Below are 922,746 nucleotides of genomic sequence, written 5' to 3' on the forward strand. Positions count from 1 at the left end.
TGTTTTTAACGGCCAGGGAATCCAGGAGGCATCATCCCTTTCATGCCGCGCATCATCTTCGCCATCCCGCCTTTCTTCATTTTCTTCATCATGCGCTGCATGTCGTCGAATTGTTTCAGAAGACGGTTAACGTCCTGCACCTGCATACCGCAACCTGCAGCGATACGGCGTTTGCGGGAGCCTTTGATGATGTCTGGGTTTGCACGTTCTTTCAGCGTCATCGAGTTAATGATCGCTTCCATACGCACCAGCACTTTGTCATCCATCTGCGCTTTAACGTTATCCGGGATCTGTCCCATACCGGGCAGTTTACCCATCAGACTCGCCATTCCGCCCATATTCTTCATCTGACGCAACTGCTCGAGGAAGTCCGTCAGGTCAAAGCCATCGCCTTTTTTCAGCTTGTTCGCCAGCTTCTCAGCCTGCGCGCGATCGACTTTGCTTTCGATATCTTCGATAAGCGACAGCACATCGCCCATCCCGAGGATACGGGAGGCAATACGATCCGGGTGGAACGGCTCCAGCGCTTCGGTTTTTTCGCCAACACCGAGGAATTTAATCGGCTTGCCGGTGATATGGCGGATAGAAAGTGCCGCACCACCACGAGCATCACCGTCCACTTTGGTCAACACAACACCGGTTAAAGGCAGCGCTTCGTTAAACGCTTTTGCGGTATTCGCCGCATCCTGACCGGTCATTGCATCGACAACAAACAGGGTCTCTACCGGGTTAATGGCAGCATGAACCTGTTTGATTTCATCCATCATCGCTTCGTCGACGTGGAGTCGCCCCGCGGTATCCACCAACAGCACGTCGTAGAATTTCAGCTTCGCTTCTTTCAGCGCAGCATTAACGATATCGACAGGCTTCTGGGCAACATCAGACGGGAAGAAATCCACGCTAACTTGCTGAGCGAGGGTTTCCAACTGTTTGATCGCCGCTGGGCGGTATACGTCAGCAGAAACCACCAGGACTTTCTTCTTGTGCTTTTCACGCAAGAATTTACCCAGTTTACCCACGCTTGTGGTTTTACCTGCCCCCTGCAGGCCAGCCATCAGCACCACGGCAGGTGGCTGTGCCGCCAGGTTAAGTACCTGGTTTTCTTCGCCCATCGCCGCAACGAGTTCGTTACGGACAATTTTGACGAATTCCTGACCTGGCGTCAGGCTTTTGTTTACTTCATGACCAACCGCTTTTTCTTTAACGCGGTTGATGAAATCACGAACAACAGGTAACGCGACATCTGCTTCCAGCAGTGCCATGCGCACTTCGCGCAGCGTTTCCTTGATGTTCTCTTCGGTAAGGCGTCCACGGCCGCTGATGTTGCGCAGCGTGCGCGACAAACGATCGGTTAAATTATCAAACATTGTCTCTCGCCTGAGGTAGAAACGTTGAGCCGCCACAGCGACACATACACAGAATTTTGCCGGAGTATAACATGAAGCCGCCTTTGTTGTTATGCAACGGTTGGAGCAGGCGTCACGTAACGTTATACTGCTTCTCTTTCTTATTAAGACAACTGTCGACACCCCTATGCCTGTTTTCGCACTGATCGCTCTTGTTGCCTACTCTGTCAGCCTTGCGCTGATCATTCCTGGTCTGCTGCAAAAGAACAGCGGCTGGCGGCGAATGGCTATTTTGTCGGCCGTGATTGCCCTTATCAGCCACGCGTTTGCGCTGGAATCGCGCATTATTCCGGGTGACGGGAGTGTGCAAAATTTAAGTGTGCTCAACGTGGGCTCGCTGGTCAGCCTGATGATCTGCACAGTAATGACCATTGTCGCCTCCAAAAATCGGGGCTGGTTGTTACTGCCGATTGTCTATGCGTTTGCACTTATCAATCTGGCGTTTGCCACCTTTGTTCCTAATGAGTTCATCACGCATCTGGAAACGACTCCAGGCATGATGGTGCATATCGGGTTATCACTGTTTTCATACGCGACGCTCATTATTGCCGCTCTGTATGCAATGCAGTTGGCCTGGATTGACTACCAGTTGAAAAACAAAAAACTGGTCTTTAACCATGAAATGCCGCCGCTGATGGTCATCGAGCGCAAAATGTTTCACATCACCCAGATCGGCGTCGTGTTACTGACGCTTACGCTGTGTACTGGCCTGTTTTATATGAAGAACCTTTTCAGTCTGGAGAATATCGATAAAGCCGTACTCTCCATCATTGCATGGTTTGTCTATATTGTTCTTTTATGGGGTCATTACCATAAAGGCTGGCGCGGGCGTCGCGTAGTCTGGTTCAACGTTGCGGGTGCTGGCCTTCTGACACTGGCCTATTTTGGCAGTCGTATCATTCAGCAACTCGCTAGCTAAGCAATAAAGGAGTTCCCCCTGGAACACATCTCTACCACCACACTGATCGTCACGTTGATCGTTATGGTGGTCATCTCTGCTTACTTCTCCGGTTCAGAAACCGGCATGATGACACTGAACCGCTATAGGCTGCGTCATCGTGCGAAGCAAGGTAATCGTGCCGCACGCCGTGTAGAAAAACTGCTGCGAAAACCGGATCGACTGATTAGCTTGGTCCTTATCGGTAACAACCTGGTCAACATTCTCGCCTCTGCTCTGGGGACGATTGTGGGTATGCGCCTTTACGGTAATGCGGGTGTCGCCATTGCCACTGGCGTGCTGACATTTGTCGTGCTGGTCTTTGCCGAAGTATTACCAAAGACCATTGCAGCGCTCTACCCAGAAAAAGTCGCCTACCCCAGCAGTTTCTTGCTGGCCCCTCTTCTGGTCCTGATGATGCCATTGGTTTGGCTGCTTAACATGGTCACACGTCTGTTAATGCGGATGGTTGGTATCAAGACCGATGTCGTCATCAGCGGCGCGCTCAGTAAAGACGAACTGCGCACTATCGTTAATGAATCACGCTCGCAAATTTCCCGCCGCAACCAGGACATGCTGCTGTCAGTGCTGGACCTGGAGAAAGTCAGCGTGGACGACATCATGGTCCCACGTAATGAAATCGTGGGCATCGACATCAACGACGACTGGAAAGCTATCGTCCGCCAACTTACGCACTCCCCTCATGGGCGCATTGTGCTTTATCGGGACACGCTCGACGATGCCATCAGCATGCTACGCGTGCGCGAGGCTTATCGTCTGATGACCGAGAAAAATGAATTCACCAAAGAGGTGATGCTGCGTGCAGCCGATGAAATTTATTACGTTCCGGAAGGAACACCGCTGAGCACTCAGTTGGTCAAATTCCAGCGTAATAAAAAGAAAGTGGGTCTGGTGGTGGATGAATATGGAGATATCCAGGGATTAGTCACGGTTGAAGATATCCTGGAAGAAATTGTTGGTGATTTCACAACCTCTATGTCCCCCTCCCTGGCCGAAGAAGTCACACCGCAAAACGATGGTTCTGTACTCATCGATGGCAGTGCCAATATTCGCGAGCTTAACAAAGCCTTCAACTGGCATCTGCCAGAGGATGAGGCGCGTACCATGAATGGGATGATTCTTGAGGCACTGGAAGAGATACCGGCAGCAGGGACTCGAGTACGTATTGAGCAATACGATATTGATATCCTGGATGTACAGGACAACATGATTAAGCAAGTGAAAGTCTTGCCTGTTAAACCGATTCGGGAAAGTATTTCTGAATAGAATGTAGGCCGGGTAAGGCAAAACCACACCCGGCGCTACAGGGCTAATTACGCTTTCGCTTTCGCCACAGTGACCATTGCAGCACGAATGGTACGGCCGTTCAGGGTATAGCCTTTCTGCATCACACCCAGCACATTACCTGCGGTAACATCTTCAGATTCAACCATAGCAATCGCCTGGTGAACGTTCGGGTCCAATGGAACGTTAGTGTCTGCCACCACATCCACACCAAACTTACGTACCACATCCAGCATGGATTTCAGCGTCAATTGGATGCCTTCAATCATTGGGGCATTGTCCGGATTAGCTTTATCTGCCACTTCCAGCGCACGATCCAGGCTATCAATGACCGGCAACAGTTCATTGATGAACTTCTCCAGTGCAAACTTATGTGCCTTTTCAACGTCCAGTTCGGTACGGCGACGCAGGTTTTCCATTTCGGCTTTGATACGCAAAATGCCATCGCGCTCGCGGTTCTGGGCTTCAACTAACTGAGCTTCCAGATTCGCAATTTTTTCATCGCGCGGGTCCACCTGCTCAGCAGAAACGTCAGGCTCTACAGCCTTAATGTCTTCGTGCTGTTCCGTGATAATTTCTTCCGGGGCTTGCCCCTCAGGCGTTTTCTGTTCTTTACTACTCATGAATTTCTCCGCGTTTTTCTGCATTCATCTCGCTAACTTCGCTTATTATGGGGATCAGTTTCCGGGATTCAAGGGAACAAGACCAATTGTCATCATTCATTAGGCACAAGGACCTCCAGAAAATGAATAATCATTTCAAGTGTATCGGGATCGTCGGCCATCCGCGTCACCCTACTGCGTTGACGACACATGAAATGTTGTATCGCTGGCTGTCCGCCAAAGGCTATGAAGTGATGGTTGAACAACAGATCGCCCAGGAGCTTCAGCTCAAAAGCGTCAAAACCGGCACGCTGGCGGAAATAGGCCAACAAGCCGACCTTGCCGTTGTGGTTGGCGGTGATGGAAACATGCTGGGCGCAGCCCGCACGCTGGCACGCTATGATATCAAAGTGATTGGGATTAACCGTGGCAACCTCGGTTTTCTGACCGACCTTGACCCGGATAACGCACAGCAACAGCTTGCGGATGTGCTGGAAGGCCACTACATCAGCGAAAAACGTTTTTTGCTGGAGGCTCAGGTATGCCAGCAGGATTGCCAGAAGCGCCTCAGCACCGCGATTAACGAAGTGGTTCTACACCCTGGTAAAGTCGCGCACATGATTGAGTTCGAAGTGTACATCGACGAAATCTTCGCCTTCTCGCAACGTTCCGACGGGCTGATCATTTCAACACCGACGGGGTCCACCGCCTACTCTCTTTCTGCGGGAGGTCCTATTCTGACACCTTCTCTTGACGCCATTACGCTGGTCCCGATGTTCCCGCATACGCTCTCTGCACGCCCACTGGTGATCAACAGCAGCAGTACTATTCGGCTGCGCTTTTCGCATCGCCGTAACGATCTCGAAATCAGCTGTGACAGTCAGATTGCCTTGCCCATTCAGGAAGGGGAAGATGTATTAATTCGTCGCTGCGACTATCATCTCAATCTCATCCACCCTAAAGATTACAGCTATTTCAATACGTTAAGCTCAAAACTCGGCTGGTCAAAAAAATTATTCTAATTTTGCATCCAGCACTTTACTGTATAAAAAACCAGTTTATACTGTATTAAAACACAGTTATGGTTTTTCATACAGGAAAAGCAATTATGCTGGCACAACTGACCATCAGCAACTTTGCCATTGTTCGTGAACTTGAGATCGACTTCCATAGCGGTATGACGGCGATCACCGGAGAAACTGGCGCAGGTAAATCTATTGCAATTGACGCTCTTGGCCTGTGTCTTGGTGGTCGGGCTGAAGGTGATATGGTGCGTTCGGGAGCAAACCGTGCCGATCTCTGTGCTCGCTTTTCACTGAAAGATACTCCTGCAGCTCAACGCTGGCTTGAAGAAAACCAACTGGAAGACGGGCGTGAGTGTTTACTTCGCCGCGTCATCAACAGCGATGGGCGCTCTCGTGGCTTCATCAACGGCACTGCCGTACCTCTTTCTCAACTTCGCGAACTCGGCCAACTGCTCATCCAGATCCATGGACAGCATGCCCATCAGCAACTGATTAAACCCGAACAACAAAAGGCATTGCTTGATGGTTACGCAGGTGAGTATGCACTTACTCAACTCATGGCGGGTCACTATCGTCAATGGCATCAGAGCTGTCGTGAGCTTGCCCAGCACCAACAGCAGAGCCAGGAGCGGGCTGCGCGTGCGGAATTATTAGCATATCAACTAAAAGAGCTTAATGAGTTCAACCCGCAAGCGGGTGAGTTTGAACAAATTGATGAAGAATACAAACGCCTGGCAAATAGCGGTCACCTTCTTTCCACCAGTCAACATGCGCTAAATATGCTAGCCGATGGTGAAGACGTTAATCTGCAAAGCCAGCTCTATACCGTCCGTCAGTTAATGACCGAGCTGGCAGGTATGGACACAAAGCTTTCTGGCGTACTGGATATGCTGGAAGAGGCAGCAATTCAGATTTCCGAAGCCAGTGACGAGCTACGTCATTATTGTGAACGACTGGATCTTGATCCTAATCGCCTGTTTGAGCTTGAACAACGTCTTTCCCGTCAAATCTCGCTGGCACGTAAACATCACGTAACCCCAGAAGAGTTACCCAATTTTTATCAGTCTCTTCTGGATGAACAACAGCAGCTTGATGACCAAGCAGACTCGCTGGAAACCCTGTCCCTTGCAGTCAATCTCCATCATCAGCAGGCGCTGGCGACGGCTAAACAACTGCATGATATCCGCCAGCACTATGCCCAGGAGCTAGGCCAGACAATAACAGACAGCATGCGCACGCTGGCAATGCCGCATGGCGTATTTACAATTGATGTCCGTTTTGAAGAGAATCACCTGACGGCAGAAGGTGCTGATCGTATCGAATTCCGCGTAACCGCAAACCCAGGGCAGCCTTTACAGCCTATTTCGAAAGTGGCCTCGGGGGGTGAATTGTCGCGTATCGCCCTGTCTATCCAGGTCATCACAGCCCGTAAAATGGAAACTCCCGCACTCATTTTTGATGAAGTGGATGTGGGGATCAGCGGCCCAACAGCAGCCGTTGTGGGTAAATTATTGCGTCAGTTGGGAGAATCTACACAGGTCATGTGTGTCACCCATTTACCGCAAGTCGCAGGGTGTGGCCATCACCACTTCATCGTCAGCAAAGAAACAGATGGCGAGATGACCGAAACACATATGAAACCATTAGATAAACGCTCACGTTTGCAGGAGCTGGCACGCCTGTTGGGTGGGAGCGAAGTCACTCGCAATACGCTCGCTAACGCCAAAGAACTCTTGGCCGCATAAACTTTTTCGGGAACTCAGGGTCATAGAGAACAACAAAAACGCCGCAAGACCGGTTTCAAAGTGGGGCAAGGTCTATTATCATCGGCATATTACATATGAGCCGCGTACTGCTCGGGCCCGAAAAGGAATCAAATCACTATGCGCTGTAAAACGCTGACCGCTGCCGCAGCGGTTCTTCTGATGTTGACCGCAGGCTGTTCCACTCTGGAGAAAGTGGTTTACCGTCCTGACATCAACCAGGGGAACTACCTTACCCCTAACGATGTGTCTAAAATCCGCGTGGGTATGACACAACAGCAGGTCGCTTATGCACTGGGAACCCCAATGATGTCCGATCCGTTCGGCACAAACACCTGGTTCTATGTATTTCGTCAGCAACCTGGTCATGAAGACGTGACTCAGCAAACTCTGACGCTGACCTTCAATAGCAGCAGTGTGTTGACCAACATCGACAACAAACCTGCACTCACCAAATAATTCAGTGTCAGAAATGCAAAAAGGTGCTCATTGAGCACCTTTTTTGTTTTCCCGCGCGTTTTGATTCCCGGCAGCATAAATTACTTGCCGGATTTCTCCGCACGCTGGCGACGCAGTTCTTTCGGGTCAGCAATCAATGGACGATAAATTTCGACCCGATCTCCCTCTTTCACCACATCAGTAAGTTTTACCGGGCGGCTATAAATACCGACTTTGTTCGTCGCTAAATCAATATCACCGCGAAGTTCCAGCAAGCCAGAAGCACGTATCGCGTCTTCAACGGTTGCGCCCTCATCCAGCTTAACACGCTGCAGATACTGCTTTTCCGGCAATGCGTAAACCACCTCTACAGCAATCTTAAGCGACACTGTAAACCTCTTTCGCGCGGGTGGTGAACGCCTGAACCATGTTCAACGCCAGTTCTTTGAAAATACGACCAAAAGCAAGCTCAATCAGCTTATTGGTAAACTCAAAGTCCAGATGGAATTCGATACGGCACGCGTCCGCACTCAGAGGCGTAAACTTCCAGCCCCCCATCAGGGTTTTAAATGGACCATCCACCAGATGCATCAAAATACTCTGATTATCGGTCAACGTATTACGGGTGGTGAACGTTTTGCTAATCCCCGCTTTGGAGACATCGACAGCCGCAGTCATCTGCGTAGGCCCGGATTCGAGAACCCGGCTACCTGTACATCCCGGTATAAATTGCGGATAAGACTGAACATCGTTCACTAACTGATACATCTGTTCCACGCTGTAAGGAACAAGCGCAGTACGGCTAATCTGTGGCATAGCATTTTCCAGGGTCAAACAACGGACAAATAATAACATTTATCACCTGTTAAAAAAACGCTAAGCCTCATCTCGTGCTAAGATAGCGCGTTAGACCTCACAGGATGCAATGAGGTGACTTTTTGACATCAGATTACCTATGGCTTCACGACACTTATGACGAAGAAAAAAGTACATAAACCTGGCTCTGCGACCATCGCACTTAACAAGCGTGCTCGCCATGAGTATTTCATCGAAGAAGAATTCGAAGCCGGTCTTGCATTGCAGGGCTGGGAAGTAAAATCACTGCGCGCAGGCAAAGCCAACATCGGCGACAGCTACGTGATCCTGAAAGATGGCGAAGCATTCCTCTTCGGTGCAAACTTTACTCCGCTGACAGTGGCGTCTTCTCATTACGTTTGCGATCCAACACGCACCCGTAAACTGCTGCTCAATCAGCGCGAACTGGACTCACTCTACGGACGTATTAACCGTGAAGGTTACACCGTGGTTGCGCTTTCTCTGTACTGGAAAAATGCCTGGTGCAAAGTGAAGATTGGCGTAGCAAAAGGTAAGAAACAGCATGACAAGCGCACCGATCTAAAAGAACGTGAGTGGCAGCTTGATAAAGCACGTATTATGAAAAATGCAGGGCGTTGATTCTGCACGCTTATTGTACAATTCAATAAGTTAGCGTTCCGGACTGGTATACTGTAAGGCAAATCTGGTATACTTGTTTCAACACTATTGGGGCTGATTCTGGATTCGACGGGATTTGCGAAACCCAAGGTGCATGCCGAGGGGCGGTTGGCCTCGTAAAAAGCCGCAAAAAAATAGTCGCAAACGACGAAAACTACGCTTTAGCAGCTTAATAACCTGCTAAGAGCCCTCTCTCCCTAGCCTCCGCTCTTAGGACGGGGATCAAGAGAGGTCAAACCCAAAAGAGATCGCGCGGATGTCCTGCCTGGGGCGGAAGCGTTAAAACTAATCAGGCTAGTTCGTTAGTGGCGTGTTTGTCCGCAGCTGGCGTGCGAATGTAAAGACAAACTAAGCATGTAGTACCGAGGATGTAGGAATTTCGGACGCGGGTTCAACTCCCGCCAGCTCCACCAAAATTCTCCATCGGTGATTACCAGAGTCATCCGATGAAGTCCTAAGAGCCCGCACGGCGCAAGCCCTGCGGGCTTTTTTGTGCCCTCAATTTGTCCCGCGAAGTCTGATGCCAACTAATTAAATCCGAACCTTTTAGGCACCTTGTTAGGCACCTCATAAAGCTTTATTGTTTTTGAGGTGCCTAAAACTATGGAAACCCAGCAATGGCAAGACAAACCAAACCTCTATCCGTTAAAGAAATCGAATCTGCTAAACCCAAGGAAGCGGACTACGTTCTCTATGATGGCGATGGCCTTGAGCTACTGATCAAATCCAGCGGGAGTAAAATCTTCCAGTTTCGCTACATTCGCCCTGTCACCAAGAAACGTGCGAAGAAGAGCATAGGCCCCTACCCTTCAGTTACGCTTGCCGATGCCAGAAACTACCGGGCAGAGTCTCGCTCTCTCCTTGCGAAACAAATCGATCCACAGGAACATCAGCAAGAACAACTTCGCAGTTCGCTTGAAGCTAAAACCAATACTTTCCAACTCGTAGCTGAACGATGGTGGAATGTGAAGAAAGCCAGTGTGACCGAAGACTATGCAGAGGACATTTGGCGCTCTCTTGAGAGAGATGTTTTTCCTGCGATTGGCGACGTCAGCGTTACAGATATTAAAGCTCATACACTGGTTCGGGCCGTTCAACCTGTTCAGGCCAGAGGAGCACTGGAAACCGTCCGTCGCCTTTGCCAGCGCATCAATGAGATCATGATCTATGCCCAAAATACGGGGCTGATTGATGCGGTACCCAGTGTCAACATTGGCAAGGCCTTTGAGAAGCCGCAGAAAAAAAATATGCCAAGCATTCGACCGCATCAGCTACCTCAACTGATGCAGACGATGCGAACAGCCAGCATTAGCCTTTCCACACGCTGCCTGTTCATGTGGCAACTTCTTACTATTACCCGCCCTGCCGAAGCGGCTGAGGCTCGTTGGGATGAGGTAGACATTGAAGCGCGAGAGTGGAAGATCCCTGCAGCACGCATGAAAATGAACCGCGACCATACTGTTCCATTGTCAGATGAAGCAATTGCGATACTGGAGATGATGGAGCCGTTAAGTGGAAATCGAGAATTTATCTTTCCCAGCCGCATCAAGCCAAACCAGCCGATGAACAGTCAGACCGTAAACGCATCGCTAAAACGCGCAGGTTTTGGTGGGGTTCTCGTTTCACACGGCCTGCGATCTATCGCCAGTACAGCCCTTAATGAACAAGGCTTTCCGCCTGATGTCATTGAGGCAGCACTTGCCCATGTAGACAAGAATGAAGTTCGTCGCGCTTATAACCGCAGCGATTACCTGGAGCAGCGTCGTCCAATGATGCAATGGTGGGCTGATTTTGTTAAAGCGGCTGATAATGGAAGTATGGCTGAGGGTAGCATGCAAGGAATGCGATTGGTTAGATGACTTATATTGGGACTAGCTCATTTTTTGATAACTTAGAAGGGAACTTTATATTTAGTGCGGAATGTGCCAGAAGCGGGCTAGCTGGCTATATCTAAAGCTGAGTCGGTTATCAAATATTATAAACACAAAAATTGAAATGTTGCTTGCGAACACAATTTATTGTTTTAAATTTTGATAAACTTAAAATTACCTTTCATTACTCCTAAGGATACTTTCCATATGTCAGATAAAAAAAGAAAACGCCTAACTAAAGTTCAAAAGCAAGAGCGTGCTAATTTGGCAGAGAGAACAGCTAAAACAAAAAAATGGGTAACAAGCCAGGCCTCTCGAGCAGGTCAACTTCGTTCAAAAGATAAAGAGTTTTATGGTCTTGAGCGTGAGTTTATGTACTTACAAAGTAAAATACAGCAATATTTTGAAATTTCTAAAGATATCAAACACCCAAGGGACGTCGGCACAGTTAGAGAAGAACTACTTAGATGCTTATTCACTGACAATAAACTTTTGCCTCTTAGTTATGCCATATCAAAATCAAGCGTACGAGTTGCATCAACTACCGGACATCTTAGTAATGAAATTGATATTCTTTTTTATGATGCTATCAATTCATTCACGCTTATGCAGAGACAAGATATATACGAAGTTTTGCCTGTAGAGTATTGCTATGGTGCGATTCAGGTAAAATCCAAACTAACCGAGAAAGAACTAAAAAGTGCATTTAATAATATAGTATCATTCAAAAAAATTAAAGAGATCTGGAACCAGTCAAGAGCAATTAGTAAATCCGGAAAGAAAAAACCAACTCGATGGGTTTGGAATTATATTTTCTTATGATACAGACATGTATTGGAGTGATATAGTATCAGAGCTAGAAAGACATGCACAGAGTTACGACAGGAGCACACTCCCGAACGCATTGTTCATTCTCTCCAAAGGTTTCTTCATATATGGCGACGAACACTTTGGCAGCACATATAATTCTGATATAATAAATCCCAACAATATAACTGTATATGGAAACCCTGATTACCAAGGATGTTGTCTATATCAACTTTACGACATTATATTTAGTTTACTTAGTGATACAAAAATACAGAAAGCATTTCCACATCAATATTATAGACTTCCATTAACTGCAGGTGAATACTCATATGAGTATAGCTTAGGTCAATTTGCAGAGTATGGCCATTGTGAGAAACACGGAGACTATGCCAGATCATTTACGCCTGAGACACTCGAGAAAATAATTAATTGGTGCAAGACTGCTGAGCCAATTAACTGGATAAAAGCTACAGATATTGCTTACGGCATTACTAGCGACAATGTTGAAGCGTATAAACGACAACCGGGTGACGTGAGAATTTACAACCCAGAAAACCTCCCTCTCAGTGAAATACTAGTTACTGATAGAACAATGACATATGAAGGAAAGGAAATATTTAATAAGGTACTCGCTTTTGACTCCATAAAAAGTTGTGGGATGACTATTTACATCCCTTATTATTATCAATTTACAGAAAATTTAGTTCAAACCTGTCCAAAGTGCGAAAAAGTAAAAATCCAAAAAAAATGATACCACTCAATAAAATAGCAAAACCGTGCATTTACAATCACATCTAAAAAATTAAAAACAACCCATGTTAAAACGGGTTGTTTTTAAATTCTTCACACAAGACAATACATGCTTTTAACAATACACTTGCACAAAATATTCATGAATTGTGCTTTCGAGAAGCTTTGATTTAAACTATAAACCTACCCAATTTAGATATGTTCATTCCAAAAACGGAGACAGGATAATTATGGATAAAAAGAAACTCAAAGCCCTTGCAGCAGAACTGGCTAAAGGTCTCTGACCTTGCCAGCCGAATATCTGCATTGCCTTCTACACTACAAACGTGATTGAGTCACTGAATGGTATGCTCCGAGCCGCATTTAAGCGCAAGTCACTATCTGCGTCTGCAAATATTTTCATCCAGACCCGTTAGTACCCCACTTTGCTAAAAGGAACATTCAACGCTTGAATTCTGTCAACCGCTGATAAAGCATTCAAGTGGAGGAGTATCGGTAAGCAGTCGCCCTGCTCTTTTCCCAGACTGTTTTTTGAACCTCTTACTAAGCAAGTCTTCAGTAGCGTGCCAATAGTTTCTGAAGACATCCCCCTCATCAGTATTATGATATCTAATCACCGAAAACCTTCCATCGACGACCTGCATAAATAAGACTGACGCACACCAATAATCTTCTGGAGCATTTGCTGTCACCATCAGATGGTACCAGTGCAATGTCCATTTATAACGTTGCATGATATCTTTCGCTGCCATGACGGTTTCTTCAAGCAGCCCAGCACTCTGTGAGAAACGATTAAAAATTTCCTCGGCAAACTTAATGTCAGACACAAACGCGGCTGCCATAATCCCTCTCGCTTGGTCAGCAGGCAAGGTACTGGACGTGAGCTGCCCGATCAGCGAGTGAAGCTGTAACGCTTTATCACTCAGCAGGGCTGCCCAAACCTCTTTTGAAATCGCCTCATTATCCAGTGCGCATTTCAACCGGTGTAACCGGATTGCATTGATGTCAGGCTCATCGGCCGCCTCCCAGAGGCAATGCTGATAATGAGGGATGGCTACATCGGTATGCTGAACAGCCACAACACTTTCAATACGTGTAAGTTTATGGAACAACTTCGCAGAGAGCCCGACATCAACATGAGATAGTGCGCAAGCAAGCGACAGCGCAGTATTTCTTATGAGAGGTAATTTTTCGTTCCCTTTAGCAAGGGTCGCATGGACCCATTCCACTGCCATGTCCGGCGCAAGATCCACCAGTCGTGAAAGATCATCAATGTGATGCCAACACAGAACATCCTCAACACCTTCAGCCCTGAGTGACATTTTATAGTTTTCAAATGCGTTGCTAAGCCGCTTCTGGCTGGCATAAAAGGATTTGTCATCTTCCTTTTCATCCGAAAGGTTTTGTTCCAGTGAATTTTCGTAAGCTGCATTTTTCTCGAGCCTGAAAATATGAGACTGTGCCAACGGTGACACGCTATTTTCATAAAAAATCTGCATGTCTGTCGCAATACTCGTACTCAGTGCCCGGTAGTAAAGTGAACTTACGCTCTCAACATGCGCACATATGGCATCCTGATGCTCAAGCCCCAGGAGTTTATGCCGGTGTATGAAAGTCAGATGAGAAAAAACCTGCTCAGGCTTCACCAGCCCCTGTTTAATCGCCAGTAAGCACACCCAGGAACGTTCCGACTGCTCATGCTCCGTCAGCACCACTGAAGTTTTCGTTTGCAACCATTTCATTACAAATGACAAAGCGTCAGGATTGTGTGAACGACCAGCCAACACCAGTGCCATAATACGAACCCACTCACTCCGGCTGTCAAGTATACCGGGGAGAAGAGCAGTAATGTCGTCTGTCAGAGGAGCATTCAGATAAGGAGAAAACAATAAGACAACGGATTGCCTGTGCAAATCGCGGCACGACACCGCATCCGCAAGCACCCGGTCAAACACCTCTGGAGAAAGTGGATTGATTAAGGCCAGAAGCTTGAGATTTATTTTTTGCATCTTGCCCACATGAAGCAGAGACTGATACTGAGACCACGCATCAAGTACAGGAAAAATCATCATCAGCAGGAACTGTTTTACGATAAACATATCCCCTTTGAGGGATTCCCAGATCATTTTGTCAGACGGTGAGGGATTAATAATTTTTTCTGTCAGAACCTCAGCCAGCTGTAAGGTGACAAGGGCTGTATGTTCATACGTTGCAAAAGTTCCTAGTCTCAATGCTTCGCCAGACCGGCTGAGTAGGGAATCAATCAGCCTGCGATGAACACTGATTGCATCTGCGGGATGATAGCGACATACCCCTGCACGCGCTTTTTCGAAGACCCTCTCTGTATTTCGATACTGCCTTATGGAGTACAATTCATTTACATCAGAGTCTTTATATCTTAACGCCGTGGCAGAGACATTGTCTGGCTCAGCATTATCAGGATTGCAGGGATCGGTCTTACAAAATGTTTCTTTAATATTCCAGCTATTGCCAGGGGCACGTCCTGCAGTCAGTCTGTTGATGGTATCGCTCACCCGTTCAGCATCATCCGGAAGGCCCGTTGCCATAAACACAGATACCGCCGCCCACTGCCCGTATTGTGAATTTTCCTGAGTGGTTAAACTCTCTGCATAAAACGTAAGATTCTCCCGTGTTTGACTCCAGTCGATGCGATTGAACCGTATCAAATGCGAAAATTCTTTTGTCGGTGCGTAGTGATCTCTGCGAATCTGAGTGGCAAATCGCCATTGCACCAAATGTTTTGCAAACCCAGCGAGTGGGTATCCCGCCAATATCTGAAACGTCAACAGGCTTAATTTATTGACGTCTCCTGTAGCGAGTATTTCCACATTACTGATAAGCCGGTTTTCTACCTCAGAATAAACCGTATGTTCCTTTGTTGTGAGATCCGTAGACTTTGGTCCTGCCGCTTCAGGAGGAAGATAGCTGAGCCATTGTGTCATTTTCCTGAAGAGTCTCTCCCGGGCTTTTTCATCAGAACGCACGCGTAAGAGCGCCAATGCAATCCAATCAGCATTGACCCCGGACATATCATTCAGTGCTATGCGTTCATAGGCGATGTAATAGGCAGACACCCGCTCCCTTGCCAGTGCGGTAAAAGCGTTGAGGTACTGTGCTTCAGGGTTTTGTAATCCGGCAAATCCGGTCAACACTGCTACCGCAGTTTCTTCAGAATGTGTGTGTTGTAAACAGGCAATGGTAAGTGCGGCAAGAAGAGTTTCACTGGCAATGTCGAGTGCCGCAATAGGCTCGGAAATCTGAGCAATGGTGTCCAGCGGTGAGCGGTTAGCCCGTATTGCTTTGTTCACCTGCTCAATAATGGCAAATCCAAGCGCCAGGCTGAGCCCATCCTCACAAATTGAATACCGGGTTGCATCTTCTGTTAGTGGAATAAAAAACCGTCCGTCTTCGACCGCGCCAGTTCCTCCTTCAAAGACTGAAAAGTCCTCTTTTTGCTCACACGTCAGGCGGTGAAACATTTCACTACCGTGATCCTGAAGCTTACGCGTAAATACCAGCGCGGTGTCTTCATAGCTGTTCTGGTCAATAGCTCTGATATGTTCAAAGAGGAGACGGGGAATACTCAGTTCTTCGAGATTTGCGAGCTGATCCCCATTTGTCAGCCTCAGTGCGATACTCAGCACTCTGGGATTGCATAAACTTGCTGCGACCTGCGTATTCAGGGATTGTGCGTCAATTTTGTGCATTAACAATATGCTATCTCTTTCTGCTACTGACCATTCAGGCACGTCCAACTGGATATGGCTGCTTGCAAGGCTTGGCTTTACTGAGGCATCAAAAAAGCGCTTGCGAGTAGTCACTACCAGCTTTCCCCCTCTGGCAGAGAGTGTTTCGTTAATCTGATCAATTATCCTCGCCCAGCGTTTATCAGGGCGCTGATTAAGCCCATCGAGGATCACAAGCCATCTTTGTGTCGGTCTGACTTCCGGGTTTCGCCAGTCATCAAGAAGTTTCAGACACACATTCGGCTCAGGCCTGTCTGTATCCGGCAGGCAACGACCTGTCGCTCTGGCAAGAATATCGATACTGTCCTCAGCGTTGCCAACATCTTCAGCGCTGATGAAGACTGTAAAAGGAGGGGACGCTAACTCAAGCCATGTCTGGGCCACTAACCACGATTTACCATTGCCCTCGTTTCCGGTAACAACGATGATATCGTCTGGGTTCTTATCGCAGATATACCCGGATAATGCGGAAACCAGCTCATTGCGAGAGAGAAGAGACGCTGATGCGCCAGGACACAGTGGCTGCCCCAGCCTTTTTTTGGCGAGGGTTTTCCCTGAGAATGTTTCGCGTAAAAAGCGCGCATTTAGCTCACGGAGTATATCTGCTTTAAAACGCTGTTCTGGTGAGAGATGAAGCTGTACGCAGTCAAGTTTTTGCAAAATTGATTTATATTGCTCCCTATAAATCATCTGGCCTACAGGATCCTGCAGGCAGGCCATTACCCCCTGCTCAATAGCAGCTACAGCGCGCATAATTACATCTGCGGCAGCACTACGATGTTCACCTGAAATGTCAGAATAACGTTGTGAGAGTGAATGCCAGGCCTGCATAGATGCCTCTTCCCCTTTTAATCGATTCAGAGCAAGCTGCATTAAAAGTGTTTGGGTCTGAGATTCATTCAGCCAGTCCCTGACATGCGGTTTTGAGAAGGGTTCTGTCTGCACAATGGTTCGTTCAAGAATGTTTTTTAATATTTTGAACTGGCCTGAATTGGGTCGGGTATCTCCACCAACATGGATAAGCGTATCTTCCATTATCTTGACGATACTTTCTTCAACAGGACCACGGACGGCGCGCCGTTCTGCACGGATACGTTTAGTTGCAGGCAGTACATTTTTTAATGCCGCGAAAAGGGATTTGATGAGTACTAAAACGTCCAATATTACAGAGTCCTTAAATATTAAGATGCGGGAAATTATAACCTTATTTCGTTATACATCCACTTGATGTGAACCTGTTGGCACAGTCCATTTTGTCGACGGAGGTTGACGAGAAGCGAACTCGGGCTTACGACTCGACGAACAAATACGCCGGGAGGGCCTAAGGCTTTGATAAGCATTGCCGATGATTTTTCAGCTAAGATGCTCCCGCTTATTAAGATGTTTTCACGGATCCGCACAGTATTGAATGTTAAGAATCTTTAAGATCCGTTTTGCCAGGCCAATTAACGATAAACGACTATGACCTGAGGTGAGGACGCACTACTGCGTCTGACTGTGTAAAGGAGAATACATGGCAAGCATTGTTTCGGAGTACCAACGCTTTCTCAATTGTTTAACGCAGCAGGACGTTCCTGATGATGTCCGGCGACTTGCGTATCTGATCTTCGATCATATCCAACCTCTCGCTGAAGTCGGCTCGACTCTCCGGGCGCGTTCAGTTTTGATGGCTAAGAAATTCTTCCCGGACTCATTACTTTCTATCCGGACTTAACTTTTTCACCCGGACCTATACCTCCCCTCCCCCGTTCCGCGCTATAACCGCTCCGACACTCTGTTCCCCTGAGGTGCAATCATGAAAACCAGTACAGACTGTAACGATGCTTTTCCCGAAAGCGGCAATGTGCGTATGCGGCAGGTAGTCCAGTTTCTGGCGATGAGTGAATCGTCGGTTTACCGCCTGCTTAAAGACACCGACTTTCCCCGCCCCGTCCACCTCTCTTCCCGACTGGTGGTCTTCGATGCCGCTGAAATCCGTCAGTGGCAACAGCGCCGCACCGCCATCCGTTAATCCACGCTCAGGGATGAGCCGACTGATACCCCATCATGAAACGCGCGCCCTTTCTCTGTAAGCAGTCTCCGGACCGCACGCACGAAGTGGTAATCCTTGCCGGAAGCCAGGCATGGGAGACCTCACGCGTATGGCGAAAAGATCCCGACCGGGAAGATGATGTTCCCCCGGTGGTACTCGGCCCGGATGAACTGGCCGATCTGGACAACCTGACCATAATCAGGCCCGACACGCTCTACGTCCGGGTATTTCGAACCGGCGATATCCGCGAAGAGGAGTTGCTGAAAATCGCCGTAAAACTGGCGCACGCGGGTGTGCAGATGGCCCGGCTGATGAGCCCTGACGGTGAGTTGCTGGAGAACTGGACCGGACAGCTTGCACGCCTGCGACAGGAAAGGCCTTCTGACATCCTGCCGGATCACTTCCGCCTCGATGAAGAAGCGCTGTGGTTTGACAAGCTCACCGAACGCCGGGACGGTGAAAGCGACGTCCAGCCCCAGCGCATCTGTTCCCCTCTGCGCGTCACCGCCATCACCTGCGACAGCCATGACGGCAGCTATGGCCGCCTGCTGGAATGGCACACGACCACCGGGCAGTCGCGGCGCTGGGCCATGCCGATGGCAATGCTCAGCGGCAACGGCGAGGAGCTGCGGCGCATTCTGCTGGAGAATGGCCTGACCTATATCTCCACCCGCCCCGCCCTGCGCAGCCTGTTATGTGAATATATCTCGCGGTCACTCCCCGGACGCCGGGTCACCTGCGTGGAGAAAACCGGCTGGCATTGCGGGGTGTACGTGCTGCCGGATGAGGTTATCGGTCCCGATGGCAACAATGTCATCCTTCAGGGCAGCCACTACCTGACCGGCGGCTTTGCACAGTCCGGTACGCTGGCGGAATGGCAGGAGCAGGTCGCCGCACTCTGTGCAGGTAACTCACGGCTGGCCTTTGCCGTCTGCTGTGCGCTGGCTGCCCCGTTGCTGTGCCTGACCGGAACGGGTGGCGGAGGCTTTCACCTGCGCGGTGAGTCCACCGACGGCAAAACCAGAGTGATGAAAGTGGCCGCTTCCGTCTGTGGCGGCACAGATTACTGGCACTCCTGGCGAGCCACCGGGAATGCGCTGGAGGGAATTGCCAGCCGACACAATGATGCCCTGCTGCCGCTCGATGAACTGCGCGAAGTGGACCCGCGTGAAGCCGGAATGATTGCCTATATGCTGGCGAACGGCCAGGGCAAGGGCCGCGCCCGCACTGACGGCGAAGTACGTAACCGCAGGCACTGGACACTGCTGCTGTTCTCCACCGGGGAGCTGTCGCTGGCGGAACACACCGAACGCGCCGGGGAGCGTCTCTACGCCGGGATGGACGTGCGCATGGTACAAATCCCCAGCGACACCGGGCAGCATGGCGCGTTTGAGCAGCTACACGGCTTTGCCAGCGGCCAGCAGTTCGCCGATACCCTCTGCGACAGGGTCGCCCGCTTCCACGGCACCGCTTTTCGTGCCTGGCTGATCTTCCTCACCCGCGACATGGACGCCAGCCCATAGGTGATTACCAGAGTCATCCGATGAAGTCCTAAGAGCCCGCACGGCGCAAGCCCTCCGGGCTTTTTTGTGCCCTAAATAATATAGCGACGATGGCTATAACCACCAATGCACACTGAATTCTAATAAGAGGGTAGAGTGTGAAGTATGTCAAATAAGCGATCACGGGCCGTGATAAAGGGTTCATGCCCACTTTCCAGCTCGCGGATATCATCTACTTCGGCACGTTCAGCCATGATTCTCTGTAGCGATGGCGATATAGCCTGATCCAGCGTACAAATCACATAGCTTTTCTTAAGAACCTTGAACGCCTCGCTGACTGCAACCGGTGAAACAACAGGTGCAAGGGGTTGCGGTCTGAATAGCTTAATAAATGGAAGATAGTCCTCCTCCTTTCCATCATTAAAAAATGTGGCGGCAATATGTTCTTCATTGAGGGTTGCTGTCATAGCGGACGCGTCAACACTTGCCACAGGACCAGCAACGCCCATCTGCGCACTCTTTTCCCCCAACTGCATAACCGATTCGCCATGAGCGGGTAGAAATGCGCAGATGTATACCACACGGCTATACAGTTCAGGAGAAACGGATGCTGCATGCGTAACAACAGCGCCTCCCATACTGTGTCCGACCAGGATCACATCACCTGATGTAGATAACGCCTGCGTTTTCTCCAGGACACGCCCTGCACAAGTATCAAGGCTCACCTGCGTCGCTGGAGTCATATCGTCACCACTTCCCGGGAGATCAAAAAACGAAACCTCGTGACCTTCGTCCTGGAGTGCTGTAGCCAGCGCCTTCCAGGCCCATTGCCCTTGCCAGGCGCCATGCACAAGCAGGTATTTACGGGACATAGGTATTTCCTTGCGTTAACAATAAAAGAAAAAGTAGACCCCGTATGCCGGGCGTAAGCCAGATGCAGTATTACACTTAAAAACCATAACACCTCAGGGAAAGAAAAATGAGGTACTGCGTCATACTCTGTTTATAATACTTTTATTCATTGAAATGCGGAGGTGGCATACTTATGGATAATATATCAATTGAAAAATCTATAGCCGCACTTGGTTCAGCCATAATAAATTCAGAAAAATCAGTGTTATTGACCTATGAAAAAAACCAGCGAATCAATACACACAACACAGATGTCATTTATTATGTAGCAAAGGGTAATGTCTCCATACACTCAGAAGATCACCATGGGTTACTATTATTTAACATCTTTGCACCCGAAATCATTGGTCTTGAAAAGATAAGAGGGGTGAACATCATGGGGCATCTTCGCTGCCACACGGATGTTGACATTTATACATTAAAAACAGATGACGCCATTTCTCTTTTTAATGAGCAGAACTTGTGGTCCAATGCATATGATGGTTTATTGCGCTACCTCAACTCACTTTCCCGAAGAGAGCGCAGATTAAACCAACCCAAAATAAGTCACATCATCATTGAGCATATAAAATACATTTGGACATTAAGACCCGATCAAAGGGAAAGAACATCTATTTTTTCTTATATTTTACAAAGAAGTAATATATCACGAAGTGCGGTCCATAAAACTGTCGCAGAACTGGAAAAAGAAGGTCTGATTCTGGTACAGCGGGGGATATTGATTGAATGCCACCTTGGTGCGCCAGATTAATTATCACCCCTACATTCATTTAATGACGAAAAGCCGGTGAATCAATATACTCACCGACTTTTTACTGGATGATGTTATCCGTTAAATGATGGTCATATTACCAGCCGTAACTCACACCACCTCCAATCACAAAATTCTGCTGCGTATCATCTGATACCGATGCTTTGACAATAACGCGTTCTCCGGCACGGGCAGAGAACCCCACAGCCGCAGCACTTTCTCCATCCGTCGAGCCTACGCCAGCACCAATGCTAAACGTCTGCCCCTGAATAACCTGAGGGATATTTGCCATTGCAGCCACGCCTGAGATAGCAGCAGAAGCGCGCTGGCGGTTTTCGTCAATCCGGTTATTCATTTTACTGAAATTCTTGTCCGTATCGGATTTCAGCGTTGTGATCTGCTCTTCCTCAGCGGCAATATTGGCACTGTTTTCTGCTACGCGATGGTTGGTAGCCTGGATAGCGTTCTCATTTTCTTCCGCGTGGGCATACGCAATATCCGCACGTGATTGAGCCTCCTCCCCTTTGGCTTCTGCACGTGTCACACTGGCTGACAGGGTATTCAATGTATTGTTTTTTGTAACGTCTACTGCATTGGCTTTCGAATCGGTAAGTGCTTGCGACTGCGCAAGAGTACGCTGCTGATTGCTCACCACACGGGCATCGCCTTCGGCCTGTTGCAGGGCGGTTACCTGCGGCGCGGTGCGCTGGATATTGCCCTTCACCTGACCGAACTTCTGCTCCAGCATCGCAGCATGCAGGGCCTGCGTCTGGCCTGCGGTGCGGGTCTGGTTGTCCGCCACACGGGCATCACCTTCCGCCTGTTGCAGGGCGATTACCTGCGGCGCGGTGCGCTGGATATTGCCCTTCACCTGACCAAACTTCTGCTCCAGCATCGCCGCATGCAGGGCCTGCGTCTGGCCTGCGGTGCGGGTCTGATTGCCCACCACACGGGCATCACCTTCGGCCTGTTGCAGGGCAGTCACCTGCGGCGCGGTGCGCTGGATATTGCCCTTCACCTGACCAAACTTCTGATCGAGAATCGCCGCATGCAGGGCCTGCGTCTGGCCTGTGGTGCGTGCCTGGTTGTCCGCCACCCGGGCATCACCTTCGGCCTGTTGCAGGGCGGTTACCTGCGGCGCGGTGCGCTGGATATTGCCCTTCACCTGACCAAACTTCTGATCGAGAATCGCCGCATGCAGGGCCTGCGTCTGGCCTGTGGTGCGTGCCTGGTTGTCCGCCACACGGGCATCGCCTTCGGCCTGATCACGCTTTACAGAAAGCGGGACGACCTGGGGATTGGAATGAACGCTATCCAGAGGAGGAAGAGTATGTAATGTTGAATTGCCATACCAGGTGACGCCAGTCATATAGTCGCGTACCGCCTGCAGGTCCTTCATATAATCGGCTTTCATATTATTAATAATATAAGAAGGAACATCTGGATTTGCTTGTTGATAAGCTTTAATTAAATCCTGATCTGCTGCCGTTAAATGTGCCTGTGCAACACCAGAGGAGGCTGACGCGATAATCGCCAACGCAATAAACTTCATTTTCATTAAAATTATCCTGTAAAAATACCTCGTCAATAGCGAGGCACTTTTATCATCAATAAAGCGCACTGCATTGACGCATAGATATACCGTGACTCATCGCCACTGACATTGTGCTTTGGCTATTAACCGTTCCAATATTTATTACCAGAAAAGGCAATACTTTATTTATCACGATAAGAATGATCGCGACACTTACTCGCATACAAAAAAAACAAGCGCATCTAAATGTTTACATTATCAAACTAAAAACATCTCCATGCCAGCCTATACGATGCATTAATCTTTCCTGTAAAATCGGTAAAAACGTTCTCACCACCTCAAAAATCACGTAGCAAAAATACCGTTGAAATTAATTAAACGCAAACACATCAGCCTGGCAATTATGTGCAAAATTACACATTACAAATCCCTCACAAATAACAAACTTTGATTTCACCTCACAATAAAATGAATAAAAATGATAACAGTTATTATTTCAACACAACGATTACACCAATGGCAGAACGCACTGCACTCTTCCCCATATTTATCACGTGAGAAAAAGATAAAAACCTGCATGTTATTTCGTCCACTTTTTAACCAGCACACGTCTTGCTCCACTTACAGTTTTTTCTTAGAGCCATAACGAATTATCCATGCCATCCTTAACCACGCTCATAACACTGAAAACGTTAGTTGAGGAAAAAAGATGAAAACGACAATGATTGCACTCTCAGCCCTTCTGCTGGCTTCTCCTGTTTTTGCGACGACCACACATGCAACCGACGACACTGTTGCCGCGGCAAATGAAAATGCCAATACCGCGAAGCAAAAACTGCATCAGGAACAGCACAAAGGCGAAGAGCTGAAGCTCAAATCTAAACATGCTGCTGAAGGTAAAAGTGAGAGCCTGGGCAGCAAGGTCAGTGAAGACTCCCAAAAGGCCTGGAATAAAACGAAAGAAGGCACAGAGAAAGGTTGGGACGCTACCAAAGAAGGCGCTGAAAAAGGCTGGAATAAGACCAAACAAGGTGCAGCAGACCTGGAAAAAAAAGTCACTGAATAAGCTGCTTACCCTTACCCCTGAAGGCCGCAAATGCGGCCTTTTTCATTTCTCCCCTCCAGTCAGTCACAGAGAACCGAATAAATTCTCTCCTTCGGGCGTTTACGCACTGCCTGAATAACGGAGTGTTTTTTATGACCCGGTTTACTTCCCTGTTGTTTGCGCTGTTCCTTAGCTCACCCTTGTATGCGATACCCCACTCCAGCGATATCGATCGGGATAACACAGCCATCGTACTTTCATGGCACGCCTTCGGAGGACTCCTTTCCCGGGCGTGGCTGAACAATGTCACAGGGAACGTGACCCTCGATCCCGATAACGAGTTTAACGATCATGTTCGCGTGACGATCCCCGTTTCGACGCTGATCGCCTCCAACAGCCTGCTCACCTGGCAACTCAAGAGCGATATGTTCTTTGACGCTCAGCACTACCCAACTATCACCTTTATCAGTAGCAGAGTCGTCCCACTGGATAGCCACCGCTTTCGGATATTTGGTGTGCTGGATGTGAGGGATATCCGCCAGCCAGTGATTCTGGAAGCAGAACAGAGAGAACAGAACGGGTCATTAATCCTTCACGCAACCACCTCGATATCCCGCTCTGCCTTTAACATGACCCGTTTTGCGGTGGTGGTTGACGACCGTATTACGATCAATATTGATATTCAGGCCCATCAGCATTAAGCCCTATACCATCCCCTTTTGTAATCCTTGCGCCATTTCCTGCAACTGCTGCGCCGGGTTACGGCCTATAAGGACGAACTGATAGCCCCGATGATTCCACCAGGCAATGTTCATATTGTGCCGTTTCTCTTGTTGAACGGGTGTCGACTCGCCCTTCCCTCTGGCGGAAATACACAGCGCCATCGGGCCATAATCCGTGTGCAGCCAGGCAATCTGGGCGATAGAGGTACTCTCGTAGCGCAGAATGCGTACCATTTTTAACTCAGCCCCCTGTAGCATCAGTTGCTGTTCGTTCAACTGCAGGCCAACATCCTGCGCTGTTCGGGTTAATCCTTTCTGGATGACAGAAGGAGCACTGTCGGCATCCACCAGCGTTTCCGCACTGTAAAGCGACATGTACTGCGCCTCCAGATCGCGGATATGTTCACTTTCGTCAAACTCAGCAGCACCAGGATGGAGCAGATACCCAAGCCCCGAGCCTATCACCAGACAACTGAGTGAGGCGGCAATCAGTGACCGACGCGTGACACCCACACGTGGCACAGGGTGTTCAGCCAGATGCGCATTCAATGTCTCCTGCATACGTGCAAGCGGCGCATCCTCCAGTAAGGATGCAAAGGCCTGTTTATAATTCTGATGGCTTTCCATCAGTTCTGCAGTGCGTCCGGAAAGTTGCTCGTCATTGCGCAGAGCCTGCTCAAACTGACGCGCATCGGCATCCTCCATTTCACCATCAAGCCACGTCACAATGGCATCATCATGGTAAGGGGGCGTAAAACGTATGGATTTCAAGAGCGTCTCTCCTTTGTCTGAAGGGGGACATCAAACGCTTTTGCCAGCGTAGCGCGTGCAGTGGCTAATCGACTCATAATGGTTCCAACAGGAACCGATAAGGTCTCCGCCGCCTCCTGATAGGTGAACCCTTCGACATAAACTAAAAAAACCGTATTACGCTGCGCTTCCGGCAATACATTCACCCGTTGCATAATTTTCCGGTAACGCAGGCTGTCATCATCACTGTCTCGCGTATCCGGGGCGACCAGATCCTCGCTTTCGACAAAACCTTGCCCCAGACGCACACGTTGCGCCCGTAAGTCAGATATCCATATTGAGTGGAGAATCGAAAACAGCCATCTGTCGATACGCGTTCCAGGCGTAAACTGCGCGCTCTTTTCGAGCGCGCGAACACAGGTAGACTGAACCAACTCTTCGGCAATATCACGATTGCGCGACAGCACCAGACCGTAGCGCCAAAGGCGCGTCAGGTGGGCGGCAAGCTGCTGGCGAATGTCACTGGTGGTGATTTTCAGTTCCTCCGGGAATGGCTCAGGATTCAGGGTGTCCATTAATCGCGGCCTGTAAATCGCGATACTCTTCGCAACCCTGACCGCAAATACTGGCAATCACCTTCAACTGCTCTTTTGCAAGGTCAGGACGACCTTTTACCATCCATGCCTCTCCCAGGTATTCGCGAGCTTTGGCATACCGGGGCGCAATGGCAAGCGAACGTTGGTAGTAACCAATACCCTCATCCGTTCGTCCAAGTTTACGAGTGGCGTAACCCCGATAGTTCCAGGCTTCGGCCGTATTCCCGTTTTTTAGCGTATCCAGCAGATTCAGTGCAGCCTGGTACTCCCCCTTTTTCGCCAGGTGGTAAGCGTAGTGGGTTTTATCTTGATCGCTAAGACTGCTGGTTTTGTCAGGCACGCATTTCCTGGTCACACTGTCATACACCTGCCCGGATGGGCAGTCTGGCGTTTTACTCTCAGTACTATTATCGCCCATAGCCAGCGACGGTGGGATCTGCAGGCAAAATAGCAGTACCGGGATTGTCAGGTAGCGAGCGGTCGTTGGGGTGTTCATGTTCAGCTCCAGGGTAAGTGCACATTAGGTGTACCTGTGGTTAACGCACATCCCTCTCCTTTTATTCATTGCCCAGCCCATTTTTTTTGCTTTTCTACTGAAAATGGACTGCCGTAATATTTAAAAGCAATCTATCAGATCGAAATAATAATCAACTGGCAATTAGCCCATCTAGCAGATAATAATTATTGCGCCAGAAAAAATCTTTAAAATAAAAATAAAAACATAATATATCATGTTCCAGAGTTCATTTAACAAGGCTTAAACAATTATTAAGCGGCCATTAAATTAAACCCTATAAAAACTGAAGAAGCATCACAAAATTATCTCACCCACCCCATTCAATATCAATTCAACGACCTCCAACCCCTTGCAAACTCTGACCGCAGGCATTTCGACACGATTCAGCGTGAACCACTACTCAGACACCAATCTTTTATTAAGAACAACTTAATATTTATTCACCACGACTAAATTTGCGCATTCCTTTATTTATAGCTATATCATTTTCAGAGGCAAAAAATAGTAACTCCATAATTTAAAGGGTCTTACATACAGCAAAAGAACCGGATAAATTCAACCTACAAGAAATAATGTATTTCAGACTGACGTAGCCACTCTTCGTACTGGCGGGCATCGCTCACGCCAAAGAAATCAACGGTAGACGACTATCAGGCATAGCGATTCAACCGGGGGGGCGGGTCACTTTATTACAACTCTGCTGGGAGTCATAACCATATGAGCCAAATCTCTGTCATCTCCAAATTGACTGGCGTGGAAACCACCACGGAAAGTACCCAGATAACCCTGGATCATTCCTCTATTGTTAAACTTCACCTGGAACGCTCAGATATCGAGCACTTCACCCGCAGCAATAACGATCTTGTGATCACCCTGCACTCCGGCGAAACCATTACCATCAAGAACTTCTATCTCGTCGACGGAGAGGGGCTTAGCCAGTTAGTACTTGAAGAGAGCAACGGCGCACTATGGTGGGTTGAAGAGCCCGCAACAGCCCTGCACTACGAATCCATTGAATCAACAGACATGCTACTGGCTGCAGCCGCAACCGGAGCTGACTCCACAACCGGTAGTGCGATTTGGCCATGGGTGCTTGGCGGAATTGCCGCCGCAGGTGGCGTCGCCCTTGCAGCTGGCGGAGGAGGAGGTGGTGGTGGCGGTAGTGGTGGTGGAAGCGATCCCAGCAATCCTGGTCAGCCTTCAACGCCAGATACCACCGCGCCTGCGGCCCCTGTTATTTCCGGAGCGGCAGATAATATCGGTACGATTCAAGGCTCGCTCACCAGTGGGCAAAGCACAGATGATACTCGCCCGACCTTAACCGGCACGGCAGAAGCCGGCTCGACAGTGACGATCTATGATAACGGCGCGATTATCGGCACAGTAGTGGCAGGTAGCGACGGGAAATGGAGCTTCACACCGTCGACCGATTTAAGCGAAGGCACGCACAGTATTACGACCCGAGCCACCGATGCTGCGGGCAACACGGGAGCAACCTCTCCCCCGTTTACGCTGGTGGTGGATACCACACCACCCGCAACACCAACCGTGTTAAATGCTAACGACCACACAGGCTCTTCCGTCGCGCAAATCCTGACGGGGAACTACACGCATGCCAGTAAGCCCGAATTTAACGGGAAAGGCGATCCCGGTGACACCATCACCCTCTATGACAAAGGGGTAAAAATAGGTGAAACCATCGTCGATGCCAACGGTAACTGGAGTTTTACCCCCAAAACCCCCCTCTCTGAAGGGGCGCATTCCCTGACCGTCAGTGAAACAGATCCCGCCGGCAACAGTAGCGGCATGTCCAAACCGCTTAACTTTGTTATCGATACCCAGCCGCCAGCCCAGCCCGTTGCTCAGATCAACGGCACTGGGGATCAGATTACCGGTACAGCCGAAGCGGGAAGCACAATCACCATTAAAAATGCCACAGGAACCGTGATCGGAACCACCACTGTGGATAACACCGGGCACTTTACCGTCACGCTCTCACCTGCCCTTTCAAACGGCGAAAAACTCACTGTTACGGCGGTTGATGAGGCCGGAAACAGCAGCACGCCTGCCAGCCTCACCGCTCCGGATACCACCGCCCCGGCGATGCCGACTAACGTCGTGGTGAATCATGATGGCGACCACGTCACGGGTAAAGCCGAGCCAGGCAGTGATATCAAGATTACAGATGAGAAAGGAGTGCAGATCGGCACAGGCCAGGCGGACAGCAACGGTAATTTCGATGTTCAGATTTCACCGTCACAAAATAATGGCCAGGTCCTGAATGTCACGGCCACCGATGCCGCAACTAATACCAGCCAGCCTGCCCACGCCACAGCGCCCGACACCACCGCGCCGGATGCCCCAACCAATATGGTTGTCTCCGCTGATGGGTTAACCCTGACCGGCAAAGCAGAAGCAGGTAGCACTATTACGGTAAACAACGGGACAAAAAACGTGGGAACGGTGGTAACGGATGATAAGGGGAATTTCACCGTCACACTCAATCCGCCGCAGCGTAATGGCGAGACGCTTTCCGCCACCGCCACCGATCAGGCCGGTAATACCGGGCTACCGGGGACGGCGGCAGCACCTGACACAACCCCCGCGCAAACGCCTGAAATTCTTGGCGTTACCGATAATGTCGCTGACTTTACGGGAAGCGTCTCCAACGGCGGGCTGACTAACGACAACCACCCCACGATTTACGGTAAAGGTGAGGCAGGAACTACGCTCAACCTCTACAGCAATGGTGATTTTATGGGTTCTGTGACCATTCAAAATGACGGCTCGTGGACGTTCCCGGCCACGGTGACGCTCCATGAGGGCGGTAATGTCCTGATAGCACAGGCGGTCGATCCCCATGGGCTGCCCAGCGGGACATCCACCTCCTGGACGGTCAATGTTGATACCGGTAAACCCGATGCACCGACACTGAAGGATGTTATTGACGATACGCCTGCCAATACCGGAGTGATCATCAGCGGCCAGTTGACCAACGATAATACCCCAACCTTCAATGGTACTGGCGAACCAGGGGCCATCATCAACGTGACAGAAGCCGGTAAAGTCATCGGAACTGCACAAATTGATGAGAATGGCGTATGGACCTGGACACCAGGCGCTACGCTGCCAGATGGCGCACACAGCCTGACTTTTGTCGCCGTGGATGCCGCTGGCAACCACAGTGATCCTTCTGCAGTATTTGTACTCAACCTCTCAACCGTTGCGCCGGGCGTACCAACGATCGATGCCGTGACAGATGATGTTGGCAGCATCAAAGGCCCCGTAACCAGCGGCAAGCCAACGGATGACACCCAGCCACTGCTGGAAGGCACAACCACATCGGGCAACACCATTGCCATTTACGATAACGGTAAATTCCTGGGAAATGCCACGGTGAACAGCAGTGGGCACTGGAGTTTTACGCCAACGGTTCCCCTCAGCAACGGAACTCACAGCATCACAGCGGTTGCAATTAACGAAGCGGGCAACACGTCCACTTCCAGCCCATTTGTTGTGGAGGTGGATACTCTGGCCCCGAGTGCGCCCTCAACGCCGGTGGTCACCGTTAACCCGGATGGCATAGACGTTATCTTGCAACCGGGTCAGCCAACGCGCGACACCACGCCAACACTGAGTGGTTCGGGGTCAGTTGGCGATATTATCACCATCTATAACGGCAACAGCGTACTCGGAACCGCCAAAGTCGATGAGAACGGTCATTGGGCGTGGACACCCGATCCAGCGCTTCCCAACGGAACCTACAACATCAGTCTGACCGCAACAGACACAGACGGAGCAGGCAACGAAAGCCCCGCCTCCCATGCTGCGACGATTATTATTGATACCGATGCCCCGCTCGCACCCGCCGCGCCTGTGGTCACGGACAATGTGGATGCGTTCACAGGCCATATCAGTAATAACAGCACGACAAACGACGGGCGTCCTGTATTGAGTGGAACAGGGGAACCAAACTCCATTATCACTGTTTATGACACCTACAATGCGGTAAAAATCTCACTGGGAACGGCCACCGTCGACTCCACAGGACACTGGAGTTTCCAGCCTTCTACGTCACTGGGCCAGGGCAATCACACCTTTAGCACGACCGAAAAGGATGAGGCGGGCAACATCAGTAGCGAAGGGGCAACCATCACTGTCACGGTGGATACCATTGCTCCTAATTCGCCGTCGAACCTGCTCATCAACGCACAAGGCACAATACTTTCTGGTACAGCCGAAGCGGGCTCTACAGTGGAAGTACGGGATGCCACGAACAAAGTTATTGGGACAGGCACTGCTGACGTGAACAATCACTTCACGATCACGCTCTCCTCGCCACAGGGTTCAGGAAATGCGCTGACCATCACGGCTGAAGACAAGGCCGGGAATACCAGTGATGCCGCCAACTGGACGGTGATCGGGACCGTTAAGCCACCGGTTATTGACGCCATCATCGATGATGTCGGCACAATTCAGGGGAACATTAAAGGCGGGATCTCGGACGATACCCTGCCCACGATCAGCGGGACAGCCGAAGCCGGTAGTACGGTCAGGCTTTATCAGGATGGCTCTCTGGTGGCGACCATTGTCTTGAGTCCAGGACAAACCACCTGGAGCTACCAGCTCACGAACCCGCTGACTGAAACCGCACACAGTTTTACCGCCACCGCCACGATAGGAGCCAATACCAGTTCGTTCTCCGAGCTGGCAAATGTCATCATTAATCTCTCGACCGCAGGCACGCCCGTGATCAGCGCCGTGACCGATGACGTACCGCCGTATACTGGAGCGCTGACAAGCGGCCAAACCACCAACGATAAAACACCCACCCTGAGCGGAACGTCTGGTGCAAACGACACCATCTCGATCTACGATGGGCTGACGAAGATTGGCGAGACCACCGCCGGGCCGGATGGGAAATGGAGCTATACCACTGACCCGCTATCTGAGGGCAGCCATAGTCTGACCATCACCGTGAAAGATTCCGGTAACAACGTCAGTGTGCCTTCTGAAGCTTTCGTGGTAATTGTCGATACCACCCCACCGCTTCAGCCAACCATTGATACCGTTACCGATGATGTGCCGCTGATTTTGGGCAACGTCGCTAAAAATGATGCCACCAATGACACCACCCCGACCTTGTCCGGTACGGCCGAAGCGGGAAGTACGGTGTCGATCCGTGATAATGGCGTAGAAATTGGGACCGTTGTTGCGGGAGTTGGCGGAACATGGATCTTCACCCCGACAAAAGGCCTGGCTGACGGTACGCATACTTTCACCGTGGTCGCTACCGATGCCATTGGCAATCAGAGCGTCATCTCAGACGGGTATACCGTTACCATTGCCACAACCCCTCCCGCTCAGCCAACGCTGGACACTCTTCTGGATGATGCGCCATCCGGACTGGGGAATCTGACAAACGGTCAGTTGACCAACGACAACACGCCAACCCTCAACGGGACAGGGACCAGCGGCAATATTATCCACATTATGGATAACGGTACGGAAATTGGCACAGTAACGGTTCTCAATGGCAAATGGAGCTTTACGCCAACCCTGCCGCTGGGCGACGGTGTTCATAATCTGCGTGTTTTCGCCAGTGATGCTGCGGGCAACACCTCTACCACAACACCGGCTTTTGCGATTACGGTTGATGCAACACCGCCAACGAATCCCGTCGTCACAAGCGTAGTCGATGATATCGGGCCGGTGACCGGGCAAATTGCACCGGGAGGGACAACGAACGATAACCGACCGACACTCAGCGGTACGGGGGAAATCGGTTCTACCATCCACATTCAGGAAGGCGGGGTCGATATTGGCACTGCCGTGGTGGGCGCAAATGGGACCTGGACGTTCACGCCAGGTACAAACATGGGCGAAGGACTCCATACTCTGGTGATTGTCGCCACCGATCAGGCAGGAAACACCAGCCCTGGCAGTGCTAACGTCATCTTTACCGTTGATACCCTCGCACCATCGGCTCCTGTTGTGCTGACGGTGAGTGACGATGTAGGCAGTAAACAATTACCCCTCGTCAGTGGGCAATCCACAGATGACACCACGCCCACGTTTACCGGCTCAGCAGATCCAGGGGCGGTGATCACCATTTACGATAACGGTATCCTGCTGACCCAAATCACCGCCGATGGCGCAGGCGTCTGGATCTATACCCCTCCGGCCCTGAGCGAAGGCAGCCACGGATTTACCTTTACCGCCACAGATGCAGCGGGCAACGTTGGCCCGGCATCTGGCGCATTTACCGTTATCGTTGATACGACCAAACCCTCTGTGCCGTTTATTACTCAGGCCATTGACGATGTTGGAACGGTTCAGGGCGTACTCGGAAGTGGACAAGTCACCGACGATATCAATCCACTGCTGAAAGGCACGAGTGAACCCCTGGCTACCGTGAGCATTTATGATGGCTCAACGCTTCTGGGTACGACCCTCTCTGACGCCAATGGTAACTGGTCCTTCCAGGTGATCTCCAGCCTGAGCGAGTCAACCCACAACTTCACGGTTAGGGCGACCGATGCGGCCGGAAACCTCAGCGATTCATCCGCATCGTTTACGCTGACAGTTGATTTAACCCCGCCCGCACCGCCGGTCATCACCTCTGTGGTTGACGATGTTGCGCCGGGCATCGGCAGCCTGACGAATGGCCAGGCAACAAACGATAACCTGCCAACGTTATCTGGTACGGCGGCAATCGGTTCGCTGGTTCGCATCTATGACGGTACAACGCTTATCGGCAGCGTCGTCGCCACCAACGGAACCTGGAGTTTTACCCCCACAGTGGCACTGGCTGACGGCCCACACGCACTAAAAGCCACCGTCAGTGACGCGGCGGGCAATCCAAGTACCGACTCCAACGTGTTTAACATCATTGTGGATGCCACTGCCCCTAACGCCCCGATCATCACCCGTATTCTTGATGATGTGGGGTCCGTCACCGGGCCGATTTCCAGCTCAATTCCGACCAATGACAACACACCAGAGCTCCACGGCACAGCAGAAGCCAATGCCGTCGTGCGCATTTATGATGGCGCACTGCAAATTGGCCAGGTCACGGCAGATATCAACGGTAACTGGACATTCACCACCGCCACACTGCCTGACGGACAACACAACTTCAGCGTGACCGCCAGTGACGCGCTGGGCAATACCAGCACTTCCTCAGCAATTAGCTCTATTGTGGTCGATACACTTGGGCCGCTCGCACCGACGGGGCTTCTGGTGACTAACGTAGGGACACGCGTGACGGGCCTGGCGGAAGCGGGCAGCACGGTGACGATCACCTCCAGTGGTGGCACTGTACTTGGTACAGCAACCGCCGACGGTAATGGCAACTTTACCGTTACGCTCAATCCTCCGCAGACTAACGGTGAGATCCTGCTCGCGTTTGCTACCGACAAAGCCGGTAACCTGGGGATTTCAGCCAACGTCATCGCCCCCTATACCACGCTGCCGAACGCGCCAGTCATTGCCAGCGTGACCGATGATCAAGGTTCAGTGAAAGGGACGCTGACCAATGGACAGAGCACCGACGATACGACACCGACGCTGACAGGTACGGCTCAGCCAGGTTCAACCATCACGCTGTACAATAACGGTTTGCCAATGGGCACAGCCGTTGCCGACATCAACGGCAACTGGACCTTTACCACGCCAACGCTTGGTGAAGGGACACACGCCTTTACCGCGACGGCCACCAACGGTACGGGCACAGGCCCGATCTCAGGAGCAATCGCTGTTGTCGTGGATCTGACAGCACCGAATACGCCAACGGGGGTATTCAATGCAGATGGCAGTGTATTGACTGGCCAGGCTGAAGCAGGCAGCACCGTCAGCATTCGCATGCCTGATGGTACGATCTACACCACAACGGCTAACGGCAGTGGAACCTATACCTTCACTTTTGCGAATAAACAGACTGAAGGCGAAACACTGACCCTTACCGCGACCGATGCCGCCGGGAACACCTCACAACAGGGACAGGCACTTGCACCGACACTGCCGCTCTCAGCAGCGAACAATGTCGATGAACTGAATTTCACAACCACAGCAACCGTCACCAATGCGCAGTACAGCGATTACGGATTCTTGCTGGTCGGTGCGGTCGGAAACGTCCTGTCACTTCTGGGGAACAACAGTGCGCAGGTGACCTTCAATATAGATCCGGGCGCTTCCGCCAATATCACCATCAATGCCTACGGTACTGGTGCCGTTCTCAGCTTGCTTAATACCATGCAGATTGTGGTCCAGCACTGGGATGCGACCAACAACGTCTGGACGACCGTGGTGGATAGCGGGAATGGCAGTGCCCTCAATCTACTAACCCTCGGCGCAAGCGGTGTTTCTCTGAACATGAGTGGTCTGCCGGAAGGACAGTATCGGGTCCTGACATACAACACCAGCCTGCTGGCAACGGGGTCCTATAGCAGCCTGGATGTGGACGTCACGCAAACCAGTGCGGGCACTATAGTCGGAACCAACCATAGTGTTTCGGGTAACGTGATAAGCGATGTCGATGCGAATGCAGGCAGTGACAATGCGCCACTCGGCACGCTGGTGACTCAGGTCACCAACGCTCTGGGGCAAGTCACTGCGGTCAACGCGACCGGGACGACCATTATTCATGGGTTATACGGTGATTTAACCATCAATGCCAACGGGACTTACTCCTACGTACTCACTACCACCAACGCCCAGGCCTACGGACGCACCGAGAACTTCACCTACACCATCGGCCACAACGGCGTAACGGCCAGTGCGCAGTTGGTTATCTCCCTTGGCAGCAGCACCCTCTCCACTGCCAACGCGACAGCCGTAGATGACACGGCGACATTTGCCTTCGATACCAGCGTCCATGCCATCGATAACGGAACCTCCTCACAGGGTGGATTTACCGTGGTCGGCGTCGGTCTGGGGAGTGTCCTGAGTCTCGATGTGTTGAGTAACCTCAGTAACCCGATTATTTATAACGTTGACCAGGGCACAACGCGCACCATGACCTTGCAGGCAAATGTGGGGGGCGTCGCCATTGGTTCGGTATTTGACCTGTACATCTACAAGTTCAACGCCGCAACCCAGACCTATCAGCAGTATCGCTACGAAAAAAGCTGGCTGACCGCCCCGCTGTTGGGTGGTGTATCGTCAAAACTGACCGTGGATCTTCCTCCGGGCGAATACCTGTTCCTGCTGAACACCGCCTCAGGGATCACCGCCCTGACCGGATACACCCTGAACGTACTGGAAGACCACGTCTATACCGTATCCAGTACGACCGGTAGCACAACCGGTAACGTGATGGCCGATGACATCATCCCGACAGGCGTGACAGCAGCGGTAACGGACGTTAACGGCGTGCATGTTAACGCGATGGGCGTCACCACTATCCAGGGGTTGTACGGTAGCCTGACGATCGATGCTCAGGGGAATTACACCTACACTCTGCGTAGCGGCGTCGGGGCGGATAAAATCAGTACGCCGGACACCTTTGTCTATACGATCACCGACTCGAACGGTCACAAAGACAGCGCATCGCTCAACATCACTCCGACACCCCACGCGCTGGATGCAATCAACGATGTCAGTAAACAGGTGGTGTTCGATACCACACAACATATTGCAGCCTGGAGTGATACCACGGTGGGCACAACGACCTGGACAACCGCGCTGTTTAAATCCACCAGCGGAACCGGTAGCGGAACCTTTGTCGTCGACCCGAACACCGCGCTGCACAACATCGTGTTGCATTTTGATATCTCATCCCTGCTGCCGCTTGGCGGGTTGGGGGTTAGCTGGTCTATCACGCTGCTGGGTGCATCAAGCCCGCTGCTGACCGGTTCATTTACCGGCGGCTCCACCTCAATAAACTTAACGGGCCTGGATCTGGATTCAGGAACCTACACCCTCTCCTTTACCGGTACAGCTGGTGCGCTAAGTGTCGGCGGCATAACCATCACGCCATCGGTCACAGGCACGTCAGTGTTCCTCTCGAACTACGAAACGACCGGGGGTCATTCCGTACTGGGGAATATCTACGACGGGAGTGATTCTCAGGGCGCCCTGGATCAACTGGCGTCGGTGAATACCCGCCTGAGTATCACGGGTTTTGACGGCCATGTGAGTACGCTTGATCCCTTTACCTCCAGCAACACCACAGCGACGGTGGTGGGTCATTACGGCATACTTACTATTGGAGTCGACGGCAGCTATACCTACACGCTGAACAGTGGCGTTTCAATTGCGAGCATGAACAGTAAGGAGATCTTTAATTACACCCTGACCGCGGCGAATGGTCAGTCTGACAGCGCCACATTAACCATCAATTTGTCGCCACAAATGACCAGCACCAATCACAATGACATCGTGACGGGGAGCGCCTATGGCGACACGCTGATATATCACGTTCTCGATACCACCGTTGGTGCAGGAACCGGAGGGAATGGTTCTGGCGATCACTGGACCAATTTCTCAGTCTCTCAGGGGGATAAGATCGATATCTCTGACCTGCTGGTGGGCTGGAACGGTCAAGCCTCTACGCTTGGCAACTACCTGCATGTCACCACCAGTGGCAATAACACCGTGATTTCCATCGACCGTGACGGCGCAGGAAGTGCCTATTCCAATACCACCCTTGTCACTCTGGATAACGTTCAGACCACCTACGACGAACTTGTCAACCAGCATCACAACATCATTACCTGATAGCACACACAAAATGACCCGGGCGCATGCCGCCCGGGCAAAAACACAAGAAAGCGGCACGTTTTATTAGGGATATGACATGAGAAAAAGAATGCCTCGCTGGTGGCTCTCGTGCTACCTGATCTCTGTACCCGCACTCGCCACCAATACGGCGGCCGTCATTAATGCCGAACAATTAAGCGCAGAACAGGAATTGCCTTCCCTCGAAGGGCGCGTTGCCTTGCCCGTCAGCAAAACAGCGCCGGGTGTGCTGATGCTGAATGATGCCGTGACGCGCGCAGTGAACTGGCATCCGGCAATCGGTGAAGCGGTAGGTAAACTTTATGAACAATCTGAACAGGTAGATGTCGCCAAATCCAAATATTATCCGCAAGTTAACGCAGGCATGGATAACGGCTATACCCATGACGGCAGTGATGCCGGTTTCACGCCTTCCGTCGTGTTATCTGTCTCACAAATGCTGTACGACTTCGGCAAAGTGGCAAGCCAGGTGCGCGCCGAAAACGCTGGCGTCGCGCAACAACAGGCGAATGTGCTGGTCAGCATTGATACCATTGCGCACGATACCGCTACCGCGATGGTGCAGGTTCAAACCTGGCAACAGATGGTTGATACAGCGCGCGAGCAACTCGATGCCCTCTCCTCCATCGGCAAGCTGGCGCGCCAGCGTAACGATGAAGGGGCCAGCTCCCTCTCCGACGTCGTCCAAACCGATGCGCGTATCGAAGGTGCGCGCGCCCAACTGATGCAGTATCAGGCCAATCTTGATAGCACACGGGCCACACTGATGAGCAACCTCGGCTGGAAGACACTCAATACTGTCAGCAATGATTTTCCGGACAACATGAAACGTAGCTGTGACGTCGCCGAACCGGACGATCGGCTCGTACCGGCGGTCCTGTCCGCATGGGCACAGGCCAATGTGGCACAGGCCAATCTGGATTACGCCAACGCGCAGATGACACCGACCGTCTCACTCGAACCCGAAGTGCGCCATTATCTGAAGGACAACTACCCTGGACATGATTCGCTGGATCGCACCCAGTACTCAGCCTGGGTAAAGGTGCAAATGCCCATCTACCAGGGGGGCGGACTGACGGCGCGTCGTAACGCTGCCGGACATGCCGTTGAGGCCGCCCAGTCCACCATCCAGCGTACGCGGCTCGAGGTGCGGCAAAAACTGCTGGAATCCCGCAGCCAGGTGATGAGCTTACTGAGCACCTTGCAGATCCAGTCCCGGCAGGAAGCGCTCAGCATCCGTACCCGCGAACTCTATCAGCAACAATATCTGGATCTCGGCTCACGTCCACTTCTCGACGTCCTGAACGCCGAACAGGAAGTCTATCAGGCGCGATTCACGCAACAGCAAACCGTCGGGCAGATCCACCAGCTTCAGCTCAACTGTCTGTATAACACCGGCCGCATACGTCACGCATTCAGTCTTGATAATCGCACCATTCAATCGGTGGAGATCCAGCCATGAAGCAAACCGACATTCCACATGATGATCGCATTGCGGATCAGGCGCTGGAGCAGTGGGCACTGGCGTTTGGTTACGTTGCCGGGCGCTATCGCGTCGCCTGTTCTCCCGGAGCGCTGGCCGCAAGCGCCCCCTGGTTAAAAGGCAAGCCGATGATCCCGGCCCTCACCCAGTTAGCCCGTGAGGCAGGACTCTCTTTTCAGTTACTGAGCGCCACACAAGCGTCAATCAACAGCTGGCGCTTGCCCGTGGTGGTCGAGCTTAACGAAGGCAAAATTGGTGTTATCGAACATTTTGATGGTGAAGATACACTGGAGGTCTGTTTCGTTGACAGCACACCACAAACCAACCGTCTCTCCCTGACCGCGCTTTTGCCTGCCATTCGTCATGTTGCCGCCCTGCGTCCGCTCGCGGCGTTAAAAGACAGCCGTGTCGATGCCTACATTTCAAAATATCGTCCGGACTGGCTTTACCGGCTGGTCATGCGCGACCTGCGCCCCTACACCTGGGTCATGCTCGCCGCCCTTTTCATCAACGTGTTGTCGCTGGCGGGCATTGTCTTTTCCATGCAGGTTTATGACCGGGTGATCCCCGCGCAGTCCTATCCCACGCTCTATGTGCTGACAATCGGCGTACTGATCGCCACGCTGTTTGGTTTTGTCCTGCGACTGGCTCGCGGCCACATTATGGATTTACTGGGGAAGCGTGCCGATCTTCGTGTCTCGGATCGGGTGTTCGGCCACGCACTGCGGCTGCGAAACAGCGCCGTCCCACGTTCAACAGGCAGCTTTATTTCGCAATTGCGCGAACTGGAGCAGATCCGCGAAATGGTCACCTCATCAACCATTTCCACCATCGTCGACTTACCGTTTTTTTTGTTGTTTGTGCTGGTACTGGCGATCATTGCGCCGCAACTGGCATGGATTGCTCCGGTTGCAGCTGTGCTCATGGTCTTGCCCGGTTTGCTGTTGCAGAAAAAGCTGGCGGCGCTGGCTAAGCAATCGGCCCATGAATCCACCCTGCGTAATGCCGTGCTGGTAGAGAGCGTGCAGGGCCTGGAAGATATCAAGCTGATGCAAGCGGAAAACCGCTTTTTGCAACAGTGGAACAGCTACATTCAGATCACGGCGGAATCTGGCCTGCGTACCCGAGAGCTCAGCCAGGGGCTGATCAACTGGGGGATGACCGTTCAAAGTCTGGTATACGCCGGGGTGATCGTCGTCGGCGCACCAATGGTTATTGAAGGCACGCTAACCACCGGTTCGGTCGTCGCCGCCTCCATGCTGGCTTCGCGCATGATCGCCCCCATGGCCACGTTGTGTGGCGTGCTGGCCCGCTGGCAGCAGGTGAAAGCAGCGAAAGAGGGTCTGGACAGCATCATGCAGCTTCCGACAGAAAACCAGCGAGAAGAGACGCCCATACGCCAGGACGTACTGCGCGGGCACTACCTTTTTGACCAGGCGCAGTTCCGTTATCACCCGGAAGATCCGCGCATGGCGCTGCGTATTAACCGTCTGGAGATCCAGCCGGGAGAAAGCGTTGCGATCCTGGGGCGTAATGGCGCAGGTAAATCCACGCTTCTTCAGGCGATGGCGGGTGGCATGGAGCTGGCAAGCGGTGAACTGCGGCTCGATAACCTGAGCCTGCCGCATCTGGATGTCGCAGACCTGCGGCGCAATGTCGGTTTTATGACCCAGAACGCGCGGCTGTTCTACGGCACATTGCGCGAGAACATCACCCTGGGTTTGCCCCGGGCCACTGATGAAGAGATCTTCACGGTACTGGAGATGTGCGGTGCGGCAAGCTTTGTGCAGAAACTGCCGAAAGGGCTGGACTATCCCATTATGGAAAATGGCGTGGGGTTATCTGGTGGCCAGCGACAATCCATTTTGCTGGCGCGAATGCTTCTGCGCGATCCCAATATCGTCCTGCTTGACGAACCCACAGCGTCACTGGATGAACACACGGAACGCGAATTTATCCAACGGCTCAGCCAGTGGCTTGGCAAGCGCACGCTCGTTGTGGCAACCCATCGCGTACCAGTACTCGAACTGGTGGAGCGCGTGGTCGTGCTTAAAGAAGGCATGCTGGTGATGGATGCGCCAAAAGCGCAGGCGCTCAACAACAGCCGCATGCACCAGCAGGCAAACGGGCGGGAGTGGAAAAATGAAAACCAGTCAGCGTGACACTGCCATCATGGACGACCTGGATAATTCACTGGATTCAGAAAGCGGCTACACCGGTGCGCGCAGCATCGTCATCTGGACATTGCTGCTGTTTATTGTCACGGGCGTCTGGGCGTGGCATGGCATTCTGGATGAAGTCTCCACTGGAACAGGCAAAGTGATCCCAAGCTCGCGGGAGCAAGTTCTGCAATCGCTCGATGGCGGGATCCTTGCAGAACTTAGCGTACACGAAGGTGATCAGGTTCAGGCGGGACAGGTGCTGGCCCGGCTCGATCCGACACGTTCGGAATCTAATGTGGGTGAAAGCGCCGCGCGTTACCGCGCATCGCTGGCCTCCAGCGTCCGCCTGACGGCGGAAGTTAACGATCGTCCTCTGCTCTTCCCGGATACCCTGAAAGCCTGGCCGGACCTTCTCGCAACGGAAACGCATCTCTACAAATCCCGCCGCGCACAACTCGAAGACACTCAGCGAGAGCTGAATTCTGCCCTGGGGTTAGCCAACAAAGAGCTGGCCATCACCGAGCGACTGGTAAAAACGGGCGCAGCCAGTCACGTTGAAGTGCTCCGGCTGCAACGTCAAAAAAGCGATCTGGAGCTGAAGCTCACCGACGTGCGATCCCAGTACTATGTGCAGGCGCGCGAGGCGCTTTCGAAGGCCAACGCCGAAGTCGATATGCTCTCAGCCATTCTTAAAGGACGCGAAGATTCCGTCACCCGTCTGACCGTCCGTTCCCCCGTGCGCGGAATTGTGAAAAACATCAAAGTGACCACCATCGGCGGAGTGATCCCGCCCAATGGTGAACTGATGGAGATTGTACCGGTGGACGACCACCTGCTGATTGAAACCCGCCTGTCGCCACGCGATATCGCCTTTATTCATCCGGGGCAAAATGCGCTGGTGAAAATCACCGCCTACGACTATGCGATTTACGGTGGATTGCACGGCGTGGTCGAGACGATTTCGCCAGACACTATTCAGGACGAAGCGAAACCAGAAGTGTTCTATTACCGGGTCTTTATTCGCACCAGCCAGGATTACCTGATGAATAAAGCCGGGAGACACTTTTCGATAGTACCGGGGATGATTGCGACGGTGGATATCAAAACCGGCGAGAAAACCGTGCTCGACTATATGATTAAACCATTTAACCGAGCGAAAGAGGCGCTGAGGGAGCGATGATGCTCTGGGTAATGCTTATTCGTAAATTGACCGCCGACATAGCCGCTAAACTGGAGAACGTGTTTAATACCATGGGTGAGTGTTGGATTACAAAACGTCAATATCCGGGGCTTGTGGGTACAGCATAAAGACCGTCACAAAGGTTCGGGCGACGCGAAAGCCTGGCAAAACCGGTGTGGCATAATCACAGTCCATGACTTTACGAAATGCGACCTTTTTTCAGGGAGAAACCATGCGTCAACGAACGATTGTCTGTCCAGTTATCCAGAATAACGGGGCTTATCTGCTGTGCAAAATGGCCGATGACCGTGGCGTATTTCCCGGCCAGTGGGCCCTGTCGGGTGGTGGAATGGAGCCAGGTGAAACGATGGAGCAGGCACTACGTCGTGAAATCCGTGAAGAGTTGGGTGAGGCGCTGGTGATTACTGACGTGAAACCCTGGGCGTTTCGCGATGACATTCGGGTGAAAACCTATGCCGATGGCAGCACAGAAGAAATTTATATGATCTACCTGATCTTCGACTGCATCAGCGCCAACCGGGAGATAACCTTCAACGAAGAGTTTCAGGAGATCGCATGGGTTAAGCCAGAGGCACTGCAAACGCTGGATCTCAACGAGGCAACACGGATAACGCTCGCCCAGAAAGGGTTACTGTAATTCAGACTAAAAAGCCGGGGCAAACTCACTCCGGCTCTGTTTCCACGGCTTATTTCGGTTCAACAGACTGCCAAATCTCAATATCCCAGTTTCCGTCCCGACCATCGCACAGATATTTTTCAAAGCAGACACCGCGCGACAAGACATACTCACTCTCTTCAACCGCGGCGTAAAGATCGTTCCAGGCTTTGGCATAAGCTCCGTCGCTGACAACCGCATGCCAGACAGCGTATAAACCTGCGGGCACAGTCTCCTGGCGTAATGTCGTTCCGTCTGTGGATAACACCGTTTGCGGGTCCATCGTCAGGGCCACATCCGCGCGCAGGGCATCAGCGTCGGTTTCTGCTGGATCGTCCCAGTAAAAGACCAGCGCCTCGTCATAAGAGAGGTTTTGCCCTTTCGCCCATGACAGAATATCGCTGAACCCTTTCGGAACCGTTTCATTCCACGGTCCACCCACCCGCAGGCAAACAACCTGTCGGGGCTGTGCATCTTCAAACCGTAAGCTCATAAAGTCCCCTTCGCTACTCTTTTATTGTCCAGGCTCATCACATCCGGAGCCATTCCGCCGCCAGAGTCGGCATGACACAATAGAAGCAGCGCGGACTGACGAACTTTGTTCTTTATCATTATCGTCGCTTTTTCTTCCCTACCATTTTCAGCAGGAGAATCGTGTTACGTTACCCCTCCTGCTGAGGCAGGCCTGTAAGATACGCCCCCACGTAGCGAACAAATTTCCCCATAAATACGCCCGCAAATAGACCGCCGGAGACAATCGCAAATGCGCTCATAGCAGGTTGCAGCAACGTCTCCGGGGAGAGGGAATTCATCACGCCGAGGACATATTTCACCAGAAACGCCAGCATCATAAACGGCAGTGCCGAATAATCCGCCTGTCGGTAAATACTGCGGGGTTGCGGGGCGCGAACCACCCTTGCATGCTTAATCATCACATAGCCTAATGCCGCGCCAGCCAGTATTCCCGCTATCCATAACGCGCTATTCGTGACGTTCAGTTGGCGATACATCAGCAGATCATAAATATCCCAGATAAGAAATATCGCCGGAATAATCGCGAGTTTCTCCAGCGCAACCGTGGCGGGCTTGCGGGCTTTTATGCCACGAGAAATCAGAAAGACGAATAATACCCACACCCAGACGGGCGTGTGAGTAAGGATGCCGATAATAAGCTCGAACATGACGTTCACCTTGGCGGTGTGAAGAGGAAAGTCGATTCGATAAGTATTACGCGCATTACGGCCCTATAGCCATAATGCGCAATACGGTTTAGAGCGAAATTTTCAGACGCCTTACCGCTTCTTTCAGTTCTTCATCCGTTGGTGTCACAAACGACATCCGCAGCGTCGTGTGATCCGGCTCATTACAGTAGAAGAACTCTCCAGGAACAAATACCACACCATTGCTCAGCGTTTTCTCCAGCCAGCGAGTGGTGTTAATGCCGTTGTTCATTTTAGCCCACAGGAACATCCCCCCCTTAGGCTTATGGAACGACATCACCTCGCCCAGTTCCGCTTCCAGCTCATTAGCGAACGTCTGGTATTTCTGGCGATATGCTTCGCGAATCATCTTAATTTGCCCTGCCAGACGACCGGTTTTCAGGTACTCATATGTCATCAGCTGCGACAAGGTACTGGTGTGTAAATCGGTCGTTTGCTTCAGGTTGACCACTGCCCTTTTCAGCCATTCCGGCACAACCAGCCAGCCGACACGTGTGCCTGGCGCCAGTATTTTGGAAAAGGTTGAGGTATAAACCACATTATCTTCATTACCGATGGCTTTCGCATGGGCGAGTAAAGGGCGGAATACTTCATCGGTATAATTAATTTCGCTGTAGGGGTCGTCTTCAATAATAACGAAGTCATACCTTTTTGATAATTCCACCAGTTGTTTACGACGGATCTCTGAAAGCGTTACGCCACCTGGGTTACCAAATGTCGGGACAATATAAACAGCCTTGATGGTTTTATTCGCCACCAGTCTTTCAAGCTCGTCGACCTTCATCCCATCGCCATCAGTACCGACAGAGACAATATTCGCCTGCGCCAGCCCAAATACCTGCAATGCAGCAAGATACGTTGGCCGTTCGACAACAACGGTATCGCCCGGATTAATGAGTGCGCGAGCCAGCACATCCAGAGATTGTTGAGAACCGGACGTAACAACCACATCATCGGCATGGCAGGTTATTCCACGATCGGCACAAATCTGTTGAATGGCCTCCCGAAGTCCAGGATATCCCTCGGTCAGACCATACTGAAATGCCTCGCCAAAATGCTGAGATAAGACCGCATCTGCGGCTATTTTAAGGCCTTCATGATCGAAAAGCGCCGGGTTTGGTATTCCACCACCCAGCGAAATCACTCCCGCCATTTTACTGTGTTTTAATAATTCACGGATGGCGGATGATTGCAGGCCCTGCGCACTGCTGGCGAGTTTACTCACAGACATTCTCTTGTAACCTTATTTTTTATGGTGTGCCCATCTTTAGTAGCACATGTCTGCAAGTTTGATAATCACTTTTGTCGCCATGACAGGCGACGCCAGGGTTGGCTTTTCTGCGATGTTCAGCGCGTGTTGTTCTGAGATAGCGGACACATTCCCGTCAACGTAATACTTGTCCTATTTCACTCAGGGATATATCGCATTTATTCTTAACTAAACACAAACATTATTCCCGCCCATTCCTGACCTACCAGATTTAAGGATATTCAGGCTCAGAATCCTCTGAGCTTTAGGATTAATCCCCCTTTTATTCCCTCGCTAATATTTAAACAATCTTACACAACTTCACATTGTATCCATTTTCCTTACATCACACGGAAAGTCAGATGATAGCCAGACATAATTTAACGATAATAATATCCACTGCCACGGGTGCGCTTTTAATGTTTTCTGCCCATGCTGCTGAGCCGGATAAACCGGATAATCAATTTATTATTCAGCAGCAACGTCAGAAAGCACTTGAGCAACAGCTGACGCCGCCCGTGCCTGACGTTCGCCTCTCTGAACCGTCTTCCAGTTTTGGCAAAATCGACTTTCCTACGGAAACCCCCTGCTTTGTGATCCAACGTGTCGAACTGAGTGGTCAGGACGCCCTTCCTCACTGGCTGCCATTGCAACGTATTGCTAACCAGGCACAAGGTCGCTGTCTGGGTGGTAAAGGGATCAACCTGCTGATGAGTACAATGCAGAACCGCATTGTCGATCACGGCTGGATCACCACCCGCGTGCTCGCCCCCTCTCAGGATCTGAAAAGTGGCACGTTAAAACTTGCCATCATGCCGGGCAACATTCGCCACGTAAAGCTGACGGAAAAGAGCGACGATTACATTCAGCTTTATAGCGTATTCCCGGCTCATGAGGGAAACCTGCTGGATCTGCGGGACATCGAACAAGGGCTGGAAAACCTGCAACGTCTGCCTACCGTTGAAGCCAATATGGAGATCCTCCCCGGTGAAAAGCCGGGCGAGAGCGACGTGGTAATCACCCGTAAGCAGAAAAAAATGTGGCGTCTTGGTCTGTCGCTGGACGATGCCGGGACCCGAACAACAGGGCGCTATCAGGGTGGCGCGACACTGTCGCTGGATAACCCTTTCTCACTGAGCGATTTGCTCTACGTTTCTGCCAGCCACGACCTGGACGATAAAAAGGGCAAAGGCAGCAAAAACTACACCGCGCACTATTCCGTCCCCTTTGGCTACTGGATGTTTGGCATTACCGCCAGTGATTACGACTATCACCAGACGGTCGCGGGCCTCTACCAGGATTACCGCTACAGCGGCAAAAGTAAAAACCTCAACGCGCAGTTAAGCCGTGTCTTACATCGCAGCGGCACGCAGAAAACCACCTTCACTTACGACGTTATGGCGCGTGAAACCCGTAACTACATCGATGACACCGAAGTGGGCGTTCAGCGCCGTCAGACCGCAGGCTGGCGCGTGGGTCTGGATCACCGTCACTACATTGGCGCCGCCACGCTGGATGCCGGGATCAGCTATCAGCGTGGGACGCGCTGGTTTGGCGCTCAGCCCGCACCGGAAGAGTATACCGGCGACGCCACCGCACTCAGTAAAATCATCCAGCTCAACGCCCAGCTCGACCTGCCGTTTGCCCTGGGTTCGCAAAACTTCCGCTACAACGTGCAGTACCTGCGCCAGATGAGCAACACGCCGCTGACACCGCAGGATCAGTTCTCTATCGGCAACCGCTGGACAGTTCGTGGCTTTGACGGGGAGCGCACCCTTAGCGCCAGCCACGGCTGGTATGTGCGTAACGATCTGGCATGGCGCACGCCGCTGCCTAACCAGGAACTTTATCTCGGCGCGGATTACGGCGAAGTGGGCGGTTACAGCTCGGACTATCTGATTGGTAAACATCTGGCCGGTGGCGTGGCGGGGCTGCGCGGAAGTGCCTTTAACACCGGCTATGACCTGTTCGTCGGAACACCTTTCTCGAAACCGGATGGATTTAGCACCAGCCCGGTCACTCTCGGCTTTAACCTCAACTGGAGCTGGTAATGCGCGTCGGAAATCTGGATATCAAAGCCCCCCTGATCCTGGGCGGTGAAGAGAGTGAAGCAGAAGTGCTGGGGGCAAGCGTCTGGCTGTGGATGCACTCCCCCATGCACCGTGACGCCCCGCTTCATGCCTTGCCGACCCTGCTGCTCCCCATTATCAAGCGCCGCCAGTATGTGCTGGTTGCCGAAAACGACCAGCCGGTGTTTTTCCTCAGTTGGGCATGGCTCAACGAAGAGTCGGAAGCGCGTTACCTCACCCGCCCGTCGATCGAAATGAAAGAGGAAGACTGGGACAGCGGCGACCGGATCTGGTTCTGCGACTGGATTGCCCCGTTCGGCCACACCGCCGCCATGAGCACGCTGGTCCGCAACGATATCTTTCCCGACCACTGCTGGCGCGCCCTGTATCACCGGGGGGAGGAACGCGGCAAGCGTGTCGTCATGTTCCACGGTAAACACACCAGCCGTGATCAGGCCCAGGAATGGCAACAGAAACACCCGCTCACCGTCAACCTGCCGGAAGCGCTGAAAGGAACGCACCATGAATAAGAACCTGTACCGAATTGTCTTCAACAAAGCGCGCGGCATGCTGATGGTCGTGGCGGATATCGCCCGCTCAGGCCGCGCCGGTTCTTCTCACTCTTCCGGGATCGGGCATACGCACAGCCGCCTTATCAGCAAAGTGAGCGCCATCAGCTTCAGCCTGTGGCTGGCAATGGGCGCAATACAGACAGCGCAGGCCGCCATTGTCGCCGATGCTGGCGCGCCGAAAAACCAGCAGCCAACCGTCATGCAAAGCGCCAACGGCACGCCGCAGGTCAATATTCAGACGCCATCCGGCGCTGGGGTATCACGCAACAACTACACCCAGTTCGATGTGGACCAGAAAGGGGCGATCCTCAACAACTCGCACAAAAATGTGCAGACCAACATCGGCGGCATGGTTGCCGGGAACCCGTGGCTCGCCAGAGGTGAAGCCAAAATCATTCTGAATGAAGTCAGTTCGCGCGATCCGAGCAAGCTGAACGGCATGATCGAAGTGGCAGGCAAAAAAGCACAGGTGGTGATTGCCAACCCGGCAGGCATTACCTGTAGTGGCTGCGGCTTTATTAACGCCAACCGCGCAACGCTGACCACTGGTCAGGCGCAAATGAAAGACGGCAACCTCACCGGGTTTAAAGTCGAACGCGGGGAAGTGGCGATTGAGGGCGCCGGGATGGATACCTCAGGCGCGGACTACACCGACATTATCGCCCGTTCTGTGAAGGTGAATGCCGGGCTGTGGGCCAATGACCTGAAAGTGACCACCGGGCGAAACACCGTTGATGCCGCCCACGACGTTATCGAAAAGGGCAGTGATGATGCCACCACGCGCCCACAGCTGGCGGTGGACGTTTCCAGCCTGGGCGGTATGTACGCCGGTAAAATCCGCATGGTCGGTACGGAACGCGGGGTCGGGGTACGGAATGCCGGCGCAATGGGCGCTCAGGCAGGTAACGTTACCCTCACGGCAGATGGTCGCATCGAGAACAGCGGAACCCTTCGCGCCAGCGACAACGCCACTATCCAGACAACCGGCGAGTTCGTGAATAGCGGCATGCTGACCGCGGGCAACACTACGCAAGTCAACGCGACCAGTCTTACCAGCAGCAAGCAGAGCGTGCTGGCAGCCGGGGTGAAAAGTGACGGTAAACTGGCCGATACAGGCGATTTGCAACTGAACACCAGCGGGCAGCTCAGTGCGCAAGGGCAGACACTGGCGGGGGGGAATCTTACCGCCAGCGCTCAGGGTATTGATATCAGCGGCGGCCAGACACAGGCTAAACGTGTTCTCCTTGATGGCGGCGCGGGAGATGTGAACGCGGCAAGCGCGAAAGTGAATGCCCGCGAGCTGAACATCCGTACTCTTAACGCGATTAACAACAACGACGGTTTGTTGAGTGCCGATCACATCAACCTGAATGCGCAAAAGCTGACAAACCAGAAAGGCAAGCTGATCCAGAGTGGTACGGGAACACTGACCGCCAGACTGGCCGGAACCCTTGATAACCAGCAGGGGCTGATTTCCGCCGCAGCGGGTGATAGCGATATTCAGAGCGAACAAGCCATCAATAACACCCAGGGGCGTATTGAAGCGGCAAAATCGCAGCGCCTCACCGCCGCAGGGCTTAACAACCAGCAAGGCGTCGTTGTGGCCAACAACGCCACAATTGCGCTTGGCAATGGCTTACTGGATAACCAGTCAGGCTCCCTGCTCTCTCAAGGTTCACTCCAGGTTGAAAGTGGCAGGCTGAATAACCAGGCAGGTTTCCTGGCAAGCGACGGCGATTTCAGCCTCAGAAGTGACAGCATTAAGAACAACCGTGGCCAGATTGGTGCGAATCATGCCTTAAGGGCGACCTTCTCTTCGCTGGACAATGCCGATGGCGCAGTAAAATCCGTTGGTGCAATGACGCTCAACGGCAGCGAATTTGATAACAGCAACGGGGTGACGTTCTCCGGGGCAAGCCTCGCGTTTAGCGGAGATTCGCTCAATAACACAACCGGACAACTGGCAGCCGTTGAAGGCGTCTCTCTGGAGGCAGTCCGTCAGACAGTTAACGCCTCCGGGGTGATCCAGGGGAACGGCGTTAACATGACCACGGGCACGCTTGATAACGCCTCCGGTACGCTCAACAGCCTGGGCGCACTGAATCTCTCAACAAATAACCTGAATAACCAGGCCGGCACGCTGGCGGCAACCAGCGCGGCAGACATCTCCGCGACGGAGGTTGATAACCGCAGTGGTGGACGCGTGATTGGCGAGTCCGATGCCACATTGCATACCGATAATCTGCAAAACAGTGGCGGGCAGATCCAGACTGTCGGCAATCTCCTGCTCGACAGCGCCAAAGGCCTGGTGGACAACGTATCCGGGCTGATTCGCAGCGGTAAAAATTTGACCGTCAATGCGCTTGATGTCGTTAACCAGAACACGCTCGGTGACAATCAGGGGCTGGAAGGCCAAAGTATCGCCCTCAATACCGATGCCCTCGATAACCAGAGCGGCAGCATCCTCGCCAGTACATCCCTGGATATCCATAACGGCGGCACACTCAACAACCGTACGGGCGCATTAGCCTCTGCGGGCGCGCTGGATATTCACGGCGATAACCTGGAGGTTATCAACGCGGGCGGTACGGTGAAGGCCGGTGAAAAGCTTAACGTGCAGGCAGATACTCTCGACGGCAGCGGCCAGCTTCTCTCTTTGGGGGATATGACGCTGAACAGTCGCAACAGCGTGACCAACAGTGGAAGCACCATCGCCAACGGCAACCTGAGCCTCACAACGCAAGGCGATATCACCAACAGCGGCAAGCTGATGGCGGGCAGTAAACTGGACGTACAGAGCACCAATCTCACCAACCTTGCCAGCGGTGAAATCAATGCTGGAAGCAATACGCTGAACACAACGGACACGGTGCGAAACTCTGGCCTGATTGACGGGATCCAGACCCGGATCAATGCCAACACGCTAACCAACATCGGAACCGGACGTATTTATGGTGATGTGGTGGGCGTTAACGCCGTCACCTTTAATAACCTCGCGGAAAATGGCACAGCGGCGACCCTCGCCGGGCGCGAACGCGTCGATCTGGGCATCCAGACGCTCAACAATGTCGGCCATGGGCTGATTTACAGTGCGGGTGCGATGCAGATTGGCGGCTTACTGGATGAAAATGGCGCGGCAAGCGGACGCGCAACCGCCCTTAACAACCACAGCTCGACCATTGAATCTGCGGGGGACATGACCATTGCCGCCTCGCAAATCAACAATATCAACGATAACTTCTCCACCGAACTGGTGATGATTTCCCAGGATCCCCTGACCGAATATCAGCACTCCGGCTCGACCAGCCGCTGGAAAGCGGGCGACGATGGCGTATGGGTTGATGGCAATTCCGCCGATGGGTTGCGTAACCTCAATACCCCGGAGCGTACCGGTCACGGGAACGATAATTTTAACCAGTACGACTACACTCGCACTGTCGAAGAGACACGTATCAAAGAGACCGACCCGGCGAAGATCCTCTCTGGCGGCAGCATGACGCTGACGGGCGATCGGCTCTTTAACGATAAGAGCCAGGTCATTGCGGGCGGTACGCTTCAGATCGACAAATTAGGAACCGTGAAGAACGAAGACGTGCCTGGTGAACGCCATACCACCGACAGTGGCAGCGTGACGCACTATTACCGTATTCGTCACAAAGGCGACGACGAGCAAGGACGTAGCACCACGGCTTACACACCGCCAACGGCTATCCAAAGTATTGCCCTGAAGCCTGGCCAGGTGGTGAGCAACGGCAGCGTGTCAGGCAGTAACCTCAGTATTACCCCGCGGGTGTTACAGGGCACTAGCGTGACGATTGACCAGGCCGCTGGCGTGAACGCCAAAGCACAACAAACGGTGAATCCGAACGAGCCGGTCACGCCTCCTGCAGGCCAGCAATTTGAAGTAACCCCGGCAGAAGGTGTGATCCGTATTTTTGGCCCCAACACGGCCTTGCCGGACAGCAGCCTGTTTAAGGTTAACCCGTCATCAGATGTCCCTTATCTGGTAGAGACAGACCCGCGCTTTACTAACGAGCGGCAGTGGCTCGGCAGTGATTACATGCAAAATACCTTTACGACGGACGGCGACGGGACGCTCAAACGTCTTGGCGATGGTTACTATGAGCAGCGACTGGTCCGTGAGCAGGTAATTGGCATTACCGGCCAGCGTTATCTTGATGGCTTCAGTAACGATGAAGATCAGTTTAAATCGTTGATGGATACCGGGATCACCTTTGGCAAGCAGTACAACCTCAAGCTTGGCGTGGCGCTCACACCGGAGCAAATGGCGCTACTGACCGGTGACATTGTCTGGCTTGTGAACACGCAGGTCAAAATGCCGGATGGCTCCATGCAGACCGTCCTCGTTCCACAGGTTTATGCCAAAGTGAAACCTGGTGATATCGACGGTTCCGGCGCGCTGATTGCCGGGAACAACGTATCGATGAAGCTCAGCGGCGATCTGTTCAACAGCGGGACCATTGCCGGACGTAAAGTGCTTCAGCTTGATGCGGACAACATCACCAACCAGTCCGGCACTATTCAGGCGGCAGACGTAAACCTCAATGCCCGAACCGATATTAATAACATTGGGGGCGCAATTGTTGGCGCCAACAGCGTTCTGGCAAACGCCGGTCGCGACATAAACGTCACCACCACCACCACCAGCGCCCGGAGCCAGAACGGTGAAAACAGCTTCGCCCGTACCACCATCGACAGCGTTTCCGGTATTTACGTGCAAGGCGACGATGGCAAGCTGGCTCTGCAGTCCGGCCGTGACATTACGCTCACCGGTGCGCAGGTCATTGCCAGCGGCGAGAACGGCAAAGCACAGCTTGTCGCCGGGCGTGATGTGAATCTGGAAACAGTCACGACCGCGCGCAGCGATAACCTGGTCTGGGATGCCGATAACACGCTGAAACAGAGCAGTGTGGATCATACCGGCAGTACCGTCAGCGGAACCGGCGGCGTAACGGTGTTGGCGGGTAATGATATCAACGCCCATAGCGCCTCGATGACATCTGACGGCGCGCTGGCACTGGGGGCGAAGCACGATGTGAACATTGAAGGCGTACTCAACGACAGCCAACTGGACGAGCGACATAAAGTCGTGGGCGGTAACGGCTGGTTGTCGAAAACCACCACAAAAACCCGCGATACCGTGGATAGACAAACCGTTCAGGGCAGTGAACTGAGCGCCGATTCGGTGAATATCGCCGCCGGAAATAATCTTACCGTCGCAGGCAGTAGCGTGGTGGGAACCGGTAACGTGGCGCTGCGTGCCGGTAATGACCTCACGCTCACCAGCATGGGCGGTCGCAACAATGAAACCCATCTGAAGGAGGAGAAAAAATCTGGTCTTCTCAGCTCAGGCGGCATTGGCTTCACCATCGGTTCACACAAAGAGACGACAGAACAGGCAAGCCAGGCACTGGCAGGCCAAGGCACAATGGTGGGAAGCCTGCAAGGTGACACGGTCCTGATGGCAGGCAATGATTACCGCCAGACGGGCAGTACCGTCGCCTCACCAAATGGTAGCGTCGGTATTCAGGGGAAAAACGTCACCATTGAGGCGGCGGAAAATACTTACGCTTCCCAGTACAAACGCACCGTTGAGCAGAAAGGCTTTACCCTCGCGGTAAATATTCCGGTGGTTCAGGCGTTGCAGAGCGTGATGAATTCAACGCAGAAAGTCGGGCAAAGTAACGATGATCGAATCAACATGCTGGCGGCTGCAAACGCCGCATGGGACAGTGCCCGCGCGGCCAGCACAATGATGAATGCCGCCCAGGGCGTGATGGCGAACGGGGCGCAATCCGTGGCCCAGAACGTCAGCGTGTCGTTAACCTATGGCGAAAGTAAGCAAACACACACCCAGACCAATGACAGTACGACGGCCCTGGCGAGTAAAGTCAATGCCGGGAAACAGGCTGTGGTGGTCGCGACGGGTAGCGACCAATCAGATATCAACATCATCGGTTCAGACGTCAGCGGTAAACAGGGAACCACGCTGTTTGCCGATAACGACATCAACATTGTTGCCGCGCAACAGGAGAGCCACGACCGCAGTACAGATAACTCCAGCGGCTGGAACGCCGGTGTGGCAGTCAGTTACGGTCAGGGCGGGGCATCGTTTGGGATCACGGCTGGCGCAAATAAAGGAAAAGGTTATGGCAATGGCGATGAAGTCTCCTGGCGCAACAGCCACGTTGGGGATATGGAAAGCCAGACCCGCATCATCAGTGGCGGCGATACCACCCTGCGCGGCGGCCAGCTACTGGGCAAAGGTGTCGATATCACGGCCGAAAACCTCAACATCGAAAGTCTGCAAGACACCATGACCTATAAAGGCGAGCAGAAAAGCATGGGCGGCCAGGTCACCGTGGGCTATGGGTTTGCGGCTTCCGGCAACTATAGCCAGTCGAAGGTCAACGCCAATTATGCCTCGGTGCAGGAGCAGTCCGGCGTCTTTGCGGGAAGTGATGGCTACAACATCAATGTAAAAGACAATACTGACCTGATCGGCGGGCTTATCACCTCCAGCGAGAGCGCGGAGTTGGCGGGTAAAAACCAGTTCAGCACCGGCACGCTAAGCTGGCGCGATCTGCACAACAGCGCTGAATTTGAAGGCAACGGCTTCGGGATTGGTGGCTCCATGAGCATGAACACTAATATGGGGCTGGGAAAAAATGCCGCACCACAGAGTAGCAAAACCGTGACCGACGAAAATGGCAAAACACAGTTGGCTGACGGCTATGCGTCGCTGGATAAAAATATCACCTTCGGGATTGGCCACGACAGCGGCAGCGACAGCTCCACTACCCGCAGTGGGATCAACACAGGCAATATCACGATCACCCGGCCGGACGGTCAGCAGCAAGCCGTCGAGGGTGTGAAGACCGATATCACCACCGAAACCGCCGCCGCGAACTCCGGCAAGCTTGCGAATAACTTTGACCGGGGAGATGTGTTCAAAGAGCTGAACCTGCAAGTAAGCGTGACGCGCGATTTCAAAGAGAATGCGAATCGCCAGATTGGCGAACTGATCGATGACAAACAGGCTTTAGCACGAAAAGCGCTCCAGGAGGCCATTGTCTCAGGCGATACCGTAAAACGTGATGCCGCCCTTGAAGAGATCTATAAGCTACAGTACCAGCGCCGCTTACTGCAGACGCTGGTCGGCATCGTTGCCGGATCACCGGAAGCCGCGATCACACAAGGCACGCTGGTCATGGCGGCCACAAAGCTGCGTGAAGAGACAGCGAAGAACTCATTCCTCTTCCCCGGAATCAAAGCCGTTGGAACGGATGAAACGTTGCTGAGCAATGTTTCGGCTGTCAGTGGTGCTTACGATGGCCTGAAACTGGGCGGTGTCAGGGTTGGACTGGATATCATCTGCGGAAAATCTAACACGCGCTGCGTAACGCAAGTCGATGCCAACGGCAAAGATATTACAGATGCTCATGGCGTGCCGCTGCTGGCATATGATGCCCAGGGAAGGGTGAGCTATAAAGGCGATAAAGAAAACCCTACCCTGAAGGATATTTTGGGCAGCAAAGATGCCAAAGGTCTGTACGGTTATACCGGTGGGTTGCAGGGGGCTGGGGGACTGTTCGGGGATATCAGCTATAAACCGGGCACGCTGAAAGGTGATTTCTTCGATACAACGGTCGAAAGTTTTGCCGGAACGCATGATTTCATTGGCGGCCAGTTACCGGGCTTTTATGATGATGTAGGCAATACCTCCCGCAGACGTAGCGACTTTACGAACACAGCGGCAGAAGTCTGGACCTATGCTGCGATTCCGCAAGCTGCGCCTTTTGCATTAAGCGAAGTTGTCTCTCCGGAATTGCTGCAATTTATTTTTGCCACTCACTAAAAAGGACATGACACAATGAAAACGCTGAGCGTAATAGCCTGTACCTTTATATTATCGGGCTGTGTGGTCGCCGATATGGATTCATCCAATTACGATTACGTTCCATGGATCCAGGTATTCCAGAAACCTCAGGCCTCGGGCCTGACAAACGTGTCACAGCGTAAAGCTGATCTGTACGCCTGCGGCGTTAACCCGCACGCGGATCTTGATAACGGCTCCTGGAGCCTGAATGGAAAAATGGCACAAGAAACCGAGGAACAATTCAACACCAGACGAGACAATATACTCAGTTGCATGGAAGAGAAAGGCTATAAAGTGTATGGTTTTTCTGAGTGTGGTCCGCGAAAAGCACCAACCGGATTATGTCCTAACTGAGATGCTAAATAAGAGCTTGCTGTTTTTATGTTGCCTGCTGACAGGGTGCGTTGTCGCCGATATGGATTCGTCGAACTACAAATACGTTCCCTGGATTCAGCTTTTCCAAAAAGTGGATGCCACCGGCTGGACCAATATCCGCCAACGTAAGGAAGATCTGTATGATTGTGGCGTGAGTCGCAGTGAAAACCTCGATGATAAAAATTGGGGATTAAATAACCAGCGTGATGATCAAACGCTACAGCAACAATCGCAATGGATGCAGCACATTTTCACCTGTATGAAAAATAAGGGTTACAACGTTTACGGTTTTGATGCATGTGGTCCCCTCAAAAAACCGACTGGACTTTGCCCTAATTAAAACCGCCTCCTCCCCTACCAATATAGGGGAGGAAAATACCAGGAACAATCTGACCTTTAGGATTATTCCCCATTTCATCATCTATCAAAAAAAACAACAATTTAACCGCTTCATTTGCCATGGAATATCCATGACATCTTTGCTGGATATATTCAGCATGATCACTATAAAAATGGCTATAAGGATGACGGAAATGAATAAAATATCTCTGGCGGTATTGATCGCAGCGAGTCTGGCAAGCGGCGCTGCTCTGGCGGATAACCAGACTGTTTCAGTTGGCTATGCGCAGAGCAAAGTTGAAGACTTTAAAAATATTCGCGGCGTTAACGTTCAGTACCGCTACGAGTGGGATTCGCCCTGGAGCGCGGTCGGTTCATTCACCTATATGAGCGGCGATCACGATGAGAATTATTATGTGGATTCCGACTCGGTGAAAAACCATGTCGAAGCAAAATACTATTCTTTGCTGGTTGGCCCGGCATACCGTATTAACGAATATGTTTCTCTGTATGCATTAGGCGGTGTTGCTCGCACCAAAGCGGACGGCGATACCAAATGGGTGAACTCAGGCGATGGCTATACTCAGAAAGACAGTATTTCTGAGAAAGCGACCTCGTTCGCATATGGTGCTGGCGTGCAATTCAACCCAATTCCAGACCTGGCGATTAATGTCGGCTACGAAGGAACGCATGCCGATCTGGATGGCGGTCGCGCAATTAATGGCTTTAACGTCGGCGTGGGCTACCGTTTCTGATGGTATTCCTCTCCCTGCCAGGGAGAGGAATTTATGACGTATGTTTTAAGAGATGGGCAATAAATTGCGTCAACTTCGGCAACGGGCGTAGATCTTGTCGCCACAGCAGATGTACCGGCCTTGGCGCCGGAGTGTAACGCTCCAGCACGCGTACCAGACGACCGTTCTTCAGCTCTTCCGCCACCAGCACTTCAGGTTGTAGCAGCAAACCCGCTCCGGCAATGGCTGCCGTTCTTAAACCATAACCATCGTTACACCGTAAAATAGCGTCACGTTTCCAGCGCACCTCCCCTTCTGTTCCGGGCAATCGCCATTCGTTGCGTGCCGTCCAGACCGTATGCGACAGGCACAGGTGATCCACCAGCTCGGCTGGCGTTTGTGGTGTGCCGTGACGCATTAAATAATCAGGCGAGGCGCAAATCACCATCCGATACGGGCAAAGGTATTTCGCCACCAGATCGTCCTGATGAATATCACCAATACGGATCGCCAGGTCGACACCTTCATCAACCAGATCCACCCGCCGGTTGGTCAGATCCAGCTCAACCCTTACCTCAGGAAAAGACTGCAAAAAGGTGGCGGTGAGCGGGGCAACAACACAGCCGCCAAAAGAGGTTGGCGCACTCACACGAAGCGTGCCCGCAGGTGTCGCGCGGAGCCGTTCCACGGCGCTTTCTGCAACGGCAACCTGCTCCAGTACACGCTTTGCCTCTTCAAAATAGACCCGTCCTGCATCCGTCAGGCTTTGGCGACGGGTATTGCGTTCGAGCAAACGTGTACCAAGCTGCGATTCCAGCAGAGCGATATATTTCCCCACCATCACCGCAGAGATTTCAAGCCGTGACGCTGCACCAGTGAAACTGCCGCTTTCGACGACGGCAATAAACGTCTCCATGCCGCGTAACTTATCCATATTACAAACTCCTGGTTAGCAATCTTCTAACTTTAGGCCAGTTTATCTGACTTTTTATTTATTAAAGAATGAAGGCTCACAACATAAGGAGTCTGCTATGAAAATCGTCATTATTGGGGCCAGCGGTACAGTCGGTCGGGCGGTAACGGAAACGTTGAGCCGTCATCATGAAGTGATCCGCGTGGGTCGTACACAGGGCGATCATCGGGTCGATATTACATCTCAGGAAAGCGTGCTGGCCCTGTTCGACAAAATTGGCAAGGTGGATGCAATTGTTTCGGCAAGTGGTGGTCTGTTCTTCGGCCCGCTCGCCACCATGAAAGACAGCGATTTCAACCAGGGCTTGCAGGATAAACTGCTGGGGCAGGTGCGCCTGGCACTGACCGGACAGCACTACCTGAACGAAGGCGGCTCCATCACCCTGATAAGCGGTATCGTGGCCCATGAACCTATTGCCCAGGGCGTGAATGCCACAACGGTGAATGCTGCGCTCGAAGGGTTTGTACGGGCTGCCGCCTGTGAATTGCCCGGAGGGATCCGTATCAACCTGATAAGCCCAACGGTACTCACCGAATCCGCCGAAGCGTATGACGGCTTCTTCCCCGGTTTTGAAAGTGTACCCGCCTCAGCAGTGGCCCAGGCCTATCGCCGGAGCGTGGAAGGCGTGCAAACCGGGCGGGTGTATAAGGTCGGTTACTGAGCTAACTTAGTCGCGGGTTTGCACCCAGAAGGCGTGGATAAGGCCGGGGATATAGCCCAGTAATGTCAGAAGGATGTTCAGGATAAATGCCCAGCCAAATCCTTTACCGAGCAACACGCCAAGCGGCGGCAAAATAATGGTAAAAACGATACGCCAAAAACCCATAAATACTCCGTGCAAGCTAACCAATTGATTGTAAAAAAGAGAACCATCTCTAAGCGTAGTCAGTTTAGCTGGCTGCGCCATTTCCCCTTCGCCTTTTTACCCTCTTTTACGCTTTTGACACTGGCTTAATACACCCCCTTAGTTTAGCATCACCTTAATTAAGTAAATGCTAAAATAAAATGAACGAACTTGATCAGCTCCAGGCCAGTGCAGAACAGGCCGCAACCCTTCTGAAAGCGATGAGCAACCCGAAACGGTTGCTGATCCTGTGCATGCTGTGCGGTACGCCGGGAACCTCAGCTGGCGATCTGGCACGCGCCACAGGCTTAAGCGCCTCCGCCACGTCCCAGCATCTGGCGAAGATGCGAGATGAAGGGCTTATTGACAGCAGACGTGATGCACAACGCATCCTTTATTTCATCAAAAGCGATGCGGTGAACCAGATAATCAGCACCCTCAAAACCCTTTATTGTCCCTAAGGAGATGTCATGTCACTTCCCGTCATCAGTCCGCAGCAGGCAAAAGTGCTCATCTCTGAAGGTGCAGCGCTTATTGATATCCGTGATACCGATGAATATGCGCGAGAACATATACCCGCTGCGCATTCCGTTCCTCTGGGAACACTGCCTGCCGGGCTGTCGGCTCAGTCAGGCGAAACAGTGATCTTTCACTGCCAGTCTGGCGCTCGCACGTCAGGAAATGCCGCGCTACTGTCCCAGGCAGCCTCCCCGGCGCAGGGATATATCCTGGAAGGCGGTATTCAGGGCTGGAAGCAGGCTGGATTGTTGACCGCAGAAGACCGATCCCAGCCATTGCCGATCATGCGCCAGGTGCAAATTGCCGCCGGGTTGTTAATTTTGTGCGGCGTGGTGCTGGGCTACAGTATTTCAGAGGCTTTTTTCTTACTGAGCGCATTTGTCGGGGCCGGCCTACTCTTTGCCGGTGTAACCGGTTTTTGCGGGATGGCACGCTTGCTTAATGTCATGCCGTGGAACCGGCGTACCCCTTAAGCAGCACGTGGGTTTACGCTTTAGCAGTAATCGGTGGAATGCACTGTACCCCGCAACAAGCGTGGGCTAAGGTGATGAGCACAACAATGATCAGGAGGTAATGATGTTTTCTGTCGGCGATTATGTGCAACCGCGTATGGGCGGCCCAAAACTGAAAGTGCTCGAAGTGAATGGCGATAGCGTGGTGGCGGTACAGGCCAGCAATGAACAAGGTGAGAAATTCACACTGAAAGCAGCAGATGTGGCGCTTTATACCGAAGATGGTGACTTTGGCGTCTGCTAAAAGACAAGCAACCGGGCGGATTTCTCCGCCCGGTATCTTCTGATTAAATCAGAAAATCATCCAGTGATTTACCGTTTGCCAGTGCAGCGGCAATCGGTTTAGGCGTACGGCCCTGACCCGTCCAGGTCTTCTCTTCACCGTTAGTGTCAGTAAAACGGTACTTCGCTTCACGGATTTTGCGTTTTTTCACTTGCTGACCCACGAGGTTCACTTCAGAACCCAGCAGATCGGAAGGTGAAATACCATCGGCTTTCATGCGTTCCAGCAGAGCATTAATTTTATCCTGCTGCTCAGCACGCTGCTGCTCAAATTCCGCCTGTTCATTACGTTTCTCTTCAGTAACGATCCTGACTTTTTCCAGCATTTCTTCAAGAACATCAATAGGGAATTCACGCGCCAGCGCGCGAAGCGTGCGGATATTATTAAGATTCTGTAACGTCAAAGACATATTAATTGAAAACCTTTTCTTTGTGGGAAAGTCGAAAAATCAACGGACAGAATAATTCATTTCCCTTTAAATATCCACCCATCGTTCCTTTTACACATTATTACGTATTCTTAAAAAGATATTTAATTTAAATACCCTTCTCATTTTCTGATAGTGCATCACATTATTACACCTGATGCTATCGTCCCCTCTGAAGCACTGCCAGTGATACGTGTTTCACTCCTGCTAATGGCGTGAATATGCATGCAATGTAAATGAATAAAACAAAACACACCGCTGCAGCATTTTTCACTACTTAATCGAACAAAAAAGAACAATCATCACTAAGAGGCTATTTTTAAATCAACACAAAGAATCACGTGCTGAGTAAGAGCACGCCCCTTCTGAACAGACTATGCAAAATAATGTAATATATTGATTTAAAAGAATATAAGTATCAATAAAACAGAAAATAACGACCTGAGCCGCAAATCATCAATTTTAGAGAATTTTGTGGACAAGACGCCATTAAATAAAAATTAATCACTAATTGTTAGTTTCAATGTAGATAGATACGCTATACACGTCAAATAAGCCAACCTAAAGCACTAAATCACCACGGGCAGAGTAACGATATTATGTTTTTCTCAAGGAGTTCAGACATGTTCTCACCGCAGTCTCGCCTGCGCCATGCAGTAGCGGATACATTCGCGATGGTTGTCTACTGTTCCGTTGTGAACATGCTGATCGAAATATTCCTCTCCGGAATGTCCTTCGAGCAATCACTTTCCTCTCGGCTTGTTGCCATCCCGGTGAACATCCTTATTGCATGGCCTTACGGATTTTACCGCGACGCCATCATGCGCGTTGCCCGTCGTATCAGCCCATCCGGCTGGATGAAGAACCTGGCCGACGTTCTGGCGTACGTCACTTTCCAGTCTCCCGTTTATGTGGCGATTTTACTGACTGTAGGTGCTGACTGGCATCAAATCGCGGCTGCGGTAAGTTCAAATATCGTTGTTTCAATGTTGATGGGGGTGGTTTACGGTTATTTTCTCGACTATTGTCGCCGCCTGTTCAAGGTCAGCCAGTACAACCACGTCAAAGCATGATGCAGTGCGACTGGCTAATGCCAGTCGCAGATTTACTGCGGTTCGCCAAACAATCCCTTCAGAAAACGCTCCAGCGCCATGCGAGAGCTGAAACCGTGCGGAATACCATAATGTTCATGCCTTTCTCCGCCTAAATAGAGCGGGAATTGCTGATAATGATCGCAGGTTTTAATATCCGAGGCAGGTTCAGCAAATGAGAGACTTCTGTCTTTCAGCGTAGGATGAATAATGAGAGCCGTACGCCCCATTCGCGCTTCACGGTTAACGTAAACATAATTCTCACCGCGGCGATAGCCATAGGCTTTTTGTGTCACAGCATCCACGGTAAATCCCGCTTTTTCAAGAACGCGCGCCACCTCATCAGGTCGTAAATACATATTTAATCCTCGTTATCTTTTCCTGCCCGGCAACCTTACAGTATTCAGCATTAGCAGTGCTTTCAGAATATTCCATAAACGCCCGGATAAGTCGTGACTCGCTTCAGATATTAAAATCCTGGGCTAAACTGAATGGGAACGCAAAATTATGGAGGATCGTATGTTTAACAGACCGAACCGAAACGATATTAACGACGACGCCCAGGATATTCGTAATGATGTCAGTCAACTAGCGGATACACTTGAGGATGTACTGAAGTCTCTGGGTTCAGATGCGAAGGACGAAGCAGATGCCGCAAAACGTAAGGCTCAGTCTCTGCTGCGTGAAACCCGGGCACGAATGAATGGACGTTCACGCCCCACTCAGGCCGCTTGCGATGCGATCGGCTGCGCAAATACCTTCGTCCGGGAGAGGCCGCTCTGTGCACTCGGGACGGTCGCGGCTGTAGGTATTGTGGTAGGCGCTCTGCTCAGCCTGAGAAAGTAAGACGTAATAAGACGTAAACAGCAACACGCAAAAAACAACTCCCCGATGCTCACCCGACATCGGGTTTTTTCCGTCTGAATACCTGAAAAACCCGTACAGCCCGCCACGCCCCCCTGTGGATATCACCGTGGCTCAATCACCCTAAATTTCCCATATCTTGTATGGTTGAAACTTATCTCAACTACATCTAGTATTCTCTTTAGCAAGACACACGCTATCTGACGCGAACATTCGCGCCGCTCTCTCATTTTAAATGGAAATACGAATCATGCGCATTACTATTTACACTCGTAACGATTGTGTCCAGTGCCACGCCACCAAACGCGCGATGGAAAGCCGTGGCGTCGAGTTTGAGATGGTGAACGTGGATTTAGCGCCAGATGCCGCAGACACTCTGCGAGCACAAGGGTTTCGTCAGCTCCCGGTGGTTATCGCAGGCGAAACCAGTTGGTCAGGTTTCCGCCCGGATATGATTAACCGCCTCTCCAGCCAGGCCACAAGTGCATGAGTTGCCTGGTCTACTTCTCCAGCAGCTCGGAAAACACGCTTCGGTTTATTGAACGTGTCGGGCTGCCTGCAGTACGGATCCCGCTAAATGAGCGCGAACGTATTCAGGTAGACGAACCTTACATTCTGGTTGTTCCCAGCTATGGCGGTGGTGGAACGGCGGGAGCAGTACCTCGCCAGGTGATCCGCTTTCTTAATAATCCACATAACCGGGCGTTGATCCGCGGCGTTATCGCGGCAGGCAATCGCAACTTTGGCGATGCATTTTGCCGCGCCGGGGATGTGATCTCTCAAAAATGCGGCGTGCCGTATCTCTATCGTTTTGAACTGATGGGGACACAGCAGGACGTAGAGAACGTGCGTAAAGGAGTGAACGAATTTTGGCAACGACAACCGCAGAACGTGTAATTCAGGGAACCGGGGATTACCACGCCCTGAACGCCATGCTTAACCTCTACGATCGTGAGGGGCGTATTCAGTTCGGGAAAGATCATGACGCGGTGGACGCCTTTTTTGCCGCCCATGTTTTGCCTAACAGCATGACATTTGCCAGTCAGGAGCAACGCCTCGACTATCTGGTCGCTGAAGGTTACTACGAAGAACGCGTGCTGACGCGCTATGACCGCGCCTTCGTGGTGAAGCTGTTCGCGCACGCGCATGCCAGTGGTTTTCGTTTCCAGACCTTCCTTGGTGCGTGGAAATATTACACCAGCTACACGCTGAAAACGTTCGACGGGAAACGCTATCTGGAACACTTTGAGGATCGTACCGTGATGGTCGCGCTGACGCTGGCGCAGGGTGACGAACACCTGGCACAACAACTGACGAACGAGATCCTCAGTGGGCGTTTTCAGCCTGCGACACCCACCTTCCTCAACTGCGGTAAAGCCCAGCGCGGCGAGCTGGTATCATGTTTCCTGCTTCGTATTGAAGACAATATGGAATCAATTGGTCGCGCGGTGAACTCGGCGTTGCAGCTTTCTAAACGTGGCGGTGGCGTGGCATTTTTGCTCTCGAATCTGCGTGAAGCGGGTGCGCCGATTAAGCGCATCGAAAACCAGTCCTCTGGGGTGATCCCGGTGATGAAGATGCTGGAAGATGCTTTTTCATATGCCAATCAGCTTGGCGCACGTCAGGGTGCAGGCGCGGTCTATCTGCATGCACATCACCCGGATATCCTTCGTTTTCTGGACACCAAACGCGAAAATGCCGACGAAAAAATCCGCATCAAAACGCTGTCGCTTGGTGTGGTGATCCCGGATATTACGTTTGCGTTGGCGAAAGAAAATGCCGGGATGGCGCTGTTCTCACCTTACGATATTGAGCGCATTTACGGTAAACCGTTCGGCGATGTGGCGATTAGCGAGCTGTATGACGAGCTGGTTGCTGATGATCGTATCCGCAAAAAATATATCAACGCCCGTGATTTCTTCCAGACGCTTGCCGAGATCCAGTTTGAATCTGGCTACCCGTACATCATGTATGAAGATACGGTAAATCGCGCCAACCCGATTGCCGGGCGTATCAATATGAGCAACCTGTGCTCGGAGATTTTGCAGGTCAACAGCGCGTCGACCTTTGACGAGAACCTCGATTACGCGGACATCGGCAAAGATATCTCCTGTAACCTCGGTTCGCTGAACATCGCCCATACAATGGATTCACCCGATTTTGGCCGCACGGTAGAAACAGCCATTCGTGGGCTGACAGCAGTCTCTGACATGAGCCATATCCGCAGCGTGCCGTCGATTGAAGCGGGCAATGCCACCTCACACGCCATCGGACTGGGACAGATGAACCTGCATGGCTATCTGGCCCGCGAAGGTATTGCCTATGGCAGCCCGGAAGGGCTGGATTTCACCAACCTCTATTTTTACACCATTACCTGGCATGCCCTGAATACCTCAATGAAGCTGGCGCGAGAGCGCAACCAGCGTTTTGTCGGTTTTGAGCAGTCACGCTATGCCAGTGGTGAATATTTCAGCCAGTACCTGGAAAATGACTGGCAGCCGAAAACAGAGAAGGTCCGGGCGCTGTTTGCCCATGCAGGAATAACCCTCCCGACCCGCGATATGTGGCAACAACTGCGCGATGACGTGATGCGTTACGGCATTTATAACCAGAACCTGCAAGCCGTACCGCCGACGGGGTCGATCTCGTATATCAACCACGCCACATCAAGCATTCACCCGATAGTGTCGAAAATTGAGATCCGCAAGGAGGGTAAAACCGGCCGCGTTTACTACCCTGCCCCATTTATGACTAACGAGAACCTGGCGCTGTATCAGGATGCCTACGAAATCGGCCCGGAAAAAATCATTGATACCTATGCACAAGCCACAAGACATGTTGATCAGGGGCTGTCGTTGACGCTCTTCTTCCCGGATACCGCCACCACGCGCGATATCAACAAGGCGCAAATCTATGCCTGGAAAAAAGGTATCAAAACGCTGTACTACATTCGCCTGCGCCAGCTTGCGCTGGAAGGTACTGAAATCGAAGGCTGCGTGTCCTGCGCGCTGTAAGGAGAAAGGATGAAACTGTCACGCGTATCTGCCGTTAACTGGAATAAGATCCAGGACGATAAAGACCTGGAGGTCTGGAATCGTCTGACCAGTAATTTCTGGCTGCCGGAAAAAGTCCCGCTGTCCAACGATATTCCAGCCTGGCAAACGTTAAGCGACGCCGAGCAACAGCTAACAATCCGTGTTTTCACCGGGCTGACATTGCTGGACACCATTCAGAATACCGTCGGCGCTCCCGCGCTGATGGCGGATTCGCTCACGCCGCACGAAGAAGCCGTGATGTCGAACATCAGTTTTATGGAAGCGGTGCACGCCCGCTCTTACAGTTCGATTTTCTCCACATTGTGCCAGACCAAAGATGTTGATGCGGCATATAGCTGGAGTGAAGAGTGCGAATCGTTGCAGCGTAAAGCGCAGCTGGTACTGGAGTATTATCAGGCTGACGAGCCGCTGAAAAAGAAAATTGCCAGCGTGTTTCTGGAATCCTTCCTTTTCTATTCTGGCTTCTGGTTGCCAATGTACTGGTCGAGCCGTGGCAAACTGACCAACACGGCCGATTTGATTCGCCTGATCATTCGTGATGAAGCGGTTCACGGCTATTATATTGGCTACAAATATCAGAAAGGGCTGGAGAAAATAAGCGAAGAAAAACGTGAAACGCTAAAAGGTTTTGCACTGGATTTGCTGATGGATCTCTATGATAACGAACTGCGTTATACCGAATCGCTTTATGCCGGAACCAGCTGGGAAGAGGATGTTAAAGCCTTCCTCTGCTACAACGCCAACAAAGCCCTGATGAACCTGGGTTACGAGGCGCTATTCCCGCCGGAAATGGCCGAAGTGAACCCGGCAATACTGGCCGCCCTGTCCCCCAACGCTGACGAAAATCACGATTTCTTCTCCGGTTCAGGTTCATCTTATGTGATGGGAAAAGCGGTGGAGACTGAGGATGAGGATTGGGATTTTTAACCCCCTAGCCCTGTCCTCTCCTCTGCGGGGAGAAGGTTGGGGTGAGAGGTAAAAATATCATCCGTTAATTAAATATATCTCACATAATCCCCGGTCAAATATTTCCACATCAACTACACTGTCATTCTACTATCATATTCACCTGAATCATTGCGATTCAGGTGAAATTTCCTGACCGCGCAACAAAAATCTCAGAAAAATTCAACACCCGCTCAGCCCTTTGCTCATGGGAAATTCAGCAACATGACCTTCGGCAAAATTCATGCCATAAGAGGATTGAGGGTTGTCTCAGATTCTCAGTATGTTAGGGTATTGTCAGGTAATTATTCCGAATGGAAATCATATCGACACAATAAATAACAGGACAGACTCTATTGCATGGCAATTAAATTAGAAGTTAAAAATCTCTATAAAGTATTTGGCGAGCATCCACAGCGAGCGTTCAAATATATTGAAAAAGGACTTTCAAAAGAGCAAATTCTGGAAAAAACAGGGCTATCGCTTGGCGTTAAAGACGCCAGTCTGGCCATTGAAGAAGGCGAGATTTTCGTCATCATGGGGTTATCCGGTTCGGGTAAATCCACTATGGTTCGCCTTCTCAATCGCCTGATTGAACCCACCCGCGGGCAAGTACTGATTGACGGTATTGATATTGCAAAAATATCTGATGCCGAGCTCCGTGAGGTGCGCAGAAAAAAGATTGCGATGGTGTTTCAGTCATTCGCGCTAATGCCACATATGACGGTACTGGAAAATACCGCCTTTGGCATGGAATTAGCGGGCGTTGCGGCACAAGAACGCCATGAAAAAGCCCTGGATGCATTACGTCAGGTTGGGCTGGAGAATTATGCCCACGGATATCCGGATGAACTTTCCGGAGGGATGCGACAGCGCGTCGGTCTGGCTCGTGCATTGGCAATTAATCCCGACATATTATTAATGGATGAGGCGTTCTCGGCGCTCGATCCATTAATTCGTACAGAGATGCAGGATGAACTGGTAAAACTGCAAGCCAAACATCAACGTACTATTGTATTTATTTCCCACGATCTCGATGAAGCGATGCGTATTGGCGACAGAATTGCCATTATGCAAAATGGCGAAGTCGTACAGGTTGGTACACCGGATGAAATTCTGAATAACCCGGCGAATGATTATGTTCGAACCTTCTTCCGTGGCGTGGATATTAGTCAGGTATTTAGTGCCAAAGATATTGCCCGCCGCAGCCCGAACGGCATTATCCGCAAAACCCCTGGCTTTGGCCCGCGATCTGCACTGAAAGTATTGCAGGACGAAGATCGTGAGTTTGGCTATGTCATCGAACGCGGCAACAAATTTGTCGGCATTGTCTCCATCGAGTCCCTGAAAAATGCGCTTAGCGAAAGCCAGGGAATTGATGCGGCGCTTATCGACTCTCCGCTTGCCGTAGACGCCGAAACGCCGCTCAGCGAACTGCTCTCCCATGTAGGCCAGGCGCCTTGTGCCGTTCCGGTTATTGGGGAAGAGCAACAGTACGTTGGCATCATCTCAAAAGGGATGCTGCTGAAAGCTTTAGATCGCGAGGGGGCAAACAATGGCTGATCAATCTAATCCGTGGGGAACCACAGAGGCAGCGGACAGCGCTGCACAATCTGCTGATACATGGGGAAGTTCTGCCCCAGCACCAACCGATGGCGGAGCGGCCGACTGGCTCAATAGCGCACCCGCGCCAGCGCCTGAACATTTCAACATTATGGACCCGTTCCATAAAACGCTGATCCCACTGGATAGCTGGGTCACAGAAGGGATTGACTGGGTAGTGACACACTTCCGCCCGGTGTTCCAGGGTATTCGCGTACCCGTGGATTACATCCTGAACGGTTTCCAGCAGTTGATGCTGGGTATGCCAGCTCCCGTTGCCATCATCCTGTTTGCCCTGATTGCCTGGCAGTTTGGTAGCGCAGGAATGGGTATCGCCACTCTGGTGTCCCTGATTGCGATCGGTGCAATCGGTGCATGGTCGCAGGCGATGATCACGCTGGCGCTGGTACTCACCGCCCTGCTGTTCTGCGTGGTGATCGGCTTGCCGCTGGGTATCTGGCTGGCGAGAAGTCCACGAGCGGCGAAGATCATTCGACCGCTGCTGGACGCCATGCAGACCACCCCGGCGTTTGTCTACCTGGTTCCGATTGTCATGCTATTCGGTATCGGTAACGTACCGGGCGTGGTCGTGACCATTATCTTTGCCCTGCCACCGATTGTTCGTCTGACCATTCTGGGGATCAACCAGGTTCCGGCAGATCTCATTGAAGCTTCACGTTCATTCGGCGCAAGCCCGCGTCAGATGTTGTTTAAAGTTCAGTTACCACTGGCCATGCCCACCATTATGGCGGGCGTTAATCAGACGCTGATGCTTGCCCTCTCCATGGTAGTGATCGCCTCGATGATCGCCGTTGGCGGGCTTGGCCAGATGGTACTGCGCGGTATTGGTCGTCTCGATATGGGGCTGGCCACCGTAGGTGGCGTAGGGATCGTGATCCTCGCCATTATTCTTGACCGCCTGACGCAGGCTGTCGGTCGTGACTCACGCAGTCGCGGCAACCGTCGCTGGTACACCACCGGCCCCGTCGGGTTGATTACCCGCCTCTGCTCTAAATAATTCGGGTTGCAGGAAGGCGGCAAGCGAGCGAATCCCCACAAGCATCGAAAACGGTGTGACTGGGGTGAGCGATTGTCGCCAACACATCTGCAACGTGAACTATGACGGGTACATTCATAAAATAAGGAACAACGATGCGACATAGCGTACTTTTTGCCACAGCGTTTGCCACCCTTGTCTCTACCAGCACATTTGCTGCCGACTTGCCTGGCAAAGGCGTGACCGTTCAACCGGTCCAGAGCACCATTTCCGAAGAGACCTTCCAGACGCTGATCGTCAGCCGCGCACTGGAAAAACTGGGCTATACGGTCAACACGCCAAGTGAAGTGGATTACAACGTGGGCTACACCTCGATTGCTTCCGGTGATGCCACCTTTACCGCCGTGAACTGGCAGCCGCTGCATGATGATATGTATGCAGCAGCCGGTGGCGACAAGAAGTTTTATCGCGAAGGCACTTTCGTGAGCGGCGCTGCACAGGGTTATCTGATCGACAAGAAAACCGCTGACCAGTACCACATCACTAATATTGAGCAGTTGAAAGATCCCAGAATCGCCAAACTGTTCGATACCAATGGTGACGGTAAAGCCGACATGATGGGTTGTTCACCGGGATGGGGCTGTGAAGCGGTGATTAACCACCAGAATAAAGCCTACGACCTGGCAAAAACGGTGGACGTGAGCCACGGTAACTACTCCGCGATGATGGCGGACACTATCGCCCGCTTTAAAGAAGGCAAACCGGTTATCTATTACACCTGGACACCGTACTGGGTGAGTGACGTGCTGAAGCCAGGGAAAGATGTGGTGTGGCTGCAAGTTCCGTTCTCTTCGCTGCCTGGTGAACAGAAAGATATCGACACCAAACTGGCCAATGGCATGAACTATGGTTTCCCGGTCAATACGATGCATATCGTGGCGAACAAAGCCTGGGCAGAGAAAAACCCGGCGGCGGCGAAACTGTTCTCGGTGATGAGACTGCCACTGGCGGATATCAACGCCCAGAACGCCATGATGCATGAAGGTAAATCCTCAGAAGCCGACATCAATGGCCATGTTGACGGCTGGATCAAAGCCCACCAGCAGCAATTTGATGGTTGGGTGAAAGCCGCACTGGACGCACAGAAGTAATCGCCCTTATTCCCTCTCCCACCGGGAGAGGGAATTTAAACCGCACAATCCACCACGTAACAATCCCCCAACATTCACAATCATTCGTTATTATTGATTTCCGGAAAAATAATCACTCAACTAATGATTCCTGAATCTAATGACAAACACTTCTCACGAACTTAGCCCGCCGCTGATCCTGTTAATGTCCGTGGCAACGGGCCTTGCAGTTGCCAGTAACTATTACGCGCAGCCTCTTCTGGACACCATTGCGAACGCCTTTTCGCTGTCAGCCAGTTCAGCCGGTTTTATCGTCACCGCCGCTCAACTGGGGTACGCCGCTGGCCTGCTTTTCCTCGTCCCACTGGGCGATATGTTTGAGCGTCGAATGTTGATTGTCTCTATGACGCTACTGGCTGCTGGCGGCATGCTGATTACCGCCAGCAGTCAGTCCCTGACAATGATGATTATCGGGACTGCGCTGACAGGGCTGTTCTCCGTCGTGGCCCAGATCCTGGTTCCCCTGGCGGCAACGCTCGCCGCACCAGAAAAGCGCGGAAAAGTTGTAGGCACAATCATGAGCGGCCTGCTTCTGGGGATCTTACTGGCTCGTACCGTCGCTGGGTTACTTGCCAGCCTGGGCGGCTGGCGCACCGTCTATTGGGTGGCAAGCGTACTGATGGTCATCATGGCGCTGGCGCTTTGGCGCGGCTTGCCGAAAGTGAAGCAGGAGAACCATCTCAACTACCCTCAGCTTCTCGGCTCCGTGTTCAGCTTATTTACACAAGATAAACTGCTGCGTACACGCGCATTGCTGGGGTGTTTCACCTTCGCCAACTTCAGTATTTTGTGGACATCGATGGCCTTCCTGCTAGCCTCTCCGCCCTTCAACTACTCCGAAGGCGTTATTGGTCTGTTTGGCCTCGCCGGTGCTGCCGGTGCACTGGGTGCGCGCCCGGCGGGCGGGTTCGCCGATAAAGGGAAATCGCACCTGACGACGACCTCGGGTCTGGTTTTACTCCTGCTTTCGTGGGGGGCTATCTGGTATGGGCATACCTCGGTACTGGCACTGATTGTCGGGATCCTGGTACTCGACCTCACCGTGCAGGGCGTGCATATCACCAATCAGACCGTGATTTACCGCGTGAAGCCTGAGGCGAGAAACCGTCTAACGGCCGGGTATATGACCAGCTATTTTATCGGTGGTGCGGCTGGTTCATTGATTTCAGCATCGGCATGGCAACATTCAGGCTGGAGTGGCGTTTGTGCCGCCGGGACGATTGTTGCTGCGTTGAATCTGCTGGTCTGGTGGCGCGGGTATCATCGCCAGGAGGCGATTCAGTAAGCTTTACATCGCTTTGGGGCTTCTTAGGGTGTTAAGGAGCCCCCCAGTCTGTTAAGGTTAGCGTAATCATTTATCCCAGAAATTTTAATGTGGGTGACATATTCACAAACATCATGAATAGCTCAGACCCGTTGGCTGATCCCAGTCCTCGCACCCCGTCTTCTCAGGGCGTCTGCCCTCCCCTTTTTGTGCTCACCGGGTCACGGATTCGCCCGGCGCTTTCTGATCGTGACATACGTTTGGCGGATATAACCGCACAAATAATTCATTTACATTATTTGTCACTATCGTTACTATATCGGCTGTAATTAATGAGGTTATGCCCAAATGGATAGTTCGTTTACGCCCATTGAACAAATGCTTAAATTCCGCGCCAGTCGTCATGAGGAGTTCCCGTATCAGGAAATCCTGTTGACCCGCCTGTGCATGCACATGCAAGGTAAACTGCTGGAAAATCGCAATAAAATGCTGAAAGCTCAAGGGATTAACGAGACGTTGTTTATGGCGTTGATTACGCTGGAGTCTCAGGAAGATCACAGTATTCAGCCTTCTGAACTGAGTTGCGCGCTGGGTTCATCCCGCACCAATGCAACCCGTATCGCTGATGAACTGGAAAAACGCGGCTGGATCGAGCGCCGTGAAAGCGACAACGACCGCCGTTGCTTGCATTTGCAACTGACCGACAAAGGTCACGAATTCCTGCGTGAGGTGCTGCCACCTCAGCACAACTGTCTGCATCAACTCTGGTCCGCGCTTAGCACCACCGAACGCGACCAACTTGAGCACATCACTCGCAAGCTTCTCACCCGTCTGGACCAGATGGATGAAGACGGTGCTATTCTCGAGGCACTGCGCTAACGCGACGACACGCTCGAATATCCAGATTTATAAGAAAACTGACAGGCCAGCACGTCACACTGCTGGCCTTTCTGACAACAGGTCGGCTCAGCCGATGTGAAAATAAGAAGATCGTGGAGAACAACAATGAGCGCAAATGCGGAGAACACAACCCCGCAGCAACCGGCCACCAGGAAGGGTAAACGCAAGAGCATCCTTCTTCTGCTGACCTTGCTCTTTATTATTATTGCTGTGGCATATGGGATCTATTGGTTTTTAGTCTTGCGTCATGCTGAAGAAACAGATGATGCATACGTGGCAGGGAACCAGGTGCAGATTATGGCGCAGGTGTCGGGCAGCGTGACGAAAGTCTGGGCTGACAATACCGACTTTGTGCAAAAAGGGGATGTTCTGGTCACGCTCGATCCGACCGATGCCCAACAGGCGTTTGAAAAAGCGCAGACGGAACTGGCGTCCAGTGTTCGTCAGACCCGTCAGTTAATGATTAACAGCAAACAGCTTCAGGCCAGCATCGATGTGCAGAAAACCGCACTGGCGCAGGCACAAAGCGACCTGAATCGTCGTGTCCCACTCGGAACCGCCAACCTGATTGGTCGTGAAGAGCTGCAACACGCCCGCGATGCTGTCGCCAGCGCACAGGCACAGCTTGATGTGGCGATCCAACAATACAACGCTAACCAGGCGATGGTGTTGGGGACTAATCTGGAAAGCCAGCCTGCCGTAAAACAGGCGGCAACCGAAGTACGTAACGCCTGGCTGGCGCTACAACGTACGAAGATTGTGAGCCCGATGACGGGTTACGTCTCGCGCCGTTCCGTCCAGCCAGGTGCGCAAATTAGCCCAACGACACCACTGATGGCGGTTGTTCCGGCCAACAATTTGTGGGTGGATGCTAACTTCAAAGAGACCCAGCTTGCCCACATGCGTATTGGCCAGAGCGCGACTGTGATCAGCGACATCTATGGTGACGATGTGAAGTACACGGGTAAAGTGGTCGGTCTTGATATGGGCACAGGCAGCGCGTTTTCTCTGTTGCCAGCACAAAACGCCACGGGTAACTGGATCAAAGTGGTTCAGCGTTTACCCGTACGTATTGAGCTGGATCCGAAACAGCTTGCCGACCACCCATTGCGCATCGGCTTATCTACACTGGTCACGGTGGATACCGCCAACCGCGATGGCCAGATCCTGGCAAGCCAGGTACGCAGTAGCCCGGCTTATGAGAGCAACGCCCGTGAAATTAGCCTCGATCCGGTCAATAAACTGATCGATGACATCGTGAAGGCAAACGCCGGTTAATCCGAAGGTGAGCGTTATGCAACCGCAAAAACCGCAAAAAGCGCTGGAGGGCGCGCAACTGGTCATTATGACCATCGCGCTTTCACTGGCGACATTTATGCAGGTGCTGGACTCCACCATCGCAAACGTGGCGATCCCAACCATCGCCGGGAACCTTGGCTCATCACTGAGCCAGGGGACATGGGTAATCACCTCATTCGGCGTGGCGAATGCGATCTCCATTCCGATCACAGGCTGGCTGGCAAAGCGCGTCGGGGAAGTGAAGCTGTTCCTCTGGTCAACCGTGGCGTTTGTGATTGCCTCCTGGGCGTGTGGGATGTCCACCAGCCTGACAATGCTGATTTTCTTCCGCGTCATTCAGGGTATTGTTGCCGGACCGTTGATTCCACTGTCACAGAGTTTGCTGCTGAACAACTATCCACCCGCTAAACGCTCTATCGCGCTGGCGCTGTGGTCAATGACCGTGATTGTCGCGCCGATTTGTGGACCTATCTTAGGCGGCTATATTAGCGATAATTATCACTGGGGCTGGATCTTCTTCATCAACGTACCGATTGGTGCGCTCGTGGTCATGCTGACGTTGCAGTCACTGCGTGGCAGAGAAACGCGAACGGAGCAACGGCGCATTGATGGCGTTGGATTGGCGTTATTGATCCTCGGTATCGGTAGCCTCCAGGTGATGCTCGATCAGGGTAAAGAGCTGGACTGGTTTGCCTCGAAAGAGATCATCGTCCTGACGATAGTCGCGGTGGTATCGCTCAGCTTCCTGATTGTCTGGGAACTGACTGACGATAATCCGATAGTCGACCTGTCGCTGTTTAAGTCGCGAAACTTCACCATAGGCTGCTTGTGTATCAGCCTTGCCTATATGCTCTACTTCGGTGCGATAGTTCTGTTGCCACAGCTGTTGCAGGAGGTATACGGCTACACCGCAACCTGGGCAGGTTTGGCCTCTGCGCCAGTTGGCTTGATTCCAGTCCTGCTGTCGCCGATTATCGGTCGTTTCGCCCATAAACTCGATATGCGTCGGCTGGTGACGTTCAGCTTCATTATGTATGCGGTGTGCTTTTACTGGCGTGCGTATACGTTCGAGCCGGGGATGGACTTTGGTGCTTCAGCGTGGCCACAGTTTATCCAGGGCTTTGCCGTGGCGTGCTTCTTTATGCCTCTGACCACCATCACGCTCTCTGGATTACCGCCAGAGAGAATGGCGGCTGCATCGAGCCTGTCGAACTTCACCCGTACCCTGGCAGGCTCCATCGGGACGTCGATCACCACCACCATGTGGACTAACCGTGAATCGATGCACCATGCGCAGCTCACTGAGGCGGTGAACCCCTTTAACCCGAATGCTCAGCAGATGTATAGCCAGCTTGAAGGGATGGGGATGACAGAACAGCAAGCATCCGGCTGGATTGCCCAGCAGATCACGAACCAGGGACTGATTATCTCCGCTAACGAGATTTTCTGGATGTCGGCAGGGATCTTTATCATCCTGCTGGGCCTGGTATGGTTTGCCAAACCACCGTTTGGTGCTGGCGGTGGCGGCGGTGGTGCGCACTAACCGATAGCATGGACAAGGTTGTCCGTTTTGCGACAGCCTCTGTCAGTTTTGATAAAGCAGCGCTCCTGAAATCGCTTCACGATAGTGAAAAGACAACAGGAGCGCATCATGCTGAACAATCCCGCACAAAAATATCAGCCCTACCCCCCCATTTCTCTGCCCGACCGTCGCTGGCCCGAACAACGGATCGCTCATGCGCCTCGCTGGCTGTCCACCGATTTACGCGATGGCAATCAGGCACAGGCCGAACCGATGGACAGTACCCGCAAGCTGCAATTCTGGGATCTGTTGCTGCGCTGTCAGTTCAAAGAGATCGAGGTGGCTTTCCCTTCCGCCTCACAGACTGATTTTAACTTTGTCCGTCAGTTGATTGACGAAAACCGCATTCCTGACGACGTTACTATCCAGGTATTAACCCAGGCGCGGGAAGACCTGATACTGCGTACCTTTGAATCACTGCAAGGGGCCAAACACGCCACCATCCACCTGTATAACGCGACGGCTCCCCTGTTCCGCCGCCTGGTGTTTGGGATGGAGAAGACAGAAATTATTGCGCTGGCGACAAACGCCACACGTTTTATCCGCAAGCTCTGCGAAGAGAACCCACTGACTCACTGGCAATACGAATACTCCCCGGAAACTTTCTGCTTCACCGAGCCGGAGTTTGCACTGGAGATTTGTGAAGCGGTGGCTGAAATCTGGCAACCCTGTGCCGAACGTCCGATGGTTATCAACTTACCGGCCACGGTGGAAGTGAGTACCCCCAACGTGTATGCCGATCAGATCGAGTATTTTTGCCGCCATTTTAGCCGCCGCAAAGATGTCTGCATCAGCGTGCATCCGCATAACGATCGGGGTACAGGCGTTGCCAGTGCGGAGCTGGCTGTTATGGCAGGAGCCGATCGGGTGGAAGGGTGTCTGTTTGGTAACGGCGAGCGCACGGGTAATGTCTGTCTGATCACGCTGGCAATGAACCTCTACAGCCAGGGCATCAGCCCGGGTCTTGATTTCAGCGATATGAATGCGATTGTCGAAGTGGTAGAGAGCTGTAACCAGCTGCCCGTGCATCCGCGCCATCCGTGGGCAGGCCGTCTGGCTTATACCGCATTTTCCGGTTCGCATCAGGATGCCATCAAAAAAGGTTTTGATGCCCGTAAGCCTGGCGAGCGCTGGGAGATGCCTTATCTGCCCGTGGATCCGCAGGATATCGGCTGCTCCTACGAAGCGGTGATCCGCGTTAATAGCCAGTCAGGGAAAAGCGGTAGCGCGTGGCTCATTGAACAAAATCATGGTCTGAAATTACCCCGCGCCCTGCAACAGGATTTTAGCCAGCATGTTCAGCAGGAAACGGATCGACACGGTAAAGAGATGACCCAAAATGCACTGTGGCAGTTGTTCCGCAGCCGCTATGGCCTGGTTGCCGAACCGCGCTTTGGGTTACAGACCTACCGCAGCGAAAGCCAGCATGACGGCCAGTTACGACTGACGGCAAGCGTTGCCACCCGCGGAGGTACTCGCCACCTTGAAGGTCAGGGGAATGGGCTGTTATCCGCAGCGGCAAATGGCCTGAGCCGATGGCTTGATGCTCCGTTTGTGATTAAGGATTACCACGAACATTCGTTAGGCGAACGTAGCGACAGCCGATCGGTCGCATATATCCGTTGTTTGTTTCAGGATGGGAGCAGCCGCTGGGGGGTCGGAATCGACAGTGACGTGGCGCGCGCCTCCCTTCAGGCACTGTTCAACGCGCTGAGTTAAGTATCTTTAAAATAGTCGCTGGGTGATATTCCCATCACCCGGCGGAACATCGCCGTAAACGCACTATGGCTACCGTAGCCTAAATCCAGCGCGACGCGTAACACAGGCTGGCCCTGTGCCAGCCGGAGTAGCGATTCCATCAACCGCGCGCGTCGCACCCACTCGCCATAGCTCAACCCGGTTTGCTGCTGAAAACGGCGGTTAAGAGTGCGTTCACTCATGCTGGTGAGGCTCGCAGCTTGCGCGCTGTTCCAGCCTTCCCCCGGCGTCTGACGGATCTGCTGGCAAAGAGAGCGCAGTGGCCCACTTTCCGGCTCCGGCAGGTGAAACGGCAACACTGGCATCGTACGAATTTCATCGAGGATCAACTCATACACGCGCTCATCGCGACTGCCTGGCTGATAGGATTCAGGAAGCGTCAGCGAGGCGAGGATCAGTTCACGCAGCAATGGGGAGATCTGAACGATCTGACAAGATGCGGGGAGATCCGCTCGTGCAAGTGGATCGATAAATAACGTACGGGCGGCAACCTGCCCAGTGATACGAAGGGAGTGCAGTGTTCCCGCCGGCAACCAAACACCTCGACCAGGCGGAACCACCCAACATCCCTTGACGGTATCGACCCGAACCACACCGCTAAGGCTGTGCAGCAATTGCGCGCAATCGTGCTGATGCACGGGTTCACTATCGCCATGGAGATAATCATGGGCAAAAGGGATCAGGGGACGGTGGGTAAAGGAGAACGTTGAGGTCGTGGTCATGGGCGTTAAATTACCCTCTCCCTCACGGGAAAGGGTAAGGTTGCACTAGATGTGCAGTTCTTGCAGTTTTTCTTTCGGCAGAGCCAGCTCTTCGTTGCTGTTCACACGAACATCATGCTCAATGATATGACGCGCGATATCCTGCGCTTCTTGCAGAGAGTGCATCTGGTAAGTCCCGCACTGATATACGTTCAGCTCAGGGATCTGATTCTGCTCTTTGACTTTCAGCACGTCGGCCATCGCTGCTTTCCAGGCATCCGCGACGCGCGTCTCATCAGGCTGACCAATCAGGCTCATGTAGAAACCAGTACGGCAGCCCATCGGGGAGATGTCAATAATCTCGACGCCGTTGCCATTCAGGTGGTCGCGCATAAAACCAGCAAACAGGTGTTCCAGAGTGTGGATACCTTTTTCTGGCATCACTTCTTTGTTTGGCACACAGAAGCGCAGGTCAAAAACGGTGATAGTGTCGCCGTGCGGGGTATGCATGGTCTTCGCAACGCGTACAGCAGGTGCTTCCATACGGGTATGGTCGACGGTAAAGCTATCTAATAACGGCATACGTCACCTCCGATAGTGATTTTTTTTAAAATAAACTGAACTCTTCTTCACAATGCGCGTCTGAGTATATGAAAGACGCGCATTTGTTATCATCATCCCTGTTCTTCAGAGATGTATATTTTGGCCACAGCGATGTGGCCTTTTTCTTTTCTGTCAGGCGTGCTTCGCCAGATAGACATCAAACGGCTCGGTATCTGCCGCTTCCACCTCTTTCTGACGCGCCACTGAAGCCTCTCGTTCAGCAATGAAATCCGCTTCACTGAGGATCTCTAATGGCTCTTCACGCAACATGTCACGGTACTCCGCCGCAAGCGAACGCCCTGTGCCGCCAATGCCTTCATCAATCATAGAGCGCAGGATACGTGCTGAAAACGTCAGTTCAGGATTATCAAAGCATGCCACCAGTTGGTCGCACACATTCTGATATTCCTCTCCACCGTACACGCTATCCATTGTCTGAGCGACACGTTTCAGGTCACGGAACAGGTCTTTACCCACTTTTGGCAATGGGAACTGCGCTGTTTCACAGCCAATGCCCAGCGTCAGGCCCGGTTTGCGCCCTTCCAGAATCACGCGATTCCAGTTAGTACGGGTACAAAGCAATTCATCCGCACTCATTTCAGGCGCATCAGCCAGCACGCACCAGACCATAAACAGATCGAGGAAGCGAACTTGCTGCTCATCAACGCCAATCGGTGAGAACGGGTTGATGTCCAGTGAGCGCACTTCAATATACTCAATACCGCCACGCTGCAACGCATCCGACGGTGTTTCACCGCTGCGCGTAACGCGTTTCGGGCGGATTGGCGCATACAGCTCGTTTTCAATCTGCAGCACATTACTGTTGATTTGCAGGCGCTTACCGTCTTTTTCGAGGCCGATTTTTTCGTACTCTTCCGACGGCGTTTTGATCGCGCGCTTCAATCCTGCCACATATTCATGCAATTCGTTAAACGTAATACCGAGATTGCTTTGCGACTTATTGGTATAACCAAGATCGCTCAGACGCAAAGACGTCGCATACGGCAGGTAATACATCCCACCATCGGTTTTCTCAAACGGCAATGTGGTGGGTTTTCCCTGCAAGAACGAGGAACAGATTGCGGGGGAAGCACCAAACAAATAAGGAATAACCCAGCCGAAACGGTAATAGTTGCGGATCAGGCGGAAGTAACCCGCTGAAATCGCCTCTTTATCAGTTTCACCGCATTTCGCTTGCCAGAACGCCATCGGCAACGAGAAGTTGTAATGCACACCTGAAATAGTCTGCATTAACGCCCCATAGCGGTTTTTCAGACCTTCGCGATAGAGCGTTTTCAGACGGCCAACGTTAGATGTACCGTACTGTGCCAGCTCAATATCCTGACCTTGTTCGATATAGCATGGCATGCTGAGCGGCCACATACGCTCATCACCCAAATTACGGGCGGTAAAGCGATGAACATCACGCAACAGCGTCAGCATATGATCGATATCACCATCAACAGGAGTAATGAACTCCAGTAGTGCTTCTGCAAAATCGGTGGTGATCCATTTATGTGTCAACGCCGAGCCTAACGCCTGAGGATGGCCCGTAGTTGCTAAACTGCCATCCGCATTAACACGCAGCGTTTCTCGCTCAAGACCACGCTGAATACCCTTCAGAGCCTGAGGGTGGTTTTCCAGCCAGGCCAGCGCCTGTGATACGTCCGGGATCAAGTTGACCTCCCGCCTGTCAAATTAATGTTACTCAGCATAATTGTAATGGTTGACGATTGAAGGTCGTGAATTCATTCCACCAATTAGTGCCACCACGTCATACCCTGTAGTGTTACCCATGCTACGATCACATAGCGTAACGCCTTGCCAAGGCACAAAAAAAAGAGCACCGGTCCCCACGAGATGCGCATCCATCCCGCCAGCAGACACAGCAAATCACCTATTACAGGTACCCAGCTTAATAACAGCGTGGCAGCGCCATAACGTTTTAGCCAGCCCACCGCTTTTTCCTGCCAGCGCGATTTCTCGCGCAGCGGAAAGAAACGCCCAAGAATAACGTTAGTCAGCCCTCCAAGGCTATTACCCATTGTTGCTATTAATACAAGCAACCACGGTTGACTCACACTGGACAACAGCATCGCCACCAATACGACTTCCGAGTTACCCGGTAAGAGCGTGGCACTTAAGAAACTGCTGGCAAATAATGAAGCAAGTGACAGTGCGTCACTCACAGTAAGCGAACATCCACAGCATCCATCCCGGCATGACGAGCGGCCTGAATACCGAAGTCAGCATCCTCAAACACAACGCATTTTGCCGCAGGTACACCCATTAATTCTGCGCAAAGCAGGAAGGTATCGGGTGCGGGCTTGTGGTTTTTAACATGATCGGCAGCAACGACAGCGGAAAAATAGTGCCGCAGGCCAAGATGGTTGAGCAGCGCTTCTGCGATAGCACTTTCACTGCCCGTTCCGACTGCCATCGGGCGACGCCCATGCCACGCTTTAACGACATCAATTAATGGCAAAGGACGCACAGTGTCCAACAGCATCGCTTTTACTGCATCGGTTTTTTCACGCGCGAGCTGGTGTGGATCGAGATCGGCATGGTTCAGTTCAATTACCGCCTGTGCGATACGCCAGGTTGGCGAACCATTCAGTGCGACCATTGCCTGCAAATCGAAGCGCATCCCATAGCGGCCAAGAACGTCATTCCAGGCTTTACGATGAGTGGGTTCGGTATCCAGGATCGTGCCATCCATATCAAAGATCAGACCGTCATACTGTGCGTACATCGTGCTCTCGCCAAACGATTAACAGAGCGTTACTTTATCGTAAATGGTGGTTTTTGTCGCTGATTGCGAAGTGATAACAATGAGAGTGATTAAGAACTGAACATTGGGAGGAAAAACAAGAAGAGATGGTGCATCCGGGAGGATTCGAACCTCCGACCGCTCGGTTCGTAGCCGAGTACTCTATCCAGCTGAGCTACGGATGCATCAGGATTTGCTACTGTACTGCTCGATACTCATATTACTTCGAACGCAATATGAAGTAATAGATGGTGCATCCGGGAGGATTCGAACCTCCGACCGCTCGGTTCGTAGCCGAGTACTCTATCCAACTGAGCTACGGATGCATCAGGATTTACTACTGTACTGCTCGATACTCATATCACTTCGAACGCAATATGAAGTAATAGATGGTGCATCCGGGAGGATTCGAACCTCCGACCGCTCGGTTCGTAGCCGAGTACTCTATCCAGCTGAGCTACGGATGCATCAGGATTTACCACTGTACTGCTCGATAATCATATCACTTCGAAAGTAATATGAAGTAATAGATGGTGCATCCGGGAGGATTCGAACCTCCGACCGCTCGGTTCGTAGCCGAGTACTCTATCCAGCTGAGCTACGGATGCAAAATGGCGGTGAGGCGGGGATTCGAACCCCGGATGCAGCTTTTGACCGCATACTCCCTTAGCAGGGGAGCGCCTTCAGCCTCTCGGCCACCTCACCACACAACGCCTCTTTCGAGTGCTTCGAGTAACTCGTTAAGAGCTTCTCGTCGCTGCGTGGCGCATATATTACTTTCTGGGACTTATAAGTCAAACAATTTTCCACGTGCTTTTATCGTTTGCACAAATCGCAGGCAATTCGCATGTAAAACCCGCAAAGAGGGTGTTTTATAAACGGATTTTTCGGCCAGTTGTACAGACTTCTGCGGGTGTGACCGTAAATTTTATGCGAGATAAGAGAGCTGAGAAGGTTAAAAACAGAGTGAATGAAATCGAATGGTAACTTTAAGCAGGAAGAATAGCAGGAGGGTTGCGTCTCGCCCGACAGCGAGACGCGATAATATCAGTAACTGGACTGCTGGGATTTTTCAGCCTGGATACGCTGGTAGATCTCTTCACGGTGAACAGATACTTCTTTAGGGGCGTTTACGCCGATGCGTACCTGATTACCCTTCACCCCTAAAACTGTCACAGTGACCTCATCCCCAATCATGAGGGTCTCACCAACTCGACGAGTCAGAATCAGCATTCTTTGCTCCTTGAAAGATTAAAAGAGTCGGGTCTCTTGTATCCCGGCATTATCCATCATATAACGCCAAAAAGTAAGCGATGACAAACACGTAAAGTGTAAGCAGTCACGGCATCACATTCTGTTAAACGTAAGTTTAGCCGATATACACAAACTCAACCTGACTTTATCATTATCGATAGCGCAGTGTACAAGACGCCATAACGTTGCCGCTATGGCGTCTGCTTGTGCTTTGTAGTTATTACAGTTTCGCGCTTACCCAGCTTTCAACGCTGGCCAATGCTGCAGGAAGTGCCGCCGCATCCGTACCACCGGCTTGCGCCATGTCCGGACGACCGCCACCTTTACCCCCCACTTGCTGAGCAACCATGCCGATCAGTTCCCCTGCTTTAACGCGGTCGGTCACATCCTTAGAGACGCCCGCAATCAGAGAAACCTTACCTTCAGCCACAGTGGCCAGAACGATGACCGTTGAACCTAACTGGTTCTTCAGGTCGTCAACCATAGTGCGAAGCATCTTAGGCTCAACCCCGGCCAGATCGCTAACCAGCAGTTTAACACCTTTGATATCTACCGCTTTGCTGGAGAGACTTGCGCTCTCCTGCGCTGCAGCCTGTTCTTTCAGCTGTTGCAGTTCTTTTTCCAACTGACGGGTACGATCGAGCGCAACGCGCACTTTCTCACCCAGGTTATGACTATCGCCTTTCAACAACTGTGCAATATCGTGCAATTGGTCGCTCTGCGCATGCAGGCTGGCAATCGCGCCTTCGCCGGTTACCGCTTCGATACGACGTACACCCGCCGCAGTACCAGACTCGGAAACGATGCGGAACAGACCGATGTCACCAGTGCGGGAAGCATGAGTACCACCGCACAATTCGGTAGAGAAGTCGCCCATGCTCAGTACGCGAACACGTTCGTCATATTTCTCACCAAACAGTGCCATCGCACCTTTCTTCTTCGCCGCCTCAAGCTCCATGATATTGGTTTCGATTGGCAGGTTACGGCGGATCTGCGCGTTCACCAGATCTTCAACCGCACGGATTTCAGATGGTTTCATCGCCTCAAAATGAGAGAAGTCGAAACGCAGAATTTTATCGTTAACCAGAGAGCCTTTCTGTGCGACATGCGTACCCAGAACCTCACGCAGCGCAGCGTGCATCAGGTGCGTTGCCGAGTGGTTCAGACGGATACGTGCACGACGTGCTTCATCGACGTTTGCCTGAACACCTTCGCCCACTTTCAGTGAACCGGAAACCAGTTTGCCCTGGTGACCAATTGCCTGGCCGTATTTCTGAGTGTCGCTTACGCTGAAGCTGAAGCCGTTACCTTTCAGTTCGCCTTTATCGCCAACCTGGCCACCGGATTCCGCATAGAACGGAGTTTTATCAAGAACAACAACGGCTTCCTGACCCGCACTGATACTGTCGACCGCTTTACCGTCAACAAACAGGGCCGTCACTTTGCCATTCAGTTCCAGGCTCTCATAGCCTTTGAATTCGGAGGCACTATCAACACGGATCATCGCGTTGTAATCAGCACCAAAACCGCTGGATTCACGCGCACGACGGCGCTGCTCTTCCATTGCAGCTTCAAAGCCTGCTTCGTCTACTTTAATGTCACGCTCACGGCAAACGTCTGCCGTCAAGTCAACCGGGAAGCCGTAGGTGTCGTACAGGCGGAAAGCAGTTTCGCCATCCAGCGTGTCACCCTTCAGTTTCGACAGTTCTTCATCGAGCAGAGCCAGACCGCGCTCCAGAGTACGCGCAAACTGTTCTTCTTCAGTTTTCAGAACGTGTTCAACCTGCGTCTGCTGGCGTTTCAGTTCATCGCCCGCAGCACCCATTACGCCGATCAATGGGCCAACAAGCTTATAGAAGAAGGTGTCTTTCGCCCCCAGCATGTTGCCGTGACGGATTGCACGACGAATGATACGACGCAGAACATATCCACGGTTTTCATTCGACGGGATCACGCCGTCAGCAATCAGGAATGCGCAAGAGCGAATATGGTCTGCGATAACGCGCAGAGATTTACTGCTGAGATCGGTCGCTCCCGTCACTTCCGCTACTGATTTAATCAGTGTGCTGAACAGGTCGATGTCATAGTTGGAATTAACGTGCTGCAGAACGGCAGCAATACGTTCCAGCCCCATACCGGTATCAACCGATGGCTTCGGCAGAGGTTCCATCGTGCCGTCAACCTGACGGTTGAACTGCATAAAGACGATGTTCCAGATCTCAATGTAGCGATCGCCGTCTTCTTCAGGTGTACCTGGAGGGCCACCCCAGATATGGTCGCCGTGATCATAGAAGATCTCAGTACATGGACCACAAGGACCGGTATCACCCATCTGCCAGAAGTTATCAGACGCATAAGGCGCGCCTTTGTTATCGCCGATGCGAATAATGCGCTCGCGCGGGATACCGACTTCTTTTTCCCAGATTTCGTAGGCTTCATCGTCAGTTTCATAGACGGTAACCCACAGACGCTCTTTCGGCAGATTGAACCAGTTTTCACCGGTCAGCAGTTCCCACGCATATTGAATAGCATCGTGTTTGAAGTAGTCGCCGAAGCTGAAGTTACCCAGCATTTCGAAGAAAGTATGGTGACGTGCAGTGTAACCGACGTTTTCCAGGTCATTGTGTTTACCGCCCGCACGCACGCAACGCTGTGAGGTGGTGGCGCGGGAATAATTACGCTTGTCGAGACCAAGGAAAACATCCTTGAACTGGTTCATCCCGGCGTTGGTAAACAGTAAAGTCGGGTCGTTGTTCGGTACCAGGGAGCTGCTGGCAACAACCTGGTGTCCCTTACTATGGAAAAAATCGAGAAACGCCTGACGGATCTCAGCGGTGCTCTTGCTCATAATTATCCTGAAATCAAGCTAACGAAATGTCGTAGCCAAGCCTGCTCCTGACATCAGTTGGACAGACCTGCTACTGGAAAAAGTGGGAATAAGATAAGTTTTCTTGGGAGGGAAGTAAAATCCCGCATGCGTTCAATCTGCAAAATTACGCCATATATCCTGAATATCTTCCATCAGGTAGCCGCGATAGAGCAAAAAGCGCTGGATTTTAACTTTTTCTGAAAATTCTCGTGGTAGCGGCTCACCATACTTGCGGGCGGCCTGCGCATACGCCAGTTCACACCAGTCGATATCACATTCACGCATCGCTTTTTCGGTGGATTCGCGCGCGATACCCTTCTGATTCAGCTCCTGACGGATACGCGCCGGGCCGTACCCTTTTCGGCTGCGACTGGCAATGAAACGAGAGACAAAACGGTCATCATCCAGATAATGGTATTCGTAGCACCAGGCAATGACGCGATCATAATCTTCTGCAGTGGCATCAATCTCTTCCGGACCATTTTTACTCATGATGGGCGCAGAGAGTTTACGCCGTAGTTCCTGTTCGCTGTGGTCACGAACCGCCAAAATGCGTACAGCGCGATCCAACAAGCGAGCATAGGCAGAACGACGCGATGTGGGTTCACTCATACAAAACCTGCTGTATTACAAATGCAAAAAGGGCCGCATCCGCAGCCCTTCATTTTTAAACGAGAGAATTAAAAATCTTCGTTGGTTTCTTCAACATCAGCGCCATCAACCGCGAAATCGGGTTTGGAATCCTGGTTGTTCAGCAGAAGTTCACGCACTTTCTTTTCAATCTCTTTCGCAGCAGCCGGGTTATCTTTAAGCCAGGAGATAGCATTTGCTTTACCCTGACCAATCTTATCACCGTTGTAGCTATACCATGCGCCAGCTTTCTCGATCAGCTTCTCTTTGACACCCAGATCAACCAGCTCGCCGAAGAAGTTGATACCTTCACCGTAGAGGATCTGGAATTCAGCCTGTTTGAACGGGGCCGCAATTTTATTCTTCACAACCTTCACGCGAGTTTCGCTACCGACAACGTTCTCACCCTCTTTCACCGCACCGATACGGCGGATATCCAGACGGACAGAAGCGTAGAATTTCAGCGCGTTACCACCGGTAGTCGTTTCCGGGTTACCGAACATCACACCAATCTTCATACGGATCTGGTTGATGAAAATCAGCAGCGTGTTGGACTGTTTCAGGTTACCGGCCAGCTTACGCATCGCCTGGCTCATCATTCGTGCCGCAAGGCCCATATGAGAGTCACCGATTTCGCCTTCGATTTCCGCTTTTGGTGTCAGTGCGGCAACGGAGTCAACCACGATGACATCAACAGCACCGGAGCGCGCCAGTGCGTCACAAATTTCCAGTGCTTGCTCACCGGTGTCTGGCTGAGAGCACAGCAGATTGTCGATATCGACACCCAATTTACGAGCATAAACAGGATCAAGTGCGTGTTCAGCATCGATAAAGGCACAGGTTTTGCCTTCACGCTGTGCAGCAGCGATAACCTGTAGCGTCAGCGTGGTTTTACCTGAGGATTCCGGTCCGTAGATTTCTACGATACGGCCCATTGGCAAACCACCTGCGCCCAGTGCGATATCCAGTGAAAGCGAACCGGTGGAGATTGTCTCTACGTCCATGGAACGGTCTTCACCCAGGCGCATGATGGAGCCTTTACCGAATTGCTTTTCGATCTGGCCCAGTGCTGCCGCCAACGCTTTCTGTTTGTTCTCGTCGATAGCCATTATTACTCCTGTCATGCAGTAAATACGCAAGCGTATTTACTGGGGGTGAATTCTGTTCTGTTGATGCGATTATACTGTATGGTCATACAGTATCAAGTGTTTTGTAGAAATTGTTGCCAGAGCGTTTTTAACGCATATTCTGTTGCCTGACGGCGCACGCTTTCGCGATCGCCGCTAAAGCACTCACGGCGAGTGATCCCTTCGCCTTGCGACGTAGCGAAGCCAAACCAGACTGTGCCTACAGGCTTCACATCACTGCCGCCATCTGGTCCAGCAATGCCGCTGATAGAAATCGCATAATCGGCACACGCTTCTTTCAGTGCCCCAATCGCCATTTCAATAACCACCGGTTCACTGACCGCGCCGTGCTGCTCGAGCGTAGATTCACGCACGCCAATCATCTGCGCTTTAGCCTCGTTACTGTAGGTGACAAAGCCACGCTCAAACCAGGCGGAACTGCCCGCAATATCCGTAATCACTTTCGCTACCCAACCGCCCGTGCAGGACTCGGCGGTGGTTAATGTCGCACCTCGCTGCTTCAGCGCCAGCCCTACCACTTCGCTAAGCTGCATCAATTCATGGTCAGTCATTATCGCTCCAGGCCTTAGAAAAACGTGCAGCACAAGATAGCACTTTCTCATCAGATATGGGGATGGTGTTCAGGTTTTACGAGGAGGCTTCAGAAAAAAGCCGATGCAGACGCATCGGCTGGAGAGGCAGTTACTTCATACTATTTGCAAGCGTATCAACATTGTGGCGGAACGCGTTGACGTAGGTATCCGCCACTCCGCCTTTTGCAGACAAGGCCTCAGGGTAAAGTTCTCCCCCCGGTTGTGCGCCTGTGGCACTGGCGATCTGTTTTACAAGACGCGGATCGAGCTGGTTTTCCATAAACCAGGTTTTCACGCCATCCACTTTAATCTGATTGATGATCTCAGCCACCTGGGCCGCACTCGCTTCGCTCTCAGACGAAAGTCCCTGAGGAGCCATAAAAGTCACGCCGTAGGCACGGCTGAAGTACCCGAAGGCGTCATGGCTGGTCAGCACTTTACGTTTATCTTGCGGGATCTGGCTGAAACGCGTTTTTGCCCAGCTATCCAGCTGCGTAAGCTGTGCGATATACGGTTTACCAGAAGCCTCAAGCGCCGTTTTATTTTCCGGATCAGCGTTTACCAGACCCTCCAGAATATTTTGCGCGTACAAAGCCCCATTTGCAGCACTGTTCCATGCATGCGGATCGGTCACGGTTTTACCATCCTCTTCCAGGGTGTGCGTTTTTACCCCTGCTGAGGCCACTACAAGCTGGCCTTTAAAACCGGATGCTTTAACCAGCCTGTCGAGCCAGCCTTCCAGGCCCAGGCCGTTCACTACCACCACATCTGCTTTGCTCAGCGCCGCACTGTCTTTCGGCGATGGTTCAAAGGTATGCGGGTCGCCGTCCGGGCCCACCAGTGTCGTCACCTTCACCTGCGAGCCCCCCACTTCTTGCGTGATATCACCCAGAATTGAAAAGCTAGTCACCACATTCAGCGTTTTTGCCAGCACACTTTGCGACATCAATCCCAGTGCGAGCGCAATTACAACCCCTGTACGTTTCATCGTTTCCCCTTGCGTTAAAAAAGCGCACGCAGACTGCCAGCCAGCCTGCTGCGCGTGCCAAATAAAACAGAGATAAAGAACAGCACGCTGGCGGTCAGCACGATGGCGGGTCCGGCAGGTAAACTCACCGCCCAGGAGAGGCTTAACCCCAGCCACGCACAAAACACACCGCTAATACCCGCCATCAGAAGTAATCCTGGTAATGTACGGACCCAACACCGCGCAGCCACTGCCGGAAGCATCATCAGGCCAACCGCCATCAACGTTCCCAGCACCTGAAATCCCGCCACCAGGTTAAGCACCAGCAGAGCAAGAAACAGGCCATGCAATACTCCCGGCAGCCATCGGGCGTTGACTTGCAGCCATGCGGTATCGAAAGCTTCTGTGACCAGTCCACGATAAAAAATCGCCAGGGTGATCAACGTGAGGATGCAAACACCGGCTACAAACAGTGCGGCATTGTTATCCACTGCGAGAATTGAGCCAAAGAGCAGATGCAGCAGGTCGACATTCGACCCGCGCAGAGACACCAGCGTGACGCCTAGTGCCAGCGAGCCCAGGTAGAACCCTGCAAAACTGGCATCTTCTTTCAGTGGTGTCCGACGGCTCACCAGACCAGCCACCAGCGCAACCGTAATTCCGGCAATAAAACCGCCAATACTCATCGCCAGCAATGACATCCCATTGAGCAGATATCCCACCGCCACTCCGGGCAGAATCGCGTGTGAAAGGGCATCGCCCATCAGGCTCATACGTCGTAGCAGAAGAAATACGCCCAGTGCAGTGGTGCTCACAGAGAGCGCCAGGCATACCACCAGCGCACGACGCATAAAGCCGTATTCAATAAACGGCTGAAAAAAGAGATGCCAGATCATGCCACCCTCACTCGCCCGGTTTTCCAGTGCGGAGTGCCTGAATCCAGCCGTAATGTTTGTGGGAAATGGCGCGACACGCGCTCGCTGTCGTGCAGAACCGCCAGCAATGTTTGACCCTGCAGGTACATCTCCAGCATCAGTTCCATCAACACGTTGCAGGTGGCTTCATCAACGCCGGTGAATGGCTCATCCAGCATAACCAGCGGCGCTTCCTGTACCAGCACCCGGGCAAACAGCATCCGCTGGAACTGACCGCCAGACAGTTCATCAATGGTCGATAACGCCATCGACTCCAGCCCCACCCGTTCCAACGCCCGAATTATGTTAAGGCGCGTTTTACGGCGAAACCCGCCCAGCAGCGAAACCGACGGCCAGCACCCCATACTCACCACATCCTGAACGGTGAGAGGAAATTGTGCTTCCAGTGCGTGACGTTGCGCCAGCCAGCCAATCACCGGGCGTTTCCCCTGCCAGTGAAAACTACCGTTAACCGGAGGAATAAACCCGGCGAGGGTTTTCAATAGCGTGGATTTACCGCATCCATTAGCACCGACAATCGCTGTCATACTTCCACGCTCAATCACGCCCGTCAGCGGCTGGGTAACAGGTTGACGTTCATACCCGGCGACCAGGTGATTCATTACGATCATGGCAATGCCACCGCCCAGCGCACGGCCAGCCCGATGAACAAAACAAGTACCAGCGCGAACAGGAATCGCGACCACGCGGAAAGGGAAAAAAGGGATGTTGACATCACAGCACCATGAAATAATGTTATAACATAACAATAATCAAATGCGATTAAGATGTAAATGCAGGCAGTAATACGGGAGTGTGGCGAAATGTTTCTGTGTCGTTCCCCTCTCCCTGTGGGAGAGGGGAAAATAACGTATTACTGGCTAAACGGAGACGCCGCAGGGGCACGCGCCTGGGAAACCGCCAGGCCCAGTTGCCACACTGCCATAGCGTAATGCGTGCTGTGGTTATAACGGGTAATGGTGTAGAAGTTCGGCAGACCATACCAGTACTGATAGCCCGTACCAACATCAAGACGCAGCAAACTCACCTGCTGAGCATTACCGAGTGGTTGCGTTGGCGTCAAACCCGCAGCTGCAAGCTGTGAAATGCTGTAACTGGTTTTGAAGCCATTCTCCAGCCCAGGCGCCTGGCCATTTGCCTGGACCGCAACCTGGCCGCCTGCGGTCCAGCCGTGCGCTTTGAAGTAGTTCGCCACGCTGCCGATGGCATCTACCGGATCCCACAGGTTGATATGTCCGTCACCATTAAAGTCGACAGCATATTGCTTATAGGACGATGGCATAAACTGACCATAACCCATTGCTCCGGCAAATGAGCCTTTCAGCTCCAGCGGATCATCCTGCTCGTTGCGCGCCATCAGCAGGAAGGTTTCCAGCTCAGAGGAGAAATACTCGGCGCGGCGCGGATAGTTAAAGGAGAGTGTCGCCAGCGCATCCAGAATACGGGTTTTCCCCATCACCCGGCCCCAGCGCGTCTCCACACCGATGATACCGACGATAATTTCCGGCGGCACACCGTACACCTGCCACGCACGGTTAAGCGCATCTTCATACTGATTCCAGAACACCACGCCATTTTGCACGTTGTCCGGGGTAATAAATTGTTTGCGATAACGCAACCACGCACCATTTGGCCCGGTAGGGGCTTGCGCAGTTGGCGCTTGTCTGTCCATCAGGCGCAGCACGTAATCCAGACGTTTCGCCTGAGAAAGAATTTCGTGCAGCTGTTGTTTGTCAAAACCGTGTTTGCTCACCATTTTATCGATGAACTGCTCGGCCGCCGGATTATTCGCGAAGTCACCGCCCATCTGCATTGTGTTGTGCTGAGGCTCCAGCAAAAATCCCCCGGAGGGTGCGCCAGCAGTCGGCTGAACAGCTTCAGTCTTAGGTTTGCTACTACAGGCGGAAAGCAGAATAAGCGCAGGTAACAGCGCTGCATAACGACGCTTGAACATGGGACATCCATTTAACGAGTTCGATAAGAGCCCAGTATGGTAAAACATCCCAGACACCTCAAGGAAGCGGTACTGACCCCCTCCCCCAAATCTTTACGCTCCCCAACGCAAATTTGCGCACTTATTAACCAAAACCCATTCACACCATCAATTAACTTTCAAAATAATCCTTTTTTCTTTCATTGTGAGATCCAATTAACACTTTAAAACCTTTCAAAATGATTATTATTAGTCGCGGTTATACAAAAACAAAAAGCCCCACAGGAGAGAACAATGATAGAAACCATCACCCACAGTGCCGAGTGGTTCATCGGGCTGTTTCAGAAAGGTGGAGAGGTGTTTACCGGCATGGTGACCGGGATCCTGCCCCTGCTGATCAGTCTGCTGGTCATCATGAACGCGCTAATTAACTTTATCGGTCAGCAACGTATTGAGCGCTTCGCTCAGCGCTGCGCCGGTAACCCTCTGTCCCGCTACCTGGTCCTGCCCTGCATCGGTACGTTTGTATTCTGCAATCCGATGACCTTAAGCCTCGGCCGTTTTATGCCAGAAAAGTACAAACCGAGTTATTACGCCGCCGCCTCTTATAGCTGCCATTCGATGAACGGCCTGTTCCCGCACATCAACCCTGGCGAGCTGTTTGTTTACCTCGGTATCGCCAGTGGTTTAACCACGCTTGGCCTGCCGCTCGGCCCACTGGCGGTGAGTTATCTGCTGGTCGGTCTGGTCACCAACTTCTTCCGCGGCTGGGTAACCGATCTCACCACCACCATTTTCGAGAAAAAAATGGGCATTCAGCTTGAACAAAACGTTCACCTTTCAGGAGCGACAGCATGAGCCGTATTCGTATCGAAAAAGGAACCGGCGGCTGGGGCGGCCCACTGGAGCTAGACGCCTCCGCAGATAAAAAAATTGTCTACATTACCGCAGGCACACGCCCGGCGATTGTCGACAAGTTGCGTGAAGTAACCGGCTGGGAAGCGGTAGATGGCTTTAAAGAGGGTGAGCCACCAGAAGCGGAAATTGGCGTGGCCGTAATCGATTGTGGCGGCACGCTGCGCTGCGGGATCTATCCAAAGCGTCGTATCCCGACCGTAAATATCCACGCCACGGGTAAATCCGGACCACTGGCGCAATACATCGTTGAAGACATTTATGTTTCTGGTGTGAAAGAAGAAAACATTTATCTGGTGGATGGACAGCCCGCACCGCAAAAGTCCGAAGCCAAACCCGCACCGCGAGATTACGACACCAGTAAAAAAATAACTGAACAGAGCGATGGTCTGCTGGCGAAAGTTGGGATGGGAATGGGCTCTGCCGTTGCGGTGCTGTTTCAGTCCGGGCGCGACACCATCGACACCGTCCTGAAGACCATTTTGCCGTTTATGGCGTTCGTCTCGGCACTTATCGGCATCATCATGGCTTCCGGCCTGGGCGACTGGATTGCCCACGGCCTCGCCCCACTCGCCAGCCATCCACTCGGGCTGGTGACGCTGGCGTTGATCTGCTCCTTCCCGTTGCTGTCACCTTTCCTCGGCCCAGGCGCGGTGATAGCACAGGTCATCGGGGTACTGATTGGTGTGCAAATTGGGCTAGGTAATATCCCTCCTCACCTTGCCCTGCCCGCGCTGTTTGCCATCAACGCACAGGCCGCGTGTGATTTTATCCCGGTAGGGCTCTCCCTTGCCGAAGCCCGCCAGGACACCGTACGCGTCGGCGTACCTTCAGTACTGGTGAGCCGCTTCCTGACAGGTGCGCCAACCGTGCTGATTGCCTGGTTTGTCTCCGGATTTATTTATCAATAAGAGGTTCCTGCGATGACCGTGATTTACCAAACCACTATTACCCGCGTCGGCCAAAGTGCAGCCGATGCACTCAGCGACCAGATGCTGATTACTTTTCGCGAAGGTGCACCGGCAGATATTGAAGAGTTCTGTTTTATTCACTGCCACGGTGAGCTGAAAGGCGAACTGAAGGCCGGCAGCCAGCTTGAACTGGGTGAAACGCACTATGCGGTGACCGCCGTCGGTGACGTGGCCGAACAAAACCTACGGGAGTTAGGCCATATCACCCTGCGTTTTGACGGCCAGTTGCAGGCGGAATATCCCGGCACAGTGCATGTGGCGGGTCCGGTCCCGCAGGCTGTCACCCCAGGCTGCACATTAAAGTTTGTTGCGTAATTTAAGGAGAAAGATATGAGTCAGGTTGCCGTTGTCATTGGTGGAGGACAGACCTTAGGGGAGTTTCTCTGCCGTGGGCTTGCCGCAGAAGGTTATCGCGTGGCGGTTGTTGATATTCAAAGTGAAAAAGCGGCCCGCGTCGCGAACGTCATTAACCAGGAATTTGGTGAAGGGATGGCGTACGGATTTGGGGCCGATGCCACCAGCGAACAAAGCGTGATGGCGCTCGCCCGTGGCGTAGACGAGATATTTGGCCGCACTGACCTGCTGGTCTACAGCGCTGGTATCGCTAAAGCAGCGTTCATCAGCGACTTTGAACTGGGGGATTTTGACCGTTCACTGCAGGTCAACCTGGTGGGGTATTTCCTCTGCGCCCGCGAGTTTTCACGCCTGATGATCCGTGACGGCGTTCAGGGACGCATCATTCAGATCAACTCGAAATCGGGCAAAGTGGGCAGTAAACATAATTCCGGTTACAGCGCCGCCAAATTTGGCGGCGTAGGGCTGACACAGTCGCTGGCGCTGGATCTCGCGGAATACGGCATTACCGTACACTCTCTGATGCTCGGTAACCTGTTGAAATCGCCGATGTTCCAGTCTCTGTTACCGCAGTACGCCACGAAACTCGGTATCAACGCTGACGAAGTAGAACAGTATTACATCGATAAAGTCCCGCTGAAACGCGGTTGTGATTATCAGGATGTGCTCAACATGCTGCTGTTTTACGCCAGCCCGAAGGCCTCTTACTGCACCGGCCAGTCGATTAACGTGACCGGCGGACAAGTGATGTTCTGATCGGACGGTCTGATGCCCTCACTCTCCCCCTCTCCCTTTGGGAGGGGGAACAAAACAAGGAGCCGAATATGGTCACCGCATTAATCACCGTTGCCGCCATCGCCTGGATTTGTCAGTTGGCGTTTGGTGGCTGGCAAATTCACCAGTTTAACCGCGCCTTTGACGCGCTCTGCCAGAAAGGGCGTGTGGGCGTTGGACGTTCCGGCGGACGCTTCAAGCCGCGTGTGGTCATCGCGATTGCGCTGGATGAGCACAACCGCGTTTGCGATTCGCTCATGATGCGCGGCCTAACCGTTTTCGCCCGCCCGGTGAAAATAGAGGCAATAAATGGCACTTCGTTGCAGGAATTACAGCCTGATGTGATCTTTCCCCATGATTCACTCTGTCAGAATGCACTATCATTAGCGCTTAATCTGAAACATGGATAATTTCGTTGTGAACGCTATAAGCTTGCGAAATTATCATTTTGCAACTTAAGGGATACAGCGCCTATGAAACCACGTCAGCGGCAGGCGGCCATTCTGGAGCATCTGCAAAAGCAGGGAAAATGCTCGGTAGAAGAACTGGCCCACTACTTTGACACCACCGGCACGACAATACGCAAAGACCTGGTATTGCTCGAAAACTCTGGCGCAGTCATTCGCACCTACGGCGGCGTCGTGCTCAACAAAGACGAAACCGATCCCCCCATCGATCACAAAACGCTGATCAATACGAACCAGAAAGCGCTGATTGCCGAAGCCGCCGTGAAATTTATCCACGATGGCGATTCCATCATTCTGGATGCAGGCAGTACGGTTTTGCAGATGATCCCCATGCTCAGCAGGTTTAACAACATCACGGTAATGACCAACAGCCTGCATATTGTGAACGCCCTGTCTGAATTCGACAGCGAACAAACCATCCTGATGCCCGGCGGAACCTTCCGTAAAAAATCTGCGTCGTTTCATGGCCAACTGGCCGAAAACGCCTTCGATCACTTCAGCTTTGATAAACTGTTTATGGGAACCGATGGTATCGACCTGAACGCAGGCGTCACGACCTTTAATGAAGTGTTCAGCGTCAGTAAGGCAATGTGCAATGCCGCACGGGAAGTGATCCTGATGGCGGATTCCTCAAAGTTTGGTCGTAAAAGCCCCAATATCGTCTGTAGTCTTGAAAGCGTCGATAAGCTGATCACTGACGCGGGCATCGATCCGGCGTTCAAAAAAGCGCTGGAAGAGAAAGGAATCGACGTGATCGTAACCGGAGAGAGAGATGAGTGATTTTCTGTTAAACGCAGGCCGCCAGACCTTAATGCTGGAACTGCAGGAAGCAAGCCGTCTGCCTGAACGTCTGGGCGAAGAATTCGTCCGTGCGGCAAACACCATTATCCAGTGTGAAGGGAAAGTGATTGTGGCCGGTATTGGTAAATCCGGTCATATCGGCAAGAAGATTGCCGCAACGCTTGCCAGCACCGGAACCCCGGCCTTCTTTGTCCACCCGGCAGAAGCCCTGCATGGCGATCTGGGGATGATTGAAAGCCGCGACGTCATGCTGTTTATCTCCTACTCCGGTTCAGCAAAAGAGCTGGATTTAATCATCCCGCGTCTGCAGGAAAAATCGGTCGCCCTGCTGGCGATGACCGGCAAATCTCGTTCCCCGCTGGCGCTGGCGGCAAAAGCCACGCTTGATATTTCCGTTGAACGCGAAGCCTGCCCGATGCATCTCGCCCCAACGTCCAGTACCGTCAATACCCTGATGATGGGCGATGCTCTGGCAATGGCTGTCATGCAGGCCCGTGGTTTCAACGAAGAAGATTTCGCACGCTCCCATCCGGCGGGTGCGCTTGGCGCCCGTCTGCTGAATAAAGTGCACCACCTGATGCGCACCGACGAGGCCATCCCTCAGGTAAAACTCGACACCAGCGTGATGGACGCGATGCTCGAATTGAGCCGTACCGGACTGGGTCTGGTCGCGGTATGCGATGAAAACGAATATGTCAAAGGCGTCTTTACTGACGGTGACCTGCGTCGCTGGCTGGTTGGCGGCGGCACACTGGAAACACAGGTCTCTGAGGCAATGACCCAGGGCGGCCTGACGCTGAACGCCGAAAGCCGCGCGATTGAGGCCAAAGAAGTACTGATGAAACGCAAAATCACCGCCGCTCCGGTGGTGGATGAAAGCGGCAAATTGTGTGGCGCGATCAACCTGCAGGATTTCTACCAGGCCGGTATTATTTAGCCTTTCAGCCCCAGACGTTTCGCCAGCCGGTGCAGGTTGGCGACGTCCATCTCCAGTGCCCGCGCACAGGCAGCCCAACTGCGGCCATTCTGCTCAAGCGCGCGGGTGATCCTCTGACGCTGGAATGCTTCCGTTGCCTCACGCAGATTCTCATTCGCGATCTCCGGCATATCCGGCATGATCGTCGGCGTGATGTCGCCGTGAAGCGCAAAATGGTGCGCGTGGATCACCACGTCATCGCCCGATCGCGTAGCCCGGGCCAGCACCACGGCACGGTGAATCGCATGCTCCAGCTCGCGCACGTTGCCTGGCCAGCCGTAACACAAAAGATGGCTGCGTGCTCCAGGGCTTAACACCACGCGGGATAATCCCATCCGCAGCCGACATTGCTCGCAGAAATACCCCGCCAGCAACACCACATCTTCACCCCGCTCACGTAAAGGCGGCACTGAAAGCGGAAACACACTCAACCGGTGGTATAAATCAGCGCGGAAATTCCCGGCCAGCACCTCTTCACGCAGGTCGCGGTTGGTCGCCGCCAGCACACGCACATCCACCCGCAAACTGCGATCGTCACCGACACGCTGAATATCGCCATACTGCAACACGCGCAACAGCTTGGCCTGCAATGACAGCGACAGCTCGCCAATCTCATCGAGGAACAGTGTTCCGTTATCCGCCATCTCAAACTTGCCGCTGCGGTTGCTGATAGCCCCGGTAAACGCCCCTTTCACATGACCAAACAGCTCACTTTCTGCCACGCTTTCGGGAAGCGCCGCACAGTTAAGGTAAACCAGCGGATTCACGGCACGTGGTGATGACTCGTGAATCGACTTCGCCACCAGCTCTTTACCCGTCCCGGTCTCACCCAGAATCAGCACATTAAGATCGGACGCTGCCACGATCTCAATCTCTTTTTTAAGCTGAACCATACCCGGAGACAGACCAATCATGTCGGTGTGTGCCACCTGTTCAAATGCCGCCGGGCTGCCCGGCAGAATATTCTGGCTTTCGAGTTGTTCTATCAGCAACGCGTTGTTGAGCGCCCCCGAGGCCAGAGCCGCAATGAGCCGTAACTCTTCATCGCTAAAGGTATCGAACTGATCCGGAGACAAGCCATCCAGAGTTAATGCGCCAATCAGGTTTTGCCCTGCAAAGAGCGGCAGGCCAATACAGGCGTGCACTTTCAGACTCTCTTGCCCAGGGATCAGCCCATCGTAGGGATCGGGCAAATCACTGTCCGCCGGAAAACGCACAACGTCCCCCGCGCGTGCAATGGTTTCTAAGCGGGGATGGCCTTCCAGGGTAAAACGTCGCCCCAGCACATCCTGCGCCAGCCCGTCGATTGCCAGTGGAATAAATTGCCCCCCTTCATAGCGCAGCAGCGCGGAGGCATCACACGCCAGCACATGACGCAAAGTCGAGATCAATCGCTGAAAACGATCCTGATGACCAATACCGGTTTGCAGTTCAATGGCGATCTTCGCCAGCACCTCTACAGAAAAACTCATGTCTGCCTCGCAGTCATTTTGACAACACATAGTGTCACATTGACAATAATCAGGGTAGTCATATTGACTACCTACTACGAGCAATGGAAATTAAAAACCATAAATATCATATAGATAAAGATTGGCACGCAAGTTGATATAGGTAAATCATCTTAGTTGAAAACGCCGTATTAATTTGAGGTTGCTATGTCTATTCTGGTTAAAAATAACATTCATTGGGTTGGTCAACGTGACTGGGAAGTGCGTGATTTCCACGGGACGGAATATAAAACCCTGCGCGGCAGCAGCTACAACAGCTATCTCATTCGCGAAGGTAAAAATGTTCTGATCGATACCGTCGATCACAAATTCAGCCGTGAGTTCGTGCAAAACCTGCGCAGTGAAATCGATCTGAAGGCTATCGACTACATCATCATCAACCACGCGGAAGAAGACCACGCCGGCGCATTGACCGAGCTAATGTCTTACATTCCGGACACCCCGATTTACTGCACCACCAATGCCATCGACTCCATCAACGGCCATCACCACCATCCGGAGTGGAATTTCCATACCGTGAAAACCGGTGACGCCCTGGACATCGGTAACGGCAAACAGTTGATCTTCGTTGAAACTCCGATGTTGCACTGGCCCGACAGCATGATGACCTACATGACCGGTGATGCGGTACTGTTCAGTAACGACGCCTTCGGCCAGCACTACTGTGACGAACGCCTGTTCAACGATGAAGTGGATCAGACCGAACTCTTCGAACAGTGCCAGCGCTACTACGCCAATATCCTGACCCCGTTCAGCCGTCTGGTCACACCCAAAATCACCGAAATCCTCGGCTTCAACCTGCCTGTCGATATGATTGCGACCTCTCACGGCGTGGTATGGCGTGAAAACCCAGCCCAGATTGTTGAGTTGTACCTGAAATGGGCGGCAGATTATCAGGAAGATCGCATCACCCTTTTCTACGACACCATGTCCAACAACACCCGCATGATGGCCGATGCTATCGCCCAGGGCATTAACGAAGTTGACCCTAACGTGGCCGTGAAAATTTTCAATGTGGCGCGCAGCGATAAAAACGACATCCTGACCAACGTCTTCCGCTCTAAAGGCGTGCTGGTCGGTACATCCACCATGAACAACGTGATGATGCCGAAAATCGCCGGTCTGGTCGAAGAGATGACAGGCCTGCGTTTTCGTAATAAACGTGCCAGTGCCTTTGGATCTCACGGCTGGAGCGGCGGCGCGGTAGACCGCCTCTCCACACGCTTACAGGATGCCGGTTTTGAGATGTCGATGAGCCTGAAAGCCAAATGGCGTCCGGACATTGATGCCCTGGAAATCTGCCGTCAGCATGGCCGCGACATCGCACGTCAGTGGGCGCTCGCTCCCCTGCCTGAATCCACGGTGAAACCTGCGCAACAACAAGCCAGCGCCAGTGTCACCACTGCCGATCTTGGCCCATGCATGCAGTGCAGCGTCTGCCAGTGGATTTACGATCCTGAACTGGGCGAGCCGTTGCAGGACGTTGCACCTGGAACACCGTGGTGCGACGTACCGGACAACTTCCTGTGCCCGGAATGTTCACTCGGTAAGGACGTCTTTGACGAGCTGGCGACGGAGGCAAAATGAGCAACGGAATCGTCATCATCGGCTCGGGTTTTGCCGCCCGCCAACTGGTGAAAAATATTCGCAAACAAGATACGAATATTCCGCTGACGCTGATCGCCGCTGACAGCATGGACGAGTATAACAAGCCCGATTTAAGCCATGTCATCAGCCAGAATCAGCGTGCAGAAGAACTGACCCGCCAGACGGCGGGGGAGTTTGCGGAACTGTTTAACCTGCGGCTGTTCCCCTATACCTGGGTAACGGATATTGATTCCGCCGCACATGTGGTGAAAGCCAAAGACAAGAGCTGGCAGTACGACAAGCTGGTACTGGCGACCGGGGCATCGGCGTTTGTCCCGCCAGTGGAAGGTCGCGAGCTGATGATCACTCTCAACAGCCAGCAAGAGTATCAGGCCAGCGAAACCCGGCTTCGTGATGCTCAGCGCGTGATGATTGTTGGCGGAGGTCTGATTGGGACTGAGCTGGCGATGGATTTTTGCCGGGCGGGTAAATCCGTCACGCTGGTGGATCACGCATCGAGCATTCTGTCAGCCCTGATGCCAGCAGAAGTGAGCAGTCGCTTACAGCATCGTCTGACCGATATGGGTGTGCATCTGCTGCTGAAATCCAGGCTGGAAAGCCTGGCAAAAACAGACTGCGGCATTCGGGCGACCTTCGACCGCCATCGCGGTATTGACGTGGACGTCGTTATCGCGGCGACGGGCCTGCGCCCGGAAACCGCTCTGGCGCATCGCGCCGGAGCTGAAACACACCGTGGTGTGAACGTCGACAGCTATCTGCAAACCTCGCAGCCGGATATTTACGCGCTTGGCGACTGCGCAGAAATTAATGGTCAGGTGCTGCCCTTCCTGCAGCCGATCCAGTTAAGCGCATTGTATCTGGCAAAAAATCTGCTTGGGGCCAGCACGCCACTCAAATTACCGGCCATGCTGGTGAAGGTGAAAACACCGGAGCTGCCGCTGCATCTCGCGGGCGAAACACAGCGGCAGGATTTGAGCTGGCAGATTGCCATTGAGCCGCAGGGAATGGTGGCTCGCGGCGTCGACAGCGACGGTCAGATGCGCGCCTTTGTCGTTAGCGAAGATCGGATGAAGGAGGCTTTCGCTCTGTTGAAATCCCTGCCCGCTTAACTGCCATTTTTTTACCACGCTGACTTAACCTTAGGATTTTATTATCCGCCGCCCCGATGTCCCGGGGCTTTTTTTTTCGCATTCTATTCATTAAATAAATACAAATCAGGTAAATCATCGCTATCAATCCCTTGTCTATTATTTTTATCAATATATAAATACGGAACACCCGAAAAACAGCGGCCTGTTTTATCCGTTTATTCCGGATTACCTTAATGAGGTATTAACACCAACCGGAGAAATGCCATGGCAAACTTTGCGGAAGACCTCAACGCCCTTGCGGTCTATTTCAAGAAAGTGGCGCATGAAGAGAAAATCTTATTTCGCTGGCTATACCTGAGCCCGGAGGCACGAATCGAGCGTTTACGAGAATTAATGATCCCGGTAAGTCATATTAAGCGCTAACAACCGGATAATAACATTAAATGTCGATTATTTAGCGCTTCATTATCAGCCGGGAAAATGAAGCGCGAGGAAAAATATCATTCACTTTCCCTATTCCTGCATTCTCTTTTTAAGAGGAAAAACCTGTTCAGAATGAACTCACCCGACAAAACCGGAACACTTCCGACAACTTAACCTTATTTCTTCCGCAAAAAGATTTACACTCCCAACCTCTCCCTGGCGGCGGATAACACCATGCGACAACTGCAAAAAATTCGACAATATCAACGCCTTTCGCAGCACTACGGTGCAGAGCCCACGCTGACAACAATTGCCGAAGTGGCTGAAGTCGCCCTGTGCAGTGAGCGCCACGCACGCCCCCTGCTGCGCCAGCTTGCGCAGAGTGGATGGTTACTCTGGGACGCGCAACCAGGGCGTGGTCACCGGGCAACTCTGCACTGCAAGGCAAGCACCAGTGAACTCAGTGCGCCGCTCATGCATGCCTGTCTGGAAAAAGGGGATTACCAAAGTGCCCTACAGCTGGCCGATGGCAACCCGGCCAGCCTGCATCACATCATCACGCCGTTTCTCGGCGGGAAATGGCTCAAGCACCAGCCGACATTGCGTATCCCCTGGTATCGTCCGCTCACCTCGCTTCACCCGGCATTGCAGCGCCGTCGCGCCGAGCAACATATTATCTGTGCCGTTCACGCGGGGCTGACGCGTTATGCGCCAGGTCAGACACAGCCTGCGCCTGATCTGGCGCATCACTGGGATATCAGCGACGACACATTGTGCTGGCGGTTTTATCTGCGCAGCGGCGCGCACTGGCATAACGGGCAGGCGATCAGCGATAGCGACATTCTCAGCGCGCTGCAACAGGCACTGGCCGATCCAACGCGAAATACCGGGCTGCGGCATATCAGCCAGGTGACGCTCAGCGCCCCCTGGTGTCTGCAAATCACCCTCAACGCCCCGGATGCATTTCTGGCACATCGTCTTGCGCATCACGCTTGCCGCCTCCCTCACCCACAACTGCCGGATATCGGGGCGGGTCCCTTTGCCATCGCCCACCATCATTCACACTATTTGCGTCTGGAGCGGCAACCCTGGTACTTTGCCGCGCACCCGCTCCTGCATGCCATTGAATTCTGGCGAACTCGCTCCGGGACGCCCACCCCCGCCTGGATAACCGTGGGAAAAGGCCAAAACGCCCAGCAGACAGCCTCTTCCACCAATGGCGGTTTCACCTGGCTCATGATGAACGCCAGGCTGTCCCAGCCGCTCGCGACCTGGCTGCGCCAGGAAATTCTGGACATCAACCAGCAACGCTTCTCTGCGCGGGATGATTTACTGCCCCGCACTGAAATACTTCCGGGACTGGAGACACCCCGGTTCCGGATAGCGCCTGACGCGCCGTTGCCTGAAACATTGACGCTGGTCTTTTATCACACACCCGAGCTTTATGAACTCGCCAAGACGCTCCGCGCTCGCCTGAAAAAACGGCGGTGTGAACTGATGATCTGTGCAAAAGACCGCGATGCATGGCACGCTCAGGACGCACTCGTCGATGCCGATCTCCTGCTCGGTGATTACCTGTCTGGAGAATTACCCGGCTTTGCGCTGGCTGAATGGTTTACGGACGAGCCGGCATGGGCCACGGCGTTGAGTGAGACAGTGTGGCAGGATGAGAAGCAGAAACTGATGGGGTACTGCGTGAGCGAAGCGAGTCTGAGCCGTCATCTCGTCCCCTTCTTTCGCCGTTTGCTGGAAAGCGGCGCATGTACGCCGCTCTTTCACTACCGTTATCGCATCAACACCATGGAAAACGTGCAGGACATTGTGCTGACAGCCGGTGGCTGGCTTGATTTCACCCGCGCCTGGCTGCCGCCTGTTCAGGAATGAACCACCAGCGCGTCATAACCACGCCAGCGGTAGTTGATCATCGAGATCAGCCAGCAGGCGATAAATAGCCCAACGACCACAAACCCGGCATTACCGAGATTGTCATTCACCGCGCCAATGGCATCCCAGATACCGCCGCTAAGCGCGAACTTGTCCATCAGCAGACCAAGCGCTTCCAGTCCACCGATAAACAGCGCAACCACAACGGATGTGCCAGTGATCGTCATGTTGTAGTAGAGCTTGCGCTGCGGTTTGTTGAATGCCCAGCCATAGGCCCCGACCATCAGTAAATTATCGATGGTGTCGATCAGCGCCATTCCGCTGGCAAACAACGCCGGGAAGATCATGATTGACCAGACTGACATTCCGCTCGACGCACTGGCTGCAGAGATCCCTAATACGCCAATTTCAGTGGCGGTATCAAAACCGAGACCAAACAGAAAACCGACCAGGTACATCTGCCAGCTTTTATTGACGAGGCGGAAGGTCGTACCAAACAGCCAGTTCATCACCCCGCCCTGGGCCGTAAACTGCACGTCACTGGTTGCCGTCTGGCCCTTTTTCAGCGCCTGAAAACTCCGCCATACGCCGTGTAAAATCACCATATTGACCAGTGCCATCGCCAGTAAAAACGTGGCCGAAACAGCAGTACCGATCAGACTGCCCGTCTCATGAAACCAGGCCATGTTCTTCTGAAATGCGGTGGCCGTTGCCGCTATTGCAATTGAAGCCAGCACCACGATGGTGGAGTGCCCAAGAGAGAACCACGCCCCCACGCCGGACGGGCGTTTGCCCTGCTGCATCATCTTACGGGTGACAGTATCAATCGCCGCGATATGGTCGGCGTCCACCGCATGACGCAATCCGTAGCACCAGGCCAGCAGGCTTGCGGCCATCAGCGCCGTGCTACCGCTGAAGGTCTGCCATGCAAAGCCCCAGGCCAACAGATTGGCCATCACCAGAGCCAGCAGCAAAAGTGCTGCACGAGGTTCATTGCGTAAGAGTCGTAACATTTGAGATCCTTTGTGAACATGACCGGGCCGCGGCGACAACCGCCTGCCCGAAGGAGATCGCCCCATCACCTGCAGGCAGGCGATAAGGGAAAAGAAGATTAAATTCATGCAGATGATGTTGCAGTCGCGCGCGTAACAGCCGGTTGTGTAATACCCCTCCGCTACAGCACACCGTCCGGATGGTGAAACGTCGGGCATGGTGTGTAACCAGCTCTGCCAGCCCCTTTGCCAGCGCATCATGAAACGCCCATGCGCGCTCGCACGGCTCTGCCTGCCAGTCCAGCCATTGCTGCCAGAAGGTGCGGAGCACAAGGTTGCCATTTTCTACCGCTAGCGTGACCGGGTGTTCAGTGCCCGAACCGTGGGCAGCGAGTGCCTCCAGTTTACAGGCGGCTTCGCCTTCATAGCGCTGTGCCTCTGGCGTGATCCCCAGCGCGCAGGCAACCGCGTCGAACAAGCGCCCACAGGATGAAGCCAGTGGCGCGTTGATCCCGCGCCCGATCGCTGTCGCCAGTAACGGCCAGTTTTGCGCCAATACGGCATGGGCTTCTGCTCGCTGCTGCCAGTCCGGCACAAATGCCAGGCAGTGAGCGAGCAGGTTACGCCACGGTTGCGAAGCAGCCAGATCGCCGCCTGGTAGCGCCACAGCGGGTAAACCGCCAAGATGCTCACATTCGAGATAATTCACCCGCAGGCATTCACCGCCCCACAGTTCGCCATTATCCCCCATGCCAATGCCATCCAGCGTCAGGGCAATCACATCCTCACCTTCCAGTGGCCAGCCGTTCTCCGCCAGGCATGCCGCTGCATGGGCATGGTGATGCAACACGGCCTCGACAGGCAACATCTGGTCTTGCGCCCATTGACGGGCGCGGTATCCAGGGTGAGCATCGCACACCACGCGTTCTGGTGTGAAGGCATACATCTGCTGGATCACCGACAGCGCAGTACGCCACTGTCTTTCGACACCGTCATCACTGAGATCGCCAAAATGCTGGCTCAACACCGCCTGGCCATCACGCACCAGGCAGAAGGTATTTTTCATCTCCGCTCCCAGACACAACATGGCCGGGATTGCGGTGAAGCCTGAAGGCAACGGAATTGCATCCGGTACAAAACCACGTGCGCGGCGCAGCATCGCACCATCCTGATCGAGTACAGAATCATCCATGCGTTGCAGGATGTCGCGGTTGTGCAGCAGCACGCCATCGGCAATATTCCCCAACATCGCCAGCGCGTGTGTGTTGCTGGTTGCCGGCGGCTTACCGCTGAGATTGCCAGATGTCATCACCAGTGGGCGCTGAAGATCCATCATCAACAGATGCTGAAGCGGGTTTGCAGGTAACATGATGCCAATGGTCTCCAGACCCGGTGCGATGTCGTGTGGCAAATCGGGAAGCCATACTTTGGGGGTGAGCACAATGGGAGCTGCGGGAGAGTGCAGGCGCACACTAAGCGTGTCAGGCAGACCATCCGCCTGCGGGATCATCACCGCCAGCGGCTTCGTCGGGCGGTGTTTTCGTGCCCGTAACCGCGCCACCGCCTGTCCATTTTGCGCATCACATGCCAGATGAAAACCGCCCAGGCCTTTGATGGCCACAATCCCGCCATTTTTTAGCATTTCAACCGCGGCATTCAGAGCCGCGTCGCGCGTCGCGTGCACGCCTTCGGCTCGCCATTCAAGCTCAGGCCCGCAATCCGGGCAGGCTACAGGCTGGGCGTGAAAGCGTCGATCGGCAGGATTACGGTACTCCGCATCACATGGCTTACAGAGCGGGAACCGCGCCATGACGGTCGCGGGACGGTCATAAGGCATCGCACGAATGATGGTAAAGCGGGGTCCGCAATGCGTGCAGTTGATAAACGGGTAACGGTAGCGGCGTTCATGGGGATCGCGCATCTCCGCCAGACACGCGGGGCAGGTGGCGGCATCCGGCACAATCTGTGTGTCCATCACCCCACCCGCACTCTGCCGGATGGTGAAACCGGCAGGTTCAGCCAGCCAGGCGTAAGGCTGCGTTTCAACCTCGTCGATACGGGCTAACGGTGGGCACTGCTGGCGCAACCTCGCGGTAAAATCCCCCCCATTACCGAGGAGACGCACCAGCACACCCTCACCGTCATTACACACGTCGCCAGTTAACTGCATCTGATGCGCCAGTTGCCAGACGAAAGGACGAAACCCCACGCCCTGTACTTTGCCGCGCACCCGCAGTTGTACGCCGTTACCGTTCATCGTCACTCAGAACAGCAAAGATGACGACGTGTCGAATGCCGCCCGGCGGCGTTTTTCCGCGCTCATCTGTTCAAGCTTGTCACGATCCACACAAACCAGCGCGTGCGTCGGACAGGCTTCCATACAGGCTGGCCCTGCCTCACGGTGGTAGCACAGGTCACATTTGTTAGCTTCAGCTTTATCTGCTCGCACGCTCAGCCCGACGCCGCTGTTACGGACAACCGGGCGCACCACGACTTCCATCGCGCCGTAAGGACACGCTACTACGCAGGTTTTGCACCCAATGCAACGTTCCTGCATTACATGTACAAAGCCTTTTTCACGGCTGATCGCGCCGTTAGGGCACACATTGGCACAGGGGGCATCTTCACACTGACGACAGATGGCCGCCGTTGAAATATTCACGCCCTTAATGACGTGGATTCGTGGCAGGAAAGATTCCGGGGTCAGGGATGCACAATCCTGCTCCGCCTGATGGGATACTACGCACGCGACTTCACAGGTACGGCAACCAATACACTTACTGGCATCGGCCATCATAAAACGGTTCATCTGCTTCTCCAGCATAACAGTCATGCGCGGAAGCATTCATAAAACGTGCCAATTTTTAATGTATTGATTTAACTGAATTTAGAAAGACTCCCACGCTGTCATCGTCACAAGTGACGATGACAGGTGTCGACGTCAAAGATGAGGGCCCGGCGTAACGGAGTCGCGCAAAATCAACTCACCAGAGAAGGTTTGTTGGGAGATAAACTCACCGCCATCCAGCATGAAGATCAGACGACTAATCGTCTCTTTGATCATCTCCGTTACCGGAATTCGCACGCTGGAGAGAGAGGGGGTGAGATACGGCGCAATCGCCACATCATCAAAGCCAATCACCGACACCGCCGCAGGGGTAGCAATCCCGCTATCGTGAAGCTGTTTCATGGCGCCGATCGCCATGTCGTCATTGCTCGCCACCAGTGCTGTAAAGGTCTCGCCACGGGATAACAGCTCAGATACCGCCGCCGCACCGCTGGCCGGGTTCCATTTTCCCTGGGCAATCAATTCAGGACGAAGCGGGATCTGGTGCTGCGCCAGTGCCTCTTTGTAGCCGGAAAGACGCTCAATGCCGGTTGGGGAGTCCAGAGATCCGGTGATAAAGGCGACATCCCGATGCCCCTGTTCGATGAGTTGCGACACCGCCGCCTGGCAGGAGGCTTTATGATCAGACCAGACGCAATGGCTGCTGTTTTTACGCAAGCGACGGTTAAGCACCATAATCGGCTGCTCGCACTTCTCGATGATGTCGTCCATCTCGTCCACGCTTAAGAAACGCGGGTAGATGATCACCGCATCGCAGCGCATATCGAGCAGATACTGGATCGCCTTACGCTCTTCTTCTGCGCTGTGCTTACCATCCGCCAGAATCAGCTGTCGCCCCTTCTCTTCCGTCATTCGGGCAGCATGGAACAGCAACTCGCTGAAGTAGACCCCGTGATATAGCGTGTTCGTGACGACCAGCCCAAGGGTTTGCGTCCGTTTGGTGGCCAGATTGCGCGCAAGTAAATTGGGACGATAGCCGCTCTCGTCAATCGCCTGAAACACCCGGTCTTTCGTCTCCTGGCTCACGTAGCCATTTCCCGACAGCACCCTGGATACCGTCGCTTTCGAAACGCCCGCCCGCTTCGCCACTTCCAGCATCGTGGTCATGTTTTTATTCCGTTTGAAACTGATGGGGCGCAGTGTACTGCACCACAGAAAAATTGTCCCAGCACGAATATCACGCTTTCAACACCCCATAGTGATCATCATCACGAATATAAAAAATGTACAAAACATGATCTTGTTTCATTCAAAGAAACTCATGATGATTATGTGGAACCGGTTTCCTATCTATTCTCATAACGACAACAGGATCACATCCGATGGCCAAAAATTACGCTGCGCTGGCGAAAGACGTTGTTAGCGCACTCGGCGGCAAAGACAACGTTGTCGCCGTCACCCACTGCATGACGCGCCTGCGTTTCGTCCTGAAAGACGAAAGCCAGCTCGACAGCGCACAGCTCAAAAGCATCAGCGGCGTACTCGGCGTGGTACGTAACGATAACCAGTGTCAGGTAATCATTGGCAATACCGTTTCTCAGGCCTACCGCGAAGTCGTGAATCTGCTGCCGACAGAGATGCAGCCAGCCCTTCCCGAAGGCCCGCAAAAGCTGACTTTCCGCCGCATTGGTGCGGGGATCCTGGATGCGCTGATCGGAACCATGTCACCACTGATCCCGGCGATTATCGGTGGGTCGATGGTCAAACTGCTGGCGATGATCCTGGAAATGACCGGCGTGTTGACCAAAGGTGCGCCAACACTGACCATACTGACGGTGATTGGGGACGGCGCATTTTTCTTCCTGCCACTGATGGTCGCCGCCTCTGCTGCCGTGAAATTCAAAACCAACATGTCACTGGCGATTGCTATTGCAGGCGTACTGGTTCACCCCAGTTTCATTGAGCTGATGGCAAAAGCTGCACAAGGTGAACACGTCGAGTTCGCCTTTATTCCGGTCACTGCGGTGAAATACACTTACACCGTGATCCCGGCGCTGGTGATGACCTGGTGTCTGTCCTACATCGAACGCTGGGTAGATAAAATTACCCCGGCCGTGACCAAAAACTTCCTCAAACCGATGCTGATTGTGCTGATTGCCGCGCCGCTCGCCATCGTACTGATTGGCCCGCTCGGGATCTGGATCGGAAGCGCGATCTCCGCGCTGGTTTACACCATTCATGGTTATCTGGGCTGGCTGTCCGTTGCCATCATGGGCGCACTCTGGCCACTGCTGGTGATGACCGGGATGCACCGCGTATTTACCCCCACCATCATTCAGACCATTGCCGAAACAGGCAAAGAAGGCATGGTAATGCCATCGGAAATTGGCGCTAACCTGTCACTCGGCGGTTCATCGCTGGCGGTCGCCTGGAAAACGAAAAACCCGGAATTGCGTCAAACCGCGCTGGCGGCGGCAGCCTCTGCCATCATGGCGGGGATCTCCGAACCTGCTTTGTACGGCGTGGCGGTTCGTCTGAAGCGTCCGCTGATTGCGAGTCTTATCAGCGGCTTTATCTGCGGCGCAGTTGCCGGGATTGCCGGGCTCGCCAGCCATTCGATGGCCGCACCAGGGTTGTTTACCAGCGTACAGTTCTTCGACCCGGCCAATCCAATGTCCATCGTCTGGGTATTTGGCGTGATGGCGCTGGCAGTGGTGTTATCGTTTGTCCTGACGTTGATTCTCGGCTTTGAAGATATCCCGGTTGAGGATGACGCGGAAAAAACCCGCGCCCTGCACACTGCGCCGGTTCAGGCACAAGCAGCACGAGCATAATTCTATAGCGAGGTAAAAATGTCTGTTTTTCCACAAGGATTTTTATGGGGTGGTGCGCTGGCCGCCAACCAGAGTGAAGGGGCTTACCGTGAAGGCGGAAAAGGACTCACCACAGTCGACATGATCCCCCACGGCGCAAACCGTCTGGCGGTAAAAGTCGGGAAGGAAAAACGTTTTTCGCTGCGTGATGACGAGTTTTATCCAAGCCACGAGGCGATTGATTTTTACCATCGCTATAAAGAAGACATCGCGCTGATGGCGGAGATGGGTTTCACCGTATTCCGCACCTCGATTGCCTGGAGCCGCCTCTACCCAAACGGCGACGAACCGCAGCCAAACCAGGAAGGTATCGCCTTTTACCGCGCCGTGTTTGAAGAGTGCAGAAAATACAACATTGAGCCACTGGTCACACTCTGCCACTTCGATGTGCCTATGCATCTGGTCACGGAGTATGGCTCCTGGCGCAACCGTAAAATGGTCGATTTCTTCGCCCGTTATGCGCGTACCTGCTTTGAAGAATTTGACGGTCTGGTGAAATACTGGCTGACCTTCAATGAAATCAACATCATGTTGCACAGTCCTTTCTCCGGCGCGGGTCTGGTGTTTGAAGCGGGTGAAAACGAAGATCAGGTGAAATACCAGGCCGCGCACCACGAGCTGGTAGCAAGTGCGCTGGCAACCAAAATCGCCCACGAGATCAACCCGGAAAACCAGGTCGGCTGTATGTTGGCGGGCGGTAACTTCTACCCGTACTCCTGCAAACCAGAAGACGTATGGATGGCGCTGGAAAAAGACCGTGAAAACCTGTTCTTTATCGACGTGCAGGCGCGCGGCAGCTACCCGGCCTACTCGGCGCGCGTGTTCCGCGAAAAAGGGGTGGTGATTGTTAAGGATCCGGGCGATGACGACCTGCTGAAACACACGGTCGATTTTGTCTCATTCAGCTATTACGCCTCGCGCTGTGCGTCTGCGGATATGAATGCAAACAATACCAATGCGGCGAATATCGTGAAGTCCCTGCGCAATCCGCATATCGAAGTCAGTGAATGGGGCTGGGGTATTGACCCGCTGGGTCTGCGTATCACCATGAACATGATGTACGACCGCTACCAGAAACCCCTGTTCCTGGTGGAAAATGGCCTCGGTGCGAAAGATGACATTGATGCCAACGGCGAGATTAACGATGACTATCGTATCAGCTACCTGCGCGAACATATCCGCGCAATGGGCGACGCCATCGAAGACGGTATTCCGCTTATCGGTTACACCACATGGGGCTGTATCGACCTGGTGGCTGCCTCCACGGGTGAAATGAGCAAGCGTTACGGGTTTATTTATGTCGATCGCGACGATGCAGGCAACGGAACGCTGGATCGTAAGCGCAAGAAATCGTTCTGGTGGTATAAGAAAGTGATTGCGAGTAACGGGGCGGATCTGGCGTAACATGCGGTTTCCCCTCATCCCGAAGGGAAGAGGGGATTGCCCGGTGCGGTTTTCAGGCCGGAGTGAGAAGGTCAAATCCCCCCTTCCCCACCCACGAACCAAGCCGGGAATAAACCACTTCCACCGCCTCTTTGATCGGGGGCGTCATCGGGTAGTAAAACCCAACGATATCCGGCTGAATGCCCAGAAACAGCACCTCCCCCACGTCATCCTTAATCTGATCGACCAGGTAGTTCAGCGGCATGTTGTGGGTGGTCATCATGAACATTTCCGCGATGTCATCAGGGTCAATCAGGCGGATCTCGCCGGGGTTTAGCCCCATATCGGTGGCATCAACAATCAGCAATCTGTCCGGGTGCAGTTCACGAATGGCGACCACATCGTTTTCCGGTGCGCTGCCGCCGTCAATCACTACCCAGTTCCCCAGGGGATTAGCGGCGCACATCTCCGCCAGCAGTGGACCTGCGCCATCATCACCCATCATGCTGTTGCCGACACACAATAAAACGTCAGTCACGTAATCTCCTCACCATCAGATAGATGGCGCTCTCCTGATGAATATCGTGCAGCATACTGAGGACAATTTTACTCCAGGCCTGCTGCTCGGGGGTTTGCTGGCTGAGTGCTGCATCAAAGGCATTCGCCAGCATCGCAATATGGTTGGCGTCGATAACGATCTCGCCGTACTTCGGTACGCCCTCCATTTTGCGCCGCGCGGTACTGCCCTCTTCCAGTGTGGCGATCCACGCCAGATACTCCGGCCACGGACAACTTAGCGCCGCTTCAAGGCAGTCGATCACCCCCAGGTGATGGCCAATCGCCAGGCTGTAATAGACCACCTGCTGCGCCGCATCCGGCGTGGCATCGTTCTCATCAATAAACTTACGGCTCAGCTGACTGAACACCACCTTTTCACTCATCGGATACGCGCCTCATCCACCACCTGATTCAGGTTTGCCACAATCTCATTCAGCCGCGGATCGTTTTCCGCTTCCAGCCAGCGGGCAACCTGGTGGTCTCCCTGGCCCAGCAAACGCAGATAATCATCCGCAATCTGGCGACCATAGCGGTAGCCTGCCAGTTTGCGCGCCATGCGATCGACCTTCACGCGCAGCGGTTGCACCATGTCCGGATGAAGAATGGTTGCGGGCTGATTGTCGATCTCACCCGGTTCGCGGGCGTGGATTTTTTGCTCCAGCAGGCCGAGCGCCATCGCAAAACCGTACAGCGTGGCCGCAGGTGTTGGCGGGCAACCCGGAATATACACATCCACTGGCACAATTTTGTCCGTCCCGCCCCATACGCAGTAGAGGTCGTGGAAGATACCGCCGCTGTTGCCGCACGCCCCGTAAGAGATACAGATTTTTGGATCGGGCGCAGACTGCCACGCACGTAGCGCAGGCGAACGCATGGCACGGGTTACTGCGCCAGTAAACAACAAAATGTCAGCATGACGCGGTGACGGTACAACTTTGATACCAAAGCGTTCGGCATCAAACAGCGGCGACAGTGTTGCGAAAATCTCAATCTCGCAGCCGTTGCAACCACCGCAGTCCACCCGGTAGACGTAGGCAGAACGTTTGATTTTTTTCAGCAGCGACGCTTTCATGCTGGCGATGGACTCATCCACCGTCATCGGAACAGGGATCCCTCTGTCGTCGCATGGGCCCAGTAAGTTATCCATTAGCTGGCCTCTCTCATATGGCGGGTTAAATCAATACGATCGGATGGCAACAGGCATTTCTGTCGCTTACATTCCGGACAGGTTTCAAAACTCTCCCGGTGATGTTCCGCCCGGATATCCCCGTTGTGTTTCAGCAACGCAATGGCGTAGTCGATCTCTTTTTGGACGGCAAACGGTCTATGGCACTCACGGCAATGACACAGCGCAAATCGCGACTGCTGCAGGAAATCCTCTTTTTTCCAGACCGCCAGTTCGTACGCTTGCGACAATTTAATCGCCGCCGTTGGGCACACCTCTTCGCAGCGACCGCAAAAGATGCAGCGCCCCAGATTGAACTGCCAGGCCAACTCCTGTGTGGCAAGATCCGTTTCGACCGTCAGGGCATTCGACGGACAAGCATTAACGCAGGCCGCGCAGCCGATACACTGCTGCGGGTTGTGTTCAGGTTTGCCGCGAAAGTTTTTATCGACCGGCATCGGTTCCAGCGGGTAACTGCTGGTTACTGCGCCGGTTTTGATCACTTTTTTGATAAAGGTAAACATGACAAATCCCTATTTCAGCGGCGAGTTCTTACGCTCGATGCTGTAGCGTTCAAGCTCTTTATATGGCACGACCTGGCTTTTTTTCTTCCTTACATCCACCACCGTCATACGGTCGGTGCAGGAGTAGCAAGGATCAAGGCTGCCGATAATCAGTGGCGCATCTGAAACCGTGTTGCCACGCAGCATATAGCGCAGCGTCGGCCAGTTGGCGTATGTTGCCGCACGACAACGCCAGCGATACAGCTTCTGGTTGTCACCAGTCATGCTCCAGTGAATGTCGTCTCCGCGTGGCGCTTCGGAAAAACCGAGGGCAAAGCGGCCAGGAATATAGGTAAAGCCTTCCACCATCAGCGGGCCACCAGGCAGATTATCCAGCCCGAAGTCGATCATATTGAGCGCGGTGAAAACTTCGTTAATACGCACTTTCAGACGAGAGATAACATCGCAACCCTGCTCACTATGCACCGTCATCGGCAGCAGGCCGTAACCGACAAACGGGTGATCCGCACGGGTATCACGCGCATGGCCGCTGGCACGCACCATGGGACCAACGTTACTGAAGTCACGGGCGATTTCCGGATCAAGACGGCCAATACCGACGGTACGTTGTTCAATGTTTGGCGTGCTCAGCAGCATATCCACCAAATCCTGCACGTCACGGCGCATCTGTTGTGCCAGCAGGCGAGTCTGGATCATGTCGTCTTTCAGCAGATCGCGGCGAATCCCGCCGATCAGGTTCAGCCCGTAGGTTTTACGCGCCCCGGTCAGGATCTCCGCCATTTTCATGGACGCTTCGCGCACGCGGAAGAACTGCATAAACCCGGAATCAAAACCGACAAAGTGACAGGCCAGCCCCAGATTCAGCAGATGAGAATGCAGACGCTCCACTTCCAGCAGAATCGCGCGGATCATCTGTGCGCGTTCCGGTACGACAATCCCCATCCCGTTTTCCACCGACGTGGTGTAGGCGGTGCTGTGGGCAAAACCACAAATGCCGCATACGCGGTCGGAGAGGAAGGTCACTTCGTTGTAACCCATACGGGTTTCCGCCAGTTTTTCCATACCCCGGTGGACATAGAAAAGACGGTAGTCGGCGTCGATGATGTTTTCACCATCGACAAACAGGCGAAAATGCCCAGGCTCATCAGAGGTCACATGCAGCGGGCCAATCGGCACAACGTTGTTCTTTTTGCTGCCCAGCTCATTGATGAACTCGTAGGTTTCGTTGTCCGTGGTGGGCGCAGGACGTTGACGGTAATCCATACTGTCTTTACGCAGCGGATAAAGTTCGTCCGGCCAGTCATCCGGCAACACCAGGCGACGTTCATCCGGCAGGCCAACCGGAACCAGGCCGTACATATCGCGGACTTCACGTTCCCCCCAGACAGCGGCAGGAACACGTGGCGTGACTGACGGATATTCCGGCTTGTTCGGGTCCACTTCTACGCGTACCGTTACCCAGCACTTCTCGCCCTGCTCCATCGACATGACGTAGTACACCGCGTAATTGCCGCAAAGCTGACGCTCGTCGTTACCAAACAGAACGGACAGCCAGCCACCCTGCTGGTAATAGAGAAACTCTACCACTTCCGGCAGGTAGTTCACTTTCACAGTGAGGGTTATCTGGTCTTTAGTCTGCCAGCTTTCATCCAGCACCACGCCGGGAAAGGCCTGGTGGAGTGCGGCGAGATACTGCTGACCTTTTTTTTCTTCAGACATAAATACTCTCTTAAATCACGCCACCAGCAAGGAGACGAACGCTAAAAATGCAAATCCAAAACCAGCCCAGGTAACCCGTGAGGTGGCCACAAAACGCAGGCGCGCCATGCTGTTTTCAAACAGCGCAATCACCAGCACGCCGATCAGCAGCTTGAGCGCCGCAACCACCACGGCCAGCACCAGACCACTAACGGAGAAATGCGTCATCTGTCCCCACGGGAAGAAAACGCCAACAAACATTTGCAACACCACCAGTTGTTTAAGGCTAATACCCCACTTCAGCACGGCAAAACCGTAGCCGCTGTATTCGGTGAGCGGTCCTTCCTGCAACTCCTGCTCTGCTTCAGCGAGGTCGAACGGTAGTTTTCCCATCTCAATAAAGGTGGCGAAGGCGCAGGCACACAGAGCCAGAATCAGCGGAATGGAACGGGCGACAGGCCAGTGATAAACGGTGTGAGTGATAAAACTGATGTGCGTAGAGCCCGCAACCTGCGCGGCAACCCACAGCCCCAACAGCAGGATTGGCTCAACCAGAACGCCCAACATTGCCTCACGACTGGCTCCGAGCCCGGTAAACGGGCTTCCGGTGTCCAGCCCGGCAATAGCAAAGAAGAAACGGGCGATAGCGAAGAGGTAGATCAGCGTGATCAGATCGCCAAGCACAGGCAACGGAGACCCTACCGTCACCACCGGTAACGCCGTCGCGATGGTTAACATCACGCCAACCATCACAAAAGGGGTCAGGCGGAAGACCCAGCCTGCCGCATCCGGTGCGACGCTCTGACGAGTCAGCAATTTGAAGAGATCGCGATACTCCTGCAGCACACCAGGCCCGCGACGGTTATGCATCCTGGCGCGCGCCACACGGCTCACTCCCGATAGCAATGGCGCAACGGCGAATAACACCAGCGCCTGAAGTAATGCCAGTAACAGACTCATGTCAGGCTCCTCGTGAAATCACAATCACCACCAGTACTGCCAGCTCAATCACGGCCAGACGGCGGAACAACGCAGGTACAGCGGCACTTTGCCAGCCCGGGATCCACCCCACCGGATTAAGCCAGTGACGCAGCTTCAACACAGCGGCAAAGTTCTCTTTAACCGGCATGGCAAAACCATGGGCAGTGATCACCATGGATTGCTCATGTTCGTAACCACAGGCCCAGGCCGCACCGCGCGAACGCGCAGGCAACCGGTCGCGGCGGAAAAAGAGCATCAGCACAAACGGCAGCAACGGGGCAGCAATCAGCAACAGGGCAATCATCGGCTGGGAAACCGTGGTGTGTGCGGTCGTGAGCGGCAGCGGAACCGCCTTGCCAAGCAGCGGGATAAGCCATGGCGCCGCCACGCCGCCAATAATGCAGCACAACGCCAGAGCCACCACACTGGCTGCCATTAGCAACGGTGCGCAGCAGGCATTTTCCGCTTCACGGGTGCGTGGTGCGCCAAGGAACGTCACACCATAGACTTTCGCCATGCACATCACCGCCAGTGCGCCTGTGATCGCCAGGCCAACAGCCAGCAGCGGCCCCAACAGACGCGCGATAAACACGTCACTTTGGCCGAGCGCAAAGAAGGACTGGTAAATCACCCACTCACCGGCAAAGCCATTCAGCGGTGGCAACGCCGCCATCGCCATCAGCCCGACCAGCATACATAAGGCGATCACCGGCATTTTTTTGCCAATACCGCCCAGCTTTTCAATATCGCGATGACCGGTACGGAACCAGACGCTGCCCGCGCCCAGGAACAGGGTGCTTTTAAACAGGCTGTGGTTAATGAGGTGATACAGACCGCCAATAAACCCGGCTGCAATCAGCGCCGGATGATTCAGTGCCAGCCCCGTCACACCCGCCCCGAGACCGAGAAGAATAATGCCGATGTTTTCCAGCGTGTGGTACGCCAGCAGACGCTGGATATTGTGTTCCATTAGCGCGTACAACCCGCCGACAAATGCCGTGACCATTCCCGCCAGCATCAGCACAATACCCCACCACAACGGAGGCTGCCCCCCCACCAGTGAAAACGTCAGGATGCCGAATAACCCAACCTTCATCACTACGGTCGAAAACAGTGCGGCGGCCGGGGCTGAGGCATTGGCATGTGCCTGAGGAACCCAGCCATGGAGCGGGATGATCCCCGCCAGCAGGCCAAAACCGATGACTCCCAACAGCCAGATATCTGCGCCCAATGGCAGCACCTGCGTGCGTTCATGCAGCAGCGTAAATTCAAGCGTGCCATAGCGTTGCCACACCAGCCAGCACGCCAGCGCAAGCAGCAGCGTGCCGAGTCGTCCAAGTGCAAACCACAGCTTGCCGGATACACTACATCCGGTGAGGAACACGCCGCAAAGGGCCATGATCTCCGCCATCACGACCAGCGCGCCCAGGTTACTGGCGGTGACGGCGCAAATCGCGGTCGCCATCAGCAAATTCACCAGCAGGCCGTTCGGTTTGATTTGCGGGTGACGATGCCAGTCAATATTAAACAGGCTGATAAAAAAGCCGCACAGGCCGAAGGTCACCAGCCAGATGGCATTCAGCGGTGAGAGCTGAATCGCATGACGGATCAACGGCAAACTCGCCCCGGTAGATTGCCCCCCCATCAACACAATCGCTCCCGTCGCCGTGGTCATCGCACTGGCGAGTGCGCCACCAATCCCTGCTATCCAGCCGCTCAGGGTTTTACAGAAGGAGAAGACCAGCGCCAAAACAGCCGTCGCAGCAAAGACCATCACCGCGCTACTCATCAAGGTCGTTGCGTTCATTTCGCCCCCTCGTTCTGAGACTGAAACAGCGAAAGATCGCCAAAATCGGAATTGATCGTGAGCTCGCGTTTACGTTTGCTGGTTCGCGCAATATCGCGAATATTGACCAGAATTAGTGCTTTGGTCGGGCAGGTACGCACACAGGCCGGGCCTTGCTCATCGAAGCTGCAGAGATCGCATTTCACTGCGATGGCACGCACGCCGGGAACCCAGTCCAGCAATGTGCTCACACGAGCCGGAGCGGGAGGGGCTGGCGGCGCTTTCGGGGAGTTGGCGTTCGCCGGAATGTGCAGCGGACGGCTGCCGGAAAACTCAATGGCCCCAAACGGACAGGCAATGCCGCACAGTTTGCAGCTTACGCACAGGCTTTCGTTCAGCTGTACAGCACCCTCTACGCGAGTGATCGCATTAACAGGGCAAACACCCGCACACGGGGCATCCTCACAATGGTGGCAGAGCTGCGGGGCAGACTCTTTTTCATTACGCATGACGCGCAGACGCGGCATTGACTGTAACCCGTGCTGACGGTGTGTTTCCGAACACGCCGCCTCACAGGTGTGACAGCCAATACAGACCGTCGAGTCAGCAATTACAAAACGGTTCACCGGGTAATCCTCTGGTGATGGTCATTTTTGACGAAAATCTGTCTTATCGACACTTCTCGACACTCGGAACAAATCAGGCAACGTTGGCTGAAATATTTCCAGCAATCAGCTGTTTCAGGTTTACCGGTAAATCGTGCTCCACCGCGGTATAAAGCCCCTCGTAAACTGGCGCGATTTTCTCCAGATAATGTTCCAGAACCTGCTGACGATCGCGGTTGCTGACGTGACCATCCACCATGCCATCGGCCATCAACTGCGCCTGGGCAATACGTTGTTTTTCACCCTCTTTTGTCTCGACGTAATACTCAATGGTGTGGCTGTTAAAGGTGTCAGCCAGCGAGACATAAACCGTAAAATGCCCGAACAACACAAAGCGCATATCACCTTGTGCGGCACAGCTCATGGCATGATGAAGACGGGCTTTCGACAGGGTGATCCCCTGTACCAGAGAGTTGCAATAGAGATGCCATTGCTCCTGTAACTGCTGATGGCGCTGCGCGATGTAATCCGCTTTCTCGCTAATTTCCCAAATGGTCATACAAGGTGTCCGATTAATGGAGATTGCGGCTATTAAGCAGATTCCATGCCAATTTTTAATATATTGATTTTAAATAATTTTAACCAAATCCAGTCTGTCAAAACAGCGGTGTCGACGTGTCATTTCGACAGCGCCGACACCGTCACGCCTTAACAAAAATCAAGATGGCACTGTTATTGCATTAACGGGGCAATTCATTGAGGAGGCGTCATGCACGAACTCACCCTCTGCCAACGGGCTTTGGAATTAATCGAACAGCAGGCAACCCTGCATAACGCAAAACGTGTTACCGGCGTCTGGCTGAAAGTCGGGGCATTTTCCTGCGTCGAAACCAGTGCCCTGACCTTCTGCTTTGAACTGGTGTGTCGCGACACGCTGGCGGAGGGCTGCCAGCTTCATATTGAAGAACAGCAGGCGGAGTGCTGGTGCGAGCAATGCCAGCAATACGTCACGCTGCTGTCGTCGAAGGTACAACGCTGCCCACAGTGCCAGAGCACCGGGCTTCGCATCGTGGCGGATGACGGGTTGCAGATCCAACGCCTCGAAATCGATCAGGAGTAAATTATGTGTAGCACCTGTGGTTGCGCCGAAGGCAACCTCTATATTGAAGGGGATGAACATCGTCCTCATTCCGCGTTTCGCTCCGCGCCATTTTCTCCCGCCCCCCGCCACTCCGGGGCATTGACGGGCATCACCTTCACACCTAAGCAATCCGATGCCGGCGATCTTCACTACGGTCACGGCGAAGCAGGCACACACGCGCCGGGCATCAGCCAGCGTAAAATGCTGGAAGTTGAAATCAACGTACTTGACAAGAATAACCAGTTGGCGGCCCGTAACCGCGCCCGTTTTGCCACCCGCAAACACCTGGTGCTTAACCTGGTCTCCAGCCCGGGTTCCGGTAAAACCACCCTGTTAACCGAAACACTCAAACGCCTGAACGAGCGTGTTTCCTGCGCGGTGATTGAAGGCGATCAGCAGACGGTAAATGACGCTGCGCGTATTCGCGAGACAGGTACACCTGCCATTCAGGTCAATACCGGGAAAGGCTGCCACCTGGATGCACAGATGATTGCCGACGCCGCCCCGCGTCTGCCGCTGGCAGATAACGGCATTCTGTTTATTGAGAACGTGGGGAACCTGGTGTGTCCGGCCAGCTTTGATCTCGGCGAGCGCCACAAGGTAGCGGTGCTGTCCGTGACTGAAGGAGAAGATAAGCCGCTGAAATACCCGCATATGTTCGCCGCCGCATCGCTGATGCTGCTGAATAAAACCGACCTTCTGCCTTATCTGAATTTCGATGTCGAAAAATGCCTGGCTTACGCCCGCGAAGTGAATCCTGATATTGAGATCCTGCTGGTCTCCGCCACACAGGGTGACGGGATGGACAACTGGCTGAACTGGCTGGAGAACGAACGATGTGCATAGGCGTTCCAGGGCAAATACATTCTATCGACGGTGTTCAGGCCAAAGTGGACGTTTGCGGTGTGCTACGTGATGTCGACCTGACGCTGGTGGGCAGCGACGATGAGACAGGCACACCACGCATCGGCCAGTGGGTGCTGGTGCATGTCGGTTTTGCGATGAGTGTGATAAACGAGGCGGAAGCGCGCGACACGCTGGATGCTCTGCAAAATATGTTCGACGTTGAGCCTGATGTCGGCGCACTTCTCTATGGTGAGGAGCAGTAAGCCATGCGCTACGTCGACGAATATCGCGCACCTGAACAGGTGATGCAGCTCATAGAGCATTTGAAAATACGGGCCACACGGCTGAATTACACTGCCGAAAAACCTCTGCGCATTATGGAAGTGTGCGGCGGACATACCCATGCGATCTTCAAATTTGGCCTTGACCAGTTGCTACCGGAAAACATTGAGTTTATCCACGGGCCTGGCTGCCCGGTGTGCGTCCTGCCCATGGGGCGTATCGACAGTTGTCTGGAGATCGCCAGCCAGCCTGATGTGATTTTCTGCACCTTTGGCGATGCGATGCGCGTCCCGGGAAAAAAGGGATCCCTGCTCCAGGCCAGAGCGCGCGGAGCTGATGTCCGTATTGTCTATTCTCCCGTGGATGCGCTCAGGCTGGCGGTGGAAAATCCTGCCCGAAAAGTGGTGTTTTTCGGCCTGGGTTTTGAAACCACCATGCCCGCAACAGCCATTACGCTGCAACAGGCGAAAGCCCGTAACATTGAAAACTTTTTCTTTTTTTGCCAGCACATTACGCTCATTCCAACACTGCGCAGCCTGCTGGAAGAACCGGGCAATGGCATTGACGCGTTCCTGGCCCCCGGCCATGTCAGTATGGTCATCGGTACAGAGGCCTACGGTTTTATCGCCAAAGACTACAATCGCCCATTAGTCGTTGCTGGTTTCGAACCTCTTGATCTACTGCAAGGCGTAACCATGCTGGTTGAGCAGAAAATAGCAGCCCAGAGTACGGTGGAAAATCAGTACCGCCGTGTTGTTCCCGATGCCGGAAATCGACTCGCGCAACAGGCCATTGCCGACGTCTTTGCCGTTAAAGGCGACAGCGAATGGCGCGGCCTGGGGCTGATTGCCGAATCAGGAGTGCACCTGACGCCTGCGTATCGCTCGTTCGACGCCGAAGCACATTTCCGCCCGCAGCCTCAGCAGGTTTGCGACGATCCTCGCGCCCGCTGTGGCGAAGTGTTAACCGGTAAATGCAAGCCACATCAATGCCCGTTATTTGGCAACACCTGTAACCCGCAAACCGCATTTGGTGCGCTGATGGTCTCTTCAGAAGGCGCATGCGCGGCGTGGTATCAGTATCGTAATCAGGAGTGTGAAGTATGACCACGGTGGAAATGGCGCACGGCAGTGGCGGTCAGGCCATGCAGCAGTTGATTAATCAGCTGTTTATGGAGGCCTTTAATAACCCCTGGCTGGCGGAGCAGGAAGATCAGGCGCGAATTGACCTCGCCTCCCTCACCGCCCAGGGCGACAGACTGGCCTTTTCTACTGACAGTTATGTCATTGATCCGCTGTTTTTCCCTGGCGGTGATATCGGCAAGCTGGCGATCTGCGGTACAGCAAACGATGTGGCCGTCAGCGGCGCGATTCCCCGCTATCTCTCCTGCGGTTTTATCCTGGAAGAGGGACTGCCGATGGAGACACTTACCACGGTTGTCACCAGCATGGCGCGCACCGCCCGTGACGCGGGGATCGCTATTGTGACCGGGGATACCAAGGTGGTACAGCGTGGTGCGGCGGATAAACTGTTTATCAACACTGCCGGGATGGGGGCGATCCCCACAGATATTCACTGGGGCGCTCAGCAACTCTCGGCTGGCGATGTGTTACTGGTCAGCGGAACGCTGGGTTGTCATGGCGCGACGATACTGAACCTGCGTGAAGGGCTTGGGCTTGACGGTGAATTGCGCAGCGACTGTGCGGTACTGACGCCGCTTATCCAGACCTTGCGTACTCTTCCTGGCGTAAAAGCCCTGCGCGATGCCACACGCGGCGGTGTGAATGCCGTGGTGCATGAGTTTGCGGCCAGTTGCGGATACGGTATCGAACTGACCGAACGCGGATTGCCCGTCAAACCTGCCGTTCGTGGATTATGCGAGCTACTTGGACTCGATCCGCTAAACTTTGCTAACGAAGGCAAACTGGTCATCGGTGTGGAACGCCATGCAGCAGAAGCCGTACTGGAACAATTACGGGCTCATCCTTTAGGGAAAGAGGCCGCCATAATCGGTGAGGTGGTTGAGCGCAAAGGGGTGCGCCTGACCGGACTGTACGGCGTAAAACGCACGCTGGATCTCCCACACGCAGAACCGTTACCCCGAATTTGCTAGAACCGCGCCAAAAGCGGTCAGCACACTTTTTTCTCTCTTTTTTGCCAGTTTCTATTGGAATGCACTATGTCGTATACACCCATGAGCGATCTTGGACAGCAGGGTCTGTTTGATATCACGCGCACTCTTTTACAGCAGCCCGATCTGGGCTCGCTGAGCGACGCCCTGACGCGGCTGGTCAGGCAATCTGCGCTGGCCGATAGCGCTGCCATTGTGCTCTGGCATAGCGGAAGCCATCGCGCGAGCTACTTTTCGACGCGTGAAAACGGTAAAGCTTTTGAGTATGAAGACGAAACTATTCTGGCTCATGGCCCGGTGCGTCGCATTCTCTCGCGCCCGGAGGCCCTGCATTGCAACTTCGACGAATTCCGGCAAACCTGGCCTCTGCTGGCAGAGAGCGCGTTGTATCAACCCTTCGGTCACTATTGCCTGCTACCGCTGGCGGCAGAGGGACGTATTTTTGGTGGCTGCGAATTTATCCGCAACGCTAACCAGCCCTGGAGTGAGGCCGAGTACGAACGTCTGCATACCTTTACGCAAATCGTCGGCGTGGTGGCAGAACAAATCCAAAGCCGCGTGACCAATAACGTCGATTACGATCTGTTGAGCCGCGAACGGGATAACTTCCGCATTCTGGTGGCGATCACCAATGCCGTACTTTCGCGGCTTGATATGGATGAACTGGTCAGCGAAGTCTCCAAAGAGATCCACCACTATTTTAAAATTGATGCCATCAGCATTGCCCTCAGGGGTCACCGAAAAGGTAAGCTGAATATCTACTCCACGCACTACCTCGACGAAGCGAACCCCGCGCACGAGCAGAGCGAGGTTGACGAAGCCGGCACGCTTTCTGAGCGGGTATTTAAAAGCAAAGAGATATTGCTGCTTAATCTTAATGAGCGCGATGTGTTAGCCCCCTATGAGCGGATGCTGTTTAACACCTGGGGAAATAAGATCCAGACGCTGTGTCTGCTGCCGCTGATGTCCGGTAATACCATGCTCGGCGTGCTGAAGCTGGCCCAGTGTGATGAAGCCGTATTCACCACAGCCAACCTGAAATTGTTACGCCAGATTGCCGAACGCATCTCTATTGCACTCGATAACGCGCTGGCCTACCAGGAGATCCACCGCCTGAAGGAGAGGCTGGTGGATGAAAACCTGGCCCTGACGGAACAGCTTAACAATGTTGATAGCGAGTTTGGCGAAATCATTGGTCGCAGCGACGCAATGTACAGCGTGCTTAAGCAGGTTGAGATGGTGGCGCAAAGTGACAGTACGGTACTGATCCTGGGAGAAACGGGAACGGGCAAAGAGCTGATTGCCCGCGCGATCCATAATCTGAGTAACCGCAACAGCCGCCGCATGGTGAAAATGAACTGCGCGGCAATGCCCGCAGGCTTGCTGGAAAGCGATCTCTTCGGCCATGAGCGCGGCGCATTTACCGGTGCGAGTAGCCAAAGACTGGGCCGCTTTGAACTGGCAGATAAAAGCTCGCTGTTCCTGGATGAAGTCGGTGATATGCCGCTGGAGCTGCAACCTAAGCTCCTGCGTGTATTGCAGGAGCAAGAGTTCGAACGCCTGGGCAGTAACAAGCTGATTCAGACCGATGTACGGTTAATTGCCGCCACCAACCGTGATCTGAAAAAAATGGTCGCCGACCGTGAGTTCCGCAGCGATCTCTATTATCGCCTGAACGTTTTCCCTATTTACCTGCCGCCACTGCGTGAACGCCCGGAAGACATCCCGCTGCTGGTCAAAGCCTTTACGGCGAAAATTGCACGCCGAATGGGACGCAACATCGACAGTATTCCAGCCGAAACGCTACGGACACTGTCGTTAATGGAGTGGCCAGGCAATGTGCGCGAACTGGAAAACGTGATTGAACGGGCGGTATTGCTGACGCGCGGAAACGTGTTGCAACTCTCGCTCCCCGAAGTCTCCCTGTCTGAAGAGCCAATGATGGCCACCGAAGTGGCTCAGGACGGCGAAGATGAATACCAGTTGATTATGCGCGTCCTTAAAGAGACCAATGGCGTCGTTGCCGGACCGAAAGGGGCCGCGCAGAGACTGGGGCTAAAACGCACCACTCTGCTCTCCCGCATGAAACGTCTGGGGATTGATAAAGAGAGTCTGGTTTAACGCATAATGCCCACTGCGGCTGTGGTATAAACTCTGGTGTACGCCAACATTCATCTGTTCTACAGGAGGTAACATGTCTGTTTCAGCACGTAATCAGCTAACGGGTATCGTGAGCGCAACATCACACGGTGCAGTCAACGACGAAGTTGAATTAACCCTGCAAGGTGGCGCGAAACTGGTCGCAATTGTGACCACCAGCAGCAAAGAAGCTCTGGGTTTAGTCCCGGGAAAAGAGGCCATTGCGCTGATCAAAGCCCCGTGGGTTACGCTGGCAACGGAAGACTGTGGCCTGAAGTTTTCCGCCCGTAACCAGTTCGCAGGTGCTATCGCCAGCGTAACCGAAGGGGCTGTTAATGCGACCGTTCACATTCAGACCGATGCGGGTTTTGAGATTGTCGCCGTCGTGACCAACGAAAGCCGCAAAGAAATGCAGTTAGCCGCCGGAAAACGCATCATCGCCCTCATTAAAGCGTCCGCCATTCTTATCGCCACTCGCGCATAATTTCTCTCTGCCGTGCTCTGCACGGCATTGTCCAAACCACAAAAAAAACAAATAAAACAAAACCTTATCATCAATCATTGACACAAAATATATTGCATTGTATAAAATCCCGCCTCAATAATGAGTTTCATTTGCATTAAATTCACTTCCTGGGTCAGCAAGAATAATTTTAATAATTAAGGTAGCGTTTTATGAAAAAGGTCATCTGCGCATTAGGAATGGTGTTCGCATCCGTCAGTTCTGCTTTAGCCACAACTTATCCTCTCACCATTGAAAACTGTGGATATAAAGAGACGTTCACCAAAGCACCTGAGCGTGTCGTCGCACTGGGGCAAAATACCGTCGAAATTCTGCTGCTTTTAGGTTTGCAGGATAACGTGGCCGCCAGTGCGTTTTGGCCAACCAAAGTGTTGCCACAACTGGCTGAACAGAATGCAAAAATCAAAACACTGACGGTCGAAATCCCGACGCTCGAATCCATTCTTGCCCAGAACCCTGATTTTGTTCCTGCGCAGTTACCTTTGCTGCTCGGCCCTGAAAGTAAAGTGGCCAAACGTGAAGATCTCGCCACCGTTGGCGTGAACAGCTATATGTCCCCGGGTATGTGTGCGACCAAAAAAGACATTGGCGATATGTACGGTAGCCGCCAGAAATTGTGGGACATGACGTTCCTGTATAAAGAGATTGAAGATTTTGCCAAAATCTTCAACGTCGAAGATCGCGGCCAGGCCGTCATTGCTGATTTCAAAAAACGCGAAGCAGACCTGCGCCAGGCGTTCGGAAAAAACAAAAAAGACCTCTCCTTTGTATTCTGGTTCTCCAGTGCCTCCCCTTCTTCTGACGCCTATGTTGGCGGCAAGAACAGCGCATCCGGTTTTATTGCAAACGTGCTAGGTGGACATAACGCCATCACCTCAGAAACCGAGTGGCCAACGGTGGGCTGGGAGAGCATCATTGCCGCGAACCCGGATGTCATTGTCGTTTCAAGCCTTGATCGTAATCGTTGGGCACTGGATAACGCACAAGAAAAAATTAAGTTCCTTAAATCTGATCCTGCCGTCAGCCAGTTAGACGCCGTGAAAAAAGGGCACATCGTCGTCATGGACGGCCAGGCAATGAACCCGACGATCCGCACGATTTACGGTGCTGAGCAGGTTGGCGAACAGCTCAGAAAACTGGGATTAGATAAATGACCGCAGTGGCGCAACCAGTACGACAGCGATTTCTGTTAGGTGCGTCGGGCGTTCTGTCCGTGGTGGTGTTATTCCTGGTGATTGCAATGGGCGTCAGCGTTGGCGAGCTTTCTATCCCGCTGCAAAGCGTGTTCTACGCCATAAGCAACAAACTCGGGCTCACAAACGAGCCCCTGAATCGCATCTATGAAAGTGTGATTTGGGACTTCCGCCTGAGCCGCGCACTGGTTGCCGCCTGCTGCGGCGCAGGGTTAGCCATCTGCGGTGCGGTACTGCAAAGCCTGTTGAAGAATGCGCTCGCTGAACCTTATGTACTGGGTGTTTCTGCGGGGGCATCGACGGGAGCCGTGTCAGTCGTGGTACTGGGTATTGGGACAGGTGCCGTATCACTTTCCGCTGGCGCGTTTGCCGGGGCATTTGCTGCTTTTGCTTTTGTCGCCTTCCTGACGAACGGCGCGCGTGGCGGAAACGAACGTACCATTCTGGCCGGGGTTGCCGCCTCTCAACTCTTTAATGCCATCACCGCGTATACCATCAGTACATCCGCCAGCGCACAACAGGCGCGCGATGTGATGTTCTGGCTGCTCGGCAGTTTCAGTGGCGTGCGATGGCCTGAGTTTCAACTGGTGCTGGTTGTTGTACTGATTGGCCTTGCGGTATGCCTTTACTACTCCAGAGCCCTGGATGCGTTTACGTTTGGTGATGACGCTGCCGCGTCTTTGGGTATTGCCGTTCCCTGGGTTCGGCTGGCCCTGTTCACCACCACTGCATTGATTACTGCCACCATTGTCAGTATGGCGGGTTCGATCGGCTTTGTGGGGTTAGTTGTCCCGCACGTTATGCGTTTCTTCTTTGGGCCATTGCATCGAACTTTGCTTATCGCCAGCGCCCTCGCCGGCGCGATTCTGATGGTACTGGCTGATATTGCGTCACGCTTGTTGATCGCCCCACAAAGTCTCCCCGTTGGGGTCGTGACTGCGCTGGTCGGAGTGCCGTTCTTTGCGATTATTATCTACCGTTCAAGGAATAAGTGATGAGTATCACCGCTGAAAATATTACCTGGAAGGTGGGTAAAAAAGTCATCGTCAACAATGTCTCATTGAGCGTTTCCCGTGGACAAACTGTCGGGCTGCTTGGCCCTAACGGCTGCGGTAAATCGTCACTTCTGCGGGTCCTTGCCGGGTTGCGACGTCCGGATGCGGGCAGTGTTTCCCTGGACGGGCAGAACATCGCCCGGATAGCCAAAAAACAGCTTGCCCGGCGGGTGGCATTTGTTGAACAACATGGCATGACCGATGCCAATATGCGCGTGCGCGATGTGGTAAAGCTGGGACGTATTCCACACCATTCGCCGTTCTCAAACTGGAGTACGCAGGATGACGAAACCGTCACTGCCGCCCTGCGCAGGGTCGACATGCTGGAAAAGAGCGAGCAAGGCTGGCTGAGCCTTTCGGGCGGGGAGCGTCAGCGTGTACACATCGCGCGCGCACTGGCACAGACGCCGACGGAGATCCTGCTCGATGAGCCGACCAACCACCTGGACATTCACCATCAAATGCAGTTAATGCATCTGATCAGTGAGTTACCGGTGACCAGTATTGTGGCCATCCACGATCTCAATCACGCCGCTATGTTTTGTGATGCGTTGATTGTGATGCAAAAAGGCCAAATTGTGGCGACAGGGACACCACAGGACATCTTAACCGAGGAACTTCTCTGGGATGTTTTCCGGGTGAAAACCAAAATTGAGATCTCGCCCTATCATGGTAATAAGCACATCCACTACCTTGTTTAACGCCGGATAACCTGCATGTCTCTGTTTTCCCTGCGCCCCGCGACGCAACTCTGGCCGCCCGTGTTACTGGGCAGCCAGTTTGTTTTTAACATTGGTTTCTATGCCGTCGTCCCCTTTCTGGCTATCTTCCTGCGCGACGATATGCTGCTTTCTGGCGGGCTGATTGGGCTGGTACTGGGGTTACGTACCTTTTCGCAACAAGGGATGTTTATCGTCGGCGGTGCGTTGTCTGACAGATATGGCGCGAAGGTCATTATCCTGTGTGGCTGTGTGATCCGGGTTGTAGGTTATCTGTTACTGGCTTTTGGAACGTCACTCGGGCCAATCATTCTAGGGGCCTGCCTCACGGGAATCGGTGGCGCGCTGTTTTCACCGTCGATTGAAGCGCTGCTGGCAAAAGCAGGAAGCCAAAGTGAAACACAGGGAAAACGCAGTCGTGCAGAGTGGTTTGCTCTGTTTGCGGTGTGCGGTGAGCTTGGTGCGGTGCTCGGCCCTGTCGCGGGAGCGTTGCTCACGGGGCTGGGCTTTCGCCAGGTAGCTCTTGCTGGAGCGGGGGTATTTATCATCGCGCTGGTTGTCCTGTTTTTCTGCCTTCCTTCCAGGCAAAATACCCAACAGACGCTGGCGATCCTCCCCTGGTGGACCACATTTCGCCAGCCACGCTTTGTCGCCTTTATTATTGCCTATAGCTCGTGGCTTCTGAGCTATAACCAGCTTTATCTGGCGTTGCCGGTCGAGATCCAGCGAGCTGGCGGCAGTGAGAAAGATCTTGGCCCGTTATTTATGCTGGCATCGGTGTTGATCATTGCCTTTCAACTTCCGCTGGCGCGTTTTGCCCGTCGGGCAGGCGCAGCCAGAATCATACCGATTGGATTTTTGCTGCTCTCAGCCTCTTTTCTGAGCGTAGCCTGTTTTGCAGCAACCGAACCGGCAGAAGGCTGGATGCGATTGCTGCCATCGGCCTGCTTCGTTTCACTATTAACGCTGGGACAAATGCTGATCGTGCCTGCAGCGAAGGATCTGATCCCGTGGTTTGCCCAGGAATCAACCCTTGGCGCGCACTATGGCGCACTCTCCACAGCGGGTGGTTGTGCCGTTCTGGCGGGGAATTTAGTGTTTGGCAGTCAACTTGATCACGCGCTAACGCCCTCAACCGCCGCCATTTATCCGTGGCTGCTGCTGGCATTTTTCCCGCTCTGTAGCGCAATCGCGTTGGTGATAATCTGCCGTCCTGTACGTGCCTCTTTGGCTCGTCAGCCCTGACTTACTGATTTTTGGGACGGTATTTTTCCGGCAGTTCAGGAACAGGACGACGGTCGTCAATCAGATGACGAATCGTGAGGATCGGATGTCGCCACAACATGCGTGGTCCGGCCCAACGCATAACCTGTTTCATCTCCTCACGTTTGGCAGGCTGGTAGCAGTGCACAGGACACTGCTTGCAGGCGGGCTTTTCCTCACCAAAAATACATTTATCCAGGCGTTTATCGGCATACGCGTTAAGCGCCTGATAATGTCCTTCTTCTTTGGAGGCCTCAGGACACTGCGTTTCATACAGCGCAATCATTTTAGCGATCGTCTCTTTTTCTCGTGAGATACGTTTTCCAGACATAACCAGTACCGAATAATAAGATGTATTTATAATACTATTTTGTGTCAGGTATTTCAGGCTGATTTCATCGTTTGCATTTTGTTTTCTGAAGAGACCTTCCAGTTTTAACTCTGCTTCGCATCAGATTTACTGGTATTTTATACAGGAAAATTAACCACATTTACCCGCGACTCCCGGAGCCTGTATGCCAGACATCACCATTGCTAAACCCTTTCGTCATCTTAAAGTCGGGTATTACCGTAAACGTCACGAAGATCGTAAAACCAAAATCCCGACACGTTATAGCGTACATGCTGCCCTGAGCTTAAAAGGGGACTGGCTTGAAAAAGCAGGATTTACGACTAACTCGCAGGTCAGAGTGGGTGTCGAGCGGGGAAAGTTGGTCATTGAGCTTATGGAAGATGGCCCGGTGTAATGCATCGACATTTTTCTGCGCTACGTCATTTTTTCATGCGACAATAGAGGAAACCTACGGCCACTACGCCGCTCAAAGATCAATATTATCAATGAAATGGATATCATAACTCCATGACCACAATCGACAATTTTGACGCCCATACGCCGATGATGCAGCAGTACCTGAAGCTGAAAGCCCAGCATCCGGAAATTCTGCTGTTCTACCGTATGGGGGATTTTTACGAGCTCTTTTATGACGATGCTAAACGAGCCTCGCAATTGCTCGACATCTCCCTGACCAAACGTGGCGCATCCGCTGGCGAACCTATCCCGATGGCCGGGATACCGCATCACGCCGTCGAAAACTATCTGGCAAAGCTGGTAAACCAGGGCGAATCCGTCGCCATTTGTGAGCAAATTGGTGACCCAGCCACCTCGAAGGGGCCGGTCGAGCGTAAAGTGGTACGCATCGTTACGCCAGGCACAATCAGCGATGAAGCGCTGCTGCAGGAACGTCAGGATAATTTACTGGCAGCCCTCTGGCAGGACGGAAAAGGCTTTGGCTATGCCACGCTGGATATTAGTTCCGGGCGTTTTCGTGTGAGCGAACCGGCTGACCGTGAAACCATGGCGGCAGAGTTGCAACGCACCAACCCGGCAGAACTGCTTTATGCTGAAGACTTCGCCGAGACATCACTTATTGAAGGACGTCGTGGTCTTCGCCGCCGTCCACTGTGGGAATTCGAAATTGACACTGCGCGCCAGCAATTAAATCTGCAGTTTGGCACGCGTGACCTGATTGGCTTTGGCGTTGAAAATGCGCCACGCGGCCTGTGTGCGGCGGGCTGTCTGCTGCAATATGTGAAAGATACCCAGCGTACTGCCCTGCCGCATATCCGCTCGATTACCATGGAGCGCCAGCAGGATAGCATCATTATGGATGCTGCAACTCGCCGTAACCTGGAGATCACCCAAAACCTGGCCGGTGGTATGGAAAACACGCTCGCCTCGGTGCTCGACAGCACGGTCACTCCGATGGGCAGTCGCATGCTGAAACGCTGGTTACATATGCCCATTCGCGATACCAGCACGCTGATCAGCCGCCAGCAAACCATTGCCGCCTTACAGGACCGCTTTACTGAACTGCAACCAGTGTTACGTCAGGTTGGCGATCTGGAGCGCATTTTAGCTCGCCTCGCACTACGTACTGCGCGTCCACGTGACTTAGCCCGTATGCGACATGCCTTCCAGCAACTCCCAGAGCTGCGCTCTCAGCTTGCTGAAGTAGACTGCGCGCCGGTGCAGAAGCTGAGAGACACAATGGGGGAGTTTACAGAACTGCGTGAACTGCTTGAGCGTGCCATCATTGATGCTCCGCCCGTTCTGGTCCGTGATGGCGGCGTGATTGCGCCTGGCTATAACGAAGAGCTGGACGAATGGCGCGCACTGGCAGATGGGGCAACGGATTATCTGGATAAGCTTGAGTTCCGCGAACGCGAACGTCTGGGACTCGATACGCTGAAAGTTGGGTATAACGCGGTCCACGGTTATTACATTCAGATCAGTCGTGGGCAAAGCCACCTGGCACCGATCCACTATGTCCGTCGCCAGACGCTGAAAAATGCCGAACGCTACATTATTCCTGAGCTGAAAGAGTATGAAGACAAGGTTCTCACCTCGAAAGGTAAAGCGTTAGCCCTGGAAAAACAGCTTTATGACGCGCTGTTCGACATGCTGATGCCGCATCTTGCCGATCTGCAACTGAGTGCAAGTGCGCTCGCAGAGCTGGATGTGCTGGTGAATCTGGCAGAGCGCGCAGATGCCCTGAACTACACCTGCCCAACCTTTACCGACAAGCCAGGCATTCGCATTACCGAAGGTCGCCATCCGGTAGTAGAGCAGGTCCTGAACGAGCCCTTTATTGCTAACCCGCTTAATCTGTCTCCCCAGCGGCGAATGCTGATCATCACCGGTCCGAATATGGGCGGTAAAAGTACCTATATGCGCCAGACCGCGTTGATCGCCCTGCTCGCCTATATTGGCAGCTACGTTCCGGCGAACAATGTGGAAATCGGCCCTATAGACCGTATCTTTACTCGCGTGGGGGCTGCGGACGATCTGGCAAGTGGCCGCTCGACATTTATGGTGGAGATGACCGAGACCGCCAATATTCTGCACAATGCAACAGAACACAGCCTGGTATTGATGGATGAAGTGGGTCGCGGAACCTCTACTTATGATGGTCTGTCGCTGGCGTGGGCTTGTGCTGAAAACCTGGCCAACAAGATTAAAGCGATGACTCTGTTCGCCACTCACTATTTTGAACTCACACAGTTGCCAGAGAAGATGGAGGGCGTAGCAAACGTCCACCTGGATGCCCTGGAGCATGGGGACACAATTGCCTTCATGCATACGGTTCAGGACGGTGCAGCAAGTAAGAGTTACGGCCTTGCCGTTGCCGCTCTCGCAGGTGTACCGAAAGAGGTGATCAAACGGGCGCGTCAGAAATTACGCGAGCTGGAAAACCTGTCACCAAATGCCGCAGCCACTCAGGTTGATGGTACGCAGATGTCGCTGCTGATGCCTGCGGAAGAGACATCCCCGGCAATGGATGCGCTGGAAAATCTCGATCCTGACTCACTGACGCCGCGCCAGGCGCTGGAGTGGATTTACCGGCTGAAAAGCTTGGTGTAAACGAGTGAAGTCCGGTGCTGTATGGCACTGGACGTTTCTTTTCGTAGCAGAGATAACGTTCCCCCTTAATGCGCATTTTCCGTCTTAACAACCAGAAGGTGCTGATGCAACTTCAACAGGAGAAATCATGACCCGCTACGAAGCAGAAATTATCGATGCCCACATCGCAATTGAAGACTGGCTCGGCAAAGGTAAAGGCGAAATTGATGCATTGCTCGCACGCTTTCGTCCTGATTTCATGATGATTGCGCCAACGGGTGTTCGCTTTGACTTTTCTGCCCTGAGCCATTTTTTTGAGGGACAGCGCGGAAACCGCTCTGGATTGAAGATCGTTATCGATGAACTAACGATATTGCAAACATGGGATAAAGGTGCGGTTCTTCACTATCGTGAAACACAAACTCGCCCCGATAATCCTGTCAACGTGCGCTGGTCAACTGCGGTGCTTAATCAGGAAGGCGAAAAAATTACGTGGCGTCTGTTACACGAGACGACCCAGCCCTAGCACAAAAGAAAAAGGCCAGTCTCTCGACTGGCCTTTTTGACGAATAGTATATTTACTCGCGGAAAAGCGCTTCGATGTTCAGCCCTTGCCCCTGCAAAATTTCACGCAGGCGACGCAAACCTTCAACCTGAATCTGACGAACACGTTCACGAGTCAGACCAATCTCGCGGCCGACATCTTCCAGTGTCGCAGCTTCATACCCCAATAATCCGAAACGACGCGCCAGCACTTCACGCTGTTTGGCGTTCAACTCGAACAGCCATTTAACGATGCTCTGTTTCATGTCATCGTCCTGCGTGGTGTCTTCCGGGCCGTTATCTTTTTCATCGGCCAGGATGTCCAGCAGCGCTTTTTCAGAATCACCACCCAATGGGGTGTCAACCGAGGTAATGCGCTCGTTGAGACGCAGCATACGGCTCACGTCATCAACCGGTTTATCGAGTTGTTCGGCAATCTCTTCGGCGCTTGGCTCGTGGTCCAGTTTATGGGACAACTCACGCGCAGTACGCAGATAGACGTTCAACTCTTTGACGATGTGAATAGGCAGTCGAATCGTACGGGTTTGGTTCATAATCGCCCGTTCGATAGTCTGGCGGATCCACCATGTCGCGTAAGTGGAGAAACGGAACCCGCGTTCCGGGTCAAACTTCTCAACCGCGCGGATCAAGCCTAAATTGCCCTCTTCAATCAGATCCAGCAAGGCCAGACCACGATTGCCGTAACGACGGGCAATTTTCACAACCAGACGCAAGTTACTTTCAATCATGCGACGGCGTGAGGCAACATCACCACGCAATGCTCGACGCGCGAAGTAAACTTCTTCTTCGGCCGTTAACAATGGAGAATAACCAATCTCCCCAAGGTAAAGCTGAGTCGCGTCCAGCACACGCTGGGTAGCCCCTTGCGATAACAGCTCTTCTTCAGCTAAATCGTTATCACTGGGTTCCTCTTCTACTAAGGCTTTTTCGTCAAAAGCCTCTGCTCCGTTCTCATCAAATTCCGCATCTTCATTTAAATCATGAACTTTCAGCGTATTCTGACTCATAAGGTGGCTCCTACCCGTGATCCCTGAACGAGACACCCTATGTGGTATGTCCCGTCAAATTATCGCTGCGGCAAGTACTGCAGCGGGTTTACGGATTTCCCCTTGTAACGAATTTCAAAATGCAAGCGTGTAGAACTGGTTCCGGTGCTACCCATGGTAGCGATTTTTTGCCCCGCCTTGATTTCTTGTTGTTCCCGGACCAGCATTGTATCGTTATGGGCGTAGGCACTCAGGTAATCATCGTTGTGTTTGATGATAATAAGATTACCGTAACCGCGCAGAGCGTTACCGGCATATACAACGCGTCCGTCTGCAGTCGCGATGATAGCCTGTCCCTTACTTCCTGCGATATCGATCCCTTTATTTCCACCTTCGGTAGAAGAGAAGTTCTCGATAACCTTGCCATCAGTAGGCCAGCGCCATGTAGAAATCGGCGAACTGGACGACATACTGCTGGCAGTCGGCTCGGTAGAGCTAACCACAGGAGCCGTAACAGGTGCTGTGACAACCGTCGCAGTCCCTTTATTATTCGGCAACATTTTGTTAGCACTCTGATCACCTGAATCCTCAGAATACGTAATTACTGGTTGCGAAGCAACCACTGTGCTGGATTTTTGTGCAGGCTTGACATTGTTATTCTGCGCAGTGACATCCGCGGCAGAAACAGTATTGCCTGGAGTGAGTGGCGTACCTGTGGCATTACCCACCTGAAGCGTTTGACCGACTTCCAGTGAATAAGGAGCCTGGACACTGTTACGCTGTGCGAGGTCACGGAAATCGTTCCCGGTGATCCATGCGATATAGAAAAGCGTGTCACCCCGTTTTACGGTGTAGGTACTGCCGCCCGTATAACTGCCTTTTGGAATGTTCCCATATTTACGGTTATACACAATACGACCATTCTCGGTCTGTACTGGCTGAGCCACAGGCTGAATCTGCGTTGGCTGGGTAACTGGGCGTTGAACCGGCTGAATTTGTGGCGTCTGGTTTGTCGTCGCCGTACCCATTTTTGGCGGAGGCGTAATCAGCATTCCACCGGAAGAACTCCCCGAGCCATTGTTTCCGCCTACCGAACTCACAGGTGCAGGCGCGTTAGTCGAACTTGTACAGCCTGCCAGCCAAAGCGAAACCAGTGATAATGCCGCAACACGGCTGATGGTGAATTTTGGGCTTCCCGCGCTCATTTATCCCCCAGGAATGTGTTAACTACCAGTGACTTAAAAACCATGAAGGCTCGAATCTTTCGCGCCACACCATACGCTGAATTTGCCTTAATAACCCTGGATAATTCCGAGTCTCAGGCCAGTTCCCCCTTAACCAGGGGCACGAAGCGTACGGCTTCCACGGTATCGATAATAAATTCGTCGCCACGCCGACGAACGCGCTTCAAAAGTTGCTGCTCGTCTCCCACGGGCAAAACGAGAATGCCCCCTTCATCCAGTTGCGACAAGAGCGCAGCGGGTATTTCAGGCGGTGCAGCCGTCACGATAATGGCGTCAAACGGCGCGCGCGCCTGCCAACCCTGCCATCCATCACCATGACGTGTCGAAACATTATGTAAATCAAGTTGTTTCAGGCGACGTCGTGCCTGCCACTGTAAACCTTTAATACGTTCGACCGAACAAACATGGTGCACAAGATGCGCCAGGATCGCAGTTTGATAGCCTGAACCTGTACCAATTTCCAGCACGCGCGATTCCGGGGTCAGCTCAAGGAGCTCCGTCATTCGCGCCACCATATAAGGCTGTGAAATCGTCTGGCCTTGTCCGATGGGCAGGGCCACGTTTTCCCAGGCTTTGTGTTCAAACGCCTCATCCACAAATTTCTCACGAGGAACCTGAGCGAGTGCATCTAACACATGCTCGTCAGTTATCCCCTGAGTGCGTAATTGTTCCAGAAGAGTTTGTACACGTTTACTTACCATTGCGTGTTCACTCCGGCGCGATCCAGCCAGCCCGATACCACATCATGCGCGCTATAAGCGGTTAAATCCACGTGCAATGGCGTGACAGAAACATACCCTTCATCCACCGCGGCGAAGTCTGTGTCCGGCCCCGCATCACATTTATCGCCAGGAGGGCCAATCCAGTACAAGGTGTTGCCGCGCGGATCCTGCTGCGGAATAACCTGGTCCGCAGGATGCCGGCTACCACAACGTGTCACACGGATACCTTTAATGTCGTCCAGTGGTAAATCAGGGACATTAATGTTGAGGATACGCCCGGTACGCAATGGCTCGCGGTTAAGCGCTCGCAAAATGGAGCAGGTAACGGCCGCCGCAGTTTCGTAATGCTTGTGGCCATTGAGTGACACCGCAAGTGCCGGGAATCCCAGATGACGCCCTTCCATTGCGGCCGCAACCGTACCGGAGTAGATCACGTCATCACCCAGGTTTGGGCCTGCATTAATGCCTGAAACGACAATGTCCGGCCGTGGGCGCATCAGCGCATTGACACCCAAAAATACACAGTCGGTCGGTGTGCCCATCTGGACAGAAATATCACCGTTATCAAACGTAAAAGTACGAAGTGACGATTCCAGCGTCAATGAGTTAGACGCCCCACTGCGGTTACGATCGGGGGCCACAACCTGCACGTCAGCAAACTCACGCAGTGCCTTCGCCAGCGTCTGAATACCTGGGGCATGGATCCCGTCATCGTTACTCAGCAATATTCGCATAATCACCCGAGGTGTTGATAAGTTCCCTGACAACACTGGTGGCAAAGCTACCTGCCGGCAGCCAGAAGCGTAACTCGACGGTTACATCATCCCACCAGTTCCAGCTAAGCTGTTGCGGGTAGAGCAACATCGCACGGCGTGCTGCTTCGACTTTTTCCCGCACCAGTAATGATTGTAATTCCTGCGCATCGGCTATCGCTGATTGCTCAGCGGCCAACGCAGCGCCCTGAGTTCCCCAGTCGCCTGAACCGGGCAAGGCTGCGGTAATCATCAATGCTTTTGCGTCAACGCGCGCTTGTGCATCGGCCATTTCATCTACCGTTGCCACGAACCAGCTTCCGCGTCCCGCTAATTGTAGCGCATCGCCGACAACAACTTGATTCGCGTCTGGTTTTTTCAGTCGCTCGCTCACAATCTGATTAAACAACGCACTGCGGGCAGCCGACAACCAAAAACTGCGTTTATTCCTGTCACGCACGGGTACATCGCTTTGCGCCCAGCGCAAAGCGCCTTGCAGGTTACTGCCAGCAATCCCAAAACGCTGTGCGCCAAAATAGTTTGGCACGCCCTGCTCTGCAATCGCGTTCAGACGTTTCTCGACATCATCACGGCTGGAAACTTCACGCAAAATAATCGTGAAGGCATTACCTTTGAGCGCGCCCAGACGCAGCTTGCGCTTGTGTCTGGCATACTCCAGCACTTTGCAGCCTTCCAGCTCAAACTGGCTTAAATCAGGCATTGCATTGCCCGGAACGCGCGCGCACAGCCACTGTTCGGTGACCGCCTGTTTGTCTTTCTGTCCTGCAAAACTCACTTCACGGGCATGGATCTTCAGGAATTTCGCCAGTGCATCAGCCACAAACCGGGTGTTGCACCCATTTTTCAGGATGCGAACCAGGATATGTTCACCCTCACCATCAGGTTCAAACCCTAAATCTTCGATCACCACAAAATCTTCGGGACTGGCTTTTAGCAGGCCACTCCCTTGCGGTTTACTGTGCAGGTAGGTGAGATTTTCAACGTCTGTCATTTGGCCGCCTTCAGCAGAAGCGCCACGGCTTCACAGGCGATGCCTTCGCCACGCCCCGTAAAACCGAGCTTTTCGGTCGTTGTGGCTTTGACGTTGACGTCATCCATATGACAGCCCAGATCTTCAGCAATAAACACTCGCATCTGCGGGATGTGCGGTAACATTTTGGGAGCCTGGGCAATAATGGTTACGTCGACATTTCCCAGGGTATAGCCTTTGGCCTGAATACGACGCCAGGCCTCGCGCAGCAGCTCACGGCTGTCGGCCCCTTTGAACGCCGGGTCGGTGTCCGGGAAGAGTTTGCCAATATCGCCCAGTGCTGCTGCACCGAGCAGCGCATCGGTTAACGCGTGCAGTGCGACGTCGCCATCAGAATGCGCCAGCAATCCTTTTTCATAAGGGATGCGTACGCCGCCAATGATAATTGGGCCTTCTCCGCCAAAGGCGTGTACATCAAAACCGTGTCCAATTCGCATTATGACTTCTCCTGATGGGTCGAACGGGTAAGATAAAATTCCGCAAGCTGTAAATCTTCGGGACGCGTCACTTTTATATTATCAGCACGTCCTTCTACAAGCTCAGGGTGAAAACCGCAATACTCCAGCGCCGAGGCTTCATCGGTAATGGTCGCGCCCTCTTCCAGGGCCCGGATTAAGCAGTCACGGAGTAATTCGCGGGGGAAAAATTGCGGCGTCAGTGCATGCCATAAATCGACACGTTCAACGGTATGCGCGATGGCGTGTTGCCCCGGTTCCGCGCGCTTCATGGTGTCGCGTACCGGAGAAGCCAGAATACCGCCGACCTTACTGCTTTCACTGATCGCCAGCAGACGCGCAAGATCGCTCTGATGCAGGCACGGGCGAGCAGCATCATGCACCAGCACCCACTGCGCAGACCCCGCGGCCTGAATGCCCGCCAGCACCGAATCAGCACGCTCTGCGCCGCCATCAACAACGGTAATCTGGGGGTGATTTGCCAGCGGCAACTGGGCGAAGCGAGCATCGCCAGGACTGATGGCGATAACGACATGTGTCACCCTGGGGTGCGCCAGCAGCGCCGCCACGGAGTGTTCAAGAATCGTTTTATCACCAATAGAAAGGTATTGCTTGGGACATTCTGTCTGCATGCGTCGACCAAAACCCGCGGCCGGTACAACGGCACAGACGTCCGAAAAAGTTACTGCCATGTCGTAATCCTGGGCCTGATTATCGATTATTTTGTGCTGAGCCCTGGCTGCGTTTAGACGCATCCGGAACCAGACGATAAAAGGTTTCGCCCGGCTTAGTCATACTGAGTTCATTACGTGCGCGTTCCTCGATCGCTTCCTGCCCACCATTGAGGTCATCAATTTCAGCAAAGAGTTGATCGTTTCGCGCCTTAAGTTTGGCGTTTGTTGCCTGCTGAGCCGCAACATCATCGCTCACCCGGCTATAGTCGTGCAGTCCGTTTTTACCGAACCACAGCGAATATTGCAGCCAGACCAGCAAAGCCAGCAACAGCAGCGTTAGTTTACCCATCCTGCCCCCAGAAAAACGGCATCATCATCCCATACCACTCCCCCGGACACCGCGCCGGGGCTACAGAGATGCCGCAACATCGCGGGCAAATGTACCACATTTTTTTCGCAGAATCGCCTTGCTCAATATCGTCACACAGTTGGTTACGGTTTGAATTATGGCTGAAGTTAGCCCATGAGCCACAAAAATAACAGACCAAACATCAGAACCACCGTCACAATCGTGACGACGGCACTGTAAAGCAGTTTGCCATTGAGGAGTGAATGCAGCGCAATGCCGACAACAATCGCGACAGGCATCAGGGCAAGGAAGAATGGCCAGGTGTAGAGAAAGAAGAAAAATGTGTTGCCGCCATAGATCAGGAAAGGGATGCCCAGCGCCAGCAACCACGAAATGAAGCCGACAAAGGCCCCAGAAAGCGACCAGGTCGTCTCGTCATAGGTCGTTAACGGTTCCGACCCGGAGATAATGTAGTTTTCACTGTTACGCATAGCTAATCCTGTGACCATGACTCCTCGTTCGGGAAAACGGCTCCCGAACGATACCGTCTCAGGATCTGATAATATCGTCCTGTCTGAGCAGGTCTAATAATTGGCTTACTAAATTTGTTACCAATTGTTGACCTTCCAGGTGAATCTCTGGGGATTCAGGCGCTTCGTAAACCGAGTCAATTCCCGTGAAGTTTCGCAGCTCACCCGCACGCGCTTTCTTGTAGAGGCCTTTTGGATCGCGCGCTTCGCAAATCTCCAGCGGCGTATCAACAAACACTTCAATGAAGCGGTCATGGCCCACACGTTCGCGCACCATCTGCCGTTCAGCACGATGAGGCGAGATGAAAGCGGTCAGCACCACCAGCCCGGCATCAGCCATCAGACTGGCGACTTCACCAACCCGACGGATGTTCTCTTTGCGGTCTTCATCACTGAACCCCAGGTCACTGCACAAACCGTGACGCACGTTATCCCCATCCAGCAGATACGTACTCACACCTTGTTGATGCAAAGCCTCTTCCAGCGCCCCCGCCACCGTGGACTTACCGGAGCCAGAAAGTCCGGTAAACCACAGCACAACTCCACGGTGACCGTGGAGTTGTTCGCGTGCGCCTACAGTGACCGGATGAGGATGCCAGACGACGTTCTCATCATGTTGGGCCATTACTTGCCTCCCAGCAGATCGCGCGCACCCCAGTGTGGGAAGTGTTTGCGCACCAGAGCATTCAGCTCCAGCTCAAAGGCACTAAACGCGGAGGGTGAAGTGGCAGACTGCTCATGCGGCTCACGCACCATACCCGCACCAACAGTGACATTGGTAAGGCGGTCGATAAAGATCAGCCCGCCCGTAACTGGATTTTGCTGATACTTATCCAGAACCAGAGGCTCATCAAACGTGAGATCCACCAGGCCAATACCGTTCAGCGGCAATTCAGACACGCTATGCTGAGCCAGATTGTTGATATCAACCTGGTACTGAATGCCGTCCACACGGGCACGGGTTTTCTTGCCCGCAATTTTAATGTCGTAACTCTGGCCCGCTGCAAGCGGCTGTTCAGCCATCCACACAACATCCAGAGAGGCACTTTGTACGGCAGGTAAACTTTCCTGCGCATCCAAAAGCAGATCGCCACGGCTAATATCGATTTCGTCTTTCAACACCAGCGTAACCGCTTCACCTGCTCTCGCTTCCTGCAAGTCACCATCAAACGTGACAATCCGCGCAATGGTCGATTCCACGCCAGACGGCAGTGCTTTAACGCGCTGGCCGGCTTTCACGATCCCCGAGGCAATCGTGCCAGAGAAGCCACGAAAATCGAGATTCGGGCGGTTAACATACTGCACCGGGAAGCGCATCGGCTGGCTGTCCACTACGCGCTGAATCTCAACGGTTTCCAGCACTTCCAGCAGCGTTGGACCGCTGTACCACGGCATATTCGCGCTCTGAGACGCGACGTTGTCGCCTTCGAGAGCAGAGAGCGGTACAAAACGGATATCCAGATTGCCTGGCAGTTGTTCTGCAAATGTCAGGTAGCTCTGGCGGATCTCGTCGAATTTCTCTTCGGCAAAATTTACCAGGTCCATCTTGTTAACGGCAACCACCAGATGTTTGATCCCCAGCAGCGTGGAGATAAAACTGTGGCGGCGAGTCTGATCCAGTACGCCTTTACGCGCATCCATCAGCAGGATCGCCAGCTCGCAGGTAGATGCCCCGGTCGCCATATTTCGGGTGTACTGCTCATGCCCGGGGGTATCAGCAATGATAAATTTGCGTTTTTCAGTCGAGAAATAACGGTACGCTACGTCGATAGTGATGCCCTGCTCACGCTCAGCTTGCAGACCGTCGACCAGCAGCGCCAGATCGAGTTTCTCGCCCTGCGTCCCATGACGTTTACTGTCGTTATGCAGCGAAGAGAGCTGATCTTCGTAAATCTGACGAGTGTCATGCAGCAGACGTCCAATCAGTGTACTTTTTCCGTCATCGACGCTGCCGCAGGTCAGAAAGCGCAGCAGGCTTTTGTGCTGTTGTGCGTGCAGGTAGGCTTCTACGCCGCCTTCATCCGCAATTTGTTGGGCAATAGTGGTGTTCATGGCGGCTCCTTAGAAATAACCCTGACGTTTCTTCAGCTCCATCGAGCCTGCCTGGTCGCGGTCAATCACGCGCCCTTGTCGCTCACTGGTGGTCGACACCAGCATCTCTTCAATAATCTCGGGCAATGTCTGCGCACTGGATTCCACAGCACCAGTCAGTGGCCAGCAGCCGAGGGTACGGAAGCGCACCATCTGTTTTTTGATCACTTCGCCTGGCTGCAAATCGATACGATCGTCATCGATCATCATCAACATACCGTCACGCTCCAGCACCGGGCGTTCTGCAGCCAGATACAGGGGAACAATCTCGATATTTTCCAGATAGATATATTGCCAAATATCCAGCTCAGTCCAGTTAGAGAGCGGGAAGACGCGGATGCTTTCGCCCTTGTTAATCTGGCCGTTGTAGTTGTGCCACAGCTCCGGGCGCTGGTTTTTTGGATCCCAGCGATGGAAGCGGTCGCGGAAGGAGTAGATACGCTCTTTGGCACGGGATTTCTCTTCATCACGGCGTGCGCCACCAAAAGCGGCATCAAAACCGTACTTGTTCAGCGCCTGTTTCAACCCTTCGGTTTTCATGATGTCGGTATGTTTTGCACTACCGTGCACGAATGGGTTTATTCCCATCGCCACCCCTTCCGGGTTTTTATGCACCAGCAGCTCGCAGCCGTAGGCCTTCGCAGTACGGTCGCGGAACTCGTACATCTCGCGGAACTTCCATCCGGTGTCAACGTGCAGCAGAGGAAACGGCAGCGTGCCTGGGTAAAACGCTTTACGCGCCAGATGCAGCATTACGCTGGAATCTTTACCGATGGAGTACATCATCACCGGATTAGAAAATTCAGCAGCGACTTCGCGGATAATATGAATACTTTCCGCTTCGAGTTGCCGCAGGTGAGTCAGTCGTTTTTGGTCCATAACCGTTCCTTAAGCCAGATTCACCACAGAAGAGCCAAACCCCTCTGCGTCTGTTGTATATTGAAACCAGGCGAGCGTGCTGTGCAGCTGCACCACTTCACCCACCACAATCAGGGCGGGCATAGGCGCGTCTTGCGCCAACTTTGCAAGGTCTTGCAGTGTGCCGGTCGCGACATGCTGATCGACGCGCGTACCGCGAGAAATCACGGCAACCGGCGTTGTCGCCTCACGACCATGCTGGATAAGTTGTTCACTGATATCTGCCGCTTTCATCGTGCCCATATAGATCGCCAGCGTCTGACGGCTCTGCGCCAAATGTGACCAGTCGAACGGCGTGCTGTCTGCTTTGTAATGGCCTGTCACAAAGGTCACGCACTGAGCGTAATCACGATGGGTGAGTGGAATACCGGCATACGCCGTTACCGCGGATGCCGCCGTAATGCCAGGAACCACCTGGAACGGCACACCCGCAGCAGCAGTCGCCTGCAGTTCTTCTCCGCCACGCCCAAAGATGAATGGGTCGCCCCCTTTCAGACGTACAACGGTTTTGCCTTCTTTTGCCGCCGCCACCAGCATCTGATTAGTTTCATGCTGTGGCACGGAGTGTTCACCTGCACGTTTGCCCACGCAAATCTGCTCCGCATCACGGCGGATCAACTCGCGCACGCCATCACTCACCAGATGGTCATAAAACACTACATCGGCATCCTGCAAAATCTGCAGGCCACGAAGCGTCAGAAGCCCGGCATCACCAGGACCGGCTCCCACCAGAATAATTTCTCCGCCGTTGCCGGGGTTCTCCAGTTCATCTTCCAGAACCTGCTGTGCTGCTGCCTCATTACCAGACTGAATCAAGCTGGCAAAACGCCCACGAAACACCCGCTCCCAGAAGCGGCGACGTTCCGTCACGCTGGTCAGCCGGGCTTTCAGATGGTTGCGCCAGTCACTGGCTTTTTCGGCCACTCGCCCCAGACTTGTTGGCAGTAACGCCTCAATTTTCTCTCGCAGCAGGCGAGCCAAAACAGGCGCAGTGCCTCCGGACGAGATCGCTACAATTAAAGGAGAACGATCGACAATCGAGGGGAAAATAAATGAGCATAACGGCTGATCGTCCACAACATTCACCAGGCGATGGCGGGCATGTGCTGCATCTGAAACACGCTGGTTCAGCGCACGATCTTCCGTTGCCGCAATCACCAGGACCACATGGTCGAGTTGTGATTCCTCGAATTCGGAACCTGTGACGACCTCTACCTTTGCGCCTGCACGCTGTAAAAAAGCAATTTTGCGATCGGCAATTTCGCCCGTACCGACAACCAGAACCGGACGATCTTTTAAGGCAGCAAATAAGGGCAGATAGTCCACAAGCTACAACTCACTAACAACCAGGAATAGTGGGACTATAGGGGGCGGCTTAGACTGAATGAAATTACTAATTGGAATGAGTAGTTACTCAATGGAATAACGCCATGAAAAAGCAAATATCAAAAAGTGCTTAACACGCGAAATTTCGGGCATTTAGGAGCAATTCAAATTGTGTATACAGGATCACAGTTTCATACTAAGCGAGTTAAAATTTTGCTCTGCTTTTAAGGACTCACTATGTTTTCCGCAACGCGCCACCGTATTGCTGCACTGGCGCTCGGCGTTTGCTTTATCCTTCCGGCCCAGGCAAAGAATCAGCCCTACGGCGACATTGCCAATATGCAGGCACGGCATATTGCAACGGTATTTCCTGGTCGAATGACCGGCACACCCGCAGAGATGCTCTCTGCCGACTATATTCGCCAGCAGTTTGCTGACATGGGCTACCAGAGCGATATCCGGGCGTTTCATAGCCGCTATATTTATACCTCGCGCAATAAAACGAAAAACTGGCACAACGTGACCGGCAGTACGGTTATTGCCGCGCATGAAGGTAAAAGCCCCGAACAAATTATTGTTATGGCGCATCTGGATACCTTCGCCCCAATGAGTGATGCCGACACCGATGATAATCTCGGTGGCCTTACGCTACAGGGAATCGATGATAACGCGGCAGGATTAGGCGTAATGCTCGAACTGGCTGAGCGCATGAAAAATATCCCAACAAAATACGGGATTCGCTTTGTCGCAACCAGTGGTGAAGAGGAAGGAAAACTCGGCGCTGAGAATCTCCTCAAGCGAATGAGTACTGAAGAGAAGAAAAATACGCTACTGGTGATTAACCTCGATAATCTTATCGTCGGGGACAAACTCTATTTCAATAGCGGACAAAGCACGCCGAGCACAGTGCGCAAATTAACGCGGGATCGTGCGCTGTCGATTGCCCGTAGTGTAGGGGTTTATGCCACTACAAACCCTGGCGGTAATGCACAATATCCGAGAGGTACGGGCTGCTGTAACGACGGTGAAGTGTTCGATAAAGCCGGCATTCCCGTCCTGTATGTCGAAGCAACTAACTGGACGCTGGGCAAGAAAGATGGCTATCAGCAACGCGCGAAATCCAAAGCCTTCCCGGATGGAACAAGCTGGCATGACGTGAGACTGGATAATCAACAGCACATTGATAGCGCCCTGCCGCAACGGATTGAGCACCGTAGCCGCGATGTGGTGAAAGTGATGTTGCCACTGGTAAAAGAGTTGGCCAAAGCCAATAAAGTGTAGTGATAGATGTCTTCTTTGCCCTCTCCCCAAAGGGAAGAGGGCAAAATCAGATTACCCTTCGTGCAGCCCGCACTCGCGTTTAAGTCCAAAGAAACGCGTCTCTTCTTCGGCCATTCCCGGCTCCCATTTACGGGTGGTATGGGTATCGCCAACCGACAGATATCCCTGGTCCCACAGCGGGTGATATTTCAGCCCGTGTTTTTGCAGGTACTGATAAACCGTTCGGTTATCCCAGTCGATAATCGGCAATACTTTGAACACACCGCGCTGAATGGCCAAAACGGGCAAGTTCGCCCGACTGCCGGACTGATCACGGCGCAGCCCGGCAAACCAGGTTTGCGCCTTTAGCTCTTTCAGCGCACGGTTCATGGGCTCAACTTTGTTGATCTCATTGTATTTCTCAATGCCCTCAACGCCCTGCTCCCACAATTTACCGTAGCGCGCTTCCTGCCACGCCGCACTTTGTCCAGCACGATAGACCTTCAGGTTAAGCTTAAGCTTGTCCGTAAGCTCATCAATAAACTGGTATGTTTCCGGGAACAGGTAGCCGGTATCGGTGAGGATCACCGGAATATCCGGACGGATCTGATTCACCAGATGCAAACTGACGGCAGCCTGAATGCCAAAGCTTGAGGAGAGGACATAGTCGCCTGGCAGGTTTTCCAACGCCCATGCCACGCGCCCTTCGGCATCGAGCTTTTCCAGTTGCGCATTCGTTTCCGAAAGCTGAAGAATGCGTTCAACTTTTGGCAATTCATTCAGCGCGTTTAGATCGAGTACGGACATAATTACCTCTCGTGGTTACTCCCAGAAATCCCGCGCGGGATCGAGTACCGGGCGAATAATGCCCGCACGTACCGTAAAGTCGCCAAAACCTTCATTAACTTCACGCTCTTTCGCCCAGCGCCCGACCAGTTCATCAATCGAGTCAAGGATCTCCGGTTCCGTAATGTTTTCGCGATACATACGCGGAATACGCGTCCCGCTACGATTGCCCCCAAGATGAACGTTGTAGCGACCCGGCGCTTTACCAACCAGGCCCAGTTCCGCCAGCATCGCGCGGCCACAGCCATTCGGGCAGCCCGTCACGCGCATCACAATATGCTCTTCGGGAATACCGTGTTTTTCCAGAATCGACTCAACTTTATCGGTAAACGACGGCAGGAAACGCTCAGCTTCCGCCATCGCCAGTGGACAAGTCGGGAATGACACACAGGCCATGGAGTTTTCACGCTGCGGTTTCACTGCGTTCATCAACCCGTGATCGCGCGCGAGTTTCTCAATCTTCGCTTTCTGGCTTTCAGGAACACCCGCAATGATCAGGTTCTGGTTAGCAGTAATACGGAACTCGCCTTTATGGATCCTGGCAATTTCCAGCAAGCCAGTTTTCAGCGGACGCCCCGGATAATCCAGGATACGACCGTTTTCAATAAACAGCGTCAGATGCCATTTATTGTCGATGCCTTTCACCCAGCCAATGCGGTCGCCGCGCCCCGTGAATTCATAAGGACGAATGGGTTCAAATTTAATGCCTGCGCGACGCTCCACTTCTTCTTTGAACGTCTCTACGCCAACGCGCTCCAGAGTGTATTTGGTCTTCGCATTTTTACGATCAGTACGGTTACCCCAGTCACGCTGAGTTGTGACAACCGCTTCCGCCACGGCCAGTGTGTGCTCCAACGGCAGATAACCGAATTCGCTCGCGGTGCGCGCGTAGGTTTTCTTGTTACCGTGCTCGATAGACAGACCACCGCCCACCAGTAGGTTAAAGCCCACCAGCTTGCCGTTTTCGGCAATCGCCACAAAGTTCATGTCGTTAGCGTGCAGATCGATATCGTTCTGCGGCGGGATCACCACGGTGGTTTTGAACTTACGCGGCAGATAGGTCTGGCCGAGGATCGGTTCTTCATCCGTGGTCGCCACTTTCTCCTGGTCGAGCCAGATCTCCGCATAGGCGCGAGTGCGCGGCAACAGATGCTCGGAGATCTTCTTCGCCCACTCGTATGCGTCAGCGTGAAGCTGAGACTCAAATGGATTAGAGGTACAGAGCACGTTACGGTTCATGTCGTTGGCCGTCGCCAGCGCATCCAGCCCGACGGAGTGCAGCATCTGGTGGACTGGTTTCACGTTCTTCTTCAGAATGCCGTGGAACTGGAAAGTCTGACGGTTGGTCAGACGGATGCTGCCGTAAATCGTGTTGTCTTCAGCAAATTTATCAATCGCCTGCCATTGTTTGGTGGTGATAACACCACCAGGCAAGCGGCAGCGCAACAGCATCGCGTGACGCGGCTCCAGCTTTTGTTCAGCACGCTCCGCGCGGATATCGCGATCGTCTTGCTGATACATGCCGTGGAAGCGGATCAGCAGGAAGTTGTCGCCTTTGAATCCGCCCGTCAGGCCGTCATTCAAATCTTCGGCAATTGTGCCGCGCAGGTAGTTGCTCTCTACCTTCATACGCTCGGCATCGGTCAGTTTGCCTTCGACCACCAGTGGGCCAGGATGTTTTTCGCTCATTAGTAGACATCTCGCTGATAACGGCGCTCAACGCGCAGCTCACTTAAAAATTCATCCGCCGCTTCGGCATCCATACCGCCGAATTCGGCAATCACTTCCAGCAAAGTCCGCTCAACGTCTTTCGCCATGCGATTGGCGTCTCCGCAGACATAAATATGTGCACCGTCATTAATCCAGCGCCACAGCTCTGCACCTTGTTCGCGCAGCTTATCTTGTACGTATATTTTTTCTTTTTGGTCACGAGACCAGGCCAGATCGATACGGCTCAACACGCCCTCTTTCACGTAGCGTTGCCATTCGACCTGGTAAAGGAAATCTTCGGTAAAGTGTGGGTTTCCAAAGAACAGCCAGTTTTTACCCGGCGCTTCATCGGCCGCACGTTGCTGCATAAAGGAACGGAACGGCGCAATGCCTGTGCCTGGCCCAATCATGATCACTGGTGTTTCCGGGTTTGCGGGCAGACGGAAATTGTCGTTGTGCTCGATAAAGACGCGCACTTCACCCTCCTCTTCTACACGATCCGCCAGGAAACCTGACGCGCCACCGGTCCGTGCCCGGCCTTCAATATCGTAGCGCACGACCCCCACGGTGACGTGCACTTCACTTTCCACTTCCGCCTGAGAAGAGGCGATGGAATAGAGGCGCGGCGTCAACGGACGAAGCAAGCCAATCAATTTGTCGGCATCCAGCTGTGCCGGGGAGAAACGAACCATATCGACAATCGGCGTCGTGGCGGCGTAATGCTGCAATTTCGCTTTCTCGCCTACTAACGGCAGCAACGATTCACTCCGGGTCAGCGTGGCATAATTCTCAACGATATTGGCGGTATTCACCGTCAGTTCAACATGCCACTGCAACGCTTCAGTGAGCGCCAGGGTTTTGCCTTCAACCACAACCGGTTCATCGCCCTTCAGCCATAACAGCTCAACCAACTCTTTCACGAGCGCGGGATCGTTCTGATACCACACACCCAGTGCGTCACCTGGCTGATAGCGTAAACCGGAATCCCCGAGGTCGATCTCAATATGGCGAACGTCTTTTTCGGAGTCGCGACCCGTAATTTTTTGATTTACGGACAGGCTGGCCGTCAGCGGGGCTTCTTTGGTATACGGGCTGGTATGGATGTCATTTACGGCGTCTGTCGCAGCAGTCACCACCTGAGTCGCACTCTCTTTCGGTGCACGTGCTTTCAGCACCTCAACCACACGGGCACGCCACTCAGCAGCAGCGGCCTGATATTCCACATCCGCATCAACGCGATCCAGCAGGCGCTCAGCACCCAGTTCCGCCAGCTTACTGTCGAAGTCTTTACCGGACTGGCAGAAGAATTCATAGGAGGTATCGCCCAGGCCGAACACGGCAAACGCAGTCCCTTCCAGTTTTGGCGCTTTTTTCGAGAACAGGAATTTATGCAGGGCAACCGCTTCTTCAGCTGGCTCACCTTCACCCTGTGTGGAAGCCACGACCACCAGCAATTTTTCTGACGCGATTTGTTTGAATTTATAATCCCCGGCGTTCACCAGGTTCACGTTCAGTTTAGCGGCGAGCAAATCATCACGCAGCGCTTCGGCTACCCGGCGGGCATTTCCCGTCTGAGAGGCGGAGATAAGCGTAATGGCCGGGTTTTCAGCGGCGGGTGCAGGAGTCGCCACCGCAGCACCTTGCTGCTGGTTAAGCATTCCCCAGAAATAACCAGACACCCAGGCAAGCTGAGTAGGTGAAAAATCAGTAGTAGCCGCCGTAAGGCGCGCCAGTTGCTCCGCGTTCAGCGGAAGCAAATTTGAAGGTGGGGCCTGTGTTGTCATGCGTCATTACATTCCAGTAGCAAAGCTGAATTTAATAAGAAAAGCCAAACTGAAGATAAGGTTAACGGTGGGGATAATAACAATTAAAGAAGGGATGGAAATAATAAATAACCAAATGGACTAACCTGTTTTAGTTATCGTTCTTAACGATAAAAACGATTACATAACAAATTGAAATATAAAGATAAAAATCACATCCCGAGTCACTTTTCCAACGGACCTCTGGAATGGCCGTTTTAGTTAATGATAAAAAATATGCTTTCCGGTACTATGCGGCGGTTTTTTCCGCATTACTTGAGAGTTCATGATGTCCACCACACTGTTTAAAGATTTCATCTTCGAAGCCGCACACCATCTTCCACATGTACCGCAAGGACATAAATGTGGCCGCCTGCACGGACACTCATTTATGGTGCGTCTTGAAATCACTGGTGAAGTCGATCCCCATACCGGCTGGATCATGGACTTTGCCGAACTGAAAGCCGCGTTTAAGCCAACTTACGATCGCCTGGATCACTACTATCTGAACGAGATCCCTGGTCTTGAAAATCCCACCAGCGAAGTGCTGGCAAAATGGATTTGGGATCAGGTAAAACCGCTGGTTCCACTGCTGAGCGCGGTGATGATTAAAGAGACCTGCACTGCAGGTTGTGTGTATCGCGCAGAGTAATCACGCTCTTTGCGGCAATCGTCAAATTCCTTTTAAATCCGCTATGTTAGGGTTGTGCGTTCTGATAATAAGGAGCGCAGGATGGCGGATGATTTCGATATTATTATCGTGGGAGCAGGGATCGCAGGCACAACCTGTGCCCTCCTCTGCGCCCGAGCCGGGCTATCAGTTTTACTGATTGAGCGTGGCGAGCAGGCCGGCAGTAAAAACCTTTCCGGGGGCCGACTCTACGGCTACGCACTCCGCGAACTGATCCCCGATTTCACCGACCATGCACCTCTTGAACGCCAGGTCATACACGAAAGTTTCTCCCTTCTTACCGATACTGGCGCAACAACGCTTAGCCACCAGCAATTTTCAAGCCCCTCCTGGAGCATTCTGCGCGCCCGGTTTGATCCCTGGTTCGCTGGGCAAGCGCAGGCTGCCGGAGCAGAATGCCTGTTCGGCGTGACCGTCGATACGCTCCACACTGAAGGCGGGCGCGTAGCAGGTGTGATCTGCGAAGGTGAGTTGCTGCGCTCTCACACAGTGGTACTGGCTGAAGGCGCTAACAGCCTGCTGGCGGAACAACGTGGCCTCGTCCCCAAGCCGCCGTTGCACACGGTGGGGCTGGGGATAAAAGAGACGCTGTCCCTTGATCCGGCGTTGATTGAATCGCGTTTTCGACTGAACGAGCACGAAGGCTCGGCATGGCTTTTCAGTGGCCATTTGTGTGGCGACAACCCTGCTGGCGGGTTTCTTTATACTAACCGCCAGTCGCTGTCGTTGGGCATCGTTGCGCCACTGACCTCTGTTCGCGAGGGACCTGTTGCTGCATCCAACCTCCTGTCGCGCTTCAAGCATCATCCCGCGGTACGTCCTTTATTGCAGGGCGCGGAAACCGTTGAATATGGTGCGCATCTGGTTCCGGAAGGAGGATTTCGGAGTATCCCGCGAACCCGGGCGGGTGAAGGATGGATTCTGGTGGGCGATACTCTTCGTACCTGTATCAATACCGGAGCCACCATCCGCGGAATGGACATGGCGATGCTGAGTGGTCAGGCTGCTGCTCGCGCGCTGATTGCCGCCCGGAGCGCGCCAGGCCAACCACTCCTCACGCTTTATAACGAACAGCTACAGCAGAGCATTTTGTGGCAGCAACTCAAACGCTACCAACATCTCCCCTCCCTGCTTCAGCGCCACGGCTGGTATCAGCAATGGCCATCGTTTTGCCAGGCGGTCATGGCAGATCTTAGCCGTGTTGATGCCGGTGTGAATCCCCCACTCTGGCGCACTGTATTTCACCATGCGCGCCAGTTTGGCCTGCGTCGCCTTGGCGCAGATATTTTTCGGAGTCTGCGATGTCTGTAAACGAAAGTCTGGCACGCAACTGCTACCATCCCGCCCAAAGTCCGCATATCGAACTTCGGGAAATCAACGAACAGCAGCAACAGCAACTGGAGAAGATCTGCCCTGCCGGTTTGTTTCAGCGCAGGGATGACGGCCAGATGCTATTTCATTATCAGCACTGTCTTGAGTGTGGCTGCTGTCGGATGATCCTCGGTGATACTGCGTTGAAAATCTGGCGCTACCCACCTTCAGGTTTCGGCATTGTTTTACGTTTCGGTTAACTTCAAGAAAGGATGTTTGTGTGCCATTACTTCACCTGCTAAGACAAAACCCGGTGATCGCCGCGGTAAAAGATAACGCCAGCCTGCAACTTGCCATCGCTTCAGAGTGCCAGTTTGTCTCCGTCTTATACGGAAATATTTGTACCATCAGCGGGATAGTGCAAAAGATCAAACAAGCAGGGAAATACGCATTTGTGCATGTTGACCTGCTGGAGGGAACCTCTAACAAGGAAGTGGTCATTCAGTTTCTGAAGCTGGTGACTCAGGCCGATGGGATCATCAGTACCAAACCCGCCATGCTGAAAGCCGCGCGTGCCGAGGGCTATTTTTGCATCCATCGCCTGTTTATTGTCGATTCGATCTCTTTTCATACTATTGAAAAACAGGTGTCGCAATCGGGTGCGGATTGCATTGAGATCCTGCCCGGCTGTATGCCAAAAGTGTTGGGCTGGGTCACAGAGAAAGTTCGTCAGCCGCTGATTGCCGGTGGCCTGGTTTGCGATGAAGAAGATGCCCGTAATGCGATGGCGGCGGGTGTTGCTGCACTATCAACAACCAACATTGATGTATGGAAACTGGCAAAATCGCTTAACTGATCTTCTCTGCCAGCGCTTCAAGCACCTCGGTAACATCTCCGACAATCCCCACATCTGCTGCGGCAAAAACAGGCGCGGCAGGATCGTGGTTAATCGCGACAATGAAATCACTTCCGGCAATCCCCGCCAGAAAGGCGGATGCTCCCGACGCTCCAGCCACCAGGCAGAGTGCCGGTGCGATCTTCTGGCCGGAAATACCCAGCATACGCTGGCCATCACAGCCACCGGACATGATTCGTTGCCGGGAATACCCCTCTTCAGCCCCGATTTTTTTTGCCAGGCGCGATGTCTCAGCCCCTACGGTTCCTTGTCCACAGGCAAGGACGCGCCGCGCGGTTTCCAATGGATGATGGGTATTTTTTTCCGTCTGAGGTGGGAGAAGCCCTTCTCTTAACGGGTCAGGAACAAGTGTCTGTTGCCTGCTCAACGTTAATGGCGATACACCTTTGTGGTATACACCTTCAGCAAGAGACAAACAAAGTGGTGAGGCTTTTACCTCAAATGTTGCCGTCAGCGCTCCGCCATAAACGGCTTTTACTACTGTGCCTGCTTCAGGACAGAATTCGGTTACCTGACAGACGGCACTCCCACGCAAACGCCAGGCCAGACGCGAGGCCAGTTCATCTGCGATGGCGCCGCCCGGAAAGAGGATTATGTCTGTCTCAGAAGCGTGAAAAGCGTGTTCCAGTGCGGGTAAGAGTTGTTCGGGAAGGAAAAAATCACCTTCAACATTCCAGCCACTCAGCGACGCCGATGCGAGCCCGCTGTCTGCCAGAAAGGCGAACAGCGGGTCTATATCTTTGGGATGTAACAGCACGAGGGCAACCTTCATCACTTCATCCTTTCCGCTAAATAATCTTGCCAGAGTTGCTGAACGTTATCCTGCACACTGCCCCCCTGGATAATCACGCCAGCACGGTGAATAGGTTGTCGTTGAAGCGCCAAACAATGCGACGGAAGAACACCCGACGCCCCCTCTTCAATGCACTCAATCTCCGCATGCGACGCAGACATACGTGCCCGAAGGCCTGGTACTCGCAGTGCCATTTGCCCACGATTTTGTACCATCAGCACCGCCGGATGTTGCAGTTGCCAACGCTGGCGATGCCGGAGACTTTCGCACAGCACGTCAAAACCTGACGCGCCAGGCATAACCTCTGTTACCTGTGTCAGACACGGCCAGTTAAGCATTTCCGCGACCATCCAGCCTGTCTGACCATTCTGCCCCTCACAACTCTGCGTCCCGAGCAAAACCAGATCGATCGCATTTTGTCTGATATACCGGCTGATGCGTTCCGCCACAAACGCAGGTGCAAAGCGGGTGTCGGTCTCACTGTTCAGGCGAACACATCGCTCAAAACCGAGTGCCTTGAGGTGACGTAAAATCGGCATCGCGTGCTCATCACCAAGTGTTATGGCGCTGAGATGCACCCCTGGATGACGATCGCGCGCCCTGAGCATGATTTCCGCCGCCCCCAATTCATCGTTTCCGATCACCCGGCGCATCAATGACGCGTCCGGGCCTTTGTTTCCTTTTCCTGCAACCTGCCAGTCGGTTTCCGCCAGCATCGACAGATCCGGTTCAGCCTTAAACGCCAACAGAATGTTCATCGATCTTCTCCAGTGGTTTTAGCTCCCCGTCTGCGGCCTCCACCAGCGACAGGTTTCGCGTTTCCGGCGCCCAAAGCACCGACACCAGAAAGCCTATTAGCAATACCGCCACCAGAATCAAAAGCATGGCGCGCATTCCCCAGGAGACCAACACAATCGGCAACAAAGCAGTGCTGATAGCCGCACCAAGACGGCTCATCGCCGTTGCGAACCCCACCCCCAGCGAACGGATATCAGTCGGAAAACTTTCTGCCGGAAGAATGCCCACCAGGTTGCTGGCCGCCGAAATTGCCGTGCTGAACAGCACAAACAAAAACAGTATTACCGTTCCGTTGCTGGCTGAAGTGAATGCCAGTACAGACAATGTGAGCGCCAGCAACAGGAAGCTGCTTATCAGGAAGCGACGCCGGGAGAGTGACCATGTTAATACAAGGCCAATCAGTGCACCGACGATCAACAAGACGTTAAGAATAAGGCTGGTTGTCAGGGCATCTTCCAGCCCGATAGTTTGCGCAATAGTCGGCAGCCAGGTGTAGATCACAAACCATGGCACAACGAGGCAGATAAAAAAGACACTATTGAATACCGTCCTCCGCCAGTAGCGGGAAGAAAACAGCGCCCCTATATGGCGGGTAGTGACAGTGGCAATTTCATCTCCGGGCAAAACATGCGCACCAAGAAAACGGTGAATCACGGCATGCGCTTCGCTGATCCGCCCCTGACGCATTAGCCAACGGGGCGATTCGGGTGTGCCTATACGCAGCAGGGTAATCAGCAGGGCCGGAAACGCCGCAGAAGCTAATAACCAGCGCCAGGCATCCGGATCGCTGTTGATCCACGCGTGCCCCATGACACTCGCCAGCACATAACCGATTGTCCATACCACGCTGAACGAGCCGAGCAACATTCCGCGATAACGCCGTGGCGAAAACTCCGCCAGCAAAGTATGTCCAACCGCGTAGTCTCCCCCGAGGCCAAACCCAATCAGGATACGCAAAAAGATCAACTGCTCCGCCGTTGTGACAAAAAACTGCAGAAATGAGGCGAAAGTGATCAGAAGAAAACTGAAAGTGAATATTCGCTGGCGTCCCGTATGGTCAGAGATCCACCCCAGGATCAAACTGCCCAAAAACAGGCCGAACAAGGCAGAACTGCCAATTAAACCTTCCTGCACCACAGTAAGGTGCATTTGAGGCTGTAGCTGGATCATCGCGTACCCAATGACCCCCAGCACATATCCGTCGGTAAGATGAGCGCCAAAGGTTAAACCGGCAATGCGCCAGTGAAAACGGGTAAGCGGCAAGTCGTCCATACGAACAGGTGACGCATTCATAGCTTTCCCCCGTAAAATAAAAAAACGGCCCCCTCACGGAGAGAGCCGTAACAACTGTTATTTTTCAATCGGATAAATAGTACCAGCGTTCATAATACCGTTAGGATCAAACTGACGTTTTAATCCTTCCAGCAGCGTCCAGGCCGTCCCGTGTTCCAGCTTACTCCAGTGCACACGGTGTTTACCGATACCGTGGTGGTGCACCATAGATCCACCAAGACGGATGGTCTCTTCGCAGATAATTTTATTCAGAGGGTTATGATATTTATCGATCTCCTCTTCCGGTTTACAACCCACCACGTTGTAGTCATACACAAAGTACATGTTGGTTCCGTTGATGTAGCTGTGTGAAGAGTGGCCGCCCAGCATGGTGATATCATCCGCATGTGGGAACTCTGTACGAATACGGTGGAGAACGTTCTCATAGATCTGGTTAATACAGCTCCAGTCACCAGATACTTCTGTGGTAAAGCCCATGTTATGCGTTTTCAGGATCTGTACGCGTTCAGCGGCGACTTTATCCGGCCCCCAGTTCAGATGGTTGAACCAGTTCTCGATGAGTTTACTGTCCACGCGCTGACATTGCGGATAACGCGCAACAATCTCCGCAATACCGTCTCCGGTCGCGCGCGCAATTCGTGGGTTGCCCTCGGCCATGAAAATCAGCACACATTTTCCCTCCGCGAAGTGAGTGAAGTGCTGTGTACCATCCTCGGCATCATACAGACGTGCAATGGAAGGACGATAACCTTCAACCATCACTTCACGTAAGATTTCAAAGCCGGTTTTCATGTCATCAAGAATGTAGCCATAGAAGAGGTTATTCTCTGGCGTGAATTTGAAAATTTTCACCGTGACTTCAGTGATATAGCAAAGTGCACCTTCGTTGCCGATGATGATATGACGGATATCAGGCCCGGCGGCACGGCGCGGCACATTTTTAATACGGGTGACAGTCCCATCTGCGAGGACAGCCTCCAGCCCCACCACCATATCTTCGATTGCGCCATACAGCGTTGAAAACTGTCCGATACTGCGGGTTGCAACCAGGCCGCCCATCTGTGCCAGCGGTTTCGACTGTGGCGAATGCCCGGTTGTATAGCCTTTCGCACGCAGCGCGTTTTCCAGCACCTCCAGTGGCACACCACATTGCGCCGTTGCCTGCATGTTTTCGATATCAATATTGATAATCTGGTTCATGCCTGAACCATCCAACACCAGTGAATCCCGGACAACAGTTTCAAGCCCGCCTTCAGTGGCAGAGGCGCCTGTACGAGGAACACCATTGATTTTATGCTGGTTCATAAAGGCGAGTATGCGTGATACCTGCTCAGTGGACCCCAGTTTTACCACCGCAGCAGGCAGTGGAAGTGTAAACACGCCATGGATATCAGCATATTTTCTGAAGCGGTCAACACTATTTTTCTTTAGAACATTCTCATCGGTAATAACGCGCTCAGGACCAACAATCTCTTTTATCTGTTCAACAATGCGTTCGCGGGACAATGACATATTTTTTCCTTTCAGATAATTAAGCAATATAAAAAGAAACCACCTTATTACGGGTTATCGAACCAGGTAACCACCATCAACAACCAATAAATGACCATTAACATAATCAGAAGCACGACTTGCCAGGAATATCATGGCTCCCATTAAATCCTGGGTATCCCCCCAACGATTAGCTGGAATATGGTCAAGAACACGTTGGTTCGTTTCCGGATTACTCCGCGTTGCAAGAGTGATATCTGTCGCGTAATAACCAGGTGCAATACCATTAACCTGAATATTGAATTGCCCCAGTTCATCGCAATATGCTTTAGTAAATCCAGCCAGTGCATGCTTTGTTGCGGAGTAGGCCGGAGACCATTGCCCACCCAAATATGAAAACAGTGAACAAATATTAATTATCTTTCCAGTATTCTGCGGAATCATCACTTTTGCAGCCTCATGGCTGAGTTCAAAAGCCGCCGTCAGGTTAACGCTAATCATCGGGTCCCAGTCATCGCGACCAAAATCCAGCACCTTGTTCAGCTTACAAATTCCGGCGTTGTTGACCAGGATATCCACTGTGCCAAAACGCTTACAACAGGCTTCGATTATCTCGCGCGGCACGCCCTGAGCGGTGATATCGGCATACATAAACTCAACCTGAACGCCCTGCTGCTCAATCAGCTCACGGGTTTCGCCATTATCTTTAATGAAGCTGGGAATGAAAATATTCGCCCCGGCTTTTGCCAGCGCCAAAGCAAAAGCCTGCCCAAGACCACTATTGCCCCCAGTGACAATTGCGGTTTTACCCTTCAGAGAGAAGAAATCCATTGAGAATGCATTCAGTGATTCGACTGACATAATGTGCCTCCATGATCCTTTAAGCAAAAAAAAAGAAAGGTAACTTCCCCCGCGAGAGGGAAGTTACCTTTCTCATGTTCTCTGGTAACTGGCCTAATTTTCTATCATAACCACACATTATCGAATGTGATGAAACTCACAGAGTTCTATTTCATATATCGTTAGCGCAGAATATTTAGAAGCGTGATTACTCTCACACTCAATTTTTCTTCCTCATGGTATTTATTGAGTTATTACTCGAGACCATGAGAAAAGTAATCCACCTGAAAAAGGCGGTTTGCTTTTCTCTTTTTTTTGTCTATTTAAAATGAGATTACGGTATGCAAAAAACCTCATATCGCCGTTGGATAACACTTGCCATTATCAGTTTTAGTGGTGGCGTGAGTTTCGATTTAGCCTATTTACGTTATATTTATCAAATCCCCATGGCTAAATTCATGGGATTTAGCAATACCGAAATCGGGTTAATTATGAGTACCTTCGGGATTACTGCAATTATTCTTTATGCGCCGAGTGGTATCATTGCAGATAAATTTTCGCATCGGAAAATGATTACATCCGCCATGATTATCACCGGATTACTCGGTTTTCTGATGGCCACCTATCCGCCACTGTGGGTCATGCTGCTCATTCAGGTTTGCTTTGCGATAACCACAATTTTAATGCTGTGGTCAGTCTCCATTAAAGCCGCCTCACTCTTAGGGGATCACAGCGAACAGGGGAAAATCATGGGCTGGATGGAGGGACTGCGCGGTGTTGGCGTTATGTCTCTCGCGGTCTTTACCATGTGGGCATTTTCTCAATTCTTACCCGAGGACCCACGTAGCCTGAAAACCGTGATTCTGATTTACAGTACGGTTTATATCCTGCTTGGGATCTTGTGCTGGTTTTTCGTCAACGACGGCCAGTCCACGGCCAGTGACGGCGAACCGGCGAAAAAGGCCTTCCAGCTCAGTGATATTCTGTCAGTACTGCGGATCAGCACCACCTGGTACTGCAGTATGATCATCCTCGGCGTTTATACGATTTACGCCATTTTGAGTTACTCAACCAACTACCTGACCGAGATGTACGGCATGAGTCTGGTTGCTGCCAGCTATATGGGGATTGTGATTAATAAGATTTTCAGAGCCATCTGCGGCCCTTTAGGAGGCATTATTACCACCTACAGCCGCATTAAATCGCCTACACGCGTGATTCAAATCCTCTCTGTTGTCAGCATTATGGCGTTAGTGGCGTTGCTTGCTACCAATAATAACCCGCAATCTGTTGCTATCGGTATTGGGCTGATTTTACTCCTGGCGTTTACCTGTTATGCCTCTCGCGGTCTCTATTTTGCTTGCCCTGGCGAGGCCCGGACACCCGGTTACATCATGGGCACAACAGTAGGTATCTGTTCAGTCATTGGTTTTCTTCCCGACGTATTCGTCTACCCCATTGTCGGATACTGGCAAGACTCGTTACCGGTAACTGAAGCCTATCGCAACATGTGGCTGATGGGGCTTGCCGCCGTTTGCATGGTTGTTGTGTTCACCTTTTTATTGTTCCGAAAAATTCGTGAGACCGACACACAATCCAAAAATAAAACCTCACTCGCCACGGAAGTCTCGGGCAGCGGGTCGTGATCAACACATGGAGAATGATGATGTCTAAGAAATATATCATTGGTATTGATGGCGGAAGTCAAAGCACAAAAGTCGTGATGTACGACCTCGAAGGGAACGTGGTGTGTGAAGGAAAAGGCCTGCTGCAACCAATGCACACGCCTGATGCCAACACGGCAGAACATCCTGACGATGATTTATGGACGTCCCTGTGCGCAGCCGGGCAAGACCTGATGCGCAAGTTCACCGGCAACGTGGGCGATATTGTGGGTATCGGTCTTGGCTCAATCCGCTGCTGTCGGGCATTACTGAAGGCCGACGGGACGCCTGCGGCTCCCCTGATTAGCTGGCAGGATGCTCGTGTCACCAGGCCCTATGAACACACGAATCCTGATGTAGCCTACGTCACCTCGTTCTCAGGCTATTTATCTCATCGTCTCACCGGTGAGTTAAAAGATAATATCGGCAACTACTTTGGCCAGTGGCCGGTGGATTTTAAAACCTGGACGTGGACTGAGGATGATAAGGTTCTCAGCCAGTTTGGTATCCCGCGAGACATGCTGTTCGATGTGCAGATGCCTGGCACAGTATTGGGTTACATCACAAAAGAGGCATGCCGGCTGACGGGTTTCCCTGAAGGACTTCCCGTGGTGTGCAGCACCAGTGATAAAGCAGTTGAAGCGCTGGGAGCAGGGTTGCTTGATGATGACACCGTGGTTATTTCTCTTGGAACCTACATCGCATTGATGACCAGTGGAAAAACACTGCCTAAAGATCCAACCTGGTATTGGCCAATCATGTCTTCCATTCCTGAAACCCTTTTGTATGAGGGATACGGCATTCGAAAAGGCATGTGGACGGTGAGCTGGTTACGAGACATGCTCGGTGAATCCTTAATTCAGGATGCTCAATCTCAGGGGCTTTCTCCTGAAGATTTATTAAACCACAAAGCCGCGGACGTCCCGCCAGGCTGTGAGGGTTTAATGACTATTCTGGACTGGCTAACCAATCCGTGGGAACCCTACAAACGCGGAATTATGATTGGGTTTAATTCCAGCATGAACTACGCCTGGATGTATCGCTCCATTCTGGAAAGCATCGCGCTAACGTTAAAAAACAACTACGACAACATGTGTAGTGAAATGCACCACCAGGCAAAACATCTCATCATCACAGGCGGAGGATCAAACAGCGATTTGTTTATGCAGATCTTCGCTGATGTCTTTAATTTACCCGCAAGACGAAATGTGATTAATGGTTGTGCAAGCCTGGGAGCCGCAATCAATACCGCTGTCGGACTGGGTTTGTATCCGTCCTACAAAGAAGCGGTGGAGAAAATGGTGAGGATGAAAGATCTCTTCGCCCCTGTGGAAGCGCATGCCAAACGCTACGAAACCATGAACAGCGGTATTTTCAGAGATCTGACAAAACAGACGGACCCGATTCTGAAGAAATCCTATGAAGTATTTCAGGGTGATTTGAATAAAATTGATGCAATTCAGAGCTGGTCAAATGCTTAGGTAGAAAGGTAAAGGGCCGGAGACAAGCTCCGGCCCTTTCAATGGATCAGGCAATATTCAGATATTTGTGCGTCTGCATCGACAAGCGCCAGTTGCGGGCAATACAGGTTTCAATGCACAGACGCGTTGCATCGTCTTTCTGGCTAATCGGCTGCAGGGCAATAATGCGCTGTTTATCATCAGATAATGTCGCCAGCAGTTCATCCAGCGCTTCGATATCGCGCATACGACCAACCGGATGCTTAATCTCATCAGCCCGTTCCAGCGCCTGAGATAACACATCATATCCGCCACGCATGTTCACTTTTGGTGATACGGTCACCCAGGTTGTATGGGAGCAGCGTACTTCGTGCGTACCACTGGTTTCAATCTGGCAGCTATACCCGTTCTTTTCGAGCAGTTCGGTCAGCGGCGTCAAATCATGGATGCAGGGTTCACCCCCGGTAATCACCACATGGCGAGCCGTCCAGCCCTGACGACCAATGATAGCCAACAGATCTTCCGCGGTTCCCGCGCCCCATTTATCACTCTCTTTGGTTTTTGCCAGAATGCTAAACAGCGACACTTCCCGATCTGCGAGTTTATCCCACGTATGTTTGGTATCACACCAGGCACAGCCAACCGGGCATCCCTGTAAACGAATAAAAATAGCGGGAACGCCGGTAAAGTAACCCTCGCCTTGCAGGGTCTGGAACATCTCGTTAATCGGGTACTGCATAGTCATCTCAGTTAGGGGGATAAACGATAAGTATCGCAGATCCCCGTCTGAGGATCATGCTCCATCGATGCTTTGGTGGCTGATTGCCGCGATAAAACGCCCGGTGATCTGTTGTGGACGAGTAATTGCGCCGCCAACAACAACCATATGTGCGCCCATTTCAAGGCATCTCGCTGCCCGCTCAGGCGTATCAACGTTCCCTTCAGCCACCACCGGGATCGAGACGGCTGCCAGCACCTCTTGCAGAAAAGCGCCGTCATTTTCTGGCAAGGTGTGCCCCGCCGTCTCTGCGGTATAGCCATAAAGCGTTGTCCCTATGCAATCAAAACCAAGTTTCTGTGCCGTGATGGCCTCTTCAACAGTGGCAATATCAGCCATAAGCAGAATCGAGGGATAACGGTGGCGAATTTGCCCAACCAGCACGTCTAACGTTTGTCCACCTGGCCGCGGACGTGTCGTCGCATCAAGAGCAATGATCTCCGGCGATACGCTCATCAACTCGTCCACCTCTTTCATGGTGGCGGTAATAAACACATCGCTATCCGGATAATCACGTTTGATGATACCGATCACGGGTAGCGAGACCTGCTGTTTAATCGCGTCAATATCCACCACACTATTTGCACGAATCGCGGCGGCTCCCCCCTGCGCCGCCGCCAGTGCCATCCGTGACATGATAAACGGACTGTGAAGCGGTTCGTTTTCCAGCGCCTGACAGGAGACGACCAATTTGCCTTTCAGGTGATTCAGTACTGTTTTCATTACGATAAGATCTCTTCAACTTCGTTTTTGATAATAGTGACGTGCGGACCGTAGATTACCTGAACGCCATTGCCGCGCAGGATGACGCCTCGCGCCCCGGTCGCTTTCAGTGCAGACTCATTCACTTTGCTGCCATCTTTCACCGTCACGCGTAAACGCGTAGCGCAGCAATCCACTTCATCGAGATTGTCTTTCCCGCCAAGCCCAGCAATCACCGCCGCTGCCCGCGCACTTTGTGGAAGTGAGTTTTCCACTGCGACGTCTTTCTCACGCCCCGGGGTCAGGTAGCCAAATCGGTTAATCAGGTAACGGAAAGTAAAGTAGTAGAGGAAGAACCACGGCACGCCGACCAACGGGACATACATCCAGTGAGTTTTTGCTTCACCCTGCAATACGCCAAACAGAATGAAATCGATGAATCCGCCAGAAAACGTCTGACCAATAGTGATGTGCAGAATGTGGGCAAGCATGAACGCCAGGCCATCAAAGAAAGCATGGATGACATACAGCGCCGGAGCGACAAACAGGAACGAGAACTCGATAGGTTCAGTGATCCCCGTCAGGAAAGAGGTCAGCGCCGCGGAGAGAAGAAGCCCGGCCACGCGCTTTTTATTCTCCGGTTTTGCCGTGTGATACATCGCCAGACATGCCCCAAGCAGGCCAAACATCATGGTGATAAAGCGTCCGGACATAAAACGCGATGTGCCGATATAGAACTGCTGAGTATGAGGATCGGCCAGTTGAGCAAAGAAGATCCGCTGGGTCCCTTCAACCAGTTGACCATTCACAAGTTCACTGCCGCCCAGAGCGGTTGTCCAGAATGGGAGATAGAAGATGTGATGTAAGCCGAATGGACCCAGCATACGCAGAATAAAACCGTAGAGTAGCGTACCCAGATAACCGGTTGCATCCACCAGTCCTCCCAGACCAAAAATCAGTTTCTGGAAATGCGGCCAAACTACCGTCATCACCGCACCAACAACGATAGCGGCAAGTGAACAGATAATTGGCACAAAGCGTGAGCCACCGAAGAAACCGAGGAACTGAGGTAACGCAATTTTGTTAAACCGATGATGCAACGCGCAGGTCACAAGGCCTATCACTACACCACCAAACACACCGGTCTCTAACGTCTGAATACCTAGCGTCATCCCCTGCCCCACGGAACCAGGGTTCTCATGGGCCAGTTTCCCCGTCAGGATCAACAAGGCATTAATGGTGGCATTCATCACCAGAAACGCGAGCAATGCCGATAACCCGGCAGTTCCTTTGTCGGTTTTCGCCAGCCCTACCGCCACACCCACAGCGAAGAGCACAGAGAGGTTGGCAAAGACAATCGCCCCCGCACTGCTCATGATCGTGAAAATGGCCTGTAACCAACCCACATCTAAAAACGGATACGCCGTTAACGTATTGGGATTAGATAACGCGCCACCAATCCCCAGCAATAAGCCCGCCGCAGGCAATACCGCGATCGGCAACATAAACGATTTACCAAAACGTTGTGCCTTCTCAAACCATGCCCCCGAAGAGGTTCCACTGAACATGTGCATCATTTTTTCATTCCCCTCGCCAATTGATGAAAATTTTTACCACATTAATATTTAAATATGAAAATTATCACCAACAACCTGGAGGTTGATCATACTTTTTTAAAATGACTGGCATCTCTCCCCCGCTTTCCGCCACACTATCCGGCAGGGAAACGCATTAAGGATCTTGCATGTCAGAAAATGAAAATCTGCTGCTGAGGCTGCGGCAGGGCGTCTCTGGATACAGCCCAACGCAACAAAAGCTGGGAGAGTTTGTGCTAAACGATCCAGCCAGGGTGCTCTACCTGACGATTACTGAGCTGGCGCGCGAAAGCGATACCAGCGAAGCCAGCGTGACACGTCTGTGCCGTGCGCTAGGTTGTAAGGGATATAACGAGTTTAAAATGGCGCTGGCGCTGGATATTCAGCAAGGGCAACCCGCTCGCCAGAATGGTGATGAAATCGATAATGTCGTCGACGAATCGGTACAAGCCCTGCTGGACACCGCAAAGCTGCTCGACAGGGCACTTCTGGCGAACGCCGCTTTGGCTCTGCATCAGGCACAATCCGTTCAGATTTACGGCGTAGCAGCCAGTGCGATCCTGGGCGAATATTTGCACTATAAGCTGCTGCGTCTTGGCAAGCCGGTACAGCTTTTCAGTGATATGCACCGGGCCGCCATGAATGCCGCTACGCTCCCAAAAACCTCTCTGGTCGTGGCCATTTCCAGTTCGGGTTCGACGCGGGATTTACTGCATGTTGTTAAGCTGGCGCGCAAGCGAGGGGTTCCGGTGCTGGCGCTGAGTAATACGCCACGTAGCCCGCTGGCTTCACTGTGCGATATCCAGTTAGTTGCAGCAAAACCGGAAGGACCGCTGAGTGCCGGAGCATTGAATGCGAAAGTGGGGGTGATGTTATTGGTGGAGCTACTCACCACGTCGCTGATCGCGCTTGATAGCCATTACAGCGATATCAATCAGCAAACTGCCAGTGCAACACTGCCATTGTTATTATAATTATAACGTAGCAGGCTATTTTTATAGCCTGCTACGTTATAACCTTATACATGTAAAGCGTTTCACTTTAGGATAATGACGTTATTCATAGTCTGAATTAATGGTGTAACAAGTCATTTTATTTCTTACATTTTGAATCAATTCAACACTACAGTGAGTTTTTATAAAATGCATAAAAAACAACATATTAAATATTAAAAATAATTAAATTGAATTTTACATCGTACTTAACTGTCGAATATCTTCTCCCGATTTTCTTACCTTAAAATAAGCTTAAGATACAGCGCAACGTGCCCTTTCCTTATTTAAACGCCGTTTACTTTTCCCCGCCTACAATCCGCCTAATCTATCATCATGAGACAGTATCCATGAATACGTTATTCATTACGGGTGTGACCGGATTTCTTGGCGGAGCAGTACTAGAAAAAATACTTACCAGCGATCAACCAGTAAATTTGTTACTTCTGGTACGAGCCAGCAACCGAGAGAAAGGGCTTGAGCGCGTCAAAGAAAATATGCGCAAATTCAATGTTAATGAGGATCAGCTGGCGGTACTGAAGCCGGACAATATTATCATCGGCGATCTCGGTAATACCGATGCCTTCCTGAACGATCCGCGCCTGGACCAGGTGACCCACGCACTTAACTGTGCTGCCGTGGCCTCTTTTGGTAATAACCCTCTCATCTGGAAAGTGAACGTGGAAGGCACACTGGCGCTGGCCCGCAGAATGGAGCAGGTTGCAGGTTTACAGCGTTTCCTGCATGTAGGAACCGCGATGTCATGTACACCAGAGCAAGATTCACTGGTGGCGGAAAGTGCTGAATTCAGGGAAAACGCTGAGCACCTGGTGGAGTATACGTACTCTAAATCCACCATCGAGCAACTGATGCGCCAGCATTGTCCGCAGTTACCCCTGCTGATTGCCCGTCCGTCAATCGTGGTCGGCCATACCCGCCACGGATGTGAACCTTCAAGCAGTATTTTCTGGGTCTTCAGTATGGGCCTAATGCTGCAAAAATTTATGTGCTCAATGGAAGATAGAATCGATGTGGTTCCCGTGGACTACTGTGCTGATGCGCTGTTAATGCTGCTGGAAAGCAAAGCAAGCCAGGGTGAAGTGGTACATATTTCTGCCGGTGAAGAGAACAGCGTTCGGTTTGCTGATATTGATAAGGCGATGGCTCAGGCTCTGGAGAAAGCGCCTGTAGGGGATAAATATGCCCAGGTGAGCTATGGAACACTGGTCAAAATGCGTCGCGAATTGAAGGATATCTTCGGTCCTTGCAACGAACGTCTGATGCTGAAGGCAATGCGTTTGTACGGTGCGTTTGCCACGCTGAACGTACGTTTCAGTAATGATAAGCTGCTGAGTATGGGAATGCCAAAACCGCCCCGCTTTACGGACTACATCGCACGCTGTGTGCAGACGACACAGGGTCTGACAATTCCCGAACAGATGGCCGTTGATTTCAAATAGCCAAAAAAATGCCAGTCGAATGACTGGCATTTTCATTTCAAGGGCTTAAGCGATTACGCCTGGCCTTTGATCTCTTTACGACCGTTGTATGGTGCTTTTTCGCCCAGAGCTTCTTCGATACGAATCAGCTGGTTGTATTTAGCAACACGGTCAGAACGGCTCATAGAACCTGTTTTGATCTGGCCTGCAGCAGTACCAACAGCCAGGTCAGCGATGGTAGCGTCTTCAGTTTCGCCAGAACGGTGAGAGATAACGGCAGTATAGCCAGCATCTTTCGCCATTTTGATCGCTGCCAGAGTTTCGGTCAGAGAACCGATCTGGTTGAATTTGATCAGGATGGAGTTAACGATGCCTTTGTCGATACCTTCTTTCAGGATTTTGGTGTTGGTTACGAACAGATCGTCACCAACCAGCTGGATTTTGTCGCCCAGTACTTTGGTCTGGTATGCGAAACCAGCCCAGTCAGATTCGTCCAGACCATCTTCGATGGACACGATCGGATACTGTTTGGTCAGGTCTTCCAGGAAGTGAGTGAATTCTTCAGAGGTGAATGCTTTGTTGCCTTCGCCAGCCAGGACGTATTTACCGTCTTTGTAGAATTCAGATGCTGCACAGTCCATCGCCAGAGTGATGTCTTTGCCCAGCTCATAGCCAGCAGCTTTAACAGCTTCAGCAATTACAGCCAGTGCTTCTGCGTTAGAGCCCAGGTTTGGCGCATAGCCACCTTCGTCACCAACAGCAGTGTTCATACCTTTAGCTTTCAGAACTTTAGCCAGGTTGTGGAACACTTCAGAACCCATACGTACGGCTTCTTTCAGGGATTTCGCGCCAACTGGCTGAATCATGAATTCCTGAATATCGACGTTGTTATCTGCGTGCTCACCACCGTTGATGATGTTCATCATTGGTACTGGCATGGAGTATTTGCCTGGAGTGCCGTTCAGTTCAGCGATGTGCTCGAACAGTGGCTGGCCTTTTGCAGCAGCTGCTGCTTTGGCGTTTGCCAGAGAAACTGCCAGGATTGCGTTCGCACCGAAGTTAGATTTGTTTTCAGTACCGTCCAGATCGATCATGATCTTGTCGATGCCAGCCTGGTCTTTGGCATCTTTGCCAAGGATTGCCTGAGCAATAGGACCGTTTACAGCGCCAACAGCTTTCAGTACGCCTTTGCCCATGAAACGGGATTTGTCGCCATCGCGCAGTTCCAGCGCTTCGCGGGAACCAGTAGAAGCACCTGACGGAGCAGCAGCCATACCAACGAAACCACCTTCCAGGTGAACTTCGGCTTCAACGGTCGGGTTACCACGGGAGTCGATGATTTCACGACCGATGACTTTAACGATTTTGGACATTAGATTTTCCTCAGTACAAGTTAAACTAAAACTCCAGACAAACAACGCGTACCAAAGGTACGCGTTGCCGTTCTAACTTTTTTTACTTCGCCTGACGCTTCTGGTACTCGCTGGCAGCCTTCACAAAGCCTGCAAACAGCGGATGCCCATCACGCGGCGTTGAAGTAAATTCCGGGTGGAATTGACAGGCGACGAACCAAGGGTGGTTTGGCACCTCGATGATCTCGACTAACTGATCATCCCCGGAGCGGCCCGCAATACGCAGACCCGCAGCTTCAATTTGTTTCAACAGCATGTTGTTGACTTCGTAACGATGACGATGGCGTTCAGTGATAACTGGCGCGCCATACATCTTACGAACCAGGCTATCGTCAGATACCTGGCAAGCCTGAGCACCAAGACGCATCGTGCCACCCAGATCGCTTTTCTCAGTACGGACTTCAACATTACCGTCTTCGTCACGCCATTCGGTGATAAGCGCCACAACAGGGTACTTACAGTCTGGCACAAATTCCGTCGAGTTGGCGTTTTCCATCCCGACGACATTGCGCGCAAACTCGATCAGCGCAACCTGCATACCCAGGCAAATACCCAGATATGGAATATTGTTTTCACGCGCATAGCGTGCAGTTGCGATTTTACCTTCTACACCACGGTAGCCAAAGCCGCCAGGGATCAGAATCGCATCCAGATCTTTCAGAATTTCAACGCCACGCGTTTCAACATCCTGCGAGTCAATCAGCTTGATGTTAACGGAGACGCGGTTCTTCAGACCACCGTGTTTCAGCGCTTCAATAACTGACTTATAGGCATCCGGCAGTTCAATGTACTTGCCGACCATACCGATAGTCACTTCGCCTGCCGGGTTCGCTTCTTCGTAGATAACCTGTTCCCATTCGGACAGATTTGCTTCCGGGCAGTTCAAGCTGAATCGTTTACAAATATAATCGTCCAGCCCCTGTGATTTCAACAGGCCTGGAATTTTATAAATGGAATCGACGTCTTTCATTGAAATAACGGCTTTTTCTGGCACGTTACAGAACAATGCAATTTTCGCACGTTCGTTCGCCGGAACCGGGCGATCGGAACGACAAACCAGGATGTCAGGCTGAATACCGATGGAAAGCAGCTCTTTCACAGAGTGCTGAGTCGGTTTGGTTTTCACTTCACCTGCAGCGGCCATGTAAGGCACAAGCGTCAGGTGCATGAACAGGGCATGTTCACGACCAATATCAACAGCCAGTTGGCGAATCGCTTCAAGGAATGGCAGGGATTCGATATCCCCCACAGTACCGCCGATTTCGACCAGGACAACATCATGTCCTTCACCACCCGCAATAATGCGCTCTTTAATCGCATTCGTGATGTGTGGGATAACCTGAACCGTTGCACCCAGATAATCACCACGACGCTCTTTACGCAGAACATCGGAGTAAATACGGCCTGTCGTAAAGTTATTGCGACGGGTCATTTTGGTGCGAATGAAACGCTCGTAGTGGCCAAGATCCAGATCGGTTTCAGCGCCGTCTTCAGTAACGAATACTTCCCCGTGTTGGATTGGACTCATGGTACCAGGATCGACGTTAATATACGGATCCAGTTTCATCATGGTCACATTGAGGCCACGGGCTTCAAGAATGGCTGCGAGGGAGGCTGCGGCAATGCCTTTACCCAGAGAGGATACGACCCCGCCGGTCACAAAAATATAGTTCGTTGTCATGCTGAACCTGAGAAGTTAGGGTGAAACGATGGAATAACCAGGACGGGAAAGTAGTATACCCGAACACGGCGAGCGCCACAAACTTTCATTCTCCGTCTCCATTCCAGGCCATGACAAACATAAGGAGTGAGAAAATAGCCCCTTTTGGGTAAATGTTTTTGACGCAAATCAAGCGCTTGTCATTTAAAAAATCACACAAATTGCGCTTGATCGCAAAAATTCGTTAGAGATCATATTCCTGGCGTTTTACTTCCTGCCAGACTTCTTCCATCACATCAAGGTCTACCCCCGTCATTTCCAGGCCTCTCGAGGCAACAATCCGCTCAACTTCGCGAAAACGACGTTCAAACTTAAGGTTGGCTTTTTGCAGAGCGGTTTCCGCTTTTACACCTAAATGGCGCGAAAGGTTGACCGTCGCAAACAGTAAATCGCCCACCTCTTCTTCAAGCCTGGCTTCATCGATAACCGCCTGCTGTGCTTCGTGCATCACTTCGTCGATCTCTTCATGGACTTTATCCAGCACCGGGCCGAGTGATGTCCAGTCAAAGCCTACCGCAGAGCACCGCTTCTGGATTTTATGCGCACGCATAAGCGCAGGCAGGTTCAGGGGAATATCATCCAGCGCTGAATGCTGAGACTTTTCAGCCCGTTCAGTACTTTTAATTTGTTCCCAGCGCGCCAGTACTTCAGCACTGTTTTCAGCCGTGGCATCACCGAAAATATGCGGATGACGACGCTCCAGCTTGTCGCTAATCGCCGCACAGATGTCATCAAAATTAAAACGCCCCTCTTCCTGAGCCATCTGCGCATAGAACACGACCTGGAACAGCAGGTCGCCCAGTTCACCTCTCAGGTCGTCAAAATCTTCACGCGATATAGCATCCAGCACTTCGTAAGTCTCTTCGAGGGTATAAGGCGCAATGGTAGAGAATGTCTGCTCTTTATCCCACGGACAGCCGTTTTCAGGGTCACGCAGGCGTTTCATAATGCCGAGCAGGCGGTCTATCTGGGTCATGAAAAATCCTTGAGATACATCCCCTCTCCGTTCAGAGAGGGGAAAAAGAGATGTTAATCTTAGCCGCCGTGAAGACGACGCGCATCAATCACATCTGGCACCTGGTTCAGTTTGCCCAGCACACGGCCCAGCACCTGCAGGTTATAGATTTCGATAGTCATGTCGATTGTGGCAAGTTGTTCGCGCGTATCGCTACGGCTGGCGACACCCAGCACATTCACTTTCTCGTTGGCGAGAATGGTCGTGATATCGCGCAGCAAACCGCTGCGGTCGTTGGCCGTGACACGCACTACCAGCGAGTACCCGGCAGAGTAACTTTCGCCCCAAACCGCATCAACCACTCGCTCTGGCGCATGGGATTGCAACTCTGCGAGTTGGTCGCAGTCAGCACGGTGAATCGAGATGCCGCGCCCCTGGGTGATAAAACCAACAATGTCATCGCCAGGGATAGGCTGACAGCAGCGAGCGATATGGTGCATCAGGTTGCCGACCCCTTCCACAACAACACGGCCGTTATCTTTGCTACGTTGTTGCGGAGCATAGGTTTTCTGCTGAAGCTGTTTCAACGCCGCAGCATCTTGCTCTGCCGCACTTGGCTTGTTGAACTGCCCTTGCAGGAAATTGACCATCTGATTGAGGCGGATATCGCCGCCGCCAATTGCCGCCAACAGCTCGTCAAGCTCGTTGAAGTTGTAGCGCGGCAGCAGATGTTTTTCCGCCTCTTTCAGGCTAATACCAATATGCTCCAGCTCATCATCAAGGATCTGACGCCCAGCAAGGATGTTTTTGTCGCGATCCTGTTTGCGGAACCAGGCATGGATTTTTGAGCGTCCGCGACTGGTCGTGACATATCCCAGGTTTGGGTTCAGCCAGTCACGGCTTGGGTTCGGCTGTTTCTGGGTGATGATTTCAATCTGATCGCCCATCTGCAATTGATAGGTGAAAGGTACAATTCGCCCACCAATTTTCGCGCCAATACAACGATGCCCGACATCGCTGTGGATATGATATGCAAAATCGAGCGGCGTCGATCCTGCAGGCAGGTCAACAACATCGCCTTTTGGCGTAAACACGTACACCCTGTCATCAAAGACCTGACTACGGACTTCATCAAGCATCTCGCCAGAGTCAGCCATCTCCTCCTGCCACGCAATCAGCTTACGCAGCCAGGCGATACGATCTTCATGACCAGAGCGCACGCCGCCGGACGTACCTTCTTTGTACTTCCAGTGCGCGGCTACACCCAGCTCAGCATCTTCATGCATTTGTCTGGTGCGGATCTGGATCTCAACGGTCTTGCCGCCAGGGCCCAGTACAACGGTATGGATCGACTGATAGCCGTTAGGTTTGGGGTTTGCAACATAGTCATCAAACTCATCAGGCAGGTGGCGAAAATGAGTATGGACGATACCGAGCGCGGCATAACAGTCCTGCAAACGCTCCGCCACGATACGTACCGCACGTACATCAAACAACTCATCAAAAGTGAGGTGTTTTTTCTGCATTTTGCGCCAGATGCTGTAGATATGCTTTGGACGACCATACACTTCAGCCCGCACATTCTCTTCTTTCATCGACTGACGCAAGCCACCAACAAACTCGTCGATGTAGTGTTCTCTGTCGATACGACGTTCGTGCAGTAATTTGGCTATTCGCTTGTATTCATCCGGATGCAAATAACGGAAGCAGTAATCTTCAAGCTCCCATTTCAGTTGCCCAATCCCTAATCGGTTCGCCAGAGGCGCATAGATATTGGTACATTCTTTGGCAGCCAGAACACGTTCATCTTCTGGGGCATCCTTCACTTCGCGCAAGTGAGCAATACGCTCTGCCAACTTAATGACGACGCAACGGAAATCATCCACCATTGCCAGCAACATGCGACGGACATTATCAACCTGTTCCGATGAAACAGAATCGGTCTGTGCCGCTTTGAGCTGACGAATAGCCGCCATATCCCTCACGCCATGGATCAGGGCGACAACGGATTTACCGACGCTTTCGCGTAAGACATCCTCGCTAACCACTTCGGCATCCGCCAACGGGAATAACAGCGCTGCCTGTAGCGTTTCGAGATCCATGTTCAGCATGGACAAAATTTCGACCATCTCGATGCCGCGCCACAACAGTAAATCAGCATCAGCATGGCCCTGCGTCGTTCGCAGACAATATGCCCAGGTTTCGGTTAAGCGTTCACACGACTGCTGGCTGGAAATTCCCAGACTTGCGATCCATTTTTGTGGGTCAAACTCACCAGCTTTATTAAGATGTGCACTTCTTACCGCAACCATCGTCCTCTCCTTTAGGGACCAGGGCCTGTCGAAGTCGACAAGCCGAACTAATTAGATGTGCTCGAACAACACCATTGATTCCAGATGCCCAGTGTGCGGGAACATGTCCAACATTGCCAGACGCTGAATCTGGTAACCCGCATCGATCAATGCTTCGCTATCTCTGGCAAGAGTCGCTGGATTACAGGAAACATAGACCACACGTTTGGGCGCGAGTTTAATAATATGTTGCATAACACCCGGCGCACCAGCACGCGCCGGATCGAGCAGAATTTTGTCAAAACCCTGTTTTGCCCAGGGCTGTTGCGTGACATCTTCTTCGAGATTCTGATGAAAAAATGTCACATTGCGCAACGCATTCTGTTGTGCGTTCTCCTGCCCTTTAGCCACCAGCGCCTCGACACCTTCGACACCGACGACACTTGATGCTTTCATCGCTAACGGCAGCGTAAAATTCCCCATACCGCAGAACAGATCGAGCACCCGGTCAGTAGGTTGTATATCCAGCCACGCGAGTGCGTTTTCTATCATTTTCTGATTAACGCCATCATTCACCTGGATGAAATCGCGCGGGCTGAACGTTAAGCGTAGCCCGTTTGCTACATACCAGGGAGACTCTCCCGTAACCTGTTCAAGTATCTCGCTTTGTGGCGCAAGGAAAAGCGCAAGCTCGTGGGAATGCGAAAAGCGTTCCAGTTTTTCTCTGTCTTTTGCCGACAGGGGTGCAGTATGGCGAAGCACCATCAGCGGACCATTGTTAGCCAGTACCAGTTCGACATGGCCCAGATGGCGCACACCATCCAGCGCAGACAAACACGCGCGTATCTCCGGGAGCAATGCACCAAGTTGGGGCATCAAAACAGGGCACTGCGTGATATTCACAATATCGCTGGAACTGGTTTTACGAAATCCCATCTCCAGTTGCTGCGTTTTGGGCTGATAGTTAAGGCTCAACCGCGCCCGGCGGCGGTAACCCCAGGGGGTATCACCAATGATGTCGTTAACGTCATGTTTGAGTAAACGCGCCAGCGCACTGCTCTTGCTTTTTTGCTGCAACGCTACACTGGCATGTTGTTGCTGACATCCACCACAAACCCCAAAATGTGGGCAACGCGGCATAACACGTTCAGGGCTATCATTAAGACGTCGTTTAACCTGACCACGTGCATACTGGCGTTTGTCTTCCGTCAGCGTAATTTCTGCTCGTTCGGTTGGCAGCAAACCTGTTATAAACAAGGCTTTACCATTATGACGTGCAACCCCCTGACCAAAGGGATCGAGGTCTGTGGCTTCAACAGTTATGATCTGACGCGTCGTCACGCGTCGCTTTGCAGAGTAGAATTGCGCCATCGCCGAGATTTTTCTCAAATAAACATAATGACCCTAATTGTCCCATAACGGAACTCCATGACCAACTACAGCCTGCGTGCGCGCATGATGATTTTGATTCTCGCCCCCACCGTTCTTATCGGTTTGCTGTTGAGTATCTTCTTTGTGGTGCACCGCTATAACGATTTGCAGAGGCAACTGGAAGATGCCGGAGCCAGCATTATCGAACCGCTGGCAGTCTCCAGTGAGTATGGGATGAATTTGCAGAACCGCGAATCAATTGGTCAGCTAATCAGCGTGTTACACCGCCGCCATTCTGAAATTGTGCGGGCTATTTCCGTCTACGATGAACACAACCGCTTGTTTGTGACCTCGAATTTTCATCTTGATCCAGGCGAGCTGAAAATTCCTGACGGTACACCTTTCCCGCGCCGTCTCAGCGTAGTAAGGCGTGGCGATATTATGATCCTGCGCACCCCGATTATTTCCGAAAGCTATTCACCTGATGAATCAGCCATCTCCGATGCCAAATCCAGTAACAACATGCTGGGGTATGTGGCACTCGAACTGGATCTCAAATCAGTCAGGCTCCAGCAGTACAAAGAGATTTTCATTTCCGGTGTGATGATGCTGTTTTGTATCGGCATTGCCTTAATTTTCGGCTGGCGCTTAATGCGTGACGTAACGGGACCAATCCGCAACATGGTGAACACCGTTGACCGCATTCGTCGGGGGCAGCTCGATAGCCGCGTGGAAGGCTTTATGCTGGGCGAGCTGGATATGCTGAAAAATGGCATTAACTCGATGGCCATGTCGCTGGCAGCCTACCATGAAGAGATGCAGCACAACGTCGATCAGGCCACGTCTGACCTGCGCGAAACGCTGGAGCAGATGGAGATTCAGAACGTCGAGCTGGATCTGGCGAAAAAGCGCGCCCAGGAGGCCGCTCGCATTAAATCTGAGTTTCTGGCAAACATGTCTCACGAACTGCGAACGCCACTGAATGGCGTAATTGGTTTTACCCGTCTGACGCTCAAAAGCGAACTTAACCCAACTCAGCGCGATCACCTGCACACCATTGAACGTTCGGCCAACAACCTGCTGGCGATCATCAACGACGTGCTGGACTTCTCCAAGCTGGAAGCCGGTAAGCTGCTTCTGGAAAGTATTCCTTTCCCACTTCGCAGTACGCTGGATGAAGTGGTAACGCTCCTCGCGCACTCTTCCCATGATAAGGGGCTTGAGCTGACGCTTAATATCAAAAACGACGTTCCTGACAATGTGATCGGCGATCCGTTACGTCTGCAACAGGTCATCACTAACCTGGTTGGTAATGCGATTAAATTCACCGAGAGCGGCAACATTGACGTTCTGGTAGAAAAACGTGCCATCAGTAATAACAACGTGCAGATAGAAGTTCAGATCCGAGACACCGGCATTGGGATCCCGGAACGCGACCAGTCACGCCTTTTCCAGGCTTTCCGTCAGGCCGATGCCAGCATCTCACGCCGCCACGGAGGAACGGGATTAGGGCTGGTGATCACGCAAAAGCTGGTGAAAGAGATGGGGGGAGATATCTCCTTCCATAGCCAGCCAAACCGCGGATCAACATTCTGGTTCCACATTAACCTCGATCTTAACCCGAACGTTCTGACCGATGGCCCAATGACCGATTGCCTCAAAGGTAAGCGTCTGGCCTACGTTGAGCCTAACGCTGCGGCGGCACAAAGTACGCTGGATGTGTTAAGCACCACACCACTGGAAGTTATCTATAGTCCAACTTTCTCTGCCCTGGCTGTCGATCATTACGATATTTTGCTGATGGGGATCCCGGTGACCTTCACCGGAGAACTGAGCATGCAACAGGAGCGGCTTGCAAAAGCGGCTTCAATGACCGATTACCTGCTGTTGGCACTGCCATGCCACGCTCAAATTAACGCAGAAGAGCTGAAAAATGACGGCGCTGCGGCGTGTCTTCTCAAACCACTGACCTCCACGCGACTGTTACCGGCCTTAACTGAATATTGCCGTATAAGCCATTACGCCCTGCCGTTAGCCAATGATGAGCATAAGCTGCCTATGACGGTGATGGCCGTGGATGACAATCCTGCAAATCTTAAACTCATTGGCGTACTCCTCGACGATCAGGTGCAGCATATTGAGTTATGTTCCAGCGGCGCTCAAGCCGTCGAGCAGGCAAAACAGATGCAGTTCGATCTTATCCTGATGGATATTCAAATGCCGGGTATGGACGGTATCCGTGCCTGCGAACTGATCCGCCAGCTTCCCCATCAGCAGCAGACTCCCGTTATTGCCGTAACCGCACATGCGATGGCCGGTCAGAGAGAGAAACTCCTGAGCGCCGGAATGAACGATTATCTGGCAAAACCGATCGACGAAGAGAAACTGCACAACCTGCTGTTACGTTATAAGCCAGGACATATCGGCGGAGCAGTTGTTACACAGCCTGAATCGCCAGAGATCAGCATCAATCCAAACGTTACATTCGACTGGCAACTGGCACTCCGCCAGGCGGCCGGTAAACCTGATTTGGCACGTGATATGCTGCAAATGCTGGTCGCCTTCCTGCCGGAAATCCGTAACAAAGTTGAAGAACAACTGGTGGGAGAAAACCCTGAAGATTTACTGGATGCTATCCACAAACTGCACGGTAGCTGTGGTTACAGTGGCGTACCACGGTTGAAAAACCTCTGTCAGTTGCTGGAACAGCAGCTTCGCGCCGGTACGCCGGAGTCTGAACTGGAACCGGAGTTTCTTGAGTTGCTGGATGAGATGGATAACGTCGCGCGGGAAGCGGCCCGGATCCCTGGCGGCTAAAATCCGGTGGCGTGAGCACTTACCGGGCCTACGAGTGTATGAACGCAGGCCCGGTAAAGCGAAACCGTACCGGCAATTCCAGCTAAGATCCCAGCCCTATTTTCAAGACTGCAGCAATATTCCTCGCAGCCATCTGGACATTTTGCTGTGCGTTATCCAGCGCATCTTCCAGCGAGCAAATGGAATAAATCACGCTAAACACGGCATCGATGCCGTGGTCATGCACAATCCCAACATCTGCCGTCAGGCTACCTGCAATCCCAATAACCGGTTTGTTGTAGCGCTTAGCAATTTTCGCCACGCCCACCGGGACTTTACCGTGGATTGTCTGGCTGTCGATTCGCCCTTCACCAGTAATCACCAGATCAGCATCAACCACCTGTTCATCCAGATGCAGCGCATCCGTCACAATCTCGATGCCTTGACGCAACTGTGCTCCGCAAAACGCATACAGCGCCGCCCCCATACCGCCAGCAGCACCGCCCCCGGCCAGATTCAGCACATCGATATCCAGATCCCGGGCAATAATTCTCGCGTAGTGGGCAAGCCCGTTGTCCAGGGATTCGATCATCTCAGGCGTTGCGCCTTTTTGTGGCCCGAATACCGCCGATGCCCCCTCTTTTCCGACTAACGGATTCGTGACATCGCAAGCAACCTCAATCCGGCAGGCTGTCAGACGCTTATCCAGACCGCTTAAATCAATATGCGCCAGATTTTCCAGCACCTCTCCGCCCTGGCCGATAGCCTGCTCTTTTGCATCCAGCAGTTTCGCCCCCAGCGCTTGTACCATCCCCGCCCCGCCGTCATTGGTTGCACTGCCGCCAATACCAATGATGATATGTTTAACGCCCGCATCCAGCGCATGGCGGATGAGTTCACCGGTTCCCCAGGAGGTTGTTTTTAACGGGTTTCGCTGCGAAGGGGGGACCAGTTCCAGGCCACTCGCGGCGGCCATTTCAATAAAGGCGCTTTGTTCATCGCCAGATAGCCCATAAAAACCATCAACACGCTCACCCAGCGGTCCCGTAACCGGAACATGGATAATTCGCCCATGCGTTGCGGCAACCATCGCTTCCACCGTACCTTCACCACCATCGGCAACCGGCAATTTAACGTAATCCGCCGATGGGAAGACTTCGCGAAACCCCTGCTCTATCGCTGTCGCCACCTCAAGCGCACTCAAACTTTCCTTATATGAGTCCGGTGCGATAACAATTTTCATAAGCCATCCTTACGCATGTTAACTACGTTAAGCATACACCCGCCCAGCTTGCGAAAATGCCGATTCCCGCAGGAACCGGCAATACACTTAACGCACCATGCAAGGGCGTTTGTTATTAAAGGTCCAGTTCGGGATCAAATACTGCATTGCCATTGCATCGTCGCGCGCTCCCAGGCCGTGTTTCTGATACAACTCATGCGCTTTCATGACCTGATCCATATCCAGCTCAACACCCAGTCCTGGAGCGGCCGGAACCTGCACCATGCCGCCTTTGATTTCAAACGGCTGTTTGGTCAGACGCTGGTTGCCCTCCTGCCAGATCCAGTGGGTATCGATAGCGGTAATGTTGCCAGGTGCAGCAGCAGCGACATGGGTGAACATCGCCAGAGAAATATCGAAGTGGTTATTCGAGTGAGAACCCCAGGTCAGGCCAAACTCATGACACATCTGCGCCACGCGAACCGAGCCCTGCATCGTCCAGAAATGTGGGTCAGCCAGCGGAATATCAACAGACTGCAGAGACAACGTATGGCCCATCTGACGCCAGTCGGTAGCAATCATATTAGTGGCCGTTGGCAAGCCAGTCGCGCGACGGAATTCCGCCATCACTTCACGCCCGGAGAACCCTTGCTCCGCCCCACACGGATCTTCCGCATAAGCCAGCACGCCTTTTAGCTGTTTGCCAATTTTAATCGCTTCGTCAAGCGACCACGCTCCGTTTGGATCCAGCGTGACACGCGCCTGCGGGAAACGTTTTGCCAGCGCAGAAATCGCTTCGGCTTCCTCAGCCCCCGCCAGCACTCCCCCCTTCAATTTAAAATCATTAAAGCCGTATTTTTCATAAGCGGCTTCCGCCAGGCGCACAACGGCATCCGGCGTCATCGCCTCTTCATGGCGCAGACGATACCAGTCGCACTGTTCATCAGGCTGGCTTTGATACGACAGCGGCGTCAGTTTGCGGTTGCCCACAAAGAACAGGTATCCCAACATTTCGACTTCGCTACGCTGCTGACCTTCCCCCAGCAGCGACGCCACGTTAACGCCCAGATGTTGGCCTAAGAGATCCAGCATTGCCGCTTCAATGCCTGTCACGACGTGAATCGTGGTGCGCAGGTCAAAAGTCTGCAAGCCACGCCCACCGGCATCGCGGTCAGCGAAGTTACTGCGCACGCTATTCAGGATGTTTTTATATTCACCCAGCGTTTTGCCAACAACGAATGGAATAGCCTCTTCCAGCGTGTTGCGGATCTTCTCGCCGCCCGGGATTTCACCCACACCGGTATGCCCGGAGTTGTCCTTAATAATGACAATATTACGGGTAAAGAAGGGGGCATGTGCGCCACTCAGGTTCATCAACATGCTGTCATAACCTGCAACCGGAATGATCTGCATGGAAGTAACAACAGGTGTAGAAAATGTGTTCATCGTGCAATCCTTTTATCAGTGACGTCCAAAAACAGGGCGTTTACGGTCAAATGTCCAGCCGGGAATGAGATACTGCATCGGGCCTGCGTCATTACGCGCACCACCTGGCAGCTTTTTATATGCCTCATGCGCTTTATGGACCTGATCCCAGTCAAGCTCCACACCCAGCCCAGGTGCATCGGGTACGGCGATTTTGCCGTTTTTTATCTCCAGAGGATTTTTCGTCAGACGGGCTTCCCCTTCCTGCCAGATCCAGTGTGTATCAATGGCGGTCGGTGTTCCTGGCGCAGCGGCCCCAACATGAGTGAACATCGCCAGCGAAATGTCGAAGTGGTTATTGGAGTGGCAACCCCAGGTCAGCCCCCAGTCATCGCAAAGCTGCGCGACACGCACTGCGCCGGAAAGCGTCCAGAAATGCGGGTCGGCCAGCGGGATATCCACAGCGTTGAGCATCACCGCATGACCCATTTCGCGCCAGTTGGTGGCGATCATATTGGTCGCCACTGGCAACCCGGTCGCCCGACGAAATTCCGCCATCACTTCCCGTCCGGAGAAGCCCTGCTCTGCACCACAGGGATCTTCCGCGTAAGTCAGCACATCGCCCAGTCCTTTACACAAGGCAATAGCCTCATCCAGCAACCATGCACCATTGGGATCGACGGTGATGCGCGCATCAGGAAAACGTTTTTTCAACGCGCGCGCACTTTCGATCTCTTGTTCGCCTGGCAACACGCCGCCTTTCAGCTTGAAATCTTTAAAACCGTAGCGATCCTGCGCAGCTTCCGCCAGCCGAACGACCGCCTCGCTGGAGAGCGCCTCCTGATGGCGCAGCTGATACCATTCGTGATGGCCTGGCGAGCGTTCAAGATAAGGCAGATCGGTTTTGTTACGGTCGCCGAGGTAGAACAGATAACCCAGAACCGTTACCGCATCGCGCTGTTTACCGGGCCCCAGCAGTTCGCACACCGGCACATTCAGAGCCTTACCCAGTAAATCGAGTAACGCAGCTTCCAGCGCCGCAACGGCATTCACGCGCAGTTCAAATGTCCAGGCACCTTTGCCAAAAGTATCAAAGTCAGCTGACTGGTTGCCTTTGTGCACCCGCTGAACCACTTTATTCAGGCGAGCCACTTCCTGGCCCACAACCAGTGGAATAGCATCCACCAGCGTCTGGTAAATCACCTCTCCGCCAGGCGCTTCACCTACGCCCGTGTTTCCGGCGTTGTCGGTAAGTACCACAATATTACGGGTGAACCAGGCGTTATGTGCCCCGCCAATGTTGAGTAGCATACTGTCTTGCCCGGCTACCGGGATGACCTGCATCTCAACGATCACGGGACTTGATTGCGTCGTCATCATCAGCGCTCCATCACAGGTTTGAGTTCGATACGTTTAATATCACCCACCAGAACCAGGTAGCTCAGTACTGCCACGAGGGCATGAACTCCCACATAAATCAGTGCGCCGTTAAACGATCCGGTTGTACCCACGATGTAGCCGATGGCTATTGGCGTGACAATGCCGGAGATGTTACCGAACATATTGAACAACCCGCCGCTCAGGCCACTGATCTCTTTTGGCGCGGTATCTGCCATCACCGCCCAGCCCAGTGCGCCAATGCCTTTGCCAAAGAAGGCCATCGCCATAAAGCCGATGATCATCCACTCAGCACTTACGTAGTTACAGAACACCATTGTCATCGAGAGCAACATCCCGAGCACAATCGGTGTTTTACGGGCGATGTTCAATGAGCCCGTGCGACGCATCAGCCAGTCGGAAATCACCCCACCTAACACGCCCCCCACAAAACCGCACACCGCCGGGATAGAAGCAACAAAGCCAGCTTTCAGGATCGACATCCCGCGCGCCTGCACCAGGTAGACCGGGAACCAGGTAATAAAGAAATAGGTTAAGGCGTTAATACAGTATTGGCCCAGATAGATGCCAATCATCATGCGTGAACCCACGAGTTGCCTGATCTGCGCCCATTTCTGGCCGAACGGCACTTTTGCTTTGGTCGATTTCTGATCCATGTTGATCAGCGCTCCACCTTCAGCAATATACTCCAGCTCTTTTTTGTTCACGCCTGGATGTTGGTTCGGTTCGTGGATCACTTTCAGCCAGATAAAACTGATAACGATCCCAAGCCCGCCCATAAAGAAGAAGACATGTGACCAGCCCACTTCATGCGTCAGCCAGCCCATAATGGGTGCGAAGATAACCGTGGCAAAGTACTGTGCAGAGTTAAAAATTGCGACTGCCGTTCCTCTCTCCTGCGCCGGGAACCAGGCGGCAACAATGCGACTATTACCCGGGAAAGAAGGTGCTTCAGCTAACCCCACCAGGAAGCGCAAGGTAAAGAGCGCAATGATGATGCCAAACCCGCTGAAGATATCGACGACCCCCTGTAACAGGGTAAACATCGACCAGATAAAGATGGACCAGAAATAGACGCGTTTGGAGCCGAAGCGGTCAAGCAGCCAGCCGCCGGGAATTTGGCCAATAACATAGGCCCATGAAAATGCGGAGAAAACGTAACCCATGCCAACCGCATCAAGCCCGATATCTTTTGCCATTTCTGAACCGGCAATCGACAGCGTGGCGCGGTCACCATAGTTAAAGGATGTGACGATAAACAACATCACCACTATCCAGTAGCGAGCATTGGTACGCTTTTCAGCGCTACTCGCCGCGTGGCTTAATGTACTCATTGTTGCACTCCTGAATCATAGCTTTCGCCTGGTCCATTCTGTACAGCACCTGTAGGGTAATCAGAATGTGAGGTTAGTGTTTGGCAGTTTTGGTACGGCGTAGTGCCGTTTTATAGTGAAACACTGCCTTTTTTGGTAACTGACGGAAAAAGTATATGAAGGAGTGACTCTTTCGCTCACCGTGCATGAACACAACATTAAAAGAAGTGAGAGAGGTTGTTTGGGGCAAAAGCCCAAAGGAATGGGGGGGACTTCACGGAAATGATGATTTTGAGAGATCTGTCTCACCGGGTGGCAGGCGACGCCATACCCGGCCGACAAAGCCCGTAAGCTCGCGCAAGCGAAGCACCGCCGGGCATTATGTTATTTCAGCAGTGTTGCCCAGTGCTCAACCCAGGGATTGGATTCGCTTTCAGGCTCGGGATGCTCGCCCGCATCGATAAGCAGCATGTCGCCTACGCGCTGCGCGCTTTGCTCCTGAAGGAGTGCATCGAACTGCTTCCCACCGCCGCAGAAGTTGGCGTATGAACTGTCACCCAAAGCAATAATGCCGTAGTGAACATCAGGCTGATAGCCGAGCTGATCTTTGATGCCCTGGAAAAGAGGCACAATGCTGTCCGGCAGATCACCCTGGCCTGTCGTCGAGGTCACGACCAGGATGTATTTATCTTTGTACTTTTCCCAATCTGTCAGTTCCGGGTCCTCGTAAACCGTGGCTTTATGGCCCTGGCTGGCGAGAATGGTTTCGGCTTCTTCCGCTACCAGCAGTGAGTTACCGTACATTGTGCCGACAAAAATTCCGACTTCAGCCATGCTTTGCTCCCTTCCTTTTTGCTATTGCTGTTCATCCTGGACGTTGCCTGACACAAACTCAACCCTTTCATTTTCGGGGAGTTGTCCCAGCCAGCCAAACTGTGACAGCGCCTGCATCCAGACCTCATCCAACCCCGCCCGAATCGTCAGGGGCTCTCCGGTGAAAGGGTGCGTCAGGCTGAGCTGGCTTGCATGCAACATCAGGCGATTGCAGCCAAAATGTTCCGCTGCGCTACGGTTCTGGCGTAAATCACCGTGCTTGCTGTCACCAATAATCGGGTGGCGAAGATGCGCAAGATGGCGTCGCAGCTGGTGTTTGCGCCCGGTTTTCGGCTCCAGCTCAACCAGGCCGTAACGTGTGGTTGGGAATTTACTGGTTGCAACGGGCATCTCTGTGGTTGCCAGACCACGATAATCCGTTACTGCAGGCTGCGGACCTTTATCATCGCGGGCAAATTTATCGGCGATTTTATCCAGCTCTTCAACCAGCGGGTAATCAAGTGTTGCGGCATCCATTAGCCAGCCACGCACAATGGCATGATAGCGTTTTTGGATCTGATGCTGTTCAAACTGTTGGGACAATAAACGCCCCGCTTCGCTTGATAACCCCATAAGGAGCACGCCGGACGTTGGCCTGTCCAGACGGTGGACGGTAAACACATGCTGGCCTATCTGGTCACGCACGGTTTGCATCACAACCACTTTTTCATCGCGATCCAGCCAGCTACGATGTACCAGCCAGCCCGAGGGTTTATTGACCGCAACCAACCACTCATCCTGGTAAAGAATTTCCAGCGTCATGCATTATCACCGGAAACAAGCGTATCCAGACGTTGTAACTCAACCAGGATCACTTCACGGGCAGGATGTGCAGCATCTACTGCCATTTCGTAGTAGGGTGCGATAGCAAAATTCTGGGGAAGTGGATGATGCCCATCAAGCAGGGCGTGCATACGTGGGATCAACACCCACTGTAACCACTCAAAAGGTTCCATGGCGTCCAGGCAGAAAGGCTGTGTACTGGCGAACGCCTCTGGCTGCGGTGAACTCTCTTGCCACACCTGATGCTGGCGCAATACTGCTTCGATGGCGTGCAACTGGGCACGTACGCTATCGTGATGCGTCATGAAAAACCTCGACCGAAAAACACAATGGCGCGCAGCATAACATTGCAGAACGGGAAATAAAAAAAGGGAGCACTGTAAAAACAGTGCTCCCGGTTCGTTTCGCAGCATTCCAGCTACAATTCGTGCTCCCTGCTCATCCATGACAACTTTTCCTGAAGCCCGAGGGCCTGGTCATCCTTAAACCGCTGCATCCTGCTCACATCATCCTGATGTGAATGTTTCATCCCGAAACGTCCTGGCCTTCCTGACCCACCAATCATCCTGACCGGCTCCCATTCTCCTTCCTGGAGGTGTCCCTTACGCGTCCTGCGTTATCCTTTTGCTTCATCCTGAAGCCTTCCTGTCGCGCCATCCCGACGTGTCCTGAGTGAGAAACGCCATCATCCTGATGTTCGTTTCTCGTGCCGGCTTCCTGTCGACAGAGATAGAATCCGCTATTCCGCTTCGTCTTACAACCCACTCCGTAAGCCATGTAAGCGTCTTATTACCACTTCAGGCGGCCAAAAAAAATATAACCAACTGAAAAATAAAAGGATAGAAATATTAATGTGATAAGACGAAGCTTACTAATGCGGCGATCTCTCACAAACCTTGTAAGAGATCTCTCACACGCTTAGTAGCACGATGGATTACAGAAGAGGCTCAAGCCGGGTGAGGAAATCCGCAAGTGAAGGGGCAAGAACATCACGATTGCGGGTTCCGATGGTCTCTTTGATCACTTCACCAGACAGGTTGCAGACGGAAATCACATCCAGTTCACTGTCGAGCGTTGCAATAAAAAGTGTCGGAGATAGTTTAAGACGCTTTTGCGTGACCAGGTGTCCAATCAGATTTTCCTGAACACGCTGCAAATCATCTTCACTCCAGGTTTGCAGCAATGTCAGGGCAGTGCCAGCAAACTGGGCAACCATATCCCCTGCAAACTGAGTGGTATAAAACGCATGAAGGGCTGGTTTTACCACAAGGTCCATTGCGCGTTCAACCGCATTTACATTTTGCTCACCGGTAAAAGGCCGGGGTTGCCAGATCACGCTATCATCCACAGAAGAGATAACACACGGTGAAGGAACACCATATAAGTCAGTGCTTTGCGGCCATGTTCCCTTTGCCTCGTGCCATGCATCGCAGTAGCGTGTTGTGAATGCAGTTAGCGCATTTGCCGTTTCAATATCCACCGATTTCTCTCTTCTCGTAAGACAGGATAAACTCAGCCCCTAAGTGTACCTGTAAAGTGGCAATGAAACATGTCTTACGAAAATCATCAGGCGTTAACGGGCTTAACGCTGGGCAAATCGACTGACTACCGCGACACCTATGATGCAACGTTGCTGCAAGGTGTCCCACGTAGCTTAAACCGCGATCCATTAGGACTGCATGCGGATGCACTCCCTTTTGTTGGCGGCGATATCTGGACGCTGTATGAACTCTCCTGGCTTAACGCCCGTGGCCTGCCACAAGTTGCCGTAGGCCATGTTGAACTGGATTATGCCAGTAGCAATCTGGTGGAATCGAAAAGCTTCAAGCTCTATCTCAACAGTTTTAACCAGACAAAATTCAGCAGTTGGGATGATGTCCAGCGCACCCTGGAACGGGATTTAAGCGCCTGCGCGCAAGGAGACGTGACGGTTTCACTTTATCGTCTGGATGAACTGGAAGGCCAGCCAATTGCCCACTTCCATGGAACCTGTATCGACGATCAAGAGATTGAAATCGAGAGTTATGAATTCAGTGCTGACTATCTCGAAAATGCAACCCGCAGCAACGTGGTGGAAGAGACGCTGGTCAGCCATTTGTTGAAATCCAACTGCCTGATCACGCATCAGCCTGACTGGGGTTCCGTTCAAATCCAGTACCGTGGACCGAAAATCGACCGCGAAAAACTGCTGCGGTATCTGGTGTCGTTCCGTCACCATAACGAGTTCCACGAACAGTGCGTGGAGCGCATCTTCAACGATATTCAACGTTTTTGTCAGCCAGAGAAGCTAAGCGTATATGCACGCTATACCCGTCGTGGTGGGCTGGATATCAACCCATGGCGCACCAACACCGATTTTGTTCCGGCAACCGGTCGTTTGGTTCGTCAGTAACATTTATTTTGAAAATATGCGCGGTTCATTCCGCGCTTTGGGTTGTGAAACGTCATAAGCCAGGGCTATTGTAATCAACAGGGAAAGACGATAATCGTCCCGTAAGGAGCTCACTTGATTACACATATTAGCCCGCTTGGCTCAATGGATATGTTGTCGCAGCTGGAAGTGGACATGCTTAAACGCACGGCCAGTAGCGACCTTTATCAACTGTTTCGTAACTGTTCACTTGCCGTACTGAACTCCGGAAGTCTGACCGATAACAGCAAAGAGCTGCTGTCACGCTTCGAAAGCTTTGATATCAACGTGCTGCGCCGCGAGCGTGGCGTAAAACTGGAAGTGATTAACCCGCCGGAAGACGCCTTTGTCGACGGACGAATTATTCGCTCACTCCAGGCCAATCTGTTTGCCGTACTACGCGATATCCTGTTTGTTAACGGACAGATCCACAACGCAGGCCGCTTCCAGCATCTCGACCTGGAAAGCTCCGTTCATATTACCAACCTGGTGTTCTCTATTCTGCGAAACGCCCGCGCGCTGCATGTCGGTGAAGCGCCAAATATGGTGGTGTGCTGGGGTGGCCATTCGATTAATGAGACCGAATATCTCTACGCCCGCCGGGTGGGGACACAGTTGGGTCTGCGCGAATTAAATATCTGTACAGGGTGTGGCCCTGGCGCAATGGAAGCCCCGATGAAAGGGGCGGCAGTGGGTCATGCTCAACAACGCTATAAAGAAGGGCGTTTTATCGGCATGACTGAGCCGTCCATTATTGCGGCTGAGCCACCTAACCCATTAGTTAACGAGCTGATCATCATGCCGGATATCGAAAAGCGGCTTGAGGCTTTCGTCCGTATCGCTCATGGGATCATCATCTTCCCTGGTGGTGTAGGTACAGCGGAAGAGCTGCTTTACCTGCTCGGTATTCTGATGAACCCGGCCAACAAAGATCAGGTTCTGCCATTGATCCTGACAGGGCCGAAAGAGAGCGCCGATTACTTCCGCGTGCTGGATGAATTTATTGTTCATACGCTAGGCGCAGAGGCTCGTCGTCACTATCGCATTATCATTGATGATGCGGCGGAAGTGGCACGCCAGATGAAAAAAGCGATGCCGTTGGTGAAAGAGAATCGCCGTGATACCGGCGATGCCTACAGCTTCAACTGGTCAATTCGTATTGCTCCAGATCTGCAAGTTCCGTTCGAGCCTTCGCACGAGAATATGGCAAACCTGAAGCTTTACCCGGATCAACCGGTTGAGGTTCTGGCTGCCGACCTGCGCCGAGCCTTCTCTGGTATCGTCGCGGGTAACGTGAAAGAGATGGGTATTCGTGCCATTGAACAGTTTGGCCCGTATAAAATTCATGGCGACCGGGAGATGATGCGTCGTATGGATGACATGCTGCAGGGTTTTGTTGCCCAGCACCGCATGAAGTTACCGGGCTCTGCTTACATCCCTTGTTACGAGATTTGCACGTAACACTCCTGCACTTCTCATCAGGCCGGATATCGCGCAATCGCTATCCGGCTTTTTTTATTCTCTCCTCATACCCCAGGTAACAAATAGATATTACTTATGACTCTTACATAATCGGCCGAACGCAAACGATTACTTCGTTTTATTGACCACAAATTATCAGCCTTAATCTAAATTACCCGCAAGAAAACACTAAAATCGCATCTCTTTACAGCGTAAGACGCCTATCTCACTGGTCAGGCTTTCATGACATATATTGTTAATGGTAGCCTTCGCGCCCGTAAATTCTCTTTGATGTTTTTTTAACAGATAAATGGTCTAAAGATACCCACATCAAAAGTAGATTATTGCATTTGGGATCGCGATCACTGATAGATTCATAACTAGAATGTATCTTTCCGCCCGCCAATAGTTACGGGCAAAAATTATTAAAAAACCGTCACTGAACGAATTTCATATTACCGTCAGGCACTTTTTCATCGGATTTGACTAAAAACCTGACAATTTGCTTCCTCCAGGAGATACAGATGGAAACCACTCAAACCAGCACCGTTGCTTCGATTGAATCCCGAAGTGGATGGCGCAAAACCGATACCATGTGGATGCTTGGCCTTTACGGCACAGCAATCGGCGCTGGTGTATTATTCCTGCCAATCAACGCAGGCGTTGGCGGTCTTATTCCGCTGATTATTATGGCAATCATTGCCTTCCCAATGACCTTCTTTGCACACCGTGGCCTGACCCGCTTTGTGCTTTCCGGTAAAAACCCAGGTGAAGACATCACCGAAGTGGTTGAAGAACATTTTGGCGTTGGCGCGGGTAAACTGATCACCCTGCTCTACTTCTTCGCGATTTACCCGATTCTGTTGGTTTATAGTGTGGCTATCACCAACACCGTTGAAAGTTTCATGACGCACCAGTTGCACATGACACCACCACCACGTGCCATCCTGTCTCTGATTCTGATCGTAGGTATGATGACCATCGTACGCTTCGGCGAGCAGATGATTGTAAAAGCGATGAGCGTGCTGGTATTCCCGTTCGTGATTGCCCTGATGGTACTGGCTTGCTACCTGATTCCTAACTGGAACGGCGCGGCCCTGGAAACGCTGTCACTGAGCAGTGCATCAACAACGGGTAACGGCCTGCTACTGACCCTGTGGCTCGCCATTCCGGTTATGGTCTTCTCCTTCAACCACTCCCCAATCATCTCCTCTTTTGCTGTTGCGAAGCGTGAAGAGTACGGCAATGGCGCAGAGAAAAAGTGCTCCAGCATCCTGGCTCGTGCTCATGTGATGATGGTTCTGACCGTTATGTTCTTCGTCTTTAGCTGCGTACTGAGCCTCTCTCCAGCGGATCTGGCTGCGGCGAAAGAGCAGAACATCTCTATCCTGTCTTACCTGGCAAACCACTTTAATGCACCTGTAATTGCGTGGATGGCACCTATCATCGCGATTATCGCGATCACCAAATCCTTCCTGGGCCACTATCTGGGCGCTCGTGAAGGCTTCAACGGTATGGTGATCAAATCTCTGCGCGGTAAAGGTAAGAGCATTGAAATCAACAAACTGAACAAAATCACTGCATTGTTCATGCTGGTGACCACCTGGGCAGTTGCAACCCTGAACCCTAGCATCCTTGGCATGATCGAAACGCTGGGCGGCCCGATTATTGCGATGATTCTGTTCCTGATGCCGATGTACGCGATTCAGAAAGTACCCGCGATGCGTAAATACAGCGGCCATATCAGCAACGTATTCGTTGTGATTATGGGTCTGATTGCCATCTCTGCGATTTTCTACTCACTGTTCAGCTAATACCTCCTGCGCCGTCTTCGGGCGGCGCACTCCTCCTCTGACTGATAGCAATGGACGCATCATGATTAGCGTATTCGATATCTTTAAAATCGGTATTGGTCCTTCCAGCTCTCACACTGTCGGGCCAATGAAAGCCGGTAAACAATTCACGGATGACTTGATTTCACGCGGCATTTTGCACGACACAACCCGCGTGGTTGTCGATGTTTACGGTTCCCTTTCCCTCACCGGTAAAGGCCACCATACCGATATCGCCATTATCATGGGTCTGGCGGGTAACCTGCCTGATACCGTTGATATTGACGCAATCCCTGGTTTCATCCAGGACGTGAATACTCACGGTCGTTTGCTACTGGCAAACGGCGAACACGAAGTTGAATTCCCGGTTGATCAGTGCATGAATTTCCATGCCGACAACCTGCCGCTGCACGAAAATGGGATGCGTATTACTGCGCTGGCAGGCGATAAAGTGCTTTACAGCCAAACGTACTATTCCATCGGCGGCGGTTTTATCGTCGACGAAGACCATTTTGGTCAGGCGGACAACGCAACGGTTGCTGTGCCTTACCCGTACAAGAATGCTGCAGATTTACAACGTCATTGCCAAGAAACCGGTTTATCGCTTTCTGGCCTGATGATGAAAAATGAGCTGGCGCTGCACAGCAAAGAAGAGCTGGAACAGCACTTTGCCAACGTCTGGGACGTGATGCGCGGCGGTATCGAGCGTGGTATCACCACCGAAGGCGTACTGCCTGGCAAACTACGCGTGCCACGTCGTGCAGCTGCACTTCGTCGTATGCTGGTCAGCACAGACAAAACCACCACCGACCCAATGGCGGTTGTAGACTGGATCAACATGTTTGCACTGGCCGTTAACGAAGAAAATGCCGCCGGTGGACGTGTAGTCACTGCGCCAACAAACGGCGCATGCGGCATCGTTCCGGCAGTTCTGGCCTATTACGACAAATTTATCCGCGAAGTGAACGCAAACTCACTGGCTCGCTACATGTTGGTCACCAGTGCCATTGGTTCGCTGTATAAGATGAACGCCTCTATTTCTGGCGCTGAAGTTGGCTGCCAGGGCGAAGTCGGCGTGGCCTGCTCTATGGCAGCAGCCGGTCTGGCTGAACTGTTGGGGGCAAGCCCGGCACAGGTGTGTATTGCCGCCGAAATCGGTATGGAACACAACCTGGGCCTGACGTGTGACCCGGTAGCAGGACAGGTTCAGGTTCCCTGCATCGAACGTAACGCTATTGCCTCTGTGAAAGCGGTCAATGCCGCGCGCATGGCACTGCGTCGCACCAGCGAACCCCGAGTCTGTCTCGATAAAGTCATCGAAACCATGTACGAAACGGGTAAAGATATGAACGCCAAATACCGAGAAACCTCTCGTGGTGGCCTGGCGATGAAGATCGTGACCTGCGATTAAGTCCAAAAGAAGCCTCGTTTTGCGAGGCTTCTTCCCATTTGCTCCAACGCTATTCGTTTCATCCCACCGACAGTGTTACCCTTTACCCAGTAGATTTAAGGGAGATTATCTGTGGCTGTTCATTTGCTTATCGTCGACGCACTCAACCTCATTCGCCGCATTCATGCGGTACAAGGCACACCCTGTAAAGACACCTGCCTGCATGCGCTGGAACAGCTTATTCGCCATAGCCAGCCAACCCACGTGGTTGCCGTATTCGATGATGAAGCACGTAATACCGGCTGGAGGCATCAGCGCCTGCCTGATTACAAAGCAGGACGAGCCCCGATGCCTGAAGATCTTCATGCTGAAATGCCCATAATCCGCTCGGCCTTTGAGCAATACGGTTTTTCCTGCTGGGGTGCGCAAGGTAATGAAGCCGACGATCTGGCCGCAACACTTGCCGTTAAAGTGGCGGAAGCCGGGCATCAGGCGACGATTGTCTCGACCGATAAAGGTTACTGCCAGTTATTATCTCCCACCATTCGCATCCGCGACTACTTCCAGAAACGCTGGCTCGATGCTCCGTTTATTGCCAGTGAATTTGGGGTATCGCCACAACAACTCCCCGACTACTGGGGGCTGGCAGGCATCAGCAGTTCAAAAGTCCCTGGGGTGGCAGGAATCGGGCCTAAAAGCGCAGCACAGTTGTTAACGGATTTTCAGGATCTGGAGGGAATTTATGCCCATCTGGAAGACATACCGGAGAAATGGCGCAAAAAACTTGAAGTACACAAAGAGATGGCATTCACATGCCGCGAGATTGCCCGCCTGCAGACGGATTTACAACTGGATGGCAACCTACAGCAATTACGCTGGGTAAGAGAATAAATCTCGATGGCACGTGTGGAACCTTTGCGACGGACATCACAGGAGTACTTACGCCGCACGGAAATACGCTTTTAAATGATGAGGTAACGCCGTAATCTCATGCCGGTATGCCCGCGTAACGCGGGTGTTCGTCAGATGATGGGACGATTAATCATGAAAGAGGCCCGCCAGCTAGCCATTCTGGACCTGCTGATAAACCATAAGAGCCTGACAACTGAAGCCTTGTCCGTAGCACTTAGCGTCAGCAAAGAGACGATCCGCCGCGATCTCAGTGAACTGCGGGCGCAGGGGAAAATACTCCGCAATCACGGACGAGCGAAATACATTCATCGGGAAAACCAGGACAGCGGTGACCCCTTCCAAAGTCGCCTGAAAAGCCATTATGCGCACAAAGCGGATATCGCCCGCGAAGCCTTATCCTGGATTGAAGAAGGAATGGTGATAGCGTTGGATGCCAGTTCAACCTGTTGGTATTTAGCCCGGCAATTACCCGATATCGACCTTCACGTTTTCACAAACAGCCAGCCCGTCTGCCAGACGCTCAGTAAACGTAAACACATACAGCTCACTTGTTCAGGTGGCACTCTGCAGCGTAAATATGGATGTTATGTCAATCCCTCGCTCATTTCTCAGCTCCGATCGTTTGAGATCGATCTGTTTGTTTTTTCTTGCGAAGGTATTGATAACAGCGGCATGCTGTGGGATTCAAATACGGTTAATGCTGATTACAAATCACTTTTGCTTAAACGTACTGCACAATCACTATTGCTGATCGACAAAAGCAAATTTAACCGTTCGGGGGAAGCCCGTATCGGGCATCTTGATGACGTGACGCACATCATTTCTGATGCGCAGATTACCGCAAGATAACCTGGGTGGAGGCGTTCACCGCCACCCAGTCAGAGCATAACAACAGATTATCGCTCGTCGCGACGCCCACCCACCGCGGCCCACCAGCGACGCACATGTACAGTCACTTCTTCACGGTCGTGGTAAAGCTGGCGTGCCTGAATTTCAGCATTAATGCCTTGCGCACTCAGTTGCTCTTCAATAAATGCCAGGTTCTGCGAGACTTCCTCGTAGCGCTTTTTCATTGGCAGTTTGAGGTTAAAAATCGTCTCGCGACACCAGCCATTGACCAGCCATGTCGCCATCAGCGCAGCCACTTTGGCGGGCTTTTCAACCATATCACACACCATCCAGGTGATATTGTTGCGGCTTGGGCGATAGCGGAAGCCATCTTCACGCAACCATGTCACCTGTCCGGTATCCATCAGGCTCTGCGCCATTGGACCATTATCAACCGAAGAAACCCACATATTGCGTTTCACCAGTTGATAGGTCCATCCGCCCGGGCATGCCCCCAGATCAACGGCATACATACCGTTTGCCAGGCGCTCATCCCATTCGTCAGCCGGAATAAAGACGTGGAACGCCTCTTCAAGTTTAAGTGTTGAACGGCTCGGAGCATCTGACGGGAACTTAAGACGTGGGATACCCATGTAAAACGGTGAATTGTTATTGGTATACGAATAACCGGTATAACAGCAACCAGGCGCGATAAAGAAAACATGTACAACCGGGCGCTTTGGCGTTTCATAGTTCGTCAACACGCCTGCATCACGTAACGCTGCACGAAGTGGGACGGTGAATTTACGGCAGAACTTCATCAGCTCTTTGCTTTCATTGGTATCCGCCACTTCAACGCGCAGATCGCCCCCCTTTTCTACCACGCCTTGCAACATACCCGTGACAGGCGTAATGCGGTCTTCCGGCGGGAGATCCTTGAGTAACTCACCGGCAACGAACATCTGACGAGCAAAGATCAGTGAGCTAAATGGTAGCTCACGCGCCAGTTTGTCGGCATCGTCTTGCTGATAGCACTCGAACACCACATAGCCCGCATTCTCTTTTACGCGCGCAAACCCGAACACTTCGCGTTTAGCGGCCTTATCCGTAATTTCCGCGGCGCACTCTTTCTCAAACCCTGGGCGACAATATAAAACAACCTTATTCATGGACAACGCCCCTGCGTTTCAGACGGATTGCTCCGATTAACATCAATACCCAACCTGCCAGGAAGCTTACGCCACCGACAGGTGTAACAAACGCCCACAGGCGTAAATGTGAAAGCGCCAGGCAGTATAGGCTGCCGCTAAACAGCACCGTACCCAACGCCAGGAAAACACTGCTCCAGTAAAACCAGATACTGATACGACGCTGCATCGCAACAGCCAGGCCAAAAATAGCCAACGTGTGAAACGCCTGGTATTCAAGGCCGGTCTGGATCCAGCCCATCTCTACAACCCCTAAAGATTTGCTTAACACATGCGCACCAAATGCGCCCAGTGCGACAAAAATAAAGCCACTCACCGCGGCAAAAATCAGCATGAATCGGCTGGTCATGTTTCTGTCCTAAAGTGATGCGTGCTCGGCACACAAAAAGTTATGGTTCATACCTGAAGCGGAATTTTTCTTGCTCGCTCGCCGCTTTCGCCAGAATCCACTGCCGGAAGGCGGCTATTTTACCCAGTTCTGCCTGGCTGTCATGGCAAACCAGATAAAACGCATTCTTGCTGACCAGAACATCATTAAAAGGGCAGACCAGGCGGCCCGCCTCAATTTCGGACTGGGACATCACGTTGTTTGCCAACGCCACGCCCTGCCCGTGTATTGCAGCCTGTAACACCATCGCACTGTGGCTAAAAATGGGGCCTTGCTGCACATTTATATGATTAAGACCCAATTGCCGGGTATAAGTTTGCCAATCACGGCGAGAAGCATCATGTAATAACGTATGTTGCGCTAAATCAGCTGGCGTTTTCAACGCCTTATCGCCGGTCAATAAAACCGGAGAGCAGACTGGCAACAGATATTCTGCGTATAATTTTTCAACACGTAATCCAGGCCAGTTGCCCCGCCCGTAAAAAATCGCCACATCGACATCATCCGCTAGCTTATCTTCCTGACGGTCCACAGCCTGGATCCGCACGTCGATTCCCGGATAAGCTGAGTTAAAGCTTGTGAGTCGGGGAACCAGCCACTGAATGGCAAAACTGGGCAATAAACTGACTGTCAGCGCGCCTTTTGCACTGCGCGCCTGTAGCTTGCGCGTCGCTTCGGTAAGCTGGGAAAAAATCTCTTTAATATCCTGAAAATAACTCTGCCCCTCTTCCGTTAATAGCAACGATCGGTTGCGGCGACGAAACAGCTTGAGGCCCAGAAAATCCTCGAGAGACTTGATTTGATGACTTACTGCGGCCTGTGTCACAAAAAGCTCATCGGCTGCGCGAGTGAAACTCAGATGACGTGCTGCTGCATCAAAAACACGTAATGCATTTAGAGGTGGTAATCGCTTCGACATGGTTATCTGGCTTAGATGTTAACGGCATTTAACATATAGGAAACAACAGTTAACCTATTAGTTTTTTTAATCTGAGCCATTATAATTTGTCCGTTGAGGAACTACCAGCAAATACCTATAGTGGCGGCACTTCCTGAGCCGGAACGAAAAGCTTTTTTTGGAATGCGTGTTCTGAAGGGCTTTTGGCTTACGGTTGTGATGTTGTGTTGTTGTGTTTGCAATTGGTCTGCGATTCAGACCACGGTAGCCAGGCTACCAATTTTTCACTTCCTGTACATTTACCCTGTCTGTCCATAGTGATTAATGTAGCACCGCCAATTTGCGGTGCTTTTTTTTCGCTTATCGATTGTTAATGCTCAATCTCTTGCATCTCTTTCACATCAGTCCGGTTGATCTGCTGCTTGTTACCGTTCGCATCTTTGTATGAGATCATCCCGGTGTCATTATCCGTTCCTGGTTTCCCTTCGGAGACGATAGAACGGCCGTCAGTGGTGTGCATTACATAGTTGTTACCCGAACAGGCACTCAGGACAAAGGTAAACATACAGGCAGAAAGGATGGCGGCTGTCTTTTTCATGATTATTCTCCTTCAGCAATAAATACTATTTAAACCTCGATTTAAAACAGGCTAAAACATTCACCTAACACTATTTAGCATAACCTGCTTTTCCAAAGGGTCAGGGATAAACAGACTATTCCGACAAAGACATCTGTCTTGCCCTGCTGCGTAAATTGCGCGACGATCAACGGATTGAAATGAGGAATACCATGAACGCTTTCAGCCCCGCACACTTTCGCGCGCAGTTTCCCGCGCTGGCCGACGCTGGTGTCTATCTTGATAGCGCCGCGACGGCACTCAAACCGCTGGCCGTCATTGAGGCTACAGCGCAGTTTTATAGCCTGAGCGCAGGCAACGTTCATCGTAGCCAGTTTGCAGCAGCACAACGCTTAACTGAACGCTATGAGGCCGCCCGTGATCAGGTTGCTCGCCTGCTCAATGCAGACAGCGGAAAGAACATCGTCTGGACGCGGGGAACCACTGAGGCCATTAACATGGTTGCCCAGTGTTACGCCCGACCTCTCCTGCAACCCGGTGATGAGATAATCGTGAGCGAGGCAGAACATCACGCCAATCTGGTTCCGTGGCTGATGGTCGCTGAGCAGACCGGCGCGCACATCGTCAAACTCCCGCTTGGCGCTGGTTTACTCCCGGATGTAGCGCGTTTGCCAGAAATCATCACCTCGCGTAGCAAGATTCTGGCACTGGGGCAAATGTCCAACGTGACTGGCGGCTGCCCGGAGCTGGCTCAGGCCATTGATGTCGCGCACGCCAGCGGCATTGTGGTTATGGTCGACGGCGCGCAGGGGGTTGTGCATTTTCCGGCAGATATGCAAAAACTCGATATCGACTTCTATGCTTTCTCAGGACATAAACTGTATGGCCCAACGGGTATCGGGGTGCTGTACGGGAAGCCAGAGCTGCTGGCGCAAATGACACCGTGGCTTGGCGGCGGGAAAATGATTACCGAAGTCACCTTCGAGGGTTTTAAAACTCAGGATGTACCTTATCGTCTGGAAGCAGGTACACCGAATGTAGCTGGCGTGATTGGCCTGAGCGCGGCACTGGAATGGCTCGCCGATCTGGATATCGTCCAGGCTGAAAGCTGGAGCCGTGGTCTGGCAACACTTGCAGAGGAAGAGCTCAAAAAGCGTCCTGGTTTCCGGTCGTTTCGTGCGCAAGACTCAAGCCTGCTGGCGTTCGATTTCGCAGGCGTTCATCATAGCGATATGGTAACGCTGCTCGCTGAATATGGCATCTCCCTGCGTGCCGGACAACATTGCGCGCAACCACTACTGGCAGCCCTCGGCGTCAGTGGTACATTGCGTGCCTCTTTTGCCCCCTATAATACGCAAAACGATGTTGCGGCGCTGATTGCTGCCGTTGATCGTGCCCTTGAACTCCTGGTGGATTAATGACTAACCCTGTATTTGCCGGACATCCCTTCGGCACGACGATCACAGAAGAGACGTTAAAGCAGACTTTCAGCCCGCTGACACAATGGGAAGATAAATACCGTCAACTGATTATGCTGGGCAAGCAGTTGCCCACGCTGTCTGATGAGATGAAAACGCAGGCAGCAGAGATCGCTGGCTGTGAAAACCGCGTCTGGTTGGGATTTAAAGTATCCGATGGCAGGTTGCACTTCTTTGGTGACAGCGAAGGCCGCATCGTGCGCGGCTTGCTGGCTATACTGTTGACGGCGGTCGAAGGGAAAACAGCTGAACAACTGCTGGAGCAACCGCCTCTGGCACTGTTTGATGAACTGGGCTTGCGCGCGCAACTTAGCGCCTCACGCAGCCAGGGATTAACCGCACTCAGCGAAGCGGTTCTGGATGCAGCGCGTCAGGCTCACGCCTGACGTTCCGCTTTCGCCATCATCTTCTTCAGGGCATGAGATACTGCCACAAAGCCAAAGGTAGCAGTCACCATGGTGGCTGCACCAAATCCTGATGCACAGTCCATGCGCTTTGGCCCTTCCGCAGTGCTTTTCATCGCACACACTGAACCGTCTGATTGCGGATAAACCAGTGCCTCAGTTGAAAATACGCAGTCAACGCCGAGTTTACCCTTGCTGTTTTTCACTACATTAAAATCACTTTTCAGGCGCTCACGCAGTTTGGCAGCCAATGGGTCCTGGATCGTTTTTGCCAGATCGGCCACCTGAATCTGTGTTGGGTCAATTTGTCCACCCGCCCCGCCCGTTGTCACCAGTGGAACCTTATAACGACGGCAATAAGCAATCAGTGCGGCTTTCGGACGGATACTGTCGATCGCGTCAATCACGTAGCTGTAACCCTTACTCATGTAGTCAGCAACGTTGTCTGCAGTGACGAAATCATCTATCACCGTGATACGACATTCCGGGTTTATCATACGAATTCGCTCGGCCATCACTTCCGACTTAGCCAGGCCAACGGTGTCACGCAGGGCATGGATCTGTCGGTTTGTGTTGGTTACACAGACATCATCCATATCAATTAGCGTGATAGCACCAATACCGGTTCTGGCCAACGCTTCCGCCACCCAGGAGCCAACCCCGCCAATCCCAACGACGCAAACATGTGCATCTGCAAACAGTTGCAGGGCTTTTTCACCATATAAACGCGCCGTACCGCCAAAACGCTGACGCCAGGCATCGCTGATTACCACAGACATAAAACCTCAGATGTAAAAAGGGTGAGGTTATTCCCTCACCCCTGCTCAGTTATCCGTAGGCCCGAAACGCGAAATGCGACCGGGTAACAAGACGCTCAGAATACCACAATCAACCGCTGAATACGTTGCCTGCACCAGGAGCCGCTTTCAGCACCCACACTCGGCCGTAGTGGTTATACCAGCCTGCACGATGTCCGGCGTCGAAACCGATCCCCTGATAAATATCGAAGTGCTGGCCTTTGATTGCCCCGCCAACATCCAGCGCCACCATCAGGCGCAGCTCGTACTGACCGCTAAACTTGCCTTTATTGTCCAGCACAGGAACTTCCGCGAGCAGCGTTGTGCCTGCCGGGATAATTGAACGATCCGAGGCGACAGACGCACGGCCAATTAACGGCACTGCGCTTGCTCCTTTAACTGGCGCGTAGTTTTGCGGCTTAAAGAAGACGAACGAGGCATTTTGTTCCAGTAGTTCGCGCACTTCCGCTTCGCTGTGTTTTTCGCCCCACTCACGGATCGCCTGCATCGACATATCTTCTTTCTTCACTTCACCACGATCGATCAATACTTTGCCGATACTGCGGTAAGCATGCCCGTTCTTGCCGGAATAGCTGAAGAAGTTAAGCGGAGAACCATCACCAAAATCAATATAACCGCTGCCTTGTACATCCATAATGAAGTTATCCATCAGCGAGTTACTGTATGCCAGGACATAGTTTTCGCTCAATGCACCGGAGTAGATCTCTGCACGAGAAGGCAAACGGCCGCGTTTTGGCGGCATACGATAGATGGGATACTGGAATTCGCCCTGACGGGTATGACGAGCCTGAATAACAGGTGTGTAATAGCCCGTAAACTGGACGTTGCCGTAGTTATCTGCCCCTTCCATCTGCCAGGCATCAATACCGTACTGGCGCATCGTGCGTGTATCACCACCCGCTCTCAACCAGTCCTGCACTGCGTTATAAACCGAATTCTGCGAGCCATACAGACGCGGCGATGCGCTGCGGATCTGATTAACCTGTTCGGCAAAATCCCCTGCGTTGATCGGTGCGCCAACGGCATCGGGTTGATTAACTAAAGAGAAAGGCTGGGTAAATTTCCCGTCTTTATACTGTTGACCGCGATCGGTCGGTTTTGAGGAGCACGCCGCAAGAATGGCTACCATTGTGCCCGTCATCAGATACTTCGCCCAACGTCCTTTCATTATATCTCGTCTTTAAGTTGCCTGTTTCCGCGTGATGAAGATAACAAACCACCCGGGCTAAAGAAATGTCATCACACATCCTTTGGCAAATTTTGCGCAAAAAATAGTCCAAAGAACGCAAAGTCGTTCAATTTACATACTAATGTGACGAATTATGTGAAAAAGGGTTGCATCAGAAAGCCAGCAGAGTATAGTGCGCATCCACGGACGCGGGGTGGAGCAGCCTGGTAGCTCGTCGGGCTCATAACCCGAAGGTCGTCGGTTCAAATCCGGCCCCCGCAACCAATTAAAATTTGATGCAGTAAGTTCTGCAAAGCAGTTTGAATCACAATGAAGCGAAAACGCTGGTGTGATTGGACATTAGTAGCAGAAAGACGGACGCGGGGTGGAGCAGCCTGGTAGCTCGTCGGGCTCATAACCCGAAGGTCGTCGGTTCAAATCCGGCCCCCGCAACCAATCAAATTTTAAGAAGTCAGCAATAAAAAGAATAAAGACGGACGCGGGGTGGAGCAGCCTGGTAGCTCGTCGGGCTCATAACCCGAAGGTCGTCGGTTCAAATCCGGCCCCCGCAACCAATTCTTCAAAAAACAATGGACACCCTGATGGGTGTTTTTTTGTATCTGAAATCTGTGAATTTACCGGGCAATCACCCGGTATTATGACACTACCCTCTTCTGGCGAGCGTAGCCCCGTCCGAGAAATACGCCTTTATCCCCGCCAGAATCGACTCTGCAACTTCCTGCTGGAACTTCGCCGTCTTTAGCTTTCGTTCTTCTTCCACGTTACTGATAAACGCCGTTTCAACCAAAATCGACGGAATATCCGGCGCTTTAAGAACGGCAAACCCCGCCTGTTCGACACTATTTTTATGCAGTTTATTGACGTTGCCAAGCCGTCCTAATACCGCTTTACCAAATTTCAGGCTATCGGTAATCGTTAATGATTGCACCATATCGAACATCGTGTGATCGACATAACGGTCGCCGCTCTTGCCCACACCACCGATAAGGTCGGAGGCGTTCTGGGTATCTGCCAGATATCGTGCTGCGGTACTGGTAGCCCCTTTTGTCGACAACGCAAACACCGAGGAGCCACGCGGCTCACGACTGGTAAAGGCATCAGCATGGATGGAGACAAACAGATCCGCGCGCTGTTTCTGCGCTTTTGCCACACGAACCTTCAGCGGAATAAAGACATCTTCATTACGCGTCATATAGGCCCGCATGTTACCTTCTCTATCGATCAGAGCCTTCAGGCGACGCGCAATTTGCAGCACCACATCTTTCTCACGCGTGCGATATTTCCCCACAGCACCAGAGTCTTCGCCTCCGTGCCCAGGATCAAGCATGATCACAATCGGACGATCGCGTCCGGCTTTACCTGGCTGCGGGCCGCTTTGCGCAGGCGGGACCTGCCGTTCAAGATCGCCTTTGTTGTAATCTTCGAGTAACGCCAGCAAAGGATCCTGAATATCCGTCGCATTGGCAGGATAGAGATCCATCACCAGACGCTCTTTAAAGGCAGCGACCGGCGCTAGCGCAAACAGCTGAGGCTTAACATTCTGTTTTAACTCAAATACCATTCGCACGGTTTGCGGGTCAAACTGCCCCACTCGTGCAGATTTAATGAAGGGATCATCACCACGGATCTGCGCCCCCATCCCTTTCAGGACCGAGTTCAGGTTAACGCCTTCAAGATCCACCACGACACGTTCAGGATTGCTGAGAGCAAACTGCTTATATTTCAGCACCTGGTTGGACTCGACTGTCACGCGCGTATAGGTCGACGACGGCCAGACGCGCACAGCCACCACCTGACTGACAGCGGCAAAGGCGACCTGACTGACGCTAAGCAACCACATCGCCCCGGCCCCTTGTAACAAGCGGCGGCGGCTTATTGTTGTTTTGGATCCCGACATGCTTCTCCCGAGCAAGAAATCAAATTTATAAGTAAAACGTCCAGATTGACCGAAAACTTTAACGAATGACGCATAAGCTGTCATCTATAAAAGGGTAAACAATCATACGCTAACGCAGCCATTACTTATTAATTTCCATGTCTCACTGAAAATTTAGGCTTGCGCGCGCGGCGATAATCGAATAAAAATACAAAAATTACGAATAAACATTCATTAAGGGTTGTGTCATGGTGAAGGAACGTAGAACCGAACTGGTACAGGGATTCCGCCATTCTGTTCCCTATATCAATGCCCATCGGGGAAAGACGTTTGTCATCATGCTTGGCGGAGAAGCCATTGAGCATGAAAATTTCTCCAGTATTGTCAATGATATCGGCTTACTGCACAGCCTCGGGATTCGGCTGGTCGTCGTCTATGGCGCACGTCCACAGATCGATGCCAACCTGTCTGCCCATCACCATGAACCGGTATATCACAAGCATATCCGTGTAACAGACGCCAAATCGCTCGAACTGGTTAAACAGGCAGCCGGACTGCTTCAACTGGAAATCACGGCACGTTTATCCATGAGCCTTAACAACACACCGTTACAGGGCGCACATATTAACGTGGTTAGCGGCAACTTCATCATCTCTCAGCCTCTTGGCGTGGACGATGGTGTTGATTATTGCCACAGCGGTCGTATTCGCCGTATTGATGAAGAGGCCATTCACCGTCAACTGGACAGCGGCGCTATCGTGCTGATGGGTCCTGTCGCCGTCTCCGTCACCGGAGAAAGCTTTAACCTCACCTCGGAAGAGATCGCCACTCAACTGGCTATCAAACTGAAAGCGGAAAAAATGATTGGCTTCTGCTCTTCTCAGGGCGTGGTCAACGATCTGGGTGTCATTGTGCCCGAACTATTCCCGAATGAAGCACAAGCGCGTGTAGAAGAGCTGGAAGCAGCAGGTGACTATCACTCCGGGACAGTACGTTTCCTGCGGGGGGCGGTAAAAGCCTGTCGTAGCGGTGTTCGCCGTAGCCACCTCATCAGTTATCAGGAAGACGGTGCATTACTGCAGGAGCTGTTCTCCCGTGACGGTATTGGCACGCAGATCGTGATGGAAAGTGCTGAGCAGATCCGTCGCGCCACCATCAATGATATTGGCGGTATTCTGGAACTGATTCGCCCGTTAGAACAACAGGGTATTTTGGTTCGTCGCTCCCGCGAACAACTGGAGATGGAGATCGACAAATTCACCATCATCCAGCGTGATAATCTGACCATCGCCTGCGCCGCGCTCTATCCCTTCCCGGAAGAGAAGATCGGTGAAATGGCCTGCGTCGCGGTTCACCCGGACTACCGCAGCTCGTCTCGCGGCGAAATGCTGCTTGAGCGCGTTGCAGCTCAGGCGCGCCAGATTGGTTTAAGTAAACTCTTTGTACTCACGACGCGCAGTATCCACTGGTTCCAGGAACGCGGATTTACGCCAGTCGACATTGATTCGCTGCCAGAGAGTAAGAAAGAGATGTACAACTATCAACGCCGCTCTAAAGTACTGATGGCTGATTTAGGCTGATGTTCATGCCCTCACCGTCCGGTGGGGGCAGATACTTACCTTGCATCGAAAATTGCGCTTAAACCGCTTCGACGCTCAGTACGCGTGACAATCGCCTGCACCAAAACACGCTCATCGGTATACAGCGACAAACGCTGACGTGCACGGGTTATCGCGGTGTAAACCAGCTCACGCGTAATGACCGGTGAGAGTTGCGGAGGCAGGATCAGCGCCGCATGATTAAACTCAGACCCTTGCGATTTATGGACCGTCATTGCCCACGCGGTTTCGTGTTCGGGCAAACGACTGGGTTGTACCGACTTCACGCTACCATCCGGCATCTGGAACCACACGCGTAGTCCCTGGCCACGATCAAGCGCAATGCCAATATCTCCATTAAACAAACCCAGTGCGCTGTCATTGCGGGAGATCATCACCGGACGTCCTTCATACCAGCGTGAATGTGCCGAACGAACAATCTTGCGCTTTTGTGTCAGCACCTGCTCCAGTCGCTCATTCAGACCGGTCACACCAAAAGGCCCCTCTCTCAGAGCACACAGAAGCTGAAATTCACCAAACGCGGCAATGACCTGCCCCGGCATGCTCTGCTGCTGAATATTTTCTAAAAAACGCTGATAACCATGCAAAGCATCATTGAGCATTGCCAGATAATCATCACCACTCTCCAGCGGCTTTTTCTCGATATCCTCGAATGCGCCATTAAACACTGAGCGAGTTGCTTGACGATCACCCCGATTCACCGCTGCAGCAAGTTTCCCAATACCAGAATCACTCCCGAAACGGTAGCTCTTTTGCAGCAAACAGAGGCTGTCGCGCAATGTTCCCGCCAGTGGTTCTTCATTTCCTTCCACCGGGCAGCCGGTTAAACGTGTCAACTCCAGGGCACGTTCAGTGGTGTAGCCCAGGCTGGCATAAGTGCAGATATCCCCCAACACCGCCCCAGCTTCGACCGATGCAAGCTGGTCGCGATCGCCCAGAAAGATAACCCGTGCATGAGGCGGTAGCGCATTAATCAACCGTGACATCATGGTCAGGTCGATCATTGAAGCTTCATCCACCACCAGCACATCCAGATGTAACGGGTTTCCCGCATGGTAGCGTAAACGCTGGCTTCCCGGCTGCGCCCCCAATAAACGGTGCAAAGTGCTGGCCTCACCCGGGAACAGCGCAAGCTGCGCGTCGGTAAGAGGCAGTTTTTGCAGCGCACCTCCCAGGGATTCCGTCAATCTGGCCGCGGCTTTCCCCGTAGGCGCCGCCAGACGAATACGGCATTTTTGTTCGCCCGCTATCTGGATAAGTGCAGCCAGTAGTTTTGCAACAGTGGTCGTTTTCCCCGTACCGGGGCCACCAGAAATCACGGAGATCCGTCGTGTTAGCGCAACAGCGGCGGCCACTTTCTGCCAGTCAAGGGATTCACCGGACGTAAATAACCCCTCCAGCGTCTGCTGAAGCTGGGCTTCATCATAGGAAAGCGGCGTGTTGGCTTCGTTAAAGAAGTGCGCAACGGTGAGTTCATTACGCCAAAGGCGGTTGAGGTATAAACGATCACCCGCCAGGATTAACGGCGTAGGACTTTCTCCTGTACTGACGGCTTCAGAGCTCAATAATAGCGTTTGCCAGTTCACGGACTCACCGAGCAGCGCAAAACAAGATTGGATCGCCGACGGCATTTTTTCATCGAGTACCAGCCGTGAAAGCGGCAAACACACATGCCCCTCCCCCGTATCCCGACTGAGGATAGCAGCAGCAAGCATTACGGCGGGCCGATCACCTGCAATGGCCATAGCGAACTGCACATCAAGCTGACGCAGCAGACGCTGATCTGCCGCCTCAAGCAACAATTCCTGCATTGTCATGCCATCTCCTCCGTGCTGGCTGCAAATAACATGTCCATTTTTTCAATCAATGCTACGTCCGGGCGCGTGCTAAAGATACCTGATTGCGGATCGGCAGCATCAACGCCACGCAAGAACAGGTAGATGACGCCACCAAAATGCGCATCGTAGGTGTAGTCCGCAATGCGGTGACGCAGATAGCGATGCAGCGCCAGGGTATAAAGCTGATACTGCAAATCATAGCGGTGGGACTGCATCGCAGAAGCCATTGCCTCTCGGGTGTATGCATCACTGTTTTCACCCAGCCAGTTTGATTTGTAATCCAGCAGGTAATAGCGCCCTTCATGACGGAAAACCAGGTCGATAAACCCTTTCAGCATACCCTGTACCTGGCGGAAATTCAGCGGCGGACAGCCGGCAGATAAAGGATCGTGCTCGCGGATCAGCGCATCCAGCGCCCCTGCGTTGAGCGGGCTCTCGATGGGGAGATAGAACTCCATCTCGACCTGTTTATCTTTGGATGTTAACTGGCTCAGCGAGAGGCCTCGCGGCGTCAGTTGCACCTCTAAAATAGTGGTGATCCACGACGTCAGTACCGGTTGCCAGCTTGCGTCGTAGCCCCCTTTTTGCAACATCTCCAGTACCCAATCCGCAGAGACGGGCTGAGTAAAATCAAGCTCTTCAAACAGGCTATGGAGGAATGTTCCGGGTGAGGCTCCACGCGGGAATTGATGTGGCGTCAGCGCGGGCTCCGCCAGAATGTCACCCACACCTGCGGCATCCACATCCAGTTTTGGCATCAGATCCTGGGCAATGCTTTGCCCATGCTGCTGCAACCCCGAGTAACTGGTCACACGCCAGTCGTCTGCTATCGTTCGTGTAATCTGCCGCGCGTGTAGATCAGGCTCATGCTGCTCAGGCATCTGCCAGCGACGACTGTCAGACTCTTCAGGGGTCTGTAGCGCAATATTATCCCCACAAAGCGATTCAATACACTGACGAAGCCCTGCAGCATCTTTCGGCTCACCCTGTTGGATAAGCCGCCCCAACGCGCTCAAATGAAAATCAGACTCTCCCGCCTTCTCGCCACGACGCCGGAACAACGGAGCGATACCCAGACTGCAATGCCAAACCGAACGAGTCAGGGCCACATAAAGCAGGCGCAAATCTTCCGCCAGACGTTCAGCTTCGGCAAGCTCGACGCTGCTCTCTGCGTTGCTGAGATCGAGCACCGCTTCATACGAATCACGATCGTGATAAAACGCCTGGTCTTGCGCCCGGTAATTGGCAATAAACGGCAGCCAGACTAACGGATACTCCAGCCCTTTTGACTTGTGAATGGTGACGATTTGCACGAGATGCTTATCACTCTCAAGGCGCATCTGCTGGCTGGAGGCGTTACTGTTGGGATCGGCAATGTGCTGCGACAACCAGCGCACCAGGGCATGTTCACTCTCAAGCTGCGTTCCGGCTTCCTGTAACAACTCACTGATATGCAAAATATCGGTCAGACGGCGCTCACCACCTGCTGTTGCGAGCATATTCTCCGCAATGCGACGCTGGGTCATCAGTTCTCGTAGCATCGCCATAACCCCGCGCTTTTGCCAGCGCTCGCGATAGTGAACAAACTCTTCCACCACGGTATCCCAGGTGGCTTCGTCGTTGTTAAGGACATCAATATCACGTGCGTTTAGCCCCAGCATGGAACTTGCCAACGCGCTGCGAAGCGTGCTCTCTCGTTCCGGGGACAGCACGGCCTGGAGCAACCACAGCATCTCCTGGGCTTCCAGAGTTTCAAAAACGCTATCACGGTTGGAGAGATAAACGGACGGGATATTCAGTAGCGTCAATGCATCGCGAACGAGCGCCGCTTCCTGACGGCTACGCACCAGTACCGTAATATCTGATGCCTTCACTGGGGTCGATTTATTCCCCTTCCACAACACCGCGTCACCACGTGCGCCCGCACTAAGCCAGTCACGGATTTGTGCGGCGCAGTACTGCGCCATCGCATTTTGATAGTCCGCGACGCCACAACCTTCCCCCTGCAGCAGCCAGAAGTTCATGGCTGGCTGAACCTGACCATTGAATTCGAAACGTAATGAGGCATTTTTATCGGCAAACTTTACCGGCTTAAAGGGAATTTCCTTGAACATGAAAGCCGTATCCATACGCCTGAACAGCGTATTCACGCTCTCAACCATACCAGGGGCAGACCGCCAGTTAGTGTCCAGCGTATAGTGCGCTTCAACCTCACTACGGGCTTTCATATAGGTGAAAATATCCGCGCCACGGAAGGCATAAATCGCCTGCTTAGGATCGCCAATCAGCAACAGCGCAGTCTCTGGCTGCTGCCGCCAGATACGACGGAAAATACGATACTGCTGAGGATCGGTATCCTGAAATTCATCAATCATTGCTACCGGAAAGCGGGTACGGATAGCAGAGGCAAGCGCTTCGCCGTTTTCGCTACACAGCGCCGCATCCAGACGGCTTAACATATCGTCAAACCCAAGCTCACCCCGGCGACGTTTTTCACGTGTTACGGTCTCACGAATTTCCGTCATGGCACGGGTGATCATCAGGTCATTAAGGGTTAACGGCTCGGCGAGTAAGGTCTCTATGGCAACAAACAGGGCATGCTCAGGGACAATGCCATCAGCTTTAGTTCGCTCAACCAAAAAACGTTGGGAGAATTTCTCCAGCGCATCCGGGAGCTGGTAGCCTCGTGTCTCTTCCTGCGCCCAAGCGCTGATCTTGTCGATCCATTTACCCTGATTGCCACGGTTAAATTTGCGTCTGTCTATCCCGGAGTTTTCGATGATCGCCTCAATCTCACCGACTGACGCATTCCACTTTCGCTTTAAAGCCGCAATTTGCGAAACGATCTTTTCATGGCGTGAAGCCAGGGTTTCATCGGCTGGCGGCGGGGATTTAATGACCGGGGCCTCGCCCTGGAGATAACGGTCAATGGCGCGAAGAAGCTCTTCCGGGCCTTTCCATAGCGCGTGAACCGCTTCGGCAATATCTCGCGGCAGTGGATAGCAATGACGACGCCAGAAATCTGCACAGGCCTGATAACGCAGTTCAGACTCATCTTCAATAAGCTGCTGCTCAAACAGCATGCCGGACTCAAACGCATTGAGGCTAAGCATTCGCTGGCAGAAACCGTGAATGGTAAATACAGCGGCCTCGTCCATTTGTCGTTCTGCTAACAGCAGCCACTGGGCCGCCTGTTGCTTATCGACAATGTCGTCCAAAAGGCGCGCGTAAAGAGGGTTATCCGTACTCTGACGCAAACAGGCAATACGCAGCTCATGGATATTCGAACGAATACGTCCGCGTAACTCAGCGGTAGCGGCCTCAGTAAAGGTCACTACCAGTAGCTCTTCCACGCTTAGCGGTTTTGGAAATGCCGCATCGCCACCGAGCCCCAGTAACAGGCGAAGATAGAGAGCGGCAATGGTGTAGGTTTTTCCCGTTCCCGCTGAGGCTTCAATCAATCGTTCCCCTTGTAGGGGTAAACGTAAGGGATCAAGGGACTCAGCGGTATCAGTCATTCTTTCTTACTCCAGGGCATAGATTGCTGTAATGCACTGACACTCTTCCACACTTTCCAGCCCTTCGGATTCACGTAGTCCGTTTTCCCATTCTGGCTGCCGGAAACCTGAGACAAGATGGCCATTCCCTGCGGTTTAACCACCGCCTGATGGAAGAAATCGGCAACCTTTTGAGGTGTCAGCTGTTTTATCTCTGCCACTACTTTATCACGCGAATCAAAGCTCAGATTACCGCGATCAAAATCTTTGCTCAGTTGCGAAGCTTCTTCACCCAGCGTCTGCGGCTGTTGTGTGACTTGAGCGATAACAGCCTGCTGGATTTGAGCAAACTCCTCAGGCTTCATGGCACGCAGTTTTTCTTCCGCTTGCGGGAAGAAGGCTTGATATCGCTGCCAAAGGTACGCAGGTTGTTTATCGCTGCTTTGCAGCAGGAAACCCAATCCCCATTGACGCCCAACATTCATTGAAAATGCAAAGACCGCATAGCCAAGTTGCTCTTCTGTGCGTAACTGGTTGTAGAACCACGGTTGAATAATCTGCCCCAACACAGCGCTTTGCGCGGAACTGGCAAATTCGTCGTAGCCTGTTGGCACAAAGACGGCAGCCAGTGCAGAGTCCGTACTGCTTCCCGCCTTCTCAAAAATCACATTCTGTTTTTTCTCAACCAGGACATCCTGGTTACGACACCAGACTTCACCTTTCGAACCCAGTTGTGTCCGTACATTCTGTGCCAGCGTTTTCGCCTGGTCTTCTCCCATGTTCCCGACAATCAGGAACTCAGGACGGGTATTGGTTTTAAGCAAGCCGCGGTAATCCAGCACATCTTTAAGCGAGATAGTGGGCAGCAACGCACGGCGCTCTTCACGCTGGAAGTACGGGATTTGCGACAACATCTGTGCAGGCATTATCGCCTGATCGTAGGCTTTGCCCTTTTCCGCAGAATCCATCATCTGCGCGTACCAGGATTTGGCCTGTTCAAACTGCTCTTCCGTTGGCGTATAGCTGAAATATCCTTCCAGCAATGCCTGGAAAAGTTGCGGTAAACGCTGGGTATAGCCATTAGCATTAACCATCAGGCCGTTATTCGCATTTGTCGAGAAGCTAATCCCGCCCACCGCGGCCTGGTTGCTGAGCTGGTCGAGCGCAATACCGGCCAGATAGTCGTTGAGCGCAAACATAACCTGGTTTTTGGCACTGTCCATCGCTTTCGGGTTACGCAGCACCACGCTGACATCCGCTTTTGGTTCGTTCGCAAAATAGCGGCTTGGGGTATACACCACACGAAGCGTCGGCTCATCAACAATAAGCTCAGGATGCGGATAGGCTTTTGTGGTTTTAATCAGCGAAAAATCATCCGGAATGTAGGGGTTCAGCTCCGGCAATTTGAGCGCAATCTGCCCGGCCTTTTTCTGCCAGTCAGAGAACGTCTGCTCACTGATTTTATCGACCTGATAAGGGGCATCGACAAAATAGGCCGTTTTATTGTGCGGTTCGTTCGGGCTGATGTACCAGATACGGGCGTTTTTCGGCGTCATCATCGCCAGGCGTGCTTTTACCGCATCAGCATCATACTGATCGGCAATATTGACCGCATCCAGCGTATGTTCCACCGGTACGCGAATCATGGTGTCTGCGAGCCATTCAACGTAGTCCATGTCCCGTGTTATAGACGGGTAACGGAAATCGAGATCCAGCACATGGGCCAGTTCATCGAAGTAGCGTTTATCAATACCCTTATCCCGCAGCAGTGAGAGGTAACTGAAAATGGCTGCAACCACTTCATCACGGTTCGCAAGGCCTTTATCCGTAAGGGTGGCAGAGATCGCCAGCACACCACTGTTGCCGTTAACAACAGGATCAGAATCGGCACGAATACCTTCGACAAGCCCTTGCTTTTGCAACCAGTCAGAAAGTGTACCTGGGCTACGGTTACCAATAAGGTAAGTCACAAGCTCATCCGTTTTGCTGCGGAACTGCGCCGTGTTGTTATCGATACGGAACTCAATACGCAACACTTTACGCGGCAATGCTGGGACATAGTGAATCACGATCCCTTTCTGCGCATCCGTCACGACCGGCACATTAATCTGTGGTACGTCGATATTTTTATTTGGAACCCGACCAAAAGTCTGTGCAGCAATGCTCGCCAGTTCAGGTAACGGTTTATTGCTGTAAATAACCGCTTTCATGAGGTTTGCTGAATAGTACTTATCACGAAAGGCATGCAAAGCATCGAGTACAGGGTTGTTGGGTTTATCGCTCAGCGTCTCCAGATTTCCACCAGAGAAGCGTGAGCCAGGGTGAGCCGGGTTGATGGTTTCGGCACTCACCTGCGCCATTCGCATACCATCACGTGTGCGAGCCATGGTCAGTTCGGCATTCACCGCGTTGCGCTCACGGTCGGCATATTTTTTATCTAACAGAGGCGCGGCAATCGCATCCGCAAGACGGTCTACCGCCCCTTCCAGCGCATCATTTTCGACTTCGAGATAAAACGCCGTGCGATAGGGTGCAGTACTGGCATTGTGGCTGCCGCCATGCATTTTCAGAAATTCGGATAAGCTATCCGGCTGAGGGTATTTTTTAGACCCCATCAGCGTCATGTGTTCCAGATAGTGGGCAAGCCCTGGGTGAGCATCAGGGTCTTCAAGCGACCCAACAGGAACAACCAGCGCTGACAGCGATTTCACCGCCTGTGGATCGGAAACCAACAGTACAGTCATGCCGTTATCAAGACGAATCGCCTGATACTGACGGGTATCTTTTTCGCTCTTACGGATAGTTTCCTGAACGGGTTGCCAACCGGAGTCTGCCTGAGTGACGGGAGCCCAAAGGGCGACAAACAAAACAAACGCTTTGAACAAGGTGCTGCCTGGCATTCACGACCTCTTTATCACGGCTACATCATTAACAAACTGCGTGCTGGACACACCAGCATCTCTTTCTTTTGGTACATCGGTCCGTGATAAGAAGTGCATAATAAATGAACACCAAAATCTGTGCAATTTTTATACAGCAATCAGGACTGATTAAATTTAAACAAGGGTAACAGGTAGTGCTGCGCCTCTTTCGTGATGGTCTCGAAGTATTCTGGCTCAAGTGTACGCCACAGGCGTTGATACCAGACATCGTCGCCTTCACCACGCACCATCATGTTTCCTTCGTACGCCTGCAAGAATTTACTACGTGCTTTCTGCAACGTTGCATCGTCCGTTAACATGGCATCATTCTGCACATCGTAACAAGCTTTTATCCACGCCCCTCCACTTTCTGGCAGGAGCAGGAGAGGTTTGTTCATCCCTTGCCGATAGCCTTCAACAAACACTGACAGCAAGGTTAACGCCTGATCTGCAGCCATCGGAGGAAAACGCCACTCGCCCTCTTTACGCACGAACAACCGGCTTTCACCTTCATTACCACCAGCACTATAGACAAGATGTTCGAGCCAGAGTTGCAAGCCTTGCGAAACGCTGAGCATGGATGGACGCCAGCGGAGCAGCCCGTCTGGCTGAACCTGAGAGAGCCAGCCCGTCAATTGCACACCATTGCAATTGAGGTCTATTTCGAGACTTTTCCCCGGTTGGCGACATTCGATAACACGGCCTGCAAGGGCAAGCATCTCCTGGCATTGCGCATCCCAGGCTATTTCCCCGAATGCACCATATGGCAACTGCCCGGCAGCCCGATAACGACGGAACAGACTGTGTGCATCTTCCTGCTCGACGAGCGCGTTCAACAACTGAACATTCAACTGATAGCGCTCAAGCCCTTCAAGGGTAAAGGGTTCAGTATCAGGAATATCGCCCTCTTCAGATCGAAAGTTGACTTGTAATCGCTGCTGAAAGAATGCCCGCACCGGATGTGACCAGAAGCGCAAGAGTTGCTCAAAGGTCAGTGTGTCAAACGGGCGTGGTTCAAGCTCCTGAATAAACTCAGTGTGTGCAGTCCCCTCTTTTTTCGCCGCGGGTAGCCACTCACTGGCGTAGCTTTGATACTCACTTACGACATAGTTCATCGGATCAAAGGGCATTCGGCTATGGCAAAACGTAATGTGCGCCTTCACGTGCTGTTCGCTTTCGTCACAATTACGCGCTTCATCCCCTGGCAGATAGTGACTCTGCCCGATGTAATCCACCAATTCTTGCACCAGAACCGACGGAAAACGCTCACTGTTATCCTGAATTGAGCGCCCGATATAACTGATATACAACTTGCTTTGAGCTGAGATCAGCGCTTCGAGGAAAAGATAGCGGTCATCATCACGCCGACTACGATCGCCCCGTTTCGGTTTCGGACTCATCAGATCAAAACCCAGAGGCGCGAGTGCTCGTGGGTAAATACCGTCATTCATCCCCAGCAGGCAAACCACTTTGAACGGAATAGAACGCATGGGCATCAAGGTACAAATGTTGACAGGCCCGGCAAGGAAGCGCTGGCTGATTCGTTCTTGATCAAGCCTCTGGGTCAGTTCGTCACGCAATAGCGACAGGGGAACCGTCTCCGTATAGTGGGAATCAGCCCCCTCTTCAACGATCGCCTGCCACTGCTTTTCAATGAGTGCCATTGCCGCTTCTGTTTCACTATCCGGCAGGAAGAAATCACTGAGCATCTCACGGCAAACCGGTAGCCACTCTTCAAGGGTGCGAGGCTGTATCAGCTCACGCCGCCAGCGGTTAAGCTGCATCAACAACGAGGCCAGATGGCCAACCAGCTCAGCAATGAGACCGCTGGATTCATCATAAGGCAGAACATCTTTCCACTCGCCCTGGCTGCTCTCCATTGCGTAGCCCAGCAACATACGCGTAAGCCCAAACTGCCAGGTATGTTGACCAGTAGGCGGGAGATCAAATTCCTGAACGTTATCGTCATCAATCCCCCAGCGCACGCCGGATTCATTCACCCACTGGCGCAGGTAGCGTAACCCTTCTTCATCAATTCCAAAGCGGGCTGCCAGTACAGGTACATCAAGTAGCGCCAGCACATCTTCAGAGATAAACCGGCTATCAGGGAGTGACAGCAAACTAACAAATGCCTGCAATGCCGGATGAGACTGCCGCGCTCGTCGGTCAGATATTGCATAAGGCAGATAACGCTCCCCCGTGGCGCTACCAAAAACGGCCTGAATGAAGGGGCTATAGCTATCGATATCAGCCACCATCACCACGATGTCGCGCGGGGTTAAATCAGGATCGTCTTGCAGGAGTGCCAGTAAACGGTCGTGCAGGATCTCCACTTCACGCTGCGGGCTGTGGCAAACATGGATCGATATACTGCGATCGTCAGGATCCAACTTTCTCTTCCGATCGCTACGCGCAAATTCGTCGGCAGTGATCCCCGCAACGGCACGATTTTCAAGATCCAGAATGTCTAACTGGATATTGTGTAGCAAGCTATCCGGGCTGATCTCCGCAAACGCATCAACATCGCCCTCACCTGATGAAGTGATATCAGAGAGCATGTGAATATAATCGCGTCCCAATTTTCCCCAGGAGGCAAGAAGTGGATTTGGAAGGTTCTGAATACCCTCTTCATCGAAGAGCATCGATGCCGTTGCACTGTCCTTAAACAGCGGGATGGTCCGTTCTTCAAAGATGCGCCGTCTTTGCCTTGTCACCAGTCTCGAAAGCCAGCGCGAATCCTGAATATCCCCCCAATAATGGCGGCATGGGTTAGTAAACAGGATATGGATATCAACATGCTTACCCAGTGCTTTTAGCGCATCCAGATAAACTGGCGGTAGTGCCGAAATACCACAAATAAACACCCGTGATGGCAGTCCCGTGGGGCGCTCTGAAGCGGTTTCCAGTATTGAAATGAACCGATCGTATAAATTGGCACGATGCCACAACGGTTGGCCTAGCTTCGCGGTATGTTCTACCAGCGCTTTCCACAATGGTGCTTGCCAGATCTGCGCCTCCGGCAGATCATCAACCAGCTCGCCAGCCTCCCAACGGGTCAGCCATTGCGGGCGATAAACCAGATATTGGTCGTAAAGATCGGCAGTACGCGATGCGAGCTGGAACAGTTTTCGTTTGTCGGTATCGTCATTGAGATAGTGGCGTAGCATAGCGAATTCATCACGCGCCAACATTTCCGGCAGCAGCGCCATCAACTTCCAGCTCATACTTTGTTTGTTGAATGCGCTCTGTTTTGGGATATCTGGCAATACGCGAACAAACATGTCCCAGATAAAACTGGCGGGGAGTGGAAATTCGATGTTCGCCGCAATACCGAATTTTTGCGAAAGTGACATCTGTAGCCACTGCGCCATCCCAGTGCTTTGCACCAGCACCATTTCGGGCTCAAAAGGATCGTCAAGGCGCTCTCGCTCAACAATGAACTCCATCAGCGCTTCCAGCACATCCAGACGATTTGAGTGGTAAACCCTTAACATAGACGCTCCCGACTATTGGCTGACCGGGCAATGCAGGCGAGTCATCTCACCACGCCGCCCCAGAGGAGAAATAAGTGTAACCGTGATGCTGACACATCCCGACTGCGTTGTCTGCCCCCGGTTAACCTGCCAACCTTCCGGCAGCGCTTTGGCTTCCAGTTGAGACTGATTCCAGGCATTGTGCCAGAGTTCGCGATATTGGTTAAAAACCGTAAAGCGAACGGCAAGTTCCCGATGATAACCAGACAGCGCCGTGACAATTAAGACCAGCAGCATCATCGCCAGCAAAACTTCAACCATGCTAAATCCTTTCTGTTTACTCAGGGCAACTGGCATAACGCACTTTCCTTAAGCGGGCAAAAATCACTCCAGCCATGTGGGGAAAAAATGATCTGTCCTTCCAGGACCTTGCCAGTACGCCACGACAGCAGATCATTGTTTCCAGCAATCAGCAAAACACGCTCATCGCTCAGAAGCTTCACACACACGCGTGCTGGCGGCTGTGCCTGTTTGCACTGAATATCGCTTTCTGGCAGCCAGTGCTGCATACGTCCCCATTCCAGTGCAGACTGTACGATGGCCTGAGACTGAAGGGACCGGCTCTCGCCACCAACCAATACACTGAAGGTATTTAGCTGCTGATTTAACCCAGAAAGCACCAGGCTACCAAGAACCAGCAACAGCAGAACCATGGCCAGTGACGACATTCCTCGCTGCCGATTCACAGGTTAAACCCTGTCACGGTATGGCGAGCGCTATAAGGGGAAGCGAGTGAGCCTGTTATTACTGCCGTCAGCTCAATATTCAGTTCTGGAGCGAAACCAGGTCGTTCAGTTTTGGTCACCACAAACTGTTGGATCCGAAGCCTGTCCGGGTCGGTGACTTTCTCCCACCCCTTCCCCTCACAGGATGTTGCACCTCGTAGTGTTTCCAAAGACCCCGATTCCAGACGAAAACCTGTCTGGTCGCTTTCAGATTGAGTGATGTCCCAATTTCCGTTGCTGTTTGCGTCCCACTGCACAATGACACAACGCCCCTGTTTACCGATCACCAGCCCTTGCCCCTGACAATTCCCAGCGCAATACCCTGCCCGCTGAAGCTGCTTTCCAATGGAAAAAAGACGCTGCCAGACCGCCTCTTCAAGCTCCCGTTGCCCAGATTGCAGCGAAATAGCCCGCTGCAGCCCGGGTAAAAAACGCGATGAGCTTAACAACAGGATGCTGCTGATCATCATGGCGATCAGCACCTCGATCAGCGAAAAACCACCTGCTCTTAGTGGCATGAGCTTTCTCCTGCGGTATTGCACATTCTGATACGCCCTCCATTCGAGATGATAATCAACCACTCCCCTGCACTGCTATGTACGCGAACTCTGCCTGCCCAGGCGGTGTCACGTAACCCATAAAACCCCAGCGAAGGCGTTAACTCCGTAATTGTGACTTCGGGCCAGAGCGGCCTTAAGACAAATGGTGTTTTATCCTCGCAATCAGACACCACCGAACTGACAAGGCAGGTGCTTGTTCCATTCAATATCAGACTAAGTTTATGGTCCCGGTTGTGCCTGTTAGCGTCGTTACGCAGGAAAACGAGGTAATCGCGAACCTGACCTGCGGTTTGCCATAACCGATGCTGTTGTTGCCAGTTGTTCCAGCCATAAAGTCCCGTTGCGCTAAGAATAACCACAACAGATATCGCTACCAGGGTTTCAATTAGCGTAAAACCGTTCTCTTTTTTCATGCCAGGAGTGTGGCGAAATGCAGGCATGCTGACGAGCCATGAATTGGAACATTACGAGCCGCCATCCAGTAAATTTTACCTGTTGCAGAGTGTTGCAAAACGGGCGGAAGCAGACTCGGAAAACAAAATAAAGGCGAAAAAAAACCGGCGCTAAAAAGCACCGGTTATGTCAGGATTTGCCGTATCAGATAGCGACAGGCGCTTTGATGCCCGGATGCGGGTCATACCCTTCGATCTCAAAATCATCGAAGCGATAATCAAAGATAGAATCAGGCTTACGCTTGATGACCAGTTTCGGCAGCGCACGTGGTTCTCGGGATAGCTGGAGATGTGTCTGTTCCATATGGTTGCTGTAAAGGTGAGTATCACCACCGGTCCAGACAAAATCACCCACTTCCAGATCGCACTGCTGCGCCATCATATGTACCAGCAACGCATAGCTGGCAATATTAAATGGCAGGCCGAGGAATACGTCGCATGAACGCTGATAAAGCTGGCAGGAGAGCTTTCCATCCGCCACGTAGAACTGAAAGAACGCATGGCAAGGCGCAAGCGCCATTTTATCCAGTTCGCCAACGTTCCAGGCCGATACGATGATGCGGCGCGAATCCGGATCATTTTTCAGCTGGTTGAGAACCGTGGTGATCTGGTCGATATGACGGCCATCTGGCGTTGGCCATGCGCGCCATTGCTTGCCATACACCGGCCCCAGATTCCCGTTTTCGTCCGCCCATTCGTCCCAGATAGACACGTTATTTTCGTGTAGATAGGCAACATTCGTATCACCTTGCAGGAACCAGAGCAGTTCATGAATGATCGAGCGCAAATGGCAGCGCTTCGTCGTCACCAGAGGAAAGCCTTCCTGTAAGTTGAAGCGCATCTGGTGGCCAAAAATAGAGAGCGTACCGGTTCCGGTACGGTCGTTTTTCGGCGTGCCCTCATCGAGCACTTTTTTCATCAATTCAAGATACTGTTTCATGGTTCCTCAGGAAAGTTGTTGCTGTGGACGGCGACGATACGCCCAGACCATCATAATGATGCCCGCGACAATCATCGGAATAGAGAGGATCTGCCCCATACTGATGTACTGTACCCACGCGCCAGTAAACTGCGCATCTGGCTGGCGGAAGAACTCAACGATGATACGGAATGCGCCGTAGCCAATCAGGAACAGACCCGATACGGAGCCCATAGGACGCGGTTTGCGGATAAACAGATTCAGAATGATAAACAGCACCACGCCTTCGAGCGCCAGTTCATAAAGCTGAGACATATGGCGCGGCAAGACACCGTAGGTATCGAAAATCGATTGCCACTCAGGGTGGGATGGCAGTAACGCCACGTCTTCAGCACGAGACCCCGGGAACAGCATCGTAAACGGAACGCTCGGATCAACACGACCCCACAGTTCACCATTGATGAAGTTACCCAGACGCCCAGCGCCCAGACCAAACGGGATCAGAGGCGCAATAAAGTCAGAGACCTGGAAGAAATTGCGTTTGGTGCGTTTGGCAAAAATGACCATCACCAGGATCACGCCAATCAAGCCACCGTGGAAGGACATGCCGCCGTCCCAGACGCGGAACAGATAAAGCGGATCGCTCAGGAATACCGGGAAGTTATAGAACAAAACATAACCGATACGGCCACCAAGGAATACCCCCAGGAAACCTGCGTAAAGCAGATTTTCAACTTCGTTCTTCGTCCAACCGCTACCAGGACGACTGGCGCGACGGCCAGCAAGCCACATAGCAAAGATGAAACCCACCAGATACATCAGGCCGTACCAGTGAAGTGCGACGGGGCCGATTGAGAAAATGACCGGATCAAATTCCGGAAAATGCAGATAACCACTGTTCATCTGTCACCACAAGATGTTGTTATTCCGCTGAAAGTGGACAGCGGTAGAAATGCGCACCAGCCGATGGCAGGGGCTCCAAAGTTGCGAATCATAGCATAAGGCTGGCGCAGAGGATGCGCCTGAGATGTAAAAGATGTGTATATCTGGTGGTATGGCTTGTTGTCCTCTCCCTGTGGGAGAGGATGAAAAAAATGATGTTTTTTCCCCTGCGATAAGGGAACAGAGGACATTATCGACCGCCGCGAATAAGACCGCCCATACCACGTCGCTCCATAAAAGCGGCTACCTGATGTCGAACTTCAGTTGCCAGTTGGGCCTCAAGGCTGCGCGCAGCAAGTTCTTGCGCATCTTCATAGTCGATATGCCGCAGCAGGTACTTCACGCGCGCGACAGAACGACCGTTCATCGATAAGTGGCGGAACCCCAGGCCAATCAGAATGGCGACACACATAGAGTCTCCCGCCATTTCACCGCACAAACGCAGATCGAGTCCGTATTGCTCGGCTTCACGGGCGATCATAGCCAACGCGCGGAGCATGGCGGGATGCAGGCTGTCATAGATGCTGGCAACACGCGTATTGTTACGATCTACCGCCAGGATGTACTGCGTGAGATCGTTAGTGCCGACAGAGATAAAATCAACGCGATTCGCCAGTTGAGGCAGCATGAAAACCATCGAAGGGACTTCAAGCATGACTCCGATACGTGGCTTAGGGATCGCATAACCGATCATCTCCTCCACTTCACGCCCTGCGCGTTCTATCAGGCGACGTGCCTCGTCAATTTCATCAATGCTGGTGACCATCGGCAACAAAATACTGAGGTTGCCCGTCGCCGCATTTGCACGCAGCATGGCCCGCACCTGGATCAAGAAGATCTCTGGCTGATCGAGCGTAATGCGGATCCCACGCCAACCCAGACAAGGATTCTCCTCACTGATCGGCATATAAGGCAGTTGTTTGTCGGCTCCAACGTCCAGGGTGCGTAACGTAACGGGTTTGTCGTTAAACATCTGCAACATCCCCTGATATTGCGCGACCTGCTCCTCTTCTGACGGGAAGCCGCTTTGCAACATAAAGGGAATTTCAGTGCGGTATAAACCGATACCATCAATACGGCTACCGAGCTTTTCTTCGTGCTCAGGGCTCAAACCCGCATTGAGCATCACTTTTACCCGCTCACCACTTTTGAGCTGAGCAGGCAGATTAACGTCATCTTCTGCGAGTTTGCTTAATTCATTCTCTTCGCTGATGAGGCGCTGGTATTCCTGCAGTAACACTGGCTCAGGATCGACCAATAACTCACCACGATAGCCGTCCACAACCAGAGTACGTCGATGGAGTACCGATGGCTGGATATCCGCGCCCATGACGGTTGGAATGCCTAATGCACGCACCATGATGGCCGCATGGGAGTTAGCTGCGCCATCGCGCACCACCACGCCCGCCAGCCTGTCGTGCGGCAGCTCTGCAAGCGTTGTAGCCGAGAGTTCATCAGCCACCAGCACAAATCGTTTTGGCCAAGCATTTGCGCCCTGAATGGTATCGTCGAGATGGAACAGCAGGCGCTGCCCCAGGGTGCGCAAATCACCCGCTCGCTCTTTGAGATAACCGTCCGTCAGCGCCGCGAATTGCTCGGCAAATTTCTCGATGATCTTTTTAACAGCCCATTCAGCCACCGAGCCTTTGTCTACTTCAGCAAACAGCTCCCGGCGCAGCCGCGCATCGGAAAGCAAGTGCGAGTAGAGATCAAAGATGGCGGCAGTCTCTTTCTGCGCACCTGCGGAAAAACGCTTACTGTAGCGACGAAATTCATTCGCCGCTTCTTCCAGAGCAGCGGTAAGGCGTTCGCGCTCCTGCACGGCATCCAGCGTCGAAGCTTCGTACACCTGCTCCATCAACGGCAGCGTTGCGTCCATCCAGCCTTCAGCAATGGCGACCCCCGGTGATGCCGGGAGTGCGCGAATGCGCGTGTGACGATACTGCCCAAACAGCGCCGCAAGCTGAGATTGCGAGAGGATCGCCGCCATCTGTGTCGCCAGCGTAACAAGGAAAGACTCTTCGCTTTCGTCGTACTGGCGCAGTTCGCGTTGCTGTACCACCAGCACACCGAGCAATTGACGTCGCTGGATGATTGGCACACCGAGAAACGCCCTGAAGCGTTCTTCTTTTACGGAAGGAATGTATTTAAAACTGGGGTGTTTTTGCGCATCAGCCAGGTTGATAGGTTCAGCGAGGCGTCCGACAAGGCCTACAATGCCTTCATCAAATGCAAGCGTAACAGTGCGGCCGCGTGGTTTCTTCAAACCACGGGTCGCCATCAGGTAATAACAACGCCGGTCATGGTCGGCCAGATACACCGAACAGACTTCGGTTTCCATCGCAAGACAGATGTCGGTGACCAGAATATTCAGCGCCTCGTTCAGGCGAGGTGCACTGGCCACCTTTTCGACTATTTCTCGCAAGCGGGTGAGCATGATTTGCGTAGCTTAACCTCTTTTACGTCGCCAGGCAGGTGCGCTTTGCGGCTTAGGAGGAACCTCCTGTAGCGACATCACAACACTTGCGAACTCTTTCATCACCCTACGGTAAACATCGCGTTTAAACGACACGACCTGACGAACAGGATACCAGTAACTCACCCAACGCCAGCCATCGAACTCAGGCGTACTGCTGGTTTGCATATTGATATCTGAATCGTTGCCCACCAACTGCAGAAGAAACCACTTCTGTTTCTGGCCGATACATACCGGCTTTGTGTCCCAACGCACCAAACGTTTCGGTAACTTGTAACGCAACCAGTTGCGGGTCGAAGCCAGGATGCGAACATCTTTTCGGCTTAAGCCGACCTCTTCGAACAACTCCCGGTACATCGTTTGTTCTGGGGACTCCCCTGGATTTATCCCACCTTGCGGGAATTGCCAGGAGTGCTGACCATATCGTCTGGCCCACATGACCTGACCCTGACGATTACAAATTACGATACCTACGTTTGGGCGGTAGCCATCGTCATCAATCACCGGACTACCCCAAGCTAAACCTTATATATGAATGATTGTTTCACACTCCAGGGAGGTGGTAAACCTCTCTCTTACAGGCCTGCAATCGAATAACATTTGAATAACTCACAAAAAACAATGGAGTTATAAACAGATGAAGGGCCGCAAGGCCAATTTTATTCACCTTTTCTGTGGATATAGTTGTGAAGAAGTATGGAATTACCGATGGACAACCTAAAACCCTCGACAAATCCACTGCAACACGAATTAATATAATATGTTATTTTTCATTATGTTAATCATTTAACTATGAGAAAATCATTGGATAACGTGATGATCATCACATCAGAGATCTTCGACTTGATGAAAGATCGAACAGCGTCGGTTTTATCCACAGATTGTGCCAATAAGTTAGGCACAATTTGTGTGAAAATTCGATTTTCGTCGCACGTCAAGGCTGTAAATTGAAACAGTAGTATGGGTTATTCCCAGTTATCCCACTTTTCTGTGGATAACCTAGTGTAAGATCCTGTTTATTGTCGGTGACCAGATTTGCACAACCGTGTTTTACGCGAGCCACGATTTGTTTTATTTAACAAAAAAAACCTATAAATCATACACATGTCATATTAGTACAGAAAACGTTAAACTCTATCCACAGAGCACAATTTATTAGTTCATTTTTTAATCAAAGGGTTATCTTCATGCTTCCGCTTTCTCCGCTGCTCTCCCCCCCTTCCAGCGAAGACCAACTTCTGCACCAGGCACAGTGTCTGGCGGGCTATACGCTCGGAGAACTAGCCGCCATAGCAGGCTTACCCATTCCAGCTAATCTCAAACGCGATAAAGGCTGGATCGGCATTTTGCTTGAACAGTGGCTGGGGGCCAGCGCAGGTAGCAAGCCAGAGCAAGATTTCGCGGCGCTGGGGATTGAACTGAAAACCATCCCTGTGGATAGCCAGGGGAAACCTCTGGAAACCACGTTTGTGTGCGTCGCCCCCTTAACTGGAAATACAGGTGTGACCTGGGAAACCAGCCATGTTCGCCACAAACTGAAACGAGTACTGTGGATCCCTGTTGAAGGGGATCGCGCAATCCCACTTGCGGAACGCCATGTCGGTGCACCTCTTCTCTGGAGCCCAGATGCGCATGAAGAGCGGCAACTCTGTCTGGACTGGGAGGAGTTGATGGATATGATCGTGCTTGGACAGGTTGAACGCATTACGGCCCGCCATGGAGACGTTCTCCAGTTGCGCCCTAAAGCAGCGAACAGCAAGGCGCTGACCGAAGCGATTGGTGCTCAGGGTGAAACAATCATGACCTTGCCGCGTGGTTTTTATCTTAAAAAGAACTTTACCGGCGCACTGCTCGCGCGTCATTTCTTACTAAAAAGATAGGTTTTTAACGAAATTTGCGCAGTATCAAACATAATCATCTGCTTTTTAAGATTTTACCGCTTTGCGATCGCGGAATATCAGGTTATTACTACACTATGACTTGATACGAGCCAGGTGAGGATGATAACGATGAAAAAATGGGCAGTGTTAATCTCAGCAGTCGGTTTAGCCTTCGCGGTTTCAGGTTGCAGTAGCGATTATGTGATGGCAACAAAAGATGGTCGTATGATCCTCACTGATGGAAAACCCGAAGTCGACGATGATACCGGCCTGGTCAGTTACCGGGATCAGGAAGGGAATAAAATGCAAATCAATCGTGATGAAGTGTCGCAAATTATCGAGCGATAAACAGATAAAGGTCAGTCGCTTGCTGGCCTTTTTGATTTTTTCCTTCCCCTTTTGCCTCCCCTCTGCCATGTTTATACTCCTTCGTCGGGACGTTCCTGACGCCCATTGTAAAGGAAGCCGGCTATGCATTATCACCGTATCCCCCACAGCTCTCTGGAGATAAGCCAACTGGGGTTGGGCACGATGACTTTCGGTGAACAAAACAGCGAAGCCGATGCCCATGCGCAACTCGATTACGCCATCAGCCAGGGGATTAACCTGATTGATGTCGCAGAGATGTACCCTGTACCTCCCCGTCCGGAAACACAGGGGCTAACTGAAACCTACGTCGGTAACTGGCTGGCAAAACGCGGCAACCGTGAAAAGCTGGTCGTCGCCTCTAAAGTCAGTGGTCCTGCACGCAACAATGACAGCGGGATCCGCCAAAACCAGGTACTGGATCGCAAAAACATTCGCGCCGCACTGGATGCCAGCCTGAAGCGCTTGCAGACTGACTATCTCGACCTGTATCAGGTTCACTGGCCTCAACGTCCAACGAACTGTTTCGGTAAACTCGGCTATAGCTGGAATGAGAGCGCCCCCGTTGTTACCTTGCTTGAAACACTGGAAGCCCTCACGGAATGCCAGCGCGCAGGTAAGATCCGCTATATCGGCGTCTCGAATGAAACCGCGTTTGGTGTGATGCGCTACCTTCACCTGGCTGATAAGCATGATTTACCGCGTATCGTCACCATTCAGAACCCTTATAGCCTGCTAAACCGTAGCTATGAAGTGGGTCTGGCGGAAGTTACACAATATGAGAACGTGGAGCTACTCGCCTATTCCTGTCTGGGCTTTGGAACGCTCACGGGCAAATACCTGAATGGCGCAAAACCTGCCGGGGCGCGCAATACCCTGTTCAGTCGCTTTACGCGTTACAGCGGTGAGCAGACACAGAAAGCCGTTGCGGCCTATGTCGATATTGCGAAACGACACGGGCTTGATCCAGCCCAGATGGCGCTGGCTTTTGTGCGTCGCCAGCCATTCGTTGCCAGTACCCTCCTGGGAGCAACCACCATGGAACAGTTGAAAGCAAACATCGACAGTTTCCATCTGGAACTGAGCGAAGACGTTCTGGCGGAGATAGAAGCGGTGCATCAGATTTATACCTATCCAGCACCGTAACAAAAGCAAAACGGCAACCTCCGGGTTAATGCTGGTCACTTAAGGTGACCAGCAACCTTTTTATCCGGATATTTTCTGGTCTTTACCCTGAGTTCCCGCGGGTAACTTCGCTCCCTTCTCTCCGGTAATATCAGCCATTTCGCTTGTTCATACAGCGTTCTCATTTCGCCCGGCATTTTTCCCGGTGAGGCCCACGGCAGGGTTATCAGTAGCCGGATTATTTCGCTTATCGCTCCACTGAAGCTAAGCTGGTTAGGCAAATCATCTCCCTTCAGATGGAACACCATCTGCACCATCTGATATTGCACCAGCTTATACGCCAGTAGCCCCCCCCACAGCGCCTGCCTCACCAGTTCCGGCAGGCGACTGCGTAACGTCCATCGACTGTCCAGCATACTCTGCCTGGCTTCCCGGTAACCCAGCTCTGTTTCCCGGCGGTGGCGATATAACTCACTGATGTCATTGCCTGGATAACGATTCGGGTCTGTCAGTGATGTCAGCACCTGCCTCTCTTTTCCGTCCACCCTGCGGGTCAGCAGTCTTCCCACTATTTCTTCCGGGACCCCTGGCCAGTGCTTCCGGGCTCGCGGGCTGGTTTTCAGGCAGACCAGTTCATCTCCGCGGCCCAGACGGCGAACCACCCGATACTGTGTATTCTTTTTCAACGGCAACAACCAGTGCCGGTTTTCTCCTGATGTCTGCCAGTGATGGAGCAGGCCCATCGGGTAAAATCCCTTATCGAACAGGGTAATACTGTTATCCGGCGCTTTCTCTGTCAGTTGCTCAGCCAGCCTCATTTCGCTGATATTTTCACTGTCGAAAGCACTGGCTGTGATCAGATGGCTGCTCAGCGCCATCAGACAAACCATACGTACCTGAGGATAACCCCCTTCGCCATACTGACTGGTGTGTTTACTGAAGGCGGCTCTGTTTTCCGGTGTATCTGCGGTACGCCAGACCACGCCATCGACAGCAAAGAGGTTCAGTCCGTGCCATTGTGGATGCACTGCCTGTTGATTCCAGTACTGCCGGGTGATATCAAAAAGCTCCCGCACAGCGTTCTCTCCCAGAGTTTTACGGCGCTGAATGACAGCACTCCGGGCGGTAAAAGGGGGGCAGTACGGTCAGTGATATCCATCAGATTTACGATTTCTGTCATTGGACGGTCGCAGAAAATGGACATCCCTACGACAAGCCAAATCATCGACCCGAGAGGGAGTTTGCGTTTACGCAAAGTGACGGTATCGGTCAGCGTGAGGCCTGCTGAATAAGCGCCGGGGGAATGAGGTCGGCGAGACTACGGGCACGCTCTGGAGTGGTGGCGTTGATAATGCCAGGTGCCTGATAAAGTTCCATTTAAAAAGGGCTCCATCATGAACATGGAACCCTTTTTACACCAGCCACCGGATCGGTCAATCGATCCTTAACTGATCGGCATTAACCTCCTGGTTGCCGTTTTTCATCTTTTTGCGAACTGCAGACCGTGCCATTTAGCGGCGGCGTTGCCAACCCCATAATCCCGCAATCGCCAACGCAAACAGCGCCCCGAAGCCCACACCAATGCCCACCACCGGTATACCCACTTTAACGGCCAGCGAGTAGAGTCCCAGCATCAGCAGCATTGCCGTGTTTTCACCAAGGTTTTGTACCGCAATGGCATTTCCCGCCCCAACAGTATGTTTGCCTCGCTCCTGCAACAATGCATTTAATGGCACAACAAAGAAGCCACCAAGAATGCCGATCAGTATCAATAATGCGTAAGCCGGTAGCAATGCGTGTTGCAGGGAGAAAACCAGCACCACAACACCAATCAAGATCCCGGCAGGCATGCAGCGTGCAACGGTATCGAGCGTCACCAGTTTTGCTGCTGCCCCGGCCCCAACCACAATCCCCACGGCAACCATGGCATTGAGATAGGTCGGCGTCGCGTTGTCAGTAATACCAAGTGCTACAGGAACCCATAACACCAACAGAAAACGCAGCGTTACGCCTGCGCCCCAGAACATGCTGGTTCCCATGAGCGAGAAGCGCGTTTCACCGTTACGCCACAGTACCCGGCAGGCGTTAAAGAAACTGGCTGTCATCGGTTTAACACGCCAGGATTGCCCTGGCCTCGCGACGGGTAGCTTAGGAATAAACAGGTTTGCAATGACCGCGCCGCCATACACCACCGCACAAATCCCGAGTGCAGCCAGTACATGCCAGTCAGCCAGCACGCCCCCGGCAACCGAACCTATCAGGATCGCTGCAATCGTCGATGACTCCATCAAACCATTCGCTTTTACCAGCTTATCACCGGTCGTCAGTTCACCCAGAATTCCGTACTTCGCGGGTGAATAGGCTGCTGCGCCAATCCCTACCAGCGTGTACCCGATAAACGGATTAAAACCAACACAGATACTGGCCGCCCCAAGAAGCTTGAGGCTGTTAGCGAACATCATGACGCGCCCTTTCGGGAAACTGTCTGCCACTTGTCCAACAAATGGCGCAAAGATAATGTAAGCACCCACAAACACCATCTGGAGAACGGGCTGACTCCAGTCAGGGTAAAACTCCGCTTTCAGCAACGCCAGAGTGGCAAACAACAACGCGTTGTCACCAAATGCGGAGAGAAACTGTGCGGCGATGACCGCCATCATGCCTTTTGACCAGATTGACGTGTTAGTGTGTACTGACTCACGCATGTTGCTGTTCCGCCTGTTCAACCATGCCTTTCAGGGTAACAAAATCAGGTTTGCCGCTTCCCAGCACCGGAAGTTGTTTGAGATAACGGATATCACGCGGGACGGCCAGTTCAGGAATGCCATGTTCACGCGCATACTGCAAAAGACGCTCACGTTTAAGCTCGCTATCGGTCGTAAACAACACCAGCGCTTCGCCTTTACTGGCATCACTTTTCACTACCGTGGCATGAAGCTTGTCGGCAGAAACAGCCGTTGCCAGTTGTTCAACCATCTCCAGTGAGACCATCTCCCCTGCGATTTTGGCGAAGCGTTTTGCGCGGCCCTGAATTTGCACGAATCCCTGTTCATCAAACCGCACGATATCGCCGGTGTCATACCAGCCGGTCTCGATCTCACCTTCGACGTTTTCCGCCGTCGGCGCTTCCAGCACGCCAGGGTTCTCAACACGCAGATAGCCGTTCATCACATTCGGCCCTTTCAGTTGCAAACGGCCACCGTCATCAATTCCCGGCACGGCCAACAAACGAGCATCCATTCCCGGCAGAATGCGCCCTACCGTTCCCGGTTTTGCCGCCATTGGCACGTTGATAGAGACCACAGGCGCGCATTCCGTTACCCCGTAGCCTTCCAGAATACGCAGACCAAACTTGTCCTGCCAAATCTGTCGGGTGCTGTCCTGCAGTTTTTCGGCTCCGGCAACCACGTAACGGATACGATAGAAATCATACGGATTTGCAAAACGGGCGTAGTTACCCAGGAATGTCGAGGTTCCAAACAGCACCGTGCAGTTACGGTCATAAACCAGCTCCGGCACGATACGATAGTGCAACGGGCTAGGATAGAGGAACACTTCGGCGCCAGTAAGCAGGGGCGTAAACAACCCGACAGTCAGACCAAAAGAGTGGAACAGGGGCAGCGCCGACATAAAACGATCTTTCGCAGTAAAGTCGGCAATGGTTTTGATCTGCTCAACGTTCGCCAGCAGGCTTTTATGGCTGTGAACCACCCCTTTCGGGTTGCCTTCAGAACCAGAGGTAAAGAGGATAATTGCCGCATCTTCCGGCTGCTGTTTCACCTGCGCCAGGCGCGGCATCAGCAAATGAGCGAAAATCCACAGCTTGTCACCCGTCGTGACGTCTGCTTTCAAATCTTCCAGGAAGACCCAGCGAACCTGAGTGAGCTGTTCCGGCAAATGCCACAGCTTCCCTTTATCCAGGAACTGGCGAGAGGTAAAGACCGTCTGGATCTGTGCCGCCGTAATCGCACTGGTAAGCCCTTTCACACCCGCCGTGTAGTTCATCATCGCCGGAATGCGCCCGCGCGACACCGCGCCAAAAACCACAGCCGCACTGATACCGGCATTGGGCAGCATCAGGCCAATTTTTTCGCCTTTTTTGCTGTATTTCTCAAGAATGCGGCCAACAAACAACGTCTTAGTCAGCAGTTTACGGTAGGTATCTGGCGTGAAGTTAATGTCTTCAACGCAGTTTTTCTTCGCGCCAAAGCGATACTGAGCCGAGAGTAAAGCCTCATATAGCGTTTCGCGTGGGCGAACGGCCATGCGCGCTTCCATCATAATCTGATGCAGCATTTCCCCCGCGATTTTACGGCGATCGCGCGCGCGCGGCGCATCAGGCATCGGCAGCGTTGTTGGCGGCAGAATATGCAGCGTGATTTTGGGGAACATGCGTTGTTTAACCAGCCCTTTCAGGCGGCTGAACGGGGTCAATTCAGCCCCTTCAATACGCAGCGGAACGACGGTCGCCTTTGACTTCGCGGCGACAAAGCCTGCGCCATCATAGATTTTCATCAATGACCCCGTCACCGAAATGCGACCTTCAGGGAAAATAACCACCGGGCGTCCCTGCTCAATCAGGCGCACCAGGTGTTTGATCATCATAGGTTTTGTCGGGTCCAACGGCACAAAATCAATGAGCGGCGCGAGCCAGCGCATAAACCATTTTTGACTGATGGAACTGTACACCGCGAAGACGGGCCGCCCTGGCAGAAAAAGCGCCAGCAAAATGCCATCAATAAAGGAGACATGGTTTGGGGTGATGAGCACGCGCTCGCCCAAAAGCGCCTGGGCATCGCCCGTGACACGAATGCGAAAGAGGATACGAAATAGTGTACGGAAGAACCCAAAAAGCATCTCAACTCCCTTTGCCTGTCAATTTGTGGGGTTACGCTAAATTGTGGCAGATTACACGAGAAGTGCTGAGGGGGCGACAGCTAAAATAGAGGCGAAAAAAAACCTGCGCATCCGCGCAGGCTGGTGCAAGAGATGAGTACGAAACCGTACCAAGAATTCTCACCAATCAATACCTCTGGGATCTTGATTGTGGCTGTTCGCCCTGGGCTTCGCCAGCAAGAAAACGCAAGGGAATGAGCCTAAGTGCAACCAGGTGTGAATATTCTCTTTTGCTGTTACAGGTTGAACTCTGAGGCAAAAAAAAACCTGCGCATAAACGCAGGTTGGTGTAAATCGTGTTAATCAACCGGAGTTGAATTCACCTATCAATACCTCTGGGATCTCGACTTTATCAATCCCGGAACAAATCCGGCTATCAGACAATCGCAACAGCCTGAGGCAAAGTGTAACTAAAGGTTCAGATTGACATTATTTTGACATGCCTTGCTGTGTAACGATTACACCAGTACGGCATGTTCTGCGTCACGTTTGTCGATTGCAAAACCCCTCTCCCCTTGAATGCGTGGCGCTTTTCCGCAACACTAGTTGGTGTGTAAACGCTTACCCCCACTAAGAAGGTACTAAATGGCGACAATTAAGGATGTGGCCCGTCTGGCTGGTGTGTCTGTCGCTACCGTCTCGCGCGTGATCAACGATTCACCGAAAGCCAGTGATGCGTCGCGCCAGGCGGTACAGAGCGCCATGGAGACGCTGAACTACCATCCCAACGCCAATGCCCGCGCACTTGCCCAGCAGTCGACAGAAACGGTGGGACTGGTGGTCGGTGATGTGTCTGACCCCTTTTTCGGCGCGATGGTCAAAGCCGTAGAACAAGTTTCATACCAAACGGGCAATTTTCTGCTGATCGGCAATGGCTACCATAATGAGCAAAAAGAACGTCAGGCCATTGAGCAACTGATTCGCCACCGATGTGCTGCCCTGGTGGTACATGCCAAAATGATCCCCGATGCCGACCTCATTCATCTGATGAAACAGATCCCCGGCATGGTATTAATCAACCGTATTATCCCTGGCTTTGAAAAACGCTGTGTGGCGCTTGATGATCGTTATGGCGCATGGCTTGCCACCCGCCATTTAATTCAGCAGGGTCACACGCGCATCGGCTATCTGTGCTCAAACCACCCGATTTCCGATGCGGACGACCGCCTGCAAGGGTATTACGATGCACTGCGCGAAAATGGTCTGCCGTGCAATGACCGTCTGGTTGCCTACGGCGAGCCGGACGAAAGCGGTGGCGAGCAGGCGATGACGGACCTGTTAGGTCGTGGGCGCAATTTTACTGCCGTAGCCAGCTATAACGACTCTATGGCCGCTGGCGCAATGGGCGTGTTAAATGACAACGGCATTGATGTCCCGGCAGAAATTTCGTTGATTGGTTTCGATGATGTGCTGGTTTCTCGCTACGTGCGACCTCGTCTGACGACCGTGCGTTACCCGATTGTCACCATGGCGACACAAGCCGCTGAGCTGGCATTAGCACTGGCAGATAAACGCCAGCCGCCAGATATTACCCATCTGTTCAGCCCGACGCTGGTCCGCCGTCACTCTGTTGTGCCACCAGCGGACTCGCAAAGCGAGTAGTGATAGAGATGCACCGTTTTATCCGGGTATTCCAGCGCGTCACCGATGTACTGCCAGCCGTAGCGTTCGTAGAAATCACGGCAGGCAGACCAGAGATGCAGCTCGGCGTACCCGGCGCGTCTGGCATAATCAATAACATATGCCTGTAATTGTCCGGCAAGCCCTTTCTCCCTGGCGGCTTCATTAACGTATAACGCCGCCAGCCAGGGGAAAAGATCCTGGCGCGTTATCAAATCACAGCGCCACAACCCTACCGTTCCCAGCAGTTGTTCCCCGTCCAGGGCGACAAAAGTCAGCGGCAGCGCATCGGCCTTCTGGCTATGATCAATCACACTTTTGAAAAACCCACGTGGCACGCCCTCGCCAAACGCCTGCCAGAGCCAGTCAGTAACCTGTTCTGCAAACTGAGGAACGGCGTAAAGCGGCAGAATCGTCACACCAGTTTCCCCTGAAAAATGGGTACGGATTCAAAAAGGTAGCCGTCAAAATCGGGCGCATCTTCGTCAGACAACTCCAGCAGGCTCTTTTTCACGTTTTCCAGATGCTGGAACATGGCCTGCCAGGCCCCCATAACGTCGCGGCGACGCAATGCAGCAAGAATGGTTTGCCTGTCACCAAGCCATTTAAGCCGGTACGCACGACTGGCAATATGCACATTGAACTGCTGCCACAGCGGGCTGCTGTCCATGTGATGCCAGACGCTTTCGACGGTCGCCAGCAGCATCTGATTTTGCGTCGCCCCCGCCAGCACCAGATGGAACATCTTGTTGTTATCCTGGCTATTGTCATCGGCGGCAATTGCACGTTGTTCTTGTTCGATAATCCGGCGCAGATTATCGATATCAGCGCGCGTCGCCATTTTGGCGGCAAACGCAGCAATATTGCTTTCAAGTAACTGGCGCGCCTGCAAAATTTCAAACGGGCCTACATCGCTATTCAGAAAGCGCTCTTCTTCATTTTCATGTTCTTCGGGAATGCGCATCACGTAGACACCCGATCCCTGGCGAATATCGACCGTGCCTTGTAGCTCCAGCATCAGAAGGGCTTCACGCACAATGGTACGGCTCACGCCGTAGGTTTCAGCGATATTACGCTCCGGCGGCAAGCGAGAGCCAACGGGATAATGTCCCTGGATAATTTGCGCACGCAAATCCTCGCCAATTTCCTGGTACTGTTTTTTTTCCAGCGGGACGACTGCCTTATCCACGTGATCACCTGTGCTTATCAGTTAATGCGCAGACCGGGCATCCTCCCGGCCAGTTTGTGCGCTATTTTACCAGAACCTGCCGTGTTTTCGCCTACTTCCATTCATCATCAACACAGAGCGTGAGCACGCGCGCATCGCGCAGTTGCCGGAACCAGGTCGCTGATTTTTTCGGATGACGGGCACGATTATCGGCGAGGTCGATCTCTATCAATCCATACCGGTTTTTGAAAGCATTCATGGGAGAGACGTTGTCAGTAAACGCCCACAGCATGTAACCGCGACAGTTTGCCCCCTCTTCCCTCGCCAGCAGCGTGTAATAGAGGTGTTCACTGATAAAGTCGATACGGTAACTGTCGTCAATCACCCCATCGCGGCGACGAAACTGTGCTTCATTTTCCACCCCCATGCCGCTTTCCGCCACGAACCAGTCGATATTGCGGTAATCGCGTTTAATGCGCATTGCCATGTCATAGATAATGCGCGGGTAAATCTCCCAGCCGCGGGATTTATTCATCCTGCGTCCTGGCAGCTCGAAAGGCTCGTAGTAATACGCCGGATGGAAAGGTGTTTGCGGATGCCAGGCCCGTGAAGGCGCTTTGACCCTGTGCGGGTAATAAAGGTTGATACCCAACTCATCAACGGTGTTTTCAGCGATCAGCAACAGCTCTTCCGGGGTGTAATCCCAGGCGACCTGATGCTGCTCCAGGAGTGTAAAAAGCGCCTGAGGATAGTGCCCATGCACCAGAGGATCGAGAAATACACGGTTGTAGAATAGATCGTAAATCTCCGCCGCGCGTACATCGTGCTCGGCTCGTGAGCGGGGATAAGTCACTTCCGGGTTGAGGATACAGCCCACCGAACCGCGATAACCTTTTTCACGGAAATGCTTCACCACTTTCGCCGTTGCCAGCACTTTATGGTGGTTCCACTGCATCCAGGTTCCCGTGTTCTGTTCGTACGGCCAGCGCAGGGCATCCAGGTAGACGCGCGTTTGCACCACAATCGGTTCGTTGAAGGTAAACCAGCGCGTCACTTTCGCATGATAGCGCGCGAACACTTTTTCGGCGTAACGCACGAACAGCTCAACCACATGCTTTGATGCCCAGCCTCCGTAGGTTTCCAGCAGCACGCCCGGCAATTCGTAATGCTCCAGGCAGATCATTGGCTCAATACCCTGACGGCGCATCTCATCAAACAGGGCATCGTAATACGAGGCGTATGCTTCATCGACCGTCGCATTTTCATAGTCCGTCAAAAAACGCGACCAGTTGATCGAGGTGCGATAATGCGTCAACCCCGCCTGCTTCATCAGCGCGACATCTTCACGGAAGCGGTTGATAAAGTCGGTGGCGACCGCCGGGCCGTAACCGTCATGCCAGACGTGACGATCGTTTTTGTACCAGAGATCGATCCACGAGTCCTGCCCCTCTCTTTTCCCGCTCCAGCCTTCAGTCTGCCAGGCAGAAGCCGCCGCCCCCAGGATGAAATCCTGGGGAATGGTCATGCGTTTTGTACTCATGGCATCCTCATGCATTGTTAGTGGCTTGTTGCAGTGCCGCCTGCTCGGCACGGCGGGAAGCAATCTTCACAAAGGGCAGATAAATAAGCACAGCAGTAATAATACAGATGAGCTGGGTAATCACCGCCCCCATTGAACCTGCCGTTGAAAGCCAGGCGTTTATCAGTGGCGGCGTTGTCCATGGAACCATCACCACGGCTTTCCCGGCAAAACCGGTTACCGTGGCAAAATAACCGATGGAGCCCGTCACCAGCGGCGTGATAATAAACGGGATCGCGAGGATAGGGTTCAGCATGATTGGCATGCCGAAGATAACCGGCTCGTTGATGTTAAACAGGCCGGGGCCAATGGACAGCTTGGCTATCTCTTTCATCTCTTTACGTTTCGTCCCGATCATCACCGCGATCAGCAGACCAATCGTCAGCCCTGATCCGCCGATGCTCATGTACACATCCCAGAAGGGCATGGTGATGATATTGGGGATCTCTTTACCCTGCTCGAAGGCGCTCATGTTGACAGTGATCGCCCCCAACAGCAGCGGTTCGCGGATCGGCTTGATCATCTGATTCCCGTGGATGCCAATCACCCAGAACAGCTGTGCGACAAACATCAGCAGCAAGATCCCTGGCAGGCTTTGTACGACGCGCTCCAGCGGTTGTTGCACCACCTGGTACACCGCGTCATAGAGGTACATGCCGGTAATTTGATGGAAAACAAAACCAAAAGTCGCAATAGCAGTTGTGGTGATAATCGCCGGGATCAGCGCGGAGAACGACGCCGCTACGTTAGGCGGTACGGTATCCGGCATTTTGATTTTCAGGCCCTTGCGGGTTTCCAGCCAGCAGTAAATCTCGACGGACAAAATCGCGATGAACATCCCGAGGAACAGGCTGCGGGTGTCGGAGAACTGACGCAGCAGCACGTCCTTCACCACATGCATCTGCCCATCGACCAGCATTTCCACGGTGGTTGGGGTCACGCAGATAAAGCAGATCACCGCCAGCAGGCCAGGGAAAAGTGACTTGATGCCGTTAATACGCCCCAGTTCAATACCGATTAAAAAGACCGCGCCGATATTCAGAAAGTTGAGAGTGGCGTAGTTGAGCGCACTGGTGATGGGCTTTAAGGTCGCGAGAAATGAGAGCGCCTGAAAGCTGGCTAAACCATTTTTTGGATCCAGCACCATGTTGGAGATCAGCACAGAGAATGCCCCAACAATGATGACCGGCATGAGGGTAATAAAGGCAGATTTGATCGCCATGATATAGCGATAGCTATTGAATTTAGTGGCAAAACTGCCCAGAGCGTCGATCAGTTTTTCCTGCAATGCCATAGGGTAATACCTCAGTAAAAGGGCTTTTATTGGATAAGGTGTACAGCCTGCTTCTATTGGCATACCAAAAATAGCTTCACAGCGCTCATGGTTCTGTGATTAAGCTCTCAACACCACAATAGGTATTCCAAATAATGATTTATGACTACTTTGGCATACCACTTATCCTCATTCATTCTGCTCCGGTTTACCGCGACCGAAAAGCGTGATCATGGTGGGGATTTTGCCCTCCCCATCCCGCGTATGTGCCTGACGGTCTGTGATAAACTGCAGACCATTACGTGGAAGCAGGAATTATTCATGGCAACAATGCTGGATGTCTCATTACGGGCGGGCGTGTCGAAAGCCACGGTATCGCGCGTGTTGAACGGCACAGGTCAGGTTAAAGAGAGTACGCGTCAGCAGGTATTTCGTGCGATGGAAGAACTGGGCTATCGTCCCAATTTTCTGGCGCGATCCCTCGCCAACCGTACCAGCAACAGCATTGGCCTGGTGGTCTCTACTTTTGACGGCTTTTACTTTGGTCGTTTGCTGCAACAGGCGTCACGTCAGACGGAAACCCACGGCAAACAGCTGATTGTGACCGATGGCCATGATGCGCCTGAGCAGGAAGAACTGGCGGTTCAAATGCTGGCCGATCGCAAGTGCGATGCCATTGTGCTTTACACGCGCTACATGAGCGAAAAAGCGATCATGAAGCTTATCCATACCGTACAAACCCCGTTAGTCGTCATCAACCGTGAGGTAAGCCAGGCGGCGGATCGCTGTGTCTTTTTTGAGCAGCAGGATGCTGCATTTAAAGCGGTGGATTATCTGATAAGCCAGGGTCATCGCGAAATCGCCTGTATGACAGTGCCCATTCATACCCCAACCGGTAAAGCGCGTCTGATGGGCTATCGTAAGGCACTGGAGAAACACGGTATTCGCCTGGATGAGCGGCGGGTGAAATACGGTGATGCGGGAATGACACGCGGCTATGAGCTGTGCAAAGAGTTGATCGCTGAAAATGTCCCGTTTAGCGCCCTGTTTGCCTGTAATGATGATATGGCGCTCGGTGCGTCCAAAGCGTTACATCAGGCCGGGTTACGCATTCCGCAGGACATTTCACTGTTTGGTTTTGACGATGCCCCCAGCGCAAAATGGCTGGAACCTGCACTTTCATCGGTCTATCTGCCCATCGACAGTATGATTGTTACCGCTATCGACCAGGCAATCCGGCTGGCAAAAAACCAGCCGGTCGAAACGATCCCGCCTTTCACCGGTACGCTGGTACTGCGTGATTCGGTAACAACGGGACCTTATTTCAGTCAGAAAAGCTCCAGCGCCAGTAACTCCTGAATGGTCTGGCGACGGCGAATCAGCCGCGCCACGCCGTGATCAAACAGCACTTCTGGCAGTAGCGGGCGGCTATTGTAGTTAGAGGACATCGACGCACCATAAGCCCCTGTATCGTGAAGCACCAGGTAATCACCTGGCTTCACTTCCGGCAGCGCGCGGGTTTCCACTTTTCCGCCTTCCTGTTGCGTAAACACGTCGCCCGATTCACACAATGGACCCGCGACAACCGTCTCAACATGCGGGGCTTGCGTTAAATCGCGGCCATCTCCGGCCAGGGCGGTAATGTGGTGATAGCTACCGTACATCGCCGGGCGCATCAGATCGCTAAATCCTGCATCGATAAGCACGAAATGGCGCGACCCCATCTCTTTCACACTGCGAACTTGCGCCACCAGCACGCCAGACTCCGCGACCAGGAAACGCCCCGGCTCAATTTCAAGCTTCACAGGATGACCAAGATGGGCGGCGATTTTATCGCGCGCAGCACTCCACAGGCCATAGTAGTGCTCGGTATCGATCGCCTCTTCCCCTTCGCGGTAGGGAATGGAAAGGCCGCCACCGGCTGAGATCGCCTCCAGATCCTGACCAAAGTCGATCACCTGGCGCACCATTGCGCCGCAGACCTGCTCAAGATGACCATAATCCACGCCGGAGCCGATATGCATATGAATGCCTACCAGCGTCAGGTTGTAGCGCTGCAATACCTCCAGTGCGGCGGGCAGATCGCTGTACCAGATACCGTGCTTGCTGTTTTCCCCGCCGGTATTGGTTTTCTGACTGTGGCCGTGACCAAAGCCTGGGTTAACGCGTAACCAGACACGGTGACCTGGGGACATTTTGCCAAGCTGTTCCAGCATGTCTACAGAACCTGCATTCACCGGAATACGTAATTCATGCACCCGCGCCAGCGTCGCGTCATCAATCAGATCAGCAGTAAAGACTATCGCATCGCTGTCGCCTTTTGGATCGTAACCCGCAGCCAGCGCACGTTCGATTTCTCCCAGTGATACCGAATCCACTTTTACGCCCTGCTCACGCATCAGACGCAGAATATGGATGTTGGAGCAGGCCTTCTGCGCAAAACGCACCACGTCAAACTGATGCAGCGCCGCAATCTTCTCACGGACAATCTGCGCGTCATATACCCAGACAGGGCAGCCGAATTCAGCAGGAAGGCGCAGTAAGTTGTCGGCGTTTAAATCGGTATCAGTCTGGTTGAGTGGGCGTGGCATGGTCTTCTCCGGGTATGTCATTTTTTTTATGATTACGCCACAGCATGAAGAGAATAAAAAATATCGTTTTATCGCGAGTCTATGCAAAAATGATATGGAGTGCATTTTCGCCACCAGGAACCTTATGCCCGCCGTCAACTTACGCCATATCGAGATTTTTCATGCGGTCATGACCACCGGAAATCTCACCGAAGCTGCACAGATGCTGCATACCTCTCAGCCGACAGTCAGCCGCGAACTGGCGCGCTTTGAGAAAGTGCTCGGGCTAAAGCTGTTTGAACGTACCCGCGGTCGTCTTCACCCGACGGTGCAGGGGTTGCGCCTGTTCGAGGAAGTGCAACGCTCCTGGTATGGGCTGGATCGTATCGTTAGCGCAGCAGAGAGCCTGCGGGAATTTCGCCAGGGTGAGCTGTCCATCGTCTGCCTGCCCGTGTTCTCCCAGTCATTCCTTCCCTTGCTGCTACAGCCTTTTCTTGCTCGCTACCCGGAGGTGAATCTCACGATTGTGCCGCAGGAATCCCCCCTTCTTGAAGAGTGGCTCTCCGCTCAGCGCCACGATCTCGGTCTGACGGAAACCCTGGCAACCCCTGCGGGTACTGCCCGCACGGAATTGCTGTCATTAGATGAAGTCTGTGTGTTGCCTACAGGACACCCGCTGACCCACAAACGTGTCCTGACCCCTGCCGATTTTCAGGGCGAAAACTACATTAGCCTGTCGCAGACCGACAGCTACCGGCTGTTGCTGGATTCGCTTTTTGCAGAGCATCAGGTGAAACGGCGTATGGTGGTTGAAACGCACAGTGCGGCGTCAATTTGCGCCATGGTGCGTGCAGGTGTGGGAATTGCGGTTGTGAACCCGTTAACGGCGCTGGATTATGCAGGAAGCGGGATTGTGATCCGCCGATTTAGCGTCTCCGTCCCCTTCACGGTGAGCCTGATCCGCCCGCTGCATCGCCCGGCATCTGCGCTGGTTGATGCTTTCAGCGAGCATTTGCAGGGAGGGTTGAGCACACTGACCACACAGCTGGAAAATGTGCTCAACAGCACGCCCGACTCAACGCCGGGCGTCAGCAAACTCAGTTAAAACGTTTTGCGACAGACGCCACACGCTCGCCGAATTTGACTGCGGTATCCAGATCGCCAGTGGCGATCGCACCTGCGTCTGCATCTGACGGAGACTGTACCAGCAGACCGACTGAGCCACCCAGGTTGTTAATGTCCTGACGCGTAGAAGCCAGTGTGTTTGCCGGAGGAAGGCCCAGGCTCACCCAGATCCCGCCATGTTGAGACGCCAGCGTTTGCAGGTACTGCAGCGAAACCTGTTTGTCACCGTTCAGGCTCGCACTGTTGCTGAAACCGGCAAACACTTTGTCCTGCCAACTGCGAACGAACCAGGCTTTAGAGGTCGCATCAGCGAACTTCTTGAACTGCCACGGCACGCTGCCCATATAGGTTGGCGCACCAAAAATAATGGCCTTCGCATCGTTCAGTTTTTGCCAGTCGCTTTCCTGAATATCACCATTGCTGTCAATCGCGATCAGTTCAGCCTTCGCCCCTTCTGCAACCGTTTCGGCTACGCGTTTAGTATGACCGTAACCAGAATAATAGATAACTACAACGCTCATGGTATATCTCCTGATGCAATATTGCTTTGAAAGTCAGTTAATTAAGCCTTGCGCGATACAGCATATTTTCCCGCGCCGAGGAACATAATGCACAGCCCACCCAGAAAATAGAGCGCTTCACTTTCGAGCGCCCATGCCCCCACATCCGTCAGCGAGAAGAATTTCCCCATTCCCACCAACAGCGTGGCGACAAGAATATTGAAGGCATAGATAAATGCAGCCGGACGTGTCAGCCAGCCGATAATGATCAGCACAGGGGTGATGATTTCACCGATAAAAACGCCATAGGCAATAAAGCCTGGTAATCCCTTTTGTTCGAGTAGCGCAGAAATCCAGCCTACACCGTGGTCAATCTTCGCCACTCCATGAAACAACATCAAAATACCGAATGTCAGACGTAGCAACAGGCGGCCAAAATCCGGGTGGTTGGTATAGCGAGTAAATACGGCATCAATAGTATTCAGCATAGTGAATTTTCTTATTTGTCAGCGTGCTATCAAACATTCAACGAACAGCATCGGTCTCCCGAGTTGCCATTTTCGGTTCCCTGGTATCAAATAGAAACCTTACGTCGTTTTATACACGCAAACATTCACTTGCGTAAGAAGGCACTTTTACCTCACCTGGTTACCTCGAGGGAACCACCATGACCGACACCGAAATCGTAAAAACGGATATGCCGCCTTATAACGTCTTCGATGAACGCTGTCCGACACGCGACGTACTGGCACGCATTGCTGACAAGTGGGCTTTATTAATCCTGGCTCGTCTGGAAAACGGACCGATGCGCTTTAACAACTTACAACGGGATATTCAGCGAATTACCAAGAAAGTGCTGACTCAGGCACTGCGCAAGCTGGAACGTGATGGACTGGTTTCTCGGGCCGTGTTCGCCACCGTTCCGGTCACTGTGGAATACAGCCTGACGCCACTGGGCCAGGCGTTAACCGAAACGGTCACGGTGCTGGCCCACTGGGTGGAAAGTAATATGGATGCAATTGTGGCAGCGCAGTCAGCGTATGACGCGGCCAATGCCTCCGCCTGACATACTGGCCGGGTCATGCCCGGCCAGACGTTGCTCAGGAGAGCATAAACTCGACGGCATCCGCCGCATGAATAGCGGCCGTATCAAAGACCGGGATTGGGCTACGCTCAACCGGGACTAGCAGGCCGATTTCAGTACAGCCGAAAATCACCCCTTCAGCCCCTTGCCGCGCGAGTTTGTCGATCACGTTGACGTAGTATTCGCGAGAAGCCTCGCTGAAGGTTCCCAGGCAGAGTTCATCAAAAATGATCTGATTGATCCGCGCCCGATCTGCATCATCCGGAACCAGGCTTTCAATGCCAAACTGGCTGCTCAGTCGACCGCGATAAAAATCCTGCTCCATGGTGTAACGCGTGCCCAGAAGCGCCACACGTGACAAACCTGCTGCGGTAATCGCACGCCCGGTGGCATCCGCAATATGCAGAAAAGGCAGCGGGCAGGCGTCTTCAATGTGCGACGCCACTTTGTGCATAGTGTTGGTACACAGCAGAATACCCTGCGCTCCGGCACGTTCCAGCCCCAGAGCCGCTTGCGCCAGTATGTCACCCGCTTTGTCCCACTCACCTCGCGACTGGCAGAGTTCGATTTCGTGGAAATCAACACTATGCAGTAACAGGCTGGCCGAATGCAGTCCACCAAGACGCTGCTTCACCCCTTCATTAATCAGGCGATAATAAGGAATGGTTGACTCCCAGCTCATTCCACCTAACAGACCGATCGTTTTCATACTGGCTCCTTTATGTTTCTTCCAGTGAAGCAAACTTGTGATCCTGTTTCCAGTTCTTTGGCTATCCGTTTCTTTTTAACTCATGGTGATATAAATTAAATGAAACATTGTTTCATTAGATAACAGGACCGAGATATGTTTATTTTTCACAAAGAGACGACGCTTGACGATCTGGGCAATGGCGTCACACGCCGAATTTTGGCACACAACGGCAAGATGATGGCGGTAGAGGTGAACTTTGAACAAGGCGCAATTGGCCCGATGCACAACCATCCGCATGAACAGTTGACCTATGTGCTTTCTGGAGAGTTCGAGTTCACCATTGGCGATGAAAAGCATGTGGTGACGGCAGGCGATACCCTCTACAAAGAGCCACATATTATGCACGGCTGCGTCTGCCTCAAACCAGGTACGCTGCTTGATACCTTTACCCCTGTCCGCGAAGATTTCCTCAAATAAGTCAAAAGGGCGATGCTTCCACTCGCCCTCTCCTTCTTTTTCCCGTTCAGCATGCCACTGCACTGACCAGATAAAAAAGCCAGAATTCTCTCAATAGGTATCAGCTTAAATGTGATGCCGAACTATCAACATTAGTAGTTAGCATCCAGCGGTTATCATTGTTATTGATCATCACACTGCCATCAAAACGCACTCTTACTGACTGACCTGGTCATACCCGGCCTGAGTAAAAAGTGCCACCTTCCTCACCTTATTGAAACAGCGTTTCGACCTCGATCACATTTCCATCATTAAGCGAATGACGTAGAAATAAATAGCAATAAAATAAAATAAAACGATGTTTTAGTATTCGAGAACAACAGTTCGAGTGTTTTTAAAACCCTGACAGGGCATGTCAGTAAAAACTCAAGAAATGTTCCGAAAAACAGAAGGTAAAGGGAGTAACCACAACGCGCGTCATACCGAATACATCTCCCCAGGCTTTCCCAAAGGCGTGGGGCAACAGCATCACAATCGGATTCCGTTTTAAACCATTGATTGCCAGGTAGGTATGTATGAATGAAAACAAAATGCTGGGGCTAGCGTGGATATCACCCTATATAATCGGGTTGATAATCTTCACCGCGTTTCCCTTTGTTTCATCTTTCTTTCTCAGTTTTACTGATTACGATTTGATGAGTCCTCCGGTGTTTAACGGCATCGAAAACTATCGCTACATGTTTACTGAAGACACGCTCTTCTGGAAATCCATGGGTGTCACTTTTGCATATGTATTTTTAACGATTCCGTTGAAACTGGCATTTGCACTGGGCATTGCGTTTGTTCTTAACTTTAAATTACGCGGCATCGGTTTCTTCCGTACTGCTTACTATATTCCATCCATTTTGGGTAGCTCCGTTGCGATTGCCGTACTGTGGCGTGCACTGTTTGCTATTGATGGCCTGCTGAACAGCTTCATCGGCGTGTTTGGCTTCGATGCCGTGAACTGGCTCGGCGAACCCTCTCTGGCGCTGATGTCCGTGACCTTACTGCGCGTCTGGCAGTTTGGCTCTGCGATGGTGATCTTCCTCGCGGCACTGCAAAACGTTCCACAGTCTCAGTACGAGGCGGCAATGATCGACGGGGCATCTAAATGGCAGATGTTCATGAAAGTGACCGTTCCGCTGATTACCCCGGTCATCTTCTTTAACTTCATCATGCAGACCACGCAGGCGTTCCAGGAATTTACCGGACCGTATGTAATCACCGGCGGGGGACCCACTTACTCCACTTATCTGTTCTCGCTTTACATCTACGACACCGCGTTCAAGTACTTTGACATGGGTTACGGCGCTGCACTGGCCTGGATCCTGTTCCTGGTAGTCGCTGTCTTTGCCGCTATCGCCTTTAAGTCCTCGAAATACTGGGTGTTCTACTCCGCCGATAAAGGAGGCAAAAATGGCTGATATTCAACAACTCTCCACGGCGCGAAGCATCGCAGAGCGCGAAGTTGCCCGCACGCTGCGCAAGGAGAAAATCAACGCCAGTATCCGCTATGTGATCCTGCTGTTTGTGGGTCTGTTGATGCTCTACCCGCTGGTCTGGATGTTCTCCGCGTCGTTCAAACCGAACCACGAGATATTCACCACATTGAGCCTGTGGCCAGCACACGCAACCTGGGATGGCTTTATTAATGGCTGGAAAACCGGGACCGAGTACAACTTTGGTCATTACATGCTTAACACCTTTAAGTATGTAATTCCTAAAGTCATTCTGACCATTATTTCCTCCACCATCGTGGCGTATGGCTTTGCCCGCTTCGAAATTCCGTGGAAGAAATTCTGGTTCGCCACGCTCATCACCACCATGTTACTGCCGAGCACCGTACTGCTGATCCCACAGTATCTGATGTTCCGCGAAATGGGCATGCTGAACAGCTATATGCCACTGTACCTGCCGCTGGCATTTGCCACTCAGGGGTTCTTCGTCTTCATGCTGATTCAGTTCCTGCGCGGCGTACCGCGTGACATGGAAGAAGCGGCGCAAATCGACGGCTGTAACTCCCTTCAGGTGCTGTGGTATGTGGTCGTGCCGATTCTGAAACCGGCCATTATCTCTGTCGCACTGTTCCAGTTCATGTGGTCAATGAATGACTTTATCGGGCCGCTGATTTATGTCTACAGCGTGGATAAATACCCGATTGCACTGGCTTTGAAAATGTCCATCGACGTCACCGAAGGTGCGCCGTGGAACGAAATTCTGGCAATGGCGAGCATCTCCATTCTGCCATCTATCATTGTCTTCTTCCTGGCACAGCGCTACTTCGTACAGGGCGTAACCAGCAGCGGAATTAAAGGTTAAGAGGGAAATATCATGGCTGAAGTTATCTTCAACAAACTGGAAAAGGTTTACTCCAACGGCTTCAAAGCGGTACATGCTATCGACCTTAAAATCGCTGAAGGGGAGTTTATGGTGATTGTCGGGCCATCCGGCTGCGCCAAATCCACCACCCTGCGTATGCTGGCGGGTCTTGAAACCATCAGCGGCGGCGAAGTTCGCATTGGTGAAAAAATCGTGAACAACCTCGCGCCTAAAGAGCGTGGGATTGCGATGGTGTTCCAGAACTATGCACTTTATCCACACATGACGGTGCGCGAAAACCTGGCCTTTGGTCTTAAGCTGAGCAAGCTGCCAAAAGACCAGATCGAATCTCAGGTTAATGAAGCGGCCAAAATCCTGGAGCTGGAAGAGTTGCTGGACCGCTTACCTCGCCAGCTTTCTGGTGGTCAGGCACAGCGTGTGGCCGTGGGCCGCGCGATTGTGAAAAAACCAGATGTGTTCCTGTTTGACGAACCGCTGTCCAACCTGGATGCCAAACTGCGCGCCTCAATGCGTATCCGTATCTCTGACCTGCACAAGCAGTTGAAGAAATCAGGCAAACCGGCTACCACCGTTTACGTCACTCACGATCAGACGGAAGCGATGACCATGGGCGACCGTATTTGCGTGATGAAACTCGGTCACATCATGCAGGTAGATACCCCGGATAACCTCTACCACAAGCCAAAGAATATGTTCGTTGCGGGCTTTATTGGTGCGCCAGAGATGAACATTCGTGCCAGCAAACTGGTGGAACAAGAAGGTCGTCTGCATATCACTATTGGCAATGAAACCATGCCGTTAAACGAGCAACAGCAGGAAAAAGTTGCTCGCTACAAAGATCAGGATCTGTTCTACGGCATTCGCCCGGAATTTGTCTCCCTGTCCGACGAACCTTTTGCCGAGGGTGGCTGTAGCGGCGAGATGGTACGTGTCGAAAATATGGGTCATGAATTCTTTGTGTACCTGAAAGTCGCAGACTACGAACTGACTGCCCGAATTCCTTCTGATGAAGCTAAACCGATGATTGATAAAGGTCTTCATCGTAAGGTGTATTTCAAGTTTGATATGAATAAGTGTCATATTTTTGACGCAAAAACTGAACAGAACATCTCTCTCTAATGGAGTTATAAAAATGAAAAAAGTGCTTTTAAGCGCCGCTATCTCCGCTACCCTGGGACTTACCGCTCTGCCATCGATGGCGAAAGATGTTGATTTACGTATGTCCTGGTGGGGGGGCAATGGCCGCCATCAGGTGACGCTGAAGGCGTTAGAAGAGTTCCACAAACTGAATCCGGATATTACCGTGAAAGCGGAATACACCGGCTGGGACGGTCACCTTTCCCGTCTGACCACCCAGATTGCGGGCGGTACTGAGCCAGACGTGATGCAAACCAACTGGAACTGGTTGCCGATCTTCTCGAAAAACGGTGACGGCTTCTACGACCTGAACAAAATGAAAGATGTGATCGACCTGACGCAGTTCGATCCCAAAGAACTTCAGTCCACCACCGTTAACGGCAAACTGAACGGGATCCCGATTTCAGTCACCGCACGCGTCTTCTATTTCAACGATGAAACCTGGAAGAAAGCGGGCGTTGAATACCCGAAAACCTGGGATGAGCTGATGGCGGCGGGTAAAGCGTTCGAAAGCAAACTCGGCAAACAGTACTACCCTGTTGTCCTGGAGCACCAGGACACACTGGCGCTGCTGAACTCTTATATGATTCAGAAGTACAACATTCCGGCGGTTGATGAGCAGGCGAAGAAATTCTCGTACAGCAAAGAGCAGTGGGTGGAGTTCTTCCAGACATACAAAAAACTGGTTGATAGCCACGTCATGCCAGACACCAAGTACTATGCGTCGTTTGGTAAGAGCAACATGTACGAAATGAAACCGTGGATCCAGGGTGAATGGGGCGGTACGTACATGTGGAACTCCACCATTAACAAGTACTCCGATAACCTGAAGCCACCAGCCAAACTGGAACTGGGTAACTACCCAATGCTGCCGGGTGCGACGGACGCAGGTCTGTTCTTTAAACCTGCCCAGATGCTCTCGATTGGTAAATCCACCAAAAACCCAGAAGCAGCGGCCAAAGTCATTAACTTCCTGCTGAACAGCAAAGAAGGGGTTGATACGCTGGGCCTTGAGCGTGGTGTTCCACTGAGTAAAGCAGCAGTGCAATTCCTGACGGAAGACGGCACGATCAAAGAGAGCGACCCGTCTGTTGCCGGTCTGCGCCTGGCACAGTCCCTGCCAGCCAAATTGTCCGTATCGCCTTACTTTGATGACCCGCAGATCGTCGCGCAGTTTGGTACTTCTCTGCAGTACATCGACTATGGCCAGAAAACGGTAGAAGAGACCGCAGCAGACTTCCAGCGTCAGGCTGAACGTATCCTGAAACGAGCAATGCGCTAAGTCCTATCCATCATAAATACCCTGCCGCTTTTGCGGCGGGGTATTTTTTTATCTCAAGGAGAGAAAAATGAAAGGCAAAATCATCCCGCTGAATTTTCGCACACGCCTGGACAGTGAAACCGGACACGAAGTGATACGGATGACGCCCCCGCACATTATTTGTCACCGTAACTACTTCTATCAAAAATGTTTTACCCGCGATGGCAGCAAACTGATTTTTGGCGGTGCGTTTGAAGGGCACTGGAATTACTACCTGCTGGATATTGCGCAGCAACAGGCGACCCAACTGACCGACGGTGCAGGCGATAATACCTTTGGCGGTTTTTTATCGGCTGACGACCAGTCCCTGTGGTACGTCAAAAATAACCGTGAACTGAGACTCGTCGATCTTGCCTCGTTCGAAGAACGGATTGTGTACGAGGTCGATGACGAGTGGGTGGCTTACGGAACCTGGGTCGCAAACACCGACTGTACCCGGCTGGTCGGTATCGAAATCAAGAAAAGTGACTGGCAGCCGCTCACCGACTGGAGCAAATTCCGCGCCTTTTACTTTACGCAACCCGAATGCCGCCTCATCAATATTGATTTACGGACAGGTGAAAGACGCGTGATGTTGCAGGAAAAACGCTGGCTCGGACACCCTCTCTATCGCCCGTTTGACGATAATACCGTCGCCTTTTGCCATGAAGGGCCGCGTGATGCGATCGACGCCCGTATGTGGCTGATTAATGAAGATGGCAGCAACGTGCGCAAAGTTCGTCAGCACGCGCCGGGTGAAAGCTTTACCCATGAGTTCTGGGTTCCGGATGGTTCCGCACTTTATTACGTTACCCACAAGGAAAACGATCCACAACGCTATCTGTTCAGTGCCAATCCGCAAACACTGGAGAACCGCCAGTTGATGGCTATTCCGCCTTGCTCTCACCTGATGAGTAACCACGACGGCTCGCTGATTGTTGGCGACGGTGCGCCGCACAACACCGGCGATATTAGCCTGAACGATCCGTTTATCTGGGTATTTGATATTCGTGCGGGAACGCAGAAAGCGATTTGCCAGCACAACACCAGCTGGAAAGTGCTGGATGGCGACCGCCAGGTGACGCATCCCCATCCGTCGTTCTCGCCGGATAACAAATGGGTTCTGTATACATCTGATGAAGAAGGAATGCCTGCACTTTACCTGTGTGCGGTCTGACGTTCTTGTTCTCCCCCTCTCCCGGCCAGAAAGGAGGAGAACTGTATGCCCGGTAAACGTACGCTACCGGGCATTAACCTTACACGCCGATATCACGCAACTTCTCTCCCGCCATCAGCTTGCGTTCAATGTGCTCCAGCGTGACACCTTTAGTTTCAGGAATAAGCCAGAACGTGACGCCAATAAACGCGATATTCAGAACGGTATAGAGCCAGAAGGTTCCCGCTGCGCCAATCGAATCCAGCAAGGTGAGGAACGTCGCGCCAATGATCATGTTCGACACCCAGTTCGTGGTAGTGGAACAGGTGATACCGAAGTCACGGCATTTCAGTGGCTGAATTTCGGAACACAAGATCCACACGACAGGTGCGGCACTCATGGCATAGCCGGCAATACACATCATGGTCATACCAACGGAGAGCCATGAAAGACCGCTCGACGCTGTGCCATTATCGAACTGCATCAGGCAATAGCCCAGGATCAACGTCCCCAGCGCCATTACGCTAAAACCAATTTTCAGCGCGGGTTTACGCCCCGCTTTATCTACCGTGAACACCGCAATAAAGGTGGCGAACATAAAGGTCAGCCCAACCACCAGAGTGGCAATCATCTGCTGCTCCGTCGTGGTGAAACCCGCCATTTTGAAGATGCGCGGCGCGTAATACATGATGATGTTCATCCCGGTAAACTGCTGCATTGCCTGCAACAACATGCCGAGGAACACCGCCCGACGCACGTTGCGGTTCACCTTAAAGAGCGCCCACCCCCCCTGCTTCAGCTTCAGGCTTTCGCGGATTTCATTCAGCTCGTCACGTGCTTTCTCAGAGGTATCACGCAACATCCGCAAGACCTCTTCCGCCTCCACATGACGTCCTTTTTGCGCCAGCCAGCGTGGGCTGTTCGGCAGGAAAACCACCAGAACCATCAGCACCAGGGCGGGAAGTGCCAGCACGCCAAGCATAGCCCGCCAGTTACCGGTGTAGCTAAACCAGGTATCTGACAGAAATGCCAGCACGATACCGAGCGTCACCATCAGCTGATACATACTGATCATTTTGCCGCGTACATTTTCACTGGCCATTTCGGAGAGATACAGCGGCGCAGTGTATGACGCAATCCCCACGGCGACCCCGAGCAGCACGCGGGAAAGCAGTAATAGTTCGATACCCGTGGCGAAAGCGGAGCCCAGTGAGCCCGCAACAAACAAAATCGCCCCGACCATCAGGCTGTATTTACGTCCCAGCCGGAAAGAGAGCCAGCCGTTGAACAGCGCCCCTATGGCGGCCCCCAGCATCATGCTACTGACCACCCACTCCTGCAGGCGGCTACTGAGGGTAAAGTGATCGGTAATAAAGGGTAATGCACCGGCAATCACACCGATATCCAGCCCAAACAACAAGCCTGCCACCGCTGCCGCGATAGAGACGAACTGGTTCATACGTCGGGTGTCGCGCACTGCACCTGGCATAAGGGTAGAGTCATTTATAGATGTCATATTTTCCTGCCTGAACAGCGAAATTCGTTAACTGAAATTACGAGATAGCGAGAAAAAGTGTCAGGCGGGAATTCGCGAAGTTATGGATTATTTGGCTGTGCAATAGCGATCTGTGATGGACATTACAATTTAAACTAATGGTGAATAACAGCTTAATTATGTTAAGTCATTAATTTCAAATAAATAAAACTGTGATGCACGTCATTTATGAATTACTGATATGGATTTTTCATCTTTATCGATATGGATAATGGTAATTTTCAGGCAAAAAAAACCTCCACCCGTGGGCAGAGGGTCTTATTCATGCTGCGGATTAGCGCGCCAGCCAGCCACCATCCACCGCGACGGTATAACCATTGATGTAATCGGATGCTGGTGAGGCGAGGAACACAATCGGCCCCTTCAGATCGTCTGGCAGACCCCAGCGACCTGCCGGGATACGGTCGAGGATCGCCGCACTACGCTCTTCATCCGCACGCAGTTGCTGGGTGTTATTGGTCGCCATGTAACCCGGTGCAATTGCGTTGACGTTGATGCTGTGCTGTGCCCATTCATTCGCCAGCAGACGAGTTACGCCCATCACAGCGCTTTTCGACGCAGTATAAGACGGTACACGGATGCCACCCTGGAAGGAGAGCATGGAAGCGATATTAATGATCTTGCCGCCGTTGCCCTGCGCGATGAAATGCTTCGCCGCCGCCTGAGACATGAAGAACACGCTCTTGATGTTCAGGTTCATGACATCGTCCCAGTCGCGCTCACTGAAGTTGATTGCATCTTCACGGCGGATCAGACCGGCGTTATTCACGAGGATATCAATATGACCAAATTCAGCCACCGCACGATCCAACAGCTCAGGGATCACATCAATTTTACGCAGGTCAGCGGTCAGGCTCAGAAAACGGCGGCCCAGCGCAGTGACACGCTCAATAGTTTCAGTCGGCTCAACAATGTTGATGCCAACAATATCACAGCCCGCTTCCGCCAGACCTAACGCCATACCCTGGCCCAGACCGGTATCACAACCAGAAACGACAGCCACTTTACCTTGCAGAGAGAATGCATCCAGAATCATGTTTTTTCCTTACTCTTTCAGCGCCTGTCACGAACAGGCATGTTTATGCTTAACTGCCCGCGACTAGCGCAGATCTTTAACAGCGACGTGGTCCATGTCATCAAAGACCTGGTTTTCACCGACCATACCCCAGATGAAGGTATAGGCGCGGGTTCCCACGCCTGAGTGAATTGACCAGCTTGGAGAAATCACGGCCTGCTCGTTGTGCATCACGATATGACGCGTTTCCTGCGGCTGCCCCATCATATGGAACACGCAGGCGTCCTCTTCCATGTTGAAGTAGAAATAGACTTCCATGCGACGCTCGTGGGTGTGGCACGGCATGGTGTTCCACAGGTTGCCCGGCTCAAGCTCGGTCAGCCCCATGCTGAGCTGGCAAGTTTCCAGCACATCCGGAACAAAGTATTTGTTGATGGTGCGACGGTTGCTGGTGAGGTTATCGCCCAGCGTGACCGGTGAAACATCCGCTGGAGTCACTTTTTTGGTTGGATAAGCGGTGTGGGCTGGTGCGCAGTTGTAGTAAAACTTAGCGGGCTTACCGCTATCGATACTGGCAAAGATCACCTCTTTTGCCCCTTTACCGACATACAACGCATCGCGATGACCGATTTCATAACAGTGGCCGTCAACGGTGATTGTGCCTGGGCCACCAATGTTTATCACACCCAGTTCACGGCGTTCCAGGAAGTCACTCACGCCCAGCTGTTTGCCCACTTCACCGCCTACAGAGACCATTTTTGCCACCGGCATAATGCCGCCAACGATGATGCGGTCAATGTGGCTATACACCATGGTGTAAGCATCGGCTTCAAACACCTTTTCAACTAAAAACTCATTGCGCAGTGCCTGGGTATCCAGCGTCTTAGCATGCGCGCTGTGGATGCTTTGTCTGACGTCCACATTACCCTCCAGAATTGATCGTGCCCAAAGGTAAAGATAATTAACGAAACAACGTTCCGTTTTCTCGATTGGCACATAGTATCTGCTGAGAAATGGCTTTTCAATTACATTTAAAACAACGTTTCAATTTTTCCGCATCTTAATGCCAAAAGTGTAGTTCCGATCACGATTGTTGGGAGGTTGACGCAGAAGCGCCTAATGAGATGGTCTGGAATGTTTAAATATTTATGATAATTAACAATGCATTATAAAACCTTCAAAATTTGACGGCATAAAAAACATTCGGTGCTAAAAATCAAAGATACGGATCGGTATTTCTCTTTTTCTTATAAATTGAGTCACCAGTCACACATAATGAAACGATGTTTTGATATTTTATCGCTTGGTTTTTAACTTATCTTTCATTCAGGTTCGGCGGTGACTATCCTGCCGCCGATATAAAGGAGTGCATCATGGCTAAAGGTATGCGGGTCAAGCTGAACTATGAGACCAGCCGCGATCCGGATACAGGCGTGGAAATCACACGTCTGACCCCACCCGAAGTAACCTGTCATCGCAACTACTTCTATCAGAAGTGCTTTTTCAATGATGGCAGCCACCTGCTGTTCGCGGGGGAGTTCGACGGCCACTGGAACTACTACCTGCTGGATCTGAATAAAGCAGAAGCCGTACAGTTGACCGAAGGTGCAGGCGATAACACGTTTGGTGGCTTCCTCTCTCCGGACGATAAATCCTTCTACTATGTGAAGAATGACCGCACGCTACTGGAAGTGAATTTGCAGACGCTGGCCGAGCGCGAAGTGTATCGCGTTTCTGACGAATGGGTTGGCTACGGTACCTGGGTGGCAAACAGCGATTGCACTAAGCTGGTCGGTATCGAGATTGCGAAAAGTGACTGGACACCGCTCAACGACTGGAAAATTTTCCACGAATTCTTCCACAAAGGGCCACACTGTCGCCTGCTGCGCGTGGATTTGAAAACCGGTGAAAGTGTCACGATCCACGAAGAGAAAAACTGGCTGGGTCATCCTATTTACCGCCCTTTCCATGACGACACCGTCGCCTTCTGCCACGAAGGACCGCATGATTTAGTTGATGCCCGCATGTGGCTGGTCAATGAAGACGGCAGCAACGTGCGCAAAGTGAAAGAACATGCTGAAGGCGAAAGCTGCACCCACGAATTCTGGGTTCCGAATGGTTCTGCACTGGTCTATGTTTCCTATCTGAAAGGCAAACAGGGCCGTACCATTTACAGTTTTAACCCGGACACTGGCGTTAACGAAGCCGTGATGCAGATGCCAGCCTGTTCTCACCTGATGAGCAACTTCGACGGTACGCTGCTGGTTGGTGATGGTTCAGGTACACCTGTCGATGTGAAGGATACCAGCGGCTACACCATCGATAACGACCCGTATCTTTATGCCTTTGATGTGGCGAAAAAAGCGTACTTCCGTATTGCCCGCCACGACACCTCCTGGGCGACGGTGGCAAACAGCCGCCAGGTTACCCACCCGCATCCATCCTTTACCCCGGATGATAACGCGGTTCTGTTCAGTTCCGATAAAGACGGCAAACCTGCGCTCTATATCGCGAAACTCCCCGAGCAACCTGAAATGTTGCATGCATGATTTGAGTTAGTGTTTCTGTAACTGGCCTTGCCCTCCCGCGCGGAGGGCTTTTTTTGCCTGTTATCACCGTTACCCATGTATCCGATCTAAAGTGTTACTCATGTTTCCGGTTCATATCGCAGCGCCGCCACCCGGCATTTTTCTCCACACAAAAAAACCGGCTCACGTGGAGCCGGCTTTTTCCCGGAGATATTGCTTATTATTTATTAGAACGAATATGCCACGCCTAAACGGAAACGGGTCTGACGTTCATCGGTATCTTTCACACCGACGTTACCCACTTCAACATAAGGGGCCCAGTTTTTATCCAGTTTGTACGCCAGCTTGGCGTTATATTCGTTGGAGTAGTCTTTGTTGTTATTACGAATCATACCTTCTGAGCTCTTCGCGTAGACGTAGTTCAGTTCGGTACGGAAATCGCCCATTACCCAACCTACCCATGCATCACCACGGTTAACTTTGTCATCTTCTTTATTAGAGCTTGATGGGTAGCGGGTATATTCATAACGGTAACGAGCGGCAACGTAGAAGCCATTATCGAAGCTATATTGCAAATGCAAATTTGGTTTATATATTGTTCGGCTGTCATTACTTTCAATTGTGAAAGCCGGAGTCAGCGCAATATTATCGGTCGCTTTCCAGCGCCAACTAATTTGATCTTCGTGACCGTTACCAACGACATCCGCAAATGGCTGATCGGCTTTATCGCCACCTGATTTCCACTTCGCTTCAACAGAGAAACCTAAGCCATTCGCAAAACGGTGTGAAACAGAAACACGGTCGGCGTTAGAGCCGCTGTCAATGTATTCATGACGCAGATCGACGGTAACGGCCTGAGCCGCAAAAGACGCACCAACAAGAGAGGCAAGGACCAGAGATTTCTTAAACATGAAAAACCCTCAATTAAAATAACGTTTCGTTTTTATGGAACTGCAGTTTATTTTTTATATAACGTTATTTTAGTGACCAAGATCGTAATTATTTGTTTCATTTTTTTTGGCAAGGATCGACGTGACACCCATCAACAAAACAGGGTCATTAACGTTAAATTTCAGGAGGAAGATCACACAAAAAAAGTCATCATGATCATTATTCAACGCGCAAGAATTACAGAGGGATTGAGAATTCACTGATGAGTATAAAAATGTCGTTCAGGAGGCAAAAAAAACTCCCTGGCGGGAGGTTTTTCTGAGTACAAAATGGAGAAAAGATGATTATCGCTCGATCGCTAGCGCAACGCCCTGCCCGCCCCCAATACACAACGTGGCAAGCCCTTTGCGGGCATCACGTTTTATCATTTCGTGAACTAATGAAACCAGAATACGGCAACCGGATGCCCCAATCGGGTGACCCAACGCAATTGCCCCACCGTTAACATTGACGCGTTTCGGGTCCCACTCCAGCATTTTACCCACTGAAATGGCCTGCGCCGCAAAGGCCTCGTTGACTTCAATCAGATCCACATCGCCCAGCGCCCATCCGGCACGTTCCAGACAGCGACGGGTCGCATAAACGGGTGCAATGCCCATTAATGCTGGATCAACGCCGACGCTGGCAAAAGCCTTAATACGTGCCAACACGGGTAAATCCAGCTCCAGCGCTTTGCTTTCACTCATCATCATCACCGCCGCTGCACCGTCATTGATGGAGGAGGCGTTACCCGCAGTCACCGATCCCATAGTTTCAAAGGCCGGATTTAACATTGCCAGCCCTTCAGCACTGGCATCGGTGCGCGGTTGTTCATCGGTGTCGACGATCGTGTTTTCACCCGACTGACGGTGAGTATGAACGGGGACGATTTCATCGCGGAATCGCCCGGAATCGATAGCCGCACGGGCTTTTTGCTGTGAACTGAGCGCATAGGCATCCTGAAGCTCACGGCTGATACCATACTCCCGCGCCAGGTTTTCTGCCGTTACGCCCATATGGTAATCATTAAATGCATCCCACAGCCCGTCATGTACCAGGCTGTCAATCAACTGGCTATTGCCCAGTTGCGCGCCGGTACGGCTGTCGGTGAGAACATGGGGCGCGCGGCTCATGTTTTCTTGCCCACCGGCAATCACAACATCCGCCTCACCACACTGGATGGCTTGCGTTGCAAGATGCAGCGCTTTCAGGCCTGAGCCACAGACGTCATTAATCGTGATCGCGGAGACCGTGTTAGGCAACCCGCCTTTGAGCGCTGCCTGACGCGCAGGATTTTGCCCCGCACCAGCCGTCAGCACCTGGCCGAGGATCACCTCATCGATTTCATGTGTCGCGATCCCGCTGCGTTCCACCAGTGCTTTCACCACCACGCTGCCCAAATCAACGGCAGAGTGACGCGCAAGCGCTCCCTGAAAACAGCCGATAGCTGTACGCAACGCACCCACTATAACGACATCTTTCATCACGACCTCTGTATAAAATGACATGACGATAGTAGAGTATTGTTATCAACAATTGACGCAATTGTTTAAAAAAAGTGAGTTTAATCACAAAGGATTAGCGTGCATCCTGCAAATACTGGCGCAACCAGCTTCCGGCAATGCCTGGTGGAGAGCGCTTGTTCCATAAGAGATCGATAGCGATCGAGCGTGGCCAGCCAGGCACATTCAGTTGCACCAGCGATTTCGCCGCGGCGAATTCATCCACCAGCGCACAAGGTAATGCGCACCAGCCAAAGCCCTGTACCGCCATACTCAAGAGTAACAGGTAATTCGGTGCTGACCAGACCGGCCCCCGGGCAACAGCGGGCTCTCGTTCAAGATAGGTGTTTAGCCGCAGCTCACGCCAGCCATGGAGTTCATCGGCTTCTGTTTGCGGTTGCCCTGCCAGTGGATGCGTGGTCGAGACATAAATCGCCATTCGGGTCTGCATGGGAAGCCGTGTCACACCAATTCCGGTAGGATAACTGTCACGTGCTTCCGTCAGGCCAACCTGCGCCCGCTCTTTCTGGAGCAGATCGATAACATCCTCATCCTCACCAATCAGGCATTCAAATTCCGTATGAGGAAAACGCTGGTCGAACTCGCTCATCAGGTTTTCCAGCACATCCGGGTTCAGTGTATCCGACAACACAAATGTCAGGCGCGCCTCCGTTTGCGCTGTCAGTGACACCGCCAGCTCATCGAGCCTCGCACTGGCGGCGAGGATCGACTGCACGTACCCCAACACCTGCTCACCCTGTGCGGTAAGCACAGGCTGGCGTGCCGAGCGATCAAAAAGCTCAAACCCCAGATCGGCTTCAAGATTTGCTATCGAGGTACTGATGGTGGACTGACTCTTACGCAGGCGACGGGCGGCAGCAGAGAAAGAGCCTGCAGCAACCGTTTCAACAAATGCGATTAAGGCTTCAGGGGAATAGCGCATGAAGTATCTACTTTATCGATGGATACTATCTTTTATATATCATCTTTAGCGATAAAAATAGGCCACAACACCGCCCATCCCGGCGAATCAATGAGGTCTACCGCTATGCAACATCAAGATACACTCCAACGTAAATTGCCGGAGCGGATCTTCCATGCCGTCTGCTTTGAAGGAATTGCGACGGCTATTCTCGCCCCGACGGCAGCGTGGTTAATGCAGCGTTCCGTTGTCGAAATGGGCGGACTGACCATTATTCTGGCAACTACGGCGATGCTCTGGAACATCATCTATAACTTCGGATTTGACCGTTTCTGGCCAGTTCAGCGCGTCACGCGGACGGCAAAAGTACGTGCGCTACACGCTCTGGGCTTCGAGTGCGGCTTTATTGTGATCGGCGTGTCCATTGTCTCCGCCGTTCTGGGCGTCACGCTGCTTCAGGCATTCACGCTGGAAATAGGTTTCTTCCTGTTCTTCCTGCCATACACCATGTTCTATAACTGGGCATATGACACTCTGCGTGAGAAATTCATCAAACGACGCCAGCAACGACGCGCCCTCGCAAGCTAATGCCCTCCTGGCCGGAACCCGTGTCCGGCCACTACCTGCCAAGTCAGTTACGCCCTCCAGCCATAATTATGGTAAATTGCACTCCTTTTTGTTCGTTTTATAGTTGATACGTTGCTCTAATGTCGAAAATTTGGTCAAAAGAAGAGACTCTCTGGAGTTTCGCCCTCTATGGCACAGCCGTGGGCGCAGGAACGCTGTTCTTGCCCATCCAGCTTGGCTCCGCAGGCGCAATTGTCCTGTTTATTACCGCCCTTGTGGCCTATCCATTAACCTACTGGCCGCATAAAGCGCTGGCGCAATTTATCCTGTCCTACAAAACAAACGGGAATGAAGGGATCACCGGTGCGGTCACTCACTACTACGGAAAAAAGATTGGGAATCTGATCACCACCCTCTACTTTGTCGCCTTCTTTGTGGTGGTGCTGATCTACGCTGTCGCGATCACCAACTCAATGACTGAACAGCTGGCGAAACATATGACGGTCGACACCGCCGTGCGCATGCTGGTAAGTTTTGGCGTGGTGCTGGTGCTGAATCTGATCTTCCTGATGGGACGTCACATCACCATAAAAGTGATGGGTTTTCTGGTATTCCCGCTGATCGCCTACTTCCTGTTTGTCTCGATCTACCTGACGGGAAGCTGGCAACCATCGTTGCTTACCAGCCAGATGGCGTTTGATCAACACACGCTTCACCAGGTCTGGATTTCGATCCCGGTGATGGTTTTCGCTTTTAGCCATACCCCGATTATCTCGACGTTTGCTGTTGATCGCCGGGAGAAGTACGGTGATTCCGCCATGGGTAAATGCAAAAAAATCATGAAGGTGGCGTACCTGATCATCTGTCTGAGCGTACTGTTCTTCGTGTTCAGTTGCCTGCTCTCTATCCCGCCGTCTTACATTGTGGCGGCAAAAGAGGAAGGGGTAACGATTTTGTCAGCGCTGTCGATGATGCCCTCCTCTCCGGCCTGGCTCGGCATTTCCGGGATTGTGGTTGCCATCGTCGCGATGTCGAAATCGTTCCTGGGAACCTATTTTGGGGTGATTGAAGGGGCGACCGAGATCGTGAAATCATCCCTGAATCAGGTCGGCGTCAAGAAGAGTCGTGCCTTTAATCGCGCGATTTCTATTTTAGGTGTGTCGCTGGTTACGTTCGTGGTTTGCTGCATTAACCCGAATGCAATCTCGATGATTTACGCCATCAGCGGCCCGCTTATCGCCATGATCCTGTTTATCATGCCAACGCTCTCGACGTATCTGATCCCGTCCCTGAAACAGTACCGTTCCATCGGCAATCTGCTGACGCTGATTGTCGGCGTGCTGTGTGTATCCGTGATGTTCGTCGGTTAATGGCCTTCGTGCCCGGCGCTATGCCGGGCGCGTCTTGCCATACAGAACATGCTGCGAAAGCCTGTCCCTCGTCGTCAGGGCCGGGTGAGCAAACTCGCCACGTTTTTCCATGCCCAACCGCTTCATCAGACTCTGTGAGGGCACATTCAATACGGAGGTAAATGACACCACTTCAGCTAACGCTAATTGTACAAACGCGTAATCCAGACACACCTGCGCCGCCTCTGTTGCCAGTCCCTGATGCCAGAATCTCTTATCCAGCCGCCAGCCGATTTCAGTGCAGGGTGAAAACGCGAACCGATCTGGCTGAGGATGCAGGCCAACACAGCCCACAAACTCGCCGTTTTCTCTGGACTCAACGGCCCAGAATCCCCATCCGCGTTCCTCAATTCCGTCACGAAAGCGGGCCGCAAGGCTATCACTCTCATCGCGTGTGAGCGTTGCGGGGAAAAAACGCATCACCTCAGGATCGCCATTCAGCGCCGCAAAAGGGGCAAAATCGTCCTCATGCCACTGACGTAAAATCAGGCGCGGCGTAGTGATAATCGGTTTATCCACGACTCAGTGTCTCCAGCGGAAAAGGCCTGTCCTGCACCACCGTTTTCATTACCAGCGTCGAGCGCAGATGCTGAACACCGGGCATTGCGGACAGCTTCTCGTCATAGAGTTTCTGGAAAGCAGGCAGATCACGCGTCACAACGTGCATCAGATAATCAGGATCGCCAAACAGCCGTTGCGCCAGCACAATTTGCGGGATCGCTTCAACGGCCTCTTCAAACGCACTGACCGCTTTTTTATCGCCCTCTTTAAGCGTCGCGAAGACAATCGCCAGAAAGTTAAACCCCATTTTGGCCGGATCAAGGTTGGCACGGTAGCCGGTAATCGCTCCACTTTGCTCCAGCGCACGTACACGCCGGTGGCATGGCGAGAGACTCAGGTTGACCCGCTCCGCCAGCTCAGTGAGAGATAAGCGGCCATCGGCCTGTAGTTCAGCAAGAATTTTTCTATCAATGCTATCCATCTGGAAGATTTTCTCAATTTCACCGTATTTTCAGCATAACATTGAAAGCTCATTTCATGCGGATATCGATATTCTTTCTCTCCACTGAAGCGGTTTCTAAGGAGAAAGTAAGACGATGGACATGAGCGTTATTGCCGGGTTTTGGATCGTGTCTTTCCTGCTTATCATGACGCCAGGGGCAGACTGGGCCTACACGATCAGTGCCGGAATTAATGGACGCCGCATTGTTCCGGCGGTCATCGGCCTAATGTCCGGGCATCTGCTTGCCACTATCATTGTGGTAGCAGGCGTTGGTGTCATGATTGCCCGTCATCCAGTGGCACTATCGGTACTGACAATCGCAGGTGCGTTCTATCTCCTGTGGCTTGGGATCTCACTTCTGCGTCATCCTGCAACACCTCAGGAAGCGCAGCAGCAGTCCGGAAGCTGGAATCAATGGGCAGTAAAAGGGCTGTGTATTAGCGGCCTGAACCCGAAAGTCTTCCTGCTGTTTCTGGCTTTACTGCCACAGTTTACAGATCCAAAAGGAAGCTGGTCGATAGCACTACAGATGTCTGCGCTTGGTATGATGCATCTCATCACCTGCACGCTGGTCTACCTGCTGGTCGGTTATGGTTCCAGGACGGTGTTAGCTGCGCGTCCACAGGCGGCACGCCTGGTTAGCACCGCATCGGGTGGGATCATGGTGTTGATTGCGGCCATATTACTTCTGGAGCAGATGAGATAAAAAAACACCGGCTATTGCCGGTGCTGTATCACGCGCGGATATCGTCGTATTCCCGCGTGCTATCAAACTCATGTTTGGCAAATGGACAGAGCGGGATGATTTTACGGTTCTCACCGCGCATTTTTGCCACCACTTTCGCCACCAGCTGCTTGCCTACGCCCTGCCCTTTAAGGCTGGGATCAACATCCGTATGTTCGATAATACTCAGATGCTCGCCAGTCGGAACGAAGACAATCTCAGCAACCTGATTTCCCTCGGCATCGTTCACATAAAATTTGTTATGGCCTTCCAGAATATCCATGGTTCCTCGCTTATTTTTGGCGATACGTCAGCGCACCGCTTGGGCAGGTATCAATCACACGTACAACCGTTTCAACATCGACTTCATCCGGCGCGATCCAGGGCTTACGTTTCAGGTTGAACAGCTTCGCACTGCCCCGCACGCAGTTCCCTGAGTGTTTGCAGATCCCGGTATTGAAGTAGACATCAATTTTCTCACCGGTATAGGCCCGAAACCCCGCGTCCAGTAGCTCTTTATCCACGACATTGCCTCTCTATTTTTTATGGTAATACACGAAGCATAGCCTCCCGGAAAACTGATGGCTATGAACTCAAAAAACGAAAAGCCAGCTCACAACTCTGCCTTTGTCATATTACGCCTGGGATAACCTCATGCTAGGCTCCGCGAATGTCTCTCTTTTGTATTACTGCCGCAGGTTGTATGAAACGCAGACTCACTTTTCAGGTGAAACTCTTTTTATCACTGGTTTCCTTTTCCTGCCTGCTATTAGCCCTGCTGGGGGCGATCCTGTTTCATTTTATTGACCGCCAGCTGCATCACGATCTCGGCCAGCGCGCGCGCGTCCAGGCAAGTGAAATTGCGCTCATGCCGGGCCTTGCGGAAAAAGTGGCGGCGAGAGATATCTCCGGGATTGCCCGTTTAATTCAGCCTTTGCGGGATCAGAGCGACGCCAGTTATATTGTGATTGGTGATACAGACGAACAACACCTGTATCACTCTGAATCCCCGGAGCGGCTTAACTTACCCATGATTGGCGGGGACAATGCCGAGGTGTTACAGGGGAAAACCATTATTTCCGTCCGCAAAGGCGGAATTGGCGTGTCATTACGCAGTAAAGCCCCTGTCTTTAATGCGCAGCATCAGGTTATAGGGATTGTTTCGGTCGGCTATCTCACCTCGTATATCGCCAATATTAATGCCCGTATTCTCTGGCAGGCGGGTTTATATGGCCTCGCCCTTTTGCTCCTGTTATTTATCTTTTCCTGGCTATTTACCCGCAATCTCAAAAAACAGATGTTCCGCCTTGAGCCAAAAGATATTGCCCTGCTGGTTCAGCAACAAAAAGCGCTACTTGAGGCCATGTACGAAGGAATATTTGCGGTTAACGATGAGAAACAACTTATTTTAATCAACCGCGCGGCACGGGAATTACTGGATATACAGCAGAATGAAAAAGAGCTTATCGGCAAGCCACTGGCCGATGTTCTGCAAACGCCACCAGGTTTCTTTTCTCAGCCGCATGATGCCGCAGACACTGACCGCCACGACCAGATTGCCGTGTTAAATCAACGCGAGGTCATCGTTAACCGCGTGGCGATAGAACTGGAGCCAGGCGCAGCACGTGGGTGGGTATTCAGTTTTCGTGATAAAAACGATATCAACACGCTCAGCAGTCAGTTAAGCCAGGTCAGGCGCTACGCCGACAATTTACGCATCATGCGCCATGAGCAACTTAACTGGACTGCGACACTCGTGGGGCTGTTGCAGATGCAGCATTATGATGAGGCGATACGCTATATTCAGGCGCAATCGGAAGGTGCGCAGAAGGTACTGGATTTTGTCTCAGCACATTTTACCTCCCCGGCGTTGTGTGGCCTACTGCTGGGAAAATACGTGAGCGCGCGTGAAAAAGGTATCGAACTCCTGTTCGATCCTGCGTGCCAGTTAACCCGCCTTCCGGCAGCGCTCAACGAAACCGAACTCATGTCGGTGATAGGCAACCTGCTGGATAATGCCGTTGATGCCACCCTGAACGCCCTGGTTCCCGCAGCGGTTGAACTCTATATTTCTGACAGAAACCAGGAGCTCCTGATTGAAATCGCCGATCGCGGGTGTGGCGTGGATGACGCCATGAAACCTCATATTTTTGAGCAGGGATTCAGCAGCAAGCCCGCCAGCAGTAACGAAATAGTCGGCTCTGAGCACGGTATCGGCTTATTTCTGGTAGCAGGATATGTCGATAAGGCAGGTGGCAGTATCGAAATCAGCGATAACACCCCACAAGGCACTATTTTTTCTGTGTTTATTCCATACACACGTCCAATTCGACAGGGCTAAAGCATGACCACTACCCGGCCAATTGATGTTGTCATTGTTGAGGATGAACCGCACCTCGCTGAACTGCATCGTGAGTACATCGAACAGAATTTTCATTTACGGATTGTCGGCATCGCCGCTTCGCTGGAGCAGGCCCGCATGCTGATCGCGCAGTACCAGCCGCGCCTCATTCTTCTCGACAACTACCTCCCGGATGGTAAAGGTGTGGAGTTGATCGACAGCCCGCTACTGAAAAGTATTGAGTGCGCCGTGATTTTCATCACCGCCGCCAGTGATATGCAAACCTGCAGCCATGCGATGCGCAGCGGCGCTTTCGACTACCTGATTAAACCCGTTTTTTTCCAGCGCCTGCATGCATCGCTGGAGCGTTTTATGCGCTTTATTCACACTGTGCGGCAGGTCAAAGTGGTTGATCAACATGCCCTGGATCGTCTCTTTAACTTGCCCACAGCGGAATCCTCCCCTTCGCCCTCCACTAAAGGGATCGAGCCGAATACCCTGGAACGGATCAAGCGCTTTTTCGCAGACAACCCAGAGAGAAACCTGTCGGTGGAAGAGGTTGTAGATAACGTGGGCATCAGTAAAACAACGGGCCGCCGTTATCTGGAATATTGTGTGGAGAGCGGTTTGATCAGCATCGAAATGCTGTATGGCAATATTGGCCATCCGAGAAGGCTGTACCGAAAAGTCCCCAACGCGGAATAATGCCCGGCAAGGGGGCTGCATTCGCCCCTTTTTTTGCGGATTTAATGGTGTTAATTGCCGAAACAACGCCGACTATCACACTTCAGACCCGGAGCTTTCTCCCCCCTATTGCCTGCCTTGCGCCATACGCTATGTTGACCATTAGTTCCTCAAATGTAACTAAAAGGTTAATTATAATGTCGAACATATTCCGCATCTCTCTGATTACCGCTGCTGTATTGATCTCTTCCTCTGCAATGTCTGCCTTACCGCAGGGCTACCCTGCTGACTATCAAAAAGTCGTGGATGCTGCGACTAAAGAAGGCAAAGTGGTGGTGTATTCCACTACCGATACCAAAGCTGCGGGTCCGCTGATCGAAGGCTTCGAAAAGACCTACCCAGGCATTAAAGTTGAATACAACGATATGAACAGCACTGAGCTGTACAACCGTTTTATCAGCGAACAAGCTTCCGGTGGCGGAAGTGGTGATGTGGTCTGGAGTTCATCGATGGACACAGGGCTGAAGCTGGCCACCGACTATGCGCAGGAATATCAGTCTCCTGAGCAAGGTCAGTTACCAAAATGGGCCGTCTGGAGTAATAAAGCCTACGGGACAACCTACGAACCCGTGGTCTTCATCTATAACAAACGTCTGATCCCGGCAGGTGACGTTCCTGATTCCCATGCAGCACTGGCGAAGCTTATCGCCAGCCAGCCAGACAAATTCAAGAGCAAAGTCACGACCTACGACATCGAAAAATCAGGTCTTGGATTTATGCTTTCTGTTCAGGATTTCAAAGCCGATCCCAACTACTTCAAAACGCTGACTGACGTTGCCAAAGGCGGCTTAGCGGTACAGTCCTCCACCGGGACGATGATGGAGCGCGTCTCATCCGGGGAGAACCTGATCGGTTTCAACATCCTGGGTTCTTACGCCGAAGCCCGTGCGAAAACCGATCCATCGCTGGGGATCTCTTATCCGAAGGATTACACCCTGGTCCTGTCACGCGTCTCCTTCATCAGCCAGCAGGCGCAAAACAGCAATGCCGCCAAACTGTGGCTGGACTATGTCCTTTCCGAAAAAGGGCAAAGTATTCTGGCGAATCAGGCGGATATTCCCTCTATTCGTAACGATATCGACGGTAAAAATGATATCGACGGCATGACCAAAATGCTGGGTAATGCGCTGAAACCGATTCCGGTTGATGAAAGCCTGCTGGAATACCTGCAGCCGAAAAAACGTCTGGATTACATCAAACAGTGGCGTGAAGCCGCGGCCAAATAGAGCCATGACAACGCGCGACGCGTGCCGCCGCGCTTCTTTTCACTTACCTGATTTCATTTGTCTGGGTTCCAACACCAGGGATACTCTATGAATGCATTACACCGAAAGTGGCAAAGCCTGCCGCGTGGCATCGTAGTGTTGATAACCGCTCTGGTTATCTACATTCCGCTGTCGTTCATCGTGATACAGAGTTTTTTATCTGCGCCGTTTTTTTCGCCAGCAAAAGCGTGGAGCTTCGAATCATTCGAATTTATCTTCACCGACCCGGATTTCTATAAGGCGCTCAAAAGCGGCTTTATCCTCGCCTTTGGCCTGGTGGCCATCGCCATCCCGCTTGGCGGAATACTGGCATTTTTGATGGTACGTACTGATTTACCCGGCAGACGTCTGATTGAACCGCTGATCCTTGTGCCCATCTTTGTGTCTCCTATGGTTCTGGGCTTTGGCTACGTTGTCGCGGCCGGTCCCGTCGGGTTCCTGTCGCTGTGGGCGCAGGCACTGATTGGGTTTGTTCCCTGGAACATTTACGACATGTCGAGCATCGTGGTCATCGCCGGACTGACGCATGTTCCGCATGCCTACCTTTATATCTCTTCGGCGCTGCGCAGCGTGGGCTCAGATGTTGAAGAAGCCGCGCGTATCGCCGGCGCCTCTCCGTTACAGGTGATGACCGCCGTCAGTTTACCGATGGTTCGCCCGTCCATTCTGTATGCCGTTGTACTGCTGTTTTTCCTCGGTCTGGAAGTGTTCGGGCTGATGCTGGTGTTGGGCGATCCGGAAGGCAATATGGTGCTGGCAACCTACCTTTACCAACTCACCAACAAACTCGGTACACCGTCCTATCACCTGATGGCTGCGGTCGCGGTGGTACTGATCTGCATCACCATTCCACTGGTCATGCTTCAACGTCGGCTGATGCGCACCGCCAACCGTTTTGTCACCGTCAAGGGTAAAGCCTCACAGGCTCGCGCCTTACCCCTCGGAAAATGGCGCTGGGTCGCGGGGGCGGTCGTGGCGTTCTGGTTGACCGTGACGATTGGCGTTCCTTTGCTGGGCGTCGTACTGCGTGCGTTTATCTCCAACTGGGGGGTTGGGGTGTCTCTCTGGGATGAACTTTCCCTGAGCACCTTCCGGACCATCTGGGCACAGCCAAACCTGCTGCGCGCCATTGTTAACTCCATGGCTATAGGGGTATTTGGCGGCGCACTGGCGGTCGCCTGCTATCTGTTTGTCGGTATTGCGATGCACCGTAAACCTGACAATACCACCCGTTTTCTCGATTACAGCGTTCTGGTTCCCCGCGCAGTTCCCGGCCTGCTCGCCGGGCTGGCATTTTTATGGGTCTTCCTGTTCCTGCCGATGTGGCTTGATAACGCGCTGAAGTCAGGTTGGTTATCCGGAATGCCCTGGTCTGAATGGCTGCGCGATAACCTGGTCGTCTGGTTGCGCTCGTTACGCAGCACCATTTTCAGCGTCTGGCTGGCCTACACCGTGGTGTGGATGGCATACGGGTTACGGCTTATCTCCTCAACGCTGTTGCAGGTCGGGCCTGAACTTGAAGAGGCGGCACGCAGCACTGGCGCGACACGGGGTCAAATTACCCGCCATGTCACCATTCCGTTATCACGCTATGGGCTTATTGGCTCGTGGTTACTGATGTTCCTGATATTTGAGCGTGAATATTCAACAGGGGTGTACCTGCTTTCCCCTGGAACAGAAACCATTGGGTCAATGCTGGTCTCTCTGTGGGCGGCCGGGGCGATTGATATCGTAGCTGCGCTCTCCTTTATTAACATCCTGCTGGTCGTGGTAGGTCTGGGTATTGCCCTTCGCTTTGGAGTCAAATTACATGATTGAATTATCGGTCGACGATCTGCACTTAACCTACGGCGATAACCCGGTGTTAAAAGGCGTTTCTATGAATCTGAAGCGCGGGGAAGTTGTCTCCTTACTTGGCCCATCAGGCAGCGGTAAAACTACACTGCTGCGCGCCGTGGCCGGTCTGGAAAAACCTACTCAGGGTTCGATTGTTATTGGCAAAAATAAGGTCTACGACGGCACGCCACGCAGTGAGATCCCAGCGGAAGAGCGTAACCTGGGACTGGTGTTCCAGTCTTATGCGCTCTGGCCGCACAAAACCGTGTTTGAGAATGTGGCCTATCCGCTGAAACTGCGAAAAGTCGCCGCGAAAGAAATCGAACAACGGGTTCAGGGGGTGCTGGATCAACTGGGTCTTGGTCATCTTGGCAAACGCCACCCCCACCAGCTTTCTGGGGGGCAGCAACAGCGTGTAGCAATTGGTCGGGCGCTGGTCTATAACCCGCCGGTGATCCTGCTGGATGAGCCGCTGTCTAACCTTGATGCAAAACTGCGTGAAGAAGCCCGCGTGTTCCTGCGCGAGCTGATCATCAAACTGGGGTTGTCCGCACTCATGGTCACACACGACCAAAATGAGGCCATGTCGATTTCTGACCGTATTCTGCTGCTCAACAATGGCAAGATTGAACAGCAAGGTACGCCACAGGAGATGTACGGTTCACCGAAAACCCTGTTTACGGCAGAATTTATGGGGAGCAATAACCGCCTGCACGGTAAAGTCACTGAAGTACGCGATGGCAAAGCGCGCATCGAAGGGCGTGGCTGGGTGCTGAGGGGACAGGCGGGTGAAGGTGTGAAAGCGGGTCAGGACGCAACTGCGGTGATCCGTGTTGAGCGGGTGGAGCTCGTGGGTGAGCCGGGTGAAAACCAGCTTGAATTACCGCTGCTCACCAGCATGTATCTTGGCGATCGCTGGGAATATCTGTTCCGAACGTCAGAAGATGATTTTGTCATTCGGGCCTACGGCAAGGAGATTCGCGATCCACAGCATTGCCGCTTGTCGTTACCTGAAAAGCATGTCTGGATCTTCCCGAAATCCTGATGCCTTAAGGGAGCGGCCTGGCCGCTCCCTTATGTCTGCCGTTAGCGTGCAGTCGTTCGTTTTCGCCAGTCACTGACGACCAGCCCGGCAATCATCAGCATGCTCGCGAAGCCGAAAATCAGGCTGGCCATGCGTGGATAACAACTGAGGCACTGATTTGATCTGAGCCTGGCTCAGGCTGACAAGTGGCACTGCCGCTTTGTGCATCGAGGCAGCATCACAGCTCTGACGAAAAACAACAAAAGCAACGAGAGCAGCACCCAACAGCAGACCAATGGCAATCAACGGCCTTGAGCGTAATAAATTCATCGTCATCCACTTCCGGGCAGAAATGACGCTAGCCTGCGTGCGAGATCCCGACATGAAGGGGTTAGGAAAATAACAATCCTGTCATCTAAGGCTGAAGCAGTTTGTTACCTGGAATGGGCTGTAAGTATCTCATCTTTAGTTCCACGCACTTTGGTTTATCAGCCATCAGCCAGTACGTCCGACTTCGACGGACTTCAGAACGACAATGATCTGGTGTTCGGTGAATCGGGTTTTATGCATGGCGATCGCCTCAGAGGGCGTAATCAGTATGTCGGAAGACCTCTAAAAGTGAATGATTCGGATTGCCGAGAGACTTACGCCACCATGCTCAATGCAACTCATATAGTTACGCGCAAACGCACACCGATTCGCAAAGACCTCCTGATTCATTCCGGTGGCGATGTGCAATGCTTTTATTCATTGTCCAAACAATTTTCGCAGGATCTTTTCATCCCCTGAATTTGTGCAGATGTCCACTAAAGAGCCACACCCCAATAGTGATATTCCGAATTAAAGGTCTATGATGCGATGACTAACACCGCTGGGGTGGATTCGGAGGAATAACAACATGTCAAAAATACGGCTTAATAAGCTCAGCTTTTCAGCCAACTCTTTGCTGGCCATCATGTTAATCACTGCGTCATCTGCATCTTATGCAGCCGAGAACATTGATCAACTGGCAACACGCATTGGAATGGATCACTTCCGGGAGGCAATAAAAAAGGGGGATCGCAACGCCTTTAAAACGCTGCCAGCAAAAGGCTACAAAAACGGCTTTACCGGTCTGCTCATTAAGACGAACGCTTACGTTAACCCCGAAGATAGTTTTGCTGATTGCGACACAGATACTGTCTTTGTTTCAGTTAAAGACCACAAAACCATTCCAGGTTGTCGGGTTTCGTTAAAGTTGGCAAGTAAAGATGCTGACGGGAGCTATCACGACAGTGGCATTCGAGTCGAATACGGTATCGCGACCGATTCGAAGAAGTTCATCGCCAACAATTCTGCCTGGGCGCAACACGCAATTTCCGGTGACAAGGTGCTGGAGAACGAATTAACCAGTGCTAAAAACGAGACTCTTTGTCATTCGTGGGCCACGATGGCCCGAAACATTACAGTAGGCAGAGATAATCAAGACCCGCAATCTATGTTTGATCAGCAAATAGAAGGGCTAAGAGGCAAACCGGGCATTACGGAACAAAACATCGTGTTTGCACACTACATCGCCCACACGGTTTATACTGACTTAGCGGGTAAAACGCCGAAAGAAGCTGAAGCCATTATTTACAATGTTTGCCGGAAAAGCATGTAATCACTTAACCCCCCATGGGCAAGACTGTAGCAATAGTCGCTCTGGCATTTGCAAGGTGGATAGTGCGGATAATCATACGGCCCTGTCGGGGCGAAATAACGAACCGGAACGGTGATCCGCAGAACATAGATACCGCTTGGACGTCGATAGAGATTATCACGCTGCGCCATCGGCTGTATGACCCCTTTGTAGGAGGATCACGAGTGCCGTCACGCATGAATCAGAAAAAAGCTGAGGGATGAATACGTTAGGGGAATTCTGGAGCGGGCGAAGGGAATCGAACCCTCGTATAGAGCTTGGGAAGCTCTCGTTCTACCATTGAACTACGCCCGCGTTGAGGTGCGTAAGGCATTATAGACCTTACGCATTTTCAGGCAAGACTCCAGCTGACTAACCGGCGATTAAATAATCACTTAGCATTTCGGTTTACTGCCCTGCGCGGGAAGATAGCGCTGCGGATCGATAGCCGTAGCGCGATAGCGGATCTGGAAGTGGAGTTTCACCGAGTCCGTCCCCGTATTGCCCATGGTCGCAATCTTCTGCCCTGCCTTCACGTTTTGCCCATTGTTGACCAGCATCGTATCGTTGTGTGCGTAGGCCGTTATGTAATCTTCGCCGTGCTTAATCATGATTAAATTACCGTACCCGCGCAGTTGATCGCCCACATACACCACTTTTCCGGCCCCAGAGGCATAAACAGGAGCACCGCGCGCACCAGCGATATCGATACCTTTATTTCCCCCCTCAGAGGTGGAATACGGCGCAACCACTTTCCCACTGGCAGGCCATATCCAGCAACGTTGTCCAACCGGCGGCCAGGACGATTGCGGAACGGCGTAAGACGGCGTGACTTTGGCTGTTTTGCCTTTAGATGAAGTCGTTTTTTTGGCTGTTGCGGACGAGCTGCCGTTAACCTTCAGCTTTTGTCCCACTTCAATGGTGTAAGGGGGGGAGATATTGTTCAGACGAGCAAGATCCTTCACGCTGGTCCCCGTCACACGCGAAATACGGTACAACGTATCCCCGCGCTTAACGGTATAAACCGCCCCGGAATAGCTGCCCATATTCGATGATTTACTGCCTGAACATCCCGCCAACAGTAGCGTTAGCGTAAGAAGGAAAATGGCAGTGATAGGATTTCTCGTCAGGCTTCCTGCAAACAAAACAGATCCTCGGTCAGCGTGAATGGCGCACCATGATACCAGTCTCAATCCTGATGCCCAATATTTGCCGAAAATGGATAGCCACGCGCAATAATCTCCATCATTTCGGGCATATACGGCATCGCGGGTAACGTCACCAACGCAGGATAAAATATCTGCGGCGAGGCCACATAGCAATGGCTGAGTTTATTGGCGACGCCCTTTGAAGACGGCAGCAGCGTCGCGGCCTGCAAACCGGATTCCAGTCAGTCCAGAATCACGCCCGGCTGGGTAATAAGCATGAGGGGATGACCGGCGCTCCCTCCATTCTCTACATCAAGACCGTACTGGAGCTGTTTACCACCGCCATCTTTGCCACCATGCCTGGTTTCTCGGTGATGACGATCAGCAGCCCGCTACTCGCCGTACAGATTGCTCTGACCACATTAGTCGTATTTATCCGGCATTTGATCACCCCAGATATGATGGCCGGTTTCTCCTGCGCAGGCGAGTTGATTATGATGGCGACCGGGCTTCAGATCTGTAACATCAAGGCCTTTCCGGTGGCGAACATGTTATCCGGCCTGATACTGGTCATGCCTTTTTCCGCTCTGTGGGCCAAACGCTTTGTTTAAGGGTGCGATATAATCCCGCCGCCGGAGAGCCTCAGAGCGGCCCGCCGGCGTTTTTGGCACTGGAGCAAGAATGAGCACTCAAGAACACGTTATTTTACTCAGCGCTCAGGGAGAGATTATCGGCATTCAGGAGAAATATGCCGCGCACACCGCACACACCCCGCTACATCTGGCCTTTTCGTCCTGGCTGTTTAACGCTGAAGGGAAATGTCTGATCACTCGCCGTGCGTTGAGTAAAAAAGCCTGGCCGGGCGTCTGGACGAACGCCGTCTGCGGACACCCGCAAACGGGCGAAACCCTTGAACAGGCGATTATTCGCCGCTGCCGCTTTGAAGTAGGTGCTGAAATTACCACTATCACCCCCGTTGCGCCGGAGTTCCGCTATCGGGAAACCGATCCTTCCGGGATCGTCGAAAACGAGATTTGCCCGGTCTTTGCCGCTCGCGTCACGAATGACATCATCGTAAATGTCGACGAAGTGATGGAATATCAGTGGGTTGATTTGGAATCGCTTTTCCGTTCGCTGGACGCCACGCCATGGGCCTTCAGCCCATGGATGGTCAAGGAGGCAACGACCGCACGCGAAAAACTCAGAAGCTTTTCAGCCCAATAAAAAAGCCCCGGCGATACACGCTCGGGGCTTTTTTTGAGGTCCTGAAAACTTATTTCACTGGACGCATCGCCGGGAACAGGATCACGTCACGGATGGTGTGGCTGTTCGTGAACAACATCACCATACGGTCAATACCAATACCCAGACCAGCCGTTGGTGGCAGGCCGTGTTCCAGCGCTGTCACGTAGTCTTCGTCGAAGAACATCGCTTCGTCATCGCCTGCTGCTTTCGCGTCAACCTGATCCTGGAAGCGCTGCGCCTGATCTTCTGCATCGTTCAGCTCGCTAAAGCCGTTGCCGATTTCTCGGCCACCGATGAAGAATTCAAAGCGGTCAGTGATTTCCGGGTTTTCGTCATTACGACGCGCCAGCGGAGACACTTCAGCCGGATATTCAGTGATGAAGGTTGGCTGAATCAGGTGCGCTTCCGCCACTTCTTCGAAGATCTCGGTCACGATACGGCCCAGACCCCAGCTCTTCTCAACTTTAATACCGATGCTGTCAGCGATTGCCTTCGCAGAATCGAAGTTATCCAGATCAGCCATGTTGGTTTCTGGACGGTATTTCTTGATCGCTTCACGCATGGTCAGCTTGACGAATGGCTTACCAAAGTCGAACACTTCTTCGCCGTAAGGCACTTCAGTTGTACCCAGAATGTTCTGTGCCAACGTGCGGAACAGTGATTCGGTCAGCTCGATCAGGTCTTTGTAATCTGCATACGCCATATAGAGTTCCATCATGGTGAACTCTGGGTTATGACGAACGGAAATGCCTTCGTTACGGAAGTTACGGTTGATTTCAAACACGCGTTCGAAGCCGCCAACCACCAGACGTTTCAGGTACAGTTCCGGCGCGATACGCAGGTACATGTCCAGATCCAGTGCGTTGTGATGGGTGATAAATGGGCGCGCGGACGCACCACCAGGGATCACCTGCATCATTGGAGTTTCCACTTCCATAAAGTCGCGGCCCACCATGAACTGGCGGATACCGGCCATGATCTGGGAACGAATTTTGAAGGTCTTGCGGGATTCATCATTAGAGATGAGATCCAGATAGCGCTGACGATAACGCGCTTCCTGATCCTGCAGTCCGTGGAATTTGTCCGGCAACGGACGCAGCGCTTTCGTCAGCAGGCGCAGTTCAGTGCAGTGGATAGACAATTCACCCGTCTTCGTTTTGAACAGTTTACCTTTCGCGCCCAGGATATCGCCCAGATCCCACTTCTTGAACTGTTCGTTATAGATACCTTCCGGCAGATCGTCACGGGAAACGTAAAGCTGAATACGGCCGCCAACGTCCTGCAGTGTAACGAACGATGCTTTCCCCATGATACGACGCGTCATCATACGGCCAGCAACGGACACTTCTACGTTCAGCGCTTCCAGCTCTTCGTTTTCTTTGCCGTCGAAGTCAGCATGCAGTTGGTCTGAGGTGTGGTCACGACGAAAATCGTTCGGGAACGGCACGCCCTGCTCGCGCAGTGCTGCCAGCTTCTCACGGCGGGTTTTCAGTTCGTTATTAAGATCGACTACCGCATCAGCGCCCTGTGCTTGTTGTTCAGACATGTTGGTTCCTCATAACCCTGCTTTCAAACTTGCTTCGATAAATTGATCCAGGCTGCCATCCAGCACCGCCTGCGTGTTACGGGTTTCAACACCGGTACGCAGATCTTTGATACGGGAGTCATCAAGGACATAAGAACGGATCTGGCTGCCCCAGCCGATGTCAGATTTGTTGTCTTCCATCACCTGCTTCTCAGCATTTTTCTTCTGCATTTCCAGCTCATAAAGCTTCGCTTTCATCTGCTTCATGGCCTGGTCTTTGTTCTTATGCTGGGAACGATCGTTCTGGCACTGTGTCACCAGACCGGTTGGAATGTGGGTAATACGCACCGCAGATTCCGTACGGTTAACGTGCTGACCACCCGCGCCAGAAGCACGGTATACGTCAATACGCAGATCGGCCGGGTTGATTTCGATATCAATATCGTCATCCACTTCCGGATAAACAAAGGCAGAACTAAAGGAGGTATGGCGACGGCCGCCTGAGTCAAACGGACTCTTACGCACCAGGCGATGGACGCCTGTTTCAGTACGTAACCAGCCATATGCATAGTCACCCATAATTTTGATGGTGACGGATTTAATCCCCGCGACTTCGCCTTCGGATTCTTCGATGATTTCAGTCTTAAAGCCGCGTGCTTCTGCCCAACGCAAGTACATACGCGTCAGCATACTTGCCCAGTCCTGAGCTTCTGTACCACCCGAACCGGCCTGAATATCAAGATAGCAATCGGCGCTATCGTACTCGCCGGAGAACATACGGCGGAATTCAAGCTGCGCCAGCTTCTCGTCAAGAACATCGAGTTCAGCGACAGCCTCATTGAAGGTTTCTTCGTCGTCGGCTTCAACAGCCAACTCCAGCAGACCGGAAACATCTTCCAGTCCCTGAGACATCTGATTGAGAGTGTCAACGATGGCTTCGAGAGAGGAACGCTCTTTACCCAGCGCCTGAGCGCGTTCAGGTTCGTTCCAGACGTCTGGCTGTTCCAGCTCAGCGTTTACTTCTTCGAGACGCTCTTTCTTGGCATCGTAGTCAAAGATACCCCCTAAGAACGTCGGAGCGCTCCGTGAGGTCCTGAATGCGGTTTTTTACCGGATTAATTTCAAACATGGTCTGTTTTCTTTTATTGACTTGTCAAAATGCGGTGATAAGAGCGGGATTGTACCGAATCCACGCTCTTTTTTATAGAGATTACTGACGCTAAATTGGCCAGATATTGTCGATGATGATTTGAAGACTACGGTTGCCGCGGAATTCGTTAATATCCAGTTTGTAGGCGAGTTCGACTTCCCGCACGCCGTTATCCGGCCAGATAGCGGTATCAACGTTGAACGCAATCCCGTCAAGCAACGGACCGCCGCCCACGGGTTCAACCATCACTTTCAGGTGGCGTTCTCCCACAATGCGCTGGTTGAGCAAACGAAAACGGCCGTCAAACAGTGGCTCCGGGAACATCTGTCCCCATGGGCCTGCATCACGCAGCATCTGTGCAACGTCCATGGTCATTTCCGCCGGCGATAGCGCACCGTCTGAAACCACCTCCCCCTGTAGCAGGGACGGGTCCAGCCATTCGGTGACAAGCGCGCCAAAGCGCTGCTGAAACTCACCAAACTTCGCCTCTTCAAGCGATAACCCCGCCGCCATGGCATGGCCACCAAACTTAATCATCATGCCGGGATAAAGCGTGTCGAGACGCTCCAGGGCATCACGCATGTGCAGCCCCTGAATCGAGCGACCAGAACCTTTCAGCGTGCCATCACCTGCTGGTGCAAATGCAATGACCGGACGATGAAAACGTTCTTTAATGCGGGAGGCCAGAATTCCCACCACGCCCTGATGCCACTCAGGATGGTACATAGCCAGCCCGCCCGGCAACTGCTCGCCGCTGCGCTCAAGCTTCTCGCACAGGATGAGCGCTTCAGCCTGCATCCCTTGCTCAATCTCTTTACGGGTTTGGTTCAGGGCATCAAGTTCGTTCGCCAGGACGCGGGCTTCACCGATGTTGTCACACAGCAGTAGCGCCACTCCCACGGACATATCGTCCAGACGCCCCGCCGCGTTCAAACGAGGACCAAGCGCAAACCCCAGATCACTGGCCGCAAGTTTAAGTGGATCGCGATTAGCGATTTCCAGCAATGCTTTGATACCCGGACGGCATTTTCCCGCCCGGATACGGCTCAAACCTTGCCACGTCAGAATACGGTTGTTGGCATCCAGCGGGACAACATCCGCCACTGTGCCCAACGCCACCAGATCGAGGTATTCAGCCAGGTTAGGTATCGCCATCCCACGCGCGTCGAACCATCCCTTTTCGCGCAATAACGTCCGTAACGCCAGCATCAGATAAAAGGCCACGCCAACCCCCGCAAGAGATTTCGACGGGAAGCCGCAGTCGCGCAGGTTCGGGTTAATGATCGCTTCCGCGTCGGGTAGCGTCTCGCCCGGTAAATGGTGATCGGTGACCAGCACCGGGATCCCCAACTGGTGTGCACGATCAACCCCCGCATGGGATGAAATCCCGTTATCTACGGTCATGATCATCTGCGCACCAAGAGCGTGCGCTTGCTCAACGACTTCCGGGCTAAGGCCGTAACCATCTTCAAAACGGTTGGGAACAAGGTAGGCAATATTGCTGCAACCAAGCGCTTGCAGGCTTAATACACTCAGGGCAGTGCTGGTTGCGCCGTCAGCATCAAAATCACCGACGACCACAATGCGCGTCCCTTTACAGAAGGCGTCGTAAAGCATTTCGGCGGCTTTCTCGACGCCATTGAGCTGCTGCCAGGGCAGCATACCTTTTACGCCACGTTCAAGATCGGCAAGACTTGATACGCCTCGGCTGGCATAAAGCCTGCGCAAAAGAGGTGACATATCCGCAGGCAAGTCTGCGTTTTCATTCACTTCACGACGGCGGAGTGGGATCGGGGCTTTCACGCGTCTTATTTACCGCCAAACTGTTTCTGGTGTGCATCAAGAAACTCTTTCATCTCTTTCGGCCCTTGATAGCCCGGTACAACATAACCGTTGTTCAGAACAATCGCTGGCGTACCGCTCACACCAAACTGCACACCCAGTGCATAGTGGTTGGCGATATCGATATCACAGGAGGCTGGCTGGATGGTTTTACCGTTCATCGCATCATCAAAGGCTTTGTTGCGATCTTTTGCACACCAGATGGCCTTCATGTCCTGCTCTGGCTGGCTCTGCACACCCGCGCGCGGGAACGCCAGATAGCGAACGGTAATCCCCAGTGCGTTGTAGTCTTTCATCTCTTCGTGCAGCTTGTGGCAGTAGCCACAGGTGATATCAGTAAAGACGGTAATCACATGCTTTTCCTGCGGCGCTTTATAGATGATCATCTCTTTTTCGAGCGCATTCAGGTTTTTCATCAACAACTGGTTGGTGACGTTAATCGGCTGTGCGCCACTCACGTCATACATCGGCCCCTGAATGATATGTTTGCCGTCTTCGGTTACATACAGCACACCGCTGTTCGTCAGCACAGTTTTCATCCCGGCAACCGGAGCAGGCTGGATTTCACTGCTGGTCACGCCGAGCTTCGTCAGTGACTGTTTGATCGCTGCGTCATCAGCATGGGCAACACCGGTAAACGAGGCTGTCAGCAGAGATAACAGCACAAAAGACTTTTTCATATTCAATCCTATTACAATTCATCGGCACTCACGCTCGTGGGTGGTGCTGTTGGTGTAGCTGCCGCAAACGTTCCGTCGCAACATGGGTGTAAATTTGCGTCGTAGAAAGATCGCTGTGTCCAAGCAACATCTGCACGACGCGTAAATCAGCCCCGTGGTTTAACAGATGTGTTGCAAAGGCATGGCGCAGAACGTGCGGCGAAAGTTTTTCACTGTCGATACCGGCCAGTGTGGCGTAATGTTTAATGCGATGCCAGAAGGTTTGTCGCGTCATCTGTTGCGCACGCTGACTGGGGAACAATACATCGATAGAGACGCCATTCAGTAGCCACGGCCGACCATGTTCCAGATACGTCTCCAGCCAGTACACCGCCTCTTCTCCCAGCGGGACAAGTCGTTCTTTATTCCCTTTACCTATCACGCGTACCACACCCTGGCGCAAGCTAATATCGCTCATCGTCAGCCCGACTAATTCGGAGACGCGTAAACCCGTAGCATACAATAGCTCAAGCATGGCTTTATCGCGTAACTCAAGCGGCAGGTCAACTGCGGGCGACTGTAATAATCTCTCAACCTGTGCTTCGCTCAGATCTTTCGGTAAACGTTGAGGGAGTTTGGGTGAGGCCAGTAGCGCACTGGGATCGTCCGCACGCATTTTTTCGCGGTAAAGATGCTGGAATAACCGCCGCATCGCACTCAACAGACGAGCAGAACTGGTGGCTTTGTAGCCACCTTCCATCCGTTCAGCCAGTAATGTCTGAAGGTCGTCATGCTGGGCGTTCTCCAGTGACAGCCCCCGGTGTGCCAGCCATTCCACCAGCATGGTGAGATCGCGTCGATAGGCACTGAGCGTATTTTCAGCCAGATTTTTCTCCAGCCAAAGCGCATCGAGAAACTGTTCGATAAATGCGAGATCCTTTTCCACATCAGCCCCCTGATTCGGCAATCCTTGCATTATGCCTGATTGCTACGGCTTTCTGGTACACTACGCGCAAAGTCAAAGCAAGAATTGAGATATTTACGCGATGAATATTGGTCTGTTTTATGGTTCCAGCACCTGCTACACCGAAATGGCAGCAGAGAAAATTCGCGACATCATTGGTCCGGAACTGGTGACGTTGCATAACCTGAAAGATGACGCGCTCACGCTTATGGAGCAGTACGATGTGCTGATTCTTGGTATCCCGACCTGGGATTTTGGTGAAATACAGGAAGACTGGGAAGCTCTCTGGGATCAACTGGACTCGCTCAACCTTGATGGCAAAATTATTGCGATGTACGGGATGGGTGACCAGCTAGGCTACGGCGAGTGGTTCCTTGATGCCCTCGGCATGTTGCACGATAAACTGGCCCCGAAAGACGTGACGTTTATCGGCTACTGGCCAACCGAAGGCTACGAATTTACCAGCAAAAAACCCATCATCGCTGATGGTCAGTTGTTTGTCGGACTCGCACTGGATGAAACCAACCAATACGATCTGAGTGACGAGCGGCTGCAAAACTGGTGTGAACAAATTCTCGGCGAGATGGCAGAAAAATTCAGCTAACGCGTGCTTACTCCTGCGTCGGTAATTGCAGCATCATCCGGCGAAGATCTCTCCACTCCTGCGCATCCATACTGTCTGCTGCCAGCCACAAGTGCTGGCGGCGACCGCCTCCCGCCTTACGCAACCGTAGCATCATGCCCGAATTGAGCATCCAGGGCGTGCCAATGAGTTCCCACTCTTTCCCCTGCCAGCGCAGACGGGAATCCACCAGCAGTTTGATTTCCCCCTGACGGGCATTGATACGGCGCTGACTGCGCACGCTGTCAAACACCACAAACGACAGCAGCAGTAACCACAAAGGCGTGTAGCTAAGCGGCCACGGCATCAGCAGTACAAATGCCGCGACCAGACCGTGGAGCAATAGAGACATCCACTGTGAGCGCCACGAGACGCGTAGATCAGATTGCCACAGGACCACGTTCCCGATTCCGTGTTTGAATTAATTGCACCATCCGTTGCAACTCGGTGTCGGCGGGCTTGCCGTGATTCATCAGCCAGTTGAACAAATCAGGATCGTCCGCTTCAAGCAGGCGTACAAACAGACGCTTATCGTCATCGCTTAAGCTGTCATATTCGTATTCGAAGAAAGGCATGATGGAAATATCAAGTTCACGCATGCCGCGACGGCACGCCCAGTGAATACGGGGCTTGTTGTTAATATCCATGTTCTGTTTCCTGCATTACATGTGGCACAGTTGGTATCCCTTTTTTTTGCACCTGAGGTGTTCTTAATTTCGGTCAGGGACATTAGCTAGTGTAACGTGTTTTTAGCTGTTTCTTTACTGGAATATTACGGACCCGAAGCATGCTTCCAGAAAAACCCATAAAAAGAAAGTGGATTACTCTATTTTGCGTAGCGCTACGCAAGAGGCAACGATGGCACAAATGGCCTGCTGAAAGCGCTTGCAATGGCGACAGTCTCTTTTACCATTAGGCATTATCAAAGCGTTAAGCAATTCAGGACATCACTATGGCTTTTACTCCATTTTCTCCTCGCCAGCCCGCCGCCTCTGCGCGACTGCCGCTGACGCTGATTACCCTTGATGACTGGGCACTGGCAACGCTCACTGGTGCTGACAGCGAAAAATACCTGCAAGGCCAGGTGACGGCGGATGTCAGCCAGATGACGGAACATCAACATCTGCTGGCGGCACATTGCGATCCAAAAGGCAAAATGTGGAGCAACCTGCGCCTGTTTCGCCGTCAGGATGGTTTTGCGTTTATTGAGCGTCGTAGTCTTCGTGACGCCCAACTGACGGAGCTGAAGAAATATGCGGTCTTTTCGAAAGTCACCATAGCCGCAGACGATGAGCATGTTTTGCTTGGTATAGCTGGCTTCCAGGCGCGTGCTGCGCTGAAAAATCTGTTCAGTGAATTACCGGATGCCGACAAACAGCTAATAAATGATGGCACAACCTCCATCCTGTGGTTTGAACACCCGGCGGAACGTTTCCTGCTGGTAACTGACGTTGCAACGGCAGAGCGTGTTACCGAAGCGCTGCGCGGTGAAGCCCAGTACAATAACAGCCAACAATGGCTGGCACTCAATATTGAGGCCGGTCTGCCAGTAATTGACGCTGCAAATAGCGCGCAATTTATTCCTCAGGCCACCAACCTTCAGGCGCTGGGGGGCATCAGCTTCAAAAAAGGCTGCTATACCGGCCAGGAGATGGTCGCCCGCGCGAAATTCCGTGGCGCGAACAAACGCGCGCTGTGGTATCTGGCGGGCCACGCAGGCAGAGTGCCAGTCGCTGGTGAAGATCTAGAGCTGAAAATGGGTGATAACTGGCGTCGTACCGGCACAGTATTAGCCGCGGTGCAGCTGGATGATGGCCGCCTGTTGGTACAAGCCGTGATGAATAATGATATGGAAGCAGACAGCGTTTTCCGCGTGCGCGACGATGCTCACACGTTAAGCATTGAGCCACTGCCGTATTCGCTCGAAGAGTGATGATTCAGTCCACCCTCTCCCACCGGGAGAGGGCTGGAATCAGGGCATCAGGTAGCTCTATCGCTACGCCTGCCCTACATACAGATAAATTGCCAGGAAGTGACACACGCTACCGCCCAGTACAAAACCGTGCCAGATCGCGTGGTTATAGGGAATGCGCTTACAGACGTAGAAAATCACGCCCAGCGAATAGACAACACCGCCTACCGCCAACAACGTCACGCCACCCGCCGCCAGTTTTATTGCCAGTTGATAAACCACAATCAGTGACAGCCAGCCCATCGTCAGATAGGTCACCAGCGACAGCACCTTAAACCGGTGCGCAATCGTCAGCTTAAACAGGATCCCCAGCAGCGCCAGGCTCCAGATAACAATCATCAGCCCGCGTGACAACGGCGAGTTCAGTCCCACCAGTAAAAACGGGGTATAAGTACCTGCAATTAAGAGATAGATGGCGCAGTGGTCAAACTTCTTGAGCCAGATCTTGGCACGCTGATGCGGAATAGCGTGATACAACGTCGACGCCAGAAAGAGCAAAATCATGCTCCCGCCATACAAACTGTAACTGGTGATCGCCATTACGCTGGCGTTTGTATCCGCCGCCTGCACCAGCAGCATCACCAAACCGACAATTCCAAATACCAGCCCAATGCCGTGGCTAATACTGTTGGCAATTTCCTCTGCCAGTGAATATCCCTGCGCGATTAATGGTTTACTAACCATGGGTAACTCCGGGGGAAAACAAAAGATGATTATTCATCGCCTTACTATGCTAACTGAGAATGATTCCAGTGAACACATGTTAGCTAAAATATAATTAAAAATTCATCTTTCTCTTATTAATCATCACATTGGATTGCATTTTCAACTAACAGCTGTGAGTTTAAGTCAAAGACATTTAAAATCAATCACATAAAACTGAGTCTGGTTTGGGTAGATTTCCGTGATCACCTGCTTGAGCGCGTCCAGAGACATATTCTCCTGCTGAGCATGCTTTTCCGTCAGTGTATCGAGCGTTATCGTCGACGTGCCAAGCACAGCAATCGAACAAAAGTACCCGTCATCTTCATAGCGTCCCACGCGCAAAACGTCCCCGGCTTTGAAATGTGATTCGCTCTCGTCGCGGATCGTGATGGTCTTACGTCCGGCCAGAATGTCGTCCTGAAAGCGCTGAAAAAAAGTGATGTCGTTCGGCTGCATGGTATTATTCCCTGAAGATAACGTCTGATGAGTGAGTTTAACCATTGTGAGTATGTTTTCCCATTCTGCCATTGCCAGCCTCAATAATCTGGAAATGATGGTCTACAACTATGTCATCAAAAACCGTGACAAAGTGACGTACATGACCATTCGTGAACTGGCGGATGCTGCGGGAGTATCGACCACCACTATCCTTCGCTTCTGCCGCAAACTCAACTGCGACGGCTATTCTGAATTTCGTGTACGCTTCAAGTTATATCTGGAGCAAAATGAGCCCCAGCAGGCCAACTTTGGTACGAGTGAAATTATCAGCTTTTTTAAAAGCGTAAATAACGACGAATTTGACGCCCTTTTGAATAATGCTGTCGATATTATCTTATCGTCAGAACGTATTATTTTTGTCGGTGCAGGCACATCAGGATCGCTTGCGAAATATGGTGCAAGGTTCTTTTCCAATATCGGTAAATTCAGTAATCACATTGACGATCCTTATTTCCCGGTCACTAACGACATGGCGAAAAATGCGCTGGCGATTGTACTTTCGGTGTCAGGTGAAACCGAAGAGATCTTGCGCTTTGCCAGCCAGTTCAGCCTTCATCACTGTAAAGTGCTGTCAATTACCAGCCACGAACACTCCCGCCTGGCAAAACTGGCCGATTTTAACCTCTCCTGGCATGTTCCACAGACACGCATTGGCGGCGTTTACGATATTACGACTCAGATCCCTGTCATCTATATTCTGGAATCGTTAGGTCGTAAGCTGGCGAAGAAATTAACAGAATAAAACATCTTGTTTTTTTGATGTGACAAATCACATTTTCCACGAATTGTTATATCGTGACATTTAATTTCGCTTTGCTAGACTCAAAACCAACAAGTAATAATTTGAGAATAGCCGAGATGAAAAAACTTACATTACCAAAAGACTTTTTATGGGGCGGAGCAGTGGCCGCTCACCAGGTTGAAGGTGGCTGGAACAAAGGCGGCAAAGGGCCGAGCATTTGTGATGTGTTAACCGGCGGCGCGCACGGTGTTCCTCGTGAAATCACGCAAGAGGTCATTGAAGGGAAATACTATCCTAACCACGAAGCGATCGATTTCCACGGCCACTACAAAGAGGACATTAAGCTGTTTGCTGAAATGGGCTTCAAGTGCTTCCGTACCTCTATCGCCTGGACCCGAATCTTCCCAAAAGGCGACGAAACTCAGCCAAATGAAGAAGGTTTAAAGTTCTACGATGACATGTTTGATGAACTGCTGAAATACAATATCGAGCCAGTCATCACTCTCTCTCACTTCGAAATGCCGTTGCACCTGGTTCAGGAATACGGCGGCTGGACCAACCGTAAAGTGGTGGATTTCTTTGTACGCTTCGCTGAGGTGGTTTTCGAGCGCTATAAGAGCAAGGTCAAATACTGGATGACCTTCAACGAAATCAACAACCAGCGTAACTGGCGCGCACCGCTGTTCGGTTACTGCTGTTCCGGCGTGGTCTATACCGAACACCAGAATCCTGAAGAGACGATGTACCAGGTGCTGCATCATCAGTTCGTGGCCAGCGCACTGGCGGTGAAAGCGGCGCGTCGCATCAATCCGGAGATGAAAGTCGGCTGCATGCTGGCGATGGTGGCGCTCTATCCCTTCTCCTGTAAACCAGAGGATGTGATGTTTGCTCAGGAATCCATGCGCGAACGTTATGTTTTCACCGATGTACAGTTGCGCGGCTACTACCCCTCTTACGTTCTGAACGAGTGGGAACGTCGTGGCTTTAGCATCAAAATGGAAGCCGGTGACGAACAGATCCTGCGCGAAGGTACGTGCGATTATTTAGGCTTCAGCTACTACATGACCAACGCAGTGAAAGCGGAAGGCGGTACTGGCGATGCTATCTCAGGCTTCGAAGGGAGCGTACCTAACCCGCACGTTAAAGCTTCCGACTGGGGCTGGCAGATTGACCCGGTAGGCCTGCGCTACGCGTTATGCGAACTGTACGAGCGCTATCAGAAGCCACTGTTTATCGTGGAAAACGGGTTTGGCGCCTACGATAAAGTGGAAGACGATGGCAGCATCAATGACGATTACCGCATTGACTACCTGCGCGCTCACGTGGAAGAGATGATAAAAGCCGTCACTTATGATGGTGTGGACCTGATGGGCTATACCCCATGGGGTTGCATCGATTGTGTCTCCTTCACGACCGGCCAGTACAGCAAACGCTACGGGTTTATCTACGTGAACAAGCATGACGATGGAACGGGCGATATGTCCCGCTCCCGTAAGAAAAGCTTCGAGTGGTATAAAGGTGTGATAGCCAGCAACGGCGAGACGCTTTAATTTTCTCCTCTCCCTAAAGGGACAAGAGAGGGAAGATCCCACCAGGCAGCCCTCTCTCCTTTAGGGAGAGGGGGCATTTATTTCCCGCCCGCCAACTCGATAAAGCTTCCCGTCACATACGATGCTTTCTCGCTCAGCAACCAAATGATCGCCTGCGCAACCTCTTCCGGCTGACCACCACGCTGCATCGGTAACGCTGATTTCACCCTGTCGACACGACCAGGCTCCCCACCAGATGCATGAATATCGGTATAAATTAGCCCCGGACGTACACCGTTGACACGGATCCCCTGCGCTGCAACTTCCAGCGCCAGTCCCGTCGTCAGCGAATCCACCGCACCTTTGGAGGCGGCATAATCCACATATTCGCCCGGCGCGCCCAGACGTGACGCTGCAGATGAAACATTCACAATCGCCCCCCCCTTGCCGCCATGTTTGAGCGACATACGCTTTACCGCTTCGCGGCAGCAGAGAAAATAGCCCGTCACATTGGTCGCCAGCACCCGGTTAATGCGCTCAGCGGATAAATGCTCAATGGTACTTTGCTCAAACAGGATACCGGCATTATTTACCAGCGCAGTAAGCGGCTCGCCTCGCTGATCGATAATGCGAAACATCGCCATGACCTGAACTTCATCGCTGATATCTGCCTGAACCGCAAACGCAGTGCCCCCTGCGTCAATGATTTGATTGATCACATCCGTCGCGGCCCTGATGTTATCGCGATAATTCACCGCTACCGTGTAGCCTTCGTTTGCCAGCTGCAGCGCTGTCGCTTTGCCAATCCCCCGGCTCGCGCCGGTCACTAGTGCCATTGCCATTCACGTTCTCCAGATGAAAAAAAACCGGGTGGCGCGAACGCCGACCCGGTTTACATTACCGCAAAACAATTACTGATATTCGCTCATCGGTACGCAGGAGCAGAACAGATTACGGTCGCCGTACACGTCATCAAGACGCTTTACCGTCGGCCAGTATTTGTTCGCGACACCTGCCGGGAAGACTGCCAGTTCGCGGGTGTAACCGTGAGTCCACTCCGCCACCAGCTCATTCTGGGTATGTGGTGCATTCACCAGCGGGTTGTCTTCAAGCGTCCACTCGCCGCCTTTCACGCGATCGATCTCACCGCGAATCGCAAGCATCGCCTCGATAAAGCGGTCCAGCTCAACTTTGCTTTCAGACTCAGTAGGCTCAACCATCAGCGTCCCTGCCACCGGGAATGACATGGTTGGCGCGTGGAAGCCGTAGTCGATCAAACGTTTAGCAATATCCAGCTCGCTGATACCGGTTTCTTCTTTCAGAGGGCGGATATCCAGGATGCACTCGTGCGCCACACGACCATCACGGCCCGTGTACAGCACCGGATAAGCATCTTTCAGGTGAGTCGCAATGTAGTTGGCATTCAGAATCGCCACCTGGCTTGCCTGTTTCAGACCTTCCGCGCCCATCATGCGGATGTACATCCAGCTGATTGGCAGAATGGATGCGCTACCGAATGGTGCCGCAGACACTGCGCCCTGACGGGTCAGCATGCCTTCGATCTGCACAACGCTGTGGCCTGGAACAAACGGAGCCAGGTGCGCTTTCACGCCGATTGGTCCCATACCTGGACCGCCACCGCCATGTGGAATACAGAAGGTTTTATGCAGGTTAAGGTGTGAAACATCAGCACCAATAAAGCCCGGAGAGGTAATGCCGACCTGGGCATTCATGTTCGCGCCATCAAGATAAACCTGGCCGCCGAACTGGTGAACCACTTCACACACTTCACGGATCGTTTCTTCATACACACCGTGGGTGGACGGGTAGGTCACCATAATACAGGAGAGCTTATCGCCCGCCTGCTCTGCTTTTGCACGCAGATCGACAAGATCGATGTTGCCATTTTTATCACAAGCCACGACCACCACTTCCATCCCCGCCATCTGTGCAGAAGCCGGGTTGGTTCCGTGTGCGGAGCTTGGGATCAGACAGATATCGCGGTGGCCTTCGTTGCGGCTTTCGTGGTAATGGCGAATCGCCAGCAGACCCGCGTATTCACCCTGCGCACCTGAGTTTGGCTGCATACACAGCGCGTCATAACCGGTCAGTTTCACCAGCCAGTCGGAAAGCTGGTTAATCATCAGATGATACCCTTCCGCCTGGTCTGCCGGGCAGAACGGGTGCAGTTCGGAGAACTCCGGCCAGGTGATAGGGATCATCTCGGCAGCGGCGTTCAACTTCATGGTGCAGGAGCCCAGCGGGATCATCGCCTGGTTAAGCGCCAGATCTTTGCGCTCCAGAGAGTGCATATAACGCATCATCTCGGTTTCGCTGTGATAGCGATTGAAAACCGGGTGCGCCAGAATCGCGTCATCACGCAGCATGTTTTCCTGGAGAGAACGGCTGTCATACGCCACGTCTTTATCCAGCGCATCAATGTCGAGGCCGTGCGCATCGCCCAGCAACACGTTGAACAGATTTACGATATCTTCGCGAGTGGTGGATTCGTCGAGCGTGATACCTACCGCATTCAGAATGTCACTACGCAGGTTGATTTTAGCCGCGTCGGCACGTGCCAGAACCGCAGCTTTGTCTGCCACTTCGACACACAGAGTGTCAAAGTAGTGAGCATGACGCAGCTTGAGACCTTTCTGCTGTAAACCACAGGCCAGAATATCGGCCAGACGGTGAATGCGGCTGGCAATACGTTTCAGGCCTGCCGGGCCATGGAAGACGGCGTACAGGCTGGCGATGTTCGCCAGCAGTACCTGCGAGGTACAGATATTGGAGTTCGCTTTCTCGCGGCGGATATGCTGCTCGCGAGTCTGCATCGCCATGCGTAGCGCGATGTTACCGGCAGCATCTTTCGATACACCAATAATGCGGCCAGGCATGGAGCGTTTGAATTCATCTTTCGCCGCGAAAAACGCCGCGTGAGGACCGCCGTAGCCCATCGGCACACCGAAGCGCTGTGCAGAGCCGAACACAATGTCCGCGCCCTGTTTGCCCGGCGCCGTCAGCAGGACCAGCGCCATAAAATCGGCCGCGACGCTGACGACCACTTTACGGGCTTTCAGCTCAGCAATCAGTGGGCTGTAATCATGTACTTCACCGGTCGTTCCCACCTGCTGCAACAGCACGCCGAAAACATCCTGGTGATCCAGCACTTTGTCAGCATCATCAACAATGACGTCAAAACCAAAGGTTTCGGCGCGGGTACGAACCACATCCAGCGTTTGCGGATGAACATCAGCCGCCACGAAGAAGCGGTTGGCATTTTTCAGTTTGCTTACGCGTTTCGCCATTGCCATGGCTTCAGCCGCAGCAGTCGCTTCATCCAAAAGGGAAGCTGAAGCGATATCCAGACCAGTAAGATCCAGCGTCACCTGCTGGAAGTTCAGCAGCGCCTCCAGGCGCCCCTGAGACACTTCAGGTTGATACGGCGTGTAGGCGGTATACCAGCCCGGATTTTCCAGCATATTACGCAGGATCACTGGCGGTAACTGCACGTTGGTGTAACCCATGCCAATGTAAGACTTATAACGCTTGTTGAGGCCGGCAATCGCCTTAAGCTCCGCCAGCGCGGCGAATTCAGTGGTGGCTTCACCTACCTGAGGCGGCGTGGCAAGCTGGATGTCTTTTGGCACGATCTGGCCGATCAGTGCAGTTAACGAATCCGCGCCAACCGTGTTCAGCATCTCCTGCTGTTGCTGAGCATCCGGCCCAATGTGACGTTCAATGAAAGCGCCACGGTTTTCAAGCTGGCTTAAAGTCTGTGTCATGAGCGATGGTTCCTGAAACGTGCAGTGAATTTAAGTTCCCTCTCCCTTGAGGGAGAGGGTTAGGGTGGGGGGAGATTGACATCCTCACCCTTGCCCTCTCCCACCGGAGAGGGGGATAAACAATTACTCGTCTTCTAACAGTGCTTCGTACGCGGTAGCATCCAGCAGTGCGACAACTTCCGCTTCATCGCTGGCTTTGATTTTAAAGATCCAGCCATCCGTATACGGATCGCTGTTCACCAGTTCAGGGGAGTCGCTCAGCGCGTCGTTCACCGCCACAATTTCACCGCCCACTGGCGCGTAGATATCAGATGCGGCTTTGACTGATTCTGCCACTGCACAATCATCACCTGCGCTCACGGTCGTGCCCACTTCCGGCAGGTCCACAAACACCATGTCGCCCAACAGCTCTTGCGCATGCTCGGTGATCCCAACAGTGTAAGTACCGTCTGCTTCTTTGCGCAGCCACTCATGTTCTTTGCTGTATTTCAGTTCTGCTGGCACATTGCTCATTGAAGTTCTCCTGATAAAAATGATTAGGCGACCGGCTTACCGGCGCGAACAAAAATCGGTTTGGTCACATGGACCGGCATTTCACGGTTGCGGATCTGCACCACCGCCGTTTCGCCGATGCCAGCCGGGACGCGAGCCAGCGCAATACTGTAGCCCAGCGTCGGTGAGAAGGTTCCGCTGGTGATAATGCCTTCACGGTGATTACCGTCCGCATCGGTGAAACGCACCGGCAATTCACCGCGCAGTACACCTTTTTCCTTCATCACCAGGCCAACCAGTTGTTCAGTACCTTTCGCGCGCTGCTGCTCCAGCGCATCACGGCCGATAAAGTCGCGCTCGGCAGGTTCCCACGCAATGGTCCAGCCCATATTGGCGGCCAGCGGAGAGATACTTTCATCCATCTCCTGACCGTACAGATTCATACCTGCTTCCAGACGCAGCGTATCACGCGCCCCCAGACCTGCAGGCTTCACTCCGGCTTCCACCAGCGCACGCCAGAAATCAGCCGCTTTCTCATTAGGCAACGCAATTTCATAACCGGCTTCACCGGTATATCCCGTTGTCGCAATAAACATGTCACCGGCCTGAACACCGAAGAACGGTTTCATGCCATCGATGACTTTACGCTGTTCATCACTCAGCAGAGACGCGGCTTTCGCCTGCGCGTTTGGTCCTTGTACAGCGATCAGGGACAAATCATCCCGCACGGTAATATCGACAGCGAAGGGTTCAGCGTGTTGGGAAATCCAGGAGAGGTCTTTTTCGCGGGTGGCGGAGTTTACAACAAGGCGGAAGAAATCTTCAGTGAAGTAGTAGACGATAAGGTCATCAATCACGCCGCCCGAGGCATTGAGCATCCCAGTGTAGAGCGCTTTGCCCGGAATCTTGAGCTTAGCGACATCATTCGCCAGCAAATAGCGCAAGAACTCCCTGGTGCGACTGCCGCGCAGATCGACAATGGTCATGTGCGACACGTCGAACATACCGGCATCAGTACGCACCGCATGGTGCTCATCAATTTGTGAGCCGTAATGCAGTGGCATCATCCAGCCATGGAAATCCACCATGCGTGCGCCGCATAACGTATGTTGTTCGTATAAAGGAGTCTGTTGAGCCATCTTTTCCTCGTTGAATAAGCAGGGCTGTCTTGCGTTTCAGTCGCGTAAAAAGCGCCATAAAACCCGACGTCGGCATCACGTATGGATGCCGACGCAAACGTTCTCTTTTACCTGAACTTACCACCGAAATTGGTGATTAACCATAAGCTAAAACGGGTCATCACATTAGCTTATGACTAAAAACGGCCAAAATCACAACAGAGTTATTAACTAGCTAAATGCAATAACAACAGCATAAAGCTAACATCAAATTCACAATATTTAGTTCAGGGTAATATTTAATAGGGAAAAGAAGGCTGATTTTCCATCATTTAAAAATCATAAGATTAGATAAACTAATGCGAAAAATGGCGTGAAATTAGAATATTTCAAATGAGTGAAATGTCCCGGCGCAGTGGCCGGGAGAGGAAAGTGTGACAGGGGTCTAACTTAGCGCAGCCAGTCCGGAAGATCGTTAAGACCCATCGCCTGACGTAAGAGTTGGGGTTTAACACCGGGAAGCGTATCAGCCAGTTTCAGTCCAATATCGCGCAACAGTTTTTTCGCAGGATTTGCTCCTGCAAACAGCTCACGGAATCCCTGCATACCAGCCAGCATCAACGCAGCACTGTGCTTACGGCTGCGTTCATAACGGCGCAGATACAGGTGCTGACCAATATCTTTGCCTTCGCGATGCAAACGGCGTAGCTCATCAACCAGTTCTGCCGCATCCATAAAACCAAGGTTAACCCCCTGCCCGGCCAGCGGATGAATGGTGTGCGCCGCATCCCCCACCAACGCCAGACGGTGCGCCGCAAACTGGCGTGCATATCTGCCGGTTAGAGGGAAAACCTGACGTTCACTTTCAAGTGAGCATAGCCCCAGACGATGATCAAACGCCACGCACAGCGTCTGGTTGAAGGCTTCAGATGTTGCCTCCTGCATCTGCTGTGCCTTCTCAGGGATCAGGGACCAGACAATAGAGCAAAGATGGGGATCGCTCAGCGGTAAAAACGCCAGGATGCCATCATTGTGGAAAATCTGGCGCGCAACGCCGCCATGCGGTTCTTCCGTACGGATTGTGGCAACCAGCGCATGATGGCGATAATCCCAGAACGTCAGCGGAATATCAGCCTTGTTGCGTAACCAGGAGTTTGCCCCGTCAGCCCCGACCACCAGCCGCGCAGTCAGCATTTCGCCGCTTTGCAGGGTGATAAAGGCCTCGTTTTCACCCCACGCAACCTGATTGATATGCGCCGGAGCCATCAGCGTAACATCGCTGCAGCCTTGCGCTTTTTCCCACAATGCATGGTGGATCACCGCATTTTCAATAATGTGCCCCAGATGGCTATAGCCCATGCTTTCATCATCAAAAGCAATGTGGCCAAAGCTGTCTTTGTCCCACACTTCCATGCCGTGATAACAGCTGGCACGGTGCGCCACAATGTCAGACCAGACACCGAGATGCGTCAGCAGCTTTTCACTGGCAGCATTAATAGCCGACACGCGTAGCTCTGGCGGTGCATCAGACGCCACAGGCTGCGGCTGTTTTTGCTCAAGCACGGCCACACGCAGACCACTCCCCTGTAACCCGCAGGCCAGTGCCAGTCCTACCATTCCGCCGCCAACAATAGCGACATCAACATTCAGCACGTAGTTAACTCCTTAACGAGCGACCCAACCAAGAGTCCTCTGCGCCAGCACATCACGTGCCGGAATGAATAATTCCATCGCCATCAATCCGAGATTGCGTCCGGCAACCAGCGGCGTCCAGCGATTGGCAAACAGATGCACCAGACCGTCCGTGACGCCAATGGTCATTTCTTTATCAGACCGGCGTCGTTGCTGGTAATGGCACAAGACAGCGTAAGCACCGTAGTCCTGTTGTGCTCCCCACGCCTGTGCGAGCGTTTCCGCCAGACTCATCACATCCCGCAACCCAAGGTTGAAACCCTGGCCCGCAATAGGATGCAGCGTCTGAGCAGCGTTTCCAACCAGCGCCACGCGATGGGAGACAGGCTGAGACGCCGTCGTCAGGGACAAGGGATAAACCGACCGTTTACCCGCATGCGTAATACGCCCTAGTCGCCAGCCAAACGCTTTTTGCAGCTCAGTGCAGAAACGATCGTCTGACCAGGCCAATACGTCGTCTGCATTCTCTTGCGGGTGACACCAGACCAGCGAGTAGCGTCCTTGCGACATAGGCAACATGGCCAGCGGGCCATGTTGCGTGAAGCGTTCAAACGCGCGGCCATGGTGCTCTCCCGCCGTTGTGACATTGGCAATAACAGCCACCTGCCCGTATGGCTGTTGTTGCCATTCAATGCCGCATTGCGCGCCAAGAGCAGAGCGAGAACCATCTGCCGCGACCAGAAGTTGCCCTTCCAGCGTTGTGCCATTTTCCAGCGTGACGCTAACAGCCCCTTCACTCCGACTAAAATGAGCCACTCGCTCAGGGCAATGTAACGTGACACCCGGTGCATCCTGTAACATGCGGAATAAGCGCAAACCCACGTCATGCAACTCAACCACCTGGCCTAACGCGTCAATACGATAATCCTGCGCATCCAGCGTCACAAACCCGGCATGACCGCGATCGCTGACATGCACCGTGTTAATGGCTGTTGCACAATCCGTAATCGCCTGCCAGATCCCAATACGCGCCAGTTGCTGACAGGTTCCTTGCGCCAGCGCAATCGCGCGGGCATCAAAACCGGGGTGATCCGTTGCCTGCGGTGCAACGGCCTCAACCAGATGAACCGGGAGTTGACCCTGTGTTAAATGGGAAATAGCCAAAGCCAGTGTGGCCCCGGTCATCCCACCACCGACGATGATCACGCTCATACGCGAGCCGCCGCCATCAGCGCCTCAATATCATCGGCGTTTTTCACCACACTGGCGGTCAGATTCTCATTTCCGGTTTCAGTAATTACAATATCGTCTTCAATACGAATGCCGATCCCGCGGTACTCTTCAGGCACATCAGCATCCGGCGCAATATAGAGGCCCGGCTCAACGGTTAACACCATACCCGGCTCCAGCACGCGTGAACGCTCAGGACCGTAACCACCCACATCATGCACATCCAGCCCCAACCAGTGGCTCAGTCCATGCATAAAGAACGCGCGATGCGCATTCGCAGCAATCAGCGCATCGACATCACCTTTCAGAATACCCAGCTTCACCAGCCCGGTAATCATGATACGGACCACTTCCCCGGTGACGTCCTGAATAGACGTCCCAGGTCGGTACAGGGTCAGCGCCGTTTCCAGCGATTCCAGAACAATGTCGTAAATTGCGCGCTGTGCTGGCGTGAACTTACCATTTACCGGGAACGTGCGAGTGATGTCCCCGGCATAGCCCTGATATTCGCAACCGGCGTCAATCAGCACCAGGTCGCCATTGCGCATTTCGCTTTCATTTTCGGTGTAATGCAAAATACAGCCGTTTTCACCGCTACCCACAATGGTATTGTAAGAAGGATAACGCGCGCCATGGCGGTTAAATTCATGATGGATTTCGCCTTCGAGCTGATACTCGAACAGACCAGGGCGACACTTTTCCATCGCCCGGGTATGAGCCAGCGCGCTGATCTCGCCAGCGCGACGCAACACACTCAGCTCTTCCTGAGATTTAAACAGGCGCATTTCATGCACCACAGGACGCCAGTCGGTCAGCGTGGCAGGCGCAGACAAATTCTGACGCGAGCCTTTACGCAGTTTATCCAGCGCGGTAAAAACAATCTCGTCAGCATAGGCATACTCGCCCTGCGCGTGGTAGAGCACATTGAGACCGTTGAGCAACTGATAGAGCTGCTGGTTGATTTCGCTGAAGGCCAGGGCGCGATCAACACCCAGCTTAGCGGGTGCGGCATCCTGGCCTAAGCGGCGACCAAACCAGATTTCGGCAGTCAGATCACGGACGCGATTGAAAAGTACACTGTGGTTATGGGTGTCATTGCTCTTGATCAGTACCAGCACGGCTTCCGGCTCGTTAAACCCGGTGAAATACCAAAAATCGCTGCTCTGACGGTAGGGGTATTCGCTGTCGGCACTGCGTGTCACTTCTGGCGCTGCAAAAATGAGAGCGGCGCTTCCCGGTTCCATTTTTGCCAGCAGCGCCTGGCGACGGCGGGAATACTCAAGCTGTGAAATAACCATGACACCCTCCTGTGCGTTATTTTTCTTAGTGTAAGGTTGGTTTGCGAACTTCTGGAGCCGTTGGCTGCGGACGCGTAAAGGTTTCATGGCACAGCAAGGAAGCCACGCGAACGTATTCGATAATCTCTTCGAGAGACATTTCCAGCTCTTCCTGGTCTTCTTCTTCGTCGTAACCGAGTTGCGCAATATTACGTAAATCGTCGATCGCCTCGCCCGCTTCACCGGTCACTTTATCGAGCTTAGGCTGTGTGACACCCAGTCCCAACAGATAGTGATTTACCCAGCCTGCCAGCGCATCAGCGCGATCGAACACGCTAACATCATCACCCTCAGGCAGATAAAGCTGAAAAAGGAAGCCATCATCTTCGAGAGAATCACTGGTGGCGGAGTGCATTTTTCGCAACGCTTCAGCCAGCTCGTGACCAAACGCCAAACCTTCGTTCGTCAGGTCGTGAACCAGCGGCTGCCATGAGCTGTCGCTGTTTCCGCCGCACAGCATGCCACTGATCAGACCGTGCATTTCAGCAGGGGTTAAACCCACGCCCTGCTGGTTCAGTAACTGGTTTAAATCGTTGTAACCAGGCATTTCGTTCTGTATAGACATGCGCATTCGTCATCGTTGGGAGGAATATTCATGATATGCTACCACTTTGGACCCTGGTGATACCAGAAAAGGGCTTGTATCTTCACATCAGGGTAGCTATAGTGTCGCCCCTTCGCCGCCCCCAGGGCGCTGAGCGAAGGTAGCGCAGTCAATCAGCAGGAAGGTGGCATGTCTGCACAACCCGTCGATCTCCAGATTTTTGGCCGTTCACTGCGAGTGAATTGTCCGCCTGAACAAAGGGATGCTTTGAATCAGGCTGCGGACGATTTGAATCAGCGGTTGCAAGATTTAAAAGAACGCACTAGAGTCACAAATACTGAGCAGCTGGTCTTCATCGCCGCGTTGAACATCAGCTATGAACTGACTCAGGAAAAGGCCAAGACCCGCGATTACGCGGCGAGTATGGAACAACGTATTAAAATGCTCCAGCAAACCATTGAACAAGCATTGCTTGATCAAGGTCGCATAACCGAAAGACCGGGGCAAAAGTTTGAATAACACTTCGCAGTTGACTATGGTAGAGTAACTGCGAAGGAAAAATTTCTCTGAGATGTTCGCAAGCGGGCCAGTCCCCTGAGCCGATATTTCATACCACAAGAATGTGGCGCTCCATGGTCGGTGAGCAAGCTCGGTTCGTCCGAGAAGCCTTAAGACTATGACGACATATTCACCTTGAACCAAGGGTTCAAGGGTTACAGCCTGCGGCGGCATCTCGGAGATTCCCTCCCTTCCTACCGACTACCTACCAGCTCATCATTATGACGCAACCTCCTGCCGTTTCGGCATTACGACAAGAAATCCGACAGCTTATCCGTAAACGTCGCCGTGCGTTATCGTCAGAACAACAAGCCCATTTTGCACAGCAAGCCGCCGCCCGAATGATGGCGTATCCACCTGTCGTAATGGCGCGCACCGTCGCTCTGTTTCTCTCCTTTGATGGTGAGCTGGATACGCAACCGCTGATCGAGCAACTCTGGCGTGCCGGGAAGAAAGTCTATCTGCCCGTCTTGCATCCGTTTAGTGAGGGTAATCTGCTGTTTCTGCATTACCACCCACGCAGTGAGCTGGTCGTGAATCGTCTGAAAATCACCGAGCCGAAACTCGACGTCCGCGATGTGCTGCCGCTGGCAAAACTCGATGTGCTGATCACGCCGCTTGTCGCGTTTGATGAACAAGGTCAGCGTTTGGGTATGGGCGGCGGTTTTTATGACAGAACACTGCAAAACTGGCAGCAATATGGGTTACACCCAGTAGGCTACGCACATGATTGCCAGGGTGTGGAAACGCTGCCAGTGGAAAAGTGGGATATTCCGCTGCCTGCGGTAGTGACACCGTCGAAAGTGTGGGAGTGGGCGTAAAAACAAAACGGTAACACCCGTTACCGTTTTTAATGTTTGCGCCCTCGCCTTGCGGATGAGGGCATCAGGCCCGCGATAAAATCAGTAAAGCAGGCGTGCGCGAATCGTCCCCGGAATCGCTTTCATGCTCAGCAGCGCTTTCTCGGCAACATCTTCGTCCGCTTCAATATCAATAACCACATAGCCCATCTGAGAGTTAGTTTGCAGATACTGCGCGGCGATGTTTACGCCCTGCTCAGCAAAGATCTGGTTAATCGCGGTCAGCACGCCTGGACGGTTTTCATGGATGTGCAACAGACGACGTCCACCATGGAGCGGCAGGGAGACTTCCGGGAAGTTCACTGCAGAAAGCGTAGAACCGTTGTCTGAGTATTTGCTCAGTTTACCCGCCACTTCCAGGCCGATGTTTTCCTGCGCTTCCTGAGTAGAGCCACCGATATGTGGCGTCAGGATCACGTTATCAAACTCGCACAGCGGAGAGGTAAACGGATCACTGTTGGCTGCGGGTTCAGTCGGGAAGACGTCGATAGCCGCCCCCGCCAGATGTTTACGCTTGAGCGCATCACACAGCGCAGGAATATCCACCACCGTGCCGCGTGCTGCGTTGATCAACAGTGAGCCCGGTTTCATCAGTGCCAGCTCTTCCGCGCCCATCATATTCTTCGTGGAAGCATTTTCCGGTACATGCAGGCTCACTACATCGCTCATATTCAACAGATCGGAAAGGTGCTGAACCTGAGTAGCGTTCCCCAGCGGCAGTTTGCTTTCAATATCGTAAAAGAAGACGTGCATACCCAGAGATTCAGCCAGAATACCGAGCTGAGTACCGATATGACCGTAACCGATAATCCCCAGTTTCTTGCCACGCGCTTCAAATGAGCCAGAAGCCAGCTTGTTCCACACACCACGGTGCGCCTTGGCATTCGCTTCAGGGATGCCACGCAACAGCAGAAGCAGTTCGCCGATCACTAACTCCGCCACGGAACGGGTATTGGAGAAAGGAGCGTTGAAAACAGGAACACCGCGTTTTGCCGCTGCATCCAGATCAACCTGGTTAGTACCGATACAGAAGCAACCAATTGCGACAAGTTTTTCAGCACAGGCAATAACGTCAGCAGTCAGGTGAGTACGGGATCGCAGACCAATGAAGTGGGCATCACGGATGGACTCTTTTAACTGCTCGGTGTCCAGTGCACCTTTGTGGAATTCAATGTTGGTATAACCCGCTGCACGAAGGCTATCGAGTGCTTTCTGATGCACGCCTTCGACGAGCAGAAACTTAATCTTGTCTTTTTCCAGTGATACCTTTGCCATTTACCCGACCCTGTTTTATCTGAACTGATGTTGTGCTGGATTTAAATCCGCTCTAGCCAACATATCAAAAAAAACTATTGCAGCAATATGAACGTTTGCGTCAGCACACTGAAGAAAAGTCATGCAAGGCAAAATGACAGAGTAAAATGCTGAAGAGGTTTACTAACGCGGCAGGATCATCAAGAGAGTGGCAAAAACGTGATACAAGTCACCAAATTTAGCTTTTCAAAATTTTTTATCGGGGGGAGGCTTCCCCCCATCAGATCATTTTACGATGGTTTTCACACCGTCAGCCGTACCGATCAGCGCAACATCCGCGCCACGATTGGCGAATAACCCTACAGTGACTACGCCTGGGATCGCATTAATGGCATTTTCCATTGCGACAGCATCCAGAATTTCCAGGCCGTGCACATCGAGGATCACATTACCGTTGTCCGTCACAACACCCTGACGGTATTCCGGGCGACCTCCCAGTTTCACAAGCTGACGAGCGACTGCACTTCGCGCCATCGGGATCACTTCGACCGGTAGCGGGAAGTTACCCAGGATATCCACCTGCTTGGACGCATCAGCAATACAGATAAATTTATCCGCAACAGAGGCAATGATCTTCTCACGCGTAAGCGCTGCACCACCGCCTTTGATCATCTGCATATGGCCGTTGATTTCGTCCGCGCCATCGACGTAAATCCCCAGACGATCCACCTCGTTAAGATCAAAAACAGTAATACCAAGGCTTTTCAGCTTTTCCGTGGATGCATCAGAGCTGGATACCGCCCCTTCAATCTGCCCTTTCATTGTGCCCAGCGCATCGATAAAGTGCGCCGCTGTCGACCCCGTGCCGACACCAACGATGGTTCCTGGCTGCACGTACTGGAGCGCGGCCCATCCTACTGCTTTTTTCAGTTCATCCTGCGTCATGATCGTTTTGCCTGTGGTATGAAAACGTAGGGCGCATTATAGAGCATGGAAGCGGGAAATGTCCCTGTGACCATTGTCACATTACCGCGCAAAGCTCTGACAGATCCGATGTGGGTGCATTTCGTCTGTATCAAACGTAAATTTGTGTCATAGTGCAGAATAAGCACTTTTCAGGAGTCAGCCAGAGCAATGAAACGTCCGGACTACAGAACACTACAGGCACTTGATGCGGTTATTCGTGAACGAGGTTTTGAGCGCGCAGCGCAAAAGCTGTGCATCACTCAATCAGCCGTATCACAGCGTATCAAACAGCTTGAAAATATGTTCGGACAGCCTCTGCTCGTTCGTACTGTTCCACCTCGCCCGACAGAGCAGGGGCAAAAACTCCTCGCCCTTCTGCGCCAGGTAGAACTGCTGGAAGATGAATGGCTCGGTGACGAACAGACAGGTTCCACGCCGCTTCTTCTTTCGCTGGCGGTGAATGCCGACAGTCTGGCAACCTGGTTACTTCCCGCCCTGGCCCCCGTCCTGGCCGACTCCCCCATTCGCCTGAACTTGCAGGTGGAAGATGAAACCCGTACCCAGGAACGCCTGCGTCGCGGTGAGGTTGTGGGAGCCGTCAGTATTCAACCTCAGGCACTGCCAAGCTGTCTGGTGGATCAACTGGGGGCACTGGATTACCTGTTTGTCGGTTCCAAAGCCTTTGCTGACCGTTACTTTCCGAATGGTGTGACCCGTGCAGCCCTCCTTAAAGCGCCGGCCGTGGCATTTGATCATCTGGACGACATGCATCAGGCATTTTTGCAGCAAAACTTTGATCTGCCGCCAGGCAGTGTCCCGTGTCATATCGTGAATTCATCCGAAGCCTTCGTTCAACTGGCACGTCAGGGAACCACCTGCTGTATGATCCCGCACCTGCAAATTGAGAAAGAGTTAAAAAGCGGTGAGCTGATTGATTTGACGCCTGGGCTTTATCAGCGTCGGATGCTGTACTGGCATCGCTTTGCGCCGGAAAGCCGAATGATGCGCAACGTCACCGACGCACTACTGGCTTTTGGGCATAAGGTATTGAGACAGGATTGATGTACCGAATCCCCTCTCCCGGCGGGAGAGGGTCAAGGCGGTGGGCAAATTACTGTGCCTTTGCCGCTTCAGTCTGCGGGTTCTGAGCGGGTTCCAGTTGGAAGACAACATCAACTTGATCGCCAAACTGAATGGTTGGCTGCTCATACGTTTCCTGAGCAGAAACCGGCGCGGCATCTGCCTTCATCATACGAACCATTGGGCTTGGCTGGTAGTTAGAGACGTGGTAACGCACGCTGTACACGGGACCAAGCTTGCTGTTAAAACCTGCAGCCAGTTGCTGAGCCTGATGAACAGCATCATCGATAGCTGCTTTACGTGCTTCGTCTTTGTATTTTTCCGGTTGCGCAACACCCAGTGAGACGGAACGAATTTCGTTCAGACCCGCCTTCAGCGCTCCATCCAGGAGTGCATTCAACTTATCAAGTTGACGCAATGTGACCTCTACCGTTCGCACCGCACGATAACCTTTGAGAATGCTTTTCCCATTCTGGTAGTCATAGTCCGGCTGTGTACGCAGATTTGCGGAATTGATGTCTTTCTTCGCTACACCATTCTGCTCCAGGAAAGAGAGATATTGCGCAACGCGATCATCTGCCTGCTTTTTCGCAGAGGCTGCATCTTTCGCCGCAATATTAACTTCAATGGCCAGTGTCGCGACATCCGGCACAGCATCTACACTCGCCGTCCCTGACGTGACAATGTGGGGACCATCAGGCAATTCATTTGCCTGTACTGACACCGCGCCTAAACTTACTAATGCCGCCAGAGCCATCATCTTTAACTTCACTGTCATTCCTCCATGTTGCGAAGAGTGCCCAAAAACAGGGCGCATGCCAGCAAGCTTAGCGGGTATGGTTCAGTTGTCCATAAGACAACGCTTAGTTGAACAACCCTTGCACATGATGAATCCCCTCTTTCGCCAACTGAAAAGCGATAAACCACATCACCGCGCCGACTAACGTATTAATGATGCGCTGCGCTTTTGCCGTGCGTAAACGTGGAGCAAGCCAGGCTGCCATTAATGCCAGACCAAAGAACCATAAGAAGGATGCACTCACCGTTCCCAGAGCAAACCAGCGTTTTGGCTCAACATCAAGTTGGCCGCCGAGGCTGCCCAGCACCACAAACGTGTCCAGATAAACATGTGGGTTGAGCCACGTTACCGCCAGCATAGTGACGATGATTTTCCAGCGGCCCTGTTTCATCACCTCAGCGTGGGTCAGTTCAAGGTTGCTGCTCATCGCCGTTTTCAACGCACCAAAACCGTACCACAACAGAAACGCCACGCCACCCCAGGTGACGAATGCTAACAGCCAGGGAGACTGCATTAGCAATGCGCTACCACCAAAGATCCCGGCGCAAATCAACAGCAAATCACTCACCGCGCACAGCAAGGCAATCATCAAATGGTACTGACGACGGATCCCCTGGTTCATCACAAACGCATTCTGTGGTCCCAGAGGAAGGATCATCGCCGCACCAAGCGCAAGACCTTGAAAATAATAAGATAACATTCGATACATCTCATGCAGTTTGTCCTGGGTGCTGACTATACTGCGAGAGTGTCATTAGAGGAAATTGATAATATTAATCACAGATTAGTATCACTAATAAAAAGCCCGGTAGCGTTATGCTGACCGGGCCTGAGGAAAAAGGATTACTCGCCTTCTTTCACACGTTTTACATTCACATCCATCTGCGGATACGGGAAGCTGATACCGTTGGCATCAAAATCACGTTTAATGCGCTCCAGCACATCCCAGTAGACGTTCTGCAGATCGCTGCTTTTGCTCCAGATGCGCACGACAAAATTAATGGAAGATGCACCCAGCTCATTCAAACGAACGGTCTGCTCTTTATCTTTCAGAATACGATCGTCAGAAGCGATTATATTTGAAATCAGCGATTTAACCTTATCGATATCCGAATCATACGCCACACTGATAATCAGCTCATTGCGGCGAACCGGCTCACGGGAGAAGTTAATAATATTCCCCGCGATAATTTTCCCATTCGGCACAACAACAATACGCCCATCGGTAGTACGCATCGTGGTAGAGAAAATCTGCACCTGTAATACCGTTCCGGCAACACCGCCCAGATCAACATATTCCCCTGATCGGAATGGACGAAAAGTCACCAGCAATACGCCTGCGGCGAGGTTCGACAATGACCCCTGCAATGCCAGACCAATAGCCAAACCCGCAGCACCAAGTACAGCGATAACCGATGCAGTCTGTACACCTACGCGCCCAAGTGCGGCGATCAAGGTAAATGCAATAATCCCGTAGCGCACCAGTGCGGAGAGAAAATCAGCGACTGTGGCATCAATCTGACGAGCCCGCATCACACGATTCACGGTATTCGATACGATGCGTGCCACGAGCATCCCGACGATAATAATGGCGATTGCCGCGACGATGTTCACGGCATAGCTCAACAGTAATTCCTGATTGCGCACCAGCCAGGAGCCCGCGTTATTGATGCTGTCTACGACGTCGAGTTGTTCCATTCATTCTTCCTTATGCTAAACCAAATCACAAAAATCCATCCCCCATGGAGACAGGCAGGTGAGTAAAGGGTAAACAAAAAGAGAGGGATTTGCCAAACAGATCACAAAAACAGCGAGGACAGGCTGTTGAAAATGCATAAAAAAAGGCCCGCAATTGCGGACCTCTCCGAGGCATTTAGCGACTCAAATTACAGAACGTCAACCGCGTTCAGTTCTTTGAATGCCTGCTCCAGACGCGTGATCATAGAGGTCTGTGCAGCACGCAGCCATACGCGTGGATCGTAGTATTTTTTGTTCGGCTGATCTTCGCCTTTAGGGTTACCCAACTGACCCTGCAGGTAAGCTTCGTTAGCTTTGTAGTAGCCCAGGATGCCGTCCCATGTTGCCCACTGGGTATCGGTATCGATGTTCATTTTCACCACACCGTAGCTTACGGAATCTTTGATTTCCTGAGCAGAAGAACCGGAACCGCCGTGGAATACAAAGTTCAGGCTGTTGTGCGGCAGGTTATGTTTCTTAGAAACATAGTCCTGAGAATCGCGCAGGATAGTTGGAGTCAGAACAACGTTACCTGGTTTGTACACGCCGTGCACGTTACCGAAAGATGCCGCGATGGTGAAACGTGGGCTGATTTTGCTCAGCTCGGTGTACGCGTAATCAACATCTTCTGGCTGGGTGTACAGAGCAGAAGCGTCCATGTGGCTGTTGTCTACGCCGTCTTCTTCACCACCAGTGCAACCCAGTTCGATTTCCAGGGTCATGTCCATTTTGGACATACGTGCCAGGTATTTGGAGCAGATTTCGATGTTTTCGTGCAGGGACTCTTCAGACAGGTCGATCATATGAGAAGAGAACAGCGGTTTACCGGTCGCAGCGAAGTGTTTTTCACCCGCGTCCAGCAGGCCATCGATCCACGGCAGCAGTTTCTTCGCGCAGTGGTCAGTGTGCAGAATAACAGGAACACCGTAGTGCTCAGCCATCTGGTGAACGTGATGTGCACCAGAGATTGCACCCAGGATTGCAGCACCCTGAGGAACGTCAGTTTTCACGCCTTTACCTGCGATGAACGCAGCGCCACCGTTGGAGAACTGAACGATAACCGGTGCTTTAACTTTTGCAGCGGTTTCCAGTACGGCGTTGATGGAGTCGGTCCCCACGCAGTTAACTGCTGGCAGAGCAAAGTTGTTTTCTTTAGCTACCTGGAACACTTTCTGAACGTCATCACCAGTGATCACGCCAGGTTTTACGAAATCAAAAATTTTAGACATGTTACGTAGTCCTGTATCTTCGGCCGTTAGAAAAGGTGCGGGCTCTAAAAAGCACGCTGAAAATTGGGCAGGTTTCCCTGCCCTTGAATGGCTTACTTCTTAGCGCGCTCTTCGAGCATTGCTACTGCTGGCAGGACTTTACCTTCCACGAATTCGAGGAATGCACCGCCACCAGTGGAGATGTAGGAGATTTTGTCGGAAATACCGAACAGGTCGATAGCTGCCAGGGTATCACCGCCGCCAGCGATAGAGAACGCTTCGCTATCTGCGATGGCGTTAGCAACGATTTCAGTCCCTTTACGGAAGTTCGGGAACTCGAACACACCAACCGGGCCATTCCACAGAATGGTTTTGGCGTTTTTCAGGATATCAGCCAGTTTCTGTGCAGAAACGTCACCCAGATCCAGAATCTGCTCTTCATCTTTGATGTCGTTTACAGATTTCAGAGTAGCGGTCGCCGTTTCGGAGAACTCAGTCGCTACGCGAACATCCGTTGGGACTGGGATATCACAGGTCGTCAGCAGGCGTTTCGCTTCATCAACCAGGTCTGCTTCGTACAGGGATTTACCGACGTTGTGGCCTTGAGCAGCAACGAAGGTGTTTGCGATACCGCCACCCACGATCAGCTGATCAGCGATTTTGGACAGAGAATCCAGAACGGTCAGTTTGGTAGACACTTTAGAACCACCAACGATAGCGACCATTGGACGAGCAGGTTCTTTCAGGGCTTTGCCCAGTGCTTCCAGTTCGTCAGCCAGCAGTGGACCTGCGCAAGCGACGTCAGCAAATTTGCCGATACCATGAGTGGAAGCCTGTGCACGGTGAGCCGTACCGAAAGCATCCATTACGAATACGTCGCACAGTGCAGCGTATTTTTTAGACAGCGCTTCGTCGTCTTTCTTTTCGCCTTTGTTGAAGCGAACGTTTTCCAGAACAACCAGTTCACCTGCAGCCACTTCAACACCATCCAGATAATCTTTCACCAGGCGAACCGGGCTGGACAGTTTGTCTTTCAGGTAATTAACAACCGGCAGCAGAGAGAACTCTTCGTTGTACTCGCCTTCAGTCGGACGACCCAGGTGGGAGGTTACCATCACTTTAGCGCCCTGCTTCAGTGCCAGTTCGATGGTTGGCAGAGAAGCACGGATACGCGCATCGCTGGTCACTTTGCCATCTTTAACCGGTACGTTCAGATCAGCACGGATGAAAACGCGTTTACCAGCCAGATCCAGATCGGTCATCTTAATTACAGACATGGTGAATCCTCTCGTTGATTCTTAAAGTTTTGCAGACGCACAATGCGTCTTACCTGAAACCTTGAGCGGCCATTGCTAACGTGGTGTCGAGCATTCGGTTAGCAAAGCCCCATTCGTTATCACACCAGACCAGCGTCTTGATAAGGTGTGCGCCACTGACGCGCGTTTGTGTACCATCAACGATGGCACTGTGCGGATCGTGGTTAAAATCTACTGAGACCAACGGTAATTCCGTATAGTCAACTATACCATGAAATGCACCCTGTGCCGCTTTTTGCAGCAACAGGTTGACTTCACAGGCTTTTACCGGTTTTTTCACCGTTACACTGAGATCAATTGCAGTGACGTTAATCGTCGGAACTCTTACCGCAATCGCTTCAAAACGGTCGTTAAACTGCGGGAAAATACGGGTGATCCCCGCAGCCAGCTTCGTATCCACAGGAATGATCGATTGGCTTGCGGCGCGAGTGCGTCGTAAATCGGGATGATAGGCGTCGATCACCTGCTGATCATGCATGGCGGAGTGGATCGTCGTAACGGTCCCAGACTCGATACCGTAAGCATCATCCAGTAATTTAATGACGGGTATTATGCAGTTTGTTGTGCAAGAGGCGTTAGAAACAATGCGATGCTCCGCACGTAATTGCTCCTGATTAACACCAAATACAACTGTAGCGTCGAGGTCGTTGCTGCCGGGATGTGAAAAGAGCACTTTCTTCGCACCAGCGGCGATATGCGCCTCGCCGTGCTCGCGATTACCGTATACACCGGTACAGTCCAGTACGACATCAATACCCAGTTCCCGCCAGGGAAGTGCATTGAGCGTACGTTCGTGCAGAATGCGAATGACGTCGTCGCCAACCATGAGCTGTTCACGCTCCTGGCGAACATCCCATGCAAAACGTCCATGGCTGGTGTCATATTTCAACAAATGCGCCATGCCTTCGGCATCCGCCAGTTCGTTGATGGCCACCACGGTGATTTCCGCCCGACGTCCGGATTCATATAAAGCACGAACCACGTTACGCCCGATGCGACCAAAACCATTAATCGCTACGCGTACGGTCATAGATCTCCTGCAAGGCTATCCCTGAGTTTGAGGTGGCTGAAAGAGTAATCCAGCTATGCTCAGAGGGGAATCCTCGCCTGTCACAAACTGCGACTGATTGGTCAATTGTCGAACACTTAATCAACTGAAACGCTTCAGCAAGAATAAGCGAAACAAGGAATAAAAGGAATGTCTGTCCAGGTGGATTCGCAATTTATCTGACTTGCGTCACATTTTACTGTTTGATGCCGACAAAAGCAGATGAAGGTACGGAGGAAAATTATGTTGAAGCATTACTCACTCATATGTGCTGGTTTCATACTTATATAGCTCTCCCGCAGCAGATGCTGGCGCTGCGGGAGAGATAAGGTTAGTTCACTTTCAGCGTCGTTGTAATGGTATAGTTCAGCGCCCAGGAGGTATGCCAGTCACGACCATTAAATGTAATGACACCACGATAATTCCCCTTAGGCAGCGAGGCGTTATTTCCATCTTCTGGTATGTAGGTAATCTTCGGTGCATTACCCGGTGTTGTGCACCCTGAAGCATTGTTAAATTCAAAGAAAGTACATCTGTTCGATACCTGTCCTCTGAACGTAACAGTCTGAATGTTGCCTTTTTCATCTGTCAGCTTAGCTGTCAATACTGAATACGCCCCATAATTATGTGTCCATATTAAGGATGCAGGACCCGTAGTGTCTCCGGTTACAACAAAACCAAGGTTGAGAAAGTTATAAATCGTTTCTCCTGTGTAAGCACTGGACTGAGCAGCGCTGGGAATATTCCACGTATCGTCAATCGTCCCCATAAATATGGCAGAGGAGTTTGAAATATTACTACCATTAATACTGGCCGTAACTGTTACCTTGCCAAAGTCAGAACCGGATACTTGTATCGCCGCTTCACCTTTATCATTCGTATTGCTGGTCGTAGCAGAAAGTTTATTTATAGTGGTCGTCCATGAGACCGTTTCCCCTTTCAATGGATTATCGTTAGCATCTGTAATAGTAGCCATATAGATAATAGGTGTGGTGTTAGCCGCTACGTGGTCAGTACTGGCGATCAGTTTGACGACTTTCGCCGTTTTGGCATTACCGATAAAAGTGACGACATTCGCGCTACGCTGGCCCGCTGGCGAGACCAGCGAGGCCATCAGTTTCACACTTCCAGCTTTAACTGACGTGCCGCTGACACTCGCTTTACCGCTATCTGATGTGATGCTATTTACAGAAGACAGTTGTATATTTTGATTATCCGTTGTCCAGTTTACCGTCACCCCTTTCAGCACATTACCGTTGGCATCTGTGATATCCGCGGTCCATATAACTGATGAAGCGCCATCTGCGATGGCCTGTGAATTACCCGCAGTAACAGTATTGATTTGCGCCGTTCCGGTATTCCCAATCACATGCAGTATTTGCGACTGACTGCTTACACCTGCCGTAGCATTTACAGTAATACTCCCTGTTTTCAGACTAGAAAATGCCGTCACCGCCCGCCCATTTTCATCCGTTACGGACGACACGTGGCTGAAACTACTACTGATTTCGCTGCTGCTCCAGTTTACCGTCACGCCCGAAACCGGGTTGTTGTTTGCGTCCATCACACTAGCCGTCAAGGCCACACTATCCTTATCGGCAACAATATCAGTCAACTTATCGGCAACCAATGTCCTCACCTGCGAAGAAGTGCGGTCAGCCGTAAAATTTAGCCCGGACAAACGCTGCGAAGCACCATTAATGCCAGCATCCACGCCATAGCTACCCGCCACTTTCGAGGACACCTGTACCTGAGCGACGCCACTTCTGTTGGTTTTACTCTTCTGTACCGACATTTCTGCGCCAGAAGGTGAGACGCTCCAGTTAACCTCAGCCCCTTCCAGCAAATTACCGTCGGCATCAGTGACAGTTGCGCTGACGATAATAACTTCTTTTCCATTGGCGACAACGCTCTGGCGATCTGTGACAATATTCGCCAGTTTAGCTGTCGTCGCATCGGCGACAAACATCACCCGCTCAGCCTGAAGCGCAGTGCTTTCTTGCGTGCGAGCAGAGATAACCATACTACCAGCGCTGGTTGACATCACCGCTACTTGCGAACGACCATTCTCATCGCTGGTAGTCTCTGTCTCGCTGAACCGGGTATTCTGGGTATCAGATGACCAGAATATCCTCATATTTTTCAGTGTTTCGCCCTTCGCATTTGTCACGATAGCAGTATATGTAATGCCGTCATTACCATTAGCAATAGCCTGCGTTTTACTCGCAGAAATGGCACTAATCTTCTGCGTACTACTGTCAGCAACAAAGGTAATAGACTCTGTTTTCTGCGGCGATTTTCCGTTCACATCCGCAGTTACTGTCACTGTTCCCGCTTTTGCCGACTTCAATGCAAACGTCGCTTTTCCCTGCCTGTCAGTTAATGACGATTGGCTTCCAATACGGGTGTTATCTGTTTTCTCTACAGTCCAGTTAACGGTTACACCTTCCAGAGGATGATTAAAATCATCTATCACCAAGGCCGTGAGCATGCTGGTGTCGTTATTATTCGCAATAATCTGCTGTTTTTCACTGTCAATAGAGACTACTTTGGCCGTCGCAGTGTCCGCCACAAAACTCAACACAGGTGAACTTAATGATGCCCCTTTCTCCAACTGTGCGGTTATGATTGTGTTCAATATGGCATTACTCGTGACCTGAATCTGCGCGTCTCCCTGTTCATTGGTCGAGACCCGGGATGAAGACAGCGTTACCTGCGTGGAATCCGCAACCCAGTTGACGGCAATACCCTTCAATGCCCGGCCGTATTGGTCAGTAACATGCGCCATCAACATTATCGGCGCAGCCCCACTCGCCTGGGCGCTCGTAGCTGAAATATCGAGCCCGGCAAGTTGTGGAAGTGTCTCAACTGCCTCTTCGATCAATTTTGTGCTAGCCAGTCTTTCCGTTCCGTCAATCAGTGGTTGAATAAGCAACGTTTCAGGTTGGTTGCCTGATGTAAGCGTCGCTACGTACTCTCCTGGCGCAGTTTCACTATAATCTGTCATAGTGGCTTTTTTCAGCAGACCCGCAATACCAGGATCAACCGTTGTTGAGGGGGATAGTGAGGTGGTCAAACGCGAAGCCAATCCTGCTGCACTAGCTCCTTGACTGGTTTTAAGGCTCACCGTAACCGTGGCAGTACTCACTCCATCGGCTGGAACCTTACCCGGAGTCACAGCAACAGAAGACTGGAGAACAGTAATATCAATGCCACTGATATTGATCTTCATCTCGCTGGCATTTGATTTATTGCCATTTTTATCCCATGCCGTCCCCATCAACGTGTAACTATTGATACCATTGCCCTGCCACGCGGGTAGGGTCAGGACAAACTGATCCGGAGCACTACCCTGGACAATTTTTCCGCCATTATTCAGAAAGGATGCCGCCTGCCATTCAATATGGTCAAGGCCATATTTAGTTTTAACCTTCGCGCTGATATTCTGTCTGGATTGTTCTTTCCCTTCCAAAGAAGAAGGGAGCGTCAGCGAGATCAGATCCTGTTTGCGATATTCCAGCACAATATTATTGTTTCTCGCGACCAGATCTTGTCGGCTCCCCATAAGCGAGCGACGTTGTGCCACCACAGAGCTATCTAACTGGTTGCTTAACGGCATTCCCATGAGCCAGTTGAACGTCAGATTAAGCTGGGTATCGTTCTCACCATTTTTACCCCATTTCTGATCCATACCAAACGTCAGCAAAGGAAACGGGGTATAGTTCAGTCCAAGCGTAATAGCATGTGGGTTTTTCTGCCGAAAATCGTCATCATCACCAAACAATCCCACGCTGTTACCATAATATTGCTCATAAATAACATTTGCGCCAAGCTGTGGCCAAGCGGGTAAATACCCTTCAGCCCGAATATCGAAACCATTAGCAACACGTTCATTATAATCGGTATAACGGGATGAGGACATCCAGTCACTCAGACGAATATAACCATTAGCAGAAAGCTTAATATAATCCCAACCTAACTCTACCCCATAGCCCAAACGATCATGTTGAACACTTGAGATCTGGCGGTCATAAAAAACATTAGTTCCCAGCATCCATTTGTCAGAGAAATAACGATAACCTATACCAGCATTAATAATATTACGTTCATCATGGCGACGACCACCCAGTTGGGTAAATAGCAGATTTTCCTTATAATCATAAATCGGCAACAATACATCCAGTGCAGAGTCATTTAATGTGAAATGCTCATCTGTGCTGATGTTCACTCGCGCCGTACCAAACTGATTTAACCACTGCTGTAGCTCTTCAGAAGCCATACCTGTCGTGGTAGACACTACTGCCTGACTTAGCTCCCCTGCATTGTCGTTACTTAATAGCGTGCCAGCCTGTATTGTGGCCTTTGCAACACTGTTTTCAGTCTGTTTCTGTGAGGATTCATCAGCACGAACTAACTCCTGTGCACTGACATTCCCGGTTGGTGCTAAATATAATAAAAAGGAAGATGGACATAATTGCAGGACTATCTGAATTGCAGCAAGCAACTTTCCGCCATAAAGTTTCATCTCTACGCTCCATGAAAGAGAATTTCACATTAATCGGCGAAGACTATATTTGTTAGTTCGATTATACAACCCCTAAAGATTTTATTTCTTTCCGAACCCGCATACTCAACACATAATTAATCACCCCATGAATAATCAATCAAACAAATATAACCCCCTTAAATGCATAATCCATTAATATACTCATGTGGCATGATTTAATTCAAAAAACACATCAATAAGACACGGCCTTCTAATTTATTCTTAAATAATCCAATAAAATAATAATGGAGATTTAAAAAAGACACTGAAACGTCTGATGCTTGTCAGTTAAAAATTTGAAAACGAAAGAGAAGAAAGAGAAGAAAACTATTACTTATTGAATTTATGAATAGTATTGAGAACTTAGTTAAGTAGTAAAAAAATCCGTAATCCCTAAAAAGATTACGGATCCTTACACCGTTACTTGTCGGTCGCGACTCCTTAACTAATTGACATTACGCTAAGGAGTCCCTGTTTATGATGCCGAATTACAGCAGTTCTTTCGCTTTCGCGACAACGTTTTCAACAGTGAAACCGAACTCTTCAAACAGCAGTTCTGCTGGCGCTGATTCACCGAAAGTGGTCATCCCGACGATAGCGCCGTTCAGGCCTACATATTTGAACCAGTAGTCTGCAATACCTGCTTCGATTGCGACACGAGCAGAAACGGCTTTCGGCAGTACAGATTCACGGTACGCCGCATCCTGCTTGTCGAACGCATCAGTGGACGGCATGGAAACCACACGCGCTTTAACGCCTTCTGCAGACAGTTTGTCCCAGGCTGCAACAGCCAGTTCAACTTCAGAACCGGTAGCGATGAAGATCAGTTCTGGCTGACCAGCACAATCTTTCAGCACGTAGCCACCGCGAGCAATGTTAGCCAACTGCTCTGGAGTACGTTCCTGCTGAGCCAGGTTCTGGCGAGAGAGGATCAGCGCGGTTGGACCGTCATGACGCTCTACACCGTATTTCCACGCAACTGCAGATTCAACCTGGTCACATGGACGCCATGTGCTCATGTTTGGAGTAACGCGCAGGGAAGCAACCTGCTCTACCGGCTGGTGAGTTGGACCATCTTCACCCAGACCAATAGAGTCATGAGTGTAGACCATCACCTGACGCTGTTTCATCAGCGCAGCCATACGCACGGCATTACGCGCATATTCAACGAACATCAGGAAAGTAGAGGTGTACGGCAGGAAACCGCCGTGCAGGGAGATACCGTTCGCAATCGCAGTCATACCGAATTCACGTACACCGTAATGGATGTAGTTACCGGCAGTATCTTCGTTAATTGCTTTAGAACCAGACCAGATAGTCAGGTTAGATGGAGCGAGGTCGGCAGAACCGCCCAGGAATTCAGGAAGCAAAGGACCAAAGGCTTCGATAGCATTCTGAGACGCTTTACGGCTGGCAATTTTAGATGGATTCGCCTGCAATTTAGCGATGAACTCGTTCGCTTTCGCATCGAAATCAGCTGGCATGTCACCTTTCATACGACGGGTGAATTCAGCCGCTTCCTGCGGGAAGGCTTTTGCATAGGCCGCAAATTTCTCGTTCCATGCGGCTTCTTTCACCTGGCCGGCTTCTTTTGCATCCCATTGAGCATAGATGTCAGACGGGATTTCGAATGCCGGGTGTTTCCAGCCGAGAGCTTCACGGGTCAGCGCGATTTCAGCATCACCCAGTGGTGCACCGTGGGAATCGTGCGTACCTGCTTTGTTCGGTGAACCGAAACCGATGATGGTTTTGCACATCAGCAGGGACGGTTTGTCGGTCACTGCACGAGCTTCTTCAACCGCACGTTTAATCGAGTCAGCATCGTGGCCATCAACACCACGTACAACGTGCCAGCCGTAGGCTTCAAAACGTTTCGCGGTATCGTCAGTGAACCAGCCTTCAACATGACCATCGATGGAGATACCGTTGTCGTCATAGAACGCAACCAGTTTGCCCAGTTTCAAGGTTCCTGCCAGGGAGCACACTTCGTGAGAAATGCCTTCCATCATGCAGCCGTCACCCATGAACGCATAGGTGAAGTGGTCAACGATGTCGTGACCAGGACGGTTGAACTGCGCAGCCAGTGTTTTCTCCGCAATTGCCATACCGACAGCGTTCGCAATACCCTGACCCAGTGGCCCGGTGGTGGTTTCAACGCCAGCGGTGTAACCCACTTCAGGGTGACCTGGCGTTTTAGAGTGCAGCTGACGGAAGTTTTTCAGCTCTTCGATCGGCAGATCGTACCCGGTGAGGTGCAGCAGGCTGTAGATCAGCATGGAGCCATGGCCGTTAGACAGCACGAAACGGTCACGGTCAGCCCAGGATGGGTTCTGCGGGTTATGGTTCAGGAAATCACGCCACAGGACTTCGGCAATGTCAGCCATACCCATAGGGGCGCCCGGGTGGCCGGATTTGGCTTTCTGTACTGCGTCCATGCTCAGCGCACGAATAGCATTAGCAAGCTCTTTACGTGAGGACATTTTAACTCCAGATCGGACTGTTAAAGGCCATGCCCTTGACGACAGCGCGTTTTGGGCTATGCCGGAAAAAAGTGCCAACAATGTAACCCAAGCGAGAAAGCATGTACATGGAGCATTCTTTTGCAGCTTAAGAAATCTCTGGATCATGCTCGCATGTTGCGCAATCTACTCGCCCGCCACTCTCATTCTTCCTTATACTTAGCCCACTCCGGTTTCGCTACCGGTGCATTTTTCAGATTTAATTCAGATTAACAAGTACGGAAGCAACATCATGAAAATGCGTGCAATTGTGCTGGCCTTTGGTACAACGCTCCTGCTGAGCGGCTGTCAGAATATGGACTCTAACGGCTTGATGACCTCAGGCGCAGAAGCTTTTCAGGCGTATTCCCTGAGCGATGCCCAGGTGAAAACGTTAAGCGATCAGGCCTGTAAAGAGATGGACAATAAAGCTACCATCGCACCGGCCAACAGCACTTACACGCAGCGTCTGAATAAGATCGCCTCTGCGTTAGGTGACAATATCAATGGTCAGCCGGTGAACTACAAAGTTTATGTTGCGAAAGATGTAAACGCGTTCGCCATGGCTAACGGCTGTATCCGCGTGTATAGCGGGCTGATGGACATGATGGACGATAACGAAGTCGAAGCGGTGATCGGCCATGAAATGGGTCACGTCGCACTGGGTCATGTGAAGAAAGGCATGCAGGTGGCGCTAGGTACAAACGCCGTCCGCGCAGCAGCAGCCTCCGCGGGCGGAATTGTCGGCAGTTTATCGCAATCTCAGTTGGGTGATTTGGGTGAAAAGCTGGTCAACTCCCAGTTCTCACAGCGCCAGGAATCTGAAGCCGATGACTATTCTTATAACCTGTTGCGCAAGCGTGGCATCAACCCGTCAGGCTTAGCCACCAGCTTTGAGAAACTGGCAAAACTGGAAGAAGGACGTCAAAGCTCCATGTTTGACGATCATCCGGCCTCAGAAGCGCGAGCTCAACATATTCGTGACCGCATGGCGGCAGACGGAATTAAATAAATTAAGTAAGTAAGGAGGCAATATTGCCTCCTTTTCTATAAAGCATCTATTGTTAATTTAAACGCACAGAATGCCAATAACTAACCAACAGACCAGAAGTGTTTTATTCGAAATATAAACTTACCACAGCGTAATATCTCATTCTTTATATTGACCGCCGATGGTATCTCTGCACGGAGGTATATCGCCAAAATAAACCATAGTCTACCCTCTCACCGCTATCCCTTGCGGGCTGAGCGATGGCGTAAAACATGCATTCACATAATGATTGCAATCATTATCTATTCAGGTAACTATTCATTACGCAACAGAACAATTTGATATTATCCAGAAAGAGAAGTTCCCTCCGTGAAAAAAGAATTATCATTAATTGTATTAAGTTTATTCGCATCAATACCTGCTCTGGCAAACCAGCAATCGGATAGCAATGGATTTGTTGATGACAGCCATTTAAATCTATTTTTACGCAATGCCTATATTGGCCGTGATTATCATCAGGGTCAGCAGGATAAAGCCGAATGGGGCCAGGGCATTGTGGCAACATTCGAATCTGGTTATACCGAAGGGCTGATTGGTTTCGGCGTTGATGGTATTGCCCAGTATGGCGTGCGTCTGGACGGTGGCCGCGGCAAGAGCGGCGCTGGCGGTATCGACTTCTTCAAACAAGAAGATGATGGCCGGGCAAAATCAGACCTGGCAAAGTTTGGCGCGACGGCCAAAATGCGCATCTCCAACACCGTACTGAGCTACGGTAATCAGCGCCCGGAACTGCCCATTGTGAATTCAGACAGCTCTCGCCTGCTGTTTGAGAGCTATACCGGCGCAATGCTGACGTCAAAAGAGCTCGACGGGCTGGACATCAACGCCGGTTATTTCACCGATGAACAGCGCAAAAGTGACGATCGTCATGACAGTGGGCTGAAGAGCCTCTCCTTCGGCGGTGCAAGCTACCAGTTCAACGACCAGTTTAGCGGTGCGTTGTATGCTTCTCACGTTGAAGAAGTGCTGAACAAGCAGTACCTGGGCATGAACTTCAAACAACCCTTCAGCACCGGACAGCAACTGGTTCTCGACTTCAACGGCTATAACTCCCGTTTGGATCAAGGTTATGCGAATAGCCTCGACACCGGACGCAGCAACAGTATCTGGAGCCTTGCAGCCAGCTATATCTGGGATATTCATACCTTTAAGGTGGCGTATCAGCAGAGCAGCGGCAGTACCGGTTACCATTACGGCAGTTACCGCGACCAGGGTGGCGTCGGTGATGGTGGCAACACGATCTGGCTGGCGAACTCCTATTGGTCTGATTTTAATGGTGAAGACGAACGTTCCTGGCAAGCCTCTTATGGGCTGGATTTTGCCGGCCTCGGCTTACCTGGCCTGAGCTGGACGACCGCTTATGTTCGTGGCGATAACATCAAAACGTCTGAAACCAGCAACGGTAAAGAACATGAATGGTTTAACCAGGTTCAGTACCAGGTCCAGAATGGCCCGGCGAAAGATCTGAAACTGAAATTACGTTATTCCGTGCTGCGCGTTTCCAGCAATGCCAGCGATTACAACGTCGGCGGGAATGAAATCCGCGCTTACGTGGAATACCCATTTAACGTGTTCTAAGCACATAAAAAAGCCCTCTCCACTGGAGAGGGCTCGCTCTGTTCTGCCTTTAAGCTTATTCGCCCTTTTTCGCAGCCTGGATATAGAGCATTTCCAGCGCCAGGGTCGCTGCAGCCAGGGCGGTAATTTCAGACTGGTCGTAAGCCGGAGCGACTTCCACCACATCCATTCCCACGATGTTCAGATCTTTCAGACCACGAACCAACTTGATCGCGCGATCGGAAGTCAGTCCACCGATCACTGGCGTACCCGTACCCGGTGCAAACGCAGGATCAAGGCAGTCGATGTCGAAGGTCAGGTAAACAGGCATATCGCCAACAATCTGCTTCACCTGAGCAATAATATCGTCCACACCACGATCGTTCACCTGACATGCGTCCAGTACGGTGAAGCCGTTATCTTTGTCAAACTCGGTACGGATCCCAATTTGCACAGAGTGGTTAGGATCGATCAGCCCTTCTTTTGGCGCAGTAAAGAACATCGTACCGTGGTCGAATTCACAGCCATTCGCATAAGTGTCGGTATGTGCATCGAAGTGCACCAGTGCCATTTTACCGAAGTGCTTCGCGTGAGCGCGCAGCAGTGGCAGAGTGACAAAGTGGTCACCACCGAAAGAGAGCATACGCTTGCCGGCGGCCAGCAGTTTCTCAGCGTGCGCCTGCAGTTTTTCACTCATTTCACGCGCATCACCGAAGGCATAAACCAGGTCACCGCAGTCCACCACATTCAGGCGCTCGCGCATGTCGAAGTTCCACGGGAAGCGGTTGTGCTCCCAGGCCAGGTTTGTCGACACCTGACGAATGGCAGCCGGGCCGTGACGCCCACCCGCGCGGCCAGAGGTGGCCATATCAAATGGAACGCCGGTGATCACCCAGTCTGCGTCGCTGTCATACGGCTGGAAGTTCATTGGAAGGCGTAAAAAACCAAACGCGTTAGATACCAGAGAGTTATCGTACTGATGACCTAAAGTGCTCATGTCCTGACCTCGTTTAGAGTCGATGCATTAAAAAATGATGAAAAAAAATCCCCTCCGCGTCGTTAAACCCGACGAGGAAGGGATTGATTCGTTAATCGCTTATTGGGGCGAATTATCGCCGTTAATTCATACGGGTTCAAGAGAGTATAGGGCATTGTGCAGTCTTTGCCCCGCATCCGAATCCTCTCCCCTGAGGGGAGAGGGAAAAGGAATTACTCATCTTCCAGGTAGGTGTACCCGTACAGACCCGCTTCAAACTCTTCCAGGAACTGCTGCTGTAATGCATCGTCCAGACCGGTGTTTTTCACCTGATCGCGGAACTGCGTCAGCAGGGTTTTCGGATCCAACTGCACATATTCCAGCATGTCCGCCACGGTGTCCCCTTCGTCGGACAGCTCCACTTCCACGCTGCCGTCAGGGAAGACAAACACATCAACAGCTTCGGTATCACCGAACAGATTGTGCATGTTACCGAGGATTTCCTGATACGCACCAACCATAAAGAAGCCCAGCATTGGTGGGTTCTCCGGGTCGTACTCCGGCATTGGCATCGTCGTCGCAATCCCATCACCGTCAACGTAATGATCGATAGCGCCATCAGAATCGCAGGTGATATCCAGTAACACTGCACGACGCTCAGGCGCATGATTCAACCCTTCCAGCGGCAATACCGGGAACAGTTGATCAATCCCCCACGCATCCGGCATTGACTGGAACAACGAGAAGTTGACGTAGATTTTATCCGCCATACGTTCTTGCAATTCGTCGATAATCGGACGGTGAGCGCGATTGCTTGGGTCAAGCTGCTTCTGCACCTCGTGGCACATGTTCAGATACAGTTGCTCTGCCCACGCACGTTCCTGCAGGCTGAATGTGCCGGATGAATAGCCGACATGAATATCGTGCAGATCCATCTGGCTGTCATGCAGCCATTCACGCAGTGAACGACGGTTGCCCGGCTCGTGCATCTCCTGCCAGGTTTCCCACATATTTTGCAAGGACCGAGGCGCATCATCCTGCGGCGGCGTAGCTTCGGAAATTTCGCTACGCTCTACGCCGATAATGTTGGAAACCAGTACGGTATGATGCGCGGTCACCGCGCGGCCAGACTCGGTAATCACCGTTGGGTGTGGCAAGCCGTGCTCTTCACACGCATCGCCAATCGCCCAGATAATGTTGTTCGCATATTCGTTCAGGCCGTAGTTCACGGAGCAATCCGACTGCGAACGTGTGCCTTCATAGTCTACGCCCAGGCCACCGCCCACATCGAAGCACTGAATGTTTACACCCAGTTTGTGCAGTTCAACGTAGAAACGGGCTGATTCACGTACACCGGTCGCGATATCGCGGATATTCGCCATCTGAGAGCCCAGATGGAAGTGTAACAACTGAATGCTATCCAGACGGCCGCGCTCACGCAGGATTTCAACCAACTGCAGAACCTGTGCCGCCGCCAGACCAAATTTAGATTTTTCACCGCCAGAGGATTGCCACTTACCGGAACCCTGCGACGCCAGACGCGCTCGCACACCTAGGCGCGGGATCACATTCAGACGCTCAGCCTCTTCCAGTACGATGGCAATCTCAGTCATTTTTTCGATGACCAGATAGACCTTGTGGCCCATCTTCTCGCCAATCAGCGCCAGGCGAATGTACTCGCGGTCTTTATAGCCATTGCAGACAATCACCGAACGGGTCATTCCGGCATGAGCCAGAACCGCCATCAGCTCAGCTTTTGAACCGGCCTCCAGACCTAAAGGCTCACCTGAATGAATCAGCGACTCAATCACACGACGATGCTGGTTAACCTTAATCGGATAAACCAGGAAGTAATCGCCGTTGTAGCCGTAGGATTCACGTGCACGCTTAAACGCTGCATTAATGGAGCGCAAGCGGTGTTGCAGGATCTGCGGGAAGCAGAACAATGCGGGCAGGCGTTGGCCCTGTGCTTCACGCGCTTTCACCAGTTTGGCAAGATCGACGCGAGCTTCGGGTACGTCAGGATCAGGGCAAACGCTGATGTGGCCCAGTTCATTGACGTCGTAGTAGTTATTGCCCCACCAGGCAATATTATAAGTGCGTAGCATCTTGCTGGCTTCCTGGGAGCTCATCGCAACCTCCTGCATGGAACGTAGTACACCCTGTTCGCCCGCTGACGAAGGCGAAACCGAAGACATGTCGTCAGACATAGCGAACCTCAACTCTTTGTATTAAGTGTAAAACAGTTGACTACTATCGCAGCGTTACACCGCGATAACAACCCATAAACGGCCCCATTTTCCAGCAGAGAATGCTGGAATACAGACCGTGCGACCGGTTTCTTATTCATATCATTGTAAAACACGTATCCGAACTCTGTATGACAAGGTTCGGCGAAACCACGAGATAACTCCTGAATTAACAAGAGCGCCCTTGTTCAGTTTTCACCAAGCGGATGACCGGCTCTGGAATCCTGAGAAGCACCGAAATGGGTATAACATCGGCAGGTTTGCAGACTAGATTTGCGGGTTGCGGGAATCAAAGGCGCGCCAGAACGGCTGCGCTGAATTAGCGAAAAACGATGGTTCATTATCTCGTATCACCTCCACGGCCGCTTCTGCTGAAACGGACCACAAGCCAAAGCTAAAAGTTCACTGCTTAACCCGGCTGGAAGTGGCGACACGATGAGATCATCGAGCGCTTTTTTGGTAGTGAGCCGCGCGCCGCGTTTTATACCGAGAAGACAGACAAAATGCAAAAGATTAATGTGCGTGTTGCCAGCACCGTCAGGAAAAATTTCCAGCTGTGATTTCAACACAGTGAGAGCTTAGTCAAAAAAAACTGGAAATCGGGCGAAGAAGTGACCTAAAATAGCCGTCCAGATGTTAATCCATCCATACTGATTAACACTCAGACTGCCAGTGTTATTAACCTGCTTGCCTTGGTATAATTATCTACCATTGCTATCCAACACGGCAGTTTGAGCTAAATAAATTCTTCTTAGGTGAAATAAAACATGGCAAAACACCTGTTTACGTCCGAGTCCGTATCAGAAGGGCATCCTGATAAAATCGCTGACCAAATCTCCGATGCAGTGCTCGATGCGATCCTGACTCAGGATCCGAAAGCGCGCGTGGCGTGCGAAACCTATGTCAAAACCGGCATGGTTCTGGTTGGCGGTGAGATCACCACCAGCGCATGGGTTGATATTGAAGAGATCACCCGTAATACCGTGCGTGAAATTGGTTACGTGCATTCTGATATGGGCTTTGATGCCAACTCTTGTGCCGTCCTGAGCGCTATTGGTAAACAGTCTCCGGACATCAACCAGGGTGTTGACCGTGCTGATCCGCTGGAACAGGGTGCTGGCGACCAGGGCCTGATGTTTGGCTATGCGACCAACGAAACCGACGTGCTGATGCCTGCGCCGGTGACCTACGCACACCGTCTGGTGCAGCGTCAGGCTGAAGTTCGTAAAAATGGTACGCTGCCATGGCTGCGTCCTGATGCGAAAAGCCAGGTCACCTTCCAGTATGACGATGGCAAAATCGTGGGTATCGATGCCGTCGTTCTGTCAACTCAGCACGCCGAAGATATTGATCAGAAATCCCTGCAAGAAGCAGTGATGGAAGAGATCATCAAACCGGTTCTGCCGACGGAATGGCTGAACGCCTCTACCAAATACTTCATTAACCCAACCGGACGCTTTGTTATCGGCGGCCCAATGGGTGACTGTGGCCTGACCGGTCGTAAAATCATCGTTGATACCTACGGCGGCATGGCTCGCCACGGTGGCGGTGCATTCTCCGGTAAAGACCCGTCTAAGGTTGACCGTTCCGCTGCCTACGCTGCACGTTATGTTGCCAAAAACATCGTTGCTGCAGGCCTGGCTGACCGCTGTGAGATTCAGGTTTCCTACGCTATCGGCGTGGCAGAACCAACATCCATCATGGTGGAAACCTTCGGTACTGAAAAAGTGCCTTCTGAGCAACTGACTCTGCTGGTGCGCGAGTTCTTCGACCTGCGTCCATACGGTCTGATTCAGATGTTGGATCTGCTGCACCCAATCTACAAAGAAACCGCAGCATATGGTCACTTTGGTCGCGAACATTTCCCATGGGAAAAAACCGACAAAGCCGCTCTGCTGCGCGAAGCTGCCGGTCTGAAATAATCGACTGACATCTACGTTTTAAAAGGCCAGCCTCGTGCTGGCCTTTTTGCTTTTTAATCGGTTGGTAGTATGACTCCTGCATCATAATGAAACCGCTTACATCTCATCTAAATTACCTTTCTTTCGGATTAATCTCTTTAGTTGATCTCACTTTCCCTGTTGTTACATTTTATTTCAGTTAAGTCTGAAAATAATGCAAACAGGATGCACATCACTTTATTTATCCTTTAATTTTCAAATTGTTAATTTAATTTATGCTTCATTGGCCATGTAAGCGATTACACTAACGTGATGAATATCACATATTTTTACGCCTCACTAACCTACCCTTTACATCGATAAACCTGATAACCCAACTGGAGGGCATAATGCCTGACAATAAAAAACAGGGGCGTACGTCCAACAAAGCGATGACATTTTTTGTCTGCTTCCTCGCAGCCCTGGCAGGATTACTTTTTGGCCTGGATATCGGCGTGATTGCCGGCGCATTACCCTTTATCACCGACGAATTCCAGATTAGCGCGCACACCCAGGAGTGGGTCGTAAGCTCCATGATGTTCGGTGCTGCTGTTGGTGCAGTAGGCAGCGGCTGGCTCTCCTTCAAACTGGGCCGCAAAAAGAGTTTGATGATTGGTGCGATTTTGTTCGTCGCCGGTTCTCTGTTTTCTGCTGCCGCCTCCAATGTTGAAGTACTGCTGGTTTCCCGCGTGCTGCTTGGCCTGGCTGTCGGTGTGGCCTCTTACACTGCCCCACTGTATTTATCCGAAATCGCACCAGAGAAAATCCGTGGCAGCATGATTTCGATGTACCAGTTGATGATCACCATCGGTATTTTGGGGGCTTACCTTTCTGACACCGCCTTCAGCTATAGCGGAGCATGGCGCTGGATGCTGGGTGTGATTATCATCCCGGCGATCCTGCTGCTGGTTGGCGTTTTCTTCCTCCCGGACAGCCCTCGCTGGTTCGCGGCGAAACGTCGCTTTGTCGATGCCGAACGTGTTCTGCTGCGTCTACGTGATACCAGCGCTGAAGCGAAAAATGAGCTGGAAGAGATCCGCGAAAGCCTCAAGGTTAAGCAATCAGGCTGGGCGCTGTTTAAAGAGAACAGCAACTTCCGTCGCGCAGTATTCCTGGGTGTCCTGCTACAGGTGATGCAACAGTTCACCGGGATGAACGTCATTATGTATTACGCGCCAAAAATCTTTGAACTGGCGGGTTATACCAACACCACTGAACAAATGTGGGGGACGGTTATTGTTGGTTTGACCAACGTACTGGCGACCTTTATTGCAATCGGTCTGGTTGATCGCTGGGGACGTAAACCTACGCTGACCCTCGGTTTCATGGTGATGGCCGTCGGGATGGGGGTCCTGGGAACAATGATGCATGTAGGCATTCACTCGCCATCCGCCCAGTACTTTGCCGTCGCGATGCTGTTGATGTTTATCATTGGTTTTGCAATGAGCGCAGGTCCGCTGATCTGGGTATTGTGCTCCGAAATCCAGCCACTGAAAGGGCGCGATTTCGGCATCACCTGCTCAACCGCAACCAACTGGATTGCCAACATGATTGTCGGCGCAACGTTCCTGACCATGCTTAATAGCCTGGGCAATGCAAACACCTTCTGGGTCTATGCTGGTCTGAATCTGTTCTTCATTGTTCTGACTATCTGGCTGGTTCCTGAAACCAAACACGTTTCACTGGAACACATTGAACGTAACCTGATGAAAGGTCGTCCGCTTCGCGAAATCGGCGCACACGACTAACCTTCCGGCGGAGAGGCTGCCTCTTGCACCTCTCCGCTTCGCGTTTTATCCTCTGCCTCTATGAAAACACCCCGCCTTCCCATCGCCATCCAGCAAGCCGTTATGCGCAGCCTGCGAGAGAAACTCGCCCAGGCCAACCTAAAGCTCGGGAGAAACTACCCTGAACCTAAACTTGCATGGTCACAGCGTGGAACGTCAGCAGGAACCGCCTGGCTGGAATCGTACGAAATCCGCCTTAACCCTGTTCTGATGCTGGAAAACCAGCAGGCGTTCATTGATGAAGTTGTTCCACATGAACTGGCGCATCTACTGGTGTGGAAACATTTTGGTCGTGTCGCACCACACGGAAAAGAGTGGAAGTGGATGATGGAAGCCGTGCTTGGCGTTCCGGCACGCCGCACGCACCAGTTCGAACTGGAATCTGTGCGCGCTAATACCTTTCCCTACCGCTGCCAGTGTCAGCAACATCAGTTGACCGTTCGCCGTCATAACCGCGTGGTACGCGGCGAAGCCACTTACCGTTGTGTAAAATGCGGTGAACCACTGGTCGCAGAATAATTATAAGAACAATCAGGAACTTTCCTGATCTGACTGATTGCATACAAGAACAACATTCGTTACGTTGCGGGCTCGTTTTGACACGGAGTTTAAGATGTCCCGTAATTTCTCTCTCGCGGTCGCCTTTCTGACGACGGCGCTCTCAGGCCATGCTCTGGCTGATGGTATCAACAGTTTCTCTCAGGCCAAAACTGCGGGCGTTAAGGTCAATGCCGACGTACCGGGCGATTTCTATTGTGGTTGCAAGATCAACTGGCAAGGTAAAAAAGGGGTCGTAGACCTCACGTCCTGCGGCTATAAAGTGCGTAAAAACGAGAACCGCGCCAGCCGTATTGAGTGGGAACATGTGGTTCCGGCATGGCAGTTCGGCCACCAGCGCCAGTGCTGGCAGGATGGCGGACGTAAAAACTGCGCCAAAGATCCCGTTTATCGTCAGATAGAAAGCGACATGCACAATCTGCAACCCGCCGTGGGCGAGGTTAATGGTGATCGCGGCAACTTCATGTACAGCCAGTGGAACGGTGGCGAAGGCCAGTACGGACAGTGTGCCATGAAGATCGACTTTAAAGAGAAAGTCGCCGAACCACCTGCTCGCGCACGTGGCAGTATTGCCCGCACTTACTTCTACATGCGCGACCGTTACAACCTTACCCTCTCTCGCCAGCAGACACAGCTCTTTAACGCCTGGGACAAACAATACCCGGTGACGGAATGGGAATGTCAGCGCGACGATCGCATCGCCAAAGTACAGGGAAATCATAACCCTTACGTCCAGCGGGCTTGCCAGGCACAAAAGAGCTAACCTACACTAGCGGCAATTGGCATACACCGCATGACACATGGAATTTCTGACTATGCGCACTCCTCGCATCTACCACCCTGAACTGATTAATGTCGGCCGCGAAATCGCCCTGTCTGACGAAGCGGCTAACCACGTTGGCCGCGTTCTGCGTATGGGCGCAGGCCAGGCGATTCAGCTGTTTGACGGCTCTAATCAGGTTTTCAACGCTGAAATTACGCGGGCCGATAAAAAAAGCGTGCACGTTAAGGTGCTGCATGGCGAAGTGGACGATCGTGAATCCCCCCTGCACATTCATTTGGGCCAGGTGATGTCGCGCGGCGAAAAGATGGAATTCACCATTCAGAAATCCATTGAGCTCGGTGTAAGCCTCATTACGCCACTTTTTTCTGAGCGTTGTGGGGTTAAACTGGATGCTGAACGTCTGAATAAAAAGATCCAGCAGTGGCAAAAAATCGCCATTGCCGCTTGTGAACAGAGTGGCCGTAACCGTATTCCAGAGATCCGTCCGGCAATGGCTCTGGAAGACTGGTGCGCTGAAGAGGAGAGTGGGCTTAAGCTCAATCTTCACCCGCGCGCCAGCGCCAGCATCAATACGCTGCCGCTGCCCGTAGAGCGCGTGCGTTTGCTTATTGGCCCGGAAGGCGGCCTGTCAGCTGACGAAATTGCCATGACGGCACGTTATGCGTTTACTGATATTCTGTTGGGACCTCGCGTTCTGCGCACTGAGACCACGGCACTCACGGCCATAACCGCGCTACAGGTACGGTTTGGCGATCTGGGTTGAAGCAAAGCCTGACCCATTAACGGAGAAGAACATGATCAAGCTCGGCATCGTGATGGACCCCATCGCAAACATTAACATCAAGAAAGATTCCAGCTTCGCTATGCTGCTGGAAGCGCAGCGTCGTGGTTATGAACTCCACTATATGGAGATGAACGATCTTTATCTGATCAACGGTGAAGCCCGGGCACGCACCCGCATCGTTAACGTCGAGCAAAACTACGACAAATGGTACGAATTCGGCACAGAGCAAGATATCCAACTGGCCGATCTCGATGTGATCCTGATGCGTAAAGATCCGCCGTTCGATACCGAATTTATCTACTGCACCTATATTCTTGAGCGTGCAGAAGAAAAAGGCACACTTATTGTCAACAAGCCGCAGAGCCTGCGCGATTGTAACGAGAAACTCTACACCGCCTGGTTCTCCGACCTGACGCCAGAAACGCTAGTGACCCGCAGCAAAGCACAGTTGAAAGAATTCTGGCAGAAGCACGGCGATATCATCATGAAACCGCTGGACGGCATGGGTGGCGCGTCTATTTTCCGCGTGAAAGAGAGCGACCCAAACATCGGCGTGATCGCCGAAACGCTGACCGAGTTGGGAACCCGTTACTGTATGGCGCAGAACTATCTGCCGGCCATCGTAGAGGGTGATAAACGTGTTCTGGTGGTGGATGGTGAGCCAGTCCCTTATTGCCTGGCACGTATTCCTCAGGGTGGTGAAACCCGTGGTAACCTGGCAGCCGGTGGCCGTGGCGAACCCCGTCCGTTGACCGAAAGCGACTGGGAGATCGCCCGCCGCGTCGGACCAACGCTCAAAGCCAAAGGTCTGATCTTTGTCGGACTGGACATTATTGGTGATCGTCTGACCGAAGTGAACGTCACCAGCCCAACCTGTATTCGCGAAATCGAAGCCGAATTCCCGATCTCGATCACCGGTATGCTGATGGACGCCATCGAAAAACGTTTACAGAAATAACCTACCAATACTATTAGTGACAGCGTCAGAGTTTGTACGCATACTGGACGCTGTCGCTTTTTAAACCAGGAAACAGAACCTCTGACAATGAATTTACAGCATCACTTTCTTATTGCCATGCCTGCTCTCCAGGATCCCATTTTCCGCCGCTCCGTTGTCTATATTTGCGAATACAGTGAAGACGGTGCTATGGGGATTATCATTAATAAGCCGCTGGAAAACCTGCAGATTGATGGAATTCTGGACAAACTCAAAATCACTACGGAAGAACGTATCCCGGAAGTCCGTCTTGATAAGCCGGTGATGTTAGGTGGGCCTCTTGCAGAAGATCGCGGTTTTATACTGCATACGCCGCCAGGATTTTCTTCCAGTATTCGAATTTCAGATAACACGGTGATCACCACATCTCGCGATGTGCTCGAAACGCTGGGTACTGCGAAGCAGCCTTCTGAAGTGTTGGTTGCCCTGGGTTACTCCTCCTGGGAAAAAGGCCAGTTGGAACAAGAGATCCTCGACAACGCCTGGCTTACCGCACCTGCTGACCTGAATATTCTGTTTAAAACGCCGATCGCCGATCGCTGGCGGGATGCAGCAAAACTCATTGGCATTGATATCCAGACAATGCCTGGCGTTGCGGGACATGCATAATGAGCGGAACACTTCTCGCCTTTGATTTTGGAACGAAAAGTATTGGCGTGGCGATCGGTCAGCGCATCACCGGAACGGCACGTCCACTTACAGCCTTGAAAGCGAACGATGGCACGCCAGACTGGACGTTGATCGAGCGTCTGCTCAAGGAATGGCAACCGGATGACGTGATTGTCGGACTCCCGCTTAATATGGATGGCACTGAGCAACCGCTTACCGCCCGCGCGCGAAAATTCGCCAATAAAATCCATGGCCGTTTTGGTGTTTCGGTGAAACTGCACGATGAACGACTGAGTACCGTTGAAGCGCGTGCTGGCCTGTTTGAGCATGGTGGTTTCAGAGCGCTTAACAAAGGCAGCATCGACTCCGCCTCAGCGGTGATTATTCTTGAAAGCTACTTCGATCAGGGTTACTAGCCTCTACTGATTTGCCCGCGAGTTCGGGCATTTCCAGCAGTTTACCGTTAAGCGTCATCAATTCCTGAAGGCGATCCTTTACGATCGCGTCATCAACCTCCCACATTCCGGCAAAGGCGAGCGCGGCATGATGTGCGCCGACGGGCTGCGCCATTGAGACTTCGCCATCATCATGATGCCAGATAACGTGGCCTGTTTTACGTTGTTGCTCGATATGGGGCGCAAGGTTCAGCCATTGTTCGCTCGTAAAGCGAGGCTTCAATTGTTCATCGCTTTCAGCTGCCAATAACGACATACCAATGACTGACTGCCAGGCCGGTAACATTCGGTAGCCAGCCAGCGCCTGCGTCGTTTGACTGCCAGGCACTGAGTGCCAGATGTAGATAATCTGATCTTCCCACAGCACGCCCAGTGCGACGACGATATCGCGCGGAGCATGACGCTCAAGCATCGGCAGGGCGTGAGAAAAGAGTTCAGATCCGCGAATAGCCTGCGCAGCGAGGGCGTGAATACCCGGTCCAGGCAGATAGCGACGTTGTTCATCCTGCATCGTCAGACCAATCGACGCCATGGTCATCAACAAACGATTCGCGCGGGTGGTATTTATTCCCATCAGGCGGGCCAGCTCACGACAGCCAATAGCACGGCCACTGGACACCAGATACTGCAAGCAGCGAATACCGTCTATCAGGCTTTGATTCGGTTGTGATGACATAGCGGGTTTCGTTTACCTGGAAGAATGAAAGCCAATTCTAACGCCGGAGAAAAAGGATACAAGGCATCTCAGCGAGATACCTTACCTTTACTGAAGGCGTCCCTGCGCCCGGCGTTCTGCCTGGCTTTGGTCAAAATTTTGCATTCCCGCCTGTTGCCCCATCTGAATAACACCGGGAAGTTGCCAGGTTTTACCCTCACGAATCAGGTTTGCTGCCGCTGAGGTGTTCACTAACAATTCGTACAGCGCAACACGCCCTCCCTGAACATCGCGAACCAGCTTCTGCGCCAATACCGCACGTAAACTTCCCGCCAACTGACTGCGCACTGGATCTTTTTCCTGCGCCGGGAAGGTATCGACCAGACGCTCAATGGCCTGAGACGCCCCACGCGTATGCAGCGTTGCCAACACCAGATGCCCTGTCTCCGCCGCCGTGAGTGCCAAACGGATAGTTTCGCTGTCGCGCAGTTCCCCGAGTAAGATCACATCCGGGTCCTCTCGCAACGCACTGCGCAACGCCTCTGCAAACGATGTGCTGTGCTGGCCGATCTCCCGCTGCTGAATCAGGCAACGCTCACTCTGATAAATAAACTCAACGGGATCTTCCAGTGTCAGAATATGCCCATCGGCATGTTTATTGAGGTAGTCCACCATCGCGGCAAGTGTTGTGGATTTACCACTCCCCGTTGCCCCCGTGACCAGAATCAGGCCATTGTCACTGGATAACAGTTCGGGCAGTGCACGTGGTACGCCAAGCGCTGACAATACCGGGCAGGCAAGAGGCAAGAGCCGCAAAGTCATTGAGACACCGTTAATATGCACAAAAGCACTGCCACGCAAACGCTGTTGACTGGCGAGCGTAACCGCAAAATCAACCTGACCATTCGCCCACCAGATGCCCTGCTGCTCGTCGGTTAACCAGGTTTTCAATAGCGCGTCAACGTTCGGTGATGGGAATGGCGCAGGCTCCAGCTTGCCCAATCGCCTCCATCGCGGAGGGGAATCACTGCACAGGTGTAGATCCGACACGTTATGCTTTACACTAAGCGCCACAATTTCTTCCATATCCATACATGACTCCTCGGAATAATGAACGACATTGCGCATAACCTGGCACAGGTCCGGGACAAAATCTCAGCCGCTGCAACACGTTGCGGTCGTGCTTCAGAAGAAGTTACGTTGCTTGCAGTCAGTAAAACCAAGCCTGCGAGCGCCATCGCAGAAGCGATCGATGCAGGTCATCGCGCATTTGGTGAAAACTACGTGCAGGAAGGTGTGGACAAGATTCGCTATTTCCAGGAATTGGGGAATGCGGAACTGCAATGGCACTTTATTGGCCCGTTGCAGTCGAACAAAAGTCGTCTGGTGGCTGAGCATTTCGACTGGTGTCATACCATCGACCGTCTGCGTATTGCCACGCGTCTTAGCGAGCAACGCCCGATGGACAAAAAACCACTTAACGTTCTGATTCAAATTAACATTAGTGATGAAAACAGTAAGTCCGGTATTGCGCTCACTGAGCTGAATGCCCTGGCGGAAGAGGTCGCTAAACTGCCAGGACTTACCCTGCGCGGGTTAATGGCTATCCCTGCACCAGAACCGAATTACGACAGGCAGTTTGCCGTCGCACAGCAAATGGCTGTAGCATTTGAAGCGCTTAAAGCGCGCTATGCAACGGTAGACACGCTTTCACTGGGCATGTCGGATGATATGGAAGCCGCTATTGCGGCAGGCAGCACTATGGTGCGCATTGGCACTGCGATTTTCGGTGCGCGCGATTACTCCCCAAAATAAGGAAAACTGAGGAACGCCATGAAGACGTTGACTTTCCTGCTTTCAACGGTCATTGAACTGTATACGATGGCACTTTTGCTGCGCGTCTGGATGCAGTGGGCTCGTTGTGATTTTTATAATCCCTTCTCGCAGTTTGTCGTGAAGATCACGCAACCTGTTGTGGGGCCGCTGCGTCGCATTATTCCTGCAATGGGCCCGATTGATAGTTCCTCATTACTGGTCGCGTTCATTCTTAGCGTGATCAAAGCCATTACCCTGTTTATGGTCATCACCTTCCAGCCGATTATCTGGATCGCCGCCGTACTGATTTTAGTCAAAACGGTCGGCTTGCTGATTTTCTGGGTACTGCTGGTAATGGCCATTATGAGCTGGGTCAGCCAGGGACGAAGCCCGGTTGAATATGCGCTGATGCAACTCGCCGAGCCGTTGCTGCGCCCAATTCGCAACTTGCTGCCTTCTATGGGCGGAATCGACTTCTCACCGATGATCCTGGTGCTGTTGCTGTATGTCATCAACATGGGGATCGCCGAGCTGTTACAGTCTACGGGTGACATGCTGTTGCCGGGGCTGTGGATGGCATTATGAGTGCAGTAAGCTCCTGCGCTGACGGGCTGGTTTTACGGCTGTATATTCAGCCTAAAGCCAGCCGTGATAGCATTGTTGGACTGCATGGCGACGAGTTAAAAGTCGCCATCACCGCGCCACCGGTTGACGGCCAGGCGAATGCGCATCTGACCAAATACCTCGCCAAACAGTTTCGTGTTGCCAAAAGTCAGGTCATCATTGAAAAGGGTGAACTAGGGCGACATAAACAGGTAAAAATCCTTAACCCGCAATCCATCCCGACAGAAGTCGCGGCTCTGAAAGAACAGGAATAAACAATGCAGAAAGTTGTTCTCGCTACCGGTAATGCCGGTAAAGTGCGCGAGCTGGCCTCGCTGTTAAATGATTTTGGTCTGGATGTGGTTGCGCAGACTGAATTAGGCGTGGATTCCGCCGAAGAAACCGGACTGACGTTTATTGAAAACGCCATCCTGAAAGCGCGTCATGCCGCACAAGTGACCGGCCTGCCCGCAATCGCCGACGACTCAGGTCTGGCCGTCGACGTTCTTGGCGGTGCGCCGGGGATCTACTCCGCGCGTTATTCCGGCGTGGATGCCACGGACCAGCAGAATCTGGAAAAACTGCTTGTTGCACTGAAAGACGTACCTGACGAAAAGCGTCAGGCGCAATTCCATTGCGTACTGGTCTATCTGCGTCACGCTGAAGATCCCACGCCCATCGTCTGCCACGGCAGTTGGCCGGGCGTGATTGCCCGCGAATCAGCAGGCAATGGCGGCTTTGGTTACGATCCTATTTTCTTTGTCCCATCTGAGGGCAAAACCGCTGCGGAACTGACCCGCGAAGAAAAAAGCGCCATCTCCCACCGTGGGCGCGCCTTAAAACTGTTACTGGAAACATTACGTAATGGCTAATTTGCCACCTTTAAGTCTTTACATTCACATTCCCTGGTGCGTGCAGAAATGCCCGTACTGCGATTTCAACTCGCATGCGCTGAAAGGCGAAGTACCGCACGATGACTATGTTCAGCATCTGTTAACCGATCTGGACACTGACGTGCCCTACGCGCAGGGACGCGAAGTTAAGACCATTTTTATTGGTGGTGGTACGCCGAGCCTGCTTTCAGGCCCGGCAATGCAAACGCTGCTGGATGGCGTGCGTGCGCGCCTGAACCTGGCAGACGATGCAGAAATCACGATGGAGGCGAATCCGGGAACCGTTGAAGCTGAGCGTTTCGTGGATTACCAGCGCGCAGGGGTGAACCGCATTTCCATCGGCGTGCAGAGTTTTAGTGAACCGAAGTTAAAACGCCTGGGTCGTATTCACGGCACGGAAGAGGCTAAGCGCGCGGCTCATCTGGCAACCGGACTTGGCCTGCGCAGCTTTAACCTTGATTTGATGCACGGCCTGCCGGACCAGTCACTGGATGAGGCCCTTGACGACCTGCGACAGGCAATTGCGCTCAACCCGCCGCATCTCTCCTGGTATCAGCTAACTATTGAGCCAAACACGCTGTTTGGTTCGCGCCCCCCCGTCCTGCCTGATGACGATGCCCTGTGGGATATTTTCGAGCAAGGTCACCAGTTGCTGACGGAAGCCGGATATCAACAGTACGAAACCTCTGCCTATGCAAAACCGGGCTACCAGTGTCAGCACAATCTGAACTACTGGCGCTTTGGCGATTATTTAGGAATTGGCTGTGGCGCACACGGAAAAGTGACGTTCCCGGATGGGCGCATTCTGCGTACCGCTAAGACGCGTCATCCACGCGGATATATGGAAGGGCGTTATCTGGAACGCAGTCACGATGTCGAAGTGGAAGATAAACCTTTTGAGTTCTTTATGAACCGTTTCCGCCTACTGGAAGCTGCGCCACGTGCAGAATTTACACGCTATACCGGCTTGCCGGAGTCAGTGATTCGCCCACAGATTGACGAAGCGCTGGCAAAAGGGTATCTCACGGAAAGCAATGAATACTGGCAGATCACCGAGCACGGAAAACTGTTCTTAAACGCCCTTCTTGAGCTGTTCCTCGCCGAAGATCCTGAAAGCTGATTCAGGATTTTGCATCCCGTTCTGCTGGCTGAGGGAAAGGCTGGCAGAGTGTTGGAATGGACATATCAAAACAACGCCGAAAACAAATGACGCCCGAAGAATTACGCCTCTGGTATTTACTCTGAGGCCGTCGCTTCTATGGGTACAAGTTTCGCCGCCAGATGCCGGTTGGCGCCTACATCGTGGATTTTCCTGTTTTAAGGCGAAGCTGATTATTGAGCGGGATGGAGGACAACATCAGGATGAAGAAGATTATGATTTGCGAAGAACTGCATTTTTAAAGGCAAACGGCTGGGATGTGATGCGGTTCTGGAATAACGAGTTCAGGGCGAACGAAGAAGAAGTCTTGCTGGTTATTTTGCAAAAATTGCAGAGCCTGATGCCCTGCCCCTCTCCCCATGAGAGAGGGTCAGGGGGCCTGCGCGCAGAGATCTTACTTAAGCGTCCCCACCAGCGCCTTACGGCTGTCTTCCAGCGATACCACGCGTTTGCACACGTCTTTGCCAAACTGCTGGAAATCATCTTCCTGATTCTTCCATTCATTCTGGATAGAGGTCTGTAATCCACCCAGGCTGCCTAATACGCCCTGTAGCGGGTTACCACCACCTTTCAGCACCGCTTTTGCACCCATTTCGTTGATGCTGTCCTGCAAGATACCGCCCATAGCCTGATTCACCAGGGTTTGCCCATCGGCACGAACCTGATCAATCGCTTTGTAGTGGAACGTCAGGCCATCGCTGCGATGCTCAATAATCCGGTTCATCTGTTCTTTCAGCTGTTTGTCCAGCTTGGTCAGGCGAGTGCGCATATTGCTGCTCTCTCCCACCTCTTTGGTGATGATTTTATCCAGCGCAACACGGCTTTTTTCAACCCGGGTCAATGCGCCTTGATCAATCCACGGCAGTGCGGAGCGCAAGTCAGCCTGATAATCTTTTGCCTGCTCACGCTGTGCAGCACTCAGGTTGTACACCTTGCCGTTAAACGTGACGTTGCCATCTGGCGTAATCACCAGATCCCCGTTTTCGCCTTTAACCTGTACGTGCTGCGGATTCAACATCACGTCATCGCGTGGCGTGACGCTACATTTGTACTCCGCATGGGCGGTGAACACGGTTGCCATCAACCCGGCAGCCAGCAACGTTTTGCGCATCATAAAAACTCCCTCAGACAAAATGGGCCAGCTAATGCTGGCCCGGTATTGCTTACTTAGTCCCACCAAATATCGAAAAGTTCGCTGACACGAACATCTTCGACTTTGCGGTTTTCAAGCCACTTGCGCACGGTTGCCTGATGTTCTTCAGTGCATTTACCGATTTCCTGCAGGCAAATCAGACCTTCCCATGCCAGGTAGCCACTGCCGTCAAACGCCAGTTTGTTCGGCTCAATCACTTCATCGATAAAGGCATCAACATCCTGATCGATTTGCTCTACGCTTGTCCCTTCCGGGAAACGCCATGCAATAGAGAACCCAACTTCCTGGAACTCCTCGATGTGCATTTTTTTACGCAGACGACGGCTACGGTTCTTTGCCATTATTTCACCCTCTCGAACATTAAGTCCCATACACCGTGACCAAGACGATGGCCACGCTGTTCAAATTTCGTTACCGGACGTGAATCCGGGCGCGGTACATAGTCGTTGTTCTCTGACTGGTTTTTATAACCATCCAGAGACGACATCACTTCCAGCATATGTTCCGCATACGGTTCCCAGTCGGTCGCCATGTGGAAGACACCGCCCAGTTTTAGCTTACTTTTCACTAACTCAGCAAAAGGCGCCTGAACGATACGGCGTTTATTATGACGTGCTTTGTGCCATGGGTCAGGGAAAAAGAGCTGAACCATGTTCAAAGAATTGTCAGGAATCATTTTGTGCAGAACTTCCACTGCGTCATGACACATCACGCGCAGGTTTTCCACGCCCTCTTCATGTGCCGTCGCGAGGCACGCCCCAACGCCAGGGGAATGCACTTCAATGCCGAGGAAGTTTTGCTCAGGACGGGCTTTCGCCATAGCCACCAGCGACATGCCCATACCAAAACCGATCTCCAGCGTAATCGGCGCATCGCGGCCAAACAGCGCGGAAAAATCAACAGGCTGTTCACTGAACTCAACGCCCATCACCGGCCAGTAGTTGTCCAGCGCGTGTTGCTGCCCTTTTGTCAGGCGGCCCTGACGACGGACAAAGCTGCGAATTCGGCGCAGCGGGCGACCGTTTTCATCAAATTCCGGTGAAATGACGTCGTTTTTCATAAAAGTGTTGTCTGCTTGTGAGAATGTTCGGGAAACGGGCATTATCCAAAGTTAAGGCGTCTATGCAAGCATGGGAAAGATCCGGTTTACAGTCGCAAGGCGCTGTGCTGCAATCTGCGTCCCTGATAATGCGAATCTAAAGACCATGCAAGCCACTCAATTTTCAGCCCAGGTGCTGGACTGGTACGATAAATACGGGCGTAAAACCCTGCCCTGGCAAATTGAAAAAACGCCTTATAAAGTATGGCTCTCTGAAGTGATGTTGCAACAAACGCAAGTCGCTACGGTGATCCCTTACTTTGAGCGCTTTATGGCACGTTTCCCGACGGTGGTCGATCTCGCCCATGCACCTTTAGATGAAGTGCTGCATCTGTGGACCGGCCTGGGTTACTACGCCCGCGCCCGTAATCTTCACAAAGCCGCACAGCAAGTTGTGACCCGCCACAACGGAAAATTCCCCGAAACCTTCGACGAGGTGGCGGATTTGCCCGGCGTTGGTCGCTCAACCGCAGGAGCTATTCTCTCTCTTTCACTGGGCAAACATTTCCCGATCCTCGACGGTAACGTCAAGCGCGTCCTGGCTCGCTGCTACGCCGTGGGCGGCTGGCCGGGTAAAAAAGAGGTGGAAAAAAGACTGTGGGAGATCAGTGAAGATGTGACCCCAGCCAAAGGCGTTGAGCGCTTTAATCAGGCGATGATGGATCTTGGCGCCATGGTCTGTACGCGCTCAAAACCCAAATGCGAACTCTGCCCGGTCAATAACCTTTGTGTGGCTTACGCTAACCAGTCCTGGGCACACTATCCGGGTAAAAAACCTAAACAAACGCTCCCCGAACGAACAGGCTTTATGCTGCTGATGCAGCATGGTAACGACGTCTTTCTCGCCCAGCGCCCCCCCAGTGGTCTGTGGGGAGGATTGTACTGTTTCCCACAGTTTGAAAATGAAGACGACCTCAGGGCATGGCTGGCGCAGCGACAGATAAACGTCGATACTCTGACCCAGCTCACGGCGTTTCGTCACACCTTCAGCCATTTCCATCTGGATATTGTGCCTATGTGGCTTACCGTGTCCTCAGTGGGTTCCTGCATGGATGAAGGCGCGGCTCTCTGGTATAACTTAGCGCAACCCCCGTCTGTCGGGCTGGCAGCTCCCGTCGAGCGCCTGTTACAGCAATTACGTGCCGGTGCAATGGTTTAGCATCGGTAAGAAAAAGAGGAATGAGTATGGCCAGAACCATTTTTTGCACCTTCCTGCAGCGTGACGCTGAAGGCCAGGATTTCCAGCTCTATCCGGGTGACCTGGGTAAGCGCATCTATAATGAGATCTCCAAAGAAGCCTGGGCACAGTGGCAGAAAAAACAAACGATGCTGATTAACGAGAAAAAACTCAGCATGATGAACCCGGAGCATCGCAAACTGCTGGAGCAGGAGATGGTCAATTTCCTGTTTGAAGGTAAAGATGTGCACATTGAAGGCTACACGCCTCCCGCAAAATAAATGAAGGGCCGTACGGCCCTTTTACATAAACACAACACGCACTTCCGGAATGATGAAAAAATTTTTAGCGCTAGCCCTTGTTGCGCCGTTGCTTGTTTCTTGTTCCTCTAAAAATAAAGGCGATAGCTATAACGAAGCCTGGGTAAAGGACACCAACGGTTTTGACATTTTGATGGGGCAATTCGCCCATAACATCGAAAATATTTGGGGATTTAACGAAGTTCTTATTGCCGGACCTAAGGACTACGTTAAGTACACCGATGCCTACCAGACACGTAGCCACATTAACTTTGATGATGGCACGATCACCGTTGAGACGATTGCAGGTACAGAGCCTGCGGCGCGTTTACGTCAGGCGATCGTGAAAACCCTGCTGATGGGCGATGACCCTGGTTCTATAGACCTCTATTCCGATGCTGATGACATCACCATATCCAAAGAGCCGTTCCTCTACGGGCAGGTTGTTGATCAGACCGGGCAAGCCATCCGCTGGGAAGGCCGCGCCAACAAATTTGCCGACTACCTGCTGCAAACGCGTCTCAAGAGCCGCAGCAACGGTCTGCGTATTATCTACAGCGTCACCATCAACCTCGTGCCAAACCACCTCGACAAACGTGCGCATAAATACGTCGGTATGGTGCGTCAAGCCTCGCGTAAATATGGTGTGGATGAGTCTCTGATCCTGGCCATCATGCAGACTGAATCGTCATTCAACCCGTATGCCGTCAGCCGTTCCGATGCACTGGGATTGATGCAGGTTGTCCAGCACAGCGCCGGTAAAGATGTTTTCCGTGCTCAGGGTAAATCAGGAACGCCAAGCCGTAACTTCCTGTTTGACCCGGCCAGCAACATCGATACGGGTACAGCCTATTTGGCCATGCTGAACAACGTTTACCTGAGCGGTATTGATAACCCAACATCACGTCGCTATGCCGTCATCACCGCCTATAACGGTGGGGCAGGCAGCGTACTGCGCGTGTTCTCCAGCGACAAAGTTCAGGCCGCTAACATCATCAACAGCATGGCGCCAGGGGATGTATATTCAACACTGACCTCCCGTCATCCGTCAGCGGAGTCCCGCCGTTACCTTTACAAGGTGAATACGGCGCAGAAAAACTACCGCCGCCGATGATCAACTCACTCTCTCCCACAAGGAGAGAGTGTTCTGCTTCCCCTCTCCCTGTGGGAGAGGGTCAGGGCATCAGGCTGCACCCAACACCCAGCCATACGAAAATGTTATTTGCATCACAATCCAATCTGCAAATTAATGTGGATTGCATTTTTTTGCGGGAGGTAACAAAACATAACGTTGCCTGCTGATAGAATTGCATCAAATTCCAACCCTGAATGTTCCAATAACAACATATCTCCCGCTCAATTGTGAGGAAAGTAACATGAACCTTAAGCTGCAGCTTAAAATATTGTCGTTTCTGCAGTTCTGCCTGTGGGGGAGCTGGTTAACAACGCTCGGCTCCTACATGTTTGTGACGCTCAAGTTCGATGGTGCGTCTATCGGTGCAGTTTATAGCTCGCTGGGTATTGCAGCGGTCTTCATGCCAACGCTGTTGGGGATCGTGGCGGATAAATGGATAAGCGCAAAATGGGTCTACGCGCTTTGTCATCTGGTGGGGGCTGGTACGCTATTTATGGCGGCTAGCGTCACAACGCCGGGTGAAATGTTTATTGTTATCCTGCTTAACTCGCTGGCCTATATGCCAACGCTGGGCTTGATCAATACCATCTCCTACTACCGCATTAAATCTGCCGGGATGGATATCGTTACTGATTTCCCGCCAATCCGTATCTGGGGCACTATCGGCTTTATCATGGCAATGTGGGGAGTAAGCTTCGCAGGCTTTGAACTGAGCCATATGCAGCTCTACATTGGTGCAGCGCTCTCGGTTGTGCTGGCCCTGTTTACCCTGACGTTGCCACACATTCCAGTGTCGAATCAGCAGAAAAATCAAAGCTGGAGCACCATGCTCGGTCTGGATGCGTTTGCTTTGTTCAAAAACAAACGTATGGCGATCTTCTTTATCTTCTCCATGCTGCTGGGAGCTGAACTGCAAATCACCAATATGTTCGGGAATACCTTCCTGCACAGCTTCGATAACAACCCGCTGTTCTCCGGCAGCTTTATCGTTGAACACGCATCCGTCATGATGTCCATCTCTCAGATTTCTGAGACCCTGTTCATCCTGACCATCCCGTTCTTCCTGAGCCGTTACGGCATTAAGAACGTGATGCTTATCAGTATTTTCGCGTGGATGCTGCGTTTCGGTCTGTTCGCCTACGGCGACCCAACCCCATTCGGCACAGTGCTGCTGGTTCTGTCGATGATTGTTTACGGCTGCGCCTTCGACTTCTTCAACATCTCGGGTTCCGTGTTTGTGGAAAAAGAAGTGAAGCCTGAAATTCGCGCCAGTGCACAGGGTATGTTCCTGATGATGACCAACGGCTTCGGCTGTATTCTGGGTGGCGTCGTGAGCGGTAAAGTGGTTGAAATGTACACCACCAACGGCATCACAGACTGGCAGCCAGTGTGGCTTATCTTCGCGGCTTACTCGCTGGTTCTGGCCTTCGCATTCGTGGCCTTGTTCAAATACAAACACGTTCGTGTTCCGGCGGGTGCTCAGCCTGTCGCGCACTAACTCCTCATTATCCCCTCTCCTTTCAGGAGAGGGGTAATTCTGCCAATACCCATCCTACCGACAGCAAATCCGCACTGCCCCCGGGACTTAAATTACGCGCCATCAGCGCCCTGTCCATTTCAGCCAGCGCTTCCCAATCCCAGCCGTTTGACAGCAATCGTTGCGCATAATCCTGCACATAGCGCAGCCCGGCGATCCCACCGCGCGACACCAGATTACTGTCCCGGTTAACCGCCATCAGACGTAACAGCAGGTCGTGAAGCTGACGACCGTTCCAGCTCTCCATCGCGTGACGCACCGTCGCAAAGCCATTTTCTGCCTCGCCGCGCGCACCTGTTAAACCATACTGCTGAAACTGCCGCTCCCCGGCAGTCGCCATGCCGCTACGTCCTGCAAGTTCACGCGCCACAAGCCCCCGACACATGTTGCTCACTTCACAACACAACGTCTGCGCGCTCACATTTTTCACCCGTCCGGCAGCAAAACAGAGCAACCCCAGCGCAAAAATCCCGCCTTTATGGGTGTTCACGCCTCCGGTTGCGCCATACATAGCTTGCTCGCAGGCCATCCCTACAGGGCGGAGCAATCGCAGTTGTTCCGCCACCGGTTTATCTGCATGTTCCTCCCCAAGATCCGAAAACCGGCTAAACCACGGGGAAATTGCCGCAATACTCCGGGCAAACATCGCATGATCCATATCGCGGTGAGAACCGTTGTTAAGCCTGTCGACCAGTCCTGGTTTTGGCGTCAGTTCCAGCTCCAGCCATAGTGCTTCTTCGGCCAGTCGCGGCACATCTGTTGAGCGTATTTTAGTCGCGAGCAAACCAGTCATCGATCATCTTCTCCACCTGGGCGACAACCTGCTCAACGGGGTGATTCCGCGAGCGGGAGCAGGCGTGTGCAGGTTCATCGCAAATCAGGCAACGACGCAAATGCGCCCCTAGAGACAGGCGGCCCACATGGCCGTTTTGCGGGCAGATCACATCTAAATCCCACAGTCTGCCAAGTGGATGTGTCTGTTCCAGATCCGCGCAATGAGCTTTCACTTCCGCCGCCGGATGTGCAACGCACCACAACGCCTCTGGCCCCGTCGGCAGCCACAGTACCTGACGGTCCAGCACCTGCCAGCGATTTTCCCACAATAGCTGGTCACACATTTGCAGCGCTACGCCCATGGTATTGCGATAGCGCAGGCTGTCTTTGATTTCACCCGGAGTGACCAGAGTGAGCGAGATAACGGGTTGTTGATAGTGCGTAAGCCAGTCAGCCTGGCGCGCCGCGCGGCTCTCTTTTGCAGCCAGTAGCGCCTCCAGGCTGACACCCGCACTGACGGGTGTCGCTGTTGTCATGAACGTTATTCCTTCACTTGTCTGACGGTATCAATCACGCTGCCATCACGGTAGCGGATCACTCCGACGATTTTGTCGGTAAATTCAATCGGTTTTGGCTCTCCGGTCAGCGAGATCGCTCGCGCAAACAGCACATCGATATCGACAACTTTCAGCCCCGCATCCACCAGACGCTCGCGGATTTCCGGGCGCGCCGGGTTCACCGCTATACCATGGTCAGTGACCAGAACATCAATGCTCTCCCCCGGCGTTAGACGCGTGGTGACACGCTTCACGACGGTGGGGATACGGCTACGCAGTAAAGGCGCGACCACGATGGTCAGGTTGGCGGCCGCAGCGACGTCGCAGTGCCCGCCGGATGCGCCGCGCATCACGCCGTCAGAGCCGGTAATCACGTTGACGTTAAAATCGACGTCAATTTCCAGCGCACTCAGGATCACCACATCAAGCTGATCGCAGCTCGCAGCCTTACTGCCTGGGTTGGCATAGACATTGGTAGAGATCTCAACGTGATTCGGATTACGCGCCAGAGAAGCCGCCGCCTGACCATCAAAACACTGAGTATCAAGCAGTTTTTCAATCAGCCCTTTTTCATGCAGATCGACCAGCCCCCCGGTAATGCCTCCCAGCGCAAAGCGAGCCTTCACACCGCTGCGTTCCATCTTCTCTTCCATGAAGCGGGTGCAGGCCGTTGCCGCTGCACCGGAGCCGGTTTGCATGGAGAAGCCCGGTTTGAAATAGCCGGAGTGTTCAATCACGTCTGCCGCATAACGGGCAATCATCAATTCGCGCGGGTTACTGGTGACACGCGCCGCACCAACGCTGATTTTTGCCGGGTCACCTACGCTCTCCACTTGTACGATAAAGTCCACCTGGTCCTGCACCAGGCTGGCAGGCATATTGGGGAACGGCACAAGCTCTTCGGTTAACAGCACCACTTTTCGGGCAAAATGGGCATCCACCATCGCATACCCCAGTGAGCCGCAGCAGGATTTACCGTGTGTACCGTTAGCATTGCCGAACTCATCGCTGCACGGCACGCCAAGAAATGCCACGTCAATTTTCAGTTCGCCATCCTGGAGAAGCTTCACGCGCCCACCGTGGGAGTGAATTTGCACAGGCTCATCCATCAGCCCGTGCGAAATGGCGTCCGCCAGTTTGCCGCGCATGCCAGAGGTGTAGATCCGCGTGATAACACCGCTCTGAATATGTTCGATCAGCGCATCATTGCAGGTCATCAGCGAGCTGGAAGCCAGCGTCAGGTTTTTGAACCCCATCTGCGCAAGCTTCGCCACCACGGAGTTGATCACCCGGTCACCTTCACGAAACGCATGGTGAAATGAAATGGTCATGCCATCCTGCAAACCACTGCGTACAACCGCCTGCTCAAGCGATTCACACAGCTTGCGGGTGTGTTTCTCTTCCAGATTATCCAGCCATGGCGTGGCGCTGTGGGCGGTGTCAAAGGGTTTTAAATCCCGCAGATGGGGAAAGTTCACATGGAGAAGTTCTGTCTGATTCATTGTGTCATCCTTAGCGACGCACGCCGGAGGCCGCCGCGCGTTCCAGCACCATCTGCGCGTGGTTAATAATCGGCGCGTCGACCATTTTGCCATTGAGCGATACCACGCCCAGGCCGTTACGTTCGCCCTCTTCTGCTGCTTCTATCACCCGTTTTGCGTGATCCACTTCCTGCTGGGTTGGCGCATAAGCATTGTGCAGCAAGTCGATCTGGCGCGGGTTAATCAGCGATTTGCCGTTAAAGCCCATCTTGCGGATCAGATCGACTTCACGCAGGAATCCGGCTTCGTCATTAACGTCTGACCACACCACGTCAAAGGCATCGATCCCGGCCGCGCGCGCCGCATGCAGCACGGCACAGCGGGCATAAAACAGCTCCGTGCCATCGCCACGTTCGGTTTGCATGTCCATGACGTAGTCAAACGCAGCAAGCGCGATACCAATCAATCGCGGAGAGCTACGGGCAATCGCCACGGCGTTAATGACCCCAATGGCGGATTCGATCGCCGCCATCACACGCGTGGACCCCACTTCGCGTCCGCACTCACGTTCGATGCGTTCCAGGTGACCTTCGAGCTCAAAGATATCGTCCGGAGTATCGGTTTTTGGCAAACGAATCACGTCAACGCCCGCTCGCACCGCCGCTTCCAGATCCAGCAAGCCAAACGGCGTGCTCAGCGGATTAATACGCACCACGGTTTCGATATCCTGATACATAGGGTGCTGCAACGCGTGGAAGACCAGCAGGCGGGCGGTATCTTTTTCACGCAGAGCCACGGCATCTTCAAGGTCGAACATGATGGAGTCAGGACGGTAGATAAAGGCTGTTGAGAGCATGGCGGCGTTTGCGCCGGGCAGAAACAGCATGCTGCGACGGAGTTTGTTCATTTCAGCGCCCTCCAGTCGATCGACTGTTCTTCTGCCGCACGGAGCACCGCGCTTTGCAGACGAGCGCGGATCACACAATCCAGCGCGCCTTTATCTTCAACGATGATTAATCCCTGGTGCACGTTCATGGCGCGTAATGTTTCATCCACCACCTGGCGGATCTGCTCGCCAAACTGCTTAATCACTTCACTGTGGATGACAATCTCCAGCTCGCCGTTAGCGGGGGCGATTTTCACCATCAGGTCGCTGGACTCCTGCGTTCCGGCCAGCGCCTCCCTTACAATTTTCATGATAAATTCCTGATAGTTATGCGACTTCCGCACGCGCACGGTAGTGCGTTTCAAGATGTGCGAAAGTGGACTCCGGGACAATCTCCCGGATCCGGGAAAACTGCTGTGTCTTGAGTAAACGGCGCACTTCCGACGCCGAAATGGCGTTTCCGGTCGCCTTCATGCGTGGCATTTCCACCACGTCAATGTGTGAGGAAAGCAGAGCGTGTAGCGTCTGGTTGTACTGACGGGTGATATCGCAAAACGGCTCCGAGCCGATAAAGCGATGGGTGATCCCAAGCGCTGGCGCGATGTAATCGCGAAATACCAGTACGTCGATCTCACTCCAGGCCTGCTGCACTTTTCCAGTTTCTTTCAGAAAATAGGCCGGGAACGTGGCGCGAGAGATGATGTACTGCGAGCCTTCATGTACGGTCACGTTCGACAGATGCGCCACGCCCGCACGCACCATGTCCAGACGCGCATGGAACGGGAAGAATGAGGCATCTTCGCGAACGACAAACAGATGAAGCGCATCACACTGCCCCGCTGCCTGCTCGACCAGATGACGGTGTCCGAGGGTGAAGGGATTGGCATTCATGACAATCGCGCCAATTTTCGCCCCGCACTTGCGCTTCGCCGCGAGCGAACGGCAGTAACGTTCGATTCCCTGAGGCGTGTTTTCCATCAGTACGGCGTTGTTCCCGCTCTGGGCAATTGGCCAGAAACCACTGCGGGCAAACCGCTCTTTGTTACAGGGACGAGTGCAGAGAAAAAGATGAAAATGCCCGCGCGCCAGCGCCGCATTTTCAACCTCTGCCAACAGGCGGGCGCTTAAGTTCACACCGCGAAGTTGTTCATCCACCGCCACACATTTGATAACGTTAGCCGCCAGCCCTGCGCAACCCACCAACTGTGTTCCGGACCAGGCTTCAACAAACAGCGTGATGTCGTTGTCCAGCCCCAGACCGCTATCCGCCAGCAGATAGCGGATCTGGCTTAAGCGTTCCGGGTGTTTCGTCACCTCGGTAAGACGAAAATCGATTGTGGGTTGCGAGTGCATACTGCCGCCTTACTTAGTGCGCTGCCGTCAGCGTGTTCGCTGGCGCTTCCATGATCACGTTGCTCAGATGACCGATATGCTCGATCTCCACCTCAATGCGATCGCCCTCTTTCATAAACAACGGTGGGTTACGCTTTTTACCCACGCCGCCAGGGGAGCCTGTGATGATCACATCACCAGGGCTTAAGCGGGTGAAGGTGCTGATGTATTCAATCAGCTCGGCAACCTTGTGGATCATGCTGCTGGTGTTGTCTTCCTGCACCATGCGACCATTCAGCCAGGTACGAATAGAAAGCTGATGCGGGTCGGGTATCTCATCGGCAGTCGCCATCCACGGACCAAACGCGCCGGTCTGCCGCCAGTTTTTACCCGCGGTGAACCAGGTGTGCTGCCAGTCGCGGGCTGAGCCATCCATGTAGCAGCTGTAACCCGCTACATGGCGCAGGGCGTCATCACGGCTGATGTTCTCGCCGCCTTTACCGATAATCACCGCCAGCTCACCTTCGTAGTCGAACTCACTTGAATGGCGCGGCTTCAATACCGGTTCGTTATGACCCGTCTGTGAATCCGGGAAACGAACAAACAGCGTTGGCGCCGGGTTATGCTGGTCAAACTCTTTGCGCTTGTCGGCGTAGTTCATGCCCACGCAAAGGATTTTCTCTGGCTGCTCAATCACCGGTAAGAAAGTGATGGCACTCATCGGCACATCAACTGCATCGTTAAGATAACGGGTAGCTTCTGCCAGCCCGTTGCCCTGCAACAGCGCTTTAAGGTCGCTGTAGCGGTCGCCCATGCGGCGGCCTAAATCAATCACACCTTCGGCCTCAACGATGCCGTAGCTGCGTTTACCCTGGTAACGAAAACTTGCGAGTTTCATGGTTCTTTCCTGAAAACTTAAACGAGGAAGTTGCCTAATATCAGCAGAGAGATAGAGACGTTAATCGCGCCGCCAATACGGGTTGCAATCTGGGCGAATGGCATCAGGCTCATACGGTTGCCTGCTGTCAGAATAGCCACATCCCCCGTCCCCCCCTGGCCACTCTGGCAACAGGAAACGATGGCGACATCAATGGGGTGCATGCCAATCTTTTTGCCCACGAAGAAGCCTGTTGCCACCAGTGCAGAGACGGTACTGACAATCACCAGCAGGTTGCTCACAGTGAAGGCATTCACCAGTTCCTGCCACGGAGTGATCGCCACGCCAACGGCAAACAGAATGGGGTAGGTCACTGAAGTCTGGAAGAATTTGTAAACCACCTGCGAACCTTCAAGCAGGCGTGGAGACGCGCCATTACAGAGTTTGACCAGTACAGCCATAAACAGCATGCCAACCGGTGCAGGCAGGCCAATCAGTTTGTGTCCCAGCATCCCCAGCATGTAGAGCAGCACAGCCAACAGCGCGCCGGAGGCAATGGTAGTCACGTCCGCCTTACCCGAGAATGCCGGTTGTGCGGTCGTGGTATCGGCGTTCGCACGGTTTGGCATCAGTTGACCTTCACCGGTCAAATGCGGGTAGCGCTTGCCGAGCTGGTTCAGGCAGCCGGAGATAATGATGGCGGTCAGGCCACCGAGCATCACCATTGGCAGGACACGGCCGAGCGCAACGCCCTGGTCCATATGCAACAATGTGGCATAACCAATAGAGAGCGGAATCGCACCTTCACCTACGCCGCCCGCCATAATCGGCAGAATGATAAAGAAGAAGATCTGGAATGGCTCAAGCCCCAGCGCCAGGCCAACCCCCATGCCCACAATCATGCCGACGATTTCGCCGCACAGCATCGGGAAGAAGATACGCAGGAAGCCCTGAATCAGCACGGTGCGGTTCATACTCATAATGCTGCCAACAATAATGCAGCAGATGTAGAGATAAAGAATGTTGGTGGACTTGTAGAACTTGGTGGTGGACTCCACCACCACATCCGGCAGTAGGCCATAGTAGACCATTGCTGATGGGATGAAGGTGGCGCAAATGGCCGCCGCGCCCAGTTTGCCGACAATCGGCAGTCGTTTACCAAACTCACCGCAGGCAAAGCCAAAAAACGCGAGCGTCGCGACCATCACGACAATATCGCTGGGCAATTTACCACCCAGACAATCAATCGCAATGAGTGCACCTGCTAACACAAACAGTGGCAGAGGAATGATCCCGACTTTCCAGGTATCCATAATGTGCCACCAACGCTCTTTGAGAGATGGCCGCTGAATATCAATCGGGTCGTGGGTAACAGAGAAAGAATCGTCAGTTGTGCTCATAATAAGCCCCTTGGTTATTTTGTACGTTCAGCTTAAAGTCACAAAGGCTTACTTTATGTGAGGAATGACATATTAAAACCGAAGTTTTAATGGCCACTATGGTTTTAATGGTTTCTTTTATTTAATGTGATTAACACCTTATTTATTGCTGTGGTTTTTATGGTTTCTTTTCCTAAATGAACAAACAAATAACATTTAGTAATTGGGTATAAAGGCGGTAACGCTTTCACATAAATCTTTTACAACCCTTGCTGTGCAAGGGATCACAAGTTTTTGGCAAACTCAGCGTCGACACTGAAAAAGATGATATATTGGCAACCTTTATTGATACCTTGCGTGATAGTTATGAAAGTATCTTTTCAAATCAAACTGTTTGTTTCGCTGATGGCTTTTTTCTCAGTGCTGTTTGCGTTATTGGGCGGATATTATTACGCCGAAGTCGGAAAGCAGCTATATCAGGAAATGAGCGGGCGAGCGAAAATACAAGCTGAGGAAATTGCAATTATTCCGACTTTACGCAATGAAGTTGAACAAAAAGATATCAAAGCCATCCATAACTTCATGCAGAAAATAGCAGAACGCAGCGATGCCAGTTTTATTGTGATTGGTGATAATAGAGGACAGCACCTGTTCCACTCCGTGTTTTCTGATCGGGTGGGGACAACGCTGGTCGGTGGCGACAATGCAGAGGTGTTGCAAGGCAAAAGCATTACAACGATCCGCAAGGGAGGGCTCGGTATTTCACTGCGCAGTAAAGCGCCCATTATCAACGATGCCGGTAAAGTGGTGGGCATTGTATCCGTGGGGTATCTCACGAGTTATCTCGATACCATCACCGTGAATAAAGTGGTCAATATCCTGATTGCCGCCGTGCTGTTGCTGATCGCACTCTTTATTTTCTCCTGGTTTTTCACCCGCAGTATTAAGAAGCAGATCTTCTCCCTTGAACCGCGAGAAATCGGCCTGCTGGTCCGCCAGCAAAAAGCGATGATGGAGTCCATTTATGAAGGGGTCATTGCGATCGACGATAACCTGCGGATTGAGGTGATCAACCAGGCAGCCAGAAAACTGTTGGGGCTTAGCCAGCCCGCACGCGAGTTACGCGGGCAGTTGATAAGCCAGGTTATCGCTCCTGTGCCCTTCTTTACGCTCCACACCATGCTGGAAAAAGACACCCACGATGAGATCTGTCATTTCAATGAACTGACGGTCATTGCCAGCCGTGTGCGGATCATGCTTGAAGATTCACTTCAGGGCTGGGTGATCACCTTCCGCGATCGCAACGAAATAGACTCCCTCAGTGCTCAACTGAGCCAGGTGAAGCGTTATGTCGACAACCTGCGCATTATGCGTCACGAGCAGCTTAATCGTATGACCACGCTTTCAGGTTTGCTGCATATGGGCCGTTATGATGAGGCAATTGGCTACATTCAGGCACAATCAGAACATGCACAAGAGCTGCTGGACTTTATCTCCTCGCGCTTCAGTTCACCCACGCTGTGTGGGCTACTGCTGGGTAAATCCGCACGCGCCAGGGAAAAAGGGGTCGAGTTGCGCTTTGACCCCGCCTGCCGGATGGACAAACCTTTTATTCCGCTGCCTGAAGCTGAGTTGATTTCGATTATCGGTAATTTGCTGGATAACGCGATTGAAGCGACCCAGCGCGCACCACTCCCGCATGAGCCTGTAGAGGTACTGATAAAGCTGAACGAACTCGAACTGATCATCGAAGTCGCTGACCAGGGCGTTGGCATTAAGCCGGAGATCCGTGAGCGAATATTTGAACGCGGCATCACGACGAAAACACGCGGCGATCATGGTATTGGTCTGTATTTGATCGAAAGCTATGTCACCCAGACTGGCGGCTCGATAGAAGTTGCCGATAACACGCCCCGTGGCGTTATTTTCTCTCTGTTTATCCCCGCCACAGGAACCGCCCGGCATCCCGCACAGGAACTGGAAGATACCGACTATGCAACATGAACTTATCGACGTATTGATTGTTGAAGACGAGAACGAGCTGGCGCAACTTCACGCTGAACTTATCAGTAAACACCCGCGCCTGAGGCTGGTAGGTATAGCATCATCGCTGGCTGATGCTCATATTCAGCTAGAAAGCAAACACCCGCAGCTCATGCTGTTAGACAACTACCTGCCCGATGGCAAGGGGATTACGCTTATCAGTAATCCCCTGCTGGCGCGCGCAAACTGCTCGGTCATTTTTATTACCGCAGCCAGTGATATGGACACCTGTAGCCAGGCAATTCGCAACGGCGCATTTGACTACATCCTGAAACCCGTCTCCTGGAAACGACTCAGCCAGTCGCTTGAGCGCTTTGTGCAATTTGCAGAGCAGCAACGCGTATGGAAAATTGTTGATCAGCAAAACGTGGACTCGTTGTATCAGCTACAGGCGAAAAACTACCGCCTGGATAATGGCAGTAAGGGGATCGAAGAGAACACGTTGTCACTGGTACAGGCACTGTTCAATGAAAAGTCGGCCCATTGCTTTTCAGTCGACGAAGTGGTCAGCGAGACGGGATTGAGCAAAACCACGACACGCCGCTACCTGGAACATTGCGTGGAGGCGGGTTTTTTGAGCGTAGAGATGTTGTACGGGAAGATTGGGCATCCGCGAAGAATGTATAAGCGCAATGCAGTTTGAGCCACTCACTTTAATCCTCTCCCCTTTGGGGAGAGGATTAAGCCGCACTTATTTCAACACGTACCCATACAGCCGCTTGATTCCATCTGCGTCTTTCTCGCTGTAAACGCCCTGAAGCTCCGGCGAGAAACCGGGCAGCAGGTTCACACCTTCCTCCAGCGCCAGGAAGTAACGCTGTACTGCACCACCCCACACTTCACCCGGTACAACACACAACACACCCGGCGGGTATGGCAGCGCACCTTCCGCAGCAATACGGCCTTCGGCATCCCGGATGCGCACCAGCTCGACATTTCCGCGAATGTATTCCTGATTGGCATCCTGAGGATTCATCACCACTGCCGGCAGACTCTCCTTACGGAACATCGCTTTTTGCAGATCCTTCACGTTAAAGCTGACGTACAGGTCGTGCATCTCCTGGCACAGTTCACGCAACGTGTAATCGCGGTAACGCACCGGGTATTTCTGGTAAATGGTTGGTAGCACGTCAGCAAGCGGCGTGTCATCCTCAATATGCTGTTCGAACTGACCGAGCATAGCCACGAGCTGCGCCAGCTTCTCGGCACTTTCAGCAGGCGTCAGCAGGAAGAGGATCGAATTGAGGTCGCACTTCTCCGGCACGATGCCGTTTTCACGCAGGTAGTGCGCGAGAATGGTCGCCGGAATGCCGAACCCGGTATATTCGCCCGTTTCAGCATCAATACCTGGCGTGGTGAGCAACAGCTTGCAGGGATCCACAAAGTACTGCTCGCTCGCATACCCCTCAAACCCGTGCCATTTCGCACCCGGTTCAAAACTGAAGAAACGGCGCTCGCTGGCGATGGTACGGGTCGCGTGATCCTGCCACGGACGTCCGGCAACCACTGGCGGGATAAAAGGCTTGATCATGTGGCAGTTCGCAATGATCGCCTTGCGCGCTTCAATCCCCAGCTCCACACATTCTGCCCAGAGCCTGCGCCCACTTTCGCCTTCATGGATTTTGGCATTCACATCCAGCGCGGCAAACAGTGGGTAGAACGGGCTCGTTGAGGCATGCAGCATGAACGCGTTGTTGAGCCGTTTATGTGGACAAAAGCGCGCCTGACCACGGATATGGTTATCTTTCTTGTGAATTTGCGAGGTTTGCGAGAACCCGGCCTGCTGCTTATGCACCGATTGCGTCACAAAAATGCCCGGATCGTTCTCGTTCAGTTCCAGCAACAGCGGCGAACTGTCTGCCATCATCGGAATAAACTGCTCATATCCCACCCAGGCGGAGTCAAACAGAATGTAGTCGCAGAGATGACCAATCTTATCGATGACCTGGCGGGCGTTGTAGATCGTACCATCGTAGGTTCCAAGCTGGATCACCGCCAGACGGAACGGGCGTGCATCATTGGCTTTTTCAGGAGCGACTTCGCGGATCAGCCTGCGGAGATAGGCATCATCAAAGCAATGCTCATCAATACCGCCAATAAAGCCAAACGGGTTTCTTGCTGCTTCGAGATAGACCGGTGTAGCCCCGGCCTGAATCAACGCCCCGTGATGGTTCGATTTATGGTTATTACGATCAAAAAGCACCAGGTCGCCACGGGTTAACAAGGCGTTAGTGACAACCTTGTTTGCGGCGGATGTACCGTTAAGGACAAAGTAAGTTTTATCGGCGTTAAACACTTTTGCCGCAAACTTCTGCGCATGCTTGGCAGAGCCTTCGTGGATCAGCAGATCGCCAAGTTTCACATCGGCATTGCACATATCGGCACGAAAGACATTCTCACCAAAGAAATCATAGAACTGGCGTCCTGCCGGGTGCTTTTTAAAAAATGCACCGTGCTGATGACCAGGACAGGCAAAAGTACTGTTATCCATTGCCACATACTGGCTCAGGGTGTCAAAAAAAGGCGGCAGCAGATTCTCTTCGTAGTGACAAGCTGCGGATTCCAGTTCCAGGAACTCCTGGGCTTTGCCCGTAATGATTGCTGTGACCCCATCAGGGATCTCAACCTGCTCTTGTGAGAACATAAAAACAGGCAACTGAAAGCCCGTGCGTTTCAGTAACGCAAGGATGCCGCTACAACTCTCAGCGACCGTAATGACGACTGCCGCCACATCGGTAAAGTCTGTATTGTCCAGAGTCACCTTTTCGCGGTGCGTGGACAGCGTGGATACCAGCTCGCGGCTGACGGCAATTTTCATTGATTTCATAAGCGCAAATACCCGTTTCAGGGGAGAAAAAGCCCCGGACAGCGTTATCACGCTGCCCAACGAATGTGTCTGACCGGAACTCAGCTCCGACCGCCAGACATCAGTAAAATCAGAACGCGTCTGGTTTTACTGTTGTCCTGCAGCAAGCCTGCGTTACCCTCACCGCATGGTGGGACAGGAAGTGAAAATAGTGATACGGAATGGCATTCGCGCAGCGGTAAACAGCGTCATCATTGGGCGGCTCCGTATCTGAAGAGGAGAAAATTCGCGCAATCATGTCACCTTTTATTTTGAGGTGCAAGAAGGAATCATTATGCATTTAATGAGCGAATGTTACCCCCTTAAACCGCGATGCCGTGTCATAATAATGCAATATCAATGATTAAATAACAGGAGTTTACCGTGGTTATCGGGCCCTTTATTAATGCAGGTGCTGTACTATTGGGCGGCGTGCTCGGCGCAGTGTTAAGCCAGCGATTACCGGAACGTATTCGCTTATCCATGCCCTCTATTTTTGGTCTGGCTTCGTTAGGCATTGGTATTTTGTTGGTGATCAAGTGCGCTAACCTGCCAGTCATGGTGCTCGCCACGCTGCTTGGTGCACTGATTGGTGAGTTGTGTTATCTGGAAAAGGGCATCAACGGCGCGGTAAGCAAAGCCAAAAATATGATCTCCCGCCCTGGTAAGACGAAAAACGGTAGCCACGAATCATTTATTCAAAACTATGTCGCGATAATTATTCTTTTCTGTGCCAGTGGAACAGGGATTTTTGGCTCAATGCAGGAAGGCATGACGGGTGATCCAAGCATACTGATTGCTAAGGCATTTCTTGATTTCTTTACGGCAACTATTTTCGCCACAACACTTGGCATCGCCGTTGCCGCTATTTGCGTGCCGATGCTGTTGATCCAACTCGCGCTGGCCACCTGTGCGACACTCATCCTTCCGCTGACAACGCCCGCTATGATGGCAGACTTTACCGCCGTAGGCGGCCTGCTCCTGCTGGCAACAGGACTACGTATCTGCGGAATTAAGATGTTTGCGGTGGTCAACATGCTGCCTGCATTATTGATTGCAATGCCGCTTTCCGCGCTCTGGACGCACTTTTTCGCCTAAGATGGCAGCGAAGTGGCGAGAGAGTGTGCAGTCTGTAACGAAAACGACAAATTTCGTTGACGGCAGAGGGCGAATCGGTTTTAATGCGCCCCGTTGCCCGGATAGCTCAGTCGGTAGAGCAGGGGATTGAAAATCCCCGTGTCCTTGGTTCGATTCCGAGTCCGGGCACCACTTATTCAGAGCCTGTTCGTTAAGAGATGAGATCCTTAACGGGCAAGACAGTAGTCCCCAGACGGCATGATTATGGTACTTGCGTTACCGCATCAGTTGAACACGGGACTTAAATCCAGAGGATGTTTCAGCCATCCTCTGGATTTCTCTCGTCCAAAATTTACTTCACGAACGTATTTACCCTCAGATCTGCCCTGTGTCAATCTTTTGTAAAGCAAACATCCCTTTTTTTTCCATTTTTAATTTCATCAACTTAGATTTAACTTAAGATTAGTCTTATGCCGCATCCAGCTCCTCCAGCATGTCCCGGACCTTATCCAGGTCACTTTCAACATATTCCAGCGTGACCGCCGGTGTTGAATGACCCAGCAGGTCCTGTGCCATCTTCAGGTTACGATCCGGCAAACGCATCAGGTTAGTCGCGATGGTGTGTCGGAACCTGTGCGGACTGACTGTAAAACCGCATTCTCGTGAAAGTCGTCTGAAAAACGCACGCAACGGCGGATAATCCATGTTGCTACTGATTTCATTCTTCCGGCCATCAAAGCGAGAAAGATTAAACAACTGGTCCTGCATCTTCGCGCCACGCTCAAGGGAAAGGTTATAGAGCCTTTCAAGTCTGGGTCGTAGGTTTTCAGTAATCGGAACCCGGTGTTCCTTATGGTTCTTGGAACCCTCAGGCCGGAGATTAATCCATCGGTGCTCAAAATTTACATCCTCCAGGCGAATGTGCAGCAGCTGGTTCTGGCGCATTCCTGTTCTCCGCAATGCATCCAGTACCGTTAACCAGAACCATGCTGGCCGTAAGGCGCTTTTTCTTAACTCCATCATACCAACCCGTTCATCCTCTTCCCTCGCCTGCATGTGCAGATAAATTTTATTCATCTGTACATCAGTCAGTGTTTTTTTGCGTTTGACATCGGGCCGGGTAATTACCCCGTTGAAAGGATTTTCCCTCATCGTTACAAGCCCATTAACGATGGCGTGATTAAATATAGCGCGCATATGAGTCACTTTATTATTCCATGTCGTTCTGCTCAGTCCTTCCTCATGGATAATTTTTCGGCGCCACGTTAAAACCAGCGTTTTATCAACCTGCTCAGGTGAAATACCTTCACCGCTAAAGGAAATGAATGATCTGACTACCTTCCTGTAGCTCCACTCCGTAGCCGGGCGCAAAGATTTACTGAAAAAATAATCATCCAGCACTTGTTCAAATGCATTGTTCATATTCACCTCGTATATTGTTATTCTGACTTAAGCAATAGTATTAATTTCTTCGTGCAAGCCATAAACTGTCCGGTGGACAAGTTCCTTTTCTGTAAATAATGTCAGCGCTCAGCATGTATCCTGACATTTTGGTGTAACGACCGCTTTTGTCCGGCGTGTCGTATTTATGGTAATGCCAGAGACCTTTACCATTTCGTGAATAATGAACGTTCAGAGCTTCAAAGCTTTTTTGCAACTCCGATTTATCCAGTGACTCATTTGTATTCAGCGACAAATATTTAAAAAAACACTCAGGTGAAACAATGAATACAAACTGAGCCAGAATATGTGCAAAACTCTCGCCCTCATTGACACTAACCGTACCGTCAAGGATTGAGGATTTCAGCCAGTCCAGAAACTTTTCTCCTGGAGTGCCAGATTCCATCCCGACCAGCGGAGGCTCTTCAGAAGAAGTAGTTTCAACCTTCGCTTCAACAACAGGAGCACCTGAGCCCGACATCTGGTCAAGCACGCTAAGAAGTGCTGCGGTTGATACCGACTCATCCGGGACAGTTTCATCACCTGTTCGTTCATCGGATGACTGAGTATCATGATTATCAAATGCCGAAAGCAACGTAACCTGACCGGTAACATCCCTGGCAGCATAATCACCTGTCTGGTTAGTATCGTAACCTATTGATACATTGTTAATTGGCTCTGGAACCGGTGTTATATTTTTGTGACTGGACGTTTGATGCATATCGTCGTCTATTAAATTTGGGATATTGTTTGTTCTGGATTCTTCCTCCCCTTCCTCCCCTGTGGTGATCACCTTATCGCTTTCAGAGGGGCTTGCTGTACCAGAAACGGTTCCTGATTTATTGGCAACGCTGGCAAGCGCATCGCTGATGATGCTGTTGAGAATTCCAGACTGAGCTTTTTGTCCGCTGAGGTACAAAAATAGCGCACCTGAAATCGCCGGCCAGCGTTGAAGCCAGATAGCCGCAGCATCCGGGATGAGTTTACTGGCAATGTACATTCCGTTCATTGAAGCCGTTCTCCCCTGCCGGGGACGCACCCGCCAGTTTGCACCGGGTATTTCCATCCCCGGACACCAGGCTTTTCCGTTCGCCAGGCTCCCTTCAATCTGCGACAACCAGTCAAGATGATGAAAAAGCCCAGCCCAGAACACTGCGCATATCCAGGCAGGCCCCTGCTCTGCCTGCTCCTCAGGCGTCGCTCCCGGAGGTAACATCATACCGCGTACCAGCCTCACGGCACTTGCGGCCACGGATAAACTGAGGTCAGTAAAGCCCCCTGGAGTGGCGAACGGCCCCGCCCAGGCTGCCGGTACTTCCTGAACGCGAGCGGCCATTTGCTCTAAGGGTTTTAGCCAGAATTCGTCAAAGGCAGACTGTGACAGTGGGCAATTTTCCCGCAACATCCGGACGAACTTCTGTCGCTCAGCAGTTCCCAGTAACAACTGACCGGACAGTACGTTCCGGAACCCTCCCGCTTGCGCCGGCTGCACGGATGGCCTTACTGAATGTTCCGTTCCGACTGCCAGCCCAAGGCCTGTTAACCATTTCAGTCCTCGCATAACCACCCCATAACCAGATTCTGAATTGACGCTACGCTATGGAGACGGTTGTATTTTGCAAGTCAAAAGCCTTAGTTCCTGATTAAACAAAACGAACTTGCATTAATCCTTAAAGGCCGGTTCACAGTTTTCAGATGAAGAGAATTCATCAGCATGCTTCCTTAAGCGCCATCAGAAATCTGAGGGAAGCGACAGAAATGCAAAGATTAGTAGTCTCTGGAATTATCCTCTGCTGGGGTCTTGTGAGTTACGGGCTTATCGCTCTAATTACGGGGTATCGGGATGGGATGGTGTATCTCTGGGGGCTTGTTTTGATATCCCCTTTTTCTCTGAGAGTGGTGAACTGGATGCAGCGCAGACTCATCAACCAGCCCTGCATCCTGAGCTACCATAAGCGCAGCTCAAGGATATTCGTGCATCTGTCGCCAAACCAGCCAACCGTCAGTATTTCATCCGAACGTGTGGTCTGGTTCTGGAATGGAGTGCTAACCAGTATAGAGGACGCTCTCAGTGGTAGAGAAAACACCATCGTGATTGCCTCCCATCTCCTCACCTCTTATCGAATTAAACGTATCAGAAGGCATCTTCAGATTCAGGCCGGACATTACCGAAGCCATGTCATACATGTCCCCTTCACACCCGCTGCGCGTGCAGTTATGCAACTGGAAATTCTTCTTGCACAGTGGCGCTGGCGTGTACCGTCCAGAACGTTATGGCCCGTTCTTGTCATACGAAAAACTTTCAATCCGGAAAAATAATTTCCCCTGTTTTGATTTTTCACCTGTTGTCACACTGGCTACATCAATGTAGTCGATCTGAACGATCGATTTTCATCGTTATACATCCACTCTGGTGCGCGGTAACGTATCCACAGTGGATACAATAATTAATAACTTAAGTCGAATTAATGTATTAGCCAACACCGGGAAATTATATGAACCGTCTGAACGTCACCTCCATCCTTGCCAGTATCATCACTGAACGGGATGAAAATATGCAGCAGCTGGTAGCCCAGCTTTCGGACGGAAAGAAAACGTCTGGCAGCCCTATTGCAATACGTTTTAAACCAGCTGTCAGGGATTTCGTCACACTGGTATCAGGACGCCTGGGTATTTCATCAGCTGAACTGGTCAATATTCTCGTCGAGGGTATCATGCGCGAGACGCTTATCCCCCGACAGGCTGTGATCACACATATCCACGAACGGTTCTGGCTGCTGATGGATGAGCACCGCCTGTCGGTACTGGACGTGGCTCGCCTGCTCTCGGACTGGAATATCGGTCTGAGCGTTCTGGAAAGCCGTGAAAGAACGATGGATTACTTAACTGCACCTTTGCTGAAACAGCTATCTGACTGGTTCTGTGTAAGTACCAGATGGCTGGAAGGAAGTGATCCCCGGCCAGTGAACCTGACCGCTTTCAGCGAATGGATTCAGGTTGCCATGATAATTAAAAAAAGAATTCAGGAATATACATCTGACGACAACCTGACCCGTCCTGACATATTCCTGGTCAGAGAGAATCAATACACCTCAGGAGATATCAAAGACGAATCCGGACATGTTTTCATTTTTATTCGGCGCTATAAAACCGTTAATAACACAACAATTCGTGTAGTTGAATGTATCGGGCATTGTCCATCTTCAGGTGCTTATAAAACACAACTTAATTCATTCCTGAGCATGAGCAACATTCTCTTCAGGGCGCATATTCTCAACAGTTTCGACACATTTTATGCATCCGGTTATTTACTGGATGCGCTGAGAGAAGGAAAGATACTTCCGGCCGCTGCACTGTGGGAAATTCAGAAACTTCAACGAACAGAGTCAGGTAAGTTTTCTCAAAATATATGGACCGAAGAGGAAAGAGAACCTTTTCTTTTCCCTGAGGAATTTATAACACCAGAATGGAGTAAATTTGTTAGCCAAATAACAGCCCTCAATATTAAGTGAAATAACCAGTCAGACACATTGTTTTATTGGTGCGCCAGCGCCAGGGGATTTTTTTGCCTTAAACACCATAAACAACAAAGGATATAAATGATGAAAGCTTCAATTTCAATGATTACACGCTGCGTTTCCCTTGCTCTTCTGGTTTCCGCAGCGCCGTCGGTTAATGCTGCGACGAACTGGATGGAGGCACGCGGTGATGCTATGGGTGGCACCGGCGTGGCATCCGCGCACTACGGTACAGCTGCTCTGTCTAACCCTGCTCTGTTAACTATGTCCGGACCAACCGATGATTTCAGCCTGGTGCTGCCATCGGTGGGCGCCCAGGTCTCTGACCCGGATAAAACCGTGGATAAAGCGGATGATGTTAAGGACCTCTGGGATCGTTTCGACAGCGCCGTCGCTAATCAGTCCGGTGTCAGCGAAAGCGCCGCGGCACTCAAGAGTAAGCTTCAGGATTTGAAAAACACACATGCGAACGGCCAGGTCGGGGCTTCAGTTATTGCAACTGTGCCGAACCAGACACTACCGTTCGCCGTTGTTGTGAAATCATGGGGTACTGTCTCTGTCGATGGTAAGGTCAGCGATCACGACCTGGAATACCTCGACAAGGTCGCCGATGGCACAATCCCCCCTTCTGCAGTGGATACTGACTCACTTACGTCAAGAGCCTATGGCCGTGCAGCTGTGATCACCGATGTCGGCGTGGCCATGGCGCATGAGTTCGAAACTGCAGGACATGCCTGGTCCTTTGGTATCACACCAAAATACCAGCGCATTGACCTGTTTAACTACAACGTTACCGTGAGTAATTTTGACAAAAACGACATTGACTCCAGTGAGTACCGCAATACCAAAACCGGTTTTAACGCCGATGTCGGTCTGTCCACAAACCTGAACGATAACTGGACTCTCGGTCTGGCCGTACAAAATATCATCCCCCGCTCAATCGATACCAAAGAAGTCAATGGTGAAAAGGGAACGTTCAAGATTAAACCTCAGGCTACTGCCGGCGCCTCATGGCACAACAGCTTCATCACAACCGCGCTCGATGTCGACCTGACTGAAGCGAGTGGTTTCACCAGTGATAATAAGCGCCAGTTTGCAAGTCTGGGTGCCGAGATTAATGCCTGGAACTGGATGCAGGTGCGCGCGGGTTACCGCCAGAACATGGCTTCCGGAGAAGGCAATACTTTCACAGCCGGCCTGGGGTTCTCTCCATTTGATGTGGTTCACCTGGATATCACGGGTATCGCAGGCACTGATCGTACCTACGGGGCGGTTGCACAACTTCAATTCACTTTCTGATCCAGCAAAATGAAGGGGCTGTTTACTGACAGCCCTGGAAGTCCTCAGGAGAACACTATGAAAAAACGTATTCTTTGCTCAGGTATCTCTTTTGTACTTATGGCTCTTGCAGGGTGTAGCCAGAACCAGCTCAATCAGTTTCAGCGGCAACTGTCAGATGTCAGCACGATGATATCACCTGGTGAGCAGCATCCTTCTGACAAACAGGCTGAACGTAATGAGATTGCCCAGGCATTCAGCCTGCCAGTCGGCGTAGACACTGCTGCACTACGCCTGAAGCAGCATTATGGTTTTCCTTCTGATGAAGATGTTTCAGCCGCAAGAAACAATGGTCAGGGAAATGCTGGCTGGTCAGCATCGGCAATTTCAGAAGGTGCCAGTTGGTCAGCCCAACCTGGGTCTTATTATCGCATGAGCCGGAACTGGGCAGCTAATGATCGTCTGACAATAGAAGTCACAGGCGATGCTAAACGCAGCAACGTGACCGCAATTTATCGTTCCTCCAATCCGGAGCATCTTAAACCTGAATGGACCGCGCGCCTGTGGAAACAAATTCCGGAAGTCGCACGCGGTACGAAGGTTAGTCGGGAGGTCGGGCAATGAGCAAGTCACCTTCTCCACGGCCGCAGGAGACTGATATGTCCAGTTTACCAACTGGTGAAAATATCAAAGCCATTGAAAAGCTAATTAGCGATGCCTCAGAGGTTATTGCAAAGCGAGAGCGCTCAGTCAGACGTGCAGAACGAAATCTGGAAATAGCCGAAGACCACCTTGCAGACCTGGAAAATCAGAGAGATGAACTCGTCATAGCGAGCTGGGGAGATGCTCCCAATTGGCATGGAATATTTAGTATGAGTGAGGATGCCTCAACTACCATGCGAGCATACCGTGATAAATGGGTCGGTACGATCGCAGGTCTGCGTCTAACTGCCTTCGGCAATATTTATACCGGACAGTCAGTTTACGGGGTTGGTTTCACAACAAAGTCTGAAGAAGAACTGGAGCAAACAATCCACATGGTGGAGTTTGTTCTACCGTATCTTATTGCTGATGAGCGAAAAGAAAAATCATTAATGATTTATAACTACCCCGCGGTGGACTGCTGCCACAGCTTCGTTTTTAATATTGAAACAGGTACATATGGCATCGCCACAGATCGCTTTATGTCACGTCAGGAAACGATGGAGTTTCCCTCACTGGAATTCGCACTTCGTCATCTCCAGGCAAACACCTTAATAGACGATGTAGATAAACTGAAAAGCCTGAACGATGAGGTGACGGAATGAAAGATGTGTACTGGGTAGTCGAAGCCAACGGGAAGGAAATTGGCGCTATGACACTGGATGAGTTTGAATACATCCACAAGTCCGTGAAGGCAAACTGGATGAACAGGATCGTTGCCGTTATCAGGTTTTTCTTTTTCCCTGCATATAAGAAAACAGGCCTGTACTGGCCTGAAATTGAAGAGGAAGTAAAAGCACTTTTGCAGGTCAGAACTGATGCTCCGCTAACCATTAAATTCGTTCGCGGAGAAATGCCATCTCAGATAAGACTACTATAAACGGCCAGTAGCAAGGTGGTGCCTCATCAACCATTCAATCCCTGTATCCAATGAAAAAGCCCCCGGGAGGGCTGAGGGATCCCCAGAAATATCATCAATACACCATGATGATGTTTCGCCATGATGATGTTTCGATAGGCCCTCGCCATATCGGCGTAAACACTGTCGGGGTTCATCCCCGACAGTATCCCCGGTGACTGGTGTTAAACATAGGTCTAAGACTACCTCTTATTTTAAGAGAGGCGAAGTGTCTGGTGACCTATGAGGCAAGTCTAGCGATTTCCAATTTGTCCATAGGTTACAATTCTATGTGGTGACATTTATGTATTTTTGTCACCACCTCGTTATCCAGCACGTCTATCACTATTGCTGACTTCAGGATGAGACGTTGCCATTAGTTTCCGAGCTGCTTCACCTCATTGTACAAGCTGTAAAGACGATGGGCAGACATATCAAGGATCGGCTCGTACATAAATGAGTTCAAATGTATGTTCTCTGGGGTCATCAGATTAACCTGATCCAATATGCGTATTATCTCCGTCTCGCCAGGAAGTATTTCAACATACTTATCAAACAATTCTCTGGTTTGATTTGATTCGATACCGTCCACAAATGTCTGGTCATTAATCTGAGTAATCATGAACTGCTCCGCTTTAAGTCGGATGGCCATTGCAACAATAACTTTGGATTCAAGCTCTGGTGACTCGCGGGCATCGTTTGATAATTCGTCTGCCTTTTGAAAGATTTTGTTAATCACATTTGATGTACTATCAGGCAGGATCAAGCCAGGTTCATTTACAAGTACAGCACGATATATATCTTGTAAATCCTGCACCGTGATGTTTCGACTATTTGTTTTTAGATGAAGCAATGATGTTAGTGTTAAGTAATGAGCTTCATGCCCACAATATTCAGCAAGATTTCTAACAAATGGAATACTGGCAAGCATATATGACTCATTCTGACGTAACCCATTTTTCCAAGCGACGAATACATCATTCTGATACTTTTCAGGATTAAGCTTTATTTCTGTGGATGTCTTGGTAGCCAGCATTCGCCGCTGACGCGCAACGCGGCTTCTACTACCAATTATTCGGCCACCTACAATTCTATGGAAATCGAAGTTATGCGTAAGAATCAAAAGATAGAAATGCGATACCTGCGCGATATCACGAAGATACTCAACGATTGCGTACTTATTCTTATAGTCGAAGGAGTCGGCAATATCGTCTATCACAATCAATACCGGTGCGCCAGCATTCTTTTTGGCTTCAATTTCAAAAAGAACATTCAGGATGTAAAGTGCACGCTTCTCGCCTTGGCTTAGAGTATCGAGTAAGGTTTCATGCTTAACCTTCTGCTGACCACCGCGCCCATCATCAAAGTCAAACTCAATAGATGGGGCCGCATTATTAAGAATGACATCATCTTGATTATCCACCCTAAGCTTGAATGGAACAGAAAATCGCTTGTTGAATATATCGACAACGCCCTTCCAAATCGTTTCCTGCTGCTTCGCCTGGTCAACGATGTATTTAACTTTCTCCTGATTCGATTTGTAGGTTGATACAAGGTCGTCCCAGGATGATTGATGTGAATGAAGATAGCTTATAATCAGCTTTTTCTTAAAGCTCTTTACATCCTTATACTCTGGCAACAACGCTTGGTGAACTGAAATAAAATCACGAAATGCCTGAGTCTCTTTTGTGGTTAGCTTTTTATCGACCTTGCTAAATTTTTCTTTCAGTTCGGGATTCTGAAAAACCTTATTCTCTTCTTCCTGTAAAATTTCATTCAATCGGTCTTTTGACGTTACTTCTTGCTTTTGACCATTAATTGAAAGATTGACGCTATGAGATGCATCAAAGAAACCTGTATCAGAGAGACTTTTTGAAACAGTTCCCGCTTTCTGGTGATTGAAATTCCTTGATAGAACCGCTGATTCGCTAATGAGCTTTTCATAGGTTTCCACATAATCACTCAGCTCCTGATCGAAACTGTCTGTGGCGGCGAGGTCCAAGACCTTTGGATTGAAAAGGTCTCCATATTTAAACTCGGCAAGGCTAGAATAATCTTGTGTATTCTGAGACTTCAATTCAGCTAAAAGGTCAAGAAACTCCTTTTCCGGTCGATCAAATGCTTCACAGATCAGTTCCGGAATCACTTTGTTCTGCTTTCCGGAGGACTTTGCCAAATCTTTTATTAGTAAGGCTCTTTTATCATCGACTTCTTTTAAGGCTTCGTCATAGTCGCGCTTTAGGGTCTCGTTAACCAATAGTGTGGAGACCTGCTTGGAGCTATAACTTTCGTCGTATGAATTAATGACCATTATCTGATCAGTAGCTGCAGGCAGACCATCCAAAGTGACAAGTCGTTTTGTTTCGCGATCAGGAAAGATAATGTCCTTTGACAGCTTGCCTTCTTCAATGTCCTTTAGTGTCTTGGCTAGGGAGGTTTTCAATGTTCCATTAGGCGCATACAACGAGCAAACGCCGTCAATGCCATCATTTCTGGTGAAGTCTAACTCCTTCACCAGTTTATTGATGCCGTAACAGTTCTGCAAATCCAATCCAAGCTTCATCTTGACTTCCTATTCAGATTATTCGTCCAAAAAACACAAGTAGCGACTCACTACTTCTCAAACATATCCGCTTGCAAACTCATCCATCGAGTTTGAGACAGTAGACTTCACATCGTCAACCAAAGCTTCAAAGTGTGCTTAGCTATTCATTTCCCCCTCCGACTCAATACCGTTCAGGAAGAAATCACTTCTGAGTATGGAGCGGTCTAAATTGTCACCATTGAAGCATGTGTGGTGTGTAATTAAAACATTGTATGTAACGTTTGCCACAGGCTGGCTCCGCCAGGGTAATAAAGGGTTTGTCCGCAAAATTATCAGCAACGTTGCCGAGCTGCATGCGCGCCATCATGATGCCCACATCCCATGGTGTGAAAAACTGACCACGATATTTATCACCCAGTTCAAGCTGCATGAAAACCTGTCCAAGAAAATCCCCCGGTGAATCATCCAGCCCATTGACAACATGGGCCAGCAATTCTGCCATACGGACTACATCCTTCTTTTCATAACGTGCAACTATGCGCAGATATTTCTGCTCCCGCTTTTCGCAGAAACTGAGGGCATTCTGAAGAGCAATAACGCTGCAACTGATGAAGTCTTCGAAAACCTGATGTCGATGGTGATAACGAGCAGTCTGGTTGAAAAGCGAAATGAACGCCTTTTCATGGTTTATAAGATTTTTCATGCATGCCTCCTTTAACGGGAAACACGCCCCTGACAGGGAAACAGTGTTTCCCGTCAGGGTGAAAAAAAGCCACAACAAGTGTTGTGGCCAGTATGTTGAACCGGTTAGCCGGGGTTATCCTGGTCTAGTGTCAGGCCCGAATGCTCCCGTATTGTGCCGCTGGCGCCGCATATGGCGTTACCGCGGTGGTTTCCGTAGAGACAAGGTACATTCTTGTTGTTTCACCGTTGCTCAGTTGCTGCATTTCTTCCGGCCAGGGGCCACTGTCAACGTGATCACCGCGGTCAAAACAGTTATATCCGGAAAAACCTTCATCCACTGATTTCCAGTAATGACGGATCTCACAGTCAAACAGCTCTGACATCTCACCCATAACCTCTCCAGATGGCGGGTACCAGGGGGTATCGAACGTCAGTAATATCGTGCCCAGTGATTCACGGCTCCAGTTGGCTTTATGACCAGCCGGGAACTCCACACCATACAGCTGCGTGTAAAGATCTGCAGTTGTGTTAAGCTCCCGGAACAAACCACTGTTACCGTTCAACTCAGTTGCAAGACGTGACGGCATTATCATCAGCATATCGCAGGGACAACTCGCGGCCGGCATTATACTGAGCCATTCCCAACGCTCCTGCGGATCGAACTGTTCCCCGAAGCTGGCAACACCAAACCAGTCAGCATAGTGAACAGCCATCAACTGGGACATTATCTGGCGCGATGAAACTGGAATACTCTCCCATTTAAGTGTTTCCAGGCCGGACTGAACCCAGATCTTCTCCATACGTGCAATAGTAGCGCTGTCGAGCCACGCATCCTTTTCCATTAATTCCAGGAAATGCTGGAACGCCTGGTTTGCCGAAGTAGAAGCCCCCGTACCGGCGGTCGTAAGCATCGGATAAGCAGTAAACTCTGTCGCTTTTGTTGGCTTAAGTATCCCGGCACATCCAGCAAGAAACAGCTTTATGGCCTGCCGTATGGCATGTCGATAACGCGGAGTTTCAGTGCCGGCAATCCAGGACTGCATCACGTCAATACAAACAGATTTCGCAGTGATTTCCAGACGGTTTTTGCACCATGAAAACATAGTTATTACTCCTCTTTAGTTTAGACAGAGGGCATCCCCTGAGGAGATACCCTCAGGGGATGCTGATGACCAGGGCCATCAAGTTTATTGTTAAGCAGCCTTGTTCTGTTCCGGTTGTCGGTTCAGTGGCTGCAGTAAAAAATCCGACGCTTCCCGGGCAAACCGGCAGGCGCGGAAAAAGGCTTTTTTATCGTCACGGAGTACCTTCAACCAACTGGCCAGATAGCTTTCATGTTGAACATCACCGTAAATACCCAGCTCTGCACAAAGAAAAGCACTGCCGGTTTCGGCAATAAGCTCCTCAAAGGCGTAAACCGGATCACCGAATTTTCGCGAAGAAGATGTTATCCCTTCACGGCTCAGGCGGCGGCTGTGGCCGGTTGCATGAACCAGTTCATGCAGTAGCGTGGACCAGTAATCAGCTTCAGAATTAAACTGTGAAGTCGTAGGCATCACAATTCGATCGGTTGATGGCTGATAATACGCCCGGTTTTGTCGGTACGATGTGCAAACCACACCGGTTGCATTCAGTACTGACAGTACCTGCCCCTGTTGTTGTTCACTGAGTATGGAATGCCGCTCCTCTTCTGCCTCTGTTGGCGGCATGCCGGCAACAGCATCCGGCAGTCCATCACACTGGGCGACATTGAAAAGTTGCAGCGGCTTCAGCATCGCAAGCGACTCCATGACGGGATTACCGTCTTTATCGAACAGCTTGTTATCGTTGCCATCCGTCGCCTGTTTCTCAAACGGTTTGTAGATGATGGCCATCGAGCTGGTTTCACCCTTGCGCACCTGACCACCCACGGCTTTCGCCTGCTGGTATGTCAGCCATCGATCGGATGGAAATCCCCGCTCTTCAGCAGACATCCACAGCAAGGGTATATTCACTCCGCTGTAATGGCGGCCGGTTGTGGCATTCACCGGTAACGCGCTGCCATGTACGTTCTGTGCAGAACGCCACGGCCGGCGCCACGGTGGAACTCCTTTTTCCAGGGCGGCAATGATTTTGTCGGTGACCTGCTGGTAAAGATCGGCTTTCTGAGCCGGCGCGGCCTTACGGCCGCGAATGGATTTGTTCATAAGGATGCAACCTGTAAAAAAGGGCGCATCCTCCCCGGGGCGGAAGAATGCGCCACCGGGAGTGGAAAAAAGTCAGAGATAGTCAGTAATACAACCTAGCGGCGGGTTGCCGCGTAACGGAAAGAGCCATCAGACATCACCTCGCTGACGCTGCTGCGTACGCTGCGAACCGCACTCTCAAACATCGCGCGATCAGCCGGTTTCGCCCGTTTACAGTCGAGACGGATTACCCTGTCAAGCACAGACAGCGCCTGTGAGCGCCAGCTCAGACGTTCCGCATTCCCTACACAGGCAGGTAAATGCCGGAGAGACTGATCGTAGAGCCAGCGAATATTGCTGCGATATTCCTCCACCAGGACATACACCTTTTCTGGCGGACGGGTCTCCTTACGAATTGTCATACCAGTCCCCAGTGGACCGGCCGATGGCATCATAAAAAGATCGTGGTATTCGTTCAGAACGGCGTCGAATTTGCTCTGCTCCATAAAGGTCTGAAAAGCGTATTCCTTCTCGGGAATTAACAGGTCTGCATTTTCCGACCAGTTTGCATCTTTCGAGGGATTACAACCTTCCGCCCATGCCCTGAGCCATTCGCCGGGGTTTCGGTCATCCGGAACCCGGATGTATATACCAAGGTTCTTTTCAAGCAGCAGTGGCCTTTGCATACCGCCCTGCTGTGATAAAAGAGGGCGTAATTCGGTTGAGGTAAAGCGAATCATCAGGACTCCTTAAATTAATAAGGAGGAGACCTCCCCTGGAGGGAAGGTCCCTCCGGGAAGTGTTAATCAGTCAGAACTGATTCAGTCGAAACGGTAACGCAGCCAGGCCATCTGCTGCGCCATCTGCCGTCCCGCCCGTAAAGCCTTACGTGCGGAGGCAAACTGACCGGCGCTGGCCAGTTGCTGATACTGCCAGTCACGCGAACTGTAGCCCGTTCTGCGTGAAATGATGGCGGTAAAACCCCCTTCAGACTGAACGACCTCGGCGCGGAAACTGCTGTGACCGCTACGGTTGGTGAACCATTCGGCCTGCTGCTGCCGCATTGCTTCTGAAATGCGGCTGAGGACGCGCGTGGTATGGGTGATAAACAACAGTATTATACTGCTCATGGTTTTCTCCTTAGTTAATGCGGAGAAAACCATCACCGCAGATGCAGGGAGGTTGTCCCCGCATGGGTTGGTACATCAGTTATAAGCTGGCTTCATTCAGAAAACACAGCCACTTCCGTATGGAGAAAGTCCCCATAGGGTTCAGTGCATCACGTCAAAAATCAGCATCGCTGCGTTCCATAGACAGAAAGGCCTCTTCGTCTTTGACTGCGCTTTTGTAGAAATATGTCCAGGCTTCTTTATCAATACCTTCTGCCATGCGGCAGAGGTCGTTAAAGAATGCCTCCCATGATCCCGGTATAAGTTTTCGAACATACAGTTCAGCCAGTTCCCGGGCAACAGAAGCCATATCCCAGACGTAATACGGAAAGCCGTCTTCATCTGTCCCGGTATTTAGGTCAAGGCGGCGAAGCGCTGCGATACTCAGCAGCTCGCCTTCAGCTTTAGCCAGTGCAACTTTGTGAGCATTACGCTCGCTGGCACGGATGTGAAAATCTTCGGTGAGAATTAACTCGTTCATAAAGGATTCCTTAAAGAGTTGTGGAATCCTGTCCCTGACTGGGACAGAAGTCCCGTTAGGGTGAGAAAATCTTCGACTAATAAGGCCGTCAGGCGATGTCTGAGAAATGGGCGCTCTGATAAAACATTTCGCGCAATTGCTCTGTAGCTTCGTCCAGCTCTTTTTCCTCGCGAGACCTGGTAACGCCCTGAAGAAAAGCTGTACTCCAGTGAAAACTGTGAACATCTGTCCCCAGAAGCGTAAGCTCGCTCACTGCTTCTTCGACAAAGGTATGTTTTATGAAGGCATGCTCAGTTGCAAAACCAACTGTATGCGCGACATGTCTGAGAAAAGTCAGGTAATCAGGAAGGCCGTCAGCAGGAACCTGAGGATCTGCGTCGACCATGAGTTTGTTATCCAGACGGTTAAGCTGAGTTTTTACGTAATCCACAATGATTTTTGCAGAAGCGGGTGAGTCACAACTCAGTAACGCGAGCGGATTGATCATTCTGGTGTAATGCATGGGTACGATTCCTTATGAAAAAAGGGAATCGTCCCAAAGGGAAAGTATCCCTCAGGGTGAGAATCAGGCCAAAAATGCCGGATGAGTAAATCAGGTGTTTGGTAGTGTGAAGTGAAGTAGAATAGGACCTTAACCTGTAATCAGGTTCCTGTTTGCAAAGGTTAAACAGGTTTGAACCGCCCGAAAGCGCCATCTCTCAGGTTATGATGGCATTGGCATGTGATTACCCGAAGGCGCCTGTCTCAAATCACTCAGGCATTGGCAGTTGTCAGAGACAACGTTAGCAAATTAAGCGTACACAATTCCCGCACCTCAGGCAATAGTGTCAACGCAAAGATCTTCCCACATTGTGGATTGAACCAGGACGATGAAGCCCTTAACGGGAAAGTCACTACTGCTGAGAATATCCTGAGAAAATGTGTCATGTTTAAATTGACCAGAAAAAAGGATCATATTTTTACATTTCATGAGCGTTTTCTTTTTCTCTCAGTGATTTCCTGAAAGTTTCAGACAGTGCGCCACGGATGAAATACAGACAGGCATAAGTACGGGTAAATTTGTCGCCGTAATGCGCATGAGCCTCCTGTGAACAGCCCACCTCGTAATGCCCCCTGTCGATAATACGTGAAATCCTTTCCTTCCATCCCAAAAACACACGACCAATAACCAAATCCTCACCAGAAACAAAAATGCTTTTACTCATTACCCTCTACCTTATTATAAACACGAGCCACGTAATGCCCCCTGCCATCGCCATGTCCCAAATCCATTGATGCCAGAGCCTGTGCCTCTTCTTTAGTGAAACCTCTTTTCATATGATAATTTATGACATCAACAGAGTAGGCATAGCGTAAACTATGAGGCGCATATTTTCCTGTTAATCCGGACTCACGGACAACATTGCGATAACGTTCAATAGCCGTATGTAATGATGGCTTATCAATCAACTTTCCATTATTTTCATTCAAGTGTTTAAGGGACGCATTGATTGCAGCCAGGGTTGACTCACGATCTAATACCGTTGTATCTCTTGGTCGTCCTCCTTTTGTCCCAAATACAACACGTATTTTTTCGTCACCATTGAGTAAAGCTTTTTTCCAGGTACGCAACGATTTAGCAGACTGTACTGTTTCTTCTGTTCTTAACCCGAGTAATCTGGATAATCTCATTGCACATGCAACGCCATCATCCTTTTGCTCTACACTCGTCAATACCTGCCGAAAATAAGCATCGGGAATAGCAACCTTAGTTCCATCCCGGCTCGTTTCCGAAATACCCAGAGCCTGATTGCTCAGTTTTTCATGAGAAGGATTTGCCATGAATGTTTTCCCCGCAACACGTAACAAAGCCCGGATAGCTGCCATTTCGTTCTGAAGTGTGCGTCTGGAAATATCTTCGGAAAGGCGGCTCTTCATATACAACTCGATATGCCCCGTCTTGATATTTTTAATATCTCTGACTTGAACATTAAGTTTTAATAAACGTTCGGCAAACCTGTCCGCAATTTTCATTCGGTCAGAAACGGTTTTAAAACTTCCCCCTGCCTGCCTGGCAAGTGTTTTAAGATTTTTATTCAGTTTTGCCATAAACAACCCTCCATTTAAACAGGTGTCAGTGCTTTTCCGTCTGCGTGAACGGAAAAGCACTGACACCGGCTGCGCCACAGCTACAGACGATGAATTTCACCCCGACGGCACGGTTTATGGTTGCGCTTCCTGCGTCTCGACAGATATCTGTGCATCGGGGCGGCGAAATGTTGAGTTATTGCGAAGCTCCCCAGGTCTCTGACCTGTTCGCGGTTTGCACCGGGCTGAAATTAATCAGTCTGCTTCCACACACCAGTATGTTGACTGGCGTCGCCATCGATATCGTGTCGATTTTCTCCTTTCAGAATGAAGTCCTTACCCGTTTTTACGGAAAAGACGTTTGGTTGATAAATGAACAAGCAGTGAATGAAGTACGTTTTTAAGGCCCTTAAAACCTTTAAGTACGTGTTGGTCAGTTGGTAAAAAAGTTGTCGAAATGGCAGTGCGTCAGCTCTGCCAGTTATGCGCTGCGCGCGTCACTTGGTACTCGTTTCACTCGTGCACAAGTGACGCCGCGCTCCTCTGCTCTCAATGCAGTCGTGGAATATGCCCAAATGTTCCAAATGGTCATACCCACACCGCAAAGTTCGCAATGGCCAGCAGCGTCATAAAAAGTGAAAACGATAAGAAAATTGCGACCAGACAACGGCTGCAAGACGTATCTGAAAAACAGATACAGAAGTGAAAGGGACCTTCATCGCCAGATTCAAACTGTATGCGATCTTCGTTTTCAAAGGGTAAACGAAGTTACCGCCCGAAGGCGCCACCTCTCAGGTCACGGTGGCATTGGCATGGCGATCACCCGAAGGCGCCTCTCTCAGATCACCGAGGCATTGGCATGTTGCATACAACGCAACGGTACAACGAGAAAGATATTAGATCGGAGCGTGATCCTTTATCAAGTTTTTATCTGTGACATGGAAGACGAGTCTGCAGGAAACCCTCCAAAATTTGAAGGGTTCCTTTAATGATTTACATGTAATCACTAGTCACCTTTATGAAGGATTCTCGACGATGAACTTATCATAAATATCGTCCAGACCAGTGGCCAGACTGTGGTAAAACTCCGTATGATATTTCCCATTACATGAATACTTTATAATCCATCCATATGAAAAATCTTTCGTTGTATATTCAATATCTAAAATTGTCACAGAACTACCGAATCGAAATAAACGTATAAGTCTGTTAAACCTGTTCAAATACTCAACTGGATTTATCTCTACATCGTAATTACTTTCTATATGCCCTATTCGTTCTGCAATGAACCAAGTTTCTGATAACATCCCTTTAATTGTTGATGGAAATAACCTACCTGCCATCAAACCATCAACAATCTCTTCATTGAATGATACGCCCTGGCAGTTTATTCTCGTCCTGACAGAATCCAAAAAATAAAAAATGAATCTTAAGTAACCACGACATTTATTATAATTCCATCTCTGGAATTCGCAAACTTCGTATTTTGTAAAAGATACACCATTAACCTTAGATGTATAACTTAATATGAATCCGACATACAACCTGGAATATTGTTCTTCAAGTTTCTCAGCTTTCTCAAAAGATACATTATTTGCCTTAACTACAGAAACCTTAAGATCAGAATGTCGGAATGATTTCTCCAACAACAGTAGCGAGAAACCATAGGAATCCTTATACCAGGTGTTATCCCGAGGAGAATATAACTCGTTTGTTTCTCCTATGATCCATTTATAATTAATCGAAAACCAGTTAGCTATCTCCTTAATCATATCCATTGAAAGAATATCAATAAACTTATCCGGATTTCGAATATGCGATAACTTGATCCCATAGCCGGAGAGCATTTTCGCCATATCAACTGTATTGATGTTATGCAATTCAAACAGCGACATAATCCTGTCATATATTCCTTTGATTTTGTTATCAGATGCTGGTTTCATTTCCATTGAAACCACGCCGTCAAGGATCATATTAATCACCTGAGAAAGTGAAACGCCAAGAGTCTCGCTTTGCGACTGCAAGTAGGCCTTTGTTTCGGGACGAAGTCGAACTGTAGTTAATTCCTTAACGGATGTATCTTCAAGTTGTGATATGCGATCTTCAGCAACCATATTCCCCGTTTTGATCAGGCTTTGTAGTAACTGTGTGAATCTGAACATGCCTACCCTCAAGTATGTGATTACATTTAAATAGACATTATCAGATATAAAAACCAAAATAAAGCATCAGAGTGATTACAAATTGATGCATTTTGCCTCTTTCACTGCTCTCCTTCCTACACCACATAGAGCCAGCAGGGGTTGTCAGGCATTTGTTACTCCTTTCTTCCATAGCTAAAATTTCCTGCGCAATAACAGGGCATTACCAATAACTCTGCTGATACAACTTGAAAGCGTCCAAAAAAGATTAATAATACTGTTTATTCATACAGTATTATTTGAGGTTTAGTATGCTTCGTTTTGTCCCAGCAGCGCCCAGCTCCGGGCCCTTTACCGCCCCCTTTTTCACTGAGCGATGCCCTGCCGGATTCCCTTCGCCGGCACAATATTACGTAAAAACGGAACTTGACCTGAATGAATACTGTATTCAGCGGAGGGGCTCGACTTATTTTGTACGAACCATAGGGAACTCAATGACGGACATTGGTCTACATTCAGGCGATTTGATGATTGTGGATAAGGCAGGACGGGTCAGTGAACTGCTGCTGTGGCGAGTAATACTGCGAGCGGAATAACCAACTTCAGTCAATACGGTTCTCGGCGCACGCTTACGTAGAAACTGCAAGTTACACGGGAAAAAAGGTTTATGCGGTTATCTAGCGTTGCGTGACTACGTTGGTCAGATGAATGCCATTCCCTTGACAGTTGAAAATTTATGAGAGAGTTAAAAAAACGCTCCCGGACGGGAGCGTAAGCCAGTGACTTCGGCGTCAAATGAGGGTCTAACAAGTGGAGCTGCGGGTTAATTCTGGGTGATCTGGCTGCGATGCTTTTCAGCCTGCTGCTGATGAATAACGGAAGATTGACCATTATTCGCCTTCTCATGCACAACAGCGGCTTTCTCATGCTCGTTCATTTCGGAAAATGATTTTGCTGTTTCGTTAGAAGCTGCTGGCTTGGATTTCATCATTTTTTTATGCATTTCAGCCATGTCCTGATGGGCAGCAGAATTGCCGTTTTGCATCATTTCATGGGACATTGCGGCCTGATCGTGACCGCTCATATCCATCATTTTCATGCTCTCCCCCTGAACTGCACTTTTTTCAGCGGATGATTGCATCTGATGGGCAGGCGCCTGGGCATTATTTACCTGGTCATGCATGTTCATTGTCTCTGCAGCCCAGGCAGATGAAGCGACAGCCATCATGGCAATAAAGGATACAAGGATCTTTTTCATGGTTGGGTCTCCGGTGTTTTCATACCCGAACAATCAATGCTTATAACAGAGAAAGCATTTGATCTCAGGGCTGGTTGATCATCACGCCAGGAACCGGGCGATTGAATTATCACGCTGTCCTGATTTATGGCTGATTATAAAAAACCGCCTCTGTTTATCGCGTGACTGAACGATGACATTTTTGTCACCTTCCGGGTTTCTCCTGAATAACGGTATTAATCCATTAACAGACGCACACTGAACACAATTTCCCGCCCCTGCTGTTCTGCTGACAGCTCGCCGCCGTGAGCATGAATGATCGACCTTGTAATTGATAATCCCAGCCCCGCGCCTTCCGTGTTGTAGAACCTTGATGAGTCTGCGCGATAGAACCGGTCAAACAAACGTTCCAGATTAGCGGGAACCTGGCCGGACATCGTATTCGTAATCATCACGTTCACACAGTCACTGTCACGCTCAAGGTGTATCGCTGTACAGGTGTTATCGGGAGAATACTTGATTGCATTGGAAAGCAGGTTACTGAAAGCACGTCGGAGCATATCGCTGTCTCCGGCAACAACGCCCTCTCCTTCAACCGTGATTGTCTTTCCTGTTTCGTCTGCCAGGGGCTCGAACAACTCACGTAATTCATTCAGTTCGGCTGCCAGATCCACATCATGTTTATCCAGCCGCAGCAGACCATGCTCTGAACGTGCCAGAAAAAGCATGTCACTGGTCATTCGTGACAACCTTTTCAGTTCTTCCAGGTTAGCGAATAAAATTTCGCGGTAATGCGAAACATCCCTTTCCTTAGCCAGTGCAAACTGCGTCTGCATCATCAGATTACTGACTGGTGTGCGCAGCTCATGCGCGATGTCAGACGAGAAATCTGACAGTTTCCGGAATGCCCCCTCCAGGCGATCAAACATATTATTGAACTCCTGCATGGTCTCAGAGATTTCCGGCGGAGCCAGATCGGGATTTAGACGCTGATCCAGGCTGTGTACAGTCATGGAGGAAGCCAGACTGGTCATTTCCCGTAACGGTTTCAGACCAATACGTGTGGTCAGCCAGCCCAGAAAAACAGAAATAAAGACCAGACCGATATTGAACCAGAACAGCCAGGTACTGAGTTTGTCCATAAACAGGGTGTGATACCCAGTATCCGTGGCAACCGTAATGATGAAATGTTTGCTTTTACCCTGTTCCGGCGTCACGGCAACCCGCCGCGAGATACTGCGGTACACGGTGTTATTTTCTTCCGTCTGGATCATATAGTCGAGAATATCACCCGACTTGTTAAGCAGGACCGCTGGAACAACAGAATTGTTGGCATAGAGTTCAACAATTTTTTCATTTTCCATGTTTTTTATAGAAATGAATAAGCCATTGTGCCCCACCATCGCATCGTTTATTTTTTCTGATAATGACTTAATATCCGTTTTGTTCCTGAACGTCTCTGTTTTAAGAAACTCTTCGGTGAGCTGAAGTTTACCTGTCAGAAAATCGCGGTCCTGATTATCGAAATAGCCATTCAGGGTGCTAATCAGGATAAAACTTGATAACCACCATACCGTAAGCATCACCGCAGAAAAAATCAGGCTCAGGCGTGTGGTCAGGGAAATTTTGAACCTCACTCTTCTCTGATCTCCAGGACATATCCGGCACCGCGAACGGTATGGATCAGTTTTGGCTCAAAGTCATCATCAATTTTACTTCTCAGACGTCTCACGGCGACATCAATCACATTCGTATCACTGTCAAAATTCATGTTCCAGACCAGGGACGAGATAAGACTCCTGGGTAACACTTCTCCGGTGCGTTGCAGCAGCAACTCAAGCAGAACGTATTCTTTACCGGTGAGATGGATCTTCTTCCCCGAACGGATCACGGTCCGGCGCACCATATCAACGGTCATATCGGCGATGGTGCAGACTGTTGCGGCCTGCGAGCGTGCCCGGCGCAGTAGGGTTCTTACACGTGCAACCAGCTCCGTAAAATCAAAGGGCTTAATCAGGTAGTCATCTGCGCCAAGCTCCAGTCCTTTCACTTTGTCCCGCACGTTGTCCTTTGCGGTTAAAAACAGGACCGGTTCTTCGTGCCCGGACTCCCTCAGTGCGCTGATGATTTGCCACCCGTCGAGGAAAGGCAGCATCACGTCCAGTATTATCAAATCATACTGTCCCTTCGACGCGGCCCCGAGACCATCGCGGCCATTATTAAAGAGATCGGCCTGATAGCCTTCCTCAACCAGTCCCTGCTGCAGGTAACGACCTGTTTTTTGTTCGTCTTCAACGATTAAAATACGCTGCATGGTCAACTCGCTGATATGAAAGTAAAAATCTCACGCATGAGCTTTGGCTGTCCCCTAGCTGACCTGAGACGGAGCAAGCATTCCGAGCCACGCTACGGCGCCCAAAATGATAATCGCAACAACGAATTCTGTCAGGATGCTGTTTCGCATCAGGGCAACGCTGCGATCATAATTCCCTTCCCTGACCATAACTTCAAGCCGGGGACCCAGGTGAAACCGGTTTGCTGCAGCCAGAAGAAGCATCAGAACAAACAGAGCCGTCTTGGCAAGCAATATCCTCCCCCAGGAACTGTTGAATAAGGGAGTTAAGTTACCCTCAGCAATATACAGATAGTTGACCAGCGCACTCAGGATCAGGGCTACAACAATCACCGTTCCTGCCGTGGCAAATTTTGCCAGGGAGTCAGATATCACAATGACGCTCTGTGCATTATGCTCGTTTCTGCGCATCAGCAGGATAGCAAATGCAACCAGAGCACCTGTCCAGGCACCTGCAGCGCCGAGATGGGTCAGATCGCTCAGTAAATGGAGATAGTAATGCAGACCGTCATGCATAACGGCGTGTCCTCCCCAGGCAAGTGTAGCCAGCGCCACGCCCCCACTCATCGTCATCAGCAGGCAGGACAATACTCTCTTATTAGTGTAAAGGAACAAAGCACCGAGTGTGGTAAACAGGGCACAGAGCCTGACAATCCAGCTAATACCCACATCAGTTTCTTCTATCACCATCTCGATAACATGGATGGATAATTCTCTGAGGTCAGTTACTCCACTCATGGCATTAGATACCAGGAGCATATTAATGCCAGTAAGAATGATGCCTGTAACAACAGCAAAGGTTATAAACGACCTGAAATTAGTCAGGTTATAGGTTTCATGTCTGACACCGCTTATTCCATATATCTGAAAAAATGGCAATCCAAATATTACCATCAAATCCAGATAAAGAAGAAAACGAATAACAATCATAATCAGGTCGTTCATAATATTACTTCACTGTAAAGGTGTAATTACCGGTAATAGGGTGCGTATCTGAAGAAACCGCGCGCCAGTCAACACGATAAGTGCCAGCGGGTAAAGGCTCTCGCGGAATAATGACCATCGATTTAGGGTCAGCGCCTGGCGCCACTTTTGCCGCGACCGGCATCGGAGAATGTGATGACATGCCTTTCATACCCGTCATCGTTAATTTTGCACCTGAGAATTTCACGGTCAGATTTTCCGAGAAATTAAGCTGAATCTTTTCCGGGGCCGCTACGGCTGAATCAGCCTGTGGCACAGAGCTTTTTAATTCCGGATGGGCCATAGCAGAGAAAGCAACGCCCATAACGAGGCCACCTGTAAGAATGGCTTTATGTAAAATCGACATTTTATTTACCTGTTTAGTTGAGTGTTTTATATCAGTGCGTTAAAACCAGATTCTGGCTCCCGCCAGGAATACTACCTGATGGTCTTTCTCACCTTCTCTTTTCGCCATATCGGATGTTTTCCCGTAAAGTTGATTCCAGGAAACGCCTATATAGGGTGCAAACTCACGGCGTATTTCATAGCGCAGCCGGAGCCCCAGCTCTGTGTCAGTCAGTCCCCTGCCGCGACCCCGCGATTCATCATCCTGACTGTAGAAATTCACCTCATAGGATGGCTGGAGTATGAGCCGGTTAGTCAGTAAAACGTCGTATTCTCCTCCCAGACGAAGGGCTGCTTTTCCGCCATTACTGACAAAACCCGTAATTTCAGACTCAAAATTATAGAGTGCCAGCCCCTGAAAACCGACAGCAGCCCAGGTCCGGGCAGAAGCAGGTCTGAAATCCTGCCTGACACCCGCAACCAAATCCCACCATGGGCCAACCGCATGTCCCCAGAGTAACTGCGCTTCAGCCGCCTCCGTTTCCCCATTGCTTCGTTCACCTTCACTCTTTAGCCAAATCCGATCTGTGTCGCCTCCAATCCAGCTGTTAACACTCCAGCTGAAATTGTTGGTGTTATCCGACCGTTGCCATTCCAGTTGATCCAGCAGAACCAGATAATTAATCGCACTGTCGTGAATCGCATGCCCCTGTAAATTGCCGAATGCAGCCTTCCGGTCGGCATCGGTAACAGGCGGAATTGGCGTTCTGCTCTCAGTTACAATGGGCTCCATTGACGTCATCTCAGTGAAATTCTCATCTGCTGGCATCTGCATGGCAGACATGTCGTGCCCGGCGTGGGGATCTGCAGAGACGGAGCCCGCCGCAATAGAAAGCTGTGAGGTAAACAAACCGGCGACCAGAACAGGTATGGCCTTCAAATTTCTCTTCATTCGCATCATTCCTCCACCCGGACTTCACGAAACATTCCCATTTCCATGTGATAGAGCAAATGGCAGTGATACGCCCAGCGGCCAAGCGCATCTGCTGTCACTCTGTAACTGCGTTTTGTACCAGGGGGAACATCTATTGTGTGTTTACGAACCATGAAATTACCGTTTTCATCTTCCAGATCGCTCCACATACCATGCAGGTGAATGGGGTGAGTCATCATGGTATCGTTGATCAGCGTGATCCTGAGCCGCTCACCGTATTTCAGCAGCACCGGTGCGGCATCTGAAAACTTGATTCCGTTAAATGACCAGGCAAACTTTTCCATGTGGCCGGTTAAATGCAGTTCTATGGTACGGCCAGGTTCACGTCCGTCAGGATCCTCAAAGCGGCTTTTCAAATCCGCGTACGTGAGAACCTTTCTTCCGTTATTTCGAAGACCAATACCCGGATCATTTAATTTCGGAGAGACGCTCATCGCCTGCATATCAACCAGTGGGTTATCCGTTTCTGACGCAGGATGACTTTGCATACCCGGCATTCCGGCCATCCGGGAATGATCCATACCGGCCATGCTGCTGTGATCCATGGGCGCGGAGGATGTCCCGCTATCCGGAAGGTCAGCACCGTCCATAGACATCATCTCTCCGCTGTTATCCATGCCTCCCATCTGGCTGTGGTCCATTCCTGCCATATCATGTCCCATTCCCCCCATACCCATATCTTCCATGGTCAACAGAGGACGGGGATCGAGGGGGGGAACGGCAGCACTTAACCCCTCTCTCGTGGCCAGTGTCCCTCGAGCGTAACCGGTCCTGTCCATGGATTGTGCGAAGATGGTATAGGCCTCACCCTGAGGCTCCACAATGACATCATAGGTTTCGGCAACGGCAATCCTGAATTCGTCAACGGTAACCGGGTTTACATACTGGCCATCTGCAGCCACGACCGTCATTTTCAGCCCGGGGATACGGATATCGAAATAGGTCATTGCCGAGCCGTTGATAAACCGTAAGCGTATCTTTTCACCGGGACGGAACAGTCCGGTCCAGTTTTTCAGCGGGGCCTGCCCGTTCATGAGATAGGTGTAGGTGTAGCCACTGACATCCGCGAGGTCAGTCGGATTCATTTTCATTTCAGCCCACATTTTCCGATCGGCAATGGTGGCTGACAGCCCCCTGGTATTCACGTCGCGGAAAAAAGAGCCAACGGTTGGTTTATTGAAATTGTAGTAATCCGACTGTTTTTTTAATTTTTTCAGCAGGCTGTGAGGATTTTCATCGGTCCAGTCAGACAACATGACCACATGCTCACGATCGTAAGCAAACGGTTCTGGCTCCCTGGCATCGATGATAATGGCACCGTATACCCCCTCCTGTTCCTGCAGACCGGAATGGCTGTGGTACCAGTAAGTCCCGTTCTGCTTAACCTTAAAGGTGTAAACGTAGGTATCATCAGGCTCTATGCCCCTAAAACTCAGCCCCGGAACACCATCCATATTGGCCGGAAGAATAATGCCGTGCCAGTGAATGGACGTCTGTTCATTAAGACGGTTTTTGACCTTCAGGGTAATGGTGTCACCTTCTTTCCAGCGAAGAACGGGCCCCGGCAGGCCTCCATTGATTGTTTTGGCCTGACGCTCACTGCCCGTGATATTGACGGCCGTTTCACCAATGGTCAGGTCAAACTGAGTACCCTGCAGGGATGCGGCAACTGGCAGGCTCAGACTGGAACGCGCATTGAAACTCCATACGCCAAGACTTCCGGCTACGCCAGAGAGGGTTAACCCCTTCAGGAAAGTTCGTCGAGACGTTTTCAACAGCATGCGCGTTCCCTTATTTAAAGTATGGTTACTGACAGAATTCGAGAACCGATTTAAATTAAATTACTGGTTCATCCTCTTACAATGAAATGAAGCTAGCACACCTTAAGAAACAAATTCATTACAATCGTGTAATGTACATAGCTGTATTACATTTACGTCATCTTCCCCACAGGTTGATTATTTTTATATATGATCGTAAGGACAACTTTTATGTACCTCAGAAGGTAATTACACATGAATATATTAATCACGACCACTGCGTTTACAGCTTTATTTTGTGGGGCAGCTTTTGCTCAGTCCAGTGATATTGCCCATGAAGCACATCGTTTTGTTAATAATGCCTCAGCCGTCAGTCATGTGAATTCCTCGACGCATGAAAATTTGCCGGACAGGATTAATAAAAACAGCACACCCTCATTCTCTGAAATGAATGAACATGAAAGGGCCATTGTTGCTCATTCATTTATGAACAACAGCGCGTCCTATGCACATCAGAAAATGATTGAGGAACATAAAAAAATGCTGTCCGACAGTGGTGCAAATTCAAAGACCTCGTCTTCTTCTTTTAACGAACTGAATGCCGGAGAAAAAGCCGCTCTCGTGCATGAGCAGGTCAATAATGCCGGTGCGGAAGCACATCAGACGCAGGCAAGAAAGCTTCGCGGGCTGTATTCGACCAGGTAACTGCAGGCGGGTTAGTGCTTAGCGTCAGGTGCGCAGCAGGGCTTTACTGACGGGTTACGTAGCAGGACATGAGCCCCATATTGCTCTGCCGTAACCTGTTTCAGTCCCGTTAATCATCACCGTCGGGCTGGTCATACAGTTCCCAGAGCTTCAGGAGCAAACGGGAAACAAGATATGTTACAAAAATGACGACCATCAACGGTGCTCCCGATTAACTGACAGATGACACGCCTCCTGAAAACCCCTAGCATACGCCGCAGTGTTCATGCTAACGGCGAATTCCAGTAAATGTATTCTACCGATGTCGTAAAAGAAAATGCCTACCTTTCAGCCACCCGCTCGGGGCTGGAATCGAACGAGATCGCTACTCTTCAGCGCTCCTTGCCTTCCCGGTTTAATCTGCGGCATTTGAAAAAAAATGAATCATTAAAACTCGTACTGCAAAAGAAAGCGGGAAAATCACGTGTCGTGGCCTATAAATTTACGTCCGGTTCATTTAATTACACGGCGTATCGTATATCAGATAAAAAGTTCTATAACCTTTCCGATACTTCCGGGAAAGGCAGTCTCGATTATCCGTTACCGGCCACAGCAAGACTCAGTTCGCCTTTCAATCCTGCAAGACTTAACCCGGTATCGGGAAAAGTAAGTCCCCATAATGGCATTGATTATTCCATGCCCATGAACACGAAAATAGTCAGCGTCATCGACGGAAAAATCACCCGGGCCGAATACAACAGTACCATGGGATATTTTGTTGAAGTAACGGGAAAAGCCGGTGTTAAAACTCGCTATCTCCACCTCAATAAAATACTCGTTACTAAAGGGGCCAGGGTTACACGGGGAGGTGCTATTGCGTTATCCGGTAACAGCGGACGTTCATCCGGTCCTCATCTGCATTACGAGCTGGTCATCAATAACAACCCTGTTAACTCTCTGGCGTTCCGGGCAGCGGCACCCGCTGATAACAAACTCGAACAGCATGCCTTTGCGCATGTCAGAGACTACGAACGATACCTGGACTGATAACGGGACCGCGACGCGGCCCCGTCTGCCGGATTAATTTTTTTTATCGTTTTCACTTCCGTGATGTTGATGATCTCCATGCCCTCCGTGGCCGTGGAAAAGATGCATTAGCGGGCAGACCAGCAATAACAGATATGGCCAGTAACCTGCCACATGTGACCAGTGTTCGCGCAGGAGGGCAAATGCCGCGATCGCGGCGACAGCAATAAGCGCATAGGTGGTACTTTTCATACTGGACTCCTTCTGTTCGTAACTGACCCTTCACTCAGTGTTATTTCCCGAGCCTGACACTTTTCAGACGCAACGCATTCACAATGACGCTGACGGAGGAAAGAGCCATGGCCGCCGCCGCAATAACTGGCGACAGCAGTATTCCATACACAGGATAAAGCAGACCTGCAGCCACAGGCACGCCAAGTGCGTTGTAGATAAATGCAAAAAACAGATTCTGTCGGATATTTTTCATGGTGATCTCTGACAGATGACGGGCCCTGTTCAGTATCATCAGGTCGCCTTTGAGAAGGGTGACTCCGGCACTTTCAATTGCCACATCTGTACCCGTTCCCATGGCTATGCCCACGTCAGCCGCTGCCAGCGCCGGGGCATCATTTACACCGTCCCCCGCCATCGCAACCACATGACCAGACGCTTTCAGTCGGGTTATCACTGCTTTTTTGCCGTCAGGCAGAACCCCGGCTTCAACCTCATCTATTCCCAGTTTCCGTGCGACTGCTTCAGCAGTAAGCTGGTTATCCCCGGTGAGCATAACAATGCGGATCCCCGCCTGACGCAAAGCTTTAAGCGCATCCGGCGTGGTTGCTTTCACGGGATCCGAGATAGCTATCAGGCCTGCAAGGTACCCATCTGTGGCCACATAGATAACGGTAGCGCCTTCCATCCGCAACGTATCCGCAACGGCCTTTTGATTATCAATAACGATACTGTTTTCCTGCATAGCCAGTTCATTACCAATAACAACCCGTTGACCTTCAACATCGCCTGAAACACCTTTCCCCGACGGAGCATTGAAATCACTGACTGCGGGTATCATGATCCCCCTGTGCTGGGCTGCCCGGACTACAGCCATACCCAGCGGATGCTGCGAGCCTTTTTCCACTGCGGCCGCTACACGTAAAAGAGATGCTTCCCCACCCGGATTGAGACTGATAATCCCTGTCACCGTCGGCGAACCTTCCGTGAGCGTGCCTGTTTTGTCGACAACCAGCGTGTCCACTTTTTCAAGACGCTCAAGGGCTTCGGCATTCCTGATTAACACCCCGGCCTGGGCTCCTTTGCCCACCCCCACCATTATCGACATCGGCGTGGCCAGCCCCAGCGCGCAGGGACAGGCAATAATCAGGACCGACACAGCCGCAATGAGACCGTGCGCCATCCTGGGCTCGGGCCCCCAGACAGACCAGATCATGAAAGCAACAACCGCGATAAGTATCACCAGAGGAACAAACCAGCCTGAAACGCTGTCAGCCATTCTCTGGATGGGGGCCCGCGAACGCTGTGCATCAGCGACCATCTGAACAATTCGTGAGAGCATCGTTTCATCACCGACTTTCTCTGCACGGATGATAAGACTACCTGTCTGATTAATGGTCCCCCCGATGACAGGGTCACCCTCCGTTTTGGTAACAGGCATAGATTCCCCGGTCACCATCGATTCATCAACGGTTGTTTTGCCTTCGACCACGATACCGTCGACCGGAATACTCTCTCCAGGTCTGATGCGGAGCTTATCGCCAGGCAGGACATCTTCCGCATTAATATCCGTTTCATGACCGTCTTGATCCAGCCGCCTGGCGGTTTTGGGGGCAAGGTTAAGAAGCGCAGTAATGGCACCTGAGGTTTGTTCCCTTGCCCGCAATTCAAGGACCTGTCCCAGCAGAACAAGCACCGTAATAACAGCTGCGGCTTCAAAATAAATGGCCACCAGGCCATCCATGTTTCTGAACGATGCAGGAAACCAGGAGGGGAAGACGGTTGCAATGACGCTGTAAACCCAGGCTACGCCGGTCCCCATTGCAACAAGGGTAAACATATTCAGGGAGCGGTTACGTAACGACATTCCGGCCCGGGCGAAGAATGGCCAGCCACACCACAAAACGACAGGAGAGGCCAGAAGTAACTGCAGCCATGTGTTGTACTGTGGCGGTACTGTATTCCTCAAAGCGGGAAACAGATGAGAACCCATTTCGAGTATCAGAACCGGAAACGCCAGCAACAACCCCAGCCAGAAGCGTCTTGTCATGTCGCGAAGTTCATCACTCGTCCCCGTGGATGCCGTAGCTACGAGCGGCTCCAGTGCCATTCCACAGACAGGACAGCTTCCGGGACCACTACGGCGTATCTCCGGATGCATCGGACATGTCCACACACCTTCAGAAATCTCTTTCTCCGCCTGGCGGTGAGACTGTTTTATCTTATCAGGGCTGACTTCATGGTGGTCGTGGTGATGGTGATGTTCACTGGCATCTTCGGTAAAATAATGATCGGGATGGGCTTTAAATTTGCTCTCACAGCTGGCGGAGCAGAAATAAAGCTGATGGTCCTGGTATCGAATGCTGCTGTGCGCCTTGTCAGGCAGGATGACCATCCCGCACACGGGATCTCTCACCTTATGCAATGCGTGACTCTCGTCCGGGGATGATGTCTGCTCAGAAGCAGTCTGGTTGTTATGTTCCACTGCATTGTCATTTTTCACAGTAACTCTCCTTATGCATATCTGAAGCATTTTCTGTCTTCAGGATATGTCATGGATGCGATTACCACGAATGCCGCCGGCATAAGAGTGCCTGCTGCCGGCGTCCCGTTATCAGCCGTTCCGCTGACTATTCGATTCGCTGGAAGACTTTTTTACTGCCCTCCGGTGAGAATGCGATAACATCGTAAGCCTCTTTTCGGGCCCCCATCTCCATTCCCGGACTTCCTGCTGGCATACCGGGGGTGGCGAGACCGTATATACCCGAACCAGACTGCATGGCCTTATGTATCGTTGCCGCAGGCACATGGCCTTCAATGATCAAATTACCTACAACCGCGGTATGACAACTTCGTAGTCCAGCAGGAACAGCATGCTTTTCTTTCAGGGCTGACAGCGCCTGATCATTCATGACGTGAGTTCGCACTTCGAACCCGTCTTTTTCCATCGCCTTGCCCCACAGGGAACAACAGCCACAGTTTTCAGATTTGTACATATCAATGACTTTTTCACTCGCCATTGCAGGCAGTGACAGGCCGAGAGCCAGGGCCATTAGAACCACTTTTTTCATACTCACCTCTGTATATTATCGATATAAACCCTGACGTCAGGGTGAATCAGTGCAGAAGGACGCCCACTGGGGGCGCCCTTTCAGGGTTATGACACGCTTTTTTTATGTCTGCGCAGCCAGATTAATTTGTAGGCGGCAGGAATAATGAACAGGGACAGCAGCGGAGCCGTGATCATCCCGCCAATCATTGGCGCAGCAATACGGCTCATGACTTCTGAACCTGCGCCGGTTCCCCAGAGTATTGGCAGCAGACCCGCAATGATCACCGCCACGGTCATGGCTTTCGGCCGGACACGCAGTACGGCACCATGATAGAGGGCTTCATCAAGACCTTCCGGTGTGAACGTCTCTTTACGGGACAATTCCGGGTGCGCTTCAATGGCATGACGCAGATACATCAGCATGACCACGCCAAACTCTGCTGCCACCCCGGCCAGGGCGATAAACCCGGTTCCGGTCGCCACTGACATATGGAAGCCCTGCCAGTACAGGAACCATATTCCGCCAACCAGGGCGAACGGCAGGCTCATCAGGATCAGCAGGGCTTCGTCAACCCGGCGGAATGCCAGATACAACAGGATGAAAATGATCATCACCGTCATCGGCACCATCAGCTTCAGTTTCTTGTTGGCATGCTCAAGCAGTTCAAACTGTCCGGAGAATGCCACACTGGTTCCCGGTCTCAGTTTCACTTTCTCGCTGATGGCCGTCTTAATGTCGTTAACCACCGACACCATGTCCCTGCCGCGGGCATCAACATAAATCCAGCTGGCTGGCCGGGCATTTTCGGTTTTCAGCATGGTTGGTCCAGAAACGACGTTAATATCCGCGACATCGCCCAGCGTGATCTGCTGCTTCATCGGGGTCAGGATCGGCATCTGTTTCAGCGCCTGCGGACTGTTCCGGTAATCCTGCGGGTAGCGAATGTTAATAGGGTACCGGGCCACCCCTTCAACCGTCTCACCCACCATAGCACCTCCGATTGCTGAAGAGACGAACAGCTGGACATCACCTACCGTCATCCCGTAGCGGGAGGCTTTCTCCCGGTTGATATCGATATCGATGTAGCGCCCGCCCTCAAGTCGCTCAGCCAGGACAGACACCACGCCAGGCACGGTTTTGGCTACCGCCTCGATACTCTGCGCCGTCGCGTCGATATCGGACAGAACAGTCCCGGACACTTTGATACCTATCGGGCTTTTGATCCCGGTTGAGAGCATATCAATACGGTTACGGATAGGCGGCACCCAGAGGTTTGCCAGACCCGGTAAACGGACTGTCCTGTCGAGTTCATCAATAATCTTGTCAATTGTCATGCCGGGACGCCACTGATCCTCAGGTTTGAGCTGGATCGTGGTTTCCACCATTTCGAGCGGCGCGGAATCCGTTGCGGTCTCTGCTTTACCGGTCTTGCCAAATACAGAAGCCACTTCAGGAACGCTTTTGATTAACTTGTCTGTTGTCTGCAGGAGCGCTGCAGCTTCTGCCGGAGAGACGCCAGGCAAGGTCGACGGCATATACAGCAGATCGCCCTCGTTAATCTTCGGCAGAAATTCACCGCCCACCTGACTCAGTGGCCAGATAACCGTGAAAATGGACAAGGCCGCAACCAGCAGGGTTGTTTTTGGCCAGTGGAGGACCCGCAGCAGCAAAGGATGATACGCTTTGATCAGCACCCGGTTCAGGGGGTTACTTGTCTCGGCAGGAATTTTTCCCCGGATCCAGAATCCCATCAGAATAGGAATGACGATGATGGCCAGTGCGGCCGCTCCCGCCATGGAGTACGTTTTCGTGAATGCCAGCGGGCCAAACAGACGACCTTCCTGCCCTTCCAGGGTAAAGATAGGAATAAAGGACAGGGTGATGATCAGCAGGCTAATGAACAACGCGGGTCCCACTTCCACGGAGGCGTCGGTAATCACCTTCCAGCGGGTGGCGTTGTCAATCTGCTCACCCGGATGCTGATGATCCCACTCCTCAAGCCGTTTGTGCGCATTTTCAATCATCACAATGGCGGCATCCACCATCGCACCGACGGCAATCGCTATCCCTCCCAGCGACATGATATTGGCGTTCAGTCCCTGGAAGTGCATGACGATAAAGGCGATACACAGGCCAAGCGGCAGAGAGATAATCGCCACCAGGGCAGAACGTACGTGCCACAGGAACAGAGCACAGACGATGGCCACCACGATAAACTCTTCCAGAAGTTTGGAACTGAGGTTATCAATCGCCCGGTCGATTAACTGGCTGCGATCGTAGGTGGTCACGATTTCAACGCCTTCCGGCAGGCTGGCCTTCAGCGTCTCCAGTTTATCCCTCACTGCCGTGATAACGTCGCGCGCATTTTTACCCGACCGCAGGATCACCACGCCGCCAGCGACTTCTCCCTGGCCGTTCAGCTCGGCAATACCACGCCTCATTTCGGGCCCGGTCTGCACGCGGGCAACATCCCGCAGATAAACCGGCACGCCGTTCTCACCTGTTTTCAGGACGATGTTATTAAAATCATCAATGCTCTGAAGATAACCGCTGGCACGGACCATATACTCCGCTTCGGCCATTTCAACGGATGAGCCACCGGCCTCCTGGTTAGACGATTCAAGTGCCTGTTTCACTTCGGGCAGGCTGATACCGTACTGGGACAGTTTTACCGGATTGACCTGAATCTGGTACTGTTTCACCACGCCGCCAACCGAAGCGACCTCAGCCACGTTCGGGATGGTTTTCAGCTCAAATTTCAGGAACCAGTCCTGCAGAGAGCGCAGTTCTGAAAGGTCGTGTTTTCCGTTGCGATCGACCAGGGCATATTCAAAAATCCAGCCCACACCCGTGGCATCAGGACCGATTTCAGAACTCACACCGGCAGGCAGTTTTCCCTGAACCTGATTCAGATATTCCAGCACGCGGGAACGGGCCCAGTACAGATCGGTGCCGTCTTCAAAAATGACATACACATACGAATCCCCGAACTGTGAAAAACCACGCACGGTTTTTGCGCCAGGTACGGACAGCATGGTGGTGGTAAGTGGATAGGTGACCTGGTTTTCTACAATCTGCGGGGCCTGGCCGGGATAGCTGGTTTTGATAATGACCTGCACATCTGACAGGTCAGGCAAGGCATCGACCGGCGTGTTAATAATCGTCCATGTACCCCAGATGCTGAGAAACAGGGCCCCCATCATGACCAGGAAACGGTTGGCGACAGAGCGCCGGATAATCCATTCAATCATCGTCGTCTCCTCAGTGCCCTGAATGCATATTTACAGGCTGGTCAGACATTGCTGGCATACTGCTTTCTGTTTTTTCAGGGTGGCGCATACGTTCCAGCGCGCCCGTAATATTGGCTTCGGAGTCAATGAGGAACAGGCCACTGACCACCACGGTATCGCCTTCATTCAGGCCGGAACCGATGCCGGACTGTTGCTGTGATTCATGCAGAACGTGGATCTGTTTCGGCACAAACTTGCCTTCATCATCAACAGTAATCACGCGCTGTTCTTTGCCGGTATCGATAACGGCCTGGCTTGGTATCAGCAGCATCTCCTGGCTCTTGGTATTCAGTTTCAGATAGGCATTCATGCCCGGCTTGAGAAACTCATCCTTATTAGAAACCTGGAGACGGACCTGAAGCGTACGGGTTGTCTGATCCACGCTGGGAAGAATGTTCCATTTTTCGACATGGAATGTTTTATCCGGATAAGCCGGTACCGAAATTTCAAACTGCGACGTATCTTTCAGCAGATATGCGATAGATTCTGGCACTGCAGCGCTGATCCAGACCGGGTCCATCCCCTGAATCTGAGCCACTACTTTATCTTTCGAAATATTCATTCCGGTGCGCAGGTCAAACGCAGTAATGACACCATCAATAGGTGCTTTAATGGTAAAACGGGTCTGGATTGTGCGGGTTGAACGCAGCCTTTGAATATCCTCTTCCGGCATACCAGCCAGACGAAGTCGCTCCAGAACCCCTTTTATCTGGGTTGACGTACCGCCTGTACCGGATAACAGCAGGAACTCACTTTGTGCCTCAACCCATTCAGGAATGGTGATATCGATAAGCGGAGTGCCTTTCTTCACATGATCGCCAATCGTCAGGGGATACACTTTTTCGACGAAACCGTCAGAGCGCGCCTGCACAATGACAAACTGATACTCGTTGTAACTGACATTAGCCGGGATTGTCTGAGAATAATTCAGCATTCCTCGCGTGACTTTTTGCGTTTTTAATCCCAGATTCTGAACCTGCGTTGGATCGATACGGATCCCGCCACTGCTTTTATCGCCGCTTTCATCAGCATATTTTGGCACCAGGTCCATATCCATAAAGGGAGATTTTCCGGGTTTATCAAATTTGGTATCCGGTTTCATCGGGTCATACCAGAAAAGTACCTTTCGCTCCGGTGCCTTTTGTTCGGTTTGTACTGTTTTTTGTGATGAGTTTACATACTGCCAGGCAGTAACCGATATCAGCCCTCCTGCTATGAGGCTGCTGATAATTATTGCAGCATATTTTATCTTTAAAGAAGCCATACAATTTCTCGCTGAAAAATCAAAACACCTGGCATATGCGCCCGATCATTCATTCACAGTAATCCCATAATGAATGTTCAGGCGCACTGGATGTATTCGCTCCGGAGTGTCAATCAGGATTGCGTAACGTTAATGCTTTTGAGTAAGGAGATATTGCCCTGCTGAATAAACGAGAAATCGACATGGTTGCCGGTTTTCAGGGCATTGATAGCGTCGTCTGCATTAACAAAAGTGAAGCGCATGGTCATTGCAGGCCAGCCCACCGCCGGGATTGCTTCGTGCGAAATGGTGATCTTTTTACTATTCATATCAATTTCTTTAACGATACCGGTGCCCTTGATAACCTGCTGTACCGAAGCATCACTGGCAGCATTCATATCGCCATGCTGATGTGTTTCAGCATGAAGACCGGCAGAAAACATGACAGAGAAGGCACCAAATAAAACGGCTTTAAGTGAATTACGCATTTTTAATTTCCTGATTAATTAAATAAATTTACTCTACCCAACCGCCACCCAGCGCGGTAAACAGATTAATTTCGTTAACCTGTCGGGAATAGGTAAGATCGAGAATGGTTTGCTGCGTAGCGAAGAGGGAACGTTCTGCATCCAGCACTTCGATGTAACTGACAGCACCACTTGCATATAATCCTCTGGCACGCTGGAGAGTTATCTGAAGTGAATCAAGATAACGCTGCTGTGACTCAAGTTGCTGGCTAAGGCTGTCGCGCAGCGCAAGCGTGTCGGAAACATCCTTAAAGGCTGACTGAATTTTTTGTTCGTAATTAACCACCGATTGTTGCTGGCGAATTTCAGCCAGCTTCAGATTGGCTTTATTCCTGCCAGCATTAAAAATAGGAATTTCAATTTTAGGGATAAAATTCCACATTCCACTTCCTGACGTAAACAGGCTTGACAGCTCCGTACTGCTTGCGGAAAGACCACTGGTCAGGGTAATGGAGGGGAAAAAGGCCGCTCGCGCTGCGCCAATATTGGCATCAGCCGCTTTCAGCTGATATTCCGCTTCCATAATATCCGGTCGCTGCAGCAAAATTTGTGACGACAGGTTTGGGGGCAGTTTTACTGGCGCGATTTCACCACCTTTCATCCCTTTTTCTGACGGAACTGCGCGGTACGTTCCCAGCACCAGTTGCAGGGCATTGTTTGCCTGAGCCAGATCGCCTTCTCGTTTGGCTATTTCGGCGCGGGTACTTTCGATTTGCCCCCTGGCCTGTTCAAGCGCCAGAACGTTCGTACTCCCGGTCACCAGTTGTTGCTCAACGAATGCATAAGACTGTTCATAATTTTTCAGCGTTTCCCGCGCAATACGGAGTTGTTCGTACGCCAGTTGCTGGCTGAAATAGCTCTGTGAAACGTTGGAGACCAGCAGGATGTGTACGGCACGACGGGCTTCTTCGCTGGCAAAGTAGTTCTGGCGATCAGCCTCACTCATGTTCTTAAGTTTGCCAAAAAAATCGAGCTCATAGTTGAGCTCCAGACCCGCGTCGTACTCCTGTGTGGTCGGCTTGTCACCTTTCAGACCACCGCTGTATGTGATCCCGGATGAGGCATTCAGTTGGGGATAACGATCTGCATCCGTGACGTTGAACTGGGCCCGGGCCTCTTCAACCTTCAGGGCAGCCATTCTCAAATCACGGTTATTAGTCAGAGCTTCACCGATCAACCGGGTAACCTGGGGATCGACAAAAAAGTTACGCCAGCCCGTATCCTGATAGCCATTTACCGCTGGCGTCAGGCTGTTATGGGACAGTGAAAACTGCTGGGGTACCGGTGCTGCGGGCCGCTGATATTCAGGCGCAAGCGACACGCAGCCTGCCAGGATGAATATCGTGCTAATGCTGAGTAATTTTAATTTGAACATAACGCTTCTCGTCCAGGCAGACCTGGTAAATGGTTCAAATGAAGTCCAGAGTATTGATAGGGGTACTTTACCTAACGCTCTCTGTTTGCCGGGTGACAGGATAATGACAATGTTGTCATTTTTGCTGTAATCCGTTGATAACGATCGTGGGCGCAATAGAATGACATTAGCAGCCAGCCGGGGAGCAAGATGAAAATATTGATCGTCGAAGACGAAATTAAAACAGGTGAATATCTCAGCAAAGGGCTTACAGAGGCAGGGTTCGTAGTGGATCACGCTGATAATGGTCTTACCGGATATCATCTCGCCATGACAGCCGAGTATGATTTAGTCATTCTGGATATCATGCTACCTGATGTGAACGGCTGGGATATCATCCGCATGCTGCGCACTGCCGGAAAGGGTATGCCGGTCTTACTGCTGACAGCCCTCGGCACGATCGAACATAGGGTCAAAGGACTGGAACTGGGTGCGGACGATTATCTGGTTAAACCCTTTGCGTTTGCCGAACTGCTCGCCCGGGTGAGAACCCTTCTGAGGCGGGGAAACACGATGATCACGGAAAGCCAGTTTAGGGTGGCTGACCTCTCGATTGATCTCGTATCCAGAAAAGTCAGTCGCGCCGGAAACCGCATTGTGCTCACCAGTAAAGAGTTCAGCCTGCTGGAATTCTTCATTCGCCATCAGGGAGAGGTTCTTCCCCGCTCCCTGATTGCCTCTCAGGTCTGGGACATGAATTTTGACAGCGACACTAATGCGATCGATGTCGCAGTAAAGCGACTCCGCGCTAAAATAGACAACGATTACGGGACAAAGCTGATCCAGACAGTCCGGGGCGTGGGCTACATGCTGGAGGTCCCGGATGCATAGCAAACCTTCCAGACGCCCTTTCTCACTCGCTCTGCGGCTGACCTTTTTTATCAGCCTGTCCACGATACTGGCTTTTATCGCCTTCACCTGGTTTATGCTGCATTCTGTTGAAAATCATTTTGCCGAGCAGGATGTCAGCGATCTTCAACAAATCAGCACCACACTGAACCGTATACTGCAGTCCCCGGTGGATCCGGATGATAAAAAAATAAGCAAAATAAAGGAATCAATTGCCAGCTACCGCAACGTTGCCCTTTTGCTCCTCAATCCCAGGGGGGAAGTGCTCTTTAGCTCAGCTCAGGGGGCGGCACTACGCCCGGCAGTGAATTCAGCAGATTTTAGCGAGCACAGCCGCGCACGGGATGTCTTTCTCTGGACGGTGGAGGATCCTGCGGGACCGATGGATACCGGGTCCGAAATGAAGATGGAAACATACAGGATTATCGCCTCCTCTGGTCAGGCGATATTTCAGGGCAAACAGCAGAACTATGTCATGCTGACTGGCCTATCCATTAATTTCCATCTCCATTACCTCGATGCGCTGAAAAAGAACCTGATTGCGATTGCCGTCGTGATAAGCCTGTTGATTGTTCTGATCATTCGAATCGCTGTCCGTCAGGGGCACCTGCCCCTTCGTAATGTCAGCAATGCCATTAAAAACATCACCTCCGAGAATCTTGATGCGCGACTGGAACCGACACGCGTTCCCATTGAGCTGGAGCAACTGGTTATCTCGTTCAATCATATGATTGGAAAGATTGAGGATGTCTTTACCCGCCAGGCCAATTTCTCTGCCGATATCGCGCATGAGATCAGAACGCCCATCACCAATCTGGTGACGCAGACTGAAATCGCACTGAGTCAGGATCGAACACAGAGGGAACTTGAGGATGTCCTCTATTCCAGTCTTGAAGAGTATAACCGGATGACCAAAATGGTCAGCGATATGCTGTTCCTGGCACAGGCAGATAATAATCAGCTGATACCTGACAGGGTCATGTTTGACCTCAGAGCGGAAGTCATGAAAGTCTTCGAGTTTTTCGAAGCCTGGGCCGAAGAACGCAATATCACGCTCAAATTTAACGGGATGCCCTGCCTGGTTGAGGGAGATCCACAAATGTTCAGAAGGGCGATCAATAATCTGTTATCCAATGCCCTGCGTTATACCCCGGAGGGACAGGCAATCACCGTCTCAATAAGAGAGCAGGAGAGCTTTTTTGACCTTGTGATTGAAAATCCGGGGAAACCAATCCCTGAAGAGCATTTATCAAGGCTGTTTGACCGTTTTTATCGGGTGGATCCGTCCAGACAACGAAAAGGAGAAGGCAGCGGCATCGGCCTTGCGATTGTGAAGTCCATCGTGGAAGCACATCACGGAAGAGTGCAGGTGGAATCGGACGTACGTTCAACTCGTTTTATCCTATCCGTGCCCAGACTGGAGAAAATGATTCCGGAAACCCAGTACTGAGAATAAAGATTTAAATGACAAAGATGTCATTAGCCTGTCATGCAGCAAACAGAAGCCATTCGATATAATTAGTGCAACTTATCAGGAAGGCATTATTACTTCATCCATACACGGCATCAGCACAAGCCAGGAGTTGTATTAAAGCCTCATCCCGGCGGAATAAGGTCTGTAGAGTTGTCAGTTGTACTACTGAGGACACAGATCGAAATTCACGGACATCACTAATTCAGAAATGGAGAGTTACCATGAAAAATATCGTCTTAGCATCAGTGTTAGGTTTGAGCTTAATTTCTACGGCCTGGGCCACTGAAACTGTAAATATCCATGAGCGTGTCAATAATGCTCAGGCTCCGGCCCATCAGATGCAGTCTTCTTCAACTCCAGCCGCCATCCAGGGGGCAGCTCCACGGATGGCCGGTATGGATCAGCATGAACAGGCTATTATTGTTCATGAAACCATGAACAATGGTTCAGCAGATGCACATAAAAAAATGGCGGAAAGTCATCAGAAGATGATGGGAACTGGCACCGTTAACGCTTCCCGTCCGGCGACTTCGTTTGCGGCGATGAATGAACATGAAAGAGCAGCTGTTGCCCATGAATTTACGAATAACGGTCAGTCCGACCCCCATCAGGCTATGGCTGATGCACACCGCCGCATGATCAATGCGGGCTGATGACAACTGAAGTTTCCGTGCGGTTACCCTTTCCTTGATAGATTGTCCCTTATACGGATATGTTGTTATTTTTTGCCCCCTTCAGGGGGCTTTTTTGTCTGACTCAGCTAAACTTATCCGGTAACCATCTGAAAGGGTTTATTATATGAAAATCACAAATTCGCTTTTTGTTATACTGATGTTATCCCTGCCAGCGATTTCCGCAGAACATTCAGAAATGAAAATGTCAGATATATCCTCATCGGCATCGTCACAGGAATATATGTCCGGCATGAAAGGTATGCATGACAAAATGATGGCCGCTGTAAAAGAGTCCGATCCCGACAAGGCTTTTGCAAAAGGTATGATCGCACACCATGAAGGAGCAATAGCAATGGCTGAGACCGAGCTTAAATACGGAAAAGATCCCGAAATGAGAAAGCTTGCGCAGGACATCATTAAAGCTCAGAAAGGTGAAATCGAGCAGATGAATAAATGGCTTGGCAGTCAAAAATAAAGATTGCAAAAACGCCATGATAAGCGTAATTTTAAATCACTCCCGGGCACGGGATCCTGTTAAACGTTAAATAATTAAAACCCGATTAATTTCGGGTTTTTTATATTCTATACTCCGGTCCTTTGCTGTGGACCGGAATATATGCAGCTGCGATTATTTTAACACATTATCTCGTCATGGAAATAATGTCGCTCAGGATCTCAATCAGTTCAATTCTTTCCTGCGTTCCGTCATGATAGGTTGATCTTGAGATTATTCTTTCCGCTGTCATCTGGGGCCAGAATTTATCAAGCACATTATCGGGTTTCATTCCCACAGCCCGGCCGATTATTTTTTTAGCGTCACAGGTGTCCGTAAACGTGACTGCTACACCGGTAATTTCTTCGATCAGATCCGGGCAGAGATAGTTCTCTATTTCACGTTTGCGCGTGGCGAAGAATACCTTACCGGCTTCCTCCACTTCTTTTTTACGTTTCTGAATGGACAGAACCTGTGCAGGGTCTCCCCCAATATCGGAGTCCAGAAATACGCACCAGGGAAGCCCCAGATCGTTGGCCAGATTTAAGGTAACCCAGTGTTTGACGCTCCCGCATCCTCCTATGAGGACTGGCACAATTTTCACGTCCTCAAGAGAGGCTGGCAGCACACCTGATTGTTTAAATGAACTGGCCGCATGCCTCAGGAAAGTGACATCCGACTTTCCTTCTACCAGAACAATGCCTTTAGCCCTTTCCATACCAGTCTCTGGCAACACCCCCAGGCTTTCAGTTGCTTCCTTCAGCACATCGTCATCCGGCATTTTTACAACGGGTTCACCCGTCTCATTTCTGGTGACATAACGTACGCCTTCGACAGGGATCAATCCGGCCAGCGCCGGGACATGGGTGGTGACGATAATTTGACGGTGCGGCTGGCCTGCCAGTGCCAGTAACGCTTTCATCAGCATCATCTGATAGTTCGGATGCTGTGAAGTTTCAGGCTCCTCTATGGCATAAATCACATTTCTGGGCGTCCCCGCAACATTCTTCTCAGCCTCAGCCCTGAAAAAATTCAGCAAGATAAGCCTTCTTATCCCACTACCTCGCTTATTGATGGGGATACCATTTTCCCCATCAAGGGTGAAATTGAAGGTCCACTTGGGTTTCTCCTTAAATCGTGGAGTTAGTTCACTGGCGAGTTCGGGTGCCATTTCACGTAATTTATCCAGCGTTCTCTGTGCGACATCAAGTACACTGTCCTGAATCTCATTTTCCAGCGCTGTAATTTTGTCCTGCAGCCCAGCCTGAGCGTCTTTTACGGCCTGCTGTAAGGGGTTTTTGGCTTCGGAATCCCCGTCGCTGCTTTCCCTGTCGGCTTTGAAAATCGCATACGTGGGCAGCAAGTCGAGGATCTTACCCCATAATGATTTTGTATCGGTTCCGAACTCTTTATCGACATCCAGCAGAATTTCCGAACAGGTATAGGGGGCTGCGGCTTCCCTGATGGCCTGACGCCATAACGATGCAGTGCGTTTATCTGCCACATTTTTTTCCACATCTTTTCCCGCCGCCCTGAGGTCGGAAATTTTCATGCCCAGTAAATTTCTCAGGGGTTCCTCATCCGGGTGGATGCAGCGGATGCAGGTCTGCTCCGGTTTTCCTGAGGTCGTTGCTTTAAACGATTTGACGATTTCAAAATTGCCGTCTTTATTCAGCAGATGTTCGAAGGCAAGAGTGGTCTGCACCCTGTCATCGATCATGATAAAATCGGGTAATTCATCGAATTCACAGGCTATTTCAAAACGGCCCTCCCCTTCTCTCAGGCTGAAACAGTTCATGTCATTCTTGTCTGCCTTCATTCCTTCTGTTTCAAAAAAAATAGCCAGCGCTTCCAGAAGCGTTGATTTCCCGAAGTCATTTCGGCCGACAATGCCCGTCATGCACTCATCGATAATGATTTCTGTGGTATTTCTGTAGCCTCTGAAGTTTTTCAGTTTTAATTTTCTGAGCCGCATATACAGTCCTGTGTGTAAGAAAGCATTGTTACCGGAACCTGAATACAATGTATATTTTGTTAAGTCCTGCCCACGTGCAGGGCTATATCGTTATTCAGAATATCCTAATGGCATTCCGGGATTATGATCCAGTCGCGCTTACTGAACATTACTGCCCTGTCAATCACCCGAAACTGTCCAGGGCTGGTATAGGTGACGAAGCTGGCGTCCCAGCATCCGACGGCCGGAGGACGCTTTTGGTGACGTTCTTTTATATCCGGAGCGGGCATGAAGGCGTTTATTGCATAAATTGTTAATAATAATCTCTGACTAATGCTTATTCGGCATTGTTAACATTATTTAATATAAATTACATATATATTTGCATTAACAGGAAATATCACGCACTTTGCTGTTCTGGATCCAAAAACTCCATTTTTCGGATCTGGAGTTAAACAACACGAGAACAATCCAGCAGCAACGAGAGCAGGCTGGCCATCCCTGGCGTTTGCACTCTTTATCGAGGCGGAACGCCGCGATCTGGCGACCCTGTTTAAGGTACATCAGGCTTTTTTTCCCTGCAGAAGGAAGAGGATTTCATAGACATGGTCGATCAGGTACGGGAGGCGCTACGCCTGCCCCCCACGGAACGGTCGGTTTTCTAAAAACCTGAAACAAGAATATGCGGCTTAAATAGCGCTAAAAAATTTGCGCGTATAGTGGATATTTAGTAGCTTATTTATTAGACGAAATGAGGAGTCGTTACCATGAGCGAGGACAGTTTCAATAAAGATGACCTGAGCAGCACCTTTGCGCGCTTCACCACAAAACGCCGCAATATCGTTTGTGATGAATCCAAGCTGAAGCGGAAAAAACCTGAGCCAATTGCACTAACAAGCGCAACCAATTCATTGGGGAGTAGTGTACTGAATTTTGTAGCATCTGCAGTTTCTAAAGCGCCGAAAAATTATGATGATACCGAATTCAGAAAAAATAGGCCGTGGCTTTGGTATAGCTGGGAACGCAAAGAAGATTTTAAATAAAACGGTGGTAATAACCACCGTTTTCGTTTTGAAATATAACTTACTTAGGCCTTTTTTATTCCACCTTTGATACCACCTGAAGCTGCATCAATAGCTATTCCTTGTGCTTGTTTTCCTGCTTCAGAACCAGCTTGCATTGGCATTTTTGCAGAGTTACTAATCATGCTTGCCATTGAACCTAATTGGGCTCCAGCCCAACTCAGCATACCAACCCAAAACATCGGAAAGACCAGGTACATCATCCCCAGTACCAGGTTCATAATCCATCCATCAGCCGTTGAACTAAAGAAAGCCGCGAAAGGCACCGAGCTGTTTGCAATCCCCTGCTCAGCCATATTGTCATAGAGGATGGTGATCAATCTGTCATCAAGCCAGCCTGCCAATTCCCACCAGAACGTAATGAACTGAAGAGCGAATAATGCGAACGAGATAGTAAAAATGGTTTTCGGATCGTAGGCGCTGAACATCATTAACGCAGGAATGACCGTGATTATCATCATCAGCAATAATGCCTGGATCATCGGCAGTGCCTGCTTCATTGCATCAAAACCAGGTAACGCCTCGGCCTGTTTCAGTCCTACACCAATAGACGAGGTAAGGCGTGTAAGATTACCAACTACTCCGGTGGTTGTATCGCTACTGCCAACAGCATAAGTGGTACCGCCCCCGGACAGATCTGCGTTACGTGGGCTGACAAGCCAGCGTAGGGCGATTTCTTCCCACTGCTGTCCGGAGAACTGGCGCTGCATCTCCTTACGTGTGTTATCACTAAAGCTGGCCAGAACTCGTTTGCGAAGCCCGGAAGTACCATCGGACCACCACGTCTTACATGTTGGATATCCACCTGCACCAGTATCCGGATAGCCACTGTCCCGGCTGCTGTTGTAAGGCCACTGGCTACGTGGCGTCATAGCCGTGTAGTAGTCATAATATCCGGAAGTATTCAGGAAGTAGCTGCTACCTATCCAGCCCACGGAGTTGATGGTGGCATCACTGAGCTGACTGTTGCTGTTTTTCAGTCTGAAATATGCTCTCGAGTAACATTGATCTGCAAATTCCTGGACCTCCTGCAGCAACACAGGATCACGCAGTTTCGTGTTCTGAACGTCAAAACGCATCTGTCGCAAATTCGTACCGCATGGGATTGACGCAATCATTGCCTGCGTTGTGCCCTTCGACATCATATGCAGGAGATACCACCATACTGGAACCTCGGCCGTGCGACCGTCAAAATCATTAACGAGCCCCTTGTAGCCAGAATTCTGTGGGGTCGGCACACTGACGCCGCACTGTTTAGCGCGCGAACTGTCGAACTTGATCGTGCTGATATCCACCGGCAACAGTGGAATGCAGCAAAAGAGCATCACAAGATAAGACACATACAGTGCATGTTCGATTCGCGGAAGGGCAAGAAGCCCTTTGTTCCCCTCGTCAGCCCCCTCCTCCCTCACTTTCAGCCAGACGCCAAGAACCCTGACCACCAGTGGCAATGCAAAAAGGCCCGTATTGCTGAGAATGCTCCACATGGCATTGTTCATTACCCAGCCAAAGAGAACGAGAAAATATTCCAGAAAACTGTTTGCGGTCATCGTCCTCTCCTTACACAGCGCTTGTCCAGGCCACATATTCCGTGGCTACCAGGAACAACACCCCCATCAGTTCCATACGCACAAGACGCGGACGCCCATCCGGCCAGCGGATTAATGCCTGTGGGCGTACCTTCAATATCCAGGCGGTAATAAGGCAGCCATAAAGAACCAGTCGCCAGGCAAACAGTCCCCATCGGCTGTCATGCAACCAGCGCCGTGTGATGTGGCCATCAGGGTCGTAAGCCATAAATACCGCTGCGATAGCAAACATGCAGGCCGTCATCAACAGAATGAGCAGCACCATAAGGAGAATGCGGCCAATATGGCCGCTGAACGGGTAAAGTCTCATATCAGTTTGCTCCGGAAGACTGAGACTGGCCCATCTGGCTGAAGCCCTGGTCCTCGTTACCGGCTTTCTGCTGCAGACGGTTATCCTGATTCCTTGTCCCCTGCCGCTCCAGTGCCGTCAGCAGGCTGTTATTGCTTATAGATTTGCGTAACTCCATCTCATTACGCAGCGCCGTCAGCTCGCGATCGAGGGCATCGATGCGGCGATCACCCTCAGCAATGGCTTCCGGCTGCTCTGCAGCATTAGGTTCGGATTCACCGGTGGTGAGCATCCTGCGCATTGTTAGCGCGGTTTCAACGGTATCGGACATCGCCAGTTCGCCGGCAAGCCGCTGAACCAGGGCCGCTTTGTCCGGATCGTCACGTAATGCCTGAATTACCCCGCGGGTGACAACCAGACTGCCGGTTTTCAGTGCGGAAAGGTTATCAGTGGTGGGCTGCAGTTCACCACTAATCAGCTTACTAAGCTGCTCCAGATTCTCTTTCGTGGCATCCTCAAGGATGGGAGAAAAGCCAGTACCAGCGACAGCACTGCCCGGCTGGTTATCGGTTCCACCACTGGTACATTCACTGGTTTCCCGGCAAGTCCTGATGGAGCGATCACCAAGCACTTTAACAACGGCCGCTGCGGCCTCTTCAGAAGATTTATAACGTTGGCATGCGGTACCATTGCAGATCGAGGAGCCGACGCTGCTGTTACTGGTCACTGGCAAATTATTCATCATGTTATAACCAGCTTTGGCCAGATCCCGAGTGGGCTGAATTGCGGGCTGCCCCTTGCCGCCTCTTTTCTGCCCACCAACCCACGTCACACCTTCCTCTCCAGTTGCTTTTTGCAGTTTCTGGTCGCTGGAAACCGCATCGCCGCCACTTGTGGCCACAATATCTTTGTACTCTTCAGAGACAGCTACCTGCTGCCATTTATTGCCAATGGTATAATCAGCCAGCTTCTTCGACATGCTCTGACAATTCAACATCGCTTTATCAAAGCTCAAACCGGCCTGCAGAACGCCATTGGTGAGCATTTCATACAGCCCGGGGTTTGCGCGCTGAATAGCCATTGCCGGCATACTCATGACAGCACCGGTCGCCCCCTGAATCACATTCCCCATCAGATCCTTAAACCCGCTGGTAATACCATTCAGCTGGTTGCCAACGGTTGTTTTGATGTCGAAATTGCCACACATCAGATCACTGCTAAGGCCACCATTAATGCCTATCCTGGACATATTGTTACGACTAGGCGGGGGTGAAATAACCGAACCGCCACCAATAGAATAAAAGAGCCCATCGCTGATAGCGTTACCGCTAACTGACGCCCCCGATGAAGACAAAGAGATATCAGCTGCCATTGCCGGCAGCGAGGCAAAAATCAGTAAAAGTCCTGCTTTTTTCATGTTCTGAACCTTTATGAGAAATCGGTGCTGGAAAGGAACGTCTGGCCGCGACGTTTGCAGCAGCTGTACGGTTGCCACAATGCCCAGGCATAGTTACCGTCCTGGGCAATCTGGCCATTGGTGTCGGGAAACACTGCACAGGTCTGGGACAACTGAGGCGAAAGTCGCTGCCATTTGTGGTTTTTCGTGCCGGTATTTTCTTTTACCGGCTCGGGTGGCCAGTAACCCGGGGACTTCTGTCCCGTAAGGGGGTTGTAGACGTGGAGCTGGCCGGAGCGGGTAATGACGTCAGCGACACGCTGAACTACAACCGCTGCTGATTTGTAACTGTCTGTCTGGGTGACAAACCCGCTACGTGGATAAACGTTCCCCCACATATTGCCGGATGTGGTTTCCCCGATTTCTCGTTGCCCGGGGATGAGTGCTTCGGGATAAAGGGTCTCCGGGACACCCGTTCGCCAGACCAGAGCATCCAGTGAGCTGTTGAAATATGGCATGAAAGGAGTGGCAGCACTGTCGCATGAATAGCCCGGCACCATACCGCCAATGACTTTTGTTGCTGGATGGCCATAGGCGTCGCCGTAATAGAAATGCAGGTTCTGCTTACGTTCCCCGGGAGCTTTCATCTCCTGACGACCGCCCCCCGTACTCACGCCCGTCACACTTTCCAGCAGAGAACCTTCAGCACCGCTGGCGGCGTTACTAACTGTGGACATTTCAGTCCAGGGGTTATCTCCGGGGTTGAGGTAAGCCGATACCACAGCCTCCGGAATGAAATGTGTCACTTTCACCGAGGTTTTCACCGTGCAACCAAATGGGGTACACAATAACCAGTAGCAGATACCACTGACACGCCAGCTGATACAGTCTGTACTTGCCGCGCTGGCCAGAAGATTCGCTGTATTGACGCTGGCCATGGTGCCGGAACAAACCAGCAATGTGGCGATCGCCAGTCGACGTGGGCGGAAGGAGAAAGATTTCATCGGTTCTTCTCCTTCCAGGCAGCGAGCTGACGGGTTGCCTCGTTGACATCAGTCGTACCGTAGACAACAAAGACGTCATCAAAAACCACAGCCGGGTATTTTTCCAGGCCGAGGGACCAGGCATGAGTGACACCCGCATAAGCTTCCGCCAGTTGTTGTTGCTGCTGCCGGAAATTCGGGGAAGAGATCACTGCCCGGGCACGTTGTTCTGCAAGAACGGGATCGGCAGATAACTGACCGAAAATGTCCGCCTGTGCACGTTCGGGCGCATCGAGCTCAACAACGGAGACATCCGGACCAGGATTTGCTGCTATGGCATGAGAGGAGTCGGTATATATCACTGTGCCGGCACTGGCACCGACGGAAAGGAACAGTGCTGCCAGGCAGCAAAATGGCATTTTCATGAAAAACACTCCCTGAGTGTGAAAAACCTATTCAGGGTGCGTTCTCTTTAAGGAGGGGTCAGTAATTAATTCTGACGTGAAAAATGATAATTAATCTTGCCCTGGTAATTCATCATCTGTACGTCAGCATAAATCTCAGATCGCTGGAAATGTCATTTTTTAAATGCAGGAACTTTAATACACGCGGGCTCTTTGCCGCCCGCACCCGCAGCCTCCCCCCTTACCAGACAGCGGAAAACACACCGCTGTCTGGCAAGGTCGGAGGGTTATAAGTCACATCCGGTGTCACAGGTCACCCTGTCGATTTCCTTAAGAACCCAGAGCATATCGGTTGCATCGGGTACACAGATATTCCATCGGATACCCGACCGGTACTCCTGTTCTGCTGGCCAGAGTGTATTGCCGGTAACAGTTATCAGGATATCCAGGGTTTTCTCATGCACGTCGCTGAGGTGGACTGCAACGCAGCTGCGCCGGCCAACCCGGTGAGGATAGACCGACAGCAATACAGGCTGCTCCAGTCTCTTAACGATCTCCCCTTGCAGATGCTTAATCGACTCACTGTCAGCCACACCGACTGAGGCAGAACCCTGTGGCGGAACGGTAAAAATAACAGAGGCAATAAAAGCCTTGTCCGGTACAACGATCGGCGTCGCCATAGTCAGTTTTTTCATATTGTCCCCTGAATAGTACCAATGCCACGTTTCTCATCGAGGCGGCGCGCAACGTGAAATGCGGCCTCAAGCTCCGAGCAATTTAATTCATTCATAATGGCCCGTCTTTCGGCTTTTTCCTCTTTTTCAGTCATTCCCAGCGCCAGGTACAAACTGGGGGGGACCGCACGAAACAACGCCTGTACCTTACGGGACAAAATAACTCCCTCTGTGTATTTTCTCGGAAGTTTTGTCGCGGACAACAGCATCGCCTTCTGCTCTTCTGTGAGCGTCTTAAATCGCGCTATTTGTTCAACTTCATCAGGTGGCATAACGAGGCATATCCACCACTCCGCCATATTGAGCATTTTTTTCGCAGTGTCAGGGAAATCCTCCAGGTTCTGTGTGAACAACCATAGCCATGATCCGAGCTTACGCCACATTTTGACAATTTTGGTTGCATACGGGCCCAACAGCGGGTTAGCAGTTACAATATGCGCTTCGTCGATTGGCACAATGATATCCCGATCGCTGAACTGTTCCCTTTCTGCGATATTGTTAATCGTATTAAGCAGCGAGATGACAGCAACGGCCATCTGAGCTTCATAGCCTTCACGCGCCAGCGTACCTAAATCAACAATAGTCACGTCTGCCTCTGGCCATTGCGCGCCCGGACGGTTAAACAACTCCCCTTCAAAACCTTCGGTAAACATGCGTAATGCTTCTGCCATCTCTTCAGCTCGCGCACGTCGCGCTGGCGTGCGTTTCTCGCGGCCGTCTTCTCCCATGCTGACATCGCGGGCAATGTTCTCAAGCGAGAACATTAAATCTTCCGGTAACATCTGGCGGTTTACGTCAAACGCTTTACGAGCCGCAATGAGTATCGCCTCACGAATCATACCGCGGTCGGCGCGTGTCATTCGCTCCTCTTCTGCTGCTTCACCACCGGTGATCATCAACCGCGCTGCAATCTCCATTTCACCCAGAATGTCACGTTCTTCGTCCTTGTCCTCATCATCTTCATCAATGTCAGGGAGGGCCTCTTCGCTTGTCACTAGCGTCTCAGGTTTCGCCTGCATGAGCAGATGTGAATCGCCAAACGGAGCAAGTGAAATAACCTTACCAGGCTTGATACTGACACGGTGCACTGAGAGCCCCAGCGAATTACAGTAATCGCCAAACAGACCGAAGCTGTTACCCGCTTCCAGCAAAAATATACGGGGGCGGTAGATAGCCACCATCTGAGCCAGTTTATCGAGCGCAGTGGCAGATTTACCGGCACCTGTTGGCCCGAACAGCAGCAGGTGTGCATTCTGGGTACGGTCATTTTTATTAAGTGGATCTACGGACAGGGGGCCACCACCACGATTCCAGAACGTAAGCCCCGGGTGACCGGTACCGGTGTCACGACCATAAATAGGGGCGAGACATGCAAAATGCTGTACAAACATAAGGCGCGTGTACCAGTTGTGTTTATCCATTTGAGGGTTAAAGCACATGGGTAACGCACGCATATAACTGCTGAGAGGACCAATATCGTGTTCTGGATTTATCGGTTCCATCCCACAGTTCAGTAATTTACTGCTGAGATCAAGATACCGTTTATCGAGTGTTTCCTTATCCTGAGCCTTGATAAGCAGTGTGATAGCCGCACGGTAAAGTTTGTGTTTGTTTCCCAGGAAATTACGCGCTGTAGCAGCGTCTTCACGAGCACGCAGGGAATCAACATTCTCCCCCATTGAATTGCGGCTCAGGCTCGCAAAACTTTCTTCGAGTTTGTCCTGAGGCTGAACCACCAGGGTCATGGCCAGAACTGTCCCTTCCGGAAGCAGATCCATAATGGCATTCACATTATCACCACGTTTAACCTCCCCCGTCAGATGACCGGTGGAAGGTGCAGTACGCAGGCGGGCAACCGGAACAGCTTTATGTGCCACATCATCAAACCACCACACACCGCTTTCGGCATCACTTCGCGGACGGGTAAACCAGAGGCTTTCGCTGAAATCATTCAGAAGAGGCAGATCACCCGGTGCATGATCGGAGTGTTTTGCGCAACGATACAATGTTTTCTTATCGACCCACGCCGGCGCCGGGTTGAACCAACGCAACAGCCAACTATGGATTTGCTCGCCGTTCTGCTTTTCGCACCGGATACCGGCACCGCTCAGTGCTGCAGTCAGACGATCGCAGACCTGTTTCAGCAGCACCTCCGGTGGCATGGGGTCACGATATGGCGTCTCGACCCAACGGTAAACCACCATGCGCGTTCTGCGAATTTGCCCTCTCCAGGCGGCCCCTGTGACAGCCTCGTCTACAAACAGCCCCTGTTCCACCGCCACATTTTCAAGGTGGCGCTCCTGTTCCGCCAGCCAGGCTTTAGTGAATTCGGTTCCCTGAGCTCTTGGCCTGACATAGCCTCTGATAGTATCCATATAAGTAGAGAGATCAGAGTCATCCTGGCAGAAAAACTGTACCACCCATTGATGATCATCCAGTTCAGGGAGACTGTCCTGTAGGGCGTTCTCAGCAATATTGCAGATCTCGTCCAGACGTGTTTCCGGGCGTCCTTCAGTGCCCACAGGGATAATCTCATACACGGCCCCAACGGATACGCCATCGTCAAGCAGAATACATTCATGCTCTGGCAAATACTCGCCCCAGGGAACATGATCGATAATGGAAGGTGCAGTGGAATACAGACGCGCTTCATCTGAATGAGTCAGCTGCCCTTCCCGGGTAAGCGGTTCATACCCACTGACGGAAAACGGACCGTTACCGTACTGATGAGCATCCTGAGACGCTCGACGTCGGCTAAATAGAGGGAAAGCCATCAGAGATCCTCCGTTCGCTCACCAGGCAACGCATACTGTACCTGGCTGTAGAAAGGAAAGACGGTGCTGTAGCCTGGAACCGGCGTGTTCCCGCCAGCCAGATGCGGGAAAACATACATGACCATGTCAGGATTTGGCAGACGCGGAAACGTCTGCTGAATTTCATTTTCCTGGGTGCGGCTGTAGCTGTTACTGACCTGCTGATTGATCTCACGTTCGCTGTCTGTAACTGGCCGGCGAAGTGTTGTTCTGCTCTCGTTGGTAGCATGAGTTGCCGATGCACCATCGTTCCATAATTCAAGCATGGTGCTGTCGCCAGGCGGCAACATTTCCTCTTTTGACGTACTGCAACCCGAGAGGGCAAGCGGTACAACGACCAACATAATGGTGGCCAGATGATTAAAACTGAGCAACATGCACCTCCGCTTCATCCGAATCACTGATGACAGCTGACAGACGAAACACTCGCCCATCAGGCAGTTGCATCTGCATTCCATTACCCTCGCTCAGAAGCTTCTTTCCGACAGCGAGCAGGGCCTGTTCGGTGACTTCATGCCTGCTACCTTCCCATTTGCCATTATCACACCTGACAAAACCGGCAAAGAGACGGCCACCCAGTGGTATATAGTCCACCCGATATTCGAGGTTTTTATTGTTCTGCATTTTTATCCCCATCAGTCCATGCCCGTGCTGCTACCAGCGAGGCTGAAATCGTCATATTTCACCTTGCGGCCTTTTTCTTCATAATCAATCGCCAGCTGACGAGTGATATGTAAAGCCACTTTTTGTCCAGGCGGTACATAGATCGCGTCAAACGTCTGACCATATCGCGCTTTAACCCAGTCAACGGTCTCACGCATACCGCCGGATAACGCCTTACCCAACACTGCCTGACCGGCATCCCCCGTCAGCGTTGACGTCACACCACCATAGCCATTGGTCTGGCTGGTATTCTGGTTTTCGGCCACGGCATCACCAGCTGCGCTGGCAGCTGCAAGTGCGGCAATGGTTGGCAGATAAGTAGAAGCGTTTGATTTCCGGGTACCCGAAATGCATGGAATGCCGTTGTCATCTGACAACCAGCCAATACTGCTGTTATTCCCGCCCTGGCTGTTCTGATTACCACCATTACTGCCTTGCCCCTCAGGTGAAGGAAGCGTACGAACAGTGCCATCAGTAAAAACAAAAGTGATGCTGGTTATGGCGCCACGCACGCAGGAAAGCGTCCAGTCCCCCGTTGCGGTTCCTGAAACGATCGCCCCCTGTACATCAGGTAATTCAATGCCATTTGCCGTCAGGTTGTCTTTTCCGATCATCACTTTGAACGGGTAAGGGTCAGTCACCTTGCCATCAATGGGAATACGTCCCAACAGAGCGGTCATGGCCCGACTGCCCACAAGCGTGGAGTTTTCCGGAAGGGTATAAACAGGGGCGGCATTTTTTTCAGATCCGGGAATGTTGTTCTGGACCGTTGTACTTACTGCTGACGTTGCCTGCCTGGCTGCATCACCTGCAGCGCCAAAGGAGGTGGCAAAAGAAAAACCAGTCGCGTTATTACTGTTTTTATCTGAGACAGGTCGACCGTTCGCATCCGTGGCAATACCATCTTTCGGCTCAACCCATTGCAACCCGTTGCCATCTGTTTGGGATATATTTCCCGCGCCTCCGGTCAGACCATTGTCATAACCCAGTCCCACAGGAATATCGCTGCCTGCAGCGTTACCTTTATTTCCTGCCGTTAAGCCGGAGGACCCATTTTTGAGTTGATCAAGAAGTTGGTTCACCTGCGAGCTCAGATCAGTGACCTGAGAACTCAGTTGTGCACGTTTTTGGGCCTCTTCGGAACGAACTTGCCCCACAGCCTGGCTGATTTGCTGATCAACATTGGTATTGTTTTTTTTCAGCTCCTTATTTTCATCAGCAAGCGTTTTATTATCGCTTTCAAGGCTGTCAAGCCGCCCCTGAACCTTACGATAACTACCAACCAGGGTACGCAAAGTATCCTGCGCTGTGTCACCTTCCACACCCAGCGCTTTGAGATCTTCTGGTGTCAGATCCTTAAGGGCGACATTAGAGGTTTTCTGGCCTGCTTCATTTTTATCGTTTTTATCTGTACAGGATTTAACCCCAATCATGATGGCGCCCACCACTACGACGGGAACAGCAATTTTCACAAGCAGGTTTGAAGCAGGCTTTTTCATTTATGCGCTCCTCGGTTACTCCGCTTACTCTCCTTTCCTTCAGATTCGGGTAAACGCTGTTCAGCAATAAAGGCACTTTCGGGACGTCCTGTAGTAACCAGATATAGAACTGTCGTGTCTTCCGGTGTACCGGCACGCCCCAGCCAACGGTGCTGGAAAGTCGCAGTAGTAAACTGACCTTGCAGCGAACGAGGGTCGAGGATGACCTTTACTGCTGATCGGTTACGCACCTGCAGCGCAATTACACTGCTGCCCTGCAGACTCCAGGCAGCCATCGGCGTGACGCTGACGGACTCAGAGGGCATAAGTGTGGTGATCCGGGGGGGAAGCTTCAGTGAAACCGGACTTACTCCCGGTACGGGCTCTACCGTTCTCAACGGTCCATACATGTTCTGTGCGGCATAACGAGTCAGGACAACGGGCAGCGGCGCATTGAGTTTTGAGGGCCTCCGGCTTTCTGCCTTTGCCTCTGCCGACGACTGACGGCCGGCACTGTCCCCATCACTGCTGACCGTCTGTTTATCGGTCGCCGAAGCGGTAGCCACTTCTCCGTCGTAGACAATTTTGACAGGTTCCCGCGTGGTTTTACCGGGGGCAGCAGAAACATCAAGTAGAAGTATTTCCCCGTTTTCCTTGTTCTGAAGTTCCAGTCTCGTCACCGGAAAGGCTTCTTTCGCATCGAGATAAACTACACCTCCGGAGCTTTGAATACGCAGCTTGTCGTTGAGTGCGGGCGGAAACCCCACTCGCACGTTTTTGTTTACAAAAACGATTCGCTCCTGCCCTACAGTCAGGGGAATCTGCAAAGGTATCCGTTCCCATTTCATAAGCTCAACAGCACGAGCTCCGGCTGAGACCAGTACCAGGGTCAGCAGGATCACTGAGAATTTTTTCAATTGAATGCTCCCGACTTTTGTTCTGGCTCAGGCAAGGAGATCGCCTCAAGTCTTTGTGGCGCGCTGTCATAGCAATCCAGTGCCAGCCCAAACGGATTTCGCTCTGGGTCACCTTCCCAGCGAACCACTTTCATTGGATAACGCGCCAGGGCACGCTTAACGGGTTCGGTATGGAAATATTCGTCAGCTACCAGGTCCAGCCGTACCACCCAATGATCTTCATCAATGATGGTCACGCTGCGGTTGCTGTAACCACGACGGGGGATTTCGTATACCACGCGTACACGATCGCGCAGCTCGTCATTATTCTTGCGCATCTCGGCGTCCTTATTGAGAAAATCCTGACAGGACGGCGTCAAATACGGGCTCATTTGGGCAATTTTGGCTGTGTAGTCAGCTTCCCCATTTTTCGGCCAGGAATTCAGTTGCTGAAAAATGTAAAAAGCAAAACTGTAAACCGTAGATGGCGGGACCTCCCACCATTTTCGGGTGCTGCCGGAACGCAGGTCGGGTGGGTTGTGAATTGTCAGTTCCGAGGGCGCTCGCATCCATCCCAGACTGGTGACGAACAGTCCCAGAGCCAGCAAAACACAAGCGATACGTAGCGAAATAATATGATTATCGCGGGCGGTTATACCGTTACGAAAACGACTCATACTTTCCCTCCGCGCATCAACGGAACAGGTTTCGTTCGTTTAAGTTCCCACGCCCTGCTATCCAGAATCATGGTTCGGGACATACGTGCACGGCAGCGCAATTCCTCCAGACGTTGCCAGATATAATTTTCTGGCTTACCGCGCTTGTAGCTGGCAATCCAGTTGCCGCCAAAAAAAATGACCAACAGCGGCATCAGCAGCATGCACGTCGGAAAAGCCAGCCATCCGACAAAAGGAACCAGAGCTAACGGTATTGCCAGAGGGATACCGGCAATAACACCGATGACGGCCGCCAGCACAAACTCCCCGGATGTGAACCCTTTCCAGACCACGGGGGGGTTGTTCAGTCTGTCAGGGAGGAAATCAATGACGGCCATATGGGCTCCTTACAGGATATCTGAAGCTTTAGTTGCGAGGTAAATAACCAAAAGGATGAGGATGATGCCGACAACCAGATAGACCAGGAACTGAGTCCATTCCCCCTTACCACGACGGATATCGTGAAATGCGGTAATCACGGCATGCGCTACGGCAAAAAAAGCACCGACACATACGAGAAGCCCTATCGCAAGTGCCCCCATTTTGATGTAGCCCATAACGGTGTTGTAGGTTCCGCCACCGCCTCCAGATGTTGGCTGTTCAACAGCTGGCAAGTCTGCCATAGCCTGACTTGCAGTTAAGAGACCGGTAAACAACAAATATCCCGCACGGGAATAGGCAGAACGAAAATGCCTGAAGAAAGTGAATTTCATTGAGTCATCCTTTCAGTGGAAAAACAGAAACAGGGTCAGCAGATAAAGCACAATCAGTCGAATTAGCAGCTCATTGAACTGCCTGAACGTCACTGATTTACTGACCAGGCCACGGTAGGCCTGCACCAGTGCCCATGCGCTGAAAAGGAGAACGACGATGGCGAGCGTACCGAGGATCAAGAGGTTCAGTTGCCCGGGCGTGAGGCTGCTTCCGGTGCCCGCACTCCATCCATTTAGCTGAGAGCCATTCATCGCCATGAGGGCTCCTCAGCACGGTACTGCCCGGTGACTAAAGTGGATAAAGTGGAGGGTGCTGTTGGCTGCGCGCGCGACGGCTCGAGATAAGTGGATATGCCCTGCCTCATCGTTGAGATGTCACGGGTTGCCTGCTGATAGTCGAAATAAAAGCGAGCGTCCTGATTCTGATTGGCTACGACGCGGGCGCGATCAAGGCCAGCCTGAACCTGATCCAGCTGGCGCATCACGAGTGCCAGCTCATCTTTTTCTGACGCCTGGCAGGTCAGCACCGGCAGAACGGGCAATAACATTGCCAGGATGATTGTGGTGTGACGCATTTGCGACTCTCCCTAATAACTTGTCGTCGGGAGATTGACGCAAACAGGACATGCTGGCAGCAGGAAAATATTTATGAAGGTCAGAAAATTAAATGCCACAAAGTGAGCCGGTTAATACAGATGAACCTTCAAAAAAAAAGCCCGCGACATCAAGCGGGCTCCGGGGAATTCCCGAAACAGCTACTTCCTGGGCTATAGGTATTTTTTAAAGGACGCCGTGACGATGGCCAGAACACCGCCAAGAAATAATGCTGATGGCAGCAACAGGAGATTTGGCCAGACAGCAGTCGGCCAGGCCAGATACAACATGCAGGGGCCGTAAAGTGCGGGTTTAATAAAACGTTTGGCGTGATGGTAGACAAAGCTCGATTCATATCCAGCTCCGTAACGACGCAAATCTCGACGGACCAGCCCTTCAACTATGCCGGTGATAATCACCAGGCCGAACAGCGGCAGACTCAGGAAAAGGATCATCACCCTGATGAAGAAAATCAGAGTTACCCAGAGCGTAGCTTGCAGGTACTCCCCAAGCCAGCCGATTAGTGAGTCACCGAACCGGTTTATCGTTGGGATAACTCCAGTCCCCTTCTGACCAGTTTCCCTGAATGATTGAAGCCAATGGCTGAATCCGCTATCGACAAACAACCAGTTCCAGGCGGTATGTACCCACCGCGAAATCGTCTCAACCGGCGCTGCCATCAGTAAACTCCGCGTGTACCCTTCCGACAACCAGTGGCTTTCTGCAACCATCACCCGGTAGCTGTGTGAAGCACCTTCGTCAGGCCAGAGTAAGGCAATGCAGGCATATTCGATCAGCAGGCTAACCAGAAGCGACCCCAGCAGAATGCCAATTAAACTGACAGGCAAATCCCAGAGCAACATGCCGAATGGTCCGGATTGTTTCTGTCGGGATGGCGAACTGCGATTGGCAGTATCTCTGTCATGCTGAGACATTTTGCCCCCCCGAATATGCCGCATCACCGCCTGTCCACCAGGATTCTCCAGTTCGGTAATTCTGCTCCATGTTGTCAGCCAGCTGCTTCAGGCTCGCGGGCATGTAAGGATCGTCGTTATCAGCCGGCAACGGCATCCTGATTTTCCACAGGCGCCCTCCTTCAAGCAGGGCAAATGCCTGCCCTTTCGGCAGGTTGATAACGTCTGAAGGGTTGAGCATCGGGACTTTAACCAGACTGACCTGGTCCTGAACGTTACTGTTAAAATCAGTACCCTCTCCCGGCCGGGATACGTCAGTGACACCCGATGTAAGGGTTTTCTGGTAGACGTCAACTTCCGGTAATTGGTCGGTCAGGAGCATGGCAGTGTTTTTTTCACGCACACGGAGCATTATCAATGAGTTGAAGTTCCCCACTACCTGATTCGCTTTAGCACTGCTGCCTATACGGGCCTCGATGTCCGAAAGAGTCTGCGTGTATGCAGTCACCTGGAAGCCCGCACCACCCCCTTTGTTGATGAGAGGAATAAACTCATCACCCATTAACTCGTTAAACTCGTCACAGTGAAGATTTATCGCCACTTTCGAACTTTTTCTACCATCCTCATCACCGAGACCGAATTTATAGATGTGTCCACCTTCGGAAACGAGATCAGCGAACATGCTGTTGCCGACTGCTGCTGCGACAACAGGGTCGGATAGTGCATCGAGGCCGATATAAACCACGCCGCGCGATTTTATAATGTTATGCCAGTCCAGGATCGGTCTCGGATCGTTCAGGTCCGTATAGTCAGGTGCCAGCAATGCGGCCGTTTTACCAGTTGTAAGCTTTTCAAGCAGCGGCAGCAGTGACGCAACAATTTTGTCGAAATACGTTCGATCATATTGCACAGCGCTACGTAGCCCATCCAGCACCGGGTCCCACAGTTTTTTTCCTTCTTCGCTGGCCAGTACCTGCTCAATAGCCCAGATATTCATGCCATTAGGCCTGCCCTGCATGTGACGCGGCAGATCCTTCTCGCTTATACCGCTACCTAACAGCGCTTCGACTGTACTCAGCAACTGTGGTGCCTTTTCACTCAGCATATTCTCAACATAGGTTTCGTACAGTTCACCTATGTTTGTCACGTAACGCAGTATGAGACCGTAATCAGGACGCTGGCCAAGTGCGACCAGCGCACGGGTAATAATATTGACAAATCGCCAGGCAAATTCCCGAAATGCAGCAGAATTGCCCTCTCCGGAGAGCTGTCCTGCAACTCGTGATGCTACTTCCGAGATACGGCTGAACCGTCCAACGGCATTGTAGCGAGCGCTTATATCTGGCCATCCGAGGTGGAACACCCAGAAGTTATCCTGACGACCAGCACGGTGTGCCTCGGCATACATTCGCCTCAACAGATCGGCATCTCCTTTCGGGTCAAACACGATGACAACTTCATGCTCGCCTGCAGCGTTTTTACGGCGAATATCCTGTGTGATAATTAACTCAGCAAGCCGGGTTTTACCGACTCGTGTGGTGCCGATAACCAGTGTATGCCCTACACGTTCTCCGAGATCATAGGTGACCGTAGTTTCATCCAGTTCCACACCATGGTAAATGGGGCTTCCTCCTACAGGAGGCAACGGGCGAAACGGGTTGAGCGCCGAATCAGTTCGTGTCAGCCTGCACAACCACGGCAAGCTGTACTCCATCTTTTTTTCCAGATCGCGTGCCAGGCGATAAATAACAGAAGGTTGTACGTAGACCTCACACTCCGGACGCCTCGCTTCCAGAAGACGCTGCGTATGGCGGGGAGACCACTGGAAGCCCTTGCCAAGGAACAAGTGCCGCTGGCTGACGGGGATCTGCTCGCTGGTCAGTACATATCGGGGCAAACGGCGAATGTTTTGGCGGTAACGGAGTATTTTCATCCCCTCAGATGTACGCTTCAGCGCCAGTACACCAAACCCCGCGGCGGTCACCCAACTGACCGATGGTGCGAGCGCGACAGCCCAGGGGGCCGTAAGGCAAATAAAGGTTGCGCTACCCGCCGCCGCAGCGGAATACAGTTCAACCGCCGGGCGAAGGAGGGATTCCATCACGTACTTGTCGCTCATATAAAAGCCCTCCCCTGGAACAGAGCAAAAGTTTTATCATTGAGTTTGAGGAATAAATGAGCAGAATCTGTGGCCTTGTGGAATACGGCTAGAAATAAATAAAAGAAAAGAAATAACCCAAACATCAGCAAAGAAATCATTACAGACCGGAATATGAAAATCCGGAAAGAAACCAAAAGCCACACCGAACCAATAAACGGTAATGTTGATGTGGAAAAATTCATCTGTATTGCCTCTTTTTTAATGGCCGGAGAACATGTTCAACGGATTCACCAGACAGCAGTAGCAAAAGGGAAGACCCGCTTATGAGCAAAATTTCCGGGTAATCACTGAAATACTTAAAACTGATAAAACCTGTTCGTCCTGTGTGTACAAACAGACCTCTGCATTTTTCTTGTCGGACTAACTCACCAAACTGGCGGACATGTTCAGGACGAACAGCACTGGCAAATCGTTTAGCCTGGACAAGCCACCTTTCCTGACCAATCCAGAACTGACCATCAATACCACCATCACCGCTGTAACTCGGATTACGCCTGACCGGTATTCCTCGCCGCTCTATGGCGGTCAGAATCATCTCCTCGAAAACATAGGGATTAAACTTCCGTAAATATAAAACCTGCTGCCCCGCTTTCAGCTCAGGCAGTTTTAGCAACACCCTGTTAGCCGTCTGTCGATTACGCTGATGTCTGCGGACACGGGCACTTCTTGTATTACACCGCAGCCAAAAAGCTGTGAGTGAAATGAAAGCCAATAATATGAAAACCACTGTGGTCATTGCGCTAATCCATCAGCGGTAATCAGGACAGGGTAATGCGTCAGTTTCAATCGCTGTGCCAAATCACCGCCGCGAACAGGGACCATCTCAGTACCTGGCAAGAGTTCTCTAAGCGTATTGAGCGCACTTTCAGTCGTAACATTCACTACCATTCCTGTGGCGCCCATCCCTTTCAGTTCAGCACCACGCTGCCGCAGCCAGGCTCGGGAAATATCATCATCGCCAATCACAAAAACAGGGGGCAAACCGGGTAACTGCAGAGGGCGAGACGTCACCTTTCCGGGTGTCATTTCCGGTGTATTAACGGGCAACATATCGGAAATAGACAGCGATGACGGTGGTTCAGGCAAGGAAGAAACATCGGACAAATGCGACTCCTCACCTGAATTAATCGCCTCGAATAATGGTCTGGTTGACTCCCCGCCCAGATCCCCGACCACTGTCAGCGAAGCAAAACAACTAAACGCTGCTGTAAGCAGTGATACACAAAAGATGCCATTGAAATATTTATCGATATTTTTTTTCATTGAGGTTCAACCCAGGTTAATGAGTGACTGGCCAGAGCAACCGGCCCCCCTTCAGGGACCTTAATATCAGGTGCGATCTGACTTAGCTTGCGGCGTACGATAGCCATATATTTTGCTGCCGGCTTACCACCGGCCGGGTGGTGATAACAGCCAGCAGCTTTAATCCAGCTTCCAGGCTGAGCGTCATAGCAGGCACGGAGAATTCGGGCCGCTGCACGAAGATTTGTGTAGGGATCAAAAGCATCACGAAAGGATGGGAAAAGATGCCCGTTCCACCCAAGATTGACCTGAGCTACACCGACATCGATACGCTTGAGAGGGTAGCGCTGCATAAATCCAAGAAGTGCCGCAAAGGCCTCCTCGCGGGTTTCAAAGTGGTATCCTTTCCCTGCTACATTAATAGTCCAGGGCCATGGTTTAGACCCCCATGCGGTTTTACGGGTGCTTTCGGCCATCGCCAGCGAGTAAAGCGATTCTGCCGGAACGCGCTCGGCAGCAGCAATGACCCGATAAGCCTGCGGAACTACCTGAACACTGCTATTTACATTCACGACCGCCAGGCAACCAGTGCTGACAAACCATAAACAGCAAGCCAGTTTCAGAATGCGGCAATTTGCCATCCCTCTTCTCCCTGCTGCAAAATAACTGGCATCTGACCTTGCCCATAGCGCTGCCACAAACCGCGATCATGATTTAGGGTAATTTGCCGATTACGCACTTTTTCGACTGGTATGCCATGGCTTATTGCCCATGATCTGATTTTTTCGTCGCTCACGTCATTTCCGACAAGGTAAATATCTACCGGTCTGTTGTCGGCGATAACAGCAGCAAGCCGGGCATCACAGCGTGAACATGACTCTTTGACAAATAACGCCAGTCTTCCTTGTGTGTCATGAGCGATACCCGCGGCATTCCCCATATTCACGGCCAATGTTTCAGGATAAAGACGAAGCCAGGCAGCATTTATTTCACGTTGAAATGCGAGTTCTTTCTCGGTACGGGCGTATTCGTGTTTTACCCACAATTCAGCCAGCCGACGGCGATCAGATGAATTGTCTGTCTCGACGCCCAGGGCAGTGAGAGGATCAAGACCAGGGGACATAATTCCTCTGGCTCCTTTCATCAACGACTGATAGCGACTCCAGTCCTCATCTGAAAGCCCCCATTGTTGACCCTGCTGCTGCGTCTGAACCTGGTTTGTTGATGATGCCTGCAGGGATGTCTGCTGACTCCGATTCGATGGGGTGGTAACTGTTGATGCCGCTACACACAGCGGCAAGGAAAGGACACCTGCCATCATAATTCTTCTCATCTGATGCTTCATATGCCTGGTCTCTTATTGAACCTGTAAACTCTGTTGGGCACCGTTCACGCTGAAAACAGCGGTACCACTGTCCTGGATAGAACGAAGCGTCCACCCAAGCATCCCGTCTCCCGGTGAAAGCAACCGCATATCTGATATTTGGGAATTTCCGCGGGGGATGACGACGGCGAACATCTGCCCGCCGCGCCGCTCAATGCCGGTCAGTACAAACGGTGCTTCAACAGCTGCGCGCCTGACTGACCGCTCAGGCTTTTTTACGATCTGGCCTGTCCCGGATTTTGAAGATGTTTTGCTCTTAGTGACTGGTTGCTGGTTCTGCTTCGATTCTTTCTGAGAAGTGTTGCTTTCAGCTTTGCTCAGCCCGGCAACTCGCCCTTCAACCTGTGATAACCGTGAGGTAATGTCATCAATACGTTCAGAATATTCGTCTATCGCGGTACGCCGCGCCTGAGCTTCTGAGGAAAGTTTGTTAATGCTTCCTGTTAATTTTGAATGTTCCCTCTGGAAATCAGCTAACTGGTTTTGTACTGATTCAAGCCCTGATGAGACAGACTCGAGCTGCTTCTCGTGTTTCCGGCTTTGAGCTTCGAGCGAAGTAACCGAACCAGACAACTGGCTCATCTGACCGCTGCGAAAAGCGGCATCCAGGGAGTTCACCCGAATACTCAGGTCAGAGATTTGCTGTGCCATGATCACAATCGTGGCCACAGAACCAACAAGAGAAACAATGAGGAATCCCAGTCCTCCAATCCGGACTATTTTTTTCAGGTTAATGGGAACCAACCGGCGAGTCTCTATCTCAGCAGGTTCAACTTGCGAAGAAGTAACCTCCTGATTTTCTGGTATAACTTCTTCCTGGATGACTTGACTGACTGACATTTCAAAATCCTTATAGCTGCGCAGAACAGCCATAAGGTGCAAAAAACGCCATTCTATGGCGATGATTAACTCATCAGCCATTTCTGAAGTTTTTTTGGAGAGATTACCTGGCAAGGATGGGATTATCTGGAAAAGCCACTTTCATAACAGCGCAGCCAAAAACGTCCTTGTTTATGATGTGTTTGAATCCAGGGGTTCACAGAATTTCAGAGCGGATTAATAAGCACACGAGTTGGGTCATTGGCTTTGATATTGCCTGGTGGGGGGAGTCGTTCTCCAGAACGAGCAGCAAGAGCCTGAATTCTGAGAAGCTCAAATGAGGCTTTCTGGATAACGTCTTCCTTTGTTTGCGCTTCAAGTGAAGGATGTTCAAGATCAGGGAAGCGTAAAACAATACCGTTATTGCTGCTCTCAAGTTCAGCAGGATACGGAACAAAGATCGCCGCCAGTTTCTGCGCCTGTCGTTTACGTATATCGAGTTTACTAACCAGCTGCGTCGCACGAAGGTGGGTATAGCGTTTTAGCATCGTCAGGCTCTTGTGTCCTGATATTGCTGCAATTTCCATAACATTCAGTGTTCCGAGCTCAAAGAGACGGCTTATAGCTTCATGTCGTAGATCATGAAAATGCAAATCGACAATGCCTAAAGCCTGTATAACTTCTCGCCAGGCGCTTTTAAACCCATTTGATGTATAACTGAAAACAGGTCCGGAAAGAGGTCCGGAATACTCTCTTAACACCTTTCTGGCTTTAAACGACAACGGAACATCCCGGACGCTCCCATTTTTAGTGAGAGGCAAATGAGCGATGCCAATGTGCAGGTCGATATTCTCCCAGCGAAGTGAGAGGATCTCCCCCTGACGCATAGCCGTTTCAAGGGCCAAATGAAAAATGGCTGCCAACTCGATATTTCGTTTTGCCAGCGCCCTGCCAATCTTTCGCTCCTCCTGAGATGTCAACCTTCGGGTTCGCCCTTTTGAGGCCGGTGGTTTTCGTACATGCTCAACAGGGTTATGAGTACATGTTCCCCATTCAATTCGAGCAAGGTTATAAAGGGCAGATAGCAACGCAAGTTCAAGTCGGACACTTGCGGGGCTATTAGTTCGCCCCGTTTTACCACTTACCTCAGAAAGTCGCTGATCACGATATTCTGCGATATCAACCGAAGTAATCTCATGCATGTATCGCCTGGCAATAGCTGAACGTTTTATAACATTTATCCGATAAAACTCCTGAAGATGACCACGCTTTTGCACAGATGCACAACCGTAATATTTATCAAGAGCCACTCCCAGCTCCATTTTCTTAATTCGCCGTCTGAGTTGCATCGCATATTCCTAAAAAAATTAGGAATATAACACATGCTACTGTCAATCCGGTGCGTGGAAAGCTCCTGATAAAGGTCAATATATTGATATAGGTGGTTTCTCCACGACATCAACTCGTGGTGTTACTTATTCGATACCTGGTACGCATAAGTTCTGCATGATTTCAGGTTTTCAAAGTGCAGGGGACAATGGTACATGTCGGGTTTATTCCTCTCAATCAGGCAGTGTTAATTGGAAGCTGGATATGGTTGGCTATAACGGGTCAAGTACACAGACATGCTATATAAGCTGCTTGGACTAACTACTGACAAACGGAAGTTCGTAGCTGTGACCGACGACTGTCAATCCAGTGTGTGGAAACAAGGTGGTATCACATGGCGAGTAGGCGCAACCTTTCAGGTATGGCCCGGGCAATCGGCAAATCTTGGAAGATACAAACTTTGCATTAATACATACCGAATCGACGGTAAAGAAATGGCACTCACACAGCTAATTCCAACAGATGAACCTGATTCAAATGGAAACATGAATTGGTACGCTTACAATGCAACGCAATACGCATCTTATTACATGGGAATCCACTGCTTCATTTGACCTTGCCAATCAGGTGTGTGGCAAAGCGCTAGTCTTGGGGAGCTGTGGTTGTTTATGGTAATAGCGCCTTATGCCAGTGGCAGGACTGGCCAAATCATCTTATCCCGATTGCACGCCAACTTACGTTGTTACTGCGACTGGCATCTTTGTTTTTTACGCAGACCCGAAACTGGCTTTGATTGATAACAGTAAAGTAAGCAGAACTTACCCCTGCATTAGACAGTGAACTAAGATCAACAACACTCCCGGTTAGAGATAATACCAGGTTAACACTAACGGGGAACCCCGAATTAACACAGCTATCATCGCCAATACCATATACAGTCCCGTACATTTCAACGTGCGTACCGTAGTCAATGTACCCTGGATAAACTGTTGAACCAGAGGAGCTACGCCACACACCGGATTGACAGGAAAGTATGGCTCCAGTGGCGTCACGGCTTACAAGGCCGTTTGGTGAACAAACTGCGCCAGCAGTATTGACTCCGTCGAGCTGCAAAACTTCTCCTGTAGAAAGTCTTCCATCAGCCCGCACACTTCCGCCTCGAACCTGACCGCTTGTATAAATATTCTTATTATTTATGACTCGTACCCAGTCATTATCTGACATATAAAAACCGCCGCCATACGTTTCATTTAACCATCCCTTACTCCCTCGAGTTATAAACCAGCCATTATTTGAACGTATGTCGTTGTTAGCCGTTATTGTATTTCCTGCGGTGACGTTTGAACCGGCAGTAACATTCTGTCCTGTAACAGTTCCATTCGCAGTTATATTTCCGGTGGCCGCCACATTGCCACTGAAATTACCCGTTACGGCATTAATCGTGCCTGTGTTATTAAGATTGTTACCTCCCATATCAATGCTGGTATGCATCGTGTTGAGGTCTGGCTTGCCGGTTACCGAAAAACGATAAAGACGATCATTTTCACCGCGAGCAGCGTCCAGTTCATCTGTGGTCAGTAAAGCCGCAATATGCCCCTGAGTTGTGCTTATCCCAAACTGAGAAAGAGGTAGAGTCCAGCTGCCCATGGCACCGGTAGCAGTTCCCGACGTCCAGATATAGCCGCCCATACCCGAGGTGATATCCATTGATATCTGGCGCAGTGCGAGAAAAGGCAGTGCCGCACCGTTTTGTGTGTAAACCAGCGCCTGCAGTTGATCTGTATTGGTGGCATTACGAACAACTGCAGCCAGGTAAGCCTGTCCGTCTACGGTCGTCTCGCTGAACCCCTGCTCCAGAAATCCGGTGTTTTTCAGCATAGTGGGAGTAACCGTAACCGGGATCGTGGTGGTGGCAGTTGAAAGCAAAGTATCGTAATAACGGCCCGTGTAGCTCTTCACAGCCTGTGTAAAGCGAGAAACCTGTGACGCAGTATTCAGCCAGGTCCTTTTTTGCATCCAGTCACTGATAAGCGTAAAGCCCCAGACGCTGACAACAAGGAGAATAATCAATGAAGCACCAGTGCTGAGGATAGCCCAGCCCCGGTCAGTCGTTTTATATGTGAACACAGGCATCACCATGTAATAAGCGGTTGATACAATTTAAACAGGGTCACAGAAATCGCGCCGGCGCACAGCCAGGGTCCCATCGGCCCTCCTTCAGTTATGCGACGAACAGATATCTGCCAGAGCACAAAGAGCACCACGCCGATCAGCAGAGCATAAAGCCCCTCTCGCCCTCCCAACCAGGCCGCAATAGCACCGGCCAACCAGACATCGCCCAGCCCCAGACACTCACGGGCATGAATCCTAAAGGTGACGTAACGCCAGACACCAAAAATCACCAGCGCAGTGGTAGCTGTCAGGAGGTGCCCTGTAAAGCCGGGAGCGATAAGAGCGGAAACAAGACCGGCAATAAGGCATCTTATTGTCAATTCCCGGGGCAGAAATCCTGTGAGCGCATCTGTAAGCGTCATCCTGAAAAGAAACAGGCAGAACAACAGAGACATCAGTCGCTCCAGTAGCGGCACAGGGGACAGCATCATGCCTGTTGCCGCTATTGCATAAAGCCAGATGAAGCCGGTGGATGCAGGTGCCAAAAAAGCAGCGGACCATTCCTGATCATCATCCAATATCATCAGGCTGAGACGAACCAGGCTCCTCATAAAACTGAATAAGCTGAGGCATAGAGGAAAAATGATAATGACAGTTGGCCAGGGCATACTCAGCGTCAGCAGTGTCACAGTTTTATTCCCCGTTCATTAAGTAAAAGCCGACGATAAATGGCATAAATCCGGTTGGCGTAGGACTCGCGAGTTTCATGCCGGTCCTTACGAAAACCTGCGTTATAAGAGCCAAGACAGTTCCAGCTTATGCCGCATACCTGAAAATGTTTCGCCAGTATCCATGTCCCAATCTGAACGTTGAGACACGGACGGTTCAGGAGGTCCTGTGAGCTGCGAATGTAACCCTGCGCTATCAGCGAAGGGATATGCGATGAATTGACCTGCATCAGTCCATAATCGGTACTGAGTGCCTGCCCGGTCTTTTTGTCACGATTAATATTTGTGACACCCGGTCGCAGGCTGCTTTCACCTATGGCTATTGCCTTAACCAGTAGCGGGTCAATGTGGTATTTAGCGCCCGCCGATTCAAAGCAGAATGCATCCACCCGTGGGCAAACCAAAATCAGCAGCAGAAAGGCGGACAGGCGCAGCATGTCATCAGCCGTTATGGGTGAAGACCAGTGTATTGTTACCTGTCATTCCGCTGTCTGATGAGCAGGATTTGCCTGCCTCTTCTGCACTGACCAGACCGTCACTGTAATCGGTACTATTAATGGTGATAGCACTGAATGCTCCACCGGAACCGAGTTGAGTAGTGATAGAGATGCAGTCTGCCTGCGGAACTTTCTGCGATGTAACTGAAAATCCATTGTTAAATCCATTCGATGCCACAGGTGCCAGAACGACCTGACCACCATAACCGTTCCACATCGTAGCGGTACCGGAACTGGCTGTTCCCTGGATAGTCCAGCCAGCCTTTGGTGCGCCCCCCTGCTGGATAAGCGTTCCCGTCATAGTTGTACCGCTCGTAAAGTTATATCCCCCCTGCGCCTGCTTAAGCTGCTGCGCGTTTGTCACGACGGTCTGGAGATTTGAAACCTCAACGGCAACGGACTTTTTCCCCCAAAGACTCCAGACCAGAGCACCAACCAGAGCCAGTACGATAATCGTCCCGATCGCAATGGTACCGTGTTCAAGAATGCCCCAGCCCCGGTCAGGCTGATGTTGGCGATGTGGTAATGTCTGAGCTGACATGGCGGTTCCTTAATGTAAGTTGAAAGTGTTCATGTCCTGAATCTGCATCACCATCATCAGGATGAGTAAGAAGAAACTCATAATCAGAACGAGAGAAAAGAGTTTGGTGGCATTCGCCCGACGCGCGACGCGCGCGAGCGCCTGTTCCAGCCAGCGGTCCGCATAATTGGTGATGAGCGAAGCAGCACCATCCCCCTTATCCAGAAGAGAGAGATAGTTCACAGCCTCACGGCTCGGAAAATCATATCCGCTGTTACGCAGAGCTCTGCCAAGTGAATCGCCTTCACTCATGCACTCCATCGCGGCCTCGATGCGTTCCTGCAGCCAGGGCGGTGCAAAACCGTTAAGGATCTGCAAAGCTTTGAGTTCCTGGACACCCGAACCAAGAAGCGCGCCAATATTCATAAGGAATACAGCTCCCTGCAGGTCTTTATAAACAGACCATGGTAGTAACCAGTCAGCACAGCGCCTGAGACGGCCGCGCCAGCGGGGCAGCGACCAGAAAGACAGCAGCACAAGCCCTGCGGCTGTAGCGGCAGAAGCAACACCCCACTCGGAACTCCACTTCGCTACTCCATTCATAAACCCGAGTGCACCGGTCCAGCGAGCTGGATCGGACATTTTGCTCATGGTGGGAACAAGTGCGAGATTGTTGGCCAGAAGTAGCCCCGTACTCAGGATGGCAAGCGCGGCAGGAAATACAGAGGCAAAAATGACCTGCCCAAGAATTCGCCTACGGGCAACAATCAACTTATCAGCCTGCATCAGCGCGGCAGGAATATTACCGGTTTCCATCCCGGCGCTGATAAGCGCGGCCTCTTCATAAGGTGCCCAGGCAGCCAGAACATCCTGCAGCGCGCGGCCAGGACGGTTGTCGTTCACACCCTCGATGCAGTCCTGAACAAGTTCATAATAAGGATGCCAGCGCCTGCCAAAATCAGTATGTACATCGCCGATCATGGTCAGCGCGTCTTTCAGGGCCTTACGGTTTTCAAGAAGAAAGCGCAGCGTTTCGTAAAAGGGCTGGCGGTATTTTCCGGTAAAAGTGGCCCTGACAAGCCGGTAGCGAATCCTTTCAGGGATCGACATTTCCCGGGATGGATAAAAATGGCTGTCACTTTCCATCAGGCACCTCACAATCCATGATGTCATCCTCATCCAGCGGACAGATGAGATCGCCTTCCAGCGGATCAACGAGACCCTCTGCCAGATAACGCAACAGATGCATGCGGCGAGTAATACCCCCCTGGTTTACCCAGTACTGTCTGGCAACTGAAGGCCCATGTGAAAGCCATAGTTGCATCAGGCGAGCATCTGTCCGGACAACTTCGGCAATTGCCGTTCGCCCAGTAACGCCACGACTGATAATGCGTCCGGTCAGTGGTACCGTTTTCCGGCAGTGTTCACATCCCTCATAGTTGCGGAAGAAGAGATTTTTCGGTTCACACAGGCCAGCGACAGAACAATATTTTTCGAGACGCGCGCGGGTTTCTTCATCAAGCTCAGGGGCTTTGACTTCCCACGGTACCCGGCAGTGTTCACACAACAGCGGCACCAGACGCTGGCCAATCAGGCCGGTGATGAGTGCAGCATCCGCCAGAAGGTGGCGATCAATACCGAAATGCTCCATACGACGCAGGGAACCGATAGGGCTCTGGGTGTGCAGGGTCGACAGCACCAGGTGGCCGGTTTCACTGGCGAAAATGGCGGCGAGAAGGGAATACAGGTCACGGATCTCACCGTTCAGGATGGCATCCGGATCGAGACGAAGTGCAGAGGCGTTTCCGTTACTCCAGGCGCGGCTGATGGCCTCCGGTGAATTGTCATCCGGCATAACAGGGGTCTGAATACCACCCGGAATACGCCCTTCGGGCGGGTTTTCCAGCGTGAGCAGGCGCTTTTTACCGCCGGTCAGTTTTAGCCAGATATCACTGAACACGCGCAGCGTGGCGCTCTTCCCTGAACCAGTAGGCCCGGTCAGCAGCGTCATGCCTTCCGGCATACGCAGGATCTGCATGATGAGCTTAATCTGCTCCGGCAGAAAACCCAGTTGCGGTAGCGTCGGTATGTTGTCCCCGTCATCCGGGATCAGACGCATGACCACTATCAGCCCATCCGGAGTAGGACGGTGTTCGTAGCGCGCGCCATAAAGGCCGGCGCGGCGGGCGAACTTTGCATCGATGCGCCCTGACTGCTCACGACCGGCAAAGAATGACTGCTCGCGCACGTCGCACATGGAAAGATAAGATGTGGAGGCCAGCGTCATACCCTCCACATCTTTCACTTCATCCACCACCTCCAGCTCGCCGTGAATTCGCAGCTGAACGATGCAAATCTTGCGGTCACCGCTGATTTCCATATGTATATCAGAAGCATTAAAGTCGTTACCCAGCCTCATATAGCTGATGACCTTATCCTGCGACACACTGACGTCACGGTTACTTAGATCCGCCTCGCTCACGCCCTGGTTAAGCCCTCGGCCCTGACGTTCTGCCACTTCACGCCGCCGGTTCAGTTCGCTGAGAGTAACAAACTCAGTTTTTGCGTCAGACCATGTACGGGTGACATCCATAACCCAGCGTTGTATGCCAGGGTCTTTTCGCCGGTTGCCGTCGATGAGTAGCGTAACCCCACCGGATGGATGCTGCTCGGCAAAGACAAAATCCATGATTTCTTTATCAGGAGACATCATCACCTCAGAATGAAAGTTCAGAATTGTCGCTGAGGCGTACGATCGTGGACGTAACCTCCGTGACCCGCTTTGAGGTTCCGGGAAGCTGATCGCCTTTTGCTACTTCTGTGACTCCGCCATCCGGCAGAACAATGCGTGCACGCAACTGCGAGCCGCGACCGTAAATCTCCTGAAGGCGCACACCACCGGTCCGCTTTTCACTGGCAGCACTGGCAGTCTGTTGTGTAGGAGCTGGCTGCGCCATAAGCGGCATGGCAGGCTGGGCGGCAGTAGACAGATAATTCCTGTCAGTACTCTGTCCGGACTGGCTTTCGCGTAGCTGCTGCTCCAGACGCGCCGTCTGCACTTTCTGCTCCAGAATGAGGTTGCGCGCCTGAGCTGCTTCGAGTTCGCCAAGCGTAACGTTCGGCGGAAGCGCATCACTGGTTACGGTTGCCACTGCCTGCCCACAGAACAGAGCGGACAGCAGCAGGCCCGTTCCCGCGGGATTAATTCTGCGCATAAATGCTCCCCTTCATGGTGTAGTCGAACTGCCCCTGCGGGCTCATAGTGATTGACACGCTGTTCAGGCGGAGCCCGGTCGCATCAAAATCCTGCAGCAGACGTTCAGGCTGCAAACGAGAGCTGACAGTGAAAGTGAATTCGCGCCAGTCCTGTACGGGCATGGCTTTCTCTTGTCCTGGCGCGACCGCTGGCGGTTTCACTTCACTGAACTTGACTTCCAGGTTGCGGCGCTGCAGGTGCGAAATGAAACGCATCAGTTGGGCATCCGCGCCAGGCAAGGCCTCGTCGGTATACTCACTCACGCTGTATTTCCGGAAGGGAATGAATACGTCGCCGTTTTTACCTCCCTCCTGAAGGTTGAAAACAGCAGAATGCCCAAGAAGCACCCTTGCGCGGTGGGAGAAATCCTCCACCGTCGCACCAGGTGTGGCGAGGTAACGCAAGCGCAGGCCTTCAGGGACACATTCACCGTCCGTAAAGCGCCAGCCAGCCACCGAGGCGAAAAGTGGTTCGCGTGTCAGCCAGCAATTACCAAGTAAAAGCGAAACTGGTGGCTGAGAGGCCCACGGATGCGGCGCTCGGGCTGGCGCAGCTGGCTTATCAGCAGACATCGCCATTCGGGCGCGAAACTCTGCCATTGCAGCAGCCTGTTCCGCTTTTTGCTGAACGTCGTCGTACCAGTAAATTCCTGCTGCTGCCACGAGTGTAATAAGCGCAGCAGGCATAATGAGCGACATCGTCGTCAGGCGCTTACCCAGGCGGCAACGCTTCAGTTGAGAACGGTTCAGCCTGTCAGTGAGCGAGGTTGCATCACAATTATCATCTGCGGTTGCAGCACAGCGCAGACCCGGTGTATCAGCATCGTTAAAACGCAGGAAGTTTTCTGCTGCTGATTCTATCTTCGCGCGTGAACCGGTCACATCACCCATGACAGAAAGCTGCCCACCGCTGGCTGCAAAGAAAACCCAGAGATCTTCGTTGCGGCTGAGACGGTATATCCCCCATGTATTTCCCCCTTCAGACAGCAGGAATGCTACTGCAAGAGAGTAAGGGCTCCGTCGCACACGCCCGGGGGAAACGACCCCCATCATTGATGCGTTACGCCTGCCGGCAACTACTACATGCGTGTCAGGTGAGGCTTTTCCCCGGAATCGCGTTAACAGTGCGCTCCGCTGCTGCTCCCAATGAAGTCCTGCCATCCAGTCGCGACGGTGGTGGGTGACACGAATGCCGCTACGGAGTGAAGATTTTTTCTTTGATGACATGGATTACCTCAGCAGAACAGGGGTGATCATAATCACGAGCGTGTTACGACCGCGCGTACCGTTCTGGCCACCGCCCAGGATAAAGTTGTCGGGTGTGAATGTTCCCTGCTTGTTTGCAGAAAGGTTCTGTTGCTCAGATCCGGTTAATACCAGTGTCTGGCCTGAGCGCAGGTTAACTTTACGTGCCAGCCCCTGTGTCGAGGTATTCGGTATATCGTTACGGGTATTCCCGTCCCTACTGATAAATTTCTCTATCTGCGGTGGACTGGTATAGCTAAAAGCGAACTGCAGTTGCACGTCACCGTTTTCCTGGATGAACGGCAGCATGGTCATGAACAAACCGGTGGTTATTGTGGTTACGGTCTGTGAGGAAGTAACCCCGACGTTAGCTGTTGCAGTTGAACTGGAACTTGTCAGAACGCCCTGTTGGTTTGAGAGCTGATAAGCTACCGGCGTCAAATTTGCTGTTGGGTCGGTCTGGTTCAGCGCCATGCTGACGTTGCCCTGCTCGGAAAGCGCTTTAATCAGCAGGCTGGAGCCGGAAAATTTGGCGGCATTGCCTGTTGCCGTGTCGAGAATCGAAATGCCGGCACTGCCTGCTGAAGTCGAAGCATTGGCCATTGAACCGGTCAGAGTGGCGCCAAAATTGTGCAGGGATTTGTATACTAGCCCCCAGTCAAGACCCAGTTGCTCATTACGCGTCTGGTTGACGCTGACAATCTGTATGTTGAGCTGGACCTGCCTGCTTAGAACCTTATTCTGATACTCAATGTAACGACCAATACGCTCCAGAACGTCCGGTGTGTCAGTAACACTCAACGTGCCAGTAGCTGCTGAAAGCCAGAAACGACCAGATTTTGGCGTCAGCATCTGCTCGATGGTTTTACGAATGTCGTCGTACAGGTCGCTGTTCATGCCATAATCGGTCTTCTGATTAGAGCTAATGTCTCCGCTCGTCCCCCCCGATGTGCCGCCACCGCTGCCCAGCTGATTGCCAGAGCCGGAGTTAATTGATGCGCTACTGTTTACTTTCGTATTCAGGATAACGAGCTGAAAAGTGCGGGTATCCTGTCGATAAAAATAAACTCCGTTTCCGTCACTGCGCCATGACAGCCCGTACCCGCTGGCTTCGACATCGAGCAGATCACGAACATCTCCCTGGAATTTAAGGCCACGCATGAGCGCCGGTGATGGCTGAACGGAGACGGGCTGAGCTGACGTAGCCCCCATCTGTGCCAGGGGAACCCGACCATTGTCATCCGGCGCCGGCAGTTGACCACTCATCTGAGAAGTTACCACGCTGCCGGTACTCACGTTGCTCAGCGCAGCAAATGCATCTGGTGTGATGGAGACTCGTATACCACATAGCGCAGTGATGCGCTGTCCCAGCTCAGGCAGTGAAATGCCGTCAGGACGATTAATCGTTATCTGACAGGGAGGCAGATTCTTTTCGTCCGGAGTGGAGACCACCGGCGTGACTGGCTGCAGGTTTACCCAGGGCTTATCCATCCAGACAACAGATGGTTGTGATATGGACTGACGACTCTGCAACACTCGCTGAGCCGTATCGGCCTGCCCAACGGCTTCCTTGTCTATTTTGCTGATTTCATTCAGCGAACATGATGACAGCACAAACGCAGCGGTAAGTACTGTCAGGCAGAAAGGTATACGCGGCATCCGCAGCTCCCTGATTCTGTTAGTTAAGATAAACAATGCTGCCTTCCGACACACCAGACGGCAGAGACAGGTTCATATCAGTGCCATCCGCCATCCGCAGACGACCGCCGCTTACGGTCAGGGCAAGCGCAGAAGTCACTGAGCGGGCGCGCAACGCGGCATAAACACCGTCTGTTTCAGGTACCCAGATCCACAGGCGACCGTTTTGAATAATGCTTTTGATGCGACTGTCTGGTAACGGCACCATTCCAGTCAGTGCGGTTGATACGGGGCCATCTGTTATGGACCGCCCGTGACGCCAGTTATTTACGACATCAGCAGTCCGAAGCATGTCTGCTGCAAGCTGTTCAGGCTGAGTCTGCTGCAGCGCAAGCCGTACATGCTCTGATGAGTGGTGCTGTGCATCACCGGCTATCAAGATGATGACAAGACAAAGCGCGAAAACTGGCAGCGCATATCCCATATCATTTCCCGTCCTGAATCGACTTATCGTCCACGAATACCAGGCACTGAAGACGATTTGGTGCTGCATAGAGGGGTTTTTCTGCAGGGCGATATAACCTAAACAGCTGCACGATAACCGACTCGAAATTACCGCGCAGCGTAAATGGTACATCGATGCGGTAGTTCACAGGAGTTGGCCAGATAACTACCCAGGTAGGACTACTGCCACTCTCACAGCGAACCGATGTAGCCCATTGGATCAGAGTCTCTTTTAACGTAGTGCCTGCCTGCGCGGTCCAGGCCTGTCCGTCTGGTAACGAGGAAAGCATTGCTCCCGGAGTGAAAACAGTTTTTCCGCTGACCGGAGCAGTAGGAGAGATGACAGTGGAAGGTGGATTACTGTTCTGAACCGTTCCACCTGGTTTCACTGCACCAGATGGAGTTAAAGGCACACCAAGAGCAGCTTTATTCAGAGGTGTTGACGCAACTGACAATGCTGACGGCGCAGGCGCAGGAGCCAACTCTGTTGATGGTTTTACCTTGCCAGATGTTAACTTAGCTGCGGGACCTGCCTGTGTTTTCTGCACCGGAACCGTAGATTTTTCCCCAGGCTCGCTGGCAGAGAACGGGTTACGAGGTGTTTTTGCTGTCGTTGCAACAGATAAAGGGGAAACAGCTTGAGAGGTAACTTTTGGTGTCCCTGGTGACAAAATGGAACTTTCTGGCCGAGCCGGAGGCAACGGATAGCTATTATTTCCAGTACCAGAAATTCCCTTAGAACCGTTAAGTAGTGTGCCTGTAGAAGCAGATTTCCCTGTTCCATGACTTGCTACACTCGCCTGCAAGGGACCTGTTGTTGAGAGGGCAAGATGTCGATATTCATCACGCAGAACAAAACAAATTTCTCGATTCAGGTCATCTACGCGCATACGCCAGGCAGGCCCGGCCAGGATTTGTAAAGCATCTCCAAGCTTCACAGGTCCTATTGAACGCTGCACAGCCGGTAATGGTTTAACGAACAATTCAGAGAATACACCCGGTTCGCCTGAACACAGTGAATAACCTGATTCAAGCATCACGTATCGCATACCTTCCCCAATGGTATTCACCATCTGCAAAGGCATCCTGATATCGATAATCTGATTCAGTGGGTCACGCTGAGCATCTACAGGTCGCGTACTGGCAAGTGTGTAACGATCGTAACGAACAACTTCAGGGGAACGGTTTTGATAAAGATCCTGAACACGGGGAGAACCCTGAAGCCTACTTATGGGTTCAGAGCGAGAACTAAAGTCTGTGCAGCCAGCGGCAAGCAGACATAGCGTGATGGCCCCAAGCCGATAACGTGTCTGCAGGTTTATTTTTACCATCAGGAATCCCCAGGAGTTGTCCGAAACAAGTCGGATATTCTGGCGGGGATGCCTTTTCGGACAATGCAAAACTATTACTGCGAACTGAAGAAAATTTCCTCGGTGGGGCAACCGCGAAAGACCAGGATAACCAGTTCCAAGGGCTTTCACCGTTTTCGGACACAGGGAAAGGAGCTACACGAGGCCGATTAATCCAGCCAATTGGCAATACTTTTAAAAGAAAAGCGCCGGAAAATCCGGCGCCTTAGTCTGCAACTTTGTGATTATCAGGCTACGCGATGTGGAACATGGGTCACGTCACCACGGCCAGCGAGCAAGCCATCGACTGAGATATCCTCATCGAGATTATCCCAGTGAATACCACGTTTACTCAGTTCATAGTCATTACGTTCTTTGTCTGTGGCATTCAGCAGACGAGGAAACCAGGCGATTGGTACGCCCATCACCCTGCCATCGTTTAATTCGACCCACATGGTGGTCTCATCAAATCGTACATTTTTAGCTGAAATAGTCATTCCAGGCCTCCACAAACATCGTCTGGTTATGTTGAACCATCTTAGTCAACTCTTTAAGAGTCCGGGCATCGAAGCCATCGTTCCTGCTCAGTTTAACTTCATCTTCAAGCCAGAATTTCGCTTCACCATCAGCGTTACGGACATGAATATGAGCGGGTTCTAGAGGATTTCCCTCGTTCGAGTAAAAGAAAAATTTGAATCCGTTAATTCTCAGTATAACTGGCATTAAAAAAGTACCCCGCTCCTGCCAAGATTATCTTGAATAAAAAAGCGCCAGTCAAACTGGCGCCTCTGTAAAATCCAATCAGGAAATGGCGTAGATCGCTTTTCGGCAGATCCCATAACCATGCCCCAGAAACGGTATGTCATCATCAAAATCCATCGGAGGTTCATTAGCAGGATTGTGTGGCGCAGCTGACTGCTGAGGCTGAGGCTGCTGAGGCTGCCCCCAACCACCTTGAGCTTGCCCAAGCTGCTGAGCATTACCGGTACCTGCTGGAGCATTACGACTACCCAGCATCTGCATCGTACCGTTCACGCCAACCACAACTTCTGTTGTCCAGCGTTCAACCCCGCCGTTATCAGTCCATTTGCGGGTCCGCAGATGGCCTTCAATGTATACCTGTGAACCTTTTTTCAGATATTCACCGGCTATTTCGGCGAGTTTGCCAAACAACACAACGCGATGCCACTCAGTGTTTTCCTTCATTTCACCGCTTTGTTTATCACGCCATGACTCCGACGTTGCAATACTGAACCCTGTAACAGCTGTGCTATTGGGCATATAACGTACTTCGGGGTCCTGACCGAGATGGCCAACGAGAATAACTTTGTTAATTCCGCGACTTGCCATGATGTAATCTCCTGTACCTAATCATATTCACGCTGCGTCCATTCCCCTTTTTCAAGAGCAATATCGGCCTGCAGACTGGTTTTGTAGTATTCGACTGATTCACGGGACACGGGTCCCATTTCGTTCGCGGTTCCGATATAAAAACCGCGCTGACTGGACAGAACCTGGATCTGTAATTGATATCCAGCTTCTGAAGCCAGTAAACCGAATGGATTTCCCATGCGAGAGCTCCGTTACGTTATCGAGAGAGGTAAATCTCCCGAAAGAGATTTACCGGATGTAAGAAAAAAGAATTAAAACGAGTTCGGATCGTAGTCTTTAGGAGCCGCAGAACCTTGTTCCGGGGTTTGAGATGCATTTGGCGCTGTGTAAACGACTTCCTGGCCTTTCTTAATGAACTCGACCTTAATCAGGCGAGCCTTCAGAGAAGGTCTGGATTCACCGGAATGTTCACCCGACTGAAGGGTAAACACGTCAGCTTTCAGGCCGCTCAGCACAAACCCCAGCAATACTTTCTCCTCTTCATCCACGGCCTTCTGGCAGCGGTTGATGAGTTTTGTAGCCTCTGGGCCCGCAACAGTGACATCGAAACGAGTGTATGACGCATTGTCGGTAGGTCCAGTCAGGGCATTAATGACAGCGCAGGTAAATTCACCGTTTTGGCCCTGTACACGACGAATCGAGCTCAGGTAGCCGATACCGCTTACGTTAAGATTGAAATACTCTTTTTTCTGGCTGGCAGAGGAAGAGGTGGTGGAAGAAGATGCAGTTGTAGTAGCAGTCATGATGTTATCTCCAGAGTGAAAACTAAACTGGTAGCGGAGAAACATCTATCCCTTGCGGGATAACGTTTCCCGCAGGGAAGTCAGCAAATTTTTGCCGACTGGGCTGTATTTGTGAAATGGACCTCAACTCGCCAGGAGTACCTGTTCTCAGAGGTTAAACAGGTTTACCACCCGAAGGCGCCACTCTCAGGTTTTATGTGGCATTGGCATGTGATTACCCGAAGGCGCCCTTCTCAAATCACCAGGGCATTGGCAGTTGTCGATGACAACGATTAGCCTCTTTATCATTTATTCAGACGCAGCAGATGTCAACGCCAGTGTGCGTAAAAAATCATCAATGCCAAAAAATAAAAAAAGCGGCACCTTTCGGCACCGCCTGTGAGGTCTGCACCATTAGACCTGATGTTGACCTGCTTACGCAGTTGCTCCGGGGGTGTGTTCAGGACCCGGCACGGTTTCACGGAGTTTTGTGCCTTTTTGACTCACGTTCAGGTGTGGACGCGGCCAACAAGACTGTATCCAGCAAGCACTGCATTTGATGCTCACAGGACCCGCAGTCACGGGGTGCGGCTTCAGAGCCGTCGCAACAATAGCAAAGGCATCCTGTCCCCGCAATGAGTGACAAGGAATTAATTATTCTTTGGTTTTACAGCCTTAGAGCTACGCGCGCTTTTACGTTTCTGGGTGTCGTTGTTTATGATCCCTTTGCAATCAGGATAACGAATACACCCCCAAAACTCTCCTTTCTGTCCTTTTTTTAGGCGAGTTTTCCCCCCACATAAAGGGCACGATGGTGTGGGTGGTATTCTAATGCTTACCCGCTGCTGCCCCCCCAAGCTGACAAGGTTACGGGTCCATCCGACCTGTCGCTGCAAAAAATCATTCAGGGTAAGGCGTCCTTCTGCTACTTCATCCAGAGCCTGTTCCCAAAGTGCAGTCATTCCCGGGTCGGTTAACTGCGAGGGCAGAGCATCAATGACATCAGCACCAAGATCAGTCGCGCGAAGCTGCTTACCTTTGCGCACAATAAATCTGCGGTTCAGCAGTTGCTCAACGATACCTGCACGGGTGGCTTCCGTGCCTAGTCCGGCGTTGTCCTTCAGTACCTTACGAAGAGCAATATCGGTAACAAACGCTGACGCGTTCATCATAGCGCCGATGAGTGTTGCGAAAGTATAGTGAGCCGGCGGACGAGTCATTTGCTGCACGACCTCTGCACCGATTACTCCGCAACGGTCACCCTTCCTGAGAGGAGGAAGTTCAATACTGAGATCATCATCCCCTGCACTATCCTCTTCCTCCTTACTGAAAAGGACCTTCCAGCCCATTACAATCTCCGTCCTTCCTGTTGTGCGGAACAGTTGCCCGCCAATGTCAAACTGCAGACGAGTAATATCAGATTCGTGCAGGGGAAGAAATTGTGCCAGATAATTTCGGCGGATAAGGGTGTATACCCTTCGCTCTGCCTCACTTAACGCAGAAAACTTAAACGCGTTTCGGGTAGGGATAATGCCATGGTGAGCTGTGATTTTTTTGTCGTTCCATATCCGTGAAACAAACGAAGTGTTTAAACCTGAAAGAATAGAACTACACTCTGGATCAGACAGGCCAATAGCGGAAAGAACCGAGGGGATTTCCTCACGCATAGACTCAGGAAGGTATCCACAATCAGTTCGTGGATAAGTGGTTGCCTTGTGTTTCTCATAGAGGCTCTGCGCAGTATCAAGCACCTGCTGGGGGGACATATCCCAGAGCAGGCCACAGGCCTGTTGTAAAGTGCCGAGCGAAAAAGCCAGCGGCGCAGACGCTTTTTCACGCTTCGTCTCACATTCTGTTACTGTCGCTGCGCCAGCCTGCCGGCAAAGATGCGCTACCTGCTGCGCAATGTTTTGGTGTACACAGCGTTTTTCTTCGTCGGTATAAACCTTAGCTGGTACCCATTGCGCCGGAAAAGTTTTTCCTCCCGCACTCAGAAGCGCCTTAACCTGCCAGAAAGGTTTAGGGATGAATGTCGCTATCTCCCGATCACGTCGGACAACCAGTGCCAGGGTGGGAGTCTGCACCCGCCCGACAGAAATCACACCGTCGAATCCTGACTGTACCGCAAGCAATGTATACAAACGGGACAGATTCATTCCAATGAGCCAGTCGGCACGAGCGCGACCAAGTCCCGCATGATACATTCCAAGAGTTTCGGCACCCGGGCGCAGATCCTGGAGAGCTGCACGGATGCTCATTTCATCAAGGGCAGAAAGCCAAAGCCGCTGTACAGGACCGTCCCAGCGGCAGTATTCCAGCAATTCACGGGCAATTACTTCTCCTTCCCGGTCCGCATCAGTGGAGATAACCACATCATCGACCTGGCGCAGCAGCCGCTCAATAACCTTGAACTGAGACTGCGTCTCCTTTTTTACCACTACCTGCCATGGGGAAGGCAGGATCGGCAGAGCAGAGAGCGACCATGGTTTGCCATACTGTTGACCGTATGCTTCAGGCGGTGCGGTCTCCAGCAAATGCCCTACTGCCCAGGTAACAGTGACGCCAGGGCCAGTTAGAAAACCGTCGCCACGTCGGGTGGCACCCAAAACATTCGCAAGATCTCGCCCCTGTGAGGGCTTTTCGCAGATAAACAACCGCATGGTGGTTCCCCGGTCAGGCAGCCCGATATCGCATACGAAGCAGGTTAACGCTCGATTCATTAACCGGCGGTGAGAAAGCTGAACGTTTTTCACCAAGAAGAACAGACAAATCTGGCTCTCCCGCCACCTCGCAGGCTTGTTTCCATGTTTCGTTGTTTTCCACAGCATCAAACCGGGTAGCATCGATACGGCGATAAGATAAAACAGAGCCATAGACCTGACGAATTAATCTGCCGCCTTCGCTAAGATGATGATCACGGCGAGAACGTGTAATTAATCCATAATGCGATGCCTGTAGTGCCTTTTTCGCAAACTGATCGAAACCTACTAACAGAAATACACACCTGTAACCCAGAGGGGTTCGTGTAAATACCTGGATATCGAGTGGCTCAACAGATGCAACTTCTGTCAATGTAATACCTGGCGGCAGCATGGACATTTCAGCATCAAGTTGCTGTATCAAAGCAGTCATAGAATCTGATGCAACCTTGATCTTTTCTTCCAGGTTAAACATAGCAACATCAGCCCATGGATTATTTCGCAGGGAATCCTGGTTAATCAGAGTCGCACGGTGGAAAAACTGAGGCATACCGATAATTCCATGCCTTGCAGGCTTTTCACCGTCCTGTTTTTCAGGCTGACGCCCTTGCCATAGCCCGATTGCGTAATTCGTATGCAGTGCGATCGTCATTTCAGACTGCAGCGCACCAGTTCTTTTCTCATTTTTTTCTGCCATCGTTGTCACCTGTGCTCAGTTAAGATGAGCAGGCATAGTCCTGAAACACCGGTATCTCCAACAACGCGAAACTCATAATTCCAAGAACGAAATTGTAAGTTGGTTAAAATTTGTACTTGCTGCGCCCCGCAGCAAGCTCGTTTTTTAACCAGCAACAATACTTTCCCGCAAGACCCCAACCACAACACCTCGAAACCTGATTCTTTTTTGTACTTGTTGCGCCCCGCAACAAGGTCATTATTTAACCAGTAGTAAAACCATCCCGCGAAACATTAACCACTACACATCAGAATTGATTATTTTTTGTACTTGTTGCGCCCCGCAACAAGCTCACTTTTTAATCAGCTGTGAAACCATCCCGCGAAACATTAACCACTACACATCAGAGTTGATTATTTTTTATACTTGTTGCGCCCCGCAACAAGCTCACTTTTTAATCAGAAAAGATATTTGATGCCATAATCATTTCTGGACCTGTTGCCGAATAGCCGCAATCATCGCCCTTACCTGCCCCTGAGACGGGCGTTTCGCAGGTTGAACAGGGATGTTGGCTGTGGGTACAGTACGTGATTCAACCGGGCGGGAAATTGTTCCACCAGAACTGGCAGTCGCCGTATCCTCTGAAATTTTCAGCTCACCACTTCGCGCCTTGCGAAGCATAGAGAACATCCAGCCCACCGGATTGTTGAGCCTTCCAAGGGCCTGTTGCTCACGCAGCATATCAGCAAGGGCCTTTGCCATTGTCTCCGGAAGCGAAGCCATCTGCGTACTCAGCATCTGCCTGTCTTCACTGTTCAGAGCGTTCAGAAAATCATCTGGCAGGAATTGCTCACCACACGGTACGTACGTTTTTTTATTCACACTGTGTGTGAAAGAACGTACGTTACAGTCCGAATTTCGGACTCCGGTGTAAGTCCTTGATTTTTTACTGAGTCCATTTTCCGGACTCTGTGAATTATCAGGTTTAAGGGAACTGAGTCCGTTTTCCGGACTCAGTGAATTCGGGCTGTTTTTTATGCGTTTTTTACTGAGTCCTGATTTCGGACTCGGTTGCACAGCCTGTCGCTGACGAGCCATTTGTTCTGGTGTGGCAGGTGCACTTAGCCGGCTCTCAATAATGGCCAGGCGGCTGTGACGGTGGCGCATTCCCGGATCATGAAGGATATCATTGACTACAGCCAGCGCCGTCATACGGACGGCTTTATTCCTGCTCAGGCAACTCTCTTCAACAAGGGTCAGCCAGCCTGGATCAAAAGTCTCAGCATCACGGTAGCCCAGCGGCTCATCATGCTGTGCATAGATATTGCCCCGCACACGACCATGGTCGTCGCGAACACGCTTACACAGGCTGAGCCAGCCTGTAAGACGCAGCATCAGCAGAACGCGGCTGACCGTATCTCTGGAGGCCTTCTCTGAATGTGCCGACGCCAGCTGAACCTGGAGCTCATCATAAGTCGGGAAAACAGCACCTTCATTCTGCTGTGCATACAACCGGATCATCACCCAGGCGGTTTTATCCAGTGGCGAAAGGCGGGTATCCAGAAACAGCTGCCGGGGAAACGCATCATGTACATTTCCCATAAAAAGAAGCCCGCTGCGCTCCTGACCGACATCACCAGTGTCTGTACGCCGTTCGAGACTACGCTGCATCCTGGACAGTGTATGAGCAACTATGCTGTCTGCCGGAATGGTCATTTTCTGCTCTCCTCTTCAACCTGAGACAGCACAATGCCGGGACGAACCCGGCACTGTACGGTCAGCAGCGGCATTCCGTTACCGCCGTATTTCACGGTTATAGGTCTCATGATCCATCAGCCACCAGTGTTTACCTCCATCCTTACTGAGGATGCGCCAGAACGGCCCAACATCTATCTTGAGATAGCCGTTCATCGTCAACCGACGGAACACCTTCTCACCGCAGCATACTGCGCTGAACAGCCGTTGCGCCCTGCGACGAACCGAGGGGGAAACGTGCTGACGTGAAGAAAAGTCGGTCATCTGCATCATGCTTCCTTGCGCTGTTGTGATTCACTCTTGCGGGTTGGCGTTGTCTCCCTGCACCACTGGCAGACCCTGCTCCAGACTGCGGTCAGTGACAGGCCATGCTGCTCAGCGGCAAGCATCATCGCTTCCAGAGCCTGATGAGAGTCCGGGGATGATAGCCCGGCAGCCTTCCACTCGATCCATAGTGCCGAATCCTGTGGCTCCGTCAGAGACTGTGTGCGGCCCTGGCGAGACTCTATCCCCATCAGACGACGCCGTGCACTAACCTCTGATGGAGACAGGCCGAAGTATTTATCAATCAGTTCCATTGAACCGCCAAGCTCAAGCGCCCGGTCTATCATCAGCATTCGTTTCTGCTCATTACGTGCCTGGTTGAGCATCAGCCAAAAATTTTCGTGATTCAGGCTAACATCAAGCACAGAAACGTGTGACTGGCTCAAATAGTGCAGCTCATCAAGGCTTAGCTGACTCAGTGCGCGTATCTCCTCGAGAGACATTCCCAGCGACTCACAGCGGCGGATATTGCCGTTTTTGACATCCATCAGCAGTGAAGAAAGGATGGCCGTGGTGGCCTGTGAAAGATTGTGCTGGCTCATAGGCCCCCTCCTGATATCATCTGATCGGCAACAAGCAGAACATCAAAAAGCCAGCCCGACAGGCAGGCACTCCATAAAAAAATGTCACTCATGTGTACAGCCTCCCGCCGTAATCTGCTGTTGAGCCTGCGCACCAGTCAGGCCTTGATGAACTTCGGTATCCCGCCCTGCGAGCCAGCCCGCTACGCGTGCTGCTCTGTCGCCACGGCATTTACCAGCTGCCCTGACGCTTACAGTCCCCAGGGTGTCGCCGGTGTGACGCTGGGCAAGCCAGCGCTGAAGCATGGAATTCTCACATTCTGAAGGCGCAAATGACTGCAGTACCTGCCAGACGCCAGATACCCACCCTTCACGAAACTGATCGGCTCGGCGACGGAGCGTGTTCTTAAGAATACGGCGCTTCCGGTATCCGGCAATCTGACCGTCAGTGTCTGCACGAAGTTGCCGCTGTAAAACGGTATAGATATAGAGCGCAACTTCGGCTCTCCCGCTGAAACCATAAAAGTGCAGAGATCGGCGGACGCTTTTTACACCACTGCAACTTGTGTGGACATGCCAGCCAAACCAGCAGCGGCAGCCCGTAGCCATGCAAACCACCGTTGCAAGAGAACTTAGCCAGGCTGGCACTTTTTCAGCATTACTGGTCAGGTTCTGGCAAACGGACTCCTGGATATCATGAAGAGAAAGCATGTCAGGGGTCAGGCCATGACGCTGCATCAGCCGTTGAGCCAGCGCCACTGCACGGGCCGCCTCGTGTGGATTACTGTTCCGGGTACCCAGCGCCATCAGTCGCCGGATACGTGCAATCACTTTTGTGTTTTCAGACATGGTGTAGCCCCCTGCTGCCGGCAGCACGGTGAACATCCTGCTTCTCCTTCACATCCTGACAAGCAGCACACAACTCCACGCCCGGTACTGCCAGCTGGCGGGCTGCGGGAATGTCCGCGCCGCAGCATTCGCAAATCTCTTTTGACGGGCGTAATGAGTGCACTTTTGCCCTGATAGCATCGATACCGCGTTGGGTGAAAATAGCGGTACTGGCCTGAGCCATTTCATCATTCAGGTCTTCAGACATTTTCTCCTCCCTTCGCAGCCAGACGCTGCAGCTCACGCAGACGACGTATTACACGAATAAGACGCATTGTTTTTACAACAGTGACATCATCGAAAACGGCAGTATCTGCAGGTTCCTGAGAGCCAAAAAAATTTAGGCAGAACATGAACATATTGAACTGTTTGTTAGGCAGTGAACCTGATAGCCCGGCGAGGAAAAGAGTAAACTCGCTGGCGTTCTCTGAAATGGAGAAACCAGCTGAATGATGGTCTTTATCCTCCCGAACACAGTCCGCGCAGCCCATCGCTTCAGCAATTTCGAAAGTAAGCCGATAAGTCATATCCTGCAGGTGCTCGATGTCGTCCTGTAATGCAGGGATGTGCCAGATATCATTGACCGGCTCCAGCCCGGTTGCCGCGAAGGCCACTGAGCTAACTGAAGAGATGGAGGACTCATCCTGTTCGCCAAAAGCAGAAATGAGGGCGCTGGAATTAACATCTGACTTAAATTGCCATTCTCCGGCGCTATCAGGATTCTCTGTCTGACCGGTAACCACAGGATTTCCGCCAAACAGGTCATTCTGTACTTCACGACGCGTCTCACTTCCAACAGACATACCGCCGGGAAGTGCAGTATTGTCCTGAAGTTCTGGTACAGCTTCCGGACGCCCTGGCGTGGTCAGCGTACCGCTACGCAGACCAGTAACAGGGGGCTGGGATGATTTATCTGCAGGCAGGGTCGTAACTGGTGGTGTTGTGCGCTCCCGCCCACCTGACTGTTCAGACGCAGGTGTAGGTGCTGGCAGTGGAGGTGGCTCGCCAAACTGTTCCCGGCGTTTTTGCTCACGAGGATCAAGTTCAATTAACCAGCGGTCATAATTCAGGCTTGGATGGGGAAGAGCCTTAACCAGTTGACCGATAAACTCATCCCTGAAAATATCAAGGGCATAGCTTTCAGGTTCATCAAAACACCGGCAAACTGCACCAAACACATCATCAAGAGAACATTCTGGGTTTACGTCACCGCTGAAAGATTTCCAGACCTTCATAGCAGAAGAACGAAGGCTCAGGAGTGGTGTTGCCTGACCACGACTCATACCACTTTCAAGCAACTGGGGCATATGTGGATACAGGTAATTAAGCGTATCTTCCATTCGGCTTACGCTGGAGTAATCAATAGGATAACCTTCCTTACCCAACAGATCCGAAAGCTCTCGCAAAGTCACACTTCGACCCAGTTGCTCTTCATAAATTACGCGCGCTTTATGAACACCAAATGCCTTTTCTATATAGGTAAGATCTCCCCTGACCTCATTCTCAGCCAGATGACCAACCAGACATTTTAGACGTCCAGGCCAGGGTTTAAAGATTGTATGAACGCGATAAAAACGTTCATCACCAGTCTCCTGCCAGAGTTCGCAGAGGATCTGATACCGGGTATTTCCTCCGTCACTAAAGATATAAACATCATCACCATCCGGATCGCGGGTTACTTTTGGAATCGAATCCAATCCTCGAGCACGGACGGAAGCTTTGATTTCCTCAAAACGAGGGTTGCGCCCTTTGCGCGGGTTATCCGGATTGGGGCGAAGCTGGTCAAGGGTAAGAACCATTGCCATTTCGTTTACTGGCTGTGTTACAGGGGGAGTATTATTATCAGCAGCCTGAGCTGGTGATTTTCCTCGCTGCAACATGGCGTCGCCAAGGTTGAGACCACGGGCATTGCTCATGCAAACCTCCCGGTCTGACCAGGGTTAGCAGAGAAACGCGTATATCGGCCTTCGTATTGCAGTCGGATGGTACCAATTGGTCCCTGACGCTGTTTGCTGACAATAATTTCAGCAACCCCCTTGTCTTCAGTGTTTTCGTGATAGACCTCATCACGATAGATAAAGACAATTACGTCAGCATCCTGTTCCAGTGCACCGGAATCACGAAGATCGCCATTGTTAGGCCGTTTATCAGCACGACTCTCTAGTTGACGATTCAACTGCGAAAGGGCAACAACCGGACAACCCATTTCTTTCGCCAGCGCTTTGAGTGACCGCGAGATTTCAGCAATTTCCTGTGTGCGGTTCTCCTGATCCGGACAACGCATCAGTTGCAGGTAATCAAGACCGATGACTGAAGGGTGACCATAACGGCGGGCGTTACGACGGGCGCGAATTCTGAGCATGGCGGGGGTCAATGAGCCTGTGTCATCTATGATGAGGCGGTCTTTAAGGTCACCCATCAATAGTGAAGACGCGTTTGAAACACGCGCCCAGTCCTCATCATCCATCTGGCCATTTTTTAAATGTGTTAAATCTACACTGCCAAGTGAAGCGACCATACGCATGAGGATCTGCTCGGTGGGCTGCTCAAGGCTGTAAAACTGCGCATGTGTATCGGCTTTTTTCAGAAGTGAATTCAAAATCAGGCTGATCAGAAAGGCAGTTTTCCCCATTGAAGGCCTTGCTGCTATAAGTATCAGATCAGCTGCCTGCAGCCCGCTGGTCATGGCATCAAAATCTTCAAATCCCGTAGGCGTACCAGTAATACCATCAGGCACATTGCAACGACGTTCCAGCTCTGTAAGGAGTTTTTCCATGCCGTCAAGCAGCGTCACGGCCTGCTGTGGTTCTGAACGTTCTGCCAGCCGGGTAATTTTTTGCTCTGCGGTTTCCATCACCGCCCCGATATCAGCACCGGATGCCTTAACAGTTTCGGTTATCTCAGCACCAATGGCGACCAACTGTCGCCCCTGGCTGTATCTGGCAACAATGTCACAGTAAGCGACGATATTGGCCGCACTTGGAGTATTTTTTGAAAGTTCTGCCAGATAGGCGAATCCGCCAAGTTGCTCAAGCGCATCCTTACCACGGTTTTCAATGCTCTCAGCAAGTGTGATCAGGTCAATCGGACGCCCTGCTGCAACCAGACGCGCCATTTCATGAAAGATGACCTGGTGAACCTTGAAATAAAAATCATCGGTATCGAGACGGAGCGCCACTTCATCCCAGCAGTCGTTATCCAGCATCAGGCCACCAATGACGCTCTGCTCAGCATCCTGAGAAAACAGCCCCGAAACATTTCTGCGGTTGTTAGAGGTCATTCCTCGCCCCCCGCATTAGCTAACGCATCAAAATTCGTTTTCCACTCTGGGAAAAGTTCACAAGCCAATTGATACATTGACGTAAACGCTGAGTCGCTTTTACGTCGGGTATTTTTTTCAAGACGATGTACCGGTACGCCCTTAACATGCCCAAGAACATAGACAGTCAGGTCATAGATACATGTCTCCAGCAGGTCGATATGAATTTTGTCTGCATGGGCGCTGTAGCGTTTATCTTCAACGATCGCTTTGACTTCAGCGAGGGTCTCAACAGACAGATTGTCGTATTCCATACAGTTGATAAGCAATTTTGTGACCGGAAGCTGAATGCCAAACGCACAATAAGGCAGCAATTCTTCCATCAGCGCGACTGTACCGCGCATGAACTCCCTGACATCAGGAAGAATTGGTTTGGCAATACCCACCATGGTTCCGGTGGAAGCAAGGATGATTAACTCAGACATCACTGACCGCGAGCCTTGTGAATCGACAATAATCACGCCATATGAATTAAAAAGGGGATGTGAAAGAGCATTTCGGAGACGAACTCGCCCATCAGGCGCATTCAGCATTGCAGTAGGGAGAAAATTACGAGGATCGTTGGAAACGATAATGTCCAGATTATTGATTGACGTACGGGAGATCAGATTATCGGGATCGGATAGATCAACTGTCTGCATCAACAGTTCGTACAAACCACCAGGGGCTTCGTATTCAAGCGGGAATATACTGCTGGCCGTTGGCTGAGCATGATCGCCATCAATCAGAAGTGTTTTGATGCCTGCATCGGCCAGAAATCCTGCAAGATTAGCTGACTGAGTAGACTTACCCTCGCCGCCCTTAGTGGAAACAACAGGTATAATACGAGGCTTAACGCCCAACGTTGGATAATCGATTGATTGTAAATGCATTTTAGCACCTGAAAATTAATCAGGATGCGATTCAACAAATACCGATCATTCTTCTATGGAATTTAACATTTTGTCACAGGGATTGAAAATCCCCGTGTCCTTGGTTCGATTCCGAGTCCGGGCACCACTAATTTAAAGAAACCAGCCTACGGGCTGGTTTTTTGCTTTCCGGGGTTCCGGTAGATTTCTGGTCGTGCTGGCCGCAGATATCAGTGCCCAGTTTCTTCCACCCAGCATGAGCATTTCCCTCAGCAGATACCCTTCTTCCGGTCGCAGCGTATTAATTTACTCATCTTCAGGCTGTCTGTGCATGCTATTACCATCCTGCATAATCTGACGAAGATTTCATCAATACTTAGCCCTGTCCGGTCAGTGTCCGGTCCCGCCACAACGGGAAATGACAAAAACCATTTTAATTCCCCATCGCGTCAATATTCTGATTTTCAGGACATTAATCAAAAATACATTGTCTGCATTGCTCATATAACAGACAATAATCCACATTCATTCTATGTGTTAAGTGGCTACTGGCCGTGGCCTGTTTCTTGCCCTGGAAGGTGTCCCGTTGATGGATTTAACTACGCACGCCCTGAATAACTCTTTATCGCTCTACAGTCTGGACATCAATGACAGCACAGTTATCCCCGATGTGCTGAGATTCAGGGGTCAGGAAGCTCTTAGCCAGCCTTTCTCATGGCGTATCGAATTCACCACACCGCAGACCGTTCGGGGCGAAGATGTTCTGATGAAATATGCCAGTTTCGATATGAACGGACATAAAGCCGTTCACGGTATCATTACCGCCTTCGAATGGCTCTCCACAAACACCGACCAGTCTCATTACGCCATTACTCTTGAATCCCGGCTTGCCCTGCTTTCACGCTCCCGTCGTTGCTCTGTATTTCAGAACCTTTCGGTGCCCGAAGTGGTGGAACAGGTGCTGCGTGCTCACGGGCTGGAGGGACCGGACTTTGAATTCCGTCTCTCCCGTGAATACCCGTGTCGTGAAGTCATTACTCAGTGGCGTGAAACTGACCTCGAATTTATCCAGCGACTTCTGGCAGAGGTGGGAATCTGGTTCCGTTATGAAATGAACGAGACGACAGAACTGGACGTGGTGATTTTTGGCGATACCCAGCTACAGTATGTGTTTGATGTCAGACTGCCCTATAGGGAGCCATCGGGCCTGTCTGCGGAAGAAAGTGTCTGGGGAGTGCGTACCTGGCACAACGTGGTGCCGGGTGGAGTGCATGCGAATACCTATAACTACCGTACCGCCACCACCCCGATGCACGCCAGAGTCTCTATGCACAGCGATGCGGTGACAACGGGTGAGCATTACCGCTATGGTGAAACCTACCTGAAGGACGGGGGCGATACTGACCCGGAGCCCGCCACAGAGAGCGGCGCATTCTATGCGCGAATGCATCATGAACGCGAACTGAACAGCTCAGCTCGCCTGCATCTCTTCAGCAACGCGCCCCACCTGATGCCCGGGCAGGTACTGGAGCCACAGGGCAATATCATTGAAGCGCTGAAAGAAGGCGTGATAATGACGCTGGTGACGTTTATTGGCTCGCGTGATTCCCGCCTGCACGTCTCGGTGTGGGGACAGCCTTATACTGAACGCTACTGTTTCCGTCCGGACTGTCCTGAACGTCCTGAAATTCACGGGACGCTTCCCGCCCGGATAGAGGGCCGTGAGAAACACGATATCTATGCCCATCTTGATGAGCACGGACGTTACCGTGTGAAGCTGGATTTTGACCGCAACGACAGTGAACAGGGCTACGGCTATCTGTGGCTGAGAATGGCTAAACCCTATAGTGGTCCGGATTATGGCTGGCATACACCGCTCACAGACGGGACTGAAGTTGCCATTGCCTTCAGCAACGGTGACATTGACCTGCCCTACATATCCCATGCCATGCATGACTCTGAACATGCCGATGTGGTGACCCGCGATAACCGCAGCCAGAATATTCTGCGCACGGCTGGCAGAAATGAACTGCGGATGGAAGACCTGCGCGGCGAGGAACACATTGCGCTGACCACTTCTTATGGTGCTTCGCAGTTAAATCAGGGTCATATCACTGACGAACAGGGTAAACAGCGCGGTTCCGGCTTTGAGCTGCGTACCGATGAGCACGGTGTTATTCGGGTGGCAAAAGGGCTGTTCGTCACCGCTGAAGGTCAGACTAAAGCGGCAGGTGACGTCCTGGATATGGACACCGCTTTGCGTGAAATTGAAATCTGCCAGAATCAGTTGCAGGCTCTGGCTGCTGCGGCGGAACAGGCTCAGGCGCTGGAAGCCGATATCGCCAGTCAGATAGCCATGTTCGACAAACGCCTGAAACCACTGAACGAGATGATTCACTTTCACGGTCCGGAAGGCGTGGCATTCACCAGCGGGGAGCACATGCAACTGGTTGCGGCGAAGAACATTGCCATGAATGCAGGTGGTGACATCAGTACGGGTTCGATGGGGAACACCACCCTGCTTGCCGGGGAAAAAATCGGCCTGTTTGCGCGGACCGATAAACTGAGCATCATCGCCAGTGAAGGACCGGTGCAGATAGCGGCACAGAACGGCGAGATGCATTTATCTGCCGAACAAAAGCTGAGCCTGCTATCTGCCAGCGACATGCTGTTTGCAGGCAAAAAGAAAGTCACACTGATTGGTGGCGGCAGCTATCTGATTATTGAGGAAGGGAAAATTGAATACGGGACGGACACGACGTATACGCGAAAGATTAAGCGGTCGGTGGTAACAGGAGCCGCAACGATGCCCGTCGATTTGCCGTCTAACAATAAAGTGGCAGACCTGCCTGCGGCTCTGAACACGTTTTCATTTTCATAAGCAAGGAATGCACTGATGCACATTTCACCGCCCATTCTGTTTCCTCGCCAGAATAATGAAGAGTATGCCGCATGGATCATGCGGACAATGCCTGTCGACCCGCGTCGTGGTTTTCCGGTGAACGGGGTGGAGTCATGGCACGGTGGTATTCATATCCCGCATACCGATACCGGCGCGTTAGCCAATCCGTTGAGAGCCGTTGCTGACGGTGTGGTGGTTTATGCCAGCTATCCTGCGCCCACAGAGAAACGTGATACAAAACCGCTGAATTACGATGGCGCAACGGATAACGGCTGTGTGCTTATCCGACATGAAATACTCACGGGTGAAGACCCTGTGTTGTGTGTATTTTACTCGCTGACCATGCACATGAAACAGGTCCGCCCTGAAATTCAGGGTAAACCGGGTGTTACCGTCAGACGGGGTCAGGTCATTGGCACCACCGGTATGGTCAGTGGGCAAAACGCGTACCATTTTCAGCTGTGCTGCTCTTCCGACATGCTGAAGATGCTGTGCGGTCGCGACCACGGTAGTCTGGATGTTAGCGCGCCAGGCAGAGCAAAACCTGTTTATGGCCATCGCTATTTCCGTCTTCCGGAAGGGACCGCCATTTATCAGGGGAGCACGCCTTACGGGCTGTCAGCCTACCCAAACTTCGTTACCACTGAAGCCCTCTATATCATCCATGAAGGCGCGAAAACCCGGACGCTGCATAAGGTCGGTGATGATTATCAGCCGGTCGGGGAAGCGGCTATCGCTGTGGACTATATCTGCGAACCCACAGCGGCAGTCAGCGGACATAAAACCTACAGTGATTGGGTACGTGTGGCATTCCCCGGTGGTGAAGGATGGGTGGATGTTTCATCCCCAGTGGTGAAAACCTGGACAGATGCCGATTTCCCTGACTGGGCGGGCTGGACTCTTGTTGATGACGACACTACGCCAGATGGTCAGTGCAATTCAGCGACCGTGAAGAATGCACAGGAAAAGCAGGATTCTGATTTTACTCGCTTTATCTGTCAGTTTCCGCTGGAATGGGATTTTGCCTCGTTTGATACCCGCTTTTCCTGGCTGAAGGCACCTAATGCGTCGCTGCCAGAGCCAATGAACAATGAAAGTTACGCAGAACTCAAGGAACATGCCCGGGCGCTGTCGTTTTTCGATAAACTCCCCGTGGAAACTCAAAAGGAGTTAGCCGGTCTGATCTGGCATTTCGACCCTCGCGGTCTGATGATCCAGCTCCAGAAAGCAGAGCGTCGGCTCATCTACTCCAGCGCAAACGGCAGTAAGCGCAAAAAAATGAATGATTTCACCGTTGACGATATGCGTTACGGTGATTTAACCAAAGAGCAGATACTGGCACAGGGGAAGCTGAACCGGGTAAATGTGTTTGGTGAAGAGTTTAAGATCAATCTATTCGATTTTAACAAAACGGTGGATCAACACTTTGCCAGCATGGACAACATGGCTTTCTGGACAGCATGGGGTGAATATACCGCTCTCATCCAGATCATGCTTGAAAAATTCAGAAAGAATGAAGGCGGTGTGTTACGTCATGAGCTGTTAAATAAAGCGTTTCTGGAGCATAAAACAACTAAAGAGTGCGTGGATAAGATTAAAAAAATAACCAATGAATTACTTCATAACAATGGTTTTAAATCATTAACGCTTGAAGATTTAGGAGAGTTGAACTTACGGATTAGCAAAGAGGCAAAGCTTCCTAAGTTTGATGATTGGGACTGGTTTAACGGTCTTGGAATCACAATCCATGATACTTACTCAACTAAGGTATATCTTGATGATTTCGAGATTATAGAAACCGGCACGGTCAGTCCTCATAGTAAAAAATTCAAACTTCGATTAACATTTCAAATCCAAGATCATTTCGGCTTAGATACTGATGACGTAAATGGGAAGGGTTTTGAAGACTTAACTTGGTTCTGTTCATGGTTTATTTTGCAACGTTATAAACCATATGGTTTCAAACCATTTATAAACGAAGCAAATTTTAGCACATGGGTAGAATCATGAAATATCCAAAAACAATATCAACATCCCTATTTTTATGCTTTTTGTATATCATATATGCCTTTTATCTAAGACAAGGGCATGTAGTCAACGTTTATGAGCATACTGAGTATATTGAAAATTTTGAAAGAGAATGTAAGTCTACGGTCGTATTAGTTGAAAATGTGCCACTCTCTCGTTATGCGCAAAAAAAAATGTGGGCCAAATATAGTGATACTATATCTGAAAAATCACACCCACTTTCTCATATATGTGATGACATTCTGTTTCTTGAAAACATAACTGAAAGAGCAGATGATCCAGGCGACAATGACTATTGGATGGGAGAAAATCAATATTGTTTGAATGGCATTTTTGGTAAGGACAAATGTATTTCAAAAGAGCATCAATTGTTTACAATACGAATAAAGGGCTGGCCTGAAGATGAAAATGTAGGTGTGATTGATAAAAAACCTATTTACATCCATTTCATCGATTATGGTGAGTAACTTTCCATACATTACATGTGCCAATGTTTTTATTTTTTGGTAAAAGGAAAATGAAAACCATGCTAACTTTCTCGAAAATAGTATTTTTCTTATCGCAACTATATCTTGCAATGGCATCGTTTTTTTTCATAACAGGATATGTACTTAAGGACCCTATGCAAAATTATCTTTACTTAATTTATTCGCTAAGCTTACCCATTGTTTCTGTAATGCTTTTTATTTTATGCTGTTTTATAGCAATGATAAGGAAGCATCTTAAACTAGGCATCTTCAACGCAATAAACTTCATGGCGCTTTTTCTTCTGTTTTTATTTAAAATGGTTGTGCGATGAAAGACACACTCATTAATATAATCGATTATCGTTAAGATCTATTTTTCTCAGAAATGCTATGCCTTGCCAGCAACGATCAGAGTCTCCCGTCGCTCCCCCCGCAACCACTCCCGTCGTTTTCCCGCCCCAGATCACCTCACATTCCTTATGTATCAACACTTTCACTGAAATCCCCCGTTTCCCCGTTCGATTTTCAATGAGTGCCGTTAGCCATTTACCGCTGAACACACTTCTTATCTTTATCCCATCATCTGGATGCGTTAATAAAATGAGATTAAATCCATCTCCAATAAATACCATAAGCTGATTGTTAATGCCAGATTACACTGAGAGAGTATTCTTTTCATATTGCATCCTGAAGGGATTTGATAGTTCATTAGACATAGTCAACATCATTGAAGGAGGTAAACGTGGAGATTTACTGTTAATTATATAATGCTGAAGTTTAATCAATCATAAAAAAAAACAGATCATACCCCCTCACACCAACATCCATTAAAAAAATGAAACCACATACAGATTCACCTATATATTATTCATATAGGTTATTTATTATCTAATAAATTTACCTTCTTCACTGAAAGACCAATAGTAAACAGCACACTGTAAGTATCCCGGCAAAACGGCCCATTCACTTTTAGAGATCTTCCGACATACTGATAATGTCCCCTGAGGAGATCGCTATGCGTAAGATCCGATTCACTGAACACCAGATCATCGCTGTATTGAAGTCCGTCGAAGCCGGACGTACCGTTAAGGATGTGTGCCGTGAGGCCGCTATTTCGGAAGCCAGCTATTACAACTGGAAGGCAAAATATGGCGGGATGGAAGCGGCCGATATTAAAAAAATAAAAGATCTGGAAGACGAGAATCGGAGGCTTAAACAGATGTTTGCTGATCTCAGCCTTGAGTGCCGGGCACTTAAAGACGTCATCGAAAAAAAGCTTTAAAACCAGCGATAAAGCGTGAACTTGTCAGCTATCTGACGGCACAATTTGCCATGAGTTTACGCCAGGCCTGCAGGACGTTATCGCTGAGCAGGACGGTGTATTTTTATCAGCCTGATACCCGGCGTGATGAACCGGTGATCCATGCGCTGACTGAGCTGGCAGAACGCTATCCGCGCTACGGTTTTAAGAAGCTTTTCCAACTGCTACGCAGGCAGGGCAATACCTGGAACCATAAACGTGTTCACCGGATTTATTGCCTGCTGAAACTGAATTTTCGTCGCAAGGGAAAACAGCGGCTGCCAGTGCGTAATCCAGCACCACTGGCGACGCCGCAAGCGCTAAATCAGAGCTGGTCCATCGATTTTATGCACGACGCGCTGGTCTGCGGCAGGCGCTTCCGGACCTTCAATGTGGTGGATGATTTTAACCGTGAGGCACTGGCGATAGAAATCGACCTGAATATCCCGGCTCAGCGAGTCATCCGGGTGCTGGACAGGATCGTGGCAAACCGCGGCTACCCGCTGAAAATGCGGATGGACAACGGGCCAGAACTGGTCTCGCTGGCGCTGGCACAATGGGCCGAAGAAAATGGCGTACAGCTCGAATTTATCAAGCCGGGTAAGCCTACACAAAATGCTTTTATCGAACGGTTCAACCGAACATACCGGACAGAAATCCTGGATTTTTACCTGTTCAGAACACTGAATGAAGCGCGGGAAATTACCGAGCGCTGGCTGATGGAATATAACAACGAGCGGCCTCATGAATCCCTGAATAATCTGACGCCGGAAGAGTACCGGCTGATGGCTGAAAAACCGGAAATCTCAAAAAGTGTGTGGAACTAAAACAGGTGTGCTTACACCAGTCTGGTATGCGCCTCCGGCAGCCAAAGTCGCGCGGGCTGCTGTTCCTACGCCACCCGGCAAGGCCAGCAACGATTCCGTTCCCATTGCCGCCTGACTAGATTGTACAGAGTACATTTTCAGATAACCCAGCGCTTCGTAATAACTGCTGGCATCACCTCCTCCGCCCGGATACACCGGACTTGGTTTTAAGGCCGGTTCACCGCTGAGTAACGAATTCACCAGTTGTTGCGCTCTCTCCGGGCTAAGCCCGTAGCTGGCCTGTAGTTCATAACCATAGACGTTCAGATAGGCCGCAAGCTGTTGACGCTCAGATTCCGTCATCGACTGCGGATCTGTCTGGAATTTACCCAGTAACTCATCGCTGTGACGGTCAATATTGTTTTGCCGAACTATTTCTTTCGAAGCAGCCAGAAGGTCTTTCTCAGCCTGCTGGTTTTCAACGGCTTTATCCAGTTTCTCCCGACTCTCTGGCCCCAAAAAGTTATTCTCAACCGCATTCTTCCCGGTCTGCGCACCTGCCATGGCGTCCGCTGTACTGCCTCTGGCCACGCCACCTGCAAGCCCTGCGGCCAGTGTACCTAATGCGCTGATTGTCTGCTTCTCGGTCTCTGTCAGCTCGCTGGTTTTTTATTCTCAACTACAAATCCAAACACAGATGCCACGATCTTTGCCAGTGCTTGTTGGGATAATCTGGAGCCTCATTCAGTAAGGCAAGCAATATGCCCCATCCAAAGATTCATAGAAAGCAATAGCGTCTTTACCTTCAGCGATATATTCCACATCTATCGGTTCTGGATGTAAAGTAGGGTTTGTATAGTCACTTTCAAGAAAAGTTTTATACTGTTCTAGTACGTACAATGTTTGTTCAATAGTCAAGATGACCTGCTGTTCTTCAACATATTCACAGCCAATGAAGACCTTATTTTGGGTTACCATCACCCAATGGGCATTACCCATTCCAAAATTACCATCAGTGCTTTCTCCAGAAGATAGATTTGTGAGGTTTTTTATCCAAATCTCAACGGAATGAAGAGCATATTGGATATCGTTAGATAGCCATCCAGCAATCTCGCGTGCACCATACCCTAAAGGATTGCCACTGAGAGACTGCCTTATTTTTCCACCTATTGGTGAGAAACATTTGCCTTTGTCATTCCACCAAAAATTTATTTGATCGCTCAGCATTATTTATCCCCCTTATAAACAGGCCATGCAGTCGCACCTGTTCCATCTGGTTTTCCATAATAACCTTGTATTTCCAGGCCACTAGATGACTTACCTGTCCACATTTCTGTATTGGGAATCTTTGTCGAATTTTTAAATGCACTCTCAATTTCCTGCGCTGTCTGCCTTTTCGACCACTGTTCAGGAAAGAATGTTGTCAATGCTTTTTTACTCACCCACTGACCTGTAGCTGGATCTCTTACAGATATATATCCTGTAGCAACACCATTAGTATCAGGAGTTCCGGTCACTTTATCAATTTTAATGTTTGGATCACGAATATAGTGACCACCAGTTCCAACTTTGCTTCCATCCTTAAGCGTTTTTATCTCGCCATTAAGAATATGATCAAAGCGTATATAGGCGGTCGTAGAGCCATTCGCCGCCTGCTGTTGAACTAATTCAACAGGAGTTGGAGAGGGAGTAAAATCCTCCAGATACCCGCCTGCTGTATGAGTAACTTGCCCCTCTTTAGACACTGCAACATTAATAACTTCACCGGTCTTGGCAGATTTAAACGCCAGCGTTGTAGCCCCTCCCAATCCTACGCCAGCATACACCACTTCTGAGTATTCGGCCGGAACGCCCAACGTTTCCAGCAATTCGGCGCCTACGGTTTTGGTAGGTTTGCCAGAAGCTAATGTCTCGGATCCCGCCTGTAAGTTATCAAAACCTGAAGCGGCGACAATCGTACCTACAGCACAAGTCACAACGCCTGCACAACTGGCAGTGCCACCAATAATTTCAACAGCGCCGCCAGCGGCCTGAAGAAGCCCGAGGCCTCGAGTAGTTAGTTGATACTCACCGTTGGCGTAAATGACACCGTCCAGAATAGCGTTAACTTCCGTGTATTGGAATAATTGGACGGCAATCGTGACGTTCTCTCCGGTCAACGGATCCTTATAACTGACAACAAATTTCTCGTTGGCAAGCTGTTCACGCAGGGCTGCGTATTCAGGCTGATTGCCGATTTTTTCCAGTTCTTCATAATAGGCTTTTTCTACCGTTCCTTCGGCAAACTCAGAAGAGCATTTGAGGAGTGCACAAGCTGCTGCATTAAGTTCCTCTTTTTTTGCAATGCCTTCTGTAACTAACCTGTTAATCGCCTCTTTTTCAATAGGATTGGTGAGTGCGTTGAATTCCTGCTCGATCTGCATCCCAGCCGCCGCACTCCCCGCATCCCCACCAGATGCGCCAGCAATGCCAGCGACAAGAGAGGTTATCAAATCCTCCCACGCCTTCTTCTCCTCAGAGGTCATGTCTTCCACGGCTTTGCTTTTATCGTTCAAAATAGCATTGGCAATCACCCCCGCCGCCGTCCCCAGCCCGGCGCTGGCGCAGTCGCCGCCCTGGCCTGCCTGAGCGCCGCAGGCGGCCAGCCCTTGCAGAACGGCGCGGGCCGCTTCAGCTTCAGGCGTGCCTCTTCCGATGCTGTCCGCCAGCTTCTTGATTTCCGCCGCGCCCATGCCCTGCACGTAGTTCAGCACCGCTGCCTGGGCCAGCCCGTCAAAGCCGCCCATCACGTTGCCGCCGGTGGCCGCTGTAATCGCGGTGATGGCCTGACTGTATGCACCGCCGGGGGCCCACCTGAGGGCGTCGAGATAATCGGCGTTGGTCTCCGGGTCGATACCCTGAGCCTCGAGTGTCTTCTTCAACTCATCGGCCTCTTTGGCCTTGTTCACCACAAAGGTCCCGACTTCATTCTGGAACGCGCGGGTAATTTCAAACCCGGCGTCGATTTTGTCCTTGTCGCGCTCGTACAGGTTGTCGACCGCATTCGTTCCGTCACGGTCGCTGGAGACGTCGCGGTTAAGGCTGGCGATGGCTTCCGCCGCCGTCTGGCCAGTGCGGGCCTGCTGGCCCTCTTCGTCGCGAAGGGTGACGCTGCCGCCGCTGATGCCCGCACGAGTGGTGCTGCTGTCACTGTCGGAGGCCGACATGTAAATCGGCGTGGTGGCGCTAAATCCGCCTTCCGTCTTCGGCTGGGTGGTGGACGGGTCAGCGTTAGCGCCGGTGGTGGCGTTGCCCTTTTGGTCCTTGCCGACGCCGCCGCTTGAGGCCGTAGCGCCGCTTCCGCCATCATCGCCGCCGCCCAGCGGTATCATGCCGCCTCCACCGTAGCTATAGCCGCCGCCGATGCTGAAGCCGGAGGCATCATAGCTGGAGCGGTTTTTGATGTCCCTGGTCTCGATAGTTCCTGTGCTGAACTGGTTTTTGCCGTCTTTTGCCGCGTTGTCCGAACTGGCGATGACTGCGCCGGTCAGGTCGGTGTGTTCGCCGACGTAGACGTTGAAGCCGCCGTCGCCGGCGAACAGGCCGCTTTGCTCGGTGACGCTCCTGAAGTCGGCGTCCACCTTGTTCTGGCTGTAGCTGGCGCTGCCGCTAAAACCGTAGCCAACGGTGACGCTGCCGCTGGCGTTCCAGTCGTCGCTCTTGTAGGTGCTGGTATCCTGCAGGCTCTCGATGGTGAGGTTTTTGCCGACGTCAGCAATGATGCTTTTGCCCTTGGCGGTTGCGCCGGAGAGGGTAGTGTCGCCGCCGCTCTGGATAAACAGCGTGTCGCCCGCCGTCAGGTGGCTGTTGGTGCGCCACACGTCGTCACCCTCGGCCTCGCCGCGCCCCAGGCTGCCGTTGGCGGTAAAGCCGACGGACACGCCCTTGCCGATGGCAATGCCGACCCCCGCGCCCCAGCTGTAGCTCTCGCTGTCGCGCCGCAGGCTGTTGGTATTGTCGGAGGCCGTAAGCAGGATGTCGTTCTCGGCGATAAGGCCGAGGTTTTGACCGGCGCTAACGTCGCTGCCGGTGGCGCGAATGTTGCCGGCGCCTTCTCTGCCATCTTTGGTATTGGCGTTAAGGATGACGTTGCCGCCCGCTTGCACGGTGCTGCTGGTTTGGTTAAACAGGCTCGCGTGAGCTAGAATCCTTTAACCTTAAAAAGGCGTGATAAAATAATTCCGATACCTAATATCCCCCCCCCCACGCTCCCGATTTTTATGCCTTGTAGGACATCATTCCATGACAATTCAAATTCACCGCCCAGAGCCCATAGCACTGTAACAAAAAAGAGCTTTATCAATAATCCAGTAATAATTACAGAGAACAAACAGACAAAAAATATACAAAAATTTGCGACCAATTTTCTTTTTAAAAGATCGATTGAACAACTCATTTTTTGATCCTATCGATAATCTCTTGAGTTTCAGAGCTACCGTATTCAGTGCTAAAGGAACCAATTATGTTTCCTGTTGCTCCAGGAACTTTACTCGGCGACATTTCTTTCGATATTCCAATCAGTCCTTTTATCTCCGTATATTGTAACCTAACGGGGTCGAATTTGGGGTCCCATCCGCCAGTAATGCTTTTGCCTGCCGCATTTGTTATGGGCTTCACAATATAATTACCCACGCTGTAACCGAAACCAGCACCAACTCCACTGGTAATTGCTCCGGTAAGCGGGTCATCACCGTTAATTGTGTTGGTTAATGCCCCTCCTGCAGCGTTCCAGGCTACTGTCGCTTTCCAACCCTGACCTGCAGTGGCGACGTTTACCCAGCCAGCTATAATTGAGTTCACTGGATTAATTTCTTCACCACTCGCATATTGCATTCCCGCATTCGCTCCGGCTCCTATAACCCACATCGTTTTATAACTGCCTGGTAGCAGCGTTACGCCATAAATAGCGATAGCCTGTTTGGTAGTTTGTTCTATCTCTTCTATCTGTTGAAGCTCTTTGGCCGCTACAGCGTCGCCTGAAAAAGCTTGCTCTTTTAATTCTTCTTTGTGTTTTTCTGTTAAACGATACAGTGGATCGTCGGTAGTTTTTAGCTCATCTTGATAAGCATCAGGATGTACAGCTATAAGAAAAACATTGTTCTCCTGCTCCACCTGCATCCCCGCCGCCGCACTCCCCGCATCCCCACCAGATGCGCCAGCAATGCCAGCGACAAGAGAGGTTATCAAATCCTCCCGCGCCTTCTTCTCCTCAGAGGTCATGTCCTCCACGGCTTTGCTTCGGTCATTCAAAATGGCATTGGCAATCACCCCCGCCGCCGTTCCTAACCCGGCGCTGGCGCAGTCGCCGCCTTGCCCTGCCTGTGCGCCGCAGGCGGCTAACCCTTGCAGAACGGCGCGGGCGGCTTCGCCCTCCACTGTACCTTCGCCAATCCTGTCCGCCAGCTTCTTGATTTCCGCCGCGCCCATGCCCTGCACGTAGTTCAGCACCGCTGCCTGGGCCAGCCCGTCAAAGCCGCCCATCACGTTGCCGCCGGTGGCCGCTGTAATCGCGGTGATGGCCTGACTGTATGCACCGCCGGGGGCCCACCTGAGGGCGTCGAGATAATCGGCGTTGGTCTCCGGGTCGATACCCTGAGCCTCGAGTGTCTTCTTCAACTCATCGGCCTCTTTGGCCTTGTTCACCACAAAGGTCCCGACTTCATTCTGGAACGCGCGGGTAATTTCAAACCCGGCGTCGATTTTGTCCTTGTCGCGCTCGTACAGGTTGTCGACTGCATTCGTTCCGTCACGGTCGCTGGAGACGTCGCGGTTAAGGCCCGCGATGGCTTCCGCCGCCGTCTGGCCCGCTTCATCCCTAATGGTGATGTCGCCGCCGCTGATGCCCGCACGAGTGGTGCTGCTGTCACTGTCGGAGGCCGACATGTAAATCGGCGTGGTGGCACTAAATCCGCCTTCCGTCTTCGGCTGGGTGGTGGACGGGTCAGCGTTAGCGCCGGTGGTGGCGTTGCCCTTTTGGTCCTTGCCGACGCCGTCTTTGTTGTCTCCGCCTGAACTGTAGCCGCCGCCGATGCTGAAGCCGGAGGCATCATAGCTGGAGCGGTTTTTGATGTCCCTGGTCTCGATAGTTCCTGTGCTGAACTGGTTTTTGCCGTCTTTTGCCGCGTTGTCCGAACTGGCGATGACTGCGCCGGTCAGGTCGGTGTGTTCGCCGACGTAGACGTTGAAGCCGCCGTCGCCGGCGAACAGGCCGCTTTGCTCGGTGACGCTCCTGAAGTCGGCGTCCACCTTGTTCTGGCTGTAGCTGGCGCTGCCGCTAAAACCGTAGCCAACGGTGACGCTGCCGCTGGCGTTCCAGTCGTCGCTCTTGTAGGTGCTGGTATCCTGCAGGCTCTCGATGGTGAGGTTTTTGCCGACGTCAGCAATGATGCTTTTGCCCTTGGCGGTTGCGCCGGAGAGGGTAGTGTCGCCGCCGCTCTGGATAAACAGCGTGTCGCCCGCCGTCAGGTGGCTGTTGGTGCGCCACACGTCGTCACCCTCGGCCTCGCCGCGCCCCAGGCTGCCGTTGGCGGTAAAGCCGACGGACACGCCCTTGCCGATGGCAATGCCGACCCCCGCGCCCCAGCTGTAGCTCTCGCTGTCGCGCCGCAGGCTGTTGGTATTGTCGGAGGCCGTAAGCAGGATATCGTTCTCGGCGATAAGGCCGAGGTTTTGACCTGCGGTAACGTCGCTACCGGTAACGCGGATATTGCCGGCGCCTTCTCTGCCATCTTTGGTATTGGCGTTAAGGATGACGTTGCCGCCCGCCTGCACCTGGCTTCCGGTCTGGTTGACACCCCAGCTTTTGGTGACGTCCTCTGAACGGCTCTGGCCGTAGGTGATGCTGATGTTGATGCCGCCTGCCGACTGCGGGTTCTGCGCTACGGCGCTGCCCGCGTTGTAAGCCGCAAGCCCGGTAGTGGCCCCGGCCAGCGCCTGCATGCGGAAGTCATCGGTATTTTTGCTGGCCTTGTGCATGTCCTGCGCGGTCTGGATGGCGCTGATAACCGGGTTGGAGACGCCAAGGGTCAGGCCGTCCTGCCTGAAGGTGTAGACGCTCTTCTTCTGCCAGGCGTCGGCGGAGGACTCAATGGTGATGTCGCCCGCCGTGATGCCGATATCGCTTTCCAGCGCCTTGACGTGGCTGCCGGTCTGGCGGTAGCTGCCACCGGCGTCGATGATGACGTTGCCGCCCAGGCTACCTATAGTGCTGGATGCGCTCTGGGTGCCGGAAGAGGTGTTGTCGACCTTCTGCTGCTGGGAGCCGAAGGTGACCGTCGCGCCGCTGCTCATCACGCCAGACTTTTTCTCGTCTCGCCAGTGGCGCTCGCTGTAGCTTTCCGTGGCGGCCTGTACGGTGACGTCCCGCCCGGCGGACAGCGTCACGTCACGGTCTGCCACCGCCTGGCTTCCGGTGAAGCGAATGTCCTGCCCGGCGAAGAGGTCAAGGCTGCCCGCCGACAGCAGGCTGTCCTGCGCCTGCGTGGCCTGCCGCTCGTCGTGGGTTTCAATCGACAGTGAGGAAATCCCGCCGCGGGAGGACTGCTTGCTGTGCTCGGTCAGGTGGAAGGCGGACTCGCCGGCAGTCAGGCGGATATCCCGCCCGGCCTCAAGCGTCAGCGCGCCGTCGGTGGTCATCGTTCCCGCCCGGCTGGCGATGTCGCGCCCGGCAGACAGAAGGATATCGCCACCCGCGTCGATACGGCTGCCCACTTCGGCCTGCTGGCTCAGTTCGCGGTAGTTGTTTTTGCCCCAGTCACCGCGCTCGTGGTGGGTGGTGTTGAGCGTGTCGAGGTTGACGTCGCGTCCGGCGATAATGTGAGTGCTGCCTTGCGCGTCGACGTTGCTGACCCGGGACGCGGTCAGGGTGACGTCGCGGTTGGCCTGTAGCGTCAGTTGCCCCTGCGGACCGTCGACCGCTATCTGCGCCGTGCGGTCGATAAAACGCTCGCGGCCCGCTTCGCGCAGGGTGCTCTGGCTCAGGATATCGCGCCCGGCGTACAGCATCAGGCTTTCGCTGGCGCGCAACGTGCCGCCAAGGTTGAAAATGTCGGTTCGGGCGACGACGTCAAGCACGTCCGCGCTGACGGCGCCCAGGTTGCGCAGGTTGTCGCCAACCAGCTGTAATTCGTTGCGGGCGACCAGAGCGCCGCTGTTAACGACGTCGCCGCGGGCGTTTATCGCCACCTGCTGGCCGGACATCACCGCCTCGCCCCGGGGCGCATCGCCGGGTTTGCCGCGCACGTAAAGCTGCGGGACCAGCACTTGCTGCGAACTGCCATCGGCAAGCTGAACGGTCTGACTGACCATCCACACCATGTCGGAGGTCAGGTGCGCCATCTGTTCAGCGCTCAGCGCGATACCCGGCGTCAGCGGGTATTTCTGGGCAAAGGCAATGCCGCTGTCCATCAGGGCGCGGTATTGCGCCTCGTCGCTCTCATACCCGGCCAAAAAGCGCATGCCGGTCAGCGCCGTCACCTGCTCGCGTATCAGCCGCTGCTCGGTGAAACCGTCGCCCAGGCGCTTGTGCAGGGCGTGGGGGTCGATGTTCATCCGTTGCAGCATGTAGTCCGAGCCCAGCCACTGCTTGAAGTGGGTAAAGCGAGGGTCGGTCTCGATGAGATAAGCGCTGCCGGGGGCCGGATTGATGCGGTACAGGCCGGAAGAGGGCAATTGCAGGTTGACGCCGGTGGTGCGCACGACGCTTTGTGGGTCATCCCACGCGGGCAGCGTGACCGTGGCCATCGGAGCCATCGGGGTTACTGACGTCATCGTGGGCAGTACGATACCTTGCCCTGCGTTCGGGCTGTGGCTTTGCCAGGCCATCACGCCGAGGTCGATGGTTTCATCGGGCGGCGCATAGCGGTAGGCGCTGCTTTTTTTGCCCTGCGACGTTTTGGTGGTGCCGCGCCAGGTTTTGGTTTTTTTCTCATACCACCTCACCTGAGTGCCCACGTCGCTGACGATGCGAATGCCGGTGGTGGCCAGATTATTGAGCGCCCCGACCGATGCGCCAAGCTGCCTGCCCGCGATGATGCGGCTGTCCTGATTGTTGACCGTACCGCCTTCGATATGCAGGTTGCCGCCGGCGATGATTTCCCCCGGATTGCTTTGGATAACCTGCGTCTCTTTGACCGTGCGGTCATAGCGGTATTCGTAGAAAGTATCGTGACGAGTGCCGTCCGGCAGGATGGTCCAGTGTACGCCGTACTTGTTTTTCTGGCTGGTATCGACGTCATCCCATTCATAGCGATCGGTCTGGTCTGCAACGACCACTTCATGGTGAGCCGACTGCTCAACGATATTTATCCGGGTCTTTAGCCCGTCGTTAAGGTTGTTGAGCGTATTGACGCCCAGCCACATATCGCCGCCGGACTCAATGGTTGAGCCGGTGTTGTTGATGACGTCGGCCCGTCCGCTGGCCGCAAAGGTGGGCGTCAGCGTACCGCCGATAGCCAGGCTGCCCGCGCTGTAGATCAGGCTGTCGCCGGTGTTGTTGAGCAGGCCTGTGCCGATATCCAGTCGCTCGCGGGCGGCGATGGTCGCCGAACTGTCGCCTTCCTTGCGGTTGTTGAGCGTTTGGGCCTGAATAGCCACGGCGTCGCCGTAAATTCTGCCGCTGCCGATATTGGCAAGCGTTGTCGCCTCCAGGTGGGTCAGGCCGCCGTCTATCACGCCGCGGTTGGTGATCTTTTGCGCCACGTTTGTGTGCAGCACCCCGGCGCTGATGTCGCCGGAGGCGGTATTCTCAAGGTTTTTCGCGCTTAGCTGCATCTCGCCGGCGGCGGCAATGCGTCCGCTGTTGGCGAGCTTTTGCGTCACGCCTGTATGCAATGCCCCGGCGCCGATGTCGCCGGAGGCGGTATTCTCAAGGTTTTTCGCGCTTAGCCGCATCTCGCCGGTGGCGGCAATGCGTCCGCTGTTGGCGAGCTTTTGCGTCACGCCTGTATGCAGCGCCCCGGCGCCGATGTCGCCGGAGGCGGTATTCTCAAGGCTTTCCGCGCTTAGCCGCATCTCGCCGGCGGCGGCAATGTGTCCGCTGTTGGCGAGTTGACTCTCTGTCGCAAGCGTCAGGCCGCCGTTGGCGAGTATTTCCCCGTGATGATCAAAGGCCTGTTTCAGCGACAGGGAGAGGTCGCCTTGCGACAGCAGTTTGCCGTCGCCGCTCAGGCTGTCGGCGGTCGCGCTCAAAAGCTCCCCGGCCCAGAGTTCGCCGGCGGTGTTAGTCAGGCCGTTGCCGACTACCGACAGCGTATGGCTCGCAGCAATCTGTCCCTGGCGGTTGGTTAAGCTGTCGGTCGTGATGTTTAGCCGTTGCGCCGAGGTGACGTGGCCGGAATCGTTGTTGAACTGTGCGGCATGGAGGGTAAAGGTTCCCCCCGTGCCGTGAACGATGCTGCCCTGCTGATTGCCGAGTTGCGACGTGTCGATAGAAAATTGTGCGGCGTTGGTCGCAATCATGCCCTGCGTGTTGTCAATCTGCCGATGGTTCAGGGTCAGCGCCTGCGTGCCGCTGTGGACGATCCGCCCGTCTCGGTTGGAGAGCGTATCGGCGCTGAGCGTCAGCCGGTCAGCGGCCAGCAGGCCGCCGTCGTTGTTCAGTTTGGCGGGGGTGTAGGCATAAAGGGACTGTGTGGCGATAATTTCAGCGCCGCTCAGCGTCAACGCTTCGCGTTGGGCGCTAAGGGTCATACACTCGGCCTGTAGCTGGCTGCCGCTCGCGTCAATGCCGCTGGCTGCGATGGTCATGAATTGCCCGGCCTGCTCTTGTCCGTGCAGCGACAGTGGGCCGTTTGCCCGGAGGGTCATGGATTGCCCGGCCTGCCCTTGTCCGTTCAGCGACAATGGGCCGTCCGTTTGGAGGCTCATGGATTGCCCGGCCAGCCTTTGTCCGTGCAGCGACAGTTGGCCATCTGCCTGGATGGTCAGGTCGCCGGCGCGGCTGGCGTGGCCCTCCTCATCGATGCCCGCCGCCAGCGAACCGTTTTGGCCGCTGGTAACTTTGGCCGCCTTGATGTGGGTATGCCGCCCGGAGGCGATAGCGCCGCTGTTGCCTACCTCGTCGCGGCTCTGGATCCGGTTGTCCTCAGAAGCCCATATGCCGCCGTCGTTTTTCAGCGAACGGCTGTGAACGGTCACGTTGGCTTTACTGTAAACCGATCCGCTGTTGTTGACCTCGCCGCTGACGGTGACGTTAAGATTGCCCGCCGTGTTCAGCGTACCGCTGTTTTCCAGCCTGCCACCAGCGGTAATGACGACTTCGCCGACCGACGCCCCGATATGACCGGCGTTGCGTACGCCGACGCCCTGTTCAGTGCCGGTCAGGGTAATTTTACCGGCGTACATGCCGCCGAGCGAAGAGACGTCCAGCGCAAACTGCGGCTTATCGCCACCGGCGGTGCTGCGCTCGGCCTGTGCGGTATTGGGGGCGTCGATGCGATTTGTGCCGGTGGTGACGGTTAACTCATTGGCCCAAATCCCCGCGTTGACCTCGACGGCGCGGGCCAGCACGTCGGTGTGGTCAACGCGGCTGGCGCCCATACCGCGACCGCCGACGACGATTTTGCCGTTATCCACCTGGTAGCCGGTCAGGTTGCCCGCATTGTCAAACTGCGGCTGGCCGGTGGTAAGCGTAGCGCGGTTGGCATTGATAAAGCCGCAGCCGTCGCAGGTAATGCCAGCCGGGTTGGCGACGATAACCTGGGCTTTTTGCCCGGCTACGTCGATATAGCCACGCAGCTGCGACGGGGCACGGGCGTTGACTTCATTGAGGATGACGCGCGCGCTGCCGCTGGCCAGATTCGGGTTAGCGCCGACGTAACCGGCCAATTGCGACTGGCTGTCCTGATTGGTGCGGGCGTTGTTGAGCACCGCGCCGTCAGGGCCGACGTCGAATCGGCTGTAGGCGTTGCGGCTAACGCCTTTGCCGTTCGGGGTCTGGATGTTAATGACGGGGATGTTCGGGTTACTGCCCGCAGGCAGTACCTGCGCCTGCTGATTTCGCGGTGCGCTGGGGTCAGCGGCGATATGGCTTTGCGCATCGGCTGGCGCAATCCATACCAGATTAAGCGTGCACAGCAGTCTGAAGGCGAGAGGGCGCAGGTTGGCCGCCACGGTATTAACCTGCGGCGCTGACGGCCGTGGCGTACCGCCGTTCTGATGCCCGGTGACGAATTCGGCGACGGCCATCAGTTCGCCGCGCGCTTTGTTGAATACCAGCCGATACATGCCCTTGTTCATGATTGCGTTCCTTCGCTCAAAATCTTTTGCGTACAAAAATTACTGACGAGATGACCGTCAACCGGCTGGCCGGTCAATGCGGGCGCGATGATGTTGACGTCCTGTTTCATGGCAATCTCTCCCTAAAACGACAGGCTGGCGTTAAAGCCATAGGTGACGCTGGAGACCGGCATGCCGTCGGGCTTACTGACCGGCCAGCCGGTAAACAGGTCATAGCTGAATGACTTATAGCCTCCGCGCAGGCCGATGACCGCACCGGCCAGGTGGCGGCCAATAATCCATTCGGTTGACGGGCCGTCCACTTCGCCGTAGTCCATGCCGACGTAAAGCTCCTGGTTGTAGCTTCCCAGCGCCAGACCTAAGTCGTTACGGACAAACCAGCCCCGTTCGCCGGAGAGGGTGTATTCACCGTCAAAGCCGCGCACGGTATAGCGATTGCCGATGGAGAAACGGTCATTGGGGACCAGCGCAGTCTGGTTCCACTGCGCCCGCCACAGGTTGCTGTAACGCAGGTTAAGCGGACCGAGGCTGAACGGCTGGTTATACTGCAAATCGGCGTTGAGGATGCGCGGGCGCGAGGTGCCTTCGCCGAACTCTTCTTCCGGGGCGGGGATGGCGTTAAACGCGCCGGTACCCTGTCGCCACGACACGTTGGCATCTACGATAGCGCTGCCGATAAATTCCCGATGACTCAGGCCGATTTCCCAACCCGCAGTGCGGCGGCGCTGGATCTCAACCTCCGCGTCGTCAATAAAGTTTTTGGACTCCTGCATCCAGCCGCGCACGCTGGCGGTGGTTTTACGCGAACCGTCGCGATACAGAATACGCGACAGGCGCGCATCGGCGTTTTTGCTTTTACCACTGTACTTATAGTCGGCTTGATAGCCGGAAACGGTCTGATGGTAATCGTACTGGCTGGCAGAAAAACTCAGCAGCCAGTAACCGTAGGGGACAGAGTAGTAGGCGCTGTTGTTCTCGGTGCCTTTTTGGCTGTCGCGGGGATTGCTGTCGCCAAACAGGCTGTGGCCGGCGTTGATGTAGAACAGGTCGTTCAGGCGCAGCGGATTGTCGACAGAAAGAGAAAATGCGCCCTGATATCTGCCAGAGCTTTTACTGCCGGAGTCATCCATCGACAATGAGGCGCGTAGCGGCAGCGCCTGTCGGCGTGTAATGACTAAATCGCTTTCTCCTGCGCTGTTCGTAGGCGCTATCTGAATGTCAGCTTCTGCGGTAGGCACGCGCTTTAAGTTTTCCAGCCCCTGCTCAATGTCTCGCAGGTTAAGAATGTCACCTGCGCTGGCCGGAACGGCGGTATTAAGCGTCACCTGCTGCCCGTCACTGCCGTCTGCGTAACGAATTTCACGAATGCGACCGGGGACGATGGTCAGCGTCAACTCACCCTGCATTAAATCCTGCGGTCCGGCGAAAATTCGGGTGGTGACAAAGCCTTTGGCGATAATGGCGTTTTGAATGCGGCGCATGACAAGGTTGATCCCCTGAGCGCCGAGGCAGCGTCCTTCCGCTGAGTCGCCGCCCTGGGCTGCGGCAGATAGCGCCCATTGAAATCTGTCGGCGGCATCGCCAACCAGCGCAACGCTGTCGATGCGAAAGCAGGGGGATTCGTTGACCGGCAGCTTTGCGTTTTGGCCGTCGGCCTCGGGTATTTCGGTTCGAACGTCCGGCTGTTTGTCGAGCTGCTCCCTAAGTAAGCGCTCGCGATCCTGCTGGCGTAGCAATTCCTGAGTATTAGAATCCGTCAACGGCAACGGCGCCGCTATCGCATAAAGAGGAAATACAAAAGATGAAACAGCAAGAATATGCCAACGCTTATCCATAACAGCCCAATATCCTGAGTAAAATGCGAGAATGATCCCTAATCAAAATAGCAACACTCGCGCAACAATATGCACAATCAATTATTCGTTCAATACTTACTCACGTCACTTAATCTGCCAATTCGCCCTGCTTTTCAGAAAATTAAAAGGTTTTTCAGAAAAAATCGACATCAACCTAATAAAGCGCCAGCGGCGGCCTTACGGTAGCAGACTAATTTAATCGAACAGTGACGGATAAACGTTTATCTTATTAACTATTGTCGCCGTCACCACAGATGAAGATGACGTACCCTGTGCTGACATCAAAATAATCCTTTCACGCCCGGCGCTACCGCTTGCTGGGATAGCCTACAGCAAGTAATTTATAAGGGAGCTCGATTTTTCTGTGCTCCGCCCGAATACAGCGATAATTTTAAATTGATACGTGCGGGCGCAACCTTATTCTGAACAACGTTTACTCGTAGTTTATATCCCTTTTCGTCCCCAACGATAGCTCTTATCCTTAGAGCTAATCTTTACTCTTTATTTACAAATAATTCAAGATGTATGTCACTAAATTATGCCGGACATCCTGAAGGTTATTTCAGGATAAACAGAGGGGCCTAACAATTCATTGATATACCGAATATGAATAAACGAAAAATACAAAATCATTATCTAAATAATGCTGGCAGGATGACAGCTTAATCAAGGCATTTTGTATTGAGCAAAAAGGAAACCATTTAATTTTCACCCAGTCATTTCATGCCATTCCCCTCAGAAAATCATTTATAAAAAAACAAAGCATTAACGCAACGACAAACGATTCTGGCACGATGTTCATCTGACAGGTGATGCCTCTAATTGGTTGAATTGATGTATAATCCCCACTTTTGAGGTGCGCTTATGGCCAGCGTTACTGTTCATTGTCCCCGTTGTCAGTCTGCTCAGGTTTACCGTCATAGGCAGAGCCCTAAAGGCCGTGACCGCTTTCACTGTCGTGACTGCCACCGCGTGTTTCTGCTCACCTATACCTATGAAGCACGCAAACCCGGCGTCAAAGAACAAATTACCGAAATGGCATTCAACGGGGCCGGGATACCGCAAGGACGCTCAAAATCGGTATTAACACCGTCATTCGCACCTTAAAAAACTCGCGCCAAAGCGAATAACCTCCTCTCCGGTCGCGCATGCTGATGTTGCACTTATCTGCGAACTCGATGAGCAATGGAGCTTTGTCGGTAGTAAAGCCCGGCAGCACTGGCTCTGGTACGCATACAACACCAAAACGGGTGGCATTCTGGCTTATACGTTCGGAGCACGGACGGATGATACCTGTCGTGAACTTCTGGCCCTGCTTACGCCGTTTAATATCGGCATGATAACAAGCGATGACTGGGGCAGTTATGCCAGAGAAGTGCCGAAGGAGAAGCATCTGACGGGAAAAATATTCACTCAGCGTATTGAGCGTAACAATCTGACGCTCAGAACCCGCATCAAGCGCCTGGCCCGAAAAACAATCTGCTTCTCACGCTCAATTGAGCTACATGAAAAGGTCATCGGAGCCTTCATTGAAAAATACATATTCTACTAATTGGATGCATTACCTCTTGCTTGTTGCTGAAGTAATTCAGAGAAAGCACCCGCCAATCATGACGGGTAAGCTAGTTCGAGTTAATCGTCATACTGCAATTTTATACTAATCTTTTCCTCAGGCACATCGACTGTTATCTCACACTTTGACCAAATGGGTTTCCCATTGGTTAAATTGTTGTCGGTGAAAAAATTCTTATAAGCAACCAAAACATCAGTTAGATCAGCAACAGCTCTCCCATCAGGGTCGAACCAATCTAGTTCACCATTTTCATCGATATAATCAAATTCATAACGCCCACCATCATCCTCAGGAAAAACCTCTGCCCGTGCAATTATTTTTTTCGCATTCTCCGGGCCACAATCAAACAAAATCTGGCCAATTTTTTGTTCAAACTCCGTTGTTTTCACCACTTACCTCCTGGGGAGTTTTTGAAATCAACATTCACGGGGCGACCACCATCAATAGAATATTTAACAATCGCCCGATCAGGACGAACACTAGAACCTGAATATATTGGCTGAATGTTCACATCAATTTTTTACCATCTTTCAATGCATTAGCCCATGTATTTTCCATCTGCTTCCATGCACTTTTATTCAGATTACCATCCATTGGAACAAGATTTAACTTTTCACCTGGCCCGTTAAAAATACTGGCGATTAAATGTCCACCATCATCAGCAGAGTAGCCGCAATTGCCAGCCTTACATTGTTGATACGTATTTCTATCATTTTTTGACAAGCTAAGACTTGCATTAACAACTGTTGTACGGTTCAGCTCATCTGTATGATATGTTTTATTTCCATCGACTTTATATATTGTATTAGGCTCAGGATTATTCAAGGCTTTGTTCCACGTGCCTTTTTTACCTGAGTCCACAACAACAATGTTCTTAGCCCCGGAGCCAGAGAAGCCACCTTTGCTCATTCCTCCAGTTACAGCGCCCAGAACAGCCATTGCCATGATTTCGGATTGCTGCTTATCCATGCCATAGCGACTTTCTAGCTGGCTGGCAAATTCGGTGCTTGTTACAACGCCTTCAGCTTCGATCTGCTGCGCAAGCAATGAAGACATATCATTCTTCATTTTGGATGGCACATCAGCCCCGAGCGTGCGATCTATCGCTTCCCGAACCAACATTCCATTGGCTGGTACATCACCGTACTTTTCTCTTCAGGCATCCGGATTAGAAGAGCAAACAGCGATCATCTGTTTCTGCTGCAACAGGCTCAGATCTTCCATTTCTTTAACTATCTTATCGCAGTCGCTACAAGCTTCGCACCCTTTGGCTTTTGCTGCAAAACCATCTATTTGATCAGCACTGAGCGAGTTATTCTCAACCTCCCCCCTCGCAGTGTTCGATGCCAGGGCCGCCATCGACAGATTCCCGCCACTGACTCCCGCCCCTGCCAGACCACCCGCTATCGTCACCAGGCTGCTGACCAGACGCTTCTCATCCGCAGTCAGTTCACTCGCCGTCCTGTTTCCATACAGCGCACTTATCAGATGCTCCGTCATCCCGGAGCCTGTTATGGCTCCTGCCGCCCCGGCCTTCATTCCCTCTGAACCTCTGCCACCAGACACTTTCGTCAGGGCTGCTGCAACGATACCATGCAGCGCCGCACGGGCCGACGCTTCATCCACCTTCCTTACCAGCGAGGCCAGAAGCGGAGCCGCTCCGGCTGCCGCTCCTGCCTTCAGGTTACCACCCAGCGCACCTGCCAGTAATCCCGCCGCGGCGCTCCCTTTCGTCCAGAACTCACTCCCCGGACCGTAGTCTGTAACCTGATAATCAGGGTCTGCTTTCAGCCTGGCTTCCCGCTCCTCCGCTGTCATGTCACCGGTCAGTTTGCCTTCTGCCGCCAGCTTCTCTTTCAGCGCCGCATTGGATTCTTTTGCCTTCCGTTCTGCATACTTTCCGTACACATCCAGCGCTGACGCTGCAAGGACGCTCCCTTCACTCTGTACCGCCAGATTATCCTTCACCTTCTGCACATCACCCGCAACATCCACACCCCGGTGGATATTCTCCGTATCCCGGCTCAGCCCTGCGATATCCTGTTGCTGGTTTGCCGGGTCCCGGATAATGATGCTGCCGTTACTGATGGCTGATATACCGGAACGCTCAAAAAGTGCGTGGAACTAAAACGGGTGCGCTTACAGACGGGTTTCCGGGGGCGCTGAACGACACCGGCGATATGCCGGTGTACAGGCGTAGGGACGGGCATTGTGGGTGAGACTGACGGTTGACAAAAAGATCCCGGCGCTGGGCTCGAGATCTTACTGCTATTCAGGGATTGAGGCGATTAAGGGCTGACGGGTAAAAAGACGATCCCGGCGCAGGGGCTGGGATCTTTCTCATTTAAGGCTGATAGTCTTCATATTCCCAGGCAAAGACGCGAGAGAGCTTTTGAGCTATCTCCATCCAGTCATTACCTTCGCACTGGTCGATGTAATCGGTGATAGTTTTGGTGATCTCGTCCAGATCATATTTACGCACCAGAAGCGTATGGCGCATCAGTTCCGGCAGCCAGTGATGTTTGCAGAGCCATTCCGGGGTGCAAACATAAACCTCAAAATGATTTATCCCTTTTTCTTCTGCTGGCCCTATACATAGATGGGCTAAAAATTGAAAACAATCATCTTCTTCAGGTTCATAACTTGATAAATCAAGCCAATCACAACCAATACTCCTTAGAGATGCTTTCATTTATTTTTCCCCTGAAATATTTAAGTGACCGTTACCAGTTTTATCCATTTTCCCTGTTTCAATATTTTTTGTATAACTTTCAAAGTTGGCCTGAGTCCCCGTTGGGTTTAATGAATCAGGAGCATTTGGCTTTTCTTTAGGGGATCTATAAATTCTGGTTCCATCAGCACTAACTAATCCTGTGCCATCACTTGTTGGTCTGGCTCCTTCTCCCACCCAAATTTTACCCAGTAGATCAGCTTCCTCTTTGGTGCCAGTCCCAACACCATAGTTCAGCTTTCCATTGTCACCTTTGACAACCGCTGCCAATCTAGGATCTTGCTTCGCGATATTATTCAGATTTTGCTGGATCAGATCGTCTTTCAGTTTTGGATAGGCAGCTGAATTATAAGCCGATATTTCATCGCTGGCTTTATTAATTAACTTCGATGCTTCAGCAACATCCCCATTCTTCAGCGCCGTTTCTGCCGCCTTAATGGTTTTACCCGCCACATCGCCAGCACCCGGTATCAACCCTATCGCCGCAGCAAGATAGTCCAGCGCCGTCTCAGCTTCGTGAAATCCTTTGATATCCCCGATGACTGGCACAAAATCCAGTCCCAGGCTGGCCGCTTCATTCACTGCCTGGCGACACGCTTCCGGGTCCTGCTGACACATCGCTTCTCTGGCGGCCTGGTATTTCGCTATCGTGCCGGGCTTTTCTTTCTCCGCTGCCGCCAGTACATGTGCCAGCGAGTTATTCTCAACAACAACTCTTTCCGACGCGAAGTTGTCCGTCGAAGGCAGATTTTCCCTGTATACTCAGTAAATTACATCCACCTTCTCCGTTGCACTCTATCTGCAGGACGCAGTACCCCGATACGCGGTTTTGCTCTTCGTACTCTACTTCACCCAGTAATGTTAAAGAGCCTGTAACCAGCTATAAGAAGCGACTGTTTTAACTATCTCATTAGTTATTTTAAAATAGAGTCTGCATACTCTCTTACATTGCTCATAATTTCATTTAGATCATTCTTTAATATGGTGATATCTTGCAGTAATGGTTTTTTAATATATTCCCATACATTTTTTTCTTCACTTTCATCTTTCACTAGATGTTGTATTATCCCACCAATAATTCTCAATGATATATCGTTCGAAACGGCAAAAAAACATCCACCACGACTACTAATATTCGAAGACGTAATGCAATAATCAAATATTTGCTCAGGATACTCATCTTGCTCAGAAGGTTCAGGGTAAGTCAGATCAAACAATCTTTTAAAAGCAATTTCTGTAGATAAATAAAAAATCTCATCATTTTGAGGTTGTGATATTAAGGCACAATCGTTATCAGTGATCTCATAGAGATCACTGGATAATGTTGATGTCCTGATATCATCCGGATACAGACTTCCATTTATAACTAAATGGAAAAGGCCATTCTTATATAACTCACTCCACTGAGGGACAAGTTCTGTCCATATAGCAAAATGATACGGATTACCAAATATCATCATTATCTCCACTTTCCAGGCAAGCCAAACTCTTTTTTAACACTATTTGGAATATCGTTTTTTTTCAATGGAACTGTTTTATCTCCTGTACTCCCAGACCAGTGCCATGTTCCATCATTTGTATTTGTAAATTGATGGACATTTCCTTCACTATCAATTGAATACCTTTTTTTGCCACTAGCAACTGACGCGCCAAATAGATCGATAGCGTTTTTAGGTTCTGTCCCAGCATTAAAGCTATAACCTTGCTGACCTGGAGTATGTTTCGGGTTGGACTGATAGTTCAGACCATTCGCTGCCGAAGTGGTTGTAGGTGTAGGTAACGAACTACCTTTTCCTCCTTTCCCAACCCCCGCTGCGATTCCCGCCGCACTGGTCCCGGCCACCTGCGCTAACGAGTTTATCGCAAGCTGCTTCGCTTCAGATGAATCCCCAGACATTAACGCATTGTGGATCGCCGCGTTTCGGTCTGCTTCGAGCTGGATGGTCGTCACCTGAAGAACAGCTAATTCGTCCTGTTCTGCCGGACTTAACCCACCATCAATGCGCGACTTTTCCAGCAACTCACTGGTACGACGGGCATAATCAGCCTGTAACTCACCCACCTCATTGGCTTTGTTAACACAGTCCTGAGCGCCTTTACATCCCACAACACTTTCATGCTGTTCTGCATTGATTTTCTTGTACTTATTAATAACGGCATTTTCACAGGCAGCACCACCCCGGCACTGAGCCATCTCCTGAGCACGAGCTTTGTTATCCGGAACACCCAGCGAGTTATTCTCAACCTCCACCCTCGCTGTGTTCGATGCCAGGGCCGCCATCGACAGATTCCCGCCACTGACTCCCGCCCCTGCCAGACCACCCGCTATCGTCACCAGGCTGCTGACCAGACGCTTCTCATCCGCAGTCAGTTCACTCGCCGTCCTGTTTCCATACAGCGCACTTATCAGATGCTCCGTCATCCCGGAGCCTGTTATGGCTCCTGCCGCCCCGGCCTTCATTCCCTCTGAACCTCTGCCGCCAGACACTTTCGTCAGGGCTGCTGCAACGATACCATGCAGCGCCGCACGGGCCGACGCTTCATCCACCTTCCTTACCAGCGAGGCCAGAAGCGGAGCCGCTCCGGCTGCCGCTCCTGCCTTCAGGTTACCACCCAGCGCACCTGCCAGCAATCCCGCCGCGGCGCTCCCTTTCGTCCAGAACTCACTCCCCGGACCGTAGTCTGTAACCTGATAATCAGGGTCTGCTTTCAGCCTGGCTTCCCGCTCCTCCGCTGTCATGTCACCGGTCAGTTTGCCTTCTGCCGCCAGCTTCTCTTTCAGCGCCGCATTGGATTCTTTTGCCTTCCGTTCTGCATACTTTCCGTACACATCCGGCGCTGACGCTGCAAGGACGCTCCCTTCACTCTGTACCGCCAGAGTATCCTTCACCTTCTGCACATAACCCGCAACATCCACACCCCGGTGGATATTCTCCGTATCCCGGCTCAGCCCTGCGATATCCTGTTGCTGGTTTGCCGGGTCCCGGATAATGATGCTGCCGTTACTGATGGCTGATATACCGGAACGCTCAAAAAGTGCGTGGAACTAAAACGGGTGCGCTTACATGCCGAGGGGCTGAGCGTCGCTTACGTCAACCGGCAGAAGATGAAGCTGTGGCTGGAAGGGTTTCCGGGGGCGCTGAACGACACCGGCGATCTGCCGGTGTACAAGCGCGGGGACGGGCATTGTGGGTGAGACTGACGGCTGACAAAAAGATCCCGGCGCTGAGACCGGGATCTTGCTGATGTTTAGGGGACCAGTTGGATCGGGAAGGTTACTTCCCGGCCTTCGATGTAATCCCATATTATTTTATGTAACTTATTAAAAATTGAAGATTCATAAGGCATAAACTTCATTAAGAATGAATAAAGCTCGTCAGAACTGACTACCTTTATCTCACCAACTTGCTTCACTTCTGCTGAGTAAATTTCTTTACTGTTAATACAGTTAAAATATAAAACAACAGTCCTATCCTCTTTCGAATATAAAATATTCTCTATATATAATGAGTTACTGGTTGAAGACAGCGTTTCCATTCCAGGTTCCCTTAAATTCTTTGTCTGTCATTTTATAACTGGTTCCTTTCCACGGATCATAGATAGATACATTTCCTTTACTATCTGTACCTTTAACAACAACCCAATGCCCAATTTTACTACCCTGATCCCACATCATTGCACTCCATGAACCTGTTTTATTCAGGGCATCATAGGCTTCAAAACCAACAAACCCTCCACTCCAACTACTTCCGCCATTCTTGGTTAAATCTCTGGCTAGCTGTTCAGGGTTTTTCAGACCAGTTCCTATTTGAGTCTGATCAATAAAGATATTTCTGTCTTTCAGCAGCATTTCACCGCATGCACCACCACAACCTGTTGGCGTTGATTGTTTAACTACGTTTGGATCGGCGATCTCATCCAGCACATTCCAGTTCCCACCGGCTCCGGCCTTCGGTGTAACTGGTTTTACTGTTACTTTACTGGCTGTATTACCACCCGGCATAACTTTTGCTGGCATCAAAGCACCAGATAATACCCCTGCAACATTCTCCAGAGCCTTCTGATCGCCATTGGCCGCCTTTACGAACGTGGACTTAATTCCTTCCCACGCATCGCCATTCATGATGCCATTCAGCACCTTCGCAGCAGCAGCGTCTTTTTTGGCTATGTCATTCTGCGCCTGGCTACAGTAACTACCCTCTGTGGCACAGGTCGCCAGCGCCGCTATCACATCAAACGCCGTATCGCCGCCCAGTATCGCCAGATCACCGGTTTCACCCGCTACGTTAACCAGACCATTCGCAATCTGGGAGACGGTATTTTCACCCAGCTTGTCCCTGATCTGTTCTTTCCACCACTCTTTGCTTTCCTTAAGTGACTCACTACCCTTATCCCCGGCCAGAGAGTTATTCTCCACCTCCCCCCTCGCAGTGTTCGATGCCAGGGCCGCCATCGACAGATTCCCGCCACTGACTCCCGCCCCTGCCAGACCACCGCTATCGTCACCAGGCTGCTGACCAGACGCTTCTCATCCGCAGTCAGTTCACTCGCCGTCCTGTTTCCATACAGCGCACTTATCAGATGCTCCGTCATCCCGGAGCCTGTTATGGCTCCTGCCGCCCCGGCCTTCATTCCCTCTGAACCTCTGCCACCAGACACTTTCGTCAGGGCTGCTGCAACGATACCATGCAGCGCCGCACGGGCCGACGCTTCATCCACCTTCCTTACCAGCGAGGCCAGAAGCGGAGCCGCTCCGGCTGCCGCTCCTGCCTTCAGGTTCAGGGACGGGATGCCGATTAAGATCCGGGTGATGCCCGACTGCATCGTTATTACCACCCAGAACACCCGCGAGCTGTACGCCTGCGCCGAGGGGCTGAGCGTCGCTTACGTCAACCGGCAGAAGATGAAGCTGTGGCTGGAAGGGTTTCCGGGGGCGCTGAACGATACCGGCGATCTGCCGGTGTACAGGCGTGGCGACGGGCGCTGTATGTAGCGGCTGACGGATGATAATACGATCCCGGCGCTAATGTCGGGATCTTTGGTTTTTAACGCAACCAGAAGGGAAGCTCTTCCGGGCCAAGGGCATCATATTGATTCAAGGGTCTTCTCTTATCATCAATATAGAAAGGAATATCTGTTATCCCAACTCTAACTGGTTGATAGATATTCCAGCTTTCATAAAATAACTTGGCTGATTCGATACATGTTTCAATACCCGAGATATATTTTGAGTATTTATCTTTTACATCAGGTGATAAATAACCATTAAGCTCTTGAATTATCTTGTTTATTTCATCAAGCTCTTCAAATCTGACATATTTTCTGTACAGTCTGTCCAGAACAGCATGATTTTTATTTCCTTTTAAATTGTTAAAGCAAAATGAAAAAAAATCATCCATTTCAGAGGGGGAACCTAACTCAACCATTGAACTCCCACCTATAAATCCAACATGTTTCATAATGGCTACCTTTTAAACTGAATATCGGTGGGCTTAACTATACCATTGGATTTTTGAACGATACCTCGGACAATTGCATCTTCTTGCGCAAGAGAAAGAACTTGCCCACGAACATCAATGACAATTTCCTGCATCATTCCTTCCGGTAAATGTTTCTGCCGTTCAATTGCCTGCTTTGCTACGTTGTTAATTAATCCGCTCTGATTTGTAGCGATGTTGTAATTTTTTACCTCTAAACTACAAACATCTCCATTGCACCAGTCTGGTCGGGTGCTACCTTTAGTGCCATAAGGAACTTCTTTTCCATCTTTGTAGCTGACCTGTTCCTTCCAGCCATCTCCAAGATCATTCCCAACATCTATTTCTGATTGCCGATGTCCAGGCCGGGTTACTGAAGATATTTGATCACTGGTTTCTTGTAGAAGCTTATTCGCACCATTAAGGTCACCAGCCTTCAACAACTGTTTAGCTTCCTTCAGTGGTTTTGTAACAAAGTCTGCACCAGGAATAAGCCCAACAGTTGCTAACGTATAATCAATCCAGTCTTCGGCTTCAGCGTAGCTCTTAAAATCTCCAACCACGGGCAGAAAATCGGCTGTGGTTGAGGTGATTCCGTTAAGTTCTGTTCTGCGATGTTCATAAAACTTAACGGTACAGGCTTCCGCACTTATCCCGGCGCAGTTCTCCTGACTGAACTTCTCTTCATCTATTTTTAGCTGTTTCTTGAACTTGTCTATCTGCGATTCGCCAGTAACTAACTGCTCATGAAGATCGCTCAAAGAGTTATTCTCAACCTCCACCCTCGCTGTGTTCGATGCCAGGGCCGCCATCGACAGATTCCCGCCACTGACTCCCGCCCCTGCCAGACCACCCGCTATCGTCACCAGGCTGCTGACCAGACGCTTCTCATCCGCAGTCAGTTCACTCGCCGTCCTGTTTCCATACAGCGCACTTATCAGATGCTCCGTCATCCCGGAGCCTGTTATGGCTCCTGCCGCCCCGGCCTTCATTCCCTCTGAACCTCTGCCACCAGACACTTTCGTCAGGGCTGCTGCAACGATACCATGCAGCGCCGCACGGGCCGACGCTTCATCCACCTTCCTTACCAGCGAGGCCAGAAGCGGAGCCGCTCCGGCTGCCGCTCCTGCCTTCAGGTTACCACCCAGCGCACCTGCCAGTAATCCCGCCGCGGCGCTCCCTTTCGTCCAGAACTCACTCCCCGGACCGTAGTCTGTAACCTGATAATCAGGGTCTGCTTTCAGCCTGGCTTCCCGCTCCTCCGCTGTCATGTCACCGGTCAGTTTGCCTTCTGCCGCCAGCTTCTCTTTCAGCGCCGCATTGGATTCTTTTGCCTTCCGTTCTGCATACTTTCCGTACACATCCAGCGCTGACGCTGCAAGGACGCTCCCTTCACTCTGTACCGCCAGATTATCCTTCACCTTCTGCACATCACCCGTAACATCCACACCCCGGTGGATATTCTCCGTATCCCGGCTCAGCCCTGCGATATCCTGTTGCTCGTTTGCCGGGTCCCGGATAATGATGCTGCCGTTACTGATGGCTGATGAGGTCGTGCCACTGATGTTCCTTTCAGCATGACCTGTGCCGATGGCCGGAGACACGTTACGGTTTTCACCACTCCCGCTCCCTCCCGCACTGCCCGAAACCGCCACCGTGTAACTGTCGCCGGAGGTTTTACTTTCGTTATGAATATCCCTCCAGCCAAGCGTTCCGGTCTCCAGCCTGTTTTTGTCACTGTCCGCTTTGGAAGCAATCACCGCACCATCAAGCTGGGTGTGATTACCCACCCGGATATCAAAGCCCCCGTCCCCGGCGCGAATACCGCTCTGGTCTGTGACGCTCCTTCCACTCTGGGTGACATTCTCACCTGAAGCGCTGACTGAACCGGAAGATGCTCCATAGCAAATCGGTGGGATGCACAGGCTGAGGCCTACGCCTGATGAAGATTGCCGACTGTCGTAGGATGCCGTGTCCTGGACGCTGCTGATGGTCAGATCACGCCCGGTATTCATCACCACGCGGTGACCTTCCAGTTCAGCCCCATTCAGCGTGGTGTCACGTCCGCTGCTGATCGTAAGCTGGTCTTCAGCACGGATCACGCTGTTGGTGTTACTCAGTGACTGGCTGTTTTCCTTACCTTTCTGTTGTGATGCCCCCAGTTCAATGCTGATACCGTTCTGCGAGCCAATCAGGCTGACGCCTACGCCTGCGCTGAACTGGCTGCCACTGTTTTTGCTCTGGCTATTCTGCGTGTTCTGTGACGCAGTAAGCAGGATATCCCGTCCCGCATCAAGTACCACCTTTTTACCGCCAATCTGTACGCCCTGGCCGACAATATCGTTGCGGGCGTTAATGACGACGCTCTCTCCAGCGTTCACGGTCGTGCCATGGGTGTTCGTGACGTGGTAGGAATTGTCCTGCGAGGAAGAGCCCACCGTAACGGAGACTTTGCCCTTGACGACAGCAGAGTCCGTCATCATCCCCTGGGCGGCAGTCATGCCTGCCTGGCCTGTTCTGATGGCGGTGAGCCGCGCATCATCACCGTCTTCCACGCTACGAGCTGTGCTCTCTGCCGCTTTTGCAGCATCAACCGCCCAGCCACCGGCAGCGGCGGTCACACCGTACTGCGAACTGTTGCTGTGGGCTTCTCCGTCGCGGGTGTCACGGCTCACATCAAACAGCACGTTCTCGCCACTTAAACTTACCGACTGACCAGCGCGGACATCCGTCCCCGAAAGCGAGAGGTCGCCTCCGGCCTGCGCAATGATGTTGCCGGTCTGGCTCGTTAGCTGGCTACGCTGCCCGAACTCAGTGGTAGCACCCTCCTTGCTGCTATGTTTCTCCCGGCTGTAACCTGCTGTGGCACTGTAGCCATCGCCACCCAGTGTGCCAATCGTTTTGCTGCTGCCTCTCACATCATTTTGCGACGTGTCGCGTCCGGCAGTGACCGTGATGTTGCCTTTCACCGCAGCAAGCATCAGGTCTTCTGTGGCGGTGAGTTGGCTACCACTGATATTCACGCTGCCCTCACGGCTGTTGACGTAAATATCAGAACCCTGAATGACCGACGCGTTCTCTGTCGTGCGGGTCCCGCGGTTGCTATCCTCCGACTGCTTCATCCCCCCCGGCAGAAGCTGGCTACCATGTTTCCCTCCGCCCTGGGTAGCACGGGTAGCACTGCCTGCGGTCGGCATCTCCGAGGTGACGTTCCAGCCGCTGGATTTACTACGGCTACTGTATGCCTCCCGGTCGGTGGAGGTCGTGATATCTACGTCGCGTTTCGCATCCAGAAGCACCGCTTCACCGGCGTTGATCTGGCTGCCTGCAATCAGAATATTGCCGCTGTTGCTGCCCCCCTGTTTACCGGTGGCCGTCATCTGGATATTGCCAGCAGCAGCAAGACTGCTGCCGCTGTTGAACTCACCCTGGTAGTGCGACTCGGCGGAAGACTTACTGCGCCCCGCAGAGACAGCAGCCATCTGCCCAGGACCATCCGAAGCCAGTGCAGCCCCTTCTGCACTGAGTGATTTCACCTTATCAACGGTACTGTTTTTACCACTACCGTCCTTCCCGCGCACGGTGTCACGCACATTACGTACGGTGTCCTCAAAGGGCGCTTTCACACTGACGGTAATACCGGAGGATTTGCTTTCGTGCTTCGCTGATTCAGTAACGGTATCCCGTCCGGGGATAATGACGATGTTGCTGCCCGTAATATCGATATGCCCGGTGGCGCGGGTAGTGTCATCTTTCGCCCGTCCGGCCATCACATCGGCTGCACTCAGCGTGACCTGATTTCCGGCACTGATGATGACGTTACCACCAGAGGTTCCCACCATACTTCGGGCATCGCTCTGGGTCGTTTCTGCCCCCTTACGGGTATTTTTTGACGACTGCGAGCCGATGGTCACACCAAAACCTGAACCACTGCTGAAGACGCCGGATTTCTTCGTCTTCTTCATGTCGTAGAACGTGTCGGTGTTGGTTGCCGCTTCGACCGTCACGTTGTTTCCGGCTGTCAGCGCCACGTCGCGTTCAGCAGCAACGGATGAGCCCTGAAGCATCAGGTCATTACCCGCACTGAGAATCACACTTTCCCCTGAAAGTTGCGTGCCTTTCTCACGGGAGTGGCTTTCCTCGTGGAGGGTGTGGGTGGTCTTCTTGCTGAACATCCCGCCGGAGGTTTTTTTCTTCTCGAGGTATTCGTAATCACTTTCGGTGGAGGTGCTGAGCGTGATATCCCGCCCGGCGACCACCGCGGTTTTGCCCGTGGCATACACATCTGCCGCCTGCGCGGTCACATCACGACCAGCAACCACGGCAAGATGCTCCCCCGCAGTGATCTCGCTGCCCTGCTGGCGAACAGACTCATTAATCTCTTTTTTGTTTTTTGAGCGGTAACTGTTGCCTTCGCTGGCAGACTCTGCCATCAGGTTCACATCTCGTCCTGCCTGAACGGCGACGTTGTTTTCCGCCGCGACGCTGGCAGCCTGGCTGTTCACATCACGCCCTGCTGTCAGCGTGAGGTTTTTTCCGGCGGTTACCGTTGAAACAGCGGCATGGCTTTCATGACTCTCTGATTTACCGTTACGATGACTTTCATTTTCCCGCGCAGCATTCAGGTTAAGGTCATTTCCAGCAGAAAGCAGGGCGTTATCCTGTGCACTGATATCTGATGCAATGATATTCAGGTTGTTATCCGCAGCCATCATCACACTTTTGCCTGCGCTGACGGTACTGCCCTGATGCGAGGTGGCGCTACTGCTGACTTCCCGGTTCTTGCGGTTACGGTGACTGTCGCTTGCGGTGATCTCATTCGCGGCAATACTGATATCGTTACCGGCGAACATGCCGAGCGAACCACCAGAGGTGACCTCCGCCCCGGTGATGTTAATGTTCCTCCCGGCATCCAGTGACAGCGAGTCTGATGCAGTTATGGTCGCGGTTGAGCCAGTATCGGTCCCGCTAAGATGCGTGCGTGCGTCGCTCCCCCCCCACTTCTGCGTCTGCGTGATGTTGTTAATGCTGCCGGTAATACTCTCCAGCGCAACGGCTTTACCGGCAATCGCCGACCCCACATTGTTGATATCCCCGACTGCGCTCAGGTTGAGGCTGCCACCTGCGTTAATAAGCCCCGCATTCAGGTTGTCGATGCTGCTGGCGCTGTCGAGCGCGAGGCCATTCTGTGCAGTGAGAGTCCCTGCGCTGTTGGTGATATTCCCCGCCGCAAGCTGTACGTTATTCCCGCTGATCACGCCGCCATGGTTAAGGGTGATATCTTTCGGAGAAAGGTAGAGTTTCGGCACCATCACGGTCTGCCCGTTGAGGGTCGCAGACTCCCACCACAGAATACTGCCGGAGAGGCTGGCAACCTGTTCAGCGGTCAGTGACACACCAAAGGTGAGTCCGAGACCTTTCTGTTGTGATGCGGCACTGTCCATCAGGTATTGCATCTGCTCAAGGTCTGAACCGAGCCCCTTGATATAACGTGAGCCGGTCTGGTTCAGCAGAGCATTTGACACATAACGGGTATCAAAAACTGCATCGCCGAGGAAACGGTAGTCTTTTTCCGGGCGCAGCCCCAGACGATCGAGGAAGTATGCCGAGCCAAGGAACGTTTTTTCATCACTCCATCGCGCGTCCGCATGCGGAGCCTGACCCGGTGTCATCCCGAGGAGTCCATACAGGCCGTTAAACAAACTGCTGTCTACATTCCCGAGCCCTTCCAGCTTCGGATTCACCGTAATCAGATACGGGCTGTCAGGGTCTGTCGATGGCACAAAGTAACCGTTATTGCCAGACGGAAGCGGGTACAGACTGCTGTTGGCGCCTGAAATGGCCACCAGCCCGTCCGCGATATCGCTCAGTCCACCGGGGCCGCGGATCCCCGTATTGTCGACTGCCGCCAGTGATTCACCACTAAAGCTATTGCCGATACCCTGCGGTGTCAGCGTGTTCAGCGAAGGTGCATTAATCGTGTTGCTGATACCACCCGCATTCGCCGTGACGGTGGTATTGCCGATGTTGTTTGTGAAATTCGCACTGAGATTGCCGCCAGCGCTGATAATGGCGCGATAGATCGCGCCCGTCTGAGACTCAGTATTATGACCTGTCACACTAAACGTCAGACTGTCACTGCCAGGACGAGTGACTTCCACATCAACGCCACCACGGCTGGATAGATTGTCCATATAGCTGACAGAGTCTGTAGCCACCTTTCCATCAAAGGAATAAATTAAATATTCTTTTGTTGTCCCGTCCTGCCAGGATTGATTATTAAAATCGCCCCCTGACAGTTGTATATCCCGATTAGCAAGAATAACGCTGGCTTCATTATTCAATGACGCGGCATTTATGCTGATATCTCGTCCAGAGGCAATTCGTCCCGCCCCCCCCTGACTGGTTACGTGAGTAGCCGATTCAGAGAGGATAAATTTCCGGGATAAATAATCCTCGAATGGAGCATAGTAAAATTTGTAATAGGTTATGCAGAGCCCTTCAGCACAACCGCCTCCACCGTGGAAAGTTCTGGAATCGTAATACACCCCAACACTACCTTCAGGCATATCATCAATATTAACGGCAATCTTTGGTTCCGCTGCTGAAGCCACATTCTCTGTCGTTGTAGCAGTTAACCCTTCCCTGTGATTTAGCAAACTGGCGGTTTTAACCGTAATATCGCCCTTCTGCGTCTCAATATTCCCCGATGTATTTACCACCTGGCGGTTGGCATTCCCGACCGCATCTCTCTGCATCCAGAGATTATTGCCCGCCAGTATGTCGCCATAGATATTGTGAATGCGATCAGCAAACAGCGAGAGGTTATGACCCGCGTAAATCAGGGTGCTGTTGAGCAGGGTCCCAGCCGCACTCATCGTCAGGCTACCCGCCGTCCCGGTAAAACCGTTGACGGTGATATTGCCCCGGCTGGCCAGATACACATCTCCCCCAGCCCGGAGCGAGCCGGGGGTATTTTGCAGGATGTGCTGCGCACTGAACGTACTGTTACCACTGCCGAGGGTCAGTTGCGCATTGTTGACAAACTCGCCCCCGGCATTGAGCACGATGGAATTGCCCTGCATCAGCCTGTTGTTTGTGACGGCATTCTGCGACGTCACGGACAACGTTTTGCCTGCGGCCAGCGTAGCGTTGTTCGAGAGCGCGTTAATCAGTTTCAGTGTGGTATCGCCCAGCGCAACGACCAGACCCCGACCACTGAAATCGCGCACATCAAGCAGCAGGTTGCCCGCGCTGTAAAGTTTACCGCTGTCGGTATGACTGAGAGAGTCCCCTTTTACCGTCAGGGAGGCAGTACCGAGCGCCGTACCGCTGCTGGTGAAGCTCCGATAATTCACCAGCAGATCCGCCCCCTGAAGCGTACCATTGTTGGTCAGCGTCGTGCCTTTCAGCTCTGCACGATCGGACGTTAGTACGCGCCCACCGTTCACCGTATTCACCACATCCAACAGCAGCGTGACGGCCTGCATCAGCCCGTTGCTGTTGTTCATCAGTTCCGGTGCGCCCAGCGTGAGTTTCCCTCCCGAGATGAGTTTCCCGTCGTTCTGTATGCGGGTGCGGGCCTCCACGGAAGATTCACCGCCGCCCTGAATCGTGCCCTGATTGCTCAGCGTTGCTGATGATAGCTTCAGCGTATCCTGGCTCAGCAGCACGGCTCCGGCGGTATTGCCCAGTTCCCCGGAGACATTCATCGTCAGCGATGCCCCCCGAACCTGCCCGGCATTCGTGGTACTGCCTGCACTGAGATTCAGACTGCCACCGCTGAGCAGTTTCCCGCCGGTCTGGTTATTCAGGCTCTGTTTCAGGGTGGCTGACAGTGCATCGACCCCGGTGATCTCTCCGCTGTTTGTCAACGCATTTGCGTTGAGTGCGAGGTTTTTCGCGATCCACTGTCCGCCGTTCGTCAGCGTCAGCGCCGATAAGGCCATTTCGCCGTTTGAGGTGATTTTGCTGCCGGTTACGCCGGTGAGGTTATTGCTGATTTGCGCGTCCAGTAACTCTGCCGCCTGAAGCGCACCGCTGTTCGTCAGTTTCTGCGCATGAACGAGTACCCGTTTCCCCTGCCATTGTCCTGTATTGTTTAGTTCGCCGGCAGTGACGGACAAATCGCCCGCAGTCAGCAGCGATCCCTTTGCGTTATTAACCAGCGACAGAAACGGTGAGGCCATATCCGGACGAGTAGCCAGCGTGAGTGCCGCGACCCCGGTGATCGCCCCGTTGTTGGTGATGCGGTCCTGATAAAGGGCGACATTATTCCCCTGCACCGTACCGCTGTTATGAAGCGTATTACCTGTAACCGCAAGATCACCGGCAGACAACAGGCGGCCGCTGCTGATGATATGTGCCACATTCAGCGTGGCGTTGTTCTGGCTCAGCAGTTCGCCGGTGTTGTTCAGCGTCCCGGTAACCGATGCCAAAAGCGCGCCCGTTGCCAGCAAACTGCCGCCCTGTTGCCAGTCATGAGCATTAACGCTGATACCGTTTCCCTGGATCTGTCCTGCGCTGGTGAGTGTCGTTCCCGAAAGGCTTAATATCCCATTTGTGAGCGTGCGGGAGCCAGCCTGTAGATCAAGAGCACGCCCGGTCAGGTTCAGTGAATCGTCACCCTGTAACAGTCCGTTGTTGTTGATGTGTTCTGCGTTAATGAACAGGACGTTGCCTGCGACAGTGCCGGTATTCGCCACGGATTGCGTAAGTACATGAATATCTCCGGTTGCCAGTAACAGGCCACTGTTACTGAAGCTGTCGTTTTCTGTCTTCAGCGTCTGCGCCTGGGTGATGCCGCCATGTGTCAGACGGCCACGGGTCTTAATGGCAAGACTGTCTCTGGCCGCCTGTGTCCCGTCGAACTGTGCGTTCTGTACCTCCACGCTGACGCTGTTACCCTGCGTCTGTGCCGTGGCAGTGGTTTTCAGTGTGTTGCCTTTCAGGATCAGACTGTCACCCGAAATGGTCTGACCGGACAGCGTGATATCGCGGGCGCTGATATCCAGAGAACGGCCAGCTTTCAGGCCACCGGTACTGGTGAGATCGGTGGCGATGACATTCAGAGTGTTACCCTGGAGAGTGCCGCTGTGGGTCAGCTCACCCGTTCTGACATGAGCATCCGTTCCGGCAGCCAGTATCCCGCTGTTGCTCAGACTCCCGGTATTAACAACGAGGGAGTTTCCGGCAACTGTGTTGCCTTTCATCATCGCATTGCCGGTGGCACTCAGGGTGACATTGCCGCTGGCGTTTGTTTTGCCGCTATTGTCCTGGTTGAGTGCATGGCCGCTGAGCGTGATGTTCTGCCCGGCAGTCAGTTCCCCACCGTTCTGCGCAATCAGCCCGGACGAGGACAGCGTCAGATGTTTATCGGCCACCAGACGGGTCTGATTCAGCATCAGGGCATTTGTCCCGGTGACATTCAGGTTTCCACTGGTTTTGTTATCGCCGGAAAGGGTAACGTCCGTTGCGGTGATGGTCGTGTTACCAGTGGCAAGACTGTCCTTCAGGACCAGTTTACCTGCTGCATTCAGCGTAATATCCCCCTGGCGGGCATTGAGGTTGCCGAGGTTTACCCCAACGCCACGCTCTGTCGAGGCCAGCCGGATACGGTTCGCGTACATTCCACCAAGTGCACTGGTATCAATTGCGACGGTCGGGGCAACACCTTCGCCCTTTATGGGAGTAATGCTTCCGTCTGCGCCAACCCGGTTAGCCCCGGTTGTCACCGTTAAATCTTTCGCATGGAGCTGCGCGTTGATGTCTGTTGCACGGGCGATGATGGACACCGCATCTGACTGGCTGGCATCCAGCCCTGCCCCATTGATGGTAATGCTGCCTTTTGTAACCTCCAGCGCCTGGAGGCTACCGTCGGCGCTCATCACCGGCTTGCCGGTCGTGAGCGTCGCCTGCGGTGTGTTGATAAAGCCACAACCATCACAGGTAATACCGTAAGGGTTGGCGACCATGACGTTTGCGGCTTTACCTGCAACTTCGGTATAACCCTTTAGCTCGGAACGCTTACCTCCTGTCACCTCATTAATAATGCCTCTGGCTTCCTGTCCAGCCTTCAGGTTCGGGTTATTCTGGATAAGACCGCCTAGCTGCGTCTGGTTCAGTTTGCCGGTGGCGTTATTGAGGATCAGCCCTTCTTTCCCGACGTTATAGTCGCCGTACTGGTTATGGGATATTCCCGCCCCGTTGGGCGTAGCAATATTGACCACCGGCACACCGTTACCCGCTTGTTCCATTTGTGCGTTGCCGGAGGGCGTTATCGCTGCGCCGATGGCAGGTAATAACGGCTGCCCCGCGATGACGGCACAGATGGCATAACTCAGGAAACGACGACAGAAAGAGACGGAGTGACGGTTATCCATAACGGTTAATTCCTGAGATTAAAAAACCAGCGCCAGACGGTAATAAAGGACAAAGTGGTCAGGGGCGAGCCAGTCGGGATACTTAAGCGGAACGCCAACGGTCAGTTGTGACGAGTAATAACGGGCAGAAGACAACACTCCCACAGCACTCCCCCACAGAGTCCCGGAGGAGTACCGACCATATTGGTCAGAGTGAAGCCAGCCGCTGTCAATGGCGGCCAGGGTACTGACCTGTCCGATGTACGGAAGTGTAAAAAGGGAATAATTCAGCTCATTGCGCAGATAACCGCCGTTGTTACCGGAAATCATCTGCTCCTTAAAGCCACGCACCGAGCTTTCGCCCCCGATACTGACCTGTTCTGCACCATACAGTCGGTCAGGTGACCACTGACCATACGCACTCGACAGCCACCACAAACCATCCGTAACAGGGCGCTGAAAGCTGGCACTCAGTGACCATTTACGGAACTGGCTCTTCGGCTGGTCCTCTCCTTTGCCGTGATCGGTCTCCGCATCCAGCCACGCCATACCGCGCGTGAAAACGGGGTTCAGCGTACCAACACCGCCCAGGAGTTTATGCGTGTGGCTCAGCCCGAGAGAAAACGAGGTGAGCTTGCGACTGCTGCTCTCAAGCAATACATCATCGAGATAATTTCGGCTAATACGGTGCTGTAATCCGCCCATTAGTGCTGTTTTGATATTACCGTTGCGAAACAATACATATGAGAGACCCAAACGGTGGGTTTGTGTGTCACCCGTGGAACGCCACAGCCAGCCGTTGTTATTAACGGTACTGAGGTAGTTGCTCCACGAATAGCTGTAATCCAGAAGAGAATACCCGTATGGCAGGCTGAATCCTGCGGCCACATTCTGTGCATCATAAGCATTCGAGAAATCGCTGCTACGACCACCGCTGATAAACCACGAATCCGCCAGACCAAGCGGATTATTCACCGACAGGTAACCGCTGACCTGCCCCGTCCCGGTGCTTTTCTGCCCGCTGTTGTCGAAACTGACCGAACCCGCCACCGGGAGTTCGGGCGTAGCCGCCAGATTAACCACTGACCAGCCCTCTTTCTCTCCGGGGAGAATTTCAATCTGCACCGGTTCGCGGCGGGTACGGTTAATCTGTTCCATGCCCTGTTCAATATCGCGCAGATTTAAAATACCGCCTTCCAGCCCAGGAAAGGCCATCTTCAACACCCGCGGCGCTTCACCGTCCATTTTCATCTTTTGCAGACGCCCTTCCATCACAGTGAGATGAAGACTACCGCTGGAGATGTCCTGTTCGGTGAGAAAAGCACGGCTGGTGATATATCCCCGGCTAACGTACCAGTCCGTCACGTTATTGGTCAGCTGCGTCAGTTGTGCCATATCCAGACAGCGGTTCAGCCAGGGGGAAAGCAGTTTTTTCTGAACGGCAGGCTTAATCAGCGTGGCGCCATCAAGAGATATGAGGTGAATATCAAAACAGGGGCCAGCAGAATCGGAGGATGAAGTGAATTCAGATGTCCGTGGCAGGGAAATACTGCGTTCAAGTTCGTCTCGCTGAACCTGTTCGCGGCGCAATAACTCAGACTGCTGCTGTTGAATGGTGTCACGGTCCGACGGGAAAAGCGGCACTGCCTCCACACCTGCACTCAGCATCACCAGAAGTGATACCGTCATTCTGAAAAGCCTATCCCTGCTCATATAACGTCACGTTCCTCTGTATCAACCGACTATTAATTCTTGAGTTTTAAAATCTGCGCGAGACCATTTTGAACACAGGGTTATACAGTATTATTTGCTTACATTTCTACATAAATCGAACATGCTTATTGGTGAAAACGGGTGTAGTCCCTGAGAGAAAAATTAATTACTGGCGTAGTACTTCATTGGTTGAAAATGAGAATAACAAACACGTACTGGCCGATATTACTTGTCACGAAAAAGGGCAGGAGAATATTACAATTAGTTGTTTTATATATAAATTAAGTTAAATGTATTGATGGTAACAATATTTCAACCCAACTCCCCGGTCAAAACAGCGTTCTCCTCAACAGAGGTGAATAGCGCATAAACAGTTTAAAAAAGAGAGACAATCCCGTGTTTCTGATTCAATTCCGAACCCTGCACACCGTTTAAAACATGCCAAAAAGGCAAATATTTGCAATTAGGCAAAATTACAATCTGGTTTTTTCCATGACACCTTCTGTACGTTGAGTATCAAATATCTGATATTCCACTTCCGCGGGTGGCCCCGGGGAACACAACACCCTCAGTTTATCAATGGCCTATTGCTCTTTGCTGGCGATAGAGAGCGGGAAAACGCAATGCCGTTATCCCTTCCCATGCCTTGCCCACATAGCCCGTCAACATACAGGCAACCCTTTCCCCAGTAATCGTGGCCAAATGGCAGCCCAGTCTGAACCGTGTGTCATATCACCCACGACCTCAGCCTGCACACAACGTCCGCCCACGGCCTGTTGAAAACGGCGGGCAACCTCCGGTGAAACCGTCTCATCTCGCTCCCCGCTAAAGTGAATTTGCGGCATCAGGCGCAGTGAAGAGGCTGAATCTATCGCGTTTAACGCACCGGGCATCGGCGTGACGTGGTGCTGCGCATTCACATAAGCCACATCAAGATTGCCGGCGACCGTTCGTAGAGAATGCACATCCTTGCGACGAGCAGCCAGTAATGCCGCAATATTACCGCCACCTGAATATCCCACGAGATCAAGCTGTACGCCGGGATAGCGTTGTACAAACTGATTGAGAACATCGTTCATTGCCTTCACGATCTCTGGCGCAAAGCGATCGCTCGTCCACTCGTTTACGCGGCAACTGGCGGGTAACGGCGTGATGAACTGACACGGACGCGCAAGATAAAGCACGTTCGCATTCGCATCAGCAGCAGCAAGTTTCAACCCTGTTGGATTATTAGGCGTCGGGTCATTTGACGGTTGTGTGCGGCTCTTCCAGGCAAAACCATCCCCCTCGATGTAAACATGCAAGGCAGTAACCGGAGGCGTTATTCGGCTCCAGGTCGCTATTAAAAATGGTGGGGCCTGAATGTTTTCTCTGATCAGACCAGCATGCCGGGCGATCCCTTCCGCTTCCTCGCGACGAGTGTCCGATGCACACCCTGAAAATAAAAAAGATAAGCTAATCAATATAGCGACTAAAAATATATTACGCCGGGTTCGCAAGGCTCTTTCCACCTTAAGTTAAATTAATATCATTACAAAAAACAGGCATTTATTTCTTCAATAAATAATTAATCAAAGCTTATTGTTTTCTGCAACAGAATGTATATTCTGCGCCAGAACGATATCGGATTAATCCGAAGATTATACCACCTGCATTATTACAACATTCGCAACTTTGTGACGGTTAATCATGGAAAAAAAACGTCTTAGCCAGCTGATCTCTCTGCTGGTCGCTACAATGGCAGTACAGGGGCTGCTGTCTACTCAGGCTTTTGCCGTATCTGATTTTATTATCGACGATGCGCAAAACAGCAGAACGATCACCGGTTCGGCTCCACTGGTTCATATCACCGAAACCGGCTCCGTGACCGCGGTTCAGGACTCCGCACTGACTGTGGATTCAGGTGCGACGATCACGACCCTGAACAATGACGGTACAATTACCGGCTACCACGCGATTAATAACCTGGGCACAATCGAGAATTTAACAAACGCAGGCACGATCACCTCAAACATAAATAATATTAACTCGCTCCCGGAGGAATCAGGGGCAATTTATAATAGCGGCACGATTGGTATATTGCACAATATCGGCACACTTAAAACTGAGAACAATAACGGTTTTGGCAATGCAGGTATTCTCAACCGTGGCACAATTCATAGCATTATTAATGATGGACAAATTAACAGCAATGTGTTCGGCATTAATAACCAGGGCGCAATTGATACCATTGAGAACAATGGTCAAATCACGGCTGATGTCTTCGGGATCCTGAACAACAGCAATAATAATGCCGTTATTAGTACCATCACCAATAACGGTGGGATCTCGGCCAGCAACTTTGGTATCTACTTTGTCAGTTTCAACAACCAGAACGCAACAACGACCATCGTTAACAATGGTGAGCTAAGTGGCGGTATATATGCCCTGTATGTCCAGGCCAATAATATCCTTAACCTTAACGCCAATACAGACGTTACCCTGATCAATACCAATCTGATCAAAGGTGATATTTATACGAATAGCAGCACGCCATTAAAAATCAACGGCGGGACACTCACTACCGGGGTTCTGACGGGTCAGAATGGCATTGGCACACTGACCAGCGCCAACGCTGACGTTATCTTCGGAACCGGCTCCCTGCTGTTGAACGACAATGTGGTTGTCCCGAATGGAACTGTGCAAAACAGTGCGGCCTCACTCCAGGTAAACAGCCCGGCCCAGATCACGGGGAATTACCACCAGAACGCTGCCGCAACCCTGGTTTCTGGCGTATCTGACTTAGCAATCTCAAACGGTAGTATCGCCTCTGATGCAGGGTATGGTCGCCTGAATGTCACGGGTAATGCCATTGTGGATGCAGGTTCTCACGTCAATCTGCTGCGCACCGGCACGACATACAAATTCGCCGAAGGTCAGCGTTATGTGGTGATTAGCGCGGCAGGCGCCAGTACCGATTATCACGCCGATAAGCTGAACTATAAAGCCGTTGGCTATCGCGGCGCGGTAAACGGCTCTGTCTACGAAGACGGGGCTAACAAGGCTCTGGTCTTAACGCTTGGCGCAGCACCGTCAACCACTACGCCAATCGTCACTCAGCCTACAGCGCCTGGCATATTGATACCATCACAACCCGCAGAGCCCTCTCAGCCCGCGCCAGTGGCGAGGGCCGGATGGGCAACCACCCCAACCGCTACCGCGGCACTTGGCGGGCTGTCAAACTACTCGGGTATTGCGTCACCGCAACTGTTGAACCTCTTTAACGCGTCGTTAGCGCTCGAAGGTAAACAAGAAGCTAACCGCGTTGGTGAAAGCTTGTCTCCTGCCCAGAATATCAACACCAGCACCGCGGCAACCGTAGCGACATCAACCGCGCAGTCGGTGGTTGGGGCGCACATTGATGCTGTTCGCAACCCCGCCAGCTCTGGCACAAGTGGGGTGGCAACGGGTGATGATTACAGCAGTAACTGGATCGTCTGGGGCCAGCCGTTTGGCGGCTATGCACGCCAGGACAGCAGCAGTGATGTCAGCGGCTATACCGCGAAATTTGGTGGCCTGATCCTCGGTGCTGACCGCTCGCTGAATGACGACTGGCGCATGGGTGCTGCGGTCAACTACAGCAACACCTCGGTACACGGGAAAGACAGCCTGAGCGGCAATACCTCCACTGCGGATAACTACGGCGTCATTGGCTATGCAGGTTACACTGGCAATCCGTGGTATCTGAACCTGTCAGCAGGCCTCAACCGCCAGAACTATGACTCTGTTCGCCGCGCTGATTTCACCGGCTTCTCCGGGACGGCAAAAGGTAAGTTCAATGGGCAGTCAGTGACGTTGCAAACTGAGTTTGGCTATCCATTTACCCTGCCTGCCAGCGTAGTGCTGACGCCACTGGCCAGCCTGACTTATGGCTATCAGCATGTTGATGGTTACAAAGAGTCGGGCGGAAACGGTATGGCGCTGGATGTCGGCAGCACACACTCGCAGTCTGTTGTCAGCGATATGGGGGCTCGCATTGAGAAAACCTTTGTGACCGGAATTGGCAACCTGACACCATTTGCACAAGTGTCCTGGCTCCATCAGTACGATAACCGTCAGGTGAGCAGTCGTGCCTCGTATGCAGCAGACACTGTTGGAGAAACCAGCTTTATCACCAAAGGCGCTTCGCCGGTAAAAGATATGGCGGGTGTGGCTATCGGGAGCACGCTGTATGAAGCGGATGCACTGAGCTTCGACGCGCGTTATGACTTGCAGGCAGGCGATCGCTACCAGGCTCACACCTTCAGCTTACGCTTACGTAAAATGTTCTAAGCGGTATTGATGAAAAACGGGGCCATCGTTGCCCCGTTTTTTATTTACTCTCCGGCCTCCGGCATTCAGGCTTTTAAACTGATCCCTGTCTCTGCCAGTACACCCATCTGGCTGTACATAGCGCATGCCGCACTGACGATGGACATCGCCATTGCGGCCCCACTTCCTTCGCCAAGGCGCAAATCCAGGTAGAGATACGGTGTTAGGCCCAGGTGCTCCAGCGCCCGTTGCGACCCTTTCTCCGCCGAGAAATGCGACGGGATACAATAGTGTTTGGCTTCAGGGGCTATCTGGCACGCCGCTATTGCCGCGGCACAGGAGAGAAAACCGTCCAGCACAACGGGTAAGCCGCACGCTGCAGCGCCTAAGATCACGCCCGTCATCCCCACCAGGTCATACCCTCCCACCTTCGCCAGGACGTCGACCGCATCGGCTGCATCAGGTTGATTGACGCGGATCGCCTGGCGGACGATGCCCTCTTTATGCTGCAATTTATCGTGAGGCAGATTCGCGCCAATCCCGACCACCTCGTGCGGATCACAGCCGCTTAATACGCTGATGATCGCCGATGCTGGAGTAGTGTTCGCCATCCCCAGCTCCCCCGTACCAAAGACAGAAATACCGTCATCCGCACGTTTTTTTACCAGACGGGCCGCCGCCAGCAGCAGGTGTTCAGCCTCTTCGCGCGACATCGCCGGCCCCTGCGCGATATTCCCACTTCCCCTGCTCACTTTCAGGCTCAGCATGTCCTCAATCGGCTCACCGTCGATGCCAATATCCACCGGCAACACCGACGTCTGGTTCGTTTTTGCGAGGGCACATACGCCAGAAATGCCTTTCTGCATATTGAGCGCCTGCAGATAGGTCACCACTTTCGGGCTTACCGTCACACCTTCGTCATACACGCCATGATCGGCACACATCACGATAATCTCTTTATTCAGTGACTCAAGCTGAAACAGCCCCGGCATCCCGGCAAGCTGGATAGCCAGTGTCTCGAGGCGTCCCAGGCTGTTAAGCGGTTTAACCAGCCCATCAATATGTTTCGCCGCGACAGTCTGTTTATGTTCGTCCAGGGGACGGATCGCGGCCACCAGCGTCTGCATTGTTTCCATTATTGTTCTTCTCTCTCTTCAGCCTGAAATACGCTTCTGTCATTAAAACTGCGCAGCACCATAAACCCGCCACGATTGTCGACCCTCGTCCAGGCATCCTGCTTAAACGGAAAATGCCACATAGCTTCGAGCGGCATGTTCAGCCATGTCGCCAGCAGCAGGCTCAGAACCCCCTGATGCGCCACAATCAGGACGTCGCCAGGTTCCTGTAAATTCAGCAGCTCGTGCGCAACCTCTTTTACCCGTTCGGCAAACCGGGGAAACGGCTCACCGTCTCCTGGCGTGGCGTTTTGCCAGTCATCGAGCCAGTCCTGCCACGCTTGCGGCGTGCTTTCAGCGATCGTGCTGTAGTGGCACATTTCCCAGGAACCAAAGTCCAGCTCATTCAACCGCGCATCAGGCTGAAAAACACCCTCAGGAGCAATCAGCCGCGCGGTGTGCTGCGCACGCTGAAGCTGGCTTACCAGAATACGGTTAAACGTAAGCTCAGCCAGATACCCGCCAATCCGCGTACTTTGCTCAATCCCTTTTTCGGTCAACGGCAAATCCGTACTGCCGTAAAACAGGCCGCTTTCATTGGCGGCAGTTTGCCCGTGACGAACCAAAAATAAGCGCATGGTTTACACCCACAGTAAGGCAAGCAAAAACACAATTTCACCGCACTCTTCCAGCGCCCCCAGGGTATCCCCTGTCTGTCCGCCTAACCGGTTGCGCAGGTAACGCACCATGCCAAATATCACCAGGAAACAGACCAGAAATGCCGCCAGTCCATGCAACCCCGCAATCAGCCAGACAGCAGCCACGCCAATCCCGAGCGTCATCGCCGCCTCACGGAAGGTGATTTGACCAATGAATAAATTACCCAACCCCTCAACGTCGCGGGCATAACGCTGGCCATACATCCCCAGCACCAGTACGGAACGTCCCGCTATCGGGGCGCACATCAGCAGTGAAAACAGTGCCGTCGCCGGAAGGTGCGACAGCCCAATCACCGCGAAGGTCTTGATCAGCAAGCAGAAGATTAGCGCCAGCCCACCAAATGTCCCAAGACGACTGTCCTTCATGATCTCAAGCATGCGCTCGCGCGTCCGGGCGGAAAAAATACCGTCACAGGTATCCGCAAGCCCATCCAGATGAAACCCGCCCGTGAGCACAACCAGCGCCAGAACATAACCTATCGCGCCAATATATATTCCCCCGCCCGTCTGGCTCACAACGAGGGAAAGTACTGCCGCCAGTGCCCCCACCACCGCACCGATAACCGGGAAGAAGGTAATACCGCGCCCTAAATGACGAAAATCGACGCCATCGGTCCATTTTGCCGGAATGGGGATCCGGGTCATCAGGCGCATCGTTGCCCATAACATGTTTAAGCGCATTTTATTTTTACTCCAATCCCCGATACCACCAGCCACACGTCCTGTGCCGCTCTCGCCAATTTTTGGTTCACGCGGCCTGAAATATCCACAAAATGGCGTGCCAGGCGATTCTCCGGGGTGATACTCATACCAAGTTCATTGGTTACAATAAAAATCGGCGCAGATGCCTGCTGACAGGCGGCGATTAGCGCATCAACCTGCTCATGCAAAGCGATCTCCAGCGCTGAAAAATCAAGCGTTTCTGGGTCTGCGCCCCCGGAAATATCATAGAGCAGGTTAGCAAGAAGAGTGGTCATACATTCGATCACCACGCCCTCTCCTGGCTGCACCTGATGAAGAATCACGTCGCCGACATCCCGATATCCTTCCCAGGTGCGCCAGTGTGCGGGACGCTGAGCGCGATGCCTGTCGATACGCAGAGCCATCTCTTCGTCCGTCACCGTTGAGGTCGCAATATACAAAACGCGTTCGCACTGCGTGGCGGCCAGCTGTTCTACATGTGCACTTTTTCCGCTGCGCGCACCGCCCGTGACTAAAATCATCCTGTTATCTCCTGATGGTCACGCATGATCTGGTAAATTCTTTCAATATCAATGTGTTCGCGCATGGCGTGAGACAGGAGATCAAACTGACGGTTCTTATAATCCGCATAACTCCCGCCATCGCCGAGGGCGGGCAACCCCTTACGTGTTCGCAGACTGTCGACGAACGCCCGCGTGAACCTGTCATTATCAAACAGCCCGTGCAGATAGGTTCCGAATACCTGCCCATCCTCGCTCATCGCGCCTTCAGCAACCTGTCCACCGTTTTTTTGCAGCACTAACACCGCATGATCGTCACCGCTTAACCACGTTTCACCCATATGGATCTCGTAACCCTGTATGCTCATGCCGGAAAGCGACGCCAGCCATCCGGGCAGCGACGCGGCCATTTCCCCGCGCACCTGTACGGTCGTTTTCACGGGTGCAAAACGTGTCGTGGTCGTGAGTAAGCCAAGCCCCGGCATTCTGCCCAGACCTGACTCAACCTCGTCAGTCAGGCTTTCGCCCAGCATCTGATACCCGCCACAAATGCCCATCACCGGTACGCCACGACGGTGGTGTTCCAGTACGCGTTGGGCGAACGCGGTCTCCCGGAGCCAGATAAGATCGCCAGGGGTATTTTTGCTGCCAGGCAGGATGATCAAGTCCGCATCGTGAAGCTGGTCCGGGTGGCTGACGTAGTGAACGCGCACGTCGGGTTGTGCCGAGAGCGCATTAAAATCGGTGAAATTAGCAATATGAGGAAGTTGCACAACGGCGATGTTGATATCGCGCTTTTGGGTCCGTTTTACGCGTTGTAATACAACTCCGTCCTCTTCTTCGAGGTCAATCTCCAGCCAGGGCATCACCCCCAGCACGGGCACACCAGTGAGGGATTCAATCTGCTCCAGGCCGGAGGAGAGTTGCGCCACGTCACCGCGAAACTTGTTAATGATGACGCCTTTCACCCGCCAGCGCTCATGATCCTGAAGTAACGCCAGCGTGCCGTAGATTGCGGCAAACACGCCACCACGATCGATATCGGCCACCAGAATAACCGGGCATTGCGCCATCCCGGCCATCCCCATGTTTGCGATATCCCGGTCACGCAGGTTGATCTCAGCCGGGCTTCCCGCCCCCTCCAGCACCAGGATGTCATACTCCTGCGCCAGGCTGTGGTAGACCGACGAAATTTGCGCCTGCAAATGCGGCTTGTAATCGTGATAACTGGCGGCATCCATATTGCAGGCCACCTGTCCCATCAGAACAACCTGAGCCTGGCGATCGCCACCCGGCTTCAGCAATACGGGATTCATCCTGACATCGGGCACGATACCTGCGGCTTCAGCCTGGAAAATTTGCGCCCGCCCCATCTCTTTGCCATCCGGAGTGATACCGGAATTCAGCGCCATGTTCTGGGATTTGAACGGCGCAGTCCGCCAGCCATCCTGATGGAAAATACGGCACAGCCCCGCGACAAGAACACTTTTGCCAACATCGGAAGCCGTCCCCTGCAGCATAATTGCCTGCGTCATCACATCTCCTGAGTTCCCTTACGGCAAGGCGCTCAGCTTATCACTACCAGCCTCCAGCCCAACACTATCGTTGCGCTCACGATGGTGATAACAGCGGCGAGATGCAGCAGGAAATCCATCGGATGGATATCAACTGGATGGCAAAAGTAGAGCAGCGTTAACGCCATACAAGCCACGCCCGCCCCCGCGGCAGCAAGCGTCCGCAGCGGGTATAACGCCCTAGTGCGCCGCAAATAACCAATGACCAGCAGCATCATCGGGGTACTGACTGTCATCATGAAAGCGAAGCAGTTGGCCTCATCGGCAGCGTGAGCCTGAACCGGCGTGACGCCGAAACTGGACAATGCTCCCACCAGCCACAGCAGAATCAGCGGGACAAACCAGCGCCAGCCCAACGGCTTACGCCCGGCAATACTCAGCAAAAATGCATTTCTGATCGCCATGACGCCCATCACGAAGGTCAAAGCCAGTTGCAACACGGCATGCCACGCCCCCGACACAGACCAGTCCGTGGCGACTCGCTGCACCAGCAGACTCCCCAGAACGCCGCAAGGCAGCGCCATCAGTATCCATGCCAGTACGCGCCAGCCGTCAGACCAGGGACGTTTGACCGGCCTCGCTTCGCGGCTGAGTTTCTCAATTAACCTGTCATGATCGACCATGATTCGCTCCCATGCGGCGAAGATTCGTTAATGCTCTGTGGAGTAATGATTTCACGGCAGCAATACTCAGATTGTGGCGCGCAGCAGCCTCTGCGAGGCTCATTTCCTGGAGGTGAATATGCTCCACAATTTGCCGCTGACGCGAAGGAAGTTGCGCTAATATCAGCGCCAGTTCTTCTTCCCGGTCCTGATGCTCTGTATTGTCTGGCACGGGCACAGCAAACGCATTCTCATCATCTGTCTCGCGCTGAAGAGAGCGCCCACGACGACGTAATGCATCAACGGTGCGGGCCTGTGCAATCGCCATTAACCACGGCAAAAATGGAAAGGCAGGATCGTAGGTATGGCGTACCCGATGCACCGTCAGCAGAACCTCCTGAATGACATCGTCAACCAGTACGTTATCGGCGATCTGCTTGCGGACAATCACCCGAATGGCGGGAACAATCGCCCGCAACAAACGCGTATAAGCATCACGATCACCCGCCTGAGCCAATGCCATCAGCGCGGGCCAGGCCTCACGCGGCGCGAGGCCGTTATCCATATTTCGCCACGACCCACTCCCTCATGCTTTTTTACCGGACGCCTGATTCAGGGCGTTCACCACAATCGACGGGGTCAGGACCTGGGGCAGCACTTTTGGCGCACTGCCGTCCGCCGGATAGACCACATACAGCGGCAATCCCCCCTGCCCGAACGCATTCATCGCGTCGTCGATATCCGCATTAAACTTCGTCGAATCTGCAATCATATAAACCGTTCCGGTACGGGATATGGCCTGTTTTACCGCCTGCGTGGATAACGACGTTCGGTCGTTGACCTGGCAGGTAATGCACCAGGAGGCGGTAAAATTCACGAAAATAGCTTTGCCATGCCCGCGCATCTCCGCCACGGTCTGCGGCGACCATTTTACCTCTGTGATACTTTCCACACCTGGACTGTCCTGCGTCGACGACTGGGTATGCATTACACCCGGTAACGGGGTGATAGCCGCCAGAAACAGCACCACCGTGACCGCCAGCAGGGCTTTATACGAATGACCTATCAGACGTCTGCGCTGAGCAATGCCATACAGCCAGGCGGTGAAGCTCACCACCACGGCGCAGGCCAGCATCGCCGCCAGCGCCGTGGTTCCCGCCTGCTGCGCCAGTACCCACACCAGCCAGGCAAAGGCGCCGAACATCGGGAATGCCAACCCTCGCTTGAGAATATCCATCCATGCGCCGGGCCGTGGCAGGCGTTGAGCAATAACCGGGAACAGCGAGATCAGCGTAAAGGGAGCGGCAAAACCGAGGGCCAGCGCCAGGAAAATCCCCAGCGACGCAATGGGCGGTTGTACCAGCGCATAGCCCACTGCACCCGCCATAAAGGGGGCGGAGCAAGGGGTGGCAACCACGATAGCCAGCGCCCCGGTTAACGCTGAGCGGAAAAATGCCCCGCGCCCGCCGACGTCAATCTCCCCGGCCCGCTGGAGAGTCAGCCCAACCTCAAACACGCCCAGCAGATTCAGGGCCGCACCTAAAATAATCAGCGCCAGGATGGCAATCACCAGCGGTGACTGAAGCTGGAATCCCCAGCCCACCGCCGTTCCCCCGGCACGCAATGCCAACAGCACAGCGGCCAGCGCCATCATGGTAAAAATGACGCCGAGTAAAAAGCCGCCCCCTTCCGTCCGGGCACTGGTGCTGTTGCCCTGATGGCGCAAGATCCCCAGCGCTTTGAGTGAAATCACCGGGAAGACGCACGGCATAAAGTTGAGAATAATGCCGCCCACAAAGGCGGCAAGAATGGCTGTTAACATAGCGGCGAACCCCGACGGCTAAATTACGAGTGTGATTTCGCGTACTGTTTCACGGCATCCATCGTTTTCTGGATATGCGCATCCGGGTTACGGTCAGTGTAGCTCAGCAGGATTTTGCCATCGGGTGCGATGACAAATGAAGTCCGGTCGGAAACCGTTTTACCATTCATCTGCATCAGCGTTTCGTACTCTGCAGCCACTTTCGCACCAGGGTCGGCAGCCACTGCAAATTTATCCCTGCACTCCAGTTTCGAGAACTCGTCAACCTGGTCAACATTCCCGGCCGTCACGCCCACGACGGTCGCCCCCAGTTTTTTGAAATCATCCGTCGCTTCAGCAAAAGCATGAGCTTCCAGGGTGCAACCTTTGGTAAAGGCCGCCGGGAAAAAGTAGAGCACGACCGGCCCTTTTTGCAGCGCCTGCTGTAAGGAGAAGGTCAACGGCTTGCCGCCAAGCGCGCCCTGCAAACTGAAGTCCGGGGCTTTTGCCCCCGCTTCCAGCGCCGCGTTTGCGCTCATCGCAACTAATGAAAGACTCAATACAACGGCAGTAGACAAGGTTTTCAAACGTTTCATGGTCAGCTCCATCAGGGAAAAAACATGCTCTATGAATAATAGTTCGCACGCTAACCCCCGAAGGTTTCGCTCGCCCATAAAAAAACATCCGCAAGGGTCGCTTGCGGATGTCCGGGAAAGGAAAGGAAGACGAATGTGTATTACTTATCCTTCTCCACCATCAGTGGTTCGATATCGCTCTCTTTCTTCACCACCAGTGAATCATCCCCGCGCAGACAGGTCCCACCGTAGTTCCCACCGACGGTAAAGGTGCAAACCTGAATGTACTTGCCATCCACGTTGGGTAAACACCACAACTGCTGGTAGATATTTTTGCGATCGACAAATTTGCCGCTGGATTTATCCAGTAATTCATCCTGAGGGCTGATCAGATCGATATTACTGCCGCAGCGGCCCGCGATCGGTTTGACGGCGTAACCGGTTTTTTTCAGCAGCTCGTTAACCTCAAAGTCGGTATCCAGCAGATAACGGTGGTTCGGGAAGAGCTGCCACAGTACTGGCAGAATCGCTTTGTTACCGGGAATAACCGTCCACAGCGGTTCAAATACCAGCACTTCAGGGCGCAGCAGGACATCGATCAGCCGCACTTCGTTTTGCGGATGCCCCGTACGGATTGGGACGGCGGCATATTCCGTTTCACTCACCTCACGGATCTGCTCTATCGCGGTTTCCCACGCCCAGGTTTTCCACACGCAGTTCACATGGCGGCCTTCGTCATCAATTAACTGTCCGGCGGCATCCCAGCTTAGCGCCCCCAGGCCATGCAAAATTTTGGTCTCAAATCCGGCCTGCATAAGCGAACGCTGGATAAAGAGCGCGTGATAATCCTCTTCAACATCGTTGTCCTGCATGATGTGTACAAACGGACGGGCATGGCTGTGCTTCCACGCACCGGTCAGTTCTTCCAGCAACCCTTCGGCCGGGTTATGGCCGGTTCCGCGATAGCCGTTTTTCACCCACTCTTCGAGGATCAATCCCCCCTCGGTATGACAGGATGCTGAATCTGCGTTGTACTCATATACCTTCAACCCACGTTCATCCATACAGAAATCCATACGACCGGTGATCATATGGTGGCGACGCCACTGCCAGGAGAGGCGCAGACGCGGCCAGAGGATTTTCGGGATATCGAAAAGCGCCAGTAAGTTATCGTCTTTCAACACCTTGTCCGTCGCATGCAGATACATCAGGTGCAGTTCGTTGGTCGCTTTGATCAGCTCCTGCTCAGCGCTTTCAGTAATGGTGAAATACTGGCAAGGATCTTTATTGATAACATGGCCGTTTGCACGAACATACGCCTGCTGGAGCGCGTCGTTCTCATTTAGCCATTTGCCGTCGAACTGACGTTTATTCTTCAGGCGTGCCCCGCCAATTTTCAGCAGTTCACCGTCGATTTGTGGCTGCGGCAGGCTGTGTTCGGTGTTGTCGGTCTGGATCATCCAGCCCAGAATGCTGGTATCCGGGAAGGTGTCATGGAGCGTATAGCAGCCATCTTCAACGGATAAACGCAGCTCGCGCGTCCACTGCTGACCGACAGGCAGCGGGGAGTGCAGTACGTTCTGCTCGGCAACACGGACTTTATCGCCCATCAGTTGGGTAATAACCGCCACGTGGCCGGTCTCATGAAATTCCCCGCCCTTCTGCCAGATAAGCAAGGCTCCGGCTTCCGGCGCACGTTTTGAACCGTTAGCAAATGCCTGTAATGGCAGAAGGTTATCATTCACCACTTCACGCAGGAAACGGAGCGAGAAGATCTCCCACGCCATGCCGACATCGGTAAAAACGAAACCATAGTTGAGGAACAGGAAGCGGCGTGCGAACTCGACGCACTGCCATTTATGGCCCATGTATTCGTTGCCGATATAGCTACGAAACTCGGCATCTTCCGGGTAGTTCCGCGGATCGAGGCTGCCATAATTTGAAGAGTAAATCGCCACGCCACCCGGCGCATAACCTAACAACGTTCCAAATGGAGCGTCACTGCTTAACTTTGCTTTACGCATGGTTCCAACCCAAAACAGGCAGGCGGCAATATTATGAAGGTTGTCGTCGTCTGCACGTTGTAATTAACCTGACAGAGGTGGATTTATCATACACCTGCGTGGCAAATTATTCGCAGCAACAATAATCAAACGACGATAAATCACACCATCAGGAGTCAACATGAGCTTACAGGCGCAACAGCTTGAGTGGGGCCACGGCCCACATACCTTTGAGGTTTTCCTGGAACCTACCTGCCCTTTCTCGGTTAAGACATTCAATAAGTTAAACGCGTTTCTGGAACAGGCGGGTGAAGAGAACGTTACGGTTAAAATCCGTTTACAGTCCCAGCCCTGGCATCTGTTTTCCGGGGTTATTGTCCGCTGTATTCTGGCGGCATCAACATTACCGGATGGTAAAGCGGCGGCGCACAAGATCATGCAGGCAGTGGCCGATCATCGTGAAGAGTTTGAGTTTACCGACCACTGCAGCGGCCCAAATATGCAGGCAACACCGGAAGAAATTATCGCGCGGATTGAACGTTACAGCGGCGTGCAGGTGGCAGACGCGTTTGCTCGGCCGGCGCTGCAAACCGAGATCAAATGGCACTGCAAATACGCCCGCCAGAATGGTATTCACGTCTCTCCGACGTTTATGGTTAACGGTCTGGTGCAGGCGGATTTAGGCAGCGGTGATGACGTAGGCGTGTGGGTGAAACGGGTTCTGGGTTAGTTCGTTCCCAGAAGGTTCTCCTCATCCCAACCCTCTCCCTTAACAGGAGAGGGCATTGTCTGCTCACACTTTAAAAAGCCAACACGCCGCAAAGTGCCCCGGCGCGATCTCCTGCATTGCGGGCTCCTGCGTCTGGCAAACGGGCATAGCATGCGAGCAGCGACTGCAAAACGTACAACCAGGGATAGCCGACATCGGGCCGGGGATCTCCCCCCGTAGCGTCGCCTGCTCAAGGTGACGAATGCGCGGATCAGGCTGCGGGATTGCCGCTAACAGCGCGCGCGTGTAAGGGTGCGCCGGGTGCTGGTACAACGTGTTCGCCGGGGCAACTTCCACCAGCTTCCCGAGATACATCACCCCGATACGGCTGGAAATATGACGCACCATCGACAGGTCGTGCGCGATAAACAGATAAGTCAGCCCCAGCTCCTGCTGAAGATCCTGCAAGATATTCACAACCTGCGCCTGGACAGACACATCGAGCGCCGAGAGCGGTTCATCGCACAGGACAAATTCAGGACGCACCGACAGCGCACGGGCAATGCTGATACGTTGACGCTGCCCGCCACTGAACTCATGCGGGAAGCGTTGCAAATGCTCTGGTTTTAACCCCACTTTATAGAGCAAGTTTTCCGTGCGTTCCCGCTGGGCCTCTCGGCTGTACCCGTGAATTTGCATCGGCTCAGCCACCAGTTGCTGAACGGTCATACCAGGGTTAAGAGAGGAGTACGGATCCTGGAAAATCGCCTGCATGCGTTTGCGTAGCGGCTTAAGCTGCTTTTCGCTGGCCTGCGCAATTTCCTGCCCATCAAAATGGATTTCGCCAGAGGTGATATCAAACAGCCTGAGCAGCGCGCGTCCGAGGGTAGATTTACCGCACCCCGATTCGCCCACCAGACCAAAGGTTTCACCACGCTGAATATCAAAGCTCACACCATCAACGGCTTTCACGGCCACGCCTTTACGCAGCAACCCACCGTTAACCGGATAATGTTTACGCAACTCCCGTACGCTCACTAATGGAGAGTGTTGCTCGCTCATGCCTGAACCTCCTTATCTGCCCATAACCAGCATGCGGAACGATGCCCTTCTTCCACGCGATAAAACGGAGGTTGCCGCTCACACTGCGGCATTCGTTTTGGGCAACGCTCGGCAAAGGGGCAACCCGGCGGTGGGTTAAGCAAGCCGGGCGGTGTGCCTTCAATCGGCGACAAACGGTGGTTCAGCTCTTCGGGGCGCGGCAATGACGCCAACAGCCCCTGGGTATACGGGTGAGCAGGCTGATAAAAAATATCCTCAACGCTGCCCTCCTCCATGACCAGCCCGCCATACATCACCACGACACGGCTGCACACCTGTGCAACCACACCTAAATCGTGGGTGATCAGCAAAATAGCGGTCTGGGTCTGCTGTTGCAGGCTTTTCAGTAAACGCAGGATCTGCGCCTGAATGGTCACGTCCAGCGCGGTTGTCGGTTCATCGGCGATCAACAGTTTAGGCTGACACGAAAGCGCAATGGCAATCATCACGCGCTGGCGCATCCCACCACTGAACTCATGGGGGTATTGTTCGAATCGACGCGCGGCATCCGAAATCCCAACCTGTTCCAGCATGGCAATGGCCGCTGATCTGGCCTCTTTCTTTGCCAGCCCTTTATTACGCACCAGGATCTCCGTCATCTGCTTGCCGATGGTGAGCACCGGGTTCAGGGCGGTCATTGGATCCTGAAAAATCATCGCAATATCGTTACCACGAATGGCACGCATTTGCTGCGGCGTTTTCTGCGCCAGATCGTCATTCTGAAAACGAATGCTGCCGCCGGTTATCCGTCCGTTGTTGCCAAGCAACTGAATAATGGACTTACAGGTGACACTTTTACCGCACCCGGATTCTCCCACAATGCCGACAAGCTCCCCTGGCTGTACATGAAAGCTCACACCTCGCACGGCATGAACATCGCCATCGCGCGTACGGAACGTGGTTTGCAGGTTCTGAAGTTCTAATAAGTTATTCATCGCGGTTCGCTCCTGGCTCAAAAGCCGTACGGAACACATCGCCCAGCACGTTAAAACTGAACACCGTCAGCAGAATCAAAATACCGGGGAACATCGCCAGCCAGGAGGCTTCGCCAATGTATGACTGTGCATTGTTGAGCATACTTCCCCACGATGCCGCAGGCGCTTGTACGCCAAGACCGAGGAAGCTGAGCGTCGATTCCATCAAAATGGCAGACGCGATATTGAGCGTGGCGGCGACAATAATGGTTGGAAGCACGCCGGGAATGATATGGCGCACAATGATACGCAGCGGGTGTTCACCCGACGCACGGGCGTAAAGCACATACTCACGCTCTTTCACCGACAGGGTTTCAGCCCGCACCAGGCGCGACATATTCATCCACGTCAGCAGACTGATGATCAGGATGATGTTATCCACGCCTGGCTTGAGGTAGGCATTCACCACCAGCAGCAGGAAAAACGCCGGGATCGCCATCAAAATATCAACCGCACGCATCATCAGATTATCGAGCCAGCCGCCGAAATAGCCGCTGACTGTCCCCACGATAGTGCCAATCAGCGTCGAAAAGAGCATCGCCAAAAAACCGACCATCAGGGAGATTTGCCCGCCGTAAAGGGCTCGGGTGAAGTAGTCCCGTCCGTATTCGTCCGTCCCAAACCAGTGCGCGCCGTCAGGCGGTAACGTGCGTGCGACCAGTGACATTTGATCGGGATCGTAAGGACTTAACCCCGCACAAAGCGCGGCAGCGACGAAAATAAAGAGTACCAGCAGGGAAAACTGCGCCGGACGATTGCGGCGCAACTGGTGGCGAACTTGTTGCCAGCGTCTGCTCATCCGGGGTTACCTCAGTGTACGAATGCGGGGATCGGCGAAGCGATAAAGCACGTCGGCGATCAGGTTGCCCACGATCAGCATCATCGATGAAAGCATGATGATCGCCATGATCAGCGGGTAATCCAGCGAGGTGATCGACTGGATCCCCAGCAAACCCATACCTGGCCAGGAGAAGACGCTTTCCGTCACATACGCGCCCACAACCAGTTCACCAAACGACAGTCCAAACAGCGTAATCACCGGTAGCAGCACGTTTTTCAGCACATGGCGGAACAGGATGCTGGAACGCGTTGCGCCATAGGCAAGCTGAGTTTGCACGTAGTCGGCAGAAAGCTGAGAGATCGTATTGGAGCGGATGTAGCGCACGTAGCTGGAGAGGTTATAAAAGGTCAGCGCGATGCACGGCAACACACCGTGACGCACTACATCCAGCCAGTTGTCATCCATGCCGATCGTGCGCATCCCCATACTGGGAAACCAGTTAAGCTGCACAGCAAACACGGTAATCAACAAAATCCCGAACCAGAAGATGGGTACGGAGATCCCGATATAGGCGAACAGATTCAGAATATGATCCAGCCAGCGATGCTTAAATGCGCCCGCCAGCAAGCCCAACGGGATCGCCAGAACGATCGCCATAAGCAGAGATGCGCCCATCAGCCCTAATGTGGCCGGAATGCGCTCACCAATCATCTCCAGTACCGGACGATGGTAAATCAGAGAGTAGCCCAGATCGCCCTGCAACACGTTTTTGAGCCACAGGGCGTATTGTGTCACCAGCGGCTTGTCCAGCCCCATGCTCTGGCGAATGCGCTCGATGTCTTCCGGAGCCATGCGCGGCGTAATGTAGGCCGCCACCGGATCACCTGGCGCGAGTTTGACCAGCAAAAACGCCACCAGCGAAATAAAGAAAAGCATCGGTAGCAGTTGCAGCAACCGACGCGTCAGTAATGTGTTCACGACAAGCCCTTACACGACTTACTCATACAAAAGCCCCGGCCAGATGACCGGGGCAATAGCTTATTTTTGGTAGATTTTTGACAGATCCTGGAACAGGTATACAGGCTTAGGTTCGGCTTCCTGCGTACCGCCAAAGCGTTTATCCACAGCAACAGTCGCGTTGGTATAAGCGATGGGGTAGTAAGTCATCTCATTGGCGACGGTTTGCTGAATTTGCTTATAAATTTCAGCACGTTTCGCGTTGTCAGTTTCAATCGCACCTTTGTCCCACAAGGCGTCGAACTGCGGGTTCTTATAGTGCGCGTAGTTGTAGGCTTCGTTGCTCATAAACAGCGATTTATAGCCGTCTGGCTCAGCGCCCATAATGTAACCCCCGAGATTAAGCTCCCACGCAGTGTTGTTCATATCCAGGCTGCGCTGAGACATGGCGTTGGAATCCAGCGGCATCAGCTCGATGTTGACCCCTATGCCCTTCAGTTGCTGCTGAATATAAAGCGCCATGCTCTCCTGAGTTTTGTTGGTGTTCACATAGGCCAGGCGCAGCTTCAGGTTCGCCGGCGCGCCGGAGGCTTTCAGCAGATCTTTGGCTTTCTGCTGGTTGAAAGCGTACTGCTCAACGTCGTTAGTCTGATACAGGGTATCCGGCGTCAGGAATGACGTTGCCGGTTTAGCGTAATCCAGCGAGGTGAATGCCGTCTGGGTCAGCTCATCTTTATTGATGGCGTAGGCAATCGCCTGACGTAGCTCTTTGCTTTTCATGACCGGAACGTTCTGGTTAAACGTCATGTAAGCCAGACGCCCTTCCGGATAGACCACAAAGTCGAACTTGCCGGTGTTTTTCAGGCGCGTGACGTCCTGCGGGTCAACCATCTTCAGGTTGATCTCGCCGTTTTGCAGCGCCAGGTTTGCCGCATTGCTGTCTTTGGCTAAACGGTAGGTCACGGAATCGAGCTTCGCTTTCCCGTTCCAGTAATCATCAAAGCGGGTCAGCGCATAGTACTGCCCGGCCCGGTACTCTTTAAACCTGAACGGCCCGGAACCCACTGGCGCATCGTTTTTAGTGCTCTTTTCCAGGTCGCTTTCACCGGCAAAGATGTGCTGCGGGATCGGGTAAATTTGTACCAGCGTTCCGGTAAATGCGGCACTCACCTGCGGCAACGTGAATTTCACGGTACGGTCGTCCACTTTACTCACTTCTACCGGTTTTCCACCGTAAGTGAACATACTGCGGAAGAAGCTATGCTGTTTGGCATCGAGCAATTTATTAAAGGTGAAGACCACATCGTCAGCCGTCAGAGGCTGACCATCCTGCCATTTCAGATTCGGTTTTAACGTCAGGGTGTAGCTCAGGTTATCCGCCGAGGGCGTCAGGCTTTCAGCCAGACCCCATTCGATTTTGCCGTCGTTAAAACTGTAGAGAGGAGCATAAAGCGCCTGCATGATCGTCAGGGTTGTGCGGTCACTGGCGTACAGTGGGTTAACCGCTAACGGGTCGCCAGAGGTAATGCCGATGATCAGAGCCCCCCCCTCTTTCGGCGCATCGTTTTTCGCGGCTGGCGCATTTGCCGTCTCTTTATTTTTCGCATCATCACAGCCTGCCAGACCTAACGCGAGCGATACTACAACTGCCGATAACAGAAGCTTACGCATCTCACTAACTCCTTGCCCGATAAAGTTTTATTACTACTACGTTGTCTTTATATCTGAGCATCATATGCAGCTTTGCGTGAATCCGCATTAATAATGAAAATGCGATTTTCGATTAAGCTTATACCGAATTTGATATATATAAGCGCCAGAAGGAATAGCCGCGACGCTATTGCGCTCACAACGTTAAAGGGTTCACAGATCTCCTGCTACACTGCCTCAACACATCACTCAAAAGGCAGACCAACATGTCCGACAACACCTACCAGCCACCAAAAGTGTGGGAATGGAAACAGAACAACGGCGGCGCGTTCGCCAACATCAACCGCCCGGTTTCCGGCGCAACCCATGAGAAAGAGTTGCCTGTTGGCACGCATCCCCTTCAGCTTTATTCCCTGGGGACACCCAACGGTCAGAAAGTCACCATTATGCTGGAAGAGCTTCTGGCACTGGGAGTGACAGGGGCTGAGTACGATGCGTGGTTGATTCGTATCGGTGAAGGCGATCAGTTCTCCAGCGGTTTTGTTGACGTGAACCCGAACTCGAAAATTCCGGCACTGCGCGACCATTCAACAACCCCGCCAACACGCGTATTTGAATCCGGCAACATTCTGCTCTACCTCGCGGAGAAATTTGGTCACTTCCTGCCAAAAGATCCGGCGGGCCGTACCGAAACCCTGAACTGGCTGTTCTGGCTGCAAGGCTCCGCGCCATTCCTCGGCGGAGGTTTTGGTCACTTCTATAACTATGCGCCAGTGAAGATTGAGTATGCGATCGACCGCTTTACGATGGAGTCTAAGCGTCTGCTGGATGTGCTGGATAAACAGCTGGCACGCGGGCGTTATGTCGCAGGTGAAGAGTACACTATTGCGGATATCGCAATTTGGCCATGGTTCGGCAACGTTGTTCTTGGCAACGTGTATAACGCTGCCGAGTTCCTGGACGCAGAGAAGTACACCAACGTCCTGCGTTGGGCGCAGGATGTCGCCCATCGCCCGGCGGTGAAACGCGGTCGTATCGTTAACCGGACCTTCGGTGAGCCGAGCGAGCAGTTACATGAACGCCATGCGGCAAGTGACTTCGATACGCATACCGAGGATAAGCGTCAGGGCTAATGTACAGACAGTGCCCTCTCCTCACGGGAAGGGCCAGGAGTGAGGGGGAACATGCTGCGTCAGTGGTCATTCCGTTCACCTTACGTTCCATGCATCTCTGTCACCACATAAGTCGTGAACGTGCCAGGGTGGCTCAATCGCCATTCTGGCAACCCAGGCTCCCGGCGGAAATCCGCCGCTACGCGGTTCCTTCGGCTTTTCCTTGCACCTCGCCCCGGCCTACAGGAAACGCCTCAGCGATTTTCAGCCGGACCAGGGCATCGCGGTAATGCTTTTGTTCTATTAAGCTTCTGGTAAGAAAATTCGAGAGTCGCACTCAGCAAAATCGCAACGCTTTGCAGGATCACCCTCCAAACCCCGCATCACGTAATATCTTTTTTGCCTTTTCCGACTGTAAAAAATCCGCCAGCCTTTGCGCCCGGGGCGTGATAAGCGCGAATGCATACTCCGCATGCGGGTTAAACGGCGCGGGGATCGGCACGATCGTCAGCCCGTCAATCTGCCGTAGTTTGCCTGCATAACTGGCATAACCAATGAACAGATCCGCCTGGCCACTGTGAATGATCCATTCTGCGGCCAGTTTTCCCGCCGGAACAGGAGCAGATTCTCGCCCACCAACCAGCGCCTGAGCGCGGTTACGGGCAGCGTCCCCCGCGTTACCCATACGATCAAACAACACCTGGGTGTAATCCCCGGAAGGATCGGCCCCAGCCGTGGAGGTGGCGATCCGAATGTCGTCACGGGTGAGGAGCGAAAGCCAGTCGTCACCTGCACGCAACACATCACTGCGCACGGTCAGGCACAATGTATTGCGGGTAAATGGCACAACAGCCAAAGCATCGAGTGCCTGCGGGTGAGCAAGATTAGCTGAGGCAAACAGATCACAAGGTTCACCGGCTTCAATACGTTCTCGTAACAAGCCAGCAGGGCCGAATACGGTTTCAACCGGTTCAGGAAAATTCGCCATGAGCTGCGGCCATACGCCCCGTAAACTGCCTGCCGCCAGCACGCGCATCAGTCAATGCCCTGGTAGTTTGTGCGGTAGAAACGTTGATACCAGTCATTCGCCACTTTATGCATATCAACGTCCTTAAATTTCTCCGGGTAAAGCTTTTTCGCCATCCACAGCTCACCGATACCCATCGCTTCCGGCATTGGGTAGCCCCAGGCTTTAGCGTAATCCGGCATCAGATAAACACGGTGATTTTTTACCGCGTCGATCACCTGCCACTGCGAGCCGGAATTAATCTCCCCGACGACAGAAGGATAACGATCCTGCACAAAGATCACCTGAGGGTTCCAGGCGATCACTTGCTCCATCGCCACGGTTTTGAAACCCTGAATGGTGGCAGCAGCCACGTTCACTGCACCTGCGTGCGCCATCATTAATCCGGTGTATTTACCTGAACCGTAGGTGGTGAGTTCCGGGTTGGCCATGTAGGCGCGAACGCGCTTATCAGCGGGGATATCTTTCAGACGGTCACTGACCATCTTGCGCCCCTTGTCGGTGGCCTCGATCAGCGCTTTGGCTTCAGGTTGTTTATTGACGATCTCACCAATCAGCGTGATCCCCTCGCGCAACCCGAGATCGTATGCCTGCTCTTCGTCGGCCATGGTTGGGTTCAGTTTGGCTTTTTCGCCTGCGGCGTCGTGACGCAGGGAGATGGCGACCACGGGAATGCCGAGGCTGCTGATTTTATCGATCATCTCCTGCGGTGCATAGTTGGTGACAAAGACCACCTGGGGCTTTAGCGCCACCAGTTTTTCCGGGTCGACATGGGTGAGATCGCCCAGCGCCGCTTTCTGATTCAGCTCCGGTGCAAGACGCGCATAGCCGTCACCCAACTGCTGTTTCCAGTTCGCCATCACACCGACGATTTTGTCCGTGGCGTTCATTTGCACCAGCAAGTTCAACGTCTGATGCTGGAGCACAACGACGCGGTCCACTTCATCAGGGATCGTGACGGTGCGACCAATCTGGTCCGTTATCTGGCGAGATGCCTGGGATGATAACGGGAGAAAAATCAGTACGCTAAATGCGACTGCCTGCCAAAAGCGCTGTTTCATAATGTCCTCACATTTTCGTTATGCAAATCATTATACAGCGATGGGTAATTGAAGTCGTGGTGTGCTTTGGGGGTAGGTTTACAGGGCATTATTAGCCTATCGGGTATTCAGATGCACTGGCAGACTGCCCCCCAATGTTTGATTGATCACTACAAGGAACCGTTATGAAATACCTCAAAGTCACCCTTCTTTTCACCGCGCTTATCGTTTCTTCTTCCGGTATGGCGATGGATAAGACCGCTGCCGGGGCAGTTGCGGGAGCGACTATCGGCGCGATTACAGGCAAAGATGTGAAATCCACCGTTGGCGGCGCGGTCGTTGGTGCGGGTGCGGGGGCAATGTTCAAAAATGGCGATAAAGGAAAAGCAGCACGTAAAGGCGGTGCGATTGGCGCTGCCGTTGGTGCAGGTGCTGCCGCGGTTACCGGCAAAAGCGTGTTAAAAGGTGCAGCAGTTGGAGCAGGTTCTGGTGCATTGATTGGTGAAGTGACGCACTAACGCTTCAGGCCGGGTTTTCCCCGGCCAGGAGTATCGGCTAAAAGCCCCGAAAAGACGGCTTTCCCCCGGTAAAAACGCTATTTTCACGCCTTATCGCAAATCACTCTCTTTTTTCAACATCGTATTTACAACGACCCACTAAACTGGCAAGAATCACACTTATTTTCTTAAGAAAATTCTCATGTCAGAACAGGCGCTGAAACAGCAGATCCAGAATCTGAAAAAGCATAATGCCCGGCTTGCCAGGCTGGCGCGTGACGCCCGTAGTAAGCTCAGCGCAGCCCTGGACGGTACGGGCTTGTGCCTGTGGCAGCTCGACGTACCAACGGGAAAGTTGATTATCTATAACCGTCGCTGGGGCTCTATGCTCGGTTATCAGCCGAAAGAGCTGAGCGCACAGTTTGAAGTCTGGCGCGATCATTTGCACCCTGATGACAGGCAGATGGTGCTGAATGCTTTCTACGATCACCTGCATGGTAAAACCCCTTTTTATGAAGCACTGCACCGGATGCAGCATAAAAACGGCAAAATCACCTGGGTACTGGACCGGGGTCGCGTCAGTGAATGGGATGAACACGGAACCCCCCTTAAGGTGACCGGAACCCATATTGATATGACCAAAGAGAAGCAGTACGAAGAGCAACTCGCCATGCTGGCCAACCACGACCCGCTAACCGGGCTTGCCAACCGTCACGCCTTAGTCAAACATTTCGAGGCATTAAAAAATTCAGGGGCGCTCTGCGTGGCATTTATTGACCTGGATGATTTCAAAACGGTGAACGATACTTTTGGGCATCGTAGCGGCGATGAACTGTTAATTCAGCTCAGCCATCGGTTACGCGAAAGCTGCCCGCAAGGGAGTATCGTCGGTCGTCTGGGTGGCGATGAGTTCGTGCTCTTGTTACCTTTCCCGCTCTCCAGTCTGCTGGTGAATAGCGCAGCGCACAGTTGCCTGCGGGCAGCACTGATGCCCTTCGAACTGGATAACGGGCAAGCGCGGGTGGGCGCCTCGATTGGGATTGATGAGGTGCAGTGGCAGGATGATTTTGTCAATGCACTCAGGCGCGCCGATCAGTCGATGTACCAGATTAAACACACCGGGAAAAACGGTGTGGCGATTGGTTCAACGCTGATCTCTATTTCCCGCACCGGAACAGATGACTGAAACTTACCCTTCCAGACGGTAGCCCGCCATAAAATAACGCAGCGCAGCACTAGAGTGACTTTCCCGGAAGAAGTCCATCACCATGTCTCTGTCCAGCCCGTAACGGCGGGTTAAAATACCGGCTTCCCACGCGCTAAGTTGCCGATCGCCGGTCTTCTCAAACATGCGGTGCGAAAAACCCAGCACAAATCCGCGCTTATAATCGGAACAGAAATGCGCCACATTTTTCGCGGTATCAGCCTGCACTGCGTGCATCCCCGCCATCAGTCCTTTACCAAAATGGTTTTCCATCGTTATGCCCCCAATCGCTATATAGTAAATTATATAGCGATATTTTGAGCGGTGGCTAGTGCTATTTAAGGCCGCACAAGGCGGCCTTTAGAGGAGGGAAATTTAGAAGGAGACCCAGTCGTCCGGCGCACCTGCCGTTTTGACACGGGCTGGCGTCTTGAGGGGCGTTGCGGCTACCACACTTTGAGGCTCTTGTGCAGAAAGACGGAATTTTTGCACTGAACGCTGCAACTCCTCCGTCTGACGTTCCAGGGCTGACGCCGCGGCAGAAACCTGCTCCACCAGCGAGGCGTTTTGCTGGGTGACGCCGTCCATCTGGCTAATCGCCACACCGACCTGCGAAATGCCTTTGCTCTGCTCTTCGGATGCCGACGCAATCTGCTTCATGATGGTCGTCACTTCGGTGACAGCCCGCAGAATCGCTTCCATGGTCGTGCCCGTGTCACTCACCAGCTTAGCGCCCTCTTCCACCCGGTTAACAGAATCAGCAATCAGCCCTTCGATCTCTTTTGCCGCATTCGCACTGCGGCTCGCCAGATTCCGGACTTCACCGGCCACCACGGCGAAACCGCGACCCTGTTCACCGGCTCGTGCCGCTTCTACTGCAGCGTTGAGTGCCAGGATGTTGGTCTGGAAAGCAATGCTGTTAATGACGGTGGTGATTTCCGCAATTTTCTTCGAGCTGCCGGAGATACCGCTCATAGTGGTGACAACGTCGTCCACCAGTGAGCCACCACGACTGGCGGTTGTTGAAGCGACATCTGCCAACTGGCTTGCCTGACGGGCGCTTTCAGCATTCAGTTTCACCGTTGCCGTCAGTTGCTCCATGCTGGCGGCGGTCTCTTCCAGCGCTGCGGCCTGCTCTTCGGTTCGCGAAGAGAGATCGTTGTTACCGCTCGAAATCTCCGTCGCACCGCGCCAGATATTTTCGCTACCGGAACGGATCGTGCTAACGGCTTCGCGCAGGCTATCCTGCATCGCACTTAACAGCGGTACGAGCTGTCCCACGCAGTTGCGACCAAAAGGTACAATCGGCTGGCTGAGATCGCCCTGCGCAATATTGCGGAAGTGTTCACGAATACGGTCAAGCGGTTTTACCAGCATTGCGACCAGATAACGGTCGGTGAACAGCAGGATCAGCAGACCAACAATGGTGGCTGTGATAATGACCGTCCGGGTCATGCTGGTCAGGCTGTCAACCACCACGCGGGTGCTGTCGAGCGTATTCCCTGCTGCGGTATTGAAGCTTTCAGCAGCAGCGCCAAACGCACGGCTCAGTGGAGGCGTCACGTTATTAGCTTGCTGGCGATATCCCTCAAGTGAGCCTTGTTGCGCTTGCTGCATCTGAGGTGTAATTCCCTGTTCGAGCAACGCCTGCCAGCTACTAATCACCTGTGCGGACACCTGCTCATCCATAGGACCTGGAGAGATGGACTTCATCTGTTCCAGTTTCTTACTCATGTTATCCAGCGCCTGCTGGGCCGAAGCCAAATCCGGCGTGCCGCCTGCCGCTTTGGCCTCCATCGCGCGACTCAGACGCGTAACAAAACGAAAATACTGATCGTTACCCTGGCTCAATATCGTCATCTGTTGAACCAGTTGTCTGTCAACCTCGTTACCGTCTGTAACCCTGGAAAGTGACCAGGTGCTGTAGAGTCCTACACCTGCCCACATCAAACAAAAGAGACCCAAAATCGTCAACATGACGAACCGAATCGTAAAATTACGAAGCATTTGCATAGTGTGTTCCTTGCCGTTAGGGAGACACGTCCAGAGACGAGTCTTACCCTCGTTATCGGCAGGCGCTGTGGAAAATATAACCTTTTGTGATTCTTTTTGATTACGGAAAACGATCAACTCAGGTATTTTTCAAACCAGCTTAACGTTCGCTGCCAGGCCAGGCCTGCTGCGGCCTCATCGTATCTTGGCGTAGAATCGTTGTGAAATCCGTGGTTTACACCAGGATAGATATACGCCTCGTAAACCTTATTGTTCAATTTAAGAGCTGCTTCATAGGTAGCCCAGCCATCGTTAATATTTTTATCGAGCTCAGCGTAGTGCAGCAATATGGGAGCCTTAATTCTGGGTACGTCTGCCGCCGGAGGTTGTCTGCCATAAAAGGGAACGGCACACGCCAGTTCCGGGTACGCCACCGCTGAAGCGTTAGCCACACCACCGCCATAGCAAAAACCGGTGATCCCGACCTTACCGGTCGCATTCGGATGCGTTTGCATAAACGTAATCGCCGCGAAAAAATCATTCATCAGCTTTGTCGGGTCAACCTTCTGCTGTAACGCTTTCCCCTCCTCATCGTTTCCCGGATAACCCCCAACCGAGCTTAAACCGTCTGGCGCAAGCGCGATGTAACCGGCTTTGGCCACTCGACGCGCCACATCTTCGATATAGGGATTCAGCCCACGGTTTTCGTGTACCACAACCACGGCAGGAACTTTACCTGTGGCTTTGGCTGGTTTCACCAGATAACCCCGGACTTCGCCATGACCCTCGGGTGATGGGTAATGTATGTACTCCGGCAAAATATCCGGATCGGTGAATTTCACCTGCTCCGCCAGGGCATAGTCAGGCTTAAGCATATTGAACAGCGCCAGTGCCGTGACCCCGCCGACTGCATACCGCGCCGCCAGGTTGAGAAATTCACGTTTGGTGATTTTGCCGTGGGCGTAATAATCATAGTAATCAAGCAATTCTTGCGGAAAATCTTTGGCGGTCAGGCGTGTCATCGCTTATCTCCATGAATTGTGTTTTGATAAGCATAGAATGAAAACGCTGTTTCGAAAATTCATCGACAAGAAAGGAGACATCATGTCCTGGAACCCCTACTCCGGCCGCTATGAGAACATGCAGTACCGATACTGTGGAAAAAGTGGTTTGCGCTTGCCCGCTCTGTCACTGGGCTTGTGGCACAGTTTTGGTCATGTTCAGGCACTCGACTCCCAGCGCATATTGCTGCGCAAAGCCTTCGATCTGGGCATGACCCATTTCGATCTCGCCAATAACTATGGCCCACCAGCGGGCAGTGCCGAGGAGAATTTTGGCCGTCTGCTGCGTGAAGATTTCGCCGCCTACCGCGATGAACTGGTGATTTCGACCAAAGCAGGTTACGACATGTGGCCGGGGCCCTATGGGTCTGGCGGATCACGCAAATATCTGCTTGCCAGCCTCGACCAGAGCCTGAAACGTCTGGGTGTGGAATATGTCGACATCTTCTATTCCCATCGCGTGGATGAGAATACGCCGATGGAAGAGACTGCCTCTGCGCTGGCGCAAGCGGTACAAAGCGGCAAAGCATTGTACGTGGGGATCTCGTCCTACTCGACAGAACGCACTCAGAAAATGGCTGACCTGTTGCGTGAGTGGAAAATCCCGCTGCTTATTCATCAGCCATCCTACAACTTGCTGAACCGTTGGGTGGATAAGAGTGGGTTACTGGATACGCTGGAGGCCAACGGCACTGGCTGTATCGCCTTTACGCCGCTGGCGCAGGGGTTGCTGACAGGGAAATACCTGAACGGTATTCCTGATGGTTCCCGGATGCAGCGCGAAGGCAAAAAGGTACGTGGTCTGACAGAGAAAATGCTGACTGAAGCCAACCTGAACAGCCTGCACTTACTCAATGAGATGGCACATGCGCGCGACCAGACAATGGCGCAAATGGCACTTAGCTGGTTGCTGAAAGATGAGCGGGTCACGTCAGTGCTGATTGGCGCGAGCCGTCCTGAACAACTGGAAGAGAACGTTCAGGCATTGAATAACCTGCGTTTCACCGATGATGAGCTGATGAGAATTGACCAGCATGTCGCGGATGGAGAATTGAATTTGTGGCAGGCGTCGTCGGATAAATAGGTGATATTCCCCTCACCCGCCCTCTCCTCACTGGGGAGAGGTTAGGTTGAGGGGCGAGGGCAAATTACTTCTTACTGATCTTATCCAGATACCCCATCACAAACGCCGACAGTACAAACGTCAGGTGGATAATCACGTACCACATCAGTTTGTTATCCGGGATATTCTTCGCATCCATAAACACGCGTAACAGATGAATGGAAGAAATTGCCACGATGGATGCCGCAACTTTGTTCTTCAGCGACGTGGCATCCATTTTACCCAGCCAGCTCAGCTTCTCTTTGTGCTCGGCGATATCCAACTGGGAAACAAAGTTCTCATAACCGGAGAACATCACCATCACCAGTAACCCACCAACCAGCGTCATATCCACCAGCGACAGCAGCACCAAAATCAGATCCGATTCGGCAACAGAGAAAATGTTGGGCAAGACGTGAAAAATTTCCTGGAAAAACTTAATGGTCAGCGCGACCAGAGCCAGTGAGAGGCCAAAATAAACGGGTGCCAAGATCCAACGAGAGGCATACATTGCGTTTTCGAAAAAGCGTTCCATAGAGTCCTGTCAGCAAACGAAACCAGCGCCCAGTATATCTCAACGGCGATAACAGTTTGCAACAACTAACCAACAAAACACCTACACGTCATCAGGGTTAATTTCTGGGCGCGCGTACTCTGGCCACACCAGCACAACCAGTTCCGGATACGCCTCCAGACTAAACTCGCGAAAACATTGACGTAAGTTTAATACGTCTAAATCAGAATACGACACCTTCTCACCGTTAAGGCAGCGCTTTTTGATATTGTCATAATATTTATAGACTGCTGAATTCAGGTCGCTGCAACGACGCTGAGCTTCAAACAACCCCGGCGTGTCATTAATTTCTGACATCTTCATCCGCTTAATAGTGGCGTGAAGGAAGTCGATATATTCGTGATTCACCCTCCAGTACCATACGGGCGTCACCGAGTTCATCAAAACGGAAAAATGATCTTCCCCTTCCTCTTTAGTCATAGGTTCTGGTTGTAGAGGTTCACTGGCGTCTTTCGACACTTTCGTTTTATTGAACTCATGCATCAATAAAAGAACACCAGCGGTCAGTAATAGTAATGTGACGACCGTAAAAAAAATGCTGTTCATGGGTAGGCTCCATTTTTTTTGATTTTAAAATTGCCTCATGTTATTGTCAACGAATCTCACGCCTTTACCAACCCCACCCTGTTGAAATTAAAGGAAATTAAAATGCTGCCCGACAATCTCGTCCCGGCTAAGTACCACATTGCGCCTGTGGCACAGCAGTCGGCGGAAGCAGAAAAAGAGGCTAATTTCACTCAGGGGAAAAGAAAACTCTCCGATTTTGAGTCCGACATATTAATTGGTGTTTCCCGAACGGGGAAATCCCGTAATATGTTGCTGGAAGAACATGATCGTCATATAAAAGACCGTTTATTCCGTGTTGTAAAAATTGAAGCCTTTGTTCACCTTCTTGAGGATCTGCAGGCTGAAGGTGAAATAGATGCCCAGACACTAAGTCAAATAATGGCTGAAAAAACTAAAGAAATAAATGAAGCGGGTAATGAAATTTGGCTTAATCTTATTACTCGTGAAAAAAATAACCCTATATTTTATAACCTAGGGGAAGATTAACGTGAAGGAAGTTGAAGATAACAACGTTTATTTAACTTTAGATGACAAAAAAAGTGACGAGTTTATCTTAAAGCAAAATCTCGACGCGTTGAAAAACGCTAAAAATGTCGAGATGACCCGTATTACGCAAGACCTGGTATCGATACCAGCCACACTGGTACGCCTGAAATGGCAGAATCGCCGTGAAATTTATGCTTTACAGGTGAAAGAAGAGATTTATGGCGCAGTGATTAATGCCATTATGGAACAACGTCCTGATCTAAAAGAAAAGCTGCTGGGACGCCTGGAAACAAATTATCAATACCTGCTGGCCAGAGAAACCGCGACCCTGCGACTGACCCGTAAATTATCAGAGGGCGAGTATCACACCTCTAATGTCACCTTCGTCGCACTGGATGAAGAGGTCAGTGAATCCAAAACCAACCCACAAGGCTAATTAAATCGAAACACGGCTATTGCCTCTTTCAACTGCCCTGTCTGCTGCTGTTGCTCTTCAGCAACCTGCAATGTTTGCGCGACATGCCGCACATTCTCCTGCACACTGGCGTCAATACTGGCGATACTGCCATTCATCTGCGTAATACTTGCCCGCTGCTGTTCACTCATTAACGAAAGCTCTTCCAGCAATGAACGCAACCCTTCGACATTCTCAATAATGGATTTCATCGTCAGACCGGCCTGTTCAACCTGCTCCACACCGTGCTGAGTAGTGTGCTCTGAAGTGGTGAGGAGATGACGAATCTCTTTTGCCGCCCCTTCGCTACGCTGTGCCAGCATGCGAACCTCAGATGCAACCACGGCAAACCCTTTGCCATGCTCTCCGGCACGCGCCGCCTCGACAGAGGCATTCAGAGACAGAATATTAGTCTGAAACGTAATTCCATCGATCAGCTCCAGAATGTCGTAAATACGTCGTGACTCCTCGTGGATCTGCTCCATGGCACGAATCGCCTGACGAACATTCTCACCGCCCTGATCTGCAACCTCACTCACGCTTAATGCCATTTCTCTGACCTGAGCCGCCTTGTCGCTGGTCTGCGTGGCAACCATATTGAGATGCTCCATCGCACTGGCTGCCGTCGCCAGCGACGTCGCCTGGTGATCGGTTCGCTCTGAGAGAGCCCGATTGCGCTGGCGCAACGACCTGGATGCTTCCAGTAACTGACCGATGTTTGTGCTGACCTGCTCCAGGGTATTGCGCATCGTGCCTAACGTCAGGCTGAAAGTCCGGGCAAATGAAGAATGCGTGGGGGGCATATCGGCGGCGAGTGTCAGAAAACCAGGTTCCCGATTAATAATGCCCGCAAGCTTTGCAACTTCACTGGCGGAGCGTGCATCTTGCGCCATACGAACCGCAAGCAAGATCAGAATCGCCGTTTGCACCACCACAAATAACCCGTGAAAAACCACCATATGAAACCCGGCGTGCATAAAGACCACCACACCAAACAGGCCATACTCTTGCAGGTAATTAAACACCAGATGATGAACGGCAATCGCAGCCGCCCCCATCAGTAACGGACGCCAGTCGCGCCAGGCCAGGAGGGCCGAGAGCAACACAAACACCGAAAAATGGTACTCGCTGTCGCCATTACCCAACTGAATGATCAGTGCAGACCAGGCCATCAGTATCACGGCAAAACTCAGACGTAACAGCAATGTACCTGGAAATAGCAGGGCTAGCGCCAGCGAAAGAACAAGTAAGAGAGTGCCCATACTTAAGGCCAGTGACACACCGTCATTCATGTAACCGATCCCCAGTGAAACACCCCACATGCCCCCTATCAGTACCAACATTAACCGGTCAGCACGCTGTCGTATTGCAGCCAGAGAGATGAGTTCGTGTTGAGGTGCATGCGGGTGCAGCCATGTCATCATCGCCATAGAGTTTCTCATGCTGTGCAGGTGAAATACGCCCTTCAGAAGAAGGAATATTATTATTATCTGGCTTAAGCGTAGTGGGTATATTCCGCGATGCCATTCCTGCAGAAGATATATTCTTTCGGGATGAAATTAATTTAATATCAGCTTAACTATCAATGGATTATTTATTTTTTCTACCGTAGGGAAATAACCGTAATGAGAGGGGGCTTAATGCGGGTAATAGAGTGGAAACGGTGACGGATGACAAACAAAAAAGCTGGCTTTCGCCAGCTTTTCTTCGTTATTTTGCGGTCGCTTTCTCTTCGCCAACCAGACCAATCTTCAGGTAGCCCGCCTGATGCAGCGTGTCCATTACCCTCATCATGGTTTCATAATCGACAGTTTTATCCGCCCGGAAGAAGACGGTTGTGTCTTTCTTACCGCCCGTCAGCGTGTCCAGAGCCGGAATAACCGATTCATCTGTTACCGGATCGTTCCCCAGGAACATGGACTTATCGGCTTTCACTGACAAGTAGATTGGTTTTTCCGGACGCGGCTGCGGCTGACTGGATGACGCAGGCAGATTGACCTTCACGTCAACTGTCGCCAGAGGCGCGGCGACCATGAAGATAATCAGCAGAACCAGCATGACATCGATAAACGGCGTCACGTTGATTTCATGCATTTCACCGTTATCGTCCAGATTTTCATTAAGACGCATTGCCATAGAATCAGCCTACACGCAGTTTGGACGCAGAATGCACGGGTTTAACAGAACTGGCATTCAGATCCAGATCACGGCTTTGCAGCAGCAGAACCTGCGCAGCAACGTCACCGAGAGTGGCTTTATAGCTACCGATCATACGCGCGAAGATGTTGTAGATAACTACCGCAGGAATTGCTGCAACCAGGCCAATCGCCGTTGCCAGCAACGCTTCAGCGATACCTGGCGCAACCACCGCGAGGTTGGTGGTTTGAGTCTGAGCAATACCGATAAAGCTGTTCATAATGCCCCAGACCGTACCAAACAAGCCGACAAACGGAGAGATCGCCCCGATAGTCGCCAGATAACCGTTACCGCGTCCCATATGACGGCCTACAGCCGCAACACGACGCTCCAGACGGAAACCGGTACGCTCTTTAATACCTTCGTTATCTTCACTGCCTGCAGAGAGCTCCAGCTCGTTCTGCGCTTCGTTCACTAAAAGGGTTGTAAGGCTTTTCGCGTGGAAGGATGACGTGAAGTCAGACGCCTGATCCAGAGAGCGGGCTTCTGCCAGTTGCTGCTGCTCGCGCTTAAGGCGACGCTTCTGAGAAATAAGCTCTACGCTCTTGCTGAAGAAAATAGCCCAGGTGATCACGGACGCCAGAATCAGGCCGATCATCACAATCTTAACCACGATGTCAGCATGCTGATACATGCCCCAGACGGAGAGATCCGTCTGCATCAAATTATTACCCACTCTGTATCTCCAGGACGCAAATCACAAAATCTGAGCGTAATAATATCAAAACGACGTCGAATTGATAGTAGTTCTCATTAGTATTTACATACTGCCGTAAATTCCGCTCACTTTCCTTGCGCTTACGCAGTAAAAATTTCTTATGCGTATTTTTCATAATATTTTCTGCTTATTCGATAAGCATCCAAGTGCACATTTTTACAATCGTGGTAGTCTGGACGTCCAGACGTATAAAAACAGGGTTGGCAAACATGACAAAAAAGCATCTTGATACCACGCTTGTGCAGGCTGGGCGCAGTAAAAAATATACGCAGGGCTCGGTTAATAGCGTGATCCAGCGCGCCTCTTCGCTGGTGTTTGATACCGTTGAAGACAAAAAAATCGCCACGCGTAACCGCGCCAAAGGCGGTCTGTTTTACGGCCGTCGCGGCACGCTGACCCATTTTTCGCTGCAAGAAGCGATGTGTGAACTGGAAGGCGGTGTGGGCTGCGCGCTGTTCCCCTGCGGTGCAGCGGCCGTTGCCAATACCATTCTGGCTTTTGTGGAACAGGGTGATCACATTCTGATGACCAACACGGCCTATGAACCAAGCCAGGATTTCTGCACCAAAATCCTCAGCAAGCTCGGCGTCACCACCGGCTGGTTTGATCCGCTGATCGGCGAAGGTATCGCAGACCTTATTCAGCCAAACACGCGCATTGTGTTCCTGGAATCGCCTGGCTCTATCACCATGGAAGTTCACGACGTCCCCGCGATCGTGAAAGCTGTGCGCAGCAAAGCGCCAGAAGCCATTATCATGATCGACAACACCTGGGCGGCAGGCGTGCTGTTTAAGGCGCTGGAATTTGATATCGATATCTCCATTCAGGCGGCAACAAAGTACCTGATTGGCCACTCCGATGGCATGATTGGCACTGCGGTTTCCAACGCTCGCTGCTGGGATCAACTGCGTGAGAATGCCTATCTGATGGGACAAATGGTCGATGCCGATACGGCCTATATGACCAGCCGCGGTATCCGTACGCTCGGCGTGCGCCTGCGCCAGCATCATGAAAGCAGTCTGAGCGTTGCTGAGTGGTTAGCCGAGCACCCTCAGGTTGAACGCGTCAATCACCCTGCGCTGCCAGGCAGCAAAGGCCATGAGTTCTGGCAACGCGACTTTACAGGCAGTAGCGGGTTGTTCTCGTTTGTTCTGAAAAAACGCCTCAGCAATGAAGAACTCGCAAGCTATCTGGATAACTTTACGCTCTTCAGCATGGCTTACTCCTGGGGCGGTTTCGAATCACTGATTTTACCTAATCAGCCAGAGCAAATTGCGGCGCTCCGTCCAGGCGGCGAAGTGGACTTCACAGGAACCCTGATCCGTCTGCATATTGGTTTAGAAAATGTTGACGATCTGATTGCGGATTTAGCGGCAGGATTTGAACGTATCGTGTAGAGTGCAGGCTGAAAATGTACTCCCTGGATTCATTTGTGAACACCGCATGCAGAAAAGTCTGCACGAGATGCGCCCGCGATCAAACCAGACGGGCGAAATTGGGAGTACAATAGCTGCATATCTGCTGTTCCACAGGAAAGTCCATGGCTGTTATTCAAGATATTATCACAGCGCTCTGGCAACACGATTTTGCCGCGCTGGCAGACCCACATGTCGTGGGGATTGTCTATTTCGTGATGTTCGCAACCCTGTTTCTGGAAAATGGACTACTGCCAGCCTCATTTTTACCCGGCGACAGCCTGCTTTTGCTCGCGGGAGCGCTCATCGGGAAAGGGGTAATGGACTTCACTCCAACGATGCTGATCCTCACGTCTGCCGCCAGCCTTGGCTGCTGGTTGAGCTATTTGCAGGGCCGCTGGCTCGGCAATACTCGCCTGGTGAAAAGCTGGTTGGCGCAGCTCCCTCATAAATACCATCAACGCGCCACCTGCATGTTTGACAGACATGGTTTGCTTGCGTTGCTGGCGGGCCGTTTTCTGGCATTTATTCGAACCCTTCTGCCAACAATGGCCGGTATTTCCGGGCTGTCTAATCGTCGCTTCCAGTTCTTCAACTGGCTGAGTGCCCTGCTGTGGGTCACCGTGGTGACGTCATTGGGTTACGCGTTGAACATGATCCCGTTTGTGAAGCATCATGAAGATCAGGTCATGACCTTCCTGATGATCCTGCCGATGTTCTTGTTGGTTGCCGGACTGGTTGGAACCATCGCCGTAGTGATCAAAAAGAAATATTGCAGCGCCTGATAACTCCCCTTTCTATCCCCTCTCCCACCAGGAGAGGGGATCACGTTCTTAAGCCCCCTGCATCGCTCTGATCCTTGTTGCATCTTCCCCCGGCGTCACGCCAAAGTAGCGCTTAAACTCCCGGCTAAATTGCGAAGCGCTTTCGTAACCCACCCGCATGGCAGCAGCACTGGCTTTCATCCCGTCATGGACCATCAACATGCGCGCCTTATGCAACCGGTATGTTTTGAGATATTGCAGCGGCGATGTGCTGGTGACTGACTTAAAATTATGATGGAACGCCGATACGCTCATGTTCGCCTCAGAAGCCAGTTGATCAACACTAAGGTTTTCCGTGTACTGGCTTTCAATGCGTTTGAGCACACGACTTATCAGACTGAAGTGTGTCTGACGGCTAACCAGCGCCAACAGCGCGCCACCACCCGGCCCCAGCAGTACATGGAAGAGAATTTCACGGATAATCTGCTTACCCAGAATACGGGCATCCAGCGGCCTGTCCATGACATCCAACAGGCGCTCAATGGCGCAGAGGATCTCATCGGATAACGTCGCGGAGTTAATACCGCTTGCGGCCATCGAGGGCTGGAACAGTTCGTCCTCACCAATTTCCATCAACAGTTCCTGTAACTGGAGAATATCAACGTTTAACCGAATACCCGCCAGGGGAACCGCTTCTGTCGCGAAAGTTTCGCATTCAAAAGGTAAAGGTACTGTCAGAAGCAGATACTCATTGGTGTCGTAGCGAAAGACACGGTCATTGATATAGCCAATTTTATGGCCAGAGAAGAGAAAAACGATGCCAGGCTGGTACATCACCGGCGTACGTGTGCCTGGCTGAGTGCCGTACAGCAGACGAACATCAGGCAATAACTCACTGAGGTTGTTTTCTTTATTTTTCAATCTATTAATTTGTTCTGTGAGCTGCAGGCAAATCTCTTCACGGTTCATCTTCACTGACTCCAGGTACGGTTTCTGACGTTTACAGTGTGCGCAGGTTTTCGTTTTTTCTCCAGTCCTCTGTAGAAATGGGCAAGACATTGGCAGGAATGTGCATTGAGAGGATGGCGTTCAATCGCCACAATGAGCACCATCAGGCAGCCCCGGCTGGCCACGATTTTTCACCCACATAAGGGAACGAGCAATGAACAACTTTAATCTCCACACCCCAACCCGCATTTTGTTTGGTAAAGGTGCAATCTCTGATCTGCGCGATCAAATCCCCGCAGATGCCCGCGTGCTGATCACTTACGGCGGCGGCAGCGTGAAAAAAACCGGCGTACTGGATCAGGTCTACAGCGCTCTGGAAGGTCTGGATGTGCGTGAGTTTGGCGGCATCGAGCCAAACCCGTCTTACGAAACGTTGATGAATGCAGTCAACATTGCCCGTGAAGAGAAGATCACCTTCCTGCTGGCTGTTGGCGGCGGCTCTGTGCTCGACGGGACAAAATTTATCGCTGCAGCAGCACACTACGCTGATGGTGTTGACCCATGGCATATCCTGGAAACCCGCGGTAGCGACATTAAAAGCGCGATCCCAATGGGTTCCGTACTGACCCTGCCAGCCACCGGTTCCGAATCCAACAAAGGCGCGGTGATCTCTCGTAAAACGACGGGCGACAAACAGGCCTTTATGAACGATCACGTCCAGCCAGTCTTCGCGATCCTGGACCCGGTTTACACCTACACCCTGCCTCCACGCCAGGTTGCAAACGGTGTTGTTGATGCCTTTGTTCACACCGTTGAGCAGTACGTGACTTACCCGGTTGACGGTAAAATTCAGGATCGTTTCGCGGAAGGCATTCTGCTGACCCTGGTCGAAGATGGTCCGAAAGCGCTGAAAGAACCTGAAAACTACGATGTACGTGCCAACGTGATGTGGGCGGCAACACAGGCACTGAACGGCCTGATTGGTGCAGGTGTACCCCAGGACTGGGCAACCCATATGCTGGGCCACGAACTGACCGCGATGCATGGTCTGGATCACGCGCAAACGCTGGCGGTAGTTCTGCCTGCATTGTGGAACGAAAAACGTGACACCAAACGCGCCAAACTGCTGCAATATGCTGAACGCGTCTGGAACATCACCGAAGGTTCTGACGATGCACGTATTGATGCCGCTATCGAAGCAACACGTAACTTCTTTGAAGGGCTTGGCGTTCCGACTCGCCTGTCAGGTTATGGTCTGGATGGCAGCTCCATTCCTGCGCTGTTGGCCAAACTGGAAGAGCACGGTATGACCCAGTTGGGCGAACACGGCGACATCACGCTGGACGTGAGCCGTCGTATCTACGAAGCGGCACGATAAGCGTTTTTACACTCCTGCCTTTCGTTTTTTGGCATTTCGTCCAGACTTAATGCACACATGCCATCGGGGGTTCGCCCCCGATGGATGAGCACTTGAAGGAGGAAAAATGGCAAACCAAACCGTAATCAAGCTTCAGGACGGCAATGTGATGCCCCAGTTGGGGCTCGGTGTATGGAAAGCCGGTAACGACGAGGTCGTATCCGCCATTCATAAAGCACTGGAAGTCGGTTATCGCTCCATCGATACCGCCGCCGCATACAAAAATGAAGACGGCGTAGGCAAAGCACTTGCCTCTGCTGATATCCCCCGCGATGAGCTTTTCATCACCACCAAGCTATGGAATGACGATCAGAAACGTCCGCGCGAAGCGTTACAGGAAAGTCTGGATAAGCTTCAGCTTGATTTCGTTGATCTCTATCTCATGCACTGGCCCGTTCCGGCAATCGATCATTACATTGAAGCCTGGGAAGGGATGATTGAGCTGCAAAAAACCGGGCTGGTAAAAAGCATCGGTGTCTGTAATTTCCAGGTTCATCATCTGCAGCGCCTGATTGACGAAACAGGTGTCGCCCCGGTGATTAACCAGATTGAATTGCACCCGCTGATGCAGCAACGCCAGCTTCATGCCTGGAATGCCACACATAAGATCCAGACCGAGTCATGGAGCCCGCTGGCACAAGGCGGTGAAGGGGTTTTCGATCAGCAAATCATTCGTGAACTTGCGGATAAGTACGGTAAGACACCGGCGCAAATTGTCATTCGCTGGCATCTGGACAGCGGCCTTGTGGTAATTCCGAAATCAGTCACACCTGCGCGCATTGCCGAGAACTTCGACGTCTGGGATTTCCGTCTCGATAAAGATGAGCTTGGCGAGATTGCGAAACTGGATCAGGGCAAGCGATTAGGGCCTGACCCGGATCAGTTTGGCGGATAAACAAAAACCCCGGCTCGCCGGGGTTTTTTATTTACGCTTTGCGTTTGACAGGTTTCTTCGCACTTGCAGACCCATTCGAACGCTGGTGCACAATCGGCGTATGTTTGGTCAGTGCCGGACGCGTATTGCGGTTCTGGCGACGAGCTTCGCGCATCTCATCCAGCGTTGGAGCAGGGACAAGACAGTCACGACGTGAACCAATCAGGTGTTTTTTACCCATGTCTTCCAGCGCCAGACGAATCAGCGGCCAGTTTGCCGGATCATGGTAACGCAACAGCGCTTTGTGCAAACGACGCTGCTTGTCACCTCTTGGAACCACCACATCTTCACTCTTATAGCCAATCTTACTGAGCGGGTTTTTACCTGTGTAATACATGGTCGTGGAGTTTGCGAGCGGCGACGGATAGAAGTTTTGCACCTGGTCCAGACGAAAGCGACGCTGTTTCAGCCACAGCGCCAGGTTCACCATATCCTCATCACGCGTACCGGGATGCGCGGAGATGAAGTATGGGATCAGATACTGCTCTTTACCGGCCTGTTTAGAGTAGGTATCGAACAATTCTTTAAAGCGATCGTAACTGCCCATGCCAGGCTTCATCATCTTCGACAATGGGCCTTCTTCGGTGTGTTCCGGCGCAATCTTCAGATAACCACCGACGTGATGCGTCGCCAGCTCTTTGATATAACGCGGATCTTCCACGGCGATGTCGTAACGCACACCGGAGGCAATCAGGATCTTCTTGATACCTTTCAGATCGCGCGCACGACGATAAAGGTTGATCGTCGGCTCGTGGTTGGTGTCCATATGCTGGCAAATATCAGGATAAACGCACGACAGACGGCGGCAGGTTTGCTCAGCGCGCGGTGATTTACAGCGCAGCATGTACATGTTGGCCGTTGGCCCACCCAGATCGGAGATAATGCCGGTAAAGCCTGGAACGGTGTCGCGAATGGCTTCGATCTCGTTAACGATCGAATCTTCAGATCGGCTCTGAATGATGCGCCCTTCGTGCTCGGTAATAGAACAGAACGAACAGCCACCAAAACAACCGCGCATGATGTTGATCGAAAAACGGATCATCTCATACGCCGGAATACGGCTATTACCATACGCGGGATGCGGCACACGCTTGTACGGCAGCGCGAACACGCTGTCCATTTCTTCGGTCGATAGCGGGATCGCAGGCGGGTTAACCCAGATATAACGCTCGCCGTGTTTTTGCATCAACGCACGCGCACAACCAGGATTGGTTTCATGATGCAGAATGCGTGACGCATGAGCATACAGCACTTTATCGCTTTTCACTTTCTCGAAGGAGGGCAGCAACACGTAGGTTTTTTCCCACGGTTTTGGACGCGGAGGTTGAACGATAACGGCTTTCGCTTCGGCCTTTTTCGGTTCGACAGGTTTGTTATCCGCACACGGCAGATCGTCGCCATACGGATGGGGGATCGGGTCGATTTTACCCGGCATATCAATGATGCGGGAATCCACCCCACTCCAGCCCGGTAGTGCTTCTTTGACCATGATTGCCGTGTTGCGTACGTCGCGGATGTTCCCGACTGGCTCACCCTGCGACAGGCGATGGGCGACTTCCACCAGCGGGCGCTCGCCGTTGCCGAAAATCAACATATCGGCCTTGGAATCCACCAGCACCGAACGACGGACAGTATCAGACCAGTAATCGTAATGCGCGGTACGGCGCAGGCTCGCTTCAATACCCCCCAGGATGACCGGCACGTCTTTCCATGCTTCTTTGCATCGCTGGGTGTAAACCAAAGTGGCACGATCGGGACGCTTGCCCGCGACGTTATCCGCGGTATAGGCATCGTCGTGACGCAATTTGCGGTCGGCGGTGTAGCGGTTAATCATGGAGTCCATGTTGCCCGCGGTCACGCCAAAGAACAGGTTCGGTTTGCCGAGCGTCATGAACGCATCTTTGCTGTTCCAGTCTGGCTGAGAGATGATCCCCACGCGGAAACCCTGAGCTTCAAGCATACGGCCGCAAATCGCCATACCAAAGCTCGGATGGTCAACGTAGGCATCACCAGTTACCAGAATAATATCGCAGCTGTCCCAGCCCAGTTGGTCCATCTCTTCACGGGACATCGGCAGGAATGGGGCCGGTCCAAAACAGGCAGCCCAGTACTGCGGCCAGGAGAAGAGGTCTCGATCCGGCTGGATCAAGGATATTGCGCTCATAATGCTTCCGAAGAAAAAATAAACAAAAGGGCCGGGATTATACGCCGGAACAACATGGGAAATGAAGGGGTATTATGCGGGCTGTTATCCCCTCACCCTAACCCTCCCCATGGGGGAGAGAGCCGGGAATAAGGGGGAAAATTTACGGCGCGGGATTCACCAGCAACTGCCCCACAGAGCCACGATCCGCCATTTCCAGTGTCTGGCTATGGAACAAGAACGGGAAGTGCGGCCATGAAGGTTGGCCATAATAAACGAGCAGCTCAACCTGCCCGTCCACCCAAACGGTATCTTTCCAGCCCCTGTCTTCCGGGAACGGCATCGCCCCGTTGACGTTACGGATCAGGAAACTGACCCCTTCGATATGGAATGACTGTGGCATATCTGAACGCACAGTCCAGCGTTCCCAGGTCCCTTGCTGCGCGGTGATATCAATGCGATTAACATCCCACAGCGCACCGTTAATCCCCGGGTCGTCCCCCAGACTGATATCCCGGCTGCGCACAGGTGCACCGCTCATGATCTCCTGTGGCAACAAACGCATAGGCAGGCTATCTGTCACCAGCGGCAACAGGCCCGTTGGGCGCAGCGTCAATACCAGCGTTGAGACCAGTATGCTTGAAGGTTCAAAGAAACCGCGAATGCGGTCGACAATGCTCGCCGCTTCACCACAGGTCACCGATACTTCGTCACCGTTGGTCATATCAACCAGAATTTCACGACGTTCACCCGGCGATAACGCCAGTTGTTTCAAAGAAACGGGAGCCGGTAAAAAACCCTGGTCGCCCGAGATCACGTGCAGTGGTCGACCATCGCTCATTTGTAGCTGATAGCGACGTGAGTTTGAAGCATTCAACAGACGTAAGCGCACCCATCCACGAGAGACTTCGACATACGGACTTTGCACACCATTGACCAACAGTGTATCCCCGACAAATCCACCGCTGCCCGGTTCACTGTATTCCGGCGTACCGAAATTATCCAGACGTTTGTCCTGGATAATGACAGGGAAATCATCCACCCCATAGTGATTCGGAATGGGCAGGGATTTACTCACCTCATCTTCCACCAGCCACATGCCGGCCAGGCCGTTATAAACCTGCTGCGCAGTGCGGTTAGGCGTATTGGCGTGATACCACAAGGTGGCCGCACTCTGACGGATTGGCAACACTGGAGCCCAATCTGCATTGGGGGACATCATACGTGCCGCACCACCAATCAGTGGTCCTGGAACCTGTAAACCGCTGACGGTCATCGCGACATTTTCAGCCGTACGGTTGCTGTAAATCAGCTTAACGTCATCACCGCTCCAGACCCGGATAGTTGGTCCAAGATAGCGGCCATTAACCCCCCAGACCGATGCACGCGTCCCCTGAGTGAACGACCAGTGAGTTCTCTGTAACGTCAGGAACAGCGGCTGTCCGCGACGTGATTCCAGTAGCGGGGGGATAGGCAGCGGCAGTTGCTGCCCGGCGGCGTTGGCAGTCAGCGGAATCGCACCCGCGCAAAGGGCGATCCCTGATGCCTGAATAAACTGACGCCGACTGAGTGACATATGTGCTCCATGTGAAACGACTAACAACGCGGGAATTCGTTTTCCCTTTAACTCCGGCTTAAAGCTTGCCGGAGGCTTCTCTCTCTGCGACTTCTTTGTCGAGCATTTCAATATGGCGAGCCATCAGCTCACGGCAATGCGTCGCGAGTTCACGTACCTGATCTTTACCGTATTTGCTGGTATCGACCGGTGGCAACATTTCGACAATCACCAGTCCGTTTTTCAGGCGGTTAAGATTAATCTTATTCGAAGTATTGGAAACGCACACAGGAATAATCGGTACGCCAGCCGCAATTGCAGCATGAAACGCGCCAGTTTTAAACGGCAGCAAACCTCTGCCACGGCTACGCGTTCCTTCCGGGAACATCCAGATTGAGATCCTGCGTTTTTTAAAGTGATTAACTACTTCGGCAATCGTACCGTGCGCTTTAGCCCGGTTATTACGATCGATCAGCAAGTTGCCGGTAAGCCAATAGAGCAGACCGAAAAACGGAACCCATAGCAGGCTTTTTTTACCCACGGTAACGGTCGGCGGCAGAACGATGTTAGCGGCAGTCACCATATCGTAGTTGTTCTGATGGTTGGCGATAAAAATAGCATTGCCAAAATGCTCTGCACCTTCAGGTAATCGTTTTTCAACCTTCAGACCAAACAGGGGTGCAAGACGGCCAAACATGTGACCAAAGGTAGCAACATGCTTAGGATTACGCGGACTGAACAGGCAATAGATACAGCCGAATACACAGACCAGAATGCAGTAGATAACAGTGAGAATTAAACGAACAATGAATAGCATAGCGACCTCTGAAGCCCCAACAGCTGACAATTATACTTCACCTGTGGCCAGGTAAGGACTTTATTACGAGCGCGTATTGTTAATCGCAACGCACGAATTAACAACGTTTTTACTGGAAATTTTAAAGGAATTCCCCCTCCTGAACGGAGGGGGATGGCAACAGGTTACTCTTCGCTGTCACCCGCTTTGCTGCGACCCGGTGCATCAATCTCCACACGGTCGATACGCTGGAGGCCACGCATCAGCGAACCACGGCGACCACGCTCACCGACAACCTTCTGTAACTCTTCCGGACGAAGTTTGATTTTACGTTTGCCGACATGGATCGTCAGCGTGCTCTGCGGCGGCAGAATGAAGAGATGCGCCAGGCCATCTTCGCCTTTTGCCGCTTCCGCCGACGGGATGTTGATGATCTTGTTGCCTTTGCCTTTCGACAATTGCGGCAGATCGCTCACCGGGAACATCAGCATGCGCCCTGCGGCAGTAATGGCCAGCAGCATATCGCTTTCATCTTCGATGACCAGCGGCGGCATGACGTGTGCGTTATCCGGCAGGCTGATTAGCGCTTTACCGGCGCGGTTGCGCGCAACGAGGTCGTTAAAAGTACAGATAAAGCCATAGCCCGCATCGGACGCCATCAGCAGTTTCTGCTCATCGGCTTCCATCAGCATATGTTCAACCGTTGCACCCGGTGGCAGCGTCAGCTTGCCGGTCAGCGGCTCGCCTTGCCCACGAGCAGAAGGCAGTGTGATCGGATCGATGGCATAGCTGCGCCCGGTGGTATCGATAAACGCCACAGGCTGGTTACTCTTGCCTTTCACGGCTGATTTGAAGCTATCCCCGGCTTTATAACTAAGCCCTGGCGCGTCAATGTCGTGACCTTTGGCGCTACGCACCCAGCCACTCTGAGACAGCACAATGGTGACAGGCTCTGAAGGCTGCATGTCATGCTCGTTCATCGCCTTCGCTTCTTCACGCTCGTGCAGCGGAGAACGACGGTCATCGCCAAAGGCATCCGAATCAGCCTGCAGTTCTTTCTTCAGCAGGTTGTTCATCTTGCGCTCGGACGCCAGAATCGCCTGCAGTTGATCGCGCTCTTTTTCCAGCTCGTTCTGCTCACCACGAATTTTCATCTCTTCCAGTTTGGCGAGATGACGCAGTTTCAGCTCAAGGATCGCTTCGGCCTGAGTTTCGCTGATACCAAAGCGCGACATCAGCGCAGGTTTCGGCTCGTCCTCAGAACGAATAATTTCAATGACTTCATCGATATTGAGAAACGCGACCAGCAAACCTTCAAGGATATGCAGGCGCTTGAGCACTTTCTCCAGACGATAATTCAGACGACGACGCACCGTATCACGACGGAAGGTCAGCCATTCGGTCAGGATCTCAAGCAGGTTTTTCACCGCCGGGCGGCCATCCAGACCAATCATGTTCAGGTTGATGCGGTAGCTTTTTTCCAGATCGGTCGTCGCGAACAGGTGATTCATCACCTGATCCATATCCACGCGATTCGAACGCGGCACAATCACCAGACGCGTCGGGTTTTCGTGATCCGATTCGTCACGAAGATCGTCAACCATCGGCAGCTTTTTATTGCGCATCTGAGCCGCAATTTGCTCCAGCACTTTGGCGCCAGATACCTGGTGTGGCAGCGCGGTGATCACCACAGCGCCATCTTCTTTATTCCACACCGCACGCATACGCACGGACCCGCGGCCATTCTGGTAAATTTTGCGGATTTCTGCCCGTGAGGTGATGATTTCGGCCTCGGTCGGATAGTCTGGCCCCTGCACGATATCCAGCACGTCATCGAGTGTAGTTTTCGGCTGTTCAATCAATGTGATAGCGGCTTTTGCCACTTCACGCAGGTTATGTGGAGGAATATCTGTCGCCATCCCCACGGCAATACCGGTTGTACCGTTCAGGAGGATGTTCGGCAGACGCGCAGGCAGCATTTTCGGCTCCTGCATCGTTCCGTCAAAATTCGGAACCCAGTCAACCGTCCCCTGGCCCAGCTCACCCAGCAGCACTTCGGCATATTTAGACAGACGGGATTCGGTATAACGCATGGCGGCGAAGGACTTCGGATCATCCGGCGCCCCCCAGTTCCCCTGACCATCGACCAGCGGATAGCGGTAAGAGAACGGCTGCGCCATCAGCACCATGGCTTCATAGCAGGCGCTGTCGCCGTGCGGATGGTATTTACCAAGCACGTCACCAACGGTACGGGCGGATTTTTTGAACTTGGCGCTGGCGCTCAGCCCCAGCTCAGACATTGCATAGACGATGCGGCGCTGAACGGGTTTCAGGCCATCACCGATAAACGGCAATGCCCTGTCCATGATGACGTACATGGAGTAGTTCAGGTAGGCATTTTCCGTGAATTCATGTAGCGCGAGGCGCTCTGCCATATCGCTCATTAAATGTGATTCCTCAACTCAGAAACCTGTGGGTTTCAGGCAATATTGCCGCAGATACTACCTTATCTGACGAGTTGAGTCACAAAGAAAAAAGGCCGCACTGGCGGCCCTTTTTTGCTTTATTTATTCAGTTTGATGACCTGTTTAACGTCGATTTCAAACTCATTCCACTCTTTGTCGACTTTGCCCTGAATCTCGACCTTATCCTGTGGGGTAATGGTTTGTCCGTTCCAGCGTTTGTGGTCAATTTCAATATTCACCGTACCGCTTTCATCGCGGAACAGATAGCGATCGTCAGACTGGCGCTCTGTAATGTTGCCACGCAGTTTCACCCAGGCGTCGTCTTTGAGGTCTTTCACCTTTGCCGCCGTGGTGAGATTAGCGTCATTATCTACGAAGCCACCCTGCGCAGGTTGGCTCTGAGTTTGCGTGGCTGATGGGCCATTAAAACCACCCTGGGCGGCGAAAACCGGGGCGGTGGTCATCATCATGATGGCCGCAATTGCAGCGAATTTTTTCATCATTTTCTCTCCCTTTGATGTCGTTTCAGAGTCCATTAAACAGGGTAAACCTTAACAACTTCTTAAGGGGGAAATTTATTTATTATTACTGTACAGCAGGCGCGTACAGAGGGTTTACTGGGCCATCAAGGAGGGAGCAATGCGTATTTTACTGGTAGAAGACGACAAAATGATTGGCGACGGTATTAAGGCCGGACTCACGAAAATGGGGTTTAGCCTTGACTGGTTTACCGACGGTGAAACCGGGCGAGCCGCACTGTATACCGCTCCTTATGATGCGGTGATCCTCGATCTGACCCTGCCAGAAATGGATGGGCTGGCGATCCTGCGTACCTGGCGGGAAAACGGCCGTCGCGAACCGGTACTGATTTTAACCGCGCGGGATGCGCTGGCTCAGCGGGTTGAAGGGTTGCGTCTGGGCGCGGATGACTATCTGTGTAAGCCGTTCGCACTGATCGAAGTGGCCGCCCGACTCGAAGCCCTGGTACGTCGCAGCCATGGTCAGGCACGCAGTGAATTACGCCACGGTAACGTGACACTCGATCCCTCAAGCCTGATAGCCACGCTCAACGGAGAGGCGCTGGCCCTTAAACCGAAAGAATTTGCTCTGCTCGAACTCCTGATGCGCAATGCCGGGCGCGTGCTACCGCGTAAACTCATCGAAGAGAAGCTTTACACCTGGGACGATGACGTTTCCAGCAATGCCATTGAAGTACACGTCCACCATCTGCGCCGCAAACTCGGAACCGATTTTATCCGCACTGTCCACGGCATCGGTTATACCCTGGGTGACGTATGAAACTGACACAGCGCCTGAGCCTGAAACTACGGTTAACCTTACTCTTTTTACTGCTGGCACTGGCGGCATGGTTTGCCGCAAGCGTGGTGGCCTGGCAGCAAACGACCCATAAGCTGGACAAGCTGTTCGACACCCAGCAGATGCTGTTTGCCAAACGCCTGCTCACGATGGAATTCGACGAACACAATGCGCCTGTCCTGATGCGCGATGTGCCCAAAAAGGCAAAACATGGCCACCTGGATGATGATGCGCTGGCCTTCGCCATCTTCTCGACAGACGGCAAAATGTTGCTGAACGATGGTGAAAATGGGCGGGATATTCCGTATCAATTTCGTCGGGATGGGTTCACGAACGGCCATTTACAGGATGATAAAGACGAGTGGCGTTTTCTGTGGCTGACTGCCCCCAACGGTCAATACCGCATTGTGGTCGGTCAGGAGTGGGAATACCGCCAGGAGATGGCGCTGGATATCATTACCTCTCAACTAACCCCCTGGCTGGTGGCGCTGCCGCTGATGCTGCTCGTGCTGATCGTGTTGCTCAGCCGGGAGTTAAAACCACTGAAAAAGCTGGCGCAGACCTTACGCTCTCGCTCGCCTGATGCGACCGATAAACTGCCTACGGATGGCGTCCCGGTGGAAGTTCGCCCTCTGCTCGACGCGCTGAATCACCTTTTCACCCGCACTCAGGAGATGATGGTCCGTGAACGGCGTTTTACCTCGGATGCCGCCCATGAGCTGCGAAGTCCGCTAACGGCGCTAAAAGTGCAGACCGAAGTGGCTCAGCTTTCGGGGGATGATCCCGAGATCCAAAAGAACGCTCTGGCACAACTGCACGCCGGAATTGATCGGGCCTCTCGCCTTGTCGAGCAGCTTCTGACCCTGTCGCGCCTGGATTCTCTCGATAATCTGGACGATGTAGAACCCATTATCATCGCCGAGCTGCTGCAATCCGCCGTGATGGATATCTACCATTCGGCTCAGCTGGCCGGTATCGATATTCGCTTAACCGTCAAGGCTCCGGAAGCAACATGCGCAGGCCAGCCGTTACTGCTGAGCCTGCTGGTGCGTAATCTGCTGGATAACGCCGTACGTTATAGTCCACGCGGCAGCATTGTGGATGTCACGCTTGATGTCCGAGGCTTTACCGTACGCGACAACGGGCCGGGAATTTCACCCGCGGCGCTGACTCGGATTGGCGAACGGTTTTATCGCCCGCCTGGACAAAATGCCACCGGCAGCGGGCTGGGATTATCCATCGTAAAACGGATTGCCGCGTTGCATGGCATGCATGTTTCTCTGGGCAATGCGCAGGAAGGAGGGTTTGAGGTGAAGGTGCGTTGGTAGCGTCATTATTGCTTATCACGCAAAAGACTTTGCACATTTTGCTCATTTTTCCGTTTCGTCCTCGCGCGTAGAATAACCGCCAGACTCTCATCTCCGAGGATAAATAATGAGCAACATACTGATTATCAACGGTGCGAAAGAATTCGCACACTCTAAAGGCCAGTTGAATGACACCCTGACCGAGGTCGCGGACGGTTTCCTGCGCGACGCCGGGCATGATGTTAAAGTCGTTCGCGCAGACAGCGATTACGACACCAAAACCGAAGTGCAGAATTTCCTGTGGGCCGATGTCGTTATCTGGCAGATGCCAGGCTGGTGGATGGGTGCGCCCTGGACGGTGAAAAAATACATGGACGATGTCTTTACCGAAGGTCACGGCTCACTGTATGCCAGCGATGGTCGTACCCGCTCGGACGCATCCAAAAAATACGGTTCCGGCGGCCTGTTACACGGCAAAAAATACATGCTGTCCCTGACGTGGAATGCCCCACTGGATGCCTTCACCGATGAAGATCAGTTTTTCCATGGTGTGGGTGTCGATGGCGCATATCTGCCCTTCCATAAAGCCAATCAGTTCCTTGCCATGGCGCCGCTGCCAACCTTTATCGTAAACGACGTCATTAAAATGCCGGACGTCCCGCGCTATATCGCAGAATATCACAAGCATCTCGGCGAGATTTTTGGTTAACTGGTCGTTCAAAAGTAGACCCGACATCATTCGAGCTAAGGCTTGAGGAACAAAGGGTATAGAAGGAGTTAACCATGCTTACTGTGATTGCTGAAATCCGAACTCGTCCAGGACAACATCACCGCCAGGCGGTACTGGACCAGTTCGAGAAGATTGTTCCAACCGTACTAAAAGAGGAAGGTTGCCACGGTTATGCGCCGATGATCGACGCGGCTGCTGGCGTGAGCTTCCAGACCACCGCTCCTGACTCAATCATTATGGTTGAGCTGTGGGAAACGGTCGCACACCTTGAAGCCCATCTGCAAACGCCACACATGAAAGCGTGGGGCGACGCGGTGAAAGGCGACGTTCTGGAAACGCATATCCGTATTCTGGAACAAGGGGTTTAACCTCTCCCTCTCCCTCTCCTTTTCGGGAGAGGGAACATGATTCCCTTCCGCTTTACATTCCGGCATTACGCCGCAATCAGGTGCTTTTCTTCCCCGGCTTCAGGCCACGGTGAAACTCGTTAATGCGTTTCATCGATTTGATCGTACGTTGCGGAACGGTTGAAGCAACGGACAAAATAATCATTTCCAGACACAGCAGTACCGTGCCATGTAAAGGTATTTTGCCCTTCTCACCACCACGCGGAACATGGATCACCACGCTCGCCTCTTTGCTAAAACGTGAATCGAGGGCGTTGGTCAGCAAGATCGTCGGGATCCCCAGCCGTCGGGCTTCACGTAATGTTGTCTGCCCTTCACGATGCGCTGATTTCTGCGCCATCATCACCAGCACATCCCCCCGCTGTAAGGCGATAAGCTGTTCCGCAAGCCCAATCCCGGTGCGGTTAAGCGGAGTGGCTGGCAAGCCAATACGGCTGAACAACCTTGCGGTGTACTCCGCCAGAATACCTGACGCACCGATACCAAAAATCGCCACCTGCCGCGCCTGCGTCAGCAGTGCGACCGCCTCGGCAATCGCATAACGGTTGCCCGGCTCTGAGAGGATCTCGCAGGTATGCTGGTGTCCCTCCAGCACAAAATCGATACCTGCGTTGACGTCGCTGGTGAGGGTGTTGACCGTGGTAGACATTTTCTCACTGGAGGAAACCACCGGGCCAAACCAGTGTTCAAGCGTCTGTTTAAGGTCGCGCAGCCCGGCAAAACCGAGCGCCTGGATCGCCCGAACCACCGTGGCATCGGAGGTTTTCAACGTGGCGGCGATCTCCATCGCCGTCTGTTCCATTACCGCTTCGCGGTTTTCATTGATATAGCGGGCAACCAGCAGCAGGCGCGGCGTGAGCTGATGTCCACGGGTACGAAACCTGTCGCCATAAACATCAACCCGCGCCTTGTCTTTTCTGATCATTGCGATGCCTCCGGCAACGGACGGCCGGCAATCTGGGACTGCACCTGTGCCGCCATCAGCCCCAGCGAAGCAAAGGAGTTTGAGATCGCCTCTTCACGGGAGATCAGCACGTAGTGCCCGGTTCGACAGGCATTGAGGAACTGACACCAGCCCGGCATCACCGCATCCATTGCTGCCAGTTCATCCTGCGGTTTTCCCCCGGTATCCCCGCGCCAGGTGGCAAAAACAAAATCAGCATCCAGTTCGGGCAGGCGTTCAGCACTGACGTCAATGCGCCCGCCGTCAGGAATGCTCTCAATCAGCGGCGGGAAGGTGAATCCGGCGTCACGCAGCACGCGTCCCAGAGAATGGTAGCTGTGCATGGCATTGATTTTCCCCTGATTCGCCTGAATCACTGACACGGTGATCTTACGGGCGTCGACGGTGGATTTCAGCGCCTTAATTTGTTCCTGATAACGACGTTCAAGGATCTTGAGCCGATCTTGCGTTCCTGTCAGTTGCGCCAGTTTGCGGTAGATCTCCGGCGCACCGCCATCCAGATGATCAATACTTACCGTTGGCGCAATTCTCTCCAGCTGTTCCACCGGCGTATTCCGGGTTGGTTCAGTGATGATCAAATCCGGTTTTGCGGCGGCAATGGCTTCGATATCAATATCCGCAGTGCCGATGAATTTGATGTCGGAATTATCAAAATCGACACCCGTTAACATGCCGCTGGAGCGCAAGAAGTGGCTACCATCGGGGCGGGTACGACCATGGCTGGCAACGGGAGGAACGCCCAGTTCAATCAACGGAATGGTGATGTCCAGGTCATGGAGTGAAACGATCCGTTTCGGATGGGCAGGCACAACCACCTTACGGCCAAGATCGTCGGTAAACGTTTGGGTCGGTTCAGCCGCATTGACGGCACATCCCACCAGCAGCAACAGTGAAAAAAGTAAGCGCATCAGATCCCTCACATTAAAATTTGTCCCGTCGCTGCCACAGCAGCAGCAGGAAAAACGGTCCGCCAATCAATGAAATCACAATGCCCGCAGGCAATTGCAGCGGTAAAAATGCCAGACGACCGATAGTATCGGCCAGCAACACCAGCAACGCCCCCAGCACCGCGCTTCCCGTCAGTAACGCGGTCTGACCACCCCGCAACAGAAGACGTGCCATGTGCGGGGCAATTAATCCCACAAACCCGATACTGCCGACGCAGGAAACGCAGGCTGCGGTGAGTACGACAGGAGCAAGCACGCGAAGCAACGCCAAACGTGAGGTTTGTACGCCAAGCCCGGTTGCCGTTTGATTACCCAGCAGCGCGACATCCGCCGAACGCGCGGTGAACAACAGCAGAGCACATGCCGGAATGGCCCAGCCCAACGCGATGCTGACCAGCGTCCAGTTTGCCGCGTGCAGGCTTCCCGAAAGCCACAGCAAGGCGGTTTGCACGTCACGCACATCTGCCGTCGTCATAAAGACGCCCATACCGGCAGCGAAGGCCCAGGACACGCCGATGCCAATCAAAATGAAACGCGGACGGGAGATATCACGGGCAAGTGCCACCACCAGTAAGGCAGTCAGCAACCCACCGAACATCCCCGTCACCGGACGCCAGAACACGCTCAGCGTCGGGAACTGAAATACCAGCAGCAAGACTGCGACGCTACAGCCCTCTTTGACGCCAATAAGGCCAGGGTCAGCGAGCCCATTGCGGGTGATGGATTGCATTGCCGCTCCCGCCATCCCCAGCATCGCGCCGCACAGTAGCGCCATCAACAAGCGGGGCAACCGTATATCCATCACGATATAGCGCGCATCCGCCTCCAGGCTTTCAGGGCAAAACAGTGCACGCCCAATGGCCGAAGTGGGGATCGCCAGCGAACCGTGAGTCAACCCAAAGCCAAGCAGAATCAGAGCCAGCAATGAAAACAGCGTCAGGCACAGCAAGGCTCTGGGGCGAACCAGTGTGGAAACCTGTCCAATGCGCAATGGCCGTAACCCGGCGCGCAGGATCGCCCTGCTCATTTGAACATCCTCGAGGCCATGAAGATAAAGACTGGCGCACCGACTAGCGCCGTCATGACGCCCGTTGCCAGCTCATAAGGCATAAACAAGGTTCTGGCCGCGATATCCGCCAGCAGCAACAGCAGTGCCCCGCACAAGGCAGAAAGCGGAACGATAACCCGTAAATCCGCCGACACCAGACGGCGGATCACCTGCGGAACAACCAGGCCAATAAAGCCGATCGGCCCGGCGACCGAGACGGCCGCCCCGCAAAGCAGGGCGATTGCCAGCAGTGCCAGAAGACGAGTCTTCAGGAGTGAAACGCCCAATCCTTGCGCCATACGATCGCCCAGCGCCAGCATATTCAGTGACGGTGACAGCCAGACCGCCAGCGCAAAACCGATGGCAGCCACCCAGGAAGCAGCACGCACCATTGCACTGTTTAACCCGGCTAAATCACCGGCCAGCCAGGTTCGCATAGCAAGCAACGTCTGTTCATCAAGGATCAAGACGGCGGCGGTGATGGACGATGCAAAGGCCGACAATGCCACGCCGCACAGGGTGACTTTCATTGGCGTTAAACCGGTTCGTCCGGCCGAGGAAAACATCAGAACCAGCAGAAACAGTGCTGCTGCGCCCATCGCGGCAATCAGCGGGCGCTCAAAAGGCAGTGCCAGCCCCAGTGCACTGGTCAGTACCACCGCCAGCGCCGCGCCGGCATTCAGCCCCAGAATATGGGGCTCACCCAGCGGGTTGCGGATCACCGATTGCAGCAAGACACCCGCGACGCCAAGAGCAGCCCCGGTGATCAGGGCAGCGCCCAGACGCAACAAGCGCAGTCGGACGATAACGTTGTGGTCAAAATTGCGCGGGTCGAAATGGAGGAAGGCCTGGACCACCACCTGAGGTGCAATAAAACGCGCCCCGATCCCCAGATGCACCACGGCTCCGAGCGCCAGCAATGCCGTAAAGAGGATAAACGCCAAAGAGGTACGCATCATGGTTTTCCGGCTGAACGACGAAATGGCATGAAGAACGGTTTACCCGTCAAAGGGTTAATCGACATCTGAACCTCGACATCAAACACCGCTTTGATCAGTTCTGGTGTACAGGTATCCCCTTCGTGAAGAACCCCTTGCACTTTTCCCTGACGTAAAAAGACCAGCGTATCGCCATAGTTCACGGCGAAATTAAGATCGTGTAGTACCACGACCACGGTACGCCCGTGATGGCGAGTCAGATCGTGCAGCAGTTCAAGGATCTCCACCTGATAGCGAAGATCGAGAAATGTCGTCGGCTCATCCAGCAGGATATACGGGGTTTGCTGTGCCAGGGCCATCGCAATCCAGCAACGCTGACGTTGCCCACCCGAAAGGCTCTCCACCGAAAGATGCGCAAAATCCGTCGTGCCCGTTAAACGTAATGCCTCTTCAACCGCCTGTTCATCTTCGTCTGTCCACTGGCGCATGAAATTCTGCCACGGAAAACGTCCGCGTGAGACCAGCTCAAAGACGGTCAACCCTTCCGGCAACAGTGGCGATTGCGGCAAAATACCCAACCTGCGCGCAACCGCTTTGGTCGGTTGCTCATGGATCGCCTTGCCATCAAGGAGCGCCGCACCGCCGAGGGGGGACAACAGACGTGCGATGGTGCTGAGCAAAGTGGATTTTCCACAGCCGTTCGCCCCGACCAGGACAGTCATTTTTTGCCGGGGGATCGTAAGGGAAATATCATCGACGATGATGTTTTTCTGATAGCCAGCAGAGAGGTTCTCCAGAACCAGCCCCTGCTCTGTCGTGTTATGAGCCACGTGAACGCCAACTTAATCAAATAACAGATAAATAAAAATAAAACTCATTCTCTTTTGTGAGTTTGCCGTTGCGCCATGTAGTAGTCAAGCGAAGAAACACCCTGAAAAAACCAGGGGTAATTGTTTGGCACTACATCAACAACATTTCCTTTTAAACCATTATTTTCAACAAGTTAATCAATGTAAATTTTGCCATAAAAGACCGTTATTTCGGTGTAGCAGATTTTTTCTTTTTTCCATTTACTACTACATTTCCGCATGATTGAATGATTCTCAATTACATATTCGGAGCGTGTACTGGCTAACGAATAGACCGTTAAGGGCAATGAAACACACATTCTTCCGCGAGCATTTATTCGCAGAATATTTCGGGAAAACAGATGTAATGGCTAAGTTCACACCTTCTCTCTCTGGGGTAAAAGGGCGCGCGCTCTTTTCATTATTGTTCATCGCACCTTTGGTGCACGCAGCGGAAACCAAAACCGCTAAAGATGGCGAAACGATCACCGTCGTGGCCGATCCTGATGCAAAAACGGATGCCACTAACGGCTATCAGCCACTCAATACTTCTACCGCCACGCTGACCAATATGCCGATGCTGGATATCCCGCAGGTGGTGAATACCGTCAGCGATAAGGTCCTGGAAGATCAGCATGCCACTACCCTCGACGAAGCGCTGTATAACGTCAGCAACGTGGTTCAGACCAACACGCTGGGCGGGACACAGGACGCCTTTGTGCGCCGTGGTTTTGGGGCAAACCGTGACGGTTCGATCATGACCAACGGTTTACGTACCGTGTTGCCACGAAGCTTTAATGCGGCAACCGAACGTGTTGAAGTTCTGAAAGGGCCAGCCTCCACGCTCTACGGGATCCTCGATCCAGGCGGGTTAATTAACGTTGTAACCAAACGTCCGGAAACCCAGTTTGGCGGTTCGATCTCGGCAACCTCGTCCAGCTTTGGCGGCGGAACCGGGCAAATCGATGTCACGGGCCCTGTTGAAGGCACGCGCCTCGCTTATCGCCTGACGGGCGAATATCAGGACGAAGATTACTGGCGTAACTTCGGCACAGAGCGCAGCACGTTTATTGCGCCGTCGCTGACCTGGTTTGGCGATGATGCTACCGTCACCGTGCTCTATTCACATCGTGACTATAAGACACCGTTCGATCGCGGCACGATCTTCGATCTCGATACAAAACAGGCCGTGAACGTCGACAGGAAAACCCGTTTCGACGAGCCTTTCAACGTTACCGATGGGCAATCCGATCTCGCGCAACTTAATGCGGAATACCGCCTGAACAGCCAGTGGACCGCGAAATTCGACTACAGCTACAGCCAGGACAAATACAGCGATAACCAGGCGCGCGTCATGGCCTATGACGCGAAAACGGGCAATCTGACCCGCCGTGTGGATGCCACACAAGGCTCCACCCAGCGTATGCACACGACCCGTGCAGACCTTCAGGGGAACGTGGATATCGCCGGGTTCTACAACGAGATCCTGACAGGGGTATCGTATGAAAACTACGATCTGCTGCGCACGGACATGATCCGCTGTAAGAACGTGAAAGACTTTAATATCTATACTCCGTCCTACGGCAATCTGGACAAATGTACGACCGTATCGGCGTCTGACAGCGACCAGACCATTAAGCAGGAAAGCTACTCTGCCTATGTACAGGATGCGCTGTACCTGACTGATAAGTGGATCGCCGTGACCGGTGTGCGTTACCAGTATTACACCCAGTACGCGGGTAAAGGCCGTCCGTTTAACGTCAATACCGACAGCAGCGACGAACAGTGGACACCGAAGCTGGGCCTGGTCTACAAACTCACGCCGACGGTATCGCTGTTTGCGAACTATTCACAAACCTTTATGCCGCAGTCGTCTATCGCCAGCTACATTGGCGATCTGCCACCAGAAACATCAAATGCCTACGAAGTCGGCGCGAAATTTGACCTGTTCGACGGCATTACAGCGAATATTGCGCTGTTTGATATTCACAAACGTAACGTGCTGTACACCGAAAGCGTCGGAGATGACACCATCGCCAAAACGGCGGGCCGCGTGCGTTCTCAGGGTGTAGAAGTGGACGTTGCTGGTAAGCTCACCGAAAACACCAATATCATTGCCAGCTACGGTTACACCGATGCCAAAGTGCTGGAAGATCCAGACTACGCAGGCAAACCGCTGCCAAACGTGCCGCGTCATACCGGTTCGCTGTTCCTGACGTACGATATTAACAACGTGATCGGCGGGAATACCCTGACGCTTGGCGGCGGTGGGCATGGTGTGAGCCGTCGTTCTGCCACCAACGGCGCGGATTACTACCTGCCAGGCTACTTCGTCGCAGACGCGTTTGCGGCTTACAAAATGAAGTTCCAGTATCCGGTGACACTGCAGGTGAACGTGAAAAACCTGTTTGATAAGACCTACTACACCTCATCAATCGCAACCAATAACCTGGGCAACCAGATTGGCGATCCGCGTGAAGTGCAGTTTACGGTGAAGATGGACTTCTGATAGCAATATGCCCGGTAACATCATATGTACCGGGCATTTTATCATCACTGGTGCAGTGAAAGTCCTTTGATGACTTTATCCACTGATTTCTTTGGTCCGCGTATGGCCAGCCCGACCAGATTCATATTATCGGGATCTTCCGCAAGGAACACTTCACGGTTGGCTGCATCATGGCCGGTCGAAAACATCGCATGCACATAAGGGATAAGCGTCAGCTCTCGCTCAATGCCTTTCTGATGGACTTTTTGCAACCCGTCGATATCCGCGGCAAAGATAAGCATCGGCTGTATGGAGATATTGCCGTAGCGGCGTCCTTTCGCATCTTCATACGTCGCCCCTTTTATTTCTGGAGCCGCAAACGCGACGCCCGTTGCGAGGAAGGCAACAACATTCAATCTTTGCCACACCGGTAAATCATCACGTACAACGAAAGCTATTTTGGTATCAAACATTGGTTAAGGGTCTCCCTGAAACGTATCGAAGCGATATTTTCAGGGAGAGAAACGTCTCAGGATAGAACGTTTGAGCAACGGTTCTGATACATCATCGGTGTCATGCGGTAAGCACGCTGAAACCAGCGGCCAAGATGGCTTTGATCTGAAAAACCTACCTGGCAGGCGACAATTGCCGGGGGAACACCCTGGGCAAGGAGCTTACGGGCGGTGCGCAAACGCAGGCGGACCAGCCAGGCGTGGGGCGACTGACCAAACACTTTCTTGAATTCCCGACTCAGGCGAAAACGATCGATACCACTCCAGGTGGAAAGCTCATCAAGCCCAATATCCTGCGACATCTGGTCATGCAAATAATCCCTCACGCGGTACATCTGGTTGCGTGCGTTGCTGGCAGCAGACTGCCGGGGAGTAACAATATGGCGGGCCAGTACCGTCATCAGCCTGTCCAGGCTCTCATCACGCGCGAGCAATCCTTCTTTGTAGTGAAGGGCAAACCAGGCGTTTTCAATGGCGGCGGAAAGCAGAGGATCATCCGTGAGGGTATGACGAAAGGCAGTACTCAGTGCAGCGATATCGCCTAAATTGCGCTGCTGCATCGCGGAAGCGACCCAGAGCTGCGGCAGATACAGCATGATATAGGTGAAGCCCTCTGTTTGGGCAGAATGACCATCATGCACAGCACCGGGTTCAATCAGAATGGCTTTGCCAGGACTACTGGTATGCACCGAACGATGGCAGCTAAACCGCTGCAATCCCTGCCGGGTTACGCCCAGCAGGAGCTCGTCATGATCGTGAGGATCGTAGGCGTGGCCTTTGAAATGCGCATGTACACTTTCAATACGCGTTTCGTCATTACGCTGAAATTCGAGCCAGTCCTTGCTGAGAGCGTTATCCGTTGATCTCATCATAAAACTGGCTCACCTTTCAGATTTTACAGAAGAAAAATCAGGCTTCGATATCCGCCATATCGCCTTTCTCTTGCAGCCAGTTACGACGGTCTTCCGAGCGCTTTTTGGCCAACAACATATCCATCATGGCGTTGGTTTGCTGCTCATCTTCATCACTGATAATCAGCTGTACCAGACGGCGGGTATTCGGATCGAGTGTCGTCTCACGTAATTGCATCGGGTTCATCTCACCCAGCCCTTTAAAGCGCTGGACGTTCGGTTTGCCCTTTTTACGTTTGAGCTGCTCCAGCACACCAGCTTTCTCTTCTTCCGTCAGCGCGTAGTAAACCTCTTTACCGAGATCGATACGATAAAGCGGCGGCAGTGCGACATGCACATGGCCCTGTTTTACCAGAGTGCGGAAGTGCTTCACAAACAAGGCGCACAGGAGCGTGGCGATATGCAGACCATCGGAGTCCGCATCCGCAAGAATACAGATCTTACCGTAACGCAGTTGGCTAAGATCGTCACTGTCAGGATCGATGCCGATCGCCACCGAAATGTCGTGGACTTCCTGCGAGGCTAACACTTCATCAGAAGAGACTTCCCAGGTATTCAGGATCTTACCTTTCAACGGCATAATCGCCTGATATTCACGATCGCGTGCCTGCTTGGCCGACCCACCCGCCGAATCGCCTTCCACCAGGAACAGTTCAGTACGGTTCAGATCCTGCGCGGTACAGTCTGCCAGTTTACCCGGCAGTGCCGGCCCGCTGGTGAGCTTTTTTCGCACCACTTTTTTGGCTGCACGCAAACGACGTTGCGCACTGGAAATGGCCATTTCAGCCAGCATTTCCGCAGATTGTACGTTCTGGTTCAGCCACAGGCTAAACGCATCCTTCACCACGCCGGAAACAAATGCCGCGCACTGGCGGGAAGACAGACGTTCTTTTGTCTGGCCTGCAAACTGGGGATCCTGCATTTTCACCGAAAGCACATATGCGCAGCGATCCCAGATATCTTCCGCAGACAGCTTCACGCCACGCGGCAGAATATTGCGGTACTCGCAAAACTCACGCATCGCATCCAACAGCCCCTGACGTAAACCGTTAACATGCGTACCGCCAAGCATGGTCGGAATCAGGTTCACGTAGCTTTCGGTCAGTAGCTCTCCGCCTTCCGGCAGCCATAGCAGCGCCCAGTCCACGGCTTCCGTTTCACCGTTAAAATTACCGACAAACGGTTTTTCCGGCAGCGTTGGCAAGCCATTGATCGCTTCACAAAGATAATCGTTCAGACCGTCTTCGTAGCGCCAGGTTTGCTCGGTGTTATTAACGTTATCTTTAAACGTGATTTCTACGCCCGGACAAAGCACTGCCTTTGCTTTCAGCAGATGTGTCAGGCGCGAAACCGAAAAGCGTGGACTATCAAAGAAACTTTCGTCAGGCCAGAAATGGACGCTGGTTCCGGTATTGCGTTTGCCGCATGTCCCAACAACCTGCAAATCCTGTACCTTGTCACCGTTTTCAAACGCGATGTTATACACCTGTCCGTCACGTCTGACGTTCACTTCCACACGTTTTGACAGGGCGTTAACGACGGAGATACCCACACCATGCAAACCACCCGAGAACTGGTAGTTTTTGTTGGAGAATTTCCCGCCTGCGTGCAAACGGCAAAGAATCAGTTCAACAGCCGGGACGCCCTCTTCCGGGTGGATATCCACTGGCATACCACGGCCATCATCGATGACTTCCAGCGACTGGTCAGCATGCAGGATAACGTCTACGCGTTTGGCATGACCTGCCAGCGCTTCGTCCACACTGTTATCAATAACTTCCTGGCCCAGATGGTTTGGGCGCGTCGTATCGGTATACATCCCCGGGCGGCGGCGAACCGGCTCAAGCCCGGTGAGTACCTCAATGGCATCAGCGTTATAGGTTTGCGTCATGATTTAACTAGCAATTCGCAGTGATTGTCAGAGATTGTGCAGTCCAAGAAAATCGACAATCTGGGTGAAATGATTCTCAAAGCCCGTGAAAGCATGGTTTCCGCCCTCTTCTATAGTCTGGCGGCAAGAAGCGTAATACGCCACTGCCTGGCGGTAATCCAGCACTTCATCACCCGTCTGTTGTAGCAACCAAAGAAGATCTGGCGCGTCCAGCGGGTCGACCTGCATAACTTTAAGATCGTAAATATGGCGAGACTCTAGCACATATTGCTGTCCGGTGTAGGGGTTCTCGTTCTGACCAAGAAAGTCCCTTAATAACTCGAATGGCCGCACCGCGGGATTGACCACTACAGCCGGTAACATAAAGCATTGCGACAGCCAGGTGGCGTAGTAGCCACCCAATGACGATCCCACAATGCCAAATGGCTCTCCACCATGTGCAAGCACAATAGATTCCAGCAATTCTGCTGCCTCAGCAGGGTAAGGCGGGAGTTGCGGGACAATCATCTCAATATGGGGATGATGCACTTCCAGCCATTGCCGAAACTGCGTCGCTTTCGCAGAACGCGGAGAACTGTTGAATCCGTGCAGGTAAAGAAGCGTAGACATCAGTAGCCTTCTGAAGCAGTATCTGGACGGAATTTTGCCCCAGACAGGCGGCAGACTTCGGTCTTCAGTGAACCGTCGGCATAAAGCTCCAGCCAACGCCAGCCTGGCGCGATGGTATCCAGCGTGAAATTGGCGCAATGGGGCTTAAACTGGACGCAAGTAGAGGGCGTTGCCAACAGGCGGCGACCGTTCCAGTCAAGATCCTGTTCCTGATGAATATGTCCGCACAGCAGATATTTCACGCGTGGAAACTTCACCAGTACACGGTCCAGCGCAGCAGAATTACGTAAACTGTGCTGATCGAGCCAGCTACAGCCTGCCGGCAGCGGGTGATGATGGAGTAGCAGCAACGTATGACGTTCCGGCTCAGCCATGAGCTTTCTCTCCAGCCATTCGAGCTGAAACTCACTGAGCTCGCCATGTGGAACACCAAAGACCTGGCTATCAAGCAGCAGCACTTGCCACTGCTCGCTTGCAAAAACACACTTTGCTGGAGAGATACCCGCATCCTGGAGAGCACTGTACATCGCAGGCTGGAAATCATGATTACCCGGCAACCAGACGCAAGGCACGCTAAAGCTCGCGATCCCTTCAGCAAAATGCTGATAGGCCGCGGAAGATTGATCCTGCGCCAGATCACCCGTCGCGACAATCAAATCGCATACGCGTTTTTCGGCATGAATCGCGTTGAGTACGGCTTGATAACTCTCCCAGGTGTTCACTCCCAGCAGAGTTTCATGCTTTTCGGCAAACAGGTGAGTATCAGTAATTTGTAATATCCTGACTGGCGCCCCACCAGCAACAGTCAGGTTCAACAGGCTTTCCAAATGGTGTCCTTAGGTAGGTTTATGACGCTAACAAACCGGAATCGCCATTGCTCCATGTGCTAAACAATATCTTAGCCAGTCAGCTAAAAACTGGTTAATTTGATGCTTTTCGTCGCGTTGATGCAACTTTTTATTAGGGTAATCATATCGCGCTTTGAAGCGAAAGATCTGCTGGCTTGAACACACTTCAGCGACCATTGCATCATGATACAGCCGTACCGTCATTGATGGCAGGCTCCAGTAACTAATACTGGGCGCTGTCTGTTCGATTTCCACCAGCGTAGTGTAACGTGTTGATTCAGTTATCGTTATCCGATACTGCGCGTTGCTCACCTGATAGCTTACCGTTTCGCCGGGCGCATCATTTCGCGGCAGCAGGCGGCGCAATTGTGCGAAATTGGTTTCGCACAAGCGCATCATTTCTGGGAAGTCAGGTGTATAACGCTTCATTTTTTCCACTCGTTTCGTAATGTCTGATAATGCAGCTGCAGCCATTGCAGGGCGATGACAGATGCTGCGTTGTCGATTTTCCCCTCTTCTACCCACTGGTAAGCCTGCTCCCGACTTACCACATGAACACGAATATCTTCGTTTTCATCAGCCAGACCGTGAATACCCTCAGCCGTCGTGGCGTCCACTTCCCCAACCAGAATCGACAAGCGCTCGCTCGTCCCGCCTGGGCTCGCAAGATAACTCAGCACCGGCTTAGTACGCCCGACAACCAGTCCAGCTTCTTCGAGCGCCTCGCGTCGGGCAACGTCCTCTACCGATTCGCCTTCTTCAATCATCCCTGCCACCATCTCCAACAGCCAGGGGCTCGGGCTGGTGTCGTAAGCCGCAATACGGATCTGTTCAACCAGTACCACTTCATCACGCACTGGGTCAAAGGGTAGCAAGACTGCGGCGTGCCCGCGCTCAAAAATTTCACGACGAATTTCACCACTCATCTGACCGTTAAACAGCCGATGCCTGAAACGGTAAAGATCCATCGAAAAAAAACCGCTATATAGCGTTTCTCGTGCAATAATTTCTACATCGTTTTTGGCGAATGTCACTGGCAACTGTTCTGGTTTTTTCATTAGGCATGTCCTGATAGCAATAGTGATGAAATCATGAATTTCAAGGCTGTTTGGCTACCGTTTCTGGGGCTATATGATAGATTGGTGCAAAATACCGCCAGATGGCACGTAACGCCAACCTTTTGGTGTGGAAGATTCTGTTAGAATCGGCAATTATTTTTAATTAGATCAGCGCTAATACTGCTTCACAACAAGGAATGCAAATGAAGAAATTGCTCCCCATCCTTATCGGCCTGAGCCTGACGGGCTTCAGCGTAATGAGCCATGCAGAGAATCTGCTACAGGTCTATCAGCAGGCACGTCTGGGTAACCCTGACCTGCGTAAATCGGCGGCCGATCGTGATGCTGCGTTCGAAAAAATTAATGAAGCACGTAGCCCGCTGCTGCCGCAACTGGGATTAGGTGCTGATTATACCTACAGCAATGGTTTCCGCGACTCTAATGGCGTGAACTCCAACGCAACCAGCGCTTCTCTGCAATTAACCCAGACCCTGTTTGATATGTCCAAATGGCGTGCACTGACGTTGCAAGAAAAGAGCGCAGGCATCCAGGATGTAACTTATCAGACCGATCAGCAAACACTGATCCTGAATACCGCGACAGCCTACTTCAATGTGCTGAGTGCGATAGATTCACTCTCTTACACTGAAGCGCAGAAACAGGCTATCTATCGCCAGTTAGACCAGACGACTCAACGTTTCAACGTGGGTCTGGTGGCCATCACTGACGTTCAGAACGCCCGTTCGCAGTACGACAGCGTACTGGCAAACGAAGTGACCGCGCGTAATAACCTCGATAACGCACTGGAATCACTGCGTCAGGTCACCGGGAACTACTATCCGGAACTGGCCTCTCTGAACGTGAGCAGCTTCAAAACCGACAAACCGCAGGCGGTGAATGCCCTGCTGAAAGAAGCTGAAAACCGCAACCTGACGTTGCTGCAAGCACGTCTGAGCCAGGATCTTGCTCGTGAGCAAATTCGCCAGGCACAGGACGGTCACCTGCCAACGCTGAGCCTGAGTGCCTCAACTGGCGTGTCAGATACCAGCTACAGCGGCTCAAAAACGCATGGCGCCAATAGCACCCAATATGACGATAGCAATCTGGGTCAAAACAAAGTCGGCCTGAGCTTCTCCCTGCCGCTGTATCAGGGTGGGATGGTCAATTCACAGGTGAAACAAGCGCAGTACAACTTTGTCGGCGCAAGCGAACAGCTGGAAAGCGCGCATCGCAGCGTAGTACAGACTGTCCGTTCTTCTTTCAACAACGTGAATGCCTCTATCAGCAGCATCAACGCCTATAAACAGGCCGTTGTCTCTGCGCAAAGCTCTTTGGATGCGATGGAAGCAGGTTACTCTGTGGGCACACGTACTATTGTTGATGTGCTGGATGCAACCACCACGTTGTACAACGCGAAACAACAACTTTCCAGCGCGCGCTACACTTACCTGATTAACCAGCTGAATATCAAATCAGCTCTGGGTACGCTTAACGAGAAAGATCTGGAAGCGCTGAACAGCACGCTGGGTAAACCGGTTTCCACTACGCCAGATAGCGTTGCGCCGGAAAACCCACAGCAGGATGCGAATGCTGATGGCTACAATGCGAGCAGCACCGCTCCAGCGGCTCAGCCTGCTGCCGCACGTACAACCAGTACAGCGACCAGCAGCAAAGGCAACAATCCGTTCCGTCATTAAGTATCGCGCTTAAGTTCTTTGTTTATAGGGTCTGCAATCCTGCAGGCCCTATATGTTCGCTCTCTGGTGCAAAATCACATGCGAACGTAAGCCAACGTAAAGATCCCCCGGTTTCTCCCCCTCTTCGCTTCATTTTCGACCACTCATCCTCTATCCTGAGGCTTATTTACTTCGTTCTACCACTGGGTCCTGGAAGACAAAAATGAAACGGACAAAATCCATTAATCACGCATCGTTTCGCAAAAGCTGGAACGCGCGTCACCTTACCCCTGTCGCACTGGCAATAACGGCTGTCTTTATGCTGGCAGGTTGTGAAAAAAGCGATGAAACGGTATCGATGTATCAGAATGCCGATGACTGCTCTGCCGCCACTGGCAAAGCGGCTGAATGTACCACCGCTTACAACACCGCACTGAAAGAAGCCGAGCGTACTGCACCGAAATACGCAACACGCGAAGACTGTATCGCCGAATTCGGTGAAGGCCAATGTCAGCAGACGCCAGCGCAGGCAGGCACTGCACCTGAAAATCAGGCTCAGGCACAATCCAGCGGCAGTTTCTGGATGCCACTGATGGCAGGTTACATGATGGGTCGTATGATGGGCGGCGGTGCAGGCTTCCAGCAACAGCCTCTGTTTAGCTCTAAAAACCCGGCCAGCCCGGCTTATGGTCAATACACTGATGCCAGCGGCAAAGGCTATGGCGCAGCACAGCCTGGCCGCACCACGACCGTACCCAAAACGGCAATGGCTCCAAAACCTGCCACCACCAGCACCATTACCCGTGGCGGGTTTGGCGAATCTGTCGCGAAACAGACCACGATGCAGCGTAGCGCGACCGGCTCCTCCACGCGCTCAATGGGCGGCTGATCATGGAACGAGTCAGTATTGTTGAGCGCCCGGACTGGCGTGAAAAAGCCACTGAATACGGTTTTAACTTTCACACTATGTATGGCGAACCGTACTGGTGTGAAGATGCTTACTACAAGCTGACGCTTGCGCAGGTTGATAAGCTGGAAGAGGTTACCGCAGAGCTACACCAGATGTGCCTGAAAGTGGTCGAGAAGGTCATCGGCAGCGATGACCTAATGGCCAAATTCCGTATTCCAAAGCACACCTGGAGCTTTGTACGTCAGTCATGGCAAACCCATCAGCCCTCACTCTATTCACGCCTTGATTTGGCATGGGATGGCATTGGTGAACCTAAGCTGCTGGAAAATAATGCTGATACGCCGACCTCGCTGTACGAAGCGGCTTTCTTCCAGTGGCTCTGGCTGGAAGATCAGGCCAATGCCGGTAACCTGCCAGCAGGCGCTGACCAGTTTAACAGCCTGCAGGAAAAACTGATTGAGCGTTTTGCTGAGCTGCGCGAACAACACGGTTTTAATCTACTGCACCTTGCCTGCTGCCGCGACACGGTTGAAGATCGCGGTACGGTTCAGTATTTGCAGGACTGTGCCGCCGAAGCGGAAGTTGCGACTGAATTCCTGTATATCGAAGATATTGGTCTGGGCGAAAGAGGCCAGTTCACCGATCTCCAGGACCAGGTGATCAGCAACCTGTTCAAGCTCTACCCCTGGGAATATATGCTCCGCGAAATGTTCTCGACCAAGCTTGAAGATGCTGGCGTTCGCTGGCTGGAACCGGCCTGGAAGAGCATTATTTCCAACAAAGCCTTGCTGCCGCTGTTGTGGGAGATGTTCCCTGACCACCCAAATCTGCTGCCGGCGTACTTTGCCGAAGACGATTACCCGGCAATGGAGAAGTATGTTGTTAAACCGATCTTCTCCCGCGAAGGGGCGAATGTGTCGATTATCGAAAACGGTAAAACGCTGGAGGCGGTTGAAGGGCCATACGGTGAAGAAGGGATGATCGTCCAGGCGTTTTATCAACTGCCGAAATTTGGTGACAGCTATACGCTGATCGGTAGCTGGCTCATTAACGATCAGCCAGCCGGGATCGGTATTCGTGAAGACCGGGCGCTGATCACGCAAGATCTGTCACGTTTTTATCCGCATATTTTTGTGGAGTAATTTGCTGGGCCCGGCGGCACGTCGCCTGCCGGGCCTGTTCGTTTTAGCCGACCTGCACCGACAACATACTCAAACTCCCCATCTCAATCCCATCGACTGGAATAGTTATCGGCTCCTGACCATCCCATGCCCCTAATACATACAGCAGCGGCAGGAAGTGATCCGGTGTCGGGTTAGACAGCGATCCCCCTTCGTGATCCATATAATTCACCAGCGGATGCTGTTCAACCGGGCCCTGCCAGGTCAGATTCGCTTTAACGTAGTCGTTGAATGAGGTCGCCCACGGATAAGGCGTATTTTCCCCATGCCAGCGTGCAGTGCGCAGGTTGTGCACCACGTTCCCGCTCGCAACCAGCATGATGCCTTCATCGCGCAGTGTCGCCAGCTTACGGCCGATTTCCATATGCCACGCGGCCGGTTTTGTGCTGTCGATACTGAGCTGCACCATCGGGATATCCGCATCCGGATACATTTTAATGAGTACGCCCCAGGAACCATGGTCAAAGCCCCAGGCTTCTTTATCCAGTGCGACAGGAACAGGCGACAGTAAATCAACCAGTTGCTGTGCGAGGGCTGGTGAACCAGGAGCCGGATAATGCGTGTCATACAACGCCTGTGGGAATCCGCCGAAATCATGAATAGTTTTCGGCGCTTCCATTGCCGTCACGCCAGTACCACGGGTGAACCAGTGTGCTGAAATCACCACAATCGCTTTCGGACGCGGCAACGTCTCTCCCAGATGACGCCAGGCGCGGGTATAGACGTTATCTTCCAGAACGTTCATAGGGCTACCGTGGCCTAAAAACAGTGCTGGCATACGAGAAGAAGTCATGGTGATATCCTTACATAAGATGTCGTTTTGATGGTTATACATTACGCGCAATCAGGCAAAGATGAACCTGGATAAGCGTGATGATCATCTTCAGGAAATTTGAACGTAAGGAATGTGTAAAGCAGAGATGCCCCTCTCGCTTTGCCTCGAATGAATCATTAATATTAATGAGAATCATTATCATAAGGAGCGGTAAATGTCAGTCCCCTTGATCCTGACCCTACTCGCGGGTGCAGCCACTTTTATTGGCGCTATTCTCGGCGTCATTGGCCAGAAGCCTTCCAACCGGGTGCTGGCATTCTCACTCGGTTTTGCCGCCGGGATTATGCTGTTAATCTCCCTGATGGAAATGCTGCCAGCCGCGTTGGGGGCTGAGGGTATGTCTCCTGTCTTAGGCTATGGCATGTTTGTATTTGGGTTGCTGGGCTACTTTGCGCTTGACCGTATGCTCCCGCATGCGCATCCCCAGGATTTAATGCAAAAAAACGTGACACCACTGCCACGCAACATTAAACGCACGGCTATCCTTCTCACGCTGGGTATCAGCCTGCATAACTTCCCGGAAGGCATTGCCACCTATGTCACGGCCAGCACCAACCTTGAGATGGGCTTTGGCATCGCGCTGGCTGTTGCATTGCACAATATTCCTGAAGGACTCGCCGTAGCCGGGCCGGTTTATGCCGCAACGGGTTCAAAACGGACAGCAATTTTCTGGGCTGGTATCTCAGGCATGGCTGAAATTTTTGGGGGTATACTGGCGTGGTTGATACTCGGAAGCCTGGTATCACCAGTGGTGATGGCAGCGATCATGGCCGCAGTCGCGGGCATTATGGTGGCATTGTCAGTTGATGAGCTGATGCCGCTGGCGAAGGAGATCGATCCCAACAACAACCCCAGCTACGGCGTGTTATGCGGTATGTCGGTAATGGGATTAAGTTTAGTGCTCTTGCAAACAGCAGGTATTGGATAAAAAACGCCGGGCAATCCCGGCGTTTTTCAACAATCAGCTGGCTTTACGTTCGTGCGCCTGGCGGTATTCCACCAGATCTTCAATCGTAACAACGGGCATGTTATGCAGACGCGCAAAGGTGATGCACTCTGGCGCACGAGCCATCGTGCCATCATCGTTAGTCAGTTCACACAACACACCCGCCGGTTTGAAGCCTGCCAGCGTCACCAGATCGATAGTCGCTTCAGTGTGGCCGCCACGCGTCAACACACCACCCGCTTGCGCACGCAGGGGGAACACGTGGCCAGGACGGTGCAGGTCTGAAGGTTTTGCGCCATCAGCGATAGCGGCACGAACAGTGGTCAAACGGTCAGCCGCAGACACACCTGTCGTCACGCCATGCGCGGCTTCAATGGTCACGGTAAAGCCCGTACCAAAGGCACTGGTGTTGTTTTCAACCATCATCGGCAGGTCAAGCTGCTTACGACGATCTTCGGTAATACACAGGCATACGATGCCGCTACCGTGACGAATGGTCAGCGCCATCTGTTCAACGGTCATGTTTTCGGCGGCAAAGATCATGTCGCCTTCGTTTTCACGGTTTTCATCGTCAAGCACCATCACACCGCGGCCTTCGCGCAGTGCATCAAGAGCGTGTTCAACACGTTGAGTTGAAGTGCCAAAAGAGGAAAGTAGCGTCTGATTCATGGTAAAAAAACCTCATTAATATTATGGTTACCAGAATCAGGGCAGTCTTAGGAGCGCCGTATAAGCGGCAAAAAAATAACGTGAGCGGGCCATGCCCGACTGGATCGTTACTCTCTCCCATCCGGACTCTAACCGTCGGCCCCGGAATTACACCGGATCTGCTGACCTTTGAGTTTTCACCCAAAGCGCTCGCGGGCTTTCAGCGTTATGCTGATTTACCGCCGGTGGGGAATTTCGCCCCGCCCTGAGAATAAGCGAGATAACTATAACGCTATTGATTATCCTGGGCAATGCATAAGCTTCAAACAATTCTGGTTTATCCTGGAGCATGACGCGCTACAATGGTTATCAACACCGTTTCATCAAGGGAAGCCACAATGATTGACCCGAAAAAAATTGAGCAAATTGCGCGTCAGGTCCACGAATCCATGCCAAAAGGTATCCGTGAATTTGGTGATGACGTTGAGAAGAAAATCCGCCAGACGTTGCAGGCGCAGTTGGTTCGCCTTGATTTAGTCAGCCGTGAAGAGTTTGACGTGCAGACGCAGGTTTTGCTTCGCACTCGCGAGAAGCTGGCGTTGCTGGAGCAGCGTTTAACCGAGCTGGAAAACCGTAATGTACCGGAAGAGGTGAAGCCAGCACCAGCCATACCACCAGTGGACGAAGCAGAATAATATGCTCATCTCCCCGTCGGAGAAGATGAAAAATAAAACGGGCCAATCGGCCCGTTTTATTTAATGACTGTCTTTCTGGATCTTCTTAATAATATTGGTGGTTGAACATCCATCTTCGAAGTTGAGCACCATCACTTCGCCGCCATTCGCCCAGACCTCTTCGCTGCCCGCGATTTGGTCCGGCTTATAATCACCACCTTTCACCAGAAGATCGGGCAGAATGCCGGCAATCAGGCGCTGCGGGGTATCTTCTTCAAAGGAGACCACCCAATCCACCGCTTCCAGTGCGCCAAGCACAATCATACGCTGCTCCAGCGGATTCACTGGACGCGTTTCGCCTTTCAGGCGTTTTGTGGATGCATCGCTGTTTACCGCTACAATCAGGCGATCGCCCAGCTTGCGTGCATTCGCCAGATAAGAAACATGACCCGCATGCAGAATGTCGAACACGCCGTTGGTCATGACCACTTTCTCGCCGCGTTTACGCGCAGCAGCGACAGCCGCTTTCAACTCATCTTCACTCATCACCCCAAAACCGGTATCGGCACGACCGCGCACCGCATTTTCCAGCTCGATTGGCGAAACGGTAGAGGTTCCGAGTTTACCAACAACAACACCGGCTGCAGCATTAGCGAAGTAACAGGCTTCTTCAAGGGAATTTCCCGCCGCCAGCGTCGCCGCCAGCACGCCGATCACCGTATCGCCCGCCCCCGTAACATCGTAAACTTCCTGTGCCTGGGTTGGCATATGTAGCGGCGCTTTACCTGGCTGCAACAACGTCATCCCCTGCTCTGAGCGGGTTACCAGCAATGCGGATAGGTCGAAATCAGCAATGATTGTCATCCCACGCTCAACCAGTTCTTCCTCGGTTTTGCACTTACCGGCAACGGCTTCAAATTCAGACAGGTTTGGCGTCAGCAGCGTTGCACCGCGATAACGTTCAAAGTCAGTCCCTTTAGGATCGATCAGGACCGGAACATTCGCTTTACGTGCCAGCTGAATCATCTGCTGAACGCTTGCCAGCGCGCCTTTCGCATAATCTGAAAGCACCAGCGCACCAATGTTGCCCAGTGCCTGTGCGATGCGCTCATGCATCGGCTCAGGATCGACACCTTCGAACCCCTCTTCAAAGTCGAGTCGGATCAACTGCTGATTACGCGAGAGCACACGCAATTTGGTGATCGTCGGATGCGTCGGTACAGAAACGAAATCACACTTCACGTTCACATCCGCCAGCGACTTGCTCAGCGCTCGCGCCGCATCATCAATGCCGGTCAACCCCACCAGACGCGAATGTGCGCCGAGAGAAGCAATGTTCATCGCCACGTTTGCCGCGCCGCCAGGACGCTCTTCAATGGTGTCCACTTTGACCACCGGAACAGGGGCTTCCGGGGAAATACGGCTGGTCGGCCCATACCAGTAGCGATCCAGCATCACATCACCGACAACCATAACCCCAGCACGTTCAAACTCTGGCAGTGTTACTTTCATTCCTGACTCCAGAAGGATTCACAATTTGCGCGCGATAATATCACACTTGTTTTGATACGCACGGTTCCACCAGCCACTTCTGCCAGCTTGCCGTTACCTGCGCACGTTCCTGTACAAAGCAGTCCAGCGCGACATGGCCGGGTTGCTCCTGCAATGCCAGATGGTGCAACGCATCGCGAAGCGTCGTATAAGCACGCGTTAACGCCTGTGCTTCCTGCTCATCCATAATGTCGTTTTGCGCAAGCAGTTCCAGAATACGCACGTTATCAGACCAGCGCGTCAGTTTCGGCTTATCGTGCGCATGCAGCAGCACCAGATACTGTGTGATGAACTCAATATCGGTAATCCCCCCTTCATCGGCCTTGATATCAAAGCGATCACGGTGCTTATTGCCTAAATGGGTGCGCATTTTCTCACGCATTTCGCGTACTTCGGTTTGCAGCACGCTGCCTTCACGCAGCGTGGTCATGACATCTTTACGGATAAGGTCAAACTGCGTTTTGAGCTGCGGATCGCCATACACCACGCGGGCACGCACCAGCGCCTGATGTTCCCATGTCCAGGCTTCATTCTTCTGATAATCGGCAAAGGATTCGGTTGAGGTCACCAACATGCCTGCCGCGCCGGATGGGCGTAAACGGGCATCCACTTCATACAAAATGCCCGACGAGGTGCGGGTACTGAACAGGTGCATAATGCGCTGTGCCAGACGCAGATAGAACTGACGCCCGTCGATTTCGCGCTCGCCATCAGTCATGACATCAACCGGGCAGTCATGCAGGAAAATCAAATCGAGATCGGAGCTGTATCCCAACTCCCAGCCACCGAGTTTTCCGTAGCCCACGACAGCAAAGCCACGACCTTCGCGGTCGGCCAGATGTTTGGGTTGCCCAAACCGCGTCACCATCTGCCCCCAGGCTTGCTGCACTACCGCATCGATAATCGCTTCCGCAAGCCAGGTTAAGTGATCGCTCACTTTCATTACCGGCAATGTACCGGCAATATCGGCTGCAGCAATACGCAACAACTGCGCCTGCTTAAACTGCCGCAGTGCTTCAAGCTGTTGCTCTTCGTCCTCTTCCGGCACGCGTAGCAAATACTGGCGAAGTTCATCGCGGTAAGCGTCCGTTGCCGTCGGCTGATACAGCGTATTCGGATCCAGCAACTCGTCCAGCAGCAGGGGATAACGCGCCAGTTGGCTGGCAACCATCGGAGAGGCCGCACACAGCGAAATCAGATGTTTCAGCGCACCTGGGAACTCACTCAGCAGCTCAAGATAGGTTGTACGGGTGATGATCCCGCTTAACAGCGGCATCATACGTGACAACGGTACAGGCGCATCCTCACGCGAGCAGACATCGCTGAGCAGATGCGGCATCAGATGATCCAGCACCTGGCGGCCACGTGGTCCAATGGCGCGCTTGTTCAGCTCCACCCGAAAATCGGCAATCAAGACCACCACGCGGTGACGATCCTCATCACTCAAATGTGCGAGAACAGGTGTTGTGTCATCTTCCTGCAATGCGTCCTGCCACAGTTCTCGCCAGTGTTCTGAGAGCGTATCATCCGGGGATTCACTTTCGTCGTCACCAATCAGGTCATTAAAGATGCGACGCACACCCGCCATGTGGGTTTCCAGTTGATCCGTTAATACCGGCCAGTCATCCGCGCGCATTCCCCATGCCAGACGCGCGCGATTTAGCTCATCACCAGGCAGGGTTTGGGTTTGTTCGTCATTAATGCTTTGCAGGAGATTTTCCAGACGGCGCAGGAAAAGGTATGCATCGCGCAGCGTTTGCGCATCGCCTTCTGGCAATAAATGAAGTTGCTCAATCGCGCTTAACGTTGGCAGTAGCGAACGGGATTGCAGGGACGGTTCGCGCCCGCCCCGAATAAGCTGAAAAACCTGGACAATGAATTCGATTTCACGAATTCCACCAGCACCGAGTTTGATGTTGTCTTTCAGGCCACGGCGGCGGACTTCTCGGGAGATCATCCCTTTCATGTTACGCAGCGACTGGATCACACTGAAGTCGATATAGCGGCGGAAAACGAACGGGCGCAGCATGGCACGCAGTTCATTGGCATAGGCATCGTCGCTGTCGCCCATAATCCGCGCTTTGACCATCGCATAACGCTCCCAGTCACGCCCCTGCTCCTGGTAATAATCTTCCAGTGCCGCAAAACTCAGTACCAGTGGGCCACTGTCACCAAACGGACGCAGACGCATATCTACGCGATAGACAAAACCGTCCTGAGTGGGCTGGTCCAGCGCTTTGATTAACCGCTGACCTAAACGCGTGAAAAACTGCGCGTTGTCCAGTTCACGGCGTCCACCACGCGTAGAGCCCTTTTCTGGCCAGGCAAAGATCAGATCAATATCGGAGGAGAAATTCAGCTCGCAGCCACCCAGCTTGCCCATTCCCAGGATAAGCAATGGCTGAGGAACGCCCTCTTCACTACAGGGCGTTCCCCACTCGCGGCAGCAGACGTCATACAGCCAGTCGCGCGCGGCAACGATCAGTGTCTGCGCCAGCCCACTCAGTTGCTGCAATGTGCTCTCTTCGCTCACCAGTTCCAGCGACTGCGCCCAGGCAATACGCACCATCACCCGACGGCGGAACTGACGCAAAACGCACATTAGCGTCGCCTCATCCGCCACGCCATCAAGTTCGGTTTGTAACCAGCCAGCATACTGCCGCCACTCTTCGGCCTGCGGCGGAGAGTTCTCAAGCTCAGCCAGCCACTCAGGATTAGCCGTTACACTCTCCTGCACAAAATCACTGAACGTGAGCACGCACTTAGCCTGCTCGCTTAATGATGACGCCGGTAATGACTCAGGCAGACGTTCGCAAACGGTCTGCCACTGCTGCTGTAACTGCGAAGAAAGCGGCATTGTAGGGTTCCTTGCCAGAATTAACGTTTTCCGCTGTGCAGCCAGAATGGCTCCTGCGAAATGGCCTCATTACGGAAATGCTCTATCTCAATATGCTGACGGGTTTCGATAGCATGTTTCAGCCCCTGCCAGTTTTCCAGCCAGACCTGTGCTTTACCCTCGTAGGCGCCAGACAGCAGTAGCATGCTGTCGATATTGCGCGTCAGGCGAATAAGCTGATCGCCATACTGGTCGCCCAGCGGATAAGCAAAGGTCGTCTTCAGTTCAGCGGCATGACGGGAAAGCTGGATATCCGCAAAACGTTTGAATGATTCACTGATTTTGGTTTGCGCTTTTGCATCCAGGAATGTGCGCCAGCTACGCGTCACCAGAAATTCGGTGAGCGCCAGTTTTGCAGTCGCGTTTTGCGGACTGTAGATTGCCGTTTTTGCTGAGACATCGGACGCCATCAGCGTTTCCGCCTGGGTCAGAAAATCACGTAAGTGAGCACTTGCTTTACGAGGAACAATGCCGCCAAACAGCGTTAACGCATGGCGAACCAGTCCCATCGCGCCCAATACATGGGCTTTCGATCCTTTCACACCGCGCGCCCACAGCTCTTCGTGGTACTGCCACTGAGAAAGCGCCAGCTCCAGCGAGGCCTCCAGACCTTGCTCCACGCTTGCTTTCGGCACGGTGCGTAAAATCGCCGTCGCCTTAGGCTGACGCGGTGCATTCCCGGCAGCCAGGTGATACCCACGCGCAGCTTTGCTCAGACTGCCCTGACGTAAACCGGATTGACTGACCAGCTTATGCGCCAGCCTGAGGACGTCAGCGGCGTCGCCTTCCAGCAATTCAAGTTCCAGTTCACAAATGGGCTCCTGAAATTCCCCCGCCTTCACCTCACCCAAATCAAGGGCGATTTCAATCCGGCTTTTACCTTCATTCACCAGCCATTTCTCACGCCAGAAATCGGTGCTAAACAGCGGTTGCACCTGAGCGCTAAGGGTTTCCGGTAATTCACCATTTGGCCATACTTCTGCGGGAAGACGATCGAGCTCAAGTTCTGGCTTGCTGATGTCGATATTGTATTCCGGGCGTTGATGCAAACCACCGACCACCCGGCCAGCAATTTTCATCGTCATCTCGTAGCGTCCATTAGCACCACGAATGCGCAACCCCATGTCATGTTGACGCAGCCAGTTATCTGGCGTTTCGTAATAGATATTGAGTAACTGAACGGGTTCGTGATGCTCGCCAGACAATGTATGCAGATGGTTGCGCAGCGCATCAACGCTGTCGTTTTCGACGATAAATTTTAATTCGATTTCTTGTGCCATGGCCTTGTACTTATGTGTGCGTCACAGATGAGTCAATTAAGGCGAACTTACTCGCCACTTTTTTGTCAGTACATAGTATTTTGCGCCAAATTGCCACGCAATGAGCAATTTGCCGAGCTTAAAAGTTTGAAGCCGTGACACAGATGATTCCGATTGCTGACGAATACTTTGCGTAGAGACACTGTTGCCACTACTATCGATCCACTTTTTATGAAAATAACGACGAATGATGCTTAAATTACGCCTGATTGGACTTACTTTACTTGCATTCAGCGCTGCAACCGCGGTGCACGCTGAAGAGAAACGTTATGTTTCTGACGAACTGAACACCTGGGTGCGTAGCGGCCCTGGTGATAATTATCGCCTCCTGGGCACGGTCAATGCCGGGGAAGAAGTCACACTGTTACAGACCAATCCAGACACTAATTACGGCCAGGTTCGTGACAGCACCGGACGTACCTCCTGGATCCCGATGAAGGAACTTAGCACCGTGCCGAGTCTGCGCACCCGCGTGCCAGATCTGGAAAATCAGGTAAAAACGCTGACCGATAAGCTGAACAATATCGACACCACCTGGAACCAGCGTACCGCTGAAATGCAGCAGAAAGTTGCCCAGAGTGACAGCGTGATTAGCGGTCTGAAAGACGAAAACCAGAAACTGAAAAACGAGCTTATTGTCGCCCAGAAAAAAGTGAATGCCGCTAACCTGCAGCTCGACGACAAACAACGAACCATCATCATGCAGTGGTTTATGTATGGCGGTGGCGTGTTGGGCGTAGGTTTGGTGCTGGGTCTGGTTCTGCCGCTGCTGATCCCAAGCCGTAAGCGTAAAGATCGTTGGATGAATTAATTCGTCTTCAATGCCAGACTTACGTACTATCTTGCGAAAAGAAAAGACGGGAGTTGTGGGCGTGAAGAGTTATCTGGTCGGTGGTGCGGTTCGTGATGCGTTGTTAGGCCTGCCGGTCAAAGACAGAGACTGGGTCGTGGTGGGTTCCACGCCTCAGGAGATGCTCGACGCGGGCTACCAGCAGGTAGGCCGCGATTTTCCCGTATTTCTTCACCCAACCAGCCATGAAGAGTACGCCCTGGCTCGCACCGAGCGAAAATCTGGCTCCGGTTATACCGGTTTTACCTGCTATGCCGCACCTGATGTGACTCTGGAGCAAGATTTGTTGCGCCGGGACCTCACCATTAACGCGCTGGCACAGGACGATCAAGGCCGAATTTTTGACGCTTATGGCGGTCTGGACGATCTCCGAGACCGTATTTTGCGTCATGTCTCCCCTGCGTTTTCTGAAGATCCGCTGCGCGTGCTGCGCGTGGCGCGTTTCGCTGCTCGTTATGCTCACCTGAGTTTTTGTATCGCCACTGAGACTATGGCACTGATGACCGCCATGACCCATGCGGGCGAGCTGGAGCACCTTACGCCAGAACGCGTCTGGAAAGAGACAGAAAGCGCGCTATCGACCCGCAACCCGCAGGTCTTTTTCCAGGTACTTCGTGAGTGTGGTGCGCTGAAAGTCCTGTTCCCGGAAATCGATGTACTCTTCGGTGTGCCGGCTCCGGCAAAATGGCATCCGGAAATTGATACCGGCATTCATACCCTGATGACGCTGAGTATGGCTGCCATGCTCAGCCCTGCCATTGATGTACGTTTCGCGACGCTATGCCACGATCTGGGCAAAGGGTTAACACCGAAAGAGTTCTGGCCTCGCCACCACGGACACGGCCCGGCGGGAGTGAAACTGGTTGAGGGATTATGTCAGCGTCTGCGTGTGCCTAACGACATCCGCGATCTGGCAAAACTGGTGGCGGAGTTTCATGACCTGATCCACACGTTCCCGATCCTGAAACCAACCACTATCGTCAAACTTTTCGACAGTATCGACGCCTGGCGCAAGCCACAGCGCGTAGAACAGATCGCTCTGACCAGTGAAGCCGACGTTCGTGGGCGCACCGGGTTTGAAGCCTGCGATTATCCGCAGGGACGGTTGTTGCGTGAGGCATGGATCGTAGCGAGTGCAGTGCCAACAAAAGACGTTGTCGAAGCCGGCTTTAAAGGACCAGAGATCCGCGAAGAGCTGACCAAACGCCGTATTCAGGCAGTAGCTGACTGGAAGGAACAGCGTTGCCCTCAGCCAAAAGACTGAGGGCAATCAATCAGAAGAAGACGACGTACACCGCCGCGGCGACAATAAAGCGATAGATCGCAAACGGAATAAACGAGATACGTTTGATAAGTTGCAGGAAGGTTTTGATCGCAATCAGCGCCACAATAAAGGCGGTGATAAAGCCCACGGCGAACATCGGAATATCTCCCACCGTCAGGAAGCCGATGCTTTTATAGAGATCAAGCGCAGTTGCCCCCATCATCATCGGTACGGCCAGCAGGAATGAAAACTCCGATGCCGCGTAACGGCTAACGCCCATCAGCATCCCACCTGAAATCGTTGCTCCTGAACGCGAAAAACCCGGCCACAACGCCAGACACTGGAAACAGCCAATCATGAATGCCTGACGGTAAGTCATGTCGTCCAGGCCTTCCGCACGCGGTTTTTTCGGTTTCAGCACTTCCGCTACAATCAGCAATACCCCGCCAACCACCAGCGCATACATGACGTTAATCGGGTTAAACAGCGATTTAATCGTGTCGTGAAAAATCAGTCCCAGTACTACAGCAGGAACCATACCTAACAGGATATGGATCAGCGTCAGGCGGCCTTTACCTTCTCCCTCATGTTGCGGCGGACGGCCAAAGTGAATACCAATCAAGCCAAAGAGACGACGCCAGAACATCACAACGACCGCCAGAATCGAACCTAACTGGATAACAACTTCAAACGTCTTTGCCGTATCGCCCTCAAAGCCCAGCAGATGTCCCACGATAATCATGTGACCAGTACTGGAAACCGGCAAAAACTCCGTCAATCCTTCGACCACACCCAGGATTGCCGCCACCAGCAGCGAGTGCATATCGCTCATCAATAAACCCCTAAAAAGATATAAAAACGGTGAACCGTCATGTCCACCGTGAAAGATACATCCTTAAGACCGGTATAACCGAAAATGGTTTAGCTATTATGACGTTAAATGTTTCCTTTCGGATTACTGCCACGCTCGATGATCACACCAACATTGGTCGCGCGTGCCACAGCGCCGGGCTTACTGAGTTTGATACGTACCCAGGGAGAGTTGAAGCGGCTCAACAGCAAATCTGCAACCTCTTCTGCCACGCGTTCAACCAGTGCAAAACGTTGGCCTTCGACGTGGCTAATGACCGTGTCGCTAATATCGGCATAGCTCAGACAGTCATTCACATCATCACTTTTTGCGGCCAGACGGTTGTCCCAGCCCATTTCGATATCGAACACTAATTTCTGTTCGATGGTCTGTTCCCAGTCGTAAACACCAATAGTGGTGATTACCGAAAGTTGCTCTATAAATACAATATCCATCACGACCTGCCTGCTTTTTGGCTAAACCGGATACCACTTCCGGCGAATTATGCGTATTATCCACAGATGTTGAGAACACAGATACATTTTCAAAACGGAACAGCGTTATGAGTGCAATCGCGCCTGGAATGATTCTCCTCGCCTACCTTTGCGGCTCAATCTCCAGCGCCATTCTGGTCTGCCGCATCGCCGGGTTACCTGATCCACGCGAGAGCGGATCCCGGAATCCCGGGGCGACCAATGTACTACGAATTGGCGGCAAGGGAGCAGCCGTAGCGGTTTTGATTTTTGATGTTCTGAAAGGAATGCTACCGGTCTGGGGCGCATATGCTCTGGGCGTTACCCCTTTTTGGCTCGGGCTTATCGCCATCGCAGCCTGTATTGGTCATATCTGGCCTGTTTTCTTTGGTTTTAAAGGCGGTAAAGGCGTTGCCACCGCATTTGGCGCGATTGCGCCCATCGGTTGGGATTTAACGGGCGTGATGGCCGGAACCTGGCTTTTGACCATTTTACTGAGTGGCTATTCATCGCTGGGCGCAATTGTGAGCGCACTTATCGCGCCATTTTATGTCTGGTGGTTTAAGCCCCAGTTTACCTTCCCGGTGTCGATGCTCTCCTGCCTCATTTTGTTGCGCCATCACGATAACATTCAGCGCTTATGGCGTCGTCAGGAGACCAAAATCTGGACGAAACTGAAGCTAAAGAGAAAGAAAAAAGACCCTCAGTAAGCGGTTAGTTATGCCTTATAACCAAATGTGATTTTGGTCACCTTCTGCCTGTGGTAACTGTTAGAGACACAACACAACCACACAAAAAGAAAAATGGCAGAAATCACCAACTCAACCTCTCTTTCAACGGCAGGACATTCCCCTGATGGCGACATCAGATGGGTTCGTAGCGCCTCTGACGTTTCACGTCTGGTCAACGCGGGTTCTCAGGGCCGGGCTAATGCCCGTATCGTGATCGGTATCGCGCTGGGCGGTATTTTCCTCGATGCATACGATCTCGGTGCTCTGGCATTCGGTATCAAAGACATTACCCGCGAGTTTAATCTCACGCCGGCAGGCACGGGCATGGTGGCGTCGGCCATCACCTTCGGGGCAATCGTCGGGGCGCTCCTCGGTGGTTACCTCACGGACAAAATTGGGCGTTACCGCGTCTTTATGGCCGACATGGTGTTCTTCGTGGTGGCCGCCATCGCCTGTGCGCTGGCGCCGAACGAGTATGTTCTGGCGGGGGCACGCTTCGTAATGGGTCTTGGCGTGGGGATCGACCTTCCCGTCGCGATGGCATTTTTAAGCGAATTTGCCAAACTAAAAGGCCCCGGCAACAAAGCCTCCAGCGTCGCCATGTGGTGTCCAACCTGGTACGCCGCCATCAGTATCTCTTATCTGTTGGTTCTCTTCTTCTATGCGGTCCTGCCGGAAAGCCACAGCGACTGGCTCTGGCGTTTGATCCTCGGCTTTGGCGCGGTTCCTGCATTGGTCATTATCGCAATCCGCAGCCGCTATATGAGCGAGTCTCCGGTCTGGGCGGCAAACCAGGGCAACCTGAAACAGGCAGCTTCCATTCTGCGCCAGTCGTATAACATTAACGCCCATGTCCCGCAGGATGCGCTCAACCAGCCAGCGCCGGTGGTCAATAAAGCAAAATGGGCAAATTACCTGAACCTGTTCAAGGGGGTCTATTTACGGCGAACAACGCTGGCGACGTTGCTGTCGGTGGTCTCCTCATTTGCCTATAACGCCGTGGCCTTTGGCCTGCCCGTCATTATCTCCAGCTTCTTTGTTCAGTCGATGTTGACCACCATTTTGATCTCGCTGGCGCTTAACCTGCTGTTTGCGTTCGTCGGCGGACTGCTGGCAGTGCGTTACGTCCCGCGCTTTGGCGCATGGCGAATGTCACTTGCAGGTTATACCTGTCAGCTTATTGCCTTGCTTGGTCTGGCGCTGATTGGTCGCCCGGAAGGCGCCCCGGAAGGTATTATCGCCGTCGCCATGCTGGCGCTGTTCCTGTTCGGCCAGGGTTTTGGACCGGGCGCGCATACCATGGCATTTGCTTCGCTGAGCTATCCAACGTCGTTGCGCGGTGTAGGCGTTGGCCTCAACCAGACGCTGATGCGCAGCAGCTCAACGCTGTCGCTGTTCCTGTTCCCACTGCTGGTTGCCTCTCTGGATACCGCGGTGTTCTGGGTGATTGCCCTGGCGCCGTTTATCGGGCTGGCCTCACTGCTGGCGATCCGCTGGGAACCGTCCGGGTATGATGTGGATGCGGAGGATTATCGGTAATTTCCTCCTTAACTCAATTGTGGAATTGTTCCGTTCACTACAGCACCTCTGCTATCTGAAACACCCACAGCGGCCTGAAAGGGGAACGGGTGTTGAGTCCCCGCTAAAATCGGCGAACCGGAGACCGAATGACAAGGTCTGGACGCCAGGGATAGCGGCCTGAGGCGAATCGAGACAGGATATCGAGTTGAGCCGACCGCAGGCAGAGGGTCGGGAGACGAGCGAAGTGCGAAGCACCGATTTTGTTGCGGGGCCGCGGTGGCCCCCTTTCCCGTTCACAGGCTGCATCATTTTATTTTCTGCCACTCTCAAGGTGAACGGAACAAACCTCAACACTCATCCATAAGCGACTCATATGACAGCCTTCATTTCTGCCAGGGCATACTAAAACGTAACCCGGTAGTGAGCAGATGGATGCAGCATGTTAGCAACTCAGGTCACTGATAACTCTTATAAAGGCTGGCAGGCATCCCTTGATCTGCTGTTTCGCCGCACCCCTGAGAAAACCCTTCTGCAGTCGGCCCGTCACGTAGGCCCCCTCACGGTTCAACGCCCGTTTTACCCCGAAGAGGAAACCTGCCACCTCTACTTACTTCACCCACCCGGTGGAATTGTCGGTGGAGATGTTCTGAATATTTCCGTTCAGTTAGAAGCGGGCTGTCACACGCTGATTACCATGCCGGGAGCAAGCAAGTTTTACCGCAGCAGCGGTAAAGAGGCGCGTCTGGAGCAGCACTTTACCCTCGCAGAAAACGCCACGCTGGAGTGGTTGCCGCAGGACACCATTTTCTTCCCTGGCGCGAATGCCGCACTGCGTTCCGTCTTCCATCTGCAAACCTCCAGCACCCTGCTGGCCTGGGAGCTTTTCTGCCTGGGCCGTCCGGTGATCAACGAAACCTTCAGCCACGGCACAATCGAGAGTCGGCTGGAGGTCTGGATCGAGGGTGAACCGCGGTTAATTGAGCGTCAGCATCTGAAGGACGGAGACCTTTCCTCTGTAGCAAACCATCCGTGGATCGGCACATTGCTGTTCTATCCATCAACGGAACATCACCTTGAAACTGTGCGTGAACAGCTCGCCCCGCTGGAAAATTTTGCCGGAGCGACCCTCACCGATGGTCTGATGTCGGTGCGTTTTCTCTCGCACGATAACCTGATTTGTCAGCGGGTAATGCGCGAAATATGGCAGTCGCTTCGCCCGCTTTTAACCACCAAATCGCCCTGCTCACCCCGCATCTGGCAGACCTAAGAGAAACGTTATGGAACTGACCCCCAGAGAAAAAGACAAGCTGTTGTTGTTCACCGCGGCGCTGGTTGCTGAGCGCCGCCTGGCTCGTGGTGTAAAGCTTAACTATCCGGAATCGGTCGCCTTGATCAGCGCCTTTATTATGGAAGGTGCTCGCGACGGGGAAACCGTGGCGGCTTTAATGGAAGCTGGCCGCCACGTTCTGACGCGCGCTCAGGTGATGGAAGGTGTCCCGGAAATGATCCCCGACATTCAGGTTGAAGCCACGTTTCCAGACGGCTCCAAGCTTGTCACCGTTCACAACCCCATTGTGTAAGGAACATGTGATGATCCCAGGTGAATACCAGATCAAATCAGGGCAGATAGCCCTTAACAGTGGGCGAGAAACACAACGTGTGATCGTGGAAAACCACGGCGACAGGCCGATCCAGGTGGGATCGCATTACCACTTTTACGAGGTCAACCCGGCGCTAAAGTTCGATCGTGAACCTGTAAAAGGCTATCGCCTCAATATTCCAGCCGGCACAGCGGTACGGTTTGAACCCGGCCAGAAACGTGAAGTCACGTTGGTCAAAGTGGCAGGCGCACAGCGCATTTTCGGCTTTCGGGGCGATGTTATGGGCGAACTGGAGGTAAAAAATGGCTGATATTTCACGCCAGGCCTATGCCGATATGTTCGGCCCGACGACGGGAGATAAAGTCAGGCTGGCCGATACCGGGCTGTGGATCGAAGTGGAACACGATCTCACGATCTACGGTGAAGAGGTTAAATTCGGCGGCGGGAAAGTGATCCGCGACGGCATGGGACAAGGGCAGATGACCGCAGAAGAGTGCGTGGATCTGGTCCTGACCAACGCGTTGATCGTCGATCACTGGGGGATCGTGAAAGCAGATATCGGGGTGAAGAACGGGCGGATCTTTGCCGTCGGTAAAGCTGGAAACCCCGATATCCAACCCGGCGTGACGATCCCGATTGGCGCAGCAACGGAGGTGATCGCCGCTGAAGGCAAGATCGTCACCGCTGGTGGGATCGACACCCACATTCACTGGATCTGCCCACAGCAAGCCGAAGAAGCGCTGGTCTCTGGTGTCACCACCATGATTGGGGGAGGAACAGGCCCGGCTGCGGGCACGCACGCAACCACCTGCACACCGGGGCCCTGGTATATCGCCCGCATGCTACAGGCCGCCGACACCCTGCCCGTCAATATTGGATTTCTGGGGAAAGGCAACGGATCGAATCCTGATGCCTTGCGCGAACAAATCGCCGCGGGTGCTATCGGCCTGAAAATCCACGAGGACTGGGGCGCGACGCCTGCGGCAATCAACTGTTCACTGAACGTGGCTGACGAAATGGATATTCAGGTGGCCCTGCACAGCGACACGCTGAATGAATCCGGCTTTGTTGAAGATACGCTGGCGGCGATCGCGGGTCGCACCATTCACACGTTCCATACCGAAGGTGCGGGCGGCGGACATGCACCGGATATCATTACCGCCTGCGCGCACCCCAATATTCTTCCTTCGTCGACGAACCCGACACTGCCGTACACCGTCAACACTATCGATGAACATCTCGACATGTTGATGGTCTGTCACCATCTTGATCCCGATATTGCTGAAGATGTGGCCTTTGCTGAATCCCGTATTCGCCGGGAAACGATCGCCGCCGAAGATGTGTTGCACGATATCGGCGCGTTCTCGCTCACGTCATCAGACTCCCAGGCGATGGGCCGCGTGGGCGAAGTAATTATCCGCACCTGGCAGGTCGCACACCGGATGAAAGTCCAGCGAGGTACGCTACCGGAAGAGTCCGGTGAAAATGATAACGTCCGCGTGAAGCGCTATATCGCCAAATACACCATCAACCCTGCACTCACCCACGGTATTTCACATGAGGTCGGCTCCATTGAAGCGGGAAAACTGGCGGATCTGGTGGTCTGGTCACCCGCATTTTTTGGTGTGAAACCTGCCACCATCGTCAAAGGTGGAATGATCGCCTGCGCGCCAATGGGTGATATCAACGCCTCTATCCCGACGCCGCAACCGGTGCATTATCGCCCGATGTTTGGCTCGCTGGGTGCTGCACGCCACGCCACGCGCCTGACGTTTGTCTCACAGGCTGCGGCAACCAATGGCATCCCCCAGCAACTGAACTTGCAGAGCGCCATTGCCGTGGTGAAAGGCTGTCGAACAGTAAAAAAAGCCGACATGATCCATAACGATCTACAGCCGAATATCACCGTGGATGCACAAACTTATGAGGTCCGTGTTGACGGACATCTGATCACCAGCGAGCCCGCAGATGTTCTGCCGATGGCTCAGCGCTATTTTCTGTTTTAGGAGCAACGATGATCACCTTAACGCAACGCCTTGACCATGCTCACCCCACGACCGCCAGCGTCACGCTGCCGATTGATATCCGGGTAAAAAGTCGTGCCCGAGTGGAACTCAACGATGGCCGCGAAGCTGGGCTAATGCTGCCTCGCGGCTTGCTGCTGCGCGGCGGCGACCTTCTGGCGACGGAAGATGGCAGCGAGGTGATCGAAGTGATTGCTGCGCCGGAATCGGTCTCCGTCGTGCATTGCGCCGATCCCTGGTTGCTCGCCCGTGCCTGTTATCACCTGGGTAACCGCCACGTCCCGTTGCAAATCATGCCCGGTGAACTTCGCTACCACCACGATCACGTACTCGACGACATGCTGCGCCAGTTTGCCCTTGAGGTGACATTTGCCCACCTGCCGTTTGAACCCGAAGCGGGCGCTTACACCAGCGACGCTCATAGCCATTCTCACGCCCACTCACATTAAGGAACTCCTATGCGCACGTATTTACCGCTGTTACTGCTGGCTTTTTCCCTTCCGGCGCTCGCGCATCCTGGGCATGGCACAGACAGCTTTCAGGCTGGATTCCTCCATCCCCTGACCGGTTTTGATCATCTGTTAATGTTGACCGGCGCTGGCGTGCTTTCCGCATTAAGCGGGCGCAAGCTGCTGCTGCCCTTTGCCACCCTCGGCATGATGCTGGTTGGGGCGATTGCCGGCAGTCTGTTCGGTGGTTTTAGCGGCATGGAGATGCTGATCATCGCTTCGCTGGCTGTGTGTGGCGTGATGATGTTTAAGACCGAAAAACGGCTTTTATTGGCGGTCCCCGCACTGGCGATGTTCCACGGCTGGGCGCACGGTGTGGAGATGTCCGGCCACAATTTCTGGCTGTTTACCAGCGGTTTCATGCTCGCCAGTGCCACAGTGTTGTGCGCAAGTTTCGCCGCAGGATTACTGCTTCGCCGCCATGATGGCCTGCGCAAAATCTTCGGCGGTGGGCTGATTGTCTCAGCCTTGCTGGCGCTGATGAGCTAATGGAGCACACACGGCAGTGGCTGCGCTTGATGCAACTCTCCAGTAGCAGTTTGCCTGTCGGGTCTTTCACCTGGTCACAGGGGCTGGAATGGGCAGTAGAGGCTGGCTGGGTCACCAGCAGCGATGCGTTCAAACACTGGCAAATACAGCAGATGGATAACAGCTTTTTCTGCGTTGATCTGCCGCTGTTTATTCGTCTGTATCAGGCCTGTGAGCAAGACGATCTTGCGCGCGCAACACGCTGGACGGCATACGTCCTTGCCTGCCGGGAAACGCGCGAGCTACGCGAAGAAGAACGCAATCGCGCCGCCGCGTTTACACGCCTCATCAAAAGCTGGGAACCAGACTCACCCAAAGAGTGGCTACCGCTGTTTTCCCAAAGCCAGTTGTGCGGTATGGCGTGGCTCGGCGTGCGGTGGGGCATTGGCGCGCGCGAGCTGGCATTAAGCCTGGGCTATAGCTGGATTGAAAGCGCGGTGATGGCAGGCGTTAAACTGGTTCCTTTCGGGCAGCAGGCGGCGCAACAGCTCATTATTGAACTGAGCGACCATTTTTCCGCCGGTCTTGAACAGGCTTTTTTGCGCGAGGATGACGAACTCGGTGCAGCAACACCGCTTTCCGCCATCGCTTCTGCGCGACACGAAACACAATATTCACGGTTATTCCGTTCCTGAGGATGCACTATGGCTGATTACAAACACCCCTTGCGCGTTGGCGTGGGTGGCCCGGTAGGGTCGGGCAAGACCGCACTGCTGGAAGCGCTTTGCAAAGCAATGCGCGACACATATCACCTGGCAGTGGTAACGAACGATATCTACACCAAAGAGGATCAACGCATTCTGACGGAAGCGGGCGCACTGGCGCCAGAGCGTATTGTGGGCGTAGAAACCGGCGGATGCCCTCATACCGCGATCCGCGAAGATGCGTCGATGAACCTCGCAGCGGTCGAAGCACTCAGCGAGAAATTCGGTAATCTGGATCTGATTTTCGTTGAAAGCGGCGGGGACAACCTGAGCGCGACCTTCAGCCCGGAGCTGGCGGATCTGACAATCTACGTTATCGACGTCGCTGAAGGGGAGAAGATCCCACGCAAGGGCGGGCCGGGGATCACCAAATCAGATTTTCTGGTAATCAACAAAACCGATCTGGCCCCTTACGTCGGCGCGTCGCTGGAGGTAATGGAGCGCGACACTAATCGTATGCGCGGTGAACGGCCATGGACGTTTACCAACCTGAAAGTGGGTGATGGCCTCGCGACGATCATTGCGTTTCTGGAAGAGAAAGGGATGTTGCGGGTGTAGCCGAATAGACCCTCTCCCTTGTGGGGAGAGGGTGAGAGATTACGCCTCAGGAAGCTCCGCCAACGGCCAGCGTGGACGCACAGAAACGCTCAAATCAGCTCTCGCCTCTGCGTTCAAACGCACCATGCCTGCGTAAGCGATCATCGCTCCGTTATCGGTGCAAAATTCCGGACGCGCATAGAACACTTCGCCGCGACGTTTTTGCATCATCTCTGCCAGTTTCGCGCGCAACGTGCGGTTAGCACTGACACCACCCGCCATCACCAGGCGTTTAAAACCGGTCTGATCCAGGGCTCGTTTGCACTTGATCATCAGCGTATCCACCACCGCATCTTCAAAGGCGCGAGCGATGTCCGCACGGGTCTGATCGTCGTTATCATTGTTGCGGATAGTATTCGCAGCGAAGGTTTTCAGGCCAGAGAAGCTGAAATCCAGACCTGGACGATCGGTCATCGGACGTGGGAAAACAAAACGCCCTTCTGTTCCTTGTGCCGCTATTTTCGAGAGCATCGGGCCGCCGGGATAATCCAGCCCCAACAATTTGGCCGTTTTATCAAACGCTTCACCGGCCGCATCGTCGATAGACTCGCCCAGCAGCTCATATTTGCCAATCCCTGTCACACTGATCAACTGGGTATGGCCGCCAGAAACCAGCAGCGCGACAAACGGAAACTCAGGCGGATTATCTTCCAGCATCGGAGCCAGCAGATGCCCTTCCATATGGTGAACCGGGATCGCCGGAACATCCCACGCAAACGCCAGCGAACGTCCAACGGTTGCCCCAACCAGCAGAGCGCCCACCAGGCCAGGACCTGCGGTGTAGGCTACTGCATCAATATCTTTCGCCGTTAACCCGGCCTCTTTCAGCGCCGCCTGGATCAGCGGAACCGTTTTGCGCACATGGTCACGGGAGGCCAGTTCAGGCACAACACCGCCGTAGTCAGCATGTAATTTCACCTGACTATACAGTTGGTTGGCTAACAGCCCTTTTTCGTCGTCGTAAATGGCAATGCCGGTTTCATCGCAGGATGTTTCAATACCCAGTACACGCATGACTTATTTTACCTCGCTCTAATACCGCGCAGTGTAGGACCAATGCGGGTTGATGTAAAACTTTCCTCACCCCTGGTGCTCAGTTCGTGTATACTCCCTGTCCTTATAAAAGTCCCTTTCAAAATCACGTCGGTGCTTTACAAAGCAGCAGCAATTGCAGTAAAATTCCGCACCATTTTGAAATAAGCTGGCGTTGATGCCAGCGGCAAACCGAATTTATTAAAGGTGAGAGTTACATGCCGGTAATTAAAGTACGTGAAAACGAGCCGTTCGACGTAGCACTGCGTCGCTTCAAGCGTTCATGCGAGAAAGCAGGTGTTCTGGCTGAAGTTCGTCGTCGTGAGTTCTATGAAAAACCAACGACCGAACGTAAGCGCGCTAAAGCTTCAGCTGTGAAACGTCACGCGAAGAAACTGGCTCGCGAAAACGCACGCCGTACTCGTCTGTACTAATTGATTGAGGGCTTAAGTCCTCAATTACAGACAGAGTAATAGTCGTAAGGCCGTGCTTCCGGAAGGAATGCGCGGCTTATTTTCGTTTAAGAGTTACTAAAAATTCACGGGGCCTATGGCAGGACGAATCCCACGCGTATTCATCAATGACTTGCTGGCAAGAACCGACATCGTCGATCTCATCGACGCGCGGGTAAAGCTAAAAAAGCAGGGCAAGAATTACCATGCGTGCTGTCCATTCCATAACGAAAAAACCCCCTCTTTCACCGTGAATGGTGAAAAACAGTTTTACCATTGCTTCGGCTGTGGCGCACACGGTAATGCCGTCGATTTTTTAATGAACTACGACAAGCTCGAGTTCGTTGAAACCGTCGAAGAACTGGCGGCGATGCACAACCTTGAAGTGCCTTATGAAGCAGGCAGCGGCCCCAGTCAGATAGAGCGCCATCAACGGCAAACGCTGTATCAGTTAATGGATGGCCTGAATTCGTTTTACCAACAGTCTCTTAAGCAATCTGCTGCTGAGCCTGCGCGTCACTATCTGACCAAGCGCGGACTGAGCGACGACGTTATTGCGCGTTTCGCTATTGGATATGCACCACCCGGATGGGACAACGTCTTAAAACGTTTTGGTGGCAATAGCGAAGATCGTAAATCGTTGATCGACGCAGGTATGCTGGTCACCAACGACCAGGGACGAAGCTACGACCGCTTCCGTGAACGGGTGATGTTCCCCATTCGTGACAAGCGAGGCCGGGTGATTGGTTTTGGTGGACGCGTGCTGGGCGATGCCCTGCCGAAGTACCTCAACTCCCCGGAAACCGATATTTTTCATAAAGGCCGCCAGCTTTACGGTCTTTATGAAGCGCAACAGGATAACGCGGAACCTCAGCGTTTGCTGGTCGTCGAAGGGTATATGGATGTTGTTGCCCTGGCGCAATACGGCATTAATTACGCCGTCGCGTCGCTGGGAACCTCCACGACAGCCGATCATATCCAACTGCTGTTCAGGGTGACGAATAACGTTATCTGCTGTTACGACGGCGACCGGGCAGGCCGTGATGCCGCCTGGCGTGCGCTGGAAACGGCGCTTCCTTATATGACCGACGGGCGTCAGTTGCGCTTTATGTTCCTGCCCGATGGTGAAGACCCGGATACGCTGGTGCGTAAAGAGGGCAAAGCGGCGTTTGAAGCGCGGATGGAGCAGGCTCAGCCACTCTCCACGTTTTTGTTTAACAGCCTGATGCCGCAGGTAGATTTGAGTACACCGGATGGTCGCGCGCAGCTCAGTACGCTGGCACTGCCGCTCATCACTCAGGTCCCTGGTGAAACACTGCGTATTTATCTGCGCCAGGAACTCGGCAACAAGCTCGGTATTCTGGATGACAGTCAGCTTGAACGTTTAATGCCAAAACTGGCTGAAACAGGCGTGGTTCGCCCCGCGCCGCAGCTAAAACGCACAACCATGCGTATACTGATAGGGTTACTGGTACAAAACCCTGAGCTGGCACCACAAGTGCCACCGCTGGCAGGATTAAACCATGAAAAGCTGCCGGGACTTGGCTTATTTGCAGAACTGGTCAACACTTGTCTGTCTCAGCCAGGTCTGACCACCGGACAACTTTTAGAGCATTATCGCGGCACAAAAGAGTCCGCCACCCTTGAAAAACTGTCGATGTGGGACGATATAGCAGATAAAGATATCGCAGAAAAAACGTTCACCGACTCACTGAACCATATGTTTGATTCGATGCTTGAATTGCGCCAGGAAGAGTTGATTGCCCGCGAGCGCACACACGGTTTAAGCAGCGAAGAACGTCGGGAACTCTGGATGTTAAACCAGGAACTGGCGAAGAAATAAAAAGACAAAATCATTCACGTTGTACCAGGACAGCAAAAGAACGAATTCCCGGGAGTGTACATTAGCGCATGACCAGGATGACAAATCCGCCGGGACAACGTGAAGAATAAAGTATTTAACGGCTTAAGTGCCGAATATCGATCGGGAAGCCCCCGGCAGCCGCACTGAGAGGCAGCGGCACAAATATAAGTACGCCCTCGCTTTAAAGGTTGGCAGCAACACCGCCGACACCAATCAAACGAATTAAGTGTGGATACCGTCTTATGGAGCAAAACCCGCAGTCACAGCTGAAACTTCTTGTCCAACGCGGTAAGGAGCAAGGCTATCTGACCTATGCCGAGGTCAATGACCATCTGCCGGAAGATATCGTCGATTCAGACCAGATCGAAGACATCATCCAAATGATCAATGACATGGGCATTCAGGTGATGGAAGAAGCACCGGATGCCGATGATCTGTTGCTGGCCGAAAACTCCAACAACACTGACGAAGATGCGGAAGAAGCCGCTGCGCAGGTACTGTCCAGCGTAGAATCCGAAATTGGGCGCACGACTGACCCGGTTCGCATGTACATGCGTGAAATGGGTACGGTTGAACTGTTGACCCGCGAAGGCGAAATCGACATCGCTAAACGCATCGAAGACGGGATCAACCAGGTTCAGTGCTCTGTTGCTGAATACCCGGAAGCGATCACCTATCTTCTGGAGCAGTACGACCGCGTTGAAGCAGAAGAAGCGCGTCTGTCAGACCTGATCACTGGCTTTGTCGACCCGAACGCTGAAGAAGACATGGCGCCTACAGCGACTCACGTTGGTTCTGAACTGTCTCAGGAAGAGATGGATGACGACGAAGACGAAGACGAAGAAGACGGCGACGATGACAGCAGCGATGACGACAACAGCATCGATCCTGAACTGGCACGTGAGAAATTTGGCGAACTGCGTACTCAGTACGAACTCGCTCGCGACACGATTAAAGCCAAAGGCCGTAGCCACGCTGCTGCTCAGGAAGAGATCCTGAAGCTGTCTGAAGTGTTCAAACAGTTCCGTCTGGTTCCAAAACAGTTCGACTACCTGGTTAACAGCATGCGCGTGATGATGGATCGCGTGCGTACCCAGGAACGCATCATCATGAAACTGTGTGTTGAACAGTGCAAGATGCCGAAAAAGAACTTCATCACGCTGTTCACGGGTAACGAAACCAGTGAAACCTGGTTCAACGCTGCTGTCGCAATGAATAAGCCGTGGTCTGAAAAGCTGCTTGACGTTAAAGAAGACGTTCAGCGCGGCCTGATGAAACTGCAACAGATTGAAGAAGAAACCGGCCTGACCATCGAGCAGGTGAAAGACATCAACCGTCGTATGTCCATCGGTGAAGCGAAAGCCCGCCGTGCGAAGAAAGAGATGGTTGAAGCAAACTTACGTCTGGTTATCTCTATCGCCAAGAAATACACCAACCGTGGTCTGCAGTTCCTGGATCTGATTCAGGAAGGCAACATCGGTCTGATGAAAGCGGTAGATAAGTTCGAATACCGTCGTGGTTATAAATTCTCCACCTACGCGACATGGTGGATCCGTCAGGCGATCACCCGTTCTATCGCAGACCAGGCGCGCACCATCCGTATCCCGGTGCATATGATTGAGACCATCAACAAACTCAACCGTATCTCTCGCCAGATGCTGCAAGAGATGGGTCGCGAGCCAACGCCGGAAGAGCTGGCTGAACGTATGCTGATGCCGGAAGACAAGATCCGTAAAGTGCTGAAGATCGCCAAAGAGCCTATCTCCATGGAAACACCAATCGGTGATGATGAAGATTCGCATCTGGGTGATTTTATCGAGGATACGACCCTCGAACTGCCGCTGGACTCTGCCACCACCGAGAGCCTGCGTGCTGCGACGCACGACGTTCTGGCTGGCCTGACCGCGCGTGAAGCGAAAGTTCTGCGTATGCGTTTCGGTATTGATATGAATACCGACCACACGCTGGAAGAAGTGGGTAAACAGTTCGACGTTACCCGTGAGCGTATCCGTCAGATCGAAGCGAAGGCGCTGCGTAAACTGCGCCATCCAAGCCGCTCTGAAGTGCTGCGTAGCTTCCTCGACGACTAAAACTGTTCCGGTTCTGAAAAAGCTCCCTTTCGGGAGCTTTTTTTTTGGCATTTTCAGCCCACAGACAAAAATTGGTAGGGTAAATTATTAATAAATGAAATTGTAAATGATATTTATTTTCATTATCATTTTTCTTTTCGTAAACTACTGTAAAGAAAAATTACATGATCCCCTTAATTTTTAAGAATAAAACCCTCTGCGCACTCGCTATCTCCTTGACGCTTCACGCTGGTGCAACCTTCGCAAAAGAATTCTCAGAGAACCATTTCACGTCCCAGTCACTTGGTCATGGGGTTTACGAGCTGGCTTTTGATAAAAACCAAAAAGCGATCTATGCCGCATCAGCGCCCTCCTTTGATAAAGATAAAACAAGCGGAGAAGTCTTCCTGCTCGCGGCCGACTCTCTCAAGATTAATGAGCGGATCGCAACTCAACGACGTCCCTTTGCAGTCGCGCTGGATGAACCCAATCATATCCTCTATCTGGGCAATGCGCTGGACGGCTCACTTACCCTGGTTGATACCCGCACCAACAAAGAAGTAAAAACAATCCAGTTGAGTAACGACGCCGATCCGAAGAATAAAGCACACGTCCGTGAAGTGGTCCTGGATAAGAAACACCAGCGCCTCTACGTGTCCGGTATTGGCAGTGAAGACAAAGGCATGCTGTGGATTGTCGATACCCAGAAACAGCAGGAAATGCATGCCCTCACGAAGATGGACCCCGTAGGTTTCGCGGTCGATGAGTCAGGTGACAAGGTTTACGCCGTCACCGGAAAAGGCGAGCTGATCACCCTGGATGGCAAAACGTCGCAGCTCCTCTCCCGCGTAAAAGTTGACCCTTCCGAGGCGAACCATTACTTCCTGAACATTGCCCTGAACACGGCCAAGGGCGTGGGCTTTATCGCGGATACCAACACGCCTGACGTGCTGGTTGTGCAACTCGACTCAGGCAAGCTTATCCATCGTATCAAGACACCTAACTCCATTGCCGCCATCTATAACCCTGCGCGCAACGAAGTGTATGTCACCCATCGCAATGCCCGTCAGATTAGTGTTATCGATGCGAACACCTACGGCCTGAAGCACACCATCAAAACAGCAGCTATGCCAAACAGCATGGCACTTTCTCCTGATAGCAAAACGCTTTATGTCAGCGTCAAACAGGATGAAAAAGCCAACCAGGCTGACTACGTGCTCAAACTCGATTTAACTCAATTCTGAGGATTGCTTTGTGATTAACCAGACACGTACGGCACTGGCGATTTCGCTCGCCCTTGCCAGCCTTCCGGCAGCTGTTTTCGCCGAAGACAAAACACCTGCAAATGAAGATCAGCTTGTGGTCACCGCCACCGGTTTCGCACAGGAACGCCGCGAAGCACCTGCCACCATCTCCGTCGTGGGTGAAAAAGAACTCAATACGCGTTCTAACCAGAACGTCACCGAAGCGCTTCGCGAGATGCCAGGCGTATTAGTGGGGAACGGCAACGGAAGCCTTGCCACGGGTGATGTGCAGATGCGTGGCATGGACTCAACCTACACCTCCTACATGGTGAACGGCATCAAACAAGGGACCCGCGAATCTCGCCCTTACGGACACCATATCGGAACCGAAGCGGCCTTTATGCCGCCGCTTGCCGCTATTGAACGCATCGAGGTGATCCGTGGGCCGATGTCCTCACTATATGGCTCTGACTCCATCGGAGGCGTGGTCAACGTCATCACCAAAAAAGCCTACAACCTGGATAATTGGACGGGCGTACTGGAAGATAATTACTTCTTGCAGGAGAAGAGTGAGTACGGCAACACCAACCAGACGAATGCCTTCCTGATGGGACCCATCATTCCAGGCAAGCTTGGGATGAGCGTGGCGGCAGATTACCTTGACCGTCGCGATGATGACAGCCAGAACGATGAACGCTTTGTTAAGCACCAGGCGGGCAACCTGGACGCGACCATTAATATGTCGCCGACTGATACCCAACTGTGGGATGTGAATGTCGTCAAAGGACAGCAGGTAAAATCACACAACGATAAAGCCTGGCAATGGGACTTTGATCGTGATGCCGCATCACTGTCTCAGCACGCGTGGTACGGTGACGGTCTGCTGGAAGCGAAAAACTTCGTCAGCTACGAGAATGCCAAAACCGAATACCGCGTGCCGGGTATGAGCTCGCAGTTTATCAAGCAGCGTAACTACGAGGCCAACAGCGCGAACACCCTTTCGTTGGGCGATCATAAGTTAACGCTTGGGATCAACTTCACCCGTAATGAGCTGGACGACACTTTCGGCATCGAAGACAAAGAAGTTCCGGGTGTGACACCGGTCAGCAAGATCACCCGTAACGGCTGGGCACTGTTTGCCGAAGACGCATGGATGATGGTTCCGGACTTCACCCTCACCACGTCCGCACGTCTGGATCACGACAGCTACTTTGGCTATCACGTCACGCCAAAACTCTACGGTAACTGGACGATTGATGAAAGCTGGGCGCTGAAAGGCGGGGTATCGGCGGGCTATAAGAAGCCCGACCTGCGTGAAAACAACGAAGGCTTTACCAGCGTCTACGGCGCCTATCCTTATTCGTTTATTGGGATCGGTAACGACAACCTGAAGCCGGAACAAAGCGTCAACACCGAGTTGGGCGTCTACTGGCAACAGGACACGCTGGAGCTGGATGCCACCGTGTTCTTCACCAAATTTAAAGACAAGATCAGCGACTACACCATCTGCACCGCATCGGGCACGCAGAAATGTATCTACAACGGGTACGAAGCTGAAGAAGTCTCCCAGTATTTCAACGTCAGCGACGCGGAAATCTACGGTCTGGAGCTGAACGGCGACTGGCAGGTCACGCCATCGCTGAAGGCTAACGCAAACTACACCTATACTCACAGCGAGCAAAAAAGCGGTCAGTACAAGGGCGAGGCGCTGAACGAATTCCCGAGCAGCATGGCCAACCTGTCACTGACGTGGAATGCGCTTAATGACCTGGAGTTGTGGACTAAAGCCAGCTGGCGCAGCAATACGCCGGACACGGGTAAATCGACATCCACAGAGGCTTATGCCCTGGTTGATTTAGGTCTACGCTACCATCTCAATAAAAACATCACACTGATGACGGGTGTCTATAACCTGTTCGACGTGAACCCGATTTACAAAACGTCCTACAACCAGTCCTCGATACTGGAAGGCCGCCGCTACAACATGGGCGCACGCTTCGAGTTCTGATAGTGACGCCGGAGCCTCAGGCTCCGGCAGTTACAGCCCCCGCACGATAAGTGCTTCATCCAGTTCCCGGTAGGATTCGACCAGCTTATCCAGCGTTGCCCTGTTCAGGCCACTCGGATTTGGCAATACCCACACCTGCGTGACGCCGATGGTAATGCTCTGCTTGCCCCATTGCGCACCACGCTGATTAAATGCCTGCTCGTAGGCCTGCTTGCCGAGGATCGCCAGTGCCGCTGGCTGGTAGTCTTCAATCTTTCTAATAAGCTCCTGTCCGCCGCTGCGCAGTTCAAGCAGATTCACTTCACTCGCCTGCACCGTTGGGCGTTCGACCAGCATGGTGATCCCGCAGCGCGTATCGAGCAGATGCTGCTCCTCTTCCGGCTTTAACAACCTGTCAGTAAAACCGGCCTGGTGGATCACTTTCCAGAAGCGATTGCCCGGATGAGCGAAGTGAAAACCGGTGTGTGCTGAAGACTTTCCGGGGTTGATACCGCAGAACACCACCCGCAGGCCAGGGGCCAGAATATCGTTGATCATGTTTACTCCCGATCGATACATCGTTGCGGAAGTATAAAGGATTGATAATGCGTTGTTTATAAAAACAGCAGGCAGGTGTGAATGGCTGGATTGCGACGTAGAGTTACTCTATAATTCACCGCCACGGCCCCTTAGCTCAGTGGTTAGAGCAGGCGACTCATAATCGCTTGGTCGCTGGTTCAAGTCCAGCAGGGGCCACCAGATACAGCAAGGGCTGGAGAGAAATCTCCGGCCCTTTTGCTTTTTACGGGGAGACTTTCAAACGGGAAATATGGTGATGCATGGTTAAATAATGACCGTTCAGCCAAAATATCCGTAATAGACCCGGTAAACAGCCATGAAGATGTCACGGACATCCCGGCCATCGACCAAAAAATAAGAGCTGTTCAGTGAATCTCCGCACTTCATCAGGCCAACTGGGGAGTCGATAATCTCAACAGTCTTATGCTCCCGGTTTCTTTTCGGATCACACGAGTAATGTTTAGTGTGATTGCACAACGACCGAACCACCAGGTAATCAGGCAGCTCCTGCAGTGCTTTATCAAGCGCTTCCTCCCTGCTCAGTTTGCCGCAGGGCTTCCCGTCATAATCGATTTTCTTGCCCTGAAAAATCCACTCACGAAGGTGGTACATGGGAAACAGCGTATCGATCAGCCCCTCTTCGGTCGGGTGCTTATAAAAATTCACCCACTTGCTTTTAAGATGCTCGAACATCGCCCCTGCATCACACTTGTTGAATAAACCTGCCATAACGTTACTTCGCCTCCTGCAAAAAATTATCGCGATTTTATCTGTCCGATGGCTCGGGGTTCGTATTCTTCAACCAGAAACAACAACTCAAACCACAAATAATAAGGTAACAATATGTTTTATAACGTTTTAATTTCTCACATGATAGTGATTTATCCCATTAATTAATCTATGTACAGAACAATATAACCATCTTAAAATTATGGTTTTACTTAACTCAAATGGAAATTGAGGTTTATGGCTATTCCAGCTTATTTATGGCTCAAAGACGATGGCGGCGCAGACATCAAAGGTGGTGTAGACGTGCGAGATCGTGAAGGTAGCATCGAGGTGTTAGGATTCGGGCACGGCCTGTTTCTCCCGACCGACAACAACACGGGCAAAATCACCGGGACGCGCGTACACAGCGCCATCAATTTTGAACAGGAGTTTGATTACTCAAGCCCCTATCTCTACAAAGCTGTTGCCACCGGCCAGACGCTCAAAAGCGCCGAATTTAAGTGGTACAAAATCAACGACGCGGGCCAGGAAGTGGAATACTTCAACATGCTGCTGGAAGGCGTCAAAATCGTGTCTGTTTGCCCTCTGATGCATAACTGTAAAAACGAGAGCACTGAGAAGCACAATCACCTGGAAGCATTGCGATGGCAATATCATCTTCTCTGACTCATGGAACGAAAGATGATCCGGTGTACATTCAGATTGAATGGAAACGGCTTATCAAACCTCAGTTGCCCAGGTATTGGTTTCTTCCCTGCGTATTCCGGATACGAAGGGAAACACAGAAATAATCCTGATTCCGTGAATGTTCCGAATGCTGGCCCGTTGCCACCTGGCAAATATTATATAGTCAGTCGTCCGACTGGAGGCTTAAGAACTATGATTCAGGATTGGGCTGCCAGCGAGTACACTGGTTCAGATCGTTCAATTTGGTTTGCCCTGTATCGAGAAGACGGGAAAATTGATGACTGGACGTTTATAGATAAAGTAGAGCGCGGTCATTTCCGGCTACATCCGGCAGGGTATAAAGGCGTTAGTGAAGGATGCATCACATTGCCCAGTCCGTCTCATTTTGCTGTTTTACGCGAGGCTTTGCTGAGAACGCCAACAATGCATGTCACGTCTATGCTCACCGCTTACGGCACTGTGCAGGTTTACTGATGAAAGCTATTCATATAGCCCTGATGTGGGCCGCGTCATTTGCTGTGTATGCGGTTGTTTTGATCCTGATGTATGCATTCGTGCCCCAAGGAACGTTGTTCGCGTTTTACAACGATATTGCTGGGCCGGTTCCCGGTGCTGAATGGGATAGTATTATCAGCAATGTGATCATTCTGGGAAGCGCGGTAATAACATTCTTGCTGGTCTGGCTCGTTGCATATTTTGCCATGAAAAAACGGCCCAACTAACCACCACCAACCCGGTCATTTCATTCTGGCCAGGTTACTCTTCCCTTCCTCTCCGTAGTTCGCAACAATAACCTTTTTATTGAATGGATAGTTGCACTCCCCCCCCTCAGTTACAGCGAACCGTACCAAACGAGTCGCGGCGGCACGTCGTTGTGCTGCCGTCGCTGTGTGTTGTCCGGCTGGTTCCAAAAGCGTCCGTTCGGGTAACGTCGCCATTGCTGCCACGGGTCGTGCCGAAACTATCCGTGCGCCAGCTGTTCCCATTGTTATCACGGGTCGTACCAAATGAATCAGTGCGGTACGTACTACCATCGCTCCCCCTGGTGGTTCCGAAAGAGTCCGTTCGATACGTTGTGCCGTTGTCACAGCGCGTGGTGTTGAAACTGTCAGTACGACAGGTTGTCGCCTGTACGGTACTGGTTATCAGTGCCAGCGCGATAATCAGATATTTCATTTCATCAGCTCCATGTTTACTGCCTGGATTAGCGTGCAACGTCTTCCACGCGAAGATCTGCCAGACGTTTTTGTGAGGGGGTGAACGAACTGACGTTTGTATGCTCGCTCTACGTCGTAATTCGACCTCGTAAATTCATCCCATTGTGGCTTTCTGTGCCGCAGTCATCACCGCGATAACGTATTTCAAGACTAGCCCTGTCAGTGCATCATCAACGTTTTTATCTAAACCAGGTTACCTGGCTCGTTCGTTTTTCCTGTAAGTACTCAGCAATTATTCACCGACAATACGATTTTTACCGGTCTTTTTAGCCTGATAAAGTCTTGCATCCGCTTTTTTCAAAAGTTGTTCCGCTGATTCATCATTTGTATGTTTCGCAATGCCTGCGCTGAATGTCACATGCAAATCTGCCTCCCGCCATTTCCGAATAGACACCATCTGTAACCATGTATCAATTATTTGATAAAAATAATCATAATCTTCACCAGCATAAATGACACAGAGTTCCTCCCCACCGAACCTGTAGAGGTTATGTTCATTACCTACTACCTGGCATCCTGTTTTACTGACAGTTTGTAAAACAATATCGCCGGTATCATGACCATATGTGTCATTTATAACCTTAAAATTATCTATATCTATTATTGCCAACCAGAAGGTTTCCTCACTTTTAATGAGATGATGAATATCATCCTCAAACTTCCTTCTGTTAAATATTTTCGTCAACCCATCAACAGTAGAATCATAAACAGCCTGCTCAAGATACTCTTTATTTCTCCTGATATCAGCATAGATAGAGCTTATTGTTATCTTATCTTTTTTGGGATCAATCCCGTTTATCCCCATATACAACTTTGATATTATTTGCTCCATATACAGCTTAGCAAGAAAAATTATAATCATGTAAAGCACCAGACAGGATAACGTCACAATCCAGAACGTTTGTTTGGCAACGCTTGTAATATCGTTATAATCACTTTCATTTACAACAGTAAACGCAAACCAGTCGGGATTCATGTATGTCTTATAGAAAACAAAAACCTTCTCTTTGCTATCATAAAACTCGCCCTCAACGTTAGAAGCCCGCTCAACCCAAGAAAGAGGAACCTTTTTTCTTAGAATCTCTACCTTGTTCTCGCTCAGAACCACGTCCCCCGCAGCCGAAGTAATTAAAAACTTTCCATTATAAGGAGGCATTTTATTATTTATGTTTGAGCTTATTGACTTTAAATCCAAATCAAAGGCTATATATCCCGATAAAATCAGAATGTTTGTTAAACAGATTCATGCTCGCCGTGATGGACTTCTTTTTTAACTTCGAGGTTCCACTTATATCATCAAGAATGGATGAATACGGTTCTGAGTAACTAATAAAATCCTTTGTAGCCGTTAAAGGATACCATGGTCTTGAACGAGGAGAAAATCTCTTTAATTCAACGCTTGGGTATATTTTATAATTATCTTTAGAATCTGAAATGATGATATTACTGAAAAAAACAGTTGAGTCTGTTATCGCGGGTATAACCGTATTCAAATCAGTTTGCTCACCTTTTAAGTACTTTGTGATATCCTTTTCATCGATATTAGCCGATAAACTTCTGAACATTAACTTTATTTCATTCAAAGGTGTTTCAATATTGGCCCTTGATGCGTTTGTCGTAAATCGGGACATGGTGCTTTTAAATTCCTTCTTACTACTATAATCAATATAGAGGTATGTATAAACACACATGATGACAAAAGGAATGAGTAATATAAAAACTAAGCTGCCGATTGCTTTGTTCGTGTTATAGGATTTCACGCTGGCCATCTCATCACAAAGTATGTGGTTACTCTATCATGAAGAATTTAGGATAAATATTAATTACGGTGCGCAATCATTCGTTCGTTGTTTTTTTAAACGCCGAATGTCTACACCCTTTTCTTACACCTTGTCCCCTCGCATGATACATATTGGTCCTATCTGTTTTATTCGATGTCCACATGCGAGACACGGTATCAGCAACAGCCCTGCACAGGTTTCGCTTGCTCTTCGAAGTCCCAATTGCCCTTCTGCGAGTCATCTTCCAGAATGAACACAAGCGAATCATCACTCCCCCTCACAAACCACAAAAACTAAAGAAATCCCCCATCGCGCCGATCATCATCCATGTGTATTATTTCCTGTAGCTTTCTCAACAACTAACCTTAACTCAAATACTTAAGCGCCAAAGCGAAAGGCATCATGAGCACACCGATTAAACGGCTAGAAATCATTAAAAATGCCATTGAACTGGAAGATGACGACATCATTCAGAGCCAGCTGACACGGCTAAAAAATGAAGCGTTTGACGATGAGCTACAGGCAATCGTCGTGGCGCTTGAGAAGAAGAATTACACCGCAGCGCTGGCGGCTATCGTCCGTTGGTTACAGAGCCAGCGTGCAATCACCCAATGGCGTGACCCGCAGGTCGCCGCCAGTAAGCTGGAACTGAAAGCACTGGAAGAGCGACTGCGCGATCTCATTGACCGTCGCAATGCCCGAGTGCAGCAGCTTGACGAGTTCAATGACCTCTACTTCTCCCGCCTGGGTCCGCTGATGCAGCAGATCCTCTCCCTGCGCAAAACGCTGGCAGAGCTGAATCTGCGCCGTCAGCAGGCGGAAGCCCGGCGCCGGGAAGAGGACTATCGCCGCTGCCAGCAATATATGGCGCAGGCCGTCGAATTACTGGCGACACTCACGCAGCGATGGCGCGATCTCCCGGCTGATTCCATGCAGGCCGCGGACGCGCGCAAAAATCTTCAGCAGCAAAGCAACCTGATTACCAACCTGCTGGCCGAAGCGCTGGAGCTTGAAAGCGGTTTAACACGCGAAGAAGAACCGGCACGTCAGGCGCGTGACCATGCCAATGAAGAGTACGACAAGTATCGCGAGCAGCATCAGGATGCCGAAGTCAGGCTGCGCAAGGGCAAAGATCTGTCCGAAGAAGATCAAAACGAACTCAAACGGCTCTGGCGTCAGGCGAGTAAGCTCTGCCACCCGGATTTGGTGGCGGACGATCTGAAAGAAGAAGCCAACACCATGATGGTACAGCTAAACCAGGCGAAGCAGCGCGGAGATGTGAAAGCGATTCGTTCCCTGGTAGCCCGTTTACAGCAGGGCTTTGAGCCGCTGATGGCAAGCGACAGGCTGAACGATCTGGAGCGAATTCGCAAAAAAATGGCGCAGGTTCGCGAGCAAATCGACACGCTCGTGAATGAGCTGGCAGAGCTGGAAAAAGAGGAATCCTGGTTGCTCGTCTCATCGCTGAACAATATGGAAGCCTATTTCACCCAGCAAGAGAGGACGTTACACGATGTACGCGCCTCGCTCGAACATCAAGTGAGCGAAGCGCAGCTGGATTCAGCGGCGTAGCTATTTGGCGTGCCAGTATGCACTGGCACGTACCAATTGCTGATCCACCGGGTCGCTTTCAAACTGACGGCTCAGGTTTTTCACCACCTTCCCTTCTCCGGTCAGCCAGATGAAGTAATCCTCAGCAGGAACGGTCAGTTGTGCCAGATTGTCGGCAATCGCCTGTTCATTGTGCCCAACAACCCAGGTGATATTAAAATCACTCAGGTGCGCCAGATAGTCCTTATAAGATTCATCACCGACGGTCACGATCGCATGAATTTCCGGGCAAACCGGCAGTGTTGCAATGCCCTCTAAACGACGACGCAATGCCGGCATCCCGGACTCATCACACACATACAGCTGCCAGGCGTAATCTTCCGGCACAACCAGCGAGCCACGTGGTCCGCCAATGGTGAGCTTGTCGCCCACTTTCGCCTGTACTGCCCAGGTGCTGGCAATACCGCCGTCATGAACAAAGAAATCGAGCATCAGTTCGTGGTGAGCTTCGTCATACAGTGGCGTGTAATCACGCGCCTGCGGGCGCACGCCCTCTCCCCAGTTAATACCTTCATCGGTGACAACAGGCGCTACAAAGGTTGCTCCCGGTTCCGGGAAAAAGACTTTGGTGTGGTCGTCGAATCCGCGGGAGCTAAAGCCCTCCAGCGCTTCTCCGCCCAGGACGATACGCTGGAAACCCGCACTGATGCGTTCAACGCGAAGTACATTCAGCTCGCGAAAGCGCAGGTCATTACGGACACGTTGTGGGTAACGGGTTGATGTCATTTTTATGCCTTCATGAAGTGAATACGATATATCGAAATAAATTTTAAATGATAATGATTGCTAATAAACAAGATTGCAAGTTTTTTTTGATATAGTCATTACATTGAAATGCAATAAAAAATAAATATATAAAAATCAATAAATTAAATAAAATAACAATGTAATTATTGCTAGCAGAATCAATTTAGATATAAATTAGATATATCAATTTATAAGGATGAACTATGCGACACGCACACGAAGGCGGCGGACGCCGTCAGCGCTTTTTTGGTCACGGCGAGTTAAGGCTGGTGATTCTGGAGATCCTGACCCGCAACGCCAGCCACGGCTACGAGCTGATCAAAGCGATCGAGACCATGACGCAGGGGAATTACACCCCAAGCCCTGGTGTGATCTATCCGACCCTCGATTTTTTGCAGGATCAGTCGTTTATCACCATCACGGAAGAAGAGAATGGGCGTAAAAAGATTGCCATCACCGTTGCCGGGCAACACTGGCTGGATGAAAACCAGGAACATCTGGAACACATTCAGGCACGTATTAAAGCCCGCTGCGTAGGCTTTCAGTTACGTAAAAACCCGCAGATGAAGCGGGCTTTGGACAATTTTAAGGCCGTATTGGATCTGAGAGTCAATCAGGGAGAACTCAGCGACGCACAGTTGAAACAGATCATCGGGGTGATTGACCGCGCAGCGCTTGAGATCTCCCAGTTAGATTAAGCCAGCGCGCGGTCACTCACGCGGAAGACACGTACCAGCTCTTTCAGGTGCATCGCCTGTTCATTCAGCGATGCCGCCGCCGCCACCGACTCTTCCACCAGCGCAGAGTTCTGCTGGGTAGTGGCATCTATCAGGCCAATCGCACTATTAATCTGCGAAATACCCTCTGTTTGTTCATGGCTTGCCTGGCGGATCTCACGCAGGATCACGTCCATCTCTTCGACGTTACCGACCATCCCGTTGATCAAGCCGCTGGCTTTCTCAACAAGGTTCATCCCGTCCTGCGTCTGGCTGGACGAGCTTTCAATCAGTTGACGGATCTCACTGGCAGAGGAGGCACTCTTCTGCGCCAGCTGGCGCACTTCACCTGCCACCACCGCAAAGCCACGGCCATGCTCACCGGCACGTGCCGCTTCCACCGCGGCGTTCAGCGCCAGGATGTTGGTCTGGAAGGCAATGGCGTCGATCAGGTCGATAATGTCGGACATCCGGTTTGATGTCTCGTTAATCAGGCGCATTTTACTGGTCACCTGCTTCATCATTTCGCCGTTATTTTTGACCACTGCTGCCGCATCCGCTGACAGGTTAGTGGCTTCGCCGGTATGCGAGGCCGTGTTTTTCACCGTGGCGGTGATCTGCTCCATTGAAGCGGCCGTCTGTTCCACGGAGCTAGCCTGCTCTTCCGTGCGTGCGGCCAGATCCTGGTTGCCTGCCACAATTTGTGCTGCAGCGCTCGAGATATTCTCCGAGCCGGTCTGCACCTGCTGCACAATCTCCAGCAGGCGGGTTTTCATCTCCATCAACGCATGCAACAGCAGGCCTGTTTCATCTTTGCCGTGCGAGGTGATGATCCCGGTGAGATCGCCCTCAGCAATAGCTTCAGCAAACGTCACCGCCTGGCCCAACGGACGCGTAATGGAACGCACGATGTACCAGCCAATAATGCTGCCTACCGCCACGCTGAATAGCGTGATCACAATCAGCAGCAGACGGTTGGTTCTGAAATCACCGTCTACCTGCATACCGGCATTTTGCATCTCGCTGTTTTGAATCGTAATCAGCTCCTGCACTTTCGCCTTGTAAGCCTGCTGCAAATTAATGGTATTGGTCATCATCTCCTGAAGCGCACTCGCACGATCGTTGTTCTGCACCGCCTGCAAAATGCGATAACGCGAGTCAAGGTACTGCTGGCGTACCCCACGGATATCCGTCAGGACTTGCTGTGATTTTTTATCACGCAGAGAGTTGTTCAGGTCACCCAGAATCACAGTGATGTGTTCACTGATCTCTTTCAGATGCTGCTGCGACTGCGCGGTGTACTTGCCCTGTTCATCCAGTAACATGAGCTGTTGAGTGCTTACAAATTCCTGAAACTGATCAATTAACTGGTTGGCTTTTACCGTTGTCGGGTAATCATTTGTAATGATGGATTGCATCCCGTTGTTTGCCCTGTTCAGGCTTAACAGCGATAAACTGGCGCTAAGCACCATCAATACAATAAAGAATCCAAACGCCAGAAATAATTTTGTGCCGATCTTTACGTCATGTAAGAACATATTTACTCCATCGATGTGATTATTTCTCAGACGATCACCGTTATCGGTAACGAAGCCACTAACTTTATGACTTTGATCGTTTTTTTATTTCATAACCATCATAATGGATAGGTGCAGACTATTAATATGACCACATTGATCGTTATACATCCACCAGAGTATAGGTTTGTGAAATAGCATCGGGATAAACTGACTTAGGCACAGATAAATAACCAAAGCGGTTTTTTTAGTTATTTAATATCCAATTAACATTAGATCGTATTAATAATTACAAACCGCCAAATAGCAAAGCCGCTTATCCCTTACGAAATAAGCGGCTTTTCTGGAACTTTACAGACTCAATGAAGCACAGTCACGGCGTCTTCGAGTCGTCCTGCGCGGTGCTTAACCATGGCGGAGATCTGGGCGCTCTCTTCCACCAGGTCCGCGTTTTTCTGGGTGATGCTGTCCAGCTCGGCAACGGCACGAGTTAGCTCCGCAAGGCCGGTAGCCTGTTCAGAGGTCGAATGGCTGATTTGCGCGATCAGCTGCGTCACATTCTTCACCTGCTCAACAATACCATCCATAGTGCGCCCTGCGGCGTGAACCTGATCGGAGCCAGACTGCACCTTGCTGGCGCTGGCATCAATAAGCTTGCGGATGTCGTTGGCTGCATTCGCGCTCCGGCTCGCCAGGTGACGCACTTCTCCTGCAACCACCGCAAAACCTTTCCCCTGCTCGCCTGCTCGTGCCGCTTCTACCGCGGCATTCAGCGCCAGAATATTGGTCTGGAAGGCGATGTCATTAATCAGCGAAGTAATGGAGCCAATACGCTGGGTACTGTCAGCAATATCATCCATGGTTTTTACGACGGTCTGCATGGCATGTCCGCCTTCCGTTGCCGCGCTGCTGGCCGCCATCGAAAGTTTATCCACTTCAGCAGCCGTTTCAGAGTTACTCTGCACAGATGCCGCCATCTGGTTCATTGTGGCGACAGTCTGCTGCACATTTGTAACCGTCTGGCGCGTACGATCATTGAGATCTTCATTGCCTTGCGCCAGCCTGTCACTATCGTCACGCACGCTGACAACCTGGCTTGAGACATCATGGATCAGCCAGCGGCACATCAAACCCAGTTGCCCGACGGCACGTAAAGTCAGCCCCAGCTCATCACTGCGGTTCAGATGCTGAACGGTATTGCGTTCGCCGGTCGCCACGTTTAGCGCCTGACGCGCCACATTTTCAACCGGGCGGACAATCTGCTGCTCAAACAATACGGTTCCCAGAAGCATCACCAGTGCACTGGTTCCCAGCGCAACCAGGCCGCCTTCGGTCATGTAAAGCGCGGCGGCAAGTATCACGAAAAGCGCTGCCATGACACTGCGAACACGCCAGCGTAGCGGCATCGCGGGCAACTTCCCGAGCCAGCCCTTACGTACCACCAGCCCTTTATGAACGCGTTTGTTACAGCGACCTTCATTCAATGCCTTATATAAAGGCTCGACCGCTGCAATCTCTTCGGCCGTCGCTTTTGCGCGAATCGACATGTACCCCGTCACCTGGCCATTACGCACCATTGGTACGGCGTTGGCTCGCACCCAATAGTGGTCACCATTCTTGCGACGGTTCTTCACAATCCCGCTCCAGGGCTCGCCTTGCTGCAACGTGTACCACATGTCGGCAAAGGCGGCTTTTGGCATATCCGGATGACGCACAAGATTGTGCGGTTGGCCCAGCAGTTCATTTAGCTTGTAACCGCTCACTTGCACAAAAGTGTCGTTGGCGTGGGTGATGTAGCTGTGAAGATCGGTGGTGGACATTAAGGTGGTGTCATCGTCCAGAGGATATTCATTCTGGGTGACATAGGATGGAGAGGACATTATGGGCATCCCTTGCAGGTTATTTGAATGTTAATTTTGTGGATTAATCTTTTTTCGGCGGTAAACAATTTATCTTTAGTTGTTAAATTTGATTGAGATCGCAAATTTAAGTTAAACCGCACTTTTTATACGTTTTTATAATTGATTGATTTCAAATACTTTCGTTGAGAAATTACCCACGAAGCATGACCTGTTAACGCCCACTAAAGAAGCAATGACTGCACCACACGAGTGCAATTGACGCTTTCGCGCGCATGACCTACCCGTTTTGGTCTGCCGCTTAATCCCGTTTCGATGGCGTCGGCATGATTAAATTTCGCACAACATAATGTTAACCAGGCGTTTATCCCGATTTTCGTTAAGTCACCGGAAGTGGCGTAATCCCTGCAATACTTACTTCAGTATCATGTGATACGCGATCCCCGGGAGCACATTTTGAACAGGTTACCTTCCAGCGCCTCGGCTCTTGCCTGTACCGCGCACGCATTGAATCTCATTGAGAAGCGAACGCTTGATCATGAGGAGATGAAACAACTTAACCGAGAGGTTATCGACTACTTTAAAGAGCATGTGAATCCTGGGTTTTTGGAGTATCGCAAATCTGTTACCGCCGGCGGGGATTACGGAGCCGTAGAGTGGCAAGCGGGAAGTCTGAATACGCTTGTCGACACCCAGGGACAGGAGTTTATAGATTGCCTGGGTGGTTTTGGTATTTTCAACGTGGGGCACCGTAATCCAGTTGTGGTTTCCGCCGTACAGAATCAACTTGCGAAACAACCGCTTCATAGTCAGGAACTGCTGGATCCGCTTCGCGCGATGCTGGCAAAAACGCTGGCGGCTTTAACGCCCGGCAAACTGAAATACAGCTTCTTTAGCAACAGCGGGACGGAATCGGTCGAAGCGGCACTAAAACTCGCCAAAGCGTACCAGTCACCGCGCGGCAAATTCACCTTCGTCGCAACCAGTGGCGCGTTCCACGGCAAGTCATTAGGCGCACTGTCAGCAACGGCTAAATCAACCTTCCGCAAGCCGTTCATGCCACTTCTGCCTGGCTTCCGCCATGTGCCGTTTGGCGATATTAACGCGATGCGCACCCTGCTCACCGAATGCCGTAAAACCGGTGATGACGTGGCTGCGGTGATCCTGGAGCCAATCCAGGGAGAAGGTGGCGTGATCCTGCCACCGCCAGGGTATTTGCCCGCCGTGCGTAAGTTATGTGACGAGTTTGGTGCACTGCTGATTTTCGACGAAGTGCAAACCGGGATGGGGCGTACAGGTAAAATGTTTGCCTGCGAGCATGAGAACGTTCAGCCGGACATTCTGTGCCTGGCGAAAGCGCTCGGCGGCGGCGTGATGCCTATCGGGGCGACGGTTGCCACTGAAGAGGTGTTTTCAGTTCTGTTCGATAACCCGTTCCTCCACACCACTACCTTCGGTGGAAACCCGCTGGCCTGTGCGGCGGCGCTGGCAACCATCAATGTTCTGCTGGAGCAAAATCTGCCTGCTCAGGCGGAGCAAAAAGGTGACATGTTGCTGGACGGTTTCCGTCAGTTGGGGCGTGAATACCCGGATCTGGTCCAGGATGCACGCGGCAAAGGCATGCTAATGGCGATTGAGTTTGTCGACAATGAAACGGGCTACAGCTTCGCGAGCGAGATGTTCCGCCAGCGAGTGTTGGTTGCCGGTACGCTCAATAACTCCAAAACCATTCGCATTGAACCGCCGCTAACGCTGACCATTGAACAGTGTGAGCTGGTGCTAAAAGCCGCACGTAAAGCGCTGGCCGCCCTGCGGGTAAGCGTAGAAGAAGCGTGATATCACTCCCCCTCCGCCCGGAGGGGGAATTTTAACGGTGAAATTCCGCCACCGTCATCGTAAACCTTAAGAGACCTTCGCCCTCATTGGCATAGCGATGTGCGGCTTCCGTTTTTGCTACAGCAGACGATCCGGCGTTAACCCGCGTAACCGTCTCCTCCACGTTGAGCGTTAACACCCCTTCTTCAACATGCAGAAGTTCGAACGTGCCGGCAGGATGTCCCGATGACGTAAAGCATTCGCCCGGATACATCTCCCAGCGCCAGAGCTCAATCATGTCCGGGCCTGCTGTACCCGCCAACAGCCGGGCACATCCGCCCCGCTCTCCCTGCCACAACACCGGAATCGCCGAACCTTCAATCACATGAACGAAGGGTTCGCTCGCAACATTGACGATCTCCGCAACAGAAACACCTAGCGCCGCCGCCAGCTTACACAGAATGGCAATACTGGGGTTCGCCGCGCCTTTCTCAATCTCCACCAGCATCCCTTTACTGACGCCCGCACGACGCGAAAGCTCATCCAGAGACATCTTTTTTGTTTTGCGCCAGTTGCGGATACGGCTGGCGACCGCCAGGCTTACCTGGGCAATATCTGCACCCGAATCGGTCATTATATTGACTTTATCAGTCATTGGTCACTACCATGGTATAAAACAGTCAATACAGGATTATTTATGTCTCTCGTCACGCCGTCAATAGATCCGCGTCTCACCGGAATTGCGCCTGGGTTTCGGGCACTGAGCATTCTGGTTGAAGCAGCCCCGATTTTGCACCCCGACGTTGCTCCTGCCGCACTGGCAAAGGCCTGTCAGCAGGTGTTGAATGATGATGTGCCCTGGGCCGATGCGCATCTCGCGGCCTGGGATGACGCATTTAAAGCCTTTGGCGCAAAACCTAAACGCACTCCCTGTTCAGCCGCGGCTCTGCGTAAGCGGGTGCTAAAAGAGGGGTCACTGCCCTCGCTCGATCCGGTCGTCGATATCTACAATGCCATCAGTATTCGCTACGCGATCCCCGTCGGCGGGGAGAATCTGGCCGCCTACTGCGGCACGCCACGCCTGACGCTTGCCGATGGCAATGAACCGTTTGATACCCTCAAAGAGGGGCAAACCGTTGTGGAGTATCCGGATGCAGGTGAAGTGATCTGGCGCGCCGCTTCCGCCCTGCGGGCCGGGTTTGACGTGTGGTATTCCGTTCTCGCCGGATTATTCCCGCACACGGCACTGGCGCTTGCACGCTCAAAAGAGGAGGGGCAATCCGAACGTCTGGAACCACTGTGGGCGCTGTTCCGCCGTTACGGCAGTTTGCGGGTCATTGCCGCCGCTGCCGAGATGATGGGGAAAGTCGCGACACCGGCATTACCCTTCCCGTTGCAGGCGATTCATGGCGAGCCACGGGAAGAGCTTTCTGCGATACTTGCTAAACTGGAACTGGTCTGAAAAAAGCCGGGTAGCGCTGTGCTTACCCGGTCGCCCCCCAGCAGCGCCTCATAACCCAGGACCGTTACTCCGGCAACAACCCGACAAAACTGCGTTTTTTGCGCGGCTCCGACATGAGCTCTTCGAGCTTATCGACACACGCCAGATAGTGCGGCATTTTCTTATGCGCCAGCACCGCCTCTTCGTCTTTATAAGCCTCGTAGATAAAGAACCGGGTCTTCACCCTTGGGTCCTGCAATACGTCAAAACGCAGGTTTCCCGGCTCCCGGATCGCGCCTTCGTGGTTGGCGCGAAAGACTTCCAGAAACTCATCCACCCGCTCGGGTTTGATGTTGATCTCCACTAACGTCACATTCATTTTACCTCTCCCTGTTTTTCTTCCTGCCAGAACTGGAATGCATCGCGGGCATTCCAGTTCTCATGTACCACTTTTTTCACTGCTTTCAGCATGGCAAGCGGTGCGCTGGACTGGAAGATGTTACGCCCCATATCCACGCCGGACGCCCCCTGATCGATCGCCCGCCAGCACATCTCCAGCGCCTCGTGCTCCGGCAGTTTTTTGCCGCCCGCAATCACAATCGGTACAGGGCAGCTGGCCGTCACTTTTTCAAAGCCGTCATCGGTGTAGTACGTTTTCACGAACTGCGCCCCTATTTCGGCGGCAATGCGGCTGGCAAGCGAGAAGTAACGTGCATCACGGGCCATCTCTTTGCCCACCCCCGTCACCGCCAGCGTCGGGATGCCGTAGCGGCTACCCGCATCCACCAGTTTGATGATGTTGTTGATCGACTGATGCTCAAATTCACTGCCGATATAAACCTGTGCCGCCACTGCGCAGACATTCAGACGCAGAGCATCTTCCATCGCCACCGCGACACACTCGTTGGACAGCTCACCTAAAATGGAATTGCCGCCTGAGGCACGAAGCACAACAGGTTTGTTGGTCGCTGGCGGAACCTGGCTGCGCAAAATACCGCGCGTACACATCAGCACATCGGTTTCCCCGAACAGTGGCGCAATAGAGAGATCGATACGCTCAAGCCCGGTCGTCGGCCCCTGAAAATAGCCATGGTCAAAGGCCAGCATCACCGTGCGGTTGCTTTTCGGGTTAAAGATGCGCGCCAGCCGCGACTGCATCCCCCAGTCCAGCGCGCCACACCCTTTCAGAGTGAAGGGCACGTTTTGCTGCGGTGTGCCGATGCCAAAATCTTTGCCGTCTTTGATGTCGTCTAAATCAGCCATTTGCTCCCCCGTCAGAAATCGTATTTGTTGATGTTCTCTTTGGTGAACACCACGCGTTCCGGCAGTAACACAATGCCATTGCCTTTCGCCTCATACTGGTAACCCTGAACGCTGTTCGGCTCGACCTTCAGCGTCCCAATGTCTTTTACGTCCACGCTGTCGCCAACGTTAAGATCGCCCTTTTTCAACAAATGATCGGCGACATTGACCGCAATTTTTCCCTGCTGTACGACATCCCACAGGCCGAACGCTTTCACCGTACCGCGCTCAACGTAAGGACGCATCACGTTCGGGGTACTGAATCCCACAATCGCCACACCTTCACGCTTCAGGTTTTCTGCTGCCTGTGCTGCGGCGGGCAAGGCGTTGGCATCCGGGGCGATGATCGCGTCCAGATCCGGGTAGGCTTTTAAGATCCCTTCGGCGGTTTGCAGGGATTTGGTCGCGTCGTTGTAGCCAAACTGGGTGGTAACAATTTGCCACTGAGGATGATCTTTCTCGATTTTAGCTTTCGCCTCTTTCACCCACTGGTTCTGGTCCGTGACGGTGGGGCTTGAGTAGAAGAAAGCCACTTTGGCATTGGGTTTGCTGACTTGTTTACCTGCCATCTCCACCAGCAGGCCGCCGAGCTGTTCCGGGGTCCCCTGGTTGATGTAAATGCTGCGGCATTCCGGTTTGGTATCAGAATCCCAGGTGAGAACTTTCACGCCGCGCTGCATTGCCCTCTTCAGCGCCGGGCAGAGGCCGTCAGGCGACACGGCGGAGACGATAATGGCGTTATAGCCCTGGTTCACAAAGTTATTGATGAGCTGCACCTGACCAGAGACGCTCGGTTCGGTCGGGCCATCGTAGGTCACGTCTGCGCCAAGGGCTTTCCCGGCCTCTTTCGCACCATTACCCCCGCTGGTAAAGAACCCCACCCCCACTAGCTTAGGAATAAAGGCAATGCGGTCTGCCGCCTGCGCCGATGCGAAGCTGAGTGCCATCGCCAGGACTATCAGTTTTGTTTTCATCTTACGCTCCGGGTAGTTTTGAGGAAAAAATTGCGCACCCATTCACGGTGCAAGCTCAGCGACCGTCCCATTACCACGACAACCAACAGCGCCCCTGACAGCGCGCTCGACACCTGGCTGGGGATGCCGACCATCTGTAAACCTTGTTGCAGATACCCCACCAGCAGCGCCGCCAGTGCCGTACCAATAACCGAACCTGAACCGCCATAAATATTCGCTCCGCCCAGCACGGCGGCAGTGAGTGCAGGCATGAGCAAATCACGCCCTAAATCGGAGCGCGCGGAACCGAAATACGAGACCATCACCAGCGCAGCAATCGCGGACGCCACACCCACCAGGCCATACAGCGCGTAAGGCATACCGTTGACCGACAGCGCCGCATAGCGCGCTGCGCGAGGGTTTTGCCCAATCAGAAACAGATGCCGGCCAAAGCGCCCGCGATGGGTGATGAGCCAGAAGAAAAAGGTGATCACCGCAAACAGCACCAGCGGGATCGGCAGACCGAAAACGGTGAGGTTGGCGAATGCCGTGAAGCTGTCCGGGAATCCGCCGATACCCTCATACCCCGTCGCCCCCGCCATGCCGGAGAGCAGCAGCGCGCCGCCGCCATAGAGATAGAGCGTCCCCAGCGTAATCACCAGTGGGCTGATGCCGGTGTAGTGGATAAGAGCCGCGTTGAACAAACCGCACAGCAGACCAAGCAGAAGAGTGAGCGGGATGGCGACAGCCATCGGCCAGCCCGCCTGCATCATCACGCCCAGCGCAATAGCGCACAGACCAATGGTCGAGCCAAGGGAGATATCAATCCCGCCGCTGATGATCACCAACGTCAGAGGCAGTGCCACAATGCCAATGCAGATAAAATCACTGGTGCTAAACAGCAGCATGTTGATATCCAGCATCCTCGGGTTAATCGCCCCGAAAAGCAGGATCTCCACCACCAGCAAAATCAGCAGCGCACTTTCCCAGCTACGTTTCATTTTACGCCACCTCTTTTTTGCGCTTCGGGAACGGTGTGACGTGCTTTCCCCCTTTATGACCCGGCTGGAAACGGCTGTATTTCAGCGCGCGCTGATGCCGTGCCAGCGCCTGTCGCAGGCGTCCATCAAGTACCAGAACCCCCAACAAAACCAGCCCGGCGATAAAGTCATTCCACCAGGCCGGAAGCCGGAACAGCACCAGGACGGTATCGATTTGCGTGAGAAAGAATGCCCCGAGAAAAGCGCCAATTAATGTGCCCGTCCCGCCCAACAACGAAATGCCGCCCAACACGCAGGCAGCAATGGCTTTCATCTCCAGCCCGCTCCCCGTCTGGTTCGGCACAAAGCCAATCTGCGAGGCAAAGACAATCCCGGCGCAGGCTGCCAGAACACCGTTCAGGGTGAAGGCAATCATGCGGGTACGGTTCACTGCCACGCCCAGCTGACGCGCAGCGGCGAGGTTATCGCCCACGGCATAAAAGTCACGGCCAAACACGGTGCGCGACAAGATCCACGCCCCCACCGCAGATAAAATCAGGACACCTGTGCCAATCGGTGAGATCCCCATGAAAAGCGGTTCCGAGAGAGATTTGAGGCTCGACGGTAAACCTTCAATCCACTTACCTCCCGTCCAGAGCAGCATGCCGCCGCGATACAACCCCAGCGTACCCAGCGTGGCAACGATGGCCGGGATCCGCAGCCCCACCACCAGTAAACCGTTAAATGCTCCCGCCAGTGCGCCAATCGCCAGGGCAAAAAGCATTGCAACCGGCAGGCTGTAGCCGCTGTTCAGGGCGACCCCGACGGCAATCGCGCACAGGCCAACGGTAGAGCCTACCGACACGTCGATATTGCGGGTTAACATCACCAGCGCTGCTCCGATCGCCAGCAGGATCAGGATCTGACTGCTGGCGAAAATCATCCCCAGCGTCTGAAAACTCAGATAAGCCGGGTTAAGGGCGACCAGTACCGCAAACAGCGCAATGATCGCCAGCAACGCGCTGAGTTCACGGTTTTTCAGTAACGTCTTCATGATTGCCCTCCGAACGCCAGCGCCATCATGCGGTCGAGGCTGACGGCATGGCGCGGCAACTCGCCGCTGAGTACGCCCTGATGCATCACCAGCACGCGGTCCGCCAGTCCGGGGAACTCGTCGAGATCGCTTGAGATCATCAGTACCGCCACGTTTTGTGCCGCCACGCTTTTGATCAACTGGTAGATATCCGCGCGAGCTGACACATCCACGCCGCGCGTGGGTTCATCGACAATCAGCAACAGTGGATTGGCCTCCAGGCAGCGCGCCAGCAATACCTTCTGCTGGTTGCCTCCCGAAAGCGTGCGTACAGTTTGATCAGGATGATTAAGCTTGATCCCCAGCGCCCGGTGATAACGCTCCACCACTGCGGCTTCGCGCTTACGCTGTTGCCATAGCGACGGCTCATTCAGGGCGACGGTGTTCCATCGAATCGGCGCATCCAGGAACAAGCCGGAAACCTGACGATCTTCGGGCAGATAAACCAGCCCTTTGTCCAGCCGCGAGAGAATGGAGTCTCCCGTAATATCCTGATTTTCCAGCCAGACGCGACCGCCGCGTACCGGACGCAGGCCATAGAGCGTTTCGGCAAACTCGGTGCGCCCGGAGCCCACCAGTCCGGCCAGGCCGACGATCTCACCGGCGTAGATCTCCAGGCTTAAATCAATAAACCCTTCTCCTGTGAGATCGTCCACGCGCAGCACCGGAAAATCCTGCGCCTGCGTGCGCCGGTTTCCCGGCAGCGCCAGCCACAGCTTTTGTGTATCACTCAACCCCTGCTCGCGACTGACTGGCGTCATGGCCGCGATCAGCGCATTGTCATCAAACCGCGCCGTTTCCCCGCTCAGGACCACCGCGCCGTCGCGCATTACCGAAACGTGGCTCGCCAGCTGGCGGATCTCCGGCAGCTTATGCGAGATGAACACGATGCCGACACCCAGATCCTGCAAGGCGCAGATCTGGCGAAACAGCCGTTCGGTTTCCCCTGGTGTCAACGACGCGGTGGGTTCATCCAGGATCAGGATCGTGGCGTTACGCATTAGCCCGCGCAGGATCTCCACCATCTGTTGATCCGCAACTTCCAGCGTACTGGCAGCAGCATCAAGGTTGATCTGGCACTGCAACTGCTGAAGTTTGTCAGCCAGCTTCTGTTCAAGACCCGGTTCACGCGGCAGGCGAAAGAGGATGTTTTCGCGTACGGTCAGGTTGGGAAACAGCATCGGCTCCTGCGGGACAAGGTAAATGCCCAGCTTATGCGCCTGCCCAGGATTGAGCCGCGCAAATGCCTGCCCTGCGACGGAAAGTTCACCGCTATCCGGCGTCTCGACCCCGGCAATAATTTTCATCAGCGTTGATTTTCCGGCCCCGTTCCCGCCCATCAGCGCATGCACCTGGCCCGCCAGCAGTGTGAAATCAATGCCTTTCAATACCGGCACGCCGGAAAACTGCTTGCAGATATCGCGCGCTTCGATCAGTGGTGTCATCATCGCTCCGCCATTGAACAAATGATTTTTAGATTTAATAATGTTCAAAAGCGTAGACGGTGAACTATATTTACAACCGTGCAGGGATCACAGTTTTATCGATTAAGATCCAGATAAACCGGAAACAATCTAAAAGATCTGTTTTGCCGCGTGGCTCACATTTTCCGCCCGCGCCATCACGAACATATGATCTAAATTTTTATAAGAGTTCAAACATGAGCGATAAACGCATTGCGGAAGAAAGCCGGTTTGCCGGGCTGGCACTGGCAGAAGAAGAACTGGTGGCTCGCGTCGCCTGGTGCTACTACCACGACGGGTTGACGCAGAACGACATTGGCGAGCGCCTGGGTCTGCCGCGTCTGAAGATTTCGCGTTTACTGGAAAAAGGGCGTCAGTCTGGCGTCATCCGCGTGCAGATCAACTCCCGTTACGAGGGTTGCCTGGCGCTGGAAACAGAGTTGCAGCAGCACTTTGGGCTGAAACTGGTGCGCGTAATGCCAGCCCTGAATACCCCACCAATGAACGTGCGGCTAGGCATTGGTGCAGCACAGTCATTAATGGGTGTACTGGAACCTGGACAGTTACTGGCAGTGGGATTTGGCGAAACGACCATGAGCTGCCTTCAGCATTTAAGCGGGTTTATTAGCTCACAACAGGTTCGCCTGGTGACGCTCTCCGGTGGCGTGGGGCCGTATATGACCGGTATCGGCCAACTTGATGCCGCCTGTAGCGTCAGCATGATCCCCGCCCCGCTTCGTGTGTCATCCGCCGAAGTCGCGGGGATCTTACGACGAGAAACCAGCGTTCGGGATGTGATCCTCGCGGCTACCGCCGCCGATGTTGCCGTGGTGGGGATTGGCGCAGTGAATCAACGCCGTGATGCCACCATTTTGCGATCCGGCTATATCACTGAAGGTGAACAGCTGATGTATGCCCGCAAAGGCGCAGTGGGCGACATCCTTGGCTACTTCCTCAATGCCGAAGGAGAACGGGTCGACGAGCTTGCGATCCACCGTGAATTACTGGGGGTCACGCTGGACGAACTGGCACAGCTACCCACTATCGTTGGCGTCGCCGGTGGAGAAGAAAAAGCCGATGCGATTTATGCCGCACTGAAAGGTCGCCGTATCAATGGCCTGGTGACGGAAGAGACGACAGCCCGCGCGGTGCTGGCTCTGGCGAAGTAAGAGCTTGCCCTGCGCCTGACACGAGGCATGCCATGAGTTACCTTTTAGCGTTAGATGCAGGGACCGGAAGCGTTCGCGCTGTGATTTTTGATCTGCACGGCAACCAGATAGCCGTCGGCCAGGCAGAGTGGATACACCTGAGTGTGGAAAACGTGCCGGGCTCAATGGAGTTCGACCTTGAGACGAACTGGCGGCTCGCCTGCCAGTGCATTCATCAGGCGCTGGAACGCGCCCATCTGAACGCCGCTGATATTCAGTCCATTGCCTGTTGTTCAATGCGGGAAGGCATCGTCCTGTATGATCGTAACGGTGATGCCATCTGGGCCTGCGCCAACGTTGACGCCCGCGCCAGCCGCGAAGTGGCAGAGCTGAAAGAGATCCACGACTACCGTTTCGAATCCGAAGTGTATGACGTTTCCGGCCAGACGCTGGCGCTGAGTGCCATGCCGCGCCTGCTGTGGCTGGCACACCATCGCCCGGATATTTACCGTAAAGCGGCGACCATCACCATGATCAGCGACTGGCTGGCGGCAAAACTTTCCGGCGAGCTGGCGGTTGACCCCTCTAACGCCGGAACCACCGGCATGCTGGATCTCTTCACCCGCGACTGGCGTCCGGCACTGCTGGACATGGCCGGGCTACGGGCCGATATCCTCTCCCCGGTAAAAGAGACGGGAACATTACTGGGGGCGGTTACGCCTGCAGCAGCACAGCAAAGTGGTCTGCGGGAAGGTACACCTGTCGTGATGGGCGGCGGAGATGTGCAGCTTGGTTGTCTGGGCCTGGGCGTGGTGCGTCCCGGACAAACGGCCGTACTGGGCGGCACGTTCTGGCAGCAGGTGGTGAATCTGCCACAGGTACGTACCGATCCGGAAATGAACATTCGCGTCAATCCACACGTTATTCCCGGCATGGCGCAAGCTGAGTCGATCAGCTTCTTCACCGGGCTGACGATGCGCTGGTTCCGGGACGCCTTTTGTGCAGAAGAAAAACTGATCGCCGGGCGGATGGGGATGGATACTTACTCCCTGCTCGAAGAGATGGCGAGCCGCGTCCCTGCGGGTTCGCACGGCGTGATGCCGATTTTCTCTGATGCGATGCACTTTAAGCAGTGGTATCACGCTGCCCCCTCGTTTATTAACCTCTCCATCGACCCGGAAAAATGCAACAAAGCGACCCTTTTCCGTGCGTTGGAAGAGAACGCAGCAATTGTCTCCGCCTGCAACCTGGCGCAGATTTCCCGCTTCTCCGGTGTCGCGTTTGAAAGCCTGGTGTTTGCGGGCGGAGGGGCTAAAGGCGCGCTATGGAGCCAGATATTAAGCGATGTCACCGGGCTACCGGTGCGTGTGCCTGAAGTGAAGGAAGCCACTGCGCTGGGTTGTGCCATCGCAGCGGGAACCGGGGCTGGACTGTTCAGCGATATGGCCAGTACAGGCGAGCACCTGGTGAAATGGAGCCGGGAGTTTATGCCAAACCCGCAACACCGCGAGCTGTACGACGGCATGATGCAGAAATGGCAGGCGGTTTACGCTGACCAGCTTGGGCTGGTCGACAGCGGGCTAACCACGTCAATGTGGCAGGCCCCGGGGCTGGTGCGTTCCCCCTCACCCCATAGAGCCGAGGGGGAAAATCAGACCAAACCCGCCCTTTAAGAACACACCAGACTGTCCCCTTTCCCCTACAGGGAGAGGGGTTGAGTGAGGAACGCCTTTCTTTGAATCCCATCACAATCATTTGATCCCGCTTTTACCTTTCTTCTGCCGCTGGCTAAATTAATAACTCATCCGACCACATAACAATAATTTTACACTGGAAGAGATTATGAGCCGCTATCCGTCGTTATTCGCCCCGCTTGATCTGGGGTTTACCACCCTCAAAAACCGCGTACTGATGGGGTCCATGCATACCGGTCTTGAAGAGCATCCGGATGGGGCTGAACGTCTGGCCGCCTTTTATGCCGAACGCGCCCGCCACGGTGTCGCACTGATTGTGACCGGCGGCGTCGCCCCTGCCTCATCCGGTGTTGGTATGGAAGGCGGTGCGGTGTTGAGTGACGCCAGCCAGCTAGCGCACCATCGCATTGTGACCGACGCGGTGCACAAGGAAGGCGGTAAAATTGCCCTGCAAATCCTGCATACCGGCCGTTATAGCTATCAGCCAAATCTGGTTGCACCTTCCGCTATCCAGGCGCCGATTAACCGCTTTAAACCACACGCTCTCAGCCATGAGGAGATCCTGACGCTGATTGACGACTTCGCCCGTTGTGCTGCGCTGGCGCGTGAGGCTGGCTATGACGGCGTTGAAGTGATGGGCTCAGAAGGTTATCTGATTAACGAGTTTCTGGCGGCGCGTACAAACCAGCGTGATGACCCGTGGGGCGGAGACTACACACGTCGTATGCGTTTTGCCGTGGAAGTCGTGCGCGCCGTTCGTGAACGTGTCGGAACCGATTTTATTATTGTGTATCGCCTGTCGATGCTCGATCTGGTGGAAGGGGGCGGGACATTCGAAGAGACCCTCCAGTTGGCCCTGGCTATTGAAGCCGCAGGCGCGACCATCATCAATACCGGGATCGGCTGGCATGAAGCGCGTATTCCGACCATCGCAACCCCCGTGCCGCGTGCCGCATTCAGTTGGGTGACACGCAAGCTGAAAGGTAAAGTGTCGATCCCGCTGGTCACTACCAACCGTATTAACGACCCTCAGGTGGCCGATGACCTGCTGGCAAAAGGCGATGCTGATATGGTGTCGATGGCACGCCCGTTCCTCGCTGATGCCGAGCTGCTTTCAAAAGCGCAAAGCGGCCGTGCCGATGAGATCAATACCTGCATCGGTTGTAATCAGGCCTGCCTCGATCAGATCTTCGTTGGAAAAGTCACCTCCTGCCTGGTCAACCCTCGTGCCTGCCACGAAACCAAAATGCCGGTTGTGCCAACGGTGCAGAAAAAGCATCTGGCCGTTGTCGGTGCAGGCCCGGCAGGGCTGGCGTTTGCGGTGAATGCCGCCTCACGCGGGCACAGTGTGACCTTATTTGATGCAGCAGCCGAGATCGGCGGGCAGTTTAATATTGCCAAACAGATCCCCGGCAAAGAGGAGTTCTATGAAACTCTGCGCTACTACCGCCGGATGATCGACCTGACGGGTGTGGATCTGCGTCTGAATCAGTTTGTGAGCGCAGGCGATCTTGCGGCGTTTGACGAGGTGATCCTGGCCTGTGGGATCGCCCCACGCACGCCGGAGATCGACGGCATTACCCATCCGAAGGTACTGAGCTATCTCGACGTGCTGCGCGACAAAGCTCCGGTCGGTGAAAAGGTGGCAATTATCGGCTGCGGCGGGATCGGCTTTGATACGGCGATGTATTTGAGCCAGCCGGGGGAAGCCACCAGTCAGAATATCGCCGAGTTTTGTGTGGAATGGGGGATCGATACCAGCCTGAACCAATCCGGTGGGTTGCGCCCGGAAGGTCCGCATCTGTCAAAAAGCCCGCGCCAGATCGTCATGCTTCAGCGCAAGGCCAGCAAACCGGGTGACGGTCTTGGAAAAACAACGGGCTGGATCCACCGCACCACCCTGCTCTCGCGCGGCGTGAAAATGATCCCGTCGGTAAGCTATCAGAAGATCGACGACGACGGTCTGCACGTGTTGATCGGCGGTGAAGCGCAGCGACTCCACGTGGATCATGTGATTTTGTGCGCCGGACAGGAACCACGTCGTGAACTGGCCGAGCCACTGCGTGAAGCGGGTAAAACGGTGCATTTGATCGGCGGATGTGATGTGGCGATGGAGCTGGATGCCCGCCGCGCAATTGCGCAGGGGACTCACTTGGCCCTGGCGATTTAACGGCATTGCCAGATAATCAGGACAAAAGCAAAACGGCAACCAGGTTGCCGTTTTTAGTGTTTGTGCCCTCTTCCCATGAGAGGATTGGAATGAGGGCATCACGCCTCTGTAGGTTAGCGGCGGCGGCCCAGCTTAACGGCTTTCAGCACCACGAATTTATTGTTGGTCGCAATCGTGGTGCAGTTACCGAAGATCTTCTTCAGCTTGTGGAAGTAATCCAGATGACGGTTCGCCACAATGTACAGCTCGCCGTTAATTTTCAGGCAACGACGCGCATGGTGGAACATCTCCCAGGCGACGTTATCCGTCAGCGCATGCTTCTGGTGGAACGGCGGGTTACACAGCACCGCGTTGAAGCGGAACGGCTCCACGCCAGAAAGTGCGTTGTTAATCATAAACTCGCAGCGGTCCAGCGCCTCTGGCATGTTGGTTTCCACGTTAAGACGGCTGGAAGCCACGGCCATTGGCGATTCATCGCTAAAGACGACGCTGGCTTCTGGATTCTTCGCTAACAGGGTCAGGCCAATAACACCGTTACCACAGCCCAGATCGACGATCTCACCTTCCAGATTTTCCGGCAGATGCTCGATAAAGAAGCGAGCACCAATATCCAGACCGGTACGGGAGAAGACGTTCGCGTGGTTGTGGATCGTCCAGTCTGTGCCATCCAGTTTCCAGCACAGCGTTTCAGGCGCGTCGGCCAGTTCTGGCGCACTGAACGTACAGTTGATCAGACGCGCTTTTTTCCACGCCAGTGTGGTCGTTGTCGGACCGAGCACTTTCTCGAACAATTCCAGCGTGGAGTTATGGATATCACGCGCCTTTGCGCCCGCGATAATACGGGTTTGCGGAGTGACGACTTTACGCAGTGCGCGCAATTGCTGTTCCAGCAATGCCATGGTTTTAGGCACTTTAATCAGCACCACGCCCGGCGCCTGTGGGTATTCCGCCGTGCTGTCGAGGAACTTAACGCTGGCTTCCTCGATGTCGTTGTGGCGCAGGTTTTCACGCGTCGCCAGCTCGCTTAAATAGGAATCACCGATGCTGTAAGGCGTGTGTTCAGCCAGGGCACAGCCCAGCGCGCCAAACGCGTCATTCAGGATCAGAACCGGGCCGCTGATTTCGGTCTCATCCAACTGTTGCAGCAGATATTCATCCGCCGCTTCCCACGCCATAAGCGGGTTCACGTCGTCCGTTTCCGGGAAACGTTTAAGGTTGAGTGAACGGAAACCGTTGTCTAAGTGGCTCATCGGCCCTCCTGAGTGGTAAAATTTCGGCGTTATCCCTGAAAAGGGTGCGTGAGTATATACTCTTTATTGTCGATTTGGGGCTTTGATGAACCAACTAACTTATCTCCAGGGCTACCCGGAGAGCTTACTTTCCCAGGTTCACACGTTAATTTCCGAGCAAAGGCTGGGTGACGTGCTGGAAAAACGCTACCCCGACTCACACGGCATTACGACCGATAAAGCTCTCTGGCAGTATACGCAGGATATGAAAAACCGGTATCTGAAGAGCGCATCCCCCATTAATAAAGTGATGTATGACAACAAGATCCACGTATTGAAGAACGCGCTTGGTCTGCACACGGCCATCTCCCGTGTGCAGGGTGGTAAGCTGAAAGCTAAAGCCGAGATCCGCGTGGCAACCGTATTTCGCAATGCGCCGGAAGCATTCTTGCGCATGATTGTGGTACACGAGCTGGCGCATCTTAAAGAAAAAGAGCATGACAAAGCGTTTTATTCCCTGTGCTGCCACATGGAGCCGCAGTATCACCAGCTGGAGTTCGATACCCGTTTGTGGCTTACGCATTTATCGTTAAAGGCTCTCCCCTAAAGTATTCAGGTTGCCGTAAGGCGGCGACGAAGTGAATCCCCAGGAGATTACATCAGCAAGTGGTTGGGGTGAGCGAGGAAAGCCAACGCAGCGGCAGCCTGAATAATGACGGGGATGCGCAATAGCGCACTCGTTTTGTCATGATGACGTGCTACAGTGGCTAAAGGTTCCCAGCTACGGAGTACGTAAACGTTTATGATACGTTTCGCAGTCATTGGTACGAACTGGATCACGCGCCAGTTCGTCGACGCCGCCCACGAAACCGGCAAATATAAGCTCACCGCAGTCTATTCCCGCAGCCTTGAGCAGGCGCAGACCTTCGCGAATGACTACCTGGTCGAACATCTGTTCACCTCGCTCGACGCGATGGCGCAAAGTGATGCCATTGACGCGGTTTATATCGCCAGCCCAAATTCTCTGCACTTCCCGCAAACAAAGCTGTTCCTCAGCCATAAAAAACATGTGATTTGCGAGAAACCGCTGGCGTCGAATATTCAGGAAGTGGAAGCCGCTATCGCTCTTGCCCGTGAAAATCAGGTGGTGCTGTTCGAAGCCTTCAAAACCGCCTGCCTGCCAAACTTCCTGCTGTTGCAGCAGTCGTTACCGAAACTGGGCAAAGTGCGTAAAGCCTTTATCAACTACTGCCAGTATTCATCGCGTTACCAGCGTTATCTGGATGGCGAAAACCCGAATACCTTTAACCCGGCTTTCTCTAACGGCTCGATTATGGATATCGGTTTTTACTGCCTGGCCTCCGCCGTTGCGCTGTGGGGCGAGCCACACAGCGTCACCGCCACGGCCAGCCTGCTGGAAAGCGGCGTGGATGCACACGGTTTAGTGGTGCTGGATTACGGTGATTTCAGCGTAACGCTGCAACACTCAAAAGTCAGTGATTCCGTGCTGCCAAGCGAAATCCAGGGCGAAGCAGGATCGCTGGTGATCGAGAAAATTTCCGAGTGCCAGAAACTGAGCTTTGTGCCACGTGGCGGTAAAGCGCAGGAGCTAACGCAGCCTCAACATATTAACACTATGCTCTATGAGGCAGAGGTCTTTGCGCGTCTGGTAGAAGACAAAGAAGTGAACCACCCAGGTCTTGCGGTAAGCCGCACCACAGCGAAGCTGCAAACGGAGATCCGCCGCCAGACGGGCGTGGTGTTCCCGGCAGACGGCGTGGGTGCAGAAGTTATCGCGTAAAGCTATGTAATGAAATTGTACAAACCATTGACGAAACCGATGGTCTGACATATTTTGTTACCCGCAAAGGGGAGTAACTTCCTTGCCGGTGGATCGTCATTACGATGCGTGCAATACCGCATCCGGTCGCCGGGCAACCAAAAAGGGATACATTGTGTATTCTTTTTTCGTTGTAAGTGAGACCTTGCCGGAAGGCGAGGTCTATGCATAAAAAGCTAACGGCTATCGTCTTCTGACCATAGCCGTTTTTGTTTTTTTATGTGGAAGGAAAATAGTATGCATTCTGTCGGCACTCCCATGTTGTGGGGCGGATTCGCGGTTGTCGTGCTCATCATGCTGGCAATCGACCTCTTTTTACAGGGGCGTCGCGGTGAGCATGGCATGACAATGAAACAGGCTGCGGTCTGGTCGTTGGTATGGGTCACGCTCTCCCTGCTGTTCTGCGCTGCCTTTTGGTGGTATCTGGCCTCAACTGAGGGCCGCACTGTCGCGGACCCACAGGCGCTGGCATTCCTTACCGGTTACCTGATCGAGAAAGCGCTGGCTGTCGATAACGTCTTCGTCTGGCTGATGCTGTTCAGTTACTTCGCTGTACCGGCTTCGCTGCAACGCCGCGTGCTGGTCTACGGCGTACTGGGCGCGATCATCCTGCGTACCATCATGATCTTTGCGGGAAGCTGGCTGATTACCCAGTTCGAATGGCTGTTGTATGTCTTCGGCGCGTTCTTGCTGTTCACCGGTATTAAGATGGCGCTGGCGAAAGAAGATGACGCAGGCATTGGCGATAAGCCGCTGGTGAAGTGGATCCGTGGTCATCTGCGTATGACCGACAAGATCGAAAACGAGCACTTCTTCGTGCGTAAGAACGGCCTGCTGTTCGCCACGCCGCTGCTGCTGGTGCTGATTCTGGTCGAACTGAGTGATGTCATTTTCGCTGTAGACAGCATCCCGGCGATCTTCGCGGTGACCACTGACCCGTTTATCGTACTGACCTCAAACCTGTTCGCTATTCTCGGCTTGCGTGCGATGTATTTCCTGCTGGCAGGCGCGGCTGAGCGCTTCTCAATGCTGAAATACGGTCTGTCGGTCATTCTGGTATTTATCGGTATCAAGATGCTGATTGTCGATTTCTATCACATCCCAATCGCGATTTCGCTGGGTGTGGTATTTGGCATTCTGATCGTTACGCTAATTATCAACACCTGGGTTAACCGCCAGCACGATAAAAAACAGCAGGTTTAGTCAGTCTGGGGGCAACCTGGCAGGCTTACCCCGGCCCTCTCCCCATGGGAGAGGGCGATATCAAAATGTAATTTAATAGTTAAAAAATATGATGCAACACGTAAAGTTCAGCATTTTACGCTTCCCTCACTCTGTACTTTCCCTATACTCACCCAGGCAAACATTTACTTACATCCGGAAATAAATGTGACTAAGAGCACATCCGGGATGGAACGCAATTTCACTTAAGGAACATTCATGACCATGCAATCCTCTGGTCTGCTGGCGCGCCTGTCGCGTGGCAGCCTTGTTAAGCAAATACTGGTTGGCCTGGTGCTTGGTGTCGCGCTGGCACTGATCTCAAAGCCTGCCGCAGAAGCGACTGGCCTGCTCGGGACGCTGTTCGTCGGTGCACTGAAAGCCGTCGCACCTGTTCTGGTTCTGACCCTGGTGATGGCATCTATTGCCAACCACCAGCAGGGACAAAAAACCAATATCCGCCCTATTTTGTGGATGTACCTGCTCGGGACATTCTCTGCTGCGCTGACAGCGGTGATCGTGAGCTTTTTCTTCCCATCAACCCTGCAACTGACCACCGGTGCGACCGATATCACCCCCCCAGCGGGCATTGTTGAAGTGATGCACGGCCTGCTGATGAGCATTGTCGCCAACCCCATTCATGCGCTGATTAACGCGAACTACATCGGTATTCTGGTGTGGGCAGTCGGTCTGGGTTTTGCTCTGCGCCACAGCAATGACACCACCAAGAACCTGATTAACGATCTCTCAAGCGCGGTCACTTTCATTGTGACGCTGGTGATCCGCTTTGCCCCCATTGGTATTTTCGGCCTGGTGTCATCGACGCTTGCCACCACCGGTTTTGGCGCACTGTGGGGTTACGCACAGTTGCTGCTGGTACTGATTGGCTGTATGGCTGTGGTCGCACTGGTGATCAACCCGCTGCTGGTCTTTATGCAAACCCGCCGTAACCCATATCCGCTGGTGCTGATGTGCCTGCGTGAAAGCGGCGTGACGGCGTTCTTCACCCGCAGTTCGGCTGCGAATATTCCCGTGAATATGTCGCTGTGCGAAAAACTGAATCTGGATCGCGATACCTACTCCGTATCAATCCCACTGGGAGCAACCGTCAACATGGCTGGCGCGGCGATTACCATTACGGTGCTCACGCTGGCGGCAGTACATACGCTGGGTATCCCGGTAGATTTACCAACCGCGCTGCTGCTGAGCGTCGTCGCGGCGCTGTGTGCCTGTGGCGCATCTGGTGTGGCGGGCGGTTCACTGTTGCTGATCCCACTGGCGTGTAACATGTTTGGCATCCCGAACGAAATCGCCATGCAGGTGGTCGCGGTGGGCTTTATCATCGGCGTGCTGCAGGACTCCTGCGAAACCGCCATTAACTCCTCAACCGACGTGATGTTTACCGCCGCCGTGTGCCAGGCGGAAGATGCGCGTCTGGCGAAAAACGCCCTGCGCAATTAATGCCTCTGCCCTTCCGTCAACGGACGGAGGGGCTCTCCTCCTGGACCTGCTTCTCAACTTTAAACGGATCAATTCCGCGCTTCTGCATCCGCCAGAAACGGATAATGTTCAGCCCGTTCATGATAAGAAAACTGCCTTCAATCAACGTTCCGCCAATCGACCCCAGCCAGAAGTTGTGGATCACCCAACAGCAGGTTGAACACCAGATAATGCAACGCATGGTCAGCCCTTTGCTGCGGAACAAGGCCCAGGTGCTGACAATGGTTCCCGCAACAGGCAGTAACTCAATGGGATGATGGTATTTCGCAAGCCCGATACCGCCTGTCAGCGCAATGAACAGCACCATCACCCACAGACTGCGGGTGCGTAAAGTGATGAGCGTACGAACGGTGTTAAGCATGGCGCTCGCCCCGGCAGGAAATGCGCCCATCAAAAAGAAATGGATGCCAATGACGGCACTGTAAACCGAAAGCTGAATTTTAAATTTCCGCTCATCACGGTTGATAAAGGTGGTGATACCAATCAGAAAGGCGATGACGCCAACGCCCTGGGCTAGCCAATACGCGGTCATGAAGGTGTCCTGTGTGCAGGAAAAAGAAACGGCGCTTCATTATATGAAACGCCGTTTCTAATTTAAAGCATAATGGCTTACAAGGTGACGCCGCTTTTGAAAATCGCCAGCTCGCGGAAGTCATTCTTTTCGTTGCAGGTTTGCTTACCGTTAGCGAATTCCACAATGGTATCGACAAATTCATTCAGCAGTTGCGGCATCGCTTTGCCGTGGATCAACTGTCCGGCATCAAAATCGATCCAGTGTTTTTTCTTCGCCGCCAACTCGCTGTTGGTGGCAATTTTCACAGTGGGTACAAAACCGCCATACGGTGTACCACGACCGGTACTGAACAGCACCATGTGGCAACCCGCCCCCGCCAAAGCACTGGTGGCAACCGCATCGTTACCCGGCGCACTCAGCAGGTTCAGACCGTGCGTTTTCAGGCGCTCGCCGTAACGCAGTACGTCCACCACCTGGCTTGCACCCGCTTTCTGCGTACAGCCGAGAGATTTCTCTTCGAGTGTAGTGATCCCGCCCGCTTTGTTACCTGGAGATGGGTTTTCGTAGATCGGCTGATTGTGCGCGATGAAATACTGTTTGAAGTCGTTCACCATGGTCACGGTTTTTTCAAACGTCTCTTCGTCACGACAGTGGCTCATCAGAATACGTTCTGCACCGAACATTTCCGGAACCTCAGTCAGCACAGTCGTCCCGCCGTTGGCAATCACGTAATCCGAGAAACGCCCCAGCATCGGGTTGGCTGTGATACCGGAAAGACCATCAGATCCCCCGCACTCCAGACCAAATTTAAGCTCGCTGAGTTTACCCGGCTCGCGCTTGTCGTGGCGCATCACCTCATACAGCTGATGTAGTTGCTCAATGCCCGCTTCCACTTCATCGTCCTGGTGTTGGCATACCATAAAGTGGACACGCGCGGGATCGAAATCCTCTAAGGTTTCGCGGAAGGCATCCACCTGGTTGTTTTCACATCCCAGACCAATGACCAGCACCGCCCCCGCATTCGGGTGACGTACCATGTTTTGCAGCATGGTACGGGTGTTAATGTGATCGTCGCCGAGCTGAGAACACCCGTAGGTATGGCTGAACAGGTGCACACCGTCAGTGCCTTCAGCTCCGTTTGTCTCTTTCAGAAAACGGCTCTGGATCTGACGGGCGATCCCATTAACGCAACCCACGGTTGGCAGGATCCACAGTTCATTACGGATCCCCACGTCCCCGTTGCCACGACGATAGATCTGTACGTCACGATCCGTTTCTTGCCCAACTTCCGCCTGAAAATCAGGTTGATAGCTATACTCGTCCAGATCGCTGAGATTGGTGCGGGCATTGTGGGAATGAATATGTTCACCCGGCGCAATATCCGCCAGCGCATGACCAATAGGCAAACCGTACTTAACGACGTTTTCCCCTTTAGCGATAGGGTACACGGCAAACTTATGCCCGCGTGCAACCGCCTGGCGCAGCGTGACAGTCTGGTTATCTACTGCCACGACTTCGCCTTCGGCCAGATCCGCCAGCGCTACGGCAACGTTATCCAGCGAATGGATTTTGATGTATTGCATATCAACCTCAAACGGCTTTAGTTCAGTTCAATGGCGAAGTAGTCACGCGCATTGTTAAAGCAGATGTTTCTCACCATTTCGCCCAGCAACTGGATATCCGCTGGTGCTTCACCCGCAGCAACCCAGCGACCAATCATCTGGCACAGAATGCGGCGGAAGTACTCATGGCGTGTGTAAGACAGGAAACTACGGCTGTCGGTCAGCATACCCACAAAGCGGCTTAACAGACCCAGTTGCGCCAGCTGCGTCATCTGACGTTCCATGCCGTCTTTCTGGTCGTTGAACCACCAGCCGGAACCGAACTGCATCTTGCCTGGCATACCTTCGCCCTGGAAGTTACCAATCATTGTGCCCAGCACTTCGTTATCGCGCGGGTTCAGGCAATACAGGATGGTTTTTGGCAGCAGGTTTTGTTCGTTCTGTTTACTCAGCAGTTTCGACAGCTCTTCCGCCAGTGGGCGGTCGTTGATGGAGTCGAAGCCGACATCCGCGCCGAGAAGTTTGAACTGGCGCAGGTTGTTGTTACGCAGCGCGCCAATGTGGTACTGCTGTACCCAGCCGCGACGGGCATATTCAGCGCCCAGCCAGACCAGCACTGCAGTTTTGAACTGTGCGACTTCATGCTCGCTCAGGGTTTCACCCGACAGACGGCGTGCCAGGATGCTGTCCAGCTCGGCGTCATTAGCCTCAGCAAACAGAACAACGTCCAGCGCGTGGTCAGACACCTTACAACCGTGTGCCGCAAAGTGATCCAGGCGTTTAGTCAGCGCAGTTTGCAGGTCAGCAAAGCGACGAATGTCGGTATCAGACACTTCGGCCAGTTTCGCCATGTAGTCAGTAAAGGTGGCCAGTTCGATATTGAACGCCTTATCCGGACGCCAGCTTGGCAGCACTTTGATATCAAACGTGCTGTCTTTAGCCACAACCGCGTGGTGTTCAAGCGAATCAATTGGATCGTCAGTGGTCCCGACCATCTTCACGTTCATCTGCTTCATGATGCCACGAGCAGAGAACGTATCCTGTGCCAGCAGCGCGTTGCATTCATCCCAGATTTCACCCGCAGTGGATGGCGAAAGCAGCTTGCCGGTGATACCAAACGGACGACGCAGCTCAAGATGTGTCCAGTGGTATAACGGGTTGCCGATGGTGTGCGGAACAGTTGCAGCCCACGCATCAAACTTCTCGCGGTCAGTTGCATCGCCGGTACACAGGCGCTCAGGCACACCGTTGGTGCGCATTGCACGCCATTTATAGTGGTCACCCTTCAGCCAGATGTCATACAGGTTTTTGAAACGGTAATTTTCGGCAACCTGCTGCGGAGGCAAATGGCAGTGGTAGTCGAAAATTGGCTGGTCTTTTGCGTAGTCGTGATACAGACGGCGAGCAAATTCAGTATCTAACAGAAAATCTTCGGTCATAAACGGTGTCATTTATCGTCTTCCTCATAACGAGAGCGTCAGAAAGCTTATGTTCAGATGCTGCAAAGTTATCACACCAATTTCCAGAGGCCGAAGTTTTTTTCGTGAGTTAGATCAATAAACGCTGACAAATAAATTACCCTCAAAGTAGTAAACCCTCTCCCAGACCGCGCCAGCACTGGCTTTATCTACAGAACATAATGTCCCTACAAAGAATCACACTTTTGTGATGTCACTCACCTTTTAAAGTTGTATGACAAGTTATCTTTTGGCCGTCGCAAACTATAAGCCGACGGAATGCATTCCCGGTGTTAGATACATCGGATTTAACGGTACGGAAACCGACTTATGCACGATTACTTATGGCAAGGTTCGGGCCGTTCCGGGAAAGTCTCCCGGTTACGCCCCTCCCGTTACACAGCAACTCCCGGAAACGGTTGAGCTGTTGCCGTGCCACAGCACGGAAATAACATAACGATGAGGTTTTACATGCGTAAAATTAAAGGGTTACGTTGGTACATGATTGCACTGGTGACGCTAGGCACAGTGCTGGGCTACCTGACACGTAACACCGTGGCAGCAGCAGCGCCAACGTTAATGGAAGAGTTGCATATTTCCACACAGCAATATTCCTACATCATTGCAGCGTATTCCGCGGCTTATACCATCATGCAGCCTGTTGCTGGCTACGTGCTGGATATTCTGGGAACAAAAATTGGTTACGCCTTCTTCGCGGTAACCTGGGCGATTTTCTGCGGCGCAACAGCGCTGGCAGGTAGCTGGGGCGGACTGGCACTGGCGCGTGGTGCGGTCGGTGCAGCAGAAGCAGCAATGATCCCTGCGGGTCTGAAAGCCAGCTCCGAATGGTTCCCGGCGAAAGAACGTTCTATTGCAGTCGGCTACTTTAACGTGGGCTCTTCTATTGGTGCGATGATTGCTCCGCCACTGGTTGTATGGGCTATCGTGATGCACAGTTGGCAGATGGCGTTCATTATCTCCGGCGTGCTGAGCTTTGCATGGGCAATGGCGTGGCTGATTTTCTACAAACACCCGCGCGATCAGAAAAAACTGTCTGAAGAAGAACGCGAGTACATCATTGGGGGTCAGGAAGCACAGCACCAGACCAACAATGGCAAAAAAATGACGGTATGGCAGATTCTGGGAACCCGTCAATTCTGGGGTATCGCACTGCCACGCTTCCTGGCGGAACCGGCCTGGGGTACGTTTAACGCCTGGATTCCACTGTTCATGTTTAAAGTCTACGGCTTTAACCTGAAAGAAATCGCGATGTTCGCCTGGATGCCAATGCTCTTCGCTGACATGGGTTGCATCATCGGTGGTTACCTGCCACCTCTGTTCCAGCGCTGGTTTGGTGTGAACCTGATTGTCTCCCGTAAAATGGTTGTGACCATGGGCGCACTGCTGATGATTGGCCCAGGTATGATCGGCCTGTTCACCAGCCCATATGTTGCAATTGGCCTGCTGTGCATCGGTGGTTTTGCTCACCAGTCCCTTTCTGGCGCACTGATTACACTCTCTTCTGATGTGTTCGGTCGTAACGAAGTGGCAACCGCAAACGGCCTGACTGGTATGGCTGCCTGGACCGCAAGTACTCTGTTTGCTCTGGTGGTTGGTGCGTTAGCAGATACCATTGGCTTCAGCCCGCTGTTTGCTGTACTGGCTATCTTTGACCTGATGGGGGCAGTCGTTATCTGGACGGTGCTGAAAAGCAAATCAGCCGACGAACTTGAGAAAGAGTCCCTTGGGGGACCGGCAACGCAAAATTAGCGTAAAAATGTGTCCTACCAAAGCCGCCTCTGGGCGGCTTTTTTGATGGTGAAATCTGGAGACTGGCGCGCAAAAGTGGTATAACAGATAATCCGTCGTACCCTGCCTGGAGCGCATATGGAAATCACCGAATCACGTCGTTTATACCAACAACTTGCTGCCGAGCTGAAAGATCGCATCGAGCAAGGTGTCTATCTTGTCGGTGATAAACTGCCTGCTGAACGCTTTATTGCTGATGAAAAAAGCGTGAGCCGCACGGTTGTGCGTGAAGCGATCATCATGCTGGAGGTTGAAGGCTATGTTGAAGTACGCAAAGGCTCCGGCATTCATGTGATTTCCAATCTGCCAAAACACTCTCCTGCACCAGATGAAAGTCTGGAATTTGCAAGCTACGGTCCTTTTGAGCTGCTCCAGGCTCGCCAGTTGATTGAAAGTAACATTGCAGAGTTCGCCGCCACGCAGGTCACCAAGCAAGACATCATGAAGCTGATGGAAATCCAGGAAAATGCGCGCAAGGAAAAATGTTTCCGCGATTCAGAATGGGATCTCCAGTTTCATGTTCAGGTTGCCCTGGCCACACAAAACACGGCACTTGCAGCAATCGTTGAAAAAATGTGGACTCAGCGCGTTCACAACCCTTACTGGAAGAAATTGCACGATCACATCGATTTACGCACCGTGGATAACTGGTGTGATGATCATGATCAGATCCTTAAAGCACTGATTCGCAAAGACCCGCATGCTGCAAAACTGGCGATGTGGCAGCATCTGGAAAACACCAAACTCATGCTGTTCAATGAAACCAGTGACGATTTCGAATTCAATGCTGACCGCTATCTTTTTGCTGATAATCCCGTTGTTCATCTCGATACGGTATCCAATCTGGCAAAATAGTTTTCCTTCCTGTCGGCAGGCGCTCTGGCGCGCCTTCTGACAGGTATGGGTAAGCAAAACATATATAGTGTCAGCCTTTGTAAATCCCCTCGCTCCCCTTCCATGCTTAAGCCAAAATCATCTCAACCCGCGCAAAATCTGTGACGCAGAACGTCGGGCTTTGTTACAATTAGATTCAATTTGTTTTCTTGTAAGTTAGTGCTTGCTTACCTTGCCATTAACAGGGAACAGTTTTGGCCACAACACATGTGTCCGCGAGCGACCATAATGAAATCACTACAATGTCGCCGTACTGTTTTTCCCGGATAACAGGCGTGACGTTAACCGATTTCCAGGAACACTGAATGGAACTTTTGACCCAACTACTGAATGCCTTATGGGCTCAGGACTTCGAAACGCTGGCCAATCCTTCCATGATTGGCATGCTCTATTTCGTCTTGTTTATGATCCTGTTTCTTGAAAACGGATTGCTCCCTGCAGCCTTCCTGCCAGGCGATAGCCTGCTGGTATTGGTTGGCGTGCTTTGTGCAAAAGGAGCGATGGCGTTTCCGCAAACCATTATTCTCTTAACTGTTGCCGCAAGCCTTGGCTGCTGGGTAAGTTATATTCAGGGTCGATGGCTTGGAAACACACGGATTGTGCAAAACTGGCTATCCCATCTTCCGGCACATTATCACCAACGTGCACATCATCTTTTCCATAAACACGGGCTTTCAGCGCTGCTGATTGGCCGCTTCATCGCTTTTGTACGCACATTACTGCCTACCATCGCTGGCCTGTCCGGACTCAACAGCGCACGCTTCCAGTTCTTTAACTGGATGAGCGGCCTGCTGTGGGTGCTGATTCTGACAACACTGGGCTACCTGCTGGGTAAAACCCCCGTCTTCCTCAAGTATGAAGACCAACTCATGTCTTGTCTGATGCTCTTGCCGGTTGTGTTACTGGTGTTTGGGCTTGCCGGATCGCTTTTCGTCTTGTGGAAGAAAAAGTACGGGAGCCGGGGCTAAGTATGGGAATGTCACGACTTTCTCTACGCCGTCTGTCATTTGCCATGGTTGCGCTGATGATTCTCAGCGCCATGGTTTTGGTCTGGACAGCCGTTCAGCACCAGGAGTCTACGCTGGCCATTCGCTCGGTGAATCAGGGCGCAAGCATGCCGGATGGTTTTTCTATCTGGCATCATCTGGATGCAAATGGGATCCGTTTTAAAAGTATTACGCCGCAGGATGATGTGTTGCTGATCAAGTTTGATTCCAGCGCACAAAGTGCCGCAGCAAAAGCCGTGCTCGACAGAACGCTGCCGCAGGGATACATCATTGCCCAACAAGACGACAATAGTCAGGCTGCCGCCTGGTTGTCGCGCTTGCGCGATACGTCGCATCGGTTTGGTTAATTTCCAGGATTCTGAATCTTTTCACTCACTTTGGTGATTACCCCGTTTACTTACTATGCTTAAGTACGCGGAGCACCTCTCATATGTTCTCCGCATGACTTTGGAAATTCGACACCTCTTCGGAAGTGTCGTACACAATGGAAGGTTCCAACAATGAAATACCGCATCGCTCTGGCTTTGACTCTTTTTTCGTTAAGCACCGCCTCTTTCGCATCCTCTCTGTGCATGGAGAAGGAGAAAGATATTCAGCGAGAAATCACTTATGCCGAAAAGCATAACAATCAGAACCGGATTAACGGTCTGAAAAAAGCGCTTAGCGAGGTGAAGGCCAACTGTTCAGACAGTGAATTACGGGCGAATCACCAGAAGAAAATTGCAGCTCAAAAGGCTGAGGTGACGGAACGTCGTCACGATCTTCAGGAAGCGAAAGAGAAAGGGGATGCGGATAAAATAACGAAACGCGAGAAGAAGCTGAAAGAGGCGCAAGAAGAACTGAATGCGCTGGAATCCCGCGATTATTGAGTTAACTGAAGTCCCACAGGAGAAAATCATGTCAAAAGATACTACGTCAGAAAACCTGCGCGCTGAGTTGAAATCCCTGGCGGATACCCTGGAAGAGGTGCTGAACTCCTCAAGCGATAAATCGAAAGAAGAGATCGGCAAACTGCGCAGCAAAGCCGAACAGGCACTGAAAGAGAGCCGTCATCGTCTGGGTGAAACCGGTGATGCGCTGGCGAAACAGACCCGTGAAGCCGCCGCGCGAGCAGACGAATACGTTCGTGATAATCCCTGGACCGGCGTAGGTATCGGTGCTGCCATTGGTGTGGTTCTTGGCGTGCTGCTCACGCGTCGTTGATTATGGACGATCCACGCCACGCAGAAGGGCCTGCAAAAAATATTCTCGGAATCGGACAGCGTATTTTAACCACGCTTGTCGGGATCGCTGAAACGCGGATCCGGCTGGCGGTGGTTGAACTGGAAGAGGAGAAAGCCAATCTCTTCCAGCTGCTGCTGATGCTGGGACTTACCCTGCTCTTTGCCGCTTTTGGCCTGATGAGCCTGTTGGTGTTAATCATCTGGGCTATCGATCCGCAGTATCGCCTTAACGCGATGATCGCCACCACGGCAGTACTGCTGCTGGGGGCACTCATTGGCGGTATCTGGACGATGCGCAAAGCACGCAGATCGACCCTGCTGCGCCACACCCGTCAGGAGCTGGCCGCAGATCGTACATTGCTGGAGGACGATAAGTCGTGAGCAGCAAGACAGAGCGCCAGAAACAGAAAGCGTACCTGTTGAGCCAAATCCAGCAGCAACGGCTGGATTTAGCCGCCAGCCGTCGCGACTGGCTGGAGGTCACCCGCTCCTACGATCGGGGCTGGAATACGCTACTCAACATCCGTGCCTGGGCGCTGGTAGGCAGCAGCGTTGTCGCACTCTGGTCAGTGCGTCATCCCAGCAGGTTGATACGCTGGGCACGACGTGGCTTCGGCGTATGGAGCGCCTGGCGTCTGGTCAAATCAACCCTGCGCCAGCAGCAGTTACGTTCCTGAGTCCCCAGCCGTTGTCGGGTAACATGACGCTTATCCGGCAACGTTTCTCTTCCCTCCTTACTCAATATCTTTGAAGAAGATTGACAGTTTTCCTTGCTAACAATTGTCATTCGTCACGTTTATTATCCTCTCCATCGACAGCAAACACGCGGTATCTACCCGGATTTGCACACAAATAAAGATCAGCCGCCCATGTGGTTCTCTGGAGAGTAAAATGAAAAAATTAGAAGATGTTGGTGTACTGGTAGCGCGTATTCTGATGCCAATTCTGTTTATCACTGCAGGTTGGGGCAAAATCACCGGTTATGCGGGTACTCAGCAGTACATGGAAGCAATGGGCGTCCCAGGGTTCCTGTTACCACTGACCATCCTGCTTGAGTTCGGCGGCGGCCTGGCGGTTCTGTTTGGTTTCCTGACCCGTACCACCGCGCTGTTTACTGCCGGCTTCACGCTGCTGACCGCATTTATCTTCCACAGTAACTTTGCGGAAGGCATGAACTCCCTGATGTTCATGAAAAACCTGACTATCGCTGGCGGTTTCCTGCTGTTGGCTATCACAGGCCCTGGCGCATACAGCATCGACCGTGTACTGAATAAAAAGTGGTAAGCACGCTATACTAGATTGACCACAAAGCGAGGAGATATCTCCTCGCTTTTGCTATCTGAGGGAGACAAAAATGGGACAACTTGTTGATGGCGTCTGGCAGGACATCTGGTATGACACCAAATCCACCGGAGGACGATTCAAGCGTTCTGTGTCGGCCTTCCGTAACTGGCTCACCGCTGATGGTGCTCCCGGCCCTTCTGGCGAGGGTGGCTTTGCGGCCGAAAAAGAGAGATATCACCTCTATGTCTCACTGGCCTGTCCGTGGGCGCATCGCACGCTGATTGTACGTAAGCTCAAAGGCCTTGAATCGCTGATCCCGGTTTCAGTTGTTAACCCGCTGATGCTGGAAAATGGCTGGACCTTTGATAGCGATTTCCCGGCGGCAACCGGGGATGATCTCTACCATCACGAATTCCTCTACCAACTCTATCTGCGCGCTGACCCGCACTACACCGGACGCGTGACCGTGCCTGTGTTGTGGGATAAGAAAAACCAGACCATCGTCAGCAATGAATCTGCCGAAATTATCCGCATGTTCAATACCGCATTTGACGCACATGGCGCGCGGGCCGGAGATTACTACCCAACAGAATTGCGCGATAAGATTGATGAGCTGAACAGCTGGATTTATGACAATGTGAATAACGGCGTCTATAAAGCCGGGTTCGCCACCAGCCAGGAAGCCTATGATGATGCCGTTACGAAGGTGTTCGAATCGCTGGCGCGTCTGGAACAGATCCTGGGGCAACACCGTTATCTGGCAGGCGACCGCCTGACAGAAGCCGATATTCGCCTGTGGACCACGCTGGTTCGTTTCGATCCCGTGTATGTCACCCATTTTAAATGCGACAAACACCGTATTAGCGATTACCCCAACCTGTACGGCTTCCTGCGCGATCTTTACCAAATGCCAGGGATTGCCGAAACGGTCAATTTTGACCACATCCGCACTCACTATTTCCGCAGCCATAAAACCATTAATCCAACGGGCATTATCTCCATTGGCCCGTGGCAAGATCTGGATGAACCACACGGCCGCGACGTCCGTTTCGGATAAATATTCAGGGCATCTATGGATGCCCTTTTTTAATTCACAATCTGCGTCTATCCTTACCTCGATCGCTTAGAAAACAAGTGATTGACTGATTATCGAGGCAAGGAAAATGGACTGGTATCTAAAAGTACTGCGCAATTACGTTGGATTCGGTGGTCGTGCCCGCCGCAAAGAGTACTGGATGTTTGTTCTGGTGAACTTCATCCTCATCGTCGTGCTGGGCGTGGTTGATAAAATTCTCGGCTGGGAGCGGGCGGGCGGTGAAGGGATCCTCACCACGGTTTATGGCCTGTTGATACTGCTGCCATCATGGGCAGTGCTGTTTCGTCGACTCCACGATACCGACCGTTCGGCGTGGTGGTTACTGCTGGTGTTGATCCCGGTTATTGGCTGGATCATCATTTTGATCTTTAACTGCCAGAGCGGAACACCTGGTGAAAACCGCTTCGGTCCCGATCCTAAACTCAATACATAATGTATTGCCCGGCAGCGCGTCGCTTGCCGGGCCTGCTCAACTACTTATTGTGATTGGCAAATAGCTTAGGTATTTCACGCAGACACCAGGATTTAGCTTCTCCCATGCTGTCACGCCGCCACGCCATAATGATATCCACCTCGCTGGTATACTCCGGGCTGACCACGCGTAAACGCCCTTCAGCGATATCTTTCTCCACAAACGGATAAGGCATCGTCGCCATTCCCAGCCCCGCCAGCAGAGCCTGACGCTTATCTTCCAGTGATGTCACGGTAAGACGCGGCTGCTTATCCAGTAATTGTACGGTGAGTACCGGACGTTCACGGGCGGTATCCGCGACGGCCACACCGCGATACTTCACGCGGGTAACCTCGGACAGCGGTTCAGGTTCCTGATGAATGGGGTGATCTGGCGCTGCAACGTAGACGTTCATAACGCTGTAGAGTTTGCGGGAGTTGATCTCTGACGAGGAACGGAAATGCATATCCGGAGCGATGACAATGTCTGCCCTGCCCGTTTCCAGTCGCTCCCACGCCCCGGCCAGCACTTCCGTAATGATCGACAGTTGGGTATTGGCTTTATCGGCCAATCGCCCCACGAGCGGGAACAGGGCCGTCGTCGGGACTAATGCCTCAGTGACCAGCGTCAGGTGTGTTTCCCAGCCACGCGCCAGTGCCTCGGCATCGGTCGTCAGCTTGTCAGCCGCTTCCAGCAAAACGCGCCCACGCTCCAGCAGCATACGTCCCACGTTGGTGAATTTTGTTCGATGACCTGAACGGTCGAACAGCACCACGTCCAGCTCTTCTTCCAGCTTCTGCATCGTGTAGCTCAGCGCAGACGGAACACGCCCCAATTCATCTGCCGCAGCGGCAAAGCTGCCACGCCTGTCAATTGCGTCCATCACACGCAGTGCTTCAAGCGTCAATGCTCTCTCTTTAGCCATCTCGTTCTCATTCAGGAAATTTGAACATACCGGGCAGAATATCTGGCTAACAATGAAGCGTCCATACCTTTACCATTGTTTTAGTGTAAAGAGAGGTCAAGTTTTATGATTACGACAAGAACAGCTAAACAGTGCGGACAAGCCGATTTCGGTTGGCTGCAGGCCCGCTACACCTTTTCCTTTGGACACTACTTTGACCCAAAACTCCTCGGTTACGCCTCACTGCGTGTATTGAACCAGGAAGTGCTCGCCCCTGGCAGCGCCTTCCAGCCGCGTACGTACCCGAAGGTAGATATCCTGAATCTGATACTGGAAGGTGAAGCAGAATATCGCGATAGCGAGGGCAATCATGTCCAGGCGAAGGCGGGTGAAGCGTTGCTGATTTCAACGCAGCCCGGCATTAGCTACAGCGAGCATAACCTCAGCAAAGAGAAGACGCTGACGCGCATGCAACTGTGGCTGGATGCCTGTCCGGAGCGGGAAAACCCGCTGGTACAGAAAATAAATCTGAGCGGCAATAAACAGCAGTTAATTGCAACGCCGGATGGCAGCAACGGTAGCCTGCAACTCCGCCAGCAGGTGTGGCTGCACCATATCGAGCTTAAAAAGGGAGAGCAGGCGAGCTTCCAGCTTCACGGCCCGCGCGCCTATTTGCAGTCGATTCACGGAACGGTTCACGCGCTGACGCATACGGAAGAGAAAGAAGCGCTCACCTGCGGTGACGGTGCGTTTATCCGCGATGAAGCGAATATTACGCTGGTTGCCGATACGCCGCTGCGCGCGCTGTTGATTGATTTGCCTGTGTAACGAAAGGCTCCTCACCCCGCCCCCTTCAGGAGAGTGGGGTGAGGAGAACATCGTTAAACCTTGCTCGCCATAATCTCAATGATCTGTTTGTCCGTAGCCTGCATCGATCGACACGCCAGCGAACAAAGGTTGGCGATGGACTGTTCTACATCGCCCGCCACAATCCCTTCATTTCCTGTAACAGCAGAATCATCCAACGCCATCATCACCGCTTTCCAGGCACTACCAACGCTGGTTGAGACTTTCATGGCACAACTGTTAGACGCGCCATCACAGATCATACCGCTGACATCACCGATCATGCTGCTGATGGCCATCGCTATCGTCTTATAGCGCCCGTCCATTAGCCAGGCCATTCCAGCCGCCGCCCCCATTGCTGCTGTGGTTGCTGCACACAATGCCGACAAACGCGGAAGCTGGTAATGGATATAGATAGCCGTCAGATGTGAGAGCATCAGCGCCCGCGCCAGCTTTTCATCATCTGCCTGAACATGCTCAGCAACTACCACTACAGGCATTGTCGCCGTAATCCCCTGATTGCCGGACCCAGAATTACTCATGGCTGGCAAGGTCGCCCCTCCCATACGGGCGTCCGAGGCCGCACTGGTGCGAATAACAATGTCTGAGCCTAAATCCTGCGCTATCCATCCGCGCACGCGCTGCTTGTTAAGCGTCGCTCCGATGTGTAACCCCCAGCGACCCGTTAACCCTTCACGGGATAGCGCATCGTTCAGATGCCCCGCCTCCAGGATAAAACGAATCGCATCGAACGGAACCTGCTCCACAAACTCCAGGATCTGCAAAAGCGTGGTGCAAGAGAGTATCGCCAGCGGATCGTTACAGGTATTTTGCTGCCGCTCATCAAGGGTAAAACGGATTTCGCCTTGACTGACGATCTGCACAACTCTCGTGTGCCCCCCCGCAATGGTGACGCTGGCTGATGCATCACCAGCATAAACACAGGCCCGCGAATAGAGGATCTCATCACAGGGCTCCTGCAATTTCACCTGAACCTGACCCGCATCCAACAAGGCTTTGGCACGACCCCGAGCATCCGCTGAGACACCTTTTAACACCTCCAGCCCCCCCTGCGCGTTGCCACCAATTGCCCCCAGCGCTGCCGCAATAGGCAGCCCGACCATCCCGGTCCCTGGCACAGTGACCCCCAAGCCGTTCTTCATCAGGTTGGGCGACACCCACGCGTCAATCCGGGTTATCTCGCCACTCAACTGCCCAGCCGCAATTGCACAAGCCAGCGCCAGAGAGACAGGCTCTGTACATCCCAGGGCAGGTTTAACCTCTTCCTGCACCGCTTGAATAAAATGGTTCCATAAAGGATTAGTTTGCTCAGACATCGTTATGACCTTAATTGCGCCTCAGGAGAAGGCGAGGAAAGGAGAAACACAAAGCAGCAGCCCGGTGATGATAATAATCACCAGTGACACGCCTTTATATTTGTGAAGTGCCGGGACTTTGTAGACCAGCCATGCCGGAATTAAGCAACCCACCATCCCGAAAATTGGGCTGCAAATAGAGGTAAAGCTCAGTACCGGGGCATTTAATACAATGGCGCTCCAGGCAAGCAAAATAGCGAAGACCATGATGCCACGCTGCACCGCGCGTTCACTGATCTTCTCGGCCGGGAGTTTGCGTCGCAGGATATTCATGACGATGCCCTGCGTCGCCTCGCGAAAGCCCAAATACACACCAAAGAATGCTGTCATCACGGCAAAAATATTCAGGATCACGCTGACGATTTTGACCCAGCCCGCACCATCACCACTGATAAACTGCGCCGCAATGGCCAGAGCAGATATATTTTGTTCATAGGCTTTAACGGCTTCATCGTGCCCCATTGCCAGAGTGAAGGAGACCGCATAGAAAAAGACTGTCACAAACAGAATGCCAAACGCAATATTCATTGCCCGTAACGCTTTATGGCGCGCCACTTCAACGGACTTTTCTCTTGAACGATAAGAAATAACCATCGGGCTTAACGTCTGAATAAAGAGAATTGAGGTTAAGGTAAATGGCAGCGTAATAATGGCATTTTTAATCAGCAATCCCATCGGCGGCAGCATACCTGCATGACTCAACTGCCAGAGACCGATCATCGATAACCCCAACGCTGCCACGACAAGCAACTTGGTCAGAACCATCAGGCTTGAGACTTTAAACAGCAACTTTTCACCGCGTGATGAAATTGCCACCAGAATACAAATCAGAAATAAGCCATAGAAAGGATTCTCAGATAACAAACTGTCTGTGACGCCAAAGGTATGCAAATACGAAGCGCTATCGTTGGTGATGGCCGTGGAATAGACAAACATCCAGATAACCAGCATCACAAAATAGAGCGCGCCGAGTAAGATGCCCCAGTTTTTACCCAGATACCCGCTGATCACACTTGGGTAGTCTTTGCACTCCGGTGATTCCGCAAGCGTATTAATAAACAGGCGCTGGAAAAGGTACATCGCCGGGTAACCAATAATTGAGGAGAGCAGAAATACCCACAACCCCATCAGACCAACCTGCACAGGAAGAAAAACGATCCCCGCACCAATGGCCATACCAATACTCATAATGACCCAGCCGGTATCGGTACTGTCGAATTTAATTGCCTCTTGCCATTCGCTTTCACTCATTCCAGCCCGTCTTGCCGCGGGGGAATCATTCACAATCACGCTGCTATTTGTTGCCGTATCCATTAGGCACTCGCTTATTTTGTAGGGTAAACAGTTATTTTTATGGGTATCCGCTCACCAGCGATAATGAGTCAGGTTGTTGCAGGTATTTGTTATTTGAATGGAAAGATCATACCGGGGGAGTGAGAGAAAAAAGTCACATAATTAATGTGGGATTATCGAAAGAGAAGAAAAAAATACTCCAAAATCAATTCATGTAGAAAATATTTTCCAACAGTGACGGCGTTCAAAGAAATAAAAAGCCCGCGACACGCGCGGGCTGAAGTTCAGTTAGCCAACGCATTCGCCATGTCAGTTTTGACCTGCTTACGCTGTTCCGGTGTGAGCACCTGGCTGACATCAAAATAGTATTTCACGCGGTAATAGCGGGTTTGTTCTTCAATTTTGCTGAAGGCGGCAAGCTGACTTTTTACTGTGTTTTCATCCCACTTCCCAGCCTGGAACATGTTAATTAATGCCCCATCTTTAACGCCGGTCATGGGGATCTTACTGACGTTTTGTTCCAGTTGCTGATGCAGATCGTCGATCTTCTTAACTTGCTCATGACTCAGCTTCAGGTGTTGTACTAGCGGGTCCTGAGCCGGAGAAGGAGCGGCTTCAACGTCTGCTGCCTGAGCGGTAACACTAAAGCCAACCAGTGAGGCAGCGAACAGAGCAATACGGGTCATTTTCATCATCTTATTGTCCTTAAATACTGTTTCAGGAGAAAACAGGTACATTGTTTTTCAAGACCGGATGACGGGGTGTGAATAATTATATAAACAAATTTGTATGTTCAGCGGGTAAAAAAAAGCCCCCTTGTCGTAAGGGGGCGTGGGGAAAGTGTCGACTTACAGGGCCTGCGTGAAGGTTCGGGAAATCACATCCTGCTGCTGCTCACGGGTGAGCGCATTAAAACGTACCGCGTAGCCCGAAACGCGGATGGTCAGGTTAGGATAATTTTCTGGATGTTCAATCGCATCCATCAACATTTCCCGGTTCATCACGTTAACGTTCAGATGCTGCCCACCCTCAATATTCGCTTCATGGTGGAAATAGCCATCCAGCAAACCGACAAGGTTGGTTTTGCGCACCATCTCGTCTTTACCCAGCGCCTGCGGCACAATTGAGAAGGTGTAGGAAATACCATCCTTCGCGTAGGTAAACGGCAGCTTGGCGACCGACGTTAACGATGCCACAGCCCCTTTGCGATCGCGCCCGTGCATCGGGTTGGCCCCTGGCGCAAATGGCGTTCCGCCGCGACGTCCATCAGGCGTGTTACCGGTTTTCTGGCCATACACCACATTTGAAGTAATCGTCAGAATCGACTGAGTCGGCACAGCGTTACGATAGGTTGGCAACGCCTGAATTTTCTTCATAAAGCGCTCAACCAGGTCGCAGGCAATACTGTCCACACGGTCATCGTTGTTGCCGTATTGTGGATAATCACCCTCAATCACAAAATCGACCGCCAGACCATTATGGTCACGCACTGGTTTCACCGTGGCATATTTGATAGCAGACAAGGAATCCGCCGCAACCGACAGCCCGGCGATCCCACAGGCCATAGTACGATAGACATCCCTGTCGTGCAGCGCCATCAGTGAGGCTTCATAGCTATATTTGTCATGCATATAGTGGATGAGGTTCAGCGCACTGATGTACTGTACCGCCAGCCAGTCCATGAAGTGATCCAGGCTCGCCATCACGGTGTCGTAATCCAGCACATCGTCCAGCAACGGTTCCGTTTTTGGGCCCACCTGAATTTTCAGCTTCTCATCGACGCCACCATTGATTGCATACAGCAGCGTTTTTGCAAGATTGGCGCGGGCGCCAAAGAACTGCATCTGCTTGCCAATGATCATCGGGCTGACGCAGCAGGCGATAGCATAGTCGTCACTGTCAAAATCAACGCGCATCAGATCGTCGTTTTCATATTGCAGGGACGAGGTAATGATCGATACCTGAGCGGCATATTTTTTGAACGCGATCGGTAAATCTTCCGACCAGAGGATCGTCAGATTAGGCTCCGGTGCAGGCCCCATCGTATCCAGCGTATGCAGATAACGGAAACTGTTCTTCGTCACCAGCGTGCGTCCATCCAGCCCCATCCCGCCGATCACTTCCGTCGCCCAGATAGGATCGCCAGAGAAAAGCGTGTCAAACTCCGGAGTACGCAGGAAACGCACCATCCGGATCTTCATGATGAAGTGGTCGATCAACTCCTGAGCCTGGATCTCATTCAGGCGTCCTGCCTGCATGTCACGTTCAATATAGACATCAAGGAACGTCGCCGTCCGCCCCAGCGACATTGCCCCGCCGTTCTGCGATTTAACCGCCGCCAGATAGGCAAAATAGACCCACTGTACCGCCTCCTGGGCATTCATCGCCGGACGGGAAATATCGCAACCGTACTTCGCGGCCATCTGCTGGATTTGCAGCAAGGCACGTTTATGCTCTGCCAGCTCTTCACGCAAACGGATCGTGCCCTCCAGATCGTCCCCCCGCTCCAGCTTCGGTTGCAGGTCGGCAAACTGCAATTCGCGCTCGCGCACCAGATAGCTGATGCCGTACAACGCCACCCGGCGATAATCGCCAATGATGCGCCCGCGCCCATAGCCGTCTGGCAGACCTGTCAGTACACCAGATTTACGGCAGCGCATCATTTCAGGGGAGTAGACGTCGAACACCCCCTGATTGTGTGTTTTCCGCAGGTCGGTAAACAGGTATTCAAACTGCGGATCCATTTCGCGGCCATAGGCTTCGAAAGAGCTGCGGATCATATTGATCCCGCCATACGGATGCAGCGCACGCTTGAGCGGTTTATCGGTTTGCAGACCAACAATGGTCTCAAGATCCTGATCGATATAGCCTGGGCCATGAGCCGTAATGGTTGTCGCAATATTGGTGTCAAAATCCACCGGAGCATGAGTGGCATTCTCCTGGCGGATGCCAACCATCACCTTTTGCCACAGCGCCGTCGTTGCAGGCGTCGCCTGCGCGAGGAAAGCTTCATCGCCTTCATAAGGGGTGTAGTTATGCTGAATAAAATCGCGCACGTTAACGGCGTCTTTCCATTCTTCACCGCGAAACCCGGCCCATGCGTCGCTGTAGGGTGCAACGCTCGTATCGATTGTCACTTTCATGTCATTCTCGCTTTATCAGGCATAAGCCGCAGCCAGAGAAACCTTCCCAAGACGGAGGGCATCCAGCGCGATCATTTTTTCTTCGTTGGTTGGGATCACCGCGCAGGCTACGCGGGATGCATCAGTGGTAATCACCCGTTCTCCGGCGCTACCCGGTAAGGCATTTTTCGCCTCATCCAGCGTGATCCCAAAGACCTTCAGATGCTCTGCGACCAGACCGCGGATCAGTTTTGAGTTTTCACCAATCCCACCGGTAAAGACCACACCATCCAGGCGGTGCAGTGAAGCCGCATGTCCCGCAATATGGCGCGCGATACGGTGGACAAAGGTGCTTATCGCCAGTTGGGCGCGCTGATGCCCCTCGTGCCAGGCCTTTTCCAGCGTGCGCAGATCCGATGACAACCCGGAAATCCCAAGCAAGCCGGACTCTTTATTCACCACACGCTCTAGATCGTCGAACGACTGACCCGTCTGCTGAGCAATCCAGGACATCGCGCCAAAGTCGACATCACCGCAGCGCGTTCCCATCACCAGCCCTTCCAGCGGCGTCATCCCCATCGAAGTGTCCACGCTTTTACCGTTTCGCACCGCACAGACAGATGCCCCATTACCAAGGTGGGCGATGACCAGCCCGCTGTCGTCAGGGGATAACGCCAGTAGCGCCTGCGCCTGCAGGGCAACATAGCGGTGCGATGTGCCGTGGAAGCCGTAACGACGCACACCAAGCTCTTCGAAATAGCGGTACGGTAAGCCGTACAGATAAGCCTCTGGCGACAGCGTCTGGTGGAAGCTGGTGTCAAACACCGCCACCTGCTGCACGCCAGGGAACAGTTGCTGCGCCGCCTCCACGCCGCTTAAGTTGGCGTAGTTGTGCAACGGAGCAAGAGGGGAAACCTGGCGAATCTGTTCGATAACGCGTTCCGTAATCAGGGTCGACTCGCTGAAGAGTTCGCCACCGTGAGCAATACGATGGCCGATTAAGGCTACGCTGCTCATCAGATTACGCTTCTCCAGCTCCAGGGCGATGGCTGCCAACGCCCCTTCATAGTCGTGGTGAGCCAGTCTCGCTGGCTCTCCCCCATTCACGGATATAAAAGCATTTTCAGTGTTGATACCGTCCGCAATGCCCGTCACCAGGGCATCACAGTTGGTGGCATCGAGTACCGAAAACTTAACAGAGGAAGATCCGCAGTTAATAACCAGTACAACCGGAAACTCAATCATGGTTTTACTCCGCTCATCCTGAGCAATGATTTAAAACAGTTTGTAGACGATATTCAGAATGGTCAGCAGACCAATCGCAGTCACGAAGATGTTCTCGGGTCTGCCTTTGAATTTCGCCAGCGCAGGCGTCTTGCGGATGGCATACATCGGCAGCAGACACAGCAGAGAAGCGATAATCGGCGCCCCCATGGCTTCGATAAGGTCAAGAATGTTCGGGTTGGCGTACGCCACAACCCAGGTTGATCCCATGATGAAAATCATGCTGATGGTGTTCAGCTTGCCGATGGAAACCTTGTTCTTGTCACCTTTGTAGCCAAACTTCAGCACCAGACCGTTCAACCCTTCCAGCGTGCCCAGATAGTGACCAAAGAAGGATTTGAAAATGGCAACCAGTGCAATGATGGATGCACCGTATTCCAGTACCGTGGCAAATGTCGATTTCGTTCCTGAGAGCGATGCAAAATGGTTTGCCAGATAGGAGAGCACTGGAATGTTTTGTGCTTTGGCTTCCGCCATGTTTTGCGGAGAAAGCGTGAACAGGCAGCTAAAGGCAAAGAACATCACAACCGCGACCATCAGCATGCTGGCACGACCGATGATTTTGGAACATTTCTGCTCGGTGTACTCTTTACCGAATTCTGGTTCGTACTCTTCACGTTTCGACACCACAAACGAGGAGACGATAGGCGAGAAGTTAAAGGAGAAGACCATGATGGAAATCCCCAGCCAGACGGTCACCAGAATGCCATCATGTCCGGTAAAGGAGAGATCGCTTAGACTGACCTGGTCGATAACTGCCGAGTTCCAGTAAGGGATCAGCGACAGCGAAATCAGCACCAGGCTGGCGATGAATGGAAACACCAGGAAGCTCATGACTTTCACCATCAGGTCTTTACCAAACCAGATAACAAAAGCCATCAGCAGCAGCAGGAACAGCGCCACAAAACCACGGTTCAGAGCAGGTAACTGAAGCTGATTTTCCCAGAAAGTCATAAAGGTGTTGGTAATGGTGACACCGTAAATCCACAACAACGGACAAATCGCAAAAAAGTAGAGGAAGGTAATGACCACGCCGCCAGTCTTGCCGAAATGTTCTTCAACCGTCTCAGTGATGTTGCCGGACACATTGCTCCCGGACAGGCACAAACGCGCCAGCGCGCGGTGGCAGTAAAAAGCGATCGGGAATGCCAGAACCAGCATCAACAGGATAGGGATCAGACCACCAAAACCTGCGCGAATCGGGAAGAACAATACGCCTGCACCGATGGCTGTACCAAACAGCCCTAACGTCCAGGTGGTATCTGATTTGCGCCAGGAGGATGTTTTTGTCTGGCCAACGATAATGCTTTCAGTGTTGCTCATAGGTCATCCTTTATGCGTCAACGAAGCCGGTAATTTGAGAAACGCGGGAGAGGTCGATATTGCCGCCGGAAATAATGCTCACCGTTTTACGCCCCTGAATATAATGGTCCAGCTTGCCGCTTAATAACGCAGCGCATGCCAGTGCTCCAGCCCCTTCGGTCACCACTTTATTTCGCTGAATGAGCGCAATCATGCTGTTACGAATTTCATCTTCACTGACCAGAACAATGTCATCGACTAATTCGCGCACAATCTGGAACGTTAAATTACCTGGGCGAGAAACATCACAACCATCAGCTAATGTCCCCGTAACACGGTGATTCATTATTTCGCCAGCATAATAAGATGCCGCCATGCCATGAACATTTTCGGACTGCACGCCGATAATATTAATGGTTGGGTTAATGGATTTAATTGCCGTGGCAATACCGGCTATTAACCCGCCACCACCGATGGGCACAATCACATTATCAACGTCATACAGATCTTCCAGAATTTCCAGACCGATCGTACCTTGCCCAGCGATTACTTTTGCATCGTCGTAAGGCGGGATAAAAATGCGGCCTTCCATCTCAACGATTTCACTCACTTTAGCGATCGTATCGTTAAAGTTCTCACCATGCAGTACCACTTCCGCAGAATAGTCACGCGTTGCCGCCACTTTCGATTTTGGCGCGCCCATTGGCATCACCACTTTGCCATCAATACCCAGCATGGCGCAGGAGAGCGAGACACCCTGAGCATGGTTACCCGCAGAGCACGCGACAACACCTTTGCGTTTTTCGGCCTCGGTCAGCGAACTTAATTTATTAAATGCACCACGAATTTTAAAAGAACCCGTGCGCTGCATATTCTCAAACTTAAGATATATTTCACCTTTACAACGCTCGCTCAGATAGTTGGATCGCGGCATACCCGTTTTATAAATTTTACCTTCCAGTCGTTTACGTGCAGCCTGTATTTCTTCAATCGTCACCGGGAGATCGTAAGTAATATGCATAATATCCTCGTTATAATAATTCATTGTCTTCAAGCAAAGTCAGGGTGTCAGAGTATTAATAAAACAAGCTCTGGGTGTTTTTTAAAAATAGTTACTGCAATAAGGTTGTTAATTAATCATCGTCGTCTTTCACTGTTCTGTGAAGAATATTGCTTAGCCAGCTCAACTAATACTGAAGCCGATTTTTTAATTCTGTAATTTTTTGACCACACGGCAGCGTAGCGCGCGACAGGTAATTCATCTTCCACAGGTAATACAATAAACTGGTCAGAACCGAACGGCGCAATCATGTCACGAGGAATAACCGTGAGATAATCGGCATTCAGAACAAGGTTATAGATGGTAACAACGGAATCAGTCTGGACGATATTTTCGATATTGATGTGATTATTCTGAAGGGTGGTTAACAGCTCTTTGTAATAGCCCATATCGGTTTGCGGCATCACCCACTGCTCATGCGTGAGCGATGCCAGGGTTGTCGAACCGGTGCACGTTCGTGACTTGCTGGCCACCAGCACAAACTCGGATTCGAACAGAGGCTCTACGTGCAGATCCTGGAGCAGCATTTCATCGCTCAGCGTGCCGATAGCAAAATCCAGCCGCCCATCACGGATGGCGGGCAGGAACGACGAGAGTTGGGCCTCAAACATAGAAACACGCGCTTTTGGGAACACTTCCTTGAATTTCTTGATCATACTGGAGAGGAACGTGAAGCCAATCAGCGACGGGTAGCCAAATGAGACATCCATGACGGTACTGAAACTGAGGCTGTTAATTTCGCTCACCATATTTTTCATTTCGCGGGTGATCGACTCTGAATACGAGAGCAGAACCTGGCCTGCAGCGGTGAGTGTTACGCCGGTGTTTTTGCGAACCATGACTTCAACGCCGAAGTAGGACTCAATATCGCTAATAATTTTGCTGACGGCTGGTTGCGTCAGACCCAGTTGTCTTGCAGCAGAACCTATGGAGCCACTTTTAATGACTTCCTGAAATACCACGAGGTGCTGTGTTTTCGGTAGAATAATAGTATTCATAATATTCTGCGCTTATTTCCCTATGACGGAGAGGATTCTACTCAATATTGTCTTAGGGGGTATGTGCTGTTACTCACAACTTATCTTTTCGCACGATCACCGGCCTCATCAAAATCATATTAATCTCATTTAATTTCAATGCGTTAAATAAAACAAAACATACTGTTTGGCTGATATTGATCAACAAAAACCGCAGTAATAAATTTATTTTATGGCGATAACCATGGTGATTCTCTGTTATTTAAAAATATCAATAAAGACTATCTTTCAGGCAATTAAAGGCTAATAAATAGTCATTATCCACATTAAACATTTTTGTAATTTATCAAATAAGTCGATAATAATTTCTCAGGCAGGATAGAAAGGGCGGCATATATCACACATTCACATGGTAAATGTTTTTAGTTTCAATATCTGTTTATCAAATATGAAAATTATCAGCACCATTAACACAACAACATTAACATACTAACAACACTGGAAAATGGTCATTTTTTAGCGTGTAATTTTGCGATTGCGATCACTCATGGAGTGATGATTTAACCAGGAGACAGTAAAATAGTGAAATGTGCTTACTGTCGCAAAATTGAGAATTGATTTCATTTGCCGCGACAGCGACACCAGACCAACTGACAAAATCGGTAAGCACAAAAGCAAAAACCCCGCCGAAGCGGGGTTTTTTAAGAAGGTGAAGCTGACCGATAAGCCGGGTTCTGTCGTGGACAGTCATTCATCTAGGCCAGCAATCGCTCACTGGCTCAAGCAGCCTACCCGGGTTCAGTACGGGCCGTACCTTATGAACCCCTATTTGGCCTTGCTCCGGGTGGAGTTTACCGTGCCACGGACTGTTGCCAGCCGCGCGGTGCGCTCTTACCGCACCCTTTCACCCTTACCTGATCCCACTTGCGTGGGCCATCGGCGGTTTGCTCTCTGTTGCACTGGTCGTGGGTTTCCCCCCCAGGCGTTACCTGGCACCCTGCCCTATGGAGCCCGGACTTTCCTCCCCTCCGCCCGTCTCCCCCGAAGAGGACGACGACGAAGCGGCGACTGTCTGGTCAGCTTCGGCGCGCAGTATAGTGGGTTTACGCGCCGCTGTCACCCTTGCGTACGCATCCCCATCTGTAAAGTGGCGGCGATATTGCGCGACGCGCGATAAATATTGTCAAACGCTCCCCGGAACGCCTCTTCCAGTGAGCCAATGCTGGTCAACACGCTGAATACGGCATCAATACCATACTGATGCACCACCCCCACATCATTGGTCAGGCTTCCGGCAATACCGATCACCGGTTTATGGTATTTCTTCGCAACATTTGCCACCCCAACAGGCACTTTGCCGTGGATACTCTGGCTATCGAGACGCCCTTCTCCCGTCAGCACCCAGGTGCAGTCATGGATATGTTCTTCCAGGTTGAGCGCCTGCGTCACAATCTCTATGCCACTCCGTAATTCCGCGCCGAGGAATGCCATTAATGCCGCCCCCATTCCTCCTGCCGCTCCTGCACCCGGCACATTCTTCACATCAATGCGCAGTGCGGATTTAATCACGTCGGCATAGTGGCTGAGGTTAGCATCCAGTTCGAGGATCATTCCCTCATCAGCTCCTTTCTGCGGGCCAAAGATACGGGACGCACCTTTATCTCCCACCAGCGGATTGGTGACATCGCATGCCACGCGGATAGTGCAGGCCTTCAGCCGGGGATCAAGCCCTGACACATCAATGCTGTTGAGTGTCATCAAACTACCACCACCGTAACCGATCGCTTTACCATTGGCATCGCACAGCTTTGCCCCCAGAGCCTGCATCATCCCCGCGCCACCATCGTTGGTCGAACTGCCGCCAATACCGATAATGATATTACGGGCTCCTTTATCCAGCGCACTGAGGATCAGTTCCCCGGTCCCGCGTGAGGTGGTGACCAGAGGATTTCGCTGTGCAGGCGGGACAAGCGCCAGACCGCTGGCCGCTGCCATTTCGATAAACGCAGTCAGTCCATCACCTGACATTCCCCAGCAGGCGTTAACCTTCTCGCCCAGAGGCCCGGTGACAACGGCATGCTGCTCTGTCCCGTGGGTCGCGGCAATCATCGCTTCGACTGTACCTTCTCCGCCATCGGCAACAGGAACAGAAACATAAAGTGCATCGGGGAAGATTTCCCGAAATCCTTTTTCTATCGCCTGAGCTACCTCGGTGGCAGAAAGGCTTTCTTTATAAGAGTCTGGAGCGATTACGATTTTCATAGTTGTAGCCTGTTACTGCACTCGGCAAAAACACCGGGCGCGTTCCCGCGCCCGTCTTTATTAGCGAGAGATTTCTACCTTCGCCAGTTTTTCGTAGTAGCACGCAATGGCACTGTGGTCCGCCGTTCCCAGCCCCTCCGCGCGCAGCGCCTGCATCATCTCCATCACGGCTGCGGTCAGCGGCAACTGCGCGCCCACGCCGTGAGAGGTATCCAGCGCATTCGCCAGATCCTTGATATGCAGATCAATACGGAAGCCTGGTTTAAAGTTACGATCCATCACCATCGGCGCTTTCGCATCCAGCACCGTGCTACCTGCCAGACCACCACGAATCGCCTGATAAACCAGGTCCGGGTTTACACCGGCTTTGGTGGCCAGCGTCAGCGCTTCGGACATCGCCGCAATGTTCAGGGCGACAATCACCTGGTTCGCCAGTTTGGTGACATTACCCGCACCAATATCGCCGGTGTGTACCACGGAGCCCGCCATCGCTTTCAGCAGATCGTAGTATTTGTCGAAAATCGCTTTGTCGCCGCCGACCATGACAGAGAGCGTACCGTCGATCGCTTTTGGCTCACCGCCGCTGACCGGCGCGTCCAGCATATCGACACCTTTTACTTTCAGCGCATCGCTGATTTCACGGCTTGCCAGTGGGGCGATAGAACTCATATCAATCACCACCAGACCCGGCTTCGCCCCCTCAATAATGCCGTTTTCACCTAGCGCCACGTCTTTCACATGCGGGGAGTTTGGCAGCATGGTGATGATCACATCACACTGTTCAGCAATGGCTTTTGCGGTGGTCGCCGTTTCTGCGCCAGCAGCAATGACTTCCGCGACAGCCTCTGGGTTACGGTCAGAAACCACCAGTGAGTAACCGGCTTTAATGAGATTTTTACTCATTGGTTTACCCATGATACCCAGGCCAATAAAACCAACTTTCAGTGTCATAATTGCGTCTCTCTCTTTCTCAGTGGTGATTATTTCTTAAAGGAATCCGCTAACTTCTGCGTGGCAGAGCGGAATACGCCGAGGTCGCTACCCACGGCAACAAAGGTTGCGCCCCATTCCAGATAGCGACGCGCATCCGCTTCAACCGGTGCAAGAATGCCGCTCGGTTTACCGTGTGCTTTTGCACGGGCAAAAATATGCTGGATAGCGCGTTGCACTTCCGGGTGGCCGGCGTTGCCGAGGTGGCCCAGTGCAGCAGCCAGATCGCTTGGCCCGACAAAGATGCCGTCTACGCCTTCGGTTGCCGCAATGGCATCCACGTTGTCCACCCCCTGCTGGCTCTCAATCTGTACCAGGATGGTGATGTTTTTATTGGACTGGGCAAAGTAGTCCGGCACAGTGCCAAACATGTTGGCACGATGGGAAACTGACACACCGCGAATGCCTTCTGGTGGATAGCGGGTCGATGCTACCGCCTGAACGGCTTCCTCAACGTTTTCGACAAACGGGATCAGGAAGTTGTAAAACCCGATGTCCAGCAGGCGCTTGATAATCACCGGCTCATTGGTTGGCACGCGGACCACTGGCGCGCTGTGGCTACCTTTGAGCGCCATCAGTTGAGGAATAAAAGTGCTGATATCGTTTGGTGCATGCTCACCATCAAGAACCAGCCAGTCGAATCCAGCCAGACCCAGCACCTCTGTGCTGATTGGGCTTGCCAGTGCGGACCAGCAACCAATCTGGATCTCGTTTGCTGCCAGAGCCGCTTTAAATTTGTTCGGGAAAATATCGTTACTCATCGCTTATACCTTCAATGAATCATGATTTATTTCTGCAATTCCATGCGTTTGATGTCGCCCACTACGAAGAGGTAGCAGAACATCGCCATCAGTGCGGAACAGCCAACGAAGACCAGTGCTGCGTTAAATGAATGCAGCTCACTCACCAGATAGCCAATCACCAGCGGCGTAACAATCGACGCCACGTTGCCAAAGACGTTAAACACCCCACCGCACAGACCCACAATCTCTTTAGGCGCAGTATCGGAAATCACAGGCCAACCGAGTGCACCAAAGCCTTTACCGAAGAAGGCGAGCGCCATCAGCGTGACCACCAATGCGGTGTTATTGGTGTAGTTACACAAAATAATGGATGACGCCAACAACATACCGAGCACAATGGGTAACTTACGCGCCACCGTAATGGACTTACCGCTTTTGATCAGATGATCCGAGAACACACCGCCCAGAACACCACCAACAAAGCCACACAGCGCCGGAATAGAAGCCACCAGGCCGACTTTCAGGATCGACATCCCTTTTTCCTGCACCAGATAAATTGGGAACCATGTCAGGAAGAACCAGGTGATCGTATTAATAAAGTATTGACCAAAAAAGACGCCCAGCATCATGCGGTTAGTCAACAACTGCTTGATGTAGTGGAGTTTAGGACCGCTTGCCGCTTTATCACCAGGCTTCTTGTGATCCATGTCGACCACCGCCCCACCGTCGGAGATGAACTTCAGCTCTTCTGGAGACATACGCGGGTGATCGGTTGGATTATGAATGAACTTGACCCACATTCCGGTCAGTACGAAGCCAATAACGCCCATTACGGTAAAGACATGTTCCCAGCCCCAGGCGAAGGTCAGCCAGCCCAGTAAGGGAGAGAACAGCGCCAGTGAGAAATACTGTGCAGAGTTAAAAATGGCCGAGGCTGTACCACGCTCTTTGGTCGGGAACCAGGCCGCCACAATACGGGCGTTGGCCGGGAATGAAGGCGCTTCCGAGAAGCCCAACATAAAGCGCATACAGAACATTGAGATGCCTGCCCACGCCAGCGGGAACAAATCAACGAACCCTTGCAGGAAGGTGAACAGCGACCAGAAGAACAGGCTATAGGTGTAAACCTTCTTTGAACCAAATTTATCGAGCAGCCAGCCGCCAGGGATCTGCATCAGCAGATAAGCCCAGCCAAACGCAGAGAAGATGTAACCCATCGACACGGCACTGAGCTGCAGCTCTTTTGCCACTTCGGTCCCGGCAATAGAAAGTGTTGCCCGGTCTGCGTAGTTAACCGCGGTAACAATAAAAATAATCAGTAGTATTAAATGACGGGTATGAATACCTTTCTTTGTTTCTACAGCAGTTTCCAGTGACATTTTTATTTCCTCAGGTACATCGATCCAGGTATTTTTATTATTATTTCGGGAAGTTCTTACTGATTATTATCGATAGCAGGCAATATCAGTTAATTAACCAGATGCAATGAAATCGAGGTTAAGTATAAACATCGACTGGTTTCTGCACATTGTTGAATAGCTCAATTATCAAATAAAATATGAACAATACTTTGAGCATATGCCCAATACCCTGGGCGCTAATCCACAGATTTACGCATTCCCCTCCAGGCTGCGCCCTCTCTCGCATTGATGAGTGATCTCGATCACATTTTTATCCTTCAAGTCCTGACATTCTTTATTTAAGAAAGCAGCACCTTTATTTCCGACAATAAGAAAATAAATACTTTCCTGGCTGCATTTAATATCTGACACTTTGCTGGAGAATACTGAACAATGGCTGACATTGAAATTCGACAAGCGTCGCCGACGGCGTTCTATATAAAAGTACACGACACAGATAATGTGGCGATTATTGTTAATGACAACGGTTTAAAAGCGGGAACACGTTTTCCGGACGGACTGGAACTTATTGAACATATCCCTCAGGGGCATAAAGTTGCCCTGGTGGATATTCCGGTACACGGCGAAATCGTTCGCTATGGCGAAGTGATTGGCTACGCTGTTCGCGCTATTCCACAAGGAAGCTGGATTGACGAGTCGCTGGTCGAACTGCCGGAAGCGCCGCCGCTGAACACCTTACCGCTGGCAACCCGAATCCCTGACCCCCTGCCCCCTCTGGAAGGGTATACCTTTGAGGGTTACCGCAACGCGGACGGTAGCGTCGGGACAAAAAACCTGCTCGGTATTACCACCAGCGTGCATTGTGTGGCAGGCGTCGTCGATTATGTCGTGAAAATCATCGAGCGCGATCTGTTGCCAAAATACCCAAATGTTGATGGCGTGGTGGGTCTGAACCATCTTTACGGATGTGGTGTGGCAATCAACGCCCCGGCGGCGGTTGTGCCCATTCGTACCATTCATAACATCGCCCTGAACCCGAATTTTGGTGGCGAAGTGATGGTCATTGGCCTGGGCTGCGAAAAACTGCAACCCGAACGTTTGCTTCAGGGAACCGAAGATGTGCAAGCCATTGCCGTGGACGATGCCAGCATCGTGCGTCTGCAGGATGAACACCACGTTGGTTTTAAATCAATGGTCGACGATATCCTCCAGGTTGCCGTCCGTCACCTCGAAAAGCTGAACCAGCGTCAGCGTGAAACCTGTCCGGCTTCTGAACTGGTAGTAGGAACGCAGTGCGGTGGCAGCGATGCGTTCTCCGGTGTAACGGCAAACCCGGCGGTGGGCTATGCCTCTGACCTGTTTGTACGCTGTGGCGCAACGGTCATGTTCTCTGAAGTCACCGAGGTGCGTGATGCTATCCACCTGCTGACACCCCGCGCAATCAACGAAGACGTGGGTAAACGCCTGCTGGAAGAGATGGCCTGGTACGACAACTATCTTGATATGGGCAAAACAGATCGTAGCGCCAACCCGTCTCCGGGCAACAAAAAAGGTGGCCTGGCTAACGTGGTTGAAAAAGCGCTCGGATCGATTGCTAAATCCGGTCAGAGTGCGATTTCAGAAGTTCTTTCACCGGGCCAGCGCCCAACGAAACGTGGCTTGATTTACGCCGCCACACCGGCCAGCGATTTTGTCTGTGGAACCCAGCAGGTTGCGTCCGGGATCACCGTGCAAGTCTTCACCACCGGTCGCGGTACACCTTACGGCCTGATGGCGGTTCCGGTTATTAAGATGGCGACACGCACAGAGTTGGCGAACCGCTGGTATGACTTAATGGACATCAACGCCGGGACAATCGCTACCGGGGAAGAGAGCATTGAGGATGTCGGCTGGAAACTGTTCCACTTCATCCTTGATGTGGCGAGCGGTCGCAAGAAAACGTTCTCTGACCAATGGGGATTACATAATCAACTGGCGGTGTTTAACCCGGCTCCTGTGACCTGATTCATATTCCCAACTGCACCTAACGGTCCCCTCTCCTCATAGGGAGAGGGTTAGGGTGAGGGGGAAAGCCCTCTTAAACCAATACCACATCAATCCCGCTTTTCCGCAGCCCTTCCAGACTCTCCGCCGGAATACCTTCATCGACAATAATCATATCAATGCGTTGCGTATCAATAATCTTATGCAGGCTTGACCGGTTGAATTTGGTCGAGTCGGTGACCACGATAATCCGCTCAGCCACTTCGCACATTTTGCGGTTGAGCCGCGCTTCGTCCTCGTTGTGCGTGCTCACCCCTCTGTCCAGATCAATGGCATCGACCCCGAGAAACAGCAGATCAAAATGATAATTTTGGAGTGACTGCTCCGCCTGGTCGCCGTAGAACGACTGGGACTGACGGCGCAGATGCCCACCGGTCATCAGCAGCTCAACCCCTTCCGCATCCAGCAGTGCATTTGCCACGTTCATACCGTTAGTCATGGCAATCACATCCGTGTGCTGGCGCAGCATACGGGCGATTTCACAGGTTGTGGTTCCCGAATCCAGAATGATGCGATGGCCCGGCTTCACCAGCGCCGCTGCCGCCTGGGCAATACTGCGCTTCACCGCAGTATTGAGAGAACTTTTATCTTCCACTGAGGGCTCAGCACCAGGCACGTTGCCCTCACAAATCAGCGCACCACCGTAAGCCCGAACAGCAATGCCCTGCTTCTCAAGAAACGCCAGATCGTTACGGATCGTTACCGTGGAGACGCCATATAAGAGAGAAAGATCGTTAACCTGCACACTTCCCTGCTGACGCAACCGCTGGATGATCTGCTCACGTCTTTCGCTTGTGCCGCTGATACGCTTGTCTGCGGATGAATCGGTGCTGCTCATAAGCACTCCTTTATAAAAAATCTTTCGTTTCATTTCGTTTTATCTATTAACGCCTTTCTTTTTATGGAATGCAAGTCCCCCTGAGTGCTCTTCCTGCGACGCCTTCGGTGCTGAAACCTTTCATTATGTTTCTTTTGTGAAACAGATCGGAAAACTATTATCTTTCGTTTTATTTTTATATCACCATGATGCAGGATTAAATGAAACAAAACGAAAGATGAATACCATCACCATCCAAAATGGAGAGGAAAGTGAAACATCTGACAACTATGGTGGAACAGCATAAACAGGGGAAAACAAACGGGATTTATGCCGTCTGCTCCGCGCATCCGCTGGTACTGGAAGCCGCCATTCGCTACGCCCACGCAAACGCTACGCCGCTGTTGATTGAAGCCACGTCCAACCAGGTGGATCAATTCGGCGGCTACACCGGCATGACGCCCGCTGACTTTCGCGGTTTTGTCTGTCAGCTTGCAGACTCGCTCGGTTTCCCGCTTTCATCACTGATTCTGGGTGGCGATCATCTCGGCCCAAACCGCTGGCAACACTTGCCTGCCCCCCAGGCGATGGCGAATGCGGACGATCTCATCAAAAGCTATGTGGCCGCCGGATTTAAAAAGATCCACCTCGATTGCAGTATGTCCTGCGAAGGTGATCCCCTGCCACTCACCGATGAAATCGTTGCTGAACGCGCCGCGCGACTGGCAAAAATCGCCGAAGAGACCTGTCAGGATCTGTGGGGTGAGTCTGATCTGGTGTACATCATCGGCACAGAGGTTCCGGTTCCCGGTGGCGCTCACGAGGCACTCACTGAACTGCAAGCCACCACGCCCGATGCGGCACAAGCCACTCTAGAGGCTCACCGTCATGCTTTCGAAGCTCTCGGCCTGAGTGCCATCTGGCCGCGAATTATCGGGCTGGTCGTGCAGCCTGGCGTCGAATTCGATCATACAAACGTCATTGATTATCAGCCGGAGAAAGCCGTCGCGCTGAGCGCTATGGTTGAACACTATGACACGCTGGTGTTTGAAGCACACTCCACCGATTACCAGACACCTCAGGCTCTGCGCCAGTTGGTGAAAGACCATTTCGCCATTCTGAAGGTGGGTCCGGCCCTGACATTTGCCCTGCGTGAAGCCCTGTTTTCATTGGCTGCCATCGAGGAAGAACTGCTGCCTGCCAAAGCCTGCTCCGGCCTGCGTCACGTCCTGGAAAACGTGATGCTCGACCGCCCAGAATACTGGCAAAGCCACTACCACGGTGACGGTAACGCACGACGCCTGGCGCGTGGATACAGCTATTCCGACCGGGTGCGTTACTACTGGCCCGATAGCCAGATTGATGAAGCCTTCGAACGACTGGTCCGTAACCTGGCCGATCAGCCCATTCCCCTGCCGCTCATCAGCCAGTATTTACCGCTGCAGTACAGCAAAGTTCGCGAGGGCGCTCTCAACGCGACGCCGAAGGCCCTCATCATTAACCACATTCAGGACATACTGGAGCAGTACCACACTGCCTGCCAGGGTGTTGCGTCCTATAACGCATAACAAAAAAGAGGAAAACGCTATGCCAAATATTGTCTTAAACCGCATCGACGAACGTTTGATTCACGGCCAGGTCGGCGTTCAGTGGGTGGGGTTTGCCGGAGCCAATCTGGTGCTGGTGGCCAATGATGAGGTGGCTGAAGATTCGGTCCAGCAAAACCTGATGGAAATGGTGCTGGCTGAAGGGATTGCAGTGCGCTTCTGGACCCTGCAAAAGGTGATCGACAACATTCACCGCGCCGCCGATCGGCAAAAAATCCTGCTGGTCTGCAAGTCACCCGCTGATTTCCAGAAACTGGTCGAGGGTGGCGTCCCCGTTACCCGCATAAACGTAGGAAACATGCACTACGCCAATGGCAAGCAACAAATTGCCAAAACGGTTTCTGTCGACGCTCACGATATTGCTGCATTCAACAGCCTGAAAGCCTCAGGGGTCGAATGCTTTGTACAGGGCGTTCCGACAGAACCCGCTTTGGATCTCTTTAAACTACTCTGAGGGATTCACAATGGAAATCAGTCTGTTACAGGCATTTGCATTGGGCATTCTTGCCTTTATTGCCGGCCTGGATATGTTCAACGGGTTAACGCACATGCACCGTCCCGTGGTGCTTGGGCCTCTGGTGGGCCTGATCCTTGGCGATTTGCATACCGGTATTTTGACCGGGGGAACGCTGGAACTGGTCTGGATGGGTCTGGCTCCGCTGGCAGGTGCACAGCCACCTAACGTGATTATCGGCACGATTGTGGGAACCACCTTTGCCATTACCACTGGGGTAAAACCCGAGGTTGCCGTTGGCGTTGCCGTTCCTTTCGCCGTTGCCGTACAAATGGGGATTACGTTCCTCTTCTCTGTGATGTCGGGAGTGATGGCACGCTGTGACCGAATGGCCGCAAATGCGGATACCACAGGCATTGAGCGCGTGAATTACCTGGCTCTACTGGCATTGGGTATTTTCTACTTTCTCTGTGCTTTCCTGCCGATCTACTTCGGGGCGGAGCACGCGAAAACCGCCATTGATGTCCTGCCGGCGCGTCTGATTGATGGTCTCGGCGTGGCGGGCGGCATTATGCCAGCCATTGGTTTTGCCGTGCTGCTAAAAATCATGATGAAAAACGTCTATATCCCCTATTTCATCCTCGGTTTTGTCGCAGCGGCCTGGCTCAAGCTTCCTGTGCTGGCTATTGCAGCGGCTGCGCTGGCGATGGCACTGATCGACTTTTTGCGTAAGACACCTGAACCCACCGCTCCGGTAGCTCAGAAAGAGGAATTCGAAGATGGCATCTAATCAAACAACACTGCCGACTGTCTCCGATACTGACGAGACGCTGCTCTCCGGCGTAAATGAAAACATCTATGAAGATCAGAGTATCGGTGCGGAGCTGACCAAAAAAGACATTAACCGGGTCGCATGGCGCTCAATGCTTCTGCAGGCTTCCTTCAACTATGAACGTATGCAGGCATCCGGCTGGCTGTATGGTTTGCTGCCTGCACTGAAAAAGATCCACACCAATAAGCGTGACCTTGCGCGCGCCATGAAAGGGCACATGGGATTCTTCAACACGCACCCCTTCCTGGTGACCTTTGTCATTGGCATCATTCTCGCGATGGAGCGCTCCAAGCAGGATGTTAACAGCATTCAGAGCACCAAGATTGCCGTTGGCGCACCGCTTGGCGGCATTGGCGATGCCATGTTCTGGCTGACGCTGCTCCCTATCTGTGGTGGCATCGGCGCAAGCCTCGCGCTTCAGGGCTCAATCCTGGGAGCCGTGGTCTTTATCGTGCTGTTCAACGTGGTACATCTCGGCCTGCGTTTTGGCCTGGCGCACTATGCTTATCGTATGGGGGTTGCCGCCATTCCGTTGATAAAAGCCAATACCAAAAAGGTTGGGCATGCTGCTTCTATTGTCGGGATGACCGTGATAGGCGCGTTAGTTGCCACTTACGTCCGTCTCAACACCACGCTGGAAATCACCGCGGGTGATGCCGTCGTAAAACTGCAAACGGATGTTATCGACAAACTGATGCCTGCATTTTTACCCCTGGTCTATACCCTGACCATGTTCTGGCTGGTTCGCCGCGGATGGAGCCCACTGCGCCTCATCGCCATCACCGTTGTACTGGGTGTCGTCGGTAAGTTCTGTCACTTCCTGTAACTGCAAAGGAGTCTGAGATGTTAGGCATTATTTTGACCGGTCATGGTGGCTTTGCCAGCGGGATGGAAAAAGCGATGAAGCAGATCCTCGGTGAGCAATCACAGTTTATCGCCGTCGATTTTCCGGAAACGTCCACCACTGCGCTTCTCACCTCACAGCTTGAACAGGCGGTCAGCGATCTGGATAGCGAGGACGATATTGTTTTTCTTACTGACTTGCTGGGCGGAACTCCCTTCCGCGTCGCTTCAACGCTGGCCATGCAAAAACCCGGCAGCGAAGTCATAACCGGCACAAACCTGCAATTGTTGCTGGAAATGGTTCTGGATCGCGAGGGGCTTAATGGCGAAGCGTTTCGTCTGCAAGCCCTGGAGTGTGGGCATCGCGGCCTGACAAGCCTGGTTGATGAACTGGGGCGCTGTCGCGAAGAGAGTACGGTTGAGGAAGGAATATGACTCAGGTGCTGCGTGCCCGACGCCTGCTGACCGAACAGGGCTGGCTTGACGACCACCAGCTACAGATTGAAGACGGCGTTATCACCGCCATAGCGCCTGTTCCACCTGGCGTTACAGCGAGAGATGCCGAACTGCTGTGCCCGGCGTATATCGATACGCACGTTCACGGTGGTGCAGGTGTGGATGTCATGGATGACACCCCGGATGCGCTCGACATTCTGGCAATGCATAAAGCGCGCGAAGGGGTTGCCTGCTTTCTGCCTACTACCGTCACCGCTCCGCTGGAGGCTATTCGCGCGACGCTGGCACGCATCGCCCGACGAAAGCAATCCGGTGGCCCCGGCGCACTGGTACTCGGGAGTTATCTGGAAGGGCCGTACTTTACGCCGCAGAACAAAGGCGCACATCCACCGGAACTGTTCCGTGAACTGGATATTGCCGAGCTGGATGCGTTGATCACCACGTCGCAAAATACACTGCGCGTGGTGGCTCTCGCCCCTGAAAAGCCCGGTGCGCTGGAGGCGATTCGTCATCTCAGACAACGTGGCGTTCGGGTGATGCTGGGGCATAGCGCCGCAACGTATGCGCAAACTCGCGCAGCCTTCGACGCAGGCGCCGACGGGTTAGTGCATTGCTACAACGGCATGACCGGCCTGCATCACCGGGAGCCTGGCATGGTCGGGGCTGGCCTGACCGACCCCCGAGCCTGGCTTGAGTTGATCGCCGACGGTCATCACGTTCACCCCGCCGCCATGCAGGTGTGCTGCTGTTGTGCAAAAGGGCGCATCGTGTTGATGACTGATGCAATGCAGGCCGCAGGTATGCCGGACGGGCGCTATTCCCTGTGCGGCGAAAGTGTGGACATGCGCAATGGAATTGTCCGCACGACGAGCGGTGGCCTGGCCGGAAGCACGCTGTCTCTGGATGCCGCTGTGCGCAACATGGTGGAACAGGCTGGCGTTTCATCGCAGGAGGCTATCCATATGGCCTCCCTTCATCCGGCTCGTCTGCTTGGGATCGATCGCCAGTCGGGATCGCTCAGTCCGGGCAAGCAAGCCAACGTTATTGCACTGAATGGTGGTTTACACCTTCAGCAAATCTGGATTCAGGGTCAGGCTCTCCCCCTTTAGCCCTTTTATTGTGTGTCCCATTGGCCTTCGGTATTCAATCGTAAGGCCTTTCTTTTCCTTTCCTTTTCCTCTCTCTTTTTGGTGCTTTTCTTTGTCGATCACACTTTTCATTTTATTTCTTTTTCGATATTGAACTTTCGATTTCTTTTCTATAGATTTTATTTAACTGATTACGTGAACAAGTGAAACGAAACGAAAGATAGCGACAAGTTTGCCAGCGTCTGATGTGGAATTCACACGACTAAGGACCAAGTTATGCCTGAAACGTACACCGCCGTTGCCGAAACAACCGGCACATGGACTGAAGAAGAGATCCGCCAGCAACCTGCCAGTTGGATCCGTTCACTCACCAACATCGATCGTCTACGTGCATCAATCGACCGTTTTCTGACCCCTCTGCTGCATAAAAACGATCTCCGAATCGTCCTCACAGGCGCAGGCACATCAGCATTCATTGGCGACATCATTGCGCCGTGGCTTGCCAGCCACACCGGGAAAAACATCACCGCCGTCCCTACGACCGATCTGGTCACGAATCCGATGGATTACCTCAGCGCCTCGCATCCACTGCTGCTGGTCTCTTTCGCCCGCTCTGGCAATAGCCCTGAAAGCGTTGCCGCGGTGGAGCTGGCCAATCAGTTTGTGCCGGAATGTTACCACCTCTCAATCACCTGTAATGAGGCCGGTAGCCTGTACCAGAATGCGGTCAAAAGTGATAACGCCTTCGCGTTACTCATGCCAGCCGAAACCCACGATCGCGGGTTTGCCATGACCAGCAGTATCACCACCATGATGGCAAGCTGTCTGGCCGTTTTCGCGCCGGAGACCATCAACAGCAATACGTTCCAGGACGTGGCCAATCGCTGCCAGACGATCCTGAACTCGCTCGGTGATTTCAGCCATGGCGTGTTTGGCTATGAACCCTGGAAACGGATCGTCTACCTGGGAAGCGGCGGTTTACAGGGGGTGGCACGTGAGTCAGCACTGAAAGTGCTCGAACTGACCGCGGGGAAAATGGCGGCATTTTACGACTCACCGACTGGCTTCCGGCATGGGCCGAAATCACTGGTCGATCATGAAACCCTGGTGGTGGTGCTGGTTTCAAGCCATCCGTATACGCGTCAGTACGATCTCGACCTGCTGACAGAGTTGCGCCGGGACCAGCAGGCAATGCGCGTTGTCGCTATTTCCGCAGATCCTGATGCCGTCATTGAAGCCGGTCCGCATCTCCTGCTACCCCCTTCACGCACCTTTATCGATGTGGAACTGGCTTTCTGCTTCCTGATGTATGCCCAGGTTTTCGCACTCACCCAGTCTCTTCACGTTGGCAATACACCAGACACCCCCTCCACCAGCGGCACAGTCAACCGTGTTGTGCAGGGCGTTGTCATTCATCCGTGGCTGGCATAAGAGGATCCCATCATGAGCATTATTTCAACCAAATATCTTTTGCAGGATGCACAGGCAAAAGGCTACGCCGTTCCTGCCTTCAACATCCACAACGCAGAGACGATCCAGGCGATCCTCGAAGTGTGCAGCGAAATGCGATCGCCGGTGATCCTGGCAGGCACACCTGGGACGTTTAAACACATCGCTCTCGAAGAGATCTACGCCCTGTGTAATGCCTACTCCATCACTTATGACATGCCACTGGCACTGCATCTCGATCACCATGAATCGCTTGACGATATTCGTCGTAAGGTCCATGCCGGGGTGCGTAGCGCAATGATCGACGGCAGCCACTATCCGTTCGAACAAAACGTGAAGCTGGTGAAATCCGTGGTCGATTTCTGCCATCTCAATGACTGTAGCGTGGAGGCTGAACTGGGCCGTCTTGGTGGCGTGGAAGATGACATGAGTGTGGATGCCGAAAGCGCCTTCCTGACAGATCCTCAGGAAGCGAAACGCTTTGTCGAACTGACTGGCGTGGACAGCCTTGCGGTCGCGATTGGCACTGCACATGGCCTGTATACCAAACGCCCCAAAATCGACTTCAAACGCCTGGAAGAGATCCGCAACGTGGTCGATATTCCCCTGGTTCTGCACGGCGCAAGTGATGTGCCAGATGAATATGTACGCCGCACAATTGAACTGGGCGTGTGTAAAGTGAATGTGGCGACAGAGCTCAAAATTGCCTTTTCGGATGCCGTCAAAGCCTGGTTCGCCGAAAACCCGCAGGGTAACGATCCGCGTTATTACATGCGCGTTGGAATGGATGCCATGAAAGAGGTGGTCAGAAGCAAAATCACGATTTGTGGATCGGCCAACAGATTGACGATCGATTCGGAAGCCGTTTTATAACGCAGGAATCCCTTATATGAGCACTCCTAATATTCTTTTAACTCGCATTGATAACCGTCTTGTTCACGGGCAGGTCGGCGTGACATGGACATCAACCATCGGGGCTAATTTGCTTATCGTTGTTGATGACGACGTGGCCAAAGACGACATCCAGCAAAAACTGATGGGGATCACTGCAGATACCTACGGGTTCGGCATTCGCTTTTTCTCGATCGAGAAAACGATCGCCATCATTTCGAAAGCGGCGCCTCACCAGAAGATTTTCCTGATTTGCCGCACTCCGGAGATCGTTAAAAAACTCGTTGAAGGGGGCGTTCCCCTGAAAGACGTTAACGTCGGAAACATGCACTTCTCCGAAGGGAAAAAACAGATTAGCAGCAAGGTTTATGTCGACGATAACGACCTGAGCAATCTGCAATTTATCAAACACCATGGCGTTAACGTTTTTATTCAGGATGTACCTGGGGATGCTAAGGAAAGCATTCCTGATTAAGCGCAGTGTCTCGATATTCTCATTTTAAAAGCAACAAGTACGAGGCCATAAAATGCATGAAATAACACTTATCCAGGGCATATCCCTGGCGGCTTTGGTTTTTTTCCTGGGGATTGATTTTTGGCTGGAAGCCCTGTTTTTGTTCCGTCCCATTATCGTTTGTACCCTGACAGGGGCCATTCTTGGCGATATCCATATTGGTCTGATTACGGGGGGGCTTACCGAGTTAGCTTTTGCCGGGCTAACCCCCGCGGGCGGCGTACAACCACCAAACCCCATCATGGCAGGGGTCATGACCACGGTCATTGCCTGGTCAACCGGGGTTGATGCGAAAACCGCTATCGGGCTTGGTCTGCCGTTTAGCCTGTTAATGCAGTATGTGATCCTGTTTTTCTATTCGGCCTTTTCACTCTTTATGTCGAAAGCCGATAACTACGCGAAGGAAGCGAATAGCGCCGCGTTTGGCCGGCTCAACTGGACAACCACACTGATAGTGGCCTGTACTTACGCCATTATTACCTTCCTCTGCACCTATCTTGCACAAGGAGCTATGCAGGCGTTAGTGAAAGCCATGCCAGCCTGGCTTACACACGGCTTCGAAGTCGCGGGGGGTATTCTTCCTGCTGTCGGCTTCGGCTTACTGCTCCGCGTTATGTTTAAGGCACAGTACATTCCCTATCTTATCGCCGGCTTCTTGTTCGTCTGTTATATCCAGGTCAGCAATTTGCTGCCAGTCGCGGTGTTAGGCGCTGGATTTGCCGTGTACGAATACTTTAACGCCAAAGCCAAAAACGCCGCGCAGCCACAACCTGTCGCTCAGAAAAACGATGAAGAGGATTACAGCAATGGGATCTGAAATCAGTAAAAAAGACATCACTCGCCTGGGATTTCGATCGTCCTTGCTTCAGGCCAGCTTTAACTATGAACGGATGCAGGCGGGTGGCTTTACCTGGGCCATGCTGCCGCTTCTGAAGAAAATCTACAAAGGCGACAAAGAAGGCCTGAGCGCCGCCATGAAGGACCATCTGGAATTTATCAACACCCATCCTAACCTGGTGGGATTCCTGATGGGTCTGTTGATCTCAATGGAAGAGAAAGGAGAAAACCGCAGCACTATCAAAGGCCTAAAAGTGGCGCTGTTTGGGCCCATCGCCGGGATTGGTGACGCGATCTTCTGGTTTACCCTGCTACCTATTATGGCCGGGATCTGTTCTTCATTTGCCAGCCAGGGAAATCTTCTTGGGCCGATTCTGTTCTTTGCAGTCTACCTTGCAATCTTTTTCCTGCGCGTAGGCTGGACGCACATCGGTTATTCGGTCGGGGTAAAGGCCATCGACAAAGTCCGTGAGAACTCGCAGATGATCGCCCGTTCCGCAACGATTCTCGGGATCACCGTAATAGGCGGGCTGATTGCGTCATATGTTCATATAAACGTTGTCACTACCTTTGCCATCGATGCGACCCACAATGTTGCCCTCCAGCAGGACTTTTTTGACAAGGTGTTCCCGAATATCTTGCCGATGGGCTATACCCTGCTGATGTACTACCTGCTACGTGTGAAGAAGGCGCATCCGGTTCTTCTGATTGCCGTGACGTTTGTTCTGGCCATTCTCGGTTCCGCCCTGAGAGTGCTGTAAATGTGCGGAATCACGTTTCAGGAACACCCGGATTATCACTCGCTTAGCGAGGCAGTTAGCGAGCATTTACTGGCTCTTATTGTGCGTAGACCCAGTGCGGTGATCTGCCTGGCGACAGGCGCAACTCCGAAGCTGACCTATCAGCTTTTCGTTGAAAAGGTGAATGCGCGTCAGGTGGATGTCAGCCAGATGACTATCGTGAAACTGGATGAGTGGGTGGGATTACCGCCGGACAATCCGGCAACATGTGAAGCCTTTTTGCAGCAGCATATTATTCAACCGCTGGGTATCACACCTGAACGCTATATCTCGTTTGTATCGGATAACGCAGATTCGCAGGAGTGTACACGCATCGTCGAGCAGATCGCGCTACGTGGCGGCCTGGATCTCTGCCTGCTGGGGATTGGTAAAAACGGGCATCTTGGTCTGAACGAGCCTGATGACATCCTTGAGCCAGCCTGCCACATCACACATCTTGACGAGCGCACCCGGCTTCACGACATGTTAAAGCTGGCGGCCGCCCCTGTTGAGCAAGGGATCACCCTGGGCCTGAGGGATATTTTGGCAGCAAAAGAAGTCCTGCTTTTGGTTTCTGGTGAAGGTAAAGAGAATGCTTTTTCAGCGCTGAAGAAGGGTAAGGTCACGACCCATATTCCGGCCTCTTTTCTGTGGTTGCATCCACACCCGACCTGTTTTTATCACACTCACTAGCCAATAAAATACGCCGGGCGAAGTGGCATGCGCCCGGCCGTTCGTTTTATTCGCCCTGCTGCTCCAGCGCGTACTTATACAGTGCATTCTTTTTCACGCCGTGGATCTCAGCGGCAAGCGCAGCAGCCTTCTTGAGCGGCAATTCGGCGTGCAGCAGTGCCAGTGTACGCAGTGCATCAGCAGGCAAGGCATCGTCTTCAGCTTTGTGTCCTTCAACAATCAGTACCATCTCGCCTTTACGACGGTTTTCGTCTTCTTTCACCCATGCGAGGAGTTCGCCAACCGGCGCACCATGAATCGTTTCCCAGGTTTTGGTCAGTTCACGTGCCAGCACGACATAGCGGGATTCGCCCCAGACGGCCACCATATCTTCCAGACTTTCCAGAAGACGGTGGGTGGATTCATAAAAAATCAGCGTGCGTGGTTCAGCTTCCAGCGCTTTCAGTGTGTCGCGACGGCCTTTAGATTTTGCCGGAAGAAAGCCTTCGTAGCAGAAACGGTCGGACGGTAAACCCGCCGCACTTAATGCTGCAATGGCCGCACAAGGCCCAGGCAGAGGGACAACGCGGATACCCGCTTCACGACACGTACGAACCAGATGGTAGCCAGGATCATTAATTAACGGTGTACCCGCATCGGACACCAGGGCGATGTTCTGCCCCTCTTTCAGTTTCGCCACCAGCGTTTCGGCTTTTTGTTGCTCATTGTGATCGTGCAGGGCGAACAGACGGGCGTTAATGGCAAAATGTTGCAGCAGTAGCCCTGTATGGCGGGTATCCTCAGCAGCAATTAAATCAACCGCTTGCAATACAGTGAGCGCACGTTGGGTAATATCAGACAAATTCCCGATAGGAGTAGGTACAATATAAAGCTGGCCTTGAGAATTATCTGCCGTTTCGTGTTGTTTCATTGTTTAGTCCGTAGTGCCGATTTATTATTGAGCATTGCGTAAAAAAAAATCACTGGATACAGTATGGTACCGTTAACGTTTCTTCGAACAAAAGCCGCGCGCAGCGTGCCTCTTGTGCTGGCAGCCTTGTTTTTCGCAGGCTGTGGCACGCAGACACCCGATCAAAGTGCTGCCCACATGCAGGGATCGGCACAGGCTGATTCTGGCTTTTATCTGCAACAAATGTCGCAGAGCTCAAATGATACCAAGACCAACTGGCAATTACTCGCCATTCGTGCACTGCTGAAAGAAGGTAAAACGCAGCAGGCCGCCGATCTGTTTAATCAGTTACCGAAAGAACTGAACGATGCTCAGCATCGTGAACAGGCTTTATTGGCTGCGGAATTGAAGATTGTGCAACAAGATTATCCGGCAGCGAAAAAAATGCTGGGTGATATTGATGTTAGCTCGCTCGATAAAAACCAACAGGCTCGTTTCTGGCAGGCAGGCATTGCCGCCGAGCAAGGTCGTCCTTCACTGCAACTGCTGCGCGCCTTAATTGCGCAAGAGCCGCTGTTGAGCGGTGCAGACAAGCAGAAAAATATTGATGCCACCTGGCAGGCCCTTTCCGCAATGACGCCAGAACAGGCGCAGGCCCTGGTGATCAATGCAGATGAAAATGTTCTGCAAGGCTGGCTGGATCTGCAGCAGATGTGGTTTAACAACCGTAGCGATCCAACAATGCTGAAAGCCGGTATTACCGACTGGCAGACACGTTATCCGCAAAACCCAGGAGCGAAATTACTGCCATCGCAACTGGTGAACGTGCAGAACTTCAAACCCGCATCCACCAATAAAATTGCTCTGCTGTTGCCGTTAAACGGTCAGGCTGCGGTGTTTGGTCGCACTATCCAGCAAGGCTTTGAAGCTGCGAAAAATGGCACAACGGCCGTTGCAGGTAATGCCGTTCCTGAACAAGCGGCTCAGGCGGCAAACGTAGCGAACGTGGTTAGCCCCTCTGCTGCCGAGACCAGTGATCTGACAACCGCTCAAACGCCAGCTCAGGGCACAATGCAAAACCCGGTCACCGCACCAACGACTGCCCCTGCGGCAACGCCTGCACCAGGCGCCGCGGCACAGCAGAGTCCGGCTCAGGCTCCAGCGACACCTGCGGCCTCCGCCAGCGACACAGCGACGACGCAATCACAGGCAACCACACCGATACAACAGCCTGCGACGCAACCGCAACCTGCTACCACCGTAACGACAGGTGCGAACCCCGGTGCGGAACTGAAGATTTACGATACCAGCTCTCAGCCGCTCGATCAGGTACTGGCGCAAGTCCAGAAGGATGGAGCGAGTATCGTTGTAGGTCCATTGTTGAAAAACAATGTCGATGAACTGATGAAAAGCAACACCACGCTGAATGTGCTGGCCCTCAACCAGCCGGAACAGGTTCAGAACCGCGCAAATATGTGCTACTTCGCCCTCTCTCCGGAAGATGAAGCCCGCGATGCGGCGCGTCATATTCACGAGCAAGGCAAGCAAGCCCCTCTGCTGCTCATTCCGCGCAGTACTCTGGGCGACCGTGTGGCGACCGCCTTTGCTCAGGAATGGCAAAAACTGGGTGGCGGCGTGGTGCTACAGCAGAAATTTGGCTCCTCCTCAGAACTGAGGGCGGGTGTCAACGGCGGCGCGGGTATTGCACTGAACGGTAGCCCGGTAACAGCAAGCCTTCCCCCTCAGCAGGGCGTAACCATTGGCGGCCTGACGATCCCTGCCCCACCGACCGATGCGCAGATCAGCGGTGGGGGGAAAGTGGATGCGGCCTATATCGTCGCGACACCGGAAGAGATTGCCTTCATCAAGCCCATGATTGCGATGCGTAACGGTAGTCAGAGCGGTGCAACGTTGTACGCAAGCTCACGTAGCGCGCAAGGCACAGCGGGCCCGGATTTCCGACTGGAAATGGACGGGCTGCAGTACAGCGAAATCCCCATGCTGGCAGGAAGCAACCCGGCACTGATGCAACAGGCGTTGAGTGCCGTCCATAACGACTACTCACTGGCAAGACTGTATGCAATGGGTGTGGATGCCTGGGCTCTGGCAAACCACTTTACCCAGATGCGCCAGGTTCCGGGCTTCGAGCTCAACGGGAATACAGGCGATTTGACAGCAACTCAGGACTGCGTGATTAACAGGAAGTTATCATGGCTCAAATACCAGCAGGGGCAAATCGTCCCGGCCAGTTAAGCCGCAAACAAGCCGGTGACGCATGGGAAATGAACGCGCGCCGCTGGCTTGAAGGCAAGGGATTGCGCTTTATCGCCGCCAACGTGCGTGGACGTGGCGGCGAAATTGACCTCATCATGAAAGAGGGTCAAACAACCGTGTTTGTCGAAGTCCGTTATCGGCAGTCATCGCAATTCGGCGGTGCGGCTGCCAGCGTGACGCTCGCCAAACAACGTAAATTATTACACACTGCCCACTTGTGGCTTGCCCGCCATAGTGGGAGCTTTGATACTGTGGATTGCCGTTTCGATGTGATAGCCTTCACCGGAAATGAGATCGAATGGCTAAAAAACGCGTTTGGCGAAGCATAAATAAGATTTAAAAGGGATAACGTGCTCGAAAGAATTAAAGTGTGCTTCACAGAAAGCATTCAAACTCAGATTGCAGCGGCGGAAGCCCTCCCGGACGCGATTTCTCGCGCAGCGATGACGCTGGTACAGTCCCTGCTAAACGGCAACAAAATCCTCTGTTGTGGCAATGGTACATCCGCCGCCAATGCACAGCATTTTGCTGCCAGTATGATAAATCGTTTTGAAACAGAACGACCTAGTTTACCTGCCATTGCACTAAATACCGATAATGTGGTCTTAACAGCGATTGCAAACGATCGTCTGCATGACGAGATTTACGCGAAGCAGGTGCGTGCCTTAGGCCATGCCGGAGACGTGCTGTTGGCGATCTCCACGCGCGGAAACAGCCGCGACATTGTCAAAGCTGTAGAAGCGGCCGTCACCCGCGATATGACTATTGTTGCCTTGACCGGTTATGACGGTGGTGAACTCGCGGGCCTTTTAGGGCCACAGGATGTGGAAATCCGCATTCCTTCTCACCGTAGCGCGCGCATTCAGGAAATGCACATGCTAACGGTGAACTGCTTATGCGATTTGATCGATAACACGCTTTTCCCTCACCAGGATGATTAAGGAGTACTCATGAAGGCTTTATCGACCCTCGCAGTCCTTATGTCTGCACTGCTACTTCAGGGATGTATTGCTGCAGCTGTTGTTGGTACAGCTGCCGTTGGCACGAAAGCGGCGACCGATCCGCGCTCTGTCGGTACACAGGTTGATGACAGTACGCTTGAACTGCGCGTAAACAGCGCCCTGTCGAAAGACGAACAAATTAAGAAAGAAGCACGCATCAATGTGACGGCGTATCAGGGCAAAGTGTTGCTGGCAGGCCAGTCTCCAAATACAGAGCTCGCTTCGCGGGCAAAACAGATAGCGATGGGTGTGGAAGGGACAACCGAAGTCTTCAACGAAGTGCGCCAGGGACAGCCGATTGGTCTGGGAACGGCCTCGTCTGATACCTGGATTACCACCAAAGTCCGTTCCCAGTTGCTGGGCACTGACCAGGTGAAATCATCAAACGTAAAAGTGACTACCGAGAACGGGGAAGTGTTCCTGCTGGGTCTGGTCACCGACCGGGAAGGCAAAGCGGCAGCCGATATTGCCAGCCGGGTGAGCGGCGTGAAACACGTCACTACCGCGTTTACCTATATCAAATAATAAAAATACCCGGCTCAGGCCGGGTATTTTTTTATCTTAAAACAGCGCAATACTTCCTGTTATCACTCCACTCAGCGCCACCAGCAAGCCTGTTAACCACAGTGCTTTCGCCGGAAATGACTTCCGCAGCATAATAAGTGATGGCAGGCTTACCGCAGGCAACGTGATGAGTAACGCCAGAGCCGGCGCTGCCCCCATGCCAGCCAGCATCATGGTCTGAACAATCGGTATCTCGGCTGCAGTTGGGATCACAAACAAGCAGCCTGCAACAGCCATCGCAATCACCCACAACAACGAATTATCGATAGCGCCATCGGCATGCGGGAAGAGCCAGACGCGCGCCGCGCCAAGAACCAGTACCGCCAGGATGTATACCGGGATCGTGCTCCAGAAAAGCTGCCACAACGCCTTTCCCCAACGCATAAAGAAACTGCCCTGCGGCTCAGCCAGCTCAACATCCACAGCAACAGGTTGTGCGCCCTTCTCTTTCACCCATTTCTGTACCAGTGTGGCCACCACAAGTACTGTCAGTAGCCCAGCAACCAGTCGAATAAGTGCAAAATGCCATCCCAGCACAAATCCCATAAAGACCAGGGTTGCCGGGTTCAGCAGCGGGTTACCCATCCAGAATGCCAGCGCACCGCCCATCGACACATTCTGACGGCGCATACCCGCAGTGACTGGCGCGGCGCAGCAGGAACACATCATGCCTGGCAACGAAAAAATCGTGCCTAATAGCGTCCCCTGAAAACGGGGCTGACCCAGCGTTTTCATCAACCAGTGACGCGGGATCAGAACCTGAACCAGCGATCCCAGCAGCACACCTAAGACCGCCGCTTTCCAGACGGCAAGAAAATAGACCATGGCATAATCCCACGCGGCCTTCAGCGGGCTGGCATCGGCCTGCGCAAGAATGGATTTACCTATGCTGTGGGTCTCAGCCGCCGTGAAGGCTTTACCGTAATACGGTTGCCATTTCACATACCAAAGACCCACAAGAACAACGAGAAAAAAGAGAACGGGCTTCCACCACTGAATCGGTGTTGCCGTTTGAGATGAAGACTGACCAGCCATAACATTCCCCAGGGAGTATTCATTAAGCCCGGAGATACTACGCCTCACCCTGTGCAAGTTCACGTAATTTTGCCGAAGGAACAATGTTAGTCCCCTCCTGAGAGGGCGTCAGCGCCTCTTTCAGCATTGCTCGCGCAACGTCTCTGGCATCAATAGATTTCCAGTTACCTGGAAAAAACTGGAACACAGGAGCAAGTACCATCTCAGTGAGACGCGATGTTTCACGATGGCCCAGTAGCATAGAGGGCCGCACAATTGTCAAACGCTCCCATTTCTGCGCAATCAGCGCCTGTTCCATTTTGCCTTTCACTTTGTTGTAGAAGAAAGGTGAGTGAGCATTTGCTCCCATTGAACTCACCACCAGCAGGTGCTTGGCCCCCAAACGTTTTCCCGCAAGCGCAGTCTCAACAACGAGTGTGTAATCAGCATGAACGAACGCCTCTTTACTTCCGGCTTCCCGGCGCGTCGTTCCAAGGCAGCAAAAGACGATATCAATGGGATCCTGCACTTGCGCCAGAGCATCACTGAGTTGCGGCTTATGAGGGTTATAGATACCCGCAATATCTGCCAGCGGGCGTCGGGTTGGGGCGGCAATGTAGTTAACTTTAGGGTGCTGCAGTAACATACGCAGTAAGTGGCCACCCACTAAACCTGTCGCGCCAGTAATCAAGACCTGACTCATGTTCTACTCCTGACGTAACCAGTGGATTTTTTTACCAAACCCCAGTGTATTGTCAGTAAATTTTAGCTCATCAAGCCGAATTTCCCACACGGGGGCAGACGATGCGAGCGCAACCGGAAACCGCCGGGTGTAATGCTTGCGCATCGTGTTGCTTTCTTCACCTTCCAGACGGCGGATCTCGCCTTTGAACTGCAGACCACGGATCAGTGCGACTGATTTGGGCTGGCCGTTGACCGTACCCGCAACTGGGGCCTGAAGGCCAGTCATCTGCGCATGACGGGTTTTATCTTCACTGAGCACGTAAAACGCCACGCGTTGAGGATCATAATAATAAAACGCGTTAGCACACCAGAGTTCGCCTTCCTGGTGTACGCACCAGGTCACGACGTGCTGCTTTGCCAGCCAGCGGTTTATCGCCGTCAGTGTTTCCATTTGTCTTCTCTCTCGTGCTAAGGTGCGTTCACCTTAATATACTGAATCTGCTTACCGTGTGTTGGTTTCTCTATCTTGTCCGAACGGCTGATAACGCACTCTATACCGGGATCACCACCGACGTAGAACGACGTTTCCTTGAACATCAAACGGGGAAAGGCGCAAAGGCGCTGCGGGGGAAAGGCTCGTTAACACTGGTCTTTTCAGCGCATGTGGGCGATCGCTCACTGGCCCTGAGAATGGAATACCGCATAAAACAGCTCACGAAGCGTGAAAAAGAGCGCCTCGTCACCGGAGACGGATCATTTGAGGCGCTGCAGGAGCGCCTGCAAAATCTGTCGGCTAAAAGCGATTGAAGTGATCGTGGTACTCAACCAACCCGCTTACGCCATTCAATGCATCGTCTGCCAGACGGTGTACCTGGAATCCTGCTTCCGTACCCGGCCAGCGACAGTGCAGATCGTAACGTGCTGCCTGCTCGAAGCCTAAACGGCCATAGAATGCCGGATCGCCCAAAGTGACAACCGCCGCATAGCCGAACTCATTGAGTGAATCCAGCCCTTCATAAACCAGTTGGCGCGCAAGCCCCTGACCACGATAGCTTTCCTCTACGGCGAGAGGGGCCATTCCCACCCACTGTAGCTCTTCGCCCTGAACCGATACGGGGCTGAACGCAACATAACCGACAACCTGGCCTTCATCGTCAGTGGCGACCAGTCCCAGTGTGATTAGGCCGTCTTCGCGGAGATCGTGAACCAGTTGGGCTTCTGCATCACTCGCAAATGCCCGGCGTAACAACGCATCGATACCTGGTGCATCAATCCCAATTTCAACTCGAATCAGCATGGCTCACCTACTGAAGTGTGTTTACTTTCCGGCGGGGTTTTCAACCCAGCCTCTACAAAGTCCGCCAGTTGCAGCAGTACCACGCGCAGCGCTTTTGGCATCTGCTCCAGCTCAATGGCATCCATCAAATTTTTGACGTACAGGCCCAACTCGGTATCACCTTCAATGACCAGACGGCGCTGGAAAAAAAGGGTATCCGGGTCCTGTTTACGTGCGGCGATCATCAACAGATCGCTGGCGTCAGCACTGAAGCTGACATCCGCCTCAGCCGATTCTCGTACAACAAGCTGGTCATTTTCTACCGAGGTAAACCAACGTAGCCCGATATCACGGACTTCAATACTCAACCAGCGGCCTTCCAGAAACTCCAGTTCGCCGTCCTGCAGCGCCTGACGGAATTGCCAGCTCAGTACTTGCTCCAGCACCTGACGTTTAAGTGCGAACGGCGTCAGTTTTACCGGTACGCTCAGCATTGATGGACCAAATTGTACGAAACGTGAACGCAGTTTATCCAGCACGAGCTTTACTCCCTGATATCTATAGTCCTGTTATTTTGCCATATCCAGAAACCAACATAGCGGCGTAAATCAACAAACCGTTGTCGGGTATAACGCATTATTGGTGTCATCAATACGCCATTAGCTGCCTTAAATCAAAAATTGTCGCGTATAGGTTAATTAAAATCCCCGTTCGTTAACAATTTTACGATCGCTGAGATCGACTACACCAGGATAAATTATGGAGCTGCTCTGCCCAGCCGGAAACCTTCCGGCGCTTAAGGCGGCCATCGAAAATGGGGCCGATGCGGTCTATATCGGGCTGAAAGATGATACCAACGCCCGCCATTTTGCTGGCCTCAACTTTACGGAGAAGAAGCTCCAGGAAGCCGTCAACTTCGTACACCAGCATAAGCGCAAGCTGCATATCGCGATCAACACCTTTGCCCATCCTGATGGCTACGCCCGCTGGCAGCGCGCAGTGGATATGGCGGCACAATTGGGTGCTGATGCGCTAATTCTGGCTGACCTCGCCATGCTTGAGTATGCCGCAGAACGCTACCCGCATATTGAGCGCCACGTCTCTGTTCAGGCCTCTGCGACCAACGAAGAAGCCGTTCGTTTTTACCACCGTCATTTTGACGTTGCCCGTGTAGTGTTACCCCGCGTGCTCTCTATTCATCAGGTTAAGCAACTCGCACGTGTCTCGCCAGTTCCACTGGAAGTTTTTGCGTTTGGCAGCCTGTGCATTATGGCTGAGGGACGTTGCTATCTCTCCTCGTATTTGACCGGGGAATCGCCGAATACTGTCGGTGCATGTTCCCCTGCTCGTTTTGTTCGCTGGCAGCAAACCCCTCAGGGGCTGGAGTCACGCCTGAACGAAGTGCTGATCGATCGCTATCAGGATGGCGAAAACGCAGGCTATCCAACGTTGTGCAAAGGCCGCTATAAAGTTGACGGTGAGCGCTACCATGCACTGGAAGAACCCACCAGCCTTAATACCCTGGAGCTACTGCCAGAGTTGCTGGCCGCGAATATTGCGTCGGTGAAAATCGAAGGTCGCCAGCGCAGCCCAGCCTACGTCAGCCAGGTGGCAAAAGTCTGGCGTCAGGCCATCGACCGCTGTATGAGCGACCCGCAAAACTATGCGCCGCAGTCCGCCTGGATGGATACCCTCGGATCAATGTCCGAAGGCACGCAAACCACGCTCGGCGCGTATCACCGTAAATGGCAGTGAGAAGACCATGAAATATTCATTAGGGCCAGTACTTTACTACTGGTCAAAAGAAACGCTGGAAGATTTCTACCAGCAGGCTGCAACCAGCAGTGCCGATGTGATTTATCTCGGGGAAGCCGTGTGCAGCAAACGCCGGGCCACTAAAGTGGGTGATTGGCTGGATATGGCGAAAAGTCTGGCAAGTAGCGGCAAGCAGGTGGTGCTCTCCACGCTGGCCCTGGTTCAAGCCTCATCCGAACTGGGTGAACTCAAACGTTATGTGGAGAACGGAGAGTTCCTGCTGGAAGCCAGCGACCTGGGTGTCGTGAATATGTGCGCAGAACGCAACCTGCCATTCGTCGCCGGGCATGCACTGAACTGCTATAACGCCGTCACGCTGAAGCTGTTGCTCAAACAAGGTATGACTCGCTGGTGCATGCCTGTCGAGTTGTCACGTGACTGGCTGGTGAACTTGCTCAATCAGTGCGAAGAGCTTGGGATCCGCAATCAGTTTGAAGTCGAGGTGCTGAGCTACGGTCATCTGCCATTAGCCTACTCTGCACGCTGCTTTACTGCCCGCTCAGAGGACCGCCCTAAAGACGAATGCGAAACCTGCTGCATCAAATACCCGAATGGTCGCAATGTGCTGTCACAAGAAAACCAGCAGGTGTTTGTCCTGAATGGTATTCAGACCATGAGTGGCTATGTCTATAACCTCGGCAACGAGCTGACCTCAATGAAAGGGCTGGTTGATATAGTGCGTTTGTCCCCGCTTGGAACCGAATCTTTCGCCATGATGGATGCCTTCCGCGCCAATGAAAATGGGACATCACCGCTACCGCTCACCGCCAACAGCGACTGCAACGGTTACTGGAAACGTCTCGCTGGCCTGGAGCTTCAGGCGTAAATGTAAGTTGTATCAAGGCGGCAAGTCTTAGAATCCCCAGGTTCTTACTCAAGTAAGTGACTGGGGTGAACAAGTGCAGCCAACACGGAGGCAGCTTGAAGGGTGCTGTGTAAAAGCTCACTTTGTTAACAACGGTTAGTAATTTTTAATGCACTATTAAAATATTACCGTCGACAAAGTGAGCTGTTATGACTGATAAATCCATTCCGTTCTCGGTGCTCGATCTTGCGCCGATCCCTGAAGGCTCTTCAGCCAGGGAAGCCTTCTCGCATTCTCTTGATCTTGCCCAGCTTGCCGAAAAGCGTGGGTTTCATCGCTACTGGCTGGCAGAGCATCACAATATGGTCGGGATCGCCAGTGCAGCAACGTCTGTACTGATTGGGTATCTGGCCGCAAACACCACAACGCTGCGCCTGGGGTCAGGCGGTGTAATGCTGCCAAACCATTCTCCTCTGGTGATTGCCGAACAGTTTGGCACGCTGAATACCCTCTATCCTGGACGTATCGACCTGGGACTGGGCCGAGCACCAGGCAGCGATCAGCCGACGATGCGTGCGTTACGTCGCCACATGAGCGGCGATATTGATAACTTCCCGCGTGATGTCGCCGAACTGGTGGACTGGTTCGACGCGCGCGATCCTAATCCTCATGTTCGCCCTGTTCCGGGATATGGTGAGAAGCTCCCTGTATGGCTGCTCGGCTCAAGCCTCTACGGTGCGCAACTGGCAGCCCAACTCGGCCTGCCATTTGCCTTCGCCTCGCACTTCGCCCCTGATATGCTGCACCAGGCATTGCATCTCTACCGAACGAACTTTAAACCTTCTGAGCGGCTGGAAAAACCGTATGCGATGGTGTGTATCAATATCATTGCTGCGGACAGCAATCGCGATGCTGAATTCCTCTTTACCTCAATGCAGCAGGCATTTACGAAATTACGCCGCGGTGAAACCGGCCAGCTACCACCACCGGTAGAAAACATGCATCAGCTGTGGTCTGCTTCAGAGCAATACGGTGTGCAGCAGGCTCTGAGCATGTCTTTGGTTGGGGACAAAGCGAAGGTGCGACACGGGCTGGAAGCTGTGCTACGGGAAACCCAGGCTGATGAGATTATGGTTAATGGGCAGATTTTCGATCACCAGGCACGTTTGCACTCGTTTGAGCTGGCGATGCAGGTGAAAGAGGAGTTGGTGGGATAGTGTGTTTTTGCCGGATAGTGGCTTCGCCTTATCCGGCCTGTTCGCTCCCTGTAGGCCCGGTAAGCATAGCCACCGGGCATTACGTTTACTGATACACAGGCAGCAGATTAAAGCTCGACAGGACATGTACCAGCGCGTTGCCGACACCAAAGACCAGAATCAGTGCAATCATGGGTTTTCCCCCCCAGACACGGAATGTTGGGCTGCCGAAGCGTTTACGTGATTTGCGAGCCAGCAGCGCCGGAACAATTGCCGCCCAGATGGTTGCCGCCAACCCTGCATAACCGATGGCATACAGGAAACCGTTCGGCCACAGCAGGCCACCAATAATCGGTGGCAGGAAAGTCAGGAGGGCGGTTTTCAGACGCCCCATCGCTGAATCATCAAAACCAAACAGATCCGCCAGGTAATCAAACAGGCCCAGTGTGACTCCGAGGAAGGAGCTGGCAACAGCGAAGTTAGAGAACACCACCAACAGCAGATCCAGACTGCGACTATTCAGGACACCACTTAGCGCTTGTACCAGAACATCAATATTGCCACCTTTCTGCGCAATACCAATAAACTCAGGGCGCGGAATGTTCCCCATCGTCCCCAACAACCAGATAACGTACAACCCCAGAGCCAGAAGCGTGCCGTAGACCAGACACTTCACAATGGTACGCGGATCTTTACCATAGTATTTCATCAGGCTAGGAACGTTGCCGTGGTAGCCAAATGAAGCCAGACAAAATGGCAGGGTCATTAGCAGATATGGCGTGTAAGAGGCATCACTCTCCGCGACGTTAAACAGTGTCGCCGGTGTAACGTGTCCCAGAAGGCTGCCGAATGTCAGGAAAAAGGTGATGACCTTCGCCCCCAGCACAATCGCCGTCATCCGGCTGACAGCCTTAGTACTCATCCAGACAATAAATGCCACACCAAGCGCAAATACCAGTCCCGCCAGGCGCGCCGGTACATTCAATGACATCTCAGAAAACGTGTGGTGCAGAATCGAGCCGCTGGCAGAGATATAGGCGTAAGTCAGGATATAGAGCACGAACGCGATAGAGATGCCATTCACCATATTCCAGCGTTTTCCCAGTAGATCCTTCGTGATGGTGTCAAAGCTCGAACCTATCCGGTAGTTCAGGTTAGCTTCCAGGATCATCAACCCGGAGTGCAGCATGCAGAACCAGGTAAAAACGAGCGCAGCCAGCGACCAGAAGAACCACGCACCGGACATAACCACAGGCAGAGAGAACATCCCTGCGCCAATGATCGTACCGCCGATGATCACCACGCCGCCAAGTAGCGAAGGTGATGTTTGTGTGGTGGTTAGTGTCGCCATACAGCCTTATCTCCAGTTAAATATTTCGGTACTGCACGTTAATGCGCTGCACTGTACCAGTACAGGAGTACAAAGGGAATAAAAAAAGCCCCGATCGCAAGTACCGGGGCTGTATATTTTACTTTACGTTATTAAACGTAAGGCTTACGCGTCACCGAAACGGCGACGGCTGGAACCTTCTTCACGACGTGGGCCACGGTTTTCACGACGTTCGCCGCTGAAGCGACCAGCACCTGGTGCAGAACCTTCACGACGAGGACCACGACCGCCTTCACGACGTTCACCGCCGCCGAAGCTACGACGCTCACCGGCAGGACGATCGCCACCACGACGCTCGCCACCACGATCAGAACGCGGCTGGGCATCGCCCATCAGCTGCATGTTCATTGGCTTGTTCAGGATGCGGGTACGAGTAAAGTGCTGCAGAACTTCGCCCGGCATGCCTTTTGGCAGCTCGATAGTGGAGTGAGTACCGAATAGCTTGATGTTACCGATGTAACGGCTGCTGATGTCACCTTCGTTAGCAATAGCACCAACAATATGACGAACTTCAACACCATCATCACGGCCCACTTCAATACGGTACAATTCCATTTCGCCAGCGTCACGACGCTCGCGACGTGGACGGTCTTCACCACCACGCTCTGGACGGTCACCACGTGGACCACGATCATTGCGGTCATTACGATCGCCACGGCGCTCGAAACGGTCGTCACGGTCACGGAACTCACGCTTAGGACGCATCGGTGCATCAGGCGGTACGATCAGAGTACGTTCACCCTGCGCCATTTTCAGCAATGCTGCAGCCAGCGTTTCGATATCCAGTTCTTCGCCTTCTGCGGTTGGCTGAATTTGCGCCAGCAGAGCACGGTACTGATCCAGATCGCTGCTTTCCAGCTGTTGCTGTACTTTAGCCGCAAATTTTTCCAGGCGACGTTTGCCCAACAGTTCTGCATTTGGCAGATCGGCCTCTGGAATGGTCAACTTCATAGTACGTTCGATATTACGCAGCAGACGACGTTCGCGGTTCTCAACGAACAGCAACGCACGACCCGCACGACCCGCACGACCGGTACGACCGATACGGTGAACGTAAGACTCAGAGTCCATTGGGATATCGTAGTTTACAACCAGGCTGATACGTTCAACGTCCAGACCACGTGCTGCCACGTCAGTTGCAATCAGGATATCCAGACGACCGTCTTTCAGACGTTCCAGAGTCTGCTCGCGCAGTGCCTGGTTCATATCGCCGTTCAGTGCTGCGCTGTTGTAGCCGCTACGTTCCAGAGCTTCAGCCACTTCCAGGGTCGCGTTTTTGGTACGAACGAAGATAATCGCCGCATCAAAATCTTCTGCTTCCAGGAAACGTACCAGCGCTTCATTTTTACGCATGCCGTAAACAGACCAGTAGCTCTGGCTGATGTCCGGGCGAGTCGTAACGCTGGACTGGATACGCACTTCCTGCGGATCTTTCATGAAACGACGGGTAATACGACGGATCGCTTCTGGCATGGTGGCAGAGAACAGAGCGGTCTGATGACCTTCCGGGATCTGCGCCATAATAGTTTCTACGTCTTCGATGAAGCCCATGCGGAGCATTTCGTCAGCTTCATCCAGCACCAGACCGCTCAGTTTAGAGAGATCCAGAGTACCACGCTTCAGGTGATCCAGCAGACGGCCCGGCGTACCGACAACAATCTGTGGGCCCTGGCGCAGGGCGCGTAACTGCACGTCATAACGCTGGCCGCCGTACAGAGCAACCACGTTCACGCCGCGCATGTGTTTAGAGAATTCAGTCATTGCTTCCGCTACCTGAACAGCCAGTTCACGGGTCGGAGCAAGTACGAGGATCTGCGGTGCACGCAGGTCCGGATCAATGTTGTTCAGCAGCGGCAGCGAGAACGCTGCAGTTTTGCCGCTACCAGTCTGGGCCATGCCCAGCACGTCACGACCAGCGAGTAAATGCGGGATGCATTCAGCCTGGATCGGAGATGGTTTTTCGTAACCCAGATCGTTAAGGGATTCAAGGATAGGAGCCTTCAGGCCCAGATCTGCAAAAGTGGTTTCGAATTCAGCCATGTAGTACAAGTGCCTCGATATTAATGGCGGCCAGTCTACATAACTCGTCGTGAAAATGATTAGCAATTTTCATTGAAAAGTGTGAACCGGCTCAAAGTAGGTGTATTGACGAACAACAACGCCCTCACCAGTGAAGGTGATGGCAATCAAAAGATTACGGGCTGATGTTTATGTCGTCAGCTATTGCTGGTCCGATTCTGCCAGGTCGTCTTGCTCCTGGCCCAAGAGCGATAATTCCAACAATGCATAACGGTGCTCAACGAAGTTGTGTACGTTGTTAGCAACCGCTAATTTGAACAGTGCCGTGGCGCTGTCCTTATCCCCCAGACTTAGGTAGTACTTACCTAAATAGAAGTTGGTTTCACTGAGATGCTCAGCGAGCGAGGTGTTATCCGTTGCGTCCGCCTTGAGGCGTTCCATCAGCGTTGCTTCGCTAATGTTGCCCAGGTAGAACTCGACAATGTTCCATCCCCACTGTTCCTTATCCGATTTCTCGAAGCGTTGTTTTAACGCATCTTTGGCCTGCTTTTCATCGAGCTTTCGCTCAGCGATGTAAAGCCACAGGCTACGGAAAGGATCATTAGGATCGTCATGATAAAACGCCAGCAGATCATCTTGCGCTAACTTATCACGACCGCCGTAATACAATGCGATACCGCGATTCAAGTGCGCGTAGTTGTAAGTTGGATCAAGCTCAAGTACAGAATCAAACGCTTCATAGGCAGCATCAAAATTGCCTGCCTGCGTTAAATATATGCCTAAGTAATTGAATACTTCTGGCATATCAGGTCGGATTGCAAGCGCTTGTGAAAAATCATTACGCGCTAATGCCCTCAGACCGAGACTATCATACAACACTCCGCGCTCATATAAAAGCTGTGCGCGTTCGTCATCGGTTAAAGCCCGACTGGCAAGAATTTGTTCCATGCGTGCCAGAATCACTTCCTGCTGCAAAGTCGGTTGCAATGGCACTGCGAGGACTTCGCTCTTACGCCAGGCAGAGTTGCTGCATCCTGCCAGCGTTAAAGCTGTCGCAACGAAACACCAGCGCAAAAAAGGCTTCATTTCCCACTCCCGAAGACAACTATTGGATGAACGTCCTGTCCCCCGGCGGCTCAACAAGGCGTCCTGCCTGATAATAAGCCCTCCGCAAAGCGGAGGGCAAATGGCAACCTTACTCGCCCTGTTCTGCGGCCGGAGCTTCCGGCGCGGCAGCAGGCTGAGACTGCTCGGTCGCTTCTTTAATGCTTAAACGAATACGGCCCTGGCGGTCAACTTCCAGAACTTTAACCGGTACTTCCTGACCCATCTGCAGGTAATCAGTCACTTTCTCAACACGCTTATCAGCGATCTGAGAGATGTGAACCAGACCTTCTTTACCACCACCGATGGCAACGAATGCACCAAAGTCAACGATACGGGTCACTTTACCGCTGTAGATACGGCCCACTTCGATTTCTGCTGTAATCTCTTCGATACGACGAATAGCAAATTTCGCTTTCTCGCCGTCGGTTGCTGCGATTTTCACAGTACCGTCATCTTCGATTTCGATAGTGGTTCCCGTTTCTTCGGTCAGAGCACGGATAACAGAACCGCCTTTACCGATAACATCTTTGATCTTATCTGGGCTGATCTTGATCGTGTGAATACGCGGTGCGAACTGAGAAATGTCACCACGTGGCGCATTGATCGCCTGTTCCATCACGCCCAGGATGTGCAGACGTGCACCTTTAGCCTGGTTCAGAGCAACCTGCATGATCTCTTTGGTGATCCCTTCAATTTTGATATCCATCTGCAGGGCAGAGATACCTTCGCGGGAACCCGCAACTTTGAAGTCCATATCACCCAGGTGATCTTCGTCGCCCAGGATGTCAGACAGAACGACAAAGTTGTCGCCTTCTTTCACCAGACCCATCGCGATACCTGCGACAGCGGCCTTGATAGGTACACCCGCATCCATCAGCGCCAGAGAAGCACCACATACGGAAGCCATAGAAGAAGAGCCGTTGGATTCGGTGATTTCAGAAACCACACGAACGGTGTACGGGAATTTGTCAGCATCCGGCATTACAGCCAGCACACCGCGCTTCGCCAGACGACCGTGACCAATCTCACGACGCTTCGGCGAACCAACCATACCGGTTTCACCTACGGAGTACGGAGGGAAGTTGTAATGGAACAGGAAGCTGTCAGTACGCTCACCCATCAGTTCATCGATGTTCTGTGCGTCACGTGCCGTACCCAGTGTTGCTGTTACCAGCGCCTGAGTTTCACCACGGGTGAACAGTGCAGAACCGTGAGTACGTGGCAGAACGCCAGTACGAACATCCAGACCACGGATCATGTCCTTTTCACGACCATCAATACGTGGTGCGCCAGACAGCACGCGACTACGAACGACATTTTTCTCGATTGCGTGCAGGATTTCGCCCAGTTCGTTAGCGTCCAGGGCTTCGTCTTCAGCTACCAGCGTGGCGATAGTTTCAGACTTGATCACGTCAACCTGAGCATAACGCTCTTGTTTGTCGGTGATGCGGTAAGCGTCACTCAAACGAGACTCAGCCAGCGCAGCAACGCGCGCGTTCAGCGCTTCGTTTACCGCTTCAGGCTGCCAGTCCCAACGTGGTTTTCCAGCTTCTTTCACCAGATCGTTGATGTTCTGAATAACAACCTGCTGCTGGTCGTGACCAAATACCACAGCGCCCAGCATCTGATCTTCACTCAGCAGTTCAGCTTCAGATTCAACCATCAGAACCGCAGCTTCAGTACCGGCAACAACCAGGTCCAGCTTGCTTTCTTTCAGCTCTTCCTGAGTTGGGTTCAGTACGTACTGGTCGTTGATATAACCCACACGAGCAGCACCAATTGGGCCGTTGAATGGAATACCGGACAGGGAAAGTGCAGCAGATGCACCAATCATAGCAACGATGTCTGGGTTAACCTGTGGGTTAACGGAAACAACGGTAGCAATAACCTGAACTTCGTTAACGAAGCCTTCCGGGAACAGCGGACGAACCGGGCGGTCAATCAGACGCGCAATCAGGGTTTCGCCTTCGCTTGGACGGCCTTCACGACGGAAGAAACCACCCGGGATTTTACCGGCAGCATAAGTACGCTCTTGGTAGTTTACGGTCAGAGGGAAGAAGTCCTGACCTGGTTTTGCTTTTTTCTGGCCAACAACGGTAACGAATACCGCAGTGTCATCCATGCTCACCATAACGGCAGCAGTAGCCTGACGTGCCATCATGCCGGTTTCCAGCGTGACGGTATGCTGACCATACTGGAATTTACGAACGATCGGATTCAGCAAAGTTCTGTCCTTTCTTAAATGTTTGACAGCACACCATTCGGTGTGCTGACGATTTTAACCCGACCTTCTTCGCATCCTCGCGACTAATGACAACCGACACCCCCATGGGTGAAGCCTCTCATTAGCCGCGCGAACCTCTGCAATGAAGATCATTTATAGCAACAATACAATAGTTTCCAGTGAATTGCTGCCGTCTGGTTGAAAAAAGGGGCCATCAGGCCCCCTTTTCTGAAACTCGCAAGACTTAGCGACGCAGACCCAGACGCTCGATCAGCGCGGTGTAGCGTGCAACATCTTTACGTTTCAGGTAGTCGAGCAGTTTACGACGCTGAGAAACCATGCGCAGCAGACCACGACGGCTGTGGTGATCTTTTTTGTGCTCTGCAAAGTGACCCTGCAGGTGGTTAATCTGTGCAGTCAGCAGTGCAACCTGAACTTCGGTAGAACCGCTGTCGTTAGTACCACGACCAAACTCAGAAACGATTTTAGCTTTAGCTTCAACGCTTAGAGACATTTTAAAACTCCAAAGTATAAAGAATGTAAGGATGCCAATCTCTAATTCAGCAATCCCAGTGTATACACTTCATCCTTCAAGCCGCCTCTGCGTCTGCTCACCTCAGTCACTTACTTGGGTAAGCTTCAGAGGATTCTCAGACTTGTCGCCTTGACGCAACTCGAATGATTTTGTGTATGCGCCCAGCAGATTGTTAAACAATTTGCCGGACGTTAAGCGGCGATATTCTACTCGTCTCCCCTGCTTACCGCAAGGCAAGCCGTTATGCAGGATATTCAACCACCAGACGACGCGGCGCTACACGACCCTCGTCATCCATTTCGCCCATGCCAATGAACGTATTGTTCTCGCCTTCCGTCACACGCACCAAGCCTTCATACGGGGTTTCAGTGGAACGAACTGGGTTACCATTTTTAAAGTAAACAGAAGACGTTAACGGCAAATTGACGACTGGAAAATCAGAGGCCGGACTGTCCATTGGCATCAGCAGCGGATCAAGCAAATCCGCTGTAGGGATCCCTTGTGCTTCAGCCTGCTCAACCAATGAGTAAAGATGCTCAAGCGTTACCATACGCTCAACCGGGTACTTACTCACGGCTAAACGACGCAAATAAATCACATGCGCACCACAACCCAGCTTTTCGCCCAGGTCATCGATGATAGTACGAATATAGGTCCCTTTCGAACAATGAACTTCCAGCTCTAGTTCATCACCTTCATGGCGAATGAAGAGCAGTTCATATACAGTGATTGGGCGAGCTTCGCGCGGAACCTCAATTCCTTGACGCGCATATTCGTAGAGTTTTTTACCCTGATACTTCAACGCCGAATACATCGACGGAACCTGCAAGGTATCGCCCCGGAAACTTTCCAATGCGGCATCAAGCTGCTCGGCACTAAACGCTATCGGGCGCTCTTCAACGACCAACCCATCAGCATCGGAGGTATCGGTACGTTGGCCAAGTTTCGCAATGACACGGTAGCGTTTATCAGAATCGAGCAGATACTGAGAAAATTTTGTCGCTTCCCCCAGACAGACAGGCAACATACCTGTTGCCAGAGGGTCCAGCGCACCGGTATGTCCGGCACGGTTAGCATTATAAATTCGTTTTACTTTTTGCAGCACGTCATTGCTGGAAGCCCCTTGAGGTTTATCCAGCAGCAACACGCCGTGCACATCGCGACCGCGACGACGAGGACGACTCATCAGTCCTCCTTGCTGTCGTCCGGGTTAACACGACGCTCATCGTCATGCTTAACCACGCTTGTCACCAGGTTGGACATGCGCATACCTTCTACCAGTGAGTTGTCATAGAAGAAAGTCAATTCCGGCACGATACGCAGACGCATCGCTTTACCAAGAAGAGAGCGGATAAATCCTGACGCTTCCTGTAATGCTTTGATGCCGTTTTTCACTGCGGCTTCGTCCTGATCGTTCAGAAACGTCACGAATACTTTGGCATAGGCCAGGTCGCGAGACATTTCAACCCCCGAAACTGTCGTCATCATGCCGACACGTGGGTCTTTAATTTCACGCTGCAGGATGAGCGCAATCTCTTTCTGCATCTCCTGCGCAACGCGCTGCGGGCGACCAAATTCTTTCGCCATAATAAATTCTCCTGACAAAAAAGGGGCTATAAGCCCCTTTTGAAATTTCTTGCCGGGTGGCGCTTCGCTAACCCGGCCTACACGTTCACTAATCCTCTTCGGATTAGTCGATGCTGCGTTGGATCTCGATGATTTCGAACACTTCGATCATATCGCCCACGCGAACGTCGTTGTAGTTCTTAACGCCGATACCACATTCCATGCCGTTACGGACTTCGTTAACATCGTCTTTGAAGCGGCGCAGGGATTCCAGCTCGCCTTCATAGATAACCACGTTATCACGAAGAACGCGGATTGGATTGTGACGCTTAATCGTACCTTCCGTCACCATACAACCTGCGATAGCACCGAATTTCGGCGATTTGAACACGTCACGTACTTCAGCCAGACCGATGATCTGCTGTTTCAGTTCCGGAGACAGCATACCGCTCATTGCCGCTTTCACTTCGTCGATCAGGTTATAGATGACGGAGTAGTAGCGCAGATCCAGGCTTTCAGCCTCAATAACTTTACGCGCAGAAGCATCAGCACGAACGTTGAAGCCAACCAGGATAGCATTGGATGCTGCTGCCAGGGTTGCGTCGGTTTCGGTGATACCACCTACGCCAGAACCGATGATCTTCACTTTAACTTCATCAGTAGACAGTTTCAGCAAGGAATCGGAGATCGCTTCCACAGAACCCTGAACATCCGCTTTCAGAACGATGTTCACTTCGTGAACTTCGCCTTCGGTCATGTTCGCAAACATATTCTCGAGTTTGGATTTCTGCTGACGAGCCAGTTTAACTTCACGGAATTTACCCTGACGATACAGTGCAACTTCACGTGCTTTCTTCTCGTCACGAACGACGGTAACTTCGTCACCCGCAGCAGGAACACCGGACAGACCCAGGATTTCTACTGGAATGGATGGACCCGCTTCCAGAACTTCCTGGCCCAGTTCGTTACGCATCGCACGAACACGACCGTATTCGAAACCACACAGTACGATATCGCCTTTGTTCAGCGTACCTTCACGAACCAGAACTGTGGCTACCGGACCACGACCTTTATCCAGGAAGGATTCGATAACTGCACCGCTCGCCATACCTTTACGGATAGCTTTCAGCTCCAGAACTTCAGCCTGCAGCAGGATGGCGTTAAGGAGGTCGTCGATACCCGTACCCGCTTTTGCAGAAACAGGGATGAACTGAGCCTCACCGCCCCACTCTTCCGGCATAACACCGTACTGAGACAGTTCGTTTTTAACGCGATCCAGATCGGCTTCTGGTTTATCGATCTTGTTCACAGCAACAACCAGCGGAACCTGCGCTGCTTTCGCATGCTGGATAGCTTCGATAGTCTGCGGCATCACGCCGTCGTCTGCTGCAACAACCAGAACAACGATATCTGTAGCCTGAGCACCACGAGCACGCATTGAGGTAAATGCGGCGTGACCTGGGGTATCCAGGAAGGTGATCATGCCATTTTCAGTTTCTACATGGTATGCACCGATATGCTGTGTAATACCACCCGCTTCACCGGAGGCTACTTTCGTAGAACGAATGTAGTCGAGCAGAGATGTTTTACCATGGTCAACGTGGCCCATGATGGTCACAACTGGTGCACGTGGCTCAGCTGCAGCGCCGGTGTCACGGTCGCTCATTACTGCTTCTTCCAGCTCGTTTTCACGACGCAGGATAACTTTATGGCCCATCTCTTCAGCAACCAGCTGTGCTGTTTCCTGATCGATAACCTGGTTGATGGTTGCCATTGCACCCAGTTTCATCATCGCTTTGATGACCTGAGAACCTTTAACTGCCATCTTGTTCGCCAAATCGCCAACGGTGATGGTTTCGCCGATGACAACATCACGGTTAACAGCCTGAACCGGCTTCTGGAAGCCCTGCTGCAGAGCGGAGCCTTTACGCTTACCGCCTTTACCGCCACGAACCGCTGCACGCGCTTCTTCGCGATCAGCTTTAGATTCAGCGTGCTTGTTGCCTTTCTTCTGAGGACGCGCAGCTTTTGAAGCTGTACGGGCACGACCACGACCACCTTCAACTTCACGGTCATTGTCGTCTTCAGCCTGGCGAGCATGCTGGGAAGTGGTTACATGATAGTCACTGGAATCTTCTGAAGGTGCTTCAGTCGTTTCAGTCCAGCCTTTCTCATTTGATTCCGCCATGCGACGAGCTTCTTCAGCTACGCGACGAGCATCTTCTTCGAGCTTGCGACGGGCTTCTTCTTCCGCTTTACGCTTCAGCTCGGCAGCTTCATTTTCACGGCGGGCTTTTTCTGCCTGGGCGGTTTTGGTCATTTCGTCTGTCTGTTGATTGCTCACTTTGTCTTTTTCCGCAGCTTCACGCTTCGCTTTATCACTTGCGTCGCGTTTCGCTTTTTCTGCGGCCTCACGTTCAGCTTTTAATTCTGCCTCACGTTTGGCGATTGCTTCCGCCTCACGCTGAGCTTGTTCTTCCGCTTCACGCTGTGCCTGCTCTTCCGCAGCGAGGCGTTCAGCCTCTTGCGGATCACGTTTTACAAAGGTGCGCGTCTTGCGGACTTCGATTTGTACCGATTTACTTTTTCCACCGGTACCTGGAATATTCAACGTGCTGCGCGTTTTACGCTGCAACGTCAGCTTGTCAGGCGTAGAACCGTGTTCACGGTTCAAATGCGCTAACAGCGTTTGTTTCTCGTGCGCAGTCACCGAGTCATCAGCGGACTTCGGGATCCCTGCATCAGCAAATTGCTGTACCAGGCGGTCCACGGAGGTCTGAATCTCGGCAGCCAGCGATTTTACAGTTACATCAGTCATGCTGTTCCTTCCTGCTACAGTTTATTACGCTTCGTCGCCGAACCAGCAAATATTACGTGCGGCCATGATGAGTTCGCCGGCTTTCTCGTCGGTTAAACCTTCGATATCAGCCAGGTCATCAACGCCTTGCTCAGCGAGATCTTCCAGCGTACAAACACCACGGGCAGCCAGCTTGAACGCAATCGCACGATCAAGACCTTCCAGATTCAGCAGGTCATCAGCCGGCTTGTTATCACCTAGGCTTTCTTCCTGAGCCAGTGCCAGGGTGGTCAGTGCGTTTTTAGCGCGTTCACGCAGGGCTTCAACGGTGGATTCATCCAGACCGTCAATTTCCAGCAGCTCTTTCATTGGCACATAGGCCAGTTCTTCCAGCGTAGAGAAGCCTTCTTCGACCAGGACAGTGGCGAAATCTTCGTCAATATCCAGGTATTTCGTGAAGGTATCAATTGCCGCATGGGCTTCAGCCTGATGCTTAGCCTGCAGGTCATCAACCGTCATTACGTTGAGTTCCCAGCCACTCAGTTGCGAAGCCAGACGAACGTTCTGACCGTTACGACCGATAGCCTGTGCAAGGTTACCAGCTTCAACGGCGATATCCATGGTGTGCTTATCTTCGTCTACCACGATGGACGCAACATCTGCCGGAGCCATCGCATTGATCACGAACTGCGCCGGATTATCATCCCACAGAACAATATCGATACGCTCGCCGCCCAGCTCTGTAGAAACAGCCTGAACACGCGCACCACGCATGCCGACACAAGCACCTACTGGATCGATACGTTTGTCATTGGTTTTCACAGCGATTTTCGCACGAGAACCAGGATCACGAGCCGCAGCTTTAATTTCGATTACTTCTTCGCCGATTTCTGGCACTTCGATACGGAACAGTTCAACCAGCATTTCTGGTTTAGAACGGGTCACGAACAGCTGTGCACCACGAGCTTCCGGACGGACGGCATACAGAACACCACGGATACGGTCGCCTGGACGGAAGTTTTCACGTGGCAACATATCTTCACGCAGGATAACCGCTTCAGCGTTGCTACCCAGATCCAGAGAGATATTGTCACGGTTAACTTTTTTCACCACACCAGTGATGATTTCGCCTTCATGCTCACGGAACTGATCGACAACCATAGCTCGTTCAGCTTCACGTACTTTCTGTACGATAACCTGTTTTGCCGTTTGGGTCGTGATACGGTCGAAAGTGACAGATTCAATCTGATCTTCAACATACTCACCGACATTCAGGCTTTCGTCTTCAAAACGCGCCGCTTCCAGCGTGATTTCTTTGGTCGGTTGAGTCACTTCTTCAACAATCACCCAACGACGGAAAGTATCGAAGTCACCGCTTCTACGATCGATTTCTACGCGAACATCGATCTCTTGTTCATATTTTTTCTTGGTTGCTGTAGCCAGTGCACTTTCCAGCGCTTCGAAAATCTTCTCACGCGGCAGTGATTTCTCGTTGGAGACGGCTTCAACAACAGCCAAAATTTCTTTGTTCATCGCGGGCTTTTCACCTCAATCCAGACTGTTAAAAGTGGGGAACCAGGTTCGCCTTCTGGATATTACTCAGCGCGAACACTTCATCTTTGCCTTCGACTGTTACTGTGATCATCTCACCATCAACGGCCTTGATTATACCCTGCCATTTACGGCGGTTCTGTACAGCCATACGCAGAACAACTGCCACTTCTTCCCCGGTATAGCGGGTGTAGTGTTCAGCAGTGAACATAGGGCGATCGAGGCCAGGCGAGGAAACTTCCAGGTTATACGCAACAGTAATAGGATCTTCAACGTCAAGAACCGCACTAACCTGGTGGCTAACATCAGCACAATCATCAACATTGATGCCATCTTCACTATCAATGTAGATGCGCAGCGTGGATGTACGGCTGCGAATAAATTCGATGCCGACCAGTTCGTAGCCCAGTGCTTCGACTGGTGCTGTAATCATCTCTGTTAATTTTTGCTCTAATGTGGACAAGCCCACCCCCAAGACATAAAAAAAGGGCATAAAGCCCAGTTATTCTGTAGTCAGATAACAAAAAACCCCGATAAATCGGGGCTTTAGATAACTGAACCCTATAGCCGCAACTGCGGCCTGGAGCACTTTCCGAAAGAATTTTTTCAAATCCAGCTACGAAGGCGCTAAGTCTTCACAGTATATTTGAAAAAGAACTTTATAGGAAAATGGTTGCGGGGGCCGGATTTGAACCGACGACCTTCGGGTTATGAGCCCGACGAGCTACCAGGCTGCTCCACCCCGCGCCTGAAACGTGGCAGATTCTACGCGTTTTAGGTAGAAAATGCAAATAATGCTGGGATTTGGTACCGAAGACGGGACGTAAAACCGGCGCTCAGTATATTGATAGTTGACCCTGACTGTCAACCCTGTGAACTATGCGCTTTGTTGAATACACCAACGCACACTATTCTGTTCTGACACTACTGCGCCAACTGGCTTGCCGTGAGGGAAATTTTTACAAAAAACACACGAATGTCTTCCGGTCATCGGCAAAAGATGATTAAATGAAAACTCACTTATTTTGCATAAAAATGCAATAAGCGCGAAAGTGGTCTCTCTCAGTCAATCAAGCAGGGTTTTATTTTATGACGACGATTCTCAAGCATCTTCCAGCAGGTCAACGTATAGGCATCGCCTTTTCCGGTGGACTAGATACCAGCGCTGCACTGCTGTGGATGCGCCAAAAGGGAGCGGTTCCTTATGCATATACAGCGAACCTGGGTCAGCCAGATGAGGACGATTATGATGCGATTCCTCGTCGTGCCATGGAATATGGTGCAGAGAACGCACGTCTGATTGACTGCCGTAAACAACTGGTGGCTGAAGGTATTGCGGCTATCCAGTGCGGTGCATTCCATAACACGACCGGCGGCCTCACCTATTTTAACACCACGCCTTTGGGTCGTGCTGTTACCGGTACAATGCTGGTTGCAGCAATGAAAGACGATGGAGTTAACATCTGGGGCGATGGCAGCACCTATAAGGGCAACGATATTGAACGTTTTTATCGTTATGGCCTGCTGACCAATGCCGAACTGCAGATTTACAAGCCGTGGCTGGATACTGACTTCATCGACGAGCTGGGTGGCCGTCATGAAATGTCTGAGTTCATGATCGCCTGCGGTTTTGATTACAAAATGTCAGTGGAAAAAGCTTATTCCACCGACTCCAACATGCTGGGTGCAACACACGAAGCAAAAGATCTCGAATTCCTTAACTCCTGCGTGAAGATCGTTAACCCGATCATGGGTGTGAAATTCTGGGATGAAGACGTCAAAATCCCGGCAGAAGAAGTGACTGTACGTTTTGAACGTGGCCATCCGGTTGCCCTGAACGGCAAAACCTTCTCCGATGATGTAGAGCTAATGCTGGAAGCTAACCGTATCGGTGGTCGTCACGGTCTGGGTATGAGCGATCAGATTGAGAACCGTATTATCGAAGCAAAAAGCCGTGGCATCTATGAAGCTCCGGGGATGGCGCTGCTGCATATCGCTTACGAGCGTTTACTGACGGGTATTCATAACGAAGATACTATCGAACAGTATCACTCCCATGGCCGCCAGTTGGGTAAACTGCTGTATCAGGGCCGCTGGTTTGATCCGCAGGCACTGATGTTGCGTGATGCTCTGCAACGTTGGGTTGCAAGTGCAATCACGGGTGAAGTCACACTGGAACTGCGTCGTGGTAACGACTACTCCATTCTGAATACTGTATCAGACAATCTGACTTACAAAGCAGAGCGTCTGACCATGGAGAAAGGTGAGTCTGTGTTCTCTCCTGACGATCGTATTGGTCAATTGACCATGCGTAATCTGGACATTACCGATACCCGCGAGAAGCTGTTCAACTATATTGAAACAGGTCTGCTTTCCGCTAGCTCCGGTAACGGTCTGCCGCAGGTCGAAAATCTGGAACACAGCGATAAGAAATAATCGCTAAGACAGAATGCAAAAAGCACCTTCGGGTGCTTTTTTTGTTAACGGCCAAGGAGAACCGATCCATGTACCTTTCTTCAGACGAAAAAAAAGACATCTTTCGATGTCTCTTTTTCGGAATATTGGTACCGAGGACGGGACTTGAACCCGTAAGCCCAATCGGGCACTACCACCTCAAGGTAGCGTGTCTACCAATTCCACCACCTCGGCACAGATACAACTTTTAGTGCGGGATATCGCTGGTCGGCTTAGCCGGTTCAGCTGGCTGAGTCTGCTCAGTTTTAGACGGAGCATTCAGATTTTCCCACTCGCTTCCTTTACTGGTCTTGTTGCTGTTGATATTGCCCAGCGCCAGACTGATGATGAAGAACAGCGTAGCCAGAATCGCCGTTGTGCGGGTCATGAAGTTCGCAGAACCACTTGAACCAAACAGCGTACCAGAAGCGCCTGCTCCGAAGGAGGCTCCCATATCAGCGCCTTTACCTTGCTGCAGCATAATCAGCGCTACAAGAGCGATGGCTACAATAAGGAAAACAACCAAAAGAGCTTCGTACATAATCAACCTGTTCCTTGCGGATTTGCCGCATACCAATGCTTCGACCAATTTAGCAGGATTTTTGTTTCCCACTGAAGCGGGTGTGAATACTAACCAAAGCGCATGACCCACGCAAGCGCAATTTTGATGCATTGTATCAAGTGAGGAAAAAAACAGCAAAAAGTGATTATTTGCTCAAAACAAAGGCGGCAAGCGCCGCCTTTTTAAACACTTACAGTGCAACGTTATGCAGCTTTCACCGCATCTGCAATACGATGCGCAAATTCATTGACCTGCGTTTCGTCTTCACCTTCCACCATGACACGGATTAGCGGTTCAGTTCCTGACTTACGCAGAAGGACGCGCCCACGATTACCCAGTGACGCTTCGACTTCTGCCATCACCGCTTTCACATTCTCATTCTCCAGCGGATCGCCGTGACCTGCAGTGAATCGAACGTTGACCAAAATCTGTGGGAACATTTTCATTCCACTGCACAGGTCATGCAGGCTCATATGATTACGCACCATCGCTGCAACCACCTGAAGCCCAGCCACAATCCCATCACCAGTGGTGGTTTTATCAAGCAGGATCACATGACCAGAGTTTTCAGCACCAATACGCCAGCCTTTCTCCTGGAGTTTTTCCAGTACGTAGCGGTCACCTACTTTTGCACGTGCAAACGGTATGCCTAGCTGTTTCAGCGCCAGTTCAAGCCCCATGTTGCTCATCAGGGTCCCAACAGCACCACCACGCAGTTGCCCCTGACGAAGGCCTTCACGGGCAATGATATACAGGATCTGATCGCCATCGACCTTGTTGCCTTCATGATCAACCATGATGACACGGTCACCATCACCATCCAGGGCAATCCCCAAATCGGCTTTTTCAGCAAGGACACGCGCCTGCAGGGCACGAACGTCCGTCGCCCCCACTTCTTCGTTGATATTCAGACCATCAGGCTCGCAGCCAATGGTGATGACCTTCGCACCCAGCTCGCGGAAAACATTCGGTGCAATGTGGTAGGTCGCACCATTAGCGCAGTCCACCACAATCTTCAGATGAGCCAGGCTTAATTCGTTAGGGAATGTCCCTTTGCAAAATTCGATGTAACGACCAGCAGCATCAACAATACGGCTGGCTTTACCCAGTTCCGCTGAGTCTACACAGGTAATCTCTTTTTCCATTTCAGCTTCAATGGCCTCTTCGACTTCATCCGGCAGCTTAGTGCCGTCAATGGAGAAGAACTTGATACCATTATCATAAAATGGGTTATGGGATGCTGAGATCACAATCCCTGCTTCCGCACGAAAAGCACGCGTCAGATAAGCCACTGCGGGTGTTGGCATTGGGCCAGTGAAAGAGGCTGACAGCCCGGCAGCGGCAAGACCCGCTTCCAGCGCTGACTCCAGCATATAGCCCGAAATGCGGGTGTCTTTGCCAATGATGATTTTACGGGAGCCGTGGCGCGCCAGCACCTTCCCCGCAGCCCAACCCAGCTTCAGGACAAAATCTGGAGTGATTGGTGTATCGCCCACACGACCACGGATACCATCAGTGCCAAAATATTTACGATTACTCATAGCGTTTGTTTTCCTTCGCTGCCAGTGTAGCTTCAACCACACGCATGGCTTCTACTGTCTCTTTAACGTCGTGGACACGAATAATGTGCGCACCTTGCATTGCCGCAATCACCGCGCAAGCCAGACTGCCACTCAGGCGTTCACTTGGCCCAACATTCAATAATTGCCCTACCATCGACTTTCTCGACATGCCCACCAAGAGGGGCAAGTCAAAATGGTGAAATTCGGATAAACGAGCAAGTAGCGCGTAATTATGCGACAGATTTTTACCGAAACCGAACCCTGGGTCGAGCAGCAATTTCTCTTTTGCGATACCCGCACGTTCACAACGGTCGATTTGCTCAATAAAGTAGCGATTCACATCGGCATAAACATCGTCATATTTTGGGGCTTCCTGCATGGTTTTTGGCTGCCCCTGCATGTGCATCAGACACACAGGTAAACCTGTTTCGGCGGCAGCGTTCAGCGCCCCCGGTTCAGTCAGCGAGCGAATATCATTAATAATGTGGACGCCAGCTCGCGCCGATTCGCGGATAACGTCTGGTTTTGAGGTATCGACAGAAATCCATACCTCAAAACGCTGAGCAATAGCTTCGACGACAGGGATAACGCGGGCCAGTTCCTCTTCGACGGAGACGTCTGCAGCACCAGGACGAGTCGACTCCCCACCGATGTCAATGATTGTCGCGCCCGCGTTAATCATCAGATTCGCGTGTTTAACGGCCTCAATCAACGTGTTATGCGTTCCGCCATCAGAAAAGGAGTCAGGCGTAACGTTCAGGATCCCCATCACATGTGGATGTGAGAGATCGAGAAACGAATCCTGGGCATAAAGTTTCATGGCTAAATCCCTGTTATTTTTATGGTTAAACGAATAAGAAAAACCCCGGAGCAAGCTCCAGGGTTTCAGGCGAAGATATCATCATCTACAGCAGTGACTTACTTGTCATCCAACTGTTCTGACATGGTATTACCCGGGTTCGGCGTACGAGGTTCATCAACCGGACGCGGCGCACGCGGAGTGCCATTATTGTCAGAATTATTGGACGTACCTGGATCTTCCCAGCCCGCTGGCGGACGCACTTCACGGCGAGCCATCAGGTCATCAATCTGAGGAGCATCAATAGTCTCATATTTCATGAGCGCATCTTTCATTGAGTGAAGAATATCCAGATTGTCGTTCAGAATCTCACGAGCACGGCCATAGTTACGTTCAACCAGTAATTTTACTTCCTGGTCGATGATACGTGCTGTCTCATCAGACATGTGTTTTGCCTTCGCGACAGAACGGCCCAGGAATACTTCACCCTCTTCCTCTGCATACAGCAGTGGACCAAGTTTGTCGGAGAAGCCCCACTGAGTCACCATGTTACGCGCCAGGTTAGTCGCAACTTTAATATCGTTAGACGCACCGGTAGAAACATGTTCTACGCCGTAGATAATCTCTTCTGCCAGACGACCGCCATACAACGTTGAAATCTGACTTTCCAGTTTCTGACGACTTGCACTGATTGCATCACCTTCCGGAAGGAAGAATGTGACACCCAGAGCACGACCACGAGGGATGATCGTCACTTTATGCACCGGATCGTGTTCCGGAACCAGACGACCAATGATCGCGTGACCTGCTTCGTGGTACGCCGTAGATTCTTTCTGCGCTTCCGTCATCACCATGGAGCGACGTTCCGCACCCATCATGATTTTGTCTTTCGCTTTCTCGAACTCCACCATGGAGACCACACGCTTGTTACCACGAGCCGCAAACAGTGCTGCTTCGTTGACAAGGTTAGCCAGATCCGCGCCGGAGAAGCCCGGAGTACCACGCGCAATGATTGCCGCGTCAATGTCTGGGGCCAGTGGTACACGACGCATATGAACTTTCAGGATCTGTTCACGGCCACGCACATCTGGCAGACCAACCACAACCTGGCGGTCGAAACGGCCTGGACGCAGCAGCGCTGGGTCAAGTACGTCAGGACGGTTAGTCGCGGCGATAACGATAATACCCTCGTTACCTTCGAAACCATCCATCTCAACCAGCATCTGGTTCAGTGTCTGTTCACGTTCATCGTGACCGCCACCCAAACCTGCGCCACGCTGGCGGCCTACGGCGTCGATTTCATCGATAAAGATAATACAAGGGGCTGCTTTCTTGGCCTGTTCGAACATGTCACGCACACGAGATGCGCCGACACCCACGAACATTTCAACGAAATCAGAACCCGAAATAGTAAAGAACGGAACTTTAGCTTCACCCGCGATGGCTTTCGCCAACAGCGTTTTACCGGTCCCTGGAGGCCCCACCATCAGGACACCTTTCGGGATTTTGCCGCCCAGCTTCTGGAAACGACTTGGCTCACGCAGGTATTCAACCAACTCACCCACTTCTTCTTTTGCTTCGTCACAACCCGCGACATCCGCAAATGTGGTCTTGATCTGGTCTTCCGTCAGCATGCGCGCCTTACTTTTACCGAACGACATGGCACCTTTGCCACCTCCGCCCTGCATTTGGCGCATGAAGAAGATCCAGACGCCAATAAGAAGCAGCATCGGGAACCAGGATATGAAGATCGAAGCCAGCAAGCTCGGTTCTTCCGGCGGCTCACCTACCACCTTGACGTTTTTAGTCAGAAGGTTATCAAGCAGCTTAGGATCGTTCACCGGGATGTAAGTCGTGTAACGGTTACTATCTTTCTTGGTAACGTTGATCTCACGTCCGTTGATACGCGCTTCGCGAACCTGGTCCTGATTGACCTCTTGCAGGAAGGTAGAATAATCCACCTTGCGGCCATTCGACTCGCTGGGCCCAAAGCTCTGGAATACTGACATCAGCACAACGGCAATGACCAGCCAGAGAATTAGGTTTTTCGCCATGTCACTCAAGGGATTAACCTCACATTACAACTGTGTTAAAAACAGCGTCAGGATACTCTATATCCAGTTTCATTCAAACTTTCGCCTGAAATCTACCGGTTATCATTTTCGCCCGGACGCTACAATATACACTTCACGAGAACGCGCTCGGGAAGAGTCCGGCTTACGAACTTTCACCTTCGCAAACAGGGAGCGAATTTCCTTCAGATACTCCTCGAAACCTTCGCCTTGAAACACCTTCACAACAAAACTACCACCAGGCGCTAGTACATCACGACACATTTCTAACGCTAGCTCCACCAAATACATGGCGCGGGGGATATCCACCGCCGGTGTTCCACACATATTTGGTGCCATATCTGACATGACAACCTGGACCTTACTATCACCTACGCGTTCAAGTAACGCTTTCAGCACTAATTCATCACGAAAATCGCCCTGAAGGAAGTCCACACCAACGATTGGATCCATCGGTAAAAGATCGCATGCGATGATTCGTCCCGTTCCACCGATCTGCGTTACAGCATACTGAGACCATCCTCCGGGTGCTGCACCGAGGTCGACAACGGTCATTCCCGGTTTAAAAAGTTTGTCACTTTGCTGTATTTCATCAAGTTTAAACCAGGCGCGGGAACGTAACCCCTTTTTCTGCGCCTGGAGAACATATTTATCGCTAAAGTGTTCCTGGAGCCAGCGGCTGGAGCTGGCAGAACGCTTTTTACCTGTCATTTAACATTTCCGTCCTGGTTCATCGTAACGTGCCTGTGACGTAAATTTCTACGCAGCTATTTGGCGATATAAGGGAGATGGCGGTAGAATGAACCGTTTTCAATCCCAACGTAAGCAAAAATATACGATGAATCTGAGTACTAAACAAAAACAGCACCTTAAAGGTCTGGCACATCCGCTCAAGCCTGTAGTTATGCTTGGCAACAATGGTTTGACCGAAGGGGTGCTTGCCGAGATTGAACAAGCGCTGGAACACCACGAGCTGATCAAGGTGAAAATCGCCTCTGAAGACAGAGACACTAAAACCCTGATCGTGGAAGCCATCGTGCGCGAAACCGGTTCCTGTAACGTACAGGTCATCGGTAAAACGCTGGTGCTCTATCGCCCGTCTAAAGAGCGTAAAATCTCGCTGCCACGCTAAGAATATCCTGAATCGAACACATTATCTGTGTAAAACGAGGGATTTCTGTTAGCAGGTGAGCAAAATGCCATGCTCTTTGAGTTGATAAAAGGCCGCTATGCGGCCTTTTTCCTTTCTTTACAATGTATCAACATCTTAGTAGAGATGCGAATTACAGGTACTCAACCTTGATAATTTCGTACTCTACTTCGCCACCCGGTGTACGGATAACGACAACATCATCTTGCTCTTTACCAATCAAACCACGAGCAATAGGTGAGTTCACAGAAATTAAATTCTGCTTAAAATCTGCCTCGTCGTCACCCACGATGCGGTAAGTCTGCTCTTCATCATTATCCAGGTTCAACACCTTCACAGTGGAACCAAAGATCACGCGGCCATTGTTCGGTATCTTAGTGATGTCGATGACCTGTGCATTAGACAATTTAGCTTCGATATCTTTGATCCGACCTTCGCAGAATCCTTGCTGCTCACGCGCGGCGTGATATTCCGCATTCTCTTTCAAATCGCCATGCTCACGCGCGTCTGCGATAGCAGCGATAATTTCAGGGCGACGGACGGATTTCAGAAAATCCAGCTCTTCGCGTAGTTTTTCAGCACCACGTAAGGTCATCGGAATAGCTTGCATTGTTATACCTCTTAAACATTCCTGTTGGGGGAAGCGTCACCTACCCCGGCCCCTGTACTCATGTCTATCAATGCCATGAGTGAGCCAGAAGCAAAAAGAAAACCGACCCGGAAGCAAAGCCCCAGGCCAGCAGCAATTTTTCATTTTGATAAGTATTTTACCCTGAAGTTCACTATGGGTCATCGTTTACTTTGCAGGGGGTTGCGCCGTAGTATGGCGGTTTGTTTCCGGGTTGTTAGCGCGAGATTATGCGATTTTCCAGATTTATCATCGGATTGACTGCCAGTATAACGTTCACCGCTCAGGCCGCGAATGTTGATGAATACATTAATCAGTTGCCAGCTGGGGCTAACCTTGCACTGGTTGTACAAAAAATCGGGGCACAAGCACCCGAGATAGACTATCACAGCCAGCAAATGGCGCTGCCTGCCAGTACCCAGAAAGTGATCACTGCACTTGCTGCACTGCTCCAGTTGGGGCCGGATTTTCGTTTTACCACTACGCTAGAGAGCAAAGGTAACGTTAATGACGGCGTACTGAAAGGCGATCTTATCGCCCGGTTTGGCGGCGATCCAACCTTTAAACGCCAGGATATCCGCAATATGGTTGCGGTATTGAAAAAATCGGGCATTCAGAAAATCGACGGTAATGTGCTGATCGACACGTCGATTTTTGCCAGCCATGATAAAGCACCGGGCTGGCCATGGAACGACATGACACAGTGTTTTAGCGCACCGCCGGCAGCGGCGATTGTCGACCGCAACTGCTTCTCTGTTTCGCTCTATAGCGCCCAAAAACCGGATGATCTCGCATTCATTCGGGTCGCGTCCTATTACCCGGTCACCATGTTCAGCCAGGTTCGCACCCTGGCAAAAGGCTCACCGGATGCACAGTATTGCGAGCTGGATGTCGTACCTGGCGACCTTAATCGCTTTACGCTCACTGGCTGCCTGACACAGCGTACCGATCCGCTGCCCCTGGCATTCGCTATTCAGGACGGTGCGAGCTACGCTGGCGCAATCCTTAAAGACGAACTGAAACAAGCTGGCATAACCTACTCGGGCACGCTTTTGCGTCAGACTCAGGCCAATCAACCCGGTACAGTCATCGCCAGCAAGCAGTCTGCACCTCTGCATGACCTGCTTAAGATTATGCTGAAAAAATCGGACAACATGATTGCCGATACTGTCTTTCGTATGATTGGACATGCACGTTTCGGCGTGCCTGGAACATGGCGAGCGGGATCCGATGCCGTACGTCAGATCCTGCGTCAGCAGGCCGGGATCGACCTTGGCAATACGATTGCCGTCGATGGTTCAGGGTTATCGCGCCATAATTTGATTTCCCCGGCAACAATGATGCAAGTTCTTCAGTACATTGCTCAACACGACACTGAGCTAAACTTTATCTCAATGCTGCCTCTTGCCGGGTACGACGGCTCACTCCAGTACCGCGCAGGTCTTCATGCTGCGGGTGTAGATGGTAAAGTCTCAGCGAAAACAGGTTCACTGCAAGGGGTGTACAACCTTGCAGGCTTTATCACTACTGCCAGCGGCCAACGCATGGCTTTTGTGCAGTATCTTTCCGGCTATGCCGTCGAACCGACAGACCAGCGAAATCGTCGTATCCCACTGGTACGCTTCGAGAGCAGGCTCTATAAGGACATCTACCAGAATAACTAGTGATGAAACTACTCATTGTTGAAGACGATTTATTGCTCCAGGAAGGGCTGGCTCTTGCACTCACGAGTGAAGGATACGCACTGGACTGTGCGGCTACCGCCGCAGAAGCAGACTCACTGATCCAAAGTGGTGAGTACAGCCTGGTGATCCTGGATTTGGGTTTGCCTGACAAAGACGGTGCAACGCTATTGAGTCAATGGCGTCGACGCGGTGTAAGTAATCCCGTACTGATCCTGACAGCACGCGATGCACTTGAAGACCGAATCAACGGACTGGACTCCGGTGCTGATGACTATCTGGTAAAACCCTTTGCTCTGGCAGAATTACAGGCGCGTGCCCGCGCCTTGATTCGTCGTTATCAGGGACACAGTGATAATCAGCTTACCGATGGCGATCTCACGCTAAACCTGCAAACCCAGCAGGTGTTACGTCAATCTCAGCCGGTTGAAGTCACTCCAAAAGAATTCGCGTTGTTAGCACGCCTGATAATGCGTTCTGGCCAAACGGTGCACCGCGAAACATTACAGCAGGACATCTATTCCTGGCAGGACGATCCGGGATCAAACACGCTTGAAGTTCATATTCATAACCTGCGGCGTAAGCTGGGCAAAGACAGAATCAAAACTGTTCGCGGTGTTGGCTATCGCCTGGAGAGCCAGAAATGAACAGCATGCGTCGGCGATTAATGGTGCTGCTGGCGCTAATTCTGCTCTTCTTCCAGTTGATCAGCGTCGTCTGGCTCTGGCACGAAAGCCGCGAGCAAATCAGCTTTCTGGTCAATGAAACACTCTCAGCAAAATCACGAAATCATCATGTAGAGAAAGAAATCAGGGAAGCAATCGCTTCGTTGCTGGTTCCTTCTCTGGTGATGGTGAGTTTCACCTTGCTCTTCTCCTTCTGGGCCGTGACCTGGATAACGCGGCCACTTAACAAATTGCGCGATAGCCTTGCTAACCGTTCAGCGGATAATCTCACTCCTCTTCCTATGTATTCTGATATGGAAGAGATTGGGGCCGTCACCACCTCCTTAAATCAGTTACTGGCCCGGCTCGACCATACGATCCAGCAGGAACGCCTGTTTACCGCCGATGCCGCCCATGAACTACGTACGCCACTGGCAGGCATCCGCCTTCACCTTGAGCTAATGGCCCAGTCAGGCACTGCGCAAGCGACTTCGCTGGTTAATCGTATCGATCAGCTCATGCACACCGTAGAACAACTTCTGATGCTGGCTCGAGCAGGACAGGCGATGGCGAGCGGCCACTACGATACCGTGCGCTGGACCGAGAATATTATTACGCCGTTATCACTGGAGCATGATTTCAGAGAGCACAATGTCGTTTGGCCTGCCAATAGCGAACTGATCGTTCAGGGAGATGCGGTTTTATTACGATTGATGTTGCGTAACTTACTGGAGAATGCTGCCCGGTATAGCCCGGAAAAGACAACTATTACCGTCTCACTGGAAGCGGTCGACGGAGGAACACAGGTCAGTGTGCGTGATCAAGGTCCGGGCATTGACGAAGCGCACAGGCAGTCGATAACCGAACCTTTCCGCCGACTGGATCAACGTTATGGAGGGAGCGGGCTTGGGTTAAGCATCGTTCAGCGTATTGTTCAACTCCATCACGGCAAACTCACGCTTGATAACCACCCTGATGGCGGGCTGTTAGTCAGTTGCTGGTTACCCTCAACATTGAGTTAAAAAAAAGCCCCCTTTGAACAGGGGGCTTTTTGCAGGAATTAGTGCTTGTAGATGAATTCGACGCCTTCTTCGTCGTCTTCATCCCAATCATCATCCCAGTCTTCATCATCTTCTTCAGTTTCCAGCTCTTCGAGCTGCTGGCGATGGTAGTCATCCCACATGAATTCCACTTTTTCAGGCTGTTTAACATCTTCAGCCTGAGCAACTGGATTCTCGATGATAAAGGTCATCACATCCCAGCACAGATCTTTCACGCCGACCTGGCTTGCAGCGGAAATCAGGTAGTATTTCTCTTCCCAACCCATCGCTTCAGCAATCGCTTTCGCTTTCGCCTCAGCTTCTGCTTTATCCATCAGGTCGATTTTGTTAAAGACCAGCCAGCGTGGCTTAGATGCCAGCTTATCGCTGTATTTTTCCAGCTCGCCAATGATGATACGGGCGTTCTCAACCGGGTCAGAACCGTCGATTGGGTCGATATCAATGAGATGCAGCAACACACGGCAACGCTCGAGGTGTTTCAGGAAACGGATCCCCAGACCTGCACCTTCAGCAGCCCCTTCTATCAGACCTGGAATATCTGCAACCACGAAGCTCTTCTCGTTATCCATACGAACAACGCCAAGGCTTGGTACAAGCGTGGTAAATGGATAATCCGCCACTTTCGGCTTGGCTGCAGAAACAGCGCGGATGAAAGTCGATTTACCCGCGTTTGGCATACCCAGCATACCGACGTCTGCCAGCAGCATCAGCTCCAGTTGCAGGTCGCGTTTGTCGCCCGGCGTCCCCATCGTCTTCTGGCGCGGAGAACGGTTCACAGATGATTTAAAACGACTGTTGCCCAGGCCATGCCAACCGCCCTTTGCCACCATCAGACGCTGACCATGCTTGGTCATATCACCCATGGTTTCACCAGTCCCCTGGTCGATGACACGTGTACCTACAGGTACTTTGATAGTGACATCCTTACCACGTTTGCCAGTACAATCGCGGCTCTGGCCATTTTGGCCACGTTCAGCACGGAAGGACTTTTCAAAGCGGTAGTCGATCAGTGTATTGAGGTTTTCGTCCGCCTCTAACCACACGTCACCACCATCACCGCCGTCGCCGCCGTCAGGACCGCCACGGGGTATATATTTTTCACGGCGGAAGCTCACGCAACCATTACCGCCATCACCTGCTACCACCAGGATCGTTGCTTCATCAACAAACTTCATTTTACTCTCCGTAAATCATTCGCCTGAGCGGGGGACAACTACAACCGCTTCATTTTTGCGCCAACGCCCCCAGAGACGATGACCAATGGCGGAATACATCGCGCCCGCAACCACGACAAACGCACCGAGATAACCCAACAGGTTTAACATCGGCTTGACGAAGAAATCGGGCCAGGCCATTGATAACAAATCTGAAAATAACAGCGTAAACAGCGGAGTCAGCGTAATTAACGCACTCACCTGCGCTGCCTGCCAACGCGCCATAGCTTCAGCTAGCGCGCCATAACCGACCAGCGTATTAAGCCCACAGAAAATGAGGCACGCCAGTTGCCAGTCGCTTAGCTGAGAAATCACACCCGGCTTTGCTAACGGCAATAATGCTATTGTACACAAAGTGTACAGTAAAAAGAGGATCTGCTGTGAGGCTAGTCTACGCAATAACACCTTTTGCGCGACGCCGTAGCTCACCCATACTGTTGCCGCGCCTACACCAAAAATCACACCCCAGGTGTAATCTGTCAGGCGGGTAAAAATTTCTACCAAACTGGTGTTAAAGAACATCACCAGGCCACACAACAGCATACTCGCCCCGACAATCTGCGTGCCGCGCATCTTCTCTTTCAGGATGAAGACACTGGCGACCATCATGCCAACGGGTGAAAGTTGACCGATCACCTGCGACGCGGTAGGGCTAAGATATTGCAGGGAAGAACTGAACAGAATGAAATTACCGAACAGACCACCTGTTGCAATGGCAAGCAGCACAAGCCAACGAGGTTTGCGAAAAACCCGCAGTGGCGGAAGCTTTCCTTTGATAGCCAGGATAGCACCAAGGCCAATGCTTGCCATCAGGAAGCGATAGAACACCACCGTAGGGGGTTCCATCACTTCCAAAACCTGCTTCATTGCAATTGGCAATGCCCCCCAGCATATCGCTGTTGTAAGCGCCAAAAGGATACCAATGCCGGCCTGCTGCTTCATGCCCGTTTTCCCTGCAGAAAATTTTACGGACTTCTAATGTAAAAAGCCCCGCAACACGTTGCGGGGCTTTAATCCGTTACCGGACCACGAAAAACTTACTCAGCAACGATGCTGATGTATTTACGGTTGTTCGGGCCTTTAACTTCAAATTTCACTTTACCGTCTGCTTTAGCAAACAGAGTGTGGTCACGACCGCAACCTACGTTGTTGCCAGCGTGGAATTTAGTACCACGTTGACGAACGATGATGCTACCCGCCAGAACGGATTCGCCACCGAAACGCTTAACGCCGAGGCGTTTAGCTTCTGAATCGCGACCGTTACGAGTTGAGCCGCCAGCCTTTTTATGTGCCATTTAAATCTCTCCTCAGGTCTTAGGCGCTGATGCCAGTAATTTTCACATCAGTGAACCACTGACGATGGCCCTGCTGCTTACGGTAGTGTTTACGACGACGAAACTTAACGATTTTAACTTTCTCGCCACGACCATGAGCAACAACTTCAGCTTTGATAACGCCGCCATCAACGAAAGGAACGCCGATTTTGACTTCTTCACCGTTTGCGATCATCAGCACTTCAGCGAATTCAACAGATTCGCCAGTTGCGATGTCCAGCTTTTCCAGGCGAACGGTCTGACCTTCGCTTACTCGGTGTTGTTTACCACCACTTTGGAAAACCGCGTACATATAGAACTCCGCTTCCGCGCACATCCTCGTATGATTCAGAGTGCGCTATAAATATTCACAATAGGGCGCGAATATTACGCAAAACACGAGCCTTTGACAAGTGCTACCGTCAATACATGAAGAAAAAAAACACAACACGCACGGTAACGTTTATCTGAGCCATTTTTTCAGTACAATCAGAGGTACTATTGATAAACTGAAACCCTTCGTTAACCCATTTGTAATGGGATAAACAGGATAAAAAGCCCGGCTTTTGCGATGAATCTAGAAAAAATCAATGAGTTAACCGCGCAAGATATGGCGGGTGTAAATGCAGCAATCCTGGAGCAACTCAACTCTGACGTTCAGCTGATCAATCAGTTAGGTTATTACATCGTCAGCGGCGGCGGTAAACGCATTCGTCCTATGATTGCCATTCTGGCTGCAAGAGCCGTGGGTTATCAGGGAAATGCTCATGTCAGCATTGCTGCCCTGATCGAATTTATCCACACCGCCACACTATTGCATGATGACGTGGTAGACGAATCGGATATGCGTCGTGGAAAAGCCACCGCAAACGCGGCCTTTGGCAACGCTGCCAGCGTTTTGGTGGGGGATTTTATCTATACCCGTGCCTTCCAGATGATGACCCGTCTTGGCTCATTAAAAGTGCTGGAAGTCATGTCTGAGGCCGTTAATGTGATCGCTGAAGGCGAAGTCCTTCAGTTGATGAATGTTAACGATCCGGACATCACTGAAGAAAACTACATGCGTGTGATTTACAGTAAAACCGCGCGTCTGTTTGAAGCAGCAGCACAGTGTTCTGGTATTCTTGCCGACTGCACGGAAGAACAAGAGCGTGGCCTGCAAGACTATGGTCGCTATCTGGGTACAGCATTCCAGCTGATTGATGATTTACTGGACTACAGCGCCGATGGTGAAACGCTGGGCAAAAATGTGGGTGATGACCTGAATGAAGGTAAACCGACCTTGCCGCTTCTCCACGCCATGCGCAATGGCTCCCCGGACCAGGCAAAAATGATCCGTGAAGCTATCGAACAAGGGAATGGTCGACATCTTCTTGAACCAGTACTGGAAACAATGGCTATCTGTGGTTCGCTTGCCTGGACGCGACAGCGTGCGGAAGAAGAAGCAGATAAAGCAATTTCTGCCATTCAGGTGATTCCAGACAGCCCATGGCGGGATGCCCTCATCGCCCTTGCCCACATCGCAGTACAACGCGATCGCTAGCCTTTCACGCTCTCCCCGCAGCCCTTGCGGGGAGATTCCAATAAGCGCCAATAAACACCATATTCATATTAAATCATCAGCTTACATGCCGCATGAATAAAGCTGCGCCATATTCTGAATATTGCTTCCAGTAACTCGAACTTTTTAGAACCCGTGTTCGAAGAAGGTATAGTAACGCTGTTATTTCATGAGAAATGACGTGGAAGGTATACGAACACAAGGACAGCATATGGATACGAAATTTATCGACTGGCATTCAGCCGATATTATCGCGGCGCTACGTAAAAAAGGGACATCGCTGGCGGCGGAATCTCGTCGCAGTGGGTTAAGTTCTTCGACACTTGCGAATGCACTGACTCGCCCGTGGCCAAAAGGGGAATTGATTATCGCAACCGCACTGGAAACACATCCGTGGGTAATCTGGCCATCGCGTTATCACGATCCCATCACACATGAGTTTATCGACAGAACACGCATGATGCGTAACAGAAGACAAGAACAAGCCCAAAAGAGCTGATAGTTGTATTTTAACAGGAACAGCAACCCCCCGGTCATCTCTGGCAGGGGGCTGCCGGAACGATTACTCGCCCTTCACACGTTCGATATTCGCACCTAACGCACGCAGTTTATCTTCGATGCGCTCATAGCCACGATCGATATGATAAATACGATCAACAATCGTCGTACCTTCGGCAATACAACCCGCCAGTACCAGGCTCGCAGAAGCGCGGAGATCGGTTGCCATCACCTGCGCACCCGACAGTTTTTCTACTCCATGGCAAATCACGGTGTTGCTTTCAATTTCAGCACGTGCGCCCATACGGATAAGTTCCGGTACGTGCATGAAACGGTTTTCAAAAATCGTTTCAGTAATGAATCCCGTCCCTTCAGCCACCAGGTTCAGCAGGGTAAACTGCGCCTGCATATCCGTCGGGAAAGCTGGATGCGGAGCCGTGCGGACATTAACCGCTTTCGGACGTTGACCATGCATATCCAGGCTGATCCAGTCTTCACCGGTTTCGATATCAGCACCAGCATCACGCAGCTTAGCCAACACGGCATCAAGCGTATCAGGCTGAGCATTGCGGCATACAATTTTGCCACCCGAAATAGCCGCAGCGATCAGGAATGTGCCTGTTTCGATACGGTCAGGCAGAACACGGTAAACACCACCACCCAGACGTTCAACACCTTCGATCGTAATGCGATCGGTTCCCTGGCCGGTGATCTTAGCGCCCAACGCAACGAGGAAGTTCGCTGTGTCGACAATTTCAGGCTCACGCGCGGCGTTCTCAATAACTGTCGTTCCTTCAGCCAGCGTTGCCGCAGACATGATCGTTACCGTCGCACCTACGCTCACTTTATCCATTACAATGTGTGCGCCTTTTAAACGACCATTGACGGATGCTTTAACGTAACCTTCTTCGAGTTTGATCTCTGCGCCCAGTTTTTCCAGACCAAAGATGTGCAGATCAACCGGACGAGCACCAATTGCACAACCACCAGGCAGAGACACCTGGCCCTGACCAAAACGCGCCACCAACGGACCAAGGGCCCAGATAGAAGCACGCATAGTTTTCACCAGATCATACGGCGCACAAAAGATGTTAACGTTGCTGGCATCGATCCAGACTGAGCCATTGCGCTCTACTTTCGTACCCAACTGGCTGAGCAGTTTCATGGTCGTGTCGATGTCTTTCAGTTTCGGTACGTTCTGGATTTCTACCGGTTCTTCTGCGAGCAGCGCTGCAAAGAGGATAGGCAGCGCGGCGTTTTTGGCGCCAGAAATTGTGACTTCGCCCTGGAGACGCGTTGGCCCCTGTACACGAAATTTGTCCATGATATTGCTCTCTTATAAATTCAACCGTGCCGCGAGCCTGAAGCTCTCAGCTCAAAAACCGTTTAGCTTGCGATCGCGAGCCCACTCTTGCGGCGTGAACGCTTTAATCGACAGGGCGTGGATGCGGTTATCCGCAATGTATTCCATCAGTGGCGCGTAGACAGCCTGCTGTTTCTTCACACGGCTCATACCGTCGAAAATCTCACCCACAGCAATAACCTGGAAGTGACTGCCATCGCCAGAAACGTGGGCTTCCTGAAGGGAGAGTGCATTCATCAGCACTGTCTGGATTTCATTATTTTCCATGGGTTCTATATCATCTGATCGTGAAAACAAGCCCAACATCTTAGAGCAAAGTTGCGCCGTCTTAAACAAACAAAAAGCCCCGACAATGAAACAGTCAGGGCTTTCAGAAGTAACGTACTGAAAAAGTTAGCGAGGTAATACGTCGTCAGGCAAATTATAGAGCTGTGCAAGAGTCACTACATTGTCGCTGACGCCTGAAAGCGTAACGTGTGCGCCCTGCTTTTTACCCACCGCAACCAAATGCGTCAACAACGCAATACCTGCCGTATCCACACGAGAAACGCCGCTTAAATCAATCAATTGAATGCCTTGCATCGCTTCATGCCGCGCATCCCAAAGAGGATTCAGCAGATCCTGATCAAGCTCGCCAGACAGCCGTAATGTGTCACCTTCACGCGACCAGCTTAATTGCTGCGGCATTACTTTTTCTCGTCCAGAGTAATTTTCTGACGGGAGATGGACTGTAATTGCGCAGTCAAACCGTCAATGCCTTTGGTGCGTAGCAGATCGCTCCACTCATTCTGTTTCGTGGTAACCATACTCACCCCTTCAGCGATCATGTCATACGCCTGCCAGTTTCCCGTCTGGCTGTTTTTACGCCACTGAAAATCAAGACGAACCGGCGGCCGACCATTAGGGTCCAGAATAGTTACGCGAATAGGAATAATGGTTGCATCGCCCAGCGGTTGCTCTGGCGCGATCTGATAAGTCTGGCCATGGTACATCGCCAGTGCCTGACCATAGGCCTGTTTCAGATATTCCCGGAAAGCGGCAAAGTAGGCATCACGCTGAGCAGGCGTCGCATCTTTATAATAACGCCCTAACACAAGCGCACCGGCGTATTTGATTTGTACGTAAGGCAACAGTTCCTGATCGACCACTTCACGCAAATAATCCGGATTAGCACGAATTTTTGATTGTTCATTTTTCAAACGGTCAAACGTTTTCTGTGCAGCTTCATCCATCTGTTTATACGGATTAGTCGCATCAGCGGCAATTGCTGCCGTCAGGGGGGCGATCATCAACATCGCAACCATTAACAGTCGTTTAATCATAAATTACTTCTCCTGCGATGAATTCGTTGTGCCTTGAGCAGGCTCACTATCAGCTTTCTTATCATCACCACCTTTACTGCTGTAAAGGAACTGACCGATCATATCTTCCAGCACCATGGCTGATTTCGTATCCTGAATCACGCTACCGTCTTTAAGGATAGTCGTTCCCAGTTCAGGGTCCTCAAAACCGACGTTTAGCGCCAGATATTGTTCGCCCAGAAGACCTGAAGTCCGGATAGAAAGCGAACTGGTATCAGGAATGTGGTTGTAACGTTCTTCAATATCCATCGCAACGCGTGGCAGGTAGGTTTTCTCATCCAGTGTGATATCTGCCACCCTTCCAATAACCACACCGCCAATACGCACCGGTGAGCGCGCCTTCAGCCCTCCGATATTATCGAACGTTGCGAAAATACGATAAGTAGGTTCGGTGCGAATGGACGTAATATCTGCGGCCCGCAGGCAGATAAACAGTGCAGCCAACAGTGCCAGCAACAGAAACACGCCTACCCAAATTTCATTTTTTCTCGTTTGCATGAACTCAATTCCCAAACATCAGTGCGGTGAGCACAAAATCCAGACCCAGTACGGCCAGCGACGAATGAACGACAGTACGTGTTGTTGCGCGGCTAATGCCCGCTGACGTTGGAATGGCATCATAGCCATTAAACAACGCAATCCAGGTGACCGTAATGGCAAATACAACGCTCTTAATCAGACAGTTAACTAAATCCATACGCAGGTCGATAGCATCCTGCATGGCAGACCAGAAGAAACCAGCATCAATCCCTTTCCAGTGTACACCGACCAGCGATCCCCCCCAGATACCCACTGCCACAAAGAGAATCGTCAGCAGAGGTAAAGAGATAACGCCCGCCCAAAAGCGAGGTGAGATCACCCGGCGTAGCGGATCAACCGCCATCATCTCCATACTGGAAAGTTGCTCAGTGGCGCGCATCAGGCCAATTTCTGCAGTTAACGCCGAACCCGCGCGCCCGGCAAACAGAAGTGCAGCAACCACAGGTCCCAGCTCACGCAGCAAGGAGAGTGCCACCAGCATGCCGAGGCTGGTTTCCGCACTGTAAGTCGTCAGAACGAGATAGCCCTGAAGCCCAAGCACCATACCGATAAACAGTCCGGAGACAATGATAATGATCATCGACAGAACGCCGACATTATAAAGCTGCCGCACCAGCAGAGGGGCATGCTTACGGAATTCCGGCTTGCCGACCAGCGCGTTGAATAACATCAATCCAGCGCGCCCGAACGTCCTGATGGTTTTTACGCCACGGTGTCCAAGAGCGGCCAACGCATTTAACAACATGAGTGGCTTAACTCCCTATTCCCAATAAATCGTCACGATAGTCACCCGATGGGTAGCGGAATGGCACAGGGCCATCCGCGATACCGTCCAGGAACTGTCGTACTCGTGGATCGCCATTCTCCTGCAAGGCATGAGCGCTACCGTGCGCGACGATCTTCTGGTCTGCCACAATATACGCGTAATCGGCAATGCTCAGTACTTCCGGCACGTCGTGAGATACCACGACACAGGTAACGCCCAGTGCACTGTTCAGCTCAGAAATGAGCTTCACCAGCACACCCATGGTGATAGGGTCTTGTCCGACGAAAGGTTCGTCAAACATAATTAAATCAGGTTCTAAGGCAATAGCACGCGCCAGTGCGGCACGCCGCGCCATGCCACCAGAAAGCTCTGATGGCATCAATTTAGCTGCACCACGTAAACCTACCGCTTCGAGTTTCATCATTACCGTGCTTTTAAGCAGCTCGGGGGGCAGACGCGTATGCTCACGCAGCGGGTAAGCCACGTTATCAAAGACGTTCATATCGGTGAATAATGCGCCTGACTGAAAGAGCATACTCATACGCTTGCGGACGGTGTAAAGACGCGAGCGCGACATGACCGGGATGTTCTCACCATCAAACAGGATCTCGCCGCTGTCTGGTGGGATCTGCCCACCAATAAGACGCAACAATGTCGTTTTACCGATCCCGGACGGGCCCATAATGGCCGTGATCTTACCACGCGGTACAGTCAGCGATATATCATCAAAGATCAATCGGTTGCCGCGAGAAAAGCTGACGCCACGGACATCGACTAAATTCGCCATAGTTTGGCTCATTTATGGTTCCTTTCTTACTCTACTTCACGTTAAGCACATCGCTTAAATCAGCCCTAATCTCAGCATTTTTACAGAATAATGCCTGGTGAGGTTAGCGAAAGCTGGCATTTGTTTTACTTTTCCGGCGCATAAAGTCAAAATTAGGAATTCGTTACGTCTCAGACTGTATGCAGCGCCAAAGATTCATTCGCTGTGGACCGGCGAGTATACCTGAATAAAGGACTTTTGATGCTTTTAGCAACGGCACTGTTAATAATTGGTTTACTTTTGGTGGTCTACAGTGCTGACCGTTTGGTATTTGCTGCATCGATCCTGTGCCGCCTTCTTGGCGTACCACCCATTATTATTGGATTAACGGTTGTCAGCGTTGGGACATCGCTTCCAGAAATTATCGTCGCTGTCTCAGCCTCGCTACACGGCCAGGTCGATCTTGCTATCGGCACTGCCATTGGCTCCAATATCGTCAATATTTTACTGATTCTTGGCCTGGCGGCATTACTGCACTCATTTCGCGTGCATTCTGATGTCTTGCGCCGTGAATTGCCGCTAATGTTAATCGTAAGTTTACTGGCAGGTTGCGTGCTTTATGACGGAGAGCTGAGCTATGGCGATGGCATCTTTTTGCTGACGCTGGCAGGAATATGGCTTCTGTATAGTGTGAAGATTGCCCGACTTGCGGAAAAACAAGGTGATGACAGCCTGATGCGTGAGCATATTGCCGAGCTACCGCGCGAAGGAACTTTACCTGTCGCGCTGCTTTGGCTTGGCGTTGCGCTCATTATCATGCCGATGGCAACACGTATGGTCGTGGATAACGCGACGGTGCTGGCGAACTATTTCGCCATGAGTGAACTGACGATGGGCCTGACCGTGATTGCCATTGGAACCAGCTTACCTGAACTGGCAACAGCCATTGCTGGCGCACGTAAAGGTGAAGATGATATCGCGATTGGCAATATCATTGGCTCAAACATTTTTAATATTGCGATCGTGACTGGCCTGCCAGCGCTGATATCGCCAGGGCCATTTAATCCACTGGCCTTCTCGCGCGATTACGGCGTGATGTTGCTGGTCAGTGTTATTTTTGCCCTGCTCTGCTGGCGACGAAAACAGCAGATAGGTAAAAGTGCAGGCGCATTGCTTACAGGTGGATTTATCGTATGGATGGCGATGCTGTACTGGCTGTCGCCTCTTCTCTCTGGGTAAACGGAAACGCATTATGTCGCAAATAGAATTGCAGCCGGATTTTGACTTTCAGAAAGCAGGCAAAGAAGTTCTGGAGATTGAACGTGAAGGTCTGGCGCAGTTAGATCAGTACATTAACCATGATTTCAGCCAGGCATGTGAGAAAATGTTCCACTGCTCAGGCAAAGTCGTGGTAATGGGCATGGGCAAATCGGGTCACATTGGCCGCAAGATGGCTGCAACCTTTGCCAGTACAGGCACATCGTCATTCTTTGTACATCCAGGTGAGGCCGCGCACGGTGACCTGGGGATGGTCACACCACAGGATATCGTGATTGCGCTGTCTAATTCCGGTGAGTCCAATGAAATACTGGCATTGATCCCTGTACTGAAACGACTGCAGGTTCCGCTTATCTGCATGACCAGTCGCCCGGAAAGCAGCATGGCCCGTGCCGCCGATATCCACCTGTGCGTCAAAGTCCCCAAAGAGGCATGTCCTCTCGGACTGGCCCCAACCTCCAGCACGACTGCCGCGCTGGTGATGGGTGATGCACTTGCCGTTGCGCTCCTCGAAGCCCGAGGTTTTACACCCGAAGATTTTGCGCTCTCTCATCCCGGCGGGGCGTTGGGACGCAAACTACTGCTTCGGGTAAACGACATTATGCATACAGGCGATGAGATCCCTCACGTCAGTAAAACTGCCTCACTTCGGGATGCATTACTGGAAATCACCCATAAAAATCTCGGTATGACTGTCATCTGTGATGAGCAGATGAAGATTGACGGGATTTTCACTGATGGCGACTTACGCCGTGTGTTCGATATGGGCGTTGATGTCCGGACATTGGGTATCGCCGATGTGATGACCCCCGGCGGAATTCGCGTTCGTCCAGGCACGCTGGCAGTGGATGTTCTCAACCTGATGCAGTCGCGCCACATCACCGCGGTAATGGTTGCCGATGGCGACCAACTGCTGGGTGTGGTACATATGCATGATCTGCTACGCGCTGGCGTAGTGTAATGAAGGATAAGACAATGAGTAATGCGGGTGCATCCCTTGCAACCTGTTATGGCCCGGTGAGTGCCCACATGATGGCGCAGGCGGAAAAGATCCGTCTGCTGATCCTGGATGTCGATGGCGTCCTCTCCGATGGCTTGATTTATATGGGCAATAATGGCGAAGAGCTGAAAGCATTTAATGTTCGTGATGGTTACGGTATTCGCTGCGCGCTCACATCGGGCATCGAAGTTGCTATCATCACCGGACGGAAGGCTAAACTGGTAGAAGACCGCTGTGAAACACTGGGCATTACCCATCTGTATCAGGGACAATCCGATAAGATGGTCGCGTTCAGGGATTTACTGACGAAACTGTCCATCGCGCCAGAACATGTTGCCTACGTCGGCGACGATCTGATCGACTGGCCAGTCATGGCTGAAGTGGGCCTGAGTATCGCGGTCGCGGATGCACATCCGCTGTTGATCCCGCGTGCCGACTACGTTACCCATATCAACGGTGGTCGTGGTGCTGTCCGTGAAGTATGCGATTTACTGCTGCTGGCGCAGGGTAAGCTTGATGAGGCCAAAGGGCAATCGATATGAGTAAAACCAGACGTTGGGTTATCATTCTGCTTTCACTTGTTGCATTGATCCTGATTGGCGTGAACCTTGCTGACCGTGACGATACGCCAACAGAAGTGGTCAACACTAATGATCCAACATATAAAAGCGATCACAGTGACACCGTGGTCTATAGCCCGGAAGGTGCGCTGAACTATCGCCTGATTGCCCAGCATGTTGAATATTTTTCGGAGCAAGGTGTTTCGTGGTTTACCCAGCCGGTAATGACTACCTTTGATACCGATAAAACACCGACATGGTCGATTAAAGCTGACAGAGCAAAATTGACAAATGACCGTATGCTTTATCTGTATGGTCATGTTGAGGTCAATGCCCTGACCGCAGACTCTCAACTGCGCAAAATTACTACGGATAATGCCCAGATCAACCTGGTCACTCAGGATGTCACTTCGCAGGATCTGGTCACATTGTACGGTACAACATTTAATTCCAGCGGTCTGAGAATGCGCGGGAACTTACGCAGCAAAAACGCCGAGCTGATTGAAAAGGTTAGAACCTCCTATGAAATTCAAAACAAACAAACTCAGCCTTAATTTCGTGATTGCCAGCGCACTGCTGGCCGCCAGTCTTCCCGCGCTTGCTGTGACTGGTGATACCGAACAACCGATTCATATTGAATCCGACACTCAGTCGCTTGATATGCAGGGTAACGTCGTCACCTTCACTGGCAACGTCGTCATGACCCAGGGCACAATCAAAATTAATGCCGATAAAGTGGTCGTCACCCGTCCGGGCGGCGAGCAGGGCAAAGAAATTATTGATGGCTATGGCAACCCTGCCACCTTCTATCAAATGCAGGATAACGGTAAGCCAGTAAAAGGCCGCGCCACACATATGCACTATGAGCTGGCGAAAGACCTTGTCATCCTGACAGGTAATGCTTATCTGGAACAACTGGATAGCAATATCACCGGTGACAAAATCACCTATCTGGTGAAAGAGCAGAAGATGCAAGCGTCCAGCGAGAAAGGCAAACGCGTGACAACCGTGCTTGTTCCATCACAGCTGCAGGACAAAGGCCAAAGCCAGGCCCCGGCACAGAAGAAGAGTAACTAATTCGTTATGGCAACATTAACTGCAAAGAACCTCGCCAAAGCCTATAAAGGCCGTCGCGTCGTAGAAGATGTCAGTCTGACCGTAAATTCTGGCGAAATTGTTGGCCTTTTAGGCCCTAACGGTGCAGGTAAAACCACTACATTTTATATGGTGGTGGGCATTGTCCCACGCGATGCAGGCAACATTATCATTGATGATGATGACATTAGCTTGCTGCCACTGCACGCGCGTGCGCGCCGTGGTATTGGCTATCTGCCTCAGGAAGCTTCCATTTTCCGCCGCTTGAGCGTCTTCGATAACCTGATGGCAGTCCTGCAGATCCGCGACGATCTTAGCGCCGAACAACGTCAGGATCGCGCCAACGAGTTGATGGAAGAGTTCCATATCGAACATCTGCGCGATAACCTTGGGCAGGCACTCTCTGGTGGTGAACGTCGCCGTGTCGAGATAGCTCGTGCGCTGGCTGCAAATCCTAAATTTATCCTTCTGGATGAGCCCTTTGCGGGTGTTGACCCCATATCGGTTATCGACATCAAACGCATTATTGAACACCTGCGCGATAGCGGGCTCGGCGTACTTATCACTGACCATAACGTCCGTGAAACGCTGGCTGTCTGCGAACGTGCATATATTGTTAGCCAGGGCCATCTGATTGCTCATGGCACGCCTCAACAGATCCTCGAAGATGAACATGTTAAGCGCGTGTACCTTGGGGAAGACTTCAGACTCTGATAGGGTAGAGGTATTGTCACGCCGAACCGGAGAATAATGCTCTGAACATGAAGCAAGGTTTGCAATTAAGGCTCAGCCAACAACTGGCAATGACGCCACAGCTACAGCAGGCTATTCGCCTGTTGCAACTGTCCACGCTAGAACTTCAGCAAGAACTCCAGCAAGCGCTGGATAGCAACCCATTGCTGGAGCAAACCGATCTTCATGACGAGGTAGAAACCCAGCAGACACAAGATACAGAAGCGCTCGACACCGTTGATGCTCTCGAACAAAAAGAGATGCCGGACGAGCTGCCTCTGGATGCCAGTTGGGATGAAATCTACACCGCAGGAACGCCATCTGGAACGCGCGTGGACTATCAGGACGACGAATTACCTGTCTATCAGGGTGAAACAACCCAGTCGTTGCAAGATTATCTAATGTGGCAAGTCGAGCTGACGCCGTTCTCTGACACCGATCGCGCTATTGCGACGTCCATTGTCGATGCCGTTGATGATACCGGTTATTTAACGGTGACGCTGGACGATATCCTGGAAAGCATCGGCAATGATGAGATTGATCTTGAAGAGATTGAAGCGGTTCTGAAACGTATCCAGCGCTTTGATCCGGTTGGCGTCGCCGCTAAAGATCTGCGCGACTGCCTGTTGATCCAGCTTTCTCAGTTTGCCAGGGAAACACCATGGATTGACGAGGCGCGATTAATCATCAGCGAACACCTGGATCTCCTGGCAAACCATGATTTCCGCACACTGATGCGCGTAACACGCCTGAAAGAAGACGTACTTAAAGAAGCGGTCAACCTGATCCAATCACTGGATCCGCGCCCTGGCCAATCGATCCAGACCAGTGAACCTGAATACGTTATCCCTGATGTGCTGGTCAGAAAACATAATGACCGATGGGTTGTCGAACTGAATTCTGACAGTATTCCTCGCCTGCAAATCAACCAGCAGTATGCTTCGATGTGTACCAGTGTGCGCAACGACTCTGACAATCAATACATTCGTAGCAACCTTCAGGAAGCACGATGGTTGATCAAAAGCCTGGAGAGCCGAAACGATACCCTGCTACGTGTAAGTCGCTGTATCGTTGAGCAACAGCAGGCATTCTTTGAGCAGGGTGAAGAGTTTATGAAACCGATGGTGCTGGCAGATATTGCTCAGGCCGTCGAGATGCATGAATCGACGATTTCCCGTGTGACCACACAAAAGTATCTGCACAGTCCACGCGGTATTTTTGAGCTTAAGTATTTCTTCTCCAGTCATGTGAATACCGAAGGCGGTGGCGAAGCCTCGTCGACGGCGATTCGCGCACTGGTGAAGAAGTTGATCGCCGCGGAAAATCCCGCGAAGCCACTGAGTGACAGTAAGTTAACCACCATGCTGTCCGATCAGGGTATTATGGTGGCACGCCGTACTGTTGCGAAGTATCGAGAGTCTTTATCCATTCCGCCGTCTAACCAGCGTAAACAACTGGTCTGACACAACCGATAAGGAAGACACTATGCAGCTCAACATCACAGGACACAATGTCGAAATTACTGATGCTTTACGCGATTTTGTGAATGCTAAATTCGCGAAACTTGAGCAGTATTTCGAAAGGATAAACCAGGTCTACATTGTGTTAAAAGTGGAGAAAGTGACTCATATCTCGGACGCAACCCTGCATGTTAATGGGGGCGAGCTTCATGCCAGTGCGGAAGGGCAAGACATGTATGCGGCTATCGACGGCTTGATTGACAAGCTTGCGCGACAGCTTAATAAACATAAAGATAAACTAAAACAACACTAATTGTCCGGGCAGTTAACGGGTGCAGGAAGGCCTGTTGTGAAACACAACGGGCCATTTGTACAGTTAGCGCTTAGGTGAAATTATGATGAACAACGATTCCGCTCTCCAACTGAGCAACGTCCTTAACCAGGAATGTACCCGCAGTGGTGTCCACTGCCAGAGCAAAAAACGTGCGCTGGAAATCATCAGTGAACTGGCTGCAAAACAGCTGGGCCTACCACCGCAGGTCGTGTTCGAAGCTATTCTGACCCGTGAAAAAATGGGCAGTACTGGCATCGGCAACGGCATTGCAATTCCTCATGGCAAGCTGGAAGAAGATACCTTGCGTGCCGTCGGTGTTTTTGTACAACTGGAAACACCTATCGCCTTTGACGCCATTGATAACCAGCCGGTCGATCTCCTCTTCGCACTGTTGGTTCCGGCCGATCAGACAAAAACCCATCTGCACACGCTTTCTCTGGTCGCCAAACGCCTGGCAGATAAAACCATTTGCCGCCGACTGCGCTCAGCCCAAAGTGATGAAGAGCTGTATCAAATTATCACTGAAGCAGAAGGCAGTCAGGATGATGCATAACAATGAGATGGCCTTCACATCTGTTGTCCTGAGGAGAACCGGAACATGGTGTTGATGATTGTCAGCGGTCGCTCGGGGTCCGGGAAATCCGTCGCCCTTCGTGCGCTCGAGGATATGGGCTTTTACTGCGTGGATAACCTGCCGGTTGTGCTGCTGCCCGACCTTGCGCGGACGCTTGCAGACAGACAAATCTCTGCTGCCGTCAGTATCGACGTCCGTAACATGCCTGAATCACCTGAAGTCTTTGAGCAGGCAATGAATAGCCTGCCAGAAGCCTTCTCACCGCAACTGCTGTTCCTCGACGCAGATCGGAACACGCTTATCCGTCGTTACAGTGATACACGCCGTTTGCATCCACTTTCCAGTAAAAATCTGTCCCTGGAGAGCGCGATCGACGAAGAGAGCGATCTGCTGGAGCCGCTGCGCTCACGTGCAGATCTGATTGTCGACACATCAGAGATGTCAGTTCATGAACTGGCCGAAATGCTGAGAACGCGTTTGCTGGGTAAACGTGAGCGTGAACTGACGATGGTGTTTGAGTCCTTTGGCTTTAAACATGGTATTCCCATCGATGCGGATTATGTTTTTGATGTGCGCTTCCTGCCTAACCCGCACTGGGACCCTAAATTACGCCCAATGACCGGCCTTGATAAGCCCGTCGCAGCATTCCTCGACAGACACACAGAAGTTCACAATTTTATCTACCAGACGCGAAGCTACCTTGAGCTATGGTTACCTATGCTGGAGACAAACAATCGTAGCTACCTGACAGTGGCGATTGGTTGTACTGGCGGTAAACATCGTTCGGTTTATATTGCCGAGCAACTGGCCGATTACTTCCGTTCACGCGGAAAGAACGTTCAGTCCCGTCATCGCACGCTGGAAAAACGTAAAACATGACTGTAAAACAAACTGTTGAGATCACCAATAAGCTAGGTATGCATGCACGCCCGGCAATGAAGTTGTTTGAACTGATGCAGGGATTTGAAGCAGAGGTTCTGTTGCGTAACGATGAGGGAACAGAAGCAGAAGCCAATAGCGTCATTGCACTACTGATGCTCGATTCTGCGAAAGGTCGACAGATTGAAGTCGAAGCGACCGGCCCGCAGGAAGAAGAAGCTCTGGCTGCCGTCATTGCGTTATTTAATGCCGGGTTCGACGAAGACTGAACTTCTTACCCTCTCCCGCCAGGAGAGGGACATCAATACAGTTTATGCTCCACCATAAAGCTCTCCCCACCCAGTTGCCTCATCTGACGCATTATCCATGCCTGACGGCTGCGTACATATCCTGAAGGTGCATTCACCTTAAAACGGATCGGATTCGGTAGAACGGCGGCAAGTAGCGCCGCCTCGGAGAGTGTCAGCCTGCTGGCAGGTTTATGGAAGTAGCGTTGCGCCGCCGCTTCCACGCCAAATACACCCTCACCAAACTCCGCAATATTCAGGTAGACGGTCAAAATACGCTTTTTGCTCCAGACGGTTTCCATTCCGAGCGTCAAACCCGCTTCCAGTCCTTTTCGTAACCAGCTACGCCCGTCCCACAAAAACAGATTTTTGGCCGTCTGCTGTGACAATGTCGACGCACCTCGAACGCGATTCTCATGACGTTCGTTGTGCGCCAGCGCTTTCTCAATGGCCGCCACGTCAAAACCCCAGTGTTCCGGGAATTTCTGATCTTCTGCTGCAATGACCGCCAGCCCCATCAGCGGTGACATTTCATCCATGCTCACCCAATCAGAGTGCGCAACATAGCTGAAATCGCCCGATACCCATGCACCAAGCTGGCGTTCGATCATCACTGCGGAAAAGGGAACGGGCACAACACTGAATAACGCAATACCGCCCCCCCAGAATACGGCGAGCACCAGGACAATGCGGAGCAGGAGATGTTTTACCCATGCGCTCACTGCAAATTTGCGACTCATTCAGTCAGAACCAGCACTCGATCCACCAGCTTTTCAATACCCGTTGCGGCTTCCACAATATTCTGCGCGAGCATATACGCTGGCGTGGTGACAATCTTGTTATCTTCATCAACAACAATATCGTCAACCGGGCAAGGAACATGCTCGCCCCCCATGTCCTCGATAATTTCAGCCGTATCAATATCCGTTCCAATGGTCAGGCGTAGCGGGAAATCAAAGATTTTAGGTAGCATCGCTGGCGCAATACAGATAAAACCCAGCGGCTTACCGGCACTATGCATCGCCAATGCCAGCGCTTTCAACTCGCTATCAACATGGCATTCACTTCCCTGGGAGGCAAAGGTGCTTAAATTTTTTGCCGCGCCAAAACCGCCTGGCACAATGAGTGCATCCAGTGCAGTCGCATTTGCCTGTGCCAGAGGCTGGATGTTGCCTCGGGCAATGCGCGCCGCTTCAGTCAGAACGTTACGGGTCTCCGGCATCACTTCGCCTGTTAAATGATTGATAACATCTACCTGATTTTTATCCGGAGCAAAACAAATCACTTCTGCGCCATGCCGGGCTAATGCCAGCAACGTTAATACCGATTCATGTATTTCTGCACCGTCGTAAACACCGCATCCACTCAGCACAACACCAATCTTTTTCATCATGACGATCCTTCTTTGCAACCCACTGACGGACATTAATAATTCTGATTAAACCGCTATGCTTCACACATTTCACTGATTCATGTAACAAACCATTTAAGATTTGCTATCTTATCTGCGTGCGGCCTAAATATTCAGGCTGCGTCTATGCGAAAACAACATGATAAATCAGGCGCAGCCACGATTTCCCTGGTGTTGGCGCAGTATTCGCGCACCCCGGTTTATCCGGGGTCATTTTTTTGTATTTTCCACCCACGCTTTGAGCACCGCCACATCGTTTTGCCATTCCTGTTTCATCTCTTCAACCCATTCACCAACGTTATCTTCCCATGCCGGGAGATCGGGAGATTGAATCTGTTGACCCAGTTGCTGCAAGTGGCGTAAACCAATCGAACCGGCTGCACCTTTGATCTTATGACCTTCTTCAACAATCCCTTTCTGATCGCGAGCCGTCAGATTTGACTCCAGCACGCTCAAGTAACCTGGCATCATTTTTTCAAACACAGCCAGTCCATCAGTAATCAGTTTTGGGCCAACCAACTCGATATATTGCTCAAGCATGGCGGTATCCAGTATCGCTTGTGCTTTAGCGCTATCAACAGATGTCATGGTGCTCTCCTCTTCATCACAGGTATCCCAGAACTTCTTAATCATGGCGGTTAATGCAGGGACCGCCAGAGGCTTGCTAAGTACATCGTCCATACCGGCATCAAGGTACTCTTTTTTATCCTTCAGGACGTTGGCCGTCAGAGCAACCAGTGGCGGCAACTCATCAGCAGCATATTTCCCGGTCAACTCACGAGAGATATCCAGCCCTGTCATGTCCGGCAACTGAATATCCAGCAAAACGAGGTCATACTCACCAGGCGTAAACATCTCCAGTGCCGCTTTGCCAGTCATCGCCACGTCCACACTGCTACCCAGTTTTTCCAGCACAGAACGGGCCACGATCACGTTCAGTTCAATGTCTTCCACCAGCAGCACATGCAACGCAGGGAGCGGCATATCATCACTGTCGAAGGTATCCTCTACTTCCTCAGCCACAGCGGGCGCATGGACTGTCAGCGTAAAGGTCGAACCACTGCCAGGGTGACTGGTAACGGTGATGTCGCCACCCATACTCTTCGCCAGACGTTTTGAAACCGCAAGGCCAATACCGGTTCCGGTCGCCGGTTTACCCCCATGGCTGTCCTTCACCTGATAATACATAGCAAAGATTTTATCCTGCTCTTCGTGCGGAATGCCGATACCTGAGTCTTCTACCTCAAAGTGCAGCATGTCACCTTCGTCGTAGCGGATACGCACCGCAACCTTACCATTCTGGGTAAACTTCACGGCATTGCTGATGAGATTCCACAGAATTTGTCGCAGGCGTGTGCCATCTGTCACCACTTTATGCGGCAGTGGCAAGGTTGGCTCCATCACAAAGCGCAGCCCTTTTTGCTGCGCCTGTAATCCTGAGAGGTTCTCGAGATCCGCCAGGAAACTGGTGAAATCGATCGGCTGGTTATCGAGCTGAACTTTGCGGCGTTCCATTTTATCCATGTCGATAATATCATTGAAGATATTGCCAAGCGTAACAGCAGAAACATGGATCGTTTTGAGGTATTTCTCCTGCTCCCCCGTCAACTCAGTGTCCAACAGAATACGGCTTAAGCCGACAATCCCATTCAGCGGAGTACGAAGCTCATGGCTGATGGTGGAGATGAAGGTCGTCTTGTCGCGGCTCGCACGTTCCAGAGCGTCCTGATAACGCTTACGTTCAGTAATGTCGCGCCCAAAGCCCATCAGGCCATGGCGTTTACCCACACGGTCGTAATAAGGCACTTTACGGATTTCAAAGCAGGCTTTGCGCCCATCAGGATAATCCAGCCACTGTTCATAGGTGAGGGAAACATTGTGGCGGAAGACTTTTTCATCGGTCTCCATTACCTTGGCGGCCGCCTCTTCGGAATAGACATCCTGCGGCTTCAGGTTAATCAGCTGTTTTTCACTTTTCCCCGTGAGCAGCTCCATTGCCCGGTTGCAGCCTGAAAACTCTTTGTCTTCGTTGCGATAGAAAACGAGATCCGGTGACGCATCCAGGAATGAGCGCAGGAAAGACGATTGCTGTTCGAGCTGGATTTGTGTCACTTCACGCTCTTTCATCTCAATCTTGAGCTGTTCCAGCGTGGTCTGGCGCTCGGCTTCTGCTTTTTCGCGATCCGAAATCTCCTGGTTAAGCTGCGCAATATTGTCTTTCAACTGAACATTGAGTTTGAGATCGCGTTCACGCATCTCTTCCAGTTTCTCAACCAGCCGTGAAAGACGCTGACGGGACTCTTCCAGTTGCTCGACCACCACGGACAGAAAATAGACCGCCCACGGTGTGATCAACAGGCCAAAGAAGATCGAGCGAATTACGTCGATACTTTCGACCTGGCCATGCAAGACCATCGTCACGGCCATCTGCACGACAATGGCCAGCACGACTAATGCCAGTGCCAGCAACATAGAAAATCGCACCAGGCCGAGCTTCATCATCAGATCGACATAGTACTGAGCAAGCATTCGAATTTGCTTCATAGAGGATACCTTCACGACTACATCGCTCAATAATACTCAAATTCGGGGCAAGACGTTGAGGGTTGTGAGAAAAAGTGCGGGGTGAAACAGGAGATTAGCCTCACTCCCGATGTTCAGGAGTGAGGTGAAGTGTTGATCAGGAGCGTTTAAGCAGCAGCCAGAGGCTAATCAGCAGGAAGCTGGCGCTTGGCAGCAGCGCACCAATAATCGGTGGGATCCCGTAAACAAGAGTCAACGGACCAAAAATCTGATCGAGTACATAGAACACGAAGCCAAAGCTGATACCAGTGACGACACGCATCCCCATTGCGACACTTCGGAGTGGCCCGAAGATAAACGACAGTGCCATCAACATCATGACCGCAACGGACATCGGCTGGAAGATTTTACTCCACATGTTGAGCTGGTAACGCCCGGCATCCTGTCCACTCGCCTTCAGATACTTCACATAGTTATGCAAGCCGCTTATCGATAGCGCATCAGGATCCAGGGCAACCACGCCGAGTTTGTCCGGTGTCAGGTTAGTCTTCCACGTGCCAGAAACCGTTTGCGAACCGGTAATTTGTTTCGGATCTTCGAGGTTAGATTCATCAACCTGCGACAAGCGCCAAAGTTTGTTGCTGGCATCGAATTTAGCCGAGGCCGCATAGCGCACAGACTGTAAACGACGGTGCTCATTAAAAGCGTAAATGCTCACACCGCCCAGTTCATCGTCCCCTTTTACGCGTTCGATGTAGACAAAGTTATGACCGTCTTTTGCCCATAATCCCTGCTGGGTCGACAACAATGAGCCGCCATACATAGCCTGAGCACGATAGTTACGAGCCATCTGCTCGCCCTGAGGGGCAACCCACTCACCAATGGCCATGGTCAGCAAAACCAGCGGAATTGCCGTTTTCATTACCGACAGCGCAACTTGCATACGGGTGTAGCCGGAGGCTTGCATCACCACCAGTTCACTACGTTGTGCCAGCATACCCAACCCAAGCAGCGCGCCTAGCAAAGCCGCCATTGGGAAGAAAATCTGCACATCTTTTGGCACACTGAGCAGGGTATACATCCCCGCGCCCAGCGCATCGTAGCTCCCCTGACCTGCTTTTTTTAACTGGTCGACAAACTTAATGATGCCGGAAAGCGACACCAGCATGAACAAGGTCATCATGATGGTGGAAAAAATCGTTTTACCGATGTAGCGATCGAGAACGCCAAATGCCTGCATTACAACGCTCCTTTACGCGAGAACCGGGCACGAATGCGGCGCATGAGCACTGTATCCCAAAGGTTTAATGCCAAAGCCAGCAGGATATACACGCTATTTACTGCCCATGTCCAGACCATAGGATCAAGCTTGCCTTTCGCGCCATTGGAACGAATAGAGGTTTGCAGCAGGAAATAGACCAGGTAAAGCAGCATCGCCGGGAGCATTGAAAGCACACGCCCCTGACGCGGGTTGACCACGCTCAGCGGAACGACAATCAGCGCCATCATAAATACGGTAAATACGAGGGTAATACGCCAGTGGAATTCCGCACGAGCCCGGTCAGTATCCGTATTCCACAACGTACGCATATCCATCTGTTCCGTGTCGCTTGGGTCCAGCGCCACCGCCTGATGGCCAATAATGGCCTGGTAGTTCTGGAAATCCGTAATACGGAAATCACGTAGCATCGCGGTCCCTTCAAAACGCGTCCCTTTATTCAGGGTCACGATCTGAGAGCCATCTTTACTCTGAGCAAGTTGACCGGAATCCGCAACGACGACCGATGGACGTGCATTGCCTTTGGTACGCAGTTGAGCGAGGAACACGTCATTGAATTTACTGCCGTCGACACTCTCAATGAACAACACTGAGTTGCCGTCAGTCGCCTGCTGGAACTGTCCCTGTGCCAACGCGGCCATACCTGGGTTCGCTTTAGCTTCGGCTAACACTTCATCCTGATGACGAGAAGACATGGGGCCTGCCCACATCACATTCACCGCCGCCACAATTCCGGTAAACAGTGCTAATACCATTGCGGCTTTGATCAGCACGGCTTTACTCAGACCGCAGGCGTGCATGACCGTGATTTCACTTTCGGTATAGAGCTTACCGAGCGTCATGAGAAGCCCCAGGAAAAGGCTTAACGGCAGAATAAGCTGAGCCATCTCAGGCACGCCTAATCCGAGCAGAGAAAGCACCAGATTTGTTGGGATTTCGCCGTCAACGGCCGCACCGAGGATCTTGACCAGCTTCTGACAGAAAAAGATCAGCAGCAGGATGAAAAGGATCGCCAGCTGGCTTTTGAGCGTCTCCCGTACCAAATATCTTATGATTATCACTTTAAATACGCCCGTAAAAACCCGTCTCTTTGCTGGAAAATTGCTTGTTTCATGGCTTAAACGTCATTTATTCTCTTGAGTCGTCGAAATCATCGCTAAGATTATAAAACCCGGCGGATTCACGCTTCAGGACATTTTCTGACGTGCTGAAACCGTAGTAACGTAAGATTAACACGAAGTCACCACAACAGCGGACATGAGTTACGAAAGGTTTCAATTCTATCTGTAGCCGCCGCCGTTGTCTTTAAGATTCAGGAGCGTAGTGCATGGAGTTCAGTGTAAAAAGCGGTAGCCCGGAGAAACAGCGGAGTGCCTGCATCGTTGTGGGTGTCTTTGAACCACGCCGCCTCTCCCCGATCGCCGAACAACTCGATAAAATCAGTGATGGCTATATCAGCGCCCTGTTGCGCCGTGGCGAACTGGAAGGCAAACCTGGGCAGACGCTGTTACTGCACCATGTTCCTAACGTGCTGTCCGAACGTATTTTGCTGATTGGCTGTGGCAAAGAGCGCGAGCTGGATGAGCGTCAGTACAAGCAGGTTATTCAGAAAACAATCAATACGCTGAATGATACCGGCTCAATGGAAGCCGTCTGCTTCCTGACTGAACTGCACGTCAAAGGCCGTAACACTTACTGGAAAGTACGTCAGGCGGTAGAGACCGCCAAAGAAAGCCTGTATAGCTTCGATCAACTGAAGACGAATAAAAGCGAGCCACGCCGCCCACTGCGCAAAATGGTCTTCAACGTGCCGACGCGTCGTGAGCTGACCAGCGGGGAACGTGCGATTCAGCACGGTCTGGCGATTGCAGCAGGCATTAAAGCAGCAAAAGATCTGGGCAACATGCCGCCAAATATTTGCAACGCGGCTTACCTCGCCTCTCAGGCTCGTCAACTGGCAGACTCATACAGCAAGAACGTCATCACCCGCGTGATTGGCGAGCAGCAGATGAAAGAGCTGGGCATGCATTCGTATCTGGCGGTGGGCAACGGCTCCCAGAATGAATCCCTGATGTCGGTTATCGAATACAAAGGCAACCCGTCTGAAGACGCACGCCCGATCGTTTTGGTCGGTAAAGGTCTGACCTTCGACTCCGGTGGTATCTCCATCAAACCTGCCGAAGGCATGGACGAGATGAAGTACGACATGTGTGGCGCGGCTGCAGTCTACGGCGTGATGAGAATGGTGGCGGAACTTCAGTTACCGATTAACGTTATTGGCGTGCTTGCGGGCTGTGAAAACATGCCTGGCGGTCGCGCATACCGTCCGGGTGATGTTCTGACCACCATGTCCGGTCAAACCGTTGAAGTGCTGAATACCGATGCTGAAGGGCGTCTGGTACTGTGCGACGTACTGACCTACGTTGAGCGTTTCGAACCTGAAGCGGTTATCGACGTCGCCACACTTACCGGTGCGTGCGTGATTGCTCTGGGCCACCACATCACGGGCCTGATGTCGAACCACAACCCGTTGGCGCATGAACTGATTGGTGCATCTGAGCAGGCTGGCGATCGCGCATGGCGTCTGCCGCTGGGTGATGAATATCAGGAGCAGTTAGAGTCCAACTTTGCCGATATGGCGAATATTGGTGGTCGTCCTGGCGGTGCAATTACGGCGGGCTGCTTCCTGTCACGCTTTACCCGTAAGTACAACTGGGCTCACCTGGACATTGCCGGAACGGCATGGCGCTCCGGTAAAGCCAAAGGTGCTACGGGTCGTCCAGTAGCCTTGCTGTCGCAGTTCCTGCTGAATCGCGCCGGGTTTAACGGCGAAGAGTAAGTTAAGAACGGCAGCAAACTATAGGCCGGGTAAGGCGATGCCGCCACCCGGCTTAAGCATTTAAAGTGAGCAAAAGAAACCCCATATATGAAGAATGCAACGTTCTACCTTCTGGACAATGACACTACCGCAGACGGTTTAAGCGCCGTCGAGCAACTGGTGTGTGAAATTGCCGCAGAACGTTGGCGCAACGGGAAACGCGTCCTGATCGCCTGTGAAGATGAACAGCAGGCCATTCGTCTGGACGAGGCGCTGTGGGCACGACCACCTGAAAGTTTTGTCCCACACAATCTGTCGGGCGAAGGGCCACGAGGCGGTGCACCCGTCGAAATTGCCTGGCCGCAAAAGCGCAACAGCAGTGCACGCGATATTCTGATTAGCCTGCGTACAAGCTTTGCAGATTTTGCCACCGCTTTCACAGAAGTGGTAGACTTCGTCCCTTACGAAGACTCTCTGAAACAACTGGCGCGCGAACGTTATAAAGCGTACCGCCTGGCTGGTTTTAACCTGAATACGGCAACCTGGAAATAATGGAAAAGACATACAACCCACGAGATATCGAACAGCCGCTTTACGAGCACTGGGAGCAGCAGGGCTATTTCAAGCCTAATGGCGATGAAAGCAAAGAGTCCTTCTGCATCATGATCCCGCCGCCGAACGTCACCGGCAGTTTGCATATGGGTCATGCCTTCCAGCAGACTATCATGGACACCATGATCCGTTACCAGCGCATGCAGGGCAAAAACACCCTGTGGCAGGCTGGTACTGACCATGCGGGTATCGCAACCCAAATGGTAGTTGAGCGTAAGATTGCCGCTGAAGAAGGTAAAACTCGCCACGACTACGGTCGCGATGCCTTCATCGACAAAATTTGGCAGTGGAAAGCAGAATCTGGCGGCACGATTACTCGTCAGATGCGCCGTCTCGGCAACTCCGTGGACTGGGAGCGTGAGCGCTTCACCATGGATGAAGGTCTTTCCAATGCGGTTAAAGAAGTGTTCGTCCGTCTGTACAAAGAAGATCTGATTTACCGAGGCAAACGCCTGGTAAACTGGGATCCGAAACTGCGTACCGCCATCTCTGACCTGGAAGTGGAAAACCGCGAGTCTAAAGGCTCCATGTGGCATATCCGCTATCCGCTGGCTGATGGCGCGAAAACGGCTGACGGAAAAGATTACCTGGTTGTCGCCACCACGCGCCCAGAAACCCTGCTCGGCGATACCGGCGTAGCGGTGAATCCGGAAGATCCGCGCTATAAAGATCTGATCGGTAAGTTCGTGGTACTGCCGCTGGTGAACCGCCGCATTCCAATCCTCGGTGACGAACATGCCGACATGGAAAAAGGCACAGGTTGCGTAAAAATCACCCCTGCACATGACTTTAACGACTACGAAGTTGGCCGTCGTCATGCCCTGCCGATGATCAACATTCTGACCTTTGATGGCGATATCCGTGAAAGCGCGGAAGTCTACGATACCAAAGGTGAAGAGTCTGACGTCTACTCCAGTGAAATCCCGGCTGAATTCCAGAAACTGGAACGTTTTGCCGCACGTAAAGCGGTAGTCGCTGCTGTTGACGCACTCGGCTTGCTGGAAGAGATCAAACCTCACGATCTGACCGTGCCGTACGGCGATCGTGGCGGTGTGGTTATCGAGCCGATGCTGACTGACCAGTGGTATGTCCGTGCTGACGTACTGGCGAAGCCAGCCGTTGAAGCCGTTGAAAACGGTGACATCCAGTTCGTACCAAAACAGTACGAAAACATGTACTTCTCCTGGATGCGTGATATTCAGGACTGGTGTATCTCCCGTCAGCTATGGTGGGGTCACCGTATCCCGGCATGGTACGACGAAGCGGGCAACGTTTACGTAGGCCGTACTGAAGAGGAAGTGCGTCAGGAAAACAACCTGAGCGCCGACATCGCGCTGCGTCAGGACGAAGACGTTCTGGATACCTGGTTCTCCTCCGCGCTGTGGACGTTCTCCACTCTCGGCTGGCCGGAAAACACCGACGCACTGCGTCAGTTCCACCCTACCAGCGTGATGGTTTCTGGCTTTGATATCATCTTCTTCTGGATTGCCCGCATGATCATGATGACCATGCACTTCATCAAAGATGAAAATGGCAAACCTCAGGTTCCGTTCCATACCGTCTACATGACCGGTCTGATCCGTGACGACGAAGGTCAGAAGATGTCCAAATCCAAGGGCAACGTGATTGACCCACTGGATATGGTTGACGGGATCTCGCTGGAAGAGCTGCTGGAAAAACGTACCGGCAACATGATGCAGCCACAACTGGCAGAGAAAATCCGCAAACGTACCGAGAAACAGTTCCCGAACGGCATTGAATCTCACGGTACTGATGCCCTGCGTTTCACCCTGGCAGCGCTGGCCTCTACGGGTCGCGACATCAACTGGGACATGAAACGTCTGGAAGGTTACCGTAACTTCTGTAACAAGCTGTGGAACGCCAGCCGCTTCGTGTTGATGAACACCGAAGATCAGGATTGCGGATTCAACGGCGGCGAAATGGTTCTCTCTCTGGCCGACCGCTGGATCCTGGCCGAGTTTAACCAGACGGTGAGAGCGTATCGTGAAGCGTTGGACAGCTTCCGCTTCGATATTGCGGCGGGAATCCTGTACGAATTCACCTGGAACCAGTTCTGTGACTGGTATCTGGAGCTGGCTAAACCGGTGATGAACGGCGGTACAGATGCGGAACTGCGCGGCACGCGCAACACGCTGATCACCGTTCTGGAAGGTCTGCTGCGCCTTGCACACCCAATCATTCCATTCATCACCGAAACCATCTGGCAGCGTGTGAAAGTGATTGCAGGTATCGAGGCCGACACTATCATGCTGCAGCCGTTCCCGGCATTCGATGCTTCCCGTGTTGATGAAGCCGCCGCGGCCGATACCGAATGGCTGAAACAGGCGATCGTGGCTGTACGTAACATTCGTGCAGAAATGAACATTGCCCCAGGCAAACCACTGGAGCTGCTGCTGCGTGGTTGCAGCGAGGCTGCTGTTCGTCGTGTCACCGAGAACAACACCTTCCTGAAGACGATGGCTCGTCTGGAAAGCATCACAGTATTACCTGCCGATGACAAAGGTCCGGTCTCTGTGACCAAAATCATCGACGGCGCAGAACTGCTGATTCCGATGGCTGGCCTGATCGACAAAGATGCCGAGCTGGCTCGTCTGGCGAAAGAAGTGGCGAAAGTCGATGTGGAAATCGGCAAAATCGAAAGCAAACTGGCAAACGAAGGCTTTGTTGCCCGTGCGCCGGAAGCGGTCATCGCCAAAGAGCGTGAACGTCTGGTTGCTTTTGCTGATGCGAAAACTAAGCTGATCGAGCAGCAGGCCGTTATCGCTGCCCTGTAATGCTTTTACCCCTTACGCTTCATAGCGTAAGGGGTATCCTTCCTGAAATATCCTCGCTTGCACTCCCCTTTTTACGGTGCTATTAACAGCAATTGTGTGTCATTTTTGTCATGAGTAATACTATGAGCGTGATTACCCCCGTCGCCGCCACCATGCGTCGGATCACTGAGCAGGACAACGCAGCCATTGCGGCGGTGATCCGTATCGTTTCAGCGGAATATGGTCTGACAGCCGATAAAGGCTATACCGTTGCCGACCCTAATCTGGATGAGTTATTCCAGCTTTATACCCAACCCGGTCATGCATATTGGGTGATTGAGCAGGATGGGAAAGTCGTGGGCGGAGGTGGTGTTGCACCGCTCAGTTGCAGTGAACCGGATATCTGCGAACTGCAGAAAATGTATTTCCTGCCCAGCGTACGCGGACAAGGTCTGGCGAAAAAACTGGCGCTGGCCGCCCTCGATCATGCCCGCACCCAGGGCTTTAAACGCTGTTACCTCGAAACCACCGAATTCCTCAAAGAGGCGATTGGCCTGTATGAGCACCTGGGCTTTGCGCATATCGATGCACCGCTGGGTTGCACCGGGCACGTAGACTGTGAAGTCAGGATGCTGAAAAGTCTGTAAATTTCGTTCCTGCCCTCTTCTGTTAAGCGGCTGTAAACTGAATGCTCTACACTCTCAGTTCACACCATAACGGGGGAAATACGATGTCGAAGATAAAAAGCTACGCCGCACCGCAGGCGGGTGCAGAGCTGGAACTGTATGAATACGATGCGGGCGATCTCAAAGCAGAAGACGTCGAAGTACAGGTTGATTACTGCGGGATCTGCCATTCAGACCTCTCGATGATCGATAACGAATGGGGCTTTTCACAGTATCCCCTGGTTGCCGGACACGAAGTGATTGGTCATGTCGTTGCCCTGGGCGCGGCAGCACAGGATAAAGGGCTGAAGATTGGTCAGCGTGTCGGTATCGGCTGGACGGCTCGCAGCTGCGGACACTGTGATGCCTGTATCAGCGGCAACCAGATCAACTGCCTCGAAGGCTCCGTCCCCACCATTCTGAACAAAGGCGGTTTCGCCGATAAACTGCGCGCCGACTGGCAATGGGTCATTCCTCTGCCAGAAAGCATTGATATCGAATCCGCCGGCCCGCTGCTTTGCGGGGGTATCACCGTCTTCAAACCACTGCTGATGCACCACATCACCGCCACCAGCCGCGTGGGTGTGATTGGTATTGGCGGTCTGGGTCACATCGCCATCAAACTGCTGCATGCCATGGGCTGTGAAGTGACCGCCTTTAGCTCTAACCCGGCAAAAGAGAAAGAAGTGCTGGCGATGGGTGCAGATAAAGTGGTTAACAGCCGCGATCCAGAAGCGCTGAAAGCACTCGCAGGTCAGTTTGATCTAATCATCAACACCGTCAACGTCGATCTCGACTGGCAGCCATATTTCGAAGCCCTGGCCTACGGCGGTAATTTCCACACCGTGGGTGCAGTGCTGAAACCGCTGCCGGTTCCGGCATTTACACTGATCGGCGGCGATCGCAGCGTTTCAGGCTCCGCAACCGGTACGCCGTTCGAGTTGCGCAAACTGATGAAATTTGCCGGTCGCACCAAAGTTGCACCAACAACCGAACTGTATCCAATGTCAAAAATCAATGAAGCAATCCAGCACGTACGCGACGGTAAAGCTCGTTACCGCGTGGTGCTAAAAGCCGATTTCTGATAGCCGTTTGCCGGAGCAACGAGCGGCCTGATGCCCTCACCTCAACCCTCTCCTTGTGGGAGAGGGTGCAAACATGAATAACGGTAACGGGTGTTACCGTTTTGCTTTTACCATGGCCTTAAAGACTTCAGCCACCGCTACCGCCCCCGGATCGGTGACCCCTTCCAGATTGTCTTTATTCACATACGACGAACGCCCCGCCCCGGCTTTCACCATTTTCGCGGTCGCGTCAGCCCCTGCTTGCGCAGCCTGCGCTGCTGACTGAAGATCGCCTCGCTGTAATGCCTCCAGCGCTGGTTGCAGTGCGTCGATCAATGTACGATCGCCGAGATCCGCCCCCCCATATTGCTTCATCTGCGCAAGACCGCTCAATAACGCCTCGGGGAGTGATTGACCATCATGCAGCTTCTGCCCGGCCGCCGTGAAGAAGATCGACATCAATACGCCACTAGATCCCCCCATTACCGTCGCCAGACGATCTCCCGTCAACAACAGCAACGCGGGCACATCGTTAAGCGGAAGTTGTTGTTTCTCAAGGCGCTGCGCAATATCACGCGCCCCTTGTGCAAAGGTTGACCCCGTATCACCATCACCCACTTTCGCATCCAGTGCATTCAACCGATTCTCCAGAGCCAGAAGTGTCTGGGTTCCCACCGCAACCAACGCACCTACCCCGGCATTCTCCGACGGCGTAAATTCAACGCGATCATGAATCGCGGTATGGGGCAATGTACGCAACGGCGCAAACGCCACAGGTTTCTGCCAGCCCAGCGTTTCAACACTTTCGTTTATCGCCTGCTCAAAGGTAGCGTTGAGCTTTAACAGCGACAGCGAAAAGCCTTTCATGTCCAGCGAACTGACCAGCGGAGCAGGGCCAATCAGGTAGGCGATATCCTCTTTCAATGCCGAGTGGGCCAGCTCTTTAGTCAGCAGAGCCATTTCCAGTGCCGACACGCCACCGAGATTATTGATTAGCACCGCAAATCGTCCCTTCCCTGCCTGCGCTTTGAGTGGTGTGACAAGCGTATCGATTATGGCTTTACTGTTTTGCGTATCGACAACAGAAGCACCTGGCTCGCCATGGATCCCCAACCCCAGTTCAACATGCCCTTTCCGGATACGCCCTTCATCGTCATCACTGCCCGGCAGATTGCAGGTTTGCATCGCGACTCCCAGGCTCCAGAGGTTATCGCAGGCCTGCCGGGCAATATCGCGCACTTCACCGAGCGATTTACCGTGTTCCGCCGCGAAGCCTGCGATTTTGTGTACCAACGCCGTCCCGGCAATTCCCCGCGGCTGTTTGTTATCCGGCAGGGCGATATCATCCGCGACGATCACCATCTCAACCTTCAGGCCATACCGCTTAGCCTTTTCTGCTGCCAGGCCAAAGTTAAGGCGATCCCCTGTATAGTTTTTCACGATCAGCAGACAGCCGCGATCGCCTGTGACCGCAACAATGGCATTGAGCACGGCGTCCACGCTCGGCGAGGCAAACAGATCCCCACAAACTGCAGCCGTGAGCATGCCTTTACCCACAAAACCAGCATGCGCAGGCTCATGACCGGAACCGCCACCGGAAATCACCGCCACGCGGCTTTTATCCCAGTCACTGCGCGCGATGACACGAATAGCCGGGTCGATATCAAGTTTGACGAGATTACCGTGCGGGGCAGAAATCAAAATACCTTCAATGGCGTCGTTGACCAGCTGTTTGCGGTCATTAAAAAAGAATCTGGACATAGTTTCCCAAAATGTTGTGAACCCTATGCAAAAGCATAGTCCGCACTGGGTAATACGCCGCAAAGTAAGGAATTTTCTGCGTCACATTGCCGTCGGTTTGCCTATACTCCACGCATGACAATGAGAGGACGTGCATCATGAGTACACCACTATTGATCGCCAGGACGCTGGAGAAAGAGTTGTTTTTACTGCCTGCAATGGCAAACCGCCACGGGCTGATTACCGGTGCAACCGGGACGGGTAAAACCGTCACCCTGCAAAAGCTGGCGGAGTCCTTTTCTGCCATTGGCGTTCCGGTGTTTATGGCCGATGTGAAAGGTGATTTAACTGGCGTTGCTCAGGAAGGAACGGCATCGGAAAAACTGCTCGAGCGTCTGCAAAATATTGGCGTGAACGACTGGCAACCGCAGGCCAGCCCGGTCGTTGTCTGGGACATTTTCGGTGAGAAAGGCCATCCCGTGCGCGCTACCGTTTCCGATCTCGGTCCCTTGCTGCTGGCGCGGCTTCTGAATTTGAACGATGTGCAGTCCGGCGTGCTGAATATTATCTTCCGTATTGCCGACGACCAGGGGTTACTGCTGCTTGATTTCAAAGATCTGCGGGCGATAACTCAGTACATCGGGGAGAACGCCAAATCTTTCCAGAATCAGTATGGCAATATCAGCGCTGCTTCCATTGGTGCTATTCAGCGTGGGTTACTGACGCTTGAACAACAAGGCGCAGAGCACTTCTTCGGCGAACCGATGCTGGACATCAGGGACTGGATGCGTACAGACAGCAACGGCCACGGCATCCTCAATATTCTGAGTGCGGAAAAACTCTACCAGATGCCAAAACTCTACGCCGCGAGTCTGCTGTGGATGCTCTCCGAGCTCTATGAACAATTGCCAGAGGCAGGCGATCTGGAAAAACCGAAACTGGTGTTCTTCTTTGACGAGGCCCACCTGCTGTTCAGCGATGCTCCGCAGGTGCTGCTGGATAAGATCGAACAGGTGATCCGTCTGATACGTTCCAAAGGGGTGGGCGTTTACTTCGTTTCGCAAAACCCGTCGGATATCCCCGATAACGTTCTGGGGCAACTCGGGAACCGTGTGCAACATGCCCTGCGAGCCTTCACGCCTAAAGATCAGAAGGCCGTCAAAGCCGCAGCGCAAACCATGCGGGCGAATCCTGCATTTGATACTGAAGCAGCCATCCAGGCTTTAGGGACCGGTGAAGCACTGATCTCCTTCCTGGACGCGAAAGGCAGCCCGTCCGTGGTAGAACGTGCAATGGTGATTGCCCCCTACTCACGTATGGGACCAGTCACCGATGACGAGCGCAACAGCCTGATAAACCACTCTCCTGTCTACGGTAAGTATGAAGATGAGATAGACAGAGAATCAGCGTTCGAGATGCTGCAAAAAGGGGTACAAGCGACGACGGACTCACAAGGCGCCGCCGCCACCAAAGAGGTATCAGATTCCACAGATGATGGGCTCCTCGGGGGGCTGAAAGACATTCTGTTTGGCAGTACAGGGCCTCGCGGTGGCAAGCGCGATGGCGTGGTACAGACCATGGCTAAAAGCGCGGCGCGGCAAGTTACCAATCAAATTGTGCGCGGCATGCTGGGAAGCCTGCTAGGGGGCCGTCGCAGGTAGTAAAGGACTCCACGGACGTCCAATAGCCGATCCCTGAACCCCGTGCTCATTCAGGTAACGGTCAATTTCAACCATCCCCGTCCAGCGGTTCTCACACCACAGTGGTGCGAGGAGCGTTGGCCGGCGAGCACTGGCTGAGATGCGATGATAAATAATCTCGGGTGGAGTATGCCGAATCATCTCACCCGCCGTCACGGTATAGTCTTCCAGCGCAATACCGTTAAGCCGCCCGGCCTCCCACGCTTTCGCCATCGTACTGCCTTTCACGATATGCAACGGGTGCAGCTTAATCCCGTCAACACCCGTCTCAACCACCTTCTCCAGTGTCTCAAGACTGTGCTGAAGTCCTTCGCCTGGCAAACCGACAATCAGGTGCGAGCACACCTTGAGCCCGCGTTCACGGGCCAAACGCGTGGTTTGCTGATAACAGGCAAAGTCGTGACCACGATTGATACGGTGCAAGGTTTTGTCATGTGCCGTTTGTAACCCCAACTCCAGCCAAATTTCATAACCCAGAGCGTTGTACTCACTCAGCAAATCCAGCACCGCTTCTGGCACACAGTCCGGGCGCGTACCCACACATAACCCCACGATACTGGCCTGACTTACCGCCTGCTGGTACATCGAACGCAGCACCTGCACTTCCGCCCAGGTGCTGGTATACGCCTGAAAATAGGCCAGATACTGCTTTGCGCGATTCACCCGCTTTGCCTGATGGGTAAGTTGCTCAGCGATGGAATGATGTTGCTGCGCCTCATCAGCAAACGAGGCGACATTACAGAAAGTACAGCCACCACGGCCAATCGTCCCGTCACGATTTGGACAGCTAAAACCACCGTGTAATGTCAGCTTATGAACCTTTTGTCCGTATCGACGTGAAAGATCCCCACCAAACATATTGACTAATTTCTGTAACTGCATAATCTGTTAGACCGCCCCGGAGAAAGGGGATAAGCCTGCCATTTTTAGCTTCAGTCGGCGATGACCTGGATCAAGCGCCCTGGACTGCTATTATTCATTTGAATAAAAACTCACGATTACTGCAATTTCATTCATACGACCTGCAATTACTTTTCCTTATGTTCTGATTGTTTTTTTCACTTATAGCATCACAGCTGAAAAACAGTGTGATTATGCGGGTTAGAGCATAATACCAGATTATAATTCTGCAAAAAAAACACCATTCAGCATGCTGCATTGATAATACCGCTTTCATATAGTGAGTCAGATCACACTCCCTGGTGACTTTGTTTGAGGTTTATTGGATGTAAAAATAGTGAAATACTTTTTACATTCAATAAGATAACCATCCTTTAGCACATTTTTGTATAAATAAGTTTGCCATTTGACCTGTGTACCAATTCCCGATAAGTTGGAAATCCGCTGGAAGCTTTCTGGATGAGCCACTGCTCATCATATTTATGCAGTAATTGAGATTCCCTCTGAAGCAAGTCCTCAAACTTGTTTGACCTGTGCGAAAAGGATATTAAGAGGGCGAATGCGAGGTACGCGTATGAAGCGCAAACCCCGTCGCCATGCTCTTTCTGTGCCTGTGCGCCACGGTCCAGATAGGATCCCGAAGAGCCTGGGGAGGTTCACTGATATGTTGTACGATAAATCCCTTGAGAAGGATAACTGTGGTTTCGGCCTGATCGCCCACATAGAAGGCGAACCTAGCCACAAGGTAGTGCGTACCGCAATACACGCACTGGCCCGTATGCAGCACCGAGGCGCGATCCTTGCCGATGGTAAAACCGGCGACGGTTGCGGTCTGCTGCTGCAAAAACCCGATCGTTTCTTCCGTATCGTTGCGGAAGAGCGCGGCTGGCGTTTAGCCAAAAACTATGCTGTCGGCATGTTGTTCCTGAATCAGGACCCAGACAAAGCCGCCGCTTCACGCCGCATCGTCGAAGAAGAACTTCAACGTGAAACCCTGTCAATTGTCGGCTGGCGCGATGTGCCAACCAACGAAGGGGTGCTCGGTGAAATCGCCCTCTCCTCGCTGCCTCGTATTGAGCAAATCTTTGTTAACGCGCCTGCGGGCTGGCGTCCACGTGATATGGAACGTCGCCTGTTTATCGCCCGCCGTCGCATTGAAAAACGTCTCCAGGAAGACAAAGAGTTCTACGTCTGTAGCCTCTCGAACCTGGTGAACATCTATAAAGGTCTGTGTATGCCGGCTGACCTGCCGCGCTTTTACCTGGACCTGGCGGATCTGCGTCTGGAATCGGCCATTTGCCTGTTCCACCAGCGCTTCTCCACCAACACCGTTCCACGCTGGCCGCTGGCCCAGCCGTTCCGCTACCTTGCGCATAACGGCGAGATCAACACCATCACTGGTAACCGCCAGTGGGCACGCGCTCGTACTTATAAGTTCCAGACACCACTGATCCCAGACCTGCACGATGCTGCGCCGTTCGTTAACGAAACCGGCTCGGACTCCAGCTCCATGGATAACATGCTGGAACTGCTGCTGGCAGGCGGGATGGATATCGTCCGCGCGATGCGTCTGCTCGTGCCACCGGCATGGCAGAACAACCCGGATATGGATCCAGAGCTGCGCTCTTTCTTCGACTTTAACTCCATGCATATGGAGCCGTGGGATGGCCCTGCGGGCATCGTCATGTCCGATGGTCGTTTTGCTGCCTGTAACCTGGACCGTAATGGTCTGCGTCCGGCGCGCTACGTCATCACCAAGGACAAGCTGATCACCTGTGCCTCTGAAGTTGGGATCTGGGATTACCAGCCGGATGAAGTGGTTGAGAAAGGGCGTGTCGGTCCTGGCGAGCTGATGGTGATTGATACCCGTGGCGGTCGCATCCTGCACTCAGCTGAAACGGATGACGATCTGAAAAGCCGTCACCCGTATAAAGAGTGGATGGAGAAAAACGTCCGCCGTCTCGTGCCATTTGAAGACTTGCCAGACGAAGATGTCGGCAGCCGCGAAATGGACGACGATACGCTGTTCAGCTACCAGAAACAGTTTAACTACAGCGCCGAAGAGCTGGATTCTGTTATCCGTGTTCTCGGTGAAAATGGCCAGGAAGCGGTCGGCTCTATGGGTGATGACACCCCGTTTGCCGTGCTCTCCAGCCAGCCGCGCATTATTTACGATTACTTCCGTCAGCAGTTTGCGCAGGTAACAAACCCGCCAATCGATCCGCTGCGTGAAGCGCACGTCATGTCGCTCGCCACCAGCATCGGCCGCGAGATGAACGTCTTCTGTGAAGCAGAAGGCCAGGCACACCGCCTGAGCTTTAAATCGCCGATCCTGCTGTACTCCGATTTCAAACAGCTCACCACCATGAAAGAGGAACATTATCGCGCCGATACGCTCGATATTACTTTCGACGTGACCGAAGCCAGTCTCGAAGAGACGGTGAATGCGCTGTGCGATAAAGCCGAACAAATGGTGCGTAACGGCACGGTATTGCTGGTGCTGTCCGACCGTAACATCGCGAAGAACCGTCTGCCGGTTCCTGCGCCAATGGCCGTTGGCGCAATCCAGACCCGTCTGGTCGATAAGAGCCTGCGCTGCGACGCCAACATTATCGTTGAGACCGCCAGTGCGCGCGATCCGCACCACTTTGCTGTGCTGTTAGGCTTTGGTGCGACGGCTATCTACCCGTATCTCGCCTACGAAACGCTGGCAAGACTGGTCGATACCCGTGCGATCGAGAAAGAGTACCGTACAGTGATGCTGAACTACCGTAACGGCATCAACAAAGGCCTGTACAAAATCATGTCCAAAATGGGCATCTCGACCATCGCCTCTTATCGCTGCTCGAAACTGTTCGAAGCCGTTGGCTTGCATGATGACGTTGCCAATCTGTGTTTCCAGGGTGTGATCAGCCGTATCGGCGGAGCCGGTTTTACCGACTTCCAGCAGGATCTGGTTAACCTGTCAAAACGCGCCTGGCTGGCACGTAAGCCGCTGGATCAAGGCGGCTTGCTGAAATATGTCCACGGTGGTGAATACCACGCTTACAACCCGGATGTGGTGCGTACGCTGCAACAGGCGGTTCAGAGTGGCGAGTACAGCGATTATCAGCAATATGCTGAGCTGGTTAACAACCGTCCGGCGGCAACACTGCGCGACCTGTTAGCGCTGAATCCTGGTGATGAAGCCATCAGCATTAACGATGTTGAACCCGCTACAGAACTGTTCAAACGCTTTGATACCGCGGCGATGTCCATCGGCGCGCTGAGTCCGGAAGCCCACGAAGCGCTGGCTGAGGCGATGAACAGCATCGGCGGTAATTCAAACTCCGGCGAAGGCGGCGAAGATCCTGCCCGTTACGGCACAAACAAAGTGTCCCGTATTAAGCAGGTGGCATCCGGTCGCTTTGGCGTAACGCCAGCGTACCTGGTCAACGCCGACGTGATTCAGATTAAAGTCGCTCAGGGTGCAAAACCGGGCGAAGGCGGTCAGTTACCGGGTGACAAAGTGACCCCGTATATCGCCAAACTGCGCTATTCCGTACCGGGCGTGACACTGATTTCCCCACCGCCGCACCACGATATCTACTCTATCGAGGATTTAGCGCAGCTGATTTTTGACCTGAAACAGGTCAACCCGAAAGCGATGATCTCCGTGAAGCTGGTGTCCGAACCGGGTGTCGGCACAATCGCAACCGGTGTTGCTAAAGCCTATGCAGACCTTATCACCATTGCCGGTTACGACGGTGGTACAGGGGCAAGCCCGCTTTCCTCCGTGAAATATGCAGGTTGTCCGTGGGAGCTGGGTCTGGTGGAAACGCAACAGGCTCTGGTCGCTAACGGACTGCGTCACAAGATCCGTCTGCAGGTGGATGGCGGCCTGAAAACGGGCCTCGATATCATCAAAGCGGCAATTCTGGGTGCAGAGAGCTTTGGCTTTGGTACGGGTCCAATGGTTGCTCTGGGTTGTAAATACCTGCGTATTTGCCACCTGAACAACTGCGCAACCGGTGTAGCAACCCAGGACGAGAAGCTGCGCAAGAACCATTACCACGGCCTGCCGTTTAAAGTGACAAACTACTTTGATTTTATCGCCCGTGAAACCCGCGAGCTGATGGCACAGTTGGGTGTGAAACGTCTGGTGGATCTGATTGGCCGTACAGACCTGCTGAAAGAGCTGGAAGGCTTTACCGCCAAGCAGCAGAAACTGGAGTTGTCGAAACTGCTGGAAACTGCACAGCCTCATCCAGGCAAAGCGGTTTACTGCACCGAGAACAACCCACCGTTCGACAACGGTGTATTGAACGCACAGCTGCTGCACCAGGCGAAATCTTATGTTGATGACAAACAGAGCAAAACGTTCTGGTTTGACATCCGCAACACTGACCGCTCGGTTGGCGCCTCGTTGTCTGGTTACATCGCACAGACGCATGGCGACCAGGGTCTGGCGGCCGATCCGATCACCGCGCACTTCAGCGGTACTGCGGGTCAGAGCTTCGGCGTGTGGAACGCAGGCGGTGTTGAGCTGTACCTGACTGGCGACGCTAACGACTATGTCGGTAAAGGTATGGCTGGTGGCCTGCTGGCAGTTCGCCCACCGGTGGGCTCCGCGTTCCCAAGCCACAAAGCCAGCATTATCGGCAACACCTGCTTATACGGTGCAACCGGCGGTCGCCTGTTTGCGGCAGGCCGCGCGGGTGAACGTTTTGCCGTACGTAACTCCGGTGCTATCACGGTGGTGGAAGGCATTGGCGATAACGGTTGTGAATACATGACGGGCGGGATTGTTTGCGTACTGGGTAAAACCGGCGTGAACTTCGGCGCAGGCATGACGGGCGGTTTTGCATACGTCCTGGATGAAGACGGTGAGTTCCGCAAACGCGTGAACCCGGAGCTGGTGGAAGTCTTGGGCGTTGAAACCTTGCCTATCCACGAAGAGCATCTGCGCGGTTTGATTACCGAGCACGTGCAGCATACCGGTTCTTCGCGTGGCGAAGAGATCCTGGCGAACTGGCCAGCGTTCTCTGCGAACTTCGCGCTGGTTAAACCGAAGTCCAGCGATGTTAAAGCACTGTTGGGTCACCGTAGTCGTAGCGCAGCAGAGCTGCGTGTGCAGGCGCAGTAAGGGGTAGCAATGAGTCAGAACGTATACCAGTTTATCGACCTGCAGCGTGTTGATCCGCCAAAGAAACCGCTGAAGATCCGTAAAATTGAATTTATTGAAATCTACGAGCCGTTTTCAGAAGGCCAGGCCAAAGCACAGGCAGACCGCTGCCTGTCCTGCGGTAACCCTTACTGTGAGTGGAAATGTCCGGTTCATAACTACATCCCGAACTGGCTGAAGCTGGCCAACGAAGGGCGTATTTTTGAAGCTGCGGAGCTGTCTCACCAGACCAACACCCTGCCGGAAGTCTGTGGTCGCGTGTGTCCACAGGATCGTCTGTGTGAAGGTTCCTGTACGCTGAACGACGAGTTTGGTGCGGTGACTATCGGCAACATCGAACGCTATATCAACGATAAAGCCTTCGAAATGGGCTGGCGTCCGGATATGACGGGCGTGCGTCAGACCGACAAACGCGTAGCCATCATTGGCGCAGGCCCTGCGGGCCTGGCCTGTGCAGACGTATTGACCCGTAACGGCGTGAAAGCGGTAGTGTTTGACCGTCACCCAGAAATTGGCGGTCTGCTAACCTTCGGTATTCCCGCCTTCAAGCTGGAAAAAGAGGTGATGACTCGCCGCCGCGAAATCTTCACTGGCATGGGTATTGAGTTCAAACTGAATATCGAAGTGGGCCGTGATGTGCAGCTCGACGATTTGCTGAAAGAGTACGACGCAGTGTTCCTGGGCGTGGGTACATATCAGTCCATGCGCGGTGGTCTGGAAAATGAAGAAGCCCCAGGCGTATTCGATGCCCTGCCGTTCCTGATTGCCAATACCAAGCAGATTATGGGCTTCGGCGAAACAGCCGAAGAGCCTTATGTCAGCATGGAAGGCAAACGCGTGGTTGTCCTGGGCGGTGGTGATACCGCGATGGACTGTGTCCGTACATCCATTCGTCAGAATGCTGCCCACGTGATTTGTGCTTACCGCCGTGACGAAGAAAACATGCCTGGCTCTAAACGTGAAGTCAAAAACGCGCGTGAAGAAGGTGTGGAATTCCAGTTCAACATCCAGCCTTTGGGTATTGAAGTGAATGCCAACGGCAAAGTGAGCGGCGTGAAGATGGCACGCACTGAAATGGGTGCACCCGATGCGAAAGGCCGTCGTCGTGCAGAAATCGTGGCAGGCTCCGAACATGTGATCCCGGCTGATGCCGTCGTGATGGCGTTTGGTTTCCGTCCTCACAGCATGGAGTGGCTGGCGAAACACAGCGTTGAGCTGGACTCTCAGGGCCGTATCATTGCCCCTGAAGGCAGCGAAAACGCGTTCCAGACCAGCAACCCGAAAATCTTCGCGGGTGGCGATATCGTTCGCGGTTCTGACCTGGTGGTTACCGCCATTGCTGAAGGTCGCAAAGCGGCTGATGGCATCATGAACTACCTGGAAGTGTAAGTCGCAAAAAGTAAAAAGCCGGATGGGTAACCATCCGGCTTTTTTATACGCTCAATATAGAGTTCGATATAGCCAATATATATAATTAGCCGAAAGCATTCTCTATAAAGCAATGCTTGCTATAAATAAATGCGACATTATCGTCTATATGTTGCCATCGTATTAACTCACAATATAAATATACAGATGTGAGCTATTACAGATATCGTAAAGTCAGAGTTAACTGACCATCCAGCGGCGTATCATCAGTAATACCCAGCGTATTCGTATCCTGAATAGCAAGGGATGTAGTCATCGGGAAAGATGCTGTGGTAAATGCCAGAGGTTCCAGAGTACCTGTTTCTGCAACAGTAAAGGTACGAATATTATCCTCCTGCAAAGTGCTTCTTACAGTGCCACTCGCCCAGGAAGTACCTGCGAACTGGGTATAAATAGCGTCTACACTTTTACCATCTGCGGTCAATTTATCCAAGTTCATAAACACAGTATATGCGCCAATCTTCACACCCTGAGCCGTTTCACCAACACCAAAGAGATAACCCGTAGTACCACCCCCACCATAGGTATTATTAGCAAAAGTCGCGTTTTCTACCAAAATACCGGGCGCTTTAGTACTTGCGCGATCGTCAGTACTGGTAAAACCTACTTTCGTTGGGGCTGTACAGTTGATGGTCAAGGTCACATCTTTATGGCCAAGCTGGTTGGTAGCCTGGTTTGATAGTTCACCCAGGCGAATAAAGCCATAATCAACCACACCGCCATTACTGAGTTCTGGGGTACAAGCGGCATTAGTCAAAACACCTTTAACTTTCAAAAGCGCGGTTGGTTCTGCTGCAAATGCAGAACTTACACAGAATGCCAGAGCACTAACGAGTAAAACTTTTTTCATCTGTTAATCCTTAACGTTTTAAATTTAACAATCGTACTTCTACACATTGAAATAAAGACATGCATTACTTCAACTATCTTAATTTGGATACAAAAAAAACCACGTAGTTATTTTAACAATAATACCCAAGCTAATTCGCTCTCCAGTTCAGTCTGGTCGGACATTTCAGAAAACGCCCTTTCATTAATAACTGGAGATAAAACAACGTTAAAACTCATTTGCTGGCCAAATGGGATTTGGTTATTTTCTACGGCAATAATTGCTTCATTATTTTTTATGTAAAACGGAGTGCTTGATTCAGCCTCTGGTAAAAAAGTGATTTTATCTTCCGTTTTACCTACGGCGTAATGTTTACCATCGACAATCATATTATCGACTTTTACCGCTAAACCGCCCTGCATACCAAATGTAAAACGCCCTTTCTCCCCGGCATTCCCTTGAACAAGCACTGCCATTTGTTTTTTTTCTGCACAAAAGACATTTACGCTAACTTCACGCTCAGGCATCTTGTGCCAGCTATCTTGTGTTTTCACTATGTCATCCCGTCGTATTTGACGGTAATCCACTACTGGCTGCGATAGCGTGATCTGACAATCCTCTGCATGCGATAGCTCTGGCAGGCACAACGTAAGTAAAAACAAGATCCCCATTAAACGCTGCATTTTCATCGGCACACTCCATTCACTTCTTCGTAGAAAACATCTTCATCCCGCTTGTCGCTTAATGTGTAATCAATCTTACAGAGGCGGTTATTGTTATCATCCATGGCATAAATGGCGGTGAGCTGCTGAGCATCGTTGATAAAGACGTGCCCATCATCAACCGTGGTAACAACGTAGTTTCCTTTGTCATCCACAACCGAGAGCCCTTTAGCCAGAGGTTTGCCATCTTGTCGTTTTACACGCAGCATGACACGTCGACTATTCAGGACGTTAAACGTCACTTCGCTTACTGACGCATTGGCGGCGGCGATATATTTCGTCCCGTTAGCTAACGTCATACTCGGGGGTAACTTGTTGGCATTGACCTCTATGCGGGAATTTCGCCATTCATTCAGGCCAGGAACGACGGCCTGTCCCCATCGATCCGTCCAGACGGTTCCCTGAGGCGTAGACATTTCTACTCCGCTTTTCGGCTCATTCAGTTTGGCAATCGCAAAGGTGTCTCTGATGGTATAAGGCGAGAAGGTGACGCCATCTTTGTGCATCGCAATACCGCCGGACAGCGTGGTGCTGTAGTTACGCTGTTGACTACCGTTACTGCCAGCCCCCACACTCAACTGCGTGTAGTGCAGGTTGGTATTGATGTTGCCGTTAAAGCTATTGTCCTGTGACTCTTGATCGCGATCGGCAGAAATATAGTAGTTCGTGTTATCTCCCAGTGAGCCACTGTTCGCGACGCCATAATTCGTTCTGTCACCTTGTTTGCGCATATAGGTGCTGACGCTTTGTGCCCCTCCAAGCGGGATGCTCAGGTTCACGTACAGCAGATCATCGTCCTGATCATCATCGACGCTGCCGACCGCACTTTGCCAGTTAACCGTCACAGAAGCATATTTGAAGGTTTTCCCCCATGAGAGCATGACGTAACGAGTGTCTTTTTCACCACTGTTGCTTTGGTTGTAGTTAAATCCAAAACTGAAACTACCGGCCAGAGGGGAGGCAAAACTCAGCGTTGATGAATACGTATTGTCATACCCCTGGTAGTCATCATCCATCGCCTCAGCCAGCTCGCGGTAATTCCCGCTAAAGTGCGCTGCGCTTGCTGATAATCCAACCTGTTTACCCAGCGCAATCGTGCTTTGTAGTTCTGTTTTCAGCCCGCTGTTTTCATCACCGAACTGTTCTTTGCTTGCCGCCACGGTGGAGGAAACACCCCATCCCTCCATAAGCTGGAGCTCAGCACTCCCTCCTGCCGCCTGATACTTTTCAGCCGCGACACCCGAAGCCAAAAAATTCATCCAGGGCAAAAGTCTCCAGCCGTTTGAAATATTCAGGACCAGCGGATCACCATAATCGCTGTCAATACTGCGCACCTGACCCGCTGACACAGTAAGCCCCTGTGGGCGCGATAAATTCTGCGCTTTTACCGCAGAAGCCGGAACAATGTAGTGACTGGTTGACCCATCGGACTCCACAACGGTGACATCCAGATCCACGTTGCTGCGGACCATTGGGACATCATCTAAGGTGAACGGCCCTGCGGGGACTAACGTACTGAAGATAAGCCGGTTGTTTTGCCGTACCTCAACGCGCGCCTGCGCGGAGCGAGCAATACCTGAAACACTGACACCGGCCCCCTCTTTCTGTAGTTCACGGGTTGGCATAAGTTGCACCCCCGTGATAGGTACACCGCTCAGGACTGTAGAATAGGCATTAATTTCACCGACCTGCATAGTCAGCTTCTGCAAAGCAAAAACATGCTCAGCGTAGGTGTAAATACTGTCAGCATTTTTTTTGCCATCATCATCCGTCAGGATATAGCGACTGCGCAGCGACCAGTCCATGGCATTCAACCCAGCTTCAAGGCTTGCCTGCGAATAACGACTGGCATCACTGCCTTCATACTCGTTTCGCGTGCTGAAAAGGGAGTAATTAAGCAGCCCTGCTGTACCACCATGCTGGAAATTTTTGATATCCGTATCCAGGCCATTGATCGCTTCTTGTGGCAGATACAGTTCAACCGCTTCCTGATTAGGTAATGCATTCACTACCGCCTGCGCATAATCATGGCGAATATCATGGCAAGCGTCATCTGCCTTCAGCGGAACAGGAACCAGCCCTGCAAACTCAATAAAATCTGCATCGATACACAGCACACCGTCATCGTTAAAGCGCACCGCAGCCGTTCCACGATCTTTACCATTCACCTTGACTGAAACTGAGTGAACTCCGGGTAAAAAACGAGGGGCTTTGGCAAAATAACGGTTAAGGTCTGCATTCAACCCGCGAGATTCCAGAATCCCGGTATCGAATGTCACCTCTCTTGCCAATACGTCAGAAGGAGGAAGGAGTATCAGAGGTAACGTGCCGCAAAGAATAGCGCGGACACAAAATGCAAGGTGGTTAATTTTATGCACCACTATTTCCCTTTTTTAATTATTTAGTTCAGAGATAAAGCTGGGTACTTCAACGCCATAACGGCTTGCAGGGAAAAACTTCACTTTTTTGTCACTGCCAGACACTTTCGTTAACGTAGCCGAGAGCGTTTCGCCAGGCAGAATATAGGTTTTCGGTAACGTGCCACCCACACCAGAGGGCTGTAACACAATATTTTGCGCAAGGCGGACGACGTATTTACTAGGGTTTTTTACCTGGACTGATGATCCTACAGTTGACCACTTCAAATATTTCCAGGCGTCAGTCACCACGGCCAGTTTCGCCGGGCGGATCAGTACTGGGATATCCTGGCGAATATTGATACCGATTTTAATTTTATTGTCGTCACTTTTTGGTGGAATACCTTCGAATGTCACACGTTTATAATGCTCGACATCCAGAGGGATACTATTTTGTAAAATAAAACGAAGTTGTTGTGTTTGCTCTGGTTCAAGACGTACCACTGGCTGTGTAACAATGAGTTTTAACCCTTTATCATCAGGCAAATCAACGACATTGGTATAAAGCAGCGCAGGATGACTGTCCGTATTTTTAATATTAATCGTACCACTATGAGTTGCCTCATCAATTACCAGCAAACTTGTTTCAGGAACCATTCCCGCGGCATGCACTGTTAATTGCAAAGATAACAGCGCCGTAGTCAGCATGGTCTTTAAAAAAACAGACTTAGAACAGAACATAATAAAATCCCTTGCATATGACACGATAACACTCCGTGTCTATCGTGTGTTTAAAAAAGAGTCAATGCTCTGCATTGACTCTCGGTAATAGAAGAAATTAAATATCGACGATTTTAATTACAGATATTTCAGGCTGATAGTGATCTGACCATCCAGCGGGGTATCATCAGTAATTGCCAGGGTAGCCGTATCTTTAATCGCCAGAGACGTCACCAGAGGGAAGGTCGCCGTCTGGAATGCCAGTGGCTCTAAACTACCCGCGGTAGCAACGGTGAAGTCACGATAGTTCTCGCCCTGTGAAGAACCATTGGTACTTTTAGTCCAAGCTGTACCACCACCCTGCTGATAAAGAGTATCAACTGTATTACCGTCAGCCACTACGTTGCCCACATTCACAAACATGGCATAGTTACCGATATTAATATCACTTGAAGTTTTACCTACGCCATAAAGTTGGCTTGGTGCAATTTGAGAAGTACCACCTACCATGGCGTTTTCAACTTTAATCCCTGCACGAGATGACGCACGATCATCAACCATATTCCAAGAGACTTTAGTCGCTGCAGTACAGTTAATGGTCAGATCGATATTTTTTTGCCCTAACTGGTTATCAGCGGTGGCAGACAATCCGCCTAAACGAATAAAACCATAATCAACCACCCCGCCATTACTTAACTCAGGTGTACATGCCGCATTCGTCAGTATACCCTTAACTTTCAGTACAGCTGTTGGAGCTGCGGCAAATGCGGAGTTAACACAAAGCGCAAGAGTGGTTGCGAGAAGAACTTTTTTCATCTGTTAATCCTTAACGTATGAATTATTTTATAAACGCATGGCTTAGTTAATTTTATTTAAACAAAACCTATCAGCATGCTGAGAAGCATCTATTTATGATATCGTTTCTATGAATCCTTTCAATTTAGAAAAATTAATTAAGCTCTGTAGATAATATTTAATTATAAATAAGACCTATGCTTTAAGAATAAAAAGCATCAAATGAGACAGTGTTCATTCACATGATTAATGAATGTGCTTATTAAAATAAAAATATAAAAAATAACAATTGAATATATCAAAAAATACTGAATAACTTGCCCAATAAAAAATGGTCATTGACCAGTTTATTATACATAAACTGAATGTGTTTATTTTACAACGCGTAAGGCCGGACGACCACCGCGCGGAGGCGGATCGTCATCATCATTGAGACTGGCAACATCTTCATCGTAAGCCGTTTCTGGCTCAAACATCGTTCCAGCACCGTTTTCACAGGCATAGATCGCCAGCACTGCAACTGTAGCCAACGGAACGGACACCTGACGCGGCACACAAAAAAGCGCACATTAAAGCGTACTTCATCGTTAGCCAACTCCAGGTTATCCATTGCACAAGTGCAATTGTAAATAAATCCATTTTAATCCCATGGGATTTTGGGCAAAATCAGGAATTTACTCTCAGTAATAGAAAAAGCTAAATATCTACAATGTTAATTACAGATATTTCAGGCTGATAGTAATCTGGCCATCCAGTTGAGTATCATCGGTAATTGCCAGGGTTGTAGTATCTTTAATTGCCAAGGAAGTCACCAGAGGGAAAGTTGCCGTCTGGAATGCAAGTGGTTCTAAACTACCCACAGCAGCAACGGTGATATTCATAGCGTTATACCCCATAGTCGCGCCATTAACTCTTTTAGTCCAGTTTGGATATCCTCCCAACTGAGAGATCGGGTCAACCACTTTACCATCAGCCTCTACACTATCAGCCTTAATAAACAAACTGTAATTACCAATTTTTTCACCCTCAGCAGTAGTACCAACCCCATAAAGATAGCCCATTATTGCCATTGATTGACCGGTAAACGTGCCATCTTCTACTACAACATTAGCACTGGACTGCTCACGGTCATCAACAAGGTTCCATGATACTTTGGTTGGCGCAGTACAACTGATCGTAAGATCAATATCTTTGTGCCCCAACTGATTAACCTCCGTTGCAGACAGATCTGCTAAATGAATAACACCATAATCAACAACCCCGCCATTGCCTAATGAAGGTGTACATGCAGCATTAGTGAGCACTCCTTTTACCTTTAATACCGTGCTTGATGCCGCAAGTGCTGAATTGACACAAAGAGCAAGAGTGGTTGCTAAAATAATTTTTCTCATTAGTTAATCCTTAACATATGAAATCTTATAGTTTATACAAAATATCAATTAGTTATATATTTTACATTCTAAAACCGAATAATATTACGCTAACGGAGAGTGATGCTATAAAATAATACATTATCAACAAATACATTCAATTTAGAATTTTTAACTATGACTTGCAGTAATGTTCAATAAATTAGCTGTAAGTATGAATCGTAGTATAAAAGACAACTAAGAGAACAAACAATTCACGACATTAATAATTCATCACATATAATTTTTATCACATCATTTTTCACCAATATATAGCTTTACTTATTTAGCTATTCTTCGTATTAAATATGAATATTATCGCCCCCTACACTATTTAATAGTGCGGTTACCAACATGACTTCGATCATTATATACATACTGAATTTTTCATGTCATTTAATTACAATAATGGATATAAACTAACAAAAAACTCTCCTACTTTCGTAGTGGATAATTTAAAATATCACTATCAAATAAATTTTTAAAAATATATATTTGTGTTAGTTTTAACTGCATCACTTATGATACCTTTCAATAAACTACTGCCATAAAAAAACCAGTCAAGAATAATATTGACTGGTTTTATAAATAAACTAAATGTGTTTATTTTACAACGCGTAAGGCCGGACGACCGCCGCGCGGAGGCGGATCGTCATCAGGGTCGTTGTCGTGATCATGATCGGGCTTATCGCCATCGATAAGAGACATCACTGTGTCGCTTTCGCGTTCGTCAGAGACGTCATCATCGTTGAGACTGGCAACATCTTCATCATAAGCCGTTTCTGGCTCAAACATCGTTCCAGCACCGTTCTCACGGGCATAGATCGCCAGCACCGCAGCCAACGGAACGGACACCTGACGCGGCACACCACCAAAGCGCGCATTAAAGCGCACTTCGTCGTTAGCCAACTCCAGATTACCCACCGCACGGGGGGCAATATTCAGAACAATTTGTCCGTCACGGGCGTATTCCATAGGAACAAGCACTCCCGGCAACGTCACATCCACCACCAGGTGCGGCGTGAGCTGGTTATCCAGCAACCATTCATAGAATGCACGCAGCAGATACGGGCGGCGGGGAGATAGCTGTGACATTTCCACAATCATTAACCCCGGCCGAGACGCATTTCACGTTCAGGCTCAGTCAAAGACGCCAGGAAAGAGTCACGTTCAAACACACGCGTCATATAACCTTTCAGCTCTTTAGAACCAGGGCCACTGAATTCCACACCCAGCGTCGGCAGACGCCACAGCAGTGGAGCCAGGTAGCAATCAACCAGGCTGAACTCATCGCTCAGGAAGAACGGTTTCTGACCGAACACTGGCGCAATTGCCAGCAGCTCTTCACGCAGTTGCTTACGTGCAGCATCCGCTTCAGAAGACGAACCGTTAACGATAACGTTCATCAGCGAGTACCAGTCTTTCTCGATGCGCTGCATGTACAGGCGGCTTTCACCACGTGCAACAGGGTAAACAGGCATCAGTGGTGGATGCGGGAAACGCTCATCCAGATATTCCATAATGATACGGGATTCCCACAAGGTCAGCTCACGATCAACCAACGTCGGAACACTTTGGCTCGGGTTGAGATCGATAAGATCCTGAGGTGGGTTATCCTTTTCCACATGCTCGATCTCAAAACTGACACCCTTCTCGGCCAGCACGATACGAACCTGATGGCTATAAATGTCAGTAGGACCAGAAAACAGCGTCATTACCGAACGTTTGTTGGCAGCGACAGCCATGAAAACCTCCAGGTATATTCAGAATTTTTACTGCTACCAGCCCAACAAGGGCCAGCCAGATGTTGTATCGCCCATTCAAGAGCAAACACTACTGTTCATAAATCGAACAAAAACCGAGTGTTCATCGATATTTGGGCAGAAAATTGGATGATAGTTTACCAGATTTTACGACCTTTGTGGTGAGGGGATTCTGGAAATGAGGAAAAAGAGGAGATATATGCGTTCATATTGTGGATAACATGGGCATTATCCATAAAAAAACCCGCCGGAGCGGGTTTTTCGCCAATCGTTCTGCAATAAGCAGAAAGCAGATTAACGTTTGGAGAACTGTGGACGACGACGTGCTTTACGCAGACCCACTTTCTTACGTTCAACCTGACGAGCGTCACGAGTAACGAAGCCAGCTTTACGCAGTTCAGAACGCAGGGATTCGTCGTACTCCATCAGAGCGCGGGTGATACCGTGACGGATCGCACCTGCCTGACCGGAGATACCACCACCTTTAACAGTGATGTACAGATCCAGTTTTTCTACCATATCAACCAGTTCCAGCGGCTGGCGAACTACCATGCGGGCAGTTTCACGACCGAAGTACTGTTCCAGAGAACGTTGGTTGATTACGATTTTACCACTGCCCGGTTTGATGAACACGCGAGCTGCGGAACTTTTGCGGCGACCAGTGCCGTAGTATTGATTTTCAGCCATTGCCTATAATCCCGATTAGATGTCAAGAACTTGCGGTTGCTGTGCCGCGTGGTTGTGCTCGTTACCCGCGTAAACTTTCAGTTTACGGTACATAGCACGACCCAGCGGGCCTTTTGGCAGCATGCCTTTAACCGCGATTTCAATCACACGCTCAGGACGGCGGGCAATCATCTCTTCAAAGGTCGCTTCTTTGATACCACCGATGTGGCCGGTGTGGTGGTAATACATTTTGTCTTCGCGCTTGTTGCCGGTTACAGCAACTTTTTCTGCGTTCAGAACGATGATGTAATCACCAGTATCAACGTGCGGAGTGTATTCCGCTTTGTGCTTACCGCGCAGGCGACGAGCCAGTTCGGAAGCCAGACGGCCCAGAGTTTTACCGGTCGCGTCAACAACATACCAGTCGCGTTTTACGGTTTCTGGTTTAGCTGTAAAAGTTTTCATTAAAAGCTTACCCAAATAATAAGTTACACGTTGGTGAACACCCAAACGTTTAGTCAGTTGAGGTTCACACGACATTGTCCAGCAAACCTACCCCTTCGAATAGCCTATGCCGGCGCATAGAAAGTTTTGGGAAAAAAACCTTCTCGTAACGTGGGGTCGCAAGATTATAGAGAAGTCAGGGTCAAAGGTCGACCCCTAAATGTGATTCGGAGCGGGTTTTTCGGTGGGTGGGTTTTGTGCGGCCTGATGCTCTCTCCTCCGACCCTTCTCCCGCGGGGAGAGGGGCGCATTTATGGCATATGCTGGCGCTTCAGGTACTCTTCGCTTTGCATCTCCTGCAAGCGCGACAAACAACGCTGGAACTCAAATTTCAGTCTTTCACCCTGGTATACCTCATATAAAGGTACAGCAGAACTCACCACGAGCTTTACATGCCGCTCATAAAACTCATCCACCAGTGCGATAAATCGACGCGCTTCACTCTCCATTAGCGGCGTCATCACTGGCACATCGTGAAGCATTACCGTATGGAAAAGGCGTGAAAGCGCAATGTAATCATGCTGGCTACGGGCATCGACACAAAGTGTTGCAAAGGATACTGCGAGCGTTTGATTTTCCACACCCAGAGTCTGTAGCGGCCGGTGATTGATTTCCAGCTCTGGAGCTGTATTGTGCTTCGCCCCAGCCAGTGCCAGCCATAGTTTATCCATCTGGCTTTGCGTCTCATCATTTAACGGCGACAACCACAAATGCGCCTGAGTCAGTGTACGCAGACGATAATCTACCCCGGCATCGACGTTCATGATGTCGCAGTGTTGTTTAATCGCATCGATGGCGGGCAGGAATCTGGCCCGTTGTAAGCCGTTACGGTACAGATCATCGGGTGGAATATTCGACGTCGCCACGAGCGTGATACCGCGGGCAAACAGCGCTTTCATCAAGCCACCCAGCAGCATGGCATCAGTGATATCAGAGACAAAGAACTCGTCAAAACACAGCACGTCAGTTTCTGCCTTGAACCGATCGGCAACAATCTCCAGCGGGTCACTTTTACCTTGCAACGCCGTCAGTTCTTCATGAACCCGAAGCATAAATCGATGGAAGTGCAGGCGCTGTTTCCGCGTTCCCGGCAAGCTCTGGTAGAACATGTCCATCAACCAGGTTTTTCCACGTCCGACACCGCCCCACATATATAAACCACGGGCGGGTGCATTGACCTGCTGCTCTTTTTTTCCCAGTAACCGGCTAAACGCCGCCTTCAACCCACCGCGACTCACCAGTTCTTCGGGTTTGACCGTGAGTTCCTGATAAATAATATCCAGTTGGTTTACGGCTTCGCGCTGGACGTCATCGGGCTGATGTGACCCCTCATTCAGGGCCAGTTGATATCGCGATAAGGGAGAAAGGCTTTGCATAATATTGTTGTTATTCCTTCGGTTAACACTCATCAATACGTACAACTGATGAAAAAAAGGCCGTTCTACACTACGCGATGATACGTCAGGATTCCACTTCTGCGGAAATAGCGGTTATAGTGGCAATATCAGGCACAGGCAGGAGCCGAGCCAACACCCTACGGAACCACAAGATAACGGGAGAAGTTCATGACCTGGGAATATGCGCTAATCGGTTTAGTCGTCGGCATCGTCATCGGTGCTGTGGCCATGCGTTTCGGTAATCGCAAATTACGTCAGCAGCAGTCCTTACAGTACGAACTGGAAAAGAATAAAGCTGAACTGGAAGAGTATCGTGAAGAGCTGGTTAGCCACTTTGCCCGTAGCGCCGAGCTGCTGGATAACATGGCAACCGACTATCGTCAGCTGTATCAACACATGGCCAAAAGCTCAAGCAACCTGCTGCCGGAAATGACCGCGGAAACCAATCCGTTCCGTAACCGTCTGGCAGAGTCCGAAGCCAGTAACGATCAGGCTCCTGTGCAAATGCCACGCGATTACTCTGATGGTGCGTCCGGCCTTCTGCGCGGTGGCGCAAAACGCGATTAATCGCATAACCTAAATATATTTTACGGGCGCATGTATTGCGCCCGTCCTTTCTTTCCGACCCCAGCTATTATTTAGTCAAACACCTCATTGTTCAGCGGTTTAAAATTCAATAACATCAAAGTGTTTTTGGGGCCGTTCTTCTTTCATTCCAGGATACGAGAGTCAGCATCAATGAAGAAAAAAAACCAGCTGTTGAGCGCATTAGCGTTAAGTGTCGGGTTATCTCTCTCGGCATCCTTCCCTGCCTCCGCTACCCTACCCGCGCAAGTTCCAGGGCAAGCGGCGATTCCTAGTCTCGCGCCAATGCTGGAGAAAGTCTTACCTGCCGTGGTCAGCGTGAAAGTGGAAGGTACTGCGCTGCAAAATCAGCGTGTACCAGAAGAACTGAAAAAGTATTTTGGCGATGAATCGCCTGACCAGCAGGCACAACCTTTTGAAGGCCTGGGTTCAGGCGTGGTAATCGATGCCGAAAAAGGTTATATCCTGACCAACAACCACGTCATCAGCCAGGCAGATAAGATCAGCGTGCAGATGAATGATGGCCGGGAATTTGACGCCAAGTTGATCGGTGGTGATGACCAAAGTGACATCGCATTATTACAGATTCAAAACCCCAGCAATCTGACACAAATAACGATTGCAGACTCTGACAAACTGCGCGTCGGTGATTTCGCCGTGGCTGTCGGAAATCCATTCGGTTTAGGGCAAACCGCCACGTCCGGGATCATCTCCGCACTGGGTCGCAGCGGCCTGAACCTGGAAGGTCTTGAGAACTTTATCCAGACAGATGCCTCCATTAACAGAGGTAACTCCGGTGGTGCATTGCTCAACCTTAATGGTGAATTGATTGGTATCAATACCGCAATTCTGGCCCCTGGCGGCGGCAGTATAGGCATCGGTTTTGCTATCCCAAGTAACATGGCCAAAACTCTGGCGCAGCAACTCATTCAGTTTGGTGAGGTCAAACGTGGACTGCTGGGTATCAAAGGGATGGAGATGAGTGCGGATATCGCCAAAGCCTTTAACATTGACGTGCAGCGCGGGGCATTTGTCAGTGAAGTTCTGCCTAATTCTGGTTCTGCCAAAGCGGGTGTAAAATCGGGTGATGTCATTGTTAGCCTGAACGGTAAGCCTCTAAGCAGCTTTGCTGAACTACGTTCCCGTATTGCCACCACCGAGCCTGGCGCTAAAGTGAAGTTAGGTCTGATTCGCGATGGGAAACCGCTGGACGTCGAGGTTACCCTGGATAAGAGCACCTCGTCATCCGCCAGTGCTGAACTTATCGCTCCAGCCTTGCAGGGGGCGACTCTGAGCGACGGGCAACTCAAAGATGGAACCAAAGGTATTACCATCGACACCGTAGAGAAGAGCAGCCCAGCGGCCCAGGCTGGCTTACATCAGGATGATGTGATCATCGGTGTGAACCGCGACCGCGTGCAGTCGATTGCCGATATGCGCAAAGTGCTGGAGAGCAAGCCGACAGTCATTGCCCTGCAAATTGTCCGCGGCAACGACACTATCTATATTTTACTGCGCTAAGCATTTGCGAATCCGGACATCACCGCTGCGTGTGATGTCCGGATAACTCATGCTATGCTGCAAATCGTTCCTTTTTTAACGACACGCGCATCATGCTTTTAAAGCTTTTTCGTTCAATTGCTATCGGTTTGATCGTCGGCGGCCTGTTATTGGCGGCCATGCCGTCTTTGCGTCAGTTCAACAAACTGACGACGCCACAGTTTGACAGTACGGATGAAACGCCTGCGACCTACAACCAGGCCGTCCGCCGTGCCGCACCTGCGGTGGTTAACGTTTATAACCGGGGTCTTAACAGTACAACCCATAACCAACTGGAGATCCGAACTCTCGGCTCTGGCGTGATCATGGATGAACGTGGCTACATTATTACCAACAAACACGTGATCAACGATGCCGACCAGATCATTGTTGCTCTGCAGGATGGTCGTGTGTTCGAAGCCCTGTTGGTCGGCTCTGATAGCCTGACCGACCTGGCGGTATTGAAAATCAACGCAAATAACGGCTTGCCCGTCATCCCGATTAATCGCAAACGCACGCCACATATTGGTGATGTGGTCCTGGCTATCGGTAACCCGTATAACCTGGGACAAACCATCACACAGGGGATCATCAGCGCCACCGGTAGAATCGGCCTGAACCCATCAGGCAGGCAAAACTTCCTGCAAACGGATGCTTCCATTAACCATGGTAACTCCGGCGGCGCGCTGGTTAACTCGTTGGGCGAGCTCATGGGCATCAATACATTATCATTTGATAAGAGCAATGATGGTGAGACACCCGAAGGGATTGGCTTTGCCATCCCGTTTCAGTTGGCCACCAAGATTATGGACAAACTTATCCGAGATGGTCGCGTCATCCGTGGTTACATTGGAATTGGCGGTCGTGAAATTGCCCCTATGCACACGCAGGGTGGCGGCATTGATCAGATCCAGGGCATCGTGGTCAACGAAGTAACGCCTGGCGGTCCTGCGGCAAATGCAGGCCTTCAGGTTAATGATGTGATTGTTTCAGTGAATGGCACACCTGCGGTATCTGCATTAGAGACCATGGATCAGGTTGCTGAAATCCGTCCGGGTTCCATCATCCCAGTCGAAGTCATGCGAAATGATAAAAAACTGACGCTTCAAGTGACGATTCAGGAATACCCCGCCACCAACTGACAGAGATAAAAAAACCGGAGCCAATGACAATGGCTCCGGTTTTTTACATCCCGAGCGTTCGTTTACTTGTTAACGAACTCTTCACCCAGGGTAATATCTTTACGCAGCGTATCCAGCATGCCTTCCATCGCATTTTGCTCAAATGCGCTCAGCTTGCCAATAGACTGACGCTCTTCGACACCATTTTTACCCAACAGCAAAGGCTGAGAGAAGAAACGCGCATGCTCGCCGTCACCTTCGACGTACGCACATTCCACAACGCCTTTCTCACCTTGCATAGCGCGAACCAGTGACAGACCAAAACGTGCAGCCGCCTGGCCCATAGACAGGGTTGCTGACCCGCCACCCGCCTTCGCTTCCACCACTTCAGTACCCGCGTTTTGAATACGTTTGGTCAGGTCCGCGACTTCCTGCTCGGTAAAGCTCACACCAGGGATCTGCGACAACAGCGGCAGAATAGTCACACCAGAATGGCCGCCGATAACCGGTACTTCGATTTCATCAGGCTGTTTGCCTTTCAGTTCAGCAACAAAGGTGTTGGAACGGATGATATCCAGTGTGGTCACGCCAAACAGTTTATTTTTGTCGTAAACACCGGCTTTCTTCAACACTTCAGCAGCGATAGCAACCGTGGTGTTTACTGGGTTAGTGATGATGCCAATGCACGCTTTAGGGCAGGTTTCTGCAATCTGCTGTACCAGGTTTTTTACGATCCCAGCGTTGACGTTAAACAGGTCTGAACGATCCATACCGGGTTTACGCGCCACACCTGCAGAGATCAGCACCACGTCAGCACCTTGCAGTGCTGGACGAGCATCTTCACCGGAGAAGCCTTTGATTTTCACAGCTGTCGGGATGTGGCTCAGGTCAACCGCCACACCTGGGGTCACCGGAGCAATATCGTACAGGGAGAGTTCTGAGCCTGAAGGCAGTTGGGTTTTCAGTAGTAGGGCAAGCGCCTGGCCGATACCACCAGCAGCGCCGAGGACTGCGACTTTCATCCTAAACTCCTTATTATGGTTAACTTAAGTATCTGTAACTCTGTTGCGGCGACCATAATTCAGCAGGTAAATAATTACAATTTTCGTAGCTAAAGAATTTGAGGTCACGCGCCTTTCGCTATCGCCAGAATGCTATCGGGCAATAGGCGGCAACGAATTAAGAGGTGGTTACAATACACCCTGCTGCGTCACCAAAACAACATCATTTTGATAACATTTAGTTTACTTTTAAGCTTATTTACGCGCCGTGACCCAGGCATGTTTTCTGATAACGAAATTTGATAAAATCAGTCTCTTTCATAACATTATTTCAGCCTAACCTCAGGCAGATTAATTGCATAAAAATTCATCTACATGCATAATAATGGTGTTTCTATCGTCATACTCCGGGTGATTTATGCGAAGCTCGTCTAAGCAAGAAGAATTAGTGAGGGCGTTTAAAGCGCTGCTCAAAGAAGAGAAATTCAGTTCTCAGGGAGAGATTGTTCAGGCGTTGCAGGAACAAGGCTTCGAAAACATCAATCAGTCGAAAGTCTCCCGCATGTTAACCAAATTTGGCGCAGTGCGTACGCGTAATGCCAAAATGGAAATGGTCTATTGTTTACCCGCTGAACTGGGCGTCCCTACGACATCCAGCCCGCTGAAAAATCTGGTGCTGGATATCGACTACAACGATGCTGTTGTGGTTATCCACACAAGCCCTGGTGCTGCACAGCTTATTGCTCGTCTGCTCGACTCACTGGGTAAAGCGGAAGGTATCCTGGGTACAATCGCGGGTGATGACACCATCTTTACCACCCCGGCGAACAGCTTCTCGGTAAAAGATCTCTACGAAGCGATTCTTGTTCTGTTCGAACAAGAGCTGTAAACCATCTCCCCGTAGCACCGTGCTGCGGGGATCATCCTGCTCCCGCCTCGTTACTCCCTACTTTCTATCGTCATTTAATTTCGCAAATAGTGCTTTTTACTGCCTTTTCACATTCACCCAGTGAATACACATCCAATAAACCGCACAAAAAATCAAAGTATCATATCCATATGATTTTTTTAGACATAACCTAATATTGTGACGATAAAATGACCATTTTTATGCAATTTAGTTATAAAAACTCTGTTGATTAACACCTGATAACGCAGGAAACAATTAGTCTGGTATTAATTTTTGACGTTATTAGTGTATACTTGATTTTGTGATGAGGGTCACGAAACAAAGACCCCAATAAAAAATTCGACGAGGTAAAAATCATGAAAATCAAAACAACTGTAGCGACTCTGAGTATCCTGTCAGTCCTGTCATTCGGTGCTTTCGCGGCCGATTCCATCAACGCAGATCAGGCGCAATCCCGCCAGGCAATCGGTACAGTTTCTGTTGGCTCAGTCAGTGCTTCGCCAATGGATATGCGTGACATGCTGAACAAAAAAGCAGAAGAACAGGGTGCGTCATCTTATCGCATCATTGAAGCACGCACTGGCGACCACTGGCATGCAACAGCTGAACTGTACAAATAAGATTTGCTGATATCTGAAGATAAATGACCACTCAACGGCACCAGGCATAAAAAAAGCTGTTTAACCCTTCTCTCCGTTGAGAAAACCTGATTATGGAGTAAAGACTATGAACACTAAATTAATCATCGCAACCCTTGGCTTAGCTTCCGTTCTTTCATTTGGCGCAAGCGCAGCTGTGCATCAGGTTTCATCTGATCAAGCACAGAACCTGCAGCCAATGGGTAGCGTATCAGTAACATCCGTTGCGGGCTCACCGATGGATATCCGTCAGGAACTGTCCGCAAAAGCTGAAAAAGCAGGGGCCAGTAGCTACCGTATCACCGAACTGAATCAGGGTGATCACTGGCACGCAACAGCTGAACTGTATAAATAAACCCTCGTCGTATCTCATCATACGACTTGCCCCTGGCCTTTTGGTCAGGGGCTTTTTTTATCTGTGTTTCAGTGGCGGGCATTGAAGCGTAGCTGCCCTTCCAGCTCTTCTTCCGCTTCATCAAACAACAAAATCAGTGCACCGAAACGCCTGCGCAGTTTGTCGGGTAAATGGATAAACTCGATCTCCAGCGGTAATGGCAACTGCCCGCTGGTAACAACATCCCACAGTGAATCAAGGTTAGTGACGCTTTCCCGTCCGAGTTCAAATGTCCGAATAAACTCACGATAGAAGTCTTCCTGACTGTCGATCTCGTCAAAATCAAAAGTATAGATTTTCATTGCCAGCCACCCAATCCAGGCGGGCGACGCACGCCGCCCTGATTATTATAATCCCCCGATATGCAGGGTTTTGACTTCCAGAAATTCATCCAGCCCCAGTACCGATCCCTCACGCCCCAGCCCAGACTCTTTCACCCCCCCGAAAGGCCCAAGCTCTGTGGATACGGCACATTCATTGATACCAATCATGCCGCTTTCTATCGCCTGTGAGACGCGAAAAACACGCGACAAGTTCTGGGTATAGAAATAGGCTGCCAGTCCGAATGGTGTGTTATTGGCACGCATAATCACTTCATCTTCCGAGGTAAACCTGAAGCAGGCGGCAACCGGGCCGAATGTCTCTTCCTCCGCCAACTTCATCCCTTCATGGCAATCACCCAGTACGGTCGGCATCCAGAAATTTCCGCCAAGATCATGCAGTTTCCCGCCAGCCAGAACGGTCGCACCTTTCGCAATCGCATCTTCAACGTGCTCCCGGACTTTACTCACCGCCGACGGTTCGATAAGTGGACCAACCACAACACCTTCATCAAGCCCATTCCCGACTTTAAGCGCTTTCACCGCCTCAGCAAGCTGGTTAACAAAGGTGTCATAGACATTTTCCTGAATGTAGAAACGGTTAACGCTGACGCAGACCTGCCCTGCATTGCGGAATTTATTGGCGATTGCGCCTTTGACGGCAGCAGCAATATCAGCATCGTCAAACACGATATAAGGGGCATTTCCCCCGAGTTCCATAGAGACTTTTTTCATTGTCTCAGCGGCATTACGCACCAGCGTTTTTCCGACGGCGGTCGATCCGGTAAACGAGATTTTACGCACGTCATGACTGGCCATAATGGCATCGCTAATCTCGTGCGTGTTTCCGGCGACGGCGTTTAATACACCATCAGGAACCCCCGCCTGCTTTGCCAGCGTCAGCAGTGCAAACGCACTGAGTGGTGTGTTATTGGCGGGCTTGATAACACCGGTGCAGCCGGCCGCCAGCGCCGGACCAAGCTTGCGCGTCAACATTGCCATCGGGAAATTCCATGGCGTAATCGCGGCGACAACGCCAACCGGTTCGCGCGTAGCCAGGATACGGGAACCCGGTTTGATCGGCGGAATGATTTCCCCGTTGGCGCGTTTCGCCTGTTCCGCGAACCACTGGATAAAGCTGGCGGCATACTCCACTTCGCCTTCAGCTTCCTTCAGCGGCTTACCTTGTTCGGTAGTCATCAGACGCCCAAGCCAGCTTTTGTTTTCAATTATGAGTTCATACCAGCGATAGAGGATCGCCGAACGCTCTTTCGCCGTTTTCGCTCGCCATGCGGGGAACGCTTTGGTCGCTGCCGCGATGGCATCTTCGGTTTCTTTTTTACCTGCCTTCGCGATTTTTGCGATCACCTCACCCGTTGCCGGGTTTAGTACATCGAATGTGGTATCCAGCGTTTTCCATAGGCCGTTTACCAGATATCCGGTCTGAAAAAGCGCATTATCCTGGAGAGCCTGCATAGTCATGTGTCCTCCCTTTCTGAGTTTAAGAACCTGCAAGACTAAGTATAGCCACAAAAAAACCGACGCTTTTGGCGTCGGTTTTTACAGTGCTCAGCTGTCGGTAAGGGCATTTTGATAACGATGCAGCATGCCCACCAGCCGCCCTACCGGTTCCGTCACCTGAGGTGGCGCTTCCCAGACCCGCAGTTTTTCCTGATAAATATCCAGTTCTTCAAGTAATTGCCTGAAGTAGCGACGGCGTTTGTCATCGCTGGATGCCGATATCACCTGATCAGCCGTGCGCCGAAGCTGGCGGTGGAATGACGAAAGATCGTCATTGATGGGCACTGGTGCATCGCGCAGACGTTGATGTGCGATGATCATCGTCAACGCCAGACGGAATTTGGCAATATCGCCAGGGAACTTATTCAGCAGTAAAAACAGCTGCTGATAAAGCGCTGGCAGGTGATTCTCTTTCCGCCGCGCGGTATTAGTCGTCAGGGACGATACCGCAGCAGAAACAAACTGATTCAACAATACGCGCCCTGTACGTGCCTGAGAATTATCGCGTACCAGCAGGATCACCATCATCGCCAGGAAACAGCCCACCAGTTGCCCCAACGCACTGTCGAGGAACTGGCTAAAGTGGAACGTCATCGGGTTATCCAGCACGATGATGTTGATGGTACTCGCCAGCGCCCCCAGTGAACCAATACGCCGTTTCTGCACCTCGATACCAATAAAGAACGCCAGCACGGCGAGGCTAATACAGAGCAATAACATGCTTTGTTGAGTCGAGGGGATCACAACAAGGAAGTAAAATGCCCCCAGAGGCAGCGCGGCTAAAGTCCCGTATAAAAAATCGATCGCGACCATTCGCGGATTTGGCAAACGCATGGCCAGCGAAGTCACAACGGCAATCATCACCATTGCCCCGCTTCCCGATGTCCAGCCTGTCCACAACCAGAACAGCGTCCCGAGCATACAGGCAAGCGTAGTTCGCCAGAAGTTGACCATCGCGTGATGACGCTCTGCCGACTCGGCCTTGATGACCACTTCCCCTTGCAACACCTCTTCTTCTGCAGCACTGATTTTTGTGTTGCTGATAACACCGCGCTTGAGTAACAGATAACGTGTCGCCGCCCCGACCCAGGTGTAGATTGTCTCTGGCGTGTCTCGTTCGCCAGTCCAGGCGATAACCCGACGCATACGTTTGAGCTGTTTGTGGATATCCTGTACCGTTTCAACAGGTTCTTCAAAAAGCTCGCGAAAGGTATTGGTAATGGCTTCTGGCCGCGTGTTCTGGATCAGGTACGTTTCACACGCCTGAGTGATGAGGGTTAATCCCAGCGTATTAATCACTTTCAGACGGCGGTTTGCACGAGCCCAACGCGAAGACTCCATATTCAGGTTGCTGCGCATCCCCTCCAGCGCCGTAGTACGACGCACCAGCCCGCTCCAGGCCTTATCCACCTCTTCGCTATCACCATGCTTAATGCACAGTTGCATCAGTTGATAGTGGGCAACAAGAAGTGCATCCAGCTCACGGTCGACTTCCTGCTTGATGGAGCGTGGAGAGAACAACAGATCGGCCACAATGGCACAGACAATACCAATGACAATTTCGCTACAGCGCTCCACCGCAAACTGTGGCGCAAGCAGCGGATCGGTCTGAATCGTAATCACAATAATGAGCGCGGTATATCCGGAAAGTCCCCAGGCGTAGGAGTTTTCAACTCTCACCAGAGAGGAAACCCAGGTACAAAAACCGGCCCAGATGCAACACACCATCAACATCAATAACGGGGTACGGATCATCAGGATAATGATCGTGAGCGCGGCAATACACCCAATAAACGTCCCGACGATACGCAGCATCCCGCGATAACGGATTGCCCCCGAATACGGCTCACCGCCTGCTGCAAACGCAGGGCCCGCCGCGACAATCGCTGCCGTCAGCACAGCCCAGCGTGGCGTTTCCAGTTGAAAGTGAAAGCCAACAAACAGCGCCAGCACAATGGCACTCGCCAGCTTCACGGCAAAGCGGATGTGCTGGCTGGCGATGGAGAAGATGCCCATAGCGATTAACCAAACTCACGCAGGCGATGTGCGATTTTACGGAAAATAGAGTCCTGGCTGGCGTCTCTGTCTTTCTCGCCGGTGATCACCACGGTCGCCGTCGTACCAGCGGGCCACAAGTTACCCTGCTGCTCATCCAGGCGGATACGTACAGGCACACGCTGCGCCAGACGCACCCATTCGAGGTTAGAGTCAACGGTGGCCATCCCTTTGCTATCACGGGTAGCGCTCGAATTGGTCACACCTGCTGCGATACTGTCCACAGTGCCCTTCAGCACACGGTTGCTGCCAAGCGGGGTAATCTCCGCGCGAAAACCTGGGCGTACGCCCTCAAGTTTGGTCTCTTCCATGTAGGCCAGCACGTAGAAGGAGTGTTGTTTGACCAGAGCAACGGCTGTTGATCCGCGTGTAATGAATTCGCCGGTATAGACATTCAGGTTTGTCACCCAACCATCAGAAGGGGCGCGGATCACTGTACGTTCCAGATCCAGTTTTGCGAGGTCGCGTGAGGCTTCAGATTTTGCCAACTGGTGCAGTACGGTTTGCAGCACGTTATTGGACTGGTCGATCTCTTCGCGTGACATCGCCTGAATACCCAATTGATTACGACGCCCTGCTTCACGGCGTTTCTCTGCGGCCAGCGCCTGGTAATACGCTACATCCGCTTCTGATTCCTCTAGCGCTTTCTGATAACGTGGCTGATCAATGGTGAACAGCACCTGATCTTTTTTGACGAGCTGGTTATCACGAACATTAACCGCCGTAATCAGTCCGGCGACATCTGGTGCAATCGCGACGATATCGGCGCTAAAGCGCGCATCACGCGTCCACGGCGACTCGGTGTAATACACCCAGGCACGAAAGATAGCGATGAAGGCCAGGATAACCAGCGCCATGGTAATGGCAGTGCGGGAGATTTTTCTTGTTAGCGTTTTCACATCAACCTCAAACAAACATGCGCGATATCAGATAAAACAGGCAGCAATAGAGCGCGGTATTAAACAATGCAGGATGCCAGACGAAATCGTAGATCCCAGTAGGGACCAGCATCTTGCGCACCAGCCAGAAGATCGCCAGTGATAAAAGAAGTTCGAAAAATATCGGTGGGAACGACAGACCGAACGCCACGATAACGGGAAACAGACTCATGTTGACCTTGATTAGAGAGCGAGCAGGCGACAGAATTTTTAAGCATGCACCACCGCAGGAAGAGCAAGAAATGCCGGGCGAGAGTGGCGTAGCCGTTATGTAATTAATAATATATTAACGTAACTGTTATGCTGTTATCTATAATATGTGATCTAAATCACTTTTAAGCCAGAGTGAACAATGGAACGTTTAAAACGCATGTCGGTATTTGCCAAAGTCGTCGAATTTGGCTCCTTTACCGCCGCTGCCAGACAGCTTCAAATGAGTGTCTCATCCATCAGTCAGACCGTCTCAAAACTGGAAGATGAGCTGCAGGTCAAGCTGCTAAACCGCAGCACCCGCAGCATTGGGCTGACGGAGGCAGGCAAAATTTACTATCAGGGTTGCCGTCGCATGCTGCAGGAAGTGCAGGAGGTACATGAGCAACTCTATGCATTTAACAACACCCCCATCGGTACGCTCCGCATTGGGTGTTCTTCAACTATGGCACAAAATGTGCTCGCGGGTATGACCGCAGAAATGCTGAAAGAGTACCCAGGGTTAACCGTCAACCTGGTGACCGGCATCCCCGCACCAGACCTGATTGCCGACGGCCTGGATGTGGTGATTCGTGTTGGGGCATTACAGGATTCCAGCCTCTTCTCCCGCCGCCTGGGCAGTATGCCGATGGTGGTCTGCGCGTCGAAAAGCTATCTGGCACAATACGGTACGCCTGAAAAACCCGCCGATCTGAGCAACCATTCCTGGCTGGAATACAGCGTGCGTCCTGATAACGAATTTGAGCTGATTGCTCCGGAGGGGATCTCGACCAAACTGCTACCACAGGGGCGGTTCGTCACCAACGATCCGATGACAATTTCACGCTGGCTGGTTGCGGGGGCGGGGATCGCCTACGCGCCGCTAATGTGGGTGATCAATGAGATCAACAATGGTGAACTTGAGATCCTGTTCCCGCGCTATCAATCCGATCCACGCCCGGTCTACGCGCTGTATACCGAAAAGGACAAGTTACCGCTGAAAGTCCAGGTGTGTATTAACTACCTGACTGACTATTTTGTGGAAGTAGCGGAGCTGTATCAGGGAATGCGCGGAAGGCGAAAAGAGTAGCTCAGACCTGACAAGACACCTTGTCATCAACATCAGGCGATTTTTTCACTTTCATTATTCATGAACTTATATTTTTCATGAATATATACTGAATGGCTGCATCAGTCATTCAGACATTCCCCTTCACACAATAAAAGAGGGTTAATTGACACCAGGGTCACTACCCATTTACCGTGTAACTCACCGAAATACAGTAATATATCAAGGCATAGTTAATGTCTCTGATAATTATTGCTTTGGGGAATATATAAATTACAAAAATAATTTTCAGGAATATATTTAAACAAGGAATAAATATGAATATGTTTGAACAAACACCCCCTTCGCGCAGGCGATACGGACTGGCTGCGTTCATCGGCTTGATTGCCGGTATTGTCTCTTCATTTGTAAAATGGGGCGCAGAGGTTCCTTTGCCACCACGTAGCCCCACTGATTTATTTAGCAGTGCGTGCGTGCCAGAACAATTGATAAGAGCCGTAAGTCAGATTGATTGCTCACGTAATTTTCTTAATCCGCCTTATATATTTCTCCGTGACTGGTTAGGTGTTGTTGATCCTAATACAGCCGTTTATACATTTGCAGGACATATATTTAACTGGGTTGGCGTCACGCATATTATTTTTTCTGTCGTCTTTGCCGTAGGGTATTGTGTAGTGGCAGAGGTCTTCCCGAAAATAAAGCTCTGGCAGGGGTTACTCGCGGGTGCATTAGCTCAGCTTTTTGTCCACATGCTTACCTTCCCTTTGATGAACCTTACGCCACCGCTCTTTGATCTTCCCTGGTACGAACACGTCTCAGAAATTGTGGGTCATCTGGTCTGGTTTTGGTCTATTGAAATTATTCGTCGTGATTTACGCAACCGTATTACTCACGAGCCCGATCCTGAAATTCCATTGGGCGATGTACGCCAGGACTAACCTGTAAAAATGGCGCTCCTTTTTGGGGAGCGCCATTGGTCTTGATATAGATAAACGTCAGGCCGTGCCGCCCACCGTCAGATTATCGACCTTCAGCGTCGGCTGGCCTACACCCACTGGCAGGCTCTGGCCTTCTTTACCGCAGACACCCACGCCGTTATCCAGTTTAAGATCGTTGCCAACCATTGAAATCTGCTGCATGGCTTCAATACCGGAGCCAATCAGGGTTGCACCTTTCACCGCTTTGGTCACTTTGCCCTTCTCAATCAGATACGCTTCTGATGTTGAGAAAACAAACTTACCAGAGGTGATATCCACCTGACCACCGCCGAAGTTCGGCGCATAGATCCCAAACTCAACAGATTCGATAATCTCTTGTGGAGTCGACTGGCCCGGTAGCATGTAAGTATTGGTCATACGTGGCATTGGCAGGTGCGCATAAGACTCGCGACGACCGTTACCCGTCGGGGCAACGCCCATCAGGCGTGCATTAAGTTTGTCCTGCATGTAGCCTTTCAGCACACCGTTTTCGATCAGTGTGTTGTACTGACCCGGCGTACCTTCATCATCAATGGATACAGAGCCGCGGCGATCGGCCATCGTACCGTCATCCACAACGGTACAAAGCTCTGAAGCCACCAGCTCACCCATTTGACCACTGAATACAGACGTGCCTCGACGGTTAAAATCGCCTTCCAGGCCATGACCGACCGCTTCGTGCAACAACACGCCCGGCCATCCCGCGCCAAGCACAACCGGCAATGTACCAGCAGGAGCAGCAACTGCAGAAAGATTTACCAGCGCCATACGCACAGCTTCTTTCGCCCACGCATCAGCACGAGCTTCGCCGTCGACATCACCAAGGAACCAGTCATAACCAAAACGACCGCCACCGCCACTGGAGCCACGTTCGCGCTTGCCATCGTCTTCCACCTGGACGCTCACGGAAAGGCGCACCAGCGGACGGACATCCGCAGCCAGCGTACCGTCTGTCGCCGCAACCAGAATCAATTCGTATACGCCACTCAGGCTGGCTGACACTTCGTGCACACGCTTATCAGCAGCACGCGCAACTTTGTCCACGCGACGCAAAATATCCAGCTTCTCTTCACGGCTCATGCTTTGCAGTGGATCGATGCTGGTGTAGAGCGCGGAATGCTGAACTTCACCCAGCGTTTTAACCCGACCATCCCCCGTTTCACGCACGATCGTACGCGCAGCCTGAGCACTTTGCTCCAGCGCGGTGAGGCTTATCTGATCCGCGTAAGCAAAACCGGTTTTTTCGCCACTGACCGCGCGAACACCCACGCCCTGGTCAATGTTATAAGAACCATCTTTGATGATGCTGTCTTCTAAAACCCAGGATTCGTGATAGCTCGACTGAAAATAGAGATCGCCGTAGTCGAGACGGCGTTCGGTCAATTGACCAAGAATGGAAAACAGGTCCTGATGGCTCAGGCCGTTCGCTGCCAGCAAATGTTCACTTACCAGGTTCAGACTCATCGTTTTGCTACTCGTTCGTTGCCGCTCAAGGCGGTAAAAATAAAACGTATTTATTGAGAGTGAGGCAATTATTAGCCCGCGTCAAATCATTGCTGTGCATCTTTGCGTGGCTGACGCAGCACCTCATTAATCTGCGGCTTGTCAACCGGGCCTGTAATGCGGTAACGCAGAATTGAGACTTTACTCCACAACGGCCCCAGAACCTTACTTGCGGCAAAGACCGCTGCCCCGACTATCGGGTTCACCGCAAAAGCAGCTGCAACGCCGACGGTTGCCGAAATCTCCGGCGCAACGACCGCTTCCATATCAAGCTGGCGGCGCACGAGATCCACCGAGCCTTTCATGGCAATATCCGCCTCCAGGCCATCTACCAGCGTATCGTCCGTGTGCAGTACCCCGTCTTTGATCCAGGCCGTACTGCGAATGGAGTCAAAGTAGAAACCTTCATTAAAGGTATCGCTAAAATCAAAACGCAATTTGCGCATCAGCGCATCAACGCTGAGCAAACGTAACAGCTGCCCGGCATGCCCGGTGCTCAAATCTGCAATCTCGCCCTTACCAAGCCGGGTTTTCAGTATCCCGTTAAGCGAGGCTTCATCCGGCTGCCACGGGGCATCACGCCAGTGGAGATCGTAATTAACGTCGAAAGAGGAGCCCTGAATTGGCGTTGAGACACCAAAGAAACCGGTCGCAGCATCCAGTTTATTTCCCTTAATGTCCCCTTTCAGCGAGGTGCGTTGCTCACCAGGGTTATTGACCCATTCGCCCTCGGCCGTCAGACGCCCAAATCCGGTATCAACCAGCCCGCCAGCAAGCGTCAGCGTATTACCCTTAACCGCCAGATCACCATCGATACGCCCATATTTTTGCCCCCACAACCAGCATTCCGCACAGCGCAGTTGTAAGTCAGGCCAGCCACTGAAATTCACACGAGTCGAGCGACTAAAAGGTGAGCCATTTCCCGCGAGTTCCTTTCCGGACGTACTCGCCGGGTTGTAATAGAGATAGCGTATCGCAGCTTGCCACGGCGCATTATTACGCATGGTCAGCGTACCGTTGATTTCCCTGCCCTGCGCTTCAACCTTTGGCCCGGCTACCGTGGGCTGCGAAACAATACTCAAATTATTCCACTGCTGACCACCCAGCGTCAGCGCTGGCGTACGCATGGTGATCGTCTGTGGGAACTGCACGGTATCATCAACATTCTGCCCTACGCCTGTCTGGAACAATGCCAGCCATTGCGCGCCGTCCATCGGCGGCAAATTCAGCTCAATACCCGCCTGCGGCGGCAGAGGCGGTATTGTACGGCTATCCGTTGTCCAGATAGCTTTATCGAGCGTCAGCTTATGCGTCAGCAACCAGCGGCTGTTAAAGTGGTTCGTGCTACCCGCATTACCCGTTAATTCAAAGCTATTAAGATTGCCATCAACATTGATCTTCACCGGGAGCGACTGCCCGGATTTCTTATCCAGCGGTGCGGGTAAACTGCTACTGATGTTTTTCAAATCACCAGTGATATCAACTTTATACTGGGCGCTGGCATGATAAGGCAGGTCTATCGCAACCTTGCCATTCCAGGACACTCCGCCACCGATGGCTTCAGCAATTGGCTTAGGTAACACGTCCATTCGCGACGGGTTCCAGTTGGCATCCATATTAACTGCCACCTGATAGGCTTTTTCACCTTCAGTGGTCGAAAAGTCGATATTGACGAGCTGATTAAACCAGTTAGCTTTCAGCGGCTCGCTCTTGAGATTGCCGTTCACAAAGCTGAACTGCCCGCTCAGATTTTTCAGCGTACTGGAGAGCGGCTTAATATACAGGCTGTTGTTGCTGAGTCTGACATCACCTTTAGCGGTCGTCATTTCGCCATCAAGTGGAATATCAAGATGTAAGCGAGCATTCACGTCGCCATCAAGCTGGAGTTGCTGAAGCGTGGCCGCCAGCGACTCTTTCAGTGGTGTTTCTTCAAAGTATGGACCGACCGCTTTACCCGGCCCGTTAATGTCCGCATCTATGAGCAACTTCTCTTTTGAATAGTCAGGAATGTTCGCCGTCAGGTTGCTGGCGTTAACCCCACCAAGCGCAACGCTGTCTGTCTTCATCCACAATCCGTCATTGAGAAAGTTAAGCTCGATATCCAGATTTTTCAGCGCGGGCCAGTCTGGCTGGAAGGCAAAGGTTGCATTGCGCAGGGGAACAAGAACCTGGAACTGGCCTTCATTGTGTTTATAAGGGAACAGATGTGGGTTGCCGCCGTAAACCAGCGTAGCGTTATCCGCCTGGCCGCCCTGGATTGCACCGCTCAGGTAATCCACCAGCGCTTTCCCCATCAGATTTTCCGGGAAGTAACGCCAGGCCTGAGAGCCATCATCGGTGCTAATTCCTGCGAGGATCCCCAACCATGGCTCTTCACCCTCTGGTTGCAAATAGCGGAAATCCCCTCGCGCATGTACGGCTCTGGCTTTGACGTCAATATGACGGCCATCAAGTTGAAAGCCCTTTTCGTTACTCTGCCAGTTGAGCGTGGCCGTTCCTTTCTCGATTTCAAGCGGGGCACGGAAAACCGTTTCGTAAGGCATTTTGGCATCGACCATTTCTGCCGTCAGCCTGCCGTCTTCAACGCTCCCCTCAAGCTTGCCGCTAAAATGTTCTGCACCCGGCAGTAATTTCCACTGCTTCCAGGCGAGATCTTTCCAGGACGCCTGGAAGCGGGTTTTTTCTGTCGCCTGTAGTGGAATGTCCAGCGCCAGCGACTCTATTTGGCCGCTCGGTTGCGTTGCCAGCCAGATCTCCCCCAGATCAGGGGAGAGTTTCGCCGCCATTGAACGCAACCCTTCCACCGCAGCCAGGTCCAGGTTACTGGCTCGAATACGCAACTCATCACTGCGTTTACCATTAGCGCCGCCAACATCTTGCTCTGGGAGCCATGCCATCGTCAGCGCGCCGCGCGGCCAGGGTTTGCTGTCCATCGTGATGCGCGTGTCCGGGATAGCGAACTGCCAGCCCTCTTTTGCTTTGGTAACGTGCGCAGTGAGGTTATCGACGGAAAGTTGGTGTTGCTGTTTTTCACCTTTCCAGCTCGCGCCCCCCTGTTTCAGCCAGATATCACCGCTGGCAAATTCGCCTTTCGTTAACGTCATCCAGCCTTCAAGGCTGAAACGCGCCGTTTCCAGTTGCATATTTTTCTGCAACCAGTCTCCCAACCACGGTTTTACATCGACATCGTCAGCCTGCAGCCATACTTTGCCATTATTCAGCAGGCCATTATCGTCACGCAGATCCATACGAACCTGCATTACACCATGCTGCCCGTTTAGACTGGAAAGGTTGACTTGTCCTTCAGCGCGGTGTCGGTCTTTACCGTTAAGCCAGGTAAGTTGCGGGATAGCCAGTTCGGCCCGCTGCCCTGAGAGGGTAATAAAGCTCACCTCGCTATCGCGCAGATCAAAATGATCAAACTGACGCAAGAAGAGATCGCTGATACGGTTGGTTTCAATCCCCTGGCTGCTGTCACCACTACGCAAAGGAGAGTTGGTCAGAAAATGCAGCTGGTAAAAGGTGAGATCGCGAAACTGCCAGCGCAGATGCAGCAAACTTTGCCAGACATCCAGCGCCAGAGTTACACGTTTGATTTTCAGGTAGCCGCCATCTTTCAGGCTGGCATTGATATCCCGTACATCAAGGGTAGGACCAAAATTTTGCCAGTTCGCGGTAATCTGGCTCACATCCACCGGCACACCAGTGGCGGATTCGATTTTCGCCAACACCTGCGGACGCCAGCTATCCAGATGAGGTAACACGAGACGCAGCCCGCTTACGAGCAACGCGACAATCACGACAAGCGTTGCCCCTGTAAGCAGTAAAATCCCCGGCAATCGCCTCACCCATCTCTCCTTGTCAGCCGTTCTGGTCTCGCAGCTCGCTGCGTCTTACATCATCACTACGTCGAACTGCTCCTGGTTGTAGAGCGGTTCGATTTGTACTTTTACCTGTTTGCCGACAAAGATTTCCACTTCCGCCAGCGCGTGCGACTCTTCTCCTTTCAGAGCCTCAGCCACCGCAGGGGAAGCATAGACCAGAAAACGGTCAGAGTCGTAAGCATGATGCACGCGGACCACTTCACGCATGATTTCGTAGCACACCGTCTCGACCGTCTTTACCGTACCGCGCCCGTGGCAAGTTGGACATTCATTGCACAGCACATGTTCCACGCTTTCACGAGTGCGTTTGCGCGTCATCTCAACCAAACCCAGTTGAGAGAAACCGTTGATACTGGTTTTGACGCGGTCTTTACTCAGCGCCTGTTCCAGGGAATGCAGCACGCGACGACGGTGATCTTCATTGTTCATATCAATGAAGTCGATAATGATGATGCCGCCAAGATTGCGCAGACGAAGCTGACGTGCGATAGCCTGTGTCGCTTCAATATTGGTATTAAAAATCGTGTCATCCAGATTGCGATGGCCAACAAATGCTCCGGTGTTGATATCCACGGTGGTCATCGCTTCGGTTTGATCGATAATCAGATAGCCACCGGATTTCAGCTCAACTTTGCGCTCCAGCGCACGCTGGATCTCGTTTTCAACATCATAGAGATCGAAGATTGGCTGACGGCCGGCGTAATGTTCCAGCAGACCCGGCATTTCAGGAATGTATTCCGCCGTGAATTCCAGCAGGGCTTCATACGTCAGGCGCGAGTCGACACGGATCCTGTCGAGCTGTGCGTCGGCAAAGTCCCGTAATACACGCTGCGCAAGCGCGAGTTCACCATACAGTTGATAACGGGTCTGGTTGCGCTTTTTGCGCTCCATCACTTTGGTCCAGACACGCTTCAGGTAAGCGGCGTCAGAGGCAAGATCATCTTCGCTGATTCCCTCTGCGGCGGTACGGATAATAAATCCGCCTTGCTCATCGCAGTACGCGCTCACCACTTTTTTCAGGCGTTCACGCTCGGTTTCGCTCTCAATACGCTGTGAGACACCAACATGGGATGCACCTGGCATGAAGACCAGATAGCGGGAAGGAAGTGTAATATCGGTCGTTAAACGCGCGCCTTTTGTGCCCAGTGGATCTTTCACCACTTGCACCATCAGATCCTGACCCTGACGGACCAGTTCAGAGATATCGCGAACGGCGAACTGTTTTTGTTCTTCACCTGCGACACACTCGGTATGCGGCATAATGTCGGAGGCGTGCAGGAATGCCGCCTTGTCGAGTCCAATATCTACAAAAGCCGCCTGCATACCCGGTAGTACACGACTGACACGACCTTTGTAGATATTGCCTACTATTCCGCGTCGTGCTTCACGCTCAATATGGATTTCCTGGAGAATGCCACCGTCAATATAGGCCACACGGGTTTCCGATGGTGTTACGTTTACCAACAATTCAGCCGTCATAATTATCCCTTCCCTCACGCAGTGAGTTAAAATTGCTCAGCAACTCATACGTTTCCACCAGCGGTAAGCCGACTACGGCGTGATAGCTGCCATTAATCTTCCTGACAAAACAGCCACCCAGCCCCTGAATACCGTATGCACCTGCTTTATCCATAGGTTCACCGCTGGCGATATAAGCGGCGATCTCTTCGTCGGTAAGCACTCTAAACGTGACATCCGTAATGACCAGGCAATCCAGTACATTCTGACTATCAGCCAGCGCCACCGCCGTCATCACCTGATGCGTTTGTCCGGACATTTTGCGCAACATATGCGCCGCATGTTCTGCGTCGCGTGGTTTCTCCAGCACCTCACCGTTAAGAATCACGATGGTATCCGCCCCCAACACCGGCAAATCGCGTGGCGTTTGCGCCACACCAGACTGCGCTTTTTCCCGCGCCAGACGGGAAACGTACTGCTGAGCGCTTTCGCCCTCAGCACGTTTTTCTTCGATACCCGTGACGATACGTTCAAAGATGACGCCCAATTGAGTGAGCAACTCCTGACGACGCGGTGAACCGGAGGCAAGATAGAGAGATGTCATAGAAACCTTTTATTGCACCTTATTGCACCTTATTGCACCGCAAACTGCTGGCGAATTTTACGCATCAGCAGGAACAGCCATGGCCAGAGCACACCGTTTACTACACTACTCCAGAACACTTCCGGTCGGAAAGAGACGTTGATCACTAAAAACTCTGCCCAGAAAACAACAATATCCGCAGCAAGCGACAACAGCATCACCACCAGCGCCTGTTGCCAGAGCGCGAGATTACGAAAGAGCTGGAATTTTAGCGCGACGAGATACGCAATAATGCTCATGGATAAAGCGCGGACGCCAAGCGTAGAGCCACTAATGAGATCCAGTATGGCACCCATCACAAAACCTGTTCCGACATTTACGCGGTGCGGCAGGGCGAGGATCCAGTACAACAGAATGAGCAATACCCAATTTGGCCGGAAAACGAGAATGTCGTCCGGCCAGGGCATAATTTGCAGCAACAGTGCAATAAGAAACGAGAGCCAAATAACCCAACGTCCCTGGCTACGATAACTTGCCACTACTGCCCTCCCTGAGAGAGTCGCGGCGGTGGCGGTGCATCCGAAGTCGGTTGTGTTAAACCCGTTGCAGGTGCTGGCACAGGCGCTGGCGGCCCCATCGTATTCGGCGGCGGCAGAACCTGAGGCATCATTTGCATTAGGCGTTCATTCGCAACACGGTGGACATCTTCCGGTGTCATTGGGTTGGTTCCGTTACGATCGGCGCCCCAGAGCAGCAACAGGTAACGCAGACGCTGTAAACCCGCCGTTGGACGAGCCTGAATAACAGTATAAGCGCGTTGCGTATCCAGCTTAACGGATGAGACAACCGCAACAGGGTAGCCTTCAGGGAAACGTCCACCCAGGCCTGATGTCACCAGCACGTCACCGACACGAATATCGGTATTGGCTGGCAAGTGTTCCAGTTGCAGATCGTCAGTACAACCATTACCCGCGGCAATCACGCGAATATCGTTACGCAGCACCTGAATAGGCAGGGCATGAGTTGCATCGCAAATCAACAGGACACGGCTGGTCAATTTAGCGACAGCAACCACCTGGCCGACCACACCTTTATCGCTGATCACCGGCTGGCCTTCGTAAACACCGTTTACGCTACCTTTGTCGATCACCACCTGATCGCTATACGGATCGTTAACGGTGGAGATCACCTGTGTGACCATTTTCTGCTCATCCTGACGTAACGGCGAGCCAAGCAGTTCACGCAGACGCGCGTTTTCCTGCTTATATTGACCCAGCATCAGCAGCTCACTGTTTTTCAACAGCAGTTCCTGACGCAAAGCCCGGTTTTCGAGTTCGAGTTGATCGCGTGAAGACAAGGTTTGGGAAACGGTGTCGAGTAATTCACGAGGACCATTTGATACAAAGTAGAAAGGACTGACGGCGGTATCCATGTACGTTCTGATCTGGCTGAACGTACCGAGGCGGCTATCGGCAATAATGACACCAAGCGCCACCAGCACCGCCAGAATAAGGCGAAACTGTAGCGACGGGCCACGGCTAAAAATTGGCTTCATAGGCTATGCGTATTCTCGCGTCAGAGAGAAAGGGTAGCTATCTGCTACCCTTTCTCTACCGACTACTCTTCGCTGAACAAGTCGCCGCCGTGCATGTCGATCATTTCCAGCGCCTTGCCACCACCACGGGCGACGCAAGTCAGTGGATCTTCTGCAACTACGACAGGAATACCTGTCTCTTCCATTAACAGGCGGTCGAGGTTACGCAACAGCGCACCACCACCAGTCAGAACCATGCCGCGTTCGGAGATATCAGAAGCCAGCTCCGGCGGGCACTGTTCCAGCGCAACCATCACCGCGCTTACGATACCGGTCAGCGGCTCTTGCAGCGCTTCCAGGATTTCGTTGGAGTTGAGAGTAAAGCCGCGCGGAACACCTTCAGCCAGGTTACGACCGCGAACTTCGATTTCGCGCACTTCATCACCTGGGTAAGCAGAACCGATTTCGTGCTTGATACGCTCTGCGGTGGCTTCACCGATCAGAGAGCCGTAGTTACGGCGCACATAATTAATAATGGCTTCATCAAAGCGGTCACCGCCGATACGCACAGAAGAGGAGTAAACTACGCCGTTCAGGGAGATAACGGCTACTTCCGTCGTACCACCACCAATATCAACCACCATAGAACCGGTTGCTTCTGACACTGGCAGACCTGCACCAATAGCGGCAGCCATCGGCTCTTCAATCAGGAACACTTCACGAGCGCCTGCGCCCTGAGCGGATTCACGGATTGCGCGACGTTCAACCTGCGTCGCACCAACCGGTACACACACCAACACACGCGGACTTGGGCGCATGAAGCTGTTGCTGTGAACCTGCTTGATAAAGTGCTGCAGCATTTTTTCAGTCACGAAGAAGTCAGCGATAACACCGTCTTTCATTGGGCGGATCGCGGCGATGTTGCCTGGGGTACGACCCAGCATCTGCTTCGCGTCATGACCTACTGCGGCCACGCTTTTTGGCGAGCCTGCACGATCCTGACGAATGGCCACAACGGAAGGCTCATTCAATACGATGCCTTGTCCTTTTACATAAATAAGGGTATTCGCGGTACCCAGGTCAATGGACAGGTCATTGGAAAACATGCCACGAAATTTTTTCAACATACTAAGGGATAATCCTGAAAGCTGGGGCGGAAAACAAAATCCGCTTACTTTACCAACCACACGCAGCAGCGACAAGGCGCAAAAATCGTCTGCTACGGTGAAAATTAGTGCAGTACGTTTCCTTTGTTACAAATTCATCCCCTGAATCCATCAGGGCTGAGTAAAGAGTGCGTCCCTCACTTTCATTTGTAACCAGTTAAAGGTCGTTCACTGGCGTTTTGCTCGACATACTCAAAGCTACAGGCGCGATATTCTACGTGAAAACAAATTAAACGGCAGGTCAAACAGAGTATCTTTGCAAATATTTTTTCACATTGGTGTCAAGCGGCTGAGAGGAGGCAAAAAAATCGCCCTGACCACCCGCCACACCGCGCTCTGTCAACATCTGCCATTCGCTCCGTGAGCGCACACCCGTGGCAAATACTTGCGTTCGCGTTCCCTTGCACGCTTCGACCAGGCTCTGAACCAGCAGCTGATTTTCCGTGCGTTTTTCGATATTCCTTACCAGCCCTGGATGTAGTTTCAATAATTCGACATCCAGCTCCTTGATCCAACTGGTACTGACCAGTGTCAAACCCGCCTGAGTCACCGCAACGCGAGCACCCAGCGCATTCATCAAACGCACCACCGGTCGTAAACGGCTGATGTGTTGACAAACATCCGCCTCTGCAAGTTCAAAAATAATGCGCTTACGTTGCGATTTTTCGCATTGCATTAATACATCGCGCAGCCAACGCTGAAAACGCGGGCGAATAAGCGACTCTACAGTAACCTGTAATGCCAGATTTTCCTCAGGCCAAAACGATAAAAATGGAATAAGGCGTGTAATTTGCTGACGATCGTACTCTTCTGACAGACCGAATTGCAGGACCATAGGCAGATATTCCGCAGAAATTACCTCTTCGGTCCCATCAAAAATACGGCACATTAATTCGCGATGATGGACTTGACCATTTTTCAATACCGCCGGTTTTTGGTAAATCCGAGGCCCGCCACGGCTCAACATCTGCTCAATCAACGTTCTCCAGCGTACATTACCACGCCCTTTTTCTGGCAGCGAATCATCGTAAACCGCCCAGCCATTTGCTCCCTGCAACACCGCGTTACGCGTTGCTGCTTCGGCATGTTCCATCACCTGCTCTGTTGCCTGGCCATCACGCCAGGCGCAGATGCCAATGTGTACCATATCGTCCCGGTCGAGCATTTTACTTGGGGGAAGCGCATCAACAGCCTTCAAAAGCTGGTTGGCAATACTTTCAGACTCTTTCAGCGTGCGGTGGGGTAACAACACGGCAAAATCACTTCGGTGATAACGGGCAAGTAATGAGCCGGGATAACGCATAATGAAAGTTGAAAGCAGGTTAATCAGCGTGAAAAGATTGTCTTCCGCCGCCTTACGCCCCCAGGAGTCACGCAGCAGATCAAAATCAGGCAGGCGAATCATCATGACCACACCATGAGTCCCAACCTTTTCCGGATCGTCCAATAGCGTAGCGAGTTGGTTATCAAAGAAGAGACGGTTGTTGAGGCCCGTTTTATTATCTTGTGCGGCATACGAACGAATCAGTGTATCCATCCGACTACGCTGATCGCTGGCGAACTGGATTTCAGAAAGGAGCATATCCAGTGCGCTGCTGGTCCGCGATGGCCATTCATAAACGGAGCCCCGCACCTGAGGGCCGCGCTCACCGTTTAAGATCCGCACAGAACGTGTTTCCAGTAACTCCTGGCCCGCAAGCTGACGACGCAGCCAACGAACGGCAAGGAAAATCAGCAACACAATAAAAGCAACAGAGACGGTAAGTGGCGCAGTGGTCATCAACGAATGGAAATAATTCGCCATCGGGTCCTGGTAAACCATGCGCAGGGTCATGCCGGGATTTTTGAGTGAATGCACAGTCACTTCACGGTATTGAATTAACGTCCCGGCGGGGCGATAACTGCCCTGGCGCATATGGCTGAAGACCGTATGTTGCCCTTGTTTAATGTCGACCTGGACAATATCGACAGGGACCATCAATTCATCCAACTCGCGCGACAGCGCAGGAAATGATGTGGTGATAAGCCGGGTATCGATAACCGATGCCACTGACTGAACCCGATTGACCAGTTTGTCCTGAATCGCGTTATAAAAACTCAGGGAACACCCAATCAGGGTAACGAATATAGTAAGCCCCGTCAGCAACGTGATAAAAGCTGAAAACTTCGTCGTTAATCGCATCCTTGAGATTACTCCGTGGGTTGATGGGGATAGCTAGTGAGCACTAACTTTCATTACAGGTGCGGCATACTACCAAACCTGGTGTATCTGGCAATTTATTGCGTTAAATCGGCATCGTGTTTCACTGAGCGAGTATAGTCTTCAGAAATTATTTTCCAATCATCATGCGAAGTGAGGACCCTGTATGCAGGCTTTGATCTTAGAACAGCAAGAAGGCAAAACGCTTGCCTCGGTGCAAACCATTGAGGGAAATCGTCTGCCAGAAGGCGACGTTACCGTCGACATCGACTGGTCCAGTCTGAATTATAAAGACGCACTGGCCATCACAGGCAAAGGTAAAATCATCCGCAATTTCCCGATGATTCCTGGTATCGATTTCGCCGGTCGTGTGCATACCAGCGAAGATCCACGCTTCCATGCCGGACAGCACGTTCTGCTCACCGGATGGGGAGTTGGCGAAAACCACTGGGGTGGGCTGGCCGCTCAGGCACGTGTCAAAGGTGACTGGTTGGTTCCGATGCCGGCAGGCCTGGATGGCCGCAAAGCGATGATCATTGGCACTGCAGGATTTACCGCAATGCTGTGTGTCATGGCGCTGGAAGAGGCCGGTATTCGTCCTGAATCAGGCGAAATCGTGGTCACAGGCGCGAGTGGCGGCGTGGGCAGTACCGCCGTTGCCCTGTTACATAAACTGGGTTACCAGATCGCGGCAGTTTCTGGTCGTGAAAGCACCCATGATTATCTGCGCCGACTCGGTGCAAACCGTATTTTGAGCCGTGAAGAGTTTGCTGAAACTCGCCCGCTGGAAAAACAAGTTTGGGCTGGTGCTGTCGATACCGTTGGAGACAAGGTCCTCGCCAAAGTGCTGGCGCAGATGAACTACGGTGGCTGCGTGGCAGCCTGTGGTCTGGCCGGTGGATTTGCTCTGCCCACAACGGTGATGCCATTTATTCTGCGCAACGTACGTTTGCAGGGTGTCGATTCCGTCATGACTCCTGCGGCACGTCGTGCAGAGGCCTGGGCTCGTCTGGAACGAGATTTACCGGATGCGTTTTATGCTCAGAGTGCCACCGAAATCAGCCTGAGCCAGGCTCCGGAATACGCTAATAAGATCATAAATAACACGTTCCAGGGCCGCGCCCTGGTGAAGATTGCCTAATCTTCAAATTTTCGTGACATATTCGCGCTAACCCTTCTCCTCCGTCATGCTTAGAAAAACGCATGACGGAGGATGCCATGAAAACCAGAAAACTGACGGAAGCCGACGTAACGTCCGAATCTGTCTTTATGTTACAGCGCCGCCAGATCCTGAAAATGCTGGGCATCAGTGCCACGGCTTTAACCCTTTCACCTGCCGCCCACGCCAATCTGCTTGACTGGTTTAAAGGTAACGATCGTCCTAAAGCCCCTTCCGGCCAGCCATTGACGTTCACGAAACCGGAACAATGGCAAAATAACCTCGCACTGACACCAGAAGACAAAGTTACTGGCTACAACAATTTCTACGAGTTTGGCCTTGATAAGGCCGACCCTGCCGCCAACGCTGGTGGAATGAAAACCGATCCCTGGACGCTTAAAATTGATGGGGAGGTGGCAAAACCGCTGACGCTGGATCACCACGAACTCACCACTCGCTTCCCGCTGGAAGAGCGAATTTATCGTATGCGCTGTGTAGAGGCATGGTCGATGGTGGTTCCCTGGGTGGGTTTCCCGCTACATAAATTGCTGGCTATGGTGGAGCCCACCAGTGATGCTAAATATGTCTCTTTCCAGACTCGCTATTCGCCAGAGGAAATGCCGGGACAAAAGGATCGCTTTATCGGCGGTGGTCTTGAATATCCTTATGTGGAAGGATTGCGACTCGACGAGGCGATGCATCCACTGACCCTGCTTACCGTTGGCGTATACGGTAAAGCGCTTCCGCCGCAAAACGGCGCGCCGATTCGCTTAACTGTCCCGTGGAAATACGGCTTTAAAGGCATAAAATCTATCGTCAGCATCAAGCTGACCCGTGAACGTCCACCGACAACCTGGAATCTCGCCGCTCCTGACGAGTACGGTTTTTTCGCCAACGTAAACCCACATGTTGATCATCCTCGCTGGTCGCAAGCGACGGAGCGGTTTATTGGATCAGGCGGCGCACTCGACGTAAAACGTCAACCCACTCTGCTGTTTAATGGCTATGCGGAGGAAGTTGCCTCCCTTTATCGTGGGCTTAATTTACGGGAGAACTTTTAAGTGCGACTGACCGTAAAACAGATCGTCTGGCTGAAAGTGCTATTGCATTTAGCCGGTTTGCTTCCTTTTATCTGGCTGTTTTGGGCAGCCAGTCACGGCTATTTCAGTGCCGACCCGGCCAAAGACATTCAGCACTTTACCGGTAGGATGGCTCTGAAATTTTTACTGGCGACCTTGCTGATTTCACCTTTAGCGCGCTACGCTAAACAGCCACTATTGATACGAACCCGTCGGCTGTTAGGGTTATGGTGCTTTGCTTGGGCGACAATACACCTCACCAGTTATGCATTGCTGGAGCTGGGTATTAACAATCTGGCCTTGCTGAGCCGCGAACTGGCTACACGCCCTTACCTGACTCTGGGCATCATTAGTTGGTTCATCTTACTGGCGCTGACGCTGACGTCGACGCAGTACGCGCAGCGAAAACTGGGCAGACGCTGGCAACTGTTACATAATTTCGTCTATCTTGTCGCGATCCTCGCACCTGTACATTACCTGTGGTCGGTGAAGATCTTATCTCCACAGCCGATCATCTACGCCCTGCTGGCTTTGATGCTTTTAGTCTGGCGTTACAAGAAGTTCCGCCAGTGGTGGAGATAGTTAACGAAACTGTGCGTTTTCCCGCAGATTACTTATCCACCGCGACTCTTTTTCGGATAGCGGTTGATAATCTTCCCTGATAAGACCAGTATTTAGCTGCCAAATGCTACGAAATCGTTATAATGTGCGACCTTGGTTTTCCTGACAGGGGTTTTCAGCCTCTGAAAAGGTGACAATCGCGCATCGAAGGTATATTTTGTTTTTTACCGGAGAATCGCAGGAGATAGCAGCACAATGGCTGACAAGTTCCATATCTTAGTTTTGAACGGACCGAACCTCAACATGCTCGGAACCCGCGAGCCAGAGAAGTACGGCACGCTGACGCTTAGTGAAATTGTTAACCGTCTGAGTACGGAAGCAGCTTCGCTGAATGTGGATTTGGATCATTTTCAGTCAAATGCGGAGTACGCAATCATCGACCGTATTCATCAGGCTAAAGACAATGTGGACTATATCCTGATCAATCCGGCCGCGTTTACGCACACCAGTGTCGCTATCCGTGACGCCTTGCTGGCGGTGAGTATCCCGTTTATCGAGATCCACCTGAGCAATGTGCATGCGCGGGAGCCGTTCCGCCACCATTCGTATCTGTCTGATATTGCTACAGGCGTTATCTGCGGGCTTGGCGCGGACGGTTATTCATACGCTTTACAGACAGCGGTCAAACGCTTGTCACAATCACACTAAACAAGAGTACGGAACCCACTCATGGATATTCGTAAGATTAAAAAACTGATCGAGCTGGTTGAAGAATCAGGCATCTCCGAACTGGAAATTTCTGAAGGCGAAGAGTCTGTACGCATCAGTCGCGCAGCCCCTGCCGCTAGCTTCCCGGTTATGCAGCAGGCTTATGCTGCACCGATGATGCAGCAGCAACCAGCCCTGTCTAACGCCGTTGCCCCGGCAGCAGAAGCACCGGTTGCAGCAGCCGCAGAAATCAGTGGTCACATCGTACGTTCCCCGATGGTTGGTACTTTCTACCGCACCCCGAGCCCGGACGCTAAAGCGTTCATCGAAATCGGTCAGAAAGTCAACGTAGGCGATACCCTGTGCATCGTTGAAGCCATGAAAATGATGAACCAGATCGAAGCTGACAAGTCAGGCACTGTGAAAGCGATTCTGGTCGAAAGTGGTCAGCCGGTTGAATTTGACGAGCCGCTGGTCGTCATCGAGTAACGAGGCGAACATGCTGGATAAAATTGTTATCGCCAACCGTGGCGAGATTGCTCTGCGTATCCTTCGTGCCTGTAAAGAACTGGGCATTAAGACCGTCGCTGTGCACTCAAGCGCGGATCGCGATTTAAAACACGTATTGCTGGCGGATGAGACGGTCTGTATTGGCCCGGCTCCATCCGTAAAAAGCTATCTGAATATCCCGGCTATCATCAGCGCCGCTGAAATCACCGGCGCGGTGGCAATTCATCCGGGTTATGGCTTCCTTTCTGAGAATGCCAACTTTGCTGAACAAGTTGAACGCTCTGGCTTCATCTTCATCGGCCCGAAAGCTGACACTATCCGCCTGATGGGCGATAAAGTGTCTGCAATCACCGCAATGAAGAAAGCAGGCGTCCCAACTGTACCGGGTTCAGACGGCCCTCTGACCGACGATATGGATGCTAACCGTGCTCATGCTAAACGCATTGGCTACCCGGTTATCATCAAAGCGTCCGGCGGCGGCGGCGGTCGTGGTATGCGCGTTGTGCGTAGCGATACCGAACTGGCGCAATCCATCTCCATGACCAAAGCTGAAGCGAAAGCCGCTTTCAGCAACGACATGGTTTACATGGAAAAATACCTGGAAAACCCACGTCACATCGAAATTCAGGTGCTGGCTGACGGTCAGGGTAACGCTATTTATCTGGCAGAACGTGACTGCTCTATGCAGCGTCGTCACCAGAAAGTGGTCGAAGAAGCACCTGCGCCAGGCATCACGCCAGAATTGCGCCGCTATATCGGTGAACGTTGCTCTAAAGCGTGCGTTGACATCGGCTATCGCGGTGCTGGTACGTTCGAATTCCTGTTCGAAAACGGCGAGTTCTATTTCATTGAGATGAACACCCGTATCCAGGTAGAACACCCGGTTACTGAAATGATCACCGGCGTAGACCTGATCAAAGAACAGCTGCGTATTGCAGCGGGTCAACCTCTGTCCATCAAACAGGAAGAAGTTCAGGTTAAAGGCCATGCGGTAGAATGCCGTATCAATGCCGAAGACCCGAACACCTTCCTGCCAAGCCCGGGTAAAATTACGCGTTTCCACGCGCCGGGTGGCTTTGGTGTACGTTGGGAATCTCATATCTACGCGGGCTATACCGTACCGCCGTACTATGACTCAATGATCGGCAAACTGATTTGCTACGGCGAAACCCGTGATGTGGCAATTGCCCGCATGAAGAACGCCCTGCAAGAACTGATCATCGATGGCATTAAAACCAACGTTGACCTGCAGGTTCGCATCATGAATGACGAGCACTTCCAGCATGGTGGAACTAACATCCACTATCTGGAGAAGAAACTCGGGCTTCAGGAAAAGTAATCGTGCATTAACGTTAAAAGGCCGGATATTCCGGCCTTTTTTATTTCTGGGGATCGTAAACCCCCATAATGTACAATCCCCGCTTTCTTCATCCACAAGGGACAAAAAATGGACACGCGTTTTGTTCAGGCCCATAAAGAAGCGCGCTGGGCGCTGTGGCTGACCCTTCTTTATCTTATCGCATGGTTAGTGACTGCTTACTTACCAGATTCATCGACCGGTTTTACTGGCTTGCCACACTGGTTCGAAATGGCCTGCCTGCTAATGCCACTGGTTTTTATTCTGCTGTGCTGGCTCATGGTTCGATTTGTCTTCCGGGATATTTCGCTGGAGGATAACGATGCAAACTGAAATTATCGCCGTGCTGGTGATCTACCTGATCATCGTGTTTGGCCTTTCAGCTTATGCCATGCGCAAACGTAGCACCGGCTCTTTCCTCAGTGAGTATTTCCTGGGAAGCCGTTCAATGGGCGGTTTCGTCCTGGCAATGACGCTCACAGCAACGTACATCAGCGCCAGCTCGTTCATTGGTGGGCCGGGTGCTGCCTATAAATATGGTCTGGGCTGGGTATTGCTGGCGATGATCCAGGTTCCTACGATCTGGCTGTCACTCGGTATTCTGGGCAAAAAGTTTGCCATACTCGCCAGGCGTTATAACGCCATCACGCTCAATGACATGCTGCAAGCGCGCTATCAGAATCGTGCCGTCGTCTGGATCGCCAGCGTCAGTCTGCTGGTTGCGTTTGTCGGGGCAATTGCCGTTCAGTTTATTGGCGGTGCACGTTTGCTGGAAACCGCGGCCGGTATTAAATATGAAACCGGACTGCTCATTTTCGGGATCACTATTGCGCTCTACACCGCGTTTGGAGGATTTCGCGCCAGCGTCCTGAATGACACGATGCAAGGCATGGTGATGCTGATCGGCACGCTGGTTTTGTTAGTCGGCGTTATTTACGCTGCGGGTGGCCTGCATAATGCGGTACAAACGCTGGAGCAGATCGATCCAAAACTGGTGAGCCCTCACGGGGCTGATGACATCCTTACGCCAACCTTTATGACCTCATTCTGGGTGCTGGTCTGTTTTGGCGTCATTGGTTTACCCCACACTGCCGTGCGCTGTATTTCCTATAAAGACAGTAAAGCCGTCCATCGGGGCATCATCATCGGGACCATTGTGGTGTCGCTGTTAATGCTGGGGATGCATCTGGCTGGTGCACTGGGTCGCGCCGTGTTGCCGCATCTCACCGTTCCGGATCAGGTGATCCCCACGTTGATGGTTCAGGTGCTCCCACCGTGGGCAGCGGGCTTGTTCCTTGCTGCGCCAATGGCGGCCATTATGTCGAACGTCAATGCGCATTTATTGCAGGCCTCAGCCACACTCGTCAAAGATCTGTGGCTCAGCTCGCAGCCGACTAAACTACACAATGAGCATCGCCTGAAGCGAATCTCAACGTGGACCACGCTAATCCTGGGCGTACTGATGATGCTCGCGGCCTGGCGTCCACCAGAGATGATCATCTGGCTAAACCTGCTCGCCTTTGGCGGCCTGGAGGCCGTGTTCCTGTGGCCGCTGGTGCTTGGGCTGTACTGGGAGCGTGCAAACGCCGCTGGCGCATTGAGCGGTATGATTGTAGGCGGTGTGCTTTACGCCCTTCTTGCGACATTTAAAATTCAGTATCTGGGCTTCCATCCGATAGTGCCTTCGTTACTGTTAAGTTTGCTGGCGTTTGTGGTGGGGAACCGTTTCGGTCAGCCCGTCCCGCAGGCCGCTGTAATTTCTACTGATAAATAAAGAGTTTTGCCATGCCGTGGATCCAATTAAAACTGAATACAACCGGCGCAAACGCCGAAGACCTGAGTGATGCATTGATGGAAGCGGGTTCGGTTTCTATCACCTTCCAGGACACACATGACACCCCGGTGTTTGAGCCTCTGCCAGGTGAAACGCGCCTGTGGGGCGATACTGATGTTATCGGCCTGTTTGATGCAGAAACCGACATGAAAGAAGTGGTGGCGATTCTGGAGAATCATCCTCTGCTGGGCGTCGGGTTTGCACATAAAATTGAGCAACTGGAAGACAAAGACTGGGAACGCGAGTGGATGGACAACTTCCATCCGATGCAATTCGGTAAGCGCCTGTGGATCTGCCCAAGCTGGCGCGACGTGCCAGATGAAAACGCGGTCAATGTAATGCTTGACCCTGGTCTGGCGTTTGGTACGGGTACGCACCCAACGACCTCACTGTGTCTACAGTGGCTGGATGGCCTGGATCTGGAAGGTAAAACGGTGATCGACTTTGGTTGCGGCTCAGGGATCCTCGCCATTGCGGCACTGAAGCTGGGGGCATCCAAAGCCATCGGGATCGATATCGATCCACAAGCCATTCAGGCCAGCCGTGATAATGCCCAACGTAACGGTGTCTCCGATCGTCTTGAGCTGTATCTGCCCGATGCTCAGCCAGAGGTCATGAAAGCCGACGTCGTGGTCGCTAACATCCTGGCTGGCCCATTACGTGAACTCGCACCATTAATCAGCGTACTGCCCGTTGAAGGCGGTTTACTGGGTCTTTCTGGAATCCTGGCCAGTCAGGCCGAGAGTGTCTGTGACGCTTATGCCGATCTCTTTGCGCTTGATCCCGTCGTCGAGAAGGAAGAGTGGTGTCGCATCACGGGTCGTAAGAAGTAAATTCTCTGGCGTGACCACAGCGGTCACGCCGTCTTAACCCGTACGAACCGTTCAAAATAACCTCACCTCATGCAGAATGATCATGTTCTAAAATGCGATACAGATCGCAAAGAAGGCCGATAATCTGCTGCTAAAAACAGCAGATTATCCCGAACAAGTGATTCATTTATTCAGAAATGATGAGAAGTTACGGGAATTTGTAAGCGTCCACAAAATAACCATAAACACATAACATAATGATTTAAATCATTAATAATTTCCTCAATGCACGCTGAGCGGCTATTCCATGATCTACAACAGTGGATTGTTCAAAGTTTGGCCTTTCATCTCGTGCGAAAAATGCGTAATATACGCCGCCTTGCAGTCACAGTATGGTCATTTCTTAACTCATGCGCATCGGACACCACCAGCTCAGAAATCGCCTGATCGCAGCGCCTATGGCAGGTATTACCGACCGGCCGTTCAGGACGTTGTGCTACGAGATGGGAGCCGGGTTAACCGTTTCCGAGATGATGTCGTCTAACCCACAGGTGTGGGAAAGCGATAAATCCCGTCTGCGGATGGTGCACATTGATGAACCAGGTATTCGTACCGTGCAAATTGCCGGAAGCGTACCTGAAGAAATGGCAGATGCCGCGCGTATCAACGTGGAAAGTGGTGCCCAAATTATTGATATCAATATGGGTTGCCCGGCCAAGAAAGTGAATCGCAAGCTTGCAGGTTCAGCCCTTCTGCAATACCCCGACCAGGTGAAATCTATCCTGACGGCGGTTGTGAGTGCGGTGGACGTTCCTGTTACGTTGAAGATTCGCACGGGTTGGTCGCCGGAACACCGTAACTGTGTAGAGATTGCCCAACTGGCCGAAGACTGTGGCATTCAGGCCCTGACCATTCATGGACGCACTCGCGCCTGTTTGTTCAATGGTGAAGCTGAATACGACAGCATTCGGGTAGTTAAGCAGAAAGTTTCCATTCCGGTTATCGCGAATGGTGACATTACTGACCCGCTTAAAGCCAGAGCTGTGCTCGACTATACGGGAGCTGATGCTCTGATGATAGGACGTGCAGCTCAGGGAAGACCCTGGATCTTTCGGGAAATCCAGCATTATCTGGACACTGGGGAGCTGCTTGCCCCTCTGCCACTGGCAGAGGTTAAGCGCTTGCTTTGTTCGCACGTTCGGGAATTGCATGACTTTTATGGTCAGGCAAAAGGGTACCGAATTGCGCGTAAACACGTCTCTTGGTATCTCCAGGAGCACGCTCCAAATGACCAGTTTCGGCGCACATTCAACGCCATAGAGGATGCCAGCGTACAGCTGGAGGCGTTGGAGGCATACTTCGAAAATCTTGCGTAATGAAATAAAGAGCTGACAGAACTATGTTCGAACAACGCGTAAATTCTGACGTACTGACCGTTTCCACCGTTAACTCTCAGGACCAGGTAACTCAAAAGCCCCTGCGTGACTCGGTTAAACAGGCACTGAAGAACTATTTTGCTCAACTGAATGGTCAGGATGTTAATGACCTGTATGAGCTGGTATTGGCTGAAGTTGAACAGCCACTGTTGGACATGGTGATGCAATACACCCGCGGTAACCAAACCCGCGCTGCGCTGATGATGGGTATCAACCGTGGTACTCTGCGTAAGAAACTGAAAAAATACGGCATGAACTAATTTCGATTAGCGAAATGCTTGTTTAAAAAGGCGCTACTCGGCATGGGGAAGCGCCTTTTTTATTGCCTTCAACGCGTAGCGTCAAGGGTTTGTAAACCTTCTTTGCTCTCGCTTTTAAACCTCTGCTTTTCGTGTATATTTCCACCACTCTACTGATTCTCTTCTCCTGGAATGGCGCAATGATACGTAAATACTGGTGGCTGGTTGTGTTTGCTGTGTCGGTTTTTATTTTTGACGCACTACTGATGCAGTGGATTGAACTGCTTTCCACCGAGACGGATAAGTGCCGCAACATGAACTCCGTGAATCCTCTCAAACTGGTAAATTGCTCAGATCTCGATTGACCCAAAAATCGCACGAAGATCCTCCTATCTCCTTGATAAAAACAGGGACTTAAATCCCTTTTCGTCATATCGTGACGATGATAATGTCTCAGCCCTTCCCATCGGCCATTGCATCATGCTGCACTGAGAATGAGTTGAACACACCATGCTGGTTAGCCAATACAACCAAATCCTCGTCGTCCTCTCCTTTGTCGTCGCTATCCTTGCTGCCTATACAGCACTGAACATGGCTGCACGCGTTGCCGGAAGCCAGGGCGTTTCTGCTCGCATCTGGCTAGCTGGAGGTGGCGTTGCCATGGGGATCGGTGTGTGGGCGATGCATTTCATCGGCATGCTGGCAATGGAGTTGTCTATGAGCATGAGCTATAGCCCTGGACTGACTCTACTCTCAATGGCGATTGCTATTGGTTCGTCATTGTTTGCGCTTTGGCTCGTCAGTTGTGAGAAGCTTCGTTTGCGCCGGCTTCTGCCCGGCGCACTGGTGATGGGAATGGGTATCGTCGCCATGCATTACACCGGTATGGCCGCGCTGGAAACCACTCCAGGGATTGTATGGGATAAAACCTGGGTGGCTATTTCCGTGCTGATTGCTCTCGCTGCCTCACTTGCTGCACTATGGCTGACATTTCGCCTGCGGCATGAAGCCGCTCAGGTAGCACTGATGCGTCTGGGTGCGGCTATCACAATGGGGATAGCCATTGCGGGTATGCACTACGCAGGCATGAAGGCCGCACAGTTCCCGACCGCCACCATGATGCATCACGATGGTATTAACGGCAGTTGGCTGGCTGTGCTGGTGAGCGTCGTTGCACTGTCCATTCTGGGTATTACGTTGCTCGTCTCTATGCTGGATGCCCGCCTGCAGGCGAGAACCTCTTTGCTGGCCTCTTCTCTCGCTGAGGCCAACCGCGAGCTGGCACAACTGGCGCTACACGATACCCTGACCCGGCTGCCAAACCGGATTCTGCTGGAAGACCGACTCGATCAGGCCATCAGCAAGGCTGATCGTGAAGGGACACATTTCGCCCTGATGTTTATGGATCTTGATGGCTTCAAAACGATCAACGATGCCTATGGGCATGACGTCGGGGATAAGTTGTTAGTCGCTGTGACTCAGCGCTTATTACAGCCCTTGAAAGGCCAATACACCCTTGCACGTATCGGTGGCGATGAGTTCGTTATGTTGGCCGAAATTGGAGGCCCTGATGATGCCGCCTCGCTGGCAAACTCGCTGGTACGTGCGATTGATAGTCCCTTCAATCTGGATCCTTATGAACTGGTCGTCACCCTCAGTATCGGCATCGCACTCTACCCTCATGATGGTCAGAACGATCGTGAACTGATGTTTAACGCAGATGCTGCGATGTATCACACCAAACATATGGGCCGAAACGGCTATCACTTTTTCCAGCCCTCGATGAACACACTGGCGCAGACACATTTACAGTTAATGAATGATCTGTGGCTGGCGATTGATCGTAATGAATTACGTCTGCTCTATCAGCCGAAATTCCACGCACCAGCAGGCCCGATTCTCGGTTTCGAAGCACTGCTTCGCTGGCAGCATCCAAAACAAGGTTTACTCACTCCGGATATGTTCCTGCCCCTGGCTGAAAAAACAGGGCTGATCATTCCTATCGGTAACTGGGTGATAAATGAAGCCTGCCGCCAGCTACGTGAATGGCATATTCAGGGGCATCATGACTGGTCAATGGCCGTCAACTTATCAACATTGCAGTTCGAGCAACCGTCGCTGGTTAAGTCAGTTCTTGACTGCCTGGCACGCCACAATGTGCCACCCGAAATGCTGATCCTTGAAGTGACTGAAACCACAGCGATGAGCAATCCTGATGAAAGCGTACGCGTCCTCACTGAACTGACTGATGCAGGCGTGAAAGCGTCAATCGATGACTTTGGTACGGGGTATTCCAGTTTGTTGTATCTCAAACGACTCCCTGCCTGCGAACTCAAAATCGATCGTGCTTTTGTTAAGGAGTTAAGCGGAGAAAGCGATGATGCCACAATTGTCTCAGCTATTGTCGCGCTGGCAAAAACGTTAAATCTGAAAGTGGTTGCTGAGGGGGTTGAAACCGAAGCACAGCAGGAATTTCTCACTGAGTTGGGTTGTAATACACTGCAAGGATATCTGTTAGGCAAACCGGTTACTGCTCAAACCGTCGAAGAGCTTTGCCTTCGCGGAGAAATACCGGCATATAAACATGACATGCCGTTATGACGCGGCATCATAAGTCACATACGGCATTCGCGTAATATGCAGTGTCGTCAGGATGTTATCCACCAATGCAGGAGCCTGCTGGTAAAGGTTAAAACTGTCGCGATTCATTAACCAGTTTTTAATTAATCCGCTAAAGAATCCATGAAAGACGATCAACGCAAGATCAATGTTCACGTGTGATGAGATAACTTTTTTTGAAATGCACAACTCGAGTGTTTTACGAAGATAATCATCACTAATACCAATACGTTTCCGAATTTCACACTCTGAAACCATATCATTATTAAATTCACACTTATGATACAGAATTTGTAAAAGTGCACACTGCCGTGGTTCATGAGCGATATATTGCAATGCCGTTATAAATTGCTCACGAAGCATTAATAAGGGATCATCTCCTGCCGAAAGTAACAAACGATCGCTAATCATGTCACGTAGTGGCATTTGCTGTTCCCATATTGCATTAAATATCTCTGCTTTACTGGAAAAGTGCCAGTATACCGCACCACGTGTTACGTTCGCGGCATCAGCAATATCTGTAAGCGTCGTATTTGCCACCCCTCGCGTAGCAAATTGTCCAATAGCCGCTTCAATCAACGACTGCCGAGTCTGTTGTGCCTCTTCTTTCTTCCTGCGCACCATAAATTGTTACTCACTACTCATAGGATTGTGACACTACCTGGAATCACCGAAATGGTTTTATAAGAAGTATTCACCATAATCAGAATTAATGATGTACAAAAAAAGTCAGCGGTCATATTCATAATAACGACAAATAATTATGCAAATCAAATTCACCAAACAAATAAATTACGTTACTAAAAACACATTTGCGCCGTTACTTTGCCAGAATTGTGTTGCTGATTATACTGGGCTTGATTCTGATTTTTATGCACTGACCTTACCTCCGCACTTATAAATTAAAGAATATTAAATACTCTCATTATTATACGCGGCACTTTTTGGTCTTCTTGCTCATCAATTTCTCACCGATTCACGGCAATTATCGGTTAATTGGTATTTAAAGGAACAGTAATGACAATTCATTTCAGGCTCTTACCCTTATCCGGTTTTATTGTCTGTGCCGCGCTACTCAGCGGATGCGATGGACAGGAAAACCAGCAACAACATGCCCAGGCTCCTCAGGTCACAGTCCACATAGTGAAAAGTGCACCACTGGCGGTGACAACAGAATTACCCGGCAGAACAGATGCTTTTCGCGTAGCAGAAGTGCGTCCTCAGGTTAACGGAATCGTTCTGCGCCGCAATTTTACGGAAGGGAGTGATGTGAAAGCAGGTGAATCCCTTTATCAAATTGACCCTGCAACATACCAAGCGGCCTATGACAGCGCAAAAGGTGAACTGGTGAAAGCCCAGGCGGCAGCGAATATTGCCCACCTGACGGTGAAACGTTATATCCCTCTTGTGGGTACGCAGTATGTCAGTAAGCAAGAGTACGATCAGGCCGTTGCGACCGCTCAACAAGCGGAGGCGGGTGTCATCGCCGCACAGGCCGGTGTGGAAAGTGCGCGAATCAACCTTGCCTATACCAAAGTCACCTCCCCTATCGACGGACGTATTGGAAAATCCAGTGTCACCGAAGGGGCGTTGGTCACGAACGGGCAGGCTACGGCACTGGCAACCGTACAACAGCTAGATCCAATATATGTCGATGTAACACAATCCAGTACGGATTTTATGCATCTGAAGCAGTCGAGCCTGCAAAAAGGGGAAAGCACCAGTACCGTTGAACTGCTAATGGAAAACGGGCAGCCCTATCCGCTGAAAGGCACGCTGCAATTTTCTGATGTGACGGTAGACGAAAGCACTGGCTCTATCACCCTTCGGGCGATCTTCCCAAACCCTCAGCACATGTTACTGCCAGGTATGTTCGTACGCGCTCGCATCGACGAGGGTCTGCAGCCTGATGCCATTCTGGTTCCGCAGCAGGGCGTTACTCGTACACCTCGCGGTGATGCCACCGTGCTTGTCGTCAATGAAAAAAACCAGGTTGAGTCACGCACCGTGGTTGCGGCGCAGGCCATTGGCGATCGCTGGCTGATTACCGAAGGTTTGAAGAACGGTGAGCGTGTCATTGTCAGTGGTCTCCAGAAAGTCCACCCTGGGGCCATTGTCGTGGCAACGCCGGATATATCAGCCAATACAGCCAGTAAGGGTTGAGAATATGGCTAATTTCTTTATTCAAAGGCCCGTTTTTGCGTGGGTGCTCGCCATCATCCTGATGATCGCCGGTGGACTGGCAATTCTGAAACTACCAGTCGCCCAGTATCCAACCATTGCACCGCCTGCTGTGGCTGTAACGGCAACCTATCCTGGTGCTGATGCCCAAACCGTGCAGGATACCGTTACACAGGTTATCGAACAGAACATGAACGGTATCGATAACCTGATGTACATGTCATCCACCAGCGATGCATCCGGTAGCGTCACCATAACACTCACCTTCCAGTCGGGAACCGATCCGGATATCGCCCAGGTTCAGGTTCAGAACAAGCTTCAGCTCGCCATGCCGTTGCTGCCACAGGAAGTACAGCAGCAGGGGATCGGCGTGGAGAAATCCAGCAGTAGCTTCCTGCTGGTTGCAGGCTTTGTGTCGGACAATAAAAATCTGACGCAGGATGATATCTCCGATTACGTTGCCTCCAACGTCAAGGATGCTATCAGCCGTACAACAGGTGTCGGTGATGTTCAATTATTTGGTGCGCAATATGCGATGCGTATCTGGCTCGACAGTAATGCGTTGAATAAGTACCAGTTAACGCCGCTGGATGTTATCAACCAGCTAAAAACGCAGAATAATCAGATTGCTGCAGGACAGTTGGGCGGGACACCTTCAGTACCTGGGCAGCAGTTAAACGCCTCTATCATTGCCCAGACCCGTTTAAAAACACCGGAAGAGTTTGGCCGTGTGACGCTAAAGGTAAACCAGGACGGCTCTATGGTGCATCTGAAGGATGTGGCCCGCATTGAGCTGGGTGGCGAAAACTACAACATGGTCACCAAAATCAATGGTCAGGCGGCAACGGGGCTGGGGATTAAGCTGGCGACAGGGGCTAACGCACTGGATACCGCTGCAGCAATCAAAACTAAACTTGCCCAGTTGCAACCGTTCTTCCCACAGGGACTGAAAGTTGTTTATCCGTACGATACAACTCCCTTTGTGAAAATCTCGATTCATGAAGTAGTAAAAACACTCTTCGAAGCCATCATTCTCGTCTTCCTGGTGATGTACCTGTTCCTGCAAAATCTGCGTGCGACGCTCATTCCCACAATCGCAGTTCCGGTTGTACTGCTCGGGACATTTGCCGTGTTGGCCGCGTTTGGTTTCTCCATCAACACCCTGACGATGTTTGGGATGGTGCTGGCAATCGGTCTGCTCGTCGATGATGCCATTGTGGTTGTCGAAAACGTCGAACGTGTGATGGTTGAAGATAAACTGCCACCAAAAGAGGCAACGCAGAAGTCCATGGAGCAAATTCAGGGCGCACTGGTCGGTATCGCGATGGTGCTCTCTGCCGTATTTATCCCGATGGCCTTTTTTGGCGGGTCGACAGGCGCGATCTATCGCCAGTTCTCACTCACGATTGTTTCCGCCATGGCGCTGTCTGTTTTAGTTGCCCTAATTCTGACACCAGCGTTATGTGCAACCTTGCTTAAGCCCGTTACCAATGAACATCACGACAAAAAAGGCGGCTTCTTTGGCTGGTTCAACGCCCTCTTTGAAAAGAGCGTGAACCATTACAGCAACAGCGTCAGCGGTATTTTACGTAAAACGGGTCGCTACTTACTGGTCTATGTGGTTATCGTTGGCGGCATGGCTGTATTGTTCCTGCGTTTACCAACCTCCTTCCTGCCAGAAGAGGATCAGGGTGTATTTATGACCATGGTTCAGCTACCCGCAGGGGCAACGCAGACACGTACACAGCAAGTTCTCGATCAGGTTCAGGATTATTATCTGAGCAAAGAAAAGGAGAATGTTGAGTCGGTCTTCACTGTTAACGGTTTTAGCTTTAGCGGCCAGGGGCAAAACTCAGGTATCGCCTTTGTGAGCCTAAAACCCTGGGAAGAACGTCCTGGTAGTAAAAACGGTGTTGAGGCAATTGTAGGCCGTGCGATGAAAGCGTTTAGCCAGATAAAAGATGGTTTAGTCTTTCCGTTTAATCTGCCCGCGATTATCGAACTGGGAACGGCAACCGGGTTTGATTTTGAACTCATTGACCAGGCGAACCTGGGGCATACACAACTTACACAAGCAAGAAATCAGTTGCTTGGCATGGTAAAAGATCATCCTGACCTGCTGGTCCGTGTACGTCCTAACGGTCTGGAGGATACGCCACAATTCAAACTGGATGTTGATCAAGAGAAGGCGCAAGCACTGGGTGTGAGCCTGTCTGATATTAATCAGACGATCTCAACGTCATTAGGCGGAACCTATGTAAATGACTTTATCGATCATGGTCGAGTGAAAAAAGTCTATGTTCAGGCCGACGCCCGCTTTCGTATGCTGCCTGGCGACATCAACACACTCTATGTACGCAGTGCAAACGGTGAAATGGTCCCTTTTTCTGCCTTTAGCAACGCTCACTGGGTTTCAGGTTCACCGCGACTGGAACGTTACAATGGGATGCCATCCATGGAGATCCTCGGCGAATCCGCCCCAGGTAAGAGTACCGGCGAGGCCATGGCGATGATGGAAAGCCTTGCATCAAAACTGCCTTCAGGCATTGGATATGACTGGACAGGCATGTCTTACCAGGAACGCCTCTCCGGCAACCAGGCTCCCGCACTGTATGCCATTTCACTGATGGTGGTGTTCTTATGTCTGGCTGCACTTTATGAAAGCTGGTCTATTCCGTTCTCCGTAATGCTGGTCGTGCCTTTAGGGGTTATCGGTGCACTTCTCGCAGCCTCGTTACGCGGGTTGAATAATGACGTTTATTTCCAGGTCGGTCTGCTCACCACAATCGGATTATCGGCCAAGAATGCCATCCTGATTGTTGAGTTTGCTAAGGACCTGATGGAGAAAGAAGGCAAAGGCATTGTCGAAGCCACTCTGGAAGCATCAAGGATGCGTCTTCGCCCAATCCTGATGACTTCATTGGCATTTATTCTTGGTGTCATGCCACTGGTGATAAGCAGTGGTGCCGGCAGCGGAGCACAAAATGCCGTCGGGACAGGTGTAATGGGGGGAATGTTATCTGCAACGCTTCTCGCCATTTTCTTCGTGCCGGTATTCTTTGTGGTTGTCAGACGTCGGTTTACACGTCATCAGGATTAATACATGACGAAAAGGCACTCACCGTGCCTTTTCATTTTGACCACCGCGACCCGTTATTGAGATTATCTATAACAAATAAAACCCAGCAGTATTTACATTAAGTCTGATTGAAAATTCTCATAACTTCATATTTTCTCCACTAATTAATCTGCAATCCCGATTTCCTCCACGATTTTTACAATCCACATAATTTGAGATTATTCCTCGTGCAACGCTGGCGTACCACAATGGTAAAATAGCCACAAATTCGCTAATTGCTCTCCCGGTTTTAAAGCGAATGAGAGAAAATACTGAGGTAACATCATGAAAAGATTCATTTCCGTTGCACTTCTCGCTGCGCTGCTTGCTGGTTGCGCGCACGATTCTCCATGTGTACCGGTATACGACGATCAGGGCAGGCTTGTTCATACCAACACCTGCATGAAAGGCACAACCCAGGATAACTGGGAAACAGCAGGTGCAATCGCCGGTGGTGCAGCTGCCCTCGCAGGCCTGACATTAGGTATCGTCGCATTGACCAAGTAACGTCCAGGGCGTGAATTCACACTTCAGAAAGCGCGGCATTGCCCGCGCTTTTGCTTTCTGCTGTTGTAAATAGGTGTTGCTTTGAAATAGTGCAGCATTTTCAGATAAGTAAAAAAATAGCCCTGAATTATTCCTGACGAATAATTCAATTCTGATTACCATCACACCTTTTTTATGTATCCATTTAGTTTTTACATTCCATCGTGATGATTTTCACATATTAATCACATTAAATACCCTGCCAATATTCACGTCCGAAATCATCTATTGTTTTCGCCTAATACTTCAGAAAACTTTTGCTCTAATTTGTGGCGCAGGTTGTCATTTCGCACCATTTCGGGGCGCTCGATTTATTTAACCATGTCTACACTCTGCATTATGCGTTCAATTATCTCTTATTTTGTTGAACGTAAAACCTGGCATTACGTTTGCTTTATATACGTTGGCCAATGCCACAGACAGGTCAAAGCGTTTTAAAACGCCTCTATAACGATAAATTTCGCCACACAGGATGCATTATGAAAAAGACGATGATAGCCAGCCTGGCCGCCGCGGGCGTGTTGTTTGCTGTAGCCAGTCAGGCCCACGCGGGCACGACACTTGATGCCGTAAAAAAGAAGGGCTTTGTGCAGTGCGGGATCAGTGACGGGTTACCTGGCTTCTCTTATGCCGACGCCAACGGCAAATTTACCGGTATTGATGTTGATGTGTGCCGTGGTGTTGCAGCAGCCGTGTTCGGTGATGACAGCAAAGTAAAATATACCCCGTTGACGGCGAAAGAACGCTTCACTGCACTGCAATCTGGTGAAGTTGATATGCTCTCCCGCAATACCACCTGGACCTCTTCTCGTGACGCTGGTATGGGCATGTCATTTACCGGTGTCACCTACTATGACGGTATCGGTTTTCTTACCCACAACAAAGCTGGCCTGAAAAGCGCTAAAGAACTGGATGGCGCGACGGTTTGTATTCAGGCTGGTACAGACACAGAACTGAACGTCGCTGACTATTTTAAAGCGAACAAGATGAAGTACACGCCAGTCACCTTCGATCGCTCTGACGAATCCGCAAAAGCACTGGAATCCGGGCGCTGCGATACGCTGGCATCAGACCAGTCTCAGCTGTATGCCTTGCGTATCAAATTGAGCAATCCTGCTGAGTGGATTGTATTACCTGAAGTGATTTCCAAAGAGCCTCTCGGCCCTGTTGTCCGCCGCGGCGACGAAGACTGGTTCTCCATTGTACGCTGGACCTTGTTTGCCATGTTGAACGCCGAAGAAATGGGGATCAACTCGAAAAACGTCGATGAAAAAACAGCTAATCCTTCAAATCCTGATATGGCTCACCTTCTGGGTAAAGAAGGTGATTTCGGCAAGGATCTTAAACTGGACAATAAGTGGGCCTATAACATCATCAAACAGGTTGGCAACTACTCTGAGATCTTTGAGCGCAACGTAGGATCGGAAAGCCCGCTGAAGATCAAACGTGGCCAGAACAATCTCTGGAATAACGGCGGCATTCAGTACGCACCGCCAGTACGTTAAGTATCGAGCTGTAACGGGCACTGCACATGCAGTGCCCAGTCCAGAGTCATGGTTACCGAGGTTTCTTTATGTCCCATCGCCGCTTTGCCGTAAAAGGATCATTATCCTTTTCTCATCCTGCGGTCCGCGCCTGGCTATTCCAGATTATTGCCATCGTCGCCGTTGTGGCTGTCGCCATTTATTTAATCCACAACACCGTTACTAATCTGAGTAATCGCGGCATTACGTCCGGCTTTGCGTTCCTGGATCGCAGTGCGGGTTTTGGTATTGTCCAACACCTTATCGATTATCAGGAAGGAGATACTTACGCCCGCGTATTCGTGGTCGGTTTGCTGAATACACTGTTAGTCTCAGCGCTCTGTATTGTGTTCGCTTCGGTGCTCGGATTTTTCATCGGACTGGCTCGGTTATCTGAAAACTGGTTATTAAGAAAACTGTCGACAATTTACATCGAAACGTTTCGTAATGTTCCTCCACTGCTACAGATATTTTTTTGGTACTTCGCTGTATTGCGTAACCTCCCAGGCCCACGCCAGGCAGTGGATGCTTTTGACCTTTTTTACCTGAGCAATCGCGGGCTATATATCCCCTCACCTCAGATTGCTGAAGGACTGTTTGCGTTTATCATTGCCATCGCCATTGCTCTCACCATTTCAGCAGGGGTTTTTCGTTATAACCGTAAACATCAGATTAAAACCGGCCAACTTCGTAAGACATGGCCAACAGCAGCAGCTCTTATCATTGGCTTACCCTTATTAACCCACTGGATTTTTGGCGCAGCCCTTCACTGGGATATCCCGCACTTACGCGGTTTCAATTTCCAGGGTGGAATGGTACTTATCCCTGAGCTGGCGGCTCTTACACTGGCACTATCGATCTACACCTCTGCATTTATTGCCGAAATTATCCGCTCGGGAATTCAGGCTGTTCCTTACGGTCAGCATGAGGCAGCTCGCTCCCTGGGGTTGCCAAATACAGTGACGCTTCGCCAGGTGATTATTCCGCAAGCGCTACGCGTCATTATTCCTCCACTCACCAGCCAGTATCTCAACATCGTCAAAAACTCATCACTGGCAGCTGCCATTGGCTATCCCGATATGGTCTCACTGTTCGCCGGAACCGTACTTAACCAGACCGGGCAAGCGATTGAAACCATCGCCATCACAATGTCTGTCTATCTGATCATCAGTCTGGCAATTTCATTGTTGATGAACATTTATAACCGTCGCATCGCATTGATTGAGCGCTAAGGAGCCATGATGACAAAAGCGATATTGTCTCACCCTTCGCGTCCTGCCAGATCTGGCGGTGGGCGTTTCATCGTGTGGGCGCGCAAAAATCTGTTTTCCAGCTGGAGTAACAGCCTGCTCACCATTGTGTGTTTGTGGCTAATGTGGGAACTGATCCCGCCGTTAGTAAACTGGGCGTTTTTGCAGGCCAACTGGATAGGCTCAACCCGTGCCGACTGTACAAAAGCCGGGGCATGCTGGGTATTCATCCATGAACGTTTTGGTCAATTCATGTATGGATTGTACCCACACGAACAACGTTGGCGGATCAACCTGGCGCTGGTTATCGGCCTGCTATCAATCACACCAATGTTCTGGAAAACGCTGCCATATCGTGGGCGCTATATAGCCTGTTGGGCTGTTGCCTATCCGATTATTGTGTGGATTTTGCTGTATGGAGGCTTCCTGGGACTGGAGCGAGTCGAAACACGTCAGTGGGGCGGCTTAACACTGACGCTCATTATCGCCTCTGTGGGGATAGCCGGTGCACTGCCATGGGGCATTTTGCTGGCACTTGGTCGTCGGTCAAAAATGCCGGTCGTACGCGTGCTTTCCGTTATCTTTATCGAGTTCTGGCGCGGTGTGCCGCTCATTACGGTTCTGTTTATGTCTTCCGTTATGTTGCCTTTGTTTATGGCTGAAGGTACGACGATCGATAAGCTGATCCGTGCCCTTGTCGGGGTCATTCTTTTCCAGTCCGCCTATGTTGCCGAAGTCGTGCGTGGTGGTCTTCAGGCCTTGCCTAAAGGTCAGTATGAAGCAGCCGAGTCATTGGCACTTGGTTACTGGAAAACTCAAGGGTTGGTGATATTGCCGCAGGCACTCAAGTTAGTCATTCCAGGATTAGTGAATACCATCATTGCACTCTTCAAGGACACCAGTCTGGTGATTATTATCGGATTGTTCGATCTCTTCAGCAGTGTGCAACAAGCCACCGTGGATCCCGTCTGGCTGGGCATGTCGACCGAAGGTTATGTCTTTGCTGCACTCGTTTACTGGATTTTCTGTTTTAGCATGTCGCGCTACAGCCAGCATCTGGAAAAGCGCTTTAACACCGGGCGTACACCGCACTGAGGATATTATGAGCCAGATTACTATGACACCTGCCGACGCGATGATTACGCTGGAAAACGTCAATAAATGGTACGGACAGTTTCACGTACTGAAAGATATCAATTTGAAGGTAAAACAAGGAGAGCGAATTGTTCTTTGCGGGCCTTCAGGTTCAGGGAAATCAACAACAATTCGCTGTATTAACCACCTTGAGGAGCATCAGCAGGGACGTATTGTTGTCGATGGTATCGAATTGAATGAGGATATTCGTAATATCGAACGCGTACGTCAGGAAGTTGGGATGGTATTCCAGCATTTTAACTTGTTCCCACATCTGAGCGTTTTGCAGAACTGTACGCTGGCGCCTATCTGGGTTCAAAAAATGCCTAAAAAGGAAGCCGAAGCACTGGCGATGCACTACCTGGAACGTGTACGAATTGCTGAACATGCCAATAAGTTTCCAGGCCAGATATCAGGCGGCCAACAGCAGCGTGTAGCGATAGCTCGCTCATTATGCATGAAGCCAAAGATTATGCTGTTTGATGAGCCTACATCCGCCCTCGATCCGGAAATGGTGAAAGAGGTACTGGATACTATGATTGGACTGGCACAGTCCGGGATGACCATGCTCTGTGTGACGCATGAGATGGGGTTTGCCAGAACGGTGGCGGATCGGGTGATCTTTATGGATCGCGGGGAAATTGTTGAGCAAGCACCGCCAGACGAATTCTTTGCTCATCCTAAGTCAGAACGTACTCGAGCATTCCTGTCACAGGTTATTCATTAATAATTTCGTTGCCCGGAGGCGTTCGCTTACCGGGCCTACGATGATATTTCTGTATTGCAAAAACGCAAAAAGGCCATCCGAAAGGATGGCCTTCTCACTTATTTGATGTCTGGCAGTTCCCTACTCTCACATGGGGAGACCCCACACTACCATCGGCGCTACGGCGTTTCACTTCTGAGTTCGGCATGGGGTCAGGTGGGACCACCGCGCTAAAGCCGCCAGACAAATTCTTTTACTATTGCCGAACTTCAACCTACGTATAAAGTGGTGCTGATACCCAGAGTCGAACTGGGGACCTCACCCTTACCAAGGGTGCGCTCTACCAACTGAGCCATATCAGCACGCTAAATTTGATGCCTGGCAGTTCCCTACTCTCACATGGGGAGACCCCACACTACCATCGGCGCTACGGCGTTTCACTTCTGAGTTCGGCATGGGGTCAGGTGGGACCACCGCGCTAAAGCCGCCAGGCAAATTCTGTTCATTAACCCGCTTTCGCCGGCTAATATTATCTGTATCAGGCTGATTATCATGTCTCTTTCGCCAAAACATCTTCGGCGTTGTAAGGTTAAGCCTCACGGTTCATTAGTATCGGTTAGCTCAACGTATCGCTACGCTTACACACCCGACCTATCAACGTCGTAGTCTTCAACGTTCCTTCAGGACCCTTAAAGGGTCAGGGAGAACTCATCTCGGGGCAAGTTTCGTGCTTAGATGCTTTCAGCACTTATCTCTTCCGCATTTAGCTACCGGGCAATGCCATTGGCATGACAACCCGAACACCAGTGATGCGTCCACTCCGGTCCTCTCGTACTAGGAGCAGCCCCCCTCAATTCTCCAGCGCCCACGGCAGATAGGGACCGAACTGTCTCACGACGTTCTAAACCCAGCTCGCGTACCACTTTAAACGGCGAACAGCCGTACCCTTGGGACCTACTTCAGCCCCAGGATGTGATGAGCCGACATCGAGGTGCCAAACACCGCCGTCGATATGAACTCTTGGGCGGTATCAGCCTGTTATCCCCGGAGTACCTTTTATCCGTTGAGCGATGGCCCTTCCATTCAGAACCACCGGATCACTATGACCTGCTTTCGCACCTGCTCGAGCCGTCACTCTCGCAGTCAAGCTAGCTTATGCCATTGCACTAACCTCCTGATGTCCGACCAGGATTAGCTAACCTTCGTGCTCCTCCGTTACTCTTTGGGAGGAGACCGCCCCAGTCAAACTACCCACCAGACACTGTCCGCAACCCGGATCACGGGTCCACGTTAGAACACCAGCCATTAAAGGGTGGTATTTCAAGGGCGGCTCCACGCAGACTGGCGTCCACGCTTCAAAGCCTCCCACCTATCCTACACATCAAGGACCAGTGTTCAGTGTCAAGCTATAGTAAAGGTTCACGGGGTCTTTCCGTCTTGCCGCGGGTACACTGCATCTTCACAGCGAGTTCAATTTCACTGAGTCTCGGGTGGAGACAGCCTGGCCATCATTACGCCATTCGTGCAGGTCGGAACTTACCCGACAAGGAATTTCGCTACCTTAGGACCGTTATAGTTACGGCCGCCGTTTACCGGGGCTTCGATCAAGAGCTTCGCGTTGCCGCTGACCCCATCAATTAACCTTCCGGCACCGGGCAGGCGTCACACCGTATACGTCCACTTTCGTGTTTGCACAGTGCTGTGTTTTTAATAAACAGTTGCAGCCAGCTGGTATCTTCGACTGATTTCAGCTCCACCCGCAGGGGCTTCACCTACATATCAGCGTGCCTTCTCCCGAAGTTACGGCACCATTTTGCCTAGTTCCTTCACCCGAGTTCTCTCAAGCGCCTTGGTATTCTCTACCTGACCACCTGTGTCGGTTTGGGGTACGATTTCGTGTTACCTGATGCTTAGAGGCTTTTCCTGGAAGCAGGGCATTTGTTACTTCAGCACCGTAGTGCCTCGTCATCACACCTCAGCGTTAAAAGAGTCCGGATTTACCTAAACTCTCCGCCTACATGCTTAAACCGGGACAACCGTCGCCCGGCTAACATAGCCTTCTCCGTCCCCCCTTCGCAGTAACACCAAGTACAGGAATATTAACCTGTTTCCCATCGACTACGCCTTTCGGCCTCGCCTTAGGGGTCGACTCACCCTGCCCCGATTAACGTTGGACAGGAACCCTTGGTCTTCCGGCGTGCGGGCTTTTCACCCGCATTATCGTTACTTATGTCAGCATTCGCACTTCTGATACCTCCAGCATCCCTCACAGGACACCTTCAACGGCTTACAGAACGCTCCCCTACCCAACAACACATAGTGTCGCTGCCGCAGCTTCGGTGCATGGTTTAGCCCCGTTACATCTTCCGCGCAGGCCGACTCGACCAGTGAGCTATTACGCTTTCTTTAAATGATGGCTGCTTCTAAGCCAACATCCTGGCTGTCTGTGCCTTCCCACATCGTTTCCCACTTAACCATGACTTTGGGACCTTAGCTGGCGGTCTGGGTTGTTTCCCTCTTCACGACGGACGTTAGCACCCGCCGTGTGTCTCCCGTGATAACATTCTTCGGTATTCGTAGTTTGCATCGGGTTGGTAAGCCGGGATGGCCCCCTAGCCGAAACAGTGCTCTACCCCCGAAGATGAGTTCACGAGGCGCTACCTAAATAGCTTTCGGGGAGAACCAGCTATCTCCCGGTTTGATTGGCCTTTCACCCCCAGCCACAAGTCATCCGCTAATTTTTCAACATTAGTCGGTTCGGTCCTCCAGTTAGTGTTACCCAACCTTCAACCTGCCCATGGCTAGATCACCGGGTTTCGGGTCTATACCCTGCAACTTAACGCCCAGTTAAGACTCGGTTTCCCTTCGGCTCCCCTATTCGGTTAACCTTGCTACAGAATATAAGTCGCTGACCCATTATACAAAAGGTACGCAGTCACCCCATAAAGAGGCTCCCACTGCTTGTACGTACACGGTTTCAGGTTCTTTTTCACTCCCCTCGCCGGGGTTCTTTTCGCCTTTCCCTCACGGTACTGGTTCACTATCGGTCAGTCAGGAGTATTTAGCCTTGGAGGATGGTCCCCCCATATTCAGACAGGATACCACGTGTCCCGCCCTACTCTTCGAGTTCACACCAGATGCGTTTTTGTGTACGGGACTATCACCCTGTACCGCCGGACTTTCCAGACCGTTCCACTAACACACCTGCTGATTCAGACTCTGGGCTGCTCCCCGTTCGCTCGCCGCTACTGGGGGAATCTCGGTTGATTTCTTTTCCTCGGGGTACTTAGATGTTTCAGTTCCCCCGGTTCGCCTCGTTAACCTATGTATTCAGTTAACGATAGTGCAACGAATTGCACTGGGTTTCCCCATTCGGACATCGCCGGGTCAAAGGTTCATATCACCTCGCCGACGCTTTTCGCAGATTAGCACGTCCTTCATCGCCTCTGACTGCCAGGGCATCCACCGTGTACGCTTAGTCGCTTAACCTCACAACCCGAAGATGTTTCTTTCGATTCATCATCAAATTGCGAAAATTTGAGAGACTCGGACACACTTTCATCTGTTCTTATTACGGAGAACAGACACAGTGTGTCGTTTCAATTTTCAGCTTGATCCAGATTTTTAAAGAGCAAAACTTCTTAATGCACTCGAAAGTACATTCAGAAGTTCATCATTCATCAGACAATCTGTGTGGACACTACAAAGGCAGGTTCTTTAAGGTAAGGAGGTGATCCAACCGCAGGTTCCCCTACGGTTACCTTGTTACGACTTCACCCCAGTCATGAATCACAAAGTGGTAAGCGCCCTCCCGAAGGTTAAGCTACCTACTTCTTTTGCAACCCACTCCCATGGTGTGACGGGCGGTGTGTACAAGGCCCGGGAACGTATTCACCGTAGCATTCTGATCTACGATTACTAGCGATTCCGACTTCATGGAGTCGAGTTGCAGACTCCAATCCGGACTACGACATACTTTATGAGGTCCGCTTGCTCTCGCGAGGTCGCTTCTCTTTGTATATGCCATTGTAGCACGTGTGTAGCCCTACTCGTAAGGGCCATGATGACTTGACGTCATCCCCACCTTCCTCCAGTTTATCACTGGCAGTCTCCTTTGAGTTCCCGGCCTAGCCGCTGGCAACAAAGGATAAGGGTTGCGCTCGTTGCGGGACTTAACCCAACATTTCACAACACGAGCTGACGACAGCCATGCAGCACCTGTCTCACGGTTCCCGAAGGCACTAAAGCATCTCTGCTAAATTCCGTGGATGTCAAGAGTAGGTAAGGTTCTTCGCGTTGCATCGAATTAAACCACATGCTCCACCGCTTGTGCGGGCCCCCGTCAATTCATTTGAGTTTTAACCTTGCGGCCGTACTCCCCAGGCGGTCGACTTAACGCGTTAGCTCCGGAAGCCACTCCTCAAGGGAACAACCTCCAAGTCGACATCGTTTACGGCGTGGACTACCAGGGTATCTAATCCTGTTTGCTCCCCACGCTTTCGCACCTGAGCGTCAGTCTTTGTCCAGGGGGCCGCCTTCGCCACCGGTATTCCTCCAGATCTCTACGCATTTCACCGCTACACCTGGAATTCTACCCCCCTCTACAAGACTCTAGCCTGCCAGTTTCGAATGCAGTTCCCAGGTTGAGCCCGGGGATTTCACATCCGACTTGACAGACCGCCTGCGTGCGCTTTACGCCCAGTAATTCCGATTAACGCTTGCACCCTCCGTATTACCGCGGCTGCTGGCACGGAGTTAGCCGGTGCTTCTTCTGCGGGTAACGTCAATCGCTGTGGTTATTAACCACAACGCCTTCCTCCCCGCTGAAAGTACTTTACAACCCGAAGGCCTTCTTCATACACGCGGCATGGCTGCATCAGGCTTGCGCCCATTGTGCAATATTCCCCACTGCTGCCTCCCGTAGGAGTCTGGACCGTGTCTCAGTTCCAGTGTGGCTGGTCATCCTCTCAGACCAGCTAGGGATCGTCGCCTAGGTGAGCCATTACCCCACCTACTAGCTAATCCCATCTGGGCACATCTGATGGCAAGAGGCCCGAAGGTCCCCCTCTTTGGTCTTGCGACATTATGCGGTATTAGCTACCGTTTCCAGTAGTTATCCCCCTCCATCAGGCAGTTTCCCAGACATTACTCACCCGTCCGCCGCTCGTCACCCGGGAGCAAGCTCCCTGTGTTACCGCCCGACTTGCATGTGTTAGGCCTGCCGCCAGCGTTCAATCTGAGCCATGATCAAACTCTTCAATTTAAGTTTGATGCTCGTGAATTAAACTTCGTAATGAATTACGTATGTTCACTCAGAGACTTGGTATTCATTTTTCGTCTTGCGACGTCAAGAATCCATGTCACTTTGAGTGCCCACACAGATTGTCTGATAAATTGTTAAAGAGCAGGTGCGACGCGCTTTAGCGCTCTGTCGCGAGGTGGCGTATATTACGCTTTCCTCTTTCAGAGTCAACCCGTTATTTCAGGATTTTTCTCTTCAACCGACCGGATTGTTTGTGAAGTGATTCACATCCGCCGTGTCGATGGAGGCGCATTATAGGGATCCCATTTTTTAGCACAAGCATTTTTTAGATCTTTTTTTCTGACTGCTGATTTTCCGCGCTTTTCGCTGAAATACCGCCCGACCTGCTTAAATATTGACGTATTTTACCTTGTCTGGATCCCATAATATGATCAAAGTCTTCGGTATACCGTTCATCTGTTGAGGTAGATATGTCTGCAGTATTACGTCCTTATAAAGATCTGCACCCCCAAAAAGGCGATCGCGTAATGATCGATACCAGTAGCGTGGTCATTGGTGATGTTCGAATGGCCGACGATGTCAGCATCTGGCCACTCGTTGCGATCAGGGGAGATGTTAATTATGTGGCAATTGGTGCTCGTACCAATATTCAGGACGGCAGTGTTCTGCACGTGACCCACAAATCCTCACATAATCCTGAAGGCAATCCGCTTATCGTCGGTGAAGATGTCACCATCGGTCATAAAGTAATGTTACATGGCTGCACGATCGGTAACAGGGTACTTGTTGGTATGGGATCGATTTTGCTGGATGGTGTCATCGTGGAAGATGATGTAATGATTGGAGCCGGAAGCCTTGTACCGCAGAATAAGCGTCTTGAAAGCGGTTATCTTTATTTAGGCAGCCCAGTAAAACAAATCCGCCCCTTAAAAGAGACGGAAATCGAAGGATTGAAATACTCAGCGAATAACTACGTTAAATGGAAGAATGACTATCTGGATCAGGACAACCAGACCCAGCCCTGATCGTCTTCCTGCTGATTGCGGATTAAGTCGCTGGCTTCCTCTTCCAGATCCCAGCGATTTTCGCAAAACACCGCTAATGGGTTTGAACCACCAAAACGATGTAGCAGTGTTTCGCCACCTATTGCACAAGTAAGTTGAATCCCGTGAACCAGAACCGGGAAACAGACAGCGTTTCTGCTTTCATCCCAACTCTCTCTGTCGGGAAAGTGAATAGCCTGATTCACATCGACAGTTCCTGTTTCAGTTTTTCGATAACAGGTTCAATTGCTGGCATAACGCCATGCCAGAGCAGCACCGCATGTGCAGCCTGCCCAACCAGCATACCCAGACCATCAGCCAGATGTTTTGCTCCATGTTGTTCGCACCAGTAAAGGAAAGGCGTCTTTCCTTTCTGATAGAACATGTCGTAGAAGAAAACATGAGTATTCACTAGCGAGGCAGGAATAGCGGGAACCTCTCCACTCATACCGCTGGACGTTGCATTAATGACAAGATCGAACTCATGACCAGCAAGATCATCAAGTGCGACAGCGCTAACGCTGCCAGTATGTGCAAACAACGCCGCCAACTCTTCGGCTCTGGAAAATGTTCGATTGGTCATCGTGACAGCGCAATCAAGTGATAACAGTGGAAGCAATACTCCCCGAGACGCCCCACCAGCACCAATCAGCAATATCCTGAAACCTGGCTTTATGAAGGACAGTCGTTCTAAATCGCTGAGTAGCCCAATCCCATCGGTGTTATCACCGAGCAAGCGACCATCTTCAAGCCGTTTAAGGGTGTTCACCGCACCCGCAAGAGACGCTCGCTCTGTAAGCTCATCAGCTCGTTCAAATGCTTCCTCTTTAAAAGGTACTGTCACATTTGCCCCTTTCCCACCCTCGTCGAAAAAGGTATCCAGAGAGGCAACGAACCCATCAATTGGCGCTAATACCCGCCCATAGGGATGGCTGATCTGCAACTGTTTCGCAAACATTTGATGGATTAACGGCGATTTACTGTGTGCTATTGGGTTACCAAAAACGGCATAAGTTTCCATTATTTACCCCTGGCGAAAACGCTCACCGGTCAAGGCATCTCTAATTTCCGATGGATTCAGACGCCCCCCCGTTTCTCCTGAAGCAACGGGGAAATCATCACCAAACTGCGCCAGTACTTCCTGAGTTGTTCTACAAGGAGGCAGGCCCGTAAGATTAGCACTGGTTGATACCAAAGGCTTACCAAATGCCAGACACAATTCAACCACCAGCGGATGATCCGTTACCCGAACCGCAAGGGAATCAAAGCGACCAGTTAACCAGCGAGGCGTCGTCGCTTGCGCCGGGAACACGAATGTCACAGGCCCTGGCCATGCTGAAAAGATCGTTTCTCGCTGAGCCGGTGTTAGCATGGAGTCATCAATATAAGGTTTGAGTTGCTCATAATTGGCAGCAATCAGAATCAGGCCCTTTTCAACCGGCCTCTGTTTTAGTTCAAGCAAACGGTCAACTGCCGTTTCACTGTCAGGGTCGCATCCGACTCCAAAAACAGCTTCAGTTGGATAAGCGATGACTTCTTCATTTTTCAGAACGTCCACAGCATATGCGATGGAGCCTGATGGCAGGTTTTTATTCACTGGTTTGATCCGCCGGAACCGGCTTTCCACATTGTTTACTGGCACAGAAGCATTTCACTCCCTGTGCTGTTTTCTTCTCGATAAGCAGCGGATAGTCACAATAAGAGCAGACACCCGCTACCGGTTTGAAATTGATAACAAACTGGCATTCAGGATAGCGATCGCATGAATGGAAGGTCTTACCAAAACGAGAACGACGTTGTACCAGTTGCCCCCTCTGACATTGCGGGCACGTGATGGCCGTTTCATCTGGTTTATCAATTTGTTCTGTATGCCCACACTCTGGGTAGTGACTACACCCGATAAACATACCAAAGCGGCCCTGGCGCAGAGCTAAGTCACTACCACATAGTGGACAAACTTGCCCCTCCAGAATTTTAACGATATGTCCGTCCGCCTGACTTTTCAGGGGACGGACATAGTCACATTCCGGATAATGCGAACAACCGAGAAACGGACCGTGTTTCCCGGACCGAATGACAAGCTCAGCCCCACATTGTGGGCAGGGCTCATTTTTATGCACCGTGAACAGTGCTGATTTGGCCATAACAACTCTTGGTGCGACACATTGAATCAGTGAAGCATACCTTCATTCACTTCAAAGAGTAATTCTTCCATTTGCTGATAGGCATTTTCACAGCCGGGTATATTGAACAGAACCATCAGGATCACCCATTTAAGGTCTTCCAGCTCAAATTCTGCCGTATCCAGCGCCATGACGCGCTCTATCACCATTTCTCGCGTTTCGAGGTTTAGCACCTGTATCTGCTCAAGGAATAAGATGAATCCTCGGCAGCTGGCATCCAGCCTTTCACACTCTTCAGCTGTATAAATACGTACAGACAGTGGATCGGAAGCAAGCTGCATCGGTTCGGCGAGGCCTTCCTGATAATCAGCCAGTTTCTCAAGCCATATTAACGCATTATAGATATCTTCCCGTTCGAATCCCGCATCAGTAAGGTCCCGTGTCAATTTGTCCTGATCCACGCGCATTTCTGCTTCGTTATGGATGTAAGTTTCAAACAAATACATCAGTACGTCGAACATGGCTTGCCCTCCTCAATCGGACATAGCCGCCGGGTACAGCTGCGATCCACCCTGCTAACTCCAGTTCGAGTAGCTGTGCTACCGTTACTGGCACAGGTTGGCCGGCACGTTCAGCGACAACGTCAACAGGTGTTACCTCATCTCCTACGTTAGCCAGGAGCTTCGGAAATGGCAATGCCACCTCCTCCTGATCTGATGAATAAAGTCGCTTTTCAGGTTCATCTGGCAACCAATTTAAGCCGTATCGCAAATTTTCGAGTATATCTTCAGTGTTCGTTACTGGCGTAGCGCCTTGCTTAATCAGCCAGTGCGGTCCTTCACAACCTGGGTTTCCGACAGGGCCGGGTAAAGCAAAAACCTCACGCCCCTGTTCAAGCGCACATCTCGCAGTGACAAGTGACCCGCTGCGCACAGCAGCCTCAACCACCAGAACACCCCGGCTAAGACCACTAATAATACGATTACGGCGAGGGAAATTTCCGGGTCTGGGCGGTGTCGCGAGCGAGAATTCAGAAACGATAGCCCCTTCAGAGGCAACAATATGTTCCGCCAGGAAGGCATGTCTACGCGGGTAAACACTAAAAAGTCCATTACCTAATACAGCGACACTTCGCCCCTTGGCCGTAAGCGCGGCGCTGTGGGAAACACCATCAATACCACACGCCAGACCACTGGTAATCGTAAAACCACATTGAGCCAATTGCTCGCAGAAAATTCGCCCCCATCTTTCACCATACCAGGACGGCGCACGGCTGCCCACAACGGCCAACTGTAAGCTATTAAGTACATCAACATGGCCTTTCACAAAGATCGCCCCTGGGTAATCGGGAATCGCTCGTAATAAAGGAGGATAAAGTGGGCTACATGCAAGTAGTAGATGATTACCCGGTTGCTCGAGCCAAATTAAACTCCGTTCAAGCTCATACTGACTGAGTGCGAAGAATCTTTTGGTCTGCCTGGCAGATAGCCCCGCCTCTCTGACTGTAGTGTCATCAATGGTCGTCTGACAAAGCAGTCGTTGTGCAACGCATAGCATCACATCACCACATAGCGCATCTATGTTTATCAGCCGTAACCATATCTCTGTAGATGTCATCCTTTTCCCTGCCATAAGCAGCCTCAGCAATCTTTGCGATTGGTCACCGATGCTGTCAATCGAAGGGGGATTTGTCTAGAATAGAGGTAATATTCTCATCAACTCCTGAACACGACTCTGGAAATTTATGGCAGTTTTGCAAGTGTTACATATCCCGGACGAGCGCCTTCGCATCGTCGCTGAACCGGTTAAAGAAGTGAATGCAGACATTCAGCGTATCGTCGATGATATGTTCGATACTATGTATGCCGAAGAAGGTATTGGTCTTGCGGCAACCCAGGTGGACATTCACAAGCGTATTATCGTGATCGACGTTTCTGAGAATCGCGAAGACCGTCTGGTATTAATTAATCCTGAACTGCTCGAAAAAAGCGGTGAAACAGGAATAGAAGAAGGCTGTCTGTCTATTCCTGAACAGAGAGCTTTAGTACCTCGTGCGGAAAAGGTAAAAATTCGGGCACTTGATCGCGACGGAAATCCGTTCGAACTTGAAGCCGATGACCTTCTGGCGATTTGTATTCAGCATGAGATGGATCATCTGGTTGGTAAGCTATTTATCGATTATCTCTCTCCACTGAAACAGCAGCGCATCCGCCAAAAAGTAGAGAAACTGGATCGCATGCGTTCTCGCGCATAACATTCAAGGATACAAGGAATAACGTGTCTAGAAAGCTACGTATTATCTTCGCGGGAACCCCTGATTTTGCAGCGCGTCATCTTGAGGCGCTGTTATCTTCTGGTCACCAGATTGTTGGCGTGTTTACTCAGCCCGATCGCCCTGCTGGTCGTGGTAAAAAACTGATGCCGAGCCCGGTGAAAATGTTAGCAGAAGAGCATGGATTACCCGTGCTCCAGCCTGTGTCATTGCGCCCTCAGGAAAATCAGGAACGGGTTGCCAACCTGAACGCCGATGTCATGGTGGTAGTGGCTTACGGTTTAATTCTTCCAAAAGCCGTTCTTGATATGCCACGTCTGGGTTGCATCAACGTGCACGGCTCTTTGCTCCCTCGCTGGCGAGGTGCTGCGCCAATCCAGCGATCTCTTTGGGCAGGAGATACAGAAACTGGCGTCACTATCATGAAGATGGACGTAGGTCTCGACACAGGGGACATGCTCTATAAACTGGCGTGCCCAATTACAGCAGAAGACACAAGTGCCACTCTATACGATAAACTGGCAGGACTTGGTCCACAGGGTCTCATTGAGACGTTACAACAGCTGGCGAGTAATACAGCACAACCTGAAGTTCAGGATGAAGCTCTCGTTACCTACGCAGAGAAACTGAGCAAGGATGAGGCTCAGATAGACTGGTCGCTATCCGCAGTGCAGCTTGAACGTTGCATTCGCGCCTTTAATCCATGGCCAATGAGTTGGATCATGATTGATGGTCAGCCGGTTAAAGTCTGGAAAGCCTCTGTCATCGAAGGACATTCAGCCAAAGAGCCTGGAACGATCATTGATGCTAACAAACACGGTATACAGGTCGCTACGGCTGAGGGTATCTTGAACCTTGAGTCACTGCAACCTGCCGGAAAGAAAGCGATGAGTGCCCAGGATCTATTAAATTCCCGTCGTGAATGGTTTGTTCCCGGCCTTAGTCTTGCCTGAACTCATTTATCCTTAAGGCCCGGAGTTTCCGGGCATTTTTATTTTTACGGTTATGAAAAAACAAAATCTACGCAGCCTGACGGCACAGGCCATTGAAAAAGTCATCGAGCAAGGGCAATCATTGAGTAATGTCCTTCCTCCACTACAACAAAAAGTTTCGGATAAAGACAAAGCACTCCTCCAGGAGTTGTGCTTTGGCGTCCTGCGCACACTTTCACAGCTTGATTGGTTGGTTAGTAAGCTGATGTCGCGTCCGATGACGGGCAAACAGCGTACGATTCATTATTTGATCATGGTCGGCTTCTACCAACTTCTTTACACGCGTATTCCTCCCCATGCTGCGCTGGCAGAAACCGTCGAAGGTGCGGTCGCGATTAAACGACCTCAGCTAAAAGGCTTGATCAACGGTGTGTTGCGCCAGTTTCAGCGCCAACAAGAAGAATTGTTGACCGAATTTGCCCAGACAGAAAACCGCTTCCTGCACCCTGACTGGCTTCTGAAGCGCCTTAAAAAAGCCTATCCACAAGAATGGCAAGCAATTGCCGAGGCCAATAACCAGCGTCCACCGATGTGGTTGCGCGTTAACCGCAACCATCAAACCCGTGACGCATGGCTTGCATTGCTGGAAGACGCGGGAATGAGTGGATTCACACATGAAGCTTATCCAGACGCTGTTCGTTTAGCTTCTCCTGTTCCTGTACAAGCATTGCCTGGCTTTGAAGAAGGCTGGGTGACTGTGCAAGATGCTTCAGCCCAGGGTTGTATGACCTGGCTTGAACCAAAAAATGGTGAGCAGATCCTCGATCTCTGCGCCGCACCTGGTGGGAAAACGACACATATCCTGGAAGTCGCCCCACAAGCCAGCGTAATGGCTGTTGACGTCGATGAGCAACGACTCTCTCGCGTATACGACAACCTAAAACGTCTAGGATTAAAAGCGCAAGTCAAGCAAGGTGACGGACGTAAACCAACTGAATGGTGTGGCAATATCCAATTTGATCGTATTTTATTGGATGCTCCCTGCTCTGCGACTGGAGTGATCCGCCGTCATCCAGACATTAAATGGCTGCGCCGTGACCGTGATATTAACGAACTTGCCCAACTGCAAGCGGAAATTCTTGACGCAATATGGCCCCACCTGAAACCAGGAGGCACACTGGTCTACGCAACATGTTCTGTTTTACCGGAAGAAAACAGTCAGCAAATTACAGCGTTCCTCAAGCGCACGCCTGATGCCCGGCTCCATGAAACGGGTACACCAGAACGTCCAGGCCAGCAAAACCTCCCTGGTGAGGAAGACGGTGACGGCTTCTTTTACGCTAAGCTAATCAAAGAGTGATGTTGAGAACAGGTCACACACTATGAAGATAATCATTCTGGGTGCAGGACAGGTTGGCGGCACGCTGGCCGAAAACCTCGTGGGTGAAAATAACGACATCACTATTGTCGATACTAACGGCGATCGTCTCCGTGTTTTGCAGGATAAGTTCGATCTTCGTGTCGTTCAGGGCCATGGTTCACACCCGCGAGTGCTACGTGAAGCCGGTGCTGACGATGCCGATATGCTGGTTGCAGTGACCAGTTCTGACGAAACCAATATGGTGGCTTGTCAGGTGGCCTACTCACTCTTCAATACACCTAACAGGATTGCCCGCATTCGTTCACCCGATTATGTCCGGGATGCGGATAAGCTGTTTAATTCAGAAGCCGTTCCCATCGACCACCTTATTGCGCCAGAACAGTTGGTTATCGATAGTATCTATCGTCTTATTGAATATCCTGGCGCTCTGCAGGTTGTTAATTTTGCCGAAGGTAAAGTCAGTCTTGCCGTTGTTAAAGCCTATTATGGCGGTCCATTGATCGGTAACGCACTCTCCACTATGCGCGAACATATGCCGCATATTGATACACGTGTTGCTGCTATTTTCCGTCACGACAGGCCCATCCGCCCACAAGGATCAACAATTGTCGAAGCGGGTGATGAAGTCTTCTTTATTGCGGCCTCACAGCATATCCGGGCCGTCATGAGTGAGTTGCAACGCCTTGAGAAACCCTACAAGCGCATCATGCTGGTCGGTGGTGGCAACATAGGTGCGGGCCTGGCACGGCGGTTAGAAAAAGATTACAGCGTTAAGTTGATCGAGCGCGATCAGCAGCGAGCCTCTGAACTGGCAGAAAAGTTACAAAACACGATCGTGTTTTATGGTGATGCCTCAGATCAAGAGTTACTGGCTGAAGAGCATATTGATCAAGTAGATCTCTTCATTGCTGTCACCAACGATGATGAAGCAAACATCATGTCAGCCATGCTGGCAAAACGCATGGGTGCAAAAAAAGTCATGGTGCTTATCCAACGTCGTGCCTATGTCGACCTGGTTCAGGGCAGCGTCATTGATATTGCGATCTCTCCTCAACAAGCCACTATTTCGGCCCTGCTTAGCCATGTACGTAAGGCTGATATTGTTGGAGTATCATCACTTCGACGCGGTGTCGCCGAAGCTATCGAAGCGGTCGCACATGGCGATGAAACCACATCGCGCGTTGTTGGTCGGTCCATTGATGAAATAAAACTGCCGCCAGGAACCATAATTGGAGCAGTCGTTCGGGGTAATGATGTCATGATCGCTAATGATAATTTACGTATCGAACAAGGTGACCATGTCATTATGTTCCTTACGGATAAAAAGTTTATTACCGACGTAGAACGTTTATTCCAACCAAGTCCATTCTTCCTGTAATAGTTGAGGTGCTCTTATCTGGGCACCTCAACATTAACCATCCAATCTATATGCCTTAATTTTTTCATAACGATTATTTATCCCCAATGGCAAATAGCTAATCATTTGTTAAACTTATAATCGTCAGCTAGCACAAGGAGAACATAATGAGTTTTATTAAAGAATTTCGCGAATTTGCGATGCGCGGGAATGTAGTGGATTTGGCTGTGGGTGTCATTATTGGTGCTGCGTTCGGTAAGATCGTCTCATCATTAGTTGCCGACATTATAATGCCACCTTTAGGGCTTCTTATCGGGGGAATTGATTTCAAGCAATTTGCCGTAACGCTACGAGATGCTCAGGGAGACGTTCCCGCAGTAGTAATGCACTATGGCGTGTTCATTCAAAACATATTTGATTTTGTTATCGTAGCGTTTGCTATTTTTATGGCCATCAAGCTCATTAACAAACTCAATCGTAAAAAAGAAGAACCTGCAGCAGCACCTGCCCCAACAAAAGAAGAGTTACTGCTTTCTGAAATTAGAGACCTTCTGAAAGAACAAAATAATCGTTCTTAATCAGATTGATAAAGCAAGAAGGCCAGTGGTAAAAAAGTGATTCACTTTTTTGCCACTGACCTCCCAGTTACCTCGTTTTGCATGTTTGTCTTTTCTCAGATAACTTCCTTTCCCTTTCTTATTCGTCTCAACCCGCTGTCTAAAAAGTGGGTCATGGAGCAAGGCCTCAATCGCATTATCTTTGATTTGCCCTTTCGTATGTTTATAGCGACTCATCGTTTCTCCTGAATCGGATTCATGTTGACGGCAGTCTAGACCTGAGTGTGCTGAAAATCAACACCCGCTGGCTCCTTGCTCTAGCGCTTCCAGAATAGAGCAATAGATACTGCTATGAGCAGTGCCACAGCATGCATCATTTAAACGCTGTAATGAACGCTGCATAGTTTGAAGTTCCTGAATTCGCTCTTCAACTTCGTTCAACCTGGCCTGAACAATGCTTTTTGATTCCTGGCACGTATGGTGCTCGGGATCAATACGGATCGATAGCAACTCACGTATCGAATCCAGAGTGAAACCAAGTTGTCTGGCATAACGAATAAATTTAAGACGCTGCAGATCGTTTTCGGTATAAAGACGAAAACCGCCTTCAGTCCGCACCTCGTGATCGATCATCTGCTGTTTTTCATAATAACGAATGGTATCAGGCGTTACATTCGCGAGCTTTGCAAGTTCACCAATTCGGTACATGCTTATTCCTCATTTATTTTATGTATCAGCCTTTCTGAATATTCGCCATGCAGAAAGCCTGTATCTAAACCTGCCTGACGCAGTTTAAGCTCAACCAATGTCAGCCTTCGGCTCAACTCTGCATGTTGGGGGTCATCGCTACGGAGACTTTTAATCATGTCGCCAAGGAGTAAAGCTTCTTTACGCTGTTCAAGTTCCGGTGGCAAGCAACCTGCATTCTTCAACAAGCGATACCCTGAACGTAACTCGGGTGCAACGCACGAATCATCATCTAGCACTAACGGAGCACCTGTTCCCGGAAGATTATCAAACTCACCTTTTTTTTGGGCATCACTGATATGGCGTTCTGCCCACTGATCGAGCAACCACATTATGGACTCCAGGAGAGGAACAAGAAGATAGAATCATTGTAGTGGGATGGAGATATGAGAGATATAAAAAAACCCGCCGAAGCGGGTCTTTTTACGTTACTACAGATTACTCTGCAGCAGCTTCTGCTTTCGACTCAGAACGATCAACCAGCTCGATGTAAGCCATCGGAGCGTTGTCGCCTGCGCGGAAGCCACACTTCAGAATACGAGTGTAACCACCGGCACGGCTCGCGAAACGCGGGCCCAGCTCGTTAAACAGTTTTGCCACGATCTCGTTATCACGAGTGCGGGCGAATGCCAGACGACGATTTGCAACGCTGTCAGTCTTGGCAAGAGTAATCAGCGGCTCAACTACACGACGCAGCTCTTTCGCTTTAGGCAGGGTCGTCTTGATGATCTCATGACGAACCAGTGAACCTGCCATATTGCGGAACATAGCCTGGCGATGGCTGCTGTTGCGGTTCAGTTGACGACCACTCTTACGATGGCGCATGACCTTATCCTTCTCAGTAAAACCTTAACCTGTGATCCGGTTACTCGTCAGCAATGCTTGCTGGTGGCCAGTTTTCCAGGCGCATGCCCAGAGACAAACCACGAGAAGCCAGCACGTCTTTAATCTCAGTAAGAGATTTTTTACCCAGGTTCGGCGTTTTCAGCAACTCAACCTCGGTACGCTGTACCAGATCACCGATATAGTGGATAGCTTCTGCCTTGAGGCAGTTAGCAGAGCGGACAGTCAATTCCAGATCGTCAACAGGGCGCAGCAGGATCGGATCGAATTCTGGTTTCTCTTCTTTGACTTCCGGCTGACGTACATCACGTAAATCAACGAAAGCTTCCAGTTGTTCAGCCAGAATGGTCGCCGCACGACGAATCGCCTCTTCAGGATCGATTGTGCCGTTGGTTTCCATTTCGATGACCAGCTTGTCCAGGTCGGTACGCTGTTCTACACGCGCTGCTTCAACATTGTAGGCAATACGCTCTACAGGGCTATAGCATGCGTCGACCAGCAGACGGCCGATTGGGCGCTCATCTTCTTCCGAATGAATTCGGGCAGAAGCCGGCACATAACCACGACCGCGCTGAACTTTGATACGCATGCTAATAGCTGCGTTCTCATCGGTCAGGTGGCAGATCACGTGCTGCGGCTTGACGATTTCAACATCACCGTCGTGGGTGATGTCGGCTGCAGTCACAGGGCCAATGCCAGATTTATTCAGAGTAAGAATAACTTCATCTTTCCCCTGAACTCTCACCGCCAGCCCTTTCAGGTTGAGCAGGATTTCCAGGATATCTTCCTGAACGCCTTCTTTGGTGCTGTACTCATGAAGTACACCATCAATCTCAACCTCGGTCACCGCGCAACCCGGCATCGATGAGAGCAGAATACGGCGCAGTGCGTTACCCAGAGTATGGCCAAAGCCACGCTCTAAAGGCTCAAGGGTCACCTTGGCGTGCGTCGAACTCACTTGCTCGATATCTACCAGGCGCGGTTTTAGAAACTCTGTCACAGAACCCTGCATTGTGTCCTCTCTTTGGTACTAAGCTTTACTTGGAGTAAAGCTCGACGATCAGGTGTTCGTTAATGTCCGCAGACAGATCAGAACGTTCCGGCTGACGCTTGAACGTACCTTCCATCTTGCCAGCATCAACTTCCAGCCAGGTTGGCTTTTCACGCTGCTCAGCCAGCTCCAGAGCGGCTTTCACGCGAGATTGCTTTTTCGCTTTCTCACGAATGCTAACAACGTCATTCGCTTTAACCTGATAAGAAGCGATGTTAACAACACGACCGTTTACCATGATTGCTTTGTGGCTAACCAACTGGCGTGATTCAGCACGAGTAGCGCCGAAGCCCATACGGTATACAACGTTGTCCAGACGCCCTTCCAGCAGAGCCAGCAGGTTTTCACCTGTGTTGCCTTTCAGACGTGCTGCTTCTTTATAATAGTTACGGAACTGACGTTCCAGCACACCGTAGATACGGCGAACTTTCTGCTTTTCACGCAACTGCACACCATAGTCAGACAGACGCGGTTTACGCGCACCGTGCTGGCCAGGAGCTTGTTCAATTTTACACTTGGTATCGATCGCGCGAACGCCAGACTTAAGGAATAAGTCGGTGCCCTCACGACGGCTCAGCTTGAGCTTAGGACCCAAATATCTTGCCATTTTCTATCTCCAACAATCCTAGAAAACGAGCGCGTTATACGCGACGTTTTTTCGGCGGACGACAACCGTTATGAGGGATCGGAGTCACATCAGTAATATTAGTGATGCGGAAACCAGCGGCATTCAGAGCACGAACAGTAGATTCGCGACCTGGACCCGGACCTTTTACCATAACTTCCAGATTCTTGATGCCGTATTCTTTTACGGCTTCAGCGCAACGCTCTGCTGCAACCTGAGCTGCAAACGGAGTGGATTTGCGTGAACCACGGAAACCGGAACCACCGGCAGTTGCCCAACCCAATGCGTTACCCTGACGATCAGTAATAGTAACGATGGTGTTGTTGAAAGAAGCATGGATATGAGCCACGCCGTCAGAGACTTGTTTTCTTACACGTTTACGTGCACGAATTGGTGCCTTTGCCATTATTCAATCACCCCGATTATTTCTTGATCGGTTTGCGCGGACCCTTACGGGTACGTGCGTTGGTCTTGGTACGCTGACCGCGAACCGGGAGACCACGACGATGACGCAAACCGCGATAGCAACCAAGATCCATAAGACGCTTGATGCTCATGCTAACTTCACGGCGCAGATCACCTTCAACGACAAATTTGGCAACTTCGTCACGCAGCGTGTCGATTTGTTCTTCAGACAGCTCACTGATCTTAACATCTTCAGCGATACCCGCGGCAGCCAGAATGGCCTTAGAACGGGTCTTGCCGACGCCATAGATCGAAGTTAATGCGATCACAGCATGTTTCTGATCAGGAATGTTAATGCCTGCTATACGGGCCACTATGCACTCCTACTATTTAATATGTACGCACCATGCTGAAAAGCCCGTTTTCAGGATACTCAAATGGAAACGTACAGACATACAAAAGATTGGCTGGCTAATCTAGCCAGCTCAACCCAACTTTGCAAGAAAAATATGCGAAATAATCAGCCTTGGCGCTGTTTATGCTTCGGCTCGGCACTGCAAATCACACGGATGACACCATCACGCTTAACGATTTTGCAGTTACGGCATAATTTCTTGACGGAAGCACGAACTTTCATTTTTACTCTCCGTAACTTCTCAGGCGACCAATTAGCGGCCGTAGCCTTTCAGGTTCGCCTTCTTCAATGCAGACTCATACTGACTCGACATCATCAGAGTTTGCACTTGAGCCATAAAGTCCATAATCACGACAACAACGATAAGCAGAGAAGTCCCACCGAAGTAGAACGGTACTTTCATTGCATCACGCATGAACTCCGGGATCAGGCAGATAAAAGTAATATAGAGCGCACCAACTAAAGTCAGGCGAGTCATTACTTTATCGATATACTTCGCCGTTTGCTCTCCCGGACGAATTCCTGGTACAAATGCACCGGACTTCTTCAGGTTATCTGCTGTTTCACGCGGGTTGAAAACCAACGCCGTATAGAAGAAACAGAAGAAGATGATCGCAGACGCATAGAGTAACACATAAAGTGGTTGCCCAGGCTGCAAATACAGCGAAATTGTTGTCAGCCAGTTCCAACCAGTCCCGCCCCCGAACCATGACGCGATGGTTGCCGGGAACAGAATAATACTGGAAGCGAAGATCGCTGGGATTACCCCTGCCATGTTCACTTTCAGCGGCAAATGTGTGCTCTGTGCAGCATAGACACGACGACCTTGCTGACGCTTCGCGTAGTTCACCACAATACGGCGTTGACCACGTTCAACAAAGACAACAAAGAACGTCACTGCAAATACTAATACTGCAACCAACAGCAACAGGAGGAAGTGCAGGTCGCCTTGACGCGCTTGCTCGATAGTATGGGCAATGGCTGGCGGGAGTCCCGCAACGATACCAGCGAAGATAATGATCGAAATACCGTTACCGATACCACGTTCAGTAATCTGTTCGCCGAGCCACATCAGGAACATAGTCCCTGAGACCAGACTTACAACAGCGGTGAAATAGAATGCAAAGCCTGGATTAATCACCAGGCCCTGCATACCAGGCATATTCGGCAGACCGGTAGCAATACCGACTGACTGGAATATCGCCAGCACCAGAGTGCCGTAACGGGTGTACTGGCTGATCTTACGACGACCAGACTCCCCTTCTTTCTTCAACTCAGCTAAAGCCGGATGAACGACTGTTAGCAACTGGATGATAATCGATGCCGAAATATACGGCATGATACCCAGAGCAAAGATAGAAGCACGGCTGAGAGCACCACCAGAGAACATGTTGAACATTTCAATGATAGTGCCTCGCTGTTGCTCAAGCAGTTTGGCAAGTACAGCGGCATCGATACCAGGGATCGGAATAAAAGAGCCAATACGGAAAACAATCAGCGCACCAACAACAAACAAAAGTCTGCGTTTCAGTTCGCCAAAACCACCCTTGGCACTTTGAAAATCTAATCCCGGTTGCTTAGCCATCTGCTACTTATTCCTCAATTTTACCGCCAGCAGCTTCGATAGCAGCACGAGCGCCTTTAGAAACACGCAGGCCACGAACAGTTACCGGAGTAGAAACTTCACCAGCCAGGATCACTTTCGCGAACTCGATCTGGATACCGATAATGTTAGCTGCTTTCAGCGTGTTCAGGTCTACAACGCCGCCTTCAACTTTCGCCAGGTCAGACAGACGAATTTCGGCTGTAATCGCTGCTTTGCGAGAGGTGAAGCCGAATTTCGGCAGACGACGGTACAGTGGCATCTGGCCACCCTCGAAACCGCGACGCACGCCACCGCCAGAACGAGAGTTCTGACCTTTGTGACCACGACCACCGGTTTTGCCGAGGCCAGAACCGATACCACGACCAAGGCGTTTACCCGCCTTTTTAGAGCCTTCGGCTGGAGACAGAGTATTTAAACGCATCTCTTACTCCTCAACTTTAACCATGAAGTAAACCGCGTTGACCATACCACGAACAGCGGGAGTATCCTCACGCTCAACGGTATGACCAATACGACGCAGACCCAGGCCAAGCAGCGTTGCCTTGTGTTTCGGCAGACGACCGATTGCACTGCGGGTTTGAGTGATTTTAATAGTCTTTGCCATGGTCAATTACCCCAGAATTTCTTCAACGGATTTACCACGCTTGGCAGCGACCATTTCTGGAGAATTCATATTTTCCAGGCCATCAATAGTTGCACGAACCACGTTAATCGGGTTGGTGGAACCATATGCTTTAGCCAGAACGTTATGAACTCCAGCGACTTCCAGAACGGCGCGCATTGCACCACCGGCAATAATACCAGTACCTTCTGAAGCCGGCTGCATGAAGACACGAGAACCCGTGTGAACACCTTTAACTGGGTGTTGCAGGGTGCCGTGGTTCAGCGCGACGTTAATCATATTGCGACGGGCTTTTTCCATCGCTTTCTGGATCGCTGCTGGTACTTCACGCGCTTTACCGTAACCAAAACCAACGCGACCATTACCATCACCAACAACAGTCAGAGCTGTGAAGGAGAAAATACGACCACCTTTAACGGTTTTAGATACGCGGTTAACCGCGATCAGCTTTTCCTGCAGTTCGCCAGCCTGTTTTTCGATGTGAGCCATCTTACACCTCTACCTTAGAACTGAAGGCCAGCTTCACGGGCAGCATCTGCCAGTGCCTGGACACGACCATGATATTGGAACCCGGAACGGTCAAAGGACACATTTTTAATGCCTTTTTCCAGAGCGCGTTCAGCGACAACTTTACCAACAGCTGCAGCAGCGTCTTTGTTACCGGTGTACTTCAATTGTTCAGCGATAGCTTTTTCTACAGTAGAAGCGGCTACCAGAACTTCAGAACCGTTCGGTGCAATTACCTGTGCGTAAATATGACGCGGGGTACGATGTACCACCAGGCGAGTTGCACCCAGCTCTTTGAGCTTGCGGCGTGCGCGGGTCGCACGACGGATACGAGCAGATTTCTTATCCATAGTGTTACCTTACTTCTTCTTAGCCTCTTTGGTACGCACGACTTCGTCGGCGTAACGAACACCCTTGCCTTTGTAAGGCTCAGGACGACGGTAGGCGCGCAGGTCTGCTGCAACCTGACCGATCAGCTGTTTATCAGCGCCTTTCAGCACGATTTCAGTCTGAGACGGACATTCAGCAGTGATTCCCGCTGGCAGCTGATGCTCAACAGGGTGTGAGAAGCCCAGAGACAGGCCTACTGCATTCCCTTTGATCGCTGCACGATAACCTACACCAACCAGCTGAAGCTTTTTAGTGAAGCCTTCGGTAACACCAACAACCATTGAGTTCAGCAGGGCACGCGCGGTACCAGCCTGAGCCCATCCATCCACAAAACCATCACGTGGACCGAAGGTCAGAGCATTATCTGCATGTTTAACTTCAACAGCATTGTTGAGAGTACGAGTCAGCTCGCCGTTTTTACCTTTGATCGTAATAACCTGACCGTCGATTTTTACATCAACGCCGGCAGGAATAACGACCGGTGCTTTAGCAACACGAGACATTTTTTCCTCCGATTAGGCTACGTAGCAGATAATTTCGCCACCAAGACCAGCTTGGCGCGCTGCACGATCAGTCATAACACCTTTAGAGGTAGAAACAACTGCGATACCCAGACCAGCCATAACTTTTGGCAGCTCATCTTTTTTCTTATAGATGCGCAGGCCTGGGCGGCTGACACGTTGAATGCTTTCTACAACAGCTTTACCCTGGAAATACTTAAGAGTAAGTTCCAGTTCCGGCTTGGTGTCGCCTTCAACTTTAAAATCTTCGATAAAACCTTCTTCCTTCAGCACTTTGGCAATTGCCACTTTCAGCTTGGCGGAAGGCATGGTGACCGCAACTTTGTTCGCGGCCTGACCGTTACGGATACGGGTCAGCATATCCGCGATCGGATCTTGCATGCTCATCTGTCTTTACTCCCGTGATTCAATTGGTGACAATTACCAGCTAGCCTTTTTCAGACCCGGGATTTCACCGCGCATTGCGGCTTCACGGACCTTGATACGGCTCAACCCGAACTTCCGCAGGAAAGCATGCGGACGACCAGTTTGACGACAGCGGTTACGCTGACGAGACGGGCTGGAATCACGCGGCAGAGACTGCAGCTTCAGAACTGCATTCCAACGATCTTCGTCGGAAGCGTTCACATCAGAGATGATCGCTTTCAGTTCAGCGCGTTTAGCGAAGAATTTATCAGCTAAAGCTACGCGCTTTACTTCGCGTGCTTTCATTGATTGCTTAGCCATTCAGTAACCCTACCTTACTTGCGGAACGGGAAGTCAAAGGCAGCCAGCAGAGCACGGCCTTCTTCATCAGAGTTCGCAGTAGTGGTAATGGTAATATCCAAACCACGCACGCGGTCGACTTTATCGTAGTCGATCTCTGGGAAGATGATCTGCTCCCGGACACCCATGCTGTAGTTACCACGACCATCGAAAGACTTAGCGGACAAGCCACGGAAGTCACGAATACGTGGTACAGCAATAGAGATCAGGCGCTCAAGGAACTCCCACATGCGTTCGCCACGCAGAGTTACTTTACAGCCGATCGGATAGCCCTGACGGATTTTGAAGCCTGCAACAGATTTGCGTGCTTTGGTGATCAACGGTTTTTGACCGGAGATTGCTGTCAGATCAGCTGCTGCGTTATCCAGCAGTTTCTTGTCAGCGATCGCTTCACCAACACCCATGTTCAGGGTGATCTTCTCGACCCGAGGGACTTGCATGACAGAATTGTAGTTAAACTCAGTCATGAGTTTGTTAACTACTTCGTCTTTGTAGTAATCATGCAGTTTCGCCATCGTACTACTCCAAATTACTTGATAGTTTCGCTGTTAGACTTGAAGAAACGGACTTTTTTGCCGTCTTCGAATCTAAAGCCTACACGGTCAGCCTTGCCGGTTGCCGCATTGAAGATTGCTACGTTGGAAACCTGAATAGCGGCTTCTTTTTCAACGATGCCACCTGGTTGGTTCAGGGCCGGAACCGGCTTCTGATGTTTCTTAACCAAGTTGATACCTTCAACAATGACCTTGCCGGAAGACAGGACATTCTTAACTTTACCGCGTTTACCTTTATCTTTACCGGTTAACACGATAACTTCGTCATCACGACGGATTTTCGCTGCCATGATTCGCTCCTTAGAGTACTTCTGGTGCCAGAGAGATAATTTTCATGAACTTTTCATTACGAAGTTCACGAGTTACCGGCCCAAAGATACGCGTGCCGATAGGCTGCTCGCTGTTATTGTTCAGAATAACGCATGCATTACCATCGAAGCGAATGACAGAACCGTCAGGGCGACGAACACCCTTCTTGGTGCGCACCACTACCGCTTTCAGCACATCACCTTTTTTGACCTTACCACGTGGAATTGCTTCTTTGATGGTGATCTTGATGATGTCGCCTACGCCTGCGTAGCGACGGTGCGAGCCACCCAGAACCTTGATACACATTACGCGACGTGCACCGGAGTTGTCGGCGACGTTCAGCATAGTCTGTTCTTGGATCATTTTAGTGCTCCGCTAATGTCAACTACTACCTGAGACTCTAAATTCAGAGCCATTAAAAAGCCCCATATCGAGGGCGCGGCATTATAACACCGCTTCTACAATATGGGTAGAAAAAATAAACGGCTCATCGCTGAGCCGTTTATTCGTATCGAGAAGGCTTACTGTATTACAGAACCGCTTTCTCTACAACGCGAACCAGCGTCCAGGACTTAGTCTTGGACAGCGGACGGCATTCGTGGATTTCTACCACGTCACCGATACCACATTCGTTGTTCTCGTCATGTACGTGCAGTTTGGTCGTACGCTTGATGAATTTACCGTAGATCGGATGCTTCACAACGCGCTCGATAGCTACAACAATGGATTTCTCCATTTTGTTGCTAACAACACGACCTTGCAGAGTACGGATTTTATCGGTCATTACGCACCCGCCTTCTGAGTCAGTAAAGTCTTAACGCGAGCAACATTGCGACGCACTTGCTTCAGCAGGTGAGTCTGTTGCAGTTGGCCACTAGCAGCCTGCATACGCAGGTTAAACTGCTCACGCAGCAGGTTCAGCAGCTCAGCGTTCAGCTCTTCAACACTTTTTTCACGCAGCTCATTTGCTTTCATTACATCACCGTCTTAGTTACAAAGGTGGTTTTGATAGGCAGTTTCGCTGCTGCCAGTCCGAATGCTTCACGGGCCAGCTCTTCCGGTACACCGTCCATTTCATACAGGACTTTGCCCGGCTGAATCAAGGCAACCCAATACTCCACGTTACCTTTACCTTTACCCATACGGACTTCCAGCGGCTTCTCGGTAATTGGTTTGTCCGGGAATACACGGATCCAGATTTTACCTTGACGCTTAACTGCACGGGTCATTGCACGACGTGCTGCTTCGATCTGACGTGCAGTCAGACGACCACGGCCAACAGCTTTCAGACCGAAAGTGCCGAAGCTAACATCCGTACCCTGCGCCAGACCACGGTTGCGGCCTTTGTGCACTTTACGGAATTTTGTACGCTTTGGTTGTAACATCAGCGACGCTCCTTATTTACGGCCTTTACGCTGCTGCTTTTTAGGTTGCGCAGCCGGTTTTTCCGGTTGTTCAACAGCAGCCATACCACCCAGGATCTCACCTTTGAAGATCCATACCTTAACGCCGATTACACCGTAAGTGGTGTGCGCTTCAGAGGTGTTGTAGTCAATGTCAGCACGCAGAGTGTGCAGCGGTACGCGACCTTCGCGGTACCATTCGGTACGTGCGATTTCCGCGCCGCCCAAACGGCCGCTAACTTCAACTTTGATACCTTTAGCGCCCAGACGCATTGCGTTCTGTACAGCACGCTTCATAGCACGACGGAACATAACACGACGTTCCAGCTGTGAAGTGATGCTATCAGCAACCAATTTAGCGTCCAGTTCAGGCTTACGAACTTCAGCGATATTGATCTGTGCAGGAACGCCAGCGATATCCGCTACGACCTTGCGCAGTTTTTCTACGTCTTCGCCTTTCTTACCGATAACGATACCCGGGCGAGCGGTGTGAATAGTCACACGAATGCTTTTAGCCGGGCGCTCGATAACGATACGAGATACAGACGCTTTAGCCAGTTCCTTAGTCAGGTACTGACGTACTTTAAAATCGCTGTCCAGGTTGTCAGCGAATTCTTTGGTGTTCGCAAACCAGGTTGAGTTCCATGGTTTTACAATACCCAGGCGAATACCATTAGGATGTACTTTCTGACCCATTGCTAGTCTCCAGAGTCTCAGCGATCGGACACAACCACAGTAATGTGGCTGGTGCGCTTCAGGATGCGATCTGCACGACCTTTCGCACGCGGCATAATGCGCTTCATGCTTGGGCCTTCATCTACGAAAATTTTCGCAACTTTCAGATCGTCAATGTCAGCGCCATCGTTGTGTTCAGCGTTAGCAATGGCAGATTCCAGTACTTTCTTAACCAATACCGCAGCTTTCTTGTTGGTATAGGTCAGGATGTCCAGGGCCTGCGACACTTTCTTACCGCGAATCAGGTCAGCAACAAGGCGAACCTTCTGAGCAGAAGAACGAGCATGGCGATGTTGAGCTAAAGTTTCCATCTCTTCCTCCTACCTTATTTCTTCTTCGCTTTTTTATCAGCAGCATGGCCGCGATAAGTACGAGTCGGTGCGAATTCACCCAGTTTGTGACCAACCATTTCGTCGGAAACAAAAACTGGAACGTGCTGACGACCATTATGGACAGCGATGGTCAAACCGATCATGTTAGGAAAGATCGTTGAACGACGGGACCAAGTGCGCAGGGGCTTCTTGTCTCCGCTTTCCACCGCTTTCTCTACCTTCTTCAGCAAGTGCAGGTCAATAAAAGGACCTTTCTTGAGAGAACGTGGCATGGCTTATCCTCTAAAATTATTTGCTACGGCGACGTACGATAAATTTATCAGTACGCTTGTTGCTGCGGGTCTTCTTACCTTTGGTCTGAACGCCCCACGGAGTTACCGGGTGCTTACCAAAGTTACGACCTTCACCACCACCATGTGGGTGATCGACTGGGTTCATCGCAGTACCGCGAACGGTAGGACGAACACCACGCCAGCGTGCAGCACCTGCTTTACCCAGAACGCGCAGCATATGCTCAGCATTGCCAACTTCGCCCAGAGTCGCACGGCAGTCTGCTTCGACTTTACGCATTTCACCAGAACGCAGACGCAGGGTGACATAAGCACCATCGCGAGCAACGATCTGAACGTAAGTACCAGCGGAACGAGCCAGCTGACCGCCTTTACCTGGTTTCATTTCTACGTTATGAACGGTAGAACCAACCGGGATATTGCGCATCGGCAGGGTGTTACCTGCTTTGATTGCAGCATCAACGCCAGATTGAATCTGGTCGCCAGCTTTCAGGCCTTTAGGGGCCAAGATGTAACGGCGTTCGCCATCTTTGTACAGAACCAGCGCGATGTTCGCGGAACGGTTCGGATCGTACTCAAGACGCTCAACAACTGCTGGGATACCGTCTTTGTTGCGTTTGAAGTCAACAATACGATAAGCCTGCTTGTGGCCACCACCGATGTGACGAGTGGTGATACGGCCATTGTTGTTACGACCACCGGATTTGCTGTTTTTTTCCAGCAACGGAGCAAAAGGTTTGCCCTTGTGCAGCTCAGGGTTAACCACTTTAACTACGTGGCGACGACCCGGAGATGTCGGTTTACATTTAACAACTGCCATTGTATTACTCCTCCGACTTACTCAGCGCCGCCAACGAAGTCCAGATTCTGGCCTTCTTTCAGGGTGACGTAAGCTTTTTTCCAGTCGCTACGACGACCGATACGCTGTCCGTGACGTTTAACTTTCCCTTTAACTACCAGGGTGTTAACGACTTCGACTTCGACTTCAAACAGTTTCTGCACAGCAGCTTTGATCTCTGCTTTGGTCGCGTCTTTAGCAACTTTGAGAACGATGGTGTTGGTTTTTTCCATCGCAGTAGACGCTTTTTCAGAAACGTGCGGCGCACGAAGCACCTTCAGCAGACGTTCTTCACGAATCATGCCAGCATCTCCTCAACTTGCTTAACAGCATCAGCAGTCATTACGACTTTGTCGAAGGCGATCAGGCTAACCGGGTCGATACCCGTTGCATCGCGAACGTCAACCTTGTGCAGGTTACGTGCTGCGAGGAACAGATTTTCGTCCAGCTCACCGGTGATGATCAGCACATCTTCCAGAGCCATGTCTTTCAATTTCTGTGCCAGCAGCTTAGTTTTAGGCGCTTCTACAGAGAATGATTCGACAACGATCAGACGATCCTGACGTACCAGTTCGGACAGAATGCTTTTCAGCGCGCCGCGGTACATCTTTTTGTTTACTTTTTGACTGTGGTCCTGTGGGCGAGCAGCGAAGGTCACGCCACCGGAACGCCAGATCGGGCTCTTAATAGAACCTGAACGCGCACGGCCGGTACCTTTCTGGCGCCACGGCTTTTTGCCGGAACCAGTTACTTCAGCACGAGTCTTCTGAGCACGAGTACCCTGACGAGCACCAGCTGCATAAGCAACTACAACCTGGTGAACCAGCGCTTCGTTGAAATCACGACCGAAGGTAGTTTCGGAAACAGTCAGCGCGCTCTGCGCGTCTTTCAATACTAATTCCATTGCTATCCCCTTACGCCTTCACAGCTGGTTTAACGATCAGGTCGCTACCGGTTGCACCCGGAACCGCACCTTTAACCAGCAGCAGGTTGCGCTCAGCGTCAACACGTACTACGTCCAGGCTCTGAACAGTTACACGTTCGTTACCCAGCTGACCTGCCATTTTCTTGCCTTTGAACACTTTGCCCGGAGTCTGGTTCTGACCGATAGAACCCGGAACGCGGTGAGACAAGGAGTTACCGTGAGTAGCGTCCTGGGTACGGAAGTTCCAGCGCTTAACGGTACCAGCAAAACCTTTACCTTTAGAGGTACCGGTTACGTCAACTTTTTTAACTTCAGCAAACAGCTCAACGCTAATATCCTGACCTACAGTGAACTCTTCGCCTTCAGCAAGACGGAATTCCCACAGACCACGGCCAGCTTCAACGCCAGCTTTAGCGAAGTGACCCGCTTCCGGCTTAGTTACACGGTTAGCTTTTTTAGCACCAGTGGTAACCTGAACAGCGCGGTAGCCATCGTTAGCCAGATCTTTAACCTGAGTAACGCGGTTTGCTTCAACTTCGATTACGGTTACTGGGATAGATACGCCATCTTCAGTGAAGATGCGGGTCATACCCACTTTTTTACCGACTAAACCAATCATTGTATCAACCTCTCAATCGCTCGATGACCTGATTAACCCAGGCTGATCTGCACGTCTACACCGGCAGCCAGATCCAGACGCATCAGAGCATCAACGGTTTTCTCAGTTGGCTCAACGATGTCAACCAGACGCTTGTGAGTGCGAATTTCGTACTGATCACGCGCGTCTTTGTTAACGTGCGGAGAGATCAGAACGGTAAAGCGCTCTTTGCGGGTCGGCAGCGGGATCGGACCACGGACTTGCGCACCAGTGCGCTTAGCAGTCTCGACGATTTCCGCAGTTGATTGATCGATTAGACGATGATCAAACGCTTTCAGGCGGATACGGATTCTTTGGTTCTGCATGAGACCAGAGCTCCAATTATTTTATAAACGAAAATGATCACTACTCAAACCCATTACGATTGATGGGAGAGTGTAACCGTTCTTACGTAGTTCCCCAATTGGGAACATTGTTTGATGACCAAAAACATCATCAAGGTTCATATCGAACCGCTGCCAATATTAGACAAGCCCGCGCATTATACGTAAATATACGCGTAACGCAAGTAGAGTTTAGAAAACAAACGCTCTCACTCCAATCTGCGTAAACGGATCTTTTTTTCCCTGCAAATAATGTATGTACTTTTGATTTGCTGGAGGTTTCAACGCAATTGCCAGGTTTGAGGGCTATCCAGACTCACTTTTTCTGCGGACTATTCGACGAAATACATCTCAAAGGATTTCGCAGATGCTCGCTCCCCTTCCCTTTCTCATGCTTTATGTAACCCTGTCTTACCTGCTCATCCGGGAGGATATACGGTGTGGCATCCTCCCGGACAAATTTCTTTGTCCACTATTGTGGACTGGTCTACTCTATCACCTTAACTTCCACCCTTCTTTTCTACCTGCCGCAGTCATAGGGGCGGTTGCCGGTTATTTGGGTTTCGCATTTCTATACTGGGGATATCGCCTGATTCGTAAACGAGAAGGGTTGGGATATGGTGATATTAAGTATCTGGCTGCCCTGGGCGCCTGGCATGGATGGTCTGTTTTACCAATGATTGCGTTGTCTTCAGCACTATTCGCTGCCATTTATCTCCTTTTCCGATCGTGGAATAGTCCTGGGAAAAGGACACTAAAAAACCCACTGCCTTTTGGACCATTTATGGCGGCAGCGGGTTTATTGAACGGATGGCAGAACCTGATTAACTTTCCACTCTGATCTGCGACTGAAGATAATTCTGCAGGCCAATTTTACCAATGAGATCCAGTTCTGTTTCCAGCCAATCGATGTGACCTTCTTCATCGGACAGAATTTGGATCATCATATCGCGACTCACGTAGTCATGTACGCTATCCGCGTAGGCAATGGCTTCGCGAAGGTCTTTCGCACCATCAAGCTCTAGCGCAAGATCGGAACGTAACATTTCCTCGACATCTTCACCAATGCCCAGTTTGCCAAGATCCTGCAAATTAGGGATACCCTCAAGGAACAAAATACGCTCGATATACTTATCAGCGTGTTTCATTTCATCGATTGATTCATGGTATTCGACATCGTTGAGACGCGTCAGTCCCCAGTTTTTGAACATTCTCGCATGGAGAAAATACTGGTTGATTGCGACAAGCTCATTTCCCAATAATTTATTGAGATAACTTATGATTTTAACATCACCTTTCATTATATAGTCCCTCCGCTTCCACTCATTGAAGCGTAGATCGGGCTACAAGGATGTCAAAAAAAAGATAGGGGCTTAAGCGATCTCTTTGAACTCAGGGATCTGCATCAGTTCATCCTGCATGATCTCACGCGCTGCACGCACACACTTACCGCATTGATTTCCAACTGGAACAAATTTGCGAAGCTGCTGGAAAGACTGAGGTTGAAACTGTCGAACGGCCTGACGTATTTTTTTGTCACTCACACCATTGCATAAACAAACGTACATACATACTCCCGTTCAAAATATGCGCAAAGTGTAAGTGAGAATCGTTATGATTACAATAGCACAAGCATGCAGAGACGGGGCGGGAGTGTGGAAAAAATACAAATAATTGTGATAGAGGCAGCCTGCAGATAACAAAAAAGGACGCCGAAGCGTCCTTTTTTCATTCAAGGATAATAAATTAGCCCAGAACTTTTGCTACAACACCAGCGCCAACAGTACGGCCGCCTTCACGGATTGCGAAACGCAGACCGTCATCCATCGCGATTGGGTGGATCAGGGTAACGACCATTTTGATGTTGTCGCCTGGCATTACCATCTCAACGCCTTCTGGCAGTTCGATAGTACCGGTCACGTCAGTTGTACGGAAGTAGAACTGTGGACGGTAGCCTTTGAAGAACGGAGTATGACGGCCGCCTTCATCTTTGGACAGAATGTACACTTCAGATTCGAACTTGGTGTGCGGCTTGATAGAGCCTGGCTTAGCCAGTACCTGACCACGTTCGATTTCTTCACGTTTGATACCACGCAGCAGAACACCAACGTTCTCACCAGCACGGCCTTCGTCCAGCAGTTTGCGGAACATTTCAACGCCGGTACAGGTAGACTTGGCAGTCTCTTTGATACCTACGATTTCAACTTCTTCACCCACTTTAACGATACCGCGCTCTACACGACCGGTAACAACAGTACCACGACCGGAGATGGAGAATACGTCTTCGATTGGCAGCAGGAATGGCTTGTCAATCGCACGTTCTGGTTCTGGGATGTAAGAATCCAGGAAGCCAGCCAGTTCGATGATTTTCGCTTCCCACTCTGCTTCGCCTTCCAGCGCTTTCAGAGCAGAACCACGGATGATTGGGGTGTCATCACCTGGGAAATCGTACTGAGACAGAAGTTCGCGAACTTCCATTTCTACCAGTTCCAGCAGTTCTTCGTCATCAACCATGTCGCATTTGTTCAGGAACACGATGATGTAAGGAACGCCTACCTGACGACCCAGCAGGATGTGCTCACGGGTCTGAGGCATAGGGCCGTCAGTCGCAGCAACAACCAGGATCGCGCCGTCCATCTGCGCAGCACCGGTGATCATGTTTTTAACATAGTCGGCGTGGCCTGGGCAGTCTACGTGTGCGTAGTGGCGAGTCGGGGTGTCATATTCAACGTGGGAAGTGTTGATGGTGATACCACGAGCTTTTTCTTCTGGTGCGTTATCGATCTGGTCGAAAGCACGAGCAGCACCACCGTAGGTTTTAGCCAGAACGGTAGTGATTGCAGCGGTCAGGGTAGTTTTACCATGGTCAACGTGGCCGATAGTACCAACGTTGACGTGCGGTTTTGTACGTTCAAATTTTTCTTTAGACACGGCTATATTCCTTACTATAGTGCCCCCTCACCGAGGGGGCACGGGATTTTGGTTTTTTAACCCTGCGGCTTATTTACCACGGGCTTCGATTACGGCCTGAGCAACGTTGTTCGGCGCATCATCATACTTCAGGAACTCCATGGAGTAAGAAGCACGACCTTTGGTCAGTGAACGCAGCTGAGTTGCATATCCGAACATTTCAGACAGCGGAACTTCAGCGTGGATCACAACGCCAGTCACGTTGGATTCTTGACCGCGCAGCATACCACGACGACGGCTCAAGTCACCGATAACGTCACCGGTGTTCTCTTCTGGAGTTTCTACTTCAACCTTCATGATTGGTTCAAGCAGAACTGGTTTCGCTTTCTTAAAGCCTTCTTTAAAGGCAATAGAAGCAGCCAGTTTAAACGCCAGTTCAGAGGAGTCAACGTCATGGTAAGAACCGAAGTGCAGACGAACACCCATGTCAACAACCGGGTAACCTGCCAGCGGACCAGACTTCAGCTGCTCCTGGATGCCCTTATCAACGGCAGGGATGTATTCACCAGGAATTACACCGCCTTTAATGTCGTTGACGAACTCGTAACCTTTAGGGTTAGAGCCCGGCTCCAGTGGGTACATGTCGATAACAACATGACCATACTGACCGCGACCACCAGACTGCTTAGCGTGTTTACCTTCAACATCAGTAACTTTCTGGCGAATCGCTTCGCGGTAAGCAACCTGAGGTTTACCCACGTTTGCTTCAACGTTGAATTCACGTTTCATACGGTCAACGATGATGTCGAGGTGCAGTTCACCCATACCAGCGATGATAGTCTGGTTAGATTCTTCGTCAGTCCATACGCGGAATGACGGGTCTTCTTTAGCCAGACGGCCCAGAGCCAGACCCATTTTTTCCTGGTCAGCTTTGGTTTTTGGTTCAACCGCGATAGAGATTACCGGCTCAGGGAACTCCATACGCTCCAGGATGATTGGCGCATCTGGATCACACAGGGTGTCACCAGTAGTTACGTCTTTCAGACCGATAGCAGCAGCGATGTCGCCTGCACGAACTTCTTTGATCTCTTCACGTTTGTTCGCGTGCATCTGTACGATACGACCGAAACGTTCACGTGCAGTTTTCACGGAGTTCAGGATGGTGTCACCAGAGTTAACCACGCCAGAGTACACGCGGAAGAACGTCAAGTTACCCACGAACGGGTCGGTAGCAATTTTAAACGCCAGTGCAGCAAACGGCTCTTCATCACTTGCGTGACGTTCAGCCGGAGTGTCTTTACCGTCGTCCAGGATACCGTTGATCGCAGGAACATCTACTGGGGATGGCAGGTAGTCAACTACCGCATCCAGCATTGCCTGAACACCTTTGTTCTTGAACGCAGAACCACAGGTTACCAGGATGATTTCGTTGTTCAGAACACGCTGACGCAGAGCTTTCTTGATCTCTTCTTCAGTCAGTTCTTCACCACCCAGGTATTTTTCCATCAGCTCTTCTGAAGCTTCAGCAGCGGACTCGATCAGGTTCTGGTGCCATTCGTCAGCCAGATCCTGCATGTCTGCTGGAATATCTTCATAAGTGAAGGTTACGCCTGCATCTTCTTCGTTCCAGTTGATGGCTTTCATTTTCACCAGGTCAACAACACCGGTGAAACCTTCTTCAGCACCAATTGCCAACTGCAGCGGAACAGGGTTCGCGCCCAGACGGGTTTTGATCTGACCAACAACTTTCAGGAAGTTAGCACCCATACGGTCCATTTTGTTAACGAACGCGATGCGTGGAACTTTATATTTGTTTGCCTGACGCCATACGGTTTCAGACTGCGGCTGAACACCACCAACTGCGCAGTAAACCATTACCGCACCATCAAGAACACGCATGGAACGTTCTACTTCGATTGTGAAGTCAACGTGGCCCGGGGTGTCGATGATGTTAACGCGATGCGGTTCATACTGCTTAGCCATACCTGACCAGAATGCAGTAGTCGCTGCGGAGGTGATAGTAATACCACGTTCCTGCTCCTGCTCCATCCAGTCCATGGTAGCTGCGCCGTCATGAACTTCACCGATTTTATGGTTTACACCGGTGTAGAACAGAATACGTTCGGTAGTAGTGGTTTTACCGGCGTCGATGTGCGCACTGATACCGATGTTACGGTAGCGTGCGATGGGTGTTGTACGAGCCATTTGATTCCTCGTTTGTTTCTTTAGGCGTTCAGTTAAGTAACCCAGAACGGGCAACTTCGCTGAAGTGCCCGCCTGGTGACTATGACTCCGAAGGGATTACCAACGGTAGTGTGCGAACGCCTTGTTGGCTTCTGCCATACGGTGAACGTCTTCACGTTTCTTAACTGCAGTACCTTTGTTGTCTGCAGCATCAGAAAGTTCGTTCGCCAGACGCAGAGCCATGGATTTATCACCGCGTTTACGAGCAGCTTCAACGATCCAACGCATTGCCAGAGCATTACGACGAACCGGACGAACTTCAACTGGAACCTGGTAAGTAGAACCACCAACGCGGCGAGACTTAACTTCTACAGTCGGGCGTACGTTGTCGAGAGCGACTTCGAAAGCTTCCAGTTCATTTTTACCAGAACGCTGAGCCAGGGTCTCAAGCGCGCTGTATACGATTGCTTCTGCAGTAGATTTTTTACCATCTACCATCAGGATATTTACAAATTTTGCCAGCAGTTCTGATCCGAATTTCGGATCTGGAAGAATTTTACGCTGACCAATGACGCGACGACGTGGCATGGGAATACTCCGTTGTTAATTCAGGATTGTCCAAAACTCTAAGAGTTTAGTTTGACATTAAGATAAAACAGTTTGGCCTTACTTAACGGAGAACCATTAAGCCTTAGGACGTTTCACGCCATACTTGGAACGAGACTGCTTACGGTCTTTAACACCGGAACAGTCAAGCGCACCACGAACGGTGTGATAACGAACACCCGGAAGGTCTTTTACACGACCGCCACGGATCAGGATCACGGAGTGCTCCTGCAGGTTGTGACCTTCACCACCGATGTAGGAAGTCACTTCGAAACCGTTGGTCAAACGCACACGGCATACTTTACGCAGTGCGGAGTTTGGTTTTTTAGGAGTGGTGGTATATACACGAGTACATACACCACGTTTCTGCGGGCAGGCTTCCAGCGCAGGCACGTTGCTTTTTGCAACTTTGCGAGCGCGTGGTTTGCGTACCAGCTGGTTAACTGTTGCCATTAAATAGCTCCTGGTTTTAGCTTTTGCTTCGTAAACACGTAATAAAACGACCTCATACAATATGAGGACGCGAAATTTTAGGGCTCTGTCGAAAAGGTGTCAAGAAATATACAGCGATCTCAGATCACCAGTTCATTTGACCAGCATGCTTTACTGCAAGATTAACGAAATCAGTATAGCCAACCACGTTAATTTTGGCTGAAATTTGACCAGCAAGACCCCGCGCATCAATGTCTTCCTTCAATGCAGAGACAGATATGGGGGCATTGTTGAGGATTTCAACAAAGCGGCTATCTTCAATTGCCGCCAGAACGCCATCCTGAATGAGCAACAGATCATCGCCTTCACTCAGCATTCTCAGTAATGCTTCGATATCGCATTGCCACGGGGAGTGACTCAAGGTATGGAGCATGACAGCCTCAGAAAGTCAGAATGGTGTCGTACTGGGAGAGTTGCTCGCGCAACGGACCCGCCGCAAGGATGGTAACGTCCAGAACAAAAGCGGCTTTATCTGTCATAAGGCCACGCGATGCCAGAGAGTCAGCACAAACATAGAAGGTTTCAATGTCGTAAAGAGGCAGAACCTTAAAGGTCGCAATATAGTCGCGCGCGAGAACAGCTTGCGGGTACTGCCCTCCCAGTATCTGGAATACGCCATCGCCCAGAAAGAAAACACCGATATCTTCGGTTAAGGCGGAGGTTGCCAGCAATGCATCCAACCCTTCCCGGCCAGCAGCACTACCATGCGGAGCGGAAGAAAAAACAAACGCGACACGATTCATCAGAATTGCACCATTCGGTCACAGGTCAGCGCCGCCTGCGCAAGCGCGCCTAAACCACTCAGCAAGAATCCTGATTGCAGATTTGCACCCGGTAAACCAAGACGCGCCGCTTCTGCTGCATCCGTGATACCGCGACGCAGCGCCGCTGCAACACAGATATGTAATTCTACGCCCTGCTTTTCGCTTAAGGATTGCCAGGCGCGTACCAGGTCAAACTCATCTGAAGCCGGTGAAGTGAACTGATTCGCGTTATAGACCCCTTCACGGTAAAAAAAGACGCTACTCAGTTCATGACCCGCGTCCAGTAGCGCTTGTGCAAATTGCAATGCACTGCTGGCCTGCTGCGTACCATATGCCGGGCCCGTCACCATTAAAGCAAAACGCATTACTTATCTTGCCCCTGGAAATCACCGCTTTTGAACTGGCGGATATAGAGATAAACAGTGTGTTTGGAAATGTTCAGACGATCGGCAACCTGGTTAATGGCGTCTTTGATATCAAAAATACCTTTCTCATAGAGGTTCAGCACAATCTGACGGTTCTTCGCGTTGTTCGATACATTGCGATCGGCATTCACTTCTTCAATAGTGAACTCAAGCGTTTGAGTCACGAGATCTTCGACAGAAGAAGCAAAGTTGACTGAAGAACCGACATCTGGTGTTTCTGGCGGAATAAAGGTGCTCATAATTTGCGAGAATGGCACATCAAGGTTCATGTTGATGCACAGCAGTCCAATCACACGATGCTCACGATTTCGTATCGCGATGGTTTCTGATTTCATCAGTACACCGCTTTTGGCGCGAGTGAAATAACATTTGGAGACGCTGCTGTCCGCGCCGGTCATGTCGTGCAACATACGCAATGCAAGGTCGGTGATTGGCGAGCCAATTTTGCGGCCAGTATGCTCACCATTGGCAATACGGATGGCGGAACACTTTAGATCTTGCAGGGAGTGCAATACGATTTCGCAGTGGGACCCAATGAGCATCGCTAACCCGTCCACTACCGCTTCGTAGGATTTCAGAATATCGAAGTCGGTCTGATCGAAAGGACGTTGATCCAGCAAATCAAGTTCACTGGTTTCGTTGGTTAAAAGCGACCTGGACATGAAAAAAACACTCCTTTTCAGGAGCCTGTCGTTACGTTTTCAGGGCAGGCTCATTATCTACACGGACAACTAAATTAATACAGCGTGTATAACGCTTACCAGCGTTAATTATATCTGCCCCACAATAAAAAAACCGCCGCCTTGAAGGCGGCGGTTTTCACAACATTATTTCTTCGCAGCGGCAGCGGCTTTATCGTCTGCCGGGGCTTCCGGTTTAGCGTCAGCTTTCGGCGCCGGTTTGATGTCCAGCAATTCTACGTCAAACACCAGCGTAGAGTTTGCCGGAATACCTGGGACACCTGTTTTGCCGTAAGCCAGATCTGGTGGGATAACCAGCTGGATTTTACCGCCTTTTTTGATGTTCTTCAGGCCTTCAGTCCAGCCAGGGATCACACCGTCCAGACGGAAAGAGAGCGGTTCGCCACGGGTGTAAGAGTTATCAAACTCTTTACCGTCGATCAGCGTACCTTTGTAGTTGACCACAACGGTATCACTGTCTTTCGGCGCATCACCTGTACCTTCCTTCTCTACTTTATAGACCAGACCAGTAGAGGACGTTTTCACACCTTTCTCTTTAGCAAAAGTATCGCGGTAGGCTTTGCCTTTCGCTTCGTTTTCTTTTGCATCTTTATCCATCTTGTCCTGAGCAGCACCCTTCACGCGAGCTTCGAATGCCTGCAGAGTCTGCTCAATCTCCTGGTCAGTCAATTTGCTCTTATCAGCAAATGCATCCTGAACACCTGCGATCAACTGTGCTTTATCCAGTTTGATGCCCAGTTTTTCTTGCTCTTTCAGAGAGTTTTCCATGTAGCGGCCCAGAGATGCGCCCAGTGCGTAGGCGGATTTCTGGTCGTCATTTTTGAACGCCGCTTTGCTGTCTGCAGTCGCAGCAGGCTTCGCAGCGGTATCAGCAGCGAAAGACAGCGGCGCATTCAGTGCGACAGCCATCGTAGTGGCCAGCAGCGTTGCTTTAAACAGTGATTTCATCCATATCTCCAGGGCCTGGGGACTCTCACCCCAGCGTTAAACGTAAATGAGAAGCGTACTATAAAACGTTGCGGAAGAAATCTACAGACAGACTCTCCCTATTCTCGCCACTTTTAAGACTATTTTTGTTTAAATAAGTTTCTTGCCAATGGGATGGATGCTGCACTTAACGATAAACTCGGTTAGACTTCGCCGCCGCCACCCCATATGGGATAGATTGATAAACGAGGTGAATCATGAAAGATGCAATGTTAGAAGAGAGACTGGCCGAGCTGGAAAGCCGACTGGCTTTTCAGGACATCACCATCGAAGAACTCAACCAGACGGTGACGGCTCATGAACTTGAAATGGCAAAACTGCGAGATCTGATGCGCCTGCTCACTGAAAAAGTGAAAGCGACACAGTCATCGCACATCGCCTCTCAGTCAGAAGAGACACCTCCACCTCATTATTGAGGCGTAAAAAAAGCGGGATATTCCCGCTTTTTTCATTTTCCGTGTAACGGAATTAATGGCAACCGCAACCGCCGTTACCACCACAACCGCCTTTGCCATGTTCATGACCGTGGTCATGATCGTGGCCGTGACCGCCGCAGCAACCGTCATGGTCGTGATCGTGACCGTGGTCATGACCGTTAGCGCCGTGAACGTGGCCATGAGCCAGCTCTTCTTCGGTCGCTTCGCGGATCGCAACAACTTCAACGTTGAATTTCAGGTTCTGGCCAGCCAGCATGTGGTTACCGTCAACAACAACGTGGTCATCTTCCACTTCGGTAATTTCAACCGGAACGGGACCCTGGTCAGTTTCAGCCAGGAAGCGCATGCCAACCTGCAGCTCATCAACACCCATGAACACGTCTTTCGGAACGCGCTGCACCAGGTTGTCGTCATATTGACCGTAAGCGTCGTTTGCGCCTACAGCAACATCAAATTTGTCGCCAACTTCATGACCGTCCAGCGCGCTTTCCAGGCCGGAAATCAGAGAACCGTGACCGTGAAGGTAGTCAAGCGGCGCACTCACCGGAGACTCATCAACCAACACACCGTCTTCTGTACGTACCTGATAGGCCAGGCTGACCACCAGGTCTTTTGCTACTTTCATGATATCTCCTGAGCGTGGGAAAATTGCTGGCGCAGATTGTAGCGGAAATCTGCACCCGTGTACCCTTTAGCTTAAAAAAACTCAGGGCATATCGCTAGTCCGGATGAAAAATGCCAATGACTTGCTCTTCTTTGCGAACATGCTCGCGAGCCTGTTTATCGGCCTCACGCATCTGGTGGCCGCACTTAACACACTCAACAACATCAACATTATTCTCGCGCCACATTGCCAGCGAATCTTGCGCCTGGCAGGACGGGCATTTTGCACCTGCGATAAAGCGTTTACGTACAGCCATGCTTTTTTACCTTTTATTCAAATTCATCCCAGCCATCCAGTTGGCGTCGCTCCTGCTGCATTTCACGCTGGAAAATCTCTTCAAGCTCCCGACGAGCTTCCCGCACGCGGGAAATTTGCGCCGTATCAGAATGAACAGGCATGAGTTCTCGCAGCATGCGCATATCCAGACGACGGAAATGCATCTGAGCCCGCTGAGCCTGGTGCGGATGCATACCCAACGATACCAGCGCCTTACGTCCAAGTTCTAATGCACTGGAGAAGGTTTCACGTGAAAAATGTTTTACTCCCACCTGCAACAGCTCATGGGCCTCCACGCGCCCACGCGCCCTGGCCAGGATATGTAAATGGGGAAAATGCTGCTGGCACAACTCCACCAGCCTCATCGTATCCTCCGGCTCATTGCAGGTAATGACTATCGACTCTGCCGCTTCCGCCCCGGCAGAGCGTAACAGCTCAAGCTGAGTGGCATCACCGTAATACACCTTATAGCCATATTTGCGCATCAGGTTCACCGCGCTGATATCACGCTCAAGCACCGTAATGCGCATTTTGTTCGCCATCAGCAAACGACCAATGACCTGACCAAAGCGCCCAAAACCCACAATGATCACCTGGGGCTTATCATCCTGCACCCAGGGCGTTTCATCTTCATCATCTATCGGGTTAAGCCGACGGGCAAGGAACGCATCAACCATTTTCATCAGGAGCGGTGTCGTCATCATCGATAACGTCACCGTCACCAGCAGGAGCGCCATCTGATCATCTTTGAACAATTTCTGGGACGATGCTGTGGAGAAGAGTACAAACGCGAACTCGCCCCCCTGGCTTAACACGCTGGCAAACTGCATTCTTTCCGAGCTACGCAGGCCGTAAATACGTGCCAGGGCATACAGCACCAGCGTTTTTACCGCGACCAGCACAGCAACGCTGATGACCACCCACAGCAGATGGGTGTACAACACGCCAAGATTGAGCGCCATGCCAACCGAGATAAAGAACAGCCCTAACAGCAGCCCTTTAAAAGGATCAATCGCGATTTCCAGCTCATGTCGGTATTCGCTCTCCGCAAGCAATATCCCGGCGATAAAGGTCCCGAGCGCCATAGACACGCCCAGCGCATCCATAAACAAAGCAGAGCCTAACACCAACAGCAACGTCGCCGCAGTGAATACCTCACGCACACCTGAAGCCGCAATAAAGCGAAATACCGGGCGCAGTAAAAAACGCCCGCCAATCAACATGCCGGCAAATGCCAGCACCTTCATACAAATTTTAACCCAGTCAAAATGCTCATCGCCCGATCCTGCCAGCAACGGGACAAGCGCCAGCGCAGGGATCACCGCCAGATCCTGAAACAGCAACACCGAAAACCCCAATTGGCCAGCCTCACTCCGGTTCATGCCTTTATCGCGCATAAGCTGCAGTGCCATGGCCGTAGAAGACATCGCCAACCCTATGCCGCCAATCACTGCTGCCTGCCAGGAAAAATCCGTCAGCATCAGCAAGCCGCCAAGAATGGCGGCACTGAAGATCACCTGCGCTGCGCCGACACCAAAAATAGAGCGACGAAGCTGCCACAGTTTTGACGGGTTCAATTCAAGGCCAATGATGAACATCAGGAAAACAACGCCCAGCTCGGAGAAGTGCAGGATTTCATCCACATCACTGATAAATCCAAGTCCCCAGGGACCAATAGCAATGCCCGCCAGCAGATACCCCAGAACTGCGCCAATACCCAGTCGCGAGGCCAGTGGCACAGCAACGACCGCCGCAAACAAAAACAGCACACCGGCCAGCAGCAAATTAGAGCCTTCCATCAGCGACCTCCTGCCGGAATCGGCGACGCCAGCCATTCGCCATATGCTTTAGCGTGGCTCGCCAGCTCGTTGGGTTCCTGACGACGCGCCCAGTAGACAATAATCGGGCTCATCCAGTGCATACGGCACATGGCGGCCGTCAGTTCAAACGGTCGCAGAATATCGCTCATCGGGTAACGGTTAAGGCTGTCGTGACGGTAGGCGCTCTCTGGCTCACCGGTCGTAATTACACTACGCCAGTACTTTCCCGCCAGTTGGTTTCCCCCTACTCCACTGGAGAACCCCCGGCTCAGTACCCGGTCAAGCCACTCTTTCAGCAACGCGGGACAACTGTAGGTATAAAGCGGATGCTGGAACACAATCACATCATGCTGGCGCAGCAATTCCTGCTCGAAAGGGATATCGATAAAAAAATCGGGATAGTGCGCGTAGAGGTCGTGCACCGTTACATTGTTGAGCTGTAAAGCCGGCTTAAGCAGAACCCGGTTTGCCACCGAGTCCTGAGATTCCGGATGGGCATACAGCAGCAGCACTTTTGCTGTCTGAGACATCACTCCCCTCCCGGTTCTGTTTCTGTTTTTGTGTAAAGTCGTCGTTTTGGGCTACCATGGCGGCCCGGTGCGGAAAATGGCGCACACCTTACATTATCATAATGACAAATTAACATAGTCGGAACATACGGCGCTTCTATGATTGTTTTCTCCTCGTTACAAATTCGTCGTGGTGTGCGCGTCCTGCTGGATAACGCAACAGCCACCATCAATCCTGGCCAAAAAGTCGGTCTGGTCGGCAAAAATGGCTGCGGCAAATCCACCCTGCTGTCACTCCTGAAAAACGAGATTAGCGCTGATGGCGGTAACTTCACGTTTCCGGGCAACTGGCAACTGGCGTGGGTCAACCAGGAGACACCTGCCCTGAGTGAACCTGCTCTCGACTATGTGATTGACGGTGACCGTGAGTACCGCAAACTTGAGAGCGAACTGCGTGCGGCAAATGAGCGAGACGACGGCCATGCGATCGCCACCGTTCACGGCAAGCTGGACGCCATTGATGCCTGGACCATCCGTTCCCGTGCTTCCAGCCTGCTGCACGGTCTGGGTTTCAGCAACGAACAACTCGAACGCCCGGTCAGCGATTTCTCCGGCGGCTGGCGTATGCGCCTCAACCTGGCTCAGGCGCTGATCTGCCGCTCAGACTTATTGTTGCTCGATGAACCGACTAACCACCTCGATCTCGATGCGGTTATCTGGCTGGAAAAATGGCTGAAAAGCTATCAGGGAACCCTGATTTTGATCTCCCACGACCGTGATTTCCTTGACCCGGTGGTGGACAAAATCATTCATATCGAGCAACAGACGATGTTCGAATACACCGGCAACTACAGCTCTTTCGAGCGCCAGCGTGCAACACGCCTCGCCCAACAGCAATCCATGTACGAAAGCCAACAACAGCGAGTGGCCCATCTGCAAAGCTTTGTCGACCGCTTTAAAGCAAAAGCCTCTAAAGCCAAGCAGGCGCAAAGCCGTATCAAAATGCTCGAACGTATGGAGATGATTGCCCCGGCGCACGTGGATAACCCCTTCCATTTCAGCTTCCGTGAACCGGAAAGCCTGCCTAACCCGCTGCTAAAAATGGAAAAGGTCAGCGCCGGTTATGGCGATCGCATTATCCTGGACTCCATCAAGCTCAACCTCGTCCCTGGCTCCCGCATTGGTCTGCTGGGACGTAACGGCGCAGGTAAGTCGACGCTCATTAAGCTGCTGGCGGGCGAGCTTAACCCGGTCAGCGGTGATATTGGTCTGGCAAAGGGTATTAAACTGGGTTACTTCGCCCAGCATCAGCTGGAATTTTTACGCGCGGATGAATCTCCTGTTCAGCACCTCGCACGCCTCGCGCCACAGGAGATGGAGCAGAAGCTCCGCGACTACCTCGGCGGATTCGGCTTCCAGGGCGACAAGGTCACGGAAAATACCGAACGTTTCTCAGGCGGAGAAAAAGCCCGTCTGGTGCTGGCACTGATTGTCTGGCAGCGTCCGAACCTGCTGCTACTTGATGAACCAACCAACCACCTCGATCTCGATATGCGTCAGGCACTCACCGAGGCGTTGATTGAATTCGAAGGTGCACTGGTCGTGGTGTCGCATGATCGCCACCTGATCCGTTCCACCACTGACGATCTCTATCTGGTGCATGACGGAAAAGTTGAACCGTTCGACGGCGATCTGGAAGATTACCAGCAGTGGCTGACAGACGTGCAGAAGCAGGAGAACCAGCCTGAGGATGCCTCGAAAGACAATGCTAACAGCGCACAGTCGCGGAAAGACCAGAAGCGTCGTGAAGCGGAACGACGTACCCAGACGCAACCCCTGCGCAAAGAAATTGCCCGTCTGGAAAAAGAGATGGAGAAGCTCAACGCCACACTTGCCGCCGTTGAAGAAAAACTAGGTGATAGCGGGTTGTACGACCAAAGCCGAAAAGCAGAGCTGACAGATTGTCTGCAAACGCAGGCGAAAACCAAATCCAGCCTCGAAGAGTGTGAGATGGCCTGGCTCGATGCCCAGGAACAACTCGAAGCGATGCTACAGGCCGACTAACACGCAGGGAGGGTTATGAGTTTCGATATCACGAGCGACATTACATTCCGCAAGCTCAGTATTTTCATGACTTTTATGGAAAAAGGTAACATCGCGCGTACCGCCGAAACTCTGGGCCTGAGCGGCGTCAGCGTGCATCGTGCACTGCATACTCTGGAAGAGAATGTCCGCTGCCCGCTCTTCACCCACAAAGGCCGCAACCTGATTGCGCTCCCCTCCGCCTGGACACTGCTGGAATATTGCCAGGAAGTGATGCAGGTGATGGAGCGCGGGTTAGAAGAAGCGCGAAAAATTGCCGGTATCGGCCAGGGACGCTTACGTGTCGGCACGCTGTATTCGTTAACGCTGGAAACCGTGCCCCGCCTGATTATGGGTATGAAATTGCGCCGCCCGGATCTTGAGATGGATCTCACGATGGGCTCTAACGAAACCTTGTTGCACATGCTGGATGAAGGCTCGCTGGATGCGATTTTAATCTCCATCTCTGAAAGTGATATTGACCGCAACAGCCTCGAAGTTCTGCCGCTGTTTCATGATGATATCTTCCTGGCGGCCCCAGCTTCGGCCACGTTACACACCAGCGGGCTGGCCGACCTGCGCGATTATAAAGATCAGAAATTTGTCGCCCTGGCGGAAGGGTTTGCCACTTATGCCGGTTTTCAGGAAGCCTTTCACATTGCCGGATTTGAGCCTGAGATCGTCACCCGCGTGAATGACATCTTCTCGATGCTGAGTCTGGTACAGGCGGGCGTGGGCTTTACGCTGATGCCCGGCAGAATGAAGAAGGTGTATGAGAACTCAGTGCAACTTTTGAAGCTGGCACAGCCGTACCAGATGCAACAGCTTATCGCCATTGTCTTTGCCCGCAACCGCGAGCAAGATCCAAGCCTGCGGGCATTAGCCGCCGAAGGGCGGATGTACGCCCGTAGCTTGCAGGACGGCGTCTGATGTCTTGTCCTGTGGCGATGCGATGCATCACACCAGGAACGCAGGCCAGATCAGCGTAGCGCCACCGGACAAAAGATCACGCCCGAAGCCGCTTCGCCAGATGCACCGCCACATCAACGCCACTGCGTTCCAGCGAAATGGACTCGCCTTCCCACGCAGCCTGTCTCGTCAGGCAGGTCAGCACACCGCCGGGTGGCATTTCAATCGCCAGCCGCGCGTCGCGTTCATTTGCCGAGATCACCGCGTCCTGCCAGCGCACTGTCCGCGCCATGTTCATCGCTAAATCATCGGCAATCTTTTCCGGCTGCCAGAGTACGCGCCCGGTACTACCACTCAGGTACGCACAGCGCGGACGGGAGAGCGTAACCTGGCGGAAAGCATCTTCCAGTTTTCGCGCCGGTTCAGCCAACAGCTCGCAATGCGAAGGTACACTAACCGCCAGCCGGTGCGCTTTCGAAGCCCCTTTTTCCAGCGCGCGTTTCGCAACCTGCGCCATCCCCTCATTACTTCCGGCAATCACAATCTGCGTTTCAGCATTCAGGTTCGCGATATAGGTCCCGCTATCCGCGATCAGGGTTTCGACCTGAGACAGCGTGAGCCCCATGATGGCTGTCAGCCCATAGCCATGCGGATACGCTTGTTCCATCAAATCACCGCGCAGCGCTACCAACTGCAGCGCATCAGCAAAATCAAGCACCCCGGCAACCACCGCAGCGGGATAAGCGCCTATCGACAGGCCACTGACGATATCCGCCGAGATCCCTCGACGCTCAAGTTCACGCGCCCAGGCGACACCGGCAATAAGTAAAGAGAGCTGTACCGCACGGGTATGGCGTAGCGAATCGGGGGTGTCCAGCGCATCGGCTTCGGTTCCCAATATCTCACGCGCCTGATCCAGTTCCGTACCCGGCAAATGTTGCAGCATATCGGGATGTTGTGTCCCCTGCCCCGGAAAGGTAAACAGTATTTTCATCACGCCTCCCTGTGCCACGGGTCGACCACCAGGCGCGGCCCATGGCCTGTTTTTAACAAGATTTTTCCGTCCCGTAGCCACTCAGATAACGCAAAACCGCCTTCTGGGGTATCCACCTGCGTATCCGCACGACAAAGTGCACGGCTCAGTTGGTTCTGCCAGAGGGAAAATGCGTCTTGCGATAGTGCGAGTGGCGCGCGGATCAGCAGGTCGAGGTCACTGTCAGCGTGGATAACCGGAATACCGGTCGCCAGGGCATAGCCTGTGCTGCCGGTAATTCCCCACACCCACGGCCAGGAGTGCTGAGAAAGCTGTAACGCCACCTGAACTGGCGGCTGAGTGATGAAGGGTGAGCGCAACAAATCGGCTGTCACACTCAGGGCTTCCGGTGAAACCACACGAAGTACGTTTTCCGGTTTCACCCACCCAGCCGCACGCTGATCGCGGCGCAAACCACGCACGCCAACGGGAATACGGCCATCGTTATCAACATCACGCCTCACGACCACCGGCAGACCAGAATGCCAGACCGTATCCACCCAGGATTCAGTAATACCTTCCAGCGCGTCACGCGCGGTAAGCCAGATGAGGTCGTGTGGGCGTAATGTTGTGGTCATGATTACATTCCTGAAGTCAGCGAGATAAACAGCGGCAGTGACAGGATACACAGGACGGAGCTTAACAGCAGCACAGCTTCTGCATCCGGCGACTGCACGCCAAAGCGGTTGCCGAACACCACACCAAAGAAGCCAGCAGACAGCGCAATCATCAGAATGGCGGTAATCGCCACAGAACCGTGCAGACCGAAGATCAGCACAATGCCCCAGGCAATCGCAGGCTGGATCAGCAGTTTGGCGACAGTCGAGGTGATCACCATGGTGTTGATCTGCAGTTTACGGGCAGAAAGAATAACACCGGTCAGGAACAGCGCGGCAGCAGTTGCAGACAAGCCCAGCGGTTTAATCGCAGCCAGAACCAGCTCCGGCATTTTGATGCCAATGGCAGATAAAATCACCCCCAGCAGCGGGCCCATCACAATCGGTTTTTTGATCGAGCGCCACATCAGTACCGGCAACATCGCCAGCGTAGAACCAGAGTTATTGCCATCAGCTCGGGCTTTTTCGCGTTCCAGGATCAGCAGACAGAACGGGGTCATCAGTACAGAACCGCAAGCAATTGACACGGCAACAGACAGCGATGTTGAAGACCCTTCTCCCAGCACACTTCCCAGGATCGGCAGGCCGAGCGCGGCGTAGTTTGGCAGAGCGACTGTCAGCGTCAGTACAGCGGCATCCTGTGGAGATTTTTTAAAGACGCTGGTTGCCAGGAAATAGAGGATGGCGTAGGTGATCCACATCGCCAGAGTCAGCACCAGAATCAGCGGCGACTGCGCCACAATCCCCGTCCAGGGTGTTTGCACAGTGGCACTGAACAGGGCAGCGGGCAGGGCAAAATCCATGACGAAGATATTAAGCAGGGAAACATTTTTGTTATCGACCATCTTTGCCTTACCGGCCCAGAATCCCAGTAGCATGATGATGAAAATTGGCGCAAGAGCATGAACAATTACGTAAGTCATATATCACCTGTAATAAATAAAAAATGTTTAGCACTGGTGCGATGATTATTATTTTTCAGGATGCAGCATCCCGCGCGGGCGCTACGGGCGCGCCCACGGGGTAATGCATCTGGCAGGTCTATTGTTACTTACCAGCTTGCTCGCATACGTTCGCGTACAAGAGCAGAGCTGCGGCGGTTGTCAGCACCCAGACGATTTTTTAACGTGGTGTCCTGACGTGCGTCGTTGATGGCCTGTTGCAGCGTGGTTTTCACCTGCGCCAGATCATGTGTTGTGGGGGCATCCGGATTGCTGATATCCAGCAGGTTCTCAAGCAGCCCCAGCGTAGCGTAGTTACTGATGTCATAGGCCATTGGTGGGATGGTGGCAGCCAGTTTTTCCAGTGCCTCCACGGTACGCAGCGTAATGCGTGCCGCAGACTCTTTCCCCATCGCGTGGATCAGCACGCCTTTATCGTTGAATGCGATCAGGCGGTTGGCCTGGTAGCCATGCGCCAAAAACGCACCAGACATCGCTTTTCCCACAATCAGACCAATCACCGGATGCCCGGCCAGGCGCGCATTGGCATACGCTGCCGCCGCACCGGCCAGCGCCTGGTGAATACCAAACGCCTCTTCGCGACGACCATAGGCCTGGCTCGGAACGTCAATCACGGCCACAATCGGGCGCTTCACGGTTTTATCTGCATCAGCGGCAACGGTTTCACTCACCACTTTGGCCAGCGTCCACCCTTCCAGCAGACCCACTTCGCCCTTCGCTGCACGCGGGAAGTGATTATTCGCATCCGGGACAACCGCCACGAAACGCACCGCTTCACCGTTGAGTTCACCGTCAGTTGCCTGTACGGACGGGCATAATCCTTCCAGACGTTTCGCATTCGGAGCGAGGGTTTGCAGCCATAATTCGCCGCGGCTTATTGAGCTAGTCATCATTTCACCTCCCGGGCAAAAAGCGCCTTGATTTGTTCGGCATCGGCCTGTTTGCGGGTGTCGAATGCCGTCAGGCGGTTCAGATAATCGTCATAGTTATCGGTACGATGCTTTGCCGGAACGCCTTTGGCGATGGCGTCATTCATCGCCTGTTTCACCGCATTCACACCATCCCCCACCAGCGCATCCACCAGACCACTCTGGTAGCGCACTTCGCCACCGGTCATGCTCCAGATAAACGGACGGTCGCGGGAGTCGTACTCTTCAATGCCCGCTTCCTGCTCAATAACCTGCGGGCCGTTGAGGCCAAGACGCGCTTCACGGGTCACAATCAGGTAGCTGCACAGTGCGGCGGCAATGGACATCCCGCCGAAACAGCCGACGGTCCCGGCCACAATACCCACCACCGGGGTATAGCGGCGCAGGTCAACTATCGCCGCATGGATATCGGCAATCGCCGCCAGACCAAGATTCGCTTCCTGCAAACGCACACCGCCGGTTTCAAGGCACAGAACCGCCTGTGTCGGAATGCCGTTGCGGTTATCTTCTGCCGCCAGCTCCAGTGCCGCCGCCATCTTGGCGCCGGACACTTCACCCATGCTGCCCCCCTGGAATGCCCCTTCAATGGCGACAACCACCGCAGGCTGTCCATTGATTGTCCCTTTGGCAACCACCATGCCGTCGTCGGCCTGTGGCACAATGCCCTGTGGCCCCAGCCAGGGTGAAATAATGCCTTCAAACGGATCGAGCAGTTCGCGGTAGCTGCCGTCATCCAGCAGGGCATGGGCACGCTGACGTGCTTTTAGTTCGATAAAACTACGGTCATCACGCATGATTCACCTCTTCAAAAACCTGTTCGATACGAATGCGCGCGACACCCGGTGTTGCGCCAAAATCGTGGATCGTCAGTTTGCCTGCAGGCAGGCTGCTGACGGTTTGCAGACGATTGAACAGTGCATCCCAGCGACGACGGCTGTTGTCGACAGAAGTGGTGATATCAATAGTTAAGGTCTGCCCCTGGTCGGCGCTGAATAGCACCTCCATATCCCCTGAGCCGACAACCCCTGCCAGCGCTCTGCCGCTTAACACGCGGCTGGCTGGCACGGTCAATGTAATTTTTTCCATAACATCCTCTTAATGCGTTGAATATGGCGTCTCGACGCGATCGAGAAACAGCGTGGCGGCGAGCAAATCCGCCGCACCTCCTGGCGAAGCGTTAAGTGCAAGCATCTGGCGATCGAGTTCAGCCAGCGCGCGTTGGCCTTCAGGCTGAGCCGTACCTCCGGCGCGAAGCACTGCCCGAGCGCCGTCTTGCATGACATCCAGCCCTTCCAGCCCGGCACGAGACAGCACGCAGGTGTCCGTCAGGGACGTCATGATCGCCATCAGGGCATCGAGCCTGGCGTGCGCTTCACTGCTGCCGTTCAGACGGCTCAGACGAAGCTGCGGCAATGCGCGTTGTAAAATATGCGGAAACGCCTGCTGAGCCTCTTCACGCGCGCCCGGTACACGGTAGCGGTGCGTCGCACGAAGACCTTTGCTAAACACTTTCGGCGCGGCATCATCCGGAAGCATTGCCAGGGCCGCTGCGGTTTCCGCCACGGCCTGCGCGCGAGCATTTCCCCCCAACATCGCCACGGCACTCACCAGTAATCCCAGTGCCCAGATTGCACCACGGTGGGTATTAACGCCTTCCGTGACCACCATCATCTGCTGTTCGCCTTCGCGGCCAAGCCGACCAACGGTTTGCCGGAGCGCAATGTCTGCCGGACGCTGCCAGCTTTGTTGCGCCAGTGCCTGAAACGTGGGGGTCAGGCTGTGTGCGGAACGCTCCATTAACGCGAGCGTTAAATCGTGGTGCGCGCCGTTCCCCCGACTGTCCACCAGACCGGGCTTCGGGCTTAATCGTGCTTCGTCAATCAGACACTGCGTGGCGGTTCGCGCCAGCCATTCCGCACCGCCTTCAACCTGAATCTGGGGCAGAAGTTTCATTACCAGCTCCGGAATTTCGCAGGTGGGTTGTAGAGACCGCCAGACCATTCCACCAGGTCAGAAACACTGCCAGCGGCCAGCAGGGAACGGGTGGCGTCAGTGCGGCGAATGCCCATATCTTCCGGGTAAACCACTTTGCCGCTTTGACGCAGCGCGGCGACGCGTTTGGCATCTACACCCAGGCCGATATCGGTGATGCCCGCAACGGCTGCAACCATCGCCCGGCGCTCGTCGAGATCCTTCGCACGGTAAAGGTAAGCAATCCCCTCTTCCGTCAGAACGTGGGTCACGTCATCGCCATAAATCATTACGGGAGCCAGTGGCATACCGGAGGCTTTCGCGACCTCGACTGCGTCGAGTTTTTCCACGAAGGTCGGTTTCACACCAGCCTGGAACGTTTCAACCATCTGCACGACCAGCTTTTTACCTCGCTGCATCGGGTCCGGTTCGGTGATCATATTCAGCCATGCCGGGGTAGCATGACGACGACCGTGCGGATCGTGCCCCATATTTGGTGCACCACCGAAGCCAGACAAACGCCCCCGAGTCACCGTTGAGGAGTTAGCGTAGCCATCAACTTGCAGGGTCGAACCAATGAACATATCAACAGCATACTGGCCAGCCAGTTGGCAGAACGCGCGGTTGGAACGCATAGAGCCATCTGCGCCGGTAAAGAACACATCCGGACGAGCACGGATATACTCTTCCATCCCCAGCTCACCACCGAAGCAGTGCACGCTCTCAACCCAGCCGCTTTCAATCGCCGGGATCAACGTTGGATGCGGGTTCAGTGTCCAGTGTTTACAGATTTTGCCTTTCAAGCCGAGCTGTTCGCCGTAAGTCGGCAGCAGAAGCTCAATTGCGGCGGTGTTAAAACCGATCCCGTGGTTCAGAGACTGTACCTGGTGCTCCGCATAGATACCTTTGATGGCCATCATCGCCATCAGGATATGTTCCTGTTTGATCAGGCGCGGATCGCGGGTAAACAGCGGTTCGATAAAGAACGGTTTATCCGCCACCACCACGTAGTCGATCCAGGAACCAGGAATATCCACGCGCGGCAGGTCACACTCGTCGTCCACCAGCTCGTTCACCTGTGCGATGACGATCCCGTCGTGAAACGCCGCAGCTTCAACCAGTGCTGGGGTATCTTCTGTACTGGCCCCTGTGTAAAGGTTGCCTTTGCGGTCCGCTTTAAACCCGGCAATCAGCGCCACATTGGGCGAGAGATCAACGTACAGGCGAGAATAAAGTTCGATGTAGGTATGGATTGCACCGATTTCGAGTTGCCCATCTTCCAGCAACTGCGAAATACGCAGGCTTTGGGTCCCGGAGAAGGAGAAGTCCAGCTTGCGGGCGATCCCTTTTTCAAAGATATCCAGATGCTCACTGCGACCGACGCTTGGCATGATCATATGCAGGTCATGCACGATTTGCGGGTTCACTTCAGCCAGTGAGCGAGACAGAAAGTCTGCCTGCTTCTGGTTGTTGCCTTCCAGTACGACTTTGTCGCCTGGCGCGATCAGTTTTTCCAGCATGGCGACAAGGTCGCCGGTTGGCAGTACCTTGCCCTGCACCGGGACAGAAGCCAGACGGCGCGCTTTCTCAGTGCGTCGAGTGTTCCATGCCCGGGCGGGTGTTTGCCCAGATAACATTATTAACCTCCTGATTCAGCACATCATTTTGATTTGCTTAACGCTGAGTAAAGTCTGCACTCTGGTGAGAAAGGCATCAATTAAGCGTAGAGAGAAATCGTTAGCCTGAGAGTAATAATCAGCGTAAGGATTTGTGATCGGGATCATTTCACGATGCGGAAATTGCTGAATCAGAGGTAAACGCCCCTCGTTTTCATAAACAGGGTACAATTCGGAAGGTATAGTAAATGACAGACAAGAATTAACATCGCACCGTTATGACCCAAATAATTCCATCCGACTTCGACATCGCGTCCGAAGAAAGCGCAGAGTTCGTGCCCATGCGTGGTGTGGCAAACCGCCACCTGCAAACCATGCTGCCGCGCCTGATTCGCCGCAAGCTACAGTTCACACCGCACTGGCAACGCCTGGATTTACCCGACAGTGACTTTTTGGATCTCGCCTGGAGCGAAGAGCCTGAGCAGGCCCGGCATAAACCACGTCTGGTGGTATTTCATGGGCTGGAGGGCAGCTTGTACAGCCCCTACGCGCACGGTTTGATCCAGGCGGCAAAAGCGCGTGGCTGGCTTGGCGTGGTGATGCATTTTCGCGGATGCAGCGGCGAACCCAATCGCCAGAACCGGATTTACCATTCCGGCGAAACCGAAGACGGCACAGGGTTTTTACGCTGGCTGAATGAGCATTTTGGCCGCGTACCTACCGCAGCAGTAGGCTACTCGCTGGGCGGAAACATGCTCGCCTGTTTGCTGGCAAAAGAAGGCGCGTCGGTTCCGTTGGATGCCGCCGTGATTGTCTCTGCACCGTTCATGCTGGAGCAGTGCAGCTACCATATGGAAAAGGGCTTTTCACGCGTTTATCAGCGCTACTTGCTCAACCTGCTGAAAGCCAACGCGGCACGTAAACTGAAAGCCTACCCGGACACATTGCCGGTCAGCCTGCGTCAACTGAAAAAAGTGCGTCGTATCCGCGAGTTTGACGATCTGATCACTGCCAAGATCCACGGTTTTGCCGATGCGATTGACTATTATCGTCAGTGCAGCGCCATGCCGTTGCTCAGCAAAATAACCCAACCCACGCTGATCATTCATGCCAAAGATGACCCCTTTATGGATCATCACTCCATACCCGCGCAGGAATATCTGCCCGCCAATGTGCAATATCAACTGACCGAGCATGGCGGCCATGTCGGTTTTGTTGGCGGCACGCTCAGACATCCCCGGATGTGGCTGGAGACACGTATTCCTGACTGGTTAACCTCTTATCTGGAAAGCGCAAAATGATTATTCCCTGGCAGGATCTGGCTCCCGAAACGCTCGATAATCTGATTGAAAGCTTTGTGTTGCGTGAAGGCACAGATTATGGTGAACATGAACATTCGCTTGAACAAAAGGTCGCCGATGTGAAGCGCCAGTTGAAAAGTGGCGATGTAGTGCTGGTGTGGTCCGAATTGCACGAAACGGTCAATATCATGCCCCGCAACGCGCTTCATGGCTGACCGTTAAACCTTTCCAGTCAGGGAGTTGCTATGTCTGCCAGACATCCGGTTATTGCCGTTACAGGTTCGAGTGGGGCAGGAACAACCACCACCAGCCTCGCCTTTCGCAAGATTTTCGCGCAACTGAACTTACGGGCAGCCGAAGTCGAAGGGGACAGTTTCCATCGCTATACTCGCCCTGAAATGGATATGGCCATTCGCAAGGCTCGCGATCTCGGTAAACATATCAGCTACTTTGGGCCTGATGCTAACGACTTCGGCCTGCTTGAGCAGACATTTCATGCGTACGGGCAAACAGGTAAAGGGCAATCCCGTAAGTATCTGCATACCTATGATGAAGCCGTCCCCTGGAATCAGGTTCCCGGCACGTTCACGCCATGGCAACCGCTTCCTGAACCAACCGACGTGCTCTTTTATGAAGGCTTGCACGGCGGTGTGGTCACACCACATCACAACGTGGCGCGACATGTGGATTTGCTGGTCGGCGTGGTTCCTATCGTCAACCTGGAGTGGATCCAAAAGCTCACACGCGATACCAGCGAACGCGGTCATTCCCGTGAAGCCGTGATGGATTCGGTCGTGCGTTCGATGGAGGATTACATCAACTTCCTGACGCCGCAGTTCTCGCGTACGCACATCAACTTCCAGCGCGTCCCGACGGTCGATACCTCCAACCCTTTTGCGGCCAAAAGTATTCCTTCTCTGGATGAGAGTTTTGTAGTGATTCACTTCCGAAATCTGGAAGGTATTGATTACCCCTGGCTGCTTGCAATGTTGCAGGGCTCGTTTATTTCCCACATGAATACATTGGTGGTTCCGGGCGGGAAAATGGGGCTGGCGATGGAGTTGATCATGACGCCGCTGGTCGAGCGACTGATGGAAGGGAAGAAGATCGCATGAACATTTCCCCTCTCCGCAGGGAGAGGGTCCGGATGAGGGCATCAACGTGCATGATGCCCAACACACATCAGGCTTCAATCACTTCGTAGGAATGCGTGATATTTACCGCTTTTTCCAGCATTAACGCCACAGAGCAGTATTTCTCAGCAGAAAGATCAACCGCGCGTGATACTGCCGCATCCTTCAGATCTTTACCGGTGACAATAAAATGCAGATTGATGTGCGTAAACAGGCGCGGCGCTTCTTCACGACGCTCTGATGTCAGCTTAACTTCGCAATCTGTCACGTCATGACGACCTTTTTGCAGAATAGATACCACGTCAATTGCGCTGCATCCACCCGCCGCCATCAGCACCATCTCCATCGGACTTGGTGCTTTATCGCCGGAGTTACCATCCATCAAAATCTGGTGTCCAGAAGCGGATTCGCCCAGGAATGTTAAACCTTCAACCCATTTCACACGCGCTTGCATATTCATTAACTCCAACGTTGCATTTTTGGTGACAGATTACGCGTGCGTTACAATTCTCGCAACGGAAGGCGACCTGCATCATGCTGAAGCGAGACACCAGGAGACACGCGGCAAAAGCTATGCTAAAACACTCGGGATGCTACAGTAATGCATTGACGTTACACATGTATGCAGAGGACATCAAACTTTACTGGCTGCGAATATTACGACAGCCGACTTCCCAGGTATGGGTAAGAATTCGATTGCAACCCCAGAGTCCGGATGCATCTTATGACTCTGGTGACAGCTTATAACAGAGGATAACAGCGCATGGTGCTTGGCAAACCGCAAACAGACCCGACTCTCGAATGGTTCTTGTCTCATTGCCACATTCATAAGTACCCATCGAAGAGCACGCTGATTCACCAGGGTGAAAAAGCGGAAACGTTGTATTACATCGTCAAAGGCTCGGTGGCAGTGCTGATCAAAGATGAAGAAGGGAAAGAGATGATCCTTTCTTATCTGAACCAGGGCGATTTCATCGGCGAGCTGGGCCTGTTTGAAGAAGGCCAGGAACGCAGTGCCTGGGTTCGTGCAAAAACCGCATGTGAAGTGGCTGAAATCTCCTACAAGAAATTCCGTCAGTTGATCCAGGTTAACCCTGACATCCTGATGCGTCTTTCTTCGCAGATGGCTCGCCGTCTGCAGGTCACGTCTGAGAAAGTGGGTAACCTCGCCTTCCTGGACGTAACAGGCCGTATTGCACAGACGCTGCTGAACCTGGCGAAACAACCTGATGCAATGACCCACCCGGACGGTATGCAAATTAAAATCACCCGCCAGGAAATTGGTCAGATTGTCGGCTGTTCTCGTGAAACGGTTGGCCGTATCCTGAAAATGCTGGAAGACCAGAACCTGATCTCCGCACACGGTAAAACCATCGTGGTTTACGGAACCCGTTAATTCCGGTAAAACGGCGTGCCATCGCAAGGTGTCACGCCGTTTTTGTCTCTATCCCCCATGTGGCGAAGGCTGATTTATCACCCGGAAGTTAACTATGCACTGCGGCAAACGCTGGTGCTGTGTCTTCCTGTGGCTGTGGGATTGCTCCTCGGACATCTGCAACAAGGTCTGCTTTTCTCTCTCGTCCCTGCCTGCTGCAACATTGCGGGTCTGGATACGCCCCACAAACGCTTTTTCAAACGCCTGATTATTGGCGGCTGCCTGTTTGCCGGTTGTAGCCTTGCGGTGCAACTGCTACTCGCCCGTGAGATCCCGCTGCCGCTGATTCTGACAGTACTTGCGATGACGCTTGGCGTCACGGCTGAAATCAGCTCACTGCATGCCCGGTTACTGCCTGCATCGCTTATTGCGGCCATTTTTACCCTCAGCCTCGCAGGCAATATGCCGGTGTGGGAACCCCTGCTTATCTACGCCCTGGGCACGCTGTGGTACGGCGTATTTAACTGGTTTTGGTTCTGGCTATGGCGCGAACAGCCACTGCGTGAATCCCTGAGCCTGCTCTATGTACAGCTTGCTGATTACTGTGAAGCCAAGTACACCTTGCTGACTCAGCACACCGACCCGGAAAAGTCGTTGCCGCCACTGCTGGCTCGCCAGCAAAAGGTGGTCGATCTGATAAGCCAGTGCTACCAACAGTTGCATATGCTTGCAGCCAATAAAAACCATGACTACAAGCGGTTACTGCGCACGTTTCAGGTAGGGCTGGATCTGCAAGAACACATCTCCGTCAGTTTGCACTACCCTCACGAGGTGCAAAAGCTGGTCGAGCGCAGCCACGCTGAAGCGGTGATCCGCTGGAATGCGCAAACGGTCGCGGCGCGTCTGCGCGTGCTGGCTGACGATATCCTCTATCACCGCTATCCCACGCGTTTCACTATGGAGAAACAGCTGGGCGCGCTGGAAAAAATCGCCAACCAGCATCCGGATAACCCGGTCGGGCAGTTCTGCGCCTGGCACTTCAGTCGAATTGCCCGCGTGCTGCGCACGCAGCGTCCACTTTACCCTCGTGATCTGATGGCGGATAAACAGAAACGTCTGCCGTTGCTCCCCGCCCTGAAGAGCTATCTGTCGTTCAAATCTGCAGCGCTGCGTAATGCCGCCCGTATCAGCGTGATGCTGAGCGTCGCCAGTCTGATGGGCGTGGCGCTGCATCTGCCAAAACCGTACTGGATTTTAATGACGGTGCTGTTTGTCACCCAAAACGGCTACGGCGCGACGCGAGTGCGTATTCTTCACCGGGCAGCAGGCACAATCGCGGGGCTGGTGATTGCCGGGGTAACGCTCCACTTCCACGTCCCGGAGGGTTATACACTGGCGGGAATGCTGGCGATCACAATGGTGAGCTATCTGATCATCCGTAAAAACTACGGCTGGGCAATGGTGGGCTTTACGGTAACGGCGGTGTACACCCTGCAACTGCTTACGCTCAATGGCGAACAATTTATCATCGCCAGGCTAGTTGATACCCTGATTGGCTGCCTGATCGCCTTTGGTGGAATGATCTGGTTGTGGCCGCAATGGCAGAGCGGATTACTGCGTCAGAACGCCCACGATGCACTGGAGGCCGACCAACAGGCCATCCGGTTGATACTCAGCAACGATCCGCAACCTTCGCCGCTGGCGTATCAGCGTATGAAGGTGAATCAGGCGCATAACGCCCTGTTTAACTCACTCAATCAGGCAATGCAGGAGCCTGGCTTTAATTCGCACTATCTGGCAGACATGAAGCTGTGGGTCACGCACAGCCAGTTTATCGTCGAACACATCAACGCCATGACCACGCTGGCGCGTGAGCATACGATGCTGACACCCGATCTGGCACAACGGTATTTAGAATCCTGTGAAATTGCCTTGCAGCGCTGCCAGCAACGTCTGGAGTATGACGCGCCGGGAGAAGCGGGAGATTCGAACATTCTTGAGGCGCCGGAGACCCTGACTCACGGGCCAATGAGCACACTGGAGCAGCATCTGCAGCGGATTCTGGGACATTTGAGCACCATGCACACCATTTCGTCGGTGGCATGGCGTCAGCGTCCACATCACGGCATTTGGTTAACACGCCGGTTAAAACGTACCGGGTATTAGCCTTGTACAATCTGCGCTACCGCACGGGCAAAGCGGTTTAATCCATCTTCGATATCCTGATTTTCTACCACCAGCGATGGTGCAAAACGCATGACATCAGGCCCTGCGTTCAGCACCATGACCCCTTCATGGGCAGCAGCATGCAGGAAATCACGCGCACGGCCTTTAAACTGCGGCTTCAGTTCTGCACCAATCAACAATCCCATCCCACGGATTTCGCTAAACACGTCATACTGGTCGTCAATCTGCTGTAGATGCTTCACAAACAGTTCGCGTTTCGCATTCACGCCATGCAATACCTCTGGGGTGTTGATGATGTCAAACGCCGCACCGGCAATCGCACAGGCCAGCGGATTACCGCCATAGGTTGAGCCATGAGAGCCGACATGGAATGCGGATGCGATCTCCTGCGTCGTCAGCACAGCACTGATTGGGAAGCCGCCGCCGAGCGCTTTGGCGCTGGTCAGGATGTCCGGCGTAACGCCGTAGTGCATGTAGGCAAACAGATCGCCGGTACGCCCCATACCGCTTTGCACTTCATCAAACACCAGCAGCGCCTGATGTTCATCGCACAGTTCACGCAGACCTTTCAGGAATTCCGGCGTTGCCGCAGTGACGCCGCCTTCGCCCTGAATCGGCTCCACCACCACCGCACAGGTATGATCATCCATGACCGCTTTCACCGCATGCAGATCGTTAAACGGAACGTGGATGATATCCGCGGGTTTCGGGCCGAAACCGTCAGAATACTTCGGCTGCCCGCCCACAGAAACGGTAAACAGCGAGCGCCCATGGAACGCATTATGGAAAGCAATAATTTTGGTTTTATATGGACTGTGGCGGGTCGATGCATAGAAGCGCGCCAGCTTAAACGCAGTTTCGTTAGCTTCAGTCCCGGAGTTCATGAACAACACGCGTTCAGCAAAAGTCGCATCGATGATTTTGCGTCCAAGACGCAGAGCCGGTTCATTGGTGAACACATTACTGGTGTGCCACAGGGTTTCGCCCTGGCTTTTCAGCGCCGCCACCAGTGCAGGATGGCAATGTCCCAGTGCGGTGACGGCAATCCCTCCCGCAAAATCAACGTACTCTTTACCCTGCTGATCCCACACGCGGCTGCCTTTCCCTTTGACAGGAATAAACTCTGCCGGTGCATAAATCGGCAGAATTACTTCATCGAATGTCGCGCGGGTAATTGCTGATTGTTCAGTTGCCATGTCGTGCCCATCCATTTTATGTCACATTAATTGTGAAAATATAATCACGAAATATGCATAAAAAATCACAACAAGGCAATAGATATTCAGCGATTGAGGAAATTCGCCAGAAGCTGATGTCCCTGCTCGCTCAGAATGCTCTCCGGGTGGAATTGCACACCTTCAAGATCCCATTCGCGGTGGCGAATACCCATGATCTCCTGTGTGTCGCTCCAGGCCGTCACGTCAAAACAGGTGGGAAGCGTGGGCGGATCGATCACCAGGGAGTGATAACGGGTAACGGTGAGCGGATTATTCAGGCCACGGAACACCCCCATTCCGGTATGTGTTATCGGCGACGTTTTGCCATGCATCACCTTCGCCGCACGAACAATCGTTGCCCCGAATGCCTGAGCAATAGCCTGATGCCCCAGACATACTCCCAGAATGGGCAACTTACCGGAAAAATGGCGGATGACATCCAGCGAAATACCGGATTCAGACGGTGTACAGGGTCCTGGTGAAATGACAATCTTCTGCGGGGCAAGGGCTTCTGTTTCTGCCAGTGTCAGTTCGTCGTTGCGATGGACGGCCACCTCTGCGCCCAATTCACAAAAATACTGGTAAAGGTTCCAGGTGAAGGAATCATAGTTATCAATCAGCAGAATCATGGCGGCTCCAGAACAAAAATGCCGCCCTATTCTACTCAGTTTCCCGTGCTTCGCTCACTACTTTGGCAAAGATGGTGTTCAGGGCCGATAAATCCCCCATCGCCCCACTCTGATTGGCTGCCGCCCACGCATCCGGGCTGATATCCCGCCAATTCAGTTGATAGCCTGCGTGGATCGCCAGTTGCTCAAAGAAGATCCTCTGAACAATGCCGTTCCCGATCCGAAAAGGGTGCAGGACGTTAATTTCACAGTAGTAGTGGCTAAGACGAGCCACAAACTCACTTTTCTCAAGCCCGGCCAGATACCCCTCTTCTTCGAGATCCTGCATCAGGCTATTACCCTCTTTCTCGATATAGGCAAAGTGGCAGAATCGGGTATCCCCCTGGTAAATATCCACTTCGCGGATATCCCCTGCCCAGTCAAAAACGTCCTGGTAGAGATGACGATGAATAGCGCACAGATGAGGTAATCCCCTTGCGGGTGGCCCCAGATTCAGCGTTGCCACACGCAGGGCCGTCAGCTCATAGGCGGCCTGCGCCAGCCTGTCCACCTGACGGATGTTCAGCCGGTTACGCATCACATTCAGCCCAGGATAAAGGTAAGGATCGCGATCGTCGCCATATTTATCGCTCATAGTGCCTCCGAAGTTCCTCAAGGCGTTCCTGTGCTGCCTGCGCACTGAGCGTGACTAACGGGCTCTCGACACCCTCAAGACGGCGGCTGGCCTGAAAATTTGCATTTCGCTGCTGCTCCCAGAGACGGGATTTTTGCTTGTCGGTGAGTTTTTTCACTGCACGCCTCCCTGAAGGGGTCCGTTTGCCACAAGTATAAGCAGCAAAACGCGCTTTCGCAGGGAGGGTTAGCGGCGCGGGCAGAGGATACCCGCGCGAGAAAACTTATGGCAGAACTTTTGCGGAGAGGATAACTACCGGTTTTGACGGCACATTCTGGTATGGACCAACGTCGTGCGTCTGCACCTGGGAAATCTTGTCAGCAATATCCATCCCTTTCACAACTTTACCAAAGACCGCGTAGCCAAAGTCACGCTGACCGTGATCGAGGAAGGCATTATCAGCGATGTTGATGAAGAACTGGCTGGTTGCGCTGTCTTTATCCGCTGTACGCGCCATAGAGATCGTGCCACGGGTATTGAGCAGACCGTTATCCGCTTCGTTTTTAATAGGTGGATTTGGCTGTTTTTGCTGCATCTGTTCGTTAAAGCCACCACCCTGCACCATGAAACCTGGGATCACACGGTGGAAAGTGGTGTTGTTGTAGAAACCACTGTTCACGTAATCGAGGAAGTTTTTCACAGAAACAGGAGCTTTCTGGCTATTTAATTCCAGCTCAATATTCCCGGCGGAGGTTGTCAGCAAAACACGAGGGTCGCCTTTTGCTGCCAGTGCAGCAGGTGAGACGGCAGAAAGGGCAAACACAGCTGCGACAGCCGCCAGTGTTGATTTGAGCATGAGAATTCCTTAACAAAGCGCAGTAAAAAAGGCGAATGGTTTGATTCTAAAGAGCAGTATGAACGGAGGCCAGCCTTTTACCTAATTTTACGAATTTGAAACAGTTGTAACGACGCAAACGATTGGTTTATACGCTAATTAATGTGATCAACATCACACATAATCATGTAATTGAGATCAATATTTTCCTAAAAGATTTAAATAGATCACTTTCGAGACTAAAATCTGCCCGCTCTAACGCAGTCAATGCGTTTTACTTTTCATTACCCTGAAAAATTCGTATGCCTCTTCAGCGCGAAGGATAACGGGTAACTCAACAGGCCAGACATGACTAACAGCAATCGTATCAAGCTCACATGGATCAGCTTCTTCTCCTACGCCCTGACCGGCGCGTTGGTGATCGTCACCGGGATGGTGATGGGCAATATCGCAGACTATTTCCAGTTACCCGTATCCAGTATGAGTAACACCTTTACCTTCCTCAACGCCGGGATCCTGATCTCCATCTTCCTGAATGCCTGGCTGATGGAAATCGTGCCACTGAAAACGCAACTGCGCTTCGGCTTTGTCCTCATGGTCGCCGCCGTGGCTGGTTTGATGCTGAGCCACAGCATTGCCCTGTTCTCCGCTGCGATGTTCGTGCTGGGGCTGGTAAGTGGTATCACCATGTCTATCGGTACGTTCCTGATCACGCACATGTATGAAGGCCGCCAGCGCGGTGCGCGTCTGCTGTTCACCGACTCTTTCTTCAGCATGGCAGGCATGATTTTCCCGATGGTTGCCGCAATTTTGCTGGCACGCAGCATTGAGTGGTACTGGGTCTACGCCTGCATTGGCCTGGTCTACGTCGCGATCTTTATCCTGACCTTCGGCTGTGAATTCCCGGTTCTGGGCAAGAAAGCAGAGCAGACTCGCGAGCCCGTCGCGAAAGAAAAATGGGGGATCGGCGTGCTGTTCCTCTCCATTGCGGCACTGTGCTACATCCTGGGCCAGCTTGGCTTTATCTCCTGGGTCCCGGAATATGCAAAAGGTTTAGGCATGAGCCTGAATGACGCCGGCAAACTGGTGAGTGATTTCTGGATGTCTTACATGTTCGGTATGTGGGCGTTTAGCTTTATCCTGCGTTTCTTCGATCTTCAACGCATTCTGACCGTACTGGCTGCGCTGGCTACCGTACTGATGTATCTGTTCATCAACAGCGCACCTGAGCATATGCCGTGGTTCATTCTGACGCTCGGTTTCTTCTCCAGCGCCATTTATACCTCAATCATTACGCTCGGTTCTCTGCAAACCAAAGTGGCTTCACCTAAACTGGTAAACTTCGTGCTGACCTGCGGCACGATCGGTACGATGCTGACCTTCGTGGTCACCGGCCCGATTGTCGCGCACAGCGGCCCGCTGGCTGCGCTGCATACCGCTAACGCGCTGTACGCCGCCGTCTTCGCGATGTGCTTCGTTCTGGGCTTCGTGACTCGCCACCGCCAGCACAACACTGCGGCAGCAAATCACTAACCGGTTACGCCCCTTTGCGATCAGCAGAGGGGCTGTTTCGGGCAAAGCTCACCTCTTCTCCCCCGCTATCCGTTTGTACCCAGGTTTGCGCCAGCTGCGTTGTGGCAATCACACGCCCCTGACGAATCGACCAGCGTACCGGAACCTGGCAGCGTACCGCCTCAAACCCGCTCTCCGCTGGCAGAATAATCAGGTTAGCCGGATTCCCCGTTTCAATACCGTAATCAGCTAAGCCGAAGGTCCGGGCGCTGTTATGGGTGATCAGATCCAGCCCGCTGTCGATTTGCGGATACCCCATCATCTGGCATACATGCAGCCCCATGTGCAGTACTTGCAGCATGTTGCCTGTTCCTAACGGATACCAGGGATCAAAGACATCATCATGACCAAAGCAGACGTTAATTCCTGCGGCCTGTAGCTCTTTCACTCTCGTGATCCCACGCCGTTTCGGATAATCATCAAAACGCCCCTGCAGGTGAATATTCACCAGCGGGTTAGCGACAAAGTTAATGTCCGACATCTTCAGCAGACGGAAAAGTCGCGACGTGTACGCACCATTATATGAGTGCATCGCCGTGGTATGGCTCGCCGTCACGCGTGATCCCATACCCGCCTCATACGCCAGCGTAGCCACCGTCTCCACAAACCTGGATTGTTCATCGTCGATCTCGTCGCAGTGGATATCCAGCGGACGGTCATATTGCTTCGCCAGCTCGAAGGCGATATGCAGTGACTGCACGCCATACTCGCGCGTGAATTCAAAATGGGGGATCGCCCCTACCACATCCGCGCCAAGCTGTAACGCCTCTTCCAGCAGAGCGGCCCCGTTGGGATAAGACAGAATACCTTCCTGCGGAAAGGCGACGATTTGCAGCGTAACCCAGGGCGCCACCTCCTTTTTCACCTCAAGCATGGCCTTAAGTGCGGTGAGCGTCGGGTCTGATACATCCACATGGGTACGGACAAACTGGATACCGTTGGCCATTTGCCACTTGAGCGTCTTCCACGCTCGGGCTTTCACATCCTCATGGCTGAGCAACGCTTTCCGTTCAGCCCAACGCTCAATACCTTCGAACAGCGTACCGGACTGGTTCCAGGCCGGTTCACCCGCCGTCTGGGTCGTATCAAGGTGAATATGCGGCTCAATAAAGGGAGGGATCGCCAGACCACCACGGCCATTTAAGACCTCGTAACTTTCGGCATTTGCCTCACCCATCGGAGTAATTTCACCGAAGCGACCATTCTCGATGGCGATTTGCCATAGCCCTTCACGACCCGTTAAACGAACATTCTGAACCAACCAAAGCGGCGTTGTAGACATACACTCCCCCGAAAAACGTGACTGAAATTTAGGAGTACGCATTATTTAAAATTAGCCCCCTGATTTGTACACAAAATCGACGACAACGAAAAGCGAACGATTTCCACAGCTTATAAAAAACCTGACAAATCAGTTATATACCACCTAAGTGGTAGGTTAAGGCGTATTTGATTTGCATCAATAAGCCCCGTAGCTGAATCGTTAAGGTAGGCAGTAATAAAAAAGAAATCGAGGCAAAAATGAGCAAAGTCAGACTCGCTATCATCGGTAACGGCATGGTCGGCCATCGCTTTATTGAGGATCTTCTCGATAAAGCGGATGCTGCCCAGTTCGATATTACCGTGTTCTGTGAAGAACCCCGCAAGGCGTACGACCGTGTGCACCTCTCTTCTTACTTTTCCCACCACACTGCCGAAGAGCTTTCTCTGGTACGTGACGGTTTTTACGAGAAGCATGGTGTAAAGGTGCTGGTTGGCGAACGAGCTATCACCATCAACCGTCAGGAAAAAGTGATCCATTCCAGCGCCGGGCGAACGGTCTTTTACGACAAACTGATCATGGCGACTGGCTCATACCCGTGGATCCCGCCAATCAAAGGCTCGGAAACTCAGGATTGCTTCGTTTATCGTACCATTGAAGACCTGAAAGCCATTGAATCTTGCGCACGTCGCAGCAAACGTGGTGCAGTTGTGGGTGGCGGTTTGTTAGGTCTTGAAGCGGCTGGTGCGCTGAAAAACCTTGGCGTTGAAACGCACGTGATCGAATTTGCCCCAATGCTAATGGCAGAGCAGCTTGACCACATGGGTGGAGATCAGTTGCGCCGTAAGATCGAAAGCATGGGCGTAAAAGTTCACACCAGCAAAAATACCAAAGAGATCGTGCAGGAAGGCACTGAAGCACGCAAAACGATGCGTTTTGCCGACGGTAGCGATCTGGAAGTCGATTTTATCGTCTTCTCTACCGGTATTCGCCCACGCGATAAGCTGGCAAACCAGTGTGGTCTGGCCGTTGCTCAGCGTGGCGGCATCATGATTAACGACGCTTGCCAGACCTCCGATCCGGACATCTATGCGATTGGCGAATGCGCCAGCTGGAACAACCGCGTGTACGGTCTGGTCGCACCAGGATACAAAATGGCGCAGGTCGCCGTGGACCATATCCTCGGCAACGAAAATACTTTTGAAGGCGCAGACATGAGCGCCAAGCTGAAACTGCTGGGCGTGGATGTGGGCGGTATCGGCGATGCGCATGGTCGCACCCCGAATTCGCGTAGCTACGTCTATCTCGATGAGAGCAAAGAAGTCTACAAACGCCTGATCGTCAGCCAGGATAATAAAACCCTGCTGGGTGCTGTTCTGGTGGGCGACACCAGCGATTACGGCAACCTGCTGCAGTTGGTCCTGAATGCCATTGAGCTGCCGGAAAACCCGGATGCTCTGATCCTCCCGGCGCACGCCTCCAGCGGCAAACCGTCTATCGGTGTGGATAAACTGCCGGACAGCGCGCAAATTTGCTCCTGCTTTGATGTCACTAAAGGCATGTTGATCTCTGCGATCAACAAAGGCTGCCATACCGTGGCAGCGCTGAAAGCCGAAACGAAAGCCGGTACGGGTTGCGGTGGGTGTATCCCACTGGTCACGCAGGTGCTGAATGCCGAACTGGCGAAACAGGGCATCGAAGTTAATCACAACCTGTGTGAGCACTTCTCTTACTCTCGTCAGGAGCTTTATCACCTGATCCGCGTTGAAGGTATCAAAACGTTCGACGAACTGCTGGAGAAACATGGGCAGGGTTACGGCTGTGAAGTCTGTAAACCGACCATTGGTTCCCTGCTGGCCTCCTGCTGGAATGAGTACATCCTTAAACCAGAACACACGCCGTTGCAGGAAACGAACGACAACTTCCTGGCCAACATTCAGAAAGACGGGACGTACTCGGTTATCCCGCGCTCTGCCGGGGGCGAGATCACCCCGGAAGGTCTGGTCGCGGTTGGCCGCATCGCACGTGAATTTAACCTGTACACCAAAATCACCGGTTCCCAGCGCATCGGGCTGTTTGGAGCGCAGAAAGATGACTTGCCAGAAATCTGGCGTCAGTTGATTGAAGCGGGCTTCGAGACGGGTCATGCCTATGCCAAAGCGCTGCGCATGGCAAAAACCTGTGTTGGTAGCACCTGGTGTCGTTATGGCGTTGGCGATAGCGTGGGTTTCGGCGTGGAGCTGGAAAACCGCTATAAAGGTATCCGCACACCGCACAAAATGAAGTTTGGTGTTTCCGGTTGTACCCGCGAATGTGCGGAAGCGCAGGGTAAAGACGTGGGTATCATTGCCACGGAAAAAGGCTGGAACCTTTACGTTTGTGGTAACGGCGGGATGAAACCACGCCACGCAGACCTGCTTGCCGCAGATCTCGATCGTGAAACCCTGCTGAAATACCTCGATCGCTTCATGATGTTCTACATTCGTACCGCCGATAAGCTGACCCGTACCGCCTCATGGCTGGATAACCTGGACGGCGGCATCGACTACCTGAAGTCAGTCATCATCGACGACAAACTGGGCCTGAACGACCACCTGGAAGAAGAGATTACGCGCCTGCGCGAGGCAGTAATTTGTGAATGGACCGAAACGGTAAATACACCGTCGGCACAGGTTCGCTTCAAACACTTTATCAATAGCGCCCAGCGCGACCCGAATGTCCAGGTTGTTCCTGAGCGCGAACAACACCGTCCGGCAACGCCATACGAGCGTATTCCAGTGACGCTGGTGGAGGAAAACGTATGAGCCAGTGGGTAAACATCTGCAATATTAACGATATCGTGCCTGCTACCGGCGTGTGCGCACTGCTGGGAAAAGAGCAGGTCGCTATTTTCCGCCCCCGCCACGATGAACAGGTTTTTGCCATCAGCAATATCGATCCTTTCTTCGACGCCAGCGTGCTCTCTCGCGGGTTGATCGCAGAGCATCAGGGTGAACTGTGGGTTGCCAGCCCACTGAAAAAACAGCGTTTCCGTTTACGTGACGGACACTGTATGGAAGATGAAAGCCACTCTGTGAAACACTACGACGTTCGCGTGAAGGACGGCAAGGTGCAGCTGCGAGGCGAGTAATGACGGGGGCGCAATGCCCCCGCTTTTGTAATGTTCTCCCGTTCGGGAGTTTTTCAACTTTTTTACACACACTCATTCGGGTTGCATCGCGGCGGTAACTGAACGAATCCCCAGGCGCACAGTTCACTATGTGGCTGGGGTGAGTGAAGGCAGCCAACAAAGAAGCCGCCCGACGGATAACGTGTACGGGTAATCACATGTTTACAGACACCATTAATAAGTGTGCGGCGAATGCTGCGCGTATTGCACGGCTCAGCCAACATAATCCGCTCGGTTTCTGGGTCAGTTCCGCCATGGCGGGGGCTTATGTCGGCCTCGGGATTATATTAATTTTCACCCTCGGTAATTTGCTCGACCCGTCCGTTCGCCCTCTGGTGATGGGCGCAACCTTTGGTATCGCCTTAACCCTGGTCATTATCGCCGGATCTGAACTTTTTACCGGTCACACAATGTTCCTGACGTTGGGCGTAAAAGCAGGCACGATTAGCCACGGCCAAATGTGGGCTATCCTCCCACAGACCTGGGTCGGCAATCTGTTAGGTTCCATTTTTGTTGCCCTGCTTTATAGCTGGGGAGGTGGTAGCCTGCTGCCCGTGGATACCAGTCTTGTACATACTGTCGCACTGGCAAAAACCACGCAGCCTGCAATGGCGTTGTTCTTCAAAGGCGCGCTGTGTAACTGGCTGGTGTGTCTTGCTATCTGGATGGCAATCCGCACTGAAGGTGCAGCGAAATTCATCGCTATCTGGTGGTGCTTGCTGGCCTTCATTGCCTCTGGCTACGAGCACTCTGTGGCCAACATGACGCTGTTTGCGCTCTCCTGGTTTGGCCACCATGGCGATGCCTTCACCCTTTCGGGTATTGGGCATAACCTGTTGTGGGTAACACTGGGTAATACCCTTTCTGGTGCAGTGTTTATGGGGTTAGGTTACTGGTATGCTACCCCAAAAGCGGAGCGTCCGACTCCGGCAAACATCGCAACTGCACCGGCGAAAGCCCATTCTTAAGAGGTAATGTCGTGGATCACCTGCCGATATTCTGTCAATTACGCCATCGCGACTGCCTGCTTGTCGGCGGCGGCGATGTCGCTGAACGCAAAGCGCGTCTGCTGTTAGAGGCAGGAGCCCGACTCACCGTTAACGCCCTCTCCTTCGCGCCGCAGTTTGAAGCCTGGGCGAAAGAAGGCATGCTCACCCTTTCTCAGGGCGAGTTTAACGAATCTCTGCTGGATACTTGCTGGCTAACCATCGCCGCTACGGATGACGATGCCGTTAACCAGCGCGTGAGCGATGCCTGCGAAACGCGGCGCATTTTCTGTAACGTAGTGGATGCCCCTAAAGAAGCCAGCTTTATCATGCCGTCGATCATCGACCGTTCCCCCCTTATGGTTGCCGTGTCATCTGGCGGGACATCTCCGGTACTGGCGCGCCTGTTGCGCGAAAAACTGGAAGCTGTGCTGCCCCAACACCTCGGTCAGGTCGCGCATTTTGCGGGTCAGTTACGTGCCAGAGTAAAGAAAACCTTCGCCACCGTCGGTGAACGTCGTCGTTTCTGGGAAAAGTTCTTCGTTAATGACAGGCTGGCACAATCATTGGCGAATCAGGATAGCAAAGCGGTTGAAGAGACCACCGAACGCTTGCTTACCGAGCCGTTGGATCATCGCGGTGAAGTGGTTCTGGTTGGCGCAGGTCCGGGCGATGCCGGATTACTGACGCTGAAAGGACTGCAGCAAATTCAGCAGGCAGACATCGTGGTATATGACCGTCTGGTATCTGATGACATCATGAATCTGGTGCGCCGCGACGCCGACCGCGTATTCGTAGGGAAACGTGCAGGCTATCACTGCGTGCCACAGGAGGAGATTAACCAGATCCTGTTGCGCGAGGCGCAAAAAGGAAAACGGGTAGTCCGGCTCAAAGGTGGCGATCCCTTTATCTTTGGCCGTGGTGGGGAAGAACTGGAAACGCTATGCGACGCGGGTATCCCATTCTCCGTTGTACCCGGTATCACAGCAGCTTCTGGTTGCTCCGCCTATTCCGGTATTCCGTTGACACACCGTGACTATGCGCAAAGCGTACGATTGGTCACAGGACACCTGAAAACGGGCAGTGAGCTGGACTGGCATAACCTGGCAGCAGAGAAACAGACACTGGTGTTCTACATGGGGCTGAATCAGGCCGCGACGATACAGGCAAAATTGCAGGAACACGGTATGGAAGATGATATGCCTGTCGCCCTGGTCGAAAACGGAACTGCCATTCAGCAACGCGTGGTGAGTGGCGTACTCACACAGCTCGGTGAACTGGCGCAACAGGTTGAAAGTCCGGCCCTGATTGTCGTTGGCCGCGTGGTCAACTTGCGCGACAAACTGAACTGGTTTTCGAATCACTGACCGGGCGCAGATATAAAAAACCGGGAACTTCCCGGTTTTTTATATTCCAGCTACCTATTGGTACAGCTCTCACGCAGTATTCTTAACACGGTTTCATCACCACTGCGGTTTGGGTTTATTCGGATAGTAAAGCGCTCAGAACCCGGCTCCGCTTCCCGAAATGTCCCCGATAAGCGATAAAACAAGGGCGGGATTTCGTACTTCGACTCCGCACCCACAGGCCAGGGCAGAGCGCCGTGTAATTGCGCATTCTCCAGCACCGCTTCTGCAATCGGCTCATGAAATGTCACCAGCAATACTTTGGACTGGGCATTCGCAATCACCGCGTGTTTCACCTGTGGTATCACCCCCTGGTTGAGCATTAACTGGAGCCTTTCCGTCACACCCGCTTGTACAGCGTGCATCACGGGTGCGCCAACCAGGCCACGCAATACCTCCAGCGCTTGTGTCCCCTGAATCTGGCTCCCTCCGGAATACATCGTACTTCGGATCTGCGCGATTGCATCCGCCTGCCCAACAACCGCCCCCACACCTTCAGGGCCAAAGAGCTTAAAGCAAGAAAATGTTGAGAGCGTCGCGCCACATTCGCAACCAATGGACTCCACTTTCATCACCGCATAGTTATCGTCTGTCAGTGCAGGAATTCGCTGCCGGGAAAGCGCGGCCAATACCCCGGCAAGCGAATAGCAATCCTCAGGACGTTGGCGCGTGTGCTGAACCAGCGCAACATCTGGCTGAAAACGAACACCCGCCTCTGCTAATGCCGTTGTGTCGTTGTAATCAACACGTACCAGTTCAAGCCCCATCTGCTCTATCACCGTCATGGTGGTCGGATAGACAGGCGCATCGTGGATCAACAACCGCCCACCCGGCTTAATCAGCGCGGCAAGTCCGGCCCGAATCGCTCCCGTTCCGGCCCCCTGCACTAATATCGCCGCCGGGGCATGAAAGACATCCGCCAGAACGGCCTCCACACGTTGTGTCACCACGGGATGGTTTAACCCGGCCACCACCCCCAGGTCTCCTCCGCGTAAGAATTCCGCGCCAGGAAAATGACGGCATATCGCATCAACCAGGGCAAACTGCTTGTGCTGAGCCTCAGTCAGCGTGAGGCTTTGCAACGGAAAAGTCTTCATCTCAGCTCCTGATTCACACGGGAATAAACAGTCCACACCAGTAGAGAATATTCAGCACGATACCGGTGATCATGACCGCCACAACAGGTGCAGCCATTTTCTGAACCGGACGACCCAGCGCTTCATTGAAGAAGTAGATCGCCGCCGCAATTGAGAATCCGGTATAACCGGCCATTTTTATCGCGGCAAAAATGGAGCCCACCAGAAGTGCCATCTCCATCAACATATTCATTGCGTTACGGATGTTATCGGATGCATTACGAACCGACGGGTAACGCCCCAGCCATTTACCAATCGAACGCAGTAGCAACACCTCGACTGAAATAACCAGCGCCCCCAGTAATGCGGCAATAAACGGATTCGGCGCCAGATACCCCACGGCATAAACAAACGTGAAACCCGCAACCGCATAGACACCTGTCGCCAGCGCGGTTGTGGCAATCATCGGCACAAAACCGAGACCACGCATAAGTTCAGCGAGCGCCGCCTGATGGATCAAGGTTTGCGACTGTTCAGGCGTCACCCCTGCGGAATAGGCCTTTTCCAGCGTAAAAATAGAGACCTCGCTACCCGCAAAAATTTTCATGCTGGCAACGGCGGCAATCAGCCCACCAACAATGGCGATATAGGGCAAGTTTTTGATGATGCGCGAGGTACGTTCTTCGAACACTGAAAGACCGCTGGCATCATGATCTTGTCCATCACGGTTACGTACGTCATGGGCAATAGCGATGCCCAGCAGCATGACCATGCCAACGAAAATCTCAAAGGATTCCGGGTTAAGGTGTGGGAAGTAGCGCACCACCAGCACTCGGGTCATCAGCACAACAGCGGCGGCCAGCAGACTGCGCTTCCAGCCAAACTGATAGAAAATGGCAACCAGTGGGAAGAGCGCAAATGCGGATACGACAGGCGAACTCAGCTCACCCAGTGAGCCCAGGACATCAACCGGCAGAGCCGTCAGCAGATGGTTCACCGGGAGCAGGCATGTCAGGATCAAAACGCCCCACAGCGCGCCAAGGCCAAATGCCAGCAGGCTATTGACTGCCAGAACACCCAGAATATCCGTCGGTAAAAAAAGCAACCAGGCATTAAGCAACCCGGTCTTGAGGGTAAATGAAATCCCCACGGAGGCGACAAAACCGATGCTAAGACCGAAAGCGATACTCCCGGCCTCACGTCGGTTCATGTGGCCTTCAATCAGTTGCGGCAGTATGGGGCGGATCCCATCATGAAACACTGCCGCCGACCGATGCGCCAGCAGCGAGGTCATCCCAGTCAGGCAAGCGACCATCAGAATTTGAATATAAAGCGACATAAGCGTGCCTATTATTTTAAGTGATTGATCAGCATTGGGATCGCATGTTCAACATGCTCAACAGATATGCCAAAAGCCACTTTTCCCTCAGCGACCATTTTGGCTATGTGCTCGTCTTTCGCCTTCACGCCGGGTTTTGCAATGGTGCAACTCTTGTTAAAACCAATGATCGCGATGGCGATCGACAGCGCAGCCCCCGCGCCGGTATTACAGGCCCCGATGTAGTAATCCAGTAGCCCGGATTTCACCTTCATGGCAGCTTCCATATCGTTGTAAATAAACACCTCAAAACAGCCTGGAGCTGAAGTTTCGATGGTTTTCTTAATGTGTTCGCGCTGTAAGCCAGCAACACCAATCTTTTTCATGATTCGATCCTTATCGGAAAAATTGAGAGGGGTTATCACGTAACATCACATCCACATCGGCCTGACTAAATCCTGACTGGCACAACTGTGGAATAAAGGTGGTTAACAGGAAGTCGTAGCCATTTCCGCCGTTAGCACGTAAATGCGAGCGCCGCGTTATATCCATGGAGAGCATTACGCGGTTCAACAAGCCGCGGTTGCGCAGGGCATGTAACATCCCAATGCGTTTTTCGTCGGGGTAGTAGTTGTTCTTACCGATGGTGTCGAACTGGACATATGCGCCGAGGTCGATCATCCGTAAGATGTTTTCGAGGTTATCTTTAAGATCACAATGCCCAACCACAACACGGGAAAGATCGACGGATTCACGCTTGAGGAGGGCCAGTTGCTCCAGCCCCATCGTGCTAAAAGAGGTATGGGTTGAGATGGGCCGCCCAGTTTCATTGTGTGCACGCGCTGCGGCCTTAAATACTTTGGCTTCACGCTCGGTGATCATGCCTTCGCTTGAGCCAATCTCCGCAATAATTCCTGCTTTCAGACTCGTGCCGTCGATACCGATAACGATTTCATCGATCATCTCCTGCGCCAGAGCGTCCACACTACGTGTTGCCACATGTTCCGGGAAAAATGCATCCTGATAGTAGCCGGTACACGCCACCACATTGATGCCGGTATCACGCATAATATCCAGCATAAACTGAGGGTTACGCCCCATGTATCGATTGGTCATTTCGATAATGTTGCGTACGCCAAGCTGCATTAACGTTTTCATTTCGTCGCGGATCAGCGCGTATTGATCCAGACGGCAGTCGATGTTGTCCTTAAACCCGGACAGATCAATATGCAGGTGCTCGTGGGCGTAGGTGTAACCAGAACGATCAATCGTCATGTGAATGCCTCGCGGGGGTTAAGAGTGGCAGGAAAGATCTGCCATTTTCAGGTTTGCTGACGCCAAAGAAGTCACATACCGTCGCGCCAACATCGGAAAGCGTCGTGCGCACACCAAGTTCAGTTGGCTGTAAACCCGGCTGCCACACCAGTACTGGTACGTTTTCCCGCGTATGCAGGCTATGACCAATCGTCGGGTCATTACCGTGGTCCGCCATTACGACGATGCAATCGTCTGGCCCCATGTCGGCCATCAATAACGCCAGATGGTGATCAACCAGTGAGAGCCTGTCGGCATAACGTGCTACGTCTTCGGCATGACCAGCCAAATCGGTTTCCTGAATGTTGGTACAGATAAAAACCGACTCTCTGCGGAAAAACGCCTCCTGAGTGATCTCCATAATCCGCTGGCTATCGACCAGGTTTTGCCAGTTTTCACCGTGTGGGTTGTTGACGATATCCGCGACTTTCCCGATCAAAACCGTCGGGATACCGGCCTGATAGAGTTGCGCCGGAACCTGGACTTTTTCATCCACGCCATACCCCATATGCGCGACCTGGAAACCCTGCGCATATACCCCTGAGCGAGGCGCATTGATCCCGATGTAACGGCCCTCCTTTTCTTCGACAGCCTCCATTATTTGCTGCGTGCTGTTCAGGAGGCCCCCAAAGGCAATCACCCGCCCCACTTCAACCTGCTGGCGGACGATTTTCCCAATCGCTTTTACCTCTTCGAAGGTTGTCTCACTGAGGTTTCCTGTGATGTTGTAGACCTGCCCTAAATCCGCTTCGAGGTTATCGCCAATCGCGACGGCATCATCCACCAGTAACCAGGATAATTTTCCACCACACCGCGCTGTCTTTCGGCCAGAAGCACGAATGGCCTGTTCGACACGGTCAATGACATGATTAAACGGCATACGAAGCGGTGCGCGCGGACGCGTGCCCAGAATTTCCTGATGTCCCATGAAGGTATCTCCACCTTCATGCTGTAATTCAGCGATACCCCAGACCGCCGTGGGTGAAGGTTGCATGACACCAGGTGCATACCCGAGGGCATTGATCAGCCCGAGTTTTTCAAGGGCCGGCAAACGCAGGTCTGGATAGTGCGCCAGAATATGTCCGCAGGTATTTGCCCCGGTATCCTGAGGCCTGACCAGCGGAACATCCGCCATTGCACCGACACCGAAGCTATCTATCACCAGCACTAAAAATCGCGCCATTACTCCTCCAGAAGATTTCCGAGACTGTCGTAGCGAGCAACAATTTCCGCCGCACCATGCTGAATACCGGACACCAGCACCACATCACTGCGCGTCACAAATATTTGTGTACGGAAACAAAACACGACCGCGCTACCAACTGGGAATTCCCCCCTCAAAGGCAGGTAGTAGTCGATACTGCTGTCATCGATGTCGTTCAGTTGCGCATCGCTGGCAATGTCATTGCCAGGTGCAAAGATCAGGGCATTTTTCGCGTGACCACGCCGGTAATAGCCCCCTCCGTAGCAATAGCTACTCCCCTGAAAGCAATGTGAAACTTCAGTCAACCACAGCATGGCAATACGCTCTGGTTGAGTCCCCTGCTGGTTAGAGGGGATCGTCCCGGTCAATGCATGACCAGGCTCGGCGTGCGTCACACCAAAGGTCGCCAGTTGCGGGAGCGACGAGCAACTGGTTGCTGAAGGGGCGTTAAGCTGCTCTATCGTAACGCCGGCATCCTCCAGTTGACGGCGGGCAGCAAGCAGCGAATGTAAATTAGGGGTTGGACGTGTTTCACCCAATGTTTCATCCCAGAGAAGGCAAGGAAAATGCGTGAGACCGATCAGGCGAATGCCAGGTAAATGCTGAATTTCATGCAATACATCGTTCAGGCAGGCCAACGAAAACCCGCTTTCCTGGCCTGGATAGAGAAAATCGTTATCGCCATACACTTTGAGCATGACCGCCTGGACAGTATCAAGTTCGACTGCAGCGACAGACACTTCTCGCGCTTTTTCCAGTGAGAACAGCGTAATAACGTCCGTACCTTGCGCGACGGCGTCTTTAACCTGCTGTGAAGGGATCTGAACCAAATGCCCCTGATGCGCTATGGGCAAACCAGCTCGTCGCATCACCCGGCTCTCTTTGTAATCCACCACCACAATGCCTTCATAGCCCAGGGACAGCAGTTTCTCTGCCAGCCATGGATTGCGCCCAATTTGCTTGGTCATCAGATACAAGGTGATGCCGTGCTGACGGGCCACATCAAGCAGGCGTTTACCATTTGCCAGCACCTGATCAACATCGATCACCCAACTATCAGGTGCAATTTTTCCTTGCTGCCAGAGCCGAACAGCCTCCGCTATCAGCCCCGGATTCTGATGTTTCAATGCCTGTATAAACATCGCTATACCTCAGTTCCTTTTCTTACTTTAAATATTCATTTTTTTGAATATTTAAAGTGCAATAACACCCTTCACACCATCAGCGCTGCGCTGCTTCCTGACCAGCCATCCACAATCCATACAGATTTGCCAGCAAATACCCTTCTTCAGCGGTATGAAGCTCGACGGAAAATTCCCCAAGGAGGAGATGGTGGGTCTGCAAAATGGCTTGCCAGTGCGGCGACTGAACAAGTTCGTCATAAAGCTCCGCATCAAGCGGAGCAATGACATCACCACGACGACTTCGCATCAGGGCATTTGCCATATGCGTCACGACCATTTCGCCCTGTTCAGTAAAGACCGGTAAACCCCACTCTTGCGCCATCCGTGAAACCACCCGGACCATGCCGTCGCGAATATCCCTGTCGATAACCCCTGCCTCGCAAAGCAGGTTAAGTCTGTTTTCCATTGAAGATGCCTTAATAACTTGGTTCTCGTTCACCGTTCACCACACTTTGTTGATGGGCGAGCAGTGCCTGCTTATCAACAACAGTTCGTAATAAATGCTGCATTGGGTAGTCATCTTTGCGAGTCAAAATGACCGCTTCGGTGGCCTGCAAAAAACGTGGATCATTGGTTAACGGCGTCGCTTCCAGTCCAAGTAACGCAAGCTCCGCGTCTGCCACCACGTTCCAGATAACCGCATCAACATCCCCTTTCACAATACGTTGCAGGCTTTCGTGGTAAGAGAGGTTGATCAACTCAACATCGCGATGGCCAAAACAGGCTTCGGTCATGATTTTTTGGTCCGCAGAGCGATTATCCAGCCCAACCCGACGCACTGTGCCGGACTCTCCTTTACGACAAATCAGTTGATGCTCACCAACGTATGTATGAGGACCAAGCTCCAGGACCATGCTCAATCCGCTCTGCGCAAGATAACTTTCTGCCGCAAGGCGAGAGACAACGGCCATGTCATACACGCCATTTAACAAACATTCGACACGGATATCTGCCCCGCGCATATGCGCATAATAAAAAGGGATCCCGTCAAACTGCGCTTTTAACCCGCTCGCCAACCCTTCATATAAGCGGGTATAGGGCAACGGCATGGCACACACGACATTGTTGATATCAACGTGTGACAGTAGCAGCTTATTGTCCATCTCCACCAGGAAACTGCCATTTCGCCCGCGCCGTTCGATGCGAATAGCGCCAGACAACTCAAGCGTTTTCAGTGCCGCCTGAGTCAGCCCGACGGATGAGTCACACTCTCCGGCAAGCTCATCAATCGTTTTCAAACGATTACCGCGTCTCTCACCTAGCAGGTAGCGGGCCAGGGTGGTCAGTACCATCCCCTCTTTTTTGATAAACGTTCGGCGCATTTTTAATTTTCAGTAAAGTGAATATTTATATCTTCATTAAAATGAAAATATAACTCAAGATCGATATGGCAAAACGGCGAGATGCTTCACAGATTTCGCCGGAGACCATTTGGGATAACTGCCCGGCAGAGACAAAAAAACCGGGAATTTCCCGGTTTTTTTCATCGTGCCAGAGCTTAGGGCTTCGCCACAAAACCAATCGCTTCGTAAACCGCTTTCAGCGTTTCAGACGCACGCGCACTCGCTTTATCTGCGCCGTCTTTCATCACTTTTTGCAGGAAGGCTTCGTCGTTACGGAAACGGTTATAACGTTCCTGCAACTCGGTCAGCATGCCGGACACCGCATCCGCCACTTCGCCTTTCAGGTGACCATACATCTTGCCTTCGAAGTGCTGTTCCAGCTCAGGGATGCTACGACCGGTTACACCAGAGAGAATATCCAGCAAGTTGGACACGCCCGCTTTGTTCTGCACGTCATAACGAACAACAGGTGGCTCGTCTGAATCGGTTACGGCACGTTTAAGCTTTTTCACCACCGACTTCGGATCTTCCAGCAAACCAATAACGTTGTTGCGGTTATCGTCGGATTTGGACATCTTCTTGGTCGGCTCCAGCAGCGACATTACGCGTGCGCCAGATTTTGGAATGAACGGCTCTGGTACTTTGAAGATATCGCCATAAATCGCATTGAAGCGCTGGGCAATATCACGGCTCAACTCCAGATGCTGTTTCTGATCTTCGCCCACAGGAACCTGGTTGGTCTGATACAGCAGAATATCTGCCGCCATCAGGACCGGGTAATCAAACAGGCCAGCATTGATGTTTTCAGAGTAGCGCGCTGATTTGTCTTTGAACTGAGTCATACGGCTCAGCTCGCCAAAATAGGTATAGCAGTTCAGCGCCCAGCCCAGTTGCGCGTGCTCTGGCACATGAGACTGAACGAAAATGGTGCTTTTCTCAGGATCGATACCGCATGCCAGATAGAGCGCCAGAGTATCCAGCGTGGCTTTACGCAGTTTCTCAGGGTCCTGACGTGCGGTGATGGCATGCAGATCCACGATGCAATAGATGCAGTGATAGTCATCCTGCATGTTCACCCACTGACGCAGCGCACCCATGTAGTTACCAATGGTCAATTCACCTGACGGCTGTGCGCCACTAAAAACGATGGGCTTAGTCATTTTTTAATTCCTGATTTTCACTGTGCGAGAGCCCGAGCACGGGCAATAAATCTTTGAAGTGGTCGAACACCAGGTCCGGCTCACTCAGCGTGATGGCTTCACCGTAGTTGTAGCCATAAGTCAGACCAACGGAGAGACTCCCCGCGGCCTTAGCTGCCAGAATATCATTGCGCGAATCACCGACAAAGAGCAGCTCCGCAGGTGCTAAGGATAATTTTCCAGCGACCAGGAGAATCGGTTCCGGATGCGGTTTTTTATTCTGAACATCATCCCCCCCGACGATCACTGAGAAGTATTTCGCAATATCCAGAGCGCCCAGCAAGGGTGCAACAAACGGCGTGGGCTTGTTGGTAACCAGCGCCATTGGAATACCATTCGCGCGTAATGTGCTCAGCGTTTCGACAACATCCGGGAACAAAAAGCTCCCCTCTTCAACCGTTTCTTCATAGTAACGGTCGAACAATTTACGCAGTACGCGTTGCTGTTCTTCCTGTGGGATGTCCGCGTGGTCAACGCCGGGTTTCCCCTGCGCTGCACGTAAGATTGCACGCTCCTGACGCGCCCAGGTCAGCGCGCGTTCCATCAACACATCTGCACCGTTACCAATCCAGGTCACGACGCGATCTTCACCCGCAACAGGAAGCTCAAGCGCATACAGCGCCTGGTCTACCGCGCTGGTTAAACCTGGCGCGCTGTCCACCAGCGTACCATCGAGGTCAAAGGCTACACCTCGGATTGCCCGCAATTTATCCATGACTTACCTTTGCCAGTTCCCGGCGCATTTCATCAATGACTTTTTTGTAATCCGGCTGATCAAAAATCGCGGAGCCCGCAACAAACATATCCGCGCCCGCTGCCGCAATTTCACCGATATTGTTCACCTTAACGCCACCATCGACTTCCAGACGAATGTCATAGCCAGACTCATCAATACGACGACGCACTTCACGCAATTTGTCCAGGGTGTGAGGAATAAACGACTGCCCTCCGAAACCTGGGTTAACGGACATCAGCAGGATCACATCCAGCTTATCCATCACATAGTCGAGATAGCTCAGCGATGTTGCAGGATTAAACACCAGCCCCGCCTTACACCCGTGCTCTTTAATCAGTTGCAGAGTGCGATCGACATGCTCAGAAGCTTCAGGGTGGAAGGTAATAATGCTCGCACCGGCAGCAGCAAAATCGGGAACAATGCGGTCCACCGGCTTTACCATCAAATGAACGTCAATCGGCGCAGTGATACCGTAGCTACGCAGCGCCTTAAGCACCATCGGGCCGATGGTCAGGTTGGGTACGTAGTGGTTATCCATAACGTCGAAATGGACGACATCCGCACCTGCCTCAAGGGCTTTCGCGGTGTCTTCACCAAGACGGGCAAAATCGGCCGACAGAATTGAGGGAGCAATCAAAAACTGTTTCATCCGCATCTCCTTGAAATGTGTTTACCGGCGGGCAAAACGGCTCAGGGTCGATAAAGAGCCAGCAGTTCGTCCACCTTTTTACGTGTGCCGCCATTGCTGCTAATGCTGCGCCGCACCTTAACCTGAAAGTGCTTCGCGGCTTTGTACCATTCGCGCGTATCCGGCGTATCATGATTCGAAATTAACACTGGTATTCTTTTGCTGACCAGCTTTTCCGCCATCTCAGCCAGACGGGCCTGCTCTGCCGGGCTGAAACTGTTGGTGTGATAAGCGGTAAAATTCGCCGTCGCAGACAAAGGGGCATAAGGCGGGTCACAGTAAACCACTGAGTTTACATCTGCCTGATCCATGCACTCTTCGTATGAGAGGCAAAGAAACTCCGCATTCTGCGCTTTTTCAGCAAAGTGATACAACTCAGCCAGTGGGAAATAGGGGCGCTTATAACGACCAAAAGGAACGTTAAACTCACCGCGCAAATTATACCGGCAGAGCCCATTGTAGCCATGGCGATTAAGATACAGGAACAACAACGCTCGTCGGAACGGATCCTGACTCTGATTAAACTCAGTGCGGAATTGATAGTACACATTTGGATCATTGGTCTCAGGCGTAAACAATTTACGCGCCTCGTCGACATACTCGTCGGTACGCAGCTTCACAATGTTATAGAGACTAATGAGGTCACTGTTGATATCCGCAAGGATATAACGCGAAAAATCGGTGTTCAGAAACACCGATCCCGCCCCTACGAAGGGCTCGATAAGGCACTCGCCTTTTGGCAGGTGTTTTTTAATATCGTCGAGCAGGGGGTATTTCCCCCCTGCCCATTTCAGAAAAGCGCGATTTTTTTTCATGCTGACTAACTGATTACACCTTCTCCGGCTGTGGAGAAAGCTCCGACAGCATCCTGCGCTTTAAACATTACTTCAGATCGGCCTGAACCTGATGAATCGGTTTCGCCCACGGGTTTTTCGCCTGAACATCAGCAGGCAGAGCGGCAACAGCGCGTTTTGCTTCATCTTTCGACGCATAAACGCCACTCACCAGCACATACCATGGCTGCCCGTTACGGCTTGTCTGATAAACAACGTAGTTTTTCAGGTTCGATTTCTTCGCCCAACTGTTGAGGTTGTCATAGTTGGAAGAACTGCTCAGCTGTAGCGTGTAATTGCTGGAAGGCGCAGATTTCAGAGAACCAACATTGCCCGCTGTTTTTCCTGCCGCCGTGCCGGAAGTTGTGGCGGTTGCTGCTGGCGCAGCTGTTGCTACAGGCGCTGTTGCGGTAGATGTGGCTTTCGGCGCTGTCTGCGTTATTGGCGCTTTTGCCGGTTCGCTAACCGTTGCCGTTTCAGTGTGTTTCGGCTGAACCACCGTCTTCACTTCAGGTGCTTTTGCAACAGTTTGCGGTTTGGTTTCGCGTTTCGGCTCAATCACAACCTGTTTGCGTTCCTGACGAGGGGCAACCTGAGTCTGGGTTTGACGTGGTTTGTTTTCCGTTGCTACGGTTTGCTGCTGCGTATTACCACCACGAATTGGCGCAACCGTTGCAGGTTCAGTCGGCAGCGTGGAGTTAGCCACCACGTTGTTCACCTGCTCCTGATTCTGCGGCTGAGTCAGGGCGTTATTCAGATCTCCCTGAACTTCAACGCGTTGTTGGCCTTCTGGCACGGCAGGCGTCTGGCCCTGAGTCGGGGTAGAAGAGACAGGCGGCAGGGAAACATCCTGCGGTGTCGGCGTGGTATTTCCTGCCGTCTGGTCGGCGGAGGTTATACCTGGGGCTGACTGCGCTCCATTGGCTTGATCGGCAGCATTATCAGAAAGATTAATGCTCTTCTCGGTCGACGCTGTTGGCGCGCCAGAATTTGTTGACGGGGCTTTCAGTGCTGAGCCGATACCAATGATCAGCAGCAACAAAACTAAAACACCAAGTCCCATCATGATGTATTGGCGAGAAGCTGGCGCTTTCGCTACCGCTTTTTTACGTTTACGTGGGCGACGCTCTACAGGCTCTTCGTCCATTGAACCTTCTTCAGACTCATAACCCTCTTCTTCTCGCTCATCACGCACGTTGCGACTGCGTGACGGTCGACGATCGTCTGCATCTAGATCAACATCGTCAAAGTTGATCTGTGGCTCGTTATCACGTTCTGAAGATTGACGAGAACGACCAGTACGACGATCGCTGGGATCGGGTTTCAGCTCGTCTTCTGGTTTGAATTCATCCATTTAACACCCCACTCAAAGGCTTATGCTAACGACTTTGCATTTCACCTGAAGCTAAAAGACCACCTTTTACAGCGGCCTGACCTTTCTAGTTGTTACGCCTGCTGACAATCAGCGATAGCGCCAAGAACGACATCGTGCGGTACTCCACCGCGAACTTCACTCTTCCCTATTGCAAGTGGGAGCACCAGACGCATCTCACCTGCCAATACTTTTTTATCGCGCATCATGTGGGGTAAATACGCGTGTGCAGACATTTCCTGCGGTCCTGCCACCGGTAGGCCTGCACGCTCAAGCAACGTAATGATGCGCTGCGTTTCTTCCGGTTTGAACTGGCCCAAACGCTCAGAAGCACGAGCAGCCATAACCATGCCAGCAGCGACAGCTTCTCCATGAAGCCAATTGCCGTAGCCCATTTCGGCTTCAATCGCGTGACCAAACGTATGCCCCAGATTCAGTAAAGCACGTAAGCCGGTTTCACGCTCGTCTGCTGCCACAACTTCAGCCTTCAACTCACAACAACGACGAATACAATATGCCAGTGCCTGCCCGTCAAGGCGCAGCAAGGCATCCATGTTGTCTTCGAGCCAGAGGAAAAACTCAGCATCAAGAATAATGCCGTATTTGATCACTTCAGCAAGTCCTGAAGCCAGTTCACGCTTCGGCAATGTTTTTAGACAGTCGAGATCCACCACCACCGATGCGGGCTGGTAGAACGCGCCTATCATATTTTTGCCAAGCGGATGGTTGACTGCGGTTTTGCCGCCAACAGAAGAGTCGACTTGCGACAACAGCGTAGTGGGAATCTGGATGAAGCGCACACCACGTTGATAACTTGCGGCTGCAAACCCCGTCAGATCGCCAACAACACCGCCGCCCAGGGCAAGCAGTGTCGTATCGCGACCATGCGGTTTTTGCAAAAGTGCGGTAAAGACGGTATCGAGCACCGTCAGGCTTTTATACTGCTCGCCATCAGGCAGAATCACACTGTCAACCTTCACTCCTGCTTGTTCAAGCAGACGGCGAATGCGGTCGAGATAAAGCGGAGCCAGTGTCTCATTGGTGACCAACATTGCCTGGTCACCCGCTTTCAGTGGTAAGAAGGAAGCTGGATCGTTAAACAAACCAGCCGCGATGGTGATAGGGTAACTACGTTCCCCGAGAGTAACTGTAATCCTCTCCATGACGCGACATCCACCTTAATTGCTTATACCCGCAGGCGAGTGTATATAAAGCCAGAATCAGTTGCTTTCCAGCATATGAATAATCTGGTTTGCAACCACTTTAGCGCTCTGATCGTCAGTACGAATGGTCACATCAGCAATCTCTTCGTACAGAGGATTGCGTTCACCGGCCAGGGCTTCCAGGACTTCGCGCGGAGGCGTTTCAACTTGCAGCAGCGGGCGCTTTTTATCGCGCTGCGTACGTGCCAGCTGTTTTTCGATGGTCGTCTCAAGATAGACCACAACGCCACGGGCGGAGAGACGGTTGCGGGTTTCGCGAGATTTTACAGAACCGCCGCCTGTCGCCAGTACGATGCCCTGTTTTTCCGTAAGTTCATTGATAACTTTTTCTTCTCTGTCACGGAAACCTTCTTCGCCTTCTACATCGAAGACCCAGCCCACATCAGCTCCGGTTCGTTTCTCAATCTCTTGATCAGAATCGTAAAATTCCATATTGAGTTGTTGAGCTAACTGACGCCCAATAGTGCTTTTGCCGGCACCCATAGGCCCAACCAGAAAGATATTGCGTTTCTCTGCCATTTTTTCGGTACTACTAAGACTATTCGTTAATGGTAATCCCCGCTTCGCAAACACCCAGCGTAGCAGGACATGAACTGAAACCTCATATGCAATAGAGCGAGAGTCAGACTGAAAATTATCTCAATACTCCGGCTTGTTTGGCAACTGATTAAATCACCGCACCCGACGCATAAGGCAACAAGACGTAAGTCAGACTCAAATCGGTACTCCTTGTAAGCTAATTCATGCCCCACGTCAAACATCTGCAACAAACTGAATGCAAAATCATTGCGGGGATCGTTTCCCATCAGTGAATACCGACCAGACGTGGTGTAATAAACACCACAAGCTCTCGTCGTTCATTGTCTTTCCCGTCATGGCTAAAAAGAGGTCCAATCCAGGGGATTTTCCCCAGTCCAGGCACACTATCGCTCCCGGTTTTGTTCTTTTGCGAGAAAATACCGCCCAGTGCCAAAGTTTCTCCGTTTTTTACCTCAACTTGTGTTTCAATTTCTTGTTTATCAATTGCCAGCGTCTCGCCATCCGCTTGTTGCAACACCTGTCCCGGCATATTTTCACTGATGTGTAATTTTAACCGCACACGTCCGCCGGGTAATACTACAGGCGTGACTTCCATGCCCAGGACGGCCTCTTTGAACTCCACAGAGGTAGCACCACTCTCTCCACTGGAAACCTGGTACGGGATTTCGCTGCCCTGCTTAATACTGGCGGGTTGCATATGGGATGCCAGCAACCGCGGACTGGCGATAATTTCCAGCTGTTGCTTCTGTTCCAGTGCCGACAGTTCCAGATCCAGCAATCTGCCGTTGATTCGCCCAATATTAAAGCCGACGTGTGTCGTGGCACTGGCAACCGATAAATCCGCGCCCAGCGTCGTCATTTTCCCTACGTTACCTGACTGTGTCGCCTCGGCGAGATTCCATTTCACGCCCAGCTCACGCAGGCTTTTTTCGTTAATCGTCACAATATGCGCCGCCAGTTCCACCTGTTCGACAGGCACATCCATCTGTCCAGCCCAATGCTGTAGCGCATCCTGTACCGTTTGATTATCACGCACCAACAACCGGTTGGTGCGTTTATCAACGGACAACGCCCCCTTTGGACTAAGCAATTTTTCTGCAGATTTTTGCAGTTCCACAGCATCGGCATAAGACAGGGAAATAGCACGTGATACCAGGGGAGCGTTGAGCTGACGCGTTGCCTGCTCCTGTTCCTTGCGGGCCAGTTGATCACGCTGCCATGCCGCCGTGTGGACATAAAAAATCCCCCCTTCCTCGCGCAGAATAAGCCCAGCACTTGATACAACCGTGTTTAACGCCTGCCGCCAGGGGACGCGGGTTAAAGAGAGCGAAAGTGAGCCGCTCACATCAGGTGACACCACTAGATTTCGATTTTCTTGCGCCACCAACGCTTGCAGTACCTGGGCTACCGGAACATCATCCACCGCGAGCGTGACCGGCGTTGGTTTTGCTATTGCTATTGGTACGCTGAGCACCATCAGTAAGAGCGTTATCCTTGTTTTCATTCGTTTTCGTTCCTTCTCGTTGCCACTGCCATCGAGCGGGGTCACACGTTACGCCAACGTCAACAACCATCTCGCGTTCATTGATGGATATCACTCGCCATCCCACAGGAAGATGTTCATCTTTTCTGACACGATGCCAGCGCTTTTGCCCATCCTGCAAAATGCCAACCGTCGTGATGCCTTCTACCATCCCCTGATAACGCCACTGGGCTAGCTGCCCTGCCGCACAGAGATCATCTGGCGGGTGGAAAGGGTCACGCATCCCTGTTAGTACCACCACTGAACACAAAATCAGGTATCGCGTGCTAATTCGCATCGTTTTGCTCCAGCTGTACACTCAGGCGCAGCAACGAACCTTCCGGAGCTAACGTAAATGCGCTGACCTTCACATCCCTCAAGGCAAGGCGAGAAAACACCTCAGGGATCTGCTCCCAACCGGCATCCAACACCAGCTCACCTCCTCCCTGCCTCGGCCTCCAGTGAACAAGCCTTGTACCCTCTGCCTGGAATTCCAGTGGAGAGAACGGCCGCTCCCTTCCCGGTACAGTGGCCTTCAACTGGGTTGTCTGACGTATTGCCCCTGGCCACTTCGATGCGTTGACGTGCAAGGCATTTATCACCTGCGTATTGAGCCTGATAATCTCCGTGTGTATGGGTCTGACCAGCAGCAAATAGGCGATGAGCACCGTCGTGCTTGTGCCAACACACCAGAGAAAGAGCCGTGTACATGGGCGACATTCACACCAGCGTTGAACGAGTTCATGCATCCGTTACCCTCGCTTTTTTAGCTGAAAAGTAAATGCCCAGCGCCCCTGATTATCCTGGAGTAGTGCTCCCGCAGGTCCTGGAGTAAAACCCTCGATCTTGCTGAGTACGACATTCATCCCAGAAAGTACTGGAAGTGTTGTCGCATACCCCGTCAAAATCAGTGAAGGTGGTTGATAACGCAGTTGCGTAAGCCAGGCCTGTGACGGAATGATGTGCGCCAGCGAAAGCAGTGCAGGCGGCCATACCTGCGTTGGAAACCACTTATCAACATCAGGTTGAGCCACGTCCTGCTCGCGCATCAGCCTCGCTTCAAGCCGGTTTTGTACTGTCTGAATACCTGATAACTCACGCTGTAAAACGTGTCGGGAGTGAATGTCCCCAACTCTTAAACTCACCATTAGCATCAGCACAATCGACAGGGAACCTGCAAACATCAGCCCCCAGAAACGTACACAGTGGGCTTGCTGATACTGTCGCCAGGGCAAGAGATTCATCGTTCTCACGCGAATACCTCACTCATTGCCAGTGCCAGCGCGACTGTAAATTCAGCACCACATTCAGGTAATGGCGGCTGACACCGTGACAACGTGCTCCACGGGTCCTGACCCTGAGCATCAAAAAAAGCGATATCGTCGCTGGAGAGCGCCAGTCGCGCGGCAAGCTCCGAAAGGTTTGCCGCCTGATGACGCTCCCGTCGCCCCCACTGATGGCGCATCGCCCATAGCCACTGATGCTCATCACGCCAGGCGACACACTGCGCAGGTTCAACAACAGGGAGCAAATTCGCCAACGCGCTGGCGTCCGGAGTAATGGAAGCCAGCCGCAAACGCAGCGTTTTAGCCAGTGATAACAGCGTTGCCACCTCTTTGTTTTGCGCAGCAGTGACATGAAACGCGCGGCTAAAGGTATCTTGTGAATAATCAAAACACAGTGTTTGGGCTGGCATCTCCAGCTCCCGCGATAGCGCTGACCCCAGCCATGCCACCTTCTCGCTATCGCGTAAGGCGAGAGCTGGCCCCGAAAATGTCTTTTGCAGAGTTCGGGCGGCCGGAAAAGCCAGAAACACCCGATGGTAATACGGCAACATCTGTCGCCAGCGTTTCAACGCTTCAACCAATTGTTCTGGCTTGAGAATTTGTCCCTCACGGATAATGCCTTCTGCCAGAGGGATATCCCACCAGCGGCGCAGGCTCCATGCTGCCTGTTCTCTGGTCAGTGCCACTATGCGCACCTTATCGTGTTGAATATGAACGCCCGTTTGCCATGTTTTGAAAGCCATGCTTCACGATCTCCTTATCGCCCGTCAGGTTGACGGCTCTATCAATGCATCAGGCTTGCCTTTATACTACCGCGCGATTGTTTATAAACTGCCCAAGTGAAACCAAATGGGAAATCTCCGGTGAAGTTCGTAAAGTATTTATTGATCCTTGCAGTCTGTTGCATTCTGCTGGGAGCAGGCTCGATTTATGGTTTGTACAAATATATTGAGCCGCAGCTACCTGATGTCGCCACACTTCGTGATGTGCGCCTCCAGATCCCAATGCAGGTCTATAGCGCCGATGGCGAGCTGATGGCGCAATATGGCGAAAAACGCCGTATCCCATTGACCTTAAAACAAATACCACCAGTCATGGTGAAAGCCTTTATCGCGACGGAAGATAGCCGTTTTTACGAGCATCATGGTGTCGATCCGGTAGGGATTTTCCGTGCTGCCAGCGTTGCACTGTTCTCTGGTCATGCGTCACAGGGGGCGAGTACGATTACGCAGCAATTAGCGCGTAACTTCTTCCTCAGCCCTGAAAAGACGCTGATGCGTAAGATCAAAGAGGTGTTCCTTGCGATCCGTATTGAACAGTTGCTGAGCAAAGACGAGATCCTTGAGCTTTACCTCAACAAGATCTATCTCGGTTACCGTGCCTATGGTGTTGGAGCCGCGGCGCAGGTTTACTTTGGTAAGCCGATCGAACAGCTCACGCTGAGCGAAATGGCAACCATTGCCGGTCTGCCAAAAGCACCATCGACATTTAACCCGCTCTATTCGCTGGATCGGGCAACAGCGCGCCGTAACGTCGTGCTGTCGCGTATGCTGAGTGAAGGCTATATCAGCCAGACGGAGTACGATCAGGCTCGCAATGACGTGATCGACGCCAATTACCATGCCCCGGAAATTGCCTTCTCCGCACCGTATCTCACCGAAATGGTTCGCCAGGATATGGTGAGTCGCTATGGTGAGAATGCTTATGAAGATGGCTATCGCATTTACACCACCATCACCCGTAAAGTTCAGCAGGCAGCACAGCAGGCAGTACGCAATAACGTGATGGATTACGACATGCGTCACGGCTATCGCGGCCCATCAAATGTGTTGTGGAAAGTGGGTGAAAGTGCGTGGGATAGCAAAAAAATTACCGATTCGTTAAAAACACTCCCAACCTACGGGCCACTCTTACCCGCAGTGGTGACCAGAGCTGATCCACAAGAAGCGATTGCCATGATGGCAGACGGTACATCCGTTTCCCTGCGTATGGATGGCATTCGCTGGGCACGTCCGTACCGCTCCGACACGTTGCAGGGGCCAACCCCACGCAAAGTGACCGATGCCGTCCAGACCGGGCAGCAAATCTGGGTGCGTCAGGTTGGCGATGCCTGGTGGCTGGCACAAGTGCCAGATGTGAACTCCGCGCTGGTTTCTATCAACCCTCAGAACGGGGCGGTGATGGCGCTGGTTGGTGGGTTCGATTTCAACCAGAGCAAATTTAACCGTGCCACGCAGGCGCTGCGTCAGGTTGGCTCTAACATTAAACCATTCCTGTACACTGCCGCGATGGACAAAGGTTTAACGCTCGCCAGTATCCTTAACGATGTGCCGATTTCCCGTTGGGATGCAGGCGCGGGTTCAGACTGGCAACCGAAGAACTCTCCAGCAGAATATGCAGGGCCAATTCGTCTTCGCCAAGGTCTGGGACAGTCGAAAAACGTGGTAATGGTACGTGCGATGCGCGCTATGGGCGTCGACTACGCAGCGGAATATCTGCAACGCTTTGGATTCCCGGCACAGAACATTGTGCATACCGAATCGCTGGCGCTGGGTTCCGCTTCCTTTACGCCGTTGCAGGTCGCCAGGGGTTACTCGGTAATGGCAAACGGTGGATACCTGGTCGACCCTTACTACATCAGTAAAATCGAGAACGATCAGGGGGGCGTCCTCTTCGAAGCAAAACCGAAGATCGCCTGTGCGGAGTGTGATATTCCGGTGATCTACGGTGATACGCCAAAATCCAACGTGCTTGAAAACAAGGATATGGAGGATGTGGCGATATCGCAGGAACAGCAAAACGCTGTCGTACCTCAGCCTCAGTTAGAACAGGCCAACCAGGCACTGGTCGCTCAGAGTGCTGCCCAGGAGTACGCACCCCATGTGATTAACACACCACTCTCTTTCCTGATTAAGAGCGCGCTGAATACCAACATCTTTGGTGAGCCGGGCTGGCAGGGGACGGGCTGGCGTGCGGGACGCGATTTACAGCGTCACGACATTGGCGGCAAAACAGGGACGACAAACAGTTCGAAAGATGCGTGGTTCTCCGGTTACGGACCGGGTGTGGTGACATCTGTCTGGATCGGGTTTGACGATCACCGGCGTGATTTGGGACGAACTACCGCATCCGGGGCGATTAAGGATCAGATATCGGGTTACGAAGGTGGCGCTAAAAGCGCACAACCAGCCTGGGATGCGTATATGAAAGCGGTTCTGGACGGTGTACCTGAACAACCGTTGACGCCACCGCCGGGTGTCGTCACGGTGAATATCGACAGAAGCACCGGGCAACTTGCCAATGGTGGTAACAGCCGACAGGAATATTTCATCGAAGGTACACAGCCAACCACACAGGCGGTACATGAGGTGGGAACTGAGTTGATTGACAACGGCGAGACGCACGAGCTGTTTTAAAGACTGGAATGCCCGGAGAACTCCGGGCAGGAAAATCACAGGCCGGGTAAGGCGTAGTCGCTACCCGGCTTTTTTACGGGCTACAAACGCCCCTGATCTTTCAACCACTCGCGAACCAGGAACAATGCACTCACGTTACGTGCTTCGTTGAAATCCGGGTCTTCCAGCAAATCCAGCAAATGCGCCAGTGGCCAACGCACCTGTGGCAGCGGTTCGGGTTCATCCCCTTCCAGCGATTCCGGGTAGAGGTCTTCCGCCACCACGATATTCATTTTGCTGGAAAAATAGGAGGGAGCCATACTCAGTTTTTTCAGGAATGAGAGTTCTTTTGCACCAAACCCAACCTCTTCTTTCAGCTCACGGTTTGCGGCTTCAAAAACCGTTTCACCGGGATCAATAAGCCCTTTTGAGAACCCCAGTTCGTAAGATTCCGTGCCCACAGCATATTCGCGGATCAAAATGAGATGGTCATCGATGATAGGAATGATCATGACCGCTTCACGCGATGACGGGCGCATGCGTTCATAAACGCGACGCACACCGTTGCTGAACTCCAGGTCCACACTTTCAACATTAAACAGCCGCGATTTCGCAACAGTTTCAACATTCAGAATGGTGGGTTTTTGTAAGGGTTTGCTCATCTTTGATGGGTCTTTGCTGTGAGAACTGGCCTCATTGTGCGATATGCTGCACGGTTTCGGCAATGTCAATTGTTCTTTATTTACATTTATGCAACGTACCAAGAATCAATCCTCATTTCAAAACAAAAGTCAAGAGGTTGAAATAATTCCAGGAATTTGCTGATATCGCGCCATGTCAGGCTTTGCTATTATCTGCGATCACTGGGATGCGCTTCAAAATGCTCAAGTTCGACTCCATACTTGCCGATAGCCAACCACAGACTCTCATTCATTGTTAAAGGTGCAACTGACTACACCTATAAGATAAGTAAGATGGGGAAAGCATGAGCACCATTTTGATTTTTTTCGCTGCTATGCTGGCCTGCGCATTGCTTGCAGGGTGGGTATACAGGCGTCGCGTACAGCGTCAATATCGACTACCCTTTTTAAATGCGTTTGCGGGCGCGACGACCCGCAAGCTCTCGCCGGAAGAACGCAGCACTGTTGAACAGTATCTCGATACCCTTAACCAGGCACAGTTGGCCCCTGGATTGACCGGCGCGAGTGCCGCCCCTGTGTCTCTGAATTTGAACGCACAAAGCGACACCGTACTGTGCGTGACGCGCTCGATCACGCGCTACGGCATCACCACCGATGATCCCAACAAATGGCGTTACTATCTCGACTCCGTCGAGGTACATCTGCCGCCGTTCTGGGAGCAATACATCAATGACGAAAACAGCGTAGAGCTCATTCATACTGATTCCCTGCCGCTGGTCATTTCCCTTAACGGTCATACACTCAACGAATATGTTCAGGAAGCGCCACGCTTTGCTCTGGAACGAGCAAGCTCCACGCAAGCCTCTATTCGTGGTGAAGAGACCGAACAGATTGAGCTGCTGAATATTCGTCAGGAAACCCATGAGGAGTACGCTCTGAGTCGACCTGATGGCATTCGGGAAGCGGTACTGATTGTCGCTGCTTTCCTGCTGTTTTTCTTCTGTCTGCTCACTCCTGATGTCTTTGTTCCCTGGCTTGCAGGCGGTGCGGTGCTGCTGATGGCGGCAGGACTGTGGGGCCTGTTTGCCCCCCCTGCTAAAAACACCTTGCGCGAAATCCACTGCCTGAGGGGGACGCCGAAACGCTGGGGGTTGTTTGGCGAGAACGATCAGGAACATGTCAACAATATCTCACTCGGTATTATCGACCTCATCTATCCCCGTCACTGGCAACCGTGGATTGTCCAGGATCTTGGGCACAAAACTGATGTCGATATTTATCTCGATCGCCATGTCGTTCGGCAAGGGCGGTTTTTATCCCTACACGATGAAGTGAAAAACTTCCCTCTCCAGCACTGGCTTCGCAGTACCGTCATTGCCGGGGGAGCGGCAACGGTGCTGGCTATGTTGATTGCCTTTGTACCGCTCGACATGCCCATTAAATTTACCCTGTCGTGGATTAAAGGAGCACAGACCGTCGAAGCAACCAGCGTAAAACAGCTTGAAGAGGCGGGTGTGAGAGTCGGCGATACGCTGCAACTGAAAGGAACCGGCATGTGTAATATTCATGCTCCAGGTTCCTGGAACACTCGCCAGACCTCGCCGTTTACGCCATTCGACTGCTCGCAAATCATCTGGAATGATGCGCCGCCTTTACCGCTGCCAGAGTCAGATGTCGTCGGTAAAGCGACCGCACTTACCCAAACGGTGAGCCGCCAGTTGCACCCTAAACCTGACGATGATTCCCGCGTCAGCCCGGCGTTGCGCTCTGCGATTCAGAAATCAGGCATGGTCCTGCTGGATGATTTTGGCGAGATCGTCCTGAAAACGCAGGATTTATGTGCCTCGCCGGATGAATGTATACGGCTTAAAAATGCCCTGGTAAACCTTGGAAACAGTAAAGACTGGGATGCATTGGTAAAACGCGCGGAAGCGGGTCGACTGGATGGCGTGAACGTACTGCTGCGCCCCGTCAGTGCTGAATCACTGGATAATCTGGTAGCAACCTCTACCGCGCCATTCGTGATCCGTGAAACTGCCCGTGCGGCCCAGGCGCTAAACAGCCCAGCACCCGGCGGATTTGTCATCGTAAGCGATGAAGGCAGCGACCTGGTCGATCAACCTTATCCCCAGGTCTCACTTTATGATTACCCGGCCCAGGATCAATGGAACGAGTTTCAACGTCTGGCACAAATGCTGATGCAGACACCGTTCAGCGCCGAAGGGATCGTGACGGGGATCTTTACCGATGCCAACGGTACACGACATATTGATCTACACCGGATGCCCGATAGCGCAGGTTTATGGCGTTATATAGGAACATCCTTGCTGATGTTAGCCATGCTGGCCTGCACTTTCTGGAACGGTTTCATGGCATTGCGTCGCTATCAACGCGCACGTACACGCCAGGCTGAGATCCAGCAATATTACGAAAGCTGTCTCAATCCTAAGCTGATCCCCGCCCCTGATAGCCTGATCGGATAACATCACTGCGCGGCAAGTTATGCTACCCTGTCGCGCACATGTCTTCTGGCTGGAGAGTTCCCCTTTATGCATCTTGATATCGCCTGGCAGGAGGTTGACACCGTCCTGCTGGATATGGACGGCACGCTGCTCGATCTCGCCTTTGATAACTATTTCTGGCAGAAACTCGTGCCAGAAACCTACGGCGAACAGCAGGGTATCTCCCCGGAGGAAGCGCAGGAATTCATTCGCTCGCAATATAGCGCGGTGCAGCATACGCTAAACTGGTACTGTCTCGACTACTGGAGCGAGCGCCTGGGTCTGGATATTTGTGCCATGACTACCGCCCACGGTCCACGTGCCGTACTACGTGCAGATACGGTTCCGTTCCTGGATGCACTGAAAGCGAGCGGAAAACGCCGCATTTTGCTGACTAATGCGCACCCGCATAACCTGGCGGTGAAGCTGGAACATACCGGTCTTGCTTCACACCTTGATTTATTACTTTCCACCCACACATTTGGTTATCCGAAAGAGGATCAGCGGCTGTGGCATGCTGTGGCGGAAAAAACCGGTTTGCAGCCAGGCAGAACGCTGTTCATAGACGACAGTGAACCGATTCTGGATTCCGCAGCAACGTTTGGCATTCGCTATTGTCTGGGCGTCACTAATCCAGATTCCGGCCTTGCTGACAAAAGCTATGTGCGACATCCGGCACTGAACGACTATCGGCAGATGATCCCGACGATGACCATGAAGGAGAGGCCATGAAAGAAAAACCCTCCGACGGGGTAAGGCTGGATAAATGGCTGTGGGCGGCACGCTTTTATAAAACACGCGCCCTCGCACGCGAAATGGTCGATGGTGGCAAAGTGCATTACAACGGGCAGCGCAGCAAGCCGAGTAAGCTTGTTGAACTGAATGCCACCCTGACACTGCGGCAGGGCAATGATGAAAGGACGGTGGTGATTAAAGCCATTACCGAACATCGGCGTCCGGCAACTGAAGCAATCGCGCTTTATGAAGAGACGCCTGAAAGTGTCGAAAAGCGTGAAAAAACCGCGCTGGCGCGCAAGATGAACGCGCTGACCATGCCGCACCCGGATCGGCGTCCGGACAAAAAAGAACGCCGCGAGCTGATGAAATTTAAACACGGTGAGAACGAGTAAGACTCACCTGAAAGAGAGACTATTATGGCCCAACACGACCAATTACACCGCTATCTGTTTGAGCAATTTGCCGTTCGCGGTGAACTGGCTACCGTATCGGAAACCTGGAAACAGATCCTGGAAAACCATAACTACCCGCTGCCGGTAAAAACCCTGTTGGGCGAACTGCTGGTTGCCACCAGCCTGCTGACTGCGACACTGAAATTCGCGGGGGATATCACCGTGCAGCTGCAGGGTGACGGCCCAATGACGCTGGCAGTGATCAATGGCAACAACAACCAACAAATGCGCGGTGTTGCACGCGTTCAGGGCGATGTGCCTGAAGGTGCAGACCTGAAAACACTGGTCGGTAATGGTTACCTGGTGATCACTATTTCTCCGGACGAAGGTGAACGTTATCAGGGGGTTGTCGGGCTGGAAGGCGATACGCTGGCCGCGTGTCTGGAAGATTACTTCATGCGCTCCGAACAGCTCCCGACGCGTCTGTTCATCCGTACGGGTGAAGTGGACGGTCAACCAGCCGCTGGCGGCATGCTGTTGCAGGTTTTACCTGCTCAGGATGCGCAGAGCAACGACTTTGAACATCTGGCTACACTGACAGAAACCATCAAAGCAGAAGAACTTCTGACTCTGCCAGCCAATGAAGTGCTGTGGCGTCTGTATCATGAAGAAGAAGTGACACTCTACGATCCGCAGGATGTGGAATTTAAGTGCACCTGTTCTCGTGAACGTTGCGCTGGCGCACTGAAAACCCTGCCAGATGAAGAGATTGATAGCATCATGGCAGAAGATGGTGAGATTGATATGAACTGCGATTACTGCGGTACACACTTCGTCTTCAATTCGATGGATATCGCCGAGATCCGCAATAACGCCTCTCCGGCGGATCCACAAGTTCACTAACCCCCTGGCCCTCTCCCTATCGGGGAGAGGGTTAAATCGGTCGCACTAGCTGAATCGCTTTTCATCATGTAACTCTTACGTAATTTTCTTACATGTATGCGATTACATTCACATTATCTCCGTTAAATATACCGCGATTTAACCTTTTAAGAACATTTTCCCCACCCAAAAAACGATTCCTGCGATAATCCGTCCTGCTTCGTGACAGGAGTCACAGCGTTTTCCGCAGTAAGGGTTTTGTCCAGATACGTAAATCTATGAGCCCCGTCCCGGTTAACAACCTAAGAACAACCCTACAATTTCAGGCAGTACATATTGGCTAAGGAGCAGTGACATGCGCGTTAAAGGTATAACCCCGCAAGATCTCAAGGCTTATGGCATTCACGACGTCCAGGAACTCGTTTACAACCCCGATTACGATACGCTGTATCAGGAAGAGCTCAATCCAGCACTGGAAGGATACGAGCGAGGTGTGTTGACGAATCTTGGTGCTATCGCCGTCGATACCGGTATTTTTACCGGTCGTTCGCCGAAAGATAAGTATATCGTCCGTGACGAAACCACCCGCGATACGCTGTGGTGGTCAGATAAGGGCAAAGGGAAGAACGATAATAAACCGCTCTCCCCGGAAACCTGGCAGCATCTGAAAGGACTCGTCACTCATCAACTCTCCGGCAAGCGTCTGTTCATTATTGATGCCTTCTGTGGCGCCAATGCCGACACCCGTCTTTCTGTTCGTTTCATCACTGAAGTGGCCTGGCAGGCACATTTCGTGAAAAACATGTTTATTCGCCCAACCGATGAAGAGCTACAGGATTTCATCCCTGACTTTATCGTGATGAATGGCGCGAAATGCACTAACCCACAGTGGAAAGAACAAGGTCTGAATTCAGAAAACTTCATCGCCTTCAACCTGACTGAGCGTATCCAGCTGATTGGTGGAACCTGGTACGGTGGTGAAATGAAGAAAGGCATGTTCTCCGTGATGAACTACCTGCTGCCGTTGCAGGGCATCGCCTCCATGCACTGCTCGGCTAACGTCGGCGAAAAAGGCGACGTCGCGGTGTTCTTTGGTTTATCAGGAACCGGCAAAACCACCCTCTCCACCGATCCGAAACGTCGCCTGATTGGCGATGACGAACACGGCTGGGATGACGATGGTGTGTTTAACTTCGAAGGGGGTTGCTACGCGAAGACCATTCGTCTGTCTGAAGAGGCAGAGCCGGATATCTATCATGCAATCCGTCGCGATGCCTTGCTGGAAAACGTCACCGTCCGTGCCGATGGCACGATCGACTTCGATGATGCATCCAGAACTGAAAACACCCGTGTGTCATACCCGATTTACCACATCGACAATATCGTGAAACCGGTGTCGAAAGCGGGCCATGCCACGAAAGTGATTTTCCTGACCGCAGACGCATTTGGCGTGTTGCCGCCGGTATCTCGCCTGACCGCCAGCCAGACGCAGTATCACTTCCTTTCTGGTTTTACCGCCAAGCTGGCCGGTACAGAGCGTGGTGTGACTGAGCCAACGCCTACCTTCTCCGCCTGTTTTGGCGCAGCCTTCTTGTCGCTGCACCCAACGCAATACGCTGAAGTACTGGTAAAACGTATGCAGGCAGTTGGCGCGCAGGCATATCTGGTCAACACTGGCTGGAATGGAACCGGCAAGCGTATTTCCATCAAAGATACGCGCGCGATTATCGATGCCATTCTGGACGGTTCTCTGGACGACGCAGAGACCTTCACCCTGCCGATGTTTGACCTGGCGATCCCGACAAAACTGCCGGGTGTGGATACGCATATCCTCGACCCGCGCAATACTTACGGTTCACCGGAGCAGTGGCGTGAGAAAGCGGAAACACTGGCGAAACTGTTTGTTGAAAACTTTGAGAAGTATACCGATACACCAGCGGGCGTTGCACTGGTGAGTGCAGGACCTAAGCTGTAAGAGCCCCTTCACCCGGCCCTCTCCCCTGTGGGGAGAGGGTTCGGCTAAGAGGTAAAACATTAACTCTCTTTTACCTGCCCACGCATTGGCGGCACTGGCAACCAGGCGCGAATACTCAAACCGCCCCGTTCGCTGGTTCCAATCTCCAGCAAACCATTATGGTTATCAATGATACGCTGCACAATCGCCAGCCCTAATCCGGTTCCACTGGTACTGCGCGCACTATCCCCCCGCACAAATGGCTGGAAGAGGTGCTTACGCTGCTCAGGTTTAATTCCCGGACCATCATCTTCCACCTGGAACCAGGCACGATTTAGCTCAGAACCACTGCTAACCTTGATCCAACCATTCCCGTAACGAGCCGCGTTGACCACCATATTGGCAACGGCACGTTTGATGGAAAGTGGATGCATGCGTACCTGAATTTCACCCGGCTGTAGATCGGTGTCGATTTCACGCTCGTAGCCGCTTTCTGCCGCGACCACTTCTCCCAGTACCGCATTAAGATCCGCCATCTCCATTGGCATCTCCTGACCGGTACGCAGGTAATCGATGAACTGCTCGATGATGGCGTTACACTCTTCGATGTCCTTGTTAATCGACTCCGCGAGATAACCGTCTTCTTCGCCCATCATTTCCGTCGCCAGTCGAATACGCGTCAGCGGCGTGCGCAAGTCATGACTTACCCCCGCCATCAGCAACGTTCGGTCATCAGCCAGCTGTTTCACACCAGCCGCCATGTGGTTGAAGGCGCGCGTCACCGAACGGACTTCCGATGCGCCATACTCGCGCAGCGGTGGAGGAATAATCCCTTTACCGACCTGCAGCGCAGCATGCTCCAGGTCGACCAACGGTCGGTTTTGTATGCGGATGAACAACCATGCGCCGCCTATTGCCAGCAGCATAATAGCCAGGGTGTAACGGAACAGCGGTGAGAAGTCGCCCTGATGGATTTCCGTCAGGGGAACACGCACCCAGATGTTGGGCGATAGCCAGGTTTTCAGCCAGACAACCGGCGAGCTTTTGTTAACCTCGACGCGTACCTCCGTCGGGCCACCAAGCTGCTGCGCCATCTGTTGGCTTAAGAATTCATAGTGTTGCGCCCAGCGCAGGCCTGCGTCTTCCGCCGCTTCATTGGAATAGAGCGATATCCCCAGCTCGCGGTAGATTTCACGGCGAAAGGCCGGAGGAACCACCAGTTGCGTGCCGTCCTCCAGTTGCAGTTTGTCGGTCATCAGCATACGCACTTCGTAGGCTAAGACCTTATTGAACTGCTGGAGGCTCGGCAGGATCGCGAAGTTCAGCACCACCAGGTAGGTCGTCACCAGGCTGACGAACAGCAAGGTGACGATCAGTAACAGCGTGCGGGCAAACGAACTGCGCGGCGAGAAGCGCATTCGCCTCATGCTTTAGAACCGTCCGGCACAAACACGTAGCCCAAACCCCATACGGTCTGAATGTAACGAGGATGTGCAGGATCTTCTTCCACCATGCGGCGTAAGCGGGAGATCTGCACGTCGATTGAACGTTCCATTGCCGAGTATTCGCGACCACGCGCCAGGTTCATCAGTTTGTCGCGAGACAGCGGCTCACGCGGGTGGCTGACCAGCGCTTTCAGTACGGCAAACTCACCGCTGGTAAGCGGCATCGGCTCATCTTCACGGAACATCTCGCGCGTTCCGAGGTTCAGTTTAAACTTACCAAACGCAATGACGGCTTCTTCCTGCGACGGCGCACCTGGCAGTTCGTTCGCCTGGCGACGCAGCACTGCGCGGATCCGCGCCAGCAATTCACGCGGGTTGAACGGTTTTGGAATGTAGTCGTCAGCACCAATTTCGAGGCCCACGATACGGTCCACTTCTTCCCCTTTCGCCGTTACCATGATGATCGGCATCGGGTTACTTTGGCTACGCAGACGACGGCAGATAGAGAGACCGTCTTCGCCTGGAAGCATTAAATCGAGCACCATCAGGTGGAACGACTCACGTGTTAGCAGGCGATCCATTTGTTCAGCGTTCGCCACGCTTCGAACCTGGAAGCCCTGCTCGGTCAGATAACGCTCCAGCAGCGCACGCAGGCGCATGTCGTCATCCACGACCAGAATTTTGTAGTTCTCTTGCATTGTATGTACTCCCAAAGGCCCGGATAGTGTATCAGTACGTATTCTAAAAAAGTGCACGTCTACGACCAGCTAATTCTGGTATAAATTCTAGTCGAAATTGTTACAAAGCATATTTAACAGCAGCTTATCTGCACATTTCATCACATAAATCATTATTAATCCTGTCTGTTAAGCTTTGTGGTACGTAATGTGCGCAGAGCATGCAACGGAGTCGAGTCTTAAAGGTCACACCATGAAAACGCCGCTGATCACCCGTGAAGGGTACGAAAAACTCAAAAAAGAGATGGATTACCTGTGGCGAGAAGAGCGCCCGGAAGTGACCAAAAAAGTCACCTGGGCTGCGAGCCTGGGCGACCGCAGCGAGAATGCCGACTATCAGTATAATAAAAAACGGCTGCGTGAAATCGATCGCCGCGTCCGTTACCTGACCAAATGTCTGGAAAACCTGAGGATCGTCGACTATTCCCCTCAACAAGAAGGCAAAGTCTTCTTCGGCGCATGGGTAGAGATTGAGAATGACGACGGTGATACCCTCCGTTTCCGCATCGTCGGCTACGATGAAATTTTTGGTCGTAAGGATTACATCTCTATCGACTCCCCCATGGCCCGCGCCTTGCTGAAAAAAGAGGTGGGGGATTTAGCCATCGTCCAGACGCCAGCCGGTGAGGCCAGCTGGTATGTCAACGAAATCGAGTACGTAAAATAGTCTGAGAGCGCCCTCCACGGCTGGCATTTTGCCGTGTCAGTCCGTATAACTATCCCCCTTATTTTCGATCTATTAGATGATAAAGCCATGATGAAAGATTCGCTCTGCCGCATTATTGCGGGTGAACTTCAGGCGAGAGCTGAACAGGTAGAAGCTGCCGTTCGCCTGCTTGATGAAGGGAACACCGTGCCGTTTATTGCACGTTATCGTAAGGAAGTCACTGGCGGTCTGGATGACACTCAGTTACGTAACCTGGAAACCCGTCTGGGCTACCTGCGTGAACTGGAAGACCGCCGTCAGGCGATTCTAAAATCCATTAGTGAACAGGGTAAGCTCACGGATGACCTGTCGAAGGCCATCAACGGTACGCTGAGTAAAACCGAGCTTGAAGACCTTTACCTGCCTTACAAACCCAAACGTCGCACCCGCGGGCAAATCGCCATTGAAGCAGGCCTGGAGCCGCTGGCTGACCTGCTGTGGAACACACCGTCTCACGACCCGGACACCGAAGCCGCGAAGTATATCGATGCCGAAAAAGGTGTCGCGGATACCAAAGCCGCGCTCGACGGCGCGCGCTATATCCTGATGGAGCGCTTTGCAGAAGATGCCGCGTTGCTGTCCAAAGTGCGTGATTATCTCTGGAAAAATGCCCACATTGTCTCCACCGTCGTCAGCGGTAAAGAGGAGGAAGGCGCAAAATTCCGCGATTATTTCGACCATCACGAACCTGTTTCGACCGTACCATCGCACCGCGCACTGGCAATGTTCCGTGGCCGCAACGAAGGTATCCTGCAACTCTCACTTAATGCCGATCCACAGTTCGACGAGCCACCAAAAGAGAGCCACTGCGAGCAGATCATCACTGACCATTTAGGACTGCGTCTGAACAATGCTCCGGCGGATAGCTGGCGTAAAGGCGTGGTGAGCTGGACCTGGCGTATCAAGGTTCTGATGCACCTGGAAAACGAACTCATGGGAACGGTGCGCGAGCGGGCGGAAGACGAAGCGATTAACGTCTTTGCCCGTAACTTACACGACCTGCTCATGGCGGCTCCGGCGGGCCTGCGCGCCACGATGGGCCTTGACCCTGGGCTGCGTACCGGCGTGAAAGTGGCCGTTGTTGATGGTACAGGTAAAGTCGTGGCAACCGACACGATTTATCCTCACACGGGCCAGGCTGCAAAAGCCGCCGTCGTTGTCGCCGCGCTGTGTGAGAAACACAATGTTGAGCTGGTCGCTATTGGCAACGGCACAGCATCCCGTGAAACCGAGCGTTTCTTCCTGGATGTGCAGCAGCAGTTCCCAAAAGTAACAGCACAGAAAGTGATCGTCAGTGAAGCGGGGGCATCCGTGTACTCGGCTTCTGAGCTGGCTGCGCTGGAGTTCCCGGATCTCGACGTGTCACTGCGCGGTGCGGTCTCCATTGCCCGCCGTTTACAGGACCCGCTGGCGGAACTGGTGAAGATCGACCCGAAATCCATCGGTGTGGGCCAGTATCAGCATGACGTCAGCCAGACTCAGCTTGCCCGTAAGCTGGATGCTGTCGTGGAGGACTGCGTAAACGCCGTTGGCGTGGATCTGAACACCGCCTCCGTCCCACTCCTGACACGTGTGGCAGGCTTAACCCGCATGATGGCACAGAACATTGTCTCCTGGCGTGATGAGAACGGTCAGTTCCAGAACCGTCAGCAGTTGTTAAAAGTGAGCCGTCTGGGGCCTAAAGCCTTTGAGCAGTGCGCAGGTTTCTTGCGTATCAACCACGGCGATAACCCACTGGATGCATCAACCGTTCACCCGGAAGCCTACCCGGTGGTCGAGCGCATCCTGGCGGCCACGCAGCAGGCGCTGAACGATCTGATGGGTAACAGCAGCGAATTACGCAATCTGAAAGCCGTTGATTTTACCGATGAGAAATTCGGCGTGCCGACCGTATCTGACATCATCAAAGAGCTGGAAAAACCGGGCCGCGATCCGCGCCCTGAGTTTAAAACGGCGAAGTTTGCCGAAGGTGTCGAAACGATGAACGATCTGCTGCCCGGTATGGTGCTGGAAGGGGCCGTCACTAACGTCACCAACTTTGGTGCGTTTGTCGATATCGGCGTGCATCAGGATGGCCTGGTTCATATTTCTTCCCTTGCCGATAAGTTCGTTGAAGATCCGCATACCGTGGTGAAAGCCGGTGACATCGTGAAGGTGAAAGTACTGGAAGTCGATCTGCAACGTAAGCGTATCGCCCTGACGATGCGTCTGGACGAGCAGCCTGGTGATACCCATGCCCGTCGGGGTAACGGTGGCGCGAACCGAGAACAACAGCGTCCAGCCGCCAAAGCCGCGAAGCCACGTGGACGTGATGCTCAACCAGCGGGCAACAGCGCCATGATGGATGCGCTGGCAGCTGCGATGGGTAAGAAGCGCTAACCCCTCACTCTGCCCCTTTCCCCTATCGGGAGAGGGGCAGATATGCTGTGAGGTGTTCCCCTCGCCTCTTTGTGGTGAGGGTCAGGGTGAGGAAAATTAATTATCTCACCAATCCATAATTAATCTTAATATATGAAACCGATTGCATATCCATATTTAAACCGCAAATTATCACTCCATTAACAAATAAGTCTTCTCCAGCATTCCCTCCAGACCCGTAAATATTGAGCAAGGTCAAACAGGCCGTAAATTAATACCCGAAACAACATCCCGTCACATTTTATATATTGATGATAAAAACCATTCTCATTATCATTGTATTGTTGATTATTTCACCTTTCTTCGTTAAGTAGGCACTATGCAATTCACTCCAGACAGTGCATGGAAAATTACCGGTTTCACCCGCGAGATTAGCCCGGCTTATCGTCAGAAGCTGCTGTCACTGGGCATGCTACCTGGCTCATCGTTCCAGGTCGTGCGCGTTGCGCCGCTGGGTGACCCTATTCATATCGAAACCCGACGCGTCAACCTGGTACTGCGTAAGAAAGACCTCGCATTATTAGAAGTCGAAGCATTATCCCGATAACAGGCCAGCGGTTTCAGTGAGTCTAAAACAATGAAAAAATTAACTATTGGCTTAATTGGCAATCCTAACTCCGGCAAGACAACGCTATTTAACCAATTAACCGGCGCACGTCAGCGCGTAGGAAACTGGGCAGGCGTAACGGTTGAACGCAAAGAAGGTCAATTTGCGACAACCGACCATCAGGTCACTCTCGTTGATCTTCCCGGCACGTATTCATTAACGACCATTTCGTCGCAAACGTCTCTCGATGAGCAAATCGCGTGTCACTACATTCTGAGCGGTGATGCCGACGTCTTAATTAACGTTGTCGATGCCTCCAACCTTGAACGCAACCTCTATCTGACCTTGCAGCTACTGGAACTCGGTATTCCCTGCATCGTGGCGCTTAATATGCTCGACATCGCAGAAAAACAGAAACTGCGTATTGATGTTGATGCCCTGTCTGCGCGTCTGGGTTGCCCGGTTGTTCCCCTGGTTTCCACCCGTGGGCGCGGGATTGATGCGCTGAAGCTGGCTATCGATCGCCACACGAGCAACACCGACGTTGAGCTGGTGCACTATGCGCAACCGTTACTGCGCGAAGCGGAGCTGCTGGCAGATGAGATGGTAAAAAGCATGCCAGCCAAGCAACGGCTCTGGCTGGGTTTGCAGATGCTGGAAGGAGATATCTATAGCCGGGCTTATGCAGGTGATGCGGCCGATAAACTGGACGTTGCCCTGGCCCGCCTTAACGATGAGCTTGATGACCCGGCTCTTCACATTGCGGATGCCCGCTATCAGGGCATTGCCGCTATCTGCGATGTCGTCAGCAACGCTCTCACGGCAGAACCGAGTAAGTTTACCGCTGCCGTAGACAAGATCGTCATTAACCGCTTCCTCGGTCTACCCGTCTTTTTGTTGGTGATGTACCTGATGTTCCTGCTCGCCATTAACATCGGCGGGGCATTGCAGCCGCTGTTCGATGTCGGGTCAGTCGCTATATTTGTGCATGGTATTCAGTGGATAGGTCACACCCTGCACTTCCCGGACTGGCTGACCATCTTCCTGGCCCAGGGTGTTGGCGGCGGTATCAACACCGTTCTGCCGCTGGTTCCACAGATCGGCATGATGTATCTGTTCCTCTCCTTCCTTGAGGATTCCGGCTACATGGCGCGTGCTGCGTTTGTGATGGACAGACTAATGCAAGCGCTGGGTCTGCCCGGTAAATCCTTTGTCCCACTGATTGTCGGTTTCGGTTGCAACGTTCCTTCTGTCATGGGGGCGCGTACGCTGGACGCACCGCGTGAACGCCTGATGACAATTATGATGGCCCCGTTCATGTCCTGCGGTGCGCGTCTGGCGATCTTCGCCGTCTTTGCCGCGGCCTTCTTTGGCCAGCAAGGCGCACTGGCGGTGTTCTCACTGTATGTTCTGGGTATCGTGATGGCGATCCTGACGGGTCTGATGCTGAAACACACCATCATGCGTGGTGAAGCGTCACCTTTCGTTATGGAATTACCGGTCTACCATGTGCCACACCTTAAAAGCCTGGTGATTCAAACCTGGCAGCGCCTGAAAGGATTTGTCCTGCGTGCCGGTAAAGTGATTGTCGTCGTGAGTATTTTCCTGAGCGCCCTGAACAGCTTTACGCTGACCGGCCAGGCGGCCGACAATATTAACGACTCCGCACTCGCCTCCGTCAGCCGCGTGATCACCCCACTGTTCAAACCAATTGGTGTTCATGAGGATAACTGGCAGGCCACCGTTGGCCTGTTCACGGGAGCAATGGCAAAAGAAGTGGTTGTCGGCACACTGAACACGCTTTACACAGCAGAGAACATTCAGGAGCAGGAGTTCAACCCGGCAGAATTTAACCTCGGGGATGAACTGCTCGGCGCAGTAGATGAGACGTGGAAGAGCCTGAAAGATACCTTCAGCCTGAGCGTACTGGCGAACCCTATCGAAGCCAGTAAAGGCGACGGCGAAATGGCAACCGGCGCAATGGGCGTGATGAGCCAGAAATTTGGTAGTGCCTCCGCGGCTTACAGCTACCTCATCTTCGTTCTGCTCTATATTCCGTGCATCTCTGTCATGGGGGCGATTGCACGTGAATCCAGCCGTGGATGGATGGGCTTCTCCATCCTGTGGGGGTTGAACATCGCCTACTCGCTGGCAACGCTCTTTTATCAGGCAACCAACTTTAACCAGCACCCGCGTTACAGCCTGGTCTGCATCCTGGCGGTGATCTTGTTCAACGTGATCCTCCTTGGCCTGCTGCGCCGGGCGCGCAGTCGCGTCGATGTCGACCTGCTGGCAAGCCGCAAAACAGCAGCCACCTGCTGTGAAAGCCATGCGGGCGACTGTCACTAAGGAGTATGGCAATGGCATCGTTGATTCAGGTACGTGATTTACTGGCGCTGCAGGGACGAATGGAGGCTAAACAATTGAGCCTCAACCTGCACACACCGCGGCCAATGATCGATGCCATGCTGGAAAGACTGGAAGCTATGGGGAAAGCCGTTCGTATTCAGGAAGATGCGGATGGATGCCTGTCCGGCAGTTGCAAGAGTTGCCCGGAAGGGAAAGCCTGCCTGCGGGAATGGTGGGCCCTGCGCTAATAATGCCGGGTAGCATCACGCTTCCCGGCGTTATTTCATTACTTGTACACGTCCGCCGTTGCGCGCACGTTTTTCGTCTGCTTCTCAGCGCTGGTGATGACGTAGTATGTCCCGCCCAGCTCATCCGCTTTCTTCGACAGCTCTTTTTTCGCGTCCATAGGCGCGGTAGTGTCAGACGTAGAAATCTCACCAACTTTGGTCAGATTCATCTCTTTAAGTTTATCTTTTTCAAGCTCTTTCGCTGCAAACACACCAAATGACAGTGACCCAATAACCAGAGAAGTGACAATACCCGTGATAAGTTTCATAACCATGACTCCCATAGAGGATTGTTGTTTTGATTATCGTAGGCAGTACAACCGCAACGACATGTTGAGTATTGTTGCGGTGCGTCACTTTTTCCAGGTTGGTTGGAAATTAATCAGTTTAAACGTTGACTTAACGCAACCAGCGCTGAACAAAACTCCGCGGGATGCGAGATAAACGGCGCATGCGCAGCCTTATCGATCACCAGAGATTCACTTTGCGGCCATCGCGTATCCAGCAGTGGAACCACTTTGCGTGGCACAAGCCCGTCCAGATAGCCGTAAATACGCAGATGCGGTACTTCCAGTAACGCCAGAGGCTCGCGCAGATCTGCGGTTTTCAGTATCTCCAGGCCACCATTTAGCACCTCAACATCCGGCATCGACAATGACAGCACCGTATTTTTCAACGTCCTGGCATCCTGACGCGCCGTTTCCGTTCCCATGGTTTGCAAAGCCAGGAAGCGCTCAACCGTCCGTCGGAAGTCTTCACTCAACTGCTGCTGAAATCCGGCCAGTACCTCCGGTTTGATACCCGGCCAGCCCTCTCGTGCGCTAAAGCAGGGTGAAGAGGCGACCGTAACCAGCGCCTGCACACGTTCAGGGTGAGACAGCGCTATGCTGCTTGCCACCAGCCCGCCCAGACTCCATCCAAGCCAGATCGCTTTTTGCGGCGCGGCATCCAGAACATGCTGAGCCATCTCATCAAGCGACATCTCGCCAAAGCTGTGACTACGGCCAAAGCCCGGCAGATCCACCAGGTGCAACGTAAACTGCGAGGCCAGTTCCTCACTAATGCAATGCCATACCTCAGCGTTCAGCCCCCATCCGTGCAGCAGCACAAGATGGCAATTTCCCGTTCCCGTGGTCTGCCACCAGAGTGTTTTCATCGGTTACTGTTCTCTTTTTTTACAGGGAGGTTGCACATGCTAACAGTGCCAGGCTTATGCTGGCTATGCCGAATGCCGCTCGCGTTGAGCCACTGGGGAATATGTTCCGTCTGCACGTATGCGCTCACCCCACGCATCACCGTCTGCCCGCAGTGCGGTCTGTCAGCCGTCAGCCAGATCGTCCCCTGCGGGCGATGCCTGCAAAAACCGCCGCCATGGAATGCGTTAGTGGCAGTCAACGACTATGTTCCGCCGCTGAGCCGCCTTATCCACGCCTTCAAATTCGCTCGCCAGACCACGCTGGCCTCCTCACTCGCACGCGTGCTACTGCTGGCCCTTCTGGCGGCGCGCCGTTCTCGCGCATTACCGCGTGTCGACCTCATCGTGAACGTCCCACTACACAGAAGACGCCACTGGCGACGGGGCTATAATCAAAGTGATTTGCTGTGCCGCCCTCTGGCGTACTGGCTCAACTGTCGCTACGTTCCCTCAGCAATCAAACGCGTGCGGGCGACAGCAATACAGCATCAGCTCAGTGCCTCGTTACGCAAAAGAAATCTTAAAAAGGCCTTTCACCTTGAATTACCGGTCAAAGGGCTCCATATCGCCATTGTGGATGATGTCGTCACTACCGGCAGTACCATTGCAGAACTATCCCGACTGCTTTTGCAAAGCGGCGCAGCATCGGTTCAGGTATGGTGTCTTTGTCGTACCTTGTAGCCCTTTTCCGATGGGCGTATTATTATACCCAGGTAATTTAGTCAACTATTAGGCCAAAGCTATGATCCGTATTTCCGATTCTGCACAAGCGCACTTTGCCAAACTGCTGGCAAATCAGGAAGAAGGGACGCAGATCCGCGTGTTTGTGATCAATCCAGGCACTCCGAATGCAGAATGCGGTGTCTCTTATTGTCCTCCGGACGCTGTGGAAGCAACTGACACTGCCCTTAAATTTGAACAGCTCACTGCCTATGTTGATGAGCTGAGCGCGCCGTATCTTGACGATGCGGAAATTGATTTCGTCACCGACCAGTTGGGTTCTCAGCTGACGCTGAAAGCGCCTAACGCAAAAATGCGTAAAGTGTCTGACGACGCCCCGCTGATGGAGCGTGTGGAATATCTGCTGCAATCGCAGATCAACCCACAACTGGCAGGACACGGTGGTCGTGTCACTCTGATGGAAATCACTGACGATGGTCTTGCTATCCTGCAATTCGGTGGCGGATGCAACGGTTGCTCCATGGTCGATGTGACGCTGAAAGAAGGGATCGAGAAACAACTGTTGAACGAATTCCCTGAACTGAAAGGCGTGCGTGACCTGACTGAACACCAGCGCGGTGAGCACTCTTACTACTAAGTTCCTGCCAGTGCCCCCGCTTACGGTAGCACCAGGAAGAGTGCAGTGTGATGCCCTCATACCGCCCCTCACCCACCGGAGAGGGCGAAAATATTAAAAACGGTAACCCAAAGGTTACCGTTTTGCGTTTACCTCCCCATATGTTGACCTGCGTCTCATAATTTAAATTTTGCCCGCCAGGGTGATTCTCAACCCGACCATGTTACCCGTATCATTCTCGTGGGCACTAAGCACACTCATAACAGCCGTCTAAACTCATATGTTTCGTGGGCAATCAGTATTAGTGCCGCAAATCCTCTGTTCCCAGTTGGGACAAATGGACGTTGTCGTTGAAACAATGACGTTACCCATAACAATTCAAAGGCCAGGTAAATCATGCCATTAGTCATCGTCGCTATCGGTGTAGTCTTATTACTGCTCTTGATGATCCGTTTCAAACTGAACGGGTTTATCGCTCTGGTTCTGGTGGCACTTGCAGTCGGTCTGATGCAAGGTATGCCGCTGGTGAAAGTTATCAGCTCTATCAAAGCCGGTGTCGGCGGCACGCTTGGCAGTCTGGCCTTGATCATGGGCTTCGGCGCAATGCTCGGCAAAATGCTGGCAGACTGCGGCGGCGCACAACGTATTGCCACCACCCTGATTGCCAAATTCGGTAAACAGCACATTCAGTGGGCCGTGGTATTAACCGGTTTTACCGTCGGTTTTGCCCTGTTCTATGAAGTGGGCTTCGTGCTGATGCTGCCACTGGTATTCACCATCGCCGCGGCGGCAAACATTCCTCTGCTGTATGTCGGTGTACCTATGGCTGCGGCCCTGTCCGTAACCCACGGCTTCCTGCCGCCGCACCCAGGCCCAACCGCTATTGCGACCATTTTCCACGCCGATATGGGTAAAACCCTGCTGTTCGGTACAATTCTGGCCATCCCGACCGTTATCCTGGCAGGCCCGGTCTACGCCCGTTTCCTGAAAAGCATCGATAAGCCTATCCCGGAAGGTCTGTACAGCGCGAAAACCTTTACCGAGGAAGAGATGCCAGGTTTTGGCGTCAGCGTCTGGACCTCACTGGTTCCGGTCGTGCTGATGGCGATGCGTGCAATCGCTGAGATGGTGCTGCCAAAAGGTCACGCTTTCCTGTCTGTTGCGGAATTCCTCGGCGACCCTGTGATGGCAACGCTGATTGCCGTTCTGATTGCGATGTTTACCTTTGGCCTGAACCGTGGTCGTTCAATGGATCAGATCAACGACACGTTGACTTCATCCATCAAAATCATCGCGATGATGCTGCTGATTATCGGCGGTGGCGGTGCATTCAAGCAGGTTCTGGTCGACAGTGGCGTTGATAAATACATCGCTTCCATGATGCATGAAACCAATGTCTCACCAATCCTGATGGCCTGGTCTATTGCGGCGGTTCTGCGTATCGCATTAGGTTCTGCAACGGTTGCCGCTATTACCGCGGGCGGTATTGTTGCGCCGCTGATTGCGACTACAGGTGTAAGCCCTGAGCTGATGGTTATCGCAGTTGGCTCCGGTAGCGTGATTTTCTCTCACGTGAACGATCCGGGCTTCTGGCTGTTCAAGGAGTACTTCAACCTGACCATCGGTGAAACCATCAAGTCCTGGTCAGCTCTGGAAACCATTATTTCGGTGTGTGGCCTGGTAGGGTGTCTGCTGCTGAATATGGCAATCTGATGTAAAAAAGCCGGGTGGCGCTAGCGCTTACCCGGCTTGTATTTCCCGTCGAAACTATCGTTTCTGGCTCAACGCTCTTCTGCGTTTATCCAAATCTTTAATCAGCTTGTTCACCTCATCATCGGCAAACATCTTCTCAAGCGTTATGGACAACTTGCGACGCCAGTTCTTGTACTGGTAGCTCGTTCCCGGAATGTTCACCGGTTCTGCCATATCAATCCAGTCTTCCGGCTGTAACCCCAACAAGGCACTATTGCTGTCAGCAATGTAACGCTGCAAACCACGGTTGAGGGTGCTCGTCATCGACATCAATGAAGCCTTATGTCCAGCCCGTTTCGGCAGACAGCCGTGTTTATGCAGGGCATCCAGCAGACCTTGCTTCGCCAGTTCACGATCCTGGTACAACCCGCGTAGCACCTCTTCATCCGGATAAAGACCAAGCGTTTTACCCAGCGTCAGGTCACCACTTTCCCAATAACCTTTGAGCGTAGGAAGATCATGCGTCGTCGCGACAGCCATTGATTGTTCCGGGTACGCCTGCGGCGCACGGAAGATTTTCTCATGGTCATTCTCAAAATAGAGCACTTTGTAGGAGTAAACGCCGCTATCTCGTAGCTTACTGACAATCTCTACCGGCACAGTTCCCAGATCTTCACCGATCACCATGCACTGATGGCGCTTACTCTCCAGCGCCAGGATCGAGAGCAAATCATCGACGGGATACTGAACATACGCCCCGTGATCGGCTGTTTCGCCATATGGGATCCACCACAGACGCAGCACCGACATGACATGGTCAATGCGCAGCGCTCCGCAGTTCTGCATGTTGGCACGCAGCAGGTCGATAAACGGTTCGTAAGCCCTTGCCACCATGACGTGCGGATCGATTGGCGGTAAGCCCCAGTTTTGTCCGAGTGGGCCAAGAATATCCGGCGGCGCCCCCACTGATGCTTTCAGGCAATAGAGATCGCGGTCGCACCAGGTTTCCGCTCCGCCTTCAGCCACACCAACAGCCAGATCGCGATACAGCCCAATCGGCATATTATAGCCCTGACTCACCTGCCAGCAGGCAGCGAACTGGCTGTAAGCCAGCCACTGCAACCACAGGTAGAAATCCACTTCATCCGTATGCTTTTCACAGAAGGCTTTCACTTCAGGAGTATCAACGGATTGATAAGCTTCCGGCCACACCGGCCAGCCCCAGCGCATTTCATCCTCTTTCACCTGATACGCATGCAGCGCGTCAAACGCCGCCTGCCAGTAGAGGCTCTCCCCCTCCTGCGTCACAAACTGACGGAAAGCGGACATCTGCTCGTCATCACGTTGCGCGAAACCTTTCCACGCCAGACGTAATGCCGCCATTTTTAGCGCGGTAACAGTGGCATAATCCACCCAGTCAGCGTTGCGCGCCTGTTTCAGCGCCTGCTGAGTCGTGCTCAGCGTCCACCAGTCCTGCGCCTCTTTACTGTTCCTGAAATCGTCGATCGCATTCACATCGATATAGATGACATTCAGCCAACGGCGGGACGAGGGGCTATATGGGCTGGCACTTTCCGGGTTAGCCGGGTAGAGAGCGTGGATCGGGTTGAGGCCAATAAACGCACCACCGCGCTCGCCAACATTGGCCAGCATCTTTTTCAGATCGCCAAAATCGCCGATACCCCAGTTACTGTCAGAACGCAGCGTATAGAGCTGCACGCATGCACCCCACAGCTTTTTACCTTCCAATAGCGCCTGTGGTTCATAGCAACGTTTTGGCGCAACAATCACCCGACAGTGAAAACGCATGTCATCCTGGGTGAGCGTTAGTGTGTGATAGCCCTCCGGCAGTTTCGCCGGAAGGGTAAGTGCTTTGCCACCGGTTGCGTGGCCCTTATGCTGATGGCCCTCTTCTGTGGTGAGAAGCCAGCTAAATTCGCCGCGCCCCTCCACCATCAGCGGCATTTTTTTGCCCGCGGTGAAGACTTTAACGTTCGGCACTGGCGTTCCCGACGCTTTCGCGTCGGGTTTGGCCCTGTGCATGGCATCCAGCAAACGTCTTTTGGTGTCAGCGCCAATAGACTGTGGTTTGCCGTGAGCATTGATGTAACTGAGGCTGATCCCCGCCGCCTGCGCGGCACTATCCAGACGTTTACTCTCCATCGCGCTTCCTTAGCGTTTTGCCTGCCAGATACGGGCCTGATAATCACGGATTGAACGGTCAGAGCTGAACATGCCACAGCGAGCGGTGTTCAGAATGCACGCACGGGTCCAGGCTTCCTGATCGCGATACAACACGTCGACCTGCTTTTGCGCTTCCACGTAGGCCGCAAAATCCGCCATCACCAGGTATGGGTCACCGCCGTGTTTGTCCATGCTGTGCAGCATCTGGTCAAACGCGTGCTTATCGCCATCGCTGTATTTACCGCTTTCCAGCTCTTTCAGAACGGCATCAAGCACTTTGTCTTTCTTACGCCATTTCACCGGGTCGTAGCCTTTCGCTTTAATGGCTTTCACGTCTTCCACGGTATGGCCGAAGATAAAGATGTTCTCTTCACCTACCTTCTCGGCAATTTCGACGTTTGCACCATCCAGCGTGCCCACCGTCAACGCGCCATTGAGTGCCAGTTTCATGTTGCCTGTTCCGGAGGCCTCTTTACCCGCCGTGGAAATCTGCTCAGAGATATCCGCAGCCGGGATCAGCATTTCTGCGGCAGAAACACAATAATCCGGCAGGAACACCACTTTCAGTTTGTCGCCCACTTTCGGATCATTGTTGATAGCTTCAGCTACCTTGTTGATCGCCAGAATAATGTTTTTCGCCAGATAGTAGCCCGGTGCAGCTTTTGCGCCGAACAGGAACACACGCGGTACGCGATCCGCTTCCGGGTTCTCGCGGATCTCTTTGTACAGTGCCAGAATGTGCAGCAAGTTCAGGTGCTGACGTTTGTACTCATGCAAACGCTTGATCTGGATATCAAAAATCGCATGCGGGTTGATCTCAATCCCGGTGCGTACCTTCACGAACGCAGCCAGACGGACTTTGTTCTCCAGCTTGATCGCGCGGTAGGTTTCACGGAATTTCGCGTCATCAGCATATTTTTCCAGATTGATGAGCTGGTCCAGATCGTTAGCCCACTCTTTCTTCAGTGTTTTATCCAGCAGGCCTGCCAGCAGTGGGTTGCACTGTTTGATCCAACGACGTGGCGTAATGCCGTTGGTCACGTTGTGGAATTTGGTTGGCCATAAATGGTGATATTCCGGGAACAGATCTTTCACCACCAGATCGGAGTGCAGCGCCGCAACGCCGTTGACGGCAAAGCCACCCACCACGCACATGTTCGCCATGCGCACCTGTTTATCGTGAACCACAGCCAGTTTCGCCCAGACTGCTTTGTTACCCGGCCAGGTTTTATCCACCAGTTTCTTAAACTTGTCGTTAATCTTGTTGATGATCTGCATGTGGCGTGGCAGCAACGTTTTCACCAGCTTCTCATCCCAGCACTCCAGCGCTTCTGGCATCAAGGTGTGGTTGGTGTAAGCAAACGTGCGGCTGGTGATCGCCCAGGCGTCATCCCAGTTCAGCTGGTGCTCATCAATCAGCACGCGCAGCAATTCCGGGATCGCAATGGTTGGGTGAGTATCGTTAAGCTGAATCACTTCGAAATCGGGCAGTTGCACCAGCTTACGGCCTGCCAGGTGATGGCGGCGAAGAATATCGGCAACAGAACAGGCACACTGGAAATACTGCTGCATCAGACGCAGTTTTTTACCCGCCAGATGGTTGTCGTTCGGGTAGAGAACCTTTGTCAGTTTCTCGGCATCGATACCCTGCTGCTCCGCGCGCAAGAAATCGCCATCGTTGAATTTGGTCAGGTTGAACGGATGGGCGTGCTTCGCCTGCCACAGACGCAGTGGCTGCGACACCCCATTACGGTAGCCCAGCACAGGCAGATCCCAGGCTTCGCCGGTGATCGTAAAAGCAGGTTCCCAGAGGCCTTGTTTCGTGACTTTTCCGCCAATCCCCACCTGCACATCAAGCTGCGCATTGTGGCGGAACCACGGGTACGTATTGCGATGCCAGTCATCCGGCGCTTCCATCTGATGGCCATCGGCAAACGACTGACGGAACAGACCATATTGATAGTTAAGGCCATAGCCAATTGCGGACTGACCGACCGTTGCCATGGAGTCGAGGAAACAGGCCGCCAGGCGTCCCAGACCGCCGTTACCCAGCGCCGGGTCGGTCTCTTCTTCCAGTAAATCAGTAAGGTTAATGTCGTGCTCTTTCAGGACATCGCCCACATCCTGATACCAGCCCAGGTTCAACAAGTTATTGCCTGTCAGACGGCCAATCAGGAACTCCATTGAAATGTAGTTGACGTGACGCTGGCCTTTGACAGGCTTCGCCACTGGCTGTGCATCAAGTTGCTCTGCGAGCGCGCCACTGACTGCCTGCCACCACTGGTGAGGTGTCATATCCTGCGCAGCATGAAGACCGAAACGCTGCCACTGACGTGTCAGGGCAGCCTGAAATTGAGCTTTGTTAAAAGTAGGCTGTGACATAGGGAATCGGCATCCTGTAGAGAGAGAAAACATGTTGGCGCTAGTGTGCCTGGCTCACTGCGCCTCTTCCTCATCCTGTAGGGGATTAGACAGGGAGGAGTAGCGGGGATGAGCGTAAAAGTGTGATCAAAGCCACTCTATGAGCATAGATCGAGTGTGCGCTGATGGAGAAAAGATAACCGGGAAGAGTGTCAAAAAAATGAAATGCAGTTTCGGGTAAAATTAATCCGCCCTGAAATGATTACTTACGTAGAATAATATTTCTGCAATTCAGGACTATCTCAGTACGGTATTAAGCTGGCTTAACTTTACCGGGGCTTTATTAACTTTTACGTCACTATACCGTTCTGAAACCCGTTTCAGGATAACCGCACCAAATGCATACAAGCCAGCATCCACGCGGTATGTAAGCCATTTAAAAAAGTTCCCACCGTTATCTAAATAATTTTGTGACAGAGTGCAAATTCAGAGGCACAAAACCCGGACATAACTTGCAATAGTTCCCTTTCTGGCCGACCTTATATCTATTAATTACGAAGCGCAAAAAAAATCAAATTCCTCGTTCCCCACAGTGAAGTGAAAAATATGTTGATTCCGTCCAAATTAAGTCGCCCGGTTCGTCTTGACCACACGGTGGTTCGCGAGCGTCTGTTGGCTAAACTTTCCGGCGCGCATAATTTCCGACTGGCGCTGGTTACGAGTCCTGCAGGTTATGGAAAAACAACGCTCATTTCGCAATGGGCAGCAGGGAAAAGCGATCTTGGCTGGTACTCCCTTGATGAGGGCGATAACCAGCAAGAGCGTTTTGCCAGTTACCTCATTGCGGCTATTCAGCAGGCAACCAACGGGCACTGTGTCACCAGCGAAGTCATGGTGCAAAAACGCCAATATGCGAGCCTGTCTTCGCTGTTCTCTCAACTCTTTATCGAACTTGCAGAGTGGCATCGCCCACTTTATGTGGTCATTGATGATTATCATCTGATCACCAATCCGGTCATCCATGAGTCCATGCGCTTCTTCCTGCGCCATCAGCCAGAGAACCTGACCCTGGTCGTACTGTCACGCAATCTGCCGCAACTGGGTATTGCTAACCTGCGTGTTCGCGATCAATTGCTGGAAGTCGGAAGCCAGCAGCTTGCCTTTACCCATCAGGAAGCTAAACAGTTCTTTGATTGTCGTCTGACGTCGCCTATTGAAGCAGCCGAAAGCAGTCGTCTTTGCGATGATGTCGCGGGTTGGGCCACCGCACTGCAGCTTATCGCCCTCTCCGCCCGCCAGAACAATAGCCCAACGCACCAGTCGGCGCGGCGTCTGGCCGGGATTAATGCCTCTCATCTGTCTGACTATCTGGTGGATGAAGTTCTGGACAGCGTTGACGCCTCAACACGCCAGTTTCTGCTGAAAAGTTCCCTTCTTCGTTCCATGAATGATGCGCTGATTGTGCGCGTCACGGGTATCGAAAACGGCCAGCTACAGCTCGAAGAGATCGAGCGTCAGGGGTTATTCCTGCAACGTATGGACGATCCTGGCGAATGGTTCTGCTACCACCCGTTGTTTGGCAACTTCTTACGCCAGCGTTGCCAGTGGGAACTTGCCGTTGAGCTACCTGAAATTCACCGCGCTGCCGCCGAAAGCTGGATGGCGCAAGGATTCCCAAGTGAAGCGATTCACCATGCGCTCGCCGCCGGTGATGCCAGTATGTTGCGCGATATCCTGCTCAATCACGCCTGGGGATTATTCAACCACAGCGAGCTGACGTTGCTCGAAGAGTCGTTAAAAGCCCTGCCGTGGGAAAGTCTGCTGGAAAATCCGCGTCTGGTCCTGTTGCAGGCCTGGCTGATGCAGAGCCAGCATCGCTACAGTGAAGTGAATACCCTGCTCGCCCGTGCTGAACAGGAAATGGAAAGTGAGATGGATGCCACGCTGCACGGCGAGTTTAATGCCTTGCGTGCGCAGGTAGCGATCAACGACGGCGATCAGGAAGAGGCTGAACGCCTGGCGATGGTCGCCCTCGACGAACTGCCGTTAGCTAACTTCTACAGCCGTATCGTCGCCACCTCGGTTCACGGCGAAGTATTGCACTGCAAAGGCGACCTCACGCGTTCACTTTCCCTGATGCAGCAAACAGAGCAGATGGCCCGCCGTCATGATGTCTGGCACTACGCGTTATGGAGCCTGATACAGCAAAGCGAAATCCTGTTCGCTCAGGGCTTCCTGCAGGCGGCCTGGGAAAACCAGGAGAAAGCGTTCCAGTTGATCCGCGATCAGCATCTGGAGCAGTTGCCGATGCATGAGTTCCTGCTGCGCATTCGCGCTCAACTGTTGTGGGCCTGGTCTCGCCTGGATGAAGCTGAAAGCTGCGCCCGCCAGGGTGTTGACGTGCTCTCAAGCTTCCAGCCCCAGCAGCAGTTGCAATGCCTGGCGTTGCTGGTGCAATGTTCGCTGGCACGCGGCGATCTGGACAATGCCCGTAACCACCTTAACCGTCTGGAAAACCTGCTGGGTAACGGTCAGTATCACAGTGACTGGGTCTCAAATGCCGATAAAGTCCGGGTGATTTACTGGCAAATGACCGGTGACAAAAAAGCCGCCGCCAACTGGCTGCGTCAGACGCCAAAGCCCGAGTTTGCGAATAACCATTTCCTGCAAAGCCAGTGGCGCAATATCGCGCGCGTCCAGATCCTGCTGGGTGAATTTGAGCCTGCAGAGATGGTGCTGGAGGAGTTGAACGAAAACGCACGCAGCCTGCGCCTGATGAGCGATCTGAATCGCAACCTGCTACTGCTCAACCAGCTTTACTGGCAGGCAGACCGCAAAAATGATGCACAGCGCGTATTGCTCGAAGCGCTACAGCTCGCGAACCGGACCGGATTCATCAGTCACTTTGTGATTGAAGGTGAGGTTATGGCACAGCAGTTACGCCAGCTTATTCAGCTCAATACGCTGCCGGAGCTGGACCAGCATCGTGCCCAGCGAATTTTGCGTGAGATTAACCAGCATCACCGTCACAAGTTTGCGCACTTTGATGAGAACTTTGTTGAACGTCTGCTGAACCACCCGGAAGTCCCGGAACTTATCCGCACCAGTCCGCTCACTCAGCGTGAATGGCAGGTTCTGGGGCTGATTTACTCTGGTTACAGCAACGAACAGATTGCCGGTGAACTGGCGGTTGCAGCGACCACCATCAAAACGCACATTCGTAATCTGTATCAGAAACTCGGTGTCGCGCATCGTCAGGATGCAGTGCAACATGCGCAGCAGCTGTTGAAGATGATGGGGTATGGCGTGTAGGTTCTTTGCGGCCTGTTGCCCTCACCGCCTCTCTTCCACAGGGAGAGAGGCGGCAGGCTTATCAGCACAGTTCTAGCTGCAAATTATTATCTTTAATCACCTGCAACACTCCCGCTGGCGGCATCACGTCGGTGTAGACGGCATCCACCATACTGATGCTGCCCATGTTTACCATCGCGTTACGGCCAAATTTAGAGTGGTCCACCACCAGCATAACGTGACGCGAATTCTCAATAATCGCGCGCTTCGTACGAACTTCGTGGTAATCAAACTCCAGCAGGGAACCATCACTATCGATGCCACTGATCCCCAGAATGCCGAAATCAAGACGGAACTGGGAGATGAAATCGAGCGTTGCCTCCCCAATAATCCCCCCGTCACGGCTACGCAGTTCTCCCCCCGCCAGAATGATGCGGAAATCATCTTTCTTCATCAGCGTATTGGCAACGTTCAGGTTGTTTGTCACCACACGCAGGTTCTCATGCTCCAGCAACGCATGGGCAACCGCCTCTGGCGTCGTCCCGATGTCGATAAACAGCGTTGCGCCATTCGGGATCTGGCTGGCGACTTTGCGGGCAATCCGTTCTTTTTCTGCTGTCTGTGTCGATTTACGGTCATGCCATGGGGTATTTACAGAACTGGATGGCAGAGCAGCCCCACCGTGGTGACGCAGAATGCGGTTTTGATCGGCCAGATCGTTCAGGTCACGACGAATCGTTTGTGGGCTCACCGCAAATTGCTCGACGAGCTCTTCGGTACTGACGTATCCCTGTTTTTTTACCAGATCGATAATGGCGTCATGACGTTGTGTTTGTTTCATGAAAAATCCCTGGAATTATGTTCGTTTCCGCGCATGCAGCGTATCAGCAAATGCCATTGCCAGCCCGACAGCCAGTCCGGTTACGTGCGCACCGTTGGCGATAGACATACCAAACAGATCAAACCATCCGGCGACTAACCATACTAATGCAAAGGTGATTAAACCGCGTTGCAGATAGATGCCGCTTTGCGGATCGCGCTCACCTCTGAGCCAGACATACCCCATTAAGGCATACACCACGCCAGAAAGCCCGCCAAACCATGGGCCACTGAATTTATGCTGCACATAACCGCTTAACAAGGCGCTGATTACCGTAATGACAATCAACTTACCGCTGCCCAGACGCTTTTCAACCGCGCCGCCGAGATACCACCACCACAGCAGGTTGAAAAGAATATGCATAACAGAAAAGTGCATCAGCGCGTGGGTAAAATAGCGCCAGACATCAAACTGCACAGAGGGATCGTAAGGCCAGGCCAGCAGCAACATTACCGGCTGATCGCCCACCACGTTCATAATAATGAACACCAGGATACAAGCGGCCATCAGCAGCAGCGTAAAGGGGCCTGCGCGTTCACGTACCGTGGCAATAAAAGGAAAACGGCGATAGTGCAATCCGCTGCCCGTATGGCCAGATTGCCAGCTTGCCGCCAGATAGCGAGGGTCTGCGGGGTTCTCAAGGAAACGCGCCAGCTCAGCGTTTACACGCTCAGCCTGGCTTTCGTCAGCCAGCCAGACATCAGTCTGTGTATGTTGCTGGACGGTCAGAATAACGCCCTGCGTCGCCATATAATCGACAAACGCCTGGGCGACGCGCGGGTTGGTAAAAGAGGTAATCATCAGCATCGCAGCAGTCGCTTATTTCCACACAAAAGGGGACAGTATAGAGCGAATGGTTTTAGCCGCCAAACGCGTGCTCAACTTCTGCCGGGAAATGGCGATGCCAGGCGTCAAAGCCGCCGTCGACACTATAAACTGCATCATAACCTTGCTGGAGCAGATACTGCGCCGCCCCTTTGCTGCTGTTGCCGTGGTAGCACATCACCATCACCGGCGTTTCGAAGTCGTTATCGCGCATAAACGCGCCCAGAGAGTCGTTAGTCAGATGAAATGCGCCCGGCGTATGGCCCATAGCGAAACTTTGCGGATCACGAATATCCACCAGCACCGCCGTTCCCTGGTGCATTTTCTGATGGGCTTCTTCTACGTTAATACATTCAAAATGATCCATGCTGTTCTCTTTACATTATTCAGGTTGGGTGCGGTCTGATGCTCTCACCCCGGCCCTCTCCCTTCAAGGAAGAAGGAGCAAATCATTCCCTCGTCCGTCTGGGGAGAGGAGGCATTATTTTACCCTCTAGTGTACGTCCTGGCGGCGGGTAAACGCCATTATGTTATCCATATCACTCTAAATTGTTTTTTTGATGTTACCAAAAGCGCGAGCCTTTGCTATTATGAGCGATATCGAACATTTTTGAGCTTTAACGAAAGTGCATGAGGGTGACATGGAAACCAAAGATCTGATTGTAATAGGCGGTGGCATCAACGGTGCAGGTATTGCAGTCGATGCCGCAGGACGCGGGTTATCGGTACTGATGCTGGAAGCCAACGATCTCGCCTGTGCGACATCGTCCGCCAGCTCAAAACTGATCCACGGAGGCCTGCGCTACCTGGAACACTACGAGTTTCGCCTCGTCAGTGAGGCGCTGGCAGAACGTGAAGTTCTGTTGAAAATGGCTCCCCATCTGGCCATCCCGATGCGCTTTCGTCTTCCCCACCGTCCACACCTCCGTCCGGCATGGATGATCCGCATTGGGCTGTTTATGTACGATCACCTGGGTAAACGCACCAGCCTGCCGGGCTCAGGTGGTTTGCGTTTTGGCTCAGAATCAGTGCTTAAACCTGAAATCGTGCGCGGATTCGAATATTCCGACTGTTGGGTGGATGATGCCCGTCTGGTTCTTGCCAATGCGCAGATGGTGCAGAAGAAAGGCGGTGAAGTGAAAACCCGCACTCGTGCAACGGCAGCCCGCCGTGAAAACGGCCTGTGGATTGTTGAAGCGGAAGATGTCGATACCGGCGAGAAATTCAGCTGGAAAGCACGCGGTCTGGTGAATGCTACCGGCCCGTGGGTGAAACAGTTCTTTGACGATGGCATGCACCTGCCTTCCCCATACGGGATCCGCCTGATTAAAGGCAGCCATATTGTCGTGCCGCGCGTACACACCCAAAAACAGGCCTACATCCTGCAAAACGAAGATAAGCGCATTGTGTTTGTCATTCCGTGGATGGACGAGTTCTCGATCATCGGCACAACCGATGTGGAGTACAAAGGCGACCCGAAAAATGTCGAGATCGATGAGAGCGAGATTAACTACCTGCTGAAAGTGTACAACGCCCACTTTAAGAAACAGCTGGCCCGCAATGATATCGTCTGGACCTATTCAGGCGTGCGTCCGTTGTGCGATGACGAATCCGACTCTCCACAGGCAATCACGCGCGACTACACGCTCGATATTCATGATGTCGATGGTCAGGCTCCCCTGCTTTCTGTATTTGGCGGGAAGCTCACAACCTATCGCAAGCTGGCCGAGCATGCGCTGGAAAAACTGGTTCCGTACTATAAAGGCATCGGCCCGGCGTGGACCAAAGGCGCGGTACTGCCTGGTGGTGAAATCGGCGGCAACCGGGATGACTTTGCGGCGAAGCTGCGCCGTCGTTACCCGTTCATTACCGAATCCATGGCTCGCCATTATGCCCGCACCTATGGCAGCAACACCGAGTGGATTTTGGGCGAGGCAAAAGAGATCTCCGACCTGGGCGAGCATTTCGGACACGAGCTGTACGAAGCAGAGCTGCGCTATCTGGTTGAACACGAATGGGTGCGCCGACTGGATGATGCTATCTGGCGTCGTACCAAAGAAGGGATGTGGCTGAATGCTGAACAGCAGTCTCGCGTGGCCCAGTGGTTACTGCAACATGCGGGAAAGCGTGAGCTGTCGTTAGCGTCGTAATACGTTCGGCCTTATGCCCTCTCCCGTTGGGAGAGGGCGCAAACATTAAAAGCGGCAACCAGGGTTGCCGCTTTGCTTTTACAACCGCACAGGATCGATATGCCAAATTGTCTCGGCGTACTCTTTAATGGTCCTGTCAGACGAGAAATACCCCATATTGGCGATGTTATACATCGCGGCACTGGTCCACTTCTCCTGCTGGCGGTAAAGCTCATCCACCTTGTCCTGACAGTCCACGTAGCTGCGGTAATCCGCCAGTACCTGGTAGTGATCGCCAAAGTTAATCAGTGAATCCACGAGATCACGGTAGCGGCCAGGTTCTTCTGGGTTAAACAACCCGGTAGCGATTTGCGTCAACACTTCACGGAGCTCTTCATCCTGCTCGTAAAAATCGCGCGGTTTGTAGCCCTTCTTACGCAATGCCTCCACTTCTTCCGCCGTATTACCAAAGATAAAGATGTTGTCTGCCCCAACATGCTCCAGCATCTCAACGTTTGCACCATCCAGCGTACCGATAGTCAGCGCACCGTTCAGGGCAAATTTCATGTTGCTGGTCCCGGAAGCTTCCGTCCCGGCGAGTGAAATCTGCTCTGAGAGATCTGCCGCCGGAATGATCAACTGCGCCAGGCTCACGCTGTAGTTCGGGATAAACACAATCTTCAGCTTATCGCCAATCTGCGGATCGTTATTCACCACTTTGGCCACATCATTGATGAGATGAATAATGTGCTTCGCCATGTAGTACGCCGAGGCGGCCTTACCGGCAAAGATGTTCACGCGTGGAACCCACTCGGCATCAGGATCGGCCTTGATCCGGTTATAGCGGGTGATCACATGCAACACATTCATCAGTTGACGTTTGTATTCATGAATACGTTTGATCTGTACATCAAACAACGCTTTCGGGTTCGCCACTACGTTGAGATGCATCGCCAGGTATACTGACAGGCGCTTTTTGTTCAGCAGTTTGGCTTCACGCACAGCTTTATTCACCGTCGGGAAATCAATGTGCTGCTCAAGCTCGCTCAACTGACCTAAATCCGTACGCCATGTTCGACCGATGTTTTCATCCAGAACTTCCGATAACGGTTTATTAGCCAGCGCCAGCCAGCGACGTGGGGTGACGCCGTTGGTCACGTTGCAGAAACGCGTCGGGAAAATTTTGGCGAAATCGGCAAATAACGACTGCACCATCAGGTTGGAGTGCAACTCAGATACCCCATTCACCTTGTGGCTGATCACCACCGCCAGCCAGGCCATGCGTACACGGCGGCCATTGGACTCATCAATGATCGATGCACGGCTCAGCAGGCCGGTGTCGTTCGGATACTGTTCCTGAAGCGTTTTCAGGAAGTAGTCGTTAATTTCAAAGATGATTTGCAGGTGACGTGGCAGAATTTTGCCCAGCATATCGACTGGCCAGGTTTCCAGCGCTTCACTCATCAGCGTGTGGTTGGTGTAGGAGAAGACCTGGCAGGTCACTTCAAACGCGTCATCCCAGCTGAACTTGTGCTCGTCAATCAGCAGGCGCATCAACTCAGGAATCGACAGCACCGGGTGGGTGTCATTCAGGTGGATAGCGGTTTTTTCCGCGAGGTTGTTGTAGGTTTTGTGCAACTGGTAGTGACGGCTCAGGATGTCCTGAATCGTCGAGGAGACCAGGAAATACTCCTGGCGCAGACGCAGTTCACGCCCGGAGTTGGTGGAGTCATCCGGGTAGAGCACACGAGATACGTTCTCGGAGTGGTTTTTATCTTCCACTGCGGCGAAGTAGTCGCCCTGGTTAAATTTACCCAGGTTGATCTCGCTACTGGCCTGGGCACTCCACAGGCGTAGCGTGTTGGTGGCATCGGTATCGTAGCCCGGAATGATCTGATCGTAGGCAACAGCCAGGATCTCTTCGGTTTCAACCCAGCGTGATTTTTTCCCTTCCTGCTGAATTCGGCCACCAAAGCGCACTTTATAACGGGTGTTGTGGCGTTTGAACTCCCACGGGTTGCCATACTCCAGCCAGTAGTCCGGAGACTCTTTCTGGCGTCCGTCGACGATATTTTGTTTGAACATGCCGTAATCATAACGGATGCCATACCCACGGCCCGGCAGCGCAAGCGTCGCCAACGAATCGAGGAAACAGGCTGCGAGACGGCCCAGGCCACCGTTGCCAAGACCGGGGTCGTTCTCTTCGTCTATCAGCTCTTCTAAATCCAGCCCCATCTCTTCCAGCGCATTTTTCACATCGTCATAGATACCCAGCGACAACAGTGCGTTGGAGAGCGTACGGCCAATCAAAAACTCCATCGACAGGTAGTAAACCTGGCGTGTTTCCTGTGATAACTGCGCGCGGTTGGAGCGCAGCCAGCGTTCAACTAAACGGTCACGCACCGCAAACAGTGTGGCGTTCAGCCACTCGTGTTTATTGGCGATAACCGGATCTTTCCCGATGGTGAACATCAGCTTATAGGCGATGGAGTGCTTCAACGCCTCAATACTGAGTGTGGGTGAAGAGTAGCTAAAAGGTGCATTCATATCTGTGACTCCGCCTCGTTACATCAAGCGTTGATAGAGATCGCGGTATGACTGCGCCGCAACGTGCCAACTAAAATCCATGGCCATCGCCTGGCGTTGAACGTAACGCCACAAAGAAGGACGGGACCACAATACGAAAGCACGCCGAATCGCCCGAAGTAGCGACCAGGCATTACTGTCTTCAAAAACAAACCCGCTGGCGATTCCGTCCGCCAGATTTTCCAGTGAACTGTCAGACACGGTATCCGCCAGCCCGCCGGTCCGTCGCACCAGCGGCAACGTGCCGTATTTCAGCCCGTACAACTGCGTCAGACCACAAGGCTCAAAGCGGCTCGGTACGAGGATCACATCAGCACCGCCCATAATGCGGTGTGAAAAGGCTTCGTGATAACCGATCTGCACCCCAACCTGACCCGGATGTTCCGCTGCGGCAGCGAGGAAACCTTCCTGCAACACCGGATCGCCTGCACCCAGCAGCGCCAACTGGCCTCCCTGCTCCAGTAACCCCGGCAGGGCTTCCAGCACCAGATCCAGCCCTTTTTGACTGGTCAGGCGGCTCACCACGGCAAACAGCGGCGCTTTGTCATTCACCTTCAGCCCCATCGCAATTTGCAACTGACGCTTGTTTTCGGCCTTATCTTCGACCGAATCCCGGCCATAGCGTGAAGCCAACAGAAGGTCGGTTTCCGGGCTCCAGATTTTTTCATCAACGCCGTTCAGAATTCCCGAGAGTCGTCCTTCACGATGACGCTGACTGAGCAACCCTTCCAGACCATAGCCAAACTGTGCTTCGGTAATTTCACGGGCATACGTCGGGCTAACCGCCGTAATGTGGTCGGCGTAGTACAGCCCGGCTTTCAGGAAGGAAATCTGTCCCTTAAATTCCAGGCCGTGCATGTTATAGAACGACCATGGCAGATCGATGTCATTCATATGATGGGCGTAATACATGCCCTGATACGCCAGATTGTGCACCGTAAAGACCGATTTGGCGGGATGACCACGCGCCGCCAGATAAGCAGGGGCAAGCCCCGCATGCCAGTCATGCGCATGTACCACATCAGGACGCCAGAACGGGTCCAGTCCGACGGCCATTTCCGCCCCCACCCAGCCCAGTAACGCAAACCGCAGCACGTTATCCGGGTAGGCGAACAGGTTGGTATCGTGGTACGGACTGCCCGGTCTGTTGTATAAATGCGGCGCGTCAATCAGGTAAATACCTACGCCATTGTAATGTCCAAACAGCAATGTAATACGCCCGGCAAAGGTATCGCGACGGGTCACAACCTGAGCATCAGGAATACCGCGTCGGATATCCGGAAAAGCGGGAAGCAGGACTCGTGCATCCACACCACCGGCAATTTGTGCTGCCGGCAGTGCGCCAATGACATCTGCCAGACCGCCCGTTTTCAATAACGGGAACATCTCTGAACATACGTGTAAAACCTGCATTATCGCTCCTGTTTGACCTGCAGTTTCCGCAGCATTTCACGTGTAACCAGTACGATACCTTCCTCGGAGCGGTAGAAACGGCGCGCATCCTCTTCCGCATTCTCCCCAATCACCATCCCTTCAGGAATGACGCAGGCACGGTCAATCACGCAACGGCGTAAGCGGCACGAACGCCCTACCCAGACATCCGGCAACAATACTGCCGAATCGATATTACAGAATGAGTTCACACGCACGCGTGGGAACAGCACGGACTGCACCACCACAGATCCAGAGATAATGCACCCGCCAGAGACCAGCGAGTTCAGCGTCATGCCGTGGCTACCCGAACGGTCCTGCACGAATTTGGCTGGCGGGAGTGATTCCATGTGGGTGCGAATCGGCCAGTTCTGATCGTACATATCCAGTTCAGGTGTGACGGATGCCAGATCGAGGTTTGCTTTCCAGTATGCTTCCAGTGTTCCCACATCGCGCCAGTAAGGTTCAGAGTTCGGATCTGACTGTACGCAGGACAATGGGAAAGGATGTGCATAAGCCATGCCAGCTTTGGTGATTTTCGGAATGATATCCTTACCGAAATCATGGCTGGACTGTTCATCCCCGTCATCGGCTTCCAGCAACTCATAAAGGTAATCTGCATCAAAGATATAGATCCCCATGCTGGCCAGCGATTTGGTTGCATCTCCCGGCATTGCAGGCGGATTAGCGGGTTTTTCAACGAATTCGATGATCTTGTCGTTTTCATCAACAGCCATCACACCAAATGCCTTTGCCTCTTCAATAGGCACAGGCATACAAGCCACGGTGCAACGTGCCCCTTTTTCGACATGGTCGATCAACATGCGCGAGTAATCTTGCTTGTAGATATGGTCACCCGCGAGGATCACGATGTATTCGGCGTTATAGCGGCGAATAATGTCGAGGTTTTGCGTTACCGCATCTGCCGTCCCGCGATACCAGTTTTCACCGTGTACACGCTGTTGGGCAGGAAGCAGATCGACAAACTCATTCATCTGTTCGCTAAAGAAAGACCAGCCACGCTGGATGTGTTGTACCAGCGTGTGGGACTGGTATTGGGTGATTACGCCAATGCGGCGAATACCTGAGTTCAGACAGTTGGACAGTGCAAAATCGATAATACGAAATTTACCGCCAAAATGGACGGCAGGTTTGGCGCGTTTGATCGTCAAATCTTTCAGACGAGTACCGCGACCACCAGCAAGTATCAGGGCAACAGATTTTAATGGGAGCTGGCGCGCCAACATTAACGGATCGTTCTTATCTAATCTAACCATGACTAACTCCTTTTTTATCATCTCTGGAACACGCACACTCCGTGCGCAGGCCCATGCCAGACTGCCATTACGACCGGGTTATCCTCTCCGGCAAAAGGGGGAATGGCGTGCCACGCCCCATCAGGTAATACAAAATTAACCACGTCCTGCGTGGCGTTTAACGTGATAAGCCAGCGTTCCGAAAGCAGGATTTGCAGGCATGGCATTCCGCTTTGCCACTCTTCTGCACTCAGTGGCTGCGCCTCTTTGTTTAGCCAGACAACGTTGCCATCGCCCTCTTCCCACCACTGGTTGGCGGTGAGCGCAGGTATGGTCTGTCGCAGGCGAATCAGTGCAGCAGTGAAATGCGCCAGGCCGCTGTTCGCCTGTTCCCACGCCAGCCAGGTTAAGGTGTTATCCTGGCAATACGCGTTGTTGTTGCCATGCTGACTGTGACCATGCTCATCGCCCGCCAGCAGCATAGGCGTCCCTTGCGAAAGCAGCAGCGTCGTAAGCAACGCATGGATGCTGGCGCGTCGCCGCTCAATAACATCCTGACTCCCGCCTAATCCTTCTATACCATGGTTGGAGCTATGGTTATTGTTAGTGCCATCGCGATTTTCTTCGCCATTTGCCTCATTATGTTTCTGATTGAAACAAACACAGTCGCGTAGGGTAAAACCGTCGTGCGCTGTCACCAGATTGATGGTGGCAGAGGGTAACTTTCCATCACGTTTGAACAGGTCGCTGGAGGCCGCAAAGCGCCCGGCAAACTCACCCAACGACAGATTTCTCTCCAGCCAGAAACGACGTGTGGCATCGCGATAATGATCGTTCCACTCGGCAAACAGCGGCGGGAAATTCCCCACCTGATAACCCCCCTCACCAATGTCCCACGGCTCGGCTATCAGCTTGAGCCGCGACAGCACAGGACAATGTTTAATGGCCTCAAACAGCGGTGCTTGCTGGGTAAACGCTGGCGTACGCCCCATGACAGACGCCAAATCGAAACGGAAACCATCGATGTGATACGTTTCGACCCAATATTTCAGGCATTCATACGCATAATGCGTCACCGCAGGATGGCTCAGGTTGAGCGTGTTACCGCAACCGGTCCAGTTGTAGTAATCGCCATCCTCCCTGATCCAATAATAGCTACGGTTATCAATTCCGCGCAGGGAGAGCGTTGGCCCATCGAGATCGCTTTCCGCGCTGTGGTTCAGCACCACATCCAGAATGACCTCAATACCCGCCTGGTGCAGCGCCTTCACCGCATCGCGGAACTCATCTCTGGCTTTTTCAGGCTGGGTGGCATAGCGCGGTTCAAGCGCAAACATAGCCAACGGGTTGTAGCCCCAGTAGTTACTCAGCCCCAGCCGCTGCAGCCGCGGTTCACTGCTGAAATGCGCCACGGGCAGCAGTTCCAGTGCGGTGATCCCGAGGTGTTTGAGATACGCAATCATCACCGGATGGGCGAGCGCTTTATACGTTCCGCGCATCTCTTTGGGAATTGACGGATGCAGGTACGTCAGCCCTTTGACGTGCGCTTCGTAGATCACCGTATTGCCCCACGGCGTATCAGGCGAAGCGTCATCTTCCCAGTCATAGAGATCGCTCACGACAACACTTTTCGGCACGATTGATGCACTGTCCCGGTGATCGGGTTCACCGTACCCCACGTGCAGCACCGGGTCGTCTTTTAGATCGCCATCGACGCGATGCGCGCAAGGGTCAATCAGCAGTTTCGCCGAATTAAACCAGTGCCCCTGCGACGGTTCCCACGGGCCGTGAACGCGAAAGCCGTAATGCATCCCCGGCCTTCCCCCGGCCAGATACCCGTGCCAGGTATCCCCTGTGCGAGCTGGCAAGTCATAACGATGTTCGTTACCTTCGCCGTCAAACACACAGAGTTCAACTCGCTCCGCATGGGCAGAAAAGAGGGTAAAGTTCACCCCCTTTCCATCAAAACGTGCCCCGAGCGGCTCGGGTCTACCTGTCGTGAGTTGCGTCATTCCCCCTCCCGAACCAGCCAGATAGTGCTCAAAGGTGGCAGCGTCAGGCTTAGCGAGTTCGGACGTCCGTGGCTTTCAATCGCATCGCTTTGTACCAGGCCACCGT

Annotated in this window: 850 protein-coding genes, 14 tRNA genes, 4 rRNA genes, 3 other RNA genes, 14 pseudogenes and 1 riboswitch (1 of these 886 cut by a window edge); of the genes and pseudogenes, 349 read left to right on the plus strand and 536 right to left on the minus strand. The window is 52.1% G+C overall.

From position 1 onward, the window contains the following. Positions 1-5: 5 nt before the first annotated feature. Positions 6-1,367 (minus strand): signal recognition particle protein, encoded by a 1,362-nt coding sequence (gene ffh, locus HV346_RS17050; RefSeq protein ID WP_181620442.1) that lies wholly within the window; start codon positions 1,365-1,367, stop codon positions 6-8. A gap of 166 nt (positions 1,368-1,533) precedes the next feature. Between ffh and HV346_RS17055 the strand changes: the two genes are divergently transcribed. Beyond that, a complete protein-coding gene (locus HV346_RS17055; RefSeq protein WP_181620443.1) occupies positions 1,534-2,325 on the plus strand; it encodes an inner membrane protein YpjD in 792 nt (263 codons plus the stop codon). An 18-nt stretch (positions 2,326-2,343) separates the two neighbouring features. Beyond that, on the plus strand, positions 2,344-3,630 hold the full coding sequence (locus HV346_RS17060; protein WP_181623819.1) for an HlyC/CorC family transporter: 1,287 nt from the start codon (positions 2,344-2,346) through the stop codon (positions 3,628-3,630). 47 nt (positions 3,631-3,677) lie between these two features. On the opposite strand, the gene grpE is transcribed toward HV346_RS17060, so the two are convergent. Next, a complete protein-coding gene (gene grpE, locus HV346_RS17065; protein WP_181620444.1) occupies positions 3,678-4,271 on the minus strand; it encodes a nucleotide exchange factor GrpE in 594 nt (197 codons plus the stop codon). Positions 4,272-4,393: 122 nt separating this feature from the next. Between grpE and nadK the strand changes: the two genes are divergently transcribed. The 3 genes from nadK (at position 4,394) to bamE (ending at position 7,497) form a co-directional block, all read left to right on the plus strand. Next, the gene (nadK, locus tag HV346_RS17070; RefSeq protein WP_181620445.1) at positions 4,394-5,272 is read left to right on the plus strand and encodes an NAD(+) kinase; all 879 of its coding nucleotides are present in this window, start codon (positions 4,394-4,396) and stop codon (positions 5,270-5,272) included. Positions 5,273-5,358: 86 nt separating this feature from the next. Further along, positions 5,359-7,020: a DNA repair protein RecN gene (gene recN, locus HV346_RS17075; protein WP_181620446.1), complete on the plus strand. Its 1,662-nt coding sequence runs from the start codon at positions 5,359-5,361 to the stop codon at positions 7,018-7,020. Between the two features lie 138 nt (positions 7,021-7,158). Continuing rightward, the gene (gene bamE / locus HV346_RS17080) at positions 7,159-7,497 is read left to right on the plus strand and encodes an outer membrane protein assembly factor BamE (protein WP_181620447.1); all 339 of its coding nucleotides are present in this window, start codon (positions 7,159-7,161) and stop codon (positions 7,495-7,497) included. Positions 7,498-7,577: 80 nt separating this feature from the next. Here bamE and HV346_RS17085 read toward each other — a convergent pair whose 3' ends face one another. Beyond that, a complete protein-coding gene (locus tag HV346_RS17085) occupies positions 7,578-7,865 on the minus strand; it encodes an RnfH family protein (RefSeq protein WP_181620448.1) in 288 nt (95 codons plus the stop codon). After that, positions 7,855-8,292, minus strand: coding sequence for a type II toxin-antitoxin system RatA family toxin (locus tag HV346_RS17090; RefSeq protein WP_203452640.1), 438 nt, complete (start codon positions 8,290-8,292; stop codon positions 7,855-7,857). The genes HV346_RS17085 and HV346_RS17090 overlap by 11 nt, the downstream gene beginning before the upstream one ends. A 156-nt stretch (positions 8,293-8,448) precedes the next feature. Between HV346_RS17090 and smpB the strand changes: the two genes are divergently transcribed. From smpB to HV346_RS23465, 5 genes are all read left to right on the plus strand, one after another. Further along, the gene (smpB, locus tag HV346_RS17095; protein WP_181620450.1) at positions 8,449-8,931 is read left to right on the plus strand and encodes an SsrA-binding protein SmpB; all 483 of its coding nucleotides are present in this window, start codon (positions 8,449-8,451) and stop codon (positions 8,929-8,931) included. Between the two features lie 89 nt (positions 8,932-9,020). Then, positions 9,021-9,383, plus strand: a transfer-messenger RNA (tmRNA) gene (gene ssrA, locus HV346_RS17100). A gap of 204 nt (positions 9,384-9,587) precedes the next feature. Further along, positions 9,588-10,829: an integrase gene (locus HV346_RS17105; protein WP_181620451.1), complete on the plus strand. Its 1,242-nt coding sequence runs from the start codon at positions 9,588-9,590 to the stop codon at positions 10,827-10,829. A 219-nt stretch (positions 10,830-11,048) separates the two neighbouring features. Then, on the plus strand, positions 11,049-11,663 hold the full coding sequence (locus HV346_RS23460; protein WP_249415105.1) for a DUF6602 domain-containing protein: 615 nt from the start codon (positions 11,049-11,051) through the stop codon (positions 11,661-11,663). A gap of 7 nt (positions 11,664-11,670) precedes the next feature. Continuing rightward, positions 11,671-12,402, plus strand: coding sequence for a hypothetical protein (locus tag HV346_RS23465; protein WP_249415106.1), 732 nt, complete (start codon positions 11,671-11,673; stop codon positions 12,400-12,402). Between the two features lie 457 nt (positions 12,403-12,859). Here the strand turns inward: HV346_RS23465 and HV346_RS17115 are convergent, their stop codons facing one another. Next, entirely contained in the window at positions 12,860-17,329 is a 4,470-nt protein-coding gene (locus HV346_RS17115) for a hypothetical protein (protein WP_181620452.1), read from the minus strand. 352 nt (positions 17,330-17,681) lie between these two features. Here HV346_RS17115 and HV346_RS17120 point away from each other — a divergent pair, with 352 nt between their 5' ends. From HV346_RS17120 to HV346_RS17130, 3 genes and pseudogenes are all read left to right on the plus strand, one after another. Next, the gene (locus HV346_RS17120) at positions 17,682-17,882 is read left to right on the plus strand and encodes a hypothetical protein (protein WP_181620453.1); all 201 of its coding nucleotides are present in this window, start codon (positions 17,682-17,684) and stop codon (positions 17,880-17,882) included. Between the two features lie 81 nt (positions 17,883-17,963). Continuing rightward, complete coding sequence (locus HV346_RS17125) at positions 17,964-18,179, plus strand: AlpA family transcriptional regulator (RefSeq protein WP_181620454.1); 216 nt, start codon at positions 17,964-17,966, stop codon at positions 18,177-18,179. Positions 18,180-18,214: 35 nt separating this feature from the next. After that, a pseudogene (locus tag HV346_RS17130) lies at positions 18,215-19,717 on the plus strand (DUF927 domain-containing protein); the annotation flags it as partial. A gap of 125 nt (positions 19,718-19,842) precedes the next feature. Here the strand turns inward: HV346_RS17130 and HV346_RS17135 are convergent. Further along, a complete protein-coding gene (locus HV346_RS17135; RefSeq protein WP_181620455.1) occupies positions 19,843-20,574 on the minus strand; it encodes an alpha/beta fold hydrolase in 732 nt (243 codons plus the stop codon). A gap of 173 nt (positions 20,575-20,747) precedes the next feature. Between HV346_RS17135 and HV346_RS17140 the strand changes: the two genes are divergently transcribed. Then, positions 20,748-21,365 (plus strand): helix-turn-helix domain-containing protein, encoded by a 618-nt coding sequence (locus HV346_RS17140; RefSeq protein ID WP_181620456.1) that lies wholly within the window; start codon positions 20,748-20,750, stop codon positions 21,363-21,365. 97 nt (positions 21,366-21,462) lie between these two features. Here HV346_RS17140 and HV346_RS17145 read toward each other — a convergent pair whose 3' ends face one another. After that, a complete protein-coding gene (locus tag HV346_RS17145; protein ID WP_181620457.1) occupies positions 21,463-22,923 on the minus strand; it encodes a YadA C-terminal domain-containing protein in 1,461 nt (486 codons plus the stop codon). 685 nt (positions 22,924-23,608) lie between these two features. Between HV346_RS17145 and HV346_RS17150 the strand changes: the two genes are divergently transcribed. Next, on the plus strand, positions 23,609-23,965 hold the full coding sequence (locus tag HV346_RS17150) for a hypothetical protein (RefSeq protein WP_181620458.1): 357 nt from the start codon (positions 23,609-23,611) through the stop codon (positions 23,963-23,965). A gap of 131 nt (positions 23,966-24,096) precedes the next feature. Further along, positions 24,097-24,645, plus strand: a complete 549-nt coding sequence (locus HV346_RS17155; RefSeq protein ID WP_181620459.1) for a YceI family protein — start codon at positions 24,097-24,099, stop codon at positions 24,643-24,645. A gap of 3 nt (positions 24,646-24,648) precedes the next feature. On the opposite strand, the gene HV346_RS17160 is transcribed toward HV346_RS17155, so the two are convergent. Genes HV346_RS17160 through HV346_RS17170 form a run of 3 tightly spaced genes read right to left on the minus strand, consistent with a single transcriptional unit; the run spans position 24,649 to position 26,508 of the window. Then, positions 24,649-25,437, minus strand: a complete 789-nt coding sequence (locus HV346_RS17160) for a hypothetical protein (RefSeq protein ID WP_181620460.1) — start codon at positions 25,435-25,437, stop codon at positions 24,649-24,651. After that, positions 25,434-25,991 carry a sigma-70 family RNA polymerase sigma factor gene (locus tag HV346_RS17165; RefSeq protein WP_181620461.1) on the minus strand — a complete coding sequence of 186 codons (558 nt, stop codon included), beginning with the start codon at positions 25,989-25,991 and terminating at the stop codon, positions 25,434-25,436. Before HV346_RS17165 ends, HV346_RS17160 begins: the two co-directional genes overlap by 4 nt. Continuing rightward, positions 25,972-26,508 (minus strand): tetratricopeptide repeat protein, encoded by a 537-nt coding sequence (locus HV346_RS17170; RefSeq protein ID WP_181620462.1) that lies wholly within the window; start codon positions 26,506-26,508, stop codon positions 25,972-25,974. Before HV346_RS17170 ends, HV346_RS17165 begins: the two co-directional genes overlap by 20 nt. 738 nt (positions 26,509-27,246) lie before the next feature. On the opposite strand from HV346_RS17170, the gene HV346_RS17175 reads away from it, so the two are divergent. The 5 genes from HV346_RS17175 to nudI all read left to right on the plus strand — a co-directional run bounded on the left by HV346_RS17175 (position 27,247) and on the right by nudI (position 42,752). After that, on the plus strand, positions 27,247-37,248 hold the full coding sequence (locus HV346_RS17175; protein ID WP_181620463.1) for a BapA/Bap/LapF family large adhesin: 10,002 nt from the start codon (positions 27,247-27,249) through the stop codon (positions 37,246-37,248). 79 nt (positions 37,249-37,327) lie between these two features. Next, positions 37,328-38,731, plus strand: coding sequence for a TolC family outer membrane protein (locus tag HV346_RS17180; protein ID WP_181620464.1), 1,404 nt, complete (start codon positions 37,328-37,330; stop codon positions 38,729-38,731). After that, complete coding sequence (locus tag HV346_RS17185) at positions 38,728-40,914, plus strand: type I secretion system permease/ATPase (protein WP_181620465.1); 2,187 nt, start codon at positions 38,728-38,730, stop codon at positions 40,912-40,914. The genes HV346_RS17180 and HV346_RS17185 overlap by 4 nt, the downstream gene beginning before the upstream one ends. Positions 40,915-40,924: 10 nt before the next feature. Further along, the gene (locus tag HV346_RS17190) at positions 40,925-42,094 is read left to right on the plus strand and encodes an HlyD family type I secretion periplasmic adaptor subunit (RefSeq protein WP_181623820.1); all 1,170 of its coding nucleotides are present in this window, start codon (positions 40,925-40,927) and stop codon (positions 42,092-42,094) included. Positions 42,095-42,326: 232 nt separating this feature from the next. Next, complete coding sequence (nudI, locus tag HV346_RS17195) at positions 42,327-42,752, plus strand: nucleoside triphosphatase NudI (RefSeq protein ID WP_181620466.1); 426 nt, start codon at positions 42,327-42,329, stop codon at positions 42,750-42,752. Between the two features lie 49 nt (positions 42,753-42,801). On the opposite strand, the gene HV346_RS17200 is transcribed toward nudI, so the two are convergent. The 3 genes from HV346_RS17200 to HV346_RS17210 all read right to left on the minus strand — a co-directional run bounded on the left by HV346_RS17200 (position 42,802) and on the right by HV346_RS17210 (position 45,221). Next, positions 42,802-43,263 (minus strand): GyrI-like domain-containing protein, encoded by a 462-nt coding sequence (locus HV346_RS17200; protein WP_181620467.1) that lies wholly within the window; start codon positions 43,261-43,263, stop codon positions 42,802-42,804. A gap of 169 nt (positions 43,264-43,432) precedes the next feature. After that, a complete protein-coding gene (locus HV346_RS17205; protein WP_181620468.1) occupies positions 43,433-43,951 on the minus strand; it encodes a DUF6622 family protein in 519 nt (172 codons plus the stop codon). A gap of 88 nt (positions 43,952-44,039) precedes the next feature. Beyond that, the gene (locus HV346_RS17210; protein ID WP_181620469.1) at positions 44,040-45,221 is read right to left on the minus strand and encodes a PLP-dependent aminotransferase family protein; all 1,182 of its coding nucleotides are present in this window, start codon (positions 45,219-45,221) and stop codon (positions 44,040-44,042) included. 437 nt (positions 45,222-45,658) lie between these two features. Here HV346_RS17210 and HV346_RS17215 point away from each other — a divergent pair, with 437 nt between their 5' ends. Genes HV346_RS17215 through HV346_RS17235 form a run of 5 tightly spaced genes read left to right on the plus strand, consistent with a single transcriptional unit; the run spans position 45,659 to position 56,495 of the window. After that, positions 45,659-47,290, plus strand: coding sequence for a ShlB/FhaC/HecB family hemolysin secretion/activation protein (locus tag HV346_RS17215; RefSeq protein WP_181620470.1), 1,632 nt, complete (start codon positions 45,659-45,661; stop codon positions 47,288-47,290). Further along, positions 47,290-47,838, plus strand: a complete 549-nt coding sequence (locus HV346_RS17220; protein ID WP_181620471.1) for a toxin-activating lysine-acyltransferase — start codon at positions 47,290-47,292, stop codon at positions 47,836-47,838. The genes HV346_RS17215 and HV346_RS17220 overlap by 1 nt, the downstream gene beginning before the upstream one ends. After that, positions 47,831-55,759: a hemagglutinin repeat-containing protein gene (locus HV346_RS17225; RefSeq protein WP_181620472.1), complete on the plus strand. Its 7,929-nt coding sequence runs from the start codon at positions 47,831-47,833 to the stop codon at positions 55,757-55,759. The genes HV346_RS17220 and HV346_RS17225 overlap by 8 nt, the downstream gene beginning before the upstream one ends. A 15-nt stretch (positions 55,760-55,774) precedes the next feature. Beyond that, on the plus strand, positions 55,775-56,134 hold the full coding sequence (locus tag HV346_RS17230) for a hypothetical protein (RefSeq protein ID WP_181620473.1): 360 nt from the start codon (positions 55,775-55,777) through the stop codon (positions 56,132-56,134). After that, positions 56,094-56,495 (plus strand): hypothetical protein, encoded by a 402-nt coding sequence (locus HV346_RS17235; RefSeq protein ID WP_249415107.1) that lies wholly within the window; start codon positions 56,094-56,096, stop codon positions 56,493-56,495. Before HV346_RS17230 ends, HV346_RS17235 begins: the two co-directional genes overlap by 41 nt. Here HV346_RS17235 and HV346_RS23510 read toward each other — a convergent pair. Continuing rightward, on the minus strand, positions 56,488-56,616 hold the full coding sequence (locus HV346_RS23510) for a hypothetical protein (RefSeq protein WP_255547693.1): 129 nt from the start codon (positions 56,614-56,616) through the stop codon (positions 56,488-56,490). The two genes, HV346_RS17235 and HV346_RS23510, sit on opposite strands and share 8 nt — an antisense overlap. A gap of 72 nt (positions 56,617-56,688) precedes the next feature. Between HV346_RS23510 and HV346_RS17240 the strand changes: the two genes are divergently transcribed. Continuing rightward, positions 56,689-57,249, plus strand: coding sequence for an Ail/Lom family outer membrane beta-barrel protein (locus HV346_RS17240; protein ID WP_181620474.1), 561 nt, complete (start codon positions 56,689-56,691; stop codon positions 57,247-57,249). 31 nt (positions 57,250-57,280) lie between these two features. Here HV346_RS17240 and HV346_RS17245 read toward each other — a convergent pair whose 3' ends face one another. Next, positions 57,281-58,162 carry a LysR family transcriptional regulator gene (locus tag HV346_RS17245; RefSeq protein WP_181620475.1) on the minus strand — a complete coding sequence of 294 codons (882 nt, stop codon included), beginning with the start codon at positions 58,160-58,162 and terminating at the stop codon, positions 57,281-57,283. Positions 58,163-58,259: 97 nt separating this feature from the next. On the opposite strand from HV346_RS17245, the gene HV346_RS17250 reads away from it, so the two are divergent. Next, positions 58,260-58,862 carry a short chain dehydrogenase gene (locus tag HV346_RS17250; protein WP_181620476.1) on the plus strand — a complete coding sequence of 201 codons (603 nt, stop codon included), beginning with the start codon at positions 58,260-58,262 and terminating at the stop codon, positions 58,860-58,862. Between the two features lie 6 nt (positions 58,863-58,868). On the opposite strand, the gene HV346_RS17255 is transcribed toward HV346_RS17250, so the two are convergent. Then, positions 58,869-59,027, minus strand: a complete 159-nt coding sequence (locus tag HV346_RS17255; RefSeq protein ID WP_181620477.1) for a YqaE/Pmp3 family membrane protein — start codon at positions 59,025-59,027, stop codon at positions 58,869-58,871. A gap of 179 nt (positions 59,028-59,206) precedes the next feature. On the opposite strand from HV346_RS17255, the gene HV346_RS17260 reads away from it, so the two are divergent. From HV346_RS17260 to HV346_RS17270, 3 genes are all read left to right on the plus strand, one after another. Further along, entirely contained in the window at positions 59,207-59,506 is a 300-nt protein-coding gene (locus tag HV346_RS17260; protein WP_181620478.1) for a metalloregulator ArsR/SmtB family transcription factor, read from the plus strand. A gap of 9 nt (positions 59,507-59,515) precedes the next feature. Continuing rightward, on the plus strand, positions 59,516-60,037 hold the full coding sequence (locus tag HV346_RS17265; protein WP_181620479.1) for a rhodanese family protein: 522 nt from the start codon (positions 59,516-59,518) through the stop codon (positions 60,035-60,037). Positions 60,038-60,140: 103 nt separating this feature from the next. Continuing rightward, positions 60,141-60,320, plus strand: coding sequence for a hypothetical protein (locus HV346_RS17270; protein WP_181623822.1), 180 nt, complete (start codon positions 60,141-60,143; stop codon positions 60,318-60,320). A gap of 43 nt (positions 60,321-60,363) precedes the next feature. Here the strand turns inward: HV346_RS17270 and stpA are convergent, their stop codons facing one another. After that, positions 60,364-60,768, minus strand: coding sequence for a DNA-binding protein StpA (gene stpA / locus HV346_RS17275; protein WP_181620480.1), 405 nt, complete (start codon positions 60,766-60,768; stop codon positions 60,364-60,366). Between the two features lie 641 nt (positions 60,769-61,409). Between stpA and alaE the strand changes: the two genes are divergently transcribed. Then, on the plus strand, positions 61,410-61,859 hold the full coding sequence (gene alaE / locus HV346_RS17280; RefSeq protein WP_181620481.1) for an L-alanine exporter AlaE: 450 nt from the start codon (positions 61,410-61,412) through the stop codon (positions 61,857-61,859). Positions 61,860-61,891: 32 nt separating this feature from the next. Here alaE and HV346_RS17285 read toward each other — a convergent pair whose 3' ends face one another. Continuing rightward, positions 61,892-62,236 carry a DUF2002 family protein gene (locus HV346_RS17285; RefSeq protein WP_181620482.1) on the minus strand — a complete coding sequence of 115 codons (345 nt, stop codon included), beginning with the start codon at positions 62,234-62,236 and terminating at the stop codon, positions 61,892-61,894. A 160-nt stretch (positions 62,237-62,396) separates the two neighbouring features. On the opposite strand from HV346_RS17285, the gene HV346_RS17290 reads away from it, so the two are divergent. The 13 genes from HV346_RS17290 (at position 62,397) to leuA (ending at position 77,295) form a co-directional block, all read left to right on the plus strand. Further along, a complete protein-coding gene (locus HV346_RS17290) occupies positions 62,397-62,723 on the plus strand; it encodes a DUF883 domain-containing protein (protein ID WP_181620483.1) in 327 nt (108 codons plus the stop codon). Positions 62,724-62,976: 253 nt separating this feature from the next. After that, the gene (gene nrdH / locus HV346_RS17295) at positions 62,977-63,231 is read left to right on the plus strand and encodes a glutaredoxin-like protein NrdH (RefSeq protein ID WP_181620484.1); all 255 of its coding nucleotides are present in this window, start codon (positions 62,977-62,979) and stop codon (positions 63,229-63,231) included. Next, positions 63,228-63,638, plus strand: coding sequence for a class Ib ribonucleoside-diphosphate reductase assembly flavoprotein NrdI (gene nrdI / locus HV346_RS17300; protein ID WP_181620485.1), 411 nt, complete (start codon positions 63,228-63,230; stop codon positions 63,636-63,638). The genes nrdH and nrdI overlap by 4 nt, the downstream gene beginning before the upstream one ends. Beyond that, positions 63,611-65,755 carry a class 1b ribonucleoside-diphosphate reductase subunit alpha gene (gene nrdE, locus HV346_RS17305; protein ID WP_181620486.1) on the plus strand — a complete coding sequence of 715 codons (2,145 nt, stop codon included), beginning with the start codon at positions 63,611-63,613 and terminating at the stop codon, positions 65,753-65,755. Before nrdI ends, nrdE begins: the two co-directional genes overlap by 28 nt. Positions 65,756-65,764: 9 nt before the next feature. Beyond that, positions 65,765-66,724: a class 1b ribonucleoside-diphosphate reductase subunit beta gene (gene nrdF / locus HV346_RS17310; RefSeq protein ID WP_181620487.1), complete on the plus strand. Its 960-nt coding sequence runs from the start codon at positions 65,765-65,767 to the stop codon at positions 66,722-66,724. A gap of 378 nt (positions 66,725-67,102) precedes the next feature. Then, a complete protein-coding gene (gene proV / locus HV346_RS17315; protein ID WP_181620488.1) occupies positions 67,103-68,305 on the plus strand; it encodes a glycine betaine/L-proline ABC transporter ATP-binding protein ProV in 1,203 nt (400 codons plus the stop codon). Further along, positions 68,298-69,362 (plus strand): glycine betaine/L-proline ABC transporter permease ProW, encoded by a 1,065-nt coding sequence (proW, locus tag HV346_RS17320; RefSeq protein WP_181620489.1) that lies wholly within the window; start codon positions 68,298-68,300, stop codon positions 69,360-69,362. The genes proV and proW overlap by 8 nt, the downstream gene beginning before the upstream one ends. A gap of 134 nt (positions 69,363-69,496) precedes the next feature. Beyond that, positions 69,497-70,492 carry a glycine betaine/L-proline ABC transporter substrate-binding protein ProX gene (gene proX / locus HV346_RS17325; protein WP_181620490.1) on the plus strand — a complete coding sequence of 332 codons (996 nt, stop codon included), beginning with the start codon at positions 69,497-69,499 and terminating at the stop codon, positions 70,490-70,492. Positions 70,493-70,631: 139 nt separating this feature from the next. After that, positions 70,632-71,816: an MFS transporter gene (locus HV346_RS17330; protein ID WP_181620491.1), complete on the plus strand. Its 1,185-nt coding sequence runs from the start codon at positions 70,632-70,634 to the stop codon at positions 71,814-71,816. Between the two features lie 327 nt (positions 71,817-72,143). After that, positions 72,144-72,674, plus strand: a complete 531-nt coding sequence (gene mprA / locus HV346_RS17335; RefSeq protein ID WP_181620492.1) for a transcriptional repressor MprA — start codon at positions 72,144-72,146, stop codon at positions 72,672-72,674. Positions 72,675-72,800: 126 nt separating this feature from the next. Then, the gene (gene emrA / locus HV346_RS17340) at positions 72,801-73,973 is read left to right on the plus strand and encodes a multidrug efflux MFS transporter periplasmic adaptor subunit EmrA (protein WP_181620493.1); all 1,173 of its coding nucleotides are present in this window, start codon (positions 72,801-72,803) and stop codon (positions 73,971-73,973) included. Between the two features lie 16 nt (positions 73,974-73,989). Further along, on the plus strand, positions 73,990-75,537 hold the full coding sequence (gene emrB, locus HV346_RS17345) for a multidrug efflux MFS transporter permease subunit EmrB (protein WP_181620494.1): 1,548 nt from the start codon (positions 73,990-73,992) through the stop codon (positions 75,535-75,537). 108 nt (positions 75,538-75,645) lie between these two features. Beyond that, positions 75,646-77,295 carry a 2-isopropylmalate synthase gene (gene leuA, locus HV346_RS17350; protein ID WP_181620495.1) on the plus strand — a complete coding sequence of 550 codons (1,650 nt, stop codon included), beginning with the start codon at positions 75,646-75,648 and terminating at the stop codon, positions 77,293-77,295. Here the strand turns inward: leuA and HV346_RS17355 are convergent. The 19 genes from HV346_RS17355 to mltB all read right to left on the minus strand — a co-directional run bounded on the left by HV346_RS17355 (position 77,292) and on the right by mltB (position 91,737). After that, positions 77,292-78,056, minus strand: a complete 765-nt coding sequence (locus tag HV346_RS17355; protein ID WP_181620496.1) for a helix-turn-helix transcriptional regulator — start codon at positions 78,054-78,056, stop codon at positions 77,292-77,294. The two genes, leuA and HV346_RS17355, sit on opposite strands and share 4 nt — an antisense overlap. Before the next feature lie 45 nt (positions 78,057-78,101). Next, a complete protein-coding gene (gene luxS, locus HV346_RS17360) occupies positions 78,102-78,617 on the minus strand; it encodes an S-ribosylhomocysteine lyase (protein WP_181620497.1) in 516 nt (171 codons plus the stop codon). Positions 78,618-78,770: 153 nt separating this feature from the next. Continuing rightward, on the minus strand, positions 78,771-80,315 hold the full coding sequence (gene gshA / locus HV346_RS17365) for a glutamate--cysteine ligase (RefSeq protein WP_181620498.1): 1,545 nt from the start codon (positions 80,313-80,315) through the stop codon (positions 78,771-78,773). 83 nt (positions 80,316-80,398) lie between these two features. Then, a complete protein-coding gene (locus tag HV346_RS17370; protein ID WP_181620499.1) occupies positions 80,399-80,827 on the minus strand; it encodes a YqaA family protein in 429 nt (142 codons plus the stop codon). After that, on the minus strand, positions 80,824-81,390 hold the full coding sequence (gene yqaB / locus HV346_RS17375) for a fructose-1-phosphate/6-phosphogluconate phosphatase (RefSeq protein ID WP_181620500.1): 567 nt from the start codon (positions 81,388-81,390) through the stop codon (positions 80,824-80,826). Before yqaB ends, HV346_RS17370 begins: the two co-directional genes overlap by 4 nt. A 126-nt stretch (positions 81,391-81,516) precedes the next feature. Beyond that, positions 81,517-81,593: transfer RNA gene (locus HV346_RS17380), tRNA-Arg, on the minus strand. 64 nt (positions 81,594-81,657) lie between these two features. Next, positions 81,658-81,734 (minus strand) — tRNA-Arg (locus HV346_RS17385). A gap of 64 nt (positions 81,735-81,798) precedes the next feature. Continuing rightward, positions 81,799-81,875: transfer RNA gene (locus HV346_RS17390), tRNA-Arg, on the minus strand. 64 nt (positions 81,876-81,939) lie between these two features. Beyond that, positions 81,940-82,016: transfer RNA gene (locus HV346_RS17395), tRNA-Arg, on the minus strand. Between the two features lie 4 nt (positions 82,017-82,020). Beyond that, positions 82,021-82,113 (minus strand) — tRNA-Ser (locus HV346_RS17400). Between the two features lie 342 nt (positions 82,114-82,455). Then, positions 82,456-82,641, minus strand: a complete 186-nt coding sequence (csrA, locus tag HV346_RS17405; RefSeq protein ID WP_000906486.1) for a carbon storage regulator CsrA — start codon at positions 82,639-82,641, stop codon at positions 82,456-82,458. Positions 82,642-82,882: 241 nt separating this feature from the next. Continuing rightward, a complete protein-coding gene (gene alaS / locus HV346_RS17410; protein WP_181620501.1) occupies positions 82,883-85,510 on the minus strand; it encodes an alanine--tRNA ligase in 2,628 nt (875 codons plus the stop codon). Positions 85,511-85,642: 132 nt separating this feature from the next. After that, positions 85,643-86,143 (minus strand): recombination regulator RecX, encoded by a 501-nt coding sequence (gene recX / locus HV346_RS17415; protein WP_181620502.1) that lies wholly within the window; start codon positions 86,141-86,143, stop codon positions 85,643-85,645. A gap of 68 nt (positions 86,144-86,211) precedes the next feature. Next, the gene (gene recA / locus HV346_RS17420; RefSeq protein ID WP_181620503.1) at positions 86,212-87,270 is read right to left on the minus strand and encodes a recombinase RecA; all 1,059 of its coding nucleotides are present in this window, start codon (positions 87,268-87,270) and stop codon (positions 86,212-86,214) included. A 92-nt stretch (positions 87,271-87,362) separates the two neighbouring features. Next, positions 87,363-87,860 (minus strand): nicotinamide-nucleotide amidase, encoded by a 498-nt coding sequence (pncC, locus tag HV346_RS17425; protein WP_181620504.1) that lies wholly within the window; start codon positions 87,858-87,860, stop codon positions 87,363-87,365. Between the two features lie 130 nt (positions 87,861-87,990). After that, positions 87,991-88,869 carry a metal ABC transporter substrate-binding protein gene (locus HV346_RS17430; protein WP_181620505.1) on the minus strand — a complete coding sequence of 293 codons (879 nt, stop codon included), beginning with the start codon at positions 88,867-88,869 and terminating at the stop codon, positions 87,991-87,993. Positions 88,870-88,883: 14 nt separating this feature from the next. Continuing rightward, a complete protein-coding gene (locus HV346_RS17435) occupies positions 88,884-89,744 on the minus strand; it encodes a metal ABC transporter permease (protein ID WP_181620506.1) in 861 nt (286 codons plus the stop codon). Continuing rightward, entirely contained in the window at positions 89,741-90,394 is a 654-nt protein-coding gene (locus tag HV346_RS17440) for an ATP-binding cassette domain-containing protein (RefSeq protein WP_181620507.1), read from the minus strand. Before HV346_RS17440 ends, HV346_RS17435 begins: the two co-directional genes overlap by 4 nt. A 242-nt stretch (positions 90,395-90,636) precedes the next feature. After that, on the minus strand, positions 90,637-91,737 hold the full coding sequence (mltB, locus tag HV346_RS17445; RefSeq protein ID WP_181620508.1) for a lytic murein transglycosylase B: 1,101 nt from the start codon (positions 91,735-91,737) through the stop codon (positions 90,637-90,639). A 273-nt stretch (positions 91,738-92,010) separates the two neighbouring features. On the opposite strand from mltB, the gene srlA reads away from it, so the two are divergent. The 7 genes from srlA (at position 92,011) to gutQ (ending at position 96,935) form a co-directional block, all read left to right on the plus strand. Next, a complete protein-coding gene (srlA, locus tag HV346_RS17450; RefSeq protein ID WP_181620509.1) occupies positions 92,011-92,574 on the plus strand; it encodes a PTS glucitol/sorbitol transporter subunit IIC in 564 nt (187 codons plus the stop codon). Further along, entirely contained in the window at positions 92,571-93,542 is a 972-nt protein-coding gene (locus HV346_RS17455; RefSeq protein ID WP_181620510.1) for a PTS glucitol/sorbitol transporter subunit IIB, read from the plus strand. Before srlA ends, HV346_RS17455 begins: the two co-directional genes overlap by 4 nt. A 12-nt stretch (positions 93,543-93,554) precedes the next feature. Next, on the plus strand, positions 93,555-93,917 hold the full coding sequence (srlB, locus tag HV346_RS17460) for a PTS glucitol/sorbitol transporter subunit IIA (RefSeq protein ID WP_181620511.1): 363 nt from the start codon (positions 93,555-93,557) through the stop codon (positions 93,915-93,917). A gap of 15 nt (positions 93,918-93,932) precedes the next feature. Further along, positions 93,933-94,712, plus strand: a complete 780-nt coding sequence (gene srlD / locus HV346_RS17465; protein ID WP_181620512.1) for a sorbitol-6-phosphate dehydrogenase — start codon at positions 93,933-93,935, stop codon at positions 94,710-94,712. 68 nt (positions 94,713-94,780) lie between these two features. Next, entirely contained in the window at positions 94,781-95,140 is a 360-nt protein-coding gene (gene gutM, locus HV346_RS17470; RefSeq protein WP_181620513.1) for a transcriptional regulator GutM, read from the plus strand. 63 nt (positions 95,141-95,203) lie between these two features. Beyond that, on the plus strand, positions 95,204-95,977 hold the full coding sequence (locus tag HV346_RS17475; RefSeq protein ID WP_181620514.1) for a DNA-binding transcriptional repressor: 774 nt from the start codon (positions 95,204-95,206) through the stop codon (positions 95,975-95,977). Further along, positions 95,970-96,935, plus strand: coding sequence for an arabinose-5-phosphate isomerase GutQ (gene gutQ, locus HV346_RS17480; RefSeq protein ID WP_181620515.1), 966 nt, complete (start codon positions 95,970-95,972; stop codon positions 96,933-96,935). The genes HV346_RS17475 and gutQ overlap by 8 nt, the downstream gene beginning before the upstream one ends. Here gutQ and norR read toward each other — a convergent pair. Then, positions 96,932-98,446, minus strand: coding sequence for a nitric oxide reductase transcriptional regulator NorR (gene norR / locus HV346_RS17485; protein WP_181620516.1), 1,515 nt, complete (start codon positions 98,444-98,446; stop codon positions 96,932-96,934). The genes gutQ and norR overlap by 4 nt on opposite strands. 186 nt (positions 98,447-98,632) lie before the next feature. On the opposite strand from norR, the gene norV reads away from it, so the two are divergent. From norV to HV346_RS17505, 4 genes are all read left to right on the plus strand, one after another. After that, positions 98,633-100,072 carry an anaerobic nitric oxide reductase flavorubredoxin gene (gene norV, locus HV346_RS17490; RefSeq protein WP_181620517.1) on the plus strand — a complete coding sequence of 480 codons (1,440 nt, stop codon included), beginning with the start codon at positions 98,633-98,635 and terminating at the stop codon, positions 100,070-100,072. Further along, positions 100,069-101,202, plus strand: a complete 1,134-nt coding sequence (norW, locus tag HV346_RS17495) for an NADH:flavorubredoxin reductase NorW (RefSeq protein ID WP_181620518.1) — start codon at positions 100,069-100,071, stop codon at positions 101,200-101,202. Before norV ends, norW begins: the two co-directional genes overlap by 4 nt. A gap of 246 nt (positions 101,203-101,448) precedes the next feature. Then, positions 101,449-101,607, plus strand: a complete 159-nt coding sequence (locus tag HV346_RS17500) for a hypothetical protein (RefSeq protein ID WP_181620519.1) — start codon at positions 101,449-101,451, stop codon at positions 101,605-101,607. A gap of 234 nt (positions 101,608-101,841) precedes the next feature. Further along, positions 101,842-103,491, plus strand: a complete 1,650-nt coding sequence (locus HV346_RS17505; protein ID WP_181620520.1) for an SgrR family transcriptional regulator — start codon at positions 101,842-101,844, stop codon at positions 103,489-103,491. On the opposite strand, the gene HV346_RS17510 is transcribed toward HV346_RS17505, so the two are convergent. The 4 genes from HV346_RS17510 to HV346_RS17525 form a co-directional block, all read right to left on the minus strand. Further along, positions 103,482-104,504 carry a HoxN/HupN/NixA family nickel/cobalt transporter gene (locus HV346_RS17510; protein WP_181620521.1) on the minus strand — a complete coding sequence of 341 codons (1,023 nt, stop codon included), beginning with the start codon at positions 104,502-104,504 and terminating at the stop codon, positions 103,482-103,484. The genes HV346_RS17505 and HV346_RS17510 overlap by 10 nt on opposite strands. Further along, positions 104,482-106,740 carry a carbamoyltransferase HypF gene (gene hypF, locus HV346_RS17515; protein WP_181620522.1) on the minus strand — a complete coding sequence of 753 codons (2,259 nt, stop codon included), beginning with the start codon at positions 106,738-106,740 and terminating at the stop codon, positions 104,482-104,484. Before hypF ends, HV346_RS17510 begins: the two co-directional genes overlap by 23 nt. 6 nt (positions 106,741-106,746) lie before the next feature. Next, positions 106,747-107,292 carry an electron transport protein HydN gene (hydN, locus tag HV346_RS17520; RefSeq protein ID WP_181620523.1) on the minus strand — a complete coding sequence of 182 codons (546 nt, stop codon included), beginning with the start codon at positions 107,290-107,292 and terminating at the stop codon, positions 106,747-106,749. A gap of 132 nt (positions 107,293-107,424) precedes the next feature. Continuing rightward, positions 107,425-108,438 carry a LacI family DNA-binding transcriptional regulator gene (locus tag HV346_RS17525; RefSeq protein WP_181620524.1) on the minus strand — a complete coding sequence of 338 codons (1,014 nt, stop codon included), beginning with the start codon at positions 108,436-108,438 and terminating at the stop codon, positions 107,425-107,427. 215 nt (positions 108,439-108,653) lie between these two features. Between HV346_RS17525 and ascF the strand changes: the two genes are divergently transcribed. Continuing rightward, complete coding sequence (gene ascF / locus HV346_RS17530; protein ID WP_181620525.1) at positions 108,654-110,105, plus strand: PTS cellobiose/arbutin/salicin transporter subunit IIBC; 1,452 nt, start codon at positions 108,654-108,656, stop codon at positions 110,103-110,105. An 18-nt stretch (positions 110,106-110,123) separates the two neighbouring features. Then, on the plus strand, positions 110,124-111,548 hold the full coding sequence (locus tag HV346_RS17535) for a 6-phospho-beta-glucosidase (RefSeq protein WP_181620526.1): 1,425 nt from the start codon (positions 110,124-110,126) through the stop codon (positions 111,546-111,548). Between the two features lie 52 nt (positions 111,549-111,600). On the opposite strand, the gene hycI is transcribed toward HV346_RS17535, so the two are convergent. From hycI to hycA, 9 genes are all read right to left on the minus strand, one after another. After that, on the minus strand, positions 111,601-112,065 hold the full coding sequence (gene hycI / locus HV346_RS17540) for a hydrogenase maturation peptidase HycI (protein ID WP_181620527.1): 465 nt from the start codon (positions 112,063-112,065) through the stop codon (positions 111,601-111,603). Continuing rightward, the gene (locus HV346_RS17545; RefSeq protein ID WP_181620528.1) at positions 112,058-112,468 is read right to left on the minus strand and encodes a formate hydrogenlyase maturation HycH family protein; all 411 of its coding nucleotides are present in this window, start codon (positions 112,466-112,468) and stop codon (positions 112,058-112,060) included. The genes hycI and HV346_RS17545 overlap by 8 nt, the downstream gene beginning before the upstream one ends. Continuing rightward, positions 112,465-113,232 carry an NADH-quinone oxidoreductase subunit B family protein gene (locus HV346_RS17550; RefSeq protein WP_181620529.1) on the minus strand — a complete coding sequence of 256 codons (768 nt, stop codon included), beginning with the start codon at positions 113,230-113,232 and terminating at the stop codon, positions 112,465-112,467. Before HV346_RS17550 ends, HV346_RS17545 begins: the two co-directional genes overlap by 4 nt. Next, positions 113,232-113,774, minus strand: coding sequence for a formate hydrogenlyase complex iron-sulfur subunit (locus HV346_RS17555; RefSeq protein ID WP_181620530.1), 543 nt, complete (start codon positions 113,772-113,774; stop codon positions 113,232-113,234). Before HV346_RS17555 ends, HV346_RS17550 begins: the two co-directional genes overlap by 1 nt. Positions 113,775-113,783: 9 nt before the next feature. Beyond that, on the minus strand, positions 113,784-115,493 hold the full coding sequence (locus tag HV346_RS17560) for a hydrogenase large subunit (protein ID WP_181620531.1): 1,710 nt from the start codon (positions 115,491-115,493) through the stop codon (positions 113,784-113,786). Between the two features lie 15 nt (positions 115,494-115,508). Further along, positions 115,509-116,432, minus strand: a complete 924-nt coding sequence (locus tag HV346_RS17565) for a respiratory chain complex I subunit 1 family protein (protein WP_181620532.1) — start codon at positions 116,430-116,432, stop codon at positions 115,509-115,511. A 1-nt stretch (position 116,433) separates the two neighbouring features. Next, positions 116,434-118,260: a formate hydrogenlyase subunit 3 gene (hycC, locus tag HV346_RS17570; protein ID WP_181620533.1), complete on the minus strand. Its 1,827-nt coding sequence runs from the start codon at positions 118,258-118,260 to the stop codon at positions 116,434-116,436. After that, a complete protein-coding gene (locus HV346_RS17575) occupies positions 118,257-118,865 on the minus strand; it encodes a 4Fe-4S dicluster domain-containing protein (RefSeq protein ID WP_181620534.1) in 609 nt (202 codons plus the stop codon). The genes hycC and HV346_RS17575 overlap by 4 nt, the downstream gene beginning before the upstream one ends. A 73-nt stretch (positions 118,866-118,938) precedes the next feature. After that, on the minus strand, positions 118,939-119,403 hold the full coding sequence (gene hycA, locus HV346_RS17580; RefSeq protein ID WP_181620535.1) for a formate hydrogenlyase regulator HycA: 465 nt from the start codon (positions 119,401-119,403) through the stop codon (positions 118,939-118,941). A gap of 210 nt (positions 119,404-119,613) precedes the next feature. Here hycA and hypA point away from each other — a divergent pair, with 210 nt between their 5' ends. The 11 genes from hypA (at position 119,614) to HV346_RS17635 (ending at position 130,118) form a co-directional block, all read left to right on the plus strand. Beyond that, positions 119,614-119,964: a hydrogenase maturation nickel metallochaperone HypA gene (gene hypA / locus HV346_RS17585; protein ID WP_181620536.1), complete on the plus strand. Its 351-nt coding sequence runs from the start codon at positions 119,614-119,616 to the stop codon at positions 119,962-119,964. A gap of 3 nt (positions 119,965-119,967) precedes the next feature. Continuing rightward, positions 119,968-120,831, plus strand: a complete 864-nt coding sequence (gene hypB / locus HV346_RS17590) for a hydrogenase nickel incorporation protein HypB (protein ID WP_181620537.1) — start codon at positions 119,968-119,970, stop codon at positions 120,829-120,831. After that, positions 120,822-121,094 carry a HypC/HybG/HupF family hydrogenase formation chaperone gene (locus HV346_RS17595; RefSeq protein WP_181620538.1) on the plus strand — a complete coding sequence of 91 codons (273 nt, stop codon included), beginning with the start codon at positions 120,822-120,824 and terminating at the stop codon, positions 121,092-121,094. The genes hypB and HV346_RS17595 overlap by 10 nt, the downstream gene beginning before the upstream one ends. A 3-nt stretch (positions 121,095-121,097) precedes the next feature. Continuing rightward, complete coding sequence (hypD, locus tag HV346_RS17600; protein ID WP_181620539.1) at positions 121,098-122,219, plus strand: hydrogenase formation protein HypD; 1,122 nt, start codon at positions 121,098-121,100, stop codon at positions 122,217-122,219. Next, positions 122,216-123,226, plus strand: a complete 1,011-nt coding sequence (hypE, locus tag HV346_RS17605; protein ID WP_181620540.1) for a hydrogenase expression/formation protein HypE — start codon at positions 122,216-122,218, stop codon at positions 123,224-123,226. Before hypD ends, hypE begins: the two co-directional genes overlap by 4 nt. Before the next feature lie 66 nt (positions 123,227-123,292). Then, on the plus strand, positions 123,293-125,365 hold the full coding sequence (gene flhA / locus HV346_RS17610; protein ID WP_181620541.1) for a formate hydrogenlyase transcriptional activator FlhA: 2,073 nt from the start codon (positions 123,293-123,295) through the stop codon (positions 125,363-125,365). Positions 125,366-125,438: 73 nt separating this feature from the next. Then, positions 125,439-125,867: a TOBE domain-containing protein gene (locus tag HV346_RS17615; protein WP_181620542.1), complete on the plus strand. Its 429-nt coding sequence runs from the start codon at positions 125,439-125,441 to the stop codon at positions 125,865-125,867. Between the two features lie 191 nt (positions 125,868-126,058). Then, a complete protein-coding gene (locus HV346_RS17620; RefSeq protein WP_181620543.1) occupies positions 126,059-127,060 on the plus strand; it encodes an ABC transporter substrate-binding protein in 1,002 nt (333 codons plus the stop codon). Next, entirely contained in the window at positions 127,057-128,094 is a 1,038-nt protein-coding gene (locus HV346_RS17625) for an iron chelate uptake ABC transporter family permease subunit (protein ID WP_181620544.1), read from the plus strand. The genes HV346_RS17620 and HV346_RS17625 overlap by 4 nt, the downstream gene beginning before the upstream one ends. After that, positions 128,094-128,855 (plus strand): ABC transporter ATP-binding protein, encoded by a 762-nt coding sequence (locus HV346_RS17630; RefSeq protein WP_181620545.1) that lies wholly within the window; start codon positions 128,094-128,096, stop codon positions 128,853-128,855. The genes HV346_RS17625 and HV346_RS17630 overlap by 1 nt, the downstream gene beginning before the upstream one ends. A gap of 15 nt (positions 128,856-128,870) precedes the next feature. After that, positions 128,871-130,118, plus strand: a complete 1,248-nt coding sequence (locus HV346_RS17635; RefSeq protein ID WP_181620546.1) for an MFS transporter — start codon at positions 128,871-128,873, stop codon at positions 130,116-130,118. A 1-nt stretch (position 130,119) separates the two neighbouring features. Here the strand turns inward: HV346_RS17635 and HV346_RS17640 are convergent, their stop codons facing one another. Continuing rightward, positions 130,120-130,467, minus strand: a complete 348-nt coding sequence (locus HV346_RS17640; RefSeq protein ID WP_181620547.1) for a nitrous oxide-stimulated promoter family protein — start codon at positions 130,465-130,467, stop codon at positions 130,120-130,122. Between the two features lie 184 nt (positions 130,468-130,651). Between HV346_RS17640 and HV346_RS17645 the strand changes: the two genes are divergently transcribed. From HV346_RS17645 to HV346_RS17655, 3 genes are all read left to right on the plus strand, one after another. Continuing rightward, positions 130,652-130,882, plus strand: coding sequence for a SymE family type I addiction module toxin (locus HV346_RS17645; RefSeq protein ID WP_181620548.1), 231 nt, complete (start codon positions 130,652-130,654; stop codon positions 130,880-130,882). Positions 130,883-130,995: 113 nt separating this feature from the next. Beyond that, positions 130,996-133,557, plus strand: a complete 2,562-nt coding sequence (gene mutS / locus HV346_RS17650) for a DNA mismatch repair protein MutS (protein ID WP_181620549.1) — start codon at positions 130,996-130,998, stop codon at positions 133,555-133,557. 127 nt (positions 133,558-133,684) lie between these two features. Continuing rightward, positions 133,685-134,062 carry a DUF4440 domain-containing protein gene (locus tag HV346_RS17655; RefSeq protein WP_181620550.1) on the plus strand — a complete coding sequence of 126 codons (378 nt, stop codon included), beginning with the start codon at positions 133,685-133,687 and terminating at the stop codon, positions 134,060-134,062. A 52-nt stretch (positions 134,063-134,114) separates the two neighbouring features. Here HV346_RS17655 and rpoS read toward each other — a convergent pair whose 3' ends face one another. The 13 genes from rpoS to cysG (HV346_RS17720) all read right to left on the minus strand — a co-directional run bounded on the left by rpoS (position 134,115) and on the right by cysG (HV346_RS17720) (position 145,189). Continuing rightward, complete coding sequence (gene rpoS / locus HV346_RS17660; RefSeq protein ID WP_013098493.1) at positions 134,115-135,107, minus strand: RNA polymerase sigma factor RpoS; 993 nt, start codon at positions 135,105-135,107, stop codon at positions 134,115-134,117. Between the two features lie 59 nt (positions 135,108-135,166). Beyond that, positions 135,167-136,291 (minus strand): murein hydrolase activator NlpD, encoded by a 1,125-nt coding sequence (gene nlpD / locus HV346_RS17665; protein WP_181620551.1) that lies wholly within the window; start codon positions 136,289-136,291, stop codon positions 135,167-135,169. A 113-nt stretch (positions 136,292-136,404) separates the two neighbouring features. Continuing rightward, positions 136,405-137,031 carry a protein-L-isoaspartate(D-aspartate) O-methyltransferase gene (locus HV346_RS17670; protein WP_181620552.1) on the minus strand — a complete coding sequence of 209 codons (627 nt, stop codon included), beginning with the start codon at positions 137,029-137,031 and terminating at the stop codon, positions 136,405-136,407. Further along, positions 137,025-137,786, minus strand: a complete 762-nt coding sequence (gene surE, locus HV346_RS17675) for a 5'/3'-nucleotidase SurE (protein ID WP_181620553.1) — start codon at positions 137,784-137,786, stop codon at positions 137,025-137,027. Before surE ends, HV346_RS17670 begins: the two co-directional genes overlap by 7 nt. Next, the gene (gene truD, locus HV346_RS17680; protein WP_181620554.1) at positions 137,767-138,816 is read right to left on the minus strand and encodes a tRNA pseudouridine(13) synthase TruD; all 1,050 of its coding nucleotides are present in this window, start codon (positions 138,814-138,816) and stop codon (positions 137,767-137,769) included. The genes surE and truD overlap by 20 nt, the downstream gene beginning before the upstream one ends. Further along, positions 138,813-139,292, minus strand: a complete 480-nt coding sequence (gene ispF / locus HV346_RS17685; protein WP_181620555.1) for a 2-C-methyl-D-erythritol 2,4-cyclodiphosphate synthase — start codon at positions 139,290-139,292, stop codon at positions 138,813-138,815. Before ispF ends, truD begins: the two co-directional genes overlap by 4 nt. After that, positions 139,292-140,002, minus strand: coding sequence for a 2-C-methyl-D-erythritol 4-phosphate cytidylyltransferase (gene ispD / locus HV346_RS17690; protein ID WP_181620556.1), 711 nt, complete (start codon positions 140,000-140,002; stop codon positions 139,292-139,294). The genes ispF and ispD overlap by 1 nt, the downstream gene beginning before the upstream one ends. A 19-nt stretch (positions 140,003-140,021) precedes the next feature. Continuing rightward, positions 140,022-140,333, minus strand: a complete 312-nt coding sequence (gene ftsB, locus HV346_RS17695) for a cell division protein FtsB (RefSeq protein WP_181620557.1) — start codon at positions 140,331-140,333, stop codon at positions 140,022-140,024. Positions 140,334-140,500: 167 nt separating this feature from the next. Continuing rightward, a complete protein-coding gene (locus HV346_RS17700) occupies positions 140,501-140,824 on the minus strand; it encodes a DUF3561 family protein (RefSeq protein ID WP_181620558.1) in 324 nt (107 codons plus the stop codon). Between the two features lie 58 nt (positions 140,825-140,882). Further along, on the minus strand, positions 140,883-141,488 hold the full coding sequence (gene cysC / locus HV346_RS17705; protein WP_181620559.1) for an adenylyl-sulfate kinase: 606 nt from the start codon (positions 141,486-141,488) through the stop codon (positions 140,883-140,885). Continuing rightward, the gene (cysN, locus tag HV346_RS17710; RefSeq protein ID WP_181620560.1) at positions 141,488-142,915 is read right to left on the minus strand and encodes a sulfate adenylyltransferase subunit CysN; all 1,428 of its coding nucleotides are present in this window, start codon (positions 142,913-142,915) and stop codon (positions 141,488-141,490) included. The genes cysC and cysN overlap by 1 nt, the downstream gene beginning before the upstream one ends. 9 nt (positions 142,916-142,924) lie before the next feature. After that, complete coding sequence (cysD, locus tag HV346_RS17715; protein WP_006811770.1) at positions 142,925-143,833, minus strand: sulfate adenylyltransferase subunit CysD; 909 nt, start codon at positions 143,831-143,833, stop codon at positions 142,925-142,927. Positions 143,834-143,842: 9 nt separating this feature from the next. Beyond that, entirely contained in the window at positions 143,843-145,189 is a 1,347-nt protein-coding gene (gene cysG, locus HV346_RS17720) for a siroheme synthase CysG (RefSeq protein ID WP_220131484.1), read from the minus strand. A 246-nt stretch (positions 145,190-145,435) separates the two neighbouring features. Between cysG (HV346_RS17720) and HV346_RS17725 the strand changes: the two genes are divergently transcribed. After that, a complete protein-coding gene (locus HV346_RS17725; protein ID WP_181620562.1) occupies positions 145,436-146,479 on the plus strand; it encodes an aminopeptidase in 1,044 nt (347 codons plus the stop codon). A gap of 51 nt (positions 146,480-146,530) precedes the next feature. Here the strand turns inward: HV346_RS17725 and cysH are convergent, their stop codons facing one another. The 3 genes from cysH to cysJ are packed head-to-tail and all read right to left on the minus strand — an operon-like array spanning position 146,531 to position 150,798. Beyond that, positions 146,531-147,265, minus strand: coding sequence for a phosphoadenosine phosphosulfate reductase (gene cysH / locus HV346_RS17730; protein WP_181620563.1), 735 nt, complete (start codon positions 147,263-147,265; stop codon positions 146,531-146,533). Positions 147,266-147,280: 15 nt separating this feature from the next. Continuing rightward, entirely contained in the window at positions 147,281-148,993 is a 1,713-nt protein-coding gene (cysI, locus tag HV346_RS17735; RefSeq protein WP_181620564.1) for an assimilatory sulfite reductase (NADPH) hemoprotein subunit, read from the minus strand. After that, on the minus strand, positions 148,993-150,798 hold the full coding sequence (cysJ, locus tag HV346_RS17740; protein ID WP_181620565.1) for an NADPH-dependent assimilatory sulfite reductase flavoprotein subunit: 1,806 nt from the start codon (positions 150,796-150,798) through the stop codon (positions 148,993-148,995). The genes cysI and cysJ overlap by 1 nt, the downstream gene beginning before the upstream one ends. 304 nt (positions 150,799-151,102) lie before the next feature. Between cysJ and queD the strand changes: the two genes are divergently transcribed. The 4 genes from queD (at position 151,103) to HV346_RS17760 (ending at position 153,674) form a co-directional block, all read left to right on the plus strand. Further along, the gene (gene queD / locus HV346_RS17745) at positions 151,103-151,468 is read left to right on the plus strand and encodes a 6-carboxytetrahydropterin synthase QueD (RefSeq protein WP_181620566.1); all 366 of its coding nucleotides are present in this window, start codon (positions 151,103-151,105) and stop codon (positions 151,466-151,468) included. Positions 151,469-151,549: 81 nt separating this feature from the next. Then, positions 151,550-152,818, plus strand: a complete 1,269-nt coding sequence (locus tag HV346_RS17750; protein WP_181620567.1) for an FAD-dependent oxidoreductase — start codon at positions 151,550-151,552, stop codon at positions 152,816-152,818. Further along, positions 152,809-153,078 (plus strand): ferredoxin family protein, encoded by a 270-nt coding sequence (locus HV346_RS17755; RefSeq protein ID WP_181620568.1) that lies wholly within the window; start codon positions 152,809-152,811, stop codon positions 153,076-153,078. Before HV346_RS17750 ends, HV346_RS17755 begins: the two co-directional genes overlap by 10 nt. Positions 153,079-153,098: 20 nt before the next feature. Beyond that, positions 153,099-153,674, plus strand: coding sequence for a glycerol-3-phosphate responsive antiterminator (locus HV346_RS17760; RefSeq protein ID WP_181620569.1), 576 nt, complete (start codon positions 153,099-153,101; stop codon positions 153,672-153,674). On the opposite strand, the gene HV346_RS17765 is transcribed toward HV346_RS17760, so the two are convergent. From HV346_RS17765 to HV346_RS17785, 5 genes are read right to left on the minus strand one after another with little or no spacing between them, the layout of a single operon-like run. Then, entirely contained in the window at positions 153,667-154,506 is an 840-nt protein-coding gene (locus tag HV346_RS17765) for an electron transfer flavoprotein subunit alpha/FixB family protein (RefSeq protein ID WP_181620570.1), read from the minus strand. The two genes, HV346_RS17760 and HV346_RS17765, sit on opposite strands and share 8 nt — an antisense overlap. Continuing rightward, on the minus strand, positions 154,506-155,285 hold the full coding sequence (locus HV346_RS17770) for an electron transfer flavoprotein subunit beta/FixA family protein (RefSeq protein WP_181620571.1): 780 nt from the start codon (positions 155,283-155,285) through the stop codon (positions 154,506-154,508). Before HV346_RS17770 ends, HV346_RS17765 begins: the two co-directional genes overlap by 1 nt. Beyond that, positions 155,263-156,618 (minus strand): MFS transporter, encoded by a 1,356-nt coding sequence (locus HV346_RS17775; RefSeq protein ID WP_181620572.1) that lies wholly within the window; start codon positions 156,616-156,618, stop codon positions 155,263-155,265. Before HV346_RS17775 ends, HV346_RS17770 begins: the two co-directional genes overlap by 23 nt. A 57-nt stretch (positions 156,619-156,675) precedes the next feature. Further along, positions 156,676-158,130: an FAD-binding oxidoreductase gene (locus HV346_RS17780; RefSeq protein ID WP_181620573.1), complete on the minus strand. Its 1,455-nt coding sequence runs from the start codon at positions 158,128-158,130 to the stop codon at positions 156,676-156,678. Positions 158,131-158,184: 54 nt separating this feature from the next. Continuing rightward, complete coding sequence (locus tag HV346_RS17785; protein WP_181620574.1) at positions 158,185-158,970, minus strand: SDR family oxidoreductase; 786 nt, start codon at positions 158,968-158,970, stop codon at positions 158,185-158,187. 320 nt (positions 158,971-159,290) lie between these two features. Here HV346_RS17785 and HV346_RS17790 point away from each other — a divergent pair, with 320 nt between their 5' ends. Both HV346_RS17790 and HV346_RS17795 read left to right on the plus strand, forming a co-directional pair. Further along, positions 159,291-160,595, plus strand: coding sequence for an MFS transporter (locus HV346_RS17790; protein WP_181620575.1), 1,305 nt, complete (start codon positions 159,291-159,293; stop codon positions 160,593-160,595). 20 nt (positions 160,596-160,615) lie between these two features. Continuing rightward, entirely contained in the window at positions 160,616-162,094 is a 1,479-nt protein-coding gene (locus HV346_RS17795) for an FGGY-family carbohydrate kinase (RefSeq protein WP_181620576.1), read from the plus strand. Positions 162,095-162,140: 46 nt separating this feature from the next. Here HV346_RS17795 and queE read toward each other — a convergent pair whose 3' ends face one another. The 3 genes from queE to HV346_RS17810 are packed head-to-tail and all read right to left on the minus strand — an operon-like array spanning position 162,141 to position 165,130. Beyond that, positions 162,141-162,812, minus strand: a complete 672-nt coding sequence (queE, locus tag HV346_RS17800; protein ID WP_181620577.1) for a 7-carboxy-7-deazaguanine synthase QueE — start codon at positions 162,810-162,812, stop codon at positions 162,141-162,143. A 54-nt stretch (positions 162,813-162,866) separates the two neighbouring features. Further along, the gene (locus tag HV346_RS17805; RefSeq protein ID WP_181620578.1) at positions 162,867-163,574 is read right to left on the minus strand and encodes an N-acetylmannosamine-6-phosphate 2-epimerase; all 708 of its coding nucleotides are present in this window, start codon (positions 163,572-163,574) and stop codon (positions 162,867-162,869) included. Next, positions 163,574-165,130, minus strand: coding sequence for a PTS transporter subunit EIIC (locus tag HV346_RS17810; RefSeq protein ID WP_181620579.1), 1,557 nt, complete (start codon positions 165,128-165,130; stop codon positions 163,574-163,576). Before HV346_RS17810 ends, HV346_RS17805 begins: the two co-directional genes overlap by 1 nt. 167 nt (positions 165,131-165,297) lie before the next feature. On the opposite strand from HV346_RS17810, the gene HV346_RS17815 reads away from it, so the two are divergent. Together HV346_RS17815 and HV346_RS17820 are read left to right on the plus strand one after the other, a co-directional pair. Further along, positions 165,298-166,122 carry a MurR/RpiR family transcriptional regulator gene (locus HV346_RS17815; RefSeq protein ID WP_181620580.1) on the plus strand — a complete coding sequence of 275 codons (825 nt, stop codon included), beginning with the start codon at positions 165,298-165,300 and terminating at the stop codon, positions 166,120-166,122. Positions 166,123-166,490: 368 nt separating this feature from the next. Beyond that, entirely contained in the window at positions 166,491-167,600 is a 1,110-nt protein-coding gene (locus HV346_RS17820) for an SDR family oxidoreductase (RefSeq protein ID WP_181620581.1), read from the plus strand. Positions 167,601-167,653: 53 nt separating this feature from the next. Here the strand turns inward: HV346_RS17820 and eno are convergent, their stop codons facing one another. From eno to rlmD, 5 genes are all read right to left on the minus strand, one after another. After that, positions 167,654-168,952 carry a phosphopyruvate hydratase gene (eno, locus tag HV346_RS17825; RefSeq protein WP_181620582.1) on the minus strand — a complete coding sequence of 433 codons (1,299 nt, stop codon included), beginning with the start codon at positions 168,950-168,952 and terminating at the stop codon, positions 167,654-167,656. Positions 168,953-169,034: 82 nt separating this feature from the next. Next, positions 169,035-170,672: a CTP synthase (glutamine hydrolyzing) gene (pyrG, locus tag HV346_RS17830; protein WP_181620583.1), complete on the minus strand. Its 1,638-nt coding sequence runs from the start codon at positions 170,670-170,672 to the stop codon at positions 169,035-169,037. A gap of 223 nt (positions 170,673-170,895) precedes the next feature. After that, the gene (gene mazG, locus HV346_RS17835) at positions 170,896-171,687 is read right to left on the minus strand and encodes a nucleoside triphosphate pyrophosphohydrolase (RefSeq protein WP_181620584.1); all 792 of its coding nucleotides are present in this window, start codon (positions 171,685-171,687) and stop codon (positions 170,896-170,898) included. A 59-nt stretch (positions 171,688-171,746) separates the two neighbouring features. After that, a complete protein-coding gene (gene relA, locus HV346_RS17840; protein WP_181620585.1) occupies positions 171,747-173,978 on the minus strand; it encodes a GTP diphosphokinase in 2,232 nt (743 codons plus the stop codon). A 51-nt stretch (positions 173,979-174,029) separates the two neighbouring features. Then, positions 174,030-175,328: a 23S rRNA (uracil(1939)-C(5))-methyltransferase RlmD gene (rlmD, locus tag HV346_RS17845; RefSeq protein WP_181620586.1), complete on the minus strand. Its 1,299-nt coding sequence runs from the start codon at positions 175,326-175,328 to the stop codon at positions 174,030-174,032. Between the two features lie 57 nt (positions 175,329-175,385). Between rlmD and barA the strand changes: the two genes are divergently transcribed. Beyond that, the gene (barA, locus tag HV346_RS17850) at positions 175,386-178,145 is read left to right on the plus strand and encodes a two-component sensor histidine kinase BarA (RefSeq protein ID WP_181620587.1); all 2,760 of its coding nucleotides are present in this window, start codon (positions 175,386-175,388) and stop codon (positions 178,143-178,145) included. 82 nt (positions 178,146-178,227) lie between these two features. Here the strand turns inward: barA and HV346_RS17855 are convergent, their stop codons facing one another. The 8 genes from HV346_RS17855 to syd form a co-directional block, all read right to left on the minus strand. Further along, the gene (locus tag HV346_RS17855) at positions 178,228-179,367 is read right to left on the minus strand and encodes a glycerate kinase (protein WP_181620588.1); all 1,140 of its coding nucleotides are present in this window, start codon (positions 179,365-179,367) and stop codon (positions 178,228-178,230) included. 87 nt (positions 179,368-179,454) lie between these two features. Further along, complete coding sequence (gene gudD, locus HV346_RS17860) at positions 179,455-180,792, minus strand: glucarate dehydratase (protein WP_181620589.1); 1,338 nt, start codon at positions 180,790-180,792, stop codon at positions 179,455-179,457. A gap of 15 nt (positions 180,793-180,807) precedes the next feature. Further along, on the minus strand, positions 180,808-182,148 hold the full coding sequence (locus HV346_RS17865; protein WP_181623823.1) for an enolase C-terminal domain-like protein: 1,341 nt from the start codon (positions 182,146-182,148) through the stop codon (positions 180,808-180,810). 2 nt (positions 182,149-182,150) lie between these two features. Further along, entirely contained in the window at positions 182,151-183,503 is a 1,353-nt protein-coding gene (locus tag HV346_RS17870) for an MFS transporter (RefSeq protein ID WP_181620590.1), read from the minus strand. 363 nt (positions 183,504-183,866) lie between these two features. Then, complete coding sequence (locus HV346_RS17875) at positions 183,867-184,316, minus strand: flavodoxin (RefSeq protein ID WP_181620591.1); 450 nt, start codon at positions 184,314-184,316, stop codon at positions 183,867-183,869. Between the two features lie 21 nt (positions 184,317-184,337). Further along, entirely contained in the window at positions 184,338-185,117 is a 780-nt protein-coding gene (gene truC / locus HV346_RS17880) for a tRNA pseudouridine(65) synthase TruC (RefSeq protein WP_181620592.1), read from the minus strand. Continuing rightward, complete coding sequence (locus HV346_RS17885) at positions 185,114-185,443, minus strand: YqcC family protein (protein WP_181620593.1); 330 nt, start codon at positions 185,441-185,443, stop codon at positions 185,114-185,116. The genes truC and HV346_RS17885 overlap by 4 nt, the downstream gene beginning before the upstream one ends. Positions 185,444-186,072: 629 nt before the next feature. Next, positions 186,073-186,618: a SecY-interacting protein gene (syd, locus tag HV346_RS17890; RefSeq protein WP_181620594.1), complete on the minus strand. Its 546-nt coding sequence runs from the start codon at positions 186,616-186,618 to the stop codon at positions 186,073-186,075. A gap of 69 nt (positions 186,619-186,687) precedes the next feature. Between syd and queF the strand changes: the two genes are divergently transcribed. The 6 genes from queF to fucR all read left to right on the plus strand — a co-directional run bounded on the left by queF (position 186,688) and on the right by fucR (position 193,992). Further along, entirely contained in the window at positions 186,688-187,530 is an 843-nt protein-coding gene (gene queF / locus HV346_RS17895; protein ID WP_181620595.1) for an NADPH-dependent 7-cyano-7-deazaguanine reductase QueF, read from the plus strand. A gap of 114 nt (positions 187,531-187,644) precedes the next feature. Next, the gene (gene ppnN, locus HV346_RS17900) at positions 187,645-189,009 is read left to right on the plus strand and encodes a nucleotide 5'-monophosphate nucleosidase PpnN (protein WP_181620596.1); all 1,365 of its coding nucleotides are present in this window, start codon (positions 187,645-187,647) and stop codon (positions 189,007-189,009) included. A 524-nt stretch (positions 189,010-189,533) separates the two neighbouring features. Continuing rightward, the gene (locus HV346_RS17905) at positions 189,534-190,823 is read left to right on the plus strand and encodes an HAAAP family serine/threonine permease (protein WP_181620597.1); all 1,290 of its coding nucleotides are present in this window, start codon (positions 189,534-189,536) and stop codon (positions 190,821-190,823) included. Positions 190,824-190,884: 61 nt separating this feature from the next. Next, on the plus strand, positions 190,885-192,252 hold the full coding sequence (locus HV346_RS17910; protein WP_181620598.1) for an L-serine ammonia-lyase: 1,368 nt from the start codon (positions 190,885-190,887) through the stop codon (positions 192,250-192,252). 111 nt (positions 192,253-192,363) lie between these two features. Next, positions 192,364-193,122 carry a flap endonuclease Xni gene (gene xni / locus HV346_RS17915; RefSeq protein ID WP_181620599.1) on the plus strand — a complete coding sequence of 253 codons (759 nt, stop codon included), beginning with the start codon at positions 192,364-192,366 and terminating at the stop codon, positions 193,120-193,122. A gap of 153 nt (positions 193,123-193,275) precedes the next feature. Continuing rightward, positions 193,276-193,992, plus strand: a complete 717-nt coding sequence (fucR, locus tag HV346_RS17920; protein ID WP_181623824.1) for an L-fucose operon activator — start codon at positions 193,276-193,278, stop codon at positions 193,990-193,992. A 47-nt stretch (positions 193,993-194,039) separates the two neighbouring features. On the opposite strand, the gene rlmM is transcribed toward fucR, so the two are convergent. The 4 genes from rlmM to HV346_RS17940 form a co-directional block, all read right to left on the minus strand. Next, positions 194,040-195,140, minus strand: coding sequence for a 23S rRNA (cytidine(2498)-2'-O)-methyltransferase RlmM (gene rlmM, locus HV346_RS17925; RefSeq protein WP_181620600.1), 1,101 nt, complete (start codon positions 195,138-195,140; stop codon positions 194,040-194,042). Beyond that, complete coding sequence (locus HV346_RS17930; protein ID WP_181620601.1) at positions 195,133-195,528, minus strand: DUF423 domain-containing protein; 396 nt, start codon at positions 195,526-195,528, stop codon at positions 195,133-195,135. The genes rlmM and HV346_RS17930 overlap by 8 nt, the downstream gene beginning before the upstream one ends. 40 nt (positions 195,529-195,568) lie before the next feature. Next, on the minus strand, positions 195,569-196,486 hold the full coding sequence (gcvA, locus tag HV346_RS17935) for a glycine cleavage system transcriptional regulator GcvA (protein ID WP_181620602.1): 918 nt from the start codon (positions 196,484-196,486) through the stop codon (positions 195,569-195,571). A 349-nt stretch (positions 196,487-196,835) separates the two neighbouring features. Further along, positions 196,836-197,063, minus strand: a complete 228-nt coding sequence (locus tag HV346_RS17940; RefSeq protein ID WP_181620603.1) for a YgdI/YgdR family lipoprotein — start codon at positions 197,061-197,063, stop codon at positions 196,836-196,838. A gap of 191 nt (positions 197,064-197,254) precedes the next feature. Between HV346_RS17940 and csdA the strand changes: the two genes are divergently transcribed. Next, positions 197,255-198,460: a cysteine desulfurase CsdA gene (gene csdA, locus HV346_RS17945; RefSeq protein WP_181620604.1), complete on the plus strand. Its 1,206-nt coding sequence runs from the start codon at positions 197,255-197,257 to the stop codon at positions 198,458-198,460. Continuing rightward, positions 198,460-198,906, plus strand: a complete 447-nt coding sequence (csdE, locus tag HV346_RS17950; protein ID WP_181620605.1) for a cysteine desulfurase sulfur acceptor subunit CsdE — start codon at positions 198,460-198,462, stop codon at positions 198,904-198,906. The genes csdA and csdE overlap by 1 nt, the downstream gene beginning before the upstream one ends. Here csdE and tcdA read toward each other — a convergent pair. Together tcdA and mltA are read right to left on the minus strand one after the other, a co-directional pair. Further along, positions 198,897-199,703 carry a tRNA cyclic N6-threonylcarbamoyladenosine(37) synthase TcdA gene (gene tcdA, locus HV346_RS17955; protein ID WP_181620606.1) on the minus strand — a complete coding sequence of 269 codons (807 nt, stop codon included), beginning with the start codon at positions 199,701-199,703 and terminating at the stop codon, positions 198,897-198,899. The genes csdE and tcdA overlap by 10 nt on opposite strands. A gap of 109 nt (positions 199,704-199,812) precedes the next feature. After that, on the minus strand, positions 199,813-200,910 hold the full coding sequence (gene mltA, locus HV346_RS17960; RefSeq protein WP_181620607.1) for a murein transglycosylase A: 1,098 nt from the start codon (positions 200,908-200,910) through the stop codon (positions 199,813-199,815). A 208-nt stretch (positions 200,911-201,118) separates the two neighbouring features. Here mltA and HV346_RS17965 point away from each other — a divergent pair. The 3 genes from HV346_RS17965 to HV346_RS17975 all read left to right on the plus strand — a co-directional run bounded on the left by HV346_RS17965 (position 201,119) and on the right by HV346_RS17975 (position 201,485). Further along, positions 201,119-201,195: transfer RNA gene (locus HV346_RS17965), tRNA-Met, on the plus strand. Positions 201,196-201,289: 94 nt separating this feature from the next. Beyond that, positions 201,290-201,366, plus strand: a tRNA-Met gene (locus HV346_RS17970). A 42-nt stretch (positions 201,367-201,408) separates the two neighbouring features. Next, positions 201,409-201,485 (plus strand) — tRNA-Met (locus HV346_RS17975). Between the two features lie 89 nt (positions 201,486-201,574). Here HV346_RS17975 and amiC read toward each other — a convergent pair. Next, positions 201,575-202,828 carry an N-acetylmuramoyl-L-alanine amidase AmiC gene (gene amiC / locus HV346_RS17980; RefSeq protein ID WP_181620608.1) on the minus strand — a complete coding sequence of 418 codons (1,254 nt, stop codon included), beginning with the start codon at positions 202,826-202,828 and terminating at the stop codon, positions 201,575-201,577. A 227-nt stretch (positions 202,829-203,055) separates the two neighbouring features. Here amiC and argA point away from each other — a divergent pair, with 227 nt between their 5' ends. Next, the gene (argA, locus tag HV346_RS17985) at positions 203,056-204,387 is read left to right on the plus strand and encodes an amino-acid N-acetyltransferase (protein WP_181620609.1); all 1,332 of its coding nucleotides are present in this window, start codon (positions 203,056-203,058) and stop codon (positions 204,385-204,387) included. A gap of 35 nt (positions 204,388-204,422) precedes the next feature. Here the strand turns inward: argA and recD are convergent, their stop codons facing one another. From recD to rppH, 12 genes are all read right to left on the minus strand, one after another. Next, positions 204,423-206,243, minus strand: a complete 1,821-nt coding sequence (gene recD, locus HV346_RS17990) for an exodeoxyribonuclease V subunit alpha (RefSeq protein WP_181620610.1) — start codon at positions 206,241-206,243, stop codon at positions 204,423-204,425. Continuing rightward, positions 206,240-209,782, minus strand: coding sequence for an exodeoxyribonuclease V subunit beta (gene recB / locus HV346_RS17995; protein WP_181620611.1), 3,543 nt, complete (start codon positions 209,780-209,782; stop codon positions 206,240-206,242). Before recB ends, recD begins: the two co-directional genes overlap by 4 nt. Further along, positions 209,779-212,661, minus strand: coding sequence for a pitrilysin (ptrA, locus tag HV346_RS18000; protein ID WP_181620612.1), 2,883 nt, complete (start codon positions 212,659-212,661; stop codon positions 209,779-209,781). Before ptrA ends, recB begins: the two co-directional genes overlap by 4 nt. 140 nt (positions 212,662-212,801) lie before the next feature. Next, positions 212,802-216,176, minus strand: coding sequence for an exodeoxyribonuclease V subunit gamma (recC, locus tag HV346_RS18005; RefSeq protein ID WP_181620613.1), 3,375 nt, complete (start codon positions 216,174-216,176; stop codon positions 212,802-212,804). A gap of 12 nt (positions 216,177-216,188) precedes the next feature. Beyond that, positions 216,189-216,512: a prepilin-type N-terminal cleavage/methylation domain-containing protein gene (locus tag HV346_RS18010; RefSeq protein ID WP_181620614.1), complete on the minus strand. Its 324-nt coding sequence runs from the start codon at positions 216,510-216,512 to the stop codon at positions 216,189-216,191. Beyond that, complete coding sequence (locus HV346_RS18015; protein ID WP_181620615.1) at positions 216,497-216,901, minus strand: DUF2509 family protein; 405 nt, start codon at positions 216,899-216,901, stop codon at positions 216,497-216,499. The genes HV346_RS18010 and HV346_RS18015 overlap by 16 nt, the downstream gene beginning before the upstream one ends. Further along, positions 216,898-217,458 (minus strand): prepilin peptidase-dependent protein, encoded by a 561-nt coding sequence (locus HV346_RS18020; RefSeq protein WP_181620616.1) that lies wholly within the window; start codon positions 217,456-217,458, stop codon positions 216,898-216,900. Before HV346_RS18020 ends, HV346_RS18015 begins: the two co-directional genes overlap by 4 nt. After that, positions 217,449-217,913, minus strand: coding sequence for a prepilin peptidase-dependent protein (locus tag HV346_RS18025; RefSeq protein WP_181623825.1), 465 nt, complete (start codon positions 217,911-217,913; stop codon positions 217,449-217,451). Before HV346_RS18025 ends, HV346_RS18020 begins: the two co-directional genes overlap by 10 nt. A 184-nt stretch (positions 217,914-218,097) precedes the next feature. Next, on the minus strand, positions 218,098-218,892 hold the full coding sequence (thyA, locus tag HV346_RS18030; RefSeq protein ID WP_181620617.1) for a thymidylate synthase: 795 nt from the start codon (positions 218,890-218,892) through the stop codon (positions 218,098-218,100). Between the two features lie 6 nt (positions 218,893-218,898). Next, the gene (gene lgt, locus HV346_RS18035) at positions 218,899-219,774 is read right to left on the minus strand and encodes a prolipoprotein diacylglyceryl transferase (RefSeq protein WP_181620618.1); all 876 of its coding nucleotides are present in this window, start codon (positions 219,772-219,774) and stop codon (positions 218,899-218,901) included. A 229-nt stretch (positions 219,775-220,003) separates the two neighbouring features. After that, positions 220,004-222,250 (minus strand): phosphoenolpyruvate--protein phosphotransferase, encoded by a 2,247-nt coding sequence (gene ptsP, locus HV346_RS18040; protein WP_181620619.1) that lies wholly within the window; start codon positions 222,248-222,250, stop codon positions 220,004-220,006. 12 nt (positions 222,251-222,262) lie between these two features. Then, complete coding sequence (gene rppH / locus HV346_RS18045) at positions 222,263-222,793, minus strand: RNA pyrophosphohydrolase (protein WP_181620620.1); 531 nt, start codon at positions 222,791-222,793, stop codon at positions 222,263-222,265. A 683-nt stretch (positions 222,794-223,476) separates the two neighbouring features. Between rppH and mutH the strand changes: the two genes are divergently transcribed. The 3 genes from mutH (at position 223,477) to HV346_RS18060 (ending at position 225,681) form a co-directional block, all read left to right on the plus strand. Then, positions 223,477-224,169, plus strand: a complete 693-nt coding sequence (mutH, locus tag HV346_RS18050; protein WP_181620621.1) for a DNA mismatch repair endonuclease MutH — start codon at positions 223,477-223,479, stop codon at positions 224,167-224,169. A gap of 129 nt (positions 224,170-224,298) precedes the next feature. Beyond that, positions 224,299-224,517 (plus strand): YgdI/YgdR family lipoprotein, encoded by a 219-nt coding sequence (locus tag HV346_RS18055; RefSeq protein ID WP_114978579.1) that lies wholly within the window; start codon positions 224,299-224,301, stop codon positions 224,515-224,517. Positions 224,518-224,640: 123 nt separating this feature from the next. Next, positions 224,641-225,681: an NADP(H)-dependent aldo-keto reductase gene (locus HV346_RS18060; RefSeq protein WP_181620622.1), complete on the plus strand. Its 1,041-nt coding sequence runs from the start codon at positions 224,641-224,643 to the stop codon at positions 225,679-225,681. A gap of 35 nt (positions 225,682-225,716) precedes the next feature. Here HV346_RS18060 and HV346_RS18065 read toward each other — a convergent pair. The 3 genes and pseudogenes from HV346_RS18065 to aas all read right to left on the minus strand — a co-directional run bounded on the left by HV346_RS18065 (position 225,717) and on the right by aas (position 230,517). Beyond that, positions 225,717-227,037 (minus strand): annotated as a pseudogene (locus tag HV346_RS18065) (IS4 family transposase). A gap of 134 nt (positions 227,038-227,171) precedes the next feature. Next, positions 227,172-228,365, minus strand: a complete 1,194-nt coding sequence (lplT, locus tag HV346_RS18070; RefSeq protein ID WP_181620623.1) for a lysophospholipid transporter LplT — start codon at positions 228,363-228,365, stop codon at positions 227,172-227,174. After that, the gene (gene aas / locus HV346_RS18075; protein ID WP_181620624.1) at positions 228,358-230,517 is read right to left on the minus strand and encodes a bifunctional acyl-ACP--phospholipid O-acyltransferase/long-chain-fatty-acid--ACP ligase; all 2,160 of its coding nucleotides are present in this window, start codon (positions 230,515-230,517) and stop codon (positions 228,358-228,360) included. The genes lplT and aas overlap by 8 nt, the downstream gene beginning before the upstream one ends. Positions 230,518-231,141: 624 nt before the next feature. On the opposite strand from aas, the gene galR reads away from it, so the two are divergent. Beyond that, positions 231,142-232,158, plus strand: a complete 1,017-nt coding sequence (galR, locus tag HV346_RS18080; protein ID WP_181620625.1) for an HTH-type transcriptional regulator GalR — start codon at positions 231,142-231,144, stop codon at positions 232,156-232,158. Here the strand turns inward: galR and HV346_RS18085 are convergent. The 4 genes from HV346_RS18085 to HV346_RS18100 form a co-directional block, all read right to left on the minus strand. Continuing rightward, positions 232,119-232,595 carry a GNAT family N-acetyltransferase gene (locus HV346_RS18085; RefSeq protein ID WP_181620626.1) on the minus strand — a complete coding sequence of 159 codons (477 nt, stop codon included), beginning with the start codon at positions 232,593-232,595 and terminating at the stop codon, positions 232,119-232,121. The genes galR and HV346_RS18085 overlap by 40 nt on opposite strands. After that, the gene (locus HV346_RS18090) at positions 232,592-233,365 is read right to left on the minus strand and encodes a GntR family transcriptional regulator (RefSeq protein WP_181620627.1); all 774 of its coding nucleotides are present in this window, start codon (positions 233,363-233,365) and stop codon (positions 232,592-232,594) included. Before HV346_RS18090 ends, HV346_RS18085 begins: the two co-directional genes overlap by 4 nt. A 91-nt stretch (positions 233,366-233,456) precedes the next feature. Then, a complete protein-coding gene (locus HV346_RS18095; protein ID WP_181620628.1) occupies positions 233,457-234,884 on the minus strand; it encodes a glycoside hydrolase family 1 protein in 1,428 nt (475 codons plus the stop codon). Between the two features lie 7 nt (positions 234,885-234,891). Next, on the minus strand, positions 234,892-236,217 hold the full coding sequence (locus tag HV346_RS18100; protein WP_181620629.1) for a PTS transporter subunit EIIC: 1,326 nt from the start codon (positions 236,215-236,217) through the stop codon (positions 234,892-234,894). Positions 236,218-236,517: 300 nt separating this feature from the next. Between HV346_RS18100 and HV346_RS18105 the strand changes: the two genes are divergently transcribed. After that, on the plus strand, positions 236,518-237,555 hold the full coding sequence (locus HV346_RS18105; RefSeq protein WP_181620630.1) for a LacI family DNA-binding transcriptional regulator: 1,038 nt from the start codon (positions 236,518-236,520) through the stop codon (positions 237,553-237,555). Here HV346_RS18105 and lysA read toward each other — a convergent pair. Next, positions 237,525-238,787 (minus strand): diaminopimelate decarboxylase, encoded by a 1,263-nt coding sequence (gene lysA, locus HV346_RS18110; RefSeq protein ID WP_181620631.1) that lies wholly within the window; start codon positions 238,785-238,787, stop codon positions 237,525-237,527. The two genes, HV346_RS18105 and lysA, sit on opposite strands and share 31 nt — an antisense overlap. Positions 238,788-238,911: 124 nt before the next feature. Here lysA and HV346_RS18115 point away from each other — a divergent pair, with 124 nt between their 5' ends. Beyond that, on the plus strand, positions 238,912-239,871 hold the full coding sequence (locus HV346_RS18115; protein ID WP_181620632.1) for a LysR family transcriptional regulator: 960 nt from the start codon (positions 238,912-238,914) through the stop codon (positions 239,869-239,871). On the opposite strand, the gene HV346_RS18120 is transcribed toward HV346_RS18115, so the two are convergent. Further along, a complete protein-coding gene (locus HV346_RS18120) occupies positions 239,864-240,412 on the minus strand; it encodes a flavodoxin family protein (RefSeq protein WP_181620633.1) in 549 nt (182 codons plus the stop codon). The genes HV346_RS18115 and HV346_RS18120 overlap by 8 nt on opposite strands. A 41-nt stretch (positions 240,413-240,453) precedes the next feature. Continuing rightward, positions 240,454-240,879, minus strand: a complete 426-nt coding sequence (locus tag HV346_RS18125; RefSeq protein WP_181620634.1) for a DoxX family protein — start codon at positions 240,877-240,879, stop codon at positions 240,454-240,456. A 179-nt stretch (positions 240,880-241,058) separates the two neighbouring features. Between HV346_RS18125 and HV346_RS18130 the strand changes: the two genes are divergently transcribed. After that, positions 241,059-241,457 (plus strand): helix-turn-helix domain-containing protein, encoded by a 399-nt coding sequence (locus tag HV346_RS18130; RefSeq protein WP_181620635.1) that lies wholly within the window; start codon positions 241,059-241,061, stop codon positions 241,455-241,457. A gap of 34 nt (positions 241,458-241,491) precedes the next feature. Here the strand turns inward: HV346_RS18130 and HV346_RS18135 are convergent, their stop codons facing one another. Then, positions 241,492-242,184 (minus strand): aspartate/glutamate racemase, encoded by a 693-nt coding sequence (locus tag HV346_RS18135; RefSeq protein WP_181620636.1) that lies wholly within the window; start codon positions 242,182-242,184, stop codon positions 241,492-241,494. Between the two features lie 135 nt (positions 242,185-242,319). On the opposite strand from HV346_RS18135, the gene HV346_RS18140 reads away from it, so the two are divergent. From HV346_RS18140 to HV346_RS18165, 6 genes are all read left to right on the plus strand, one after another. Next, positions 242,320-242,643, plus strand: a complete 324-nt coding sequence (locus HV346_RS18140; protein ID WP_181620637.1) for a cupin domain-containing protein — start codon at positions 242,320-242,322, stop codon at positions 242,641-242,643. A 554-nt stretch (positions 242,644-243,197) separates the two neighbouring features. Next, positions 243,198-244,088: a sugar ABC transporter permease gene (locus HV346_RS18145; protein WP_181620638.1), complete on the plus strand. Its 891-nt coding sequence runs from the start codon at positions 243,198-243,200 to the stop codon at positions 244,086-244,088. After that, the gene (locus HV346_RS18150; protein ID WP_181620639.1) at positions 244,081-244,983 is read left to right on the plus strand and encodes a carbohydrate ABC transporter permease; all 903 of its coding nucleotides are present in this window, start codon (positions 244,081-244,083) and stop codon (positions 244,981-244,983) included. Before HV346_RS18145 ends, HV346_RS18150 begins: the two co-directional genes overlap by 8 nt. A 12-nt stretch (positions 244,984-244,995) precedes the next feature. Then, positions 244,996-246,123: an ABC transporter ATP-binding protein gene (locus tag HV346_RS18155; RefSeq protein ID WP_181620640.1), complete on the plus strand. Its 1,128-nt coding sequence runs from the start codon at positions 244,996-244,998 to the stop codon at positions 246,121-246,123. A gap of 13 nt (positions 246,124-246,136) precedes the next feature. Beyond that, on the plus strand, positions 246,137-247,423 hold the full coding sequence (locus HV346_RS18160) for an ABC transporter substrate-binding protein (RefSeq protein WP_181620641.1): 1,287 nt from the start codon (positions 246,137-246,139) through the stop codon (positions 247,421-247,423). 67 nt (positions 247,424-247,490) lie between these two features. Continuing rightward, positions 247,491-248,618: an oligogalacturonate lyase family protein gene (locus HV346_RS18165; RefSeq protein WP_181620642.1), complete on the plus strand. Its 1,128-nt coding sequence runs from the start codon at positions 247,491-247,493 to the stop codon at positions 248,616-248,618. A gap of 79 nt (positions 248,619-248,697) precedes the next feature. Here HV346_RS18165 and HV346_RS18170 read toward each other — a convergent pair whose 3' ends face one another. The 3 genes from HV346_RS18170 to kduI form a co-directional block, all read right to left on the minus strand. After that, positions 248,698-250,113 carry a sugar porter family MFS transporter gene (locus HV346_RS18170; protein WP_181620643.1) on the minus strand — a complete coding sequence of 472 codons (1,416 nt, stop codon included), beginning with the start codon at positions 250,111-250,113 and terminating at the stop codon, positions 248,698-248,700. A 313-nt stretch (positions 250,114-250,426) separates the two neighbouring features. Next, on the minus strand, positions 250,427-251,188 hold the full coding sequence (kduD, locus tag HV346_RS18175; protein WP_181620644.1) for a 2-dehydro-3-deoxy-D-gluconate 5-dehydrogenase KduD: 762 nt from the start codon (positions 251,186-251,188) through the stop codon (positions 250,427-250,429). A gap of 63 nt (positions 251,189-251,251) precedes the next feature. Then, positions 251,252-252,088: a 5-dehydro-4-deoxy-D-glucuronate isomerase gene (gene kduI, locus HV346_RS18180; protein WP_181620645.1), complete on the minus strand. Its 837-nt coding sequence runs from the start codon at positions 252,086-252,088 to the stop codon at positions 251,252-251,254. 452 nt (positions 252,089-252,540) lie between these two features. Between kduI and HV346_RS18185 the strand changes: the two genes are divergently transcribed. After that, entirely contained in the window at positions 252,541-253,716 is a 1,176-nt protein-coding gene (locus HV346_RS18185; RefSeq protein ID WP_181620646.1) for an oligogalacturonate lyase family protein, read from the plus strand. 206 nt (positions 253,717-253,922) lie between these two features. Here the strand turns inward: HV346_RS18185 and HV346_RS18190 are convergent, their stop codons facing one another. The 3 genes from HV346_RS18190 to HV346_RS18200 form a co-directional block, all read right to left on the minus strand. Next, positions 253,923-254,606 (minus strand): oligogalacturonate-specific porin KdgM family protein, encoded by a 684-nt coding sequence (locus tag HV346_RS18190; protein ID WP_181620647.1) that lies wholly within the window; start codon positions 254,604-254,606, stop codon positions 253,923-253,925. A gap of 324 nt (positions 254,607-254,930) precedes the next feature. Beyond that, positions 254,931-256,109, minus strand: a complete 1,179-nt coding sequence (locus tag HV346_RS18195) for an acetyl-CoA C-acetyltransferase (protein ID WP_181620648.1) — start codon at positions 256,107-256,109, stop codon at positions 254,931-254,933. Positions 256,110-256,203: 94 nt separating this feature from the next. Then, a complete protein-coding gene (locus HV346_RS18200; protein ID WP_181620649.1) occupies positions 256,204-257,070 on the minus strand; it encodes a LysR family transcriptional regulator in 867 nt (288 codons plus the stop codon). 105 nt (positions 257,071-257,175) lie between these two features. On the opposite strand from HV346_RS18200, the gene HV346_RS18205 reads away from it, so the two are divergent. Both HV346_RS18205 and HV346_RS18210 read left to right on the plus strand, forming a co-directional pair. After that, entirely contained in the window at positions 257,176-257,637 is a 462-nt protein-coding gene (locus tag HV346_RS18205) for a multidrug/biocide efflux PACE transporter (protein ID WP_181620650.1), read from the plus strand. Between the two features lie 119 nt (positions 257,638-257,756). Next, the gene (locus tag HV346_RS18210) at positions 257,757-258,986 is read left to right on the plus strand and encodes an amino acid permease (protein WP_181620651.1); all 1,230 of its coding nucleotides are present in this window, start codon (positions 257,757-257,759) and stop codon (positions 258,984-258,986) included. A gap of 18 nt (positions 258,987-259,004) precedes the next feature. Here the strand turns inward: HV346_RS18210 and HV346_RS18215 are convergent, their stop codons facing one another. Both HV346_RS18215 and HV346_RS18220 read right to left on the minus strand, forming a co-directional pair. Then, positions 259,005-259,532, minus strand: coding sequence for a GNAT family N-acetyltransferase (locus HV346_RS18215; RefSeq protein ID WP_181623826.1), 528 nt, complete (start codon positions 259,530-259,532; stop codon positions 259,005-259,007). Between the two features lie 4 nt (positions 259,533-259,536). Further along, a complete protein-coding gene (locus HV346_RS18220) occupies positions 259,537-260,007 on the minus strand; it encodes an Lrp/AsnC family transcriptional regulator (RefSeq protein ID WP_181620652.1) in 471 nt (156 codons plus the stop codon). Positions 260,008-260,122: 115 nt separating this feature from the next. Between HV346_RS18220 and HV346_RS18225 the strand changes: the two genes are divergently transcribed. Next, a complete protein-coding gene (locus HV346_RS18225) occupies positions 260,123-260,734 on the plus strand; it encodes a LysE family translocator (protein ID WP_181620653.1) in 612 nt (203 codons plus the stop codon). A gap of 28 nt (positions 260,735-260,762) precedes the next feature. On the opposite strand, the gene HV346_RS18230 is transcribed toward HV346_RS18225, so the two are convergent. Next, the gene (locus HV346_RS18230) at positions 260,763-261,035 is read right to left on the minus strand and encodes a GNAT family N-acetyltransferase (protein WP_181620654.1); all 273 of its coding nucleotides are present in this window, start codon (positions 261,033-261,035) and stop codon (positions 260,763-260,765) included. A 10-nt stretch (positions 261,036-261,045) separates the two neighbouring features. Continuing rightward, positions 261,046-261,276, minus strand: a complete 231-nt coding sequence (gene yjdI, locus HV346_RS18235; protein WP_181620655.1) for a 4Fe-4S mono-cluster protein YjdI — start codon at positions 261,274-261,276, stop codon at positions 261,046-261,048. 179 nt (positions 261,277-261,455) lie between these two features. Here yjdI and HV346_RS18240 point away from each other — a divergent pair, with 179 nt between their 5' ends. The 5 genes from HV346_RS18240 to HV346_RS18260 all read left to right on the plus strand — a co-directional run bounded on the left by HV346_RS18240 (position 261,456) and on the right by HV346_RS18260 (position 267,983). Further along, the gene (locus HV346_RS18240; RefSeq protein ID WP_181620656.1) at positions 261,456-263,093 is read left to right on the plus strand and encodes a sensor histidine kinase; all 1,638 of its coding nucleotides are present in this window, start codon (positions 261,456-261,458) and stop codon (positions 263,091-263,093) included. 3 nt (positions 263,094-263,096) lie between these two features. Further along, complete coding sequence (locus HV346_RS18245) at positions 263,097-263,798, plus strand: response regulator (RefSeq protein WP_181620657.1); 702 nt, start codon at positions 263,097-263,099, stop codon at positions 263,796-263,798. Positions 263,799-263,974: 176 nt separating this feature from the next. Continuing rightward, a complete protein-coding gene (locus tag HV346_RS18250) occupies positions 263,975-265,063 on the plus strand; it encodes an ABC transporter substrate-binding protein (protein ID WP_181620658.1) in 1,089 nt (362 codons plus the stop codon). Between the two features lie 87 nt (positions 265,064-265,150). Next, the gene (locus HV346_RS18255; RefSeq protein WP_181620659.1) at positions 265,151-266,920 is read left to right on the plus strand and encodes an iron ABC transporter permease; all 1,770 of its coding nucleotides are present in this window, start codon (positions 265,151-265,153) and stop codon (positions 266,918-266,920) included. Next, on the plus strand, positions 266,913-267,983 hold the full coding sequence (locus tag HV346_RS18260; protein ID WP_181620660.1) for an ABC transporter ATP-binding protein: 1,071 nt from the start codon (positions 266,913-266,915) through the stop codon (positions 267,981-267,983). Before HV346_RS18255 ends, HV346_RS18260 begins: the two co-directional genes overlap by 8 nt. Before the next feature lie 69 nt (positions 267,984-268,052). Here HV346_RS18260 and HV346_RS18265 read toward each other — a convergent pair whose 3' ends face one another. Continuing rightward, positions 268,053-268,292 (minus strand): hypothetical protein, encoded by a 240-nt coding sequence (locus tag HV346_RS18265; protein ID WP_181620661.1) that lies wholly within the window; start codon positions 268,290-268,292, stop codon positions 268,053-268,055. A gap of 568 nt (positions 268,293-268,860) precedes the next feature. Between HV346_RS18265 and HV346_RS18270 the strand changes: the two genes are divergently transcribed. Further along, the gene (locus HV346_RS18270) at positions 268,861-269,604 is read left to right on the plus strand and encodes a hypothetical protein (RefSeq protein ID WP_239006468.1); all 744 of its coding nucleotides are present in this window, start codon (positions 268,861-268,863) and stop codon (positions 269,602-269,604) included. Here HV346_RS18270 and HV346_RS18275 read toward each other — a convergent pair. The 4 genes and pseudogenes from HV346_RS18275 to HV346_RS18290 all read right to left on the minus strand — a co-directional run. Then, positions 269,577-269,774, minus strand: a complete 198-nt coding sequence (locus HV346_RS18275; RefSeq protein WP_181620662.1) for a hypothetical protein — start codon at positions 269,772-269,774, stop codon at positions 269,577-269,579. The genes HV346_RS18270 and HV346_RS18275 overlap by 28 nt on opposite strands. Before the next feature lie 89 nt (positions 269,775-269,863). Beyond that, positions 269,864-269,937: transfer RNA gene (locus HV346_RS18280), tRNA-Gly, on the minus strand. An 80-nt stretch (positions 269,938-270,017) separates the two neighbouring features. After that, positions 270,018-270,767: an amidase activator ActS gene (actS, locus tag HV346_RS18285; RefSeq protein WP_181620663.1), complete on the minus strand. Its 750-nt coding sequence runs from the start codon at positions 270,765-270,767 to the stop codon at positions 270,018-270,020. A gap of 44 nt (positions 270,768-270,811) precedes the next feature. Further along, a pseudogene (locus tag HV346_RS18290) lies at positions 270,812-271,078 on the minus strand (LysR family transcriptional regulator); the annotation flags it as partial. On the opposite strand from HV346_RS18290, the pseudogene HV346_RS18295 reads away from it, so the two are divergent. Continuing rightward, a pseudogene (locus HV346_RS18295) lies at positions 271,046-271,381 on the plus strand (DUF554 family protein); the annotation flags it as partial. The pseudogenes HV346_RS18290 and HV346_RS18295 sit on opposite strands and share 33 nt — an antisense overlap. Before the next feature lie 70 nt (positions 271,382-271,451). Further along, positions 271,452-271,994: an isopentenyl-diphosphate Delta-isomerase gene (gene idi / locus HV346_RS18300; protein ID WP_181620664.1), complete on the plus strand. Its 543-nt coding sequence runs from the start codon at positions 271,452-271,454 to the stop codon at positions 271,992-271,994. A gap of 49 nt (positions 271,995-272,043) precedes the next feature. On the opposite strand, the gene lysS is transcribed toward idi, so the two are convergent. The 5 genes from lysS to xerD all read right to left on the minus strand — a co-directional run bounded on the left by lysS (position 272,044) and on the right by xerD (position 278,137). Beyond that, a complete protein-coding gene (gene lysS / locus HV346_RS18305) occupies positions 272,044-273,561 on the minus strand; it encodes a lysine--tRNA ligase (RefSeq protein ID WP_181620665.1) in 1,518 nt (505 codons plus the stop codon). Between the two features lie 9 nt (positions 273,562-273,570). Then, positions 273,571-274,669, minus strand: a protein-coding gene (gene prfB, locus HV346_RS18310) for a peptide chain release factor 2 (RefSeq protein ID WP_181620666.1) whose coding sequence is annotated in 2 segments (ribosomal slippage) — positions 273,571-274,593 and positions 274,595-274,669 — 1,098 coding nt in all. Because the reading frame shifts where the segments join, the coding sequence is not laid out codon by codon here. A gap of 90 nt (positions 274,670-274,759) precedes the next feature. Next, a complete protein-coding gene (gene recJ / locus HV346_RS18315; RefSeq protein ID WP_181620667.1) occupies positions 274,760-276,493 on the minus strand; it encodes a single-stranded-DNA-specific exonuclease RecJ in 1,734 nt (577 codons plus the stop codon). A 5-nt stretch (positions 276,494-276,498) separates the two neighbouring features. After that, entirely contained in the window at positions 276,499-277,212 is a 714-nt protein-coding gene (gene dsbC / locus HV346_RS18320; protein ID WP_181620668.1) for a bifunctional protein-disulfide isomerase/oxidoreductase DsbC, read from the minus strand. A 28-nt stretch (positions 277,213-277,240) separates the two neighbouring features. Continuing rightward, positions 277,241-278,137 carry a site-specific tyrosine recombinase XerD gene (xerD, locus tag HV346_RS18325; RefSeq protein ID WP_181620669.1) on the minus strand — a complete coding sequence of 299 codons (897 nt, stop codon included), beginning with the start codon at positions 278,135-278,137 and terminating at the stop codon, positions 277,241-277,243. 100 nt (positions 278,138-278,237) lie between these two features. Here xerD and fldB point away from each other — a divergent pair, with 100 nt between their 5' ends. Next, entirely contained in the window at positions 278,238-278,759 is a 522-nt protein-coding gene (fldB, locus tag HV346_RS18330; protein ID WP_181620670.1) for a flavodoxin FldB, read from the plus strand. Positions 278,760-278,766: 7 nt separating this feature from the next. Here fldB and HV346_RS18335 read toward each other — a convergent pair whose 3' ends face one another. Continuing rightward, positions 278,767-279,177 carry a protein YgfX gene (locus HV346_RS18335; RefSeq protein ID WP_181620671.1) on the minus strand — a complete coding sequence of 137 codons (411 nt, stop codon included), beginning with the start codon at positions 279,175-279,177 and terminating at the stop codon, positions 278,767-278,769. After that, positions 279,158-279,424 carry an FAD assembly factor SdhE gene (sdhE, locus tag HV346_RS18340; RefSeq protein ID WP_181620672.1) on the minus strand — a complete coding sequence of 89 codons (267 nt, stop codon included), beginning with the start codon at positions 279,422-279,424 and terminating at the stop codon, positions 279,158-279,160. Before sdhE ends, HV346_RS18335 begins: the two co-directional genes overlap by 20 nt. A 305-nt stretch (positions 279,425-279,729) precedes the next feature. Between sdhE and ygfZ the strand changes: the two genes are divergently transcribed. After that, complete coding sequence (gene ygfZ / locus HV346_RS18345) at positions 279,730-280,710, plus strand: tRNA-modifying protein YgfZ (RefSeq protein ID WP_181620673.1); 981 nt, start codon at positions 279,730-279,732, stop codon at positions 280,708-280,710. A 63-nt stretch (positions 280,711-280,773) separates the two neighbouring features. On the opposite strand, the gene HV346_RS18350 is transcribed toward ygfZ, so the two are convergent. Together HV346_RS18350 and yqfB are read right to left on the minus strand one after the other, a co-directional pair. After that, complete coding sequence (locus HV346_RS18350; RefSeq protein ID WP_181620674.1) at positions 280,774-281,433, minus strand: hemolysin III family protein; 660 nt, start codon at positions 281,431-281,433, stop codon at positions 280,774-280,776. 165 nt (positions 281,434-281,598) lie between these two features. Continuing rightward, entirely contained in the window at positions 281,599-281,910 is a 312-nt protein-coding gene (gene yqfB / locus HV346_RS18355) for a N(4)-acetylcytidine aminohydrolase (RefSeq protein ID WP_181620675.1), read from the minus strand. A 52-nt stretch (positions 281,911-281,962) separates the two neighbouring features. Between yqfB and HV346_RS18360 the strand changes: the two genes are divergently transcribed. Next, entirely contained in the window at positions 281,963-282,694 is a 732-nt protein-coding gene (locus tag HV346_RS18360) for a MurR/RpiR family transcriptional regulator (RefSeq protein ID WP_181623827.1), read from the plus strand. Between the two features lie 116 nt (positions 282,695-282,810). Continuing rightward, positions 282,811-284,244 (plus strand): 6-phospho-beta-glucosidase BglA, encoded by a 1,434-nt coding sequence (bglA, locus tag HV346_RS18365; protein WP_181620676.1) that lies wholly within the window; start codon positions 282,811-282,813, stop codon positions 284,242-284,244. Between the two features lie 77 nt (positions 284,245-284,321). Here bglA and HV346_RS18370 read toward each other — a convergent pair whose 3' ends face one another. From HV346_RS18370 to HV346_RS18405, 8 genes are all read right to left on the minus strand, one after another. Further along, a complete protein-coding gene (locus tag HV346_RS18370; protein WP_181620677.1) occupies positions 284,322-285,065 on the minus strand; it encodes an SDR family oxidoreductase in 744 nt (247 codons plus the stop codon). 69 nt (positions 285,066-285,134) lie between these two features. Continuing rightward, positions 285,135-288,008: an aminomethyl-transferring glycine dehydrogenase gene (gcvP, locus tag HV346_RS18375; protein ID WP_181620678.1), complete on the minus strand. Its 2,874-nt coding sequence runs from the start codon at positions 288,006-288,008 to the stop codon at positions 285,135-285,137. A 123-nt stretch (positions 288,009-288,131) separates the two neighbouring features. Continuing rightward, on the minus strand, positions 288,132-288,521 hold the full coding sequence (gcvH, locus tag HV346_RS18380) for a glycine cleavage system protein GcvH (RefSeq protein WP_181620679.1): 390 nt from the start codon (positions 288,519-288,521) through the stop codon (positions 288,132-288,134). A 23-nt stretch (positions 288,522-288,544) separates the two neighbouring features. Continuing rightward, positions 288,545-289,639, minus strand: coding sequence for a glycine cleavage system aminomethyltransferase GcvT (gene gcvT, locus HV346_RS18385; protein ID WP_181620680.1), 1,095 nt, complete (start codon positions 289,637-289,639; stop codon positions 288,545-288,547). Between the two features lie 429 nt (positions 289,640-290,068). Next, positions 290,069-291,271: an FAD-dependent 2-octaprenylphenol hydroxylase gene (gene ubiI, locus HV346_RS18390; RefSeq protein ID WP_181620681.1), complete on the minus strand. Its 1,203-nt coding sequence runs from the start codon at positions 291,269-291,271 to the stop codon at positions 290,069-290,071. Positions 291,272-291,283: 12 nt separating this feature from the next. Further along, positions 291,284-292,462 carry a 2-octaprenyl-6-methoxyphenyl hydroxylase gene (gene ubiH / locus HV346_RS18395; RefSeq protein ID WP_181620682.1) on the minus strand — a complete coding sequence of 393 codons (1,179 nt, stop codon included), beginning with the start codon at positions 292,460-292,462 and terminating at the stop codon, positions 291,284-291,286. Then, entirely contained in the window at positions 292,459-293,772 is a 1,314-nt protein-coding gene (gene pepP, locus HV346_RS18400) for a Xaa-Pro aminopeptidase (protein ID WP_181623828.1), read from the minus strand. Before pepP ends, ubiH begins: the two co-directional genes overlap by 4 nt. Before the next feature lie 31 nt (positions 293,773-293,803). After that, positions 293,804-294,382, minus strand: a complete 579-nt coding sequence (locus HV346_RS18405; RefSeq protein WP_181620683.1) for a YecA family protein — start codon at positions 294,380-294,382, stop codon at positions 293,804-293,806. Positions 294,383-294,550: 168 nt separating this feature from the next. Here HV346_RS18405 and zapA point away from each other — a divergent pair, with 168 nt between their 5' ends. From zapA to HV346_RS18420, 3 genes are all read left to right on the plus strand, one after another. Further along, the gene (gene zapA, locus HV346_RS18410; protein WP_181620684.1) at positions 294,551-294,880 is read left to right on the plus strand and encodes a cell division protein ZapA; all 330 of its coding nucleotides are present in this window, start codon (positions 294,551-294,553) and stop codon (positions 294,878-294,880) included. 41 nt (positions 294,881-294,921) lie between these two features. Beyond that, positions 294,922-295,105: non-coding RNA, 6S RNA (gene ssrS / locus HV346_RS18415), on the plus strand. A gap of 35 nt (positions 295,106-295,140) precedes the next feature. Continuing rightward, a complete protein-coding gene (locus HV346_RS18420; RefSeq protein ID WP_181620685.1) occupies positions 295,141-295,740 on the plus strand; it encodes a 5-formyltetrahydrofolate cyclo-ligase in 600 nt (199 codons plus the stop codon). Positions 295,741-295,821: 81 nt separating this feature from the next. On the opposite strand, the gene serA is transcribed toward HV346_RS18420, so the two are convergent. Continuing rightward, positions 295,822-297,054, minus strand: coding sequence for a phosphoglycerate dehydrogenase (gene serA, locus HV346_RS18425; protein WP_181620686.1), 1,233 nt, complete (start codon positions 297,052-297,054; stop codon positions 295,822-295,824). Between the two features lie 264 nt (positions 297,055-297,318). Then, positions 297,319-297,978, minus strand: a complete 660-nt coding sequence (gene rpiA, locus HV346_RS18430; RefSeq protein WP_181620687.1) for a ribose-5-phosphate isomerase RpiA — start codon at positions 297,976-297,978, stop codon at positions 297,319-297,321. Positions 297,979-298,167: 189 nt separating this feature from the next. Here rpiA and argP point away from each other — a divergent pair, with 189 nt between their 5' ends. After that, positions 298,168-299,061, plus strand: coding sequence for a DNA-binding transcriptional regulator ArgP (gene argP, locus HV346_RS18435; protein ID WP_181620688.1), 894 nt, complete (start codon positions 298,168-298,170; stop codon positions 299,059-299,061). A 49-nt stretch (positions 299,062-299,110) separates the two neighbouring features. On the opposite strand, the gene HV346_RS18440 is transcribed toward argP, so the two are convergent. The 8 genes from HV346_RS18440 to tkt all read right to left on the minus strand — a co-directional run bounded on the left by HV346_RS18440 (position 299,111) and on the right by tkt (position 312,213). Beyond that, the gene (locus HV346_RS18440; RefSeq protein WP_181620689.1) at positions 299,111-299,851 is read right to left on the minus strand and encodes an oxidative stress defense protein; all 741 of its coding nucleotides are present in this window, start codon (positions 299,849-299,851) and stop codon (positions 299,111-299,113) included. A gap of 91 nt (positions 299,852-299,942) precedes the next feature. Beyond that, positions 299,943-300,578, minus strand: a complete 636-nt coding sequence (gene argO, locus HV346_RS18445; RefSeq protein WP_181620690.1) for an arginine exporter ArgO — start codon at positions 300,576-300,578, stop codon at positions 299,943-299,945. A gap of 143 nt (positions 300,579-300,721) precedes the next feature. Further along, complete coding sequence (locus tag HV346_RS18450; protein WP_181620691.1) at positions 300,722-301,576, minus strand: small-conductance mechanosensitive channel MscS; 855 nt, start codon at positions 301,574-301,576, stop codon at positions 300,722-300,724. A gap of 188 nt (positions 301,577-301,764) precedes the next feature. Next, positions 301,765-302,844 (minus strand): class II fructose-bisphosphate aldolase, encoded by a 1,080-nt coding sequence (fbaA, locus tag HV346_RS18455; RefSeq protein WP_181620692.1) that lies wholly within the window; start codon positions 302,842-302,844, stop codon positions 301,765-301,767. Positions 302,845-302,936: 92 nt separating this feature from the next. After that, positions 302,937-304,100 carry a phosphoglycerate kinase gene (gene pgk / locus HV346_RS18460; RefSeq protein ID WP_100779013.1) on the minus strand — a complete coding sequence of 388 codons (1,164 nt, stop codon included), beginning with the start codon at positions 304,098-304,100 and terminating at the stop codon, positions 302,937-302,939. 49 nt (positions 304,101-304,149) lie between these two features. Then, a complete protein-coding gene (gene epd, locus HV346_RS18465) occupies positions 304,150-305,169 on the minus strand; it encodes an erythrose-4-phosphate dehydrogenase (RefSeq protein WP_181620693.1) in 1,020 nt (339 codons plus the stop codon). A 349-nt stretch (positions 305,170-305,518) separates the two neighbouring features. Next, positions 305,519-309,712, minus strand: coding sequence for an inverse autotransporter beta domain-containing protein (locus HV346_RS18470; protein ID WP_181620694.1), 4,194 nt, complete (start codon positions 309,710-309,712; stop codon positions 305,519-305,521). A 509-nt stretch (positions 309,713-310,221) separates the two neighbouring features. Next, a complete protein-coding gene (tkt, locus tag HV346_RS18475; protein ID WP_181620695.1) occupies positions 310,222-312,213 on the minus strand; it encodes a transketolase in 1,992 nt (663 codons plus the stop codon). Positions 312,214-312,484: 271 nt separating this feature from the next. Between tkt and HV346_RS18480 the strand changes: the two genes are divergently transcribed. Continuing rightward, positions 312,485-313,243 carry a M48 family metallopeptidase gene (locus tag HV346_RS18480; protein WP_181620696.1) on the plus strand — a complete coding sequence of 253 codons (759 nt, stop codon included), beginning with the start codon at positions 312,485-312,487 and terminating at the stop codon, positions 313,241-313,243. A gap of 348 nt (positions 313,244-313,591) precedes the next feature. Further along, positions 313,592-314,860 carry an OprD family outer membrane porin gene (locus tag HV346_RS18485; protein WP_181620697.1) on the plus strand — a complete coding sequence of 423 codons (1,269 nt, stop codon included), beginning with the start codon at positions 313,592-313,594 and terminating at the stop codon, positions 314,858-314,860. Between the two features lie 55 nt (positions 314,861-314,915). Here the strand turns inward: HV346_RS18485 and speB are convergent, their stop codons facing one another. The 3 genes from speB to yqgB form a co-directional block, all read right to left on the minus strand. Continuing rightward, positions 314,916-315,836 carry an agmatinase gene (gene speB, locus HV346_RS18490; RefSeq protein WP_058608614.1) on the minus strand — a complete coding sequence of 307 codons (921 nt, stop codon included), beginning with the start codon at positions 315,834-315,836 and terminating at the stop codon, positions 314,916-314,918. 212 nt (positions 315,837-316,048) lie between these two features. Then, positions 316,049-318,025, minus strand: a complete 1,977-nt coding sequence (gene speA / locus HV346_RS18495) for a biosynthetic arginine decarboxylase (protein WP_181620698.1) — start codon at positions 318,023-318,025, stop codon at positions 316,049-316,051. Between the two features lie 8 nt (positions 318,026-318,033). Beyond that, positions 318,034-318,165 carry an acid stress response protein YqgB gene (gene yqgB, locus HV346_RS18500; protein ID WP_181620699.1) on the minus strand — a complete coding sequence of 44 codons (132 nt, stop codon included), beginning with the start codon at positions 318,163-318,165 and terminating at the stop codon, positions 318,034-318,036. Between the two features lie 666 nt (positions 318,166-318,831). On the opposite strand from yqgB, the gene metK reads away from it, so the two are divergent. From metK to ruvX, 8 genes are all read left to right on the plus strand, one after another. Beyond that, positions 318,832-319,986 carry a methionine adenosyltransferase gene (gene metK, locus HV346_RS18510; RefSeq protein ID WP_181620701.1) on the plus strand — a complete coding sequence of 385 codons (1,155 nt, stop codon included), beginning with the start codon at positions 318,832-318,834 and terminating at the stop codon, positions 319,984-319,986. A gap of 368 nt (positions 319,987-320,354) precedes the next feature. Continuing rightward, positions 320,355-321,752, plus strand: coding sequence for a galactose/proton symporter (gene galP, locus HV346_RS18515; RefSeq protein ID WP_181620702.1), 1,398 nt, complete (start codon positions 320,355-320,357; stop codon positions 321,750-321,752). Positions 321,753-321,812: 60 nt separating this feature from the next. Further along, positions 321,813-322,310 carry a SprT family zinc-dependent metalloprotease gene (locus HV346_RS18520; protein WP_181620703.1) on the plus strand — a complete coding sequence of 166 codons (498 nt, stop codon included), beginning with the start codon at positions 321,813-321,815 and terminating at the stop codon, positions 322,308-322,310. Positions 322,311-322,404: 94 nt separating this feature from the next. Further along, the gene (gene endA, locus HV346_RS18525) at positions 322,405-323,112 is read left to right on the plus strand and encodes a deoxyribonuclease I (RefSeq protein WP_181620704.1); all 708 of its coding nucleotides are present in this window, start codon (positions 322,405-322,407) and stop codon (positions 323,110-323,112) included. A gap of 52 nt (positions 323,113-323,164) precedes the next feature. Next, entirely contained in the window at positions 323,165-323,896 is a 732-nt protein-coding gene (rsmE, locus tag HV346_RS18530) for a 16S rRNA (uracil(1498)-N(3))-methyltransferase (RefSeq protein ID WP_181620705.1), read from the plus strand. A 31-nt stretch (positions 323,897-323,927) separates the two neighbouring features. Continuing rightward, positions 323,928-324,875 (plus strand): glutathione synthase, encoded by a 948-nt coding sequence (gshB, locus tag HV346_RS18535; RefSeq protein WP_181620706.1) that lies wholly within the window; start codon positions 323,928-323,930, stop codon positions 324,873-324,875. Between the two features lie 87 nt (positions 324,876-324,962). Beyond that, a complete protein-coding gene (locus tag HV346_RS18540; protein WP_181620707.1) occupies positions 324,963-325,523 on the plus strand; it encodes a YqgE/AlgH family protein in 561 nt (186 codons plus the stop codon). Then, on the plus strand, positions 325,523-325,939 hold the full coding sequence (gene ruvX, locus HV346_RS18545; protein WP_181620708.1) for a Holliday junction resolvase RuvX: 417 nt from the start codon (positions 325,523-325,525) through the stop codon (positions 325,937-325,939). The genes HV346_RS18540 and ruvX overlap by 1 nt, the downstream gene beginning before the upstream one ends. Here ruvX and HV346_RS18550 read toward each other — a convergent pair. Together HV346_RS18550 and HV346_RS18555 are read right to left on the minus strand one after the other, a co-directional pair. Further along, positions 325,905-326,654, minus strand: a complete 750-nt coding sequence (locus HV346_RS18550) for an IclR family transcriptional regulator (protein ID WP_181620709.1) — start codon at positions 326,652-326,654, stop codon at positions 325,905-325,907. The two genes, ruvX and HV346_RS18550, sit on opposite strands and share 35 nt — an antisense overlap. Before the next feature lie 87 nt (positions 326,655-326,741). Further along, on the minus strand, positions 326,742-327,725 hold the full coding sequence (locus HV346_RS18555) for a type IV pilus twitching motility protein PilT (RefSeq protein ID WP_181620710.1): 984 nt from the start codon (positions 327,723-327,725) through the stop codon (positions 326,742-326,744). Between the two features lie 18 nt (positions 327,726-327,743). On the opposite strand from HV346_RS18555, the gene HV346_RS18560 reads away from it, so the two are divergent. The 6 genes and pseudogenes from HV346_RS18560 to HV346_RS18585 all read left to right on the plus strand — a co-directional run. Continuing rightward, the gene (locus tag HV346_RS18560) at positions 327,744-328,448 is read left to right on the plus strand and encodes a YggS family pyridoxal phosphate-dependent enzyme (RefSeq protein ID WP_181620711.1); all 705 of its coding nucleotides are present in this window, start codon (positions 327,744-327,746) and stop codon (positions 328,446-328,448) included. Between the two features lie 18 nt (positions 328,449-328,466). Beyond that, entirely contained in the window at positions 328,467-329,033 is a 567-nt protein-coding gene (locus HV346_RS18565; protein ID WP_181620712.1) for a YggT family protein, read from the plus strand. Beyond that, positions 329,030-329,326, plus strand: a complete 297-nt coding sequence (gene yggU / locus HV346_RS18570; RefSeq protein WP_181620713.1) for a DUF167 family protein YggU — start codon at positions 329,030-329,032, stop codon at positions 329,324-329,326. The genes HV346_RS18565 and yggU overlap by 4 nt, the downstream gene beginning before the upstream one ends. 3 nt (positions 329,327-329,329) lie before the next feature. Then, on the plus strand, positions 329,330-329,923 hold the full coding sequence (locus tag HV346_RS18575) for an XTP/dITP diphosphatase (protein WP_181620714.1): 594 nt from the start codon (positions 329,330-329,332) through the stop codon (positions 329,921-329,923). Next, the gene (gene hemW / locus HV346_RS18580; protein ID WP_181620715.1) at positions 329,916-331,064 is read left to right on the plus strand and encodes a radical SAM family heme chaperone HemW; all 1,149 of its coding nucleotides are present in this window, start codon (positions 329,916-329,918) and stop codon (positions 331,062-331,064) included. Before HV346_RS18575 ends, hemW begins: the two co-directional genes overlap by 8 nt. A gap of 56 nt (positions 331,065-331,120) precedes the next feature. Continuing rightward, positions 331,121-331,434 (plus strand): annotated as a pseudogene (locus tag HV346_RS18585) (DUF559 domain-containing protein); the annotation flags it as partial. A 63-nt stretch (positions 331,435-331,497) separates the two neighbouring features. Here the strand turns inward: HV346_RS18585 and HV346_RS18590 are convergent. The 3 genes from HV346_RS18590 to trmB are packed head-to-tail and all read right to left on the minus strand — an operon-like array spanning position 331,498 to position 333,316. Continuing rightward, positions 331,498-332,217 carry a DUF2884 domain-containing protein gene (locus HV346_RS18590; RefSeq protein WP_181620716.1) on the minus strand — a complete coding sequence of 240 codons (720 nt, stop codon included), beginning with the start codon at positions 332,215-332,217 and terminating at the stop codon, positions 331,498-331,500. Between the two features lie 53 nt (positions 332,218-332,270). Continuing rightward, positions 332,271-332,597 carry a YggL family protein gene (locus HV346_RS18595; RefSeq protein WP_181620717.1) on the minus strand — a complete coding sequence of 109 codons (327 nt, stop codon included), beginning with the start codon at positions 332,595-332,597 and terminating at the stop codon, positions 332,271-332,273. Then, positions 332,597-333,316: a tRNA (guanosine(46)-N7)-methyltransferase TrmB gene (gene trmB, locus HV346_RS18600; RefSeq protein WP_181620718.1), complete on the minus strand. Its 720-nt coding sequence runs from the start codon at positions 333,314-333,316 to the stop codon at positions 332,597-332,599. The genes HV346_RS18595 and trmB overlap by 1 nt, the downstream gene beginning before the upstream one ends. A 145-nt stretch (positions 333,317-333,461) precedes the next feature. Between trmB and mutY the strand changes: the two genes are divergently transcribed. The 4 genes from mutY (at position 333,462) to HV346_RS18620 (ending at position 337,464) form a co-directional block, all read left to right on the plus strand. Continuing rightward, positions 333,462-334,514 carry an A/G-specific adenine glycosylase gene (gene mutY, locus HV346_RS18605; RefSeq protein WP_181620719.1) on the plus strand — a complete coding sequence of 351 codons (1,053 nt, stop codon included), beginning with the start codon at positions 333,462-333,464 and terminating at the stop codon, positions 334,512-334,514. Between the two features lie 26 nt (positions 334,515-334,540). Further along, positions 334,541-334,813: an oxidative damage protection protein gene (locus HV346_RS18610; RefSeq protein WP_181620720.1), complete on the plus strand. Its 273-nt coding sequence runs from the start codon at positions 334,541-334,543 to the stop codon at positions 334,811-334,813. Positions 334,814-334,865: 52 nt separating this feature from the next. Then, entirely contained in the window at positions 334,866-335,945 is a 1,080-nt protein-coding gene (gene mltC, locus HV346_RS18615; protein WP_181623829.1) for a membrane-bound lytic murein transglycosylase MltC, read from the plus strand. Between the two features lie 262 nt (positions 335,946-336,207). Next, positions 336,208-337,464 (plus strand): nucleoside permease, encoded by a 1,257-nt coding sequence (locus HV346_RS18620; RefSeq protein ID WP_181620721.1) that lies wholly within the window; start codon positions 336,208-336,210, stop codon positions 337,462-337,464. 22 nt (positions 337,465-337,486) lie between these two features. Here the strand turns inward: HV346_RS18620 and citG are convergent, their stop codons facing one another. From citG to HV346_RS18660, 8 genes are read right to left on the minus strand one after another with little or no spacing between them, the layout of a single operon-like run. Beyond that, positions 337,487-338,296, minus strand: a complete 810-nt coding sequence (gene citG / locus HV346_RS18625) for a triphosphoribosyl-dephospho-CoA synthase CitG (protein ID WP_181620722.1) — start codon at positions 338,294-338,296, stop codon at positions 337,487-337,489. After that, on the minus strand, positions 338,274-338,813 hold the full coding sequence (citX, locus tag HV346_RS18630) for a citrate lyase holo-[acyl-carrier protein] synthase (protein ID WP_181620723.1): 540 nt from the start codon (positions 338,811-338,813) through the stop codon (positions 338,274-338,276). Before citX ends, citG begins: the two co-directional genes overlap by 23 nt. Before the next feature lie 5 nt (positions 338,814-338,818). Beyond that, positions 338,819-340,336, minus strand: a complete 1,518-nt coding sequence (citF, locus tag HV346_RS18635; RefSeq protein ID WP_181620724.1) for a citrate lyase subunit alpha — start codon at positions 340,334-340,336, stop codon at positions 338,819-338,821. Between the two features lie 10 nt (positions 340,337-340,346). Continuing rightward, positions 340,347-341,222, minus strand: a complete 876-nt coding sequence (citE, locus tag HV346_RS18640) for a citrate (pro-3S)-lyase subunit beta (RefSeq protein ID WP_181620725.1) — start codon at positions 341,220-341,222, stop codon at positions 340,347-340,349. Continuing rightward, on the minus strand, positions 341,219-341,512 hold the full coding sequence (gene citD, locus HV346_RS18645; RefSeq protein ID WP_181620726.1) for a citrate lyase acyl carrier protein: 294 nt from the start codon (positions 341,510-341,512) through the stop codon (positions 341,219-341,221). Before citD ends, citE begins: the two co-directional genes overlap by 4 nt. A gap of 16 nt (positions 341,513-341,528) precedes the next feature. Beyond that, positions 341,529-342,554 carry a [citrate (pro-3S)-lyase] ligase gene (gene citC / locus HV346_RS18650; RefSeq protein WP_181620727.1) on the minus strand — a complete coding sequence of 342 codons (1,026 nt, stop codon included), beginning with the start codon at positions 342,552-342,554 and terminating at the stop codon, positions 341,529-341,531. Between the two features lie 13 nt (positions 342,555-342,567). After that, positions 342,568-343,431 (minus strand): fumarylacetoacetate hydrolase family protein, encoded by an 864-nt coding sequence (locus tag HV346_RS18655; protein ID WP_181620728.1) that lies wholly within the window; start codon positions 343,429-343,431, stop codon positions 342,568-342,570. A gap of 17 nt (positions 343,432-343,448) precedes the next feature. Next, on the minus strand, positions 343,449-344,810 hold the full coding sequence (locus HV346_RS18660) for a 2-hydroxycarboxylate transporter family protein (protein ID WP_181620729.1): 1,362 nt from the start codon (positions 344,808-344,810) through the stop codon (positions 343,449-343,451). 345 nt (positions 344,811-345,155) lie between these two features. Between HV346_RS18660 and HV346_RS18665 the strand changes: the two genes are divergently transcribed. Together HV346_RS18665 and HV346_RS18670 are read left to right on the plus strand one after the other, a co-directional pair. Next, positions 345,156-346,793 (plus strand): sensor histidine kinase, encoded by a 1,638-nt coding sequence (locus tag HV346_RS18665; protein WP_181620730.1) that lies wholly within the window; start codon positions 345,156-345,158, stop codon positions 346,791-346,793. Continuing rightward, positions 346,783-347,475, plus strand: coding sequence for a response regulator (locus tag HV346_RS18670; RefSeq protein WP_181620731.1), 693 nt, complete (start codon positions 346,783-346,785; stop codon positions 347,473-347,475). Before HV346_RS18665 ends, HV346_RS18670 begins: the two co-directional genes overlap by 11 nt. Before the next feature lie 48 nt (positions 347,476-347,523). Here the strand turns inward: HV346_RS18670 and HV346_RS18675 are convergent, their stop codons facing one another. Beyond that, complete coding sequence (locus tag HV346_RS18675; RefSeq protein WP_181620732.1) at positions 347,524-349,659, minus strand: ornithine decarboxylase; 2,136 nt, start codon at positions 349,657-349,659, stop codon at positions 347,524-347,526. A 402-nt stretch (positions 349,660-350,061) separates the two neighbouring features. Between HV346_RS18675 and HV346_RS18680 the strand changes: the two genes are divergently transcribed. Together HV346_RS18680 and HV346_RS18685 are read left to right on the plus strand one after the other, a co-directional pair. Further along, positions 350,062-350,775 (plus strand): DUF554 domain-containing protein, encoded by a 714-nt coding sequence (locus tag HV346_RS18680; RefSeq protein ID WP_181620733.1) that lies wholly within the window; start codon positions 350,062-350,064, stop codon positions 350,773-350,775. A 95-nt stretch (positions 350,776-350,870) separates the two neighbouring features. Further along, a tRNA-Phe gene (locus HV346_RS18685) sits at positions 350,871-350,946 on the plus strand. A gap of 276 nt (positions 350,947-351,222) precedes the next feature. On the opposite strand, the gene HV346_RS18690 is transcribed toward HV346_RS18685, so the two are convergent. Next, positions 351,223-352,176, minus strand: a complete 954-nt coding sequence (locus HV346_RS18690) for a site-specific integrase (RefSeq protein WP_181620734.1) — start codon at positions 352,174-352,176, stop codon at positions 351,223-351,225. Between the two features lie 40 nt (positions 352,177-352,216). Further along, on the minus strand, positions 352,217-353,686 hold the full coding sequence (locus tag HV346_RS18695; protein ID WP_249415153.1) for a TraI domain-containing protein: 1,470 nt from the start codon (positions 353,684-353,686) through the stop codon (positions 352,217-352,219). A 1,003-nt stretch (positions 353,687-354,689) separates the two neighbouring features. Here HV346_RS18695 and HV346_RS18700 point away from each other — a divergent pair. From HV346_RS18700 to HV346_RS18720, 5 genes are all read left to right on the plus strand, one after another. Beyond that, the gene (locus HV346_RS18700) at positions 354,690-355,706 is read left to right on the plus strand and encodes a hypothetical protein (protein WP_181620736.1); all 1,017 of its coding nucleotides are present in this window, start codon (positions 354,690-354,692) and stop codon (positions 355,704-355,706) included. A 108-nt stretch (positions 355,707-355,814) separates the two neighbouring features. Beyond that, positions 355,815-357,011 (plus strand): conjugal transfer protein TraF, encoded by a 1,197-nt coding sequence (locus HV346_RS18705; RefSeq protein WP_249415154.1) that lies wholly within the window; start codon positions 355,815-355,817, stop codon positions 357,009-357,011. Positions 357,012-357,068: 57 nt separating this feature from the next. Further along, the gene (locus HV346_RS18710; protein WP_181620738.1) at positions 357,069-357,614 is read left to right on the plus strand and encodes a hypothetical protein; all 546 of its coding nucleotides are present in this window, start codon (positions 357,069-357,071) and stop codon (positions 357,612-357,614) included. 35 nt (positions 357,615-357,649) lie between these two features. Then, positions 357,650-358,297: a hypothetical protein gene (locus HV346_RS18715; RefSeq protein ID WP_181620739.1), complete on the plus strand. Its 648-nt coding sequence runs from the start codon at positions 357,650-357,652 to the stop codon at positions 358,295-358,297. Then, the gene (locus HV346_RS18720) at positions 358,294-358,572 is read left to right on the plus strand and encodes a hypothetical protein (RefSeq protein ID WP_181620740.1); all 279 of its coding nucleotides are present in this window, start codon (positions 358,294-358,296) and stop codon (positions 358,570-358,572) included. The genes HV346_RS18715 and HV346_RS18720 overlap by 4 nt, the downstream gene beginning before the upstream one ends. A 394-nt stretch (positions 358,573-358,966) precedes the next feature. Here HV346_RS18720 and HV346_RS18725 read toward each other — a convergent pair whose 3' ends face one another. The 10 genes and pseudogenes from HV346_RS18725 to HV346_RS18770 form a co-directional block, all read right to left on the minus strand. Beyond that, complete coding sequence (locus HV346_RS18725; RefSeq protein WP_181620741.1) at positions 358,967-361,153, minus strand: hypothetical protein; 2,187 nt, start codon at positions 361,151-361,153, stop codon at positions 358,967-358,969. 265 nt (positions 361,154-361,418) lie between these two features. Then, positions 361,419-361,838, minus strand: a pseudogene (locus HV346_RS18730) (SAM-dependent DNA methyltransferase); the annotation flags it as partial. A 130-nt stretch (positions 361,839-361,968) separates the two neighbouring features. Further along, on the minus strand, positions 361,969-362,922 hold the full coding sequence (locus tag HV346_RS18735) for a DUF1281 domain-containing protein (protein ID WP_181620742.1): 954 nt from the start codon (positions 362,920-362,922) through the stop codon (positions 361,969-361,971). 90 nt (positions 362,923-363,012) lie between these two features. Next, a complete protein-coding gene (locus tag HV346_RS18740; protein WP_181620743.1) occupies positions 363,013-364,005 on the minus strand; it encodes a zincin-like metallopeptidase domain-containing protein in 993 nt (330 codons plus the stop codon). 95 nt (positions 364,006-364,100) lie between these two features. Further along, entirely contained in the window at positions 364,101-364,724 is a 624-nt protein-coding gene (locus HV346_RS18745) for a hypothetical protein (protein WP_181620744.1), read from the minus strand. 81 nt (positions 364,725-364,805) lie between these two features. Beyond that, on the minus strand, positions 364,806-365,114 hold the full coding sequence (locus HV346_RS18750; protein ID WP_032676630.1) for a hypothetical protein: 309 nt from the start codon (positions 365,112-365,114) through the stop codon (positions 364,806-364,808). A 154-nt stretch (positions 365,115-365,268) separates the two neighbouring features. Next, positions 365,269-365,634 carry a hypothetical protein gene (locus HV346_RS18755; RefSeq protein WP_001003975.1) on the minus strand — a complete coding sequence of 122 codons (366 nt, stop codon included), beginning with the start codon at positions 365,632-365,634 and terminating at the stop codon, positions 365,269-365,271. 88 nt (positions 365,635-365,722) lie between these two features. Then, positions 365,723-366,136 carry a hypothetical protein gene (locus HV346_RS18760; protein ID WP_181620745.1) on the minus strand — a complete coding sequence of 138 codons (414 nt, stop codon included), beginning with the start codon at positions 366,134-366,136 and terminating at the stop codon, positions 365,723-365,725. Between the two features lie 457 nt (positions 366,137-366,593). Continuing rightward, positions 366,594-366,839, minus strand: a complete 246-nt coding sequence (locus tag HV346_RS18765; RefSeq protein ID WP_181620746.1) for a hypothetical protein — start codon at positions 366,837-366,839, stop codon at positions 366,594-366,596. Continuing rightward, on the minus strand, positions 366,832-367,722 hold the full coding sequence (locus HV346_RS18770) for an integrase domain-containing protein (RefSeq protein WP_181620747.1): 891 nt from the start codon (positions 367,720-367,722) through the stop codon (positions 366,832-366,834). The genes HV346_RS18765 and HV346_RS18770 overlap by 8 nt, the downstream gene beginning before the upstream one ends. Positions 367,723-367,889: 167 nt before the next feature. Between HV346_RS18770 and HV346_RS18775 the strand changes: the two genes are divergently transcribed. Continuing rightward, positions 367,890-368,105, plus strand: a complete 216-nt coding sequence (locus tag HV346_RS18775) for a hypothetical protein (RefSeq protein ID WP_139764101.1) — start codon at positions 367,890-367,892, stop codon at positions 368,103-368,105. Positions 368,106-368,717: 612 nt separating this feature from the next. Here the strand turns inward: HV346_RS18775 and HV346_RS18780 are convergent. Further along, positions 368,718-369,815: a hypothetical protein gene (locus HV346_RS18780; protein WP_181620748.1), complete on the minus strand. Its 1,098-nt coding sequence runs from the start codon at positions 369,813-369,815 to the stop codon at positions 368,718-368,720. Positions 369,816-370,153: 338 nt separating this feature from the next. On the opposite strand from HV346_RS18780, the pseudogene HV346_RS23320 reads away from it, so the two are divergent. Beyond that, positions 370,154-370,387, plus strand: a pseudogene (locus HV346_RS23320) (S24 family peptidase); the annotation flags it as partial. Between the two features lie 278 nt (positions 370,388-370,665). Here HV346_RS23320 and pcoE read toward each other — a convergent pair. The 7 genes from pcoE to pcoA all read right to left on the minus strand — a co-directional run bounded on the left by pcoE (position 370,666) and on the right by pcoA (position 377,515). Further along, a complete protein-coding gene (pcoE, locus tag HV346_RS18785) occupies positions 370,666-371,100 on the minus strand; it encodes a copper resistance system metallochaperone PcoE (protein WP_004388336.1) in 435 nt (144 codons plus the stop codon). 215 nt (positions 371,101-371,315) lie between these two features. After that, positions 371,316-372,716, minus strand: a complete 1,401-nt coding sequence (gene pcoS, locus HV346_RS18790) for a copper resistance membrane spanning protein PcoS (protein ID WP_181620749.1) — start codon at positions 372,714-372,716, stop codon at positions 371,316-371,318. Further along, the gene (gene pcoR, locus HV346_RS18795; RefSeq protein WP_001188930.1) at positions 372,713-373,393 is read right to left on the minus strand and encodes a copper response regulator transcription factor PcoR; all 681 of its coding nucleotides are present in this window, start codon (positions 373,391-373,393) and stop codon (positions 372,713-372,715) included. Before pcoR ends, pcoS begins: the two co-directional genes overlap by 4 nt. A gap of 54 nt (positions 373,394-373,447) precedes the next feature. Then, positions 373,448-374,326, minus strand: a complete 879-nt coding sequence (pcoD, locus tag HV346_RS18800; protein ID WP_229692861.1) for a copper resistance inner membrane protein PcoD — start codon at positions 374,324-374,326, stop codon at positions 373,448-373,450. A gap of 55 nt (positions 374,327-374,381) precedes the next feature. Further along, entirely contained in the window at positions 374,382-374,762 is a 381-nt protein-coding gene (gene pcoC, locus HV346_RS18805; RefSeq protein WP_008455296.1) for a copper resistance system metallochaperone PcoC, read from the minus strand. Between the two features lie 39 nt (positions 374,763-374,801). Continuing rightward, the gene (gene pcoB / locus HV346_RS18810; protein ID WP_001378118.1) at positions 374,802-375,692 is read right to left on the minus strand and encodes a copper resistance outer membrane transporter PcoB; all 891 of its coding nucleotides are present in this window, start codon (positions 375,690-375,692) and stop codon (positions 374,802-374,804) included. A gap of 5 nt (positions 375,693-375,697) precedes the next feature. After that, positions 375,698-377,515 (minus strand): multicopper oxidase PcoA, encoded by a 1,818-nt coding sequence (gene pcoA / locus HV346_RS18815; RefSeq protein WP_032668649.1) that lies wholly within the window; start codon positions 377,513-377,515, stop codon positions 375,698-375,700. A 234-nt stretch (positions 377,516-377,749) separates the two neighbouring features. Here pcoA and HV346_RS18820 point away from each other — a divergent pair, with 234 nt between their 5' ends. Both HV346_RS18820 and HV346_RS18825 read left to right on the plus strand, forming a co-directional pair. Then, positions 377,750-378,199 (plus strand): copper resistance protein, encoded by a 450-nt coding sequence (locus HV346_RS18820; protein ID WP_181620750.1) that lies wholly within the window; start codon positions 377,750-377,752, stop codon positions 378,197-378,199. Between the two features lie 288 nt (positions 378,200-378,487). Next, on the plus strand, positions 378,488-379,225 hold the full coding sequence (locus tag HV346_RS18825) for a peptidoglycan DD-metalloendopeptidase family protein (RefSeq protein ID WP_000287502.1): 738 nt from the start codon (positions 378,488-378,490) through the stop codon (positions 379,223-379,225). Positions 379,226-379,258: 33 nt separating this feature from the next. Here HV346_RS18825 and HV346_RS18830 read toward each other — a convergent pair whose 3' ends face one another. From HV346_RS18830 to silC, 7 genes are all read right to left on the minus strand, one after another. Then, positions 379,259-379,456, minus strand: a complete 198-nt coding sequence (locus HV346_RS18830) for a DUF2933 domain-containing protein (protein ID WP_000843494.1) — start codon at positions 379,454-379,456, stop codon at positions 379,259-379,261. 40 nt (positions 379,457-379,496) lie between these two features. Continuing rightward, positions 379,497-381,968, minus strand: coding sequence for an Ag(+)-translocating P-type ATPase SilP (gene silP, locus HV346_RS18835; protein ID WP_139153684.1), 2,472 nt, complete (start codon positions 381,966-381,968; stop codon positions 379,497-379,499). 97 nt (positions 381,969-382,065) lie between these two features. Then, on the minus strand, positions 382,066-382,506 hold the full coding sequence (locus HV346_RS18840) for a DUF411 domain-containing protein (RefSeq protein WP_002436620.1): 441 nt from the start codon (positions 382,504-382,506) through the stop codon (positions 382,066-382,068). An 86-nt stretch (positions 382,507-382,592) separates the two neighbouring features. After that, positions 382,593-385,739 carry a Cu(+)/Ag(+) efflux RND transporter permease subunit SilA gene (gene silA / locus HV346_RS18845; RefSeq protein ID WP_000574021.1) on the minus strand — a complete coding sequence of 1,049 codons (3,147 nt, stop codon included), beginning with the start codon at positions 385,737-385,739 and terminating at the stop codon, positions 382,593-382,595. Between the two features lie 10 nt (positions 385,740-385,749). Beyond that, complete coding sequence (gene silB, locus HV346_RS18850) at positions 385,750-387,042, minus strand: Cu(+)/Ag(+) efflux RND transporter periplasmic adaptor subunit SilB (protein WP_004098959.1); 1,293 nt, start codon at positions 387,040-387,042, stop codon at positions 385,750-385,752. 113 nt (positions 387,043-387,155) lie between these two features. Then, the gene (cusF, locus tag HV346_RS18855; protein ID WP_004098961.1) at positions 387,156-387,509 is read right to left on the minus strand and encodes a cation efflux system protein CusF; all 354 of its coding nucleotides are present in this window, start codon (positions 387,507-387,509) and stop codon (positions 387,156-387,158) included. 28 nt (positions 387,510-387,537) lie between these two features. After that, positions 387,538-388,923, minus strand: coding sequence for a Cu(+)/Ag(+) efflux RND transporter outer membrane channel SilC (gene silC, locus HV346_RS18860; RefSeq protein WP_181620751.1), 1,386 nt, complete (start codon positions 388,921-388,923; stop codon positions 387,538-387,540). 189 nt (positions 388,924-389,112) lie between these two features. On the opposite strand from silC, the gene silR reads away from it, so the two are divergent. The 4 genes from silR to HV346_RS18880 all read left to right on the plus strand — a co-directional run bounded on the left by silR (position 389,113) and on the right by HV346_RS18880 (position 392,434). Then, the gene (silR, locus tag HV346_RS18865; protein ID WP_007374413.1) at positions 389,113-389,793 is read left to right on the plus strand and encodes a copper/silver response regulator transcription factor SilR; all 681 of its coding nucleotides are present in this window, start codon (positions 389,113-389,115) and stop codon (positions 389,791-389,793) included. Continuing rightward, positions 389,786-391,261, plus strand: a complete 1,476-nt coding sequence (gene silS, locus HV346_RS18870) for a copper/silver sensor histidine kinase SilS (protein WP_007374412.1) — start codon at positions 389,786-389,788, stop codon at positions 391,259-391,261. Before silR ends, silS begins: the two co-directional genes overlap by 8 nt. Before the next feature lie 245 nt (positions 391,262-391,506). Continuing rightward, the gene (locus HV346_RS18875) at positions 391,507-391,938 is read left to right on the plus strand and encodes a copper-binding protein (RefSeq protein ID WP_181620752.1); all 432 of its coding nucleotides are present in this window, start codon (positions 391,507-391,509) and stop codon (positions 391,936-391,938) included. A gap of 145 nt (positions 391,939-392,083) precedes the next feature. Next, entirely contained in the window at positions 392,084-392,434 is a 351-nt protein-coding gene (locus tag HV346_RS18880) for a DUF305 domain-containing protein (protein ID WP_007849140.1), read from the plus strand. Positions 392,435-392,600: 166 nt separating this feature from the next. Here HV346_RS18880 and HV346_RS18885 read toward each other — a convergent pair whose 3' ends face one another. Continuing rightward, entirely contained in the window at positions 392,601-394,427 is a 1,827-nt protein-coding gene (locus HV346_RS18885) for an AAA family ATPase (RefSeq protein ID WP_007849142.1), read from the minus strand. Between the two features lie 746 nt (positions 394,428-395,173). Here HV346_RS18885 and HV346_RS18890 point away from each other — a divergent pair. Next, positions 395,174-395,449, plus strand: a complete 276-nt coding sequence (locus HV346_RS18890) for a hypothetical protein (RefSeq protein WP_007849143.1) — start codon at positions 395,174-395,176, stop codon at positions 395,447-395,449. A 44-nt stretch (positions 395,450-395,493) separates the two neighbouring features. On the opposite strand, the gene HV346_RS18895 is transcribed toward HV346_RS18890, so the two are convergent. From HV346_RS18895 to HV346_RS19010, 24 genes are all read right to left on the minus strand, one after another. After that, the gene (locus HV346_RS18895) at positions 395,494-397,038 is read right to left on the minus strand and encodes a conjugal transfer protein TraG N-terminal domain-containing protein (protein ID WP_058799623.1); all 1,545 of its coding nucleotides are present in this window, start codon (positions 397,036-397,038) and stop codon (positions 395,494-395,496) included. A 10-nt stretch (positions 397,039-397,048) separates the two neighbouring features. Then, positions 397,049-397,387 carry a hypothetical protein gene (locus tag HV346_RS18900; protein ID WP_058799624.1) on the minus strand — a complete coding sequence of 113 codons (339 nt, stop codon included), beginning with the start codon at positions 397,385-397,387 and terminating at the stop codon, positions 397,049-397,051. 1 nt (position 397,388) lies between these two features. Then, a complete protein-coding gene (locus HV346_RS18905; RefSeq protein WP_058799625.1) occupies positions 397,389-398,783 on the minus strand; it encodes an integrating conjugative element protein in 1,395 nt (464 codons plus the stop codon). Positions 398,784-398,794: 11 nt separating this feature from the next. After that, the gene (locus tag HV346_RS18910; protein ID WP_064373805.1) at positions 398,795-399,766 is read right to left on the minus strand and encodes a TIGR03756 family integrating conjugative element protein; all 972 of its coding nucleotides are present in this window, start codon (positions 399,764-399,766) and stop codon (positions 398,795-398,797) included. Then, on the minus strand, positions 399,763-400,170 hold the full coding sequence (locus tag HV346_RS18915; protein WP_032676590.1) for a TIGR03757 family integrating conjugative element protein: 408 nt from the start codon (positions 400,168-400,170) through the stop codon (positions 399,763-399,765). Before HV346_RS18915 ends, HV346_RS18910 begins: the two co-directional genes overlap by 4 nt. A 266-nt stretch (positions 400,171-400,436) precedes the next feature. Next, positions 400,437-400,844: a hypothetical protein gene (locus HV346_RS18920; protein WP_000737122.1), complete on the minus strand. Its 408-nt coding sequence runs from the start codon at positions 400,842-400,844 to the stop codon at positions 400,437-400,439. Then, positions 400,841-403,657 (minus strand): conjugative transfer ATPase, encoded by a 2,817-nt coding sequence (locus HV346_RS18925; protein ID WP_181620753.1) that lies wholly within the window; start codon positions 403,655-403,657, stop codon positions 400,841-400,843. The genes HV346_RS18920 and HV346_RS18925 overlap by 4 nt, the downstream gene beginning before the upstream one ends. Continuing rightward, positions 403,657-404,073 carry a TIGR03751 family conjugal transfer lipoprotein gene (locus tag HV346_RS18930; RefSeq protein WP_000926982.1) on the minus strand — a complete coding sequence of 139 codons (417 nt, stop codon included), beginning with the start codon at positions 404,071-404,073 and terminating at the stop codon, positions 403,657-403,659. The genes HV346_RS18925 and HV346_RS18930 overlap by 1 nt, the downstream gene beginning before the upstream one ends. Then, positions 404,057-404,320: a hypothetical protein gene (locus HV346_RS18935; protein WP_305955352.1), complete on the minus strand. Its 264-nt coding sequence runs from the start codon at positions 404,318-404,320 to the stop codon at positions 404,057-404,059. Before HV346_RS18935 ends, HV346_RS18930 begins: the two co-directional genes overlap by 17 nt. A gap of 11 nt (positions 404,321-404,331) precedes the next feature. Beyond that, a complete protein-coding gene (locus HV346_RS18940) occupies positions 404,332-405,858 on the minus strand; it encodes a TIGR03752 family integrating conjugative element protein (protein ID WP_000742759.1) in 1,527 nt (508 codons plus the stop codon). Continuing rightward, positions 405,855-406,754 carry a TIGR03749 family integrating conjugative element protein gene (locus tag HV346_RS18945; protein WP_058799629.1) on the minus strand — a complete coding sequence of 300 codons (900 nt, stop codon included), beginning with the start codon at positions 406,752-406,754 and terminating at the stop codon, positions 405,855-405,857. The genes HV346_RS18940 and HV346_RS18945 overlap by 4 nt, the downstream gene beginning before the upstream one ends. Beyond that, on the minus strand, positions 406,751-407,410 hold the full coding sequence (locus tag HV346_RS18950; protein WP_000086096.1) for a PFL_4703 family integrating conjugative element protein: 660 nt from the start codon (positions 407,408-407,410) through the stop codon (positions 406,751-406,753). The genes HV346_RS18945 and HV346_RS18950 overlap by 4 nt, the downstream gene beginning before the upstream one ends. Then, entirely contained in the window at positions 407,407-407,787 is a 381-nt protein-coding gene (locus HV346_RS18955; RefSeq protein ID WP_000268263.1) for a TIGR03750 family conjugal transfer protein, read from the minus strand. The genes HV346_RS18950 and HV346_RS18955 overlap by 4 nt, the downstream gene beginning before the upstream one ends. Before the next feature lie 9 nt (positions 407,788-407,796). Beyond that, complete coding sequence (locus tag HV346_RS18960; RefSeq protein WP_058799630.1) at positions 407,797-408,162, minus strand: TIGR03745 family integrating conjugative element membrane protein; 366 nt, start codon at positions 408,160-408,162, stop codon at positions 407,797-407,799. 12 nt (positions 408,163-408,174) lie between these two features. After that, a complete protein-coding gene (locus tag HV346_RS18965) occupies positions 408,175-408,420 on the minus strand; it encodes a TIGR03758 family integrating conjugative element protein (RefSeq protein ID WP_001251235.1) in 246 nt (81 codons plus the stop codon). Next, positions 408,411-408,737 (minus strand): RAQPRD family integrative conjugative element protein, encoded by a 327-nt coding sequence (locus HV346_RS18970; RefSeq protein ID WP_058799631.1) that lies wholly within the window; start codon positions 408,735-408,737, stop codon positions 408,411-408,413. The genes HV346_RS18965 and HV346_RS18970 overlap by 10 nt, the downstream gene beginning before the upstream one ends. A 192-nt stretch (positions 408,738-408,929) precedes the next feature. Then, entirely contained in the window at positions 408,930-409,691 is a 762-nt protein-coding gene (locus HV346_RS18975) for a TIGR03747 family integrating conjugative element membrane protein (RefSeq protein WP_058799632.1), read from the minus strand. Continuing rightward, the gene (traD, locus tag HV346_RS18980; RefSeq protein WP_058800542.1) at positions 409,678-411,789 is read right to left on the minus strand and encodes a type IV conjugative transfer system coupling protein TraD; all 2,112 of its coding nucleotides are present in this window, start codon (positions 411,787-411,789) and stop codon (positions 409,678-409,680) included. Before traD ends, HV346_RS18975 begins: the two co-directional genes overlap by 14 nt. A 220-nt stretch (positions 411,790-412,009) precedes the next feature. Further along, on the minus strand, positions 412,010-412,567 hold the full coding sequence (locus HV346_RS18985; RefSeq protein WP_181620754.1) for a restriction endonuclease: 558 nt from the start codon (positions 412,565-412,567) through the stop codon (positions 412,010-412,012). Beyond that, positions 412,564-413,094 (minus strand): integrating conjugative element protein, encoded by a 531-nt coding sequence (locus HV346_RS18990; RefSeq protein ID WP_076734826.1) that lies wholly within the window; start codon positions 413,092-413,094, stop codon positions 412,564-412,566. Before HV346_RS18990 ends, HV346_RS18985 begins: the two co-directional genes overlap by 4 nt. Continuing rightward, positions 413,091-413,714: a transglycosylase SLT domain-containing protein gene (locus HV346_RS18995; RefSeq protein WP_032676575.1), complete on the minus strand. Its 624-nt coding sequence runs from the start codon at positions 413,712-413,714 to the stop codon at positions 413,091-413,093. Before HV346_RS18995 ends, HV346_RS18990 begins: the two co-directional genes overlap by 4 nt. Continuing rightward, a complete protein-coding gene (locus HV346_RS19000; RefSeq protein ID WP_181620755.1) occupies positions 413,693-414,406 on the minus strand; it encodes a TIGR03759 family integrating conjugative element protein in 714 nt (237 codons plus the stop codon). The genes HV346_RS18995 and HV346_RS19000 overlap by 22 nt, the downstream gene beginning before the upstream one ends. Positions 414,407-414,430: 24 nt before the next feature. Next, positions 414,431-415,378 (minus strand): hypothetical protein, encoded by a 948-nt coding sequence (locus HV346_RS19005; RefSeq protein ID WP_058799634.1) that lies wholly within the window; start codon positions 415,376-415,378, stop codon positions 414,431-414,433. Between the two features lie 125 nt (positions 415,379-415,503). Beyond that, positions 415,504-416,625, minus strand: coding sequence for a site-specific integrase (locus HV346_RS19010; protein ID WP_076734827.1), 1,122 nt, complete (start codon positions 416,623-416,625; stop codon positions 415,504-415,506). 375 nt (positions 416,626-417,000) lie between these two features. Here HV346_RS19010 and HV346_RS23470 point away from each other — a divergent pair. Beyond that, a pseudogene (locus HV346_RS23470) lies at positions 417,001-417,219 on the plus strand (Shufflon protein B); the annotation flags it as partial. 94 nt (positions 417,220-417,313) lie between these two features. On the opposite strand, the gene pilV reads toward HV346_RS23470, so the two are convergent. The 26 genes from pilV to HV346_RS19140 form a co-directional block, all read right to left on the minus strand. Then, positions 417,314-418,738 (minus strand): shufflon system plasmid conjugative transfer pilus tip adhesin PilV, encoded by a 1,425-nt coding sequence (gene pilV, locus HV346_RS19015; protein WP_249415108.1) that lies wholly within the window; start codon positions 418,736-418,738, stop codon positions 417,314-417,316. Further along, a complete protein-coding gene (locus HV346_RS19020) occupies positions 418,738-419,406 on the minus strand; it encodes an A24 family peptidase (RefSeq protein ID WP_058799636.1) in 669 nt (222 codons plus the stop codon). Before HV346_RS19020 ends, pilV begins: the two co-directional genes overlap by 1 nt. Further along, complete coding sequence (locus HV346_RS19025) at positions 419,403-419,882, minus strand: lytic transglycosylase domain-containing protein (protein ID WP_076734831.1); 480 nt, start codon at positions 419,880-419,882, stop codon at positions 419,403-419,405. The genes HV346_RS19020 and HV346_RS19025 overlap by 4 nt, the downstream gene beginning before the upstream one ends. A 4-nt stretch (positions 419,883-419,886) precedes the next feature. Continuing rightward, positions 419,887-420,483: a type 4 pilus major pilin gene (locus HV346_RS19030; RefSeq protein ID WP_058799638.1), complete on the minus strand. Its 597-nt coding sequence runs from the start codon at positions 420,481-420,483 to the stop codon at positions 419,887-419,889. Between the two features lie 9 nt (positions 420,484-420,492). Continuing rightward, positions 420,493-421,608 (minus strand): type II secretion system F family protein, encoded by a 1,116-nt coding sequence (locus HV346_RS19035; RefSeq protein WP_064373770.1) that lies wholly within the window; start codon positions 421,606-421,608, stop codon positions 420,493-420,495. After that, complete coding sequence (locus HV346_RS19040) at positions 421,598-423,172, minus strand: ATPase, T2SS/T4P/T4SS family (protein ID WP_064373767.1); 1,575 nt, start codon at positions 423,170-423,172, stop codon at positions 421,598-421,600. The genes HV346_RS19035 and HV346_RS19040 overlap by 11 nt, the downstream gene beginning before the upstream one ends. Positions 423,173-423,179: 7 nt before the next feature. Beyond that, a complete protein-coding gene (gene pilP, locus HV346_RS19045; protein WP_058799642.1) occupies positions 423,180-423,677 on the minus strand; it encodes a type IV pilus biogenesis protein PilP in 498 nt (165 codons plus the stop codon). Next, entirely contained in the window at positions 423,664-424,944 is a 1,281-nt protein-coding gene (gene pilO2, locus HV346_RS19050) for a type 4b pilus protein PilO2 (protein WP_072210498.1), read from the minus strand. Before pilO2 ends, pilP begins: the two co-directional genes overlap by 14 nt. Positions 424,945-424,947: 3 nt before the next feature. Next, positions 424,948-426,621: a PilN family type IVB pilus formation outer membrane protein gene (locus HV346_RS19055; protein ID WP_058799645.1), complete on the minus strand. Its 1,674-nt coding sequence runs from the start codon at positions 426,619-426,621 to the stop codon at positions 424,948-424,950. 19 nt (positions 426,622-426,640) lie between these two features. Continuing rightward, a complete protein-coding gene (gene pilM / locus HV346_RS19060; RefSeq protein WP_058799647.1) occupies positions 426,641-427,084 on the minus strand; it encodes a type IV pilus biogenesis protein PilM in 444 nt (147 codons plus the stop codon). A gap of 1 nt (position 427,085) precedes the next feature. Next, on the minus strand, positions 427,086-428,435 hold the full coding sequence (locus HV346_RS19065; protein WP_181620756.1) for a TcpQ domain-containing protein: 1,350 nt from the start codon (positions 428,433-428,435) through the stop codon (positions 427,086-427,088). 266 nt (positions 428,436-428,701) lie between these two features. Further along, positions 428,702-428,950 (minus strand): DUF2442 domain-containing protein, encoded by a 249-nt coding sequence (locus tag HV346_RS19070; RefSeq protein ID WP_000155614.1) that lies wholly within the window; start codon positions 428,948-428,950, stop codon positions 428,702-428,704. Next, a complete protein-coding gene (locus tag HV346_RS19075; protein WP_001144085.1) occupies positions 428,934-429,176 on the minus strand; it encodes a DUF4160 domain-containing protein in 243 nt (80 codons plus the stop codon). Before HV346_RS19075 ends, HV346_RS19070 begins: the two co-directional genes overlap by 17 nt. 78 nt (positions 429,177-429,254) lie before the next feature. Continuing rightward, positions 429,255-429,803 carry a single-stranded DNA-binding protein gene (locus HV346_RS19080; RefSeq protein WP_076734835.1) on the minus strand — a complete coding sequence of 183 codons (549 nt, stop codon included), beginning with the start codon at positions 429,801-429,803 and terminating at the stop codon, positions 429,255-429,257. 17 nt (positions 429,804-429,820) lie between these two features. Beyond that, entirely contained in the window at positions 429,821-430,024 is a 204-nt protein-coding gene (locus HV346_RS19085) for a hypothetical protein (protein ID WP_032676552.1), read from the minus strand. Between the two features lie 72 nt (positions 430,025-430,096). Next, positions 430,097-430,588: an STY4534 family ICE replication protein gene (locus tag HV346_RS19090; protein ID WP_032676551.1), complete on the minus strand. Its 492-nt coding sequence runs from the start codon at positions 430,586-430,588 to the stop codon at positions 430,097-430,099. Positions 430,589-431,217: 629 nt separating this feature from the next. Next, positions 431,218-433,227, minus strand: a complete 2,010-nt coding sequence (locus HV346_RS19095; RefSeq protein WP_058799653.1) for a DNA topoisomerase III — start codon at positions 433,225-433,227, stop codon at positions 431,218-431,220. Positions 433,228-433,240: 13 nt separating this feature from the next. Further along, positions 433,241-433,963 (minus strand): PFL_4669 family integrating conjugative element protein, encoded by a 723-nt coding sequence (locus HV346_RS19100; protein WP_000818555.1) that lies wholly within the window; start codon positions 433,961-433,963, stop codon positions 433,241-433,243. Positions 433,964-434,425: 462 nt separating this feature from the next. After that, positions 434,426-435,658 carry an STY4528 family pathogenicity island replication protein gene (locus HV346_RS19105; protein WP_076734837.1) on the minus strand — a complete coding sequence of 411 codons (1,233 nt, stop codon included), beginning with the start codon at positions 435,656-435,658 and terminating at the stop codon, positions 434,426-434,428. A gap of 78 nt (positions 435,659-435,736) precedes the next feature. Then, the gene (locus tag HV346_RS19110; protein WP_058799658.1) at positions 435,737-435,967 is read right to left on the minus strand and encodes a hypothetical protein; all 231 of its coding nucleotides are present in this window, start codon (positions 435,965-435,967) and stop codon (positions 435,737-435,739) included. After that, positions 435,967-436,563, minus strand: coding sequence for a DUF2857 domain-containing protein (locus HV346_RS19115; protein WP_038161978.1), 597 nt, complete (start codon positions 436,561-436,563; stop codon positions 435,967-435,969). The genes HV346_RS19110 and HV346_RS19115 overlap by 1 nt, the downstream gene beginning before the upstream one ends. A gap of 84 nt (positions 436,564-436,647) precedes the next feature. Continuing rightward, positions 436,648-437,391, minus strand: coding sequence for a DUF2786 domain-containing protein (locus HV346_RS19120; RefSeq protein ID WP_058799660.1), 744 nt, complete (start codon positions 437,389-437,391; stop codon positions 436,648-436,650). Continuing rightward, on the minus strand, positions 437,384-437,638 hold the full coding sequence (locus tag HV346_RS19125; protein WP_058799662.1) for a TraR/DksA C4-type zinc finger protein: 255 nt from the start codon (positions 437,636-437,638) through the stop codon (positions 437,384-437,386). Before HV346_RS19125 ends, HV346_RS19120 begins: the two co-directional genes overlap by 8 nt. Continuing rightward, positions 437,631-439,346 (minus strand): ParB family protein, encoded by a 1,716-nt coding sequence (locus HV346_RS19130; protein ID WP_058799663.1) that lies wholly within the window; start codon positions 439,344-439,346, stop codon positions 437,631-437,633. Before HV346_RS19130 ends, HV346_RS19125 begins: the two co-directional genes overlap by 8 nt. Then, positions 439,343-440,710: an SPI-7-type island replicative DNA helicase gene (dnaB-PI, locus tag HV346_RS19135; protein ID WP_058799665.1), complete on the minus strand. Its 1,368-nt coding sequence runs from the start codon at positions 440,708-440,710 to the stop codon at positions 439,343-439,345. The genes HV346_RS19130 and dnaB-PI overlap by 4 nt, the downstream gene beginning before the upstream one ends. Further along, the gene (locus HV346_RS19140; protein ID WP_058799666.1) at positions 440,707-441,621 is read right to left on the minus strand and encodes a ParA family protein; all 915 of its coding nucleotides are present in this window, start codon (positions 441,619-441,621) and stop codon (positions 440,707-440,709) included. Before HV346_RS19140 ends, dnaB-PI begins: the two co-directional genes overlap by 4 nt. A gap of 568 nt (positions 441,622-442,189) precedes the next feature. Between HV346_RS19140 and vgrG the strand changes: the two genes are divergently transcribed. From vgrG to HV346_RS19160, 4 genes are all read left to right on the plus strand, one after another. Next, positions 442,190-444,481, plus strand: coding sequence for a type VI secretion system Vgr family protein (vgrG, locus tag HV346_RS19145; RefSeq protein ID WP_181620757.1), 2,292 nt, complete (start codon positions 442,190-442,192; stop codon positions 444,479-444,481). A gap of 15 nt (positions 444,482-444,496) precedes the next feature. Further along, a complete protein-coding gene (locus HV346_RS19150) occupies positions 444,497-446,512 on the plus strand; it encodes a DUF3289 family protein (RefSeq protein WP_181620758.1) in 2,016 nt (671 codons plus the stop codon). Further along, positions 446,509-446,997, plus strand: a complete 489-nt coding sequence (locus HV346_RS19155; protein WP_181620759.1) for a hypothetical protein — start codon at positions 446,509-446,511, stop codon at positions 446,995-446,997. The genes HV346_RS19150 and HV346_RS19155 overlap by 4 nt, the downstream gene beginning before the upstream one ends. A gap of 1,015 nt (positions 446,998-448,012) precedes the next feature. Further along, positions 448,013-449,124 (plus strand): IS3 family transposase gene (locus HV346_RS19160; protein WP_181619794.1). Its coding sequence is split into 2 segments (ribosomal slippage): positions 448,013-448,274 and positions 448,274-449,124, totalling 1,113 coding nucleotides; the frame shifts between segments, so codons are not numbered across the junction. Here HV346_RS19160 and HV346_RS19165 read toward each other — a convergent pair. The 6 genes and pseudogenes from HV346_RS19165 to HV346_RS23475 all read right to left on the minus strand — a co-directional run. After that, positions 449,104-449,667, minus strand: a complete 564-nt coding sequence (locus HV346_RS19165; RefSeq protein WP_249415109.1) for a VENN motif pre-toxin domain-containing protein — start codon at positions 449,665-449,667, stop codon at positions 449,104-449,106. The two genes, HV346_RS19160 and HV346_RS19165, sit on opposite strands and share 21 nt — an antisense overlap. A gap of 180 nt (positions 449,668-449,847) precedes the next feature. Further along, positions 449,848-450,330, minus strand: coding sequence for a hypothetical protein (locus tag HV346_RS19170; protein WP_181620760.1), 483 nt, complete (start codon positions 450,328-450,330; stop codon positions 449,848-449,850). Then, complete coding sequence (locus HV346_RS19175; RefSeq protein WP_181620761.1) at positions 450,330-453,248, minus strand: hemagglutinin repeat-containing protein; 2,919 nt, start codon at positions 453,246-453,248, stop codon at positions 450,330-450,332. Before HV346_RS19175 ends, HV346_RS19170 begins: the two co-directional genes overlap by 1 nt. Before the next feature lie 286 nt (positions 453,249-453,534). Then, the gene (locus HV346_RS19180) at positions 453,535-461,379 is read right to left on the minus strand and encodes a hemagglutinin repeat-containing protein (protein ID WP_181620762.1); all 7,845 of its coding nucleotides are present in this window, start codon (positions 461,377-461,379) and stop codon (positions 453,535-453,537) included. Between the two features lie 122 nt (positions 461,380-461,501). After that, positions 461,502-463,214 carry a ShlB/FhaC/HecB family hemolysin secretion/activation protein gene (locus HV346_RS19185; RefSeq protein ID WP_181620763.1) on the minus strand — a complete coding sequence of 571 codons (1,713 nt, stop codon included), beginning with the start codon at positions 463,212-463,214 and terminating at the stop codon, positions 461,502-461,504. Positions 463,215-463,560: 346 nt separating this feature from the next. Further along, positions 463,561-463,705 (minus strand): annotated as a pseudogene (locus HV346_RS23475) (hypothetical protein); the annotation flags it as partial. Between the two features lie 394 nt (positions 463,706-464,099). Here HV346_RS23475 and HV346_RS19190 point away from each other — a divergent pair. Further along, a pseudogene (locus HV346_RS19190) lies at positions 464,100-464,787 on the plus strand (IS1 family transposase). Positions 464,788-464,867: 80 nt separating this feature from the next. On the opposite strand, the gene HV346_RS19195 reads toward HV346_RS19190, so the two are convergent. The 8 genes from HV346_RS19195 to HV346_RS23485 all read right to left on the minus strand — a co-directional run bounded on the left by HV346_RS19195 (position 464,868) and on the right by HV346_RS23485 (position 471,992). Next, positions 464,868-465,197 (minus strand): hypothetical protein, encoded by a 330-nt coding sequence (locus HV346_RS19195; protein WP_181620764.1) that lies wholly within the window; start codon positions 465,195-465,197, stop codon positions 464,868-464,870. Between the two features lie 118 nt (positions 465,198-465,315). Continuing rightward, positions 465,316-465,864 (minus strand): DNA/RNA non-specific endonuclease, encoded by a 549-nt coding sequence (locus HV346_RS19200; RefSeq protein WP_249415110.1) that lies wholly within the window; start codon positions 465,862-465,864, stop codon positions 465,316-465,318. Positions 465,865-465,963: 99 nt separating this feature from the next. Next, positions 465,964-466,776 (minus strand): VENN motif pre-toxin domain-containing protein, encoded by an 813-nt coding sequence (locus HV346_RS19205; protein WP_181620765.1) that lies wholly within the window; start codon positions 466,774-466,776, stop codon positions 465,964-465,966. Positions 466,777-467,152: 376 nt separating this feature from the next. Then, on the minus strand, positions 467,153-467,500 hold the full coding sequence (locus HV346_RS19210) for an immunity 8 family protein (protein WP_181620766.1): 348 nt from the start codon (positions 467,498-467,500) through the stop codon (positions 467,153-467,155). Beyond that, entirely contained in the window at positions 467,501-468,157 is a 657-nt protein-coding gene (locus HV346_RS23480; RefSeq protein ID WP_239006629.1) for a hypothetical protein, read from the minus strand. A gap of 296 nt (positions 468,158-468,453) precedes the next feature. Further along, positions 468,454-468,999 carry an immunity 42 family protein gene (locus HV346_RS19220; RefSeq protein WP_309228365.1) on the minus strand — a complete coding sequence of 182 codons (546 nt, stop codon included), beginning with the start codon at positions 468,997-468,999 and terminating at the stop codon, positions 468,454-468,456. Then, positions 468,999-470,438, minus strand: coding sequence for a VENN motif pre-toxin domain-containing protein (locus HV346_RS19225; RefSeq protein WP_181620767.1), 1,440 nt, complete (start codon positions 470,436-470,438; stop codon positions 468,999-469,001). Before HV346_RS19225 ends, HV346_RS19220 begins: the two co-directional genes overlap by 1 nt. A gap of 612 nt (positions 470,439-471,050) precedes the next feature. Further along, the gene (locus HV346_RS23485) at positions 471,051-471,992 is read right to left on the minus strand and encodes a cysteine peptidase family C39 domain-containing protein (RefSeq protein ID WP_249415111.1); all 942 of its coding nucleotides are present in this window, start codon (positions 471,990-471,992) and stop codon (positions 471,051-471,053) included. A 336-nt stretch (positions 471,993-472,328) separates the two neighbouring features. Between HV346_RS23485 and HV346_RS19235 the strand changes: the two genes are divergently transcribed. Continuing rightward, positions 472,329-472,532, plus strand: coding sequence for a hypothetical protein (locus HV346_RS19235; protein ID WP_181620768.1), 204 nt, complete (start codon positions 472,329-472,331; stop codon positions 472,530-472,532). A 52-nt stretch (positions 472,533-472,584) separates the two neighbouring features. Here the strand turns inward: HV346_RS19235 and HV346_RS19240 are convergent, their stop codons facing one another. The 4 genes from HV346_RS19240 to HV346_RS19255 all read right to left on the minus strand — a co-directional run bounded on the left by HV346_RS19240 (position 472,585) and on the right by HV346_RS19255 (position 486,394). Next, the gene (locus HV346_RS19240) at positions 472,585-472,998 is read right to left on the minus strand and encodes a hypothetical protein (protein ID WP_181620769.1); all 414 of its coding nucleotides are present in this window, start codon (positions 472,996-472,998) and stop codon (positions 472,585-472,587) included. 5 nt (positions 472,999-473,003) lie between these two features. Next, positions 473,004-483,398 (minus strand): hemagglutinin repeat-containing protein, encoded by a 10,395-nt coding sequence (locus HV346_RS19245; protein WP_181620770.1) that lies wholly within the window; start codon positions 483,396-483,398, stop codon positions 473,004-473,006. 18 nt (positions 483,399-483,416) lie between these two features. Continuing rightward, positions 483,417-485,066 (minus strand): ShlB/FhaC/HecB family hemolysin secretion/activation protein, encoded by a 1,650-nt coding sequence (locus tag HV346_RS19250; RefSeq protein ID WP_249415112.1) that lies wholly within the window; start codon positions 485,064-485,066, stop codon positions 483,417-483,419. Positions 485,067-485,752: 686 nt separating this feature from the next. Continuing rightward, positions 485,753-486,394, minus strand: coding sequence for an alpha/beta hydrolase (locus HV346_RS19255; protein WP_346010418.1), 642 nt, complete (start codon positions 486,392-486,394; stop codon positions 485,753-485,755). A 385-nt stretch (positions 486,395-486,779) separates the two neighbouring features. Between HV346_RS19255 and HV346_RS19260 the strand changes: the two genes are divergently transcribed. Continuing rightward, on the plus strand, positions 486,780-489,401 hold the full coding sequence (locus HV346_RS19260; RefSeq protein ID WP_181620773.1) for an autotransporter domain-containing protein: 2,622 nt from the start codon (positions 486,780-486,782) through the stop codon (positions 489,399-489,401). 65 nt (positions 489,402-489,466) lie between these two features. Here HV346_RS19260 and cobT read toward each other — a convergent pair whose 3' ends face one another. The 10 genes from cobT to gss all read right to left on the minus strand — a co-directional run bounded on the left by cobT (position 489,467) and on the right by gss (position 498,992). Further along, positions 489,467-490,516: a nicotinate-nucleotide--dimethylbenzimidazole phosphoribosyltransferase gene (cobT, locus tag HV346_RS19265; protein ID WP_181620774.1), complete on the minus strand. Its 1,050-nt coding sequence runs from the start codon at positions 490,514-490,516 to the stop codon at positions 489,467-489,469. Next, positions 490,516-491,133: an alpha-ribazole phosphatase gene (gene cobC / locus HV346_RS19270; protein WP_181620775.1), complete on the minus strand. Its 618-nt coding sequence runs from the start codon at positions 491,131-491,133 to the stop codon at positions 490,516-490,518. The genes cobT and cobC overlap by 1 nt, the downstream gene beginning before the upstream one ends. A gap of 3 nt (positions 491,134-491,136) precedes the next feature. Then, on the minus strand, positions 491,137-491,895 hold the full coding sequence (cobS, locus tag HV346_RS19275; protein WP_181620776.1) for an adenosylcobinamide-GDP ribazoletransferase: 759 nt from the start codon (positions 491,893-491,895) through the stop codon (positions 491,137-491,139). Continuing rightward, positions 491,886-492,437 (minus strand): bifunctional adenosylcobinamide kinase/adenosylcobinamide-phosphate guanylyltransferase, encoded by a 552-nt coding sequence (gene cobU, locus HV346_RS19280; protein ID WP_181620777.1) that lies wholly within the window; start codon positions 492,435-492,437, stop codon positions 491,886-491,888. Before cobU ends, cobS begins: the two co-directional genes overlap by 10 nt. Then, the gene (locus tag HV346_RS19285; protein WP_181620778.1) at positions 492,434-493,951 is read right to left on the minus strand and encodes a cobyric acid synthase; all 1,518 of its coding nucleotides are present in this window, start codon (positions 493,949-493,951) and stop codon (positions 492,434-492,436) included. Before HV346_RS19285 ends, cobU begins: the two co-directional genes overlap by 4 nt. Before the next feature lie 32 nt (positions 493,952-493,983). Beyond that, positions 493,984-494,613 carry an NrsF family protein gene (locus HV346_RS19290; RefSeq protein ID WP_181620779.1) on the minus strand — a complete coding sequence of 210 codons (630 nt, stop codon included), beginning with the start codon at positions 494,611-494,613 and terminating at the stop codon, positions 493,984-493,986. Continuing rightward, positions 494,600-495,157 carry a sigma-70 family RNA polymerase sigma factor gene (locus HV346_RS19295; protein ID WP_181620780.1) on the minus strand — a complete coding sequence of 186 codons (558 nt, stop codon included), beginning with the start codon at positions 495,155-495,157 and terminating at the stop codon, positions 494,600-494,602. The genes HV346_RS19290 and HV346_RS19295 overlap by 14 nt, the downstream gene beginning before the upstream one ends. Before the next feature lie 21 nt (positions 495,158-495,178). After that, on the minus strand, positions 495,179-496,414 hold the full coding sequence (locus tag HV346_RS19300; protein WP_181620781.1) for a thioredoxin family protein: 1,236 nt from the start codon (positions 496,412-496,414) through the stop codon (positions 495,179-495,181). A gap of 23 nt (positions 496,415-496,437) precedes the next feature. After that, positions 496,438-496,989, minus strand: coding sequence for a peroxiredoxin (locus tag HV346_RS19305; RefSeq protein ID WP_181620782.1), 552 nt, complete (start codon positions 496,987-496,989; stop codon positions 496,438-496,440). 140 nt (positions 496,990-497,129) lie between these two features. Next, positions 497,130-498,992, minus strand: a complete 1,863-nt coding sequence (gene gss / locus HV346_RS19310) for a bifunctional glutathionylspermidine amidase/synthase (protein WP_181620783.1) — start codon at positions 498,990-498,992, stop codon at positions 497,130-497,132. Positions 498,993-499,152: 160 nt separating this feature from the next. Here gss and HV346_RS19315 point away from each other — a divergent pair, with 160 nt between their 5' ends. After that, the gene (locus HV346_RS19315; protein WP_181620784.1) at positions 499,153-499,701 is read left to right on the plus strand and encodes a thioredoxin domain-containing protein; all 549 of its coding nucleotides are present in this window, start codon (positions 499,153-499,155) and stop codon (positions 499,699-499,701) included. Between the two features lie 63 nt (positions 499,702-499,764). Here the strand turns inward: HV346_RS19315 and HV346_RS19320 are convergent, their stop codons facing one another. From HV346_RS19320 to HV346_RS19340, 5 genes are read right to left on the minus strand one after another with little or no spacing between them, the layout of a single operon-like run. Continuing rightward, positions 499,765-500,742, minus strand: coding sequence for an ABC transporter ATP-binding protein (locus HV346_RS19320; protein WP_181620785.1), 978 nt, complete (start codon positions 500,740-500,742; stop codon positions 499,765-499,767). Then, positions 500,739-501,716, minus strand: coding sequence for an ABC transporter ATP-binding protein (locus tag HV346_RS19325; RefSeq protein WP_181620786.1), 978 nt, complete (start codon positions 501,714-501,716; stop codon positions 500,739-500,741). Before HV346_RS19325 ends, HV346_RS19320 begins: the two co-directional genes overlap by 4 nt. After that, positions 501,709-502,554: an ABC transporter permease gene (locus HV346_RS19330; protein ID WP_181620787.1), complete on the minus strand. Its 846-nt coding sequence runs from the start codon at positions 502,552-502,554 to the stop codon at positions 501,709-501,711. The genes HV346_RS19325 and HV346_RS19330 overlap by 8 nt, the downstream gene beginning before the upstream one ends. A gap of 6 nt (positions 502,555-502,560) precedes the next feature. Further along, positions 502,561-503,514 carry an ABC transporter permease gene (locus HV346_RS19335; RefSeq protein WP_181620788.1) on the minus strand — a complete coding sequence of 318 codons (954 nt, stop codon included), beginning with the start codon at positions 503,512-503,514 and terminating at the stop codon, positions 502,561-502,563. Between the two features lie 60 nt (positions 503,515-503,574). Beyond that, the gene (locus HV346_RS19340) at positions 503,575-505,164 is read right to left on the minus strand and encodes an ABC transporter substrate-binding protein (protein ID WP_181620789.1); all 1,590 of its coding nucleotides are present in this window, start codon (positions 505,162-505,164) and stop codon (positions 503,575-503,577) included. A gap of 245 nt (positions 505,165-505,409) precedes the next feature. Between HV346_RS19340 and yghU the strand changes: the two genes are divergently transcribed. Continuing rightward, complete coding sequence (yghU, locus tag HV346_RS19345) at positions 505,410-506,276, plus strand: glutathione-dependent disulfide-bond oxidoreductase (protein WP_181620790.1); 867 nt, start codon at positions 505,410-505,412, stop codon at positions 506,274-506,276. Positions 506,277-506,619: 343 nt separating this feature from the next. On the opposite strand, the gene HV346_RS19350 is transcribed toward yghU, so the two are convergent. After that, positions 506,620-507,291 (minus strand): molybdate ABC transporter substrate-binding protein, encoded by a 672-nt coding sequence (locus tag HV346_RS19350; protein ID WP_181620791.1) that lies wholly within the window; start codon positions 507,289-507,291, stop codon positions 506,620-506,622. Then, complete coding sequence (locus tag HV346_RS19355; RefSeq protein ID WP_181620792.1) at positions 507,291-508,343, minus strand: ABC transporter substrate-binding protein; 1,053 nt, start codon at positions 508,341-508,343, stop codon at positions 507,291-507,293. Before HV346_RS19355 ends, HV346_RS19350 begins: the two co-directional genes overlap by 1 nt. Positions 508,344-508,507: 164 nt before the next feature. Here HV346_RS19355 and HV346_RS19360 point away from each other — a divergent pair, with 164 nt between their 5' ends. Together HV346_RS19360 and HV346_RS19365 are read left to right on the plus strand one after the other, a co-directional pair. After that, positions 508,508-508,840, plus strand: coding sequence for a glycine zipper domain-containing protein (locus HV346_RS19360; RefSeq protein ID WP_181620793.1), 333 nt, complete (start codon positions 508,508-508,510; stop codon positions 508,838-508,840). 181 nt (positions 508,841-509,021) lie between these two features. Further along, positions 509,022-510,005, plus strand: a complete 984-nt coding sequence (locus HV346_RS19365; protein WP_181620794.1) for a sensor domain-containing diguanylate cyclase — start codon at positions 509,022-509,024, stop codon at positions 510,003-510,005. A gap of 3 nt (positions 510,006-510,008) precedes the next feature. On the opposite strand, the gene HV346_RS19370 is transcribed toward HV346_RS19365, so the two are convergent. The 3 genes from HV346_RS19370 to yghX form a co-directional block, all read right to left on the minus strand. After that, complete coding sequence (locus HV346_RS19370) at positions 510,009-510,296, minus strand: DUF2623 family protein (RefSeq protein ID WP_181620795.1); 288 nt, start codon at positions 510,294-510,296, stop codon at positions 510,009-510,011. A 102-nt stretch (positions 510,297-510,398) separates the two neighbouring features. Continuing rightward, positions 510,399-512,036, minus strand: a complete 1,638-nt coding sequence (locus HV346_RS19375; RefSeq protein WP_181620796.1) for a methyl-accepting chemotaxis protein — start codon at positions 512,034-512,036, stop codon at positions 510,399-510,401. A gap of 113 nt (positions 512,037-512,149) precedes the next feature. Beyond that, positions 512,150-513,037, minus strand: coding sequence for a YghX family hydrolase (yghX, locus tag HV346_RS19380; RefSeq protein WP_181620797.1), 888 nt, complete (start codon positions 513,035-513,037; stop codon positions 512,150-512,152). An 82-nt stretch (positions 513,038-513,119) separates the two neighbouring features. Here yghX and HV346_RS19385 point away from each other — a divergent pair, with 82 nt between their 5' ends. Further along, positions 513,120-514,160 carry an aldo/keto reductase gene (locus HV346_RS19385; protein WP_181620798.1) on the plus strand — a complete coding sequence of 347 codons (1,041 nt, stop codon included), beginning with the start codon at positions 513,120-513,122 and terminating at the stop codon, positions 514,158-514,160. 64 nt (positions 514,161-514,224) lie between these two features. On the opposite strand, the gene HV346_RS19390 is transcribed toward HV346_RS19385, so the two are convergent. Both HV346_RS19390 and HV346_RS19395 read right to left on the minus strand, forming a co-directional pair. Continuing rightward, on the minus strand, positions 514,225-514,713 hold the full coding sequence (locus tag HV346_RS19390; protein WP_181620799.1) for a TIGR00645 family protein: 489 nt from the start codon (positions 514,711-514,713) through the stop codon (positions 514,225-514,227). Positions 514,714-514,794: 81 nt separating this feature from the next. Next, a complete protein-coding gene (locus tag HV346_RS19395) occupies positions 514,795-515,298 on the minus strand; it encodes an RNA helicase (RefSeq protein ID WP_181620800.1) in 504 nt (167 codons plus the stop codon). Positions 515,299-515,400: 102 nt separating this feature from the next. Here HV346_RS19395 and HV346_RS19400 point away from each other — a divergent pair, with 102 nt between their 5' ends. Further along, positions 515,401-515,805 carry a hypothetical protein gene (locus HV346_RS19400; RefSeq protein WP_181620801.1) on the plus strand — a complete coding sequence of 135 codons (405 nt, stop codon included), beginning with the start codon at positions 515,401-515,403 and terminating at the stop codon, positions 515,803-515,805. 1 nt (position 515,806) lies between these two features. Beyond that, positions 515,807-516,241: a cytoplasmic protein gene (locus HV346_RS19405; RefSeq protein WP_181620802.1), complete on the plus strand. Its 435-nt coding sequence runs from the start codon at positions 515,807-515,809 to the stop codon at positions 516,239-516,241. Here the strand turns inward: HV346_RS19405 and HV346_RS19410 are convergent. From HV346_RS19410 to exbB, 3 genes are all read right to left on the minus strand, one after another. Beyond that, positions 516,238-517,689, minus strand: a complete 1,452-nt coding sequence (locus HV346_RS19410) for a methyl-accepting chemotaxis protein (protein WP_181620803.1) — start codon at positions 517,687-517,689, stop codon at positions 516,238-516,240. The two genes, HV346_RS19405 and HV346_RS19410, sit on opposite strands and share 4 nt — an antisense overlap. Positions 517,690-517,969: 280 nt before the next feature. After that, complete coding sequence (gene exbD / locus HV346_RS19415; protein ID WP_181620804.1) at positions 517,970-518,395, minus strand: TonB system transport protein ExbD; 426 nt, start codon at positions 518,393-518,395, stop codon at positions 517,970-517,972. A 4-nt stretch (positions 518,396-518,399) separates the two neighbouring features. Continuing rightward, the gene (gene exbB, locus HV346_RS19420; protein ID WP_181620805.1) at positions 518,400-519,131 is read right to left on the minus strand and encodes a tol-pal system-associated acyl-CoA thioesterase; all 732 of its coding nucleotides are present in this window, start codon (positions 519,129-519,131) and stop codon (positions 518,400-518,402) included. A 251-nt stretch (positions 519,132-519,382) separates the two neighbouring features. Between exbB and metC the strand changes: the two genes are divergently transcribed. Both metC and yghB read left to right on the plus strand, forming a co-directional pair. Next, positions 519,383-520,570, plus strand: a complete 1,188-nt coding sequence (gene metC, locus HV346_RS19425; protein ID WP_181620806.1) for a cystathionine beta-lyase — start codon at positions 519,383-519,385, stop codon at positions 520,568-520,570. A 143-nt stretch (positions 520,571-520,713) separates the two neighbouring features. Then, positions 520,714-521,373, plus strand: coding sequence for a DedA family general envelope maintenance protein YghB (gene yghB / locus HV346_RS19430; RefSeq protein ID WP_181620807.1), 660 nt, complete (start codon positions 520,714-520,716; stop codon positions 521,371-521,373). A 48-nt stretch (positions 521,374-521,421) separates the two neighbouring features. Here yghB and HV346_RS19435 read toward each other — a convergent pair whose 3' ends face one another. Further along, positions 521,422-522,321, minus strand: a complete 900-nt coding sequence (locus HV346_RS19435) for an AraC family transcriptional regulator (protein ID WP_181623834.1) — start codon at positions 522,319-522,321, stop codon at positions 521,422-521,424. Between the two features lie 193 nt (positions 522,322-522,514). Between HV346_RS19435 and yqhD the strand changes: the two genes are divergently transcribed. Beyond that, positions 522,515-523,678 (plus strand): alcohol dehydrogenase, encoded by a 1,164-nt coding sequence (gene yqhD / locus HV346_RS19440; protein ID WP_181620808.1) that lies wholly within the window; start codon positions 522,515-522,517, stop codon positions 523,676-523,678. Positions 523,679-523,784: 106 nt separating this feature from the next. Continuing rightward, positions 523,785-524,612 (plus strand): 2,5-didehydrogluconate reductase DkgA, encoded by an 828-nt coding sequence (gene dkgA / locus HV346_RS19445; RefSeq protein WP_181620809.1) that lies wholly within the window; start codon positions 523,785-523,787, stop codon positions 524,610-524,612. A 31-nt stretch (positions 524,613-524,643) separates the two neighbouring features. Here the strand turns inward: dkgA and HV346_RS19450 are convergent, their stop codons facing one another. The 5 genes from HV346_RS19450 to HV346_RS19470 all read right to left on the minus strand — a co-directional run bounded on the left by HV346_RS19450 (position 524,644) and on the right by HV346_RS19470 (position 532,110). Further along, positions 524,644-526,815 carry a YgiQ family radical SAM protein gene (locus HV346_RS19450; RefSeq protein ID WP_239006296.1) on the minus strand — a complete coding sequence of 724 codons (2,172 nt, stop codon included), beginning with the start codon at positions 526,813-526,815 and terminating at the stop codon, positions 524,644-524,646. Between the two features lie 142 nt (positions 526,816-526,957). Beyond that, positions 526,958-528,370 carry a cell division protein FtsP gene (gene ftsP, locus HV346_RS19455; RefSeq protein WP_181620810.1) on the minus strand — a complete coding sequence of 471 codons (1,413 nt, stop codon included), beginning with the start codon at positions 528,368-528,370 and terminating at the stop codon, positions 526,958-526,960. 58 nt (positions 528,371-528,428) lie between these two features. Beyond that, the gene (gene plsC, locus HV346_RS19460; RefSeq protein ID WP_181620811.1) at positions 528,429-529,166 is read right to left on the minus strand and encodes a 1-acylglycerol-3-phosphate O-acyltransferase; all 738 of its coding nucleotides are present in this window, start codon (positions 529,164-529,166) and stop codon (positions 528,429-528,431) included. Positions 529,167-529,330: 164 nt separating this feature from the next. Beyond that, positions 529,331-531,589: a DNA topoisomerase IV subunit A gene (gene parC, locus HV346_RS19465; RefSeq protein ID WP_181620812.1), complete on the minus strand. Its 2,259-nt coding sequence runs from the start codon at positions 531,587-531,589 to the stop codon at positions 529,331-529,333. A 119-nt stretch (positions 531,590-531,708) separates the two neighbouring features. Beyond that, complete coding sequence (locus tag HV346_RS19470; protein ID WP_181623836.1) at positions 531,709-532,110, minus strand: YgiW/YdeI family stress tolerance OB fold protein; 402 nt, start codon at positions 532,108-532,110, stop codon at positions 531,709-531,711. A gap of 139 nt (positions 532,111-532,249) precedes the next feature. Between HV346_RS19470 and qseB the strand changes: the two genes are divergently transcribed. From qseB to HV346_RS19490, 4 genes are all read left to right on the plus strand, one after another. Then, complete coding sequence (qseB, locus tag HV346_RS19475; RefSeq protein WP_181620813.1) at positions 532,250-532,909, plus strand: quorum sensing response regulator transcription factor QseB; 660 nt, start codon at positions 532,250-532,252, stop codon at positions 532,907-532,909. After that, positions 532,906-534,255, plus strand: coding sequence for a quorum sensing histidine kinase QseC (qseC, locus tag HV346_RS19480; protein ID WP_181620814.1), 1,350 nt, complete (start codon positions 532,906-532,908; stop codon positions 534,253-534,255). Before qseB ends, qseC begins: the two co-directional genes overlap by 4 nt. Positions 534,256-534,361: 106 nt before the next feature. Then, entirely contained in the window at positions 534,362-534,943 is a 582-nt protein-coding gene (locus tag HV346_RS19485) for an NAD(P)H-dependent oxidoreductase (protein WP_181620815.1), read from the plus strand. A 74-nt stretch (positions 534,944-535,017) separates the two neighbouring features. After that, complete coding sequence (locus HV346_RS19490) at positions 535,018-535,332, plus strand: putative quinol monooxygenase (protein ID WP_181620816.1); 315 nt, start codon at positions 535,018-535,020, stop codon at positions 535,330-535,332. Positions 535,333-535,408: 76 nt separating this feature from the next. On the opposite strand, the gene HV346_RS19495 is transcribed toward HV346_RS19490, so the two are convergent. The 5 genes from HV346_RS19495 to HV346_RS19515 are packed head-to-tail and all read right to left on the minus strand — an operon-like array spanning position 535,409 to position 540,098. Beyond that, positions 535,409-536,296 carry a MurR/RpiR family transcriptional regulator gene (locus tag HV346_RS19495; RefSeq protein ID WP_181620817.1) on the minus strand — a complete coding sequence of 296 codons (888 nt, stop codon included), beginning with the start codon at positions 536,294-536,296 and terminating at the stop codon, positions 535,409-535,411. After that, on the minus strand, positions 536,293-537,243 hold the full coding sequence (locus tag HV346_RS19500) for an iron-siderophore ABC transporter substrate-binding protein (RefSeq protein WP_181620818.1): 951 nt from the start codon (positions 537,241-537,243) through the stop codon (positions 536,293-536,295). The genes HV346_RS19495 and HV346_RS19500 overlap by 4 nt, the downstream gene beginning before the upstream one ends. 13 nt (positions 537,244-537,256) lie before the next feature. Further along, positions 537,257-538,294 carry an iron ABC transporter permease gene (locus HV346_RS19505; RefSeq protein ID WP_181623837.1) on the minus strand — a complete coding sequence of 346 codons (1,038 nt, stop codon included), beginning with the start codon at positions 538,292-538,294 and terminating at the stop codon, positions 537,257-537,259. Positions 538,295-538,305: 11 nt separating this feature from the next. Beyond that, the gene (locus tag HV346_RS19510) at positions 538,306-539,289 is read right to left on the minus strand and encodes an iron ABC transporter permease (protein ID WP_181620819.1); all 984 of its coding nucleotides are present in this window, start codon (positions 539,287-539,289) and stop codon (positions 538,306-538,308) included. Then, positions 539,286-540,098: an ABC transporter ATP-binding protein gene (locus HV346_RS19515; protein ID WP_181620820.1), complete on the minus strand. Its 813-nt coding sequence runs from the start codon at positions 540,096-540,098 to the stop codon at positions 539,286-539,288. Before HV346_RS19515 ends, HV346_RS19510 begins: the two co-directional genes overlap by 4 nt. A gap of 385 nt (positions 540,099-540,483) precedes the next feature. Here HV346_RS19515 and HV346_RS19520 point away from each other — a divergent pair, with 385 nt between their 5' ends. After that, positions 540,484-542,625: a TonB-dependent siderophore receptor gene (locus HV346_RS19520; protein ID WP_181620821.1), complete on the plus strand. Its 2,142-nt coding sequence runs from the start codon at positions 540,484-540,486 to the stop codon at positions 542,623-542,625. Between the two features lie 44 nt (positions 542,626-542,669). Here HV346_RS19520 and HV346_RS19525 read toward each other — a convergent pair whose 3' ends face one another. From HV346_RS19525 to nudF, 7 genes are read right to left on the minus strand one after another with little or no spacing between them, the layout of a single operon-like run. Beyond that, positions 542,670-543,077 (minus strand): DUF2000 family protein, encoded by a 408-nt coding sequence (locus HV346_RS19525; protein WP_181620822.1) that lies wholly within the window; start codon positions 543,075-543,077, stop codon positions 542,670-542,672. Between the two features lie 56 nt (positions 543,078-543,133). Beyond that, positions 543,134-543,985 carry an AraC family transcriptional regulator gene (locus tag HV346_RS19530; protein WP_181623838.1) on the minus strand — a complete coding sequence of 284 codons (852 nt, stop codon included), beginning with the start codon at positions 543,983-543,985 and terminating at the stop codon, positions 543,134-543,136. Positions 543,986-544,025: 40 nt separating this feature from the next. Then, entirely contained in the window at positions 544,026-545,918 is a 1,893-nt protein-coding gene (gene parE, locus HV346_RS19535) for a DNA topoisomerase IV subunit B (protein ID WP_181620823.1), read from the minus strand. A 27-nt stretch (positions 545,919-545,945) separates the two neighbouring features. Continuing rightward, a complete protein-coding gene (gene yqiA / locus HV346_RS19540) occupies positions 545,946-546,527 on the minus strand; it encodes an esterase YqiA (protein ID WP_181620824.1) in 582 nt (193 codons plus the stop codon). Continuing rightward, positions 546,527-547,354: a 3',5'-cyclic-AMP phosphodiesterase gene (gene cpdA, locus HV346_RS19545; protein ID WP_181620825.1), complete on the minus strand. Its 828-nt coding sequence runs from the start codon at positions 547,352-547,354 to the stop codon at positions 546,527-546,529. The genes yqiA and cpdA overlap by 1 nt, the downstream gene beginning before the upstream one ends. A 27-nt stretch (positions 547,355-547,381) precedes the next feature. Then, positions 547,382-547,804 carry a DUF1249 family protein gene (locus HV346_RS19550; RefSeq protein WP_181620826.1) on the minus strand — a complete coding sequence of 141 codons (423 nt, stop codon included), beginning with the start codon at positions 547,802-547,804 and terminating at the stop codon, positions 547,382-547,384. Then, positions 547,801-548,433, minus strand: a complete 633-nt coding sequence (nudF, locus tag HV346_RS19555) for an ADP-ribose diphosphatase (protein WP_181620827.1) — start codon at positions 548,431-548,433, stop codon at positions 547,801-547,803. Before nudF ends, HV346_RS19550 begins: the two co-directional genes overlap by 4 nt. A gap of 203 nt (positions 548,434-548,636) precedes the next feature. Between nudF and tolC the strand changes: the two genes are divergently transcribed. The 3 genes from tolC (at position 548,637) to HV346_RS19570 (ending at position 552,161) form a co-directional block, all read left to right on the plus strand. Beyond that, positions 548,637-550,130, plus strand: coding sequence for an outer membrane channel protein TolC (gene tolC / locus HV346_RS19560; RefSeq protein WP_181620828.1), 1,494 nt, complete (start codon positions 548,637-548,639; stop codon positions 550,128-550,130). Between the two features lie 202 nt (positions 550,131-550,332). Further along, entirely contained in the window at positions 550,333-550,998 is a 666-nt protein-coding gene (locus tag HV346_RS19565) for a DUF1190 family protein (RefSeq protein WP_181620829.1), read from the plus strand. A 2-nt stretch (positions 550,999-551,000) separates the two neighbouring features. Then, on the plus strand, positions 551,001-552,161 hold the full coding sequence (locus tag HV346_RS19570) for a glutathionylspermidine synthase family protein (RefSeq protein WP_181620830.1): 1,161 nt from the start codon (positions 551,001-551,003) through the stop codon (positions 552,159-552,161). A gap of 43 nt (positions 552,162-552,204) precedes the next feature. On the opposite strand, the gene ygiD is transcribed toward HV346_RS19570, so the two are convergent. Continuing rightward, a complete protein-coding gene (gene ygiD / locus HV346_RS19575; protein ID WP_181620831.1) occupies positions 552,205-552,993 on the minus strand; it encodes a 4,5-DOPA dioxygenase extradiol in 789 nt (262 codons plus the stop codon). A gap of 196 nt (positions 552,994-553,189) precedes the next feature. Between ygiD and zupT the strand changes: the two genes are divergently transcribed. Then, positions 553,190-553,963, plus strand: a complete 774-nt coding sequence (zupT, locus tag HV346_RS19580; RefSeq protein ID WP_181620832.1) for a zinc transporter ZupT — start codon at positions 553,190-553,192, stop codon at positions 553,961-553,963. Between the two features lie 33 nt (positions 553,964-553,996). Here the strand turns inward: zupT and ribB are convergent, their stop codons facing one another. Beyond that, positions 553,997-554,650, minus strand: a complete 654-nt coding sequence (ribB, locus tag HV346_RS19585; protein WP_033146666.1) for a 3,4-dihydroxy-2-butanone-4-phosphate synthase — start codon at positions 554,648-554,650, stop codon at positions 553,997-553,999. A gap of 105 nt (positions 554,651-554,755) precedes the next feature. Next, positions 554,756-554,906: riboswitch (FMN riboswitch) on the minus strand. A 121-nt stretch (positions 554,907-555,027) separates the two neighbouring features. On the opposite strand from ribB, the gene ubiK reads away from it, so the two are divergent. Beyond that, entirely contained in the window at positions 555,028-555,324 is a 297-nt protein-coding gene (gene ubiK / locus HV346_RS19590) for a ubiquinone biosynthesis accessory factor UbiK (protein WP_181620833.1), read from the plus strand. A gap of 60 nt (positions 555,325-555,384) precedes the next feature. On the opposite strand, the gene hldE is transcribed toward ubiK, so the two are convergent. Genes hldE through HV346_RS19605 form a run of 3 tightly spaced genes read right to left on the minus strand, consistent with a single transcriptional unit; the run spans position 555,385 to position 561,030 of the window. Beyond that, entirely contained in the window at positions 555,385-556,815 is a 1,431-nt protein-coding gene (gene hldE, locus HV346_RS19595) for a bifunctional D-glycero-beta-D-manno-heptose-7-phosphate kinase/D-glycero-beta-D-manno-heptose 1-phosphate adenylyltransferase HldE (RefSeq protein ID WP_181620834.1), read from the minus strand. Between the two features lie 40 nt (positions 556,816-556,855). Beyond that, complete coding sequence (gene glnE / locus HV346_RS19600) at positions 556,856-559,711, minus strand: bifunctional [glutamate--ammonia ligase]-adenylyl-L-tyrosine phosphorylase/[glutamate--ammonia-ligase] adenylyltransferase (protein WP_181620835.1); 2,856 nt, start codon at positions 559,709-559,711, stop codon at positions 556,856-556,858. Between the two features lie 20 nt (positions 559,712-559,731). After that, positions 559,732-561,030, minus strand: a complete 1,299-nt coding sequence (locus HV346_RS19605; RefSeq protein ID WP_181620836.1) for an inorganic triphosphatase — start codon at positions 561,028-561,030, stop codon at positions 559,732-559,734. 229 nt (positions 561,031-561,259) lie between these two features. On the opposite strand from HV346_RS19605, the gene HV346_RS19610 reads away from it, so the two are divergent. Next, positions 561,260-561,880, plus strand: coding sequence for a TIGR04211 family SH3 domain-containing protein (locus HV346_RS19610; protein WP_181623839.1), 621 nt, complete (start codon positions 561,260-561,262; stop codon positions 561,878-561,880). 61 nt (positions 561,881-561,941) lie between these two features. Further along, positions 561,942-563,183: a multifunctional CCA addition/repair protein gene (locus HV346_RS19615; protein ID WP_181620837.1), complete on the plus strand. Its 1,242-nt coding sequence runs from the start codon at positions 561,942-561,944 to the stop codon at positions 563,181-563,183. A gap of 10 nt (positions 563,184-563,193) precedes the next feature. Here the strand turns inward: HV346_RS19615 and bacA are convergent, their stop codons facing one another. Both bacA and folB read right to left on the minus strand, forming a co-directional pair. Further along, positions 563,194-564,015, minus strand: a complete 822-nt coding sequence (gene bacA, locus HV346_RS19620; protein ID WP_181620838.1) for an undecaprenyl-diphosphate phosphatase — start codon at positions 564,013-564,015, stop codon at positions 563,194-563,196. 104 nt (positions 564,016-564,119) lie between these two features. Then, the gene (gene folB, locus HV346_RS19625) at positions 564,120-564,488 is read right to left on the minus strand and encodes a bifunctional dihydroneopterin aldolase/7,8-dihydroneopterin epimerase (protein ID WP_181620839.1); all 369 of its coding nucleotides are present in this window, start codon (positions 564,486-564,488) and stop codon (positions 564,120-564,122) included. Between the two features lie 107 nt (positions 564,489-564,595). On the opposite strand from folB, the gene plsY reads away from it, so the two are divergent. The 10 genes from plsY (at position 564,596) to ureG (ending at position 572,682) form a co-directional block, all read left to right on the plus strand. Then, entirely contained in the window at positions 564,596-565,216 is a 621-nt protein-coding gene (gene plsY, locus HV346_RS19630; RefSeq protein WP_181620840.1) for a glycerol-3-phosphate 1-O-acyltransferase PlsY, read from the plus strand. Positions 565,217-565,309: 93 nt separating this feature from the next. Then, a complete protein-coding gene (locus HV346_RS19635; protein ID WP_181620841.1) occupies positions 565,310-566,776 on the plus strand; it encodes an MFS transporter in 1,467 nt (488 codons plus the stop codon). A 421-nt stretch (positions 566,777-567,197) separates the two neighbouring features. After that, complete coding sequence (locus tag HV346_RS19640; protein WP_181620842.1) at positions 567,198-568,025, plus strand: urease accessory protein UreD; 828 nt, start codon at positions 567,198-567,200, stop codon at positions 568,023-568,025. Positions 568,026-568,035: 10 nt separating this feature from the next. Beyond that, complete coding sequence (locus tag HV346_RS19645; RefSeq protein WP_181620843.1) at positions 568,036-568,338, plus strand: urease subunit gamma; 303 nt, start codon at positions 568,036-568,038, stop codon at positions 568,336-568,338. A 10-nt stretch (positions 568,339-568,348) separates the two neighbouring features. Continuing rightward, on the plus strand, positions 568,349-568,669 hold the full coding sequence (locus HV346_RS19650; RefSeq protein ID WP_181620844.1) for an urease subunit beta: 321 nt from the start codon (positions 568,349-568,351) through the stop codon (positions 568,667-568,669). After that, on the plus strand, positions 568,662-570,365 hold the full coding sequence (ureC, locus tag HV346_RS19655; protein WP_181620845.1) for an urease subunit alpha: 1,704 nt from the start codon (positions 568,662-568,664) through the stop codon (positions 570,363-570,365). The genes HV346_RS19650 and ureC overlap by 8 nt, the downstream gene beginning before the upstream one ends. A gap of 8 nt (positions 570,366-570,373) precedes the next feature. Then, positions 570,374-570,832, plus strand: a complete 459-nt coding sequence (gene ureE, locus HV346_RS19660; protein WP_181620846.1) for an urease accessory protein UreE — start codon at positions 570,374-570,376, stop codon at positions 570,830-570,832. 9 nt (positions 570,833-570,841) lie between these two features. Further along, entirely contained in the window at positions 570,842-571,381 is a 540-nt protein-coding gene (locus HV346_RS19665) for a HupE/UreJ family protein (RefSeq protein ID WP_181620847.1), read from the plus strand. Next, entirely contained in the window at positions 571,381-572,055 is a 675-nt protein-coding gene (locus HV346_RS19670) for an urease accessory protein UreF (protein WP_181620848.1), read from the plus strand. Before HV346_RS19665 ends, HV346_RS19670 begins: the two co-directional genes overlap by 1 nt. Positions 572,056-572,064: 9 nt before the next feature. After that, positions 572,065-572,682 carry an urease accessory protein UreG gene (gene ureG / locus HV346_RS19675; RefSeq protein WP_181620849.1) on the plus strand — a complete coding sequence of 206 codons (618 nt, stop codon included), beginning with the start codon at positions 572,065-572,067 and terminating at the stop codon, positions 572,680-572,682. Between the two features lie 39 nt (positions 572,683-572,721). On the opposite strand, the gene tsaD is transcribed toward ureG, so the two are convergent. Next, positions 572,722-573,735: a tRNA (adenosine(37)-N6)-threonylcarbamoyltransferase complex transferase subunit TsaD gene (gene tsaD / locus HV346_RS19680; RefSeq protein ID WP_181620850.1), complete on the minus strand. Its 1,014-nt coding sequence runs from the start codon at positions 573,733-573,735 to the stop codon at positions 572,722-572,724. Positions 573,736-573,971: 236 nt separating this feature from the next. Here tsaD and rpsU point away from each other — a divergent pair, with 236 nt between their 5' ends. From rpsU to HV346_RS19705, 5 genes are all read left to right on the plus strand, one after another. After that, positions 573,972-574,187 (plus strand): 30S ribosomal protein S21, encoded by a 216-nt coding sequence (gene rpsU / locus HV346_RS19685; protein ID WP_001144069.1) that lies wholly within the window; start codon positions 573,972-573,974, stop codon positions 574,185-574,187. Between the two features lie 115 nt (positions 574,188-574,302). Next, a complete protein-coding gene (dnaG, locus tag HV346_RS19690; protein ID WP_181620851.1) occupies positions 574,303-576,048 on the plus strand; it encodes a DNA primase in 1,746 nt (581 codons plus the stop codon). 263 nt (positions 576,049-576,311) lie between these two features. Continuing rightward, positions 576,312-578,159: an RNA polymerase sigma factor RpoD gene (gene rpoD / locus HV346_RS19695; RefSeq protein ID WP_181620852.1), complete on the plus strand. Its 1,848-nt coding sequence runs from the start codon at positions 576,312-576,314 to the stop codon at positions 578,157-578,159. Between the two features lie 164 nt (positions 578,160-578,323). After that, positions 578,324-579,382, plus strand: coding sequence for a YncE family protein (locus tag HV346_RS19700; RefSeq protein WP_181620853.1), 1,059 nt, complete (start codon positions 578,324-578,326; stop codon positions 579,380-579,382). Positions 579,383-579,392: 10 nt separating this feature from the next. Next, positions 579,393-581,390 carry a TonB-dependent receptor gene (locus HV346_RS19705; RefSeq protein WP_181620854.1) on the plus strand — a complete coding sequence of 666 codons (1,998 nt, stop codon included), beginning with the start codon at positions 579,393-579,395 and terminating at the stop codon, positions 581,388-581,390. Between the two features lie 30 nt (positions 581,391-581,420). Here the strand turns inward: HV346_RS19705 and mug are convergent, their stop codons facing one another. After that, on the minus strand, positions 581,421-581,927 hold the full coding sequence (mug, locus tag HV346_RS19710; RefSeq protein ID WP_181620855.1) for a G/U mismatch-specific DNA glycosylase: 507 nt from the start codon (positions 581,925-581,927) through the stop codon (positions 581,421-581,423). 125 nt (positions 581,928-582,052) lie between these two features. Between mug and HV346_RS19715 the strand changes: the two genes are divergently transcribed. Continuing rightward, positions 582,053-582,128, plus strand: a tRNA-Ile gene (locus tag HV346_RS19715). 99 nt (positions 582,129-582,227) lie between these two features. Here the strand turns inward: HV346_RS19715 and HV346_RS19720 are convergent. Next, positions 582,228-582,677 carry a hypothetical protein gene (locus HV346_RS19720; RefSeq protein WP_181620856.1) on the minus strand — a complete coding sequence of 150 codons (450 nt, stop codon included), beginning with the start codon at positions 582,675-582,677 and terminating at the stop codon, positions 582,228-582,230. Between the two features lie 237 nt (positions 582,678-582,914). Here HV346_RS19720 and tssD point away from each other — a divergent pair. The 3 genes and pseudogenes from tssD to HV346_RS19735 all read left to right on the plus strand — a co-directional run bounded on the left by tssD (position 582,915) and on the right by HV346_RS19735 (position 584,086). Then, positions 582,915-583,362 (plus strand): annotated as a pseudogene (gene tssD / locus HV346_RS19725) (type VI secretion system tube protein TssD). After that, complete coding sequence (locus HV346_RS19730) at positions 583,359-583,838, plus strand: DUF2778 domain-containing protein (RefSeq protein WP_181620857.1); 480 nt, start codon at positions 583,359-583,361, stop codon at positions 583,836-583,838. The pseudogene tssD and the gene HV346_RS19730 overlap by 4 nt, the downstream one beginning before the upstream one ends. Further along, positions 583,838-584,086 (plus strand): hypothetical protein, encoded by a 249-nt coding sequence (locus HV346_RS19735; protein WP_181620858.1) that lies wholly within the window; start codon positions 583,838-583,840, stop codon positions 584,084-584,086. The genes HV346_RS19730 and HV346_RS19735 overlap by 1 nt, the downstream gene beginning before the upstream one ends. 106 nt (positions 584,087-584,192) lie before the next feature. Here HV346_RS19735 and HV346_RS19740 read toward each other — a convergent pair whose 3' ends face one another. From HV346_RS19740 to HV346_RS19750, 3 genes are all read right to left on the minus strand, one after another. After that, complete coding sequence (locus HV346_RS19740) at positions 584,193-584,540, minus strand: hypothetical protein (protein WP_181620859.1); 348 nt, start codon at positions 584,538-584,540, stop codon at positions 584,193-584,195. Positions 584,541-584,813: 273 nt separating this feature from the next. After that, positions 584,814-585,737, minus strand: a complete 924-nt coding sequence (locus HV346_RS19745) for a GGDEF domain-containing protein (RefSeq protein WP_181620860.1) — start codon at positions 585,735-585,737, stop codon at positions 584,814-584,816. 40 nt (positions 585,738-585,777) lie between these two features. Continuing rightward, positions 585,778-586,341, minus strand: coding sequence for a hypothetical protein (locus tag HV346_RS19750; RefSeq protein WP_181620861.1), 564 nt, complete (start codon positions 586,339-586,341; stop codon positions 585,778-585,780). 423 nt (positions 586,342-586,764) lie between these two features. Here HV346_RS19750 and HV346_RS19755 point away from each other — a divergent pair, with 423 nt between their 5' ends. Then, positions 586,765-587,934 carry a DNA repair protein gene (locus HV346_RS19755; RefSeq protein WP_181620862.1) on the plus strand — a complete coding sequence of 390 codons (1,170 nt, stop codon included), beginning with the start codon at positions 586,765-586,767 and terminating at the stop codon, positions 587,932-587,934. Here HV346_RS19755 and HV346_RS19760 read toward each other — a convergent pair whose 3' ends face one another. Next, on the minus strand, positions 587,935-588,699 hold the full coding sequence (locus HV346_RS19760) for a siderophore-interacting protein (RefSeq protein WP_181620863.1): 765 nt from the start codon (positions 588,697-588,699) through the stop codon (positions 587,935-587,937). Between the two features lie 224 nt (positions 588,700-588,923). Between HV346_RS19760 and HV346_RS19765 the strand changes: the two genes are divergently transcribed. Further along, positions 588,924-589,418, plus strand: a complete 495-nt coding sequence (locus HV346_RS19765) for a PadR family transcriptional regulator (RefSeq protein WP_181620864.1) — start codon at positions 588,924-588,926, stop codon at positions 589,416-589,418. Here the strand turns inward: HV346_RS19765 and HV346_RS19770 are convergent. Together HV346_RS19770 and HV346_RS19775 are read right to left on the minus strand one after the other, a co-directional pair. After that, on the minus strand, positions 589,415-590,974 hold the full coding sequence (locus HV346_RS19770; protein ID WP_181620865.1) for a methyl-accepting chemotaxis protein: 1,560 nt from the start codon (positions 590,972-590,974) through the stop codon (positions 589,415-589,417). The genes HV346_RS19765 and HV346_RS19770 overlap by 4 nt on opposite strands. 338 nt (positions 590,975-591,312) lie before the next feature. Then, positions 591,313-592,833 carry a PAS domain-containing methyl-accepting chemotaxis protein gene (locus HV346_RS19775; RefSeq protein ID WP_181620866.1) on the minus strand — a complete coding sequence of 507 codons (1,521 nt, stop codon included), beginning with the start codon at positions 592,831-592,833 and terminating at the stop codon, positions 591,313-591,315. A gap of 435 nt (positions 592,834-593,268) precedes the next feature. Between HV346_RS19775 and ygjG the strand changes: the two genes are divergently transcribed. Then, the gene (ygjG, locus tag HV346_RS19780; protein ID WP_181620867.1) at positions 593,269-594,648 is read left to right on the plus strand and encodes a putrescine aminotransferase; all 1,380 of its coding nucleotides are present in this window, start codon (positions 593,269-593,271) and stop codon (positions 594,646-594,648) included. Between the two features lie 31 nt (positions 594,649-594,679). Here the strand turns inward: ygjG and HV346_RS19785 are convergent, their stop codons facing one another. Further along, the gene (locus HV346_RS19785) at positions 594,680-595,282 is read right to left on the minus strand and encodes an XRE family transcriptional regulator (RefSeq protein ID WP_181620868.1); all 603 of its coding nucleotides are present in this window, start codon (positions 595,280-595,282) and stop codon (positions 594,680-594,682) included. A 42-nt stretch (positions 595,283-595,324) separates the two neighbouring features. Between HV346_RS19785 and HV346_RS19790 the strand changes: the two are divergent. After that, a pseudogene (locus HV346_RS19790) lies at positions 595,325-595,801 on the plus strand (phenylalanine--tRNA ligase beta subunit-related protein); the annotation flags it as partial. 352 nt (positions 595,802-596,153) lie between these two features. On the opposite strand, the gene lsrG reads toward HV346_RS19790, so the two are convergent. Genes lsrG through lsrA form a run of 6 tightly spaced genes read right to left on the minus strand, consistent with a single transcriptional unit; the run spans position 596,154 to position 601,841 of the window. Beyond that, complete coding sequence (gene lsrG, locus HV346_RS19795; RefSeq protein ID WP_181620869.1) at positions 596,154-596,447, minus strand: (4S)-4-hydroxy-5-phosphonooxypentane-2,3-dione isomerase; 294 nt, start codon at positions 596,445-596,447, stop codon at positions 596,154-596,156. Continuing rightward, complete coding sequence (lsrF, locus tag HV346_RS19800) at positions 596,444-597,331, minus strand: 3-hydroxy-5-phosphonooxypentane-2,4-dione thiolase (protein WP_181620870.1); 888 nt, start codon at positions 597,329-597,331, stop codon at positions 596,444-596,446. The genes lsrG and lsrF overlap by 4 nt, the downstream gene beginning before the upstream one ends. 11 nt (positions 597,332-597,342) lie before the next feature. Continuing rightward, positions 597,343-598,344 carry an autoinducer 2 ABC transporter substrate-binding protein LsrB gene (gene lsrB, locus HV346_RS19805; protein WP_181620871.1) on the minus strand — a complete coding sequence of 334 codons (1,002 nt, stop codon included), beginning with the start codon at positions 598,342-598,344 and terminating at the stop codon, positions 597,343-597,345. Next, positions 598,341-599,324, minus strand: a complete 984-nt coding sequence (gene lsrD / locus HV346_RS19810) for an autoinducer 2 ABC transporter permease LsrD (protein ID WP_181620872.1) — start codon at positions 599,322-599,324, stop codon at positions 598,341-598,343. The genes lsrB and lsrD overlap by 4 nt, the downstream gene beginning before the upstream one ends. A 1-nt stretch (position 599,325) precedes the next feature. Beyond that, positions 599,326-600,357, minus strand: coding sequence for an autoinducer 2 ABC transporter permease LsrC (lsrC, locus tag HV346_RS19815; RefSeq protein WP_181620873.1), 1,032 nt, complete (start codon positions 600,355-600,357; stop codon positions 599,326-599,328). Beyond that, positions 600,354-601,841 (minus strand): autoinducer 2 ABC transporter ATP-binding protein LsrA, encoded by a 1,488-nt coding sequence (lsrA, locus tag HV346_RS19820; RefSeq protein WP_181623840.1) that lies wholly within the window; start codon positions 601,839-601,841, stop codon positions 600,354-600,356. Before lsrA ends, lsrC begins: the two co-directional genes overlap by 4 nt. Positions 601,842-602,056: 215 nt before the next feature. On the opposite strand from lsrA, the gene lsrR reads away from it, so the two are divergent. The 3 genes from lsrR to HV346_RS19835 all read left to right on the plus strand — a co-directional run bounded on the left by lsrR (position 602,057) and on the right by HV346_RS19835 (position 606,871). Next, positions 602,057-603,028 carry a transcriptional regulator LsrR gene (lsrR, locus tag HV346_RS19825; protein WP_181620874.1) on the plus strand — a complete coding sequence of 324 codons (972 nt, stop codon included), beginning with the start codon at positions 602,057-602,059 and terminating at the stop codon, positions 603,026-603,028. A 32-nt stretch (positions 603,029-603,060) separates the two neighbouring features. Then, the gene (lsrK, locus tag HV346_RS19830) at positions 603,061-604,680 is read left to right on the plus strand and encodes an autoinducer-2 kinase (protein ID WP_181620875.1); all 1,620 of its coding nucleotides are present in this window, start codon (positions 603,061-603,063) and stop codon (positions 604,678-604,680) included. A 169-nt stretch (positions 604,681-604,849) separates the two neighbouring features. After that, positions 604,850-606,871, plus strand: coding sequence for an NADPH-dependent 2,4-dienoyl-CoA reductase (locus HV346_RS19835; protein ID WP_181620876.1), 2,022 nt, complete (start codon positions 604,850-604,852; stop codon positions 606,869-606,871). A 113-nt stretch (positions 606,872-606,984) separates the two neighbouring features. Here HV346_RS19835 and rlmG read toward each other — a convergent pair whose 3' ends face one another. Beyond that, a complete protein-coding gene (rlmG, locus tag HV346_RS19840; protein ID WP_181620877.1) occupies positions 606,985-608,121 on the minus strand; it encodes a 23S rRNA (guanine(1835)-N(2))-methyltransferase RlmG in 1,137 nt (378 codons plus the stop codon). Between the two features lie 85 nt (positions 608,122-608,206). Between rlmG and HV346_RS19845 the strand changes: the two genes are divergently transcribed. The 4 genes from HV346_RS19845 to sstT all read left to right on the plus strand — a co-directional run bounded on the left by HV346_RS19845 (position 608,207) and on the right by sstT (position 612,622). Further along, on the plus strand, positions 608,207-608,707 hold the full coding sequence (locus tag HV346_RS19845) for a M48 family metallopeptidase (RefSeq protein ID WP_181620878.1): 501 nt from the start codon (positions 608,207-608,209) through the stop codon (positions 608,705-608,707). A gap of 195 nt (positions 608,708-608,902) precedes the next feature. Next, complete coding sequence (locus tag HV346_RS19850) at positions 608,903-609,901, plus strand: Gfo/Idh/MocA family oxidoreductase (protein ID WP_181620879.1); 999 nt, start codon at positions 608,903-608,905, stop codon at positions 609,899-609,901. A 276-nt stretch (positions 609,902-610,177) separates the two neighbouring features. Next, a complete protein-coding gene (locus HV346_RS19855) occupies positions 610,178-611,143 on the plus strand; it encodes a TerC family protein (protein WP_181620880.1) in 966 nt (321 codons plus the stop codon). Positions 611,144-611,380: 237 nt separating this feature from the next. Further along, the gene (gene sstT / locus HV346_RS19860; protein ID WP_181620881.1) at positions 611,381-612,622 is read left to right on the plus strand and encodes a serine/threonine transporter SstT; all 1,242 of its coding nucleotides are present in this window, start codon (positions 611,381-611,383) and stop codon (positions 612,620-612,622) included. A gap of 16 nt (positions 612,623-612,638) precedes the next feature. On the opposite strand, the gene HV346_RS19865 is transcribed toward sstT, so the two are convergent. The 3 genes from HV346_RS19865 to uxaC form a co-directional block, all read right to left on the minus strand. Further along, positions 612,639-613,193: a YgjV family protein gene (locus HV346_RS19865; protein WP_181620882.1), complete on the minus strand. Its 555-nt coding sequence runs from the start codon at positions 613,191-613,193 to the stop codon at positions 612,639-612,641. A 77-nt stretch (positions 613,194-613,270) separates the two neighbouring features. After that, positions 613,271-614,758, minus strand: coding sequence for an altronate dehydratase family protein (locus HV346_RS19870; RefSeq protein ID WP_181620883.1), 1,488 nt, complete (start codon positions 614,756-614,758; stop codon positions 613,271-613,273). Between the two features lie 17 nt (positions 614,759-614,775). Then, on the minus strand, positions 614,776-616,188 hold the full coding sequence (uxaC, locus tag HV346_RS19875; protein ID WP_181620884.1) for a glucuronate isomerase: 1,413 nt from the start codon (positions 616,186-616,188) through the stop codon (positions 614,776-614,778). Between the two features lie 477 nt (positions 616,189-616,665). On the opposite strand from uxaC, the gene HV346_RS19880 reads away from it, so the two are divergent. The 11 genes from HV346_RS19880 (at position 616,666) to HV346_RS19930 (ending at position 623,940) form a co-directional block, all read left to right on the plus strand. After that, a complete protein-coding gene (locus HV346_RS19880) occupies positions 616,666-617,964 on the plus strand; it encodes an MFS transporter (protein ID WP_181620885.1) in 1,299 nt (432 codons plus the stop codon). Between the two features lie 117 nt (positions 617,965-618,081). Beyond that, positions 618,082-618,858, plus strand: a complete 777-nt coding sequence (exuR, locus tag HV346_RS19885) for a transcriptional regulator ExuR (RefSeq protein WP_181620886.1) — start codon at positions 618,082-618,084, stop codon at positions 618,856-618,858. 344 nt (positions 618,859-619,202) lie between these two features. Beyond that, a complete protein-coding gene (yqjA, locus tag HV346_RS19890; RefSeq protein ID WP_181620887.1) occupies positions 619,203-619,865 on the plus strand; it encodes a DedA family general envelope maintenance protein YqjA in 663 nt (220 codons plus the stop codon). 2 nt (positions 619,866-619,867) lie between these two features. Continuing rightward, positions 619,868-620,251 carry an EnvZ/OmpR regulon moderator MzrA gene (gene mzrA, locus HV346_RS19895; protein WP_181620888.1) on the plus strand — a complete coding sequence of 128 codons (384 nt, stop codon included), beginning with the start codon at positions 619,868-619,870 and terminating at the stop codon, positions 620,249-620,251. 153 nt (positions 620,252-620,404) lie between these two features. Beyond that, a complete protein-coding gene (locus tag HV346_RS19900; protein WP_181620889.1) occupies positions 620,405-620,773 on the plus strand; it encodes a DUF1090 domain-containing protein in 369 nt (122 codons plus the stop codon). Between the two features lie 28 nt (positions 620,774-620,801). Next, complete coding sequence (locus HV346_RS19905; RefSeq protein WP_181620890.1) at positions 620,802-621,107, plus strand: YqjD family protein; 306 nt, start codon at positions 620,802-620,804, stop codon at positions 621,105-621,107. 2 nt (positions 621,108-621,109) lie between these two features. Then, positions 621,110-621,508: a phage holin family protein gene (locus HV346_RS19910; RefSeq protein ID WP_181620891.1), complete on the plus strand. Its 399-nt coding sequence runs from the start codon at positions 621,110-621,112 to the stop codon at positions 621,506-621,508. Beyond that, on the plus strand, positions 621,505-621,804 hold the full coding sequence (locus HV346_RS19915) for a YqjK-like family protein (protein WP_181620892.1): 300 nt from the start codon (positions 621,505-621,507) through the stop codon (positions 621,802-621,804). Before HV346_RS19910 ends, HV346_RS19915 begins: the two co-directional genes overlap by 4 nt. A 214-nt stretch (positions 621,805-622,018) precedes the next feature. Continuing rightward, positions 622,019-622,411 (plus strand): DoxX family protein, encoded by a 393-nt coding sequence (locus HV346_RS19920; protein WP_064327508.1) that lies wholly within the window; start codon positions 622,019-622,021, stop codon positions 622,409-622,411. A 70-nt stretch (positions 622,412-622,481) separates the two neighbouring features. Continuing rightward, complete coding sequence (locus HV346_RS19925) at positions 622,482-623,468, plus strand: glutathione S-transferase family protein (protein ID WP_181620893.1); 987 nt, start codon at positions 622,482-622,484, stop codon at positions 623,466-623,468. Positions 623,469-623,574: 106 nt separating this feature from the next. After that, a complete protein-coding gene (locus HV346_RS19930) occupies positions 623,575-623,940 on the plus strand; it encodes a DUF805 domain-containing protein (RefSeq protein WP_181620894.1) in 366 nt (121 codons plus the stop codon). Positions 623,941-623,980: 40 nt separating this feature from the next. On the opposite strand, the gene HV346_RS19935 is transcribed toward HV346_RS19930, so the two are convergent. Continuing rightward, a complete protein-coding gene (locus HV346_RS19935) occupies positions 623,981-624,883 on the minus strand; it encodes a LysR family transcriptional regulator (protein ID WP_181620895.1) in 903 nt (300 codons plus the stop codon). Between the two features lie 105 nt (positions 624,884-624,988). Between HV346_RS19935 and HV346_RS19940 the strand changes: the two genes are divergently transcribed. After that, positions 624,989-625,690, plus strand: a complete 702-nt coding sequence (locus HV346_RS19940; protein ID WP_181620896.1) for a pirin family protein — start codon at positions 624,989-624,991, stop codon at positions 625,688-625,690. Between the two features lie 53 nt (positions 625,691-625,743). Here HV346_RS19940 and HV346_RS19945 read toward each other — a convergent pair whose 3' ends face one another. From HV346_RS19945 to HV346_RS20005, 13 genes are all read right to left on the minus strand, one after another. Further along, positions 625,744-627,045 carry a serine dehydratase subunit alpha family protein gene (locus tag HV346_RS19945; protein ID WP_181620897.1) on the minus strand — a complete coding sequence of 434 codons (1,302 nt, stop codon included), beginning with the start codon at positions 627,043-627,045 and terminating at the stop codon, positions 625,744-625,746. A gap of 21 nt (positions 627,046-627,066) precedes the next feature. Further along, complete coding sequence (locus tag HV346_RS19950; protein WP_181620898.1) at positions 627,067-628,398, minus strand: amino acid permease; 1,332 nt, start codon at positions 628,396-628,398, stop codon at positions 627,067-627,069. Between the two features lie 263 nt (positions 628,399-628,661). After that, a complete protein-coding gene (locus HV346_RS19955) occupies positions 628,662-629,072 on the minus strand; it encodes a Spy/CpxP family protein refolding chaperone (RefSeq protein ID WP_181620899.1) in 411 nt (136 codons plus the stop codon). Between the two features lie 153 nt (positions 629,073-629,225). Next, a complete protein-coding gene (pflB, locus tag HV346_RS19960; RefSeq protein ID WP_181620900.1) occupies positions 629,226-631,520 on the minus strand; it encodes a formate C-acetyltransferase in 2,295 nt (764 codons plus the stop codon). A gap of 15 nt (positions 631,521-631,535) precedes the next feature. Further along, positions 631,536-632,744 (minus strand): propionate kinase, encoded by a 1,209-nt coding sequence (gene tdcD / locus HV346_RS19965; protein WP_181620901.1) that lies wholly within the window; start codon positions 632,742-632,744, stop codon positions 631,536-631,538. Between the two features lie 30 nt (positions 632,745-632,774). Next, positions 632,775-634,106 (minus strand): threonine/serine transporter TdcC, encoded by a 1,332-nt coding sequence (tdcC, locus tag HV346_RS19970; RefSeq protein WP_181620902.1) that lies wholly within the window; start codon positions 634,104-634,106, stop codon positions 632,775-632,777. Positions 634,107-634,116: 10 nt separating this feature from the next. After that, the gene (gene tdcB / locus HV346_RS19975; protein ID WP_181620903.1) at positions 634,117-635,106 is read right to left on the minus strand and encodes a bifunctional threonine ammonia-lyase/L-serine ammonia-lyase TdcB; all 990 of its coding nucleotides are present in this window, start codon (positions 635,104-635,106) and stop codon (positions 634,117-634,119) included. A gap of 116 nt (positions 635,107-635,222) precedes the next feature. Then, positions 635,223-636,143, minus strand: a complete 921-nt coding sequence (gene tdcA, locus HV346_RS19980; protein ID WP_181620904.1) for a transcriptional regulator TdcA — start codon at positions 636,141-636,143, stop codon at positions 635,223-635,225. Between the two features lie 686 nt (positions 636,144-636,829). After that, positions 636,830-637,206: RNase P RNA component class A (gene rnpB, locus HV346_RS19985), an RNA gene on the minus strand. Positions 637,207-637,238: 32 nt separating this feature from the next. Further along, the gene (gene garK / locus HV346_RS19990) at positions 637,239-638,384 is read right to left on the minus strand and encodes a glycerate 2-kinase (RefSeq protein WP_181620905.1); all 1,146 of its coding nucleotides are present in this window, start codon (positions 638,382-638,384) and stop codon (positions 637,239-637,241) included. A gap of 60 nt (positions 638,385-638,444) precedes the next feature. Next, a complete protein-coding gene (gene garR, locus HV346_RS19995) occupies positions 638,445-639,335 on the minus strand; it encodes a 2-hydroxy-3-oxopropionate reductase (protein ID WP_181620906.1) in 891 nt (296 codons plus the stop codon). A 29-nt stretch (positions 639,336-639,364) separates the two neighbouring features. Further along, on the minus strand, positions 639,365-640,135 hold the full coding sequence (gene garL, locus HV346_RS20000; protein ID WP_181620907.1) for a 2-dehydro-3-deoxyglucarate aldolase: 771 nt from the start codon (positions 640,133-640,135) through the stop codon (positions 639,365-639,367). A 26-nt stretch (positions 640,136-640,161) separates the two neighbouring features. Beyond that, complete coding sequence (locus tag HV346_RS20005) at positions 640,162-641,496, minus strand: MFS transporter (RefSeq protein ID WP_181620908.1); 1,335 nt, start codon at positions 641,494-641,496, stop codon at positions 640,162-640,164. A gap of 414 nt (positions 641,497-641,910) precedes the next feature. Here HV346_RS20005 and garD point away from each other — a divergent pair, with 414 nt between their 5' ends. Continuing rightward, positions 641,911-643,482, plus strand: coding sequence for a galactarate dehydratase (garD, locus tag HV346_RS20010; RefSeq protein WP_181620909.1), 1,572 nt, complete (start codon positions 641,911-641,913; stop codon positions 643,480-643,482). Positions 643,483-643,555: 73 nt separating this feature from the next. Here the strand turns inward: garD and HV346_RS20015 are convergent, their stop codons facing one another. Further along, a complete protein-coding gene (locus tag HV346_RS20015; RefSeq protein ID WP_181620910.1) occupies positions 643,556-644,359 on the minus strand; it encodes a DeoR family transcriptional regulator in 804 nt (267 codons plus the stop codon). A gap of 251 nt (positions 644,360-644,610) precedes the next feature. Here HV346_RS20015 and kbaZ point away from each other — a divergent pair, with 251 nt between their 5' ends. The 12 genes from kbaZ to HV346_RS20075 all read left to right on the plus strand — a co-directional run bounded on the left by kbaZ (position 644,611) and on the right by HV346_RS20075 (position 654,781). After that, on the plus strand, positions 644,611-645,906 hold the full coding sequence (gene kbaZ, locus HV346_RS20020) for a tagatose-bisphosphate aldolase subunit KbaZ (RefSeq protein WP_181620911.1): 1,296 nt from the start codon (positions 644,611-644,613) through the stop codon (positions 645,904-645,906). Positions 645,907-645,925: 19 nt separating this feature from the next. Next, on the plus strand, positions 645,926-646,399 hold the full coding sequence (agaV, locus tag HV346_RS20025; RefSeq protein WP_181620912.1) for a PTS N-acetylgalactosamine transporter subunit IIB: 474 nt from the start codon (positions 645,926-645,928) through the stop codon (positions 646,397-646,399). Between the two features lie 10 nt (positions 646,400-646,409). Further along, a complete protein-coding gene (gene agaW, locus HV346_RS20030; protein WP_181620913.1) occupies positions 646,410-647,189 on the plus strand; it encodes a PTS N-acetylgalactosamine transporter subunit IIC in 780 nt (259 codons plus the stop codon). Further along, positions 647,179-648,057 carry a PTS N-acetylgalactosamine transporter subunit IID gene (gene agaE, locus HV346_RS20035; RefSeq protein WP_181620914.1) on the plus strand — a complete coding sequence of 293 codons (879 nt, stop codon included), beginning with the start codon at positions 647,179-647,181 and terminating at the stop codon, positions 648,055-648,057. The genes agaW and agaE overlap by 11 nt, the downstream gene beginning before the upstream one ends. Before the next feature lie 17 nt (positions 648,058-648,074). Next, positions 648,075-648,509, plus strand: a complete 435-nt coding sequence (gene agaF, locus HV346_RS20040; RefSeq protein WP_181620915.1) for a PTS galactosamine/N-acetylgalactosamine transporter subunit IIA — start codon at positions 648,075-648,077, stop codon at positions 648,507-648,509. After that, complete coding sequence (gene nagA, locus HV346_RS20045) at positions 648,506-649,639, plus strand: N-acetylglucosamine-6-phosphate deacetylase (protein ID WP_181620916.1); 1,134 nt, start codon at positions 648,506-648,508, stop codon at positions 649,637-649,639. Before agaF ends, nagA begins: the two co-directional genes overlap by 4 nt. A gap of 255 nt (positions 649,640-649,894) precedes the next feature. Beyond that, a complete protein-coding gene (locus HV346_RS20050) occupies positions 649,895-651,049 on the plus strand; it encodes an SIS domain-containing protein (RefSeq protein WP_181620917.1) in 1,155 nt (384 codons plus the stop codon). Between the two features lie 12 nt (positions 651,050-651,061). Continuing rightward, positions 651,062-651,940 carry a tagatose-bisphosphate aldolase subunit KbaY gene (gene kbaY, locus HV346_RS20055; protein ID WP_181620918.1) on the plus strand — a complete coding sequence of 293 codons (879 nt, stop codon included), beginning with the start codon at positions 651,062-651,064 and terminating at the stop codon, positions 651,938-651,940. Positions 651,941-651,956: 16 nt separating this feature from the next. Then, complete coding sequence (gene agaB / locus HV346_RS20060) at positions 651,957-652,433, plus strand: PTS galactosamine transporter subunit IIB (protein ID WP_181620919.1); 477 nt, start codon at positions 651,957-651,959, stop codon at positions 652,431-652,433. A gap of 52 nt (positions 652,434-652,485) precedes the next feature. Then, on the plus strand, positions 652,486-653,289 hold the full coding sequence (gene agaC, locus HV346_RS20065; RefSeq protein ID WP_181620920.1) for a PTS galactosamine transporter subunit IIC: 804 nt from the start codon (positions 652,486-652,488) through the stop codon (positions 653,287-653,289). After that, positions 653,279-654,070: a PTS galactosamine transporter subunit IID gene (gene agaD, locus HV346_RS20070; protein ID WP_181620921.1), complete on the plus strand. Its 792-nt coding sequence runs from the start codon at positions 653,279-653,281 to the stop codon at positions 654,068-654,070. Before agaC ends, agaD begins: the two co-directional genes overlap by 11 nt. After that, on the plus strand, positions 654,071-654,781 hold the full coding sequence (locus HV346_RS20075; protein WP_181620922.1) for a galactosamine-6-phosphate isomerase: 711 nt from the start codon (positions 654,071-654,073) through the stop codon (positions 654,779-654,781). It begins immediately after the preceding gene. Positions 654,782-654,827: 46 nt separating this feature from the next. On the opposite strand, the gene rsmI is transcribed toward HV346_RS20075, so the two are convergent. Next, positions 654,828-655,691, minus strand: a complete 864-nt coding sequence (rsmI, locus tag HV346_RS20080) for a 16S rRNA (cytidine(1402)-2'-O)-methyltransferase (protein WP_181620923.1) — start codon at positions 655,689-655,691, stop codon at positions 654,828-654,830. A gap of 63 nt (positions 655,692-655,754) precedes the next feature. On the opposite strand from rsmI, the gene HV346_RS20085 reads away from it, so the two are divergent. From HV346_RS20085 to dolP, 4 genes are read left to right on the plus strand one after another with little or no spacing between them, the layout of a single operon-like run. After that, complete coding sequence (locus HV346_RS20085) at positions 655,755-657,923, plus strand: penicillin-binding protein activator (RefSeq protein ID WP_181620924.1); 2,169 nt, start codon at positions 655,755-655,757, stop codon at positions 657,921-657,923. Next, positions 657,881-658,273 (plus strand): YraN family protein, encoded by a 393-nt coding sequence (locus HV346_RS20090; RefSeq protein WP_181620925.1) that lies wholly within the window; start codon positions 657,881-657,883, stop codon positions 658,271-658,273. The genes HV346_RS20085 and HV346_RS20090 overlap by 43 nt, the downstream gene beginning before the upstream one ends. A 21-nt stretch (positions 658,274-658,294) precedes the next feature. Beyond that, positions 658,295-658,885 (plus strand): DnaA initiator-associating protein DiaA, encoded by a 591-nt coding sequence (gene diaA, locus HV346_RS20095; protein WP_003861754.1) that lies wholly within the window; start codon positions 658,295-658,297, stop codon positions 658,883-658,885. A gap of 9 nt (positions 658,886-658,894) precedes the next feature. After that, positions 658,895-659,470 (plus strand): division/outer membrane stress-associated lipid-binding lipoprotein, encoded by a 576-nt coding sequence (gene dolP / locus HV346_RS20100; protein WP_181620926.1) that lies wholly within the window; start codon positions 658,895-658,897, stop codon positions 659,468-659,470. 36 nt (positions 659,471-659,506) lie between these two features. On the opposite strand, the gene HV346_RS20105 is transcribed toward dolP, so the two are convergent. From HV346_RS20105 to HV346_RS20115, 3 genes are read right to left on the minus strand one after another with little or no spacing between them, the layout of a single operon-like run. Beyond that, positions 659,507-660,544, minus strand: a complete 1,038-nt coding sequence (locus tag HV346_RS20105; protein ID WP_181620927.1) for a permease — start codon at positions 660,542-660,544, stop codon at positions 659,507-659,509. A gap of 37 nt (positions 660,545-660,581) precedes the next feature. Further along, a complete protein-coding gene (locus HV346_RS20110) occupies positions 660,582-661,226 on the minus strand; it encodes an NAD(P)H-binding protein (protein ID WP_181620928.1) in 645 nt (214 codons plus the stop codon). A gap of 3 nt (positions 661,227-661,229) precedes the next feature. After that, a complete protein-coding gene (locus tag HV346_RS20115) occupies positions 661,230-661,658 on the minus strand; it encodes a YhbP family protein (protein WP_181620929.1) in 429 nt (142 codons plus the stop codon). A gap of 14 nt (positions 661,659-661,672) precedes the next feature. Between HV346_RS20115 and HV346_RS20120 the strand changes: the two genes are divergently transcribed. Further along, on the plus strand, positions 661,673-662,014 hold the full coding sequence (locus HV346_RS20120; protein WP_181623841.1) for a GIY-YIG nuclease family protein: 342 nt from the start codon (positions 661,673-661,675) through the stop codon (positions 662,012-662,014). On the opposite strand, the gene HV346_RS20125 is transcribed toward HV346_RS20120, so the two are convergent. Together HV346_RS20125 and HV346_RS20130 are read right to left on the minus strand one after the other, a co-directional pair. Further along, a complete protein-coding gene (locus HV346_RS20125; protein WP_181620930.1) occupies positions 662,001-662,504 on the minus strand; it encodes an N-acetyltransferase in 504 nt (167 codons plus the stop codon). The two genes, HV346_RS20120 and HV346_RS20125, sit on opposite strands and share 14 nt — an antisense overlap. Continuing rightward, positions 662,498-663,022, minus strand: coding sequence for an SCP2 domain-containing protein (locus HV346_RS20130; RefSeq protein ID WP_181620931.1), 525 nt, complete (start codon positions 663,020-663,022; stop codon positions 662,498-662,500). Before HV346_RS20130 ends, HV346_RS20125 begins: the two co-directional genes overlap by 7 nt. A gap of 220 nt (positions 663,023-663,242) precedes the next feature. Between HV346_RS20130 and HV346_RS20135 the strand changes: the two genes are divergently transcribed. The 3 genes from HV346_RS20135 (at position 663,243) to HV346_RS20145 (ending at position 666,320) form a co-directional block, all read left to right on the plus strand. Beyond that, positions 663,243-664,238: a peptidase U32 family protein gene (locus HV346_RS20135; protein ID WP_181620932.1), complete on the plus strand. Its 996-nt coding sequence runs from the start codon at positions 663,243-663,245 to the stop codon at positions 664,236-664,238. Positions 664,239-664,245: 7 nt separating this feature from the next. Beyond that, on the plus strand, positions 664,246-665,124 hold the full coding sequence (locus tag HV346_RS20140) for a U32 family peptidase (RefSeq protein WP_181620933.1): 879 nt from the start codon (positions 664,246-664,248) through the stop codon (positions 665,122-665,124). 188 nt (positions 665,125-665,312) lie between these two features. After that, on the plus strand, positions 665,313-666,320 hold the full coding sequence (locus tag HV346_RS20145) for a luciferase-like monooxygenase (RefSeq protein ID WP_181620934.1): 1,008 nt from the start codon (positions 665,313-665,315) through the stop codon (positions 666,318-666,320). An 85-nt stretch (positions 666,321-666,405) separates the two neighbouring features. Here HV346_RS20145 and mtr read toward each other — a convergent pair whose 3' ends face one another. The 12 genes and pseudogenes from mtr to HV346_RS20205 all read right to left on the minus strand — a co-directional run bounded on the left by mtr (position 666,406) and on the right by HV346_RS20205 (position 680,235). After that, positions 666,406-667,650, minus strand: coding sequence for a tryptophan permease (gene mtr / locus HV346_RS20150; protein WP_181620935.1), 1,245 nt, complete (start codon positions 667,648-667,650; stop codon positions 666,406-666,408). A 144-nt stretch (positions 667,651-667,794) separates the two neighbouring features. Further along, the gene (locus HV346_RS20155) at positions 667,795-669,729 is read right to left on the minus strand and encodes a DEAD/DEAH family ATP-dependent RNA helicase (RefSeq protein ID WP_181620936.1); all 1,935 of its coding nucleotides are present in this window, start codon (positions 669,727-669,729) and stop codon (positions 667,795-667,797) included. Then, positions 669,722-669,802, minus strand: coding sequence for a protein YrbN (gene yrbN, locus HV346_RS20160; RefSeq protein ID WP_097919743.1), 81 nt, complete (start codon positions 669,800-669,802; stop codon positions 669,722-669,724). Before yrbN ends, HV346_RS20155 begins: the two co-directional genes overlap by 8 nt. 107 nt (positions 669,803-669,909) lie before the next feature. Next, the gene (nlpI, locus tag HV346_RS20165; RefSeq protein WP_181620937.1) at positions 669,910-670,794 is read right to left on the minus strand and encodes a lipoprotein NlpI; all 885 of its coding nucleotides are present in this window, start codon (positions 670,792-670,794) and stop codon (positions 669,910-669,912) included. Between the two features lie 50 nt (positions 670,795-670,844). Then, a pseudogene (pnp, locus tag HV346_RS20170) lies at positions 670,845-673,039 on the minus strand (polyribonucleotide nucleotidyltransferase). A 244-nt stretch (positions 673,040-673,283) separates the two neighbouring features. Then, entirely contained in the window at positions 673,284-673,553 is a 270-nt protein-coding gene (gene rpsO, locus HV346_RS20175; RefSeq protein WP_003861789.1) for a 30S ribosomal protein S15, read from the minus strand. 262 nt (positions 673,554-673,815) lie between these two features. Next, the gene (gene truB, locus HV346_RS20180; RefSeq protein ID WP_181620939.1) at positions 673,816-674,760 is read right to left on the minus strand and encodes a tRNA pseudouridine(55) synthase TruB; all 945 of its coding nucleotides are present in this window, start codon (positions 674,758-674,760) and stop codon (positions 673,816-673,818) included. Next, positions 674,760-675,161, minus strand: coding sequence for a 30S ribosome-binding factor RbfA (rbfA, locus tag HV346_RS20185; RefSeq protein WP_181620940.1), 402 nt, complete (start codon positions 675,159-675,161; stop codon positions 674,760-674,762). The genes truB and rbfA overlap by 1 nt, the downstream gene beginning before the upstream one ends. Before the next feature lie 103 nt (positions 675,162-675,264). Further along, positions 675,265-677,958 (minus strand): translation initiation factor IF-2, encoded by a 2,694-nt coding sequence (gene infB / locus HV346_RS20190; RefSeq protein ID WP_181620941.1) that lies wholly within the window; start codon positions 677,956-677,958, stop codon positions 675,265-675,267. 24 nt (positions 677,959-677,982) lie between these two features. Beyond that, positions 677,983-679,470, minus strand: a complete 1,488-nt coding sequence (gene nusA / locus HV346_RS20195) for a transcription termination factor NusA (RefSeq protein WP_181620942.1) — start codon at positions 679,468-679,470, stop codon at positions 677,983-677,985. A gap of 28 nt (positions 679,471-679,498) precedes the next feature. Beyond that, positions 679,499-679,951 carry a ribosome maturation factor RimP gene (rimP, locus tag HV346_RS20200; protein WP_181620943.1) on the minus strand — a complete coding sequence of 151 codons (453 nt, stop codon included), beginning with the start codon at positions 679,949-679,951 and terminating at the stop codon, positions 679,499-679,501. Between the two features lie 207 nt (positions 679,952-680,158). Beyond that, positions 680,159-680,235 (minus strand) — tRNA-Met (locus tag HV346_RS20205). Positions 680,236-680,577: 342 nt separating this feature from the next. Here HV346_RS20205 and argG point away from each other — a divergent pair. After that, positions 680,578-681,924 carry an argininosuccinate synthase gene (argG, locus tag HV346_RS20210; protein WP_181620944.1) on the plus strand — a complete coding sequence of 449 codons (1,347 nt, stop codon included), beginning with the start codon at positions 680,578-680,580 and terminating at the stop codon, positions 681,922-681,924. Between the two features lie 126 nt (positions 681,925-682,050). On the opposite strand, the gene HV346_RS20215 is transcribed toward argG, so the two are convergent. From HV346_RS20215 to rlmE, 6 genes are all read right to left on the minus strand, one after another. After that, positions 682,051-682,137: transfer RNA gene (locus HV346_RS20215), tRNA-Leu, on the minus strand. 13 nt (positions 682,138-682,150) lie between these two features. Continuing rightward, positions 682,151-682,483: a preprotein translocase subunit SecG gene (secG, locus tag HV346_RS20220; RefSeq protein ID WP_181620945.1), complete on the minus strand. Its 333-nt coding sequence runs from the start codon at positions 682,481-682,483 to the stop codon at positions 682,151-682,153. A gap of 224 nt (positions 682,484-682,707) precedes the next feature. Next, positions 682,708-684,045, minus strand: a complete 1,338-nt coding sequence (gene glmM, locus HV346_RS20225; protein ID WP_181620946.1) for a phosphoglucosamine mutase — start codon at positions 684,043-684,045, stop codon at positions 682,708-682,710. Continuing rightward, positions 684,038-684,886, minus strand: coding sequence for a dihydropteroate synthase (folP, locus tag HV346_RS20230; RefSeq protein ID WP_181620947.1), 849 nt, complete (start codon positions 684,884-684,886; stop codon positions 684,038-684,040). Before folP ends, glmM begins: the two co-directional genes overlap by 8 nt. Before the next feature lie 98 nt (positions 684,887-684,984). Next, entirely contained in the window at positions 684,985-686,919 is a 1,935-nt protein-coding gene (gene ftsH, locus HV346_RS20235) for an ATP-dependent zinc metalloprotease FtsH (RefSeq protein WP_181620948.1), read from the minus strand. A gap of 102 nt (positions 686,920-687,021) precedes the next feature. Continuing rightward, positions 687,022-687,648 (minus strand): 23S rRNA (uridine(2552)-2'-O)-methyltransferase RlmE, encoded by a 627-nt coding sequence (gene rlmE, locus HV346_RS20240; RefSeq protein ID WP_181620949.1) that lies wholly within the window; start codon positions 687,646-687,648, stop codon positions 687,022-687,024. Between the two features lie 127 nt (positions 687,649-687,775). Here rlmE and yhbY point away from each other — a divergent pair, with 127 nt between their 5' ends. Next, positions 687,776-688,069, plus strand: a complete 294-nt coding sequence (yhbY, locus tag HV346_RS20245; RefSeq protein ID WP_181623842.1) for a ribosome assembly RNA-binding protein YhbY — start codon at positions 687,776-687,778, stop codon at positions 688,067-688,069. Between the two features lie 151 nt (positions 688,070-688,220). Here yhbY and greA read toward each other — a convergent pair whose 3' ends face one another. Next, positions 688,221-688,697, minus strand: a complete 477-nt coding sequence (gene greA / locus HV346_RS20250) for a transcription elongation factor GreA (protein ID WP_181620950.1) — start codon at positions 688,695-688,697, stop codon at positions 688,221-688,223. 248 nt (positions 688,698-688,945) lie between these two features. Between greA and dacB the strand changes: the two genes are divergently transcribed. Genes dacB through pmrB form a run of 3 tightly spaced genes read left to right on the plus strand, consistent with a single transcriptional unit; the run spans position 688,946 to position 692,084 of the window. Beyond that, positions 688,946-690,379, plus strand: coding sequence for a serine-type D-Ala-D-Ala carboxypeptidase (dacB, locus tag HV346_RS20255; protein ID WP_181620951.1), 1,434 nt, complete (start codon positions 688,946-688,948; stop codon positions 690,377-690,379). 2 nt (positions 690,380-690,381) lie between these two features. Next, positions 690,382-691,044: a two-component system response regulator PmrA gene (gene pmrA / locus HV346_RS20260; protein ID WP_181620952.1), complete on the plus strand. Its 663-nt coding sequence runs from the start codon at positions 690,382-690,384 to the stop codon at positions 691,042-691,044. Then, positions 691,041-692,084: a two-component system sensor histidine kinase PmrB gene (gene pmrB / locus HV346_RS20265; protein WP_181620953.1), complete on the plus strand. Its 1,044-nt coding sequence runs from the start codon at positions 691,041-691,043 to the stop codon at positions 692,082-692,084. The genes pmrA and pmrB overlap by 4 nt, the downstream gene beginning before the upstream one ends. 38 nt (positions 692,085-692,122) lie before the next feature. Here the strand turns inward: pmrB and cgtA are convergent, their stop codons facing one another. From cgtA to rplU, 4 genes are all read right to left on the minus strand, one after another. Continuing rightward, positions 692,123-693,298, minus strand: a complete 1,176-nt coding sequence (cgtA, locus tag HV346_RS20270; protein ID WP_181620954.1) for an Obg family GTPase CgtA — start codon at positions 693,296-693,298, stop codon at positions 692,123-692,125. 15 nt (positions 693,299-693,313) lie between these two features. Continuing rightward, on the minus strand, positions 693,314-694,279 hold the full coding sequence (locus HV346_RS20275; RefSeq protein ID WP_181620955.1) for a DMT family transporter: 966 nt from the start codon (positions 694,277-694,279) through the stop codon (positions 693,314-693,316). Between the two features lie 95 nt (positions 694,280-694,374). Further along, complete coding sequence (gene rpmA, locus HV346_RS20280) at positions 694,375-694,632, minus strand: 50S ribosomal protein L27 (protein WP_004385076.1); 258 nt, start codon at positions 694,630-694,632, stop codon at positions 694,375-694,377. A gap of 19 nt (positions 694,633-694,651) precedes the next feature. Next, positions 694,652-694,963, minus strand: a complete 312-nt coding sequence (gene rplU / locus HV346_RS20285; protein ID WP_003025032.1) for a 50S ribosomal protein L21 — start codon at positions 694,961-694,963, stop codon at positions 694,652-694,654. A 258-nt stretch (positions 694,964-695,221) separates the two neighbouring features. Between rplU and ispB the strand changes: the two genes are divergently transcribed. Both ispB and sfsB read left to right on the plus strand, forming a co-directional pair. Next, positions 695,222-696,193 (plus strand): octaprenyl diphosphate synthase, encoded by a 972-nt coding sequence (ispB, locus tag HV346_RS20290; RefSeq protein WP_181620956.1) that lies wholly within the window; start codon positions 695,222-695,224, stop codon positions 696,191-696,193. Between the two features lie 229 nt (positions 696,194-696,422). Beyond that, on the plus strand, positions 696,423-696,710 hold the full coding sequence (gene sfsB, locus HV346_RS20295) for a DNA-binding transcriptional regulator SfsB (RefSeq protein ID WP_181620957.1): 288 nt from the start codon (positions 696,423-696,425) through the stop codon (positions 696,708-696,710). A gap of 63 nt (positions 696,711-696,773) precedes the next feature. On the opposite strand, the gene murA is transcribed toward sfsB, so the two are convergent. The 7 genes from murA to mlaF all read right to left on the minus strand — a co-directional run bounded on the left by murA (position 696,774) and on the right by mlaF (position 701,538). Then, complete coding sequence (murA, locus tag HV346_RS20300; protein ID WP_181620958.1) at positions 696,774-698,033, minus strand: UDP-N-acetylglucosamine 1-carboxyvinyltransferase; 1,260 nt, start codon at positions 698,031-698,033, stop codon at positions 696,774-696,776. A 51-nt stretch (positions 698,034-698,084) separates the two neighbouring features. Then, positions 698,085-698,339: a BolA family iron metabolism protein IbaG gene (gene ibaG, locus HV346_RS20305; protein ID WP_042322109.1), complete on the minus strand. Its 255-nt coding sequence runs from the start codon at positions 698,337-698,339 to the stop codon at positions 698,085-698,087. A 126-nt stretch (positions 698,340-698,465) separates the two neighbouring features. Continuing rightward, positions 698,466-698,759: a lipid asymmetry maintenance protein MlaB gene (gene mlaB / locus HV346_RS20310; RefSeq protein WP_181620959.1), complete on the minus strand. Its 294-nt coding sequence runs from the start codon at positions 698,757-698,759 to the stop codon at positions 698,466-698,468. Then, positions 698,759-699,394, minus strand: coding sequence for a phospholipid-binding protein MlaC (gene mlaC / locus HV346_RS20315; protein ID WP_181620960.1), 636 nt, complete (start codon positions 699,392-699,394; stop codon positions 698,759-698,761). Before mlaC ends, mlaB begins: the two co-directional genes overlap by 1 nt. Positions 699,395-699,397: 3 nt before the next feature. Next, on the minus strand, positions 699,398-699,931 hold the full coding sequence (mlaD, locus tag HV346_RS20320) for an outer membrane lipid asymmetry maintenance protein MlaD (protein WP_181620961.1): 534 nt from the start codon (positions 699,929-699,931) through the stop codon (positions 699,398-699,400). A gap of 4 nt (positions 699,932-699,935) precedes the next feature. Next, positions 699,936-700,718, minus strand: a complete 783-nt coding sequence (gene mlaE / locus HV346_RS20325; protein ID WP_181620962.1) for a lipid asymmetry maintenance ABC transporter permease subunit MlaE — start codon at positions 700,716-700,718, stop codon at positions 699,936-699,938. A 7-nt stretch (positions 700,719-700,725) separates the two neighbouring features. Next, positions 700,726-701,538, minus strand: coding sequence for a phospholipid ABC transporter ATP-binding protein MlaF (mlaF, locus tag HV346_RS20330; RefSeq protein WP_181620963.1), 813 nt, complete (start codon positions 701,536-701,538; stop codon positions 700,726-700,728). Positions 701,539-701,766: 228 nt separating this feature from the next. On the opposite strand from mlaF, the gene HV346_RS20335 reads away from it, so the two are divergent. The 11 genes from HV346_RS20335 to npr all read left to right on the plus strand — a co-directional run bounded on the left by HV346_RS20335 (position 701,767) and on the right by npr (position 709,686). Beyond that, positions 701,767-702,744 (plus strand): calcium/sodium antiporter, encoded by a 978-nt coding sequence (locus tag HV346_RS20335; protein WP_181620964.1) that lies wholly within the window; start codon positions 701,767-701,769, stop codon positions 702,742-702,744. Between the two features lie 13 nt (positions 702,745-702,757). Continuing rightward, the gene (gene kdsD / locus HV346_RS20340) at positions 702,758-703,744 is read left to right on the plus strand and encodes an arabinose-5-phosphate isomerase KdsD (protein ID WP_181620965.1); all 987 of its coding nucleotides are present in this window, start codon (positions 702,758-702,760) and stop codon (positions 703,742-703,744) included. Positions 703,745-703,758: 14 nt separating this feature from the next. Continuing rightward, on the plus strand, positions 703,759-704,325 hold the full coding sequence (gene kdsC / locus HV346_RS20345; RefSeq protein ID WP_181623843.1) for a 3-deoxy-manno-octulosonate-8-phosphatase KdsC: 567 nt from the start codon (positions 703,759-703,761) through the stop codon (positions 704,323-704,325). Continuing rightward, entirely contained in the window at positions 704,322-704,897 is a 576-nt protein-coding gene (gene lptC, locus HV346_RS20350; protein WP_181620966.1) for an LPS export ABC transporter periplasmic protein LptC, read from the plus strand. Before kdsC ends, lptC begins: the two co-directional genes overlap by 4 nt. Then, positions 704,866-705,420 (plus strand): lipopolysaccharide ABC transporter substrate-binding protein LptA, encoded by a 555-nt coding sequence (gene lptA / locus HV346_RS20355; RefSeq protein WP_181620967.1) that lies wholly within the window; start codon positions 704,866-704,868, stop codon positions 705,418-705,420. The genes lptC and lptA overlap by 32 nt, the downstream gene beginning before the upstream one ends. 6 nt (positions 705,421-705,426) lie before the next feature. Next, complete coding sequence (lptB, locus tag HV346_RS20360; RefSeq protein WP_181620968.1) at positions 705,427-706,152, plus strand: LPS export ABC transporter ATP-binding protein; 726 nt, start codon at positions 705,427-705,429, stop codon at positions 706,150-706,152. 47 nt (positions 706,153-706,199) lie between these two features. Next, positions 706,200-707,633 (plus strand): RNA polymerase factor sigma-54, encoded by a 1,434-nt coding sequence (gene rpoN / locus HV346_RS20365; RefSeq protein ID WP_181620969.1) that lies wholly within the window; start codon positions 706,200-706,202, stop codon positions 707,631-707,633. Between the two features lie 22 nt (positions 707,634-707,655). After that, positions 707,656-707,943: a ribosome hibernation promoting factor gene (gene hpf, locus HV346_RS20370; RefSeq protein ID WP_014071954.1), complete on the plus strand. Its 288-nt coding sequence runs from the start codon at positions 707,656-707,658 to the stop codon at positions 707,941-707,943. A gap of 82 nt (positions 707,944-708,025) precedes the next feature. Beyond that, positions 708,026-708,517 (plus strand): PTS IIA-like nitrogen regulatory protein PtsN, encoded by a 492-nt coding sequence (ptsN, locus tag HV346_RS20375; RefSeq protein WP_014833457.1) that lies wholly within the window; start codon positions 708,026-708,028, stop codon positions 708,515-708,517. Between the two features lie 45 nt (positions 708,518-708,562). Then, entirely contained in the window at positions 708,563-709,417 is an 855-nt protein-coding gene (rapZ, locus tag HV346_RS20380) for an RNase adapter RapZ (RefSeq protein ID WP_112010916.1), read from the plus strand. Then, the gene (gene npr, locus HV346_RS20385; RefSeq protein ID WP_181620970.1) at positions 709,414-709,686 is read left to right on the plus strand and encodes a PTS phosphocarrier protein NPr; all 273 of its coding nucleotides are present in this window, start codon (positions 709,414-709,416) and stop codon (positions 709,684-709,686) included. The genes rapZ and npr overlap by 4 nt, the downstream gene beginning before the upstream one ends. 32 nt (positions 709,687-709,718) lie before the next feature. Here npr and mtgA read toward each other — a convergent pair whose 3' ends face one another. From mtgA to lptF, 5 genes are all read right to left on the minus strand, one after another. Further along, the gene (mtgA, locus tag HV346_RS20390) at positions 709,719-710,444 is read right to left on the minus strand and encodes a monofunctional biosynthetic peptidoglycan transglycosylase (protein ID WP_181620971.1); all 726 of its coding nucleotides are present in this window, start codon (positions 710,442-710,444) and stop codon (positions 709,719-709,721) included. Further along, positions 710,441-711,094 carry an isoprenoid biosynthesis glyoxalase ElbB gene (gene elbB / locus HV346_RS20395; protein WP_181623844.1) on the minus strand — a complete coding sequence of 218 codons (654 nt, stop codon included), beginning with the start codon at positions 711,092-711,094 and terminating at the stop codon, positions 710,441-710,443. The genes mtgA and elbB overlap by 4 nt, the downstream gene beginning before the upstream one ends. 231 nt (positions 711,095-711,325) lie before the next feature. Further along, complete coding sequence (gene arcB, locus HV346_RS20400; protein WP_181620972.1) at positions 711,326-713,659, minus strand: aerobic respiration two-component sensor histidine kinase ArcB; 2,334 nt, start codon at positions 713,657-713,659, stop codon at positions 711,326-711,328. Positions 713,660-713,795: 136 nt separating this feature from the next. After that, positions 713,796-714,878, minus strand: coding sequence for an LPS export ABC transporter permease LptG (gene lptG, locus HV346_RS20405; RefSeq protein ID WP_181620973.1), 1,083 nt, complete (start codon positions 714,876-714,878; stop codon positions 713,796-713,798). Beyond that, positions 714,878-715,978 carry an LPS export ABC transporter permease LptF gene (gene lptF, locus HV346_RS20410; protein WP_181620974.1) on the minus strand — a complete coding sequence of 367 codons (1,101 nt, stop codon included), beginning with the start codon at positions 715,976-715,978 and terminating at the stop codon, positions 714,878-714,880. Before lptF ends, lptG begins: the two co-directional genes overlap by 1 nt. Before the next feature lie 266 nt (positions 715,979-716,244). On the opposite strand from lptF, the gene pepA reads away from it, so the two are divergent. The 5 genes from pepA to HV346_RS20435 all read left to right on the plus strand — a co-directional run bounded on the left by pepA (position 716,245) and on the right by HV346_RS20435 (position 722,871). Further along, positions 716,245-717,756: a leucyl aminopeptidase gene (gene pepA / locus HV346_RS20415; protein ID WP_181620975.1), complete on the plus strand. Its 1,512-nt coding sequence runs from the start codon at positions 716,245-716,247 to the stop codon at positions 717,754-717,756. An 87-nt stretch (positions 717,757-717,843) separates the two neighbouring features. Beyond that, positions 717,844-718,287 carry a DNA polymerase III subunit chi gene (holC, locus tag HV346_RS20420; protein WP_181620976.1) on the plus strand — a complete coding sequence of 148 codons (444 nt, stop codon included), beginning with the start codon at positions 717,844-717,846 and terminating at the stop codon, positions 718,285-718,287. Then, entirely contained in the window at positions 718,287-721,142 is a 2,856-nt protein-coding gene (locus HV346_RS20425; protein WP_181620977.1) for a valine--tRNA ligase, read from the plus strand. The genes holC and HV346_RS20425 overlap by 1 nt, the downstream gene beginning before the upstream one ends. Before the next feature lie 122 nt (positions 721,143-721,264). Next, a complete protein-coding gene (locus tag HV346_RS20430; protein ID WP_181620978.1) occupies positions 721,265-721,768 on the plus strand; it encodes a GNAT family N-acetyltransferase in 504 nt (167 codons plus the stop codon). Positions 721,769-721,851: 83 nt separating this feature from the next. Continuing rightward, entirely contained in the window at positions 721,852-722,871 is a 1,020-nt protein-coding gene (locus HV346_RS20435; RefSeq protein WP_181620979.1) for an NAD(P)-dependent alcohol dehydrogenase, read from the plus strand. Positions 722,872-722,964: 93 nt separating this feature from the next. Here HV346_RS20435 and HV346_RS20440 read toward each other — a convergent pair whose 3' ends face one another. After that, the gene (locus HV346_RS20440) at positions 722,965-724,611 is read right to left on the minus strand and encodes a dihydroxyacetone kinase subunit DhaK (RefSeq protein WP_181620980.1); all 1,647 of its coding nucleotides are present in this window, start codon (positions 724,609-724,611) and stop codon (positions 722,965-722,967) included. Between the two features lie 137 nt (positions 724,612-724,748). On the opposite strand from HV346_RS20440, the gene HV346_RS20445 reads away from it, so the two are divergent. Continuing rightward, positions 724,749-726,251: a helicase HerA-like C-terminal domain-containing protein gene (locus tag HV346_RS20445; RefSeq protein ID WP_181620981.1), complete on the plus strand. Its 1,503-nt coding sequence runs from the start codon at positions 724,749-724,751 to the stop codon at positions 726,249-726,251. Here HV346_RS20445 and HV346_RS20450 read toward each other — a convergent pair. After that, complete coding sequence (locus HV346_RS20450) at positions 726,231-727,172, minus strand: TIGR01212 family radical SAM protein (protein ID WP_181620982.1); 942 nt, start codon at positions 727,170-727,172, stop codon at positions 726,231-726,233. The genes HV346_RS20445 and HV346_RS20450 overlap by 21 nt on opposite strands. 682 nt (positions 727,173-727,854) lie before the next feature. Between HV346_RS20450 and gltB the strand changes: the two genes are divergently transcribed. Then, entirely contained in the window at positions 727,855-732,315 is a 4,461-nt protein-coding gene (gene gltB, locus HV346_RS20455; RefSeq protein ID WP_181623845.1) for a glutamate synthase large subunit, read from the plus strand. Positions 732,316-732,324: 9 nt separating this feature from the next. After that, the gene (locus HV346_RS20460) at positions 732,325-733,743 is read left to right on the plus strand and encodes a glutamate synthase small subunit (RefSeq protein WP_181620983.1); all 1,419 of its coding nucleotides are present in this window, start codon (positions 732,325-732,327) and stop codon (positions 733,741-733,743) included. 196 nt (positions 733,744-733,939) lie between these two features. Here HV346_RS20460 and HV346_RS20465 read toward each other — a convergent pair whose 3' ends face one another. The 12 genes and pseudogenes from HV346_RS20465 to zapE all read right to left on the minus strand — a co-directional run bounded on the left by HV346_RS20465 (position 733,940) and on the right by zapE (position 744,923). Then, positions 733,940-734,632, minus strand: a complete 693-nt coding sequence (locus tag HV346_RS20465) for a DUF1120 domain-containing protein (protein ID WP_181620984.1) — start codon at positions 734,630-734,632, stop codon at positions 733,940-733,942. Positions 734,633-734,739: 107 nt separating this feature from the next. Continuing rightward, positions 734,740-735,300, minus strand: a complete 561-nt coding sequence (locus HV346_RS20470; RefSeq protein ID WP_181620985.1) for a hypothetical protein — start codon at positions 735,298-735,300, stop codon at positions 734,740-734,742. Then, complete coding sequence (locus HV346_RS20475) at positions 735,297-737,717, minus strand: fimbrial biogenesis usher protein (RefSeq protein WP_181623846.1); 2,421 nt, start codon at positions 737,715-737,717, stop codon at positions 735,297-735,299. The genes HV346_RS20470 and HV346_RS20475 overlap by 4 nt, the downstream gene beginning before the upstream one ends. Positions 737,718-737,726: 9 nt before the next feature. Then, a complete protein-coding gene (locus HV346_RS20480; protein WP_181620986.1) occupies positions 737,727-738,431 on the minus strand; it encodes a fimbria/pilus chaperone family protein in 705 nt (234 codons plus the stop codon). A gap of 117 nt (positions 738,432-738,548) precedes the next feature. Then, positions 738,549-739,226, minus strand: a complete 678-nt coding sequence (locus tag HV346_RS20485) for a DUF1120 domain-containing protein (protein WP_181620987.1) — start codon at positions 739,224-739,226, stop codon at positions 738,549-738,551. A 350-nt stretch (positions 739,227-739,576) separates the two neighbouring features. Next, a pseudogene (locus HV346_RS20490) lies at positions 739,577-739,818 on the minus strand (ClpXP protease specificity-enhancing factor SspB); the annotation flags it as partial. A gap of 103 nt (positions 739,819-739,921) precedes the next feature. Further along, entirely contained in the window at positions 739,922-740,596 is a 675-nt protein-coding gene (locus HV346_RS20495) for a DUF1120 domain-containing protein (protein WP_181620988.1), read from the minus strand. Positions 740,597-741,217: 621 nt separating this feature from the next. Continuing rightward, positions 741,218-741,715, minus strand: coding sequence for a ClpXP protease specificity-enhancing factor (gene sspB, locus HV346_RS20500; protein ID WP_181623847.1), 498 nt, complete (start codon positions 741,713-741,715; stop codon positions 741,218-741,220). A 5-nt stretch (positions 741,716-741,720) separates the two neighbouring features. After that, positions 741,721-742,359: a stringent starvation protein SspA gene (gene sspA / locus HV346_RS20505; protein ID WP_181620989.1), complete on the minus strand. Its 639-nt coding sequence runs from the start codon at positions 742,357-742,359 to the stop codon at positions 741,721-741,723. Positions 742,360-742,671: 312 nt separating this feature from the next. After that, a complete protein-coding gene (rpsI, locus tag HV346_RS20510; RefSeq protein ID WP_003860436.1) occupies positions 742,672-743,064 on the minus strand; it encodes a 30S ribosomal protein S9 in 393 nt (130 codons plus the stop codon). A gap of 15 nt (positions 743,065-743,079) precedes the next feature. Further along, positions 743,080-743,508 carry a 50S ribosomal protein L13 gene (gene rplM, locus HV346_RS20515; RefSeq protein ID WP_004868222.1) on the minus strand — a complete coding sequence of 143 codons (429 nt, stop codon included), beginning with the start codon at positions 743,506-743,508 and terminating at the stop codon, positions 743,080-743,082. Positions 743,509-743,798: 290 nt separating this feature from the next. Next, positions 743,799-744,923: a cell division protein ZapE gene (gene zapE, locus HV346_RS20520; protein WP_181620990.1), complete on the minus strand. Its 1,125-nt coding sequence runs from the start codon at positions 744,921-744,923 to the stop codon at positions 743,799-743,801. Positions 744,924-745,112: 189 nt separating this feature from the next. Here zapE and zapG point away from each other — a divergent pair, with 189 nt between their 5' ends. The 3 genes from zapG to degS all read left to right on the plus strand — a co-directional run bounded on the left by zapG (position 745,113) and on the right by degS (position 748,210). After that, positions 745,113-745,511 carry a Z-ring associated protein ZapG gene (gene zapG, locus HV346_RS20525; RefSeq protein WP_181620991.1) on the plus strand — a complete coding sequence of 133 codons (399 nt, stop codon included), beginning with the start codon at positions 745,113-745,115 and terminating at the stop codon, positions 745,509-745,511. A gap of 171 nt (positions 745,512-745,682) precedes the next feature. Next, positions 745,683-747,050 (plus strand): serine endoprotease DegQ, encoded by a 1,368-nt coding sequence (gene degQ, locus HV346_RS20530; RefSeq protein ID WP_181620992.1) that lies wholly within the window; start codon positions 745,683-745,685, stop codon positions 747,048-747,050. Positions 747,051-747,142: 92 nt separating this feature from the next. Next, positions 747,143-748,210, plus strand: coding sequence for an outer membrane-stress sensor serine endopeptidase DegS (gene degS / locus HV346_RS20535; RefSeq protein WP_181620993.1), 1,068 nt, complete (start codon positions 747,143-747,145; stop codon positions 748,208-748,210). Positions 748,211-748,272: 62 nt separating this feature from the next. Here the strand turns inward: degS and mdh are convergent, their stop codons facing one another. After that, on the minus strand, positions 748,273-749,211 hold the full coding sequence (mdh, locus tag HV346_RS20540; protein WP_181620994.1) for a malate dehydrogenase: 939 nt from the start codon (positions 749,209-749,211) through the stop codon (positions 748,273-748,275). A 397-nt stretch (positions 749,212-749,608) separates the two neighbouring features. On the opposite strand from mdh, the gene argR reads away from it, so the two are divergent. The 3 genes from argR (at position 749,609) to yhcN (HV346_RS20555) (ending at position 751,093) form a co-directional block, all read left to right on the plus strand. Beyond that, positions 749,609-750,079, plus strand: a complete 471-nt coding sequence (gene argR, locus HV346_RS20545; RefSeq protein WP_181620995.1) for a transcriptional regulator ArgR — start codon at positions 749,609-749,611, stop codon at positions 750,077-750,079. Between the two features lie 377 nt (positions 750,080-750,456). Then, on the plus strand, positions 750,457-750,720 hold the full coding sequence (gene yhcN / locus HV346_RS20550; RefSeq protein WP_181620996.1) for a peroxide/acid stress response protein YhcN: 264 nt from the start codon (positions 750,457-750,459) through the stop codon (positions 750,718-750,720). Between the two features lie 106 nt (positions 750,721-750,826). Next, on the plus strand, positions 750,827-751,093 hold the full coding sequence (gene yhcN, locus HV346_RS20555; RefSeq protein ID WP_181620997.1) for a peroxide/acid stress response protein YhcN: 267 nt from the start codon (positions 750,827-750,829) through the stop codon (positions 751,091-751,093). Positions 751,094-751,161: 68 nt separating this feature from the next. On the opposite strand, the gene HV346_RS20560 is transcribed toward yhcN (HV346_RS20555), so the two are convergent. The 5 genes from HV346_RS20560 to aaeX all read right to left on the minus strand — a co-directional run bounded on the left by HV346_RS20560 (position 751,162) and on the right by aaeX (position 756,138). Then, positions 751,162-751,434: a barstar family protein gene (locus tag HV346_RS20560; protein ID WP_181620998.1), complete on the minus strand. Its 273-nt coding sequence runs from the start codon at positions 751,432-751,434 to the stop codon at positions 751,162-751,164. Between the two features lie 45 nt (positions 751,435-751,479). After that, positions 751,480-752,934, minus strand: coding sequence for an NAD-dependent succinate-semialdehyde dehydrogenase (locus tag HV346_RS20565; protein ID WP_181620999.1), 1,455 nt, complete (start codon positions 752,932-752,934; stop codon positions 751,480-751,482). An 87-nt stretch (positions 752,935-753,021) separates the two neighbouring features. Beyond that, entirely contained in the window at positions 753,022-754,989 is a 1,968-nt protein-coding gene (aaeB, locus tag HV346_RS20570; RefSeq protein WP_181621000.1) for a p-hydroxybenzoic acid efflux pump subunit AaeB, read from the minus strand. A 5-nt stretch (positions 754,990-754,994) separates the two neighbouring features. After that, positions 754,995-755,927, minus strand: coding sequence for a p-hydroxybenzoic acid efflux pump subunit AaeA (gene aaeA, locus HV346_RS20575; protein ID WP_181621002.1), 933 nt, complete (start codon positions 755,925-755,927; stop codon positions 754,995-754,997). 7 nt (positions 755,928-755,934) lie between these two features. Then, entirely contained in the window at positions 755,935-756,138 is a 204-nt protein-coding gene (gene aaeX, locus HV346_RS20580) for a p-hydroxybenzoic acid efflux pump operon protein AaeX (protein ID WP_181621004.1), read from the minus strand. 180 nt (positions 756,139-756,318) lie between these two features. Here aaeX and aaeR point away from each other — a divergent pair, with 180 nt between their 5' ends. After that, positions 756,319-757,245: an HTH-type transcriptional activator AaeR gene (aaeR, locus tag HV346_RS20585; protein WP_181621006.1), complete on the plus strand. Its 927-nt coding sequence runs from the start codon at positions 756,319-756,321 to the stop codon at positions 757,243-757,245. Between the two features lie 296 nt (positions 757,246-757,541). Then, positions 757,542-758,162 (plus strand): YagU family protein, encoded by a 621-nt coding sequence (locus HV346_RS20590; RefSeq protein WP_181621007.1) that lies wholly within the window; start codon positions 757,542-757,544, stop codon positions 758,160-758,162. A 57-nt stretch (positions 758,163-758,219) separates the two neighbouring features. On the opposite strand, the gene tldD is transcribed toward HV346_RS20590, so the two are convergent. The 8 genes from tldD to csrD form a co-directional block, all read right to left on the minus strand. After that, the gene (gene tldD / locus HV346_RS20595) at positions 758,220-759,665 is read right to left on the minus strand and encodes a metalloprotease TldD (RefSeq protein WP_181621008.1); all 1,446 of its coding nucleotides are present in this window, start codon (positions 759,663-759,665) and stop codon (positions 758,220-758,222) included. Positions 759,666-759,751: 86 nt separating this feature from the next. Beyond that, positions 759,752-763,552, minus strand: coding sequence for an AsmA2 domain-containing protein YhdP (yhdP, locus tag HV346_RS20600; RefSeq protein WP_181621009.1), 3,801 nt, complete (start codon positions 763,550-763,552; stop codon positions 759,752-759,754). A 45-nt stretch (positions 763,553-763,597) separates the two neighbouring features. Continuing rightward, entirely contained in the window at positions 763,598-765,067 is a 1,470-nt protein-coding gene (rng, locus tag HV346_RS20605; RefSeq protein ID WP_181621010.1) for a ribonuclease G, read from the minus strand. Continuing rightward, positions 765,057-765,650 carry a nucleoside triphosphate pyrophosphatase gene (locus HV346_RS20610; RefSeq protein WP_181621011.1) on the minus strand — a complete coding sequence of 198 codons (594 nt, stop codon included), beginning with the start codon at positions 765,648-765,650 and terminating at the stop codon, positions 765,057-765,059. Before HV346_RS20610 ends, rng begins: the two co-directional genes overlap by 11 nt. 29 nt (positions 765,651-765,679) lie before the next feature. Then, positions 765,680-766,168 carry a rod shape-determining protein MreD gene (mreD, locus tag HV346_RS20615; RefSeq protein ID WP_010436160.1) on the minus strand — a complete coding sequence of 163 codons (489 nt, stop codon included), beginning with the start codon at positions 766,166-766,168 and terminating at the stop codon, positions 765,680-765,682. Beyond that, a complete protein-coding gene (gene mreC, locus HV346_RS20620) occupies positions 766,168-767,184 on the minus strand; it encodes a rod shape-determining protein MreC (protein ID WP_181621012.1) in 1,017 nt (338 codons plus the stop codon). Before mreC ends, mreD begins: the two co-directional genes overlap by 1 nt. A gap of 62 nt (positions 767,185-767,246) precedes the next feature. Beyond that, a complete protein-coding gene (gene mreB / locus HV346_RS20625) occupies positions 767,247-768,290 on the minus strand; it encodes a rod shape-determining protein MreB (protein ID WP_000913396.1) in 1,044 nt (347 codons plus the stop codon). A gap of 280 nt (positions 768,291-768,570) precedes the next feature. Beyond that, positions 768,571-770,511 (minus strand): RNase E specificity factor CsrD, encoded by a 1,941-nt coding sequence (csrD, locus tag HV346_RS20630; RefSeq protein ID WP_181621013.1) that lies wholly within the window; start codon positions 770,509-770,511, stop codon positions 768,571-768,573. Between the two features lie 184 nt (positions 770,512-770,695). On the opposite strand from csrD, the gene HV346_RS20635 reads away from it, so the two are divergent. The 13 genes from HV346_RS20635 (at position 770,696) to HV346_RS20695 (ending at position 782,825) form a co-directional block, all read left to right on the plus strand. Further along, complete coding sequence (locus tag HV346_RS20635) at positions 770,696-771,670, plus strand: MDR family oxidoreductase (RefSeq protein WP_181621015.1); 975 nt, start codon at positions 770,696-770,698, stop codon at positions 771,668-771,670. Positions 771,671-771,747: 77 nt separating this feature from the next. Continuing rightward, positions 771,748-772,749: a protein-methionine-sulfoxide reductase catalytic subunit MsrP gene (msrP, locus tag HV346_RS20640; protein WP_181621017.1), complete on the plus strand. Its 1,002-nt coding sequence runs from the start codon at positions 771,748-771,750 to the stop codon at positions 772,747-772,749. After that, positions 772,750-773,349 (plus strand): protein-methionine-sulfoxide reductase heme-binding subunit MsrQ, encoded by a 600-nt coding sequence (gene msrQ / locus HV346_RS20645; RefSeq protein WP_181621018.1) that lies wholly within the window; start codon positions 772,750-772,752, stop codon positions 773,347-773,349. A gap of 234 nt (positions 773,350-773,583) precedes the next feature. Continuing rightward, positions 773,584-774,036 (plus strand): type II 3-dehydroquinate dehydratase, encoded by a 453-nt coding sequence (aroQ, locus tag HV346_RS20650; protein WP_181621020.1) that lies wholly within the window; start codon positions 773,584-773,586, stop codon positions 774,034-774,036. Between the two features lie 21 nt (positions 774,037-774,057). Next, positions 774,058-774,525, plus strand: a complete 468-nt coding sequence (gene accB / locus HV346_RS20655; protein WP_181621021.1) for an acetyl-CoA carboxylase biotin carboxyl carrier protein — start codon at positions 774,058-774,060, stop codon at positions 774,523-774,525. A 10-nt stretch (positions 774,526-774,535) separates the two neighbouring features. After that, complete coding sequence (gene accC / locus HV346_RS20660) at positions 774,536-775,885, plus strand: acetyl-CoA carboxylase biotin carboxylase subunit (protein WP_181621023.1); 1,350 nt, start codon at positions 774,536-774,538, stop codon at positions 775,883-775,885. Positions 775,886-775,993: 108 nt separating this feature from the next. Then, a complete protein-coding gene (locus HV346_RS20665; RefSeq protein ID WP_181621025.1) occupies positions 775,994-776,236 on the plus strand; it encodes a YhdT family protein in 243 nt (80 codons plus the stop codon). Then, positions 776,226-777,677, plus strand: coding sequence for a sodium/pantothenate symporter (gene panF / locus HV346_RS20670; protein WP_181621026.1), 1,452 nt, complete (start codon positions 776,226-776,228; stop codon positions 777,675-777,677). Before HV346_RS20665 ends, panF begins: the two co-directional genes overlap by 11 nt. 11 nt (positions 777,678-777,688) lie before the next feature. Continuing rightward, a complete protein-coding gene (gene prmA, locus HV346_RS20675; RefSeq protein ID WP_181621028.1) occupies positions 777,689-778,570 on the plus strand; it encodes a 50S ribosomal protein L11 methyltransferase in 882 nt (293 codons plus the stop codon). 389 nt (positions 778,571-778,959) lie between these two features. Then, complete coding sequence (dusB, locus tag HV346_RS20680; protein WP_181621030.1) at positions 778,960-779,925, plus strand: tRNA dihydrouridine synthase DusB; 966 nt, start codon at positions 778,960-778,962, stop codon at positions 779,923-779,925. 23 nt (positions 779,926-779,948) lie between these two features. Continuing rightward, positions 779,949-780,245, plus strand: a complete 297-nt coding sequence (fis, locus tag HV346_RS20685) for a DNA-binding transcriptional regulator Fis (RefSeq protein ID WP_000462905.1) — start codon at positions 779,949-779,951, stop codon at positions 780,243-780,245. Between the two features lie 179 nt (positions 780,246-780,424). Beyond that, positions 780,425-780,589, plus strand: a complete 165-nt coding sequence (locus tag HV346_RS20690) for a DUF2556 family protein (RefSeq protein ID WP_181621031.1) — start codon at positions 780,425-780,427, stop codon at positions 780,587-780,589. 145 nt (positions 780,590-780,734) lie between these two features. After that, the gene (locus HV346_RS20695) at positions 780,735-782,825 is read left to right on the plus strand and encodes a bifunctional diguanylate cyclase/phosphodiesterase (RefSeq protein WP_181621033.1); all 2,091 of its coding nucleotides are present in this window, start codon (positions 780,735-780,737) and stop codon (positions 782,823-782,825) included. Here the strand turns inward: HV346_RS20695 and envR are convergent. Beyond that, positions 782,820-783,467 (minus strand): acrEF/envCD operon transcriptional regulator, encoded by a 648-nt coding sequence (gene envR / locus HV346_RS20700; RefSeq protein WP_181621035.1) that lies wholly within the window; start codon positions 783,465-783,467, stop codon positions 782,820-782,822. The genes HV346_RS20695 and envR overlap by 6 nt on opposite strands. 393 nt (positions 783,468-783,860) lie before the next feature. Here envR and HV346_RS20705 point away from each other — a divergent pair, with 393 nt between their 5' ends. The 7 genes from HV346_RS20705 to HV346_RS20735 all read left to right on the plus strand — a co-directional run bounded on the left by HV346_RS20705 (position 783,861) and on the right by HV346_RS20735 (position 793,322). Further along, positions 783,861-785,006, plus strand: coding sequence for an efflux RND transporter periplasmic adaptor subunit (locus HV346_RS20705; protein ID WP_181621037.1), 1,146 nt, complete (start codon positions 783,861-783,863; stop codon positions 785,004-785,006). Positions 785,007-785,010: 4 nt separating this feature from the next. Further along, positions 785,011-788,124 carry an efflux RND transporter permease subunit gene (locus tag HV346_RS20710; RefSeq protein WP_181621039.1) on the plus strand — a complete coding sequence of 1,038 codons (3,114 nt, stop codon included), beginning with the start codon at positions 785,011-785,013 and terminating at the stop codon, positions 788,122-788,124. A gap of 303 nt (positions 788,125-788,427) precedes the next feature. Then, positions 788,428-788,649: a lipoprotein gene (locus tag HV346_RS20715; RefSeq protein WP_181621040.1), complete on the plus strand. Its 222-nt coding sequence runs from the start codon at positions 788,428-788,430 to the stop codon at positions 788,647-788,649. Between the two features lie 518 nt (positions 788,650-789,167). Beyond that, the gene (locus HV346_RS20720; protein ID WP_181621041.1) at positions 789,168-790,193 is read left to right on the plus strand and encodes an amino acid ABC transporter substrate-binding protein; all 1,026 of its coding nucleotides are present in this window, start codon (positions 789,168-789,170) and stop codon (positions 790,191-790,193) included. 68 nt (positions 790,194-790,261) lie between these two features. Then, positions 790,262-791,443 carry an amino acid ABC transporter permease gene (locus tag HV346_RS20725; protein WP_181621042.1) on the plus strand — a complete coding sequence of 394 codons (1,182 nt, stop codon included), beginning with the start codon at positions 790,262-790,264 and terminating at the stop codon, positions 791,441-791,443. 9 nt (positions 791,444-791,452) lie between these two features. Next, complete coding sequence (locus HV346_RS20730; protein WP_181621043.1) at positions 791,453-792,556, plus strand: amino acid ABC transporter permease; 1,104 nt, start codon at positions 791,453-791,455, stop codon at positions 792,554-792,556. Positions 792,557-792,563: 7 nt separating this feature from the next. After that, positions 792,564-793,322 (plus strand): amino acid ABC transporter ATP-binding protein, encoded by a 759-nt coding sequence (locus HV346_RS20735; protein ID WP_181621044.1) that lies wholly within the window; start codon positions 792,564-792,566, stop codon positions 793,320-793,322. Between the two features lie 107 nt (positions 793,323-793,429). Here HV346_RS20735 and rrf (HV346_RS20740) read toward each other — a convergent pair. The 5 genes from rrf (HV346_RS20740) to HV346_RS20760 all read right to left on the minus strand — a co-directional run bounded on the left by rrf (HV346_RS20740) (position 793,430) and on the right by HV346_RS20760 (position 798,564). Further along, a 5S ribosomal RNA gene (rrf, locus tag HV346_RS20740) occupies positions 793,430-793,545 on the minus strand. 42 nt (positions 793,546-793,587) lie between these two features. After that, positions 793,588-793,663: transfer RNA gene (locus HV346_RS20745), tRNA-Thr, on the minus strand. Positions 793,664-793,677: 14 nt separating this feature from the next. Beyond that, positions 793,678-793,793, minus strand: a 5S ribosomal RNA gene (gene rrf / locus HV346_RS20750). Between the two features lie 93 nt (positions 793,794-793,886). Continuing rightward, positions 793,887-796,790, minus strand: a 23S ribosomal RNA gene (locus HV346_RS20755). Between the two features lie 234 nt (positions 796,791-797,024). Then, positions 797,025-798,564, minus strand: a 16S ribosomal RNA gene (locus HV346_RS20760). Together the 16S, 23S and 5S rRNA genes with 1 tRNA gene alongside form the textbook arrangement of a ribosomal RNA operon. 470 nt (positions 798,565-799,034) lie before the next feature. Between HV346_RS20760 and HV346_RS20765 the strand changes: the two genes are divergently transcribed. Continuing rightward, positions 799,035-799,589 (plus strand): gamma carbonic anhydrase family protein, encoded by a 555-nt coding sequence (locus tag HV346_RS20765; protein WP_181621045.1) that lies wholly within the window; start codon positions 799,035-799,037, stop codon positions 799,587-799,589. Here the strand turns inward: HV346_RS20765 and HV346_RS20770 are convergent. Genes HV346_RS20770 through dprA form a run of 6 tightly spaced genes read right to left on the minus strand, consistent with a single transcriptional unit; the run spans position 799,565 to position 803,347 of the window. Further along, on the minus strand, positions 799,565-799,813 hold the full coding sequence (locus HV346_RS20770) for a DUF1488 domain-containing protein (protein ID WP_181621046.1): 249 nt from the start codon (positions 799,811-799,813) through the stop codon (positions 799,565-799,567). The two genes, HV346_RS20765 and HV346_RS20770, sit on opposite strands and share 25 nt — an antisense overlap. After that, positions 799,810-800,628: a shikimate dehydrogenase gene (aroE, locus tag HV346_RS20775; protein ID WP_181621047.1), complete on the minus strand. Its 819-nt coding sequence runs from the start codon at positions 800,626-800,628 to the stop codon at positions 799,810-799,812. Before aroE ends, HV346_RS20770 begins: the two co-directional genes overlap by 4 nt. A gap of 3 nt (positions 800,629-800,631) precedes the next feature. Continuing rightward, positions 800,632-801,204: an L-threonylcarbamoyladenylate synthase type 1 TsaC gene (gene tsaC / locus HV346_RS20780; RefSeq protein ID WP_181621048.1), complete on the minus strand. Its 573-nt coding sequence runs from the start codon at positions 801,202-801,204 to the stop codon at positions 800,632-800,634. Next, entirely contained in the window at positions 801,197-801,751 is a 555-nt protein-coding gene (locus HV346_RS20785) for a type I DNA topoisomerase (RefSeq protein WP_181621050.1), read from the minus strand. Before HV346_RS20785 ends, tsaC begins: the two co-directional genes overlap by 8 nt. 26 nt (positions 801,752-801,777) lie before the next feature. Next, positions 801,778-802,251 carry a DUF494 family protein Smg gene (gene smg, locus HV346_RS20790; protein ID WP_181621051.1) on the minus strand — a complete coding sequence of 158 codons (474 nt, stop codon included), beginning with the start codon at positions 802,249-802,251 and terminating at the stop codon, positions 801,778-801,780. Further along, positions 802,223-803,347 (minus strand): DNA-protecting protein DprA, encoded by a 1,125-nt coding sequence (dprA, locus tag HV346_RS20795; protein ID WP_181621052.1) that lies wholly within the window; start codon positions 803,345-803,347, stop codon positions 802,223-802,225. Before dprA ends, smg begins: the two co-directional genes overlap by 29 nt. 127 nt (positions 803,348-803,474) lie before the next feature. Here dprA and def point away from each other — a divergent pair, with 127 nt between their 5' ends. The 5 genes from def to mscL all read left to right on the plus strand — a co-directional run bounded on the left by def (position 803,475) and on the right by mscL (position 808,250). Beyond that, positions 803,475-803,984: a peptide deformylase gene (def, locus tag HV346_RS20800; protein ID WP_181621054.1), complete on the plus strand. Its 510-nt coding sequence runs from the start codon at positions 803,475-803,477 to the stop codon at positions 803,982-803,984. A gap of 23 nt (positions 803,985-804,007) precedes the next feature. After that, positions 804,008-804,955 (plus strand): methionyl-tRNA formyltransferase, encoded by a 948-nt coding sequence (gene fmt / locus HV346_RS20805; protein ID WP_181621056.1) that lies wholly within the window; start codon positions 804,008-804,010, stop codon positions 804,953-804,955. Positions 804,956-805,007: 52 nt separating this feature from the next. Beyond that, the gene (gene rsmB / locus HV346_RS20810) at positions 805,008-806,294 is read left to right on the plus strand and encodes a 16S rRNA (cytosine(967)-C(5))-methyltransferase RsmB (RefSeq protein WP_181621058.1); all 1,287 of its coding nucleotides are present in this window, start codon (positions 805,008-805,010) and stop codon (positions 806,292-806,294) included. 22 nt (positions 806,295-806,316) lie between these two features. Further along, complete coding sequence (gene trkA / locus HV346_RS20815; protein ID WP_181621059.1) at positions 806,317-807,693, plus strand: Trk system potassium transporter TrkA; 1,377 nt, start codon at positions 806,317-806,319, stop codon at positions 807,691-807,693. 146 nt (positions 807,694-807,839) lie between these two features. Further along, positions 807,840-808,250, plus strand: coding sequence for a large-conductance mechanosensitive channel protein MscL (mscL, locus tag HV346_RS20820; RefSeq protein WP_181621060.1), 411 nt, complete (start codon positions 807,840-807,842; stop codon positions 808,248-808,250). On the opposite strand, the gene HV346_RS20825 is transcribed toward mscL, so the two are convergent. The 31 genes from HV346_RS20825 to rpsJ form a co-directional block, all read right to left on the minus strand. Further along, positions 808,251-808,466: an alternative ribosome-rescue factor A gene (locus HV346_RS20825; RefSeq protein ID WP_181621061.1), complete on the minus strand. Its 216-nt coding sequence runs from the start codon at positions 808,464-808,466 to the stop codon at positions 808,251-808,253. Between the two features lie 57 nt (positions 808,467-808,523). Further along, entirely contained in the window at positions 808,524-808,937 is a 414-nt protein-coding gene (zntR, locus tag HV346_RS20830; protein ID WP_181621062.1) for a Zn(2+)-responsive transcriptional regulator, read from the minus strand. A 2-nt stretch (positions 808,938-808,939) separates the two neighbouring features. Beyond that, positions 808,940-809,308, minus strand: coding sequence for a DUF1992 domain-containing protein (locus HV346_RS20835; protein ID WP_181621063.1), 369 nt, complete (start codon positions 809,306-809,308; stop codon positions 808,940-808,942). Between the two features lie 106 nt (positions 809,309-809,414). Then, positions 809,415-809,801, minus strand: a complete 387-nt coding sequence (gene rplQ, locus HV346_RS20840) for a 50S ribosomal protein L17 (RefSeq protein WP_001216372.1) — start codon at positions 809,799-809,801, stop codon at positions 809,415-809,417. A gap of 40 nt (positions 809,802-809,841) precedes the next feature. After that, on the minus strand, positions 809,842-810,831 hold the full coding sequence (gene rpoA / locus HV346_RS20845) for a DNA-directed RNA polymerase subunit alpha (protein WP_002919219.1): 990 nt from the start codon (positions 810,829-810,831) through the stop codon (positions 809,842-809,844). A gap of 25 nt (positions 810,832-810,856) precedes the next feature. Then, a complete protein-coding gene (gene rpsD, locus HV346_RS20850; RefSeq protein ID WP_003863314.1) occupies positions 810,857-811,477 on the minus strand; it encodes a 30S ribosomal protein S4 in 621 nt (206 codons plus the stop codon). A gap of 34 nt (positions 811,478-811,511) precedes the next feature. Beyond that, positions 811,512-811,901, minus strand: coding sequence for a 30S ribosomal protein S11 (gene rpsK, locus HV346_RS20855; RefSeq protein WP_003031137.1), 390 nt, complete (start codon positions 811,899-811,901; stop codon positions 811,512-811,514). Between the two features lie 16 nt (positions 811,902-811,917). Next, positions 811,918-812,274: a 30S ribosomal protein S13 gene (gene rpsM, locus HV346_RS20860; RefSeq protein ID WP_003031135.1), complete on the minus strand. Its 357-nt coding sequence runs from the start codon at positions 812,272-812,274 to the stop codon at positions 811,918-811,920. Between the two features lie 146 nt (positions 812,275-812,420). Continuing rightward, positions 812,421-812,537 (minus strand): 50S ribosomal protein L36, encoded by a 117-nt coding sequence (gene rpmJ, locus HV346_RS20865; protein ID WP_000868187.1) that lies wholly within the window; start codon positions 812,535-812,537, stop codon positions 812,421-812,423. A gap of 31 nt (positions 812,538-812,568) precedes the next feature. Next, entirely contained in the window at positions 812,569-813,900 is a 1,332-nt protein-coding gene (gene secY / locus HV346_RS20870) for a preprotein translocase subunit SecY (protein ID WP_181621064.1), read from the minus strand. A gap of 7 nt (positions 813,901-813,907) precedes the next feature. Next, a complete protein-coding gene (rplO, locus tag HV346_RS20875) occupies positions 813,908-814,342 on the minus strand; it encodes a 50S ribosomal protein L15 (RefSeq protein ID WP_064327681.1) in 435 nt (144 codons plus the stop codon). Positions 814,343-814,345: 3 nt separating this feature from the next. After that, the gene (gene rpmD / locus HV346_RS20880) at positions 814,346-814,525 is read right to left on the minus strand and encodes a 50S ribosomal protein L30 (protein WP_003863301.1); all 180 of its coding nucleotides are present in this window, start codon (positions 814,523-814,525) and stop codon (positions 814,346-814,348) included. A 6-nt stretch (positions 814,526-814,531) separates the two neighbouring features. Next, on the minus strand, positions 814,532-815,032 hold the full coding sequence (rpsE, locus tag HV346_RS20885) for a 30S ribosomal protein S5 (RefSeq protein ID WP_002438697.1): 501 nt from the start codon (positions 815,030-815,032) through the stop codon (positions 814,532-814,534). A gap of 14 nt (positions 815,033-815,046) precedes the next feature. Continuing rightward, complete coding sequence (gene rplR / locus HV346_RS20890; protein WP_181621065.1) at positions 815,047-815,400, minus strand: 50S ribosomal protein L18; 354 nt, start codon at positions 815,398-815,400, stop codon at positions 815,047-815,049. Between the two features lie 9 nt (positions 815,401-815,409). Beyond that, positions 815,410-815,943 (minus strand): 50S ribosomal protein L6, encoded by a 534-nt coding sequence (gene rplF / locus HV346_RS20895; protein WP_100778650.1) that lies wholly within the window; start codon positions 815,941-815,943, stop codon positions 815,410-815,412. A gap of 12 nt (positions 815,944-815,955) precedes the next feature. After that, positions 815,956-816,348 (minus strand): 30S ribosomal protein S8, encoded by a 393-nt coding sequence (gene rpsH, locus HV346_RS20900; RefSeq protein WP_181621067.1) that lies wholly within the window; start codon positions 816,346-816,348, stop codon positions 815,956-815,958. A gap of 33 nt (positions 816,349-816,381) precedes the next feature. Then, on the minus strand, positions 816,382-816,687 hold the full coding sequence (rpsN, locus tag HV346_RS20905; protein ID WP_015960709.1) for a 30S ribosomal protein S14: 306 nt from the start codon (positions 816,685-816,687) through the stop codon (positions 816,382-816,384). A 14-nt stretch (positions 816,688-816,701) separates the two neighbouring features. Further along, entirely contained in the window at positions 816,702-817,241 is a 540-nt protein-coding gene (gene rplE / locus HV346_RS20910) for a 50S ribosomal protein L5 (protein ID WP_032614703.1), read from the minus strand. A 14-nt stretch (positions 817,242-817,255) separates the two neighbouring features. Beyond that, positions 817,256-817,570, minus strand: coding sequence for a 50S ribosomal protein L24 (gene rplX / locus HV346_RS20915; RefSeq protein ID WP_000729185.1), 315 nt, complete (start codon positions 817,568-817,570; stop codon positions 817,256-817,258). Positions 817,571-817,580: 10 nt separating this feature from the next. Further along, positions 817,581-817,952: a 50S ribosomal protein L14 gene (gene rplN / locus HV346_RS20920; RefSeq protein ID WP_000613954.1), complete on the minus strand. Its 372-nt coding sequence runs from the start codon at positions 817,950-817,952 to the stop codon at positions 817,581-817,583. A gap of 166 nt (positions 817,953-818,118) precedes the next feature. Further along, complete coding sequence (rpsQ, locus tag HV346_RS20925; RefSeq protein WP_181621068.1) at positions 818,119-818,373, minus strand: 30S ribosomal protein S17; 255 nt, start codon at positions 818,371-818,373, stop codon at positions 818,119-818,121. Then, the gene (gene rpmC, locus HV346_RS20930) at positions 818,373-818,564 is read right to left on the minus strand and encodes a 50S ribosomal protein L29 (RefSeq protein WP_006817276.1); all 192 of its coding nucleotides are present in this window, start codon (positions 818,562-818,564) and stop codon (positions 818,373-818,375) included. The genes rpsQ and rpmC overlap by 1 nt, the downstream gene beginning before the upstream one ends. After that, the gene (gene rplP / locus HV346_RS20935) at positions 818,564-818,974 is read right to left on the minus strand and encodes a 50S ribosomal protein L16 (RefSeq protein ID WP_002919759.1); all 411 of its coding nucleotides are present in this window, start codon (positions 818,972-818,974) and stop codon (positions 818,564-818,566) included. Before rplP ends, rpmC begins: the two co-directional genes overlap by 1 nt. 12 nt (positions 818,975-818,986) lie before the next feature. Then, positions 818,987-819,688, minus strand: a complete 702-nt coding sequence (rpsC, locus tag HV346_RS20940; protein ID WP_000529945.1) for a 30S ribosomal protein S3 — start codon at positions 819,686-819,688, stop codon at positions 818,987-818,989. 17 nt (positions 819,689-819,705) lie between these two features. Further along, positions 819,706-820,038 carry a 50S ribosomal protein L22 gene (rplV, locus tag HV346_RS20945; RefSeq protein WP_002919773.1) on the minus strand — a complete coding sequence of 111 codons (333 nt, stop codon included), beginning with the start codon at positions 820,036-820,038 and terminating at the stop codon, positions 819,706-819,708. Between the two features lie 14 nt (positions 820,039-820,052). Then, positions 820,053-820,331 carry a 30S ribosomal protein S19 gene (gene rpsS / locus HV346_RS20950; RefSeq protein ID WP_001138115.1) on the minus strand — a complete coding sequence of 93 codons (279 nt, stop codon included), beginning with the start codon at positions 820,329-820,331 and terminating at the stop codon, positions 820,053-820,055. Positions 820,332-820,347: 16 nt separating this feature from the next. Beyond that, on the minus strand, positions 820,348-821,169 hold the full coding sequence (rplB, locus tag HV346_RS20955) for a 50S ribosomal protein L2 (protein WP_000301859.1): 822 nt from the start codon (positions 821,167-821,169) through the stop codon (positions 820,348-820,350). A gap of 17 nt (positions 821,170-821,186) precedes the next feature. Then, entirely contained in the window at positions 821,187-821,489 is a 303-nt protein-coding gene (gene rplW / locus HV346_RS20960) for a 50S ribosomal protein L23 (protein WP_000617546.1), read from the minus strand. Further along, positions 821,486-822,091, minus strand: a complete 606-nt coding sequence (gene rplD, locus HV346_RS20965) for a 50S ribosomal protein L4 (RefSeq protein ID WP_003031119.1) — start codon at positions 822,089-822,091, stop codon at positions 821,486-821,488. Before rplD ends, rplW begins: the two co-directional genes overlap by 4 nt. A gap of 10 nt (positions 822,092-822,101) precedes the next feature. Further along, positions 822,102-822,731, minus strand: a complete 630-nt coding sequence (rplC, locus tag HV346_RS20970; RefSeq protein ID WP_016538466.1) for a 50S ribosomal protein L3 — start codon at positions 822,729-822,731, stop codon at positions 822,102-822,104. A 32-nt stretch (positions 822,732-822,763) separates the two neighbouring features. Continuing rightward, complete coding sequence (rpsJ, locus tag HV346_RS20975) at positions 822,764-823,075, minus strand: 30S ribosomal protein S10 (protein WP_001181005.1); 312 nt, start codon at positions 823,073-823,075, stop codon at positions 822,764-822,766. 385 nt (positions 823,076-823,460) lie between these two features. Between rpsJ and HV346_RS20980 the strand changes: the two genes are divergently transcribed. After that, positions 823,461-823,934 carry an A24 family peptidase gene (locus tag HV346_RS20980; RefSeq protein ID WP_181621069.1) on the plus strand — a complete coding sequence of 158 codons (474 nt, stop codon included), beginning with the start codon at positions 823,461-823,463 and terminating at the stop codon, positions 823,932-823,934. Here the strand turns inward: HV346_RS20980 and bfr are convergent. The 11 genes from bfr to fkpA all read right to left on the minus strand — a co-directional run bounded on the left by bfr (position 823,918) and on the right by fkpA (position 832,123). Continuing rightward, positions 823,918-824,394, minus strand: a complete 477-nt coding sequence (gene bfr, locus HV346_RS20985; protein WP_181621070.1) for a bacterioferritin — start codon at positions 824,392-824,394, stop codon at positions 823,918-823,920. The genes HV346_RS20980 and bfr overlap by 17 nt on opposite strands. Positions 824,395-824,466: 72 nt before the next feature. After that, positions 824,467-824,661, minus strand: a complete 195-nt coding sequence (bfd, locus tag HV346_RS20990) for a bacterioferritin-associated ferredoxin (RefSeq protein ID WP_003863268.1) — start codon at positions 824,659-824,661, stop codon at positions 824,467-824,469. Between the two features lie 178 nt (positions 824,662-824,839). Next, the gene (gene tuf, locus HV346_RS20995; protein ID WP_181621071.1) at positions 824,840-826,024 is read right to left on the minus strand and encodes an elongation factor Tu; all 1,185 of its coding nucleotides are present in this window, start codon (positions 826,022-826,024) and stop codon (positions 824,840-824,842) included. Between the two features lie 69 nt (positions 826,025-826,093). Continuing rightward, positions 826,094-828,208: an elongation factor G gene (gene fusA, locus HV346_RS21000; RefSeq protein ID WP_181621072.1), complete on the minus strand. Its 2,115-nt coding sequence runs from the start codon at positions 828,206-828,208 to the stop codon at positions 826,094-826,096. A gap of 96 nt (positions 828,209-828,304) precedes the next feature. Continuing rightward, positions 828,305-828,775 carry a 30S ribosomal protein S7 gene (gene rpsG, locus HV346_RS21005; RefSeq protein WP_004106370.1) on the minus strand — a complete coding sequence of 157 codons (471 nt, stop codon included), beginning with the start codon at positions 828,773-828,775 and terminating at the stop codon, positions 828,305-828,307. 96 nt (positions 828,776-828,871) lie between these two features. Then, positions 828,872-829,246 (minus strand): 30S ribosomal protein S12, encoded by a 375-nt coding sequence (gene rpsL, locus HV346_RS21010; RefSeq protein ID WP_003023654.1) that lies wholly within the window; start codon positions 829,244-829,246, stop codon positions 828,872-828,874. A gap of 124 nt (positions 829,247-829,370) precedes the next feature. Beyond that, on the minus strand, positions 829,371-829,658 hold the full coding sequence (gene tusB / locus HV346_RS21015) for a sulfurtransferase complex subunit TusB (RefSeq protein ID WP_181621073.1): 288 nt from the start codon (positions 829,656-829,658) through the stop codon (positions 829,371-829,373). 7 nt (positions 829,659-829,665) lie between these two features. Continuing rightward, complete coding sequence (gene tusC, locus HV346_RS21020) at positions 829,666-830,028, minus strand: sulfurtransferase complex subunit TusC (protein WP_181621074.1); 363 nt, start codon at positions 830,026-830,028, stop codon at positions 829,666-829,668. Beyond that, on the minus strand, positions 830,028-830,414 hold the full coding sequence (tusD, locus tag HV346_RS21025) for a sulfurtransferase complex subunit TusD (RefSeq protein WP_181621076.1): 387 nt from the start codon (positions 830,412-830,414) through the stop codon (positions 830,028-830,030). Before tusD ends, tusC begins: the two co-directional genes overlap by 1 nt. Beyond that, positions 830,414-831,136 carry a transcriptional regulator gene (locus HV346_RS21030; RefSeq protein ID WP_014171909.1) on the minus strand — a complete coding sequence of 241 codons (723 nt, stop codon included), beginning with the start codon at positions 831,134-831,136 and terminating at the stop codon, positions 830,414-830,416. The genes tusD and HV346_RS21030 overlap by 1 nt, the downstream gene beginning before the upstream one ends. A 165-nt stretch (positions 831,137-831,301) precedes the next feature. Further along, positions 831,302-832,123, minus strand: coding sequence for an FKBP-type peptidyl-prolyl cis-trans isomerase (gene fkpA, locus HV346_RS21035; RefSeq protein WP_181621078.1), 822 nt, complete (start codon positions 832,121-832,123; stop codon positions 831,302-831,304). Positions 832,124-832,359: 236 nt separating this feature from the next. Between fkpA and HV346_RS21040 the strand changes: the two genes are divergently transcribed. After that, entirely contained in the window at positions 832,360-832,578 is a 219-nt protein-coding gene (locus HV346_RS21040; protein ID WP_181621079.1) for a protein SlyX, read from the plus strand. Positions 832,579-832,630: 52 nt separating this feature from the next. On the opposite strand, the gene slyD is transcribed toward HV346_RS21040, so the two are convergent. The 4 genes from slyD to kefG form a co-directional block, all read right to left on the minus strand. After that, positions 832,631-833,224 (minus strand): peptidylprolyl isomerase, encoded by a 594-nt coding sequence (slyD, locus tag HV346_RS21045; RefSeq protein WP_181621081.1) that lies wholly within the window; start codon positions 833,222-833,224, stop codon positions 832,631-832,633. A gap of 94 nt (positions 833,225-833,318) precedes the next feature. Further along, entirely contained in the window at positions 833,319-833,519 is a 201-nt protein-coding gene (locus HV346_RS21050; protein WP_181621083.1) for a YheV family putative zinc ribbon protein, read from the minus strand. Between the two features lie 13 nt (positions 833,520-833,532). Further along, entirely contained in the window at positions 833,533-835,338 is a 1,806-nt protein-coding gene (gene kefB, locus HV346_RS21055; protein ID WP_181621084.1) for a glutathione-regulated potassium-efflux system protein KefB, read from the minus strand. After that, positions 835,338-835,889 (minus strand): glutathione-regulated potassium-efflux system ancillary protein KefG, encoded by a 552-nt coding sequence (gene kefG / locus HV346_RS21060; protein ID WP_181621086.1) that lies wholly within the window; start codon positions 835,887-835,889, stop codon positions 835,338-835,340. The genes kefB and kefG overlap by 1 nt, the downstream gene beginning before the upstream one ends. Positions 835,890-836,027: 138 nt before the next feature. Between kefG and HV346_RS21065 the strand changes: the two genes are divergently transcribed. Further along, positions 836,028-837,932, plus strand: coding sequence for an ABC transporter ATP-binding protein (locus HV346_RS21065; RefSeq protein ID WP_181621088.1), 1,905 nt, complete (start codon positions 836,028-836,030; stop codon positions 837,930-837,932). A gap of 15 nt (positions 837,933-837,947) precedes the next feature. Next, positions 837,948-838,880, plus strand: a complete 933-nt coding sequence (locus HV346_RS21070; protein WP_181621090.1) for a LysR substrate-binding domain-containing protein — start codon at positions 837,948-837,950, stop codon at positions 838,878-838,880. A gap of 76 nt (positions 838,881-838,956) precedes the next feature. Here the strand turns inward: HV346_RS21070 and mdcH are convergent, their stop codons facing one another. The 8 genes from mdcH to mdcA form a co-directional block, all read right to left on the minus strand. Then, positions 838,957-839,853, minus strand: coding sequence for a malonate decarboxylase subunit epsilon (gene mdcH / locus HV346_RS21075; protein WP_181621091.1), 897 nt, complete (start codon positions 839,851-839,853; stop codon positions 838,957-838,959). After that, a complete protein-coding gene (locus HV346_RS21080; RefSeq protein ID WP_181621093.1) occupies positions 839,853-840,470 on the minus strand; it encodes a malonate decarboxylase holo-ACP synthase in 618 nt (205 codons plus the stop codon). The genes mdcH and HV346_RS21080 overlap by 1 nt, the downstream gene beginning before the upstream one ends. Before the next feature lie 2 nt (positions 840,471-840,472). Further along, positions 840,473-841,432 (minus strand): AEC family transporter, encoded by a 960-nt coding sequence (locus HV346_RS21085; protein ID WP_181621095.1) that lies wholly within the window; start codon positions 841,430-841,432, stop codon positions 840,473-840,475. 128 nt (positions 841,433-841,560) lie between these two features. After that, complete coding sequence (mdcE, locus tag HV346_RS21090; RefSeq protein ID WP_181623848.1) at positions 841,561-842,361, minus strand: biotin-independent malonate decarboxylase subunit gamma; 801 nt, start codon at positions 842,359-842,361, stop codon at positions 841,561-841,563. Continuing rightward, positions 842,361-843,194, minus strand: coding sequence for a biotin-independent malonate decarboxylase subunit beta (locus HV346_RS21095; protein WP_181621096.1), 834 nt, complete (start codon positions 843,192-843,194; stop codon positions 842,361-842,363). The genes mdcE and HV346_RS21095 overlap by 1 nt, the downstream gene beginning before the upstream one ends. Beyond that, a complete protein-coding gene (mdcC, locus tag HV346_RS21100) occupies positions 843,187-843,486 on the minus strand; it encodes a malonate decarboxylase acyl carrier protein (RefSeq protein ID WP_181621097.1) in 300 nt (99 codons plus the stop codon). Before mdcC ends, HV346_RS21095 begins: the two co-directional genes overlap by 8 nt. A gap of 9 nt (positions 843,487-843,495) precedes the next feature. Further along, positions 843,496-844,353, minus strand: a complete 858-nt coding sequence (locus HV346_RS21105) for a triphosphoribosyl-dephospho-CoA synthase (protein ID WP_181621098.1) — start codon at positions 844,351-844,353, stop codon at positions 843,496-843,498. Continuing rightward, complete coding sequence (gene mdcA / locus HV346_RS21110) at positions 844,353-846,008, minus strand: malonate decarboxylase subunit alpha (RefSeq protein ID WP_181621099.1); 1,656 nt, start codon at positions 846,006-846,008, stop codon at positions 844,353-844,355. Before mdcA ends, HV346_RS21105 begins: the two co-directional genes overlap by 1 nt. 257 nt (positions 846,009-846,265) lie before the next feature. Between mdcA and HV346_RS21115 the strand changes: the two genes are divergently transcribed. The 3 genes from HV346_RS21115 to HV346_RS21125 are packed head-to-tail and all read left to right on the plus strand — an operon-like array spanning position 846,266 to position 848,403. After that, complete coding sequence (locus HV346_RS21115; RefSeq protein WP_181621100.1) at positions 846,266-847,288, plus strand: hydrolase; 1,023 nt, start codon at positions 846,266-846,268, stop codon at positions 847,286-847,288. Then, the gene (locus tag HV346_RS21120) at positions 847,285-847,503 is read left to right on the plus strand and encodes a YheU family protein (protein ID WP_181621101.1); all 219 of its coding nucleotides are present in this window, start codon (positions 847,285-847,287) and stop codon (positions 847,501-847,503) included. The genes HV346_RS21115 and HV346_RS21120 overlap by 4 nt, the downstream gene beginning before the upstream one ends. 30 nt (positions 847,504-847,533) lie before the next feature. Next, entirely contained in the window at positions 847,534-848,403 is an 870-nt protein-coding gene (locus tag HV346_RS21125; protein WP_181621102.1) for a phosphoribulokinase, read from the plus strand. 67 nt (positions 848,404-848,470) lie between these two features. Here HV346_RS21125 and HV346_RS21130 read toward each other — a convergent pair whose 3' ends face one another. Next, the gene (locus HV346_RS21130; protein ID WP_058609467.1) at positions 848,471-848,875 is read right to left on the minus strand and encodes an OsmC family protein; all 405 of its coding nucleotides are present in this window, start codon (positions 848,873-848,875) and stop codon (positions 848,471-848,473) included. Between the two features lie 309 nt (positions 848,876-849,184). Here HV346_RS21130 and crp point away from each other — a divergent pair, with 309 nt between their 5' ends. Together crp and HV346_RS21140 are read left to right on the plus strand one after the other, a co-directional pair. Next, entirely contained in the window at positions 849,185-849,817 is a 633-nt protein-coding gene (gene crp, locus HV346_RS21135) for a cAMP-activated global transcriptional regulator CRP (RefSeq protein ID WP_000242758.1), read from the plus strand. Between the two features lie 57 nt (positions 849,818-849,874). Further along, on the plus strand, positions 849,875-851,962 hold the full coding sequence (locus tag HV346_RS21140) for a YccS/YhfK family putative transporter (protein ID WP_181623849.1): 2,088 nt from the start codon (positions 849,875-849,877) through the stop codon (positions 851,960-851,962). Here the strand turns inward: HV346_RS21140 and HV346_RS21145 are convergent. The 5 genes from HV346_RS21145 to ppiA form a co-directional block, all read right to left on the minus strand. Continuing rightward, entirely contained in the window at positions 851,959-853,179 is a 1,221-nt protein-coding gene (locus HV346_RS21145) for an aspartate aminotransferase family protein (RefSeq protein ID WP_181621103.1), read from the minus strand. The two genes, HV346_RS21140 and HV346_RS21145, sit on opposite strands and share 4 nt — an antisense overlap. Before the next feature lie 86 nt (positions 853,180-853,265). After that, positions 853,266-853,829 (minus strand): aminodeoxychorismate synthase component 2, encoded by a 564-nt coding sequence (gene pabA, locus HV346_RS21150; protein WP_181621105.1) that lies wholly within the window; start codon positions 853,827-853,829, stop codon positions 853,266-853,268. 31 nt (positions 853,830-853,860) lie between these two features. Further along, a complete protein-coding gene (locus HV346_RS21155) occupies positions 853,861-854,463 on the minus strand; it encodes a putative adenosine monophosphate-protein transferase Fic (RefSeq protein ID WP_181621107.1) in 603 nt (200 codons plus the stop codon). Beyond that, on the minus strand, positions 854,453-854,620 hold the full coding sequence (locus HV346_RS21160; RefSeq protein ID WP_181621109.1) for a YhfG family protein: 168 nt from the start codon (positions 854,618-854,620) through the stop codon (positions 854,453-854,455). Before HV346_RS21160 ends, HV346_RS21155 begins: the two co-directional genes overlap by 11 nt. 105 nt (positions 854,621-854,725) lie before the next feature. Beyond that, positions 854,726-855,298 carry a peptidylprolyl isomerase A gene (ppiA, locus tag HV346_RS21165; RefSeq protein WP_181621112.1) on the minus strand — a complete coding sequence of 191 codons (573 nt, stop codon included), beginning with the start codon at positions 855,296-855,298 and terminating at the stop codon, positions 854,726-854,728. 327 nt (positions 855,299-855,625) lie between these two features. Here ppiA and tsgA point away from each other — a divergent pair, with 327 nt between their 5' ends. Further along, entirely contained in the window at positions 855,626-856,810 is a 1,185-nt protein-coding gene (gene tsgA / locus HV346_RS21170; RefSeq protein ID WP_181621114.1) for an MFS transporter TsgA, read from the plus strand. 4 nt (positions 856,811-856,814) lie between these two features. Here tsgA and HV346_RS21175 read toward each other — a convergent pair whose 3' ends face one another. Continuing rightward, positions 856,815-858,131 (minus strand): cytosine deaminase, encoded by a 1,317-nt coding sequence (locus tag HV346_RS21175; RefSeq protein ID WP_181621115.1) that lies wholly within the window; start codon positions 858,129-858,131, stop codon positions 856,815-856,817. Positions 858,132-858,370: 239 nt separating this feature from the next. Between HV346_RS21175 and nirB the strand changes: the two genes are divergently transcribed. The 4 genes from nirB to cysG (HV346_RS21195) all read left to right on the plus strand — a co-directional run bounded on the left by nirB (position 858,371) and on the right by cysG (HV346_RS21195) (position 863,632). Next, positions 858,371-860,914 (plus strand): nitrite reductase large subunit NirB, encoded by a 2,544-nt coding sequence (nirB, locus tag HV346_RS21180; RefSeq protein WP_181621116.1) that lies wholly within the window; start codon positions 858,371-858,373, stop codon positions 860,912-860,914. After that, on the plus strand, positions 860,911-861,240 hold the full coding sequence (nirD, locus tag HV346_RS21185; RefSeq protein WP_181621118.1) for a nitrite reductase small subunit NirD: 330 nt from the start codon (positions 860,911-860,913) through the stop codon (positions 861,238-861,240). Before nirB ends, nirD begins: the two co-directional genes overlap by 4 nt. A 197-nt stretch (positions 861,241-861,437) precedes the next feature. Continuing rightward, a complete protein-coding gene (gene nirC / locus HV346_RS21190; RefSeq protein WP_181621120.1) occupies positions 861,438-862,247 on the plus strand; it encodes a nitrite transporter NirC in 810 nt (269 codons plus the stop codon). Positions 862,248-862,258: 11 nt separating this feature from the next. Then, positions 862,259-863,632 (plus strand): siroheme synthase CysG, encoded by a 1,374-nt coding sequence (gene cysG, locus HV346_RS21195; RefSeq protein ID WP_181621121.1) that lies wholly within the window; start codon positions 862,259-862,261, stop codon positions 863,630-863,632. A gap of 50 nt (positions 863,633-863,682) precedes the next feature. Here cysG (HV346_RS21195) and HV346_RS21200 read toward each other — a convergent pair whose 3' ends face one another. The 20 genes from HV346_RS21200 to HV346_RS21295 all read right to left on the minus strand — a co-directional run bounded on the left by HV346_RS21200 (position 863,683) and on the right by HV346_RS21295 (position 881,252). Next, positions 863,683-864,768, minus strand: coding sequence for an aminotransferase class I/II-fold pyridoxal phosphate-dependent enzyme (locus tag HV346_RS21200; protein WP_181621123.1), 1,086 nt, complete (start codon positions 864,766-864,768; stop codon positions 863,683-863,685). Positions 864,769-864,781: 13 nt separating this feature from the next. Next, entirely contained in the window at positions 864,782-866,086 is a 1,305-nt protein-coding gene (locus HV346_RS21205) for a YhfT family protein (RefSeq protein ID WP_181621124.1), read from the minus strand. 11 nt (positions 866,087-866,097) lie between these two features. Beyond that, complete coding sequence (locus HV346_RS21210; RefSeq protein WP_181621125.1) at positions 866,098-866,451, minus strand: DUF2620 domain-containing protein; 354 nt, start codon at positions 866,449-866,451, stop codon at positions 866,098-866,100. A gap of 10 nt (positions 866,452-866,461) precedes the next feature. Beyond that, positions 866,462-867,340 (minus strand): phosphotriesterase-related protein, encoded by an 879-nt coding sequence (locus HV346_RS21215; protein ID WP_181621127.1) that lies wholly within the window; start codon positions 867,338-867,340, stop codon positions 866,462-866,464. Next, positions 867,330-868,562: a phosphopentomutase gene (locus HV346_RS21220; RefSeq protein ID WP_181621128.1), complete on the minus strand. Its 1,233-nt coding sequence runs from the start codon at positions 868,560-868,562 to the stop codon at positions 867,330-867,332. Before HV346_RS21220 ends, HV346_RS21215 begins: the two co-directional genes overlap by 11 nt. Further along, positions 868,562-869,725 (minus strand): YhfX family PLP-dependent enzyme, encoded by a 1,164-nt coding sequence (locus HV346_RS21225; protein ID WP_181621130.1) that lies wholly within the window; start codon positions 869,723-869,725, stop codon positions 868,562-868,564. The genes HV346_RS21220 and HV346_RS21225 overlap by 1 nt, the downstream gene beginning before the upstream one ends. A 79-nt stretch (positions 869,726-869,804) precedes the next feature. Then, complete coding sequence (locus HV346_RS21230; protein WP_181621131.1) at positions 869,805-870,173, minus strand: PRD domain-containing protein; 369 nt, start codon at positions 870,171-870,173, stop codon at positions 869,805-869,807. Between the two features lie 10 nt (positions 870,174-870,183). Further along, on the minus strand, positions 870,184-871,089 hold the full coding sequence (gene yhfZ / locus HV346_RS21235) for a GntR family transcriptional regulator YhfZ (RefSeq protein WP_181621132.1): 906 nt from the start codon (positions 871,087-871,089) through the stop codon (positions 870,184-870,186). Between the two features lie 176 nt (positions 871,090-871,265). After that, complete coding sequence (gene trpS / locus HV346_RS21240; RefSeq protein ID WP_181621133.1) at positions 871,266-872,270, minus strand: tryptophan--tRNA ligase; 1,005 nt, start codon at positions 872,268-872,270, stop codon at positions 871,266-871,268. Then, a complete protein-coding gene (gene gph / locus HV346_RS21245; RefSeq protein ID WP_181621134.1) occupies positions 872,263-873,024 on the minus strand; it encodes a phosphoglycolate phosphatase in 762 nt (253 codons plus the stop codon). The genes trpS and gph overlap by 8 nt, the downstream gene beginning before the upstream one ends. Continuing rightward, positions 873,017-873,694: a ribulose-phosphate 3-epimerase gene (gene rpe, locus HV346_RS21250; RefSeq protein WP_181621135.1), complete on the minus strand. Its 678-nt coding sequence runs from the start codon at positions 873,692-873,694 to the stop codon at positions 873,017-873,019. Before rpe ends, gph begins: the two co-directional genes overlap by 8 nt. Before the next feature lie 41 nt (positions 873,695-873,735). Then, on the minus strand, positions 873,736-874,548 hold the full coding sequence (dam, locus tag HV346_RS21255) for an adenine-specific DNA-methyltransferase (RefSeq protein WP_181621136.1): 813 nt from the start codon (positions 874,546-874,548) through the stop codon (positions 873,736-873,738). Between the two features lie 67 nt (positions 874,549-874,615). After that, entirely contained in the window at positions 874,616-875,920 is a 1,305-nt protein-coding gene (damX, locus tag HV346_RS21260) for a cell division protein DamX (RefSeq protein ID WP_181621137.1), read from the minus strand. 92 nt (positions 875,921-876,012) lie between these two features. Continuing rightward, positions 876,013-877,101, minus strand: coding sequence for a 3-dehydroquinate synthase (gene aroB / locus HV346_RS21265; protein WP_181621139.1), 1,089 nt, complete (start codon positions 877,099-877,101; stop codon positions 876,013-876,015). A gap of 57 nt (positions 877,102-877,158) precedes the next feature. Beyond that, the gene (gene aroK / locus HV346_RS21270) at positions 877,159-877,680 is read right to left on the minus strand and encodes a shikimate kinase AroK (protein ID WP_010436374.1); all 522 of its coding nucleotides are present in this window, start codon (positions 877,678-877,680) and stop codon (positions 877,159-877,161) included. A gap of 286 nt (positions 877,681-877,966) precedes the next feature. After that, on the minus strand, positions 877,967-879,205 hold the full coding sequence (gene hofQ / locus HV346_RS21275) for a DNA uptake porin HofQ (protein ID WP_181621140.1): 1,239 nt from the start codon (positions 879,203-879,205) through the stop codon (positions 877,967-877,969). Then, entirely contained in the window at positions 879,117-879,521 is a 405-nt protein-coding gene (locus tag HV346_RS21280) for a HofP DNA utilization family protein (RefSeq protein WP_181621141.1), read from the minus strand. The genes hofQ and HV346_RS21280 overlap by 89 nt, the downstream gene beginning before the upstream one ends. Next, positions 879,511-879,972, minus strand: a complete 462-nt coding sequence (locus HV346_RS23490; RefSeq protein ID WP_249415113.1) for a hypothetical protein — start codon at positions 879,970-879,972, stop codon at positions 879,511-879,513. The genes HV346_RS21280 and HV346_RS23490 overlap by 11 nt, the downstream gene beginning before the upstream one ends. A 3-nt stretch (positions 879,973-879,975) precedes the next feature. Beyond that, the gene (locus HV346_RS21290) at positions 879,976-880,467 is read right to left on the minus strand and encodes a pilus assembly protein HofN (RefSeq protein WP_249415156.1); all 492 of its coding nucleotides are present in this window, start codon (positions 880,465-880,467) and stop codon (positions 879,976-879,978) included. Positions 880,468-880,472: 5 nt separating this feature from the next. Then, the gene (locus HV346_RS21295) at positions 880,473-881,252 is read right to left on the minus strand and encodes a DNA utilization protein HofM (RefSeq protein WP_181621143.1); all 780 of its coding nucleotides are present in this window, start codon (positions 881,250-881,252) and stop codon (positions 880,473-880,475) included. A 120-nt stretch (positions 881,253-881,372) separates the two neighbouring features. Between HV346_RS21295 and mrcA the strand changes: the two genes are divergently transcribed. Next, positions 881,373-883,925: a peptidoglycan glycosyltransferase/peptidoglycan DD-transpeptidase MrcA gene (gene mrcA, locus HV346_RS21300; RefSeq protein ID WP_181621144.1), complete on the plus strand. Its 2,553-nt coding sequence runs from the start codon at positions 881,373-881,375 to the stop codon at positions 883,923-883,925. 80 nt (positions 883,926-884,005) lie between these two features. Here mrcA and nudE read toward each other — a convergent pair whose 3' ends face one another. Beyond that, the gene (nudE, locus tag HV346_RS21305) at positions 884,006-884,566 is read right to left on the minus strand and encodes an ADP compounds hydrolase NudE (protein ID WP_181621145.1); all 561 of its coding nucleotides are present in this window, start codon (positions 884,564-884,566) and stop codon (positions 884,006-884,008) included. Positions 884,567-884,889: 323 nt separating this feature from the next. Here nudE and HV346_RS21310 point away from each other — a divergent pair, with 323 nt between their 5' ends. The 5 genes from HV346_RS21310 (at position 884,890) to pckA (ending at position 891,033) form a co-directional block, all read left to right on the plus strand. Continuing rightward, a complete protein-coding gene (locus HV346_RS21310) occupies positions 884,890-887,028 on the plus strand; it encodes an intracellular growth attenuator family protein (protein ID WP_181621147.1) in 2,139 nt (712 codons plus the stop codon). Between the two features lie 66 nt (positions 887,029-887,094). Continuing rightward, the gene (yrfG, locus tag HV346_RS21315) at positions 887,095-887,778 is read left to right on the plus strand and encodes a GMP/IMP nucleotidase (RefSeq protein ID WP_181621148.1); all 684 of its coding nucleotides are present in this window, start codon (positions 887,095-887,097) and stop codon (positions 887,776-887,778) included. Next, a complete protein-coding gene (hslR, locus tag HV346_RS21320; protein WP_181621150.1) occupies positions 887,775-888,176 on the plus strand; it encodes a ribosome-associated heat shock protein Hsp15 in 402 nt (133 codons plus the stop codon). The genes yrfG and hslR overlap by 4 nt, the downstream gene beginning before the upstream one ends. A gap of 24 nt (positions 888,177-888,200) precedes the next feature. Beyond that, a complete protein-coding gene (hslO, locus tag HV346_RS21325; protein ID WP_181621151.1) occupies positions 888,201-889,079 on the plus strand; it encodes an Hsp33 family molecular chaperone HslO in 879 nt (292 codons plus the stop codon). 334 nt (positions 889,080-889,413) lie between these two features. Next, complete coding sequence (pckA, locus tag HV346_RS21330) at positions 889,414-891,033, plus strand: phosphoenolpyruvate carboxykinase (ATP) (RefSeq protein ID WP_181621152.1); 1,620 nt, start codon at positions 889,414-889,416, stop codon at positions 891,031-891,033. 59 nt (positions 891,034-891,092) lie between these two features. Here pckA and envZ read toward each other — a convergent pair whose 3' ends face one another. Together envZ and ompR are read right to left on the minus strand one after the other, a co-directional pair. Beyond that, the gene (gene envZ / locus HV346_RS21335; protein ID WP_181621153.1) at positions 891,093-892,439 is read right to left on the minus strand and encodes a two-component system sensor histidine kinase EnvZ; all 1,347 of its coding nucleotides are present in this window, start codon (positions 892,437-892,439) and stop codon (positions 891,093-891,095) included. After that, complete coding sequence (gene ompR / locus HV346_RS21340; RefSeq protein ID WP_001157751.1) at positions 892,436-893,155, minus strand: two-component system response regulator OmpR; 720 nt, start codon at positions 893,153-893,155, stop codon at positions 892,436-892,438. The genes envZ and ompR overlap by 4 nt, the downstream gene beginning before the upstream one ends. Positions 893,156-893,387: 232 nt before the next feature. Here ompR and greB point away from each other — a divergent pair, with 232 nt between their 5' ends. The 5 genes from greB (at position 893,388) to feoC (ending at position 899,462) form a co-directional block, all read left to right on the plus strand. Beyond that, positions 893,388-893,861 (plus strand): transcription elongation factor GreB, encoded by a 474-nt coding sequence (gene greB, locus HV346_RS21345; protein ID WP_181621154.1) that lies wholly within the window; start codon positions 893,388-893,390, stop codon positions 893,859-893,861. 87 nt (positions 893,862-893,948) lie between these two features. Then, positions 893,949-896,279: a Tex family protein gene (locus HV346_RS21350; protein WP_181621155.1), complete on the plus strand. Its 2,331-nt coding sequence runs from the start codon at positions 893,949-893,951 to the stop codon at positions 896,277-896,279. 358 nt (positions 896,280-896,637) lie between these two features. After that, positions 896,638-896,865 carry a ferrous iron transporter A gene (gene feoA / locus HV346_RS21355; protein ID WP_181621156.1) on the plus strand — a complete coding sequence of 76 codons (228 nt, stop codon included), beginning with the start codon at positions 896,638-896,640 and terminating at the stop codon, positions 896,863-896,865. Between the two features lie 30 nt (positions 896,866-896,895). Further along, positions 896,896-899,214 carry a Fe(2+) transporter permease subunit FeoB gene (gene feoB / locus HV346_RS21360; protein WP_181621158.1) on the plus strand — a complete coding sequence of 773 codons (2,319 nt, stop codon included), beginning with the start codon at positions 896,896-896,898 and terminating at the stop codon, positions 899,212-899,214. Between the two features lie 11 nt (positions 899,215-899,225). Then, entirely contained in the window at positions 899,226-899,462 is a 237-nt protein-coding gene (gene feoC / locus HV346_RS21365) for a [Fe-S]-dependent transcriptional repressor FeoC (protein WP_181621159.1), read from the plus strand. Between the two features lie 38 nt (positions 899,463-899,500). On the opposite strand, the gene HV346_RS21370 is transcribed toward feoC, so the two are convergent. Together HV346_RS21370 and bioH are read right to left on the minus strand one after the other, a co-directional pair. Then, positions 899,501-899,770 (minus strand): YdgH/BhsA/McbA-like domain containing protein, encoded by a 270-nt coding sequence (locus HV346_RS21370; protein WP_181621161.1) that lies wholly within the window; start codon positions 899,768-899,770, stop codon positions 899,501-899,503. Between the two features lie 113 nt (positions 899,771-899,883). Further along, positions 899,884-900,657, minus strand: coding sequence for a pimeloyl-ACP methyl ester esterase BioH (bioH, locus tag HV346_RS21375; protein ID WP_181621163.1), 774 nt, complete (start codon positions 900,655-900,657; stop codon positions 899,884-899,886). A 36-nt stretch (positions 900,658-900,693) separates the two neighbouring features. On the opposite strand from bioH, the gene gntX reads away from it, so the two are divergent. The 3 genes from gntX to gntT all read left to right on the plus strand — a co-directional run bounded on the left by gntX (position 900,694) and on the right by gntT (position 903,706). Then, positions 900,694-901,377 carry a DNA utilization protein GntX gene (gene gntX, locus HV346_RS21380; RefSeq protein ID WP_181621164.1) on the plus strand — a complete coding sequence of 228 codons (684 nt, stop codon included), beginning with the start codon at positions 900,694-900,696 and terminating at the stop codon, positions 901,375-901,377. Positions 901,378-901,438: 61 nt separating this feature from the next. Beyond that, positions 901,439-902,014 (plus strand): Fe-S biogenesis protein NfuA, encoded by a 576-nt coding sequence (nfuA, locus tag HV346_RS21385; protein WP_181621166.1) that lies wholly within the window; start codon positions 901,439-901,441, stop codon positions 902,012-902,014. 375 nt (positions 902,015-902,389) lie between these two features. Further along, entirely contained in the window at positions 902,390-903,706 is a 1,317-nt protein-coding gene (gene gntT / locus HV346_RS21390; protein ID WP_181621167.1) for a gluconate transporter, read from the plus strand. 54 nt (positions 903,707-903,760) lie between these two features. Here gntT and malQ read toward each other — a convergent pair whose 3' ends face one another. Both malQ and malP read right to left on the minus strand, forming a co-directional pair. Beyond that, positions 903,761-905,848: a 4-alpha-glucanotransferase gene (gene malQ / locus HV346_RS21395; RefSeq protein ID WP_181621168.1), complete on the minus strand. Its 2,088-nt coding sequence runs from the start codon at positions 905,846-905,848 to the stop codon at positions 903,761-903,763. 9 nt (positions 905,849-905,857) lie between these two features. Further along, complete coding sequence (malP, locus tag HV346_RS21400) at positions 905,858-908,251, minus strand: maltodextrin phosphorylase (protein ID WP_181621169.1); 2,394 nt, start codon at positions 908,249-908,251, stop codon at positions 905,858-905,860. 585 nt (positions 908,252-908,836) lie between these two features. Here malP and malT point away from each other — a divergent pair. Beyond that, a complete protein-coding gene (gene malT / locus HV346_RS21405; RefSeq protein ID WP_181621170.1) occupies positions 908,837-911,542 on the plus strand; it encodes an HTH-type transcriptional regulator MalT in 2,706 nt (901 codons plus the stop codon). Between the two features lie 61 nt (positions 911,543-911,603). Here malT and HV346_RS21410 read toward each other — a convergent pair whose 3' ends face one another. From HV346_RS21410 to glpE, 3 genes are read right to left on the minus strand one after another with little or no spacing between them, the layout of a single operon-like run. Beyond that, complete coding sequence (locus HV346_RS21410; protein WP_181621171.1) at positions 911,604-912,362, minus strand: DeoR/GlpR family transcriptional regulator; 759 nt, start codon at positions 912,360-912,362, stop codon at positions 911,604-911,606. Positions 912,363-912,377: 15 nt separating this feature from the next. Further along, positions 912,378-913,208 carry a rhomboid family intramembrane serine protease GlpG gene (gene glpG, locus HV346_RS21415; RefSeq protein ID WP_181621173.1) on the minus strand — a complete coding sequence of 277 codons (831 nt, stop codon included), beginning with the start codon at positions 913,206-913,208 and terminating at the stop codon, positions 912,378-912,380. A 52-nt stretch (positions 913,209-913,260) separates the two neighbouring features. Beyond that, entirely contained in the window at positions 913,261-913,593 is a 333-nt protein-coding gene (gene glpE / locus HV346_RS21420; protein WP_181621174.1) for a thiosulfate sulfurtransferase GlpE, read from the minus strand. A gap of 274 nt (positions 913,594-913,867) precedes the next feature. Here glpE and glpD point away from each other — a divergent pair, with 274 nt between their 5' ends. After that, positions 913,868-915,376: a glycerol-3-phosphate dehydrogenase gene (glpD, locus tag HV346_RS21425; RefSeq protein WP_181621175.1), complete on the plus strand. Its 1,509-nt coding sequence runs from the start codon at positions 913,868-913,870 to the stop codon at positions 915,374-915,376. Between the two features lie 78 nt (positions 915,377-915,454). Here glpD and glgP read toward each other — a convergent pair whose 3' ends face one another. The 5 genes in view from glgP to glgB are tightly spaced (at most 18 nt apart) and all read right to left on the minus strand, a layout consistent with a single transcriptional unit that may run on beyond the window. Further along, positions 915,455-917,902 carry a glycogen phosphorylase gene (glgP, locus tag HV346_RS21430; RefSeq protein ID WP_181621176.1) on the minus strand — a complete coding sequence of 816 codons (2,448 nt, stop codon included), beginning with the start codon at positions 917,900-917,902 and terminating at the stop codon, positions 915,455-915,457. Between the two features lie 18 nt (positions 917,903-917,920). Continuing rightward, on the minus strand, positions 917,921-919,354 hold the full coding sequence (gene glgA / locus HV346_RS21435) for a glycogen synthase GlgA (RefSeq protein WP_181621177.1): 1,434 nt from the start codon (positions 919,352-919,354) through the stop codon (positions 917,921-917,923). Beyond that, positions 919,354-920,649 (minus strand): glucose-1-phosphate adenylyltransferase, encoded by a 1,296-nt coding sequence (glgC, locus tag HV346_RS21440; protein ID WP_181621178.1) that lies wholly within the window; start codon positions 920,647-920,649, stop codon positions 919,354-919,356. The genes glgA and glgC overlap by 1 nt, the downstream gene beginning before the upstream one ends. 17 nt (positions 920,650-920,666) lie before the next feature. After that, the gene (gene glgX, locus HV346_RS21445) at positions 920,667-922,640 is read right to left on the minus strand and encodes a glycogen debranching protein GlgX (protein WP_181621179.1); all 1,974 of its coding nucleotides are present in this window, start codon (positions 922,638-922,640) and stop codon (positions 920,667-920,669) included. Continuing rightward, on the minus strand, positions 922,637-922,746 hold the end of the coding sequence (gene glgB, locus HV346_RS21450; RefSeq protein WP_181621181.1) for a 1,4-alpha-glucan branching enzyme. The gene runs 2,077 nt beyond the window's last position; only the last 110 of its 2,187 coding nucleotides appear in the window; its start codon lies off the right edge, out of view — the gene reads right to left on this strand; the stop codon is at positions 922,637-922,639. The genes glgX and glgB overlap by 4 nt, the downstream gene beginning before the upstream one ends.

Origin of the sequence: Enterobacter sp. RHBSTW-00994, from assembly GCF_013782625.1 — a bacterium.
GTDB lineage: Bacteria > Pseudomonadota > Gammaproteobacteria > Enterobacterales > Enterobacteriaceae > Enterobacter.

What these genes read in the sequence shown, in the direction of transcription:
- cysC (WP_181620559.1), bottom strand. Translation starts at nt 141,488, where the DNA reads ATGGCCCAACATGATGAGAACGTCGTCTGGCATCCTCATCCGGTCACT.
- rpsL (WP_003023654.1), bottom strand. Translation starts at nt 829,246, where the DNA reads ATGGCAACAGTTAACCAGCTGGTACGCAAACCACGCGCTCGCAAAGTT.
- HV346_RS19155 (WP_181620759.1), top strand. Translation starts at nt 446,509, where the DNA reads ATGAAATATCCAAAAACAATATCAACATCCCTATTTTTATGCTTTTTG.
- HV346_RS18895 (WP_058799623.1), bottom strand. Translation starts at nt 397,038, where the DNA reads ATGACCGCAAACAGTTTTCTGGAATATTTTCTCGTTCTCTTTGGCTGG.
- ribB (WP_033146666.1), bottom strand. Translation starts at nt 554,650, where the DNA reads ATGAATCAGACGCTACTTTCCTCTTTTGGCACTTCAACTCAACGTGTT.
- HV346_RS23480 (WP_239006629.1), bottom strand. Translation starts at nt 468,157, where the DNA reads ATGTGTCAGCAGGACCCGGAAGCGTGTCGCCAGGCAGTGAATGAAGCG.
- HV346_RS17855 (WP_181620588.1), bottom strand. Translation starts at nt 179,367, where the DNA reads ATGAAAATTGTTATCGCACCGGACTCATATAAGGAAAGTTTGAGTGCG.
- gltB (WP_181623845.1), top strand. Translation starts at nt 727,855, where the DNA reads ATGTTGTACGATAAATCCCTTGAGAAGGATAACTGTGGTTTCGGCCTG.
- HV346_RS19950 (WP_181620898.1), bottom strand. Translation starts at nt 628,398, where the DNA reads ATGGATACGGCAACAAATAGCAGCGTGATTGTGAATGATTCCCCCGCG.
- HV346_RS20050 (WP_181620917.1), top strand. Translation starts at nt 649,895, where the DNA reads ATGCCTGAAACGTACACCGCCGTTGCCGAAACAACCGGCACATGGACT.
- HV346_RS17560 (WP_181620531.1), bottom strand. Translation starts at nt 115,493, where the DNA reads ATGTCTGAAGAAAAAAAAGGTCAGCAGTATCTCGCCGCACTCCACCAG.
- ascF (WP_181620525.1), top strand. Translation starts at nt 108,654, where the DNA reads ATGGCCAAAAATTACGCTGCGCTGGCGAAAGACGTTGTTAGCGCACTC.
- HV346_RS21050 (WP_181621083.1), bottom strand. Translation starts at nt 833,519, where the DNA reads ATGGCTGTACGTAAACGCTTTATCGCAGGTGCAAAATGCCCGTCCTGC.
- prmA (WP_181621028.1), top strand. Translation starts at nt 777,689, where the DNA reads ATGCCGTGGATCCAATTAAAACTGAATACAACCGGCGCAAACGCCGAA.
- HV346_RS20445 (WP_181620981.1), top strand. Translation starts at nt 724,749, where the DNA reads ATGAGTACACCACTATTGATCGCCAGGACGCTGGAGAAAGAGTTGTTT.
- hypB (WP_181620537.1), top strand. Translation starts at nt 119,968, where the DNA reads ATGTGTAGCACCTGTGGTTGCGCCGAAGGCAACCTCTATATTGAAGGG.
- HV346_RS21200 (WP_181621123.1), bottom strand. Translation starts at nt 864,768, where the DNA reads ATGAAGACTTTTCCGTTGCAAAGCCTCACGCTGACTGAGGCTCAGCAC.
- hofQ (WP_181621140.1), bottom strand. Translation starts at nt 879,205, where the DNA reads ATGAAAACAAGGATAACGCTCTTACTGATGGTGCTCAGCGTACCAATA.
- gudD (WP_181620589.1), bottom strand. Translation starts at nt 180,792, where the DNA reads ATGAACACATTTTCTACACCTGTTGTTACTTCCATGCAGATCATTCCG.
- HV346_RS17870 (WP_181620590.1), bottom strand. Translation starts at nt 183,503, where the DNA reads ATGAGTACATTAAGCCACGCGGCGAGTAGCGCTGAAAAGCGTACCAAT.
- serA (WP_181620686.1), bottom strand. Translation starts at nt 297,054, where the DNA reads ATGGCAAAGGTATCACTGGAAAAAGACAAGATTAAGTTTCTGCTCGTC.
- bglA (WP_181620676.1), top strand. Translation starts at nt 282,811, where the DNA reads ATGAAAAAACTTACATTACCAAAAGACTTTTTATGGGGCGGAGCAGTG.
- HV346_RS17255 (WP_181620477.1), bottom strand. Translation starts at nt 59,027, where the DNA reads ATGGGTTTTTGGCGTATCGTTTTTACCATTATTTTGCCGCCGCTTGGC.
- HV346_RS17670 (WP_181620552.1), bottom strand. Translation starts at nt 137,031, where the DNA reads ATGGTAAGTAAACGTGTACAAACTCTTCTGGAACAATTACGCACTCAG.
- HV346_RS18555 (WP_181620710.1), bottom strand. Translation starts at nt 327,725, where the DNA reads ATGGATATGGAAGAAATTGTGGCGCTTAGTGTAAAGCATAACGTGTCG.
- rplP (WP_002919759.1), bottom strand. Translation starts at nt 818,974, where the DNA reads ATGTTACAACCAAAGCGTACAAAATTCCGTAAAGTGCACAAAGGCCGC.
- HV346_RS19905 (WP_181620890.1), top strand. Translation starts at nt 620,802, where the DNA reads ATGTCAAAAGATACTACGTCAGAAAACCTGCGCGCTGAGTTGAAATCC.
- gshB (WP_181620706.1), top strand. Translation starts at nt 323,928, where the DNA reads ATGATCAAGCTCGGCATCGTGATGGACCCCATCGCAAACATTAACATC.
- accC (WP_181621023.1), top strand. Translation starts at nt 774,536, where the DNA reads ATGCTGGATAAAATTGTTATCGCCAACCGTGGCGAGATTGCTCTGCGT.
- HV346_RS21145 (WP_181621103.1), bottom strand. Translation starts at nt 853,179, where the DNA reads ATGGCAACTGAACAATCAGCAATTACCCGCGCGACATTCGATGAAGTA.
- nfuA (WP_181621166.1), top strand. Translation starts at nt 901,439, where the DNA reads ATGATCCGTATTTCCGATTCTGCACAAGCGCACTTTGCCAAACTGCTG.
- lsrF (WP_181620870.1), bottom strand. Translation starts at nt 597,331, where the DNA reads ATGGCTGATTTAGACGACATCAAAGACGGCAAAGATTTTGGCATCGGC.
- tusB (WP_181621073.1), bottom strand. Translation starts at nt 829,658, where the DNA reads ATGCTCCATACCTTGAGTCACTCCCCGTGGCAATGCGATATCGAAGCA.
- mreB (WP_000913396.1), bottom strand. Translation starts at nt 768,290, where the DNA reads ATGTTGAAAAAATTTCGTGGCATGTTTTCCAATGACCTGTCCATTGAC.
- HV346_RS19105 (WP_076734837.1), bottom strand. Translation starts at nt 435,658, where the DNA reads ATGACCATTCCGGCAGACAGCATAGTTGCTCATACACTGTCCAGGATG.
- HV346_RS17770 (WP_181620571.1), bottom strand. Translation starts at nt 155,285, where the DNA reads ATGAACATTCTGTTGGCGTTTAAGGCTGAACCGGATCTGTCGATGCTG.
- HV346_RS20435 (WP_181620979.1), top strand. Translation starts at nt 721,852, where the DNA reads ATGTCGAAGATAAAAAGCTACGCCGCACCGCAGGCGGGTGCAGAGCTG.
- HV346_RS20705 (WP_181621037.1), top strand. Translation starts at nt 783,861, where the DNA reads ATGACAATTCATTTCAGGCTCTTACCCTTATCCGGTTTTATTGTCTGT.
- rplU (WP_003025032.1), bottom strand. Translation starts at nt 694,963, where the DNA reads ATGTACGCGGTTTTCCAAAGTGGTGGTAAACAACACCGAGTAAGCGAA.
- rlmG (WP_181620877.1), bottom strand. Translation starts at nt 608,121, where the DNA reads ATGAGCCACTTAGACAACGGTTTCCGTTCACTCAACCTTAAACGTTTC.
- HV346_RS21155 (WP_181621107.1), bottom strand. Translation starts at nt 854,463, where the DNA reads ATGAGCGATAAATATGGCGACGATCGCGATCCTTACCTTTATCCTGGG.
- HV346_RS19000 (WP_181620755.1), bottom strand. Translation starts at nt 414,406, where the DNA reads ATGAGAAGAATTATGATGGCAGGTGTCCTTTCCTTGCCGCTGTGTGTA.
- mdcH (WP_181621091.1), bottom strand. Translation starts at nt 839,853, where the DNA reads ATGAAAATACTGTTTACCTTTCCGGGGCAGGGGACACAACATCCCGAT.
- HV346_RS19410 (WP_181620803.1), bottom strand. Translation starts at nt 517,689, where the DNA reads ATGGCGATGATGACATGGCTGCACCCGCATGCACCTCAACACGAACTC.
- HV346_RS18765 (WP_181620746.1), bottom strand. Translation starts at nt 366,839, where the DNA reads ATGAGTAAAAGCATTTTTGTTTCTGGTGAGGATTTGGTTATTGGTCGT.
- HV346_RS23485 (WP_249415111.1), bottom strand. Translation starts at nt 471,992, where the DNA reads ATGGCGGCCCTGGCATCGAACACTGCGAGGGGGGAGGTGGAGAATAAC.
- envR (WP_181621035.1), bottom strand. Translation starts at nt 783,467, where the DNA reads ATGGTGCGCAGGAAGAAAGAAGAGGCACAACAGACTCGGCAGTCGTTG.
- mltC (WP_181623829.1), top strand. Translation starts at nt 334,866, where the DNA reads ATGAAAAAATTTTTAGCGCTAGCCCTTGTTGCGCCGTTGCTTGTTTCT.
- csdE (WP_181620605.1), top strand. Translation starts at nt 198,460, where the DNA reads ATGACTAACCCTGTATTTGCCGGACATCCCTTCGGCACGACGATCACA.
- cgtA (WP_181620954.1), bottom strand. Translation starts at nt 693,298, where the DNA reads ATGAAGTTTGTTGATGAAGCAACGATCCTGGTGGTAGCAGGTGATGGC.
- mutY (WP_181620719.1), top strand. Translation starts at nt 333,462, where the DNA reads ATGCAAGCCACTCAATTTTCAGCCCAGGTGCTGGACTGGTACGATAAA.
- HV346_RS20720 (WP_181621041.1), top strand. Translation starts at nt 789,168, where the DNA reads ATGAAAAAGACGATGATAGCCAGCCTGGCCGCCGCGGGCGTGTTGTTT.
- traD (WP_058800542.1), bottom strand. Translation starts at nt 411,789, where the DNA reads ATGAGCGACAAGTACGTGATGGAATCCCTCCTTCGCCCGGCGGTTGAA.
- epd (WP_181620693.1), bottom strand. Translation starts at nt 305,169, where the DNA reads ATGACCGTACGCGTAGCGATTAATGGTTTTGGTCGCATCGGGCGTAAC.
- norR (WP_181620516.1), bottom strand. Translation starts at nt 98,446, where the DNA reads ATGAGTTTTTCTGTAGAGGTGCTGGCGAAGATCGCCATTGAACTGCAA.
- HV346_RS17190 (WP_181623820.1), top strand. Translation starts at nt 40,925, where the DNA reads ATGGACGACCTGGATAATTCACTGGATTCAGAAAGCGGCTACACCGGT.
- yqfB (WP_181620675.1), bottom strand. Translation starts at nt 281,910, where the DNA reads ATGCAGCCGAACGACATCACTTTTTTTCAGCGCTTTCAGGACGACATT.
- agaD (WP_181620921.1), top strand. Translation starts at nt 653,279, where the DNA reads ATGGGATCTGAAATCAGTAAAAAAGACATCACTCGCCTGGGATTTCGA.
- speB (WP_058608614.1), bottom strand. Translation starts at nt 315,836, where the DNA reads ATGAGCACTTTAGGTCATCAGTACGATAACTCTCTGGTATCTAACGCG.
- pabA (WP_181621105.1), bottom strand. Translation starts at nt 853,829, where the DNA reads ATGATTCTGCTGATTGATAACTATGATTCCTTCACCTGGAACCTTTAC.
- infB (WP_181620941.1), bottom strand. Translation starts at nt 677,958, where the DNA reads ATGACTGATGTAACTGTAAAATCGCTGGCTGCCGAGATTCAGACCTCC.
- zntR (WP_181621062.1), bottom strand. Translation starts at nt 808,937, where the DNA reads ATGTACCGAATTGGTGAACTTGCAAAGCTCGCGAATGTAACGCCTGAT.
- yqhD (WP_181620808.1), top strand. Translation starts at nt 522,515, where the DNA reads ATGAACAACTTTAATCTCCACACCCCAACCCGCATTTTGTTTGGTAAA.
- HV346_RS18370 (WP_181620677.1), bottom strand. Translation starts at nt 285,065, where the DNA reads ATGGCAATGGCACTAGTGACCGGCGCGAGCCGGGGGATTGGCAAAGCG.
- HV346_RS21205 (WP_181621124.1), bottom strand. Translation starts at nt 866,086, where the DNA reads ATGTCGCTTTATATTCAAATTCTGATGGTCGCTTGCCTGACTGGGATG.
- csrD (WP_181621013.1), bottom strand. Translation starts at nt 770,511, where the DNA reads ATGCGATTAACGACGAAGTTTTCAGCTTTTATCACGTTGCTGACGGGG.
- HV346_RS18935 (WP_305955352.1), bottom strand. Translation starts at nt 404,320, where the DNA reads ATGCAGAACAATAAAAACCTCGAATATCGGGTGGACTATATACCACTG.
- HV346_RS19510 (WP_181620819.1), bottom strand. Translation starts at nt 539,289, where the DNA reads ATGATGCGTACCTCTTTGGCGTTTATCCTCTTTACGGCATTGCTGGCG.
- HV346_RS17220 (WP_181620471.1), top strand. Translation starts at nt 47,290, where the DNA reads ATGCGCGTCGGAAATCTGGATATCAAAGCCCCCCTGATCCTGGGCGGT.
- HV346_RS18225 (WP_181620653.1), top strand. Translation starts at nt 260,123, where the DNA reads ATGGACATGAGCGTTATTGCCGGGTTTTGGATCGTGTCTTTCCTGCTT.
- HV346_RS17780 (WP_181620573.1), bottom strand. Translation starts at nt 158,130, where the DNA reads ATGTCATTGTCCCGCGAACGCATTGTTGAACAGATAAAAGAGATTGTT.
- secG (WP_181620945.1), bottom strand. Translation starts at nt 682,483, where the DNA reads ATGTACGAAGCTCTTTTGGTTGTTTTCCTTATTGTAGCCATCGCTCTT.
- HV346_RS19755 (WP_181620862.1), top strand. Translation starts at nt 586,765, where the DNA reads ATGAGCACACCGATTAAACGGCTAGAAATCATTAAAAATGCCATTGAA.
- gph (WP_181621134.1), bottom strand. Translation starts at nt 873,024, where the DNA reads ATGGATAAATTGCGGGCAATCCGAGGTGTAGCCTTTGACCTCGATGGT.
- parC (WP_181620812.1), bottom strand. Translation starts at nt 531,589, where the DNA reads ATGAGCGATATGGCAGAGCGCCTCGCGCTACATGAATTCACGGAAAAT.
- hpf (WP_014071954.1), top strand. Translation starts at nt 707,656, where the DNA reads ATGCAGCTCAACATCACAGGACACAATGTCGAAATTACTGATGCTTTA.
- HV346_RS19490 (WP_181620816.1), top strand. Translation starts at nt 535,018, where the DNA reads ATGCTTACTGTGATTGCTGAAATCCGAACTCGTCCAGGACAACATCAC.
- hydN (WP_181620523.1), bottom strand. Translation starts at nt 107,292, where the DNA reads ATGAACCGTTTTATGATGGCCGATGCCAGTAAGTGTATTGGTTGCCGT.
- nusA (WP_181620942.1), bottom strand. Translation starts at nt 679,470, where the DNA reads ATGAACAAAGAAATTTTGGCTGTTGTTGAAGCCGTCTCCAACGAGAAA.
- argP (WP_181620688.1), top strand. Translation starts at nt 298,168, where the DNA reads ATGAAACGTCCGGACTACAGAACACTACAGGCACTTGATGCGGTTATT.
- HV346_RS18825 (WP_000287502.1), top strand. Translation starts at nt 378,488, where the DNA reads ATGTATTCTACCGATGTCGTAAAAGAAAATGCCTACCTTTCAGCCACC.
- argO (WP_181620690.1), bottom strand. Translation starts at nt 300,578, where the DNA reads ATGTTATCTTATTATTTTCAAGGTCTTGCGCTTGGTGCGGCGATGATC.
- HV346_RS17265 (WP_181620479.1), top strand. Translation starts at nt 59,516, where the DNA reads ATGTCACTTCCCGTCATCAGTCCGCAGCAGGCAAAAGTGCTCATCTCT.
- glpE (WP_181621174.1), bottom strand. Translation starts at nt 913,593, where the DNA reads ATGGATCATTTTGAATGTATTAACGTAGAAGAAGCCCATCAGAAAATG.
- HV346_RS18590 (WP_181620716.1), bottom strand. Translation starts at nt 332,217, where the DNA reads ATGATGCGCAAAACGTTGCTGGCTGCCGGGTTGATGGCAACCGTGTTC.
- HV346_RS17500 (WP_181620519.1), top strand. Translation starts at nt 101,449, where the DNA reads ATGGCAAACTTTGCGGAAGACCTCAACGCCCTTGCGGTCTATTTCAAG.
- lptC (WP_181620966.1), top strand. Translation starts at nt 704,322, where the DNA reads ATGAGTAAAACCAGACGTTGGGTTATCATTCTGCTTTCACTTGTTGCA.
- idi (WP_181620664.1), top strand. Translation starts at nt 271,452, where the DNA reads ATGAGCACTCAAGAACACGTTATTTTACTCAGCGCTCAGGGAGAGATT.
- hypA (WP_181620536.1), top strand. Translation starts at nt 119,614, where the DNA reads ATGCACGAACTCACCCTCTGCCAACGGGCTTTGGAATTAATCGAACAG.
- HV346_RS17200 (WP_181620467.1), bottom strand. Translation starts at nt 43,263, where the DNA reads ATGAGCTTACGGTTTGAAGATGCACAGCCCCGACAGGTTGTTTGCCTG.
- HV346_RS19010 (WP_076734827.1), bottom strand. Translation starts at nt 416,625, where the DNA reads ATGCAACTCAGACGGCGAATTAAGAAAATGGAGCTGGGAGTGGCTCTT.
- agaW (WP_181620913.1), top strand. Translation starts at nt 646,410, where the DNA reads ATGGAAATCAGTCTGTTACAGGCATTTGCATTGGGCATTCTTGCCTTT.
- HV346_RS18745 (WP_181620744.1), bottom strand. Translation starts at nt 364,724, where the DNA reads ATGATTCGCTTTACCTCAACCGAATTACGCCCTCTTTTATCACAGCAG.
- HV346_RS18560 (WP_181620711.1), top strand. Translation starts at nt 327,744, where the DNA reads ATGAACGACATTGCGCATAACCTGGCACAGGTCCGGGACAAAATCTCA.
- HV346_RS20730 (WP_181621043.1), top strand. Translation starts at nt 791,453, where the DNA reads ATGACAAAAGCGATATTGTCTCACCCTTCGCGTCCTGCCAGATCTGGC.
- HV346_RS19210 (WP_181620766.1), bottom strand. Translation starts at nt 467,500, where the DNA reads ATGAAAGCATCTCTAAGGAGTATTGGTTGTGATTGGCTTGATTTATCA.
- HV346_RS17810 (WP_181620579.1), bottom strand. Translation starts at nt 165,130, where the DNA reads ATGATGCACATGTTCAGTGGAACCTCTTCGGGGGCATGGTTTGAGAAG.
- pilV (WP_249415108.1), bottom strand. Translation starts at nt 418,738, where the DNA reads ATGCCTGTGTTCACATATAAAACGACTGACCGGGGCTGGGCTATCCTC.
- rpmJ (WP_000868187.1), bottom strand. Translation starts at nt 812,537, where the DNA reads ATGAAAGTTCGTGCTTCCGTCAAGAAATTATGCCGTAACTGCAAAATC.
- HV346_RS17225 (WP_181620472.1), top strand. Translation starts at nt 47,831, where the DNA reads ATGAATAAGAACCTGTACCGAATTGTCTTCAACAAAGCGCGCGGCATG.
- glgX (WP_181621179.1), bottom strand. Translation starts at nt 922,640, where the DNA reads ATGACGCAACTCACGACAGGTAGACCCGAGCCGCTCGGGGCACGTTTT.
- HV346_RS19485 (WP_181620815.1), top strand. Translation starts at nt 534,362, where the DNA reads ATGAGCAACATACTGATTATCAACGGTGCGAAAGAATTCGCACACTCT.
- nudF (WP_181620827.1), bottom strand. Translation starts at nt 548,433, where the DNA reads ATGAAAAAACCAGAACAGTTGCCAGTGACATTCGCCAAAAACGATGTA.
- HV346_RS17640 (WP_181620547.1), bottom strand. Translation starts at nt 130,467, where the DNA reads ATGTCTGGAAAACGTATCTCACGAGAAAAAGAGACGATCGCTAAAATG.
- rpmD (WP_003863301.1), bottom strand. Translation starts at nt 814,525, where the DNA reads ATGGCAAAGACTATTAAAATCACTCAAACCCGCAGTGCAATCGGTCGT.
- tdcC (WP_181620902.1), bottom strand. Translation starts at nt 634,106, where the DNA reads ATGAGCAACACTGAAAGCATTATCGTTGGCCAGACAAAAACATCCTCC.
- glpG (WP_181621173.1), bottom strand. Translation starts at nt 913,208, where the DNA reads ATGCTGATGATTACCTCTTTTACCAACCCGCGCGTCGCCCAGGCGTTT.
- eno (WP_181620582.1), bottom strand. Translation starts at nt 168,952, where the DNA reads ATGTCCAAAATCGTTAAAGTCATCGGTCGTGAAATCATCGACTCCCGT.
- HV346_RS18060 (WP_181620622.1), top strand. Translation starts at nt 224,641, where the DNA reads ATGCATTATCACCGTATCCCCCACAGCTCTCTGGAGATAAGCCAACTG.
- pcoR (WP_001188930.1), bottom strand. Translation starts at nt 373,393, where the DNA reads ATGCAGCGTATTTTAATCGTTGAAGACGAACAAAAAACAGGTCGTTAC.
- HV346_RS21225 (WP_181621130.1), bottom strand. Translation starts at nt 869,725, where the DNA reads ATGTTTATACAGGCATTGAAACATCAGAATCCGGGGCTGATAGCGGAG.
- citF (WP_181620724.1), bottom strand. Translation starts at nt 340,336, where the DNA reads ATGAATCAGACAGAACTTCTCCATGTGAACTTTCCCCATCTGCGGGAT.
- lsrG (WP_181620869.1), bottom strand. Translation starts at nt 596,447, where the DNA reads ATGAATGTGACGTTAGTGGAGATCAACATCAAACCCGAGCGGGTGGAT.
- agaC (WP_181620920.1), top strand. Translation starts at nt 652,486, where the DNA reads ATGCATGAAATAACACTTATCCAGGGCATATCCCTGGCGGCTTTGGTT.
- HV346_RS18960 (WP_058799630.1), bottom strand. Translation starts at nt 408,162, where the DNA reads ATGAAATTCACTTTCTTCAGGCATTTTCGTTCTGCCTATTCCCGTGCG.
- agaF (WP_181620915.1), top strand. Translation starts at nt 648,075, where the DNA reads ATGTTAGGCATTATTTTGACCGGTCATGGTGGCTTTGCCAGCGGGATG.
- tldD (WP_181621008.1), bottom strand. Translation starts at nt 759,665, where the DNA reads ATGAGTCTGAACCTGGTAAGTGAACATTTGCTGGCAGCGAACGGCCTG.
- emrA (WP_181620493.1), top strand. Translation starts at nt 72,801, where the DNA reads ATGAGCGCAAATGCGGAGAACACAACCCCGCAGCAACCGGCCACCAGG.
- HV346_RS19730 (WP_181620857.1), top strand. Translation starts at nt 583,359, where the DNA reads ATGATCCGGTGTACATTCAGATTGAATGGAAACGGCTTATCAAACCTC.
- rplC (WP_016538466.1), bottom strand. Translation starts at nt 822,731, where the DNA reads ATGATTGGTTTAGTCGGTAAAAAAGTGGGTATGACCCGCATCTTCACT.
- HV346_RS19110 (WP_058799658.1), bottom strand. Translation starts at nt 435,967, where the DNA reads ATGCAGATGACCGACTTTTCTTCACGTCAGCACGTTTCCCCCTCGGTT.
- HV346_RS19775 (WP_181620866.1), bottom strand. Translation starts at nt 592,833, where the DNA reads ATGTCCTCTCCATCCTATGTCACCCAGAATGAATATCCTCTGGACGAT.
- HV346_RS17545 (WP_181620528.1), bottom strand. Translation starts at nt 112,468, where the DNA reads ATGAGTGAAAAGGTGGTGTTCAGTCAGCTGAGCCGTAAGTTTATTGAT.
- fldB (WP_181620670.1), top strand. Translation starts at nt 278,238, where the DNA reads ATGAATATTGGTCTGTTTTATGGTTCCAGCACCTGCTACACCGAAATG.
- damX (WP_181621137.1), bottom strand. Translation starts at nt 875,920, where the DNA reads ATGGATGAATTCAAACCAGAAGACGAGCTGAAACCCGATCCCAGCGAT.
- agaV (WP_181620912.1), top strand. Translation starts at nt 645,926, where the DNA reads ATGCCAAATATTGTCTTAAACCGCATCGACGAACGTTTGATTCACGGC.
- pilM (WP_058799647.1), bottom strand. Translation starts at nt 427,084, where the DNA reads ATGGGATATGCGCTGCCAGTTTTCGCGCTTTGTCTTGTCATCATCTTG.
- HV346_RS19930 (WP_181620894.1), top strand. Translation starts at nt 623,575, where the DNA reads ATGGACTGGTATCTAAAAGTACTGCGCAATTACGTTGGATTCGGTGGT.
- ureE (WP_181620846.1), top strand. Translation starts at nt 570,374, where the DNA reads ATGATCACCTTAACGCAACGCCTTGACCATGCTCACCCCACGACCGCC.
- HV346_RS19765 (WP_181620864.1), top strand. Translation starts at nt 588,924, where the DNA reads ATGCGACACGCACACGAAGGCGGCGGACGCCGTCAGCGCTTTTTTGGT.
- HV346_RS19140 (WP_058799666.1), bottom strand. Translation starts at nt 441,621, where the DNA reads ATGCATTTACAATCAATCGATTATCCAACGTTGGGCGTTAAGCCTCGT.
- lsrC (WP_181620873.1), bottom strand. Translation starts at nt 600,357, where the DNA reads ATGAAGACGTTACTGAAAAACCGTGAACTCAGCGCGTTGCTGGCGATC.
- nagA (WP_181620916.1), top strand. Translation starts at nt 648,506, where the DNA reads ATGACTCAGGTGCTGCGTGCCCGACGCCTGCTGACCGAACAGGGCTGG.
- cobU (WP_181620777.1), bottom strand. Translation starts at nt 492,437, where the DNA reads ATGATTTTAGTCACGGGCGGTGCGCGCAGCGGAAAAAGTGCACATGTA.
- argA (WP_181620609.1), top strand. Translation starts at nt 203,056, where the DNA reads ATGGTGAAGGAACGTAGAACCGAACTGGTACAGGGATTCCGCCATTCT.
- HV346_RS20565 (WP_181620999.1), bottom strand. Translation starts at nt 752,934, where the DNA reads ATGACTATGCAGGCTCTCCAGGATAATGCGCTTTTTCAGACCGGATAT.
- cysD (WP_006811770.1), bottom strand. Translation starts at nt 143,833, where the DNA reads ATGGACCAAAAACGACTGACTCACCTGCGGCAACTCGAAGCGGAAAGT.
- fbaA (WP_181620692.1), bottom strand. Translation starts at nt 302,844, where the DNA reads ATGTCTAAAATTTTTGATTTCGTAAAACCTGGCGTGATCACTGGTGAT.
- HV346_RS18910 (WP_064373805.1), bottom strand. Translation starts at nt 399,766, where the DNA reads ATGAAATCTTTCTCCTTCCGCCCACGTCGACTGGCGATCGCCACATTG.
- yhfZ (WP_181621132.1), bottom strand. Translation starts at nt 871,089, where the DNA reads ATGCGCCGAACGTTTATCAAAAAAGAGGGGATGGTACTGACCACCCTG.
- HV346_RS21130 (WP_058609467.1), bottom strand. Translation starts at nt 848,875, where the DNA reads ATGCAAGCGCGTGTGAAATGGGTTGAAGGTTTAACATTCCTGGGCGAA.
- aaeB (WP_181621000.1), bottom strand. Translation starts at nt 754,989, where the DNA reads ATGGGCATCTTCTCCATCGCCAGCCAGCACATCCGCTTTGCCGTGAAG.
- sstT (WP_181620881.1), top strand. Translation starts at nt 611,381, where the DNA reads ATGACCATGCAATCCTCTGGTCTGCTGGCGCGCCTGTCGCGTGGCAGC.
- HV346_RS19170 (WP_181620760.1), bottom strand. Translation starts at nt 450,330, where the DNA reads ATGCTGAGCGATCAAATAAATTTTTGGTGGAATGACAAAGGCAAATGT.
- kdsC (WP_181623843.1), top strand. Translation starts at nt 703,759, where the DNA reads ATGAGTAATGCGGGTGCATCCCTTGCAACCTGTTATGGCCCGGTGAGT.
- HV346_RS17055 (WP_181620443.1), top strand. Translation starts at nt 1,534, where the DNA reads ATGCCTGTTTTCGCACTGATCGCTCTTGTTGCCTACTCTGTCAGCCTT.
- HV346_RS19745 (WP_181620860.1), bottom strand. Translation starts at nt 585,737, where the DNA reads ATGCCTCCTTATAATGGAAAGTTTTTAATTACTTCGGCTGCGGGGGAC.
- emrB (WP_181620494.1), top strand. Translation starts at nt 73,990, where the DNA reads ATGCAACCGCAAAAACCGCAAAAAGCGCTGGAGGGCGCGCAACTGGTC.
- HV346_RS17940 (WP_181620603.1), bottom strand. Translation starts at nt 197,063, where the DNA reads ATGAAAAAGACAGCCGCCATCCTTTCTGCCTGTATGTTTACCTTTGTC.
- HV346_RS20690 (WP_181621031.1), top strand. Translation starts at nt 780,425, where the DNA reads ATGATACGTAAATACTGGTGGCTGGTTGTGTTTGCTGTGTCGGTTTTT.
- cobS (WP_181620776.1), bottom strand. Translation starts at nt 491,895, where the DNA reads ATGCGCTTAAACATGTTATGGGCAACGATGCGCCTGATGACCCGGATC.
- HV346_RS19095 (WP_058799653.1), bottom strand. Translation starts at nt 433,227, where the DNA reads ATGCGGTTGTTTATCTGCGAAAAGCCCTCACAGGGGCGAGATCTTGCG.
- rplW (WP_000617546.1), bottom strand. Translation starts at nt 821,489, where the DNA reads ATGATTCGTGAAGAACGTCTGCTGAAGGTGCTTCGTGCGCCGCACGTT.
- HV346_RS19290 (WP_181620779.1), bottom strand. Translation starts at nt 494,613, where the DNA reads ATGGTCGATCATGACAGGTTAATTGAGAAACTCAGCCGCGAAGCGAGG.
- HV346_RS17790 (WP_181620575.1), top strand. Translation starts at nt 159,291, where the DNA reads ATGCAAAAAACCTCATATCGCCGTTGGATAACACTTGCCATTATCAGT.
- rpsH (WP_181621067.1), bottom strand. Translation starts at nt 816,348, where the DNA reads ATGAGCATGCAAGATCCGATCGCGGATATGCTGACCCGTATCCGTAAC.
- HV346_RS19385 (WP_181620798.1), top strand. Translation starts at nt 513,120, where the DNA reads ATGTCCTGGAACCCCTACTCCGGCCGCTATGAGAACATGCAGTACCGA.
- HV346_RS17170 (WP_181620462.1), bottom strand. Translation starts at nt 26,508, where the DNA reads ATGAACACCCCAACGACCGCTCGCTACCTGACAATCCCGGTACTGCTA.
- HV346_RS17565 (WP_181620532.1), bottom strand. Translation starts at nt 116,432, where the DNA reads ATGAGTCTGTTACTGGCATTACTTCAGGCGCTGGTGTTATTCGCCGTT.
- aroQ (WP_181621020.1), top strand. Translation starts at nt 773,584, where the DNA reads ATGGCTGACAAGTTCCATATCTTAGTTTTGAACGGACCGAACCTCAAC.
- lptA (WP_181620967.1), top strand. Translation starts at nt 704,866, where the DNA reads ATGAAATTCAAAACAAACAAACTCAGCCTTAATTTCGTGATTGCCAGC.
- accB (WP_181621021.1), top strand. Translation starts at nt 774,058, where the DNA reads ATGGATATTCGTAAGATTAAAAAACTGATCGAGCTGGTTGAAGAATCA.
- mtgA (WP_181620971.1), bottom strand. Translation starts at nt 710,444, where the DNA reads ATGAGTCGCAAATTTGCAGTGAGCGCATGGGTAAAACATCTCCTGCTC.
- HV346_RS19355 (WP_181620792.1), bottom strand. Translation starts at nt 508,343, where the DNA reads ATGAAACAGCGCTTTTGGCAGGCAGTCGCATTTAGCGTACTGATTTTT.
- HV346_RS21295 (WP_181621143.1), bottom strand. Translation starts at nt 881,252, where the DNA reads ATGGCTTTCAAAACATGGCAAACGGGCGTTCATATTCAACACGATAAG.
- HV346_RS17355 (WP_181620496.1), bottom strand. Translation starts at nt 78,056, where the DNA reads ATGACCACGACCTCAACGTTCTCCTTTACCCACCGTCCCCTGATCCCT.
- HV346_RS18360 (WP_181623827.1), top strand. Translation starts at nt 281,963, where the DNA reads ATGTTTTCCCATTCTGCCATTGCCAGCCTCAATAATCTGGAAATGATG.
- HV346_RS18700 (WP_181620736.1), top strand. Translation starts at nt 354,690, where the DNA reads ATGAACCGTCTGAACGTCACCTCCATCCTTGCCAGTATCATCACTGAA.
- HV346_RS17180 (WP_181620464.1), top strand. Translation starts at nt 37,328, where the DNA reads ATGAGAAAAAGAATGCCTCGCTGGTGGCTCTCGTGCTACCTGATCTCT.
- rplF (WP_100778650.1), bottom strand. Translation starts at nt 815,943, where the DNA reads ATGTCTCGTGTTGCTAAAGCACCGGTCGTTATTCCTGCCGGCGTTGAT.
- HV346_RS19470 (WP_181623836.1), bottom strand. Translation starts at nt 532,110, where the DNA reads ATGAAAAAATTCGCTGCAATTGCGGCCATCATGATGATGACCACCGCC.
- aaeR (WP_181621006.1), top strand. Translation starts at nt 756,319, where the DNA reads ATGGAACGTTTAAAACGCATGTCGGTATTTGCCAAAGTCGTCGAATTT.
- HV346_RS18170 (WP_181620643.1), bottom strand. Translation starts at nt 250,113, where the DNA reads ATGACATCTATAAATGACTCTACCCTTATGCCAGGTGCAGTGCGCGAC.
- HV346_RS18055 (WP_114978579.1), top strand. Translation starts at nt 224,299, where the DNA reads ATGAAAAAATGGGCAGTGTTAATCTCAGCAGTCGGTTTAGCCTTCGCG.
- msrP (WP_181621017.1), top strand. Translation starts at nt 771,748, where the DNA reads ATGAAAACCAGAAAACTGACGGAAGCCGACGTAACGTCCGAATCTGTC.
- HV346_RS18105 (WP_181620630.1), top strand. Translation starts at nt 236,518, where the DNA reads ATGGCAACAATGCTGGATGTCTCATTACGGGCGGGCGTGTCGAAAGCC.
- HV346_RS19450 (WP_239006296.1), bottom strand. Translation starts at nt 526,815, where the DNA reads ATGAGCGCAATATCCTTGATCCAGCCGGATCGAGACCTCTTCTCCTGG.
- HV346_RS18260 (WP_181620660.1), top strand. Translation starts at nt 266,913, where the DNA reads ATGATTGAATTATCGGTCGACGATCTGCACTTAACCTACGGCGATAAC.
- HV346_RS18480 (WP_181620696.1), top strand. Translation starts at nt 312,485, where the DNA reads ATGAAAATGCGTGCAATTGTGCTGGCCTTTGGTACAACGCTCCTGCTG.
- rsmE (WP_181620705.1), top strand. Translation starts at nt 323,165, where the DNA reads ATGCGCACTCCTCGCATCTACCACCCTGAACTGATTAATGTCGGCCGC.
- rapZ (WP_112010916.1), top strand. Translation starts at nt 708,563, where the DNA reads ATGGTGTTGATGATTGTCAGCGGTCGCTCGGGGTCCGGGAAATCCGTC.
- malQ (WP_181621168.1), bottom strand. Translation starts at nt 905,848, where the DNA reads ATGGAGAGTAAACGTCTGGATAGTGCCGCGCAGGCGGCGGGGATCAGC.
- silA (WP_000574021.1), bottom strand. Translation starts at nt 385,739, where the DNA reads ATGATTGAATGGATTATCCGGCGCTCTGTCGCCAACCGTTTCCTGGTC.
- ubiK (WP_181620833.1), top strand. Translation starts at nt 555,028, where the DNA reads ATGATTGACCCGAAAAAAATTGAGCAAATTGCGCGTCAGGTCCACGAA.
- pepA (WP_181620975.1), top strand. Translation starts at nt 716,245, where the DNA reads ATGGAGTTCAGTGTAAAAAGCGGTAGCCCGGAGAAACAGCGGAGTGCC.
- ruvX (WP_181620708.1), top strand. Translation starts at nt 325,523, where the DNA reads ATGAGCGGAACACTTCTCGCCTTTGATTTTGGAACGAAAAGTATTGGC.
- kefG (WP_181621086.1), bottom strand. Translation starts at nt 835,889, where the DNA reads ATGTCTCAGACAGCAAAAGTGCTGCTGCTGTATGCCCATCCGGAATCT.
- HV346_RS18240 (WP_181620656.1), top strand. Translation starts at nt 261,456, where the DNA reads ATGAAACGCAGACTCACTTTTCAGGTGAAACTCTTTTTATCACTGGTT.
- arcB (WP_181620972.1), bottom strand. Translation starts at nt 713,659, where the DNA reads ATGAAGCAAATTCGAATGCTTGCTCAGTACTATGTCGATCTGATGATG.
- mltB (WP_181620508.1), bottom strand. Translation starts at nt 91,737, where the DNA reads ATGTTCAAGCGTCGTTATGCAGCGCTGTTACCTGCGCTTATTCTGCTT.
- tcdA (WP_181620606.1), bottom strand. Translation starts at nt 199,703, where the DNA reads ATGTCTGTGGTAATCAGCGATGCCTGGCGTCAGCGTTTTGGCGGTACG.
- aaeX (WP_181621004.1), bottom strand. Translation starts at nt 756,138, where the DNA reads ATGAGTCTGTTTCCCGTTATCGTGGCGTTCGGTCTGTCGTTCCCACCG.
- lysA (WP_181620631.1), bottom strand. Translation starts at nt 238,787, where the DNA reads ATGCCACGCCCACTCAACCAGACTGATACCGATTTAAACGCCGACAAC.
- hypE (WP_181620540.1), top strand. Translation starts at nt 122,216, where the DNA reads ATGACCACGGTGGAAATGGCGCACGGCAGTGGCGGTCAGGCCATGCAG.
- HV346_RS20635 (WP_181621015.1), top strand. Translation starts at nt 770,696, where the DNA reads ATGCAGGCTTTGATCTTAGAACAGCAAGAAGGCAAAACGCTTGCCTCG.
- HV346_RS18470 (WP_181620694.1), bottom strand. Translation starts at nt 309,712, where the DNA reads ATGAAACTTTATGGCGGAAAGTTGCTTGCTGCAATTCAGATAGTCCTG.
- mdcC (WP_181621097.1), bottom strand. Translation starts at nt 843,486, where the DNA reads ATGGAAAAAATTACATTGACCGTGCCAGCCAGCCGCGTGTTAAGCGGC.
- yqgB (WP_181620699.1), bottom strand. Translation starts at nt 318,165, where the DNA reads ATGAATAAGAAACCGGTCGCACGGTCTGTATTCCAGCATTCTCTGCTG.
- HV346_RS19735 (WP_181620858.1), top strand. Translation starts at nt 583,838, where the DNA reads ATGAAAGCTATTCATATAGCCCTGATGTGGGCCGCGTCATTTGCTGTG.
- HV346_RS20440 (WP_181620980.1), bottom strand. Translation starts at nt 724,611, where the DNA reads ATGTCCAGATTCTTTTTTAATGACCGCAAACAGCTGGTCAACGACGCC.
- HV346_RS17260 (WP_181620478.1), top strand. Translation starts at nt 59,207, where the DNA reads ATGAACGAACTTGATCAGCTCCAGGCCAGTGCAGAACAGGCCGCAACC.
- HV346_RS20485 (WP_181620987.1), bottom strand. Translation starts at nt 739,226, where the DNA reads ATGAAAAAAGTTCTTCTCGCAACCACTCTTGCGCTTTGTGTTAACTCC.
- flhA (WP_181620541.1), top strand. Translation starts at nt 123,293, where the DNA reads ATGTCGTATACACCCATGAGCGATCTTGGACAGCAGGGTCTGTTTGAT.
- amiC (WP_181620608.1), bottom strand. Translation starts at nt 202,828, where the DNA reads ATGTCGGGATCCAAAACAACAATAAGCCGCCGCCGCTTGTTACAAGGG.
- garL (WP_181620907.1), bottom strand. Translation starts at nt 640,135, where the DNA reads ATGAGTAACGATATTTTCCCGAACAAATTTAAAGCGGCTCTGGCAGCA.
- HV346_RS19120 (WP_058799660.1), bottom strand. Translation starts at nt 437,391, where the DNA reads ATGTCTGAAAACACAAAAGTGATTGCACGTATCCGGCGACTGATGGCG.
- HV346_RS18135 (WP_181620636.1), bottom strand. Translation starts at nt 242,184, where the DNA reads ATGAAAACGATCGGTCTGTTAGGTGGAATGAGCTGGGAGTCAACCATT.
- cusF (WP_004098961.1), bottom strand. Translation starts at nt 387,509, where the DNA reads ATGCGTAATTCACTTAAAGCCGTTTTATTTGGTGCCTTCTCTGTCATG.
- dacB (WP_181620951.1), top strand. Translation starts at nt 688,946, where the DNA reads ATGCGATTTTCCAGATTTATCATCGGATTGACTGCCAGTATAACGTTC.
- HV346_RS19665 (WP_181620847.1), top strand. Translation starts at nt 570,842, where the DNA reads ATGCGCACGTATTTACCGCTGTTACTGCTGGCTTTTTCCCTTCCGGCG.
- elbB (WP_181623844.1), bottom strand. Translation starts at nt 711,094, where the DNA reads ATGAAAAAGATTGGTGTTGTGCTGAGTGGATGCGGTGTTTACGACGGT.
- bacA (WP_181620838.1), bottom strand. Translation starts at nt 564,015, where the DNA reads ATGAGCGATATGCACTCGCTGCTGGTGGCGGCAATCCTGGGTGTGGTC.
- thyA (WP_181620617.1), bottom strand. Translation starts at nt 218,892, where the DNA reads ATGAAACAGTATCTTGAATTGATGAAAAAAGTGCTCGATGAGGGCACG.
- HV346_RS19785 (WP_181620868.1), bottom strand. Translation starts at nt 595,282, where the DNA reads ATGACTGATAAAGTCAATATAATGACCGATTCGGGTGCAGATATTGCC.
- HV346_RS19670 (WP_181620848.1), top strand. Translation starts at nt 571,381, where the DNA reads ATGGAGCACACACGGCAGTGGCTGCGCTTGATGCAACTCTCCAGTAGC.
- HV346_RS21125 (WP_181621102.1), top strand. Translation starts at nt 847,534, where the DNA reads ATGTCTGCCAGACATCCGGTTATTGCCGTTACAGGTTCGAGTGGGGCA.
- HV346_RS19835 (WP_181620876.1), top strand. Translation starts at nt 604,850, where the DNA reads ATGAGCCGCTATCCGTCGTTATTCGCCCCGCTTGATCTGGGGTTTACC.
- pckA (WP_181621152.1), top strand. Translation starts at nt 889,414, where the DNA reads ATGCGCGTTAAAGGTATAACCCCGCAAGATCTCAAGGCTTATGGCATT.
- luxS (WP_181620497.1), bottom strand. Translation starts at nt 78,617, where the DNA reads ATGCCGTTATTAGATAGCTTTACCGTCGACCATACCCGTATGGAAGCA.
- lsrA (WP_181623840.1), bottom strand. Translation starts at nt 601,841, where the DNA reads ATGACACCACTGATCGAAGCGCGCGATATCTGCAAGCAGTTTTCCGGC.
- HV346_RS17655 (WP_181620550.1), top strand. Translation starts at nt 133,685, where the DNA reads ATGACCCGCTACGAAGCAGAAATTATCGATGCCCACATCGCAATTGAA.
- HV346_RS17435 (WP_181620506.1), bottom strand. Translation starts at nt 89,744, where the DNA reads ATGATCTGGCATCTCTTTTTTCAGCCGTTTATTGAATACGGCTTTATG.
- dsbC (WP_181620668.1), bottom strand. Translation starts at nt 277,212, where the DNA reads ATGAAAAAGTCTTTTGTGCTGTTATCTCTGCTGACAGCCTCGTTTACC.
- HV346_RS21105 (WP_181621098.1), bottom strand. Translation starts at nt 844,353, where the DNA reads ATGAAACTTCTGCCCCAGATTCAGGTTGAAGGCGGTGCGGAATGGCTG.
- dnaG (WP_181620851.1), top strand. Translation starts at nt 574,303, where the DNA reads ATGGCAGGACGAATCCCACGCGTATTCATCAATGACTTGCTGGCAAGA.
- yhcN (WP_181620996.1), top strand. Translation starts at nt 750,457, where the DNA reads ATGAAAATCAAAACAACTGTAGCGACTCTGAGTATCCTGTCAGTCCTG.
- citX (WP_181620723.1), bottom strand. Translation starts at nt 338,813, where the DNA reads ATGACAACAGCGACACCCGTCAGTGCGGGTGTCAGCCTGGAGGCGCTA.
- ftsP (WP_181620810.1), bottom strand. Translation starts at nt 528,370, where the DNA reads ATGTCACTCAGTCGGCGTCAGTTTATTCAGGCATCAGGGATCGCCCTT.
- HV346_RS20825 (WP_181621061.1), bottom strand. Translation starts at nt 808,466, where the DNA reads ATGAGTCGCTATAAACATACGAAAGGGCAAATCAAAGATAATGCGATT.
- HV346_RS19185 (WP_181620763.1), bottom strand. Translation starts at nt 463,214, where the DNA reads ATGGATAAGCGTTGGCATATTCTTGCTGTTTCATCTTTTGTATTTCCT.
- mlaE (WP_181620962.1), bottom strand. Translation starts at nt 700,718, where the DNA reads ATGTTGTTAAATGCGTTGGCCGCTCTTGGACACCGTGGCGTAAAAACC.
- pcoC (WP_008455296.1), bottom strand. Translation starts at nt 374,762, where the DNA reads ATGTCGATTTTACATAAAGCCATTCTTACAGGTGGCCTCGTTATGGGC.
- gcvP (WP_181620678.1), bottom strand. Translation starts at nt 288,008, where the DNA reads ATGACACAGACTTTAAGCCAGCTTGAAAACCGTGGCGCTTTCATTGAA.
- HV346_RS18150 (WP_181620639.1), top strand. Translation starts at nt 244,081, where the DNA reads ATGGCTGATATTCAACAACTCTCCACGGCGCGAAGCATCGCAGAGCGC.
- HV346_RS18670 (WP_181620731.1), top strand. Translation starts at nt 346,783, where the DNA reads ATGCAACATGAACTTATCGACGTATTGATTGTTGAAGACGAGAACGAG.
- mdcA (WP_181621099.1), bottom strand. Translation starts at nt 846,008, where the DNA reads ATGTTATCTGGGCAAACACCCGCCCGGGCATGGAACACTCGACGCACT.
- HV346_RS17805 (WP_181620578.1), bottom strand. Translation starts at nt 163,574, where the DNA reads ATGAAAACAGTACTGAATCACCTGAAAGGCAAATTGGTCGTCTCCTGT.
- HV346_RS17135 (WP_181620455.1), bottom strand. Translation starts at nt 20,574, where the DNA reads ATGTCCCGTAAATACCTGCTTGTGCATGGCGCCTGGCAAGGGCAATGG.
- bioH (WP_181621163.1), bottom strand. Translation starts at nt 900,657, where the DNA reads ATGAAAACACTCTGGTGGCAGACCACGGGAACGGGAAATTGCCATCTT.
- HV346_RS21280 (WP_181621141.1), bottom strand. Translation starts at nt 879,521, where the DNA reads ATGCGAATTAGCACGCGATACCTGATTTTGTGTTCAGTGGTGGTACTA.
- HV346_RS20460 (WP_181620983.1), top strand. Translation starts at nt 732,325, where the DNA reads ATGAGTCAGAACGTATACCAGTTTATCGACCTGCAGCGTGTTGATCCG.
- HV346_RS18830 (WP_000843494.1), bottom strand. Translation starts at nt 379,456, where the DNA reads ATGAAAAGTACCACCTATGCGCTTATTGCTGTCGCCGCGATCGCGGCA.
- queE (WP_181620577.1), bottom strand. Translation starts at nt 162,812, where the DNA reads ATGCAGTACCCGATTAACGAGATGTTCCAGACCCTGCAAGGCGAGGGT.
- hycC (WP_181620533.1), bottom strand. Translation starts at nt 118,260, where the DNA reads ATGAACGCAACGACCTTGATGAGTAGCGCGGTGATGGTCTTTGCTGCG.
- ibaG (WP_042322109.1), bottom strand. Translation starts at nt 698,339, where the DNA reads ATGGAAAATAATGAAATCCAGACAGTGCTGATGAATGCACTCTCCCTT.
- lplT (WP_181620623.1), bottom strand. Translation starts at nt 228,365, where the DNA reads ATGCGTGAGTCAGTACACACTAACACGTCAATCTGGTCAAAAGGCATG.
- ptrA (WP_181620612.1), bottom strand. Translation starts at nt 212,661, where the DNA reads ATGCCAGGCAGCACCTTGTTCAAAGCGTTTGTTTTGTTTGTCGCCCTT.
- ptsN (WP_014833457.1), top strand. Translation starts at nt 708,026, where the DNA reads ATGATGAACAACGATTCCGCTCTCCAACTGAGCAACGTCCTTAACCAG.
- tolC (WP_181620828.1), top strand. Translation starts at nt 548,637, where the DNA reads ATGAAGAAATTGCTCCCCATCCTTATCGGCCTGAGCCTGACGGGCTTC.
- HV346_RS18205 (WP_181620650.1), top strand. Translation starts at nt 257,176, where the DNA reads ATGCAACATCAAGATACACTCCAACGTAAATTGCCGGAGCGGATCTTC.
- HV346_RS18195 (WP_181620648.1), bottom strand. Translation starts at nt 256,109, where the DNA reads ATGAAAGATGTCGTTATAGTGGGTGCGTTGCGTACAGCTATCGGCTGT.
- citG (WP_181620722.1), bottom strand. Translation starts at nt 338,296, where the DNA reads ATGACTGGTTTGCTCGCGACTAAAATACGCTCAACAGATGTGCCGCGA.
- HV346_RS21210 (WP_181621125.1), bottom strand. Translation starts at nt 866,451, where the DNA reads ATGAAAAAGATTGGTGTTGCTGGCTTACAGCGCGAACACATTAAGAAA.
- HV346_RS18885 (WP_007849142.1), bottom strand. Translation starts at nt 394,427, where the DNA reads ATGCGGCTCAGAAAATTAAAACTGAAAAACTTCAGAGGCTACAGAAAT.
- hslO (WP_181621151.1), top strand. Translation starts at nt 888,201, where the DNA reads ATGGCCCAACACGACCAATTACACCGCTATCTGTTTGAGCAATTTGCC.
- agaE (WP_181620914.1), top strand. Translation starts at nt 647,179, where the DNA reads ATGGCATCTAATCAAACAACACTGCCGACTGTCTCCGATACTGACGAG.
- fucR (WP_181623824.1), top strand. Translation starts at nt 193,276, where the DNA reads ATGAAAGAGGCCCGCCAGCTAGCCATTCTGGACCTGCTGATAAACCAT.
- HV346_RS17635 (WP_181620546.1), top strand. Translation starts at nt 128,871, where the DNA reads ATGTCTCTGTTTTCCCTGCGCCCCGCGACGCAACTCTGGCCGCCCGTG.
- pcoE (WP_004388336.1), bottom strand. Translation starts at nt 371,100, where the DNA reads ATGAAAAAGATCCTTGTATCCTTTATTGCCATGATGGCTGTCGCTTCA.
- HV346_RS18520 (WP_181620703.1), top strand. Translation starts at nt 321,813, where the DNA reads ATGAAAACACCCCGCCTTCCCATCGCCATCCAGCAAGCCGTTATGCGC.
- tusC (WP_181621074.1), bottom strand. Translation starts at nt 830,028, where the DNA reads ATGAATCGTGTCGCGTTTGTTTTTTCTTCCGCTCCGCATGGTAGTGCT.
- HV346_RS19520 (WP_181620821.1), top strand. Translation starts at nt 540,484, where the DNA reads ATGGCTAAGTTCACACCTTCTCTCTCTGGGGTAAAAGGGCGCGCGCTC.
- HV346_RS20275 (WP_181620955.1), bottom strand. Translation starts at nt 694,279, where the DNA reads ATGAAGCAGCAGGCCGGCATTGGTATCCTTTTGGCGCTTACAACAGCG.
- yrbN (WP_097919743.1), bottom strand. Translation starts at nt 669,802, where the DNA reads ATGAAAATTGCTAATCATTTTCACGACGAGTTATGTAGACTGGCCGCC.
- ftsB (WP_181620557.1), bottom strand. Translation starts at nt 140,333, where the DNA reads ATGGGTAAACTAACGCTGCTGTTGCTGGCTTTGCTGGTCTGGCTGCAA.
- nirB (WP_181621116.1), top strand. Translation starts at nt 858,371, where the DNA reads ATGAGCAAAGTCAGACTCGCTATCATCGGTAACGGCATGGTCGGCCAT.
- mlaB (WP_181620959.1), bottom strand. Translation starts at nt 698,759, where the DNA reads ATGCCGCAGCAATTAAGCTGGTCGCGTGAAGGTGACACATTACGGCTG.
- exuR (WP_181620886.1), top strand. Translation starts at nt 618,082, where the DNA reads ATGGAAATCACCGAATCACGTCGTTTATACCAACAACTTGCTGCCGAG.
- srlB (WP_181620511.1), top strand. Translation starts at nt 93,555, where the DNA reads ATGACCGTGATTTACCAAACCACTATTACCCGCGTCGGCCAAAGTGCA.
- HV346_RS19935 (WP_181620895.1), bottom strand. Translation starts at nt 624,883, where the DNA reads ATGGCTAAAGAGAGAGCATTGACGCTTGAAGCACTGCGTGTGATGGAC.
- nirD (WP_181621118.1), top strand. Translation starts at nt 860,911, where the DNA reads ATGAGCCAGTGGGTAAACATCTGCAATATTAACGATATCGTGCCTGCT.
- HV346_RS19920 (WP_064327508.1), top strand. Translation starts at nt 622,019, where the DNA reads ATGAAAAAATTAGAAGATGTTGGTGTACTGGTAGCGCGTATTCTGATG.
- cysJ (WP_181620565.1), bottom strand. Translation starts at nt 150,798, where the DNA reads ATGACAACACAGGCCCCACCTTCAAATTTGCTTCCGCTGAACGCGGAG.
- HV346_RS20110 (WP_181620928.1), bottom strand. Translation starts at nt 661,226, where the DNA reads ATGAGTCAGGTCTTGATTACTGGCGCGACAGGTTTAGTGGGTGGCCAC.
- HV346_RS17185 (WP_181620465.1), top strand. Translation starts at nt 38,728, where the DNA reads ATGAAGCAAACCGACATTCCACATGATGATCGCATTGCGGATCAGGCG.
- HV346_RS18925 (WP_181620753.1), bottom strand. Translation starts at nt 403,657, where the DNA reads ATGGCTTTCCCTCTATTTAGCCGACGTCGAGCGTCTCAGGATGCTCAT.
- malP (WP_181621169.1), bottom strand. Translation starts at nt 908,251, where the DNA reads ATGTCACAGCCTACTTTTAACAAAGCTCAATTTCAGGCTGCCCTGACA.
- lptB (WP_181620968.1), top strand. Translation starts at nt 705,427, where the DNA reads ATGGCAACATTAACTGCAAAGAACCTCGCCAAAGCCTATAAAGGCCGT.
- HV346_RS18975 (WP_058799632.1), bottom strand. Translation starts at nt 409,691, where the DNA reads ATGTCTCAGCATGACAGAGATACTGCCAATCGCAGTTCGCCATCCCGA.
- proV (WP_181620488.1), top strand. Translation starts at nt 67,103, where the DNA reads ATGGCAATTAAATTAGAAGTTAAAAATCTCTATAAAGTATTTGGCGAG.
- trpS (WP_181621133.1), bottom strand. Translation starts at nt 872,270, where the DNA reads ATGACTAAGCCCATCGTTTTTAGTGGCGCACAGCCGTCAGGTGAATTG.
- fusA (WP_181621072.1), bottom strand. Translation starts at nt 828,208, where the DNA reads ATGGCTCGTACAACACCCATCGCACGCTACCGTAACATCGGTATCAGT.
- HV346_RS18610 (WP_181620720.1), top strand. Translation starts at nt 334,541, where the DNA reads ATGGCCAGAACCATTTTTTGCACCTTCCTGCAGCGTGACGCTGAAGGC.
- HV346_RS18130 (WP_181620635.1), top strand. Translation starts at nt 241,059, where the DNA reads ATGACCGACACCGAAATCGTAAAAACGGATATGCCGCCTTATAACGTC.
- rplR (WP_181621065.1), bottom strand. Translation starts at nt 815,400, where the DNA reads ATGGATAAGAAATCTGCTCGTATCCGTCGTGCGACCCGCGCACGCCGC.
- HV346_RS18930 (WP_000926982.1), bottom strand. Translation starts at nt 404,073, where the DNA reads ATGTTGCTCAGTTTTAATCATCTGGCCACCATTATGTTGGTCGTTGTA.
- nlpI (WP_181620937.1), bottom strand. Translation starts at nt 670,794, where the DNA reads ATGAAGCCTTTTTTGCGCTGGTGTTTCGTTGCGACAGCTTTAACGCTG.
- HV346_RS17535 (WP_181620526.1), top strand. Translation starts at nt 110,124, where the DNA reads ATGTCTGTTTTTCCACAAGGATTTTTATGGGGTGGTGCGCTGGCCGCC.
- HV346_RS18575 (WP_181620714.1), top strand. Translation starts at nt 329,330, where the DNA reads ATGCAGAAAGTTGTTCTCGCTACCGGTAATGCCGGTAAAGTGCGCGAG.
- HV346_RS19530 (WP_181623838.1), bottom strand. Translation starts at nt 543,985, where the DNA reads ATGAGATCAACGGATAACGCTCTCAGCAAGGACTGGCTCGAATTTCAG.
- HV346_RS19635 (WP_181620841.1), top strand. Translation starts at nt 565,310, where the DNA reads ATGGCAGAAATCACCAACTCAACCTCTCTTTCAACGGCAGGACATTCC.
- HV346_RS18185 (WP_181620646.1), top strand. Translation starts at nt 252,541, where the DNA reads ATGGCTAAAGGTATGCGGGTCAAGCTGAACTATGAGACCAGCCGCGAT.
- alaE (WP_181620481.1), top strand. Translation starts at nt 61,410, where the DNA reads ATGTTCTCACCGCAGTCTCGCCTGCGCCATGCAGTAGCGGATACATTC.
- rpsO (WP_003861789.1), bottom strand. Translation starts at nt 673,553, where the DNA reads ATGTCTCTAAGCGTTGAAGCTAAAGCTAAAATCGTTTCTGAGTTTGGT.
- rplO (WP_064327681.1), bottom strand. Translation starts at nt 814,342, where the DNA reads ATGCGTTTAAATACTCTGTCTCCAGCCGAAGGCTCTAAAAAGGCGGGT.
- HV346_RS18775 (WP_139764101.1), top strand. Translation starts at nt 367,890, where the DNA reads ATGTTGAGTTATTGCGAAGCTCCCCAGGTCTCTGACCTGTTCGCGGTT.
- HV346_RS19640 (WP_181620842.1), top strand. Translation starts at nt 567,198, where the DNA reads ATGTTAGCAACTCAGGTCACTGATAACTCTTATAAAGGCTGGCAGGCA.
- HV346_RS20005 (WP_181620908.1), bottom strand. Translation starts at nt 641,496, where the DNA reads ATGTCACTGGAAACTGCTGTAGAAACAAAGAAAGGTATTCATACCCGT.
- yrfG (WP_181621148.1), top strand. Translation starts at nt 887,095, where the DNA reads ATGCATCTTGATATCGCCTGGCAGGAGGTTGACACCGTCCTGCTGGAT.
- HV346_RS17620 (WP_181620543.1), top strand. Translation starts at nt 126,059, where the DNA reads ATGAAAAAGGTCATCTGCGCATTAGGAATGGTGTTCGCATCCGTCAGT.
- HV346_RS19315 (WP_181620784.1), top strand. Translation starts at nt 499,153, where the DNA reads ATGAGCTTACAGGCGCAACAGCTTGAGTGGGGCCACGGCCCACATACC.
- HV346_RS20665 (WP_181621025.1), top strand. Translation starts at nt 775,994, where the DNA reads ATGGACACGCGTTTTGTTCAGGCCCATAAAGAAGCGCGCTGGGCGCTG.
- kduD (WP_181620644.1), bottom strand. Translation starts at nt 251,188, where the DNA reads ATGATTCTGGATGCATTCTCTCTGCAAGGTAAAGTGGCTGTCGTTTCT.
- truD (WP_181620554.1), bottom strand. Translation starts at nt 138,816, where the DNA reads ATGACAGACGTTGAAAATCTCACCTACCTGCACAGTAAACCGCAAGGG.
- HV346_RS20835 (WP_181621063.1), bottom strand. Translation starts at nt 809,308, where the DNA reads ATGTGGTTGCTCGATCAGTGGGCAGAACGCCATATCAGTGATGCCCAA.
- HV346_RS21290 (WP_249415156.1), bottom strand. Translation starts at nt 880,467, where the DNA reads ATGAATCTCTTGCCCTGGCGACAGTATCAGCAAGCCCACTGTGTACGT.
- HV346_RS18760 (WP_181620745.1), bottom strand. Translation starts at nt 366,136, where the DNA reads ATGCATTACACCAGAATGATCAATCCGCTCGCGTTACTGAGTTGTGAC.
- HV346_RS23465 (WP_249415106.1), top strand. Translation starts at nt 11,671, where the DNA reads ATGTATTGGAGTGATATAGTATCAGAGCTAGAAAGACATGCACAGAGT.
- fis (WP_000462905.1), top strand. Translation starts at nt 779,949, where the DNA reads ATGTTCGAACAACGCGTAAATTCTGACGTACTGACCGTTTCCACCGTT.
- HV346_RS18900 (WP_058799624.1), bottom strand. Translation starts at nt 397,387, where the DNA reads ATGAGACTTTACCCGTTCAGCGGCCATATTGGCCGCATTCTCCTTATG.
- HV346_RS18720 (WP_181620740.1), top strand. Translation starts at nt 358,294, where the DNA reads ATGAAAGATGTGTACTGGGTAGTCGAAGCCAACGGGAAGGAAATTGGC.
- HV346_RS20105 (WP_181620927.1), bottom strand. Translation starts at nt 660,544, where the DNA reads ATGGCTGGTCAGTCTTCATCTCAAACGGCAACACCGATTCAGTGGTGG.
- fkpA (WP_181621078.1), bottom strand. Translation starts at nt 832,123, where the DNA reads ATGAAATCACTGTTTAAAGCAACGCTGCTGGCCACTACGATGGCTGTC.
- HV346_RS17230 (WP_181620473.1), top strand. Translation starts at nt 55,775, where the DNA reads ATGAAAACGCTGAGCGTAATAGCCTGTACCTTTATATTATCGGGCTGT.
- rplN (WP_000613954.1), bottom strand. Translation starts at nt 817,952, where the DNA reads ATGATCCAAGAACAGACTATGCTGAACGTCGCCGACAACTCCGGTGCA.
- HV346_RS19900 (WP_181620889.1), top strand. Translation starts at nt 620,405, where the DNA reads ATGAAATACCGCATCGCTCTGGCTTTGACTCTTTTTTCGTTAAGCACC.
- HV346_RS18120 (WP_181620633.1), bottom strand. Translation starts at nt 240,412, where the DNA reads ATGAGCGTTGTAGTTATCTATTATTCTGGTTACGGTCATACTAAACGC.
- HV346_RS20125 (WP_181620930.1), bottom strand. Translation starts at nt 662,504, where the DNA reads ATGCTGATTCGAGTTGAAATTGGGATTGATGCACCAGGTATCGATGCG.
- HV346_RS18160 (WP_181620641.1), top strand. Translation starts at nt 246,137, where the DNA reads ATGAAAAAAGTGCTTTTAAGCGCCGCTATCTCCGCTACCCTGGGACTT.
- HV346_RS17645 (WP_181620548.1), top strand. Translation starts at nt 130,652, where the DNA reads ATGCCAGACATCACCATTGCTAAACCCTTTCGTCATCTTAAAGTCGGG.
- HV346_RS19700 (WP_181620853.1), top strand. Translation starts at nt 578,324, where the DNA reads ATGATCCCCTTAATTTTTAAGAATAAAACCCTCTGCGCACTCGCTATC.
- HV346_RS19245 (WP_181620770.1), bottom strand. Translation starts at nt 483,398, where the DNA reads ATGGATAACCGTCACTCCGTCTCTTTCTGTCGTCGTTTCCTGAGTTAT.
- trkA (WP_181621059.1), top strand. Translation starts at nt 806,317, where the DNA reads ATGAAGATAATCATTCTGGGTGCAGGACAGGTTGGCGGCACGCTGGCC.
- ispF (WP_181620555.1), bottom strand. Translation starts at nt 139,292, where the DNA reads ATGCGAATTGGACACGGTTTTGATGTACACGCCTTTGGCGGAGAAGGC.
- HV346_RS17525 (WP_181620524.1), bottom strand. Translation starts at nt 108,438, where the DNA reads ATGACCACGATGCTGGAAGTGGCGAAGCGGGCGGGCGTTTCGAAAGCG.
- ompR (WP_001157751.1), bottom strand. Translation starts at nt 893,155, where the DNA reads ATGCAAGAGAACTACAAAATTCTGGTCGTGGATGACGACATGCGCCTG.
- HV346_RS18155 (WP_181620640.1), top strand. Translation starts at nt 244,996, where the DNA reads ATGGCTGAAGTTATCTTCAACAAACTGGAAAAGGTTTACTCCAACGGC.
- HV346_RS19305 (WP_181620782.1), bottom strand. Translation starts at nt 496,989, where the DNA reads ATGAAACGTTTGAAAACCTTGTCTACTGCCGTTGTATTGAGTCTTTCA.
- HV346_RS21220 (WP_181621128.1), bottom strand. Translation starts at nt 868,562, where the DNA reads ATGGCGCGATTTTTAGTGCTGGTGATAGATAGCTTCGGTGTCGGTGCA.
- HV346_RS17910 (WP_181620598.1), top strand. Translation starts at nt 190,885, where the DNA reads ATGATTAGCGTATTCGATATCTTTAAAATCGGTATTGGTCCTTCCAGC.
- HV346_RS19870 (WP_181620883.1), bottom strand. Translation starts at nt 614,758, where the DNA reads ATGCAATACATCAAAATCCATTCGCTGGATAACGTTGCCGTAGCGCTG.
- HV346_RS19260 (WP_181620773.1), top strand. Translation starts at nt 486,780, where the DNA reads ATGGAAAAAAAACGTCTTAGCCAGCTGATCTCTCTGCTGGTCGCTACA.
- HV346_RS19220 (WP_309228365.1), bottom strand. Translation starts at nt 468,999, where the DNA reads ATGATGATATTTGGTAATCCGTATCATTTTGCTATATGGACAGAACTT.
- mprA (WP_181620492.1), top strand. Translation starts at nt 72,144, where the DNA reads ATGGATAGTTCGTTTACGCCCATTGAACAAATGCTTAAATTCCGCGCC.
- HV346_RS21070 (WP_181621090.1), top strand. Translation starts at nt 837,948, where the DNA reads ATGAGTTTCGATATCACGAGCGACATTACATTCCGCAAGCTCAGTATT.
- HV346_RS18995 (WP_032676575.1), bottom strand. Translation starts at nt 413,714, where the DNA reads ATGGCAAATTGCCGCATTCTGAAACTGGCTTGCTGTTTATGGTTTGTC.
- HV346_RS18940 (WP_000742759.1), bottom strand. Translation starts at nt 405,858, where the DNA reads ATGAAAAAGCCTGCTTCAAACCTGCTTGTGAAAATTGCTGTTCCCGTC.
- rng (WP_181621010.1), bottom strand. Translation starts at nt 765,067, where the DNA reads ATGACGGCTGAATTGTTGGTAAACGTAACACCATCGGAAACCCGTGTG.
- def (WP_181621054.1), top strand. Translation starts at nt 803,475, where the DNA reads ATGGCAGTTTTGCAAGTGTTACATATCCCGGACGAGCGCCTTCGCATC.
- HV346_RS17930 (WP_181620601.1), bottom strand. Translation starts at nt 195,528, where the DNA reads ATGACCAGCCGATTCATGCTGATTTTTGCCGCGGTGAGTGGCTTTATT.
- mdh (WP_181620994.1), bottom strand. Translation starts at nt 749,211, where the DNA reads ATGAAAGTCGCAGTCCTCGGCGCTGCTGGTGGTATCGGCCAGGCGCTT.
- glmM (WP_181620946.1), bottom strand. Translation starts at nt 684,045, where the DNA reads ATGAGTAATCGTAAATATTTTGGCACTGATGGTATCCGTGGTCGTGTG.
- HV346_RS19395 (WP_181620800.1), bottom strand. Translation starts at nt 515,298, where the DNA reads ATGAACAGCATTTTTTTTACGGTCGTCACATTACTATTACTGACCGCT.
- HV346_RS18985 (WP_181620754.1), bottom strand. Translation starts at nt 412,567, where the DNA reads ATGACCACAGTGGTTTTCATATTATTGGCTTTCATTTCACTCACAGCT.
- HV346_RS19005 (WP_058799634.1), bottom strand. Translation starts at nt 415,378, where the DNA reads ATGGCTGATGAGTTAATCATCGCCATAGAATGGCGTTTTTTGCACCTT.
- HV346_RS17555 (WP_181620530.1), bottom strand. Translation starts at nt 113,774, where the DNA reads ATGTTTACCTTTATCAAAAAAGTGATCAAAACCGGCGCAGTAACCAGC.
- srlD (WP_181620512.1), top strand. Translation starts at nt 93,933, where the DNA reads ATGAGTCAGGTTGCCGTTGTCATTGGTGGAGGACAGACCTTAGGGGAG.
- HV346_RS21410 (WP_181621171.1), bottom strand. Translation starts at nt 912,362, where the DNA reads ATGAAACAAACACAACGTCATGACGCCATTATCGATCTGGTAAAAAAA.
- tdcA (WP_181620904.1), bottom strand. Translation starts at nt 636,143, where the DNA reads ATGAATACTATTATTCTACCGAAAACACAGCACCTCGTGGTATTTCAG.
- rpsG (WP_004106370.1), bottom strand. Translation starts at nt 828,775, where the DNA reads ATGCCACGTCGTCGCGTCATTGGTCAGCGTAAAATTCTTCCAGATCCG.
- rplD (WP_003031119.1), bottom strand. Translation starts at nt 822,091, where the DNA reads ATGGAATTAGTATTGAAAGACGCGCAGAGCGCGCTGACTGTTTCCGAA.
- silC (WP_181620751.1), bottom strand. Translation starts at nt 388,923, where the DNA reads ATGTTCAAATTAAAATTACTCAGCATTAGCACGATATTCATCCTGGCA.
- HV346_RS19325 (WP_181620786.1), bottom strand. Translation starts at nt 501,716, where the DNA reads ATGAATAACTTATTAGAACTTCAGAACCTGCAAACCACGTTCCGTACG.
- greA (WP_181620950.1), bottom strand. Translation starts at nt 688,697, where the DNA reads ATGCAAGCTATTCCGATGACCTTACGTGGTGCTGAAAAACTACGCGAA.
- HV346_RS21350 (WP_181621155.1), top strand. Translation starts at nt 893,949, where the DNA reads ATGATGAAAGATTCGCTCTGCCGCATTATTGCGGGTGAACTTCAGGCG.
- speA (WP_181620698.1), bottom strand. Translation starts at nt 318,025, where the DNA reads ATGTCTGACGACATGTCTTCGGTTTCGCCTTCGTCAGCGGGCGAACAG.
- HV346_RS19645 (WP_181620843.1), top strand. Translation starts at nt 568,036, where the DNA reads ATGGAACTGACCCCCAGAGAAAAAGACAAGCTGTTGTTGTTCACCGCG.
- rpoS (WP_013098493.1), bottom strand. Translation starts at nt 135,107, where the DNA reads ATGAGTCAGAATACGCTGAAAGTTCATGATTTAAATGAAGATGCGGAA.
- HV346_RS17820 (WP_181620581.1), top strand. Translation starts at nt 166,491, where the DNA reads ATGAATACGTTATTCATTACGGGTGTGACCGGATTTCTTGGCGGAGCA.
- HV346_RS17120 (WP_181620453.1), top strand. Translation starts at nt 17,682, where the DNA reads ATGGCAAGCATTGTTTCGGAGTACCAACGCTTTCTCAATTGTTTAACG.
- HV346_RS20715 (WP_181621040.1), top strand. Translation starts at nt 788,428, where the DNA reads ATGAAAAGATTCATTTCCGTTGCACTTCTCGCTGCGCTGCTTGCTGGT.
- HV346_RS19330 (WP_181620787.1), bottom strand. Translation starts at nt 502,554, where the DNA reads ATGAGCAGACGCTGGCAACAAGTTCGCCACCAGTTGCGCCGCAATCGT.
- aroB (WP_181621139.1), bottom strand. Translation starts at nt 877,101, where the DNA reads ATGGAGAGGATTACAGTTACTCTCGGGGAACGTAGTTACCCTATCACC.
- folP (WP_181620947.1), bottom strand. Translation starts at nt 684,886, where the DNA reads ATGAAACTTTATGCCCAGGATTCGTTTCTCGATCTCTCACATCCACAT.
- HV346_RS17510 (WP_181620521.1), bottom strand. Translation starts at nt 104,504, where the DNA reads ATGTTACGACTCTTACGCAATGAACCTCGTGCAGCACTTTTGCTGCTG.
- pgk (WP_100779013.1), bottom strand. Translation starts at nt 304,100, where the DNA reads ATGTCTGTAATTAAGATGACCGATCTGGATCTGGCTGGTAAACGCGTT.
- envZ (WP_181621153.1), bottom strand. Translation starts at nt 892,439, where the DNA reads ATGAGGCGAATGCGCTTCTCGCCGCGCAGTTCGTTTGCCCGCACGCTG.
- sdhE (WP_181620672.1), bottom strand. Translation starts at nt 279,424, where the DNA reads ATGGATATTAACAACAAGCCCCGTATTCACTGGGCGTGCCGTCGCGGC.
- HV346_RS20785 (WP_181621050.1), bottom strand. Translation starts at nt 801,751, where the DNA reads ATGGCCAAATCAGCACTGTTCACGGTGCATAAAAATGAGCCCTGCCCA.
- nrdF (WP_181620487.1), top strand. Translation starts at nt 65,765, where the DNA reads ATGAAACTGTCACGCGTATCTGCCGTTAACTGGAATAAGATCCAGGAC.
- pilO2 (WP_072210498.1), bottom strand. Translation starts at nt 424,944, where the DNA reads ATGTCATCAAAGAAAAAATCTTCACTCCGTAGCGGCATTCGTGTCACC.
- hycA (WP_181620535.1), bottom strand. Translation starts at nt 119,403, where the DNA reads ATGACCATTTGGGAAATTAGCGAGAAAGCGGATTACATCGCGCAGCGC.
- HV346_RS19085 (WP_032676552.1), bottom strand. Translation starts at nt 430,024, where the DNA reads ATGGGAAATCCATTCGGTTTACTGGCTTCAGAAGCTGGATATCAATTA.
- HV346_RS18820 (WP_181620750.1), top strand. Translation starts at nt 377,750, where the DNA reads ATGAATATATTAATCACGACCACTGCGTTTACAGCTTTATTTTGTGGG.
- leuA (WP_181620495.1), top strand. Translation starts at nt 75,646, where the DNA reads ATGCTGAACAATCCCGCACAAAAATATCAGCCCTACCCCCCCATTTCT.
- yggU (WP_181620713.1), top strand. Translation starts at nt 329,030, where the DNA reads ATGAGTGCAGTAAGCTCCTGCGCTGACGGGCTGGTTTTACGGCTGTAT.
- glgA (WP_181621177.1), bottom strand. Translation starts at nt 919,354, where the DNA reads ATGCAGGTTTTACACGTATGTTCAGAGATGTTCCCGTTATTGAAAACG.
- HV346_RS19360 (WP_181620793.1), top strand. Translation starts at nt 508,508, where the DNA reads ATGAAATACCTCAAAGTCACCCTTCTTTTCACCGCGCTTATCGTTTCT.
- HV346_RS18740 (WP_181620743.1), bottom strand. Translation starts at nt 364,005, where the DNA reads ATGAACAAATCCATTCGCGGCCGTAAGGCCGCGCCGGCTCAGAAAGCC.
- rplX (WP_000729185.1), bottom strand. Translation starts at nt 817,570, where the DNA reads ATGGCAGCGAAAATCCGTCGTGATGACGAAGTTATCGTGTTAACCGGT.
- galP (WP_181620702.1), top strand. Translation starts at nt 320,355, where the DNA reads ATGCCTGACAATAAAAAACAGGGGCGTACGTCCAACAAAGCGATGACA.
- rpsE (WP_002438697.1), bottom strand. Translation starts at nt 815,032, where the DNA reads ATGGCTCACATCGAAAAACAGGCTGGCGAACTGCAGGAAAAGCTGATC.
- rpsC (WP_000529945.1), bottom strand. Translation starts at nt 819,688, where the DNA reads ATGGGTCAGAAAGTACATCCTAATGGTATTCGCCTGGGTATTGTAAAA.
- HV346_RS18665 (WP_181620730.1), top strand. Translation starts at nt 345,156, where the DNA reads ATGAAAGTATCTTTTCAAATCAAACTGTTTGTTTCGCTGATGGCTTTT.
- rsmI (WP_181620923.1), bottom strand. Translation starts at nt 655,691, where the DNA reads ATGAAACAACACGAAACGGCAGATAATTCTCAAGGCCAGCTTTATATT.
- HV346_RS19390 (WP_181620799.1), bottom strand. Translation starts at nt 514,713, where the DNA reads ATGGAACGCTTTTTCGAAAACGCAATGTATGCCTCTCGTTGGATCTTG.
- HV346_RS19250 (WP_249415112.1), bottom strand. Translation starts at nt 485,066, where the DNA reads ATGACGGTATCACTTCTGGTGATGCTGAGTGCAGGTGTGGAGGCAGTG.
- zapG (WP_181620991.1), top strand. Translation starts at nt 745,113, where the DNA reads ATGACCTGGGAATATGCGCTAATCGGTTTAGTCGTCGGCATCGTCATC.
- HV346_RS19070 (WP_000155614.1), bottom strand. Translation starts at nt 428,950, where the DNA reads ATGACTATTTCAGCTAAAAATGTACGATTTGATGAGACCACCATGTGG.
- HV346_RS17145 (WP_181620457.1), bottom strand. Translation starts at nt 22,923, where the DNA reads ATGAAAATGAAGTTTATTGCGTTGGCGATTATCGCGTCAGCCTCCTCT.
- yqiA (WP_181620824.1), bottom strand. Translation starts at nt 546,527, where the DNA reads ATGTCTACGCTTCTTTACCTGCACGGATTCAACAGTTCTCCGCGTTCT.
- truB (WP_181620939.1), bottom strand. Translation starts at nt 674,760, where the DNA reads ATGAGTCGTCCTCGTCGTCGCGGTCGCGATGTGCACGGCGTGTTGCTG.
- tdcD (WP_181620901.1), bottom strand. Translation starts at nt 632,744, where the DNA reads ATGATTGAGTTTCCGGTTGTACTGGTTATTAACTGCGGATCTTCCTCT.
- HV346_RS17090 (WP_203452640.1), bottom strand. Translation starts at nt 8,292, where the DNA reads ATGCCACAGATTAGCCGTACTGCGCTTGTTCCTTACAGCGTGGAACAG.
- gntX (WP_181621164.1), top strand. Translation starts at nt 900,694, where the DNA reads ATGCTAACAGTGCCAGGCTTATGCTGGCTATGCCGAATGCCGCTCGCG.
- crp (WP_000242758.1), top strand. Translation starts at nt 849,185, where the DNA reads ATGGTGCTTGGCAAACCGCAAACAGACCCGACTCTCGAATGGTTCTTG.
- rlmD (WP_181620586.1), bottom strand. Translation starts at nt 175,328, where the DNA reads ATGGCGCAATTCTACTCTGCAAAGCGACGCGTGACGACGCGTCAGATC.
- rplM (WP_004868222.1), bottom strand. Translation starts at nt 743,508, where the DNA reads ATGAAAACTTTTACAGCTAAACCAGAAACCGTAAAACGCGACTGGTAT.
- HV346_RS20735 (WP_181621044.1), top strand. Translation starts at nt 792,564, where the DNA reads ATGAGCCAGATTACTATGACACCTGCCGACGCGATGATTACGCTGGAA.
- slyD (WP_181621081.1), bottom strand. Translation starts at nt 833,224, where the DNA reads ATGAAAGTAGCAAAAGACCTGGTGGTCAGCCTGGCCTATCAGGTACGT.
- panF (WP_181621026.1), top strand. Translation starts at nt 776,226, where the DNA reads ATGCAAACTGAAATTATCGCCGTGCTGGTGATCTACCTGATCATCGTG.
- HV346_RS21120 (WP_181621101.1), top strand. Translation starts at nt 847,285, where the DNA reads ATGATTATTCCCTGGCAGGATCTGGCTCCCGAAACGCTCGATAATCTG.
- HV346_RS19375 (WP_181620796.1), bottom strand. Translation starts at nt 512,036, where the DNA reads ATGCAAATGCTTCGTAATTTTACGATTCGGTTCGTCATGTTGACGATT.
- HV346_RS19610 (WP_181623839.1), top strand. Translation starts at nt 561,260, where the DNA reads ATGCTTAAATTACGCCTGATTGGACTTACTTTACTTGCATTCAGCGCT.
- HV346_RS18550 (WP_181620709.1), bottom strand. Translation starts at nt 326,654, where the DNA reads ATGTCATCACAACCGAATCAAAGCCTGATAGACGGTATTCGCTGCTTG.
- HV346_RS19350 (WP_181620791.1), bottom strand. Translation starts at nt 507,291, where the DNA reads ATGCGCGTGCTGGCGGCAGGCAGTTTACGGGGCGTATGGCCGCAGCTC.
- murA (WP_181620958.1), bottom strand. Translation starts at nt 698,033, where the DNA reads ATGGACAAATTTCGTGTACAGGGGCCAACGCGTCTCCAGGGCGAAGTC.
- HV346_RS19910 (WP_181620891.1), top strand. Translation starts at nt 621,110, where the DNA reads ATGGACGATCCACGCCACGCAGAAGGGCCTGCAAAAAATATTCTCGGA.
- HV346_RS17210 (WP_181620469.1), bottom strand. Translation starts at nt 45,221, where the DNA reads ATGTCTGTGAGTAAACTCGCCAGCAGTGCGCAGGGCCTGCAATCATCC.
- HV346_RS17875 (WP_181620591.1), bottom strand. Translation starts at nt 184,316, where the DNA reads ATGGCTGAAGTCGGAATTTTTGTCGGCACAATGTACGGTAACTCACTG.
- HV346_RS19150 (WP_181620758.1), top strand. Translation starts at nt 444,497, where the DNA reads ATGCACATTTCACCGCCCATTCTGTTTCCTCGCCAGAATAATGAAGAG.
- ispD (WP_181620556.1), bottom strand. Translation starts at nt 140,002, where the DNA reads ATGGCAGTAACTTTTTCGGACGTCTGTGCCGTTGTACCGGCCGCGGGT.
- dusB (WP_181621030.1), top strand. Translation starts at nt 778,960, where the DNA reads ATGCGCATCGGACACCACCAGCTCAGAAATCGCCTGATCGCAGCGCCT.
- garR (WP_181620906.1), bottom strand. Translation starts at nt 639,335, where the DNA reads ATGACACTGAAAGTTGGTTTTATTGGCCTGGGTATCATGGGTAAACCA.
- metC (WP_181620806.1), top strand. Translation starts at nt 519,383, where the DNA reads ATGACAAAAAAGCATCTTGATACCACGCTTGTGCAGGCTGGGCGCAGT.
- HV346_RS19025 (WP_076734831.1), bottom strand. Translation starts at nt 419,882, where the DNA reads ATGCTGCGCCTGTCCGCCTTTCTGCTGCTGATTTTGGTTTGCCCACGG.
- rpoA (WP_002919219.1), bottom strand. Translation starts at nt 810,831, where the DNA reads ATGCAGGGTTCTGTGACAGAGTTTCTAAAACCGCGCCTGGTAGATATC.
- HV346_RS18755 (WP_001003975.1), bottom strand. Translation starts at nt 365,634, where the DNA reads ATGAACGAGTTAATTCTCACCGAAGATTTTCACATCCGTGCCAGCGAG.
- HV346_RS19300 (WP_181620781.1), bottom strand. Translation starts at nt 496,414, where the DNA reads ATGTTAACAGCCATTCTTGCCGCCTTTGTGGGCGGCATTATTCTCAAC.
- HV346_RS20430 (WP_181620978.1), top strand. Translation starts at nt 721,265, where the DNA reads ATGAGCGTGATTACCCCCGTCGCCGCCACCATGCGTCGGATCACTGAG.
- HV346_RS19720 (WP_181620856.1), bottom strand. Translation starts at nt 582,677, where the DNA reads ATGGCAGGTTTATTCAACAAGTGTGATGCAGGGGCGATGTTCGAGCAT.
- HV346_RS18115 (WP_181620632.1), top strand. Translation starts at nt 238,912, where the DNA reads ATGCCCGCCGTCAACTTACGCCATATCGAGATTTTTCATGCGGTCATG.
- feoA (WP_181621156.1), top strand. Translation starts at nt 896,638, where the DNA reads ATGCAATTCACTCCAGACAGTGCATGGAAAATTACCGGTTTCACCCGC.
- HV346_RS18230 (WP_181620654.1), bottom strand. Translation starts at nt 261,035, where the DNA reads ATGGATATTCTGGAAGGCCATAACAAATTTTATGTGAACGATGCCGAG.
- greB (WP_181621154.1), top strand. Translation starts at nt 893,388, where the DNA reads ATGAAAACGCCGCTGATCACCCGTGAAGGGTACGAAAAACTCAAAAAA.
- HV346_RS19400 (WP_181620801.1), top strand. Translation starts at nt 515,401, where the DNA reads ATGCTGCCCGACAATCTCGTCCCGGCTAAGTACCACATTGCGCCTGTG.
- cysH (WP_181620563.1), bottom strand. Translation starts at nt 147,265, where the DNA reads ATGTCCGTACTCGATCTAAACGCGCTGAATGAATTGCCAAAAGTTGAA.
- HV346_RS19030 (WP_058799638.1), bottom strand. Translation starts at nt 420,483, where the DNA reads ATGTCAGCTCAGACATTACCACATCGCCAACATCAGCCTGACCGGGGC.
- rlmE (WP_181620949.1), bottom strand. Translation starts at nt 687,648, where the DNA reads ATGACAGGTAAAAAGCGTTCTGCCAGCTCCAGCCGCTGGCTCCAGGAA.
- HV346_RS20710 (WP_181621039.1), top strand. Translation starts at nt 785,011, where the DNA reads ATGGCTAATTTCTTTATTCAAAGGCCCGTTTTTGCGTGGGTGCTCGCC.
- ureG (WP_181620849.1), top strand. Translation starts at nt 572,065, where the DNA reads ATGGCTGATTACAAACACCCCTTGCGCGTTGGCGTGGGTGGCCCGGTA.
- lysS (WP_181620665.1), bottom strand. Translation starts at nt 273,561, where the DNA reads ATGTCTGAACAACAAGCACAGGGCGCTGATGCGGTAGTCGATCTTAAT.
- HV346_RS18250 (WP_181620658.1), top strand. Translation starts at nt 263,975, where the DNA reads ATGTCGAACATATTCCGCATCTCTCTGATTACCGCTGCTGTATTGATC.
- kbaY (WP_181620918.1), top strand. Translation starts at nt 651,062, where the DNA reads ATGAGCATTATTTCAACCAAATATCTTTTGCAGGATGCACAGGCAAAA.
- HV346_RS21030 (WP_014171909.1), bottom strand. Translation starts at nt 831,136, where the DNA reads ATGTCCAGGTCGCTTTTAACCAACGAAACCAGTGAACTTGATTTGCTG.
- HV346_RS18125 (WP_181620634.1), bottom strand. Translation starts at nt 240,879, where the DNA reads ATGCTGAATACTATTGATGCCGTATTTACTCGCTATACCAACCACCCG.
- HV346_RS18100 (WP_181620629.1), bottom strand. Translation starts at nt 236,217, where the DNA reads ATGGCATTGCAGGAAAAACTGATCGACGCTCTGGGCAGTTTTGCCACT.
- HV346_RS19180 (WP_181620762.1), bottom strand. Translation starts at nt 461,379, where the DNA reads ATGAACAAGGGCATGTATCGGCTGGTATTCAACAAAGCGCGCGGCGAA.
- dkgA (WP_181620809.1), top strand. Translation starts at nt 523,785, where the DNA reads ATGGCAAACCAAACCGTAATCAAGCTTCAGGACGGCAATGTGATGCCC.
- cysN (WP_181620560.1), bottom strand. Translation starts at nt 142,915, where the DNA reads ATGAACACCACTATTGCCCAACAAATTGCGGATGAAGGCGGCGTAGAA.
- gcvA (WP_181620602.1), bottom strand. Translation starts at nt 196,486, where the DNA reads ATGTCGAAGCGATTACCACCTCTAAATGCATTACGTGTTTTTGATGCA.
- HV346_RS18750 (WP_032676630.1), bottom strand. Translation starts at nt 365,114, where the DNA reads ATGAGCAGTATAATACTGTTGTTTATCACCCATACCACGCGCGTCCTC.
- HV346_RS19945 (WP_181620897.1), bottom strand. Translation starts at nt 627,045, where the DNA reads ATGTCTGAGCAAACTAATCCTTTATGGAACCATTTTATTCAAGCGGTG.
- holC (WP_181620976.1), top strand. Translation starts at nt 717,844, where the DNA reads ATGAAGAATGCAACGTTCTACCTTCTGGACAATGACACTACCGCAGAC.
- dam (WP_181621136.1), bottom strand. Translation starts at nt 874,548, where the DNA reads ATGAAAAAAAATCGCGCTTTTCTGAAATGGGCAGGGGGGAAATACCCC.
- ureC (WP_181620845.1), top strand. Translation starts at nt 568,662, where the DNA reads ATGGCTGATATTTCACGCCAGGCCTATGCCGATATGTTCGGCCCGACG.
- mlaD (WP_181620961.1), bottom strand. Translation starts at nt 699,931, where the DNA reads ATGCAAACGAGAAAAAATGAAATTTGGGTAGGCGTGTTTCTGTTGCTG.
- HV346_RS18420 (WP_181620685.1), top strand. Translation starts at nt 295,141, where the DNA reads ATGACGCAACCTCCTGCCGTTTCGGCATTACGACAAGAAATCCGACAG.
- lsrB (WP_181620871.1), bottom strand. Translation starts at nt 598,344, where the DNA reads ATGAAAACAAAACTGATAGTCCTGGCGATGGCACTCAGCTTCGCATCG.
- rpoN (WP_181620969.1), top strand. Translation starts at nt 706,200, where the DNA reads ATGAAGCAAGGTTTGCAATTAAGGCTCAGCCAACAACTGGCAATGACG.
- plsC (WP_181620811.1), bottom strand. Translation starts at nt 529,166, where the DNA reads ATGCTATTCATTGTTCGTTTAATTCTCACTGTTATCTACTGCATTCTG.
- HV346_RS18165 (WP_181620642.1), top strand. Translation starts at nt 247,491, where the DNA reads ATGAAAGGCAAAATCATCCCGCTGAATTTTCGCACACGCCTGGACAGT.
- HV346_RS19880 (WP_181620885.1), top strand. Translation starts at nt 616,666, where the DNA reads ATGCGTAAAATTAAAGGGTTACGTTGGTACATGATTGCACTGGTGACG.
- parE (WP_181620823.1), bottom strand. Translation starts at nt 545,918, where the DNA reads ATGACGCAAACCTATAACGCTGATGCCATTGAGGTACTCACCGGGCTT.
- pcoD (WP_229692861.1), bottom strand. Translation starts at nt 374,326, where the DNA reads ATGGTAATATTTGGATTGCCATTTTTTCAGATATATGGAATAAGCGGT.
- HV346_RS18890 (WP_007849143.1), top strand. Translation starts at nt 395,174, where the DNA reads ATGAGCGAGGACAGTTTCAATAAAGATGACCTGAGCAGCACCTTTGCG.
- cobT (WP_181620774.1), bottom strand. Translation starts at nt 490,516, where the DNA reads ATGGAAACAATGCAGACGCTGGTGGCCGCGATCCGTCCCCTGGACGAA.
- recD (WP_181620610.1), bottom strand. Translation starts at nt 206,243, where the DNA reads ATGACAATGCAGGAATTGTTGCTTGAGGCGGCAGATCAGCGTCTGCTG.
- tusD (WP_181621076.1), bottom strand. Translation starts at nt 830,414, where the DNA reads ATGCGTTTTGCTTTAATGGTGACGGGCCCGGCATATGGTACGCAGCAG.
- aas (WP_181620624.1), bottom strand. Translation starts at nt 230,517, where the DNA reads ATGCTTTTTGGGTTCTTCCGTACACTATTTCGTATCCTCTTTCGCATT.
- HV346_RS18220 (WP_181620652.1), bottom strand. Translation starts at nt 260,007, where the DNA reads ATGGATAGCATTGATAGAAAAATTCTTGCTGAACTACAGGCCGATGGC.
- rpe (WP_181621135.1), bottom strand. Translation starts at nt 873,694, where the DNA reads ATGAAACAGTTTTTGATTGCTCCCTCAATTCTGTCGGCCGATTTTGCC.
- ffh (WP_181620442.1), bottom strand. Translation starts at nt 1,367, where the DNA reads ATGTTTGATAATTTAACCGATCGTTTGTCGCGCACGCTGCGCAACATC.
- HV346_RS23460 (WP_249415105.1), top strand. Translation starts at nt 11,049, where the DNA reads ATGTCAGATAAAAAAAGAAAACGCCTAACTAAAGTTCAAAAGCAAGAG.
- HV346_RS18620 (WP_181620721.1), top strand. Translation starts at nt 336,208, where the DNA reads ATGAACCTTAAGCTGCAGCTTAAAATATTGTCGTTTCTGCAGTTCTGC.
- HV346_RS17475 (WP_181620514.1), top strand. Translation starts at nt 95,204, where the DNA reads ATGAAACCACGTCAGCGGCAGGCGGCCATTCTGGAGCATCTGCAAAAG.
- HV346_RS17595 (WP_181620538.1), top strand. Translation starts at nt 120,822, where the DNA reads ATGTGCATAGGCGTTCCAGGGCAAATACATTCTATCGACGGTGTTCAG.
- HV346_RS19055 (WP_058799645.1), bottom strand. Translation starts at nt 426,621, where the DNA reads ATGCCGCGTATACCTTTCTGCCTGACAGTACTTACCGCTGCGTTTGTG.
- citC (WP_181620727.1), bottom strand. Translation starts at nt 342,554, where the DNA reads ATGCACTCGCAACCCACAATCGATTTTCGTCTTACCGAGGTGACGAAA.
- HV346_RS19285 (WP_181620778.1), bottom strand. Translation starts at nt 493,951, where the DNA reads ATGACGCAGGCAATTATGCTGCAGGGGACGGCTTCCGATGTTGGCAAA.
- HV346_RS19365 (WP_181620794.1), top strand. Translation starts at nt 509,022, where the DNA reads ATGTCAGAACAGGCGCTGAAACAGCAGATCCAGAATCTGAAAAAGCAT.
- dolP (WP_181620926.1), top strand. Translation starts at nt 658,895, where the DNA reads ATGAAGGCTTTATCGACCCTCGCAGTCCTTATGTCTGCACTGCTACTT.
- HV346_RS20140 (WP_181620933.1), top strand. Translation starts at nt 664,246, where the DNA reads ATGAAATATTCATTAGGGCCAGTACTTTACTACTGGTCAAAAGAAACG.
- HV346_RS19075 (WP_001144085.1), bottom strand. Translation starts at nt 429,176, where the DNA reads ATGCCAGTTATACTGAGAATTAACGGATTCAAATTTTTCTTTTACTCG.
- HV346_RS17215 (WP_181620470.1), top strand. Translation starts at nt 45,659, where the DNA reads ATGTTTTCTGCCCATGCTGCTGAGCCGGATAAACCGGATAATCAATTT.
- HV346_RS21310 (WP_181621147.1), top strand. Translation starts at nt 884,890, where the DNA reads ATGAGCACCATTTTGATTTTTTTCGCTGCTATGCTGGCCTGCGCATTG.
- HV346_RS18690 (WP_181620734.1), bottom strand. Translation starts at nt 352,176, where the DNA reads ATGAACAATGCATTTGAACAAGTGCTGGATGATTATTTTTTCAGTAAA.
- HV346_RS21065 (WP_181621088.1), top strand. Translation starts at nt 836,028, where the DNA reads ATGATTGTTTTCTCCTCGTTACAAATTCGTCGTGGTGTGCGCGTCCTG.
- yghB (WP_181620807.1), top strand. Translation starts at nt 520,714, where the DNA reads ATGGCTGTTATTCAAGATATTATCACAGCGCTCTGGCAACACGATTTT.
- HV346_RS23510 (WP_255547693.1), bottom strand. Translation starts at nt 56,616, where the DNA reads ATGGCAAATGAAGCGGTTAAATTGTTGTTTTTTTTGATAGATGATGAA.
- HV346_RS18405 (WP_181620683.1), bottom strand. Translation starts at nt 294,382, where the DNA reads ATGTCTATACAGAACGAAATGCCTGGTTACAACGATTTAAACCAGTTA.
- HV346_RS18565 (WP_181620712.1), top strand. Translation starts at nt 328,467, where the DNA reads ATGAAGACGTTGACTTTCCTGCTTTCAACGGTCATTGAACTGTATACG.
- HV346_RS20765 (WP_181621045.1), top strand. Translation starts at nt 799,035, where the DNA reads ATGTCTGCAGTATTACGTCCTTATAAAGATCTGCACCCCCAAAAAGGC.
- plsY (WP_181620840.1), top strand. Translation starts at nt 564,596, where the DNA reads ATGAGTGCAATCGCGCCTGGAATGATTCTCCTCGCCTACCTTTGCGGC.
- kefB (WP_181621084.1), bottom strand. Translation starts at nt 835,338, where the DNA reads ATGGAAGGCTCTAATTTGCTGCTGGCCGGTGTGCTGTTTTTGTTTGCG.
- ppiA (WP_181621112.1), bottom strand. Translation starts at nt 855,298, where the DNA reads ATGCTCAAATCAACACTGGCGGCTGTCGCAGCTGTGTTTGCCCTTTCT.
- exbD (WP_181620804.1), bottom strand. Translation starts at nt 518,395, where the DNA reads ATGGCAATGCGTCTTAATGAAAATCTGGACGATAACGGTGAAATGCAT.
- HV346_RS17815 (WP_181620580.1), top strand. Translation starts at nt 165,298, where the DNA reads ATGTCAGAAAATGAAAATCTGCTGCTGAGGCTGCGGCAGGGCGTCTCT.
- sfsB (WP_181620957.1), top strand. Translation starts at nt 696,423, where the DNA reads ATGGATACGAAATTTATCGACTGGCATTCAGCCGATATTATCGCGGCG.
- HV346_RS21370 (WP_181621161.1), bottom strand. Translation starts at nt 899,770, where the DNA reads ATGAAACTTATCACGGGTATTGTCACTTCTCTGGTTATTGGGTCACTG.
- HV346_RS17750 (WP_181620567.1), top strand. Translation starts at nt 151,550, where the DNA reads ATGGCGGATGATTTCGATATTATTATCGTGGGAGCAGGGATCGCAGGC.
- mlaC (WP_181620960.1), bottom strand. Translation starts at nt 699,394, where the DNA reads ATGATTAAACGACTGTTAATGGTTGCGATGTTGATGATCGCCCCCCTG.
- degS (WP_181620993.1), top strand. Translation starts at nt 747,143, where the DNA reads ATGCTTTTAAAGCTTTTTCGTTCAATTGCTATCGGTTTGATCGTCGGC.
- HV346_RS20425 (WP_181620977.1), top strand. Translation starts at nt 718,287, where the DNA reads ATGGAAAAGACATACAACCCACGAGATATCGAACAGCCGCTTTACGAG.
- silB (WP_004098959.1), bottom strand. Translation starts at nt 387,042, where the DNA reads ATGGCTTCTTTAAAGATAAAATATGCTGCAATAATTATCAGCAGCCTC.
- qseB (WP_181620813.1), top strand. Translation starts at nt 532,250, where the DNA reads ATGCGTATTTTACTGGTAGAAGACGACAAAATGATTGGCGACGGTATT.
- HV346_RS17205 (WP_181620468.1), bottom strand. Translation starts at nt 43,951, where the DNA reads ATGTTCGAGCTTATTATCGGCATCCTTACTCACACGCCCGTCTGGGTG.
- uxaC (WP_181620884.1), bottom strand. Translation starts at nt 616,188, where the DNA reads ATGACACCGTTTATGACCGAAGATTTTCTGTTAGATACTGAATTTGCT.
- metK (WP_181620701.1), top strand. Translation starts at nt 318,832, where the DNA reads ATGGCAAAACACCTGTTTACGTCCGAGTCCGTATCAGAAGGGCATCCT.
- HV346_RS19115 (WP_038161978.1), bottom strand. Translation starts at nt 436,563, where the DNA reads ATGAGCCAGCACAATCTTTCACAGGCCACCACGGCCATCCTTTCTTCA.
- HV346_RS19550 (WP_181620826.1), bottom strand. Translation starts at nt 547,804, where the DNA reads ATGAAGCGTTATACACCTGACTTCCCAGAAATGATGCGCTTGTGCGAA.
- rsmB (WP_181621058.1), top strand. Translation starts at nt 805,008, where the DNA reads ATGAAAAAACAAAATCTACGCAGCCTGACGGCACAGGCCATTGAAAAA.
- HV346_RS18675 (WP_181620732.1), bottom strand. Translation starts at nt 349,659, where the DNA reads ATGAAATCAATGAAAATTGCCGTCAGCCGCGAGCTGGTATCCACGCTG.
- HV346_RS18210 (WP_181620651.1), top strand. Translation starts at nt 257,757, where the DNA reads ATGTCGAAAATTTGGTCAAAAGAAGAGACTCTCTGGAGTTTCGCCCTC.
- rpiA (WP_181620687.1), bottom strand. Translation starts at nt 297,978, where the DNA reads ATGACGCAGGATGAACTGAAAAAAGCAGTAGGATGGGCCGCGCTCCAG.
- glnE (WP_181620835.1), bottom strand. Translation starts at nt 559,711, where the DNA reads ATGCCGCTTTCTTCGCAGTTACAGCAGCAGTGGCAGACCGTTTGCGAA.
- tdcB (WP_181620903.1), bottom strand. Translation starts at nt 635,106, where the DNA reads ATGCATATTACTTACGATCTCCCGGTGACGATTGAAGAAATACAGGCT.
- surE (WP_181620553.1), bottom strand. Translation starts at nt 137,786, where the DNA reads ATGCGAATATTGCTGAGTAACGATGACGGGATCCATGCCCCAGGTATT.
- nlpD (WP_181620551.1), bottom strand. Translation starts at nt 136,291, where the DNA reads ATGAGCGCGGGAAGCCCAAAATTCACCATCAGCCGTGTTGCGGCATTA.
- mltA (WP_181620607.1), bottom strand. Translation starts at nt 200,910, where the DNA reads ATGAAAGGACGTTGGGCGAAGTATCTGATGACGGGCACAATGGTAGCC.
- pflB (WP_181620900.1), bottom strand. Translation starts at nt 631,520, where the DNA reads ATGAAAGTGACAATCGATACGAGCGTTGCACCCTACAGCGACGCATGG.
- HV346_RS18595 (WP_181620717.1), bottom strand. Translation starts at nt 332,597, where the DNA reads ATGGCAAAGAACCGTAGCCGTCGTCTGCGTAAAAAAATGCACATCGAG.
- relA (WP_181620585.1), bottom strand. Translation starts at nt 173,978, where the DNA reads ATGGTTGCGGTAAGAAGTGCACATCTTAATAAAGCTGGTGAGTTTGAC.
- HV346_RS18020 (WP_181620616.1), bottom strand. Translation starts at nt 217,458, where the DNA reads ATGCCACTAAGAGCAGGTGGTTTTTCGCTGATCGAGGTGCTGATCGCC.
- nrdH (WP_181620484.1), top strand. Translation starts at nt 62,977, where the DNA reads ATGGAAATACGAATCATGCGCATTACTATTTACACTCGTAACGATTGT.
- recC (WP_181620613.1), bottom strand. Translation starts at nt 216,176, where the DNA reads ATGTTAAGGGTTTACCACTCAAATCGTCTGGATGTGCTGGAAGCGCTG.
- mtr (WP_181620935.1), bottom strand. Translation starts at nt 667,650, where the DNA reads ATGGCGACACTAACCACCACACAAACATCACCTTCGCTACTTGGCGGC.
- HV346_RS18140 (WP_181620637.1), top strand. Translation starts at nt 242,320, where the DNA reads ATGTTTATTTTTCACAAAGAGACGACGCTTGACGATCTGGGCAATGGC.
- rplQ (WP_001216372.1), bottom strand. Translation starts at nt 809,801, where the DNA reads ATGCGCCATCGTAAGAGTGGTCGTCAACTGAACCGCAACAGCAGCCAT.
- HV346_RS18780 (WP_181620748.1), bottom strand. Translation starts at nt 369,815, where the DNA reads ATGGTTGCTGAAGATCGCATATCACAACTTGAAGATACATCCGTTAAG.
- HV346_RS18920 (WP_000737122.1), bottom strand. Translation starts at nt 400,844, where the DNA reads ATGAAAAAACTGACTATGGCGACGCCGATCGTTGTACCGGACAAGGCT.
- pcoB (WP_001378118.1), bottom strand. Translation starts at nt 375,692, where the DNA reads ATGAAGAGAAATTTGAAGGCCATACCTGTTCTGGTCGCCGGTTTGTTT.
- HV346_RS18950 (WP_000086096.1), bottom strand. Translation starts at nt 407,410, where the DNA reads ATGAGTCGTTTTCGTAACGGTATAACCGCCCGCGATAATCATATTATT.
- feoB (WP_181621158.1), top strand. Translation starts at nt 896,896, where the DNA reads ATGAAAAAATTAACTATTGGCTTAATTGGCAATCCTAACTCCGGCAAG.
- mdcE (WP_181623848.1), bottom strand. Translation starts at nt 842,361, where the DNA reads ATGACTAGCTCAATAAGCCGCGGCGAATTATGGCTGCAAACCCTCGCT.
- HV346_RS19760 (WP_181620863.1), bottom strand. Translation starts at nt 588,699, where the DNA reads ATGACATCAACCCGTTACCCACAACGTGTCCGTAATGACCTGCGCTTT.
- bfr (WP_181621070.1), bottom strand. Translation starts at nt 824,394, where the DNA reads ATGAAAGGTGATGTTAAAATCATAAGTTATCTCAATAAATTATTGGGA.
- HV346_RS19125 (WP_058799662.1), bottom strand. Translation starts at nt 437,638, where the DNA reads ATGTCTGAAGACCTGAATGATGAAATGGCTCAGGCCAGTACCGCTATT.
- HV346_RS18840 (WP_002436620.1), bottom strand. Translation starts at nt 382,506, where the DNA reads ATGAAAAAAGTGGTTCTAATGGCCCTGGCTCTCGGCCTGTCACTGCCT.
- HV346_RS17105 (WP_181620451.1), top strand. Translation starts at nt 9,588, where the DNA reads ATGGCAAGACAAACCAAACCTCTATCCGTTAAAGAAATCGAATCTGCT.
- HV346_RS18275 (WP_181620662.1), bottom strand. Translation starts at nt 269,774, where the DNA reads ATGGCGCAGCGTGATAATCTCTATCGACGTCCAAGCGGTATCTATGTT.
- HV346_RS17440 (WP_181620507.1), bottom strand. Translation starts at nt 90,394, where the DNA reads ATGATCGTAATGAATCACCTGGTCGCCGGGTATGAACGTCAACCTGTT.
- HV346_RS20465 (WP_181620984.1), bottom strand. Translation starts at nt 734,632, where the DNA reads ATGAAAAAAGTTTTACTCGTTAGTGCTCTGGCATTCTGTGTAAGTTCT.
- HV346_RS18540 (WP_181620707.1), top strand. Translation starts at nt 324,963, where the DNA reads ATGAATTTACAGCATCACTTTCTTATTGCCATGCCTGCTCTCCAGGAT.
- HV346_RS17550 (WP_181620529.1), bottom strand. Translation starts at nt 113,232, where the DNA reads ATGGATAACTTACTGGGCCCATGCGACGACAGAGGGATCCCTGTTCCG.
- folB (WP_181620839.1), bottom strand. Translation starts at nt 564,488, where the DNA reads ATGGATATTGTATTTATAGAGCAACTTTCGGTAATCACCACTATTGGT.
- HV346_RS21040 (WP_181621079.1), top strand. Translation starts at nt 832,360, where the DNA reads ATGAAAGATGCAATGTTAGAAGAGAGACTGGCCGAGCTGGAAAGCCGA.
- trmB (WP_181620718.1), bottom strand. Translation starts at nt 333,316, where the DNA reads ATGAAAAACGACGTCATTTCACCGGAATTTGATGAAAACGGTCGCCCG.
- mutS (WP_181620549.1), top strand. Translation starts at nt 130,996, where the DNA reads ATGACCACAATCGACAATTTTGACGCCCATACGCCGATGATGCAGCAG.
- HV346_RS17155 (WP_181620459.1), top strand. Translation starts at nt 24,097, where the DNA reads ATGACCCGGTTTACTTCCCTGTTGTTTGCGCTGTTCCTTAGCTCACCC.
- HV346_RS18450 (WP_181620691.1), bottom strand. Translation starts at nt 301,576, where the DNA reads ATGGAACAACTCGACGTCGTAGACAGCATCAATAACGCGGGCTCCTGG.
- ubiH (WP_181620682.1), bottom strand. Translation starts at nt 292,462, where the DNA reads ATGAGCGTGATCATCGTCGGTGGTGGGATGACCGGGGCCACACTGGCT.
- HV346_RS18265 (WP_181620661.1), bottom strand. Translation starts at nt 268,292, where the DNA reads ATGAATTTATTACGCTCAAGGCCGTTGATTGCCATTGGTCTGCTGTTG.
- HV346_RS19525 (WP_181620822.1), bottom strand. Translation starts at nt 543,077, where the DNA reads ATGTTTGATACCAAAATAGCTTTCGTTGTACGTGATGATTTACCGGTG.
- norW (WP_181620518.1), top strand. Translation starts at nt 100,069, where the DNA reads ATGAGCAACGGAATCGTCATCATCGGCTCGGGTTTTGCCGCCCGCCAA.
- hypF (WP_181620522.1), bottom strand. Translation starts at nt 106,740, where the DNA reads ATGAACGGTAACGGCGTACAACTGCGGGTGCGCGGCAAAGTACAGGGC.
- gntT (WP_181621167.1), top strand. Translation starts at nt 902,390, where the DNA reads ATGCCATTAGTCATCGTCGCTATCGGTGTAGTCTTATTACTGCTCTTG.
- mzrA (WP_181620888.1), top strand. Translation starts at nt 619,868, where the DNA reads ATGGGAATGTCACGACTTTCTCTACGCCGTCTGTCATTTGCCATGGTT.
- HV346_RS20335 (WP_181620964.1), top strand. Translation starts at nt 701,767, where the DNA reads ATGCTTTTAGCAACGGCACTGTTAATAATTGGTTTACTTTTGGTGGTC.
- HV346_RS17765 (WP_181620570.1), bottom strand. Translation starts at nt 154,506, where the DNA reads ATGAAGGTTGCCCTCGTGCTGTTACATCCCAAAGATATAGACCCGCTG.
- HV346_RS19650 (WP_181620844.1), top strand. Translation starts at nt 568,349, where the DNA reads ATGATCCCAGGTGAATACCAGATCAAATCAGGGCAGATAGCCCTTAAC.
- HV346_RS17165 (WP_181620461.1), bottom strand. Translation starts at nt 25,991, where the DNA reads ATGGACACCCTGAATCCTGAGCCATTCCCGGAGGAACTGAAAATCACC.
- HV346_RS17140 (WP_181620456.1), top strand. Translation starts at nt 20,748, where the DNA reads ATGGATAATATATCAATTGAAAAATCTATAGCCGCACTTGGTTCAGCC.
- ygfZ (WP_181620673.1), top strand. Translation starts at nt 279,730, where the DNA reads ATGGCTTTTACTCCATTTTCTCCTCGCCAGCCCGCCGCCTCTGCGCGA.
- argR (WP_181620995.1), top strand. Translation starts at nt 749,609, where the DNA reads ATGCGAAGCTCGTCTAAGCAAGAAGAATTAGTGAGGGCGTTTAAAGCG.
- ispB (WP_181620956.1), top strand. Translation starts at nt 695,222, where the DNA reads ATGAATCTAGAAAAAATCAATGAGTTAACCGCGCAAGATATGGCGGGT.
- HV346_RS23490 (WP_249415113.1), bottom strand. Translation starts at nt 879,972, where the DNA reads ATGCATGAACTCGTTCAACGCTGGTGTGAATGTCGCCCATGTACACGG.
- HV346_RS18905 (WP_058799625.1), bottom strand. Translation starts at nt 398,783, where the DNA reads ATGAAAAAAGCAGGACTTTTACTGATTTTTGCCTCGCTGCCGGCAATG.
- HV346_RS18190 (WP_181620647.1), bottom strand. Translation starts at nt 254,606, where the DNA reads ATGTTTAAGAAATCTCTGGTCCTTGCCTCTCTTGTTGGTGCGTCTTTT.
- citE (WP_181620725.1), bottom strand. Translation starts at nt 341,222, where the DNA reads ATGAACAAACTCCGTCGCAGCATGCTGTTTCTGCCCGGCGCAAACGCC.
- HV346_RS18725 (WP_181620741.1), bottom strand. Translation starts at nt 361,153, where the DNA reads ATGAAGCTTGGATTGGATTTGCAGAACTGTTACGGCATCAATAAACTG.
- HV346_RS17505 (WP_181620520.1), top strand. Translation starts at nt 101,842, where the DNA reads ATGCGACAACTGCAAAAAATTCGACAATATCAACGCCTTTCGCAGCAC.
- norV (WP_181620517.1), top strand. Translation starts at nt 98,633, where the DNA reads ATGTCTATTCTGGTTAAAAATAACATTCATTGGGTTGGTCAACGTGAC.
- rpmC (WP_006817276.1), bottom strand. Translation starts at nt 818,564, where the DNA reads ATGAAAGCAAATGAGCTGCGTGAAAAAAGTGTTGAAGAGCTGAACGCT.
- HV346_RS18010 (WP_181620614.1), bottom strand. Translation starts at nt 216,512, where the DNA reads ATGCCAGTTGCCCTGAGTAAACAGAAAGGATTTAGCATGGTTGAAGTT.
- HV346_RS20610 (WP_181621011.1), bottom strand. Translation starts at nt 765,650, where the DNA reads ATGACATCTCTCTATCTTGCCTCCGGTTCACCGCGTCGTCAGGAGTTG.
- HV346_RS19295 (WP_181620780.1), bottom strand. Translation starts at nt 495,157, where the DNA reads ATGGATAACGGCCTCGCGCCGCGTGAGGCCTGGCCCGCGCTGATGGCA.
- HV346_RS17795 (WP_181620576.1), top strand. Translation starts at nt 160,616, where the DNA reads ATGTCTAAGAAATATATCATTGGTATTGATGGCGGAAGTCAAAGCACA.
- HV346_RS21095 (WP_181621096.1), bottom strand. Translation starts at nt 843,194, where the DNA reads ATGCGTGATGACCGTAGTTTTATCGAACTAAAAGCACGTCAGCGTGCC.
- HV346_RS21085 (WP_181621095.1), bottom strand. Translation starts at nt 841,432, where the DNA reads ATGACTTACGTAATTGTTCATGCTCTTGCGCCAATTTTCATCATCATG.
- pncC (WP_181620504.1), bottom strand. Translation starts at nt 87,860, where the DNA reads ATGACTGACCATGAATTGATGCAGCTTAGCGAAGTGGTAGGGCTGGCG.
- proX (WP_181620490.1), top strand. Translation starts at nt 69,497, where the DNA reads ATGCGACATAGCGTACTTTTTGCCACAGCGTTTGCCACCCTTGTCTCT.
- HV346_RS19240 (WP_181620769.1), bottom strand. Translation starts at nt 472,998, where the DNA reads ATGAAACATGTTGGATTTATAGGTGGGAGTTCAATGGTTGAGTTAGGT.
- ftsH (WP_181620948.1), bottom strand. Translation starts at nt 686,919, where the DNA reads ATGGCGAAAAACCTAATTCTCTGGCTGGTCATTGCCGTTGTGCTGATG.
- tkt (WP_181620695.1), bottom strand. Translation starts at nt 312,213, where the DNA reads ATGTCCTCACGTAAAGAGCTTGCTAATGCTATTCGTGCGCTGAGCATG.
- hemW (WP_181620715.1), top strand. Translation starts at nt 329,916, where the DNA reads ATGGCTAATTTGCCACCTTTAAGTCTTTACATTCACATTCCCTGGTGC.
- HV346_RS18770 (WP_181620747.1), bottom strand. Translation starts at nt 367,722, where the DNA reads ATGGCAAAACTGAATAAAAATCTTAAAACACTTGCCAGGCAGGCAGGG.
- HV346_RS17330 (WP_181620491.1), top strand. Translation starts at nt 70,632, where the DNA reads ATGACAAACACTTCTCACGAACTTAGCCCGCCGCTGATCCTGTTAATG.
- cysI (WP_181620564.1), bottom strand. Translation starts at nt 148,993, where the DNA reads ATGAGCGAAAAACATCCTGGCCCACTGGTGGTCGAAGGCAAACTGACC.
- rpsQ (WP_181621068.1), bottom strand. Translation starts at nt 818,373, where the DNA reads ATGACCGATAAAATCCGTACTCTGCAAGGTCGTGTTGTTAGCAACAAA.
- HV346_RS17240 (WP_181620474.1), top strand. Translation starts at nt 56,689, where the DNA reads ATGAATAAAATATCTCTGGCGGTATTGATCGCAGCGAGTCTGGCAAGC.
- citD (WP_181620726.1), bottom strand. Translation starts at nt 341,512, where the DNA reads ATGAAAATTGTAAGGGAGGCGCTGGCCGGAACGCAGGAGTCCAGCGAC.
- HV346_RS20450 (WP_181620982.1), bottom strand. Translation starts at nt 727,172, where the DNA reads ATGCAGTTACAGAAATTAGTCAATATGTTTGGTGGGGATCTTTCACGT.
- HV346_RS19940 (WP_181620896.1), top strand. Translation starts at nt 624,989, where the DNA reads ATGATTACGACAAGAACAGCTAAACAGTGCGGACAAGCCGATTTCGGT.
- npr (WP_181620970.1), top strand. Translation starts at nt 709,414, where the DNA reads ATGACTGTAAAACAAACTGTTGAGATCACCAATAAGCTAGGTATGCAT.
- HV346_RS17175 (WP_181620463.1), top strand. Translation starts at nt 27,247, where the DNA reads ATGAGCCAAATCTCTGTCATCTCCAAATTGACTGGCGTGGAAACCACC.
- HV346_RS17630 (WP_181620545.1), top strand. Translation starts at nt 128,094, where the DNA reads ATGAGTATCACCGCTGAAAATATTACCTGGAAGGTGGGTAAAAAAGTC.
- agaB (WP_181620919.1), top strand. Translation starts at nt 651,957, where the DNA reads ATGAGCACTCCTAATATTCTTTTAACTCGCATTGATAACCGTCTTGTT.
- HV346_RS21080 (WP_181621093.1), bottom strand. Translation starts at nt 840,470, where the DNA reads ATGACCACAACATTACGCCCACACGACCTCATCTGGCTTACCGCGCGT.
- nirC (WP_181621120.1), top strand. Translation starts at nt 861,438, where the DNA reads ATGTTTACAGACACCATTAATAAGTGTGCGGCGAATGCTGCGCGTATT.
- HV346_RS19500 (WP_181620818.1), bottom strand. Translation starts at nt 537,243, where the DNA reads ATGCGCTTACTTTTTTCACTGTTGCTGCTGGTGGGATGTGCCGTCAAT.
- HV346_RS19435 (WP_181623834.1), bottom strand. Translation starts at nt 522,321, where the DNA reads ATGAACCGTGAAGAGATTTGCCTGCAGCTCACAGAACAAATTAATAGA.
- HV346_RS19955 (WP_181620899.1), bottom strand. Translation starts at nt 629,072, where the DNA reads ATGATGAAAATGACCCGTATTGCTCTGTTCGCTGCCTCACTGGTTGGC.
- HV346_RS17270 (WP_181623822.1), top strand. Translation starts at nt 60,141, where the DNA reads ATGTTTTCTGTCGGCGATTATGTGCAACCGCGTATGGGCGGCCCAAAA.
- HV346_RS18255 (WP_181620659.1), top strand. Translation starts at nt 265,151, where the DNA reads ATGAATGCATTACACCGAAAGTGGCAAAGCCTGCCGCGTGGCATCGTA.
- HV346_RS18955 (WP_000268263.1), bottom strand. Translation starts at nt 407,787, where the DNA reads ATGGCCGTCATTGATTTCCTCCCTGACAGACTGAACAACCCCCCCGTG.
- tsaD (WP_181620850.1), bottom strand. Translation starts at nt 573,735, where the DNA reads ATGCGTGTACTGGGTATTGAAACATCCTGCGATGAAACCGGCATTGCC.
- HV346_RS19090 (WP_032676551.1), bottom strand. Translation starts at nt 430,588, where the DNA reads ATGACTGCTACTACAACTGCATCTTCTTCCACCACCTCTTCCTCTGCC.
- pilP (WP_058799642.1), bottom strand. Translation starts at nt 423,677, where the DNA reads ATGCGCAGAATTAATCCCGCGGGAACGGGCCTGCTGCTGTCCGCTCTG.
- HV346_RS18200 (WP_181620649.1), bottom strand. Translation starts at nt 257,070, where the DNA reads ATGCGCTATTCCCCTGAAGCCTTAATCGCATTTGTTGAAACGGTTGCT.
- zapE (WP_181620990.1), bottom strand. Translation starts at nt 744,923, where the DNA reads ATGCAAAGCCTTTCTCCCTTATCGCGATATCAACTGGCCCTGAATGAG.
- gcvH (WP_181620679.1), bottom strand. Translation starts at nt 288,521, where the DNA reads ATGAGCAATGTGCCAGCAGAACTGAAATACAGCAAAGAACATGAGTGG.
- HV346_RS17125 (WP_181620454.1), top strand. Translation starts at nt 17,964, where the DNA reads ATGAAAACCAGTACAGACTGTAACGATGCTTTTCCCGAAAGCGGCAAT.
- HV346_RS19565 (WP_181620829.1), top strand. Translation starts at nt 550,333, where the DNA reads ATGAAACGGACAAAATCCATTAATCACGCATCGTTTCGCAAAAGCTGG.
- rpsK (WP_003031137.1), bottom strand. Translation starts at nt 811,901, where the DNA reads ATGGCAAAGGCACCAATTCGTGCACGTAAACGTGTAAGAAAACAAGTC.
- HV346_RS17250 (WP_181620476.1), top strand. Translation starts at nt 58,260, where the DNA reads ATGAAAATCGTCATTATTGGGGCCAGCGGTACAGTCGGTCGGGCGGTA.
- srlA (WP_181620509.1), top strand. Translation starts at nt 92,011, where the DNA reads ATGATAGAAACCATCACCCACAGTGCCGAGTGGTTCATCGGGCTGTTT.
- HV346_RS19130 (WP_058799663.1), bottom strand. Translation starts at nt 439,346, where the DNA reads ATGAGCAATGCCCGTGGTCTCAACCTTGGCGACGCCATGTTGCAGCGA.
- yghU (WP_181620790.1), top strand. Translation starts at nt 505,410, where the DNA reads ATGTCCGACAACACCTACCAGCCACCAAAAGTGTGGGAATGGAAACAG.
- HV346_RS17755 (WP_181620568.1), top strand. Translation starts at nt 152,809, where the DNA reads ATGTCTGTAAACGAAAGTCTGGCACGCAACTGCTACCATCCCGCCCAA.
- gcvT (WP_181620680.1), bottom strand. Translation starts at nt 289,639, where the DNA reads ATGGCTCAACAGACTCCTTTATACGAACAACATACGTTATGCGGCGCA.
- qseC (WP_181620814.1), top strand. Translation starts at nt 532,906, where the DNA reads ATGAAACTGACACAGCGCCTGAGCCTGAAACTACGGTTAACCTTACTC.
- HV346_RS19080 (WP_076734835.1), bottom strand. Translation starts at nt 429,803, where the DNA reads ATGGCAAGTCGCGGAATTAACAAAGTTATTCTCGTTGGCCATCTCGGT.
- rplV (WP_002919773.1), bottom strand. Translation starts at nt 820,038, where the DNA reads ATGGAAACTTTAGCTCAACATCGCCATGCTCGTTCTTCTGCTCAGAAG.
- HV346_RS18970 (WP_058799631.1), bottom strand. Translation starts at nt 408,737, where the DNA reads ATGCGTCACACCACAATCATCCTGGCAATGTTATTGCCCGTTCTGCCG.
- bamE (WP_181620447.1), top strand. Translation starts at nt 7,159, where the DNA reads ATGCGCTGTAAAACGCTGACCGCTGCCGCAGCGGTTCTTCTGATGTTG.
- mug (WP_181620855.1), bottom strand. Translation starts at nt 581,927, where the DNA reads ATGATCAACGATATTCTGGCCCCTGGCCTGCGGGTGGTGTTCTGCGGT.
- HV346_RS18655 (WP_181620728.1), bottom strand. Translation starts at nt 343,431, where the DNA reads ATGAAACTCGCAAGTTTTCGTTACCAGGGTAAACGCAGCTACGGCATC.
- mscL (WP_181621060.1), top strand. Translation starts at nt 807,840, where the DNA reads ATGAGTTTTATTAAAGAATTTCGCGAATTTGCGATGCGCGGGAATGTA.
- csdA (WP_181620604.1), top strand. Translation starts at nt 197,255, where the DNA reads ATGAACGCTTTCAGCCCCGCACACTTTCGCGCGCAGTTTCCCGCGCTG.
- rplB (WP_000301859.1), bottom strand. Translation starts at nt 821,169, where the DNA reads ATGGCAGTTGTTAAATGTAAACCGACATCTCCGGGTCGTCGCCACGTA.
- HV346_RS19850 (WP_181620879.1), top strand. Translation starts at nt 608,903, where the DNA reads ATGATACGTTTCGCAGTCATTGGTACGAACTGGATCACGCGCCAGTTC.
- aroE (WP_181621047.1), bottom strand. Translation starts at nt 800,628, where the DNA reads ATGGAAACTTATGCCGTTTTTGGTAACCCAATAGCACACAGTAAATCG.
- HV346_RS17150 (WP_181620458.1), top strand. Translation starts at nt 23,609, where the DNA reads ATGAAAACGACAATGATTGCACTCTCAGCCCTTCTGCTGGCTTCTCCT.
- silP (WP_139153684.1), bottom strand. Translation starts at nt 381,968, where the DNA reads ATGCTTCAGATATGCATAAGGAGAGTTACTGTGAAAAATGACAATGCA.
- rpoD (WP_181620852.1), top strand. Translation starts at nt 576,312, where the DNA reads ATGGAGCAAAACCCGCAGTCACAGCTGAAACTTCTTGTCCAACGCGGT.
- vgrG (WP_181620757.1), top strand. Translation starts at nt 442,190, where the DNA reads ATGGATTTAACTACGCACGCCCTGAATAACTCTTTATCGCTCTACAGT.
- HV346_RS18710 (WP_181620738.1), top strand. Translation starts at nt 357,069, where the DNA reads ATGAAAAAACGTATTCTTTGCTCAGGTATCTCTTTTGTACTTATGGCT.
- bfd (WP_003863268.1), bottom strand. Translation starts at nt 824,661, where the DNA reads ATGTACGTTTGTTTATGCAATGGTGTGAGTGACAAAAAAATACGTCAG.
- HV346_RS18880 (WP_007849140.1), top strand. Translation starts at nt 392,084, where the DNA reads ATGAAAATCACAAATTCGCTTTTTGTTATACTGATGTTATCCCTGCCA.
- yhcN (WP_181620997.1), top strand. Translation starts at nt 750,827, where the DNA reads ATGAACACTAAATTAATCATCGCAACCCTTGGCTTAGCTTCCGTTCTT.
- recX (WP_181620502.1), bottom strand. Translation starts at nt 86,143, where the DNA reads ATGAGTGAACCCACATCGCGTCGTTCTGCCTATGCTCGCTTGTTGGAT.
- garK (WP_181620905.1), bottom strand. Translation starts at nt 638,384, where the DNA reads ATGAAAATCGTAATCGCTCCAGACTCTTATAAAGAAAGCCTTTCTGCC.
- HV346_RS20085 (WP_181620924.1), top strand. Translation starts at nt 655,755, where the DNA reads ATGGTACCGTTAACGTTTCTTCGAACAAAAGCCGCGCGCAGCGTGCCT.
- HV346_RS19925 (WP_181620893.1), top strand. Translation starts at nt 622,482, where the DNA reads ATGGGACAACTTGTTGATGGCGTCTGGCAGGACATCTGGTATGACACC.
- HV346_RS20090 (WP_181620925.1), top strand. Translation starts at nt 657,881, where the DNA reads ATGGCTCAAATACCAGCAGGGGCAAATCGTCCCGGCCAGTTAAGCCGC.
- rpmA (WP_004385076.1), bottom strand. Translation starts at nt 694,632, where the DNA reads ATGGCACATAAAAAGGCTGGCGGCTCAACTCGTAACGGTCGCGATTCA.
- HV346_RS19100 (WP_000818555.1), bottom strand. Translation starts at nt 433,963, where the DNA reads ATGGCAGAAAAAAATGAGAAAAGAACTGGTGCGCTGCAGTCTGAAATG.
- pmrA (WP_181620952.1), top strand. Translation starts at nt 690,382, where the DNA reads ATGAAACTACTCATTGTTGAAGACGATTTATTGCTCCAGGAAGGGCTG.
- queD (WP_181620566.1), top strand. Translation starts at nt 151,103, where the DNA reads ATGATGTCCACCACACTGTTTAAAGATTTCATCTTCGAAGCCGCACAC.
- feoC (WP_181621159.1), top strand. Translation starts at nt 899,226, where the DNA reads ATGGCATCGTTGATTCAGGTACGTGATTTACTGGCGCTGCAGGGACGA.
- HV346_RS18875 (WP_181620752.1), top strand. Translation starts at nt 391,507, where the DNA reads ATGAAAAATATCGTCTTAGCATCAGTGTTAGGTTTGAGCTTAATTTCT.
- grpE (WP_181620444.1), bottom strand. Translation starts at nt 4,271, where the DNA reads ATGAGTAGTAAAGAACAGAAAACGCCTGAGGGGCAAGCCCCGGAAGAA.
- lsrD (WP_181620872.1), bottom strand. Translation starts at nt 599,324, where the DNA reads ATGAAACGTAGCTGGGAAAGTGCGCTGCTGATTTTGCTGGTGGTGGAG.
- truC (WP_181620592.1), bottom strand. Translation starts at nt 185,117, where the DNA reads ATGACGCTGGAAATTCTTTACCAGGATGAGTGGTTGGTTGCGGTCAAT.
- rpsN (WP_015960709.1), bottom strand. Translation starts at nt 816,687, where the DNA reads ATGGCTAAGCAATCAATGAAAGCACGCGAAGTAAAGCGCGTAGCTTTA.
- HV346_RS19040 (WP_064373767.1), bottom strand. Translation starts at nt 423,172, where the DNA reads ATGTCTCCTGATAAAGAAATCATGGATTTTGTCTTTGCCGAGCAGCAT.
- nrdI (WP_181620485.1), top strand. Translation starts at nt 63,228, where the DNA reads ATGAGTTGCCTGGTCTACTTCTCCAGCAGCTCGGAAAACACGCTTCGG.
- HV346_RS17700 (WP_181620558.1), bottom strand. Translation starts at nt 140,824, where the DNA reads ATGCGTAACAGTGAAAACTACATTATCTCCGGGTCGGAACCGTTAACG.
- hypD (WP_181620539.1), top strand. Translation starts at nt 121,098, where the DNA reads ATGCGCTACGTCGACGAATATCGCGCACCTGAACAGGTGATGCAGCTC.
- HV346_RS17245 (WP_181620475.1), bottom strand. Translation starts at nt 58,162, where the DNA reads ATGGATAAGTTACGCGGCATGGAGACGTTTATTGCCGTCGTCGAAAGC.
- HV346_RS19740 (WP_181620859.1), bottom strand. Translation starts at nt 584,540, where the DNA reads ATGAAATATCTGATTATCGCGCTGGCACTGATAACCAGTACCGTACAG.
- sspA (WP_181620989.1), bottom strand. Translation starts at nt 742,359, where the DNA reads ATGGCTGTCGCTGCCAACAAACGTTCGGTAATGACGCTGTTTTCTGGT.
- HV346_RS19495 (WP_181620817.1), bottom strand. Translation starts at nt 536,296, where the DNA reads ATGATCAGAAAAGACAAGGCGCGGGTTGATGTTTATGGCGACAGGTTT.
- barA (WP_181620587.1), top strand. Translation starts at nt 175,386, where the DNA reads ATGACCAACTACAGCCTGCGTGCGCGCATGATGATTTTGATTCTCGCC.
- HV346_RS18245 (WP_181620657.1), top strand. Translation starts at nt 263,097, where the DNA reads ATGACCACTACCCGGCCAATTGATGTTGTCATTGTTGAGGATGAACCG.
- yqaB (WP_181620500.1), bottom strand. Translation starts at nt 81,390, where the DNA reads ATGTACGCACAGTATGACGGTCTGATCTTTGATATGGATGGCACGATC.
- glgP (WP_181621176.1), bottom strand. Translation starts at nt 917,902, where the DNA reads ATGAATGCACCTTTTAGCTACTCTTCACCCACACTCAGTATTGAGGCG.
- rlmM (WP_181620600.1), bottom strand. Translation starts at nt 195,140, where the DNA reads ATGAATAAGGTTGTTTTATATTGTCGCCCAGGGTTTGAGAAAGAGTGC.
- csrA (WP_000906486.1), bottom strand. Translation starts at nt 82,641, where the DNA reads ATGCTGATTCTGACTCGTCGAGTTGGTGAGACCCTCATGATTGGGGAT.
- mlaF (WP_181620963.1), bottom strand. Translation starts at nt 701,538, where the DNA reads ATGAGCCAAACTATGGCGAATTTAGTCGATGTCCGTGGCGTCAGCTTT.
- HV346_RS17725 (WP_181620562.1), top strand. Translation starts at nt 145,436, where the DNA reads ATGTTTTCCGCAACGCGCCACCGTATTGCTGCACTGGCGCTCGGCGTT.
- HV346_RS19370 (WP_181620795.1), bottom strand. Translation starts at nt 510,296, where the DNA reads ATGGAAAACCATTTTGGTAAAGGACTGATGGCGGGGATGCACGCAGTG.
- pyrG (WP_181620583.1), bottom strand. Translation starts at nt 170,672, where the DNA reads ATGACAACGAACTATATTTTTGTGACCGGCGGGGTCGTATCCTCTCTG.
- rpsU (WP_001144069.1), top strand. Translation starts at nt 573,972, where the DNA reads ATGCCGGTAATTAAAGTACGTGAAAACGAGCCGTTCGACGTAGCACTG.
- rpsJ (WP_001181005.1), bottom strand. Translation starts at nt 823,075, where the DNA reads ATGCAGAACCAAAGAATCCGTATCCGCCTGAAAGCGTTTGATCATCGT.
- HV346_RS18025 (WP_181623825.1), bottom strand. Translation starts at nt 217,913, where the DNA reads ATGAAAAAAGAGAACGGTTTTACGCTAATTGAAACCCTGGTAGCGATA.
- HV346_RS17865 (WP_181623823.1), bottom strand. Translation starts at nt 182,148, where the DNA reads ATGACGACGCAATCAAGTCCCGTGATCGTTGAGATGCAGGTCATCCCG.
- HV346_RS19235 (WP_181620768.1), top strand. Translation starts at nt 472,329, where the DNA reads ATGCCGATTAAGATCCGGGTGATGCCCGACTGCATCGTTATTACCACC.
- lsrK (WP_181620875.1), top strand. Translation starts at nt 603,061, where the DNA reads ATGAGTTACCTTTTAGCGTTAGATGCAGGGACCGGAAGCGTTCGCGCT.
- degQ (WP_181620992.1), top strand. Translation starts at nt 745,683, where the DNA reads ATGAAGAAAAAAAACCAGCTGTTGAGCGCATTAGCGTTAAGTGTCGGG.
- rpsD (WP_003863314.1), bottom strand. Translation starts at nt 811,477, where the DNA reads ATGGCAAGATATTTGGGTCCTAAGCTCAAGCTGAGCCGTCGTGAGGGC.
- zupT (WP_181620832.1), top strand. Translation starts at nt 553,190, where the DNA reads ATGTCAGTCCCCTTGATCCTGACCCTACTCGCGGGTGCAGCCACTTTT.
- HV346_RS20115 (WP_181620929.1), bottom strand. Translation starts at nt 661,658, where the DNA reads ATGGAAACACTGACGGCGATAAACCGCTGGCTGGCAAAGCAGCACGTC.
- HV346_RS20480 (WP_181620986.1), bottom strand. Translation starts at nt 738,431, where the DNA reads ATGTTCTGTTCTAAGTCTGTTTTTTTAAAGACCATGCTGACTACGGCG.
- HV346_RS18350 (WP_181620674.1), bottom strand. Translation starts at nt 281,433, where the DNA reads ATGGTTAGTAAACCATTAATCGCGCAGGGATATTCACTGGCAGAGGAA.
- HV346_RS20135 (WP_181620932.1), top strand. Translation starts at nt 663,243, where the DNA reads ATGGAGCTGCTCTGCCCAGCCGGAAACCTTCCGGCGCTTAAGGCGGCC.
- silS (WP_007374412.1), top strand. Translation starts at nt 389,786, where the DNA reads ATGCATAGCAAACCTTCCAGACGCCCTTTCTCACTCGCTCTGCGGCTG.
- mreC (WP_181621012.1), bottom strand. Translation starts at nt 767,184, where the DNA reads ATGAAGCCAATTTTTAGCCGTGGCCCGTCGCTACAGTTTCGCCTTATT.
- HV346_RS19340 (WP_181620789.1), bottom strand. Translation starts at nt 505,164, where the DNA reads ATGCGTAAGCTTCTGTTATCGGCAGTTGTAGTATCGCTCGCGTTAGGT.
- nudI (WP_181620466.1), top strand. Translation starts at nt 42,327, where the DNA reads ATGCGTCAACGAACGATTGTCTGTCCAGTTATCCAGAATAACGGGGCT.
- HV346_RS20145 (WP_181620934.1), top strand. Translation starts at nt 665,313, where the DNA reads ATGACTGATAAATCCATTCCGTTCTCGGTGCTCGATCTTGCGCCGATC.
- hldE (WP_181620834.1), bottom strand. Translation starts at nt 556,815, where the DNA reads ATGAAAGTAACACTGCCAGAGTTTGAACGTGCTGGGGTTATGGTTGTC.
- gutM (WP_181620513.1), top strand. Translation starts at nt 94,781, where the DNA reads ATGGTCACCGCATTAATCACCGTTGCCGCCATCGCCTGGATTTGTCAG.
- dprA (WP_181621052.1), bottom strand. Translation starts at nt 803,347, where the DNA reads ATGACATCTACAGAGATATGGTTACGGCTGATAAACATAGATGCGCTA.
- HV346_RS19320 (WP_181620785.1), bottom strand. Translation starts at nt 500,742, where the DNA reads ATGAGCGAGCAACACTCTCCATTAGTGAGCGTACGGGAGTTGCGTAAA.
- HV346_RS19200 (WP_249415110.1), bottom strand. Translation starts at nt 465,864, where the DNA reads ATGTCTTCATTGCTTGCGCAGCAGATCGAAGCTGAAGGCGTTGTAACA.
- HV346_RS20495 (WP_181620988.1), bottom strand. Translation starts at nt 740,596, where the DNA reads ATGAGAAAAATTATTTTAGCAACCACTCTTGCTCTTTGTGTCAATTCA.
- garD (WP_181620909.1), top strand. Translation starts at nt 641,911, where the DNA reads ATGGCTGACATTGAAATTCGACAAGCGTCGCCGACGGCGTTCTATATA.
- HV346_RS21115 (WP_181621100.1), top strand. Translation starts at nt 846,266, where the DNA reads ATGACCCAAATAATTCCATCCGACTTCGACATCGCGTCCGAAGAAAGC.
- rpsI (WP_003860436.1), bottom strand. Translation starts at nt 743,064, where the DNA reads ATGGCTGAAAATCAATACTACGGCACTGGTCGCCGCAAAAGTTCCGCA.
- HV346_RS19865 (WP_181620882.1), bottom strand. Translation starts at nt 613,193, where the DNA reads ATGACCGCGTATTGGCTAGCCCAGGGCGTTGGCGTCATCGCCTTTCTG.
- smpB (WP_181620450.1), top strand. Translation starts at nt 8,449, where the DNA reads ATGACGAAGAAAAAAGTACATAAACCTGGCTCTGCGACCATCGCACTT.
- aroK (WP_010436374.1), bottom strand. Translation starts at nt 877,680, where the DNA reads ATGGCAGAGAAACGCAATATCTTTCTGGTTGGGCCTATGGGTGCCGGC.
- yghX (WP_181620797.1), bottom strand. Translation starts at nt 513,037, where the DNA reads ATGACACGCCTGACCGCCAAAGATTTTCCGCAAGAATTGCTTGATTAC.
- smg (WP_181621051.1), bottom strand. Translation starts at nt 802,251, where the DNA reads ATGTTCGACGTACTGATGTATTTGTTTGAAACTTACATCCATAACGAA.
- HV346_RS20695 (WP_181621033.1), top strand. Translation starts at nt 780,735, where the DNA reads ATGCTGGTTAGCCAATACAACCAAATCCTCGTCGTCCTCTCCTTTGTC.
- rpsS (WP_001138115.1), bottom strand. Translation starts at nt 820,331, where the DNA reads ATGCCACGTTCTCTCAAGAAAGGTCCTTTTATTGACCTGCACTTGCTG.
- HV346_RS21230 (WP_181621131.1), bottom strand. Translation starts at nt 870,173, where the DNA reads ATGGAAAACAGACTTAACCTGCTTTGCGAGGCAGGGGTTATCGACAGG.
- nadK (WP_181620445.1), top strand. Translation starts at nt 4,394, where the DNA reads ATGAATAATCATTTCAAGTGTATCGGGATCGTCGGCCATCCGCGTCAC.
- HV346_RS18715 (WP_181620739.1), top strand. Translation starts at nt 357,650, where the DNA reads ATGTCCAGTTTACCAACTGGTGAAAATATCAAAGCCATTGAAAAGCTA.
- endA (WP_181620704.1), top strand. Translation starts at nt 322,405, where the DNA reads ATGTCCCGTAATTTCTCTCTCGCGGTCGCCTTTCTGACGACGGCGCTC.
- ygiD (WP_181620831.1), bottom strand. Translation starts at nt 552,993, where the DNA reads ATGACTTCTTCTCGTATGCCAGCACTGTTTTTAGGCCACGGTAGCCCT.
- HV346_RS17615 (WP_181620542.1), top strand. Translation starts at nt 125,439, where the DNA reads ATGTCTGTTTCAGCACGTAATCAGCTAACGGGTATCGTGAGCGCAACA.
- HV346_RS18660 (WP_181620729.1), bottom strand. Translation starts at nt 344,810, where the DNA reads ATGAGCACAACTGACGATTCTTTCTCTGTTACCCACGACCCGATTGAT.
- HV346_RS19855 (WP_181620880.1), top strand. Translation starts at nt 610,178, where the DNA reads ATGCATTCTGTCGGCACTCCCATGTTGTGGGGCGGATTCGCGGTTGTC.
- HV346_RS19605 (WP_181620836.1), bottom strand. Translation starts at nt 561,030, where the DNA reads ATGGCACAAGAAATCGAATTAAAATTTATCGTCGAAAACGACAGCGTT.
- recA (WP_181620503.1), bottom strand. Translation starts at nt 87,270, where the DNA reads ATGGCTATCGACGAGAACAAACAGAAAGCGTTGGCGGCAGCACTGGGC.
- HV346_RS18990 (WP_076734826.1), bottom strand. Translation starts at nt 413,094, where the DNA reads ATGAAAAAAAATATCGATAAATATTTCAATGGCATCTTTTGTGTATCA.
- HV346_RS17455 (WP_181620510.1), top strand. Translation starts at nt 92,571, where the DNA reads ATGAGCCGTATTCGTATCGAAAAAGGAACCGGCGGCTGGGGCGGCCCA.
- HV346_RS18915 (WP_032676590.1), bottom strand. Translation starts at nt 400,170, where the DNA reads ATGAAAATGCCATTTTGCTGCCTGGCAGCACTGTTCCTTTCCGTCGGT.
- HV346_RS20725 (WP_181621042.1), top strand. Translation starts at nt 790,262, where the DNA reads ATGTCCCATCGCCGCTTTGCCGTAAAAGGATCATTATCCTTTTCTCAT.
- HV346_RS17775 (WP_181620572.1), bottom strand. Translation starts at nt 156,618, where the DNA reads ATGAATGCGTCACCTGTTCGTATGGACGACTTGCCGCTTACCCGTTTT.
- HV346_RS17885 (WP_181620593.1), bottom strand. Translation starts at nt 185,443, where the DNA reads ATGACGCATCACGATAGCGTACGTGCCCAGTTGCACGCCATCGAAGCA.
- rplE (WP_032614703.1), bottom strand. Translation starts at nt 817,241, where the DNA reads ATGGCGAAACTGCATGATTACTACAAAGACGAAGTAGTTAACAAACTC.
- argG (WP_181620944.1), top strand. Translation starts at nt 680,578, where the DNA reads ATGACGACGATTCTCAAGCATCTTCCAGCAGGTCAACGTATAGGCATC.
- yqjA (WP_181620887.1), top strand. Translation starts at nt 619,203, where the DNA reads ATGGAACTTTTGACCCAACTACTGAATGCCTTATGGGCTCAGGACTTC.
- HV346_RS20015 (WP_181620910.1), bottom strand. Translation starts at nt 644,359, where the DNA reads ATGAGCAGCACCGATTCATCCGCAGACAAGCGTATCAGCGGCACAAGC.
- hslR (WP_181621150.1), top strand. Translation starts at nt 887,775, where the DNA reads ATGAAAGAAAAACCCTCCGACGGGGTAAGGCTGGATAAATGGCTGTGG.
- zapA (WP_181620684.1), top strand. Translation starts at nt 294,551, where the DNA reads ATGTCTGCACAACCCGTCGATCTCCAGATTTTTGGCCGTTCACTGCGA.
- HV346_RS21175 (WP_181621115.1), bottom strand. Translation starts at nt 858,131, where the DNA reads ATGTCTACAACGCCGCTTTGGTTGGTTCAGAATGTTCGTTTAACGGGT.
- HV346_RS20075 (WP_181620922.1), top strand. Translation starts at nt 654,071, where the DNA reads ATGTGCGGAATCACGTTTCAGGAACACCCGGATTATCACTCGCTTAGC.
- mutH (WP_181620621.1), top strand. Translation starts at nt 223,477, where the DNA reads ATGCTTCCGCTTTCTCCGCTGCTCTCCCCCCCTTCCAGCGAAGACCAA.
- glgC (WP_181621178.1), bottom strand. Translation starts at nt 920,649, where the DNA reads ATGGTTAGATTAGATAAGAACGATCCGTTAATGTTGGCGCGCCAGCTC.
- pmrB (WP_181620953.1), top strand. Translation starts at nt 691,041, where the DNA reads ATGAACAGCATGCGTCGGCGATTAATGGTGCTGCTGGCGCTAATTCTG.
- HV346_RS17785 (WP_181620574.1), bottom strand. Translation starts at nt 158,970, where the DNA reads ATGTCAGTCGAATCACTGAATGCATTCTCAATGGATTTCTTCTCTCTG.
- HV346_RS20155 (WP_181620936.1), bottom strand. Translation starts at nt 669,729, where the DNA reads ATGGCTGAATTCGAAACCACTTTTGCAGATCTGGGCCTGAAGGCTCCT.
- yhbY (WP_181623842.1), top strand. Translation starts at nt 687,776, where the DNA reads ATGAATCTGAGTACTAAACAAAAACAGCACCTTAAAGGTCTGGCACAT.
- HV346_RS20980 (WP_181621069.1), top strand. Translation starts at nt 823,461, where the DNA reads ATGCTCGCTCCCCTTCCCTTTCTCATGCTTTATGTAACCCTGTCTTAC.
- HV346_RS18095 (WP_181620628.1), bottom strand. Translation starts at nt 234,884, where the DNA reads ATGAGTACAAAACGCATGACCATTCCCCAGGATTTCATCCTGGGGGCG.
- HV346_RS20560 (WP_181620998.1), bottom strand. Translation starts at nt 751,434, where the DNA reads ATGAAAATCTATACTTTTGATTTTGACGAGATCGACAGTCAGGAAGAC.
- HV346_RS17290 (WP_181620483.1), top strand. Translation starts at nt 62,397, where the DNA reads ATGTTTAACAGACCGAACCGAAACGATATTAACGACGACGCCCAGGAT.
- lgt (WP_181620618.1), bottom strand. Translation starts at nt 219,774, where the DNA reads ATGAACAGTGGTTATCTGCATTTTCCGGAATTTGATCCGGTCATTTTC.
- ptsP (WP_181620619.1), bottom strand. Translation starts at nt 222,250, where the DNA reads ATGCTCACCCGCTTGCGAGAAATAGTCGAAAAGGTGGCCAGTGCACCT.
- nudE (WP_181621145.1), bottom strand. Translation starts at nt 884,566, where the DNA reads ATGAGCAAACCCTTACAAAAACCCACCATTCTGAATGTTGAAACTGTT.
- HV346_RS20590 (WP_181621007.1), top strand. Translation starts at nt 757,542, where the DNA reads ATGAATATGTTTGAACAAACACCCCCTTCGCGCAGGCGATACGGACTG.
- HV346_RS18705 (WP_249415154.1), top strand. Translation starts at nt 355,815, where the DNA reads ATGATTACACGCTGCGTTTCCCTTGCTCTTCTGGTTTCCGCAGCGCCG.
- dnaB-PI (WP_058799665.1), bottom strand. Translation starts at nt 440,710, where the DNA reads ATGACCTCTAACAACCGCAGAAATGTTTCGGGGCTGTTTTCTCAGGAT.
- HV346_RS19770 (WP_181620865.1), bottom strand. Translation starts at nt 590,974, where the DNA reads ATGTTCTTACATGACGTAAAGATCGGCACAAAATTATTTCTGGCGTTT.
- HV346_RS19065 (WP_181620756.1), bottom strand. Translation starts at nt 428,435, where the DNA reads ATGGTAAAAATAAACCTGCAGACACGTTATCGGCTTGGGGCCATCACG.
- HV346_RS19165 (WP_249415109.1), bottom strand. Translation starts at nt 449,667, where the DNA reads ATGGCAGGTGCGCAGACCGGGAAGAATGCGGTTGAGAATAACTTTTTG.
- HV346_RS17285 (WP_181620482.1), bottom strand. Translation starts at nt 62,236, where the DNA reads ATGTATTTACGACCTGATGAGGTGGCGCGCGTTCTTGAAAAAGCGGGA.
- HV346_RS19570 (WP_181620830.1), top strand. Translation starts at nt 551,001, where the DNA reads ATGGAACGAGTCAGTATTGTTGAGCGCCCGGACTGGCGTGAAAAAGCC.
- cobC (WP_181620775.1), bottom strand. Translation starts at nt 491,133, where the DNA reads ATGCGCTTATTTTTGGTTCGTCACGGGCAAACTGCCGCCAATGAAAGC.
- queF (WP_181620595.1), top strand. Translation starts at nt 186,688, where the DNA reads ATGTCTTACGAAAATCATCAGGCGTTAACGGGCTTAACGCTGGGCAAA.
- recB (WP_181620611.1), bottom strand. Translation starts at nt 209,782, where the DNA reads ATGACTGATACCGCTGAGTCCCTTGATCCCTTACGTTTACCCCTACAA.
- lptG (WP_181620973.1), bottom strand. Translation starts at nt 714,878, where the DNA reads ATGCAGGCATTTGGCGTTCTCGATCGCTACATCGGTAAAACGATTTTT.
- HV346_RS17905 (WP_181620597.1), top strand. Translation starts at nt 189,534, where the DNA reads ATGGAAACCACTCAAACCAGCACCGTTGCTTCGATTGAATCCCGAAGT.
- HV346_RS19035 (WP_064373770.1), bottom strand. Translation starts at nt 421,608, where the DNA reads ATGGAAAGTGACAGCCATTTTTATCCATCCCGGGAAATGTCGATCCCT.
- pcoA (WP_032668649.1), bottom strand. Translation starts at nt 377,515, where the DNA reads ATGCTGTTGAAAACGTCTCGACGAACTTTCCTGAAGGGGTTAACCCTC.
- HV346_RS21140 (WP_181623849.1), top strand. Translation starts at nt 849,875, where the DNA reads ATGTGGCGAAGGCTGATTTATCACCCGGAAGTTAACTATGCACTGCGG.
- silR (WP_007374413.1), top strand. Translation starts at nt 389,113, where the DNA reads ATGAAAATATTGATCGTCGAAGACGAAATTAAAACAGGTGAATATCTC.
- HV346_RS18735 (WP_181620742.1), bottom strand. Translation starts at nt 362,922, where the DNA reads ATGTTTTCATGGTGCAAAAACCGTCTGGAAATCACTGCGAAATCTGTT.
- HV346_RS21215 (WP_181621127.1), bottom strand. Translation starts at nt 867,340, where the DNA reads ATGACGATTGATCGTTCTGGTTACACCTACGCCCACGAGCACCTGCAT.
- HV346_RS17430 (WP_181620505.1), bottom strand. Translation starts at nt 88,869, where the DNA reads ATGAAACGTACAGGGGTTGTAATTGCGCTCGCACTGGGATTGATGTCG.
- HV346_RS18145 (WP_181620638.1), top strand. Translation starts at nt 243,198, where the DNA reads ATGAATGAAAACAAAATGCTGGGGCTAGCGTGGATATCACCCTATATA.
- stpA (WP_181620480.1), bottom strand. Translation starts at nt 60,768, where the DNA reads ATGTCTTTGACGTTACAGAATCTTAATAATATCCGCACGCTTCGCGCG.
- alaS (WP_181620501.1), bottom strand. Translation starts at nt 85,510, where the DNA reads ATGAGCAAGAGCACCGCTGAGATCCGTCAGGCGTTTCTCGATTTTTTC.
- HV346_RS19845 (WP_181620878.1), top strand. Translation starts at nt 608,207, where the DNA reads ATGAACCAACTAACTTATCTCCAGGGCTACCCGGAGAGCTTACTTTCC.
- mazG (WP_181620584.1), bottom strand. Translation starts at nt 171,687, where the DNA reads ATGACCCAGATAGACCGCCTGCTCGGCATTATGAAACGCCTGCGTGAC.
- kdsD (WP_181620965.1), top strand. Translation starts at nt 702,758, where the DNA reads ATGTCGCAAATAGAATTGCAGCCGGATTTTGACTTTCAGAAAGCAGGC.
- recN (WP_181620446.1), top strand. Translation starts at nt 5,359, where the DNA reads ATGCTGGCACAACTGACCATCAGCAACTTTGCCATTGTTCGTGAACTT.
- malT (WP_181621170.1), top strand. Translation starts at nt 908,837, where the DNA reads ATGTTGATTCCGTCCAAATTAAGTCGCCCGGTTCGTCTTGACCACACG.
- HV346_RS17625 (WP_181620544.1), top strand. Translation starts at nt 127,057, where the DNA reads ATGACCGCAGTGGCGCAACCAGTACGACAGCGATTTCTGTTAGGTGCG.
- rbfA (WP_181620940.1), bottom strand. Translation starts at nt 675,161, where the DNA reads ATGGCGAAAGAATTTGGTCGCCCGCAGCGCGTTGCGCAGGAGATGCAG.
- HV346_RS20470 (WP_181620985.1), bottom strand. Translation starts at nt 735,300, where the DNA reads ATGAAAATGCAGCGTTTAATGGGGATCTTGTTTTTACTTACGTTGTGC.
- galR (WP_181620625.1), top strand. Translation starts at nt 231,142, where the DNA reads ATGGCGACAATTAAGGATGTGGCCCGTCTGGCTGGTGTGTCTGTCGCT.
- HV346_RS18965 (WP_001251235.1), bottom strand. Translation starts at nt 408,420, where the DNA reads ATGGCGATGAATGGCTCTCAGCTAAATGGATGGAGTGCGGGCACCGGA.
- HV346_RS18270 (WP_239006468.1), top strand. Translation starts at nt 268,861, where the DNA reads ATGTCAAAAATACGGCTTAATAAGCTCAGCTTTTCAGCCAACTCTTTG.
- gutQ (WP_181620515.1), top strand. Translation starts at nt 95,970, where the DNA reads ATGAGTGATTTTCTGTTAAACGCAGGCCGCCAGACCTTAATGCTGGAA.
- proW (WP_181620489.1), top strand. Translation starts at nt 68,298, where the DNA reads ATGGCTGATCAATCTAATCCGTGGGGAACCACAGAGGCAGCGGACAGC.
- glpD (WP_181621175.1), top strand. Translation starts at nt 913,868, where the DNA reads ATGGAAACCAAAGATCTGATTGTAATAGGCGGTGGCATCAACGGTGCA.
- lsrR (WP_181620874.1), top strand. Translation starts at nt 602,057, where the DNA reads ATGAGCGATAAACGCATTGCGGAAGAAAGCCGGTTTGCCGGGCTGGCA.
- tsgA (WP_181621114.1), top strand. Translation starts at nt 855,626, where the DNA reads ATGACTAACAGCAATCGTATCAAGCTCACATGGATCAGCTTCTTCTCC.
- secY (WP_181621064.1), bottom strand. Translation starts at nt 813,900, where the DNA reads ATGGCTAAGCAACCGGGATTAGATTTTCAAAGTGCCAAGGGTGGTTTT.
- gss (WP_181620783.1), bottom strand. Translation starts at nt 498,992, where the DNA reads ATGCGTAAAGCAAAGTTAAGCAGTGACGCTCCATTTGGAACGTTGTTA.